At 59.0% G+C, this 922,746-nt stretch carries 804 protein-coding genes, 11 tRNA genes and 17 pseudogenes (1 of these 832 only partly in view); 436 read left to right on the forward strand and 396 right to left on the reverse strand.

What is annotated here, in order from left to right; all coding sequences use genetic code 11:
- The 7 genes and pseudogenes from JFU11_RS05055 to JFU11_RS05085 form a co-directional block, all read right to left on the reverse strand.
- Window positions 1–252: pseudogene (locus JFU11_RS05055) on the reverse strand (hypothetical protein); the annotation flags it as partial.
- 367 nt (window positions 253–619) lie between these two features.
- Entirely contained in the window at window positions 620–961 is a 342-nt protein-coding gene (locus JFU11_RS05060) for a hypothetical protein (protein ID WP_201059967.1), read from the reverse strand.
- Window positions 962–1,133: 172 nt separating this feature from the next.
- Window positions 1,134–2,057 (reverse strand): copper homeostasis membrane protein CopD, encoded by a 924-nt coding sequence (copD, locus tag JFU11_RS05065; protein ID WP_123720956.1) that lies wholly within the window; start codon window positions 2,055–2,057, stop codon window positions 1,134–1,136.
- A 3-nt stretch (window positions 2,058–2,060) separates the two neighbouring features.
- Window positions 2,061–2,444, reverse strand: coding sequence for a copper homeostasis periplasmic binding protein CopC (gene copC / locus JFU11_RS05070; RefSeq protein WP_201059968.1), 384 nt, complete (start codon window positions 2,442–2,444; stop codon window positions 2,061–2,063).
- A gap of 55 nt (window positions 2,445–2,499) precedes the next feature.
- Window positions 2,500–3,390: a copper resistance protein B gene (locus JFU11_RS05075; protein ID WP_123720958.1), complete on the reverse strand. Its 891-nt coding sequence runs from the start codon at window positions 3,388–3,390 to the stop codon at window positions 2,500–2,502.
- Between the two features lie 10 nt (window positions 3,391–3,400).
- Window positions 3,401–5,194, reverse strand: a complete 1,794-nt coding sequence (locus tag JFU11_RS05080) for a copper resistance system multicopper oxidase (RefSeq protein WP_201059969.1) — start codon at window positions 5,192–5,194, stop codon at window positions 3,401–3,403.
- 134 nt (window positions 5,195–5,328) lie between these two features.
- A complete protein-coding gene (locus tag JFU11_RS05085; protein WP_201059970.1) occupies window positions 5,329–6,045 on the reverse strand; it encodes a murein L,D-transpeptidase catalytic domain family protein in 717 nt (238 codons plus the stop codon).
- An 81-nt stretch (window positions 6,046–6,126) separates the two neighbouring features.
- Here JFU11_RS05085 and JFU11_RS05090 point away from each other — a divergent pair, with 81 nt between their 5' ends.
- Window positions 6,127–7,878: a L,D-transpeptidase family protein gene (locus tag JFU11_RS05090; protein WP_201121238.1), complete on the forward strand. Its 1,752-nt coding sequence runs from the start codon at window positions 6,127–6,129 to the stop codon at window positions 7,876–7,878.
- Between the two features lie 3 nt (window positions 7,879–7,881).
- Here the strand turns inward: JFU11_RS05090 and JFU11_RS05095 are convergent, their stop codons facing one another.
- Both JFU11_RS05095 and JFU11_RS05100 read right to left on the reverse strand, forming a co-directional pair.
- Window positions 7,882–8,364, reverse strand: a complete 483-nt coding sequence (locus JFU11_RS05095) for a hypothetical protein (protein WP_201059972.1) — start codon at window positions 8,362–8,364, stop codon at window positions 7,882–7,884.
- A 156-nt stretch (window positions 8,365–8,520) separates the two neighbouring features.
- On the reverse strand, window positions 8,521–9,171 hold the full coding sequence (locus tag JFU11_RS05100) for an HAD family phosphatase (RefSeq protein WP_201059973.1): 651 nt from the start codon (window positions 9,169–9,171) through the stop codon (window positions 8,521–8,523).
- A 233-nt stretch (window positions 9,172–9,404) separates the two neighbouring features.
- Here JFU11_RS05100 and JFU11_RS05105 point away from each other — a divergent pair, with 233 nt between their 5' ends.
- A complete protein-coding gene (locus JFU11_RS05105; protein ID WP_123720962.1) occupies window positions 9,405–10,976 on the forward strand; it encodes a GGDEF domain-containing protein in 1,572 nt (523 codons plus the stop codon).
- 2 nt (window positions 10,977–10,978) lie between these two features.
- On the opposite strand, the gene JFU11_RS05110 is transcribed toward JFU11_RS05105, so the two are convergent.
- Window positions 10,979–11,302 (reverse strand): hypothetical protein, encoded by a 324-nt coding sequence (locus JFU11_RS05110; protein WP_201121260.1) that lies wholly within the window; start codon window positions 11,300–11,302, stop codon window positions 10,979–10,981.
- A gap of 252 nt (window positions 11,303–11,554) precedes the next feature.
- Between JFU11_RS05110 and JFU11_RS05115 the strand changes: the two genes are divergently transcribed.
- From JFU11_RS05115 to JFU11_RS05125, 3 genes are all read left to right on the forward strand, one after another.
- A complete protein-coding gene (locus JFU11_RS05115) occupies window positions 11,555–14,140 on the forward strand; it encodes an EAL domain-containing protein (protein WP_201059975.1) in 2,586 nt (861 codons plus the stop codon).
- 63 nt (window positions 14,141–14,203) lie between these two features.
- Window positions 14,204–14,998: an exodeoxyribonuclease III gene (locus JFU11_RS05120; RefSeq protein ID WP_201059976.1), complete on the forward strand. Its 795-nt coding sequence runs from the start codon at window positions 14,204–14,206 to the stop codon at window positions 14,996–14,998.
- Window positions 14,999–15,111: 113 nt separating this feature from the next.
- Window positions 15,112–15,939: an arylamine N-acetyltransferase gene (locus tag JFU11_RS05125; protein ID WP_201059977.1), complete on the forward strand. Its 828-nt coding sequence runs from the start codon at window positions 15,112–15,114 to the stop codon at window positions 15,937–15,939.
- Window positions 15,940–16,012: 73 nt separating this feature from the next.
- On the opposite strand, the gene JFU11_RS05130 is transcribed toward JFU11_RS05125, so the two are convergent.
- Both JFU11_RS05130 and JFU11_RS05135 read right to left on the reverse strand, forming a co-directional pair.
- On the reverse strand, window positions 16,013–16,357 hold the full coding sequence (locus JFU11_RS05130) for a BrnA antitoxin family protein (RefSeq protein WP_201059978.1): 345 nt from the start codon (window positions 16,355–16,357) through the stop codon (window positions 16,013–16,015).
- A gap of 3 nt (window positions 16,358–16,360) precedes the next feature.
- On the reverse strand, window positions 16,361–16,642 hold the full coding sequence (locus tag JFU11_RS05135; protein WP_123720967.1) for a BrnT family toxin: 282 nt from the start codon (window positions 16,640–16,642) through the stop codon (window positions 16,361–16,363).
- 254 nt (window positions 16,643–16,896) lie between these two features.
- Between JFU11_RS05135 and JFU11_RS05140 the strand changes: the two genes are divergently transcribed.
- Window positions 16,897–18,414, forward strand: coding sequence for a nucleobase:cation symporter-2 family protein (locus JFU11_RS05140; protein WP_201059979.1), 1,518 nt, complete (start codon window positions 16,897–16,899; stop codon window positions 18,412–18,414).
- A 181-nt stretch (window positions 18,415–18,595) separates the two neighbouring features.
- On the opposite strand, the gene JFU11_RS05145 is transcribed toward JFU11_RS05140, so the two are convergent.
- Window positions 18,596–18,671 (reverse strand) — tRNA-Asn (locus tag JFU11_RS05145).
- Between the two features lie 225 nt (window positions 18,672–18,896).
- Between JFU11_RS05145 and JFU11_RS05150 the strand changes: the two genes are divergently transcribed.
- Window positions 18,897–19,127 (forward strand): hypothetical protein, encoded by a 231-nt coding sequence (locus JFU11_RS05150; RefSeq protein ID WP_008007186.1) that lies wholly within the window; start codon window positions 18,897–18,899, stop codon window positions 19,125–19,127.
- Here JFU11_RS05150 and JFU11_RS05155 read toward each other — a convergent pair.
- Together JFU11_RS05155 and JFU11_RS05160 are read right to left on the reverse strand one after the other, a co-directional pair.
- Entirely contained in the window at window positions 19,124–19,324 is a 201-nt protein-coding gene (locus tag JFU11_RS05155; protein ID WP_007905992.1) for a hypothetical protein, read from the reverse strand. The two genes, JFU11_RS05150 and JFU11_RS05155, sit on opposite strands and share 4 nt — an antisense overlap.
- 235 nt (window positions 19,325–19,559) lie before the next feature.
- Window positions 19,560–20,756 carry an amino acid aminotransferase gene (locus JFU11_RS05160; RefSeq protein ID WP_123720969.1) on the reverse strand — a complete coding sequence of 399 codons (1,197 nt, stop codon included), beginning with the start codon at window positions 20,754–20,756 and terminating at the stop codon, window positions 19,560–19,562.
- A gap of 352 nt (window positions 20,757–21,108) precedes the next feature.
- On the opposite strand from JFU11_RS05160, the gene uvrB reads away from it, so the two are divergent.
- The 11 genes from uvrB (at window position 21,109) to JFU11_RS05215 (ending at window position 29,436) form a co-directional block, all read left to right on the forward strand.
- Complete coding sequence (uvrB, locus tag JFU11_RS05165; protein WP_123720970.1) at window positions 21,109–23,124, forward strand: excinuclease ABC subunit UvrB; 2,016 nt, start codon at window positions 21,109–21,111, stop codon at window positions 23,122–23,124.
- 336 nt (window positions 23,125–23,460) lie between these two features.
- Entirely contained in the window at window positions 23,461–24,942 is a 1,482-nt protein-coding gene (gene gltX / locus JFU11_RS05170; protein WP_123720971.1) for a glutamate--tRNA ligase, read from the forward strand.
- A 190-nt stretch (window positions 24,943–25,132) separates the two neighbouring features.
- A tRNA-Ala gene (locus tag JFU11_RS05175) sits at window positions 25,133–25,208 on the forward strand.
- A 79-nt stretch (window positions 25,209–25,287) separates the two neighbouring features.
- A tRNA-Glu gene (locus JFU11_RS05180) sits at window positions 25,288–25,363 on the forward strand.
- Window positions 25,364–25,416: 53 nt separating this feature from the next.
- Window positions 25,417–25,492: transfer RNA gene (locus JFU11_RS05185), tRNA-Ala, on the forward strand.
- Between the two features lie 80 nt (window positions 25,493–25,572).
- Window positions 25,573–25,648, forward strand: a tRNA-Glu gene (locus JFU11_RS05190).
- A gap of 182 nt (window positions 25,649–25,830) precedes the next feature.
- A complete protein-coding gene (locus JFU11_RS05195) occupies window positions 25,831–26,370 on the forward strand; it encodes a TetR/AcrR family transcriptional regulator (RefSeq protein WP_123720972.1) in 540 nt (179 codons plus the stop codon).
- A gap of 30 nt (window positions 26,371–26,400) precedes the next feature.
- A complete protein-coding gene (locus tag JFU11_RS05200) occupies window positions 26,401–27,234 on the forward strand; it encodes an alpha/beta fold hydrolase (protein ID WP_201059980.1) in 834 nt (277 codons plus the stop codon).
- 48 nt (window positions 27,235–27,282) lie between these two features.
- Window positions 27,283–27,732, forward strand: a complete 450-nt coding sequence (locus JFU11_RS05205) for a thioesterase family protein (RefSeq protein WP_056744388.1) — start codon at window positions 27,283–27,285, stop codon at window positions 27,730–27,732.
- A 167-nt stretch (window positions 27,733–27,899) separates the two neighbouring features.
- Window positions 27,900–28,859: a tRNA-dihydrouridine synthase gene (locus tag JFU11_RS05210; protein ID WP_030132385.1), complete on the forward strand. Its 960-nt coding sequence runs from the start codon at window positions 27,900–27,902 to the stop codon at window positions 28,857–28,859.
- A 130-nt stretch (window positions 28,860–28,989) separates the two neighbouring features.
- Entirely contained in the window at window positions 28,990–29,436 is a 447-nt protein-coding gene (locus tag JFU11_RS05215; protein WP_008075938.1) for an Hsp20 family protein, read from the forward strand.
- 57 nt (window positions 29,437–29,493) lie between these two features.
- Here the strand turns inward: JFU11_RS05215 and JFU11_RS05220 are convergent, their stop codons facing one another.
- Window positions 29,494–32,772: an EAL domain-containing protein gene (locus JFU11_RS05220; RefSeq protein ID WP_201059981.1), complete on the reverse strand. Its 3,279-nt coding sequence runs from the start codon at window positions 32,770–32,772 to the stop codon at window positions 29,494–29,496.
- Between the two features lie 84 nt (window positions 32,773–32,856).
- Window positions 32,857–33,747 carry a LysR family transcriptional regulator gene (locus JFU11_RS05225; RefSeq protein WP_201059982.1) on the reverse strand — a complete coding sequence of 297 codons (891 nt, stop codon included), beginning with the start codon at window positions 33,745–33,747 and terminating at the stop codon, window positions 32,857–32,859.
- A 159-nt stretch (window positions 33,748–33,906) separates the two neighbouring features.
- Between JFU11_RS05225 and leuC the strand changes: the two genes are divergently transcribed.
- The 22 genes from leuC to JFU11_RS05335 all read left to right on the forward strand — a co-directional run bounded on the left by leuC (window position 33,907) and on the right by JFU11_RS05335 (window position 57,607).
- The gene (leuC, locus tag JFU11_RS05230; RefSeq protein WP_038980073.1) at window positions 33,907–35,325 is read left to right on the forward strand and encodes a 3-isopropylmalate dehydratase large subunit; all 1,419 of its coding nucleotides are present in this window, start codon (window positions 33,907–33,909) and stop codon (window positions 35,323–35,325) included.
- Between the two features lie 11 nt (window positions 35,326–35,336).
- Complete coding sequence (gene leuD / locus JFU11_RS05235; protein WP_201059983.1) at window positions 35,337–35,981, forward strand: 3-isopropylmalate dehydratase small subunit; 645 nt, start codon at window positions 35,337–35,339, stop codon at window positions 35,979–35,981.
- Window positions 35,982–36,134: 153 nt separating this feature from the next.
- Window positions 36,135–36,902: a methyltransferase domain-containing protein gene (locus JFU11_RS05240; RefSeq protein ID WP_201059984.1), complete on the forward strand. Its 768-nt coding sequence runs from the start codon at window positions 36,135–36,137 to the stop codon at window positions 36,900–36,902.
- Between the two features lie 93 nt (window positions 36,903–36,995).
- A complete protein-coding gene (leuB, locus tag JFU11_RS05245; protein ID WP_008007203.1) occupies window positions 36,996–38,078 on the forward strand; it encodes a 3-isopropylmalate dehydrogenase in 1,083 nt (360 codons plus the stop codon).
- Between the two features lie 67 nt (window positions 38,079–38,145).
- Complete coding sequence (gene asd, locus JFU11_RS05250; protein ID WP_047531244.1) at window positions 38,146–39,258, forward strand: aspartate-semialdehyde dehydrogenase; 1,113 nt, start codon at window positions 38,146–38,148, stop codon at window positions 39,256–39,258.
- Window positions 39,259–39,535: 277 nt separating this feature from the next.
- On the forward strand, window positions 39,536–40,546 hold the full coding sequence (locus JFU11_RS05255; protein ID WP_201059985.1) for an aspartate-semialdehyde dehydrogenase: 1,011 nt from the start codon (window positions 39,536–39,538) through the stop codon (window positions 40,544–40,546).
- A 208-nt stretch (window positions 40,547–40,754) separates the two neighbouring features.
- Window positions 40,755–43,427, forward strand: coding sequence for a FimV family protein (locus tag JFU11_RS05260; RefSeq protein WP_201059986.1), 2,673 nt, complete (start codon window positions 40,755–40,757; stop codon window positions 43,425–43,427).
- Between the two features lie 487 nt (window positions 43,428–43,914).
- Entirely contained in the window at window positions 43,915–44,739 is an 825-nt protein-coding gene (truA, locus tag JFU11_RS05265) for a tRNA pseudouridine(38-40) synthase TruA (protein WP_123720979.1), read from the forward strand.
- A gap of 63 nt (window positions 44,740–44,802) precedes the next feature.
- Window positions 44,803–45,423: a phosphoribosylanthranilate isomerase gene (locus JFU11_RS05270; protein WP_201059988.1), complete on the forward strand. Its 621-nt coding sequence runs from the start codon at window positions 44,803–44,805 to the stop codon at window positions 45,421–45,423.
- A gap of 205 nt (window positions 45,424–45,628) precedes the next feature.
- Window positions 45,629–46,549 carry an acetyl-CoA carboxylase, carboxyltransferase subunit beta gene (gene accD, locus JFU11_RS05275; protein WP_007905946.1) on the forward strand — a complete coding sequence of 307 codons (921 nt, stop codon included), beginning with the start codon at window positions 45,629–45,631 and terminating at the stop codon, window positions 46,547–46,549.
- A complete protein-coding gene (folC, locus tag JFU11_RS05280) occupies window positions 46,546–47,853 on the forward strand; it encodes a bifunctional tetrahydrofolate synthase/dihydrofolate synthase (protein ID WP_201059989.1) in 1,308 nt (435 codons plus the stop codon). The genes accD and folC overlap by 4 nt, the downstream gene beginning before the upstream one ends.
- Entirely contained in the window at window positions 47,837–48,502 is a 666-nt protein-coding gene (locus JFU11_RS05285; protein ID WP_123720982.1) for an SPOR domain-containing protein, read from the forward strand. The genes folC and JFU11_RS05285 overlap by 17 nt, the downstream gene beginning before the upstream one ends.
- A 98-nt stretch (window positions 48,503–48,600) precedes the next feature.
- Entirely contained in the window at window positions 48,601–49,161 is a 561-nt protein-coding gene (locus JFU11_RS05290; RefSeq protein ID WP_038980084.1) for a CvpA family protein, read from the forward strand.
- Between the two features lie 41 nt (window positions 49,162–49,202).
- Complete coding sequence (gene purF / locus JFU11_RS05295) at window positions 49,203–50,708, forward strand: amidophosphoribosyltransferase (protein WP_007905939.1); 1,506 nt, start codon at window positions 49,203–49,205, stop codon at window positions 50,706–50,708.
- Window positions 50,709–50,786: 78 nt separating this feature from the next.
- The gene (locus JFU11_RS05300; protein ID WP_048395135.1) at window positions 50,787–51,998 is read left to right on the forward strand and encodes an O-succinylhomoserine sulfhydrylase; all 1,212 of its coding nucleotides are present in this window, start codon (window positions 50,787–50,789) and stop codon (window positions 51,996–51,998) included.
- On the forward strand, window positions 51,995–52,771 hold the full coding sequence (locus tag JFU11_RS05305; protein ID WP_123720983.1) for an SDR family oxidoreductase: 777 nt from the start codon (window positions 51,995–51,997) through the stop codon (window positions 52,769–52,771). Before JFU11_RS05300 ends, JFU11_RS05305 begins: the two co-directional genes overlap by 4 nt.
- A 257-nt stretch (window positions 52,772–53,028) precedes the next feature.
- Window positions 53,029–53,104: transfer RNA gene (locus JFU11_RS05310), tRNA-Val, on the forward strand.
- Between the two features lie 55 nt (window positions 53,105–53,159).
- Window positions 53,160–53,236: transfer RNA gene (locus JFU11_RS05315), tRNA-Asp, on the forward strand.
- Window positions 53,237–53,329: 93 nt separating this feature from the next.
- Window positions 53,330–53,406: transfer RNA gene (locus JFU11_RS05320), tRNA-Asp, on the forward strand.
- Window positions 53,407–53,665: 259 nt separating this feature from the next.
- Window positions 53,666–54,175: a sigma-70 family RNA polymerase sigma factor gene (locus JFU11_RS05325; protein WP_123720984.1), complete on the forward strand. Its 510-nt coding sequence runs from the start codon at window positions 53,666–53,668 to the stop codon at window positions 54,173–54,175.
- Entirely contained in the window at window positions 54,172–55,116 is a 945-nt protein-coding gene (locus JFU11_RS05330) for a FecR domain-containing protein (protein ID WP_201059991.1), read from the forward strand. The genes JFU11_RS05325 and JFU11_RS05330 overlap by 4 nt, the downstream gene beginning before the upstream one ends.
- Window positions 55,117–55,183: 67 nt before the next feature.
- On the forward strand, window positions 55,184–57,607 hold the full coding sequence (locus JFU11_RS05335) for a TonB-dependent receptor (protein ID WP_201059992.1): 2,424 nt from the start codon (window positions 55,184–55,186) through the stop codon (window positions 57,605–57,607).
- Between the two features lie 99 nt (window positions 57,608–57,706).
- Here JFU11_RS05335 and JFU11_RS05340 read toward each other — a convergent pair whose 3' ends face one another.
- The gene (locus JFU11_RS05340; protein ID WP_123720987.1) at window positions 57,707–58,990 is read right to left on the reverse strand and encodes an FAD-binding oxidoreductase; all 1,284 of its coding nucleotides are present in this window, start codon (window positions 58,988–58,990) and stop codon (window positions 57,707–57,709) included.
- 183 nt (window positions 58,991–59,173) lie between these two features.
- Between JFU11_RS05340 and JFU11_RS05345 the strand changes: the two genes are divergently transcribed.
- The 4 genes from JFU11_RS05345 (at window position 59,174) to JFU11_RS05360 (ending at window position 61,349) form a co-directional block, all read left to right on the forward strand.
- Window positions 59,174–59,250: transfer RNA gene (locus JFU11_RS05345), tRNA-Val, on the forward strand.
- Between the two features lie 275 nt (window positions 59,251–59,525).
- Window positions 59,526–59,993, forward strand: a complete 468-nt coding sequence (locus tag JFU11_RS05350; protein ID WP_123720988.1) for an anti-virulence regulator CigR family protein — start codon at window positions 59,526–59,528, stop codon at window positions 59,991–59,993.
- Between the two features lie 176 nt (window positions 59,994–60,169).
- The gene (locus JFU11_RS28005; protein WP_242483586.1) at window positions 60,170–60,682 is read left to right on the forward strand and encodes a hypothetical protein; all 513 of its coding nucleotides are present in this window, start codon (window positions 60,170–60,172) and stop codon (window positions 60,680–60,682) included.
- A 211-nt stretch (window positions 60,683–60,893) separates the two neighbouring features.
- Entirely contained in the window at window positions 60,894–61,349 is a 456-nt protein-coding gene (locus tag JFU11_RS05360) for a DUF2214 family protein (protein ID WP_123720989.1), read from the forward strand.
- 191 nt (window positions 61,350–61,540) lie between these two features.
- On the opposite strand, the gene csrA is transcribed toward JFU11_RS05360, so the two are convergent.
- Window positions 61,541–61,735 carry a carbon storage regulator CsrA gene (gene csrA, locus JFU11_RS05365; protein WP_007905913.1) on the reverse strand — a complete coding sequence of 65 codons (195 nt, stop codon included), beginning with the start codon at window positions 61,733–61,735 and terminating at the stop codon, window positions 61,541–61,543.
- 248 nt (window positions 61,736–61,983) lie between these two features.
- Here csrA and JFU11_RS05370 point away from each other — a divergent pair, with 248 nt between their 5' ends.
- The gene (locus JFU11_RS05370) at window positions 61,984–62,349 is read left to right on the forward strand and encodes an SPOR domain-containing protein (protein ID WP_123720990.1); all 366 of its coding nucleotides are present in this window, start codon (window positions 61,984–61,986) and stop codon (window positions 62,347–62,349) included.
- 73 nt (window positions 62,350–62,422) lie between these two features.
- On the opposite strand, the gene JFU11_RS05375 is transcribed toward JFU11_RS05370, so the two are convergent.
- The 3 genes from JFU11_RS05375 to JFU11_RS05385 form a co-directional block, all read right to left on the reverse strand.
- Window positions 62,423–63,112, reverse strand: a complete 690-nt coding sequence (locus tag JFU11_RS05375) for an endonuclease I family protein (RefSeq protein WP_123720991.1) — start codon at window positions 63,110–63,112, stop codon at window positions 62,423–62,425.
- A 4-nt stretch (window positions 63,113–63,116) separates the two neighbouring features.
- Window positions 63,117–63,386, reverse strand: a complete 270-nt coding sequence (locus tag JFU11_RS05380) for a DUF1654 domain-containing protein (protein WP_201121239.1) — start codon at window positions 63,384–63,386, stop codon at window positions 63,117–63,119.
- A 184-nt stretch (window positions 63,387–63,570) separates the two neighbouring features.
- Window positions 63,571–64,659 (reverse strand): asparaginase, encoded by a 1,089-nt coding sequence (locus JFU11_RS05385; RefSeq protein WP_201059996.1) that lies wholly within the window; start codon window positions 64,657–64,659, stop codon window positions 63,571–63,573.
- Between the two features lie 336 nt (window positions 64,660–64,995).
- On the opposite strand from JFU11_RS05385, the gene JFU11_RS05390 reads away from it, so the two are divergent.
- The 8 genes from JFU11_RS05390 to JFU11_RS05425 all read left to right on the forward strand — a co-directional run bounded on the left by JFU11_RS05390 (window position 64,996) and on the right by JFU11_RS05425 (window position 72,614).
- A complete protein-coding gene (locus JFU11_RS05390) occupies window positions 64,996–65,448 on the forward strand; it encodes a hypothetical protein (protein WP_123720993.1) in 453 nt (150 codons plus the stop codon).
- 179 nt (window positions 65,449–65,627) lie between these two features.
- Window positions 65,628–66,584 (forward strand): sugar ABC transporter substrate-binding protein, encoded by a 957-nt coding sequence (locus tag JFU11_RS05395; protein ID WP_123356334.1) that lies wholly within the window; start codon window positions 65,628–65,630, stop codon window positions 66,582–66,584.
- Window positions 66,585–66,640: 56 nt separating this feature from the next.
- Window positions 66,641–68,194 carry a sugar ABC transporter ATP-binding protein gene (locus tag JFU11_RS05400; protein WP_123720994.1) on the forward strand — a complete coding sequence of 518 codons (1,554 nt, stop codon included), beginning with the start codon at window positions 66,641–66,643 and terminating at the stop codon, window positions 68,192–68,194.
- Window positions 68,191–69,168, forward strand: a complete 978-nt coding sequence (locus JFU11_RS05405; protein WP_052965365.1) for an ABC transporter permease — start codon at window positions 68,191–68,193, stop codon at window positions 69,166–69,168. Before JFU11_RS05400 ends, JFU11_RS05405 begins: the two co-directional genes overlap by 4 nt.
- A gap of 3 nt (window positions 69,169–69,171) precedes the next feature.
- Window positions 69,172–70,191 carry a LacI family DNA-binding transcriptional regulator gene (locus JFU11_RS05410; RefSeq protein WP_052965364.1) on the forward strand — a complete coding sequence of 340 codons (1,020 nt, stop codon included), beginning with the start codon at window positions 69,172–69,174 and terminating at the stop codon, window positions 70,189–70,191.
- 42 nt (window positions 70,192–70,233) lie between these two features.
- Window positions 70,234–71,151, forward strand: coding sequence for a ribokinase (gene rbsK / locus JFU11_RS05415; protein WP_201059997.1), 918 nt, complete (start codon window positions 70,234–70,236; stop codon window positions 71,149–71,151).
- Window positions 71,148–71,552 (forward strand): D-ribose pyranase, encoded by a 405-nt coding sequence (gene rbsD, locus JFU11_RS05420; RefSeq protein WP_201059998.1) that lies wholly within the window; start codon window positions 71,148–71,150, stop codon window positions 71,550–71,552. The genes rbsK and rbsD overlap by 4 nt, the downstream gene beginning before the upstream one ends.
- A 33-nt stretch (window positions 71,553–71,585) precedes the next feature.
- Window positions 71,586–72,614 carry a nucleoside hydrolase gene (locus JFU11_RS05425; protein ID WP_123720998.1) on the forward strand — a complete coding sequence of 343 codons (1,029 nt, stop codon included), beginning with the start codon at window positions 71,586–71,588 and terminating at the stop codon, window positions 72,612–72,614.
- A 38-nt stretch (window positions 72,615–72,652) separates the two neighbouring features.
- On the opposite strand, the gene JFU11_RS05430 is transcribed toward JFU11_RS05425, so the two are convergent.
- Window positions 72,653–72,859, reverse strand: coding sequence for a hypothetical protein (locus JFU11_RS05430; protein ID WP_123720999.1), 207 nt, complete (start codon window positions 72,857–72,859; stop codon window positions 72,653–72,655).
- A 132-nt stretch (window positions 72,860–72,991) separates the two neighbouring features.
- Between JFU11_RS05430 and JFU11_RS05435 the strand changes: the two genes are divergently transcribed.
- Together JFU11_RS05435 and JFU11_RS05440 are read left to right on the forward strand one after the other, a co-directional pair.
- Window positions 72,992–73,297, forward strand: coding sequence for a hypothetical protein (locus JFU11_RS05435; protein WP_038980106.1), 306 nt, complete (start codon window positions 72,992–72,994; stop codon window positions 73,295–73,297).
- Window positions 73,298–73,462: 165 nt separating this feature from the next.
- On the forward strand, window positions 73,463–73,780 hold the full coding sequence (locus JFU11_RS05440) for an I78 family peptidase inhibitor (protein WP_123721000.1): 318 nt from the start codon (window positions 73,463–73,465) through the stop codon (window positions 73,778–73,780).
- Window positions 73,781–73,852: 72 nt separating this feature from the next.
- On the opposite strand, the gene JFU11_RS05445 is transcribed toward JFU11_RS05440, so the two are convergent.
- Window positions 73,853–74,065, reverse strand: coding sequence for a cold-shock protein (locus JFU11_RS05445; protein WP_007905882.1), 213 nt, complete (start codon window positions 74,063–74,065; stop codon window positions 73,853–73,855).
- 290 nt (window positions 74,066–74,355) lie between these two features.
- Window positions 74,356–74,658 (reverse strand): hypothetical protein, encoded by a 303-nt coding sequence (locus tag JFU11_RS05450; protein WP_038980108.1) that lies wholly within the window; start codon window positions 74,656–74,658, stop codon window positions 74,356–74,358.
- 374 nt (window positions 74,659–75,032) lie between these two features.
- Between JFU11_RS05450 and thrS the strand changes: the two genes are divergently transcribed.
- The 9 genes from thrS to JFU11_RS05495 all read left to right on the forward strand — a co-directional run bounded on the left by thrS (window position 75,033) and on the right by JFU11_RS05495 (window position 82,489).
- Complete coding sequence (gene thrS, locus JFU11_RS05455) at window positions 75,033–76,955, forward strand: threonine--tRNA ligase (RefSeq protein WP_008007259.1); 1,923 nt, start codon at window positions 75,033–75,035, stop codon at window positions 76,953–76,955.
- Window positions 76,955–77,506 (forward strand): translation initiation factor IF-3, encoded by a 552-nt coding sequence (infC, locus tag JFU11_RS05460; RefSeq protein WP_172435341.1) that lies wholly within the window; start codon window positions 76,955–76,957, stop codon window positions 77,504–77,506. The genes thrS and infC overlap by 1 nt, the downstream gene beginning before the upstream one ends.
- A gap of 60 nt (window positions 77,507–77,566) precedes the next feature.
- Complete coding sequence (rpmI, locus tag JFU11_RS05465; protein ID WP_002553160.1) at window positions 77,567–77,761, forward strand: 50S ribosomal protein L35; 195 nt, start codon at window positions 77,567–77,569, stop codon at window positions 77,759–77,761.
- 28 nt (window positions 77,762–77,789) lie between these two features.
- Complete coding sequence (gene rplT, locus JFU11_RS05470) at window positions 77,790–78,146, forward strand: 50S ribosomal protein L20 (RefSeq protein WP_007905879.1); 357 nt, start codon at window positions 77,790–77,792, stop codon at window positions 78,144–78,146.
- Window positions 78,147–78,255: 109 nt separating this feature from the next.
- Window positions 78,256–79,272 carry a phenylalanine--tRNA ligase subunit alpha gene (pheS, locus tag JFU11_RS05475; RefSeq protein WP_007905876.1) on the forward strand — a complete coding sequence of 339 codons (1,017 nt, stop codon included), beginning with the start codon at window positions 78,256–78,258 and terminating at the stop codon, window positions 79,270–79,272.
- Between the two features lie 26 nt (window positions 79,273–79,298).
- Entirely contained in the window at window positions 79,299–81,680 is a 2,382-nt protein-coding gene (gene pheT / locus JFU11_RS05480; protein ID WP_201059999.1) for a phenylalanine--tRNA ligase subunit beta, read from the forward strand.
- 3 nt (window positions 81,681–81,683) lie between these two features.
- Window positions 81,684–81,986, forward strand: coding sequence for an integration host factor subunit alpha (gene ihfA, locus JFU11_RS05485; protein WP_002553164.1), 303 nt, complete (start codon window positions 81,684–81,686; stop codon window positions 81,984–81,986).
- Window positions 81,967–82,323: a MerR family transcriptional regulator gene (locus JFU11_RS05490; RefSeq protein ID WP_003179985.1), complete on the forward strand. Its 357-nt coding sequence runs from the start codon at window positions 81,967–81,969 to the stop codon at window positions 82,321–82,323. The genes ihfA and JFU11_RS05490 overlap by 20 nt, the downstream gene beginning before the upstream one ends.
- A gap of 89 nt (window positions 82,324–82,412) precedes the next feature.
- Window positions 82,413–82,489, forward strand: a tRNA-Pro gene (locus tag JFU11_RS05495).
- Between the two features lie 454 nt (window positions 82,490–82,943).
- On the opposite strand, the gene JFU11_RS05500 is transcribed toward JFU11_RS05495, so the two are convergent.
- From JFU11_RS05500 to JFU11_RS05525, 6 genes are all read right to left on the reverse strand, one after another.
- Window positions 82,944–84,095, reverse strand: a complete 1,152-nt coding sequence (locus JFU11_RS05500; RefSeq protein WP_201060000.1) for an MFS transporter — start codon at window positions 84,093–84,095, stop codon at window positions 82,944–82,946.
- Between the two features lie 38 nt (window positions 84,096–84,133).
- Window positions 84,134–85,228, reverse strand: a complete 1,095-nt coding sequence (locus tag JFU11_RS05505) for a GlxA family transcriptional regulator (protein ID WP_201060001.1) — start codon at window positions 85,226–85,228, stop codon at window positions 84,134–84,136.
- A gap of 47 nt (window positions 85,229–85,275) precedes the next feature.
- Window positions 85,276–86,625, reverse strand: a complete 1,350-nt coding sequence (locus JFU11_RS05510) for an MmgE/PrpD family protein (RefSeq protein ID WP_201060002.1) — start codon at window positions 86,623–86,625, stop codon at window positions 85,276–85,278.
- Window positions 86,626–86,712: 87 nt separating this feature from the next.
- Window positions 86,713–87,756: a glycine betaine/L-proline ABC transporter substrate-binding protein ProX gene (gene proX / locus JFU11_RS05515; RefSeq protein ID WP_201060003.1), complete on the reverse strand. Its 1,044-nt coding sequence runs from the start codon at window positions 87,754–87,756 to the stop codon at window positions 86,713–86,715.
- Window positions 87,757–87,822: 66 nt separating this feature from the next.
- Window positions 87,823–88,788: a glycine betaine/L-proline ABC transporter permease ProW gene (gene proW / locus JFU11_RS05520; RefSeq protein WP_084378795.1), complete on the reverse strand. Its 966-nt coding sequence runs from the start codon at window positions 88,786–88,788 to the stop codon at window positions 87,823–87,825.
- Between the two features lie 48 nt (window positions 88,789–88,836).
- Window positions 88,837–89,874, reverse strand: a complete 1,038-nt coding sequence (locus tag JFU11_RS05525) for a glycine betaine/L-proline ABC transporter ATP-binding protein (RefSeq protein WP_201060004.1) — start codon at window positions 89,872–89,874, stop codon at window positions 88,837–88,839.
- Window positions 89,875–90,322: 448 nt separating this feature from the next.
- Between JFU11_RS05525 and JFU11_RS05530 the strand changes: the two genes are divergently transcribed.
- Window positions 90,323–91,276 (forward strand): LysR family transcriptional regulator, encoded by a 954-nt coding sequence (locus JFU11_RS05530; protein ID WP_084378793.1) that lies wholly within the window; start codon window positions 90,323–90,325, stop codon window positions 91,274–91,276.
- Between the two features lie 113 nt (window positions 91,277–91,389).
- Here JFU11_RS05530 and JFU11_RS05535 read toward each other — a convergent pair whose 3' ends face one another.
- Window positions 91,390–92,625, reverse strand: coding sequence for an aromatic ring-hydroxylating dioxygenase subunit alpha (locus tag JFU11_RS05535; protein WP_084378843.1), 1,236 nt, complete (start codon window positions 92,623–92,625; stop codon window positions 91,390–91,392).
- Window positions 92,626–93,370: 745 nt separating this feature from the next.
- Here JFU11_RS05535 and JFU11_RS05540 point away from each other — a divergent pair.
- From JFU11_RS05540 to JFU11_RS05555, 4 genes are all read left to right on the forward strand, one after another.
- Complete coding sequence (locus tag JFU11_RS05540; protein ID WP_084378792.1) at window positions 93,371–94,282, forward strand: dihydrodipicolinate synthase family protein; 912 nt, start codon at window positions 93,371–93,373, stop codon at window positions 94,280–94,282.
- On the forward strand, window positions 94,275–95,792 hold the full coding sequence (locus JFU11_RS05545) for an aldehyde dehydrogenase (protein ID WP_201060006.1): 1,518 nt from the start codon (window positions 94,275–94,277) through the stop codon (window positions 95,790–95,792). Before JFU11_RS05540 ends, JFU11_RS05545 begins: the two co-directional genes overlap by 8 nt.
- A complete protein-coding gene (locus tag JFU11_RS05550; RefSeq protein WP_201060007.1) occupies window positions 95,789–97,135 on the forward strand; it encodes an FAD-binding oxidoreductase in 1,347 nt (448 codons plus the stop codon). Before JFU11_RS05545 ends, JFU11_RS05550 begins: the two co-directional genes overlap by 4 nt.
- A gap of 69 nt (window positions 97,136–97,204) precedes the next feature.
- Window positions 97,205–98,119 carry a DMT family transporter gene (locus JFU11_RS05555; protein WP_201060008.1) on the forward strand — a complete coding sequence of 305 codons (915 nt, stop codon included), beginning with the start codon at window positions 97,205–97,207 and terminating at the stop codon, window positions 98,117–98,119.
- Window positions 98,120–98,265: 146 nt separating this feature from the next.
- On the opposite strand, the gene JFU11_RS05560 is transcribed toward JFU11_RS05555, so the two are convergent.
- On the reverse strand, window positions 98,266–99,021 hold the full coding sequence (locus JFU11_RS05560; RefSeq protein WP_201060009.1) for an SDR family oxidoreductase: 756 nt from the start codon (window positions 99,019–99,021) through the stop codon (window positions 98,266–98,268).
- 12 nt (window positions 99,022–99,033) lie between these two features.
- A complete protein-coding gene (locus JFU11_RS05565; protein ID WP_201060010.1) occupies window positions 99,034–99,801 on the reverse strand; it encodes a glucose 1-dehydrogenase in 768 nt (255 codons plus the stop codon).
- 292 nt (window positions 99,802–100,093) lie between these two features.
- Here JFU11_RS05565 and JFU11_RS05570 point away from each other — a divergent pair, with 292 nt between their 5' ends.
- Window positions 100,094–100,801: a TetR/AcrR family transcriptional regulator gene (locus JFU11_RS05570; protein ID WP_084378787.1), complete on the forward strand. Its 708-nt coding sequence runs from the start codon at window positions 100,094–100,096 to the stop codon at window positions 100,799–100,801.
- On the forward strand, window positions 100,791–101,567 hold the full coding sequence (locus tag JFU11_RS05575; RefSeq protein ID WP_201060011.1) for a pyrroline-5-carboxylate reductase dimerization domain-containing protein: 777 nt from the start codon (window positions 100,791–100,793) through the stop codon (window positions 101,565–101,567). Before JFU11_RS05570 ends, JFU11_RS05575 begins: the two co-directional genes overlap by 11 nt.
- An 89-nt stretch (window positions 101,568–101,656) precedes the next feature.
- Here JFU11_RS05575 and JFU11_RS05580 read toward each other — a convergent pair whose 3' ends face one another.
- Window positions 101,657–103,693: an NADH:flavin oxidoreductase gene (locus JFU11_RS05580; RefSeq protein WP_201060012.1), complete on the reverse strand. Its 2,037-nt coding sequence runs from the start codon at window positions 103,691–103,693 to the stop codon at window positions 101,657–101,659.
- A 271-nt stretch (window positions 103,694–103,964) separates the two neighbouring features.
- Here JFU11_RS05580 and JFU11_RS05585 point away from each other — a divergent pair, with 271 nt between their 5' ends.
- Complete coding sequence (locus tag JFU11_RS05585; RefSeq protein ID WP_201060013.1) at window positions 103,965–104,945, forward strand: isopenicillin N synthase family oxygenase; 981 nt, start codon at window positions 103,965–103,967, stop codon at window positions 104,943–104,945.
- 51 nt (window positions 104,946–104,996) lie between these two features.
- Here the strand turns inward: JFU11_RS05585 and JFU11_RS05590 are convergent, their stop codons facing one another.
- Both JFU11_RS05590 and JFU11_RS05595 read right to left on the reverse strand, forming a co-directional pair.
- A complete protein-coding gene (locus JFU11_RS05590; RefSeq protein ID WP_274610035.1) occupies window positions 104,997–105,713 on the reverse strand; it encodes a CHAD domain-containing protein in 717 nt (238 codons plus the stop codon).
- 390 nt (window positions 105,714–106,103) lie between these two features.
- Window positions 106,104–107,270, reverse strand: a complete 1,167-nt coding sequence (locus JFU11_RS05595) for an MFS transporter (protein ID WP_201060015.1) — start codon at window positions 107,268–107,270, stop codon at window positions 106,104–106,106.
- A gap of 94 nt (window positions 107,271–107,364) precedes the next feature.
- On the opposite strand from JFU11_RS05595, the gene JFU11_RS05600 reads away from it, so the two are divergent.
- Window positions 107,365–108,258 (forward strand): LysR family transcriptional regulator, encoded by an 894-nt coding sequence (locus JFU11_RS05600; RefSeq protein WP_201121240.1) that lies wholly within the window; start codon window positions 107,365–107,367, stop codon window positions 108,256–108,258.
- A gap of 260 nt (window positions 108,259–108,518) precedes the next feature.
- Here the strand turns inward: JFU11_RS05600 and JFU11_RS05605 are convergent.
- A pseudogene (locus tag JFU11_RS05605) lies at window positions 108,519–109,973 on the reverse strand (tyrosine-type recombinase/integrase).
- A gap of 539 nt (window positions 109,974–110,512) precedes the next feature.
- Between JFU11_RS05605 and JFU11_RS05610 the strand changes: the two are divergent.
- Complete coding sequence (locus tag JFU11_RS05610) at window positions 110,513–111,202, forward strand: SGNH/GDSL hydrolase family protein (RefSeq protein ID WP_123721003.1); 690 nt, start codon at window positions 110,513–110,515, stop codon at window positions 111,200–111,202.
- 15 nt (window positions 111,203–111,217) lie between these two features.
- On the opposite strand, the pseudogene JFU11_RS28010 reads toward JFU11_RS05610, so the two are convergent.
- Window positions 111,218–111,324, reverse strand: a pseudogene (locus JFU11_RS28010) (hypothetical protein); the annotation flags it as partial.
- Between the two features lie 3 nt (window positions 111,325–111,327).
- Between JFU11_RS28010 and JFU11_RS05615 the strand changes: the two are divergent.
- The 4 genes and pseudogenes from JFU11_RS05615 to JFU11_RS05630 form a co-directional block, all read left to right on the forward strand.
- Window positions 111,328–111,495 (forward strand): annotated as a pseudogene (locus JFU11_RS05615) (ABC transporter); the annotation flags it as partial.
- 263 nt (window positions 111,496–111,758) lie between these two features.
- A complete protein-coding gene (locus JFU11_RS05620; RefSeq protein ID WP_123721004.1) occupies window positions 111,759–112,280 on the forward strand; it encodes a sigma-70 family RNA polymerase sigma factor in 522 nt (173 codons plus the stop codon).
- Window positions 112,277–113,233, forward strand: a complete 957-nt coding sequence (locus JFU11_RS05625) for a FecR domain-containing protein (protein WP_201060018.1) — start codon at window positions 112,277–112,279, stop codon at window positions 113,231–113,233. Before JFU11_RS05620 ends, JFU11_RS05625 begins: the two co-directional genes overlap by 4 nt.
- Before the next feature lie 105 nt (window positions 113,234–113,338).
- A complete protein-coding gene (locus tag JFU11_RS05630; protein WP_201060019.1) occupies window positions 113,339–115,813 on the forward strand; it encodes a TonB-dependent siderophore receptor in 2,475 nt (824 codons plus the stop codon).
- A 175-nt stretch (window positions 115,814–115,988) separates the two neighbouring features.
- Here the strand turns inward: JFU11_RS05630 and JFU11_RS05635 are convergent, their stop codons facing one another.
- From JFU11_RS05635 to JFU11_RS05645, 3 genes are all read right to left on the reverse strand, one after another.
- Window positions 115,989–117,254 (reverse strand): MFS transporter, encoded by a 1,266-nt coding sequence (locus tag JFU11_RS05635; RefSeq protein ID WP_201060020.1) that lies wholly within the window; start codon window positions 117,252–117,254, stop codon window positions 115,989–115,991.
- A gap of 51 nt (window positions 117,255–117,305) precedes the next feature.
- On the reverse strand, window positions 117,306–118,376 hold the full coding sequence (locus JFU11_RS05640; protein WP_201060021.1) for a TIM barrel protein: 1,071 nt from the start codon (window positions 118,374–118,376) through the stop codon (window positions 117,306–117,308).
- Between the two features lie 106 nt (window positions 118,377–118,482).
- On the reverse strand, window positions 118,483–119,985 hold the full coding sequence (locus tag JFU11_RS05645; protein ID WP_201060022.1) for a PLP-dependent aminotransferase family protein: 1,503 nt from the start codon (window positions 119,983–119,985) through the stop codon (window positions 118,483–118,485).
- A gap of 236 nt (window positions 119,986–120,221) precedes the next feature.
- Here JFU11_RS05645 and JFU11_RS05650 point away from each other — a divergent pair, with 236 nt between their 5' ends.
- The 7 genes from JFU11_RS05650 (at window position 120,222) to JFU11_RS05680 (ending at window position 126,617) form a co-directional block, all read left to right on the forward strand.
- Entirely contained in the window at window positions 120,222–121,202 is a 981-nt protein-coding gene (locus JFU11_RS05650; RefSeq protein WP_123721010.1) for a quinone oxidoreductase, read from the forward strand.
- Window positions 121,203–121,216: 14 nt separating this feature from the next.
- Entirely contained in the window at window positions 121,217–122,065 is an 849-nt protein-coding gene (locus JFU11_RS05655; protein ID WP_123721011.1) for a TauD/TfdA family dioxygenase, read from the forward strand.
- 86 nt (window positions 122,066–122,151) lie between these two features.
- Window positions 122,152–123,204 (forward strand): 3-keto-5-aminohexanoate cleavage protein, encoded by a 1,053-nt coding sequence (locus tag JFU11_RS05660; protein WP_201060023.1) that lies wholly within the window; start codon window positions 122,152–122,154, stop codon window positions 123,202–123,204.
- A gap of 92 nt (window positions 123,205–123,296) precedes the next feature.
- The gene (locus tag JFU11_RS05665) at window positions 123,297–124,628 is read left to right on the forward strand and encodes an MFS transporter (RefSeq protein ID WP_123721013.1); all 1,332 of its coding nucleotides are present in this window, start codon (window positions 123,297–123,299) and stop codon (window positions 124,626–124,628) included.
- Window positions 124,625–125,287, forward strand: a complete 663-nt coding sequence (locus tag JFU11_RS05670) for a DsbA family oxidoreductase (RefSeq protein WP_201060024.1) — start codon at window positions 124,625–124,627, stop codon at window positions 125,285–125,287. The genes JFU11_RS05665 and JFU11_RS05670 overlap by 4 nt, the downstream gene beginning before the upstream one ends.
- On the forward strand, window positions 125,284–125,610 hold the full coding sequence (locus tag JFU11_RS05675; protein ID WP_123721015.1) for a Rieske 2Fe-2S domain-containing protein: 327 nt from the start codon (window positions 125,284–125,286) through the stop codon (window positions 125,608–125,610). The genes JFU11_RS05670 and JFU11_RS05675 overlap by 4 nt, the downstream gene beginning before the upstream one ends.
- Entirely contained in the window at window positions 125,607–126,617 is a 1,011-nt protein-coding gene (locus tag JFU11_RS05680) for a putative sulfate exporter family transporter (protein WP_123721016.1), read from the forward strand. Before JFU11_RS05675 ends, JFU11_RS05680 begins: the two co-directional genes overlap by 4 nt.
- A 286-nt stretch (window positions 126,618–126,903) precedes the next feature.
- On the opposite strand, the gene JFU11_RS05685 is transcribed toward JFU11_RS05680, so the two are convergent.
- Window positions 126,904–127,956, reverse strand: coding sequence for an AraC family transcriptional regulator (locus JFU11_RS05685; RefSeq protein WP_123721017.1), 1,053 nt, complete (start codon window positions 127,954–127,956; stop codon window positions 126,904–126,906).
- Between the two features lie 355 nt (window positions 127,957–128,311).
- On the opposite strand from JFU11_RS05685, the gene JFU11_RS05690 reads away from it, so the two are divergent.
- The 7 genes from JFU11_RS05690 (at window position 128,312) to JFU11_RS05720 (ending at window position 139,643) form a co-directional block, all read left to right on the forward strand.
- On the forward strand, window positions 128,312–128,878 hold the full coding sequence (locus JFU11_RS05690; RefSeq protein ID WP_201060025.1) for an alpha/beta hydrolase: 567 nt from the start codon (window positions 128,312–128,314) through the stop codon (window positions 128,876–128,878).
- Window positions 128,879–129,005: 127 nt separating this feature from the next.
- Window positions 129,006–131,018 carry a DUF1302 domain-containing protein gene (locus JFU11_RS05695; protein WP_201060026.1) on the forward strand — a complete coding sequence of 671 codons (2,013 nt, stop codon included), beginning with the start codon at window positions 129,006–129,008 and terminating at the stop codon, window positions 131,016–131,018.
- A gap of 41 nt (window positions 131,019–131,059) precedes the next feature.
- Window positions 131,060–132,418, forward strand: coding sequence for a DUF1329 domain-containing protein (locus tag JFU11_RS05700; RefSeq protein ID WP_201060027.1), 1,359 nt, complete (start codon window positions 131,060–131,062; stop codon window positions 132,416–132,418).
- Between the two features lie 150 nt (window positions 132,419–132,568).
- Entirely contained in the window at window positions 132,569–133,642 is a 1,074-nt protein-coding gene (locus tag JFU11_RS05705; RefSeq protein WP_201060028.1) for a YCF48-related protein, read from the forward strand.
- A gap of 31 nt (window positions 133,643–133,673) precedes the next feature.
- Entirely contained in the window at window positions 133,674–136,190 is a 2,517-nt protein-coding gene (locus JFU11_RS05710) for an MMPL family transporter (protein WP_201060029.1), read from the forward strand.
- 7 nt (window positions 136,191–136,197) lie between these two features.
- Window positions 136,198–137,976 carry an acyl-CoA dehydrogenase C-terminal domain-containing protein gene (locus tag JFU11_RS05715; protein WP_201060030.1) on the forward strand — a complete coding sequence of 593 codons (1,779 nt, stop codon included), beginning with the start codon at window positions 136,198–136,200 and terminating at the stop codon, window positions 137,974–137,976.
- 23 nt (window positions 137,977–137,999) lie between these two features.
- The gene (locus tag JFU11_RS05720) at window positions 138,000–139,643 is read left to right on the forward strand and encodes a fatty acid--CoA ligase (protein WP_201060031.1); all 1,644 of its coding nucleotides are present in this window, start codon (window positions 138,000–138,002) and stop codon (window positions 139,641–139,643) included.
- A 122-nt stretch (window positions 139,644–139,765) separates the two neighbouring features.
- On the opposite strand, the gene JFU11_RS05725 is transcribed toward JFU11_RS05720, so the two are convergent.
- The 3 genes from JFU11_RS05725 to JFU11_RS05735 all read right to left on the reverse strand — a co-directional run bounded on the left by JFU11_RS05725 (window position 139,766) and on the right by JFU11_RS05735 (window position 141,372).
- Window positions 139,766–140,221 carry a MarR family transcriptional regulator gene (locus JFU11_RS05725; protein WP_201060032.1) on the reverse strand — a complete coding sequence of 152 codons (456 nt, stop codon included), beginning with the start codon at window positions 140,219–140,221 and terminating at the stop codon, window positions 139,766–139,768.
- 166 nt (window positions 140,222–140,387) lie between these two features.
- Window positions 140,388–140,828 (reverse strand): Ohr family peroxiredoxin, encoded by a 441-nt coding sequence (locus JFU11_RS05730; protein ID WP_123721025.1) that lies wholly within the window; start codon window positions 140,826–140,828, stop codon window positions 140,388–140,390.
- A gap of 91 nt (window positions 140,829–140,919) precedes the next feature.
- Entirely contained in the window at window positions 140,920–141,372 is a 453-nt protein-coding gene (locus JFU11_RS05735; protein WP_201060033.1) for an Ohr family peroxiredoxin, read from the reverse strand.
- Window positions 141,373–141,625: 253 nt separating this feature from the next.
- Between JFU11_RS05735 and JFU11_RS05740 the strand changes: the two genes are divergently transcribed.
- Window positions 141,626–142,633 carry an Ldh family oxidoreductase gene (locus JFU11_RS05740; protein WP_201060034.1) on the forward strand — a complete coding sequence of 336 codons (1,008 nt, stop codon included), beginning with the start codon at window positions 141,626–141,628 and terminating at the stop codon, window positions 142,631–142,633.
- A gap of 126 nt (window positions 142,634–142,759) precedes the next feature.
- Here JFU11_RS05740 and JFU11_RS05745 read toward each other — a convergent pair whose 3' ends face one another.
- From JFU11_RS05745 to JFU11_RS05820, 16 genes are all read right to left on the reverse strand, one after another.
- Window positions 142,760–144,340 (reverse strand): aldehyde dehydrogenase (NADP(+)), encoded by a 1,581-nt coding sequence (locus JFU11_RS05745; protein WP_201060035.1) that lies wholly within the window; start codon window positions 144,338–144,340, stop codon window positions 142,760–142,762.
- Window positions 144,341–144,473: 133 nt separating this feature from the next.
- On the reverse strand, window positions 144,474–145,868 hold the full coding sequence (gene abaF, locus JFU11_RS05750; RefSeq protein ID WP_123721028.1) for a fosfomycin efflux MFS transporter AbaF: 1,395 nt from the start codon (window positions 145,866–145,868) through the stop codon (window positions 144,474–144,476).
- A gap of 71 nt (window positions 145,869–145,939) precedes the next feature.
- Window positions 145,940–146,857, reverse strand: coding sequence for a dihydrodipicolinate synthase family protein (locus tag JFU11_RS05755; RefSeq protein WP_030132201.1), 918 nt, complete (start codon window positions 146,855–146,857; stop codon window positions 145,940–145,942).
- A gap of 116 nt (window positions 146,858–146,973) precedes the next feature.
- The gene (locus JFU11_RS05760) at window positions 146,974–148,002 is read right to left on the reverse strand and encodes a proline racemase family protein (protein ID WP_201060036.1); all 1,029 of its coding nucleotides are present in this window, start codon (window positions 148,000–148,002) and stop codon (window positions 146,974–146,976) included.
- A 281-nt stretch (window positions 148,003–148,283) separates the two neighbouring features.
- Complete coding sequence (locus JFU11_RS05765) at window positions 148,284–149,006, reverse strand: amino acid ABC transporter ATP-binding protein (protein ID WP_201060037.1); 723 nt, start codon at window positions 149,004–149,006, stop codon at window positions 148,284–148,286.
- Window positions 148,999–149,649 carry an amino acid ABC transporter permease gene (locus JFU11_RS05770; RefSeq protein ID WP_030132198.1) on the reverse strand — a complete coding sequence of 217 codons (651 nt, stop codon included), beginning with the start codon at window positions 149,647–149,649 and terminating at the stop codon, window positions 148,999–149,001. The genes JFU11_RS05765 and JFU11_RS05770 overlap by 8 nt, the downstream gene beginning before the upstream one ends.
- A gap of 10 nt (window positions 149,650–149,659) precedes the next feature.
- Window positions 149,660–150,325 carry an amino acid ABC transporter permease gene (locus JFU11_RS05775; protein WP_123721031.1) on the reverse strand — a complete coding sequence of 222 codons (666 nt, stop codon included), beginning with the start codon at window positions 150,323–150,325 and terminating at the stop codon, window positions 149,660–149,662.
- On the reverse strand, window positions 150,318–152,096 hold the full coding sequence (locus tag JFU11_RS05780) for an aconitase family protein (RefSeq protein ID WP_201087355.1): 1,779 nt from the start codon (window positions 152,094–152,096) through the stop codon (window positions 150,318–150,320). The genes JFU11_RS05775 and JFU11_RS05780 overlap by 8 nt, the downstream gene beginning before the upstream one ends.
- Window positions 152,097–152,106: 10 nt before the next feature.
- Complete coding sequence (locus tag JFU11_RS05785) at window positions 152,107–152,925, reverse strand: transporter substrate-binding domain-containing protein (protein WP_201060039.1); 819 nt, start codon at window positions 152,923–152,925, stop codon at window positions 152,107–152,109.
- A 439-nt stretch (window positions 152,926–153,364) separates the two neighbouring features.
- Complete coding sequence (locus JFU11_RS05790; protein WP_201060040.1) at window positions 153,365–153,724, reverse strand: DUF6124 family protein; 360 nt, start codon at window positions 153,722–153,724, stop codon at window positions 153,365–153,367.
- Window positions 153,725–154,260: 536 nt separating this feature from the next.
- Window positions 154,261–155,010: an AraC family transcriptional regulator gene (locus JFU11_RS05795; protein ID WP_038980169.1), complete on the reverse strand. Its 750-nt coding sequence runs from the start codon at window positions 155,008–155,010 to the stop codon at window positions 154,261–154,263.
- Window positions 155,011–155,081: 71 nt separating this feature from the next.
- Entirely contained in the window at window positions 155,082–156,338 is a 1,257-nt protein-coding gene (locus JFU11_RS05800) for an FAD/NAD(P)-binding oxidoreductase (protein WP_201060041.1), read from the reverse strand.
- Complete coding sequence (locus JFU11_RS05805) at window positions 156,335–156,571, reverse strand: (2Fe-2S)-binding protein (protein ID WP_052965270.1); 237 nt, start codon at window positions 156,569–156,571, stop codon at window positions 156,335–156,337. The genes JFU11_RS05800 and JFU11_RS05805 overlap by 4 nt, the downstream gene beginning before the upstream one ends.
- Window positions 156,564–157,679 carry an FAD-dependent oxidoreductase gene (locus JFU11_RS05810; protein ID WP_201060042.1) on the reverse strand — a complete coding sequence of 372 codons (1,116 nt, stop codon included), beginning with the start codon at window positions 157,677–157,679 and terminating at the stop codon, window positions 156,564–156,566. The genes JFU11_RS05805 and JFU11_RS05810 overlap by 8 nt, the downstream gene beginning before the upstream one ends.
- The gene (locus tag JFU11_RS05815; RefSeq protein WP_008013051.1) at window positions 157,676–158,608 is read right to left on the reverse strand and encodes a 4-hydroxyproline epimerase; all 933 of its coding nucleotides are present in this window, start codon (window positions 158,606–158,608) and stop codon (window positions 157,676–157,678) included. Before JFU11_RS05815 ends, JFU11_RS05810 begins: the two co-directional genes overlap by 4 nt.
- A 113-nt stretch (window positions 158,609–158,721) precedes the next feature.
- Window positions 158,722–159,393: a GntR family transcriptional regulator gene (locus tag JFU11_RS05820; protein ID WP_007900901.1), complete on the reverse strand. Its 672-nt coding sequence runs from the start codon at window positions 159,391–159,393 to the stop codon at window positions 158,722–158,724.
- Between the two features lie 363 nt (window positions 159,394–159,756).
- Here JFU11_RS05820 and JFU11_RS05825 point away from each other — a divergent pair, with 363 nt between their 5' ends.
- Window positions 159,757–161,433, forward strand: a complete 1,677-nt coding sequence (locus JFU11_RS05825) for an MFS transporter (RefSeq protein ID WP_201060043.1) — start codon at window positions 159,757–159,759, stop codon at window positions 161,431–161,433.
- Between the two features lie 62 nt (window positions 161,434–161,495).
- Here the strand turns inward: JFU11_RS05825 and JFU11_RS05830 are convergent, their stop codons facing one another.
- From JFU11_RS05830 to JFU11_RS05840, 3 genes are all read right to left on the reverse strand, one after another.
- The gene (locus JFU11_RS05830) at window positions 161,496–162,023 is read right to left on the reverse strand and encodes a cytochrome b/b6 domain-containing protein (RefSeq protein ID WP_123721040.1); all 528 of its coding nucleotides are present in this window, start codon (window positions 162,021–162,023) and stop codon (window positions 161,496–161,498) included.
- A 7-nt stretch (window positions 162,024–162,030) separates the two neighbouring features.
- Window positions 162,031–162,294: a PepSY domain-containing protein gene (locus JFU11_RS05835; protein ID WP_123721041.1), complete on the reverse strand. Its 264-nt coding sequence runs from the start codon at window positions 162,292–162,294 to the stop codon at window positions 162,031–162,033.
- A 310-nt stretch (window positions 162,295–162,604) separates the two neighbouring features.
- On the reverse strand, window positions 162,605–164,728 hold the full coding sequence (locus JFU11_RS05840) for a TonB-dependent siderophore receptor (protein WP_201121241.1): 2,124 nt from the start codon (window positions 164,726–164,728) through the stop codon (window positions 162,605–162,607).
- Between the two features lie 183 nt (window positions 164,729–164,911).
- Between JFU11_RS05840 and JFU11_RS05845 the strand changes: the two genes are divergently transcribed.
- From JFU11_RS05845 to JFU11_RS05870, 6 genes are all read left to right on the forward strand, one after another.
- Complete coding sequence (locus tag JFU11_RS05845; RefSeq protein WP_201060045.1) at window positions 164,912–165,277, forward strand: metalloregulator ArsR/SmtB family transcription factor; 366 nt, start codon at window positions 164,912–164,914, stop codon at window positions 165,275–165,277.
- Window positions 165,278–165,309: 32 nt separating this feature from the next.
- A complete protein-coding gene (gene arsH, locus JFU11_RS05850; protein WP_052965265.1) occupies window positions 165,310–166,026 on the forward strand; it encodes an arsenical resistance protein ArsH in 717 nt (238 codons plus the stop codon).
- A gap of 10 nt (window positions 166,027–166,036) precedes the next feature.
- Window positions 166,037–167,041, forward strand: a complete 1,005-nt coding sequence (locus tag JFU11_RS05855; protein WP_201060046.1) for an ArsJ-associated glyceraldehyde-3-phosphate dehydrogenase — start codon at window positions 166,037–166,039, stop codon at window positions 167,039–167,041.
- A 9-nt stretch (window positions 167,042–167,050) separates the two neighbouring features.
- Window positions 167,051–168,271, forward strand: coding sequence for an organoarsenical effux MFS transporter ArsJ (gene arsJ / locus JFU11_RS05860; RefSeq protein WP_201060047.1), 1,221 nt, complete (start codon window positions 167,051–167,053; stop codon window positions 168,269–168,271).
- A gap of 328 nt (window positions 168,272–168,599) precedes the next feature.
- A complete protein-coding gene (locus tag JFU11_RS05865; protein WP_052965262.1) occupies window positions 168,600–169,199 on the forward strand; it encodes a trypsin-like peptidase domain-containing protein in 600 nt (199 codons plus the stop codon).
- A 201-nt stretch (window positions 169,200–169,400) separates the two neighbouring features.
- Window positions 169,401–170,303, forward strand: coding sequence for a universal stress protein (locus tag JFU11_RS05870; RefSeq protein WP_201060049.1), 903 nt, complete (start codon window positions 169,401–169,403; stop codon window positions 170,301–170,303).
- Here the strand turns inward: JFU11_RS05870 and JFU11_RS05875 are convergent.
- A complete protein-coding gene (locus JFU11_RS05875; RefSeq protein WP_123721047.1) occupies window positions 170,297–170,713 on the reverse strand; it encodes a hypothetical protein in 417 nt (138 codons plus the stop codon). The two genes, JFU11_RS05870 and JFU11_RS05875, sit on opposite strands and share 7 nt — an antisense overlap.
- Window positions 170,714–171,036: 323 nt before the next feature.
- Here JFU11_RS05875 and JFU11_RS05880 point away from each other — a divergent pair, with 323 nt between their 5' ends.
- Window positions 171,037–171,873, forward strand: a complete 837-nt coding sequence (locus JFU11_RS05880; protein ID WP_038980185.1) for an undecaprenyl-diphosphate phosphatase — start codon at window positions 171,037–171,039, stop codon at window positions 171,871–171,873.
- A 66-nt stretch (window positions 171,874–171,939) separates the two neighbouring features.
- On the opposite strand, the gene rfaH is transcribed toward JFU11_RS05880, so the two are convergent.
- From rfaH to galU, 3 genes are all read right to left on the reverse strand, one after another.
- Window positions 171,940–172,446, reverse strand: coding sequence for a transcription/translation regulatory transformer protein RfaH (gene rfaH, locus JFU11_RS05885; protein WP_123721048.1), 507 nt, complete (start codon window positions 172,444–172,446; stop codon window positions 171,940–171,942).
- Window positions 172,443–172,874 carry a phosphomannomutase gene (locus tag JFU11_RS05890; RefSeq protein ID WP_052965258.1) on the reverse strand — a complete coding sequence of 144 codons (432 nt, stop codon included), beginning with the start codon at window positions 172,872–172,874 and terminating at the stop codon, window positions 172,443–172,445. The genes rfaH and JFU11_RS05890 overlap by 4 nt, the downstream gene beginning before the upstream one ends.
- Window positions 172,875–172,950: 76 nt before the next feature.
- Window positions 172,951–173,784, reverse strand: coding sequence for a UTP--glucose-1-phosphate uridylyltransferase GalU (galU, locus tag JFU11_RS05895; RefSeq protein WP_123356553.1), 834 nt, complete (start codon window positions 173,782–173,784; stop codon window positions 172,951–172,953).
- A 603-nt stretch (window positions 173,785–174,387) separates the two neighbouring features.
- Between galU and JFU11_RS05900 the strand changes: the two genes are divergently transcribed.
- The 18 genes from JFU11_RS05900 to JFU11_RS05985 all read left to right on the forward strand — a co-directional run bounded on the left by JFU11_RS05900 (window position 174,388) and on the right by JFU11_RS05985 (window position 193,273).
- A complete protein-coding gene (locus JFU11_RS05900) occupies window positions 174,388–174,882 on the forward strand; it encodes a low molecular weight protein-tyrosine-phosphatase (RefSeq protein ID WP_052965257.1) in 495 nt (164 codons plus the stop codon).
- Between the two features lie 45 nt (window positions 174,883–174,927).
- Window positions 174,928–177,156: a polysaccharide biosynthesis tyrosine autokinase gene (locus tag JFU11_RS05905; protein ID WP_201060050.1), complete on the forward strand. Its 2,229-nt coding sequence runs from the start codon at window positions 174,928–174,930 to the stop codon at window positions 177,154–177,156.
- Window positions 177,157–177,365: 209 nt separating this feature from the next.
- Window positions 177,366–178,637, forward strand: a complete 1,272-nt coding sequence (locus JFU11_RS05910) for a DUF6369 family protein (protein ID WP_201060051.1) — start codon at window positions 177,366–177,368, stop codon at window positions 178,635–178,637.
- Window positions 178,634–180,094, forward strand: coding sequence for an oligosaccharide flippase family protein (locus JFU11_RS05915; RefSeq protein WP_201060052.1), 1,461 nt, complete (start codon window positions 178,634–178,636; stop codon window positions 180,092–180,094). Before JFU11_RS05910 ends, JFU11_RS05915 begins: the two co-directional genes overlap by 4 nt.
- Window positions 180,091–181,242 carry a polysaccharide pyruvyl transferase family protein gene (locus JFU11_RS05920; RefSeq protein ID WP_201060053.1) on the forward strand — a complete coding sequence of 384 codons (1,152 nt, stop codon included), beginning with the start codon at window positions 180,091–180,093 and terminating at the stop codon, window positions 181,240–181,242. Before JFU11_RS05915 ends, JFU11_RS05920 begins: the two co-directional genes overlap by 4 nt.
- A 19-nt stretch (window positions 181,243–181,261) precedes the next feature.
- A complete protein-coding gene (locus JFU11_RS05925; protein WP_123721054.1) occupies window positions 181,262–182,125 on the forward strand; it encodes a polysaccharide lyase in 864 nt (287 codons plus the stop codon).
- Window positions 182,126–182,668: an acyltransferase gene (locus tag JFU11_RS05930; RefSeq protein ID WP_201087358.1), complete on the forward strand. Its 543-nt coding sequence runs from the start codon at window positions 182,126–182,128 to the stop codon at window positions 182,666–182,668.
- Between the two features lie 42 nt (window positions 182,669–182,710).
- Entirely contained in the window at window positions 182,711–183,685 is a 975-nt protein-coding gene (locus JFU11_RS05935) for a glycosyltransferase (RefSeq protein WP_201060054.1), read from the forward strand.
- A gap of 35 nt (window positions 183,686–183,720) precedes the next feature.
- On the forward strand, window positions 183,721–184,176 hold the full coding sequence (locus tag JFU11_RS05940; protein ID WP_201060055.1) for a hypothetical protein: 456 nt from the start codon (window positions 183,721–183,723) through the stop codon (window positions 184,174–184,176).
- Window positions 184,177–184,653: a glycosyltransferase gene (locus JFU11_RS05945; RefSeq protein ID WP_123721057.1), complete on the forward strand. Its 477-nt coding sequence runs from the start codon at window positions 184,177–184,179 to the stop codon at window positions 184,651–184,653.
- 54 nt (window positions 184,654–184,707) lie between these two features.
- Window positions 184,708–186,135 carry a mannose-1-phosphate guanylyltransferase/mannose-6-phosphate isomerase gene (locus JFU11_RS05950; protein WP_123721058.1) on the forward strand — a complete coding sequence of 476 codons (1,428 nt, stop codon included), beginning with the start codon at window positions 184,708–184,710 and terminating at the stop codon, window positions 186,133–186,135.
- 12 nt (window positions 186,136–186,147) lie between these two features.
- On the forward strand, window positions 186,148–187,491 hold the full coding sequence (locus JFU11_RS05955) for a UDP-glucose/GDP-mannose dehydrogenase family protein (RefSeq protein WP_123721059.1): 1,344 nt from the start codon (window positions 186,148–186,150) through the stop codon (window positions 187,489–187,491).
- Window positions 187,492–187,907: 416 nt separating this feature from the next.
- Window positions 187,908–188,180, forward strand: a complete 273-nt coding sequence (locus JFU11_RS05960) for a hypothetical protein (RefSeq protein ID WP_038978349.1) — start codon at window positions 187,908–187,910, stop codon at window positions 188,178–188,180.
- Between the two features lie 87 nt (window positions 188,181–188,267).
- The gene (locus JFU11_RS05965) at window positions 188,268–189,380 is read left to right on the forward strand and encodes a polysaccharide biosynthesis/export family protein (protein WP_201121242.1); all 1,113 of its coding nucleotides are present in this window, start codon (window positions 188,268–188,270) and stop codon (window positions 189,378–189,380) included.
- Between the two features lie 14 nt (window positions 189,381–189,394).
- Window positions 189,395–190,054 (forward strand): YjbF family lipoprotein, encoded by a 660-nt coding sequence (locus JFU11_RS05970; protein ID WP_342032645.1) that lies wholly within the window; start codon window positions 189,395–189,397, stop codon window positions 190,052–190,054.
- Window positions 190,051–190,818, forward strand: coding sequence for a capsule biosynthesis GfcC family protein (locus JFU11_RS05975; RefSeq protein ID WP_123721063.1), 768 nt, complete (start codon window positions 190,051–190,053; stop codon window positions 190,816–190,818). The genes JFU11_RS05970 and JFU11_RS05975 overlap by 4 nt, the downstream gene beginning before the upstream one ends.
- An 8-nt stretch (window positions 190,819–190,826) precedes the next feature.
- The gene (locus JFU11_RS05980; protein ID WP_201121262.1) at window positions 190,827–192,917 is read left to right on the forward strand and encodes a YjbH domain-containing protein; all 2,091 of its coding nucleotides are present in this window, start codon (window positions 190,827–190,829) and stop codon (window positions 192,915–192,917) included.
- Entirely contained in the window at window positions 192,914–193,273 is a 360-nt protein-coding gene (locus JFU11_RS05985; protein WP_123721065.1) for a VanZ family protein, read from the forward strand. Before JFU11_RS05980 ends, JFU11_RS05985 begins: the two co-directional genes overlap by 4 nt.
- Before the next feature lie 499 nt (window positions 193,274–193,772).
- Here JFU11_RS05985 and JFU11_RS05990 read toward each other — a convergent pair whose 3' ends face one another.
- The 5 genes from JFU11_RS05990 to JFU11_RS06010 all read right to left on the reverse strand — a co-directional run bounded on the left by JFU11_RS05990 (window position 193,773) and on the right by JFU11_RS06010 (window position 198,879).
- Window positions 193,773–195,167 carry an undecaprenyl-phosphate glucose phosphotransferase gene (locus JFU11_RS05990; RefSeq protein ID WP_123721066.1) on the reverse strand — a complete coding sequence of 465 codons (1,395 nt, stop codon included), beginning with the start codon at window positions 195,165–195,167 and terminating at the stop codon, window positions 193,773–193,775.
- Between the two features lie 491 nt (window positions 195,168–195,658).
- Window positions 195,659–196,327 carry a winged helix-turn-helix domain-containing protein gene (locus tag JFU11_RS28310; protein ID WP_201060059.1) on the reverse strand — a complete coding sequence of 223 codons (669 nt, stop codon included), beginning with the start codon at window positions 196,325–196,327 and terminating at the stop codon, window positions 195,659–195,661.
- Between the two features lie 38 nt (window positions 196,328–196,365).
- Window positions 196,366–197,121, reverse strand: a complete 756-nt coding sequence (locus JFU11_RS06000; RefSeq protein WP_123721067.1) for an EAL domain-containing protein — start codon at window positions 197,119–197,121, stop codon at window positions 196,366–196,368.
- A gap of 11 nt (window positions 197,122–197,132) precedes the next feature.
- Entirely contained in the window at window positions 197,133–197,861 is a 729-nt protein-coding gene (locus JFU11_RS06005) for a winged helix-turn-helix domain-containing protein (protein WP_201060060.1), read from the reverse strand.
- A 604-nt stretch (window positions 197,862–198,465) separates the two neighbouring features.
- The gene (locus JFU11_RS06010; protein WP_201060061.1) at window positions 198,466–198,879 is read right to left on the reverse strand and encodes a VOC family protein; all 414 of its coding nucleotides are present in this window, start codon (window positions 198,877–198,879) and stop codon (window positions 198,466–198,468) included.
- Window positions 198,880–199,125: 246 nt separating this feature from the next.
- Between JFU11_RS06010 and JFU11_RS06015 the strand changes: the two genes are divergently transcribed.
- Complete coding sequence (locus tag JFU11_RS06015; protein ID WP_201060062.1) at window positions 199,126–200,937, forward strand: ABC transporter ATP-binding protein; 1,812 nt, start codon at window positions 199,126–199,128, stop codon at window positions 200,935–200,937.
- Window positions 200,938–201,150: 213 nt separating this feature from the next.
- Here JFU11_RS06015 and JFU11_RS06020 read toward each other — a convergent pair whose 3' ends face one another.
- The gene (locus tag JFU11_RS06020) at window positions 201,151–201,873 is read right to left on the reverse strand and encodes a pirin family protein (RefSeq protein WP_201060063.1); all 723 of its coding nucleotides are present in this window, start codon (window positions 201,871–201,873) and stop codon (window positions 201,151–201,153) included.
- Between the two features lie 322 nt (window positions 201,874–202,195).
- On the opposite strand from JFU11_RS06020, the gene JFU11_RS06025 reads away from it, so the two are divergent.
- Window positions 202,196–203,146 carry a GlxA family transcriptional regulator gene (locus tag JFU11_RS06025; RefSeq protein ID WP_123721072.1) on the forward strand — a complete coding sequence of 317 codons (951 nt, stop codon included), beginning with the start codon at window positions 202,196–202,198 and terminating at the stop codon, window positions 203,144–203,146.
- Between the two features lie 186 nt (window positions 203,147–203,332).
- Window positions 203,333–204,811 (forward strand): winged helix-turn-helix domain-containing protein, encoded by a 1,479-nt coding sequence (locus tag JFU11_RS06030; RefSeq protein WP_201060064.1) that lies wholly within the window; start codon window positions 203,333–203,335, stop codon window positions 204,809–204,811.
- Here JFU11_RS06030 and JFU11_RS06035 read toward each other — a convergent pair.
- Window positions 204,776–207,580 (reverse strand): winged helix-turn-helix domain-containing protein, encoded by a 2,805-nt coding sequence (locus tag JFU11_RS06035; protein ID WP_201060065.1) that lies wholly within the window; start codon window positions 207,578–207,580, stop codon window positions 204,776–204,778. The genes JFU11_RS06030 and JFU11_RS06035 overlap by 36 nt on opposite strands.
- A 334-nt stretch (window positions 207,581–207,914) precedes the next feature.
- On the opposite strand from JFU11_RS06035, the gene JFU11_RS06040 reads away from it, so the two are divergent.
- Window positions 207,915–208,490, forward strand: coding sequence for a flavodoxin family protein (locus JFU11_RS06040; RefSeq protein WP_201060066.1), 576 nt, complete (start codon window positions 207,915–207,917; stop codon window positions 208,488–208,490).
- Between the two features lie 34 nt (window positions 208,491–208,524).
- Window positions 208,525–209,349 (forward strand): alpha/beta hydrolase, encoded by an 825-nt coding sequence (locus JFU11_RS06045; protein ID WP_038978364.1) that lies wholly within the window; start codon window positions 208,525–208,527, stop codon window positions 209,347–209,349.
- Between the two features lie 33 nt (window positions 209,350–209,382).
- Here JFU11_RS06045 and JFU11_RS06050 read toward each other — a convergent pair whose 3' ends face one another.
- Complete coding sequence (locus JFU11_RS06050; protein WP_201060067.1) at window positions 209,383–209,847, reverse strand: AraC family transcriptional regulator; 465 nt, start codon at window positions 209,845–209,847, stop codon at window positions 209,383–209,385.
- A 223-nt stretch (window positions 209,848–210,070) separates the two neighbouring features.
- Between JFU11_RS06050 and JFU11_RS06055 the strand changes: the two genes are divergently transcribed.
- The 9 genes and pseudogenes from JFU11_RS06055 to JFU11_RS06090 all read left to right on the forward strand — a co-directional run bounded on the left by JFU11_RS06055 (window position 210,071) and on the right by JFU11_RS06090 (window position 217,650).
- On the forward strand, window positions 210,071–210,994 hold the full coding sequence (locus JFU11_RS06055; protein WP_123721078.1) for a LysR family transcriptional regulator: 924 nt from the start codon (window positions 210,071–210,073) through the stop codon (window positions 210,992–210,994).
- Window positions 210,995–211,414: 420 nt separating this feature from the next.
- Window positions 211,415–211,783: a DUF6124 family protein gene (locus JFU11_RS06060; RefSeq protein ID WP_201060068.1), complete on the forward strand. Its 369-nt coding sequence runs from the start codon at window positions 211,415–211,417 to the stop codon at window positions 211,781–211,783.
- Between the two features lie 35 nt (window positions 211,784–211,818).
- Window positions 211,819–211,944: pseudogene (locus tag JFU11_RS28020) on the forward strand (metal ABC transporter ATP-binding protein); the annotation flags it as partial.
- 111 nt (window positions 211,945–212,055) lie between these two features.
- Complete coding sequence (locus JFU11_RS06065) at window positions 212,056–212,472, forward strand: DoxX family protein (protein ID WP_201060069.1); 417 nt, start codon at window positions 212,056–212,058, stop codon at window positions 212,470–212,472.
- Window positions 212,465–213,055, forward strand: a complete 591-nt coding sequence (locus tag JFU11_RS06070; protein WP_201060070.1) for an antibiotic biosynthesis monooxygenase — start codon at window positions 212,465–212,467, stop codon at window positions 213,053–213,055. The genes JFU11_RS06065 and JFU11_RS06070 overlap by 8 nt, the downstream gene beginning before the upstream one ends.
- A gap of 9 nt (window positions 213,056–213,064) precedes the next feature.
- Window positions 213,065–214,903: an amidohydrolase gene (locus JFU11_RS06075; RefSeq protein ID WP_123721082.1), complete on the forward strand. Its 1,839-nt coding sequence runs from the start codon at window positions 213,065–213,067 to the stop codon at window positions 214,901–214,903.
- Between the two features lie 68 nt (window positions 214,904–214,971).
- Window positions 214,972–215,598, forward strand: coding sequence for an isochorismate family cysteine hydrolase YcaC (gene ycaC, locus JFU11_RS06080; RefSeq protein WP_123721083.1), 627 nt, complete (start codon window positions 214,972–214,974; stop codon window positions 215,596–215,598).
- A 245-nt stretch (window positions 215,599–215,843) separates the two neighbouring features.
- Complete coding sequence (locus tag JFU11_RS06085; protein WP_123721084.1) at window positions 215,844–216,749, forward strand: LysR family transcriptional regulator; 906 nt, start codon at window positions 215,844–215,846, stop codon at window positions 216,747–216,749.
- A gap of 94 nt (window positions 216,750–216,843) precedes the next feature.
- Window positions 216,844–217,650, forward strand: coding sequence for a class I SAM-dependent methyltransferase (locus JFU11_RS06090; protein WP_201060071.1), 807 nt, complete (start codon window positions 216,844–216,846; stop codon window positions 217,648–217,650).
- A gap of 182 nt (window positions 217,651–217,832) precedes the next feature.
- On the opposite strand, the gene JFU11_RS06095 is transcribed toward JFU11_RS06090, so the two are convergent.
- The 17 genes from JFU11_RS06095 to JFU11_RS06175 all read right to left on the reverse strand — a co-directional run bounded on the left by JFU11_RS06095 (window position 217,833) and on the right by JFU11_RS06175 (window position 236,603).
- Window positions 217,833–218,522 (reverse strand): hypothetical protein, encoded by a 690-nt coding sequence (locus JFU11_RS06095; RefSeq protein WP_201060072.1) that lies wholly within the window; start codon window positions 218,520–218,522, stop codon window positions 217,833–217,835.
- Window positions 218,523–218,579: 57 nt separating this feature from the next.
- Window positions 218,580–219,392, reverse strand: coding sequence for a ChbG/HpnK family deacetylase (locus JFU11_RS06100; RefSeq protein ID WP_201060073.1), 813 nt, complete (start codon window positions 219,390–219,392; stop codon window positions 218,580–218,582).
- Window positions 219,364–220,584 carry a GNAT family N-acetyltransferase gene (locus JFU11_RS06105; protein ID WP_201060074.1) on the reverse strand — a complete coding sequence of 407 codons (1,221 nt, stop codon included), beginning with the start codon at window positions 220,582–220,584 and terminating at the stop codon, window positions 219,364–219,366. The genes JFU11_RS06100 and JFU11_RS06105 overlap by 29 nt, the downstream gene beginning before the upstream one ends.
- A gap of 4 nt (window positions 220,585–220,588) precedes the next feature.
- On the reverse strand, window positions 220,589–221,278 hold the full coding sequence (locus JFU11_RS06110) for a GNAT family protein (RefSeq protein WP_201121263.1): 690 nt from the start codon (window positions 221,276–221,278) through the stop codon (window positions 220,589–220,591).
- Window positions 221,279–221,370: 92 nt separating this feature from the next.
- On the reverse strand, window positions 221,371–223,290 hold the full coding sequence (locus JFU11_RS06115) for a hypothetical protein (protein WP_201060076.1): 1,920 nt from the start codon (window positions 223,288–223,290) through the stop codon (window positions 221,371–221,373).
- Window positions 223,287–224,591 (reverse strand): oligosaccharide flippase family protein, encoded by a 1,305-nt coding sequence (locus tag JFU11_RS06120; protein WP_123721090.1) that lies wholly within the window; start codon window positions 224,589–224,591, stop codon window positions 223,287–223,289. The genes JFU11_RS06115 and JFU11_RS06120 overlap by 4 nt, the downstream gene beginning before the upstream one ends.
- A complete protein-coding gene (locus JFU11_RS06125; protein ID WP_123721091.1) occupies window positions 224,588–225,589 on the reverse strand; it encodes a polysaccharide deacetylase family protein in 1,002 nt (333 codons plus the stop codon). Before JFU11_RS06125 ends, JFU11_RS06120 begins: the two co-directional genes overlap by 4 nt.
- 12 nt (window positions 225,590–225,601) lie before the next feature.
- The gene (locus JFU11_RS06130) at window positions 225,602–226,738 is read right to left on the reverse strand and encodes a glycosyltransferase family 2 protein (RefSeq protein ID WP_201060077.1); all 1,137 of its coding nucleotides are present in this window, start codon (window positions 226,736–226,738) and stop codon (window positions 225,602–225,604) included.
- Window positions 226,731–227,699 (reverse strand): glycosyltransferase, encoded by a 969-nt coding sequence (locus tag JFU11_RS06135; protein WP_123721093.1) that lies wholly within the window; start codon window positions 227,697–227,699, stop codon window positions 226,731–226,733. Before JFU11_RS06135 ends, JFU11_RS06130 begins: the two co-directional genes overlap by 8 nt.
- Window positions 227,696–229,063, reverse strand: coding sequence for an O-antigen ligase family protein (locus JFU11_RS06140; RefSeq protein ID WP_201060078.1), 1,368 nt, complete (start codon window positions 229,061–229,063; stop codon window positions 227,696–227,698). Before JFU11_RS06140 ends, JFU11_RS06135 begins: the two co-directional genes overlap by 4 nt.
- The gene (locus JFU11_RS06145; RefSeq protein ID WP_201121264.1) at window positions 229,060–230,151 is read right to left on the reverse strand and encodes a glycosyltransferase family 4 protein; all 1,092 of its coding nucleotides are present in this window, start codon (window positions 230,149–230,151) and stop codon (window positions 229,060–229,062) included. Before JFU11_RS06145 ends, JFU11_RS06140 begins: the two co-directional genes overlap by 4 nt.
- A complete protein-coding gene (locus JFU11_RS06150; protein WP_201060080.1) occupies window positions 230,148–231,743 on the reverse strand; it encodes a Wzz/FepE/Etk N-terminal domain-containing protein in 1,596 nt (531 codons plus the stop codon). The genes JFU11_RS06145 and JFU11_RS06150 overlap by 4 nt, the downstream gene beginning before the upstream one ends.
- A 17-nt stretch (window positions 231,744–231,760) precedes the next feature.
- Entirely contained in the window at window positions 231,761–232,783 is a 1,023-nt protein-coding gene (locus tag JFU11_RS06155) for a polysaccharide biosynthesis/export family protein (RefSeq protein ID WP_123721096.1), read from the reverse strand.
- A 24-nt stretch (window positions 232,784–232,807) separates the two neighbouring features.
- A complete protein-coding gene (locus JFU11_RS06160; RefSeq protein ID WP_123497613.1) occupies window positions 232,808–233,452 on the reverse strand; it encodes a CpsD/CapB family tyrosine-protein kinase in 645 nt (214 codons plus the stop codon).
- Window positions 233,453–234,199 carry a sugar transferase gene (locus tag JFU11_RS06165; protein ID WP_123356224.1) on the reverse strand — a complete coding sequence of 249 codons (747 nt, stop codon included), beginning with the start codon at window positions 234,197–234,199 and terminating at the stop codon, window positions 233,453–233,455. It abuts the gene before it with no gap.
- Entirely contained in the window at window positions 234,196–235,254 is a 1,059-nt protein-coding gene (locus JFU11_RS06170; protein WP_201060081.1) for an NAD-dependent epimerase, read from the reverse strand. The genes JFU11_RS06165 and JFU11_RS06170 overlap by 4 nt, the downstream gene beginning before the upstream one ends.
- Window positions 235,251–236,603, reverse strand: coding sequence for a UDP-glucose/GDP-mannose dehydrogenase family protein (locus JFU11_RS06175; protein ID WP_123721098.1), 1,353 nt, complete (start codon window positions 236,601–236,603; stop codon window positions 235,251–235,253). Before JFU11_RS06175 ends, JFU11_RS06170 begins: the two co-directional genes overlap by 4 nt.
- Before the next feature lie 380 nt (window positions 236,604–236,983).
- On the opposite strand from JFU11_RS06175, the gene JFU11_RS06180 reads away from it, so the two are divergent.
- From JFU11_RS06180 to JFU11_RS06205, 6 genes are all read left to right on the forward strand, one after another.
- Window positions 236,984–238,681, forward strand: a complete 1,698-nt coding sequence (locus JFU11_RS06180; RefSeq protein WP_201060082.1) for a sulfatase-like hydrolase/transferase — start codon at window positions 236,984–236,986, stop codon at window positions 238,679–238,681.
- Window positions 238,682–238,874: 193 nt separating this feature from the next.
- Window positions 238,875–239,543: an ABC transporter ATP-binding protein gene (locus JFU11_RS06185; RefSeq protein ID WP_048394989.1), complete on the forward strand. Its 669-nt coding sequence runs from the start codon at window positions 238,875–238,877 to the stop codon at window positions 239,541–239,543.
- 1 nt (window position 239,544) lies between these two features.
- Window positions 239,545–242,016 (forward strand): ABC transporter permease, encoded by a 2,472-nt coding sequence (locus tag JFU11_RS06190; protein WP_123721101.1) that lies wholly within the window; start codon window positions 239,545–239,547, stop codon window positions 242,014–242,016.
- Entirely contained in the window at window positions 242,006–243,079 is a 1,074-nt protein-coding gene (locus tag JFU11_RS06195; RefSeq protein ID WP_201060083.1) for a lipocalin-like domain-containing protein, read from the forward strand. Before JFU11_RS06190 ends, JFU11_RS06195 begins: the two co-directional genes overlap by 11 nt.
- A gap of 62 nt (window positions 243,080–243,141) precedes the next feature.
- Window positions 243,142–243,384 carry a hypothetical protein gene (locus JFU11_RS06200; RefSeq protein ID WP_052965204.1) on the forward strand — a complete coding sequence of 81 codons (243 nt, stop codon included), beginning with the start codon at window positions 243,142–243,144 and terminating at the stop codon, window positions 243,382–243,384.
- A 10-nt stretch (window positions 243,385–243,394) separates the two neighbouring features.
- Entirely contained in the window at window positions 243,395–243,565 is a 171-nt protein-coding gene (locus JFU11_RS06205) for a hypothetical protein (protein ID WP_201060084.1), read from the forward strand.
- 553 nt (window positions 243,566–244,118) lie between these two features.
- Here JFU11_RS06205 and JFU11_RS06210 read toward each other — a convergent pair.
- The 16 genes and pseudogenes from JFU11_RS06210 to JFU11_RS06280 all read right to left on the reverse strand — a co-directional run bounded on the left by JFU11_RS06210 (window position 244,119) and on the right by JFU11_RS06280 (window position 264,272).
- Complete coding sequence (locus tag JFU11_RS06210) at window positions 244,119–245,981, reverse strand: ATP-binding protein (RefSeq protein ID WP_201060085.1); 1,863 nt, start codon at window positions 245,979–245,981, stop codon at window positions 244,119–244,121.
- Window positions 245,982–246,280: 299 nt separating this feature from the next.
- Complete coding sequence (locus tag JFU11_RS06215; RefSeq protein ID WP_201060086.1) at window positions 246,281–246,547, reverse strand: hypothetical protein; 267 nt, start codon at window positions 246,545–246,547, stop codon at window positions 246,281–246,283.
- Window positions 246,544–246,891 carry a DUF6124 family protein gene (locus JFU11_RS06220; protein WP_201060087.1) on the reverse strand — a complete coding sequence of 116 codons (348 nt, stop codon included), beginning with the start codon at window positions 246,889–246,891 and terminating at the stop codon, window positions 246,544–246,546. Before JFU11_RS06220 ends, JFU11_RS06215 begins: the two co-directional genes overlap by 4 nt.
- A gap of 236 nt (window positions 246,892–247,127) precedes the next feature.
- Window positions 247,128–247,388: an Imm50 family immunity protein gene (locus JFU11_RS06225; RefSeq protein ID WP_201060088.1), complete on the reverse strand. Its 261-nt coding sequence runs from the start codon at window positions 247,386–247,388 to the stop codon at window positions 247,128–247,130.
- Window positions 247,330–247,491: a hypothetical protein gene (locus JFU11_RS28025; protein WP_201060484.1), complete on the reverse strand. Its 162-nt coding sequence runs from the start codon at window positions 247,489–247,491 to the stop codon at window positions 247,330–247,332. Before JFU11_RS28025 ends, JFU11_RS06225 begins: the two co-directional genes overlap by 59 nt.
- Before the next feature lie 69 nt (window positions 247,492–247,560).
- The gene (locus JFU11_RS06230) at window positions 247,561–248,028 is read right to left on the reverse strand and encodes a hypothetical protein (protein WP_201060089.1); all 468 of its coding nucleotides are present in this window, start codon (window positions 248,026–248,028) and stop codon (window positions 247,561–247,563) included.
- Window positions 248,029–248,649: 621 nt separating this feature from the next.
- The gene (locus tag JFU11_RS06235; RefSeq protein ID WP_201060090.1) at window positions 248,650–249,063 is read right to left on the reverse strand and encodes a hypothetical protein; all 414 of its coding nucleotides are present in this window, start codon (window positions 249,061–249,063) and stop codon (window positions 248,650–248,652) included.
- Entirely contained in the window at window positions 249,060–253,835 is a 4,776-nt protein-coding gene (locus JFU11_RS06240; RefSeq protein ID WP_201060091.1) for an RHS repeat-associated core domain-containing protein, read from the reverse strand. The genes JFU11_RS06235 and JFU11_RS06240 overlap by 4 nt, the downstream gene beginning before the upstream one ends.
- Window positions 253,832–254,576 (reverse strand): annotated as a pseudogene (locus tag JFU11_RS06245) (DUF4123 domain-containing protein). Before JFU11_RS06245 ends, JFU11_RS06240 begins: the two are co-directional and overlap by 4 nt.
- Window positions 254,577–254,600: 24 nt before the next feature.
- A complete protein-coding gene (locus JFU11_RS28030) occupies window positions 254,601–255,407 on the reverse strand; it encodes a hypothetical protein (RefSeq protein ID WP_201060094.1) in 807 nt (268 codons plus the stop codon).
- A 146-nt stretch (window positions 255,408–255,553) separates the two neighbouring features.
- Window positions 255,554–255,886 carry a hypothetical protein gene (locus JFU11_RS06255; RefSeq protein ID WP_201060095.1) on the reverse strand — a complete coding sequence of 111 codons (333 nt, stop codon included), beginning with the start codon at window positions 255,884–255,886 and terminating at the stop codon, window positions 255,554–255,556.
- Complete coding sequence (locus JFU11_RS06260) at window positions 255,883–260,556, reverse strand: RHS repeat-associated core domain-containing protein (RefSeq protein WP_201060096.1); 4,674 nt, start codon at window positions 260,554–260,556, stop codon at window positions 255,883–255,885. The genes JFU11_RS06255 and JFU11_RS06260 overlap by 4 nt, the downstream gene beginning before the upstream one ends.
- On the reverse strand, window positions 260,556–261,293 hold the full coding sequence (locus JFU11_RS06265; RefSeq protein WP_201060097.1) for a DUF4123 domain-containing protein: 738 nt from the start codon (window positions 261,291–261,293) through the stop codon (window positions 260,556–260,558). Before JFU11_RS06265 ends, JFU11_RS06260 begins: the two co-directional genes overlap by 1 nt.
- Complete coding sequence (gene tssI, locus JFU11_RS06270) at window positions 261,283–263,325, reverse strand: type VI secretion system tip protein TssI/VgrG (protein ID WP_201060098.1); 2,043 nt, start codon at window positions 263,323–263,325, stop codon at window positions 261,283–261,285. The genes JFU11_RS06265 and tssI (JFU11_RS06270) overlap by 11 nt, the downstream gene beginning before the upstream one ends.
- 131 nt (window positions 263,326–263,456) lie before the next feature.
- A complete protein-coding gene (locus tag JFU11_RS06275) occupies window positions 263,457–263,972 on the reverse strand; it encodes an Hcp family type VI secretion system effector (protein WP_007900657.1) in 516 nt (171 codons plus the stop codon).
- Window positions 263,973–264,077: 105 nt separating this feature from the next.
- Window positions 264,078–264,272 (reverse strand): hypothetical protein, encoded by a 195-nt coding sequence (locus JFU11_RS06280; RefSeq protein ID WP_201060099.1) that lies wholly within the window; start codon window positions 264,270–264,272, stop codon window positions 264,078–264,080.
- 100 nt (window positions 264,273–264,372) lie between these two features.
- Here JFU11_RS06280 and JFU11_RS06285 point away from each other — a divergent pair, with 100 nt between their 5' ends.
- Window positions 264,373–265,050, forward strand: a complete 678-nt coding sequence (locus tag JFU11_RS06285) for a type 1 glutamine amidotransferase domain-containing protein (RefSeq protein WP_201060100.1) — start codon at window positions 264,373–264,375, stop codon at window positions 265,048–265,050.
- 121 nt (window positions 265,051–265,171) lie between these two features.
- On the opposite strand, the gene JFU11_RS06290 is transcribed toward JFU11_RS06285, so the two are convergent.
- The 5 genes from JFU11_RS06290 to JFU11_RS06310 all read right to left on the reverse strand — a co-directional run bounded on the left by JFU11_RS06290 (window position 265,172) and on the right by JFU11_RS06310 (window position 271,456).
- A complete protein-coding gene (locus JFU11_RS06290; RefSeq protein WP_201060101.1) occupies window positions 265,172–266,563 on the reverse strand; it encodes a VOC family protein in 1,392 nt (463 codons plus the stop codon).
- A 146-nt stretch (window positions 266,564–266,709) separates the two neighbouring features.
- On the reverse strand, window positions 266,710–267,927 hold the full coding sequence (gene glcF / locus JFU11_RS06295; protein ID WP_201060102.1) for a glycolate oxidase subunit GlcF: 1,218 nt from the start codon (window positions 267,925–267,927) through the stop codon (window positions 266,710–266,712).
- Between the two features lies 1 nt (window position 267,928).
- Window positions 267,929–268,978 carry a glycolate oxidase subunit GlcE gene (gene glcE, locus JFU11_RS06300; protein ID WP_201060103.1) on the reverse strand — a complete coding sequence of 350 codons (1,050 nt, stop codon included), beginning with the start codon at window positions 268,976–268,978 and terminating at the stop codon, window positions 267,929–267,931.
- Window positions 268,978–270,477 (reverse strand): glycolate oxidase subunit GlcD, encoded by a 1,500-nt coding sequence (gene glcD, locus JFU11_RS06305; RefSeq protein ID WP_123721115.1) that lies wholly within the window; start codon window positions 270,475–270,477, stop codon window positions 268,978–268,980. Before glcD ends, glcE begins: the two co-directional genes overlap by 1 nt.
- A 52-nt stretch (window positions 270,478–270,529) precedes the next feature.
- Window positions 270,530–271,456, reverse strand: a complete 927-nt coding sequence (locus JFU11_RS06310; protein ID WP_201060104.1) for an alpha/beta fold hydrolase — start codon at window positions 271,454–271,456, stop codon at window positions 270,530–270,532.
- Between the two features lie 222 nt (window positions 271,457–271,678).
- Here JFU11_RS06310 and JFU11_RS06315 point away from each other — a divergent pair, with 222 nt between their 5' ends.
- Both JFU11_RS06315 and JFU11_RS06320 read left to right on the forward strand, forming a co-directional pair.
- Entirely contained in the window at window positions 271,679–272,752 is a 1,074-nt protein-coding gene (locus JFU11_RS06315) for a diguanylate cyclase (RefSeq protein ID WP_123721117.1), read from the forward strand.
- A 289-nt stretch (window positions 272,753–273,041) separates the two neighbouring features.
- Complete coding sequence (locus JFU11_RS06320; RefSeq protein WP_201060105.1) at window positions 273,042–274,283, forward strand: M20/M25/M40 family metallo-hydrolase; 1,242 nt, start codon at window positions 273,042–273,044, stop codon at window positions 274,281–274,283.
- A gap of 328 nt (window positions 274,284–274,611) precedes the next feature.
- Here JFU11_RS06320 and JFU11_RS06325 read toward each other — a convergent pair whose 3' ends face one another.
- The 8 genes from JFU11_RS06325 to JFU11_RS06360 form a co-directional block, all read right to left on the reverse strand.
- Window positions 274,612–275,481, reverse strand: coding sequence for an oxaloacetate decarboxylase (locus JFU11_RS06325; protein WP_123721119.1), 870 nt, complete (start codon window positions 275,479–275,481; stop codon window positions 274,612–274,614).
- Between the two features lie 374 nt (window positions 275,482–275,855).
- On the reverse strand, window positions 275,856–276,890 hold the full coding sequence (astA, locus tag JFU11_RS06330; protein WP_123721120.1) for an arginine N-succinyltransferase: 1,035 nt from the start codon (window positions 276,888–276,890) through the stop codon (window positions 275,856–275,858).
- Between the two features lie 61 nt (window positions 276,891–276,951).
- A complete protein-coding gene (locus JFU11_RS06335) occupies window positions 276,952–277,968 on the reverse strand; it encodes an arginine N-succinyltransferase (RefSeq protein ID WP_201060106.1) in 1,017 nt (338 codons plus the stop codon).
- 119 nt (window positions 277,969–278,087) lie between these two features.
- The gene (locus tag JFU11_RS06340; protein ID WP_052965183.1) at window positions 278,088–279,437 is read right to left on the reverse strand and encodes an APC family permease; all 1,350 of its coding nucleotides are present in this window, start codon (window positions 279,435–279,437) and stop codon (window positions 278,088–278,090) included.
- Between the two features lie 57 nt (window positions 279,438–279,494).
- Complete coding sequence (locus JFU11_RS06345) at window positions 279,495–280,247, reverse strand: N-formylglutamate amidohydrolase (RefSeq protein WP_123721122.1); 753 nt, start codon at window positions 280,245–280,247, stop codon at window positions 279,495–279,497.
- Entirely contained in the window at window positions 280,231–281,562 is a 1,332-nt protein-coding gene (locus JFU11_RS06350; RefSeq protein ID WP_123721123.1) for a glutamine synthetase family protein, read from the reverse strand. The genes JFU11_RS06345 and JFU11_RS06350 overlap by 17 nt, the downstream gene beginning before the upstream one ends.
- The gene (locus tag JFU11_RS06355) at window positions 281,559–282,203 is read right to left on the reverse strand and encodes an isochorismatase family cysteine hydrolase (protein WP_038983971.1); all 645 of its coding nucleotides are present in this window, start codon (window positions 282,201–282,203) and stop codon (window positions 281,559–281,561) included. The genes JFU11_RS06350 and JFU11_RS06355 overlap by 4 nt, the downstream gene beginning before the upstream one ends.
- Before the next feature lie 2 nt (window positions 282,204–282,205).
- Window positions 282,206–283,060, reverse strand: a complete 855-nt coding sequence (locus JFU11_RS06360; protein ID WP_123721125.1) for a MurR/RpiR family transcriptional regulator — start codon at window positions 283,058–283,060, stop codon at window positions 282,206–282,208.
- 481 nt (window positions 283,061–283,541) lie between these two features.
- Here JFU11_RS06360 and JFU11_RS06365 point away from each other — a divergent pair, with 481 nt between their 5' ends.
- On the forward strand, window positions 283,542–284,114 hold the full coding sequence (locus tag JFU11_RS06365; protein ID WP_201121243.1) for a histidine phosphatase family protein: 573 nt from the start codon (window positions 283,542–283,544) through the stop codon (window positions 284,112–284,114).
- On the forward strand, window positions 284,114–284,869 hold the full coding sequence (gene cobF / locus JFU11_RS06370; RefSeq protein WP_201060108.1) for a precorrin-6A synthase (deacetylating): 756 nt from the start codon (window positions 284,114–284,116) through the stop codon (window positions 284,867–284,869). The genes JFU11_RS06365 and cobF overlap by 1 nt, the downstream gene beginning before the upstream one ends.
- Window positions 284,870–285,000: 131 nt before the next feature.
- Here cobF and ftrA read toward each other — a convergent pair whose 3' ends face one another.
- Window positions 285,001–285,975: a transcriptional regulator FtrA gene (gene ftrA, locus JFU11_RS06375; protein WP_201060109.1), complete on the reverse strand. Its 975-nt coding sequence runs from the start codon at window positions 285,973–285,975 to the stop codon at window positions 285,001–285,003.
- Between the two features lie 101 nt (window positions 285,976–286,076).
- Between ftrA and JFU11_RS06380 the strand changes: the two genes are divergently transcribed.
- Window positions 286,077–286,511, forward strand: coding sequence for a rhodanese-like domain-containing protein (locus JFU11_RS06380; RefSeq protein ID WP_201060110.1), 435 nt, complete (start codon window positions 286,077–286,079; stop codon window positions 286,509–286,511).
- A gap of 113 nt (window positions 286,512–286,624) precedes the next feature.
- Here JFU11_RS06380 and JFU11_RS06385 read toward each other — a convergent pair whose 3' ends face one another.
- Window positions 286,625–287,266 carry a type 1 glutamine amidotransferase gene (locus JFU11_RS06385; RefSeq protein WP_201060111.1) on the reverse strand — a complete coding sequence of 214 codons (642 nt, stop codon included), beginning with the start codon at window positions 287,264–287,266 and terminating at the stop codon, window positions 286,625–286,627.
- A 322-nt stretch (window positions 287,267–287,588) separates the two neighbouring features.
- Between JFU11_RS06385 and JFU11_RS06390 the strand changes: the two genes are divergently transcribed.
- Window positions 287,589–288,368 carry an ABC transporter substrate-binding protein gene (locus tag JFU11_RS06390; protein WP_123721131.1) on the forward strand — a complete coding sequence of 260 codons (780 nt, stop codon included), beginning with the start codon at window positions 287,589–287,591 and terminating at the stop codon, window positions 288,366–288,368.
- Window positions 288,369–288,612: 244 nt separating this feature from the next.
- Window positions 288,613–289,329 (forward strand): dienelactone hydrolase family protein, encoded by a 717-nt coding sequence (locus tag JFU11_RS06395; RefSeq protein WP_201060112.1) that lies wholly within the window; start codon window positions 288,613–288,615, stop codon window positions 289,327–289,329.
- 11 nt (window positions 289,330–289,340) lie between these two features.
- On the opposite strand, the gene JFU11_RS06400 is transcribed toward JFU11_RS06395, so the two are convergent.
- The 5 genes from JFU11_RS06400 to JFU11_RS06420 form a co-directional block, all read right to left on the reverse strand.
- On the reverse strand, window positions 289,341–289,928 hold the full coding sequence (locus JFU11_RS06400; RefSeq protein WP_201060113.1) for a hypothetical protein: 588 nt from the start codon (window positions 289,926–289,928) through the stop codon (window positions 289,341–289,343).
- Between the two features lie 87 nt (window positions 289,929–290,015).
- Window positions 290,016–290,771 (reverse strand): hypothetical protein, encoded by a 756-nt coding sequence (locus JFU11_RS06405; RefSeq protein ID WP_201060114.1) that lies wholly within the window; start codon window positions 290,769–290,771, stop codon window positions 290,016–290,018.
- 453 nt (window positions 290,772–291,224) lie between these two features.
- The gene (locus tag JFU11_RS06410) at window positions 291,225–292,403 is read right to left on the reverse strand and encodes an acetyl-CoA C-acetyltransferase (RefSeq protein ID WP_201060115.1); all 1,179 of its coding nucleotides are present in this window, start codon (window positions 292,401–292,403) and stop codon (window positions 291,225–291,227) included.
- 11 nt (window positions 292,404–292,414) lie between these two features.
- Window positions 292,415–293,080, reverse strand: a complete 666-nt coding sequence (locus tag JFU11_RS06415; RefSeq protein ID WP_052965168.1) for a CoA transferase subunit B — start codon at window positions 293,078–293,080, stop codon at window positions 292,415–292,417.
- Window positions 293,081–293,116: 36 nt separating this feature from the next.
- Window positions 293,117–293,815 (reverse strand): CoA transferase subunit A, encoded by a 699-nt coding sequence (locus JFU11_RS06420; RefSeq protein ID WP_123721136.1) that lies wholly within the window; start codon window positions 293,813–293,815, stop codon window positions 293,117–293,119.
- 149 nt (window positions 293,816–293,964) lie between these two features.
- Between JFU11_RS06420 and JFU11_RS06425 the strand changes: the two genes are divergently transcribed.
- Window positions 293,965–294,864, forward strand: a complete 900-nt coding sequence (locus JFU11_RS06425; protein WP_201060116.1) for a LysR family transcriptional regulator — start codon at window positions 293,965–293,967, stop codon at window positions 294,862–294,864.
- Between the two features lie 152 nt (window positions 294,865–295,016).
- Here JFU11_RS06425 and JFU11_RS06430 read toward each other — a convergent pair whose 3' ends face one another.
- Window positions 295,017–296,063 (reverse strand): class I SAM-dependent methyltransferase, encoded by a 1,047-nt coding sequence (locus JFU11_RS06430; RefSeq protein ID WP_201060117.1) that lies wholly within the window; start codon window positions 296,061–296,063, stop codon window positions 295,017–295,019.
- Window positions 296,064–296,361: 298 nt separating this feature from the next.
- Here JFU11_RS06430 and JFU11_RS06435 point away from each other — a divergent pair, with 298 nt between their 5' ends.
- Together JFU11_RS06435 and JFU11_RS06440 are read left to right on the forward strand one after the other, a co-directional pair.
- Window positions 296,362–297,189, forward strand: coding sequence for a DUF692 domain-containing protein (locus tag JFU11_RS06435; RefSeq protein WP_201121244.1), 828 nt, complete (start codon window positions 296,362–296,364; stop codon window positions 297,187–297,189).
- Window positions 297,190–297,192: 3 nt separating this feature from the next.
- Window positions 297,193–297,951, forward strand: a complete 759-nt coding sequence (locus JFU11_RS06440) for a putative DNA-binding domain-containing protein (RefSeq protein WP_201060119.1) — start codon at window positions 297,193–297,195, stop codon at window positions 297,949–297,951.
- Window positions 297,952–298,257: 306 nt separating this feature from the next.
- Here JFU11_RS06440 and JFU11_RS06445 read toward each other — a convergent pair whose 3' ends face one another.
- Together JFU11_RS06445 and JFU11_RS06450 are read right to left on the reverse strand one after the other, a co-directional pair.
- Window positions 298,258–299,565, reverse strand: coding sequence for an ATP-binding protein (locus tag JFU11_RS06445; protein WP_201060120.1), 1,308 nt, complete (start codon window positions 299,563–299,565; stop codon window positions 298,258–298,260).
- Window positions 299,562–300,302, reverse strand: a complete 741-nt coding sequence (locus tag JFU11_RS06450) for a response regulator (protein ID WP_007896007.1) — start codon at window positions 300,300–300,302, stop codon at window positions 299,562–299,564. Before JFU11_RS06450 ends, JFU11_RS06445 begins: the two co-directional genes overlap by 4 nt.
- A 302-nt stretch (window positions 300,303–300,604) precedes the next feature.
- Between JFU11_RS06450 and JFU11_RS06455 the strand changes: the two genes are divergently transcribed.
- The 5 genes from JFU11_RS06455 to JFU11_RS06475 all read left to right on the forward strand — a co-directional run bounded on the left by JFU11_RS06455 (window position 300,605) and on the right by JFU11_RS06475 (window position 303,897).
- Entirely contained in the window at window positions 300,605–300,868 is a 264-nt protein-coding gene (locus JFU11_RS06455; protein ID WP_123721142.1) for a DUF2790 domain-containing protein, read from the forward strand.
- A 48-nt stretch (window positions 300,869–300,916) separates the two neighbouring features.
- Window positions 300,917–301,147, forward strand: a complete 231-nt coding sequence (locus tag JFU11_RS06460) for a hypothetical protein (RefSeq protein WP_123721143.1) — start codon at window positions 300,917–300,919, stop codon at window positions 301,145–301,147.
- Window positions 301,148–301,374: 227 nt separating this feature from the next.
- Complete coding sequence (locus JFU11_RS06465) at window positions 301,375–302,586, forward strand: cytochrome c biogenesis protein DipZ (protein ID WP_201060121.1); 1,212 nt, start codon at window positions 301,375–301,377, stop codon at window positions 302,584–302,586.
- Window positions 302,587–302,774: 188 nt separating this feature from the next.
- Window positions 302,775–303,047 (forward strand): DUF4242 domain-containing protein, encoded by a 273-nt coding sequence (locus JFU11_RS06470; RefSeq protein ID WP_048394902.1) that lies wholly within the window; start codon window positions 302,775–302,777, stop codon window positions 303,045–303,047.
- Window positions 303,048–303,084: 37 nt separating this feature from the next.
- A complete protein-coding gene (locus JFU11_RS06475) occupies window positions 303,085–303,897 on the forward strand; it encodes a class I SAM-dependent methyltransferase (RefSeq protein WP_050681466.1) in 813 nt (270 codons plus the stop codon).
- A gap of 171 nt (window positions 303,898–304,068) precedes the next feature.
- Here the strand turns inward: JFU11_RS06475 and JFU11_RS06480 are convergent, their stop codons facing one another.
- The 4 genes from JFU11_RS06480 to JFU11_RS06495 form a co-directional block, all read right to left on the reverse strand.
- Window positions 304,069–304,995 (reverse strand): universal stress protein, encoded by a 927-nt coding sequence (locus tag JFU11_RS06480; protein WP_123721146.1) that lies wholly within the window; start codon window positions 304,993–304,995, stop codon window positions 304,069–304,071.
- Window positions 304,996–305,436: 441 nt separating this feature from the next.
- The gene (locus tag JFU11_RS06485) at window positions 305,437–305,823 is read right to left on the reverse strand and encodes a DUF488 family protein (RefSeq protein WP_201060122.1); all 387 of its coding nucleotides are present in this window, start codon (window positions 305,821–305,823) and stop codon (window positions 305,437–305,439) included.
- Between the two features lie 11 nt (window positions 305,824–305,834).
- Window positions 305,835–306,557, reverse strand: coding sequence for a phosphatidylcholine synthase (gene pcsA, locus JFU11_RS06490; RefSeq protein WP_123721258.1), 723 nt, complete (start codon window positions 306,555–306,557; stop codon window positions 305,835–305,837).
- A 212-nt stretch (window positions 306,558–306,769) separates the two neighbouring features.
- The gene (locus tag JFU11_RS06495; RefSeq protein WP_030128991.1) at window positions 306,770–307,141 is read right to left on the reverse strand and encodes a VOC family protein; all 372 of its coding nucleotides are present in this window, start codon (window positions 307,139–307,141) and stop codon (window positions 306,770–306,772) included.
- A 113-nt stretch (window positions 307,142–307,254) separates the two neighbouring features.
- Between JFU11_RS06495 and JFU11_RS06500 the strand changes: the two genes are divergently transcribed.
- Window positions 307,255–308,025, forward strand: a complete 771-nt coding sequence (locus tag JFU11_RS06500; protein ID WP_201060123.1) for a tellurite resistance TerB family protein — start codon at window positions 307,255–307,257, stop codon at window positions 308,023–308,025.
- Between the two features lie 96 nt (window positions 308,026–308,121).
- Here JFU11_RS06500 and JFU11_RS06505 read toward each other — a convergent pair whose 3' ends face one another.
- Complete coding sequence (locus tag JFU11_RS06505) at window positions 308,122–308,574, reverse strand: cupin domain-containing protein (RefSeq protein WP_201060124.1); 453 nt, start codon at window positions 308,572–308,574, stop codon at window positions 308,122–308,124.
- A gap of 628 nt (window positions 308,575–309,202) precedes the next feature.
- Between JFU11_RS06505 and JFU11_RS06510 the strand changes: the two genes are divergently transcribed.
- The 9 genes from JFU11_RS06510 (at window position 309,203) to ligD (ending at window position 322,279) form a co-directional block, all read left to right on the forward strand.
- Complete coding sequence (locus JFU11_RS06510; RefSeq protein ID WP_123721153.1) at window positions 309,203–310,252, forward strand: hypothetical protein; 1,050 nt, start codon at window positions 309,203–309,205, stop codon at window positions 310,250–310,252.
- A gap of 177 nt (window positions 310,253–310,429) precedes the next feature.
- The gene (locus JFU11_RS06515) at window positions 310,430–312,475 is read left to right on the forward strand and encodes an iron-containing redox enzyme family protein (RefSeq protein WP_201060125.1); all 2,046 of its coding nucleotides are present in this window, start codon (window positions 310,430–310,432) and stop codon (window positions 312,473–312,475) included.
- On the forward strand, window positions 312,472–314,313 hold the full coding sequence (locus tag JFU11_RS06520) for a carbamoyltransferase (protein ID WP_201060126.1): 1,842 nt from the start codon (window positions 312,472–312,474) through the stop codon (window positions 314,311–314,313). The genes JFU11_RS06515 and JFU11_RS06520 overlap by 4 nt, the downstream gene beginning before the upstream one ends.
- A 141-nt stretch (window positions 314,314–314,454) precedes the next feature.
- A complete protein-coding gene (locus JFU11_RS06525) occupies window positions 314,455–315,411 on the forward strand; it encodes a TauD/TfdA family dioxygenase (RefSeq protein WP_123721156.1) in 957 nt (318 codons plus the stop codon).
- 44 nt (window positions 315,412–315,455) lie between these two features.
- The gene (locus JFU11_RS06530) at window positions 315,456–316,712 is read left to right on the forward strand and encodes an ATP-grasp domain-containing protein (RefSeq protein ID WP_123721157.1); all 1,257 of its coding nucleotides are present in this window, start codon (window positions 315,456–315,458) and stop codon (window positions 316,710–316,712) included.
- Window positions 316,709–317,905 (forward strand): hypothetical protein, encoded by a 1,197-nt coding sequence (locus JFU11_RS06535; protein WP_201060127.1) that lies wholly within the window; start codon window positions 316,709–316,711, stop codon window positions 317,903–317,905. Before JFU11_RS06530 ends, JFU11_RS06535 begins: the two co-directional genes overlap by 4 nt.
- A complete protein-coding gene (locus tag JFU11_RS06540) occupies window positions 317,902–318,684 on the forward strand; it encodes an SDR family NAD(P)-dependent oxidoreductase (protein ID WP_123721158.1) in 783 nt (260 codons plus the stop codon). Before JFU11_RS06535 ends, JFU11_RS06540 begins: the two co-directional genes overlap by 4 nt.
- Entirely contained in the window at window positions 318,684–319,319 is a 636-nt protein-coding gene (locus tag JFU11_RS06545; RefSeq protein ID WP_123721159.1) for a LysE family translocator, read from the forward strand. The genes JFU11_RS06540 and JFU11_RS06545 overlap by 1 nt, the downstream gene beginning before the upstream one ends.
- 314 nt (window positions 319,320–319,633) lie before the next feature.
- Window positions 319,634–322,279 carry a DNA ligase D gene (gene ligD, locus JFU11_RS06550; RefSeq protein ID WP_201060129.1) on the forward strand — a complete coding sequence of 882 codons (2,646 nt, stop codon included), beginning with the start codon at window positions 319,634–319,636 and terminating at the stop codon, window positions 322,277–322,279.
- A 174-nt stretch (window positions 322,280–322,453) separates the two neighbouring features.
- Here ligD and JFU11_RS06555 read toward each other — a convergent pair whose 3' ends face one another.
- Window positions 322,454–322,735 carry a DUF3303 family protein gene (locus JFU11_RS06555; protein ID WP_201060130.1) on the reverse strand — a complete coding sequence of 94 codons (282 nt, stop codon included), beginning with the start codon at window positions 322,733–322,735 and terminating at the stop codon, window positions 322,454–322,456.
- 211 nt (window positions 322,736–322,946) lie between these two features.
- Window positions 322,947–323,348, reverse strand: coding sequence for a hypothetical protein (locus tag JFU11_RS06560; RefSeq protein WP_123721161.1), 402 nt, complete (start codon window positions 323,346–323,348; stop codon window positions 322,947–322,949).
- A gap of 339 nt (window positions 323,349–323,687) precedes the next feature.
- Between JFU11_RS06560 and JFU11_RS06565 the strand changes: the two genes are divergently transcribed.
- Window positions 323,688–324,560, forward strand: a complete 873-nt coding sequence (locus tag JFU11_RS06565; RefSeq protein WP_201060131.1) for a DNA/RNA non-specific endonuclease — start codon at window positions 323,688–323,690, stop codon at window positions 324,558–324,560.
- A gap of 114 nt (window positions 324,561–324,674) precedes the next feature.
- Window positions 324,675–324,836, forward strand: coding sequence for a DUF2986 domain-containing protein (locus tag JFU11_RS06570; RefSeq protein ID WP_080370477.1), 162 nt, complete (start codon window positions 324,675–324,677; stop codon window positions 324,834–324,836).
- Between the two features lie 95 nt (window positions 324,837–324,931).
- Here the strand turns inward: JFU11_RS06570 and JFU11_RS06575 are convergent, their stop codons facing one another.
- The gene (locus JFU11_RS06575; RefSeq protein WP_201060132.1) at window positions 324,932–325,672 is read right to left on the reverse strand and encodes a Mut7-C RNAse domain-containing protein; all 741 of its coding nucleotides are present in this window, start codon (window positions 325,670–325,672) and stop codon (window positions 324,932–324,934) included.
- 256 nt (window positions 325,673–325,928) lie between these two features.
- On the opposite strand from JFU11_RS06575, the gene JFU11_RS06580 reads away from it, so the two are divergent.
- The gene (locus JFU11_RS06580; protein ID WP_123721178.1) at window positions 325,929–326,555 is read left to right on the forward strand and encodes a TetR/AcrR family transcriptional regulator; all 627 of its coding nucleotides are present in this window, start codon (window positions 325,929–325,931) and stop codon (window positions 326,553–326,555) included.
- A gap of 197 nt (window positions 326,556–326,752) precedes the next feature.
- Window positions 326,753–328,024 (forward strand): outer membrane protein transport protein, encoded by a 1,272-nt coding sequence (locus JFU11_RS06585; RefSeq protein WP_201121267.1) that lies wholly within the window; start codon window positions 326,753–326,755, stop codon window positions 328,022–328,024.
- Between the two features lie 111 nt (window positions 328,025–328,135).
- Here JFU11_RS06585 and JFU11_RS06590 read toward each other — a convergent pair whose 3' ends face one another.
- A complete protein-coding gene (locus JFU11_RS06590) occupies window positions 328,136–328,921 on the reverse strand; it encodes an SDR family oxidoreductase (protein ID WP_123721180.1) in 786 nt (261 codons plus the stop codon).
- Between the two features lie 173 nt (window positions 328,922–329,094).
- Window positions 329,095–330,555 carry an efflux transporter outer membrane subunit gene (locus JFU11_RS06595; protein ID WP_201060134.1) on the reverse strand — a complete coding sequence of 487 codons (1,461 nt, stop codon included), beginning with the start codon at window positions 330,553–330,555 and terminating at the stop codon, window positions 329,095–329,097.
- 26 nt (window positions 330,556–330,581) lie between these two features.
- Here JFU11_RS06595 and JFU11_RS06600 point away from each other — a divergent pair, with 26 nt between their 5' ends.
- From JFU11_RS06600 to JFU11_RS06615, 4 genes and pseudogenes are all read left to right on the forward strand, one after another.
- Complete coding sequence (locus JFU11_RS06600) at window positions 330,582–330,845, forward strand: hypothetical protein (RefSeq protein ID WP_201060135.1); 264 nt, start codon at window positions 330,582–330,584, stop codon at window positions 330,843–330,845.
- Window positions 330,763–331,872: an efflux RND transporter periplasmic adaptor subunit gene (locus JFU11_RS06605; RefSeq protein ID WP_201087359.1), complete on the forward strand. Its 1,110-nt coding sequence runs from the start codon at window positions 330,763–330,765 to the stop codon at window positions 331,870–331,872. Before JFU11_RS06600 ends, JFU11_RS06605 begins: the two co-directional genes overlap by 83 nt.
- Entirely contained in the window at window positions 331,869–335,018 is a 3,150-nt protein-coding gene (locus JFU11_RS06610) for an efflux RND transporter permease subunit (RefSeq protein WP_201060137.1), read from the forward strand. The genes JFU11_RS06605 and JFU11_RS06610 overlap by 4 nt, the downstream gene beginning before the upstream one ends.
- Before the next feature lie 58 nt (window positions 335,019–335,076).
- Window positions 335,077–335,538: pseudogene (locus JFU11_RS06615) on the forward strand (beta-ketoacyl synthase N-terminal-like domain-containing protein); the annotation flags it as partial.
- A 227-nt stretch (window positions 335,539–335,765) separates the two neighbouring features.
- On the opposite strand, the gene phnE (JFU11_RS06620) reads toward JFU11_RS06615, so the two are convergent.
- The 5 genes from phnE (JFU11_RS06620) to JFU11_RS06640 all read right to left on the reverse strand — a co-directional run bounded on the left by phnE (JFU11_RS06620) (window position 335,766) and on the right by JFU11_RS06640 (window position 339,453).
- A complete protein-coding gene (gene phnE, locus JFU11_RS06620) occupies window positions 335,766–336,533 on the reverse strand; it encodes a phosphonate ABC transporter, permease protein PhnE (protein ID WP_123721202.1) in 768 nt (255 codons plus the stop codon).
- A complete protein-coding gene (gene phnE / locus JFU11_RS06625; protein ID WP_201060139.1) occupies window positions 336,530–337,357 on the reverse strand; it encodes a phosphonate ABC transporter, permease protein PhnE in 828 nt (275 codons plus the stop codon). The genes phnE (JFU11_RS06620) and phnE (JFU11_RS06625) overlap by 4 nt, the downstream gene beginning before the upstream one ends.
- A complete protein-coding gene (locus JFU11_RS06630) occupies window positions 337,351–338,148 on the reverse strand; it encodes an ATP-binding cassette domain-containing protein (protein WP_201060140.1) in 798 nt (265 codons plus the stop codon). The genes phnE (JFU11_RS06625) and JFU11_RS06630 overlap by 7 nt, the downstream gene beginning before the upstream one ends.
- Window positions 338,145–338,996, reverse strand: a complete 852-nt coding sequence (locus tag JFU11_RS06635; RefSeq protein ID WP_201060141.1) for a putative selenate ABC transporter substrate-binding protein — start codon at window positions 338,994–338,996, stop codon at window positions 338,145–338,147. The genes JFU11_RS06630 and JFU11_RS06635 overlap by 4 nt, the downstream gene beginning before the upstream one ends.
- A gap of 235 nt (window positions 338,997–339,231) precedes the next feature.
- Window positions 339,232–339,453 carry a hypothetical protein gene (locus tag JFU11_RS06640; RefSeq protein ID WP_201060142.1) on the reverse strand — a complete coding sequence of 74 codons (222 nt, stop codon included), beginning with the start codon at window positions 339,451–339,453 and terminating at the stop codon, window positions 339,232–339,234.
- A gap of 249 nt (window positions 339,454–339,702) precedes the next feature.
- Between JFU11_RS06640 and JFU11_RS06645 the strand changes: the two genes are divergently transcribed.
- On the forward strand, window positions 339,703–340,716 hold the full coding sequence (locus JFU11_RS06645) for a GlxA family transcriptional regulator (RefSeq protein ID WP_201060143.1): 1,014 nt from the start codon (window positions 339,703–339,705) through the stop codon (window positions 340,714–340,716).
- A 109-nt stretch (window positions 340,717–340,825) separates the two neighbouring features.
- On the opposite strand, the gene JFU11_RS06650 is transcribed toward JFU11_RS06645, so the two are convergent.
- Entirely contained in the window at window positions 340,826–341,206 is a 381-nt protein-coding gene (locus JFU11_RS06650) for a RidA family protein (protein WP_038983873.1), read from the reverse strand.
- Between the two features lie 32 nt (window positions 341,207–341,238).
- Entirely contained in the window at window positions 341,239–341,880 is a 642-nt protein-coding gene (locus tag JFU11_RS06655; RefSeq protein ID WP_201060144.1) for an NAD(P)H-dependent oxidoreductase, read from the reverse strand.
- A 94-nt stretch (window positions 341,881–341,974) separates the two neighbouring features.
- Here JFU11_RS06655 and JFU11_RS06660 point away from each other — a divergent pair, with 94 nt between their 5' ends.
- Complete coding sequence (locus JFU11_RS06660) at window positions 341,975–342,829, forward strand: LysR substrate-binding domain-containing protein (RefSeq protein ID WP_201060145.1); 855 nt, start codon at window positions 341,975–341,977, stop codon at window positions 342,827–342,829.
- Between the two features lie 34 nt (window positions 342,830–342,863).
- Here the strand turns inward: JFU11_RS06660 and JFU11_RS06665 are convergent, their stop codons facing one another.
- Window positions 342,864–343,901, reverse strand: coding sequence for an AraC family transcriptional regulator (locus JFU11_RS06665; protein WP_123721210.1), 1,038 nt, complete (start codon window positions 343,899–343,901; stop codon window positions 342,864–342,866).
- 9 nt (window positions 343,902–343,910) lie between these two features.
- The gene (locus tag JFU11_RS06670; protein ID WP_123721211.1) at window positions 343,911–344,825 is read right to left on the reverse strand and encodes a GGDEF domain-containing protein; all 915 of its coding nucleotides are present in this window, start codon (window positions 344,823–344,825) and stop codon (window positions 343,911–343,913) included.
- Window positions 344,826–345,323: 498 nt separating this feature from the next.
- Here JFU11_RS06670 and JFU11_RS06675 point away from each other — a divergent pair, with 498 nt between their 5' ends.
- The 14 genes and pseudogenes from JFU11_RS06675 to JFU11_RS06740 all read left to right on the forward strand — a co-directional run bounded on the left by JFU11_RS06675 (window position 345,324) and on the right by JFU11_RS06740 (window position 363,836).
- On the forward strand, window positions 345,324–347,852 hold the full coding sequence (locus tag JFU11_RS06675; protein ID WP_201060146.1) for a TonB-dependent receptor: 2,529 nt from the start codon (window positions 345,324–345,326) through the stop codon (window positions 347,850–347,852).
- A gap of 63 nt (window positions 347,853–347,915) precedes the next feature.
- Window positions 347,916–349,829 carry a phytase gene (locus JFU11_RS06680; protein ID WP_201060147.1) on the forward strand — a complete coding sequence of 638 codons (1,914 nt, stop codon included), beginning with the start codon at window positions 347,916–347,918 and terminating at the stop codon, window positions 349,827–349,829.
- A 96-nt stretch (window positions 349,830–349,925) separates the two neighbouring features.
- Window positions 349,926–350,636 (forward strand): protein TolQ, encoded by a 711-nt coding sequence (gene tolQ, locus JFU11_RS06685; RefSeq protein WP_123721214.1) that lies wholly within the window; start codon window positions 349,926–349,928, stop codon window positions 350,634–350,636.
- A gap of 13 nt (window positions 350,637–350,649) precedes the next feature.
- Window positions 350,650–351,096, forward strand: a complete 447-nt coding sequence (tolR, locus tag JFU11_RS06690; RefSeq protein WP_123721215.1) for a protein TolR — start codon at window positions 350,650–350,652, stop codon at window positions 351,094–351,096.
- Window positions 351,093–351,893 carry an energy transducer TonB gene (locus JFU11_RS06695; protein WP_201121245.1) on the forward strand — a complete coding sequence of 267 codons (801 nt, stop codon included), beginning with the start codon at window positions 351,093–351,095 and terminating at the stop codon, window positions 351,891–351,893. Before tolR ends, JFU11_RS06695 begins: the two co-directional genes overlap by 4 nt.
- A gap of 96 nt (window positions 351,894–351,989) precedes the next feature.
- The gene (locus JFU11_RS06700) at window positions 351,990–353,216 is read left to right on the forward strand and encodes a hypothetical protein (RefSeq protein WP_201060149.1); all 1,227 of its coding nucleotides are present in this window, start codon (window positions 351,990–351,992) and stop codon (window positions 353,214–353,216) included.
- 50 nt (window positions 353,217–353,266) lie between these two features.
- Window positions 353,267–353,899, forward strand: coding sequence for a PQQ-binding-like beta-propeller repeat protein (locus JFU11_RS06705; protein WP_201060150.1), 633 nt, complete (start codon window positions 353,267–353,269; stop codon window positions 353,897–353,899).
- 161 nt (window positions 353,900–354,060) lie between these two features.
- Window positions 354,061–354,264 (forward strand): annotated as a pseudogene (locus JFU11_RS06710) (DUF2238 domain-containing protein); the annotation flags it as partial.
- A 751-nt stretch (window positions 354,265–355,015) separates the two neighbouring features.
- The gene (locus tag JFU11_RS06715) at window positions 355,016–356,122 is read left to right on the forward strand and encodes a diguanylate cyclase (protein ID WP_201060152.1); all 1,107 of its coding nucleotides are present in this window, start codon (window positions 355,016–355,018) and stop codon (window positions 356,120–356,122) included.
- Between the two features lie 15 nt (window positions 356,123–356,137).
- The gene (locus tag JFU11_RS06720) at window positions 356,138–357,454 is read left to right on the forward strand and encodes a glycosyltransferase (RefSeq protein WP_201060153.1); all 1,317 of its coding nucleotides are present in this window, start codon (window positions 356,138–356,140) and stop codon (window positions 357,452–357,454) included.
- Between the two features lies 1 nt (window position 357,455).
- Window positions 357,456–358,418, forward strand: a complete 963-nt coding sequence (locus tag JFU11_RS06725) for a hypothetical protein (RefSeq protein ID WP_201060154.1) — start codon at window positions 357,456–357,458, stop codon at window positions 358,416–358,418.
- A gap of 6 nt (window positions 358,419–358,424) precedes the next feature.
- On the forward strand, window positions 358,425–359,540 hold the full coding sequence (locus JFU11_RS06730; protein ID WP_123721222.1) for an efflux RND transporter periplasmic adaptor subunit: 1,116 nt from the start codon (window positions 358,425–358,427) through the stop codon (window positions 359,538–359,540).
- A gap of 7 nt (window positions 359,541–359,547) precedes the next feature.
- A complete protein-coding gene (locus tag JFU11_RS06735) occupies window positions 359,548–360,495 on the forward strand; it encodes an NAD-dependent epimerase/dehydratase family protein (protein ID WP_201060155.1) in 948 nt (315 codons plus the stop codon).
- 140 nt (window positions 360,496–360,635) lie between these two features.
- Window positions 360,636–363,836, forward strand: a complete 3,201-nt coding sequence (locus tag JFU11_RS06740) for a glycogen debranching N-terminal domain-containing protein (RefSeq protein WP_187326428.1) — start codon at window positions 360,636–360,638, stop codon at window positions 363,834–363,836.
- Between the two features lie 19 nt (window positions 363,837–363,855).
- On the opposite strand, the gene JFU11_RS06745 is transcribed toward JFU11_RS06740, so the two are convergent.
- Window positions 363,856–364,125, reverse strand: coding sequence for a hypothetical protein (locus tag JFU11_RS06745; RefSeq protein ID WP_201060156.1), 270 nt, complete (start codon window positions 364,123–364,125; stop codon window positions 363,856–363,858).
- 466 nt (window positions 364,126–364,591) lie between these two features.
- Between JFU11_RS06745 and JFU11_RS06750 the strand changes: the two are divergent.
- Window positions 364,592–365,736 (forward strand): annotated as a pseudogene (locus JFU11_RS06750) (hypothetical protein).
- Window positions 365,737–365,752: 16 nt separating this feature from the next.
- On the forward strand, window positions 365,753–366,106 hold the full coding sequence (locus JFU11_RS06755; RefSeq protein WP_052963031.1) for a DUF1428 domain-containing protein: 354 nt from the start codon (window positions 365,753–365,755) through the stop codon (window positions 366,104–366,106).
- A 14-nt stretch (window positions 366,107–366,120) separates the two neighbouring features.
- On the opposite strand, the gene JFU11_RS06760 is transcribed toward JFU11_RS06755, so the two are convergent.
- Window positions 366,121–366,315 (reverse strand): hypothetical protein, encoded by a 195-nt coding sequence (locus JFU11_RS06760; protein ID WP_030128949.1) that lies wholly within the window; start codon window positions 366,313–366,315, stop codon window positions 366,121–366,123.
- A 126-nt stretch (window positions 366,316–366,441) separates the two neighbouring features.
- On the opposite strand from JFU11_RS06760, the gene thpR reads away from it, so the two are divergent.
- A complete protein-coding gene (gene thpR, locus JFU11_RS06765; protein WP_123721228.1) occupies window positions 366,442–367,017 on the forward strand; it encodes an RNA 2',3'-cyclic phosphodiesterase in 576 nt (191 codons plus the stop codon).
- A 355-nt stretch (window positions 367,018–367,372) separates the two neighbouring features.
- Here the strand turns inward: thpR and JFU11_RS06770 are convergent, their stop codons facing one another.
- The 5 genes from JFU11_RS06770 to JFU11_RS06790 form a co-directional block, all read right to left on the reverse strand.
- Window positions 367,373–368,470 (reverse strand): polyamine ABC transporter substrate-binding protein, encoded by a 1,098-nt coding sequence (locus JFU11_RS06770; protein ID WP_201060159.1) that lies wholly within the window; start codon window positions 368,468–368,470, stop codon window positions 367,373–367,375.
- A 245-nt stretch (window positions 368,471–368,715) separates the two neighbouring features.
- A complete protein-coding gene (locus JFU11_RS06775) occupies window positions 368,716–369,600 on the reverse strand; it encodes an ABC transporter permease subunit (protein WP_030128946.1) in 885 nt (294 codons plus the stop codon).
- Entirely contained in the window at window positions 369,597–370,478 is an 882-nt protein-coding gene (locus JFU11_RS06780; protein WP_187326436.1) for an ABC transporter permease subunit, read from the reverse strand. The genes JFU11_RS06775 and JFU11_RS06780 overlap by 4 nt, the downstream gene beginning before the upstream one ends.
- Window positions 370,479–370,507: 29 nt before the next feature.
- Entirely contained in the window at window positions 370,508–371,650 is a 1,143-nt protein-coding gene (potA, locus tag JFU11_RS06785; RefSeq protein ID WP_201060160.1) for a polyamine ABC transporter ATP-binding protein, read from the reverse strand.
- 369 nt (window positions 371,651–372,019) lie between these two features.
- Window positions 372,020–372,781 carry a gamma-glutamyl-gamma-aminobutyrate hydrolase family protein gene (locus tag JFU11_RS06790; RefSeq protein ID WP_201060161.1) on the reverse strand — a complete coding sequence of 254 codons (762 nt, stop codon included), beginning with the start codon at window positions 372,779–372,781 and terminating at the stop codon, window positions 372,020–372,022.
- Window positions 372,782–373,061: 280 nt separating this feature from the next.
- Between JFU11_RS06790 and JFU11_RS06795 the strand changes: the two genes are divergently transcribed.
- From JFU11_RS06795 to JFU11_RS06840, 10 genes and pseudogenes are all read left to right on the forward strand, one after another.
- Window positions 373,062–374,438: a glutamine synthetase family protein gene (locus tag JFU11_RS06795; protein WP_050681361.1), complete on the forward strand. Its 1,377-nt coding sequence runs from the start codon at window positions 373,062–373,064 to the stop codon at window positions 374,436–374,438.
- A gap of 233 nt (window positions 374,439–374,671) precedes the next feature.
- Window positions 374,672–376,162 carry an aldehyde dehydrogenase gene (locus JFU11_RS06800; protein WP_201060162.1) on the forward strand — a complete coding sequence of 497 codons (1,491 nt, stop codon included), beginning with the start codon at window positions 374,672–374,674 and terminating at the stop codon, window positions 376,160–376,162.
- A 52-nt stretch (window positions 376,163–376,214) separates the two neighbouring features.
- Entirely contained in the window at window positions 376,215–377,498 is a 1,284-nt protein-coding gene (locus JFU11_RS06805) for an FAD-binding oxidoreductase (RefSeq protein WP_201060163.1), read from the forward strand.
- Between the two features lie 945 nt (window positions 377,499–378,443).
- Window positions 378,444–378,992, forward strand: a complete 549-nt coding sequence (locus JFU11_RS06810; protein WP_008011722.1) for a cupin domain-containing protein — start codon at window positions 378,444–378,446, stop codon at window positions 378,990–378,992.
- Between the two features lie 297 nt (window positions 378,993–379,289).
- Window positions 379,290–379,751, forward strand: a pseudogene (locus JFU11_RS06815) (GNAT family N-acetyltransferase); the annotation flags it as partial.
- A 176-nt stretch (window positions 379,752–379,927) separates the two neighbouring features.
- Window positions 379,928–380,923, forward strand: coding sequence for an isocyanide synthase family protein (locus JFU11_RS06820; protein WP_201060164.1), 996 nt, complete (start codon window positions 379,928–379,930; stop codon window positions 380,921–380,923).
- Window positions 380,923–381,639, forward strand: coding sequence for an HAD-IA family hydrolase (locus JFU11_RS06825; RefSeq protein WP_201060165.1), 717 nt, complete (start codon window positions 380,923–380,925; stop codon window positions 381,637–381,639). Before JFU11_RS06820 ends, JFU11_RS06825 begins: the two co-directional genes overlap by 1 nt.
- A 27-nt stretch (window positions 381,640–381,666) precedes the next feature.
- Window positions 381,667–383,427 carry an L-tyrosine/L-tryptophan isonitrile synthase family protein gene (locus tag JFU11_RS06830; protein ID WP_201060166.1) on the forward strand — a complete coding sequence of 587 codons (1,761 nt, stop codon included), beginning with the start codon at window positions 381,667–381,669 and terminating at the stop codon, window positions 383,425–383,427.
- A 158-nt stretch (window positions 383,428–383,585) separates the two neighbouring features.
- The gene (locus JFU11_RS06835) at window positions 383,586–383,879 is read left to right on the forward strand and encodes a type II toxin-antitoxin system RelE/ParE family toxin (protein WP_201060167.1); all 294 of its coding nucleotides are present in this window, start codon (window positions 383,586–383,588) and stop codon (window positions 383,877–383,879) included.
- A 2-nt stretch (window positions 383,880–383,881) separates the two neighbouring features.
- Window positions 383,882–384,190 carry an addiction module antidote protein gene (locus JFU11_RS06840; RefSeq protein WP_095053372.1) on the forward strand — a complete coding sequence of 103 codons (309 nt, stop codon included), beginning with the start codon at window positions 383,882–383,884 and terminating at the stop codon, window positions 384,188–384,190.
- A 61-nt stretch (window positions 384,191–384,251) separates the two neighbouring features.
- On the opposite strand, the gene JFU11_RS06845 is transcribed toward JFU11_RS06840, so the two are convergent.
- Window positions 384,252–384,536 (reverse strand): hypothetical protein, encoded by a 285-nt coding sequence (locus JFU11_RS06845; protein WP_201060168.1) that lies wholly within the window; start codon window positions 384,534–384,536, stop codon window positions 384,252–384,254.
- A 594-nt stretch (window positions 384,537–385,130) separates the two neighbouring features.
- Between JFU11_RS06845 and JFU11_RS06850 the strand changes: the two genes are divergently transcribed.
- A complete protein-coding gene (locus JFU11_RS06850; protein WP_201060169.1) occupies window positions 385,131–385,520 on the forward strand; it encodes a hypothetical protein in 390 nt (129 codons plus the stop codon).
- Window positions 385,521–385,535: 15 nt separating this feature from the next.
- Window positions 385,536–385,940: an HD domain-containing protein gene (locus JFU11_RS06855; protein ID WP_201060170.1), complete on the forward strand. Its 405-nt coding sequence runs from the start codon at window positions 385,536–385,538 to the stop codon at window positions 385,938–385,940.
- Between the two features lie 49 nt (window positions 385,941–385,989).
- Here JFU11_RS06855 and JFU11_RS06860 read toward each other — a convergent pair whose 3' ends face one another.
- Entirely contained in the window at window positions 385,990–386,430 is a 441-nt protein-coding gene (locus JFU11_RS06860; RefSeq protein WP_201060171.1) for a hypothetical protein, read from the reverse strand.
- 117 nt (window positions 386,431–386,547) lie between these two features.
- On the opposite strand from JFU11_RS06860, the gene JFU11_RS06865 reads away from it, so the two are divergent.
- Together JFU11_RS06865 and JFU11_RS06870 are read left to right on the forward strand one after the other, a co-directional pair.
- A complete protein-coding gene (locus JFU11_RS06865) occupies window positions 386,548–387,222 on the forward strand; it encodes an isoprenylcysteine carboxylmethyltransferase family protein (RefSeq protein WP_201060172.1) in 675 nt (224 codons plus the stop codon).
- A gap of 143 nt (window positions 387,223–387,365) precedes the next feature.
- On the forward strand, window positions 387,366–387,569 hold the full coding sequence (locus tag JFU11_RS06870) for a hypothetical protein (protein ID WP_201060173.1): 204 nt from the start codon (window positions 387,366–387,368) through the stop codon (window positions 387,567–387,569).
- 830 nt (window positions 387,570–388,399) lie between these two features.
- Here the strand turns inward: JFU11_RS06870 and JFU11_RS06875 are convergent.
- On the reverse strand, window positions 388,400–389,236 hold the full coding sequence (locus tag JFU11_RS06875; RefSeq protein ID WP_201060174.1) for an NAD(P)H-dependent oxidoreductase: 837 nt from the start codon (window positions 389,234–389,236) through the stop codon (window positions 388,400–388,402).
- 85 nt (window positions 389,237–389,321) lie between these two features.
- Between JFU11_RS06875 and JFU11_RS06880 the strand changes: the two genes are divergently transcribed.
- The 5 genes from JFU11_RS06880 (at window position 389,322) to JFU11_RS06900 (ending at window position 392,348) form a co-directional block, all read left to right on the forward strand.
- Window positions 389,322–390,215: a LysR family transcriptional regulator gene (locus JFU11_RS06880; RefSeq protein ID WP_123720031.1), complete on the forward strand. Its 894-nt coding sequence runs from the start codon at window positions 389,322–389,324 to the stop codon at window positions 390,213–390,215.
- Between the two features lie 215 nt (window positions 390,216–390,430).
- Entirely contained in the window at window positions 390,431–391,219 is a 789-nt protein-coding gene (locus tag JFU11_RS06885; protein ID WP_201060175.1) for a DeoR/GlpR family DNA-binding transcription regulator, read from the forward strand.
- 61 nt (window positions 391,220–391,280) lie between these two features.
- Entirely contained in the window at window positions 391,281–391,517 is a 237-nt protein-coding gene (locus JFU11_RS06890) for a hypothetical protein (protein ID WP_007904583.1), read from the forward strand.
- A 124-nt stretch (window positions 391,518–391,641) separates the two neighbouring features.
- A complete protein-coding gene (locus JFU11_RS28040) occupies window positions 391,642–391,878 on the forward strand; it encodes a hypothetical protein (RefSeq protein ID WP_080772176.1) in 237 nt (78 codons plus the stop codon).
- Between the two features lie 71 nt (window positions 391,879–391,949).
- Complete coding sequence (locus JFU11_RS06900; protein WP_201060176.1) at window positions 391,950–392,348, forward strand: DUF5329 domain-containing protein; 399 nt, start codon at window positions 391,950–391,952, stop codon at window positions 392,346–392,348.
- Window positions 392,349–392,363: 15 nt separating this feature from the next.
- Here the strand turns inward: JFU11_RS06900 and chrA are convergent, their stop codons facing one another.
- Both chrA and JFU11_RS06910 read right to left on the reverse strand, forming a co-directional pair.
- A complete protein-coding gene (chrA, locus tag JFU11_RS06905; RefSeq protein WP_201060177.1) occupies window positions 392,364–393,722 on the reverse strand; it encodes a chromate efflux transporter in 1,359 nt (452 codons plus the stop codon).
- Between the two features lie 35 nt (window positions 393,723–393,757).
- On the reverse strand, window positions 393,758–394,609 hold the full coding sequence (locus JFU11_RS06910) for a CAP domain-containing protein (RefSeq protein WP_123720024.1): 852 nt from the start codon (window positions 394,607–394,609) through the stop codon (window positions 393,758–393,760).
- A 458-nt stretch (window positions 394,610–395,067) separates the two neighbouring features.
- Between JFU11_RS06910 and JFU11_RS06915 the strand changes: the two genes are divergently transcribed.
- Together JFU11_RS06915 and JFU11_RS06920 are read left to right on the forward strand one after the other, a co-directional pair.
- Window positions 395,068–395,688 (forward strand): cell wall hydrolase, encoded by a 621-nt coding sequence (locus JFU11_RS06915; RefSeq protein ID WP_123720025.1) that lies wholly within the window; start codon window positions 395,068–395,070, stop codon window positions 395,686–395,688.
- Window positions 395,689–395,905: 217 nt separating this feature from the next.
- Window positions 395,906–397,807: a potassium transporter Kup gene (locus JFU11_RS06920; RefSeq protein WP_201060178.1), complete on the forward strand. Its 1,902-nt coding sequence runs from the start codon at window positions 395,906–395,908 to the stop codon at window positions 397,805–397,807.
- 166 nt (window positions 397,808–397,973) lie between these two features.
- Here the strand turns inward: JFU11_RS06920 and JFU11_RS06925 are convergent, their stop codons facing one another.
- Complete coding sequence (locus JFU11_RS06925) at window positions 397,974–399,044, reverse strand: alkene reductase (protein ID WP_201060179.1); 1,071 nt, start codon at window positions 399,042–399,044, stop codon at window positions 397,974–397,976.
- Window positions 399,045–399,146: 102 nt separating this feature from the next.
- Between JFU11_RS06925 and JFU11_RS06930 the strand changes: the two genes are divergently transcribed.
- From JFU11_RS06930 to JFU11_RS06945, 4 genes are all read left to right on the forward strand, one after another.
- On the forward strand, window positions 399,147–400,028 hold the full coding sequence (locus JFU11_RS06930) for a LysR family transcriptional regulator (protein WP_201121268.1): 882 nt from the start codon (window positions 399,147–399,149) through the stop codon (window positions 400,026–400,028).
- A gap of 249 nt (window positions 400,029–400,277) precedes the next feature.
- Entirely contained in the window at window positions 400,278–401,993 is a 1,716-nt protein-coding gene (locus JFU11_RS06935) for an amidase (protein WP_201060181.1), read from the forward strand.
- A gap of 74 nt (window positions 401,994–402,067) precedes the next feature.
- Entirely contained in the window at window positions 402,068–402,556 is a 489-nt protein-coding gene (locus JFU11_RS06940) for a GNAT family N-acetyltransferase (protein ID WP_201060182.1), read from the forward strand.
- A gap of 102 nt (window positions 402,557–402,658) precedes the next feature.
- A complete protein-coding gene (locus JFU11_RS06945) occupies window positions 402,659–403,117 on the forward strand; it encodes a metallophosphoesterase family protein (protein ID WP_123719119.1) in 459 nt (152 codons plus the stop codon).
- A 94-nt stretch (window positions 403,118–403,211) separates the two neighbouring features.
- On the opposite strand, the gene JFU11_RS06950 is transcribed toward JFU11_RS06945, so the two are convergent.
- Together JFU11_RS06950 and JFU11_RS06955 are read right to left on the reverse strand one after the other, a co-directional pair.
- A complete protein-coding gene (locus tag JFU11_RS06950; RefSeq protein ID WP_201060183.1) occupies window positions 403,212–404,573 on the reverse strand; it encodes a hypothetical protein in 1,362 nt (453 codons plus the stop codon).
- A gap of 378 nt (window positions 404,574–404,951) precedes the next feature.
- Window positions 404,952–405,821, reverse strand: a complete 870-nt coding sequence (locus JFU11_RS06955; protein ID WP_123719121.1) for an AraC family transcriptional regulator — start codon at window positions 405,819–405,821, stop codon at window positions 404,952–404,954.
- A gap of 221 nt (window positions 405,822–406,042) precedes the next feature.
- Here JFU11_RS06955 and JFU11_RS06960 point away from each other — a divergent pair, with 221 nt between their 5' ends.
- Window positions 406,043–406,759, forward strand: coding sequence for a class I SAM-dependent methyltransferase (locus JFU11_RS06960; RefSeq protein WP_201060185.1), 717 nt, complete (start codon window positions 406,043–406,045; stop codon window positions 406,757–406,759).
- A gap of 121 nt (window positions 406,760–406,880) precedes the next feature.
- Here JFU11_RS06960 and JFU11_RS06965 read toward each other — a convergent pair whose 3' ends face one another.
- Window positions 406,881–407,360, reverse strand: coding sequence for a VOC family protein (locus JFU11_RS06965; RefSeq protein ID WP_123719123.1), 480 nt, complete (start codon window positions 407,358–407,360; stop codon window positions 406,881–406,883).
- Window positions 407,361–407,650: 290 nt separating this feature from the next.
- Between JFU11_RS06965 and JFU11_RS06970 the strand changes: the two genes are divergently transcribed.
- Together JFU11_RS06970 and JFU11_RS28045 are read left to right on the forward strand one after the other, a co-directional pair.
- On the forward strand, window positions 407,651–408,079 hold the full coding sequence (locus JFU11_RS06970) for a cupin domain-containing protein (RefSeq protein ID WP_080370385.1): 429 nt from the start codon (window positions 407,651–407,653) through the stop codon (window positions 408,077–408,079).
- A gap of 381 nt (window positions 408,080–408,460) precedes the next feature.
- Window positions 408,461–408,760, forward strand: a complete 300-nt coding sequence (locus JFU11_RS28045) for a hypothetical protein (RefSeq protein WP_242483587.1) — start codon at window positions 408,461–408,463, stop codon at window positions 408,758–408,760.
- 77 nt (window positions 408,761–408,837) lie between these two features.
- On the opposite strand, the gene JFU11_RS06975 is transcribed toward JFU11_RS28045, so the two are convergent.
- From JFU11_RS06975 to JFU11_RS06985, 3 genes are all read right to left on the reverse strand, one after another.
- Window positions 408,838–409,902, reverse strand: a complete 1,065-nt coding sequence (locus JFU11_RS06975) for an alpha/beta hydrolase (protein WP_201060187.1) — start codon at window positions 409,900–409,902, stop codon at window positions 408,838–408,840.
- Window positions 409,903–410,146: 244 nt separating this feature from the next.
- Window positions 410,147–410,665, reverse strand: coding sequence for an isochorismatase family protein (locus JFU11_RS06980; RefSeq protein ID WP_201060188.1), 519 nt, complete (start codon window positions 410,663–410,665; stop codon window positions 410,147–410,149).
- A 234-nt stretch (window positions 410,666–410,899) separates the two neighbouring features.
- Entirely contained in the window at window positions 410,900–411,460 is a 561-nt protein-coding gene (locus JFU11_RS06985; RefSeq protein WP_201060189.1) for a lipid-binding SYLF domain-containing protein, read from the reverse strand.
- A 463-nt stretch (window positions 411,461–411,923) separates the two neighbouring features.
- On the opposite strand from JFU11_RS06985, the gene JFU11_RS06990 reads away from it, so the two are divergent.
- Window positions 411,924–412,316 carry a GFA family protein gene (locus tag JFU11_RS06990; protein ID WP_201060190.1) on the forward strand — a complete coding sequence of 131 codons (393 nt, stop codon included), beginning with the start codon at window positions 411,924–411,926 and terminating at the stop codon, window positions 412,314–412,316.
- Between the two features lie 93 nt (window positions 412,317–412,409).
- On the opposite strand, the gene JFU11_RS06995 is transcribed toward JFU11_RS06990, so the two are convergent.
- Entirely contained in the window at window positions 412,410–413,396 is a 987-nt protein-coding gene (locus JFU11_RS06995) for a DMT family transporter (protein ID WP_201060191.1), read from the reverse strand.
- Window positions 413,397–413,488: 92 nt separating this feature from the next.
- On the opposite strand from JFU11_RS06995, the gene JFU11_RS07000 reads away from it, so the two are divergent.
- On the forward strand, window positions 413,489–414,397 hold the full coding sequence (locus JFU11_RS07000) for a LysR substrate-binding domain-containing protein (protein WP_201060192.1): 909 nt from the start codon (window positions 413,489–413,491) through the stop codon (window positions 414,395–414,397).
- 244 nt (window positions 414,398–414,641) lie between these two features.
- Here the strand turns inward: JFU11_RS07000 and JFU11_RS07005 are convergent, their stop codons facing one another.
- From JFU11_RS07005 to JFU11_RS07015, 3 genes are all read right to left on the reverse strand, one after another.
- Complete coding sequence (locus tag JFU11_RS07005; RefSeq protein ID WP_201060193.1) at window positions 414,642–415,568, reverse strand: sugar ABC transporter substrate-binding protein; 927 nt, start codon at window positions 415,566–415,568, stop codon at window positions 414,642–414,644.
- Window positions 415,569–415,887: 319 nt separating this feature from the next.
- Window positions 415,888–416,676 carry a TIM barrel protein gene (locus tag JFU11_RS07010; RefSeq protein ID WP_123719129.1) on the reverse strand — a complete coding sequence of 263 codons (789 nt, stop codon included), beginning with the start codon at window positions 416,674–416,676 and terminating at the stop codon, window positions 415,888–415,890.
- Window positions 416,673–417,695, reverse strand: a complete 1,023-nt coding sequence (locus tag JFU11_RS07015) for a Gfo/Idh/MocA family oxidoreductase (RefSeq protein ID WP_123719130.1) — start codon at window positions 417,693–417,695, stop codon at window positions 416,673–416,675. The genes JFU11_RS07010 and JFU11_RS07015 overlap by 4 nt, the downstream gene beginning before the upstream one ends.
- 200 nt (window positions 417,696–417,895) lie before the next feature.
- On the opposite strand from JFU11_RS07015, the gene JFU11_RS07020 reads away from it, so the two are divergent.
- On the forward strand, window positions 417,896–419,917 hold the full coding sequence (locus JFU11_RS07020; RefSeq protein ID WP_201121269.1) for a sigma 54-interacting transcriptional regulator: 2,022 nt from the start codon (window positions 417,896–417,898) through the stop codon (window positions 419,915–419,917).
- 53 nt (window positions 419,918–419,970) lie between these two features.
- Here the strand turns inward: JFU11_RS07020 and JFU11_RS07025 are convergent, their stop codons facing one another.
- The gene (locus JFU11_RS07025) at window positions 419,971–421,020 is read right to left on the reverse strand and encodes a LacI family DNA-binding transcriptional regulator (protein ID WP_201060195.1); all 1,050 of its coding nucleotides are present in this window, start codon (window positions 421,018–421,020) and stop codon (window positions 419,971–419,973) included.
- A 180-nt stretch (window positions 421,021–421,200) separates the two neighbouring features.
- Between JFU11_RS07025 and JFU11_RS07030 the strand changes: the two genes are divergently transcribed.
- The 4 genes from JFU11_RS07030 to JFU11_RS07045 are packed head-to-tail and all read left to right on the forward strand — an operon-like array spanning window position 421,201 to window position 424,780.
- Window positions 421,201–422,313: a fatty acid desaturase family protein gene (locus JFU11_RS07030; RefSeq protein WP_201060196.1), complete on the forward strand. Its 1,113-nt coding sequence runs from the start codon at window positions 421,201–421,203 to the stop codon at window positions 422,311–422,313.
- A gap of 36 nt (window positions 422,314–422,349) precedes the next feature.
- On the forward strand, window positions 422,350–422,670 hold the full coding sequence (locus tag JFU11_RS07035; protein ID WP_123719133.1) for a MocE family 2Fe-2S type ferredoxin: 321 nt from the start codon (window positions 422,350–422,352) through the stop codon (window positions 422,668–422,670).
- Window positions 422,671–422,688: 18 nt separating this feature from the next.
- Window positions 422,689–423,930, forward strand: a complete 1,242-nt coding sequence (locus JFU11_RS07040) for an FAD-dependent oxidoreductase (RefSeq protein WP_201060197.1) — start codon at window positions 422,689–422,691, stop codon at window positions 423,928–423,930.
- A gap of 1 nt (window position 423,931) precedes the next feature.
- A complete protein-coding gene (locus tag JFU11_RS07045) occupies window positions 423,932–424,780 on the forward strand; it encodes a hypothetical protein (RefSeq protein WP_201060198.1) in 849 nt (282 codons plus the stop codon).
- A 12-nt stretch (window positions 424,781–424,792) separates the two neighbouring features.
- On the opposite strand, the gene JFU11_RS07050 is transcribed toward JFU11_RS07045, so the two are convergent.
- From JFU11_RS07050 to JFU11_RS07060, 3 genes are all read right to left on the reverse strand, one after another.
- On the reverse strand, window positions 424,793–425,254 hold the full coding sequence (locus JFU11_RS07050) for a hypothetical protein (protein WP_038983767.1): 462 nt from the start codon (window positions 425,252–425,254) through the stop codon (window positions 424,793–424,795).
- 240 nt (window positions 425,255–425,494) lie between these two features.
- Entirely contained in the window at window positions 425,495–426,757 is a 1,263-nt protein-coding gene (locus JFU11_RS07055; RefSeq protein ID WP_201060199.1) for a hypothetical protein, read from the reverse strand.
- Window positions 426,758–426,953: 196 nt separating this feature from the next.
- Window positions 426,954–427,757 carry an AraC family transcriptional regulator gene (locus tag JFU11_RS07060; RefSeq protein ID WP_201060200.1) on the reverse strand — a complete coding sequence of 268 codons (804 nt, stop codon included), beginning with the start codon at window positions 427,755–427,757 and terminating at the stop codon, window positions 426,954–426,956.
- Between the two features lie 105 nt (window positions 427,758–427,862).
- Here JFU11_RS07060 and JFU11_RS07065 point away from each other — a divergent pair, with 105 nt between their 5' ends.
- On the forward strand, window positions 427,863–428,837 hold the full coding sequence (locus JFU11_RS07065; protein ID WP_201060201.1) for a threonine dehydratase: 975 nt from the start codon (window positions 427,863–427,865) through the stop codon (window positions 428,835–428,837).
- A gap of 98 nt (window positions 428,838–428,935) precedes the next feature.
- On the opposite strand, the gene JFU11_RS07075 is transcribed toward JFU11_RS07065, so the two are convergent.
- Window positions 428,936–429,796: a LysR family transcriptional regulator gene (locus tag JFU11_RS07075; RefSeq protein WP_123719137.1), complete on the reverse strand. Its 861-nt coding sequence runs from the start codon at window positions 429,794–429,796 to the stop codon at window positions 428,936–428,938.
- Between the two features lie 184 nt (window positions 429,797–429,980).
- Between JFU11_RS07075 and JFU11_RS07080 the strand changes: the two are divergent.
- Window positions 429,981–431,535 (forward strand): annotated as a pseudogene (locus JFU11_RS07080) (MFS transporter).
- Window positions 431,536–431,729: 194 nt separating this feature from the next.
- Here JFU11_RS07080 and JFU11_RS07085 read toward each other — a convergent pair.
- From JFU11_RS07085 to JFU11_RS07100, 4 genes are all read right to left on the reverse strand, one after another.
- A complete protein-coding gene (locus tag JFU11_RS07085; protein WP_201060203.1) occupies window positions 431,730–432,917 on the reverse strand; it encodes an MFS transporter in 1,188 nt (395 codons plus the stop codon).
- Between the two features lie 61 nt (window positions 432,918–432,978).
- Window positions 432,979–433,677: a dienelactone hydrolase family protein gene (locus JFU11_RS07090; protein ID WP_201060204.1), complete on the reverse strand. Its 699-nt coding sequence runs from the start codon at window positions 433,675–433,677 to the stop codon at window positions 432,979–432,981.
- 47 nt (window positions 433,678–433,724) lie between these two features.
- Window positions 433,725–434,240, reverse strand: coding sequence for a DoxX family protein (locus JFU11_RS07095; protein ID WP_201060205.1), 516 nt, complete (start codon window positions 434,238–434,240; stop codon window positions 433,725–433,727).
- A 227-nt stretch (window positions 434,241–434,467) separates the two neighbouring features.
- A complete protein-coding gene (locus JFU11_RS07100) occupies window positions 434,468–435,097 on the reverse strand; it encodes a ferric reductase-like transmembrane domain-containing protein (protein WP_201060206.1) in 630 nt (209 codons plus the stop codon).
- A gap of 229 nt (window positions 435,098–435,326) precedes the next feature.
- Here JFU11_RS07100 and glsB point away from each other — a divergent pair, with 229 nt between their 5' ends.
- From glsB to JFU11_RS07120, 4 genes are all read left to right on the forward strand, one after another.
- Window positions 435,327–436,235, forward strand: a complete 909-nt coding sequence (gene glsB / locus JFU11_RS07105) for a glutaminase B (RefSeq protein WP_201060207.1) — start codon at window positions 435,327–435,329, stop codon at window positions 436,233–436,235.
- Between the two features lie 88 nt (window positions 436,236–436,323).
- Window positions 436,324–437,442 (forward strand): DUF3616 domain-containing protein, encoded by a 1,119-nt coding sequence (locus JFU11_RS07110; protein ID WP_201121247.1) that lies wholly within the window; start codon window positions 436,324–436,326, stop codon window positions 437,440–437,442.
- 83 nt (window positions 437,443–437,525) lie between these two features.
- Entirely contained in the window at window positions 437,526–439,028 is a 1,503-nt protein-coding gene (locus tag JFU11_RS07115; protein ID WP_201060209.1) for an aldehyde dehydrogenase family protein, read from the forward strand.
- Between the two features lie 258 nt (window positions 439,029–439,286).
- Window positions 439,287–439,637 carry a BON domain-containing protein gene (locus JFU11_RS07120; RefSeq protein WP_123719146.1) on the forward strand — a complete coding sequence of 117 codons (351 nt, stop codon included), beginning with the start codon at window positions 439,287–439,289 and terminating at the stop codon, window positions 439,635–439,637.
- A gap of 107 nt (window positions 439,638–439,744) precedes the next feature.
- On the opposite strand, the gene JFU11_RS07125 is transcribed toward JFU11_RS07120, so the two are convergent.
- Together JFU11_RS07125 and cynS are read right to left on the reverse strand one after the other, a co-directional pair.
- Window positions 439,745–440,404, reverse strand: a complete 660-nt coding sequence (locus JFU11_RS07125; RefSeq protein ID WP_123719147.1) for a carbonic anhydrase — start codon at window positions 440,402–440,404, stop codon at window positions 439,745–439,747.
- 189 nt (window positions 440,405–440,593) lie between these two features.
- On the reverse strand, window positions 440,594–441,061 hold the full coding sequence (gene cynS, locus JFU11_RS07130; RefSeq protein WP_123719148.1) for a cyanase: 468 nt from the start codon (window positions 441,059–441,061) through the stop codon (window positions 440,594–440,596).
- Between the two features lie 118 nt (window positions 441,062–441,179).
- On the opposite strand from cynS, the gene cynR reads away from it, so the two are divergent.
- Window positions 441,180–442,085, forward strand: coding sequence for a transcriptional regulator CynR (gene cynR, locus JFU11_RS07135; RefSeq protein WP_123719149.1), 906 nt, complete (start codon window positions 441,180–441,182; stop codon window positions 442,083–442,085).
- Here the strand turns inward: cynR and JFU11_RS07140 are convergent.
- The 5 genes from JFU11_RS07140 to JFU11_RS07160 all read right to left on the reverse strand — a co-directional run bounded on the left by JFU11_RS07140 (window position 442,071) and on the right by JFU11_RS07160 (window position 446,502).
- Window positions 442,071–442,370, reverse strand: a complete 300-nt coding sequence (locus JFU11_RS07140) for a hypothetical protein (RefSeq protein WP_008072021.1) — start codon at window positions 442,368–442,370, stop codon at window positions 442,071–442,073. The genes cynR and JFU11_RS07140 overlap by 15 nt on opposite strands.
- A 126-nt stretch (window positions 442,371–442,496) precedes the next feature.
- The gene (locus JFU11_RS07145; protein ID WP_123719150.1) at window positions 442,497–442,826 is read right to left on the reverse strand and encodes a hypothetical protein; all 330 of its coding nucleotides are present in this window, start codon (window positions 442,824–442,826) and stop codon (window positions 442,497–442,499) included.
- A gap of 571 nt (window positions 442,827–443,397) precedes the next feature.
- Window positions 443,398–443,937 carry a GNAT family N-acetyltransferase gene (locus JFU11_RS07150; protein ID WP_201060210.1) on the reverse strand — a complete coding sequence of 180 codons (540 nt, stop codon included), beginning with the start codon at window positions 443,935–443,937 and terminating at the stop codon, window positions 443,398–443,400.
- 179 nt (window positions 443,938–444,116) lie between these two features.
- A complete protein-coding gene (locus tag JFU11_RS07155) occupies window positions 444,117–446,057 on the reverse strand; it encodes a DNA topoisomerase III (RefSeq protein ID WP_201087374.1) in 1,941 nt (646 codons plus the stop codon).
- A 115-nt stretch (window positions 446,058–446,172) separates the two neighbouring features.
- A complete protein-coding gene (locus tag JFU11_RS07160) occupies window positions 446,173–446,502 on the reverse strand; it encodes a DHCW motif cupin fold protein (RefSeq protein ID WP_007907062.1) in 330 nt (109 codons plus the stop codon).
- Window positions 446,503–446,650: 148 nt separating this feature from the next.
- Here JFU11_RS07160 and JFU11_RS07165 point away from each other — a divergent pair, with 148 nt between their 5' ends.
- Entirely contained in the window at window positions 446,651–447,013 is a 363-nt protein-coding gene (locus JFU11_RS07165) for a DUF427 domain-containing protein (RefSeq protein WP_007907061.1), read from the forward strand.
- Window positions 447,014–447,254: 241 nt separating this feature from the next.
- On the opposite strand, the gene JFU11_RS07170 is transcribed toward JFU11_RS07165, so the two are convergent.
- The gene (locus JFU11_RS07170) at window positions 447,255–448,877 is read right to left on the reverse strand and encodes an MFS transporter (protein WP_201060212.1); all 1,623 of its coding nucleotides are present in this window, start codon (window positions 448,875–448,877) and stop codon (window positions 447,255–447,257) included.
- A 153-nt stretch (window positions 448,878–449,030) separates the two neighbouring features.
- Window positions 449,031–450,680 carry a GMC family oxidoreductase N-terminal domain-containing protein gene (locus JFU11_RS07175; RefSeq protein WP_201060213.1) on the reverse strand — a complete coding sequence of 550 codons (1,650 nt, stop codon included), beginning with the start codon at window positions 450,678–450,680 and terminating at the stop codon, window positions 449,031–449,033.
- Between the two features lie 133 nt (window positions 450,681–450,813).
- On the opposite strand from JFU11_RS07175, the gene JFU11_RS07180 reads away from it, so the two are divergent.
- From JFU11_RS07180 to JFU11_RS07190, 3 genes are all read left to right on the forward strand, one after another.
- A complete protein-coding gene (locus tag JFU11_RS07180) occupies window positions 450,814–451,710 on the forward strand; it encodes a LysR family transcriptional regulator (protein WP_123719157.1) in 897 nt (298 codons plus the stop codon).
- 101 nt (window positions 451,711–451,811) lie between these two features.
- A complete protein-coding gene (locus JFU11_RS07185; protein WP_095055017.1) occupies window positions 451,812–452,027 on the forward strand; it encodes a DUF4287 domain-containing protein in 216 nt (71 codons plus the stop codon).
- Between the two features lie 372 nt (window positions 452,028–452,399).
- Window positions 452,400–452,756, forward strand: coding sequence for a hypothetical protein (locus JFU11_RS07190; protein WP_095055018.1), 357 nt, complete (start codon window positions 452,400–452,402; stop codon window positions 452,754–452,756).
- A gap of 73 nt (window positions 452,757–452,829) precedes the next feature.
- Here JFU11_RS07190 and JFU11_RS07195 read toward each other — a convergent pair whose 3' ends face one another.
- From JFU11_RS07195 to JFU11_RS07225, 7 genes are read right to left on the reverse strand one after another with little or no spacing between them, the layout of a single operon-like run.
- A complete protein-coding gene (locus JFU11_RS07195; RefSeq protein WP_123719158.1) occupies window positions 452,830–454,248 on the reverse strand; it encodes an ATP-binding protein in 1,419 nt (472 codons plus the stop codon).
- Window positions 454,245–454,907 carry a response regulator gene (locus JFU11_RS07200; protein WP_201060214.1) on the reverse strand — a complete coding sequence of 221 codons (663 nt, stop codon included), beginning with the start codon at window positions 454,905–454,907 and terminating at the stop codon, window positions 454,245–454,247. The genes JFU11_RS07195 and JFU11_RS07200 overlap by 4 nt, the downstream gene beginning before the upstream one ends.
- Window positions 454,908–454,918: 11 nt before the next feature.
- Window positions 454,919–455,563, reverse strand: a complete 645-nt coding sequence (locus JFU11_RS07205; RefSeq protein ID WP_123719159.1) for a tetratricopeptide repeat protein — start codon at window positions 455,561–455,563, stop codon at window positions 454,919–454,921.
- Window positions 455,560–456,369, reverse strand: a complete 810-nt coding sequence (locus JFU11_RS07210) for an SDR family oxidoreductase (RefSeq protein ID WP_201060215.1) — start codon at window positions 456,367–456,369, stop codon at window positions 455,560–455,562. The genes JFU11_RS07205 and JFU11_RS07210 overlap by 4 nt, the downstream gene beginning before the upstream one ends.
- Complete coding sequence (locus tag JFU11_RS07215; protein ID WP_052963504.1) at window positions 456,356–457,030, reverse strand: iron-containing redox enzyme family protein; 675 nt, start codon at window positions 457,028–457,030, stop codon at window positions 456,356–456,358. The genes JFU11_RS07210 and JFU11_RS07215 overlap by 14 nt, the downstream gene beginning before the upstream one ends.
- Window positions 457,027–458,508, reverse strand: a complete 1,482-nt coding sequence (locus JFU11_RS07220) for an AMP-binding protein (RefSeq protein WP_201060216.1) — start codon at window positions 458,506–458,508, stop codon at window positions 457,027–457,029. Before JFU11_RS07220 ends, JFU11_RS07215 begins: the two co-directional genes overlap by 4 nt.
- Window positions 458,498–459,175 carry a thermostable hemolysin gene (locus tag JFU11_RS07225; RefSeq protein WP_201060217.1) on the reverse strand — a complete coding sequence of 226 codons (678 nt, stop codon included), beginning with the start codon at window positions 459,173–459,175 and terminating at the stop codon, window positions 458,498–458,500. Before JFU11_RS07225 ends, JFU11_RS07220 begins: the two co-directional genes overlap by 11 nt.
- 186 nt (window positions 459,176–459,361) lie before the next feature.
- Between JFU11_RS07225 and JFU11_RS07230 the strand changes: the two genes are divergently transcribed.
- Window positions 459,362–459,934, forward strand: coding sequence for a cytochrome b (locus JFU11_RS07230; protein ID WP_201060218.1), 573 nt, complete (start codon window positions 459,362–459,364; stop codon window positions 459,932–459,934).
- On the opposite strand, the gene JFU11_RS07235 is transcribed toward JFU11_RS07230, so the two are convergent.
- The 3 genes from JFU11_RS07235 to JFU11_RS07245 all read right to left on the reverse strand — a co-directional run bounded on the left by JFU11_RS07235 (window position 459,915) and on the right by JFU11_RS07245 (window position 463,926).
- Window positions 459,915–461,021 carry a DNA alkylation repair protein gene (locus JFU11_RS07235; protein WP_201060219.1) on the reverse strand — a complete coding sequence of 369 codons (1,107 nt, stop codon included), beginning with the start codon at window positions 461,019–461,021 and terminating at the stop codon, window positions 459,915–459,917. The two genes, JFU11_RS07230 and JFU11_RS07235, sit on opposite strands and share 20 nt — an antisense overlap.
- A gap of 88 nt (window positions 461,022–461,109) precedes the next feature.
- A complete protein-coding gene (locus JFU11_RS07240) occupies window positions 461,110–462,918 on the reverse strand; it encodes a monovalent cation:proton antiporter-2 (CPA2) family protein (RefSeq protein ID WP_201060220.1) in 1,809 nt (602 codons plus the stop codon).
- Window positions 462,919–463,035: 117 nt separating this feature from the next.
- Entirely contained in the window at window positions 463,036–463,926 is an 891-nt protein-coding gene (locus JFU11_RS07245) for a LysR family transcriptional regulator (protein ID WP_007895093.1), read from the reverse strand.
- 167 nt (window positions 463,927–464,093) lie between these two features.
- On the opposite strand from JFU11_RS07245, the gene JFU11_RS07250 reads away from it, so the two are divergent.
- The 4 genes from JFU11_RS07250 (at window position 464,094) to JFU11_RS07265 (ending at window position 469,330) form a co-directional block, all read left to right on the forward strand.
- Complete coding sequence (locus JFU11_RS07250; RefSeq protein ID WP_201060221.1) at window positions 464,094–465,176, forward strand: 4-oxalomesaconate tautomerase; 1,083 nt, start codon at window positions 464,094–464,096, stop codon at window positions 465,174–465,176.
- Between the two features lie 46 nt (window positions 465,177–465,222).
- Window positions 465,223–466,542, forward strand: a complete 1,320-nt coding sequence (gene dctA / locus JFU11_RS07255; RefSeq protein ID WP_201121248.1) for a C4-dicarboxylate transporter DctA — start codon at window positions 465,223–465,225, stop codon at window positions 466,540–466,542.
- Between the two features lie 134 nt (window positions 466,543–466,676).
- Window positions 466,677–467,981: a citrate:proton symporter gene (locus tag JFU11_RS07260; protein ID WP_201060223.1), complete on the forward strand. Its 1,305-nt coding sequence runs from the start codon at window positions 466,677–466,679 to the stop codon at window positions 467,979–467,981.
- A gap of 95 nt (window positions 467,982–468,076) precedes the next feature.
- Entirely contained in the window at window positions 468,077–469,330 is a 1,254-nt protein-coding gene (locus JFU11_RS07265; RefSeq protein WP_201060224.1) for an OprD family porin, read from the forward strand.
- A 19-nt stretch (window positions 469,331–469,349) separates the two neighbouring features.
- Here the strand turns inward: JFU11_RS07265 and JFU11_RS07270 are convergent, their stop codons facing one another.
- The gene (locus tag JFU11_RS07270; RefSeq protein ID WP_201060225.1) at window positions 469,350–470,414 is read right to left on the reverse strand and encodes a sensor domain-containing diguanylate cyclase; all 1,065 of its coding nucleotides are present in this window, start codon (window positions 470,412–470,414) and stop codon (window positions 469,350–469,352) included.
- A 15-nt stretch (window positions 470,415–470,429) separates the two neighbouring features.
- Here JFU11_RS07270 and JFU11_RS07275 point away from each other — a divergent pair, with 15 nt between their 5' ends.
- Entirely contained in the window at window positions 470,430–470,573 is a 144-nt protein-coding gene (locus tag JFU11_RS07275) for a hypothetical protein (protein WP_201060226.1), read from the forward strand.
- Window positions 470,574–470,578: 5 nt separating this feature from the next.
- Window positions 470,579–470,917, forward strand: coding sequence for an FKBP-type peptidyl-prolyl cis-trans isomerase (locus JFU11_RS07280; RefSeq protein ID WP_007895103.1), 339 nt, complete (start codon window positions 470,579–470,581; stop codon window positions 470,915–470,917).
- 246 nt (window positions 470,918–471,163) lie between these two features.
- Here JFU11_RS07280 and JFU11_RS07285 read toward each other — a convergent pair whose 3' ends face one another.
- The 4 genes from JFU11_RS07285 to JFU11_RS07300 all read right to left on the reverse strand — a co-directional run bounded on the left by JFU11_RS07285 (window position 471,164) and on the right by JFU11_RS07300 (window position 474,620).
- On the reverse strand, window positions 471,164–471,472 hold the full coding sequence (locus tag JFU11_RS07285; RefSeq protein WP_201060227.1) for a hypothetical protein: 309 nt from the start codon (window positions 471,470–471,472) through the stop codon (window positions 471,164–471,166).
- A 52-nt stretch (window positions 471,473–471,524) separates the two neighbouring features.
- Window positions 471,525–471,764, reverse strand: coding sequence for a pyocin S6 family toxin immunity protein (locus tag JFU11_RS07290; RefSeq protein ID WP_201060228.1), 240 nt, complete (start codon window positions 471,762–471,764; stop codon window positions 471,525–471,527).
- Between the two features lie 14 nt (window positions 471,765–471,778).
- Window positions 471,779–473,002, reverse strand: a complete 1,224-nt coding sequence (locus tag JFU11_RS07295; protein ID WP_201060229.1) for an S-type pyocin domain-containing protein — start codon at window positions 473,000–473,002, stop codon at window positions 471,779–471,781.
- A 496-nt stretch (window positions 473,003–473,498) separates the two neighbouring features.
- Window positions 473,499–474,620: a cytochrome P450 gene (locus tag JFU11_RS07300; protein WP_201060230.1), complete on the reverse strand. Its 1,122-nt coding sequence runs from the start codon at window positions 474,618–474,620 to the stop codon at window positions 473,499–473,501.
- Window positions 474,621–474,701: 81 nt separating this feature from the next.
- On the opposite strand from JFU11_RS07300, the gene JFU11_RS07305 reads away from it, so the two are divergent.
- The gene (locus JFU11_RS07305; protein ID WP_201060231.1) at window positions 474,702–475,466 is read left to right on the forward strand and encodes a helix-turn-helix transcriptional regulator; all 765 of its coding nucleotides are present in this window, start codon (window positions 474,702–474,704) and stop codon (window positions 475,464–475,466) included.
- On the opposite strand, the gene JFU11_RS07310 is transcribed toward JFU11_RS07305, so the two are convergent.
- A complete protein-coding gene (locus tag JFU11_RS07310) occupies window positions 475,463–476,071 on the reverse strand; it encodes a LysE family translocator (protein ID WP_201060232.1) in 609 nt (202 codons plus the stop codon). The two genes, JFU11_RS07305 and JFU11_RS07310, sit on opposite strands and share 4 nt — an antisense overlap.
- A 105-nt stretch (window positions 476,072–476,176) precedes the next feature.
- Between JFU11_RS07310 and JFU11_RS07315 the strand changes: the two genes are divergently transcribed.
- A complete protein-coding gene (locus JFU11_RS07315) occupies window positions 476,177–477,103 on the forward strand; it encodes a LysR substrate-binding domain-containing protein (RefSeq protein ID WP_201060233.1) in 927 nt (308 codons plus the stop codon).
- Here the strand turns inward: JFU11_RS07315 and JFU11_RS07320 are convergent.
- The 6 genes from JFU11_RS07320 to JFU11_RS07345 all read right to left on the reverse strand — a co-directional run bounded on the left by JFU11_RS07320 (window position 477,093) and on the right by JFU11_RS07345 (window position 483,854).
- On the reverse strand, window positions 477,093–477,434 hold the full coding sequence (locus tag JFU11_RS07320) for a hypothetical protein (RefSeq protein WP_123719177.1): 342 nt from the start codon (window positions 477,432–477,434) through the stop codon (window positions 477,093–477,095). The two genes, JFU11_RS07315 and JFU11_RS07320, sit on opposite strands and share 11 nt — an antisense overlap.
- Window positions 477,435–477,569: 135 nt before the next feature.
- Window positions 477,570–478,589: a branched-chain amino acid aminotransferase gene (locus tag JFU11_RS07325; RefSeq protein WP_008005375.1), complete on the reverse strand. Its 1,020-nt coding sequence runs from the start codon at window positions 478,587–478,589 to the stop codon at window positions 477,570–477,572.
- Window positions 478,590–478,889: 300 nt separating this feature from the next.
- On the reverse strand, window positions 478,890–480,272 hold the full coding sequence (gene lpdA / locus JFU11_RS07330) for a dihydrolipoyl dehydrogenase (RefSeq protein ID WP_201060234.1): 1,383 nt from the start codon (window positions 480,270–480,272) through the stop codon (window positions 478,890–478,892).
- A 17-nt stretch (window positions 480,273–480,289) separates the two neighbouring features.
- The gene (locus JFU11_RS07335; protein WP_201060235.1) at window positions 480,290–481,558 is read right to left on the reverse strand and encodes a dihydrolipoamide acetyltransferase family protein; all 1,269 of its coding nucleotides are present in this window, start codon (window positions 481,556–481,558) and stop codon (window positions 480,290–480,292) included.
- A complete protein-coding gene (locus tag JFU11_RS07340) occupies window positions 481,559–482,617 on the reverse strand; it encodes an alpha-ketoacid dehydrogenase subunit beta (protein WP_007895121.1) in 1,059 nt (352 codons plus the stop codon).
- 1 nt (window position 482,618) lies between these two features.
- Window positions 482,619–483,854 carry a 3-methyl-2-oxobutanoate dehydrogenase (2-methylpropanoyl-transferring) subunit alpha gene (locus JFU11_RS07345; RefSeq protein ID WP_048394687.1) on the reverse strand — a complete coding sequence of 412 codons (1,236 nt, stop codon included), beginning with the start codon at window positions 483,852–483,854 and terminating at the stop codon, window positions 482,619–482,621.
- Between the two features lie 185 nt (window positions 483,855–484,039).
- On the opposite strand from JFU11_RS07345, the gene bkdR reads away from it, so the two are divergent.
- Window positions 484,040–484,528, forward strand: a complete 489-nt coding sequence (bkdR, locus tag JFU11_RS07350; protein WP_017339472.1) for a Bkd operon transcriptional regulator BkdR — start codon at window positions 484,040–484,042, stop codon at window positions 484,526–484,528.
- A gap of 221 nt (window positions 484,529–484,749) precedes the next feature.
- Here the strand turns inward: bkdR and JFU11_RS07355 are convergent, their stop codons facing one another.
- Window positions 484,750–485,613, reverse strand: a complete 864-nt coding sequence (locus JFU11_RS07355) for an MBL fold metallo-hydrolase (protein WP_201060236.1) — start codon at window positions 485,611–485,613, stop codon at window positions 484,750–484,752.
- A 104-nt stretch (window positions 485,614–485,717) separates the two neighbouring features.
- Here JFU11_RS07355 and JFU11_RS07360 point away from each other — a divergent pair, with 104 nt between their 5' ends.
- The 6 genes from JFU11_RS07360 to nahK all read left to right on the forward strand — a co-directional run bounded on the left by JFU11_RS07360 (window position 485,718) and on the right by nahK (window position 493,743).
- Window positions 485,718–486,053 (forward strand): metalloregulator ArsR/SmtB family transcription factor, encoded by a 336-nt coding sequence (locus JFU11_RS07360; protein WP_032830345.1) that lies wholly within the window; start codon window positions 485,718–485,720, stop codon window positions 486,051–486,053.
- 221 nt (window positions 486,054–486,274) lie between these two features.
- On the forward strand, window positions 486,275–487,519 hold the full coding sequence (locus JFU11_RS07365) for an FAD/NAD(P)-binding oxidoreductase (RefSeq protein WP_201087360.1): 1,245 nt from the start codon (window positions 486,275–486,277) through the stop codon (window positions 487,517–487,519).
- 9 nt (window positions 487,520–487,528) lie between these two features.
- Window positions 487,529–488,335: a sulfite exporter TauE/SafE family protein gene (locus JFU11_RS07370; RefSeq protein ID WP_201060237.1), complete on the forward strand. Its 807-nt coding sequence runs from the start codon at window positions 487,529–487,531 to the stop codon at window positions 488,333–488,335.
- 209 nt (window positions 488,336–488,544) lie between these two features.
- On the forward strand, window positions 488,545–489,729 hold the full coding sequence (locus JFU11_RS07375; protein WP_008005357.1) for a porin: 1,185 nt from the start codon (window positions 488,545–488,547) through the stop codon (window positions 489,727–489,729).
- A 287-nt stretch (window positions 489,730–490,016) separates the two neighbouring features.
- Entirely contained in the window at window positions 490,017–491,180 is a 1,164-nt protein-coding gene (gene nosP, locus JFU11_RS07380; protein WP_123719185.1) for a nitric oxide-sensing protein NosP, read from the forward strand.
- Window positions 491,149–493,743, forward strand: coding sequence for a hybrid sensor histidine kinase/response regulator NahK/ErcS' (gene nahK, locus JFU11_RS07385; RefSeq protein WP_201121270.1), 2,595 nt, complete (start codon window positions 491,149–491,151; stop codon window positions 493,741–493,743). Before nosP ends, nahK begins: the two co-directional genes overlap by 32 nt.
- Before the next feature lie 122 nt (window positions 493,744–493,865).
- Here nahK and JFU11_RS07390 read toward each other — a convergent pair whose 3' ends face one another.
- From JFU11_RS07390 to JFU11_RS07415, 6 genes are all read right to left on the reverse strand, one after another.
- On the reverse strand, window positions 493,866–494,531 hold the full coding sequence (locus tag JFU11_RS07390) for a response regulator transcription factor (protein ID WP_008005351.1): 666 nt from the start codon (window positions 494,529–494,531) through the stop codon (window positions 493,866–493,868).
- Window positions 494,532–494,590: 59 nt separating this feature from the next.
- The gene (locus JFU11_RS07395) at window positions 494,591–495,148 is read right to left on the reverse strand and encodes a PQQ-dependent catabolism-associated CXXCW motif protein (protein ID WP_201060239.1); all 558 of its coding nucleotides are present in this window, start codon (window positions 495,146–495,148) and stop codon (window positions 494,591–494,593) included.
- 258 nt (window positions 495,149–495,406) lie between these two features.
- Entirely contained in the window at window positions 495,407–496,198 is a 792-nt protein-coding gene (locus tag JFU11_RS07400) for an ABC transporter permease (RefSeq protein ID WP_201060240.1), read from the reverse strand.
- Entirely contained in the window at window positions 496,195–496,938 is a 744-nt protein-coding gene (locus JFU11_RS07405) for an ABC transporter ATP-binding protein (protein WP_201060241.1), read from the reverse strand. Before JFU11_RS07405 ends, JFU11_RS07400 begins: the two co-directional genes overlap by 4 nt.
- On the reverse strand, window positions 496,935–497,894 hold the full coding sequence (locus JFU11_RS07410) for a YVTN family beta-propeller repeat protein (RefSeq protein ID WP_201060242.1): 960 nt from the start codon (window positions 497,892–497,894) through the stop codon (window positions 496,935–496,937). The genes JFU11_RS07405 and JFU11_RS07410 overlap by 4 nt, the downstream gene beginning before the upstream one ends.
- 37 nt (window positions 497,895–497,931) lie before the next feature.
- Window positions 497,932–499,116, reverse strand: coding sequence for an ABC transporter substrate-binding protein (locus JFU11_RS07415; RefSeq protein WP_201060243.1), 1,185 nt, complete (start codon window positions 499,114–499,116; stop codon window positions 497,932–497,934).
- Between the two features lie 391 nt (window positions 499,117–499,507).
- On the opposite strand from JFU11_RS07415, the gene pedF reads away from it, so the two are divergent.
- The 12 genes from pedF (at window position 499,508) to JFU11_RS07475 (ending at window position 512,919) form a co-directional block, all read left to right on the forward strand.
- Window positions 499,508–499,969: a cytochrome c-550 PedF gene (pedF, locus tag JFU11_RS07420; protein ID WP_123719192.1), complete on the forward strand. Its 462-nt coding sequence runs from the start codon at window positions 499,508–499,510 to the stop codon at window positions 499,967–499,969.
- 3 nt (window positions 499,970–499,972) lie between these two features.
- Complete coding sequence (locus JFU11_RS07425; protein ID WP_201060244.1) at window positions 499,973–500,848, forward strand: transporter substrate-binding domain-containing protein; 876 nt, start codon at window positions 499,973–499,975, stop codon at window positions 500,846–500,848.
- Complete coding sequence (locus JFU11_RS07430) at window positions 500,848–501,597, forward strand: quinoprotein dehydrogenase-associated SoxYZ-like carrier (protein ID WP_201121249.1); 750 nt, start codon at window positions 500,848–500,850, stop codon at window positions 501,595–501,597. Before JFU11_RS07425 ends, JFU11_RS07430 begins: the two co-directional genes overlap by 1 nt.
- A 15-nt stretch (window positions 501,598–501,612) precedes the next feature.
- Window positions 501,613–502,551, forward strand: coding sequence for a quinoprotein relay system zinc metallohydrolase 1 (locus JFU11_RS07435; protein ID WP_201060246.1), 939 nt, complete (start codon window positions 501,613–501,615; stop codon window positions 502,549–502,551).
- A 255-nt stretch (window positions 502,552–502,806) separates the two neighbouring features.
- Window positions 502,807–504,582 (forward strand): PQQ-dependent methanol/ethanol family dehydrogenase, encoded by a 1,776-nt coding sequence (locus tag JFU11_RS07440; RefSeq protein WP_201060247.1) that lies wholly within the window; start codon window positions 502,807–502,809, stop codon window positions 504,580–504,582.
- Window positions 504,583–504,891: 309 nt separating this feature from the next.
- On the forward strand, window positions 504,892–506,412 hold the full coding sequence (locus JFU11_RS07445; RefSeq protein ID WP_201060248.1) for an aldehyde dehydrogenase family protein: 1,521 nt from the start codon (window positions 504,892–504,894) through the stop codon (window positions 506,410–506,412).
- 300 nt (window positions 506,413–506,712) lie between these two features.
- On the forward strand, window positions 506,713–506,784 hold the full coding sequence (pqqA, locus tag JFU11_RS07450) for a pyrroloquinoline quinone precursor peptide PqqA (protein WP_010455123.1): 72 nt from the start codon (window positions 506,713–506,715) through the stop codon (window positions 506,782–506,784).
- Between the two features lie 54 nt (window positions 506,785–506,838).
- Window positions 506,839–507,753 (forward strand): pyrroloquinoline quinone biosynthesis protein PqqB, encoded by a 915-nt coding sequence (gene pqqB / locus JFU11_RS07455; RefSeq protein WP_201060249.1) that lies wholly within the window; start codon window positions 506,839–506,841, stop codon window positions 507,751–507,753.
- Between the two features lie 127 nt (window positions 507,754–507,880).
- Window positions 507,881–508,633 (forward strand): pyrroloquinoline-quinone synthase PqqC, encoded by a 753-nt coding sequence (pqqC, locus tag JFU11_RS07460; RefSeq protein WP_123719199.1) that lies wholly within the window; start codon window positions 507,881–507,883, stop codon window positions 508,631–508,633.
- The gene (gene pqqE / locus JFU11_RS07465; protein WP_201060250.1) at window positions 508,630–509,763 is read left to right on the forward strand and encodes a pyrroloquinoline quinone biosynthesis protein PqqE; all 1,134 of its coding nucleotides are present in this window, start codon (window positions 508,630–508,632) and stop codon (window positions 509,761–509,763) included. The genes pqqC and pqqE overlap by 4 nt, the downstream gene beginning before the upstream one ends.
- A 281-nt stretch (window positions 509,764–510,044) precedes the next feature.
- The gene (gene ercA, locus JFU11_RS07470) at window positions 510,045–511,208 is read left to right on the forward strand and encodes an alcohol dehydrogenase-like regulatory protein ErcA (RefSeq protein ID WP_201060251.1); all 1,164 of its coding nucleotides are present in this window, start codon (window positions 510,045–510,047) and stop codon (window positions 511,206–511,208) included.
- On the forward strand, window positions 511,192–512,919 hold the full coding sequence (locus JFU11_RS07475) for a NahK/ErcS family hybrid sensor histidine kinase/response regulator (RefSeq protein ID WP_123719201.1): 1,728 nt from the start codon (window positions 511,192–511,194) through the stop codon (window positions 512,917–512,919). Before ercA ends, JFU11_RS07475 begins: the two co-directional genes overlap by 17 nt.
- Here the strand turns inward: JFU11_RS07475 and JFU11_RS07480 are convergent.
- The 7 genes from JFU11_RS07480 to JFU11_RS07510 all read right to left on the reverse strand — a co-directional run bounded on the left by JFU11_RS07480 (window position 512,904) and on the right by JFU11_RS07510 (window position 520,301).
- Window positions 512,904–513,779 (reverse strand): aldose 1-epimerase, encoded by an 876-nt coding sequence (locus JFU11_RS07480; RefSeq protein WP_123719202.1) that lies wholly within the window; start codon window positions 513,777–513,779, stop codon window positions 512,904–512,906. The genes JFU11_RS07475 and JFU11_RS07480 overlap by 16 nt on opposite strands.
- 134 nt (window positions 513,780–513,913) lie before the next feature.
- A complete protein-coding gene (locus JFU11_RS07485; RefSeq protein WP_201060252.1) occupies window positions 513,914–515,194 on the reverse strand; it encodes a TRAP transporter large permease in 1,281 nt (426 codons plus the stop codon).
- The gene (locus JFU11_RS07490) at window positions 515,195–515,722 is read right to left on the reverse strand and encodes a TRAP transporter small permease (protein WP_123719203.1); all 528 of its coding nucleotides are present in this window, start codon (window positions 515,720–515,722) and stop codon (window positions 515,195–515,197) included.
- A 76-nt stretch (window positions 515,723–515,798) separates the two neighbouring features.
- On the reverse strand, window positions 515,799–516,782 hold the full coding sequence (locus JFU11_RS07495; RefSeq protein WP_201060253.1) for a TRAP transporter substrate-binding protein: 984 nt from the start codon (window positions 516,780–516,782) through the stop codon (window positions 515,799–515,801).
- 61 nt (window positions 516,783–516,843) lie between these two features.
- A complete protein-coding gene (locus JFU11_RS07500) occupies window positions 516,844–517,737 on the reverse strand; it encodes an SMP-30/gluconolactonase/LRE family protein (protein ID WP_123719205.1) in 894 nt (297 codons plus the stop codon).
- A gap of 45 nt (window positions 517,738–517,782) precedes the next feature.
- Window positions 517,783–518,595 carry an NAD(P)-dependent oxidoreductase gene (locus JFU11_RS07505; protein WP_201060254.1) on the reverse strand — a complete coding sequence of 271 codons (813 nt, stop codon included), beginning with the start codon at window positions 518,593–518,595 and terminating at the stop codon, window positions 517,783–517,785.
- Window positions 518,596–519,005: 410 nt separating this feature from the next.
- Window positions 519,006–520,301: an OprD family porin gene (locus JFU11_RS07510; protein WP_201060255.1), complete on the reverse strand. Its 1,296-nt coding sequence runs from the start codon at window positions 520,299–520,301 to the stop codon at window positions 519,006–519,008.
- A 281-nt stretch (window positions 520,302–520,582) separates the two neighbouring features.
- Here JFU11_RS07510 and JFU11_RS07515 point away from each other — a divergent pair, with 281 nt between their 5' ends.
- Both JFU11_RS07515 and JFU11_RS07520 read left to right on the forward strand, forming a co-directional pair.
- A complete protein-coding gene (locus JFU11_RS07515) occupies window positions 520,583–522,241 on the forward strand; it encodes an MFS transporter (protein WP_201060256.1) in 1,659 nt (552 codons plus the stop codon).
- A complete protein-coding gene (locus JFU11_RS07520) occupies window positions 522,238–523,374 on the forward strand; it encodes an HlyD family secretion protein (RefSeq protein WP_201060257.1) in 1,137 nt (378 codons plus the stop codon). The genes JFU11_RS07515 and JFU11_RS07520 overlap by 4 nt, the downstream gene beginning before the upstream one ends.
- Before the next feature lie 157 nt (window positions 523,375–523,531).
- On the opposite strand, the gene copD (JFU11_RS07525) is transcribed toward JFU11_RS07520, so the two are convergent.
- Together copD (JFU11_RS07525) and copC (JFU11_RS07530) are read right to left on the reverse strand one after the other, a co-directional pair.
- Window positions 523,532–524,392, reverse strand: coding sequence for a copper homeostasis membrane protein CopD (gene copD, locus JFU11_RS07525; RefSeq protein ID WP_201060258.1), 861 nt, complete (start codon window positions 524,390–524,392; stop codon window positions 523,532–523,534).
- 3 nt (window positions 524,393–524,395) lie between these two features.
- A complete protein-coding gene (copC, locus tag JFU11_RS07530) occupies window positions 524,396–524,761 on the reverse strand; it encodes a copper homeostasis periplasmic binding protein CopC (protein WP_201060259.1) in 366 nt (121 codons plus the stop codon).
- 139 nt (window positions 524,762–524,900) lie between these two features.
- On the opposite strand from copC (JFU11_RS07530), the gene JFU11_RS07535 reads away from it, so the two are divergent.
- Complete coding sequence (locus JFU11_RS07535; protein ID WP_007899508.1) at window positions 524,901–525,521, forward strand: TetR/AcrR family transcriptional regulator; 621 nt, start codon at window positions 524,901–524,903, stop codon at window positions 525,519–525,521.
- A 140-nt stretch (window positions 525,522–525,661) separates the two neighbouring features.
- Here the strand turns inward: JFU11_RS07535 and preA are convergent, their stop codons facing one another.
- The 3 genes from preA to hydA all read right to left on the reverse strand — a co-directional run bounded on the left by preA (window position 525,662) and on the right by hydA (window position 529,906).
- The gene (gene preA / locus JFU11_RS07540) at window positions 525,662–526,936 is read right to left on the reverse strand and encodes an NAD-dependent dihydropyrimidine dehydrogenase subunit PreA (protein WP_201060260.1); all 1,275 of its coding nucleotides are present in this window, start codon (window positions 526,934–526,936) and stop codon (window positions 525,662–525,664) included.
- Window positions 526,937–528,304 carry an NAD(P)-dependent oxidoreductase gene (locus JFU11_RS07545; RefSeq protein ID WP_123719227.1) on the reverse strand — a complete coding sequence of 456 codons (1,368 nt, stop codon included), beginning with the start codon at window positions 528,302–528,304 and terminating at the stop codon, window positions 526,937–526,939.
- A 162-nt stretch (window positions 528,305–528,466) separates the two neighbouring features.
- Entirely contained in the window at window positions 528,467–529,906 is a 1,440-nt protein-coding gene (gene hydA / locus JFU11_RS07550; protein ID WP_123719212.1) for a dihydropyrimidinase, read from the reverse strand.
- Between the two features lie 621 nt (window positions 529,907–530,527).
- Here hydA and JFU11_RS07555 point away from each other — a divergent pair.
- Both JFU11_RS07555 and JFU11_RS07560 read left to right on the forward strand, forming a co-directional pair.
- Window positions 530,528–532,012: an NCS1 family nucleobase:cation symporter-1 gene (locus JFU11_RS07555; RefSeq protein ID WP_123719213.1), complete on the forward strand. Its 1,485-nt coding sequence runs from the start codon at window positions 530,528–530,530 to the stop codon at window positions 532,010–532,012.
- Window positions 532,013–532,141: 129 nt separating this feature from the next.
- The gene (locus JFU11_RS07560; protein ID WP_123719215.1) at window positions 532,142–533,425 is read left to right on the forward strand and encodes a Zn-dependent hydrolase; all 1,284 of its coding nucleotides are present in this window, start codon (window positions 532,142–532,144) and stop codon (window positions 533,423–533,425) included.
- Window positions 533,426–533,466: 41 nt separating this feature from the next.
- On the opposite strand, the gene JFU11_RS07565 is transcribed toward JFU11_RS07560, so the two are convergent.
- Window positions 533,467–533,880 carry a DUF6691 family protein gene (locus JFU11_RS07565; RefSeq protein ID WP_123719216.1) on the reverse strand — a complete coding sequence of 138 codons (414 nt, stop codon included), beginning with the start codon at window positions 533,878–533,880 and terminating at the stop codon, window positions 533,467–533,469.
- Between the two features lie 2 nt (window positions 533,881–533,882).
- Entirely contained in the window at window positions 533,883–534,317 is a 435-nt protein-coding gene (locus JFU11_RS07570) for a YeeE/YedE family protein (protein ID WP_201060262.1), read from the reverse strand.
- A gap of 141 nt (window positions 534,318–534,458) precedes the next feature.
- Between JFU11_RS07570 and JFU11_RS07575 the strand changes: the two genes are divergently transcribed.
- Both JFU11_RS07575 and sigJ read left to right on the forward strand, forming a co-directional pair.
- Entirely contained in the window at window positions 534,459–534,893 is a 435-nt protein-coding gene (locus tag JFU11_RS07575; protein ID WP_056741746.1) for a carboxymuconolactone decarboxylase family protein, read from the forward strand.
- 3 nt (window positions 534,894–534,896) lie between these two features.
- Window positions 534,897–535,790 carry an RNA polymerase sigma factor SigJ gene (sigJ, locus tag JFU11_RS07580; RefSeq protein ID WP_201060263.1) on the forward strand — a complete coding sequence of 298 codons (894 nt, stop codon included), beginning with the start codon at window positions 534,897–534,899 and terminating at the stop codon, window positions 535,788–535,790.
- Window positions 535,791–535,915: 125 nt separating this feature from the next.
- Here the strand turns inward: sigJ and JFU11_RS07585 are convergent, their stop codons facing one another.
- Window positions 535,916–536,374: a transposase gene (locus JFU11_RS07585; protein WP_201060264.1), complete on the reverse strand. Its 459-nt coding sequence runs from the start codon at window positions 536,372–536,374 to the stop codon at window positions 535,916–535,918.
- Window positions 536,375–536,716: 342 nt separating this feature from the next.
- Between JFU11_RS07585 and JFU11_RS07590 the strand changes: the two genes are divergently transcribed.
- Both JFU11_RS07590 and JFU11_RS07595 read left to right on the forward strand, forming a co-directional pair.
- The gene (locus JFU11_RS07590) at window positions 536,717–538,213 is read left to right on the forward strand and encodes a helix-turn-helix transcriptional regulator (RefSeq protein WP_201060265.1); all 1,497 of its coding nucleotides are present in this window, start codon (window positions 536,717–536,719) and stop codon (window positions 538,211–538,213) included.
- Window positions 538,214–538,406: 193 nt separating this feature from the next.
- Entirely contained in the window at window positions 538,407–538,655 is a 249-nt protein-coding gene (locus JFU11_RS07595; RefSeq protein WP_201060266.1) for a DUF1652 domain-containing protein, read from the forward strand.
- A 631-nt stretch (window positions 538,656–539,286) separates the two neighbouring features.
- On the opposite strand, the gene JFU11_RS07600 is transcribed toward JFU11_RS07595, so the two are convergent.
- From JFU11_RS07600 to JFU11_RS07610, 3 genes are all read right to left on the reverse strand, one after another.
- Window positions 539,287–540,402 carry a Gfo/Idh/MocA family oxidoreductase gene (locus JFU11_RS07600; RefSeq protein ID WP_201060267.1) on the reverse strand — a complete coding sequence of 372 codons (1,116 nt, stop codon included), beginning with the start codon at window positions 540,400–540,402 and terminating at the stop codon, window positions 539,287–539,289.
- 211 nt (window positions 540,403–540,613) lie between these two features.
- Window positions 540,614–541,381 (reverse strand): SDR family oxidoreductase, encoded by a 768-nt coding sequence (locus JFU11_RS07605; protein WP_201060268.1) that lies wholly within the window; start codon window positions 541,379–541,381, stop codon window positions 540,614–540,616.
- Window positions 541,382–541,418: 37 nt separating this feature from the next.
- On the reverse strand, window positions 541,419–542,486 hold the full coding sequence (locus tag JFU11_RS07610; RefSeq protein ID WP_123720455.1) for a phosphotransferase family protein: 1,068 nt from the start codon (window positions 542,484–542,486) through the stop codon (window positions 541,419–541,421).
- A gap of 190 nt (window positions 542,487–542,676) precedes the next feature.
- Between JFU11_RS07610 and JFU11_RS07615 the strand changes: the two genes are divergently transcribed.
- Entirely contained in the window at window positions 542,677–543,072 is a 396-nt protein-coding gene (locus tag JFU11_RS07615) for a DUF4280 domain-containing protein (protein WP_201060269.1), read from the forward strand.
- 244 nt (window positions 543,073–543,316) lie between these two features.
- On the opposite strand, the gene JFU11_RS07620 is transcribed toward JFU11_RS07615, so the two are convergent.
- The 11 genes from JFU11_RS07620 to tssB form a co-directional block, all read right to left on the reverse strand.
- On the reverse strand, window positions 543,317–543,859 hold the full coding sequence (locus tag JFU11_RS07620; RefSeq protein ID WP_123720456.1) for a toxin-antitoxin system YwqK family antitoxin: 543 nt from the start codon (window positions 543,857–543,859) through the stop codon (window positions 543,317–543,319).
- Between the two features lie 12 nt (window positions 543,860–543,871).
- Window positions 543,872–545,881, reverse strand: coding sequence for a type VI secretion system tip protein VgrG (tssI, locus tag JFU11_RS07625; protein WP_201060270.1), 2,010 nt, complete (start codon window positions 545,879–545,881; stop codon window positions 543,872–543,874).
- Between the two features lie 210 nt (window positions 545,882–546,091).
- Window positions 546,092–546,799, reverse strand: coding sequence for a hypothetical protein (locus JFU11_RS07630; protein WP_201060271.1), 708 nt, complete (start codon window positions 546,797–546,799; stop codon window positions 546,092–546,094).
- Between the two features lie 220 nt (window positions 546,800–547,019).
- Complete coding sequence (locus JFU11_RS07635) at window positions 547,020–547,487, reverse strand: dual specificity protein phosphatase family protein (RefSeq protein ID WP_207188901.1); 468 nt, start codon at window positions 547,485–547,487, stop codon at window positions 547,020–547,022.
- 137 nt (window positions 547,488–547,624) lie between these two features.
- Window positions 547,625–550,168 carry a type VI secretion system ATPase TssH gene (tssH, locus tag JFU11_RS07640; RefSeq protein ID WP_123720460.1) on the reverse strand — a complete coding sequence of 848 codons (2,544 nt, stop codon included), beginning with the start codon at window positions 550,166–550,168 and terminating at the stop codon, window positions 547,625–547,627.
- Window positions 550,169–550,170: 2 nt separating this feature from the next.
- Complete coding sequence (gene tssG, locus JFU11_RS07645) at window positions 550,171–551,196, reverse strand: type VI secretion system baseplate subunit TssG (RefSeq protein WP_201060273.1); 1,026 nt, start codon at window positions 551,194–551,196, stop codon at window positions 550,171–550,173.
- Window positions 551,160–552,953, reverse strand: a complete 1,794-nt coding sequence (gene tssF / locus JFU11_RS07650) for a type VI secretion system baseplate subunit TssF (protein WP_201060274.1) — start codon at window positions 552,951–552,953, stop codon at window positions 551,160–551,162. The genes tssG and tssF overlap by 37 nt, the downstream gene beginning before the upstream one ends.
- Window positions 552,937–553,380, reverse strand: coding sequence for a type VI secretion system baseplate subunit TssE (gene tssE / locus JFU11_RS07655; protein ID WP_201060275.1), 444 nt, complete (start codon window positions 553,378–553,380; stop codon window positions 552,937–552,939). Before tssE ends, tssF begins: the two co-directional genes overlap by 17 nt.
- A 15-nt stretch (window positions 553,381–553,395) precedes the next feature.
- A complete protein-coding gene (locus JFU11_RS07660) occupies window positions 553,396–553,893 on the reverse strand; it encodes an Hcp family type VI secretion system effector (protein WP_007906301.1) in 498 nt (165 codons plus the stop codon).
- Window positions 553,894–553,966: 73 nt separating this feature from the next.
- The gene (tssC, locus tag JFU11_RS07665; protein WP_008067879.1) at window positions 553,967–555,454 is read right to left on the reverse strand and encodes a type VI secretion system contractile sheath large subunit; all 1,488 of its coding nucleotides are present in this window, start codon (window positions 555,452–555,454) and stop codon (window positions 553,967–553,969) included.
- A 28-nt stretch (window positions 555,455–555,482) separates the two neighbouring features.
- A complete protein-coding gene (gene tssB, locus JFU11_RS07670; protein ID WP_123720464.1) occupies window positions 555,483–556,028 on the reverse strand; it encodes a type VI secretion system contractile sheath small subunit in 546 nt (181 codons plus the stop codon).
- A 228-nt stretch (window positions 556,029–556,256) separates the two neighbouring features.
- Here tssB and JFU11_RS07675 point away from each other — a divergent pair, with 228 nt between their 5' ends.
- From JFU11_RS07675 to tssA, 5 genes are all read left to right on the forward strand, one after another.
- Window positions 556,257–556,706 (forward strand): hypothetical protein, encoded by a 450-nt coding sequence (locus JFU11_RS07675; protein ID WP_201060276.1) that lies wholly within the window; start codon window positions 556,257–556,259, stop codon window positions 556,704–556,706.
- A gap of 181 nt (window positions 556,707–556,887) precedes the next feature.
- Window positions 556,888–558,219, forward strand: a complete 1,332-nt coding sequence (gene tssK / locus JFU11_RS07680; protein ID WP_201060277.1) for a type VI secretion system baseplate subunit TssK — start codon at window positions 556,888–556,890, stop codon at window positions 558,217–558,219.
- Between the two features lie 18 nt (window positions 558,220–558,237).
- Window positions 558,238–559,005, forward strand: a complete 768-nt coding sequence (locus tag JFU11_RS07685) for a DotU/TssL family secretion system protein (protein WP_201060278.1) — start codon at window positions 558,238–558,240, stop codon at window positions 559,003–559,005.
- A complete protein-coding gene (locus tag JFU11_RS07690) occupies window positions 559,002–562,838 on the forward strand; it encodes a type VI secretion protein IcmF/TssM N-terminal domain-containing protein (RefSeq protein ID WP_201060279.1) in 3,837 nt (1,278 codons plus the stop codon). The genes JFU11_RS07685 and JFU11_RS07690 overlap by 4 nt, the downstream gene beginning before the upstream one ends.
- Entirely contained in the window at window positions 562,835–563,923 is a 1,089-nt protein-coding gene (gene tssA / locus JFU11_RS07695; RefSeq protein ID WP_201060280.1) for a type VI secretion system protein TssA, read from the forward strand. Before JFU11_RS07690 ends, tssA begins: the two co-directional genes overlap by 4 nt.
- Here the strand turns inward: tssA and JFU11_RS07700 are convergent.
- Window positions 563,920–564,891 carry a 2-hydroxyacid dehydrogenase gene (locus JFU11_RS07700; protein ID WP_201060281.1) on the reverse strand — a complete coding sequence of 324 codons (972 nt, stop codon included), beginning with the start codon at window positions 564,889–564,891 and terminating at the stop codon, window positions 563,920–563,922. The genes tssA and JFU11_RS07700 overlap by 4 nt on opposite strands.
- A 561-nt stretch (window positions 564,892–565,452) precedes the next feature.
- On the opposite strand from JFU11_RS07700, the gene JFU11_RS07705 reads away from it, so the two are divergent.
- The gene (locus tag JFU11_RS07705; RefSeq protein ID WP_048394594.1) at window positions 565,453–566,733 is read left to right on the forward strand and encodes a serine/threonine transporter; all 1,281 of its coding nucleotides are present in this window, start codon (window positions 565,453–565,455) and stop codon (window positions 566,731–566,733) included.
- Window positions 566,734–566,908: 175 nt separating this feature from the next.
- Window positions 566,909–568,585 carry a SulP family inorganic anion transporter gene (locus JFU11_RS07710; protein WP_201060282.1) on the forward strand — a complete coding sequence of 559 codons (1,677 nt, stop codon included), beginning with the start codon at window positions 566,909–566,911 and terminating at the stop codon, window positions 568,583–568,585.
- Window positions 568,586–568,636: 51 nt separating this feature from the next.
- On the opposite strand, the gene acnB is transcribed toward JFU11_RS07710, so the two are convergent.
- Window positions 568,637–571,237 (reverse strand): bifunctional aconitate hydratase 2/2-methylisocitrate dehydratase, encoded by a 2,601-nt coding sequence (acnB, locus tag JFU11_RS07715; RefSeq protein WP_201087376.1) that lies wholly within the window; start codon window positions 571,235–571,237, stop codon window positions 568,637–568,639.
- A gap of 565 nt (window positions 571,238–571,802) precedes the next feature.
- Between acnB and JFU11_RS07720 the strand changes: the two genes are divergently transcribed.
- On the forward strand, window positions 571,803–572,273 hold the full coding sequence (locus JFU11_RS07720; RefSeq protein ID WP_052964219.1) for a DUF1289 domain-containing protein: 471 nt from the start codon (window positions 571,803–571,805) through the stop codon (window positions 572,271–572,273).
- A gap of 94 nt (window positions 572,274–572,367) precedes the next feature.
- On the opposite strand, the gene JFU11_RS07725 is transcribed toward JFU11_RS07720, so the two are convergent.
- Entirely contained in the window at window positions 572,368–573,231 is an 864-nt protein-coding gene (locus JFU11_RS07725; protein WP_048394587.1) for a universal stress protein, read from the reverse strand.
- A 162-nt stretch (window positions 573,232–573,393) separates the two neighbouring features.
- Between JFU11_RS07725 and miaE the strand changes: the two genes are divergently transcribed.
- Window positions 573,394–574,002 (forward strand): tRNA isopentenyl-2-thiomethyl-A-37 hydroxylase MiaE, encoded by a 609-nt coding sequence (miaE, locus tag JFU11_RS07730; protein WP_008010271.1) that lies wholly within the window; start codon window positions 573,394–573,396, stop codon window positions 574,000–574,002.
- A gap of 142 nt (window positions 574,003–574,144) precedes the next feature.
- Here miaE and JFU11_RS07735 read toward each other — a convergent pair whose 3' ends face one another.
- From JFU11_RS07735 to JFU11_RS07750, 4 genes are all read right to left on the reverse strand, one after another.
- Complete coding sequence (locus JFU11_RS07735) at window positions 574,145–574,633, reverse strand: GFA family protein (protein ID WP_201060284.1); 489 nt, start codon at window positions 574,631–574,633, stop codon at window positions 574,145–574,147.
- A gap of 197 nt (window positions 574,634–574,830) precedes the next feature.
- Window positions 574,831–575,448, reverse strand: coding sequence for a DNA-3-methyladenine glycosylase (locus JFU11_RS07740; RefSeq protein WP_123720474.1), 618 nt, complete (start codon window positions 575,446–575,448; stop codon window positions 574,831–574,833).
- A 74-nt stretch (window positions 575,449–575,522) separates the two neighbouring features.
- On the reverse strand, window positions 575,523–576,335 hold the full coding sequence (locus tag JFU11_RS07745) for an isocitrate lyase/phosphoenolpyruvate mutase family protein (protein ID WP_201060285.1): 813 nt from the start codon (window positions 576,333–576,335) through the stop codon (window positions 575,523–575,525).
- Window positions 576,336–576,381: 46 nt separating this feature from the next.
- Window positions 576,382–577,464 carry a methylated-DNA--[protein]-cysteine S-methyltransferase gene (locus JFU11_RS07750; RefSeq protein ID WP_201087361.1) on the reverse strand — a complete coding sequence of 361 codons (1,083 nt, stop codon included), beginning with the start codon at window positions 577,462–577,464 and terminating at the stop codon, window positions 576,382–576,384.
- Between the two features lie 125 nt (window positions 577,465–577,589).
- Between JFU11_RS07750 and JFU11_RS07755 the strand changes: the two genes are divergently transcribed.
- Complete coding sequence (locus tag JFU11_RS07755; RefSeq protein WP_201060286.1) at window positions 577,590–578,003, forward strand: VOC family protein; 414 nt, start codon at window positions 577,590–577,592, stop codon at window positions 578,001–578,003.
- A gap of 3 nt (window positions 578,004–578,006) precedes the next feature.
- On the opposite strand, the gene JFU11_RS07760 is transcribed toward JFU11_RS07755, so the two are convergent.
- The 7 genes from JFU11_RS07760 to JFU11_RS07790 form a co-directional block, all read right to left on the reverse strand.
- Window positions 578,007–578,627 (reverse strand): LysE family translocator, encoded by a 621-nt coding sequence (locus tag JFU11_RS07760; protein ID WP_201060287.1) that lies wholly within the window; start codon window positions 578,625–578,627, stop codon window positions 578,007–578,009.
- Between the two features lie 161 nt (window positions 578,628–578,788).
- Complete coding sequence (locus JFU11_RS07765) at window positions 578,789–579,148, reverse strand: DUF6124 family protein (RefSeq protein ID WP_201060288.1); 360 nt, start codon at window positions 579,146–579,148, stop codon at window positions 578,789–578,791.
- 571 nt (window positions 579,149–579,719) lie between these two features.
- Window positions 579,720–580,010, reverse strand: a complete 291-nt coding sequence (locus tag JFU11_RS07770; protein ID WP_201060289.1) for a hypothetical protein — start codon at window positions 580,008–580,010, stop codon at window positions 579,720–579,722.
- A gap of 245 nt (window positions 580,011–580,255) precedes the next feature.
- Window positions 580,256–581,431: a PAS domain-containing sensor histidine kinase gene (locus tag JFU11_RS07775; protein WP_201060290.1), complete on the reverse strand. Its 1,176-nt coding sequence runs from the start codon at window positions 581,429–581,431 to the stop codon at window positions 580,256–580,258.
- Between the two features lie 194 nt (window positions 581,432–581,625).
- The gene (locus JFU11_RS07780; protein WP_008074349.1) at window positions 581,626–581,838 is read right to left on the reverse strand and encodes a DUF1059 domain-containing protein; all 213 of its coding nucleotides are present in this window, start codon (window positions 581,836–581,838) and stop codon (window positions 581,626–581,628) included.
- A gap of 154 nt (window positions 581,839–581,992) precedes the next feature.
- Window positions 581,993–582,673: a hypothetical protein gene (locus tag JFU11_RS07785; protein WP_201060291.1), complete on the reverse strand. Its 681-nt coding sequence runs from the start codon at window positions 582,671–582,673 to the stop codon at window positions 581,993–581,995.
- A complete protein-coding gene (locus JFU11_RS07790; RefSeq protein ID WP_201060292.1) occupies window positions 582,673–585,096 on the reverse strand; it encodes a hypothetical protein in 2,424 nt (807 codons plus the stop codon). The genes JFU11_RS07785 and JFU11_RS07790 overlap by 1 nt, the downstream gene beginning before the upstream one ends.
- 283 nt (window positions 585,097–585,379) lie before the next feature.
- Here JFU11_RS07790 and JFU11_RS07795 point away from each other — a divergent pair, with 283 nt between their 5' ends.
- Window positions 585,380–585,967, forward strand: a complete 588-nt coding sequence (locus JFU11_RS07795) for a LysE family translocator (RefSeq protein ID WP_123720487.1) — start codon at window positions 585,380–585,382, stop codon at window positions 585,965–585,967.
- 94 nt (window positions 585,968–586,061) lie between these two features.
- Here JFU11_RS07795 and JFU11_RS07800 read toward each other — a convergent pair whose 3' ends face one another.
- The 5 genes from JFU11_RS07800 to JFU11_RS07820 all read right to left on the reverse strand — a co-directional run bounded on the left by JFU11_RS07800 (window position 586,062) and on the right by JFU11_RS07820 (window position 591,672).
- Complete coding sequence (locus tag JFU11_RS07800) at window positions 586,062–586,895, reverse strand: AraC family transcriptional regulator (RefSeq protein ID WP_123720488.1); 834 nt, start codon at window positions 586,893–586,895, stop codon at window positions 586,062–586,064.
- 34 nt (window positions 586,896–586,929) lie between these two features.
- Window positions 586,930–587,433 carry a VOC family protein gene (locus tag JFU11_RS07805; RefSeq protein ID WP_123720489.1) on the reverse strand — a complete coding sequence of 168 codons (504 nt, stop codon included), beginning with the start codon at window positions 587,431–587,433 and terminating at the stop codon, window positions 586,930–586,932.
- 131 nt (window positions 587,434–587,564) lie between these two features.
- Complete coding sequence (locus JFU11_RS07810) at window positions 587,565–590,054, reverse strand: TonB-dependent siderophore receptor (protein WP_201060293.1); 2,490 nt, start codon at window positions 590,052–590,054, stop codon at window positions 587,565–587,567.
- 102 nt (window positions 590,055–590,156) lie between these two features.
- Entirely contained in the window at window positions 590,157–591,143 is a 987-nt protein-coding gene (locus tag JFU11_RS07815) for a FecR domain-containing protein (protein ID WP_201060294.1), read from the reverse strand.
- 4 nt (window positions 591,144–591,147) lie between these two features.
- Window positions 591,148–591,672 carry a sigma-70 family RNA polymerase sigma factor gene (locus JFU11_RS07820; RefSeq protein ID WP_123720491.1) on the reverse strand — a complete coding sequence of 175 codons (525 nt, stop codon included), beginning with the start codon at window positions 591,670–591,672 and terminating at the stop codon, window positions 591,148–591,150.
- Between the two features lie 545 nt (window positions 591,673–592,217).
- Here JFU11_RS07820 and JFU11_RS07825 point away from each other — a divergent pair.
- The 4 genes from JFU11_RS07825 (at window position 592,218) to JFU11_RS07840 (ending at window position 596,134) form a co-directional block, all read left to right on the forward strand.
- Window positions 592,218–592,673, forward strand: a complete 456-nt coding sequence (locus tag JFU11_RS07825; protein ID WP_007906916.1) for a (2Fe-2S)-binding protein — start codon at window positions 592,218–592,220, stop codon at window positions 592,671–592,673.
- A gap of 24 nt (window positions 592,674–592,697) precedes the next feature.
- On the forward strand, window positions 592,698–594,866 hold the full coding sequence (locus JFU11_RS07830; protein ID WP_201060295.1) for a xanthine dehydrogenase family protein molybdopterin-binding subunit: 2,169 nt from the start codon (window positions 592,698–592,700) through the stop codon (window positions 594,864–594,866).
- Between the two features lies 1 nt (window position 594,867).
- Window positions 594,868–595,446 carry a hypothetical protein gene (locus JFU11_RS07835; RefSeq protein ID WP_123720493.1) on the forward strand — a complete coding sequence of 193 codons (579 nt, stop codon included), beginning with the start codon at window positions 594,868–594,870 and terminating at the stop codon, window positions 595,444–595,446.
- Window positions 595,447–595,519: 73 nt separating this feature from the next.
- Window positions 595,520–596,134, forward strand: a complete 615-nt coding sequence (locus JFU11_RS07840) for a GGDEF domain-containing protein (protein ID WP_123720494.1) — start codon at window positions 595,520–595,522, stop codon at window positions 596,132–596,134.
- A gap of 60 nt (window positions 596,135–596,194) precedes the next feature.
- On the opposite strand, the gene JFU11_RS07845 is transcribed toward JFU11_RS07840, so the two are convergent.
- Window positions 596,195–596,620 carry a VOC family protein gene (locus tag JFU11_RS07845; protein WP_123720495.1) on the reverse strand — a complete coding sequence of 142 codons (426 nt, stop codon included), beginning with the start codon at window positions 596,618–596,620 and terminating at the stop codon, window positions 596,195–596,197.
- A gap of 114 nt (window positions 596,621–596,734) precedes the next feature.
- Here JFU11_RS07845 and JFU11_RS07850 point away from each other — a divergent pair, with 114 nt between their 5' ends.
- Window positions 596,735–597,601, forward strand: coding sequence for a LysR family transcriptional regulator (locus JFU11_RS07850; RefSeq protein WP_201060296.1), 867 nt, complete (start codon window positions 596,735–596,737; stop codon window positions 597,599–597,601).
- A 221-nt stretch (window positions 597,602–597,822) separates the two neighbouring features.
- Here the strand turns inward: JFU11_RS07850 and fabI are convergent, their stop codons facing one another.
- The 8 genes from fabI to gloB all read right to left on the reverse strand — a co-directional run bounded on the left by fabI (window position 597,823) and on the right by gloB (window position 608,573).
- Window positions 597,823–598,617 (reverse strand): enoyl-ACP reductase FabI, encoded by a 795-nt coding sequence (fabI, locus tag JFU11_RS07855; protein WP_007906751.1) that lies wholly within the window; start codon window positions 598,615–598,617, stop codon window positions 597,823–597,825.
- Between the two features lie 21 nt (window positions 598,618–598,638).
- Window positions 598,639–600,249 carry an ABC transporter ATP-binding protein gene (locus tag JFU11_RS07860; RefSeq protein ID WP_201060297.1) on the reverse strand — a complete coding sequence of 537 codons (1,611 nt, stop codon included), beginning with the start codon at window positions 600,247–600,249 and terminating at the stop codon, window positions 598,639–598,641.
- A gap of 1 nt (window position 600,250) precedes the next feature.
- Window positions 600,251–601,270 (reverse strand): ABC transporter permease, encoded by a 1,020-nt coding sequence (locus tag JFU11_RS07865; protein ID WP_008074378.1) that lies wholly within the window; start codon window positions 601,268–601,270, stop codon window positions 600,251–600,253.
- 1 nt (window position 601,271) lies between these two features.
- On the reverse strand, window positions 601,272–602,345 hold the full coding sequence (locus JFU11_RS07870; RefSeq protein WP_007906757.1) for a microcin C ABC transporter permease YejB: 1,074 nt from the start codon (window positions 602,343–602,345) through the stop codon (window positions 601,272–601,274).
- 4 nt (window positions 602,346–602,349) lie between these two features.
- Window positions 602,350–604,191 carry an extracellular solute-binding protein gene (locus tag JFU11_RS07875; protein ID WP_201060298.1) on the reverse strand — a complete coding sequence of 614 codons (1,842 nt, stop codon included), beginning with the start codon at window positions 604,189–604,191 and terminating at the stop codon, window positions 602,350–602,352.
- Window positions 604,188–606,020 carry an extracellular solute-binding protein gene (locus JFU11_RS07880; RefSeq protein ID WP_201060299.1) on the reverse strand — a complete coding sequence of 611 codons (1,833 nt, stop codon included), beginning with the start codon at window positions 606,018–606,020 and terminating at the stop codon, window positions 604,188–604,190. Before JFU11_RS07880 ends, JFU11_RS07875 begins: the two co-directional genes overlap by 4 nt.
- Before the next feature lie 231 nt (window positions 606,021–606,251).
- The gene (locus JFU11_RS07885; RefSeq protein WP_201060300.1) at window positions 606,252–607,706 is read right to left on the reverse strand and encodes a transglycosylase SLT domain-containing protein; all 1,455 of its coding nucleotides are present in this window, start codon (window positions 607,704–607,706) and stop codon (window positions 606,252–606,254) included.
- 99 nt (window positions 607,707–607,805) lie between these two features.
- Complete coding sequence (gene gloB, locus JFU11_RS07890; protein WP_123723001.1) at window positions 607,806–608,573, reverse strand: hydroxyacylglutathione hydrolase; 768 nt, start codon at window positions 608,571–608,573, stop codon at window positions 607,806–607,808.
- Window positions 608,574–608,638: 65 nt separating this feature from the next.
- On the opposite strand from gloB, the gene JFU11_RS07895 reads away from it, so the two are divergent.
- The 5 genes from JFU11_RS07895 to JFU11_RS07915 all read left to right on the forward strand — a co-directional run bounded on the left by JFU11_RS07895 (window position 608,639) and on the right by JFU11_RS07915 (window position 614,041).
- Window positions 608,639–609,397 carry a methyltransferase domain-containing protein gene (locus JFU11_RS07895; RefSeq protein WP_201060301.1) on the forward strand — a complete coding sequence of 253 codons (759 nt, stop codon included), beginning with the start codon at window positions 608,639–608,641 and terminating at the stop codon, window positions 609,395–609,397.
- Window positions 609,398–609,489: 92 nt separating this feature from the next.
- A complete protein-coding gene (gene rnhA / locus JFU11_RS07900) occupies window positions 609,490–609,942 on the forward strand; it encodes a ribonuclease HI (protein ID WP_003180633.1) in 453 nt (150 codons plus the stop codon).
- Window positions 609,943–610,173: 231 nt separating this feature from the next.
- Window positions 610,174–610,932: a DNA polymerase III subunit epsilon gene (gene dnaQ / locus JFU11_RS07905; RefSeq protein WP_052964264.1), complete on the forward strand. Its 759-nt coding sequence runs from the start codon at window positions 610,174–610,176 to the stop codon at window positions 610,930–610,932.
- Window positions 610,933–611,156: 224 nt separating this feature from the next.
- Window positions 611,157–613,412 carry an Orn/Lys/Arg decarboxylase N-terminal domain-containing protein gene (locus tag JFU11_RS07910; RefSeq protein ID WP_123723000.1) on the forward strand — a complete coding sequence of 752 codons (2,256 nt, stop codon included), beginning with the start codon at window positions 611,157–611,159 and terminating at the stop codon, window positions 613,410–613,412.
- A 14-nt stretch (window positions 613,413–613,426) separates the two neighbouring features.
- Window positions 613,427–614,041, forward strand: coding sequence for a GNAT family N-acetyltransferase (locus tag JFU11_RS07915; RefSeq protein WP_123722999.1), 615 nt, complete (start codon window positions 613,427–613,429; stop codon window positions 614,039–614,041).
- On the opposite strand, the gene JFU11_RS07920 is transcribed toward JFU11_RS07915, so the two are convergent.
- Complete coding sequence (locus JFU11_RS07920; RefSeq protein ID WP_123722998.1) at window positions 614,007–614,900, reverse strand: LysR family transcriptional regulator; 894 nt, start codon at window positions 614,898–614,900, stop codon at window positions 614,007–614,009. The genes JFU11_RS07915 and JFU11_RS07920 overlap by 35 nt on opposite strands.
- Window positions 614,901–614,988: 88 nt before the next feature.
- Window positions 614,989–615,225: a hypothetical protein gene (locus tag JFU11_RS07925; RefSeq protein ID WP_052964268.1), complete on the reverse strand. Its 237-nt coding sequence runs from the start codon at window positions 615,223–615,225 to the stop codon at window positions 614,989–614,991.
- A gap of 184 nt (window positions 615,226–615,409) precedes the next feature.
- On the opposite strand from JFU11_RS07925, the gene JFU11_RS07930 reads away from it, so the two are divergent.
- The gene (locus JFU11_RS07930) at window positions 615,410–615,970 is read left to right on the forward strand and encodes an NADPH-dependent FMN reductase (RefSeq protein WP_038984096.1); all 561 of its coding nucleotides are present in this window, start codon (window positions 615,410–615,412) and stop codon (window positions 615,968–615,970) included.
- Between the two features lie 158 nt (window positions 615,971–616,128).
- On the opposite strand, the gene JFU11_RS07935 is transcribed toward JFU11_RS07930, so the two are convergent.
- Window positions 616,129–617,079: a DUF1853 family protein gene (locus tag JFU11_RS07935; protein ID WP_123722996.1), complete on the reverse strand. Its 951-nt coding sequence runs from the start codon at window positions 617,077–617,079 to the stop codon at window positions 616,129–616,131.
- 115 nt (window positions 617,080–617,194) lie between these two features.
- Between JFU11_RS07935 and JFU11_RS07940 the strand changes: the two genes are divergently transcribed.
- The 8 genes from JFU11_RS07940 to JFU11_RS07975 all read left to right on the forward strand — a co-directional run bounded on the left by JFU11_RS07940 (window position 617,195) and on the right by JFU11_RS07975 (window position 628,191).
- Window positions 617,195–618,085 (forward strand): NAD(+) kinase, encoded by an 891-nt coding sequence (locus JFU11_RS07940; protein WP_030130396.1) that lies wholly within the window; start codon window positions 617,195–617,197, stop codon window positions 618,083–618,085.
- Window positions 618,082–619,056: a metallophosphoesterase gene (locus JFU11_RS07945; RefSeq protein WP_187326503.1), complete on the forward strand. Its 975-nt coding sequence runs from the start codon at window positions 618,082–618,084 to the stop codon at window positions 619,054–619,056. The genes JFU11_RS07940 and JFU11_RS07945 overlap by 4 nt, the downstream gene beginning before the upstream one ends.
- A complete protein-coding gene (locus tag JFU11_RS07950; RefSeq protein ID WP_123722994.1) occupies window positions 619,053–619,925 on the forward strand; it encodes a rhomboid family intramembrane serine protease in 873 nt (290 codons plus the stop codon). Before JFU11_RS07945 ends, JFU11_RS07950 begins: the two co-directional genes overlap by 4 nt.
- A gap of 30 nt (window positions 619,926–619,955) precedes the next feature.
- The gene (locus tag JFU11_RS07955; RefSeq protein WP_038984092.1) at window positions 619,956–620,216 is read left to right on the forward strand and encodes a DUF1315 family protein; all 261 of its coding nucleotides are present in this window, start codon (window positions 619,956–619,958) and stop codon (window positions 620,214–620,216) included.
- Window positions 620,213–621,043, forward strand: coding sequence for a DUF2797 domain-containing protein (locus JFU11_RS07960; protein WP_201121250.1), 831 nt, complete (start codon window positions 620,213–620,215; stop codon window positions 621,041–621,043). The genes JFU11_RS07955 and JFU11_RS07960 overlap by 4 nt, the downstream gene beginning before the upstream one ends.
- A gap of 10 nt (window positions 621,044–621,053) precedes the next feature.
- Entirely contained in the window at window positions 621,054–623,711 is a 2,658-nt protein-coding gene (gene pepN, locus JFU11_RS07965) for an aminopeptidase N (RefSeq protein WP_201060303.1), read from the forward strand.
- Between the two features lie 999 nt (window positions 623,712–624,710).
- On the forward strand, window positions 624,711–625,778 hold the full coding sequence (locus tag JFU11_RS07970) for a YCF48-related protein (RefSeq protein ID WP_048394526.1): 1,068 nt from the start codon (window positions 624,711–624,713) through the stop codon (window positions 625,776–625,778).
- A gap of 28 nt (window positions 625,779–625,806) precedes the next feature.
- Window positions 625,807–628,191: an RND family transporter gene (locus tag JFU11_RS07975; RefSeq protein ID WP_008011335.1), complete on the forward strand. Its 2,385-nt coding sequence runs from the start codon at window positions 625,807–625,809 to the stop codon at window positions 628,189–628,191.
- 175 nt (window positions 628,192–628,366) lie between these two features.
- Here the strand turns inward: JFU11_RS07975 and JFU11_RS07980 are convergent, their stop codons facing one another.
- Window positions 628,367–629,086, reverse strand: coding sequence for a FadR/GntR family transcriptional regulator (locus JFU11_RS07980; protein WP_032835696.1), 720 nt, complete (start codon window positions 629,084–629,086; stop codon window positions 628,367–628,369).
- Window positions 629,087–629,293: 207 nt separating this feature from the next.
- Window positions 629,294–631,030, reverse strand: coding sequence for an IlvD/Edd family dehydratase (locus JFU11_RS07985; RefSeq protein ID WP_123722989.1), 1,737 nt, complete (start codon window positions 631,028–631,030; stop codon window positions 629,294–629,296).
- Between the two features lie 193 nt (window positions 631,031–631,223).
- On the opposite strand from JFU11_RS07985, the gene JFU11_RS07990 reads away from it, so the two are divergent.
- From JFU11_RS07990 to JFU11_RS08025, 9 genes are all read left to right on the forward strand, one after another.
- Window positions 631,224–632,546 (forward strand): MFS transporter, encoded by a 1,323-nt coding sequence (locus tag JFU11_RS07990; protein WP_201060304.1) that lies wholly within the window; start codon window positions 631,224–631,226, stop codon window positions 632,544–632,546.
- Between the two features lie 175 nt (window positions 632,547–632,721).
- Window positions 632,722–633,714, forward strand: coding sequence for an AraD1 family protein (gene araD1 / locus JFU11_RS07995; protein WP_201060305.1), 993 nt, complete (start codon window positions 632,722–632,724; stop codon window positions 633,712–633,714).
- 10 nt (window positions 633,715–633,724) lie between these two features.
- Window positions 633,725–635,305, forward strand: coding sequence for an aldehyde dehydrogenase (NADP(+)) (locus tag JFU11_RS08000; protein WP_201060306.1), 1,581 nt, complete (start codon window positions 633,725–633,727; stop codon window positions 635,303–635,305).
- A gap of 197 nt (window positions 635,306–635,502) precedes the next feature.
- Entirely contained in the window at window positions 635,503–635,799 is a 297-nt protein-coding gene (locus JFU11_RS08005) for a DUF5629 family protein (RefSeq protein ID WP_038984082.1), read from the forward strand.
- On the forward strand, window positions 635,792–636,961 hold the full coding sequence (locus JFU11_RS08010) for a lactonase family protein (protein WP_201121271.1): 1,170 nt from the start codon (window positions 635,792–635,794) through the stop codon (window positions 636,959–636,961). The genes JFU11_RS08005 and JFU11_RS08010 overlap by 8 nt, the downstream gene beginning before the upstream one ends.
- A gap of 155 nt (window positions 636,962–637,116) precedes the next feature.
- A complete protein-coding gene (locus tag JFU11_RS08015) occupies window positions 637,117–637,296 on the forward strand; it encodes a hypothetical protein (RefSeq protein ID WP_095194921.1) in 180 nt (59 codons plus the stop codon).
- Between the two features lie 206 nt (window positions 637,297–637,502).
- Window positions 637,503–637,628, forward strand: coding sequence for a hypothetical protein (locus JFU11_RS28270; protein ID WP_264082243.1), 126 nt, complete (start codon window positions 637,503–637,505; stop codon window positions 637,626–637,628).
- 115 nt (window positions 637,629–637,743) lie between these two features.
- Window positions 637,744–637,956 carry a hypothetical protein gene (locus JFU11_RS08020; protein ID WP_201060308.1) on the forward strand — a complete coding sequence of 71 codons (213 nt, stop codon included), beginning with the start codon at window positions 637,744–637,746 and terminating at the stop codon, window positions 637,954–637,956.
- Window positions 637,953–638,210, forward strand: a complete 258-nt coding sequence (locus JFU11_RS08025) for a hypothetical protein (RefSeq protein ID WP_123722983.1) — start codon at window positions 637,953–637,955, stop codon at window positions 638,208–638,210. Before JFU11_RS08020 ends, JFU11_RS08025 begins: the two co-directional genes overlap by 4 nt.
- A gap of 94 nt (window positions 638,211–638,304) precedes the next feature.
- Here the strand turns inward: JFU11_RS08025 and JFU11_RS08030 are convergent, their stop codons facing one another.
- From JFU11_RS08030 to JFU11_RS08075, 10 genes are all read right to left on the reverse strand, one after another.
- Window positions 638,305–638,901, reverse strand: a complete 597-nt coding sequence (locus tag JFU11_RS08030) for a glutathione S-transferase (RefSeq protein WP_201060309.1) — start codon at window positions 638,899–638,901, stop codon at window positions 638,305–638,307.
- On the reverse strand, window positions 638,898–642,539 hold the full coding sequence (locus JFU11_RS08035) for an SbcC/MukB-like Walker B domain-containing protein (protein ID WP_201060310.1): 3,642 nt from the start codon (window positions 642,537–642,539) through the stop codon (window positions 638,898–638,900). Before JFU11_RS08035 ends, JFU11_RS08030 begins: the two co-directional genes overlap by 4 nt.
- Window positions 642,536–643,780: an exonuclease SbcCD subunit D C-terminal domain-containing protein gene (locus JFU11_RS08040; protein WP_201060311.1), complete on the reverse strand. Its 1,245-nt coding sequence runs from the start codon at window positions 643,778–643,780 to the stop codon at window positions 642,536–642,538. Before JFU11_RS08040 ends, JFU11_RS08035 begins: the two co-directional genes overlap by 4 nt.
- Window positions 643,781–643,961: 181 nt before the next feature.
- Window positions 643,962–645,614: a BatD family protein gene (locus JFU11_RS08045; protein WP_123722979.1), complete on the reverse strand. Its 1,653-nt coding sequence runs from the start codon at window positions 645,612–645,614 to the stop codon at window positions 643,962–643,964.
- On the reverse strand, window positions 645,611–647,347 hold the full coding sequence (locus tag JFU11_RS08050; RefSeq protein ID WP_201060312.1) for a tetratricopeptide repeat protein: 1,737 nt from the start codon (window positions 647,345–647,347) through the stop codon (window positions 645,611–645,613). The genes JFU11_RS08045 and JFU11_RS08050 overlap by 4 nt, the downstream gene beginning before the upstream one ends.
- Complete coding sequence (locus tag JFU11_RS08055) at window positions 647,344–648,438, reverse strand: VWA domain-containing protein (RefSeq protein WP_201060313.1); 1,095 nt, start codon at window positions 648,436–648,438, stop codon at window positions 647,344–647,346. Before JFU11_RS08055 ends, JFU11_RS08050 begins: the two co-directional genes overlap by 4 nt.
- On the reverse strand, window positions 648,431–648,925 hold the full coding sequence (locus JFU11_RS08060) for a DUF4381 domain-containing protein (protein ID WP_007901179.1): 495 nt from the start codon (window positions 648,923–648,925) through the stop codon (window positions 648,431–648,433). The genes JFU11_RS08055 and JFU11_RS08060 overlap by 8 nt, the downstream gene beginning before the upstream one ends.
- Window positions 648,922–649,866 carry a DUF58 domain-containing protein gene (locus JFU11_RS08065; protein WP_123722977.1) on the reverse strand — a complete coding sequence of 315 codons (945 nt, stop codon included), beginning with the start codon at window positions 649,864–649,866 and terminating at the stop codon, window positions 648,922–648,924. Before JFU11_RS08065 ends, JFU11_RS08060 begins: the two co-directional genes overlap by 4 nt.
- A gap of 5 nt (window positions 649,867–649,871) precedes the next feature.
- Window positions 649,872–650,831: a MoxR family ATPase gene (locus JFU11_RS08070; RefSeq protein WP_007901181.1), complete on the reverse strand. Its 960-nt coding sequence runs from the start codon at window positions 650,829–650,831 to the stop codon at window positions 649,872–649,874.
- 289 nt (window positions 650,832–651,120) lie between these two features.
- Window positions 651,121–651,474: a hypothetical protein gene (locus tag JFU11_RS08075; protein WP_123722976.1), complete on the reverse strand. Its 354-nt coding sequence runs from the start codon at window positions 651,472–651,474 to the stop codon at window positions 651,121–651,123.
- A gap of 502 nt (window positions 651,475–651,976) precedes the next feature.
- Between JFU11_RS08075 and JFU11_RS08080 the strand changes: the two genes are divergently transcribed.
- A complete protein-coding gene (locus JFU11_RS08080; RefSeq protein ID WP_123722975.1) occupies window positions 651,977–656,884 on the forward strand; it encodes an NAD-glutamate dehydrogenase in 4,908 nt (1,635 codons plus the stop codon).
- Between the two features lie 197 nt (window positions 656,885–657,081).
- Here the strand turns inward: JFU11_RS08080 and JFU11_RS08085 are convergent, their stop codons facing one another.
- The 3 genes from JFU11_RS08085 to JFU11_RS08095 all read right to left on the reverse strand — a co-directional run bounded on the left by JFU11_RS08085 (window position 657,082) and on the right by JFU11_RS08095 (window position 659,577).
- Complete coding sequence (locus JFU11_RS08085) at window positions 657,082–657,501, reverse strand: cupin domain-containing protein (protein ID WP_123722974.1); 420 nt, start codon at window positions 657,499–657,501, stop codon at window positions 657,082–657,084.
- A 225-nt stretch (window positions 657,502–657,726) separates the two neighbouring features.
- Window positions 657,727–658,020 (reverse strand): antibiotic biosynthesis monooxygenase family protein, encoded by a 294-nt coding sequence (locus JFU11_RS08090; protein WP_008010413.1) that lies wholly within the window; start codon window positions 658,018–658,020, stop codon window positions 657,727–657,729.
- 123 nt (window positions 658,021–658,143) lie between these two features.
- The gene (locus JFU11_RS08095) at window positions 658,144–659,577 is read right to left on the reverse strand and encodes a PLP-dependent aminotransferase family protein (RefSeq protein WP_201060314.1); all 1,434 of its coding nucleotides are present in this window, start codon (window positions 659,575–659,577) and stop codon (window positions 658,144–658,146) included.
- Between the two features lie 205 nt (window positions 659,578–659,782).
- Here JFU11_RS08095 and JFU11_RS08100 point away from each other — a divergent pair, with 205 nt between their 5' ends.
- Window positions 659,783–660,223 carry a carboxymuconolactone decarboxylase family protein gene (locus tag JFU11_RS08100; protein ID WP_123722972.1) on the forward strand — a complete coding sequence of 147 codons (441 nt, stop codon included), beginning with the start codon at window positions 659,783–659,785 and terminating at the stop codon, window positions 660,221–660,223.
- A gap of 270 nt (window positions 660,224–660,493) precedes the next feature.
- Window positions 660,494–661,474: a LysR family transcriptional regulator gene (locus JFU11_RS08105; protein WP_123722971.1), complete on the forward strand. Its 981-nt coding sequence runs from the start codon at window positions 660,494–660,496 to the stop codon at window positions 661,472–661,474.
- Between the two features lie 126 nt (window positions 661,475–661,600).
- On the opposite strand, the gene JFU11_RS27970 is transcribed toward JFU11_RS08105, so the two are convergent.
- From JFU11_RS27970 to JFU11_RS08130, 6 genes are all read right to left on the reverse strand, one after another.
- A complete protein-coding gene (locus JFU11_RS27970) occupies window positions 661,601–661,747 on the reverse strand; it encodes a hypothetical protein (protein WP_207188902.1) in 147 nt (48 codons plus the stop codon).
- Window positions 661,748–661,929: 182 nt separating this feature from the next.
- Window positions 661,930–662,685, reverse strand: coding sequence for a metal-dependent hydrolase (locus JFU11_RS08110; RefSeq protein WP_201060315.1), 756 nt, complete (start codon window positions 662,683–662,685; stop codon window positions 661,930–661,932).
- A 3-nt stretch (window positions 662,686–662,688) separates the two neighbouring features.
- On the reverse strand, window positions 662,689–663,672 hold the full coding sequence (locus JFU11_RS08115) for a fatty acid desaturase family protein (RefSeq protein ID WP_201060316.1): 984 nt from the start codon (window positions 663,670–663,672) through the stop codon (window positions 662,689–662,691).
- Between the two features lie 3 nt (window positions 663,673–663,675).
- Window positions 663,676–664,509: a fatty acid desaturase gene (locus tag JFU11_RS08120; protein ID WP_201060317.1), complete on the reverse strand. Its 834-nt coding sequence runs from the start codon at window positions 664,507–664,509 to the stop codon at window positions 663,676–663,678.
- 85 nt (window positions 664,510–664,594) lie between these two features.
- Window positions 664,595–665,911: an MFS transporter gene (locus JFU11_RS08125; RefSeq protein WP_201060318.1), complete on the reverse strand. Its 1,317-nt coding sequence runs from the start codon at window positions 665,909–665,911 to the stop codon at window positions 664,595–664,597.
- Entirely contained in the window at window positions 665,869–666,663 is a 795-nt protein-coding gene (locus tag JFU11_RS08130) for a hypothetical protein (RefSeq protein ID WP_201060319.1), read from the reverse strand. Before JFU11_RS08130 ends, JFU11_RS08125 begins: the two co-directional genes overlap by 43 nt.
- A gap of 329 nt (window positions 666,664–666,992) precedes the next feature.
- Between JFU11_RS08130 and JFU11_RS08135 the strand changes: the two genes are divergently transcribed.
- Window positions 666,993–667,508, forward strand: coding sequence for a GNAT family N-acetyltransferase (locus JFU11_RS08135; RefSeq protein ID WP_201060320.1), 516 nt, complete (start codon window positions 666,993–666,995; stop codon window positions 667,506–667,508).
- Window positions 667,509–667,634: 126 nt separating this feature from the next.
- On the opposite strand, the gene JFU11_RS08140 is transcribed toward JFU11_RS08135, so the two are convergent.
- Entirely contained in the window at window positions 667,635–668,327 is a 693-nt protein-coding gene (locus JFU11_RS08140; protein ID WP_201060321.1) for an aspartate/glutamate racemase family protein, read from the reverse strand.
- Window positions 668,328–668,420: 93 nt separating this feature from the next.
- Here JFU11_RS08140 and JFU11_RS08145 point away from each other — a divergent pair, with 93 nt between their 5' ends.
- Window positions 668,421–669,197: an AraC family transcriptional regulator gene (locus JFU11_RS08145; RefSeq protein WP_201060322.1), complete on the forward strand. Its 777-nt coding sequence runs from the start codon at window positions 668,421–668,423 to the stop codon at window positions 669,195–669,197.
- 70 nt (window positions 669,198–669,267) lie between these two features.
- A complete protein-coding gene (locus JFU11_RS08150; protein WP_123359653.1) occupies window positions 669,268–669,762 on the forward strand; it encodes a hypothetical protein in 495 nt (164 codons plus the stop codon).
- A gap of 55 nt (window positions 669,763–669,817) precedes the next feature.
- On the opposite strand, the gene JFU11_RS08155 is transcribed toward JFU11_RS08150, so the two are convergent.
- Window positions 669,818–670,039, reverse strand: coding sequence for a hypothetical protein (locus JFU11_RS08155; RefSeq protein WP_050681889.1), 222 nt, complete (start codon window positions 670,037–670,039; stop codon window positions 669,818–669,820).
- Between the two features lie 15 nt (window positions 670,040–670,054).
- On the reverse strand, window positions 670,055–671,482 hold the full coding sequence (gene ccoN, locus JFU11_RS08160; protein ID WP_123722964.1) for a cytochrome-c oxidase, cbb3-type subunit I: 1,428 nt from the start codon (window positions 671,480–671,482) through the stop codon (window positions 670,055–670,057).
- A 478-nt stretch (window positions 671,483–671,960) separates the two neighbouring features.
- Between ccoN and JFU11_RS08165 the strand changes: the two genes are divergently transcribed.
- Window positions 671,961–672,929: a hypothetical protein gene (locus JFU11_RS08165; protein ID WP_123722962.1), complete on the forward strand. Its 969-nt coding sequence runs from the start codon at window positions 671,961–671,963 to the stop codon at window positions 672,927–672,929.
- A 274-nt stretch (window positions 672,930–673,203) separates the two neighbouring features.
- Entirely contained in the window at window positions 673,204–673,875 is a 672-nt protein-coding gene (locus tag JFU11_RS08170; RefSeq protein WP_123722961.1) for a DUF3313 domain-containing protein, read from the forward strand.
- Window positions 673,876–674,018: 143 nt separating this feature from the next.
- Here JFU11_RS08170 and JFU11_RS08175 read toward each other — a convergent pair whose 3' ends face one another.
- Window positions 674,019–674,444, reverse strand: coding sequence for a YciI family protein (locus JFU11_RS08175; RefSeq protein WP_201060324.1), 426 nt, complete (start codon window positions 674,442–674,444; stop codon window positions 674,019–674,021).
- A gap of 257 nt (window positions 674,445–674,701) precedes the next feature.
- Between JFU11_RS08175 and tpx the strand changes: the two genes are divergently transcribed.
- The 7 genes from tpx (at window position 674,702) to JFU11_RS08210 (ending at window position 687,778) form a co-directional block, all read left to right on the forward strand.
- Window positions 674,702–675,202 carry a thiol peroxidase gene (gene tpx, locus JFU11_RS08180; RefSeq protein ID WP_201060325.1) on the forward strand — a complete coding sequence of 167 codons (501 nt, stop codon included), beginning with the start codon at window positions 674,702–674,704 and terminating at the stop codon, window positions 675,200–675,202.
- 179 nt (window positions 675,203–675,381) lie between these two features.
- A complete protein-coding gene (locus JFU11_RS08185; protein ID WP_201121252.1) occupies window positions 675,382–676,698 on the forward strand; it encodes an MdtA/MuxA family multidrug efflux RND transporter periplasmic adaptor subunit in 1,317 nt (438 codons plus the stop codon).
- A complete protein-coding gene (locus JFU11_RS08190) occupies window positions 676,695–679,799 on the forward strand; it encodes an MdtB/MuxB family multidrug efflux RND transporter permease subunit (RefSeq protein ID WP_201060327.1) in 3,105 nt (1,034 codons plus the stop codon). Before JFU11_RS08185 ends, JFU11_RS08190 begins: the two co-directional genes overlap by 4 nt.
- The gene (locus JFU11_RS08195) at window positions 679,796–682,903 is read left to right on the forward strand and encodes an efflux RND transporter permease subunit (RefSeq protein WP_201060328.1); all 3,108 of its coding nucleotides are present in this window, start codon (window positions 679,796–679,798) and stop codon (window positions 682,901–682,903) included. Before JFU11_RS08190 ends, JFU11_RS08195 begins: the two co-directional genes overlap by 4 nt.
- Entirely contained in the window at window positions 682,900–684,381 is a 1,482-nt protein-coding gene (locus tag JFU11_RS08200) for an efflux transporter outer membrane subunit (protein WP_201060329.1), read from the forward strand. The genes JFU11_RS08195 and JFU11_RS08200 overlap by 4 nt, the downstream gene beginning before the upstream one ends.
- Before the next feature lie 337 nt (window positions 684,382–684,718).
- Window positions 684,719–686,800 (forward strand): EAL domain-containing protein, encoded by a 2,082-nt coding sequence (locus tag JFU11_RS08205; protein ID WP_123722955.1) that lies wholly within the window; start codon window positions 684,719–684,721, stop codon window positions 686,798–686,800.
- A gap of 231 nt (window positions 686,801–687,031) precedes the next feature.
- The gene (locus JFU11_RS08210; protein ID WP_008069154.1) at window positions 687,032–687,778 is read left to right on the forward strand and encodes an SDR family oxidoreductase; all 747 of its coding nucleotides are present in this window, start codon (window positions 687,032–687,034) and stop codon (window positions 687,776–687,778) included.
- Between the two features lie 151 nt (window positions 687,779–687,929).
- Here JFU11_RS08210 and mapR read toward each other — a convergent pair whose 3' ends face one another.
- From mapR to JFU11_RS08225, 3 genes are all read right to left on the reverse strand, one after another.
- Complete coding sequence (gene mapR / locus JFU11_RS08215) at window positions 687,930–689,339, reverse strand: GntR family transcriptional regulator MpaR (RefSeq protein ID WP_201060330.1); 1,410 nt, start codon at window positions 689,337–689,339, stop codon at window positions 687,930–687,932.
- Window positions 689,340–689,485: 146 nt separating this feature from the next.
- Window positions 689,486–690,898 carry a cytochrome c oxidase accessory protein CcoG gene (gene ccoG, locus JFU11_RS08220; protein WP_201060331.1) on the reverse strand — a complete coding sequence of 471 codons (1,413 nt, stop codon included), beginning with the start codon at window positions 690,896–690,898 and terminating at the stop codon, window positions 689,486–689,488.
- Window positions 690,899–691,093: 195 nt separating this feature from the next.
- Window positions 691,094–691,327 carry a DUF3203 family protein gene (locus JFU11_RS08225; protein WP_201060332.1) on the reverse strand — a complete coding sequence of 78 codons (234 nt, stop codon included), beginning with the start codon at window positions 691,325–691,327 and terminating at the stop codon, window positions 691,094–691,096.
- A gap of 130 nt (window positions 691,328–691,457) precedes the next feature.
- Between JFU11_RS08225 and JFU11_RS08230 the strand changes: the two genes are divergently transcribed.
- Window positions 691,458–691,958, forward strand: coding sequence for an MgtC/SapB family protein (locus JFU11_RS08230; protein WP_201060333.1), 501 nt, complete (start codon window positions 691,458–691,460; stop codon window positions 691,956–691,958).
- Between the two features lie 18 nt (window positions 691,959–691,976).
- On the opposite strand, the gene JFU11_RS08235 is transcribed toward JFU11_RS08230, so the two are convergent.
- The gene (locus tag JFU11_RS08235; protein WP_201060485.1) at window positions 691,977–692,150 is read right to left on the reverse strand and encodes a hypothetical protein; all 174 of its coding nucleotides are present in this window, start codon (window positions 692,148–692,150) and stop codon (window positions 691,977–691,979) included.
- Between the two features lie 214 nt (window positions 692,151–692,364).
- Between JFU11_RS08235 and JFU11_RS08240 the strand changes: the two genes are divergently transcribed.
- From JFU11_RS08240 to glgB, 3 genes are all read left to right on the forward strand, one after another.
- Window positions 692,365–694,362 (forward strand): alpha-1,4-glucan--maltose-1-phosphate maltosyltransferase, encoded by a 1,998-nt coding sequence (locus JFU11_RS08240; RefSeq protein WP_201060334.1) that lies wholly within the window; start codon window positions 692,365–692,367, stop codon window positions 694,360–694,362.
- Between the two features lie 161 nt (window positions 694,363–694,523).
- A complete protein-coding gene (gene treS, locus JFU11_RS08245; RefSeq protein WP_201060335.1) occupies window positions 694,524–697,865 on the forward strand; it encodes a maltose alpha-D-glucosyltransferase in 3,342 nt (1,113 codons plus the stop codon).
- A 2-nt stretch (window positions 697,866–697,867) separates the two neighbouring features.
- Window positions 697,868–700,099, forward strand: a complete 2,232-nt coding sequence (gene glgB, locus JFU11_RS08250) for a 1,4-alpha-glucan branching protein GlgB (RefSeq protein WP_201087362.1) — start codon at window positions 697,868–697,870, stop codon at window positions 700,097–700,099.
- Between the two features lie 49 nt (window positions 700,100–700,148).
- On the opposite strand, the gene JFU11_RS08255 is transcribed toward glgB, so the two are convergent.
- The 13 genes from JFU11_RS08255 to JFU11_RS08315 all read right to left on the reverse strand — a co-directional run bounded on the left by JFU11_RS08255 (window position 700,149) and on the right by JFU11_RS08315 (window position 718,377).
- Window positions 700,149–701,216, reverse strand: a complete 1,068-nt coding sequence (locus JFU11_RS08255) for an autotransporter outer membrane beta-barrel domain-containing protein (RefSeq protein WP_123722946.1) — start codon at window positions 701,214–701,216, stop codon at window positions 700,149–700,151.
- Window positions 701,217–701,643: 427 nt separating this feature from the next.
- Window positions 701,644–702,444, reverse strand: a complete 801-nt coding sequence (locus JFU11_RS08260; RefSeq protein WP_201121253.1) for an endonuclease/exonuclease/phosphatase family protein — start codon at window positions 702,442–702,444, stop codon at window positions 701,644–701,646.
- 261 nt (window positions 702,445–702,705) lie between these two features.
- Window positions 702,706–703,464, reverse strand: a complete 759-nt coding sequence (locus tag JFU11_RS08265) for a PIG-L family deacetylase (RefSeq protein WP_123722944.1) — start codon at window positions 703,462–703,464, stop codon at window positions 702,706–702,708.
- Between the two features lie 432 nt (window positions 703,465–703,896).
- Window positions 703,897–706,056 (reverse strand): glycogen debranching protein GlgX, encoded by a 2,160-nt coding sequence (gene glgX, locus JFU11_RS08270; RefSeq protein ID WP_038983511.1) that lies wholly within the window; start codon window positions 706,054–706,056, stop codon window positions 703,897–703,899.
- A gap of 128 nt (window positions 706,057–706,184) precedes the next feature.
- A complete protein-coding gene (locus JFU11_RS08275) occupies window positions 706,185–706,517 on the reverse strand; it encodes a DUF2934 domain-containing protein (RefSeq protein ID WP_123722943.1) in 333 nt (110 codons plus the stop codon).
- A gap of 21 nt (window positions 706,518–706,538) precedes the next feature.
- Window positions 706,539–709,337 (reverse strand): malto-oligosyltrehalose synthase, encoded by a 2,799-nt coding sequence (locus tag JFU11_RS08280; protein ID WP_201060336.1) that lies wholly within the window; start codon window positions 709,335–709,337, stop codon window positions 706,539–706,541.
- Entirely contained in the window at window positions 709,334–711,412 is a 2,079-nt protein-coding gene (gene malQ, locus JFU11_RS08285; RefSeq protein WP_201060337.1) for a 4-alpha-glucanotransferase, read from the reverse strand. Before malQ ends, JFU11_RS08280 begins: the two co-directional genes overlap by 4 nt.
- A complete protein-coding gene (treZ, locus tag JFU11_RS08290; protein ID WP_201060338.1) occupies window positions 711,409–713,205 on the reverse strand; it encodes a malto-oligosyltrehalose trehalohydrolase in 1,797 nt (598 codons plus the stop codon). The genes malQ and treZ overlap by 4 nt, the downstream gene beginning before the upstream one ends.
- A gap of 13 nt (window positions 713,206–713,218) precedes the next feature.
- Window positions 713,219–714,805 carry a glycogen synthase GlgA gene (glgA, locus tag JFU11_RS08295; RefSeq protein WP_123722939.1) on the reverse strand — a complete coding sequence of 529 codons (1,587 nt, stop codon included), beginning with the start codon at window positions 714,803–714,805 and terminating at the stop codon, window positions 713,219–713,221.
- Between the two features lie 595 nt (window positions 714,806–715,400).
- Window positions 715,401–716,354 (reverse strand): D-2-hydroxyacid dehydrogenase family protein, encoded by a 954-nt coding sequence (locus JFU11_RS08300; protein ID WP_201060339.1) that lies wholly within the window; start codon window positions 716,352–716,354, stop codon window positions 715,401–715,403.
- Between the two features lie 13 nt (window positions 716,355–716,367).
- Window positions 716,368–717,411, reverse strand: coding sequence for an alpha/beta hydrolase (locus JFU11_RS08305; RefSeq protein ID WP_123722937.1), 1,044 nt, complete (start codon window positions 717,409–717,411; stop codon window positions 716,368–716,370).
- An 85-nt stretch (window positions 717,412–717,496) separates the two neighbouring features.
- The gene (locus tag JFU11_RS08310) at window positions 717,497–717,931 is read right to left on the reverse strand and encodes a YqaA family protein (protein ID WP_123722936.1); all 435 of its coding nucleotides are present in this window, start codon (window positions 717,929–717,931) and stop codon (window positions 717,497–717,499) included.
- Window positions 717,931–718,377 carry a DUF411 domain-containing protein gene (locus JFU11_RS08315; protein WP_123722935.1) on the reverse strand — a complete coding sequence of 149 codons (447 nt, stop codon included), beginning with the start codon at window positions 718,375–718,377 and terminating at the stop codon, window positions 717,931–717,933. The genes JFU11_RS08310 and JFU11_RS08315 overlap by 1 nt, the downstream gene beginning before the upstream one ends.
- 558 nt (window positions 718,378–718,935) lie before the next feature.
- Between JFU11_RS08315 and JFU11_RS08320 the strand changes: the two genes are divergently transcribed.
- A complete protein-coding gene (locus tag JFU11_RS08320; RefSeq protein ID WP_123722934.1) occupies window positions 718,936–719,466 on the forward strand; it encodes a hypothetical protein in 531 nt (176 codons plus the stop codon).
- A 49-nt stretch (window positions 719,467–719,515) separates the two neighbouring features.
- Here JFU11_RS08320 and JFU11_RS08325 read toward each other — a convergent pair whose 3' ends face one another.
- Window positions 719,516–720,511, reverse strand: a complete 996-nt coding sequence (locus tag JFU11_RS08325) for an aldo/keto reductase (protein WP_123722933.1) — start codon at window positions 720,509–720,511, stop codon at window positions 719,516–719,518.
- A gap of 119 nt (window positions 720,512–720,630) precedes the next feature.
- Here JFU11_RS08325 and JFU11_RS08330 point away from each other — a divergent pair, with 119 nt between their 5' ends.
- Both JFU11_RS08330 and JFU11_RS08335 read left to right on the forward strand, forming a co-directional pair.
- Entirely contained in the window at window positions 720,631–721,557 is a 927-nt protein-coding gene (locus tag JFU11_RS08330) for a LysR family transcriptional regulator (protein ID WP_201060340.1), read from the forward strand.
- A 307-nt stretch (window positions 721,558–721,864) separates the two neighbouring features.
- Window positions 721,865–722,053, forward strand: coding sequence for a hypothetical protein (locus JFU11_RS08335; RefSeq protein WP_007901365.1), 189 nt, complete (start codon window positions 721,865–721,867; stop codon window positions 722,051–722,053).
- Here JFU11_RS08335 and JFU11_RS08340 read toward each other — a convergent pair.
- On the reverse strand, window positions 722,043–722,444 hold the full coding sequence (locus tag JFU11_RS08340; protein ID WP_201060341.1) for a hypothetical protein: 402 nt from the start codon (window positions 722,442–722,444) through the stop codon (window positions 722,043–722,045). The two genes, JFU11_RS08335 and JFU11_RS08340, sit on opposite strands and share 11 nt — an antisense overlap.
- A gap of 225 nt (window positions 722,445–722,669) precedes the next feature.
- Between JFU11_RS08340 and JFU11_RS08345 the strand changes: the two genes are divergently transcribed.
- Entirely contained in the window at window positions 722,670–725,015 is a 2,346-nt protein-coding gene (locus tag JFU11_RS08345) for an acylase (protein WP_201060342.1), read from the forward strand.
- Between the two features lie 55 nt (window positions 725,016–725,070).
- On the opposite strand, the gene JFU11_RS08350 is transcribed toward JFU11_RS08345, so the two are convergent.
- Together JFU11_RS08350 and JFU11_RS08355 are read right to left on the reverse strand one after the other, a co-directional pair.
- A complete protein-coding gene (locus JFU11_RS08350; RefSeq protein WP_201060343.1) occupies window positions 725,071–726,072 on the reverse strand; it encodes a FecR family protein in 1,002 nt (333 codons plus the stop codon).
- A gap of 252 nt (window positions 726,073–726,324) precedes the next feature.
- A pseudogene (locus tag JFU11_RS08355) lies at window positions 726,325–730,926 on the reverse strand (DUF6543 domain-containing protein).
- 267 nt (window positions 730,927–731,193) lie between these two features.
- On the opposite strand from JFU11_RS08355, the gene JFU11_RS08360 reads away from it, so the two are divergent.
- The gene (locus JFU11_RS08360) at window positions 731,194–732,234 is read left to right on the forward strand and encodes an Ldh family oxidoreductase (RefSeq protein ID WP_201060346.1); all 1,041 of its coding nucleotides are present in this window, start codon (window positions 731,194–731,196) and stop codon (window positions 732,232–732,234) included.
- An 86-nt stretch (window positions 732,235–732,320) separates the two neighbouring features.
- Here JFU11_RS08360 and JFU11_RS08365 read toward each other — a convergent pair whose 3' ends face one another.
- Entirely contained in the window at window positions 732,321–732,638 is a 318-nt protein-coding gene (locus JFU11_RS08365) for a DUF883 family protein (RefSeq protein WP_123722926.1), read from the reverse strand.
- Between the two features lie 165 nt (window positions 732,639–732,803).
- Here JFU11_RS08365 and JFU11_RS08370 point away from each other — a divergent pair, with 165 nt between their 5' ends.
- Window positions 732,804–733,055, forward strand: a complete 252-nt coding sequence (locus tag JFU11_RS08370; protein WP_007897387.1) for a hypothetical protein — start codon at window positions 732,804–732,806, stop codon at window positions 733,053–733,055.
- 62 nt (window positions 733,056–733,117) lie between these two features.
- Here JFU11_RS08370 and JFU11_RS08375 read toward each other — a convergent pair whose 3' ends face one another.
- Window positions 733,118–734,032, reverse strand: coding sequence for a LysR family transcriptional regulator (locus JFU11_RS08375; RefSeq protein WP_052963403.1), 915 nt, complete (start codon window positions 734,030–734,032; stop codon window positions 733,118–733,120).
- An 85-nt stretch (window positions 734,033–734,117) separates the two neighbouring features.
- Here JFU11_RS08375 and JFU11_RS08380 point away from each other — a divergent pair, with 85 nt between their 5' ends.
- Window positions 734,118–735,038, forward strand: coding sequence for a carbon-nitrogen hydrolase family protein (locus JFU11_RS08380; protein ID WP_201060348.1), 921 nt, complete (start codon window positions 734,118–734,120; stop codon window positions 735,036–735,038).
- Here JFU11_RS08380 and JFU11_RS08385 read toward each other — a convergent pair.
- Window positions 735,031–735,576 (reverse strand): GNAT family N-acetyltransferase, encoded by a 546-nt coding sequence (locus tag JFU11_RS08385; RefSeq protein ID WP_201060349.1) that lies wholly within the window; start codon window positions 735,574–735,576, stop codon window positions 735,031–735,033. The two genes, JFU11_RS08380 and JFU11_RS08385, sit on opposite strands and share 8 nt — an antisense overlap.
- Window positions 735,577–735,680: 104 nt before the next feature.
- Here JFU11_RS08385 and JFU11_RS08390 point away from each other — a divergent pair, with 104 nt between their 5' ends.
- On the forward strand, window positions 735,681–737,258 hold the full coding sequence (locus JFU11_RS08390) for an alkaline phosphatase D family protein (protein ID WP_201060350.1): 1,578 nt from the start codon (window positions 735,681–735,683) through the stop codon (window positions 737,256–737,258).
- Window positions 737,259–737,261: 3 nt separating this feature from the next.
- Here the strand turns inward: JFU11_RS08390 and JFU11_RS08395 are convergent, their stop codons facing one another.
- On the reverse strand, window positions 737,262–737,735 hold the full coding sequence (locus JFU11_RS08395; RefSeq protein WP_123722895.1) for an LEA type 2 family protein: 474 nt from the start codon (window positions 737,733–737,735) through the stop codon (window positions 737,262–737,264).
- A 55-nt stretch (window positions 737,736–737,790) separates the two neighbouring features.
- Entirely contained in the window at window positions 737,791–739,266 is a 1,476-nt protein-coding gene (locus JFU11_RS08400) for a nucleobase:cation symporter-2 family protein (RefSeq protein ID WP_123722894.1), read from the reverse strand.
- A 352-nt stretch (window positions 739,267–739,618) separates the two neighbouring features.
- On the opposite strand from JFU11_RS08400, the gene JFU11_RS08405 reads away from it, so the two are divergent.
- The 5 genes from JFU11_RS08405 to JFU11_RS08425 all read left to right on the forward strand — a co-directional run bounded on the left by JFU11_RS08405 (window position 739,619) and on the right by JFU11_RS08425 (window position 743,257).
- A complete protein-coding gene (locus tag JFU11_RS08405; RefSeq protein WP_123722893.1) occupies window positions 739,619–740,335 on the forward strand; it encodes a YafY family protein in 717 nt (238 codons plus the stop codon).
- Between the two features lie 52 nt (window positions 740,336–740,387).
- Window positions 740,388–740,729, forward strand: a complete 342-nt coding sequence (locus JFU11_RS08410; RefSeq protein WP_201060351.1) for a nuclear transport factor 2 family protein — start codon at window positions 740,388–740,390, stop codon at window positions 740,727–740,729.
- Window positions 740,730–740,930: 201 nt separating this feature from the next.
- Window positions 740,931–742,049 carry a cell division protein ZapE gene (gene zapE / locus JFU11_RS08415; protein WP_201060352.1) on the forward strand — a complete coding sequence of 373 codons (1,119 nt, stop codon included), beginning with the start codon at window positions 740,931–740,933 and terminating at the stop codon, window positions 742,047–742,049.
- Window positions 742,050–742,067: 18 nt separating this feature from the next.
- Window positions 742,068–742,649, forward strand: coding sequence for a DinB family protein (locus tag JFU11_RS08420; protein ID WP_201060353.1), 582 nt, complete (start codon window positions 742,068–742,070; stop codon window positions 742,647–742,649).
- 116 nt (window positions 742,650–742,765) lie between these two features.
- Entirely contained in the window at window positions 742,766–743,257 is a 492-nt protein-coding gene (locus JFU11_RS08425) for a GNAT family N-acetyltransferase (RefSeq protein ID WP_201060354.1), read from the forward strand.
- A gap of 201 nt (window positions 743,258–743,458) precedes the next feature.
- On the opposite strand, the gene JFU11_RS08430 is transcribed toward JFU11_RS08425, so the two are convergent.
- Together JFU11_RS08430 and JFU11_RS08435 are read right to left on the reverse strand one after the other, a co-directional pair.
- On the reverse strand, window positions 743,459–745,204 hold the full coding sequence (locus tag JFU11_RS08430; protein WP_201060355.1) for a phosphoethanolamine transferase CptA: 1,746 nt from the start codon (window positions 745,202–745,204) through the stop codon (window positions 743,459–743,461).
- Window positions 745,205–745,401: 197 nt separating this feature from the next.
- Window positions 745,402–745,584 carry a DUF6026 family protein gene (locus tag JFU11_RS08435; RefSeq protein ID WP_123722889.1) on the reverse strand — a complete coding sequence of 61 codons (183 nt, stop codon included), beginning with the start codon at window positions 745,582–745,584 and terminating at the stop codon, window positions 745,402–745,404.
- Window positions 745,585–745,834: 250 nt separating this feature from the next.
- Here JFU11_RS08435 and gnd point away from each other — a divergent pair, with 250 nt between their 5' ends.
- Genes gnd through JFU11_RS08450 form a run of 3 tightly spaced genes read left to right on the forward strand, consistent with a single transcriptional unit; the run spans window position 745,835 to window position 749,176 of the window.
- Window positions 745,835–746,839, forward strand: a complete 1,005-nt coding sequence (gene gnd, locus JFU11_RS08440) for a phosphogluconate dehydrogenase (NAD(+)-dependent, decarboxylating) (protein ID WP_223569646.1) — start codon at window positions 745,835–745,837, stop codon at window positions 746,837–746,839.
- Window positions 746,836–748,362, forward strand: a complete 1,527-nt coding sequence (gene zwf / locus JFU11_RS08445; RefSeq protein ID WP_201060356.1) for a glucose-6-phosphate dehydrogenase — start codon at window positions 746,836–746,838, stop codon at window positions 748,360–748,362. The genes gnd and zwf overlap by 4 nt, the downstream gene beginning before the upstream one ends.
- Window positions 748,355–749,176 (forward strand): HAD family hydrolase, encoded by an 822-nt coding sequence (locus JFU11_RS08450; RefSeq protein ID WP_201060357.1) that lies wholly within the window; start codon window positions 748,355–748,357, stop codon window positions 749,174–749,176. Before zwf ends, JFU11_RS08450 begins: the two co-directional genes overlap by 8 nt.
- Before the next feature lie 124 nt (window positions 749,177–749,300).
- Here JFU11_RS08450 and nhaB read toward each other — a convergent pair whose 3' ends face one another.
- From nhaB to JFU11_RS08465, 3 genes are all read right to left on the reverse strand, one after another.
- On the reverse strand, window positions 749,301–750,803 hold the full coding sequence (gene nhaB / locus JFU11_RS08455) for a sodium/proton antiporter NhaB (RefSeq protein WP_201060358.1): 1,503 nt from the start codon (window positions 750,801–750,803) through the stop codon (window positions 749,301–749,303).
- A 78-nt stretch (window positions 750,804–750,881) separates the two neighbouring features.
- Window positions 750,882–752,171, reverse strand: coding sequence for a hypothetical protein (locus JFU11_RS08460; protein WP_123722885.1), 1,290 nt, complete (start codon window positions 752,169–752,171; stop codon window positions 750,882–750,884).
- A gap of 284 nt (window positions 752,172–752,455) precedes the next feature.
- Window positions 752,456–752,722 carry a hypothetical protein gene (locus JFU11_RS08465; protein ID WP_123722884.1) on the reverse strand — a complete coding sequence of 89 codons (267 nt, stop codon included), beginning with the start codon at window positions 752,720–752,722 and terminating at the stop codon, window positions 752,456–752,458.
- Window positions 752,723–753,065: 343 nt separating this feature from the next.
- Between JFU11_RS08465 and JFU11_RS08470 the strand changes: the two genes are divergently transcribed.
- Entirely contained in the window at window positions 753,066–754,391 is a 1,326-nt protein-coding gene (locus JFU11_RS08470; protein ID WP_123359592.1) for a sigma-54 dependent transcriptional regulator, read from the forward strand.
- 172 nt (window positions 754,392–754,563) lie between these two features.
- Here JFU11_RS08470 and JFU11_RS08475 read toward each other — a convergent pair whose 3' ends face one another.
- From JFU11_RS08475 to JFU11_RS08515, 9 genes are all read right to left on the reverse strand, one after another.
- Window positions 754,564–755,844 (reverse strand): hypothetical protein, encoded by a 1,281-nt coding sequence (locus tag JFU11_RS08475; protein ID WP_201060359.1) that lies wholly within the window; start codon window positions 755,842–755,844, stop codon window positions 754,564–754,566.
- Between the two features lie 47 nt (window positions 755,845–755,891).
- Window positions 755,892–756,629, reverse strand: coding sequence for a hypothetical protein (locus JFU11_RS08480; RefSeq protein ID WP_201060360.1), 738 nt, complete (start codon window positions 756,627–756,629; stop codon window positions 755,892–755,894).
- 32 nt (window positions 756,630–756,661) lie between these two features.
- Window positions 756,662–757,342: a C39 family peptidase gene (locus JFU11_RS08485; RefSeq protein WP_201060361.1), complete on the reverse strand. Its 681-nt coding sequence runs from the start codon at window positions 757,340–757,342 to the stop codon at window positions 756,662–756,664.
- Between the two features lie 62 nt (window positions 757,343–757,404).
- Complete coding sequence (locus JFU11_RS08490; protein ID WP_123722880.1) at window positions 757,405–758,832, reverse strand: heme utilization protein; 1,428 nt, start codon at window positions 758,830–758,832, stop codon at window positions 757,405–757,407.
- Window positions 758,833–758,883: 51 nt separating this feature from the next.
- Window positions 758,884–759,456, reverse strand: coding sequence for a hypothetical protein (locus tag JFU11_RS08495; RefSeq protein ID WP_052963379.1), 573 nt, complete (start codon window positions 759,454–759,456; stop codon window positions 758,884–758,886).
- Window position 759,457: 1 nt separating this feature from the next.
- On the reverse strand, window positions 759,458–759,895 hold the full coding sequence (locus JFU11_RS08500) for a hypothetical protein (protein WP_123722879.1): 438 nt from the start codon (window positions 759,893–759,895) through the stop codon (window positions 759,458–759,460).
- Window positions 759,896–760,386: 491 nt separating this feature from the next.
- Complete coding sequence (locus JFU11_RS08505) at window positions 760,387–760,911, reverse strand: AAA family ATPase (protein WP_201121274.1); 525 nt, start codon at window positions 760,909–760,911, stop codon at window positions 760,387–760,389.
- On the reverse strand, window positions 760,908–761,471 hold the full coding sequence (gene pnuC / locus JFU11_RS08510) for a nicotinamide riboside transporter PnuC (RefSeq protein ID WP_201060363.1): 564 nt from the start codon (window positions 761,469–761,471) through the stop codon (window positions 760,908–760,910). Before pnuC ends, JFU11_RS08505 begins: the two co-directional genes overlap by 4 nt.
- A 231-nt stretch (window positions 761,472–761,702) precedes the next feature.
- On the reverse strand, window positions 761,703–763,337 hold the full coding sequence (locus tag JFU11_RS08515) for a methyl-accepting chemotaxis protein (protein ID WP_201060364.1): 1,635 nt from the start codon (window positions 763,335–763,337) through the stop codon (window positions 761,703–761,705).
- Between the two features lie 293 nt (window positions 763,338–763,630).
- Here JFU11_RS08515 and JFU11_RS08520 point away from each other — a divergent pair, with 293 nt between their 5' ends.
- Both JFU11_RS08520 and JFU11_RS08525 read left to right on the forward strand, forming a co-directional pair.
- Entirely contained in the window at window positions 763,631–764,461 is an 831-nt protein-coding gene (locus JFU11_RS08520) for an undecaprenyl-diphosphate phosphatase (RefSeq protein WP_030130296.1), read from the forward strand.
- Window positions 764,458–764,889, forward strand: coding sequence for a DUF1294 domain-containing protein (locus JFU11_RS08525; RefSeq protein WP_201060365.1), 432 nt, complete (start codon window positions 764,458–764,460; stop codon window positions 764,887–764,889). Before JFU11_RS08520 ends, JFU11_RS08525 begins: the two co-directional genes overlap by 4 nt.
- 6 nt (window positions 764,890–764,895) lie before the next feature.
- On the opposite strand, the gene JFU11_RS08530 is transcribed toward JFU11_RS08525, so the two are convergent.
- A complete protein-coding gene (locus JFU11_RS08530; protein WP_095054908.1) occupies window positions 764,896–765,255 on the reverse strand; it encodes an MmcQ/YjbR family DNA-binding protein in 360 nt (119 codons plus the stop codon).
- Window positions 765,252–766,160 carry a LysR substrate-binding domain-containing protein gene (locus tag JFU11_RS08535; RefSeq protein WP_123722873.1) on the reverse strand — a complete coding sequence of 303 codons (909 nt, stop codon included), beginning with the start codon at window positions 766,158–766,160 and terminating at the stop codon, window positions 765,252–765,254. Before JFU11_RS08535 ends, JFU11_RS08530 begins: the two co-directional genes overlap by 4 nt.
- Before the next feature lie 130 nt (window positions 766,161–766,290).
- Here JFU11_RS08535 and JFU11_RS08540 point away from each other — a divergent pair, with 130 nt between their 5' ends.
- Together JFU11_RS08540 and JFU11_RS08545 are read left to right on the forward strand one after the other, a co-directional pair.
- Entirely contained in the window at window positions 766,291–766,902 is a 612-nt protein-coding gene (locus tag JFU11_RS08540; RefSeq protein ID WP_201060366.1) for an FMN-dependent NADH-azoreductase, read from the forward strand.
- Between the two features lie 169 nt (window positions 766,903–767,071).
- The gene (locus tag JFU11_RS08545) at window positions 767,072–768,109 is read left to right on the forward strand and encodes a hypothetical protein (RefSeq protein ID WP_201060367.1); all 1,038 of its coding nucleotides are present in this window, start codon (window positions 767,072–767,074) and stop codon (window positions 768,107–768,109) included.
- A gap of 90 nt (window positions 768,110–768,199) precedes the next feature.
- On the opposite strand, the gene JFU11_RS08550 is transcribed toward JFU11_RS08545, so the two are convergent.
- From JFU11_RS08550 to JFU11_RS28050, 3 genes and pseudogenes are all read right to left on the reverse strand, one after another.
- Complete coding sequence (locus JFU11_RS08550) at window positions 768,200–769,387, reverse strand: MFS transporter (protein WP_052963369.1); 1,188 nt, start codon at window positions 769,385–769,387, stop codon at window positions 768,200–768,202.
- A gap of 215 nt (window positions 769,388–769,602) precedes the next feature.
- Window positions 769,603–771,192, reverse strand: coding sequence for an ABC-F family ATPase (locus JFU11_RS08555; protein WP_123722870.1), 1,590 nt, complete (start codon window positions 771,190–771,192; stop codon window positions 769,603–769,605).
- A 71-nt stretch (window positions 771,193–771,263) separates the two neighbouring features.
- Window positions 771,264–771,488, reverse strand: a pseudogene (locus tag JFU11_RS28050) (site-specific integrase); the annotation flags it as partial.
- Between the two features lie 442 nt (window positions 771,489–771,930).
- Between JFU11_RS28050 and JFU11_RS08560 the strand changes: the two are divergent.
- A complete protein-coding gene (locus JFU11_RS08560; RefSeq protein WP_038983425.1) occupies window positions 771,931–772,224 on the forward strand; it encodes an excalibur calcium-binding domain-containing protein in 294 nt (97 codons plus the stop codon).
- A gap of 82 nt (window positions 772,225–772,306) precedes the next feature.
- Here JFU11_RS08560 and JFU11_RS08565 read toward each other — a convergent pair whose 3' ends face one another.
- Window positions 772,307–772,513 (reverse strand): hypothetical protein, encoded by a 207-nt coding sequence (locus JFU11_RS08565; RefSeq protein ID WP_032836318.1) that lies wholly within the window; start codon window positions 772,511–772,513, stop codon window positions 772,307–772,309.
- Between the two features lie 401 nt (window positions 772,514–772,914).
- Between JFU11_RS08565 and lpxO the strand changes: the two genes are divergently transcribed.
- The gene (lpxO, locus tag JFU11_RS08570) at window positions 772,915–773,814 is read left to right on the forward strand and encodes a lipid A hydroxylase LpxO (RefSeq protein ID WP_123722922.1); all 900 of its coding nucleotides are present in this window, start codon (window positions 772,915–772,917) and stop codon (window positions 773,812–773,814) included.
- A 161-nt stretch (window positions 773,815–773,975) separates the two neighbouring features.
- Here the strand turns inward: lpxO and JFU11_RS08575 are convergent, their stop codons facing one another.
- Window positions 773,976–774,848, reverse strand: coding sequence for a Ku protein (locus JFU11_RS08575; RefSeq protein ID WP_201060369.1), 873 nt, complete (start codon window positions 774,846–774,848; stop codon window positions 773,976–773,978).
- A gap of 210 nt (window positions 774,849–775,058) precedes the next feature.
- Here JFU11_RS08575 and JFU11_RS08580 point away from each other — a divergent pair, with 210 nt between their 5' ends.
- Window positions 775,059–775,418, forward strand: a complete 360-nt coding sequence (locus tag JFU11_RS08580; RefSeq protein WP_201060370.1) for a hypothetical protein — start codon at window positions 775,059–775,061, stop codon at window positions 775,416–775,418.
- A gap of 51 nt (window positions 775,419–775,469) precedes the next feature.
- Entirely contained in the window at window positions 775,470–776,621 is a 1,152-nt protein-coding gene (locus JFU11_RS08585) for a PQQ-dependent sugar dehydrogenase (protein WP_123722867.1), read from the forward strand.
- 149 nt (window positions 776,622–776,770) lie between these two features.
- On the opposite strand, the gene rimI is transcribed toward JFU11_RS08585, so the two are convergent.
- On the reverse strand, window positions 776,771–777,868 hold the full coding sequence (gene rimI, locus JFU11_RS08590; protein WP_123722866.1) for a ribosomal protein S18-alanine N-acetyltransferase: 1,098 nt from the start codon (window positions 777,866–777,868) through the stop codon (window positions 776,771–776,773).
- 200 nt (window positions 777,869–778,068) lie between these two features.
- On the opposite strand from rimI, the gene JFU11_RS08595 reads away from it, so the two are divergent.
- A complete protein-coding gene (locus JFU11_RS08595) occupies window positions 778,069–779,547 on the forward strand; it encodes a RimK family protein (protein WP_201060371.1) in 1,479 nt (492 codons plus the stop codon).
- A gap of 7 nt (window positions 779,548–779,554) precedes the next feature.
- On the forward strand, window positions 779,555–780,478 hold the full coding sequence (locus JFU11_RS08600; protein WP_123722864.1) for a magnesium transporter CorA family protein: 924 nt from the start codon (window positions 779,555–779,557) through the stop codon (window positions 780,476–780,478).
- A gap of 142 nt (window positions 780,479–780,620) precedes the next feature.
- Here the strand turns inward: JFU11_RS08600 and JFU11_RS08605 are convergent, their stop codons facing one another.
- Window positions 780,621–780,956, reverse strand: coding sequence for a DUF2834 domain-containing protein (locus JFU11_RS08605; RefSeq protein WP_201060372.1), 336 nt, complete (start codon window positions 780,954–780,956; stop codon window positions 780,621–780,623).
- A gap of 299 nt (window positions 780,957–781,255) precedes the next feature.
- On the opposite strand from JFU11_RS08605, the gene ilvA reads away from it, so the two are divergent.
- Window positions 781,256–782,269, forward strand: coding sequence for a threonine ammonia-lyase, biosynthetic (gene ilvA, locus JFU11_RS08610; RefSeq protein ID WP_201121254.1), 1,014 nt, complete (start codon window positions 781,256–781,258; stop codon window positions 782,267–782,269).
- 12 nt (window positions 782,270–782,281) lie between these two features.
- Here ilvA and eco read toward each other — a convergent pair whose 3' ends face one another.
- The gene (gene eco / locus JFU11_RS08615) at window positions 782,282–782,764 is read right to left on the reverse strand and encodes a serine protease inhibitor ecotin (protein WP_123722861.1); all 483 of its coding nucleotides are present in this window, start codon (window positions 782,762–782,764) and stop codon (window positions 782,282–782,284) included.
- A 386-nt stretch (window positions 782,765–783,150) separates the two neighbouring features.
- Here eco and JFU11_RS08620 point away from each other — a divergent pair, with 386 nt between their 5' ends.
- Window positions 783,151–783,420, forward strand: a complete 270-nt coding sequence (locus tag JFU11_RS08620) for a DUF1652 domain-containing protein (RefSeq protein WP_123359563.1) — start codon at window positions 783,151–783,153, stop codon at window positions 783,418–783,420.
- Here JFU11_RS08620 and JFU11_RS08625 read toward each other — a convergent pair.
- Together JFU11_RS08625 and JFU11_RS08630 are read right to left on the reverse strand one after the other, a co-directional pair.
- Window positions 783,417–783,815, reverse strand: coding sequence for a hypothetical protein (locus tag JFU11_RS08625; RefSeq protein WP_123722860.1), 399 nt, complete (start codon window positions 783,813–783,815; stop codon window positions 783,417–783,419). The genes JFU11_RS08620 and JFU11_RS08625 overlap by 4 nt on opposite strands.
- Window positions 783,816–783,905: 90 nt before the next feature.
- On the reverse strand, window positions 783,906–784,172 hold the full coding sequence (locus JFU11_RS08630; protein WP_123722859.1) for a DUF2790 domain-containing protein: 267 nt from the start codon (window positions 784,170–784,172) through the stop codon (window positions 783,906–783,908).
- 722 nt (window positions 784,173–784,894) lie between these two features.
- Between JFU11_RS08630 and JFU11_RS08635 the strand changes: the two genes are divergently transcribed.
- Complete coding sequence (locus JFU11_RS08635; protein WP_123722858.1) at window positions 784,895–785,191, forward strand: hypothetical protein; 297 nt, start codon at window positions 784,895–784,897, stop codon at window positions 785,189–785,191.
- Between the two features lie 83 nt (window positions 785,192–785,274).
- Here JFU11_RS08635 and JFU11_RS08640 read toward each other — a convergent pair whose 3' ends face one another.
- From JFU11_RS08640 to JFU11_RS08710, 15 genes are all read right to left on the reverse strand, one after another.
- On the reverse strand, window positions 785,275–785,808 hold the full coding sequence (locus JFU11_RS08640; RefSeq protein WP_123722857.1) for a hypothetical protein: 534 nt from the start codon (window positions 785,806–785,808) through the stop codon (window positions 785,275–785,277).
- Window positions 785,805–786,365 carry a transglycosylase SLT domain-containing protein gene (locus tag JFU11_RS08645; protein WP_201060373.1) on the reverse strand — a complete coding sequence of 187 codons (561 nt, stop codon included), beginning with the start codon at window positions 786,363–786,365 and terminating at the stop codon, window positions 785,805–785,807. The genes JFU11_RS08640 and JFU11_RS08645 overlap by 4 nt, the downstream gene beginning before the upstream one ends.
- Before the next feature lies 1 nt (window position 786,366).
- The gene (locus JFU11_RS08650; protein ID WP_201060374.1) at window positions 786,367–788,562 is read right to left on the reverse strand and encodes a type VI secretion system tip protein VgrG; all 2,196 of its coding nucleotides are present in this window, start codon (window positions 788,560–788,562) and stop codon (window positions 786,367–786,369) included.
- A gap of 230 nt (window positions 788,563–788,792) precedes the next feature.
- Window positions 788,793–789,737: a carbohydrate kinase gene (locus tag JFU11_RS08655; protein WP_201060375.1), complete on the reverse strand. Its 945-nt coding sequence runs from the start codon at window positions 789,735–789,737 to the stop codon at window positions 788,793–788,795.
- A gap of 13 nt (window positions 789,738–789,750) precedes the next feature.
- Window positions 789,751–791,247 carry a xylulokinase gene (gene xylB / locus JFU11_RS08660; protein WP_201060376.1) on the reverse strand — a complete coding sequence of 499 codons (1,497 nt, stop codon included), beginning with the start codon at window positions 791,245–791,247 and terminating at the stop codon, window positions 789,751–789,753.
- A gap of 184 nt (window positions 791,248–791,431) precedes the next feature.
- A complete protein-coding gene (locus tag JFU11_RS08665; protein ID WP_123722853.1) occupies window positions 791,432–792,904 on the reverse strand; it encodes a mannitol dehydrogenase family protein in 1,473 nt (490 codons plus the stop codon).
- A gap of 14 nt (window positions 792,905–792,918) precedes the next feature.
- On the reverse strand, window positions 792,919–794,022 hold the full coding sequence (gene ugpC, locus JFU11_RS08670) for a sn-glycerol-3-phosphate ABC transporter ATP-binding protein UgpC (RefSeq protein ID WP_201060377.1): 1,104 nt from the start codon (window positions 794,020–794,022) through the stop codon (window positions 792,919–792,921).
- 32 nt (window positions 794,023–794,054) lie between these two features.
- Window positions 794,055–794,885, reverse strand: coding sequence for a carbohydrate ABC transporter permease (locus tag JFU11_RS08675; protein ID WP_007905617.1), 831 nt, complete (start codon window positions 794,883–794,885; stop codon window positions 794,055–794,057).
- A 10-nt stretch (window positions 794,886–794,895) separates the two neighbouring features.
- Window positions 794,896–795,795, reverse strand: a complete 900-nt coding sequence (locus tag JFU11_RS08680; RefSeq protein ID WP_223569648.1) for a sugar ABC transporter permease — start codon at window positions 795,793–795,795, stop codon at window positions 794,896–794,898.
- Window positions 795,796–795,994: 199 nt separating this feature from the next.
- Complete coding sequence (locus tag JFU11_RS08685) at window positions 795,995–797,305, reverse strand: sugar ABC transporter substrate-binding protein (protein ID WP_123722850.1); 1,311 nt, start codon at window positions 797,303–797,305, stop codon at window positions 795,995–795,997.
- 321 nt (window positions 797,306–797,626) lie between these two features.
- The gene (locus tag JFU11_RS08690; RefSeq protein ID WP_123722849.1) at window positions 797,627–798,532 is read right to left on the reverse strand and encodes an AraC family transcriptional regulator; all 906 of its coding nucleotides are present in this window, start codon (window positions 798,530–798,532) and stop codon (window positions 797,627–797,629) included.
- A 79-nt stretch (window positions 798,533–798,611) separates the two neighbouring features.
- Entirely contained in the window at window positions 798,612–799,493 is an 882-nt protein-coding gene (locus tag JFU11_RS08695; protein ID WP_201060378.1) for a hypothetical protein, read from the reverse strand.
- Between the two features lie 190 nt (window positions 799,494–799,683).
- Complete coding sequence (locus JFU11_RS08700) at window positions 799,684–800,550, reverse strand: phospholipase (protein WP_123722847.1); 867 nt, start codon at window positions 800,548–800,550, stop codon at window positions 799,684–799,686.
- Window positions 800,551–800,722: 172 nt separating this feature from the next.
- Complete coding sequence (locus JFU11_RS08705) at window positions 800,723–802,015, reverse strand: glycosyltransferase (RefSeq protein ID WP_201060379.1); 1,293 nt, start codon at window positions 802,013–802,015, stop codon at window positions 800,723–800,725.
- 56 nt (window positions 802,016–802,071) lie between these two features.
- Window positions 802,072–802,437 carry a response regulator gene (locus JFU11_RS08710; protein WP_123722845.1) on the reverse strand — a complete coding sequence of 122 codons (366 nt, stop codon included), beginning with the start codon at window positions 802,435–802,437 and terminating at the stop codon, window positions 802,072–802,074.
- Window positions 802,438–802,697: 260 nt separating this feature from the next.
- Here JFU11_RS08710 and JFU11_RS08715 point away from each other — a divergent pair, with 260 nt between their 5' ends.
- From JFU11_RS08715 to JFU11_RS08730, 4 genes are all read left to right on the forward strand, one after another.
- Window positions 802,698–806,189, forward strand: a complete 3,492-nt coding sequence (locus JFU11_RS08715; RefSeq protein ID WP_201060380.1) for a response regulator — start codon at window positions 802,698–802,700, stop codon at window positions 806,187–806,189.
- Window positions 806,189–807,004 carry a protein-glutamate O-methyltransferase CheR gene (locus JFU11_RS08720; protein ID WP_123722843.1) on the forward strand — a complete coding sequence of 272 codons (816 nt, stop codon included), beginning with the start codon at window positions 806,189–806,191 and terminating at the stop codon, window positions 807,002–807,004. The genes JFU11_RS08715 and JFU11_RS08720 overlap by 1 nt, the downstream gene beginning before the upstream one ends.
- A gap of 76 nt (window positions 807,005–807,080) precedes the next feature.
- Window positions 807,081–808,295, forward strand: a complete 1,215-nt coding sequence (locus JFU11_RS08725) for a hybrid sensor histidine kinase/response regulator (protein WP_123722842.1) — start codon at window positions 807,081–807,083, stop codon at window positions 808,293–808,295.
- A gap of 44 nt (window positions 808,296–808,339) precedes the next feature.
- Window positions 808,340–808,717, forward strand: coding sequence for a response regulator (locus JFU11_RS08730; RefSeq protein ID WP_038983388.1), 378 nt, complete (start codon window positions 808,340–808,342; stop codon window positions 808,715–808,717).
- Window positions 808,718–808,850: 133 nt separating this feature from the next.
- On the opposite strand, the gene JFU11_RS08735 is transcribed toward JFU11_RS08730, so the two are convergent.
- The 3 genes from JFU11_RS08735 to JFU11_RS08745 all read right to left on the reverse strand — a co-directional run bounded on the left by JFU11_RS08735 (window position 808,851) and on the right by JFU11_RS08745 (window position 813,222).
- Window positions 808,851–810,521, reverse strand: a complete 1,671-nt coding sequence (locus JFU11_RS08735; protein WP_201060382.1) for an ATP-binding protein — start codon at window positions 810,519–810,521, stop codon at window positions 808,851–808,853.
- Window positions 810,518–812,020, reverse strand: a complete 1,503-nt coding sequence (locus JFU11_RS08740) for an ATPase domain-containing protein (protein ID WP_201060383.1) — start codon at window positions 812,018–812,020, stop codon at window positions 810,518–810,520. Before JFU11_RS08740 ends, JFU11_RS08735 begins: the two co-directional genes overlap by 4 nt.
- 146 nt (window positions 812,021–812,166) lie before the next feature.
- Window positions 812,167–813,222 (reverse strand): tetratricopeptide repeat protein, encoded by a 1,056-nt coding sequence (locus tag JFU11_RS08745; RefSeq protein WP_201060384.1) that lies wholly within the window; start codon window positions 813,220–813,222, stop codon window positions 812,167–812,169.
- A 179-nt stretch (window positions 813,223–813,401) separates the two neighbouring features.
- Here JFU11_RS08745 and JFU11_RS08750 point away from each other — a divergent pair.
- A pseudogene (locus JFU11_RS08750) lies at window positions 813,402–813,899 on the forward strand (FUSC family protein); the annotation flags it as partial.
- Window positions 813,887–814,156: pseudogene (locus tag JFU11_RS08755) on the forward strand (HlyD family secretion protein); the annotation flags it as partial. The pseudogenes JFU11_RS08750 and JFU11_RS08755, both read left to right, overlap by 13 nt.
- A 207-nt stretch (window positions 814,157–814,363) precedes the next feature.
- Here the strand turns inward: JFU11_RS08755 and JFU11_RS08760 are convergent.
- The 4 genes from JFU11_RS08760 to JFU11_RS08775 all read right to left on the reverse strand — a co-directional run bounded on the left by JFU11_RS08760 (window position 814,364) and on the right by JFU11_RS08775 (window position 821,407).
- The gene (locus JFU11_RS08760; protein ID WP_123722836.1) at window positions 814,364–815,785 is read right to left on the reverse strand and encodes an efflux transporter outer membrane subunit; all 1,422 of its coding nucleotides are present in this window, start codon (window positions 815,783–815,785) and stop codon (window positions 814,364–814,366) included.
- Window positions 815,782–818,973, reverse strand: a complete 3,192-nt coding sequence (locus JFU11_RS08765; RefSeq protein WP_201060387.1) for an efflux RND transporter permease subunit — start codon at window positions 818,971–818,973, stop codon at window positions 815,782–815,784. Before JFU11_RS08765 ends, JFU11_RS08760 begins: the two co-directional genes overlap by 4 nt.
- Window positions 818,974–818,988: 15 nt before the next feature.
- The gene (gene mexE, locus JFU11_RS08770) at window positions 818,989–820,242 is read right to left on the reverse strand and encodes a multidrug efflux RND transporter periplasmic adaptor subunit MexE (protein WP_201060388.1); all 1,254 of its coding nucleotides are present in this window, start codon (window positions 820,240–820,242) and stop codon (window positions 818,989–818,991) included.
- A gap of 247 nt (window positions 820,243–820,489) precedes the next feature.
- Entirely contained in the window at window positions 820,490–821,407 is a 918-nt protein-coding gene (locus JFU11_RS08775; protein WP_123722835.1) for a LysR family transcriptional regulator, read from the reverse strand.
- 268 nt (window positions 821,408–821,675) lie between these two features.
- Between JFU11_RS08775 and JFU11_RS08780 the strand changes: the two genes are divergently transcribed.
- From JFU11_RS08780 to pgm, 4 genes and pseudogenes are all read left to right on the forward strand, one after another.
- Window positions 821,676–822,698 (forward strand): zinc-dependent alcohol dehydrogenase family protein, encoded by a 1,023-nt coding sequence (locus JFU11_RS08780; protein ID WP_201060389.1) that lies wholly within the window; start codon window positions 821,676–821,678, stop codon window positions 822,696–822,698.
- A 565-nt stretch (window positions 822,699–823,263) separates the two neighbouring features.
- Window positions 823,264–824,754 (forward strand): hypothetical protein, encoded by a 1,491-nt coding sequence (locus JFU11_RS08785; protein WP_201060390.1) that lies wholly within the window; start codon window positions 823,264–823,266, stop codon window positions 824,752–824,754.
- Between the two features lie 67 nt (window positions 824,755–824,821).
- Window positions 824,822–826,223: pseudogene (locus tag JFU11_RS08790) on the forward strand (PLP-dependent aminotransferase family protein).
- 110 nt (window positions 826,224–826,333) lie between these two features.
- Window positions 826,334–827,980: a phosphoglucomutase (alpha-D-glucose-1,6-bisphosphate-dependent) gene (gene pgm / locus JFU11_RS08795; protein ID WP_201060393.1), complete on the forward strand. Its 1,647-nt coding sequence runs from the start codon at window positions 826,334–826,336 to the stop codon at window positions 827,978–827,980.
- A 210-nt stretch (window positions 827,981–828,190) separates the two neighbouring features.
- Here the strand turns inward: pgm and JFU11_RS08800 are convergent, their stop codons facing one another.
- Window positions 828,191–828,886: a pirin family protein gene (locus tag JFU11_RS08800; protein WP_123722830.1), complete on the reverse strand. Its 696-nt coding sequence runs from the start codon at window positions 828,884–828,886 to the stop codon at window positions 828,191–828,193.
- A gap of 279 nt (window positions 828,887–829,165) precedes the next feature.
- Here JFU11_RS08800 and JFU11_RS08805 point away from each other — a divergent pair, with 279 nt between their 5' ends.
- The 3 genes from JFU11_RS08805 (at window position 829,166) to JFU11_RS08815 (ending at window position 834,408) form a co-directional block, all read left to right on the forward strand.
- Window positions 829,166–831,640, forward strand: coding sequence for a UvrD-helicase domain-containing protein (locus tag JFU11_RS08805; RefSeq protein WP_201060394.1), 2,475 nt, complete (start codon window positions 829,166–829,168; stop codon window positions 831,638–831,640).
- Between the two features lie 213 nt (window positions 831,641–831,853).
- A complete protein-coding gene (locus JFU11_RS08810; protein WP_123722920.1) occupies window positions 831,854–833,230 on the forward strand; it encodes a pyridoxal-phosphate dependent enzyme in 1,377 nt (458 codons plus the stop codon).
- Window positions 833,227–834,408 (forward strand): cystathionine gamma-synthase, encoded by a 1,182-nt coding sequence (locus tag JFU11_RS08815; protein ID WP_123722828.1) that lies wholly within the window; start codon window positions 833,227–833,229, stop codon window positions 834,406–834,408. The genes JFU11_RS08810 and JFU11_RS08815 overlap by 4 nt, the downstream gene beginning before the upstream one ends.
- Window positions 834,409–834,579: 171 nt before the next feature.
- On the opposite strand, the gene JFU11_RS08820 is transcribed toward JFU11_RS08815, so the two are convergent.
- Window positions 834,580–834,855 carry a DUF1652 domain-containing protein gene (locus tag JFU11_RS08820; RefSeq protein ID WP_095631396.1) on the reverse strand — a complete coding sequence of 92 codons (276 nt, stop codon included), beginning with the start codon at window positions 834,853–834,855 and terminating at the stop codon, window positions 834,580–834,582.
- 276 nt (window positions 834,856–835,131) lie between these two features.
- Here JFU11_RS08820 and JFU11_RS08825 point away from each other — a divergent pair, with 276 nt between their 5' ends.
- The 14 genes from JFU11_RS08825 (at window position 835,132) to JFU11_RS08890 (ending at window position 857,231) form a co-directional block, all read left to right on the forward strand.
- On the forward strand, window positions 835,132–835,947 hold the full coding sequence (locus tag JFU11_RS08825) for a helix-turn-helix domain-containing protein (protein WP_201060395.1): 816 nt from the start codon (window positions 835,132–835,134) through the stop codon (window positions 835,945–835,947).
- Window positions 835,948–835,998: 51 nt separating this feature from the next.
- The gene (locus tag JFU11_RS08830) at window positions 835,999–837,405 is read left to right on the forward strand and encodes an FAD-dependent oxidoreductase (RefSeq protein ID WP_201060396.1); all 1,407 of its coding nucleotides are present in this window, start codon (window positions 835,999–836,001) and stop codon (window positions 837,403–837,405) included.
- Between the two features lie 104 nt (window positions 837,406–837,509).
- A complete protein-coding gene (locus JFU11_RS08835) occupies window positions 837,510–838,595 on the forward strand; it encodes a polyamine ABC transporter substrate-binding protein (protein ID WP_201060397.1) in 1,086 nt (361 codons plus the stop codon).
- Window positions 838,596–838,686: 91 nt separating this feature from the next.
- On the forward strand, window positions 838,687–839,145 hold the full coding sequence (locus JFU11_RS08840; RefSeq protein WP_201060398.1) for a transposase: 459 nt from the start codon (window positions 838,687–838,689) through the stop codon (window positions 839,143–839,145).
- A 724-nt stretch (window positions 839,146–839,869) separates the two neighbouring features.
- The gene (locus JFU11_RS08845; RefSeq protein ID WP_123722823.1) at window positions 839,870–841,327 is read left to right on the forward strand and encodes a serralysin family metalloprotease; all 1,458 of its coding nucleotides are present in this window, start codon (window positions 839,870–839,872) and stop codon (window positions 841,325–841,327) included.
- Between the two features lie 97 nt (window positions 841,328–841,424).
- A complete protein-coding gene (locus tag JFU11_RS08850; protein ID WP_201060399.1) occupies window positions 841,425–841,847 on the forward strand; it encodes an AprI/Inh family metalloprotease inhibitor in 423 nt (140 codons plus the stop codon).
- A 185-nt stretch (window positions 841,848–842,032) separates the two neighbouring features.
- Complete coding sequence (locus JFU11_RS08855) at window positions 842,033–843,820, forward strand: type I secretion system permease/ATPase (RefSeq protein ID WP_123722821.1); 1,788 nt, start codon at window positions 842,033–842,035, stop codon at window positions 843,818–843,820.
- Complete coding sequence (locus tag JFU11_RS08860) at window positions 843,817–845,166, forward strand: HlyD family type I secretion periplasmic adaptor subunit (protein ID WP_007902362.1); 1,350 nt, start codon at window positions 843,817–843,819, stop codon at window positions 845,164–845,166. Before JFU11_RS08855 ends, JFU11_RS08860 begins: the two co-directional genes overlap by 4 nt.
- 2 nt (window positions 845,167–845,168) lie before the next feature.
- On the forward strand, window positions 845,169–846,548 hold the full coding sequence (locus tag JFU11_RS08865) for a TolC family outer membrane protein (protein ID WP_201121255.1): 1,380 nt from the start codon (window positions 845,169–845,171) through the stop codon (window positions 846,546–846,548).
- 108 nt (window positions 846,549–846,656) lie between these two features.
- Window positions 846,657–849,614, forward strand: coding sequence for an autotransporter serine protease (locus tag JFU11_RS08870; RefSeq protein WP_201121275.1), 2,958 nt, complete (start codon window positions 846,657–846,659; stop codon window positions 849,612–849,614).
- Window positions 849,615–849,813: 199 nt separating this feature from the next.
- Window positions 849,814–852,909 (forward strand): autotransporter serine protease, encoded by a 3,096-nt coding sequence (locus tag JFU11_RS08875; RefSeq protein WP_201060402.1) that lies wholly within the window; start codon window positions 849,814–849,816, stop codon window positions 852,907–852,909.
- A 23-nt stretch (window positions 852,910–852,932) separates the two neighbouring features.
- Window positions 852,933–854,633 carry a hypothetical protein gene (locus JFU11_RS08880; protein ID WP_201060403.1) on the forward strand — a complete coding sequence of 567 codons (1,701 nt, stop codon included), beginning with the start codon at window positions 852,933–852,935 and terminating at the stop codon, window positions 854,631–854,633.
- Between the two features lie 97 nt (window positions 854,634–854,730).
- Window positions 854,731–856,584: a hypothetical protein gene (locus JFU11_RS08885; protein ID WP_201060404.1), complete on the forward strand. Its 1,854-nt coding sequence runs from the start codon at window positions 854,731–854,733 to the stop codon at window positions 856,582–856,584.
- A gap of 272 nt (window positions 856,585–856,856) precedes the next feature.
- Entirely contained in the window at window positions 856,857–857,231 is a 375-nt protein-coding gene (locus JFU11_RS08890; RefSeq protein ID WP_201060405.1) for a hypothetical protein, read from the forward strand.
- Window positions 857,232–857,462: 231 nt separating this feature from the next.
- Here the strand turns inward: JFU11_RS08890 and JFU11_RS08895 are convergent, their stop codons facing one another.
- A complete protein-coding gene (locus JFU11_RS08895) occupies window positions 857,463–858,389 on the reverse strand; it encodes a glyoxylate/hydroxypyruvate reductase A (RefSeq protein ID WP_201087379.1) in 927 nt (308 codons plus the stop codon).
- Window positions 858,390–858,661: 272 nt separating this feature from the next.
- Here JFU11_RS08895 and gabT point away from each other — a divergent pair, with 272 nt between their 5' ends.
- From gabT to JFU11_RS08925, 6 genes are all read left to right on the forward strand, one after another.
- Window positions 858,662–859,954: a 4-aminobutyrate--2-oxoglutarate transaminase gene (gene gabT / locus JFU11_RS08900; RefSeq protein WP_201060407.1), complete on the forward strand. Its 1,293-nt coding sequence runs from the start codon at window positions 858,662–858,664 to the stop codon at window positions 859,952–859,954.
- A gap of 95 nt (window positions 859,955–860,049) precedes the next feature.
- On the forward strand, window positions 860,050–860,706 hold the full coding sequence (locus JFU11_RS08905; RefSeq protein ID WP_123722813.1) for a 2-haloalkanoic acid dehalogenase: 657 nt from the start codon (window positions 860,050–860,052) through the stop codon (window positions 860,704–860,706).
- Between the two features lie 45 nt (window positions 860,707–860,751).
- Window positions 860,752–861,240 (forward strand): Lrp/AsnC family transcriptional regulator, encoded by a 489-nt coding sequence (locus tag JFU11_RS08910; protein WP_008055821.1) that lies wholly within the window; start codon window positions 860,752–860,754, stop codon window positions 861,238–861,240.
- Between the two features lie 510 nt (window positions 861,241–861,750).
- A complete protein-coding gene (locus JFU11_RS08915) occupies window positions 861,751–862,524 on the forward strand; it encodes a DUF4198 domain-containing protein (RefSeq protein ID WP_201060408.1) in 774 nt (257 codons plus the stop codon).
- Window positions 862,525–862,563: 39 nt separating this feature from the next.
- Window positions 862,564–863,769, forward strand: a complete 1,206-nt coding sequence (locus tag JFU11_RS08920) for a heparan-alpha-glucosaminide N-acetyltransferase domain-containing protein (protein ID WP_123722811.1) — start codon at window positions 862,564–862,566, stop codon at window positions 863,767–863,769.
- A gap of 114 nt (window positions 863,770–863,883) precedes the next feature.
- The gene (locus tag JFU11_RS08925) at window positions 863,884–865,227 is read left to right on the forward strand and encodes an OprD family porin (protein WP_201060409.1); all 1,344 of its coding nucleotides are present in this window, start codon (window positions 863,884–863,886) and stop codon (window positions 865,225–865,227) included.
- A gap of 205 nt (window positions 865,228–865,432) precedes the next feature.
- Here JFU11_RS08925 and JFU11_RS08930 read toward each other — a convergent pair whose 3' ends face one another.
- Both JFU11_RS08930 and JFU11_RS08935 read right to left on the reverse strand, forming a co-directional pair.
- Complete coding sequence (locus tag JFU11_RS08930; protein ID WP_201060410.1) at window positions 865,433–866,146, reverse strand: cupin domain-containing protein; 714 nt, start codon at window positions 866,144–866,146, stop codon at window positions 865,433–865,435.
- 69 nt (window positions 866,147–866,215) lie between these two features.
- A complete protein-coding gene (locus JFU11_RS08935) occupies window positions 866,216–867,073 on the reverse strand; it encodes a GNAT family N-acetyltransferase (protein ID WP_123722808.1) in 858 nt (285 codons plus the stop codon).
- A 240-nt stretch (window positions 867,074–867,313) separates the two neighbouring features.
- Here JFU11_RS08935 and JFU11_RS08940 point away from each other — a divergent pair, with 240 nt between their 5' ends.
- The 13 genes from JFU11_RS08940 to JFU11_RS09000 all read left to right on the forward strand — a co-directional run bounded on the left by JFU11_RS08940 (window position 867,314) and on the right by JFU11_RS09000 (window position 883,525).
- Window positions 867,314–868,786 carry an aldehyde dehydrogenase family protein gene (locus tag JFU11_RS08940; protein ID WP_201060411.1) on the forward strand — a complete coding sequence of 491 codons (1,473 nt, stop codon included), beginning with the start codon at window positions 867,314–867,316 and terminating at the stop codon, window positions 868,784–868,786.
- Window positions 868,787–869,324: 538 nt separating this feature from the next.
- Window positions 869,325–869,993 carry a haloacid dehalogenase type II gene (locus tag JFU11_RS08945; RefSeq protein ID WP_123359468.1) on the forward strand — a complete coding sequence of 223 codons (669 nt, stop codon included), beginning with the start codon at window positions 869,325–869,327 and terminating at the stop codon, window positions 869,991–869,993.
- A gap of 45 nt (window positions 869,994–870,038) precedes the next feature.
- Window positions 870,039–871,313: an FAD-binding oxidoreductase gene (locus tag JFU11_RS08950; protein ID WP_201060412.1), complete on the forward strand. Its 1,275-nt coding sequence runs from the start codon at window positions 870,039–870,041 to the stop codon at window positions 871,311–871,313.
- A gap of 94 nt (window positions 871,314–871,407) precedes the next feature.
- Window positions 871,408–873,045, forward strand: coding sequence for an ABC transporter substrate-binding protein (locus tag JFU11_RS08955; protein WP_201060413.1), 1,638 nt, complete (start codon window positions 871,408–871,410; stop codon window positions 873,043–873,045).
- Between the two features lie 47 nt (window positions 873,046–873,092).
- Complete coding sequence (locus JFU11_RS08960; protein WP_123359465.1) at window positions 873,093–874,049, forward strand: ABC transporter permease; 957 nt, start codon at window positions 873,093–873,095, stop codon at window positions 874,047–874,049.
- Window positions 874,046–874,921: an ABC transporter permease gene (locus JFU11_RS08965; RefSeq protein ID WP_123722805.1), complete on the forward strand. Its 876-nt coding sequence runs from the start codon at window positions 874,046–874,048 to the stop codon at window positions 874,919–874,921. Before JFU11_RS08960 ends, JFU11_RS08965 begins: the two co-directional genes overlap by 4 nt.
- Before the next feature lies 1 nt (window position 874,922).
- The gene (locus tag JFU11_RS08970; protein ID WP_201060414.1) at window positions 874,923–876,764 is read left to right on the forward strand and encodes an ABC transporter ATP-binding protein; all 1,842 of its coding nucleotides are present in this window, start codon (window positions 874,923–874,925) and stop codon (window positions 876,762–876,764) included.
- On the forward strand, window positions 876,761–877,069 hold the full coding sequence (locus JFU11_RS08975) for a (2Fe-2S)-binding protein (RefSeq protein WP_201060415.1): 309 nt from the start codon (window positions 876,761–876,763) through the stop codon (window positions 877,067–877,069). Before JFU11_RS08970 ends, JFU11_RS08975 begins: the two co-directional genes overlap by 4 nt.
- Window positions 877,051–878,442 carry an FAD-dependent oxidoreductase gene (locus JFU11_RS08980; protein ID WP_201060416.1) on the forward strand — a complete coding sequence of 464 codons (1,392 nt, stop codon included), beginning with the start codon at window positions 877,051–877,053 and terminating at the stop codon, window positions 878,440–878,442. The genes JFU11_RS08975 and JFU11_RS08980 overlap by 19 nt, the downstream gene beginning before the upstream one ends.
- Window positions 878,439–879,608 (forward strand): FAD-binding oxidoreductase, encoded by a 1,170-nt coding sequence (locus JFU11_RS08985; protein ID WP_123722801.1) that lies wholly within the window; start codon window positions 878,439–878,441, stop codon window positions 879,606–879,608. The genes JFU11_RS08980 and JFU11_RS08985 overlap by 4 nt, the downstream gene beginning before the upstream one ends.
- Window positions 879,605–880,762 (forward strand): acetylornithine deacetylase, encoded by a 1,158-nt coding sequence (gene argE, locus JFU11_RS08990; RefSeq protein ID WP_123722800.1) that lies wholly within the window; start codon window positions 879,605–879,607, stop codon window positions 880,760–880,762. Before JFU11_RS08985 ends, argE begins: the two co-directional genes overlap by 4 nt.
- Before the next feature lie 190 nt (window positions 880,763–880,952).
- Window positions 880,953–882,410 carry an NAD-dependent succinate-semialdehyde dehydrogenase gene (locus tag JFU11_RS08995; protein WP_201060417.1) on the forward strand — a complete coding sequence of 486 codons (1,458 nt, stop codon included), beginning with the start codon at window positions 880,953–880,955 and terminating at the stop codon, window positions 882,408–882,410.
- Window positions 882,411–882,445: 35 nt separating this feature from the next.
- Window positions 882,446–883,525 carry a tartrate dehydrogenase gene (locus JFU11_RS09000; protein ID WP_123722798.1) on the forward strand — a complete coding sequence of 360 codons (1,080 nt, stop codon included), beginning with the start codon at window positions 882,446–882,448 and terminating at the stop codon, window positions 883,523–883,525.
- Window positions 883,526–883,706: 181 nt separating this feature from the next.
- Here the strand turns inward: JFU11_RS09000 and JFU11_RS09005 are convergent, their stop codons facing one another.
- Window positions 883,707–883,931 (reverse strand): YgdI/YgdR family lipoprotein, encoded by a 225-nt coding sequence (locus tag JFU11_RS09005; protein WP_123722797.1) that lies wholly within the window; start codon window positions 883,929–883,931, stop codon window positions 883,707–883,709.
- Between the two features lie 208 nt (window positions 883,932–884,139).
- On the opposite strand from JFU11_RS09005, the gene JFU11_RS09010 reads away from it, so the two are divergent.
- The 4 genes from JFU11_RS09010 to JFU11_RS09025 all read left to right on the forward strand — a co-directional run bounded on the left by JFU11_RS09010 (window position 884,140) and on the right by JFU11_RS09025 (window position 891,154).
- Entirely contained in the window at window positions 884,140–885,807 is a 1,668-nt protein-coding gene (locus JFU11_RS09010) for a VRR-NUC domain-containing protein (protein ID WP_123722796.1), read from the forward strand.
- On the forward strand, window positions 885,804–888,083 hold the full coding sequence (locus tag JFU11_RS09015; RefSeq protein ID WP_201060419.1) for an ATP-dependent DNA helicase: 2,280 nt from the start codon (window positions 885,804–885,806) through the stop codon (window positions 888,081–888,083). Before JFU11_RS09010 ends, JFU11_RS09015 begins: the two co-directional genes overlap by 4 nt.
- Window positions 888,084–888,210: 127 nt before the next feature.
- Complete coding sequence (locus JFU11_RS09020; protein ID WP_201060420.1) at window positions 888,211–889,131, forward strand: zeta toxin family protein; 921 nt, start codon at window positions 888,211–888,213, stop codon at window positions 889,129–889,131.
- A gap of 100 nt (window positions 889,132–889,231) precedes the next feature.
- Complete coding sequence (locus tag JFU11_RS09025; protein ID WP_201060421.1) at window positions 889,232–891,154, forward strand: PAS domain-containing sensor histidine kinase; 1,923 nt, start codon at window positions 889,232–889,234, stop codon at window positions 891,152–891,154.
- A 194-nt stretch (window positions 891,155–891,348) separates the two neighbouring features.
- Here the strand turns inward: JFU11_RS09025 and JFU11_RS09030 are convergent, their stop codons facing one another.
- The 3 genes from JFU11_RS09030 to JFU11_RS09040 all read right to left on the reverse strand — a co-directional run bounded on the left by JFU11_RS09030 (window position 891,349) and on the right by JFU11_RS09040 (window position 894,050).
- Window positions 891,349–891,825 carry a hemerythrin domain-containing protein gene (locus JFU11_RS09030; protein WP_201060422.1) on the reverse strand — a complete coding sequence of 159 codons (477 nt, stop codon included), beginning with the start codon at window positions 891,823–891,825 and terminating at the stop codon, window positions 891,349–891,351.
- A gap of 211 nt (window positions 891,826–892,036) precedes the next feature.
- Complete coding sequence (locus tag JFU11_RS09035; protein WP_201060423.1) at window positions 892,037–893,383, reverse strand: sodium:proton antiporter; 1,347 nt, start codon at window positions 893,381–893,383, stop codon at window positions 892,037–892,039.
- A gap of 55 nt (window positions 893,384–893,438) precedes the next feature.
- A complete protein-coding gene (locus JFU11_RS09040; RefSeq protein ID WP_123722790.1) occupies window positions 893,439–894,050 on the reverse strand; it encodes a Yip1 family protein in 612 nt (203 codons plus the stop codon).
- A 360-nt stretch (window positions 894,051–894,410) separates the two neighbouring features.
- Here JFU11_RS09040 and trbK point away from each other — a divergent pair, with 360 nt between their 5' ends.
- Window positions 894,411–894,584 (forward strand): entry exclusion lipoprotein TrbK, encoded by a 174-nt coding sequence (gene trbK, locus JFU11_RS09045; protein WP_123722917.1) that lies wholly within the window; start codon window positions 894,411–894,413, stop codon window positions 894,582–894,584.
- Window positions 894,585–894,663: 79 nt separating this feature from the next.
- Here trbK and JFU11_RS09050 read toward each other — a convergent pair whose 3' ends face one another.
- Complete coding sequence (locus JFU11_RS09050) at window positions 894,664–895,818, reverse strand: PatB family C-S lyase (RefSeq protein ID WP_201060424.1); 1,155 nt, start codon at window positions 895,816–895,818, stop codon at window positions 894,664–894,666.
- Between the two features lie 234 nt (window positions 895,819–896,052).
- On the opposite strand from JFU11_RS09050, the gene fdnG reads away from it, so the two are divergent.
- The 7 genes from fdnG to JFU11_RS09085 all read left to right on the forward strand — a co-directional run bounded on the left by fdnG (window position 896,053) and on the right by JFU11_RS09085 (window position 905,186).
- Entirely contained in the window at window positions 896,053–899,118 is a 3,066-nt protein-coding gene (fdnG, locus tag JFU11_RS09055) for a formate dehydrogenase-N subunit alpha (RefSeq protein WP_148710218.1), read from the forward strand.
- Window positions 899,119–900,063 (forward strand): formate dehydrogenase subunit beta, encoded by a 945-nt coding sequence (fdxH, locus tag JFU11_RS09060; protein ID WP_201060426.1) that lies wholly within the window; start codon window positions 899,119–899,121, stop codon window positions 900,061–900,063.
- Window positions 900,060–900,713: a formate dehydrogenase subunit gamma gene (locus JFU11_RS09065; protein ID WP_201060427.1), complete on the forward strand. Its 654-nt coding sequence runs from the start codon at window positions 900,060–900,062 to the stop codon at window positions 900,711–900,713. The genes fdxH and JFU11_RS09065 overlap by 4 nt, the downstream gene beginning before the upstream one ends.
- 4 nt (window positions 900,714–900,717) lie before the next feature.
- On the forward strand, window positions 900,718–901,644 hold the full coding sequence (fdhE, locus tag JFU11_RS09070) for a formate dehydrogenase accessory protein FdhE (RefSeq protein ID WP_123722785.1): 927 nt from the start codon (window positions 900,718–900,720) through the stop codon (window positions 901,642–901,644).
- Window positions 901,645–901,737: 93 nt separating this feature from the next.
- On the forward strand, window positions 901,738–903,168 hold the full coding sequence (gene selA, locus JFU11_RS09075; protein WP_201060428.1) for an L-seryl-tRNA(Sec) selenium transferase: 1,431 nt from the start codon (window positions 901,738–901,740) through the stop codon (window positions 903,166–903,168).
- A complete protein-coding gene (selB, locus tag JFU11_RS09080) occupies window positions 903,165–905,084 on the forward strand; it encodes a selenocysteine-specific translation elongation factor (protein WP_201060429.1) in 1,920 nt (639 codons plus the stop codon). Before selA ends, selB begins: the two co-directional genes overlap by 4 nt.
- A 6-nt stretch (window positions 905,085–905,090) precedes the next feature.
- Window positions 905,091–905,186 (forward strand) — tRNA-Sec (locus tag JFU11_RS09085).
- A gap of 18 nt (window positions 905,187–905,204) precedes the next feature.
- Here the strand turns inward: JFU11_RS09085 and JFU11_RS09090 are convergent.
- Both JFU11_RS09090 and JFU11_RS09095 read right to left on the reverse strand, forming a co-directional pair.
- Window positions 905,205–906,557 carry an OprD family porin gene (locus tag JFU11_RS09090; protein ID WP_201121277.1) on the reverse strand — a complete coding sequence of 451 codons (1,353 nt, stop codon included), beginning with the start codon at window positions 906,555–906,557 and terminating at the stop codon, window positions 905,205–905,207.
- Window positions 906,558–906,605: 48 nt separating this feature from the next.
- A complete protein-coding gene (locus tag JFU11_RS09095) occupies window positions 906,606–907,259 on the reverse strand; it encodes a hydrolase (protein WP_123722783.1) in 654 nt (217 codons plus the stop codon).
- A gap of 237 nt (window positions 907,260–907,496) precedes the next feature.
- Here JFU11_RS09095 and JFU11_RS09100 point away from each other — a divergent pair, with 237 nt between their 5' ends.
- From JFU11_RS09100 to JFU11_RS09110, 3 genes are read left to right on the forward strand one after another with little or no spacing between them, the layout of a single operon-like run.
- Window positions 907,497–908,462, forward strand: coding sequence for a tripartite tricarboxylate transporter substrate-binding protein (locus JFU11_RS09100; protein WP_123722782.1), 966 nt, complete (start codon window positions 907,497–907,499; stop codon window positions 908,460–908,462).
- A 1-nt stretch (window position 908,463) separates the two neighbouring features.
- Window positions 908,464–908,955: a tripartite tricarboxylate transporter TctB family protein gene (locus tag JFU11_RS09105; RefSeq protein WP_201121257.1), complete on the forward strand. Its 492-nt coding sequence runs from the start codon at window positions 908,464–908,466 to the stop codon at window positions 908,953–908,955.
- A gap of 24 nt (window positions 908,956–908,979) precedes the next feature.
- Complete coding sequence (locus JFU11_RS09110) at window positions 908,980–910,488, forward strand: tripartite tricarboxylate transporter permease (protein ID WP_201060432.1); 1,509 nt, start codon at window positions 908,980–908,982, stop codon at window positions 910,486–910,488.
- Between the two features lie 382 nt (window positions 910,489–910,870).
- On the opposite strand, the gene JFU11_RS09115 is transcribed toward JFU11_RS09110, so the two are convergent.
- Window positions 910,871–911,302 carry a nuclear transport factor 2 family protein gene (locus JFU11_RS09115; protein ID WP_123722779.1) on the reverse strand — a complete coding sequence of 144 codons (432 nt, stop codon included), beginning with the start codon at window positions 911,300–911,302 and terminating at the stop codon, window positions 910,871–910,873.
- A gap of 341 nt (window positions 911,303–911,643) precedes the next feature.
- On the opposite strand from JFU11_RS09115, the gene JFU11_RS09120 reads away from it, so the two are divergent.
- The 4 genes from JFU11_RS09120 (at window position 911,644) to JFU11_RS09135 (ending at window position 913,955) form a co-directional block, all read left to right on the forward strand.
- The gene (locus tag JFU11_RS09120; protein WP_123722778.1) at window positions 911,644–912,285 is read left to right on the forward strand and encodes a hypothetical protein; all 642 of its coding nucleotides are present in this window, start codon (window positions 911,644–911,646) and stop codon (window positions 912,283–912,285) included.
- Window positions 912,285–912,728: a phage holin family protein gene (locus JFU11_RS09125; protein ID WP_201060434.1), complete on the forward strand. Its 444-nt coding sequence runs from the start codon at window positions 912,285–912,287 to the stop codon at window positions 912,726–912,728. Before JFU11_RS09120 ends, JFU11_RS09125 begins: the two co-directional genes overlap by 1 nt.
- Window positions 912,725–913,555: a DUF3618 domain-containing protein gene (locus tag JFU11_RS09130; protein ID WP_123722777.1), complete on the forward strand. Its 831-nt coding sequence runs from the start codon at window positions 912,725–912,727 to the stop codon at window positions 913,553–913,555. The genes JFU11_RS09125 and JFU11_RS09130 overlap by 4 nt, the downstream gene beginning before the upstream one ends.
- Before the next feature lie 115 nt (window positions 913,556–913,670).
- Window positions 913,671–913,955, forward strand: coding sequence for a hypothetical protein (locus JFU11_RS09135; RefSeq protein WP_123722776.1), 285 nt, complete (start codon window positions 913,671–913,673; stop codon window positions 913,953–913,955).
- A gap of 41 nt (window positions 913,956–913,996) precedes the next feature.
- Here JFU11_RS09135 and JFU11_RS09140 read toward each other — a convergent pair whose 3' ends face one another.
- Window positions 913,997–914,554 (reverse strand): ATP-dependent Clp protease proteolytic subunit, encoded by a 558-nt coding sequence (locus JFU11_RS09140; protein WP_123494699.1) that lies wholly within the window; start codon window positions 914,552–914,554, stop codon window positions 913,997–913,999.
- 288 nt (window positions 914,555–914,842) lie between these two features.
- On the opposite strand from JFU11_RS09140, the pseudogene JFU11_RS28055 reads away from it, so the two are divergent.
- Window positions 914,843–915,001, forward strand: a pseudogene (locus JFU11_RS28055) (KGG domain-containing protein); the annotation flags it as partial.
- A 195-nt stretch (window positions 915,002–915,196) separates the two neighbouring features.
- Here the strand turns inward: JFU11_RS28055 and JFU11_RS09150 are convergent.
- The gene (locus JFU11_RS09150; RefSeq protein WP_201060436.1) at window positions 915,197–916,129 is read right to left on the reverse strand and encodes a LysR family transcriptional regulator; all 933 of its coding nucleotides are present in this window, start codon (window positions 916,127–916,129) and stop codon (window positions 915,197–915,199) included.
- 142 nt (window positions 916,130–916,271) lie between these two features.
- Between JFU11_RS09150 and JFU11_RS09155 the strand changes: the two genes are divergently transcribed.
- The 6 genes from JFU11_RS09155 to JFU11_RS09180 all read left to right on the forward strand — a co-directional run.
- Window positions 916,272–916,676 (forward strand): RidA family protein, encoded by a 405-nt coding sequence (locus tag JFU11_RS09155; protein WP_123722773.1) that lies wholly within the window; start codon window positions 916,272–916,274, stop codon window positions 916,674–916,676.
- A gap of 147 nt (window positions 916,677–916,823) precedes the next feature.
- A complete protein-coding gene (locus tag JFU11_RS09160; protein WP_123722772.1) occupies window positions 916,824–917,165 on the forward strand; it encodes a hypothetical protein in 342 nt (113 codons plus the stop codon).
- A gap of 310 nt (window positions 917,166–917,475) precedes the next feature.
- Window positions 917,476–918,597: an AAA family ATPase gene (locus JFU11_RS09165; RefSeq protein WP_201060437.1), complete on the forward strand. Its 1,122-nt coding sequence runs from the start codon at window positions 917,476–917,478 to the stop codon at window positions 918,595–918,597.
- Complete coding sequence (locus tag JFU11_RS09170; RefSeq protein ID WP_201060438.1) at window positions 918,594–919,028, forward strand: hypothetical protein; 435 nt, start codon at window positions 918,594–918,596, stop codon at window positions 919,026–919,028. The genes JFU11_RS09165 and JFU11_RS09170 overlap by 4 nt, the downstream gene beginning before the upstream one ends.
- The gene (locus JFU11_RS09175) at window positions 919,028–920,857 is read left to right on the forward strand and encodes a hypothetical protein (RefSeq protein WP_201060439.1); all 1,830 of its coding nucleotides are present in this window, start codon (window positions 919,028–919,030) and stop codon (window positions 920,855–920,857) included. The genes JFU11_RS09170 and JFU11_RS09175 overlap by 1 nt, the downstream gene beginning before the upstream one ends.
- Window positions 920,850–922,746: the 5' portion of a bpX6 domain-containing protein gene (locus JFU11_RS09180; RefSeq protein ID WP_201060440.1), read on the forward strand. The gene runs 1,010 nt beyond the window's last position; the window shows 1,897 of its 2,907 coding nt (coding positions 1–1,897); it begins with the start codon at window positions 920,850–920,852; its stop codon lies beyond the right edge, outside the window. Before JFU11_RS09175 ends, JFU11_RS09180 begins: the two co-directional genes overlap by 8 nt.

Raw genomic sequence — 922,746 nt, forward strand, 5'->3', positions numbered from 1 at the left:
CATCGTGGTCATGGCTTCCTGCATCGCCGCCTGGCGTTCGGCCGGGGTTTTGGCGGCGATCATTTTGTCGTGGGCCGCCTGCATTTTCTGCATCTGTTCGCTCATGGCCTTGTCTTGCATGGGCGTGGTTTGGGTGGAGTCGGTTGTGGGGGCGGCAGGCGCTGTTTCGGGGTGATGTTCGTCGGCGGCCAGCACCAGCAATGGGCTGCTGATGAGCAGAGCGGCTATGAGCGATTTGACGTAGGTGTGCATGACAATCTCCACAATATTAGGGGGATCGGCAGCGCTAAGCAGCTGCGGATCAGAGCATGTCGTGTTCCCGATAGAAGGGAATAATCCCGAACTTACGCTACGACCGGAGGGCGTTGTTGATCCATATCAAACTACGTCCACAGAGGCTTATTGTGCTGCGCAGGATAGATCCAGCGGGCCACAGAGCATCATTGTGCTTTTTATGGTTTTCATTGTTATCGGGCTTTTGTGATGGAGTGGGGTTCAAGCGGGAGTCAGTGTAGTGAAAGCGCTTCTCGACTGTCCTCCAGTGTCCCAATACCCCATTCATTCCTATGCGTGATACGTGCCAGGCAAGGCCCGACACGTATCCCTTCACATTAGTTGTTTATCCACAAGCCAAGGACTTCGAACTCTTAAGATGCGCTTCAATCGAGTTGCTGGCAGAGTGGACTCTTACGCCCTTGAGTTTATCGAGTGGCGGCTCTTTCCAAAGCTTTGATGCGTCGATGGGAAGGACGACCTGTATAACAGTTCCTTGGGGCGGATCAGCGACAAAATCGAAGTCTTGAATGCCGTCAGGCGGGAATTGAATATAAACCCGTGGCTCCAATCTCGGGTTTGTCCATCCAGCAGAACCCACGAGGCCAATTGCCGATATGTGTAGCTGCGGTGGGTTTGATTTAAGTACTTTTAACTCGACATCCACTACTTTCATTACTTCAGCCATTTTCGATCTCCTTTCGATAATTGCGCCTCTTTTTCACCTTGGCGCTTGGGTGTTGAACCCTCTGGCTTGAAATCTAGTGTGGTTAGACGCTAGTAAAGGCCCCTCATCCTGTCCACTGACTGCTATGGCCGGTCATCGGATGCTGTAAAGCGTGTTTCCCTGCTTACATGCTCTACAGAGCGTCCATCTCCGGACTCAACGTCCCCAACCAAGCCACCAACCCCACAATCAACACCGCCGCCACCAATTCCACTACCACGCTGCGCCGCAATGCATTGGCCGCCTCCCGATGCTGGCCGTCCCGCAATGAACGCTCCAGAAACGGCCCAAGGTGAAACCGGTTCAATGCGGCGAGCACGAGCATCCCGGCAAACAGCGCCACTTTGATGAACAGCAAAATTCCATAAGTACTGAGAAAAACTTCATCCAGTTTTGGCCCGACGATGAACAGATAATTCACAACCCCCGTTATCGTGATGACCACCACGATGACTGCGCCAATCACCTCAAATCGATTAACCGCGCGGGCCAACAACCGGATGCGCGCTTCGGTTTGCAGAGCATTGATTTTCGCCATTAGCGCAAACGCCACCAACGCGCCCAGCCATGCCCCCGCCACTAGCAGATGCAGAATGTCTACCGCGAAATGCCAATCACGACGACTGCCTTCATCCATCGCCCCATGTCCGTTCCAGGCCAGGCTGGAGAGGGCGATACCGCCGGCAAAAGCTGCGATTAACAAGCTGAAACCAGGCGCACGGAGCATCACCGCCAAACCGGCAGTCAGTAGCGCAACGATGCGAACCACCCAAGCCAGACCCACGTCCGTCTCAAACACCATCATCTCGATGTGTGGACGAAGTTCGGCGAAGTCCGATTCCCCGCTCATTGCACTCGCCATCATCAACATGCTGGCAGCGGACAACACCGCACCCAGCACTGCCGTCCCCGCCAACATCGACCGGAACGGCAACACTGCGCCCGACATCCGCTCCCGCCCTTTAAGGCTGTACAGCCCAAAAAGCGCCACGCCAAACAACAGCATCAAATCCACATACAACGCAAAGCGCAGGGCAATGCTGATTGAGTCGCTCATCCATCACTTCACTTTGAACGTAACGTTGCCGGTGATCGGGTGAGTGTCCGAAGACACGGCGCGCCATTCGACTTTGTAGCTGCCGGTGGGCAATGGCGAGAGCGGGGTGATGACCATGGTTTTCGGGTCGCTGCCGCCGGAGACTTTGGCCTTCATCGGCATGGGTGAGTGGGCCATGCCGGGCATGGCGGTCATGACCAGTTTGGCGCCGGAGAATTGGGTCACGAGGTTTTCGGAGAAGCGCAGTTCGATAGTGCTCGGTGCTGCGCCTTCCGCGCCTTCAGCCGGGGTAGAGGAGAGCAGTTTCGGATGGGCTTGAGCCAGTGCGCTCATGAGCAGCCCGGTGGAAAGTGCGATGGCAACAGCGATGGTTTTGATTGTGCGCATGCAAGGCCTCTTACCGCTTTAAGCGGTTGGTTTTTAGGTTTTTGAGTTAATACATTTAGAACCACAACCGAACGCCAAGCACGAGGCGGGCTTCGCTGCGGTCCTCGCCTTCGTCCCTGGCGTAGTCGGCGGTTTTGCCGTAGGTGCGGTTCCAGGTCACGCCGATATAGGGCGCGAATTCCCGGCGGATTTCATAGCGCAATCGCAGGCCGGCTTCGGTGTTGGACAGCCCGGAGCCGATGCCCCGTTGCGGGTCGTTTTTGCCGTAGACGTTGAGCTCGGCGGTCGGCTGCAAAATCAGTCGGTTGGTGAGCAGAATGTCGTAGTCACCTTCCAGCCGTGCGGCGGTCTGGCCACCTTCGCCGATGAAGGCCGTGGCCTCGGTTTCGAAGTTGTACAACGCCATGCCTTGCACGCCGAACGCGGCCCAGGTTTGCGGATCGCCGGGTTTGAAATCCTGGCGCACGCCGGTCACCACGTCCCACCAGGGGGAGATGGCGTGACCCCACAGGGCCTGGACTTCCGCGTCTTCGGTTTTGCCATTGACGCGTTCGCCTTCGGAGCGCAACCACAGGCGATCGATGTCGCCGCCGATCCAGCCGGACAGATCCCACGCCAAGGCGCTGCCGTCGTCAGCGTCCTGCCACTCGAGTTTGTCGGCGAGGAAGTAATAATTGAGCGCGGAGTCATGCACGGCATGGCCGGCGGGGCTGACGTAGACGGCGGCGCGGTCGGCGTCGGTCAATGCCGGGATCGGCGTGCGGCTTTGGGTTGGCGCGGCGGGCTGCATCTGGCCGTCGTCCATGCTCTGCATTTGGCTGTGATCCATGCCCGACATCTGGCTATGGTCCATGCCCTGCATGTCACCGGTGGCGGCCATGGCCGAAGATGCCGTGAAGCCAGCGAGTGCCAAAGCGAGGCGGGTAGAGCGAATCAATCTGGTCATGGGTAGCGCCTCATTCTTCCACGCGAACTTCACGGAACATGCCCATTTCCATGTGATACAGGAGATGGCAGTGATAGGCCCAGCGGCCGAGCGCGTCGGCGGTGACCCGGTAGCTGCGCTTTGATCCCGGCGGCATGTCGATGGTGTGTTTGCGCACCATGAACTGGCCGTTCTCGTCTTCGAGGTCGCTCCACATGCCGTGCAAATGAATGGGGTGAGTCATCATCGTGTCGTTGACCAGGACAACCCGGATTCTCTCGCCGTACTTGAGTCGCAGCGGTTCGGCATCGGAGAATTTCACGCCGTTGAACGACCAGGCGAATTTCTCCATGTGCCCGGTGAGGTGCAGCTCGATGGTGCGGCCGGGCTCACGGCCGTCCGGGTCTTCGAAGGTGCTGCGCAGGTCGGAGTAAGTCAGCACGCGGCGGCCGTTGTCGCGCAGGCCCAGGCCCGGGTCGTCGAGTTTCGGCGAGGTGGTCATGGCTTGCATGTCCACCAGCGGATTGTCTTTCTCCGTGTCTGGATGGGATTGCATACCGGCCATGCCGCCCATGGCCATGCTGCTGTGATCCATCCCGGCCATGTTGTCCATGCCTTGGATGTCACCGCCGTCCATGCCTGTCATGCTTTGCGTGGTGCTGTGATCCATCCCCGCCATGTCGCCACCCATGCTGCCGTGATCCATCCCGCCCATGCCCATGTCATCCATGGTCACCAGCGGTCGCGGATCCAGCGGTGGTACCGGCGCCGACAACCCGGCCTTCGCCGCAAGGGTGCCGCGGGCATAACCCGTTCGATCCATCGACTGGGCGAACAGGGTGTAGGCGTCTTGGGTCGGCTCGACGATCACATCAAACGTCTCCGCCACCGCGATACGGAATTCGTCGACGCTCACCGGTTTGACGTATTGGCCATCCGCCGCGACCACGGTCATTTTCAGGCCGGGGATGCGCACGTCGAAGTAGGTCATGGACGAGCCGTTGATGAAGCGCAGTCGCAGCTTTTCACCGGGGCGGAATACGCCCGTCCAGTTCATGTTTGGCGCCTGGCCGTTCATCAAGTAGGTGTAAGTGGCGCCGCTGACATCCGCCAGATCGGTGGGGTTCATCTTCATCTCAGCCCACATCTTGCGATCAGCGACCGTCGAGCCCCAGCCTTTCTCGCTGACGTCGTGGATGAAATCGCCCACGGTGCGCTTATGGTAGTTGTAGTAGTCCGATTGTTTCTTGAGTTTGCTCATCAGGTCGACGGCATCTTCGTCGGTCCAGTCGGTGAGCATCACCACGTAGTCGCGGTCGTACTGGAACGGCTCCGGTTCCTTGGCGTCGATCACCAATGGCCCGTAAATCCCGGACTGTTCCTGAAAGCCGGAATGGCTGTGATACCAGTAAGTGCCGTTCTGCCGGACCTTGAACTGGTAGACGTACATCCCATCTGGCTCGATGCCGTGAAAGCTCAGGCCTGGCACGCCGTCCATGTTGGCGGGCAGCAAGATGCCGTGCCAGTGAATCGAGGTGCTGTCCTTGAGTTTGTTTTTCACCCGCAACGTGACGGTGTCGCCTTCACGCCAGCGCAGCAGAGGGCCGGGAATGCCGCCGTTGATGGTCATTGCCGTGCGAGGGTTGCCGGTGATGTTGACCGGGGTTTCGCCGATGAACAGATCGAAGTCGGTACCGGCCAGCACGTTCGGTTCGCCGGGGCTGGTGACCGCCCAGACCGGCGTGCGCCACAGCCCGAGGCCAGCAAGAACCCCGCCAGCGGCGAGGCCCTTCACGAAAGTGCGTCTTGAGGTGTTGGAATGCATGCCGTTTTTCCCGTCCATCAGCCTGATGAAGTCCTCAAGCCCATCCTGAGCGGAGGGAGGAGAACTTAATGAGGTGAAGGCTAACGGGCGGCGCCTTTCAGCAGACTGAGGCCAAGATTACATTTCTGACAGTTTCATTTTGTGTTCAATGATTTTCCAGTCGGCCTGGCGGAGTCCGCCACGGTAGCGTTACCGCAATTGATATACGAAGAAGACTTCAACCAGCGCTGATCCGGATAGTAGGAAAACAACAACTGGCCATCCTTCATCGAGTCGATCAGCTGATGCGCAATCGCAGGCCTCACCGCCGGGCAGCCCAGACTTCTGCCGATTCGGCCATTCGCTCGCGCCAGGTCGGGGCTGACATACGGCGCGCCATGAATCACGATCGCTCGTTCGAAAGCGTTGTCGTTGAAACCCGGTTCCAGACCCTCCATGCGCAACGAGTAACCGTTCTGCCCGACATAGCTGGACTGGGTTCGGTACAAACCCAAGCTGGTGGCGAAGCTGGCATTGCGGTTGGAGAACAGACGGGCCATGTTTTCGCCGCTGTTGCGACCGTGGGCGACCAGTTCGTGGAACAACAATTTGCGTTGTTTAAGGTCGAACACCCAAAGACGTTGCGCGGTCGAGGGCAGGGAATAATCGATCACTGCTAGTCTTTGAGCCGGAGCCGCACTTTGGGCCCGGCTGCATTGGGAAGCGCGTACGGCCAGGGCAATCACCTTGGCGTTGGCATTGGGGGCCGCTTTGATCAGCGCGGCTTCAAGCGAATCGGCGTAGGCTGCCGGTAAGGTACACGCGGTCAGCAACAGGGCCGTCATTAAAAAGCCGAAGCGGTCTAGGGCCATATGCAAGTCTCATCTGATTGTTTCGAGTCTAGCAGCGCGCACGACGCTAGCCGGTTGAAAATGGGAGATTAAGGATTATCCATGGGGCAGTTAACAAGGTTATTCGTCATAAGCCGCATATTTTTTATGGGCTTTCTGATAAGCGGCATGGCAATTGCGGAAACTTCGCCGATTGAGCCGTCATCTCCCGTTAGCGTGGTCGCGGAGGCAGCGCCTGGCGATTACGTTGGTCAGGCGATTCAGGCGGCGCTGGCGCCATTGAGTTCGGCGTTTCCCCCATTGCTCACCTCGCCACGTCATCAACGGGTCGACGTTAACCGAGCAGTGCTGGACTTTTACAGCCATCGTGGCTATCGCGCCGCCTGGACGGACGATGACGATGTCGTCCAGTTATTGAAAAGCCTGAGCGACACCGGGGTCGATGGCCTGGACCCCGAGGATTTTCGAATTGCCGAACTGGTCACGGCCAGAAACTCGATGCAGACAACTGCGACAACCCCCGGGCAACGAGCGGCTTTTGATATCTCGGCGACCCAGACGTTCATCACGGCGCTGCTGCAGTTGCGGCGCGGCAAGGTTGACCCTTCGCGACTGGACATCCATTGGAATTTCGACCCGGTCGGCATCGACCCTCGGGAGGACGTTAATCTTTTCTTCGCCGCCCTCGACAGCCATGACGTGGCGCGCGCGTTCGCCCAGGCACCACCACAAGAAGCGATTTATGGCACGTTGCGACAGGGCCTGGCGCAACTGCGCAGGGTTCGCGACAGTGGCGGTTGGCCAAAGATTCCGCAAGGGCAGACCCTCAGGCCCGGCATGGACGACGTCTCGGTTGCGCAGTTGCGAGCCCGTTTGGTAGCGGGTGGTTATCTGACTGCGAAAATGAACGCGCGCTCCGACTATGACGACACCGTCATGGCGGCGGTGAAGAAGTATCAGGCCGAGCAATACCTCGGGGCGGATGGTGTGGCGGGGCCGGCGACACTCGCGGCGCTGAATGTGCCGGTCGAGGCTCGAATCGACCAGGTCCGCGTGAACATGGAGCGGGCGCGGTGGCTGCTGTACAAACTCCAAGGCACCTTTGTCATCGTCGACATCGCCGGGTACAAGGTTTCGTTCTATCGCGATGGCAAGCTGATATGGCGCTCACGGGTGCAGGTGGGTAAACCGTATCGCAGCACGCCGATTTTTCAATCCGAGATCACCTACATCACGTTCAACCCGACCTGGACCGTGCCGCCGACCATTCTGGTCAAGGACATGCTGCCGAAGATTCGCAACAATCCCGGTTACCTTAATGCAAACCGGATTCGTGTGATCGATCGGGAAGGCAATGTGCTCGACCCGTCGACCGTCGATTGGGACAACCCGCGCGGCCTTACGCTGCGGCAGGATGCAGGGTCGGACAACTCACTGGGGCAGGTGGTCATTCGCTTTCCCAATGACTACGCCATTTACCTGCACGACACGCCCCATCGCGAGTTGTTTGCGCAATCCAATCGCGCGACCAGTTCCGGCTGTATTCGGGTAGAAAACCCGCTGCAATTGGTGGAGCTATTGTTCAACGACCCGGTTCGCTGGGGCAGCGAAGGGATTCAAAAGCAGTTAGCCAACGGCAAGACAGAGAACATCAGGCTCCCCGTGAAAGTGCCGGTGCTGTTGGCCTATTGGACGGTGGACCTGAGTCTTGATGGGCGAGTGACGTTCAAACCCGATGTGTATGGGTACGATAACCCTGTGTTGCGTGCGCTGAATCTGCCTTCGGAACGGCCAACGCTGGACGGGAGGCGACCGGCGCCTCCCTCGATGGCGGTGGGGCAGAACAAGCTCTAAAGCTTAAAGCCCCAGCCCTTCTTGCACCGCCAGGAGCAGGTTGTGTTCCGTCAGGGCGATCGCATCCGGTTGTTGTCCGGACTGTTCGATCGCCTGAAGCCACCAATGCGTCTCACCGTGTTCGTCCACGGTTCGCAATAGGGCGAGTTCCTTGTCTGTCGAGTGAATCTCGATCCGCCCGGCACCGTCGGCGGTGAAGCGAGCGACAGGGTCGAAGTTGATGCTGTGGTGGTTGCCTTCGATCAGCAGTTGGTCGATGGCGTAATCGTAACTCGCCCCGTCCGGAGCCCTCTCGAACACGTGAGTGGAATTGCGTCGCAGCTTCAGGCCCACTTCGATCAGTGGCTGCAGCCAGGCTTCGATCTGGTGATACAGCTCATAGACCTGGGCGGGCCAGCTGTCGATGGCCTGATCGGCGATGGTCGCGTCGGTACTGGTTGGCCGGGATTGTTTCAGCTTCTCGGCGAGCTCGTCTGCTTTACTCATTTCGATTTCCTGTCGTGATGTCAGTTAATCGTAGCTCCTTCAAGGTAACGCGGTTTTGCCTTGCGTCATGTGATTGAAACACCCGCGGTCTTGAAGAAAATGGGCGGGCCAGCAGGAGCCAGGCTTGCCGCACCGCTGGCTCCTGCGAAAAGCGGTTTACCTCGCTGATTGGCCTTGTACGGGCAACCCAAGCGCCACCAGTTCCTCGCGCAATTGTTCCGGGCTGACGAACTGAACCGCATGAAATCCCTCCCTGCGTGCTCCTGCAATATTCGGCGCATGATCATCGATGAACACCGCGCGGCGGCTATCAACGTCAAACCGCGATAGCAGCAACTGAAAAATCTCCGGCGAAGGCTTGATTATCCCCTCTGCACCCGACACCAGAATGCCTTCGAATCGCTGCAAGAACTCAAAGCGCTCAAGGGCAATCGGAAAGGTTTCGGCGGACCAGTTGGTCAGAGCCAACAGTCGCATACCTTTGGCGTGCAGTTCATCGAGGATGTTCACCGTCTCTTCTATGGCGCCATCGAGCATTTCTTCCCAGCGCTCGCGGTAGGCGCGAATCAATGCCTCCTGGGACGGATGCCGGGCGATGGCTTCCTCAATAGCCTCCTGCCAGGTTCTGCCTTGGTCCTGTTGTTCGTTCCAGGCGGTATGGCAGACCTCTGACAGGAATGTTTCCATGGCCTCCAAATCTTCACCGAACAACTTTCGGTAAAGGTTTCTGGGGTTCCATCGGATAAGGACATTGCCGAGATCGAACACAACGGTGTCAATGGGGGCAGGGTGGTGCGCAGCGCTCATGTTTTTCCTCCTTGGGTAAACGGTTCGGGGCAGGCGCGGCAGCCGATATCGAAGTGTTCGATAGGCTCCTGAGGTTTTTCATCCTAGCAGAGAGGGTTTTCGTATTTCGCTCGCGCGGGCAAATCGGTCTCTGTAAAACTGGCGCAATTGCCCCGCATAACCCCGTAGAGTAAGCTCACAAAGAATAAGGATTTTGGGCCTCTGCCCATGCCTTACCCTTTCAGGACTCGCTTTTGCCTATCCCCATTCCCGATCCGCACCACGCGCCCGAGGGTGCCTTGAGGCGGCTGCCTCTGCTCAAGGCTGCGGTGCTGTTTATTGCAGCCGTGTGCCTCTGTCTTTGTGGGCTGCTTTACCTGCAACTGGAGCAGTCGCGCCGTCACGATCTGGCGTTGGCCGAGGTGTCTTCGTCAAACCTGACCCGGGCCATGGCGCAGCAGGCCGAAGACACCTTCATGAAAGCCGATCTGGTGCTGACCAGTCTGGTGGACTGGATTCAGGCGGAGGGTTTCGACGCTGTCCAGACGCCACGTTTACAGAAAACTTTCGCGCGGCGGGTGCAGACGCTGCATCAATTGCACGGGATATTTCTGTTCGACAAGCAGGGGCAATGGGTCGTGACGTCGTTCGAAAATCTGCCCCGTGGCCCAGGTGTGGCGGACCGCGAATATTTCAGGTTTCACCAGCAAAACGCGTCGTCCCTGGCGCACATCGGCCCGGCGATTCGCAGTCGGGAGAATGGCGAATGGATCATTCCGGTATCCAGGCGAGTCAACGACCAGAACGGCAATTTTCAGGGCGTGTTGCTGGCCGGGATCAAGATGTCGTACTTCGATCAGTTCTTCAAAAGCTTCAGCCTCGATAACAACGGCGCGATGTTTTTGGCGTTGACCGATGGAACACTGCTGGCGCGACGACCGTTTGTGGAATCGCAGATCGGTACGTCATTGGCTCAGGGTGAGATCTTTCAAACGCACTTGCCCAGCGCGACATCGGGCAACGCCATGATCGGCTCGGTGGTGGATGGCATCGTCCGGCTGTATGGCTACCGTCAGCTCGATGCCTATCCGGTGGTGGTGGCGGCGGCCTCTTCCAAAGACGCAATCCTCAAGGACTGGTACGACACGGCGATTCAATCCAGTTTGATCGTCGCTCTGGTCGTCCTTGGCGTGGGGGTGTTCGGTTGGGTGTTCATTCATCAGGTGCGCGCGGGTGAGCGCATCGAGGCGGATTTGCGCGAGGCGCAAAAAACCCTGGAATTGATCGCCACCCACGACAGCCTGACCGGGTTGGCCAACCGTCGATTGTTCGAGCGGGCGCTGGAGATCGAGTTCGGGCGTGGTGCCCGGCGGTCGAGTCCGCTGAGCCTGATCATGCTCGATATCGATTATTTCAAGCGCTATAACGACGCCTACGGTCATGTGGCGGGGGACCATTGCCTGGCCGAAGTGGCGCGGGCACTGAAGAGTTGCTGTCACCGCAATGCCGATCTGGCGGTGCGCTATGGCGGCGAAGAGTTTGCAGTGTTGCTGCCGGACACCGACATCCATGGTGCGCTGACGATCGCCGAGCAGATCCGTCGCAGCGTCATGGACAAGAACATTATCCATAGTGGTTCACCCACGGGGTACGTGACGGTCAGCCTTGGCTGTTACTCGTTTGTGCCGACAGGGCATGACAGCACCGAAATGTTGATCAAGCGCGCAGACGCGGCGCTTTACCAGGCCAAGCATTCGGGGCGAAATCGTTCGGCGGTGCTGTCGATGGAAGGCGGCGTCGAGGCACTGATGCGCTCGGACCGCTAGTGTCATGGATTGCTTTTATGCGTCGAACTGCCCGTCCCACCGCCAGCACCGCCGGTGCCACCACCGGCAGACCCGGTTCCACCTCCAGCACCCGAGCCGGAACCGCTGGCCCCGCCATCGGTGCCCGTGCCGCTTCCATGGGTGTCCGAACTGGTCCCGCCCGCAGGCGAGCCGGGGGTATTGTCGGGTGGAAACGTCGAGCTGCTGATGCCGCCCGACTGAGTGCCGGTGGCCTCCGCTCCATCTCCGGACGCCGCAAAGATGTTTGCAGATGCCGTGACCACTAACCCGGCCAATAACAGTGAGGTCATTCTGATATTCATCAGGGTTACGTCTCCATACAATGAGCCGTTGTCTGATATTGGTGCGATGGCGGGGCGGTTGGTGCCGGTTGGATGACAAGTGGTGGGACGGGATGGCAACGAGCCTGGGTTTTTCAAGTGTGGCAATGACTTGCGTATTCAGAAGCGGTGACCGAGCATGGCTGCTATGGTCTGTGGAGAGTCTGGCTGTCATGACGACAGACCAGACCCCGCCGGCCTCACCCGATAAGGCGACCGATCGACAGGATCAAGTGCATGGATTTGACTGCCATTACCACCGCGGCACCTGCGCGTCATACACCGATTACCCGCAACCTGATGTTGGTCATCGGCCTGCTGTTTGTAGTTGGGGTGTTGATCGCGCTGATGGCCCTGTTCAGCATTGCCGCACGGCTCGATGCTCAGGATCTGAGCAAAACCACGTTCTACACGCAACGCGCACTTGAGAATCGAATCACCGCCTCGAAAAACTACATCGCCAGCTACGCCAACTGGACGACCGCCTACGACCACCTGAACGACAAGGTCGATGTGCAGTGGGCCTACGTCGATCAGAACGTGGGTAAAACCCTGTTCACTATCGATCACTACGATGGCGTTTTCGTGATCGATCGTCAGCGAACCAAATACGCCATAGTGCGCGGGCTTCAGGTGCAGGGCGAAGCGACGGCCTATCTGTCGACGTCGATGGCGAGCCTCATCGAGGAGGTTCAGAGCCAGGAGAGCCTCATCGAGCCTGTCAGCCGGTACACCTTGTTCGAAGGCAAACCGGCGCTGTTGACGGCGGCCGCGATCGTGCCCAATGACGAACGCCCGGCGGTCGATCCCAAGAGCACCTCAGTGCTGATATATGTCGATCAATTGAACCCTGAAAAGCTCAATACCTTGAGTGCCGATTACGGGTTGAATGATTTGAGCCTGACGGCCGACGACGGCATTGTTCCCGGTCAACCAGCTGTCGCTCTGACCGGCACCGGTTACAGCCTGGTCTCCCGGCTTGAGCGGCCGGGTCATCAATTGCTCTGGTCGTTGCTGCCGCCACTGGGTGGAGCGCTGTTGATTCTGGCGTTGTTGACGGCGTACTTCTTTCGATATGTCCTGCGCACGTCCGGGCATGTGGACGCCAGTTACACCAGTCTCGACTTGTCGAATCAGGCGCTGGAGGCCAGTGAAGAACGTTTTCGTGCTGTGGCCGAAGCCGCGTCCGACTGGATCTGGGAAATCGACGACCAGCATTGCATCACCTATCTGTCGGGGCGCTTCAGCACCGTCACCGGATTTTCCGATCAGCAATGGCTGGGGCAGAACATCGGGCAACTGCTCAATTGCGATACCACGCCCTTGTCGCTGTGGCTGAATAAACTCGATGAAGAGCAGGCTGTCAGTCACTTACGCTGTTCCTACCGCGATCAATCGGGGCAACAACGGGTGTGCCGGGTGTCGGCACGACCCATCCAGCGCAAGGGCGCGGTGCTGGGTTTTCGCGGGACGGCCAGCGACATCACTGATGAAGTCGCCGCCCATGCACAGATCCAGCATCTGTCGATGCACGACGCACTGACTGGCTTGCCGAACCGCAACAAGCTGGCGCGCTACCTCGAAGACGCGCTGGCACTGAAAGAGCAATCGGCGGCGCTGACGTTGTTGATGATCGACCTGGATAACTTCAAGCCGATCAACGATTCCCTCGGCCACCCGGCCGGTGATGCGGTATTGCTGGAGGTTGCTATTCGTTTGCGCGAGTGCACGCGGGACATCGATCTGGTCGCCCGATTGGGTGGCGACGAGTTCGTGCTGGTGCTCCACGGCATGGACAGCCACGCGGAAATCGACCGGTTTTGCGAGCGCTTGCTCGACAGCTTGCATCAACCAATCCATTACGATCACCACACGCTGCACATCGGCGCGAGCATCGGTATCGCCCTGAGTCGGCGCCAGGGGCATCTTCCGGAGGAGCTGATTCGCTGTGCCGATATCGCGTTGTATCAGGCCAAGTCCAATGGCAAGAAGACCTGGTGCTACTTTGCGGCGCACATGAACGATCAGATCCAGCACCGCCGACAACTGGAAAGCGACCTGCGTAAGGCGATCAAGAACAACGAATTCGTGATGCATTACCAGCCGCGCTATCACGTCGATGGCAAGCAGATCGTCTCGGTCGAAGCGCTGCTGCGCTGGCAGCATCCGGTGCAAGGCTTGTTAAACCCCGACGCGTTTATTCCATTGGCCGAGCAGACCGATCTGATCGTGCCATTAGGGCGCTGGGTGTTGCGCGAGGCGTGCGAGACGGCCTTGACCTGGCCCGGTGCGATGATGGTGTCGGTCAACTTGTCGCCGGTGCAGTTTGCCCGTAGCGATGTGATCGAGGATGTCCGGGAGGCGTTGATCCAGAGCCGATTGCCCGCCAGTCGACTGGAACTGGAGATCACTGAAAACGTGATGCTCATCGACGTAGATGGCGCCTTGGCGACCATGAATGCGCTCAAGGAGTTGGGCGTACGACTGAACATGGACGACTTCGGCACCGGTTATTCTTCGCTGGGTTACCTGCGCACGTATCCGTTCGACGGGATCAAGATCGACAAGCGCTTCATAGCGTCCATGAGCAGCGGCAGCAATGACCGCGCCGTGGTGCAGGCGATCATCAATCTGGGCAAGGCCATGGGCCTGACCGTGACCGCAGAGGGCGTCGAGACGCTGGAGCAACTGGACTTCCTGATCTCGGACCAGTGCCATGAAGTGCAGGGTTTCTACCTCAGTCGGCCGGTGGACAAGTATGCTCTGCTGCCGTTACTCAAGGCATCAAGGGATGATTTTCCGCCGCAGGGTACGCACCTTTAGTCGCCTGTTTCGTGCGCCACGGCAACTGCCGTGACGCACCCCGGTCACAACTGACGTCGGATCATGAAGAACCTGAAAATCGCCACCTTCAACGTCAACGGCATGCGCGCCCGCTTGCCGAATCTACTGGCTTGGCTTGCGCGGGAGCAGCCAGACATCGCCTGCTTGCAAGAACTCAAATCGGTTGACGGCGCATTCCCCGTCGCGGAACTGGAGGCGGCCGGCTATGGTGCCGTCTGGCACGGCCAGGTGTCGTGGAACGGGGTGGCGATTCTGGCGCGCGATGCGCAACCATTGGAGAGCCGGCGCGGTTTGCCGGGTGATGACAGCGATACCCATAGCCGCTACCTGGAAGCTGCCGTGCATGGGGTTCTGGTGGGTTGTTTGTACCTGCCCAATGGCAATCCGCAGCCGGGACCGAAGTTCGATTACAAACTGGCGTGGTTCGAGCGGCTGATCTCGCACGCCAAAGACCTGCAGAGCAGCGAACATCCGGTGGTGCTGGCCGGCGATTACAACGTGGTGCCCACTGATCTGGACATCTACAACCCGCGCTCCTGGCTCAAGGACGCGCTGCTGCAACCCGAGAGTCGTGCGTGTTATCAGCGGTTGCTGGATCAGGGTTGGACCGATTCCCTGCGTCATCTGTATCCAGAGGAGCGGATCTACACCTTCTGGGATTATTTCCGTCAGCACTGGCAGAAAAACTCGGGGTTGCGCATCGATCATCTGCTGCTCAACCCGGCACTGAGTCCTTACCTGCAAGAGGCCGGCGTCGATGCCTGGGTTCGCAATGAACCTCATGCCAGCGATCATGCGCCGACATGGATTCGATTGAGTTCGCGCAAGCGTCGATAACCTTGGCGTGTGCGGCGATTGGCTAAATCAATTGTCAGTCCGACCGTGTTTTCCCTTATACATGGCGCCCATCGGCGGAGCGATCCGCGGACCTCTGCATAAAGGATTGAGCGATGAGCGAGACACGACTGAAAAATCTTGCGCTGTACCTGCAGCGCCTGGGCTTCGATAAGCCCCCGGCACCGACCCTGGAAACCCTGCGCCAACTGCAACTGCGCCACACGGGTGCCTTCCCGTTCGAAAACCTCACCACGTTATTGGGCGAACCGGTGCTCATCGATCTGCCGTCCCTGGAGCAGAAAGTCCTGCATGACGGTCGTGGTGGCTACTGCTATGAGCTCAACAACCTGTTCCTGGCCTTGCTTCAGGCACTGGGCTTCGACGCACGTGGCATCACCGGTCGCGTGGTCATGGGTCAGCCCGAAGGCGCATGGACCGCCCGAACGCACCGCTTGAGTCTGGTAACCCTCGACGGCGTGCGCTACATCACTGACGTCGGCTTCGGCGGCATGGTGCCCACCGCACCGCTGATGCTGGATACCGAAGCCGAGCAGTTCACCCCTCACGAACCCTATCGCATCGAACCGCACGCCGACGGCTATACCCTGCGTGCCAACGTCGGCGGTGAATGGCGGGTGATATACATCTTCGATCTGCAACGTCAGGAAGACATCGATTACACCCTCGGCAACTGGTACGTCTCGACCCATCCCGAATCGTCCTTCGTGAAACAACTGATGGTGGCGCGGACGGGGGAGGGATGGCGACGCACATTGATTAACGGCAGCTTTACCATTCATCGCATGGGCAGTGAGAGCGAACGGCGGGAGGTGGCGGATGTGGATGAGTTGATCGGGTTACTGGAAAGTGAATTCGGGCTTCGAGTGCCGGCGCAGGAAGTGTTGAAGCGGGTGCTTGGGCGTTTGATTGAGCCTGTGTAGCAGGCAAATTGAGCGACACGTAAAGGGGCGGATTTGATCAATTCGCCCCTTTTTCTTTTGATCGGTGTTGTGTCTAGGAACGAACTTCAAGCTCTATCACGTGATGGATTTCGCTGAGGGCCTCTGACAATTTTTTCTCCAGGCTTTTCAGCTCGGAGGCGGTGATGCCTTTTTTGAGATGCCCGACATTGGCAACAGCAGTGTTCTGATCGGGCTTCGCCATTTTGCCTTTATCGCTGAGCAATGCCTGGCGCAATGTATTGTTGATCACCGTCTGGTAGCCATACCCCTCGCTTTCTGCCGCCGCACGCGCGGCCTCTATGACGACATCATCGAGCATGATGGTGATTCGGGTCTTGCCTTTGCTGGAGGCAACCGCTCCACGCTTGGCGTTGCTGAAGTCGTATTCATCTTTCATCGGTCAAGCCTCCATATAGTGGCGACGCTCGTTTTTGGTGGCGATGCGCGCGGAAATGATTCGCACGAAATTCGGGTCGCGGTAGGTGTATGCAACGACCAGCAGTCGACCTTTGGCATCCAGCCCGATGATGATCCATCGCGGCTCATCATGGTGGTTGTCCTGAAGCGTCAGCGCTCGTTCGTCATAAAACACGGGTTCTGTCTCTGCGAGGCTGACGCCTTGATGCTTTAGTTTGTTGGCCGCGTTCTTTGCCTTGTGGTACTGAATTTCGAATGACTTCATTATGCATACTTTATATGTATAAGCGAGAGGCGGCCGTGCCGGCGGTCGCTTGGAAAGCAAAAGATTAGCGGTGGGGAGGGAAAGGGGAGGAAGGATGTATTTCAAGAGTTTTTTAGGCTGGGGGCTCTATGGCTAAAGGGCGGTGTGAACATCTGTCCATAATTTGACTAGCTGGTTGTATACAACTCTATAGACATTTGTCCTGACTATTGAATACAGTGTGCGCACAACAAAAACCAGGGAACCCCCCAACCATGAAAACGCCCCATGTTTCACAACAACGGCCCGAGGATGAGAATCTCGGGATCGGCGCGAATATGGCTTACGGCCTGCAACACGTTCTGACCATGTATGGCGGTATCGTCGCGGTGCCTTTGATCATCGGCCAAGCGGCCGGGCTCTCGCCGGCGGACATCGGTTTGTTGATTGCTGCTTCATTGTTTGCAGGGGGGCTGGCGACGTTGCTGCAGACCCTGGGTTTACCGTTTTTCGGTTGTCAGTTACCGCTGGTGCAGGGTGTGTCGTTCTCCGGCGTTGCGACCATGGTGGCGATTGTCAGCAGTGGTGGGGAGGGCGGCTTTCAGTCGATTCTCGGGGCGGTGATTGCCGCGTCGCTGATCGGCTTGCTGATCACGCCGGTGTTCTCGCGAATCACCAAGTTCTTTCCGCCGCTGGTGACGGGCATTGTGATCACCACTATCGGCCTGACGCTGATGCCGGTGGCCGCACGCTGGGCCATGGGCGGCAACAGCCATGCCCCGGACTTCGGCAGCATGGCGAACATTGGCCTGGCGGCGGTTACGCTGGTGCTGGTACTGCTGCTGAGCAAGATCGGCAGTGCGAGCATCTCCCGTTTGTCGATCCTCTTGGCGATGGTCATCGGCACAGTCATCGCCGTGTTCCTCGGCATGGCGGATTTCTCGTCCGTCACCCAGGGCCCAATGTTCGGTTTCCCGGCACCGTTTCATTTCGGCATGCCGACTTTCCATTTCGCCGCGATTCTGTCGATGTGTATCGTGATCATGGTGACCCTGGTGGAAACCTCCGCCGACATTCTTGCCGTCGGTGAAATCATCGGCACCAAAGTCGACTCCAAACGCCTGGGCAACGGTCTGCGCGCCGATATGCTGTCGAGCATGGTCGCGCCGATCTTCGGCTCCTTTACCCAGAGTGCTTTCGCTCAGAACGTGGGGCTGGTGGCGGTAACCGGGATCAAGAGCCGTTTTGTGGTGGCCACCGGCGGCGTGTTCCTGGTGGTGCTCGGATTGCTGCCCTTCATGGGCCGGGTCATCGCCGCCGTGCCAACCTCCGTCCTCGGTGGCGCCGGCATCGTGCTGTTCGGCACCGTGGCGGCCAGCGGCATTCGGACCCTGTCCAAGGTCGACTACCGCAACAACGTCAACCTGATCATCGTCGCCACTTCGATCGGTTTCGGCATGATCCCCATTGCCGCACCAAACTTCTACGACCACTTCCCCAGCTGGTTCGCGACAATCTTCCACTCAGGCATCAGCTCCTCGGCGATCATGGCCATCGTGCTGAACCTGACCTTCAACCACCTCACGGCCGGCAACTCGGATCAACAGTCGGTGTTTGCGGCCGGTACCGAGCGCGTCTTGCGTTATCAGGATCTGGCGGCGTTGCGGGAAGGGGATTACTTCAGCGAAGGCAAGCTGCGTGACTGCGACGGGAATGAGATTCCGGTGGTGGAGGCAGAGCATGGGCATGCCGAGCCGCGGGCGGCGCATGCGAAAAGCAGTGAGCATGTCTGACGGCGCTACCCGATAAAAAGGCAGGTAGATCAAAAGATCGCAGCCTGCGACAGCTTCTACGGGGATTCGTGTGCGATGCGATCCCCCTGGGAGTTGCCGCAGGCTGCGATCTTTTGACTTTATGGCGAGCACAAAAAAGCCCCTGAATCTTTCGATTCAGGGGCTTTTCGATTTTGCTGTCTGGCTCCACGACCTGGACTCGAACCAGGGACCCAGTGATTAACAGTCACTTGCTCTACCAACTGAGCTATCGCGGAATGGCGTCTATGTTACTGATTCAAAAAGAGAAGTCAAGCCTCTGTTGGCAGTTTGATGTTTTCATCGGATCAGAGGGGGTTATCGGCCATTGGCGGTTACCAGAATTGCGGTAGAGGTCTACCATGGTCGCCCGGAAGTGGTGACACGCGCTGCCGGCCCTCAGCCGAAAAGGTATGCGCCATGAATCACCCAACCCTCACACCTCAAAACAGCGGGGTGTTCGCATGAGCATCGCTCAGATCAGTCTGCCCAAAGGCGTTGGTCCGCACGCCGAGAAACTGTTCGACGCCATCACTCAGGCCAGCACCGCTGACGAATTGAACCGCGCGGGCGGCAAGGCCGAAGGTTTTGTTTTGGGCCTGGAAAGCACCAAGGCGATCAAAAGCCAGGTGGCCGAGTCGCTTTATGTGGCCTATGACGACGCAGCCAGCCAGCGTGCAACCGAACTGGCTTAACCGCCGAAGGTAATGGTGCCGAGCATCAGCTTGGCGTACAGCATCGTGGCGGTCAGTTGCACCAGCCACAACGCCAGGCCGCCAAGGAACACGCCCGCAGCCACTTGCAGCACCAGGTTATTACCGCGTTTGGCCGAGGAGCGGGGCACAAAGTGGTCCAGCTCGTCGCGGTCGGCGCGTAGGTCATCGTTTTTCATGTGGGTTCTCAAGAGCTCTCGGGTGTACTCATAACCTGTGGGAGCCGGGCTTGCCCGCGAAGGCGGCTGCACATCCAGCATCAATGTGACAGATAGACCGCTTTCGCGAGCAAGCCCGCTCCCACATTTTTGATCTGCGTGCAGTCTAGAGCGACCGGTCGCCGAACTGGGAATTATCAAAGACAAATAAAAAACGGGAAGCCATATGGCTTCCCGTTTTCAATCACGCGACGACTCAGATCACCTGAACGATGGCCTTGGTCACTGCGTCGATGTTGCTCTGGTTCAGCGCGGCAACGCAGATGCGGCCGGTGTCCAGGGCGTAGATGCCGAACTCGCTGCGCAGACGGGTTACTTGTTCAACCGTCAGGCCGGAGTAGGAGAACATGCCGCGCTGGCGACCGACGAAGCTGAAATCACGCTGTGGAGCGTTTTTCGCCAGCAGGTCGACCATCTGGGTGCGCATGCCGCGAATCCGCAGGCGCATTTCTGCCAGTTCCTCTTCCCACTGAGCGCGCAGTACCGGGCTGTTCAGCACGGCGGCGACGATGCTTGCACCGTGGGTCGGCGGGTTGGAATAGTTGGTGCGGATCACGCGTTTGACTTGCGACAGCACGCGCGCGCTTTCTTCTTTCGATTCGCTGACAATCGACAGGGCGCCAACGCGCTCGCCGTACAGCGAGAAAGATTTGGAGAACGAGCTGGAAACGAAGAAGGTCAGATCCGATTCGGCGAACAGGCGCACGGCTGCGGCGTCTTCATCGATACCGTCGCCAAAGCCCTGGTAGGCCATGTCGAGGAACGGCACGTGACCTTTGGCCTTGACCACTTCCAGCACGTTTTTCCAGTCTGCCGGGCTCAGGTCCACGCCGGTCGGGTTGTGGCAGCAAGCGTGCAGCACAACGATGGATCCGGACGGCAGGGCGTTCAGGTCTTCCAGCAGGCCGGCGCGGTTAACGTCGTGGGTGGCGGCGTCGTAGTAGCGATAGTTCTGCACCGGGAAACCGGCGGTTTCGAACAGCGCGCGGTGGTTTTCCCAGCTCGGGTCGCTGATCGCCACGACGGCGTTCGGCAGCAGTTGCTTGAGGAAGTCGGCACCAATTTTCAGCGCGCCGGTACCGCCGACAGCTTGAGTGGTGATAACCCGGCCAGCGGCGATCAGCGGCGAATCATTGCCGAACAGCAGTTTTTGCACGGCCTGGTCGTAGGCTGCGATGCCATCGATCGGCAAGTAGCCACGGGAAACGTGTTGAGCAGCGCGAATCGTCTCGGCTTCGACAACGGCGCGCAGGAGTGGAATTCGCCCCTCCTCGTCGCAGTAAACACCGACCCCCAGGTTGACCTTGTTGGTACGGGTATCGGCATTAAATGCTTCGTTGAGGCCCAGGATTGGATCGCGTGGTGCCATTTCGACAGCGGAGAACAGGCTCATTATTGCGGCGGCTCTGAATGGAGTGTGGAGGGACGTGTCGCGCTCCAGCCGAATGCACTAGAGCGGTGCACAAACGGGGAGCTAGTATAGAGGCCATCAGCGATTGATGGCGACAGGCGATTCGGCTTTTACGGTAAGTTTTTCAAATTATTTTTCGATCGTTGATCGAGTGATGTCGTCAAAGGTTCTACCCGATGTAGGACGTTTGCCTTGAAAGCGATGGCAATCGGCTCCACATTGAGCACAATCCAGTTTTTTCCTCGGGCGACATCGGTCGTTTGCGGTCTTTTTCGTTGCTGTCCGGTTTGACCGGACAGTCGCGAATCCCCGCACCGAGAACCGAGAGGTATTTATGTCTGAATTCCAGCTAGTCACCCGCTTCGAACCCGCCGGCGATCAGCCGGAAGCCATCCGCCTGATGGTCGAGGGCATTGAGGCCGGGCTGGCGCACCAGACGTTGCTCGGTGTGACCGGCTCGGGCAAGACCTTCAGCATCGCCAACGTGATCGCCCAGATACAGCGCCCGACGCTGGTGCTGGCGCCCAACAAGACTCTGGCCGCGCAGTTGTATGGCGAGTTCAAGGCATTCTTCCCGAACAATGCCGTTGAATACTTCGTGTCCTATTACGACTACTACCAGCCCGAAGCCTATGTGCCGTCGTCAGATACCTTCATCGAGAAGGATGCCTCGATCAACGACCATATCGAGCAGATGCGCCTGTCCGCGACCAAAGCGCTGCTGGAGCGCAAGGACGCGATCATCGTCACCACGGTGTCCTGCATCTACGGTCTGGGCAGTCCGGAAACCTATTTGAAGATGGTGTTGCACGTCGATCGCGGCGACAAGCTCGACCAGCGCGCGCTGCTGCGTCGCCTGGCCGACCTGCAATACACCCGCAACGACATGGACTTCGCCCGGGCGACCTTCCGGGTGCGCGGCGATGTGATTGATATCCACCCGGCGGAATCCGATTTCGAAGCGATCCGCATCGAGCTGTTCGATGACGAAGTGGAGAGCCTGTCCGCCTTCGACCCGCTGACCGGTGAGGTCATTCGCAAACTGCCGCGTTTCACCTTCTATCCGAAGAGCCACTACGTGACGCCGCGGGAAACCCTGCTGGAGGCCACCGAAGGGATCAAGATCGAATTGCAGGAGCGCCTGGAATACCTGCGCTCCAACAACAAACTGGTGGAAGCTCAGCGACTGGAGCAGCGCACCCGTTTCGACCTGGAGATGATCCTCGAGCTGGGCTACTGCAACGGCATCGAAAACTACTCGCGCTATCTGTCGGGCCGTGAGTCCGGCCAGGCGCCGCCCACGTTGTTCGACTACCTGCCGGCTGACGCCTTGCTGGTGATCGACGAATCCCACGTCAGCGTGCCGCAAGTCGGCGCCATGTATAAAGGTGACCGTTCCCGGAAAGAAACGCTGGTGGAGTACGGTTTCCGCTTGCCCTCGGCCCTGGATAACCGGCCGATGCGTTTCGATGAGTTTGAAAGCATCAGCCCCCAAACGATTTTTGTCTCGGCCACGCCGGGCAATTACGAGGCGGAGCACGCTGGCCGAGTGGTCGAGCAATTGGTGCGCCCGACTGGCCTGGTGGACCCGCAAATCGAAATCCGTCCGGCATTGACTCAGGTAGACGACCTGCTCTCGGAAATCACCAAGCGCGTGGCCCTGGAAGAGCGGGTACTGGTCACCACGCTGACCAAGCGCATGTCCGAAGACTTGACCGATTACCTGGCCGACCACGGCGTGCGTGTGCGTTATCTGCACTCGGACATCGACACCGTGGAGCGAGTCGAAATTATCCGTGACTTGCGTCTCGGCGTCTTCGATGTGCTGGTGGGGATCAACCTTCTACGTGAAGGCCTGGACATGCCGGAAGTCTCGCTGGTGGCGATTCTCGACGCGGACAAGGAAGGCTTCCTGCGTTCCGAGCGCTCGCTGATCCAGACCATCGGCCGGGCGGCGCGCAACCTCAATGGGCGGGCGATTTTGTACGCAGATCGCATCACCGGTTCCATGGAGCGGGCGATCGGCGAGACCGAGCGTCGTCGCGACAAGCAAATCGCCTTCAACCTGGCCAATGGCATCACGCCGAAGGGAGTGTTCAAGGACGTCGCTGACATCATGGAAGGCGCGGTCGTGCCGGGTTCGCGCAGCAAGAAGCGCAAAGGCATGGCCAAGGCCGCCGAGGAAAGTGCCAAGTACGAGGCCGAACTGCGCTCGCCGAGCGAGATCAGCAAACGCATTCGTCAGCTGGAAGAAAAGATGTACCAGCTCGCCCGCGACCTGGAATTCGAAGCCGCGGCGCAGTTGCGCGACGAAATCGGCAAGTTGCGGGAGCGGTTGATAACAGTTTGAGATGCGCAGTGAATGGGCGGGCCTCATCGCGGGTAAGCCCGCTCCCACAAGGATTGAGGGTATTCACACAATATGTGGGCACCTACAGATCCTGTGGGAGCGGGCTTGCCCGCGATGAGGCCCGCCGGAACACTACAAATATCAATTGCGCACTTCCCTGGCCCTCAGCCCTGCCTGCAACCTCCTGGTAGGCAACACCGCCACCAAGCTGATCCCCCAATGCAATATTGGCTTATATGCCCTGCTGACTGGAGCATGGCAGGCTACGCCTGTTACCATTCGGCTCTTGTTGGAAGTTCGCTTTGATCTTCGCTTTTATTCTTTTCGAGACATGCCATGACCACCGTCCGCACTCGCATCGCGCCATCGCCTACCGGGGACCCCCACGTAGGTACCGCTTACATCGCTTTGTTCAACTACTGCTTTGCCAAGCAGCATGGCGGTGAGTTCATCCTGCGGATCGAAGATACCGACCAACTGCGTTCGACCCGCGAGTCCGAACAGCAGATTTACGACGCCCTGCGCTGGTTGGGTATCGACTGGAGCGAAGGCCCGGACGTCGGCGGCCCGCACGGTCCTTACCGTCAGAGTGAGCGCGGCGATATCTATCAGAAGTACTGCCAGCAATTGGTCGACATGGGTCATGCCTTCCCGTGCTTCTGCACGGCCGAAGAATTGGACCAGATGCGCGCCGAGCAAATGGCCCGCGGCGAAACCCCGCGTTACGACGGCCGTGCGCTGTTGCTCTCCAAGGAAGAAGTCGCGCGCCGCCTGGCCGCCGGCGAGCCGCACGTCATCCGCATGAAAGTGCCGACCGAAGGCGTGTGCGTGGTGCCTGACATGCTCCGTGGTGACGTCGAGATCCCGTGGGATCGCATGGACATGCAAGTGCTGATGAAGACCGACGGCCTGCCGACATACTTCCTGGCCAACGTGGTCGATGACCACCTGATGGGCATCACTCACGTATTGCGTGGTGAAGAGTGGCTGCCATCGGCGCCGAAACTGATCCTCTTGTACGAATACTTCGGCTGGGAACAACCGCAGCTGTGCTACATGCCGCTGCTGCGTAACCCGGACAAGAGCAAGCTGTCCAAGCGCAAGAACCCGACCTCGGTGACCTTCTACGAGCGCATGGGCTTCATGCCGGAAGCAATGCTCAACTACCTGGGCCGCATGGGCTGGTCGATGCCGGACGAGCGCGAGAAGTTCTCGCTGCAGGAAATGGTCGACAACTTCGACCTGAGCCGCGTCTCCCTCGGTGGGCCGATTTTCGACATCGAGAAGCTGTCGTGGCTCAACGGCCAGTGGTTGCGTGATCTGCCGGTGGAGGAGTTCGCCGCTCGTCTGCAAAAGTGGGCGCTGAACCCTGAATACATGATGAAGATCGCACCGCATGTGCAGGGCCGGGTTGAAACCTTCAGCCAGGTCGCACCGCTGGCCGGCTTCTTCTTCGCCGGTGGCGTGAACCCGGACGCCAAGCTGTTCGAGTCCAAGAAGCTCTCGGGCGATCAGGTTCGTCAGTTGATGCAGTTGATTTTGTGGAAGCTGGAAAGCCTGCGTCAGTGGGAAAAGGACAGCATTACCGCGACGATTCAGGCGGTGGTCGAATCGCTGGAACTGAAACTGCGTGATGCGATGCCGCTGATGTTCGCCGCGATCACAGGCCAGGCCAGTTCGGTGTCGGTACTCGATGCGATGGAAATCCTCGGTCCGGACCTGACCCGTTTCCGTCTGCGCCAGGCCATCGACCTGCTGGGCGGCGTGTCGAAGAAGGAAAACAAGGAGTGGGAAAAACTGTTGGGCAATATCGCTTAAGGTCGTTTGATCCTGCGTAGGAGCTGCCGAAGGCTGCGATCTTTTGATCCTGCTCTTCGGCGCCACCCCCGTTTTTCGGGGGGAGGGCGGTAAGTGATTGTTATGGCGACAAAAAATTTTGGAAATTGTTAAAAATAAGTTTGACAGCCTTCCGATGCGCCATTAAGATTCGCCCCGTCCTCAGCGATGAGGGGCTATAGCTCAGCTGGGAGAGCGCTTGCATGGCATGCAAGAGGTCGACGGTTCGATCCCGTCTAGCTCCACCAATTTACAGTTCAAGGTCTGGCCACACCGGCCTTGAAGCGATCAACACTCAGCGTTGATCAGTTGTATAGAAGGGTTTGCGTCCCCTTCGTCTAGTGGCCTAGGACACCGCCCTTTCACGGCGGTAACAGGGGTTCGAGTCCCCTAGGGGACGCCAGTTTTACAGAAGCGATGTTGCAAAATTTCGCTCCGCCGCGAGGCGAAAAATCCGGGGCTATAGCTCAGCTGGGAGAGCGCTTGCATGGCATGCAAGAGGTCGACGGTTCGATCCCGTCTAGCTCCACCAATTTTACAGTTCAAGGTCTGGCCACACCGGCCTTGAATCGATCAGCTCTCAGCACTGATCAGTTGTATAGAAGGGTTTGTGTCCCCTTCGTCTAGTGGCCTAGGACACCGCCCTTTCACGGCGGTAACAGGGGTTCGAGTCCCCTAGGGGACGCCACGATTACCCGCTCTGCGGGATTTTTAAGGGTCATTCAATTATTGAATGGCCCTTTTGTTTGTCTGGCGTTTGGCCAACTCTCCTTTTTCCTCAAAACTGTTCTTCAGACCAGCGGTCACATCCACGACTTGCGAAAAATTATTATGAGAATAATATTCTAGTCGTAATATTCGGAGGCAACGATGAACGATAAAAAAGCTCAAACCCGCGAACGCATCCTCAAGGCTGCCAGTGCCGCGCTGATTCGGCGCGGCCCGGCCGAGCCGAGCGTGGGCGAAGTGATGGGCGCGGCAGGCCTGACGGTCGGCGGCTTCTACGCGCACTTCGAAAGCAAGGACGCATTGATGCTGGAAGCGTTCAAGCAACTGCTTAGCCATCGTCGTGGCTTGATCGCCGATATGGACGCCGAGTTGACCGGTGAAGAGCGTCGCGCGTTGGTCGCGGCGTTCTACCTGTCGCGCAAACACCGTGATTCCACCGAGCATGCGTGTCCGATTCCAGCGTCGGTCGGCGAGCTGGGCCGTCTGCCGGACGAATTTCGTGTGGCGTTGAATGAGCATGTTGAGTTGATGGTCGCGCAGTTGGCGGCCAGCCCGGAAGACACCGACAAGGTCTTGGCCGACATCGCCTTGATGGTTGGTGGTTTGGCTCTGGCGCGGGCGCTGGGGCCTGGAGAGTTGTCCGATCGTTTGCTGCGCGCCGCCAAGTCGGCGGTGTTATGACCTAAAGGCGTCAGCCTGAGGAGATGGGCGATGAACACGTTGAGCTGGGTTCGTGGCGTTAATGGCACCTTGGGCTGGTTCGCACCGAAGCTGGTGGCGAGCAAGATGCGTCTGGCATTCATGACCCCGCGGCAATTGCTGCCGCGTGACTGGGAGTTGCCGCTGCTGGCGAAATCTGAACGAATCACCTTGCGCTTCGGCCTCTCCGCGCTGCGTTGGGGGCAGGGCCCTGCGGTGTTGTTGATGCACGGCTGGGAAGGCCGGCCAACACAGTTTGCCGCGCTGATTACCGCGCTGGTCGATGCCGGTTACACCGTGGTTGCCCTGGACGGCCCGGCTCACGGTCGTTCGCCAGGCAACGAGGCCAATGTGGTGCTGTTCGCCCGGGCCATGCTCGAAGCGGCTGCTGAGTTGCCGCCGCTGCAAGCGGTGATCGGTCACTCCATGGGCGGCGCCAGTGCCATGCTCGCGGTTCAGTTGGGCTTGCGCACCGAAACCCTGGTCTCGATCGCCGCCCCGGCGCGAATTCTCGGGGTACTGCGTGGGTTCGCACGCTATGTGCGCCTGCCGCCCAAAGCGCGTTCGGCGTTTATTCGCCAGGTCGAGAAAGACGTCGGTATGCGCGCCGCTGCGTTGGATGTTGCGCACTATCAGCTCGACATGCCGGGGCTGATCGTCCATGCCGAGGACGACAACTTTGTTCCAGTCAAGGAATCCCAATTGATCCACGAAGCCTGGTTCGACAGCCGTCTGTTGCGCCTGGAAGAGGGAGGTCATCAGCGGGTGCTCGCCGATCCGCGGGTGATCGATGGCGTTCTTTCGCTGCTGGCCGGTCGCAGCCTGCAATCGCGCCAATCGGCCTGAGCATCCGTTACACTGCCCCGGTCGAAATAATCTGACCGGGAGTGGGGCATGGGCTGGGATCGGGCAACGCCGTTTATCATTGATCTGGAAGTGGGCGCCGAGGACATCGACGGGCTGGGCCACGCGAACAACGCGGTGTACGTGACCTGGCTCGAGCGCTGCGCCTGGCGTCACTCACAACGGCTTGGGCTGGATCTGGTCGAGTACCGGCGGCTGGATCGGGCGATGGCGGTGGTACGGCACGAGATCGATTACCTGGCCGCTGCCTATGAGGGCGATGAGTTGCAGTTGGCGACCTGGATCGTCGATTGGGATCAGCGCCTGAAAATGACCCGACACTTCCAGTTGAAGCGCCCCAGCGACAACACGACGTTGCTGCGGGCGCAGACCACTTTCGTGTGCATCGAACTGTCGACCGGCAAGCCCAAGCGCATGCCGGCGGAGTTTATCGAGGGCTACGGGCCTGCGTTGCAGATGTTGGATACGACCAAAATCTAATGTGGGAGCGAGCCTGCTCGCGAAGGCGGCGTATCAAACAACTTATGTTTCGACTGACACACCGCTTTCGCGAGCAGGCTCGCTCCCACAAGGGAATCTGCGATGTTCTGCAGATTCCTCGCGCAATCCAGTAAACTGCCGCACGTTTTTCGTTGAGTGTGTTTTTCATGCAAATTGCTTTGGCGCCCATGGAGGGGTTGGTCGACAACATCCTGCGGGACGTGCTGACCCGTGTGGGCGGTATTGATTGGTGTGTGACCGAATTCATTCGGATCAACGATCAACTGCTCACGCCTGCCTATTACCACAAGTTCGGCCCGGAGCTGCTGACTGGCGCCCGAACCGCGTCCGGTGTGCCGCTGCGGGTGCAACTGCTCGGCTCCGATCCGGTGTGCCTGGCGGAAAACGCCGCATTGGCCTGCGAGTTGGGTTCCGAAGTCATCGACCTGAACTTCGGCTGCCCGGCCAAGACCGTCAACAAATCCCGTGGCGGCGCGGTGCTGCTCAAAGAGCCTGAACTGCTCAATGAAATTGTCGAACACGTCCGTCGGGCGGTGCCAGCGCACATTCCAGTGACCGCCAAGATGCGCCTCGGTTTCGACAGCCCGGACGGTGCGCTGGTCTGCGCCACGGCCCTGGCTGAAGGCGGCGCGGCGCACATCGTGGTTCACGCACGGACCAAGACCGATGGCTACAAGCCGCCAGCCCACTGGGAATGGATCCCTCGGGTTCAGGACGTGGTCAAGGTCCCGGTGTTTGCCAATGGCGACATCTGGAGCGTCGAAGACTGGCGTCGTTGCCGCGAGATCAGCGGCGTCGAAGACATCATGCTCGGTCGTGGACTGGTATCGCGCCCGGATCTGGCCCGGCAAATCGCCGCCGCCCGCGCCGGTGAAGACGTCGTCGAGATGACTTGGGCCGAACTGCTACCACTGATTCAGGACTTTTGGCTGCAAGCCAAAGCGCAGATGACACCGCGTCAATCGCCGGGTCGCTTGAAGCAGTGGCTGGCGATGCTGACCCGCAATTATCCCGAAGCGGTAGAGCTGTTCACCGTCCTGCGTCGTGAGACCGAACTGGATAATGTCTCGCGTTTGCTGGGTCTGCAGGTCTCTGAAGCAGCCTGAAGCTACTTTAAAAAAACAGAAAAAGAGCTCTTGAAAAGTAATCAGCGGTCCTTATCTAAGGATTACGCGATGCCGAATTCGGGTCGCGGAGACAAAAAAACTTGCTGATTATGTTCAGGAGATTTGAATCATGAGTACCGCATTTTCCCTGGCCCCACTGTTCCGTTCCTCGGTAGGTTTCGACCGTTTCAACGATCTGTTCGAAACCGCCCTGCGCAATGAGCCAGGCAGCACCTATCCACCCTACAACGTTGAAAAATATGGTGATGACCAATACCGCATTGTCGTAGCGGCCGCCGGTTTCCAGGAAGAAGACCTGGACCTGCAAGTGGAGAAAGGTGTGCTGACCATCAGTGGCGGCAAACGTGACGCGGACGAAAGCGTCACTTACCTGTACCAAGGCATCGCTCAGCGCGCCTTCAAACTGTCGTTCCGTCTGGCGGACCACATTGAAATCAAGGCCGCCGAACTGCGCAACGGTTTGTTGAGTATCGATTTGCTGCGCGTGATTCCGGAAGAAGCGAAAGCCAAACGCATCCCGATCAACGGGACGGAAAAACCGGCTCTGCAGCACTGAGTCAGAGCAACAAAAAAGGGCGCCGCACTGGCGCCCTTTTTTGTGCCCGTGACCGACTCATTTGAGCAGTTTCTGAAACTCCTCAACCGGCAACGGCCGACTGTGCAAATACCCCTGATACAAATGGCAGCCCAGCCCCTGCAAAAAAGCCAGTTGTTCCAGGTTTTCCACCCCTTCGGCGATGACTTCCAGCTCCAGGCTGTGGGCCATGGCGACGATGGCGCGAATGATTTCGGCATCGTTGGGGTCGGTGGTGGCGTCGCGGATGAACGACTGGTCGATTTTCAGGGTGTCTACCGGCAGGCGCTTGAGGTAGGTCAGCGAGGAATAACCGGTACCGAAATCGTCCATGGCAAAGCTCACGCCGAGTTTTTTCAGGCGACGCATTTTGCTGATGGTGTCGTCCAGGTTCTGGATGACGATGCCTTCGGTGATTTCCAGTTTCAGCAGCGCGCAGGGCAGGCCATGGCTGGCGAGGCTGTGTTCGATGCGTTCGACGAAATCGTTCTGACGGAATTGCCGGGGGCTGATGTTCACGCACAGGCTGAAATTGAGCGGGTCGATCAGACCTTTGGCGGTCAGTTGTTTGAAGGCCTTGCAGGCTTCGTCGAGGATCCAGGTGCCGACTTCCAGAATCAGCCCGCTGTCTTCCAGCACCTTGATGAACTCGGTGGGCGATTGCGCGCCCAGTTGTGGATGGTGCCAGCGCACCAAAGCCTCGGCGCCGGTTATGCGGTTGTCTCGAGCATCCACCTGAGGTTGGTATTGCACGCTGAACTCGCCCCGGGAAAGGGCCAGGCGCAGGTCGGTTTCCATGCGCAGGCGTTCGCTGGCGGCCTTTTGCATGGTGTTGTGATACATCTGCGTGGTGTTGCGGCCCGAATCCTTGGCGCGGTAAAGGGCGATATCGGCACGTTTGAGCAGGTCGGTCGGGGTCGAGCCATGGTCGGGGATCAGCGCGATGCCGATGCTAGGCGTCACTTGCAGGCGCTGTCCATCGAGGAACATCGGTTCGGACAGCAGTTCGCGCAAGGTGTCCGCCAACTCCCGGACCTGAGCGCTGACGTCGCTGCGCGAGCCTTCCAGGCCGCTGAGCAACACCACGAATTCGTCGCCACCCAGGCGCGCGACGGTGTCCTCCATGCGGACGCTGGCTTCAAGGCGCGCGGTGATGATCTTCAGCACCGTATCGCCCACCGGGTGACCGAGGGAGTCGTTGATGTGCTTGAAGTGGTCGAGATCGAGGAACATCAGCGCGCCGCGAAGGTTGTGGCGTTTGAGCAGGGCGATCTGCTGGCTCAGGCGATCCATCAACAGTGCGCGGTTGGGCAGGTTGGTCAGCGGGTCGTGGTAGGCCAGGTGACGGATCTGCGCTTCGGCGTTTTTCAGCAAGCTGACGTCCCGCGCGGTCAGCAGCAGGCACGCCGTTTCGTTGAGGGTGATCGGCTCCACCGAGACTTCAACGGTCAGCAACTCACCGCGTTTGTTGCGCCCGAGCATTTCCAGGTGGTGAACCCGGCCCTTGATCTGTAGTTCCGCCAGCAACGCCGAGCGTTGTTTCTCTTCGGCCCAGATGCCCACCTGATACACCGTGCGGCCGACCACTTCATCGGCGCGGTAGCCGGTCAGGCGACAGAAGCCGTCGTTAACCTCCAGGTAGCGTCCGGTGTCGCGCTCGGTAATGGTGATGGCGTCGGGGCTTGAGTGGAAGGCCTTGGCGAACTTCTCCTCGCTGGCCTTGAGCGCCGCTTCCGAGCGTTGCTGCTGGGTGATGTCGCGCAAGGTGGTGACGATGCACGGCTGGTCGCCGACGCTGATCTGCCGGCTCGATATCACGCAGGTCAGGGACTGCCCGTCCTTGTGCTGAACAATGATCGCCACATTGTTCAGGCCCTGTTCGCGGATGACCCGCTCGATCCTTTGCAGGCTTTTCGCTGAAGCGTCCCACAGGCCTATTTCGTCGGCGCTGCGGCCAATCACGTCGCCGGTGCTCCAGCCAAATGTCTGAGTGAAACTGGAGTTGATCTCGATGAAATGGCCGGTGTCCTGGCGCGTGACGCAGATCGGGTCCGGGCTGACCTGGAACAAGGTGGCGAATTTCTCTTCCGACGCCACCAGTTGCTGTTCGCGTTCCACCTGATCAGTGATGTCCAGCAGTGTGCCGGCCATGCGCAGCGGGTTGCCGTGGTCGTCTCGATAAAGTCTGGCGCGGCTTTCCAGGTAGCGCGAACTGCCGTCCTGCAGCTGCACCCGGTACGTCAGTTGATAATTGCCGGCCGGGCCCTCGCGCAAGCTGCGGTAGGCGTCGCGCATGGTGTCGCGTTCTTCGCCGGGCACGCCTTCGAAAAACGCATCGAAGGATTCATGGAAGGGTTTGGGGTCCAGCCCATGCAACTGGGCGGCACGCGCCGAGCCGTAAAGCATGCCGCTGGGAATGTGCCAGTCCCAGGTGCCGAGTTGCGCCGAATCCAGGGCCAGGTCGAGACGTTCCTGGCTGTCTTTGAGGGCGTGCTCGGCAATTTTGCGTTCGGTGGTGTCGAGGAACGTGCTCAGCAGATAAGGCTGACCTTCGAGTTCAACCTTTTGTGCGCTGAGGATGCCGTCGTGAACTTGCCCATTGCTGGCGCGAAATTGCACCTCCATGTTGATCAGCTCGCCTTTGGCCTTGGTGGCTTTGACCAGTTGCACTCGTTGTTCCGGGTTGACCCAAAGGCCCAGTTCCAGCGTGGTTCGGCCGATGGCGTCTTGCACCGGCCAGCCGAACAGGCTTTCGAAATACTGGTTGGCTTCGCTGATCAGGCCGTCTTCCTGACGGGTCAGCAGGACCATGTTCGGGCACAGGTGAAACAGCGTGGCGAAGCGTTTTTCCGAGCTGCTCAACGCCTGTTCGCGCTGGCGTTGATGGGTGATTTCACGAATGACCCCAATCATTCGCGGTCGGCCGTTTTTGTCCGGCAGCAGGCTGCCGTTGATTTCCAGCCAGTGCAGACTGCCGTCGGGCCAGCGGATGCGGTGGTGCATCGCCTGCTCCAGCGGGGCGCCGGCGATCACTGCATTGAAGGCGCGAATGGCTTTCGCCCGATCCTCCTGGGGCAGCAGGTCGAGGTATTCCAGGTCTTCCGGCAACGGTTGCCGGGGATCGAAGCCGAACAACGCCTGAGTACCCCGAGACCAACTGATCTGCCCCCGCTCGATGTCCCAATACCAGGCGCCCAGCCGGGCGCCGTTGAGGGCCGCCAGCAACTGCGGGGCGCTTTCCCAGCTCTGCTCGGACCGTTTGGGGTCAAGTGCCTGAATTCGCGGCATCGGCGGCATACGTTCAACAGATTTGGGCATGGATGACAGGCCTTGGGCTGAATTGGGCGTTAGGCACAGGGTTTTGGGGCTCTATAGGCGTAGCACAAAAAGAAGAAGCACAGCTTAGCCGCGAGTCCCTGGCTGATCGATTTGTGCATCCAGCAGAGCCATGAAGGCCCGTGCCGCGTTCGACAGCGTCCGTTCGGTGTGCAGGATATAGCCTAGCTGGCGAGTGAGCTGTATGCCCGGCAAAGGTATGCGCGCCACTTGATCGTCCAGCATGGTGCGCGGCAAAACGCTCCAGGCGAGGCCGATCGAGACCATCATCTTTATGGTTTCCAGATAGTTCGTGCTCATGGCGATGTTTGGCGTCAGGCCCTGGGCCTCGAACAAGCGCTGCACGATGTGGTGGGTAAAGGTGTTGCCGCCGGGGAAAACCGCGGGATGCAGGGCGATATCCGTCAGGCTGACCGGACCGTTAGCGATCAGCGAATGCTCCGGGGCGACCACGAAATCCAGCGGGTCGTCCCACACGGGCGTGGCCTTGACCAGTGCGTGGGGTTCCGGTGCAAGGGTGATTACCGCCAGTTCGGCGCGGCCATGGAGGATTTCTTCGTAAGCCACTTCCGAATCGAGGAACTGAATATCCAGCGCCACTTGTGGGTAGCGTCGGGTGAACTCCCTTAATAAGGGCGGTAAACGATGCAGGCCTATGTGATGACTGGTGGCCAATGTCAGACGACCGGAGACTTCGCCGGTCAGGTTGGTCAGGGCGCGGCGGGTGTCATCCAGTACATTGAGGATCTGATAGGCCCGTGGCAGCAGGGCGCGACCGGCTTCGGTCAAGCTGACTTCCCGACCCAGTCGATCGAACAGCCGCACCTTCAATTGCTGCTCCAGGCCGGCGATGCGTTTGCTGATGGCGGGTTGTGTCAGGTGCAGCCGTTCGCCAGCGCCGGAGAAGCTTCCGGTCTCGGCAATCGCGATAAAAGCATTGAGGTTGGCGAGGTCCATGATGACGTCTCAGTTGTATTCCAGATGGTTATGCAAAGCATGAAAAATATGAATTTGAGTTATTTAATGTAACCCCCTAGGATCGACCTCACAAGCCAAGGGGTTATTGAAACTTTCAAGATCCGGGGCATAGAAACAAGCTGATGAGGAAACCGTCTGATGGCCGGCAAAACGCTCTACGACAAGCTCTGGGATTCGCATTTGGTCAAGCAGCGCGACGATGGCTCGGCGCTGATCTACATCGATCGTCACATCATCCACGAAGTGACCTCGCCGCAAGCCTTCGAAGGTCTGCGTCTGGCCGGGCGCAAGCCTTGGCGCATCGATGCCAACATCGCGACCCCGGACCACAACGTTCCGACTACCCCGGAGCGCAAGGGCGGCATCGAAGCGATTGTCGACCAGGTCTCGCGTTTGCAGGTTCAGACCCTCGACGATAACTGTGACGAATACGGCATCGTCGAATTCAAGATGAATGATGTCCGCCAAGGCATCGTCCACGTCATCGGCCCGGAGCAGGGCGCAACCTTGCCGGGCATGACCGTGGTTTGCGGCGACTCCCACACCTCGACCCACGGCGCATTCGGTGCCTTGGCTCACGGTATCGGCACTTCCGAGGTCGAGCACGTGCTCGCCACTCAGTGCCTGGTCGCGAAAAAGATGAAGAACATGCTGGTGTCCGTCGAAGGCCAATTGCCGTTCGGCGTGACCGCCAAGGACATCGTCCTCGCGGTAATCGGCAAGATCGGCACCGCCGGCGGTAACGGCCATGCCATCGAGTTCGCCGGTAGCGCGATTCGCGACTTGTCCGTTGAAGGTCGCATGACCATTTGCAACATGGCGATCGAGGCCGGCGCTCGCGTTGGCCTGGTGGCCGCCGACGAAAAAACCGTGGCTTACGTCAAGGGCCGTCCATTTGCTCCGAAAGGCGCGGAATGGGACTTGGCTGTCGAGGCCTGGAAAGACCTGGTCTCTGACGCGGATGCCAAGTTCGACACCATCGTCGAGCTCGATGCCACTCAGATCAAACCGCAAGTCAGCTGGGGCACCTCGCCCGAAATGGTGTTGGCTGTGGATCAGAATGTTCCCGATCCTGCGAAGGAAATGGACCTGGTCAAGCGCGGCTCCATCGAACGTGCCTTGAAATACATGGGTTTGACCGCCAATCAGGCGATTACCGACATTCAGCTGGACCGCGTATTCATTGGCTCCTGCACCAACTCGCGGATCGAAGACCTGCGCGCCGCTGCCGTGATCGCCAAGGGCCGCAAAGTGGCTTCGACCATCAAGCAGGCCATCGTGGTGCCGGGGTCGGGGCTGGTGAAGGCTCAGGCCGAATCCGAAGGTCTGGACAAGATTTTCCTCGAAGCCGGTTTCGAATGGCGCGAGCCGGGTTGCTCGATGTGCCTGGCGATGAACCCGGACCGTTTGGAGTCGGGCGAGCATTGCGCGTCGACCTCCAACCGTAACTTCGAAGGCCGTCAGGGCGCCGGTGGCCGTACGCACCTCGTCAGCCCGGCCATGGCCGCCGCCGCCGCTGTGAACGGTCGTTTCATCGACGTCCGTGAATTGATCTAAAGGAGCGCAGCATGAAAGCTTTTACCCAGCACACTGGTCTTGTCGCGCCTTTGGATCGTGCCAACGTCGACACCGACCAGATCATTCCGAAGCAGTTTTTGAAGTCGATCAAGCGCACCGGTTTCGGCCCGAACCTGTTCGATGAGTGGCGTTATCTGGATGTTGGCCAGCCGTATCAGGACAACTCCAAGCGCCCGTTGAACAAGGACTTCGTCCTCAACGCCGAGCGTTATCAGGGCGCCAGCGTGTTGCTGGCCCGCGAGAACTTCGGTTGCGGCTCCAGCCGCGAACACGCGCCGTGGGCGCTGGAAGAGTACGGTTTCCGCAGCATCATCGCGCCGAGCTATGCCGACATCTTCTTCAACAACAGCTTTAAGAACGGCTTGCTGCCGATCATCCTGAGCGACGCTGAAGTTGATGAACTGTTCCAGCAAGTTGAGGCGACTCCGGGCTATCAGTTGCAGGTTGATCTGCAAGCCCAGACCGTGACTCGTCCGGATGGCAAAGTGTTGAATTTCGAAATCGATGCCTTCCGCAAACACTGCCTGCTCAATGGCCTGGACGATATCGGCCTGACGTTGCAGGACCACGAGGCGATTGCCTCGTTTGAAGCCAAACACCGCGCGAGCCAGCCTTGGTTGTTTCGTGATGCGTGATTGATCCGGGATTTGTAACGATAGGACCGGCCTCTTCGCGGGCAGCCCGCTCCCACAGGTTTTGTGAACACCGAAAATCCCTGTGGGAGCGGGCTTGCCTGCGATGACGGCAGCCCGAACAACACAAGACTAAACCCCAAAAAGGAAGTCCCCATGACCAGCACCGCCCAGCACAGTCAGGTAGTACAAAAGCAATTCGGTGAACAGGCCTCGGCCTACCTGAGCAGCGCCGTCCACGCTCAAGGCACTGAATTCGCGCTGCTACAGGCTGAACTGGCGGGGCAGGGCGATGCCCGCGTGCTCGACCTCGGTTGCGGCGCCGGTCATGTGAGTTTTCACGTGGCTTCGCTAGTCAAGGAAGTGGTGGCTTATGACCTGTCCCAACAGATGCTCGACGTGGTCGCCACTGCTGCCGTCGATCGCGGCTTGAGCAACGTGTCCACGGTACTGGGTGCCGCCGAGCGCTTGCCGTTCGCTGACGGCGAGTTCGATTTCGTCTTCAGCCGTTATTCGGCACACCATTGGAGCGATCTCGGGCTGGCCCTGCGCGAAGTTCGCCGGGTACTGAAGCCGGGCGGGGTGGCGGCGTTCATCGATGTGTTGTCGCCGGGCAGCCCGTTGTTCGACACTTACCTGCAAAGCGTCGAAGTGCTGCGCGACACCAGCCACGTGCGCGATTACTCTGCCGGTGAGTGGTTGCGTCAGGTCAGCGAAGCGGGGTTGCATACCCGCAGCACCACGCTCCAACGGTTGCGTTTGGAGTACACCTCCTGGGTTGAGCGCATGCGCACGCCCGAGGTGATGCGCGCGGCGATCCTCGAGTTGCAGCAGTCGATGGGCAATGAAGTGCGCGAATATTTTGAAATTGAAGCCGATGGTTCGTTCAGTACAGATGTGCTGGTGCTGATGGCTGAACGATAAGCTCTGAAACATAAGCTCAGAAACACAAGCACCGAGCGATAGAATTTTTCCGGGTGTGCCCAAGGGCGTGCCGATTGATGACATGAGGAAAGCATGAGCAAGCAGATTCTGATTCTCCCGGGTGACGGTATTGGCCCGGAAATCATGGCCGAAGCGGTCAAGGTGCTGGAGCTGGCAAACGACAAGTACAGCCTGGGCTTCGAACTGAGTCATGACGTGATCGGTGGCGCCGCCATCGACAAGCACGGCGTGCCGCTGGCCGACGAAACCCTGGCCCGTGCCCGTGCCGCCGATGCGGTATTGCTGGGCGCCGTGGGCGGTCCGAAATGGGACACCATTGAACGTGATATCCGCCCTGAGCGCGGTCTGCTGAAAATCCGTGCGCAACTGGGCCTTTTCGGCAACCTGCGTCCGGCGATCCTGTACCCGCAACTGGCCGAGGCTTCCAGCCTGAAGGCAGAAATCGTGGCCGGCCTGGACATCCTGATCGTCCGTGAACTGACCGGCGGCATCTACTTCGGCGCGCCACGCGGTGTGCGTGAACTGGAAAACGGCGAGCGTCAGGCCTACGACACCCTGCCGTACAGCGAAACTGAAATCCGCCGTATCGCCCGTGTCGGTTTCGACATGGCCCGCGTGCGCGGCAAGAAGCTGTGCTCGGTGGACAAGGCCAACGTGCTGGCGTCCAGCCAACTGTGGCGTGAAGTCGTCGAGCAAGTGGCCAAGGACTACCCGGATGTCGAACTGAGCCACATGTACGTCGACAACGCCGCCATGCAACTGGTGCGTGCACCGAAGCAATTCGACGTGATCGTCACCGACAACCTGTTCGGCGACATTCTTTCCGACGAAGCGTCGATGCTCACCGGTTCGATCGGCATGCTGCCGTCGGCGTCGCTGGATGCCAACAACAAAGGCATGTACGAGCCGTGCCATGGTTCGGCGCCGGACATCGCTGGCAAGGGCATTGCCAACCCGTTGGCGACCATTCTGTCGGTGTCGATGATGCTGCGTTACAGCTTCAATCTGCAGGATGCGGCCGATGCCATCGAGAAGGCCGTGAGCCTGGTATTGGATCAGGGCCTGCGCACCGGCGACATCTGGTCGGCCGGTTGCACCAAGGTTGGTACGCAGGAAATGGGCGATGCAGTAGTCGCCGCGCTGCGGAATCTGTAATCTCTTTGGCCCGCTGCAACTTTCAACCATGAAAGCAGCGGCCCACTTTTAAGAAGGTGTAGTTGCGATGAAACGTGTAGGTCTGATCGGTTGGCGCGGTATGGTCGGTTCCGTGCTCATGCAGCGGATGCTGGAAGAGCAGGATTTCGATCTTATTGAGCCGGTGTTTTTCACCACTTCCAATGTCGGTGGCCAAGGCCCGTCCGTGGGCAAGGACATTGCTCCGCTCAAGGACGCTTACAGCATTGAAGAGCTGAAAACCCTCGACGTGATTCTGACCTGCCAGGGTGGCGACTACACCAGCGAAGTTTTCCCGAAACTGCGTGAAGCCGGCTGGCAGGGTTACTGGATCGACGCCGCTTCCAGCCTGCGCATGCAGGATGACGCGGTGATCGTGCTGGACCCGGTGAACCGCAAGGTCATCGACCAGCAACTCGACGCGGGCACCAAGAACTACATCGGCGGCAACTGCACCGTCAGCCTGATGCTGATGGGCCTGGGCGGTCTGTTTGAAGCCGGTCTGGTCGAGTGGATGAGCGCCATGACCTATCAGGCAGCCTCCGGTGCCGGCGCGCAGAACATGCGTGAACTGATCAAGCAAATGGGCGCGACCCACGCCGCTGTCGCCGATCAACTGGCCGACCCGGCCAGCGCCATCCTCGACATCGACCGTCGTGTTGCCGAAGCCATGCGCAGCGACGCGTACCCGACCGAAAACTTCGGCGTACCACTGGCCGGCAGCCTGATCCCGTGGATCGACAAGGAACTGCCAAACGGTCAGAGCCGCGAAGAGTGGAAGGCCCAGGCCGAGACCAACAAGATCCTCGGTCGCTTCAAGAGCCCGATCCCGGTGGATGGCATCTGCGTGCGCATCGGCGCCATGCGTTGCCACAGCCAGGCGCTGACCATCAAGCTGAACAAAGACGTGCCGATCGCTGACATCGAAGGGCTGATCAGCCAGCACAACCCTTGGGTCAAGCTGGTGCCGAACAACCGCGAAATCAGCATGCAGGAGCTGAGCCCTACAAAGGTTACCGGTACCCTGAACGTGCCGGTTGGCCGTCTGCGCAAGCTGAACATGGGTTCGCAGTTCGTCGGTGCCTTCACCGTCGGCGACCAACTGCTGTGGGGCGCGGCCGAACCGCTGCGTCGCATGCTGCGGATCCTGCTCGAGCGTTGATCTGTTGAAGTAATGAAGAGCCCGCGCCTTGAAAGAGGTGCGGGTTTTTTTATGTGCGACAGTCTGAGGGGTTCGGTTGTCAGCTATTGCGTCATCGCGGGCAAGCCCGCTCCCACAAGGTTGGGGTCGTATGCAAAATATGGGAGCCCCACAAAACCTGTGGGAGCGGGCTTGCCCGCGATGAGGCCGGAACTGGCGCCGCAGGTCTCCGCCGAATTGCCTCACTGCCAACCACCCGGTAAAGTGCCGCTCCCCCCGTTTCGCCAGAGGTAGAACCATGAGCCAGTCCTTTGATATTGCCGTGATCGGCGCCACCGGTACTGTCGGCGAAACACTCGTCCAGATTCTCGAAGAGCGGGATTTTCCGGTCGGTAACCTGCACCTGCTGGCGAGCAGTGAATCGGCCGGTCATTCAGTGCCGTTTCGTGGCAAGAACGTGCGGGTGCGGGAAGTCGATGAATTCGATTTCAGCAAAGTCCAGTTGGTGTTCTTTGCCGCCGGCCCGGCGGTGACCCTCAGTTTCGCTCCGCGTGCCACGGCCGCCGGTTGCTCGCTGATCGACCTGTCCGGCGCCTTGCCGGCCGATCAGGCGCCGCAAGTGGTGCCTGAGGCCAATGCTGAAATTCTGGCCAGCCTGAAAAAGCCCTTCCAGGTCAGCAGCCCAAGCCCTTCGGCCGCGACGCTGGCGGTGGTGCTGGCGCCGTTGCTCGGTTTGCTCGACCTGCAACGCATCAGCCTGACGGCGTGTCTGGCGGTCTCTGCCCAAGGCCGCGAAGCGGTCACCGAGCTGGCCCGGCAAACCGCCGAGCTGCTCAATGTGCGTCCGCTGGAGCCAGCGTTCTTCGATCGGCAGATGGCTTTCAACCTGCTGGCGCAAGTCGGTACGCCTGATGCTCAAGGTCATACGCTGCTGGAAAAACGCCTGGTGCGCGAGCTGCGTCAGGTCATGGCGCTACCTTCATTAAAGATTTCCGTCACTTGCATTCAAGCTCCGGTGTTTTTCGGCGATAGCTTTAGCATGACCTTGCAGTCGTCGAGCGCTGTCGATCTGGCGAAAGTCAACGCAGCCCTGGAAGCGGCGCCCGGTATCGAGCTGGTCGAGGCGGGCGATTATCCGACCCCGGTAGGCGATGCGGTAGGGCAGGACGTGGTTTACGTTGGTCGGGTTCGCAGCGGGATCGACGACCCGGCGGAACTTAATGTGTGGCTGACGTCAGATAACGTACGCAAAGGTGCCGCGCTCAATGCTGTGCAGGTGGCTGAATTGTTGATAAAAGACCTGCTGTAAAAGATACTTGGCAACAATTTATCGAATGATTCCCGTCGAGCGTCATGCCTGACCGGAATGCTTAAGGTGAGCCACCCCGCAGGGCTTCCCATTGCATGAATGAAATGATCGCGCGCGACGACCCTTCGCCGCCGCGCGCAATGCCTTACGGCAGCGGCAATCAACACCTTCTCGCTGGCCGAGGAATGTTCAAACAAAGGAAGAGGTTATGGTTCAAGTTCGCAAACTGGTGTTAGCAATAGCGGCCGCCTCGGCGCTGTCCTCCGGTATGGCGCATGCCCTCGGGCTCGGGGAATTGACCCTGAAATCGACGCTGAACCAGCCTCTGGTCGCAGAAATCGAGTTGCTCGACATCAAGGACCTCACGGCTGCCGAAGTGGTGCCGAGCCTGGCCTCGCCCGAAGATTTCGCCAAAGCCGGTGTCGATCGTCAGGCGTTTCTCAACGACCTGACCTTCACCCCAGTGCTTAACGCCAGCGGCAAAAGCATCCTGCGCGTCACGTCCAGCAAACCGCTGTCCGAACCGATGGTGAAATTCCTGGTTCAGGTGATGTGGCCCAACGGTCGTCTGCTGCGCGATTACAGCGTGCTGCTCGATCCGTCCAAATTCTCGCCGCAAACCGCCGATGCGGCCGCGCAACCGGCGCCATCCCAAACAGTGACCGCGCCAGTCACCGGCGCCTCCAAGCCGTCGCAACACACCACCACGCCGCGCGATACCCTGTGGGAAATCGCCTCGAAGGTGCGTAACGGCGGTTCGATTCAGCAGACCATGCTGGCCATCCAGGCGCTGAACCCGGATGCGTTCATCGACGGCAACATCAACCGACTGAAAACCGGTCAGGTGCTGCGCCTGCCTGATCAGGTGCAGAGCACCAACCTGCCGCAACCCAAGGCCGTCGCTGAGGTCGCCGCGCAGAACACCGCGTGGCGTCAGGGTCGTCGCTACGTGGCGAAACCGGGAACCGGTCAGCAGCAACTCGACGCCACCAAACGCGCTCGCGGTGAAGGTGCTTCGTCGCAAGCCGCCACAGACAAACTGAGCCTGGTCTCTGCCGACACCGGTAAGGGTGGCAAAGGGGCCGCTGGTGATGCGAAAGCGTTGAGCGACAAACTGGCCGTCACCCAGGAAAGCCTCGACGCGGCTCGTCGTGACAACGCTGAACAGAAAAGCCGCATGATCGATCTGCAAAGTCAGCTGGACAAGCTGCAACGCCTGATCGAACTGAAGAACAACCAACTGGCCAAATTGCAGGCCGAAGGCGGCGCGGACGCACCGGCGGCTCCGACCGCTCCGGCGATGTCGGCTGAGCTGGCGGCCAGTCCTGCGGCGACGCCTGCGGACGCGGCTCCGGCCCCTGTGCCAGAGGCTGCTGCACCAGAAGCCGCTCCGGCGCCAGCCACCGAGCCAACGCCTGCGACATCCGATGATCAGAAATTCAACGAGCTGCTGACTAACCCGATCCTGTTGGGTCTGGTGGGTGGCGGTGCGGTGGTTCTGCTGCTCTTGCTGCTGTTGCTGGCCCGTCGCCGCAAAGCCCAGCAAGAGGCCGAGAAGCATCTGCGCATGGCCCGTGCCTTGGAGGAGGAACAAGAGTTCTCCGTCGACCAGGACCTGCCGGAAAGCAGCTTCGAAGGTCTGGAAGTTCCGCCGCCGAGCGTGAAACTTGCGACCGCACCAACGCCTGCGCCAGCACCGGCCCCGGCCCCGGTGATTGCCCCGGTTGTGGTAACGCCACCGATCGCTGCGCCTCTGGTATCGCCTGCCGCCGAGCGTTCCGAGCGTTCCGACGACGTACTGGCTCAGGCGCAGTCGCACATTGCAGGCGGTCGTCTGAATCAGGCCGCCGCATTGCTGGAAGACGCGATCAAGCAAGAGCCGCAACGCAGTGACCTGCGTTTGAAGCTGATGGAAGTCTACGGTCAGCAGGGCGACCGCGATGCGTTCGTCGCTCAGGAGCGTCAACTGGTGGCCAACGGCGATAACTTCGCCCGGGTTGAAGAATTGAAAAGCCGCTTCCCGGCGATGGCAGTCGCAGTAGCGGGTGGTCTGGCCGCTGCGGCGATCGCCGCCGAGCTGGATGCGCAATACGTCAAGGACCTGTTGCTGGACGAACCGCAAGCCCCGGAGCCGGCATTGTCCGACTTCGACAGCGCCTTCGATCTGAGCCTGGACGATCTGGAGGCGGCTACTCCGATCGCGCCAGTTGTTGCGGCGGAGCCAGAGCCAGCACCAGAGCCAACAGCGGTGCCAGAGCCAACACCAGCACCAGAAGATCTGGCTGAGCTGGACGAATTCCCGCTGGACGACGATCTGAGCTTCGAGTCGGTGTTGCAGCAACAGACTGAAATCAAGGAAAGCCTCGACGATCTGTCGGACTTCGACCTGGACATGGATCTGGGCGGCAATGCCTCGCCGGCAACCATGGCCGAAGACGACTTCCTGCTGAGTCTGGATGAAGACCTCAAGGACTTGCCTGCCGCCGAAGCGCCGACCGTGGCCGAGCCGACGCTCGACGACCTGGAGTTGCCTGCGGATTTCGACCTGTCACTGGCCGATGAAATGGACGCCGCCGCGCCGGATCAGCCTGATGCCTTCGAAAGTGAACTCAATGACGTCAACGCCGAGCTGGATCGTCTGTCCCAGAGCCTCGGTGAGCCGAGCTTCACCGAGGAAGATGCTTTGGCCTCTGCGGCTGATGAGCCGGACTTCGATTTCCTCTCCGGCACCGACGAAGTCGCCACCAAACTCGACCTGGCCCAGGCCTACATCGACATGGGCGACAACGACGGCGCTCGGGACATCCTCAATGAGGTGGTGACCGAGGGCGATGCCGGTCAGAAGAGCGAAGCCAAGGAAATGCTCTCGCGTCTGGCGTGAGTCATCGGTAAGGCATAAACAAAACGGCAGCCCATCGAGGCTGCCGTTTTTGTTTGGGGGTGATGCGATGGCGCCTGCCAGATAAACCGAGGCGCGGCTATCGCGGGCAAGCCACGCTCCCACAGGGATGTATGCTGGCTGCATATCTTGTGTGCGACACAAAACCTGTGGGAGCGAGGCTTGCCCGCGATGAGGCCAACACATTCAACCCAAATGTCGACAGTTGTACCGCCATCGCGAGCAGGCTCGCTCCCACATTTGGTCGGGTTGTCCGTATCATTTGCGCAAGCCACCAATCCCCTGTGGGAGCGAGCCTGCTCGCGATGAGGGCATCCCGTTCAACATCAAACCCGGCATTGCACCGGTCGGGCAGGGCACGAAGATCACTCAGCTCTGGCATCCCGGTCCGGCGGCCTTATAATGCCTGCCTTTGCGTAGATCAGCAGGCTGTCACCCCTTGGCAAATATAGATAATCCGGCCGCCGAAATGGCGGCCGACGGCTTTTTCCGGATCGCGTTGGGCGTTGAATACAAAGGTTCGCGTTATCGCGGCTGGCAGCGTCAGGCCTCCGGTGTGGCCACGGTGCAGGAAACCCTCGAAAAGGCCTTGTCCAAAGTCGCCAACTCACCCGTGTCGCTGCATTGCGCCGGGCGCACTGACGCCGGTGTGCATGCTTGCGGGCAGGTGGTGCATTTCGATACCCAGGTCGAGCGTTCGATGAAGGCCTGGGTCATGGGCGCCAACATCAATTTGCCGCATGACGTCAGCGTCAGCTGGGCCAAGGTCATGCCGGCGGATTTTCATGCGCGGTTCAAGGCTATCGCCCGGCGCTATCGCTACGTGATCTACAACGATCAGATCCGCCCGGCGCACCTGAACGATGAAATCACCTGGAATCACCGTCCACTGGACGTCGAGCGCATGTCCGAGGCTGCTCAGTCTCTGGTAGGCACCCACGACTTCAGCGCATTCCGCGCCGGCCAGTGCCAGGCCAAGTCGCCGATCAAGGAGCTGCATCACCTGCGCGTCACCCGCCATGGCAAAATGATCGTGCTGGATATCCGCGCCAGTGCGTTCCTGCACCACATGGTGCGCAACATCGCCGGTGTGCTAATGACCATCGGCGCCGGCGAGCGCCCCGTGGAGTGGATGAAGGAAGTCCTGGAAAGTCGTGTGCGTCGTTCCGGTGGGGTGACGGCCCATCCGTTCGGCCTGTACCTGGTGCAGGTCGAGTACCGCGACGAGTTCGAATTGCCCGAGCGTTACATCGGCCCACACTTCCTCACCGGTTTCTCGGAACTTGACGGCTGACGCCCTCCAACGCTTTTGTTACCATCCGGGACTTTCCCGGATTTGTCCTGAGGTTCTATCGACATGTCAGCCGTTCGCAGCAAAATTTGTGGGATTACCCGCATAGAGGATGCGTTGGCGGCGGTCGAGGCCGGGGCCGATGCCATCGGATTTGTGTTCTACGCCAAAAGCCCACGGGCCGTAACGTTCCAGCAGGCGAGGGCGATCATCAAGGCCTTGCCGCCGTTCGTGACCACCGTGGGCTTGTTCGTCAATGCCAGCCGCTGCGAGTTGGGGGAAATCCTCGACGCCGTGCCGCTGGACCTGTTGCAGTTCCATGGTGACGAGACCGCGGCCGACTGTGAAAGCTGGCACCGGCCTTACATCAAGGCGTTGCGGGTCAAGGCCGGCGACGACATCGCAGCAGCTTGCGATGCCTACGCCAGTGCTAGTGGAATCCTGCTCGACACGTATGTCGAAGGCATTCCCGGCGGAACCGGTGAAGCGTTCGACTGGTCACTGATACCGCAAGGCCTGAGCAAGCCGATCATCCTGGCGGGCGGCTTGACGCCGGACAACGTCGCCGAGGCGATTGCCCGGGTTCGGCCTTACGCGGTGGACGTCAGCGGTGGAGTAGAGGCGAGCAAGGGCATCAAGGATCACGCAAAGATTCAGGCATTCATCAAAGCGGTTGTAGGGGCTTGATGTGACGGCTGGCAGACTGCCGCCGTCCCAAAATGCACTGCGCTGCATAAGCAGGCACGGCTGAGGATTGATGGGTTGTATGCAGGTCGCGTCTCGCTGGCCCGGCCACCCGATCAATCATCGCCACACACATGAATTTAGGTCAAGGGCATACGCGGGGCTGCGAACCAGAGCGTTCGGGCCACCGGTACTGGAGAAAGAAAGCATGAGCAACTGGTTAGTAGACAAACTGATCCCTTCGATCATGCGTTCCGAGGTCAAGAAGAGCTCGGTGCCTGAAGGTCTGTGGCACAAATGCCCGTCTTGCGAGGCGGTGCTATATCGTCCGGAGCTGGAAAAGACCCTGGACGTTTGCCCCAAGTGCAACCACCACATGCGCATCGGCGCGCGCGCGCGCATCGACATCTTCCTTGACGCTGATGGCCGTGCCGAACTGGGCGCGGACCTGGAGCCGGTTGACCGTCTGAAATTCCGCGACGGCAAGAAGTACAAGGATCGCCTGACCGCTGCGCAAAAGCAGACCGGCGAAAAAGATGCACTGATCTCCATGAGCGGCACCTTGCTGGGCATGCCGGTCGTGGTATCGGCTTTCGAATTCTCCTTCATGGGTGGCTCGATGGGCGCTATCGTTGGTGAGCGCTTCGTGCGCGCCGCCAACTACGCCCTGGAAAACCGCTGCCCGATGATCTGCTTCGCCGCCTCCGGTGGTGCGCGGATGCAGGAAGCGCTGATCTCCCTGATGCAAATGGCCAAGACCTCCGCGGTGCTGGCGCGTCTGCGTGAAGAAGGCATTCCGTTCATCTCGGTACTGACCGACCCGGTCTACGGCGGTGTTTCCGCCAGTCTGGCGATGCTCGGCGACGTGATCGTCGGTGAGCCGAAGGCCCTGATCGGTTTCGCCGGCCCGCGCGTTATCGAACAAACCGTTCGCGAAAAATTGCCGGAAGGCTTCCAGCGCAGTGAGTTCCTGCTGGAACACGGTGCGATCGACATGATCATTCACCGTCAGGAACTGCGTCCGCGTCTGGGTAACCTGCTGGCACAAATGATGGGCCTGCCGACGCCAAAATTCGTCGCCGCGCCGATCGAGCCGATCGTGGTTCCGCCGGTGCCTGCCAACATATGATCCAACGCACCCTTGGCGAGTGGCTCGCCTACCTTGAACAGTTGCATCCTTCGGCCATCGACATGGGGCTGGAGCGTTCGCAACAGGTAGCGTCCCGCATGGGGCTGGGCAAGCCGGTGCCTCGGGTGATTACGGTCACTGGCACCAACGGCAAGGGTTCTACCTGCGCGTTTGTGGCTTCGTTGCTGCGAGCGCAGGGCCTGAACGTCGGTGTCTACAATTCTCCGCATCTGCTGCGTTACAACGAGCGGGTGCAGGTCAATGGTGTCGAAGCCACTGACGCCGAGCTGTGCGAAGCCTTCGCTGCGGTCGAGGCCGGTCGGGGCGACACTTCCCTGACGTACTTCGAAATGGGCACCCTGGCGGCGTTCTGGCTGTTTCAACAGGCAGGGCTTGATGCTGTGGTGCTGGAAGTGGGGCTGGGCGGGCGTCTGGACACGGTCAACGTGGTCGATGCGGACATGGCGCTGGTCACCAGCATCGGCGTCGATCATGCGGACTATCTGGGTGATACCCGTGAGTCCGTGGCTTACGAAAAAGCCGGCATTTTCCGTCAGGGCGCGCCTGCGCTCTGTGGCGATCTGAATCCCCCTCAACCTTTGCTGGATAAAGCGCGCGAGCTCAATTGCCCGTTTTTCCTGCGTGGGCGCGATTTCGACCTGGGTATCACCGATCACAACTGGCAATGGCGCGGCCTTGATGCTCAAGGGCATGCAGTTGAGTTGCATGATCTGCCATTGCTCGATTTGCCGATGGAAAACGCCGCATTGGCACTGCAGGCTTACCTGCTACTCGGTTTGCCTTGGGTGGATGCACAGATTATTGATGCCCTGAAAGCGACGCGGGTGGTCGGTCGTCTTGATCGCCGTCAGTTCGACTGGCAGGGCAAGCGTCTGAATGTGTTGCTGGACGTGGGGCACAACCCCCATGCGGCAGAATACCTGGCCCGTCGCCTGGCCAGTCGGCCACCGGCAGGCAAGCGTCTGGCGGTGTTCGGGTTGTTGGCGGACAAGGATCTGGATGGTGTTGTCGGTGAATTGAATGCTAGTGTCCAGCATTGGGCTGTCGCCCCGCTGGATTCGCCGCGGGCACGGCCCGTTGAGCAGTTGCACGCGGCGTTGCAGAACCTTGGCGCCTCGGTAACGTCTTATGACAGCGTGGCCGCCGCCCTGGAAGGGCAGTGCGCGCAGGCGACGAGCGACGACGAAATTCTGTTGTTCGGATCATTTTATTGTGTCGCCGAGGCCCTTGAATGGCTGGCCCGGCACTCCACGGAGGAAGCGGCAAATGGCTTTGCTGGATAAGGCGTACAAGCAGCGCATGGTCGGTGCCCTGGTGCTGGTGGCGCTGGCGGTGATTTTCCTGCCAATGCTGTTTTCCCGTCAGGACGAACAACGCCAGGTGAGGGTCGACGCACCGGCTGCACCGCAAGCGCCTGCTGTGCCGCAAGTGCAGGTCGAGCCGGTGGTAGTGCCTGAACCGCAGGCATTGCCGCAGGAGCCAGTGCCAAGCGATGAGGAAATTGCCGCACAGCAAGCTCCGTCGACACCGATAGCGCCAAGTGCTCCTGTGGCACCGCCACCAGCGCCGCCGGCTGCCAAACCTGTCACGCCTCCGGCGCCAGTCGCCAAGCCTGTGCCAGCACCTGCCCAGCCAATTACTGCCGCACCGAGCAAGCCGGCTACCACCCCAAGCCGCGTCGATGCCAATGGCCTGTCGGTCAGCTGGTCCGTGCAACTGGCCAGCCTGGCGAGCCGTGAGAGCGCTGAAAGCCTGCAGAAAACCCTGCGCAGCCAAGGCTATAACGCCTATATCCGCACCGCCGATGGCAAGAATCGGGTGTTCGTCGGGCCGCTGATCGAGCGGGCGGAAGCCGATCGTCTGCGTGACTTGTTGAGTCGCCAGCAGAACCTCAAAGGTTTTGTGGTGCGTTTCCAGCCTGAGCGCGGTTAGAGCTATCACCCTGATTTTTAAAGCACTGACAATCTCAGCTTACCGATAGCCATGCGCTCTGCTAAAATGCGCCGCCTTATCTGTCTGTAGGCTGCACTGTGCCATTTACCTGGGTTGATTGGGCGATCGTTGCAATCGTCGCCATCTCCGCTTTGATCAGTCTTAGCCGCGGCTTCGTCAAAGAAGCACTCTCGCTGCTGACCTGGATCATCGCAGGAGGCGTTGCCTGGATGTTCGGTGGCTCATTGTCCGAGTACCTCGGCGGATACATCGAAACGCCGTCGGCTCGCGTGATCGCGGGCTGTGCCATCATGTTTGTCGCCACTTTAATCGTGGGCGCAATGATCAATTATCTTATCGGCGAATTGGTTCGCGTCACCGGGCTATCCGGGACCGATCGATTCCTCGGCATGGCCTTCGGCGCTGCGCGTGGCGTGTTGCTGGTGGTCGTGGCGGTCGGGCTGTTGAGCCTGGGACCGGTACAGCAGGACGGCTGGTGGAAAGAATCACAGCTCGTGCCAAAATTTCTATTGGTCGCAGACTGGTCCAAAAACCTGATCCTGGGTTGGAGTAGTCAGTGGCTTGCCAGCGGAATCAGCGTACCCGCTGATATACCGTTCAAGGAGCACCTCTTGCCGACGGCCAAAACGCCTCAGTGAGTTGTGTTCAGTTCAGATCCATTAAGTAGGGGTTGCGTCGCATGTGTGGCATCGTCGGTATCGTCGGTAAGTCGAACGTCAATCAGGCGCTGTATGACGCGCTAACCGTCCTCCAGCACCGCGGCCAGGACGCTGCCGGTATCGTGACCAGCCATGATGGCCGGTTATTCCTGCGCAAGGACAATGGGCTGGTGCGTGACGTGTTCCATCAGCGTCACATGCAGCGCCTGGTCGGCCACATGGGCATTGGCCATGTGCGTTACCCGACCGCGGGCAGCTCGACTTCGGCCGAAGCTCAACCGTTTTACGTCAACTCGCCGTATGGCATCACTCTGGCGCACAACGGTAACCTGACCAACGTTGAACAGCTGGCCAAGGAGATTTACGAATCTGACCTGCGCCACGTCAACACCAACTCCGATTCGGAAGTGCTGCTCAACGTGTTCGCACACGAGCTGGCCCAGCGCGGCAAGTTGCAGCCGACCGAAGAAGACGTGTTCGCTGCCGTCACCGACGTGCACAACCGTTGCGTCGGTGGTTATGCGGTCGTGGCGATGGTGACCGGTTACGGTATTGTCGGTTTCCGCGATCCGCACGGCATCCGCCCGATCGTCTTCGGTCAGCGTCACACGGACGAAGGCGTCGAGTACATGATCGCCTCCGAAAGCGTCTCTCTGGACGTACTCGGTTTCACCCTGATTCGCGACCTGGCACCGGGCGAAGCGGTCTACATCACTGAAGACGGCAAGCTGCACACCCGTCAGTGCGCGACCAACCCGTCGCTGACTCCGTGCATTTTCGAACACGTCTACCTGGCGCGTCCGGACTCGATCATCGACGGCGTCTCGGTCTACAAGGCCCGCCTGCGCATGGGCGAGAAGCTCGCCGAGAAGATCCTGCGCGAGCGTCCGGATCACGACATTGATGTGGTCATCCCGATTCCGGACACCAGCCGCACTGCGGCCCTGGAGCTGGCGAACCACTTGGGCGTCAAGTTCCGCGAAGGCTTCGTGAAGAACCGCTACATCGGCCGGACCTTCATCATGCCGGGTCAGGCTGCACGGAAAAAATCCGTACGCCAGAAGCTCAACGCCATCGAGCTGGAGTTCCGCGGCAAGAACGTGATGCTGGTGGACGACTCCATCGTTCGCGGCACCACCTGCAAGCAGATCATTCAGATGGCTCGCGAAGCCGGCGCCAAAAACGTCTACTTCTGCTCTGCGGCGCCGGCCGTGCGTTACCCGAACGTCTACGGCATCGACATGCCGAGCGCTCACGAGCTGATCGCCCACAACCGTTCGACCCAGGACGTTGCCGACCTGATCGGCGCTGACTGGTTGATCTATCAGGACTTACCTGACTTGATCGAAGCGGTCGGTGGCGGCAAGATCAAGATCGAGAAGTTCGATTGCGCGGTGTTCGACGGCCAGTACGTCACCGGTGACGTCGACGAGGCTTACCTGAACAAGATCGAGCAGGCACGTAATGATGCCTCCAAGGTCAAGACGCAGGCAGTCAGTGCGATCATTGATCTGTACAACAACTGAGTAACTACCGGCCCCTAGGGGCCGGTTTTGTATCTACTAAAGACTCTCTAAATCAAGAGCAGGGCAAGGAGTGACAGCATGAGTCAGGATTGGGATGCCGGTCGGCTGGACAGCGACCTCGAAGGCGTAGCGTTCGATACCCTGGCCGTACGCGCCGGTCAGCACCGCACGCCGGAAGGCGAACACGGTGATCCGATGTTCTTCACTTCCAGCTACGTATTCCGTACCGCCGCCGACGCGGCCGCGCGCTTTGCTGGCGAAGTGCCGGGCAACGTTTACTCGCGCTACACCAACCCGACCGTGCGCGCGTTCGAAGAGCGTATTGCCGCGCTGGAAAGCGCCGAGCAAGCCGTGGCCACCGCGACCGGCATGGCCGCGATCATGGCGGTGGTGATGAGCCTGTGCAGCGCCGGCGACCATGTTCTGGTCTCGCGCAGCGTGTTCGGCTCGACCATCAGCCTGTTCGAAAAGTACTTCAAGCGCTTCGGTATCGAAGTCGATTACGTGCCCCTGGCGGACTTGTCCGGCTGGGATGCGGCGATCAAGGCCAACACCAAGTTGCTGTTCGTCGAATCGCCGTCCAACCCGCTGGCCGAGCTGGTAGACATCAAGGCGCTGTCAGAAATTGCTCACGCCAAGGGCACGATGCTGGTGGTCGACAACTGCTTCTGCACCCCTGCGTTGCAGCAACCGTTGAAGCTGGGCGCGGACATCGTTGTGCACTCGGCGACCAAGTTCATCGATGGCCAAGGCCGTTGCATGGGCGGCGTTGTGGCCGGTCGTAGCGAGCAGATGAAAGAAGTCGTCGGTTTCCTGCGTACTGCCGGGCCGACCCTGAGCCCGTTCAACGCCTGGATCTTCCTCAAGGGTCTGGAAACGCTGAGCCTGCGCATGAAGGCGCACTGCGCCAATGCCCAGCAACTGGCCGAATGGCTGGAGCAGCAGGACGGTATCGAGAAAGTCCATTACGCCGGTCTCAAGAGCCATCCACAGCACGAACTGGCCCAGCGTCAGCAGAAGGGTTTCGGTGCGGTCGTGAGTTTCGAGGTCAAGGGCGGCAAAGAGGGCGCCTGGCGCTTTATCGATGCGACTCGCCTGATCTCCATCACCGCCAACCTGGGCGATAGCAAAACCACCATCACGCACCCGAGCACCACCTCTCACGGTCGTCTCGCGCCGCAAGAGCGTGAAGCGGCAGGGATCCGTGACAGCCTGATCCGCGTTGCGGTTGGTCTGGAAGACGTGGCAGACCTGCAGGCCGATCTGGCGCGCGGGTTGGCTGCCTTGTGATCGAGTTGTCGACGCCGACCACGGGCACCCATGGCCGCGTCGCGCTGGTCACCGGTGCTGCGCGCGGCATCGGTCTGGGGATTGCGGCCTGGCTGATCAGCGAAGGCTGGCAGGTGGTGCTGACCGATCTGGATCGGGAGCGCGGTTCGAAAGTGGCGAAGGTGCTTGGCGAAAACGCCTGGTTCATCGCCATGGACGTCGCGAATGAAGCGCAGGTGGCACTGGGCGTGGCCGAGGTGCTCGGGCAATTCGGGCGTCTGGATGCGCTGGTGTGCAATGCCGCGGTGGCCGACCCGCACAACATCACCCTGGAAAGCCTCGATCTGGCCTATTGGAATCGGGTGTTGGCGGTGAACCTCAGCGGGCCGATGCTGTTGGCCAAGCACTGCGCGCCGTACCTGCGTGCTCACAGCGGCGCCATCGTCAATCTGGCCTCGACCCGTGCCGGCCAGTCAGAACCCGACACAGAGGCTTATGCGGCGAGCAAGGGCGGTCTGTTGGCCCTGACTCATGCCTTGGCCATCAGTTTAGGGCCGGAGATTCGCGTTAACGCGGTCAGCCCGGGCTGGATCGACACGCGGGACCCGGCGGTGCGGCGTGCCGAGCCGCTGACCGACGCCGATCATGCGCAGCATCCGGCGGGCAGGGTAGGGACGGTCGAGGACGTGGCGGCGATGGTGGCGTGGTTGCTGTCGAGGAACGCGGGGTTCGTCACAGGCCAGGAGTTCGTGGTCGATGGTGGCATGACCAAGAAGATGATTTACAGCGAGTAAATCCAAGCGTGGTTGCGATGGATGTAGCCAGCATTGATGTGAATGTGCCGCCGTCTTCGCGAGCAAGCCCGCTCCCACACTGAATTTATCTCGATCACCAACCAGTGGCCTGTCGCAGATCCAGTGTGGGAGCGGGCTTGCTCGCGAAAGCGGTCTGACTGTTAAGACACAATTTTGTCTTTTTCAGAAAAACTTCAAGCGGGGTATTGACTTAGCTTCGGTACCTGCGTAAATTTCGCGGCCTCGGAGATGCAAACGGGTGATTAGCTCAGCTGGGAGAGCGTCTGCCTTACAAGCAGAATGTCGGCGGTTCGATCCCGTCATCACCCACCACTTCCGAGAGTCTTGCGAAAGCAAGATGGAAGCTTTTAAAAGCCTCCACCGACGCGCAGCGGTAGTTCAGTCGGTTAGAATACCGGCCTGTCACGCCGGGGGTCGCGGGTTCGAGTCCCGTCCGCTGCGCCATATTTTCCGAGTCAGGTTTACCTGTCTCGAGATTGAAAAGCCTCGAAGCTTTCCAGTCAGACGAGTTACTTGGGCGAAAGTCCAAAGCGATACGCAGCGGTAGTTCAGTCGGTTAGAATACCGGCCTGTCACGCCGGGGGTCGCGGGTTCGAGTCCCGTCCGCTGCGCCATATCTGCCTCAAGGCCCACTGAACGCCTTGGAGCTACGAAGCAAGCTGCTGGTAAAGCCAGTGTCTGTTTCGAGTCGATAGCAAAGACCCTGGTCGAAAGACCGGGGTTTTTTGTGTCTGCGATTTGGCTTTTCCTCTCTCATGTACTTCCCGTCCAACCTTTCTGCGCCCCAATTGCATAAAGGACTTGGTTCACAGCTCCGACATTAATTAGAATCACTCTCATTTACGATGACTCCTTGGCACAGGGCTTCTTGAGATGAGTGATGTGGCGATGCCGAAGGAGCAAACTTTCCACGACTTGTACCGCGATCACCGTGGCTGGCTTGAAGGCTGGTTGAGAAGACGCATGGGCAATGGCTGTGATGCGGCGGACCTCAGTCAGGATACGTTCCTGCGTTTACTCGCCAGCTCTCAACGAATTGCCGACCTGCAAGAGCCCCGTGCCTATCTGCTGACCGTGGGCAAACGCCTGCTGAGTAATTTCTATAAGCGTCGAAGCCTCGAGCAGGCTTATCTGACGGCACTGGCGGCGTTGCCGGAAGACTGTGTGCCGTCGCCCGAGCAGCGCTGGTTGTTGCTCGAAACCCTGCAAGCCCTGGATGAACTGCTCGATGGATTGCCAGCGGCAGTGCGTAAGGCGTTTCTCTGGAGTCAGCTGGAAGGCTTGAACTATCAGCAAATCGCCGAGCGCCTGCGGGTATCGGAGCGCACGATCAAGCGCTACATGGCGCAAGCCTATGAGCATTGCCTGTTGGTGGAACTGTGAACAGTCCGGTGGCCGATGCCCGTCAAGCAGTGCGAGCTGCCGCGCAGTGGCTCGCCTTGCTGGAATCTGGAAATGCCAATGAGCAGGATCGTGCGAATCTGCAGCGTTGGCGCGACAGTTGCGTCAGTCACGAGCAGGCTTGGCAGAAGGCTCAAGCCTTGCGTCAGCGGTTTGCCAGTCTGCCTTCAGCGTTGGCGCTCAAAAGTCTGGATCGCCCCGAGCCGGGTCGGCGTGTGGTGCTCAAGCGTGCATTGAGTGCGGTGGCGTTGGTGCCGGGCGCTTGGTTGATCAGTCGACAATTGCCTCTGGATGTCTGGCGAGCCGATCTGCATACGGCCACGGGGGAGCGCAAACAGCTGCAGCTTGCTGATGGCAGTTCCTTGCAACTCAACACGGCCAGTGCCGTCGATGTGGATTTGCAGAGCCGTCGCTTGAAGCTGATTGAGGGCGAACTGTCGCTGAAGGTGCCAAGCGCGTCACCGCTGACGATCCAATCGAAGTTTGGACAAATCATCGTCAGCCAAAGCGAAGTCTGTGTCCGGCAGGAGGCGCGCGGTTGCCGCGTGTCGGTGTACAGCGGCGCCGTGCAACTGCAGCCCTTGCAGGGGCCGGTGTTGGCTTTGCGCGGTGGTCAACAAGTCAGTCTTCAGGCAGCCGGTGTCGGGCCGATCAGTCCATTCGATGTGCTTGCGCCGGGTTGGCGAGAGGGCGTGCTGATGGCGAAAAACCAGCCGCTGGGAGATTTCCTGCGCGAACTCAGCACTTATCGACCGGGTGTGCTGCGTTGGGAGCCGGAGCTTGAAGCGTTGCGTGTCACCGGCAGTTTCCGCCTGGACGACACCGATCGCGTCCTCGCGTTGCTCGCGGCCAGCCTGCCGCTGGAGGTGCATTCACGTACCCGTTATTGGGTGACGTTGCTGCCGCGCAAAAATAGTGTGTGAAGCCTGTCCCCTTTTTTCGACTCGCTTGTCATTCAAGGCATGTGAACGAATCAAGAGAACTCTATCAATGCCCGCAGTAATACATTGCTGTCCGCGCCCGGCTTCTTCCTGCCTGCGTCCGTTGTTGCACCTGAGCCTGATGCTGGGCCTGAGTGCCAGTCCGTTATTCATCACTGCCAGTTGGGCCGAAGACAGTGCCCGGCGCAATTATCAGGTGCCTGCCGGCAGCCTGAGCGATGCGCTGACCCGGTTTGCCGGTCTGTCTGGCGTCAATCTCTCGGTTGACCCGGCACTGGTGGGCAGTCGCACCAGCCCCGGTCTTTCCGGTGAATACGCGGTCGAGGAGGGCTTTGCCCGGCTGTTGCAGGGTTCCGGTCTGCAACTGCAACCGGTGGGCGAGCAGGCGTACATCCTGACCCCGGCGCCAGAAGGCAGCAGCCTGCAACTGGCCCCCACTTCGATTCTCGGTGCCACGGGCGGGGCGGGCGGCGAGGTGTATGCCGGCGGCCAGGTCGCGCGCCGCGGTTCGCAAGGCTTGCTAGGCTCGAAAGACTTCATGGAAACGCCGTTCAGCATGACCACCTACACCGGTGAGGCGGTCAAAAACCTGCAGGCTCGTACCTTGGGCGACTTGATCGCCAGTGATCCCTCGGTTCGCGCCACCAATCCGGCGGGTGGGCGTTATGAGCAGTTCACCATTCGCGGGCTCAGCCTGTTCAACAGTGATGTCGCCTACAACGGTCTCTACGGCGTCCTGCCGACCTATACGATCGACATGGAGATGGCCGACCGCGTCGACATCATCAAAGGCCCGAGCCAGCTCATCAACGGCATCTCGCCGCGGGGCAGTGTGGGTGGCGGGATCAACGTGGTGCCCAAGCGCGCGACCGACAAGCCCGTCACTTCGTTTACCGGTAGCTACGCTTCCGACAGCCAGGTCGGCGGTGCGGTGGATGTCGGTCGGCGCTTTGGTGAAGACAACAAGTTCGGTATTCGTTTCAACGGCGTGAAGCAGTCTGGCGACACCGAATGGGATCACCAGAGTGTCGACCGCGAGATGGCCGTGCTGGGCCTGGATTTTCGCGGTGAACGCCTGCGACTCTCGACGGACATCGGGCGTACCGAGCGTGACACCGATGCCCCGCAGGAACGCGTGCAGGTCGGCGCCAATGCCAAGGTGCCGAATGCGAACGATGTGCGCGACAACTATGCGCAGCCCTGGAGCAAGGCGAGTACCAACGACACCTTCGGAGCGGTGAACGGCGAATTCGATGTCAGCGATTCCGTCATGCTGTACGGCGGCGTGGGTGCGCGCAAAAGCAATCATGACTTCCTCCGGCATGCCGTTGCGGTCACCAATGATGCCGGCGATTTCAGCGTTCAGCCCCGTGACTTCACCCGTGACGAAAATGTCCGGACAGCCACGGCAGGGGTGCGCAACTGGTTTCATACCGGCCCGGTGAGCCATGAAGTCAATCTGGCCGCCAGCTATTTCTACATGGACTTCGAAAATGGCGGCGCCCGTTATGCCGCGGCCCGCAGCAACCTCTACGATCCCGTAGAGACACCAACACCTGTCAGACCCACTCGACTCGATTCGAAGGTCTACACCGAGAACCGCTTCAGCGGCGTGGCGTTGTCCGACACCCTGGGTTTCTTCGATGACCGGCTGTTGCTGACCCTGGGCGCCCGCTGGCAGCGCGTGAAGGTTGACGACTGGACGGATAATGTCAAAGGCGCCACGGCCTACGACGAGGAAAAGGTTTCGCCGTCGGGCGGCATCCTGTTTAAGGCAACCGATAAGCTGTCGCTGTATGCCAACTACATGGAAGGCCTGAGCCAGGGCAAGATCGCGCCATCGACCTCTGTGAACGAGGACGAGATATTCCCGCCGTTCATCAGTCGACAGGTCGAGGTCGGCGCCAAGTATGACGCCGGAGCGTTCGCCGTCACCGCCGCCGTGTTCCGGATCAAGCAGCCGGCCTATGAGACCAACGCCACGACGCGGGTTTTCGGCCCGAACGGCAAGCGTGAGAACACGGGTGTGGAGCTGAGTGTGTTCGGTGAGCCACTCGATGGTTTCCGCCTGCTCGGCGGTGTCATGTACATCGACAGTGAGTTGAGCAACACCACCAATGGCACCTTTGACGGCAACCGGGCACCGGCCACGCCGAAATACAACGTCAACCTGGGCGCGGAGTGGGATGTGCCGACCGTGCAGGGCCTGACCCTGACCAGTCGCGGCCTCTATTCCAGCTCGCAGTATCTGGACCAGTCCAACAATAAGGAAATCGACTCCTGGGAGCGTTTCGACGTGGGTGCACGCTACGCGTTCAAGGTCGACGAGAAGAACATCACCCTGCGTGCCAATGTCGAGAACGTGGCGGACAAACGATACTGGAGTTCGGCCGGGGCCTCGGATGACAGCGAGCCTGGCTTGACGCTTGCGACCCCGCGCACCTACCTCCTTTCGGCAACGGTCGACTTCTGAGTGAACCGCTTTTCGTAGGAGCCAGCGGTGCGGCGATCCGACTTGCCGGCGAAGGCGCACGTGATGACGCCTTCGCTGGCACCTTTTCACCTCTATCGGTCAGTATCCGAACTTGTCCCGCAATCCGTAATACCAGGCGCCCAACGCAGCGAACGGTGTACGCAGCAATTGTCCGCCGGGGAACGGGTAGTGGGGCAGGTCGGCAAAGGCGTCGAAGCGTTCGGCCTGACCGCGCAATGCCTCGGCCAGCACCTTGCCCGCCAGGTGTGTATACGTCACGCCATGGCCGCTGCAACCCTGGGAATAGTAGATGTTGTCGCCTAGCCGTCCGACCTGGGGTAGTCGCGATAGCGTCAGCAGGAAATTGCCGGTCCAGGCGTAATCGATTTTCACGTCCTTGAGCTGCGGGAAGGCCTTGAGCATCTTCGGTCGAATGATCGCCTCGATGTTCGCCGGATCGCGCGCGCCATAGACCACGCCGCCGCCGAAAATCAGGCGTTTGTCGGCGCTCAGGCGGTAGTAGTCGAGCAGGTAGTTACAGTCTTCGACGCAGTAGTCCTGAGGCAGCAGGCGCTTGGCCAATTCATCGCCCAAGGGCTCAGTGGCGATCACTTGAGTCCCGCAGGGCATCGACTTCGCCGCCAGCTCCGGCACCAGATTGCCGATGTAAGCGTTGCCGGCGACGATGATGAATTTGGCCCTGACCTTGCCCTGAGGCGTATGCACCACCGGATTGGCGCCGCGCTCGATGCGCACCGCTGGCGACTGCTCGTAAATGGTGCCGCCCAGCGACTCCACGGCGGCTGCCTCGCCCAAGACAAGGTTGAGCGGATGAATATGCCCGCCGCTCATATCGAGCATGCCGCCGACGTATTGATCGCAAGCCACCACTTCACGGATGCGTCGCTGATCCAATAGCTCAAGTTGCGTGTGACCGAAGCGCTCCCACAGGCGCTTCTGGGATTCCAGATGGCCCATCTGCTTGGCGGTAATGGCGGCGAACACACCGCCGTCCTTCAGGTCGCACTGGATGTTGTATTTGGCCACCCGCTCACGAATGATCCGTCCACCCTCGAACGCCATTTGCCCCAATAGCTGAGCTTGCTTGGGGCCGACACTGCGCTCGATCACATCGATATCACGGCTGTAACTGTTAACGATCTGGCCACCGTTGCGCCCCGATGCGCCAAAACCCACTTTGGCCGCTTCCAGAACCGTTACCCGAAAGCCGTTCTCCAGCAGGAACAGGGCAGAGGACAGGCCGGTATAACCGGCGCCGATGACACAGACATCAGTCTCTACATCATCCAGCAGGGCCGGACGCGGCGGCGCCGCATTAGCCGACGCGGCGTAATAGGACTCTGGGTAGGGAGTGTTCGCCATCCTGCAGCCTCTGTTTAATATATTTTACGAGTGCATCGATCCTACCCGAGTTAAAAAACGACCGCCAGCCAGCGGAAAATCTTCTTTGCCACAGCAAAATTAAATATTTTGCATATTCATAGGGTTAGGTGAAAAAAAGGTGTTGACACCCCTCCGGAATTCCGTAGAATGCCGCCTCACAGCAGGCACGTAGCTCAGTTGGTTAGAGCACCACCTTGACATGGTGGGGGTCGTTGGTTCGAGTCCAATCGCGCCTACCAAACAAAATCCGCTCTGCTGGGCGGTCTAGAAGGGCTCACCGAAAGGTGGGCCCTTTTTTGTTGTCTGTGATTTGACCCCACTCAAAACGCCAGCTCGGCGCCTACCTCCAGATGCTCGATCTTCTTTTCGTCGTGCCCTATCAATGCCTGAATGTCTCCGTTCGTTCGATTTTCCCATCTGGCCCTGTCGTCACCTCCAGTGCACACGTTTTCTGAACTAACACAGCCATAACCGTCTACATTGCAGGGGGCATCCCCTTTCTGAGAGAACGGATATGTTTAGATCTCGCTCGTTGATTGCCGCTATGACGTGTCTTGCCTTGGCGTCCGGTTCAATGACTGCATTGGCCGACCCGGGAAACGGGAAGGGCCAGGGAAACGGCAAGGGAAATCCACAAAACATCCAGGACCATGGCAACGCCAGCCATGGAAACAAAGGCAAAGGTTCAGGGGGTGACGATTGGAGTCACGGCCCGAGCATCAATCACGGAAGTGTTCTTGGAGTCGTGGGTGGTTATCGCGACTACTGGAGCCCCGGGCCCGCCTTGCCACCCGGTATTCAAAAAAATCTCGCCCGCGGAAAACCGCTACCGCCGGGGATCGCCAAAAAACTCGATGGCCGATTGCTCGGCAGGCTTCCGCATTACGATGGCTACGAGTGGCGGCAGGCTGGCACTGACTTGATACTGGTGGCCATCGCTACCGGGATCATCTACGAGGTTCTCAATGGCGCATTCGATTGAAGTGGAACCACAAATTCCAATCGCGCCCTCGCTGCATAACGATCAGTAAACTACGGGAAGCAATGTGCATTGTTCGATAACTGCACATTGCCTGCCCGTTGGTCGTTGACCTTTGAACTGTGTGGGGCCGAAACGGTCAATTACTTCGTGCAATATCAACCTCACGGAACCCACCCATGTTATTAAAAAACAAGAGTTTTGCAGCTGTCATGTCATGCGTGATGATGCTTGCAGCCGCCCCATTATTGCCCGCTGGCCTGTCCATCATGAGCTCCGCCTACGCGAAAGATGGTGGTGGTGGTGGTGGTGGTGGTGGTGGTAACGGCGGTGGCAATGGTGGCGGTAACGGTGGTGGTAACGGTGGTGGTAACGGCGGTGGTCATGGTGGCAGCGGTAATTCCGGCCATTCTGGCGGCGTCAGCAGCAATGGCCGTGGCGCAGGCTTGAGTAGCGATCACGCAGGCAAAGCCGTTCGCGACCATGGTCTCAGCGGCAACCACTACGGTAATGATCGTAATGGTGATCGTAATGGTGTTAGCGGCCATGGTTCAGTGACTTCGGGCATCGCGAAATCCCGGGATACGCGAGGGGTGACGAAGGCCTCTGCCATTTCGACCTCTACGCCTGGCGATCACAATGTTAAAGGACTGAGCAACGCTCGCACTTCGACTTCAAAAAGAACGGATTAAGTCCAGGTTCTCAAAGCCGGGTATCCATCAGGAGCCCGGCTTTTTTGTGCCCGCTATTTGTCAATTCTGTCTGGCGTTGAAGCCTGGGGCATATTGATCACCCTGGCGGTGGTGATTGCGGATAATCAGCGGAGCCGCGCGCGTGGGCAAATCCCCGCCGATGAACTACTACTGTAGGGCTGTTTCAACTTCGTCTATAAGGAGTATGTCGATGCTGGCTCACTGGTTTCTGGCGGCGATTCACCTGTTGGCCTTTGCGCTGGGCTTCTGGGCGGTACTGACTCGCGGCACGGCTTTACGTCGTCTGACTGCCGGCGTAGGAGAGGCACGCAGCGTTTTGGTGGCGGATAATCTGTGGGGGATCTCTGCAGTCGTTCTCTTGATCACGGGTGGGATGCGAGCCTTTGGCGGGTATGAAAAAGGCACTGATTACTATCTTCACCAACCGCTGTTTCATCTCAAAATGACGCTCTTCGTCCTTATCCTGTTGCTTGAAATTGCGCCGATGGTGACGCTGATCAAATGGCGGATTGCGCTGGGGCGTGGGGCGGCTATCGATACCGGGCGCGCAACGCTGTTTGCCCGTATCAGTCATATCGAAGCGCTGCTGTTGGTGCTGATGGTCGTAGCTGCCACGGGCATGGCGCGTGGGGTAACGTTTGGTTAGCCGGGAAGGAGGAAGCTCTTTCTCGCTGCAAATCCGAAACGTCTGACAGTCATGGCATGGGATGGGCAGTAGTATCGGCTCCACGTTGCGACGGTATCGCAAAGAGGCTGGGCAGAGGGCGATGCGGTGCTTGAATCTTTAGCCAGCCGTTATTCGAGGCAGAATGGGCTGGCTACTGACCACTGCAGGATTCAGGGTGTTTGCGGTTTGTCTGGGGCGGTCAGGCCGGCCTGAATGCGTTGATAGATCTCTTCGCGATGCACCGCAACGTCTTTCGGGGCGTTGATGCCAATCCTGACTTGCTGGCCGCTAACGCCCAGAATGGTGATCGTTATATTGTCACCGATGTTTATGCTTTCACCGACTTTGCGGGTGAGTATCAGCATGGTTTTCTCCTTGATTGCTTGTGGGGCACCTGATTCGGACAGTGCAGAGGTCGGTATAGGTATAGATTAGTGCGAAGTCTCGCAGTTTGGGTGCCTCTTTCTGACGCGCAGATGCTGCATTAATTCCCAAGGCGTAACTATACAGAGGCCGCAACCATCATTCTCGTTGTTTTGCGCCCATTTTGCGGCGCTCGAACAGGATCCATGAGTGTTAAAATCGCCGCTTTCAGCATCCAGAGGGAAGCGTTGTGCGCAAAATGGCCTTGGTAATCGCAGTATTGACGTTGGCCGGGTGCGATGAGGGTAAGGGGGTTGACGCGCAAAAGCCGCAACCGACAGTCGCTTCCGCACCCGCGGCGACAACCGGTCCGCAATGGGACGTCGAGGTACGCGGCGAAACGCCCCAGGCGGTCAGCGACCTGAGCGGCTGGTTGATTGAGCATAGCTTCGTTTCCAGCGTCATCAGGGAGAACGGAAAGGTTCGTATCCTGATAGGGCCGTTCAATTCGAAAACCGAGGCAGAAGCCAAGCAAGCTGAGGTGACGGCAGCGCTTACCCGGGCAAAGAAAAGGAATATCGAGTCGCTGGTGGTCGAACATCCGACGGCTCAATAAATAAAAACAGCGGTTAGAAACGAACAAAGGCCTGGGGTGTAATGCCCCAGGCCTTTGTGTTTTCAGCGGTCGGTCAGCCGCAGGCTTTCATGTCTACCGGGCCGACAAACTCGTTGCCGCGCCCCATCACGCACGCCACGCTCTGGTTGCGCTGACGTTCCCAGGCCTGTACCGGATAGGTCTTGTTCCAGGCTTCATACAGTTGCCGATCCTGTTTTGACAGGCGCAAGCCGTACTGCTTGCTCATGTAGAAGTAAGTCCGGGCGATCATGCCGCGAATGGAAGGGCGGGGCATGACCTTCTTCGCCTTGAAGTCGACCTGCGTCAGGCACGAACCGTATTGACCGGTTTGCACCGGCAACCAACCGAAGCTGAAGTTGCTGCGATCGCCATTCACCTCGCCGATGCTTGGCACCAGATTGTGCAGATCGGCCTCGGCTTTCTGATAGGTCGGATCGTACCGCGTGCAGTTCTTGCGACCGCCTTGTTGCCAGCATTCGCGCTGATGGCCGATCTGCCAGGCCGGGACAATGTGCTCCCACTCTATGCGTGAGGCGCGCTTGGCGTTTTTGCGCGGCACATAACCGCAGGCGGCGAGGTCTACACGATTGCCAGTGTATTTGCAGCCGCAATAAAACTCGGTGGATTGGGGGGCGTACAACTTCCACGCGACTTTCTTGGCTTCGCTGAAGGTACGTGGGGCGCCAGCCTGGGCGCCGAGGGTGATGAACAGAAGCAGTAAAGCAAACCAGCGAACACTCATCGACTCAATCTTCCTTCGGCACAACCCAGAAAATCTGCACACCGCCATCATCGCGATGGGCGAGGGTGACGTTGTCGTTCTCGTCGATTTCTTCGAGCAAGCGTTCCCACTCGTCCACGGGTTCGTCCGGAAGACGGAAGATCAGCGCAGCTTTGGCTTTCTGGGCGGTGGGGGAATTGATGATTTTCTGAACGCGCATACCCAGGCGTTCATAGGCGTCAGGAGAGACAGAGGGAGTGGCCACGGAATTATCCTTATTAAGCTGTGCGTACATACAGTATTTAACTGTAAGAATTTTCGCAACTGCTTAAAATTCAAGAAAATCCTCTGACAGTAGTTTTTTCCGTTTGGTGTAGGACGATGGGGATTTTTTTATCGGAAAAGGTCGTGAACCACTCACCAGGGCTGGCGAGTGGTGACAGCGGTGCCCGACCCGGAACAGGTCGGGCGAGGGTGGGTCAGTATTCCCAGAACATCCGTTGCAGCTCTTTGCTGTCGTTGGTCTTGGTCAACGCGACCATGGCCAGGATGCGGGCTTTTTGTGGGTTCAGGTCGTGAGCCACAACCCAGTCGTACTTGTCGTCAGGCTGTTCGGCGTTACGCAGTACAAAACCACCGGCGTTGACGTGGGAAGAACGAATGATTTGTACGCCGTCCTTGCGCAGGGCTTGCAGGGCGGGAACCACGCGAGACGAGACCGAGCCATTGCCGGTGCCGGCGTGGATGATGGCTTTGGCGCCTGATTGAGCCAGGGCTTTGTAGGCGGTGTCGCTGACGTTGCCGTAGGAGTAGGCGATTTCGACGTCAGGCAGGCTCTTGATGGTTTTGATATCGAATTCCGAATCCATGGTGTGGCGCTTGGCTGGCAAACGGAACCAGTAGGATTTGCCTTCGACCACCATGCCCAGTGGGCCCCAGGCACTTTTGAACGCCTCGGTCTTGATGTTGATCATTTTGCTGACGTCGCGACCCGACTGAATTTCATCGTTCATGGTCACCAGTACGCCTTTGCCACGCGCGTCTTTGCTGCTGGCCACGGCGACAGCGTTGTACAGGTTCAGCATGCCGTCGGCCGACATGGCGGTGCCTGGGCGCATGGAACCTACGACGATGATCGGCTTATCGGTTTTTTCCACCAGGTTGAGGAAGTAAGCGGTTTCTTCCAGGGTGTCGGTGCCGTGAGTGATGACAATGCCATCGACATCATTGCTGTCGGCCAACTCTGCCACTCGACGACCCAGTTGCAGCAGGTTGTCGTTGGTGATGCTTTCGGACGCGATCTGCATGACCTGTTCGCCGCGAACGTTGGCCAATTGGCTCAGTTCTGGAACCCCTGCGATCAACTGTTCGATACCGACTTTCGCCGCTTGATAGGTGGCGCTATTCGCGGCGCTGGCTCCCGCGCCAGCAATGGTGCCGCCGGTGGCCAGGATCACCACGTTCGCCAGTTTCTGTTGGGTTTCGACTTCTTTTGCCTGAAGGGCGGTCGGAAGGAGTAGCAGGAGGGCCAAAGCGCCCGGAATAAAAGTGTTGAAGGCAGATTTCATTATTGTTTTCTCTCGTAGTGAAACGTTGCGGATGCAGGTTCATCTAGACACGGCCCCAAGCAGATCTGAACGCCGGGGGTGTAGGAGAAGAGCAGGATCTGTACCAGCCTGATACTCAACAATAAGATCTTTTAACCTGATGATTCTTATACGAATTATTGAAACGTCTGGAAAAGTATTCGCACTTGGTTGTCCGGGTTTCCGAACATGAGCAGCTTTTACGTTCGGCTCTCCGACCTTTATTGAGAAAGTCGCCTTGCAAAATCGGAAATCAGTGCTAAAGAAACCCCTGCGCAGGTCGATGCTCCTTTAAAGGGATCTTTTCCAGGAGTTCACATGTCGTTTACTGTCGGTTTTCCAAATGCAGCCGCAATCACTATCGCGGGCAAGTCCCCGGCGACCATCAATGCCTTGAGTGAAGCGACGTCTGACGCCTCGGCCCAAGCGCTGGGCGAAGAAGAGGGGAGCGACAACCAGGTCAGAACCGGTGGCGCTGCGCAGACTCAGGGCGAAAGCAAATCCGAAAAAAGCAGCAATCAAAGTATTGCGGTGCAGGTTTTGCTCAAGCGCATGCAGGAACTGCAGCAGCAATTGCGCGAACAGCAGCAACAACTGTCGGCCGCTCAGGTAGCGAATTATCCGACTCCGGAAGCCAAAGCCACTGCTGTCATGTCAATTCAGGGGCAAATCGCCGATACCAGTGGTGCGCTCGCGCAAGTGACAGGCAATCTGGTGAAAGAGCTGGCCAAGGGTTCCAGCAGTGGCAATCTGGTCAGCACCACGGCGTGATGCAAAAGGGTTGGCTTTTGCCAATCGAGACACAAAACAGGTCGTTGACAAATTTCGACAGGGTTCGCATAGTTCGGTCTACGCAAACGTTTGCGCGGTCGCCCTTGATGGCTTTATCCCGTAAGGGCAGGGTCTAGCGCAAGCGTTGCTCAGAATAATCATAAGATCGGAGTGAACCCATGAAGCTGCCATTCGCTGGACGTCTTCTCGCTGTCGCAATGCTGGCTGCGGCATCCGCCGCTTTGCCCGTCTCTTCGGCTTTCGCCGAAACCCCTGAAAAACCTAAAGTCGCGCTGGTCATGAAATCCCTGGCCAACGAATTCTTCCTGACCATGGAAGACGGCGCCAAGGCTTACCAGAAAGACCACTCCGGCGACTTCGAGCTGATCTCCAACGGCATCAAGGACGAAACGGATACGGCTGGCCAGACGCGTATCGTCGAGCAAATGATTTTGTCCAAGGTCAACGCGTTGGTCATCGCTCCGGCAGATTCCAAGGCCATGGTTCCGGTCATCAAAAAAGCGGTCGATGCCGGCATCACCGTGATCAACATCGATAACCAGCTGGACCCGGCCGTGGTCAAAAGCAAAAACATCACCGTTCCGTTCGTAGGCCCGGATAACCGCAAAGGCGCGCGTCTGGTGGGTGAGTATCTGGCCAAGCAGCTGAAGGCTGGTGACGAAGTCGGCATTATCGAAGGCGTTTCCACTACCACCAATGCCCAGCAGCGCACGGCAGGCTTCAAGGATGCGATGGAAGCGGCGCAGATCAAAGTCGTGTCCCTGCAGTCTGGCGATTGGGAAATCGACAAGGGCGGCAAGGTTGCCTCGTCAATGCTCAGCGAATACCCGAACATCAAGGCCCTGTTGGCCGGCAACGACAGCATGGCGGTCGGCGCAGTATCTGCCGTGCGCGCGGCAGGCAAGGCCGGCAAGGTGCAAGTGGTCGGTTACGACAACATCAACGCCATCAAGCCAATGCTCAAGGATGGCCGCGTCCTGGCCACCGCTGACCAGTTTGCTGCCCGGCAAGCGGTGTTCGGCATTGAGACTGCGCTGAAAATCATCAAAGGCGAGACAGTCGATAGTGGCGTCAACGGCGTCATCGAAACTCCGGTAGAGCTGGTTACCAAGTAGTCCTTCTGGCGACACAACGGTGCTCGCCTCTTGGGGCGAGCACATGGAGAGTTTTTATGTCAGTTTCCGCCCCGAACGCTGTCCTCTCGGTCAGCGGTATCGGTAAGACCTATGCCCAGCCCGTCCTCACCGGTATCGACCTGACGCTCATGCGCGGCGAAGTGCTGGCGCTGACCGGCGAGAACGGCGCCGGCAAAAGCACGCTGTCGAAAATCATTGGCGGACTGGTCACACCGACCACCGGCCAGATGCAATTCCAGGGGCAGGATTACCGTCCCGGCAGCCGGAGCCAGGCCGAAGAGCTGGGCATCCGCATGGTCATGCAAGAACTCAATCTGTTGCCGACGTTGTCGGTGGCGGAAAACCTGTTTCTCGACAACCTGCCCAGCCACGGTGGCTGGATCAGCCGCAAGCAATTGCGCAAGGCCGCGATCGAGGCCATGGCTCAGGTCGGATTGGACGCCATCGATCCAGATACGTTGGTTGGCGAACTGGGTATCGGCCATCAGCAGATGGTGGAGATCGCCCGCAACCTGATCGGCGATTGCCACGTGCTGATCCTCGACGAGCCGACAGCAATGCTGACGGCCCGTGAAGTCGAAATGCTGTTCGAGCAGATCACTCGCCTGCAGGCTCGCGGCGTGTCGATCATCTATATTTCCCACCGCCTCGAAGAACTGGCAAGGGTGGCCCAGCGCATTGCGGTATTGCGCGACGGCAATCTGGTCTGTGTCGAGCCGATGGCCAACTACAACAGCGAGCAACTGGTCACTCTGATGGTTGGCCGTGAGTTGGGCGAGCACATCGACATGGGGCCGCGCAAGATTGGTGCGCCGGCCTTGACGGTCAAAGGACTGACCCGTTCCGACAAAGTCCGCGATGTGTCCTTCGAAGTGCGCGCCGGTGAAATTTTCGGAATTTCCGGTTTGATCGGGGCAGGGCGCACCGAGTTACTGCGCCTGATCTTTGGCGCCGATACAGCCGACAGCGGCACCGTCGCGCTGGGGGCGTCGGCTCAGGTGGTGAGTATTCGTTCGCCGGCCGACGCGGTCGGTCACGGCATCGCCCTGATCACCGAAGACCGCAAAGGCGAAGGCCTGCTGCTGACGCAATCAATCAGCGCCAACATTGCCTTGGGCAATATGCCGGTGATTTCCAGCGGTGGCTTCGTCAATAACGGTGACGAGATGGCTCTGGCCCAGCGTCAGATCAACGCCATGCGCATTCGCAGTTCCAGCCCGACGCAATTGGTCTCGGAATTGTCCGGCGGCAATCAGCAGAAAGTCGTGATCGGCCGCTGGCTCGAGCGCGATTGCACGGTGATGCTGTTCGACGAGCCGACCCGTGGCATCGACGTCGGCGCCAAGTTCGATATCTACGCATTACTCGGTGAGTTGACCCGTCAGGGCAAAGCGCTGGTGGTGGTGTCCAGCGACCTGCGCGAACTGATGCTGATCTGCGATCGCATCGGTGTGTTGTCGGCAGGGCGTCTGATCGACACTTTCGAGCGTGACAGCTGGACCCAGGATGATTTGCTTGCCGCCGCTTTCGCCGGCTACCAAAAACGTGATGCGTTGCTCAACGAAGCAGCGCCTAGGGATCTTCCATGAATACTGCATCTTTGGCCGGCAAACGTAGTGGCAATTTTTACGGCCTCGGCACTTATCTGGGCCTGGCCGGTGCCTTGCTGGCGATGGTCGCGCTGTTCTCGGTCCTGAGCAGCCATTTCCTGTCTTACGACACCTTCAGCACCCTGGCCAACCAGATTCCCGATTTGATGGTGCTGGCGGTCGGCATGACCTTCGTATTGATCATCGGCGGTATCGATTTGTCGGTGGGGTCGGTGCTGGCGCTCGCGGCCTCGGCGGTCAGCGTGGCGATTCTCGGTTGGGGCTGGAGCGTCTTGCCTTCGGCCTTGCTCGGCATGGCGGTAGCGGCATTGGCCGGGACTATCACCGGCTCGATCACCGTGGCGTGGCGGATTCCGTCGTTCATCGTGTCACTCGGCGTGCTGGAAATGGCGCGAGGCCTGGCGTATCAGATGACCGGTTCGCGCACCGCCTACATCGGTGATGCTTTCGCCTGGCTGTCCAACCCGATCGCGTTCGGCATCTCGCCGTCATTCATCATCGCCTTGCTGATTATCTTCATCGCCCAGGCCGTGCTGACGCGTACGGTGTTCGGTCGTTACCTGATCGGCATTGGCACCAACGAAGAGGCAGTGCGTCTGGCGGGGATCAATCCGAAGCCCTACAAAATCCTGGTGTTCAGCCTGATGGGGCTTCTGGCCGGTATCGCTGCGTTGTTTCAGATTTCGCGCCTGGAAGCGGCGGACCCGAACGCCGGCTCCGGCCTGGAGCTGCAGGTGATCGCCGCGGTCGTGATCGGCGGCACCAGCCTGATGGGCGGGCGCGGCTCGGTTATCAGCACATTCTTCGGCGTCCTGATCATCTCGGTACTGGCGGCCGGTCTGGCGCAGATCGGCGCGACCGAGCCCACCAAACGCATCATCACCGGTGCGGTGATCGTGGTGGCGGTGGTGCTTGATACTTATCGCAGTCAGCGCGCAAGCCGGCGGACCTGAGTCATGGCAACAATCAAGGATGTAGCGGCACTCGCGGGTATTTCCTACACCACGGTTTCCCATGTGGTGAACAAGACGCGGCCGGTCAGTGAGGAAGTACGGATCAAGGTCGAGGCGGCGATCAAAAGTCTCGACTACGTGCCCAGTGCGGTGGCGCGGTCATTGAAAGCAAAAACCACCGCGACCATCGGCCTGCTGGTGCCCAACAGCCTCAACCCGTACTTCGCCGAGTTGGCCCGTGGCATCGAGGATTACTGCGAGCGCAACGGCTATTGCGTCATCCTCTGCAACTCCGACGACAACCCGGACAAGCAACGCAGTTACCTTCGCGTGTTGCTGGAAAAACGCATTGACGGCTTGATCGTTGCGTCTGCCGGTGGTGACAGCGGCCTGGCCGAAGGTCTGGCGGGTGTGCGTACGCCAATGGTGATCGTCGACCGTGGGCTCGAAGGTCTCGATGCCGATCTGGTGCGCATCGATCACGAATACGGTGCCTATCTGGCGACCCGGCACCTGTTGGATCTGGGGCACCGGGACATCGCCACGATTGGTGGGCCGGCGAGTACCAGCGTGGCGCAGATGCGTCTGGCCGGTTATTGCCGTGCCTTGAAAGAGGCGGGTGTCGAAGTGCCGCGCGAGCGCATGCTGGAGAGCGACTTCACCAGCACGGGCGGTTACAACGCCGCCGCGATCCTGTTGGAAAAGAACCCACCCAGCGCGATCTTCGCCGGTAACGACATGATTGGCATCGGTGTGTTGCGCGCCGCTGCCGAGCGCAATATCCGTGTGCCCACCGAGCTGTCGGTGATCGGCTTCGACGATATCCAGATGAGCCGATACGTCTATCCGGCGCTGACCACCGTGGGCCAGTCGATCCTGCAGCTTGGCGAGATGGCGGCCGAAGTGCTGTTGCGCAGGATCGCCACGCCGGCTCTGGCGACCGATCAGCGCATCGTGACCCCCAGTATTGTCTTGCGAGAATCGACTGCGCCGCTGGCTAGTGTGTTCGCCCAATTCCGCTGAAACCAAAAGCACCGCAGAAACAGAATTGACGAGTAGTGATGTATGCCAGCAAAAGTAGTGGTAATAGGCAGCCTGAACATGGACCTGGTAACCCGGGCGCCACGGCTGCCCCGTGGTGGTGAAACGCTGATCGGCCAATCGTTTGCCACGGTTTCCGGCGGCAAGGGCGCGAACCAGGCCGTGGCCGCGGTGCGGCTGGGGGCGCAGGTATCGATGGTCGGTTGTGTCGGCAGCGACGCCTATGGCGAAGCGCTGCGCGGGGCTCTGTTGGCCGAGCAGATCGATTGCCGGGCGGTCAGTACGGTCGAGGATTCCAGCGGCGTGGCGTTGATCGTGGTCGATGACAACAGTCAGAACGCGATCGTGATTGTTGCCGGTGCCAACGGTGCGCTGACGCCCGAAGTGATCGACCGTTTCGACGCGGTGTTACAAGCGGCGGATGTCATCATCTGTCAGCTGGAAGTACCGGATGCCACGGTCGGCCATGCTCTGAAGCGCGGTCGTGAGCTGGGTAAAACCGTGATTCTCAATCCGGCGCCGGCCAGTCGCCCGCTGCCGGCGGATTGGTATGCGGCCATCGATTATCTGATCCCCAACGAAAGCGAAGCCTCGGCCCTCAGCGGTTTGCCGGTGGACTCCCTGAGCACCGCCGAAACCGCCGCGGCCCGCTTGATCGCCATGGGTGCCGGCAAAGTGATCATCACCCTGGGTGCTCAAGGATCACTGTTCGCCGATAGCAAACGCTTCGAGCATTTCCCTGCACCGAAAGTGAAAGCGGTCGACACCACCGCGGCTGGCGACACGTTCGTCGGTGGTTTCGCAGCAGCCTTGGCGGCCGGCAAAAGCGAGGTCGAGGCGATCCGCTTCGGCCAGGTCGCCGCAGCGCTGTCGGTCACCCGGGCTGGCGCGCAACCTTCGATTCCCACTTTGTCCGACGTACAGGCTTTTAAAGCACCATGAAAAAGACTCCTTTGCTCAACGTCGCGCTGTCGCGGCTGATCGCCTCCCTGGGCCACGGCGACACGGTCGTGATCGGCGATGCCGGCCTGCCGGTTCCGCCCGGGGTCGAATTGATCGACCTGGCCTTGACCCACGGTATTCCGGATTTCGTCAGTACCTTGAAGGTTGTGCTGAGCGAAATGCAGGTCGAAAGCCATGTGCTGGCCCATGAGATTCTGGACAAGAGACCGTCGGCCTTGAGCACGCTGGATGAACTGAATGCCGAAGGTGCGCTGGGCCGGCGTGAACTGCTCAGTCATGACCAATTCAAAGTACTCAGCCGACAAGCACGGGCGATTATTCGTACAGGCGAATGTCAGCCGTACTGCAACATCGGGCTGGTGGCTGGAGTAACGTTTTAACTTTCCGTTCTTCCCACGCACAAGGAGTGCGCTATGCACCGCTATGTTCAGAAACTGCACCACCTGCTCCGGAGTCTGCTGCTTTTGTCCCTGATTACCGCAACAAGCGCCCAAGCGGCGGAAAAGATCGACTTGATCATCGACACCGATCCGGGTGCCGATGACGTGGTCGCCTTGCTGTTTGCCCTGGCATCGCCGGAAGAGCTGAATATTCGTGCGCTGACCACCGTTGCTGGCAACGTGCGTCTGGACAAGACCTCGCGTAATGCGCGTCTGGCCCGTGAGTGGGCAGGGCGCGAGGAGGTGCCTGTTTACGCGGGCGCACCGAAACCGATGATGCGCACGCCGATCTATGCCGAGAACATCCACGGCAAGGAAGGCTTGTCGGGTGTCACGGTGCACGAGCCGAAGAAAGGCCTGGCCGAAGGCAATGCAGTCAACTATCTGATCGATACCCTGAAGACCGCCAAACCCCACAGCATCACCATCGCCATGCTCGGTCCACAGACCAACCTGGCGCTGGCGCTGATCCAAGAGCCTGAAATTGTTCAGGGCATCAAGGAAGTGGTGATCATGGGCGGTGCGCACTTCAACGGCGGCAACATCACCCCGGTGGCCGAATTCAACCTGTTCGCCGACCCTCAGGCTGCGGAAGTGGTGCTGAAAAGTGGCGTCAAGCTGACCTACTTGCCGCTGGACGTGACCCACAAGATCCTGACCAGTGAAGCGCGCCTGAAGCAGATCGCCGCCCTGAACAACAATGCCAGCAAGCTGGTGGGCGATATTCTCAACGAGTACGTCAAAGGCGACATGGAGCACTACGGCATGTCGGGTGGCCCGGTGCATGACGCCACAGTCATTGCTTATCTGCTCAAGCCGGAGCTGTTCACTGGCCGCTCGGTCAACGTTGTGGTTGATAGTCGCGAAGGGCCGACCTTCGGTCAGACCATCGTTGACTGGTATGACGGCCTGAAAGCACCGAAAAATGCCTTCTGGGTTGAAAGCGGTGACGCTCAGGGCTTCTTCGACCTGTTGACCCAGCGTCTGGCTCGTTTGAAGTAAGTCATAGGCCCGCAGGTGCCAGCCTGCGGGTTTTTACGCTACTCGCTCTCAGTTGCCCCGATATAGTCGGCGGGGTACTTCTCGAGAACCTGTTTGATGAATGTCTGGGCGGCTTGTGTCCCCAGTTCCTTGACCAGCAAATCGATACCAATGATCGCCAACTCTTCCGGGCTGCCCGGGCTGTAAGAGCTGTGGCCCTGTGGCCACTTGGCTTTGATGTCGGCGTCGATGCTTACGGTGGTCATGATGGCGCTCGTGAAGTCGGGAAAGTCTGAGTGTTGAGTTAACCATTTTGCGGGACGTTTGGCACTCCGACTTAGGCATGAGGGGAGGGCTATGCGACACTTGGTCTTTGACGATTTTTCAAGGACCGTGCTGTGCAGATCGATTTGAACACTCCTGACGGCTTGACCCTCGAAGCGGTGCGTCAGCTGCTGGCTTCTGCCAGCGACGATGAACACACTCAGTTGCGGGTCACCAAGGGCGGTATCGCCTATATTTCGTCGGGCATTGTGGGCGGCACGGACATCGACGGGTTGCTGTTTCGCCTGGAGACCTGGGCCAAGGGGTCCGGTTATGTCGGATTGGTCGCGGCCAGCGACGAGGTCTGGGTCATGCAGATTTTCAATGCGCTCAAGCAGAATTGGCCGAAACCGCCTTTCGACTACATCGACGTTTATTGAGCGCTGTTCATATTCAGTCACGATTGAGTGATGAACGGCATGGCGATGCTCAGGCACACTCGCCGCTGTCCGGATCGAGGGCGGGCCGATAGCGCCCACTCTGAAACCAAACGCCAAAATGGCGGTCGCACGATCTCAGCTTAACTATTGAAAAAAGGAGGCTTCATGCCTTGGAAGCTCGCGTCATTGGGTACTTTGTTGGCCGCCACCCTGCTGGCCGGTTGCAGCAATACGTCCACCGAGTCGGCAAAGGACCCTGTGGCGACCGACACCGGCCACAGCCGCTGTGAAGCAAAGGCTGCCGAATTCACCATTGGCAAAAAAGCTTCTCCCCAATTGCTGGAGCAGGCACGTACCCGCGCAGGCGCGCAGAATGCCCGGTTCCTCAAGCCTGATGACATGGTGACCCTGGAATACCGCTCCGATCGCCTGAACCTGAACACCGACAGCAACCTGGTGGTCACCCGCGTCAACTGCGGCTGATTGCTTCAGGCTTTTGTTTCGCCCATAAAAAACCCCGTCACATGGACGGGGTTTTTTTAGTGCGGCAGAAAATTACTCTGCGCGGACTTGTGCAGCTTGCATACCCTTTTGGCCTTTCTCAGCCACGAAGGAAACGGTCTGGCCTTCTTTCAGGCTTTTGAAACCGTCGCTTTCGATAGCTTTGAAGTGTACGAACAGGTCGTCACCGCCACCTTGAGGAGTGATGAAGCCGAAGCCTTTTTCATCGTTGAACCATTTAACGGTGCCGGTTTGGCGATTAGACATGGTGTATCTCCAAGAAACATATATTTTCAGTAGTACTGTGCTGCTCAGGCCAACTGGGCACACCGGACTATCATAGTCGAAATGTTCGCTTTGGGAGCCCCCTGGGTGTGCTGTTTGCCCTGCAGTCACGTTTGCTTTGTTGCTTTGTGTGGCTGAAAGCCCCGGTTTAAAAGGCTTTCAGTCGAAAGTAAAGACAATAAAAAAAGCTGAAAAACCTTAAAAATTTGTACGAAAAAGCTAAATTTCATCACTTTTTATCGGCAGTGAGCCGGGTTAAAAGGACTTTTTTCTCACTTTTTCGCCGGTGCGTTGGCCTTGCATTTAGCTATCTGCCCCAGCGCTTTCTGTTGCAGTTCCGGGCTGGCCTTGTTATCCATCAGGGCCTGAATGTCGCCAGCCGGGTACGATTTGATCGCGTCGGCACCGCAAGCGCAGTGAGATTTCGCAGCTGCAGCGCCGATCTGCGGAGTGGCCGCCTGAGTGCACTGAGCCATGTATTTCTCGCGCTCGCCCTTTGGCCAATCGGCATGGGCAGCCAGCGGCAGCAACAGGACGACGGGTGCGACGATGGCGAATAAACGATTCAGACGCATGCTGAGATGCTCCTTTTGGGTCAATGTCTTGTTATCTGAGGGGTAAAGCGGGGTTCAAGTTCAGCACTCTGGCATAAAAATGCCTGATTTGCCCCAGCAGAAAACCTTGCCGCCGCGACGACCGTTCATCTGTGCTAGCATGCTTCGCTCGGGCGTTTGCAGGCTCCGGATGACCTTCAGTCCCGGCAGCGGCAGATGCGCGAATAACCCTGATTTGAATCCCAGTCACTCTGGTTCGGTTTTCCGGTTGGCCGCAAGGCTCCTGCCGCTGTAAGGCAGGCGTTCGTTATTGAATGGCCTGGATCGGATCTTGTACTGGCTCATCCCAACCCACGTGACCTTTGGTAGGGGTCACCACTAGGAGAGGAGGCGCCATGCCAACTATTACTCTTCCCGACGGCAGTCAACGTTCATTCGATCACCCGGTTTCCGTAGCCGAGGTCGCCGCATCCATTGGTGCCGGTCTGGCCAAGGCCACCGTGGCCGGCAAGGTCAATGGCAAGCTGGTCGACGCCAGCGACATCATCGACAGCGATTCCTCGCTGCAAATCATTACGCCAAAGGATGAAGAGGGGCTGGAGATCATTCGCCACTCTTGCGCCCACCTGGTTGGCCATGCGGTCAAGCAGTTGTACCCGACGGCCAAGATGGTCATCGGTCCGGTCATCGATGAAGGCTTCTATTACGACATCGCCTTTGAGCGTCCTTTCACGCCGGACGACCTGGCCGCCATCGAACAGCGCATGCAACAGCTGATCGAGAAAGATTACGACGTCATCAAGAAAGTCACTCCGCGCGCCGAAGTGATCGAAGTGTTCAAGGCCCGCGGCGAAGACTACAAGCTGCGCCTGGTCGAGGACATGCCGAACGAGCAGGCCATGGGTCTGTACTATCACGAAGAATACGTCGACATGTGCCGCGGTCCGCACGTGCCGAACACGCGCTTCCTGAAATCCTTCAAGCTGACCAAGCTGTCCGGCGCCTACTGGCGTGGCGATGCCAAGAACGAGCAATTGCAGCGCGTTTACGGCACCGCATGGGCGGACAAAAAGCAGCTGGCGGCTTACATCCAGCGCATCGAAGAAGCCGAGAAGCGCGATCACCGCAAGATTGGCAAGCGTCTGGGCCTGTTCCACACCCAGGAAGAGTCGCCGGGCATGGTGTTCTGGCACCCGAACGGCTGGACTCTGTACCAGGTGCTCGAGCAGTACATGCGCAAGGTTCAGCGCGACAACGGCTATCTGGAGATCAAAACTCCACAAGTCGTTGACCGCAGCCTGTGGGAGAAATCCGGGCACTGGGCCAACTACGCCGACAACATGTTTACCACTCAGTCGGAAAACCGCGACTACGCCATCAAGCCGATGAACTGCCCGTGCCACGTGCAGGTGTTCAATCAGGGTCTGAAAAGCTACCGCGAGCTGCCGATGCGTCTGGCCGAGTTCGGTGCCTGCCACCGTAACGAGCCGTCGGGTGCACTGCACGGCATCATGCGCGTTCGCGCCTTCACTCAGGACGATGCTCACATCTTCTGTACTGAAGAGCAGATGCAGGCCGAATCCGCTGCATTCATCAAGCTGACCATGGACGTTTATGCCGACTTCGGCTTCAAAGACGTCGAGATGAAGCTGTCCACTCGTCCGGAAAAACGCGTCGGTTCCGACGAACTGTGGGATCGCGCCGAAGCTGCACTGGCTGCAGCCCTTGATAGCGCTGGCTTGCCGTACGATCTGCAGCCGGGCGAGGGTGCGTTCTACGGTCCGAAAATCGAGTTCTCGCTGAAAGATTGCCTCGGCCGCGTCTGGCAATGTGGTACCCTTCAGCTCGATTTTAACCTGCCTGTCCGTCTGGGAGCCGAATACGTCTCCGAAGACAACAGTCGCAAGCACCCGGTTATGTTGCACCGGGCGATCCTGGGCTCCTTCGAACGTTTCGTCGGAATCCTGATCGAGCACTACGAGGGTGCATTCCCCGCGTGGCTGGCTCCGACCCAGGCAGTGATCATGAATATCACTGATAAACAGGCTGATTTTGCCGCTGAGGTTGAAAAAACCCTCAATGAAAGCGGATTTCGTGCCAAGTCTGACTTGAGAAATGAAAAGATCGGCTTTAAAATCCGCGAGCATACTTTGCTCAAGGTTCCCTATCTCTTGGTTATCGGAGATCGGGAAGTCGAGATGCAGACTGTCGCTGTGCGTACTCGTGAAGGTGCTGACCTGGGCTCGATGCCCGTCGCCCAGTTCGCTGAGTTTCTCGCGCAAGCGGTTTCCCGGCGTGGTCGCCCAGATTCGGAGTAATTATTATTAAGCGTGAAATGAGACAAGATAAACGAGCTGCACCGAAAGCCCCGATCAACGAGAATATCTCGGCACGCGAGGTTCGGTTAATTGGAGCTGAAGGTGAACAGCTTGGGATTGTGTCAATTGAAGACGCGCTTCTTAAGGCTGAAGAGGCCAAACTGGATTTGGTGGAAATTTCCGCCGATGCAGTACCCCCTGTTTGCAAACTGATGGACTACGGCAAATCGATCTTCGAGAAGAAGAAGCAGATTGCCGCGGCCAAGAAAAACCAGAAGCAGATTCAGGTTAAAGAAATCAAGTTTCGTCCAGGGACGGAGGAAGGGGATTACCAGGTAAAACTGCGCAACCTGGTACGTTTCCTGAGTGATGGGGACAGGGCCAAGGTATCCTTGCGATTCCGCGGCCGTGAGATGGCCCACCAGGAGCTGGGGATGGAACTCCTCAAGCGAGTTGAAGGTGACTTGCTCGAGTACGGTTCGGTCGAACAGCATCCTAAGATGGAAGGACGCCAGCTGATCATGGTCATCGCCCCGAAAAAGAAGAAGTAATCAATAGGGCACGGCAGGCCTTCTGATTATGTTTATCAACTGAATGCGGAGTATCCGAACATGCCAAAAATGAAAACTAAAAGTGGTGCTGCTAAGCGGTTTTTGAAAACTGCTAACGGTATCAAGCACAAGCACGCTTTCAAGAGCCACATCCTGACTAAAATGTCGACCAAGCGTAAGCGTCAACTGCGCGGTAGCAGCTTGCTGCATCCGTCTGACGTGGCAAAAGTCGAGCGCATGCTGCGCCTTCGTTAATTTTAGTCAAGAATAGAGGAAGTAACTCATGGCTCGTGTAAAGCGTGGCGTCATTGCCCGTAAACGTCACAAAAAAATTCTGAAACTTGCTAAAGGCTACTACGGCGCTCGCTCGCGCGTATTCCGTGTTGCCAAGCAAGCGGTAATCAAGGCAGGCCAATACGCCTACCGTGACCGTCGTCAGAAAAAACGTCAGTTCCGCGCTCTGTGGATCGCTCGTATCAACGCTGGTGCACGTATCAACGGTCTGTCCTACAGCCGTTTCATCGCCGGCCTGAAAAAAGCGTCCATCGAGATCGACCGTAAGGTTCTGGCTGATCTGGCAGTGAACGAAAAAGCGGCGTTTGCTGCGATTGTCGAGAAAGCTAAAGCCACCTTGGCTTAAGTACCCCCGACAGTCACCCGGCCTCACCTCTGTGGGGCCAGGTGTTAAACGTCATAAATAGGGGAAGAGCCTTCAAGCTCTTCCCCTATTTTGTATCTGGAGTCTGTACATGGAAAACCTGGATGCGCTCGTCTCTCAAGCACTAGAGGCTGTGCAAAGCGCTGAAGATATCAATGCCCTGGAGCAAATCCGGGTTCACTACCTTGGCAAAAAGGGCGAATTGACTCAGGTGATGAAGACCCTGGGGAATTTGCCGGCAGAAGAGCGCCCGCAAGTCGGCGCGCTGATCAACGTTGCCAAGGAGCGTGTCACAGAGGTTCTCAATGCCCGCAAGGCACTGTTTGAAGAGGCCGACCTGGCCGCCAAACTGTCAGCCGAGTCCATTGACGTGACCCTGCCTGGCCGCGGTCAGACCTCCGGTGGTCTGCATCCGGTTACTCGCACTCTGGAACGTATCGAACAGTTCTTCACCCACATCGGCTACGGCATTGCCGAAGGCCCTGAGGTCGAAGACGACTATCACAACTTCGAAGCGCTCAACATCCCAGGCCATCACCCGGCCCGGTCGATGCATGACACCTTCTATTTCAATGCCAACATGTTGCTGCGCACCCATACCTCTCCGGTACAGGTCCGCACCATGGAATCGAAACAGCCGCCGATCCGCATCGTCTGCCCAGGCCGTGTGTACCGTAGCGACTCCGATATCACTCACTCCCCGATGTTCCACCAGGTCGAAGGCCTGCTGGTCGACCGCGATATCAATTTCGCCGACCTGAAAGGCACCATCGAAGAGTTCCTGCGCGTGTTCTTCGAAAAAGAACTGGCCGTGCGTTTCCGTCCCTCGTACTTCCCATTCACCGAGCCATCCGCTGAAGTCGACATGGAATGCGTGATGTGCAGCGGTAAAGGTTGCCGCGTCTGCAAACAGACTGGCTGGCTGGAAGTCATGGGCTGCGGCATGGTTCACCCGAATGTGCTGCGTATGTCCGGGATCGACCCGGAAGAGTTTTCGGGCTTTGCCTTCGGCATGGGCGTTGAGCGTCTGGCCATGCTGCGTTACGGCGTGAACGACTTGCGTCTGTTCTTCGACAACGACTTGCGGTTCCTCGCGCAATTTCGCTAGTCGTAACGAATTCTTAGGAGAGCAGGATGAAATTCAGTGAACAATGGCTGCGTGGCTGGGTAAGCCCGCAGGTAAGTCGCGACGAGCTGGTTGCTCGTCTGTCGATGGCCGGTCTTGAGGTCGATAGCGTTACGCCGGCCGCCGGTGAATTCAGTGGCGTGGTAGTGGGCGAGGTGCTGAGCACCGAGCAACACGCAGACGCTGACAAGTTGCGTGTTTGCCAGGTCAGCAATGGCTCGGAGACCTTCCAGGTAGTGTGCGGTGCGCCAAACGTGCGCCCCGGCCTGAAGATCCCGTTCGCCATGATTGGTGCCGAACTGCCGGGCGACTTCAAAATCAAGAAAGCCAAGCTGCGTGGCGTTGAATCCAACGGCATGCTGTGCTCCCAGGCCGAGCTGCAAATCGGCGAAGGCAACGATGGCCTGATGGAATTGCCGGCCGATGCGCCGGTCGGTCAGGACATTCGTGAGTACCTGAGCCTCGACGACGCCAGCATCGAGGTCGACCTGACCCCGAACCGCGGCGACTGCCTATCCCTGGCCGGTCTGGCCCGCGAAGTCGGCGCGCTTTATGCCGCCCCAGTCGTGCGCCCGGCGATTGCCAGCGTTCCGGCCGTGCACGACGAAGTGCGTTCGGTTGAAGTCCTCGCGCCAGCCGCGTGCCCGCGTTACCTGGGTCGTGTGATCCGTAACGTCGACCTGTCCAAGCCTACGCCGCTGTGGATGGTCGAGCGTCTGCGTCGTGCCGACGTGCGCAGCATCGACGCCGCCGTCGACATCACCAACTACGTGATGCTGGAACTGGGTCAACCGCTGCACGCGTTCGATCTCGCCGAAATCAATGGCGGCATCCGCGTGCGCATGGCCGAAGAAGGCGAGAAGCTGGTTCTGCTTGATGGTCAGGAAGTCAGCCTGCGTAGCGATACGCTGGTGATTGCAGACCACAACCGTGCCTTGGCTATCGCCGGCGTCATGGGTGGCGAGCACAGCGGCGTCAACACCGCGACCACTCGCGATATTTTCCTGGAAAGCGCGTTCTTCGACCAGATTGCTGTCGCTGGCAAGGCTCGTTCCTACGGTCTGCACACCGATGCCTCGCACCGCTACGAGCGTGGCGTGGACTGGCAACTGGCCCGTGAAGCCATGGAGCGTGCCACTGGCTTGCTGCTGGACATCACCGGTGGTGAAGCGGGTCCGATTATCGAGACCGTCAACGAGCAGTATCTGCCGTCGATCGCGCCGATCACCCTGCGTGCCCAGCGCATTACTCAGATGCTGGGCATGGAAATGGATTCGGCCGAAGTCGAGCGTCTGCTCAGCGCCTTGGGCCTGACCATTTCTGCCGATGGGGCAGGGCAGTGGCGCGTAGAAGTGCCAAGCTTCCGTTTCGATATCAGCCTGGAAGTCGACCTGATCGAAGAGCTGGCCCGTCTGTACGGTTACAACCGTCTGCCGGTTCGCTACCCGCAAGCCCGTCTGGCGCCGCAAGCCAAGGCCGAAGCGCGCAGCGATCTGCCTGAACTGCGTCGTCTGCTGGTGGCTCGTGGTTATCAGGAAGCGATCACTTACAGCTTCATTGATCCGAAACAATTCGAGTTGTTTAATCCGGGTGTCGAGCCGCTGCTGCTGGCCAACCCGATTTCCAACGACATGGCTGCCATGCGTTCGTCCCTGTGGCCTGGTCTGGTCAAGGCGCTTCAGCACAACCTGAACCGTCAACAAGATCGCGTCCGCTTGTTCGAAAGCGGCCTGCGCTTCGTTGGTCAGCTGGAAGGCCTGAAGCAAGAGCCGATGCTGGCAGGTGTGGTATGCGGTAGCCGCCTGCCGGAAGGCTGGGCGCAAGGTCGCGATGTCGTGGATTTCTTCGACGTCAAAGCTGATGTGGAAGCGGTACTGGGTTTCGCCGGCGCACTGGATTCGTTCACGTTCGTGCCGGGCAAACACCCTGCGTTGCACCCGGGTCAGACCGCGCGCATCGAACGTGAAGGCCGCTTGGTAGGTTTCGTTGGTGCGATTCACCCTGAATTGTCGAAAACCCTCGGTCTCGACCGTCCGGTCTTCGTATTCGAGCTGGTTCTGGCCGAAGTGGCGTTGGGCAAAATGCCTAAATTCCAGGAGTTATCGCGCTTTCCTGAAGTGCGTCGTGACCTTGCACTGCTGGCGGATAAAGACGTTGCGGCCACCGCCGTACTGGACGTAATCCGTGAAAATGCAGGCGAATGGCTCACAGACCTCAGGCTATTTGACGTGTATCAGGGTAAAGGCATTGATCCTGATAGAAAAAGCCTTGCAGTCGGCTTGACCTGGCAGCATCCATCGCGCACTCTTAATGACGATGAGGTGAATACCACGACGCAAAACATCCTCACCTCGCTCGAACAAAGGTTGAACGCCACGTTAAGGAAGTGACGTATGGGGGCTTTGACGAAAGCTGAGATGGCGGAACGTCTGTATGAAGAGCTGGGCCTGAACAAGCGGGAGGCTAAGGAATTGGTCGAACTGTTTTTTGAAGAAATCAGGCACGCTCTTGAAGACAACGAACAAGTCAAATTGTCCGGTTTCGGCAATTTCGACCTTCGGGACAAACGCCAGCGGCCTGGCCGCAATCCGAAAACGGGAGAAGAAATCCCGATCACGGCTCGCCGTGTGGTCACCTTTCGTCCAGGGCAGAAGTTGAAGGCCCGAGTTGAGGCTTATGCTGGAACCAAGTCATAACGACGAACTACCCGTCATCCCGGGCAAACGCTACTTCACCATTGGTGAAGTCAGCGAGCTATGTGCCGTAAAACCGCACGTGCTGCGCTACTGGGAACAGGAGTTTCCTCAACTCAACCCCGTCAAACGCCGCGGAAACCGCCGGTATTATCAGCGCCAGGACGTGCTGATGATCCGGCAGATCCGCGCGCTTCTTTACGATCAGGGGTTTACCATCGGCGGCGCACGCTTGCGTTTGTCCGGCGATGAAGCCAAAGACGACACCACCCAATACAAACAAATGATCCGCCAGATGATCGCCGAGCTGGAAGATGTTCTGGTGGTTCTCAAGAAATAAATTCCTGCTTTTAAATACTTCCAGTTTTCAAAAGCTTGCGATATATTCTTGAGCGTTCCTCGAGATGAGGGGCAGATTCAACGCCTAGTCGGGGCGTAGCGCAGTCCGGTAGCGCACTAGCATGGGGTGCTAGGGGTCGAGTGTTCGAATCACTCCGTCCCGACCATATAATTCAAGGGGTTGCGAGATTTTATCTCGCGACCCTTTTTATTTTATAACGTTTTTACCCCTACAAAACGACTGGCTCTTAGTGGAATCTCACCCTTTTCGGATGAGCAGGCAGCAGTCCCTATGCGATTTATGCATCAAATCGTTGAGAAATAGAGACTCTCGGGTACCAGCCGTTTCAATGGCTACGCCCTCAGGTTCTGCGTAAGGCCACGGTGGCTGGGTTGGGTATGCGTTGCTGCCGCCCTTCATCACTAAATTCGATCTTCAGGCTGGCCGCCTTGTGCCTGTGCCGCATCAAGGACGAGAACGGAGACCGTCCCTGGAGCTGAACCGCTGAGACCCCCTGCCTGCCGGTGAGTCTCGATGCTTGCTCCAGACACAAAAACGCTGCTCTTTGAGCGGCGTTTTGGTTTGCGCGTCAGCGGGGCAGGGCGCGCCTTGTCGGTGGATCAATGACGAATCAATCTGGCCGTCGCACTGACAAACACCAGTAGAAAGATCAAACCGCCCAACGCGAATGGCAAACTGCTCAGATGGGCGACAGCCCCGATAAATACAGGACCGATCAGAATCCCCGCGTAACCCATCGAGATGACCGCAGGGATGGCCACCGCTTGTGGCATACGTTGCTGGCGGCCTACAGCGGTAAAGAGCACAGGGACAATGTTTGAGCATCCAGCACCGACCAGCGCGTAGCCAATCAGGGACGCGACCCAGCCATCGATTCCAAGCGATACGATCATGCCTGCGGCTGCGCAGAGTCCGCCAAGCGCAACGACGCGCATGCCGCCCAGTTTGCTGACGAAAGCATCTCCTGTCAGGCGGCCCACTGTCATCGCAGCGGCGAAGGAGGCGTAGCCCAAGCCGGCGATGCTCGGCTCTAACCCTCGGCTCGAGACAAGGAAAACCGCGCTCCAGTCGAGTATTGCGCCTTCAGTGAGGAAGACGATGAAACAGAGCGCCCCCAAAAACAGCACGATACCCCTGGGCATCGCGAACAATGGCCCGCCCCGTTCAGTGCCATAAGTCAGAAAGGCAGGCGCTGCCTTGTAGAGCGCTCCCAAAACGGTGGCAACGATGCAGAGCGCAGCAATCGACGGATGCAGGCCCAAGGTCAGCAGAGCGGTCATCGCCCCGGCGCCCAATATGCCTCCGACGCTGTAAAGGCCATGGAAGCCGGACTGAAGTGCCTGCCCGCTGTTTTTCTCGACGATGACGGACTGTATGTTCATGGCGCAATCAAGCATGCCCATGCTGGCCCCGAAAATAACGACAGCGATGACCAGACCAGGCAGCCACGCTACGGTGCTCAACAGCGGAAAAACTGCACACAGGACAATCGTCGCCCAAATTACGACCGGGCGGCATCCATAGTGTGCAGTGAGATATCCAGCGAAGGGCATGGCCACAATAGATCCACCGCCCAGGCCAAGCAGCAGCAACCCCAGCCCACCATCGTCCAGGCCAGCGCGGGCTTTAACCAATGGGACCATAGGCGCCCATGCAGACATGAGTAAGCCCGCGATCAGGAAGGCGATGCGTGTAGACATCCGCTCGCTATGGTTAGCCGTGGGTACCAATACCGGCGATGGCGCATTCATAATTCTCGGTAATCCTTATCGATGATGCCAGCCATCGTTTACTCGGCTTGGACAGAGCGGGTTTCGTATGTTTTTTGCGGGTTCGGGTTTTGGAAAACCTGGCGCCTGCGCTCATACGTTGCTCTATAACTGCTTGGCGCGACGCCAAAGAAGTCACGAAAGCGCATATGGAAGTTGGCGAAACTACAGAAGCCGGTTGCAATCGCGATATCGGTGATCGGTCGATTGCTCTGCAAAATAAGCTGTCGCGCTCGAGTCAAGCGCAGCTCAAGGTAGTAGCGTGTGGGCGTGGCGCCCACGAAACGACAGAAGCGACGCTCCAGTTGTCGTCGGGAAATGTTCACACACTCAGCCAGTTCATCGATCGATAACGGCTCTTCGATGTTCTTTTGCATCAGTTCTAAAGCGAGCTTCAGGGTTTGGGGCAAGGTGGGGTCAGAGTCAACTATGACAGTCGATATCCCAGAGACTTCATTGGTTTGATCACAACTGAGTATTTCCTCGACAGCATGGGTCAGTGACACGCCTTGTTTAGCGGTGATGAGCTCCAGCATCATGCGTAACGAGCTGCTGGCGCCGGCGCACGTGATACGGTTTTTGTCTATTACGTGAGTTCGACAAGAGACCAGGACTTTGGGGAAAACATCCTCCATCATTGCTCGCCCATCTGGATGGAAGGCGCACTCGACACCGTCCATTAGCTGAGCTTCCGCCAGGAAAAATGCACCGTTCCACAACCCCCCCATGGTCGCGCCAAGAGAGGCGACGTTACGTAGCTTGCGCCGTAATAGCGGGTCGCTGATCAGTTTGACCCGTAAACCACCGGCGACGATGAGAACGTCGATACGATCCGGAAGTTGTGATAGCTCCAGGTCTGCTGAAATCGCAATACCCAGATCGCTCATCACCAGACGGCCCCTGATGCCGACAGTCAACACCTCAAACGCTGGTGTCTCGCTAATCAGGTTGGCGGTCACCAGCGCATCGATAGCACCGGTGAACGACATCATCGAGAAATTGTTCAAAAGCACGAAAGCTACACGAGTCACTGCCTGCGGCTTTACTGGTTTCTCAGCCGTATAGGAGTACCCCAAGTTCTTGTCTTTAAGCACGCTCTCGAATACGAATGGCATAAATCCTCTTTGACACCTGAACGAATAGCCAGGAAACCGTTGGCAATCTAGGCAGCGGTTTTTGGAGCGGACAGCAACAAATCAAAGAACGATTGGCAGTCATCACTGCCGAGCAATGCATCAACACTGTTCTCGATGGCATTGCTGAGCGTGGCCCCCAAGCTGTCATCAGCCAGCAGATGGTATTTAGCGGTGAGTTCGTCACTCGACATAGGGTTGCCGGGGTCGCCCTTGGCCGTCGCGGTCGGGCTGGTAAGACGCGTGCCGTCTTTCAGGGTAACCGTGACGCGGGACAGAATTTCCTCCGGGAACCTGGCGGAGAGGTCAGGCGCCTCCTGAAGGGTGATTTTCGCGCTGACACTCAAGATGTCTGGCGCATGAATGGAATCCCCGGTGACCTCTTTAGGGCCCAGCTTCCCGCGAACGATCAAGGCAGCCAAGGGAAACGCCAGCGCATACTGGGCCTCGTCCGCATTCTTCGGAAAATGCCCCTGCAAGCACACAGACTCATGGAACGTTTCGACATCAATGGTCTCGATCAACGCTGCAGTGATGACCGGATGTGCCCGCATCAAATCAGTCATGGCCGTGAGCGCCGGTTGCGCCCAGCGACATACCGGCCACGGTTTGAAATATTGCTCGTCGATCTCCCAGCGGGTTCCGATGTCCTGCCAGAAAGCGGAAATCTCCAAAGGTTCAACGGTTGCGGCTGGAGCGCCAGTGACACCGAGCTGTGCCATCAGTAGTGCGTTCAGTCCGGCATACGCGCCGGCGCCGTGGGCATCACGCAACATCGTCGGGAAGCTCACCAGGCGCATCATCGGACACCTCGGGCCAAAGTATTCCGCGATACCCAGCGCATGACGGAACGTCGTTTCATCAAGCTTCAGCAGGCGGGCGCCAGCGCAAACCACCCCGATTCCGGAAAAGGCACCTGAGGCATGATATTCAGGGGCGCTGGCCATCAATGCCTGGCCCGCCCGTAACGCGGTTTCATAACCGATGCACAGTGCGCTGAGGAATTCTTCGCCGCTGATGTCTTTGCCCTGACCGAGATACGCGTCGACCAACGCAACAATAGCCGGGACAACGGTTGCACCCGCATGCCCCTTGGAGGTGAAGTGACCTTCATGTGCATCCAGGCTATCGACGCAGAAACCGCCTGCATACGCGGCACCCAATGGATGTACGGCTCTGCCGTCGAACCAAAGGCGGCTGGACAACTTGTTGGCAGAGTAATGGGTGTCAGCGTAGGTTTTGAGCATCACGCTGGTTTGATTGTCGCGAGCACCGGCGGCCACACCAATGATGTCGAGCAGGCAGGTTTTAACCAATTCGCGTGTATGCAGGGGCGCATCCTTGTAACTGAAATTCTGGACGAACGAATACAACTGCATTTCATGATTCCTGAATGATGAACACCGAAACGGATGAAAAAGTTGCCCGGGGAAGGGCAACCTTTTATGCAGATTTAAATGAAGGGACTAGTTTTTTGCGGTGGCAGTGTTGGCCGCAGCGCGTGCGTCTGCCAGCCAGATGTCGTATTTCGCGCGATGGGCCGCGATCCATTCTTTGGCGTGACGAGTAATGTCAGCTGCACTTTTTTCGCCATTGTGCATTTTCAGGTTTTGCGCGCTTTCATCGTCGGTAGTGATCTGCATTTCAGACAGGAACTTCACTGCAGCCGGATTTTTCTCGGCGAACTCTTTATTGATAACCGCTCTGACACTGTCTACTGCGAAGCCCAGGTTTTTACCATTGAAGGTCGTGTTGACATCGTTTTTGCCACCTGGAAGATCCGTACGTGGCACGGTCAACCACACAACATCTTTACCTTCTACCAGAACACCGGATATCCACTGAGGTACCCAGGTGTAATAGAGAATCGGCTTGCCTTGTTTATAGCGAGCGATGGTGTCCGCCATCAAGGCAAAATAGGAGCCCTGGTTATTGGAAACGGTCTTCATCAGGTCATAGGCTTTCATGTGGTGCGCAATGATGAGCTCACAGCCCCAACCCGGGTTGCAACCCGTGAGGTCGGCTTTACCGTCACCATTGGCATCGAACAGTTTGGCAATTTCCGGCTTCTGCAAATCTGCGAGTGAGGTGATGTGGTGCTCATCAGCCGTTTTTTTGTCAATCATGTAGCCCTGCAACACGCCCGGCATGATAGCGCCGGTTTTCACCATCACCTCATCGCCGCCAGCCTTCTCGTAGAAAGATTTGTGCAGTTCCTCCCACAGATGCACCGAGAAATCCGCGTCACCATTGGCAATCGCAACCATCATGGTGGAGTACTCGGTTTCCTTTGGTGTTTCAACGTCGTAGCCCAATTCCTTGAGACCCGCCATTGCAATCTCTCCACGAAACCGCTCTTCGGCGATCGACGGAAAGATCGGGGTGATTGAGACCCCTTTTCCGGGCTCCTGCGCCGTGGCGGCCGATGTGAACACAGGTGATACCGCTAAAACTAAAAGTGCCACAGAATGAATGAGTTTCTGTTTTATTCCGAAGGTTGTGAAGTTCATTATCGTGTACCTTGGCTGGTTAAGAAGTTGGCATTTCTTTTGGTTCACAACGCGCCGCAAAGCGGATTAACTTTCTTTGGGACTAACTTCTATCTTTGTAATGGTGTTCTTTCTTTTCAGACGGTAAACGACACCCGCAGGGCCGGTCTGATACCAGTGTTCGCCTTTGGTTGCTCTGTTACTGCGTTCGCCCATTGCCTGGGTCAGGCGGTCGAGGAAAATCGCCAGCAGCACCAGGCCCAGTCCTCCGACGGTGGCCAAGCCCATATCAAGGCGGCCAATCCCGCGGAGTACCATCATCCCCAAGCCTCCCACCGAAATCATTGATGCGATCACGACCATGGAAAGTGACAACATCAATGCCTGATTCAGGCCGGCCATGATCGTCGGTGCAGCCAAAGGAAGTTGGACTCGCCTCAGCATCTGGCGTGGTGTGCATCCAAAAGCCCGGGCCGCCTCAATCTTGTCTTCCGGTACCTGGCGAATGCCCAGATTGGTAAGCCTGACCAGTGGCGCTACCGAAAAGATGATCGTGACCAGCACCCCCGGTACGTTGCCGATACCAAACAGCATCACCACAGGTACCAGGTAAACAAATGCCGGCAGTGTTTGCATTGCATCGAGTACCGGCCGCAGCAGCATCTCCAGCCGGTCACTCCGGGCACACAGGACACCCAGCGGTATGCCAATAACTGCACAGAAGAACAGTGAAGTGAGCACCAGGGCGAGGGTGACCATGGCGTCACTCCATACGCCGATCACTCCCAAGAGGGTGAGGGTGACGAAACAAAGGATTCCAATCTTTCTCCCTCCTACCTGCCAGCCCAGGAGCGTCGCAAAAATAATGAATATCGACGGAGGAATAGCCAACAATCCGAACTGAATTCCATTAAGTACCTGATCGATTGGCCATCTAATCGAACGGAATACCTCGCGGAAATTATGAACCAGATAATTCAGGGCAACTTCTACCCATTGGCCCAAAGGGACGTTGAGGGATTGAAACGGGTCTAGAAAACTGAATTCGTTCATGTCATCACCTGAATATCCGAGCCTGGCAAGCCAGCAATATAGAGACTATTAGTGCCGGCTCATTGTCTGAAGCAGTAGGCTCTTGGAGATCGTGCCTTTGAACACACCCTGACGATCCAGCACAGCAACTGGATTAACGGCATCAGCAACAATGTGAAAGACGTCCTGCAGGAGTACATCGTCGCGCAGCGTAGGCATGGATTGATCCATGGCGTACGGATGCTCTGCACAGATCTTGGCAACGTCGCCAGCCTTGAGGATCTTCGAGGCATCAAAGCCTTTGAAGAAAGCTCTGACGTAATCGTTCGCGGGGCTGCAAAGCAGCTCTTGCGGGGTACCGATCTGTACCACCCGGCCACCCTCCATGATTGCAATGCGATGGCCGATGCGAATCGCCTCCTCAATGTCATGGGAGATGAAGATGATGGTGCGATGTTGTTCTGCCTGCAGGCGGATCAGTTCGCCCTGCATTTCGTGGCGAATCAACGGGTCGAGTGCCGAGAAGGCTTCGTCCATCAGCAGGATGGCGGGGTCGTTGGCCAGCGCTCGGGCCAGGCCTACCCGCTGTTGCATACCGCCGGACAGTTGGTGCGGATAGCTGTAGGCGTGGCCATCGAGCCCCACCTGTTTGAGTGCCTCGAGTGCACGTTTATGCCGTTCACTTTCCTCGACACCCGAGATTTCCAGTCCGAAGGCAACGTTGTCGATCACACTCATGTGGGGCATCAGGGCAAACGACTGGAACACCATGCTCATGTCTTTGCGGCGAACGCTAAGGAGATCAGCATCAGACAGACCGGTGATTTCCTGGCCGTTGAGATGGATAGTTCCGGAGGTTGGCTCGATCAGTCGATTGAACAACCGCACCATCGTCGACTTCCCGGAACCGGAAAGCCCCATGATGACGAAAATCTCTCCACGTTTTACGGAGAAACTGGCATCAAAAACGCCAACGACTTGACCGGTTTTGCTGAAAATTTCACTTTTATCAGCACCGCGAGCCAGCATCTCCATCGCGAGCTTTGGCTGAGCACCAAAGACTTTGTAAATGTTTTTTACCGAGAGTATCTCGTCACCAAGACTCATAACCCCTCCTGCTGCAAATACGACGTAAGACCAAGAATTTAGATATACGTGTCTTGATCAGTGAAGACGGTGCTTATGGGGGCAGTCAAGCTGGGAGAAAGGTTGCGAGTTAGTCATTGTGACCATCCTCTTTATTATGTGATGTTTATTATTCTTGTTTTATCGGCGCTGAATTAATCAGCGCCTTGAGACCCAAGTTATTACCTTATAGAGTCAGCGTCTAACAACATTTCTTCCAGCCAATCAATAACGTCATGTTATCAATAAATGAATCGTGTCAATTTGCGACTACGAAAGTGCTGTTTGCGAAGGCGACTACTGCTGGCCCTGTCTTAGACCCTCTGTTTCAGCTACGCTCCAGCGCAGGCTCTAGGTGGAACCTTCTCGCCGATCTCATCGCTAACGGCCCTCCAAACGGCCCCGAACCGGATATTCAATACTCTAGGTTATGGTTAAGCACATCGATCCAGACATGACGCTGCTGAAAATGCCGTCTCTGAAAGCAGTGAAGTCATTCGTAGCAGCCGCCAAATATCAGAGCTTTACGCGTGCGGCTGAAGCGCTGTGCGTTACTCAAGCGGCAATCAGTCGTCAGATTCGGGAGCTTGAAACTTACCTTGGGGTGGATCTCTTCAAGAGGGTGGGGCGAGCAGTCGAGTTGACGGAAGCCGGATCCATCTTTTTTGATGCGGCACAGTTATCTTTCGTCAACATTTCCCAGGCGGCGGAGCGCATTCGCACCAACAATGCAGGCAAGCGCACGTTGACACTTTGCTGTTCTCCCGCGTTTTCAGCCCTCTGGCTCGCAGCGAAGTTGCCGGGTTTTTTTACGAGGAACACAGACATCGACCTCAATCTGGTCACCACTCAGAACTTCCTGTCGATGGAACCGGGTGTAACTCCAGACATCTTCATCACCAAAATGGCCAGGATTCAGGATGGCTACCGCAGTTATCCGTTGTTTCACGACGTCATCTACCCGGTGTGCACACCTCGTTACAAAGAGGAGCACCCTGAGCTGTCCAGCCTGGAAGGATTACGCGACGGGGTTTTGCTAAACCTCAGCCCCTATGGCAGATCCCAGGTAGCGGAGCACGTTGATTGGGGTGTTTGGCTGGCTTATCACGATGTTGATATCGAAAAACGCCCCCATGACAGCCCTCACGTTTTCAACGCCAACGACTACAACCTGGTCATCAGCATGGTGTTGACCCATCAGGGCGTAGCCCTCGGATGGAATCACCTGGTTGCAACGCTAATCGAAAACGGCACGCTGATACGGCCGATCGAAGAGGAAGTGGTTCTCCATGAAAGTCAGCACTATCTGACATTTCGTGAAGACCGGATCAATGACGACGCCTGTTGCCGGCTACGCGACTGGATTCTTGCTCAGTTTTCCTGAGCTGTTTGGAAGAAAGGAACACGAGTTGTGGCGGAGAGGGAGAGTGGTTTGAAGGTCCGAATCAAGATACCGGTGGTGATCATTCGTGGTTCTCACCACCGGCAGTGCTGCACTTAGCCGACAGATCTTAACGGGATCGTGTCATTGAGCTGCTCAAGCATCGTTTTGCAGTACCAATCATCAAACTGGCACACACCGATTTCGCTGGCCACCGACAACGGGCCTGGCTCGAAAGCTGGAGAGCTGACACCCACCTGTGCGCCTTCAACCAAGGTGCGATCCTGGTCATTGGTTGCGAGCCAAACCTTTGTAAGGCGATCGATGTCGTAGTCGACACCTTCCTGCGCGTCTTTCTTGACGAGCCATTTTGTAGTGACCATCGTCTCGCCTGGACCGATGGGCAGAACGCGGAAGCTCAGCGCGTGATCGCCCAGAAAGTGGTTCCAGGTGGATGGGTAGTTGAAATAAAGCAGCGCACCGATGTTGGCTTCACCGGTTGTGTCCAAGCGCCCGGCAACCGCAGGCTTGCCATCCATGGTGTAGCTGACGGCCCCGGAAAAAAGGGGGATGCGCGTCATGCGGAAACGACCGTCATCATCCATGACCAATCGGCTAGGCAAACCTGCCGCCTCGCAGCGATCCCAATGCTCTTTGAGTTCGAGATCTTCATCGCCTCCGGCGCCGCCCACTGATGGGTTGTCCACGAATGAGTGCATCAATTCCGGGTGAGTAAAATCGCAGTGGTAGCACTCGCGGTTGTTCTCGAAAACCAGTTTCCAGTTGCCTTTCTCGATGATGTTCGACTCAAACGCGACTTTGCAGTCGTCCAGGTTATGCGGCGCAACGAAAGGGGTAACGGATTTTCTGAACGACGAAAAGTCTGGGGCGATATCTGCTACGCACACGTAGATATACGTTTCGACGACCTCACAGTGCACGGGCTTCAACCCATGCTGAGACTTGTCGAAATCGTCCGCCATGTTCCCAGCGAACAGCAGGCGACCATCCAGTTCGAATGTCCATTTGTGGTAAGGGCACACCAGCTTGGCGACCTTGCCGCTGGCTTCCGGGCACACCTTGGAACCGCGATGGCGACAGACGTTGTGGAAGGCACGAATCTGCTTGTCTGCGCCGCGCACGATAGCGACAGGATAATCGCCGATTTGCAGCGACAGGTATTGACCCGACTTCTCCAGCTCAAATGTGTGCCCTGCGAAGATCCAGCTTTTGTGCCAGATCTGTTCCAGATCCTGCCTGTAAACGTCGGGATCGCTATAAAGGGCACCTGGCAGCGCGTGGTCAGGCTTGCGCTGCGCGATTAGATTTGAAACTGCCGATTTAGTGCTCACGGTCAACACACTCCAAAATACCAAGGGGGCGACACATTCAGCCTGCTCAGCGAGATGAGGCCAAACGGTCTTGAGTTCGCAGTACCGCCTGTGGATGCAAGCCCATCAAACCGTGCTGCTTCTATCCGCGAACCGGAACGTTTTGCCACGTCCAGGAAGCGTCTTACGCAAAATGTGCCTTCTTGGATGGTGGTGCCATCCGTGCACTCATTTCGTTCGAGTCCTTATTAAGGCAGACAATTCTGAAATGCCGATGTTTGCATCCGCGGCAATGTTGCTACAGCACCTTATTCGACCCCGAACAAACAGTTTCCAACTAATGGAACGAATGTACGAGAAATTCTATTTTCCAATTCGTCAGTAGAATATCGCTGTTGTAAGGCTACGACGGCAATCATGCATCAACAAGAAACATTTACTCTTATCAATGCATAATCAAATGTTATCGATTGACGTCTTGGCATCGGCTAGGAAAATTCAAACCATTGAAAACAAAGAAAAAGATATTTTCACCGGCGTCTGAAGCACCCATCTGAAAATGTATACGCGGGAAATACACTCTATTGACCGACTTCTTGGCCCATGCCAGTCTGGATTCAACAGTTAAGCAAAGTGCCGCAATTGATCTCGTGTTTGAGCATTGGGAACCGCCCCGTGAAAACATGAAGATTCTTGTCGCGCCTAAAGGCATCAAAGCTGACGCGTTCGTTGATCTCCCACCTAACTCGCATTCGGAGCATTTATCTTGAAATTTGAAGGTATTTATACGCCAGCAGTAACTCCTTATAACTCTGATGGGGAGATTGACTGGAACGTGTACTCGGAAGTTTTGGAGTCGCTGATCGAGGCGAAGGTGCACGGCATTATTATCGGTGGGTCGACCGGCGAGTATTATGCGCAGACTGCGGAAGAACGCACCGAGTTGGCAGCCTACGCCAAAGATGTGATCGGCACTCGAGTGCAACTGATCGTCAGTACCGGGGCGATTCGCACCGAAGATGCGGTTCAGTACGCCAAGGATGCCAAATCGATCAAAGCGGACGCCATTCTCGTCACCAGCCCGCCGTATGCGCTGCCGACCTCCCAGGAAAACGCGATCCATGCATTGACGATTGATCGCGCCGCCGACCTGCCGATCATGCTTTACAACTATCCGGGGCGCATGTGCGTTTCGATGGACGAAGAATATTTCACGCGTGTCAGCCAATCGAAAAACGTCGTCGCCATCAAGGAAAGTTCCGGCGACATGGGCCAGGTGCATATGCTGGCCCGGCAGTTCCCCAACATCGCCTTGTCCTGTGGATGGGACGACCAGGCCCTCGAGTTTTTTGCCTGGGGCGCCCGCAGTTGGGTGTGCGCAGGTTCCAACTTCCTGCCCAAGGAACACGTTGCGCTTTATGAAGCCTGCGTGATCGAAAAGAACTTCGACAAAGGCCGTCAAATCATGACGGCGATGATGCCGCTGATGAATGCCCTGGACGGTGGCAAGTTCGTGCAGTCGATCAAGTACGGCTGCGAAGTTGCCGGATTGAAAGTCGGTAACGTGCGCCTGCCATTGCAGCCACTGGAAGCGGACGAGAAGCAGAGTTTCGCGTCGGTCATTACTGAACTCAAACGTAACGTAGCCAACATTTCTTCGGGAGCCAGCCATGGGTGATCTTCTGAGCAAGGCCGAATATGCCGCGCTGGCCAAAGACATTTCGTTGCCGTCCAAGGCGTTCATCAATGGCGCATTCAAGCCCGCGATCTCTGGCAAAACCTTCGCCACGAACAACCCGGCGACCGGTGCCTTTTTGACCGACGTCGCAGCGTGCTCGTCCGAGGATGTCGCCCTCGCGGTGAGCAATGCCAAGGAGGCCTTTGAGGATGGACGCTGGAGATCTGTTTCTCCGCGGGAGCGCAAAGCGGTCCTGTTGAAGTTTGCAAACCTGCTTGAAAGCCATCAACACGAACTGGCTGTCCTCGAAAGTCTCGATAGCGGCAAACCGGTCAGTGAATGCCAGTTGGTTGACATACCGGACACCATCCACACGATCCGCTGGCACGCAGAACTGATTGACAAGATTTACGACAACACCGCTCCGGTGGGCAGCGACGCGCTGACCATGGTAGTTCGGGAGCCAATCGGCGTGGTGGGCTGCGTATTGCCCTGGAACTTCCCGCTGCTGATGCTGGCCTGGAAAATCGGCCCGGCGCTCGCTGCGGGCTGTTCGGTCATCGTCAAACCTGCTGAGCAAACCTCGCTGACCACGTTGCGTGTCGCGCAGCTGGCGTTTGAAGCCGGCGTACCTGCCGGCGTACTCAACATTGTCACCGGCACGGGCAAGGACGTCGGTGAACCGATTGGTTTGCATAACGATGTCGACATGGTCAGCTTCACCGGCTCCACCGCGACAGGCCGCCGTTTCCTGCATTACGCCGCCGATTCGAACCTGAAACGCATCGTCCTCGAGTGCGGCGGAAAAAATCCGGCCGTGGTGATGGACGATGCCCAAGACCTGGATCTCGTCGCTCAGCACGTGGTCAATGGCGCGTTCTGGAACATGGGCGAAAACTGCTCCGCAACTTCTCGTCTGATCGTCCATGCATCGGTTAAGGACGAGCTGCTGAAGCGCATGGGCGCCTACATCCGCGAATGGAAAATGGGCGATCCACTCGATCCGGAAAACCGCGTAGGGTCGCTGGTCAGCCCTGAGCATTTTGCCAAAGTGAAGTCGTACCTTGAGCACGCCGCCGCCGGAAAGCTTGAGGTGGTTTACGGTGGTGCGACCAAAGACGGCGCCTTTGTAGAGCCGACGGTGATTGACGGTGTTGGTCGAGACAACCGGCTGTTCCAGGAAGAGATCTTCGGCCCGATTCTGTCGGTCACCACCTTCAACACGATCTCCGAAGCCATTGCGCTGGCCAATGACACGGTCTACGGCCTCGCGGCCTCGGTATATACCGGCAGCCTGCGGCGGGCAATCAAGTTGTCGCGGGAAATTCGCGCGGGCATCGTCACCGTGAACTGCTTTGGTGAGGGCGACGCATCGACACCCTTCGGTGGCTACAAGGAGTCGGGCTTCGGCGGTCGGGACAAATCCATTTTCGCCCATGACCAGTACACCGAAATCAAAACCATCTGGATCGATGTGTCTGATCGGTCGGATGAAGAGACCGAAAAATGAGCACCCATACCATCAAGCGTCTGCCGGTAGACACCGGGGTTTCAGGTTGGGAGGCGATTTCCGAACGCACTGCGCCTGTCCGCATGCTTGATGGAAACGTGACGGCGGACTGGCTGATTATCGGGGCCGGTTTTGCCGGCCTGTCCGCCGCTCGCAGACTTTCACAGCTGCACCCGGGTGACAGCATTGTCGTGGTCGATGCTCATGAAGTCGCCAAGGGGCCGGCCGGCAGAAACTCTGGTTTCATGATCGATGTGCCGCACAGTCTGTCGTCCGGGGAATACTCCGTGGCGAGTGAGTCTGCAACGGCGCTGGAAATTGCGCAGAACCGCTTTGCGATTGCTTTTGCCGCTGCCGCTGCGCGGGAGTACGGCATGTCTGCCGACACGTTCGACCCTTCCGGGAAGATCAACGCGGCCGCCACTGAGCGGGGATTGAAACTGAACGTCAATTACGCTCAATCCCTTGAACGCATTGGCGAGAAGTTCCAGATGTTCGATGCCGCGCAAATGCGCGAAATCACTGGGTCCGCCTATTATCACGGTGGGATCTACACGCCGGGCGCAGTGATGATTCAACCCGCGCAATACATTAGAGACCTGGCAGCAGGGCTCGAAGGGAAAATCACGCTGTTCGAACGCTCTCCGATTGTTGAATTGACCAGGCAGGGAAGTGGTTGGAGCGCTCGATCTCATAACGGGACGGTGCACGCACCCAAGGTCATCCTGGGAGTTAACGGGCACATTGAAGACTTTGGCCATTATCAAGGACGACTGTTGCACGTTTTCACTTATGCCTCCATGACGGCTGCTTACAGTGATGATGCATTCAGGAAAGAGGTGCCGGGTAAAGCCAGGTGGGCGTTGTTGCCGGCGGATCCCATGGGCGCGACCGTCCGCAAGATCTCTTCAGACGGTCTCTCGCGTATCGTCATCCGGACCAAGTTTACCTATGACCCGAGTATCCAGGTCACTCCAGAGCGGGTAGCGGCGGTGGCCAAAGAACAGCGACATTCCCTGGATGCGCGCTTTCCCGAATTGAAATCCACTGCGTTGGAATTCAGTTGGGCCGGCCGCCTGTGTCTGAGTCGTAACAGCGCCGCTGCATTTGGCGAGATTGAAGAAAACCTGTACTCGGCTTGCTGCGAAAACGGACTGGGTACTGTGAAAAGCACCCTGGCCGGTGTGATGGCTGCGGAGTTGGCATCGGGTACGCGTTCGGAGTTTCTCGATAGCTTCAGTCACGCACCAGGCCCCAGCAAGCTACCACCCAGGATAATAACGAAACTGGGCGTCAGTTCGGTTATTCGCTGGCATGAGTTTTGGGCCGGGCGAGAAGGCTGACAAGTTCAAGTCGTCGGCTATCTACCGACTTCAAAGTCTGATCGGAACGATCTACGAAGGAAAGGTTGATTGAATAGCGACCGAACAAAAAATATTGCGCATTTAACGACGCCCACCGTTGCTGCTAATCCCGGGATCGCGAGGCCCCAACTCGGGATTTTCCTCTGCCTGCTTTCAATGCTGATTTTCGCCAGCCAGGACGGCGTAACCAAGGTGCTTGTCAAAGACTTCCCGGTTGCCCAACTGGTCATGGTGCGTTATTGGGTGTTTGTCGTTTTTGCTCTCGGATATGCCGCTTACCTAGGCAGGGGCCAGGCGACGTTTCGCAGTAAGCACCCTTGGCTGCAAATCATTCGAGCGCTGTTAGCCGTTGGTGAAACCCTGCTGTTTGCGGTGGGGCTACGATATTTGGGGCTGGCCGAAATGCACGCACTTTATGCCGTATTTCCGCTGATGACACTGGCATTGGCGGGGACCGTGCTTGGGGAGTTCATAGGTCTACGGCGCTGGATTGCGGCGGCCATAGGGTTCACCGGCACGCTGGTTATCCTCCGGCCAGGCGCGGGCGTCTTTGAACTCGCGGCGCTGATCCCGCTGCTGGCTGCTTTGGCGTTCGCGGTGTTCAACGTACTAACGCGTCGAATCAGCCAGCACGACTCCTTTGCTACGAACATGCTCTTTATGGCGTGTGTGGGTGCCTTGACTGTCACATTCGCGGGGCTGCCTGCATGGGTTTCTCCGACTCCGATCCAGGGCCTCTTGATGGGGATCCTGGCATTGACGGGAGTAGTCGCACAGATTCTCTTCATTCAAGCACTGAAATACGCGACGGCTTCAACCTTGCAGCCTTTCAACTATGCGCTTCTGGTGTTCGCCACGTTGATTGGTGTAATCGTTTTTGCCGAGCACCCGGATACCTGGGTGGTTGTCGGCGCAGCGTTGGTGATTATCGGTGGGATGTATGCGATCAAAGCCAAGGCGTGAACATTCAACCTATCGCTTCGAGACTTATTGGCTCATCTGATTTCTCTCCCCTGGACTACCATGGGCTCAGGGATTAAACCCCACCGCAGAATCTTGCAGCGGAGGAGGGTAAGTCCCTCCCTCCGTTGCAACTCGGGCGGATTCGATCAAAACGGCAGTGGCAGTTTCGCCGTGCGCCCCCCATCCACCACCAGCACCTGCCCGGTGATGAAGGCCGATGATTCGCAGGCCAGGAAAACGACTGTCCCGCCCACATCCGCCGGCAACCCGGTACGTCCGACCGGGTGAAGGCGCAGGAGTGCCTGGCGCGCCGCACGCGGATCAGGTTGAGCGGAGAGGTATGCATCACTCAGCTCGGAATTTATCCACCCCGGAGCAATGGCATTGCAGCGAATGCCGTCTCGGCCGAGATCGATTGCCAAGGCTCGGGTCAGCCCATGGATGCCCGCCTTGGACGCACAGTACGCGGCATGTTCAGGGTTGGCGCCTATCCCTTCGATCGACCCGATGTTGATGATGCTGCCACCACCTCGCTGACGCATCTGAGGCACCAACGCCTTACACAGGAATGCGGGCGCTCGCAGATTGACAGCCATCATGCGATCCCAGTCCTGCTCGGTCATATCATCGATGGACTTCTCGAACATGAACCCGGCGTTGTTGACCAATACATCGATTCCGCCAAGCTGCTCCTGGGCGAACTGTGCAATCAAATTCGGTGACTCCATCGAAGCGAGATCAGTCTCGACGAAACAGACTTGAGGGTGATTCTGCAAGTCGGCGTCCAGTGCCTGACGCTGAGCGATCAGCACAGAAGCTCCTGCCTCAAGCAATTGTTCGGTAATGCCTCGGCCAATCCCTCGGCCGCCCCCGGTCACCACTACATTTTTACCTTTGAGCATCGCTACCTCCCCTTAGCCGGATACCGGCTTGGCGCCTGTGACTTCTACCGTTTCACCGGCGATGTACCTGGCCTCGTCGGATGCCAGAAACGCGATGACATCCGCAATGTCTTCAGGCTCGGCGATACGGCCTAATGGCACGCTCTTGTTCAGTTCTTGCACAGCTTTATCCGGATCCAGGCCTCGACGCTCAAAGCCGCTGCGTATCATCGGGGTATTGATTTCGTGCGGGCACACGGCGTTGACACGGATGCCCAAAGGGGCGCAATCGCGGCCCAGATTTTTAGTTAAAGCCGCGACGGCCCCTTTGCTTGTGCAATACGCCACGTGAGCGGGGCCGGGATAAATACCCCACACAGATGATGTGTTGACGATTGCGGCGCCCGGGCGATTTTTCATGTGCGGTATCGCGGCACGACAGATGAAGAACACCGCATTCAGGTTTACGCCCATGGCGTCAAACCACATGTCGTCAGTGGTTTCCTCAATTGTGCCGCGGGGAATGATGCCCGCATTGTTCAATACGATGTCGATTCCCGAAAAAACATCGACGGCAGTTTGGACAATCGCTTCGCAATATTCTTTACGGCGTAAGTCGCCAGCCACGTAGTGCACTTCAGTGCCCAGGTCACGGACTTTTGCGGAAATTGATTTGCAACCGCCTTCATCAAGATCAGACAAAACAAGCTTTGCGCCTTCTCGGGCGAACAATAACGCTAACGCCTGTCCGACGCCCCCAGCAGCGCCGGTGATGATCACCACTTTATTATTAAACTTCATGGCACCTACCTAATATTTTTTTTGGTAGAACCATTATTTGGTTTCATTGGTTCTAATCGTCTAGCAACTTTTTTATAGGGGCAAAGATAACCTGTTGTTATCTAAAAGATGGAATCGACAGGAGGTCATTAGTGACCAGTCGTACGGCTCGGACGGTATTTGGTGAGGCAAATCCGTTGTGAGATCGAATGCGGATCAGCGTCTAAAAAATGTACGCTGCTGTACATGCCGTGTACGCCACAGATCCTGAGGTGTACAGTGGGGAAGAATTTTTAATAAAGGTGCAACCCGAATGTCACAGACAGGAAGGGCTAAAACCAAAGCGCAGGACGCAGGCTGGCGAGGCTCCGTGGATGGTTGGCTGGACGCCGCCTACGATGCTCTTAAAGAGTCGGGCGTGGATGCTGTGCGGGTGATGCCGCTGGCCAAACGCTTGAATTTGTCTCGAACCAGCTTTTACTGGTTCTATGAAGATCGGGAGCAACTGCTCGCAGCACTCCTGGCTCGATGGCGGGACAAGAACACCGGCGGTATGGTCAGCCAATGTGAGAGTTATGCAGAAAGTATTTCCGAAGCGATTCTCAACGTCTTCGAGTGCTGGGTGAACCCCGACCTGTTCGACTCGCAATTCGAATTTGCCGTGCGCAGTTGGGCGCTGCAATCGGACGAAGTCACAGCTGAAATCGCTTTGGCCGATGAGACGCGGATGAATGCGTTGGCAGCGATGTTCCGACGGTTTGGCTACGACGGCGAGGGCGCCGATGTTCGGGCCAGGACGATCTACCTCACGCAGATCGGCTACATCTCCATGAAAACCAATGAAGATATCGTCGTACGATTTCGACGGATTCCTCAGTACGTGAGCGTGTTTACCGGCAAAGTACCGAAGCGGCGCGAACTGGACCGCTTTTATGGAAAGTTCGGCTACGCGGAAAAAGAACCCGGTGTCTTCGTTCCCTTGGTCGAAACATTCGAGGAGTCCGCTGCCGATGGAGAGTAGAACGCTGGGCATCATCGGGGGCACCGGCTGGCTCGGGCGTGCAACTGCCGAGGCGCTCCTCGAAAGCAGTTTCATCAAGCCTGACCATTTGTTGATTTCGAACCGCTCCGGCGTCAGTACCTTTGAGCCAGGTGTGAAGTTGCTCGCCGACAACCAGCAGTTGGTGGACCTCAGCGATATTGTCGTGCTCTCCATCCGGCCGGAGCAGTTTCGCGAGCTGCAGATCAACGCCCGTGGCAAGCTAGTGATTTCTCTGATGGCTGGCGTTTCGGCGGCAGCCATCAGCGCGGCCACCGGTGCGGATGCAATAGTGCGGGCCATGCCGAATGCAGCCGTGGAAATCAGACAGTCGTTCACGCCCTGGTACTGTGTCGGAAACCTTGTTGAACGCGACCGCGAATGGGTGCAGCGTTTATTCGAGTGCGTCGGTGCGGCGGACGAACTGCCTGACGAAGACGGTATTGATTACCTCAGCGCATTGTCCGGGACGGGGCCGGCGTTCCCGGCAATGTTGCAGATGGCGCTGACTAATCAGGCGGTGGCGGCGGGAATTCCTCTTGCCATCGCGCAGCGTGCAGCACAAGGCGTGATGGTGGGCGGCGGGCAGATGCTGGCCAACCGCGATCCGCGGCAAATGATTGAATCGTTGATGGCATACCGGGGTGTGACGGCAGCCGCGTTGCAATCGATGGCCGATCAAGACATTGAGTCCATCGTCGGACGAGCGGTCCAGGCGGGCGCTGAAGTGGCGCGGCGCGGTCTGTAAGCGGGGCAATAATAAGCACTGAAGGCCCGTTAAAGGGCCTTCAGTTTTTAATTGCGAACCTCCGTTCCACCCGGAAGGGAGGCCCGGATTCAGAGGTCTTTCACCAGGCGCAAAGCGTCGTAGATGGCCGCGTGAGTGTTGCGAGCTGACACGGCATCGCCGATCCGGAACAGCTGGAAGCGCCCCTCGGGATTGGTGACGATGTTCTGTGCCGTGCCGGCGATCAAGTCATGCTGCTCCACCGCGCCGCCATTGCTGGAGAGCGGACGCAGGTCGAAGTACAAATCGTCCAGAGGAAGGGTGCCGTGGTTGACGACCACCTGATCGACCACGCGTTGCTTGTGAACCTTGCCGTAATCGCTGCCCAAGGTGGCAACGAGCCCGCCATCGCGTTTTTCCACGGTATCGACCCGGTAGGTGACGGTGAAAGTGACGGCCAGGTCCTGCAGGCTGCGCATGTAGGGCACCAGGTTCATGGCCATGACTTCAGGTGCAAACGAGCGGTCTGGCGTGACGATCTCCACGGTCGCACCGCTTTGCGCAATGACTTCGGCAGCCTGCAGGGCAGCATGGTCTCCCGCATCGTCGAAGATCAATACGTTGCGGCCGGGCTTGATGTCGCCGGAAATGATGTCCCAGGTTGAAACCACGTGTTCGTTGCCTGCGCTGAGCACCTCGGTATCCGGCAGGCCGCCGGTGGCAACGATCACCACGTCTGGCTCGAAGGCCTGCACGGTGTCGGCTTCGGCCCAGGTGTTGAAGTGAAACTTCACCCCCAGCCGTTCGCATTGCGCCATGCGCCAATCAATGATGCTGATCATCTCGCGACGCCGCTCGCTCAGCGCCGTCAGACGAATCTGCCCGCCGGGTTGGTCGGCCGCCTCGAGCACCGTAACGTCATGGCCGCGCTCACCGGCGACCCGCGCTGCTTCCAGCCCCGCCGGGCCGCTGCCGACCACCAGCACCTTGCGCTTGACGGCGGCTTTGGGGATGTCGTGGGGCATGGTGGTTTCCCGCCCCGTCGCCGCGTTGTGGATGCAATAGGCCGCGCCGCCCTGGTAGATGCGATCCAGGCAGTAGTTGGCACCCACGCACGGGCGAATGTCTTCTTCGCGCTTCTCGATGATTTTGCGCACGATGTGCGGATCGGTCATGTGCGCGCGGGTCATGCCCACCATGTCCACTTTGCCCGAGGCGATCGCGTAGCGCGCGGTGGCCACATCGGGAATCTTCGCCGCGTGGAAGGTCGGGAAGCCTGTTGACGAGCGGATCTCGCCCGCGAAGTCGAGATGCGGTGAGTTGCGCATGCCCTGAATCGGGATCACATCGGTCAAGCCGGCATCCGTATCAATGTGACCGCGCACGACGTTCAGGAAGTCGACCAGCCCGCTGTCCTTGAGCATGTGAGACACCTGCATGCCCTCGCTGGCCGTGAAGCCACCGGGCAATTCTTCATCACCGGTGTAGCGAACGCCCAGCAGGAAATCTTCGCCGACCCGCTGGCGGATGCCACGCAAGACGTCGAAGGTAAAGCGCATGCGGTTTTCCAGCGAGCCGCCGTAAGGCCCGTCGAGGTCATTGGTCAACGGCGACCAGAACTGGTCCATCAAATGCCCGTAGGCCTGAAGCTCCAGGCCATCGAGACCTGCCGCTTTCATGCGCTCCGCAGCGTCCACATAATCCTTGATGATCCGCTCGATGTCCCATTCTTCCATTTTCTTCGGGAAGGAACGGTGCGACGCCTCGCGGCGGTGCGAAGGCGACACCACGGGTAACCAGTCGGCCTTGTCCCAGCGGGTGCGACGGCCCAGGTGCGTCAGTTGAATCATCACCGCTGCACCGTGTTCGTGGCATTCATCGGTCAGGTCTTGCAACCATCCGACCACTTCGTCCTTGTAGGCGAGCACATTGTTGAACACCGGTGGGCTGTCCCTTGAGACGGCAGCGGAACCGGCCGTCATGGTCAGGGCGACTCCGGCTTTTGCGCGCTCCACGTGGTAAGCGCGGTAGAGATCCTTGGGCATGCCGTCCACAGGATAGGCCGGTTCATGGGAGGTGGTCATGATCCGGTTTCTGAGGGTCAGGTTCTTGATTTTATAGGGTTGCAGCAAGGGATCACTGGACATCGCAGTGCGCTCCAAAGTGGGCTTCATCTGACTCGGTGACTTGAAGTTAGGATAAATGTACATCTATGTCAATGATCAGTGACACAGGTGTACATTTTGCTTGCGTGGCAAAAAATCCAGGATTAACATCCGCCCAATCGAGACTGAGACCTGGATGGAACAATGAGTGCTTAAAGGTGACGGTTCAGATGTGACTCAGTGAGATGAAAGAGGGCGCCGTTGTGCTTTCTGAATCTTCTGTCCTATCGATGTTTTGCAGAGGAAAGCAAAAGTGACAGAGTTATTTGATATTCGTTTGGCGAGCAAACAGACCGCGTTCACTGAAATCCCCGTCATCGATATAGCGCCGCTCATCAACGGTGAAAATCCGCTGCAGGTGGCCAGTCAAATAGGTGATGCCTGCGAGAAGGTGGGGTTTTTTTATATAAAAAATCATGGCATCGATAAGCAATTGATCGATGAGATGTACACCTTCACCAAACGCTTTTTCAAACTGCCTTATGAGGAGAAAAACAAACTTAATATCGTGAACTCCGGCCTCACGCTACGGGGTTACATACCGATGTACGCGGAAAACGTCGACCCGGCCAATACCCGCGATTTCAAAGAGTGTTTTGATTGTGGAGCCCATTACGATGAGGTTTCCCCATTTTTTGGCCCTAATCAAATGCCGTCTGCACTGCCGCAATTCGAGAAGGTCGCCGAGGCTTATCACTGCGCGGTACTGGCGCTCGCACGAAAGCTGATTGGCGGGATCGCGCTCAGCCTGGGTTTAGCGCAAGACTACTTTGAACAGCGTCAGCGCAAGCCCATCACTATTCAGCGGGTTTTGCGTTACCCACCCCAGATCGGAAGGGTGACCCAAGAAGAGATCGGTATTGGGGCTCACACGGACTATGGTTTCCTGACGGTCCTGTCCCAGGATGCCGTTGGCGGTCTGCAAGTCATGAACCGTGCAGGGGAGTGGGTCACTGCGCCACCGGTTGAAGGTACGTTTATCGTCAATATTGGTGATCTGGTTCAGACCCTCACCAACGATCGCTACACCTCGACCATGCATCGTGTGATCAATACGAGCGGCCTGGAGCGTTATTCAATACCTTTCTTTATTGATTTGGATTTCGACGCGATTGTCGAGCCGGTGCCCACTTGTGTGAGTGAGGCATTGCCCGCGAAGTACGAAGCGTATACGTGCGGCCAACATAAATTTAAGCGTTTCGTTGATAGCTATGCGCATTTGAAAGGTGCGTAGGGAGGCTGTGTGCGTCGCGGGTTTGCAGTGAAGTTGTAGAACGATTTGATATCAGTCTTTAGACTTCGCCAGGTCTTTCTGCAGGTGATCAAGCAGTGACGCCAGTTTCAATTCGGCATCAGTCAGCGCTTGTTCTGACACGACTTCCCAGTAGGGTGCTATTTCGAGCAAATCAGGTTCCGCCTCGGCCCGCAGGCACCATTGATGATGATCGTGCCATGAGCCGAGCGACGCTTGTACCGACTTTAGCTGAGCTCTGGATTTAGCCTTGAGCGGTGACAATGCTGGAAATGCATCGGTAAGGTATCTCGCGTTTTTCACGATGATCCTCAGTTCGTGCCGGTCAAAATGCTTGTCCCGTAGCCCGGCAATCAGCTGATTGATTCTTTTCTTCAGGGCTTTCTGAATCTGTCTTTTTACATCAGTCAGCTCGCCGGCTCTCTCGGCGGTCCTGAACAACTCTGGCCATCGATCCAGTTCGCCAAACAATTTGTCGAGCACCGGGTTGCCGGCGATTTTTCGAAAGTGTTCTGTCAGGGTCGCGCTTCGGCTCATGGCCTGGCGCAGATAGCCCATTTTCTGCAGTTCGCCAATGATGACCTCCAGATCTCTCGTTAGGGTAGTCGCTTTGCCGACCTCAGCTGCAGCCTGATTCAACGCGACAACCTCAGGCAGGTTGCGCAGCGGACGCAAAAGGCTGCGTATTTTCCTGACCGCTATCGTCAAGTCATGCAGGGCTCCCGCGCAGTCTGAGTGCCGATATTGCATAGATAAATGCAGAGGAACCCCACCTGAAAGAGCAAAATGGGGCGGATTTATCAGGGGCGACCTTCTGCTTCTGGCCGACCTCTGCCTGTCGTGACGGGCAGCAGACGACCGAGGCTGTGTGAAAACGTTTTAGAGCAAGTTTGACAGTCAGAATCGGAACGAAAGTCGCGTTCCTACGCAAATTTCAGGTCTGCTGACTAACCAAACGCTGGCAGATTTTACGTAGCAACGCAGACTTCAAAACGGTGCATGCGTTTTCACACAGCCTGGACCCAAAGCTGCCGGTCAGCAATGGCTAAAATTGACCGATTGCCGCCCCTCGACAAGGGCAGCAATCCTACCACTCGCCGCCACTCATCGATGGTAACGAACCACTCCCCCTCATCTTCGTCACACCACTGCTGATTCAATCGTTCTGGAACGCCAGGCATAAGCCAACACCATCAGCAGCCCCAGAGCAGCCATCGCCGCTCCGGCCAGGGAAATCGCCGGATAACCCAGACCAGCGTTGATCACCGCTCCACCCAGCGCTGCGCCAATCGCGTTGCCAAAATTGAAGGCGCCAATGTTCACCGCAGAGGCAAGATTGGGCGCGTCCTTCGCTGCTTCCATGACGCGCATCTGTAGCGGCGGCACCAGGGCGAAACTGGCGATACCCCATATCAGGATGGCCAGAGCAGCCGGCACCGTCCAACGCATCACCAAGGTGAACGCCAGCAAGACGAGAATCAGAACGCTTAGCGAGACGATCAAGGTGCGATCTATCGAGCGGTCGGCGGCCTTGCCGCCCCACATATTGCCCAGCGTCAACCCCACACCAAAAAGCACCAGCATGGCGGTGATGTAGGCGGTGGAACTATTGGTCTCGCTGCTGAGGATCGGCGCGATGTAGGTGAAGACGGTAAACATTGCGCTCGATCCGACTACGGTCAGGGCCAACGCGCCCAGCACCGGACCCCGCCCCAGTACCCGAATTTCGGCCATTACACCGACGCTTTGCGGCGTCTTCAGGTTAGGCAGGGCGAACCACAAGGCGACCATGGTCACCACGCCGAGGCCGGTAATTCCCCAGAAAGCGGTACGCCAACCGAACAGTTCACCAAACCAGGCGGCCAGCGGCACACCGCCGATGGTCGCCAGGGTCAGGCCCATGAACATCGCCGCAACCGCCCCGGCACGTTTCTCCGGGGCGACCACGCTGGCGGCGACGATGGAGCCAACGCCAAAAAATGCACCATGGTTCAGTGAGGTCACCACCCTGGCGACCATGAGGCTGTAGTAATCGGTGGCCAGGGCTGACATCAGATTACCCAGGGTGAAAATCGCCATGAGCCCGATCAGCAGATAGCGCCGGGGAATCCTGCCGGTGGTCAGGGTCATCAGCGGTGCTCCGAGCAATACGCCCAGCGCATAAGCACTGACGAGCAAACCTGCGGCGGGAATGGAAACGCCCAGATCCGCAGCGATACCCGGCAACATGCCCATGGGGGCGAATTCCGTTACGCCGATGCCAAAGGCACCGATGGCGAGCGCGACAAGTGGTGGATTGATACGCATGAAAGGCTCCTTATCTATGCCGCTAATGCTACGATCCAGTCTTTTCAGGCGGTAGATAGCATTTTTGGCAATCACCTTTGCGCAGGAGGCACAAGTGGATTTCAACGGCAGGTCAGGTGAAATGAGCGTGTTCACCACCGTGGCGCAGGAAGGCAGCCTGTCGGCCGCCGCGCGTGCATTGGGCCTGACACCCTCGGCAGTCAGTCGGATCATCGCGCGTACCGAGCAACGTCTTGGCACCCGCCTGCTGTTGCGCACCACCCGAGCGATCACCTTCACTGCCGAGGGCGAAGCGTTCCTGCGCGGCGCCCGGCGTATCCTGGCCGACATGGACGAGGTCGAAGAAGCCATCGCCGACCAAGGCGTACCCAAGGGGCGATTGCGGGTCAGTGCCGCCCTTGGCCATGGGCGGTTGGCCATCGTTCCCTTGGTTGCAGCATTCAGCGCCCGTTACCCGAACATCGTCGTCGACCTCACCCTCGGCGACGAAGTGGTCGACATTCTCGGCGGGCAGGCCGACGTCGCGGTCCGCTTTGGCCATCTGCCCGACAGCCCGCTTACCGCGCGCAGGATCGGCGACACCGGCCAGGTAGTGGTGGCATCGCCCGAGTATCTGCAGCGCCACGGCATCCCCCAGGAACCGGAAGACCTGCTACAGCACAACTGCCTGCGCTTCAACTTCCGGCGTGCCGAACCCAACTGGCCGTTCATCCGCGATGGAAAAGAGTTTTCCCTAAAGGTCAGCGGCAACATCGAATGCAGCAGTGGTGAAGCGCTGGCACAACTCGCGCGAGTAGGTGCCGGCATTGCACGTATCGGTGAGTTCAGCGTGAGCGGGGATTTGCAGCGCGGCGACCTGATTCCGCTGTTGGAAGCCTGGAACCCCGGGGACCAGGAACCGATTCATGCGGTGTTCGTCGGCGGGGTGGCAATGCCGGCGCGGGTGCGATTGTTCGTTGACTTCTTGCTGGAACATCACCGGATGTAAGCGGAGGCGTAAGCTGATATTTCCGGGTACCTGTGATTTTGAAGTGACCAAAACATTTTTGGGTGCACTATCAATAGGTGGTTTGCCTTACTGGAACAATCGTGAGCTCTGGCATTGATGGATCGTCCGCACGTCTTAAATGGCGGTCGTGAAAGACCGCTCTTGGCCGATTTCTGCCGGTCATGAAGCCGAGATCAAGCTGAAGAACGTGCCCGGTGATGTCTACGGGGCTACGAGGACGCAGCACTAAAGACGCCGACTTAAGAAGGCTGTAAAGAGCCAGTCACGGTATACGCTGGAAAAGACAGCATCGATTCTGTTGGCGGATGCTCGTAGGTTGAGGACAACACGGCACTGAGTCGGTCGCCCAACAGGTTCCAGGCTCTTCTCTTCTCTTCGGCATAGTCGTGATGTAGGTAATGGCGTCTCACCCGCGAGCCGGCCAGCACATGGTTTTGGCAGCGATCGATAACGTCCAGGCTGACCCCCAAAGCCTGCATCATGGTCGCGCCCGTGCGACGCAGGTCATGCGGCGTCCAGTCACCGTTTTAGCCGTCGGCAAGGACCAGGGTATTGTCGTGACGCCGTCTGGAGAGGGCCTTGCGGTTTTTGAACCGGGCCTGGCGATCGCCGACCTGTTTACTCACCACCTTTACGTCCACATGCCCATCATCCCGCTTGTTGGGAAAGCACCACTCTGAGTCGCCCGTCAGGGTCTTGAGTTCCTGAAAGAAATGCAGGGCAAAGGGGGAGAGGAAGACATGGTGGTCCTGTTTCTTGCCGCGAGTGCCTTTGACGTTTTCGCTGGGGAGGAACCACGTCTGCCGCTCCAGATCGACATTTTTCCATTCGGCCTGGAGCAATTCACCAATCCGGCACAACGTGCCCAGGCTAATCCAGAGCGCGAGCTGCGTTTCCTTTTTCAGAGGTCGAATGCCGTCGTATTTTTTGCCCGCGGGGAGGGCTTCGTAATCGGCGGTCATTTGCTGGAAGCGGTTGTGCAGTTCCAACAGCTCCGCCGGGGAAAGGATGCGGCTTCTTTCCGCTTCGTAGTTGGCTGGGATCAATGGGGAGATGTCGACCAGTTCTGTCGGATCGCCCTCGATCAATAAGGCCCGCCAGGGCTGACGTTTTCTGGCCCAGCTGAACATCTGGGTAAGGTCGGCGAAGAAACTGATGGCTTGTCGGTGAGCGCCGCGGTTGACCACGGTGCGGATCAGTGCCCGAATATCGTGTTCGGAAACATTGTTCACCGCTGTCTTGCCGAGTGCCGGGTAAAGGTCCTTGGTAAAACGGCGCTGCAATTCAGCATTGCCGTCTTTGCGCGCCACGCCATCCAACAGCCACGCCTTGGCCAGATCCTGGACGGTCAGCGTTTTCACCTTCGCCGTTTTTACTTGTTCGGCCTCTACGTTAGCAGCGGCGTATGCCTGTGCCTTGGCGGTTTTCTTGTGTTCGTTAGGATTGATCTGTTCATCGATAAGTGCTCGGGCCTGGTTGCGTGCCTTGCGGATGTCCGTCAGGGATTTGCGCGGCCAGGTTCCGCAGGCGTACTCTTTGTTCTGCTCGCCCCACCGATAGCGATAGAAAAAGCTGACCGACACGCCGTCCTTACGCAGGGAAATTCGACCGGCCAGATTGCCATCCTCCCTGAGGATTCGGCCGGCATCGTTGGCGGTCAGCGACTCGAGTTCTTTGATGGTGATTTTGGCCATAAAACGGAATCCCCCTACTTTTACCCCCACAAAAACGTCGGCTCTTGATGGACGTTACTGGACTCTCGTAGAGCAGAACACCGCTGGAGCTCAAGTAAATACTAGCTTAGAAAAATCCAGAGTAAAATTTTGGAAGCTTTCAAGAAGTATGAAAAAGGAGATGGGGTGCTAGGGGTCGAGTGTTCGAATCACTCCGTCCCGACCATATTTTGTAAGGGGATCAAGCACTTAGCGGCTTGATCCCCTTTTTCGTTGCAGTTCTGCGCAAAACCCGCGCAAAACCACCCGAAGTTTTCGCTGATATTCAGGTCCGGAATCGCCTCGGACCAGACGATTTGCTCGGGGTTACTGCTGGTAATTTTTGGCCATGCCTTCGTTTGCATGTCCTGCAATTTTCTGCCCATCCTTTCCCGACAATGACCGAGACATCCTCGCCCGCACCTTACGGGGTGAGAACCAATGCCACCCGCCTAAATCTGTTGGACGCCTCAAGCTCACGGGTTCATCCTTGCCCCCTGCGAAAAGTTCGGGGCAGTTGAATGAATGGTTTGTGGGCCAAGGCTCTGTTTGCTGGAATGTTACTTTCGTTAAGCGCGGCCAGCTTTGCTGGTCAGGAAAGCGATCTTTATTCAAACCTTGATGCTGGCAAGGCGCAGACCGTCGTAGCTTATGGTACGAGCTTGACGGCCTCCGGCGCCTGGGTGCAGCAGCTTGGGGATGATCTGAATCAGCGTTACCCTGGACGTGCCACGATTATAAATAGTGGCAAGGATTCGATGTGGTCGGGATGGGGTGTTGAAAATCTCGAAAGTCGAGTCATCTCCAAAAGCCCGGATACGGTGTTTATCGAATTCGCGATCAACGACGCTTTCCTTCCCAACAAAACCACCGTCGTACAAGCACGGAAAAACCTCGAGCTAATGATTGACCGGATCAAGGCTGCCAAGTCATCGACGGAGATCATTTTAATGGTGACGAATCCAGTGATTGGAGGCTCTGGAGTGCAGAGACCGAAGTTACTGGATTACTTCCAGATGTACCGGGATGTTGCAAAAGCCAGGGGACTTCGTTTGATCGACAATTACCCAAGGTGGGAGGCGGTCTTGAAATCAAATCCCGACCTGTTTAATCAGTATGTTGCGGATGGATTGCACCCAAATGCTGATGGATATCGCGCAGTGGTGACCCCGTCATTGATTGAAAATTTGAGTGGCGTCTCGCCAAATTGACCTGAACATAGGGTTGTCGAAGTGGCGCAAGTCGGTACGCAGGATGCCGGGGCCGACCTGCCAATCGTATTTGAGGCCCAGAAAGTTCTGTTTGTAGAAGTCCGGTTGCCGTAGTAGTACTGCTGCGCTCAACCAACGCCGATCAGCCGAAAAGCTTCTTCAAAGACAAGCGCATCAGCTCCACCAAAGGCTCGACCTCCGAGCAGTCGATCCGAATTGCCGGGGCAACACCGGTGACGTTCCAGGACCCCGGTTCGGCTTACATGGCTTTGCAACAGAACAAAGTCGTGGGTGGCTGTGTGAATAACGCCTGTGATATCTCCGATCGCTGTCTGGATGCCAGACGGCTACCGAGTCACCCATTCTCTTTAATAAGTGGCATCAAGAAGTAGGGAGCAGCGCTCAATCAATGACGGCGAAACCTGCTCCGAACTCCGGCATCTCGCCCTCGCACCTTCCGGTGACGCGGGGCTTGTCGGCCAATGTGGCTATTGCAAATCACCCTTCGTACGCATGACAATGCGAGTCATTATCACTCGCGAATTATTCCATCGTCATGTCCGCCAACGATTTATCCCTGCGTAGCGCCGTCAATGATCTGTATTGCGACCATCACGGTTGGCTCAATGGCTGGCTACGCAAGCGTCTGGGCAATGCTTTCGATGCGGCAGACCTGGCGCAGGACACCTTTGTTCGGGTAATCAAGGCGCGAAACGCGCTAGAGATTTGCGAGCCGCGACCTTACCTGTCGATGATCGCCAAGGGCTTGCTGATCGATCTGTTTCGCCGACGCTCATTGGAACAGTCCTACCTGGAAGCCTTGGCCGCTATGCCCGAATGGCAGCAGCCTTCGTTGGAGGAACAGGCGATCCTGTTGCAAGCCCTGATGGAAATCGACCGCCTGTTGCAAGGATTGGGGACGAAGGTCAAGCAGACGTTCATCCTGTCTCAGTTCGACGGTCTGACCTATCCGCAGATTGCCGAGCGCTTGAATATCAGCGCCCGCACGGTCAACAACTACATGGCCAAGGCCATGGAGCATTGCTGTCTGATGCAGATTCAGTTGCAACTGGCGTGAGCCTTTCGCCCGCTGAGTTGAAGGCGATTGGCGTCGCTGCCCAGTGGTACGCCCGACTTCGGTCTGGTGTCACCACCGATTCGGATCTGGCAGCCTGGAACGACTGGCTGGTCTCCGATCCTGCTCATCGCCAAGCCTGGCAACGCATGGTGGACGTAGGCGAGCAGATGGCGAGTGTGCCGGGCTCCCTGGCTTCGCCAGCGTTGCGCGGCGCTGATCGATCCCGGCGTCAGGTGTTGCGCAGTGTGTTGGTGCTCGCGTCAGCCAGTTCGCTGGGCTGGTTGGGCTGGCGCAGTGAAACGTCCCAGAACCTGTTTGCCGATTTTCGCACCGCCGTGGGTGAGCGCCGTGAATTTCGGTTGGCCGATGGCAGCTTGTTGCTGCTCAACACCGACACGTCAGTCAACCTTCGTTTCGACGGTCGTCAACGTGTACTCGAACTGTTACGGGGCGAGATCCTTGTGACGACTGCTGTCGATCCCTTGCAGCGGCCGTTCAAGGTGCTCACCCATCATGGAGAGGTGCTGGCGCTCGGGACGCGTTTTATCGTCCGGTCCCATGAGCAGGGCGGTGGGGTGGCGGTGATCGAGAAGGCCGTAGAGGTCCGTTCGGCTGGCGGTGGCTCGACGGTGCGTGTGGAGGCCGGCCAGTCCATGGACTTCGATGGCCACTCGTTGGGGGTTGTACGGCGCAACGATGCTTCGGTCGGTGCGTGGCAACAGGGAAGCATCATTGCCATTAATCGTCCCTTGGCCGAGTTGCTGGCCGACCTTTCGCGCTATCGCACAGGCGTGCTGCGCTGCGATCCGCGTATCGCCCAACTGAAGGTGTCAGGCGCGTTCCCCATTAATAATACCGACCTGGCGCTGGCTGCGCTGGAGAGTGGATTTTCGCTACGGATCACCCGGTACAGTCGCTACTGGGTCAATGTTTCAGGCGGTGATGTGCATTAGCGTGCGCCGCGCAAAAAAAGTTTTAGGGCTTTTGCACTTTTCATACGCATCGTTCGGCTCATCCCTCAGTGAGTTTTTATTGATGGTCTTTGGGGGAGGGTGAGCATGTATCGGGTGTACGCGCCAGGTCGTCTGGCGATTGTAGTGAAGGTCGGGTTGCTCGCGGCAACGTCGATTTGCGTATGGCCGGTCGCCGCGATCGCGGCGCCGACGCAACAGCACAATCAGCTTCAATCCTTCGACATCGCCGGGGGCAGCCTGACTGAAGTCCTCAGCCATTTCGCCAGTGCGGCGGGTGCCGCTATTTCCTTTGATGCGCGGCAGACCGACGGGTTGAAATCCCCCGGGCTCAAAGGTGCTTTCGGGGTCGGCGAAGGGTTTGCACGGATTCTGGGTGGCAGCGGTCTGCAAGCTGAACCACAGGCCAACGGTACTTACGTTTTGCGCCCGGTACCGGCTGCCGGGTCGGCGCTGGAACTGGGCGCCACCAACATCAACGGGCAGATGTTGGGCGCAACGACCGAGAACAGCGGTTCATACACCACCGGCGCGGTGACTATCGGCAAGGGCGAACATTCCCTCAAGGAAACGCCGCAATCGGTCACGGTGATGACCCGCAAGATGCTGGATGACCAGAACCTCAACACCATCGATCAGGTCATGGAAAAGACCCCGGGCATTACCGTCTACGACTCGACCATGGGCGGCAAATATTTTTATTCGCGCGGTTTCCGGATGTCGGGCCAGTATCAGTACGACGGTGTACCGCTGGACATGGGCAACCTCTATGTTCAGGCCGACAGTTTCAGCGGTGACATGGCGTATTACGACCGGGTCGAAATTCTTCGCGGCGCAGCGGGAATGATGAAAGGTTCAGGTGGCACTGCTGGCGGCGTGAACTTCGTGCGCAAACGCGGCCAGACGGCCCCGCACACCGACATCACGCTGTCCGGTGGCAGCTGGGACAACTATCGCGGACAGGTCGACACCGGTGGCCCGCTGAACGACGCCGGCACAGTACGCGGACGGGCCGTCGTTGCCGAGCAGAGCCGGCATTACTTTGTGGACGACGCCAGTCGCAAGGATCAGGTGTATTACGGCGCGCTCGATGTTGATCTGAACCCTGACACGACGCTGGGGCTGGGCGTTGCCTATGAAGACGTGGACGCCAATCCATGCTGGGGTGGCCTGCCGCGCTACAGGGATAGCAGCGATTTGAAGCTCAGTCGTTCGACGTGCCTCGATCCTTCCTGGAACACCTGGCGCAGCCAGCGCACCACGGTGTTCAGTGATCTGAAACACCAGATCAACGAAGACTGGGCCTTGAAGGTCGCCAGTGTTTACACAAAAAACACTCAGGACATCAAATACGCGTTCGCCTCCGGCGCCGTGACTCCCGGCACCAACACCACCGGTGTGCTGGGCAGTATGTACGATTACGATCAGGTCGATTACGGCCTGGACGCCTACGTGGATGGCAAGTTCGACGCGTTCGGTCAGCAACATGAATTGGTCGTGGGCTTCAACGCCAGCCGTTCGAAAAAGGACGACTTCTACTCGGTGGCGTTTTTGCCGCAGCGCCAGAATGTGTTCAACCCCGACAAGCATATACCGGAGCCGGATGACAGTTACTTTATCGACAACTCATCTCGCGGCGGGCCGGTCAGTTCAGTGACTAAACAGAAGGGCATTTACTCGACACTGCGTTTGAAACTGGCTGATCCACTGACAGTTGTCGTCGGCAGTCGGGTGAGCTGGTACAACTCCGATACCGACTCCGACTTCATCAACACTGGCACCTCGGAACACTCCAGCACTACAGAGACCGGGCAGGTTACGCCGTTTGCCGCTGTGCTGTTGGACCTGAACGAGAACCTGACGGCCTACGCCAGCTATTCGGATATCTTTACCCCGCAAGGCAATTACCGCTCAGAAGGCGGTTCGGCGCTTAAGCCGCTCGTGGGCCAGAGCTATGAGCTGGGGATCAAGGGCGCCTGGTTCGACGGTCGACTGAACAGCTCCTTCAACCTGTTCCGTACGATCCAGAAAGATCAGGCGCAGACTGACTACAATTCGTCCTGCCCGTCGTCCGATGGTTACTGCTACGTCAATGCCGGCAAAGTTCGCGCTCAGGGGGTCGAGGCCGAGATCAGCGGGGAAGTCATTGAACGCCTGCAAGTACTGGCAGGTTACACCTATACCCAGACCAAAACCCTCGACGACATCGACACCAGCCTGAACGGAGCAGCGTTCAACAGTTATGTGCCTCGGCATGTATTGCGTATGTGGGGCGATTACGCGCTGAGCGGGTCACTTGAGCGGTTCACGATCGGCGCTGGCGTTAACGCGCAAAGCGATAACTTCCGGGTTTCACCCTCCAGTGGTGAGAAAATCAGCCAGTCGGGCTATGCGATCTGGAACGGCCGCATCGGCTATCGCATCGACGACACCTGGTCGGTTGCGCTCAACGGCAACAACCTGTTCGACAAGCGCTACTACGCCACCATCGGTACCGAGACCTTCGGTAACTACTACGGTGATCCACGTAACTTTATGTTGTCGGTCAAAGCGAGTTTCTAACGCAGACAGAGATAAAAACGCCACTCAGCCGGTGAACGAAATGCCCGGATCGCAAGACGCGGGCATTTTTGTTATGCATTGCATCCCAGACGATTTCAAGTCCAGGGTTAGGGCCTGAACCGACCGCCTTCACCGAAAGGCCTTGGCCTGTTCAATGAAGGCGACGATTACCCGATCAGCTTTGCGCCGCGCTAACGGCACCCATTGGCATGGATTTATTCCGAACAGTCCTATACAGCAAGCTGGACACCATGAACCCAAGAACGGCCAACAGGCTCATCAAGCTGAAGACGTAGTTGTAGCCTTGTTGACCCGGGAAATGGTCGAGGATTGCGCCGTAGATGACGTAAGCGAACATGCCCGGTGCGTAGCCGATCAGGCAGCCGATACCGAAGGCTGAACCGGTGATGTGCGAAGGGATGCCGACTTCACCCATGGGCGCCCAGAATACGCCGCGCATGGAAAATACAATCAGCGCGAAGGACAGTGTGGCTGCCATGCCCGCATAGATAAAACTCGGGCTTTTCGGGATCAGCAGGATGACGCCCATCAACGGCAGCAAGGCCAGGAATGCCCACTTCAAATAGCGGCTGGTGCTCTTGAACTGCTTGTCGGCAATGAAACCACCGGCGGGGCCACCGAGGATCTTGAGGAAGTACTGATTGATGATGCCGTAGACGCCCACCAGTGCCACGGGCAGCCCGTACATTTCCTTGAGATAGGGAATGAAATAGGTCAGGCCACAGTAGACGATGTAGACCATGAACACGTTGAGGCTGACCAGCCAGATGCCCGGCACCTTGATGGCCTCAAGCAGGTTCGACATACCGTTCTTCGGCTTGGCAATCGTCTGCGCGCTGCTGCCCTTGAGCAGGAACCAGGTCAGGGTTCCGGCAAGAATGTCGATGACCGAGTAGAAGAGGATTGCCGATTTCAGACCGGTTTCACCGGAGCCCATGGCGACGAAAACGCCCAGTGCAGAAAAGGCGACCAAGGTATCAATGACGCCACGCCCACCTTCCAGAAGCCCGAACAACCGCCCCTGTTCCTGATCGTCACCCAGATTGCGGATGGCTTTGAGCAGCGAGGGCCAGAAGATGCAATCGGCGCAGACGGCCAACAGGCTGAACACGATCAGCAAATTGCTGAAAGGCGGAAAGGTCGCCAGATACAGCCCCAGGCCACCGGTACCGATCAGGCCGATGGGGATCAGTTTTCGCGTGTCGTAGCGGTCGGCGAGCATGCCGCCGACGACAAACAGTGCGGTGGCGATGATGGCGTTGGCGCTCAGCAGCATGCCGATTTCAGTGTGGCTCAAGCCCATGAATTCTTGCATGGGGATGTAGAAGGCGTCTTTGAGGTTCGCCAGCTTGTAGATGGTGCCACCACCGAGGATGAGAATCAGGAATCTGAGCCATTTGGCCTTGTCACGAGTTGTCATTATTGTTCTCCAGGCGTGTTCGGGTAAGCAGTGCTGGTTGTCGTGTCAGGTTCAGGGATTAGCGGGGTTGGCCAGGGTCAACTCGGCCAGGGTTCGGAACTCGGCCAGCAGGCCTCGTACATAGGCGACCTGGTTGTTCGCCCAACGGTGTTCGTCGGCGAGCATTCGTTCGAGCGAGTAGCCGTCCGGGAGTGGCGTGTCACTCATTTCCCGGTACGCAATGAATGGATCGGCAGCCTCAGAGGTCTGGCGGAACGCCGGGGCGACGTAGTGGTTTTCCTGCTCAAGAATGAACGCGATCACCTGCGGGGTTGAGTCGCCGAGCATCAACAGCTCGAACAGCATGCGAGCGCTTGGCAGGTCGTCATCGTCGCTGCCCTGCAGCACGCCGTAATGGCCGAAGCCGTTGTGCTCGGGGACGATGCGCACACCCTTGAGGTGGGTCTGGCGTATATGCGGTGCCAGGGTCCGCAGCGCCGGCAGGGGCTGTTCGCAGGCATTGATCATGTTGCCGAAGTCGAACAAGGCATGCAGCCGTGGGTGGTTTAGCCGGCTCAGCAGTTGCGCGATTTCGGCGCTCTTGAGTTCCTCATGCTGCTCGAAGTCGAAGAACAGGTCGTGCTCGTCTGCTTGCTGCGCGAGGTAGTGCAGGTCTGACTCGATCACGTCCATGACCCGGGACAGCGTCCCCTCGTAACGTGAGTAAACGCGGATGTTGCGAACCCCAAGCGCTTTGGCAATGGCGATCACCTGATCGACATCTTTTTTCAGCGTGCTGCTGATTTCCAGGTGCACATCCAGTCCGAGCGCATTGGCCTTGTCGGCAAACGTCTGCAGCTGTGCGGGTGTCATTTGGCTCAGGCTGTTTTCCTCGCCGTCGAGCAAATGCAGGCTCAGACCCTGCAATTCGTGGCGATAGGAGAAATCCAGCAGGTCGGCAGGCGTGACACGGCCATGGGTGAGGTTGGTCAGCAAGGGATAGGCATGCGCAAACAAGCGCATCTGCCCAAGGCGGTCGAGCAGTTGGCGGGCCAATGCTTCTGTCAGTAGGGGAGGTGTTCCTGCCTCGGCAGCCTTGTGGCTGAGCAAGGCATTGAATCGCTCTTGGATCTTATTGTTCATTCGAGTCGTTCCTGGTCAGACGCCGGGTCTGCCGGCGCAGCCTTTATCGCGCCAGTCAGGAACTCTCGATAGATCCATTATCAGTTAAATCATAAGACCACTTACCTCAAGTGGCCTGCAGGTACCCCATTTTGCTCAAGGCCCGGGCCAGCGCTTCGACGCGCTCCTGCGCCTGGCCCTCAGGCGTCCCGGCGAAACCGATGAGCAGGGCAGGTGGCAGGACGTGCTCAAGGCAGTAGTCGCTCAGGGCATAGGTGTGGATGTTGTGCCGGGCCAATTCCCTGGCGATCACGTCGTCATCAAGCGTGGGTGGCAGCCAGGCGATCAGGTGCATGCCGGCTTCCACCGGGGTAATGTTGAAGAAGCCGCCCAGCTGTTGCTGAAGCTGCTCGAGGAGTGCTTGCTGGCGAGCCTGGTACAGCGCCCGCATGCGGCGAATATGGCCGAGGAAGTGGCCTTCGCGCATGAAGTCCGCCGTCGTCGCCTGGAGAAGCGTGGGCGGGCTGCGATCCATCACCGCGCGCAGGGTACAGAAGGGTTCGATCAGGGCTTGCGGCAATATCACATAGCCCAGTCTTAGCGAGGGGAAGAGGACTTTGCTGAAGGTGCCGACGTAGATCACTCGAGCCATCTGGTCCATGGCGTAGAGCGCGGGGAGGAGGCGGCCGCTGTAGCGAAATTCACTGTCGCAATCGTCCTCGATGATCCAGCTTTGATACTGCGCAGCCCAATCGATGAGCGCCTGGCGCCGCGCATAACTCATGGTCACGCCCAAGGGATGCTGGCGAGATGGCGTGGTGAATACCAGGCGGGCGTCGGGGCACTCGGCCAGGCCTTGCTGAATATCAATCCCTTGTTCATCGATCCGCAACGGGACCACCTGAGCCCCTTGGGCCTGCAACGCAATGCGCGCCGCGATGTGTCCTGGGTCCTCCATCCACACGCTGTCGTGCGGATTGAGCAACAGCATGCCCAACAGGTTGAAGGCTTGCTGGGCGCCGGAAACGATCACTACCTGTTCGGCGCTGCAGTCGATGCCACGGGCATCAAAGACGTACTCGGCAATCGCCGTGCGCAAGGCCTGTAACCCTTGCAGTTCGCCATAGCCAAGCATGGCCTTGGTCGGCTTGAGCAGGTGGCGGTTCATCAAGCGCCGCCACACAGCGAGGGGGAACGCGTCGTAGGTACTGTGGCTGGGCAGGAATGAGGTGGGGGTCGCGGGGTCCCAATCGGTATAGGAAACCCCGCGAAAGTGACTGCTGCGCAGCGACAGCATGGACTGGCTCAGGTCGGACAGGCGAGGTGGCTGGCGCTGCTCTTCGTCGGCAATCCCTCGGCTCTCCCACTCATCGCCGACATAGGTGCCCGCCCCGGTACGCGACGCCAAAAAGCCTTCGGCAATCAGCTGATCGAATGCATTGAGAATGGTGATCCGCGACAGCGCCAATTCTTTGCTCAGGGTCCGCGTCGACGGCAGGCGCACGCCCCCTTGCATTTTTCCGCTGAGAATCTGTTTGCGAATCTGCAAATAGAGTTGGCGGTACAGGGGGATGGCGCTGGCACGGTCCAGCTCAATAGCCGACAGCAGCAAACCTGCAGGGGATTTCATCACATGCTCGTCTGGAGGGAGGGTGGTTTGACCTGGAACACCATCATACCGAGGTGCGCAGGGTATCGAGAGGCACTGGATAAGTCATCCATAGCAGACGTTGATGCAACGCACACTGTCATGAAATGAAAAGCCATTGTCGTCTGATGAGAAGCGACTCGCCAGACGGCGTCCTACAGTCCAATCAGCGCAATTCGACGCAGCACGCCCAACTTGAGACTGGAGAATAAGAAAAAATGGCCAAAGCCGTACGCTTCTACGAAACCGGTGGTCCCGAAGTCCTTCGTTATGAAGAGGTCGAAGTCGGCGATCCCGGTCCAGGCCAGGTTCGTCTTCGTCATGTGGCGGTGGGCCTGAACTATGCCGACACCTACTTTCGCAATGGCACTTACCCGATCCCGATGCCCAACGGCATGGGGGTTGAAGCCTCCGGTGTGGTCCAGGCCATCGGCGAAGGGGTGACCAACGTACAAGTCGGCGATCGCGTTACTTACACCGGTTTTCTCAATACCTTGGGTGCCTACAGCACCGAGCGTCTGATCCCGGCCGCGCCGCTGATCAAGCTGCCGGAAACCATCAGTTTCGAGACCGCCGCGGCCATGACCATGCGCGGCCTGACATCGTCGTACCTGATGCGGCGTATTTACGACTTCAAGGCCGGCGACAGCATTCTGTTGCACGCCGCTGCCGGTGGTGTAGGCCTGATTGTTTCGCAGTGGGCCAAGCTGCTCGGTCTGAACGTCATTGGCACCGTGTCTACCGAGGCAAAGGGTGAAATTGCCCGGGCCCATGGCTGCGAGCATGTCATCAACTACAGCCATGAAGACGTCGCCCAACGCGTTCGCGAGCTGACGGACGGCGTGGGGGTCAACGTGGTGTTCGACAGTGTTGGCAAGAACACCTTCATGGGCTCCCTGGATTCGCTCAAGCGCCGCGGCCTGATGGTGTGTGTCGGCACGGCATCCGGTCCGATCCCGGCCTTCGATCCGGTACTGCTGGCGATGAAAGGCTCGCTGTTCATGACGCGTCCGGCCCTGGCCGATTACATCGCCGACCCGGCGGAAAAAGCCGTGTTGGCGGGTGAGTTGTTCGACCATGTCGGCAGCGGTCGGATCAAGATCGAGATCAACCAGCACTATGCTTTGCAGGATGCCGTGCAGGCCCATCGCGACCTGGAATCACGCAAGACCACGGGCTCATCGATTTTCGTCATTTAAGGGAGTTGTCTGCCATGAAAGTCGAACAATTGACCTGCAGCATTGGCGCGGAGCTGGTGGGCGTCAACCTCGCCGACGCGGTGCATGACGACGGTCTTTTTGCCGAGATTCGTGCTCAGCTGCTCAAGCATCGGGTGGTGTTTCTGCGTGATCAGGACATCACTCGCGCCGAGCATGTGGCATTCGCCCGGCGCTTTGGCGAGCTGGAGGATCATCCGGTGGCCGGCAGTGATCCGGATCATCCAGGGCTGGTGCGCATCTACAAGCGGCCGGACCAGCCAATGGACCGTTACGAAAACGCCTGGCACACCGACGCTACCTGGCGCGAGGCGCCGCCGATGGGTTGCGTGCTGCGCTGCGTAGAGTGCCCACCGGTGGGCGGCGACACCATGTGGGCCAACATGGTCGAGGCTTATGCGCGCTTGCCGGAAGACGTGAAGGTGAAGATCGCCGACCTGCGCGCCCGCCACAGCATCGAAGCGAGTTTCGGTGCCGCCATGCCGATCGAAAAGCGTCTGGCGCTCAAGGCGATGTACCCGGATGCCGAGCACCCGGTGGTGCGCACCCACCCGGAAACCGGGGAAAAGGTGCTGTTTGTCAACGCCTTCACGACGCACTTGAGCAACTACCACACCCCCGAGCGGGTGCGCTTCGGCCAGGACGCCAACCCGGGTGCAAGTGAGCTGCTGCGCTACCTGATCAGCCAGGCCTACATCCCCGAGTATCAGGTGCGCTGGCGCTGGAAACCCAACAGCATCGCCATCTGGGACAACCGCAGTACCCAGCACTACGCCGTCATGGATTACCCGCCGTGCCATCGCAAGATGGAACGCGCCGGCATCATCGGCGACAAGACTTACTGATCGACCGCCGCTGCATTCGCTCTCGTAGACACGCCTGCCCGGCACGATCTGGGCGTGCGTAACAATCATAAGAATAGGAGTAACTCATGCAATTCTTCGACGATTCCCTGCACCCGGAAAACATGGAAAAGGTGGTGATCACCGTGGCCCCGTATGGCCCCGAATGGATGCCGGAAGATTTCCCTGAAGACATCCCGCTGACCATGGACGAGCAGGTGCAGAAGGCGGTTGATTGTTATGAGGCGGGCGCAACGGTATTGCACCTGCACGTGCGTGAATTGGACGGTAAGGGTTCCAAGCGTCTGTCCAAGTTCAATGAGTTGATCGCCGGTGTGCGTGAAGCCGTGCCGGACATGATCATCCAGGTCGGTGGTTCGATTTCCTTCGCCCCCGAAAGCGATGGCGAAGGCGCCAAGTGGCTGTCTGACGATACGCGCCACATGCTGGCCGAGCTGACGCCAAAACCGGATCAGGTCACGGTGGCCATCAACACCACCCAGATGAACATCATGGAGCTGCTGTATCCGGAATACCTGGAAGGCACGTCCCTGGCCAATCCTGCCTATCAGGCGGCCTACAGCGAAATGACCGTACCGGCGGGCCCGGCCTGGGTCGCGGAACACCTCAAGCGTCTGATGGACAACGGTATCCAGCCGCACTTCCAGCTGACCGGCATGCATGCCATGGAAACCCTTGAGCGCCTGGTGCGCAAGGGCGTCTACAAGGGCCCGTTGAACCTGACCTGGATCGGTATCGGCGGCGGTTTCGATGGCCCCAATCCGTTCAACTTCTTCAACTTCATCCACCGCGCGCCGGACGGTTGCACCCTGACTTCCGAGTCGCTGCTCAAGAACGTCATGCCGTTCAACACCATGTCGATGGCCATGGGGATGCACCCGCGTGTGGGCAATGAAGACACTATCATTGATCACAAGGGCGATCGTTTCGGCTCAGTTGCGCAGATCAAGCAAACCGTACGCATCGCCCATGAACTGGGTCGGGAAATCGCCACGGGCAAAGAAGCCCGCGCGATCTATCGCATCGGTGTGCAGTACCAAAGCATCGAAGAAACCCTGTTGGCCAATGGCATGGCCCCCAACCGCAAGGCCGGGCAGAAAGGTGTGCCGCAACGCGGCTGATCGGCAGACGACGCGGGAGGTCAATGGCTTCCCGCTCGCTGCATTGCAACACGCTTGATAACAACAATAAAACAAAGCTTTGAGGAGGCTGCATGGCCTTTCACCCAATCGCCGCAGACGATGATGACTGCAGTGGCGTCGGCGTTGCGCGCAAGTATGCCTGGATCGTCTTTGCACTGACGTTCGGCTTGTTGATTTCCGATTACATGTCGCGTCAGGTACTGAACGCGGTGTTCCCGATGCTCAAGGGCGAATGGGCCCTGAGCGACGGTCAGCTCGGCCTGCTCAGTGGCATTGTCGCCCTGATGGTGGGGCTGCTGACAATTCCCCTGTCATTGCTGGCGGATCGCTTCGGCCGGGTCAAGAGCTTGGCGCTGATGGCTTTGCTGTGGAGTCTGGCCACGCTGGGCTGCGCGTTGGCGCAGGACTATCAGCAGATGTTCATTGCACGGTTCATGGTCGGCGTCGGCGAAGCGGCGTACGGCAGCGTCGGGATCGCGGTGGTGATTTCGGTGTTTCCCAAACACATGCGTGCAACCCTGGCCAGTGCCTTTATGGCGGGTGGCATGTTCGGTTCGGTATTAGGGATGGCGCTGGGCGGGGCAATAGCCGCCAAGCTTGGCTGGCGCTGGTCGTTCGCCGGTATGTCGCTGTTCGGCCTGCTGCTGGCGGTGCTTTATCCGATCATCGTCAAGGAAGCACGCATTGCGCCGCAACGTGCCGCCCAGGTGGCGAACAAAACGGCTGCTGCGGTCAAGCGTCCTTTGCGCACGCTGTTTTCCAGCCGCTCGGTGATCGCTGCCTACATCGGCAGTGGCTTGCAACTGTTCGTCGGCGGCACCGTCATTGTGTGGATGCCCAGTTACCTCAATCGTTATTACGACATGGCCACGGACAAGGCGGGCGGCGTCGCGGCGATCATCGTGCTGTGCAGCGGTGCGGGGATGATCCTGTGCGGCATGCTCAGCGATCGACTGTGTCGCCATTCGCCGGAGCGCAAAGTCGCTTTGGCCATCGCCTATTGCCTGGGCAGTTGTCTGCTGTTGTCGGCAGCGTTCGCCCTGCCGGCAGGGCCTGTGCAATTGGCGCTGATCTGCCTGGGCATGTTGATTGCCGCCGGCACGACCGGCCCTTGCGGAGCCATGGTTGCCAACCTGACCCATTACTCGGTCCACGGCACGGCGTTCGCCACGCTGACCCTGGCCAACAACATGCTGGGGCTGGCGCCTGGGCCGTTCATCACCGGCAGGGTGTCCGACCTCATCGGCTTGCAGGCCGCTTTTCAAATGGTGCCACTGGTCAGCATCGCGGCAGCGGCCGTGTTCTTTTATGCCAAGTGTCACTACCACAAGGACATCGCCCGGCTTCGAGGTGAGCAAGTCCACGATTCGATTGGCAAAGCGGCGTTAGAGGTGAAGTTGTGAGTGGTCGTTTACGTATTGATGTGTTCTTCGATTTTATCTGCCCGTGGTGCCTGATCGGCAAGCGTCAACTGGAGCGCGCGCAAGACCAGCTGCGTGTCCAGCAGCCCTGCGTGGAAATCATCACGGTGTGGCACGGGGTGCAATTGCTGCCGCAGCTGCCGGCACAGGGTGAACTCTTCGCCGAGTTTTATCGCAAGCGTCTGGGTAGCCCTGAAGTTGTAGCGATGCGCCAGGCCCAGGTGCAGCAGGCCGCCATGGACGTTGGGCTGGCCATCGATTTGAGCCGCATCACGACGATGCCCAACACCGCGGACGCCCATCGTCTGCTGGAGCGTGTCAGCGTGTTGGGCAATGTTGAGCTGCGTGATGCCTTGCTTGAGCGTTTGTTCGCGGCGTATTTCCAGAACGGCGAAGACCTGGGTTGCCGTGAGACCTTGATCGCCATCGCCCGGTCGTGCGGCGTTGAAGCGGGCGCCGTGTCTGACTGCTTGCTGGGCGACGCCAGTCCCTTTGATGGTTTCCCCTGGGCCACCAACGGCGTGCCCAGTTTTCGGTTCGACAATCGCCTGACGGTGGTGGGCGCACAGCCTGCCGAAGCGCTGCTTGATGCCATGTGCGAAGCCTTGCTCAAAAATGCTCATGAGCGGCAACCGATATGAGTCTTCGTATCCCCGTACCTGCCGGAAAACTCCCGCAGGCGGGTGGTCGTGCGCTGTTCGAATTCGATGGCAAAAGCCTGGCGTTATTCAACATCGAAGGTGACCTGTTCGCCATCGACGACAGTTGCCCGCACCAGGGCGCCTCGCTGTGTGGCGGGCGCCTTGAGGGGCGAGTGATTCAGTGCTGCGCCCATGGCCTGCGCTTCGATTTGCGCAGCGGTTACTTGCTCAATTCAACCCAGCTCAAAGTCGCCAACTACCCGGTCGAGATCATCGACGGCCAGGCATTTATCGTCATCGTTCCCGAGGAGTCCGTGCCATGAGCGCTATCGCTCTTACCCGTATCCATAGCCGAACGCGCGAACTGGCGCCGGGTTTTGTCGTCAGCCTGATCGTGGCGGCGGCTGCGTCCTTTTTGTCCGAGCATTACGGCGCGCCGGTGATGCTGTTTGCCTTGCTGTTGGGCATGGCGCTGAACTTCCTGGCCGGTGACGGCGCCTGCAAGGCGGGCATCGAGTTCACCGCACGCACGGTGTTGCGCATTGGCGTGGCGTTGCTGGGCATGCGCATCACGCTCGAACAGATTGCCGCGCTGGGCTGGAAGCCTGTGGCGCTGGTGGTGATTGTTGTGGTGGTGACGATCGGCGTTTCGGTGATCGCGGCAAAGGCGCTGGGATTCCAGCGTTTGTTCGGCATGCTCACCGGTGGGGCTACTGCGATTTGTGGTGCGTCGGCCGCGTTGGCGCTGGCGGCGGCATTGCCGAACCATCCGCAGAAAGAACGCGCAACGTTATTCACGGTGATCGGGGTGTCGGCGCTGTCGACCCTGGCGATGATCGTGTACCCGATGATTGCCAACTGGCTGTCGTTGTCGCCGCAAGTGGCGGGCGTGTTCTTGGGGGCGACCATCCATGATGTCGCCCAGGTGGTCGGTGCCGGTTACAGCATGTCGACCGAGACCGGCGATACAGCCACGGTGATCAAGCTGATGCGGGTTGCCATGCTGCTGCCGGTGATCGTCTGCGCCGCCATGATTACCCGCATGCAGGGCGCCGACCCGGCCGGCAAACGACCGCCGCTGCTGCCATGGTTTGCCGTCGGGTTTCTGATTCTGGCGTGTATCAACAGCACCGGCTGGATAGCCCCGGTGGTGCAGGGATCGGTCAATGAATTGTCGCGCTGGTGCCTGGTGGTTTCCATCAGCGCCCTGGGCATGAAGACCCAGCTCAAGGAGCTGGCCGCTGTCGGCATCAAGCCCATCCTGCTGATGGTGGGTGAGACGGTGTTCCTTATCGTGCTGGTGCTGTTGTTGCTGCGCTGGGGGCTGTAAGACCGTTAAAAAATACTGGCTGCGGCGCACTTTTTGTAGCAGCTGGCGCAGCCTGCGTTCGAGGACGAAGTCCTCGCAAATCCGGTATGCGCGGGTTGACTGACACACCGCGTTGCATGGTTTTACGACTGCTTCGCAGCCGAACGCAGCCTCGCGGGCTCGGCAGCTGCTACAGGGCCGCACTGCGTTGACTCCTCGGCCGGTGCTATAAACACCGGTTCTTTTGCGGTGACTGTACCAGCAGTCGCCGCTTTTTTTTGCATGCCCTGCGTCTGTTGCGTCCGGTTCAGGGCTCGCGGGAGCCGGGTAGGGTGGTCAAGTCCGGCGGAGCTTTGACGGTGTGCTTTTGCGCGCTGCGCCATGCGGCGGGCGGCATGCCGAACTGGGTGATGAACCAGCGGGTGAAGGAACTCGCCATCGAATAGCCGAGCATGTCGGCAATGCGCCCTAGCGAATAATTCGGGTTTTCCAGGTAGCGCAACACCAGGTCGCGGCGCACGTCGTTGATCAGGTCGTTGAAGGCGCAGCCGTCGTCTTTCAGGCGACGTTGCAGGGTGCGTACGTTCATGCCCTGGGTCTGGGCGATCTGCTCGATGGTGGCGCGTCCCATCGGCAGCAGCAGGTAGATGGCTTTGCGCACCTCGAACAGCATCGAGGGACCTTCGTGACTCAGCAGCGAGTCGAGGTAGCTCTGGGCATAGCGCGCCATGGCCGGGTCGGCATTGGGGTTGGTCACGTCGAGGCTGGCGTCGGAGCAGACAATGCCGTTGAACTCGCTGCCGAATTCCAGCTTGCAACCGAACAGGCGGCGATGCAGTTGCAGGTTGTCGGGAGGCTGGTGCGTGAAGTTGACGCTGTAGGGATGCCAGTGGGTGCCGAGCAGGGCGGCGCACAGGCGGAACATCACCCCGATGGCCAGTTCATTGGCTTGCCGGCAAGGCATCGGCGATTCAGTAACCACCTCTTCGCGAATAATCACCATCTTGCCGGCCTCTTCGATGAAGAGGGCCAGCGAGTCGTTCATCAGATGACGGTAATGCACCAACACTTGCAACGCATCTCGCAGCGTTCGCTGGTGGCTGAGTAACAAGCTGACCACACCGAAGTCCGAGAGCTGGCGCGACTCAGCCATGCTCAGGCCGAAGCTCTGGCAGCCACTGGCGGCGGCCGAATCTTCCAGCAGGCGTACGGCGGCATCAATGGGGATGCGGTGTTCGGGCGCTTGCAGCAGCGCTTTGCTCAGGCCGACGCCGGCCAGCACATCGCGCGGATTGAACCCCAGGTACTGGGTGACCTCCAGGTAGTTGGTCAAGACGGCGGCGCGAACAAGCTTGGGCATGCGAAGGTCTTTCCTGGGCCGGTTGCGATTCAGATGAGCGTGGCGACTATATCCAGCACATCAGCAATTGAACAGTTGTGACGTTGTCGAGGGCGCTCGCCCGATTCTGTCCAGAATCACCTCCGTTGTTGTCGAGCAATCGACGCTCACCCATTGATTACAGTGACCCACAGCGAAGCTGCGGGGTTTTTCGACCAATGGTCGGGGCACGCCAACACCTGGAAATTTGTCATGAAAAGAAAAGTGCCTGACGTCCAATGAAAAGCACCTCGGGTGGGCGCTCTTTAATGTCAGTCCTACAAAAAGCCCCTGGCGATAGAGCCAGTCGAGTCATCGAGAAAGCGAAGGTGTTGAAGTGGACAAACTGCAAACTGCCGCAACCGTTCTGATCGTACCGGGTCTGCGTGAGCACGTTGCCGAGCATTGGCAAACGCTGCTTGAGGCAAGGCTCTGCAAGGTGCGCAGTGTGCCGCCGCTGGAAACCGACAAGCTCGATTGCGCCAAGCGGGTCGAAGCGATTCAGCGCGAGCTGGAGCAGATCGAAGGGCCGGTGATTCTGGTTGCTCACAGCGCCGGAGTGCTGATGGTCGCGCACTGGGCTGCGCAGCACAGTCGGCCGATCAAGGGCGCGCTGTTGGCCACGCCTCCGGATCTCGATGCTCATTGGCCGCAAGGCTACCCATCCGCTGAAACCCTGCGCACCCAGGGTTGGAATCCTCTACCAAAAGGGCCACTGCCGTTCCGCAGTCTGGTGGCCGCCAGTACCAACGACCACCTCGCCAGCCTGGACGCCGTCACTCGACTGGCTGAGGGCTGGGGCAGCGAACTGCTCAACGTGGGCGAGGTGGGTCATCTCAATCCGGTTGCAGGGTTTGGCCACTGGCCGCAAGCCGAAGCACTCATCCTGGCGCTGGATAGCTAGTTCAGGCGCCGGTTGGCCCCAGCCATCCGGCATTTGCCCTCACTCCTGAAAAACGCAAATCCCTGGAACAAGGGTTGCGCGAGGGCGGCTGCGCTTAAAACAAATACAAAAAGGCGGAGACAACGCAATGCACAACAATAAGAGTCACGGGTTCGCACCCTCGCGTTACACCTTGTTGGCCTCGGCCATTCTGGCCGCCGCCGTGCCGGTCGCGCAGGCGGTCGAACTCGACACAGGTAACCCGGACTGGACCGTGCGTTTTGATAACACCGTGAAGTACAACTACGGCGTACGCACCGAAAGCGCCGACAAGCGCATGTTGGCGACACCGAACAACAACGATGGCGACTACAACTTCCGCAAGGCCGGGACCAACATCACCAACCGTGTTGACCTGTTGACCGAAATGGATGTGGTCTACCAGAACCACATGGGCTTTCGCGTCAGTGCCGCCAGTTGGTACGACAGGGCGTACGAGAACACCGGTTCCAATTCCAACCCGTTCGTCAACGGCAATGACGCACGGTCGGGTCTGGTCGCCAACGATCCGCGCCTGGCCGGGGTCACCGGCGACAATGTCGGCAATGGCAGCCCGCACCTGAGCAACTACGCCCAGCGTTACTACACCGGTCCTTCCGGCGAAATCCTCGATGCCTTCGTGTTCTACAGCACCGAAGTGGGCGAGGAGTCGCTGTTGAGCGTCAAGGCCGGTCAACACAACGTGTTCTGGGGTGAAACCATCCTCAACCCGGTGCACTCGATCAGCTACGGCCAGTCCGGCCTCGACCTGGCCAAACTGGCCGCCTCGCCGGGAACTGAAGCCAAGGAACTGTTCGTTCCGCGTAACCAGTTGTCGATGTCGTTCACGGTCAATCCCGAGTTGACAGTGGGCGCTCAGTATTTCCTCGATTGGGATGCCGCCCGCCTGCCTGAAGCCGGTACTTACTATGGCGGCTCCGATCTGGTCGGCTTCGGTGCGCAGTCGTTCCTGTTGGGAAACACCAATGGCGTGGTGCCGGGCAGCCCACTGGGTTGTGGTCTGGCGCCCTGCAACGGGCTGACCAATGTGCGTCGCGGTCACGACCTGACGCCGGACAAGCGCGGAGACTGGGGCGTGATGGCCAAGTGGTCGCCGGCCTGGCTGGATGGCACCCTCGGTGTTTACTACCGCAATACGTCGGAAATCCTGCCGCAAGCCTGGCTGAACGCCACCGGGCTGACCTCGGCCAATCCCAACGGTACCCCGCCTGCCGGCATGGTGCCGGCGGTGGTCAACACCCTCAATTCGTTGAGCACCAGCACCTATCAATTGGCCTATGCCGACAACATTCAGATCTTCGGCCTGAGCCTGTCCAAGGATGTGGGCGGTATCAGTGTGGGTTCAGACCTGAACATTCGTCACAACATGCCGCTGGCCAGTATTCCAGCCGTTGTCAGCTCGACAGGGCCGCGGGGTTTGGGCGCAGGTCTTGGGCTGTTGCCGGCCCGCACGGCGGCCACCGGGGTGATCTACGACACCCCGCAAAAGGGCGACAGCATGAGTGCCACTGGTGACACGTTGCACTGGACGCTCAACGGCCTGATGACCTTCCCGAAAACACCGGTGTTCGATTCGGCCAGCCTGCTCGCCGAGTTGTACTACAGCAACCTGCTCAAGCTCGATAGCAAGAACGAAGCGCTCTACAAGGGCAAGGACACCTATCGCGGCATCGACCAGCCAACCCGGGACAACTGGGGCATCGCGGTCAACTTCACGCCGACCTGGTACCAGGTGTTTCCCGGCGTCGATCTCAACGCACCGATGTCCATCAACGTCGGCCTTGACGGCGTGTCACCGGTGTCTGGTGGCGGTGCCAAAGACACCGGCAACTATGCCGTGGGCGTGGGTGCCGTTGTGTACAACAAATACTTCATCGACCTGAAGTACGTGGACTCCTTCGGCAAGACCGACAAGTGCGACGCCAGTGGTCTGAGCACCGGTGCGGCCAATGCCGGCAGCGGCGACGGCTCCACACCCAATGCCTTTAGCGGCAATGAAAACTACGCGTGCTACGGCGGTGGCTACTCGGCCTTCTCCGGTGGTGGTGCCACGACTGAGGACCGTGGCGCCGTTTACCTGACGATGAAAACCACTTTTTGATTCACCACTGATTTGCTCAATGCAAGCAGGAGAATAACAAGATGAAATTCGCAAAAACCGTGTTGGCCGCTTCGCTGGCCATGGTCCTTGCCGCCCAGGCACAGGCCGCTGTTTCAACTCAGGACGCTGCCCGGTTGGGCAGCAGCCTGACCCTGGTGGGGGCCGAAAAGGCCGGGAACGCTGATGGTTCCATCCCCGCCTATGACGGTGGCTTGACCACGCCGCCGGCCAGTTTCAAATCCGGTGACAGCATGCGTCCGGATCCCTTCGCCAACGAAAAACCATTGCTGGTGATCGATGGCAAAAACGTCGATCAGTACAAGGGCTTGCTCAGTGCAACCACGGCGGAACTGGCCAAGCGTTTCCCAAGCTTCCACGTCAATGTCTACCCGACCCACCGTACAGTCTCTTTGCCCAAGGCTGTGCTGGACAATGGGGTGAAAAATGCCACCGGCGCCAAATCCCTTGAGGGTGGGTTGGCCGTCGATAACGTGCTGCCCGGCGTGCCGTTCCCGATTCCGCAGTCGGGCAACGAGGCGATGTGGAACTTCCTGTTGCGTTATCAGGGCGTCAACATCAACTCCAAGTACGACTCCTGGAACGTCGATTCCGCTGGCGTGCCGACCCTGGCGACCACCGGGCAGGCGTTCATTTCCTATCCGATCTACGAGAACCTCGCGCAGCCGATCAGCAGCGCCGACGTGTACTACCAGATGAAGCTGTCCTATACCGGGCCTGCGCGCCGGGCCGGTGAAGCGGTGATGCTCAAGGACGCCGCCAACCCGCTGCAGCAACCGCGCCGCGCCTGGCAATACTTGCCTGGCCAACGTCGGGTCAAGCTGGCACCGAACCTGGCTTACGACACGCCTAACCCTGGCACCGCCGGTGCCGGCACCTACGACGATGTTTTCGTGTTCAACGGGGCGCTGGACCGCTACGACTGGAAGCTGGTGGGCAAGCAAGAAATGATCGTGCCCTACAACACCTACAAGCTGACCTACGCCCAGGATCCCAAGTCGCTGACCACTGCCAATCACCTGGCACCGGATTATGTGCGTTGGGAAAAGCACCGGGTCTGGGTGGTGGAGGGCAACCTCAAGTCCGGCGCCCGACACATCTATCAGAAGCGTCGCTTCTACCTCGATGAAGACAGCTGGACCGCTCTGGCCTCTGACCAATACGACGCTCGTGGTCAGCTGTACCGTGGCTCGTTCGCGTTCCTCAGCCAGAGCTACGACAAGCAGATCCCGGACTCCACGCCCTTCATGATCTACGACCTGGTGGGTGGCTCTTACAACATCAACGGTGTGGTCGGCCCTTACGGCGGCATCAAGTACATCGATCCGCTCTCCAAGGCGCAGTGGTCGCCTGAGTCCCTGGCCGGTAGCGGGATTCGCTAAGCAAACCGTGACAAAGCGTCTGTTCGGTCTGCTGCCTGCAAGGCAGGGGACCGCACGACGGTCGGCGCATGCCGATCGTTGCGGGCGCCAGGTTGGAACGTCAGGCACACGGACGTGTGTCCCGGCGCGGTTATCCGAAGAGGACGCGGTATGTGTTCGTACAAGAATTACCTGCAGCTGGCGCTCGGCGCTCTGCTTGCAACGTTGCAGGGCCTGAGCCAGGCGTCCGCTTATGTCGACGTGCTGGATCTGCCGGCCAGGGTCAGCGCCTTGGCCGCCAACAGCCCGTTATCCGGTATGGCTCGCGCCGGCGATCGTCTGGTCGCAGTCGGGCAGCGTGGCCACATTCTGTATTCCGATGATGCCGGCAAACACTGGCAGCAGGCGGCGGTGCCGGTCAGTGCCGACCTCAATGCCGTGAGTTTTCCTTCCGCCACCCAAGGCTGGGCGGTGGGCGGCGACGGCGTGGTGTTGCACAGCAGTGACGCTGGCGCGACCTGGCGCAAACAACTGGACGGCCGCGAGATCGGTGCCTTGCTGGTCAAGCATTACGGCGCGTTGGCCAGTGCAGAACCGGGCAACGAGCAATGGCCACTGCTGGTTGCCGAAGGTGAGCGCCTGATGGCGCAGGGGGCCGACAAACCGTTGCTCGATGTCTGGTTCGCCAACGACCGCCTCGGCTATGTGGTCGGGGTGTTCAACCTGATCCTGCGCACCGAAGACGGCGGCCAGAGCTGGACACCGTTTCAGGACCGCACCGACAACCCGCAGGGCTTTCACCTCAACGCCATCGCCTCTACCGGCGATGCGCTGTACATCGCCGGAGAGCAGGGTCTGCTGCTCAAGTGGAATGACACCCAACAGCGGTTCGCTGCCGTGCAGACGCCCTATCAGGGCAGTTTTTTCGGTGTGCTCGGCAAGCCCGGCGAAGCGCTCGTCTACGGCTTGCGCGGCAATGTGCTGCGCAGCACCGATGGCGGTCACAGCTGGACCCCGCTGAAGAATGGCCTGCACGTCAGCATCACCGCCGGCATCGTCGATGCCCATGGTAATTACCGCTTGTTCACCCTGGGCGGGCAGATGCTGGTCAGCCAGGGCGCAGGTGCGCAATTGCATCTGGTTCAGCAACGGGCACCGACACCGGTGACCGGCGCCACTCAGTCCGCCGACGGTGCTCTGGTGGTGGTTGGCAGCCGTGGTGCACGGATGCTGTCCGTTGAATAAGCCCTCGAACCCTTAGAGCGAGAACCCAGACATGGGCCATACCAAACAAGAAACCATGCCGGTGATCCGCGATCTGCGGGATTTCGACCGCCATTCCGGCAATCGGTTGGAGCGGTTGGTGTTCAACTATCGCCCGCTGTTCATGCTGCTGATGGCGCTGGCCACCGTGGTGCTGGGCTACATGGCCGCGACTCGCCTGGAGCTGCGTCCCAGTTTCGAAAAGATGATTCCGCAGAGCCAGCCGTACATTCAGAATTTCCTGGAAAACCGTCAGTCGCTGCGCGGTTTGGGTAACTCGGTACGGGTGGTGGTGGAGAACACTCAGGGCGATATTTTCGACCCCGCTTATCTTGACGTACTCAAACAGGTCAACGATCAGCTGTTCGTCACCGAAGGCGTCGACCGCGCCTGGATGAAGTCGTTGTGGAGCCCGGCGGTGCGCTGGACCGAAGTCACCGAGGAAGGTTTTCAGGGTGGCCCGGTGATGCCCGATACCTACCAGGGCAAGCCTGAAGAAATAGAACAGCTGCGCCAGAACATTTCCCGCGCCGGTATCGTCGGCAGTCTGGTGGCCAGCGACTACAAATCGAGCATGCTCATTGTTCCGCTGCTGGACAAAGCCACGGCCAGCGGTCAGCGCATCGACTACCACGCCTTTTCGCAAATGCTCGAGGAGCAGTTGCGCGACAAGATCGAGTTCGCCGGTGACAGCGCGGCACGCAAGGCCGGGGAGGAGGGCAAGGGCCAGTACAAAGTCCGGGTGATCGGTTTCGCCAAACTGATGGGCGACCTGATCGACGGCCTGATTCAGGTGATGATGTTCTTCGGCCTGGCCGTCGTCACGTCGCTGATCATCATTTACGCCTACACCCGATGCGTGCGCAGCACCTTGCTGGTGGTCGGCTGCTCGCTGATCGCGGTGGTCTGGCAACTCGGCATCGTCGCCTGGCTCGGCTATGCCATCGACCCATACTCAGTGCTGGTGCCTTTCCTGATCTTCGCCATCGGTGTGTCTCACGCGGCGCAGAAAATGAACGGCATCATGCAGGACATCGCCCGTGGCACCCACAAGCTGATCGCCGCACGCTACACCTTTCGCCGCCTGTTCATTGCCGGCGTCACCGCGTTGCTGGCCGACGCTGTCGGGTTCGCGGTGCTGATGTTGATCGACATTCCGGTGATCCGCGACCTGGCGATCACTGCCAGTATCGGTGTGGCGGTGCTGATTTTTACTTCGCTGTTGCTGATGCCGGTGGCGCTGTCTTATGTCGGCGTCGGCACCAAGGCTGCCGAGCGTGCGCTGAAAATCGACACGCGTGCAGAAGGGCATAAAGGCTTCGGCAAACTGTGGGACTTGCTCGACCGCTTCACGACACGCAAATGGGCCACGGGGGCAGTATTGGTCGCGGTGCTGATGGGCATCGGCGGCTTCATGGTCAGTTTGCAGCTGAAGATCGGCGACCTGGAAAGTGGCGCGCCGGAATTGCGTGCCGACTCTCGCTATAACCGTGACAACGCCTACATCACCAGCCACTACGCGCTGTCCAGCGACCTGTTCGCGGTGATGATCAAGACCGCGCCGGAAGGCTGCTTGAACTACAAGACGCTGGTTCTCGCCGACCGTTTGGCCTGGGAGCTGCAGCAGTATCCGGGCGTACAGGCCACGGCTTCGTTGGTCAACGCGGTGCGCCAAATCACCGCCGGCACTTATGAAGGCAACCCCAAGCTCAACAGCATCCAGCGCAATCAGGACGTGCTGAACTACGCCGCGCAGCAAGCCTCGGTCAACTCCCCGGAGTTGTTCAACACCGATTGCTCGTTGATGCCGGTGATCACCTTCCTCAAGGATCACAAGGCCGAGACGCTGGATGCCGTGGTGGGCATCGCGGAAAAATTCGCCCGGGAGAACAACAGCGAAGATCGCCAGTTCCTGCTGGCGGCCGGGTCGGCCGGGATTGAGGCGGCGACCAACATTGTGGTGCGCGAAGCCAATCGCACCATGCTGCTTTATGTCTATGCGGCGGTGACGTTGTTCTGCCTGATCACCTTCCGCAGCTGGCGCGCGACCCTGGTCGCCCTGTTGCCTCTAGTCCTGACCTCAATCCTTTGCGAGGCGTTGATGGTGGCCATGGGCATCGGCGTGAAAGTCGCGACTCTGCCGGTGATCGCATTGGGCGTGGGCATCGGCGTGGACTACGCCTTGTACCTGCTCAGCGTGCAGTTGCATTACCAGCGTCAGGGTCTGCCGCTGAGTCAGGCTTACCGCAACGCCGTGTCGTTTACCGGTCGGGTGGTGGGTCTGGTGGGCATCACCCTGGCGGCGGGCGTGGTGTGCTGGGTCTGGTCGCCGATCAAGTTCCAGGCCGACATGGGCATCCTGCTGACCTTCATGTTCCTGTGGAACATGCTCGGCGCGCTGATCCTGATTCCAGCCCTGTCGTACTTCTTGCTACGTCACCCGGTTCCACAAGCCCAAGTGGCGCAAACCGGTGAAGCCCGTACATCCCAACGTCAGGACATGCCGCATGCCCTGACCACTTCCGAGTAAGCCAACAATGTCTGATTACAAAGCTCCTTTGCGCGACATGCGCTTCGTACTCAACGAGGTTTTCCAGGTGTCCCGGCTATGGGCCCAATTGCCTGGCCTGGCCGAGGTGATTGATGAAGAAACGGCCGCCGCCATTCTTGAAGAGGCCGGCAAGATCAGCGCCGAAGTGATCGCGCCGCTGAACCGCAGCAGCGACGAGCAGGGCTGCACCTGGAGCAACGGCGCGGTCAGTGCGCCGGACGGCTTTGTCGCGGCCTACCAGGCATTCGCCGAAGGCGGTTGGGTGGGTGTTGGTGGCGATCCGCAGTTCGGTGGCATGGGCATGCCCAAGGCGATTTCGGCTCAGGTCGAGGAGATGGTCAACTCGGCGAGTCTGTCGTTTGGTCTGTACCCGATGCTGACCGCCGGTGCGTGCCTGTCGATCAATGCCCACGCCAGTCAGGAACTCAAGGAACGCTATCTGCCGAACATGTATGCCGGCACCTGGACCGGCTCGATGTGCCTGACCGAGGCGCATGCCGGCACTGACCTGGGCCTGATTCGCACCCGAGCCGAACCCCAGGCCGACGGCAGTTTCAAGATCAGCGGCAGCAAGATCTTCATCACCGGCGGCGAGCACGACCTGACCGAAAACATCATTCATTTGGTGCTGGCCCGGTTGCCGGATGCACCGGCCGGTCCCAAGGGAATTTCGCTGTTTCTGGTGCCCAAGGTGCTGGTCAATGACGATGGCTCGCTGGGCGAGCGCAATTCGCTGTCCTGCGGTTCCATCGAGCACAAGATGGGCATCAAGGCATCCGCCACCTGTGTGATGAATTTTGACGGGGCGACAGGCTGGATCGTCGATGCGCCGAACAAGGGCCTGGCGGCGATGTTCACCATGATGAATTACGAGCGCCTTGGCGTAGGCATCCAGGGTCTGGCGTTGGGTGAGCGCTCATACCAGAACGCAATCGAATACGCCCGTGATCGTCTGCAAAGTCGTTCACCGACTGGCGAGCAGAACAAGGATAAAGCCGCCGACCCGATCATCGTGCACCCGGATGTACGACGCATGCTGTTGACCATGAAAGCCTTGAACGAGGGCGGGCGTGCGTTCTCCAGCTACGTGGCGCTGCAACTGGATACTGCCAAGTACAGCGATGACGCGGCAACCCGCACCCGCGCCCAGGAACTGGTGTCGCTGCTGACCCCGGTGGCCAAGGCGTTTCTCACCGACATGGGGATGGAAACCACGGTGCACGGCCAGCAGATCTTCGGCGGCCACGGCTACATCCGCGAGTGGGGCCAGGAGCAATTGATTCGCGATGTGCGCATTACGCAGATCTACGAAGGCACCAACGGTATCCAGTCACTGGATCTGGCCGGGCGCAAAATCGTCGGAAGCGGCGGGGCGCTGTACCGGCTGTTCGCTTCGGAAATCCGCAAATTTACCGCCAATGCCTGCGCTGACCTCGGCGAGTTCACCAAACCGTTGAACGCCGCTGTCGACACCCTCGACGAACTGACCGCATGGCTGCTGGACCGAGCCCAGAGCAACCCGAATGAAATCGGCGCGGCTTCGGTCGAGTACCTGCACGTGTTCGGCTACACCGCGTACGCCTACATGTGGGCACGAATGGCCAAGGCTGCCATGAGCACGCATTCCAAAGACGATTTCTACGTCAGCAAACTGGCTACCGCGCGCTTCTACTTCGCTCGCCTGCTGCCGCGCATCCACTCGTTGAGCGCGTCGGCCAAGGCTGGCAGCGAATGCCTCTACGAGCTGGAAGCAGCGCACTTCTGATCGAAAGGACAAGGAACCCAACCATGATGGCGACAAAAATAATTCCGCCCGCCGATGGCGCCTATGCCTATCCCTTGCTGATCAAGCAATTATTGCTGTCCGGCGTGCGCTACGAACCGGGCCGGGAAATCGTCTACGCCGACAAATTGCGCTACAGCTACCAGACCCTCAACCAGCGGATCCGCAAGCTGGCCAACGCCTTGACCGCTGCCGGCGTCAAGGCCGGAGATACCGTGGCCTTGCTCGACTGGGACAGCCATCGCTACCTGGAATGCTTCTTTGCGGTACCGATGATCGGCGCGGTGCTGCATACCGTGAACATTCGTCTTTCGCCGGATCAGGTGCTCTTCACCATGAACCATGCCGAGGACGATCTGGTGCTGGTGCATGATGATTTCCTGCCGCTGGTTGAACAGATTCAGGGGCGGCTTGAAACCGTCAAAGGTTACCTGCAGCTCACGGACGACACAGTAATCGATACGTGGTTACCGGTGCTGGGGGAATATGAAAACGTATTGTCCAGGGCCGCAGACCAGTACGACTTTCCCGATTTCGATGAAAACTCGGTGGCGACCCTTTTCTACACCACGGGCACCACTGGCGACCCTAAAGGCGTGTATTTCACCCACCGCCAATTGGTCCTGCACACCTTGAATGCCGTGGGCACTTTGGGCGTCTATCAAGGCCTGCCGTTGCTGCGTTCCGATGATGTGTACATGCCCATCACCCCGATGTTTCACGTGCATGCCTGGGGTGTGCCTTATGTCGCCACCCTGATGGGGCTCAAGCAGGTGTACCCCGGCCGCTACGAACCCAACAGCCTGGTCAGGCTGTATCGTGAGGAAAAGGTCACTTTTTCCCACTGCGTGCCGACCATTCTGCAGATGATCTTGAGCTGCGAGGAAGCGGGACAGACCCGTTTCGATGGCTGGAAAATGCTCTTGGGTGGCAGCGCACTGACGCTGGGAATTGCCAGCGAAGCGAGCGCCCAAGGTATTCAGGTGCACAGCGGTTACGGCATGTCGGAAACATGCCCATTGCTGTGCCTGACGTACCTGCGTGATGAAGACCTCGAACAATCCACGCAAGCCCAACTGGCCACCCGCATCAAGACTGGCACGCCGGTGCCGATGGTCGACCTGAAAATCATCGATGCCAATGGCAATGACGTTGCCCATGACGGCGAGTCTCTGGGCGAGATCGTGGTGCGCGCACCCTGGCTGACCCAAGGCTATTTGAAGGAGCCCGAAAAGGGCGCCGAGTTGTGGCACAACGGCTGGATGCACACCGGCGATCTGGCCTCTATCGACGCCTTGGGAGGAGTGGAAATCAAAGATCGAATCAAGGATGTCATCAAGACGGGAGGGGAGTGGATCAGCTCCCTGGAACTGGAAAGCCTGATCAGCGAACACGCGGCGGTGATGTCGGTCGCGGTCGTGGGCATTGCCGATGAGCAATGGGGTGAACGGCCGATGGCGCTGGTGGTGTGCGAGCCTGGGCAGTATCTCGACCGCAAGATCCTGGAGGTGCATTTGCAAGGGTTTGTCGAGCGTGGCCGCATCAACAAATGGGCGATCCCCAAGCAGTTCAAGTTCGTCGCGCAGATTCCTAAAACCAGCGTTGGGAAGATTGATAAGAAGCTGATTCGGGAAAGCGAATTGGGGTGAAAAAGAAGATGGGGTACCTGGGGCGAGTGTTCGAATCACGCCGTCCCGACCCTATGATTCAATGACTAGCCCAATCTGAAAAGGTTGGGCTTTTTCATGTCCGAAAAACGATCAGTAGTCACTCATTCCCCGGCTTTCGTCGATTTGATGAGATTGTTGCGCAGTTTCACGATCGCATTCTGCATCTGCGTGAACTCGTCCGGTGTCAGGCCGGTTGCGTCGGAGAGGCCCATTTCGGGACGGCCTTCGCGCAACTGTCGACCATTCTTCGTCAGACTGATCCGCACCTGCCGCTCGTCCTCGGGATCACGCTGCCTCTGTAGATAGCCCATCGCTTCCAGCTTCTTCAGGATCGGTGTGAGCGTGTTCGATTCGAGAAACAGCTTCTCGCCCAGGCTGCCCACGGTTTGATTGTCTTCCTCCCATAGCGCAACGATGGTGATGTATTGCGTATAGGTGAGCCCCAGCTGCTCGAGTATCGGCTTGTAGGCCTTGCCGAAGGCCAGGTTCGTGGAATAGACCGCAAAACACAGAAAGTCGGAGAGCTTGGCGGGAGCCGTCTTGTCGGTGGGTTTCATGTGCTTCCTCGTTGGCCGTAGGAGCTGCCGAAGGCTGCGATCTTTTGATGCCGCCAAACATAAGCTCGTAAAGGCAAAATATACCGCGTATGCGATTGTGTCGGAACAGCTCTGACTTTCGACTATGGCCGGTTCGACAGCAACATCGAACCGGCCATACGGTGAATCATGAGGTGAGAGCGTTTATGGCCACATCGATATTGCCTCGCGTCGCCTTCGAGTACGGGCAGATTTGGTCCGCGGCATGCGCGAGCTCCGTCGCGACGTCTTGCGCCAAGCCCGGCACGCGGAGGTTCAGTCGAGCCTGGAGAAAGTAGGCCTGACCGGTCTGGCCCAGATCGACCTCAATATCAATGGACAGATCGGGCGGAAGCGTCACCTTCATATTTTTGGCCGCAAGCTCGACTGCAGCGGTGTAGCAAGCCGACCATGCGCCGGCGAACAGCTGCTCTGCGGTTGGGTGCGGTGCAATGGCTTTGAAGTCGTGCGCCAGTTTCGCGTTTCCAGGCGACGAGAGCTGGATGTCGAGGCCACGGGAAGAGTTGCCAGCATCGCTGAACGTCGTGTGGGTTTTGCCTGTCATCAGGACTTTTTCGATTTTGTTCATGGTTGAGGTCCTCAAAGTTTTGATGATTTTCTTATTCGCATGCGCTTAAAGCGTATGCGATATATGTGGCGTATCAACGCCGCGCGGTGCGTCATGCCGTGAGGACGTTCAGGGCCACGTCAATGTTACCCCGCGTCGCTTTCGAGTAAGGGCAAATTTGATCTGCGGTATGTGCCAGCGTCGTCGCGATGTCATGCGCCAGACCCGGTACGCGCAGAGTCAACCGAGCCTGGAGGAAGTACGCCGGACCGGTCTGACCCAGATCGACTTCGATGTCGACGGACAGATCAGACGGCAGCACCACGTTCATTTCATTTGCCACCAGCCCGACGGCGGCGGTGTAGCAGGCCGACCAGGCGCCGGCGAACAGCTGCTCTGCGGTTGGATGCGGTGCAATGGCTTTGAAGTCGTGCGCCAGTTTCGCGTTTCCAGGCGACGAGAGCTGGATGTCGAGGCTGCCGTTATGGCCCCGCGAAGTATTGCCAGCGGCGCTAACGGTGGTGTGAGTTTTGCCGGTGGCCAGGACTTTTTCGATCTTGCTCATGGGGTGGATCCTCAACGTTTCAAAAGATGTGATTTATATGTCGTATACGTTTGTATCGTATGCGATGTAATAATAATTACGCACACCCCCACCGATGTCAATTGATCGCGTTGCGCCGGCCGACGAGTGGTGCGGCCACACAAGGTCGACTGCTTTTAGCGATATGCCGAATTCGTCATCAACCCGACCTAAAGCGATCAAGCCGTGAGCCTTGGAATGGCCCAGTCTGGATGGTCTGTCCAAGGAGATGAGCATGATCCGACTGACCCTGATCGAAGCCCGTGAACTGGCCGAATCGATCCTGTTGCACAACGGTTTTAATCTGGCCCACGCGCAAGCGGTGGCGGCGACGGTGATCGCCGGCGAGCGCGATGGCTGTGCCTCCCACGGTTTGTACCGGATTCTGGGCTGCGTGAATTCCCTGCAGGCCGGCAAGGTGTCGGCCGATGCCGAGCCGCAGGTGATCGACCAGGCGCCGTCGATCGTGCGGGTGGATGCCGGTGGTGGTTTTTCGCAATTGGCGTTTCAGGCGGGGCTTGGGTTGCTGGCGGAGAAAACCCGGGCCAACGGGATTGCGGCGTTGGCGATCAATCGCTGTGTGCATTTCTCGGCGCTGTGGGTGGAGATCGAGCAGTTGACCGCTGCCGGGTTGGTGGCGCTGGCGTGTAATCCGAGTCATGCCTGGGTGGCACCGGCCGGGGGACATGTGCCGGTGTTCGGCACCAATCCCATTGCCTTTGGCTGGCCGCGTTCGGGGCAGGATCCGTTTGTGTTCGACTTCGCCACCAGTGCGATTGCCCGGGGTGATATCGAGTTGCATCGGCGTGCCGGCAAGGCGATTCCCGAGGGTTGGGGCGTGGACGCTGAGGGGCGGCCGAGCACCGATGCCAATGTGGTGCTCGACAGCGGCGCGATGCTGACGTTCGGCGGGCATAAGGGCTCGGCGCTGGCGGCGATGGTGGAGTTGATCGCCGGGCCGCTGATCGGTGACCTGACCAGTGCCGAGTCGCTGGCCTATGACGCGGGCAGCAAGTCGTCGCCGTACCATGGCGAGTTGATCATTGCGCTGGACCCGCGACGTTTTCTGGGGGCGGCCACTGAGGAACATTTGGCTCGGGCCGAAGTGTTGTTTCAGGGCATTGAAGGGCAGGGTGCACGCTTGCCGTCGCAACGGCGTTATGCGGCGCGGGCACGCAGTATGGTGGAGGGAGTGCAGATTCCTGAGGCGTTGTACAACGACCTGAAGGCGTTGCTGTCCTGATTGAATCAGAGTGCTCAACCCTGTGGGAGCGGGCTTGCCCGCGATTGCGGTGTGTCAGTCACGTTCAATTTGAAGGTGCCGACGTCATCGCGGGCAAGCCCGCTCCCACAGTTTTTTGAGTGTTTGTTAAACCGGTTCGCGGTGGATGTTGCCATCAACCAGTCGAGCAATGCCCAACGGGTTGGCGTTTTTCAGGGCGTCGGGCAGCAAGGCGTCCGGGCAGTTCTGGTAGCACACCGGGCGCAGGAAGCGCTCGATGGCCAGGCTGCCGACCGACGTGCCACGGGCGTCGGAGGTCGCCGGGTAGGGCCCGCCATGCACCATGGCATCGCAAACTTCGACGCCGGTGGGATAGCCGTTGAACAGCACCCGACCGACCTTTTGTTCCAGCTGCACCAGCAGATCGGCGTGTTCCTTCAGGTCCTGTGCTTCGCCAATCAACGTCGCGGTGAGTTGACCGTGCAAACTGTTAAGCGCTTGTCGCAACTCGGCCTTGTCGGCCACTTCGACGACAATAGTGGTCGGGCCGAACACTTCTTCCTGCAATAGCGGATCACCCTTGAACAACAGACTGACGTCGGCCTTGAACAGTTGCGGCCGCGCTTGATTGCCCTGCTGATCGTGGCCTTCCAAGCGGGTTATTCCCGGATGGTCGAGCAAGGCCTGCACACCTTTTTGGTAGCTGCCGAGGGTGCCGGCGTTGAGCATGGTTTGCGCCGGTTGTTCGGCCATCAAGGCACTGAGCCGCGCGGTGAAAGCGCTGAAGTGGGGTGAGCGCATACCCATCACCAACCCCGGATTGGTACAGAACTGACCGCAACCCTGGACCACCGACGCCACCAGTTCACCGGCGATTTTCTCGCCACGGGCGAGCAGGGCTTCCGGCAATATGAGTACCGGGTTGATGCTGCTCATTTCGGCGAACACCGGGATCGGTTGTGGCCGTGCGGCGGCCATGTCACAGAGGGCGCGACCGCCCTTTAGCGAGCCGGTGAAACCGACGGCCTGGATCACCGGATGCTTGACCAGCGCTTCACCGACGCCCGCGCCGTAGATCATGTTGAACACACCGTTGGGCATGTCGGTTTGCTCGGCGGCGCGGATGATTGCATCGGCCACGCGTTCGGCGGTCGCCATGTGTCCGCTGTGGGCCTTGAACACCACCGGGCAACCGGCGGCCAGGGCGGCAGCGGTGTCACCGCCGGCGGTGGAAAAGGCCAGCGGGAAATTACTGGCGCCGAACACGGCCACCGGACCGACGCCGATCCGGTATTGACGCAGGTCGACCCGTGGCAGTGGCTGACGGTCGGGCAAGGCACGGTCGATGCGCGCACCATAGAAATCGCCCCGGCGCAGAACCTGGGCGAACAGGCGCATTTGGTTGCTGGTACGGCTGCGTTCACCTTGAATGCGCCCGGTCGGCAGCGCGGTTTCGCGGGTGACCAGAGCGACGAATTCATCATCCAGCGTATCCAGTTGCGCGGCGATGGCCTCAAGAAATTCTGCACGGCGAGTCGCTGGCAAGTTGCGAAAGGCCGGGTAAGCGGTAGCAGCGGCCTGGGCGGCGGCGTCCACTTCCTCTGCGGTGGCTTGCATGAAAGAGAAGGGCAGTGCTTCGCCGGTACTGGCGTCGTGACTGTGCAGAGTGATGCTGCCAGCGGCGCTGCGGGAGCCGCCGATGTAGTTGTGGCCGATGATCTCGGGCATCGAAAAAACTCCTGTCGAAAAAGGTGGGTTCCCTGTAGGAGCGGGCTTGCCCGCGAAGACGTCGGCACAGTCAATATTGATGTCGCCTGATGCGCGGCCTTCGCGGGCAAGCCCGCTCCTACAGGTATTGAGCTCAGGCCAGTGAATCACCCCGGCGTGTGGCCGGCACGGCGCTATCCAGTGCAGCAATACGCGCGGCGGATTCCGCATCCACCTGATGCAACGACTTGCCACGGGTTTCCCGGGTCAGGCCGACGGCAACGATGGAGATCAGCGCGGCGCCCACCAGGTACCAGGCGATGGGTGTCGAGCTGTGATATTTGTTGAGCAGCGTGATGGCAATCAGCGGTGCCAGGGAACCGGCGAAAATCGGCGCCACCTGATAGCACAGTGAAAGGGCGGTGTAGCGCACGTGGGTCGGGAACATTTCGGCCATCAGAGCCGAGTAGGGCGCATAGGTCATAGACTCGATGCCCAGGCCCAGAATGATCGCCGCCATGATCAGCCAGTTATTGCCGGTGTCCATCATCGGGAAACCGACAAAGCCCCAGAACGCAGTGAGCACCGCGCCGGTCAGGTAGATCGGTTTGCGCCCGACGATATCCGACAGATAGCCCATCAACGGAATCAGGAAGAAGTGCACCAAGTGCGCGCCGAACATCAGTAGCAGAATTTCCGAAGTGTCCTTGTGCACCACCAGTTTCAGATAGGTGATCGAAAAGGTGACCACGGTGTAATAGAGGATGTTCTCGGCAAAGCGTGCGCCGATGCCGACCAGCACGGCGCGCCAGTGATGACGCAGCACTTCGACCACGCCCAGCTGTTGTTGCTTGGTCTGCGCCTGACGGGCCTGGGCTTCTTTGAAGATCGGCGCGTCATCGACGCTGGTGCGAATCCAGTAGCCGATCAGCACCACCACCGCCGAGAACCAGAACGCCACGCGCCAGCCCCAAGCGAGGAATTGCTCCTCCGACAGGTTCGACGACAACAGCAACAGCGCGACCGTGGCCACCAGGTTGCCGGCCGGCACCCCGGCTTGCGGCCAACTGGCCCAGAAGCCTCGACGGTTGTCGGGGCAGTGTTCGGACACCAGCAGAATCGCGCCGCCCCATTCACCGCCAAAGGCAAAGCCCTGGATCAGCCGCAGCAACACCAATAACACTGGCGCGGCATAGCCGATGCTGTCGAAGCCCGGCAGGCATCCCATCAGAAAAGTCGTGATGCCGACCACCACCAGGCTCAGTTGCAGCAGGCGTTTGCGGCCGAACTTGTCACCGTAGTGACCGAACACCAGACCACCCAATGGGCGGGCGAGAAAGCCGACCGCGTACAGGGCGAAAGCGGCGATGATGCCGTCGATGGGGCTGTCAGTCTGGCGGAAGAACAACTGGCCGAAGACCAGTGCCGAGGCGGTGCCGTAGAGAAAGAACTCATACCACTCGGCGACGGTGCCTGCCATGGCGGCGGCCACTACGCGTTTGAGTCCCGAGGGGGTGGTTGCGCTTTGCGTGTGTAGAGGATTGGACATGCTGGCGTTTCCTGTAGAGGCGCAAAAACAGGCAGCCGGGCCGGGTCCGCAAAGACCCGCCCGGCAATCACTCAGAGACCGACGTCGGGCAATTCCGGGCGGTTAGCCAAGGCCTTGGCCATGATCTGCTCGACGAACACCCGATCGGCTTCTGGCAGTGCCAGGCGTGGCGGACGGGTCAGCGCGCTGCCGCGACCGGCGATGGCTTCACAGAGCTTGATGCATTGCACCAGGTCGGCGCGGGCATCGAGGTGCAGGATCGGCATCAGCCATTCGTAGATCGGCATGGCTTCGGCGAAGCGACCGGCCTTGGCCAGGCGGAAGATGGTTTCGCCTTCTTTCGGGAATACGTTCGACATGCCCGAGACCCAGCCTTCGGCACCTACCGCGATGCTTTCCAGTACCACGTCGTCCAAACCTGCGAACAGCACGAAACGGTCGCCGACTTCATTGCGCACGTCGATGAAACGACGGGTATCGCCTGACGAATCCTTGAAGCACACCACGTTGTCGCAGTCGGCCAGGGAAATCAGGATGTCCGGGGTGACGTCGTTTTTGTAGATCGGCGGGTTGTTGTAGACCATCAGCGGTACGTCGGCGTTTTTCGCCACGTAGCGGTAGTGCTCGGCGGTCTCGAACGGCTTGGAACCGTAGACCAGCGCCGGCATCAACATCACGCCGTCGACGCCGACCCGGCGCACGGCATTGGCGACCTTGGCCGCTTGCACACTGGTGAACTCGGCCACGCCGCAGATCACTGGCACGCGACCCCGGGAGGCGTCGACCGCGACTTCGGTCACGGCGATTTTTTCTTCGGCGGTCAATGAGGTGTTTTCCCCCACCGAACCGCACACCACCAGGCCTGATACGCCGTCACGGATCACGTTGGAAATCACCTGATGGGTTTTTTCCAGGTTGATGGTGAAGTCATCGTTGAATTGAGTGGTCACCGCGGGGAAGACGCCACTCCAGTTAATACGCTTGCTCATTGTTGCCTCCGGTTCGTTAATTGTATTTCGTATACGATATTTTAAATGACAATGACTCGGCTAGTGTTTTTTTCAATTAGTCAGGGGTTTTTGGTAGCCGTTGGTCTGGGGGAGTTTCAGGCACCTGGCCATGTGTCAGACAGGCGATAGCCCTGTGGCCACGGATCGCTCGGATCGAGCAGCAATTGGTGGGTGCCGGTGATCCAGGCCCGGCCGGAAATGCACGGGTAGATCGCCGGGCGTCCGGCCACTTCGGTCAGGGAATCGATGCGGCAGTGGAATTCCGAACCGATGATCGAACGGCCAATAAAGCGCTCACCGACCTGCATCAAGCCCTTGGCCTGCAGCACCGCCATGCGCGCCGAGCAGCCAGTGCCGGTGGGTGAGCGGTCGATCTTGCCGGGTTGAATCACCACCGCGTTGGCGCCGGTGGCGATGCCATTTTCAACGACGATGGGCGCGGCAATCTGGCAGAAGGAAATATGTGACCACTCAGGGTTCAGCGGATGGACGAAGCCCAATTGTTCATTGGCCGCGCGAGTGATTTTCAACCCGACCGCCACCAGGTCGGCAGCCTCATCAGGACGGATGGAAAAGCCCAGGCACTCGGCGTCGGCGATCACAAAGCTGTCGCCGCCATACGCAGTGTCGACCTGCAACGAGCCGATGCCTTCGACTTCGATCCAGGCGTCGAGGCGGTCAGCGAAGGAGGGCACGTTCTTGATTTCTACCCGCTCGACCTTGCCATCACGGCAATCGGCCACAGCCTCGATCAGGCCGCCGGGTGCTTCGAGCACCAGTCGGGTTTGTGGTTCGGTCATCGGCAGAATGCCGCTGTCGAGCAGCACGGTGGCGACGCACAACGAATTGGAGCCGGACATCGGTGGCGTGTCCGCCGGTTCCATGATGATCCAGGCCATTTGCGCCCGAGGATCCTTGGCCGGCACCAGCAGATTGACGTGACGGAACACGCCGCCGCGAGGCTCGTTGAGCACGAAGTTGCGCAGTGTCTGATCCTTGGCGATCCAGCGCGATTGCTCCCACACAGTGGCGCCCGGTGGTGGGGCGACACCGCCGACGATCACATCGCCGACTTCGCCTTCGGCATGACAGCTGACTACATGAATCACTTTCGATGAGCGCATGGGTTGCTCCTTCTATTGCCTGTTGAGGCCTCATCGCGGGCAAGCCCGCTCCCACAGGGTTTGATGGTGTACACAAAATTGGTGGCCAACACAGATACCTGTGGGAGCGGGCTTGCCCGCGAAGGGGCCATCAGTTACTTCACCGATTTCAGAAATGCCGCCGTTTCCGCATGCACCGGGTTACCAATCACCTCTCACACACAGTGATCTGGGTTGGCCACCGATTTTGCGGACACCAACAAACCCTGTGGGAGCGGGCTTGCCCGCGATGGGGTCATCCGTTACTTCACCGATTTCAGAAAAGTCGCCGTTTCCGCATGCACCGGATTACCAATCACCTGATCCGGCGAGCCGATCTCGTGCACCAGGCCATTGCGAAAGAACGCCACGCGGTCGGATACATCGCGGGCAAAGCGGATTTCGTGGGTCACCAGCACCATGGTCATGCCGTCTTCGGCGAGCATGCGCATGGTGTCCAGCACCTCACCGACCAATTGCGGGTCGAGGGCCGACGTGGCTTCGTCGAACAGCATGTAGTCCGGCGACATGGCCAGGGCGCGAGCGATGGCCATGCGTTGCTGCTGGCCTCCGGACAACTTGCCGGGGAAGGTCTTGAGCTTGTCGGCAAGGCCCACGTGGGTCAGTTGTCGCACCGCCAACTCCTCGGCGTCGCACTTGCTTTTACCCAGGACTTTGCGTGGCGCCAGCATCACGTTTTCCAGCACCGTCAGGTGCGGGAAGGCATTCCATTGCTGGAACACGATGCCGATTTTCTGCCGCAGGCGATTGAGGTCGGTGGCGCTGTCATGGACCTCGACGCCGTCGACGCGAATGCTGCCTTTCTGGATCGGTTCCAGGCCGTTGATGCACATCAGCAGGGTCGATTTGCCGGAGCCCGAGCCGCCGATGATCGACACCACCTCGCCCTTGTTCACTGTCAGGCTGACACCCTTGACCACGGCGAGGTCGCCGAAGGATTTATGTACGTTGTCGATCTCAATCATTTTCTTGCCACCTTCTTTCCAGACGAGCGCCCAGGCGTGCGACCACCAGGCTCATGACGTAGTAAATAAGGCCCGCGATGCACAGCACCAGCAACGGTTCCTGGATGCGGGTGACGATGGTTTGCGAGGCGCGCAGCAGTTCGACGATGCCGATCCACATCACCAGCGCGGTGTCTTTCATCACGCCGAGCACCAGGTTCAGCCAGCCGGGAAAAGCCACCCGGGTGGCCATCGGCAGGACGATCCAGCGCAAGTCCTGCAGGAAGCTCAGGCCCAGCGAACGACTGGCCCGGCGCAGGGTGAACGGCACCGACAGCACGCCAGCGCGCACGATCTCGGTGAAATACGCGGCGGCGTAAACCCCCAGCACAATGCAGCCGACGCTGAAGGCGCTGATGTTCAAACCGACGATGCTTTTGAGCGAGTTGAACAGCACGAACTGGATCAGCAACGGCACGCTGCGAAACACGTCCAGCACCCAGGCCAGAGGCAGACTGGCCCGCGGCAACAAGGCCCGCAGCAGGCCGAAGAGCAAGCCGGCGAGGGAGCCGAGCATGATCGACCAGAACGTCAATTGCAGCGTGACCCAGGCGCCATTGAGCAGGAACAACAGGTCATTGGAGGAAAAACCGGTGGAAAACATGCACAGCTCCTCAGTAACGGAACAACCGCCAAGCCATCAGCCGGGCTGCCGCGACGATCGCCTTGGCAATCAGGTAATACAGCACCGCTGCGATGGCGAAGAACTCGAAGGTGCGGAACGTTTTGACGTTGTAGTCCTGGGTCACGCCGGTCAGGTCATTGTTCAGCCCGACGATCACCCCCAACGACGTCATCAGCACCGCCCAGACCATTTGATTAGTCAGCGGGTAGAAGACGATTCGCAGCAGCTGCGGGACGATGATCATGCGGTAGGCCTGGAAGGCACTCATGCCCAGCGAACGTGCAGCGCGCACTTGTGTGTCCGGTACGGCCTTGAGGCCACCGCGAAAGTTCTCCGCCAGATACCCGGCATTGTTGAAGGTGATCCCGGCCAGCAGGGCGAGCCATGAACTGACGTGCATGCCCAGCGAGCCGAGGCCGAAGTAGAGGACGTAGATCTGGAACAGCGACGGGGTGTTGCGCGCGATCGATACCCAGCCGTTGCCGATGCCGCGCAGCAGCGGGTTTTTGCTTTCGCGCATCACGGTCAGGGCCAGGGCGATCAGCACGCCGAAGATCATCGACAGCGCCGCGGTCTCGAAGGTGACCAGGGCACCGGCAAGCATGTCCGGCAGGGCGCGCAGCGCTGAGCGCCATTGGAAGCTGTAGTCAAACATGCGCAGGGCTCTCCAGTAGGGCGGCAGGTTGTAGCCACGCCGGCAGGCGTCCGCTGGCGGTGGCATTGCAGGCGGCATCGAGGCATTCGGCGAGGCTGGCGAAATGCACCTTGCGGCCCACCAGGCCGGGTGCGTAATGGGAGTATTTGCCGGAGTTGGTCATCAAGGTTTTTGCGGCCAGCGGGATCACCGGTTCGCCGAGCATGCACCAGCAGGTATCGGTGACCAGGGTGGCGCCGAAAGCTTCGATCACGGCGATATGCCCGGCTTCGCGAGCCTGCTCCAGCACGGCACGGCCGCAGGTAATGGCGAGGACCACGTCGGGGTGTTTGTGCCGACCGAGACACAACCGCGCGAGGTGGGCGAACTCGCTGAGGGAGAAATGCGGATTGCCCAGCGAGACCACATCCACTTGGTTGTCGCGGGCACTGTTGAGTTCGCGCCAGCTGAGCAGCAGATCCTTCAAGAGGATGTGTTCCACCGGCACCGGGTTATCCGTGTCCAGCACTTGAAACGGGTCGATGGCCTCCGGAGTGACTCCGGCGATGTGGAACAAGGGTGCGGCGGACGTGGTGGCAAATGCCGCGCCGAAAGCTTTGAGGTCGTCCAGGCTCGGCTGGCGGTTTTCCAACCCGCGCACCAGTGGAATCCGGCTGCCCGCCAGCGCGCCGATGTGGTAACCGAGCAGCGGGTAGAAGGCGTCGTCCAGTTCACCCAAGGCGGGCAACTCGATCTGCAGCCGGGCCTTGCGTTGCGCGTCCAGATGGCAGCCGATCAACGGGGCGCGGCCAGTCAGCGCGATGCAGATGTCCAGATAGTCCGGGTACTTCAGGGTGCGTGCACCGAGCACGCTGTTGGCGTAAACCACCGCGTTGGATTCGGCCCAGACGATCTGCTCGCCAGCCTTTGGCGCGCTGTCGAGCAGGTAGGGCGCGCAGGTGAAACTCAGCTGTGCGCCCATTGCCATATAAGCATCGCCCAAGGCACTGGCCGGTTCGCCGAGGGCGGGATCAATGCCTAGCTCGCGCCAGCGGCGCTGGTCCACGGAAATCGAATTGAGGGTGGTGGGCACCCGCACTGTTGCTCCCCATTGCACCAACTGTTGGGCAAAACGCAGGCTCGCAGGTCCCGTGTAGATGCAGCCGTCAATGTGCGCTTGGGTGATATCCACCAGAAGTCGGGCACCTTGCAGTTCGGCCATGCGCAGGACGATCTGCATCGCCACCTGCGCGGCCTTGCCATGCTGACCGTCGAGCAGCGCCCGGTCGTGTTCGGTGAGTTCGATCGCGGTGGCGATATCGGTGCTCGGCAAAGGGCTGTCGAGTGCCTGCCAGGCATCGCCCGGCAGGAGCTCGAACAGGCTCAGCGTTGTGTCCTCGACCCGAGCGAAGGCCTTACCGCGCAGAGCGGCGAAGGCCTCCCGGCCGATGCACAGCACCGGCAGGGAACGCTCGAAAATGGTCTGTGCCACAAGCACGCCCAGGGTCAGGATCTCATCGGGCTCGGCCAGCACCAGTGCGGCCGGTGCGTGACCGTTGCTGATCAGTTCCATCAACACGCTACTACCGGTGCACGAGCCGCGACCGCTGGGAATGGCCAGCACACGGCCGGCCAGGTATTCGCCGCTGAGCGGGTGGTGACGGTCAATGATCTCGCCGCTATATGGATCGACCCCGCCCCAGAAACTCAACCCGATATCGGCGAACAGCAGGGCACCCTCGGCGGCGCCCGCGACCAGGATGCGACCGGTCAGAGAAGTGGGCCTAGGCATGCCGGACATCTCAGTAGTAGACCTTTGGCACGGTCAGGTCGGTGGGTGAAATCTCGGTGCCGACCCATTTGGTGAACAGCTCGTTGTAACGGCCTGTTCGCACTTGCTGGTTCACGAACAGGTCGAGATACCGGAGTAGACCGTACTCGTTGCGCTTGGCGCCGAGGGAAACGTAGTCGATCACGTACGGCGCGTTACCGGCGACTTTCAGGTTTTTGTATTTGCCGGATTTGAGAGTGGCGGCGGCCACGGTGTTGGTAACCACGGTGGCGTCGATATGACCCTGGGCGACTGCCAGCAGAGTGTCGTTTTGCGACTGATAGGCGCGGAAGGTGCCGGTGCCCCATTTCTTCACGTCTTTCTCCAGGGCGATGGCCTCATAGGTGCCGCTGGTGTTGCCCACGGGTTTGCCCTTGATGTCATCGAAACTGTTGATGCCAGTGTCGTCGCGGGTCAACACCACCATCTGGAAGGCAAAGTAGGGCACGGTAAGGCCGACGGTCTTGGCCCGCTCGAGGGTGTCGGAGGTGGAGGCGACGATCACGTCGGCACGCCCGGAGACCAGCGCCGGAATGCGATCCGGGAATGGCGTCTCTACCACTTCGGCGTCGACCCCAAGGATTTTCGCCAGGTCATGGCAGTAGTCCACGTCAAAACCGGCCGGGTTGTTGCCTGCATCGCGAAAACCCATGGGCGGGAAGTCCAGGGTCACGGCGCAGCGCAGCTTGCCTGAACCGATGATGTCGTCGAGTTTGTCGGCCTGGGCGGTGGCAATAAAGGAGGTACTGAGAACAGCGCTGAGGGCTACGGCAAATGCGGGGTTTTTCATAGAGGCCTCGTTGAAGTGAAGTGCTGTTGGATATCGTATTGGGGATTTCGTATACGATATTAACAATAGCAATCAACGTGCCTATTTCCAGGCAGGGGTGCGAATTAATCGTCAGGCGTTGAAGTAGAGGTCTTTGAATGCGTCAGCGTGACGCCGTAAGGGTCGAGGCCCGTAATGGCAGGTGTTACAGATGGGAGCAATGGTTGTGCGGGGCGCCCCTTTAAGGAACACCGGCCCTGCGATCCTTTGATCGACCAACCCTTTGCCCGAATTCACCCCATGTGGCGAGGGAGCTTGCTCCCGCTGGGCCGCGAGGCGGCCCCAATCCCGGCGATCACGGTTTTTCAGACCTACCGCATGCTCAGGCTTTGCGACTGCTGCGCAGCCGAACGGGGGCAAGCCCCCTCGCCACAAAAAGCCTGTGGTCTCAGATTAATGGTCAGGACGGCGGATCGAGGTTATCCAACACTCGATTCACCGCCAACTCACCAAGCATGACCACCGATTGAATCCCCAACATCACGTTGCGATGTGGCATATCCATCAAGCCGGCGAACTCACTGAGCATCATGCTGGCCGATGCCAGGGATTCGCAGGCGTTGACCAGCAGGGTTTCGTTATCGACCTTCGCACCCATATGGTAAATGGTGCTGGGTTTGCGCTTGGTGTCTTTGGGGATGGGCGGCTTGAGGTAATGGTCGAGGGCGCGGTCGGCGGCTTCGTTGAGCTTTTTGGAATCGAGGGATTCGTAGGGGGATGTTGGATCGGTTTCCGGTGGGTTGGGTGTCGGTTTGAACATGGTGAAGCTCCTTGATGAGTGGAGCTACCGCCGTTCGCGGTCAAACGAACAAGGTGGCAGCTGTACGCGGGTTGACCGACCGGACATCAAGGAATCCGGCACACCCGAAGGTGTCCCACGCACAGCCACCGCGACACGATATTTCAGACATGCCTGAAACAGGTCTTGGACGCTGGCGCGCCTTGATTGATTCGGACGGTCAAATCCGATCGCTGATTCGTCAGCGACCCGGAAACGATAGAGCCCGGCCTCAAGGCGCACAAGCCGGCGGATTCTGGCGTAGTCGTAGGCAACGGCGCAAGGATGTGTAGCCTGGGTGAGTGTCTGGAAGTGTCATTTACAGTGCTTGTTTAACCGTCTGCCACCGAGCCTTGTGGTGGCGGTACTGGCCTCATCGCGGGCAAGCCCGCTCCCACAGGTATCTGCGTTGACCAAAGAATGTGTTTACGACACCAATCACTATGGGAGCGGGCTTGCCCGCGATGAGGCCCGAAAGAACACCCTCAAACCCAGGACCAAATCACCGGAGAATGACCCTAGCGTTGATTATCCCGAAACTGGCTCGGTGACAGGCTGGTCAAGGCGCGGAACTGTCGGCTGAAGGCACTGTGGTCGGTGTAACCGCAGCGCAGGGCGATTTCGGTGATCGGCAGGTCGGTGTGCAGTAACAGCCGCGAACCTTCTTCCAGGCGCGCTTTGTGAATCATCTGCCGTGGGGTGAGCTGAAATACCCGTTTGCAGTGACGCTCCAGTTGCGCCACGGAATAGCCGGCGATGGCGGTCAGTTCGGCGAGGCTGATGGCGCGGGCGAAGTGGCTGCGGATATGCGCATCCACGGCGGCGAGTTTCTGGAAGGCGGGATGGTTGGACTGGGGTGATTGCAGGTCGCGGGAGATCCCGGCCAGGCCAACGATCTGACCTTGTTCATCCTGCAAGGCGAGTTTGTGAGTCAGGCACCAGATCGGCTGATTACCGTAATACAGGTGCAATTCCAGTTGGTCGGACAGTTCGCGGCCGCTGGACAGTACCCGCCTGTCCTGTTCGGTGTACAGCGGGCCGAAGCGTTCAGGGAACACCATTTCGGCGGTGAGCCCCAGCAGTTCCTCGCGATGTTTGAAACCGCAACGCCGGGCCAGGGTCTGGTTGACGAAGGCGTAGCGGGCTTCGCGGTCCTTGATGAAAAACACCACGTCCGCCAGGGTATCGAGCAGCGGCGCAATCGGCTGCAGACTGTTGAGCAGCGTTGGCAGGTCGCAGGGTTTGAAGGTGCTGAGCGAGGGGTACATGGCGCTGGGGTCTGATGGCGACCCCGGGATCATAGAGGCTCGGCAGCGTGGCCGAAACCCCCGACGGGGAATCAGGCTGGCGGGGTGTCGTCCAGGCACATCAAGGTCTCGATTCGCGCCGGGCTGAAGGGTGGGCGGGGCGCCGAGGGTTGCCAGCCAAACAGATGCTGCACCGCACCGCCACACACCCGGCCCTGACAGGCGCCCATGCCGCAACGGCTGGCCAGCTTGGCTTCGCGCCAGTCAGTGTGCCCGGCCAATGCGGCGTAAGGCACGTCTTCGCAGCGGCAGACCAGGGTGTCGGATCGGGCCAAAGACTTGAGTTGCGGGTCGAGGGCGAATGCCTGATTCAGTGCCTTGGCGAAACCCTGCCAGCGTGTCCGGCGCGGCCACAATTGGCGGGCCGCTTCAAGGTTACCGACCGCCGCGTGGCCAGCAATTTCACCTTCGACCAACGCCAGTTCACTGCCACCAAACCCGGTGCATTCACCCGCCGCATAATGATCGACGCGGCTGCTGGCCTGCCAGGCATCCACCGCCAACGCCTGACCTTCGATGGCGTAACCCAGTGCCTGGCCCAATTGAATGTTCGGGATCAAGCCGAAACCACAGGCCAGCCGATCACATTCCAGTTCGATGATTTTGCCTTGCTGTTGCAGGCGCACGCCTTCCAGCCGGTCAGTGCCAAGGGCGGCCAGCACATGAGTCGCGGTGCGGTAATGGCGGTCGAACAAGCTGAACGATTGCAACCATTTGGCAGGCCAGCGGGGCAGTTGCGCGGCGAAACCGGCGACGGCAATGCGCGAGGCTTGCTCGGCGATGCGTTGTACTTGGGCGCCATGTTTTTTCGCGGTGGCGGCACTCGCCAGTAATAGCGGGCCGCTGCCGGCGATCACCACGCGCTCACCTTGCACCGGCACACCGGCCTTGATCAGCGCCTGCAAACCACCGGCCCCGGTCACGCCAGGCAACGTCCAGCCGGGGAAGGGCAGCAGCAACTCGCGGGCGCCGGTGCACAGAATCAGTTTGTCGTAGCTGATCAGCCAGCCGTCGTCATCATCTTCGACCAACAGTTGTTTCGGTCCGGGACTGGCGATCACCCGGGTGCCGGCGTGATGGCGGATGTTGCTGCAAGACTGCAAACGCTCACGCAGACGACGGGCCTGATCGGGCACGTTGGCTTGAGGGCCGTCACGCCAGATTTGCCCGCCCGGCAGCGGATTGTCGTCGAGCATGACGATGCGTGCGCCGCTGGGGGCGGCGGCAAGGGCGGCGGCCATGCCAGCGGGGCCGGCACCGATGATCAGCAGATCGGCGTATTCATTCATGGGCGTGTCTCCACCTGCATGCCGTCTCGGCACAAAGTCTGACAGGCGAGGCGTCGCCGGCCGTCGATGGTCACCCGACATTCCTGGCAAATGCCCATGCCGCACAGCGGTGCGCGGCGCTGTCCACTGACCGACGTGCGTGTGCAGCCGTCGCTGCCCAACGCCAAGGCAGCGGCGACGCTGGTGCCCTCGGCAACCTTCAAGGCGCGGCCGTCCAGCAGCAATTCAGGCATAGACAGGTTCTCCGAGAAAACGCTGGGGCAGATAGGGTTGTGCGGCCAATGGCGGGGTTTCATTGAACAGTTGCGCCACCAGCAAGTCGGCGGTGCCGGGGGCCGTGGTGACGCCCAGCCCTTCGTGACCGACGGCCAGCCACAAGCCTTGGCGCTGCGGATGTTGGCCCACCAGCGGCAGGCCGTCGGGGCTGGCGGCGCGAAAGCCGGTCCAGGCGCGAATGCCGTTGAGCCGGGCCAGCCCTGGCATGTACTCGGCGGCGCGCTTGAGCATTTTCGCCAGCATCCAGCCTTCGACCTGCGGGTCGGTGGTGCCGAATTGCCGCGAGGCACCGATGAACAATTGCCCGGTGGGGCGCGGCTGAATATTGCAGGCGGTCGACGGCCCCGTGGCGTTGTGGGCACTGGTCACGTAACCCAGTTCGACCAAGGTGTGGGTGACGGTGCGGGGGTAGCGGTCGGTAATCAGCAGGTGACCTTTTTTCGGCTCGATGGGCAACTCCGGGCACAGTTCGTTGGCCTGAATGCCGTTGGCCAACACCACCGCTTCGGCACTCAACCAGTGACCGTCATCAAGGCATACGCGGTTGCCATCGACTGCGCTGACCCGTGCCCGACGTTGACGAATGTTCGGCGTGTCGAGCATCCAGCTGGCCGTCGCTGGCGCATAAAGAATGCTGTCGCCATTGATCAACAAACCGCCTTCCAGACCTTCGCGCAGTTCCGGTTCACGCTGACGCAAAGCACTGGCGCTGACCAATTCGCACGCCACGCCCTGGGCTTTCAGGTTCAGGTATTTGCCATGGGCGACCGTCATTTCCTCGGCGTTGGCCGCCAGCCACAGCGTGCCGTTGTTGCGGTAGGCGCAGCCGTCGGGCAGGTCCGGTGCCAGTTCGCGCCAGCGTTGCAGGGAATATTGACTCAGGGCCAGCTCGGCCGGGTTGTCGTCAAGCACCAGCAAATGGCCCATTCCCGCCGCCGTCGCACCGTGCAGGCCGGCGTCCAGCACCAGCACCTGCAAGCCACGACGGGCCAGCGCCTGGGCACAGGTGGCACCGATGATGCCGGCGCCGATCACGATCACATCGGCCACAAGGCCCTCGTTCATGGACGAATGCCCCAGGCGAACGGGTCATCCTGTTCGATGATCAAACTGGCTTCGGCGCTGATAAAGGCCCGGCCGCGAATGGTCGGCACAACGCGCTCGCCCTGCCATTCGTAAGAGCCTTCGAACTCGCTGCCGATGACACTGGCCTGGCGCCAGATCTGCCCCGGTTGCAGTTTGTCGTCCGCTGCCAGGCACGCCAGTTTGGCACTGGTGCCGGTGCCGCACGGTGAGCGGTCATAAGCCTTGCCGGGGCAGAGGACAAAGTTGCGGCTGTCGGCGTGATCGTCATCGCTGAACAGCTCGACATGGTCGATCAGCCCGCCGTCTTCGCCACGAATACCCTGGGCCTCCAGCGCCTGTTGCACGGCGTAGGTATAAGCAGTCAGCGCGTCGAGGTTATCGCCGGCCACCCGTAGGCCATGCTCGGCGATCAGGAAAAACCAGTTGCCGCCCCAGGCGATATCGCCGACCACCTGACCGACATCTGGCACCTGCAAGACCAGCGCCTTGCGGTAACGGTAGGCCGGCACATTGCGCACGCTGACCGAATGATCTTCGTGCAGGGTCGCCTGCACCGTACCCACCGGGGTCTCGATGCGGTGCACGCCGGGGCTGATCTTGCCCAGATGCGCCAACGACGCCACCAGGCCAATAGTGCCGTGGCCGCACATGCCCAGGTAACCGGTATTGTTGAAGAAAATTACTCCGGCACAGGCGCTCGGGTCCACAGGTGTGCAGAGTAGGGCGCCCACCAGCACGTCGCTGCCACGGGGTTCCAGCACACAAGCGGCGCGCCATTGATCGTGATGTTCGGCGAGCAGCTTGCGGCGTTCGGCCATGCTGCCGGTGCCCAAATCAGGAAAGCCGGCAGTAACCAGACGGGTCGGTTCGCCGCCGGTGTGGGAGTCGATCACGGTGATGCGTTTCATGGGAGGGCCACGTCCGTTCAGATGAGTGAACGAAAGAGTGGCCTGTGCAGCGGGGTGTCGGCTTGATGGATTTATCCTGTGCCGATGACGAAATCAGCACAGCATTCTAGTAGTCAGTGCGCGTGAGGCAGGTGCTCGAACAGGGTCTTGCAGACCCCGGCAATGTGCTCGTCCAGCAGCTTCACCGCCAGATCCACATCCCCGGCACGACAGGCTTTGATGATCTCACGGTGCTCGTGATCAGCCCGTTCCTTGCCGGCCGACAGGCTCATCTGCATGCGCAAGTAGCGCTCCAGCTTGTCGTTGACCGAACGAATCAGGCTGACCAGAAACGGCCGTTGCGCCGGCTCGTAAAGGCAAGCGTGCAGTTCCCAATTGAGCTCGGCCCAGCGGCCCACGTCGTCCTCGCCGATGAACTCCTGACAGATACGCTCGGCACGGGCGAAGGTTTCTTCGGTCATGTTGGGAATGGCCAGGCGCAGTATCTTGTCCTCCAGCAACATTCGCACTTCGAACATCTGCGCCAGCTCGGCATCGGAAACCCGCGTGACCATCGCCCCGCGATTGCGCTGGAACATCACCAGCCCTTCGGCCTCCAGCCGCTTGAGGGCCTCGCGCACCGGAATTTTGCTGACGTTGAACTGGCGGGCGATGTCGTCCTGGCGAATCGGCTCATCTTCGGCGAAATGTCCGGCGACGATCGCGTCCCGCAGATGACGGGTGATGATTTCCGAGGTTGAAGGTGTATTGCCAAGGTCGGGGGCGTTGAGTTTGGGTAGGTTCACGGCAGCGGTCGTTTGGAGTGAGATGGCGATAGGGTATACGAAATTCTTTCGCTGCGAAGTTCCAGACGATGGCCGCCCCAAGAAAGGCATCAGCGGGGCGTCACCCAGACGCTTCGCGTGGGATCTCAATGATCTGAATAATCATTCGACGGCGCGTCGGCCCGGGTTTGGAGCGGGAGGGCCGAGTGGATATCTGCGCGAAGCCGATTATGCTTCAAGAAACCTTGCAGCGATGCGAGGCCGTCAGCCTGTTTCCATGCTTTGCGTAGTCCTTGATCCGATGACATCAGCCCTGGGGCCTGGGTGCGTTAAATAGGTAATGAGGTACTCCGGCCTACAACAAGAGCAAGACGGAGAAGACTCATGGCCGCAATCGACAACACATCCACGGGCAGTGCGCCCCACCACGGGATCACCAGGGAGGAGCGCAAGGTCATTTTCGCCTCGTCCCTGGGCACCGTGTTCGAGTGGTACGACTTCTACCTTTACGGCTCCCTCGCCGCGATCATAGCGAAGCACTTCTTCGCCGGCGTCAATGAGACAACGTCCTTCATCTTCGCGCTGCTCGCGTTCGCCGCCGGCTTCGCTGTGCGTCCCTTCGGCGCCATTGTGTTCGGCCGACTGGGCGACATGATCGGGCGCAAGCACACGTTCCTCATCACCATTGTCATCATGGGTATCTCCACCGCCATAGTGGGCTTTCTGCCCGGCTATGCGACCATCGGCGTGGCGGCACCGGTCATCCTGATCACCCTGCGCCTGTTGCAAGGCCTGGCCCTGGGCGGTGAGTACGGCGGCGCGGCGACCTACGTGGCCGAACATGCGCCCAAAGGCAAGCGCGGCTACTTCACCTCGTGGATCCAGACCACCGCGACCCTCGGCCTGTTTCTTTCGCTGCTGGTGATCCTCGCCTGCCGAACCATTCTCGGCACCGAAGCCTTCGAGGCCTGGGGCTGGCGGATTCCCTTCCTGCTGTCGATCCTGCTGCTGATCGTCTCGGTGTACATCCGCTTGCAACTCAGCGAGTCACCGGTGTTCTTGAAGATGAAGGAAGAAGGCAAGTCGTCCAAGGCGCCGCTGACCGAATCCTTCGCCCGCTGGGAAAACCTCAAGATAGTGATCATGGCGCTGCTTGGCGGTACCGCTGGGCAGGCGGTGGTCTGGTACACCGGACAGTTCTATGCGCTGTTTTTCCTGCTGCAGACGCTGAAGATCGACCCGCAGACCGCCAACTATCTGATTGCCGGCTCGCTGCTGATCGGCACGCCATTCTTCATCGTATTCGGCAGCCTGTCCGACCGCATCGGCCGTAAGGGAATCATCATGGCGGGCTGCATCCTCGCGGCGCTGACCTACTTCCCGATTTTCCATGCGTTGACCCAATACGGTAACCCCGACGTATTCGCCGCGCAGGAGAAGAATCCGGTCACGGTGATCGCCGATCAGAGTAAGTGCTCGTTCCAGTTCGACCCGGTGGGCAAGGCCAAATTCACCAGCTCCTGCGACCTTGCCAAGACCCTGCTGGCGAAGAAGGCTATCCCCTACAAAAACGAAAAGGCCGAACCGGGCGCTGTGGCGCAGGTGCGCATCGGCGACAAGGTGATCCCGAGCTTCGAGGGCACCGGCATGCCGGCCGCGGACTTCAAGGCCCGCAACGATGCCTTCGTCGCTACCCTCGGTACCGCCCTCAAGGACGCCGGTTACCCCGAGAAGGCCGACCCGGCGAAGACCAATTACCCGATGGTGTTGTTACTCCTGACCATCCTGGTGATCTACGTCACCATGGTCTACGGCCCGATCGCCGCCTGGCTGGTGGAACTCTTCCCGGCGCGCATTCGCTACACCTCGATGTCGCTGCCGTATCACATCGGCAACGGCTGGTTCGGCGGCTTTCTACCCACGGTGGCATTCGCCATGGTCGCGGCCACGGGGGATATCTACTACGGGCTGTGGTACCCCATCGTCATCGCCGTGATGACGGCCATTCTTGGCACGTTCTTCCTGCCGGAAACCAAGGATCGGGAAATTCATCACACATAGGGTTGGCGCTTGCCCTTTCCCGCGAGGGAGAGGGCAATGTGCGGTATCAGGAGTTTTGAGAGCTAGCGCTTACGTCGATGGCCCGTGATCATCGACAGAGGCAGGTTTTCACGCAAGCGCAGGCTTTCCACCAACGCTGCGACGATATGCACGCAAACCAGCGCGAGCAGCACGTTGGCCATAACCTCATGCACATCACGTAGCCAGTCTTCGCCCCAGAAATAGTCCACTTCTTCCATCAAAAAACCGCTGATGCCCAGGCCGGTCATCAACAGCAGCATGAGGACCATCACCAGTGCACCGATGGGCGAATGCCCCATGCGGTGATAGCCCTTGCCGGAAAACAGCGCCCGGCCATGCTGAACGACCCGCGTCGGAGTCGGCCAGAAGTCTGACCAGCGCGCCGATGGTGGGCCGATGAACCCCCACACCAAACGCACCAGCACGACAGCCACGGCGTAATAGCCGAGCCAGCGATGCCAGCCGTCGCCCTCCTCATTGAGGAAGTAGTCGCTGATGAAGACAACCACCAGGGACCAGTGGCAAACGCGTACGAGGGGGTCCCAGAGGCGCAGGGTTTCAGCTTTCACAGAGGGCCTATTCGATTTCTTCTTTCACGACCTTGCCGGTGACCGGGTCAAAGTAGATCTCGACTTTGCGCTTGTCTTTGTCCCAGCCGTAGATCTCGTAGCAATTGCCGCTCGTGACTTTGAACTTCTTGATGTTGTAGCCCTTGGCCTTGAGGTCTTCCTGAAACTTGGCCTGGTCCTGCCATTGGGCTTTGTCGGCTGTGGTGCATTGAGTACTGGCGAAAGCCAAGGGGGAGGCGGCAAGAAGGGAGAGCAACAGAAGTTTACGCATGGGTTTTCCTCGATATGTTGTTGTTGTCTGACAACGCGAGAGATTCTCAATCACTCTCTGCGCGCTGAAGGTTAGTTGAGCTTTTGATCGCTGTCACGATGTTGCGGGTTGCAAACAAACGCCTAGGAATGCAGGGCGTTAATTCTAATCAGTTAAGACGCAAATCCCTGTGGGAGCGGGCTTGCCCGCGAAGACGGTGGCACAGTCAACATTGATGTCGTCTGACACACCGCTTTCGCGGGCAAGCCCGCTCCCACAGGTTTTGCATCTTAACGGGCCGGCATTGCGGCATTTGATTTCAGGTTTCCACTCAGAACCGGTAGTTGGTGCTCAGCTCCAGAGTCCGTGGTGCTCCGGGGGTGATCAGGTCCACCGAGCCATGGGCCGAGGCGTAATAGTCCTTGTCGAAGACGTTGCGCAAGCGCAGCGCCATGTCCCATTTCGGCAAGTTGTAGAGCAACGCCGCGTCCACAGTGGTGTAAGCGGGCATGACCACCTGGTTGTCCAGGGCGGTGTAACGATCGTCGACATAGTTCGCCCCCATGCCTACGCGCCAGGTATTGGTCAGCGAGCGCACCAGCCAGAGGTTGGCACTGTGACGCGGGGTCAGGGTTGGTGTCTGGCCTTCGTTGGCAACGCCGTTGGTTCGGTTGTTGGACTTGATGATCTCGGCGTCCAGATAGGCATAGCCGGCATAGACCTGCCACTTGTCACTCAACTGCCCGCTGGCGGTCAATTCAAGACCGTCGGTGCGCTGCTCGCCCGACAGGACCAGTTTGGTCGGGTTCGCCGGATCGGTCGTTTTCATGTTGGTGCGTTCCAGACGGAACAGCGCCGCCGTCAACGCCAGGCGATTGTCGAGCAGGTCCCACTTGCCACCGATCTCGAAGTTGGTGGTTTGCTCCGGCTCAAGGTCCTGGTTTGTAGTGCTCAGGGCGAAGACTTCGGAGGAGGGTTGATAAGAACGACTCACCGAAATGTAGTAGGACTGAACCTGATCAGGCTGATAGACCAGGCCTGCGCGCGGGCTCCAGGTGTTGTCGGTTCGGGACATGGTGGCACGCGTCAGGTCATCCGAATATTCCTGGTCGAACACGTCATAGCGCACACCCAGCAGTGCTTTCCATTGCGGGGTCAGTTCAATCAGATCCTGGACATAGAAACCGGCCGTGTCCTGGGTAGTGGTGCCCTTGGCGGTTTGTCGGTTGGCCTGGAACGGTACGTCGACCAAGCCATCGCGGTACACCGGGACCCGCGCTACGTTGTTCTGGCTGAAGACCGATTGATCCTTGATCTGACGTCCCAGTTCCACGCCATAGAGCAGGTTGTGGTTCATCCCCGCGAGCGTGGTCTGTTGCTTCAGTTCGGTCTGGTTGAACCAGCCGTCTTCCTTGCGCTGCACATTGCCGCGATTGAGCTTTACCAACAGCTCGCCGTTGGGCGCGGTGACGAAACGTGTCGGGCTGGAGTCGGCGAGTGTGTTGTTGCGATCCAGATCGTAGTGGTAGTAGCGGCTGGTGTTGCTCAGGGTGAAGTCGTCGTTGATGCGGTAGTCGACGCCAGCCGTGAACGAAAACACTTCGCTGCGGGTGTAATCGTCATCCGGGTCGGCGGAACCGAAGCGCTTGTCCCGATCGACATCGACCGGGCGATCGCCCCGCGCGGGAATACCGAAGTCGATCAAGCGTTTGTCGTAGAGGTACGTCGCCCCCAGGTTCAGCTCAAGATCGTCGGAGAGCTTGAAGTAGGCCGAAGGCGCAATGGCCTTGCGATCGATATAGCCGTCATCGCGGAAGGTGTCGCTGTTCTCCAGCGCACCGGTCACCCGGAATGCCTTGTCGTTTTGCTGCTGATCGGCCCAGCTGGCGTCGAACTGCGTGCGCTTTTTACCCTCGCTGTCGAAGCTGACACCTACTTCCTGTTTGGGAGTGAAGTTGGGTTTCTTGCTGATGCTATTGATCAGGCCACCGGATGAACCACGGCCATAGAGCACCGCTGCCGGCCCCTTGATCACTTCCACGCGCTCGACGTTGGACAGATCGCGGAAGTACAGCGCGTCGTCACGAACGCCGTCGACGTACATGTCGCCGATGGCACTGAAGCCGCGAATGGTGACCTGGTCGCGCTGGCCATCGCCATTGGAAAGGCCGACACCGGGGACGTTCTTCAACACGTCTTCCATCGACTGCGCGCCCTGATCCTTGATCACGCTCTGGGGGATCACGTTCACCGTTTGCGGGATATCCCGCAGCGGGGCGTCGATCTTCAGCGCACTGCGGCTGTCGGTTGGCTTGTAGTTCTGCTCGCTGTAATCACTGGTCACAGCGGTTGCAGGCAGGGCCAATGCCGATTGGGTTTCTGCTTGCAAATCAGGTACTGCAAAAAGCCCCAGCAGTGAGAGAGAGGCGGGGTAAATGCGCGGTAAAGCCACCATGAGCTCCTTTTTTAGTTATTGCGCTAATGATAACGATTACCTTTTGTAAGTAAATAAATATCATTCACATACAGAATCGACACATTTGCCGTTGACCCATACATGCGGGGAAACGTATATTCGGAAAAACGAATATGTCTGTATTCACCTTTGATGCGTGAACACCCAACGCAGAGAAATCCAATGGCTGACCAACTGACGCCGACCACTGTTTTCAAATGCCTGGCTGACGACAATCGGGTCCGCATGATGCTGCTCATCGCCCGTGAGGGTGAGCTGTGCGTCTGCGAGCTGACCTGTGCGTTGAATGAGAGCCAGCCCAAAGTCTCCAGGCACCTGGCGCAATTGCGTACGTGCGGATTGCTCTCGGACCGTCGGCAGGGCCAATGGGTTTATTACCGACTGCACCCGGATCTGCCGGGCTGGGTGCATCAGGTGCTGACCGTGGTGCTCGAATCCAACGGCCACTGGTTGAGCCCTGATGCCAAACGCCTTGAAGAAATGGGTGACCGTCCCGAACGGGCAGCTGCCTGTTGTCCGGTTCGATGATTCCAGAAGCGCTATTGCGCAGGACAATGACCATGCACGATGACCACATGCCCCAACTCGATACCGAACTGGTTGATCTCCCGTCGACCGACAAGCTCGGCATCGAACAAACCTCCAGCCACAAGCCGCGCATTTTGCTGCTGTACGGATCGACCCGTGAGCGTTCCTTCAGTCGCTTGCTGGTCGAGGAGGCCGCCCGATTGCTACAGCACTTCGGTGCCGAGACGCGGGTGTTCAATCCTTCTGGTTTGCCGCTGCCTGATGACGCTGGCGACGATCACCCACGGGTGCAGGAACTGCGCGAGTTGATGATGTGGTCGGAAGGGCAGGTCTGGTGTTCACCAGAACGTCACGGTTCGATGAGCGCGGTCTTCAAGGCGCAGATCGACTGGGTGCCACTCGCGATGGGCGCCGTACGCCCGACCCAGGGCAAGACCCTCGCCGTGATGCAAGTGTGCGGTGGCTCGCAGTCGTTCAACGTAGTTAATCAGTTGCGGGTGCTGGGGCGCTGGATGCGCATGTTCACCATTCCCAACCAATCCTCCGTGCCGAAGGCCTATATGGAGTTCGACGATAACGGCCGGATGAAACCTTCGCCGTTCTACGACCGTGTCGTGGATGTGATGGAAGAGTTGGTGAAATTCACCTTGCTGCTGCGCGACCGTCAGGACTATCTGGTCGATCGATATTCCGAGCGCAAGGAATCGGCGCAAGAACTCATGAAACGTGTCAATCAGCGCTCCATTTGAAGGGGGAAACATGACGATCAAAGTGGGCATCAATGGTTTTGGCCGCATCGGTCGCCTCGCTCTGCGCGCAGCCTGGAGCTGGCCAGAGTTTGAGTTCGTGCAGATCAATGATCCGGCCGGCGACGCAGCAACCCATGCGCACCTGCTGAACTTCGACTCGGTGCATGGTCGTTGGAATTACCAGGCTGACTCCGAAGGCGACAGCATCGTCATCGACGGCAAACGAATCAAAGTTACCGCCAACAAGGCGATTGCCGACACCGATTGGTCGGGCTGCGATCTGGTGATTGAAGCCAGCGGCAAAATGAAGACCGTCGCGGTGCTTCAGGCCTATCTCGACCAAGGCGTGAAGCGCGTGGTGGTCAGCGCTCCGGTGAAGGAGCAGGGCGCGCTGAACATCGTCATGGGCGTCAACCATCAGCTGTTCAACCCGGCGGAACATCGCATCGTCACCGCCGCGTCGTGCACCACCAACTGTCTGGCGCCGGTGGTGAAGGTGATCCACGAGAAACTGGGCATTCGCCACGGTTCGATCACCACCATCCACGACCTGACCAACACTCAAAGCATCCTCGATCAGCCGCACAAGGATCTGCGCCGTGCTCGTGCGTCGGGCATGAGTTTGATCCCGACCAGCACCGGCTCGGCCACCGCCATTGCTGAAATCTTCCCGGAACTGCGCGGGCGCCTGAATGGCCACGCCGTGCGCGTACCGTTGGCCAACGCTTCGCTGACCGATTGTGTCTTTGAAGTCGAGCGCGTTACCACTGTCGAAGAAGTGAATCAGTTCCTCAAGGACGCGTCCGTGAACGAACTGAAAGACATCCTCGGTTTCGAGGAGCGTCCGCTGGTGTCCATCGACTACCGCACCGACCCGCGTTCCTCGATCATCGATGCGTTGTCGACCATGGTCATCAATGGCACCCAGGTCAAGATTTATGCCTGGTACGACAATGAATGGGGTTACGCGAACCGCACCGTCGAACTGGCCAGAATGGTCGGCCTGGCCGTTTAAGGAGCGGTGATGAAAGCGTTGTCAGCCCTCGCTCCGTCAGTGCGGCAGTACCTGCTCGTGACGGGCAATTACTGGGCCTTCACCCTCACCGACGGCGCTTTGCGCATGTTGGTGGTGCTGCACTTTCACGCGTTGGGCTACAGCCCGCTGCAAATCGCGGCGTTGTTTCTGTTCTACGAACTCTTTGGTGTGATCACCAACCTGGTGGGCGGTTATCTCGGCGCCCGATTGGGCTTGAACCGGACAATGAACATCGGGCTGGGGATACAGGTTGCGGCGCTGTTGATGCTGACGGTGCCAGTGGCCTGGCTGACGATTCCTTGGGTGATGGGCGCGCAGGCGTTGTCGGGGATCGCCAAAGACCTGAACAAGATGAGCGCCAAAAGCTCGATCAAGCTGTTAGTGCCCGACGGGCAACAGGGCAAGCTTTACCAATGGATAGCCATCCTCACCGGTTCGAAGAATGCACTCAAGGGTGTCGGTTTCTTTCTCGGCGGGGCATTGCTCGCCCTGATCGGGTTCAAAGGGGCATTGTTGTCCATGGCGGGCGTCCTGGCGCTGATCTGGGTCAGCAGCTTGATTCTGTTAAAAAAGGATCTGGGCAAGGCCAAAGCCAAGCCCAGGTTTCGCGACATCCTGTCCAAGAGCCGAGCCATCAACATTCTGTCAGCGGCCCGGATGTTTCTGTTCGGTGCTCGAGATGTCTGGTTTGTCGTGGCTTTGCCGGTGTACTTGAGCAGCGTCTTTGGCTGGGACTTCTGGAAGGTCGGTGGATTCCTCGCGGCCTGGGTGATCGGCTACGGCATCGTGCAATCGTTCGCACCGCGAATCACCGGCAAGCAACGGGGGCATGTTCCTGATGGTCGCGCGGCTTTTTTGTGGGCGCTTGCTCTTGCTGGCCTGCCCGCGGCGATCGCTCTGGGCCTGAACACCGGGTTGTCGCAACAGGGGGTGCTGTTAGGTGGGTTGATGGTCTTTGGTGCGCTGTTTGCGGTGAACTCCTCGCTGCACAGCTACCTGATCGTGTCCTATGCCAAGGAAGACGGCGTATCGCTGGACGTGGGGTTTTACTACATGTCCAACGCCATGGGACGGTTGATCGGCACCGTGCTCTCGGGCTGGGTTTATCAGGCTTTCGGGCTGGGGGCGTGTTTATGGATTTCCAGCGCGTTTGTTATTTTCGCGGCATTGATTTCTATTGCGTTACCGAGGCATGCCGACGTGAGTTAAATTGCTCTAACAGTGGCTGTTTCTTGAAGTCTGTAACTTTCATTTCAGTTTTTACTTGCGGTTCTGCCATTTTTCAGGCGTCAAATATTTGCAATTTGTTATATGGATCGAAAAGCAATTAGTCTTAGCACAATTTATTCATACGCATTCTTTACAACTTCAGCCATAAATAAACGCACCAGACCAGGCTGCGAGGAAAACTACAAGAACCGGACAACTAAGAGATTCGCCACAATAAAAATCTAATCCTCCTTATAAGTCGGTGATTATCATGATTAAAATCATGACCTACTTTTTAACAGGAGCTGTTCTTGCAGGATGCAACGGTATGGTAAAACCCGACTTGTCGGGGCCTGCCAATGATTCATACTTTTCCGTCTTCTCGGGCTTTCCCTTGCCCTATCTGTACATGGCCTCGGCCGTGCAATGGAACGAAGACTATGCCGTCACCACTCGCCACACCCCCCTCATCCGCAACGTGGAATACAGCTGTAGCACCGGCTGCGACCTCGTCTTCATCCAGCACAAGGCCGACGGTCGCTACCCGTCATGGCGCGCACCGCGTGTGGGTGAACACATCACTGCCGTGGGGGCGAGCCCCTACATGACGACCGTCACCGGGCAAGGCAAAGTGTACCCGGCGCCTTTCATCAATAGCGATGAAGGCAGCGGTGAACGCTATGCCATCCATGATGCCCCGATGATAAAGGGGATGTCGGGTGGTCCCGTCATCGGCAATGACGGCAGTGTTGTCGGTATCAATGTCGGCTTTTTCTCCACCACCCTTAATGATGTGAGTTTTCACCCTGGGTTAAAGGGAGCTGAGAGAGTCAGCATCTTTATCCCTTACTCGATCATTCAGCGTGAATGGGAGCTGATGCAGGTGAAGCTTAACGATCCGCATGGCGCGAAGTATGCGAAGAAGTAACTTCTAGTCGTCAAACATTTGCCCGTCGGAATGTGTCTCATTGTATTGGGTGCAATGAGACACACCTTGGATGGTTAGTCGAATCCAGGCGTATATTGATTGTGTCGATCCAGGTCATTGAGGCGATAGCAGATCGCTGGCGGTGCGACAGACGAGAGGCTGGGGGGCTAGCAGATATCCCAGAACGTTTGGAGGTGTGACATGAGCCAATATCAACGACTCCTTCTAATAGCCGGCCCCACCATGCGTCACACGCCGGCGCTGCAGCGGGCCGTCGCCCTTGCCGAAGCTACTGGCGCAGCGCTGCATATCACGGTGTTCATCGAAGACTACAACATCTTGGGTTTGATACACGCCAGTGCGCGGTTTCGTGAGGCTTGTCAGCAAGAGAACGAAAAATGGCTCAAGGATGAAGCCGATCTGATCCGTGGGCGCGGGATCAACCTGAGTACCGAGGTTCTTTTCACACGCGACGCGCTGCAAGAGATCCTTCAGCACGTGACAACAACGCAGGCGGATCTGGTTATCAAGGACGTGCAGCATGAGTCGGCGCTCAAACGCGTTTTCATCACGCCTCTGGATTGGCATTTGCTGCGCGAATGTCCGGTGCCTGTGCATCTGGTCAGCGAAGTCAGTTGCCCACTTCCGCGGGTGATCGTGGCGGCAGTCGATCCATCGCACCCAGAGACTCAGATCACTGGAATCAACGACCTGATCATCCAGGCTGCGAACGAATTGGCAATGCAATGCGATGCAGAAATGCATCTGCTGTATGCCTACGATCTATCGCAGACGCATATATCCGATGCGGGCGCGGGTGCAGTCACGATGCCTGGCTTCAACAGCGATGTGCGCAAGTCTTTGCACAAGTCATTCATTGCGTTGGCCGATCACTACGGCGTGCCCACCGAGCGACAACACTTCGTTGCAGGGCCGCCCGGTAAAGCGCTGGCTGACTTCGCTGCGCATCACAGGGCCGATGTGATCGTCATGGGCAATGCGCATCGCAAGGGGCTGGAGAAGTGGGTGGGCAGTACCACGGAGCATGTCTTGTATCGGGTACCCTGCAACATTCTCGCAGTCGCAGGGCAAGCGGATCAATGAATGGATCCGTTATTAAGTGAACTGGAAAGAGGGCCTCGGCGGCCGGCTCGGGATTTTTTCAGGGCGCGTGCCGAGATATCCCGGTAGGTGTCACTATCGGTCGCCGCTAGCAGCTTTCCACCGTCTTTCATTGTGGCCATAAAGGTCACCTCGGTGTTTTTTCCGGCGAGCAGATAACCGGCGATGGCTCCAACGGGACCGAGCAACATGGCACCCGCGAGCCCCAAGCCTATGGCGGACTTTATATTCTTGTTGGAATCAGTGTTCTGAATGCTCAGGTCTTTGAATTCCGAGACCGGGAAGCTGGTCCCAAGCCGGGGTTTGAGGGACGTTTTGAGGGTAATGGTTCCAAGGTGATATTCCCCGTCGCCCTGCGGGAAGTCACCGGCGAGTACTGTGATCTTTGCCATATGGAGTTTTCTCTTGGGCGATCATTTTTGGGTAGGACATTGCGCGCGCCCAAAGTCAAAACGTCAACGATCCGACGATGAGTGGCATCCATAGATTCGCGATGCACAAGTACCGGTCCTGCAAAACAATTTCATTCGCAAGCGTAGGCCATTTGCAAGAGACCAGCCCGGCGCTCCGACATGGACGTTTTATAACGTTTAGCTCAAGCAGGCAGAGAGTGCGCTTTAATTCTCCGCTGGTCCGACGGGTTTAATCGTGATCAGGATCAAATGCTCGGCATCATCAACAGACCTTTCAGCCGAGAGGGTTTAACGGGGGATTAATGGACTTCTGGACCACCACGCAAGTATCGATTCTAGGGCTGGTTGAAGGACTCACAGAGTTCTTGCCCATCTCGAGTACGGGTCATCAGATCATTGCCGCGGACTTGCTCGACTTCGGCGGTGAGCGAGCCATGGCGTTCAATATCATCATTCAATTGGGAGCAATTCTGGCGGTCGTCTGGGAGTTTCGTCGCAAGATTCTGGAGATCACTACCGGTTTGCCAACCCAGCGTAATGCGCAACGTTTCACTCTGAATTTATTGATCGGTTTCTTGCCGGCGGTTGTTCTGGGTGTGATGTTCGCCGACAAAATCCATGAGTATCTTTTCAACCCGATCACCGTGGCCGTGGCGCTGGTGATAGGTGGAGTCATCATGTTATGGGCGGAACAACGTGAGCATGTGGTGGTTATCGATCACGTTGACGAGATGCGCTGGACCGATGCCTTGAAAGTCGGTTGCGCACAATGCCTGGCGATGATTCCCGGCACTTCGCGCTCGGGTTCGACGATTATCGGCGGGTTGCTGTTTGGCCTGTCACGCAAGACGGCTACCGAGTTTTCATTCTTCCTGGCGATGCCGACGATGGTGGGGGCCGCGGTGTACTCGGGCTATAAGTACCGCGACCTGTTCCAGTCCGCAGACTTGCCGGTGTTTGCCTTGGGGTTCGTTGCCGCATTTCTCTTTGCGATGATTGCCGTGCGCGGTTTGCTCAAGTTCATCGCCAACCATAGTTATGCGGTGTTCGCCTGGTACCGGATTGCGTTCGGTTTGCTGATTCTGGCGACATGGTTTTTGGGCTGGATCGACTGGAATCATCTCTCGGAAGGGGCGTAGGTTTTTCTGCGTTCATAAAAAACGCCGCTTGTTGAGCGGCGTTTTTGTGTGGGCGTGATGGCAGATCTAAATCTTGTTAACGCCCGCCAATGGCAAGCTGATGTGCTGTTCACGCTGCAGGAAATTCATCATAAGCAGCACCCGTTCCTCGCCGTCCATGGCCAGGAACACCGCCTCAAGATCGGAGAACGGGCCTTCAGTGATGCGCACCGCATCTCCGTGCCTCAACAACGTTGTCACGATCGCCTGACTGTCTCGCTCCTGAAGCTCGTCGATCAGCGCATCGCGGATCGGCAGTGGCTGACCGCCGAACCCGACGACTCGCGAAACACCGCGGGTCGAGCGCAGCGGGCCCCAACTGTCCTGAAGGCTCAGTTGAATAAACAGATAGCCTGGAAACAACGACTCGCTGATCACTCGACGCTGCCCGCGCAAAACGCGCTCACGCCGGTAGGTCGAGCGAAAACAGGCATAGCCCTGGCGCTGTAAATGCTCTTCGGCGCGCTCATCCTGTTTGGGTTTGCACTGAAGCAGATACCAGGCTTTGTCGGCGTGCTCTGCAATCGCGTTCATTCGAATTCCCTCCCAGCATCGATTTGCCTCAGCAGTTCGGCGGTCTTGTGCTGCATGAGCGAGCTGTCGCCGCGACTTTCCACGGTCAGGCAAGTCACGCAACCATCGTCCAAAAGACGCAAGCTCAGACGCCAGTCGGTAAAGACCAGGTTCAGCCCATCGCTCTCGTCGATGTCGAGGGCGTCGGCGGCGTAACGCTGTCTGATGCTCGCCAGCAACGCCGGACCATCCTTGACGTGACGGCGGATCTCCCCGGAGGAGGGGAAGGCACCGATGCGCTCCACCAGCAACACCGGCGGTTTCTGCACGCGGGGAAAGATCAGCTCCGATGCGTAGGCACGCACGATGAGGTACGCGAGGTTGTTTTTAAGGTCAGCGCCATACGGGCGGCGACTGTCATCTGCCTTGAAACCGCTCAATGTCTTCATAGAGGCTTCGTCCATAGGGTAATAAAGACCGAAAAATCGATTCGATAACGCACACGTTTGTCAGGGGGCAGCGCCGTCACAAGGTGTTCTGATGCAGATTCTCGAAACAGAAGTTGGTGGCTTCGATGTAACCTTCGGCGCCGCCGCAGTCGAAGCGTCGTCCCTTGAATTGATAAGCCAGCACGCAGCCGTTCTGCGCCTGCTTCATCAACGCGTCGGTGATCTGGATTTCACCGCCCTTGCCAGGCTCGGTGTCAGCGATCAGGTCGAAGATGTCGGGGGTCAGAATGTACCGACCGATAATGGCCAGGTTGGACGGGGCGTCTTCCGGGCGCGGCTTTTCGACCATGCTGTTGACCCGGTAAATACCCTCGCGAATCAGCTCGCCGGCAATCACGCCGTACTTCTGGGTTTGCTCACGGGGTACTTCCTGAATCGCTACGATCGAGCAGCGGAACTGCTCATAGAGCTTGAGCATTTGCGCCAGTACGCCATCGCCTTCCAGGTTCAGGCACAGGTCGTCGGCCAGCACCACGGCGAATGGCTCATCACCTATCAGCGAACGACCGCTGAGGATGGCATGCCCCAGGCCCTTCATCTCCACCTGGCGGGTATAGGAAAAAGTACAGGTGTCGATCAGCTCACGAGTGCCGGCCAGGAACCGCTCTTTGTCGGTGCCGCGAATCTGGTGTTCCAACTCGAAACTGACATCGAAATGATCCTCCAGCGCTCGTTTGCCCCGACCGGTGACGATGGCCATATGTTGCAGGCCGGCGTCGCGCGCTTCCTCGACGGCGTACTGGATCAGCGGCTTATTGACGATCGGCAGCATCTCCTTCGGCATGGCCTTGGTGGCGGGCAAAAAGCGGGTCCCATAGCCGGCAGCGGGGAATAGGCATTTACGAATCATGGAAGCGTCCTTGAAAGTAGACAGATGGAATGGCTAATGGCAGTAGGAAAGGTTCGACTGGTTGTCGGAACCGGCAACGCTGGAGAGTGCGGGCTCTAAATGGCTCGATCACTCGAGAAAAATGTTGGCAACGCTGCATGAGCAGCGAAAGGCCAGTACGCCATGTTTCTCGCAAGGCGCAGGCAGAGAGAAAGATCGCGCGGTCGCTTGGTCGGCGAGCATGTCTGGTTGTTCCACTGCATGCTTCTGATGCAACCCGCTGTAAACAAAGTTATTGCCCAAGGCATCTCTTACCCAACTTCTAACCGAATGTCTGACGCCCTGGCAATGTACTAACGGAACAGCTATATATTAGCTACTCTCTATTTTGGTGTAATTTAGATTGAACGGTCGCGGGAAAGCGGCAATTGTTAGAAATCGTCTGGATAAATTCTCGAACTGTTATTTTCAGTGCTCAAAGAGTGAAATGTTATTTTTTGTCTGAAAAAAAAGTTGGGGGCTGTTCAAGCGTCATGGTAATAAATACGCACTGATGGTTTGAAAGTTTCAGCTGCAGTTACCGGGGTTATAAATACCCGGATTCATTCGTAGTTTAAAGCTCTTATGTTCGGCAAGTGCTATGTCACCGCCAATGTTGACAAGACGGGGAATGTTATCTTGCTTAAAAGGGTTTTGATTGTCTGCGTCGGCAATATTTGCCGCAGTCCCACCGCGGAGTATCTGCTGCGCGGGGCACTCGTTCATTCCGATATCGAGGTCAGCTCAGCTGGCCTTGCTGCCTTGGCGGGCAAACCCATCGAGCCGACGGCACACGCCGTACTCAAAGAGCATGGTCATCAGCCCGATGGGCATGAGGCCGTTCAACTCACGCCTCAAGCTGTCAGCGAGGCGGATTTGATTCTGGTGATGGAGCGACGGCATGTCAGCGGGGTACTCAATATTGCCCCTGAAGCGCGAGGCAAAGTGTTGCTACTGGGCAAATGGCAAGACGATCGCGAAATCAGCGACCCCTACCGTCACGGCAAACCTGCATTTGTGCACGCTTATGCGTTGATCGAAGAAGCCGTACTCGCATGGGCACAGCGCCTGGCGCGCTGATGGCCACTCCTTTTTGAATCGTAATACAGGCAAAGAATCCGACTTATGCAGCAAGCACCGGTAGTTAATGTACGGGACGACGACAATGACGAGATTGATCTTCTCGGCTTGTTTGGAACACTCATCGACCATAAATGGCTGATTGCCGCGGTTACCGGTGCGTTCATGGTGGCTGGGGTCGCGTACGCGGTGCTTGCGACCCCGGTATACCAAGCGAATGCGCTGTTGCAGGTCGAAGCGAAAAAGAACGATTTGTTGGGTTTCTCCGATGTCAGCAGCATGTTGGGAAAAGAGTCGCCTTCTGCGACTGAGATCGAACTGATCAAGTCTCGTGCGGTGATTGGCAAAACGGTCGATAACCTGAAACTTGATATCGTCATACAACCAATGTACTTCCCGGTGGTCGGTGAGTTCCTGGCTCGTCGGTTCCAGAATAAAAATCCCGGTGAAATAGCCGACCCCTTGTTGGGGTTGAACAGTTTCGCTTGGGGAGGGGAGTCGCTGAAGATATTCAAACTGGATCTTCCCGACTCGCAACTGGGCAAGAAGTTGACCCTGACCGCGGGTGAAAATGGTCATTACACCCTGTTGGACGAAGACGACAACGTATTGGCGGCCAGCCAGGCTGGACAACTTTTCGAACAAAATGGCATTGCGTTTCAGATAGAAGAAATGCACGCCAATCCTGGAACCCGCTTCAGAATCATCCGCAATTCTCGCCTGACCAGCATCCTCGACTACCAAGAGGATTTGGATGTATCCGAGCGCGGAAAAGAATCGGGCATGATCGGGCTGGCGCTGGAAAGCACAGATCCGGATCAGGCCATTAAAACCCTCAATGAAATTGCCGCTATTTATGTACGGCAAAACGTAGAGCGCACTTCAGCTGAGGCAGCGCAGAGCCTGGCGTTTCTCAAAGAGCAACTGCCGGTGGTCAAGAAGGACCTGGAAAAAGCCGGGAATGCCTTGAATGAATACCAGACGCGCAGCAAATCCGTGGACATCACGCTCGAAACCAAAGCCATTCTCGATCAGATTGTCGGGCTTGATACCAGCATCTCGGAGTTGAAGTTGCAGCAAGCCGAGATGGACCGCAAATTCACCCGCCAACATCCCGCCTATCGCGCATTGTTGACCCAGATTGGTGAGTTGAGCAGCAAGCAGAAAAGTTTGGCGTCCAAGGTGGAGAGCCTTCCCTCCACCCAGCAAGAACTGCTGAGCCTGACCCGGGATGTAGAGGTCGGTACTGCCATTTATACCCAGCTGCTGAACAAGTCTCAGGAGCTGGATGTGATGCGCGCGGGAACGGTCGGTAACGTGCGTCTGATCGACACCGCGGATGTCAATTTTTTCAAACCGGTCAAACCGAAAAAAATCTTGATTGTATTGATCGCCACGATTCTTGGCGGCTTCCTGGCGGTTGTCCTGGTACTGGTACGCAAGGCACTTAACCGGGGGCTGGAAAGTCCGGAAGCCATCGAGCAACTTGGGTTACCGGTCTACGCATCGATTCCTTACAGCATTCTGCAGAAAAGTGAAGAAGACAAAGTCTCTCGCGGACGGGGACGTTCCGGCGCAGGTTCTACATTGCTGGCCGTCACTCATCCCACCGATCTGGCCGTCGAGGCGTTGCGCAGTTTGCGTACCAGTCTGCACTTCGCCATGCATGAGGCTGGCAATAACCGCCTGATGATTTCCGGGCCTAGCCCTCAGGTGGGTAAAACCTTCGTGTCGGTTAACCTCGCGGTGGTGATAGCACAAACCGGGTTGCGGGTATTGTTGATCGACGTCGACATGCGCAAAGGCTATCTGCACAAAGTGTTAGATGTTTCTTCAGACAATGGGCTCTCCGATATCTTGGCCCGGCGCTGCGATGTAGCCACCGCAATCCATAAGACCCAAATCGACAACTTCGATTTTGTCAGTCGAGGCCAAATCCCGCCCAATCCTTCCGAGTTACTGATGCACGCCAATTTCAGCGCGCTATTGGAGCAGGCGAGCGAGCTATACGATCTGGTGATTCTCGATACGCCGCCGATATTGGCAGTGACAGACGCGGCGATTGTCGGGCGCTTGTCCGGGACCAACCTGATTGTGACGCGCTACGGACTGAACCCGGCGAAAGAAATCGAGTTGACGGTCCGCCGGTTCTCCCAGAATGGCGTTTCCATTAAAGGTGCGATTTTTAACGGCGTGGAGAAAAAGGCCTCCAATAAATACGGGTACAGTGATTATGGTTATTACCACTATGCCTACGCCTCCGACAAAAATTGATGAGTGTTGAACGGGTCGCGTCATAAATTCAGATTTTTGACGGCGTTGCTGTTGTTCTTGAGTGCTTGTCGTTATTGCTACGCGGGATCATGCCAATAGGCATGATCAAACCGATATTTCATGGAAACACCACGTCCTGAGGAAGATGACGAAAAATCCTGGGGCGGTAGCGTGTCAAATGACAACATCAGCATAAAGAATACCAAACCATGTTCTACCTGTTATCGCTTATCGCCCTGTCAGCGGGTTTGCTTGCAGTAAAAACCCCAAAATACTCAATTGTATTTTTGGGCATCATGCTATCTGTCATCCCCACCGGGAACTCCTACAGCGAAATAATATCGTTAAAAGGCCTCTATTTTTTTGATTTCTATATAGCCGGTGCACTGAGTGCATTGCTGACAAGACAGGTCGTGGCACAAAAACTTCAATTAACAGTGCCCGCCGGCCTTCTTTTTGGCTGTGGGCTCTATGTGGTACTACTCGCGTGCGGCCTGATAGGGTCCCCGAATAAGTACTTATTGAAAGACATCCGACCTTTTATAATGATCCTGTCATTTATAGTGCTCACGAACATCGCCACCCTTGCAGCAAAAACCTTGACGCTGCAAACGGTACTGAAAATATTAATTGCGATGACAGCTTTCAATATACTGGATATCGCTTGGTTACGATTGGGGCTGTACAGTTTTCAAGACGTCTACTATGAAGAAAACGCCTACAGGTACCTGGATGGTGGCACGTATGCAGCCGTTGCATATTTAATATACTACTTCATAGATCCTGGGGTATTTGAGAACAAAAAGAAGCTGGCGAGAATCTGTTTGATGACTTCATTCATCTGTTTGTTTATCGCCAATTCAAGATTCATTTTCGTTTCTGTTTTTGCAGCTGTCATCATCCACCAATATACAAAGCCTGCTCGAATGATAGGCGTCATACTATTAGGTTCAGTCGTGCTACTGGCCTTCATTGGGGTCAGCAACATGATCGGTGCTGATCGAATCAATGACGGTTTATCATCTGAAGGCCTGGCGGTTCAGCTAACCACTCGCTTCAGCCCTGCGCTGGACTTGATACGCAACATGAATCCCATGCACTACTTCGTTGGTCTAGGAGCCGGAACTCCTTTTGAAATCCCCTGGTTTGAATACCGTGGTCTCGATGACAAAAACTCGAATATCGACAGTGCTTACTTAACGTATTTTGTTAAATACGGGGTCATCGGCTTGTACTTGCTATTTGTATTCACTACGTCCATTACCCATCACTTAAAAACCCGGGTTGCGGTATCAATAGCCACCTTTCTGGCGCTGATGTTCATCGTATCGGCCACGCCTTATCAGCCGTACGCTATCGGAATCGCTTATAGCGCCATCATTTTACGCGTCGTCGCGGAGCACGCCGGCAGGCAACGTAAAAAAATGCTGACATTTCATCAACCGCTGATAGCCCCATCCTTTCAGGTTAAAGCCAGATGAACAACGCACTGTTGAAAAAGTTCGTGTCCAGTACTGCATGGAGTTTCATTTCAGCCGTGGCCACGAAAGTCTCGGTTGTCATTACCGGCATCCTGGTCGCCAGAGTACTGGGTGCACAATCATTTGGAGAGTATGGCCTGATACAAAGCGCCATTGTGATGCTCGCCAATGTCGCAGCCCAAGCCACAACGACGGCGACGGCTAAACATATTGGTCAATTTAAAGAGACTTCCCCAGAAAAAACGGGCAGAGGTATCGCTCTAACGCTGATATTTGCCTTATCTTTCAGCGCCATGATCATTGGTATCGCTCTGTTTTTTCCGCTTTTCTTCTCTAACATCATTCTTGGCTCCGACAATCTGAAATATGTATCACTGATTGTATTGAGTACCATCACCTTCATCATTTTGTCTGGATGGACCCAAGGGTGTTTAACCGGTTGGGGGCAATATCGGTCTATTGCAACGATCAATGGAATTATCGCCATCGTCGCGATCCCGGGGACTTACTTCCTGACGACAAAATTCAGACTCAATGGCGCCTTGCTGGGACTGGCATGCTCTCAACTGTTAATTGTGTTTTTTAGCGCACTCGCGTGCTGGAAAACACTAAAGGCAAAGAACACTACACTCAGTTTCAAAGGTGTAATGACTGAAAAGCATACCGTTCTTTCGGTCGGGCTCCCGGTCTTGCTGACAGGCCTGATGGTCGCCCCGATGAATTGGCTCGCGAATAAATTGTTGGCAGAAACAAGTAACGGACTCGCCGCGTTAGGAATGTACGCAGCCGCCATGCAATGGAATGCAATATTCTCACATGTCTCCGTGGTATTAGGTTCCGTGCTTGTCCCGATGCTAGCCGCAACCCTGGGAGGTAAAAGCCGGAAGCTAGACGCCTTGAACTTTCTATCCGGCTGGTTAGTCGTATTGATTGTTATACAGCCGGTCATCATGTTCCCCGAACTGCTGGCAAAACTCTATGGGGACAGCTTCCTTGGCCGGGACTTTGAAGTAACGTTGATTCTGGTCATTCTGGGGTCGCTGCTAAGTGCCTTTAAATCCGGTATCTCAAGAAAAATGATCGTGATGGATTTGGCGTGGTACAGCGTCATGAGTAATATTCTATGGGGTGTATTGTTCATATCCGGAGCTTTGCTTCTGAGGGAGGAGGGCGCCGTCGGCATTGCAAAAGCATTCATTGGCTCGCAATTAATACACTTTCTGCTTGGCCTGCCCTATTTCGTATACAAAAAAATACTGCCCTTGGAATTACTCGTCTCCCCTAGAATTCTGATTTTGTGGACGTTGCCTTTTGTCAGTTTCATTTCGAGCACATATATTGAAAGCGCCCTGTATCGATTGATGATAGTGGTCATGATCTTTATATACATTGTTGCAACAACGTTTACCTTGAATACTATGTTCAATGAACCCGTAGAAATTGGAAACCCAGCATGAATTCCAGTAAAGTTTATATCCGTGGTGCTTACGGTCCTGGTAATCTAGGTGATGACATACTAATGTTGTGCGTCATCAATATTCTGAAAAAGAGATTCAAAGAGTCGGACATTGCAGTGGGTGTCGACCATCCGGATGTCGCCAAGAATTTTAACCCGCGCATAAAATGGTTACATATCAAGGAACCTGTCAAAGCTGATCTGGTTGTTTTGGGCGGCGGCGGTCAGTTTTTCTCGTTCATTCCTCCGGCCAAGAAAGCCTCCACTCTTTCGCTTAAAGCGTCAAAGCTTTATAAGAGTGTAAAAGCCCAAACCGATTTAAAATCCACACTGTTACGTTTGTATGTAGGGATGCGCGGCGGCATCGACAAGATTTTTTTCCATCGTCGTCTTGCTGCATTCTGTATCGGTTTAGGCCCATTTGATGGTGGTGGCAAGCAGCTGACTCGCGCAGTCAGTGTCATTAATCGTTGTGACTATATTTCCGTCAGGGACGGAACAAGCCAAAAGCATTGCAATGCGTTTGGAAAATCAGATGTGGATGTGTACACGGACCCGACCCTACTTTCCGATCTGTGGATCTCCAGCAAAGATCTGAACATAAACAGCGCAAATAAAAACAAATACCTATCCTTTATCCTGCGCGATTGGCCGCATGACGTGAATGGACAAAAATTCATCGAGGCAATGGTTCAGGCCGCTCATGAACTGTCCAAACGTGGTGAACAGGTTCGTCTAGTATCACTTTATAAAGAACGTGACCAGCATCTTATCGATAAGCACCACACGTTTGAATGGTTGTGCTGGGATGCCGCAATCGACACGCCAGAGACGTTCATGGCGAAATTGATAGTTGAATCCGATGTCATTATCAGCGCCAGGGCGCACGGCGTGCTTCTGCCTGCCTCTTTAGGTTATCCAACCATCGCTGTTGAAATCGAAAACAAACTGAAAAAAGTCCATGAAATGCTTCCGCGTGGCACCAAACTGGTCAGCGCTCCTGACCATAACCTGATCATGGCGACCATTAGCGAATTCAGACAATCCAAAGAGCAAATGGCAGAGCACCTCAAGCAAGAGATTTCACAGAGATCATCCATCGCACAAAATGCTGTCGATGATTTTTTGAAGTGGGTCGATAACAAATAAGATTCGAGGGGCAACTGACGTGAAAACAAAAGGCTCGACGCTACTCGCTTTAGCTTTTTCTCTGCATGTGGCTACGAGCGGTGCGTCAGACGTAAACGACAGCTGCGAGCAAAACATTGAAAACATCTATCCGTCACTTCCAGATGTTTCACAGACGTTTACCAGTCGTCAGGGTAAAGCCCAAGTACAGGAAAGTATAAAAGGCAGCGCTAATTTAACCAACAAAGCCTACAGCAACGAAATCAAAGACATCAAGGTACATTATCCCGCCGGGTCGTACGATCCAGGCTCGATGGTCCGGTTGGGTTTACCCTACGGGGGAATTGAATTCAAATCCAGGCTCAAGCAATCGGGTAGAGAATGCCTGATTCTTACTTATGAATTGAAATTCGATAAAAACTTTGATTTTGTAAAAGGCGGAAAACTTCCGGGTCTCTACGGCGGCACAGGCAATACAGGAGGGAAAATACCTAACGGCCATGATGGTTTTTCCACTCGCTACATATGGAAAGAAAATGGCGTTGGCGCAATCTATGCCTATTTACCCACCAGCAAAACATGGGGGACAGCAATAGGCTTGGGCTCCTGGACCTTTAGTGTCGGGCGATGGCACGTATTAGAGCAACTCGTAAAATTAAATACTCCGGGTCAAGCCGATGGCGTGATTTCTATTTGGTACGATAGAAAACTGGTGCACTCTGAAACCGGGCTGATATTTAGAGACACTAAAAACTTAACGATCGATGGTTTGCTGTTCTCTACTTTCTTCGGTGGAAACAACGCATCTTTCGCTACACCTGCCAGTACCAATATTCGGTTCAGGAATTTCGTGATGAGTTCACGTCGCATCGCTAATACATCAGGGCAGGGCGCAGGTAACTAGATGAAGAACTTGAAGCTTAATACCAAGAAGGTAGTGGTTGCCTTATTTAATACGGCGCTTAGCCTGGCTTTCTTTTTCAACTTGAGACGTTCACTGCTAAGGGCAACGGGATGCCGCATTGGCACCAAAACTACTGTCCATAGAAGGGTCATTTTTTTTTCATTTGGCAAATTCTCAATAGGAAAGAACTGCACAGTAAATTACAACTGCTACATGGACAATAGGGCTGGAATCAGCATCGGCGACAACGTCAATATCTCCCACAACACAAAAATTTATACACTGGGGCACGATATCGATGACCCCATGAGTAATACAGTCGGGAAGCCAGTTGTCATTGGAGATAACGCGTGGATCTTTCCCAATGTGATGATAATGCCAGGAGTCACAATAGGAAAAGGTGCGGTTATTTATCCCGGCAGCGTTGTCACGCGCAATGTCGAAGAGTATTCGATCGCGGGAGGAAACCCGGCTAAACATATTCGGTTCAGAAATCAAAACATTCTGTACAGCGCCGACTTCCCTGTTTGGTTTGCATTGTAATGCACTCAATTTTCCCGACTATCCTTTATGCAGGATTCTGAAGTGAAATCATTAATGATCGCATGGGTTGGCTATCAACGACGCGCCGACACAATGAAACAATATTGGGCGTATGACATTCTGCACCTCCCAAACAGATTCAAAAAAAAATATACACGACCATTGGACTATTTGATTAAGTCTTTTAAGACGATCAAAGCGCTTTTCGTCAATGCACCTGAGGTTGTTTGGGTCCAGCTGCCCCCGAGCCCTGTGTTGCACATAGCATTGGCCTACAAGTTTTTGGTGAACAGACGCCTCAAGATTATCGCTGACGCACACAATAGCCTGTTGCGCAAACAGTGGCTAACTTTCCCGGGGACGGTGTCTTTACTCAACAAAATCGATGCTGTTGTAGTCCACAACTTCAAAGTCAAAGAAGAGTTATCTCACGCAGGCGTTAACGCAGAAAACATTTTCATCCTGGAAGATTTGCCGTGTGATTTTAAAGCCTCGCCCGCCAGTGATCATCAGACCCCCTATGTGCTTTTCCCTTGTTCTTTTGATATCGACGAACCGATAGAAGTCGTTATTAATGCAGCCAGGGAGATGCCTCATATAAACTTTCTTATCACAGGGAAGCATGAGGGCAAGTTGTCGGAGGCGCTCATAGAGTCAATGCCAGCCAATATCAAGCTTACGGGTTTTCTGAGCAAATTGATTTTTGAACAACTATTGTGTAACGCGAATGTCGTTCTCGGTCTGACAACGCGCAACAATGTTCAATTGAGTGTGGCCAACGAAGCGGTCAGTGCCGGCAGGCCGATGGCACTCTCGAACACGACGGTACTGCGCTCATTGTTTTCGGACGCGGCCGTATTTGTTGAGACATTAGACCCCCTGTCAATAAAATTCGGGGTATCTCAACTCATCGAAAATGAAGAACTCTATAAAGAAAAATCAGCCCAGTTAAAAGCCAAGCGAATAACACGCTGGAAGGGCCAGGCGGAGTTATTAAGAACAGCCGTTATTATCTAATGATGTCTATTAATCCTGACAGGAAGGGAACCGTCATGAGTCAATCGTATGATGTTTTACTGATTTGTTCCGGAGGTGGGCACTGGGTACAGATGAGCAAACTGCTTCCTGCTTTTGACGGCCAAAAGGTTAACATTGCCACCGTCGATATCAGCGTTCACTCACAGTATCCACTTCACGATTTTGTTAAAGTCCCAGACTTTAATAGAAATGAACCCTTGAAGATTATTAAGGGCTTCTATCAGATCTTCAATATCGTTTACCACAGCAAAGCAAAATACGTCATCTCTACGGGTGCGGCACCGGGTCTGCTGGGTTTGATCACCGCAAAGATCATGGGAAAAAAAACGCTCTGGATTGATAGTATTGCGAACCCCAAGAAAATCTCTCTGTCCGGCAGAATCGCTTCTTACTTTGTAGATGAATTGCTCACGCAGTGGCCCACTCTTTCGGAAAACAGCAGGGCTCAATATAAAGGGAGGATTGTATAAATGATATTCTGCAGCGTTGGCACTCAAGCACCGTTTGAGAGAATGCTCAGCTATTTAAGTGAATGGAGTCATGCAAACCCTCATGTCCCTATTGTTGCCCAAGTCGGCGATAACGAAAAGGACTTGGGCCGCATTACCGCGTTCAAGACAATAGCCGAACCTCTGTTTTCCAAAAACTTCAACACCTCAGCAGTCGTCGTCTCTCATGCGGGCATGGGTAATATCATTCGCTCGCTTGAACTGGGAAAACCAATAGTTATCGTGCCTCGGGATAGCAACCGTGGTGAGCACATTAATAACCATCAGTACGACACTGTCGAGAATTTTTCGAGCTTTCCGTCTGTTTTTATTGCCTATGATAAAGATGATTTTTTTTCGGCTATCGATTCAGCACTCAATTACAGTAACGCAGAGAGTTCGCTGGACTTCACGGAGAGAGATCGTTTGATCGATTATATAAAGTCGTTCACGTCTTAAACCTTCGCTGTTTGTCGACACTCTCTCATCACCTTTAATCATTGAGTAATCGCTATGATCCCAGTTATTTTATCTGGCGGCTCAGGTACGCGCCTGTGGCCGCTTTCAAGATCTCTCAAGCCAAAACAATTTATATCGTTACACGGTGATTTGAGCTTGTTTCAAGCCACTTTAGATCGAATAAAAAATCTATCTACAGAGGGCGAGAGCTTAAGTCCTCCGATCATAGTTTGTAATGAAGATCATCGTTTCATCGTGGCTGAGCAAAGCAGATCTCTGGATATAAAGCCACAAAAAATACTGTTGGAACCCGCTGCACGAAATACCGCCCCCGCTATAGCGGCCGCGACACTGGCTGCCTTGGAGGACGGGGATGATCCTATCCTTTTGGTTTTAGCCGCAGACCATGTCATCACCGACATTAACGCTTTTAAAGCTTCCCTTGCGTTGGCCAAGGTGGAAGTCAACAAGGGGCGAATTGTCACTTTCGGCGTTGTACCTACTAAGCCAGAGACTGGTTACGGCTATATCCGTACGCAAATTGACACTGCCGAAGGCGTTGCGCACGTCGATGCTTTTGTAGAAAAGCCCGACCTGGAAACAGCACAAAGCTACCTTGCTCAAGGAAATTATTTCTGGAATAGCGGAATGTTTATGTTCCGCGCCTCCGTCATGAAATCTGAATTGGAACGCTTGAGTCCTGACATCGTTGTTGCCGCAGAACTTTCTCTCTCCAACGCGGCGCATGATCACGACTTCACAAGGCTCAATCAAGTGGACTTCGTGAACGCGCCCAATGTGTCAATTGATTATGCGGTCATGGAAAAAACCAACATCGCGTCAGTCGTTATCCTCAACTCCAGTTGGAGCGATCTTGGCGCATGGGATTCGGTTTGGGAAGCGGGCCTGAAGGATGAAAATGAAAACTGCATACAAGGGGATGTGTTGCTGCAAGGCGTTACCAACAGTTATGTCCACTCCAGCCATCGTCTAGTCACTGTTTTAGGTATAAGTGATGTCGTTGTCGTCGAGACTTCGGACGCAATATTGGTGACGACCAAGGAGCACTCTCAAGACGTCAAGAAAATAGTGTCTGAACTCACTAAAAACAATCGAGTCGAGGGCGCTAGCCATCGTGAAGTCTATAGACCCTGGGGAAAATATGACTCAGTAGACCAAGGTCATAGATACCAAGTGAAGCGAATCACCGTCAAACCTGGGCATAAACTTTCTGTTCAACTTCACCATCATCGGGCAGAACACTGGATCGTGGTATCAGGCACCGCAAATGTGCAAATCGGTGACAAACAGGTGTTACTGAGCGAGAACCAATCCACCTACATACCCATTGGGGTTGTGCACTCTCTTGAAAATCCAGGGCGAATCCCCCTTGAGTTGATAGAAGTTCAATCGGGTTCCTACCTTGGCGAAGATGACATTGTTCGTTTTGAAGATCGTTATGGCCGCCTCGAGCTCATTTAAAGGAGTATTAAAATGAATGTTACTGTTTTTGGAATAGGCTATGTGGGCCTGGTTCAAGCGGCTGTACTTGCTGATGCAGGGCATGACGTATGTTGTGTTGACGTCGACGCTATTAAAGTCGAGAACCTGAAGAGCGGGATTATTCCGATCTATGAGCCTGGATTAAGTGCTCTCGTAGAAAAATGCCATGAAGCAGGGCGTTTACATTTCACCACCGATGCAGCACGCGGCGTGCATCATGGTGACATCCAGTTTATCGCAGTGGGCACGCCTCCAGACGACGATGGCAGCGCTGATATAAAATACGTGTTATCCGTTGCAGCGACCATCGCGCTCCACATGACGGAGACTAAAATTATTGTTAACAAGTCTACTGTGCCTGTCGGTACCGCAGATAAAGTAAGAATGAAAGTTTCCGACGTATTGAAAACTCGGGACCTTGAGGTGGAATTTCACGTTATCTCAAACCCCGAGTTTCTGAAGGAAGGTTCTGCGGTAGCAGACTGTACTCGTCCCGATAGAATTATCATAGGAAGTGATAGTCGCTACGCCGTGGACCGGATGAGGGAGCTCTATGAGCCTTTCAACAGAAACCATGAAAAAATAATCACAATGGACATCAGAAGTGCTGAACTGACGAAGTATGCGGCTAACTGTCTGTTGGCAACAAAAATTTCGTTCATGAATGAAATGGCTAATTTCGCCGAACGATTGGGCGCAGACATTGAGGCCGTTCGTAAGGGCATTGGCTCTGATCCAAGAATTGGCTACGACTTTATCTACCCTGGCTGCGGCTATGGCGGCTCCTGCTTCCCAAAAGATGTACAAGCCCTGGAGCGCACAGCGTCGTCGATCGGCTATAAAGCGACGCTTTTGTCAGCTGTCGAGGAAGTCAACAGACGGCAAAAGGAACATCTATTCGAACATATCCAACATCACTTCGATGGGCAGTTGGAGGGAAAAACATTTGCGATTTGGGGCTTGGCTTTCAAACCCAATACGGATGATATGCGAGAAGCATCCAGCCGCGTCTTGATTGAGCAGTTGCGTAGCGTTGGTGCCAGAATGCAAGCCTTCGACCCCGAAGCTATGGCCGAAACGCAACGAATTTATGGAATGAAAGAAGACTTGCTTTTAATGGGTACCAAAGAAGCCGCGCTTCAAGGCGCTGATGCTTTAATCATTGTGACAGAATGGCGCGAATTCAAAGCCCCTGACCTGGACTTGATAAAGGACAAACTGAGTACTCCTGTCATATTTGACGGCCGTAACATATTTGATCCTCACCGCATGAAAGCCAATGGATTCGACTATTATGGTATAGGTCGTGGGCTGTCGGTAAGGCCAGTCATTTAAAGCTGTCCAGGCCACTGAAAGCGCCATAGTCCCTCTTCCATACTTGGTCCGTGTCCTGGAATGAACAAGTCCAGTGGTCAAGAGCCCGGATAATGCTGACCATTATTAACAATGCCTCAGCGCGCTGGAAGGTTCGCGCTCAACGATGAGCGTTGAAAAACGGCTAACGCCAGGCAAATTCCCTCGAAAATCCGCAAAAATCGCATTCTGACCTGGTTTCCAGGTGATCTGCGCAGGCTTTTTGGCGAATGTTGGCCACTGGTTTAAGTTATCGACGAGTGAGATGATTCTGAGGAGGCTACGTGCGTGATCCGACAAGATCTTTCTGCAGTTGTCATTGCCTCTTCATCTCCGTTCCATCCCTGCTCCCTTATTATAGAATTCTATAAGGGTTTAATATCGAGAAGGAGTCTGATATGAAGAAATTACTTTTAGCCAGCTTGCTGGCTGTCATGAGTACCGCGGCGTTGGCAGCGGATGAACCGGTGAGCGATACGGTGAGCACAAGCGAGCCACTGTCGTTGAACACCCCGCTGGTCGGGGGTGTAACTGTCGCCGAAACCGTGGTGATCGGCGCGGCTGTTGTCGGCGCTGCAGTGGCCGCTTCAAACTCTGGGGGCAGTTCCAATGGCGGTACCTCTGGAACGGGCGGCACCACCGGTACGGGTGGTACTACTGGTACCAACTAATACCCCGCGAAGTGTGTTGTACAAGATCACTCAGAACTTTCTGGGTGATCTTGTTTTAGACTTGCCCTCGACTAGCGTAGTGCCATTATGATCCGTAGGTTTTCTGTTGTTATGCTGGCAAGTATCAGCTTGTCCGGCTGTATGTTTTCGCCTGGTCAACACATGGACACCAGTCAAATGGTGAGTGACGGCTCTCCGGAGAGTAGCCGTGTGGAACTTATTCCCATCACCCCTAAATTGATTGCCATGGATGCCGCCACACGCGTACGCGAATCGGTCCCCTCGGAGTTGTTGTCTTATACTTCGGGCGGTTATCGCGTGGGTGCCAACGACCTGTTGTTTATTACGGTCTGGGATCACCCGGAGTTGACGGCGCCTTCCGGGCCGCAACAGCAAATCGATGCCAACGGTCGCCTGGTTCGTCCGGACGGCACGCTGTTTTATCCCTACATCGGTAATATTCCGGCGGCCGGTAAAACCATCGAAGAGTTGCGAGCTTTTATCGCCGAGCGCTTGTCGCAATTTGTCGAAAGCCCTCAGGTCGACGTCAGCGTATTGCGCTTCGCCAGCCAGACCGTGGTGATTTCCGGTGCGGTGATCAAAGCCGGCCAGCAGCCGATCACCACCACCCCGTTGAGTGTGGTGGAGGCCATTGGCGCGGCCGGTGTGGACCCGACGAATGCAGACCTGTCAGGCCTGACGCTGACCCGCGACGGGCGCGAGTACAAGCTGGATCTGGACACCCTCAATCGCCAGGACTCGCAGCTGCAGGGCGTCTACCTCAAGGGTGGCGACCGACTGTACCTGCCTTACAACGATCTCAAGCGGATCTATGTCATGGGTGAGGTCAATCAGCCCCGCGCGCTGAGCTTCAAGAGCAAATCGATCAACCTGACCGATGCCCTGGGCACTGTGGGGGGCTTGAACCAGACCACCTCCAATGGCAACGCGGTGTACGTGATTCGCGGTGCGGATAACCTGGAAACCGAACCGGCCAAGGTATTCCAGCTCGATGCAGAATCGCCTTCCGCTTTGGTGCTGGCCACCCGTTTCGACTTGCAACCGCAAGACATCGTCTATGTCGGCCCGGCCGGCGTGACGCGCTGGAACCGTTTGATCACCCAGCTTCTGCCTACCGCCAGTGTCCTCGGGACCGGTGCCAGCTCGGTTAACGACCTCAGCGAAGCCAACAGCAGATAAGGCTCTATCCCGCCGTGAAAATTTTGCCTACCTGTGCCTGTCTGACGATGGCGCTCTTGCTGTGCGGGTGTAACCCGTTGATGAGGGCCTCCTGGGACACCCTGGAATCCTCCGTCACAGGACCTGCCTCCATCAACTTGACCCGCGCTCAGGTCGACGCCGTGCCGTATCCGCAGATCCTTGTCACCACTACCTCCAGCGAGGGGGTGATGGCCATGGCTCGCCGGCAGGGCGGCCTGCAGTTCTGGGTCGCTTCTGGCAAGCAAGTACTGATGATGCGCGACGGTCTCGTGGTACGCACCGTGGGGCTGGGCGTTTCACTGGATGGCACTCGCTTCAATGATGAGTCGCCGTTCAAACGCGGCCTTCAGCATTTACCCAACGGCTATACCAGCACGCGCTGGATCGACATCTATGACGGCAACCGTATCGGTATCGCCGTCAACAGCCGTTTCAGCACCCACGATATCGAGACCATTCGCATTCTGGACAAGGATTACGCCTTGCTGCGCATCGACGAGCAGGTGGATGTACCCACCCTGAATTTTCGCGCCACCAACCGCTTCTGGATCGACCCCCAGGACGGTTTCATCCTGCGCAGCGAGCAGCACCTGACGCCGCAGCTATTCCTGAAAATCGTGCAGGTACGCCCTGATCGGGGGGCTGCCCGGTGAAGTGTTCGAACCTTGTGTTGCTGGGCTTGTTCTTGATGGGGCCGGGCGTGAGCCAGGCAGCCGTGACAGTCAGCGGTGATGTGCGCAGCCCCGGTCCCATCGACGTCAAGCCCGGTGCACGTTTGATGGACGTCATTCGAGGCGCCCAACCCAACGCCGAAAGTTACTGGCTGGGTGCAGCATGGCTGCACCGCTCGCTGGAGGATCAGCAAGCACGTTTGAAGGCAGGCGTCCTGTTCGATCTGAAACTTCTGCAGCGGGGTGCCTTGCTGGATGGCAAGGGCACGCGAGCAGATTTGAGTGCGCGCCTGTATGAGCAGATCGAGCGACTGCCGGTCACTGGGCGCCAGGTTGCAGTGCTCGACCCGATCGCCGTGGAAGTGGGCTTCGCTCGCAACGCATTGCTGGATGATGGTGACCGTCTTGTTTATCCCGCGCGGCCGTCCACCGTGGAAGTCCTCGGGGCAGTCGCGCAGCCCTGTCATGTGCCTTACCGCGCCCTGCAGGAAGTCCGTGCTTACGCGCAGGACTGCCCCATCCTCGACGACGCCGAGCGCGATTACCTGTGGCTGATCCAGCCCGACGGCCAGGTCAGGCGCGTGGGTGTGGCGGCATGGAATCGCGAGGATGGCATCGTGGCTGCTCCTGGCAGCAGGATCCTGGTGCCGATCAGGAGCGATGACCTCGAGATGCCGACCCCAGAGCTCAATCAACAACTGGCCGAGTTTCTCGCCACTCAACCCTTGGCTGAGGTGGCCCCTTGAAGTGCCCGTTGACGTTACGTTTTGCTGCTGTATTGATCCTGCCCTGCGGAATGGTTCACGGTGAACCGCGTTATACCCAAAGTGATTTTGGTGGCGTCGGTCTATTACAAACGCCCACCGCGCGCATGGCCCCCGCGGGAGAGTTGAGCGCTACGGCCAGTCGTACAGATCCTTACACCCGCTATGCTTTTTCCCTGCAGCCGTTTGATTGGCTGGAAGGCTCGTTTCGTTACACTGCGATCACCAACCGCAGGTACGGCACCGAAGAGTTGAGCGGCGATCAGAGCTTCAAAGACAAGGCCATCGACATCAAGGCGCGGCTTTGGGAAGAAAGTCACTGGGCACCGCAGGTCGCCGTCGGTGCTCGGGACATTGGCGGTACCGGGCTGTTTTCCAGCGAGTATTTCGTCGCCAACAAGCGTTATGGCGACCTGGATTTCAGCCTCGGCATTGCCTGGGGCTATCTGGGTAATCGAGGGGATTTCAGCAACCCGCTGGCGGTCTTCGGCAGCAAGTTCAACGACCGACCAGAGAGCTCGGCGGTTGTCGCCAGGGCAGGGGACGTGAATACCAACGCGTATTTCAGAGGCCACCCTTCGTTGTTTGGTGGGGTTGCCTATCAAACGCCGTGGGCACCGCTGAGCCTGAAGCTCGAGTACGAGGGCAACGATTACAAGAATGAGCCGCTGGACAACTCGATCAAGCAAGACCTGCCGATCAACATCGGCGTGGTCTACAAGCTCGCGGACAGTGTCGATCTGAGTGCTGGTTGGGAGCGTGGCAATACGGCGATGTTCGGTATCACCCTGCACACCAACTTTGTCAGCCGCAAGGCACCGACCAAGACGTACGACCCTCCCGCCGAGCCGTTGCCGGCGCAGGAGCCGTCGACCCCGGCTGACCAGGTCAACTGGGCCGATGTCTCCAACCGGCTGCAGCAAAATGCCGGCTACAAGGTGAAACGCATCACCCAGCGTGGCTCGGAGCTGATGGTATATGGCGAGCAGTCTCGCTATTTTTATCCGTCCAAAGCCGTCGGGCGGGCGAGCCGGATTCTCGATAACAGCGTCAATCAGGACATCGACTGGTTCACTCTGGTGAATCAGCGTTATGACATGTCCATCGAGGAAACCAGCGTACCGCGGGAAACGTTCCGCGCGGTCGTGAACAATGACCAGCCGCTGAAGGATCTGCACCGTACGACCGAGGTCAATCCAGCGACTGCGCACCGGGAAACCACGCTCTACACCCAGGCGCTGGAGCCGTTCAGTTACGGCCTCGGTCTGGGCTACAAACAGAACATCGGCGGTCCCGACGGGCTGCTCTATCAGTTCACCGCCGATGCCGACGCGGAGTACCGTTTCACCCGCAATACCTGGTGGAGCGGCTTGCTCAGTGCCAACCTGCTGAACAACTACGACAAGTTCACCTACGATGCGCCGAGCGGGCTGCCGCGAGTGCGCACTGATCTGCGCCAATACATGACCACCTCCGATGTGACGATGCCGACGTTCCAGTTCAACCATGCGGCGCAGCTGGATCGGGATTGGTACGGGATGGTCTACGGCGGCTATCTGGAATCCATGTTCGCCGGCGTCGGCAGCGAAGTGCTGTATCGACCCACGGGGAAACGCTGGTCGGTGGGTGCAGACCTGAACTTCGTGCGTCAACGGGACTATGATCAGGGCTTCGGCCTGCGTGACTACAAGACCGTGACGGGCCATGTCACCAGCTATACTGAATTGCCCAATGACATGCTTGCAGCGGTCAGTGTCGGGCGTTATCTGGCGCGGGACTGGGGCACCACCGTGGACTTGTCGCGGGTGTTCAAGAACGGCGTGAAGTTTGGCGCCTGGGTCACGCTGACCAGCGCGTCGAAGGAGGAGTATGGCGAGGGCAGCTTCGACAAAGGGATCTATGTTTCCATCCCGTTCGACGAGTTGATGAGTACCTCCACCATGCGTCGGGCCAACATCGTCTGGGCGCCACTGACCCGCGATGGCGGTGCACGCCTGAGCCGAGCTTACTCGCTGCAAACCATGACCGACGGACGTGATAGCGACCTGTTCTACAACAACTTCGAGAAAATTACCGAATGATCACGTGGCTCAAAGGCTTGGTCGAGTTGCCGTTCTGGTTCCGGGGCCTGGTCTTTGCCTCTGTGACCGCGATTCTGCTGTTCGCGGGTTTGCGCTCTCAGCCGATCCCGGAGCTGTTCGTCGAAGAAGACAAGCTCCATCACTGGATCGGCTTTCTGGTCTTTGCGTGCAGCTGCCGCCTGGCCTTTCCCAATGTGAAATTCCGCTGGATCGCCGTGGGGTGTTTGCTCACCGGTGTACTCATCGAGGCCGCGCAAGGTTTGATGCCGCTACGCACGGCTTCGCCCTACGACATGCTGGCAAATACTGTCGGCGTGTTGATGGGGTTATTGATTTCCAGGTACTGGGTGCGCTGAAAAAGCCGCGAAATACCAAGCAGTCTGTCGGTATGTTGCAACCGTAGATCCCTCTCTCTATCCCTCTCCAGCAACACCTCTCTTGCCGATGGCGCGAGTACGGTCGACTTGCTCGACCTGCTCGACGCATTGAGCATCCATCCCCACTCATGTCAGTCAGCCAAGTCGCAAATCTGTAGCAGCTGCCGAAGGCTGCGTTCGGCTGCGTAGCAGTCGCAAAATCAGAACTTGCGGTGCGTCGGATAGACCGCGTCAGCCGGACGACTCACGACTGCTACGCAGCCGAACGCAGCCTTCGGCAGCTGCTACAAGGAGTGCGTCACGGCTGAAATTGCGTACTGACTGGCATTGCTCTGTCGACCGTTCAATTGGGATCAACGTGGGATGGGATATGAGGCGGTGGGGCGGGGGTGTTTGGGGTAGTCAGAAACCTGACTACCCCAGGCTACAACCTTGTCAGCAATACGCTGAAGAATAGAAGGGATGAACGTCGCAGCGGTTAATAGATGTCCTTGGAAAAGAGCGTGAAGGGGGTCTTGATCAGGATCTTGATGTCGAGCCACAACGACCAATTGTTGATGTAGTTGAGGTCGATCTCCACACGCTTCTGCATCTTGTCGAGGGTCTCGGTTTCGCCACGGCAGCCGCTGATCTGGGCGAGCCCGGTGATGCCCGGTTTGATTCGATGGCGGGCCATGTAAGCCTGGATCTTGCCGGTGTAGTAGTCGTTATGGGCGATCGCATGAGGCCGCGGCCCGACCAGCGCCATATGGCCTTGCAGCACGTTGAAGAACTGCGGCAGTTCATCGATGGAGGTGCGTCGTATGAAACGGCCGACCGAAGTAATGCGCGGGTCTTCACGACCGGCCTGGCGTACCTGATGGTCGTCGTGCAGGCGCATGGAGCGGAACTTCCAGACCTTGATGATCTTGCCGTTCCAGCCATGGCGCTCCTGTTTGAAGATAATCGGGCCCGGCGAAGAGATCTTCACCGCGACGGCGATCACCAGAAGCAGCGGACTGAAGCCGATCAGCGCCAGGGCGGCGAGGCTGCGGTCGAGCAGGGTCTTGCTCAGCGCCGCTGTCGGGTAACTGGTCAGTGGGCTTTCATTGAGGTGGATGGCGGGCTGGCCATCCAGTTCACTGACGGAGTGATTGAGCAACGTCATGCTGCCCAGGTCGGGAACCCAGACCACATCGACATTCGAGTCAAGAAGGTCGATATACAGCGCTTCGACTTGTTTGGCTTCACTCAAGGGCAGTGCGATGTATAACCGCCGGACATCGTGCACCCGGATCAGCTCACGCAGCTCCTGCAACTGACCCACGATTCTGTGGGCATTGACGTTGGTAGACAACTCGTTGGGTTTTGAGCTGATCAGGCCGACCAGCGGCGGATATTCGGTTTTGGCCAGCTTGTCTGCAAGATTCACCGCCAGTTGGTCAGTGCCGATAATCAGGGTGTTGTTTTGGCTGTGCAATTGCCGATGATAGTGCCTGGAAAAACTGTGCAAAGGCAGGTACAGCAAGGCCTGTACGCAATAACCGGCCACAGCCCAGACCAGGATGATCTCCCGGGAGAACAATTCGCTGGTTTTGCTGATAAAGCCGATGCTGGTCAGTCCGGTCAGCGTCAGCAGCCACCCCAGCAGCAGTCGACCCAGGCCGGTGAGGTAGCCATGCTGTTTGTGATAAACCAGCAGCAGGGAGTAGGAAGGGACCGAACCCAGGAAAGTAAGCACCGCTAGCACACGGTAATGGGCCTCTATTTCTCCTGTCTGATAGAGCGCCAGAGCAAATAACAGCGTGTTGACCGAAGTAATGGCAATTATCCATTGCCCCCAGAAAGTCAGTCCTTTGGATATGCTGTTTCGATTAATACGATTATGTACCATCGCGGTGTCCCTCGGGCATGCGCCACGTTGTGTATCAGTCGACGGTTAATAAATGGCAGCCACGCACAAAGGCTGAGCGAACGCGGTTCAGTCAGAAGTTGTTTTTATTATTAGAAGGGAATAACGCGGGCTTATGGCTGGCCATCCTGGCGTTGTTTTCAAGTCAGCTGATACGGTTGTCTCAGTGTCAGGTTTTTATACTAGTACCTAAATCTCCGTGTGTGTCTGACGAATTATAACGGCCATACTTTCAGAGGGCCTGTTATAAAAGGTCGTGCTCTTTTGTTAGGAGGATATCGCTCAATCGTCTATATAATTGCAGCATTCGATAAACGTTTGTCGGGTAGGCGAGGGGTGGAGCGAAGTGGGCGCCACGGGAGAGTTTATGGCGACAGTCAAGATATGCGGTGCGAGGAGGCAGGTGGTGGGTGTGGGTGTATCAAGTAGAGTGGAGAATCGCGTTTATTGTTATTATTTTTGCGAATTCTCGCTCAGTAAGCGACTCTTATCCTCTGTGCCAGGCAGTAGCCACGGTTTCTAACCGAGCGGACCAGCCGTTCTCCATTGGCTGCCGTCTTGAACTTTTTCTGCAATCGACTCAGGCACATTTCAAGGCCGCTATATTGTTCCGGGTCTTTGTCGATGCGTAGAATAAGATCGTTTTTGCTGAGTACCCGTCGATCGCTGAGGACCAGTTGGGTGAGCATTAACGATTCGGTACCGGTCAATGGGATAGTGATATCTTCTTTGACCAATGTTCGATCGTCAGCATTGAACCACCAGATATCAGGGTTGCCCTGGAACTCTTTAACCCGACTGACTGCCGAGATGAACTCCTCGTCGGCCACCGGTTTCTTGAGAAAGCCATCAACACCGAAGTGCGAAAAGTGATGGAGTTCCGAAGGTTCAGAGTTAGGCGTTATGAGGATGATTTCCGCATCTTTTTGATTTTTACGAATGAAACTGACATCGCTCAGCGATATGTCCGCCTGGTCGAGCAGGATGTGCGTGAATCGACTCTTTCGGATGCGTTCGCTGCTGAGTTTACCTGACTCGATTTCAAAAGATAAATACAGGCGTTGTGCGAGAAGCGATTCTATTGCTTGTCGTGCCAGTTGGTCTCGGGTGAAAATCAGAAAGCTGTTATTCGGCGTATTCACAATAAGGTTCCTTCCTAGTCTGGTGAAGTTTTCAAAACTTAAATAAGCTCGGTGGGTGAGTAGTACCTCCCCTGGAAAAAGTCGAAGGGCATGCTGCGAGCCAGTGTGTGTAGTGCTTTGTGCTCCACGCGGTCCGCCACGAATTTGATCTTGCTGTCATGGATCATGCCGCTCAGGCAGTCGTAAGACCTGTTGAAAAAATCCTGGCTGTTTTCGACCATGATGTCGAAATTGGATTTGGTCAGGTCCACTTTTATGTAATCGAAGAGGGCCAGGCTGATCAGTTTTTCGGTGCTGTCGTCGCTTAAATCATAGCCATCAAATGCGATCTCGATCCCATTGTCTTTTAATAGGTGAATATGATTGATAATGGTTCTTTTTTCTTTCAGGTTGAACGACAGGAACGAACTGCTGTTAATGCTGGGGATTAGCTGTTGCTCATGCTTTTTGAGTATCGCTTGAGCATCGTTCATTTCCTTGATGAGCGCTTTATCCAATAAAGCAGATTGACTCATGGTCACGAACAGTTTGTTTGGCGCCGGTGCGGAATGGGAAGGCATGGCCTCAATCTGCGAGAGGGCATTCAATTGGATCCGAGTCAGGACTTCGTAATAAGTCGCCAGTGGATGATCGGAATGCAGTTGCTGATACCCCTTGTTCAGAGGTGTCTCCTGTTTGGTCGCCTTGGCATAGATTTCGCTGCCGAACAGTTCATCGTTTCGTTTCAGAATCGATTGCCTGAAAAATACCAATGCGAAATTTTCGTGCACGATAGCTTGCCTGCTGGGCTCCATTGCCTAGTCCTTTAAGAGTGAAAGTTTGTTTGATTGACTGAGACGACCCCTCGAAGCAGTCGATAACCATAACCACGAACACTGTGAATGATGTTAATTCCAAAGTGTTTTTTGATTTTATTTCGAAGCCGGCTTATGGATTTCTCCAGGACGCGTGAGTCGTAGAGTTTTATATTCAAGCCCATGGATTCGGCCATGCTATCATGGTGTAGGATATTGCCTTCTGCGTTAATAAGCGCATCCAGGGCTTTCATTTCCTGATAGGCCAGGTCCAGTTTGTATTCATCGTTGTACAAGTGCAGGCAAGTTTGGTCCAGGGTCAACTTGACACTGGGCTGCCATTCAGGAGCTTCGAGCAACTCTGAGAGTAACCTGGCTTTTTCATCCTGATCGTTAGGTACATTGATGCAGTGATCGGCTCCGGCCAGGTAACATTCAATTTTAGTGTGCGGAGAACGATAGTTAATTGCAACGATAATGGACAGTTCTGTCGGGTTTGTACGTAACTTCTTGATCAGCGCCAGGCAGTCATTAAGTATGGAGGGGCTTTCAATATCGATCAGTACGGTATCGAGTGTTTGCGTTTCGATATCCAGGCTTGGCGGGTTTGGATAGTCTAATGTATAAACATGTGTGAGATTGGGTACAAATAATTGTCGAAGTTTCTCTGTCGAGCGCCAAGTGCGCCCAATAGCGAGAATACCCCTCTGGCTATTTTCGGTTTTGCTCTCAGTACTCATCGTGTAAATTACTCATATGTGCTGGCGTTGCAATCTTAATACACAAAATACTGACGTTATCTGACTTTTTATAACATTTTCCGTCGTGAACACACGTCACTCCACCCTCGGTAGTTTTAGCTGATTCAATGACATAGGCAAATGCCGTGGCTTAAGCCCATTTGATTTGTGATATCGGGCTTAGTTGGTACGCCCCTTTCAGTCGGACTAGGCTCTTTAGGTTGACTTTTCTATAAGCAATACAGATGCGATGGCTAATTGCCCATCTCGCTGCAGAACGAAGCACAACTGATGAAGCCTTGCGTATGAACTGTGCGGGCGTCCGCTTTTGCGAAAATTGGAGTTGATTTATAAGGATATTCCACGGTGTTCTAGGGTGATGTAGGTGCACGTTGGGGAGGCGATCAGTACAACGATCGCCTCTTTTTAGGGCGAATGGGAGGGAGGCTATATTAATTGAGACTTTTTGCATTATATTCGTAATATTTAGGTCAAGGGGTGGAATTTGTGGACGTGTAGTTATTCTGTTTGGCTATTGAAAAAAATCCCCAAAGTTGATATTAAAGCGCCAGTAAATTCTATGTACTAACCGGGTGTAACCCGGTCACTGATCCTTTTCGCAATTAACCATCCACGCCACGCCAAACCGATCGACCAGCATCCCGAAACGTGCCGCCCAGAACGTCGCCTCCAGCGGCATTTGAATACTGCCGCCTTCTGCCAATGCAGCAAACACCCGTTCAGCCTCCGCCACACTGTCGACATTCAACGAAACCGAACAACCGCTCATTTTGGTGGTGGGGCGATCAGGTGTGGTGTCCGACCCCATGATTGCCTGGTCTGCGACCAGCAGGCGCGTATGAATGATCAGGTTATGACAGTCGGTTGGAACATGGTCGCGAGCCGGAGTTTCGCCGAAGGTCATCATTACTTCTATCTGGCCTGGCAGGCTTTGGGCGTAGAACGTGAAAGCGGCCTTGCAGTCGCCATTGAAGATCAGGTAGGGATTGATTTTCATGTTTTTGCTCCCGGTTATGGAGAGGGCACATCGGCTGGACGTTCAGGTTCGTCCTCGAATCTCGATGGGCATCGACTCCCCATATCAAAGCGCTAAAACGTAGCGAGTGAGGGTGTTTTTTTAGATGTTTTTACGATGGGCCTGGCCAGCCTTATCGCATCCTGTCCCCGTAGAGCGGATGGCTCATTCCACGTACTGTAGAACCTGCCGCGCTCCTCCGACATCCGCCACCGAGTCCATCACCCTATGCCTGTCCTGACCCGTTTTGCCTCTTTGCTCGACCAGGCGAGACGTGCCTTGTTGCTGGTCTGGGGAACGTCCCGTGGGCTGTTTCTGGGGCTGGTACTGGCGACCCTGATTGCCGGTGTGTTGCCGGCGCTGGCGGCCTGGTTGGGGCAGCGGATTGTCGACGCCGTAGTCACCGCCATGCAGTTGCACACTCAGCAAGGCAGTGCGCCGTTATGGCCGGTTGTGCGGTATGTGCTGTTTGAAGCGGGCGTGCTCGCGTTGCTGTCCGGGACACAGCGCGCACTGTCGGTTCAGCAATCGCTATTGCGGGTGCAGTTGGGGCAGAAGGTCAACACGATGATTCTGGAGAAAGCCCAGACGTTATCGTTGGTGCAGTTCGAGAATTCCGAGTTCTACGACAAGCTGGTACGGGTGCGGCGCGAGGCATCGACCCGGCCGCTGGCGCTGGTGATGAAGTCGCTGGGGCTGATCCAGAACCTGATCGTGTTGATCAGCTTCGGTGTCTTGCTGGTGCATTTTTCGCCGTGGGCACTGGTGCTGCTGGTCGTTGGGGCGTTGCCGGTGTTCTTTGCCGAAGCGCACTTTTCCGGGGATGCCTTTCGCCTGTTCACGCGCCGGGCGCCGGAGAGTCGGCAGCAGAATTACATCGAAACGCTGCTCTCCCATGAGGGCTACATCAAAGAGGTGAAGCTGTTCGGCTTCGCGCCGCTGCTATTGAAGCGTTATCGGGATACGTTTGCGCGTCTCTATGCCGAAGACCGGCGCCTGACATTGCGTCGCGATGGCTGGGGTTTTGTACTGGGATTGCTGGGCACCGCTGCGTTTTATCTGGCCTATGCCTGGGTCGTGGTCGATACCGTTCACGGCAGTATCAGTCTTGGGCAAATGACCATGTACCTGGTGCTCTTCAAGCAGGGGCAGGCCGCGGTGAGCAGCAGTTTGAGCGCGATCAGCGGTCTCTACGAGGATGGCCTTTACCTGTCGAGCCTCTACGAGTACTTGGCCGAACCGGTTATTGCCGATAGCGGAAGCCTTACCGTGGGCGCGGTGCCCGGCGATGGTTTGCGTTTCGAGAACGTCGGTTTCCGTTATCCGGGGGCGAGCCACGCCGCTTTGCAGGGCATCGATCTGCACCTGCTGCCGGGCCGCAGTGTCGCCCTGGTAGGGGAAAACGGGTCAGGCAAAACCACGCTGATCAAGTTGCTGACTCGGCTGTATCGTCCCGATCAGGGCCGTATTTTGCTGGACGGCAGCGATTTGCAGTCCTGGGACGAAGAGGTGCTGAGACGGCGCATCGGCGTGATCTTCCAGGATTACATTCGCTACCAGTTCTCCGTGGGCGAGAACATCGGCGTGGGCGATACGTTGGCGTTCAACGATGAAATGCGTTGGCAGCAAGCGGCCGCCGAGGGCATGGCCGCTCCCTTTATCGAGCGCCTGGATCGCGGTTACGCCACGCAATTAGGGCGGTGGTTTGCCGGTGGGCAGGAGCTGTCCGGTGGACAATGGCAAAAAATCGCCTTGTCTCGCGCTTACATGCGCCGTGACGCCGATATTTTGATTCTGGATGAGCCAACCTCGGCCCTGGACCCGGCGGCGGAAGCGGCGGTGTTCGAGCATTTCAGTCAACACACCGAAGGCCGCATGACGTTGCTGATTTCTCACCGCTTCTCCAGTGTGCGCAATGCCGACCACATCATCGTGCTCGACCAGGGGGCGATCCTTGAGCGAGGCGATCACGACAGCCTGGTCGCGGCGGGTGGGCGTTATGCGCAGTTGTTCAACGTGCAGGCTCGTGGTTATCGGTAGCGCCTTAATTCCCACAGGGGATTGTGCCAGCCAGCGGGCCGTTTTTTGTGCCTGGTGATACGGACTAATGTGGCGAGGGGGCTCGCCCCCGTTGGGCTGCGAAGCAGTCCTGAACCCTGACACCACAGTGAATCAGGCACACCGCATTCACTGGCTGGGCGACTGCTGCGCAGCCGAACGGGGGCAAGCCCCCTCGCCACAAGGTGTGGGGCTTCACGGCATTTCCGGCAACTCTTGCGGCCGCAAATCAAACACCAGTACCTCGGCATCCACGCCGTTGCTCAAGGTCAGCACTTGCTCCTCACGCACCCGCACCCCATCACCTTCCTGCAACTGCACGCCGTTCAACTCGACACTGCCACGCGCCACATGCACATAGGCGTAACGATCGGCGGCCAGTTCCAGCGTGGCGCTTTCCTTGCCATCGATCAGGCCGGCATACACCCGTGCATCCTGCCGAACTTTCAGCGAACCGTTCGCCCCATCAGGAGAGATGATCAGTTGCAAGCGCCCGCGTTTTTTCTGCGTGCTGAAGTGCTCTTGCTGGTAACGCGGTTTGGCGCCGCTAACCTCTGGCACGATCCAGATTTGCAGAAAGTGCACCGGTTTGTTCGCCGAATGGTTGAACTCGCTGTGAGCCACGCCGCTGCCAGCGCTCATCAATTGCACGTCACCGGGGCGGATTACCGAACCCGTGCCCAAGGTGTCCTTGTGTTCCAAAGCACCTTCGAGCACATAGGAAAAAATCTCCATGTCGCGGTGAGGATGCTGACCGAAACCTTTGCCGGCCGCCACGCGGTCGTCGTTGATCACCAGCAGGTCGGAAAAACCCTGCTCCCGCGGGTTGCGATAATTGGCGAAGGAGAAGGTATGGAATGACTTCAGCCAACCGTGATTGGCCGCGCCGCGATCCGAAGCTTTACGAAGGGTCAGCATGATGAAATCTCCTGTCAGGACGTGAATTCGTCCGAGTGAGGAGAAGGTTAATGTTTACAGTTTGGTGCAATAAGTAGATGAAAATTGAAATACTGTCTCTTTCAAGTTGACAGTTATTTGCGCGGATTCACGTATCCTTATTGTTACACTTGGCCATAATGCCGGGCGCGATACTTGTGGGAGCGAGCCTGCTCGCGATAGCGGTCTTATAGTCACCATCATCGTGAATGTGAAACCGCTATCGCGAGCAGGCTCGCTCCCACAAGGGGTTGGTGTTCGGTGCAATGGTATTAAACAGTTCTCTTTTAGTGACCTTGAACCCATGAAAACCGTGGCAATGGTGCTGTTCCCCGACTTTCTTCTGCTCGACATGGCCGGTCCCATGGAGGTGTTTTCCATCGCCAATCGTTATCTGGCACCAGGCGACCGTTACGAGCTGTCGACCATTGGCACCGAGCCGGGTGCGCTGCGAGCCTCAAACGGCGTGAATGTTCAGGCCGATTTGCACATCGATCAGGCGAACGAACGCTATGACTTGTTGCTGGTGCCGGGCGGGCCGGGGGCCTACAACGAAAAACATCCACCGTTGCTGGCCTGGCTTCAGGGCGCCGTCACCCGGGCGAACCGTTATGGGTCAATCTGCACCGGCGCGTTCGTGCTCGGGCATGCCGGGCTGCTGGATGGCTATCGCGTGACCACTCACTGGCATTACACCGAGCGCCTGATCAAGGGCTTCCCCAAGGCCACCGTCGAGACTGATCAGATTTTCGTGCAGGACCGCAATCTCATCACCTCTGGCGGTGTCACCGCTGGCATCGACTTGGCGCTCGCGGTAGTTGCCGAAGACCATGGCAAGAAGGTCGCCCAGGACGTTGCCAAAGTATTGCTGGTGGTGATGAAGCGCCAGGGCGGGCAGGCGCAGTTCAGTCCGTTGATGGCGGCAGTCGCACCCCATGAAACGCCGATCACCCGGGTACAGAATCATGTGCTCGAACACCTCGATGAAGCATTCAGCATCGAACGCATGGCCAGTCTGGTGAACATGAGTGCGCGGCACTTCGCCCGGGTTTTCGCCCGGGAAGTGAACATGACGCCGATGGAGTTTCTGCAAAGCGCGCGCATCGACTGCGCCAGGAATCTGCTGGAAACCAGCGACCTGCCGCTCAAGACCGTGGCCTATAAAAGTGGCTTTGGCAGCGTGCGGCATATGCGTTTTCTGTTCAGTGAAAAGCTCGGCCTGACCCCCACTCAATACCGCGAACAGTTCAGTTAGGGGGCGTTGTCCGTCACGCGCACCGTGATGGCCGTGACGCTCCTCCCGTGGCCGTTGTACCGACACCCATGCCTGCCAAGATACCTGTGAACTCTTTGCCATGGAGGTGCGGGAACCTGGATGGGATGGGCGCGAGGGGTTTTGCAGTACCTTGAGCCGGGCCAGGTTTTCAGCGCATGAAAGTGCATGAACAGCCTCAGAGATATAAAAAGCGATGCGGTGCTGCGGTTCGGGCCCTACGCGTTTCACCTGCGTCAGCGATTGATCCTGGAGGTTGATCGCCCGCTGCGCATGGGCGGACGAGCCCTGGATATTTTGCAGGTTTTGGTCGAACGTGCCGGCTCGGTGGTGAGCAAGGATGCCCTGATTGCCCACGTCTGGCCGACCTCGGTGGTCGAGGAAATCAACCTGCGCGTGCACATCGCCGCCCTGCGCCGGGCACTTGGCGATGGCCAGAACGGGCAGCGTTACATCGTCAATATTCCCCAGCGCGGCTACAGCTTCATCGCCCCGGTACAACGCGATGGGACAGGCGCGCCGGTGCCGGTCGAGACTGTACACAAGCCTCTGCACAACCTGCCTGCGCGGCTCACCCCGGTGACCGGTCGCGACTCGATCGTCGGCAGTGTGGTCCGGCAGTTGCCGGTTCGACGTCTCATGACCTTGATTGGTCCCGCCGGCATTGGCAAAACTACCGTGGCGTTGCGCGTGGCCGAGCTGCTGTTGCAGCACTATCACGACGGCGTCTGGATGGTTGATCTGGCGGCCATCGATGACCCGGCGCAACTCGTCGAGCATCTGTCGCGCACACTGGAACTGGACGTCGGCGGGGGGGCGCTGGAGCAACGGCATGCCTTGGTGGTGCTCGACAATTGCGATCACCTGCTCGAATGCTGTCGGGCAGTGGTGGACAATCTGCTGGCCTCGGCGCCACGGCTGTCGATCCTCGCCACCAGCCGCGAACCCCTGCGAGCGGTGGGAGAAACGCTGCTGCATATACCGGCCCTGGCGGTGCCGCCGGCCTCAGCGATATACAGCGTGGCCGAGGCCATGGATTATTCGGCGGTGCAGCTGTTGGTCAGCCGCGCCCGAGCTCGTCAGCAAGGGTTTGCCCTGCGCCAGCAGGATCTCAAGGCGGTGCGCGAAATCTGTCGGCGGCTGGATGGCTTGCCCCTGGCCATTGAGCTGGCGGCGGCGCAAATCGATGCACTGGCGCTGGTGGGGTTGCAAGCGCAACTCGGCAACTGTTTTCAGCTGTTGAGCCAAGGCCGGCGTACCGCCGTGCCACGGCATCAGAATCTCAAAGCCGCACTGGACTGGAGCTATGAACGGCTGAGCCCGTTGGAGCAGATCGTGTTGCAGCGGCTGGCGGTGTTCAAGATGGCGTTCACCCTGGACGCGGCGATTGGCGTGATCAGTGGCGCGATGCTGTTGCCCGCAAGCCTGGTCAACGTGGTGGAGAGTCTGGCGAATAAATCGCTGCTGTCGGTGGAGCAGGGCAGCGGCGTGACCCGCTACCGTTTCCTCAATACCACGCGCGCCTACGCCCTGGAGAAGCTCGAACACAGCGGTTACTTGCGCGCCTTCGAACTGCGTTATGAACGCTACATCGGCCGGGCCCACTGGACATCAGTCGGGCAGGTCGCGCTGCAACTCGTCGAGTAACCGCCGGACTTTTATCAGGTCCGGTGTGGCGAAGCCTTCGGTGAAACGCTGGTAAATCGGCGCCAGCAGCTCATGGGCTTGCCGGAAGTGGCCCTGACGCTGCCACAGCAGGGCCAGTGATGTTGCGCTGCGCAGTTCCCAGGCCAGCGCTCCCTGGGTTTTTGCCACGGCTAACGCCTTGAGCAGCACTGCCTCAGCCGCACTGACCCCGGTCGGGCAATCCTCGGTCAGCAAGGCGTCGGCCCGGGCGCGCAGAATTTCCGCGGTGCTCCAGCCCGCCGCGCCGTTTTCGGCCCGTTCCAGCAACGCGTCATCGATGAAACGGCTGTCCAGCGTGACCATGATTTCCTTGATTAACCCGGTGTTCGCTTGCGGTGACGTGGGCGCATCGGCGCCCTCGATCACCTGCGCGTAATGTTTGGCCCAGGTGTAGAACAGCAACACCGAGTGTTTCTTCGCCTGCTCAAGCAGCAGGCTCAGGAGTTCGCGAGCGACCGAGGTGTCGCCGTTGTAGTGGGCAATCAGGCAACCGGACAGTGCCAGGGTGTAGCAGATGGACGTGCCGTGATCGATCTGGATCGCAATATCAAGCGCCTGCCGCGCGGTTCGCCAGGCTTTTTCCGGGTTCCCTTGCAGCCAGAGGATACGCGCCAGAATCGTCAGGGCCGCAACGCTCTGGTCGTACTGCACGCCAAAGCCGTGGGTGAAGCGGTTGAGGTGACCGCTCTGGGCCAGGCGCTGAATGACCTGCTCGCCATTCTCCCGCGCCAGTGCCTGATCCCCGGCAAAGTGCTGAGCCAAGACCCGCAAGCGGTGAGTACTAAGGGACAATACCGCATCGCCGTGCAGGCCCAGTCGGTCGAATTGCCGGCTCTGTTCCAGGGCCATTTGATAGTTGCCGCAACTGAGGTTGACCGCCATGTGCCCCGAGACGGCTCTGAGCTGACCCACCGCATCGTCGCACTGTTCGGCCAGATGTTTGGCGCTGACGAACGCTTCGATGGTCTCAGTACTGCCGCCCTGAGTGTGGTAGCAAGAGCTGCCGAGGGCGAGTTTCAAGGTCATTTGCAAGCGCGGGCAGGGGTGATGCGTCGCTTCGAGCAATGCCAACGCTTTGCGCACATACACGCCGTGCTCCTTGAGCAGCGACAGTTCCTGCCAGAGCGGCGTCGAGGTCGCGACGAGGCGGATGGCCAAGGCCTGGGGCCCTTGAGCGTTCAAGCCCCAATCGAGTGCAGAACGGATGTCTTCCAGATTGCGGGCATAACGCTCGGTCCAGCGATCGCTGGAGATGTGCTCCCAGTCGTTCTGGGCTTGCTGCATCAAGGCCAGGCAGCGTTCGGCGTGGCGCTCGCGGGTGTCCGGCAGCTCGTGGGCCTGGGCGAGTTTTTCCAGTGCATAGCCGCGCGTGGTGTCGAGCAAATGGTAGAACACCTCTTCGTCGCCGACTTCCACGTTCAGCAACGACTTGGCGACCAATTGGGTGATCGAGGCGAACACCACGCCGGGTTCAATGTGTTCACCGACAATCACGGCGGCCGCCGACTCCAGGGTGAAGGCGCCCTGGAACATACCCAGTCGACGCAGGCAGGTTTGCTCACAGGCGTTGAGCAGTTCGAAGCTCCAGTCCAGCGTCGCGCGCAGAGTCTGATGGCGGCCCAAGGTCGTTTGGCCGCCTTGGGTGAGCAGGCGAAAGCTGCCTTGCAGTTGCGACAGCAACCCACTCAATCCCAGACTGCCCACTTGCGCTGCCGCCAGTTCGATGGCCAACGGTATGCCGTCCAGACGCCGGCAGATTTCAATCGCCAGCGGCAGTTCGGCTTCGCTCAGTTCGAAGCAGTCGTGGCTGGCCATCGCCCGTTCGACAAACAACTGCAGCGCCGAAAACGTCAGGGCCTGGGCGCGGTCGAGCACGGCGATGGGCGGCGGGCAGTCCAGCGATTCCAGGCGCTGCACGAACTCGCCTTCGGCCCGCAGACTCTCGCGGCTGGTGGCCAGAATATGCACTTGGGGCGCCGCGCGCAGGATGCTTTCGCTGAGTAAAGCAATGGCGTCGATCAGGTGTTCGCAATTGTCGATGACCAGCAGCATCTGCCGTTCGCGCAGGAGCGTGGCGAGACCGTTCATGGGTTCGGCGTCGTGCAAGGACAAATTTAGCAGCGCTGCCAGGTGCGCGGTGATCATCAAAGGGTCGTTGATCGGTGCCAGGTCCAGCAGGCGAATGCCGTCTCGGTAGCGGCCGATCAATTGTTCGGCAACGCGCAGTGCCACCGTGGTCTTGCCGATTCCGCCGGGGCCCACGAGGGTGATGAAACGCTGCCGCGCCAGTTGGGTTACCAGGCTGTCGACCAGAGCCTGACGACCGATCATGCGAGTTCGACGGATCGGCAGGTTATGCCGGCTCGGTTCATTTTCGACGCTTTTCGGGCTTTGCTCGACTTGCGTCACAGAAAACGGCGCCACAAAACTGTACCCGCGTTGGGCGACGGTGATGATGTAGCGCTGGCCGGCCTGACCGTCACCGAGGGCTTTGCGCAGCGCCGCCATGTGCACCCGCAGGTTGATGTCTTCCACCACGCTTTTGGGCCAGACCCGGGCGATCAGTTGCTGCTTGCTCACCACATGCCCGGCGTGTTCCAGCAGGATCAACAGAATGTCCATGGCCCGCCGACTCAGGCGCAAGGGCTGGTCGGCCTCCATCACCAGGCGTTGTCCGGGGTAGATCCGGTAAGGGCCAAAATGGATGGCCTGTTCGGGAGAAAGGGTCAACGGGTCACTCCTGCTTGCATCCGTCTATCACGCGGTATCCGGGCATATTCCTCAGGTTTTTTCGGCAGCGCAACGCAGCGTCGAGCACCTGATGGCAGTGCGTATCGGTCACTGTGTTCAAGTCAGCCCTGGTCGGTCCCGTATTTATTGGGCGCGATGCCGCTGAAGGCGTAGCGGAATCCATTGGCGCATCATTAAAAATTAACAACGTTTAACTCGTCGTGTATCCGGTCTACGCTCAAAAATCCATCCCTTCAAGTTCAACCGAAGGCACTGACCTTCTTGCAACAAAAAGCGTGCCGAAAAAAGGATGAACACTTCTGGAGGAGCCGGAATGAGCAACGTGGTGGTGGTCTATCACAGTGGCTACGGGCATACCCGCGTCATGGCCGAAGCCGTGGGCCAGGGTGTGGAACGGCACCTGGGCAGCACCTGTCGGCTGATTCCGGTCGAGGAAGTGAATGAGCACTGGGAACGCTTGCACCGTGCCGATGCAATTATCTTTGGCGCCCCGACTTACATGGGCAGTGCCTCGGCGGCCTTCAAGGGTTTCATGGAAGCTACCGCGTCGTTTTACCTGGCCCAGCCCTGGCGCGACAAGCTCGCCGCCGGGTTTACCAATTCCGGCTGCCTGTGCGGCGACAAGCTCAACACCTTGCTGCAAATGACCGTGTTCGCCGCCCAGCACTCGATGATCTGGGTCGGCCTCGACCTGCTGCCGGCGCGCAGCAGCATCGGCCTGTTCGATGGGCAGTTGAATCGGCTCGGCAGTTCGCTGGGGGCCATGGCCCAATCGAACGTCGAACAATCCCCCGACCTTGCACCGCCGCCCGAAGACCGCCGCACCGCCGCGCATCTGGGCGAGCGGGTGGCACGCCTGGCCGAACGAATGGCCCGCCCCACTTATTAACCGCCGCAAAATCCATGCATGAGGAGACATCACCATGAGTACCTTTACCACCCGAGACGGCACCGAGATTTACTACAAGGACTGGGGCACCGGTCAACCAATCGTCTTCAGCCACGGTTGGCCATTGAACGCCGACAGCTGGGAGTCGCAGATGTTCTTCCTGGCTTCCAAAGGCTACCGGGTCATTGCCCATGATCGCCGTGGTCACGGTCGTTCGAGCCAGCCATGGTTCGGCAATGAAATGGACACTTACGCCGATGACCTGGCGCAGCTGATCGAGCATCTGGATCTGCAAAACGCCGTGCTGTTCGGCTTCTCCACTGGCGGTGGCGAAGTGGCGCGCTACATCGGTCGCCACGGCACCGGTCGGGTGGCCAAGGCCGGGCTGATTTCATCGGTGCCGCCGTTGATGCTCAAGACCGAGGCCAACCCCGGCGGCTTGCCGCTGGAAGTGTTCGACGGTATTCGTCAGGCGTCCCTGGTCGACCGTTCGCAGCTGTACAAGGATCTGGCCAGCGGTCCGTTCTTTGGCTTCAATCGCCCGGGTGCCAAGCCGTCCCAAGGCATGATCGACTGGTTCTGGCTGCAGGGCATGATGTCCGGCCACAAGAACGCGTATGACTGCATCAAGGCGTTCTCCGAAACCGACTTCACCGAAGACCTGAAGAAGTTCGACGTGCCAACCCTGGTGGTGCATGGCGACGACGACCAGGTTGTGCCGATCGAAGCCGCCGGCATCGCTGCGGCGAAACTGGTCAAGGGCTCCACATTGAAAGTCTACCCGGGAGCACCCCACGGCCTGACCGACACCCACAAGGATCAACTCAACGAAGATCTGCTGGCGTTCATCAAGGGCTGATCAAGATCAAAAGATCGCCGGCTGCGCCAGCGCCTACACGGTTATGTGAACCCCTGTAGGCGCTGGCGAAGACTGCGATCTTTTGATTGTGAGAGAGGGAAGAGCACGCACGGCCCGGCACCGCCAGGCAAACGGTGACACGCCTTCGCTGCGGGTGAAAATATGGGAAAAATGCGCCTGATCGCAGAAGCCGCATTCCAGGCTGATTTGCGTCAGGGTCAGGTCGGTGTTCTGGATCAACTGCTTGGCCCGGGCGATGCGTTGCCGGCGAATCCAGTCTTGCGGCGAGAGGCCGGTGCTGCACTTGAACGCACGGGAAAAATGACTGCGTGACAAGGCGCAGGCCCGTGCCAGTTCGGTCACTTCCAGGGTTTCACCGAGGTGATCGAGGATCAACTGCTTGGCCAGATTTTCACGCCAGGGGCTGAGCCCTCCAGTGGGTTTTTTTCGCGTTTCAGTGGAGGACGCGCTGATCGCGTTTTGCTGAAAGTGAGCCATGGCCAATGTCCGTGTCGGAGGGCGCGCGCGGGTGCGCTGCACGGTAAGTCAGCACGTTCCCTCTGAAAAAAGGTCTGCGCAGAGGGCTTCATTCTTGGTCGCGAGAGCTTTGGCTTGCGAGTTAAACGTTGTTAATTCCTCGATCGGCGCGGGCAGTCTCGAGTACAGTCAGCCACACTCGTCAACCCTCGTGCCTGGCCGAAAACAGAATGGGATTGTGCTTATGAACCGTAACGATCTGCGCCGCGTCGACATGAACTTGCTGGTGATTTTCGAAGCCCTGATGTTCGAAAAGAACCTGACCCGTGTCGCCGAAAAACTCTTCATGGGCCAACCCGCAGTGAGCGCTGCGCTGGGGCGGTTGCGTGATTTGTTCGATGATCCGTTGTTGCTGCGCAACGGTCGCGGGATGGAGCCGACGGCACGGGCGTTGGCGATTCTCAAGGAGCTGCAACCGGCGATGGACACCATCTCGGGGGCGGTCAGCCGCGCCAAGGAATTCGACCCGACGACCAGCTGTGATGTGTTTCGCATCGGGCTGTCGGACGATGCCGAGTTCGGTCTGTTCCCACCGTTGTTACGACAACTGCAAGAAGAAGCACCGGGGATCGTGGTCGTGGTGCGCCGCGCCAATTACCTGCTGATGCCGGCATTGCTGGCCTCCGGCGAAATCTCGGTGGGCGTCAGCTACACCACCGACCTGCCGGCCAACGCCAAACGCAAGAAGCTGCGCGACATTCCTTGCAAAGTACTGCGCGGCGACAACCGTCCAGAACCGCTGACCCTGGATGATTACTGTGCGAGGCCCCATGCCATGGTGTCGTTTTCCGGTGACCTGAGCGGCAACATCGATCTGGATCTGGCCAAGGTCGGGCGCACGCGACGTGTTGTACTTGGGGTTCCGCAATTCAGCGGTTTGCGCGCGTTGCTCGCCGGCACAGAGATGATCGCCACTGTCCCCGATTACGCAGCCTGCGCGTTGGTTGAGGGATGTGCCTTGCGCGCCGAAGATCCACCGTTCCCCATCGACGCTGCACAGTTGTCGATGGCGTGGAGCGGGGTGCACGACAACGATCCTGCGGAGCGCTGGTTGCGCTCGCGGATCAGTCAGTTCATGTCGGTGGCGCTGGATATTCCGGTGGTTTAAGGCTGCAAGTACAAATCTTCAAAATGCCTCAAGCCCGCTCCCACAGGGGAATGTATGTTGATTCGAGGGCTGTGTTTAATGGTGTTTAGCGTTACTTCCTGAAAGCTACAGATCCTTGCGCCGTTGCCTACGACTGCGCCAGAATCCGCCGGCTTGTGCGCTTTGGGTCTGGTCTTTATCGTTTCCGCATCGCTGAGAACTCAGCGATCGGGTTTAGCGACTCGGACTATTCAAAGTGCATCAGTGCTCTAGACTTTATTGCCGACTTTTGACGTCTGCAATTGCGTTATGGTGGCTGTATGCGGGAGACCCTCGGGTCTACCGGGTGCCTTTGACCGGTTCGCTAACCTGCATACAGTCGCCACCCTTATTTGTTTAGCGACAGGTTCTGGTGGTGCTATTTTCCAAAGGAGATTCACCATGTTCAAAGCCACACCCAACCCGCCACAAACCGACGACGTTTCCCCCTACGATCCCCTCGATCCTAAAAAACTCAACGAAGCCGCCGAGCGTGCTCTCGATCACTACCTCAAACCGTCCGACCCCAAGACCGCGCGCAAACCGAGCACGATCTACACCGTCGCCCCGGGCATCGACATCGAAGAGCTACTGGCCAATGCCTGCGAATCCTTTGCCTCGGCCAAGGTGATCGCCAGTGACTGTGCCGGGTTTCTGGAGGGGCCGCAGCGCAATACGGTACTGGGCGTCGCGCAGCTCATCATGCTGGGTGAACTGGCTGTGAGTCGGGCGCTGGATAGTCTGGAGTTGAAGGCAGCCCCGGCCGTCTGACCGGATTCAATACGAAACGGCCTTCGGGCCGTTTTTTGTGCCTGAGCAGTAGTGAGCACGCACAAAACCCTGTGGGAGCGGGCTTGCCCGCGATGGCGTCGGGTCAGTCGACATCACTGTTGAATGACACACCCTATTCGCGGGCAAGCCCGCTCCCACAGGGTTTTGTGTCGTTCGGGCGTTCAACGCACTCGCAAAGAGAGCACGTACATTCAATTTTTCCCCACCCCTTGGCGGCACTATTCAGGCCAGTGATTGAACAGGGGTGAGCCATGAACGCTTCGCAACGGGATGAACAGGCGCGGGATGTCGGGCTGCTGTTTTTGCGGGTCAGTGGCGGTCTGTTTCTGCTGTGGGTTCACGGCTTGCCCAAGCTCCTGGACTTCAGTGCGCAGCTGCAACAGATCGAAGACCCTTTCCACCTCGGTGCCCACCTCACCCTCAGCCTGGCGATCTTCGCCGAAGTGCTGTGCCCGCTGCTGATCATCGCCGGGGCGCTGGTGCGTCTGGCGTGCTTGCCTATTCTGTTTGTGCTGCTGGTGGCGCTGTTGATTGTGCATCCGCAATGGAGCGTGGCCGAAGGGCAGTTCGACTGGCTACTGTTGATCCTCTTCACCAGCATCTTCATCGCCGGGCCTGGCCGGCTGGCGCTCAATATCCGATTCGCCGGAGCCTTCCGTTATGCCTGATTCCAATCGATTCGAAGAAGTCGTGACCCTGATCGTCAAACACCGGGTCAAGGCCGGTTTTGAAGTCCCTTACGAGGCTTGGCTGCGCAACATCGTCAATGTGGCCGGGCAGAGCGAAGGGCACTTGGGCGTGGATGTGATTCGCGGCAAGAACGGTGGGCTGGACATGTTCACCTGCGTGCTGCGCTTTTGCTCCACTGAGGCCATGCAGCGCTGGCTCGACTCGCCGCAACGTCAGGCGCTGGTCGATGAAGCTGCGCCGATGCTGGCCGACGGCGACCAGACCGAGGTCAACCCGGTCAATGAATTCTGGTTCTCACCGCTGGCTGAGGCCGGTTCGCCACCGCCGCGCTGGAAGCAGGCCGTGGTGACGTTGTTGGTGATCCTGCCGCACACCTTGCTGGTGCCGCTGCTCTGGGGGCCGCTGTTGCGCCTCAATGCCTTCCTCTCCAACTACGTGGTCGCCACTTTCCTGATCACCCTGACCATTGTGCTGTCGGTGGTGTATGTCTTTATGCCGCTGGCCACGCGCCTGTTTGCGCCGTGGCTGGAAGCCGGCCGGTCCCATTCCACACAGCCTTAAGGAAACGCGATGAACGCCGATCTGATTTTGTTCAATGGCCAGTTTCATACCGTTGACCGTGAAAAACCCCTCGCCAGCGCCGTGGCGATCAGCGACGGCCGTTTCGTCGCGGTCGGTACCGATGCCGAAGCCATGGCCCTGCGCGGTTCGGGCACGCAGGTCATCGACCTCAAGGGCCGTTGCGTCATCCCCGGCCTCAATGACTCGCACCTGCACCTGATCCGCGGTGGTTTGAACTACAACCTCGAACTGCGCTGGGAAGGTGTGCCGTCCCTGGCTGATGCCTTGCGCATGCTCAAGGATCAGGCCGACCGCACGCCGACGCCGCAGTGGGTTCGGGTGGTGGGTGGCTGGAACGAATTTCAGTTTGCCGAAAAACGCATGCCGACCCTGGAAGAACTCAACCAGGCGGCACCCGATACGCCGGTGTTCGTGCTGCATTTGTACGACCGCGCCTTGCTCAACCGCGCCGCGTTGCGCGTCGCCGGTTACACCCGCAACACGCCGAACCCACCGGGCGGCGAGATTGTGCGCGATGCCAACGGTGAGCCGACCGGCATGCTGGTGGCGCGGCCGAACGCGATGATTCTGTACTCGACCCTGGCCAAAGGGCCAAAGTTACCGCTGGAATATCAGGTCAACTCGACCCGCCAGTTCATGCGTGAACTTAATCGCCTCGGCCTGACCAGCGCCATCGACGCTGGCGGTGGTTTCCAGAATTACCCCGACGACTACGCGGTGATCGAGCAGTTGGCCAAGGACCAGCAACTGACTATCCGCATCGCCTACAACCTGTTCACCCAGAAGCCCAAGGAAGAACTCACCGATTTCAAGAACTGGACCGGCAGCGTCAAGCTGCATCAGGGCGACGACTTCCTGCGGCACAACGGCGCCGGGGAAATGCTGGTGTTCTCGGCGGCGGATTTCGAAGACTTCCTCGAGCCGCGTCCAGACCTGCCGCAAACCATGGAAGACGAGCTGGAACCGGTGGTCCGCCACCTCGTCGAGCAGCGCTGGCCATTCCGTTTGCATGCGACTTACAACGAATCCATCAGCCGCATGCTCGACGTATTCGAGAAGGTCAACCGCGACATTCCCTTCAATGGTTTGCCATGGTTTTTCGACCACGCTGAAACCATCACCCCGCAGAACATCGAGCGGGTGAGGGCGCTGGGCGGTGGTATCGCGATTCAGGATCGCATGGCGTTCCAGGGGGAATATTTCGCCGAGCGTTATGGCGCCAAGGCCGCCGAAAACACGCCACCGATCAAGCGCATGTTGGCCGAGGGTGTACCGGTCGGCGCCGGCACCGATGCGACTCGAGTGTCTAGCTACAATCCATGGACCTCGTTGTACTGGATGGTCAGCGGTCGCACCGTCGGTGGGCTGGCGTTGCACAGCGAAGGCCTGCCCCGGCAGACCGCGCTGGAACTGTTCACCCATGGCAGTGCCTGGTTTTCGTCGGAACAGGGCAAGAAAGGCCAGATCAAGGTCGGTCAACTGGCTGACGTGGCGGCATTGAGCGCGGACTTTTTCAGTGTCGAGGAAGAAGCCATCAAATGGATCGAATCGGTGTTGACCGTGGTCGGCGGCAAAGTGGTGTACGCCGCCGGCGAATTCGAAAAACTGGGGCCTCCCAGCGTGCCGGTGCTGCCGGACTGGTCACCGGTGGTCAAGGTGCCGGGTCACTGGCGTCCGGCTTCGCCGATGCAGGCGCAGGTTCACCATTGCAGCGGACCGTGCGCGGTGCATTCCCACAGCCATGAACGGGCGCGTTTGTCGAACGCACCGGTCAGCGATTTCCAGGGGTTCTGGGGCGCGTTTGGCTGCTCGTGTTTTGCCTTCTAGTCATTTAAATAAGCGCCGACCTAGTGTGTCGGCGCCCTATGAAACGTCAATCCTGCGAGGAGTTTCACATGAGCAACGTTCCTTACAAACGTCTGAACAAAGATGATGCAGTGGTATTGCTGGTCGATCACCAGACCGGCCTGATCTCGTTGGTGCAGGATTTCTCGCCCAACGAATTCAAGAACAACGTGTTGGCCTTGGGCGACGTGGCCAAGTTCTTCAACTTGCCGACCATCCTGACCACCAGCTTCGAAAACGGCCCGAACGGCCCGATGGTGCCGGAGTTGAAAGAGCAATTCCCGGACGCGCCATACATCCCGCGTCCAGGCCAGATCAATGCCTGGGACAACGAAGACTTCGTTAAAGCCGTCAAGGCTACCGGTCGCAAGCAACTGATCATCGCCGGTGTGGTGACCGATGTGTGCGTGACCTTCCCGACCCTGTCGGCGCTGGCTGAAGGCTTTGAAGTGTTCGTGGTTACCGACGCTTCCGGCACGTTCAACGAAACCGTGCAGCAAGCGGCTTGGGCGCGCATGGCCGCGGCCGGTGCACAGTTGGTGAACTGGTTCTCGGTGGCCTGCGAGCTGCAGGGTGACTGGCGCAACGACATGGAAGGCCTGGCCAATCTGCTGTCGCCACGCATTCCGAATTATCGCAACCTGATGAACAGCTATTCGGTGCTGAGCTCCAAGTAAGCAATCAGGCTGCCAGCCTTGGGCTGGCAGCTTTTTAAAAGATCGCAGGCTCGGTTTGAAGAGCAGGATCAAAAGATCGCAGGCTTCGCCAGCTCCTACGTGATTGGGTACACCCGCCATTGACCGGCGGCACGCAATCCCTCGTAGGAGCTGGCGAAGCCTGCGATCTTTTGATCTTTAGATTTGGGGAGCCGGGAACGGAAAAAACGGCTATAAAGCGTTTTACTGTCAACCAGGGCGCGACAATGAACCCGTTCGAGGATATGCGTATTTTTTGCCAGGTCATGGACTCTGGCAGCTTCACTGCGGCAGCCGATCAATTGGGGTTGTCCAAACAGTACGTCAGCCGCCGCCTGATGCAACTGGAAGAGCGCCTCGGCGTGCGCCTGCTCAACCGTTCGACCCGGCGGTTGGACGTCACGCCGCTGGGGCAGAGTTATTACGAATCAGCCCTGCGCCTGCTCAGCGAAGTCGAGCAAGTGGAGCAGGGCATCGCCGGCCAGACCACCGAGCCTCGCGGCACTATTCGCCTGAGCGCGCCGTTATCGTTTGCCGTGGCGCATCTGGGGTGTCTGTTACCGGAGTTTTTGCAGCGTTATCGCGATGTCACCGTGGAAGTCGACCTGAGCGATCGGCCAGTGGACTTGCTCGGCGAGGGCTACGATCTGGCATTGCGCATTGGCGTGCTGGAAGACTCGACGCTGATCGCCCGACGCCTCGCCTCCATCGAGCGGGTGTACTGCGCCAGCCCAGTGTATCTGGCCGAGCGGGGCACGCCGCTTAAACCCGAGGATTTGCACACCCACGATTGCCTGCCTTACGGCCACGGTCGTCAGGTGCAGTGGCGTTTCGAGGGGCGGGGCAAGCCGCTGAACGTCAACGTCACTGGGCGGATGCGGGTCAACAATGGTGAGTTGCTCAAGGACGCGGCCATCGCCGGCATGGGGATCACCTACCTGCCGACGTTCATCGTCGGTTCGGCCCTGAAGGACGGCCGACTCGTGCCGGTGCTGGATGATCTGCGCCCCGAACCGCTGACCTTGTCGGCCGTCTACCCGCAACATCGCCAGAGTTCGCGACCGGTGCAGGCATTGATCGAGTTCTTGCGTGAGCGGTTGAATCAACGCGCAGAGGGTTCGCACTACCGCTGATTTACAAGTTCGCAACAAAGCTCGAATGGCGATTTTCCTGACGCTGATCCAGACTCGTGCCGGCCAATCAAAGGCCCGAACTCTGGAGCGTGCAATGGAAATGCCGACAAAAGAAAAAGCCATCGCCAGTAATCGCGATGCGTGGAATGACTCCGCCCCACATCACAAAGATACCCCTGAGTGGCAGGCCTGTTTGAGTGGCGTGAGCCATGGCGATTTTTCCTGCCTGGATGACACCCTCACCGGGTTGCTTCAACAGGTCGGCATCGATGGCAAGGATGTGGTGCAACTGGGCTGCAACAACGGACGTGAAAGTCTTTCGTTGTTTGCGCTGGGTGCCCGCCGTGTCGTGGGCATTGATCAGTCGGAGGCCTTTCTCGATCAGGCTCGGGAGCTGGCATTCGTTTCGCCCTATGAGCCCGAATTCATCGAGGCTGACGTCCATCACCTGCCGACGGATCTTCACCAGCGCTTCGATGTAGCGCTGATTACCATCGGCGTATTGAACTGGATGCCGGACATCGCCGAATTCTTGCGCCATGCCGCGCAAACCCTCAAGCCCGGCGGTGCGCTTGTGGTGTACGAAACCCACCCGTTCCTGGAAATGTTCGACCCCGAGTCAGCCGATCCTTATCGCCCGGACAGCTCGTATTTTCGCAGCGAACCTTTCGTCCAGAACCAGCCGATCGTCTATGAAGGTAAAGTCGAACAGCAGGCCTCAGCGTCTTACTGGTTCGTCCACACCTTGGGCGCCATCTTCACCGGTGCCGTTGAGGCGGGGTTGCAGATCAGCCACTTCAAGGAATACCCGCATTCCAACCGCGAAGAACTCTACGATCGGTATCAGCAGCAAAAGGCGCAGTTGCCGTTGTGTTACACGTTGGTCGCGGTGAAGCGCTGAGCTTCGGATCTGAGAAATGAGTTGTACTGACTGACGCCATCGCGGGCAAGCCCGCTCCCACAGTGATCGCTGTCGTTCACAAATCTTTTGGTCAAAGCAGATACCTGTGGGAGCGGGCTTGCCCGCGATGGCGGCGACACGGTCCGCAGTCAAGCAACAACCATCGCTCCCACCAGCCAAAATCACGCCTGCGCCGCAGTCGCCGTCGACTGCGCAGGTTTGCGCAGTTCAGTCAGCCGTGAGCCGCTGTAGTAGGTTTCGCGGAAGAAGCGAAAGCGGCCGAACAGGTCGTAGACGTGGGTGATGCGCCCTTGCTCCTGATAGTCCATGCGCAGGTGCATTTTCATGGCCTGGATGTTGCGGACATCGCAGACGTCCATGACCTTGTTGCAACCTTGGTCCCGCATCGCACCCCAGATGTTGTACTGGGCATCCACCGACAGGGCGGAGCCGAAGTATTGAGGGATCATTTCACCGCCGAACTGGAAAAACTCACCGGGTTGGACCCGGAACCAGCAGCCGTAATAGTGCTGGTCAAAGTAGTCACTGAGGCTGCCCCAAATGAATCCGATCGCATCACCTTCCTCGTCCAGATACATGTGCCCGGTGTGACCTTCGGACGCGATTTGGGCCATGGCCTTGACGCGATTACCGTAATACTTGGTGAAAGCCTTGGCGTTCTCCTGGGTAATCGTCACCAGACGCAAGCCCGTGTAGGGCCGTAGTTTGTGCGGCGCTATTGGGGTGACCAGATCGCGTCCCAGCCACAGCAGCTCTCGGTGCAAGTACACATAGCGATTCCAGAGCGTCTGGAGCGTGTGAAGCAGGCCTTTTTCTTTGATTCGTTCGCGAAGCTTGTCGATGGCGCTCATGAAGTCCTCCGAGGCTGAAGCCAGGGTGTGGTGGATAAGGTTTTTGATAGCGATAAATCAAGGTTGCAACGGGCGTAGCTCAATCGAGTACTGCTGTTCGTCTTTGAGCGTCCTTGGCACAACGGCATAGGACACTCTCGGAATGCCCGGAAGGCGCTTCTCCAGAATGTGAGCCAGAGACTCTCCGGGGTTTAAATAGATATCGCCAAAATCGGCCCCGATATGGGTCGGGTGGACAACAATTTCCAACAGGCCGTCGATCGGCATCGCCACGTTGCGCAGGTCCACCGGGGTGCATACGTACTGGGCGGTCGCGCCGGCCAGGCGGTTCAATCGATGATTGAACAGCGTCTTGAATACCCGCTTGGGCACACTCAGGTTGTTTCCCAGATGGCGCGCCAGTCGCACGGGCACCCCTTGGCGGGCGGCGAAACGCGCGACGATTTCACCGACGGGCCAGATGTTGTGCACGTGCTGATGGGAGTCGATGTGGCTGGGGCGCAGGCCATTGTCCAGGCAGCGTTGCCATTGGGCTTCGAGTTCCTCCAGCACGGCGTCGCGATCCTGGCGGTTGAGCCAGAGACTGTGGCGGGGCAGGTTGAGATTGAACACGCCCTGGCTGTCACAGAACGTCGAACGCGTGAGAATCGACGGGCTCAACGGCCGGCCATAGGTGAGGTTGAAGTGCAACCCGATTCGTCCCTGGAGCAATGACTGCTGGGACAGGACGCAGGCTTCCTCGAACGCCGGCATATTGGCCATGGCGGTGGCGGAGCTGATGACCCCGGCCTTGAAGGCGCCAAGGATCACCGCGTTTTCGCTCGAGCTGAGGCCGAAATCGTCAGCGTTGACTATGACTTGGCGAGGCATGTTTGCCCTCCATGGTTTTTTCGGTGGGTACAGGGCCTTTGTCGGCGGGCGCGGGAGTAGGAGTGGTAACAGGAACAACCAGCGCCGCTGCACGCCTGGCCTGCCATTTTTTCCACCAGGGTTTGAGTTGGTGCCAGAGCCGCATGGCCAGCCCCAGAGCGAGGCCGCTGGGACGCCAGGAGTAGAAACTCCAGCGCCAGTGCTCCAGTTGCCCGGTCATGCGCTCCTGGAGTTGATGGCTGGAGTTCATCAGGCTGACTCGCGAAGCGTCGATCCAGTGCCAATTGTCGTCCAGGCCCCAGCGAATCCACTCTTCGAGCAGCACACGACCGCTGCCCAGATCGGCGTATTGCGGCAGGAACGCCAGGTTGTAGTCGTACAGCCGGCCCTGTTCCAGCAAGCCGAGCCGGTAGCTGATGCAGCGCCCGTCCACTTCCAGTACCACCACCCGCAGCAGTCCCTGTTCGGCGAGGGCGGTGAAGGCCAGGTTGATCCATTGTCGGCTACGGTTGCTGGTGAAAATCCCGACGCCTTCGACACCTTTCCAGCTCTGCGCTTCGACTTCGCTGAGGGCCTGCAATAAAGGCCCGATGGTGGTCGCGTCAGGGGTTACGCGTCGGACCTGGGCACCATAGGCCAACATGCGTTTACGCGCCCGGCGCAGTTTGTAGCGCGGGTCGCCGGAGACTTCCTGGCGGTCGGCCTCGCTGATCAAATGCACCGGCACCCGGCAACTGAGGCGACGCTCGCCGGTCGAGCTGTGGGCCATCCATGTGGTCAGCGCGCTTTCTTCGCCGATGGGTTCGGATAATTCATTGAGTTGCAGCATCGCATGGGGCACGCGACGGCGGATGATCACCAGTGCCTTGCGCATGCTGTCGGCATCGAGGCAAGTGAGCAGGGCCAGGCGGTCAGTAAGGGGATAACCGAGGTGACGCAGGACCCGAAATGGCAGCTTTCCAAAGCGCTCCACGGATGCCACCAGCGGCAGGCACAAGGTTAATTCATCGCCCTGCCAGCCGAGCAGAACGTGCAAGTGTTCTCCAGCGGTCAGTGCCTGTTCCGACGCGCACAGCCAGGCCAGGGTGTTGAACGGCGTGTGATCGGGCACGCGCAGGCGCAACCCCTCATAGGCAGCTGCCGGAAAGTCCGGGGCGCACAGCGAGGTGCGCCATTCGAATCGTGCCACCATAAGTTCAGGCCACCGCCTCAGGAACAGGTGAACGGGACGGTTTACGTAGCGCATCCAGGCGTGAGTCGCTGTAACGGGTCTCACGAAAGAAGCGCCAGCGACCGAATAGTCGATAGACATGCTGGATGCGTCCTTGCTCTTGATAGCCCATGCGAATGTGCAGTTTCAGCGCCGGTATATTGTGGGCGTCGCAGACATCCACGACCGTGTTGCAACCTTGGGCCTGCATGGCTTTCCAGAGTCTCAGTTGCAGGTCCACCGAGAGCGTGGTGCCCCAATAGGCGCGAGCCAGTTCGCCGCCGAATTCGAAGAATTCGCCTTTCTTGACCGGGAACGTGCAGCCGTAGAAATGCCGGTCGTGATACTCCCGGGTGCTGCCCCAGATGAAGGCCACCGCATCGCCTTTGCCATCCAGATACATGTGCCCGGTGTAACCCTCGGTGGCCAGTTCTTCCATGATGTTGACCCGGTCACCAAAGTGACGGGCAAAGGCTGCGGTGTTGTGCACCGTGATGGTCTTCACTTGCAGCGGTGGGCAAGGCTTGAGCCGGTGGGGCGGTACCGGGCTGACCAGGTCACGCTTCATCCACAACAGTGCCCAGTGAGCAAACACGTAGCGCCGCCATACGACCCTGATCGTTGCACGCAGGCCTTTTCGTTTGATGTGTTGGCGAAGTTTCCCTAAGGCATTCATATCATTGCCTCCTGACAGGGACCGGTCGCGAGTGGCGTCCTGCAGCGCGCGGTCGAGCGCGGCGCGGTCGTGGTGATGCAAGTTGACAGCGTTCATGAGGCGCTCCAGCTCAAGGCGAACAAGGTTTCGCCCGGCAGGTCGAAGCTGACGCGACCGTCGTGACAGTTGAATTGAGCGCTACGACTGCGGCTGTCGGCACCGAAGTACACCAGCGCTCCCTTGGCCAGCGGGCACGTCGCCCCGACCAGATCGACACGCTGCAAGCGCACCCCCTTGTTGACCCCCAGTAAACTTCGCTGGCGTTCGGTGGCCATGGCCAGCACATCGACTTCAAAGGCGTCGTTGTCCAGGCGCATGACGTTTTTCAGCCAGTGCTGCTGGATGAATTGCTGGGCCAGGCCCACCGGCTTGAGTTCGAAACGATCGCCGCCCAGCACCCGCACCATGCCTTTGGGGTAAGTCGGTTCGTCGGCGGCCTGGAACCAGTTGAGCATGTCCAGCAACCCGTCCTGGGCCGAGTTGATGACCACCGAGGTCCACCACAGCGAGGCAAAATGGGTTTCCTGATCGTAGGGGCTCAGGCTTGAGCCGCTGGACAGGTTGGTCTGATCCAGCAGCAAGGCCTTGCGTGGCCGGCCCTTGGCATCGAGGCCTACCAGCTCGGCGGCACGGCGCACGCTGTCGCGGTAGACCCGCGTCGCCAGCAGGTCGCGAATCATCCATTCGTGCCAGGCGAGGGCGTCGATCTGCTCGCCGGATTCGGCCAGCAGGCGCCGCGCCCAATCGATACCGCGCTTGTCGACGGCGTTGTCGGCGAACGGGCCGTTGACGAAGCGCGAAGTGGCGGGCATGGCGATGCGCACACCGGCCTTGGCGTTGGCCGGATCGCTGCGCACTTGCCGGGCCATGCTGTTGAAGATCGCCTGGTAGTCGGCGTAGCTCGGGTAATTGAGGTTCGGCTCGTCGGCGAACGCGATGTAGTGCGTACCGTTGCCGCCGAGGGCGCGAGTGGCGGCGAGCCAGGCGTCGAGGCCGGCGTTGCTTTGGGTGTCGGCCCGCAAATCCGCCTGACGCTGGCTGCCGGCCAACAGCGTGAGGTCCTGCGTGATGCCGAAGCGGTTCTGATAGAGCTGGCGGAACGCATCTTCGTGGTGTGGATTTTGCGCGGTGACGTCAACGAAACTGTAATAGGTGCCCGCCTGGGGCTTGAGGGCGTCGAGCGCTGCGAAACTGGATTGAGGGGGCACCACGTAGGGCAAATAAATGCCCAGGTTCGGGGTGGGGCCGAGCAGCTCTTTGTGCAGGGTCAAGCGGGTCTGGCCATCGTCCTCGCGCAGCGGTTTGAGTTGCTGCGGGTTCTGGGCGAACAGGTTCGCCGTGCCATCGAGCCAGAACGCAACCTTGCCGCTGCCTTGCAGGCGCAGGCGCCAGACCTGTTCGTCCTGAGTGACGGGCAATGCCAGTTGATCGAACTGCCAGTAGGCGCGATAGGGCTTCAGCGCCAGGGACAGCTGTTTGTTGTCGCTCACGCGCTGAGCCTGCAGGGTGTTGATCCCACCGTGAAACTTGCCGGCCAATACTGCGTGTTCCCCCGGCGCGACCTTGAAATACAGCTCATCGCCGCCGCGGGTTTCGGCGCTGAAATGCACCTTGGCCGGGGCGAACAACGCCACGGTGTGTTCGTCGTGTTCGATCGTGTAGCGACGGAAACTGTAGCCCGGAATTTCCAGTCGATAACTGGCGGTACTCGGCGCCAGCGGCCAGCTCTGTTTGCCTCGGGTTTCACTGGCGGCGATCAGGCGTTCGCCCTTCAGGTTGCCGGTGCCATCGAGCAGGTACAGGTGTTCTTCGTTGGCATCGGCTTGCCATGCCGGAGCCCAACGAATAGTCAGCGTGTCGGGACGATCCGTTTGCAGGTACAGGCTGCCGTCGCGAATATCAGACCAGCGCATGGGCGCCGCCTGGGCGCTCAAACCGAGGCCCAGGCTCAACAGCAGCACGAGGCGTTTCATGCCGATTTCCGCTGCAGCATCTGAAGCATCGGGGCCACATCGCTGGGCAGGATGATCAGGGTTTGCCAGACCGGTACGCCGCTCAACCGGCAATACATCACCAGCAGCGCGAGGGTTACCGCCAGGTAGGCGATGGACGATGCCGTCGCGGCGCCAACGATGCCGTAAATCGGGATCAGCAGCAGGTTCAGGGCCAGGTTCAGCAACGCGCCGAGGCCCATTAACAGTGAAATGGTGCCGGGGCGATTTTTGCCCAGCAAATCCAGGCGCAGGATGCTCGCATAGCAAAGGCCGAGCAGCCCCGGCAGCAGCGCCAGCAACGCCGGGTAGGCTGGCTGATAGGCAATGCCGAACAACGTGATGATCAGCCATTCACCGATCACCGCCATGGTCAGGCAGGCGCCGAGCATCACCGTGGCGGTCAGGCGCAGGGCCAACGGCGTCAGGCGATCCATGCCTTCGTCCTGTTGTAGCAGGCGTTTCATCAGCGGCGTGGTCACCGCTTCCGGAACGATCAGCAGCAGCTCGGCGGCGGCGCTGGCCATGGCGTAATGCCCCAGCGCCGTGCTGCCGAGCAGAGCGCCGATGAACAGGAAATCGGAGCGCAGAATCACCTGTTGGAACAGCAGGTCCGGATGGCTGCGAGCGCTGTAGCGCAGCAGTTCATTCTGGCTGGCGCGGTCCCATTGCAGCGCCAGGGGCTGAGCGCGCTTGAGCCAGAACCACCCGGCCAGCACCACCAGGCTGAGGCCAGCCAGCCAACTGATCAGCGCCGCTTCCAGGGCAGCGTCTTTCCACATCCAGAACAAGGCCAGAAACAGCAGCAGTGGCGCCAGGGATTCCACCAGCCGCAAGGCATTGAACGCCACCACACCGCCCGACGCATTGTGCAAGGTCAGCAGGCCGCTCTTGAGCACGGTCAGCGGCACCGCCAGGAGCAACAGCCAGGCGAGCAACCCCAGTTGCGTGGTGATGTCGAGTTCACCTCCGAACTCCCGCACCAGCGCCACCACCAGCAACGTCAGCAAACCCGCCAGCAGGCAACCAAACACCAGCACCTGGCTCAGTAACAATCCCATGGGTCGTTGCTTGGCCGCCTGATACCCCACCGCCGAATTCAGCCCGCCGCTGGTGGCGGCGCTGATCAAATCGGGCAGGGTACTGAGCAACGCGAACAGACCTCGTTCGCTGGGCCCCAGAATCCGCGCCAGCAATACGTTGCGCAGCAGGCGCAGGCCGATCATCACCAGTTTGGTGCCCATGCTCAGGGCCAGGTGTTTGAGGTAATGACTGCGACTCATGGCCTGGCTCCGCGGTAGATGCGCCAGGACAACAACTCCGGATTGCGCGCGGTGCGCTGGCTGATGCCGATTCGCGGCAAGGCCAAGGGATCGCTGATACCACGATAAATCCCGGCGACGGTGCCCAAGGCAAACGGAAAATCATGGTCCGCCACGTGTTCGCGCACCCGCGCATCATGGTCGCCATTGGGGTAGCAGTAGACCGGCAGTGGTCGGTTGCAACCGTTCAGCAGGGCATTGCGACTGCGGCTCAGTTCCTCATCCAGACGTTGATCGTCAAGGTCGGTGAGAATCGCGTGGCTGGCGCCATGGGGACCGAAGCGGATCAACCCGCTGGCTTCCAGCGCGCGTACTTGATGCCAGTCCAGAGCCTGGGGCAACGACTCCTCCGGGCATTGATCGGTGAGCCAGTTCAGTTCGCCCGCAGGCAAGGTTTTCAGACTTTGCAGAAAATGCAAAAGCGCCAGACTACGGCGCTGCACATCCAGGTCATCGAGCAGCACCGGTAGCGGTCGCCCAAGCTGTTGCAGGCATTCAATCAAGTGCGTCCGGGCTTTTTCACCGTGGCTGTGCCACAGGGTTTCCCCCAGGCTTTCCCACCAGAAGCGTTGTCGGCTGCCAATGAAATCGGTGGAGAGAAAAATGCTCGCTGGCACCTGATACTTTTTCAGCAACGGGAAGGCATTCAGCGCGTTGTCGCGCCAGCCGTCGTCGAAGGTCAGGGCGACTTTTGGCCGCTCGGTTCTGATGGCACCGGGTTGCAAGATCTCCATCAACGGCACGCATTCGAAGTTTTTTTTCAACCAAGCGAGCAGATGTTCGAACGCCTTCGGCCCGACGCACAGTTCATTGCGATGGGGCAGGTCGGCGGCGCGGTCATTGGCCAGCACCCGGTGCAGCATCAGGATCACCCCGGCACCGTGCAATTGGTGACGGCCTACGGGCGAGTTGAGATAAAGCCAGCCACTGGTGCGTTTTAATAATTGTTTGATCGCCATGGTGCGGTCCTTTCAACGATTTTGCTCGGGGTTCCATTGCGCGTACCGCTGGCCGCGCAGGAACTGCCACAGACCGATACTCATCCCGGCAAGGGTCACCAGAACAAACGCGGCGAGGCGAAAGGGTTTGGGCAAACGGTGTTGCACATCCAGCAGGCCGACGATGGCCATCGCGTAACCGAGCAGTTGCGCGATCAGGCTCAGGCGATAGAAGCCATGTACATTCCACAGCCAGAAATTGCTCAGCAGCAACGGCACCAACAGGATAGGTGCCAGGCGTCGAATCAGCTTGTGGCTGATCAGTGCAATCGCGTACAGGCCATACCGCCAAGGGTTCAGCATCTCCCGGCGCTCGGCCAGGCTCTGCAGGCCGCCGACGGTGACGCGCTGGCGACGACGCCATTGCTTGGCGATTTCGTCGACGCCCTGGTCGCTCACTTGTGCTTGGGGCACATAGACGATGCGTTTGAACGCCACCGGCGCACAGGTGCTGATAAAGAAGTCGTCATTGACCTCCGCCGGCACGTGCTGGAACAACTCGCGACGCAGGGCGAGCAGGGCGCCGTCGGCGGAGACCATGCAGCCGGTGCGATTTTCCATCTTGCGCAACCAGCCTTCGTAATGCCGATAAAGGCTGTCGCCCAGGCTCAAGCCCTTGCCCGGCACCGGGATCAGCATGTGCCCGGCACAGGCTCCGACCTCGGGATCGGCCAAGGGCGCGAGCAACTGGCCGAGGGTGTCGGTCGACCATTGGTTGTCGGCATCGGTGAACACCAGAATCTCACCCGTGCTCAGGGCGACGCCGGCATTCAAGGTGGCTGCCTTGCCCTGACGGGGCAGGTCGAGCACGCTGATGCGCGGGTCGATAACCTTGTGGGCGCAGGCCACGGTGTCGTCGGTGGAGCCGTCGCTGGCCAGAATGATTTGTAGCGAACGCGCCTGATAATCCTGAGCGAGCAGGGTGCGCAACTTCTCTTCGATATGCCGGGCCTCGTTGTGCGCGGCGATGATGATGCTGACATTCATGGGTTGTGCTGGTGCATGACGCCGCACGCGGAACAACGGCGCGATCAGCGTCAGCAGCAGTGGGTAGCCGAGCCAGGCATACACCGGCAATAGCAGGCACAACCAGAAAATGAATTCAGCCACGGGCCGGCCTCCTGGCATTCCAATGACACAGGCTCAAGATGAGCGCGGCGCCGGCCAGGTGCAGGCGCACCCAGTGCAGGCCCCACAGTTGCAGCATCAGGCGAAGGTCGTGGTGTTTCAGGCTCTGGCGCAGGCTCTGGGCGAGCGCTGGCAGGCTGGTGACGAACAGCATTAATAGCGCCAGTCGGGGGGAACCGTTGAGCAGGGCGGATAGCGCCATGAAATCCAACACCCAGGCGATGATCGACAGCATCGGGAAACGCAGTAAACGCAGATTCATGCCGTGGCTGCGCAGTAATTGCAGATGACTTCCCTGACGCCAGAACTCCTTGCCCATCCATTCGCGCCAACTGCTTTCGTAACCCCAATGCAAGGCAACGCTCTGGTTGACGGACAGCAGGCGTGCGCCAGAGTGGGAAAGGCGCATGGTGAAATCTTTGTCTTCGCCGGTGCGCAGGTTTTCGTTGAAACCGCGGACCTTGTCGAACCATGGGCGACGCATCAACAGGTTGGAACTGGGCAGCCATCGCACTGTTTTCATCGTTTCATCGTTCGGGCGCAACGTGCGGCGTTGCCAGGCATTGGCATACCACGGGGCTTCGGCCGGGGTGTGCAGGTCCAGTCCCAGGACGTCGACCTGAACTGCGGGTTGGATGCTCAACAACAGCGTGAGCCAGTCCTCGGGCACTTCGATGTCGGCATCAATGAAGGCCAGCCATTCGCCTGTGGCAACGGCGGCGCCGCGATTGCGCAGCGCGCCTATCAGCAGGCCCGGCAGAACCAGCACCTGCGCGCCCATTTGCCGCGCAATGTGCGGCCCTTGATCCTTGGAACCGTTGTCGGCCACGATCAACTCGCATTCCAGCCCTGCGGCATTGGCGGCGCGTTGCGCAGCGAGCAGGGTCCGGGCGATGTGTCGGGCTTCGTTGTACATCGGGATGACGAGGCTGATGCGGCTCATGCCTTGGCCTCCGTCGGCGGACGTTCTTCAGCCTTGAGGCGCAACACGAAAGTCAGGGCGAGCATGATCCACAGGTATTTGTGATTTGGTGCGCTGAGGAACATCAAAAACAGCATCAGCGACAGATAGCTGATGCCCAGGTGTGTGATCAGGTCGGCCTGTTCCCAATCCCGTCGCAGCAACCAGGCATGACGGGCACGGATCAGGTTGTACATCCCAAGGCCCAGCATGCCGACGAACAACAGCCCGGCGGGAATCCCCACTTCGCTGAAGATTTCCAGGTAAGTGTTGTGAGCGCGGCGGTACAGGTCACTGGGCTTGCGGTTGGCGGAAAACACCTTGGCGTAACCGGTGGTGGCGTAGTGCAGCGGGAAGGTGCCGGGGCCGGAACCGAGTAACGGGTGCTCACGAATGATCTGGCTGCCGACCAGGATGTACGACGTGCGGCGGCCGAGGGATTCGTCCTGGCTCTTGGCGCCGGCCTTCAAAATGCTCAAGGACTGAATGCGTGCGATGTAACCGGCCGGCATTGAATAAATGGCCAGCGGGATCACGATCGCAAGACCAAGCATGGCAAAACCCAAGTGGCGCGGACGGATGCGTGGCAACTGCGCGCGGTAGTGCCAGGCGCCGATCATCAAGCTGATAAAAAGCACCACCAGCCCGGAACGGGAATCGGTCTTGGTCATGCCGCCCAGCAGCAAAATGCAGCAGCCACCCCAGAACAACCGGTGCAACAGGTTCGGGCTGCGAATCACCAGCAGCAGAGCCAATGGCACGGCGAAGGCGATCAGCAGGGCAAACGAGTTCGGGTCTTCCAGCAGCCCGGCGGCTCGGCCCTGGTCCTGATACTTGGTGGAGAACATGGCCAGCGCGCTGGTCGCGCTGACGCTGAGGGTCACCAGCCGGGCGAACATATCGAGGTTCAAATCACGGCCGATCAGCAAGGTGATTACAAACAGAACCAGGCCGACGCTCAGATCCCGCAGATGACTCTGGGACATGTCCAGGTTGTCGGTATTGATCATGCTCAACAGGTACAACACCATGAACCAGATCAGGTAGCGCCAGATGTTGCTGCGCAGGCGCTCGGACGGAATCTGGTGGATAGCCAGTTGCAACATCACGATCAGCGCCAGCGAAGCGCCGATGAATTTGGTGCCCGACAGCGCATTGCCCTTGAAGAAACCTTCAAACGGCACCAGCGCCGCGATGCCCAATAAACCCCAGGCAGGTTTTCGGTACAGCACCGCGACAGCCACCAGGCCGAGCACCGCGCCTGGTGCCAGATAAGGATAAGGACTGGCTAGCAAACCAAGGCAGACCAGGGCGAGCAGACTGACGATCGAGAGCGGAAAGATCACGCGCGTGCCTCCCGTGCAGTACGGATATAAAGCTGCGACCAGCGTTCGGCCAAGGCCTTCAGGTCGTAACGGTCCAATTGCGTACGTCTTGCGTTGTCGATCAATTCGCGAGCCAGTGCCGGCTCACTCAGCAGCGTGTCGATCTGCCGGGCGAGGGCGGCGCTGTCGGTGGGTGTCGCCAGCAGGCCGTTGTGCCGGTCCTCCAGCACATCGGGAATCCCGCCGACGCTGAACGCCACCACGGGCACTCCGGCCTGCATCGCCTCCAGTAAAATCATCGGCGTGCCCTCGGTGCGCGAGCTGATCACCAGCGCATCGAGTTGCTGCCACCACCGGTTCATGTCGGTCTGATAACCCGGCAAGGTGATGCGTTTGTGCAAGCCGGCAGCGGCAATCCGCGCCAGCAGGGCTGCCTGTTCCGGGCCGTCGCCGAGCATCACGGCGTCCAGTTGCGGGTGTTGCTGACAGAGCGGAATCAGGGCATCGAGAAACAGGTCCGGGCCTTTTTCATTGCTCAGTCGACCGACATAGCCCGCCAGCCAGCGCGGGTGTTGGGTATTGTGTGGCTGCAGGTCGCTGGCCTTTGGCAGACCATTGGGAATCACTTGCAGTTTCTCCGTCCGGACACTGGCCTTGCGATGCAATACGGCGATGCTTTCGGCCACGCAAACAACGCGATGCACCGACGCCGTGCGGCACAGTTGCAAGCTCAGCCAGCCGTAGAGGCGTTGCTTGCGACTGCGCGGGGTGAAACCGTGTTGGGTAATCACCAGCGGCAAGTCCAACAACGTCGCACTCACCCAACCAAATAACAGACCCTTGAAATTGTGCGTATTGATCAGCGGCTGTTCAGCCCGCCGCTGACGTAAATGACGCAGCAATTCCCTCAAACCCATGAAGCTGCGGCAGTCGACCCCAGCCTCGCGAAATCGCGCGATCAGCACTGGCGGCGCATCGAGAAACAGCACCTGGTGCTGCCCCGGTGTCGCCAGGCAATGGTCCAGCAGCATCCGCTCAGCCCCATAGAAGCCGCCGCTGCTGATCAAATGCATGATCGGCAGAGCGCTGGCGCTGAGCGGCCCGTTCAATGGCGCACCCAATGCACGAAGCTATCCACGGTCCAGTTTTTGTGCGGATTGTTCGGCATAGCGTCTTGCTCGTTGATCACCAACAGCACCGGCAAGCCCAGTTCATGGGTGATTTGCGCTGGGTGTTTGAAGCGGTGATCGAAGAACTCACGCACGTAGACGAAGGCAATCGCCAACAGCAGACCGGTCAGCATCCCGAACGGAATGATCAGCAGCGGTTTGGGAAACGCCGCATCGGTCGGTTCGTACGGCGGGCTGAGTACCCGGGCGTTGGACATATCGTTGTCCAGCAAACCGGCGGAGCTGCTTTCGGCAAAGCGTTGGGCATAGGTGGAGAACGCCGCGTGCAAGGCATTGATCTCGGTGTCCATCTGCGCAAGCTTGCTTTGAGCCACTTGCAACTGATGGATGCGGTCCTTGAAGTCGGTGATGCGCGCGGTTTTCTGCTTGATCACCGAGGTGACAATCGCCAGGTCGTTGGTGCGCTCCTGAATCCGGTTGCTGACGATTTTCAGGAACTGCTGACGGGTGCGGGAAATCTGCTCGCGGGTCAACAGCATCGGTTCACTGCCCGGCTGGAACACCGCCAGGTCGTTCATGTAGCGGCTGACCTGAGTGGTCAGTTGCTCACCGAGCTGCCTGATCTCGCGGTCTTCGAACGCAATGTTGTCCACCGTGGTGGTGAAGGTGAAGGGGAAGGTGTACTCGCTGAGCCGGGACGTATTGGTGGCTGACGCCAGGGCGGTTTTCAGGTAGTCGAGCCAGCGCTGGCTTTGCAGCAGGCGATCCTGATACAGGTTCAGGGCCTGTTCCTCGGTATTGATGGCATTGAGGCGGAAGGTAATTTCTTCCTTCGGATCGGATGAACCCACGCCTTCGAGCAACGCCAGCCGCGTGCCTTCCAGGCCATCGAGACGCACCTGATATTGCTTCTTCTTGGTTTCGTAGAAGCTCTGCGGCAGGTCGATCGATTGCAGTTCCTGACGGCTGGCCAGGTAGTTTTGCAACAGCGCCGCGACAAACCGGGTGCCTTGGGCGGGATCGCCAAAGCTGTAAACAATGGAGATCACGTTGGAACCCGGCAGGGTTTCGATTTTCAGGTTATCGATGGCTTGCTGGGTGAAGACATCCAGGTCGGTATCGCGCACGGGATCGGTCTCAAGCCCGAATGCATCGCGCACCGGATTGACCACGTATTCACGCAAAGGGGTGGTCACATAACGCTTAATCGGTTCGGTCACCAGTTTGCTGAAAATCCCGGGGTTGGGCGCGTATTCGCCTTTGTCCCGCAGGTCGCTGATGGTCTGACGGATCAGGGCCGGCGAACGCAGGATATTGCTCTCGGTTTCCATGTCCGCCAGTGACGGTGGAATGAAAGAGGCATCCCCTTGGGTCAGGGACGTGGTGGCGTCTCCCTGGGAGAGTTTTTTGGACTGCACGATCACCTGCGCGGTGATATCGAAGCTCTGTTTGAGCATCAGCGGCAAGATCAGGGCGATCACTGCAAAGATCAGGAAGACTCGTTTCACCAACTGTTTGTTAGCGAAGAAAATCCTGAAGAACTCATGCAGGTAGTTTTCCTTTGGGTTCATGGTCGGTCACCTGAGCGTTAGTTGTCGCTGTCTTTGTTGTCGACGCGGTAGGCGAAACCGAAGCCCACCCCTTGGAACAACACCACGTCCGCCAGTTGCCGCGCGAGCTCACCGGCGCTGGCCAGTTTGGTCTTGGGCACGTAGAGCATGTCGTCCGGTTGCAGGTAGGCAATCTGCGAGGCGTCACCGGACAAGGCTTTTTCAACGTCGTAGTGCACGGCCTGCACATGGTTGCCGGTGCGGCGCATGATCACCACCGAATCGAGCCGTGCCTTGACGTTAGTGCCACGGGCCAGGGTCAACGCTTCGAGCACCGAGACCGGCCGGCGAATCGGGTAGGAGCCCGGTTGCGCGACTTCACCCAGCACATAGATTTCGTTGCCCGACGTGGATTTGAGCATGACGTCGACCCTCATCCGCCCCGGCAGTTGCGCGTAACGTTGATTGAGGAAAGTTTCCAGTTGGTTGACCGTCATGCCTTGCAGCGGAACGGAGCCTATTTCCGGGAAACTCGCATAGCCGTCGTTGCCCACCGTGATCTCCCGGGTCATACCGCTACCGGGCTGGCTCAGGTTGCTCTTGAGGTTTAGCTCGTTGCTCAGCGGGCTGGTGACCAGCACCGTCACCTGATTGCGATTGGGCTGAAACAGGGATTTGCGCTCATAGGCACGCTGGATCTCCTGCCGCGCTTCGACGGCCGTCAGCCCGCCGATTTTCACCGCGGTATTGGCCCCCGGCAGTTCGATGGTGCCGTCGGGCAGCACCAATTGAGTGCCGTTGAGCTGGCTGGCCGCGGTGAAGTTCAGGGCGACCTGGTCACCGGGCTGAATGCGGTAAGCCCCCGAGCTACTGGTGCTGATGTGGAAGATCACATCCAGCACATCCTTGGGCCGCAAGGTCTGTTCAACCTTGGGCATGTCGGTGGCCTGGGCATTGGCCGGCTCGGCCGTGAGAATCTGCACCGGCATTTGCTGGGTTTCACTGGTGCTGGAGCAACCTGCAAGCGGCAGCAACAGCAGGAGAAGCATTTTGGCGTTCATGGCGTCATCCTTTTCTGCGGTTGCTTACAGGTTTTTGTAGAGCCATTTGGGCATGTAGTACTTGCGCCGGTTGAAGACGCTGCCCACCAGTTTTGCGCCAGCCTGAGTCAGGCGCTGGACCGCGGCCTGGGCCACTTCCCAGCGCGTGTCTTCGGCGCGCACCACCATGATCACGCCGTCCACCAAGGTGCTGATGACTAACGTGTCGGCGGCTGAATACACCGCGTCGCCGTCGATCACCACGAAGCGATACCGATCGCCCAGTTGGTTGAGCAACGGGGCCAGCTGTTCAGTCGTCAGGTGTTCGGCGCCACGGATGTGCCGCCCGTTCGGCAGGATGTGGAAGGGCAGGCTGGAGACGTTCACCAGGCAGTCCTGCAGCAGTGGCGGCGAGGCGTTGAACAGCAGGTCACGAAAACCGCGTTCTTTGGTCAGCCCCAGCTGTTGCGTGAGGTTGCCCTCCGACTGGCTGGCGTCCACCAGCAGCACTTGGCCGCTGCTCATTGACGCCAGTTGGCTGGCCAGCGCCAGGGCGCTGGTGGTGGTGCCGGCGCCTGGATTGGCGGCGGTCAGGAAGAGGATCCGCAGATCCAGGTCGAGCACGGTCGAGGTCAGGTTGGACTCGCTCGGGCTGGCGATGGTCAGGCTTTTATTCGATGAACCGTCCATTTAACTCGCTCCGTGGCCGCTGAATACTTTGAAGGGGGTTTTCAACAGGATCTTCAGATCAAGCAAGAGGCTCTGCTCGGCGATATAGCTGAGGTCCAACTCAACGCGCTGGTCGAAGTCGATATTGCTGCGCCCGGAGATCTGCCACAGGCCGGTCATGCCGGGGTAGATGCTCAGGCGTGCAAGGTGGTTGTCTTTGTAGCGATAGGCGTTGAACGAGGTCGGTCGGGGACCGACTAAACGCATGTCGCCACTGACTACATTGATCAGGTTGGGCAACTCATCGAGGCTGCTGCGCCGCAGGAAGCCGCCGATGGGGGTAATGCGTGGGTCGTCGTCGATCTTGAAGTCGATGGCGTCGGCACCGTGCTTGTTCAGGTGCCGCAGGGACTCCTTGAGCTCTTCGGCGTTGCTCACCATGGTGCGGAACTTGTACATGCCGAACAGGCGGCCGCGGTAGCCGGTGCGCTTTTGCACGAACATCACCGGCCCCGGGCTGCTGAATTTGATCACCAGCGCCAGGCCCAGCAACACAGGGGAGAGCAGCAGCAAAATCACCAGCGCGCCGAGGCATGCAACCACCCGGTTGGTTCGCGACAGGGTCCAGGGGCGACCACCGTCACGACCGGTCAGCCAGCCGCGACCCTGCATGTGGATCGCCGTATCCAGGCGCATTCGATGTTCGGGGTCCAGGCGTTTGTCACGCTGCATGTGATTGAGCAACACGCCTTTTTCTTGTCCAGTCATAGAGTCCTCCGCTGAAGCCCTTCCGCGAGTGGCGAGTGGGCGTTGCGCAGTGGGTAGTAGTCACGGAACCAGGCGATGAATCGTCCGAGTCCTTCATCCAGCTCGATCCGTGGCTGGAAACCGGTGGCCTGGGCCAGATCACTGGCATCGGCGCAGGTGTTGAGCACGTCGCCCGGTTGCAGGGGCAGCAACTCGACGAGGGCTTTTTGTCCGAGGTGTTTTTCCAGCAGCGCCAGGTAGTCCTTGAGCTCCACCGGTTGTTGTCCGCCAATGTTGTAAATGCACCATGGCGCCATGCTGCTGGCCGGGTCCGGTTGTTCGCGGTTCCACTGCGGTGCCGCTTGGGGCGCGCGTTCGATCAGACGGGCGATGCTCTCGATGATGTCGTCGATGTAGGTGAAATCACGCTGGTGCTGGCCGTAGTTGAACAGCTTCACCGGCTGACCTTCGGCAATCGCCCGGGCGAACTGGATCGGCGACATGTCTGGCCGGCCCCAAGGCCCGTACACGGTGAAAAAACGCAAACCGGTGCAGGGAACGCCGAACAGATGGCTGTAGCTGTGGGCCATCAGCTCATTGGCTTTTTTGGTCGCGGCGTACAGCGACAACGGGTGGTCGACGCAGTCCTTGACCGAGTAAGGCGTGTGCTGGTTGGCGCCGTACACCGAACTGGACGAGGCATAGATCAAGTGCTTGACCGGGTGGTGGCGGCAGCTTTCGAGGATGTTCAAAAAACCGCTCAGATTGCTGTCGACGTAGGCCCGGGGATTTTCCAGGGAGTAACGCACTCCGGCCTGAGCCGCGAGGTGAATCACTACCTCCGGTTGCTCGCGCACAAACAGAGCGTCGAGGGCTGTGGCGTCGGCTATATCGACTTTCGCGAGCTGGAAATCGCCGACTTGCTTGCGCACCCAATCCACGCGGTCGTGCTTGAGCTGCGGGTCGTAGAAGTCGTTGAAATTGTCCAGGCCGTACACTTGATGCCCATCGCGCAAAAGCCGCAACACGCAATGGGCACCAATGAAACCGGCCGCTCCGGTGACGAGTATCTTCATGGCCGTGGCGCCTCGGGAGCGATGTGCCGAAGCCCGATGCCGCTGTAGTGCAAACCGGCCGCCGCCACGTGCTCCGGGTTGTAAAGATTGCGCCCGTCGACGATCACCCGCGCACGCAGTTTGCTCGCCAGCAGATCGAAGTCGACCACACGGAAATTTTTCCACTCGGTGCAGATCACCAGTGCGTCGGCATCTTCCAGAGTGTCGTCGCGGGTGGCGCACAGGTGCAGGTCATTGCGGTAGCCGTAAATGCGCCGGCACTCGGACATGGCTTCCGGATCGTAAGCCTGCACGCTCGCGCCTCCGGCCCACAGCGCCTCCATCAGATATCGGCTGGGGGCTTCGCGCATGTCATCGGTATTGGGCTTGAAGGCCAGGCCCCAAATCGCGATGGATTTGCCGACCAGGCCATCGGGAAATAGCGCCTGCAGTTTGCTGAAGAGGATGTGCCGCTGGCTGTCGTTCACGTCGGTGACGCTACGCAGCAGACGCAATGGCATGCCGTTGTGTTCGGCGGTGTGCAGCAGGGCACGCAGGTCTTTGGGAAAGCACGAGCCGCCGAAGCCGCAGCCGGGGTAGATGAAGTGGTAACCGATGCGCGGGTCCGAGCCGATGCCCTTGCGCACCGCTTCGATGTCGGCCCCCAGCAACTCAGTGAGGTTGGCCAATTCGTTCATGAAACTGATGCGGGTGGCGAGCATTGCGTTGGCCGCGTACTTGGTCAGCTCGGCGCTGCGGTTGTCCATGAACATGAGCTTTTCGCGGTTGCGGCAGAACGGCGCATAGAGTTCGCTCAATTGGTTGCGCGCTTCATCGTCATTGGTGCCGACGATGATCCGGTCCGGGCGCATGCAATCGGCCAGGGCGCTGCCTTCCTTGAGAAACTCCGGGTTGGACACCACCCGCACGTTCAACGCCTCTTTGCCACGGCGTTGCAGTTCTTCGTTAGCGGTGCTTGCCACCTGGTCCGCGGTGCCCACCGGCACGGTGGACTTGATGATCAGGGTGCGGTCTGACTCCATGAAACTGGCGATCTGCCGAGCGACATTCAGCACATGGCTGAGGTCGGCGGAACCGTCTTCATCGGCGGGAGTGCCCACCGCGATGAAAATCAGTTCGGCGTGTTCGACCGCGTCACTGGCCTGAGTGGAGAAGAGCAGGCGACCGGCCTTGATGTTGTCTTCCAGTGTGTTGGACAGTCCCGGTTCGCTGATCGGGGGCACGGCTTGTTGCAGTTGCTTGATCTTGTTGGGGTCAATATCAACGCACAGCACACGATGTCCGACATCGGCCAATGCCGCGGCTTGTATCAGACCGACGTAACCCGTACCAAATACGCTCACGTCCATATTGGCGTGCCTCGTAAAACGGTGGATGTAACTGAAATGAGACTGTCAAAAGGGGTATAGCCCAGCCATGGGAAAGCGAGTCAGCAAAATGACGGGTAACGCGACCGGGAAAACCCCGATTTCACGGGCTATTTGCCATCAAGTGCTTGCCGCTGCTGGATTTGCCGCGGTTTTGAGGGGTTTCTGACGGTTTGAAGAAAACGATAAACGGTCGTAAGGCTTGAAACACAAGGGTTACAGACGAGTGAGTGTGTCAGATTTGAGGCAACGTTTTTTTGACGCTTTACGAAAAAAACCGGCATTTCTTGCGCTTCGAGGGCCCGGTGCTAGTGTCAGAAAATGGCCGACAACCCATTGGCCATGGAGGTGCTGTAAACACCATGATCCATTACCTCAAAGAACTGCTGCTGGTTCTGTATCTGCTCAAGAATTACGACTACTACCTCGATCGTCTTGACGCGCTGGGCATCGGTTTCCCGATGCTGTTGTTTGGCGCAATGTTCGTCGTGCTGACAGTGGCGCTGTTCATGACCGCGTACATCCGCCAGACGCTGATCCGTCACCTGTTCGCGTTGACGATGTTTGGCTCGGCGGTGTTCTTCGACGTCTATACGCAAGTGACTGCCGGTTACATGACCTACAGCAGTTTTGTGTCGCTGGTGTATTCCGGTGGGTTCATTCAAGAGGCGGCGTTCCAGTACCGCGATGCAATCATCAGCGGGCTGGTCAGCGGTTTATTGCTGCTGTTCGGTATCGGGCTCAAGCCGCGTCGACGGGCGCCATTACCGGGTGCACTGTTGGTGGCGGCGCCAGTGCTCGGGGTGCTGATGCTCAGCGTAGTACTGTTCGTACGGGCCGGTGAGGGCGCCCGTGGCTTGCCGATCATGTACACGCCGTTGGCCTATTTGAATCTGTTCACCTATGAAGCGCTGCACAACACCGTCGGCCCGCGTGAACCGGTGAGCCTGACGCGCATCGATCAACCGGTGGGGCACGACATTGTGCTGATCATCGACGAAAGCATTTCCGGCAACTACCTGGACATCAACACGCCGTTCGGTGTGCACAGCAACCTCAAGGAACCGCGCCCGGGCGTGGACATTTTCAATTACGGCTACGCGGCATCCATCGCCAATTGCAGTGCCGACACCAATGTCACCCTGCGCTACGGTGGCACCCGCGGCGACTACATGCGGATTAACAGCACGCTGCCGTCGATCTGGCAGTACGCAAAAAAGGCCGGGCTGCGCACTGTTTACATCGACTCCCAGCGCACCGGTGGCAACTTGCAGAACCTGATGAACGCTGCCGAAAAAAAGGACATCGACGAGTTCGTGCAATTCGACCGCACCAGCGTGCGTGAGCGCGACATGGCCGCGGCGGCCAAGCTGATCGAGCTGCTCAACGACGGTAAGCCGCAGCTGGTGGTGATCAACAAGGTCGGCGCGCATTTTCCGGTGCACGACAAGTACCCGGACGCGTTTATGGCTTACCGTCCGACATTGCCCCGAGGGCGATTTGTCGAAGTGGCGGACACGGGCAAACGTGATGGTTTCAACGGTCAGCCAGATGATTGGTTGCTGTACCGCAATGCCTACAAAAATACCGTGCTGTGGAATGTCGGCGAGTTCTTCGCACGGGTTTTCGCTCAGGCGGATTTGAGTCATGCGCTGCTGATTTACACCTCGGACCATGGGCAGGATCTGCATGAGCGCGGTAACCCGGGGCTCAATACTCACTGCGGTGGTGATCCGGTGGAGGAGGAGGGATTGGTGCCCCTGGTGGTGATTTCGGGCAGCGGTTTGAAGACCCTGGACTGGCAGGCGCAATTGCCGGCCAACAAGGATCGCTCCAGTCACTACAACATCTTCCCGACGTTGCTGCAGGTGATGGGTTATGACCTGGCGGGGATCGAGGCGGTGTATGGCAAACCGTTGAGTGTGCCGACGGGGGACGATTTCACCTTTAACTATCGGTTTAATGCGCGGTTGGGGGCCAAGCCGGAGTGGAAGCATATTGACCTGAACAGCATTGTGACGCCGGGGCGGGTGGTGCCGAGTGTGGCGGTGGGGCAGTGAGATTTTCGATGGGCTGATCTGGCCTCATCGCGGGCAAGCCCGCTCCCACAGGGGCGATGGCGTGCGCAAAGTTTGGGTTCGCCTCGATCACTGTGGGAGCGGGCTTGCCCGCGAAGACGTCAGACCGTTCAACCCAAGATTATCGGGTGTACTCTCTACCCTTGCCCCCACTCATCAAAAGAGTTTCCCCTTCATGCTGCACGTCCAGGGCGTCTTCAAAAGCTACGCCACCCCCCAAGGCCCATTGCCCGTGCTGCAAGGCGTCGACCTCACGTTGAAGCCCGGCAGCAGCCTGGCGCTGATGGGGGAGTCGGGCAGTGGCAAGAGCACCTTGCTGCACCTGATCGCCGGGCTGGACAAGGTCGATCGCGGCAGCATCCGCAGTGGCGAGCATCGGCTGGAGCAAATGAACGAGAGCCAATTGGCGAACTGGCGGCGGACCGAAATCGGTCTGGTGTTCCAGCAGTTCAACCTGATCGGCAGTTTGCGCGTTGAAGACAATCTGGCGTTTCAGGCACGTCTGGCCGGGCGCCACGATCCACGTTGGCAGGCGCATCTGGTGCAACGTCTGGGGTTGGGCGATTTACTGCGACGCTATCCGGAGCAGCTGTCTGGTGGGCAACAGCAACGGGTCGCCCTGGGTCGCGCCCTGGCATCGCAACCGAAACTGCTGCTGGCCGACGAGCCCACCGGCAGCCTCGATGAAGCGACCAGCGATGAGGTGTTGAAGTTGTTGCTGGAACTGCTCGACGACAGCCCGACGACGTTGTTGATGGTCACTCACAGCCCACGAGTCGCTGCGCGGTTGGCAGACAAAGTGGTGCTGCACGGCGGCCGTCTGGCTGGCGCGGACGAGCGCTGAGGTGCGGGTTTTTCGCGAGACGCTGCGGGCGCTGCTCAGCCATTGGCGCCAGCATCCGGTGCAGTTTTTCAGTGTGCTGACCGGGCTCTGGCTCGCCACCAGCCTGCTGACCGGCGTGCAAGCGCTGAACAGCCAGGCGCGAGAAAGCTACGCCCGCGCCAGTCAACTGATCGGCGGCGAACCGCAAGCCAGCCTCAGTGCACCCAGCGGAGGGGTGTTTTCCCAGCAAGTGTTTGTCGACCTTCGTCGTGCGGGTTGGCCGGTATCGCCCGTGTTGCAAGGTCGGGTGACGCTCAAGGGCCATGAAGACCAGCGCTTGCAGTTGATGGGCATTGAGCCGGTGTCGCTGCCGACCGGTTCCGCAGTGGCCGGGCGGTCATTGCCAATCGAGCAGGTTGTCGAGTTTTTCACCCCGCCGGGCAGCACCTGGATTTCACCGCAGACTTTACAAGCGTTGGGCTTGCACGAAGGTGAAACCCCGGTAGCCCAGAGCGGAGTCACCTTGCCGCCACTGCGTGCCCAGACCGACATGGCGCCCGGCGTGTTGCTGGTGGACATCGGCTTCGCTCAACAGATTCTGCAATTGCCCGATCAACTATCGCGCCTGCTGCTGCCCAAGGATTTCAGCGCGTCCCTGCCTGATGCGTTCAAGGGCCAACTCCAGCTCAAAACCAGCGGCGAAGAAAACAATCTCGCGCGCCTGACCGAGAGCTTCCACCTGAACCTCGATGCCTTGGGCTTTCTGTCGTTCGTGGTCGGCCTGTTCATCGTTCACGCGGCGATCGGCCTGGCGCTGGAGCAACGCCGAAGCTTGCTCAGAACCCTGCGCGCCTGTGGGGTCAGCGCACGCATGTTGATTGCCTGCCTTGCCGTCGAACTGGGTGGCCTGGCGCTCATCGGTGGTATCGCCGGCGTCGTCAGCGGCTACCTGCTGGCCGGCGTGCTGTTGCCGGACGTCGCCGCCAGCCTACGCGGCTTGTACGGCGCCGAAGTGCCGGGGCAATTGAATCTAAGTCTGCTGTGGTGGTTCAGCGGTATCGGCCTGAGCCTGTTCGGCGCCTTGCTGGCCGGCGCCAACAGTTTGCTGCGGGCGGCGCGTTTGCCGTTGCTGGCGCTGGCCAATCCGCAAGCCTGGCATCAGGCCCACGCGCGCTGGTTGCGGCGTCAGGGTTGGGTCGCCGCGATGGCTGCGGTAATCGCGTTATTGGCGTTGAGCTTCGGCGACAGCCTGAGCAGCGGCTTCGTGTTGATGGCCGCATTGTTGATCGGCGCCGCACTGGCCTTGCCGGTGGTGTTGAATAGCGTGCTCGACTGGGTGCTTGGGCGCAGTCGTTCGGTGCTCGGTCAATGGTTTCTCGCCGACTGCCGCCAGCAACTGCCGGCCCTGAGCCTGGCCTTGATGGCGCTGTTGTTGGCGCTGGCGGCAAACATCGGCGCCGGCAGCATGACCGCCGGTTTCCGCCAGACGTTCGGCAACTGGCTCGAACAACGCCTGACCGCCGAGCTGTACCTCAATCCGCAAAATCCCGCCCAGGCTCGAGAACTGCACACCTGGCTCAAACAACAACCTCAAGTCACCGCAGTGCTCCCGAACTGGCAGGTGTCGATCCAGTTGCAGGGCTGGCCGGCGGATGTCTTTGGCGTGATCGATCACCCGACGTATCGTCAGCATTGGCCATTGTTGGAAGCCTTGGGTGACAACCCTTGGGAGCGACTGGCCAAGGACGACGCGTTGATGCTCAGCGAGCAACTGGCGCGGCGGTTGAAGGTGCGGCTCGGTGATCATCTGACGATCCCCACGCCCAATGGCCCATGGTCGCCGCGGATCGTCGGGATCTACGCCGACTACGGTAATCCCAAGGGGCACCTGCTGGTCAACATCAATCACCTGTTGCGCGGCTGGCCGCAATTGACGCCCAACCGTTTCAACCTGCGCATCGACCCGGCGTCCATCCCCGGATTCCTGACTGCATTGCAAACCCGCTTCACCCTGGATGACAGCCGCATCGTCGATCAGGCCCGGCTCAAGGGCTGGTCCACGCAAGTGTTCGAACGCACCTTCGCCGCCACCGCCGCGCTCAATAGCCTGACGCTTTGTGTCGCGGGCGTGGCGCTGTTCATCAGCCTGCTGACCCAAAGCCAAAGCCGCCTCGGACAACTCGCGCCGCTGTGGGCTTTGGGCGTAACCCGTCGCCAATTGATGCTGCTGAACCTCGGGCAAACCTGGTTGCTGGCGGTGCTGACATTGGTGCTGGCATTGCCCTTGGGCATCGCATTGGCGTGGTGCCTGGACACGGTGATCAACGTTCAGGCCTTCGGCTGGCGCTTGCCGTTGCGGGTGTTTCCATTGCAACTGTTGCAGTTGATGGGCCTGGCGTTGCTCGCCACATTGCTCGCTTCAGCATGGCCGCTGTACTCGCTGTATCGCACACAACCGGCGGATCTGCTGAGGACGTTTGCTCATGCAGATTAAGCTCGGTGTGTTGTTACTGGCCGCGCTGCTGAGCGGATGCGACAACACGCCTGCGCCGGAAAAAGGCTTCGCCGGCCTCGGTCATCAGGCCGAGGCATTTACCCCAGTGGTGCCCGGGCGGGTGTTCAGCTTCCCGGCAGACCACGGCCCGCACGATGGCTTTCGCATCGAATGGTGGTACGTCACCGCCAACCTCAAGGACGATCAGGGCCAGGAGTTCGGCGCGCAATGGACGCTGTTTCGCAGCGCCTTGAAAGCGACGCCCGAACAATCTGGCTGGAGCAATCAGACCATCTGGCTGGGCCATGCGGCCGTGACTTCCGCCACGGCGCATCATGCCGCCGAACGCTACGCCCGAGGCGGCGTCGGCCAGGCCGGAGTGAGCCTGACGCCGTTCAACGCATGGATCGACGACTGGCGTTTCAGCAGTCAGGCCACCCATGAAGAGCCTCTTGCGGACCTGCAACTCAGCGCCCGCGACAAGGCTTTCAGCTACCAGCTTCGACTGACTTCCACACGTCCACTGGTGCTTCAGGGAGACAAAGGCTACAGCCAGAAATCCGAACAAGGCCAGGCTTCGTACTACTACAGTCAGCCGTTTTTCCAGGCCAGCGGCACCCTGGAAATCGACGGCAAAACCTACACCGTCAGTGGCCCGGCCTGGCTCGACCGCGAATGGAGCAGCCAACCCCTGACCGCCAACCAGACCGGTTGGGACTGGTTCTCCCTGCACCTGGACAGCGGCGAAGAAGTCATGCTCTACCGCATGCGGCAAAAGGACGGCGCGCCATACCTCACCGGCACCTGGATCGATGCCCAAGGCCAGACGCAGCTATTGCATGCCGACGACATCAGCCTCACGCCTCAAGACACCGCCAACGTGGCCGGGCGTTCGATGCCCGTGAGCTGGTCGATCAAAATCCCCGCCAAACACCTCGAAATCACCATCAGCGCCCTCAACCCCAAGGCCTGGATGGACTTGCGCATTCCCTATTGGGAAGGACCGGTGCGGCTCAGCGGCAGTCATGGCGGGCAGGGGTATCTGGAAATGACCGGGTATTAACCGGAACTCTCGCCGCCACGCCGTTTTCCTACGTAATGAAGCCCATTTCACGGGAGCCCGCCATGAGCGACGACCTCAAACCGCCCACCCTCGCCACTTGGCAGCGGCTGTTCGACGACAAGGCCTATTGGCAGCAATCTCCCGACGCGCATTACAGCGAATTGCTGCGCATCGCCGACGATCTGCTGGGGCAGGGCGCCATTGACCTCGATCAATGGCAGATCCTCAAAACCAAGGCCGATCAATCCCACAAAGACTCGCCCGCCGTGAACGTCGCCCACGAAGTCGACGATCCCGAAGCCTGAGGAAAACCCCATGAATCCCAAACCGACCACCCTCGGAAAACCCGACGAACCCCGGCCTCCAGGCGAAGTCGAGCGCGACAACGACGCCTTGCGCCCCACCGACCCGACCCGGCGCAAGGAAAGCGGCAAGGGCACAGACAGCGGCGAATCCACCGCGCAAGAAACTGCGAACACTCCCTGAGTAGCGTCTATGCAGGCGAAAATGAAAGATCTGAACGTAGAACAGAGCGTTGTGGTGATCGATACCGATAGGTCGAAAGTGACCCGCCATCCCGCAAGTTGATCATTACTTGTACATATTGATTGTTCTTGTGCTGATAGTTGTATAAGAACAATCAGTTTTAATGGTCGGACTGGTGAGTTTTGGAAGTTTGTAGACGCTTTGTAAGCAAAGCCTTACGAAATATTACGTGCAGAAATTTCATGTTTATACACGAGGACATATCGGCCAAATTCTATTAAAATCCTTCCCGTTCGCCCGGTGTCAGGGCTCTTTACCGGTGCATGGATTGCCAGGCCATTACACTGGGCGAACACCTCCTCTGGAACGCAATGTTTAAAAGTTTCGGACATAAAAAATGGGCGACCTTGAAGTCGCCCATTTTTATTGGGCGATTTAAAGCTGTGTCCGCAACCGCCGCCCGCGCAAATGCCTGCTACAACGCAGCGTCATCGCCAAGCGCCTCGCCCAGGGAACGCGTTTCCAACCGTTGAGTCACGCTGCGAATGTGCCCTTAAATTGCATCCACTACCGGAGTGCTGGCCTGGAGTTGCTGCCGGTAGTTGGCCGCACGCTGAAGCACTCGGGTCAAGGCCATAAAGTTCGCCGGTTTGGTTAAAACGTCATTGGCACCCGCGGCCCTGAAACGCTCTATCTCGCTCGAAAAAGCGCTCGCGGTGAAAGCAACGATGTAGCAAGTATCGCCCAATGGTAGTTTGCGGATTTCACGAATGGCCGCTAGCCCATCCATAACAGGCATGTTGATATCCATAAAAATGATATCTGGAGTCGAAGTCATACACTGATTGACCGCCTCCAGGCCATCTGACGCAAGGTCGGGTGTATAGCCCAACTCCTGTAGCATCGCCATGGCAACTTTCTGACTCACTGGATGGTTTTCCACCAGCAGGATATCGAGCGGGTAGTCCCCGGCAAAAGATGAGTCGAAACCCACCACTGCATGATCGTCCCCGATGGGTATTTCCGAGACTGAAAAAAGCTCCATGGGGAGTGAGAAGGAGAACGTCGATCCGACGCCAGGCTGACTGGTGAAAGATAAAGTCCCATGCTGCGCCTCGACCAGATTTTTGCAGATTGAAAGACCTAGCCCACTCCCGGTAAAGCGTTGACTGGCCGGCCCTTTGAACTGAGTAAAGGGCTTGAATAGGCTGTTTTGCCGTTCCGCGGGGATACCTATGCCGGTATCGCGTATAGAGAAGTCGAGTCGGGCTTGAGGGCCGTAACCGCTAGTCGTGACCATGAGCGATACCGTTCCGGCTTCGGTGAATTTGACCGCATTGCCCAACAAGTTGAGCAATATCTGGCGAAGGCAATCGGTATCGGTTTTGACCAGGGAAGGTACGTCCGGTGAGACTTGGACCTCAAGTGCTATTGGCTTGTCCTGAATGTTTTGTCGGATCATTTCAATACTGGATAAAACCAATGCTCTCACTTCGAAAACACGAGGTTTCAATTCAAGTTTGCCCGCTTCGATTTTTGCAAGGTCGAGAATGTTGTCGATAAGAGACAGCAGGGCTCGTCCACTTGTATTAATCGTTCTTAGCAGACTGCTTTGCTCGGGGTTCAGGGCGGACCTCGCCAGCAACTCGGTCGCGCCGATAACACCGTACATGGGCGTACGGATTTCATGACTCATGGTGGCCAAAAATCTGGTTTTTGAACGATCAGCGTCCTCGGCGGCATTTTTTGCCTGATTCAATACCTGTTCGTTTATTTTCAATTGCTGGAGATGAGCACGCATGCGTAAAAGGCTGAGGGCGAGAAATACCAGAATGGCCAGGATGATATGGTGCAGGGAGTCCTGATTAAGTTGGTGGTAGTAGTCCGCCAACGTAATCTCCGCGCCAGTAACATAAATCGTACCGTCCTGCGATTTCATTGGGACGAAGACGGCGCGAAAGTCTCCCCAGTGATCCGAGTAGTCGATCCAGGTGGGTTCGGTGCGCTCGAAACTGTCGAGCAAAGCCTGACTGGCATCCGGATAGGGATCGAAAAAACGTACGAAATTCTGCTCTTGAATTTCTTTTTTCGATGCGCTGGAACTGACCAGATAAGCTTCACCCGCGCGTTTGACTACGCTATAGACAAAGGCGGTGCCCATGGACTCGTTGAACCTGGAGAGCCGCTGAATGGAATTCCAGTCTTCTGTCTCCGATTTGGACTGTTTGTCGATCAAATTGTCATGGTAGCGGTCGCCGAGGATGGCCGAAGCGCCCAACGCAGCATGCAGCAATTTGTTATTAATGTTTTCAGTGAGGACTCCTTGAGTCTCGACGTAGAGGTAGTAGATATAGCCACTGACACCTACGATGTAGACCAAGAGTAAAGCCCATGTTTTCCGCCTGAGTTTGAACATTTATCACAGCCTCCATACTGCGCGCGGAAGTATAGTTTGAAGGTTGGTTGAAAACCATGGTTTTGTTTTTCGCTGTTTCCAGGTGAGGCGGTGAGGTGTTAGTTGACCAAAGAGCCAGTTTTTTGGGTTTTTTGTACCCACGATGTTGAGTCGATTTTTTGGATTGATCAGAAGTTTAAAGACAGTTTTTAACAAACACTTGCGAAGTGCTGCGTGCATAAGTCTGGGAGGTGGTGTTTAAAAGTTGCGGATATAAAAATGGGCGACCCTACCTTGGGTCGCCCATTTTTATTGTTGATTTAAAGCTGCGCTCGCAACCGCCGCCCGACCACATCCAGCAGATCGCAGCCATCACGCAACGGGATGGCCAACACCCGCGCAAACTCTTGCAACAGCGCAGCATCACCCCCCAGGGCTTCGCCCAGAGACAGCGATTCCAGCAGTTGAGTGACGCTGCGAATGCGATACGCCGCCGTGTCATGCAACACATCGACAGGCGCTTCGGTGTCGATCAGCAGGGAAGGGATCGTGCAGTCGATGCCGGTAATCGGCATGTATCGAGTCATGGCTGCACCTCCTGAGCATAGGGCGCCCCACCGGGTGGATCGAGATTGTCCAGCGCCCGGTTTACCAACAATTCACCCAGCACGGCCAATTGCTGAATCGATAACGCCAGGCTGCGGTGCGAACCTTCGAGTTCACAAGCAAAGTCGGTCGTCAGCACGTTGAGCGAGGCGAGGGTTTCGCAGGCGTGGCTTAGCAGGGTTTCGGTGTCGATGTTGGGGAGGAGGGTGAAAACGTGGCTGATGGGGTCGGGGCTTTTTGGGTTGCGGAGGCGGGCGCTGATGGTGCGTTGGGTTGCTTGGCTGAGTTGGAGGGGGGTGAGGGAATCGGGTGGAAATTTTTTCATGGTGAAGCTCCTGAATCAACGGAGCCGTAAAGCGGCATTTGCATGCCTTGATCGTGTTCGGTCTGTCAAAACCGGTCGCTGAGGTTGCAGCGACTGGGGGAGGTTATCTGGGGAGGGAGGGGAGTACAAGTTCATGGATGGCGATGGGGGTTGTGGGAAATGTCCGATGCTTTTGTCAGGCGTCCAAAGGGGCTGAAAAATTGAGTCAAATTTGATTTTAAGTGAGTTCGGGTTTTTTATTGTTCATATATACTGAGGTCCACAAAGTAGGGGGATTTTGTTGTGAATTCAAATGTCGAACTGCTGTTCGAAGCATGAATTGTGAAGAGGCTTTCGCTCTGAGTGATTTTTATACTAAGTTTTTCTTTTGTAGGTATATTTTTGATCGTCAGGCTGCTGATTTCGCTACAGTTTAAATCGATGCGGCATGTGTTGAATTCAGCCTTTTTCCATTTTTGCGGGAGGGGCGTCAGGGAGTTCTTTGATGTCGAACTCAAGTATTATCGTTGGTCTGTTGTTTTCGATGTTTACTGTGAAAAGTTCAATGAGGCCAATTGCTACGGGGGTTTTGAAAATTTGGTTGAAAAAAAATGCTGCCATCGATATCGTTCCAGAACTTCATTTTTGTTCCTTGTGGCCAAGCTTAGTGGGCGGGTTTGTTTTTTTCTACTACCACAGATCTATTCTTGCACACTCGAATTCAATGATGTTCCCAATCTCTAATCCTCTTGGTAAAAAATCATCGATCACCATATGTATGTCGCCAACGGCAACCACTTGGTTAGTGATGTCGATAACTTCGGAAATGACTTTTCGCTCAAGTTTTGTGTCGCTTAAGTTCCATATTCCTACCGCCGACTGATCACTGATCATTGCGTTTTTTACAGAAAAAACGTGGAGTGGTTGAATTAAATGCTCGCCCACTATTACATTGCAAGGTTGAGAGAAGGCGATGCATGTGAAGTTACCATCACTAATTTCAACTTCCGCTTCTTCAGCTGACTTCGATATCCATTTAATGCTTTTTATTATCATGTTAGATCGCTTCGATTGTGGTGGCTGATATGGATACTTCCATCCTGTTTGTTGATTCGGTCCAATCGTGTCTGTTTTACCGATTTTGGCTGGGCTTCCCATCCTAGGCTTGGTGCTTTTGTCTCGAAGAAGGAACAGGTTTTAGGTGCCTGTCGTGATTTCTCCTTTATGGCCCCCCCCCTTTATGTACATGAGGATAATTGGCTTTTTGGTTGCGTAAAAAAATATAAGTGGGAACTGGAGTCGTCTATTTTTTTAACTATGTCTCCTTGGATGTATTGGTTTAATTCGGATTCAACTATAGTTAGGTTTGTGTATTTTGCATGTTTCTCTGGGAGTTCACATGCGTAGTTATACAGGCGCCATGCGTCGAACCCATCGGTTCTTCCATTCGGCCCGAAATCGAAATCCACACAATAATCTGGATATTCGATCATGCATCCGCTCCCATGTAATTGATAGCTCACTCCATTAAGAACTTTTCCTCGTTGAGATATTTTTTTCTCATGCCATAGCTGTTGTAGTGATCTCGAGCCGAATTTGTCTTCAAGCAACTGTAGTGAGGTTTCTACAGCGCCTAAAAAATCAAAAATTAATAATTCCAGATCCTTGTTAATCATCTTCTCAGCCAAAAGGGGGCCAGCCAAAAGGGACAGATTTATTTTCATGAGTACGTAGAAAATAGATCTGTCGCCTTCCTTATTGTTTTTTTTGGTTGCTAAATTACTCTGAGTCCATAAGTGTTTTGTATTTCGCAAATGTAGTGATAGCTTGCTCGTCGCCATCAATTAAGTTTTCATAAAAGCTAATGTTTGTGGCCCATTCTTGGAATATAAGTGAGCTTTTGTATTTGTTATTATCTTGAGTTCGAAAGCTAAGTTTCCAATGAGAGGAAAGTCGCTCGTCAATAATATCAAAGACATCGGCTGCATATGGTTTTGGATACTCATCATCTTTTTCTGTGCATATATAGAACCAAGGGCAGTTGTCTCGAAACTCGATGCCATAAACCGTGTATTCCATTCCAAGTTGCAAGTCTAGCTCGCCGTCAGGCATGAATATGTAACGCTTTAAACGCATGACGGTTTCTGGTGCTGATATGTCATTCAGATTGTTGATTTTGCATACGACTTTCATTTGTCGATGACTCCGGGTGGCACTGATGGGTCATTACCCCAAGGTTTTATATCATCGGTGCTGTGCTTTTTGAACTTGAAATCCATGAGCTCTCCGGTCTGCGGATTGCGTACATAATGTACTACGGAGTCATTTCCGTTCTTCGATTTTATCTTGAGCTCAATTTTATCCATTCCTTTAAAGGCAGGATCATTGAGGTTTTCGATAATAACGACGCCTTGACCTTCTTTAGCTGCCTGTAATGTCATCTGATCTTGAATACTTTTAGGTTCCCGACTCCACTTGTCCGGTCTTGGAGGGGCCGGAGGGGGAGGGGATCCTTCATTTACGGTCGCTTTAACTGGTGGATCTTCCAGTCTGATTTCCGACTTGCTACCACCCGCTCCAGGACAGCTTGTCAACCCCAACGGATCCACCCACCCCGTAGGGTTAGGCACGTACTGGTAGTTGTTCAACCCACCCGCCAGCTTGATCAGATCCGGCGTCAGAAACCGTCCAGTCCCCGGATTGTAGTAGCGATGCCGGTTGTAATGTAACCCTGTCTCGGCATCGAAATACTGGCCCTGAAAGCGCAGCGGGTTGTCGATTTCGGCGATGTCGAGTGCGGCGAGATTACCGTAGGCGCAGTATTTCGCCGACCACATGATCTCACCGCTGTAGTCGGTGAGTTCCTGTGGGGTGCCGAGGTGGTCGAGTTGGTAGTAAAACGGTGCGGCTTTCAGCGGACCTTCGCCGTCGAGCATCGCCAGCGGGCGGAAAGTTCCCGGCTCGTAGATGTAGCTGCGATAGCGGTTATCCGCGCTTTCTGCGATTAGGCGTTCGCCTTGCCACAGGAATTCGGTGGTGTGGCCATCGACGGTTTTGGCTATGCGACGGCCGAAGGCGTCGTATTTGTAGCTCGCGATGCTGCCACCCGGCAGGCTGACGCCGATCAAACGATGCTGGCAGTCGTAACGATACTCGGTGACGAGTTTCTGGCCGGTACCGCGACGTTCGCGGGTCAGATTGCCAAAGGCGTCGTAGTCGTAATGGCGATCGCCCTGCATCAGTAGGCGGTTGCCCTTAATGTTGGCGAGGTTCGCGGTCGGCTCGTTGTTTTGGCCGAGGAGGTTGCCCGCCGGGTCATGGGCGAAGCTTTCAGGTGTGCTGCCACGGACGTTGATCAGGCGATCGAGCGGGTCGTAGTGGTAGCTGCGGTTGCCTTTGCGGCTGTCGTCGATGCCGGCGAGGTTGCCGTTGGCGTCGTAGGTGTAGCGGCGCTGGAACAGATTTTTTTCGCGCTGGCTGACGCTGTGTGCCTGCAACCGACCCTGTTCGTCGTACTGGTATTGGCTGAGCAGCAGGCCTTGTTGGCGCTGCTGTTCGCGGCCCGCGTTGAACTGGTGCGTGGTCAGGCGCGAGCCGTTGAGGTCGATGCTGCTCAGGCGGCCACCGGATTGATGGCGGTAGTCGAGTTTGCTGCCGTCCGGCAGGCGGCAGTGTTTCAGTTGGCCGACGCAGTCGTACTCGTAACGCAGGGTGCCCCAACCCTGGTGTTCGGTGATGAGGCGGTCTTGCAGGTCATATTCATACGCCAGCGGCCAGTTGCCGTCGTCAACGTTAACGAGGCGGCCGAGGGCGTCGTAGCTGTAGTGAATTTCTTCGCCGTCGGCCAAGGTTTTCACCAGCAGGCGGCCAGCGGCGTCGCGCTGGTACTCGGTCAACAGTTCGCTGCCATCGTCGCCGAATTCGGTTTTCTTCAGCAACCGACCGTTGAGGTCGTATTCGTAGGCGGTGCGGCGACCGTCGAACCCGGTTTCCTGCTGGATCAGGCCGTTCGGGTAGTAGTCGAGGTGGTAGTGCTCGCCGCGTTCATTTTCAATCTCGGTGAGCAGCAGGCGCGAGTTGTCGTAGCGGTAACGCAGCTGGCTGCCGTCGGGGTTGATGCGGCGGCTCACCAGGTGCAGGTTGTCGGCGTATTCGTAGCGGGTGATGCGCCCGAGTTCATCCCGTTCGGCGGTGACGCGACCATACGGGTTGTAGGTGAAGGCGCGGGTGGCGCCACCGGGAAGGGTGATTTGTGTCAGGCGATCAACGGCGTCCCATTGGTAATGGGTAATGGCGCCGTTTTCATCCTGACGTGTGATTTGCCGACCTAGCGCATCGTAACGATACTTGCGTTGGCCGCCGTCAGGCAGGCGTTCTTCCAGCAGTTGGCCGAGATTGTTCCAGCCCAGTTGATGACGGCTGCCGTCGGGATGACGTATTTCCAGCAGGCGGCCTTGACGGTCGTAGCTGTAGTGGGTTTCGGCGCCCTGAGGATCGGTTTGTTGGGTGATATCGCCTTGACGGTTGCGCTCGTACTTCCAGCGCGCTTTACCTCGCTGGACATCAATGAGTTGACCATTGAAGTAGTTGTAACGGGTCGGTTCGTCTTCCGGCGGGATCACGGCCATCAGGCGCCCGGCATCGCTGTACTGATACTCGGTGATGGCCCCCATCGGATCTTTTACTGCGACCAGACGACCCTGATCGTCATAGGCTTTCTGCGTTTCCCCACCATCCGGAGCGGTCTCGCTGATCAAACGCGCATTCTTATCATGCACGTAGACATGCTCGCTGCCATCGGAGTTGTAAGCAGTCACTGAACCTTTGTCATCCCACTCGTAACGCGCTTCCAGCTGCGAGTAGTTAGCCCAGTGACGGATGCAACGGGAAAGCTTGCCTTCACGCTCCCATTCCCAGAAAAAACTGGCGCCACCGGCCAGTTGCCGTTCCAGAATTACGTGCTGATCGTTATAGCGGTAATACTCGGTTTCACCTGCCGCATTGTTCGAGGATACGAGTTGATTACGCATGTTGTAGCGGTAGGAGACCAAGGTCTGAATGGTTAGCCATGGATCCTGGCGTTCACCGCGCTCGTTGTACTCGGAGCGTTGTTGCTGATGATCCACCGCGGCGATATGACGGTCGTCGTAACGCAGCAGCAAGGCGCGGCCTGCGCCGTTGTCGATGCGTTGAATGCGGTCGACAAAGTCATAGCTGATATGCACCCGATTGTCATAGGCATCGCTGATGGTGATCAGTCGCCCGGCACGGAAGTGATAGAAGCGTGCTTTGGGCCCCGCCTGGGTAAGGATCAGTTCACCGGGAGCATCGCCCAAATAAATTGCTGCCTGCGCCAGACTATTGGTGATAGCCGGGCGTTGTTCGGTTGGCATCGGGAAGCGGATCTGGCGGTTTTCGTTGTCCGTCCACAGCACACCTTCATCGTCCAGTTGCAAACGATGAGACAGGGAATGGCTCCAGCCATGGCCAAGACGGCTGTCGATTTCGACCGCACTGCTTCGGTAAAGGCGCGTCCATTCCAGCGGCAACAAACCACCCAGCTCGCCATCGGAGAGGGTCAGCAATTCCTCGCCGGTCACCATCGAAATCGGGTCGTCTTTGAGGCAGGTTTTGTTGGCACACTCGGTGGGTTGGTCAGCCGGGTTTTTCGATTGATTTGGCGCGTTGTCGACCGCCTCTTTTTGCTCGATACGTGTGATGCTTTCAGTTTTGCCGCGCGCTTGGATCTGCGCATCCGTTTCCACTTTTCCACCGGCGACAGGTGGCTTCTTCTTCGGCGCCGTTGCTGTTTCGGCGGGTTTGGGCGGAGCGATCTCAACGTTGGCTTTACGCGCCGGGTTGAATGCCGAATTGCCATTAAGCAGTAAAGGCCGAGCCGCCTCGGTATGCGGTGTGGCGCTTGTTTTGCTGACTTTCATCAGCATGCCGGTAAAGTCTTCAATCAGTTTCACGACTTTGCCGCTGTTTTGCGTGGCTTTAACTACCTTCGTGCCAATGCGCACGGCCAGGCCGAGACCACCGGTCAGGACGACACCGACCAGAATGTTCAGCAGGAACTCTGTGGTCAGCTGAGCCAGTACTTCCGTGCATGTCTGCGGTGGCAGCATCTTCACCCAAGCCATGATGGCGGCAACGTAGATCCACATTAGTGGTTCATCGCTGGCGATCAACAGGGCAGTGTGAATGGCCTCAGCGGAGGCGTCATAAATTTTCTTGATTTGCTCTTCGGTGAAGAAGTTTTTCAGCTTCTCGTAGTTCTCACGAGGATGCGCAACCAGGTTGTAGAGGCTTTTGATATCGCCCCACAAACCCATGATCGCTTTCAGAAAGCCTTCCCATGCGGCCTCCAGTTCCTGCAGGACACGGCCACCCATTGATGCATCGGTATGTGCCTGCCAAAGCGGTAGGAAACTGGTGCTCCATTCAGTCTGCAACCAGCCGCTCAAATCGCCGATCACGCCCTGATAGGAGTTGAACAGGCTGTCGATCTGCGCGCGAGTAGGGTTTGGGAAGAACGTGATTTTGTATTGCTGATTGGGCGTGAGGCCAGTGATTTCCAGAATCCCGGTCGAGTCGATTGTCTTGTTGATTTCCGGTCCGGCTTCGTTCTTGCCAATGAACCGGCCATCCACCACAGGCACCAGACGGACCGGCGTATTGCCGATCGGAACAAATCGCGCAGACTCGAAGCTATGCACAAGCGTGAGTTTGCCGTTTGCCGGGCAGTTGGCATAAAGGGTGTTTTCCTTTTTGCTGTCCTTGTCCTGAGTGTGGACCTCATCACCGACCTTGAATTGCTGTTCCGCGTCCAGGACTCCGCCGTACCAGGCCTCGGCATGCTCACGGTAATCCTTCAGGCACTTTTTGAAGTCACTGATGATGGCCTGAGCATCAGGTTGTTTTGCCGTGAGGTTGCCTACGATCTCACCCATCAGAATGCTCATACAGCCACCTCATTTTCCAGATGGGCCTTCAACAGCCCGGTGAAATTTTCTTCCGTGAGCGGCGTGCGTTTTACGAAGCGCGCCACTTTTGTTCGCAGGTTGGATTCGGGGAACGAGAAGTACAGCTCGGCGTGATCCTCCTTCAGCCACTGCATCATGTTGCCGATTACGGTCGATGGGTTTTGCTTGGTCAGGCCATCCAGCAACGCCTTCGGCACTTCCCACCAAGGCCAGTCTTTCGCCGGAGGCACCGCGCGCGGCCCTACCACCAGGCTTTTCCCATTAATCAGATACCGATCAAACACCGGCAGCACTTCACCGGCGGCATCGCCGAGTCCTTCCAGAATCGGGTAGATATGCCGCCCATCCCAGAACCGGAAAAACACTTCAGTCCCATCCGGCATCCGAACCTGAGTGAGGCTACGCAGATGTTCGAACACCACGTTCGGTTCGCTGCTGGAAACGGCCAGCCACCCCCCAATCGAGGGCGTCGGTTTCGGCAATCCATGGCAGGAAGCTTGAGTTGGGTTTCAACTCGGTGAGGTAGGGCATCACTGGCTGCCAAGCCGCGTAGGGTGTACCGCCCCAGATCGGGATCGCCTGGGTTGTGGGTTCATTTTGGTAAAGCGTCTTGAGCGCTTCGGCATCACTGGCCGCACTGATGATCAGGTAAAGGCGTTCACCCGGCAGTAGCGGGGTTTCGGATAACCAGACCTGTGGATTGGTGTTTTCAGATGTCACAACAGCCGTCCTTGATGAGTGAATCTAAAAACTCATGTCAGCTTCAATGTTTTCTTCGTAAGTCGAGAGCAACTTCTCAACGCTTTCGTTTCCGGAGTATTTTTCTTTCAACTGCTTCAGCTGCTGGTCGGTGCCCTTGCAATATTCATTTATATCGCTGATGACTCGATCGAGATTTTTCGGGGCGGCGGGGTCCCGTTCAGGAATATCTCCGCGCAAAGAATCACAGTTGTCTCTGTTTTTGATGTAGCCGGAGACGTCGGTCGGAACGGACTCAGCATTTTCCGTTTCGCAAGAATGTGACGTTGGCTCTGCATCGTAACCTAGGTTCATATACAAGTGACCGTTCAAACTCCCATTTTTTCTCGAGAAGAGATGAACGCCTTCTTGACTCAAGCAGGTGCTGATAGTTGTAGCTTGGTCCTTGATCTCAACGGCTGAGACGCCGTTTTCGGTTGCATTTTTACCAACTACAGCTATGCCAATGAAAGGCGCTGTGTATTGGATGTCAAGCCCATAGATGTGCATGTCGGATTCGTTGAGCAGGTCCATTGCATCGCCCTGCTGCTGTTTTCCTCCAGTTGTTTTTGTTAACTTGCAGCAAGCAACGATTCCATCCTGAGGGAATTGGACTGAAATGACTTCGTTGCTTGAAATATTCTGGGTTGTATATAAATAAGTTTTCCCGTCTGGATTGTTTTTAACGAATCCAAATCCAGTGTCTTGGGCAAATACTGACCCTGAAAAAATAGTCAGAATGATGAAAAGTGTATGTTTAATGTCCATCGGTTGACCAATGTGGAGGGTCGGAAACAAGTTTTTTAACTCCATATGTAGTACCTACTGGATTCAAGTCGCTTATAGCCAAGAGGGGGCGGATTTATTTTCATGAGTGCTTAAAAAATAAATTTGTCCCCTTTGACCCTTCCTTGTCTATTGTCCATCTATTTGCTTTTTTCTGGAGAGACGTCTGTGGTCTAGAAATAAAAAAATAAACCAGTATTATGTTGTAGGGCTAGTTTGTTTAGCTGGATAATTTTTTCTAATGGGTCAAATTCTATGTGTTCAGATGCTTTGTATAATATGTTTAGTAGGGTGCTAAGTTCTGCTGTTCCTTGAATACTTTCGTCCTCGTATTCATCTATCATCTTTCCTAAAGATGAATTTATTGTTTCGATTAGCCCTGATTGTGATAATTGTATGTAGTGTTCTTCTGATAATTGAAGCTCCTCAAGGTCTCCTGGTAAACACTCGTCTAGATCTAAACGTTTCATTGCTTCGGAGCTCAATGGTACCGAGATTATTTTCACTTTACTGGCTCCTTGTTGAAGTGGGTTACTTCGTTATATTCGTTCTGTGTTCTGCCCGTTTGTTTTCCGTTTGGCAGTGTTTTATTGCTGGGAACTATGCCTTCGAGATTCAAGTACTTCCTTTTCCCAGAGAGCGAAGGATCATAAATTCTGAAGTAATTTCCATTTGTATCTTCAACTACCTCAACTCCATTTTGAGGGTTTTTGTATATTTTTTTCCCTTTGTCAGTAGTAGTGATGACAGGGTTCGGCCCTGCAAATTTATCAATAGCGCCGTTTAAATTCGCTTTCGGCCAATTTGCTGAGTATTGAGCAGCCCTCGCTGCACCTCCTGTTTCAGGCGCTTTCTGTTCGCCTTCGTCTACTTGCGGCTTTGTCGCTGAATCACCAGATCCTACATTTGGTGTGCACCCATCTCCACCCGGACATGTCGTCAACCCCAATGGATCCACCCATCCCGTAGGGTTGGGCACGTACTGATAGTTGTTCAACCCACCCGCAAGCTTTATCGGATCTGGCGTCAAAAACCGTCCGGTGCCCGGATTGTAGTAGCGATGCCGGTTGTAATGTAAGCCCGTTTCCGCATCGAAATACTGACCCTGGAAGCGCAGCGGGTTGTCGATTTCGGCAACGTCGAGGGTGGCGAGGTTGCCGTAGGCGCGGTATTTCGCCGACCACATGATCTCGCCGCTGTAGTCGGTGAGTTCCAGTGGGGTGCCGAGGTGGTCGAGTTGGTAGTAGAACGGCGTGGCTTTCAGCGGGCCTTCGCCATCGAGCATGGCCAGCGGGCGGAAGCTGCCCGGTTCGTAGATGTAGCTGCGATAGCGGTTATCCGCGCTCTCGGCGATGAGGCGTTCGCCTTGCCACAGGAACTCTGTGGTGTGGCCGTCGACGGTTTTGGCGATGCGGCGGCCGAAGGCGTCGTACTGGTAGCTGGCGATGCTGCCACCGGGCAGGCTGACACCGATCAGGCGATGCTGGCAGTCATAACGGTATTCGGTGACGAGTTTCTGCCCCGCGCCACGGCGTTCGCGGATCAGGTTTCCATGGGCGTCGTAGTCATAATGTCGGTCGCCTTGCATGAGCAGGCGGTTGCCTTTGACGTTGGCCAGGTTCGCGGTCGGCTGGTCGCCTTGGCCGAGGAGGTTGTCCGCCGGGTCGTGGGCGAAGCTTTCCGGGGTGGTGCCACGGACGTTGATCAGGCGGTCAAGCGGATCATAGTGATAGCTGCGGTTGCCTTTCCGGCTGTCGTCGATGCCGGCAAGGTTGCCGTTGGCATCGTAGGCGTAGCGGCGACGGAACAGATTGCGTTCTTGCTGGCTGACGGTGTGGGCTTGCAGTCGGCCTTGTTCGTCATACTGGTATTGGCTGAGCAGCAAGCCTTGTTGGCGCTGCCGTTCGCGACCGGCGCTGAATTGGTGCGTGGTGAGGCGCGAGCCGTTGAGGTCGATGCTGCTCAGACGGCCGCCGGATTGGTGGCGGTAGTCGAGTTTGCTGCCGTCGGGAAGGCGACAGTGGCTGAGTTGGCCGAGGTTGTCGTATTCGTAACGCAGGGTACCCCAGCCTTGGTGTTCGGTGATGAGGCGGTCTTGCAGATCGTATTCGTAGGCGAGGGGCCAATGACCGTCGTCGACGTTTACGAGACGGCCGAGGGCGTCATAGCTGTAGTGAATTTCCTCACCGTCAGCCAGGGTTTTCACCAGCAGGCGGCCAGCGGCGTCGCGTTGGTACTCGGTCACCAGTTCACTGCCGTCGTCGCCGAATTCGGTTTTCTTCAGCAGTTGGCCGTTAAGGTCGTACTCGTAGGCGGTACGGCGACCGTCGAAGCCGGTTTCCTGTTGGATCAGGCCGTTCGGGTAGTAATCGAGGTGGTAGTGCTCGCCACGTTCGTTTTCGATGTCGCTGAGCAATAGGCGCGAGTTGTCGTAGCGGTAGTGCAGTTGGCTGCCGTCTGGATTGATACGACGGCTGACCAGGTGCAGGCCATCGGCGTATTCATAGCGGGTGACGCGGCCTAGTTCATCACGCTCGGCCGTGACACGTCCGTATGGGTTATAGGTGAACGCGCGAGTCGCACCACCGGGCAGGGTAATTTGAGCAAGGCGGTTGGCGGCGTCCCATTGGTATTGAGTGATAGTGCCGCTTTCGTCCTGGCGAGTGATCTGCCTGCCCAGTGCGTCATAGCGATACTTGCGCTGACTGCCATCTGGCAGTTGCTCTTCGATCAATTCGCCTAGATTGTTCCAACCCAGTTTGTGGCGGCTGCCATCTGGGTGACGGATCTCCAGCAGACGGCCTTGGCCGTCATAGCTGTAATGGGTGGTATTGCCGTCAGGGTCTACTTGTTGGGTGATGTCACCTTGTTTATTACGCTGATATTTCCAGATTGCATCATCACGTCGGACTACTGTTACAAAACCGTTGCTGTATTCGTATAAGGTTGGCGCGTCTTCCGGCGGGATGACTGCTTCCAGGCGTCCAGCTTCGTCGTACTGAAATGCTGTAATAGCCCCCAGCGGATCTTTCTCGGCAATCAACCTACCCTTGTCGTCATATGCGTTTAGATATTCGGCGCCATCCGGTTCGACTTTGCTGATCAGTCGGGCTTGATCGTCGTGGGTATAGATTTCCTCACTGCCGTCGGCGTTGGTAACGGTGACGCTACCCTTGTCATCCCAGACGTAGCGAGCATCCATCTGAGAAAAGTTCGCCCAGTGATGGATGCAACGTGAAGATTTACCTTCGTTTTCCCACTCCCAGAAGAAGCTTGCGCCACCAGCCAGTTGCCTTTCGAGAATGACGTGTTTTTCATCGTAAGCGTATCGCTCGCTCTCACCGGCAGCATTCTTCGCTTCAACCAAGTGATGTTGTTCGTCGTAACGATAACTGACTAATGTCTGGATGGTGCTCCAGGCATCCTCCAGATTGTCTGCCGGGCTGAACTGCTGGTAATCGACGCCGACGATATGTTTGCGGTCGTAGCGCAGCAGCAAGGCACGATCGGAACCGTTGTCCACACGCTTGATGCGCCCATGAATGTCACGGGTGATGTGCAGGCGATTACCGTATCTACCGCTGATAGCGATCAGCGTGGCACCCTTGCTGTTGTAGCGGAAGTGATAGAACAGTGTGTGATCCCCTGCCTGGGACAGAATCAGTTCAGACGGGTCGTCACCGATGAAAATCGCAGCTTTGGACAGGTTATTGGTAATGGCTGGCCGTTGTTCGCTTGGGAGGGGGAAAGTCGTTACGCGGTTTTCGTGATCAGTCCAGACGACTTCGTCGTTGTTGATCTCCACTCGCTGCGCTAGTGCATGGCTCCAGCCGTAGCCTAGGCCACAGTCGATTTCCGCAGCACTGGTGCGATAAAGGCGAGTCCATTCAAATGGAAGCAGGCCGTTGAGTTGGCCATCGGTGAGTGTTAATAATTCTTCACCGGTGACCATCGAAACCGGGCAGCCGTTAACGCAGGTTTCTCTGGTGCACGCGACATTTTTGTCATCGTGATTGGTTGATTGTTTGGATTTATCATCCAAATGTTCCGAGGCATTTACCTTCGCGTGATCTTGCCTACCCCAACCAATTTTTACTTTGCCTTTTTCATAGGCACCAGCCGCCGCGCGGGTGGCGATCTTCTTGTATTGATCAATAGACTCCATAAAAGCTTTCAGAATCTTGAAGACGGACTTGATAAAGCCGGTTACTGCGTCAAGAATTTTTGCACCGTAGTTCACCAGGCGAACGCCTAAATAGGCAATGCCTGACCCTTCTGCCGCAAACGTCAATACCACTGCCAATACGATGTCGATAAGGATCGATACCAGAATGGTGGACATTTGCTCGGAGAATTTGCCGGCGACCAGGCTAGGAGGCAACTCAAGAAGCCAGATAGCCGCTGTTTTTAGCAGTAGAAAAAGGGCTGCTTGGTCACTTGCCAGCAGCATGACCTTTTCCATGGCAGCTGGTGTTTCTTTTGCAAGTTTGATCAGGTCAGTAGCGCTCTGACCTAGGTCATCTTTAAATTTTCCAGGGTCTTTCAGGATCTCGAATACGCGTTTTATGCCATCAAACGCACCTTTGACTGCCTCCAAACTGCCGTTGGTAATGCCATTGAGTTGAGCAAGGTAAGTTGTCGACAATATCTGAGTGGGCCATAGCGGCTTATAGTTTTTCCACTCAGCATCCAACCATGTTTTCAGCTGCTGTGTCAGGCTGTCGTAGGAGTCGAAGAGCTCCGCAACCTGATCTTTGGTCACCTTACTCTGAACGCGTACATAGTATTTTTTTCCGGGGATACCTTTATATACACCTTCGCCTCTTTCGTTCAGATCGACGGAAACGGGTTCACCACCATTTACCGGCGTAACATCGACCTTGATGTTGCCAACGGGAATGTCATGGAGCGATACGAATTTACTTTCAATCAGTAAATTGCCGTCCTTCGGGCACACTGCGACGGTAGACGAAAAATCGCTATCGTTCGTGCTGACTGTCGCGCCGGCACTACCGAGTTTGACTGTCCTGTTCATTCCAAAAAAAGCTGGCTTATCGAAGAACTGAGGGCCTTTGTCCAGCCACTGAGCAAAATTGCTTTCGGTCAGTTCTCGGTAGAGCTTCAGACTGTCCTTGAAGGTGGTCAGTTGGTCATCAACAAAGGCAACGCGATCCATCAGCCTTGCTCCAGAATCAGGTGGTTTAACAGTGCTTCATTAAGGTGTTTCGGAGCATCTGGCCGGCGCACGAAACGTGCGATTTTCAGCTTCAGATTGCTCTCGGGGTAAGCGGCGTAGATGTCTGGACGTTCCTCTTCCAGCCATTGCATCAGGTTGCCGATCAGGGTCGACGGGTTTTGTTTCGCGAGGCTGTCGACCAACGCCTTCGGCACCTCCCACCAAGGCCAGTCCTTCGCCGGTGGCACCGCGCGTGGCCCCACTTTCAGACTCTTTCCATTGATCAGGTACCGATCAAACACCGGCAACACTTCACCGGCGGCATCTCCGAGTCCTTCCAGAATCGGGTAGATATGCCGCCCATCCCAGAACCGGAAAAACACTTCAGTCCCATCCGGCATCCTCACCTGAGTGAGGCTACGCAGATGTTCGAACACCACGTTCGGTTCGCTGCTGGAAACGGCCAGCCACCCCCAATCGAGGGCGTCGGTTTCGGCAATCCATGGCAGGAAGCTTGAGTTGGGTTTCAACTCGGTGAGGTAGGGCATCACTGGCTGCCAAGCCGCATAGGGTGTACCGCCCCAGATCGGGATCGTCTGGGTTGTCGGTTCATTTAGATAAAGCGTCTTGAGCGCTTCGGCATTGCTGGCCGCGCTAACGACCAAGTACAAACGCTCACCCGTCTGCAGCGGCCGTTCAGCCAACCACGCTTGAGGAGTCAACAGATCAGATCGCACAAGCACCTGCCTTGCATTTCTCGCACTCTTCACAGAACGGCGCATTACGTTTCAGCGTATTGATCTGCGCCGGGCTCAGAACCGCACCAGCCTTGTCCGCATCCGCCTGTTTCAGCGCCCCGGGCATCAGCGGTGCAGCCCCAGTGCCGTTCCCCGGACTCCCCCCGGAGTTCATGTTGATCACCGGCCCGCTCAGCGTCACGCCGCTGGCGTCGATCTTGATGAAGCTGCCGCCGCCCTTGAGGGTTAATTCGCTGCCGGCTTCGAGCACGACTTTCATGCCGCTGCTCAGGTGGATTTCCTGGCCTGCTTCGATGAACTGGCCGGTGCCGATCTTGATGTGCTGGTTGACGCCCACGGTCAGGTGGTCGTTGGCGCGGGTTTCGACTTTGCGGTCTTTGTGGACGGTGTGGTGTTCTTCGGCCTTGAATTCGCTGTAACTGTTTTGTTCGACGGTGTCGTGGCGTTCGTTGCCGACGCGGATTTTCTGGTCGTGTTCGACGTTTTCGTCCCAGTCGCGCTGGGCGTGCAGGAAGATCTGTTCCTGGCCCTTTTTGTCTTCGATGCGCAGTTCGTTGAAACCGCCACCCCCCGGAGAGCTCAGGGTTTTGAAGGTGCTGCGGGTCTTGTTTGCCGGCAGGGCGTAGGGGACGACGTTTTCCTTGTGGTACAGGCAGCCGCTGATCAGCGGTTGGTCGGGGTCGCCTTCGAGGAAGCTGACCAGCACTTCCATGCCGATGCGCGGAACGGCGATGCCGCCATAGTGGGCGCCGGCCCAGGCGGAGGAGACGCGCAGCCAGCAGCTGGTTTTGTCGTCGGCCGCACCGATGCGGTCCCAGTGGAATTGCACTTTGACGCGGCCGTACTGGTCGCAGTGGATCTCTTCACCTTTCGGCCCGGTGACCACGGCGCTCTGGCTGCCGAGGATCCGTGGTTTGGGGTGGTTCAGCGGCGGGCGGTTCGGTACGTCCCACGGGGTGGCCTGGAAGCGGTTGCGGTAGCCCTGATGGAAATCGTCCTTGAGCTGGGTCGTGTTGCTGGTGACCGACTCTTCCAGCACTTGCGGCTGTTTGCCTTCGTGGAGGATTTCGGTCAGCAGCCACAGGTCGTTCCATTTGGTTTTCGGGTGCTGGGTCAGGGCCAGGAAGTGGCCGCTGACCAGCAACGGCTGATCGCTTTTGCCTTCGGCAAGCTGGAAGTCGCTGCGGTGACGCTCGAGGGCGCGTTTGGCCAGGTGCTTGCCGCGTTCGCGGTCGATGAAGCGGCCGGGGTAGTCGTAGTCTTCGAGGTCGGGCAGGGCGTCGCCACGGTTTTCGCTTTCCAGGGTCAGGCGCGGTTTTTCGAAGTCGTAGTCGCGGCGGGTGGTGCGGCTGGTGCGGGTTTCCAGGCGCAGGTCGAAGCGCTTGATCGCCGGGTCATTGGCGACCATGCCGGAGTCTTGCTGGTAGGCCACGGGCGCGAGTTTCGGGAACACCGTCTGGTCATCGCCGAACACCAGCTTGTGGGCCGTGGCGCTGTGCTGGAAGTGGTAGTGGATACCTTCTTCCTCGCATAGGCGCTGGATGAACTGCAGGTCCGATTCATCGTACTGAACGCAGTAAATGCGCTCGGGATAAATCGTCCCGACTTTGAATTCGTAGGCATTGCTCTGGATGCCGTGCTCTTCGAGGACCATGCCAATGATTTTTGGCACGGTGAGGTTCTGGAAGATGCGTTGGTTGATGCGGTGCGCCAGGTAGGACAGCTGCGGACGCAGGGTCACCGCGTAGCGGGTCAGGCGTTTGCCGGAATCGCCTTGGGCGGCACGATAGATCTGGCCATGGATGCCGCTGCCGTCTGGCGAGAGCTGCAAAAAGGCCGGTTTGTGCAGCAGGGTCTCGAGGTCCAGGGACGGCTGTTCACTGACCAGCTCCACCTCAAAAACAAAAGGCTGGCTGATGGCTTCCCGACCTTGCAGGGAAAGGACCTGGAGATCGTTTTCCAGACCTTCGATAGTCAGGGCAAAGTGGGTCTGATTGGCCGGCGCGAACATCCCTTGTTCCTCGTGCAGTGCTGCGGCGCACGCCTGCACCCAAACGGGCGCTTGCGGACGCGAAAATTCTTGGAAGACGCAAATGACATCGACCAGCAGAACTGGCCGATGTTTGGAACCGTCAGCCGCGATTAAGCGACTGGAACACGCCAGTCATCGGAACCCGAAGTACCGGATACTTCGTGGGTCCAGGTGATTTTGCGGTAGGTGAATTGCACTTCTTCGAGATGCGTGAAGTGCGAGTTCGACGGATCCTGGCAGTTGTGCATTTTGTTGTTGATGGCGACGATGATCGCGTCTTCCAGTTTGGTGGTGTAGTAGTGCTCCTGGGTGCCTTGAGCCGAAGTGCGGTACCACTGGATAACGATTTCGCTCATGCGCTCGCCGGAAGTCAGCGCCGCTTGCAGCAGTGGCGAGGACTTGTCGTAGACCTTGGTGATCACGACTGGCTTGTGTACACGCTGACCGGTCGGTTGGCCGGACTGTGGGTCACGCGGGATGATCACGTCGTGGCTGAAAGCCTGAACCATGACCTGGTCTTCGTGACCTTCCTGGTAGGTGTTGCCAACGGAGTCGGCGGTGAACGCGCCGGCAGTGATCAGGCCTTGTTTCTCGCCAGTAACGGACATGTACGCTGGTGTAGCCATGGATGTGCTCCTTGCTAAAAGTTAGGGTGCCCGGGAGGCGGTATCGCCCGGTGGGTGCCTGACTGTTATCAAGGTCCGTGCCATAAATGATTAAAGCTATATAAATCAGGTGGTTGATGCGATTTGTCCAGCGCCGAAAGGATTTTCGGCAAGGATCAGCTGAAAAGGTGCGCAAGAAGTTGCGCAGCACTGCGCAACTTCTTGCGCACTCGGCTGGAGGGCTTGATAAACCTGGCGTCCAGCGTCGCTGGGGGGCTTTTCATCGAAATAGTTGCGCAACTTCTTGCGCATCAAGGCCATGAGCCGTCACCCCGAAAATAGGCGCAACGAACAGCGCTGTCCGATGGTCAAACCCAGCGCCGAGATCACTGAATAACCCTGAAATCGACTGGAGAGCGACATGAAAATCCTGATGGTTTTAACGTCCCACGATCAATTGGGTAACACCGGTAAGAAAACCGGCTTTTGGCTCGAAGAATTCGCCGCACCGTATTACATCTTCAAGGACGCTGGCGCGCAGTTGACCCTGGTTTCACCCAAGGGCGGCCAGCCACCGCTGGACCCTAAAAGTGATGAGCCAGACGCGCAGACTGCGGCCACCGATCGCTTTCACAAGGATTCCGCTGCCCAGTCCGCATTAGCGTCTACCGGGGTGCTGAATACCGTGAGGGCCGAAGACTATGACGCTGTTTTCTATCCAGGCGGGCATGGCCCGTTGTGGGATCTGGCTGAAGATCCCTTTTCAATTGCGCTGATCGAGTCGTTTTACACGGCGGGCAAACCGGTGGCGGCGGTCTGTCATGCGCCGGGGGTGTTGCGCCACGTCAAGAATGCGGACGGCCAGCCATTGGTCAAAGGCAAGCGCGTGACGGGCTTCACCAACTCCGAAGAAGCCGCTGTGCAGCTGACGGATGTGGTGCCGTTTTTGGTGGAGGACATGCTCAAGGCCAATGGAGGGCTTTACTCCAAGGCCGATGATTGGGCGAGTTACGTGATTGCGGATGGTCTGTTGCTGACCGGTCAGAACCCGGCCTCGTCGGAAGCGACCGCCAAGGCTTTGTTGGCGAAGCTGCAATAAGATCAAAAGATCGCAGCCTGCGGCAGCTCCTACATCGACCGTGTGCAACCGCGATGCAGCGGGTGTACCTAATCCCCGTAGGAGCTGGCGGAGCCTGCGATCTTTTTTGCGGCCATCACGTCTATTCGGAGACGTTCAAATCCAGTGCTGCAAAACACTCCTCAATCGACCGCCGCTGTGTCTCGGCATACAACCCAAGCTCATCAATCGTCGATCTTCCCAAGGCCTTTTCGAACGCTTGCTGGTTCGAATGCACGCCATAGTGGGTTTGCGCCGCATCCCCCAGGTTCGACTGAAAAATCCCCGCCGCACTGACTGGCAGAAAGTCTTCGTACACCAGCGGTTCAACCCGCACATAGCCGCCTTTGAGCAAATCTTCCAGCGACGCGCCTTTCAATTCATCCGCCGCCAAGCCTTTTTCCGTTACGAAGTAGCGAAAGTACGCCAGTTCCTGTTGGCGCATGTCCTCGACGGTGTCAGGGAATTCGCCGAAGTGCTGCGTCATTAGCGTGTTGTAGCGTGCGGCGTTGGCTTCATTGGGGAAGTCCTTCAGTTCATCCCGGGCAGCGTTGAGCAAGCGGTCGTAAAGCGCCCGGCCTTTGGGGGTGAGCGCCGCACCGCGTTGCTCGATTTCACCGAAGCGGGCGCTATGGCTGCCGCGGGTTTCGGCTTGATCGGTAAACGCAATCGGCTCGTCCAGCGCCTTGAAGCTGGTTTGGCGCAGCAGGATCGGGCATTGGCGGCGGGGCGGGCCTTCGATCACCGCTTTGGGGGTGATGCCATGGGCGGGCATTTGCGCCTGCACAATGTCGATGTCCAGGGTGCGTGGCGTCAGGTGGTTAATGTGTGGGCCTTTGAACGCCACCACGTCGGCGATCAGTCGATGCTGGGCACTGAGCTGCTGGTATTGTGCGGCGGTGACGGTGGCGCTGTGGTGCCAGCGGAAGGTTTCCAGTGCTTGTGCGACAAAGTCCTGCGTCTCGTATTCAGTCAGGCCGCCCTGGGTTTCAGCGCGCTCAATGAGGGCCAATGCCGCCGGGGTGAAGATCGAGCGCGTGTCCAGCACCGACTGGGCAAAGGCCCGCAGTTCGGTGTCTTCGATCAGTTCCAGGCGCAGCAGCGAGGTGAACACCCGGAACGGGCTGACCTGCAACGCCGCCTCATGCACGGCACGGAACGCGGTGGAATGCACCGGCACGCCGGCCGGGGTCAGGTCGTAATAGCCCACCGGTTGCATGCCCATCACCGCAAACAGGCGGGCGAGGGTCGCTAGTTCAGCGGCGGTGCCGACGCGGATCGCACCATGGCGTTCCAGATCCAGTCGCTGGATTTCGCCGGTGCTGTGCAGCTGTCGGGCGATCTGCGGATCGCTGTCCAGCACGTGGCGGTTGGTCTGTTCCACCAGTTCCATCAGCGCGCCGTACAGCGGCACTTCTTCGCGGTACATGTCGGACATCGCTTTGGAGAAGCGTTGGCGGATCAGGTCAGGGCTGACGAAGTTCGGATGGCTCATGAAAAGTTTCCTGGCGCAGTGACGTATCGGATGCCGGAAAAGATCGCAGCCTTCGGCGGCGCCGACAAACGAAGTTTCTGACGAACTTCATTCTGCCAAGGACTGTTCTTGCGATGCAGGCTGTTCTTGCAACGTAGGCTATTCGGTTATCGCAGCACTTGGTCCACCAGTTCGATCCAGTGCCTGACCGGCGTTCGTCCGGCGCTGTTGAGGTGGCTCTGACAGCCGATGTTGGCGGTGGCGATGACCTCGGGATGGCCGCTTTCCAGGGCGTTGAGTTTGTTGTCGCGCAGTTGCCGGGCCAGTTCCGGTTGAGTGATCGAATAGGTGCCGGCCGAGCCGCAACACAAATGATTGTCGGGCACCGCCGTGAGATTGAAGCCCAACCGGGTCAGCACGGCCTCTACCGCGCCACCGAGTTTCTGTGCGTGCTGCAAAGTGCAGGGGCAGTGGAAGGCGATCCGCTGGTCGGTGGCGGGGCAAACCCGTTCCAAAGGTTCATCGGCCAGCACTTGCACCAGGTCCAGAGCCAGTTCGCTGACCCGCTGGGCTTTGGCCGCATAGACCGGATCGCGCTCCAGCAGATGCCCGTAATCCTTGATGAATGCGCCGCAGCCGCTCGCGGTTTGCACAATGGCTTCGGCGCCGTTTTCCAGGTGCGGCCACCAGGCGTCGATGTTGCGTCGGGCGCGGTCCAGGCCCATGGCCTGGGCGTCGAGGTGATAGTCCAGTGCGCCGCAGCAACCAGCGTTTGGCGCCGGGATCACGCTGATCCCCAACCGATCCAGCACCCGTGCGGTTGCGGCATTGGTGTTGGGCGACAGACCGGGCTGCACGCAGCCTTCGAGCATCAGCACCCGGCGAGCATGCCGAGGGGCAGGGCGCTCGCCTGCGGCGGGGAGGTCGTGGGGCAACTTCGCCTCAACACTCCGTGGCAGCAACGGCCGGAATGTGGCGCCGATTTGCAGCAAAGTCCTGAACAGATTCGGATTCGGCGCCAGTGCCCGCAACCCTTGGCGCAACAGCCGCTGACTGGCCGGGCGCGGCACCGCTTGATCGATCACGGCGCGGCCAATGTCCAGCAAGTTGTGATAATCCACCCCGGACGGGCAGGTGGTTTCGCAGTTGCGGCACGTCAGGCAGCGATCCAGGTGCAACTGGGCTTTGGCCGTGGCGGGGGCGCCTTCGAGCACTTGCTTGATCAGGTAGATGCGCCCGCGGGGCCCATCCAGTTCGTCGCCCAGCAGCTGGTAGGTCGGGCAAGTCGCGTTGCAGAACCCGCAATGCACACAGGTGCGCAGAATCTTGTCCGCTTCTTCGGCGCGGGGCAGTAGTTTGGACTGTTCGCTCAAGTTGGTTTGCATGCTAAAGGTCCGCGTACATCCGGCCGGGGTTGAACAGCCCTTTCGGGTCCAGTTGCGCCTTGAGTTGCCGGTGATAGCGCAGCAGCGCCGGGGCCAGCGGCTGGAATGGCGTTTCGCTGACGCCATGGCTGAAACAGGTGGCGTGGCCGCCGAGTTCAAGGGCCCGCGACTGAATGTTGTCGGCCGCGGATTTCAACCAGCGTTGCGCGCCGCCCCAGTCGATCAGTTGCTCACCGGGCAAGTCCAGAGGCCTGAGGTTGTTGGGCAATGACAAGCGCCACAGCGGCAGGCCCTCATTAAAAAAGTCTAGTCGTTGTTCGTTCAGGTCGACCCAATAACCGGAGTCCAACGGTTCGCCGCCGAGCCGTTGATGGGCGGCCGTGACCGAGCCTTCGCCACCTTCGAGCCGCAGATACAGACGCTGACCGTCGTGGCTGGCGGCGCTGATGGGCAGTGGTTGCTGGCCCCATTGCGCCAGATTTTCCAAGGCGCGGGCGCAGTCGATGTCCAGGCTGATGCTCAAACATTGTCGGGGTTTGGGCAGCACTTTGAGCGAGACTTCGGTCAGCACCCCGAGGCAGCCATAACTGCCGACCATCAGGCGCGAGAGGTCGTAGCCGGCGACGTTTTTCATCACTTCACCGCCGAAGCGCAGGTGGGTGCCGAGGCCGCTGATCACCCGCGTACCGAGGACAAAATCGCGCACTGAACCGGACCACGGGCGCCGTGGCCCGGATAGCCCCGCCGCGATCATCCCACCGACGGTGGCGCCTTCGCCGAACGACGGCGGCTCGCAGGGCAGCATTTGTCCCTTTGCATCCAGTGCGGCAAACAGTTCGCTCAGCGGCGTGCCGGCGCGAACGCTGATCACCAGTTCCGTCGGGTCGTAGCTGACGATGCCGCGATGGGCGCGGGTGTCGAGTATTTCTCCGGCCACTTCACGTCCGAGAAAGGCCTTGGTGTTACCGCCCTGAATGCGCAGCGGCGTGGCGTTCTCCCGCGCCTGTTTGACCTGCTCCAGCAGGGCTTCACTGGCATCGAAATCGGGCATCAGAAACGCTCCAGCTCAGGGAACGGCAGTTGCCCGGCGTGGATGTGCATCGCGCCGAATTCCGCGCAGCGGTGCAGGGTCGGGATGTTCTTGCCGGGATTGAGCAGGCCCTTTGGGTCGAACGCGGCTTTCACTGCATGAAACAGGGTTAATTCGTCACTGTTGAACTGCGCGCACATCTGATTGATTTTCTCCCGGCCGACGCCGTGCTCGCCGGTGATGCTGCCGCCGACTTTCACGCACAGTTCGAGGATCTTGCCGCCAAGGGCTTCGGCCCGTTCCAGTTCACCGGGCTGGTTGGCGTCGAACAGGATCAGCGGGTGCATATTGCCGTCGCCGGCATGGAAAACGTTGGCCACGCGCAAGCCGTACTCTTGCGCCAGGCTGGCGATGCCCTTGAGCACACCGGGCAATTCGCGGCGGGGGATGGTGCCGTCCATGCAGTAGTAATCCGGCGAGAGGCGGCCGATCGCCGGGAAGGCGTTTTTGCGTCCGGCCCAGAACCGCACGCGTTCGGCTTCGTCCCGGGCCTGGCGCACCTCGCTGGCGCCGGCCTGTTGCAGCACTTCGCGGACTCGTTCGCAATCGTCGTGGACATCGGCTTCGACACCGTCCAGTTCGCACAACAGAATCGCTTCGGCGTCCACCGGGTAACCGGCATGGATGAAATCCTCGGCGGCACGGATTGCCAGGTTGTCCATCATCTCCAGGCCACCGGGAATGATCCCTGCGGCGATGATCTCGGCCACCGCGCGACCGGCCTTTTCCACTGAATCGAAACTCGCTAGCAGGACTTTGGCGACCTGGGGTTTGGGCAGCAATTTGACGGTGACTTCGGTGATGATCCCCAGCAAGCCTTCGGACCCGGTGAACAGAGCCAGCAGGTCGAATCCCGGCGCGTCCAGCGAATCGGCGCCGAGGGTCAGGTGTTCGCCCTCAAGGGTTAGCACTTCGAGTTTGAGCAGGTTGTGCACGGTCAGGCCGTATTTGAGGCAATGCACGCCACCAGCGTTTTCCGCGACGTTGCCGCCGATGGAGCAGGCGATTTGCGAGGACGGATCCGGCGCGTAATACAGGCCGAAAGGCGCCGCTGCCTGGGAAATCGCCAGGTTACGTACCCCCGGCTGGACCCGTGCGGTACGGGCGGCGGGGTCGATGTGCAGGATGTTGTTGAACCGCACCATCACCAGCAGCACGCCTTTGTCCAACGGCAACGCACCGCCGGACAACCCGGTGCCGGCCCCGCGCGCCACCACCGGTACGTTGCGGGCATGACAGAGCCTGAGCAGCGCCTGCACCTGTTCCAGCTGCCGGGGCAGGGCGACCAGCATCGGCGTGGTGCGATAGGCCGACAGACCGTCGCATTCGTAGGGTTTGAGTTCTTCTTCGCGCCAGAGGATGTCCAGGTCAGGCACCTCCTGCTGCAAGGCCTTTAGTAATGCAGCCTTGTCGACATTGGGCAGAACACCGTCGATGCGTTCGTCGTAAAGAATGTTCATCGTTCACCACCAAGCGCAAAGGGGCTTGCCCCCTTCACCACAGGGGATCTCATCAGTTTTTCCTTTCCAAAAACTCCCGGTACAACCGCGCCGTGTTGGCCGGTTGCTCAACCATCGGCATATGGCCGACACCGTCCCAGATTTCTACCCGAAGATCGGCGATGCCCTTGCTCCAGACCGGTACACTGCTGACGTCGATCAAACGGTCCTTGCGCCCCCACAGGAGCAGCGCCGGGCATTTGATGTCGGGCAGTTTCGGCTCCATCGGTGGGCTGGCGTGAAAGTCCCTGAAAATTTCTTCCAGCTCGTCGCGCTGCTGTTCATAGCGCTGGGCGACGGCGTCCAGCACGATCCCCGGCACCCATGGCGGTGAGACCATGGTCATGGCGTAGAAATACTGGAATTCTTCCCGGGAATGAATCAAAAACGGGTTGTGCCCGCGAGCCAGGTGTCGCTCCATGTCGCTGGGCTCCGGGGCAGTGACGCCGGCCGGGTCGAGCAGCGCCAGCGAGATAATGCGCTCGGGGTAATTGGCCGCCAGCCACGCCGCGATGTAGCCGCCCATGGAGTTGCCGATCACGTGCACCTTTTCGACCCCACAGATATCGAGCAACTGGATCAATCGTTTGGCCTGGACCGGAATGTCATAGCCGCCGCCGGCCTTGAAGCCGGTTTCGCCATGCCCGGCGAGGTCGGGGATGATCACCCGGTAGTCGTCGACAAAATGCCGGGCGAAGCGCAGCCAGATGTTCTTTTCGGCGCTGTAGCCGTGCAGCATCAGCACACTGCTGGAAGCTTCGTAAGGCCCGCCTTGCCAGGTCGAGACGGTCATTTCGGTGATCGGCACGACGATCTTGTGCAACCGGTACAGCCGGGCCTCCAGCGCCATGTTCAAGTCATAGAGCCAGTAACCGATGGTCGGGTAGCTCAACCAGCTCCAGGCCACGAAGACGGCGATAGTGACAACCAACAAAAGCATCAGGCTATTCCTTTGCAGTGATCAGGACAGAGTGTGGTCGGTGGGTTTGAGCGCGATCCCTCCCTTCATGTATAGACCAAACATTGGGCATTCAGCTCATGGCGAGGCCATGCTATTCAGACCGCCAGCCGGTGATGGCTATTTGCCGTCGCCCTGATAGACTTCAAGCACACTTTCAATCCCGTGTGTTGTCAGGCTCCGTTCAGTGGTACAGAGGCCTCTATGGAAAAAAAGGGAGGAAAGGGACTTTCACTGGCCAGGAGGCTTTATGGGTCACGAATCCTGGGGCTGGCCCTTGGATTATTGTGCGTCGGCGCAGGCATGTATCCACTCAACCCGGCGCCTTGGGTCTGGGTAGTGATGCTGCTCAACGGGCTGCTCTGGCCGCATGTGGCCTATCAATGGGCGCGCCGGGCGAAAATTCCTTTCCATGCCGAACACCGCAATATCCTGGTGGACGCGTTTCTCGGCGGTTTCTGGGTGGCCGCCATGCAGTTCAATCCGCTGCCCAGCGCGGCAACGCTGTCGATGATGGCGATGCACAACGTGGCCATCGGCGGTTTGCGTTTTCTGTTGATGGGCGCCGTCGCGCAGATGCTTGGGATAGGCCTTGGGCTGCTGGTGTTCATGCCGGCTTTTGTCCCGCAAACCAGTCCGTTTCAGCTGTACGCCTGCTTGCCTTTGCTGTCGATTTATCCGCTGTCCCTGGGCTGGATCTGCTTCCGTCAGGCCCATACTCTTGGCCGACAAAAGCGCGAACTGTTGGCCCTGAGCCGCACCGACAGCCTGACTGGCCTGCTGAATCACGGTGCCTGGAAAGATCAGCTGGAAATCGAGTTTCAGCGTTGCCAACGCCAGCAGCAGGGCGGGGCGATAGCGCTGATCGACATCGATCATTTCAAAATCATCAACGACACCTACGGCCATGTCGCCGGGGACATCGTCCTGCGTCAGCTGAGCAAAATGCTCAAGCAGAACCTGCGTGCCGCCGATGTCGCCGGGCGCTATGGCGGCGACGAATTTTGTGTGCTGCTGCCGGACCTGCCGCTGGACCGCGCTGCCGTGGCGATGGATGCGCTGCGTGATCGTTTCGCCACGTTGGGTTACGAGCAGAACCCGGCGCTGAAAGTCAGTTTGAGCATCGGCCTGGCAGCCTTCAACCCGGCCCACAACGACGCGACCCTGTGGCTCAACGACGCCGACCAGGCGCTCTACGAAGCCAAGACCACCGGCCGCAACCGCGTCATTTGCCACAGTGATGGTAAACCGCATAAAGCGTTGTTCGATTCGGTGTAACCAGATCACCACAAATCCCTTGTGGGAGCGAGCTTATGTGGCGAGGGGGCTTGCCCCCGTTCGACTGCGAAGCAGTCGTAAAACCAGTCACCGCTGTCTAATTCAAGATTGCGGTGACTGGTTTTAGGGGGGCTTCGCTCCCCAACGGGGGCAAGCCCCCTCGCCACAAAAGCAGCTCCCACAGGGGATGCGTGGCATTCAGGTTTGTATGTGTCGCATCCGGTGTAGAGCCTTGCGTCGTAGTCAGGTAGGGTATTTTCGACCCCCGACACGAAACAAGGATCGATTCATGACGTTCAAACGCTCTCGCTCCCTCCTGGCCACCAGCCTCGGCCTGACCCTCGCCCTCGGCGCCTTCACCCCCGCAGCCTTCGCCGAACCCCATAAACAAGTCCTCGCCGATGCCGAACAGTACAAGGGAGAAGCCCTGAAACTGCTGGAACGCTTGGTGAACATCGACTCCGGCTCCGGTTATGAACCGGGCCTGACCCAGGTGAGTGACATCGCCATCGAGGAGTTGAAGAAACTCGGTGCCACCATCGAACTCGTGCCCAACACCCCGGACAAGAGCAGCCATGTGCTGGCCACGCTCAAAGGCACCGGCAAGGCGAAAATCCTGCTGATGGCGCACATGGACACCGTGTTCAAGGAAGGCTCGGCCGCCGCCCGCCCGTTCCAGATCAAGGACGGCCGGGCTTACGGGCCGGGCGTGATGGACGATAAGGGCGGCATCGTCGCCGGGATCTACGCGCTGAAAGTCCTGAAAAACCTCGACTTCAAGGATTACGCGCAGATTACCTTCCTGCTCGACGCCAGCGAAGAAACCGGCTCGGACGTCGCCACCGACCTGATCAAGAAAACCGCCAAGGCCCACGACGTGACCCTCAACCTCGAACCGGGTCGCCCGGCGGATGGTTTGGTGGTATGGCGCAAAGGCAGCGCCACCGCCTTGGTCGAGGTCAAAGGCAAGGCATCTCACGCCGGCGTCGCGCCGGAGCTGGGGCGTAATGCGGCCATGGAAGCCGCGCACCAGATTCTGCAACTCGGCAAACTTGGGGATGCGGAGAAGAAAACCACCATCAACTTCACCGTGCTGAACGCTGGCGACCGCACCAACGTGATTCCGGATCAGGCCACCGCCAAGGCTGACGTGCGGGCAGCGGTGCCGGAAGAGTTCGACCGGATCGAAAAGGACCTGGCACGGGTCTCGAAAGACAAACTGATTCCCGAGACTGAAGTGACTACCACCCTTAAACGCGGCTTGCCGCCGATGCCGCAAACGGCGGAGTCGGATCGCTTGATGGCCATGGCCCAAGGGATTTACGGCGAAATTGGCCGCAAGTTGACGGAAGAAGGCAGCGGCGGGGCGGCGGATGCCAGCCTCTCGGCCGGGGTTGGTACACCGACGCTGGACGGGTTCGGGATTGTCGGCGGCAATATTCATACGCCAGAGGAGTACGCCGAGGTCGAGAGCGTAGCGCCGAGGATTTATCTGTTGTCGCGGATGATTATGGAGTTGACCAAGAAGTAATCGGCCAGATCATTCCTCAATGGGGCGCAGTTCTCTGTGGCGAGGGGGCTTGCCCCCGTTGGGTCGCGAAGCGGCCCTGAAAAAGTCTGACATGCTGCACATTTACAAGCGACGACTGCTGCGCAGCCGAACGGGGGTTGGAGGTGCCGCGGGAGGATGCGTTCAAAACCCGTTTAGCGGTGTTGCAGCAGATGCCATCGCGAGCAGGCTCGCTCCCACATTTGATTGCTGGCGTGCACAAATAATGTGTTCACAGAAAATCCAGTGTGGGAGCGAGCCTGCTCGCGATGGCGTCATGTCGGTTCACACCATCATTTCAGCCGAACCCTCACTCCTTGACGCTCATGTATTCCTTCGCCCAACGAATGTAATCCTCAGGCTGCGTATAGGTGTGAGTCAGTTCAGTGGCGTTCAGGTCCGACGCCTGGGTAAAGATCTGGCGTTGCTCGCGCAGGCTGTCGTATGTCGCCTTGATCGCCGCGAAGTAGGCGCCATGGCCGTCGATGGTGACGCGCACGCCCAGTTCAGCCAGGCGATTGTCGTCGCGCAGCAGCGGGTTGCCGTAGGTGACCAGCATCAGCGGCACACTCAGGTGCTCGGCGATTTGTTCGAGGTGGTCGAAGTCCCGCACGCCCACCATGCAAATCCCGTCCGCCCCGGCCTGTTGGTATTGCTTGGTGCGGCTGATGATTTCCTGAACCGGCAGGATCCCGGCATTGGTCCGCGCAATGATCGCCATTTCCGAGTCGACCCGGGCTTCGAGCGCCGCGCGAATCTTGCCGACGCCTTCCGCGACCCCGATCAGGTCAGTGGACTTACGGCCGAATTGCGCCGGCAACAGGGTGTCTTCAATGGTCAGGGCGGCGATGCCAGCGCGTTCAAGTTCGACGATGGTGCGCATGACATTGAGCGCGTTGCCATAGCCGTGGTCGGCGTCGGCGATCACCGGCAATTGGGCCACGCGGCCGATGCGGGTGGCCTGCTCGGCGAACTCGCTCAGGGTGATCAAGGCAAAGTCCGGGGCGCCCAGTACCTGCAACGACGCGACCGAACCACCGAGAATCCCCACTTCAAAACCCAGATCAGCGGCAATGCGTGCCGACATGGGGTCGAAGACCGACGCGGTGTGGTAGCAGGCGTTGGAAGCGAACAGTTGGCGGAAATTACGGCGCAAATCTTGATGTGACAGCCTGGACATATGAGTTCCACCAATACAAAGGAATGGAAGGGCTTGAGCAAAAGTGTCAACGCCGAAGGAACAAAAGGCTATCACGTGGGCGGGTGAAGAATGATGACGAATTTGCCGGCCAAGGGATGCAAGATCAAAAGATCGCAGCCTGCGGTAGCTCCTGCAGAGTGCATTTCATCCGGATTGACACGAATCCTGGCCTCGACGCGATCCCTTGTAGCAGCTGCCGAAGGCTGCGTTCGAGTACGAAGCGCTCGCCATCACGGATCGGGTGTCATGCAAAAGCAGAAGAGGATCTAGTTGGCGGTCAGTCTGAAAGATTAAGTTGGCAGGTTTTACGACTGCTACGCAGCCGAACGCAGGCTTCGCCAGCTGCTACATAATCACGCAGCCACCGCCTGCTGTTGTTGGTTGCGCAGCGGCACGGCGCGGACCGAGTTACCGGGTTGCAGTTGCAGGCGTTTGGCGGTGAGCCGGTCGACGATCAGGCTGTTGCCGACCAGCCGCGCCTGGGCAGTGGTGATGCGGCAGTTTTCCAGGCGGCGGTTGTGGATCAGCCATATTGGCGCCTGGTCGTCGGGCGTGCCGATGGCTAGCTCCAAGCGTTGGCTGTCACGCACCGTGCGGATTCTCGATACCGGGGCTTCGATCACCGGGCCTGCGTCGAAGATGTCGATGTACCCCTTATGGGCAAAGCCCTCGGCGGTGAGGATCTTCAGCGCAGGTTCGGTGTTCGGGTGCGGCTTGCCGATCACCGCTTGGGCCTGTTCAGTGAGCAGGCAGGTGTAGAGCGGTTGGCGCGGCATCAGTTCGGCAATAAAGGCTTTGCTGCCTAGCCCCGACAAGTGATCGGCATGGCTGAAATCCATCTTGAAAAAATGCCGGCCCAGGCTGTCCCAGAACGGTGAGCAGCCTTGTTCGTCGGCACTGCCGCGCAGTTCGGCAATGAGCTTGTCGCCGAACAGATGGGGAAATTCGGCAACGAACAGCAGGCGCCCCAGCGACAGCAATCGACCGTTACTGCCGTGGCGTTGATCGTGTCTCAGAAACAGTGAACAGATTTCCGATTGGCCGGTCATTTCGTTGTTCAGGAACAACGTGGGGATCTGGCGCTGAATACCCAGGTCCGGCGACGAGCTGACTGTGAGTCCGACCCGGTAGTTGTACCAGGGCTCCCGCAGGCCGACGGCCCCCGCCAGGGCACTGACACCGACCACTTGTTGATCGTCGTCTTCGAGCACGAACAGGTAATCGGCGTCTGCACGCTCGACCTGTTCGGCAAAGGTGCGCTGAGACCAGCGCACTCGGTGGGTCAGGCGTTCCTCACTGGCCGGCAGGGTGGTGACCCCGGGGGCGGCCCGTTGCACCAGATCCAGCAGGGCGGGCAGGTCGGTGACTTGAACCGGGCGGACAATCATGATGCAGCTCCTTCTTCGCGCCTGTTCGGGCGTTGTCGTTGGGCACGGGGCCGGTGGCGGCTCACAGGGCGATCAACCGGATCGCACTGGCGTCGGTCACGTTCAGGGCCGCGCACATTTCGGCGCTCAAGGCCACGGGTTGCCCGGCGCGATAGTCCAACTCGGCGACGATGGCGCGGTAACCCTTCAACGACTCGTTGCTTACCAGGTAGCTGCCGCGCGCATCGATGGCCGAGCCAGGGTGCACCGTGCCGGTCTGGCTTTGGGCGATGGAGCGAATGTTCGAGGTGCGTGCGTACAACGTCGGGCCACCGTCGAACAGGTCGATATAGCTGTTGGTCTCGAAACCTTCGCGTTCAAGTATGTCGAAGGCCTCCTGACCGTCGGGATGAATCCGGCCGATACATGCCTGTGCCGCCGGCGGCAGCATCGGCACGTAGATCGGGTATTGCGGCATCAGTTCGGCTAGAAATGACCGGCTCTGCAGACCGCAAAGCCGCTCGGCCTCAACGTACGGCAGGTCGAAGAAATGCTTGCCCAGCGCATCCCAGAGCGGTGACTGGCCCTGTTCATCGCTGTAGCCAACGATCTCGGTGATCACCGCTTCGGCAAAGCGCGCCGTGTGTGCGGCGATGAACAGCAGCCGCGCCCGGGACAGCAATTCGGAAAACCGCGTGCGTTCCAGCGCCGCGTCGATATGGAAACCGCGCAGCAAAGTATGGCCACTGAGGTCGTGGCACAACGACAGCGCCGGCACCCCGTGCTCGATGTTCAGCTCCCGTGAGGCACTGGTGAAATGGCGGTTGCGCAAACTGTAGAACGGCTCGTTGAACCCTGCGGTGGCGAGGATTTCCGAGCAGCCGACCAGACGGCGAGTCGTGAGATTTTCCAGCACGAAGAAATAGTTCTCCGGGCCAGGCCCCTGTACGTCTTTCTCGAACGAAGCGCAGGAGTCGAGAATCTTCTCGCGCAGGCGTTCGGTGTCGTCCGGCAAGGACGTGACCCCCACCAGACTGTCGCGCGCCAGTTGCTGCAACTGGGGCAGGTCGGTTAACTCCACTGGGCGTAAGACCAGCATGGATGTACTCCTGTATCAAAGGGTTCGGCGATTTGCACCGAACCTGACTATCACTGTCGGTTTCCACGCGTTAAATCGGCTGTCGCCTGAATTCATGTCAGACGCTGCTCTTTTTCTTGTCAGCCATTGCTTGGGTCGGGTAGGACCGTGCTGGCACCCAGTTTGTTGAGGAAGAATAGATAGACCAGCCCCAGGGCAATCCAGATCAGGCCGAGTTTCTGTGCATCGACGCCCATGTTGTACATGATGGCCGCGACGATGATGAAGCCGATCACCGGGCAGAGCAGGTGACGAATCACCTGGCCGGACTTCTGCCGACGCCAGTAATAGTTGATTACGGTCAGGTGCAGCAACATAAAGCCGCTCAGGGCGCCGAAGTTCACCAGGGAGGTGAGGGTGTCCACCGAGTTGATGAACAGGTAGCAGATCACCAGCGACAGTGCCGCCACCAGATAGATACTCACATACGGCGTGTTGTGTTTCGGGTGCACCTTGGCCAGCACTTTCGGCAGTTTGCCGTCCCGCGCCATGCCGAACAGCAGGCGCGAAACCGCCGCTTGCGAGGTGATCGCGACCGCGACGCCCCAGGCCAGGGCGGTGGCCACGGCGGTCAGGGTTGCCAGCCAGCTGCCGGCGGCGATTTCGGCGATTTCATAGAACGCGGTGTCGGCGGACTTGAAGCCCAGGCCGGCGGCCAGATCCGTGGCAATCCAGGTCTGCACGACAAAGATCACACCCATCACCAGCAATGTGATCAGCGCAGCCTTGCCAACGCTACGGCCCGGGTCGCCCTTGATTTCTTCGGCGAGGGTGGAAATCGCATCGAAACCGAGGAACGACAGCACCGCAATCGACACCGCTTGCATCAGCAGGGCGAAGTTGAATGTCTCGGGGTTGTACAACGGCGCCAGGGTCAGTTGACCGTTACCGCCGCCGTTGTGCAGGGCATTCCAGGCGTAGAACAGGAAGATCCCCAGCACTACCAGTTGCGCCAGTAGAAAGACGATGTTCATCCGCGCGGTGAAGGTAATGCCCCGCAGGTTGACGAAGGTGGCGCTGACCAGAAAAGCCAGGATGAAGCCGACTTTCGGGATGTCCGGGTACAAATGATTCAGCGCCATCGCCGCGTAGACGTAGAGCAGTGGCGGAATCAGCAAATAATCGAGCAGCATCAGCCAACCGGCGATAAACCCGACATGCGGGTTGAGGCCGCGTTGTGCGTAGGAATACACGGAGCCCGCAATCGGAAAGGCCCGGGCCATGCTGCCGTAACTGAGGGCGGTGAACAGCATCGCCACCATGCCGATGATGTAGGCCAGCGGCACCATCCCCGGGGCTTCGGCGTTGACGTAACCATAAACGCCGAACGGGGCGATGGGGATCATGAAGATCATCCCGTACACCACCAGGTCCGTCAGCGACAGGCTACGTTTCAACTCTTGCTTGTAGCCGAATTCTTCTATTTCCATGAAGCCCTTCTCCTTGATATGAAAGCAGCTGCATGCTGCGAGTTTGAAGCTATTGCTCTACAGCAGTGGCGCCAGATAATCGGTCCAGCGACCGATGTCCTCGGAGGTACGCAACAGATCGTTGCGTACCTCGATCAACACCGACTCAAGCCCGCGTGCATCGCCATGAACCGGCACGGTCATGTCACCCAGCGGATCGATTTTGTACGGCTGATTAGCCGCGACTTTCAAGGGGTGCCGACTCAACCCGTCGATCACTCGCTGCGCGTATTCCCCGGCCTGTCCGTACAACACGCCGGCTTCCAGCTCTCGTGGCTGGCCGTAATATATCGGCGTGAAACTGTGAATCCCCACCACGCGAACCGGTCGACCTTGCGCCACGCGGGCGTCGATCAAGGTTTGCAGGCGTGTATGAAACGGCTTGAACAGGCAGTGCCGGCGATAGTCGCGGGTGGCCTCGTCCAGATCCCGATTGCCCGGCACCTGATAAATCTCGCTCTGTAACGCAATGCTGTCCGGCGCATGGCGCGGGCGGTTGAGGTCGATCAACAACCGTGAATAGTTGGCCGCCAACAGGGTGGCGCCCAGTGCTTCGGACAAGCCCTCGGCCAGCGCCAGGGCGCCGATGTCCCAGGCGATGTGTTCGCGGGCGGCTTCATGGCTCAAGCCCAGGTCATTCAACCCGGCCGGGATAAAACGACTGGCGTGCTCACACACCAGAATCAGCGGGTGCTCGGAGGCTTCCCGGCTCAGGGTGTACGCAGGTTGGGTATAGAACCCCAATTCGGCGGACTCAGTACAGGCGCGCATAGTGCTCACAAAGATCGGCGGGCGAGAGCTGTTCCGTCAGCCTCAGTTCCTCGGTTTTAAGGGCGAACCAGGTGTCCAGCAAGGCGCTCGGCAGGGCTTCGATCAGCGCCTCGCTGTTGCGCAGGCATTCCAGGGCCTGGGACAGGGACGCGGGCAGGGCGACGATGCCGCGGGCCTGGCGTTGTTCTTCGTTCAGGGAATCGGGAACTTCATCGGTGATCGCGTTCAGGGCCAGGCGCTGCTCGATGCCCAGGCGCCCGGCGATCAGCAACGCAGCCATGGCCAGATGCGGCGAGGCGGTGGCGTCCATGGCGCGAAATTCCAGGTTGTACTGCGCCGCCACGGCTTTGCCGCCCAGGCTCACGGTCGGGCAAATCCGCAGCGCCGCTTCGCGGTTGCGTTGGCCGAGACAAGCGTAGGAAGCGCTCCAGTGATGGGGCTGCAAGCGCTCGTAGGAAACCGGTGTCGGCGCGGTAAAGGCGCAGAGCGCCGGCAAATAGTGCAGAACGCCGGCGGCCCAATGCTGGCCGAGGGTCGACAGGCCGTTGGTGGTGCCGGCGTCGTACATCACCGGGTGGCCGGCCAGATCCTGCAGGCTCACGTGTAAATGCACGCCATTGCACACCGCCTGCTCGGAAGTCTTGGGGGCGAAACTCAGGTCCAGGCCCATTTGCCGGGCGATCTCACGGGTGATCTCACGCACGTTCACCGCACGGTCGGCGGCGGCGACGCCGAGGGTTGGGCGGCAGGTGATTTCGTATTGGTGCTTGCCGTATTCCGGCAGGAACATCTCCGGTTCCACACCGCCGGCACGCAGTGCGCTGAGCAACCAGCCGCCGAACTCGGCGCCCTGACGCTGCGCCTCAAGAGAGAACGCCAGATGCTCAGTCGCGCCGCTGCCGAGGTTGAATTCATGTTCGAACGCAGCGTTGATCTGCAGTCCCAATTCATCGCGATAACGCTCCACTTCGTTGCGCAACAGCGTGCGCGGACAGGCGCCCCACGGGCGTCCATCGGTTTCGCGAATGTCACCGTGAATGAAGTCCAGCGCCGGGGCATTGGCGTCCGGGCCGTTGTTGACGGTCACTCGGCTGCTCAAGTCGGGGATCAGCCGCAAGTCTCCATAAGCACCCCATGGATTGCTGGAGGCGATGATGTCTTGCGGGGTCAGGGCGCTGTTGGCCGGCACCCAGCCGCAGCCCGCCACTTGATAGGTATCGAGTTCGTCGGTGGGAAAGGAACGGCCGCGCGTCACGCCAATCAGGTCGGTGGTGACGATCGTGGTCATCGGCAGTGGCGACAGGCGAGCGCTCATGGCTGCATCTCCTGCAACCGGCGGAGCACGGTCTGGGTGTCGGTGATCCAGCAGTAGCCTTTGATGGCGTTCAGGCAGGCGTGATGCCGTTGTTCGGTGTAGGTGGCGCAGGCATCTTCGACCAGCGTCACCAGGTAACCGCGGTCGGCGGCGTCACGCACGGCCATGTCGACGCATTGGTCGGTGACGATGCCGGCGATGATCAGGTGCCGGGTTTCAAGGTTGCGCAGCACGTAGTCGATGTTGGTGGAGTTGAAGACCCCGGAAGAGGTCTTGGGCAGCACGATTTCGTTTTCGATCGGCGTCAGGTCATCGATGATTCGCGCTTGCGAACTGCCCTTGGGCAGGTGCATGTCCGAGAGTTTGTGGTCCAGCGAACGATCGCGACCATCGGCGGTGAGGCTTTCGATGAGCGTGTGCAGCACGTTTTGTCGTGCATTACGAAAGGCACTGAGCAGCCGGCGTTGATTGGGCACCACTTGCATGTGGGCGCGGGTCAGAAAGTATTCGGCATCCGGCCCGTTGAGGTGCGGATCGAACTGCGGCTCAAGCCAGGCACGCTGCATGTCCACCAGCAACAGCGCGGTGTGGTCGGCGGCAAACGGCAAGTCCCGGGGCGAGTGATGGGGGAGCGTGAACATCCTTATTTTTCCTCCAGCAAGTGGGTGTCGAAGTCGGCCCGCAGGGCGTCGATGCCTTCCAGGCGATCGGCCAGATCGGGGCTGCGCAGGGACAGGCAGGCAACCAGTGCTTCAACCTGGGCCAGCGCCGGAACCATCGAGTCGAAGGCCGACGCCGATTCCACCGGTGCGCTGATGATCAGGTCGGCCATTTCCCGTAGCGGTGACGCGTAGATATCGGTGAACAGCACGACCCGCGCATGTCGACTCTTCGCGGCATTGGCGACCCGCAAGGCTTGGGACTGATAGCGGCGATAATCGAACACCAGCACCACGTCCTGACGCTGCACGTCGAACAGTCGATCCGGCAATTGCGCGTTGTCTTCCAGGGCAAAACAACCGGGCCGTAACAGGCGCAGATGGTTGAGCAAATAGTTGGCGAGGAAACTGCTGAAGCGGCCGCCGAAGCAATGGACCTGATGGCGGGTGTCGAGCAGCCATTCGATCAGAATTCGTACATCTTCGGGTTGGGTCAGCGCTTGGGTGTCGACCAATGCCCGATGGCTGTTCGCCAGATAGTGGCCCCAGGGATCATCTTTCTTGAGATGGGCGCGGGGTTGCAGCAGGGTACTGGGGGAGCGCAAGCGGTCATCCATGTCGCTGAGCAAGGCTTCCTGAAAGTCGGCATAACCGCTGAAACCAAGCTTCTTTACCAGCCGCACAATGGTCGGATCGCTGACACCGGCATGTTCGGCCAGACGTGACATCGGGCCCAGCCCGTTACGCGGGTATTGATCCAGCAAGGCACGTATGACTTTGCGTTCCGATGGCGTGAGTTCCAGGCCGGGATCGGTGATCAGGTCTCTGAGAGAGGGCATCCGGGCTCCTGCTGGATGGGTGTGTCGGTTTCGTTTCATAAATTGCTAAAACAGTATTTATGTAACGTGTGCTACATGTCTAGTGAATTTTTCCGAGGATTTTAAAAGTCCCAAAATGGGGCGAAAACCCCGTGCGCCGGGGGCTACGCGGATGTCGACTGACGTTGTAGGACATTGCCCATAGTGGTGTGAGATATCGACCTTGCTAAGGGATAAAATGGGCTCTGCGAGCCCAATGCCGTAGCAGCTGCCGAGCCTGCGAGGCTGCGTTCGGCCGCGTAGCGGTCGTAAATCCTGAGAGCACAGTGTGCCTGACGGACCGCTGTGCCTGATTTTACGACTGCTGCGCAGCCGAACGCAGTCTCGCAGGCTCGACAGCTGCTACGAGGAATGCGTTCAGAGTGCGCGCGTCTTGCGGCACAATGACCCGGTTATTTGCGGTGTCGTGCCGTTTTCCATCCCATCGACAGAGTGATCTTCCGTGCAGGCGACCCGCTTGACCCTGGTGTGCCACGCTCGAACCGTCGCACAAAAATTGGCGTGTTTTCCTACGAATGAGCCGTTGGAAATGGATTGGCAATCGGCGAAGGGTTCGCGTTGCCGCCAGTTCAAGGGCACTCCTCGTTTGCTCTGTGGCCCGGAACTGCGGACCCGGCAAACCGCTGAGCTGTTTGGCAACGATATGGAGATTGTTACGGCACTGGCAGATTGCGATTTCGGACGCTGGAAAGGCACGTCGATCGACGACCTGCAAACAGCCGAACCCGAAACGCTCCAGGCCTGGCTCAATGACCCGACGTCGGCACCCCACGGTGGAGAATCGGTGGCACAACTCGGTGAGCGGGTGGTTGCGTGGTTGAACAACCTTGAGGCGACGCCGGGGCATATCGTTGCCATCACCCATCCTTTTGTCATCCGCGCCGCATTGATGCAGGTGCTGCAGGGCGCGTCGTTCAATCAGATCGACGTCGAACCGTTGTCGGCCATCGAGTTGCGGTTCAACGGTCGCTGGCGGCTACGCTTGATGGGCACGGACCCTGAGGGAGCATGTTGATGAAAAAACTTCTGGTCATCGGTGTCGGCGCCGGCAACCCCGACTACATCACGATGCAGGCCGTGAAGGCGCTGAACCGCGTCGATGTGTTTTTCCTCATGGACAAGGGCCAGAGCAAAGACAAACTGATCGACCTGCGCCGCGAGATCTGTGAGCGCTACATCACCGATCACGACTACCGCTTCGTCGAAGCCCACAGCCCGGAGCGGGAACGCGGGGATGTGGACTACAAGGCCAGCGTCGAAGACCTGAACCGCGCCAAGCAGCAGACCTTCGAACGGCTGATCAACGAGGAAATGACCGACGATCAGTGCGGCGGTTTTCTGGTGTGGGGCGATCCCGCGTTGTACGACAGCACCATTCGGATTCTGCAGGCGATTCTGGCGTCAGGCCGGTGTGTATTCGAGTTCGAGGTGATCCCCGGGATCACCAGCGTGCAGGCATTGGCGGCGCAACATAAGGTGCCGCTGAATCGCATCGGTCGCTCGATTGAAATCACCACCGGACGGCGGTTGGCAGCGGGGCAGGTGAGTGATGCCGACAGCCTGGTGGTGATGCTGGATGCGCAAGATGCCTACCATCACGTGGCCGATCAGGAGACGGAGATTTACTGGGGGGCTTACCTGGGGACGCCGGATGAAATCCTGATTAGCGGCAAGCTCAAGGATGTCGCGGATGAGATTGAGTGCGTGCGCAAGGCGGCGCGGCTGGCGCATGGGTGGATTATGGATACCTATTTGTTGCGTAAGCCTTGAGATAATGGGTGTCTGGGGTGACGCCTTCGGGCAAGCCCGCTCCCACAGTGGATCTCTATTGAGCACAAAACGTGTGTACGACGCAGACTTTGTGGGAGCGGGCTGCCCGCGATGAGGCCCTCAAGCACACCTCAAGAAATCGCCTTTACCTCACGCCCAAACCGCTCCCGATAAACTGACGGCGGCACGCCTACCACGCTACGAAACGCCACCCGGAAACTCTCCACCGAACGATAACCGCAGCGCTGGGCAATCTGCTCGGTGTTCTGGCGAGTGCTCTCCAACAATTCGCGAGCACGGGCCAGGCGCTCATGTTGCAACCATGCCTTGGGCGGCAGGCCGCTGGCTTCGGTGAATCGCCGCAGGAACGTGCGTTCACTCATCGCCGCCTCGCTGGCAAGGTCGCGAACTTCCAGCGGTTCGTGCAGACGTTCCCGCGCCCATTGCATGACCCGCGACAGATCGCTGCGCGGCGTCGGGCTGACCGGTGACGGAATGAACTGCGCCTGGCCGCCGGTGCGTTGCGGTGACATCACCAACCGCCGCGCCACCGAGTTGGCCACTTGAGTGCCAAAATCCCGCGCGACCAGGTGCAGGCAGGCATCGATGCCGGCGGCGCTGCCGGCCGACGTGATCAATTGGCCCGAATCGACATAGAGTACGTCCGGGTCCACCTGTATGTCCGGAAAGCGTTCGGCCAGTTCAGCGGTGTAGCGCCAATGCGTCGTGGCGCCGTGACCGTCGAGCAAACCGGTGGCCGCCAGTACAAATACCCCGGAACAGATCGACAGCAATCGCGCGCCCCGGGCATGGGCCTGGCGCAGGGCGGCGAGCAAAGGTTCAGGCACCGCCGCGTTGCGGTCGCGCCAGCCGGGGATGATGATGGTCCGGGCCTCTTCAAGCAGTTCCATCCCGCCGTCGGCCAGCACCTGAATGCCGCCCATGGCGCGCATCGGCCCTTGGTCGACGGCGACGATACGATGCTCATACCAAGGGAAATCGAACTCCGGTCGCGCCAGACCGAAGATCTCCACGGCGATGCCGAATTCGAAAGTGCAGAGGCCGTCGTAGGCCAGAATCGCGACCAATCCAGGGGTGGGCTGCATTTGGCGGAAAATTCCCGGTGAGTGTCTTGTGCGCCACTGTAGCGGCAAGCGCGGGGCAGATAAAGTCTTCCCACACCCACCGAGACTTTGGAGTACAACCCATGCCCAGCCTGGTTCGCGAAATTCCCGCAGCCCCATCTGCCATTGCCCTGATGCATTTCAGCAACCGTCTGACCTTCGAGACCGATTGCTCCGACGTCTACGGCAGCCAACAGGCTGGCGAAGTGGATTTTGTCCTGGTGGATGTGCGCGGACCGTTGGCGTTCGAACGCGGACATGTGCCGGGCGCGATCAACATCTCGGGTCGACTGATCACGGCTGACGGCATGGCGGGTTATTCGAAATCCACGCTGTTCGTGGTCTATTGCGCAGGGCCCCACTGCAACGGCGCCAACAAGGCTGCGGTGAAGCTGGCGGCGCTGGGTTACCCGGTCAAGGAGATGATTGGCGGGGTGACGGGGTGGCTGGATGAGGGGTTTGAATTGAGTGTCGTGGTGCAACAGTCGGTCAGTACCGTGATCGGCTGCGAATGTTAATGTAGCCGAAAAGATCGCAGGCTTCGCCAGCTCCTACATTGACCGAGTACACCGGTGAAATTACGGCTGTACGTCCCCTGTAGGAGCTGGCGAAGCCTGCGATCTTTTGATCTTCAAACCGCTGTCCGCGCCGTCCACCACTGGTCGAGCGTCACCTGCAACCAGTCAAACACGACTTGATAGGCCGCGCTGTCCTGTGGCCCCCGCGGCAACGGCGATTCCTCGGCAAAGTGCTCATTGAGGGTCGCCACCGATTCGGCATTCCACTCCGGGTGAAACTGCAACCCCACCCGCGTAGCCCCGACGCGATACATCTGCTGCTCACACACGTCACTGCTGGCCAGCAATTGCGCATCCGCCGGTAGATCGATCGCATCTTCGTGCCATTCCAGCACCTTCAGCCTCTGGCCATCCGCAAAGGTCACGGTCGACCAGCCAGTTTCGGGGCGAGCCATGCGCCGCACATTCCCACCCAGGCTCAGCGCCAGCAGCTGCGCGCCCAGACAAATCGCAAACACCGGCGCGTCCTGATCCAGACTACCCGACAGCCATTGACGCTCCGCTTCCAGCCACGTCGGCCCGGCGTTGGATTCATAAGGCCCGCCCAACAGGATCACCGGTGCTGCACTCACCGGCGGCAACTGGCCGAGGTCGGCGCGAAACACGTTTAGCGTAATGCCACGGGCCCGCGCCCATTCGGCAATGGCGCCAGGACCTTCGGCAGGATGATGCTGGATCAGGTTCAACGTGGGCATCACGCTTCTCTTTCGGGAATGGGTTGGCGGGGTCAATGTGCCGCAAAAAAAAGATCATCGCCAGTGCGACTATTCAATCGGATCACGCCCGAAATCTTGTAGGTTTTGTCTGAAGCAAAGGATTGTCCTACAGCCCTTGCACCACCTTGGCGCACGCTTCAAGTGCCTTGAATCCCTTGGCTGTTTTTCTATAAGTATTTGTCGCCTAAACACAATTTGCCCTCCTGCAGCCGCTCTAGACTGCCGGCCACTTCGGTCTTCACTAACCGAAAGTTGCCAACAGAAAGCTGCCAATAAAAGCCTCCGCACACAGGAGTTATAAATGAAGAAGCGAGTGATGTTCGGTGCCCTGGCACTGTCGATGTTGTCCCTGACCGCCGTGGCCGATGACGCCAAGCCGATTCGCCTCGGTATCGAAGCCGGCTACCCGCCATTCTCGATGAAAACCCCGGACGGCAAACTCACCGGTTTCGACGTGGACATCGGCGATGCGTTGTGTGAACAGATGAAAGTGAAGTGCACCTGGGTCGAGCAAGAGTTCGATGGTTTGATCCCGGCACTGAAGGTCAAGAAAATCGACGCGATCCTGTCGTCCATGACCATCACTGACGATCGCAAGAAGAACGTCGATTTCACCATCAAGTACTACCACACCCCGGCGCGCTTCGTGATGAAGGAAGGCACCGACGTCAAGGATCCGCTGACCGAGCTCAAAGGCAAGAAAGTCGGTGTGTTGCGCGCCAGCACCCACGACCGTTTCGCCACTGAAGTGCTAGTACCGGCGGGCATCAACCTGGTGCGTTACGGTTCCCAGCAGGAAGCCAACCTGGACATTGTCGCCGGTCGCCTCGACGCGATGCTGGCCGACTCGGTCAACCTGGACGACGGTTTCCTGAAAACCGACGCCGGTAAAGGCTTCGCCTTCGTAGGCCCGACCTATGAAGACGCCAAGTACTTCGGCGGCGGTGCCGGCATCGCCGTGCGCAAGGGCGATAAAGAGCTGGCGGACAAATTCAACACCGCCATCACTGAAATCCGCGCCAACGGCAAGTACAAGCAAGTGCAGGACAAGTACTTCAATTTTGACGTTTACGGCCATTAATACGCCGTAGAAAAAAGTGGCCACTGTTGACGCGGTGGCCACTTTTTTTATTACCCTGAGAAACACATTTCTCGTAGGAGCTGCCGCAGGCTGCGATCTTTTGATCTTGTTTAAAAAGCAGGATCAAAAGATCGCAGCCTGCGGCAGCTCCTACGGTGGGACGGTGTATCGGCGGGAGACAGTGCGTCGGCGGAAAGAGATGTTAGGCTTTGCCCCGAATCCTGCGCTCTGTGAAGGAAGGTTTATGTTGAAGTTACTCGCTCTGCTCACGCTCCTGGCGTCCACCGCCGTCCACGCTCAAACCCCGCTGCACACCGATCTGCCGCTCAAGTACCTGGAACAGGCCGACGCTGAATCCCGCAACCAACCCTTGGTGATTTTCCTGCACGGTTACGGCAGTAACGAACAGGACCTGTTCGACATCAAGGATGAGTTGCCGCCGCAGTACAACTACCTGTCGGTGCGGGCGCCGATGACGTTGGAGGAGGGCAGTTACCAGTGGTTTCGCCAGAAGGGCGAGGGCGCCTATGACGGCGAGACGGACGACCTGAAGGCCAGCGGGCAGGTGCTGAGGGATTTTGTCGCACAAGCGGCGAAGAAATATCACACCGAAGCGGACAAGGTATTCCTGGTGGGTTTTAGCCAAGGCGCGATGATGTCCTACGAGGTCGCGTTGCGTCATCCCGAGGCGGTAGGCGGGATTGCGGCGTTGAGCGGGCGCATCCTGCCGGTGCTCAGGTCCGAGCTCAAACCGGATGAAAAACGCCAGCAGCTGGCGATTTTCATCGGTCATGGCACCGCCGACACACTCCTGCCCTACAACGACGGTACTGAGGCCGACAGCCTGTTGCAGCGCCTGTCACTCAAGCCTGAGTTTCATGCCTATCCGGGTGTCGGTCACAGCATCAGCGCCACCGAGGTGAAGGATTTGAGCGTCTGGTTGCAGCGCCTCAATCCCTGAATCGGTCGGGTTTATTTGCCGCTGACGATTTGTTTCACCAGTGTTTCGTGGCCAGTTTTGTCGTTGGGACGGGAGATGATCTGAACGATGGCCATGCGTGTGCCGGAAGCGGCCATCAACGTGCTGTCCAGCGTCATGCCACCGCCCTGGGTGGCGGTGCTGTCGATCTGCCGAAGGCCCAGGCCCGTGCCTTTCTGGGTCAGGCTTTTTTCGCTGGTTTTGTTGAAATCCGGCAAGGCGTTGCGTTGCTCGGTGGCGAACGCGGACACGGTGGCGTCAAGGAACTCACCGTCGTTGTCCTTGACGTTTGCGCCGCCGGGGATGGTGTTTTCAGCGGCGATCACCACGGTTTTGGTGGTCTGGTTGGTGTACATCGTGCCAGTCGCCCCGGCGGTGCCGGTGGCCGCGTCGCCGGCTGGCAGCGGGTTGGCGATGAAACCCTTGGGCAGGGTGAAGGTGAATTTGCCGCCGAGCATCGAGACCTTCTGGGCCGGCGCTTTATCGCTGGCAGTGGCTTTGGCCGCCTGCGCATTCAAGGCACCCAGGCTGGTAGCCGCCATCAGCAGCAGAACAACGGCTTTTTTACTCAACAATGACATTCAAACTCTCCTGGGGATGATCCACGCTTTGATGGCGATCATCCCACGGATCGCGATCGGTAGCAGCTGCCGCAGCCTGCTACGTTCTCACCTTGGACGCAATGCCAGCCGCTTGGTGATCACCAGCATCCCCAACGACACGCCTATGCCCAAGACAAACCCCAGCCATCCCAATCTCGGCAGCGCCAACGCCAGCACCAGACAAAACGCCGCAAACGAATACATCCCGGTTGCCGTCGCCCTGAGCAACGCTGCAGTAAACGCCGGGCCGCGAGTCTGCTGGGAGAACACCGCCATCACACTGCCCAGCACCGGGAATACCGCGAGCAGCCCGCTCCAGCGTTCGCCGACGGTGCTGGCCAGCAGCGTCACAGCCAATGTGAGCAGGGCGCCGGCCATCATGCGCATGAGCAGTTTGTCGGACTTCGGCGCCGGGCCTGAAGCGATGGGCTGCACCGTGGGAAACAGGTACGGCGCGGCTAGCAATGCGGTGGCGGCCGCGATCACCGAGAACACCAGCGACGGCGGAATCAGCGACAGCACAATGGCTGCCAGGGCCCAGACCAGCAGCGAAATCGTCAGCGTCCACGGCCAGCTCAAACGTTGTGCAACCTGGGCGTAGGTCACGCAGAAAGCAATCATCGCGAACATTGCCGACAGCGCCGCCGTTGCCGCCTGAGCGGCGAACATCACGCCTTGCTCGATGGCGAGAAAAAACAGAATCGGCCCGACCACCACCGGCAACCCGGACAGCCAACCGGCCACGCTAGGACCCCAGCGTTTACCGGCCAGGGAAATCAGCAAGAGAAATCCCGGAATCACCAGCAGTTTGAGCATCAGCACGCATGCGTCTCCGATCGGTGTGAGCCGGCCACGTTAGCATTGCGGGCGATGGATTGCTCAGCGCGGCTGGGCGGGCCTCATCGCGAGCAGGCTCGCTCCCACAGTTGACCGAGTCGACACCGACCCCTGTGGGAGCGAGCCTGCTCGCGATGAACGATTACGCGGTCTCCCGCCCAAAGGCCTCGACCAGATAATCGATAAACACTCAGGTCTTGGCCGATATCAACGTGCGGCTCGGGTAGTACAACGAGATCGGTCCTGCGTCGGCATGCCAGTGCGGCAACCGGTAATGATGCCGAAGCCAAGGCTCAAGTGGCCGCGTTGATCGAGCAATTGATCGTTCCCACGCTCTGCGTGGGAATGCCTCACCGGACGCTCCGCGTCCGCTTTTTGGGACGCGGAGCGTCCCTGGCTGCATTCCCACGCAGAGCGTGGGAACGATCATGAGTAGGGTTACCGCTCGATGGCCAGTGCTACGCCTTGGCCTCCGCCGATGCATAACGTCGCCAGGCCTTTCTTGGCGTCACGCTTGATCATTTCATGCAGCAAGGTCACCAGCACCCGGCACCCTGACGCCCCGATCGGATGGCCCAAGGCAATGGCGCCGCCGTTGACGTTGACCTTGTTCAAGTCCCATTCCAGATCCTTGGCCACGGCCAGAGATTGCGCGGCGAAGGCTTCGTTGGCTTCGATCAGGTCCAGTTGATCGATGGACCAACCGGCCTTGTCCAGGCAGCGGCGAGTGGCCGACACCGGGCCGATGCCCATGATCGCCGGGTCGACGCCCGCGTTGGCATAAGCGGCGATCTTCGCCAGCACTGGCAGCCCCAGCGCTTTGGCTTTTTCCGCACTCATCAGAATCACCGCCGCGGCGCCGTCGTTCAGCGAAGAGGCGTTGCCAGCAGTCACCGAGCCGTCCTTCTTGAAGGCCGCTTTCAGTTTGCCCAGGGAGTCGGCGGTGGTGCCGGCCCGAGGCTGTTCATCGGTGGCGAAGGACAGCGGATCGCCCTTGCGCTGCGGGATCAGGATCGGCGTGATCTCATCGGCAAACCGCCCGGCTTCGATGGCGGCCACGGCTTTCTGCTGGGAAGCGGCAGCGAAGGCGTCCTGTTGCTCACGGGTCAGGCTGTACTTCTCAGCCAGATTCTCAGCGGTGATGCCCATGTGGTAATCGTTGAACGCATCCCACAAACCGTCGCTGATCATCGTGTCGACGATCTGTGCGTGGCCCATGCGCAAACCGGTGCGGGCGCCGGGCATGACGTAATTGGACAGGCTCATGTTTTCCTGGCCGCCAGCGATGATCACTTCGGCATCGCCACAGCGAATCGCCTGCGCCGCCAGATGCAGGGCTTTCAAACCCGAGCCGCAGACTTTGTTCAGGGTCATGGCCGGCACGGCGAAGGGCAGGCCAGCCTTGATCGCGGCCTGACGCGCAGGGTTTTGTCCGGCACCGGCGGTCAGCACTTGGCCCATGATCACTTCATCGACTTGCGCCGGGTCCAGCCCGGTCTGCGCCAACAACTGGCGGATCACCGCAGCACCGAGGTCAACCGCGGACACATTGGCCAACGAACCCTGGAAGCTACCGATGGCAGTACGAGTGGCGGCAACAATCACGACTTCTTGCATGGAAGGGTTCCTCACTGGGCAGCGAACTGCATTTCCGGGACGTGGTCAGGCACGATCAGTTTACCAGCGGTCTTGGCGACGATTTCTTCGACGCTGACGCCCGGCGCGCGTTCCTTGAGAACGAACGCGCCGTCCTTGATTTCCAGGTAGGCCAGATCGGTCAGCACGCGTTTGATGCAACCGGCGCCGGTCAGCGGCAGGCTGCAACGCGACAGCAGTTTTGACTCGCCGTCCTTGGAGGCGTGGGTCATGGTGACGATGATGTTATCCGCACCGGCCACCAGGTCCATCGCGCCGCCCATGCCCTTGACCAGTTTGCCAGGGATCATCCAGGAGGCGATGTTGCCTTCGACGTCCACTTCAAACGCGCCCAGCACGGTCAGGTCGATGTGGCCGCCGCGAATCATCGCGAACGATTCGGCGGACGAGAAAATCGAGGCGCCGATACGCGCGGTCACGGTTTGCTTGCCGGCGTTGATCATGTCGGCGTCGACTTCGGCGTCGGTCGGAAAGGCGCCCATGCCGAGCAGGCCGTTTTCCGATTGCAGCATGACTTCCATGCCTTCAGGGATGTAGTTGGCGACCAGGGTCGGGATGCCGATGCCGAGGTTCACGTAGTAGCCGTCCTGCATTTCGCGGGCGACGCGCTGAGCCATTTGTTCGCGGGAAAGTGCCATTGTTGTTATTCCTTCATTCGGTCCGGGGGCAGGGGATCACTTACGCACGGTGCGCTGTTCGATGCGCTTCTCGAACGTGCCGCAAATGACCCGGTCGACGTAGATGCCAGGGGTGTGGATCTGCGACGGGTCCAGCTCGCCGGGTTCGACGATTTCTTCGACTTCGACCACGGTGATCTTGCCGGCGGTGGCGGCCAGCGGGTTGAAATTCTGGGCGGTGTGGCGATAGACCACGTTACCGAAATGGTCGGCTTTCCAGCCTTTGACGATGGCGAAGTCACCGGTGATGGATTCTTCCATCAGGTACTTGCGGCCCTTGAATTCGCGCACTTCCTTGCCTTCGGCCACCGGAGTGCCGACGCCAGTCGCCGTGAAGAATGCCGGGATGCCGGCACCGCCTGCGCGCATTTTCTCGGCGAGGGTGCCTTGAGGGGTCAGGTCGACTTCGATTTCGCCGCTCAGCAGTTGCTTCTCGAACAGCGCGTTTTCGCCGACGTAGGAGGCCACTACCTTGCGGATCTGCCGGTCTACCAGCAGCACACCGAGGCCGAAACCGTCGACGCCGCAGTTGTTGGAGACTACGGTGAGATCACGCGTGCCGCGGTGCTGGATCTCGGCGATGAGGTTTTCCGGAATCCCGCACAGGCCGAAGCCGCCGGAGATCACGGTCATGCCGTCTTCAAGACCTGCCATCGCTTCCTCGTAGGAATACACGCGCTTGTCGAACCCTGCCATATGCACCTCTTTTATTCTTTGTGGGCGGCTGGCTAGCCGGATGGGGAGGGAGTGTCACGCCGGAGGATTTATTTGTTAAGTTGATTTTTAAGGTTGATTGATAGATAAAACTCACTAATTAGTTTCGTACCTTGTTGGAGACAGTGGCCATGACCGTCAAACAGATCCGTGCATTCCTGGCCGTGGCCCAGAGTTTGAGTTTCGCCGTGGCGTGCGAGCGGCTGCACCTGTCCCAATCGGCGCTGAGCCTGACCATCAAGGCGCTGGAGGAGGGCTTGGGCGGGCGCTTGTTCACGCGCAATACCCGCAACGTCGCACTGACCGCCGAAGGCGAGTCGCTGCTGCCACTGGCTCGTCGATTGATCGCGGACTGGGACAATGCCGAGGATGATTTGCGCCAACGCTTCACTCTCCAACGCGGCCGCGTGACGCTGGCGGCGATGCCGTCGTTTGCCGGTAACTTGCTGCCACCGATCCTCAAGACCTTTCGCGCGCGTTATCCCAAGGTCAACGTCACAGTGAATGATGTGATCAACGAGCAGGTGCTGGAAATGGTTCGCGACCGTCAGGTGGAGTTGGGCGTGGCGTTTGAACCGACCCAGAGTTCATCGCTGGTGTTCACGCCGTTGTACATCGACCGGTTTGTGGCGGTGGTGCCGTTCGATTCACCGCTGGCGGAGCTGGACGACATTGATTGGCAGACCTTGCTCAAGGAACCGTTCATTACCTTGCAGCGACCATCGACGGTGCGGGTGATGCTCGAAGAACATTTACAGACGCGCGGCATGAAATTGCCGGTGGAGTTTGAAAGCCATCAATTGGCGACAGTCGGGCGGATGGTGGCTAGCGGATTGGGTGTGAGCGCGGTGCCGGCGTTGTGCGCCGGGCAGATGCGCGAGCTGGGGGCGCGTTGCATTACCCTGCGGGATCCGGTGGTGGAACGGGCAATCGGGGTGCTGACGACGGGGCATGAACTGTCGGCGGCGGCGCAGGCGTTGTTCGATATTCTCAAGGCCGAAAACCTTGGTGAGCGCTTGTCCATGCAGTGAACACGGTCATCTGTGGGAGCGGGCTTGCTCGCGAAGGGGCCAGTACAGTCAACATCGATGTCGCCTGACACTACGCCTTCGCGAGCAAGCCCGCTCCCACAGGATCCGGTTTCGTCATTTGCAACCTGCCCGGATGATGAGCCTGCCCTTGATTATTTACGCGCCTCCAGTATCAGGTTGAACGGCGTTTCCGTGGCCCGCCGGAACTGGGTGAATCCCGCCTCGGTGAAGACCTTGCGCAACCGTGCCTCACCTGCCTGGGCACCGAGCCCGAGGCCGACCTCCTGGGACAGTGAGTTGGGTGTGCAGATAAAGGTCGAGGCGGCGTAGAACAGTCGTCCCACCGGGGTGGTGTTGGCATCGAGCGTGTCGTTGGCGAAGGGCTCTACCAGCAGCACCGAGCCGTCGGGTTTGAGCGATTCATAGGCATGCTTTGCGGCGCCGACCGGGTCACCCATATCGTGCAGGCAGTCGAAGTAGCAGACCAAGTCATAGTCGTCGCCCGGATAGCTCTTGGCGGTGCCCTGGAAGAACCGCGCCCGGCCTTCCACACCACCTTCTTCGGCGCGCTGGGTGGCGACGGTGACCGAAGGCGCGTGGTAATCGAAACCGACGAACCGTGAGTTCGGAAACGCCTGGGCCATGATCACGGTCGAGGCGCCGTGGCCACAGCCGATGTCCGCCACCTTCGCACCGGTTTCCAGTTTGGCGACCACCCCGTCGAGGGCCGGCAGCCACTCGGCCACCAAATGCGCTTTGTACCCTGGGCGGAAGAATCGCTCGGTGCCGCTGAACATGCACGGATGGTGATCGCCCCAGGGCAGGGCGCCGTTACCGCGCATGGCATTGACCAGTTTGTCCTTGTCATGGAAAAACGACGCCACCACCCCGATACCGCCGGCTACATAGACCGGTGAATCTTCGATTCCCAGCGCCAGTGCTTGCTCTTCGGGCAGGCGGAACTGTCCGTCGCGGTGTTCCATGTAACCGGAAGCAGCGTGGGCGCTGAGCCATTCACGTAGCAGACGGGTGTTGCAGCCGGTCTTTTCGGCGAGTGCCTCGGGGGTGACTGGCTGACTGTCGGCCATGGCCCGGTAGAGGCCGAGTTCTTCGCCGAGGATGACGTTGGCGAGCATCGCCGCGCCGCCCATGTCGTTTACCAGTTTGCCCATGAAATCATTGAGTTTGGCCTCGTCCATCATGTGTGCTCCTTCAGCAGGATCACGGTCCAGAGGCATTGTTTGTCGAGGCATGCACCTTTGGGCGGTGATCGTGGGAATGAACAGGACGATAACCGCGTCCTGGCTCCCCTACGGGGGTAATCAACAAGTCTAGTTCGTGTATCCCACTGTATCTGACGGCCTGTCCGATACAGTGGCCTGAGAAGAGCGGTGTTTGTGAACACAGACCCGACACACCACGGCGCTTGACTGAGCTTGCCGGCCGGCACTGAGTTTTCAGACGCTGGAGACCGGATCCCAGGATGAGATCGACACCATGCAGACTCCCCTCACATCAGCGAAGACGAGCGTCGGGCTAGGCTTGCGCCGCGGTTTAATGAAGGACCTTCAAGCGGCCCCGGTGGGTGCTTTCGACTTTCTGGAAGTCGCGCCGGAAAACTGGATCGGCATCGGCGGCGCTCACGGCGTGGCGTTTCGCGCTTTGGCCGAGCGCTATCCGTTGTCCTGTCACGGCTTGTCTTTGTCTTTGGGCGGGCCGGCGCCGCTGGACGTCGGGTTCCTGCAGGAAGTGCGGGTCTTCCTCGATCACTACAAAGTGCCGCTGTACAGCGAACACCTGAGCTATTGCAGCGATGACGGGCATCTTTACGATCTGCTGCCGTTGCCGTTTACCGAAGAAGCGGTGCATCACGTTGCCGCCCGAATTCGCCAGGCACAGGACATTCTCGGTCGACGCCTGGCGGTGGAAAATGTCTCCTACTACGCCGCGCCCCGGCAGGACATGGACGAACTGACGTTCACCAACGCAGTGCTGCGCGAAGCTGATTGCGACCTGTTGCTGGACGTCAACAATGTCTACGTCAACTCGATCAATCACGGCTTCGATCCGCAGACGTTTCTGGTGGGCATCGACGCGGGGAGGGTGGTTGCCATGCATGTGGCGGGGCACTTTGATGAATCCGACACGCTGAAGATCGACACCCATGGCGCTTCGGTCAAACCGGTGGTCTGGTCGTTGCTGGCCGAGGCGTATGCGCGGTTTGGTGTGCAATCGACGCTGCTGGAACGGGATTTCAATTTTCCCGAATTTTCCGACTTAGTGAGCGAGTTACAGACCATTCGCCGCCTGCAAGGTGAGGGGTGAATCGTGGATAAATCGACGCTGTATCAGCAGCAAAACACATTGACTCGCTACCTGCGCGACCCCGACCACAACGCGCCGCCTGCCGGGATGGACGTGGCACGGTCGCAGGTTTATCGCGACCTGGTGTTTTCGAATCTGTCGTCGTTGCTCAGCGGGACTTTTCCGGTGCTGGTGAAGATATTGGGTGACGATGAGTGGCGTTCTCTGGTGCGGATCTTCCTGCGGGACTACCGCGCTCAAACGCCGAAATTCGGCGAGATCGCCCAGGAGTTTGTCGAGTTTCTCGCCTCTGAGCCGTTGGCGTTGAGCGATGGAACGTGGCCGCCATTCATGGTTGAGCTGGCGCATTACGAGTGGGTCGAGATGGCGCTGCAACAATCCGACGCCGAGCCGTTGCCGGCCAGCGATGCCACATTGCTGCTGGATCGACCGTTGCAGGTTTCACCGCTGGCCTGGCCATTGGCGTATGGCTGGCCAGTGCAGTTGGTGGGGCCTGATTACCGGCCGGACACGCCGGTAGTTCAGCCGACATTGCTATTGGTTCGTCGGTCCGAAGACTGGAGTGTGCGCTTCTCCGAACTGAGCCCGTTTGCATGGCGGTTGTTGCAGCGGATCGGGGAATTTCCTCAGCTTGATGGCCGAGCGCAGCTGGAAGGGCTGGCGGTGGAAGCGGGGATGGTTGGGTCGCTGGAGTTTATCGACAGTGGGTTGGCGTTGTTGCGGCAGATGCACGGGGAAGGGGTGATCGGCATATTTGCCTGACCGCACGCAATCCCCCAAACACCCAATATCCCTGTGGGAGCGAGCCTGCTCGCGATGGCGGAGTGTCAGCCACCATCAATGTTGGATGTGCTGGCCTCATCGCGAGCAGGCTCGCTCCCACATTGGATTTGTGGTGTTGCTGGTTTGTGGTTGGCATAGCTGTCTGACCAAGCACAGTACCCCCAAACACCCACGACCCCTGTGGGAGCGGGCTTGCCCGCGATGGCGGTGTGGTAGCCAACATCAATATTGGATGTGCTGGCCTCATCGCGGGCAAGCCCGCTCCCACAGGGATATTGGGTGTTATTAGGTCTTCGGCAACCTTAGCTCCGCACACAACCCACCGCCCTCGCGATTGCTCAATTTCAATGATCCTCCAATCGCGATTGCCAACTGCTGCGCAATCGCCAACCCCAACCCGGTCCCTCCCGTACTGCGATTACGCGAATTCTCCACGCGGTAGAACGGCTCCATTACCTGCGCCAACTCCTCTTCGGCAATCCCCGGCCCACGGTCCATTACCTTCACCGACAAGCTGCCATCAGCCTTCGCTTCCACCCACAACTCTGCCGCGCCAGCGAATTTCAGCGCGTTGTCTATCAGGTTCACCAGTACCCGCCGCAAGGCATGCGGTCGGGTGTTGATCACGGCCGTGCTTTTACCGTCGAGCTGCACGTTTTTGCCCATGTCCTGATAGTCGAACACCAGGCTGTCGAGAAACGAATCCAGATCGGTGCGACGACTCTCCTCGGTAGCACCATGGATGCTGCGGGCATAGGCCACGCCTTCGCGCACCAGGTGTTCCATCTCGCCGAGGTCGTTCCACAGTTTGTCTTTCTCGCTGGAGTCATCCATGAATTCGGCGCGCAGTTTCATGCGGGTGATCGGGGTTTGCAGGTCGTGGGAAATCGCCGCCAACAGTTGCATGCGTTCCTTGAGATAAGCTGCAATGCGCGCCTGCATCGCGTTGAAAGCCCGGGCGGCGTAAGCGACTTCAGTCGGGCCTTTTTCGTCCAGATGTATGGCGTGGGTGTTGGGGTCGAGTGTTTCCACCGCTTGAGCGAGGCGAGTGAGCGGGCGGATGGCGATTCTCACGGCCAGCCAGGTGCAGGCAATCATCAGCGCCAGTTGCCCTAGCAATACCGCCGGCAACCACGGCGACAACGGCACCATAGAAGGTCGCACATCGATGGTGACAGGGCTGCCGTCCTTCAATTTCAGGTGGGCCTGGAAGTGTTTTTTCGGGCCAGGGATGTCGGTAAAAGTCAGCGGGTAATCATGGCCGATGGCGTCCTGAATCGAGGTCACTGCAATCGGCACATCGCTGGCTGCCATCGGCGAGCCCGGCGAGCCTTCATTCAACAGATAGCTGTAGTTGGTGCGCTCCAGACGCTGCAGCCAGTTCACACGCTCATCGGCGGGCAAACGGTCGAGGATGGCGAGGGAGGTCGAGACGTCGGTTTCCAGGTTACCCAACATCGTATTTTTTGCACTTTCGTAGCGCTCGTAGTACTGAGCGCCAAAGGACAGCGCCTGGGCGAGGATCAGGCCGATCAGGAAAATCAGCGACAGCCGCGAGGCCAGCGTGCGAGGCCAGTGCAGCGCAAGATTCATGACGGCGCACCGAGCACTTCCACCGGCAGGGAAAACACATAGCCTTCACTGCGCACGGTCTTGATGTAGGCAGGTTCCCGGGCATCGTCGAGCAGGCGCTGACGCAAGCGGCTCACCAGCAAATCGATGGAACGGTCGAACAGATCGGCATCGCGGCCTTGAGTCAGGTTGAGCAATTGGTCGCGATTGAGCACCCGCTGAGGATGGTCGAGGAATACTCGCAGCAGGCGATATTCCGCGCCGCTGAGGGCAACCATGGTGCCGTCCTCATCCAGCAGATGCCGGGCCGAGGTGTCCAGGCGCCAGCGACCGAACGCCAGCAGGCGACCGCTTTCGGTGATCACCAGATTCGGCGGCAGCATCCGCGTGCGCCGCAGCACGGCGTTGATGCGGGCGAGCAATTCACGAGCGGCGAACGGTTTGACCAGGTAATCGTCGGCGCCCATTTCCAGGCCGATGATACGGTCGGTTTCATCGTTGCGAGCGGTGAGCATCAATACCGGCGTGGCCTTGTGTTTGCCCGCGCGTAACTCGCGGCAGAGCACCAGGCCATCGTCGCCCGGCATCATGATGTCGAGCACGATCAGGTCCACCGGCGTGGACTCCAGAAACGAGCGCATCTGCCGTCCATCCGCCACCACGGTGGTGCGCAGGCCGTTCTTCTTCAGGTAGTTGCCTACCAGTTCCCGGATCTCGCGGTCATCGTCCACGATGAGAATGTGATCGACGTGTTCCATGAGCCAAGCCTCTAAGTGGGGGATGTCGCGCAGTCTATCGAGCCTCGGCCCGCTCGCCTGCCGCCGATTGTATTGCAGTGTATCTGGCGTGCCGAAAGATACACGGGGACGTAAAAATGGCTGATTTCGGGGGTTTTGTATCGCTGTGTATCGCAAGCAGGCGCGGATACACAGCGATTTACCCGCGCCTGTTCTGGACACAGACGAGATACCTCACGGGTTTCAAATAGGTTCCATCGAGGCAAACCCAAACCGCCTCGCTCAATCAACGATTGACCTATTGAAGCCCTGAGGAAACCACCATGAACACCAAAGCCGCGTACGCCGCCTGCCTGTTTGCCGCCCTGAACATCTGCACCTTTTCGGCCCGCGCCGAAGCCGATGTCACTCCTCAAACCTACACCTACGGCACACATCTGGACATCCAGAAAGTGCTGTCGATGAAACAGGACGCCAGCCCTGCCTGCGGGATTGTGAATGCCCGGATGACCTACCTGGATTCCCAAGGCAAAACCCAGGTTCTGGATTACAGCAAATTCGCTGACGGCTGCAACGAAGGCAATTGAGTCCTTCGACTACCCATTGCCCATCCCCTTTGAAACAGGAAGAACATCATGAACAACGTCACCCGCTTTTTGACCGCCATCGCTTTCTCCGTAGCAGGCGCCGCCGCCCATGCCAACGCGGCGGTTGAACAAAATACCTGTGGCAATAGCACCTGCTTCCAACTGACTCCGCTGCTGACTGAGGATGGTTCGAGCCGCACGCCGCAAGGGCAATTGGTTGCAGAGAACGGCTACAGCCGGACGCCACAGGGCCAGCAGCTGGACAACCAGACGGCTTGAAGCCAGGCACTGTTCCTATGAACTCAAGATTTCCAGTGTGGGAGCGAGCCTGTGTGGCGAGGGGGCTTGCCCCCGTTGGGGCGCGAAGCATCCCTGAAATCAGCCACCGCGATCTTGAATTAGAAAAGCAGTGACCGGTTCACGACTGCTTCGCAGTCGAACGGGGGCAAGCCCCCTCGCCACACAGGCTCGCTCCCACATCGGACTCGTATCCCAAGGTGATCCCCATGTTTCTCATCGCATTCCTGGGCGGCATTTTGACCGTCCTCAGCCCCTGCATCCTCCCGGTCGTGCCGTTTCTGTTTGCCGGTGTTAAACGCACGCGTTCTTCGATCCTGCTCACCCTCGGCGGCATGGCCCTGACCTTCGCCCTGATCTCCAGCCTGGCCGTGGTCAGCAGCGATTGGGTGGTGCAAGCCAACAACACCGGCCGCCATGTGGCGCTGATCGTGATGGTGCTGTTTGCCCTGTCGCTGATCTCCGCTCGCATCGGTGGCTGGCTGGCGCGCCCGTTCGTGCTGTTGGGCAATCGCCTTGATCCCAACACCCGCAAAATGTCTGGCCCGTTAGGCTCGGTGATGATCGGCGTCGCCACGGGTCTGCTCTGGGCGCCGTGTGCCGGGCCGATCCTCGGGGTGATCCTCACTGGCGCCATGCTGCAAGGTGCCAACGCCCAGACCAGTCTGCTGCTGGTGGCGTACGGCCTGGGCAGCGCGTTGTCCCTGGGCACTTTGATCTTCGCCGGTCGCGGTCTGGTCAATCGCTTGAAGCCGTCGATTCCGCTGACTGGCTGGCTGCGTCGCGGCACGGGGGCTGCGGTGTTGGTCGCTGCAGCCGTTATCTCCACCGGCGCTGACAACAAGTTGCTCGCCAGCACCTCGTCCGAAGGCGTCACCACGGTTGAGCAGCGGGTGCTGGAAACCGTACCGAAAGTGGTCGATTACTTCATCAGCAAGGTCAAGGCCGACTCGACCAAGGACGCGGCCAAAGGCGCGATGCCGTCACTTTCCGGCGCAGTCGAATGGCTCAACTCGCCGGCGCTGAGCAACGATTCCCTGCGCGGCAAAGTGGTGCTGGTGGACTTCTGGACGTACGACTGCATCAACTGCCAGCACACCTTGCCCTACGTGAAAGACTGGGCGAAGAAATACGAGAAGGACGGCCTGGTGGTGATCGGCGTACACACCCCTGAATACGGTTACGAACGCATCATCGACAACGTCCGTGATGAAGTGAAAAAACTCGGTATCACCTACCCGGTGGCGATCGACAACAACTATGCGATCTGGCGCGCCTTCAATAACCAATATTGGCCCGCTCACTACCTGATCGATGCCAAGGGCCAGGTGCGTTATACCCACTTTGGCGAGGGACGGTACGAGATTCAGGAACAGATGATTCGGCAACTGCTGGAAGAGGCCAAAGCGCCTGCCGCTTGACCCGTTTTCGGCGACGCAAGCCAATCTGTTAATGCGGCGTTACAGATAGCTGACCATGCATCGGAGAATGCCATGTTTCGTGAATTCTCCGGACGATCGGCAGGACGTCGGCGTATCCGGGAGCGATAGTTTGTTGACGACGGGATCATTGCCGACCCTGTCATCACCATCAAGAAAAGGAAGTTGCCATGCCTAAATACATTATTGAACGCGAGCTTCCGGGTGCCGGCGGACTGCCACAACAAGAGCTCAAAGCGATCTCGCAAAAATCCTGCGATGTATTACGCGAGATGGGGCCAGAGGTGCAGTGGTTGGAGAGTTACATCACTGGCGACAAGATTTACTGCGTGTACATCGCGCCGAATGAGGGACTCATCAGGGAGCACGCCCAAAAAGGTGAATTTCCCATCAACAGCGTTTCCCGGGTCATGAACATCATCGATCCCACCACGGCGGAGTAAGCCGGGACGCGTCCCAATCCGCAACGGAGCAGACTTCATGAGCACACCCATTGACCTCACTGCCCTGAAAAACCGCCAGATGGTCACGTGGGCCAGCGGCGACTATGCCGTGATCGGCACCACCTTACAGATCGTCGGCGAACAACTGGCCGAAGCCTGCGACTTGCTCTGTGATGAGCAGGTGCTGGACGTCGCCGCCGGCAACGGTAACGCAACGCTCGCCGCCGCGCGCCGGGGATGCAAGGTCACGTCCACCGACTATGTGGCCAAACTGCTTGAACGCGGCGAAGACCGCGCACGGGCGGAACACCTGGACGTGACTTTTCAGGTGGCCGATGCCGAGGACTTACCATTTGAGGACGCCAGTTTCGATGCCGTGCTTTCAACCTTTGGTGTGATGTTTACACCGGATCAGCCCAAGGCCGCAGCGGAACTGGCGCGGGTGTGCCGTCCTGGCGGGCGGATCGGCCTTGCCAACTGGACGCCTGAAGGCTACATCGGACAGGTGTTCAAGACCCTGGGCCGCCACATGCCGCCACCGCCGGGAGCGCAACCACCTTCGAACTGGGGCACCGAAGCCTGGTTAAACTCGCACTTCGACCAGCGAGACTTTCAGCTCCAGGTGACACGGCGGCTGTTCAACTTCCGCTATCGCTCGGCCGCGCACTGGATCGACACCTTCCGTACCTGGTATGGACCGGTTCACAAGGCCTTTGCGACCCTGCCACCCGAAGAGGGCGCGGCCCTGGAAAACGACCTGACCGAACTGCTGAATCGGCTGAACCGGGCGGGGGAGCGGTCGCTGGTGGTGCCAAGTGAATACCTGGAGGTGGTGATTACACGGCGTTGAATTGAAAGCTAAACCCCTGTGGGAACTGGCCTCTCTGTGGCGAGGGGGCTTGCCCCCGTTCGGCTGCGAAGCAGTCGCAAAGCTTTTAGGGCCGCTTCGCGACCCAACGGGGGCAAGCCCCCTCGCCACAGAAGCCCGTTCCCACAGAGGTATGTGATTTAGTCGGCGCAATTACTCATCCAGCCGCTCGGTATACACCACCCACACACTGCACGGCATTTTGTACAGCAGATGCTCCACCGTGCTGCCGATCAACCGGCCCATGCCGCGATGGCCGACCCGGCCCATGACAATCACGTCGACATTATTGGTATCGGCGTAGCGAGTCAGCACCTTGGTCGGGCTGCCCATGAGCATGTGCCGTTGCTCCGGGGCGATGCCATTGCGCGCGGCCAATTCGTTGAAGGCATCCTCCTGGAAGTCGAACAGGGTCTTGGCCTTGTCCGAAGCGAAAAACGCCGAACCGTTTTCGAAGCTGAACTCGTCCGAACTGATAGACGAAAGGTCATAGGCGTAGACCACGTCGAGCTCGGCATTGCAGGCGCTCGCCAGTTTTGACGCTTCGTGCAGAATCCGGTCGTTGAAGCTTTTGTAGTGGTCATCACGATGGAAGGGGTCGACCGCCGCAACGATCTTGCGCGGCAACGCATGAATGGCATGGCTGACGAAGTGCAGCGGCACCGGGCATTCGCGCAGCAAATGCACGTCGAGAGGGGTAAACACCAGCCGCGACAGCCGTGATTGATGTTCCAGCGCCTTGATCAGCACGTCCATCGGCTGCTCTTTGAGGTGAGTCAGGATTTCCTCCAGCGGATTTTCGACCCAAGCCACCTCGGTGGTGACGTGCACACCGATCTTGCGCAGGGGGCGGGCCTGTTCCTCAAGCCATTGGCGGTGGCGCTCGACGTACCCCAGACGCATCTGCTCCAGGGCCTTTTCGTTGACCAAGCCGGCGGTCGCCAGGCCTTCCAGATAGTCGAAAGCCACGATGTGCAAGGCCGCATCCTCAGCCTTGGCCAGCGCCGCGGCACGGTCGAAGGCGGGGCTGTGTTCCATCAGGGGCGAGGCAACCAGCATGAAACGAGCTTGACCAGACATGACAAACCTCCCGTGGGTAAACGAGCAGACGGTGGTCGTTTAATACATCTCAATCCCTTGATTATTGACCATGATCCGTCTCTGGGGGGCTTGGCCGCTCGAACGGGCCGTGCAATGCTCCAATGCAAGTAACGGAATCGGCGGTGTTCATGCGATGGGGGCACGCCGGAGTTCTAATGTGGGACGGGCTTGCCCGCGATAGCGGTGGGGCAGTCGATATGGATGCTGAATGGGCAGGCCTCTTCGCGGGCAAGTCGGATCGCCGCACCGCTCGCTCCTACAGGGATTTGTGGTGTTGATGCGATGGATGTTACGCCGACATTTTAATGTGGGAGCGGGCTTGCTCGCGAAGACGGAGTATCAGGCAACATTTCTATCGACTGAAAGACCGCCTTCGCGAGCAAGCCCGCTCCCATAGGGAATTTTGGGTGTTCACCCTATCTAGACAACCTTCGCGCCCCGTGCCTCCAGCAATTCCCGTAATACGGAGCGGTGGCAGTGCGCCTCTTCCTCGCAATAACATCCTACGGCCAGCGATGTTTGATGGGAGAGGGCGGCCAGCAGGTCGAGCATCTGGCTGGGCGCGGTGTGGTTCATCTCGGCCTTGAATTTGCGCTTGAAGGCTCCCCAGGCTTTGGCATCTTCAGCCGCTTTGGCTTCGGCCACCAACTCGGGGCTGGGGGACAGCAGCGGTTGCCACACGTCGTAAAAATCCCGGCTGGCAAATTCGGCCTTTGGTACGCCCCGAGGCGGGCGGCGTACCGTGCCCAGGCGCAGGCCTTCGTGCGCGGTACGGGGTGAGCCGAGTTGGACGATGTGGATGGGCATGATCGCAGTGCCTATTTGAGCCGCGAGCTGTCGAACCACTCCAGCGCCGTGCGCCAGAAGCAGATCCCCAGGAAGTACGCCGACATCAGCAGCCACAAGCCCATCACCAGCGGATTGATAACCGGGTGGTTGACCACCAGCGACAAGCTGCACAGCAGCCAGATGGCCGTCACGGCAATGTTGATCGGCATGAACCGGCGCACGCGGAACGGGTGAAGAAACTTCATTCGGGTCACGGTCAGCAGCGCCAGGCCGATGACGGCGATCAAGGTGATCCACGGCGACGGGTCGATGATGTACAGGCACAGCGCAACCACGTTCCATGCGGCGGGGAAGCCCTGGAAGTAGTTGTCTTTGCTCTTCATGTTGACGTTGCAGAAACAAAACAGCGATGACACCAGAATCAGCGACACGGTCAGCAGCAGGGTGTAGTCCGGCAACGGGATGTAACGGTAGATGAACAGTGCCGGGATAAACACATACGTGAGGTAGTCGATCACCAGGTCGAGGATCGAACCGTCGAAACTCGGCAGCACCGACTGCACATTCACCTTGCGTGCCAGTGCGCCGTCCAGACCGTCGACGATCAGCGCCACGCCCAGCCACAGCAGGCAATTGGTGGGCTGGTTCTCCAACAAGGCGAGGGTCGCGAGGAAGGCTGTGACCACGCCAGTGGCGGTAAAACCATGGGCGCCCCATGCTTTGAGCCTGGCAATGTGTACAGTGGATATCACGGGGGCGTTCTCCAGAAAGTGAAGCAAGCCAATTATCACCCTCTTGTTGAGGGCGTCGGCAAACCGGGTCGGGTTGCAGGTATCGACCGGATTTTCGGGAATAAGGTTCACCACCTTTGAATCTTAGCCTCCGTGCAAAAAAATACCCCGGAAATATCCGGGGCACGTATTGAGCGCGGCACGCCTGTGCTTGACCGATATCGGGACGGGCGTCAGCTCAGCGAGGGGTGGAACACGCGCAGCCGATGGTTATCCGGGTCGAGCGCGACGAAGGTGCGACCGAAGTCCAGCTCTGTCGGTGCTTGCACCATGGTCAGCCCAAGCGCACTCCAATCGGCAAATAGCGCATCGACCTGCTCGGCGGACTCCACCGGGAACGCCAGCTCGGTCCCGCCGCCCGTCGCCTGCGCTGCTGGTTCGGCGGTATGCCGTGACCAGAGCCCCAGTTTGTAGCCGCCCTCCAGGACAAATAGCGCGAAGGTCGGCGACTCTTCCACGGGCTTGCGCTCCAGCAGAAACTCATAGAACCGCGCACTGACGGCGGGGTTTTCCACGAAAAGCAAAATATAACGGGGAGTGATCATAGGGCTGCTCCATTCAAGGTGGGCGCAGCATAAAAGGAGGGGGTGTCAGTTTCTGTCAGGAGTGTGAAGGGCGAGGGCAGCACCCATGACGTCAGCCAGACGGAGTTGGCGGAATGTCGGGTGAGGACTATCGTTGCCTGACTGAGTTTCTGCCCATTGATGAGGACGTCGTCATGAACACCAGCGATTTGCTCGAGCAATTACTGCGGGCCAGCCAAGGCTCGCAGTCGCAACAAAGTGGCGGTGCGGCGTCAGCTCAAGGAGGCCTCGGCGGGTTGCTTGGTGGTCTGTTGGGGGGCGGCGCGGGTGCCGGTGCGGGCGGTGGAGGCTTGGGTGGTTTGCTCGGTGGTCTGCTGGGCGGCAATTCACCCATGGGCCGTTCGACCCAGACACGTTCGGGTGGCACCAATTACGCGGCGTTGGCTTCTTTGGGGATGATGGCGTTCCAGGCATATCAGGCCTGGCAACGCAGCCAGGCCTCGGCACCGCAACAGGCACCGCGCACCGTTGACCTGTTGTCTGGCCCGGAAATCGAAGACCACAGCCACGCCATCCTTCGCGCCTTGATCGCCGCCGCCAAGGCCGATGGCCGCATAGATGATGCCGAGAAACAGATGATCAGCACCGAGATCGGCCGCCACACCGACGATCCGCAACTGCAGCAATGGCTCGATGACGAAGTCGCCCGGCCACTGGATGCCGCCGATGTGGCGCAATCTGCCCAGGATCTGGGCATGGCCGCCGAGATGTACCTGGCCAGCGTGATGTTGGTGGACGATCAGCAGGACGCTGAACGCAACTATCTGGATGAATTGGCCGCTGCGTTGAAGATCGATCCAGAGTTGCAGGTTCATCTGGAGCAGCAGGCCAAGGGCACTGTCTAAACGTTCCCTTGTAGGAGCTGGCGAAGCCTGCGATCTTTTGATTTTCAGCGGTTTTGAACATCCCAAAGATCAAAAGATCGCAGCCTGCGGCAACTCCTACGTGTGTTCTGGTGGTTTCGGCAGCAGAAACGTAACGCCGAAGCCTTCAGATATCTCCAGTATCCGAGGCAGGTCTTCAGGCACTTTGAGCTGATCCAACGCTGCAAAGAACTGACCGCCGCGTGGATCGGAAACCACGCCGATCATTTTCGCGGTGGGGCTGATGTTCTTGTAAGCATGGATCGACCCTGCGGGGATGTGCACGTAACCCCCGGTCGAGAGGGTGGTGGATTGCCCTTCGACGGTCACTTCAACCTGCCCATTGATGACATAGAACGCTTCGTCCCAAGGGTGAAAATGCAGCGGTGGCCCGCCACCCTGCACACCTTCCTGGATGTGCACTTCAAAGGGTTTGGTCAGATCGCCGCCGGCAAGAATAGTGATGGTCTCTCCAACAACTTTGGCCGGCGCGGGCGTTTTCCCGGCTTCGATGACGTGAACCGTTCGCATGATTGTTCTCCGAGGCATGAATCCCCCATTCGCTGAGTATATTCACTGCGTCGCGAGCAAGTGCCGCAACACCGGCCCGTCTGTCCGGGCAATTTAAACGTCAATATAAAGGCTGTCATTTCATTGACGCGAGTGATCGGGCATTCATAGGGTTTGTTGATTTGCTCGTCCTTTCATGAATGTTTTTCCCCATTGAAAAAATGCAGGTACTTTTATTTGACATACGGGGTTCAATGTCTAGACTCGATCGCATGAGTCCTCTCTGAGGGGCTGAAAAGAATAAAGGTAAAGGGACGATATAATGCATGGAAGCTCTGCGCGTCACCGTATTGCAGTATGCAATACCTCCATATTTCACCTCGCAACAGCCATCACTGAATTTCCCGTCTCGTCGCATCGCGATGTGAGTTTTATCGCTCGCATACGGTTTTAGTTAATTTCGACCTTCATGCATCTAACGGTTTGGGTTGGTAATAGCCAGAACTTATGATGCTTGGCTTGCCATGGGTCATTATCGGCAAATTCGCATTTTCGATATTAAGAATTCGAAAGGGGTGGCGTTGTTCGCCTCGAAAAAATTTGGCTGATTAAATGGAATTCTGATTCTCGCTAAAGGAGTGGCTTGGCTATGTTTAAAAGACGCAAGCGCATCGCACTAGATGATCCCAGTCTGGAGCGTGTGAAGTTGACACCTCAGATGCTCGTCTACGATCAATTCGCCAGTCGCAGTCGTTCCCAGTACCTGCCTTATGTGATGGGTTTCAATGCCGCCGACTACCGTTCGGAATCGATCAATACCGATCGGCTCGGATTTCGCCTGGCCCATGATGCGCAAGGCCGGCCGATCAGTGTCGGCACCCTGGAGGCCAGTGCGCTGCCAGCGGTAAATTTGCTGGTCGGAGCCTCGTCAGCCTTGGGTTACGGGGCTTCCAGTGATGCCGCCTCGGTCGCGAGCCGGCTGTCCACGCATGATCCCGACGGTACGCCATGGCTGAATTTTGCGGGGCATACCTTTAATGCGACCCAGGAATTGATGCTATTCGTGCTGCATGCCCATCGACTGCCCAAAGTGCGCCGGATCGTGATCATGGGAGGCTTCAATACTCTGGTCATGGCGCGTCTTCCTGAGTTCATTCGAGGTGATCTTCCGCCGTTCTATTTCTGCGGTGACTACTACGAAAAGTTTGATGAAATTGCTGAGGAGAATGGCGCGGAACTGCCACCTGGCAAACTTCCAAAGTGGCCAGCCGAAACGACCGAGGTTCCGCCGATTTCGCAAACTCTGGTGCGCGCCATGCAAGACACCCTCAGTCGATTGACTACTTGGAAACAGCTCGCGGATTCGTTGGGTGCGGAACTTACGTTTGTTCTCCAGCCCTTGGCGACTTGGGTAAGAACACCGTGCGCCGAAGAGCAGAAACTGTTCGATGAGCTTGATCGAATTTCCCGGTTTGGCACTTGGCAACATTTGTATGGCGACATATCCGCTCCCACTGTCGCGGAATATTATGCTGATAGTTTGGGCAATGGTTGTCATGACTTGGGTATTCGATTTGCCAGTTTAATCGATGATTTTAGAGAGCGTCCGGGCGATGAGTGGTTATACGTTGACCGTGCGCACTTTACCGACCTTGGCAGTGATGTCGTAGCACGCGCCATTCATCGATACCTGCAGTGAAAGTTTAGGAGGCTTTATGTTCAAGCGGATTCGCAATGCACTTGGCTCTTTGTTCAAGAAAAAGAAAAAGGCCAAGAAGAAAAACAATTCCTCCATCTATCCAATGCACTGATGAGGACTAATAGACAAATCTTTTCCAGTTTCCTCGGGGCAGAGACTGGGGGAGAGGCCAGGCGCATGTTCACGCCGGTCAGCCTGTGCACTTGCCTGGATGCGGTGCATGGGACGGACTTGGCAGGCGTCGACTTCACCAGCGCGACGGCTTTGGTGGGGCTGGCGAGCGTTGCGTGCGAACGGCTTGGGCCATTGCGCGACGGATTCCGACGGTTGGCACAGGCAATCGAGACGAACGAAGCAGATGCCCAGGCGCTGCGTGCCAAGGCGGCGTTGGAGTCGGCTCCCTTTCTGATCGGCAGCCAGCACCTGATTCATGGGGTCTGTGGTAGCTGGAATAATGAAGCGCGCCATGCCATGGCAGCGCTGAGAATCCATGCGGCGGATGTGGGTGCCGGTCAGCCGGGGGCCAATCGTATCCAGCGCTACCAGGAATTGCTGCGTCAACATGCGCTGGCAGATGCTGGCGAAGACCTCCTGCGGTCGGTGGCCGACCCGAGGATCTCGGATGGAGCCTTCAACTTTGCCTCGACCCTGGTCGTACTGGGGCATTTCCCAGAGTCGCTGACAGCCCAGATATTGGGGGCCAACCTTTACCTGCGCCATTGCGGGCTGCTGCCTTCGTTCGAGTTCATCACCCACAACGAGCCATCCGCCCGCCAGTTTCTCGATCTGCGTCGTGATCCCGCCGGTAGTACCGATGATCTCGCCGTGCTCGCTGAAATGGCAGTCCGGGAATTTCTCGTGCACATGGGACCGGCCGCAAACGTTGGGGTACGTCAAGGCTACCTGTGGGCGCGCTGGCAGGCCGAGGAGATGAACGAAGCGCTGCTCAATCTGCTTGAGCGCTGGCTCGATCCGAGAGAGGCGGCATGCCACCTGATCAGCCGACGTCGGCTGGATGCTTGCCAATACCATGACAAGACACGGCTGAATAAGGTGCCGATGAAGCCCTTGCTCGCGGTCGACGACTCCTTGAAGTTCCTCGACCATCTTGCCGCCAGCGCCTACGTGCGTGCGGGCAAGCCGGAATCGAGCCCACTACTCACCAGCCTGATTTCTCCGCGGGGCAAGATGTTCCGAATCTTCAGTCGCGAAGATATTGCCATTCTTCACCGCTGGATCTCCGGCTTGCCTTACTCCGATGCGCCCAGGCAGCCCCCGGCTTTCCAGGTATGGAAAGACGACGGCACACTCGCCGGGGCGCTTCGCGAGGACGCTGAAATCCAAGCGTTGGTCGCCAGATTCAGTCCACGAGAAGCCTACCCGCGCATGTTGCGCATGGAGCTCACGCCGTCAGAGGAATCCTATGCCGGTCACTACGTGAAGAGCTGGCTGGCCAGGGCCGCCCATGGCGTCGCCAAGGGGAATTGCTCGCTGCCAGAGCAGTGGGCCCCCGGTGTCCTGCAGCAGTGGTTGCAGGGTCAGCATGAAGCGTCCAACCAAGCGCTGGAGGAGGGCGAAGAGCTGCCGTCTAGCGATGAGGTGGTCGCCGATATCCTGTCCCTGGCGCCTCTGACAATGATCGACGGGGCTTGGCTGGCCGGGTTCGCTCATCCGGCGGTAGCCTCCACGGCGTACGGCAGCCGACTGTTTGAAACGCTTTTCGATGAGTTGGGCAACGGAATCGAGGCGCAGAACCATCCCGTCATCTACCGCCATCTGCTCAAGGCAGTACATGGCGAGTTGCCGGCCACCGCCGACCCTGGATACGCCAACGCAGCTTGTTTCAACGACGAGGACTTCGAGCTGCCCGTGTTCTGGTTGGCAATCGGACGATATCCCCAAACCTACTGCCCGGAGATTCTCGGGCTGAACCTGGCGATGGAGCTATCCGGTGTAGGTGGCGGTTATCGGCGTACCCACAAGGCGTTGGTCGCCTACGGCTATCCGACGATGTTCGTCGATCTGCACAACTCCATCGACAACATCTCTACCGGGCATACGGCATGGGCTGCCGCGAGTCTGGACACGTACCTTTGCGCATTTTCTAGAAGTGACCGTGATGAACTTTGGGCGCGCGTGCGTAATGGATTCGTCGCGCTCAATCCACCCAGGGAGCAAACAATGCTGGATAAGTTTCGCGAAAAAGTGAGGTCGCTGCTATGACGATTACGCTTGGCATCTCTGCCTTTTATCACGACAGCGCGGCCACTCTGGTGGTGGACGGCAAGATCGTCGCCGCAGCCCAGGAAGAGCGTTTCAGCCGGATCCGACATGACCCGGGTTTTCCATGCAGGGCCATTGAGTATGTCCTGAAGTACGCAGGTATAAACCTGGCCGATGTCGACCATGTCGCCTATTACGAAGACCCGGCGCTCAAGTTCCGTCGGGTACTCTCGACGGCAGCCGTGGCCGGGTTTTCGGCAGCGCGCACCTATGCACCGGTGCTTGGCGAATGGCTATCCACCAAGCGCCGAATGGACCGCGAGGTCGTGCGTCATCTCAGAGCGATGGGAGACCGGGACGGTCGCCGAATCGAAGTGCATGGCCACCACGAGTCCCACGCTGCATCGGCGTTCTTCCCCAGTCCGTTCGAGAGCGCCGCGATCCTGTGTATCGACAGTGTCGGCGAATGGGCGACGACCACGATCTGGCACGGTAAGCCAGAGGGCATCGAGCTGGTCGCAGAGTTGTCCTTCCCCCATTCGTTGGGCCTGCTCTACTCGGCCTTCACCTATTTCTGCGGCTTCAAGGTGGACTCCGGCGAATACAAACTCATGGGACTTGCGCCTTATGGCGAGCCTCGCTACGTCGACACGATCCTCTCGCATCTGATCGATGTGAAGCCCGATGGCAGCTTCAGACTCGACTGGACCCAGTTCGAGTTCATCAAGGGCCAAGTCATGACGGGCGATGCTTTTGAGCGGCTATTCGGTGGCCCCCGGCGCTTGCCCGAGGCACCACTGACCGATCGCGAGTTCGATTTGGCAGCGTCGGTGCAGAAAGTCACGGAGATAGTCGTTTCGCGCCTGGCCAAGACCGCCCGTGAGCTCACTGGCGAGACATCGCTATGCATGGCCGGGGGCGTTGCCCTTAACTGCGTAGCCAACGGCGTGATCTCACGTGAGCGAACGTTTGACCGGCTGTGGGTGCAACCGGCGGCAGGCGATGCGGGTGGCTCGCTCGGCGCCGCGCTGCTGACTGACCGCAAGCATCGCTGGGTAGCAAGCCGCGAACTACCGGCCGACGTCCGTGATGGCATGAGCGGAGCATTGCTCGGGCCGGAGTACAGTGAGGAGCAGATCAGGGACGAACTGGAAGCCTGCGGCGCTGTTTTTCACAGGCTTTCGCAGGAAGAGCTCGACCAACGGGTGATCACCAGCATAGAGGAGGGCGGGGTCATCGGCTGGTTCCAGGGTCGAATGGAGTTCGGTCCACGATCACTTGGCAGCCGTTCGATCCTGGGTGATCCGCGCCGCTCGGACACCCAGTCAAACATGAACTTGCGCATCAAGTTTCGCGAGTCCTTCCGTCCCTTCGCTCCCGTGGTGCTTGAGGAAAAAGCGGCAGACTACTTCGACATCGTAGAGGAAAGCCCCTACATGCTTGTGGTCTCGCCCATTGCGAAGGTCATTCGCAAGGCGATCCCACAGGAGACCGCGCGGCTTACCGGCATCGACTTGCTCAAGTTGGTGCGTAGTGATCTGCCGGCAATCACCCACGTGGACTTCTCGGCAAGGGTGCAGACCGTGGACCGGGAGCGCAACCCGCGGTTCCGGGCGCTGCTGGAACACTTCTACCAGCGTTCAGGGTGTCCGGTACTGGTCAACACCTCGTTCAACGTGCGCGGTGAGCCCATTGTGAACACGCCATTCGAAGCTTATCGCTGCTTCATGCGTACCAATATGGACGTGTTGGCGATTGGCGATTTCTACCTCGATAAAACGGAGCAGCCTCAGTTTGAGGAAGCGGTCGACTGGCGCGAGACAGTACCGCTGGATTAACTATTTCAGACACTAGGGAAGGTGCACTATGGATTATGTTCTGCTCTACCTGATCCTGCCGCTGGGGATGTTTATCCGGCGAACCAAAGCGTTTGCCCATCGGCCGGACCCCAAGGTCACCTCATACCTGAACCGCAAATCATGAGCCTCATGGCCATAGATGTTCAGGAGGCTTCGTTGGTACAGGTGATGGTCGTCAATGATCCCGACCTGACCGGGCTGAAGGACTGTCGCGTGAGGTTAGCCGAAACGCCGCACTGCGCTGACAGTGTGGGAGCCGTCGGCGGCGACTGGCTCGGCACAGTGTTGGGCCGGGATATCGTCGAGGCGATTCGTGCATTTCCTGCCAGCCCGCACAAAGCGTTGCTCATCAGAGGCATTTCGCTCTCTACGGACGTCGCGACGCCGCGCAATGGCTTCCTGCCCAATGCCGAGTGCGTTCTTGACTTTGACCTGCTGCACTTTGGCATGCTGCGGCTGCTGGGTGTCAGGCCGCATGCCGTCGAGTATGAAAACTTCGGCAAGCTGGTCAGAAACGTCGTTCCGGTTCCGGAGGCCGCGGGCACCACGAGCTCTTGGGGCGCCGATGTGGAGTTTTTCTGGCACACCGACAACCCCAACTGGCCCTTCGCCGATCAAAGCCGAAATGTCGCGACCTCCGTGCCGAATTTTTTGGCCTTCACCGCCGTGCGCAACTGTGAAGGCGCCTCCACCGACATTGTTTGTGTGGATCACGTTCTTTCACAGCTGCCCACCTGGGCGATCGCCCAGTTGCAGAAGGCTGCCTACACCTTTGGTGCCCCCGCCTCCAACGAGGGCTTCGATGGCCAGCCGAGAGTGCTGCCGGTGCTGGAGCAGGACGCTGGCGGTTATCGCCTGCGCTTTGACGACGGCATCGTGGCCGCGCTCGATCTGGACAGCGAAAAGGCTCTTGCGCTCCTGCGCCAGTGCCTACGTGATGCCCAGGGTATAGAGGTGGTGCTGCAGCCAGGCGACTTCTTCATTTTCAAAAATGCCCGCGTGCTGCACCGACGCAAGGCGTTCCAGCCCCTGCTCAACGGCAAAGCGCGCTGGCTGCGCAGGGTGTACGGCAGTTGAGCCTTTGCTTCAAAAAACCATCCCAATAGACATGGAGTTTATGCATGAACAAGCGTATCGCAGTAGTCGGTGGCCGCCCCGCGCCAATCCACGGTGCCAAAGAACTGGGCATCGACGTCGTACTGGTGCATCAAGAGGGCGACTACGAGCAGGCTATCCTCGCCCATTGCGAACAGGTGGTGCATGCCAGGCTTGACGACGCCGAGGCCATTATCAAGGTCCTCGAGCCCCTGCACCGCGAACGTCCGTTCGATCGCATCATTACCACCACCGAAGTGGCGGGCGAGTCGACGGGCAAGGTGGTCGATCACTTCGGCCTCACCGGGGTCTCCTATAAGACTGCGCGCCTGCTCAAGGACAAAGTGGCCATGCGCGAGTTGCTGGTCGAGCACAACCTGAGCCCGGTAGCTTATCGCCATGTCACCAGTGCGCAGGATGCCGTCACGTTCGTCAAAGCGCATGGCAAGTCGGTTCTCAAACCAGCCGAAGGCGTAGCCAGCCTGCATATCCATCCCTGCGATGACGAAGCCTCCGCTTCCAAGGCCTGGCAAGCGCTTCAGGATGCCGACGTCAAGCACATCATCATCGAGGAGTACCTGGAAGGGCCGGTCGTCAGCGTCGATTCCTTCTCGTTCAAGGGTCGCCACCTTCCGATTGGTTACTCCCAGTACCGCATGAACGACAAATACGTTGAGTGGGAGGTGAGCACGCCGAGTACTGAGGCCAGGAAATGGCTGAGCGAGCTGAAGGAAATGACCTGCCGCCTGCTCGACGCCGTAGAGTTGGAGGAGGGGCCTTCCCACAGCGAGTTCGTGCTGACTCCGAAAGGTCCTCGTGTACTCGAATCCCACGCTCGCCTGGCGGGCTCGGGTGCCCCGGAACTGGTGCGGCGTGCGTTCGGCCTGGATCTGAACCGCATGTTCCTTACTGTGCCACTGGGTATCGACATCCTGCCGGATGTGTCGCCCGAGCCGAAGGCTGGTGCTGCGATCCAGTTTTTTGTACCGACGCCTGGCAAGGTCAGAAAGGTCGAGCTCGATCTCAAGCCTGACGTCGATGTGCGCCATACCAAGCCCGGCGAGACGCCACTGGTGTTCCTGCCGTTCCTGTTCGAACTGGGTGATGCCGAGCGTGCCGTCGTCATCCAGAAGCATGAGGGCGACAAGATTCCGCCGCTCGACACCGTTGCCGACTGCGTTTCAGGGTATGTCCTGGCAACAGGCGTCTCGCGCGAGGACGCTGTTCGGATCGGCGACGAACTGGTGGAAGCAGTCCACTTCATCGTGGACCCCACGGCATGAGATACGTCCTGTGCTTGCACCGTTGGGTCGGCTGCCAAGCGCTCTACGACCGATACGAACTGCCTGCAGGCATGCAAATTCGGGCGATCTGCACGCCCGAATCCCGCGCGTCCCTGCCGAGCGAGCGTCTGGCGTCAAGCTCGACGCTCGCCTCACTGGACGATGTTGAGGCGGTCATGGTTGAGGCTGAGCGTTTGGTCGAGCAACATGGCGTTCCAGCGCTGGTGGTTGCCCTTAATGAGGGCGACCTGCTCAATGCGGCTTCTATCCGCGAGCGATGGCAGGTACCGGGAGATCTTGTCGCTTGGACCGAGCGGTTCCGCGACAAGCTCACTATGCTGGAGGTCGCTGGTCGGCAATCGTCGATCGGCGTGCTGCCTGCCTCGGCCGCCGATTCTCGCGACGCTGTGGAGCGACTGGCGGCCGAACACGGCTATCCGCTGGTACTCAAGCCGCGCTATGGCACGGCGAGTCGTGGCGTAAAATTTCTTCGCGGCCCAGGGGATCTTGATCAGATCCGGCAGGCAACGGAGCCGATGATGGTCCAGGCTTACTGCGCGGCCCCCATCCTGCACGTAGACGGCTGGTGGGATGGGCAACGGATTGTGGTGGTCACGGCGTCACGTTATGTGAATAGCTGTGCCGATTTCGGTCCGGACAGCCCGCTGGGTAGTATCGAGCTCGAGGAGGGCGACGACGAACAGCGGATTGCGGGGCGCGTCGAGCAACTGCTGGCGGTCTTCGCGCCTGAGCGAGAAATCGTCTTCCATCTCGAACTGTTCGACCTGGATGACCAATTGCTCTTCCTGGAAATCGGTGCCCGGGTCGGTGGCGCCGAAATCCCATTCCTCTGGCGAGAGGTGAGGGATATCGACCTGCTGGGGATCGCTTGGGAACTCCAGACCGGGGCGTCTACCCGCTACAGGGACCTTGCGCGCAGCCTTAGCAAGGAGGGCAGGCCATTGCATCGCGAGCGGGGTGCATGGGTGATCGCCCGCCGCAACAGCTCGCCGCGCGATGGCTTGGGTACCCTGTACTGGGCTCAGCCGCAGCACCTGGATCGCTTCGCCAGCGGTGTTTATGAGGGCGCTGGCACCCGACTTCGCCTGCGCAGCTTCGATCGTCCCGCGCTGGTACGAGACGTGGGAACGATCTTCGAACATTTATCCGAGTCATGGGGAGCTCAACCTTGAAAACAGCAGTGGTTACAGGTGCCAGCAGTGGCATTGGCGAGGCATGCTGCCGTACCTTGGCCAGTCGTGGCTGGCGGGTATTCCTTGTGGCGCGCAGGGGGGATCGGCTCGAGCAGATTGCCGGCGAAACCGGCGGACACGCCATTGTGCTGGACGTGACACAAGCGCGAGAGGAGGACTTGGTGCAGATTTCCGAGTGCGATCTTCTAGTGAACTGTGCGGGCGGTGCGATCGGCCTGGATGCGGTAGACAGGGCCAGTGCCGAGGATTGGACGAACATGTTCAACAGCAACGTACTTGGGACTTTGCTGATGACCCAACTGATGTTGCCTCGGCTCATCGCATCCCAAGGGGCCATCGTCAATATTACCTCTACGGCTGCGCTAGCCAGTTATGAGGGGGGCGGCGGCTATTGCGCGGCCAAGAGTGCTCAGCGCGCACTGACCCATTCCTTGCGACTGGAAATGAAGGGCGTACCGGTGCGCATCACCGAGGTGCTCCCCGGCATGGTGCATACGCCAGAGTTTTCCTTGAAGCGTTTTCACGGCGACGCCGAACGGGTCAACGCCATCTACGAGGATGTCGACCGGCCTTTGAGCGCGGACGATGTCGCCCAAGTAGTGGCCTGGGTTGCCGATCAGCCCGCACATGTCAATGTCGACGAAATCGTGGTTCGGCCAGTGGCACAGCGCGCTCAGCATGCGCTGTTCCGCGGCAGTCTCGGCTGGCTCGAGCAACAGCGGGCCGACAAATCCCCTTTGAACGAAGGAGCACGCTAATGATGGCGCTGGAAAACCTGGCCGGTGTGGCCATCATCTCCTTGGGCATGGTTCTGACACCTGGTCCCAACATGATCTACCTGACCTCGCGGACGATTTCCCAAGGGCGGCTGGCTGGGATGATTTCGCTGGCGGGTGTGGCGCTAGGCTTCGTGTGCTACCTGCTGGCTGCGGGACTGGGACTGGCTGCTTTGTTCAAGGCGGTGCCAGTCGCCTACGATGTCGTCAGGATTGCCGGCGCATTCTATCTGGGCTACCTGGCCTGGAACATGCTAAAGCCTAGGGGCGCTTCCCCCTTCGAGGCGCGCGAACTGCCACCTCACTCGCCGAGACGGCTGTTCACGATGGGGCTAGTGACGAACCTGCTGAATCCGAAGATTGCGCTGATGTATTCCGCGCTAATTCCCCAATTCATCGACCCTTCCGCAGGGTCTACCTTCCAGCAATTCGTCCAGATGGGGCTGGTACAGATCGCCATTGCCGTCACAGTGAACGGCATGATCGTCCTCGCCGCCTCCAGGGTCAGTGGTTTCCTGGCCAAGCGACCATCTGCCATGCGCACTCAACGCTGGGTGTCCGGGACTGTCCTGGGCGTCTTCGCGGTCGATATCCTGCTGCGCAAGCCTCTCACCTGATAAAAGACCGTTGTGGCGAGCGAGCTTGCTCGCGCTGGGCTGCGAAGCAGCCCCAAAAATCTGACAACCATTGTCGATTTTTTGTGAGTGCTACGCACTCAAGCGGGAGCAAGCTCCCTCGCCACAGGTTTCTCTGATTCCTCCCTACGCCTCCTCCAGTGATTGATTTCCTTCGAGCGGAGCTGGTACGGCTTGCCAGCGTCCGAGGTCGTCTTCGGTACTCAAGTTTTGCAAGACTACTGAACCTTCGCGCACTCATCTGGGGTCTCATGACAATAACGGTTTGATTCAGTCATAAACCCGTGGAGGGCGCTATGGACAAGCCGCTCGAAAAGTACAACAACATGAGGGACTTCGAAAAAAGTCCCGAGCCTGCCGGTGTTTCCAAATCCGCAAAAGGCAGACGACAAGCCAAAGCGCATGCTCTGCAATTCTGCATTCAGAAGCATGACGCCTCGCACCTGCACTATGACTTTCGCCTGGAACTCGACGGTGCGCTGAAAAGTTGGGCCGTGCCCAAAGGGCCGTCGCTGGACCCCAAGATCAAGCGCCTGGCCATCCACGTCGAAGACCATCCGCTGGATTACGCCACGTTCGAGGGCACCATTCCCGAAGGGCATTACGGCGCCGGCGATGTGATCGTCTGGGACCGTGGAGTGTGGATTCCCCAGGACGATCCGGCCAAGGCATACACCAAGGGCCGGCTGAAATTCGAGCTGAAAGGAGAGAAGCTCGGCGGCCTGTGGAACCTCGTGCGCACGCACATGCCGGGCAAGCAGGAACAATGGTTTTTGATCAAGCATCAGGACAGCGCCGCCAGACCCGACAGCGAATACGACGTGGTCGCCGCCGAGCCCGACAGCGTGCTCAGCGACCGCACCATTTTGGAAAAAAAGCACGGAGCTAAAGAAACTAAACCGATCAAAAAAGCGCCGGCCAAGGCGCGTAAGGAAAAGTCGGCACAACTGACGGGCGCTCGCAAAGCCGAGCTGCCGGAGCTGCTCAAACCCGAACTGGCAACGCTGGTCGAATCCGCGCCGAGCGGCGAATGGAGCTATGAGATCAAGTTCGACGGCTACCGGGTCATGGCGCGAATCGACCACGACGAGGTCAAACTCTTCACCCGCAATGGTCACGACTGGACCCACAAATTACCCGGGCAAGCCGAGGCACTGGCAGCGCTGGGCCTGGAGTCGGCCTGGCTCGACGGCGAAATGGTGGTGACCAACGAGCAGGGCGTTCCGGATTTTCAGGCGCTGCAAAACGCGTTCGATTCCGGTCGAAGTGGCGGCATCGTTTACTACCTGTTCGACTTGCCCTACCTCAACGGCGTGGACCTGCGCGAAGTGCCTGTCGAGGAGCGCAGGGCGGCGCTGGCGACCGTGCTCAAGCCCAACGTAAATCCGCTGTTGCGATTCTCCGACGCCTTTGGCGAATCTCCGGAAGCGTTGCTCAACAGTGCTTGCGAAATGAAGATGGAAGGGCTGATCGGCAAACGCCTGGGCTCGCCTTACGTGTCTCGGCGCACCAGTGACTGGATCAAACTCAAGTGTAAACATCGGCAGGAATTCGTCGTCGTCGGCTTCACCGACCCTAAAGGTGCGCGCAGTGCCTTCGGTGCGTTGCTACTGGGATTGCATGATCGCGACAGCGGTGAATTGCGTTATGCCGGCAAGGTTGGCACCGGGTTCAACGAGGCGACTCTCAAGCGTATTTACGAACAGTTGAAACCGCTGCAGACGAAAAAGCCGTCGGTGGTCAATCCGCCTAGCGGTTTTGAAGCCAAGGGTGTGCATTGGCTCAAACCCACACTGTTGGCAGAAGTGGCCTTCGCCGAAATGACCAAGGACGGCTCGGTGCGCCACGCCGTGTTCCATGGTTTGCGTGATGACAAGCCTGCCAAAGAAATTACCGAGGAGTTGCCGAAAACCGTGAACACTTCAGCCTCGAAAACATCAGCCTCGAAAACCGCCGCAGCAAAATCCACAGCGAAGAAGAAATCAGCCGCCGAGAAACCTGACGCCGCCGACCCAAAAACCGTCCAGTCGACTGTTGCGCCGTCGCAAATCGGCCTGGCCAGCGGCAAGGTGCGCATCACGCACCCGGACCGGGTGATCGATGCCAGCAGCGGCACCACCAAGATGCAACTGGCGGAGTACTACGCCAGCGTTGCGGAATGGATTTTGCCGCAACTCAAGGACCGGCCGGTGGCGCTGGTGCGCGCGCCGGACGGCATCGCCGGCGAACTGTTCTTTCAGAAGAACGCCGAACGGCTGGCCATTCCGGGGATTGTTACCCTGGACAAGGAACTGACGGGCCAACCGGTGATGATCATCAACAACGCCAAAGCGCTGATCGGCGCGGTGCAGATGAGCACGGTGGAACTGCACACCTGGAATGCCACGTCAGTCGATCTGGATAAACCTGATCGCTTTGTCCTTGATCTCGACCCGGATCCGGCGCTGCCCTGGAAAAGCATGATCGAAGCGACCCAGCTAACGCTCACAGTGCTGGATGAACTGGGGCTCAAGGCGTTTCTCAAAACCAGCGGCGGCAAGGGGATTCACCTGGTGGTACCGCTGACCCGCAAACAAGGCTGGGACGAGGTCAAGGACTTCAGCCACGCAATCGTCAGCCACATGGCCAAATTACTGCCGGATCGCTTTTCTGCAGTGTCCGGACCGAAAAACCGTGTAGGGCGTATTTTCATCGACTACCTGCGCAACGGTCTGGGCGCCACCACTATTTGCGCCTACGCCGTGCGCACTCGCGAAGGGCTGCCGGTGTCGGTGCCGATCTTTCGGGAAGAGGTGGCGGAGCTCAAGGGCGGCAATCAATGGAACGTGCACAACATGCATGAACGCCTGGCCGAAATCGGTGACGAACCCTGGGCCGACCTGAAGAAAACCCGACAGACGATTACTGCCGAAATGCGGCGGCGGGTAGGGATGAAAAAGTAGGGAATCAGAAGGAAAGTGGCGAGGGGGCATGTCGGAACGCCGCATCGCCCCGTTTGAGTGCGTAGCACTCACAAGATCTTAGGCACATCAGAGATTTTGGGGCCGCTTCGCAGCCCAACGGGGCGATGCGGCGTTCCGACAAGCCCCCTCACCACAGGCTCGCCGCCTCGACGACTATCGCTTGCCGAGCGCGGCAGCCAGCAGCGGCGCTGCCTGTTCATCGGTCAATGCGGCGTGGACTTCCATGCTCATGAGGTCGCTCCATTCCAGCACCCACTTCTGAATCGACACCGGATCACTGGCCTCAGCAATGCCAAAACCACTCGAGCCACCGATGGCATGCCAGCGCCCCAGCATGTTGACGCCTGCGGGCGGCGCGCCACCGGTCTTGAGAAAGCGTTCGATCGCGCTATTACGATGCTGCGGACTGATGGACCAACTGACGATGAATAACATCTGCCACCTCCTGCTACGGATTGGCGCCATTATCTTCGCGCACCTGGCTGGCGCCGGGGCCACGGTCACGCTTGTGTTTCCAGCTCCATCCTGGCTGACCTGAAACCCTTTCTCCCATGAAAAGGCATAGCAGCGGCCCGCGTTTTGCGTACGACCGCTGATCCTCTTTCAGGCATTTGAAATGAACATATCGGGATAACAGTGCAAACCATCAGGCATCACGCAACAAGTCGTTGGCATTGAGCAGCTCGTAGGCAATCTCCGGGCGCTTCTCCAGCCCTCGACGAATCGCCGCCGGAATCGACTGACGGGTTTTGCGACACAGGCCCGGCAATTCGCCGAGGGTGATGTTGATGCCGCGCATGGTGCGCACTTCATTGAAGCCCGGAACGATCTCCACGCGCAGACCCAACTGCTCATACATCCGGCGTTGCAGACGCTCCAGATCGCCGAGGCTCTGGAGATTTTCCAGGCGTTCGATCAGGCGCTTCTCCTCCGACCGGGTCAGGCTCAGGATGCGCAAATCCGCGCCGGGGGTTTCCAGCAACGGCTCACGCTCGCAGATGCAGGCTCCGGGCGGGCAGGGTTGGCGGATCGGAAGAGAGGTCGTCATGGGGTTCAATCATAGAGCGCTATGATCGGGTTTGCCCATGGGGTTGTTGTGCCGTTGAGCGCGATGTCTGCATTCCTCTGCCAATCGCTTCTTCGACGAGCATTGGCAAGTCGAATGTAAACGCTACTCAGCACTAAAGTGACTTGTGATGGTCAATAAAATCCCGCAACGACCTTCAGCAGTCGTACTGCTCGGAACCGACCGAATCCGCATCGGTATTTTGATCAAGGACAGTGAAAGCATGCTTGCCGCAATTTAATCAGCAACCGCCTCCATCTGGTTCCGTGAATCGGGACTCGTCGTACGTTTATCCCTCAATCCAATTCGAAGATTTAAAGCATGCACCTACGCAAAATTGCAGTTGGGCTGTCGGCCCTTGTTTTGCTCTCGACCGGGGCAGAAGCCCGCGGTCTGCTGGATCTCATCAAGCCGCCCACCCAGCATCAGGAACAAGTATCCCGCTCGGGCTCGGTCAGCCAGAACGCGGCCCTGGACCTCTATTCAAACAAACAGAAACAGGCATCGTTTGACGGCTGCGCAGAGCTGTTCCCGGCTGCGAAACCGATCAACATGGCCTCTGTGCCTGCAACAATGAAACCCCTGGCCCTGTGTTCCGACAACTTTGCAGTGCTGTACTCGCAAACCAGCAAGACGCCGCTGGTAGTAGTCGAACGCCTTAATGCCGCCCAACTGCAGGATGCCAAAGGCGAGGAGCGCACCAACCAGTTTTACCCGGACCCACGCATTCCCAAGAGTGGACGGGCAGAGTTGAGCGACTACCGTAGCCAACATCCGGCTGTGGACCGCGGCCATCAATCCCCGGCAGCCGATGCACCGAACCCCAATGCAATGGCCCAATCCTTTGCACTGTCGAACATGGTGCCGCAAGACCCAACCAACAACCGGAAGATCTGGAGTAAGGTCGAGTCCGATGTCAGAAAGTTTGCCAAGCGAGCCGATGGCAATGTTTTTGTCTTTACCGGCCCGCTCTTTGACTCAGGCCACACCACCATCGGCGACAACAAGGTCTGGGTGCCGACGCGTCTGTTCAAGCTGGTTTATGACGCATCGTCCAAGCGTGCCTGGGCCTACGTACTACCCAATGCTGAAACTCGCATCGAGAGACCGATGGACTATGACGCTTTCGTGAAGAGTACCGGGCTCAAATTGCTGGGGAATCTACCGGTCACAGGTTCCGTAGGACGCTCTTGATGGCTTGATGAATTGCACCCCAAAGGCTGGATGCAACCGATGGGGTGTTTTTTCATTCTGGTCCAATATTTTAAGCTGATATCATTCAAGAGCTTAAAAACCGAGTAGAAAAATATGAATCGTCGTAAAAAAATAAAGCAGTTATTAAAGGCTCACGCCAAAAAGGCTAGTGCCAAATTGGCACCGCCAAGCAAGTCCAAATACATCAGTAAAGCTGACCGATTGAAGCTGGCTGCTGAATCCGGTCACGACTCAATCATTTCTTCTGAGAGCTGATCCCCTGGGTACATTTGATTGGCCGCTGTTGGCCGTTATCTACCCGATACAAAAGCCAGTTATCCCCGGCAACGCAGCCGGCTCGATGCGCTTGGCTATCGGTCCAGCAGAGGTGCCAGCAGTGCACACATGCTGCGCCAGTGCGAACCCTCCCAGTAAACCCTTTGGCAGTTGTCGCAGCGCAGGAAGTGCGAATAGAGGGCACCCACGCGTGGCGGCACCTGCTGTCGGGCCAGTTCCGGGCTGATCTCGTGCAGCGGCAGGTTGCAATGAAGGCACAGGCTGAATGGCCGCGCGCTACGCGCCAGGTCGAGGCGTTCGTACAATTCGCGCAGCTGCAGCGACGGTTTCAGGGCATGCACGTAACAGCCGTGGCTGATGATCCGCCGCTTGAGCAGTTCGCGATCGCGGGTTAGCACGATGCGTCCTTGCTGCGCTGCGATCTCGGCGATCTCGCTATCCTCGAAGCCATTGTCGTAGAGGGTGTCGAAGCCGCTCATGCGCAGCAGATTGGCCAGCCCGCCAAGGTGCGCATCAGCGACGAAGCGCAGCACCCGTAAAGGTTGCGCACGAACCTTTAGCAGCGGGCTGATGTCCAGCGCTTCGAACTTGGGATACACCGCCAACCGGTCACTGTCGAAGATCACGCGTTTGAAGCCTACCGACTCGCCGTTGAGCAGCACCAGCTCGACCTCGGTGTGCGGGATCCCGAGCGCCTCGATCATGTGCTTGACCGTCGCCCCTCGTGCGCACTCGCAAGTGAAGGACTGCCGCCGCCGTTCGGCCGGCAGGAAATCGTTGAGCTCCTCGTAGAAGCGGAAGGTTGCACTGGTCATGCTGAACAGTATGGCAGGGCTACAGGACTGAGCTTCGTCACCTGCACGACGCCAAGCGCATGGAAACTACTTAGCGACGATGGACTTGCGGAACGTTAATCCGTCATGTTCGATCACTCAAACGTCAGCCCGTTTCGCGCCTGATCGGCTGAAGTTTGTGATTGCTCGGAAAAGTCGTTAAAAATGGTCGATTTATGACTATATATCTTATCGGTCACAAGTTGTCAGTCCTCGATAGGGTGAGTAAGCTGTTCCCATGAATCAGCCATCGATATCTTCATCTTCGCCCAGCCCCCGTGGCCCAGCCGATCACGACATTCGAGACCAGATTGTCGCGGCGGCCAACGAGCACTTCAGTCAATACGGCTACGGTAAAACCACGGTTTCCGACCTGGCCAAGGCCATCGGGTTTTCAAAGGCCTACATCTACAAATTTTTTGATTCCAAGCAGGCGATCGGTGAAGCCATCTGCGCTAATTGTCTGGCAGAAATCGTCGCGACTGTGGAGCAGGCTATCAATGTGGAAGGCCTGTCGCCGACGGAGCGCTTTCGACGTTTGGTCAAAACTGTGATCGCCACAGGTGTGAATCTTTTCTTTAACGACCGAAAACTCTATGACATTGCAGCATTCGCGGCGTCGGAAAGCTGGCCCAGTACGCAGGCTTATGACGCACAGATCAAACGCTTCGTGTCGCAAATAGTGCGAGAGGGGCGAGAGATCGGCGAATTTGAACGCAAGACTCCGCTGGACGAGACAGTAGAAGCGATACATCTCGCGCTACGGCCATTCGTCAACCCTTTGCTGTTGCAGTACAACCTTGATTTCGTCGAGGAGGCGCCCACGCTCACCTCCAATCTCATCTTGCGTAGCCTCATGCCTTGACCTTCGGCTAAAGGTTTACGGAATACCCGGGTAAGCGACAGTTCACCAAAACGGCTCTCACTTTGCCCTTCTTCCATCCGTCGAAGGGCATTTTACTTATCTATGTTGTGACTATTGACTGAATTGGTCACATGAACAAATATGGTGATGCGTCGCTTCTACTGTTTCATCTCAGTGATACCCATAGAGTTCAAACAATGAAAACAATATTGCTCAAGAGCCCATTTGGCCTTGCTGTCGTGCTCGCATCCTCAAACGTTTTTGCAAGCGGCTTCGCTCTCAATGAGCAAAGCATCAGCGGGATGGGATCCGGGTTTGCCGGACGCTCCTCCTCCGCTGAAGATGCGAGTACGGTCTTCGGTAATCCCGCGGGAATGTCTCGCTTGAAAAGAGAGCAGGTCAGCGTGGGGGCTGCGACTCTTTTCGCTAAGTCCGATGTAAGTCAGACCCGCAGTACATTCGGAGGCCAGGAAGACGGCGACATGGTGCCAACCACCACAGTGCCTATGGGTTACTACGTCAAACCCATCGATGAGCATTGGGCATTCGGTGTAGGGTTTTATGTACCTTTCGGTCTGATGACTGACTATGGCAGCGGTTTTGCCGGGCGTTACTACGCCAACAAAAGCGAGGTCACGACCCTTACCTTCCAGCCCACCATCAGCTATGCCTTTAACGACAAAGTTTCGATCGGGTTCGGTCCGACCATCAACCGTATCAGCGGTGAGCTGTCTGGTATGGTGCCCAACCCACTTAGCCCTGGTCGCAATGACGGAAAACTCAAAAGCACTGGCGACGACACTGCCCTCGGTTTCAACGCCGGTATCCTGGTGCAGGCTACAGACCGAACCCGTTTGGGCATGACCTACCATTCCAGGGTCAGTTATCAATTGGATGCCAAGACCAAGGTCACTGACGGCATCTTTAGCGTGTTGGGGGTCAGCGGCCGGAGTTATGACGCTTCGCTGGATGTGGATACCCCGGAGTCAGTGGATTTCTCGGTGACTCATCAGCTTAATAACGACTGGACCCTGTACTTGGGGAGCACTTGGACTCGCTGGAGTCGCTTCAAAGAGTTAACTATCGAGAACACGGGTTTACCCCCTGCGTTGAGCGGCTCTCTGGGCACCATTACCGAAGAGCAGAATTGGCACGATACGTGGGCTCACGCTATCGGTGCGGCGTATCAACTGAACAACCAATGGGTACTTCGCGCAGGTCTTTCGGTTGATCAGTCGCCCGCCAACAACACCAACCGAGGACCACGTATTCCCACGGGCGACCGGAAGGTTATCAGCTTCGGTGCTGGCTGGACTCCGGCGGACAATGTCACGATCGATGTTGCTTATTCCTACCTATGGGAGGAGAGCGTGCAGATCAACGACGCCTCTGCGAACAGAGGTGCATACAGTGCCAAATTTAAGAACAGTGCGAGCGGGCTCGGTACGTCTGTTAGTTACCGCTTCTAATTGAGTGCTGTTACACGATAAATGTCCTGTCGGGAGCACGCGTTGCCTCCCGACCTTTAGGAACACATCTCGGGCCTTTCCCCTGAGGTAAAAGGCCTCTTTGTCGCCCCCTCAGACTCCCATCACCTGCGCCATCAGGCTCTGATGAAACCGACGTGGAGTGGCCCACGTCAAGACAGTGATGGCCTTGTTGCCAAAACCCGGCACCACACTCATGCGTCCGGCTTGCAGTGCACGGATGCCTGCACGCACGACGGGTTGAGGCTGCATCATCACTCTTTTTAAGGCTGGCGTGATCCGTTGTTTGGCGCTTTCTGCAAATCCGGTATCTGACATCCCGGGGCAAAGTGCGGTAACGACGACACCGTCATCTTTCAGTTCACGATGAAGCGCATCAGAGAAGCGAAGAACATAGGCTTTCGCGGCAGAGTAAACGGCGAAATTCTTCACGCCCTGGAAGGACAGCAAGCTTGCGACCATCAGGATGTGCCCACGTTTGCGGGTTCGCATGTCGGCCGCGAAAAGGCGTGTCAGGGCGGTCAGGCTGGCGATATCCAAATCAATCATGGTCAGGGACTCATCCAGAGGTTGATCCAGGAAAGGCCCCTGCAATCCATGACCCGCATTGTTGATGAGCACATCGATCACTACATTGCGTTCGCTGAGTCGCTCATGCAGTTCGATGATCGCCGGGATCGAGGACAGGTCTACTTGTTCGACTATCACATCAACGCCGAAGCGTTCGCGCAACTGCGCCGATAGCGCTTCGAGCTTACTCAGCCTTCTTGCTACCAGAACGAGCGATTTTCCCTGCGCTGCATATTGCCGGGCGAACTCCTCGCCAAATCCGCTTGATGCTCCGGTGATGAGCACCCAGGAATTCTCGTTCGATTTCATTTCGCTGTACTCCGGTTGGTTTCTATTGAGCAATGGGTTGCTGAGCACGTCCCAACAGAACGGCCTGAGACCACTGGTCGTCGGTCGATGAGCGAATCCCGCTCTCGGGTTGGGTAGTAGCGAAGAGAGGACGTGGAGGTGCGTACATCAAGTGCTATGTCATCTGGTTAAAATCATCGTGTCGCAACAGGCTGGGCTTCAGGAGGTTGCCAGCCACCACCTAGCGATTTGAATGCCGCAACCGCCGCTCGTGCCGATTCCGTTCGCGCTTGCGCCCGAGCATCGGAAGCTTGCAGCATCGTCTCGTCAGCGTGCAGGACATCGATCAGGCTGGCCGTGCCTTTCTCATAGGCAATGAACGACGATTGGCGAGCCTGTGTCAGAGACGCCTCTCCTCCGGTGAGGGTGGTTGCTTGAGCTTCCCGATTCACCAGGGCGGAGAACGCGTTCTCGACATCCTCGGTGGCGCGCAGCACAGACTGGCGGTAAGCGGCCAGGGTTTCGGCTTCCTGTCCCTTGGCTTGGTCGATTTGGGCGTTTATGCGACCGAAGTCGAAGAGTCTCCAGCGCAGTCCCAATACGCCCGCCGACTGGCTGGCGCCGCCGGTAAAAAGGTTGCCTGCGGATACAGCCGTGGCACTGCCCAGCAATGCGCTAAGGGAGAATTTCGGGTAGTACTCAGCAATCGCCTCCCCGATACGTGCGTTTGAGGCCGCAAGACGGCGCTCAGCCACAATGAGGTCTGGCCTGCGGCGCAGCAAATCGGCCGGCGTTCCCATCGCCTTTAACTGCGGCGCTACAGGAATGCTCCCCGCACTTGCCAGTTGCGTGCGGTGAGTGCCTGGCGGCGTGCCGAGCATTACATCCAGCGCATTCATGGCAGCATCCAGACCGGTCTGCAGGACCGGTACTGTCGCTTGGACCTGCGATAGCGCCCCCTCGGTCTGGCGAACCTGATAGTTGGCGGCGAGCCCCTTGCTGTAGAGCAATTGGACTTTCTCTAGCAACTCCTGCTGCGTTTTGACTTGCCGATTCGCAATGTCCAGCCGGGTCTGCAGTCCGCGGATAGTGATGTAGATATCAGCGGTCTGCGCGGCGATGGCCAATCGTGTGGCAGCGACGCCCGCTTGGGAAGCCTGGTACTCGGCCACAGCAGCCTCGCGTGCGCGACGCAATCCGCCAAAGACATCTACCTCCCAGCTGGCATCGAGGTTGGCCTCGTAGGAACTTCCGTACCGATCATAGCCAGGCGTTGAGTTCAACACCTGGCCGAGCGGCGTCTCGATTGACTGGTAGGAGCGTGCGGCCTGTCCGCTGATGTTCCCTGAGGGGAGTAAAGCGGCATTTGCAGCACCTAGTCCGGCCCGCGCCTGTGTGACTCGCGCCGACGCCTGCGCCAGGTCCAGATTCTGCTCAAGCGCCTTGGAGATGAAGTCGGTTAGCACTGGATCACCAAAGCCTTCCCACCAAGCTACAAGACTGGTCGGCGTCGCTCCACGACGCTGTTCGACAGAAGACTGACCCAAGTAACGATCCGAAAGCGGAGCGTCTGGACGATGGTAGTCCGGACCGACCGCGCAACCTGCCAATAAGCCGGCGCTGACCAAAAGAGCAATTGGACGGAGGGGAGGCATTGAGGTTCCTTCAATAGAGGATATTTGTGACCATATTACTCAATAGTCACACCCTGTCAATTGAGGTGATTTTGGGTTTTCTCATTGGAAGCTGTGGTTTCTGTGTTGAGCTTGAGAAGCCGAATGTTTCATGGTTTGTGACCATTGACACATATGGTCACTGGGCTGAGAATATGGCGCTCGTCCTATTTTTAAGTAAGGGAACCTATGCGCCGGCTTCGACCTTTCCCCATTGCCGCTTGCTTGTTGCCTCTCGTCCTGACGGCATGTGGCGACTCATCTACCGTTGAAGATCCGCGCACGCATGCTCCTCTGGTTAGGTCCGCAGCGGTTCAGGGGGCCTCCGACGCCTCACGTTCTTTCACTGGTGTCGTGGCTGCCCGCGTCCAGGGCGATCTGGGTTTTCGGGTATCAGGCAAGGTGCTTGAGCGTCTGGTTGACACCGGTCAGACCGTTAAACGTGGTCAGCCACTCATGCGTCTCGACCCAGTCGACCTGGGGTTGCAGGCGCGAGCACAGCAAGAGTCAGTCATAGCCGCTCGGGCCCGAGCCAAACAGACAGCAGATGACGAGGCTCGATATCGTGACCTGGTCGCCGCAGGTGCTATTTCTGCATCGGCCTATGACCAGATCAAAGCCGCAGCGGATACCGCAAAGGCGCAGCTTAGCGCCGCTGAAGCGCAGGCTGATGTAGCCCGCAATGCTTCTGGTTATGCGGTGCTGTTTGCGGATTCCGACGGCGTTGTGGTGGAGACGCTCGCCGAGCCCGGACAAGTTGTCAGCCCGGGACAGCCCGTGGTTCGACTGGCGCGGGCAGGGCAGCGCGAAGCCATCGTGCACCTGCCCGAGACGTTGCGCCCCGCAGCAGGATCCATCGCGCAGGCGACGCTTTATGGCAATACCACGGATGCTGTTACAGCGAAGCTGAGGCTGCTTTCTGACTCGGCCGATCGAATGACACGCACCTTCGAGGCGCGGTATGTGCTTGAGGGGGCGCTGGCCAATGCACCGATAGGTTCGACCGTCACGCTGCGGATCGCTGAAGGCGCCACGCAAGGGCAGGGGCTGCAAGTACCGATCGCTGCCGTTTATGACCCAGGCCAAGGCACTGGCGTGTGGGTCATCGCCGGTACACCGGCGAAGGTGGCCTGGCGACCTGTACAAGTCCTGGGCTTGAGCGACGACACAGTGCGAGTCGCGGGCGACCTCAAAGTCGGCGAGCAGATCGTGGCGTTAGGCGCACATCTGTTGCGCGAAGGTGAAGAGGTGAGATTGCCTCAACAGGATGACGCCAGAGTTGCCGGGGGTCGTCCATGAGCGAGGGGCGCTTCAATCTTTCCGCGATGGCAGTTCGTGAGCGATCTATTACGGTGTTTCTGATCTTCCTGATTGCCGTTGCGGGCATCTTGGCGTTCTTTCAGCTGGGGCGTGCGGAAGATCCTCCCTTTACGGTCAAGCAGTTGACGGTCATTACCGCGTGGCCGGGCGCCACGGCGCAGGAGATGCAGGATCAGGTCGCAGAGCCACTTGAAAAACGCCTGCAAGAACTGAAATGGTACGACCGCACGGAAACCTACACCCGTCCTGGCCTCGCTTTCACGATGGTGTCACTGCTCGATAGCACGCCGCCCTCGCAAGTGCAGGAGGAGTTCTATCAGGCGCGCAAAAAGCTCGACGATGAGGCCAGGAAGCTGCCGGCGGGTGTCATCGGGCCAATGGTCAACGACGAATTTTCGGACGTGACATTTGCACTGTTCGCCCTGAAAGCCAAAGGCGAGCCGCAGCGACTGTTGGTGCGTGATGCAGAGTCGTTGCGCCAACAACTGTTGCACGTGCCAGGCGTGAAGAAGGTCAACATTATTGGGGAGCAGCCCGAACGTATCTTTGTTTCCTTTTCCCATGATCGGTTGGCCACCTTGGGCGTATCTCCTCAGGACATCTTTGCCGCGCTGAATAATCAAAACGTGCTCACGCCCGCCGGTTCGATCGAAACCAATGGGCCGCAGGTCTTCCTCCGGCTGGATGGCGCCTTCGATAAGGTGCAGAAGATTCGTGACACACCCATTGCGGTTCAGGGGCGCACGCTCAAACTCTCCGACGTGGCGACGATCGAACGTGGTTATGAAGATCCCGCAACCTTTCTCGTGCGCAATAACGGTGAAGAGGCCTTGCTGCTGGGGATCGTGATGCGTGAGGGTTGGAACGGTCTTGACCTCGGCAAGGCGTTGGACGCGGAGACGGTCAAGATAAATGAAGGCATGCCTTTGGGCATGACGCTCTCCAAGGTCACCGATCAATCTGTAAATATCGATTCGGCCGTCGGCGAGTTCATGGTCAAATTTTTCGTCGCGCTGCTTGTGGTGATGCTTGTCTGCTTTCTCAGCATGGGCTGGCGTGTAGGCGTTGTGGTCGCTGCGGCTGTGCCATTGACGTTGGCTGTGGTGTTTGTGGTGATGGCGGCCACTGGAAAGAACTTTGACCGTATCACCCTTGGCTCGTTGATTCTGGCGCTTGGACTGCTGGTGGACGACGCCATCATTGCTATCGAAATGATGGTGGTGAAAATGGAAGAGGGCTACGACCGCATCAAAGCTTCCGCGTACGCCTGGAGTCATACGGCCGCGCCGATGCTTTCCGGTACGCTAGTGACGGCTATCGGCTTTATGCCCAACGGCTTCGCGCAATCGACAGCCGGCGAGTACACCAGCAACATGTTCTGGATCGTGGGCATTGCCCTGATTGCCTCCTGGGTGGTTGCGGTCGCTTTTACCCCATACCTGGGGGTGAAGATGTTGCCGAACATCAAGAAAGTCGAGGGTGGTCACGCGGCCATCTACAACACCCCTAACTACAACCGCTTCCGCCATGTTTTGACGCGAGTCATCGCTCGCAAATGGCTGGTGGCCGGCACTGTCATCGCTTCGTTTGTCGTGGCGATCCTCGGCATGAGCCTGGTCAAGAAGCAGTTCTTCCCTACCTCGGACCGTCCCGAGGTATTGATTGAAGTGCAAATGCCTTATGGAGCCTCCATTGAGCAGACCAGCTCGACCACCGCCAAGATAGAGACCTGGCTGCAAAAGCAGGATGAGGCAAAGATCGTCACGGCCTATATCGGGCAGGGCGCGCCGCGCTTCTATCTAGCGATGGCACCGGAACTCCCTGATCCGTCATTCGCGAAGATTGTGGTGCTGACGGACAGCCAGGAGGAGCGCGAGACCCTCAAGTTCCGTATCCGCGAAGCGGCGGCTGAGGGACTTGCTCCAGAAGCGCGTGTCAGGGTGACTCAGCTTGTTTTCGGGCCGTACTCGCCATTCCCTGTTGCCTACCGGGTGATGGGACCTGATCCGTCAAAGTTGCGCGAGATTGCGGGCCAGGTACAGGACGTGTTGCAGTCGAGCCCGATGATGAGAACCGTCAACACCGATTGGGGACCGCTGACGCCGACGCTGCATTTTGCTCTGGATCAGGATCGCTTGGAGGCGGTGGGGTTGACGTCAAACTCAGTCGCGCAGCAACTGCAGTTCCTGCTGGCCGGAGTACCGATCACCGCGGTTCGTGAGGACATTCGCTCGGTGCAGGTGGTTGGTCGCGCAGCGGGTGATATCAGGCTCGATCCCGCCAAGATAGAAGGTTTTACGTTGGTAGGCACGGCGGGTCAGCGGATTCCGCTGTCTCAGGTGGGAGAGGTCGATGTTCGTATGGAGGATCCGATCCTCCGACGTCGTGACCGCACGCCGACCATTACCGTGCGCGGCGACATTGCCGAAGGCTTGCAGCCACCGGACGTCTCGAGTGTGATCATGAAGGAGCTGCAGCCGGTCATAGACAAGCTGCCTGGCGGGTACCGGATTGAGCAGGCGGGTGCAATCGAGGAGTCGGGCAAGGCCGCTAAAGCGATGTTGCCGTTATTCCCGATCATGATTGCCATGACGCTGCTGGTCATCATTCTGCAGGTCCGTTCGATCTCGGCGATGATTATGGTATTCCTCACCTCGCCACTGGGGTTGATTGGTGTGGTGCCAACACTGCTTATCTTCCAGCAGCCTTTTGGTATCAACGCTCTGGTCGGTCTAATCGCCCTTTCGGGCATTTTGATGCGCAATACGCTGATTCTGATTGGGCAAATCCACCACAACGCGCAGGAAGGGCTGGACCCGTTTCACGCAGTGGTCGAAGCCACGGTACAACGTGCCCGCCCGGTACTGCTGACAGCGCTTGCGGCCATCCTGGCATTCATTCCGCTGACACACTCCGTCTTCTGGGGGACGCTGGCCTACACGCTGATCGGAGGCACGTTCGTCGGAACCATCATGACGCTGGTGTTCCTGCCAGCGATGTACTCCATCTGGTTCAAGATCCGTCCTGACAATACGGGTCAAACTGAAACAGCGAATAAGCAAGCAAGCCTAGGGGATAGGACGCCACCCCGTCCTCTCGCCGTTCACCTGACCACAAAGCCTTAGCCATAGGCCATAGCTTGCTGCTTTTAGTGGGCGTCGACTGAAAAATGAAGAGGATTCAATGATTCATCTCGAAGGTCAAAAGCGAATCGTAGTCACGGGCGTCGGAATTGTCGGGCCTCTGGGGTGTGGATTAGAAGAAGTCTGGAAGAGACTGCTGGCTGGGCGTTCTGGCATCCGTAACTTGCCCGACGATATCACGGAGGGTACGGGTGTTGCGGTAGGCGGTCAGGTGCCGTCACTGGAGGAGGATGCCATCGCGGGTTACGACCCGGAGCGCATCATTTCGGCCAAGGATCGCAAGAAGATGGATCGTTTCATCGAGTTTGCACTTGTGGCTGCGCACGAAGCTCTGGAGCAGGCGGGCTGGCATCCGACTGATGTCGCAGACCAGGAGCGGACAGCCACAATCATTTCATCGGGCGTAGGTGGGTTTGGCGCGATTGCCGACGCTGTGCGCACCACCGATGCGCGTGGTCCTCGCAGATTGTCGCCGTTCACTGTTCCGTCTTTTCTGATTTCCGCGAGAGCGGAGCCTATGTGTGTTCCGAATGGAATTGCGCGCAAAGGTGCAGTACCTTGTATTTGTAGCACCCTCGTGTCGCAGTCCTGTCCAGGTTGAGAGGTAGCCTTCATGAACAACATCATCTACATCGTCGGGGTAGTCGTGATCATCGTGGTTATTCTGTCGTTCCTCGGGTTTGCATAGCTTCGAAGACCCACTGAACGATTGCCCGGCACCGAAAGCAGTCAAGCTTTGACCCAGCGTTGACGGCTCCAGCTGCTCAATGTATCGACGGCGAGTACCAGTAACAGCATGGCCAGAATAACCGTGCTGGCTTGCGCTTCCTGGAACAGGCTGAGGCTGACATAGAGCATTTGCCCCAAACCACCGGCGCCGACGAAACCGAGCACACTGGCCATGCGGATATTGTTTTCCCAGCGATACAGGATGTAGGCCAGTAGCTGTGGCAACAGGTTGGGCAGTGTGCCGTAACAGAAAGCCCATACGGCGTTGCCGCCCTGCAGACGGATGGCTTCGGCGGGTTCTGGTGGGGTGTTTTCCAGCGCTTCGGCGAATAACCGACCAAGTACGCCGGTGGTGTGCAGGGCTAATGCCAGGGTGCCGGCATTGGGGCCGAGACCGGCGGCAAGAACCATCAGCGCGGCCCACACCAGCTCCGGAACGGCGCGCAAGGCGTTGAGCACCAGGCGCGACGCGCTCTGCAGTGGCCAGCCGAAGCGCCCGGCCGCAGGCAATGCCAATAGCAGACCGAATACCGCCGCGAGCAGGGTGCCCAGGGCAGACATGGCAATGGTTTCCAGCGCGCCGTGGCCGATGGCTTGCAGATGGCCCGAACTCAGGTCCGGGCTGAGAAAACGCTGCGCATAAGCGCCCATCTGCTTCAGGTTGCCGGTGCCGCCCAGCTCGCCGAGGTCGATGCCCAGGTAGATGAACGAGGCGACCACCGCTGCGCCGATGCAGAGCAGCAGTGCCAGATTGATCAGGCGATTCATGCCAGCCTCCAGCGCAGCAGGCGGCTGAGTTGATCGGCGAGCAGCACCAGCACGAGGAACGTCAGTAACAAACTGGCCACTTCACCACCGGCGAACATGCGCAACGACAGATCCATTTGCTGGCCCAGACCGCCGGCACCGACAAAGCCCATCACTACCGAAGCACGGATTGCGCATTCCCAGCGGTACACCGTGTACGACAGCAGCTCCGCCGCGACATTGGGCAGAATCCCATAGCAAAAGGCTGCGAGCCGACCGCTGCCCGATTGCAGTAGCGCGTGGGCCGGGCGCTGGTCGACCGACTCGAAAATTTCCGCGTAAACCTTACCCAACATGCCGCTGTAGGTAATGGCAATGGCCAGCACCCCGGCAGTCGGGCCGAGGCCGACGGCGCGCACGAACAGCAGGGCCCAGACGATTTCCGGCACGCTGCGCAGGAAAATCAGTAAACCGCGTATGGGCCAACGCAGCAGTTGGCCCCAATAACTCGGGTGGCCGGCGCGGGAGGCAGCAGACAGCGACAGAGCACGGCTGGCCAACAGACTGGCGGGAACTGCCAACAGCAACGCCAGGGCCATGCCCGCCGTGGCGATGGCCAGGGTCTGCAGGGTGGCTTGCAACAGCAGCTCGATGAACTCCTCGCCATGAGCAGGTGGCCAGAAGGCGGATACAAACCGGCCCATCTCGCTCTGACTGTCACTCGCCACCAGCACGCTGAGGTCCAACTCGCTGAAGTGGATGCTCGGCCACAGCAAGGCAAGGGCCAGCAAGGTGAGCAGCAGGCGGGGTCGGGTGGCGGGATCTCGGGTATCACGGGTCAGCATCGGGGAATCTGCACACTCAAGGGCACCGGAGCAATCGGTGGGGACAGCAATTGTTCGTTGGCGTAGAGCTTGTCGAGCAACTCACGGTCGACTTCGCTGGCCTGAAGGTCGAACAGGATCTGTCCATCACGCAAGCCGATGATGCGCGAAAAGTGCGCCAGGGCCAGCTCCACTGCATGCAGGCTGGCGACCAGGGTGACGTTGTGCTGCCGGGCATGGCTACAGAGCACCGAAAGCGTGTGCTGGGCCAACACGGGGTCCATGGCCGATACCGGCTCATCGGCCAGCAACACCTCGGGCGCTTGGTACAACACGCGGGCAATGCCCACGCGCTGCAACTGTCCACCGGACAGTTGCTGGCATTGCGCGAACAACTTGTCACTCAGGTCCAACCTGGCCAATGCCGCGCGTGCGCCCGGAATATCCAGTGGATGCAGCAGGTTCAACAGGCTCTTGCCCAAACCCCACTGACCCAGCTTTCCGGCCAGAACCGCAGTGATCACGCGCTGGCGCGGTGGCAGGGGAGGCGATTGATGGATCAGGCCGATGCGCGCGCGCAGACGCTGACGCTGACGGGCCGAAAGCTGCCAGGCTCGCTCGCCGAGCACCTGCAACTCGCCGTTGCCCGGTCGCAGGGCGGTGGCCAGCAGGTTGAGCAGGCTCGACTTACCCGCGCCGGACGGGCCGATAATGGCGACCTGTTCGCTGGCACCGATGTGCAGATCCACGCCACGCAACGCCTGGACGCCGTTGGCGTGGGTAAGGCTGACCTGAGTCAGACGCAATGTCATTTGAGCAGTTCGGCGGCGAGGGCGGCTTCCTCGATGCCCATATAGTTCTCAGGCTTGGTTTCGATGAATCGGCTGGCGGCCTGCAGATCCAGAATCGCCTTGTCCGCAGGCTTCGCCGGATCGAGCGCCAGGAAGGCTGCCTTTATCTTGGCCGCCAGCGCTGGGTCGAGGGTCCCGCGCACCGTCCAGTTGTAGTCGAAGTAGGCCGGGGTGGTCGCAAACACTCTGACCTTGGTGGTGTCGACCTTGCCGGCGGCGACCAGTTTTTCCCACACGCTGGCGTTCAGTACGCCGGCGTCGACCTTGCCAGCCTGGACCCAGGCGACAGTGGCGTCATGGGCGCCGGAGTAGCCGACTCGGCTGAAGTAAGTTTCAGGCTTGATGCCGTCCTTCAACATGAAATAACGCGGCATGAGACTGCCTGAAGTGGAGGACACCGAGCCGAATGCAAAGGTCTTGCCCTTGAGATCGGCGAGGGACTTGACGGCAGGGTCGGCGGTGATGAATTTGCTGGTGAATTGAGCGTCCTGTTCACGCTGTACCAGCGGAATGGCATTGCCGGTTTTCAGGCGTGCCTGCACGAACGTGAAGCCGCCCAGCCAAGCCAGGTCGATGCGGTCGGTGGCTAGCGCTTCGACCACGGCTGGATAGTCACTCACCGGCACGAACTCGACCTTCATGCCCAGCTGTTGTTCCAGATAGGCGCCAAGCGGCTTGAACTTGCGGAGCAGTTCGGTAGGGGCTTCATCGGGAATCGCGCTGACTTTCAACGTATCGGCGGCCTGCGCCAAGAGGGTGCAAAATGACAGGGTCAAGCCGATGGCCAATGCCAGGGTGCGCTTGAGCATGGAAGATCTCCGGTGTATTAACGAAAGAATGTCGAGGCGCCAAGCATGCCTGGCGCTTTGTGAGGGTAGACGAAAGGAGCGATATTGACCGGTTTTGGCTCAATTGCAATCTGTTGCATCGACCGGTTGAATCCACAACTCAAAACGGTCAATTATCGGAGCGCATAACCCCGTTTGTGAGATCACCCTTGGCCAGCATCTGCATCATGATGTCTCTCGCCCCTCCGGCATTTTGCTAGTTACCGTCCGCCACTTTACGTTCTATCTCCGCTATTTTTCGCCTGAGCTCTTCAGCCTCCCGCTCCTGGTTTCGCGCTTCATCTAAACTTTCGGCGTCACTGTCGCTGTCCTCAAGTTCTCTTTCGACCACATCGTCGGGTTTGCCAGACGTATCGGCAGGCGGGACGTTCGAGGTCGTTTCTGATTCGTCGTCATTAACACGGTCATCATTGTTCATTTCACTCACCTCCATTGGCCTACACATTGGATTCAGCGGTATGGAGGGAGTTCGGGTTTTTCGTCACGGCTTTCAACTAGCCTGATCGGTCGCATAATGGTACCAGGGGGCGTTCTCAATTAGTTTCGGCGCGGCGGTGAAACTAATTGAGAACGCCCCCTAGGGCTTTTTGAGCTTCTACAGGTAGCATGACGCTTTATAAGGCGCACCAAATGACAGATTGGCTAACGTAACCGAGTGGGTCGAACATTGATCGAACGACGTCAATTCAGCGGAGGCATGAAGGGGAAAAACCTCCGCTATCTGAATGAAAACACTGGCGAGCCTGCTCGAATGACTCGGGCGGGCTTTTTGCTGCTCGAGCATTTCTCGCTGCCCGCGTTCACCCAGGCACTGGACACGATTGTCACCGCGAATCTTCTGCGCCCCGGCTTGTTCTCTTCCCGAACGTTTGGTTTGAATGAGGGGGAGGTCGTCAGCGATCTGGGCCTGGTCATTCGGCCGGATGCGCGCATCGACTCTTCAGCCATTCACGACCTGGACCTGCTGGTTATTTGCGGCGGCTACAGGACAGAACTGAAGGCGACTGATGAGCTCATCAGTCTGTTGCGAGCGGCGGCAGACCAAGGTGTCATTCTGGCCGGGTTGTGGAACGGTGCATGGTTCCTGGGCAGCGCAGGCTTGCTCGATGGATACCGTTGCGCCATTCACCCCGAACATCGTCCAGCACTCGCGGAAATCTCCAAGGCGACGCATGTCACCAGTGAGCCCTATGTCATCGATCGAGACCGGCTCACCGCGTCCAGTCCCTCTGGCGCATTTCATATGGCGTTGGACTGGATCAAGGAACTGCACGATAAAGCCCTGGTCGAGGGTATCGAGGACATTCTCGCTTTCGAGGAGTCTCGCTACCGGCGCATCAAACCGGCTGAAAATATCTGTGTGAGCGCGCCGTTGCGAGAGGTGGTCAAGCTGATGGACGCCAACCTCGAAGAGCCTTTGGAGTTGGAGCAGCTGGCGGTCTACGCGGGCCGTTCCCGGCGACAACTCGAACGCTTGTTCAAGGAGCAGCTCGGGACAACGCCGCAGCGATATTACATGGAGCTGCGCATCACCGAAGCGCGTCGACTCCTTCAGCACACAGAGCTGTCACAGGTAGACGTGCTGGTTGCCTGCGGCTTTGTGTCGCCCAGTCATTTCAGCAAGTGCTATAGCTCGTATTTCGGCTACAGACCTTCCAAGGAAAAACGACTGGTCAAATAGCCGCTTTTTGAGTCCCGGTGAGGATCACCCGACGGCGCAAAATCTGCCGTCGGGAATGGCCCGGTGGTAGCCGCTCGCTGGAGCAGGGCCACCGGACAAGTCCGCAGACTCAGCCCTTGGCCGCCATCGCAGTGACTTCCACACGCATACCTTCGACCGCCAATGAGGCCACGCCAACAGCGGCGCGAACCGGCCACGGCTTGGCAAAGAAGCGCTTGTAGACTTCATTGAAAGCGGCGCGGTCAGCCATGTCGGTGAGGTAGATGGTCAGATGCAGAACCCGGTCCATCGAACTGCCGGCAAGCTCCAACGCCACTTTGAGCGCTTGCAGGGTGCACTCGCTCTGCTCGGCGATGCCGCCCAGCTCCAGACTGCCGTCGGCGCGGGTGGGGATTTGAGTGGAGACCAGCAGGCCGCCGAAACCGGCGACGTCGGAGGAGATGGATTCCGGGTCTGGGTCGGGCAGAAAGGTGATGTCGTGGTTTGCCATGGGGGATCTCTTGTTTGAGGTGGTAGGTGAGTTTACAGCACGAGACTGTCTGCCAGCCTCATGGCCTGCTGAGTCGCGGCCTTGCGCGCACTCAGGTCAACGTCTTCCCCCAGAATGGTTTTCTCGACAATCACCGAGTGCACATCGCTCACGCCGATAAATTGCAGCCAGGCTTCCACGTAGGGCTTCTGAAAGTCGAAGCGCTCCGCTGGCGTGATCGACTGCGCCGAAAAATCCAGGCCGCGGGCGTACATCACCACGGCGGTTTTGTTGTGCAGCATGCCTTCCAGACCGCGTTCCGGGTCGAAGCTGAACAAAATATCTTTCTGCGACACCAGGTCGATGAAGTGTTTGAGTTTGTACGGGATGCTGAAATTCCACAGCGGTACGGACATCACCAGCACGTCTGCGCGGTGCAGGTACGCGGCCAGATCTTTCAAGGTGTTCCAGGCGTCTTGCTGCGCCGGGGTCAAGGGCGTGCCATTGAGCCCGGCATATTTGGCGTCCATTGCCAGCTCGTCGAATTCTGGCAAAACCATGTTCCAAAGATCGAGGGTGATGATTTCGGTGTCCGGGGTGTTTTCTTGATAGCGCGCAATGAAGCTGCGGGCGATTTCAAGGGAGGCCGACCGCTGTTTGCGCGGAGAGCATTCGATATGCAGAAGGGTGGTCATGGCGTGTCTCGGGCGGGGAAGTTGGATCATTGCAACATAGTTTTATTTGGAATATAAATCGTGAATTAATAAGCCATTAATCACGAATAGAACTATGTTCGATGTGCTGTTGTTAAAAACCTTTGTCACCGTCGTCGATGAAGACGGTTTCAGCCGCGCAGCCGAAAAGCTGCACCTGACCCAATCTGCGGTCAGCGGTCACTTGCGGCGACTGGAAGAACAGGTCGGTAAACCGCTGTTGAAGCGTACGACTCGCTCCCAGCAATTGACGCCCGATGGCGAGCGCCTGATCGCTTATGCGCGGACGATCCTCGCGTTGAACCGTGATGCCTGGGCGCAACTGACGCGCACACCGTTTCATGGGCGGGTGCGGATCGGGGTGTCGGAGGATTTTGTCGAACCGCGATTGCTGCGGGCTTTTCAGGATTTCGCGGCGCAGTACCCGGGAATGGAAATCGACGTGCAGGTAGGTATTCCTGGCACGTTGCTGAACCTGATGAAGCAAGGCGATCTGGAGCTGGTCATCGGTTCTCTGTGCGAAACCAGCGAAGCGGGGGTGCTACTGTGGCAAGAACCGCTGGTGTGGGCCTGGTCGGCGCAACCCGTCACCCGGTTACCGACACCGTTGCCGCTGGCGCTGTTTTCTGAGCCCTGTCCTTATCGTGAGATAGCGCTGAGGCGGCTGGCTCAGGCAGGGATCGCCCAACGTACGGCGATGTCATGCACCAGCACCGCCGGGTTGCGGGCGGCGGCGCTGGCTGGTTTCGCGGTGGCGCCCATGACGGTCAGTCAATTGGGGCAGGGACTGGCGGCTCTGGGGGCGGAGCAAGGGTTGCCGGATTTGCCGGATGCGCAGTTTCGGTTGTTCACCTCTGCTGAAGCGGATCAGGCGATTGTGGCAGCGCTCACTCAGCTCATTGTGGAATATTGCTCCACGCGAAGGGCTTGACGGTGAACAGAGTATCTACGGATCGCATGACTCCTCAGCCGGTATTGAACAACTGACGGATCAGGTTGGGCGTACTGCCAGTCCAGCGTTTGAACGAGCGGCGGAAGTTTGCCGCATCGTTGAAGCTCAGGTACTCGGCCACTGCTTCGTTGCTGAACCCCTTGATCTGGTAAAGGTACAGGGCCACGTGCTTGCGCACCAAATCCACCTGTTGCTGGAAACCGGTGTCGTGTTTTTGCAGTTTGCGCTTGAGGGTGGCAGGGCTCATGGCGAAGGTTTGGGCGGCTTGTTCCAGGCTTGGAGTGTGGCGCACGTGGCGCTGTAAATAGCGGTACATGCAGTCGAGAAAACTCGACGTGCAGCCCAACTGTTGCAGTTGCCCCTGAGCTTCCTGACGGGCGACCTGGCCAGCAATGGCCGACGCATCGGGCCATCGCTGGGCGAGAAATTCCCGGGGGATGCGCATCAGGTCCAGAGGCCGGTTGAACTGAGTGTGCTCACCCAAATGCACCCAATATTGCTCGACATAACGGGGCTCGGCATGGCTGAAACTGCATTCCCACGGCAGACGCTGGCCGCTCAGCGCGCGACTCATGGCCACCAGCGAGGTCATGCTCGCTTCCAGCAGAAAACGCCATTGCTCGCCGGCCCCGCAACTGTCCAGCCAATAGAGATAGGCGTGTTTTTCATCCAGCACCAATCGCGGCGTCATTAACGGGCTGAGCAGCGCCTGTTGCTGCACCAGGGTGTCGAGTGCCTGGTGCAGATTTTGTGCGTGGCGCAGGGCATGGCTGGCGGCGCCGTAGTGTCCGGGCAGCAGGCGCTGACCGAACAGAAAACTGCTGTCGTCGGCATCCAGCAGACGTCGGCTGTTGCCGATCAGCGCGAAAAACTGCAGGGGGCTGAGGCGGGTCTGGCCAGCCAGAATGTCTTCATGAAACAGCCCGGTGCCGCGCAGCAGACGATGACTGTCGATGTCCCGGGACAGCGCCAGATCGATCAGGGTTGCCGGCTGATAATGCCCGGGAATGAAACGGCTGTCGGTTTCGTACCAAGTGGTTTTCAGGGTCATGGCCGGGCCTCAGGCCGTTCTGGCCAGAGGCTGCTTGGCCCGGGCTAGCGCCAGGTTAAGGCGCTTGAGCAGGGTGTCTGGCGACTCGTTCAGCGCCATCACCACCGCCGTGCTCGCTGACAGCTGCAAGCGTTCGCCGTGCTGCCGGGTTTTGTGCGCCAGGCCCTGAACCGCCTGTTGCAGTTCCAGGGCCAGCAACCGTGCCTGGCTCTCGCCGGTGTTGGGCAGCAGCACCACGAAACGGTCGCCGGCCAGTCGGCAGAGCAAGTCCTGACGCCGCAGATTGAGCAGCAGCAAATGACTGAGCGCTTGCAGCACGGCGTCGCCTTCGGCATGCCCGAAGGCCTGATTGATGGCCGAGAAGTTGTCCAGGTCCAGCGCCAACAACGACAGCGGCTGTTGTTGGCCGTGACTTTCCTCAAGGCTGCCGGCCAGTTGACGCTTGAGGTAATCGGCGCCGCCCAATGGCGTGAGCTTGTCGAACAACCGATGTTCGCGGAACAGCCGCTCGCGTTTCTCCATCTGCGCGCTGATTGCCAGTTGTTCGCGGTGCCAGTGATAGATGCCGATGGTCAGCAGGATCATGCCGACCGGCATCGGCCCGGACTCGAGCCAGTGATCCCAGGTGATGCTGTCGGGCAATCGGATGAACTCGTCGAGGCTGTCGATCCACCAGGAAAAAAAGATCCCGCTCAAACCCAGCGCCAGGTAATTGGTGACGCGGCCGGCCGGCCGACTCTTGAGTACCAATCCCAGCCAGACCAACGCCAGCAACGCCGATCCACCTTCACCGACGATGTCCAGCCAGACCCATTCGCTGACCGGTTTCACCTCGCCGCAGGCCAGATGCAGAAGCAACCCCAGGTTGGCGGCCAACAGCAGCAGGGCGAGTTTCCAACGGTGAGGTTTGAGCACTGAGAACATGGCCGCGATCCTTTGGCGAAGAAGCAATGCGCGCCAGCACAGCAGATGTTTGTGACAGTCGGGTGACTGGGGTGTGAGGCAGGTGTGAGGTCGAATCAGCTCATGGTCCTGCGGGATTTTCTGGCGAGTGAGGACCAGCAAGCAGTAATGCGATCTGTAGCAGCTGTCGAGCCTGCGAGGCTGCGTTCGGCTGCGCAGCAGTCGTCAAACCAGAGATTGCGGTGTGGCAGGCAGACCGCGTCAACCTGATTCACGACTGCTGCGCAGCCGAACGCAGCCTCGCAAGCTCGACAGCTGCTACAACAGTGCTCCGCAGCTGAAATGGCTTGGCTGACAAGTCATTTCAGCTCACTTCCCTCCCCGAAACCCGGCAAAACCCCGGTTTGCCGCACCTCCCGCCAACCCCTGTCACAGAACCGTCATCCCCCGTCCCTAGCGTGCCCTCCCAGTTGCCGGGCCTCTTACCTGGCGTTAACGGACTCTTGGGGGAGGACATTCATGTACAAGCGCAGCAGCACCGCCGGAGTGGTCGGCTTCACGCTCACCGCCCTGGCCATGGCGATCGCCAGTGAACGCCTGAGCGCCGCCGAAACCGTGGCGAACACCGAACACGTCGAAGTGGTGGGCCAGGCGGCGAGCATTGATCAGGCGCTCAAGGAGCAGCGCAGTTCCGACAGCATCAAGAGCGTGGTGCATGCCGACGGCGTGGCGCAGTTGCCGGACGAAAACGTTGCCGAAGCGGTGCAGCGCTTGCCGGGCGTCAGCGTCGAGCGCGACCAGGGCGAAGGGCGATTTGTCAGCGTGCGCGGCCTCGGTCCGGATCTGAACAGCGTGACCATCAACGGCACACTGGTGCCATCGCCGGAAAGCGAACGCCGGGCCGTGGCCCTCGATGTGCTGCCCTCGGAATTGGTGCAATCCTTGTCGGTGATCAAAACCCTGACCCCGGACATGGACGCTAACTCCTTGGGCGGTACCGTGGATGTGAAAAGCCTCTCGGCCTTCGATCACAAAGGGCTGTTCTACACCGGCAGCAGCGAAGCCAGTTACGACAAGAATACCCACCAGACCAGCCCGAAATTTTCCGGCGCCATAAGTGATCGCTTCAGCCTGGGCGACGGCATCGACAACTTCGGCGTCGCTGCGGCGCTGAGCTGGCAGAAGCGCGACTTCGGCTCGGACAACGTCGAAACCGGCGGCGCCTGGGACTTCGAGCAAGGCGCCAAATTGCAGGAGTTCGAGCAACGCGACTACGACATCAGCCGTGAACGCTCCGGTGGCGGCCTGAACTTCGATTACAAACCCGACGACCTCAGTAGCTATTACCTGCGCACCCTGTACAGCCGCTACAAGGATAGCGAGACGCGTAATTCCACCAGCCTCGAATTCGCCGACCCGCTGGCGGCGGGGGAGTTGGGCGACGCCGAAGGCTCACGCAAACTCAAACAACGGGAAGAGACCCAGGAAATCCAGTCCTACGTATTAGGCGGCGAGCGTATGTTCGGCCTCTGGACCCTCAGCGGCCAGGCCGGCTACAGTCGCTCCAGCGAAGACAGCCCGGGCCACATCGCCAACGCTGCGTTCAATGGCACCGACGACTTTGCCGACAGCGGTTTCTACGACAACGACAAGCCGCGGCCCATCATCGGTCAGGGCTTCTACAACCCGGACAACTTCAGCCTCGATAAGGTCGATTGGGAAAAACAGAAAACCACCGACACCGAGAAAAACCTGCGCCTGGACCTGGCCCGCGACTACGACTTCAGCGGCTATGCGTCCCAGGTCAAATTCGGCGGCAAGGTCAGCCGCCGCAACAAAGACAACAACCTCGACGCCTGGGTCTATGAAGATTTCGACGATCTGGGTTTCAGCGATGAACAGCTCAACCTCAGCCGATTCCAGAAAGGCACCGTGGATTACCGCCTCGGCCAGTTCGGTCCGGGCATCAGCGGCAGCGCCATCAAGCAGTTGATCGGTGGCCTGAATCAGGCGGACTTCTATGACGAGACCGAATCGCGGGTCAACGACTTCAAGATCAGCGAAGACATCAACGCCGGCTACCTGATGAACACCATCGATATCGATGACTGGCGTTTCATTGCCGGCATGCGCTACGAAGGCACCGAGTTCGAAGCCAAGGGCACGGGCGCCACCGATGGCGAGTTCCAGTCCACCGAAACCAAACGCCGTTATCACCACTGGTTGCCGGGCCTGCACGCGCGCTATCAACTGGACAAGAACACCCAGGTGCGCGCGGCCTGGACCAAGTCCGTGGTGCGTCCGACTTTCGGCCAACTGGCACCGGGTTTTGTCATTGACGATGACGAGGCGACCTTCGGCAACCCGGACCTCAAGCCGCTGGAATCCAGCAACCTCGACCTGGGCATTGAGCACTACATGGGCCATGCCGGCACGGTCTCGGCGTTCGTGTTCTACAAAGACATCAAGAACTTCGTCTACAACACTGACCTGGCCGGCACCGGCGCCTGGGCCGATTTCTCCGAGGCTCATACGTTCGCTAACGGCGACAGCGCCAAACTCTATGGCCTGGAACTGGCCTACTCGCAGAAATTCGACTGGCTGCCGGCGCCCTGGAACGGTCTGCTGCTCGGCGCCAACACCACCTTCAGCCGCTCCGATGCCGAGATCGAAGGCTTTGACGCCGCCAGTGGTATCAACCGCAAGCGCAGCATCGATTTGCCCAACCAATCGGACACCGTCGGCAACCTGATGCTCGGTTGGGAAGACGACAAGTTGAGCCTGCGTCTGTCGGCCAACTACAAATCCGATTACCTCTTTGAGCTGGCCTCGATCAACGACAAGGCCCACGACCTGCACGTCGATGCCCAGACCTTCGTCGATTTCAGCGCGCGGTACTCGCTGACCAAAAACCTGCAAGTCAGCTTCGAGGCGCAGAACCTCACCGACGAGCCGTACTTCGTCTACACCGGCAACCGCTCCTACAACGGCCAATACGAAGAATACGGCCCGACCTACAAGCTCGGCCTGACCTTCACCCACTTCTAAGCCCCGGGGCGGCAGCCCGGTGTTGCCGCCGTGATGGATGCACGACAAGGACTTTGCCTGTTCATGAGTATTTCGTGGTTACCCAAACACGGTCTGCTGACCACCCTGATCAGCTTGACCATCGGCCAGGCCATGGCGGCCGCGCCGAACCTGAGCCTCACACCCTGGGCACCGAACCTGGCGGTCGACGCGGTGGCGTTTTTGCCCGCCGACCTCGGCCCCGAACGCCTGGCCGCCAGCGAGCGTGACGGCTTGCTGCTGCTCGACGCGCAAGGCAAAGAGCTGGCACGCCTGAAAGGTTCGTTCAGTAGCCTCGACAGCCGCGCCGCCGACCAACACGTCTTGGTGGCTAGCCTCGACAACGCCCGTCAACAAGCGTTGCTGGTCAGCCTCGATCCGGCCAAGCGCAGTTGGGGGCAACCGGTGTATCTGCCGACGCGGGATTACCCGGTGAACGGCCTGTGCCTGTACCGCGACGAAGCCAGCAATCTGTTCCTGTTTCTGGTGGGCGAGGAGGGCAAGGGTGAGCAATGGCTGGTGGGCAACGGCGCCACTTTGAACCCGCAACCGCAACGGGTGCGCGGTCTGCCGCTGCCGCCGTCGGCACAGTTCTGTCAGGTCGACGATGCGGCCAATCAATTGGTGGTCAATGAGGAGAATGTCGGTTGGTGGGCCTACCCGGCGCATGCCGAAGCCGATGTGACGCGCACACCGGTGGCCATGCGCGAACCGTTCGGCGAGATCAAACAGGCAGCGGGTACGATGGCCCTGGTGCCGGGTGGCATCGTCGCACTCGATCCGAAAGCTGCACAACTGCATCTCTATCAGCAGCAGGGCGAACGCTGGACGGCTCAGGCCACCTTGGCGTTGCCAGGCTTGAACGAGCCGGAAAACCTCGCTCTGCGCCCGACGGCCAAAGGCTTGCAAGTACTGCTGCGCGACGATGACGACGGTCGTCTGTATCAGGGCGAACTCGACTGGCAAGCCACGCCGGTGCCCTTGGCGCCGGTGCTGCCGAACGTAAAAGCAATCAGCCAAAGCGACCCGGTAGGGCGCCAGGGCGATGCCGCGGATGATCCGGCGATCTGGATTCATCCGCAGCAAGCAGCCCTGAGTCGGGTGCTGGGCACCAATAAAAAGCAGGGGCTGATGGCGTACGACCTGCAAGGCAAGCTGCTACAGGAGTTGCCGGTGGGGCGACTGAACAACGTCGATATACGGCCGAACTTCAAGCTCGGTCAGCAGACCGTCGACCTCGCGGTGGCGAGCAATCGCGATCACAACAGCCTCAGCCTGTTCAGCATCGACCGCACTAGCGGTGAGTTGCGCGAAGCCGGTGAGATTCCCACGCCGCTCAAGGACATCTACGGCCTCTGCCTGTTTCAACCGGCCAGCGGCGAAATCTACGCGATCGCCAACGGCAAGGACGGCACCTTCCTGCAATACCGCTTGAGCGCGCCGAACGGCAACGTACAGGGCGAGCTGGTGCGCCAGTTCAAGGTCGACAGCCAGCCCGAAGGCTGTGTTGCCGACGACCAGCACCAGCGCCTGTTTCTCGGTGAAGAGGACGTCGGCGTCTGGGCGGTGGACGCCCGCGCCGATCAACCGGCGACGCTCAGCAGCGTGATCAAAGTCGGTGCGCAGTTGCAGGCGGATGTGGAAGGGCTGGCGCTCTATCAAAGCGCGGCGCAGGACTATTTAGTGATCTCCAGCCAGGGCAACGACAGCTATGTGGTGCTCGATGCTGAACCGCCGTTCGCGTCTCGCGGCGCATTCCGCGTCGGGCTGAACGCGGCGGCGGGGATCGACGGCGCTTCGGAAACCGATGGCCTGGAAGTCACCTCGGCCAACCTCGGCGGTCCCTGGAGCCACGGCATGCTGGTGGTGCAGGACGGCCGCAAACGCATGCCCGAGCAAACCCAGAACTTCAAATTCGTGCCCTGGGCCGAGGTCACCAAAGCGTTGAAATTGCCCTGACCCGGCCAGTCATCAACCTGTCATCACTATTTCATCGAATAGCTCAACGGCCGTCGCGCATCGACAGCCCGAGAGCGCCAGACAAGGAGTTTCACCATGCAAGCGACACTGGAACACATGACCATCTGGGGCCTGATCAGTGATGCCAGCCTGCTGGTCAAAGCCGTCATGCTCATCCTGTTGTTGGCGTCGGTGCTCAGCTGGTACCTGATCATCCAGCGCAGCGGCGTGCTGCAACGTCGCGAGCGGCAACTGAACAACTTCATGCAGCGCTTTCGCAGCACTGCGGACCTGTTGCCGCTGTACCGCGAAACCGCACAGAGCACTGACAGCGAAGCCGGTGTCGAGCCGATTTTCCACGCAGGGTTTCAGGAATTCAGCCACCTCAAACAGCACTCGGGCAATGCGGCCGACGTGGTGCTCGAAGGCGTTGAACGGGCGTTGTACGTCGCCATCAGCGAGCAAGAAGTCCGCCTGGAGAAGGGCTTGCAGTTCCTCGCCACGGTCGGTTCCGTTAGCCCCTATATCGGCCTGTTCGGCACGGTGTGGGGGATCATGAATTCCTTCCTCGGCCTGTCCCAGGTGCAGCAGGCGACGCTGTCCACCGTGGCCCCGGGCATCGCCGAAGCGCTGATCGCCACGGCCATCGGCCTGTTTGCCGCCATCCCGGCAGTGATCGCCTACAACCGCTTTTCGGCGCACAGCCAAACCCTGCTGACTCGCTACTACGCCTTCGGCAATGAATTGCAGGTGCGCTTGCATCGCACCTTGCATGGCACGCCGATGAACCTGGCCGTCGCAGCCTGAGAGGAGAATACAGATGCTCGTCAGACCGCAACGCAAGCACGGGCCCAAGGCCGAAATGAACGTGGTGCCGTACATCGACGTGATGCTGGTGCTGCTGGTGATTTTCATGGTCACCGCGCCGATGCTGACCCAGGGCGTGAAGATCGAACTGCCCAAGATCGCCAGTGAAGCGTTGGCCACCGATACTCGCCAGCAAATCCTTACCCTGTCGGTGAAGGCCGAGGGTGGTTATTACTGGAACCTCGGCGGTGAACTGGATACGCAGCACCAGACCGACAGTGCGGTGGCGCTCGATGAGATGCGCGCCAAGGTCGCGCAGATAGTTGCCGAACGCCGTGACACTCAGGTTTACATTCGCGCCGACAAGGACGCCGGTTACGGCAGTGTGGTCGCAGCCATGGCGGCGTTGCAGCAGGGCGGTGTGAGCAACCTCGGGCTGGTGACCGAGGCCCCGCAATGACGGCGATGATCATGCCCAGTCCATCCATGACGTTGCGGGATGCTGCCCGCAGCGGGTTCTGGAAAAACAGTCTGGCGGCGAGCCTGGCGGTAGGGCTGCATGCCATTGTGCTGGCGTTGTTGGTGCACGGCTGGTCGCTGGAGAAACCACCGGTCGAACAGCCGGCGGTGTTGAGAACGCAACTGGTGATGCTGCCACCGGCGCCGCAGCCACAGGCGACTGAACCGGTAGCGGCGCCGACGCCGCTACCGGAGCCAGTGGCCGAGGCGCCCATCCAGCCCGTCAAACCTGCGATCGATCCGCAGATCCAGGCGCAAAAACTTGAACAGGCCGTTCTTGCGCGCAAACGCGTCGAAGACAAAAAACGCGAACTTCAGGCCGAGCAACAACGCCAGCGTCAGGAGACAGAAAAACGCACTCATGACCTCGAGCAGCAACGCCAGGCCCAAGAGCAGGCCCAACGCGCCGAACAATCGCGCCTGGCCGCCGAACGCGCGCGTCAGCAGGCCACCCAAGTAGCTGCCGACAGCCGCCAATACCTGCCCCTGAGCAAGGACGCGCCGGACTATCCGCAACGGGCACTGGATAAAAACATCGAAGGCGATTGCACCGTGGAATACACCGTCAATCCCCAAGGCAAAATCGAGAACCCCAAGGTGCTGGACGGTTGCCATCCGTTGTTCATGCGTCCGTCGCTGGCCGCCGCCAACACCTTTCGTTACCAGCCGAGAATCGTCGACGGCCACGCGGTGGCAGTGCCGGCCGTGCGCAATACCTTTCACTACCGGATCAAGTAAGCGCTCCCCATAGCGGATCGGCGTGCGGCTATGCGGTCGTGAGATAGACTGATCAGCGGGCATCGAACGGTAGGGGTGACAGGTGGCGCGCTTCAGATGGATTCGCTGATCACGGCGGCGGCCCGTGCGCTTGCGGTGGGTGATCCCCTTGGCGCGCTGAACCGCATCGCCTTGCGCGACGACGCGCCAGCCCTCGCGCTTCGCGGCATCGCGATGGCGCAGTTGGGCGACCTTGTGCGCGCGAAGGCGCTGGTGCGCAGCGCCGCACGTGCTTTCGGGCCGAAAGAGGCGTTGGCCCGGGCGCGGTGTGTCGTCGCCGAGGCCGAGGCCGAGATCGCGCTCGCCTCGCGGGATCTGAACTGGCCAACCAAGGCACTCGACGCCGCTCGTGCGACGCTTCAGGCGCACGGCGACTGGGTCAACGCCGCCCATGCGCGGTACCTCGAGATCCGCCGCTTGCTGCTGATCGGGCACCTCGACGAGGCCGAACACCGGCTCGCCGAGCTTGATCCGACGCCGTTACCACCCGCATCGAGAGCAGCCTACGAACTGGTCGTAGCCGGCATCGCAATGCGTCGCCTGCAAACAAAAGCGGCGCGCGCTGCACTCGAACGGGCCGAGCGTGCCGCACAACACGCCGCTATCCCCGCGTTGACGGCAGAGGTCGAAAGCGCCGCCCGCATCCTCGACACACCGGCGGCGCGGCTGATTGTCGGCGGCCGGGAACAGCCGCTGCTGCTCGATGAAATTGAAGCGTTATTGGCATCCCCCACACTGGTCGTCGACGCCTGCCGGTATGTCGTGCGCGACGCAGGCTCGGCGGTTTCACTCGCCCGGCGGCCGGTGCTATTCGCGCTCGCCCGGGCGTTGGGCGAAGCGTGGCCCGCTGACGTGCCGAGGGAGACGCTGATTGCGCGCGCCTTTCGGATGAAGTTCGCGGATGACTCCCATCGCGCGCGGTTGCGCGTCGAACTCGGGCGGTTGCGCGCGGCGCTGCACCTGATCGCCGATGTCGTCGCGACCCCGCGAGGGTTTGCGCTGGTGCCGCACGTTGCGCGTGACGTCGTGGTGCTGGCGCGGCCTGTCGAAGAGCAGCATGCGACGCTGCTCGCCTTCCTCGCCGACGGCGAATCGTGGTCGAGTTCGGCCCTGGCATTGGCGCTTGGCGCCAGTCAGCGCACCGTGCAACGAGCCCTCGACACGCTGGCGGCTGTCGGCAAGGTGCAGTCATTCGGTCATGGCCGCGCCCGTCGCTGGATGACCCCGCCGGTTCCGGGATTCGCGACGGTATTGTTACTCACAGGGTTGCTGCCCAATGACTAGCATCCACTTCACCAACCCAGTGAATGCAGTCAGTGAACGAGGAGCAAGACATGAAACATTCAACAGCTGAAATCATCCGCGAATACGGACCTTTTCCAGGCGTCGACAGCGTGCACGGCGTCACCCATGACGGTCAGCAGGTCTGGTTTGCCTCCGGCGACAAACTCAACGCCCTCGATCCTGCGAGCGGCAAGACGCTGCGCTCGATCGATGTCGCCGCCCATGCCGGTACAGCCTTCGACGGTCAACACCTGTTTCAGATTGCCGAGGATCGCATCCAGAGAATCGACCCGCAGACCGGGCGTGTGCTCTCCACCATCCCCGCGCCCGGCGGCGGTGGTGATTCGGGGCTTGCATGGGCCGAAGGGACGCTCTGGGTCGGCGAATATCGCGAGCGCAAGATTCATCAGGTCGATCCCCAGACCGGGGCAGTGCTGCGCACCCTCGAATCCAACCGCTTCGTCACCGGGGTGACCTGGGTCGAGGGCGATCTATGGCACGGCACATGGGAAGGTGACGAGAGCGAGTTGCGGCGAGTCGACCCAGCCACGGGCGAGGTGTTGGAGAGCGTCCAGATGCCGGCTGGCGTCGGCGTGTCGGGACTTGAGTTCGATGGCCACGACCGGTTTTTCTGTGGCGGCGGCAACAGCGGAAAGGTGAGGGCAGTGCGCCGGCCTGAATAAGCCTTTGCGGCGCAAGTCTCGGGTCGTACCGCGGTGCGCGAATGGAACTAATCTACAGTGGCCGAGCGAGACCTTTTGAGGGCTCAAGCCATGCAACCGAAAGAACATCCGCGATACGACCTGGCGCTGTTGATCGTGTTTCTTTTGATCGTCGCAGCGCTGAAATCGTGGAATGGATAGGTGGGCAGTTCCTGGGAAAAGACACGGCGAAGGCATTTGTCGCTGCACAAAATGACCCATGGGACTCTCAGGCCGACATGGCACTGGCAGTGGCAGGTGCGTTCTTCACGTTATTGGTTGTCTGGTTCCGGCGACGGTTGTTTCATCGAAGCGCTCAATTAAATGCCCTCGAAAAGAATTCATAAAATTTATAGAGTGTTCTAATTGAATGATGTCGATAAGCCGCTAATGTAAAGTTGATGTAACACTTGGGGTGTGCGCGCAGTAGTTGTTTTTCCGACGAGTTGCGTTGAACTTATTTGATCCTGGATAGTATCGATATTATTGCAATGTGCCTGCAAATTGGCAGGTGTTTTTGTCTGATAACAAGACGCATTAAGGCGCGGTTGAATAGCGCTGTATATTCATACAAATGGCCTTTTTGTTTGGCTTTTTATAGTCGTAATTTATTGAATTTCAATGATATTATTTTGGTTATTTGATTAGTGTTTTATGTTATTGATAATTCCGAGTCATCCTGTTTTGTGGCGATATTTTGGCAGTGGTAGTGTCAAAAAATAACCCGGTAATTAGTCGGGCATTTTTCTGGCGGAGTGCTAGTGTTGGTAGTCTTGTGTTGGATCACACTTGGATGCTTCTTAGGGGGAGTGCATCATGTCGACTCCAAATCCTCGTATTGCAGTTTTCGGTAATAGGGTTGCCAGTTCTAATATCCCGGAACTTGAACACTTTTCGGATCTAAGCAGTTTATTGGCTGCGCCTGTATTCGATGTTCTATTGCTTGATATGCCAGCGGCTTATGCCGGGCGAGTGTTGCGTAAATTGCGCTCGACGCCGGCATATCGCTATCAGCTCGTTTACTGCTGTCGAGACCTGGACAGCTGGTGTGAAGCGCTGGGTGATGGCACATGCCCTGCCGAAACAAGCGAAATTAAAATGCTCTGGGAGATCTGGCGAGAACGCTTCAACCTGTTCCGGCAGGGGTCTGCGCCCGAGCGGTTTGAAAGTCGGGTGCTGTCGTGGCTGTGGTTGCGTGCCGACGCCCATGTGTATGCCCTGCGCGACCCCGAAGTCCCCCAGCATTATCGCTATCCGCTGCTCGAAGCACTGGCGGATGCCGAGCAGGTCAACCCGTTTGTCTGGCTCAGTCTGATGGTGCAGCACGACTGGCTGGAAGAGGGCGTGCTGGTCGATCGGGTACGTCTGTGTTCGGACTGTGGCTCGGGGCGCCTCAATTACATTGATGTGTGCGCCGAATGCCAGGCGATGGACATTTCACGGCAACCTTCATTGCACTGCTTCACCTGTGGTCACGTGGGCCATCAGGAGTCGTTTCTCAAGGATGGCGTGTTGCTCTGCCCCAACTGTCTGAACCGTTTGCGGCACATTGGCAGTGACTACGATCGCCCTTTGGAAAACTACCGCTGCCGCTCATGCCAGGCGTTTTTTGTCGACGCCGATGTGCAGGCGCGTTGCCTGGATTGCGGTTTGTCACACGCGCCCGACAAGCTGCGCATACGCGAAGTTCGAGACTTTCATCTGACGGAAGCGGGGCGGTTTCGTTGTCGCCAGGATTTCAACGATCGATCGATCGACCATTTCGGCCGCCTCAATTTATTGGGCGGCAAGGATTTCTTCGAGCTTTTGACCTGGCAGCTTCAGGTGGTGCGTCGTTACAAGCAGCCGGCGTTCTCGTTGATCGGCCTGCGCTTCGTCAACCTGGCCGGTACGCTGGCGCGTCTTGGTGAGCACCGCGGGCATGCCTTCATCGATAGCCTGACGGATCGGCTGAAGGAATCCGTCAGGGAAACCGATCGCTGCTCGCGAAGCACCGAAGAGTTCTTCTGGATCATGCTGCCGCACACGGATGGCAAAGGGCTGGAGTTCGTCGCCCAGCGCTTGAGCCGGGTCGCCGAATTGTTTTCCGCGCCGGAGGTCAGTGACATTTCCCTGCGTGTCGTCAGTTTCACGGCCCCCGGGGATTTGCTCGAGAAAGAAGACGGTGAGCTGTTGCTGGCCCGTCTTGCCAGTGAGTTGATTTAAGCCATGAGCCCGTTGATGGAGCAACTCTATAGCATGCTCAGTGCGATCATGGGGACGGACGGTTTGAGCCGGTTGTTCTACATGCTCTTCCCGTTGTTTCTGGTGTTTGAATTGCCGCTGACAATCATGGTGCTGCTCGGCGTATTGCGCTGGTTTGCCCGTCGGCGCAGCAGCGTGCCGAAGACCAGCCTCTATCGGCCCAAGGTCTCTTGCATCATTACCTGCTACAGCGAAGGAATGGATGTCCAGACCACGCTGTTAAGCCTGTGCGAGCAGACCTACCCCGGCCACATCGAGATGATCCCGGTGGTGGACGGCGCCACGATGAATCAACCGACGCTCAGCGCCGTTCGCCGTTTCAACGTGGACCCGCTGTTGTACCCCCGGCGTCATTTGCGCCCGATCGCCAAATGGCAAAGGGGCGGACGGGTGTCGTCATTGAACGCCGGTTTGTCCCATGCCAGCGGCGACATCGTCATGGCGCTCGACGGTGATACGTCCTTCGACAACAACATGGTCAGTGCCATCGTGCGCAATTTCGAAGACCCCTCGGTACCTGCGGTCGCTGGCAGCCTGCGGGTGCGCAATGTCTGGGGCTCCTGGGTCACCGCGATGCAGGCGCTGGAATACGTGTTGTCGATTCACATGTCGAAAATCGGCCTGGCGGAATGGAACCTGGTGAATAACGTCTCGGGTGCCTTTGGCGCTTTCCGTCGCAGTTTCCTGGTGAAAATCGGCGGTTGGAACACCCATACCGCGGAAGATCTGGACCTGACGCTGCGCATCAAAAGTTACTTCAAGCGACATGACTTGAGGATTCCCTTCGAGCCGGAAGCGATCGGGCATACCGATGCACCCGCGACGCTCAGGCAGTTTCTGATGCAGCGTTTGCGCTGGGACGGCGATCTGTTTTTTCTGTACGTCAGAAAGCACAACCACAACATCAACCCGGATTTACTGGGTTGGAGAACCTTCCTGATGATCCTGGTCAGTGGCTTCTTTTTTCAGTTGGTGCTGCCGTTCATCATCTTCATCTACACCTTGCTGGCGCTATTCATTCTGCCGGGCAAGACGCTGTTGTTTCTGTTTGCGCTGATCTACCTGCTGTACCTGATGATCACCATGCTGCTGTTCGGCGCCATGTTGTCGATGGTGTCCGACCGACCTCGACAGGACGTGACCCTGGGGTTGTTGGTGCCTGTCTTCCCTCTGTTCATGCTACTCATTCGGTGCTGGAGCGCAGTGGCCATGCTCAACGAGGTGTTTCGTCGAGGCCATGAAGAGACCTCGATGGCGCCGTGGTGGGTTCTTAAACGAGCCACGAGGTTTTGATATGCGATCCGTACTTCTAGCCTTGACACTGTCGCTGCCCCCTGCGGCGCTCGTTGCACAACCGCTGCCCCTTCAGGATTTGATCGACAAGCAGCAATCGGACCCCATGTTTCGCACCGGCGAGGCCGACCTGCGGCAACTGCGTTTCTTGCTGGCGTCCACATCAGCGGCAGCGCCGAAAGCAGGGGCAGAGGCGGGGACGAGTTCGGGCAAATGGTCCCAGGCCAGTTATGTCTGGGACAGCGAAGCGTTGCTCGATCCCGATCGGCGCGAGGCGGAGCTTCAGGCGCTGCGCAAGGCCGGGATGGACAAGATCTACCTCGGCCTCAAGGCTGCACAGGTCAATGACTTGGTCACGACTCGCCGACGGCTGGAGCAACTGCTTCAGGACGCGGCCCGAGAAGATCTGCAAGTGAGTCTGTTGCTCGGCGATTCGAGCTGGATCGAACCGACGGACCGTCACCAGCTCAGCGATTTATTGAAGAAATTAAAGGGGCTTGCATTCAGCAGCCTGCATCTGGACCTCGAGGTCGAACAACTGGGCATGCCCGTCCCTGATCAACGCCTGAAAAACTGGCTCGATACCTTGCGCATGGCGTCCAGCGAGAGCCCATGGCCCGTGGAAATATCCAGCCATCATCGTTGGTTCGCTGAACCGAAACCTGGGCAAACCTGTGTGCCTTGCGCACTTCCCGAGGCCGGCGTGCGTCAGGTCAGCCTGATGATCTACACCCGCAACCCGCAAAACAGCGCACGCATGACGGAGCAGATCGCCAAGCGCTGGCCGGCGCTGCAATTTCGTTTGGCCCAAAGCACAGAACCCGAATTGCCAGCCACGGAAAGCTGGGCGGGTGCATCGACTGACCAGTTGAAACACCAGGCCAGCGCCTGGCGCGAACAATTGCAACCGCGGGGGGTTGCCGGTATCGACTGGCAGGCCTGGCGAGACTTCCCCAAACGGTGAGCCGTCATGAAAATTCGTTTCGATAGTCGCAAAGAATTGAACCCCGCCCAGGAACAGGGCTTGAGCGTGCTGTACGCACCGAGCAAGCGCATGGCGTTTCGCGCGCGCTGGTATTTGATTCTGTTGCTGGTCGCCAGCCCCTTGATCTGGCTGGGTGGAAAGCTGGCATACAGCATGCTGATGATCGACGCGCCGGCGCAATTGCGCCTGCCGATTTACGAGGTGCGCGCGCGCGATGCCGGCCGGGTCGATCAGCTGTTTGCAAAGGCCGGTGAGCAAGTCCAGGCCGATCAAATGCTGGTCACTCTGGACAACCCGGAATGGCGGGCCCGACTGGCGCAACTGGCCGCCATGCCGACCAAAGCGACGGGCACCGGAAAAGGCACTGCCCAACTGGGCGGCCGCGAGCGTCAGTTGCTCAAGACCCGAATCGGCAGGGCGGAACAAAAGATCCAGGAATTGGAGTATTTGGTTGAACGAGGCGCGGCAGCTCGCGGCGAGGTGCTGGCAGCGCAGTCGGAGCTCGACGGGTTTCGAGCGGACTTGTTGGCGTTTGAACGCCGCGAGCAACTGGCGCGTCAGCCCACCCAAAGCGTTGAGCGCGAGATCATTCAGCAGAACGCCGAACAGCAGTGGTTGAAGACGCGTCTCGCCGCATTGTCGATCAAGGCCGGGCAGAGCGGCCGGATCGCGGAAGTGCTGGTGACTCCGGGCGAAAACGTCGGTGCCGGCACGCTGTTGATGCGCCTGGAGCGGCTGGAGGACCCGCTGCTATGGATTTATCTGGAACCGCTCAATATCAGTTACGCCGCTATCGGTCAGCCGCTGCGCGTGCGCATGCCGGATGGCCAATGGTTGGCGGCTCACGTGGTTCAGGCGGTAGACAGCGCCGGGCGCACGCCGACGGTGCTGCGCGGGCCGTTTGCTGCCAGTGAAATGGGCTTGCAGGTCGCCGCCCGGTTTGATGACCCACTGCCGTCGCGCTGGCGAATCGATCAACTGCCGTTGAATGTTCGCTTCCCCACCGATTGGCAAGAGATGTTCAGTGCCGGTCGGGCGTTGATGGAAAAAGTCGAGGAGTTCGTCGCGATGGATCGACCTACAACCACTACTCCAGAGTGAATTTGCCATGTCTGCTGATCGAATTCTTGTGACGGGTGGCGCGGGCTTCATTGGTTCGCACCTGGTCGAAGCCTTGCTTGAAAACGGCTATGGCGTGCGGGTACTGGATGATCTTTCAACCGGCAAACTGGCGAATCTGCCGGTGGATCGGGCGCATTTGAGCCTGACAGTCGGGGATGTCGCGGATGCGCCGACAGTGGAGCGCGCCCTGAAAGATTGCAGCGCGGTGGTGCATCTGGCCGCGGTCGCCTCGGTTCAGGCGTCGGTCGAAGACCCGATCGCCACCCATCAAAGCAACTTCATCGGGACGCTGAATATCTGCGAGGCCATGCGACAGGCCGGCCTGAGAAGGGTGGTGTTCGCCTCCAGCGCCGCCATCTATGGCAACAACGGCGAAGGCTCGGCCATCACCGAAGACACGCCCAAAGCCCCGTTGACGCCCTATGCCTCGGACAAACTGGCCAGTGAGCATTTCTTTGATTTTTACCGCCGCCAGCATGGTCTGGAGCCAGTGATCTTGCGCTTCTTCAACATTTACGGACCGCGCCAAGACCCATCATCGCCTTACTCCGGGGTCATCAGTATCTTCAGCGAAAGAGCGCAGAAGCACCTGCCCGTCACGGTGTACGGGGACGGTGAACAGACCCGGGATTTCGTCTACGTAGAGGACCTTGTAAAGGTCCTGGTACAGGCGGTGAAAGAATCGGAGCCGAGCGGCGAACCGGTCAACGTCGGTTTCAACCGCTCCACCAGCATCAACGAGCTGGCGGCCACGTTGAGTACGCTGCTGGGCCGGCCTCTGGCGTTGAATTACGCTGCCCCGCGCTCCGGTGACATCCGCCATTCCCGGGCCGATAACCAGCGTTTGCTTGAACGTTTTCGGTGCACGGAGCCGACCTGTTTTGCAGACGGTCTGGGCCAGTTGCTCAGAAGTCTGGAGAGCGGCGACCGCTGAGTACCCGGGGCGTATTACCGGATGGAACTGTTGCAGCAGGCGCACCGTCAATCGAGGACAGGGCCGCCAGACCTCAGCGAACAGAAACGCCGAGACGCAGGAAGCCTTTATCCTTCGACCCCATGACGGAGGGCCTCTCCATGAGGATCGCTCAGATCGCGCCGCTTACCGAACGTTGTCCGCCCCGTTTGTACGGTGGCACTGAGCGGATTGTGTCTTACCTGACCGAAGAGTTAGTACGACAGGGACACGATGTCACACTCTTCGCCAGTGGCGATTCGCAAACCTCGGCACGCCTGGAACCAGGTGCGCCCCAGGCCCTGCGGTTCGATCCACGCATCAAGGACGGGGCGCCTCATCACATTCTGATGCTCGATCAGGTCCTGCGTCAGGCGGATCAATTCGACGTGATGCATTTTCATGTCGATATCTTCCATTTTCCTTTGATTCGGCACTTGGCCGGGCGCAGCGTGACCACGCTTCACGGGCGTCTGGACATTGCGGACTACCAATCCTTTTACCCTCACTTTCCCGAGGTGCCGCTGGTCTCGGTGTCCAAGGCGCAACGCACCCCGGTGAAGGGTGACGTCAATTGGGTGGGCAATGTCTATCACGGCATTCCGAGTGATCTGCTGGCCTTCAACCCTGAACCGAGCGGCGACTATCTGGTGTTTCTGGGGCGTATCTCTCCTGAAAAGCGCCCGGACCGGGCCATCGAGATTGCCTTGAAGGCGGGGCTGTCATTGAAGATCGCGGCTAAGGTCGACAGGGCTGATCAGGTGTATTGGGAAGAAGTCATCGCACCGATGATCGCCGCCCATCCGAATGTCGAATTTCTCGGCGAGATCGATGAATCGCAAAAGGCAGACTTGCTGGGCAATGCTCGCGCCTTGATCTTTCCCATCGACTGGCCCGAGCCGTTCGGTCTGGTCATGATCGAAGCCATGGCTTGCGGCACGCCGGTGATTGCGTTTGGTCAGGGCTCGGTGCCGGAAGTGATCGACGAGGGCGTGTCCGGTTACATCGTCGATGGCGTCGCAGGGGCGGTCGCGGCGGTGCAGCGGTTGGCAGAGCTGGATCGGCGCAGGGTGCGGGCCAGGTTCGACGAACGGTTCACGGTCGAGCGCATGACCAACAACTATCTGGAGTTGTATCGCCACCTGACGGCGGGCAACACCTATGGCCATCCCTCCACGCCCTTTGATATTCCAGCCACCGCGTCGCTGCAAGAGCTGCGCTTGCGCAACCTGAAAAACAACGACACCTTCGCGGTGTTCGATCCCAATGGCGACGTGCTGTTTGCGGACGACAGCCCGCAAGGGATTTTCCATACCGATACCCGACACCTTTCCGGGCTCTACCTGACGCTTAACGGCGCGCGGCCGCTGTTGCTCAGTTCGACGCTGCGTGACGATAACGCGATGCTCACGTGCGACCTGACCAACCCGGATCTGTTCGACGCCCATGGTGAAAAAATCCTGCACCACGATTTGATCCATCTGCGCCGCTCACGATTCTTGTGGAATGGCTCCTGTTATGAACGGCTGACCCTGCGCAATTTCGACGATTCGCCCCAGCATCTGCAATTGAGAATCCAGTTCGCGGCCGACTTTAAAGACCTGTTCGAGGTTCGCGGCGCCCGGCGTCCGCAACGCGGCGAAGGGCACCGGGCAGAGATTACCGATGAAGAGGTGGTGCTTTCCTACACCGGTCTGGACCACAAACGGCGCATGACCCGCCTGCGTTTCGCCCCGGTGCCGGCCAGCCTGACCTGCGATTCGGCGTTGTTCGAGGTTCGGCTGGCCCCGGGGGAAAGCCAGTCGCTGTTCATGGACATTAATTGCGGCGTGCAAAATCCGCCGTTTACGGTGCGCCACGGGTTCTTCATTTCATTGCGCGATTCCCGACGCGAGTTACGCACGTTCTCTTCGCGGGCGGCCTCTGTGGTGAGCTCCCACGATGTGTTCAACGAGGCGGTCAGCCGCAGCGTTTCCGACCTCTACATGCTCATGACCAAAACCCGCGAGGGGCTATATCCCTACGCTGGCATTCCATGGTTCAGCACCGTTTTCGGACGAGATGCGCTGATCACGGCATGGGAGATGCTGTGGTTTGATCCCGGTATTGCCAAAGGCGTGCTCGGGCATCTGGCCGCCAACCAGGCAACCATCGTCGACGCCCACGCCGATTCCGAGCCCGGTAAAATCCTGCACGAGATAAGGCTGGGGGAAATGGCCGAATTGGGCGAGGTGCCGTTCCGACGTTACTACGGCAGCATCGATTCCACGCCGTTGTTCGTCATGCTGGCCGCCGCGTACCTGGAGCGCACCAATGATTTGGGCACAGTGCGTCAGCTCTGGCCGAATATTGAGGCGGCGCTGACCTGGATCGAGGAGTACGGCGACCGCGATGGCGATGGTTTTGTCGAGTATGGCCGGCAGTCCGCCGAGGGGCTGATTAACCAGGGTTGGAAAGACAGTCACGATTCGGTTTTCCATGCCGATGGGCAACTGGCCGTGGGCCCGATTGCGATTGTCGAGGTTCAGGCCTATGTGTATGGCGCCTGGACTGGTGCGGCCAAAATCGCTCGTCGGCTGGGTGATCCGGAGCGGGCTCAGCGCCTGAAATACAAGGCTCAACGCTTGCGTGAAGAATTCGATTCCCGCTTCTTCGACGAAGAACTGGGCACTTATGTATTGGCCTTGGACGGCAACAAGAAACCCTGTCGAATCCGTACCTCCAATGCCGGTCATGCCCTGTTCGCCGGCATCGCTTACCCGGAACGCGCGGCATCGGTCGTCGACGCCCTTATGGACCGCTCATCCTTTTCCGGCTGGGGCGTGCGCACCGTCGCGTCCTCCCAGGTTCGCTATAACCCGATGAGCTATCACAACGGCTCCGTCTGGCCCCACGACAATGCGCTGATCGCTGCCGGTTTCGCCCGCTACGGTTACCGTCGGGACGCGGCGCGGATTTTCGAAGGCCTGTTCGCCGCGTCGACCTACATCGATCTGCGGCGCCTGCCCGAACTGTTTTGCGGCTTTGCCCGGCAACGCACCCAAGGGCCAACGTTCTATCCAGTCGCCTGCATGCCCCAGGCCTGGGCCGCCGCTGCGCCGTTGTCGATGATTCAGTCGTGCCTGGGGCTGAGCTTCAGGCCGAGGAAACTCAACATCCTGTTCGACGAACCGGTGCTCCCGGCATTTCTGGACACCATCGCCTTGCGGCGTTTGGCAGTGGGTGCTGAATCCGTGGACTTAATGCTCCGGCGCTCGGGAGAAAACGTCATGATCGAAGTTCTCAATCGCCAAGGCCCGGTGCGGATCCTGAGTACCAGTTAGCAAGAGGGGCGCGAGCATGTCAGAAGGTGAACGCTTGTCCCGCCCGTGACGGATGCTGAGCCATTTCAGTCTCCAGCAAATGCTCAACCAGCACATCATTCAAAAAGCGGAACTGATCGTTGAGCCCGACCACTTCGTTACTGAAGTGGTTGGCCGCTGCCGGCATCAGCAAGGCCTCGAATTGCTCGTCGAATACTAGCGCGACTGCTTTGCGAGACACGACCTGCTGCGAATAGTAGTTGGTGCCGAATAGCGGAAAGCTCACGGCGAGGCTGACAGAATGGATCATGATTTCGGCTCCTCGGTTTGACCGATATCCAGCACCAAGCGGGAAAACAAGGTCAGGGTGACGGCCGTCAGGGCCAGGCAGGTCAGGAGATGGATCAACATGGTTTGCCCCTCCGGTGCGGGGTTGAAAATGGGGATGAGGTTAATGCTGCACCTGACGGTTTTTTTGCGGAAGGCATTCACGGCGATGGTGAATATTGATGTGAATGATGATGGCGATCTATAGGAGCTGGCGAAGGCTGCGATCTTTTGATCTTGCTCTCCGATGGCCCCGAAAACATCGCAGGCTGCGCCAGCTCCTACATTTGAATGCATTCCCCTGTGGGAGCGAGCCTGCTCGCGAAGGCGTCCTCGAGGGCATCATCCATTCATCTGACGGACGGAGCCCGGCCCCGACCTATACTCAAATCAGCACGCTCTTTAGCGTCGAACACTCCGTTCGACGAGGACTGTAGGACACCGCGATCTTGAACCTGCGTTCGCTGATCGTCGCTGTGTTAGTGATATTGGCGGGATGCGCCGCGCCCACGCGTGCCCCGGTAATCGTGGTGCCAGTAGTGGTGTCCCAGAGCACCTGGCAGCAGGTGGACCGAGAGATTGTCGCTGCTTCGCAACAGGCCACCGAACAGGCCAGGGTCTACGCCCGCGGGTCCATGGAGCATTGGCGCACCCGGGTTTATCAGCAAACCGAAGAAGTCTTCATTCCGTGGTTCAGCAGCTACTGGACCCAGGAATGGCTGTCGATGAAAGTCAGTTGGTACACCATCAATGCCGGAGACGAGCAGGATGCGACGACCAAACGCCTGGCGGCCTATCTGCTGGAGCAATATCACCGGCGAGTACTGGAACCGGTGGCGGTGGAGATCGATCCCGACGCGGTCCTCGGCCAGGCGACAGAGTTTTATGTGCAACTGATGGGGCAGCAACTCGAAGTTATTTCCAAACGTCATGGCGTGCCAATGGCGCAGCTCAACGGTCGCGTTCAGAAAATCCCGGCTATTTCGCTGGGCCCGCCAAGCGCCCGTGACGCTTCGCTATATCAGGTGGTGCATGCCGAACTGAGCAAATTGCCGGCCTACCAGGCGCTGATCGAGAAGATCCACACGGCGGGCGGCGAGAAGGGCATTGCTTCGACGGATGCCGGCATGGCGCCAGTGGCCAAGCGTGCCAGCCGACGAATACAAGCCGAAATGGCCCCCGAGGCGCGGCCAGTGCCGTGGCGGCAGTGGCGGGGAAGGCGGCCGGGGCGTTGATTTCCGTGGGGGTGGCGGGGGTGCGCGCGATTATTCAGGCTAACGACCGGCCCGATAGCGAGGCACTGATTCGCAGCAGCCTGGGCAATTCGTTCGACAAGGCATGGGTGAAGCTGGTGGATAACCCCGCAACCGGCGTCATGGCTGGAACGCTGTACATGGCCAGGCAGATCGAGGGCAGCCTGGCCGCCACCATCGAACAGTCAGTCGAGCAGTCAGTTGAGCAGCCAGTCGATCAGTCAGTTGAACAGCCAGTCGATCAGTCAGTTGAACAGCGAGTCGAGCCGTCGGTCGATCAGAACGCGGGATCTGTCGATTGGAGCCACGCTGATTCGACTATCCAGCGGATCACCCCATAACCCAAGGAGAACGATCATGGCTTACGTTGATGGCTTCGTCGCGGCAGTACCCACCGCCAACCGCGAAAAATTCAAGCAACACGCGCAATCCGCTGCCGCGATCTTCAAGGAAAGCGGCGCACTCAGCCTCGCCGAATGCTGGGGAGACGACGTACCCGATGGCAAAGTGACCTCGTTTCCCATGGCGGTAAAACTCAAGGAAGACGAAACCGTGGTGTTTTCCTGGATCGTCTGGCCGGACAAGGCCACCCGTGACGCCGGGATGGCGAAACTCATGAGCGATCCGCGGATGCAACCCGACGTCAATCCAATGCCGTTTGACGGTCAGCGCATGATTTTTGGCGGTTTCGATATGATCGTGAAAGCCTGACGGGAGCCGCAGGATCACTCCGGCGTCGGGGCGGTCCTGCAACTCTTGCGGTTACGAATCTCGCTGTCCGAGGGGCGCTCCTTGATGAACTCGAAGCGCGGCTCGCCTTCGTTGTAGTGAACCAGCCAGCCCCATTCCAGCTCGGACTCATCCTGGCCGGGTTTCGGTGGCACGGCCCACCATGGCTCTTTGCTGATGATCTGACGCATGGCGTCCTCCCGTCGATTCGGTTGCTTCAACTATAACGCGCATGCCGGGAGGTGCCAGAAATGCACTTGCTGGTGTGGTATCCCTTTGTAAAATCAAAGGGTCCCCGAAGCCTTGAGGTGGCAGACATGAGCGATGAAACCCGTGTGCCGTTCAAACGGCTGTTCTTCGCCCTGAACTGCGCCCCCGAACAACGCCGGGCCATTGCCCAATGGCGCAACGCGCTGGAGCTCAATGTCGGGCGCCCGGTGCCGGCGGAAAACTTTCATCTGACGCTGCTGTTTCTCGGCACGGTGGGGATGGCGCAGATAGCAGGCGTCTGCGAGGCCGCCGCCAATGTCCAGCTGCCCGGCATGCCGTTGACGGTTGTGCTTGATCGACTGGAAGTCTGGCGTCGCTCCGGGGTTTTGTTGCTGGCGCCCGAGCAAGCAGAACCGCAATTGTTGCGGTTGGTGTATGCGCTGGAGCAGGCCATGTTGCCGTTTGGCTTTGAAGACACCCGTCGGGAATTTCGCCCGCATTTAACCCTGATGCGCGACTACCGGTCACCAGTCCCCGAATCCGCTACGCCACCAGAATTTTTCCTGCGCGCCGACCGCTTCACCTTGTTCGAATCCCATAAAGGTCGGTACCGGGCGCTGGCCGAATGGCCGCTGATTTCTACACAAAAAAAGGCGCCCGAGGGCGCCCGAAATTCACCTTAACCGAGGAAGCCAGGTGAAGCCGTTCTTCTTCAGAGGAGTGCAGCGGTGGTAAGGCGCTGCGTGAACGGAAAATGGTTGAAACCTTGCCACTGATCGTTCCCACGCCCTGCGTGGGAATGCAGCCCGGGACGCTCCGCGTCCCCTTCCAGAGCCGAACGCGGAGCGTCCGTGGAGACATTCCCACGCAGAGCGTGGGAACGATCAGATTGATGTTGGATGTGATGGCCTCATCGCGAGCAGGCTCGCTCCCACAGGGGAACGGCGTCATCAACAAATCTGCGCTCCACCACGGACTCCTGTGGGAGCGAGCCTGCTCGCGATAGCGATGTCAGGTTGAACAGTGATGCCGAGTGAATCACTTACCGAGCTTCACCCGCGTCCAGCCCCGGGTCATCACCCGCTGAATACCGATCGGCATGTCAGGAATCGCATACAGCGTCGCCATCACCGCTTGTGGAGGATACGAACCCGGGTCGTCGCGAATCGCTTCATCCACCAATGGTGTGGCCGCCGCATTGGCGTTGCTGTAGCCAACGCTGTTGGTGACTTCGGCAATGATGTCCGGGCGCATCAGGAAGTTCATGAACAGGTAGGCGTTGTCGACGTTGGCCGCATCCCGTGGGATGGCAACCATGTCGTAAAAGCTGCCGGCACCTTCTTTCGGGATGCTGTATTCGATCTTCACCTTGTCGCCGGCTTCCTTGGCGCGGGCCTTGGCTTGCAGCACGTCGCCGGAGTAACCGACAGCGACGCAGATGTTGCCGTTGGCCAGATCGGAGATGTACTTCGACGAATGGAAATAAGCCACCGATGGGCGAATCTTCATGAACAGCGCTTCGGCTTCAGCGATCTGCGCCTTGTCCTGAGAGTTCACCGGGTAGCCCAGATAGTGCAGGGCGGCCGGAAGCATTTCCGTCGGTGAATCAAGAAAGCTGATGCCACAGGCTTTGAGCTTCGCGGCGTTTTCCGGTTTGAACAGCAGGTCCCAAGAGTTCACCGGCGCATCAGTGCCCAGCACTTCCTTGACCTTGGCCGGGTTGTAACCGATGCCGATCGAACCCCACATGTACGGGAAAGCGTGGCCATTGTCAGGGTCGCTGGCAGAGGCGTTTTTCAGCAGCACCGGGTTGAGGTTTTTCCAGTTCGGCAGCTTCGATTTATCCAGCGGCTGATAGACGCCAGCCTTGATCTGCTTGGCCAGGAAACTGTTGGAGGGCACCACAATGTCGTAGCCGGATTTACCGGCCAGCAAGCGTGCCTCAAGGGTTTCATTACTGTCGAACACATCGTAGGTCACGCGAATGCCGGTCTCGTCTTCGAACTTCTTGACCGTGTCCGGGGCGATGTAATCCGACCAGTTGTAGACGCGCAATACCTTGTCATTGGCCTGGGCACCGGTAGCCATAGCGCCCAATAAGGACAGTGTCAGCAGATTCCTGCCAAACATTTTCATCGGTACAACTCCATTTTCTTTTTTATTCAAATACGCAAAGCAAAAGTGCAGTAAACACAAAACCTGTGGCGAGGGAGCTTTTTGTGGCGAGGGGGCTTGCCCCCGTTCGACTGCGAAGCAGTCGTAAAACCAGCGAATTGGGTGTGCTTGATACACCTCGGTTGCAGGTTTGGGGGCCGCTTCGCGACCCAACGGGGGTAAACCCCCTCACCACAGGATGGTGTTCAGTTAACTGCACCGCAGCACTAGGCCGTCGCTTCAACCCGCTGGTTTTTCGGTTGCTGCCAAGACTCGCTGGCGGTCTGGTCCATCGCTTCCTGGATCGCCCGTTTGCGCGTGGCTTCGGCCTTGCGGCTGAAGTACCAGACCATGAACGTGACGATCGACACCGCCAGCAGAATCAGACTGGCCACGGCATTGATCTCAGGCTTCACGCCCAGACGCACCGCCGAGAACACTTCCATCGGCAACGTCGTCGAGCCTGGCCCGGAAACGAAACTCGCCAACACCAGATCATCCAGCGACAAGGCAAACGACATCATGCCGCCCGCTGCCAGCGACGGCGCGATCATCGGGATGGTGATCAGAAAGAACACCTTGAACGGACGCGCACCCAAGTCCATGGCCGCTTCTTCAATCGACAGGTCCAGCTCACGTAAACGCGCCGATACAACCACCGCCACATAGGCTGCACAGAACGTGGTGTGCGCGATCCAGATCGTCACCAAACCACGCTCCTGCGGCCAGCCGATCAACTGCGCCATGGCCACGAACAGCAGTAACAGCGACAGACCGGTAATCACTTCCGGCATCACCAACGGCGCCGTCACCAAACCACCAAACAGCGTGCGACCCTTGAAACGCGTCACACGGGTGAGCACGAAAGCGGCGAGGGTGCCCAACGCCACGGCAGCAATCGCGGTGTAGCAGGCGATTTCCAGCGAGCGCACCACCGAGCCCATCAGTTGCGAGTTGTCGAGCAGGCCGACGTACCACTTCACCGACCAGCCGCCCCACACCGTCACCAGTTTCGAGGCGTTGAACGAGTAGATCACCAGAATCAGCATCGGCAGGTAGATAAACGACAGACCGAAAATCAGCATGAACTTTGAAAATCCGAAGCGTTTCATCCCCGTCCCTCCATCTCTTTAGCCTGGCTGCGGTTGAACAGCAGAATCGGCACAATCAGAATCGCCAGCATCACCACCGCCAGGGCGGATGCCACCGGCCAGTCGCGGTTGTTGAAGAACTCCTGCCACAGCACGCGTCCGATCATCAGCGTTTCCGGGCCGCCCAACAGTTCCGGAATCACGAACTCACCGACCACCGGAATGAACACCAGCATGCAACCTGCGATGATCCCGTTCTTGGCCAGCGGCACGGTGATTTTCCAGAAGTTGTTGAAGTTGCTCGAACCCAGGTCTGACGCGGCTTCCAGCAGGCTTTGATCGTGCTTCACCAGGTTGGCGTACAGCGGCAACACCATGAACGGCAAGTAAGCGTAAACAACCCCAATGTAGACCGCCGTGTTGGTATTGAGGATCTCGATCGGATGCGACGTGAGCCCGGTCCACATCAGGAACGCATTGAGCAAACCGTTATTGCTGAGAATGCCCATCCACGCATAGACGCGAATCAGGATCGCGGTCCAGGTCGGCATCATGATCAACAGCAGCAAAACGTTCTGCGTTTCCTTGTTGGCCTTGGTGATCGCGTAGGCCATCGGGAAACCGATCACCAGGCACATCAGCGTGCTTAAAAACGCGACCTTCAATGAGCCGAAGTAAGCTGAGATGTACAGCTCATCTTCAGTCAGCAGCGAGTAGTTGCCGATGTTCAGCAGCAGCTGAAATTTCTGTTCGGCGAAGGTGTAAATCTCGGAGTAGGGAGGAATGGCCAGCGCCGCTTCCGAGAAGCTGATCTTCATCACCAGGAAGAACGGCAACAGGAAAAACAGGCACAACCACAGGAACGGAATGCCGATGACCAGTTTGCGGCCGCTGGGCACCAGGCGCAGGAACTGCTGATTGAAGGTTCTCATGAGCGCAGTACCACGCCGCTGTCGTCTTCCCACCACACGTAAACCTGATCGTCCCAGGTCGGGCGTGCGCCACGGCGTTCGGCGTTGGCCATGAACGACTGGACGATCTTGCCCCCGGGCAATTCCACGTAAAACACCGAGTGGCCGCCGAGGTAGGCGATGTCATGCACCTTGCCTTCGGACCAGTTGTAGCGGGTCTCGGGCTTGAGGGTGCTGACCAGCATTTTTTCCGGGCGGATGGCGTAGGTGATCGACTTGTCCTGCACCGAAGTACTCACGCCGTGGCCGACGTAGATCTTCTGTTGCAGATCCGGGCTGTGAATGATCACGTGACCTTCCAGATCCTCGACCACGGTGCCGTCGAAGGCGTTCACGTTGCCGATGAACTCACAGACCATGCGGCTGACCGGTGCTTCATAAATGTCGACCGGGCTGCCGATCTGGGCGATCCAGCCCAAGTGCATGATCGCGATGCGTTCGGCCATGGTCATGGCTTCTTCCTGATCGTGGGTCACCATCACGCAGGTCACGCCGACCCGCTCGATGATTTGCACCAACTCCAGTTGCATCTGCGAGCGCAGCTTTTTATCCAGTGCACCCATCGGTTCGTCGAGCAGCAACAGCTTCGGCCGCTTGGCCAAGGAGCGCGCCAGTGCCACACGCTGACGCTGTCCGCCGGACAACTGATGGGGTTTGCGTTTGGCGTACTGGGTCATGTGCACCAGCCGCAGCATCTCTTCGACACGGGCGTCGATTTCGCTGGCGGGCAAGCGGTCCTGCTTGAGACCGAAGGCGATGTTCTGCTCCACCGTCATGTGCGGGAACAGTGCGTAAGACTGGAACATCATGTTGATCGGCCGTTCGTACGGTGGCATGTCGGTGATGTCGACACCGTCGAGCAAAATCCGCCCTTCGGTCGGGCGCTCGAAGCCGGCGAGCATGCGCAGCAGCGTCGATTTACCCGAGCCGGAACCGCCGAGCAGGGCGAAGATTTCCCCTTGATGGATCTCCAGGGACACATCGTCCACGGCGGTGGTTTCGTCGAATTTCTTGGTGACGCGGTCGACTTTCACCAACACCTTTTTCGGTGCCTGGTGACCTTCAAGAGCCTTCCTGTAGATGCTGGAGGCGTTTGCCATATGAAACTCCCAACAGGTTTCAGTCGTCGGGCCAACGCGGCCTGACTTAGTAGTTGATTGCAAGCCCAAGCCGTACGGTGCCAGTCAATTCAAACGAAGATCCCTGTGGGAGCGGGCTTGCCCGCGAAAGCGGTGTGTCAGGTAACGATAATGTCGACTGACACACCGTCATCGCGGGCAAGCCCGCTCCCACAGGGGTTTGCGTTTGAATCACTGACCCGTACCAGTCGGGCTTATTCGGCACCGCCATCCTGGCTGCCTGGTCGTACTTGTTGTTATTGCGGTTCATCTATTACGTGAGCGACCGGCGCGCAAAGGCACGCCCGCCAGACTCACGGGGGCAGTTAAATCGTGGAGTACTTTTTGAAGTCAGCGCGTATTACGCAGCGCCGCCCGTTGCCGGCACGCTTCGCCAAACGCCTGGAAAATACTCAAATAGGGCGGATTCGAAAGCACCTGCCATTCCGGGTGCCATTGCACGCCGACGGCGAAGGCCTTGCTGTGCTCGACGGAGATCGCCTCGATCAAACCATCTGGCGCGACAGCTTCAGCGCGCAGGCCGGGAGCGAGCTGGTCGATGCCCTGGCTGTGAATCGAATTGACCTGGAACATCTGTGGCAGGTCCAGCGCTTCGAACACGCCACCTCGCTGCACGTTGACCGCATGAGCAGGCGCGTATTGCACAACCAGGTCCGGGTGATCCGCTTCGCGATGATCAAGGTAGCCGGGTAGGTCGTGCACCTTCTGATGCAGGCTGCCGCCGAACGCCACGTTCATTTCCTGAAAGCCCCGGCAGATGCCGAGCACCGGAACACCGGCGGCAATAGCTGCGCGCAATAAGGGCAGGGTGGTGGCGTCCCGTTGCGGATCGTGATCCGTGCCGGGGGCACTGGCCGGGCCTTGATAGTGGAAGGGTTCCACATTTGATGGCGAGCCGGTCAGCAACAGACCGTCGAACTGCGCGAGCAGGTCATCGATTTCGGTCAGATCGCCTAAGGAAGGAATGACCACGGGCAACCCCAAAGCCGCGACGCTGACAGCGCGCAAATACTTGTCGCCGCTGACGTGGTAGGGGTGCAGGCCAATCTGTTTGACGCACGCAGTAACGCCGATCAATGGCTTGAATGCCATTTTTATCACCTCGAAGTTTCACACTTGAACGAGCTTTTCCGGAGCTTAGCCTTGTTGATTTTAATTAACAACTCTCATGTAAAAAATTCTAAACGCCAGGCGTCTGATCTTCAGGAATTACGTGGCGCGCAAGACTGATCTGGCACTCATGGCCCCAAAAAAGGCCCGTAAATAAAGGTTGAGAGGTCAAGTGTTCGCTATTGACTTCACTTTGCCGTTCGGGTTGACTGGGCTCGCAACAAGGTAGTGAACATAATAATTAACAGCTAATAGGTGCATCATGTCGGTCCCTCTGCGTGCCGTTCAACTCAACGAAGCAAACGCATTCCTTAAGAAATATCCTGAGGTTTTGTACGTCGACCTTCTGATTGCGGATATGAACGGTGTGGTGCGCGGCAAGCGCATCGAACGCACCAGTCTTCATAAGGTTTACGAAAAAGGCATTAACCTCCCGGCGTCACTGTTTGCCCTGGACATCAACGGTTCTACGGTGGAAAGCACCGGCCTGGGTCTGGACATCGGCGACTCGGATCGCATCTGCTTCCCCATCCCCAATACCCTCAGCATCGAACCCTGGCAGAAGCGCCCGACCGCGCAGCTGTTAATGACCATGCACGAACTCGAAGGCCAGCCGTTCTTCGCTGACCCGCGTGAAGTGTTGCGTCAGGTGGTGAGCAAGTTCGATGACATGGGCCTGACCATTTGCGCGGCGTTCGAACTGGAGTTCTATCTGATCGACCAGGACAACGTGAACGGTCGTCCGCAGTCGCCACGCTCGCCGGTGTCCGGCAAACGCCCGCACTCGACTCAGGTGTATCTGATCGATGATCTGGACGAATACGTCGATTGCCTGCAAGACATCCTCGAAGGCGCGAAAGAGCAGGGCATCCCCGCTGACGCTATCGTCAAGGAAAGCGCCCCGGCGCAATTCGAAGTGAACCTGCACCACGTCTCCGACCCTATAAAGGCCTGCGACTACGCGGTGTTGCTCAAGCGTCTGGTGAAGAACATCGCCTACGACCACGAGATGGACACCACCTTCATGGCCAAGCCGTATCCGGGCCAGGCGGGCAATGGTTTGCACGTACACATTTCGATTCTCGACAAAGAAGGCAACAACATCTTTGCCAGCGAGGATCCCGAGCAGAACGCCGCACTGCGTCACGCGATCGGCGGTGTGCTCGAGACCCTGCCGGCGCAGATGGCGTTCCTCTGCCCGAACGTCAACTCGTACCGCCGTTTCGGCGCGCAGTTCTATGTACCGAACTCGCCAAGCTGGGGCATCGACAACCGTACCGTTGCGGTACGCGTGCCAACCGGTTCGGCGGACGCCGTGCGCATCGAACACCGCGTTGCGGGTGCCGATGCCAACCCGTACCTGCTGATGGCGTCGGTGCTGGCCGGTATTCACCACGGCCTGACCAACGAAATCGAACCGGGCGCCCCGGTGGAAGGCAACAGCTACGAGCAGAACGAGCAAAGCCTGCCGAACAACCTGCGCGATGCTTTGCGTGAGCTGGACGACAGCGAAGTCATGGCGCGCTACATCGACCCGCTGTACATCGACGTGTTCGTCGCGTGCAAGGAAAGCGAACTGGCCGAGTTCGAAAACTCCATTTCGGACCTTGAGTACAACTGGTACTTGCATACGGTTTGATGGGTCAAACACCGTCAGTCAAGGATGAAAGGTGGGCGTACACAGATCATGTGTACACCGCCCACCCTGTGGGAGCGGGCTTGCCCGCGATGGCGTCATCACCGCCAACATTAATGGCGCCTGATACACCGCAATCGCGGGCAAGCCCGCTCCCACAGGGATTGCATTTCAAATCTTTAACTGACTGGCAGTCAGCCCAACGATCAACTATTCCTCTGCGTAGAGTCACAACCATGACAAACACTCGCAGCGACTGGGAGCAACGCTTCCAGTCCCTCACACTAGAAGGCCGCGCATTCATCGACGGCCAATACCGCCCGGCACTCAGCGGCGATACCTTCGAATGCATCAGCCCGGTCGACAGCCGCTTCCTGGCGAACATCGCCAGCACCGACGAAGCCGACGCCAATGCCGCCGTGCAGGTTGCACGCCGCACCTTCGAGTCCGGCATCTGGTCCAAACTGCCCCCGGCCGAGCGCAAGCGCGTCCTGATTCGTTTCGCTGATCTGATTCTGCAAAACCAGGAAGAACTGGCGCTGCTCGAAACCCTCGATATGGGCAAACCGATCAGCGATTCCATGAGCATCGACATCCCAGCGACCGCCAACGCGATCCGCTGGAGCGCCGAAGCCATCGACAAAATCTACGACGAAGTCGCCGCCACACCCCACGACCAACTCGGTCTCATTACCCGCGAGCCGACAGGCGTCGTCGCCGCCATCGTGCCGTGGAATTTCCCGCTGATCATGGCCAGCTGGAAGTTCGCCCCGGCCCTGGCGGCAGGCAACTCGTTCATCCTCAAGCCTTCGGAAAAGTCACCGCTGACGGCGATTCGCATCGCGCAGTTGGCCCTCGACGCCGGCATCCCCAAAGGCGTGTTTAACGTCCTGCCAGGCTTCGGTCACACCGTCGGCAAGGCGCTGGCGTTGCACATGGACGTCGACGTGCTGGCCTTCACCGGCTCGACCGCGATTGCCAAGCAACTGCTGATCTACGCCGGGCAAAGCAACATGAAACGCGTCTGGCTGGAGGCGGGCGGGAAGAGCCCGAACGTGGTGTTCGCCGATGCGCCGGATTTGCGCGCGGCAGCACAAGCGGCGGTCAGCGCGATTGCCTTCAACCAAGGCGAAGTCTGCACCGCCGGTTCGCGCTTGTTGGTGGAGCGCTCGATTCGCGAGCAGTTCATTCCGCTGCTGGTGGAAGCGCTGCAAGCCTGGAAACCGGGCCACGCCCTCGATCCTGAAACCACCGTCGGCGCGGTCGTCGATCAGCGCCAACTGGACAACGTGCTGCGCTACATCCAGATCGGTAAAGACCAGGGTGCGCAACTGATCGCTGGCGGCAATCGTACCCTCGAAGGCACCGGTGGCCTGTACGTGGAACCGGCAATTTTCGACGGCGTGACCAACGCCATGACCATCGCCCGGGAAGAAATCTTCGGCCCGGTGCTGTCGCTGATCACCTTCGACACTGCTGAAGAAGCCCTGCAGATCGCCAACGACAGCATCTTCGGTCTGGCTGCCGGTGTCTGGACCAGCAACCTGAGCAAGGCCCATACCTTCGCTCGCGGCTTGCGCGCCGGCAGTGTCTGGGTCAATCAGTACGACGGCGGCGACATGACCGCGCCGTTCGGCGGGTTCAAGCAGTCGGGTAATGGTCGGGACAAATCGCTGCATGCGTTCGACAAATACACCGAACTCAAAGCGACCTGGATCAAGCTCTAACACTTTTACAGCGGTGGTTGCCGGTACACGCCGGCGGCCTTCGGAGAAATGTATGAAACAAGCACATGTAAACAGCTACTACGCCGCAACCCGCAACTTCACCGGTGACTTCCCGGTGCTGGAACAAGCGGTGGACTGCGACGTCTGCGTGATCGGCGCCGGCTACACCGGTCTGTCCTCGGCGCTGTTCCTCAGCGAAGCGGGCTACAGCGTCACCGTACTGGAAGCCGCCAAAGTCGGCTTCGGCGCCAGCGGTCGCAACGGCGGTCAACTGGTCAACTCCTACAGTCGCGACGTTGATGTGATCGAAGAACGCTACGGCGACAAAACCGCCGAAGTGCTCGGCAGCATGATCTTTGAAGGCGCCGACATCATCCGCTCGCGCATCAAAGAGTACGACATCAAATGCGACTACCGCCCCGGCGGCATCTTCGCAGCGCTGAACAAAAAGCAACTCAACGGCCTGGCTGAGCAGAAGAGCAGCTGGGAGCGTTACGGCAACAAAAACCTGAGAATGCTCGACGCGGCTGACATCAAGCGCGAAGTCGGTTGCGACAACTACGTCGGCGGCCTGCTCGACATGCAGGGCGGCCACGTCCACCCGCTGAACCTGGCCCTCGGTGAAGCCGCCGCGATCATCAGTCTGGGCGGCAAAATCTACGAACAATCCGCCGCCGTGGAAATCACCTACGGCGAACCGATCACCGTGCGCACCGCCAAAGGCGTGGTGCGGGCCAAGTACCTGCTGATCGCCGGCAACGCCTACCTGCCTCAAGACCTCGACAACCGCGTCACGCGCAAAAGCATGCCCTGCGGTTCGCAAATCGTCGTCACTGAGCCGCTGTCCGAAAGAGTCGCCCGCAGCCTGATCACCAACAACTACTGCGTCGAAGACTGCAACTACCTGCTCGACTACTACCGTCTCACCGCCGACAACCGTCTGCTGTACGGCGGCGGCGTGGTCTACGGCGCCCGTGAGCCCGACGACATCGAGCAACTGATCAAACCAAAAATCCTTAAAACCTTCCCGCAACTCAAGGACGTGAAAATCGACTACCGCTGGACCGGCAACTTCCTGCTGACCATGTCCCGCATGCCGCAATTCGGCCGCATCGAAAAAAACGCCTACTACATGCAAGGCTACAGCGGCCACGGCGTCACCTGCTCGCACCTGGCCGGCAAACTGATCTCGGAAATGATCCGCGGCGACGCCGAACGCTTCGATGCTTTCGCCTCCCTGCCACACATGCCCATGCTCGGCGGCCGCACCTTCCAGGCCCCACTCACCGCCATGGGCGCCGCGTATTACGCGCTACGCGACCGGTTCGGCATCTAAGTAGAACCTTGCCGGCGGCCATCCCAAAAATGTGCCGCCGGCTAATGCCAGTCATAGCAGGGCACCGCTCCCAGAAGGGAATTGGTGACATACACAAATCTTTCGAACAACACCGATCACTGTGGGAGCGGGCTTGCCCGCGAAGAGGTCAGCACCTCAACATCAATGTCACCTGACACACCGCCATCGCGGGCAAGCCCGCTCCCACAGGGATTCAGGCCGAACACCAAATGTGTGGTCAACCCGGACCAACTGTGGGAGCGAGCCTGCTCGCGATGAGGCCCTATCAGCCGCCATCGATGTCGCCTGATACACCGCCATCGCGAGCAGGCTCGCTCCCACAAGGAAACTGGCGACATACACAAATTTTGCGAACAACACCGACCACTGTGGGAGCGGGCTTGCCCGCGAAGAGGTCAGCACCTCAACATCAATGTCACCTGACACACCGCCATCGCGGGCAAGCCCGCTCCCACAGGGATTCAGGCCGAACACCAAATGTGTGGTCAACCCGGACCAACTGTGGGAGCGAGCCTGCTCGCGATGAGGCCCTATCAGCCGCCATCGATGTCGCCTGAAACACCGCCATCGCGAGCAGGCTCGCTCCCACAAGGAAATTGGCGACATACACAAATCTTTCGTACAACACCGATCACTGTGGGAGCGGGCTTGCCCGCGATGAGGACAGCACAGTCAACATAGATGTCGGCTGACACACCGCCATCGCGGGCAAGCCCGCTCCCACGGGTTTCGTAAATGGGCGGACGACTATCATTCACCTATTTGATTTATCTGCCGTTTATCGAACCTGCTGAGCAACACCAACAAACGTGATTTAATACCCGCCTTTCACGGTTCCGGGACGGGAAACGGCGTAACCCGCGGCCACCAGTCGCCCGCCACCCACCCCCATTACCCCTTAAGTATTCTTCGCATAAGGCTGTCATGGACACGGGCTCACGACTCAAATTAGTACGCGAAAGCTACAAACTGTCCCAGCGCGAGCTGGCACGGCGTAGCGGCGTCACCAATGCCACCATTTCCCTGATCGAACAGAATCGCGTCAGTCCCTCCGTCAGCTCCCTTAAAAAACTGCTCGAAGGCATCCCCATGTCCTTGGCGGACTTCTTCACCTTCGACCAACCGCCTCGCGAACACCAATACGTGTTCCGCGCCAATGAACAGCCGGATCTCGGCCGTCATGGTCTGCGGTTGTTGCTGATTGGCGCTTCGGTACCGAGTCGGCAGATGCGGCTTTTGCGCGAGCAGTACGCGCCTGGGGCGAGTTCTGGCGAAGAACCCATCGTGCATGCTGAAGGGGAGGAGTGTGGGCTCGTTACCCGTGGCACGGTTGAGCTCACCGTTGATGGGCAGATTAGTGTGTTGAATGCCGGGGATGGGTATTACTTTCCGACGACGCTGCCGCATCGATTTCGCAATATTGGGGCGGATGAGGCGGAGATCATCAGCGCCAACACCCCGGCGAACTTCTGATACCGATAGCGAACATCAAACCTGCAGCAACCGAAGGCTGCGTTCGGCTGCGAAGCAGTCGTAAATCCGGGTACTGTTCCTAATCATTGCGCTCCACAATTGACAACCCGGATCATCCAAAACACTATCGGCCCATGACCTACACACGCCGCATGAACATGATGTGCTCCTACATGACCGCTTCCGGCGGGCCATGAGGTCATGCGTTCACAGAATTTGACGTAATCACCCAAGGCCCCGCCAGAAATGGACGGGGCTTTTTAGTTCTCCGTCTACCGATGGCTAACGGAGAATGAAATGTTCGAGATTAGACGCGCCACGCACAGCGATGCCCAAACGGCGTTCGACATTCGCCTTCAAGCGATACGGCATCAATGCATCGGTGCCTATACCACGGAGCAAATGCTGGCCTGGACGGCAGGAGCAGCCAAGGACGGATATAGCGACCTGATGGATAAACACTTTTATCTGGGCTGTATTCAGGGGGAGCCGGTGGCGACAGGAATGCTTGATCTGGAGAGGAGCGAAATCGGCGCGATCTTTGTCCTCCCGAGCTTTATGCAACGAGGCATTGGCTTGAGAGTCTTGGACTACCTTGAATCCCTGGCACGGGATTTGGGGCTGAGGGAAGTCAATCTCGACGCCACGTTGAACGCAGCTGACTTTTACCGGCGCTGCGGTTTCGTGGGTGACAAACCTGCTATTTACCATTCGCCCTCCGGGCTTCAGCTGGCTTGTGTTCCGATGGTGAAAGGGCTAGACAGAATTGATTGCTTCACCGACAGGAGACCCGGAGGAGCTCGTGCAGCCCGCAATATTCCTGATTGCCACGATTGACAGTCCTAACGACTTGTAGGAATTTAGCCGCCCGCAGGTAAGGCATATCTGCTGACGGCCAAAAAAATGGCCGTTATTCACCACACAAGGGATTGTCTATGCAAGGTTCAAACACCGTTGCTCAACAGGTGTGCGGTCAGCTGGTGCACGAGCATCAGAACACTCCACACATGAACATTGCCCAGCAAATCCTCGAATGCCTGTTTCGACGTCGTAGCCTTGCCCCGGGGGAGGATCACGAACTTTCATTACAGGTGCTGGAACCCCATCTGGCGAAAGTAATGCAGGCGGTCGAGAGCGGTCGCAAGGTCGAAATGGTCTTGCCAGCCTTTCCCGGCAAGTCGCCCAGCCGCAAGAAAACCCTCAGCCATCTACCCGATCTTGCTGAACATCACGCAATCGACGAGTTACATCGCCTGTGCAAGGAGATCCAGGAGATCTACGCACCGGGAGCGCTGATTCATATCTGCTCCGATGGCTATGTGTTCTCTGACTTGGTGCATGTTCCCGATGCAGACGTTAAGGCCTACACCGACTCTATCCAGGACTACGCCGAACAGCACTATCCCGGCACGTTCGCCCATTTCGACCTCAGGGATGCCTATCCTCCGCTTGATTGTCTGGACGCCATGCGTGAGGAGATGATGATTGAGCACGGTCAATCATTGGTCTTGTTGCAGCAGCGTTTCAAGGATGATCCGCACATGATGTTGATGTACTGCGGTATCCATCGCTTTCTTTCCGAGGATTACTCGGGGCTCAAAGTATTCGCCGGCATGAGCCTTAATGCGGTGAAGAAAATCGCCAAGCCGGCCTCGCAGCGGGTGATCCAGCGCAGTGAAGCCTGGAGTGCGCTGTTACAGGCGCGCTACCCGAATTGCCTGCGCCTGTCGATTCACCCGCAACTGGCGGTGTCGACGAAAATCGGTATCCGGTTGGTGCCAACCAGTGACCTGTGGCGTACGCCCTGGCATTCGGTGGCTATCAAGCGGCGAGGTGTGGTCACCCTCGAAAAACGCAGCAATGTCGATGAGCGCTACCACCGCCTGGTGTTTCGCAAGGGGCGTCCTTGTCACTACGCCAGTGCTCAATGATGACGTCTCGGTTGCGGGTCGAAGCCGTACTCTTCGATTTGGATGGGACCTTGGTCGACACCTTGCCTGACATCACGTGGTGCCTGAACCAAGTGTTGCTCGAACACGGTTGCCCGGCGCAGACGGCGCAAACAGTGCGGGGTTACATCGGCGGCGGGGTCACGGCGATGATCGAGCAGCTTGCCACGCAGTTCGGCATAGCCGATGCGGTCGCCCTGCACCAGCGCTATGTGGCGCTGTATCAAAACAACCTTGTTCAATTTTCCCGGCCATTCAGCGGTGTGCTTGCCTTGCTTGAAGGCTGTCGCCAGTTACACGTGCCGTTGGCAATCGTGACCAACAAGACTGAGGACATGGCTCGGCAAGTAGCCGATGCGCTGCTTCCACAGAATACCTTCGGGACGATTCTGGGGCATCGCGCGGGCAGGGCGCTCAAACCTCAGCCGGATGTGGCATGGGAAGCCGCCCGGCGATTGTCGGTTGATCCGCAACGCTGTTTGTTCGTCGGTGACACCGAGATCGATCTGAAGACCGCCCGTGCTGCAGGCATGTACTCGGCGGCGGTCACCTGGGGATATGGCCTGACCCCAGCATTGCAGGCCCAAGCCCCGAACTTCTGCTGCGAACAGCCGGCCGGGTTGCTGCGCATTCTGCAGCAAGTCTGCGGAACAGCGCATGCGTTCACCGAACATGGCGACACTGTTAAATCCTATTGATACACACACTCTCAAGGAAGTTGTTCTATGGAACATAGAGACGCATGGATCGCTGCCGTCAGCGATTTGCTCGCGGGTTATCTGCTCAAAGGCACGGATGATTGTTTCGACACACAAGGCAGAGCGCATCTCGCGCTACGCCTGGGGCATTGCTTCGATCAGAGCCTGCCGGTGCGTCTGGTACTGCCAGGTTTTCCCTGCAAGTCGCCGAACGCCACTGACCAGACATTCGGCGTGTTGCCGGATTATGGCGAAGTCATCGCCATCGAGCGCCTCGACCAACTCGGCCAAGCCATCGCCGCGTTGCACGCACCGGGCTGTGTGGTGTCGATCCTCAGTGACGGAACGACCTTCAACGACATCGTCGGGGTGGCCGACGACGTTCGCGAGACCTACAACCGGGCGTTGCGTGAACTGTGCACCACCCATACGATTCAGTGGGTCAGCATGGAAGACCTGTTCCCTCAGGCCCAAAGTGCCGAGTCGGTTCGCGCCAGCCTGATCAAGCAGGCCCGTCTGCCCTGGAAAAACCTTGGGGATCTGATCGAGCAGAGCCGGCACGATGAATCCCTCAGCCAGGCACATGACCACCTCTGCAGCCACCTCTACAACGACCTGCGTCTGTGCCGTGAAGACGGGCAGAGCGAGGACGAGTACCTGCAGCAAATCAACTTCAAAGCCTACCAAATGATGTTTCGCGGACAGGCATTGAATGCGGCAGTGGATCGTTTCTTCGGCGATGACATTCGATTGTCGGTCCATCAATACAGCAATGCCGGGCCCAAATTCACCTTCGGCTTGGCCGAAGGGCTGACCCGTGTCGACAGCCCCTGGCATGCCGTGCCGGTGTGCAACATCGATGGCAGCCAGAGCCTTCGCGCACGCGCTCAGGTCGACCTCGACCACCATGTGCTGGTCACTTGGCAAGGGCGGCCGTGGCTCTACCACCAAACAGAAAACCCGCAGGCCAAAGGCTTCGAATACGAACTGCAAAAACTTCCGCTCTTTGGCCTGGTAGTGCGAGACCCGTTGGGGCTGGGTTTCGAACGACTGTCCACGGGCCTGCTGGAGGCACTGGTGGAAACCTTCGGTTTCGTCTGCCTCAAGGGCTGCCGCTTCGACGACCAGGACAGTTTTGCTCGCAGCTGCGAACGTTTCGGCACGCTGTACGAATGGGCCTTCGGCGCCGTGCACGTGGTCAAACCCGCGGACAAACCGCAAGGCGTGGTGCACTCGCTAGAGAAAACGCCTTTGCACTGGGACCTGAACATGCTGCCCGACAGCGACGCACAGGTTCAGCGCAATCCGAAATTCTGCGCCAGTAAATTCATGCTGTATTGCAAGACAGCGCCGCAACCGGGCGAGGGCCAGACCACCATCGTCGACAGCCGAAACGTACTGCGCAAAGTCGGGCAGCAAGTCGCCCGACAATGGCAGGATGTGAACATCACCTACTACACCAAAATGACCTACTTCGGTGGCTCACCGCGCATGTACAGCCTGGTGGATCATCACCCCCGCAGCGGCGAACTCATCCTGCGTTACCAAGAGGGCACCGACTCGACACTGCAGACCCTGAGCCAGTCTGTGCAGGACCATGACGAGGAGGCTCAACAGGCGTTGTTGGAACAGGTCAACTCGCTGGTTTATGACCCGGATTGCATGATTGCCCATCAATGGAGTGAGGGGGATTTGGTGCTGATTGATAACTATCGGACGTTGCATGGTCGGTTGCCGATGTCGGCGGGTTCTTCGTCGCGGGAGTTGTGGCGGGTGCAGGTTTACTGATTGGTGTTGTCTTGCGGGCCCTGGAGATAGGGCTTGCGAGAAGTCTCGAATCATCAGTAACCGTTTCGTCATGCTGCCTACACGATTCGGGGAAAAAACACACTGGACCAGAGAATGGCCTGACTGCTCGTCTGTATTCACATGGATACAGTCGAGCAATGAATTATCTTGTTCAGCAAACCACAATCTTCGTGGCATGGCATGCCTCGATTCGCGACTTGCGGGCCAAGGTTGCAATCGCTCGTCGCATTGACCGTGCCTCTGCGGGTAATCTAGGCGATATCAAGCCGGTAGGTGATGGTGTCTCCGAAATGCGCGTGGATGTCGGCGCTGGCTATCGGGTTTACTTCACTATGAGAAATGGCGCAGTCATCGTTTTGCTGGCCGGTGGTGACAAGTCTTCGCAAAACACCGATATCCGACGGGCGAAAAAATTGGCAAGGGAGGTTTAAAAATGGGCCACACGTTGACTACCTTCGACATGGCGGCACTACTCGACAGCGACGAAGCCATCAGCGAGTACCTCTCTCAGGTACTGGCAGACGGCGACAACGAAGAATTTCTTCGTGCTATTGGCTACGTGGTAAAGGCCCGTGGCATGACACAAATTGCCAAGGATTCTGGAATGGGCCGCGAAAGCCTGTACAAGGCTTTCGCGCCAGGCGCGAAACCACGTTTTGATACGGTTCTAAAGGTCATCCATGCCCTTGGCATTGATCTCTGCGCACAACCGGGACATGCGGCAAATCACTCGATTGTCTGAGCGCGACCTCGAAAAAGGTGACAGATCTATTTAAACAAATGGATCTGTCACCTTTTTGATTTTACGGCGTATCAAAACCACGCTGCTCAATCACCCGAAACACATCGCTCACATCCTGGACCATGATCCGGGCGATGTTGGTGACGGTGTTGATGTCGTGCTCGGCGTAGTCGGGGAGGCTGGTGCAGGCCATGAGGTTGAGGTATTTGAGGACGGCGTTGAGGCGTTCGCTGAGGCAGTTGTGGAGTTCGCGTAGCGGGGCATCGGCGTCGATGAGGAGGACGGGGTGGTCGGTGGCGTGGTGGGACATCGGGGTGTAGTGGCGGAGCGGGTTGTTCGTGGTCATTGGTAGTTCTCTAAGAAAGTAAATAGAGGTGCCACCTTTTCGCTGCGAAACAATTGGGTGGCAGCTGTACGCGGGTTCGCAGACCGAGAGATGACCTAAACCCGGCAGACTCGAAAGTCTCCCACGCACAACCGCCATGAAATGAAACGCGGGCGAATTTTGCCAGAATTTTCATTCGACGGTGAAGGCCATCTCTCCTTGGGGCTGCGAAACCCTATCGCTAACTGCGGTCAGCGACAGACCCACTCTAGGCAGCCATTTTGGTAGCCGCAACCGGGCTGTAGGACCACACGCGGTCACTGTGGCGAGGGGGCTTGCCCCCGTTCGGTGGCGCAGCCGCCGCAAAACCGGGTGCTACGGTGTGTCTGAGGAAACGGGCTAGTAGGGTTTGGAGCTGCTTCGCAGCCCAGCGGGAGCAAGCTCCCTCGCCACAAACGGTTATTTCCTACGAGATTCTCAGACTTCAAAATCCTGGCCGCGTGTTCATCGAACGATCAGGCGCGGGATTTTCGGCGGTGAGGTCGCTTGCTTCCGTTCAGCGCCGCCACCGTCGTAGACTGAAAGCCAACGGGAATTCAAGGATGGAACGCGCCCATGATCGAAATCGGCAGCCGCAACAACGCCCCTACGGCGCAGCACACAACTCAGGACATTTACCTCTTCCACATCGACCTTTCCTGCCCTGACAAGCCTTTTTGTTTCGAACAGTCCATCGGTGGCGGTCATTGCGAGCAGGGTGGGGCGGCGTGGTTGGCGGTGTCGGAGCTTGAGGCTTGGCTGGGTGAGTGGCGTCTGCATTTGCAGAAGTCCGGTTGTGGCTGGGTCGCAGAGCTGGTGGAGAGTCATCCGGGCGTCGATCAGGCGACGCTGGTGTCGATGATTCTCGAACGTCACGCTGAGGGCGCGAAGCCTGTGGGGCGGTGGAAGGCGATTGCAGTTTGTTTCAAACGCAACATTCATTTCAGCGGCCGTTACGGCGTTTAACCCGAGGAAAATCCCATGAGTCAAACACTGGAACGCGCCATTGCCATCGCCGCCGCAGCGCATGAGGGGCAGGTGGACAAGGGCGGCGCGCCTTACATCTTGCATCCACTGAGAGTCATGCTGCGGGTGAACACGCTGGAAGAGCGCATCGTCGCGGTGCTGCATGACGTGGTCGAGGACTGCGGCATCAGCTTCGATGATCTGCGTAACGAAGGCTTCAGCGAAACGGTGCTGATGGCAATTGCGTCGGTGACCAAGGTGCCGGACGAGTCCTACGAGGAGTTTGTCGAGCGTGCGGCGCAGAACCCGATCGGGCGGGTGGTGAAACTGGCGGATCTGGAAGAGAACAGCGACTTGTCGCGGATTGCCCAGCCGTCCTGGGAGGATCTGGAGCGCGTTGAGAAGTATCGGCGGGCATAGGGGTGTTGCGTTCGTAGAGTGGAATTCCAGATTTACTGCGTGCTCATGCTTATAAAACGCCCTTTGCCGGCGACGCATCGGGCTTGGCAATCCAGCCGACATAAGTGAGCCAGAGACCGATCAGCACGGCGACGCCGAAGCCGACTTGCACCAGCAACGGCACCCTCGCCGATACCGCCACGCCACGTTCAATCAGTTGCGGCGCGGCCAGGAGTACAGCGCCGCGAAGCGCCAGGAACCAACCGAACAGGGAAATCACAACCGCCGCGGCGTTCGACCAATATTGATGGAACGCGATGATCAGCAGGCCACCGAACAACAGCAGGGCGCCGGCAAACCACACGGTGAGCGGGCTCGCGAAGAAGTCGGCCGCCAGTGGCCCCATGTCTGGCGCCCGCACGGCGATGATGCCGGGCACGATGAGCAGCCAAGGCCCAATGACGCGTGCGAATGCGCGGGTGCGCGCTCGGGATTCTGCTGTGGCGGGCATGGGAGTTCCCTCGATCACGTCGCTCGGTGGTTAGGGGAACTCTAGACTCCATTTGCGGGCCTATCGAATATGCCAAGCAAAATGGAAAAGACAGAAACTCCCCAGGAACCGAAGGCGATGTCACGCCGTACGGCCATCACTTATGGGATCGGCCTGCCGCTTGCGCTGCTGGTATTGATCTTCCTGCCGGCTGGCACCATTGCCTGGCGGCCCGGATGGGTATTGCTGATCGTTCTGATTTTGGCTTTGGGCGCGTCAGGCCTTGTCCTGGCGTGGGTCAACCCTGTGATCTTTCGCGCGCGCAGCCGGATTCAGCCAGGCACTAAAAGTTGGGACAAAGCGCTGCTGGCGCTCATATTGCCGACGATGACGGCGGTCCTGCCGGTCGCGGCGATCGATGCCGGGCGTTTCCATTGGTCGGCGGTACCGGCCTGGTTGGTGCTAGGCGGCTACATCGCTGTGCTGGCGGGCATCGCGGTGACGGGCTGGGCGCAGGCAGTGAATCCGTTCTTCGAACCAGGTGTGCGCATCCAGGTCGAGCGGCATCAGCGCGTGATCGATCGCGGCCCTTACCGTTTCGTGCGTCACCCCGGGTACATCGCCGCACTGTTCCTGTTCTTCGGCATGGCCCTTGCGCTGGGTTCGTTCTGGGCACTGGTGCCCGCCGCGCTGGCGTCGGCGTTACTCGTCTTGCGCACGGCATTGGAGGACCAGCTGTTGCGGTCCGAGCTTGCAGGGTATGACGATTACACCCGTCGAGTCCGGTGGAGATTGGTCCCCGACCTCTGGTGAAGGCCAGGGTTGGATAGTGGTTTCCGAGCGGGAGGAGAGGAGCGCCAAGGCTGGCCGCCCCTTCATGACTTCACACACTGGGCCGGCAAAAAACAACGCTTTTGCTCGCCTGTTACGTTCATATTCAGGTCGAGGAGAACAGCATGAAATCCCGGATCATTGGGCTGCGAGTGGCCGGCACCGTCTACGCACTGATGGCCTTGGCGCAACTGGGGCGCCTGATTATTCGCCCCGAGGTTCTCGTTAATGGGTATCCCATGCCCCTGTGGCCAAGCGTGCTCGCCTTGGTATTGCTCGTAGTATTGAGCGTCTGGATGTGGTCGCTCACACAGTCGCGAGCAGAGTGAGATTCAAGACGATATCTACGCCGATCGGGTAGGCATTTGGATTTGGATGCCATACACGATTTTTCCATTCAACGATTTTTGAAATCGTGGTCTGTCCCGGGATTTCCTTTCGGGTGGTAAACATGACAGTGGTGTTCGAAACTGACGCTCGTGAAATACCGGGACAGACCACAATTTTTCCGTTCAACGAATCGTGGACTGTCATGTGCTGAAGATCAAAAGATCGCAGCCTTCGGCAGCTCCACAAAGGCGTAATCAAGTCCGTCTTGCGGCGTTAGTATTTTTCCATTCTGCAGTCATCCCCCTAGAAAAGAATCGGTCTAAAAACTCCGACCCAGCCTTCGAACGATTTGCTATTCTGAAGCTGTAGGTGAAGACGCAGACTGATGCGCAAAGGGATAGCGAGGAAGCGTGGGGCGCGCTCCCAAGGGTACACGGTTAGAAAGATCTCCGCGCTGAGATCCAGCCCTTATGCCGTGTGAGGCAGAACAGCCGAAAGCAACAATTTTCTGTTCTGTGAGAGGCCCGATAAACCTTGTAAGCCAGAGACCAGCGCTGGCCACCTACATCGATTTCAGAAGCCCGCCTTGTGCGGGCTTTTTCGTGTTTGCGAGCCGGTTAAATTATTTCAGCCCGACGCGTTCTTTGTAGCAGCTGCCGAAGGCTGCGTTCGGCTGCGAAGCAGTCGTAAATTCAGAAATTGCGGTACATCAGGCAGACCGAGTTCACCGGATTCACGACTGCTTCGCAGCCGAACGCAGCCTCGCGAGCTCGACAGCTGCTACAAGCCTGACGCAGGCTTCGACAGCTGCTACAGATCGCATTACGGCTTAACTCACGGCAATCGCTTTTGCGTTTGGCGCATGTACGCTTGGTTTCTCACGCTCTGCCTGTCCAACGTGAGCCGCAAAGCCAGACTGATCCGAAGCAACTTCCGCGCGCAATGTGAGTTGCGGAATGTCATACGCCCCAGCATTCTGCGGTCGGAAAGGAATCGGTGCGGTCTTCCATAGGTCATCAAGCCGTTGGCCGAGCGCGTCGCAGGTCGTCGAAAATCTCTCCTCATCCATTCGGCTGGTGCGATAGATCACGAACGGTGGCAGCACGTCGAAGCCGGGGTAAAACAGTACGCCGTGCTGGATGGGGAATAACAGATCATCGATGGGCCCATTGATGCCCCGAGGGCTGTAATGAGACTCCCATCCACCTGCAGTGACGATCAGCATCGCCCGTTTGCCCGCCAGCGTACCTTCCCCATAGCGGTTGCCCCAGCGCGCATCGGAGTGTTCCCCCACGCCATAGGCAAACCCATAGGCATAGACGCGTTCCACCCAGCCTTTGAGAATCGCCGGCATCGAGAACCACCACAGCGGAAACTGCAGAATGACGGCATCGGCCCAGAGCAGTTTTTCCTGTTCGAGGACGATGTCCTGGCTTTGTCGACCCTCTTCAAACGCATGCTTTGAGTCCAGCGAAGGATTGAACCGCGATTCGGCTGGCCGGCCAGGACTGTCATCGGCATCCAGTGAGGCTTTCCAGTCCATCGCGTATAGATCGGAGACCTGCACCTGGTGGCCGGCGGCCTCCAGGCGTTTGACAGTAAAGTCCTTGAGCGAACCGTTCAATGATTTGGGTTCGGGATGGGCATAAACAAGCAGAACTTTCATGGCTGAGTCTCCAGTGTCAGGAGCCAGCAGAATCAGACTTTAGCCGGTATATTGGAAATGAATAACCAATATGCCAGGTATTACCATGAATAATCTGCGACGCCTGGACATCAATCTGCTGCTGACCCTTGATGTCTTGCTCTCGGAACACAACGTGACCCGTGCGGCGCAACGCCTGAATTTGTCTCAACCGTCGGTGAGTGTTCATCTCGCCAAGTTGAGGGACATTTTCGGTGATCCGCTGTTGCTGCCAGGACCACGGGGCATGCGGCCCACGGCCAGGGCTGATGAGTTGCGCGAGCCGTTGCGTCAGGCCCTGGAAGCCCTGGAGCGCGCCGTGTCGCCCGCCAGCCCTTTCAACCCGGCCGAGGCACGGCAGACGTGGAATGTCATGGCGTCCGACTACGGTGAGACGACTATCGTTTTGCCTGCGTTAGCCGGGCTGCGTTCGGCAGCACCGGGCACGCGTTTGGCGGTGTTTGACCTGGTTCCGTCACAGATCGCCAAGCAAGCGGAGCAGGGGGCAATCGATCTGGCTTTTCACACCAGCGAGGACGCGCCCCTCGGGTTGCGACGTCGCGCGTTGTTTACCGAGCAGTATGTTTTGGTGGGCCGTGCCGGGCATCCGCAGTTGAAAAAGCGGCCGACACTTGCGCAATTCTGCGAGCTCGACCACGTGATCGTGTCACGGGATGGTGGAAGTTTTCAGGGTGTCACCGACCAGGCGCTTTCGGCGGTGGGCATGACGCGCCGGGTGGTGCTTTCAGTCCCGCATTTCCTGTTTGTGCGGTCGGTGGTGGAGAGCACAGACATGGTGGCGATGCTGCCGTCGCGGCTGGTTCGCGATGCGGGGGCGCTGGAGGTGGTCGAGCCACCGCTTGAAGTCCCGGGTTACGAGATGTCGATGCTCTGGCCCGAGCGTGTTCATCGCGACCCTGCGCATCAATGGTTGCGCGAGTTCATCGTGAGTGCGTTGTGAGGGGCATCAGTTGACCACAATCCTGTGGGAGCGGGCTTGCCCGCGATGGCGGTTGCACATCCAGCATTGATGTCTCCTGACACACCGCCTTCGCGGGCAAGCCCGCTCCCACAGGTTTCGCGTGTGCCATTTGACCCGTTTTCCCTTCTGCTGCCGGTTGTGTTCATCCCGGTGTTTGGCTAATCTCGCACAAACACGCAAAAACAGGCAAAACCATGCAAGCCGAGCATTCCTCCGCCGAACTCCCGCAGCTGCGCCGTCAGAAAATCCTGCTGATCCTCGAACGCGACGGCAAGGTCATGGCCTCCGAATTGAGCCAGCATTTCGCCGTGTCCGAAGACACCATCCGCCGGGACTTGTCGGAGCTGGCCAGCGCCGGGCTGGTGCAGCGGGTACACGGCGGGGCGCTGCCGCGGCCCAAGGACACGGGCAAGGATTACTTCACCCGGGTTGGCGAAACCGATGAAGTGAAAACCCGGCTGGCCCAACTCGCCGCACGCCGGGTCAAAGATGGCCAGATCGTGATTTTCGATTCCGGCAGCACCACACTGCAGATCGCACGCTCGCTACCCGCAGACATCTGCATCACGGCCATCACCGCGTCGCCAATGATCGCGATCACCCTCGCCGAATACAAAGGCATCACGGTTATCGTCGCCGGTGGTCAGCTCAACCCCGCAACGATGTCTTCCAGTGGCCATGAAACCCTGCGGCTGATCGAGGGCATCAAGGCCGACCTGGTGTTCACCGGGGTCTGCGCCATTCATCCGGAAGTCGGCATCAGCTCGCTGCATTTCGATGAGGTGCCGGTGAAGCAGGCGATGCTCGCCAGCGCTTCCCATGTGATTGCCGTCACCACCGCGGACAAACTGGGGGCGGTGGAGCCCTTCGTTGTTGCGCCTTGCAACCGCGTGCATACCCTGATCACCGAGCGTCACGTGGCCTCGGGCAATGTCGAGGATTATCAAAAACTGGGGATCGAGGTGGTGCAGGTAGACGCTTGAGTGTCATCGCGGTCAGCGCTGCATGGGTTACGCTGATAGCTACGACGGGAGGAATGCAGTCATGACTGAGCGCCATATGATCCACTCGGAAACGCTATCGAACGGATGCACGATCAAGGTTAAGGCCGAGATATTGAGAGACGGTTCGCTGGGGATGTTCATCGGTGTCTACTGGCCGGACGGTTCGGCCATCGTTGAGGACAACCATCCGTCGCCGCATCTGCTGGACATGGAGGCCGCGCTGGACTGGGCCATCGAAAAAGCCAAAACCATCGGCAATAGCCAAAGAACGCTGTAAGGCCCGGCGATAACTGAATCATTGATTGGCTGGAAGGTCGTAGCTATGGGTTTGAACGCACTGCGATTTATTTCGCGGGAAGCGTCACCTCATCCCCGCAGCTCTGACCTTTTAGGACGTTCAAATGAAGCGCACCGCGATAATGACCCTGGCCATTGCAAGTACCCTCCTGTTGGGAGGTTGCTTTCCTCACTGGGAAGATGACGACAGGTACGATCGGGATCACCGCCGTGAATACCGTCGCGACCATGACCGAGGCTATGACCAACGTGATGGTCGAGGGTATGACCGGGATTACGACCGTCGTGATGATCGCCGTCGTTATCGCGATCGGGACCGCGATGACCGGGACGACGATTGATACTTGCCGTCAGCCTTCAGAGCGGAGGGCACCACCGCTCTGATCTGCCGTTGGTTATGCGAGGCCCAACCATGGGAATTCTGCCTGGACATTTCACTTGGCGCCTCGGCCAATGGCTGATCGCGTCGAGTATCGGCCTGACCGCCATAACGCTCGATGCACAGGCGCAAACCCCACCTCAAGCCACTCAGGAAATAAACAGCTTGCTGGACTTTGTCGAGCACAGCGAGTGCCGGTTTGTGCGTAATGGAAGCGAATACCCGGGCGCTGAGGCCCGGGTACATTTGCAGAAGAAGCTGACGTACCTCGAAGACAGGAACAAGGTCAACAGCGCAGAAGACTTCATCGAACTGGCGGCCAGCCAAAGCAGTATGAGTGGCCGCGCCTATGAAGTGCGCTGTCCGGCAGGCGTACAACCGGCCAGCCTCTGGCTGAAGACTGAGCTACAGAGGCAACGGCAAAGTCATTGATTCCCTCTTGATAGGCTAGCGCAGCAGATGCACCGTCAGCCCGATCAGCCCGCACCCCATCAGTACTTCGATCACACCCCGCTTGAAGCGGAACAAGGCAATGGCCGCTGCAATGGCGATCAGCGCCGAAGGCCAGTCGAGTGGATCGCCGAAGCCGTTGGGCCAGAGCACGTGGTAGCCGAAGAAACACGCCAGATTAAGAATCACGCCGACCACCGCCGCGGTAATTGCGGTCAGCGGCGCGGTGAGCCTGAGTTCGTTGTGGGTCGACTCCACCAGCGGACCGCCAGCAAAGATAAACAGGAACGAAGGCAGGAAGGTGAACCAGGTCACCAGCGTGGCGGCGAGGGCGCCGGCCAGGAACACATGATCGGGGCCGAACACCTGATGAACATAGGCGCCGATAAAACCAACGAAGGCCACCACCATGATCAGCGGCCCGGGGGTGGTTTCGCCGAGCGCCAGGCCATCGATCATCTGCGTGGGTGTCAGCCAGCCATAGTGACCGACAGCGCCCTGATACACATAGGGCAGCACGGCATACGCGCCGCCGAACGTCAGCAACGCCGCTTTGGTAAAGAACCAGGCCATCTGGGTCAGGGTGCCTTCCCAGCCGAACAGCGCGGTGAGAATCCCCATCGGCAATACCCACAAAACAACACCCACCAGCAACAGGCGCAGCAATTTAAAACTGCTGAAGCGGGCGTGCTCGGGAGTCGGGGTATCGTCGTCGATCAACGCCGGGCCGAAGGATTTTTTCGCAGCGCCGTGGCCCCCGGTCTGGAACCTTTCAGGCGTCAGACGTCCGCCGACATAACCGATGATCGCGGCGCCCAGCACAATCAACGGGAAGGGCACATTGAACACGAAGATCGCTGTGAATGAAGCCGCGGCGATTCCCCACAGCCAGTTGTTCTTCAGGGCCCGCGAGCCGATCCGGTGAGCCGCCTGCACCACAATGGCGGTCACGGCCGGTTTGATCCCATAAAAAAGCCCGGCCACCACCGGCACTTCGCCAAAGGCGATGTACACCCAGGACAACACGATCAGGATGAACAGCGAAGGCAGCACAAACAGCGCGCCGGCAATCAGGCCACCCCACGTCCGGTGCATCAGCCAACCGATGTAGGTCGCCAGCTGCTGAGCCTCCGGCCCGGGCAGCAACATGCAGTAGTTGAGGGCATGCAGAAAGCGCCGTTCCGAGATCCAGCGCCGGCGCTCCACCAACTCCTGGTGCATGATCGAGATCTGTCCGGCCGGCCCGCCGAAACTGATGAAGCCGAGCTTCAGCCAGAACAGAAACGCTTCCCGCAAGCTGATGGCCGCAGGCTTCGACAGGTCTTGTTCGACGGTCGAAGAGGGGGCTTTATTCAAATGACGATTCCTTATTCAACTGTCGATTCAGGCCTTCACGGCGTACCAAACATCGCCGTCCAGTAAATCCCCGCGTCACTTTTCGGGTCTACCGCATAGGCCGCGCCCAGCTCGCGAAATTGTGGGTTCATCAGGTTGGCGCAATGGCCTGGGCTGGCCAGCCAGCCATCGACCACTTTGCGCACGGTGTCTTGCCCGGCGGCGATGTTCTCGCCGACCTGCTGACCAGCGTAACCTGCCAGTTCAGCTCGATCACCCGGCGTGCGACCATCGCGGTCCTTGTGATCGAAATAGTTATTGTTGGCCATGGCCCGGCTGTGGGTCTCGGCTGCGGAGCCCAGTGTGGCGTTCCACGCCAGCGGCGTCGTGGCGGTAAAGGCTTGGGTGCCGCACTGGCGCGTTTGAGCGCGGGCGCTGTTCATCGCTTCAAGCAGTTTTTGTCCCTCTGCCTGCCAGTCGCCCAAACGCCCGGTCAACAGCGGACGCGCCAGCACGATGCGCCACTCACGGCCATCGCGGCTGACGCCGATGTCTACGAATTGCGGGTCCAGCACCACTTGGCAGAAGCTCTCCTGAATCGCCTTCATGGCGGACGGTGCATCACGCGGGCCGGACAGGCTGATCGCTTGCACATTGACCATCGGATAAGCCGCGCGGGCCAGTGCCTGCTGCAAGTCGCCGATGCTGTTGGCGGACAGGACGAGGCGCGGATCGCTCGCCAGCGGCGGCAACTCCGAAGACGCCTGGCCGCCGCAGCGCTGCGCCTGGCTACGGTAAACGTTGATCGACTCGACCAGCTGCGTTTCATCGGTCGCCGAGGCGGCGACGCTGAACACCAGCCCGAATGACAACACGGCAAGATGCAAAACGGATGACAGGCTGCGCATGAAATTCTCCCTTGAACGGACTAGGGGGGCGTTCTCAATTAGTTTCCCCGCCGCGTTGTCGCCTTAAAGCGGGCCAGGCAAGGCGCAGGCCGCTGGAAATGGTTGTTCCCTTTCCAAGGCCTGCAACGCAGGCTGGCCCGCTTTAAGGCACAACCCGAAGGGCCGGGCCTGCTGTTGTGCAGGGCTGCGTTGCTCGAAGCTTATTTGGAATGACCAAACTACGCTTCTCGCGCCTTGCCCTGCACAACAGCAGACCCGGCGCGGCGGGGAAACTAATTGAGAACGCCCCCTTTGCCCATGATGCGCGATTTCACCCCTGCGAACGCAATGCCTTTTTGCACTGAAACGCGTTTATTGTCAGGCGGCTGGAATGACTTGCGACGACTACAATCACAGCAGGTCAGCGCTACAACATCGCCGTTTCATTGCTCAAGCCAGTGTCATCGGAAGGATCGATAATGCGATTAAAATGGGTAGTCACCTGCTTCGCAATCATCCTTCTAGGAGGCCAGGTGTTGGCGACTGAGCAGGAGCAAAAACAGGAAGTGGCCGAAGACAAGGCGCAGGTCCTGGAAGAGAAAGCCGCCGAGAAGGACAGCGAGCTTCCGGTGCCCAAGTCCGCGGTCATCACCCCCTCCGAAGCGCAGGCGGTCGATCCGGCAGGCGCAGCCCCTCTGGACGATGCAATCACCTGCTTTGCACGCAGCATCTATTGGGAAGCCAAAGGTGTGGCACCTGCCAACATGGAAGCCGTCGCCAGCGTGGTCATGAACCGGCTCGGCCAGGAGGGTTTTCCCGATACGGTGTGCGCCGTGGTCAAGCAAGGTTCTGAAACGGGCTCCTGCCAGTTTTCGTGGTGGTGCGACGGACGTGCGGATCAGGTAAAGGAAGACGACGAATATGCCCTCGCCAAGGAAATCGCGCGCAAGGCACTCAACAAGCAACTCACGGACCGAACCCATGGTGCTTTGTATTTCCACGACAGAACGGTGAAACCTGCCTGGGCGAAGAAATACACCAGGACGGCCGAGACCCGGAAGTTTCTGTTCTATAAACCTCGTGGCGGGACGGCGAAGTAGGTGCGAGTCGCTGGCGGAGCGTGCTGCCGGTAGAATTTTACGGATTCTTTACGGTGGATATTCTTCCTCGCAACGATACTTGCCGCGTTTTTTTGGTCATCAATATGCCTGTAATTTTTCGTCCTTATCAAGCCGTTGGATCTCATGGCGGCCGAGTCGAAACGTCTACCCAGTGCCCCCGCAAACCCTATTTTCCTCAATTTTCGAGAAGCGACCCATGAGCGAAACAGCAATCCCTGCCCATGAAGAATCCCACTCCAAAACCTCGGGAGTGGGTTTGCTTGTCGCCGCGGTGGGCGTGGTTTATGGGGATATCGGCACCAGTCCTCTTTACACCCTCAAAGAAGTGTTCGCCGGTCACTACGGAGTCCAGGCCAATCACGACGGTGTACTGGGTATTCTGTCGTTGATTTTCTGGTCACTGATCTGGGTCGTCTCGATCAAGTACGTGCTGTTTATCCTTCGTGCCGACAACCAGGGCGAAGGGGGCATCATGGCCTTGACGGCACTGGCACGTCGGGCCGCTGCGCCGTATCCCAAAATGAGCAGGGTCCTGGTGCTGCTTGGCCTGTTCGGCGCGGCACTTTTTTACGGCGACAGCATGATCACCCCGGCCATCTCGGTGCTCTCTGCGGTTGAAGGGCTACAGCTTGCGTTCGATGGCATCGAGCATTGGGTGGTGCCGCTGTCCGTGGTCGTCCTGGTAGCACTGTTCCTGATACAGAAACATGGGACGGCGCGTATCGGCATCCTGTTCGGCCCAGTCATGGTGCTGTGGTTTGTGGTGTTGGGTGCACTCGGCATTTACGGCATCTTGCAACGGCCGGAAGTTCTGCAAGCGCTGAATCCCGCGTGGGCGGTGCAATTTTTCGTGGTTCATCCGGGCATTGGCGTCGCCATCCTGGGCGCCGTCGTTTTGGCATTGACCGGTGCTGAAGCACTGTATGCCGATATGGGCCATTTTGGTCGCAAACCCATTGCTCGTGCCTGGTTCATCCTGGTGCTCCCCGGCCTGGTACTCAACTACTTTGGCCAGGGCGCGCTGATCCTCGGGAACCCTGAAGCGGTACGTAATCCGTTCTATCTATTGGCACCTGACTGGGCGTTGCTGCCGATGGTCGCGCTCTCGACACTGGCCACCATTATCGCCTCCCAAGCGGTGATTTCCGGCGCGTTCTCACTGACTCGCCAGGCCATTCAGCTGGGCTACGTACCTCGTATGTTTATCCAGCACACCTCCAGTCAGGAGCAGGGGCAGATTTATATCGGCATGGTGAACTGGGCGCTGATGGTCGGCGTTGTGTTGCTGGTCATCGGCTTTGAATCGTCCAGTGCGCTGGCGGCGGCTTATGGCGTGGCGGTGACGGGGACCATGCTGATTACCACCATTCTGTCCTCGGCCGTTGTATTGCTGCTGTGGAAAACACCTCGTTGGCTGGCTATTCCGATGCTGTTGGGTTTTCTCCTGGTGGACAGCCTGTATTTCGCCGCCAATGCTCCGAAGATTTTCCAGGGCGGTGCGTTCCCGGTGATTGCCGGTATTGCCCTGTTCATATTGATGACCACCTGGAAACGGGGCCGAAAGATCATTGTCGAGCGACTGGACGAAACCTCGCTGCCGCTGCCGTTGTTCATCAGCAGCATCGGCTCGCAACCACCCCATCGTGTGCAGGGTACCGCGGTATTTCTGACGGCCAGGGCTGATGCTGTCCCGCATGCCCTCTTGCATAACCTGTTGCATAACCAGGTTCTGCACGAGCAGGTGGTGTTGCTCACCGTAGTGTCTGAAGACAGCCCGCGTGTGGCTGCGGATCGGCGATTCGAGGTCGAAGCTTATGGTGAAGGGTTCTTTCGAGTGAGTCTGCACTTTGGTTTTATCGAGGAGCCCGACGTACCTCTGGCGTTGAGCCTTTGCCATTTGAAAGAGCTGGATTTCAGTCCGATGCGCACCACTTACTTCCTCAGCCGAGAGACGGTCATCCCGACCAAACGCATCGGCATGGCTCGATGGCGCGAAAGCCTGTTCGCGTTTTTGCTGAAGAACGCCAACAGCAATCTCAAATACTTCAAATTGCCGCTCAATCGTGTGATAGAGCTGGGCACGCAGGTTGAGATGTAGACGGCAACAGTCAGTCAAACGCACATCCATGTGGGAGCGGGCTTGCTCGCGAAAGCGGTGTATCAGGCAACATTAATGTCGACTGACACTCCCTCTTCGCGAGCAAGCCCGCTCCCACAGGTTCTAATGGCCTCAGTGAGCCGCATGCATGGGAAGCGCAGTTTCCTCAGGCGCTTTGAGCCGGGCTCATGGCCGGGTAATCGATATACCCCTGAGCGCCCGGTGCGTAGAACGTGTCTTTGTCCGGCACATTAAGCTCGGCGCCTGTGCGAAAACGCTCGGGCAGATCGGGGTTGGCGAGGAATGCGTTGCCAAACACCACCGCGTCAGCCTGGCCCTCGGCGAGAAGGGATTGGGCGGCGTTTTGGTCGAGCCCGCCACCGATCAGGTAGCTGCCATCGAACAGGGAGCGGAACAAGGCGTGGTAGTCGACGCTGGCGCCGAACAGGGCTACGTGCAGATAGGCGAGATTCAACCCGCGCAATTGCTCGACCAGCCAGGTGTATGTTTCTTGCGGGTTGGCATCGACGATGTCGTTGAAGTTCATTTCAGGGGAGAGCTTGATGCCGACGCGATCGCTGCCAATTTCCGTCGCGATGGCAGTCAACACTTCCAGTACAAAGCGAGCACGGTTTTCAACCGATCCACCGTACTCATCCGTGCGCTGATTGCTGCTCGTCGAGAGAAACTGTTCAGGCAGATACCCCGAAGCGGCATGCAGCTCGACACCGTCGAAGCCGGCCTCAATGGCCAGGCATGCGGCCTGACGGTAGCCTTCGATGACCGCGGCAATCTCGACCACGCTCAGCGCATGTGGGGTGACGAAGTCCTGAAGGCCTGAGGCTGTCCAGGTCTGGCCGGCGGGTTTGATCGCGGAGGGGGCCTGTGGCAGGGCGCCGTCAGGCAACAGCGAAGGGTGCGATATGCGTCCGCAGTGCATCAGTTGCATGAAGATCCGACCGCCGCGAGCATGTACAGCTTCGGACACTTGCTTCCAGGCGGCCACTTGCTCGGCGGTGTCGATACCGGGAGTACGCACATAACCCTTGCCCAGGGCCACAGGGAACACCCCTTCAGAGATGATCAACCCAGCACCGGCGCGCTGCGCGTAGTAGGTCGGCACCAGCTCGGTAGGCACCCCGAAATCATCGGAACGTGAACGGGTCATCGGTGCCATGACCATGCGGTTGGACAGTGTAAGGCGACCGATCTGGACTTGAGAAAAAAGCGAATGCATTGCGGTACTCCTCGATAAACGATGTGGCTATCATTGATCAATCCGAATCCGGGATAAACCGGGTAAAACTGAATTGACTGATCCACTGATGGAGCAATGACATTGGAGTTTCTCAACGACATGGCGTTGTTCGTCGAAGTCGTGAAGGCGCGCAGTTTCCGTCGGGCGGCGGAGGCGATGGGGATGCCGAACTCGACGCTGTCGCGCCGGATAAGTGGCCTGGAGAAGGAAATCGGGCTAAGGCTTTTGCATCGCACCACGCGCAAAATCGAGCTGACCGAAGCGGGGCAGTTGTACTTCGATCGCTGCAAACGCATCGTCGACGAAGCCCGGCTTGCGCACGAGCAGCTCGGCGAAATGCTTGCCCGACCCAGCGGTGTACTCCGGGCCTCGCTCCCGGTGGATTTCGCCAATATCTACCTGGCACCGCTGATCGCGGAGTTTGCCCGGTTGTATCCGGGTATTAGCTTCGAGTTTGATCTGACCCCGCGTCAGGTCGATCTGGTGAGTGAGCCGGTTGATGTGGTCATTCGCATGGGCGAGCCCGCGAGTTCGAACCTGATCGCCCGTAAGCTCGCCAGTTTGCGCCGCGGCCTGTATACCTCACCCCGTTATCTCGAACTGCACGGTGATCCGATTCATCCCACGGACCTTTCCAGCCACGAATGCCTGCGTATGCGCGGCACGCGCGCTGACCGCTGGATACTCTCCGGCAGTGAAGGGGAGGTGGAGGTTGAGGTTGGCGGTCGATTCGAACTCAACAGCGTGGGAATGATTCGACGTCTGGCGACGCTGGATCTGGGTATCGCGTTATTGGGGGAAGGTATCGTTGCGCAAGACATCGCCGATGGCACACTGCGCAGAGTCTTGCCGCAGTGGCAGGCTTCACCCGTCTCGGTTTACGCCCTCACCGAGACGCGGCTGTTGCCAGCGAAAACCCAGCGATTTATCGAGTTTCTACGTGAGCGGCTTCAGGATGCGTAGCGTTTCCGGGCTGCTTATGGGGTGGGCTCTTTCTCTAATCTTGTGCAAAATCACGGGTACGACGTACTCACCGCGTATTGATCGCAGATCCTGCATCAAGCGCCCTGAAATAATGATGTTAAGCACGTATTGTGGATTATCGACCGCGCTAATGCAGTGCAACGAGAACCAATACAAAAAACCATTTTGAGATAAATGATGTCCTTGAGCCCAACATCCAGTCACCCATCAACCGCCGGCGGTAACAGCATGATCGAGGTCACCGAGGTTTCCATTGCCCAACTGCGTGCTGCGCTCGAATCGGGCCAGACGACGGCGGTTGAGTTGGTCCAGGCCTATCTCGCCAGGATCGATGCCTACGACGGTGCCGACACGCCCACCGCCCTCAACGCAGTGGTGGTTCGCAACCCCGATGCGCTCCAGGAAGCGCAGGCGTCCGATGCCCGTCGGGCCAAGGGCGAGACGCTGGGTCCGCTCGATGGCATTCCCTATACGGCCAAAGACAGTTATCTGGTGAAGGGGCTCACCGCCGCCTCTGGAAGTCCCGCCTTCGCGAACCTGATTGCTTATCGCGACGCGTTCACCATCGAAAGGCTTCGTGCTGCTGGCGCGATTTGCCTGGGCAAGACCAATATGCCGCCCATGGCCAACGGTGGGATGCAACGCGGGGTCTACGGCCGTGCGGAGAGCCCGTACAACGCTGACTATCTCACCGCCCCCTTCGCATCGGGCTCATCGAACGGCGCCGGTACCGCAACCGCCGCCAGTTTCGCGGCGTTCGGCCTCGCCGAAGAAACCTGGTCGAGCGGACGTGGCCCGGCATCGAACAATGGCTTGTGCGCCTATACGCCTTCGCGCGGAGTGATCTCGGTGCGCGGGAATTGGCCGTTGACGCCGACCATGGACGTTGTCGTGCCGTTTGCCAGAACCATGGCCGACCTGCTCGAAGTGCTCGACGTGGTGGTGGCGGACGATCCCGACACACGAGGCGATCTGTGGCGGATGCAACCTTGGGTCCCCATCCCGAGTGTCGCCTCGGTGCGTCCCGCTTCCTATGGGTCGCTTGCCGCGAATACCGATGCCCTCGCCGGAAAACGCTTCGGCGTTCCACGTATGTACATCAACGCGGATCCCGAGGCAGGCACCAGCGATGCGCCTGGTATCGGTGGTCCGACGGGCCAGAGAATCAACACCCGTCCCTCGGTTATCGGGCTCTGGGAAGAGGCTCGCAAGGCACTCGAAGCCTTTGGTGCCGAAGTGATCGAGGTCGATTTCCCGCTGGTCTCCAATTGCGAGGGCGATCGTCCTGGTGCACCGACAGTGTTCAACCGCGGCCTGGTTTCCAAAGAATTCCTTCACCATGAGTTGTGGGATCTGACGGCCTGGGCGTTCGACGATTTTCTGCGGGCCAACGGCGATCCAAAACTCAATCGCCTGGTCGATGTGAACGGGCCGCTGATTTTCCCGCACGACCCAGGAACGCTGCCCAACCGTGAGGGCGACCTTGCCGCTGGCATGGACGAATATGTGCGGATGGCCGAGCGCGGCATCACCCCTTGGGACCAGATCACCACGGTGCCTGACGGACTACGCGGCCTTGAGCAGACCCGTCGAATCGATCTTGAGGACTGGATGGATCGGTTGGGGCTCGACGCAGTGATCTTCCCGACGGTGGCCGACGTGGGGCCGGCGAATGCCGATGTCGATCCGAAGTCTGCGGACATTGCGTGGAGTAACGGTGTCTGGGTCGCCAACGGCAACCTCGCCATCCGCCACTTGGGTGTTCCCACGGTCACGGTGCCGATGGGCGTCATGCCGGACATCGGCATGCCCGTCGGGTTGACCTTCGCTGGTCGTGCCTATGACGATTCGACGCTGCTTCGCTTGGCTTCGGCGTTTGAGTCGACGGGGACGAAGCGACTGATCCCGCCTCGAACCCCGCCGTTGTCGGGTGGCCAGAAATAAGAAGGGCGGGATTGGGGCAGAACACGCTCCAATCCCGCTTGGTAACTGGTAAACATAGACCTCAAGGACGCGCGATGATATTGCAACACAGGCCAGTGAAGGCTGATGACATCAAAACTATCTGTAGCTTTCCCCTTGACGCTCGGGAACTGTTTTATATGTTTCCGAAAGCTCAATACCCTCTCACTGAAGCTCAGCTGTCTAACGCTATTACTCAACGATTCGACTCTACGGTTGTCGAGACCGGGAATAGCGTCGTCGGCTTTGCTAACTTTTATCGGGCTGAAACGGGTGGGGTTTGCTGTATCGGCAATGTCGTCGTTGCCCAAGAGGCACGAGGTAAAGGTGTGGCGACCTTCATCGTGGAGACGATGACAGCTCTGGCGTTCAATCGCTATGACGCCACAGAGGTCCAGATCTCATGTTTCAATGAAAACACAGCAGGCTTGCTGCTTTATCCAAAACTGGGCTTCTTGCCTTTTGCTGTCGAAGAGCGATCTTCTCCGGATAGTCGTAGATCAGCACTCATCCATATGACCCGCAGCAGAGCGGGCCGACCATAATACTCACCTTGAAAGCCCGGTTAATGCAGCTGCTTACAGGTATTCAGTCGGCTGCTTTGGTTCTGGTGAGTTCCCATACCTGAGTCCGGTCTGGAGCTTTGCATGAAAGTTGGCGTGATTTCCGATACCCATGGCTTACTGCGCGCCGAAGCCCTTGCTGCCCTGGAGGGTTGTGAACGGATAATTCACGCCGGCGACATTGGCAAGCTCGAAATCCTTGATCAACTGGCATCCATTGCCCCGCTGCACGTAGTACGCGGGAACAATGATCTGGACGCCCCTTGGGCAGAACATCTCGCCGACCGCCTATGTTTCGACCTGAATGGATGGCAGACCTTACTGGTTCATGACATTGCCGATGTCCCCGCCGTGCTTGATGCAGGCATAAGGCTAGTGATCACCGGCCATTCGCATAAGCCACGCATAGAATGGCGCGGCGAACGGCTATACCTCAACCCAGGCAGCGCTGGCCGGCGGCGATTCAAACTACCGGTGACGCTGGCTCTACTCGAGGTGCTTACGTGCTCGATCGAGCCGCGCCTGGTCTCGCTATTGGAATGACATTCCTTGGATGGTCTTGGCAAGGCATGCAGTTTCATCTCATATATCTTTGCAGCGAAAGCGGTTTTAGTTCTTCTATGGATATCGGAGACCTTCATTCATCCATTACCCTTTCTTGCGCTGCCTCTACCTTGTTTTTAGGTTGATAGAGTCCCGGCGCGCCTGTATATCCGGTACGTGAAGCGGTATTGCCAGTCGCTCCCTGTAACTTTGCATTTTCCTCTTTTAACCATTCATCCATTGCTCTTTCTTGCTCTGCTGATACGTTGATTTGAGGTTGATAGAGCCCCTGCGCGGCTGTATGCTCGGTACGTGAATCGGCATTGCCAGTCGCTCCCTGTAACTTTGCTTTTTCTTCTTTTAACCATTCATCCATTGCTCTTTCTTGCGCTGCTGATACCTTGCTTTGAGGTTGATATAGTCTTGGGGTGGCTATATATCCACTGCCGTCATAACTTGGCTCGTCGTTTTTAACGGTGCCATCCTTCAAATGCTCCGTTGAACTAGAAATTTCTCTTGAATTTCTATCGTCTTTTTTAGTTTCAGTCGCAGCCTGGCTTGAGTTCTGACTGACAGAGTTTTCACTCGATTTAACGGTGTTTGCGGTGGGGGTATCACTAGCAGTGTTAGATTTCAGGGGAGGGGTAGCGGGAGCAGAGACGGTGTCTACTCTAACCTTTGATTTATTTTTCTTCCCCAGTTTATTACTATTTTTTTGTATTTTCTTAGTCTTTGAAAAAGCAGAGTTTAGTTCTTTTTTGTTTTTGTGAATAAGATTGTCAATCGGAACATAGCTAATAATTTGGTTGGGTTTTCTTTTGATATTTGAATTATAAAACTTCACTTGCCTTTGTGTTAGCTGAATATCAGCAATAGGCGGCAGCCGAGTGAGACCAATAATCGCCTCTCGAGCAATAGCATATGTAAGTTGGTCAAAGCTGTAAGAAAAACTATTACTGGATTTTGGTATGGCAGGGGACGGTGCCATTATTTCAATGGCACTCTCATGCTTGGAGAGTATTTTTCCGGCCACTAAATCTTTATATGTGTAAACAACATTGCACTTCGATCGAATTCCACCCCAAGCGTTGCTTATAGACACTGAAGATACTTCTGCACTTATTTCAATGCGGCCACTGTAAATTCCAAATTCGATAAAGCGATTACTGTTATGAATTTCTTTCTGGGTCGCATTCTTGATAGCATTCCCCCAGTTTGAAATTTGTAATTCGTTTGAGAAATCATTGTCTATATCTACATTTTTTTTGGTTTTTATTTCTGCAGGAAGCACAATAATATCTACATTGTATGCAAGGTCATAATAGTCAATGTCAGGAACAATGCTCTTGTCTCTTTCGCTTGAGATTTCTGAATAATTTCTTATGTCAGCACAACTCGTAACTCCGAAAAAGCTAAAAGCCAGCACGAGTAAGGCCGTTCTTTTTTTTATCGACATGTTACTCTCCTATAATTGTTGATTTAGGGCTTGCTTTGTCGCTGACGCATAACAGTGATTAAACCGAATTCGGTGATAACGAAATAATAGAGGTCTCTAGATAACTCTGCGTTACCAATTCCGGCTTTTTTTAAAAGTCCATATAAATCATAGGCCTAAATTTCACGCCCAACCCCTCAGCTGTAATCGCGCGACTTCTTTTTTTTTGGCGCCAATATAACTAGCCGATGACAGACCACGATCAATAGGGGGTCGAGCAGACTGAATGTAGGCTTTGGCTTTGGGAGGCCGATTCCTGCCTGTCATGACTGGCCGAAATCCACAACCCTGAGCGGACACTCGTCAATATCAACTCAGGGTCAAAAGCTGCTTGCTCCGCTATTGCAGCGGAACATACACATCAGTTTGCCATTGATCCTGCGGTGTCTCGGGATAGACGCTCAGGTAATGAAAGAACAGCGGCTGGTCACGAAGTTCCTCTCCACTGGCGGGAAGCCAATCGCGGTAAATCGGATAGATCGTTTCGCTGATGTGATCCGGTGACCCCGCGTGTCGCACCACGACGCAGCGACCGCCAGGAATGACGATCTCGTGCACGCCAAACTCATTCGGCGCCACGGCCTCGTGAATCTCGCCGCAAATGGCGAAGCGGAATGCTTGTGGAGGTGTCGTATCGGGGTTGCCATAGGGAATGCCAAAGGTGCGACTCGATGCCACCGGCGACTGTCCGCTCTGCATACGCCACTCGATGAACTTGCGCACGCTCTCATTGACGAGCCCGGCTGGCCCGCAGTGTTCAAGCGTTGCGACCCTGACTTCAGGGAATTCCACGATTCGTACTTGCATGATGATAGTCCTGGAAAAGTGAGGGATTGCGAATACCGCATTCCAGACCTGCCAGTTCGGTTCCTTCCTGAATGCACTCGGCGTCATACCGAACGCCCGCCTGAACGCCCTGCAAAATGCCTCGGGACTTTCAAAGCCGGCACCAAGTGCGGCGTCCAGTACCGAGTGATCAGCGAGGGCGGCCAGGCGATGTGCCGCGCGTCGTAGCCGCATCAGTTGCACATAACGTGAGACAGGCACTCCTACGAACGCGGTGAATTGTCGATGGAAGTGAAACGCCGAAAAGTTCGCCACATGGCTCAACGTCTTCACCGACAGGTCACCTTCGAGATGGGCATCAATGTAGGCGAGTACGGCGTTGAAGCGTTTTGTGTAAGCGAAGTTGGTCGGCATGTCAGACACTGGGAAAAGGCTCCTGGAAGTACGGTCGGCAATAGAGTCGACTATAGCGGCGTGAACGCGCCTAGCCGCGTTTGCTCAAGGCACGTTTTGGGTTGGCCAATGCGATCGCTTCCAAATTGTTTGGGCTATATATTCCTTGCAGGAATGCAACACATAAAATTAATGAATTTTTATTATTGCTGGGTGTGGCGTAGCTTGATTTAAGGACATGGAGAACCGCCTTGAAATCATCCTCTCTCAACGCTGCTGAAAAATTTGATACCTCACGAGCCAATGAGTACGGACGACAGAGCCGTATTGCACTAGCAGGATATGACGCCTGCCAAGACTTGGCTGCGTGCATGCTGGCGGCAAGTCTTGGCAATACAAGCTCGGCAAAAATACTGGTGGTTGGCGCTGGCGGCACGGCGCAGGAGATTATTGCTATGGCCAAGCTTGAGCCGGGTTGGCGCTTCACTGCCGTTGATCCATCCGAGCCGATGCTGGAGGCAGCAAAGCAGCAGTTAGGGGCAAACAACTTGCTTGAAAGAACGGCCATGCATCTTGGGCATGTTGAAGACTTGGCAGCAGACGAGTCATACGACGCAGCCACCTTGATCGGTGTACTCCATCATCTCGATGGGGATGATGCCAAGCGACAAATTTTACGATCCATTGGGACTCATCTAAAGCCGGGTGCACCGCTGATTGTCGCGGGGAATCAATATGCTTATGCCAGCCAGCCGTTACTGCTTGCTGCCTGGGGGCAACGGTGGCGGCAGCATGGAGCCAGCCCGGATGAAGTGAAGGTCAAGCTTGGGAAAATCCTTCAAGGCGCTGATCCTCCACCCTCCGAGGCGGCGGTTCAAAAACTTTTGCATGACGCCGGATTTGGGGACGCTACACGTTTCTTCAGCAGCCTTTTCTGGGGGGCCTGGTTGACGTGCAAAGCGGCCTGAACATGGAAGCGAAAAGCTACTTCTGGCCGATATCTGCTGGTTACAGTTTTCTAGTCCAGCGCTTGGCTTTAGCACCAGCCACATCCAACATGTCTAAGCGCCCAACCCGACGCACCGCTGGTTAACGCTTCAGAGCCGCTTCGATCGCCGCGATGTCGATCTTACTCATCCCCATCATGGCGTCGAACGCGCGCTTGGCCGCCGCTCGATCAGGATTGGCTATCGCGGCTGTCAGAACGCGTGGTGTGATCTGCCATGACAGTCCCCACTTGTCCTTGCACCAGCCGCATGCACTTTCCTGGCCGCCGTTTCCGACAATCGCGTTCCACAAGCGGTCCGTTTCGGCTTGGTCGTCGGTTGCAACCTGGAATGAGAAAGCCTCGTTGTGCTTGAACGCCGAACCTCCGTTCAGCCCGAGACAAGGGATGCCCATCACCGTGAACTCGACCGTCAAGACATCGCCCTGTTTACCCGCCGGATAGTCGCCAGGCGCGCGAAGGACAGCACCCACAGCGCTGTCCGGGAACGTCTCGGCGTAGAACTTCGCAGCGTCCAACGCGGTGCCGTCGTACCAGAGACAAATCGTATTTTTGCTGATCATCTTGGTTCTCCAAAATTGGGACTGATGCGTGCATTCTAGTAGCGTAGGCAGCCGGACAATTTTGGCAACTTGCGTACCTTGGGAGGGCGCGCACGCCGTAGATGGCCGGATGCGTACGTCGACGTCCCTAACGGCTGCGGCTTTAACAACAGGCCACCTTGCTTATGGCCCCAAGGTAGCTTTAATAAATGGTGATCGCCCTGAGCAACATTTGTTCCGTTCGAAAGGAGCAGAAAATGTACAAATTAAGAGTCTTTGTGGCGTCAAGCGCGCTCACACTCGCCGCATTCATGACGTTACCCGTGTCGAGCGCTGAGCAACCGATGGCGGGCCACATATCAGTTCTACCCTCCGATCTCAAATGGTCTGATGCGCCATCGGTCGCGCCTGGCGCCCAAATCGTAGTCATTGAAGGCGACCTGAAAACTGCAGATCCGTTTACCTTTCGGCTCAAGCTACCGGCCAACTCTAAAATAGGTGTCCATACTCACCCGGTAGTGGAACGTGTCACCGTAATTTCCGGCACTTTTCACTTGGGAGTCGGCGACAAATTTGACCCCGCCAAAACCAGGGCCTACACGCCGGGCGGTATCACGATCATGCCTGTTGGTATGCCGATGTATGTATTCACCCAAGAAGAAACTGTCGTGCAGATCCATGGGACCGGCCCGTGGGGTATCAATTTTCTCAATCCCGCGGATGACCCCAGGAAGAAGTGACCTTATCTATCTGATATTCCGACCATCACGCAGGCGCATGGGGGAGCACACGCGCCAGCCCCTGCGACCAATCTGATTTATTCCCTGACTGCACGCATTGAATGAAATCGATGCTGGTTCTCTTGAGTTCGGTTGCAACCCGAAGCGACCGGAGCTCTTCAACCCAGACTGACTGTCGCTCCTGGAGCTTGGGGCGGTGAGGAGACGTTCCCGGGTGCCCGATGATGGCCGAAAATTGCCGGGCATCGAGAACAATCGCCATTGTCAGGGCCAGCGCAAATCAGTCCGCCAAACGGAGCCAAGGGCAGGCGCAACACCGTCTAATCTGAGTAGTACGCGAGCACAAACATGCCTCACGCCTCTTGCTACAGGGGAAACGGGATGACCGGAACAACAGCGTGCCAATGCTCGTCATGGGTCCTACTCTCCCTGCTAGCCATCAATCTGGTGCTGACGAGTGGATGTTCAGGCAAAGCTGCCACGGCTCGCTATTCAGCCTCAAACATAGGCTCAAGCTGCTATGCAAAAGCGCTACCCACCGCCGGCGAGGGTGGCCTGGCTTGGGGTTCCACCTTGAACATGGCTCGCGAAAAATCCCTGGCTAATTGCATACGTTATGCCGGCCGATCCGGTGGCACGCCGGATACCTGCCACGTGGTATTGGCGGAGTGCAAAAATTAGAAAACGGCTCGTTGGATGGAACGAGCCGTTTTTGTGACGGTGCTTATCGGAGGAAGTGCACGGATGTCAGACCGGATTCAAAGGTGATCCGCATCAATCACAGCCTTGGCGAACGCCTGCGGATCTTCCTGCGGCAGGTTGTGGCCGATGCCGCCGCTGATCAGCCGGAACTCGTATTTACCGGTGAAGCGCTTGGCGTAATCCTCGGGGGCAGGGTGCGGCGCGCCGTTGGCATCGCCTTCAAGGGTGATGGTCGGCACGCTAATGGAAGGCGCCGTAGCCAGTTTCTGCTCTAGCGCTTCATATTGGCTTTCGCCTTGAACCAGCCCCAGGCGCCAGCGGTAGTTGAATACGGTGATGTCGACATGGTCGGGGTTCTCCAGAGCCTTGGCGCTGCGGTCGAAAGTGGCATCATCGAACGCCCATTTTGGCGACGCCAGTTGCCATATCAACTTGGCGAAGTCGTGGGTGTTTTTCTCGTACCCGGACCGACCGCGGTCGGTGGCGAAGTAAAACTGATACCACCATTGCAACTCGGCCTTGGGTGGCAACGGGTTCTTGCCGGCCGCCTGGTTACCGATCAGATAGCCGCTGACCGACACCAGCGCCTTGACCCGTTCTGGCCACAGCGCCGAGACGATGTCGGCCGATCGCGCACCCCAGTCATAGCCACCGAGCACGGCCTGTTTGATCTTCAGCGCATCCATAAAGTCGATGACGTCACTTGCCAGCGCGGCCGGTTGACCATTGCGAACGGTTTTATCGGACAGAAAACGCGTATCACCGTAGCCACGCGCATACGGCATCAGCACTCGATAGCCCTTTGCTGCAAGCAATGGCGCGACCTTGTCATAGCTGTGAATGTCGTACGGCCAGCCGTGCAAAAGAATGACTACCGGCCCATCGGCCGGGCCTGTTTCGGCGTACGCCACGTTCAACAGTCCGGCGCTGACATGCTTCAGCGGGCCGAACGGGGAGGGTGCCACATGAGTGGCGCCGGCGCTGATCGCGTCTGGCGGCACAGCTGCGGTCTTTTGTGCGTGGGCCGCACCGAGAGTGCTGAACAGGGTGAGCGCGAGGATCGATGAGCCGACCAGACGGCGGCGAGTTTTGCCGGTTTTGTTCTGCAGTGCCATCTTCATGGTGATGTCTCCGTTGCAAGCCGTTGGCCAGGGGTTCCGGGTGCTCCCCTTCAAACCTGGCTTGCATTTGAACGCGGCGACGTATCTGGCGTGTGTCGAATCGCAGGCCAGGTGAAACCTTATGTACCGGGGGTTCATCCAGACACACCGTGATACACGGTCGGGCCTGACACGCGGCTCAACCGGAAACGACGCCGACAGAACGACAGATCGACCCAGTCTTGAGCCGATCTATCAATGCCGGTTAGAAGTGCCAGTGCTCAGCGCGAACGACACGACAGAATGGGCCCGCCAGGGTTGCATTGTGATGAGCGACGATATTTTCGGCCTTCAACGCAGGCGTGTCGGTGCAGGTATGACCATCGGCGATCAGCACTGCATCGAACCCAAGATCTCGTGCAGCGCGGCAGGTGCTGTCGACACAATACTGGGTCTTCATTCCGGCAATAACCACGCCTTCAGATCCACAAGCTTTTAGCCGATCGGCCAGGTCAGTCATGGCGAAAGCGTTGGGTCGGCTTTTTTCGAAGACCACTTCGTCGCCTTGTAGCAGGAGTTCCTGCACCAGTTGCGTCAACGGGCTTCCAGGTTCGATAGGCGAACCAGGCGGACCTACGTGGCGAGCAAGAAAAACTGGCGCGCCTGCTTTCCGGGCTTTGCTCAGCAGGCTATTCAAAGTGTTCAGCAGCGCTTCGCCCGCCCATGGTTTATCCGGGCCATGAAACAATCCAACCTGCATATCGAGAATCAACAGTGCATACATAGTGCTTTTCCTTGCGTTTGGACCAGCGACACAAGGGCAAAAGAAAAGGCCCTATCCATCGCTGGCGGGCCTTTTGAAGTTCGTGCGTTATTGGCTCACGACACCTCTCACGACCCGCCTCGGGCGGTCGTGGTAGTGGTGGTCGAGGCAATGCGTGGCTGATTCATAGAGCTGACAGTATCTGCCCGGTACCTGGTTGGCAAGAGGGCGCATCCATGCGCCAAACGACCAGTCTTAGCGCTTGATCAAGGAAATCTTGGTTCCTTCGATGCTGATCCCGGCCATTAACCCCTGCTGGTCGAAAATGAACGCGTAGGCATCGTCCTTCACAGTCGTACTGGACAGATTCTTCGCCACCCCTTCATCAACCATTACAACGGTGGGTCCTACGCCGATTTCCCAACCCTTGGTTTTACGGACATAGTCCACGGCTTTGTCGGTCATCAGGAAAACCGCATAGCCATACGATTGGGCGCCTGCTTGCAGCCCCCAGGACCCGGTTACGGAGTTGTAATAATTCTCTACTTTCTTATCCTTCAACAACACGCCTTCGCCATAGCTGCCGCCAAACACAAGGCCCGCCTTGATGATTTTCGGGAAGACAAGAATCGCTTTGGCTTTGTGCGAAATGGATTCGGCAAATGGCGTGGACTTGTAGAGAGTTTGCAACGCTTGCCGAGAATCGACATCCAGATCCTCGGCAGTTGCCGCACCTGCAGTGTTTAAGAAGCTGGCCGATGCCAGTGAGGCTGTCGCAAGGACGATCGATAGGAAGAACCGCATTGACTGAGTCATTTTAGTACTCCGATACGGGAGCATTGGATGTGAGCAGCAGTCAACGCCTGCCTTCGGCAGAAATCCGAGCCTGCTGAAATTATCCCGCGCACCCTTAAGTGTGTGAGCTACTGGCTTCGCCCTTGAATGAAGCAGGCCAGAGGCCTTTGAACATTGGCGACGTCATCACTTGCTTTGACCTCTGTGTATCAGCCGGGTTCGTCGTCAGAAACTGCGATGGCGAAAGTAGATACTGTTAGTTCTGTGGAATGTCGCAGGCAATGGGAAAGAACACTGTTTTACTGAAGAACTCGGTCAAGTTACCAACGCCGCAGCAGACAACTGTAAACAAAACGGACACCTGACAAGGCGCCCACTTTTATTGACTCCGCCGCCTGCGCTGGCAAGCGTCGGCCGATCACATCCACCAAGTCACGTCACGCAATGGCGCCGTCGTGCCGCTTGATTTTAGAGGAGATGCAGCATGGACCGATTCACCGGCGGTTGCCTGTGCGGCAATGTCCGAATTGAGGCGTCGGGGCTCCCATACCGGGTCGGCCTTTGTCACTGTCTCGACTGCCGCAAGCATCATGGGGCGCTTTTTCACGCCTCCGCGGTGTTCCCTCAGGATGCGGTAATGATCGAGGGTGAAACACGCGACTACGCCGGGCGGTTTTTCTGTCCCCGCTGCGGCTCGTCCGTTTTCGCCCGCACCGGCGATGAAATCGAAGTGAACCTGGGGGCCCTGGATGCCCCTGACCAACTGAAGCCAACCTACGAAAGCTGGATCATCCGTCGCGAAGCCTGGTTGCTACCGTTTCCGCTCACGCGACGATACGAGCGCGATCGTGACGCCACGGGTCGCTTTGAGGAGTAGGTCGCACGCACGGCGCGAAGGTGCTCGGCCACGGTCAGCTAAATCCAATGGGGCTATCTTCTTCGGACTGCTTCCAGTACCGGATAGTGACTGTCAGGAGCAAACGGAGCCGATTTTTCTTATCGTGCTGGGTGGGTTATCGATTGAAGTCAGGATGATACGAACAGCCATAACCACACCTACGAGAACGGCAGCAAGACCTGACGCTTCTAGAGGTGTTGGCAGCCGGCTATGAAACAACAAGCCAAGTAGGGTGGCGAACAGCGATTCAAGGGAGATCAGTTGCCCAGAAAGCACCATGGGAAGGCGACGGGATGCTGCGTTCCACGCCCAGGCCCCGACGAGTGAGGACATTACCGCAATAACAAGGCCCCAGACGTACAGATGTCCTGCAAGGGAAACACGGAAACCAAGCGTTGGCAGCTTGAGAAGATCGAGTACCTGCACAACCGGTAACAAGCACAAGGTGCCCATTCCGGCGCCTGCCATCATGAGGCCGGTCCAGATACCTGACGCATTGGCCGGGAGTTTCCCCAGGGCACCCTGATTCAGCCAGCTGAATGCGAGCCACAAGACAACGGCGCTGATTGAAAAAACCAACCCCATTAGCCATGAATCGTCGCCTGTTACGGGTTGATTGATACTGCTGATGTTCGACAACAAAAGCCCACCCGTCAAAAACGTCAGCGGTATCGTCAGTCTGCGCCATGGAAGCGTTTTTTTCGCGGCGTTGCTGAGCAATGCCAGCAAGACTGGCACCATGCCAATAAACGCTGGGGTCAGCACGGGTCCGCCAAAAATGACACCGGCGGCAATACAGGTGCTGTAGCCGAGGTATCCGATCACCCCCAGACCTGCGGCGAGAAACTGCTGATCGCGACGCAGTAACCGTAGCTGGGCGCGACAGAGCACCATGACACTCACGCCCAGCGCACCGGCGATCAGAAACCTGATGACCATCAAGTCGTAGATGCTGTAGGCGCCAGTGACGTAGGGCGCTACGAAGTTCAGAGCCCAGCTCAGGGTCGCGACCACGGCAAGGGTCACTCCGGCGATGATGTTTGAGTGAGCAATGGTCATCAGGCGTATCCACGAGGTATTCAGCTCATGTTGCACAGCGTCAGGGGTATGCTACAAACAAGTTCTCGGTCCTGGATGCATAACGTCTGATTATGAATACGCTTGGGAAGTCATTGCCGCCGCTTGCCAGTTTGCTGCCCTTCGAAGCGGCTGCTCGACTGGAAAGTTTTTCAAAGGCCGCCGATGAATTACACATCACGCAAGCTGCGATAAGCCGCCAGATCCGCGGGCTTGAAGATAATCTGGGACTGAAGCTTTTTTGCCGGCGCAACCGCGCGGTCTTCCTGACGCAGGAGGGGCGTGAGCTAGGGCGCGTGGTGAGCACCGCGTTGCAAAGTATCAGCGACAGTGCCGTCACTCTTCGTCAATCACCTCGCAAAAACCGTGTCGTTTTACTGTGTCAGTTGTGCGAAGCGTTCTATTGGTTAATGCCGCGCCTGTCGACGTTTCACCAGCAACACCCGGAAATCGAGATCCAGGTCGCGACATCCACCCGACCATTGACTGAATTCAATGACCATTTTGATGTGGCCTTACAAAGTACCGGACGCCCCAGTGGCTTGCATGTTCTGGCGTTCACTGCCGCAGATGAGGTGTTTCCAGTGTGCAGCCCCCATTACCTGGCTGTCCGGCAATCACTGGAAATCAGCGATCTTCGCCTCCACACGCTTTTACACCATCGCGCCACGCCGCCTCACTTGATGGAATGGGAGAGCTGGCTGCAGGTGTTTGGGCAGACATTGGAAGGTTATCCTCAGGGCTCCGTGTTTGATAGTTACCCCCTAATGCTTCAGGCCGCCGTCGAAGGACATGGAATTGCAATGGGGTGGCGCCGAACCGCCGAGAGGCTTATTGATAGCGGTGCGCTGGTGAGACCTTGCGCAGAATGTGTTCCTTTACCTGATGCGATATCGGTTTTTAGACAACATGATGGGGAAGATCGGATCGAGGTGCGTGCGCTGATTGAGTGGCTTGCAGAGGAATTACGTAGTGAAAGCTGACTGCTCAATTCCCCTGTTTATGACGGGAGCGAAAGTCACGCTCCTACGCAAATTTCAGGTCTGCTGACTAGCCAAGCGCTGGCAGTTTTTACTAGCAACGCAGACTTCAAAACAGTGCATACGTTTTCACACAGCCTGGGCTGATTGCTGCCCGTCACCAAGGGCAGCAATCAAACTGCTTGAATGTCTGTGTCGCGATATAACTCAATGAACAAAATTGACCAACCACGCTACCGGTTTGACCCTATTTATAATGCTGCTCAAACACCGCCACCTGCTCCGGCGTGATCAGCTGAAAGGGCACCCAGACATCCGTCTCGACCGGCTCACCTTTGATCATCTTGATGGCCGCTTGCAGCGCGCTGGTCGCTTGCGCTTTGGGGTCTTGAAAGACGGAGGCTACGAGCATTCCGCGCTTGATGGCCGCGAGGCCGTCAGGCAGGCCGTCGATGCCGACAATTGCAATTTCGCCCTTGGCTTTGCCGGCTTGCTGCAGTGCCATGGCGGCGCCGATGGCCATCTCGTCGTTGTTAGCCACGATGGCATCGAAGCCGGTACCGGCCAGCAGCCAGTTGCTGGTCAGGTCCATCCCTTTGTTGCGCTGCCACTCGGCACTTTGTTGTTCGACGATCTTGATCCCGGGATAGTCCTTGAGCACCTGTTTGACGCCTTCGGTGCGGTCGTGTGTTGAGTTTTGCGCCAGGTCGCCCATGATGATTGCGATGTTGCCTTTGCCCGCCATCTTGTCAGCCAGGTAGCGCATTTGCAGTTGCCCGGCCTCAACGTCATTGGACGCCACCGTGACCACGCCTTTGGGCAGGACGCGTTCGTCCGGATGGCGGTTGACGTAGACCAGCGGTATTTTCGCTTCGACGGCGGCGCGAGTCATGTTGGCGGTGGCTGCGGTGTCCACGGGCAGGACGATGACGGCATCCACTTTCTGGCCGAGAAAGCCCTGAATCTGATTGAGCTGGCGAACCACATCGCCCTGGGCATCCTCGAACTGGATCTGGACGTTCTCCTTCTTGGCGGCATCTTCCAGGCCGCTGCGCACATAGGTCATGAAGTTGTCGTCAACCCTGGCAATGCTGACGCCGATGCGATAGCTGGCGGCAGCCCATTGGCTGAAGAGGAATAACAGCGTGGCAAAAAGAAGTGTGCAGCGACGCATGATGGTTTTTCCTTTTGTTGTTATGAGTCGAAATTTATCAAGATCAAAAACGTAGGGGCTGGCCGATGCCAGTCAGTTAAGCCGTAATGCGATCTGTAGCAGCTGTCGAGCTTGCGAGGCTGCGTTCGGCTGCGAAGCAGTCGTCAAACCAGAAGCTGCGGTGCGTCAGGTAGACCGTATCAACCGGATTCACGACTGCTTCGCAGCCTCGCAAGCTCGACAGCTGCTACAAAGAGTGCGTTGCAGCTGAAATTGCTTAACTGACCGGCATTAATGACTGGCGCTCTCTGAATCAAACCCGCCGAGAGCGCCAGCGTCCTCAATCCAGCGTGAAGGCTTGCCGAAAGCGTTCAAGTGCCGCTTCGCTGTCGCCGCTGGCCCAGCCCTCAAGCCCGACGACACCGGTGTATCCCATGCGGAACAAGGCTTTGGCAATGGCCGGATAATGGATTTCTCCGGTGCCGGGTTCCATGCGGCCGGGGACATCGGCGACCTGAATTTCCCCGATGGCGCTGCCGGCGCGCTGGATCAGTTCGATCAGGTTTCCTTCGCCGATCTGGGCATGGTAAAGGTCCAGGTTCATCTTCAAATGAGGGCTGCCCACGGCCTCGATCAGCGCCAGGGTATCGTCGGCGCGAGCGAAGGGCGTGCCGGGGTGATCCACCTCGGTATTGAGGTTTTCCAGCAAGAATACCCGGCCTGCGTCTTCGCCCAGGCGAGCGATTTTTTCCAGGGTCTTGCAGGCGCTCAGCCACATGCGTCCGGTGGTGTGGGCCACGGGTTTGACCGGCAAGCCTTTGTCGCCCAAACCGGTGCCATGCAGGTTGAGACTCGGGCAATTCAGTTGTGCGGCGACGGCCAGCGATTCTCGTGCGCTGTCGAGCAGGTGCTGGATGCTTTCGGGGTCGGTCAGGTTGCCCGAGATGTAGCCGGTCATCGAGGTGAAGTCAGCGCCCGTGGCGACAAGGGCCGGAATATCTTTCTTCGTCCAGTCCCAGAGTTCAGCGCTGAAACCCAGCGCGTGAATGCGTTTGACGCGCTCTGTGAACGGCAGATCGAGGAAGACCATCTCGGCACTGATCGCCAGTTTGAACGGTGTGAAACTCATGAATGGGCTCCTTGCACGCGCACAGGTTTGCCCTGTTGGAAGGACTCGATACACGCGCGGGCAATGGCCAGTGCAGCCCGGGCATCTTCACCGCTGGCGAGTGGTTTTTCGCCGGTGCGCAGGCAATCGACAAAGTGATTGAGCTCGGCCACGTAGGCATCACGCAGCAGGTCGGTGTCCATGCGCTGGGTGTCGGCCTGGATGCCATTGGCCAGATAGCGCACAAGGTCAGAATCATTGAGGCCGCCCATGGTCAGCATGCCAGCGCTGCCGAAGACTTCCCCTCGAACATCGTAGCCATACACGGCCTGGAAATTGGCCTCGGCCGTCGCGATGGCACCGTTGTCGAAACGGATCGTGACCACTGCGGTGTCGAGGAAGCCCTTGGCCTTGTAGTCCGGTGCGATCAGGGCATCGGCCATGACAAAAACTTCGACCGCTTCGGCACCGGGATTCAGGTAGCGCAGGGTATCGAAGTCATGGATCAGGGTTTCGAGGAAAATCACCCACTGCGGCGAGGCGGCCGGGTTGTTCAGCGCCGGGTCGCGGGTCAGCGAGCGCAGCAGTTGCGGGGTACCGATACGGCCGGCGACCACGTCCAGGTGGGCAGCCCGGAAGCTTTTGGCAAAGCGGCGGTTGAAGCCGACCTGCAGCGGCACGCGCGCATCGGCAGCTGCGGCGATGGCGCGGTCGGCCTCGTCGAGGGTGATGGCCATGGGTTTTTCACAAAACACACCTTTGCCGGCGCGGGCCGCACTGATCACCAGTTCGGCATGGCTGCGGGCGGGGGCGGCAATCAAGACAGCGTCTATTTCCGGGTCATCGAGCAGTTGCTGTGGATCGGTATAGACCCGTTGCACACCCAACTCTGCGGCCAGGCGCGCGGCTTGACCGGGTGTAGGGTCGGCGATGGCGGCCAGGCAGGCGCCGGGAATGTGTCTGGCGGCAGTCAGGCCGTGAAAGCTGCCCATGCGGCCAGCACCGATGAGACCCAGGCGGATGATCTTGGACGTACTCATGAAATGACTCCCTTTTATTGTTGTTCAATGACTCGCAGCAGGAATGTCCTCGCTGGCGTCAATCAAGAGAGCAAGGGCTGTGCCAATGTATAAGTACATGATATTTAAGGAATTAATTAATATTGATTGAAAGATGTGTTCATTCGCATGACATGTCTACACTGACATGTCTAAAACGTGAACATAGAAGCGGATCGATGATGGTGAACCCACAGCTAACAGCCTTCAGCGCGCAAGACCTCGATTACATCACCGCTCTCGGGCCTGCATCGTTGAACGAAGGACCAATCGCCGAGCTGGATCAGGCTTGGCTGGCTTGCCTGAAAGGGCGCGTCGATCGACCTGCCGGGGTCAGGCAGGTTATCTGGGACTCTTGGCTGCGCAGCGTCAGTGCCGGCCTCGATCCTGAGGATGGCGAATACCGGTTTGTCGCCCCGACCGTTCTGGCTGCAACGCTGGCGGCCAATCGTGCCTTGATCGCCGCGGCGGCGGAGGTCATGAAGGGATTGCTGGCTTACAACCCCAGGGGCCATATCAATCTGACCGATGCCGCAGGCACGACCCTGTATTTCTGTGGCCTGGACCTCACGCCTGTGGGCAGTCGGCTGCTGGAGTCGGTGCAGGGCACCAACTGCACCGGGCTGGCGATTGCCGAAGATCGCTTGGTGTATGTGCTGGCCGAGGAAAACTTCGGGATTGGCCTGCGTCGGCGGCGCATGCATTGTGCTGCCGCGCCGATCAGGGATGCGCAGGGCAGGACGCTGGCCATGCTGACCTTGACCGCCGAGCCGGGGTGGTTTCATTTCCATACGCTGGGCACCGTCCAGGCAGCGGCCGAAGCGGTCTCGCGGCAGATGGCGCTGCAAGCTCTGCTGGAAGAACAGCAAACCGTTCTCGAAGTGCTCAACGAGGGCCTTGTGGTGCTGGATGAGCGGGGCTGCATCAAGGCGCTCAACCGCTATGCCCGCCAATTGTTTCGTGTCGGCCGGGATCTGTTGGGCAGCCCGTTCCAGCGTCTGGGCCAGAGCGAACTGACCGATGAGATTCTGCTGCGCGGCGGGGAAGGGCAGCAGTTAGAAGGGATAAGAGATCTGGATTGCACGTTTGAGTTGCATGATCGCAGCCTCTTGGCGTGTCTGGTGTCGGTGTGCCCACTGGAGCAGGGTGGGCGCATTGTTTCGTTGCGCGAGAACCGGCGCATCCGGGAAATTACCCGGCGGATTATCGGCACTCAAGCCAGCTACACCTTCGAGACCATTCAAGGCAGTTCGCGAGCCATACAAGACGCGTTGCATTTGGGGCGGATTGCCAGTCGCAGTGACTCGACCACGCTGATCCTCGGTGAGAGCGGTACCGGCAAGGAGCTGTTCGCCCAGGCGATCCATAACGCCAGCGACCGTTGCAGCGGTCCTTTTGTGGCCGTCAATTGCGGGGCCATTCCGCGAGATCTGGTGCAGAGCGAACTGTTTGGTCATGTCGAGGGCGCCTTCACCGGATCGGCCCGTGGAGGCTCTGCCGGGAAGTTCGAATTGGCCGATGGCGGAACGATCTTCCTCGACGAAATCGGTGACATGTCTTTCGATGCCCAGGTCAGCCTGCTGCGCGTTTTGCAAGAAGGTGAGGTGACTCGCGTGGGCGCGAAGAAATCGCAGCAAGTGGATGTACGCATCATCGCCGCCACCCACCGCAACCTGAGCCAGGCGGTTGCCGATGGCGCCTTCCGTGAGGATCTTTACTACCGGCTCAATGTGCTGAACCTGACGGTTCCGCCGCTGCGGATGCGCCGGGAAGATGTTCCATTGCTGGCGCGACATTTTCTCAATCGTTGCACCCGCTCGCTGCGCAAATCGGTGCAGGGCATCTCGCCAGAGGCATTGGATATTCTTTCGGCCTACAGCTGGCCGGGTAATGTTCGCGAGTTGGAAAACACCATCGAGCGCGCGACCAATCTGGCGGTGACCGAACTGATCCAGCCAGCTGATCTACCGCTTGAAATCAAGCAAAAGCTGCGTCCGCCGGTGCCGGGAAGTGTGCCCGAACCCCTGGCTGCCCTGGACCTTGGCACCCATGAAATGAATGCGATCATCGCGGCCCTCAGGGATACCCGCGGCAACATCCGCTTGGCCGCAAGGCAACTGAATGTTTCCCGTGGTGGGTTGTACAACAAGATGAATCGGTTCGGGTTGAGCGCCGATGCTTTCCGTTCGGAACCCAACTTCTGACTGAAAAAAATGACCCTGTAGTGAGGGAGCTTGCTCCCTCACTCACTACAGGTTCAGTGTCGGGCGTTCTCTGAGGTGATGATCTGCAGTGGAATATGGATTCGATGCCGTATCGGGTCGAAGTCCGGCGTGGTCTGCAGCTCGACCAGCAAGTCGACCAGCGCGGTTGCCAGTAATCGCGGCTGGGAGTCGATCACCAGGCTGATCAATCCCTGATCCAGTGCTTGTCGCGACAGTTCGGTCGACTCCTGCAGAATGCAGCACAGCGACGGCTGCTTCGGCAGTTGCGACAGGGCATTGATGACCCCGTCGCCGCCACCGCCGACCACGCACAAACCGCGCAAGTCGTCATGCCGCGCCAGCAGGTCCAGCGTCGCCTCTTCGGTGATGTCGCAATTGTCCAGATTGATCACTGCTTCCAGCAGCCGCAACCCTGGGGCGCGCTCCGCCAGGTAGCTGCGCAACCCCTCGACCCGCGCCTGATGGCCAAGAAAACGGTGGCCGCCGAGCAACACCCCGACGCTGCCTTTACGGGCGCCACACGTGTGAGCCATCAGCCAACCCATGGTACGTCCGACCTCGTGATTATCCTGGCCGACGTAAGGCTCATCCGCCGCCTCATGAATGTCGGACAGCATTGCGATCACCGGCACGCCGGCCTCTCTGATCTGCGCGATGGCGGCATTGATCAGCGGATGCGCGAAGCTGACCACCGCCAGACCATCGCACTGCACCGCCAGTTGTTCGATCTGGGCAATGATCGCGCTGGGTGTGCGATCGAAAACGTACTCGAATTGAATGCTCAGGTTGGCGCCAGCCTGACGTTGCGCCGCCTCGTTGATAGCGGCGGCCACGTTGCCATAAAACGCTTGGGCGGTACCGAGCAGCAGGATGCCGAAACGATAGGTGGGACGACGTTCGCGGATCCGCTGACCGATCAGCCTCGCAGCGAAGTAACCGACCGCTTCGGCGGCCTGGAATACCTGCTCGGCGGTGTCCGGGTTGACCGGAGCCCTGGCGTTGAGCACCCGGTCTACGGTAGCGACACTCAAGCCAGCGTGTTCGGCAACGGTGGCGATGGTTGGGCGTTTAGTGTTGTTCATGACAGGCCCCGCAAACGCTTTGATAGAAAACTATCAAGCTTCAATGGGGCTGGATGATAGCTTGATAGGGAATGTATTCAAGGGCTTGAGGGTGATTTCTGCGCTCTCTATATTTTCCCCAGCGATGTGATCCCGCGTCGAAAAGTGCCTAAAACAATCAAGCTTGCGGAGAACAATAAAATGCCTGAACAAAACGCAGCCTTTGAAAACCCCGGTAAACCCATGCCTCGGGATTATCGATTGACCGGTCCCGAAGCCGCCCGAGCGGCGCAAAAAGGCCTGGTATCGGCAAGTTGGTACCAATCCCCCATTTCTCGTAAACGCATGAAGGAATTGATGCAGCGCCGCGATGGCCCGGCCTTGCTTGATACCGCGATCTGGCTGTCGGCGATGGTCGTCACCGGGTTCGGCGGTTACTGGTTCTGGGGCTCCTGGGCCTGCGTTCCGTTTTTCTTCGTCTACGGGATGCTCTACGGCACGGCGTCCAATGCCCGTTGGCACGAAGCGGGTCACGGTACGGCGTTCAAGACCCGCTGGATGAATGATGCGGTCTACCAGCTGTCGAGCTTCATGTTCATGTTCGAACCTCAAGTCTGGCGCTGGAGCCACGCACGGCACCACACCGACACCGTTATCGTCGGCCGCGATCCGGAGATCGTCGAGCCACGTCCGCCAAGCCTGATCAATATGGTGCTGAGCCTGTTCAGAATGCCTTATGCGTTGAAGACGATGTGGTCAGTCTGCCGGCATGCGGTAGGGCGGATGGGCGAAGAAGAGCAGACGTTCATCCCCGAATCCGAGTGGCCCAAGGTGGTGAGGGACGCACGCGTCTGGCTGGTGATCTATGGGCTTACCGTGGGCGCTGCGCTTTATCTGCAGAGCTGGTTGCCGCTGATGTTTATTGGTCTGCCGACGCTCTATGGCGGTTGGCTGTCCTACCTGTTCGGCCTGTCGCAGCATGTTGGCCTGGCTGAGGACGTACTCGATCACCGCAGCAACTGCCGCACGATTTACATGGGCCGGGTGCTGCGCTTTATGTACCTCAACATGAACTATCACCTTGAGCACCACATGTATCCGATGGTGCCTTTTCACGCGCTGGCGCAGCTTCACGAGGAGATTCGCAACGACTGCCCGCCGCCTTACACCAGTCTGTTCGAGGCCTTCAAGGAGATCCTCCCGACCATCTGGAAGCAGCGCAAAGCCCCGACTTATTTCGTCTCTCGTCCTTTGCCACAACGCGCAGCGCCGGCCGCCAACGTCCAGTCAGAACCTGAAGTAACGCCGGCCTGACACCTTCCTGCCTGTACCACTACAAGAGAAAACGCCATGACCGATCAATGGATCGATGTATGTGCCGTGGACGATATCGACGATGAAGATGTCATTCGTTTCGACCATGGCCAGCACACCTATGCCGTCTACCGCTCCGCCGACAGCGAGTTTTTCGCAACTGCGGGCCTGTGTACCCATGAGTCAATCCACTTGGCCGATGGCCTGGTGATGGAGCATGTCGTCGAGTGCCCCAAGCACAATGGGCGTTTCGACTACCGCTCCGGCAAAGCCCTTGGCGCACCGGTGTGCGTCAACCTCAAGACCTATGAAGTCCGGGTCGAGGCGGGGCGTGTGCTGCTCGCTATCACGGTTTAACTGCGCGGAGTCTGTGCCATGAATCCTGCCAATGCTCCATTGATCATCGTCGGCGCCGGGCATGCGGGTGGCCGCGCGGCCCTGACCCTGCGCGGCGAAGGTTATAGCGGCCGCCTGATTCTGATAGGCGACGAGTCCCACCCACCCTATGAACGTCCGCCGCTGTCCAAGGGGCTGTTGCAGGGCACGGTCGATCTGGCGGGTTACAGCCTGTGCGACACCGCTCAGCTCGCCGATCTGGACATAGAACACCTGGCGGGTAACCCGGTAAAATGCCTGGATCCGCAGCAGCATCGTCTGCAGTTGGCCGACGGCAGCTGGCTGCATTACGCGCGTCTGTTATTGGCGACGGGAGGGCGGTCGCGCAGACTTGCCTCGGTGCCCGAGCACCTGCTCAATGTGCTTTATCTGCGCACCCATGACGAGGCCCTGGCACTGCGTGCTTCGTTGCAGCCTGACGCCCGGGTGGTGATCATCGGCGGCGGCTTTATCGGACTCGAAGTCGCCGCCACCGCCCGTGCCTTGGGTTGCACAGTGACTTTGCTTGAGGCCGGACCACGTTTGGCGGGTCGGGTGTTGCCGGAGCAACTGTCCAGTGTCCTGCTGGAACTGCATCGCAGTCAGGGCGTGGATGTCCGGCTGAATGTGGCCATTGAGGCGGTGCAGGGCACTACTCACGTGGAGTCCGTGCAACTGGTCGACGGCGAGTTGCTGCCCTGCGACCTGGTGGTGGTGGGTATCGGCATGCAACCCAACACTGAACTGGCCGCGGCCGCAGGACTCGAGGTCGGCCAAGGCATCCGCGTCGATGCCCAACTGCGCACCAGCGCGCCGGACATCTTTGCGGCGGGCGATGTCTGTGAGTTTCGGCTGCATCCGCAAGGGGTTTTCCAGCGTCAGGAAACCTGGCGCAACGCCGAGAATCAGGGCCGTCACGCCGCCCTGAATCTGTTGGGCGGTGAGTTGCCCTTCGAGGTCATTCCCGGTTTTTGGTCCGATCAATACGACTGGGGATTGCAGACCGTGGGCGTGATCGCAAACACAGAACCCACTGCGAGCCGGACAACCCCCGGTGGCGGATTCCTGTTGTTTTACCTCGATGCCGAGCAACGTTTGCAAGGCGCTTGCGGTTGGGGGCAGGGGAATAGCGTCGCCAAGGACATCAAGCTGTGCGAACGGCTGATTGCCCACCATAACCCCCTTTCGGTGAACGCTCTGGCCGACGCCGATGTACCGCTCAAACAACTGCTGAGGAACTGACATGCGTGAATTCCTGGTCTTTCAGTCCCAGTGGGCCATGCAAGATCACCGCGGCCAATGCGACCTTCCCCTGGAAGCGCAAGTGGAGAAAATCGCCGCCGCCGGCTTCGACGGCATCACCGACCATTTCTGGGTCGTGCCACATGCCGCACGTCTGCATGCCGCCGCCAAGGCGCAGGGCCTGCAAATCGAAGGGCAGGTGTTCCCCCGCACCGTGGATGATCTGGCGGCAGCGATCGATGTCGCGTCCCGCTTCGGCTGCCACCACCTCACGCTGCAAGCAGACGTGAGGCCGCGCACGTTGAAGCAAGCTATCGAACTGATCGAAGGCTGGCAGCGTCTGGCCGAGCAGGTGGACTTTCCTGTTCTGCTGGAAACCCACCGTTATCGCCTCACCAATGACCTGTTGTTCACCCTCGACATTCTCGCTGAAATGCCCGATCTCAAACTGTTGGCTGACTTGTCCCACTATGTCGTGGGCCGCGAACTGCCAGAGCCGGCCACTGCCGAGGACGACGAACAGATCCACACCGTCCTGCGCCACAGTTGGGGTTTTCATGGTCGTGTCGCCAACGGCGAACAAGTCCAGGTGCCCCTGAGCTTCGCCCAGCATCGACCCTGGCTGGAGCGTTTCCTGGGCTGGTGGCGCTATGGGATCGAAGATTGGCTGGCCCGACCGAACACGCCTGACAGCCTGTCCTTCACCTGTGAACTCGGCCCGCCGCCTTATGCCATTACGGGTGCCGACGGACGTGACATCACCGACCGCTGGGCCGAGGCGCTGATGCTTAAGGATGTGATTCGTGAGGTTTGGAATGACTGTCGGGCACGGTCAAATGATGGGGGCTGATTTAACGTTGTGTTAGTACGCCCGGGTGCTCACTACCTTACCGGTGGCTGCATCCTCCAGCCATACTTCCAGCCGATTGAGGCCCACGTACCTTGAGCGTGCCATTATTTTCTGGCCGGGTTTGCCGTCGAACTTCAGGTCCACGAACAGGAAGTGACGGGGTAGACGGTATTCCAGTTGGATGGTGTAGGTGCCCGGCTTCAGCACCGCTCGCTGCGGGGAGTCGTTCTTGTAGTAGTACGTGGAGAACGGGATGTTGCCGACTTTTTTGTCGTTGATCTTTATGATGTTCAGGTCCGGCTGGAGATCGGCATAGTGACGCTGGACCCTGCCCGCATAAGTATCGGTTTCGACCACGGTATAACGCGACTCGTCACCCACCGTGACGGGATCGATGTTGGAGTACGCGGGCATTTCCGCACAACCGTGCAGGCACAACAGTGCGATGACAAACGGCAGGAAGATCTTTCTCATTAATAGAACCTATTATCATCCAAAAAAGTTAACGGCATTTGTCGTGTTCGGGTTTGGCAGACCGTTCAGACGTGATTGCCCACCCGGCTAAACCCGGGACGACGCGCATCTGCAAAATAGCCGCACAGCGCTGCCATACATTTGATTCAGAAGCGCTCGATACCGCACTCTTGGTGCTGGCGGCCACCCATGTAGCCGCTGCATCTAGAAGCGTGTCTTGGCCTCAGTCTCGATGACTGCTTAACGCACAACATCCACTGCAGTGAACGTGTACACGCTATTCGATTTGTCCCACGTCGACTCCAGCGTCAGGGAAACCCCCAAGTCCTCGATAAAGGCATTGGAGGTTTTACTGGTGCCCTGTTCGCACTCAAGCGCGATGGCATCACCGGTCAGCGAGGCGAATACTTGCCGGGCAGGGAAGCGCTGACCCACGGTGCAAGTCGTCGACAGCTTCATGGGTTTGTCGGTTGGCCGGGCAGGTACTTCTTCCATGACCAGGCGAGCGCTCAACGTCTGGCCGGGGCTCCAGCTCGTCGGGGCCTTAACCTCAAGTTCGCGGGTGAGCAACACGCGTCCATCGCCTACGCCGTTCATTTTCGACTTCAACTGAATCAGGCCCGCCTGGGTGAGACGCTCGACGTGGAAGGCTTTGCTGTAGATCTCATTCTTCTTCAGCAAACCGCCGTCTGCGGTGTACTCAACCGTTACCGGACGATCCTTGATGGCATTGCCGGTCCTGGTGGCGTAGGTGTAGCTCAACGTTTTGAATTTCGGTTTGAGCAGAGGCGAGTCGAGGCGCTTGAGCACGTCTTGCGGTACGGCGATATCAGCAAAGCTCGTCTCTGGTTGTGGCTGAGGATAATCAGCCGGCGCGATGTCCGGGCGCAGTTGGGCGAGCATCGCACCGTCAACGGCGCCTTGCACGGAACAACTGACCCGCGACTGAGTGCCCTGTTTGCCTTCCGCCTCGACGATCAAGATGCGTTCCGCACGTTTGCTACCCGGCGCCGTGCCTGGCTGCGGCCGGATGACTCGCCATTGGTCACCGATCTTGAGTTCACTGCGCACATAGGACGAGCCTACATTCTGCAGTTGCCCGGGTTGCTCCATCAGCGGCGCGAGGCGCTTAGCCACTTCGTCTATGCCGCCTTCAACAATGAAGCCCCAGAAATAGTAGTGACCCAGTTGGCCGAGGTCGCTGCTCTCGTCGACATAGGACAACAGTTTCATACCGGCAACGATCGGCGTACCGCGCAGAGGCACCGAATTTTCCGGGCTGTTGCCGCGGTTTTTGACGGTTATCCACGCCGCATCTTTTTCCTGCTTAAGCGGCGCAAGCGCCCCCCAGGCATCGCGGTGGGTGTTCAGGCTGGCGAAGAAACTGGCATCGCAGCGGGTAAAAGCCTTGAGCGTTTCGGTCAACGCGGCATCGCTGGCTTGGGCGACGGTGGGCAGGAGCAGAGCGCAAGCGAGGATCAGAGCAGGGGACGGCAACTTCATCGAACGTGATGTCCTTATCAGTGGGCTGTGCAGAGTGGCGGCATATGGCCATTATCCAGAAATTGGTGGAATTTTCCACTACGCTTTGGGTGTGGTATGGGCCGGATGAGTACAAGTGAGTTCTTGCAGTGTGCGAGGCAATTGCGGGACTTACCTTCTTGGCGATGAACGCCGACGCGCAGCGAGACGCAATCCCTTACGTCGAACGCCTTCGCAATTGCGCTGGACTGACTCCAAGGCGTTGTTTGAAAGCGGTCGTCATGTGCGCTTGGGAGTTAAAGCCGCAGGTGAGTGCGATCTCCGACAGGCTGGCTGTCGAATCGCGCATCGATGCTCGGGCCTTGGCCAGGCGTCGGTCGATTAGATAGCTATGAGGGCTCTTGCCCGTCGCGTTCTTGAATGCGCGCATGAAATAACCTTCGGACAATTCAAGCAACCCCGCCATTGCCTGTATACCCAGTGGGCCGTCGAGGCCAGCATCTATGAATTCATCGAGCAGGCGCATCCGGCTGCCGGTTATAGAGCCTTGGGGCGGCGCCGACGCGTCGATGCCCTCCGCCCGTTCAGCCAATGCGAGTGCCCAGGCTTCACAGTCGTCCTCCACGGAGGCGTGCAACAGCGCGCGGCGCATTCGCAGGGCGAGGTTAACGGCTAGCTGATCAATGCGATTGTTGAATGCCCGGTCACCCAGCAATGAAATACCGTCGGTGCGCATGACCCGCAGGTATTCACCGCCCTTGGGTGACTCGGACAACACATCGCAGCCAGCGGGGACGAACGCCAGTCCATTGGGCATGGCATCGAAGGGGCGCACTCGGTCGCTGCCGATGGCGTGCAAGCCTCGTTGGCTATCGAAGGCAAAGCCGATCGCTGCCTGGGTCGCAACATATCGGGTCGCGTAGGCGGCGCCGGGTAGCAATTCGATCGCCCAGGGCCCTGCCTCGACACGACGAATCGGTTCAGGTACGAGCGAGGTCTGCAGACGGTTTCGAAGGCTCATGAACACCATAGTAGTGAAGAGGGGGCGTAAAAGTCAGGTCAGTTTTTTGAAAGCCGGCGTGACGTGCCCGTGCCTAGACTGGGAAAAGCCTCAGGAAGACAACTCATGCACAAACTGACTCGCGACGATCTCGAACAAGCTGCCCGCCACATATACCAAGTCATGCCTGCCACCGCCCAATACCCTTGGCCACTGCTGGCTGAGCGGTTAGGTTGCACTGTCTGGGTCAAACACGAAAACCACACACCTACAGGCGCTTTCAAAGTGCGGGGTGGCATTACCTTCTTGCACTGGCTGCGGCGCGAACACCCGGGCGTGAAGGGCATTGTCTCCGCTACGCGCGGCAACCATGGTCAGAGCCTGGCGTTGGCGGCAAGCACGCTGGGTTTGAGGGCTTTGATTGTCGTGCCGGAAGGTAATTCGCTAGAGAAGAACAATGCCATGCGCGGCTTTGGCGGCGAAGTGGTTGAGTGTGGTCGCGATTTCGACGAGGCCCGTGAAGAGGCTGCGCGTCTGGCGCAGGTGCATGACCTCTACCTGGTGCCGCCGTTCCACACCGAGTTGGTCAAAGGTGTGGCCACGTATGCGCTGGAGCTGTTCATCGCTGCGCCGGATCTGGATACCGTCTACGTGCCGATTGGCTGTGGATCGGGGATTTGCGGGGTGATCGCCGCCCGCGATGCGCTCGGCCTGAAGACCCAAGTGGTGGGCGTGGTTTCCAAAGAGGCAGCGGCGGCGAAGTTATCGTTTGAAGCTGGGGCAATATGCGAGACCGCCTCGGCAAATACCTTTGCCGATGGCTTGGCCGTGCGCAAGCCAGTTCCCGATGCGTTCGCCATTTACGGGTTAGGTGCGACGCGAATCGTCTCTGTCAGCGATGGCGAGATTGCCGAGGCCATGCGCGTGTATTACACCGATACCCACAACCTCGCTGAAGGGGCAGGTGCGGCTGCGCTGGCAGCGCTGATTCAGGAGCGTGAAATGATGCTGGGCAAAAAGGTGGGTGTGATTCTGTCGGGCGGGAATGTTGACCGGTCGGTGTATGCGAGCGTGATTGCGAGCTCAAGTTTTAAGTCTTGATACTGCTGGCGAATCACAGGGGCGTCCCCGAGCAGGTCACGAAAACGGAGCATTCTTTCGATTTGACTACCAGGAATGCCAATGGCAGCCAGCCTGTTCTAGATCGATGACGACTCAGACATCTCCACCAGCAGTTGCCCAAATGTATTGGCCGCAGGCGTCTTTCCTGTGACGCTCCATATCAGTCTGAAATCAGCATCCAGCAGCGGTGGCAGGCCATATTGCCCGTCAATCACCACCATGCCGGGTTCTAGATCTCCCAGCGGTAGCGCGGTGACGGCAAGCCCCGCCAATACCGCCGCCCGCAGTCCTTGTTGACTTGGAGAGGTAAAGGCGACCCGCCAATTCACGGTGGAACTCGCCAATGCCTCTACGGCCACTTGGCGGTGCATGCAAGGCGCTGGTGCAAACGCCAGCGGCAAAGGGGCCTCGCCGGTAAAGTCGAAACCCTGCGCCGCGGCCCAGACAAATCGGGTTTCGCGCAGCACGGTACCGTCGGCCTGACTGCCCGGCAATGCCATGACCACGGCCAGATCGAGCCCATCGGCATCGACCTGCGCGCGCAGATCGAGGTAGGTGCCAACGGTTACATCCAGACGTACCGCGGGAAATTGTCTGGCGAACCGAGTCAATAACGGCGGCAGGCCGTCGCCGATAAAGTTTTCTGGCACACCGAAGCGCACAGTCCCGGATACCGATGACGTTTCGAAACGCCGGGAGAGGGCGTCTTGTGCTCTGAGGACATGTTCGGCATGACGCAGAAAATCTTCGCCATCTTCTGTCAGCGTCAAACGTCGGGTGGTGCGCACCAGTAGGGTGGTGCCGGCCTGTTCTTCCAGCCGCCGGATCTGATGACTGATCGCTGACTGGCTCAAGTGCATCCGTTCTGCGGCACGAGTGAAACTACCGGTCTCCTTGATTGCGACAAAAGCACGCAACAGAGCTGGGTCGAAGTCCATTTAGTCAACTCATGATGAATATTAATAAAACTTACGAAATTAAATCATTTCTGTCATTTTTTAATTACTTCCAGAATGCGGCCAGTCACTTGGAGTTATGTCTGGTGATGCTGGTGAGGCTATCGCGCCAACTCCCCTTGGGGCGGCCTTGCCAGTGCCCATCAACTTGATCTGGAAGATCACGATGCAGTTCTCTTCTTCGCAAAAAGGATGTTTTCACAATAGCCGCCGTTTGCTTGGCCTCGCTGATGTTCGGCCTGGAAATCTCGAGCGTTCCGGCAATCTTGCCCACACTTGAATCGGTTCTGCGCAGCGATTTCAAAGATATGCAGTGGATCATGAATGCCTACACCATCGCCTGCACCACGGTGCTGATGGCCACCGGCACACTGGCGGATCGGTATGGGCGCAAGCGCGTGTTTGTCATTAGCCTGGTACTTTTCGGCATTACCTCTCTGAGCTGTGGATGGGCGCAAAGCACCAGCGTGTTGATCGCAAGCCGATTTCTGCAAGGCATGTCCGGTGGTGCGATGCTGATTTGTCAGGTGGCAGTGCTGTCTCACCGATTCCAGTCGGGAGCTGCGCGCGGCAAAGCGTTCAGTGCCTGGGGGATCGTGTTCGGCATCGGTCTGGGGTTCGGTCCGATTATCGGCGCAGCTATCGTGGCGTTGTCGAGTTGGGAATGGGTGTTCCTGGTGCATGCGCCAATTGCCGTGCTCGCGCTGGTGCTGGTGATCGCCGGTGTCGATGAGTCACGCGACCCGCAGCGTCGCAGGCTGGATGTGCTGGGCATTATTTCGCTATCGCTGGCAGTGTTGGGTCTTTCCTGGTTCATCACTCAGGGAGCGGGGCTGGGCTTCTCCAGTGGTTCGGCCATCGCCAGCCTGGTTGTGGCAATGGTCAGCTTCATTGTCTTTGTCATCGCACAGCGACGCTATGTCGATCCCATGTTCGACTTCTCTGTATTTCGCATCCGCCGTTTCTCGGGTGCCTTGCTTGGGTCGGCAGGTATGAACTTCAGCTTCTGGCCATTCATGATCTACCTGCCTCTGTACTTTCAAAATAGCCTGGGCTACGCCAGTGTCGGCACCGGTCTGGCACTGCTGGCGTATACGCTGCCGACGCTGGTTATCCCTCCGTTCGGCGAACGGCTGGCGCTGCGCTATCGACCTGACGTGGTGATTCCCGCAGGTTTGTTCACCATAGGTCTGGGATTTCTGCTGATGAAATGGGGCAGCAGTGTCACGCATGCCAGCTGGCTGACGATGCTTCCTGGCTGCCTGATCGCCGGGATCGGACTGGGGTTGACCAATACGCCTGTCACCAATACCACCACTGGATCGGTGCCCAGTGAGCGTGCTGGCATGGCATCGGGCATCGATATCAGCGCTCGTATGATCAGCCTTGCAATCAATATCGCGCTGATGGGATTCATCTTGGTGGAAGGCATCCTGTCTTCCCTGCGCGAGCAGTTATCTGGCTCCTCCGATGATGTTCAACTGAGGTTGCTGGCGGAGAATATTTCAGCCGGCAACAACGCCGTGTTGGCACAGACTGGCCAGGGCACTACGATTCCGGTCGATGTCGCCAACGCAGCTTTGGCCCATGGGTTTGGCTGGGTGATGCTGTATGGCGGTATTGCGGCATGGGTGCTAGTGGCGGCGAGCTGGCTGGTCTTTCACGCAACTGGGCCGTGCCAAGATGGCCGAGACCATGTATCCAGCGAAAAGGCTGGTTAAGACTCGAGCTCTTCGCAACGCCATGCTTGGAGCACAGTGTCGATTGCATTTGATCATGGCTGGGCAGTCCTGCTTCACGCAAAGATTCACGGAGCTGATTCAAATCGCTCGGCCCTACTTTAATCATCCGCATCGTTGCCCCATTAACAGGTTTTTGGCACTCAATGTTTACTGGCTCAATCCTGGCACCGCCCCTAAGGCTTACGCAACAGAAGCAACAACAACGCCGCAGCCGCCAGTCCCGCCCCGACGACGAAGGTGCTGGCTGAGCCCGAAGTCTCCCACAGCGCGCCGGCCAGCACACTGGCGATCAACAGGCACACGCCGCTGATCAGATTGAACAGGCCGAACGCCGTGCCCCTGAGATGTTCGGGCGCGGTGTCGGCGATCAGCGTCGCGAGAATCCCTTGGCTGAAACCCATGTGCAGGCCCCACAGGGCCACGCCCGCCAGCATGCTCATGATCGAATCCGCTTGCGCCAATAACAGGTCCGCCAGGATCAGCAGGACTATGCCGATGCATAGCACTTTGGTGCGGCTGATCCGGTCGGACAACCAGCCGGCAGGGTAGGCGGACACGGCATAGAGCAGCGACATGACCACCATCACCATCGGCACCCAAGTGGCCGTCAGGCCTGTTTGTTGCGCCTTCAAAACCAGAAAGGCTTCACTGAAACGGGCCAGCGTGAAGAGCCCGCCGACGATCACCACCCACCAATAATCGCGCGAAAAATCCCGCAGGACCTTCCAGTGGATAGGTGAGCGAAAGGTGCGTTCGCCAGCGGCAGCGGTCGGTTCTTTTACCCCGCCGACAATCAGCGCCACCGATATCACCGCCGGGATCACCGCGAACCACAACACCAGATGGATCTGCCCGAGCCAGAGCATCAGCAAGATGGCCAGAATCGGACCCAGAATGGCGCCCACGGTGTCCATCGACTGGCGTAAGCCAAAGCAGGCACCGCGGATTTCGGCGGGCGCGATATCGGCGACCAGCGCATCTCGCGGCGCACCACGAATGCCTTTGCCGATGCGATCCAGAAAACGCGCGGTGAACACCACCTCCACCGAATGCGCGAGAGGAAAGAGCGGTTTCGACAAGGCTGCCAGACCGTAGCCCATCAACAGCAAGCCTTTGCGCCGGCCGATAAAGTCGCTGATGGCGCCGGAGAAGATCTTGGTCAGCATGGCGGTCGCCTCGGCGATGCCCTCGATCACCCCGACGGTCAACGCGCTCGCGCCCAAGGTTGTGACCAGAAACACCGGCAGCAGGCTGTGTACCAGCTCTGAAGACAGGTCCATGAACAGGCTGACAAAACCCAGGGCCCAGACCGTGGAGGGGATACGCAGTGAAGCCAGTCTGGGTTTTGAGCGGTTGTCCATGCGGGTTTCCGGGATTGAATGCTCACCGATTGTTTATGTCGCCAACCCCGGCGATCAGGCCTTAAAGATTCTGACTCAAAAAGAGCAACGTATTGCCATGCGCCTCGACCGCCGCCCGTTGGTTGTAGCTGTCACGGTGTGAGCAGTTGAAGCCATGTTCGGCCCCCGGATAAACCTCGATATCGACGTCATCGTTGAACTCGAAACGCTCGGCGATTTGCTTCACGGCGTCGATGGGGATGTGGCTGTCCTGTTCGCCGAAGTGCATCAGCATCGGCACCTTGAGTTCACCGGCCCGATCCAGCTGGTTCTGAATGCCGCCGCCGTAGTAGGCGATCGCCACGTCGACGAAACCGTTGGCCGCAGTGTTGTACGACAGCATGCCGCCGAAACAGAAACCGATGGAAGCGATTCTGCCGTCGAGCCCTGGTTGTGCTTTCAGGGCGTCGATGGCCAGTTTGATGTCGGCCTGCGCTTTTTGGGTGTCGGTGGCATTCATCAGTTCGACGGCGCGTTTCCAGCCTGCTTCGTCGTAGCCCAGTTCGATACGATGGCCGTTGCGCCAGAATAGATCCGGCGCGATGACCAGGTAGCCGTCGGCGGCGTATTGCTCGGCGACCGAGCGGATGTGTTCGTTGACGCCGAAGATTTCCTGAATCAGCACAATCCCCGGACCTTTACGGGTGTGGGGAATGGCCAGGTAAGCGCCGAATGTGCCGTCGGCGCTGGTGATCTCGATCCATTGGGTGGTTACGCTCATGATGGCTCCTTTACATAAGTTGGGTGGGGTATCGAGACGCTGGCGTATCAGCGCTGACTGCGCCGCCAGAAGTATCGAGCCAACAGCGCGTCCACGCTGAGTTTGCCGGCCCCCGAGAGCAGCAACGGCATGAGGGCTGCGAGGTAGATCAGCGGCAGTTTGAAGTTGCCATGGCCTTTATTGCTGATGGCATAACCCTGGGCAAGTTCACTCAATGTAGACCAATCGGCCGGCCAGTGAACGGCAGCGGTCGCAACGATCGTGACCACGGTCAGAATAATCGCCGAGACCCGCGTTCCCAGGCCCACCAGCAGAGCGAGGGCGCAGATCAATTCGGCCCACATCGCCAGTTCCCAGTTCAGCGTGGCGGGCACGTGGTTGAAGGGAAACGGGAAGTTGTGCTGGATGTCGGCGAACCAGTTCTGGCCGTTCCATTTTTCCAGGCCTGACTCGAAAAATTCCCAGGCCAGAAACACCCGCAAGGTCAGGGGCGCGATCCAGCTACCGACACGGTCGAGGTTCAGGTGCAGGCCTTTGATGGCCGATGAGAGAGAAGTGTTCATGGGCGTGAGCTCCGGGATTTGATCGGCGGGGGCCAATCGACAGGTGCATTCATTGTGGGAGGCGGACTGTGGCGAGGGGGCTTGCCCCCGTTCGGCTGCGAAGCAGTCGTAAACCCGTTACATGCGGTTTAACTTTTAAATGCCGGGGCCGCTTCGCGACCCAACGGGGGCAAGCCTCCTCGCCACACAAGCCCGCTCCCACAGGGAATTGTGGTGTTCCAGGGATTTCATTCGGTCAACAGCGCATTCCTGACCGACCGTTTGTACTTCAACGCAATCTTGCCCAGCAGCCGAATGACGATTGCCGAAAACATCAGGCCGAACGGCAGGACGTACCAGGCGCTCATGGGGATGCGTTTGAAGTTGGAATAGGTAAACACCGCCGCGAGCACCCACATGCCGCTGACGTGCAGGGCTTTCCAGGCTTTGGGGCCGATCAGGCGCGCAGTGGTTTTGAATGAGGTCAGTGCCATCAGCAGGATGAACAGGTAACCGACCGAGCCCGGGATGTTGCCGACCGTGGTGCGGCCGGGCCAGAACTCGGGGTTCAATTGGCCGTAGCTGTAGATCAGGATGGCGTGTACCAAGTGGGAAAACGCAAAGGCCAGGCCGATGAAGCGTCGTTCGCGCACCAGCGATCGGGTGAAAGGCGAGGGCACCAGCACAGCCAGCGCGGAGGCGGTGAACGCAGCGAGAAACAGTGCAAACGAAGTGCGTGCGGTGGCGCGAATGGCGCTGCGCGTGGCTTCCACCAGATCCGGGTTCAGCAACAGAATCAGGCCGGTCACCAACAGCACCAGCAAGGACAGCAGGCCAAACAGCGACCAGCTGTGGTAACGGGGAACTTGGGTCATCATGACAACACTCCTGAGCAAGGGCCGACCTGGTTTTGTCGGTGGTCAGCGGACGGCAGGAGTGTTTCAAGCGGGTGTGTGGGGGGTATGTCCGAAAGGTCGCCCGGTGCAAGTTCATGTATCCCGGGCCGCGACAGATACATTCTCATACAAAACTGTGATTCAGCACCGACCAGCAGCGTCTAGCGACAGTGTCCCCGCAATCCTATGGGGCGAGACTTCGGAACCCGGCATGCAAGCGCTGTTGAACGAGATCCTTGACGCAGTCCGACCGTTGATCGGTCAGGGCAAAGTGGCTGACTACATTCCCGCCCTCGGCACGGTGCCGGGCAATCAGTTGGGCATTGCCGTGTATGGCAATGACGGCGAGTTGTTTTGCGCGGGAGACGCCGACACGCCGTTCTCGGTGCAGAGTATCTCCAAGGTATTCAGTCTGGTGCAGGCCATCGACCATTCCGGCGAAGCGATTTGGGAGCGCCTTGGCCACGAGCCGTCCGGGCAGCCGTTCAACTCACTGGTGCAGCTGGAGTTCGAGCGCGGGCGCCCGCGCAATCCTTTCATCAACGCCGGTGCGCTGGTGATCTGCGACATCAACCAGTCGCGTTTTGCCGCGCCGGCGTTGTCGATGCGCGATTTTGTCCGGCGTTTGTCTGGTAACCCGAATGTCATGGTGGACGGCAAAGTCGCCGAGTCGGAATACCAGCACCGCGCGCGCAACGCGGCCATGGCTTATCTGATGCAATCGTTCGGCAACTTCCATAACGACGTCGAAGCCGTGCTGCGCAGCTACTTCAGCCATTGCGCGTTGCGCATGAGTTGTATGGATCTGGCCCGAGCGTTTTGCTTTCTGGCCAACGACGGTTTCTGCAAACACAGCGGCGCCCAGATCCTCAGCGCCCGCCAAACCCAGCAAGTCAACTCGATCATGGCCACCAGCGGGCTGTACGACGAAGCGGGCAATTTTGCCTATCGCGTCGGTCTGCCGGGCAAGAGCGGCGTGGGCGGGGGCATCGTCGCGGTGGTGCCGGGGCAATTCACGGTGTGCGTCTGGTCTCCGGAATTGAACGCTGCCGGCAACTCCCTCGCTGGCATGGCCGCGCTGGAATTGTTGAGTCAGCGGATTGGCTGGTCGGTGTTCTGATGGCATTTCTTGACTAGCGCTCGATGACCGCTACCGTGAAGCAGGCATTCTTTGACTCACCCGAACGGGTGAAGGGGCGGGTGACTTCATGGTGAATTTCGGTTCCGCGCTTCTAGTCTTCAATGACCCGGACACTCATATGCGCAAAGGGTTGTCTGCCGTGGTCCAGATAGGCGACACCCTGTGGGTCGCCAATGATGAATCCTTGAGTCTGGAGCGCTTCACCTTGCGTGAGCGCGTCGGTGCGGGCGAGTTTCTGTTTGACCAGCACAAACAATTCCCGTTGGCGTCCCTGTTGACGCTGCCGGTCATCCCGACGATTGGCGAAGAATTCGTTGAAGCAGACCTGGAAGGCATGAGTTACGACCGCGACACGGGGTATCTCTGGGTTGTGGGGTCTCATAGCCTGAAACGGAAAAAACCCGATAGCACCAAGTCCCTGAAGAAAAACGCCGAGCGTCTGGCAACTGTCAGCAGCGATGGCAATCGTTTTCTCCTGGCCAGGATTCCGGTGGTCGAAGAAAACGGGACGTTCACTTTGGTGAAGAGCACCGCCGGCGATGATCGGGTTGCCGCCCAATTGGCCGGCAATCAACTGGGTAACGAATTACTCGATGAGCTCAAGGACGACGAGCATGTGGGGGCATTTCTGCACATTCCCGGCAAGGACAACGGGTTCGATACCGAAGGTCTTGAGATCAACGGCAAGCGTGTTTTTATCGGGTTGCGAGGGCCGGTGTTGCGGGGCTGGACCATTGTTCTGGAGGTCGAACCCGAAGACCATCCCGATGCTGCTCACACACTGACGCTGAAAAAAATCGGGCCCAAGGGGCGCAAATATCGAAAGCATTTTCTCCAGCTGGATGGACTCGGCGTCAGGGACTTATGCATCGATGGTGACGACATGTTGATCCTGGCCGGGCCGACGATGAACCTCGACGGGCCTGTCAGCTTATTTCGATGGCACGACGGCGCCAGGCCAACAGACGAAAGTTTTGTCTTCAGCGAACAATTGACGCCGGTTCTGGAGGTTCCTTACGGACAAGGAGAGGATAAAGGCCGCGATCATGCCGAAGGAATGACCTTTGTCAGCACCTCCGGTGTAGAAGAGCCCTTGCTGCTGGTGGTCTATGACGCAAACGCCGCGTGGCGCAAACAGGGGAGCAATCGCCTGGAGCAAGATGTATTTCGACTTGCGAAAAAGTAACCGCCACTGCACCCCGGTGAATGACGCTCCACGGATTTTCCTATACATTTTCTGGCCGCTCTCCTGCATGGTGAAACCGTTTCATGTCTCTTGCGCTCGAACGTCTAGTCGCTGGCACGCCAATCCCTTTTGCCGGTAATCGTGTCACTGTCGTCAGCCCCGAACTGGCGGCGCGCTTTCAGCCCGGCGACCATCTGCTGGTGGAGCAGGTCAGCGGCGAGTTGTTGCTGATCCCGGTGGCGGACCAGCAAGCGGCGGCGGTCGCCATCGAACGCGCTGAAGCGGCGTTCGCTGCGATGTCCGGCGTCTCGGATCAGGCCATCAGCGAGTTCTTCGATCACTTTGCCCAACGCCTGGAAACGCCTGAATGCTGGGCCTTGATTGCGGTCGCCAACCTGGCCGACATCGAGCGGGCCAAGGCGCGCGGGCGCTCCACCACGCGGTTGCTCGCCGATGAGCGCATGCGCGGCGACATGATCGCCGGCCTCAGGGCCTGGCGTGATGCACCGGCCACCCGCGGCAAGGTTGTGAGTTGCGTCGAACACGACGGCTGGAAAGTCGAGCAAGTGGTGTCGCCGCTGGGCATCGTCGCGTTCGTGTTCGAAGGTCGGCCGAATGTCTTTGCCGACGCCGCCGGTGTATTGCGTACCGGTAACACCGCGGTGCTGCGCATTGGCAGCGATGCGTTGGGCACCGCCCAGGCCATCGTCACCCACGCATTGAATCCTGCATTGGCTGATGCCGGATTGCCGACCGGCGCAGTTTCGCTGGTGGAAAGCGTCAATCACGCCGCTGGTTGGGCGATGTTCGCCGACCGACGCCTGTCATTGGCTGTGGCCCGTGGTTCGGGACGTGCGGTCAGCCAGTTGGGCAGCATCGCGCAACAGGCCGGCACCGCGGTCAGCCTGCACGGCACCGGTGGCGCGTGGCTGATCGCCGACAAGGACGCCGATGCCCAGCGCTTTGCCGCCGTGGTGCGCAACTCGCTGGACCGCAAAGTCTGCAACACCCTGAACGTCTGCCTGATCCACCGCGACCGCGCAGCCGAGCTGGTGCCGCTGTTTCTCGACGCACTGCAACAGGCCGGCACCGCTCGGGGCCAGGGCTGCAAGTTGCATATCGTCGAGGGTAGCGAGCAGCATTTGCCAACCGATTGGCAGACCGCGAGCGTCGAGGTGTACCGCGCCGAAGGCTATCAGACCGAAGCGTTGGCCGAACCGCTGCCCGAGGATCAATTGGGCCGCGAGTGGGAATGGGAAGAAACCCCGGAAGTCAGCCTGAAGATCGTCGACGACCTGGACCAGGCCATCGCTTTGTTCAACCGCTACAGCCCGCAGTTCACCGTGTCGCTGATCAGTGAAGATGCACTGGCGCAGGAGCGTTTCTACAACGCGGTCAACACGCCTTTTGTCGGCAACGGGATTACTCGTTGGGTCGATGGACAGTACGCGCTGAACAAGCCAGAGTTGGGGCTTTCGAACTGGGAGAGTGGGCGCCTGTTTGCGCGCAGCGCGATTCTCTCGGGGGATGGCGTATTTACCATCCGTAGCCGCATGACGCAGACGGATCTGTCGGTCAAACGCTGAAACGGCACTCCAGAACAGCCGCGTAAACCTGTGGGAGCGCGGCTTGCCCGCGAAGAACGATGACGCGTTATACCTGAAAAAACGCGGTGCATTCTTCGCGGGCAAGCCACGCTCCCACAGGATATTCGTCGCTCTTATATCTTACCGGCATCAGGGAAAGCCCCCCGACCGCAGGCAACGGCCGCACTATACTTAATGTGTGTCCGTGTCTGCGGTGGGGCGGGCGGCGCATCTGTTTACGTGAGGGAGAGTTGCGTCATGAAACTTCATTCCTTTCAACATTACTCTCATGATCTGGAAGCGGTCGTTCACGATGCGTGGATTACCACCAGAGTGAAGTCGGCCCTGGCATTGGCCGACTCAACCCTTGGCCTGCATGTCCATGTCAAAACCCATGCGGGCAGGGTGGCATTGAGCGGCCGCGTCAACACCCACAGGCAGTGTGAGCATGCTGTTGCTCTGGCCCGCTCGGTTCATGGTGTCGTCGACATCGATGCCAGCGAACTGCTCACTCATGTGTTCACGCCGGGCAGTTTTCCAGAAGCGCCCAATGCTGAAGACACGCCTGAACGTCGGCCACCATCGTCAGCAAAGACGGACGACAAATGACAAGGATGATCTTGTGAGTATCACATTCCCGGTCGGGAACCGAGGACGGGTGTAGTCGCGCGCGTGCTCACTTTGTAACGCTGGCGCAGCTCGGGCAGACGAGCCCTTCAGGCGGCTTTGACCGCTTGGCCATACACTGCACAGGTGTCCGGGTGCTCGGCCAGCGACACGAAGTTGCGACGGCTGGCATCCAGAGCATCGACCGAACCGGTCTCGATGTCATAAACCCAACCATGCAGATTCAGCAGGCCTTTTTCCTGGGCCAGGCGCACGCTCGGGTGAGTCTGGATATTCGCCAGTTGGGCGATGACATTTTCCCGGACCATCGAACTTACCTTGGCTGCGTCGCTGGCGTGAGGGCGGGAATCGTTGATCACCTTGGCCGACTCGGCGTGTTGCAACCAGCCGCTGACGGCGGGCAGGTGATCCATGCATTTGCACTGGGCGATGGCGGTCATGGCGCCACAGTCCGAATGCCCGCAGATGACGATGTCGGTCACGCCCAATACCGCGACCGCATATTCGACCGTGGCCGACACACCGCCGGGATGCGGACTGTAAGAGGGCACGATATTGCCGGCATTGCGCACCACAAACAGTTCGCCGGGCTCTTGCTGGGTCAGCAGTTCCGGCACCACACGACTGTCGGAACAGGTGATGAACAAAGTGCCGGGATGCTGGGTGGTGGCCAGGTGTTTGAACAGGTCGGTACGTTGGACAAAGGCTTCGTTCTGGAACTTCAATAAACCTTCGATGAGCGCTTTCATGATTGCGTCCTTGTGTCTGAGTCGGGTAACTGTTCTGTAGCAGCTGTCGAGCCCGCGAGGCTGCGTCCGGCTGCGAAGCAGACGCATAGGTCGGCGAGGACTTCGTCCTCGAACGCAGCCTCGCGGGCTCGGCAGCTGCTACAGGTATCGCGTTCTAAAGGTGGCCAGTGGGTGCGGGCCGATATCAATTTAGAACGGACGCAATGGCAAGAACTTGCCGTCCAGAGTAATCACTGCGCGAGAACCACCTTCCGGGTCTTCAACTTTCTTCATGTCCAGCTTGAAGTTGATCGCGCTGATGATGCCGTCGCCGAATTGCTCGTGAACCAGGGCTTTGAGCGTGGTGCCGTAGATCTGGATCATTTCGTAGAAGCGGTAGATGGTCGGATCGGTCGGGACACCCGCGAGGCTGCCGCGCAGCGGAATGATCTGCAGGCGGGCCACGGCGTCGGCGTCCAGTTCGAGTTTCTCGCCGATCACCTTGGCGGCGGCTTCCGGCAGCGGATGCTGGCCGAGCAGGGCGGCGGTGACGTAGGCCAGGCCCAGGCCGGTGCCATCGCTCAAATCCTGCCAGGACAGATTCTTGCGTGCCTTGGCATCGAGGATCGAAGTGGTCAGGGCCAGACTCGGGTCCTGGTAAGCGTGGGACTGTTGCATGGTGTGACTCCTATCGGTTGTGGCTGGAAAGTGGAGCAATCTTCGGTCGATTGATCCATAGCGTCCAAGACCGATATACAATGCTTCGCATAAGCCCTGCCTATAGATGGTGTGCCCCATGCTGCTCCGACATTTGCGCTACTTGCTGGCAGTCGCCGACCACGGCGGCTTTACCCGCGCCGCCGAGGCATTGCACGTCTCCCAACCGACGCTGTCCCAGCAGATCCGGCAACTGGAGGAAACGTTGGGCGTGAGCTTGTTCGACCGCACCTCGCGCACAGTCAAACCGACCGATGCGGGGCTGGCCTATATCGAAAGTGCCCGTCGGGTATTGGTAGAACTTGAAGCAGGGAAACGCGCGCTGCATGACGTGAAGGACTTGTCTCGCGGCACTTTGCGATTGGCTATGACGCCAACGTTCATGGCGTATCTGGTGGGGCCATTGGTGCGCGACTACGTGGCGAAGTTTCCGAACATCCATCTGCAGATTTTCGAGTTATCGATGGATGACATCGAGGCCGGATTGCTCGATGACTCGCTGGACATCGCCATTGCCTTTACCCCGGTGAGAAGCCCCGACATCGAGTGCGTGCCGGCGTTTGTCGAGACGTTGGGCGTAATGGTCGGGCGCAGTCATCCGTTGTACGAGCGCCAGAGCCCGCTATCGGCTAAGGAGGTGGCGCAGCTGGAGTTCGCGTTGCTGACGCCGGACTTCATCACCCGATCCTCCATCGACGGGTATTTTCGGCAACAGAACATCACGCCCAAGGTGGCGATCGAGGTGAACTCGGTGAGTACGCTGTTGGAGGTCATTCGTCACGCGCCGATGGCCACCATCCTGCCGGAACCCATCGCTACTGCGGAACGGGCATTGCGCAAAATTCCGCTGCAGGGGGAGGCGCCCAACCGAGGGGCCGCGCTGCTTCGGCGCAAAAACAACTATCACAGTGCGGCGTCGGTGGCCTTTATGGATCTGGTGTTGGGCGCGGCTGCGGTCGAGTCGGCGAAGTCAGTCATCCACTGATTGGCACAGCCCATTGGGAGCCTTGCCGGTGGAGGACACGGTCACCGAATCGTCATCGGCGAGGATGATCGAGATCGTGATGCCCGAACCCCTGGCTTCGAAGTGGCGATCGTTGATGGCTTTGGTTACCGCCTCTTTGCTGTTGATCAATACCGGACCGTCCTGATCCGCATGGACGACAACTTTACCGGGGCAGTCCACATCGAATGAGGGAATGCCAGGGAGGGTGTTCGCATGGGCAACATTTGCCATCGCCAACACTATGAATGTCAGGATTCTGTTCATCGCAAGCCTCCAAGGATCCAGCAGGGCATACGGTTAACCATAGCTTTGTTTGGTGCGCACGAGACAAACGAAAAGGCCCCGCTCGATATTCCGAGCGGGGCCTTCTTTCATTACTGAGGGGGGATATCAATACAACCGATCAATCACCCGAACTTCGTTCTGGTTCTGCATCGATGCCCACGCCTGTTTCAGCGTTTGCAGCACATTCCCGATGAAGTCTTTGTCGGCCGCGGCTTTCTTGCCGACATAACCCTGGCCGCGACGGTACATCTTCAGTCGGGCGAGCAGGTTCTGGTTGCTCCGGTCGAACTCTTCTTCGTGGGCATGGGGCGACAGGCAGTCGATATGAACCTGGCCCGATTTGCTGATCCACAGAATATGGCTGTCCTGGCTGTCTTTTTGCGCAGCGAACAAACGAGCCAGTTCATCGATAGTAGGTTGATTGTTCAGATTCATTGTAAGCCCCTTGACCATTTGGTGATCTTTCAAAGTTGATTCGCTAATACAAGTAGCCCATCGGTTAGTTGATCCCTGGCACCGAAACCAGGACGTCAGCGGTCGGCCGTCAATACGACGGGGTCTCGCGTCTGTTGCATGTAGTCGTGTTGAATAACTGCTACGCAATAGCGTCACAACGAAGAGAAGCAGCGAAAACCTGGAGGCCACTGCCGACGTTTTCAGGGTCGGCCACAAGCTTCATGAGGATTGATCGCTAGCGATTCTCGTCCTTTGTACTGGACGTTCAGGCCAGGTCAGCTTCTTCAATCTGCCTTGTGGGCAGCGTGTATCCGGGAAAAACAGCTCGGCGGTCAGACGAGCTTGCTCAAACGTGTTACCTGCACTCCCGATCGGGGAGATGTCTGCATCATGCAAGGGCAAATCGGAGGCGTCAACGGTTTTGTAGTGATTATTTTTGCTCACTACATATTGTCGGACAAAGTGGTTTTGGAATTAGAAAGTCGGGTGTAGCTAGCGATTGGAGGCTGTGATGTCACAGAATCGCCAAGATCGCAGCCTTCGGCAGCTCCTACCCCGGCCCTGTAGGAGTTGCCGAAGGCTGCGATCTTTTAAAGCGGTAAACGGTGCACGGATAACCGTCGATCGGCAGGTGATGCAGGGTGAATTCACCGCCCGTGAGATCAGGTATCACTTTGGCCCAGAACAGCCGTGCAGGCTGGTTGGCATCGATGTGGAAAATCTGCCATTGACCGGGGAGCCGGTTCAAGAGGGCAGAGACGACAAACCTCGCGACGCCTTGGCCACGAAAGCGTCGACTGACAAAAAAGTAGCCGATGTTGTGCTCCGCGCCGACGATATGGGTTTCGTTATCCACGGTCACGAAACCGGCAAGCTCGCCGTCGACCTTGATCAGAAATGGCCTGGTTGCCGGGTTGCGCCAGTAATCAAGCTTGGGCTGGATGTTGAAGAAGCCATGTTCTCCGAGTTTCAGCGGCAGCCATTCGCTGAAATCGTAGAGGTAGAACTGCATCAGGTTTTCGATGGTTTCCAGTTCGTCGCGCTGAGCGGCGTGCAGTTCTATTGAGGGCTGGCTTCTGATTGTCGTCATGGTCGTACCTTTTCAGAAAGCAGGGCTGTTGCCTGATGCCAATCAGTGTAGGAGCTGCCGAAGGCTGCGATCTTTTGATCTTGCCATTGCCTGTACCCGATCAATCAGCAAAGCCAAAATCAAAAGATCGCAGCCTTCGGCAGCTCCTACATGTCCTCTTCACGCCCTCAGCCTTTGTTTCAACTTGGTTTCGCCGCACGTTTGGTGCCGGTCGAGGGCTTGCGTTTGGCCGGTTTGCGTTTGTTTTTCCACGGTGTGGCGCCGCGCCCGGCCGGGCTTGCCGGCCCGCTGATGGTCAGGTTCAGGCCGGCGCAACGGGCCACTTGCTTGCTCATCCATGCAGCCTGTTTGGTGACGAATTCTTCCAGGCTCATTTCACCGCTCTGCACCATGTCCAGGGCCTGTTCCCAGATTGCCGTGGTTCCGGGATCGGCTATGGCGCGCGGCACGGCGTCGATCAGGCTGAACGCTGCTGGCGTCGCGGCCAGGGCCTTACCGTTCTTGATCAGGTAGCCGCGGTCCAGCAGGCCCTGGATGATCGAGGCGCGGGTGGCTTCTGTGCCGATGCCGGTGGTGTCCTTGAGCTTTTGCTTGAGCAGCGGATCTTCCACCAGTTTGGCGACGTTCTTCATCGCCTTGATCAGATCGCCTTCGGTGAACGGCTTGGGCGGTTGGGTCCAGAGGTCCTTGAGCTTCACATCGGCCACCGCGCAGTCACGCCCTTCGACCAGTGCCGGCAGTGTTTGCGGCGTCGGTGCTTCGCGCCCCTTGGCAGGCGCGAGAGCCTCGGGCAGGGCGCGTTTCCAGCCGGGCTCGACAATCTGCTTGCCCACGGCGCGCAAGGCTTCACCGGCACAGTCGAAGTCGGCCTGAGTCCGGTCGTACTCATGGTTGGGCAGGAACTGCGCCAGATAACGCGCACGAATCAGGGTGTAGACCGCCCGTTGCTTGCCCACCAGTCGCTCGAGGTTTTTCGCCGCCGCCGTGGGGATGATGCCGTGGTGAGCGCTGACCTTGGCATCGTTCCAGGCCCGTGAGCGGCGCTGGGGCTCCAGGTGATCGTGCAAGGCGTTCAGGGCCGGGTCGGCTTGCCGAAGCGCCGCCAGAATACCCGGGGCTTCGCTGTGCTGACTCAGGGGTAGGTAGCCGCAGTCGCTACGCGGGTAGGTAATGACTTTGTGGGTTTCATACAGTGCCTGGGCGATATCGAGGGTTTCCTGAGCACCGAGCCCGAGCTTCTTCGAACAGACTTCCTGCAACGTGCCCAGGTCGAACGGCAAAGGCGCGACTTCGCGCATCCGCTCGGTGCGCAGTTTGATCACCCGCGCGCTCGCCGCACCGCCAATGGCCGCAGCCGCTTTCTGAGCCAGCGCCTGATTCAGGCAGCGGTCCTGATCGTCGCAAACGTCGGAGGCCGCACGCCATTGGGCGGTGAACGCGGTGCCGTCGTGCAGCAGTTGCACATCGATCGCCCAATAAGCGACCGGGACGAAATCGGCAATGCTGCGGTCGCGGTCCACCACCAGGCGCAAGGTTGGTGTCTGCACCCGACCGACCGGCAATACACCCTGATAGCCGGACTGACGCCCCAGCAGGGTGAACAGCCGACTCATGTTCATTCCGATCAGCCAGTCGGCCCGGGAGCGCCCCAATGCCGAATGATAAAGGCTGAACGTCTCGGCCCCAGGCTTGAGCGCCGCCAGGGCCTTGCGGATCGATGCGTCGTCCAGCGCCGACAGCCACAGCCGCCGGATCGGCCCGCGATAACGGCAATGCTCCACCAGTTCCCGGGCGATCATCTCGCCCTCACGGTCGGCGTCGGTCGCAATCACCAGTTCACTGGCCTCGCCGAGCAAGCGTTTGACCGCCTTGTACTGGCTGGCCGTGCGCGGTTTGACGGTCATCTTCCACTTTTCGGGAATGATCGGCAGATCCGCCAGCACCCAGCGCTTGTAACGCGCGTCATAGGCATCCGGCGGTGCGGTTTCCAGCAGATGGCCGATGCACCAGGTCACCGTGACGCCCGTTCCCAGCCAGCAGCCGTCGCCCCGGCGCTTGGCGCCGAGCACGGCCGCGATGTCTTTGGCCTGGGAGGGTTTTTCACAGAGGTACAGCTGCATAACCACCATCATCAATCAGTGTCCGAGAGGTGCACAGAATGGCGGCTGATGAGCGATGGAGCAATCTTTATCTGTATGGATGTACAGCTTAAGCTGTTGCGCTTGATGACAGCGGTCAATCCACCACAAACAACCTGGCGCCAATGGCGGTGGATGAGCGATGCGCTTCGGCATTGTCCGCCACTTGATAGCTCATGCCCGGCGTGAGAACGAAGACTCGACCATCTTCCAGTTCGGTGTGCAGTTCTCCCTCCAGGCAAAACAGCACATGCCCCTTTGAGCACCAGTGATCGGCCAGATACCCCGGCGTGTATTCGACGATACGCGCACGAATCGCGCCGAACTGCCGGGTACGCCACAGGGCGCTGCCAGTCTCGCCCGGGTGTTCGGTGGGTTCGATTTGCGACCAGTCGGTGGTGCCGAAGGGGATGTTGGCAATGTCCATGCTGCTCTCCTGATGGGGCGTGCTGTTTTGGGACCTCACTGTAGCCCAAGCAAGCTCCGTTCGGCTGTGAAGCAGTCGCGAGGCCGAAACATGAGGTATACCTGTCGGAGCGCGGATACAGCGCAGCAGCGACAGAGGATCCTACTCTATGAAAGCCCCCGGACCCGGTAATCCCATCGCCATCAGCCCTCAACCCGGCTGCGTGGTGGTGAAGTTCCATGGCATTCAAGTGGCGTCATCCACTCGGGCGCTGGTCATGCATGAGGCCAATTATCCTCCGGTGTACTACATCCCCCGGGAGGACATCGCCGAACAATATTTCGCCCGCACCGACCACACCAGCTATTGCCCGTACAAGGGCGATGCCAGCTATTTCAGCCTGCAAATCCCCGGGCATGAAGGTGCCAATGCGGTATGGAGTTATGAGCACCCGAAGGTGTCAGTCGCGCAGATTGGCGGGTATGTGGCGTTTTATCCTGAAGAAGTGACGTTTGAGGTGCTTGATACCTGAGGTTGTAGCAGCTGCCGAGCCGGCGAGGCTGCGTTCGGCTGCGAAGCAGTCGTGAATTCGGCTAGCGCGGTCTGCCTGACGTACCGCAATCTTTGGTTTTACGACTGCTTCGCAGCCTCGCTGGGGCTCGACAGCTGCTACAGCCGAACGCAGGCTTCGCCAGCTGCTACAGATCGCATGACGGCTTGGCTGATTGGCGAGGAGCAAGTCTCCTCGCCACACACAAACCTCCTGCTAGCCGTCAGTTCTTGTCCAGATCCACATTCTTGGTCTCACGCAAACAGATCATTCCCACCACTAGGCTCACCCCGGTAATCACCACCGGGTACCACAGCCCATAGAAAATATCTCCGGTGTACACCACCAGGGCAAACGACACCGTCGGCAGGAAACCACCAAACCAGCCGTTGCCGATGTGGTAGGGCAGGGACATGGAGGTGTAGCGGATACGGGTCGGGAACAGTTCGACCATCAGTGCCGCCAGCGGGCCGTAGCACATGGCAGAGATGATGATCAGCGCGACGATCAGCGCCACGATCATTGGTTTGTTGATCTGTTGGGTGTCGGCTTGTGACGGATACCCGGCCAGGGTCACCGCGCCGTGCAGGGCAGCTTCATCGTAGCCATCGATTTTCACCTCGCCGATGCTGATCTGCACGGCGCTGCCGGCCGGAGCCGCTTCGCTGTCGTAGGGCAGGCCTTGTTTGACCAGGAAGGTTTTGACCTTGTCGCACGGGCTATCAAATTTAGCCTTGCCGACCGGGTCGAACTGGAAGGTGCAGGTGGCCGGGTCGGCCAGCACGGTGATCGGTGCCTGGCGGCTGGCCTGGTCGATGGCCGGGTTGGCGTAATGAGCCAGGGTCTTGAAGATCGGGAAGTACAGTGCGGTGGCCAGCAACAGGCCAATCATCAGCACTGGTTTGCGCCCGACCTTGTCCGACAGCCAGCCAAAAAAGATGAAGAACGGTGCGCCAATGATCACGCTGACGATCAGCAGACTGTTGGCCAGGGCCGGGTCCATTTTCAGGAATTGGGTGAGGAAGAACAGCACATAGAACTGCGCCGCGTAAAAGGTCACCGCTTGCCCGGCGTTGATGCTGAACAACGCAATCAGCACCACTTTGAGGTTGTCCCATTTGCCGAAAGAATCGCGCAGCGGCGACTTGCAGAGCTTGCCTTCTTCTTTCATTTTCACGAACGCAGGCGACTCATGCAGGCTCAGGCGAATCCAGGTCGAGATGCCCAGCAGCACGATCGAAAACAGAAACGGAATGCGCCAGCCCCAGACTTCGAACTGGTCACCGGTGAAGTGGCGGCAGCCGAGCACCACCAGCAGCGACAGCAGCAAGCCGAGGGTGGCGGTGGACTGAATCCAGCTGGTGTGGAAACCGCGTTTGCCCATCGGCGCGTGTTCGGCGACGTAAGTGGCCGCGCCGCCATACTCACCGCCCAGCGCCAGACCCTGAAGCATGCGCAGCACCACGAGGATGATCGGCGCGGCAATGCCGATACTCGCGTAAGTCGGCAGCAAGCCGACGCAGAACGTCGCCAGGCCCATGAGGACGATGGTCGCGAGGAAGGTGTATTTGCGCCCGATCATGTCCCCCAACCGTCCGAACACCAGCGCACCGAACGGCCGCACGATGAAGCCGGCGGCGAAGGCCATTAGCGCAAAGATGAACGCCGTGGTGTCGTTGACCCCGGCGAAGAATTGTTTGCTGATGACCGCCGCGAGGGCGCCGTAGAGGAAAAAGTCGTACCACTCGAACACCGTCCCGAGGGACGAGGCGAAGATGACTTTCTGGGTTTCCTGACTGGTGCCGGCGCTGCGGATGGCTTCCAGGGGCTGAACATGTTCTGACATATCGGTATCCCTCACAGTGATTGTTTTTGTTGTTCCACTGGTGTTGCGTGTTCCTTGCAGGGGTAATGCTCGATGTCCGTGAATCTAATGCAATCCCTGTGGGAGCGGGCTTGCCCGCGATGGCGGTGGTTCAGTCAACAGTGATGTTGAATGTCACACCGCTATCGCGGGCAAGCCCGCTCCCACAGGGTTGGTGTTTACAACAGAGTTGAGGATCAATTGCGCGGCTTTCTCGGCAATCATCAACGTCGGCGAACAGGTGTTGCCCGAGGTGATGCGCGGCATGATCGAGGCGTCGGCGATGCGCAGGCCGGGAACACCGTGGACGCGTAGCTCGGCGTCGACCACAGCGTCCGCATCGTTGCCCATCCGGCAGGTGCCCACCGGGTGGAAAATCGTCGTGCCAATCCGGGCGGCGGCTTCGTGCAATTGCTCTTCGCTCTGCAAGCTGTCGCCGGGCAGGTACTCGACCGGTTTGAACGCTTGCAAGGCGGGTGCGGAGACGATGCGACGAGTCAGGCGGATAGCGTCGGCTGCCACTCGCAAGTCTTCGGGATGGCTCAGGTAGTTGGGCTGAATCAGCGGCGCTTCCCGCGGGTCGGCGGAGCGAATGTCGATCCGGCCACGGCTTTGCGGGCGCAGATCGCAGACCGACGCAGTGAAGGCGGGGAAGGCGTGCAGCGGCTCGCCGAAACGCTCCAGCGACAACGGTTGCACGTGGTATTCGAGGTTCGCCGACGTCTGCTCCGGCCCCGAACGGGCGAAGGCGCCGAGTTGGCTCGGAGCCATGGACAGCGGGCCGCTGCGGTCATACAGATAGCGCAGGCCCATGCCCATCTTGCCCCACAGCGTGCCGGCAATCTGGTTCAGGGTGCGGGCGTTTTCCAGTTTGTAGATCAGCCGCAGTTGCAGATGATCTTGCAGGTTGCCGCCCACGCCAGGCAGTTCATGGGCAACGCCGATGCCCAGTTTTTGCAGCAGCGGGCGAGGGCCGATACCGGAACGCTGGAGGATGCCCGGTGAACCGACGGATCCGGCACACAGGACGATTTCCTTGCGCACCTTGAAGGTTCTGGCCTGGCCTTGCCAACGCGCGCTGACTGCTGAGGCGCGGCCGTTTTCCAGCAGCACGCGGTCCACCTCGACGTCAGTCAGCACCGTGAGATTGGCGCGTTGGCGGATTGGTTTGAGAAACGCCTTGGCCGCGTTCCAGCGGATCCCGGCTTTCTGGTTGACCTGGAAATAGCCGCAGCCTTCGTTGTCGCCCTGATTGAAGTCATCGATGCTGGCGATGCCGCTTTGCTCGGCCGCCGTGCGGAAGGCATCGAGGATCGGCCACGACAGCCGCTGACGCTCGATCCGCCATTCGCCGGCAGCGCCGTGGAATTCCGAGTCGCCGGCAAAATGGTTTTCGCTTTGTTTGAACAGGGGCAGTACGTCTTGCCAGCTCCAGCCGGCATTGCCTTCGGCCGCCCAACCGTCGTAATCACCGGCCTGGCCGCGCATGTAGATCATGCCGTTGATCGAGGAACAGCCGCCGAGCACCTTGCCGCGTGGGTAGCTCAGGGCGCGGCCTTGCAGGCCCGGTTGCGTTTCGGTCTTGAAGCACCAGTCGGTGCGCGGGTTGCCGATGCAGAACAGGTAACCGACGGGAATGTGAATCCACGGGTAGTTATCGCGGCCGCCGGCTTCGAGCAGCAACACGCGATGCTGCGGGTTGGCCGACAGTCGATTGGCCAGCAAACAACCGGCCGGCCCGGCGCCGACCACGATGTAGTCGTATTCATCAAGGGAAGTCTGCATCCCTGACCTCGTATTGTTGTTCTTGTTGTCGGTCATCCTAGTTGTTAGCTTTCGTTAAAAGAATGTTAGTTTTTACGCAGCTGCTGTGCGTTTTTAAACAGCGTCGTTAACGGCATAACGTCAAGGATGGTTCATGTTCGACTGGAATGACCTGCGGTTTTTTCTCGAATTGCAGCGCAGCGGCCGCTTGCTCACCGCCGCTCGCCGTTTGAACACCACTCACGCCACCGTGGCCCGGCACATCGAAGCCATCGAAAAAAGCCTCGGCACCGCGCTGTTCGTCCAGCATGCCCAAGGCTACGAATTGACCCCGGCCGGCGAAGCGCTGCTCAAACACGCCGAAGCCATGGAAAACGTCGCGCTGCTGGCTCAGGAAGAAATCACCCAGTCATCCGCGCCGCTGGGCAAGATCCGCGTCGGGGTGACGGAAGGGCTGGGCATCATGTTCCTCGCCAGCCGCATGAACGGGCTGTTCGAACGCTATCCAGGACTGGAAGTGGAACTGGTGGCGGTGCCGCGCTTCGTCAGCATCCTCAACCGTGAAGCCGAGATCAGCATCCACCTCGAACGCCCGGCCGCCGACATGCTGGTCACCCGCAAACTCACCGATTACCGACTGGCGCTCTACGCCAGCCAGGCCTATCTGGACCGCGCGCCACCACTGCGCAGCCGCGAAGACCTCGGTCGGCATGCATGGATCGGCTACGTCGACGACTTGCTGTTCAGCCAGGAACTGATGTTCCTCAACAGCTTCTGCCGCAACCCTCAGGTGGTCTTCCACAGCACCAGCGTCATCGCCCAGCAACAGGCCGCGCGCTCAGGGTTGGGGATCGCCGTGTTGCCGTGCTACATGGCCAGCGCCGATCCCCAACTGGTGCCGTTGTTGCCGGATGAAAGCATCCAGCGCAGTTATTGGATCAGTACGCGGCGCGAGCTACATAAGTCCGTGCGGCTGCGGGTGTTGTGGGATTACGTGGTGGAGTTGTGTGAGCGCGAGCAGGATCTGCTGCGAGGCTCCATTCCCCTGTAGGAGCGAGGGGTTATTGCCGGGAAAGCGTTTGGCGTCCAATCTATGGCATGACGACAAGGAGCGTTATCCGACACTCCGTCGCGATAAAGGGAGCTTGCAACATGACCGACGATACAAAAACAAAAGGCCCGGCGTCGTATTTCCCATCGATCGAGAAAAAATATGGCCAGCCAATCAACCACTGGCTGGATCTGCTGGAAACAGTAAGCGGCAAGAAGCATATGGAAATGGTGGCTTGGCTGAAGGCTGAACACGGTATGGGGCACGGGCATGCCAATGCTTTGGTTGCCTACTATTTGGCGAGTTCACCAACCTAACCTATAGCCCATTTAAACAAGAAAAACCGCGATCGTTTAAATGAAGCTTGCCGTTACCATCCAGAGGCTACAACGCCTTGCGCCACCCCCTACACGTAAGACAGAATCCGCCGGCTTGTGCGTCTAGGAGCCGCTCGGTAACTTGATTCCTGTCACTGCTCATCAGTGATCGGGTTTAGTAGCCCGTGGCTAAATCTAAGACGTACGACGCTTCTATCAGTCGGGCTTTGCGCCTGCATTTTGATGGTAGCTGTACGTAGGGCGTCCTTGGGCGCGCCGGCTTCTTAGATTCCCCGGTCTACTAACCTGCGTACAGCTGCCACCCCTTCTTTAGTAGAGAAGTGATGGGAGCCCACATCAGGAATCTAAGACATGTTCAAAGTTACGCCAAATCCGCCGGACACCGATCCGATATCCCCGTACGAACCCGATTCGAAAAAACTCAACGAGGCCGCCAAACGCGCCCTCGACTTCCACTTCCCGTCGAATGCCGACATCAAAGCCACCGCGCGTAAACCCAGCAAGCTGTTTGCCGTAGACCCAGAGGCGACTACCGAAACCCTGGCGGTTTTTTTGGTCGAGACGCTGGCCTCGGTCGATGTGATGGTCCATCAGTTGGTGGATCATCTAGAGGGTGAATCGCGTCACGCCCTACTGGGTATTTCAAATAGCATCATGGTGGCGGAGATCACTGCGAACCGGGTGCTGGATCACATTAATACGCCTTAGATGTGTGAGCTCCATTCTCTTGTAGGAGCGAGCGGTGCGGCGATCCTACAAGGGAGTGTGTTTTGGCGCACATTCAGCCATTGGGCGGCAGCTCGCGGGTGGTCCGCTGCACAGAGCTGTGGTTCTGGCCATCGGGAATCGACAGGGTTGCCCGCAGCCCGCCTTCGGGTGGGTTGACCAGCGTAATCCGCCCACCCAGCCGCGTCGCAATGGTGCTGACGATGGTCAACCCCAACCCCGCGCCTCCGGTGTTTCCGCGGCTGTAAAAACGTTCGAACAACCGCGCGCGATCTGCTTCGTCGATGCCCGGTCCCTGGTCCTGGACGCTCAAGTTGTAGAACCCTTCCTCCTGGCTCAATTGCACGGTGATGACGCCATGTTCCGGTGAAAAATTCGCGGCGTTGGTGACCAGATTGTTCAGGGCGATGTCGATGGCGGCGGCGTCGGCGAGGACTTCAAAGGGCTGGTCATCGACGTCGAAGGCCAGTTCGAGGTTCCTGCTTAGTAACCAGGGCGTGAGCTGGGCCAGGCTGGCGCGCACGGTTTCGCTCAGGTCGATGCTGTGCAGCACCGGCTCTACAGCCTTGGGTTCGAGACGGGCCATGGTCAGCAGCTGATTGACCAAGCGGCTGGTGCGGTCGACCCCGGCAATCAGAAACGCCAGGGACTCACGACGCTCCTGTTCCGTGCCGGCTTCCTGCAGGTTTTGCGCATGCACCCGCAGCACTGCCAGCGGCGTGCGTAATTCGTGGGCGGCGTCGGCGATGAACCGCCGCTCGCGGCCAAGTACTTCTTGAATTTGCGCGAGCATGCGGTTGAGCGCTGCTTGCATCGGTTCCAGTTCGCTGGGCAACGGGGTCAGTTGCAACGGCTCCAGAGAACCGCTGTGCCGTGCCCGCAACGTTTCCGCCATATTGGCCAAGGGTTTGAGCCCCCAGCCAATGGCCAGCCAGACCATGGCCGCCAATATCAGGCTGCCCAGCACATTGGGCCACAGGGTATGGCGCACGATCCGGTCTACCAGGTCCGCACGCACGTCGTCCCGTTCACCGACCCAGATGCGCAGGTCATTCTGTTTGTCTTCGAGCATGAACACCCGCCAATGGCGGTTGTGCAGATCCACTACATCGCTGAAACCGGATTTCGTCGGCGGGGCCGTGAAGGAGGGCGCACTGGCGGTGTGTACCAGCACTTCGCCCTTGCGATTCCACACCTGAAAGGCAATTTTGCTTTCATAGGGATGACCATCGACTCTCGGCACCGCTTCACTCAAGGCCTTGTTGAACGCTTGATACAGTTCGGCGTGTTCATTGCTGGCCAGCGGCATGCGCATCACACCCTGCAGCAGCCGGGCGTTCTGGGCCAGTTGGGCGTCGTAGACTTCGGCAATTTCGTGATTGCTGTCGTGCAGGTTGAGTACGCTGATGATCGCCAGGCCAGTCAGCATCAGGCCGATGATCAGCGTCAGGGTGCGACGCCGGATCGAAGTCATCGACGCTCCTCCACCAGGTACCCGACACCGCGAATAGTGCGGATCAGGTCGGTGGAGAACTTCTTGCGCAGGTGATGGATATGCACTTCCAGGGTGTTGCTTTCGGCTTCTTCGTTCCAGCCGTAAAGCAGTTGCATCAGGTGATCGCGGGTCATGACCCGGCCCGGAGGCGAAAGCAATTCGTGGAGCAGTTGATACTCCTTGGGCGTCAGCGCCACTGGCTCGCCTTGATAGCTGACTTGCTGGGTGCCCGGGTTCAGGCTGATGCCTGCGTGCTCGATCAACACTTGGGCGCGACCGGCGCTGCGTCGCAACAAAGCCCGCAGGCGAGCCTTGAGTTCGGCCAGGTCGAAGGGCTTGATCAGGTAGTCGTCGGCCCCGGCATCCAGCCCGGCGATGCGGTCTTCGGTGGCATCCCGGGCGGTGAGGATCAGTACCGGCAGGTTGGAGCCGCTTTCACGCAGGCGACGCAGCACTTGCAGACCGTCCATGCGCGGCAGGCCGAGATCGAGCACGGTGAGGTCAAACGTCTCGCTGAGCAGTGAATGCAAGGCACTGCTGCCGTCTTGCAGCCAGTCGACGGTGTAACCCTCACGGCCCAGGGCCTGATGAATGCCCTCGCCGAGGGCCACGTCATCCTCGATCAGTAATAAACGCACGCGGACTCCTGTCAGTTGAGTTTCTTGTTCACGTCCACCAGTAACGCTTCGATCTCTTTGCGGCGCCCGGCATCGGCGCTTTCCCGACCAGGACGCGGGGCCGCTTGCAAGGCTTTTTGCAGTGCTTGCTTGGCTTCACCATAGCGCTTTTGACGGTAAAGGTGATCGCCCCAAAAATAAAGACTGTCGATGCCGGCCGGGTTCAGCTGCAAAGCCTGCTTTAACAGTTGTTCGGCCTTGTCGGCATCGCCGAAACCGAGGGGCCAGCCGGGCACGCGATCATACAACGCCGCAAGGCTGGTATAGGCCGAGCCTTGGAGGGCCTTGGGATCAATGGTGAGGGCTTTTTCCAGGTCGACTTTGGCTGCCTTGACCTTGCTCAGGGCGCCGAGGCCACCCTGGGCTCCCGCCCAACTGCTGGTGACAATGCCGGACCAGATCCACGCTTCGGCCAGGGATTGGCGTTCCTGGGTGAACGCCGAGGCCTGGGTCGCGAGTTTTTCGAAGGCCGCGGTGCGCTGTTCGGCGGGCAATTCGTATTGGATGTGCGCCCAGCTTTGCTGAATGCCATTGAGGCGCTGCTGATCGGCGGCGTCCAGCGCCCAGACGCTTTGGCTCAACACGCCGAACAGCAGGCAAGTGACGATTTTTTTCATGGTTTGAGGCTCTCGTTATCGGGCTTCTGACTGAGGCGACGGATCAGCGGCAACTGCTTGCGCAAACCACGGTCCACCAGATGCGGCAACAGACTGTTCAGGCGGACGAAAAAGCGTTCCGGCCAGCCCAGGTACAAATCGCGCCGGTCACCGGCAATCGCGTGGATGACCGCCGTGGCAACGGTTTGCGGATCGTCGACATTGGCTTTGAGCGCATCGTTCAGCGCCTGGGCCGCCGGACTGTTCATGCTGGTGTGGGTCGCCCGAGGAGCAACGTAAAGCACGCTGACCCGGGTGTCGGCCAGCTCCCGGCGCAGGGCTTCGGAGAAACCGCGCAGGGCAAACTTGGTGGCGCAATAGCTGGCGTAACCGGGGTAGCCGATGGAGCCGTACGTCGAGCCGACGTTCACCACCATGGCGCTCTCAGCCTGCTTGAGCAGCGGCAGCAAAAGCTTGGTCAGGCAGATCGGCGCGCTGATGTTCACCGCCAGCATCGCATTGATCTCGCTGTCATCGAGCTGTTCGAGCATGGCGAAGTGATTGACCCCCGCGGCGTTGATCAGCAAGTTGATGCCGCCGATGGCTTCGGCCGCAGCCAGCACTTTGTGTCGGTCGCCGGGGACGGTCAGGTCAGCGCCGACCCAACACAGGTGCAGCGGGTAGCGTTCGAGCAAGGGCTCCAGCGACTCCTGGTGCCGGGACACTGCCAACACCCGCGCGCCACTGGCACACAGGGCGCTGGCGATGGCCAGGCCGATACCGCCGCTGGCTCCGGTCAAAACCACACGGGCTTCATGCAGCTGCATGCAGGTTCTCCCCATCGCGGGGCAGGCCGCGGAACATGTCGGTATAGAGCTTGTAAACGACCTTCGAGGCATGAATCACCGCGGCTTGATCCGCCGGGTCCTCGAGTGTGTTCATCAGCCGGCGGTAGGTCTGCATGTGTTCGATATCCAGCGAGCCGTGGGAGCTCAGGTAGCTGAAGGCGGTTTCCGGCAGCGCCAGGCGTTCGCGTATGCTGCCGGCCGCGTGGGTGGCCAGGGCAATGCTGGTGCCTTCCAGCACGTTGACCATGCCGAACAGGCCGACCGGGTTGTCTCGGGCAATCAGGTCGTAGAGGAAGCTGACCATCAACTCGATCGGCAGCGATGGACGGCCGTCACGCACCGCCTCTCTGTCACCGCCACAGGCCGCGATGTCGTCGAGTACCCACTGTTCGTGGCCGTACTCCTCGTCGATGTACTCGCACACCGCTTTGCGCAGCCACTCCAGCCGCTGCGGCAGACGGGCGCCGCACGCCATCATCAACGGCACGGTATGGCGCACGTGGTAGTAGGCCTGGGCGAGGAAGGCGCGGTAGCTCTCCAGGCTGACCTTGCCCTCAAGGGCATCGCGGATGATCGGCAGGTTGAACAACTCGTGGCGTTCTTGCTGGGTGGCTTCTTGCAAGGTGTCGAAAAAACTCATGATGCGGATTCCTCGGAAAAAACGAAGTCAGTGAGCTGCGCCCGGTAACGCTCGACGATGGCGTCGCGGCGCGGTCGGCCATTGGCGGTCAGTAAGCCGTTGGCGGTGGTGAGTGGTTGATCGAGACGGGTCCAGTGATGAACCTGGGCGTAATCGGGCAAAGCCTCGTTAGCCTGGGCCACGGCGGCGGCCAGTTCTTCATCGGTGCAGTCCGGCCGATGGGGCCAGAGCAGGGCGTGATTGGTCGGCATCGCTTCGCCGTAGACGAACGCCTGAGCGATGTGATGACGCTGAGTGAGTTCGGCCTCGACCCATTCCGGATTGACGTTGCGGCCGAAACTGGTGACGAACTGATGCTTCTTGCGCCCGTTGAGGTAGAGAAAGCCTTCCGGGTCGAACTCGCCAAGATCGCCGGTCGGCCACCAATCATCGCTGAAGGGCGCTTGCCCCAGATAGCCGAGCAGGGTCGAGCCCTTGACCAGCACTTCACCATCGTCGGCCAGGCGAATCTCGACATGGGGCAGGGGCCGGCCGACGCTACCCGGGCGGCGCGCGCCCGGGCGATTGAGGCACACCACCGACGAGCATTCCGACAACCCGTAACCCTCGTAAACCGGAATGCCGATGCGCTGGGCGCGATGCAGTAATTCTTCGCTAACCCGTGCACCACCGACCGCGGCAAAACGCAACGATTGGGGGTTGAATGCTTTTTGCTCGGCGGCGCTGACCAGCATCAGCAGCAACTGCGGCACCAGGATCAGACTTTCCGGTTTCCGCGTGGCCAGACAACCCAACAGCCGCGGCACATCGACACCGCTGGCACCCTGAATGCCCAGGGTTTTCTGGCTCGGTACGCTCAAGGTCGCGCCGGCATACAGCGCGGCATAACAGCCGAGGTTTTCCAGCAGAATCGCCAGGGGCAGCAGCGCCAGGTGATGCCGTGGATCGGTGGGTTTGCTTGCCTGATCCAGTTCACGGGCCACCCGCAAAAGGCTCTCGGCGCTCAGGCACACACCTTTGGGCGTGCCGGTGGTGCCTGAGGTGAAGGTCAGTTTGGCGGTGCCTTCGGGTATCCGGTTCGGGCCGCTGAAGGTGCGACGCCAGAATTCGCCGGTCTTCTCGTAGCCGGCCGCCTGCAGTTCGGCTTCCAGTTCCGGTTCGGCAATCACCAGTTCGGCCTGGCTCTGTTCCAGACAATGACTGCGTTGTGCCGGGCTGAAGAAAGGCGGCAACGTCAGGCAGGTCAGGCCCTCGAACAGTACGGCCAGGTCCCAGAGTATCGCCTCGGTGCCGTTGTCCAGGGCCAGCGCGACCACTTTGACGTGCTCATCGCGCAGACGCTGTTGGCGGTACATGACCTCGGCGTACAGCGTGGCGTAGTCCAGTTTCAACTGATCGCCCCACAAGGCGATGGCGTTGGTCTTGCGTTCGGCGTGATTGCGCAGGGTCTGTTTGAACCGCTCCATTTCAGGCGACATGGCTGGACTCCTCAAGGGACGTCGGCAACCCCAGGCGATTGAACAGACCGATGTTGCGCAAATGGATGAAACCGGCGCGGATGTTGCCGACATGCACCCATGGCTGACTCTCGTAATAACTGCCCCAGAGGTGACGGTCGTCGCCCAGCCGCGCAGGGTCGGCGGCGCAGAGCGTGACCGGCTTCAAGCCCAAGCGATGAAAACTGTTCACCAGCCCGATGTTGCCGGTGAACGCCACCCATTCCAGCCCGCCCAAGGCCAACAGGTAGGTGATGGCGATGATGCTCAGGCGCGCGCTACCGGTATCGCTGGCGGCAAGGTTCCCGACCTCGACAATACCGGCCCGGTCCACGGGTTGACCGGCAGCGTCGCTGATCAGCGGATCAATCGCCTCGTCCAGGTAACGCTCCAGAAACAGCGGTTCGGCGCTGGCCAGTCGTACGCCGGCCGCCGCAGACAGCGCGCCTGACGCATCGCTCATGCCGAACAGCTGCGGCATGAATTGGCGAATGTCGGCGCCGTGGGCCTTTCGAAAACGCTGCTGGATAAAAGCTTCGAAGACCGGACGCTGGGGATCGTCCGGCAAGGCTCTGGCCAGACTCATCTGCGGGGTTTCGGCTTGGCCGAAGTGCAGGGGCAGAGGGATGTTCCAGTCGAAATCGGGCATGGGCAAGAACGCCTCCCTGGGTAAGTTTGGGAGGAGTATCAAAGGCAATTCTTAACGGAGTCTGAAGGTGACCTTCAGATTGTCTTAAGACGGGACGGGCAGGGTGGCGCCGGTCGGTTCGACGAAACCGGATCCCGGCTGTACGAAATGAGTCGGCAGCCGCCACTGATCTTCACGAGGCCCTGTATGACCCGAGATTCAGCAGTACACCGGTATGGAAAACTCTCGATTACCTTGCACTGGCTGATGCTGGCGCTGTTCGTCGGCGTTTATGGTTGCATCGAGATCAAAGGATTGCTGCCCCGTGGACATGCCTTGAAGGGCCTGTTTCTGGGGCTGCACGGCGTATTCGGGTTGAGCATTTTTGCGCTGGTCTGGGTTCGCTTGCTCGGGCGCCTCACGCCCCGGCCACCGATTACCCCGGCGCCGGCCACCTGGCAGACGGGCGTCTCGCACCTCATGCATCTGGCGCTATATGGGCTGATGATCGCTACGCCGCTACTGGCCTGGTTGATGCTGGCCGCCGGGGGCAAGCCGATGCCGTATTTCGGCTTTTTCTTGCCGGCGCCGGTTGCGGTTGATCCCGATCTGGCCAAGCAACTCAAGTATTGGCATGAATTGCTCGGCAGCACCGGCTACTGGTTGATTGGTTTGCACGCAGCGGCGGGGTTGTTCCATCACTACTGGGTCCGCGACAACACGCTCACCCGCATGCTGCCGGGCGGCTCTGGTGTGGGTGTCAATGAGCGTCAGCGATAATTCGGAATTGGGTGCTGGCCAAGCGTTCGCCATTTACCAGAATGTGCACCGCGTGCTGGCCGGCATAGTGCCTGCGGGTGGTCAGTTCCTTGATGTGCTGACTGCGGCTGATGGCTTCGCTGGCATTGTCGGACAGCGTGAGGGCTTTAAGTTTGAACACCTTTGCCGAGGTGCTGCCGTTGGCTTTGACATAATCGATAGCGTAATCGATCACCAATCGCTGACTGTCCGGGACCGTGGACTTCACTCTGAAAGACAGGGTGATTTTCTCACCCAGGCGAATCACCGCCGGTTCGACCTTCACGTCAATGATCTCAACTTCGGGCTTGCCACCCGCGCCAATGATTGCCAGCGCCCGCTTGTTACCTTGTTTGATCAAGCTGCGCAGAGCGTGTCTGGCGATCCACGCCGTATGCTTGTTGTCCAGCGACCAACCCTCGATCAGCGCCAGCACCCACTCGGGATGATCCTTGGTGATGTCGTTGAGGTGGTTGGCCACGGATTTGCGCACGTAGAGGCTGTCGTCGGCCTTGAGGTTGTCGAGGATCGTAGCCGCCAGTGTCGGGTCGGCCTGGACCTGTTCCAGACGGAACGACCATGGCAGGCGCGGTCGGCTACCTTCGCTCGCCAGGCGCCGGACGTGTTCGTTTTCATCCAGCGACCAGACGTGCATCAGCGCCAACGAGCGTTCGATATCGCTGCGCAGAAAGTGCCGAATCGCGAATTCCGATGAGCCGAAGGCAGTGAAATATTTGAGCGCATTCATCGACAGATCGAACGTGTGAGCGCCGTAGGTCGCGACGTAGTGCGGCAAAAACATACTGACGAAGGCGCTGTTGAGGCGCGGGGCGAGGGCGCGCAGGACGTCGAGGGATTCTTCATAACCGAGTGGCAACACCGCGTGCAGACATTCACTGACGCGGGCCATGCGTTGCATGACTGACAACTCCGCCAGATCGGTTTTAGCCAGTTTCAGGAAGGCCTTGGCATCGAAGCCAGGATAGACCGCGGTCATCTCGGTGGCGATGTGCGCGAGGCGTTCGGCGTTGAAGATTTCCTTCAGGGCGGGGGAGGTTTGGTCAGCCATTGTGGATTCCTTGGTCGTTGTTATTTATCCAATACACCGTGTCATCGTTCATCGCGAGCAGGCTCGCGAAGAGGCCATCAGATTCACCTCAAACCTTACCCGCTTCCTCCTCCAACTGATCCGACTCAAACAGTTTTGCCAATTCCGCCCGCGCTTCCTGCGCGGTCTGCATCACCTTGGCCGCATCGTCATACACCGCGTGCTGGGCTTCCAGCACCTGTTCATCGTGGTGGGTAAAGCGCTTGATCCGCGCATCCGCCTGGGCCTGGGTCAACCCTAGTCCAACCAGGGTCCGCCGGGTCATTTCCAGGCTGGAGTAATAGGTTTCCCGCACCGCCTGAGCCCCGACATCCACCAACCGGTGCACATGCTGGCGGTTACGCGCGCGGGCGATGATTTTGATGTGCGGATAGAGCTTGTGCACCACCTCGGCCGTCTTGATATTGGTGTCCGGGTCATCGGTGGCGATCACGAAAAACTCCGCTTGCTCGACCTTGGCCGCGCTGAGGATTTCCGGGCGCATCGGGTCGCCGTAGAACACCGGGACGCCGCCGAAGCTGCGGGACAGTTCGATGGTTTCCACCGACGTGTCGAGAGCGACGAACTTGATGTTCTGCGCCCGCAGAATCCGCGCCACGATCTGCCCCATACGGCCCATGCCGGCGATCACCACGCGTGGCGTATCGGTATCGATTTCGCGGAATTTTTCCGGCACCACCACCGGTTGAACCTTGGGTGTGACCAGTCGTGCGCAGGCCAGCAACAACAGCGGTGTCAGCGCCATCGACAGGGTGATGGTCAGCACCAGCAAGTCGTACAGGCGCGGCTCGAACAAGCCCTGATCCCGGCCGATCTTGAACACCACAAAGGCAAACTCACCACCGGCCGCCAGCACGATGCCCAAGCGAATCGCATTGACCTTGCCCAGGCCCCCGGCCAGTCGGCCGACCACAAACAGCAACGGCAGCTTGATCGCGATCAGCAACACAGTCAGCCCCAGCACCACAATCGGTGCACTGAGCAGCAAACTCAGATTGGCGCCCATGCCGACACTAATGAAAAACAGGCCCAGCAGCAGGCCCTTGAACGGCTCGATCTGCGCCTCCAGTTCGTGGCGATATTCGGAATCCGCCAGCAGCAAACCGGCGAGGAACGCGCCAAGTGCCATGGACACACCGACCAGGTCCATCAGCCACGCCGTACCAATCACCACCAGCAACGCAGTGGCGGTTGATACCTCCGGCAAGCCGGTCTTGGCCACCACGCGAAAAACCGGTCGCAGCAAATACCGCCCGCCAATCACCACCACCGCGATACTGCCCAGCACCCGCAAACCATGGTTCAGATCATCGGCGGCAGTTGTAGTGTGATCGCCGCCGGCCAGCAGCGGCACCATCGCGATCAGCGGGATCGCGGCGATGTCCTGAAACAGCAAAATCGCGAACGCCAACCGCCCATGGGGGCTGGTCAGCTCCTTGCGCTCGGCCAGGCTTTGCAAACCAAATGCGGTGGAGGACAAGGCCAGCCCCAGGCCCAATACGATGGCACTGTTCAGGGATTGCCCGAACACGAACAACGCCAGCACACCAATCACCGAACCGGTCAGCAACACCTGCGCCAGGCCCACGCCAAACACCGATTTACGCATCACCCACAAACGTCGCGGCGACAGCTCAAGGCCGATGATGAACAGCAACAACACCACCCCGAGTTCGGAGATGTGGCTGACGCTTTGCGGATTACCGATCAAGCCAAGCACCGACGGCCCGATGATCACCCCGGCAAACAGATAACCCAACACCGCCCCAAGTTGCAGGCGCTTGGCCAAGGGCACGGTGAGCACCGCCGCGAATAAAAAGACGACAGCGGCTTGCAATAGATTGCCTTCGTGGGGCATGGCGAAACTCCTGGGTGGGGCAGGCGAGAGCGGCGCTCGCCCGATTTTCAGCGGGGCGTCAGGATAAAGGCTGGCGTCCGTTCAGTCAGCAACGAGGTGGCTGAACGAGCTCAGGGCTCAGTGGGGCCATTGTTCAAGCAGGATTGAAACGAACTTCTCCGCCGCTGGCGATAACGATGCGCCTCGACGATACACCAGGCCGAGTGTCCGGTTCACGACGGGGTCAGTCAGCGGAATGCTCACCAGTGTTGGGTGATCCGCCGCCGGCATTGCGAGGCTCGGCATGGCGGAAACCCCAAGTCCGGCTTCGACCATGCCCAGCGAGGTGGACAAATGCTGCACTTCATAAAACCACTGCGGACGCCAGCTCAGGCCCGACAGGGCGTGGTCCAGCAACATGCGGTTGCCGCTCAGGCGTCCGACGCCGATCAACCGGTAATCGCTCAGTTCTGACCAAGTCACGGACGTCCGCTGGGCCAGTTCATGGTCACGACGGCACGCCAGGACGAAGGGTTCGTTGACCAGTGAAACGAATTCGATGTCCGGGTGCTGGCCGCTCATCATGTTGATGCCGAAGTCGGCTTCCCCCCGCAACACTGCTTCGAGCCCTTCATTGGCGCTGAGGTCGAGCAAGCGGATGCGGATTTTCGGATAGCGCTCGTTATAAAGACGAATCACCGACGGCAGGAAGTAAAACGCAGCGGTTGGAATGCAGGCCAGGGTCACCTGACCGATTTGCCGTTCGGCCAATTCACGGATGTTCAGGATCGAATCGTCGAAGTCATCCAGTAATCGACGAGCCTTGGGCAGGAAGTCGCGACCGACGCTGGTCAGGCTGACCTTGCGTGTGGTGCGATCGAGCAACGTAGTCCCTAAACCCTCCTCGAGTTTTTTTATCCGCCGGCTCAAGGCTGGTTGCGACAGATGCAGTGCATCGGCAGCTTCGTGAAAACTCCCCAGTTCGGCGATTTTCACGAAAGATCGGATGTCTTGAAGTTCATATTCCATGTTTTATCTCGTTGGGGAGGGCGTTGGGCCACGTTCTGAACGTTAAAACTTTCTTTTGTGAAGCGCAATAATTGCTCTGATCTTTGCATTGGAAACACAATTACTTCCCTGTCACTCTTGTTTGCAAGACATCAATTACCCCGATTGATTAACAAGAGTTAGTGGCCATGCAACGAATTCCTTGTGTGCTGATGCGCGGTGGTACCTCAAAGGGACCGGTATTTCTCGCTTGGGATCTGCCGGTTTCGGTTGAAGAGCGCGATGAGCTGTTGCTCTCGGTGATGGGCTCCGGTCACGAACTGGAGATCGACGGCATCGGCGGCGGTAGCCCGCAGACCAGCAAGGTCGCCATCGTCAGCCCTTCGTTACATCCCGATGCCGATGTTGATTACTTGTTCGTTCAGGTCATGGTGTCCCAGCGTCGGGTGGATACCGCCCCGAACTGCGGCAACATGCTCTGCGCGGTCGGGCCGTTTGCCATCGAGCAGGGCCTGGTCAAGGCGGTCGGTGAGCTAACCCGCGTGCGGATTCGCAATCTCAACACCGGCACCTTCGTTACCTCTGACGTGCAGACACCAAACGGCAAAGTCAGCTATGAAGGAGACACCGCCATCGATGGCGTGCCAGGCAGCGCGGCACCGGTTCAACTGACATTCCTCGACGCCGCAGGCAGCAAGACCGGCAAGCTGTTTCCAACCGGCAGCACCCAGGACTGGTTCGACGACATTCCGGTGACCTGCATCGACATGGCCATGCCGATGCTGATCATCGAGGCGCGTCACTTGGGCAAACGCGGCGATGAAACTCCGGCCGAGCTGGACGCCGACAAAGACTTTATGCACCGTCTCGAAGCTCTGCGGTTGCGGGCCGGCATGGCCATGGGGCTGGGCGACGTCAGCGACAAGGTCATCCCCAAGCCTGTGCTGGTTGCACCGGCCAAGGCCGGTGGCACGTTGCAGGTTCGTTACTTCATGCCGCACAACTGCCACCGTGCACTGGCCATTACCGGTTCCATCGGTCTGGCCACCGCATGTGTCACTGAAGGCAGCGTTGTGGCACACATGCTCGGTCATACCGGTGGGCCGCGTCTGCAACAGGTGCGGATCGAGCACCCGAGCGGCGGCATCGATGTCGTATTGTCCTACACCGGTGAGAACGGTGAGACTATCCGCGCCTCTGTTGTTCGTACTGCCCGAAGGCTGTTTTCCGGCTTTGTTTATGCCCCGGTTTCCCAACGGCTCGCTGGGTAGTCTTCCCGCGCAGTCACTGTCGTTTTGCATCAGAACAATTCTAAAAATGGGTGATGCCATGAAAGTTGTTAAATCGCTCTACTTCCAGATCCTCTGCGCCGTGTTGCTGGGCGTCGTGGTCGGACACTTCTGGGCTCAGCAGGCCATTGCCCTCAAGCCGTTGGGTGATGCCTTCATCAAGCTGATCAAAATGATGATTGCGCCGGTCGTGTTTTGCACCATCGTCACCGGCATCGCCGGGATGAACGACAAACGCTCCCTTGGTCGCTTGCTGAGCAAGACCATGCTGCTGTTTCTCGGGCTGACGGTGATCAGCCTGATCATCGGCCTGGTTGCGGTCTACGTGTTCAAGCCGGGCGCGGGCATGAACATCGATCCGAGCCATTTGAGTACGGCGGGCCTGTCTCAATACACCGAGTCTGCGGCGAAGCTTGGGGTGGTCGAGTTTTTCATGCACATCATCCCCGACACCTTTATAGGTGCGTTCAGTAAAGGTGAAGTGCTACCGGTGTTGTTTATCGCGGTGCTGTGCGGTTTCGCCCTGTCTTCCCTGGGTGAACGTGGCAAGCCAGTGCTCGACGTACTGGAAGCGGCATCGCAGATGGTCTTCAAGATTTTTTCCTACCTGATGCGTTTTGCGCCGATCGGTGCCTTCGGAGCACTGGCGTTCACCGTCGGACAGTACGGCATCACCTCGCTGGGTTCGCTGGCAAAGTTGATCATGACCTTGTACGTCGCCTGCGCCTTCTTCGTCTTTGTGGTGCTGGGAAGCATTTGCCGCGCCCACGGCTTCAGCCTGTGGAAGCTGCTGCGTTACCTGCGCGAAGAGTTCCTGGTGGTGTTGGGAACGTCCTCCACTGAGCCGGTCATGCCACGCATGCTGGAGAAACTCCAGGCCCTGGGTTGCAGCAAGGGTGTAGTGGGGCTGGTGCTGCCGACGGGATACTCGTTCAACCTCGATGGCACGGCGATCTACCTGTCTTTGGCGGCAATTTTCATTGCCCAGGCCTGCAACATCGACCTGACCATGACCCAAACCTTGACCATGCTGGCGATCATGTTGCTGTCGTCCAAGGGCGCGGCAGGGGTGACGGGCAGCGGTTTCGTGGCACTGGCTTCCACGCTCACGGTGATCCATGACATTCCGCTGGCAGGCCTGGCGCTGTTGATCGGGATCGACCGTTTCATGTCCGAGGCACGAGCCCTGACCAGCCTGGCAAGTAACGCCGTGGCGACCGTGGTGATCTCTATCTCCGAGAGCGCCTGCGACCGTCAGGTCCTGCTCGATACCCTGGACGGTAAAACACCGGTTGTCCCGGGTGTGGATCAAAGCTGGGACCGCGTCGGGACCACCACGCACATTTAGTCCTGCGTAAACGCTGCAAACACTAACCTTTTAACTACCTGCTGCCGGGCGTCGCCGATCGCGTCGCCTGGCGGGCTCGAGGTCGTTCGCCTGCGCATCGGCCACGCATTCCATAACAACAAGAGAGTCGTCCTATGCTCGCCTTACTCGGCTTGGCCATGGTGGTTGTGTTCACCTTCCTGATCATGACCAAGCGTCTGTCACCGATCGTTGCATTGACCATTGTTCCGATCGTCTTTGCAGTCATCGGCGGTTTTGGTGGAACCACCGGCAAAATGATGCTCGACGGTCTGAAAATGGTTGCCCCGTCGGCAGCGCTGCTGCTGTTCGCAATTCTGTTTTTCGGTTTGATGATCGACTCGGGGCTGTTCGATCCGCTGATCCGCAAGATTCTCAAGCGGGTCAACGGCGACCCGATGAAAATCGCGGTCGGCACTGCGCTGCTGTCGCTGACTGTCGCCCTGGACGGTGACGGCACGACCACTTACATGATCACCTGCGCCGCGATGCTGCCGTTGTACAAGCGCATCGGCATGAACCCAATGATTCTGGCGACCATTTCCATGCTGTCGCTGAGCATCATGAGCGGCATGACCCCTTGGGGCGGCCCGGCGACCCGGGCGATTGCCGCGCTGGGGCTGGATGCCGGGGCGTACTTCATTCCGTTGTTGCCGACCATGGTCGGCGGCGCCGCGTGGGTGGTGTTCACCGCGTTCCTGCTGGGCCGCACGGAGCGTAAACGCATCGGCAATACCCAACTGCAGAGCGGTGGCGGCGATTGCTACATCAAAGCGATTCTTGAGGATACGCCGCACAAGCGTCCGAAACTGGCCTACGTCAACCTGTTGCTGGTAACTGCGGTGATGGTTGCGCTAGTGATGGGGATCATGCACTCGGCGATCCTGTTTCTGATCGGCTTCGTGCTGGCGCTGCTGATCAACTACCCGCAGCTGGATATTCAGAAGGAGCGCATTCTCGCCCACTCTGGTAATGCCATGACCGTGGTACTGCTGGTGTTCGCCGCAGGCATCTTCGCCGGGATTTTCTCGGGTACCAAAATGGTCGACGCCCTGGCGCAAACACTGGTGGACTGGATTCCACCGTCCTGGGGGCACCTGTTCCCGCTGGTGGTGGCGATCACCAGCATGCCGTTGACCTTCGTGTTGTCCAACGATGCCTATTACTTCGGCGTGGTACCGATCCTCGCCAACGCGGCGGCGGCCTACGGGATTGATCCGGTGGAAATCGCCCGAGCGTCGATTCTTGGCCAACCGGTGCATCTGATGAGCCCGCTGGTGGCGTCGACCCTGTTGCTGGTGGGGATGGTCGATCGCGACATCGGTGATTTCCAGCGCGCCACCGTCAAATGGGCGGTACTCACCTCCCTGGTGGTCACCGCGCTGGCTCTGCTGACCGGTGCCTTGACGCTGTTCTCCTGATTCACCCCTGACTCGCTGCTGATAGAACTCCACGCTCCCGACGGCGGGCGCGCGGCCATGTGCATCCTTAAAAACAACAATATGAGTAGTTCGACATGACCCATTTTCTGACTCGCGGGGCTTTTCTTCCTCTTCTGGGCGTGTTGCCGATGGCCACTGCCGGTGCGAGTGATTTCATCGACGACAGCAAGTTGAAGCTGCAACTGCGCAACGTCTATTTCAACGAAAACTTTCGCGATGAACATGGCTTGAGCGCGCGCTCCGCCAGAACCGCCAAAAGTGAGCGCACCGAGTGGGCCCAGGGTTTCCTGCTGGATTTCCAGTCGGGATTCACCCCCGGCACTATCGGTTTCGGGGTCGATGCATTGGGCCTGCTGGGTGTCAAACTCGATTCCGGGCGTGGCCGCAGTGGCACCGGTCTGTTGCCGGTACACGATGACGGGCGCGCCGCCGATGAGTTCGCCAGTGCCGGGGCTGCGGCCAAGGTCAAACTGGCCAAGACCACCCTCAAATACGGCACCCTGCTGCCCAAAACTCCGGTGCTGATCTACAACGATGCGCGTTTGCTGCCGCAAACCTATGAGGGAGGACAAGTCACCAGCACCGACATCGAAAACCTGACCCTGACTGGCGGTCATCTGGACCGATTCAAACTGCGCGATTCGACCGACAGCGTGTCGATCGTTCCTGACGGTTACTCAGGCGACAAAGGTGGCGATTTCACCTACGCCGGTGGTGATTACAAACTCGGCAAGAACACCCGTCTGAGTTACTTCTACGGTGAACTGGAAAACTTCTATCGCCAGAACGTTGCCGGCATCCAGCACGAACTGCCATTGGGGCCCGGGGTGTTGACCGGCGACTTGCGCTATTTCAACAGCAATGACGCGGGCCGTGCCTACGCCTCGAAAATCGATAACGACATGCTCAGCGGTCAACTGTCCTACGCGGTGGCGGGGCACACCTTTGGTGGCGGTTATCAACAACTCAGCGGTGACGCCGGGTTGCCGTACATCAGCGGTGCGACGGTGTACTCGTTCAGCAACGTCGGCATCGGCAAGTTCATCGAAGAGGACGAGAAGACCTGGATGCTCAGTTACGCTTACGACTTTGCGCCGATGGGCATGCCCGGGCTGACATTCATGACCCGTTATCTCAAAGGCAACGATGGCAAGTCCGACACCAACATCAAAGAGTCCGAACGCGACACAGAACTGGCCTATGTGGTTCAGAGCGGCACGCTCAAGGGGCTTGGCGTGAAGCTGCGCAACTATGTCTACCGTTCGGACTTCGCGCGTGGACGTGACAGCAACCGGATCTATTTCACCTACGACATTGCTCTCTGGTAGGCGCGCCGGGGCGCCTGCATCAGACCCGGCTCACCGTCTGATCGCCCACCCGATACTGATTATTCCCACTGCGTTTAGCCTCATACATCGCCAGGTCGGCAATGTGAATCAACCGGTCCATGCTCGGTGCATGGTCCGGGAACACCGCCACGCCGAGGCTGCTGCCGATGTGGCGCTGGTCGTTGCCGATGGTCACCGGCGGTGCGAGTTCGACGAAGATTTTCTGGCAGATGCTGCGGGCTTCGTCTTGCAGGCTGTTGCCTTGGGGAAGGCCTTGCAGAATGACCACGAATTCGTCGCCACCGATCCGCGCGACGGTGTCGGTTGAACGCAGGATCTTCTTCAGGCGGGTAGCGGTTGCGACCAGCACGCGGTCGCCGGCCGCATGGCCATAGTGGTCGTTGATTGCCTTGAAACCATTGAGGTCGACAAACACCAAGGCAACCCGCGTGGCGCTGATGCGGGCCTGTTCCAGGGCATCGGACAGGCGTTCTTCGAGCACCAGGCGATTGGGCAGGCCGGTCAACGGGTCGTAATGGGCCAGGTGTTGCAGGTAACTGGCGGAGGCTTTTTCTTCGGTGATGTCGCGTACCACGCCCATCATCTTGATCGTTGCATCATGGGCATTCTTGACCACATTGCCGGTTTCCCGTAGCCAGAGGATGCTGCCGTCCGGCCAGACGACGCGGTATTCCTCGTCATGGTTTTCACCGGTTTCCAGGCAACGCAGTTCTCCGGCGCGGACCTTGACCCGGTCGTCCGGGTGCACGCAGGCGCAGAACAGTGCGTAGGAGGGCATCACCTCGCCGATCTTGAACCCGAACATGCCGTAGATCGCATCCGACCAATAGAGCTTGTCGGTATCGACCTCCCAGTCCCAGGTGCCGATCCGGGCGAAGTATTGGCTGCGTTTGAAGCGTTCGGCGTCGCCTTCCTGGTGGATGCTTTGTCCCTCGGTGAGGCTGTCGATCAGCGCACGGCACTCGGCCAACTGCTTTTGCAGCCAACGCTCGCGCAAGATCAGCGCGACGATCAAGACAAGCATCATTGAGCCGATGGCCGTGTTGGTCCAGAGCTGACTCATTGAGGAATTTCGATCATGGTGAATCGAACCGTGGGGGAGGTGGTGGGTATATTAGTTCACGGCCACTGCCGGAGACAGACCGAAACGGTTGCCAACAGCCTGTATTTCTGGGAAAACGGCGCCCATGAAGCCTGTTCGGGCAAGCGCACAGTAGAGTGAATGTAATGAATGATGAATTGCAGGTAATCGACCTTGAAGTGGGCGACGGCAAAGCCGCTGTCAAAGGCGCGCTGATCACTACTCAATATCGGGGTTGGCTGGAAGACGGCACTGAATTCGATTCTTCCTACAGTCGGGGTAAACCTTTTCAGTGCGTGATTGGTACGGGACGGGTGATCAAGGGATGGGATCAGGGGATCATGGGCATGCAGGTTGGCGGTAAACGCAAGCTGCTGGTGCCGGCGCATCTGGCTTATGGCGAGCGGACGATGGGGGCGATTACGCCGAATTCGAATCTGATTTTCGAGATTGAATTGCTGGAAGTGCTGACGCGGGATGATTGATGGCTGTGTGAGCTGAAACGACAAAACCCGCTGTATCTGTGAGGACACAGCGGGTTTTTGCTCTCTGTGGCGAGGGAGCTTGCTCCCGTTGGGCTGCGCAGCGGCCCTGAAACCTGTGCATGCGGTGTGTCAGGTAATCTTCGCCCGCCAGTTTTGCGGCTGCTGCGCACCCGAGCGGGAGCAAGCTCCCTCGCCACAGTTCGGTGTTTGGCTCGCGGAAAAAGTGTTCTTTTGCTAAGCGGCGAATCAGGTGAATGCCTCAATGTCATCAAGGGTGTCCGCAACAGTCCCTTCCAGGGAGGGGAATTTTTCCTTCACTTTTTCAAGGGCCGGGAGTACAGAACCCAAGTCGAGATCACCCTGTCTGCGGGCTATGTGACCGAGCGCGGTGATGGCCGCTGCTGCAACCGATTTGGATTCACTCTCGAGGTACTTCAGGCAGGTGTTCTGAGCCCAAATCTTGTCTTGCTCATTCAGGCCGATAGAAACCAATGCAGCGGCAACGTTCGTTTCTACGTCGCTCGCTAGCAGCTTCGACGCTTCTTCGTGGCTCATTGATGGATCTTGGTAGAGAAAGCCCACTGTTTAACTCCCGTCTCAGTTGTACCTACTCCCGCACCCCTATGAATAGGTCCAGTTCGGTCGGTAACTGCTCATTGAGAGCTATAGCGATTTGTTGGATTTGCTCGCCGGTTAGTAACCATTCCCCATCCGCGCTTTTATCAAGGCTTTTCCAGCCAAGAGCACCCATTACCGCGACTTCAAACTCAGGTCGAACTGTAAGGTCGTATTTTAAGGAGTCATCCTCGCCATCACCTTTTAAAAATCCACTAATCCATAAAAACATAAACAGCCTCTCAATTATTTTGGGGTGGTTCTGCGGGGTTTTGCGGGGTCTATCTGTTCACCTGTTTCGTGGTTGAACTCACCAAGATGCTTACCTTGCTTGTCATACATCTCTATTGCGCCTGTCTTGCTATCCCATTCATATATTCGCCCCTTTCGGTCTTTCCACCGACTGCGCTTACTCCCCCCGCCCTGAACACTGCTTTTTGATTTAACAGGAAGGGCATCTGGAAATGCAGGTAATGCCAGCGGCGGCCGGTGGTACTTAATATCACCGCCGCCAGCAGATCTTGAAACCACAACATACAGCGGTTGCACACCGGAATCAGCCGGGAAAACAAGAATGAAGTCCTTGTACTCAGGCGGGTAGATCGGGTTGACGATGATGTTATCTGCCTGTTCGGTAGGCGGATAAATCCAGATCTGAGGTGCTTGTGGTGCGGCCTCTAGCGGGGGAATCGCTGAGGTGCTGGATGGGTCAACCGCTGGCGTCCATACCAGAGTTATCCCATCGCCAAAGTCAGCCACCTGCTGAGAACCCTGACTCTTGAACCGGACTACAGGAATCATTTCCCAGTCACGGCGCTTCTGGGTGTTGTACCCGTAACCCTTCAAGGTGCCATCAGATTGTTGCTCGACATGCAGTCGAACCCGTGTTCGGCCTTCCTTGAGCGATTTGAGCTGCTCTTCTGTGTACAGGGAGCTGTCGCCCAAGCTCGACGGCCACAGCAATGCAACCATTCCTGTCAAGGCGCCAGCAGCAACACCGGCCGTCACGACACCTGCACCACCAGCCGCACCCGTGCCGGTACCAGCAGCACCAACTCCGCCCAGAAGAAGCGTTCCCAGTGCAGCAGGTAACGCGCTACCACTGATTTTTTTGAGCGGGATATTTCCCGCTGCATCCTTTTCGCGGCCACCCAGCAGGGAGAATTTTCCGTAGTCGGTCAGTTTTTCGACAGGGACAAACCCGGCTGGGTTGTCGTGGTTGATTACTCCGTCGGGGAGGTTGCAGCTTTTGGCGAACACGCAACCCATTGAGCTGGATTGACCCAGCTGTTGAGGCAGCCTGACAAAACGGTCTTCATAGGCCTGCTGTCGGGCCAACATGTCGTCATAGGATTTTTGTCTGGCGTCGCGCTCTGCCAGTTCGGTGGCGGTCATGTAGCGGCTGGTGATGTGGTGCCCGTCGCCCGATGGTGGGTTTTGAATCCGAGGTATGTCTGTTTTGCGAGCCATGAGCGTCCTTGTTTCATCTTTTGAAAACGATGCGGACGCTATATCAAAGGGCATTTGATAGATGTAGGACTGGTCTGAAACTCTGGCCATCGTTACAAATTAGGCTTGTCGCTATAAACGGAAGAAACCCGCTATCTATGTAAATAGAAATGGCGGGTTTTTCGTTATCCGTGGCGAGGGGCTTGCCCCCGCTCGGGTGCGCAGCGACCGTAAATCCGGTCATCGGGGTTCTTCATGCATGACTGCGTGCGCCAGTTTTGCGGCTGCTGCGCACCCGAGCGGGAGCAAGCTCCCTCGCCACAGTTCAGTGTTCGGCTCGCGGTTAGTTCACCCGCGATGTAGCCTGTTGCGCATGCCAGAAATGGCGCGTTGTTTGTCTGACGCCTTCGCGAGCAAGCCCGCTCCCACAAGGGATTTGTGTCGATCAGAAATGTCGTGAACATCGACGATCGAATGTGGGAGCGAGCCTGCTCGCGAAGAATGATGACTCGGTCTGTCAGGTATTCGGCAGGTCGGTGAACAAAGGAATGCGCCCATTCAGGGAAGGGCGATAGTGCCAGGTCAAACGGTCCAAAGCAGGTTTCATCGCCAGGATCTCAGTCAGCGTGGCTCTGGCGATATGAAGGGCCAGAACCTGCCCCGGACATTGATGACGCCCCGCGCCGAAAGTGAAGCTGCGGCGGTTCGGGCGCTCGAGCAGGAATGCATCGGGGTTGTCATTAATCTGCGGATCGCGATTGGCCGAGGCCAGCAGCACCAGGATGACGTCGCCGGGGTTCAGGTTCACGCCGTCAATTTCGCACGGCGCGGCGACGAAGCGGCGGGTGTTTTGCACCGACGGGTCGAAGCGCTGTACTTCAGCGATCAAGTCATCAACTTGAGCCGAATCCAACTGTGGGTTTCGGATCAACGCCAATAGCGCATTACCGATCAGCCCGGCAGTGGCTTCATGGGTCTGGGAGAACAGGCCGATCAGGTTGGCGATCAAGGTTTCAGCGTCGGTCGATGTCGCCGCGAAACGCTGCCGGATACCAGCGAGCAGGGCGCTTCGGTTGCTCGGGTCGTCCAGAAGCTCGATGAAATAACCCTTCAGCTGTTCCGCCGCGACATGGGCGGCGTCCAGTTGCGCCTGATCGCTGAGAGGAGACAGGCAGGCGACGAAGTCTGCGGTCAGCTCGCTGATGGCCCGGCCCTGAGCCGGAGAAAACCCCAGCAACGCCGCCACTACGCAGACCGGTCCGCGAAACATCGCCGCGTACAACCCGTTGGCGCCCGGGGTAATCAACCGAGCGCCGACCAACGCATTGACTTCGTTCACGTCAATCAACGCCAGCCCCGGCTCAATCGCCGCCCTCGGGCAACGCTGCCGTTCGCCCTCGTTCATCCGCATCAACTGACCGAAGACCTTGCCGGCCATGCCTTGAGCAATTGCCTTGGGCACCGGCTCATGGGACGGCCGGACATGGCAATCCGGATGCGCCAGCACGGCGGCAACGGCTCGGGCGCTGCTGGCCACCCACAGTTTCAGTCCTTGATGAAAAGCCAGCCCACCCTCTGCGCGCAGTTGTGCGTAGTAGGGGTAGGGATTGGCGTGAGTCGCAGCGATGATCGGGTCCATGGGTCGCAGCCTTATCGGTGGTTGGAAAGTGTTGCTACTATCTCCAGTCCGAAAGGGCCTTGATTCGTCCGGGAGCGAAATATGAACGCAGAACAACACGACATCGGCGTCTCTCAAGTGGCGGCAGCGATTGCCGAGCCGGCCCGGACGAAAATCCTCTGTTCGTTGATGGACGGCCACGCCCGCACCAGTACCGAGTTGGCGGCGGTTGCCGAAGTCAGCGCCTCGACCGCCAGTGCTCATCTGGCCAAGCTCAAGGAACTGGCGCTGGTGCGTTTGCACGTTCAAGGCCGTCATCGCTATTACAGCCTCGCGGACAAGCGCGTGGCCCAGGCCCTGGAAGCGCTGATGGTGATCGGCCAGAACGCCGCGCCGACGTTCAACCCGCGCACCCCCGACCGCCTGCAATTCGCCCGCACCTGCTACGACCACATGGCCGGTACATTGGCGGTGCTGCTGCATGACCGGATGATCGAAGCGGGGTGGTTGCTGGAAACTGATGAGCAGGTTTATCAACTGAGCGACAGCGGCGAAGCGTTGTTCGAAGGGTTGGGGATCGACGTCAAAGACTTGAGCACCTTGCGCCGCCGCTTCGCCTGCCCGTGTCTGGACTGGAGCATGCGTCGGCCACACCTGGGCGGTGCCTTGGGCGCGGCGTTGCTGCAAACGGCGATCAAACGCAAATGGGTGACGCAGGATCTGGACAGCCGGGCGCTGGCGTTGACGGCGGTGGGGCGCAAGGAACTCAGTAGCCGGTTCGCCGTTGAACTGCCGGTTCAGGCGACGACCGCACAACCCGCGGCCACCGAGAACCGGCGCCGCGCGATCGTCAGTCCTGCGGCTTAGCGACTGCTCGAGGCCATGAGCACGCCAAAGCCGGCGAAGGTCACGCCCGAGACTTTCGCCGTCAGCCAGGAACCTTTTGGGCTCGACAACCAGCCTTTGGCGGCATTGGCGAGCAAGGCATAGCTGCCATGCACCAGAATCACCAGTGCGGCATAGGAGGCGACCAGTTTGAAGAACTGGGCGTAGAAGTGCGCCGAGGTGTCGATGAATTGCGGGAACACCGCCAGAAAGAAAAAAACCGCCTTGGGGTTCAAAAGCTGCATCGAAGCCGCTTCGAGGAAGCGATAGCCAGGGCTTGAGGGACGCGTTTCAAGCAGCGTACTGAAACGATCCGAGCGCCAGCTTTTGTAACCCAGGTACAACAAATAGACTGCCCCTGCGTATTTCAACGCGGTAAAGGCGTTTGCGGAGGTGCTGAGTATCAGACCAACACTGGTGGCGCTGATGGCGGCGACAACGAACGCCCCCGACGCGATCCCCAGAATGCCCGGCACGGCTCCCGTCCAGCCGTGACGCACCGCGTTGGAGAGGGTCAGGACCACGCCAGGCCCCGGGCTCAAAATGGTCAGGGTGGCGAAAAGTATAAAGAGTCCGTAGCTGTTCATGTCGTGCTCCGTCAGGTGGCGCTGGCTGCGTGCTGGCAGAGTGGCGTGACGACGAGGGCGTGACAAACGCTTTAATTAAAGCGCATAGGTGACTAAATTAGACGCATGAAAAATCAACTACCGCCTCTTAATGCTGTTCGCGCCTTCGCCATCGCTGCTCGTCATCAGAGCTTCAGGCTGGCGGCCGAAGAGCTGCATGTCAGCCACAGTGCCATCAGTCGGCACATCAAATTGCTTGAGGAATACCTGGGCGTGCTGCTGTTCGAGCGGCGTATCCGTCAATCGGTGCTGACGCCGGCCGGCCAGCGCTTTTATGAGCAGGTCAGCGCCGGGCTGTCGCAGATCGCCAACGCCGCCGCTGCACTCAAGCAACATGCCTCGCTGCCTACCGTGAAGATCAATGTACGTCCGTCCTTTGCCGTGCTTTGGCTGACGCCCAGGCTGGCGGATTTCATTGCGCAGCACCCGGACATCAAGCCGCAGGTGATCACGCAAACCCAGGCACCCGATCAGGCACGCGACGGGTTCGATGTCGTCATTCGCCGTGGTCGTGACGACTGGGCGCCGGCGATTGAGGCGCGAGCGCTGTTCGAAGACGAACTAATGCTGGTCGCGGCGCCATCGCTGATCGAGCGCCTGCCACTGGAAGACCTCACTTCGCTGAGCAGCCACACGTTACTGACCGCCAAGGCTCGTCGCGAAGACTGGCACCATTGGGCGATGCACTTTGGTCAAAGTCTGTCAGCCACTCAGGTCACCCGGCAGTTTGATCACATGCACCTGGTGCTTCAGGCCGCCGTGGAGGGGCAGGGCATTGCTTTGTGTCCGACCTCTTTGCTGGGCACCCATCTTTTGAGCGGACAGTTGATCTGCCCGTTGCCCGAGTTGCGTATGCCGTTGCCGCGTTATTACTACGGTGTTGCGCCGGACGTGACGGTGCAGACGCGGGTGTTTGTGGAGTGGTTGTTTGCCCGAATTGCTCAGGATGAGCGGCGTTGGCAAACACTTGGTGCTGTGACCGCTACGCCCTGAAATTCCAGACAATCTCCACCACCCGCACCGCCAGCACCAGGTAGACCAGAAACAGAATGATCTGAAACGCCGTGTGATACGGCAGCCTGGATAGCCGGCGCAGGCCGTCGCTGACATTGAGCAGCATCAGCACCGCTGACAGCAGGATCAATCCCCAGCCGGCGAGGCTTGAGGTGAGAAACCCCATAAACAAGTACTGATCGCTGTGCAACGCGTTGGTGCCCGCCGCGAACAGCAGGGCGCATACCAGCAGGTTTTTGATGTTGTCGAACACTTGCGTGGTGAAATCGGTGTCCAGCAAGGCCAGATACTTTCGCCAGAGTTTGCCCATGGTTTTAGTGGCACCTGTTGATGGCTATTGAACGTGGCAAGTCTAGTGACGTTTTCCACGATACGCGGACGAAAAAAAGCCCGGCCTTCAATGTGATGGCCGGGCTTTTGTGTTCAAACGGGCAGTAGCGTCAAATCAAACCTTGACGATCCAGCCCGCTGGCGCTTCGACGTCGCCGGTCTGTACACCGGTCAGCTCTTTGTAGAGCTTCTGGGTGACCGGGCCGACTTCGGTTTCGCTATGGAACACGTGCAGCTTGTCGTTGTAGCTGATGCCGCCGATCGGGGTGATCACTGCAGCGGTACCGCAAGCACCGGCTTCCTTGAAGTCGGACAGCTTGTCGATGAACACGTCACCTTCAACCACTTCCAGGCCCAGACGGGTTTTGGCCAGCTCGATCAACGACAGACGAGTGATGCCCGGCAACACCGAAGGGGAGTTCGGGGTGACGAACTTGTTGTCGTGGGTGATCCCGAAGAAGTTGGCCGAGCCGACTTCTTCGATTTTGGTGTGGGTCAGCGGGTCCAGGTAGATGCAGTCGGCGAAATGCGCCTTCTTGGCCTGGGAGCCCGGCATCAGGCTGGCGGCGTAGTTGCCACCGACCTTGGCCGCGCCGGTGCCTTGTGGGGCAGCACGGTCGTAGCTGGAGATCAGGAAGTTATGCGGGGTCAAACCGCCTTTGAAGTAGGCGCCGACCGGGATGCAGAAGATCGAGAAGATGAACTCGGGCGCAGTACGCACGCCGATGTTGTCACCCACGCCGATCACGAACGGGCGCAGGTACAGCGCGCCGCCGGTGCCGTAAGGCGGGATGAAACGCTCGTTGGCGCGAACCACTTCCTTGCACGCTTCGACGAACTGTTCGGTGGACACCTGCGGCATCAGCAGGCGCGCGCAGCTGCGTTGCATGCGTGCGGCGTTCTGGTCCGGGCGGAACAGGTTGATCGAACCGTCCTTGCAGCGGTAGGCCTTCAGGCCTTCGAAGCACTGCTGGCCATAGTGAAGGGCAGTGGAGCCTTCGCTGATGTGCAGCACGTTGTCTTCGGTCAGGGTGCCTTTGTCCCACTCGCCATTACGCCAGTGCGACAGATAGCGCTTGTCTGTCTTGATGTAGTCAAAACCCAGCTTGTCCCAATTGATGCTTTCGTTACCCATGACACCCTCTATCACTTAACAACCGCCGAAACGGTTCAAGGCTTCTGACATTTTTCTGGATGGGGACAACAATACTTCATTCCGGGCCCATTTCGCAGCCCGGAATTCGATCTCTGCGACCATCGATGCACCCGATGTAGCAGCTGTCGAGCACCGCGAGGCAGCGTTCGGCGACGAAGTCGTCGTATTCCGGCTGACTCGCTATGCCTGAAAGCACGCGGTGGCAGGTTTTGCGACGACTTCGTCGCCGGACGCTGCCTCGCGTTGCTCGTCAGCTGCTACAAGGGTTTGCGTCTGGTTTTAGAGGTGCAGCGCGTGACCAAGGGCACGCAACGCCGCTTCTTGCACCGCCTCACCCAGCGTTGGATGCGCGTGGATGGTGCCGGCGATGTCTTCCAGACGAGCGCCCATTTCCAGGCTCTGGCCAAACGCCGTCGACAACTCCGAGACGCCCACACCCACCGCCTGCCAACCAACAATCACATGATTGTCACGGCGCGCCACGACCCGCACGAAACCGCTTTTCGATTCCAGCGTCATCGCCCGGCCATTGGCGGCGAACGGGAAACTGGAAACGATGCAGTCCAGCCCCGCAGCCTTGGCCTCGTCCGGGGTCTTGCCGACCACCACCAGTTCCGGGTCGGTGAAGCACACGGCGGCGATGGCGGTCGGGTTGAATTCGCGGTGTTTACCGCTGATCAGCTCGGCAACCATTTCACCCTGAGCCATGGCCCGGTGGGCGAGCATCGGTTCGCCGCTCAAGTCGCCGATGGCGTAGACGTTGCGCATACTGGTCTGGCAACGGTTGTCGATCTTGATCGCCGAACCGTTCATCTCCAGATTCAAGGCTTCGAGGTTCCAGCCTTGAGTGTTGGGTTTGCGACCAACGGCCACCAGTACCTGATCGGTTTCAAGGTTCAAGGTGTCGCCGTTTGGATCACGAACTTGCAGCGTATTTCCTTGTGAATCAAAGCCTTCAACGCTGTGTTTCAAGTAAAGCTTTACGTCGAGTTGCTTAAGCGCTTCGTGTACCGGATGGGTCAGTTCGGCGTCGTAGGCCGGCAGGATGCGATCCTGCGCCTCGACCACACTGACCTCGGCGCCGAGCTTACGATAGGCAATTCCCAGCTCCAGACCGATGTAACCGCCACCGACCACGACCAGTCGTTTCGGCACGCTTTTCGGCGCCAGGGCTTCGGTGGAGGAGATGATCGGCCCGCCAATCGGCAGCATCGGCAGGTTCACGCTTTTCGAACCGGTGGCCAGCACCAGGTGCTCGCACTGAATGCGCGTATCGCCAACTTCGACGGTTTTGCCGTCGATCACTTTGGCCCAGCCTTGAATGACCTGGACCTTGTGCTTCTTTAATAGCGCCGAGACGCCGGTGGTCAGGCGATCAACGATACCGTCCTTCCACTCGACGCTCTTGCCGATGTCCAGGGTCGGCGCCGACACGCTGATGCCCAGCGCCGAGTATTGGCTGTGGTGCCGTGTCTGATGGAACTGTTCGGCGACGTGAATCAATGCCTTCGACGGAATGCAGCCGATGTTCAGGCAGGTGCCGCCCAACGATTCGCCTTCCACCAGAATGGTCGAAATGCCCAGTTGACCAGCACGGATCGCCGTTACATAGCCACCAGGGCCGCCGCCGATGATCAGCAACGTGGTGTTCAAAGTTTGCATGCCTGCTCCACTAATAATTAGTCCACAAACAGGGTGGCGGGTTGTTCGAGCAAGCCACGAACGGCCTGGATGAATTGCGCCGCGTCCATGCCATCGACCACGCGGTGATCGAAGGAGCTGGAGAGGTTCATCATCTTGCGAATCACGATCTGGCCTTTGACGACCATCGGCCGTTCGACGATTTTGTTCACGCCGACGATCGCCACTTCCGGCAGGTTCAGCACCGGGGTGCTGACGATGCCGCCCAGGGCGCCGAGGCTGGTCAGGGTGATGGTCGAACCGGACAGCTCATCGCGGTTGGCCTTGCCCGTGCGCGCAGCAGTCGCCAGACGCGAGATTTCCGCGGCGCTGTCCCACAGGCTGCGGGTTTCGGCATGACGCACCACCGGCACCATCAAACCGATGTCGGCTTGCGTGGCGACGCCCACATGCACCGCGCCGAGACGGGTGATGACTTGCGCTTCGTCGTCGTAACGGGCGTTGATCTGCGGGAAGTCGCGCAGCGCCACGACCAACGCGCGGACCAGGAATGGCAGCAAGGTCAGCTTGCCGCGGGTCGCGCCGTGTTTTTCGTTCAGGTGTGCGCGCAGTTCTTCCACGGCAGTGACGTCGATTTCTTCGACGTAGCTGAAGTGGGCAGCACGCTGGGTGGCGTCCTGCATGCGCTGGGCGATCTTGCGGCGCATGCCGATCACCGGGATTTGCTCTTCGTCGTTGCGCTGGGCGTAAGCGGCGGTGGCGGTCGATGCGTTCGACTGACCCTGAGCCAGCCAGGCTTCGAGGTCTTCGTGCAGCACACGGCCGGCAGGGCCGCTGCCACGCACCAGACGCAATTGAATGCCGAGGTCCAGCGCATGTTTGCGCACGGCCGGGGAGGCCAGCGGGCGTTCATCGGCCTCGCGAGCAACCATCGGGCCTTGGCACGCAGCGGCCGAGCGAGGCGCCACAACCGGTTTGCTTTCAACAACCGCTTCAACTTTAGGCGCTGCAACGGGTGCTTCTTTAACCGCTACTGGCTGGACCGACTCTTTAACGTTGCCCGCGCCTTCAACTTCAATGCTGATCAAGATGCTGCCAACCGCCATGACTTCGCCAGGCTGGCCGCCCAGCGCAATCACCTTGCCATGCACCGGGGATGGAATGTCGACCATCGCCTTGTCGGTCATGACATCGGCCAGCACCTGATCCTCGACGACCATGTCACCGACCTTGACGTGCCACTGAGACAGTTCAACTTCTGCAATGCCTTCGCCAATGTCCGGCATTTTAATAACGTGCGTGCCCATTCAGACCTCCATAACCCGATGCAAAGCCGCGCCCACTCGGGACGGGCCAGGGAAATACGCCCACTCTTGCGCGTGCGGGTAGGGGGTGTCCCAACCGGTGACGCGTTCGATCGGCGCTTCCAGGTAGTGGAAGCAATGCTCTTGCACCAAGGCGACCAGTTCGGCGCCGAAACCGCAGGTGCGGGTTGCTTCGTGAACGATCACGCAACGGCCGGTTTTCTTCACCGACTTGACGATGGTGTCCAGGTCCAGCGGCCACAGGCTGCGCAGGTCGATGACTTCTGCGTCGATACCGGTTTCTTCAGCCGCGACTTGCGACACATAAACCGTGGTGCCGTAAGTCAGGATCGTCACATCTTTGCCCGGACGAGCGATGGCGGCAACGTCCAGTGGCACGGTGTAGTAACCGTCCGGCACTTGTGCGGCGGGGTGTTTCGACCACGGGGTTACCGGACGGTCGTGGTGGCCATCGAACGGGCCGTTGTACAGGCGTTTTGGTTCGAGGAAGATCACCGGGTCATCGTTTTCGATGGAGGCGATCAGCAGGCCTTTGGCGTCGTAAGGGTTGGACGGCATGACCGTGCGCAAACCGCAAACCTGGGTGAACATCGCCTCGATGCTCTGGCTGTGGGTCTGGCCACCGTAGATGCCGCCGCCGCATGGCATGCGCAGGGTCATCGGCGCGGTGAACTCGCCGGCCGAGCGATAGCGCAAGCGTGCGGCTTCGGAAATGATCTGGTCCGACGCCGGGTAGACATAATCGGCGAACTGAATCTCGGCCACCGGCCGCAAACCGTAAGCGCCCATGCCCACGGCGACGCCAACGATACCGCTTTCGGAGATCGGTGCGTCGAATACGCGGGAAGTGCCGTATTTGTTCTGCAGGCCCTCGGTGCAACGGAACACGCCGCCGAAATAACCGACGTCCTGGCCGAACACCACGACATTGTCGTCACGCTCAAGCATCACATCCATGGCCGAGCGCAGGGCCTGGATCATGGTCATGGTGGTCGTGGTCATGGCGGTTTCCAACTCGATTTTATTGTTGTGATCGTTCATGTCAGATCCCCAACTCTTGACGCTGGCGCTTCAAGTGCTCCGGCATCTCTTTGTAGACGTCTTCGAACATGGTCGCGGCGCTCGGAATCTGGCCGCCGGCGAGGGTGCCGTACTGCTCGGCTTCTTTCTGCGCAGCGATCACTTCGGCTTCCAGTTCGGCGCTGACGGCGACGTGTTCCTCTTCGGACCACTGACCGATTTTGATCAGGTGCTGCTTGAGTCGCGCAATCGGGTCGCCCAACGGGAAGTGGCTCCAGTCGTCGGCAGGACGGTATTTGGATGGATCATCAGACGTCGAGTGCGGGCCGGCGCGGTAGGTGACCCATTCGATCATGGTCGGGCCGAGGTTGCGGCGTGCGCGTTCGGCGGCCCAGGCAGAGGCGGCGTACACCGCGACAAAATCGTTGCCATCGACCCGCAGGGAGGCGATGCCGCAACCGACGCCGCGTCCGGCGAAGGTGGTGGCTTCACCGCCGGCAATCGCCTGGAACGTCGAGATCGCCCACTGGTTGTTGACCACGTTGAGGATCACCGGCGCACGGTAGACGTGGGCGAAGGTGAGGGCGGTGTGGAAGTCCGATTCAGCGGTAGCGCCGTCGCCGATCCAGGCCGAGGCGATTTTGGTGTCGCCCTTGATCGCCGAGGCCATGCCCCAGCCAACGCCCTGAACGAATTGAGTGGCGAGGTTGCCGGAAATGGTGAAGAAGCCGGCGTCTTTGACCGAGTACATGATCGGCAGCTGACGGCCTTTGAGCGGATCGCGCTCGTTGGACAACAGTTGGCAGATCAGGCCCACCAATGGCACTTCACGGGCCATGAGGATGCTTTGTTGACGGTAGGTGGGGAAGCACATGTCGTCGATGTTCAAGGCCAGGGCCTGGGCGCTGCCGATGGCTTCTTCGCCAAGGCTTTGCATGTAGAACGACATTTTTTTCTGACGCTGGGCGACCACCATGCGGTTGTCGAAAATCCGCGTCTTGAGCATGGCGCGCATGCCTTTACGCAGGATCTCGACTGGCACGCCTTCGGCCCATGGACCGAGGGCATTGCCCTGGTCGTCGAGCACGCGAATCAGGCCTTTGGCCAGATCAGCCGTGTCGGCCGGTTCAACGTCGATTGGGGGTTTGCGCACCAAGCCTGCGTCAGTCAGATGCAGGTAGGAGAAGTCGGTTTTGCAGCCGGGGCGGCCCGAAGGTTCGGGAACGTGCAGGCGCAGCGGTTCGTACGCTTGGTTCATGGCTTCTACGCTCGATCTTGTGAATTTCTTGTAGTGAGCTGGCAGTCATTCTTCGGTAAAAGAATTCTTGTCCTACAACAATCATAGGCCGGCCCAAGAAGAATATTTCTCTCTGTTTCGTTGCGCTTGAGGTCATTTGAGGATAAAAAATCTGCATAAACATAAAAAACAGGTGGTTTTGTCTCATGCGCAAACTGGACCGTACCGATATCGGCATTCTCAACAGCCTTCAGGAGAACGCGCGCATCACCAACGCCGACCTCGCGCGCTCGGTGAACCTGTCACCGACGCCGTGCTTCAACCGGGTCAAGGCGATGGAAGAATTAGGGCTGATTCGTGAGCAAGTGACCCTGCTGGATGCCGACCTGCTGGGGCTGCATGTGAATGTGTTCATTCACGTCAGCCTGGAGAAACAGGTGGAGGAGGCGTTGCAGCATTTCGAAGAAGCGATCTCGGATCGCCCGGAAGTGATGGAGTGCTATTTGATGGCCGGCGATCCGGACTATCTGATCCGCGTGCTGGTGCCGACTATTCAGTCGCTGGAGCGCTTCATGATGGACTTTTTGACCAAAGTGCCGGGGGTGGCAAACATCCGTTCGAGCTTTGCGCTCAAGCAGGTGAGGTACAAGACGGCGCTGCCGTTGCCGGCGAATGGGTTGACCCTGGCCAACTGAAAATCGCAGTTGTAGCAGCTGTCGAGCACCGCGAGGCAGCGTTCGGCGGCGAAGCCGTCGCAAAACCTGCAACCGTGTTCTTTCAGGTAAACCGCGTTGGGTGGATTACGACGGCTTCGCCGCCGAACGCTGCCTCGCGGTGCTCGACAGCTGCTACGGGTTAGTCCCTGTAGGAGCTGGCGAAGCCTGCGATCTTTTGATCATGATTTGCGATCGCGAGGTCAGAGTTGATTCAGGGGAATTTTCAGGTAAGTCACGCCATTCTCTTCCGCCGGCGGCAAATTCCCCGCCCGCACGTTCACTTGAATCGCCGGCAACAACAGCGTCGGCATGCACAACCCGGCGTCGCGCTGGGTGCGCATGGCGACGAAGGTGGCCTCATCAATGCCGTCGTGAATATGGATGTTGCTTTTGCGCTGCTCACCCACCGTGCTCTGACATTGCGGGGCGCGGCCCGGGGGCGGGTAATCGTGGCAGACGTAAAGCCGCACGCTGGCGGGGAAGGCCAACAGTTTGTGGATCGAGGCAAACATCTGGTTGGCGTTGCCGCCGGGGAAGTCGCAGCGCGCGGTGCCGACGTCCGGCATGAACAACGTATCGCCCACCAGAATCACATCACTGTCGATCAAATAGGCCATGTCCGCCGGGGTATGCCCGGGTACATGCAGGGCCGTGGCCTTGAGGTTGCCGATCCGGAATGACTCGTCTGGCGCAAACAGGTGATCGAACTGTGAACCATCGACGCTAAATCCCGGTTCGAGGTTGAACAGTGCCTTGAACACGTCCTGAACCTTGCTGATCGACTCACCAATCGCAATCTTGCCGCCCAGTTCCCGCCGCAGATAAGGCGCGGCGGACAGGTGATCGGCATGGGCGTGGGTTTCCAGCAGCCATTGCACCTGCAACTGATGTTCGCGCACGAAGGTGATGATTTTGTCGGCCTGGACGGTCGTGGTGCGTCCGGCGGCGGGGTCGTAATCCAGCACCGGATCGACAATCGCGCAGTGCCCGCCATCGTGTTCGTAGATCACGTAGCTGTAGGTCGACGAGGCGGGGTCGAGGAAGGCTTCAATCAACGCAGACATGGGGACGAACCTGTGGAAAGGGGCGGGAGGACAATAACCGGTTGCAACACTTTATGTTTAAACATAATGTCCGCAGCTTAAGTGACGTCGAAGGCATCCTGCAAATGCAATCCAGTCTGACCGAATGTGAAGTCGCCCAGCTCCGGGCCTCGGCTTCCAAAGCTTGCGCGCTGCTCAAGGCTTTGGCCAACGAGGACCGCTTGCTGATTCTCTGCCAATTGACCCAAGGCGAGCGCAACGTCGGCGAACTGGAAAAAATGACCGGCGTGCGCCAGCCCACACTGTCCCAACAGCTGGGCATCCTGCGCGACGAGGGATTGGTAGTCACCCGTCGTGAAGGCAAGTACATATTCTATGGTTTAGCCAGTCACGAAGTGATTCAGGTGATGAAGACGCTGTCCGGCCTGTACTGCGGAGCGGTGCTGAAAAGCTGGGGCTGAGCCTGATGCCGGTCAGTTAAGCCGTAATGCGATCCGTAGCAGCTGTCGAGCCCCAGCGAGGCTGCGTTCGGCTGCGAAGCAGTCGTCAGTCCGGCTAACGCGGTCCGCCTGACACATCACAATCTCTGATTTTACGACTGCTTCGCAGCCGAACGCAGCCTCGCTGGGGCTCGACAGCTGCTACAACCCGGCGCCATGCGTGCAATAACAAGGAATGAATGATGAACGATCAACACTGGGGCCCATCCATCAGTGCCGACATCGTGGTAATAGGCGGCGGGACCGCCGGCATTGGCCTGGTTGCCAGCCTGCTGAAACGTGATCCGGGTTTAAACATCACCGTTATCGAACCCGACAGCCAGCATTACTACCAACCAGCGTGGACGCTGGTGGGCGGTGGTGCTTATGCGGTGAAAAACACCGCGCGCCCGATGTCCTCGGTGATGCCGCGTCAGGCCACCTGGGTGCAGGCGTCCGTGACTGACATCGCCCCCGACAGCAAACAACTGACCCTCGACGATGGCCGCACCGTCAGTTACCAGAACCTCGTCGTCTGCCCCGGTTTGCGCCTGGCCTGGGAGAAAATCGAAGGCTTGCAGGACTCCCTCGGCCAGAACGGTGTGACTTCCAATTACAGCTATCGGCACGCGGCCTACACCTGGGAACTGGTCCAGGGATTGCGCGGCGGAAAAGCGATCTTCACCCAGCCAGCGATGCCGATCAAATGCGCTGGTGCACCGCAGAAAGCCTTGTATTTGTCCTGCGATCACTGGCGTAAAACCGGGGTTCTGAACACATTCGACGTCGAGTTCAATCTGGCTGGCGCTGCGTTGTTCGGCGTGGCGACATTCGTGCCGCCGCTCATGAAGTACATCGAAAAGTACAACGCCCGGCTGGCCTTCAACTCCAATCTGGTCAAGGTTGACGGGCCATCGAAAACCGCGTGGTTCGAGGTCAAGGACGCTGCAGGTGTCGTGACCTTGCAAGCAAAAACCTTCGACCTGCTGCACGTCGTGCCGCCTCAGGTTTCGCCGAATTTCATCCGCCAAAGCCCGTTGGCCGACGCCGCTGGCTGGTGCGAAGTGAACCCGCATAGCCTGCAACACGTACGCTATACAGACGTCTTTGCCTTGGGCGATGTCTGTTCCACCAGCAACGCGAAAACTGCCGCCGCCGCACGCAAGCAGATCGTGGTGGTGGCGCAAAACCTGCTGGCCCTGCGCAAGCAACAGCCATTGCCACTCAAGTACGACGGCTATGGTTCCTGCCCGCTAACGGTGGAGAAGGGCAAGGTGATCCTCGCCGAGTTCGGTTACGCCGGTAAATTGCTGCCGACCTTTCCCCTCGACCCGACGGTGCCGCGTCGTTCGGCCTGGTTTCTCAAGGCGACCCTGCTGCCGTGGTTCTACTGGAATGGCCTGCTCAAGGGCCGTGAATGGCTGACCCATCTGTCTAAGGTTGACTGAGAGAACTCTATGTTGCTGGCCAGTTTTTTCGGTGTGGTCATGGGGCTGGTGCTCGGTTTGACCGGCGCTGGTGGCGGGATTCTTGCGGTGCCGGCCCTGGTGCTGGGGCTGGGTTTGACCATGACCCAAGCGGCGCCCGTCGCCTTGTTCGCGGTGGGCAGCGCGGCGGCGATCGGTGCGATTGACGGTTTGCGCCATGGCCTGGTGCGCTATCGGGCTGCGTTGTTGATTGCATTGCTGGGCGCGGTGTTTTCGCCGGTGGGCATCTACTTCGCCCATCAGTTGCCGGAAAAGATCCTGATGGTCCTGTTCAGTCTGCTGATGGTCATGGTGGCCTGGCGGATGCTGCGCCGGGAAAAGCACGACGACGGCCCGAGCGACCACGGGCATGCCAACTGGGGCCAGAAGAACTGCATGCTCGATCAGCAGACCGGACGCTTTTCCTGGACCGCCAAATGCACCGCAACCCTGGCGGCACTCGGCGCGGTAACCGGCGTGGTCTCGGGGCTGCTCGGGGTGGGTGGCGGTTTTCTGATTGTGCCGGCGTTCAAGCAACTGACCGATGTGCAGATGCGCGGGATCGTTGCCACGTCGTTGATGGTGATCAGCCTGATCTCGGTAATCGGCGTGGTCGGCGCGTTTCATGCCGGGGTGCGGATCGATGGTTTGGGCGCGTCGTTCATTGTCGCCAGCATCGTCGGGATGATCCTCGGTCGAAAACTCAGCGCGCGGGTGCCGGCCCGGGCTCTACAGATCGGTTTCGCCAGCGTCTGCGTGGTGATCGCCGTTTACATGTTGTTTAGAGCGCTCGTCTAGCGGATACCGGTTCCTGTGGACGCCAGTCCGGTCCACAGGCTTACATCCTAAGTTCCGGGCCTGTCCTGCGGGCGGTCTTACACCGAATTTGCCGCGCTACACCGGCCACCCCAAAGCACCTGACAACCGCCCCCAAGGCAGCGTATGACGCCGCCGGTCAGCTTTCGATAATCGCCTCCGACATCAAGTCCCCCGTTGCGGAGCGCGTCATGCACAACAATAAGAACTTCAAGCATCGTTTCTTGCCGGCCTTCATCGCCAGCCTGTCGTCCCTTGGCCTGAGCTCAATGGCCGAGGCCGAGATCATGCTCTACGACAAGGACCAGACCACGTTTTCCACGGATGGCTACATCAACGCCTTCTACGTGAACAGCGACGTGGACCGGGCCGGCGAGCAGTACGACCGGCGCCAGGCGCGGGTGAAGATGGGATTTCTGCCCAACTACCTGGGCTTCAACATGGGCAAGCAGGTCGATGACCTCAAGCTCGGCGCCCGCGCCTCGTTCTGGGTGACCATCAACGACAGCGAAACCAACGGCACCGACACCGCCATCGACGTGCGGCAGTTCTACGGCACGGTGGCCAATCCAGAGTGGGGCGAGGTGCTGATCGGCAAGGACTTCGGTCTGTTCGCCCGCTCCAACATCCTGCTCGACGAATTGCTCGCCGGTTATGGTCAGGTCAGCGATACGTTGGGCCTGGTGGACGGCGGCGGGGTGTCGTTCGGCAACATCGGCAGCGGTTATCCATACCCGTTCCCGACGTCGCAGATTACCTATCGCACCCCGGTGATGGACGGCTTGCGGGTGGCGGTCGGGATCATGGACCCGGTCGACACCAACGACAGCAGCGCGACAGGCAAGGCGTATCAGGAGAACCCGCGCACCGAGAGCGAGATCACCTATCAGTTCGACGTCGGCGGGGCGAAGATTTACAGCTGGCTCAACGGCAGCTACCAGACTTCGGACAACACTGACTCCAGCGTCGAGTCCGTCACCTCCAAAGGCGTCGGCTACGGCGTGCAGGCGAAGATGGGCGGGCTGTCGCTGACCGGCTCCGGTTTCCAGGCCAAGGGCATCAACCCGTTCTTCACCAACAACGCTGGCGAGCCAACCCTGCGCAATGTCGATAGCGACGGTTACCTGTTGCAGGGGTCCTACAAACTGGGCAAGAACCGCCTGGCACTGTCTTACGGCAAGACCGAGGACGATGGCAACGGCGTGGTCGGCAGCGGCGCCGATTACGAGACCCGCGGCATCGCGCTGTTCCATGACGTCAATGACAACCTGAAGCTGGTGGCCGAGTACAACCAGTTCGAAATCAACGGCCACGACACCAGTGCCCAGAATGAAGACACCGATACGTTTGCGGTGGGGGCGGTGTTGACCTGGTAACTGGTGGCGACATAGATCAACTGTGGCGAGGGGGCTTGCCCCCGTTGGGTCGCGAAGCGGCCCCGATTCTGGTCGCGCATCGGCCAATTTTGGGGACTGCTGCGCAGTCCAACGGGGCGGTGCGGCGGTCCGACAAGCCCCCTCGCCACAAAAGCTCCAGCCACGCAATCGTGCAAATCCCCCTCTCATCCCATCGAACCACCCACCCACTACCCAAGTAGCATTCGCCGCCGCCCGCAGGCTTCGTACACTCGTGCCTCATACAGGCGCACCGGCGAGGGGCGAGGATGGAGCAGGTTCAGAACGACGGTGTGGTCAGTGCCATGTCCCAGGCCACCGATGCCCAGCAAGCGGCTCAGGATCTGGCGCGACAACTCTTGCACCCCCACTTGGGCTTTGTGCTGTTCTTCTGCTCCGCCGAGTACGACTTGCAGGCGCTGGGGCAGGCGTTGCAACAGAGCTTCGGCGGCATTCGCCTGGTGGGCTGCACCAGCGCCGGGGAAATCACCCCTCAAGGTTATGGCCGCAGCTGCGTGACGGCGGTGGGCTTCGATCATCGGCACTTTTCCATCTCCACCGAACTGATCGACGAAATGGAACATTTCAGCCTGATCGATGCCCAGCAAATGGTCGAGCGACTGGTCAGTGGCTGTCGCAGCAACACCTTGGCGCCAATCAAGGGCAACAGCTTTGCCCTGACCTTGCTCGATGGCTTGTCCAGCCGTGAAGAGATGGTTCTCGCGGCCCTGAGCGCGGCGTTGGGCGACATTCCGCATTTCGGCGGTTCGGCCGGCGACGACAACTACCTGACCCACACCCATGTGTATTTCGGCGGCGAGTTTCACAGCGGCGCGGCGGTGGTGGTGCTGGTCAATACCTGGCTGGACTTCGAAGTCTTCACCACACACCACATCCTGCCCAGGGCCGAGAAACTGGTGGTCACCGCTGCCGACAGCGCCTCGCGCCGGGTGTTCGAGCTCAACGCCGAACCGGCCGCCGAGGAATACGCCCGGCACATCGGCGTGGCGGTGGCTGATCTCGATTATCGAATCTTTGCCGCGCATCCGTTAGCGGTGCGAATCAACGATCAGTATTACGTGCGGGCGATCCAGCAGGTTCATCCAGACCTGAGCCTGAGTTTCTACTGTGCGGTGGAAAACGGCATTGTCCTCACCGTCATGACCCCTGGCCCCATGCTGCCGAATCTGCAAAACCTGTTCGACGGTTTGCAGGAGCGTCTCGGCGACCTGTTGCTGACCATCGGCTGCGACTGTTTTCTCAGGCGCCTGGAACTGGAAGACGGCGGCAATCTCGAGCAGATCGGCGCGTTTCTGCGGGACCAGCGGGTGATGGGTTTCAACACCTACGGAGAACAGTTCAATGGCATGCACATCAACCAGACCTTCACCGGGGTTGCCATTGCCCGAGGCCGCTCCCCTGGACAGCGCTGACCTTCAGGCGCAGATCGCCAGCCTGCGCCACGAAAACCACAAACTGCAGCGCATCAATGGCGCGCTGATCGAGCGCATCGAATCCGGCATCACCCGGGGCAATGACCCGTATGCCGCGTTCCAGCATTCGGTGGTACTGGCTGAGCAGGTGCGTGAGCGCACCGATGCCCTGAACCAGGCCATGGCCGAACTCAAGGCCGGCAATCATTTGCTCAGCGAAGCACGGCTGCGGGCCGAAACCGCCCATCAACACTTGATCGACGCCATCGAGAGCATTTCCGACGCTTTTGTATTGTTCGATGCCGAGCAGCGGATCGTGCTGTTCAACAGCCGTTTCAATGCGTTCTGGGGCAACAGCCGGGTGCGGATCAACGCCGGCATGCGCCTGCGCGAGGTCAAACGGCTGATGACCTCGACCGGACTGTTCAGCGAAGAACCCCGCGGGCATGCCGACGAAAACCTGCTCTATCGCCTGCACAACGGACGCTGGCTGCAAGTCAGCGAACGGCCGACTCAGGAAGGCGGGCGGGTGATCCTGTTCACTGACATTACCGACGTCAAACTCAGTGAAACCCTGCGCCGCGAGCAGGCCGTGGCGCAGAAGTCGCACTTGTTGCAACGGGCGGTCGACAACCTGTCCCAAGGGGTGGCGATGGTCAACGCCGAGGGCATTCTGGAACTGTGGAACCGGCGTTTTCTGGAACTCAGCGGCCTGGCCCCGGTGGCGGCTCATCGACCGTTCGCCGAAGTGATTGCCGACAGCGAACTGAACCTGCTGACCCCGGCCAGTCGCGATCCGAACGGGCGGCACGTGCAGGAATGCGAGCAGCGCCTCTACGATGGCCGGGTGCTGGAAATCCGCACCCATCCGTTGCCCACCGGCGGTTTCGTCAACACCTTCACCGACATCACCGAACGCTACCAACACGCCGAAGCGCTCAGCGAAAGCGAGCGCTGGATTCGTCTGATCACGGACCATGTGCCGGCGCTGATCGCCTACCTCAATGCCGATCTGGTCTATGAATTCACTAACAAAGTCTATGAAGAATGGTACTGCTGGCCCCGGGGCGTGATGCTCGGGCAGAGCCTGCGCGAAGTTCACAGCGAACAGCATTATCAACGCCTGGAAGCCTACGTGGCCCGGGCCCTGGCCGGCGAGAGCGTGACGTTCGAGTTTGCCGAAACCAACATCAATAATCAGGAGCGCTACATGCTGCGCTCCTACGTGCCCAATCGGCTGGCCACCGGGGAAGTGGTGGGGATTTTCGTGTTGATCCGCGACATCACCGAGCGCCGCCGTACCGCCGAAGCGCTGCATCAGGCCTATCAGAACCTTGAGTTGCGGGTGCGCGAACGAACTACCGAGCTGACCACCCTCAATGACCAATTGCTGCGCGAAATCGATGAGCGCCGCCGGGTGGAGTCACGCTTGCGCGAGGCCAAGCTCGAGGCCGAGCAGGCCAACCTGTCGAAGACCAAATTTCTCGCAGCGGTCAGTCACGACCTGCTGCAACCGCTGAATGCCGCGCGGCTGTTTACCAGCGCCTTGCTGGAGCGCCGGGAGCCGGTGGCCAACGAGATTCTGGTGCGCAACGTCAGCAATTCCCTGGAGGACGTGGAAAACCTGCTGGGCACTTTGGTGGATATTTCCAAACTCGATGCCGGGGTGATCAAGGCGGACATTGCGCCGTTCGCCCTGAGCGAATTGCTGGAAAACCTCGCGGCTGAATATACCCAAGTGGCCCGCAGCGAAGGGCTTGAGCTGCATTTCATCCCGTGTTCGGCGCTGGTGCGCAGCGACATTCAGTTGCTCGCGCGGATCCTGCGTAATCTGCTGAGCAATGCCATTCGCTATACCTACAGCGGGCGCGTGGTGCTCGGCTGCCGACGTCATCATCAGCGGCTGACCATCGAAGTCTGGGACAGCGGCATGGGCATTGCTGAAAACCGTCTGGAGGAGATTTTTCAGGAGTTCAAACGCGGTGACGTGCAGCGTCCGGATCAGGATCGCGGCTTGGGCTTGGGCCTGGCGATTGTGGAGAAAATCGCCCGTATTCTCGGCCACCGGATTCACGTGCGTTCATGGCCGGGCAAAGGCTCGATGTTTTCCGTCGAAGTGCCGTTGAGTGCCACGGCGCCGAAGGCGTTGCCGAACCTGCTGATGAGTGAGCCGATGCTCGAGCGCCTGCGCGGTGCGCGGGTGTGGGTGCTGGACAACGACGCGGCGATTTGCGCCGGGATGCGCACCTTGCTTGAAGGTTGGGGCTGCCGGGTGATCACGGCGCTGTCGGAGGAGGACCTGGCGCGGCAAGTGGATAATTATCACGACGAAGCCGACCTGCTGATCGCCGACTATCACCTGGATGACGAGAAGAACGGTGTCGACGCCGTGGCCCGCATCAACGCCCGTCGCGCTTCAGCGATCCCGGCGATGATGATCACCGCCAACTACAGCAATGAACTCAAACAGCAGATCCGTGAACTGGGCCACACCCTGATGCACAAACCGGTGCGGCCGATGAAACTCAAGACGGCGATGAGTCATTTGCTTGGTCGGCCTTGAGTTTTCTGGTGTGTTCACTGACGCCATCGCGGGCAAGCCCGCTCCCACAGGTTTGTGGAGATCCTGTGGGAGCGGGCTTGCCCGCGATGGGGGCGATTCGGTCTAACTGTTGCCCCCCAGAATCAGCGCCGCAAATACGACCCGAAATCAATATCCCCAGCACTCAAAATCGCCTGCACCCGATTGTGTACATTGAGTTTGCGCAATATCGCCGAGACGTGGGCCTTGACCGTGGTTTCGGCGATTTCCAGGGTGTAGGCGATCTGCTTGTTCGATTCGCCCTTGGTCATACGCTCAAGCACCAGTAACTGCTTGCGGGTCAGCGCCTGGAGCAGTTCCGGCGGGAAGCTTGGGGTGTCATTCATCCGGCGATGAGTGCCGCTTTTTTGCGTGCGGATGATGTCCGGCGGCAGGTAGACGTTGCCATTGAGAATCTGCTGGATCGCCTCGGTCATCTGCACCCGCGGCGAGGACTTGGTGATGAACCCCACCGCGCCATAGGTGATGGCTTGCAGCACGATTTGCTTGTCCTGCTCGGCCGAGACAATCACCACCGGAATGGTCGGTGCCTCGTTGCGCAGGTTGATCAGGCCATTGAGGCCGTGCATGCCGGGCATGTTCAGGTCGAGCAGGATCAGGTCCAGGTCATCGTGTTCCTGAGTCAGGGCCAGGGCACTGTCGAGATCGGCGGTTTCCATGACCTCACTGCCGGGGAAACCGTCGCTGATGACGTTATGAATGGCTTCGCGAAACAGCGGGTGATCGTCGGCAATCAGAATTTTGTACATGGCCTTTCACCTCATTATTTTTTTGATCAGGGTGTGGCAACAACTCGCAAGCGCTCAAGTCAGGGAAAGGGCTCGGGCCGGGCCGGCGTCACGGGCAGATTCGCCGCTTGCCACGCATCCAGCCCGTCGCGGTACCAATACAGTGTCTTATAGCCTATGGACGCGGCGCGTTTTACCGCGTTCCAGCTCAACCAGCAATCGGAGCGGCAGTAAAAGACCAGCGGTCGCGTCAGGTCGCCCGCCGTCAATTGTTGCAGGTGACGCGCGAAATAATCCTGCCACGGGGGCGTCAGGTCGCCGTCACCGGTATTGGCCAGCCAATGGCTGCCGGGCAGGTTTTCGTGGGCCTCGTCTTCGATGAAACGGCCTTGCAGCCATTGCCGGCGGTAGACATCGATCAGCAGCGGCTGCGGTGTGTGCTTGAGCAGGTTTTGCAGGGCAGGCGTGTCGATGATACTCGCCCCCTGGAACTGAGTCGGGGTCGGGCTGCGGTATAAACCGATGCGATAACCTTCGGCGGAGAACAGCGCTGTTTCAGCCTGCGCAACGCCCAGCAACAGGCTCAGCGACAGCGCAGCGAGAGAAGGGCACAGCAGAACACGTCGTGCACGCGGCATGGGGGTTCAGTCCTTATAGTTATGAACCCATTACATGCCAGTAGCGGTGCGTTGTGAATGCGACGATAGACAGGTAAACCAGTACTAAAGTAGTAATTTTGCCCTGTTTTATGGGGCCTGCGTTGTACACCTATGCTGCGTTCAATGAAGATTCCTGTGGGAGCGGGCTTGCCCGCGATGAGGCCATCACATCCAGCACTGATGTTGGCTGACACACTGCCATCGCGGGCAAGCCCGCTCCCACAGGGATTAGTGTTGTTATCCGGTTTTGCGCAAGGCCGCATGCTGCGGGTTGAAGGTGAGTACCGCCAGCAGGGCGAACACCAGCGTCAGCCCTACGCACACCGCCAACGCCAATGGGTTGAAGCGTTCATACAGCGCAAACCGCACCAGCTCCACTGCATGAGTAAATGGATTCAAGGCGCACAGCCAATACAACCACTCGCTGGACTCGCGCATTTTCCACAGCGGATACAGCGCTGACGACAGGAAAAACAGCGGGAAGATTACGAAGTTCATCACCCCGGCGAAGTTCTCCAACTGGCGGATGGCGTTGGACAGCAACAGGCCCAGCGCGCTGAGCATCAACGCCACCAACAGCAATGCCGGCAACGCCAGCACCAGGCCCATGGCCGGCGGTTGTACGCCGTACAGCCAGGCAATTGCCAGAAAGGCAAACACCTGCAACAGCGAAATCAGCGACGTCGCCAGCAATTTGCTGCACAGCAGGAAGGTCCGGGGCAGGGGGCTGGTCAGCAGTACGCGCATGCTGCCCATCTCCCGGTCGTAGACCATCGACAGCGAACCTTGCATGCCGTTGAACAACAGGATCATGCAGGCAAGGCCCGGGATGATGTAAACCTCATAGGGGATGTAGGTGTCATAGGGCTCGATGATGGCGATGCCGAGTGCCGCGCGAAAACCGGCAGCGAACACCAGCAGCCACAACAACGGCCGCACCAATGCGCTGAGAAACCGCGTGCGCTGCAACACAAAGCGCAGCCATTCACGTAGCACGATACCGCTGAAACATTGCCAGTAAGCGTTCATTGGACGACTGCCCCTGAAGAGACCGAGGTGGTCAGGCGAGCGAAGGCCGAACCGAGATCGCCGCCATGTTCCAGGCTCAGGGCGTCTGCCTGTCCGCTGGCCACCAAGCGGCCTTGATGCAGGATTAGCAAGTCGTCGCTGGGCTGCACTTCATCCAGCAAATGAGTGGTCCAGAGCACGCTGATGGTGTGCTCGCGGCATAGGCTACGGATGTGTTGGTTGAGCGCCAGGCGACTGGCCGGATCAAGGCCGACACTGGCCTCATCAAGCAGCAACAGGCTTGGCTCGTGCAACAACGCACGGGCGATTTCCACCCGCCGACGATGGCCGCCATTGAGTTCGCGCACCCGTTCGCGACGACGTTCGGTCAGGCTCTGGCGCGCCAGTTCGGCGTCGACCCGAAGGCTCGTCTGGCGCCGAGACAAGCCATGCAGCGCGGCGTGGTAGCGCAGGTTTTGCTCGACACTGAGGTCCAGATCCAAGGTGCTTTGCTGAAACACCACACCCAATTGCTTCAACGCCGGACGTGCCGAGGTGCGCAACGAACAGCCGCCGACCCGAATATCACCGCGCTGCACATCATACAGGCGAGTGAGCAGGGCGATCAGCGTCGACTTGCCCGCGCCGTTCGGTCCCAGCAAAGCGGCAAAACGCCCGGGTGCCAGGTTGAAACTCACCTGACGCAAGGCCTCCCGCTGGCCGTAAGCGAAACTCAGGTCGCTGACTTCGAGGGCGTTCATGGCGATACCACCACGCCCCACGGATAGCGCCCGACCTTCACCGATTTGGTCACCTTGAGGCTGTCGACATCGATCACCGACACATCGCCGCTGACGCCATTGGTGGCCAGTAATTGCCGTTGATCCGGGGTGAACGACATCTGCCAGACTCGCCGGCCCACCAGCAGGTAATCAACAATCTCGAAGGTCTTGGCGTCGATCACCGCCACATGGTTGGCCGGGCCGAGCGCGACGAAACCGTACTTGCCGTCGGCGCTGAGTTTGATCCCCACCGGCTGGACTTTGTCTGGGTGTACGCCCTTGATCTGAAAGGTCAGGGTCTTGAGGACCTTGCGGCTGGCGACGTCGAGAACCGTCACCGTGCCGCCGATTTCCGCCGAGGCCCAGAGCTGCGAACCATCGGGATTGAATTCGACGAAACGCGGCCGCTGATCGACCAGGGTGTTGTCGGCCAGGGTTTGGGTGCTGGTGTCGATCCAGTGCAGCATGTTGGTGGTTTCACTGGTGTTCACCGCCCACTTGCCATCGGGGCTGACGGCCATGCCTTCAGGCTCGACACCGACGCTGATCTGCCCAAGTACTTTCGAAGTTTCGGTGTCGATCACCGTCACCAGCGCATCATCCTCGTTGGAGACGTACAGCCAGCGATTGTTGGGGTGCAGGGCGAATTGCTCGGGGTCTTTGCCCGAGGGCAGTTCCTTGATGATCTTGCGCGTGGCGACGTCCATCACCTGGACCCGGTCCGAATCACTGGCGCAGATGTACAGCAGCTTGTTGTCGTGGGACAGCAACAGGCCGCGCGGGCGCTGGCCGACGGGCAGGGTCTCGGTGACTTTCAGGGTCTGCATGTCGATCAGGCTCAGGCTGTTGTCCTTTTCGTTGGAGACCCAGGCGGTGCTGGCAGCGGCGTGCCCGGCGGCGAGCAGCAGGGCGCAGGAAAGCAGGGTGCGGCGCATGGCAGATTCCTTATTGTTGTTGTCGTGAAAAAGAGGATCAGAGAAAGCGGCAGCTGACCTCGGCTTTGTCGTAACCCAGGCTGTCCATTTCGTTGACGGGGTGCAGGAAACCGTCTTGCGGTGAGGTGCTGACCAGCGCCCGGGGTTGCACGATGGGGATCGGCTGGCGCAACTGACCGTTCCACGGCCGATAACTGAGCTTGCGACCCTTGAAGCCGTCCAGCGGTAATTGATCGCTGATTTCAAGCGTACGAATCGCCGTCGCATCGGCCTGATGCAGTTTGCCCACCGCACTGGCGATGCTGCGTACGGCCATCCACGCGGCGAAATCCCGGTCGTTCATCCAGCGCCCGGCCAGGGCTTCGAAACGTTTCTGCAACTGCGCGGCGCCGTAGGTTTCCACGGTCTTGTGCCAGCCCACCGGCGTCAGGCCCTGGGTGCCGGCGACCGGCCGTGGATACCAGGTCTGGTAGGGCACGTACTCGCCAAAGTCGCCGCGTTCATCGGCCACCAGCACCACGTCGTACTCGGTGGTCTGGGTGAACAGCGGCATGTCGGCCTGGGCGCTGCGGCGCTGATCGTTATCGAAGCTCCAGGCTCTCTCCGCCACCAGTTGCAGGCCGAAGCGTTTGGCCGCTCGACGCAGGGCGGCGGCATAGGCTTGATCGTCCGGGGTCGGGCCGACGATCAGCAGTGCTCGTTGCCATTTGCGCAGCACCAAAAATTGCGCCAACGCATCGGCCAGCATCGCGCGGCTTGGCAGGCTGTGCAGCACGTTCGGCAAGCAATCGGTGCTGCGCAGGCTGTCATCCGGGCTGCCGGCATTGAACAGCAGGCTGTCGGGTAGCACGGCGCTGAGTCGGCGCAGGGTCTGCGCCGGTGCATTCACCACAAACAGGCGCAGGCCTTGTTCGTGTTGGGTTTTGGCCGCTTCAATCAGCGCATCCGGACTGTCAACGCTGGCGCTGACCAGACTGTAACTGTGATTGAGAAAGCGCCCGGTACTGTTGCTGTCGGTGATCGCCAGTTCGGCGCCACGCAGGCCGGCATCGGTCGGTTCGGGAATAACATTCGACAGCAATGGCCCGGGGTCGGGGCGATAACCGAGGTAGCCGATTTGCACCTGCAGCGGCGCATCCGCCGCCTGAACCTGGGTCGCCACCCCGGCGGCGCAGGCAATCGCCAGCAAGTAGATCAGGGCGTAAGGGGCGAGCTGGCGCATAAAGGCACTCCATCACAGGTAGCGTCAGCATAGGAACCCTGGACGGGTGGGGAAATATGCAGAAAGTACCGATGGGCCAGTACCAAGGTAGTAACTCACCCCGGACGGCGCGGTTTTAGCATGGGCTACAACGGCCATCGCTCAAGGGGGAGATTGACCATGCGAATTCTCAAAGCACTGCTCCTGCCGTTTTTGCTGATCCTGACCCTGATCGGCGTCGACAAGTTTCACGGCGCCCGACCCGTATTGGTTGGGCCTGCGCCACAAGCCCTACTACCAAGGGAGTAGGTCGCGGCCACCAAAGCAGCATGGGGTTGGCGCAAAGCCGTTCCTAAGATGGGTGCCATAGCCTCTTCAAAGAGGTTTTGCGTGCAATCCTGAGGGCAGAACAATGACAACAAAACGCAACGCCTTGCTCGTTGCCGGACTGCTGGCCGGTTTCATCAACGCAGGTTCCGTCTGGGCCCACGGCAACGTGGTACCCCAGGCCGTCGAAACCCAGGGACTGACCCCGATCAAGGATGCCGGTGTGCAGGTCGATGCCGATGGCTGGGCGGCGGCGAACCCTTACCGTTCCTCCCCGGAACGCGATAAAGCCTTGGAAATCGGCTCTTCGGCCTACAACCAGAACTGCGCGGCCTGTCATGGCCTGGAAGCCAAGTCCGGCGGTATCGCCCCCGACTTGCGCATGCTCGACGTCGGCGAGGCCGGTGATGAATGGTTCGTCGAACGCGTGCGCCATGGCGCCGTGCGTGATGGCCGGGTGTACATGCCGAAAATGGCCGACTACCTGAGTCAGGAAGCCTTGTGGGCGGTGCGTACCTACCTGGACAGCGTGCACGTCGAGGAGTGACCCATGCGTTTGCTCGCGGTGTTGATCAGCGCTGTATGGCTGTGTTGCCAGACAGCGCAGGCGCAGGTCCGTACCTATGACGAAATGATCGCCGCCGCCGAGCTGAAAGTCGCGGTGTACAAGGACTTCGCGCCCTACAGCTTTGAAGACGCTGGCGAGGCTCGCGGGGTCGATGTCGAACTTGCCCAGGCCTTGGCCAAGGCCATGGGAGTACGTCTGAAACTGATCTGGGCACCCGCCGGGGAAAAGCTCGACGACGACCTGCGCGATTACATCTGGCGGGCCAGTCAGTTGCACAATCAGCAACTGGCCGACCTGATGATGCGCGTGCCCTACGATCGCGATTATTCACAGAAACGCAATGAACTGGGTGAGCTGGAAAACGGCCATGTGGTGATGTTCGGGCCGTACCAGACCGAACAATGGCAAGTGGCTTACGACCGTCGTCGTCTGGACTCGGTGGCGAGTGTCGCGGTGTTCCAGCAACACCCGATCGGCGTCGAAGTCGACAGCGTGCCGTCGTTTTACCTGACCTCGGTATTCAACGGCATGCTCGCCGCCAAGACCCACCATTATCCAGGCGTATCTCAGGCGTTTGCCGCGATGAAGGCTGGTGAAGTCGATGCGGTGATGGCCATGCGCGGCGAGATCGACTGGCAAGTCCATCAGGCCGCCGACCCGCAAGTGGCGCTGGCGGAAAACGCCTACCCGAACATGGGCAAGCAGCTCTGGGAGATCGGCATGGCGGTGCATGAAAGTAATCGTCAATTGGCGTATGCCGTGGAAGAGGCGCTGGAGACCTTGATCCGCGAGGGTTCAGTGAAAGCCATTTATGCCCGTTACGGCCTGCGGTATGACGTGCCCGAGATGTATCAATAGTGAACTGGCGAGCGAGTTGTCTGTTGGCCTGCTGGCTGCCCTTGGCCGCGCATGCGGTTGAAGTCGATCCGGTGCCGTCGGTGATGTGGGCGTTCTATCACAAGCAGATGCTCGGCGACGCACCGTTCGTGTTCGACGAGCGGGTCAAGTTGCTCGCGCCGCCATTTGCCGAAGACGCCCGGCAAGTGCCGCTGGAAATCGACGCCCGGGCGTTCAAGGGCGAGGTGGTGCGAATCCTCGCCTGGGCCGAACTCAATCCGCTGCCGAAAATCGTCGACTTCGAACCCTTGACCGGTGTGCTGCCGTGGCTGTCGATCCGCATCCGCGTTGAACAGGCCACGCCATTACGTGCGGCGGTATTGACCCGCGATGGGCTGTGGCATGTCGGCTCGACCCTGATCGATGCGGCAGGCGGCGGTTGCACGGCGCCAAGCGTGGTGCGCACCCAGCCGGGTTGGGAAGAACACATCGGCGAGGTGTTAGGTGGCCGTTATCCCCGTGGCGAATTCAGTCGCGTGCGTTTGCAGGTAGCGCATCCGATGGACAACGGCATGGTCAGCGGTATCCCGGAATTCTTCATCAATCACGCAGAGCTGCGCGATCAAAACGATCAACTGCTGGCGCGTCTGGAGTTGTTCCCGGCGGTCAGCGAAAACCCCAATTTGGCCTTCGATATCAAAGGAGCAGGGCAGACGCGCCTGGTGTTGCGCGACAACAGCGGCAATCAATTCGATGCGGCCATTCCCTGACCCAAGGAGCGAGTGATGCGCTGGATGCTGCTGTTGTTCATCAGTCTGAGCCTGCCGGCCCTGGCCGATCCCGATTACGCACTCAAGCCCCGGCAGATCGCCGAAGGCACCTGGCTGCTGGAAGGCAGCACCGACAACTTCGCCAAGAGCAACGGCGGCAACATCGTCAACACCGCGTTCATCGTCACCGGGCAGGGCGTGGTGGTAATCGACACCGGGCCGTCGAAACGCTATGGCGAAGCCCTGCGCAAAGCGATTGCGGCGATCACTGATAAACCGGTGATTCAGGTGCTGCTGACTCATCACCATCCTGATCATGTGCTGGGCAACCAGGCTTTCACCGACGTGCCGATCGGTGCACTGACCGGCACCACCGAGCTGTTGCGGCAACAGGGTGATGCCATGGCTGAAAACATGTATCGACTGGTGGGCGACTGGATGCGCGGCACTGAGGTGGTGTTGCCGACGCAGACGCTGATGCCAGGCGTGAAAAGTTTTGGGAATCACGATTTGCGCCTACTGAGTCTGGGTGGGCACACCGGCGCGGATCTGGCTATTCTCGACCAGAAAACCGGCGTGTTGTTTGCCGGGGACCTGGTGTTTTATCAACGCGCCCTGACCACGCCCAACAGCCCGGGGCTATCGGTGTGGCTGGCGGACATCGCGACCCTGCAGGGTTTGCCGTGGACGCTGATCGTCCCCGGCCATGGACCGGTGGCCACGGATACAAAACCGTTCGAGCAGATGCGCGATTACCTGACCTGGCTGGACCAGCTGATGCGCGATGGCGCCGCCAATGGCAGCGACATGGCCGAGATGATCCGCAGCCCCATCCCTGAGCGTTTCGTCGGGATCAACCTGAGCCGCTATGAGCTGATCCGCAGCGTCAGCCATTTGTACCCGCGTTACGAACGGGGGCAGATGAGGCGGGTGGATTCGGGCATGCGCAAGTGACGCTTTTTGTGGGAGCGAGCCTGCTCGCGATGGCGGTGTGTCAGGCGTCATCAATGTTGAATGTTCTGACCCCATCGCGGGCAAGCCCGCTCCCACAGGGACCGATGTCGATCACAAAATCCGCGACCAACCCGGTACTAAGGAACTAGCAATCTCCGCATTGCGGGCAATTGTTGCAAGGGCTTCGGCGCCCAAGAATCTGCACCAGACCGGGAAAATTTCCCGGGTATAACAAAAACCGCAGAGGTAGCCGTCATGACCCAACCCGCACGTCGCCAACCCTTCGCCTTGAGCGTGCTGCTCAGTGCCATGCTGTTGTCTTGCCAGGCATTGGCCGCAGTCTCCGATCAAGACATTCTCCAGGACCCGAAGAACCCGGAGCAGGTCGTCACCAACGGCCTGGGCGTCCAGGGTCAGCGCTACAGCCCGCTGGACACCCTCAATGTCGACAACGTGAAGGATCTGCGCCCGGTCTGGGCCTTTTCGTTCGGCGGTGAAAAACAGCGTGGCCAGCAGGCGCAGCCGATGATCAAGGACGGCGTGATGTACATGACCGGCTCTTACTCGCGGGTGTTCGCGGTGGATGCGCGCACCGGCAGGAAGCTCTGGCAATACGACGCGCGCCTGCCCGATGACATCCGTCCGTGCTGCGACGTGATCAACCGTGGTGTCGCGTTGTACGGCGATCTGGTGATTTTCGGCACCCTCGACGCCAAGCTCGTGGCCCTGAACAAGGACACCGGCAAAGTCGTCTGGAGCAAGAAAGTTGCCGACCACAAGGAAGGCTATTCCATCAGCGCCGCGCCGTTGGTGATCAACGGCAAACTGATTACCGGTGTGGCCGGTGGCGAGTTCGGGGTGGTGGGCAAGATCGAAGCCTACGACCCGAAAAACGGCAACCTGCTGTGGAGCCGACCAACCGTTGAAGGCCACATGGGTTATGTCTACAAGGACGGCAAAGCGGTAGAAAACGGCATCTCCGGCGGCGAAGCGGGCAAGACCTGGCCGGGCGATCTATGGAAAACCGGCGGCGCGGCCCCTTGGCTGGGCGGCTACTACGACCCGGAAACCAATTTGCTGCTGTTCGGCACCGGCAACCCGGCGCCGTGGAACTCGCATCTGCGTCCTGGCGACAACCTTTACTCGTCCTCGCGCCTGGCGCTGAACCCGGATGACGGCACGATCAAATGGCACTTCCAGAGCACACCCCACGACGGTTGGGACTATGACGGCGTGAACGAGCTGGTGTCGTTCAACTACAACGAAGGCGGCAAGGAAATCAAAGCAGCGGCCACGGCGGACCGTAACGGTTTCTTCTACGTGCTGGATCGCACCAACGGCAAATTCATTCGCGGCTTCCCGTTCGTGGACAAAATCACCTGGGCCAGCGGCCTGGATAAAAACGGTCGGCCGATCTACAACGACGCCAGTCGTCCGGGGGCGCCGGGCTCCGAGGCCAAAGGCAGTTCGGTGTTCGTCGCGCCAGCGTTCCTCGGGGCGAAAAACTGGATGCCGATGGCCTACAACCGCGACACCGGCCTGTTCTATGTGCCGTCCAACGAGTGGGGCATGGACATCTGGAACGAAGGCATTGCCTACAAGAAAGGCGCGGCGTTCCTCGGCGCCGGTTTCACCATCAAACCGTTGAACGAAGACTACATCGGCGTGCTGCGCGCCATCGACCCGAAAACCGGCAAGGAAGTCTGGCGGCACAAGAACTTCGCGCCGCTGTGGGGCGGGGTGCTGACCACCAAGGGCAACCTGGTGTTCACCGGTACGCCGGAAGGTTTCCTGCAGGCATTCAATGCCAAGACTGGCGAGAAAGTCTGGGAATTCCAGACCGGTTCCGGCGTGCTCGGCTCGCCCATCACCTGGGAAATGGACGGCGAACAATACGTCTCGGTGCTCTCCGGCTGGGGGGGCGCGGTACCGCTGTGGGGCGGCGAAGTGGCCAAGCGCGTCAAGGACTTCAACCAGGGCGGCATGCTCTGGACGTTCAAGCTGCCGAAGGATCTCGTTGCCAAGCACTGATCAACCTGACTCCACCGCATAACCCCTGTGGGAGCGGGCTTTTGTGGCGAGGGGGCTTGCCCCCGTTGGGTCGCGAAGCGGCCCCAGCATTTCTCCTGTCCCACTGCGTTGGTCGGATTTACGACTGCTGCGCAGCCGAACGGGGGCAAGGCCCCTCGCCACAAGGATCACCTGTTCCGTATGGGCAAACCTACTACCAAATAACGAGAATCCCCCTGCCAATGGCGCATTCGTCTGGCAGGCGGGGCTCTCTACTATCGGTTCATCGCCTGTTGGCTCGACAGGCATCGACCCAGACAGAGGCCCACCATGATCTACGCACAACCCGGAACACCCGGCGCCGTCGTTTCCTTCAAACCGCGCTACGGCAATTTCATCGGCGGCGAATTCGTTGCCCCGGTCAACGGCGAGTACTTCACCAACACCTCTCCGGTCACCGGTGAAGTGATCGCCGAGTTCCCGCGCTCCAGCGCCGCCGACATCGAAAAAGCCCTTGATGCCGCCCATGCCGCCGCCGATGCCTGGGGCAAAACCTCGGCGCAGGATCGCTCGCTGGTGCTGCTGAAAATCGCCGACCGCATCGAGCAGAACCTGGAAATCCTCGCCGTCACCGAAACCTGGGACAACGGCAAGGCCGTGCGCGAAACCCTCAACGCCGACGTGCCTTTGGCTGCCGACCACTTCCGTTATTTCGCCGGTTGCATCCGCGCTCAGGAAGGCGGCGCCGCCGAGATCAACGAACTGACCACCGCCTATCATTTCCACGAACCATTGGGCGTGGTCGGGCAGATCATCCCGTGGAACTTCCCGCTGCTGATGGCCGCCTGGAAACTCGCTCCGGCCCTGGCTGCCGGCAACTGCGTCGTGCTCAAACCCGCCGAACAAACGCCGCTGTCGATCATGGTGTTCGCCGAGCTGATCGCCGACTTGCTGCCGGCCGGCGTGCTGAACATCGTCCAGGGTTTCGGTCGCGAAGCCGGTGAGGCGCTAGCCACCAGCAAGCGTATCGCCAAGATCGCCTTCACCGGTTCCACCCCGGTGGGCGCGCACATCATGCATTGCGCCGCCGAGAACATCATTCCGAGCACCGTTGAACTGGGCGGCAAATCGCCGAACATTTTCTTCGAAGACATCATGAACGCCGAGCCGCAGTTCATCGAGAAAGCTGCTGAAGGCCTGGTGCTGGCGTTCTTCAACCAGGGCGAAGTCTGCACCTGTCCGTCCCGGGCGCTGGTGCAGGAGTCGATCTACGAACCGTTCATGGCCGAGGTGATGAAGAAGATCGTCAAGATCAAGCGCGGCAACCCGCTGGACACCGAAACGATGGTCGGCGCCCAGGCGTCCGAGCAGCAATACGACAAGATCCTCTCGTACCTGAAAATCGCTCAGGAGGAGGGCGCCGAACTGCTCACCGGCGGCGCGGCCGAGCGCCTTGAAGGCGATTTGTCGACTGGCTATTACATCCAGCCGACCCTGCTCAAGGGTCACAACAAAATGCGTGTGTTCCAGGAAGAAATCTTCGGCCCGGTGGTGGGTATCACCACCTTCAAGGACGAAGCCGAAGCCCTGGCGATTGCCAACGACAGCGAGTTCGGCCTCGGCGCCGGCCTGTGGACCCGCGACATCAACCGCGCCTACCGCATGGGCCGGGCGATCAAGGCCGGGCGCGTCTGGACCAACTGCTACCACCTGTACCCGGCCCACGCCGCGTTCGGTGGCTACAAGAAATCCGGTGTCGGCCGTGAGAACCACAAGATGATGCTCGACCATTACCAACAGACCAAAAACCTGCTGGTGAGCTACGACATCAATCCGTTGGGGTTCTTCTAACCCGCAAGAACATCATTGAAACTTGTGGGAGCGGGCTTGTGTGGCGAGGGGGCTTGCCCCCGTTGGACTGCGTAGCAGTCCCGGAACTTCTGGTTTTGGGGCCGCTCCGCGACCCAACGGGGGCAAGCCCCCTCGCCACATAAGCCCGCTCCCACAGGGTTTTGTGTGGTGCTAATGATCTGCGCAACACCCCCTACCAACGCACCCCACAACCTCCTTCGAAAGTAGCATTCGGTCATCTCATCCCCCGTGCATTAATGGCTTTACCGGAATCGTCCGGCACAAGAAGAGGATTGACCCATGTGGAATAAACCCGCGTTTACCGATCTGCGTATTGGCTTCGAAGTGACGATGTATTTCGCCAACCGTTGATTGATTGCCCGGTCAGCCGTCGCGTTGGCCGGGCCTGCCTTCTGGAGGCATTCCATGCACATCCGCGTTCTCGGTTCCGCCGCTGGCGGCGGTTTTCCGCAATGGAACTGCAACTGCCGTCAATGCGCCGCTATGCGCAACGGCAATCTGCGCGCACAACGCCGCACGCAGTCGTCCATTGCCCTGAGCGACGACGGTGTGGAGTGGGTGCTCTGCAATGCTTCACCGGATATTCGCGCGCAACTCGAAAGCTTCCCGGCGATGCAGCCAGCCCGACGCTTGCGTGACACGGCGATTGCCGGCGTCGTTCTGCTGGACAGTCAGATCGACCATTGCACCGGGCTGTTGAGCCTGCGCGAAGGCTGCCCGCATTCGGTCTGGTGCACTGAGCGGGTTCACGAAGACCTGAGCAGCGGCTTTCCCTTGTTCACCATGCTCAAACACTGGAACGGTGGCTTGCAGTGGCAACCCATCGAACTGGATCGTGAGCCGTTCAGTATCGCGGCCTGCCCACACCTGCAGTTTCGCGCGATTCCGTTGGTCAGCAATGCACCGCCGTACTCGCCCAATCGTGGCAATCCGCAGCCGGGCGACACCATTGGCCTATTCATCGAAGACCTGCGCAGCGGTGCATCGGTTTTCTATGCACCGGGACTGGGGCAAGTCGACGCCGAGGTATTGAGCTGGATGCGGCGCGCCGACTGCCTGCTGCTGGACGGCACGCTGTGGCGCGACGATGAAATGCGCGTGTGCGAAGTCGGTCAGAGCCTGGGCAGCGAAATGGGCCACCTGCCGCAAAGCGGCCCCGGCGGCATGCTCGACGTGCTGGAGGGCTTCAAGCGCCAGCGCAAGGTGCTGATCCACATCAACAACACCAACCCGATCCTCGATGAAGACTCGGCCGAGCGCGCATTGCTGGAGCGGCGTGGGATTGAAGTGGCTTATGACGGCATGAGTATTGAGCTGTAGCGGATGGCCCCTTCGCGGGCAAGCCCGCTCCCACAGGGCTCACCTAAATTCTGTGGGAGCGGGTTTGCCCGCGATGAGGCCAGACCAGACACCGCAGAACCCAACGGTTATTCCCCGGAGAACCGCAATGACTGACACTCCCATGACCCCCGCCGAATTCGAAGCAGCCCTGCGCGCCAAGGGTGCCTATTACCACATCCACCACCCGTTCCACCAAGCCATGTACGCCGGGCGCGCCACCCGCGAGCAGATTCAGGGCTGGGTCGCCAATCGCTTCTATTACCAGGTGAACATCCCGCTCAAGGATGCCGCTATCCTTGCCAATTGCCCGGATCGCGACGTGCGCCGGGAATGGCTGCAACGGATCCTCGACCATGACGGCGTCCCCGGCAGTGAAGGCGGCATCGAAGCGTGGCTACGATTGGGCGAAGCAGTGGGGCTGGATCGCGAACAAATCCTCTCGCAAGAGCTGGTGCTGCCGGGCGTACGTTTCGCCGTGGACGCCTACGTCAATTTTGCCCGTCGCGCTCGCTGGCAAGAAGCGGCCAGCAGTTCCCTGACCGAACTGTTCGCGCCACAAATCCACCAGTCCCGGCTCGACGCCTGGCCCACCCATTACCCATGGATCGATCCGGCCGGTTACGACTATTTCCGTACGCGGCTGAGCCAGGCGCGGCGCGATGTCGAGCATGGTTTGCGCATCACCCTGGCGCACTACGTCACGGTCGAAGGCCAGCAACGCATGCTGGAGATTCTGCAGTTCAAACTCGATGTATTGTGGAGCATGCTCGACGCGATGAGCATGGCCTACGAGCTGGATCGTCCGCCGTATCACACCGTCACCACGGAGCAGGTCTGGCACCGGGGGATAACCTTGTGAGCCTGATCGAACAGCAACCCGGCCCACCGCTGTGGTTGCTGGCGGAGCTGACCTATCGCTGCCCGCTGCAATGCCCGTATTGTTCCAACCCGCTGGACTTCGCCCAACAGGGCGAGGAGTTGAGCACAGAAGAGTGGATTCGGGTGTTCCGCGAGGCGCGGGAGATGGGCGCTGCGCAACTGGGTTTTTCCGGGGGCGAGCCGTTGGTGCGCCAGGACCTGGCCGAGCTGATCAAGGCCGCGCGGGACATGGGTTACTACACTAACCTGATCACCTCGGGCATCGGCCTGACCGAACAGAAGGTCCGCGACTTCAAGATCGCCGGGCTGGACCATATCCAGATCAGTTTTCAGGCCGCCGATGAAGAGGTGAACAATCTGCTCGCCGGCTCGCGCAAGGCCTTCGCCCAGAAACTGGCCATGGCCCGGGCGGTGAAAGCCCAGGGCTACCCGATGGTGCTGAACTTCGTCACCCATCGGCACAACATCGACCAGATCGCGCAGATCATCGAACTGTGCCTGGAGCTGGAAGCGGATTTCGTCGAGTTGGCGACGTGCCAGTTCTACGGTTGGGCTGAACTCAACCGCGTCGGCCTGCTGCCGACCCGCGAACAGTTGCAGCGCGCCGAGCGCATCACCAATGAATACCGCCAGCGGCTTGAGGCCGAGGGCCATCCGTGCAAGCTGATCTTCGTGACCCCGGATTACTACGAAGAACGCCCAAAAACCTGCATGAATGGCTGGGCCAACCTGTTTCTCGACATCACCCCGGACGGCACGGCATTGCCTTGTCATAGCGCCCGCCAGTTGCCGGTGCAGTTTCCCAACGTGCGCGAGCACAGCATCGCGCACATTTGGAACGACTCGTTCGGCTTCAACCGTTTTCGCGGCGATGACTGGATGAAAGAGCCGTGCCGTTCCTGCGATGAAAAGCACAATGACCTCGGCGGCTGCCGTTGCCAGGCGTTCATGCTTACCGGCGATGCGAGTAACGCCGACCCGGTGTGCAGCAAATCGCCGCACCACGACGTTATTCTCAAGGCCCGGGATGAAGCCGACGCGCCGGGGCAGGGCATGGAGCACCTGACCTTGCGCAATGAAAAGGCTTCGCGGCTGATTTATCGCGGATGAGTTGTGAACACAGAACCCTGTGGGAGCGGGCTTATGTGGCGAGGGGGCTTGCCCCCGTTGGACTGCGTAGCAGTCCCGGAGCTTCTGATTTTGGGGCCGCTCCGCGACCCAACGGGGGCAAGCCCCCTCGCCACATAAGCCCGCTCCCACAGGGATTTTCAGTGAATCTGAAATCGGAGTGCACCCCTGGGCTGGCTCGCTATCCATTGGTCTGATTGCATTCGCAGCCGGATGCTTTAGTGTGGACTTTACCTTCCAAAACAATAAAAACAGGCTTTCCAATGAGCCAGAATCTCAGCCAGCTGCGTAAATTCGTTTCGCCTGAAATCATCTTCGGTGCCGGCTGTCGGCATAACGTCGGCAACTACGCCAAGACCTTCGGTGCCCGCAAGGTGCTGGTGGTCAGCGACCCCGGTGTGATTGCCGCCGGTTGGGTCGCCGATGTCGAGGCCAGCCTGCAAGCCCAGGGCATCGATTACTTTCTATATAGCGACGTTTCGCCCAACCCGCGGATCGAAGAGGTCATGCTCGGCGCCGAGCTGTACCGGGAGAATCACTGCGATGTGATCGTGGCGATCGGCGGCGGCAGCCCGATGGACTGCGGCAAAGGCATCGGCATCGTCGTCGCCCACGGACGCAACATCCTCGAATTCGAGGGCGTGGACATGTTGCGCATGCCCAGCCCGCCGCTGATCCTGATCCCGACCACCGCCGGCACTTCGGCCGACGTGTCGCAGTTCGTGATCATCTCCAATCAGCAAGAACGCATGAAATTCTCCATCGTCAGCAAGGCTGCGGTGCCCGACGTGTCGCTGATCGATCCGGAAACCACGCTGAGCATGGACCCGTTCCTGTCGGCCTGTACCGGCATCGACGCGTTGGTCCATGCCATCGAAGCCTTCGTCTCCACCGGTCACGGGCCGCTCACCGACCCTCATGCGCTGGAGGCGATGCGGCTGATCAACGGCAATCTGGTGCAAATGATCGCCAACCCGAGCGACATCGCCCTGCGGGAAAAAATCATGCTCGGCAGCATGCAGGCCGGGCTGGCGTTCTCCAACGCGATTCTTGGCGCGGTGCACGCCATGTCCCACAGCCTCGGCGGCTTCCTCGATCTACCCCATGGCCTGTGCAATGCGGTGCTGGTGGAACACGTGGTGGCGTTCAACTACAGCTCGTCGCCGGAGCGCTTCAAGGTGATCGCCGAGACGTTCGGTATTGATTGCCGTGGCCTCAATCACCGGCAGATTTGCGGGCGGCTGGTCGAACACTTGATCGCCCTCAAACACGCCATCGGCTTCCACGAAACCCTGGGCCTGCACGGGGTGAGTACGGCGGACATTCCGTTCCTGTCGCAACACGCCATGCACGACCCGTGCATCCTTACCAACCCGCGCGAATCCAGTCAGCGCGACGTCGAGGTCGTCTATGGCGAAGCCCTCTGACGAGCAACAACGGGCGCTGGCCGGGTTACTCGGCTTAGGCAACCACTCGGCGCGCAAGAGTCATTACCCGGAACTGGCTGCGCGCCTGGATGAACTGGAAACCGAACGCAACCGCTACAAATGGCTGTTCGAAAACGCGGTACACGGGATCTTCCAGGCCAGCCTGCTGGAAGGCATGCGCGCCGCCAATCCGGCATTGGCGCGGATGCTTGGCTATCAGGACCCGCAGGAGGTGCTGTTTTCTCTGACGGACCTGGCGGATACGCTGTTCGTCGGCGGGGCGCAAGAGCTGGAAAGCATCGGCGAAATCCTCCAGCGCGAGCGCAGCCTGCTGGGCTATGAAACTCAGCTGCGGCGCAAGGACGGCAGCGTCCTCGACGTACTGATGAACTTGCTGCTCAAACCGGATCAGGAAGGTTTGGTGGAGGGCTTTGTCGCCGATATCACCGAACGAAAACTCGCTCAGCAACGCCTGCAACAACTCAATGACCAACTGGAGCAGCGGGTCACCGCGCGCACCAACGAGTTACTGGACGCCAACCGCAATCTGCAACAGCAGATCACCCAGCGCAAACAGATCGCAGAAGCCTTGCGCGATGCCCGTGATGCTGCCGAAGCCGCCAATCGCAGCAAGGACAAATACCTCGCCGCCGCCAGCCACGACCTGTTGCAGCCGCTCAACGCCGCGCGTTTGCTGATCTCGACCTTGCGCGAGCGCAAACTGCCCGACGTCGAGCAGGTGCTGGTGGAGCGCACGCATCAGGCGCTGGAAGGGGCCGAAGACTTGCTCACCGATCTGCTGGATATTTCCCGGCTCGATCAGGCCGCTGTGAAGCCGGACATTGCCCTGTACCGCCTCGACGAATTGTTCGCGCCACTGGTCTCGGAGTTTCAGTCGGTGGCCGCGGCAGCCGGGTTGAACCTGCGGGTGCACATGGGCGATTACGCCATTCATACCGACTTGCGCCTGATGACCCGAATCCTGCGCAACTTCCTCAGCAATGCCTGCCGCTACACCGACGAGGGCTGCATTCTGCTGGGGGCAAGGCGCCGGGGCGATGCGCTGCGTATCGAAGTCTGGGACACCGGGCGCGGGATTCCTGCGGATCGTCTTGACTCGATCTTCCTCGAGTTCAACCAACTGGACGTCGGGCGCGCCGCCGATCGCAAGGGCGTGGGCCTGGGACTGGCGATTGTCGAACGCATCGCCAAGATCCTCGACTACAGGATTCAGGTTCATTCGCTGCCGGGGCGCGGTTCGATGTTCAGCATCGAAGTACCGATTTCCCATGAGATTCCACTGCCGATCAGTCTGGCCGCACCGCAACCGAGCACCGGCAACCCGTTGCCGGGCCGGCGTCTGTTGGTGCTGGACAACGAAGTCAGCATTCTTGAAAGCATGAGCGCGCTACTCGGGCAGTGGGGCTGCGAAGTGGTCACCGCCACCGACGAGGCCACCGCGCTGGTGGCTTTGCAGGGGCAGGCGCCGGAGCTGATTCTGGCGGACTATCACTTGGACCACGGGGTGGTGGGTTGTGAGGTGGTCCGGCATTTGCGCGAGCATTTCAGCCAGGCGATTCCGGCGGTGATCATCACCGCCGACCGCACCGACCAGTGCCGGCGCTCATTGCAGCGCCTCGACGCGCCGCTGCTGAACAAACCAGTGAAGCCCGGCAAGTTGCGCGCGGTGCTGACTCAGCTGTTGGCGTAGCGATAGCGCAGGCTGAAACCGAGTTCGGCAGATTGGCCTTGTTCCAGCAAACGCAACCCTGGCCGACCCGGCAAGTGATGGGCGTTGACCGGATGGCTTACCGGTTCGATGCAGAAAAATTCCAGGCCTACGGGGCAGTAGAGCAGGTAGTAGTCGCTGCCGGTGGCCTGGCACTCCAGTTCATAACCCAGCTCGGGTTGCTGGATCAGGCAGTGGCCGTCCCATTCGCAAAAGCCGTTGTCCACCAGTGTTTCGGGTAATGCCCGGGGCTGGCTGAAGTCCCAATCCTTGGGTATCGAAGTGAGTTGTGTTGGCAGTTTTGTGCTGTCGCACAACCAGACCTGTCGCGCCTGCGTCTGCAACCGAGTGCCTGCAGCGCGCGGGAAGTAGGGATGCAAACCGAGCCCATGCCAGGCGGCGTGTTCGGCCAGATGGGTGACCTGCAAATTAATGTTCAGCTTGCCCTCGCTCAGATGAAAACGTTGCCTTGCGCGATAAGCGAAGGGCGTGGTGCTGTCGAGTTGCAGGACGATTTCATCGCGGGTATGCGAGACGATCTGCCACGGCTGTTGCCAGGCACTGCCATGAATCGGCAGGGGATCGGTGAGGCTGTTGGGCGTCAGCGTGAGCCAGCCGTCGGGGCAGTCGAAACCACCCTCCGAGATTCGGTTCGACCATGGCGCCAGGGGATAGCAGGCGAGTTTGCCGGGCAGGCCGGTGTTCAAGGCGTGTTGGTCACTGTGGCGCAACAGCGGTTGGCCGGTGCTGCGTACCGTCCAGTTGACGATGCTCGCACCGAGTTCGGGGGCGAGGGTGAGGCGGGTGAGTTCGTCTTCGAGTTCGAGGGTGTTGAGGGTCATGATTTTCGCCCTGCGTTGAATGGTTGAAAAGATCGCAGCCTGCGGCAGCTCCTACATTGGAATCGCGCACACCCGTGAAATATCGGACGAACACAAATCCTGTAGGAGCTGCCGAAGGCTGCGATCTTTTGAGGTCACAACACCAAATGCGGCAACCACAGCGAAATGGCGGGAATGTAGGTCACGGCCATCAGCACCAGGAACAGCACGCCGTAGAACGGCAGCAGCGCTTTCACCGTGCTTTCGATACTGACCTTGCCCACCGCCGAGCCGACAAACAGTACCGCGCCCACCGGCGGTGTGATCAATCCGATCCCCAGGTTCACCAGCATGATCATGCCGAACTGCACCGGGTCCACGCCAATGCCCAGAATCACCGGCATCAGGATCGGCGTGAGAATCAGGATCAGCGGCGCCATGTCCATCACCGTGCCGAGTAATAGCAGCATCACGTTGATGCACATCAGGATCACGTAACGGTTGTCCGACAGGGTCAGGAACATCGTGGTGATCTTCGCCGGGATCTGCATCAGCGTCATGATGTAGCCGAAGCTGGCGGCGAAGCCGATCAGGATCATCACGATCGAGATAGTGCGCACCGTGCGGTGCATCAACTTGGGCAGCTCACTCCACTTGTAGTCGCGGTAAATGAACATGGTGACGAAGAACGACCACAACACCGCGATCGCCGCCGATTCGGTGGCGGTGAAGATGCCCGAGAGAATGCCGCCGAGAATGATGACCATCGCCATCATGCCCCACATCGCTTCACCGCAGATTTTCAGTGCCTCGTTGAGCGGAATGACTTCGCCCTTGGGGTAGTTGCGCTTTCTGGCGAAGATCAGGCACAGCACCATCAGGCACGCGCTCATCAGCAGGCCCGGCACTACGCCGGCCATGAACAGCGAAGCAATCGAAACGGTCCCGCCAGCGGCCAGCGAGTAGAGCACTGAGTTATGGCTGGGTGGCGTCAGCAGGGCTTGCACCGAACCGCTGACCGTCACTGCGGTGGAGAAATCCCGCGGGTAGCCGCGACGCTCCATTTCCGGAATCAGCACCGAACCGACCGACGCCGTGTCCGCCACCGAAGAGCCGGAAATCGCGCCGAAGAAGGTCGAGGCCATGATGTTCACCAGCGACAACCCGCCGCGCACGAACCCCACCAACACTCCGGCAAAAGCCACCAGTCTGCGGGACATGCCGCCCTCGGCCATGATCGCCCCTGCGAGTACGAAGAACGGGATCGCCAGCAACGAGAATTTGTTAACGCCACCGGCGACCTGAATCATCAGCGCCTGGAACGGGATGTCGATCCACCACGCACCGATCAGGGCAGAAAGCCCCAAGGCGTAGGCGACCGGCATGCCGATCAGGATCAAAGCGATAAAACTGCCGAGCAGAATCAGAGCGTCCATTTATGCGGCACCTTCGCTTTCTTCAACCAGGTCGAAACGCACGACCCGACGGTTGCTCTGGTCACCGAGCAAGAGTTTTTCCAGCACGAAAATCAGCGTCAGCACACCGCCCACGGGAATCGGCATGTAGGTGATGCCCACGCGCAGAGTGGGCAGAGAGCTCATGAACTGGTTCCAGGTGGACATACAGAGCTTGGTGCCCCAGATGGCCATGAACAGGCAAATGGTCGCCATCAGCAGCTGCGAAACGATGCTCATGGTCTTGCGCAGTTCGGGGGGCATGCGGTCGGTGAGCATGGCCACGGCCATGTGCGCACCGGCGCGATAACTGGCGGCGGCGCCGATGAAGGTGAAGACCATCATCAGCAAAATCGCGGTGGGCTCGGGCCAGCTTGAACCGGTGCCGAGGACGTAACGGGCGAAGACGCCCCAGGGAATGATCAGGGCAATGGTCAGGACCGACAGGCCGGCGACCCAGATGCAGGTCATGTAAATCCTGTCGTTGATGCGCAGCAGCAGATTCTTCATCGGGTTTCACCGTAACCGGGCGCCGCTGACGATCCACTCGTCAACGGTGCCGGGCCTTTCATGAATGCAGGGAGGGTTACTGAACGGCTTCGATGCGCTTGATCAGATCGGCGTAAGGCGCGCCGTATTTTTCCCGGACCGAAGCCGTGGCTTCATAGAAAGGTTTTTTGTCGACGGTGATGAACTCGACGCCGGCAGCCTTGAGTTTTTCTTCACTGCTGGCCGACTTCGCATCCCACAGCGTGCGCTCCTGGGCCTGTGCGGCTTTGGCGGCTTTTTTCACCAGCACTTGCTGGTCGGGGCTGAGTTTTTCCCAAGTGATTTTCGACATCACGATCGGCTCGGGCAGGATCAGGTGCCCGGTCAGGCTGTAGAACTTGGCGTTTTGGTAGTGGTTGTGTTCGAGCAGGGTTGGCGGGTTGTTTTCCGCGCCGTCGATCACCCCGGTCTGCAACGCACTGAAGATCTCGCCGGTGTCCATGGCAATGCCGTTGCCGCCCATGGCGTTGATGGTGTCGATGAACATCGGATTGCCCTGCACGCGGATCTTCATGCCTTTGAGGTCGGCGAGGCTGCGTACCGGTTTTTTGGTGTAGATATTGCGCGTGCCGCCGTCCATCCAGGCCAGGGCGACCAGGTTGAATTCGGAGTTGGTGATCTTGTCGAGGATCTCATCGCCGACCTCACCGTCGATGACTTTGCGCATGTGCGCCTGGTCGCGGAACACGAACGGCATGTTGAACACGTTCACGTCCGGCACTACCGGCCCGACGATGCCGAGGCTGACCCGAGCCATCTGAATAGCGCCGACCTGAGCCTGTTCGATGACCTCTTTTTCCGAACCGAGCACACCGCCGGCAAACATCTTGAAAGTCAGCTTGCCGTTGCTGTCGGTCACCAGGGTTTTACCCAGTTGTTCCTCGGCGACCACGGTCGGGTAACCGGCGGGGTGGATGTCGGCGAATTTGATTTCCAGTGCCTGGGCGGCGCTGCTGAGGGTGAAGGTGAGTGCTGCAGTGATGGGAAGTGCGGCGGCGAGCAAGGTGCGTTTGAAGTCCATGGGTTGTGTCTCCAGTCTTGTTGTTTTTTTTATTCAAGGCACAGCGATGCAGCAGAGGGGGTTAAAGCAATTCGTTGAACACGGGTTCCGGCAAGCCTTTGACGCCGGGGTTGAGGGCGAACACGCCGCCGGCTAGCGACTGTTCGTCATGGTCGTCAGCGGGGCGGATCGAGGTCACAAACAGGGTGTCGAGCTGGCTGCCACCGAAGGCGCACATGGTCGGTTTCTTCACCGGCACGGGGAGGGAACGATCCAGTCGGCCATCGGGGGTGAAACGGTGAATCAACCCGGCGTCGTTGGCGCAGATCCAATAACAACCTTCGGCATCCACTGCTGCGCCATCGGGGCGGCCAAGGAAGTGATGCATGTCGACGAACAGCCGACGGTTGGACGGCGTGCCGCTGTCGATGTCGTAATCGAAAGCCCAAATCTGCTGCACATTCGGGTGTGAATCCGAGAGGTATATGGTCTTGCCGTCCGGGCTGAAGCCCAGGCCGTTGGGCACGATGAAACCGCTGAGTCGGGCTTCGAGCGGCCCGGGTTGTCCGGCACTGTAGCGATAGAGCGTGCCGTCGGCGGCGTTGGCGCCCATGTTCAACACCATGCTGCCGGCCCAGAAACGGCCCTGGCGATCACAGCGGCCATCGTTCAGGCGCATGTCGGGGCGGGCGTGATCGACGTGGGCCAGCAGTTCGCTGTCGAGGCTGCCATCGTTGTGCGGGTGCAGGTGAAAGAATCCGCTTTCCATGCCGGCGACCCAGCCACCCGCACTGTGACGAGCGATGCAGGCGAGCATTTGCGGGGCTTTCCAGGCGTGAACGTGTCCGCTGTCGGCATTCCAGCGCTGTAATCCACCGGTCGGAATATCGACCCAGTACAGGGCGTTTTCCTCGGGGACCCACACCGGGCTTTCACCGACCGCATTGCGGGCATCGACAATCAATTCGGCTTGCATGGCAACGCATTCCCTTGGCTTTGTTATGTGGGGATTGGCGAGGGCTCAGTCGCCGAACGGCCCGGCCGCGACAAAGGCACCACCCTGATAAACCCGGGCCGGATCATCCTCGGCGGGCATTGGTTGGGCTTCGATTTTTTCGCGGAAGACTTCGGACGTGTCCTGTGGCGTATAACCCAGGTGCGCCGCGAATCGGTTGTCCCACCAGATGCTCTTGTTGTCGGACATGCCGTACACCACGGTGTGGCCGACATTCGGGGTGTACAACGCGCGTTCGAGCAGTTGGGTCATGTCGTCGAAGCTCAGCCAGGTGCTCATCATTCGGCGGTTCTGTGGTTCCGGGAACGAGGAGCCGATGCGGATGCTGACGGTTTCGATGCCATAGCGATCGAAGTAGAAACTGGCCATGTCTTCGCCGTAGGACTTGGACAAGCCGTAATAGCTGTCCGGGCGGCGAGGGGAGTGGGCGTCGAGGGTTTCGTCCTGCTTGTAAAAGCCGATGACGTGGTTGGAACTGGCGAAAATCACCCGTTTCACGCCATGGCGACGGGCCGCTTCGTAGATATGGAACACGCCGCAGATATTGGCGCCGAGAATCTCTTCGAACGGACGCTCCACCGACACGCCGCCGAAGTGCAGGATCGCATCCACGCCTTCGACCAGTTGATGCACCGCTTGCTTGTCGGCGAGGTCGCACGGCACGACTTCTTCGCGATCATCAATGGCTGGCGCCATGTCGGCGATGTCCGACAGACGGAGTACGTTGGCGTAAGGTCGCAGGCGTTCGCGCAGGACTTTACCGAGGCCACCGGCGGCGCCGGTCAGGAGCAGGCGATTGAATGGGGATGTGGTCGTCATGTAAATCCCTGAACAGAAAATTGTAGTTGTTGGGTTTGTTGTAGGTTGTCGTATGACTTGGTCGAAGTATTGTTAGGCTTTCCGGTGCTTGTCAACGCGACTTTGGTTGAAATTGACGGAGGGTCATGTTCATCCGATGAGTGCACTGAACCTGTGGCCAGAGAGCAAGCCCCAATGCCAGTCAGTTCAGTAATTTCAACCGCGACACTCTTTTGTAGCAGCTGGCGAAGCCTGCGTTCGGCTGCGCAGCAGCCGTAAAATCAGGCACTGCGGTCCGTCAGACACACCGTGCATTCAGGGTTTGCGACTGCTTCGCAGCCGAACGCAGCCTCGCGAGCTCGACAGCTGCTACAGCCGAACGCAGCCTCGCGAGCTCGACAGCTGATACATCTGAACGCAGGCTTCGCGCCTTACAACAACGAAATCGGGTAGCTGATAAAGATGCGGTTCTCATCAAATTCGTTGGTGCTGAAATCGCGGCGGATGGTCGCGTTGCGCCATTTGACGTTGAGGCTCTTCAGCGCGCCGCTTTGCACGGTGTAGGCCAGTTCCGATTCGCGCCCCCATTCCTTGCCGTCGGTGATCGCTCCGGTGTGCACGTTATCGCCGCTGATGTAGCGGTTCATCAACGTCAGGCCAGGAATGCCGAGGGCGACGAAGTTGTAGTCGTGGCGCACCTGCCAGGAGCGTTCCTTGGCGTTGTCATAGCTGGCGTTGTAGCTGTCGTTGGCCAGCGTGCCGCCGCTGGTGCCGTTGACGCGCATCCAGGCGTTGTCGCCGCTGAGTTTCTGCAGGCCGACATAGAAGGTGTTGCCGCCGTATTTGGCCGAGAGCAGGGCGAACGCGGTTTTGTTGTCGAGGTCGCCGGCCAGCGCGCTGCCATCTTCCTTGCCGATGAAGTAACCGAGGTTGGCCCCCAGGGTCCAATCGCCCATGGGCTGGCTGTGGCTCAGGTTGAAATACTGCTGCTGATAAATGTCGCTGAGTTCCGCGTACCAGACACCGACCTGAGTGCGTTTTTCATTGAACGCATACTCGCCGCCGCCGAAGTTGAAGCGGTCGGAGGTGAACGCGCCTCTGCCGTTCATCGACATGTCTTCCATGCTCGCGTCATTGCGCGGACTGTTGCCGCGGAACTGCCCGCCGTAGAGCGTCAGGCCGCTGAGCTCGGTAGAGGTGACCTGGCCGCCGCGAAAGGTTTGCGGCAGAGAACGACCATCATCGGAGCGCAGGATCGGCAGCACCGGCATCCATTCGCCGACCTTCAATTCGGTTTTCGAGACCTTGGCTTTCAGCGCCACACCCAGACGACCGAAATTGTCCGCGGGGCGACCGTCATCATGGATCGGCAGCAATTGTGTGCCGCCCGTGCCCTTACCGCCGTCGAGCTTCTGCGAGTACATACCAAGCACATCCACGCCGAAACCGATGGGGCCTTGGGTGAAGCCGGATTTAGCGTCGAGGATGAAGTTTTGCGTCCACTCTTCAGCCTTGCCCTGGGCATTGTTCGGGTTGGTGAAGTTGCGATTGATGTAGGCGTTACGCAGGTTCAGCGTGGCCTTGGCGTCATCGACGAAACCTTCGGCCTGGCTGGTCATGGGCAGGACGAAGGCCAGGCTGCTGCAACCGATCAGGCTGAGAGTATGGCGACGGGCGAAGGTGGGGCGAGGGGTGCTGGTGAAGGAATTGCGGGCGAGTCTGCTCACAGTAACGCTCCCTGACTTTTGTTGTTTTTATTTTTTGTCATACGTCGTCGTACAACATTGGCGGCGATTATTTGCGAGGCTTTGCAGGAATGTCAATCACAAGTTGTACGATCACATCGTCCACCTTGTGGGAGCGAGCCTGCTCGCGATAGCGGTCTGACATTCAACATTGAAATCAGCTGACAATCCGTCATCGCGAGCAGGCTCGCTCCCACAGGGGTTTTGTGTTTCGGCTGAGATTTTCCGGCAAACTGACGACTATTCCGAAACAAGGCCATTGAATGGATCACTACACCCCGCGCGACTGGCAGCCTCATGAGCGCCCCAGCCTGCCCGGTTCGCCTTCAACGCCGTTGCACTCCAACCCCAAGCGGCTGGCCTACGCGCTGGTGGGTTTGCTGGTGGCAGTGACCGGCGGCCTCGGTAACTCGCTGGTGATCGCCAACCTGCCTTACCTGCAAGGCGCGTTAGGGGCGACCACCGCCGAGATGGCCTGGTTGCCGGCGGCCTATGTGATGACCAATGTGTCGATGAACCTGCTGCTGGTGAAGTTTCGTCAGCAGTTCGGCTTGCGGGCGTTCACCGAAGTGTTCCTGATGCTCTATGCGCTGGTGACCTTCGGCCATTTGTTCGTCAACGACCTGAATTCGGCGATTGCCGTGCGCGCGGCCCACGGTATGGTCGGCGCGGCACTGACTTCGCTGGGTCTGTATTACATGATCCAGGCCTTCCCGGCGAAGTGGCGGATGAAGGCGCTGGTATTGGGCCTCGGGACCTCGCAACTGGCGTTGCCGATGGCGCGGTTGTTTTCCGAAGACCTGCTGCAAATCGCCGAATGGCGCGGCTTGTATCTGTTCGAACTGGGCATGGCGCTGTTGTCCCTGGGCTGCGTATTCCTGCTGAAACTGCCACCGGGTGATCGCTTCAAGACCTTCGAAAAACTCGACTTCCTGACCTTCGCCATCCTCGCCAGCGGCGTGGCTTTGCTTTGCGCGGTGCTGTCCTTGGGGCGGATCGACTGGTGGCTCGAAGCGCAGTGGATCGGCGTGGCCTCGGCGGCCTCGATCGTATTGATCCTCACGGGCCTGGCCATCGAGCACAACCGCAGCAACCCGATGCTGATGACCCGCTGGCTCGGCAGCGGGGCGATGATTCGCCTGGCCCTGGCGGTGATCCTGATTCGCATGGTGACGTCGGAGCAATCCACCGGCGCGGTGGGGTTCATGCAGGCGCTGAACATGAGCAGTCAGCAGCTGCACAGTCTGTATGTGGTGATGTTGATCGGCAGTATCGCCGGGCTGGCCACCAGCGCCCTGACCATCGATCCCAAACACCTGATCATGCCGCTGAACATCTCTCTCGCGCTGATGGCGGTCGGTTCGGTGATGGACAGTTATTCGAACAACCTGACCCGCCCGGAAAACCTGTATTTCAGCCAGTTCCTGCTGGCCTTCGGCGGGACGTTTTTCCTCGGGCCGACCATGCTTTACGGTATGCGCAACGTGCTGACCAGCCCGCGTAACCTGGTAAGTTTCTCGGTGCTGTTCGGTATCTGCCAGAACCTCGGCGGGTTGATCGGCGCGGCATTACTTGGGACGTTCCAGATCGTGCGCGAGAAGTTTCACTCCAGCCACATCGTCGAGCAGCTGACCCTGCTCGATCCGCGAGTGGCGGCGCGGGTACAGAGCGGTGGCAACGCGGTCGGCTCGGTGATCGCCGACCCGAGCCTGCGCAACCTGCAGGGCATTCGCAGCCTGGCCACGGCGGCCACCCGCGAGGCCAATGTTCTAGCCTATAACGATGTGTTCATGCTGATTGCCGTGATCGCGGTGCTGACCATGATCTGGATTTCCATTCGCGCCCTGTGGCTGATGAGCACTACCGTCACCCCGGCGCCTGCCACTCCAACCGTAAAAACCAGCGGTGCCACTTCTTCATGACCGAACCGACCACGACCACCAACGCCATCGCCGCCACCCCGGAAGACCAGGCGCCGCCGTCCTCGCCGGCCACCGCACCGCGTTCGCTGCGGGTGCGGATCATCTCGTCCCTGGGCTTTGCGGCGATTGCCATCGTCGGCGTGCTGATCGTGTTATACGCCTGGCAACTGCCGCCGTTCAGCAGCGCGGTCGAGACCACGGAAAACGCGCTGGTGCGGGGCCAGGTGACGATCATCGGCCCGCAGCTCAGCGGTTACGTGTACGAAGTGCCGGTGCAGGATTTTCAGTTTGTGAAGGCCGGGGATTTGCTGGTGCGCCTCGACGACCGCATCTACAAGCAGCGCCTCGATCAATCCCTGGCGCAATTGGCGGTGGAGAAAGCCGCGCTGGCCAACGTGGTGCAGCAACGCAACAGCGCCGAAGCGACCATCAAGTTGCGTCAGGCCGCGGTCGCCGACGCCCAGGCACAGTTGCGCAAAAGTGAAGCGGATTTGCGCCGTAACAAAGAGCTGGTCAGCGATGGCTCGGTGTCGAAACGCGAACTGGACGTGGCCCTGGCCGCCAATGCCCAGACCATTGCCGCCGTGGCGCAGGCCCAGGCCAATCTGGAAATCTCCCGGCAGGATCTGCAAACGGTGATCGTCAATCGCGGCTCCCTGGAAGCCGCGGTGGCCAACGCTGAAGCGGCGGTGCAACTGGCACGGATCGACCTGTCGAACACCCGCGTAGTGGCGCCGCTCGATGGGCAACTCGGGCAGATCGGCGTGCGCCTCGGCGCCTACGTTAACTCCGGGGCGCAGCTGATGGCGCTGGTGCCGAATCAGCTGTGGGTGATCGCCAACATGAAGGAAACCCAGATGGACAACGTGCGGGTTGGCCAGCCGGTGAGCTTCACGGTCGATGCGCTGAGCCATCGTCAATTCCACGGACGGGTACAGCGGATTTCACCGGCCACAGGGTCCGAGTTCAGCTTGCTCCAGGCCGACAACGCCACCGGCAACTTCGTCAAAATTGCCCAGCGGGTGCCGGTGCGGATCACCGTCGATGCCGATCAGGAACAGAGCGAGCGGTTGCGACCGGGGATGTCGGTGGTGGTGAGTATTGATACCGCTGCCGCGATCACCCCTGATTAACACGGTCTTTGTAGGAGCGACCTGTGGCGAGGGGGCTTGCCCCCGTTGGGCTGCGAAGCAGCCCCAAAATGTCTGTTGTAGCAAAAATCTTGTGAGCGCTACGCACTCAAACGGGGGCAAGCCCCCTCGCCACAGGGCTCCCACATTGGATTTGTGTTCAGGCGGTAATCATTGGCGGCATGGTGCCCAGTAGCGAAACCGCTGCCACCGCGCCAATCCCCAGCAACCACTCCAGCATGACGCTGGCACGCAACTGTCCCAGGCGCTGCTGGCAATCCTTGACCCGCAGCCAATTGAACAGCGCCAACCCCAGCATCCCGATCACCAGCACAACCTTGATCAACAGGATCAGCGCAAACCCGGACAGCAACGGCGTCGGCCAGAATACGCCGGTCAATACCCGCACGTTGATCAGCCCGGTCATCACCAGTCCCGCCACCAGGGCGTAACCGATCCCGCTGAAGCGTCGCAATATTGCGCTCAAGGGATGATCGGCCGGTTGGCACAAGATCATCACCAGTAACATCAACCCACCAAGCCAGGCGCCGACGCAGGCCAGATGAATGATCTGGTTGAGGATCAGCAACTGGCCTTGCAGCCCGTCAAGCATGGCGCCATGACCGACCGGGGCAAGCGTCGCCAGCAGCAGGCTGGACAGGCTGATGCGCCAAAGCGTACTGGAACGCCAGGGCGTCAGCAGCAGGGCCATGAGCAACAGATTGAGCAGCAGATGCCAACGCCAGACCTGCCCGAAAAAGGTATTGCTCAGCACCAGGCCTAGCGTCGCCGGATCGAATGCCGCATCCGCGGAGCCGGCCATACTGGCGGTGATCAGCAGCAACCAGCCGACGCCACTGATTAACGCTATAGCGGCAAGCCAGCGGGTCACTCGCGCCAGAGACGGATCCAGCCACACGGTTTCACGGCCCAACAGCAGAGGCCTGAACACCCAGGCTCCGAACAGCATCAGCACCACGGTGAAATGCAGAAAGCGGCACAGCACCAGCGCATCGGTCATGAATTACTGACCGACCTTGAAACGGTAGGCGCCTTCACTTTTATGGGTGTCGGCCGACACGGCGTGCCATTCGACTTTGTAATCGCCAGCGGCCAACGGCGCGGCGGGGGTGACGATCAGGGTTTTCTTGTCGCTGCCTTCGGTGGCGAGGCTTTTTACCGGGATGTCGGCGCCGTCTTTGCTGATCGTCACTTTGGTGAACGTCGCTTCAACCCCTTCGGAAAACTTCAGGCGCAGTTCCGACGGCGCGCTGACGGTGCTGTCGGCCGCCGGGGTCTGGCTTTTCAGGTGCGCGTGGGCAAACACCGAGGAGGCGGCGAGCAGCGAGCCGAGAAGGGCGGTGGTGGTCAGGGCGTTCTTGAGCAGCATCGTGAAGACCTCGGAGGCAGGTTCAAAGAGGCGGCCAGTTTACCCGCCTCAAGACCACCGTACGAAGTTTCGTTTTCCCCTGTCGCCCCGATCCAGAGCGGATGCTAGTCTTGACCAACGCTGTTGTCAGGGAGCCCTCATGGGCAATCACAAGATCGAGATTCGTCGCAGTAACGTCGAAAAAATTCTGCTGGGGGCCGAAAAAGTCTTCGCCGAAAAAGGTTTCGGCAGCACCGCCATGGCCGACATCGCCGCCGAAGTGCAACTGCCGCGCTCCAACCTGCATTACTACTTCAGCACTAAGAGCGAGCTATACAGCGCGGTGCTGCTGGGTTTGCTGGAGGTCTGGAAGCAGGATGCCCTGTGCTTCGAGATGTTCGACGACCCGCGAGTGGTGCTCAGCAGCTACATCCGCGCCAAGATGAACCATTCCCGCAGCCGGCCATACGGTTCGAAAGTCTGGGCCAACGAAATCATCCACGGCGCGCCGACACTGGGTGAGAAACTGGATGCGAGCCTGTACGACTGGGCCAAGATGAAAGAAGCGAAAATTCGCCAGTGGGTGGAGGACAAACGCATCCTGCCGGTGGAGCCTTCCAGCCTGCTGTACATGATCTGGGCCTCGACCCAGCATTACGCCGACTTTGATCACCAGGTGAATATTCTTAACGATCACCAGCCGCTGTCGGACATGCAGTTCGAGCGGGCGGTGCAGACGGTGACGAGTGTGATATTGCGTGGGATTGGGTTGGAGCCTTGAGGTCTTCGTTGTTGCGGCTGGCCTCATCGCGGGTAAGCCCGCCTCCACAGGGGTCTCGGTGTACACAGAATTTGCGTACGACATAAATCACTGTGGGAGCGGGCTTGCCCGCGATGGCTTCCGTTCAGGCGCCGCAGGGCTTAAAGGGCAACATGATACGGATTCCTCGGATCATGGTTCCAATCCAGAAACGGCTTGCCGGTATCCATCGGCACCATCTCAATACAATCCTGCACCGGACACGTGATCTGACACAGATTGCAGCCCACGCACTCATCATCGATCACTTCATATTTATGCGTCCCGTCCGCCTGCTTAAGGCTCGCAATCGCCTGGTGCGAGGTGTCTTCGCAAGCGATGTGGCAGCGACCGCAACCGATGCACGCCTCCTGATCAATCTTCGCAATCACCTGATAGTTGATGTCCAGGTACTTCCAGTCCGTGGTATTGCCCACCGCACGCCCGGAAAACTCTGACACGCTGGCGTAACCCTGACTGTCCATCCAGCGTGACAAACCGTCCTTCATCTCCTCGACAATCCGGAAACCATGCAGCATCGCCGCCGTGCACACCTGAACCGCGCCGCTGCCCAGCGCAATGAATTCCGCCGCATCGCGCCAACTGCCAATCCCGCCAATGCCACAGATCGGCAAGCCCTGGGTCTGCGGATCGCGGGCGATCTCGGCGACCATGTTCAACGCAATCGGCTTCACCGCCGAACCGCAATAACCGCCATGGGTGCTTTGGCTGCCGACAGCGGGATTGGCGACCATGCGCTCCAGATTGACGCTGGTGATCGAGTTGATGGTGTTGATCAACGACACTGCATCAGCCCCGCCACGGTAAGCGGCACGGGCGGCGACGCGGATGTCGGTGATGTTCGGCGTGAGCTTGACGATCACCGGTAGCGAGCAATAAGTCTTGCACCAGCGGGTGACCTGCTCGACGTATTCCGGCACTTGACCGACCGCCGCGCCCATGCCCCGTTCCGGCATGCCGTGGGGGCAGCCGAAATTCAGTTCGATGCCATCGGCCCCGGTGGCTTCCACCAGCGGCAGGATGTTTTTCCACGACTCTTCGACGCAGGGCACCATCAGCGACACGATCAGCGCGCGGTCTGGCCAGTCCTTTTTGACCTGGGTGATTTCCCGCAGGTTGATTTCCAGTGAACGGTCGGTGATCAGTTCAATGTTGTTAAAACCAAGCACTTCTCGATTAGCCCCGAAGTGCGCCGAGTAACGCGACGACACGTTGACCGCCGCCGGGTCTTCACCCAGGGTTTTCCAGACCACGCCACCCCAGCCAGCCTCGAACGCACGAACCACGTTGTAGGCTTTGTCGGTCGGCGGCGCGGAAGCGAGCCAGAACGGATTGGGGGCCTTGATGCCGGCGAAAACAATCGAGAGATCGGCCATTTACGCAGCCTCCACGTTGAGCATGAGTTGAGCGTTGATGGCCTCGGCGGCCAGCTTGCCGTGCTGCACGGCTTGCACGGTGAGGTCCTGATCGAGGCTGGTGCAGTCGCCGCCGGCATACACGCCGGGAATGCTGGTACGTAGCTGTTCGTCGACGAGGATGCGGTCGCCCTGACGCTTGAGTTCACGGGCCAGCGGATCGGCGAGGGCGCTGCCGTCGAAAGCCTGGCCGATGGCTTTGAAGATCGCGTCGGCGGCCAGTTCAAAGGTTTCACCAGTGGTTTGCAGGCGACCTTCCTCCAACCGGGTGCAGGCGAAGCGCATGCCGCGCACGTTGCCCTTATCGTCGAGCAGCACTTCTTGCGGTTGCGCCCAGGTCAACAGCCGCACCTGATTGGCCTTGGCGATGTCTTGTTCGTGACCGGTGGCGCCCATGTCCTCGACGCCACGGCGGTACACCAGATTCACGTCGCGAGCGCCGAGGCGAGCCATTTGCACGGCCATGTCGATGGCAGTGTTGCCGGCACCGAGCACAATGCAGTGCTCGGCCAGCGGCAGTTGTGTCAGGTCATCGGTCTGGCGCAGTTCGCGGATGTAATCGGTCGCGGCGAGCAGGCCGGGGGCATCCTCGTGGGCCAGTCCCAGCTGTTTGCTGGCGGCCAGGCCGAGACCGAGAAACACCGCATCGAATTGCTGATGCAGTTCACTGAGGGTCAGATTGTCGCCGAGTTTCTGCCCGTGGCGAATCTCGATCCCGCCAATCCCCATCAGGAATTCAAGCTCCTTCTGCGCGTAATCGTCCACCAGTTTGTACTTGGCGATCCCGTATTCGTTGAGGCCGCCAGCCTTTTCCCGCGCCTCGAAAATCACCACGTCGTGGCCGTGCATCGCGCTGCGGTGCGCGCAGGACAAACCGGCCGGGCCGGCACCGACCACAGCAATGCGCTTGCCGGTTGCGGCGGCGCGTTGGAACGGGTGTTCGCTGAAGTGTGCGTTGTCCACGGCATAGCGTTGCAACAGGCCGATCAGCACCGGCGCGCATTCCTGGGCGTTGTTGCGCACGCAGGCCTGCTGGCACAGGATCTCCGTGGGGCAGACCCGGGCGCAACTGCCGCCGAGGATGTTCGCCGAGAGGATTTTCTGCGCGGCGCCCTGAACGTTTTCCTGATGGATATTGCGGATGAACGAGGGAATGTCGATGTCGCTCGGACAGGCATTCACGCATGGCGCGTCGTAGCAATACAGACAGCGCGAGGCTTCCAGATGCGCCTGACGGTCGTTGAGTGGCGGCGCCAGATCGGTGAAATGGCCGGCGAGGGCGGCCGCGTCCTCATGGGGATGCGGGAGGTGGTTCAGGGTCTTGATCACGGTGTTGGCCTCACGGTTATTTGAGGTATTGCCTCTGGTGGGCATTGGTTTGTTGTTGCCTGACCGGGCCTCATCGCGGGCAAGCCCGCTCCCACAGGGTTTTGTGAACACTGAAGATCCCTGTGGGAGCCGGGCTTGCCCGCGATAGGCCGAAGGCCGCTCTTAGCGTTTCACAGCAACCGGCTTGTGCAACTCAGCCCGCTTGCTCAGCAAATCAAACACCGCCGGATATGCTGGCCGTTCGACATACCGACCGGCACCACGCTCGGCCCGCAAATCACCATCGGCCCATACCACTCGGCCCTGGCTGACGGTGTGGCTCGGCACGCCGCGCACGGTCTTGCCTTCAAAGATGTTGAAGTCGACCTGCTGGTGATGGGTTTTGGCTGAAATCGTCCGCGTGCCTTCCGGATCCCACAGCACCAGATCGGCATCGGCGCCCACACGGATCGCACCCTTGCGCGGGTAGAGGTTGAAGATCTTCGCGGTGTTGGTGGAGGTGAGGGCAACGAAGTGCTGCATCGACAAGCGCCCGGTGTTCACCCCTTCATCCCAGAGAACTGCCATGCGGTCTTCGATGCCGGCGGTGCCGTTGGGGATCTTGCTGAAGTCGTCACGCCCGGCGGCTTTTTGCTCGGCGCAGAAGCAGCAATGGTCGGTGGCGGTGGTGTGCAGGTTGCCCGATTGCAGGCCATGCCAAAGGGCTTCCTGATGGCCGCGAGGACGGAAGGGCGGGCTCATCACGTAACCGGCGGCGGTTTGCCAGTCCGGGTGTTGGTAAACGCTGTCGTCCAGCAGCAGATGCCCGGCCAGCACTTCGCCGTAGACCTGTTGGCCCTTGCTGCGGGCATAGGTGATTTCGTCGAGGGCTTCCTTGGTCGAGACGTGCACCAGATACAACGGCGTGCCCAACGTTTCAGCAATGCGGATCGCCCGGCTCGCAGCTTCACCTTCCACCTGCGAAGGTCGCGACAGCGGGTGCGCTTCCGGCCCGGTCATGCCCTGGGCCATCAACTTGCGTTGCAGGTGATAGACCAGCTCGCCGTTTTCCGCATGCACGGTCGGCACCGCGCCCAATTCCAGGCAACGTTCGAAACTCGCCACCAGCGTATCGTCGGCAGCCATGATCGCGTTCTTGTAGGCCATGAAATGCTTGAAGCTGTTGACCCCGTGGTGGCTGACCAACTCAGCCATTTCTTCGCGGACCTGCTCGCTCCACCAAGTGATAGCGACGTGGAAACCGTAGTCCGACGCCGACTTCTCGGCCCAGCCGCGCCATTGATGAAATGCCTCCATCAACGATTGCTGCGGGTTGGGAATTACGAAGTCGATGATCGAGGTGGTGCCGCCGGCAAGCCCCGCCGCGGTGCCGCTGAAGAAGTCTTCGCTGGCCACCGTGCCCATGAAGGGCAGCTGCATATGAGTGTGCGGGTCGATGCCGCCGGGCATCAGGTATTGGCCGCTGCCGTCGAGCACTTCGGCATCGGCGGGAACATCGAGGTTTTCACCGATGGCTTTGATCACGCCCTCGGCGCAATACACGTCGGCGCGATAACTTTCATCGTGGGTAATAACGGTGGCGCCACGGATCAACAGAGACATTCCGAGTTCCTCGCAGGCATTGACCGACTGATGCCGGTTCTAAATGTTTTATATGAAGCAGACGCCAATCGGTGTATTCCTGTCAGCGCTGTCAAGAATAGACGCTAGCTGCAGTTTGTCGATTGAGCAAGAATATTTTTTATAAGCTTATTACTGATTTAACTTGTTGATAAATAACGATAAAAAATGTAAATCACCAAAATGGTGAGGCATCTCACCATTTTGACGCACTTGACAGGTTCCAAAAATAGACGAGATTTTCTATGTGAAATCAGCCGCTTGAGGATGGTCTATGGTTGATGCGCAATCTTTCAAAAAAGATCGACGCACCAGATTGAGTCCTGACTGTTCGGACAGCTTGCCTGACATTCGGCCTGAGTGGCATGGCAACTCACCGCGGATTCAATAGTTGGATAAATAAAGCTGATCAATATCAGTTGGTTAGCGAAATTTTATGGCACGGCCCGATGCGTAAGCGGGGCACCCGGCACGTTTATTGATGCCGCCGCTGACACCTTGGCCGGTCCGTAAAAGTTGTCAGTTTCTCCGGCCATCGTCCGGCTAGCGCACTCGCGCCAGCCCCTGATGAGCAAAAATAATCAAAAGAACAGTGGAGCGGCCATGCAACAGATAAGATCGCAAGTGACCGAGCGCGACGGCTTGTTTGAGCTCGAAGCCGGCAGCGACGTCCTCGACAGTCCCCGTTACAACCACGACATGGCACCGACCAAGGTGCATGAACGAACCTGGAACAAATGGCACATCACCGCGCTGTGGGTAGGCATGGCGATCTGCGTACCGACCTACACCCTCGGCGGCGTGCTCACCGCTTATTTCGGCCTGACCGTCGGCGAAGCGCTGCTGGCGATTCTGTTCGCCAACATCATCGTACTGATCCCGCTGACCCTGAACGCCTTCCCCGGTACCAAGTACGGCATCCCATTCCCGGTGTTGCTGCGCTCGTCCTTCGGCATCCTCGGTTCGAACATTCCATGCTTGATCCGTGCCCTGGTGGCGTGCGGCTGGTTCGGCATCCAGACCATGTTCGGCGGGCTGGCGATTCACCTGTTTCTCGGGTCGGTGTTCGATGGCTGGAAAGCCCTCGGCGGCACCGGTGAAGTGATCGGCTTCATGGTGTTCTGGGCCTTGAACCTGTGGGTGGTGATTCGCGGCGCGGACTCGATCAAATGGCTGGAAACCCTCTCGGCCCCCTTGTTGGTGCTAGTGGGCGTGGGGCTGCTGGTGTGGGCGATGCCGAACGTATCGATGAGCGAATTGATGGCGATCCCGGCCAAGCGTCCGGAAGGGGCCAGCGTGGTCAGTTACTTTGCCGCCGGACTGACCGCCATGGTCGGGTTCTGGGCCACCTTGTCGCTGAACATTCCGGACTTCAGTCGCTACGCGAAAAGCCAGAAGGATCAGATCATCGGGCAAATTATCGGCTTGCCCCTGACCATGTTCCTGTTCGCCTCCCTCGGCGTGGTGATGACGGCCGCTTCGGTAAAACTGGTGGGCGTCACTGTCTCTGATCCAGTCACGTTGATCGGCCATATCCAGAGCCCGGTCTGGGTCGCACTGGCCATGGCGCTGATCATCATTGCCACGTTGTCGACCAACACCGCGGCCAACATTGTGTCGCCAACCAACGACTTCCAGAACGTCGCGCCCAAGATCATCAACCGCACCAAAGCGGTGATCCTCACGGGGCTGGTCGGATTGGCGCTGATGGCCCATGAACTGTTGAAGAAGCTGGGGCTGATCGTCTCGGATTTGAGCCTGGAGACGGTGTATTCCAACTGGTTGCTGGGCTATTCCAGTCTGCTGGGCCCGATCGCCGGGATCATGGTGGTGGACTATTTCCTGATCAAGAAACAGCAACTGGATCTGGCCGGACTTTACCGCGATGACGTTTACCCGGCGTGGAACTGGTTCGGCTTTATCGCGTTCGGCGTGCCGGTGGCGTTGACACTGCTGTCGCTGGGCAGCGATGCGTTCAGCTGGTTTTACAGCTACGGCTGGTTCACCGGCTCGGCCCTTGGTGGGCTGATTTATTACGGGTTGAGTGTGATGCGGCCGAGTCCTACTGCTGTGAAGTCGGCTGTTTGATCGTTCCCACGCTCTGCGTGGGAATGTAGCCCGGGACGCTCCGCGTCCCAGAAGCGGACGCAGAGCGTCCATGGATGAATTCCCACGCAGAGCGTGGGAACTATCAGAAGTAAAACTGAGGAGATCACCATGAACGCTGCCATAGACGTTCTGCAGTCCACCCATCAGCACATCAACCGCGACCGTCTGTGGCAGTCGCTCATGGACCTGGCCAAACTCGGTGCCACGGTCAAGGGCGGCGTCTGCCGACTGGCCCTGACCGACCTCGACCGCCAGGCCCGGGACATCTTCGTGAGCTGGTGCGAGGAGGCCGGCTGCAGCGTCAGCATCGACGCTGTCGGCAACATCTTCGCCCGCCGTCCGGGGCGCAACCCGAACCTGCCTCCGGTGATGACCGGCAGCCACATCGACACTCAACCCACCGGCGGCAAGTTCGACGGTTGCTTCGGCGTGCTGGCCGGGGTCGAAGTCTTGCGCACCCTCAATGACCTGGGCGTGGAAACCGAAGCGCCGCTGGAAGTGGTGGTCTGGACCAACGAAGAAGGCTCGCGCTTCGCCCCGTGCATGATGGGCTCCGGCGTGTTCGCGGAAAAATTCACCCTCGAAGAAACCCTGGCCAAAGTCGATGCCGAGGGCGTGACCGTCGGCGAAGCCCTGAACGCCATTGGCTATGCCGGGCCGCGCAAAGTCAGCGGCCACGCCGTCGGTGCGTATTTCGAGGCGCACATCGAGCAAGGCCCGATTCTTGAGGACGAACGCAAAACCATCGGCGTGGTCATGGGCGCCCTCGGGCAGAAATGGTTCGACCTGAAACTGCGCGGCGTCGAAGCCCACGCCGGCCCGACACCGATGCACTTGCGCAAGGACGCTCTGGTCGGCGCCTCAGTGATCGTCGGCGCGGTCAATCGCGCCGCCCTCGGCCATCAACCCCACGCCTGCGGCACCGTCGGCTGCCTGCAAGCCTACCCCGGCTCGCGCAACGTGATTCCCGGCGAAGTGCGCATGACCCTGGACTTCCGTCATCTGGAACCGGCGCGACTCGATTCAATGATCGCCGAAGTTCGCGAAGTCATCGAAACTACCTGCGAGGAACACGGCCTGACCTTCGAACTGACTCCCACCGCCGACTTCCCGCCGCTGTACTTCGACAAGGGTTGCGTCGAAGCAGTGCGCGGCGCCGCTCAAGGGTTGGGGCTGTCGCACATGGACATCGTCAGCGGGGCAGGGCACGACGCGATCTTCCTCGCCGAACTCGGCCCGGCCGGGATGATTTTCGTGCCCTGCGAAGGCGGCATCAGCCACAACGAAATCGAAAACGCCGCGCCGGATGACCTGGCCGCCGGGTGTGCGGTGTTGTTGCGGGCGATGCTGGCGGCTTCGGATGCGATTGCCAGTGGCAAGCAAGCGGCTTGAGGCATCGGTTGTTCGATAGCCTCAGTCTGTTGGCGGGATGCTCAACGGCGGGTTTGCAACGCTTTGAACATCAGCATCCCCGCCAGCATGGCGATGGCGAACACCCAGGCCTGCCAGTGGCCCGTCGGTAGCAACACCAGCGCCGGGCCAGGACAGATGCCGGCAATGCCCCAACCGACTCCGAAAAGCAGGCTGCCACCGATCAGGCGCCGATCCAGTTCATGGCTGATCGGCAACTGCATAGGCGCCCCCAGCAGGGACGTCGGTTGTTTCATGGCCCAATGAAACGGCCCCCAGGCCACGGCAATGGCTCCGATCATGACCAGCGCCAGGGAGGGATCCCACACACCGGTAATGTCCAGAAAACCCAGCACTTTGGCCGGGTTTGCCATGCCGGCCAGCAACAGGCCGATGCCGAACAGCAGGCCAGCGAGGAACGCGGTCAGTTTGCGCATGTTCAATACCCCAGCAGATGGCGCAGGACGAACACCGTCACGAAGCCGGCGAACATGAAGCTTAAGGTGGCGGCAATGGAGCGCGATGACAGGCGCGAGATACCGCACACGCCGTGGCCACTGGTGCAGCCGGACCCGTAACGAGTGCCGACACCGACGCATAATCCGGCGACGATCAGGCCCACGGTGCCGGTTTTGAATTCGATGGCCGGCCACACATGAAACAGTGCCCACAACAATGGCGCCGCCAATAGTCCGAGCAGGAACAGGGCTTTTTCGCTACGCCCCGAATCATGACGCTCAAGTAGGCTGCCTAACAGCCCGCTGATTCCGGCGACCCGTCCGTTGGCCACCACCATGACGCTGGCGGCCAGACCGATCAGCACACCTCCAGCCAAAGCGGACCACGGGGTGAAGTGAAGCGAATCAAGCATCATGGCAACTCTCCAGACGGGCAAGGAGCGGCACTAGACCACTCTTTTTTGTTTGAGCATAGGGATGCTTTTGGGTACCCACGTCACAAACCCGAATCCTCAATCGTCATCCTGTTGAACCCCTCAAATTAGCGGAGCAACACGATGTCGTCCAACACCCAACCAGTCAATCTGCTGCAGTCTATCCCTCAGGTTTTCGAAAGCCTGACCCAAGTCCATGTCACCCTCGACAGCCATGACCTGGACCCGACCCTCAAACACCTGCTGCACCTGCGTGCCTCACAGATTAACCAATGCGGTTTCTGCGTGAAGATGCACACCCGCGAGGCGCGTGAGGCCAATGAAACCAACGAACGCCTGGACCGCCTGATCGTCTGGCGCCATGTTAGCGATTTCAGCGCCTCGGAACGCGCGGCGCTGGCCTGGACCGAAGCCCTGACCGTGCTCGATGAAAAGACCGACTACGCCAGCCTGCGCGGCGACTTGCGCGAGCACTTCAACGATGCTCAGATCGGTGCCTTGACGGCCGAGATCGGCATGATCAACCTGTGGAACCGTTTGCAGGTGTCGAGGCACTGATTGATGAACTCCGCTGAAAACGCCACCGCTGTATTCGAGCCGCGCCGGCCCTTTTTGCTCGGTCTGGCCTATCGCATTCTCGGCTCGCGCACCGAAGCCGAGGATGTGGTGCAAGAGCTGTTCATCAAATGGCTGGAGGCCGACCGGGCCTCCATTGCCACGCCGGCCGCCTGGCTCACCACCGCTTGCACCCGGCACTGCATCGACCTGTTGCGCTCGGCGCACAAGTCACGGGTCGATTACATCGGCACCTGGTTGCCAGAGCCGATTCACACCACCCATCAGCATTCACCCGAACACATGCATGAACTGGCCTCGTCATTGTCCACCGCGTTCCTGCTCTTGCTGGAACGGCTGACCCCCAAGGAACGCGCCGCGTACCTGCTCTACGAAATTTTCGACATGGATTACGCGCAAGCGGCCGAGGCGATCGGGGTCCAGGAAGCGGCTTGCCGCAAATTGGTATCCCGGGCCAAGACCGGTCTGGGTAGCGGGCAAATCCGCTATCAGCCGGAAGCCGCGCGTCAGGATCAGTTGCTGAACGCCTTCCACAGCGCCATCGCCAGCGGCTCAACCGCATCCCTGACCGCGCTGCTGGCCGAAGACGTCGAACTCTGCGCCGACGGCGGCGGCAAGGCCTCGGCCATCCGCGAAACCCTGTTTGGCATCAACAGCGTGCTGGATTTCATCGGTCAGTCGCTGCATGCCTACTGGCAGACGTACGAATGGCTGCCCACGGAAATCAACGGTGCTCAAGGCGTGATCATCAAAGCCGACGGCGAACTCGTCGCGTCGCTGAGTTTTGCTTTTGACGAAGCAGGGCGGGTGAACCGGATTTTCATCATGCGTAATCCGGATAAGTTGGTGGGGTTGGAGGCGGGGTTGGACGTGCGGTAATGCATCGGCCCGAAAAGATCGCAGCCTTCGGCAGCTCCTACATGATCGAGTACACCTGTGATTATGCGGATGTACGCAATCCCTGTAGGAGCTGGCGAAGCCTGCGATCTTTTGATCTTGACCTCTCAAATCCAAATGGCATCCCACAACGGATAATCACCCACCCGTTTCACCAATCCCGCACGCAACGGATTCATGACGATGTAACGTGCTGCATCCTTCAGGTCTTCATCACGACGTAATGCTCGGTCGTAATACCCACGCTGCCACAGGCGGCCTGGATCGCCACGCATAAGATTGATCGAACGGCTGCTCCTGGACTTGATGCGGCACATCAGCTCGGCCAACGTACCGTGCTTGAGTTCCAACAACCAGTGCAGGTGATCAGGCATCACTACCCAAGCCATGGAGTTGACCGTCGAGGCTTGATCGGCACAGCGCAGTTGGTCGACCAGAAGCCTTCCCATCCGCCAATCTGCGAACACTGGCTTTCGTTGATGAGCGACGACGGTCAGCAGATAAATACGACCAGATTCGGAAAATCGAGCCTTGCGCAGGCGACATCCTTTTGCAGCGATAGCCATTCCTTGGCCTCCTTGAGGTGTGTTGTCAGATAAACCTTAGTCGTTAGCCTGAGTGGCACGGATGAAAGCGTTTTCGAAATATTTCGATGCCGCCGAAAAGATCGCAGCCTTCGGCAGCTCCTACATTGACCGAGCACCCCCGTGATTATGCGGATGCACGCAACCTTGACCGGGTACACCCGTGATCACGCGGATGCACGCAACCTCTGTAGGAGCTGGCGAAGCCTGCGATCTTTTGATCTTTTGGTCCCGCAGCCGCTTCATTTGCACTATCAGAGCCACCAACGGTCGTAATCTTCACAGGGCAGCGCGTAACTGCGCCGCCGCAATCGTGGAGATCCAATGAGCCAGGACGTCCTGACCACCGAAACCAATCGCCGCCAGTTGCAGCAGATCATCGCCGGGCTGTCCGATGGGGTGATTTTGCTGGAGCTCGACCAGACGATCCTCTGGGCCAATGACGCCGCGCTGGCTATGCACGGTGTCAGTCGGATTGGTGAGCTGGGGGCTAATGCCAAGGAGTACGCGAAGCGATTTGCCTTGCGCTATCGCAACAATCACCCGGTAGCGACGGAGAATTATCCGATCAGCCGTGTTGCCCGGGGCGAGATGTTCAGTGATGTGCTGGTTGAATTGACGCCAGTCGAAAACGAAGAGCGCACCTGGGTTCACAGCGTGCGCAGCATGGTGCTGGCCGACCACGCCGGCGAGCCGGAGTCGTTGGTGCTGATAATGAACGACGTCACCGAATGGGCCAGCGCCGAGCAGCGTTTCGAAAAGACCTTCAATGCCAACCCGGCCCCGGCGGTGATCTGTCGCCTCAGCGATTTGCGCTTCATCAAAGTCAATCAGGGCTTCCTGGAAATGACCGGCTATGCCCGTGATCAGGTGATCGGCGCTTCGACCTATGAGCTGGATGTGCTGGAGCGTGCTGAAAACAAGGACCTGGCCAAGCAGCGTTTGCGTGACGGGGCAACCATTCCGCAGATGCAGGCCGAACTGCAATTGCCCGACGGTGGCAGCAAACAGGTGATCGTCGCCGGGCAACCGCTTGAGCTCAACGACGAAGCTTGCATGCTGTTTTCCTTCGTCGACATGGAATTGCGGCACAAGGCCGAAATTGCCCTGCGCCAGAGCGAGGAACGATTCGCCAAAGCCTTTCGCCTCACCCCGGTGCCGATCCTGGTGTGCAGCGCCGACGATCAAGTGGTGATGGACGTCAACGAAGCCTTTCTCGATACCCTCGCGTGCCCCAGTGAAGAGGTGCTCGGCAAGACTGTGGCGCAACTCGGTTTCATCGAGGAGGCGGGCACTCGCACACGACTGTTTGCGGCCCTGGAGAAAACCGGGAGTGTGGATCGGGTCGATGTCAGGGTGCGTCGCAAGGATGCCGGGCTGATCGATTGCGCCGTCTCGGCGGACACCGTGAACATTCAGGACGGTACTTGCTACCTGCTGGTGTTTATGGACATCACGGAGCGCAAACGCACCGAGCTGGAGTTGGTGTCGGCGATTGAAGAGGTGATGAAAGATGCCTCCTGGTTCAGCCGCACGCTGATCGAGAAACTGGCCAATGTGAAGAACGTCAACTCGCCGCAATTGCCCAGTGTGTCGTTTACCGAACTGACCGCCCGGGAGCGCGATGTGCTCGGTCTGATTTGTGAGGGCCTCGCGGACAAGGAAATCGCCGCGCGCCTGAAACTGGCGCCCAATACGGTGCGCAATCATGTTTCGACGGTGTATTCCAAGCTCGACGTGCACAGCCGAAGTGAGGCGATTGTATGGGCTCGTGAACGGGGTCTGTTCTCCAGCGAGAGGCGGCCCAAGGGGCAACGTTAAGATGCAAATGCACTAGGTAGGGTAGTGCAATTTCGTGTTTTGCTCAGGGGCTGGTTTTTCTAGGCTGTGAGGGTGCGATACGTGGCTTTGAGCCGGTATCGCGGTCTCTTCGATGCAGCTAAAGGAACAGCCACATGAGTGCGAACAAATCAGGAATGCGGTCGATTTTTTGCCCTCGCCAAGGTGAATCGGGATGATTTACCTGGCGCAATTGCGTACACAACTAGAGCGGAATTTTTCGCCGTTGGCCTGTGAGTGTGCGCTCACGGGGGATAATTCGTTGACGGTGAAGCTTTATCACCCGGTGACGGGGCAGGTGGATCTGGTGGTCAGTGGGTTGAGCATGGCGATGCTCAGGACGCCAGAGGCAATGGCGGCGTTGATTGAAGAGTTGCGATATGAGCTTGAGAGCATCGGCCTGCATCGGTCCAATGCTTCGTAGGCGCTGGCTTTTCTCCCGCGGATGTACCCCGATCCATTGTGGGAGCGGGCTTGCTCGCGAAGACGACCTTATAGCCTATAAATTTCCCGCTGATGTACACCCTTCAAACTGTGGGAGCGAGCCTGCTCGCGATGGCTATTTGTCAGGCAACCGGGATTTTCGGTGGTGTACATATCCATTTCTGCGGTAACGGCTGCTTATGGTTTCCTCTATCCGCTGTTTTTCTGGCATTGGCGGGTGGCTGGGCTATAAGGAATGCGAGGTATTTCTTTTCTGTGACGGGGCCGCGGGTGTGCGGTGTGGTTTTTGTGTCGCGGAAAATGTCGATTACTTACCGCGGGTCAGCCTATGAACAGTTTTGGGATACGTATTTTTTCGCCACTGTCGCTCGTACTCTGCGCGGCGATTCTGGGTGGTTGCGCCAGTCCGCCGCCTCCGCCACCCGCTGCGCCGCCACCGCCACCGGTTCGTACCTGTCAGACTTCCGAAAACACCGATGTGCAGGGTGATGTGAGGGCTGAAGGGCAGGTGACCCGGACCACCACCTTGACCCGTTGCGTCACTCAGTAAGCAATGGCGTGTACCGCCAGTTGCCTTCTGCGCGACTGGCGGGTGTGGCCTGAGTGGCGGGTCAGACTTCCTCGATCCTGACCCATCGCGACTCTTGTGCCGCCAAACGGATCGCCGTCGCCAGGCGCTCGACTTCCCATGCCTGCTCGAAATCCGTTCCGTCCTGACCGAGGCCAGCCAGCGCCATCACCAACTCGTGCACTTCAAGGGTCTTGAGCTCGTTGTAACCCAACTGATGCCCCGGTGCCGGGCTGAAAGCGGCATAACCCGGTAAATCCGGCCCTGCCAGCAACCGTTGGAAACCGCCTTGCCCTGCGCGATACATCCGCAGTTCATTCAAGCGTTCCTGATCGAACGCCAAGGTGCCTAGGGTGCCGCTGATTTCAAAACTCAGGTGATTCTTGTAACCGTGTTTGAGCCAGCTGCTGCTGAACGTCCCGCGCGCGCCGTTGGCGAACCGCAGCAACGCGTGGACCTGATCGTCGACCGCGACCTCGCGCCGTTCTTGACCGTCCAACGTAACGGGGCGTTGCGCATGTACGGTCTGGGTGTTCGCGCACACCGCCTCGATATCGCCCAGCAGATGACGAGCCATGGCCAGCAAGTGACTGCCCAGGTCCGCCAAGGCACCACCAGCGTAATCTGCGTCGCAGCGCCAGGACCAAGGTGAAACGGGGTTGGCCATGAAGTCTTCGCTGAATTCGCCCTGGAAACCGATGATCTGCCCCAGCGCTCCGCTTTGAATCAGATCGCGAGCCAGGCCGATGATCGGGTTGTGTTGATAGTTGTAACCGACCCGTGTCACCACGCCCGCAGCTTTAGCGGCCTGGCGCATGGCACTGGCCTGTTCGAGGTTAACGGCCAGCGGCTTTTCGCAGTACACCGGCTTGCCGGCGGCGAGGGCGGCCATGGCCATGGGGTAGTGCAGATGATTAGGAGTAGTGATGGCGATCAGGTTGACCTTGGGGTCATTGATCAGCTGTTGCCAGTCGCTGTGAGCCGCATCGAAGCCCCAGGCGTCGGCGCAGTGGCGCGCACGCTGCGGATCGGCGTCGGCGAGGGCGGCGAGTTTGAGCTTCAGCGGCAATTCAAAAACGGCGCTGACGTTGCGAAAGGCCAAGGCGTGGGCGCGGCCCATGAAACCTGTGCCGATGAGTCCGATACCGAGTTCGCGCATAGCCGGGGTCCTTTGGATTTTTATTTTCAGGAGGGCTATTTATGGAATAAATATTCCCAATATGCAAATGGTGGAATAAATATTCTTATGCTGGGCCCGATACGGCTGCGATCTGATCGTTCCCACGCTCCGCGTGGGAACGATCAGTGGTGAGTTCTGAAAACAAAAAAGGCAGCCCTGAGGCTGCCTTCAGTTCATTCGAAGAACCAAATCAGGACAGAAAACCACCATCCACATTCAACGAAACCCCAGTCGTATAGCTAGACGCATCACTCGCCAGATACAACACCGCGCCGGCCATTTCACTCGGGTCCGCCACACGCTTGAGCGGAATCTGCTGCAGCGCCGTTTGCAATATGGCGTCGTTCTTGACCAGCGCCGAAGCAAACTTGGTGTCGGTCAGACCCGGCAGCAGGGCGTTGCAGCGGATGCCGAATTGCGCGCATTCCTTGGCGAAGACTTTGGTCATGTTGATCACCGCTGCCTTGGTCACCGAGTAGATGCCCTGGAAGATTCCCGGCGAGATGCCATTGATCGAGGCGACGTTGATGATGCTGCCGCCGCCGTGTTCGCGCATCAGCTTGCCGGCTTCCACCGACATGAAGAAGTAGCCGCGAATGTTCACGTCGACGGTTTTCTGGAAGGCGCTGAGGTCGGTGTCCAGTACGTTGCAGAACTGTGGGTTGGTCGCCGCGTTGTTGACCAGAATATCCAGGCGCCCGAACTGTTCGCGGATGCCGGCGAAGACTTGGGTGATCTGCTCCATCTCACCGATGTGGCAGGCGACGGCGGTAGCCTTGCCGCCGGCGGCGATGATTGCATCGGCGACGTGCTGGCAGCCATCGAGCTTGCGGCTCGAAACGATGACGTGGGCACCTTGCTGCGCCAGCAGTTTGGCGATGGCTTCACCGATGCCGCGGCTGGCGCCGGAGACGAAAGCGATCTTGCCGTCGAGGTCGAACAACTGAGTCTTGGACATGATTTTTCCTTGTTTTGGGCCCGTTCAGCGGCCGTGATCAGAGGCTGGATTTCGAGATGACCTGCAGGCTCATCTGCTCCAGCAGTTTGTTCATGTGAATGAACTGCGCGAAGCGTTTGTCCTGGGTCTGACCATGGAAGAAGCGGTAGTAGATCTGCTGCACGATTCCGGCCAGACGGAATAGGCCGTAGGTGTAGTAGAAGTCGAAATTGTCGATCTGGATGCCGGCGCGCTCGGCGTAGTAATCGACGAACTCACGGCGGGTCAGCATGCCGGGAGCGTGGCTTGGCTGGCGGCGCATCAATTGCACCGGCGCCGGGTCGTCGGCCTCGATCCAATAGGCGAGGGTGTTGCCCAGGTCCATCAGCGGGTCGCCGAGGGTGGTCAGTTCCCAGTCCAGCACGCCGATGATCTGCATCGGGTTCTCGGGGTCGAGGATCACGTTGTCGAAGCGGTAATCGTTATGGACGATGCTCGACGTCGGGTGATCGGCCGGCATCTTGTCGTTGAGCCAGGCCTTCACCGCTTCCCACTTCGGCGCATCCGGGGTCAGGGCTTTTTCGTAGCGGTCGCTCCAGCCTTTGATTTGCCGTGCTACATAACCTTCGGGTTTGCCGAGGTCGCCCAGGCCATAGGCCTTGTAGTCGACCTGGTGCAGTTCCACGAACTTGTCGATGAAGCTTTTACACAGGGCTTCGGTCTTCGCTGAATCAAGGCCCAGCTCCGGCGGCAGTTCGGAGCGCAGGATGATCCCCTTGACCCGTTCCATCACATAAAACTCGGCGCCGATTACTGACTCGTCGGTGCAGTGCACGTAGGCTTTGGGGCAATAGGGAAAGCCATCCCGCAGCTGATTGAGAATGCGGAATTCGCGGCCCATGTCGTGGGCGGACTTGGCCTTGTGACCGAACGGTGGTCGCCGCAGGACGAATTCCTGTTCGGGGTATTCCAGCAGGTAAGTCAGGTTCGACGCACCGCCCGGAAACTGGCTGATTTTCGGCAAGCCGCTCAGGCCCGGAATGTGCGCCTTAAGGTATGGATCGATCAGGCTGGCATCGAGTTCTTCGCCGGAGCGGATACGGGTGGACTGGTCAGTAAGCGCCATGCTTATCCCTTCTGCTTATTTTGGAGGCCAGACATCATTGGCTAATCTAATGGTGCGCCGGGGTGGCCACAAGCGCGGCACGGTCTTATAGGTTAGCGTGTTGCTGGATAATCAGCGTTCCTGATGTGCGCGAACAGGCTCGGCGGACTATGGTTTCAGGGGAGCGCCGCCTCCAGGAAGGAGATTCGACATGGGCTGTCCGCAAGTTTGCGCCACCGCGACCCTGCAATGCAGTTTCGGCGCGGCGCCAGCGGTACTCAACGTGCTGCCGGTGAACCGCACGCTGACCGGGGGCATGCCGGCGGCGAACATCATGGACCACATTCCGCTGGTGAACGTCATGCCGTTCGGCACGTGCATGAGCATGGCCAACCCAATGGTCGCGGCCGCCACCGCAGCCGCGCTTGGCGTACTGACGCCCATGCCGTGCATCCCGGCTACCGCCACCCCCTGGATCCCCGGCGGCGCGCCGACCCTGCTGCTGGGCGGCATGCCGGCCATCGATGCCAACAGCACCCTGATGTGTAACTGGGCCGGAGTCATCAAGATTGTGATACCGGGGCAAATGCAGATGCTTATTCCCTGACTCACACGATCAAGCTGTGGGAGCGGGCTTGCTCGCGAAGGCGGCGTGTCAGGCGACATCGATGTCGAATGTGAGGGCCTCATCGCGGGCAAGCCCGCTCCCACAGGGGATTTTGGTTGAACACAGTATTGGTGTACTACTGCTCCCACAGGGGATCTTCTGTGAATGCAGTATTTGTGAACAACAGTGATCACTGTGGGAGCGGGCTTGCCCGCGATGGGGGTGTCTCAGCCAATACAAAGCTTCAGGCTTGCGCAGGATCACTCCAGCGCCTGAACCACCAGCGCACCCTCGAAATCGGCTTACCCTCTGCATCCAGCGGTCGCCCATCGCTGGCAAAACCCTGTTCCGGTTCGAGCAATTGACCATTGAGATATCGAGCCTCGACGGCAGCTTTACCGTTGGGGTGAAAGCGCTGATAGCGCCCGTCGCGCACGCCATCGCGGTAGAACTCGGCCTCCGCCAGTTGCCCGTCGGGAAAGTAATTGAACGCCTCGCCATGCAGCAGCCCTCGGCGGTAAGTCGCCTTGCGCTGTAGCCAGCCTTGCGGCGCATAGAAACTGGCGATCCCTTGCAGCTTGTCATGAACAAACGGCAGCTGCGCCGAGACCTTGCCATTGGGGTGGTAGAGCAGGGTAGTGCCTTGCAGCTCGCCCTGGCTGTAGTGCAAATCAGCCTGCGCGCGCCCGTCATCCTTGATGTGCAGCGCACCGTCGAGCTGGCCATCGAGCAAGCGACCTTTGAGCTGTTTATCGTTCTGCTGCAAGTCCAGCGGCGTGATGGCCATGGGTTCTCCTTGTCAGTTGACCTGCACCAGACCACCCTTGATGGTCAGCATGCCACCGCCATCCACGGTCTGCGAAGCGGCAGCCTTGTTGGTCAAGCTGATCCCGGCATCGTTGGTCATTGTCGTGCCGGCCTTGTTCTCCAACGAGGTACCGGCCTGATTGCTCAGGGACGTACCAGCCTTTTGGCTGATCGAGGTGCTGGCCTCGGCCGCCAGATCGGCGCCGCTTTTGATCGTGAAACTGCCGCCGCTTTGCAGGGTCAGGGTACCGGTCACCTTGATCGTCAGATTGCCGTCCACCGTCAGGCTGTAATCCCCGGTGACCTTGTGCGTGTAGTTGCCACCGGTGCTGTGGGTCTGGTCCGCACCCACGGTCACCGTGCGACTGTCCTTCACATCGAGATTGTCACTGCCAGTCTGGATGGTCACGCTACGTTTGCCTTTCTCCAGGGTCACGGTCTCGTCGCCTTCCTTCACCGTGCGCGTACGGGTGTTCTGTACGGTCAGGGTTTCGTCGTGGCCGACGGTGGCGGTGGTGTCGTTGCGCACGTTGATCTTCAGATCTTTCTGCGCCTGGAGAAACACCTCTTCGGCGTCCTTCTTGTCCTCGAATCGCAGCTCGTTGAAACCGCCGCCGCCCTTGGACGATTGGGTCTTGATCCCGGACTGGGTCTGATTCGCTGGCAGCGCATAGGGCAGGGCGTTGTCACCGTTGTAGACGCAACCCGTCACCAGCGGTCGATCGGGATCGCCATCGATAAACGTCACGATCACTTCCTGGCCGATGCGCGGTACGAACTGCATGCCGAAACCCTTACCGCTCCAGGGCAATACCACCCGCACCCAGCAGGAGCTGGCTTCGTCGTTCTTGCCATCGCGATCCCACGGGAACTGCAACTTGATCCGGCCGTATTCGTCGGTCCAGATTTCTTCGCCCGACTTGCCGACGACGATGGCGGTCTGGGTGTGCATTCGCGGCTTCGGTGTGGTTCTCGCCGGGCGAAAAGGTGTGGCCTTGGGGATGGCTTCGAAGCGATTGCGATAACTGTCATGGCTGGCTTCGTGAGTCACCGCCGTCACTACCCAATCGATATTCAACGTCGAATCATCGTGCCCTGTGAGAGTGAACCAGTGCCCCGGCACCAGCCAGCGGCAGTCGCTTTCACCGACAAAACGCTTCTCCTGACTGCGCAAGCCATCGACGCGCTGCTTAGTCAATGCATCGCCGCGGGCTTTGGCGTTGTAGCTGCCCGGGTGCTCGTACATCGACCGCGGCCCGGCGACTGCTTCGGCCTGGCTGTAGAGCGAGGTGGTCGGGGTGGTGAACTCGTAATCCGTCGCCTGATACACCCCGGCCACCGCCTGCACGCAGACTTGCCCGGAGCGAATGCCGTGCAGTTCGCGTTCGCCCAATTGCTGGCCGAGATAGCTGACCTTCGGCCCATTGGGGATCGGCACAAACGCATCGTTGCTGTCACCCAGCACCAGCGTGTGTTTGCCGTCCTCGTGGGTGAAAAACCAGAAAATGCCTTCTTCTTCCAACAACCGCGAAACGAATGCGAAATCGGTTTCGCCGTACTGCACGCAGTATTCGCGTGGGGTGTAAGTGCCGCTGAGCTTCAGCAGGAAATCGGTAAAACCGTGGGCCTTGAAAATCGTGGTGACGATGTCTGAAGTGCTGAGGTTCTGGAACACGCGGTTGTTGCTGGCCAGGGTCAGCCACCAGAGCCATGGCTTTAGAACAAGCTGATAGCGCTCGGCAGTGGTGTCGGCGGGGAGTTGGCGGATTTCGGCGACCAGGGCGTCCATTGGACGGGTCAGGGCGTCGTTGTGCAGGGTGGTGGTGAGGTGGGTGGCGACGGCCGTGGTCAGGGTGAGAGTGGCGCCGTCGTTGAGACCGTTGAGGGTTTGCGAGCTCAGTGCATTGAGCGCTTCTTCACCGGAGAGCGACTCAGGGTAAAGCGCCGACAGAGACGAGGCGGTGAGGGAGAGGCTGGTGTTGCTGTCGGTGGTGCGGGGCATTGAGCAACCTCAAGCAGTGATACAGCAGGGAGCCTGAAACATCGGATCCGGTGGTCAAAAGAATGCCCTGATTCAGATCGGTAATGAGTTCAGGTTTAGATTTGGAATCATCGACAAGACTGCTTCTTCGTCGGTTTGCTGTCTAAACAGTATTGTGTCTTTCATGTTGTTGCTCCGTTTGCTCTTCCTTTTGACTGATTAGTTTGGGATTTAATTATCTGTCAGCGTCCAGCCCACGCTGTCGGTCAAGCTGTTTTTGAAGTGTGTTTTCATGTATTCGATTTTGCCCAATTTGAACTCGGCAAGCTTTGATGGGTTACTCAATAAAGTTTGGTGCAGAGAAACGGCGGCTGTACTGATGAGGGCGGACATGATAGCGCCTGCACTTCCGGTGTTTTTTTTCGGTATTCCAAGTGCATGAGTCTGAAGGTGTTTTGTTGGAACCTCCAAGCCATAAATGCCGGGGTGTATCTGTAGAAGACCGAGTGGTGCTATGGGTGGTGCCTCTAACTGAGTGCCCAGATTTCTGACGAGTTCCTGACTGAGTTCTTGAACGTATGGACTGTGGAGTGAAGTGTTTAAGTAGATGACGGCTGAATCCGGTCCATTGCTACCCAGGTCAGGATTCATGACTTTCCACGCAGACACCGCGGGATTGCTAGAGACGTAGCGTAGAAAATTCTCATAGAGCGGCTGCCCGCTGATCTGTGGTTTGATAATGATTTGAATACGGCTAAGTATTTCTTTCTCTCGGACCACATGATAAATGGCAGTGATGCCTGTGCAGGCCCCCATTGCGGCCTTGCTAGCAGCGAAGTCAGTGCCTCCGGAAGTTTTGATTTGCAGCATTTTTTTATCCCAGCGCCTGGCTCCAGGACCGAAGGTGGCCCATTGAGAGAAGTTATTCCAGACATCCATTTTTTCCGAAGATACGGCGGTGCTCGCTCGCTTACTGGAAGCACGATAGTGGTGATTGTAGATATGGCCGTACACAATTCTCGCAAAACATTAAAGTCGGGCTGTCCCGAGTGGCTTAACTTGTTTGCATGTTCGTAAGCGTCAAAGTAAGCCTGTTTGGTGCGCTCCCAGGAAATGTTCAAGGCGACTCCTTTCTTTCTTTTTAGTATTGAGAAGCTCTTCAGCCACAGTTTCCTGTGCATATTTTTTTACTGGCTGAACGAGCACTGCGTCTAATGGGTGCTGTGCCATTCAATGCTTCATACATCTTGAGAGCTCTATCTACTCTTTCTCCGGGGGCGTCGTAGTGGGCATCGTCAGCCGCTATAAATGCTGCTTGTATAGACGCTAAAGCGTCTTCGGCGCTAATTTCATGAATGTACATCAAATACACAGCAACACATATGACGGATCTTGTTCGTCCGTGATTGCAGTGTATGACTATGGGGAGGCTGCGCGTTCTATAGGTTTCCATTTCTATTGCAAGCTTCTCCAAGCGAAGCTTGAGCGCGTTGTCCATGTCGTACTCATCTCCGTACATCTGTGGCAACTGGACATCGAATATTTGTATAAGGTCGCTGTTGAATTGTTTAGCCCCGTTCTCAGAAGAGAGAAAAATTGTCCAACCATCAAGTCCGACAAAAGGCACGTGACCTGTATTTCCTCCACGCCCTAATTGATTTCCTGTGCACATATTACTTACCTACTCAATGATCTCTAAAAAGAGTGGTTACGTTACTTATGGCGTTTGGCTCCCCAACGTCCTACTAAGCAGCGCTTTTTTATTCACTCCAACACCCACTCCGCCAGTTTCCCAGTCACCTGGGTCATCAATACGTTTTCAACATCCCGCGCACCCGCCGCACTGCACTTGGCCAACACCGCCTGCACAATCCCGGCATCAAATTCAAACTGCTTCCCGGTCGCGGCCTTATACCGCCCGCGCAATTTCTCCAGCTTCGCCAACACAATCCCTTCCAGCGTCACCTCATCCAGCGGCCGATACGCCACCACTGTCATGCGCGCCAAAAACGCCGGTCGAAAGGCTTTCAGCAGCACTTTATGCAGCGCTTCATTGAACGCATCAGTGCCCAGTTGCGCGGTCGGTGTGTCGAGCAGCAATTCAGCCCCGACATTGCTGGTGGCCAACATCACAGTGTTTTTGAAGTCCACCACCAACCCGGTGCCATCCTCCATGACGCCTTTGTCGAAGACGTTGTAAAAGGCTTCGAGCACATCCGGGTGGGCCTTTTCGATTTCGTCGAGCAGCACTACTGAATAAGGTTTGCGTCGCACCGCTTCGGTCAGCACACCACCGCTGCCATAACCGACATAGCCTGGCGGGGCGCCTTTGAGTTGGCTGACGGTGTGGGCTTCTTGGTATTCGGAAAGATTGATGCTGATCAGGTTGCGTTCGCCACCGTAGAGCGCGTCGGCCAACGCATAAGCGGTTTCGGTTTTGCCCACGCCCGTGGGGCCGACCAGCAGGAATACGCCGACCGGTTTCTGTGGGTCGGTGAGGCCGGCGCGGTAGGCTTGCAGGCGTTGGGCGATGGTGTTCAGCGCGGTGCTTTGGCCCATGACCCGCTGGCCCATGCGCTGGCCGAGGGTGCGCACGGCGTGGGCTTCGTCGGCGAGCATTTTGCCCACCGGAATGCCGGTCCAGCCGGCGATCACGGCGGCCACGGTTTTTGCGTCGACCTGTTCCGGCACCAACGGATCGTCTTGGCGTATGGCGTCCAGACCGGCCTCGAGTCGTACCAGTTCGGCGGCCAGATGATCGATGCGGCTGTCGGTGGCTTCGTCCGGTTTGTCGTTGTCGGCGCGCTCGCTCAAGGTGAGTAACTCGCGGCGGGTTTCCAGCAGTTCGCACACGGCAATCCGTTCTTCGTTCCAGCGGATTTCCAGTTCGCGAATGGCTTGCACGTTACCGACGGATTCGGTTTCCAGCAGGGTGATGCGTTCACGATGATCGAGCCCGGTGGCCTGTTCGCGACGCAGGCGTTCGACTTCGTCTTTGAGGCTTTGCTGGCGATGGCGCAGGCTTTCCAGCGGTGGCGGCACGTCGTGCTGGCCGAGGGCGACCCGGGCACAAGCGGTGTCGAGCACGCTGATGGCTTTGTCCGGCAACTGGCGCCCGGAGATGTAGCGGTGGGACAGTTTCACCGCTTCGTGGATCGCCGCGTCCAGCACCTGTACGCCGTGGTGCTGTTCCAGTTTCGCGGCCACGCCACGGAGCATTTCCACGGCAGTGGTTTCGTCCGGTTCCTCGACTTGCACCAACTGAAAACGGCGGGCGAGGGCCGGGTCTTTCTCGAAGTATTTTTTGTACTCAAGCCAGGTCGTGGCGGCGAGGGTGCGCAACTCGCCACGGGCCAGCGCCGGTTTGAGCAGGTTGGCCGCGTCGCTGCCGCCTTCCGCGCCGCCAGCGCCAATCAGCGTGTGGGCTTCGTCGATGAATAGAATGATCGGTTTGTCGGCGCTGCGTACCGCATCAATCACGCCTTTGAGCCGCTGTTCGAACTCGCCTTTGACCCCGGCGCCGGCCTGCAACAGACCGAGGTCGAGTACCCGCAGGCTGACTTCCTGCAGCGACGGCGGTACATCGCCGGCGGCAATGCGCAGGGCCAGGCCTTCGACCACTGCTGTCTTGCCCACGCCAGGCGCGCCGACCAGGATCGGGTTGTTCTGTCGACGTCTGAGCAGGATGTCGATGCACTGGCGAATCTCGCCGTCTCGGCCGACGATGGGGTCGATGCGCCCGGCATGGGCGTCGGCGGTCAGGTCTTGGGTGAACTGATCGAGCACCGAATCCTGTTTCGGCTGCGGCTTGTCGGCATTGACAGGCCGCGTGCCGCCGACGTGTTCGCGAGAGTTTTCGGTCCACTCCAGCAGGTTGCTGCGCAATGCTTCCCGCGGAATTTTCAACAGCGACGAGGCGCTATTGAGCAGCAGGCTGCGGCGTTCATCGCGGTCGAGCAAGGCCAGCAGCAGCAAGCCGGAACGGATGCTGTCGAGACCGAGCACACTGGCCTGAACCACCGCGTCTTCGAGCAGGCCGATGGTTTGCGCCGAGAGCGCCGGGGTGCGGGTGCTGCCGGATTTGAACAGTTCCAGGGCCTTGTTGATTTCCGCCGTCAGGGCATCGCGCTCCAGGCCAAAACGCGGCAGCAAGTAAGCGAAGTCACCGCCTTCGATGTCCAGCAGCTCAAGCAGCAGGTGTTCGATTTCGACGTAATGATGACCCCGTTGCAGGCAGCGTTGCGCGGCCCGTTCGAGGGCGCGGCGGTTGTCCGGGTTGAGGCGTCCGATCAGGCTGGCCAGTTCCATGTTCAGGTGATCTCCAGCTGACGAAGGCGGGTTTCGATCTGTTGCACGGCGAGGCTGGTCTGGCGTTGCAGGCCGCCGTTCCAGCTGAGCAAGGGCGGGGCCTGGCGACCGAGTTTCATCGGGCTGGCACCGCGCACCAACAGCACCAGTGTGCAATCCAGATCGGGGCCGAAATACAAAGCGCTGAGGCTGGCCAGTGCCGGATGGGATTCGCCGTCCGGCAGAAATCGCGCCGCCTGCGCCGAGGTCAGCGGGCCGAGGGTCAGGCGGATGCCGGCGTGTTCATCCCAGACCCGGGTGCCGGCCACGGCGCTGCGGCCCAATTGCAGATTGCGCCCACCTGGTTGCAGGCGGCTGCGACTGGCGGGTGGGATTTCCCGCCAGGCACCTTCATAGGCGCTGAGTGCGACCGGCAGTTCGAAGTGCTCGCGCACGATCGCGGCGAAGCCGGCGAGGGAGCGACGCCCGTCGGCAAACAGCGCGCTGCACGCCAGTACGGCGGAATCGGGAACGGCCTGACGTTCCTGCAAGGCTTTGGGCAACAACCCGGTCAGCGCCCGCAGTTGCGCCTGCACCGGGGACGCGCCGGGGGCCGTGAAGCCGACGGCAATCCGGTGTTTGCGCATCACCTTGTACAGCAGGCTGAGCAAGCGATGCTGGAACAGATCGAGGAACTCGGCCGGTGCATGATCCTTGGCGCGGGCCCGCTGCTGCAGCCATTCCTGATAGGCGTAGGGCAGGGGGCCGTCGGGCCCGCCGAGGCCAAACACCGGGGTACTGAGCGTCGGTTGCCGGCCCGCTTCCTGGGTCAGGCTTTCGATCTCGCTGGCGGAAAAAAGCGGCGTTAACGGCCCGCGCAGGCGCAGAGCTTCCGCTTGAGGCGCGGTGCCGCTGCCCAGGGATTCGGCTTGCGGGTGTTCTCGCTCCAGCAGCAGCAACGCCTGCAACAACTCGAAAGCCTGTGGATCGCGCCGCAGCTTCTGACTCAGGCTCAGAGGGAGAGTGGCATGCCGGCTTGGGGTTGCCATGTCTTGACCTCCTTGTCTGACTGGACCAGGACCGTGCGCACAAAGCGATTGGCCGTGGCATAGAGTGAAAAGAACTGCGCCAGCACCGCTGAAAACAACACGGCGCTGCTGCCGACAAAATGCTGCGGATCGAGTTGCAGCTGAACTTCCAGCCCATTGCGCCAGCCACGCCACGCATCTTCGCCGACATGGGCTATCACCCGTTCGCAACCAAGGCCGAGCAAGCCTTCAATCTGTCGCAGGGCGCTGGCCTCGTCGCGCAGGTTGTGCAACTGGAGGATTTCCTTGAGGGCATCCAGCGCCTGCGGCCCCTCGACCAGCGACAAATGATTGAGGGTCAGTTGCGACACCAGCCGCCAACGGGATTCGCCATCCAGTCGCGGCAAACTCTGCGGGCTGGGTGGGTTGCGCAGGCGGGCCCAAGCCACTGGCCCCGGTCGTTCGAAACCCAGTGGTGTCCCGGCGGACAGGCTCTGGGCCAGGTGTCGGTTGGTGCACAGCAGTTCGGCAGTGAGGCTGTATTCGGTGGCCTCGGACAATGGGTCGAGCCGGGTGTCCACCAGGCTCACCATCAGGTCGGTGCCCAGACGATTCGGGGTCATGCCGCTGACCCGTCGCGCGTGCCAGTAGCATTGCTTTTCACCGCCGATATGCTGGCTGCCGTAATAGGCGGGAACGCGCAGCACACCCTGACTGGAACTGGCGCGCATCGCCCGGATGCTGTGGATCTCGACGCTGTTTTCCCGGTGGCTGTCGGCGACCAGACGGTACTCGCTGCGGGTGCCGTCCGGGCGCAAGGGCTCCGAGGTTCGCGGAAACAGATTGATCACCGGCGCACAGCCCAAGGCAAAGTCGCTGGCTTGAAGGTGTAGACGGTTGGCCGGGGCGCGGTCGAAGACGATGTACAGGTACAGCGTCTGGCTGTCGGTGGTGGCACCGGCCAACGGAATATCGAAGAAATTGAATTTGTCCGGGAAGGCAAAGTATTCGGCAAGCAGGCGCATGCCCGGATGCACGCCGTCCTCGTCCGGCAACAGCACTTCGTCGCTGGCGAAGCCGACAATGTCTGGCAGCCCCGCCAGCACTTTCGGCACGCTGCCGACGGGGCCGGCCAGCACCTTCACGGCGTGGGCGCCGAGCAGGTCATACAGGCAGGCGTTGATCACCGGGGTGGCGGCCAGGTGCACGCGCAACTGTTTGATCGCCAACTCCGGCCACAGGCTTTCACCGAGGCAACGCAGGCTCAGGCGCAGGGCCGAGCGCGCTTGCGCAACACCGGTCAGAGCCTGTGCTTCGTCGCTGCCCAGCAGCAGCGCTTCGTTGATTTCCACCGGCCACAATCGAACCGCGGCGCTGGTGCGAAAATGGATGCTTTCGCCTTTGCTGGTGGTGACGAACAGCGGCGTGTCCCTGGGCAACGGGTATCCGCCGGCGAGGTTGCCTTTGCTCGGATCCGGCTCGAACTGCACGATCGCGCAGGACGGCAACGGTCGCATGGCCAACGGGTAAAGCTGTTCGAGCAAGGCGTCGCTGAATTCGGCGTAGTCGTCATCGAGCCGCCGTTGCAGGCGTGCCGCGAGCAAGGCGAAACCTTCGAGCAGTCGTTCGACATGCGGGTCGGGGCATTCACCGGGGGACAATTCCAGGCGTCTGGCGACCTTGGGATAACGCTCGGCGAAAATGCTCCCGGCATGCCGCAGCCAGGTCAGTTCGCGCTGGTAGTAATCGAGCAGTTGCGGGTCAATCGAGTCGCTCATGACGCACCTCAAGGCCATCGCTGACCTTCTCGATGACAAATGCCACGGGCCAGTGCTGCTGGCCGCTGCGCAACTCGCCCAGTAGCCGAATGCTCAGTTGCTGCGGATGGCCGGGGACCGGATTGACCTGAACCTCGCCCAATTGCAGGCGCGGTTCGAAGTGGGTGATGGCCTCACGGACTTCCTGCGCCAATTGACGACGGTCATCGCTGCGCTGCTGTTGCAAGGCGGTCCAGTCAGCGATGCCGTAGTCGAGAATGCTCGGTGGGGAGGTCAGTGGACGTTGGCCGCGTCGGGTGTTGAACAGGCGCAGCAACTCCGTGTGCACCGAGTCGAGCAGCCCCTGGCGATCGAACACCTGCACGGTGTCGACCTCGCTTGCGGCGAGGCGCTCGAACAACGGTGGGAGAATGCCGGTGCCTGCCATGGCCGACGCGTCCGCTTACTTGACGAGCTTGTTGGCGGCCATGTCCCAGGTCGAGGCGGCCGTGCCTTCCTTGGTGCCGTCGTCTTTCTGGGCGGTGAGTTCCCACTTGATCTTGGTGAAGTTCAGCGACAGGGTTTCCACCGGTTTGCCACCCGTACCGCCACTGACGCTGACGTTGGACAGCACGACGTTGGTCAGGGTGTAGATGATGAATGGCATTAGCTGACCGCTGCCTTCGGCGGCGTTTCGGCCAATGGTAATTTTGGCTTCGGGGATCGGTTTGCCGGCGCAGCAATACTCGTTGAGAGAGGGTGTCGAGCTGTCGACGAATTTGGTCAGTGTGAACTCGCCGATGTGTGGCTTGCCGGAAGTCCGCTCCGAGTTGCTGACGTCGTTGGTCACCTGCATTGCCACGTTGTGGCTGTAGGACATGACTTCGATCTTGTCCTTGTAACCCTCGAGCAGGCTATCGCCTTTGATGTCGCCGCCGAGGTCGAGAATGATTGCATCCATCGCATGAAACTCCTGAAAGTAATCGTGCTAGATAAGCAGGGGAATCCCGCCGGGTTGGCCGGCGGGAGGCAGGTCAGGCGGCTACCGGTGGCGGCAGGGTCGCGACCAGGCGGATCGACGCGGTCAGCTCTTCAAGCTGGAAGTGTGGCCGCAGGAACACCGTGGCTTTGTAGGCACCCGGTTTGCCGGCGACCTCGGTCACATCCACCCGGGCTTCACGCAACGGGTACTGCGCCTTGATCTCTTGCGGCGCGTTGTCGTTGATCAGCACGTAGTCGGCGATCCAGTTGTTGAGGTAGGTCTGCACGTTGTCGCGGGTCATGAAACTGCCGACCTTGTCGCGCATGATCACCTTCAGGTAGTGCGCGAAACGCGAGGCCGCGAGCACGTACGGCAACATCGCCGAGATCCGCGCGTTGGCGTTTGCCTCATTGGTGTTGTAGAGCTTGGACTTGTTGGTGGTCTGGCCACCGAAGAACACCGCCACGTCGCTGTTTTTCTTGTGGCACAGGGCGATGAATCCGAGGTCGTTGAGTTCCTTCTCACGCCGGTCGGTGATCGCCACTTCGGTCGGGCATTTGAGCGACAGATCACCAGAGGTAGTACGGAAGGTATGGGCCGGCAGACCTTCTACCGCACCACCGCCTTCGGCACCACGAATCGCCGCGCACCAGCCGTACTTGGCGAAGGCTTCGGTGATTCGTTGCGACAAGGCCCACGCGGCATTGCCCCACAGGTATTTGCCGTGGTCGCTGCCGTTGACGTCTTCGACGTAGTTGATGCCTTCCACCGGCGACGTGTCAGGGCCGTAGGGCAGACGCAGCAGGAAGTGCGGCAGCACCAGCGACACGTAGCGCGAATCTTCGCTTTCGCGGAACGAGCGCCACTTGATCAGCTCCTGGCTTTCGAAGACTTTCGACAGATCACGCGGCACGGCCAGTTCGGTGAAGCTGTTCATGTCGAACAGCCGAGGGCTGGCGGCAGCAATGAACGGCGCGTGAGCGGCTGCGGCGACGTTCGAGAGTTTCTCCAGCAGGCCGATGTCCTGCGGGTGCCGGCCGAAGGTGTAGTCACCCACCAGCAGGCTGAACGGATGGCCACCGAAGGTGCCGTATTCCTCTTCGTAGATCTTCTTGAACAGTGCGCTCTGGTCGAACTCGACGGCTTTTTCCAGATCGTTCTGCAGCTCTTTCTGGGTCACGTTGAGCAACCGCAGTTTCAGCCGGGAGCTGGTCTCGGTGTTCTTCACCAACAGGTGCAGGCCGCGCCAGGAGGCTTCGAGTTTTTGCAGGTCTGGATGGTGCAACACTTCATTGAGCTGAGCGCTGATCAACTCGTCGATCTGGCTGATGCGGTCGTTGATCATCGCCACGGTGTCCTTGTCGATGGCCATGCCTTCGTCGAGTACCTGGGTGGCGAATTCCGCGAGCATGTCGCGGGCGTAATCCTGCTGGCTGTCGTCATGGGCCATGCGGCCTTTGGCGATTATTTCATCGAGCAGGGACAAGGTCTGGGCTGTGCTGTCGCTGGCTTGGCTCTGCGCGGCGGATGAGGCGGGCATGGCGAATTCTCCCTAAGTGGATGGACGATCAGGCCTGCGGTTCGCTAGGTGCTTCGCTGTCGCCTGCGGGGGCGGCGGCGGTTTCCGGGCGGGCGGACTTGATCTCTTGCAGTCCCTCGGTGTTGGCGATGACGTCGCGCAACAGCTTGTCCAGATCATCGTTGCCATCGAGCTTGGTCAGCAGGTCGCGCAGACGCTGACGGGCTTCGAACAGGCGCCGCAGCGGAGTGACCTGCTCGACCACCTTGACCGGATCGAAGTCGTCGATGTGTTTGAAGTTGAGCTCGATGTTGAGTTTGCTGTCGTCGCCGCTGAGGGTGTTGGTGACCTGCAAGGTGGCGCGCGGGCCGATCGAGGCGAGCACTTCGTTGAAGTTGTCGCGATCGATTTCGGTGAAACGCCGTTCATTCAATTTCGGGAGTGGCTCGAGAGGTTTGCCGGAGAGGTCGGCAAGAATGCCGACGACCAACGGCAATTCTTTCTTCTCGATTGCGTTGCCGATTTCGACGTCGTAGGTGATTTGCACCCGGGGCGGGCGAACCCTGTCGAGCTTGTGCTGAGTACTTTCTGCCATGGTGGCTGACTCCGATGCATGAGGCGGGCGCAATGCATCGGGAGGCCCGTTTCATCGCATTCCCTTACTGGACCGTAGGTTAGAAAGGGAGGGCAGAGGACCTGTCATTCCTTTGACGAACCTTCCACATTCGTCGTGCCGACCGAACTACCCAAGACGCTAGAACAGGTCTATAAAAAAGCAAACAAAAAGCAATTTTGGACCGTGTCGAGAAAAGGAAAATTCATTTTGTACGCACGTTTATTTTCTTTGGTTCTATTCCTGTCACTCGCCGGGTGTTCGTTGTTCGGGCCTCGTGTCGAACTCGATAACCTGACGCTGGACGTCGCGCCTCGCGCCAACGATGACACCCCGATCGCGGTGGACTTCATTGCGGTGAACGACGTGGATCTGCTCAAGCAGTTGTCGGGCATCACCGCCCGGCAGTGGTTCGCCGAACGCGAGCAGTTCCAGCGCGACTACCGACAGCTGATGACGGTCTGGGGACTGGAGCTGGTGCCCGGTCAATTCATCGACAAACAACCCTTCCCGCTGGGGGGCCAGCGGGCGGCTGGACTTTTAGTCTTCGCCAGCTATAACACTCCCGGAGCACACCGGTTACGGCTGGACGATCAGAGCAACGCCTGGCTCAAGTTCGACAGTCGCGAGATGACGCTGGTCAGCGACCACCCGAACTGAACACAGGATTGTGGCGAGGGGGCTTGCCCCCGTTTGAGTGCGTAGCACTCACTAGATTGTTGGTGCATCAGCGATTTTGGGGCTGCTTCGCAACCCAACAGGGCAAGCCCCCTCGCCACAGGATTGCTCCCACAAAGGCTGATGTTCAAGTCAGGCACCACAAGAGGTCGAAGGGAATCGTATGAGTCTGCTACCTGACGCGGTTTGCTGGCATGAGGGCATGCAGTTATTGCCCCAGCATTTTCAGTTGCAAGGGCTGCGGGCCGAGGCGCTGGTGGCGCATTTTGCCCAGGCCTGTAATCCGTGGTTCTGGGGCGTGACTCGCGTTGAGTTCGATCCTTCGGCATTGAGCGCCGGGCTCGTACGACTGATCAATTTACAGGCGACCTTGCCGGACGGTTTGCCGGTCAATCTGCAGGCCGGTGTGGGACCGATGCTGGAGCTCGATGTCAGTGAAGCGATCGACGCCACGGACAACGCCACTGTCACCGTTTACCTGGCGATCAGTCCGCTGTGGCGCGCCGGGCAGTTGCTGCCGCTCAAGGGCCGATTGCAGTCGGTGGTCGGCGATGCGTTGCCGGACCTCACGAGCGGCGAGTACCCCGAATCAATCACGGTCTGGCGTCCGAACCCACGCTTGTGCACGCAGTTGAACAAGGCGGATTCAGTCTGCCTGCCGCTGCTGAGAATTCGCAAGGAGGGCGGCGGCTTTCTTCAATTGCCGTACACCCCGCCGACGCCGTGCCTGTTGCCCGAGTCGGTAGTGGGTCGGCGCGTGGCGGCGCTGTGTGCCCGGGCGCGGGAGAAATGCATGTTCCTCGCCGGTCGTTTGCGCCAGGCGCAGCAGGCCGGCAATCAGGACGACGCGCTGGAAATTCGTCGCCAGTTGACGGCGCTCTGGGCGCGGCTGCCGGAAGTCGAAGGCCTGCTGAACAGTCGAGTGGCGACGCCTCAGGCGCTGTATGGGTTGCTGCTCGGGTTGGCCGGCGCCTGGTCGGCGCTCGATCCATTGGCCGGTGTTCCGGCGTTCGCTCCACTGGATTTTCTTGAGTTGCAGCGTGGCTATGAAGCGGTGCTCGACTGGCTTGAAAAGACTCTCGAATTGATCCGCGCCGGTTATCGCAGCCTGGCGTTCGAACGCAGTGAACAGACCTTCTCGATTCAATTGCCCGATGACCAGCCGAGCCAACGGCTGATCATCGGTTTGCGCATGCCCAACGGTGCCAGCGAGCAGGCCGCTAGCGAATGGTTGCGCGGGGCGATCATTGCGTCGCAGCCGCACATCGCGTTGCTCAGTCGCCAGCGCATGAGTGGTTTGTCCCATCAGGCCATGAGTCGCAATGAACAAGTGGCCTACAGCGTTGGCGACGATACGCGGCTGTTTGTGGTGACGGCCGAAGGCCAATGGTTCGACGGGCAGTTGCCGTTGCTGATTGCCGCCCCGGCTTCCAGGCTGGCCAGCAGTCCATGGCAAGTGGTGTTGTTTGTGGCCCAGGCGAGTGAAAGTGCTTGATCACGGAAGGAACGTCATATGTCTGAGGGCAATGTCGGGTCGGGTACACGAGGCCTCCACGAAGCGCCGCTGAGCAGTGCTTTTCGCCAGGCCTGGCAGCAATGGTCCCAGGACTGGAACCAGTTGCCCAAGGACAGCGAGGACGAAGCGCTGGTGGATGCGGTGGTCGAACTCTCCACGCAAATCTCCCAACGGCTCTGGCGAGCCGCATTCGCCAAAGTCGGTGACGCCGCCACCGAGCAAGTCAAAGCGCTGGTCTATGTCTTTGTCGCGCTGGTCGATGAAACCTTGCTGTTTACGCCGTGGCCGGGCCAGTCGGCCTGGCAGGAAAAACCGCTGGAGTCGCGGTTGTACGCCAGTCGTCAGGCCGGTGAGCGGATACCGCTGGCGATCAAGGAACTGCTGGACGAGCAGATTCCCACCACTCGCGATCTGGCCAACGTCTATTTGCAGTGTCTGGTGCTGGGATTTCAGGGACGTCTGCGCGGCGAACAGAATCAGGCCCAGCATGAAAAATGGCGTCTGGCGCTGTTCACCTTTGCCTGGCAGCACGAGGCGGATTATGCCGACGTCAGTGCCCGGCTCGAACAACCTTCGGCGGTACCGCCGATGCAATTGCCGGTGCGTCTTTCGTTGCCCGACGGATTTCGCCTGGGCCTGGGGATTCTCGCCATGGTGCTGCTGCTGACCGGGTTGGGGCAGTTGTTCTGGCGTGACATTCGTCTGGAGCTCGAACCGGTCTTGCAGATGACCGATTCCGTGACCGCCTCGGAGCAAGACTCATGAGCACGCTGGGGATTATCGGCCTCATCATCGCCGTGCTGTTGGTGCTGGCGATTGTCGGGGTAGCGGTCTGGTGGTTACGCACGCAAAGCGGTGCGGCGATTCGCAGTTTTTATCTGGCGGTGCGGCACATGGAGCAGGAGCAGGGCGCCCAGGACCGGTACCAGATTCCATGGCTGTTGATGCTCGGCAACGAAACCCAGGGCGCTCAGCTATGTACTCAGTGGCGCTTGCAGCCCACCGACAAACCGGCCTGGTTTGGTCGCTGGTGGTCGGACCCTGAAGGGGCGGTACTGGTGGTGCCACAGGCGCTGTTTTTGCCGGATGAAGGCATGCACCTGCAACGCGGCGGTTGGTGGCGCTTGCTGGGATTGATCCTGCGCTTGCGCAGTCAACGTCCGCTGGACGGGGTGATCTGGACGGTGCCGGTCAGTCGACTGGGCAATGTCGAACAAGCCGCGACCCTCGGGTTGGCGGCGCGTCGACGCTTCATCGATTTGTTGCAACGGTTCGGGCTGAGCTTGCCGGTGTACGTGGTCATTACCGGCATGGAAGAGTTGCCGGGCTTTCAGGAATTGATCACCGCGCTACCGGTCGAGACCCGCGAACGCACGCTGGGCTGGTCGTCGCCCCACGGGACCGATGCGGTCTGGCAAGCGCAATGGAGCGATCAGGCGCTGGATCAGGTTACTCGGGCTTTGGCGGAATCGATCATCGAAATCGGCGCCTTGTCCGGGCAGTTGAGCAGCGAGCTGTATGGCTTGCCGGAACGCTTCGAAGCCATGCGACGCCATCTGCAATCCTTGTTGGAACCGGTTTTCCAGGGCAATGCGCAAGGCGAGGCGCCGCGCTTTCGCGGTATTTATTTCACGGCCAATCAGCCCTCGGAAGACAGCACCGACGGATTTTCGGCCTACGACACCGGGTTGCAGCAGAGCGCCTTCGCCCGGCAATTGTGGCAGCGACGGGTGGTCGCCGAGCGCGGTCTGGCCCAGGTGGTGCCGCGTCTGTTACGCCTGCGTCAGCGCTGGCAGCGCGTGACCGGCGGGGTGGCGCTGGTGGTTGCGCTGGTCTGGGGCGCGGGCATGCTGTGGGTCTGGCAGGATTCGGTCAAGGAGGCCCATGAACTGTCGCGCCTGCTGCAAGGGGCGCAGAAAAACTACGCGGCGGTCACCGATGAATCTCATCGGCTGGAGTCGACCCGGCGCAACGTCCAGGGCTTCTGGCGAGTGCTGGAAAAGGCGCCGGGCTGGAGCTTCACCTCAGTGGTATTTCCGACCTCCTGGTTCTCTTCGCTGGATGCGCAGCTGGCAAGCGAGTTGCGCTTGACCGCCCAGAGCCATTTGATGCTGCCGTTGCGCGACCTGTTGAGCGCGGAGCTGGCGCAACTCAAGACCATCCGCAACACCGAACGACGGGGCAACGTCGAAAGTGAAGATCCGGCTCAATGGCAAAACTACGTCAAGGCCAAGGATCTGGTGGAGCGTGCGGTGCGTCTGGAACAGCAGAACCAGTGGTTCAGTCAGGCGCTGAACAATCCCAAGGCCCCCCTCGAAGACCTGGTGTTGCTGAGCAACAACGCGTTGTCGCTGAACCTCAACGTCGGCACTTTGCACCGCGCCGGTTTTTACAACCGGGCGTTGTTCGATGCTGATGGCAGCGACTTGCGACCGCTGGATCTGACCGTCGAGCGCCCAGTGATCGAGGAAAACTTCCTCGGGCTCATGGAACGCTGGCTGGACCAGTATTTCCTGGCCGACAATTTCGTGCGCCAGGCCGGTTATCTCAAGCTGCATCTGGAACGGCTGGAAGCCGGCAGTGGCAACTCGCTCACCGAGCTCGAAGATTTGCGAGCACTGGTCGATGATCTGCAAACCGTGATCGGCTTGACGAATTCGGCGTGGGGCCGTGGCAAAGGGCAGGACCTGGTGCCTGGCTATCGCGAGTTGCTGGACAACGTGCGCAAAAGCGCCTTGCTCGGACCGCAACTGGAACAACAGTTGGAAATGCAGGCGGCCAAGCTGCAGCAGAGCTTTCGCGATCAATGGATCGTCCAGGCCGGCTCCCGGGATAATTTATTGATTCAGCAAGGCAGCGGGCAACTGGTCTTGCAGGAACATGTGGTGCAGCTGAACAACGCGGTACAGGCGTTGTTCAAACGTGACTTTGTGGCCATCGCCTTACACGCGGATCGCTCCGAAGCCCCGAATGGGCAAGGGCAGGGCGTTGATGGCGACGACCTCGACAGTGCGCTGAACTATTTCGCCAGCTATAAGAGTTACGCCGCCGAAGAGCTGCCGCGCATTCCCCCGGCGTATCGCGGAGCCTTGCTGCAAGCGGCCGAAGGCGCGGTGGTCAAGGCCATGTTGTCGAGCCTGCGCGAGCACAATGCTCAGGTCCATAGCGGCGTTTTCAATGTGCAGGCCTCCCAGGCGATTGCCTTGCAGAAAGCCTTTGTCGAGGTGCGCCGCAGCGATCTGGCCACACGTTTGCAAACTGCCTTGAACCGCCGCGCGCTGGCCGAAATCGTCAGCGGCCTCGACGAAATCGTCGCCCAGCCGCTGTTCAGCGGGCGCACTGAAATCAGCCAGTGGGACGGCTCGAAAAACCTCGGTCTGCAACTGTATGGCGCCAACGACGTGCAGGATTTGAAACTGAGCCTCAAGCAGCAATTCAACACCATGCTCGGCATCACCGAGCGACGCACCTCGGCGCTGGAATGGCTGAAAGTCCAGCAACAGAACCTCTCGGCGCTGGATTATGAACGCGTGACGCAGTTCAATGCGCTCAACGACGATCTGCTCAAGTACAAGGAGCAGAACCTCGCCAGTTCGCCGGCGCAGATCGAACAATTGGTCAGTCGCGACTTCATTGAAATGGACGCCACGTCCTGCGGCCAGATTCTGCAAACCGCCAACCTGTCTGGCGGGCGCGGAACATTGGCGTTGCGGGCGGTGGATTTGCAACAAACCGCCATGCAACGCTGCCAGTTCCTGCAACAGCAACAGGCGGCGGCAGCGTGGAACGACCTGGCTAATTATTTCAATCAGTACCTGGCGGAACGCTTTCCGTTTGCCAATGGCCTTCAAGCCCCCGACGCTGATCCGGCCAGGGTCCAGCATTTGCTGGAGCTGATCGACAAGCGTTTGCCGGTGGCGCAGGCCGGATTGTTGCTGAGCCAGACCCCGGAACGCCTGGCCGCCGAGGACTTTCTCAATCGTCTGAAGCAAGCCAGCACCTGGCTGGGCCCGATGTTTGTACGCGACAAGAGCGGTGTGTTGGGGCTGGAGATGGACGTGCGCTGGCGCACCGATCGAGAGGAAGAGCGGGGTGCCGATCAGGTGATTGCCTGGGGCTTGAATGCCGGCAATCAACAGCTCAGCTTCCCCGGTGAGGCCCAGCAGAACCTGCGCTGGATGGTCGGTCAACCGATTCGGCTGACCTTGCGTTGGGCCCGAAATGGCTACCAACGCCCGGCCAACGATCCGTTGCAGCCGAGCCTGGTGGTGCGGGATCTGGAAGCGGGCTGGGAGTACAGCGGTCCGTGGTCGTTATTGCGCTTGATGCGCTCGCACGGGTCAGTGCAGCGCCAGCCGAACATGGACTACACGGATTTTCCGTTGACCTTGCGCCTGCCTGTGACGACGCAGGCCAGCACCACCACCGCCGAGCAAACGCTGATGTTTGTGCGCCTGTCGTTGATGACCCAGGGCTCGAAATTGCCGCTGTCCATTCAGCCCTTGCCAACCCGGGCCCCGCGCTCACCGTTCATGGTGACGAGATCAACCGCGGGCATTGAAGCCCATGACATCGAATCCCAAAAGGAGGGGCTGTGAATCAACCTTCAACGCCGTTGCCGGAACTGATCACCCAACTGCTCGAACCGATCAGCGTGGAGGCCCCCTGTGGCCAGGACCTGCGTTATGAGCCTGAGTTCGACCGGTTGCGCGAACTGCGCCGCGAGGACGACACCAGTTTGCCCACAGGGGTCTGGCAGTCGTCGATCAAGCGCGCCCAATGGCCGGAACTGGAAAAACTGACCACCAGCCTGCTGCTCGAACGCAGCAAGGATTTGATGCTCAGCGCCTGGCTGGGGGAGGCCTGGCTGCATCAGGACGGGCTCGAAGGTTTGCCGGGCAGCCTGGCGCTGGTGGCCGGGTTATGCGAGCGCTATCCCGAGCACCTGCACCCACAGGCTGAGGACGGCGATCAGTCATGGCGGGTGATACCGCTCGAATGGCTGGCACGACGCTACGCTGAAGTGTTGCTGACCCGAGTGCCGCTGTTCGAGCCGCGCAACAATGAATTCGATAGTTTCTGTCTGGATGCCTGGCGCCGGTTGCAGCTGCAACAGGTACAGGCTAGCGACAGTAAAACGGCCAAGACCTCGGCCGAGAACGCACGCAACGAACAGAAGAAACTGACCGAACAGATTCGCGCCACCCCGTTGTCATTCTGGTTGCGCAGCCAAGGCACGCTGCTGCTCAGCCAGCAGCACCTGCAACGCCTGGAGGTGTGGAGCGACGCGTATCTCGGCAACCAGGCCCCAGGCTTCAAAGCGCTGCAGGATGTGATCGAAGCGTTGTTGACGCTGGTTCAGGAGTTCATCGCCATGCATCCACGAAAACCAACCCCGGCGCCTGTCGAAACGCCTGCGGTGGCGGCATCGAGCCCGGCCGCCGTGCCGGACATCATTCCGACGCCCCAAGTGTTCAGCGAGCCGGCGAATCGTGAAGAGGCGTACCGGCAATTGCTGTTGATCGCCGAGTACCTGGCGCGCACCGAACCCCACAGCCCGGTTCCCTATTTGATCAAACGGGGCGTGGAGTGGGGCAACAAGCCCCTGAGCGAGCTGCTTGGAGAACTGATCAGCGCCGATGCCGAATCCCGGCGACTGTGGACGCTGTTGGGCGTCCTTTAGTGATTGAGTCGGGTGGCTGCCGTCGGCGGCGGTAAAGCAATCGGGGTCAGGACCGGTTGGCCGGAAAAAAACGCCATCAGGTTTTTGCCGACCAATTCCACGGTGCCTTGGGTGGCCTCCGGGGACAATCCGGCGACGTGCGGGGTCAAAATCACGTTGGCCAGTCCCTTAAGAGCGTCCGGCACCTGGGGTTCGTTATCGAAGACATCCAGCGCGGCACCGGCGATCCGTCGTTGTTCCAGCGCGCTGATCAGGTCTGCCGTGACGATCACGCTGGCCCGCGCGATGTTGACGATAAATCCGTTGGGCCCCAAAGCGTCGAGTACCTGCCTGTTGATCAAGTGTTGGGTACCGAGCCCGCCGGGTGCGGCAATGATCAGAAAGTCCGAATGGCGTGCCAGTTCGGCTGGCGTTGAGCAGAAGGTATAGGGTACGTCGCTGCGATGCTGGCGATTGTGGTAACTCACGCTCATGTCGAAGCCGTTGGCCGCACGTTTGGCGATAGCGATGCCGACGGCCCCAAGGCCGAGGATGCCCAGGCGTTTGCCGGCCAGGGAAGGGCGCATGATTTTCGGCCACTCGCCCCGACGCACGGCAGCATCGGCCCGAGGAATATCCCGCACCAGTGCCAGCAGCAGCGCCATGGCGTGGTCGGCGACGGAAGAGGCATTGACGCCGGCCCCGTTGGTGACGGTGATGCCGCGGTCGGCGGCGGCTTGCAGGTCGACGTGCTCGTAGCCGGCGCCGATCACGCAGATGATCTTGAGGTTGGGCAGGGCGGCAATTTCATTGGCGTGCAGGCCCAATGGGCCGCGCGTCAGCACCGCATCGATCTGACCGCCCTGTCGGGCAATGGCAGCGGCGCGCTCGGCCGGGGTCGGGGCCAGGATCAGATGAAACCCCTGATGTTCGAGAATCGGCAGGTATTCATTGATGGTTTCAACCAGTACCAGAACAGTTGCGGTCATGCTGGGCTCCTGCGGGCAGCGGAATGTTGGGGGCTCGAACGTCACTTCAGATTGCTGACTCCAGAGCGGTTTGGCAATGGCCAGGGTTTTTGACTCCCAAGGGTAGGAACTGGCGAAGCCTGCGATCCTTCTATAGACAACACTAGATCAGCGCGCGGCAGATGGGAGAGGATTTGTCCGCAATGAATGTTGTACAGCCGAAATGCAATCTGTAGCAGCTGTCGAGCCTGCGAGGCTGCGTTCGGCTGCGCAGCAGTCGTGAATCCGGCTGATGCGGTTTGTCTGACGCACCGCAAGTTCTGGTTTGACGACTGCTCCGCAGCCGAACGCAGCCTCGCAGGCTCGACAGCTGCTACAAGCCGAAGGCTTCGACAGCTGCTACAAGGAGTTCGTCGTGCCGACCCCCATCTGATCCGTACAACCATTCCTCAGCTAAGTCTTTGCTTCTGCTGATTAATCCCGGACAATCGCGCCCCTGTTTCGGCCAGGGCGCTGCCTGTCGGATTTTTCCGACTCGTCCTGACCGGGTGGCAAGTGACCGGAAAGCGGAGATCCGACCGGATGAATGATCAGGCCAATAGCGTCGACGAACGCTATGTAGCGGCGACACCAGCGAGCCTAGAAAGCTGGAATCGCCATGACACCACCTGGATGCTGGGCCTGTTTGGCACGGCAATCGGGGCCGGTACCCTGTTTTTGCCGATCAACGCGGGGCTGGGCGGTTTCTGGCCGCTGCTGATCCTGGCAGTGCTGGCATTCCCCATGACGTTTTACGCGCACCGTGGCCTGACCCGCTTTGTGTTGTCCGGCCGCGAAGGCGCCGACATCACCGAAGTGGTGGAAGAACATTTCGGCATCAAGGCCGGCGCGTTGATCACGTTGCTGTATTTCTTCGCGATCTTCCCGATCCTGCTGATCTACAGCGTGGCCCTGACCAACACCGTGGGCAGTTTCCTCGAACATCAACTGCACATCATGCCGCCACCGCGCGCCGTGCTGTCGTTCGTATTGATTCTCGGCCTGTTGGCAGTGGTGCGCTGCGGTGAACAGGCGATCGTCAAGGCCATGAGCCTGATGGTGTATCCGTTCATCGTCGCGCTGCTGTTCCTGGCGGTGTTCCTGGTTCCGCACTGGAATGGCGGCATCCTCAGCACCGCGACCACGCTGCCTGAGTCGTCGGCGTTGCTGCACACCCTGTGGCTGGCGATTCCGGTGATGGTGTTCTCGTTCAACCACTCGCCGATCATCTCGGCGTTCGCGGTGGACCAGAAGCGCCGCTACGGCGCGCATGCCGAAGAGCGCAGCTCGCAGATCCTGTCCCGTGCCCACATCTTGATGGTGGTGATGGTGCTGTTCTTCGTCTTCAGCTGCGTGCTGACCCTGTCGCCGGCACAACTGGCGGAAGCCAAGGCGCAGAACCTGTCGATCCTGTCGTACCTGGCCAACCACTTCAGCAACCCGACCATCGCCTTCGCGGCGCCGTTGATTGCCTTCGTGGCCATTTCCAAGTCGTTCCTGGGCCACTATATCGGCGCCAGCGAAGGCTTGAAGGGCCTGATCGTCAAGAGCGGCAAACGCCCGGCACCGAAGACGCTGGACCGTATGACTGCGGCGTTCATGCTGGTGGTCTGCTGGATCGTTGCCACGCTGAACCCGAGCATTCTCGGCATGATCGAAACCCTCGGTGGCCCGATCATCGCGGCGATCCTGTTCCTGATGCCGATGTACGCGATCCGCAAGGTCCCGGCCATGGCGCGCTTTCGTGGTCAAGCGTCCAATGTATTCGTGACAGCGGTGGGCCTGGTGGCGATTTCAGCGTTGATCTATTCACTGACGGCCTGACCCATACCCTGTTGAAGCGATCCGGCTTGCCCGCGAAGAACGATAACGCGGGCAAGCCTCGCTCCTGCGAAGATCAGGGCAACCTGATCCAGAGCACACCATTGCAGGGGATTAACGACTAAGCTGCGGGTTGCATTAGCGCATCATCGTGGAGCGCTTTCTCTGGAGACGCTTTATGGCAGGTGCCACTGGCGCAACGGCGCAACCCCCTGCCGATATACCCAATCGCTGGCTGGACGTTTTGGCCGGCTTGTCAATTGCCGGTTTGTTGTTGCCCGAGGCGGTCGCCTATTCCACCATTGCTGCGTTACCGCCACAGGCCGGGGTCATTGCGTTGTTTGCCGGTCTGCTGTGCTACGGGCTATTAGGCACCAGCCGTTTTGCGATCGTTTCCGCGACCTCTTCCTCCGCCGCCGTTCTGGCTGCCTCCACCGCCACGCTGGCCAACGGTGATTCCGCCCTGCGTATGAGCCTGGCGATCGGTCTGGTGCTGGTGACCGGTGGGTTCTTTTTGCTGGCCGGGCTGCTCAGGCTCGGCAGCGTGACCTCGTTCATTGCCAAACCGGTGTTGCGCGGCTTTGCCTTGGGCCTGGCGATAACCATCATCCTCAAGCAGGTAGCGAGTGCCGTCGATGTGCACTTGAACAGCGGCAATCTGCTCCACCTCATGCCGCAGTTGCTGGAGCAGTTGCCACAATGGAATCGGGTCGGCGCGCTGGTGGCGGCCGTGTCGTTGGTGGTGCTGTGGCTGTGCGCGCGGGTCCGGCGTTTGCCCGGAGGTTTGCTGGTGGTGGCGCTCGGCATTGCGGCCGGCCAATGGCTGAACTTGCCGGCCTACGGGGTGAAAATGATCGGTGTGATCGATCTGAGCCTTGAAATGCCTCGGCTGCCAGTGTTGCCGTTTACCGACTGGCTGCGTCTGGGGGAATTGGCGATTGCCATGGTGATGATTCTGTATGCCGAGTCTTACGGATCGATCACCTCGTTTGCGCTCAAGCACGGTGATCGGGTTTCCTCGAACCGCGATCTGCTGGCCCTCGGCGCGGCCAATCTGCTGTCCGGGCTATTCCATGGCATGCCGGCGGGCGCCGGTTACTCCGCGACGTCGGCCAATGAGGCGGCGGGGGCCGGTTCGCGTCTGGCCGGCGCGGTGGCGGCGGGGGTGGTCTTGCTCATCGTATTGACGGTGCTGCCCTACATCGCCCTGACTCCCGAGCCGGTGCTGGCTGCCATCGTCATTCATGCCTTGGCGCGTGGTTTGAGCCTGCAGCCATTGGGGCGCTATTTCATCTGGCGCCGCGACCGCTTGCTGGTGATCTGTGCAGTAGCAGCGGTGCTGGTGTTGGGGGTGCTGGACGGCTTGCTGGTGGCGGTGGTGATCAGCGTGGTGTTGATGCTGAAACAGATGTCTTCGGCGGATATTCAAGTGCTGGGGCAAATGGGCAGCGGTCACGATTACGTCGATCTGCAGCACCATCCTCAAGCCGTGGAAACCCCCGGCATATTGATCGTCAGGCCCAGCGAGGCACTGTTTTTCGCTAATGTGGAACGCATTCTGGGTGGTGCGCTGCATCTGGCCCGGCACTCAGAGCCACCGGTGCATACGATTATTCTCAGCCTCGAAGAGTCGCCCGATCTGGATGGCACCAGCATCGAAGCGCTGCAAGCGTTCTTTTTGCAGGTGCGGGCGCTGAACATGTTGTTGATCCTGGCGCGGCTCAAGGACCAGGCTCAGGCGGTACTCTCGATATTGCCCGCACGGGAGCGCGAACAGGTCATTCTCAGCGACTTGAGTGTCGACGTTGCCGTACACCAAGCGCTCACGTTGGCCGGGGAGGTGTCGCAGGCATAAAAAAACGCCGCTCATCTCACGATGGGCGGCGTTTTTTATGGCGTTGTAACGTTAGGCTTGAACGACCGGGATGTTGGCGTTCGCAGCAGCTTCACGGAACTCGGCGATCTGGTCGAAGGACAGGTAGCGGTAAACGTCGGCCGCCATGCTGTCGATCTTGCCAGCGTATTCCATGTACTCCTCGACGGTCGGCAGGCGACCCAGGATGGACGCAACGGACGCCAGCTCGGCCGAAGCCAGGTAGACGTTCGCGCCGTCACCCAGACGGTTCGGGAAGTTACGGGTCGATGTCGACACCACGGTGGAGTTCGGCTCTACACGTGCCTGGTTACCCATGCACAGCGAGCAGCCTGGCATTTCCATGCGTGCGCCGGCCTTGCCGTAGATGCCGTAGTAGCCTTCTTCGGTCAGCTGGTGAGCGTCCATTTTGGTCGGCGGCGACAGCCACAGACGGGTTGGCAGCTGACCCTTGACCTGTTCCAGCAACTTGCCGGCAGCGCGGAAGTGACCGATGTTGGTCATGCACGAACCGATGAACACTTCGTCGATCTTCTCGCCAGCAACGCTGGACAGCAGACGGGCGTCGTCCGGATCGTTTGGCGCGCAGAGCACAGGCTCTTTGATGTCGGCCAGGTCGATTTCGATGATTTCAGCGTATTCGGCGTCAGCATCGGCAACCATCAACTCAGGGTTGGCGATCCAGGCTTCCATCGCTTGAGCACGACGTTCCAGGGTACGCACATCACCGTAGCCTTCACCGATCATCCAGCGCAGCAGGGTGATGTTCGATTGCAGGTATTCGGTGATCGACTCTTTCGACAGCTTGATGGTGCAACCGGCAGCCGAACGTTCGGCCGAGGCGTCGGACAGCTCGAAAGCCTGTTCGATGCTCAGGTTGTCCAGGCCTTCGATTTCCAGGATGCGGCCGGAGAAGGCGTTCTTCTTGCCTTTCTTCTCGACGGTCAGCAAGCCAGCCTGAATCGCGAAGTAAGGAATGGCGTGAACCAGGTCACGCAGGGTGACGCCCGGTTGCATCTCGCCTTTGAAGCGCACCAGGATCGATTCCGGCATGTCCAGCGGCATCACGCCAGTGGCAGCGGCGAATGCGACCAGACCGGAACCGGCCGGGAACGAAATGCCCATCGGGAAACGGGTGTGGGAGTCACCACCGGTACCGACGGTGTCCGGCAGCAGCATGCGGTTCAGCCAGCTGTGGATGATGCCGTCGCCCGGACGCAGGGAAACGCCGCCGCGGGTCATGATGAAGTCAGGCAGGGTGTGGTGGGTGGTTACGTCGATCGGCTTTGGATAAGCCGCGGTGTGGCAGAACGACTGCATCACCAGATCAGCGGAGAAGCCCAGGCACGCCAGGTCTTTCAGTTCGTCACGGGTCATTGGACCGGTGGTGTCCTGGGAACCGACGGTGGTCATCTTCGGTTCGCAGTAGGTGCCTGGACGCACACCGGCTACGCCGCACGCCTTGCCGACCATTTTCTGCGCCAGGGTGAAACCCTTGGTGCTTTCGATCGGGGCATCCGGTTTCTTGAACAGGTCGAACGCTGGCAGACCCAGTTCGGCGCGAGCCTTATCGGTCAGGCCACGGCCGATGATCAGCGGAATACGACCGCCGGCACGGACTTCGTCCAACAGCACAGGGGTCTTCATTTCGAAGGTGGTGATGACTTCGTCGGTACCGTGCTTGCAGACTTTGCCAGCGTGCGGGTACAGGTCGATCACGTCGCCCATGTTGATGTTGGTCACATCAAATTCGATTGGCAGTGCGCCGGCATCTTCCATGGTGTTGTAGAAGATTGGAGCGATCTTGCTGCCGAAGCAGAAGCCGCCAGCGCGCTTGTTCGGCACGAAAGGAACGTCGTCGCCGAAGAACCACAGCACCGAGTTGGTGGCCGATTTACGCGACGAACCAGTACCGACCACGTCACCGACGTAGGCGATCGGGAAGCCGCTGTTGCGCATTTCTTCGATCTGCTTCATCGGACCGGTGGAGCCTTGTACGTCCGGCACGATGCCGTCGCGAGCCATTTTCAGCATGGCCAGGGCGTGCAGCGGGATGTCCGGGCGGGACCAGGCATCAGGAGCAGGGGACAGGTCGTCGGTGTTGGTTTCGCCAGTCACCTTGAACACGCGCAGGCTGATCTTGTCGGCCAGCACAGGGCGGTTCTTGAACCACTCGCCGTCAGCCCAGGATTGCAGCACGCCTTTGGCGTGAACGTTGCCGTTCTTGGCGCGTTCAGCGACGTCGTGGAAAGCATCGAACATCAGCAGGGTGTGCTTGAGTTCTTCGGCGGCTACTGGTGCCAGTTCGGCGTCGTCCAGCAGATTGACCAGCGTCACGATGTTGTAGCCGCCCTGCATGGTGCCGAGCAGTTCAACAGCGCGCTTCTTGTCGATCAGAGGGGATTTGGCTTCGCCTTTGGCGAGGGCAGAGAGGAAACCGGCCTTTACATAGGCCGCTTCGTCCACTCCAGGTGGAACGCGATTGGTGATCAGGTCAACGAGGAAGGCTTCTTCGCCAGCCGGGGGATTTTTCAGCAGCTCGACCAGGCCTGCAGTTTGTTCGGCGTTAAGCGGCTGGGGAACGATCCCCAGTGCTGCACGCTCTTCGATATGTTTGCGGTAGGCTTCAAGCACAGTTATTACCCTCATCAGTGGTCCCAAATGGGTGTCCGGGACGCTCATCCCGAAATTGCCGTACTCATGCGCTGCGTGGCGTTGTGGGCCGCTTAGCCAGAATTACCGACAATTCCTTACAGAAGCTGCTTTCAAAGTTTTACGCCTGCAGAACGGGGAGCTGATGAGGGTTGGCGTCAGGTTTTTCACCGCTGAAAAACCCTTCGCCAACACCGCTCTGAAGGAACGACTGTGCTCGTGACGCTTTGAAAACAGCTTCTAACGGACATTGGCGCCTTAAAAGGCTGGCTGATTCTACGGCAAAAAAAAATTAAAGGTAAGTGAGGGTCTATTGGACTTTGGTGGCGAGGCACGTTGTGGGCCTACGTGTGCGAGGCAAGGCGCGGGATGCTGCTAATGGTTGTTCCCTTGGCAAATCCCGCAACGCAGCCTCGCGCACGTAGGCGCGCAACGCGGCCGTCACTAAAGTCCAATAGACCCTCCGCCCTGAATTTTGAGGGGTGATGAATGTTAGACAAAGGGCTAACATGCCGATCTGTTCTGCTTTCCCGTGTTTTGCCTACCTATGCCCAATCAGACCATCAAGACCCCCTGCGTCGGCCTCTGCTCCACTGTTTACGGTGATTTGGTGTGCCGTGGCTGCAAGCGTTTCCACCATGAAGTGATTCACTGGAATGGTTACAACGAGGAAGAAAAACGCGCGGTATGGCTGCGTCTTGAGCAACTGTTGTCGCAGGTGATGGCCAGCAAGCTAGAGATTTTCGATCCCGCGTTGCTGCGTCTGCAGCTGGAGCAGCGCAAGATTCGTTTTGTGCCGCATCAGTCGGAGTATTGCTGGGCATACCAATTGATCGCCCGGGGTGCGCGGGTGATCAATAATCTGGAAGCCTACGGGATGGTGTTGCTGCCGGAGTTCCGCGACTGGAACCTCCCGGAATTGCGCGATGCCATTGATCGGGAATTTTTCCTGCTGTCTGAGGCGCATTACCAGCGCTACATTGCGCCGGGGTTTCTCAAGGATGCGTTCGGCGGCTGATTTTTAAAGTCAAAAGATCGCAGCCTTCGGCAGCTCCTACAGGGGAATACGATCCATGTAGGAGCTGCCGAAGGCTGCGATCTTTTGATCTTGCTTAATGCTGGGTCACGATCTCTTCCAGATGATCCATGACCGTATCCGGCTTGAGCACCAGCACATCGCTTTCCAGCGCATCCAGCACCACTTCCGCCGTATTACCGATCAACGCCCCGGACAACCCGGTCCGCGCCACGGTGCCGATCACCGTCACCGATGCTCCCAATTTATGGGCCATATACGGAATCAACACATCCGCCGGACCTTCCTCGATGTGCAGATGGTCATCATCAATGTCGAACTCGGCCTGGAACGCCTTGCACTGCTCGCGGTAACTGGCCTCGATGGTTTCTTTTAGCTGAAATGTCGGGTCGGCCGCCGACAGCATCGGCGATGGATGGGCGCTGATTACGTGTAAATGGGCTTTGGCCAGGCTGGCGATGTCGTAGCCATGATCGATGATGCTGGCATGCAAGGTACGGTGTTCGCCGTCGATGTTGCCGACATCGATAGCCGCCAGGATCACGCCGCCGGTCCAGGGTTTCGAGGTTTTCACCAGCAACACTGGAGTAGGGCAGGAGCGCAGTAGTTTCCAGTCCGCCGGGGTCAGCAGGGCCTTTTTCAACGCACTGTCGGGGAAGTGCTGCTTGATCACCAGCCCGCAGCCTTCGGCTTGCTGCACATCGACGATGGTTTCTTGCAGGCTTTCGTTCCAGGCCTGTTCGGTGGTGACGCTGTAACCGTCCTCCAGCAGGGCCGCCTTGAGCACACCCAGCATGCCAGCGTGGTCATGCTTTTTATCGCAGACCAACAGGTGCAAATGGGCCTGGGTCACGCCAGCGATCAGTTTGGCCCGTTTGAGCGCCAGGCTCTCCGAGTGCTCGGGTTCGATGACCACCAGAATGCTGCGAATGGCTTGCATGATCGGAATCTCCCTGGAAGGTAAAAAACACTGCGTTGGACAACTATAGTTGCTGGTCGGCATTCGGCGACTTGATGCATATCAACGGTTGGCGGCTGGTGGTCTGTCGGCAGGCCGGTATAATCGGCGCCCTTCGTTCTGTACCTTTTATCCGTGAGCCCCATGATCCTTCCCGAAATTCACGAATTCCTTGGCTGCCGCACGCCCGATGGCTGGGTCCAGGCCGCGCTGGCCGATCAGGAAACCCTACTGATCGACCACAAAAACTGCGAATTCAAGGCGGCCAGCACGGCGTTGAGCCTGATTGCCAAATATCACTCCCACGTCGATCTGATCAACCTGATGTCGCGTCTGGCCCGGGAAGAGCTGGTGCACCACGAACAGGTCATGCGCCTGATGAAGAAGCGCAAGATCGAGCTGCGTCAGCTGTCCGCCGGGCGTTACGCCTCGGGGCTGCGCAAAGTGGTGCGCAGCCACGAACCGGTGAAACTGGTGGATACGCTGGTGGTTGGCGCCTTCATCGAAGCCCGCAGCTGCGAGCGTTTCGAGGCGTTGGTGCCGCATCTGGATGAAGAACTGGGCAAGTTCTACTTCGGCCTGCTGAAAAGCGAGGCGCGGCATTTCCAGGGTTACCTGAAACTGGCCTATCAGTACGGTGACGCCAAGGACATCGCCCAGGTGATCGACAAGGTTCGTGACGCCGAGCAGGCGTTGATCGAGTCGCCGGATGTGGAGTTCCGCTTTCACAGTGGTGTGCCGGTAGCGGCGTGATAAAGGCAGAAGATCAAAAGATCGCAGCCTGCGGCAGCTCCTACAGGAGCGGGGTACATCCGCTCATTCGCAGGTGTGCACGGTCGGCGTAGGAGCTGCCGCAGGCTGCGATCTTTTCGGGCCCTCATAAATCAGAAGCAGCCTAACGGCTCAACCCCAGGCGCTCATGCCATTGGGCGATGGACTCTTCCGGATAGACGTCGAACTGCTGGTCGCCCGGATGCGCCTCGACTTCCACCCACGGCGCCTTGGAGCCGAGCATCAGGTGCGTGTGTTCCGGTGGTACCGGCAACGGAGTGTCGATGGCCGAGGCAAACGGATGAATCAACTCCGGCCATTCAGGGCTGAACAGCCATAATCCCGAACCGCAAACGGAACAGAAATGCCGCTCGGCGGTGCTGCGGCGGGCGCGTTTGTCACCTTCTTCCTTGAGCCGCGCATGGTAAATCGAGATGTGCTTGCGACCGTGCACCTTGAGGCTGTCGGCATCGCCGCCCAGGTTGATCGCATAGCCGCCACCGCCCTGGGTCTTGCGACAGATCGAGCAATAGCAGCGTTGATAAGGGTAGGGGTGGGCGCTGGTCAGGCTGAACGACACTGCGCCGCAATGGCAGGAGCCTTCGAGCTGCATGGGAACCTCCGACGGGTCTTGGGATGGCTCAAGACAGCCTAGACCGTCAGGGTTTCCGGGCAGTTGAATTCAGGGTGGCTGAGCGGCCGCTATCGCGGGCAAGCCCGCTCCCACAGGTTCCGTGGGAGGGACAAAAATCTGTGAACAGCCTCGATCCTTGTGGGAGCGGGCTTGCCCGCGATGAACGATAACTCGGTCTACCGGTTAGGCACCCGCCACAAGTACCACGCCGCCACCGTCCGATAAGGGCGCCATGCCAACCCGATTTCAATCATCTGCTTACGAGTCGGCTGTATCTCCAACCCCTTCAGCCGCCGATATCCCTCGCGCACCCCAAAGTCATCGGCCGGCAAAATGTCTGGCCGCTCCAGGCTGTAGATCAGTAGCATTTCCACCGTCCAGCGACCCACCCCGCGCAAGGTAATCAAGCGTTCGATCAACGCTTCATCGTCCATGGCCAAGGCCGTGGCGTAATCCGGCACCACGCCGTCCAGAGCCGCTTGAGCGATGCCCTGAATGGTCGCGATCTTGCTGGCGGAAAATCCGCAACCGCGCATCTTTTCGAAGTCTGTCGCCAGAATCTGCGCAGGTCTTGGGAAGGTGCTTGAAGGAAACAGCGCCAGCAGCCGGCCGACAATCGCATCGCCGGCCTTGGCATGCAGTTGCTGATAGGCAATCGCTCGCACCAGCGATTCGTAAGGATCGCGAGCCGCATGGGGCTGATGCAGGCAGGGGCCGATGGCGCTGATGTGACGTTGCCAATCGGTATCGAGGGCCGAGAGAAATTCGCTGGCCAGTTGATAGGTGTCGGGCATGGAGCATCCTGAAGTGCGGGTGACTGCGGGAAGATTAGTCGTCGCCCCGTAGCGCCGCACTCCATTGCTTGCGGTCAAACTTTGCCGGTGGGGGCCAGCAGGGCGTTCACTTGGCCATAAGTGAAGGCCTTGAGGTCGCTGCTATCGAGTTTTCCGGTTTCCAGAAAGCTTTTCGCCACCGACGCCATGGCGCCGTAGAGGAATTCGGCGATGCTCGAGCCGGCGCTCAAACGGCGCACGCCAAGGGCTTGCAGTTCTTCCGGCGAAGGCAGGTCCGCGAAACCTAGCACGTTCACCGGCAGCGTCGTGCCACGGCATAGCGCTTCGATCTCATACGCCGCCGTGACGCCCGCCGCGAACAGCCCGTCGGCACCGGCGGCCTGATACAACGCGGCCCGTTTGAGTGTCTCTGCGACGCGATCTTCGGCCGGCACCAGCCCCCTGAGGTACACGTCGGTCCGAGCGTTGATAAATAGCTTTACGTCCCGGCGATTGGCGACCTGGCGAGCGATTTCGATCTTGCGCGCCAGCAGTTCGGGCGGCGAAGCACCGTCTTCGATATTGATCCCCACGGCACCGGCAGCGATGACGGCGTCGATCACTTCCGCGACCCGACCCAGGTCATCGGAATAACCGGCCTCAATGTCCACGGTCAACGGCACCGTGGTGACTCGGGCGATGGATTCGACGGTGGAAACGAGACGTTCAAGCGGCAAAGTGTTGCCATCCGGGTAACCGTGAACCCAAGCCACCGCCGCGCTGCTGGTGGCGACGGCCTTGCTGCCCAGTTGTTCCACCAGTCGCGCCCCGGTGGCATCGGCGACGTTGGTCAGAATCAGCAGGCCGCTTTGGTGCAGTTGGTGGAATTGGTTGTCGAGTGTGTCCATCGAATGTCCTTCCTTATGACTTTTTTTTGAATAAACGGTGGAGTGATCAGAATGCGAGTTGTTGGGTGATTTGCACCGCGGCGCTTTCCAGCCTGAGCAGAAACGCCTTGCGCGGTTGTCCTCCACCATAGCCGGTCAATGAGCCATCTGCACCGATCACCCGGTGACAGGGCAAGATAATCGCCAAGCGGTTTTGTCCGTTGGCCAGCCCCACGGCGCGACTGGCGCCGGGCTTGCCGAGTTGCGCGGCGATGGCGCCATAAGTAGTGGTCTGGCCGTAGGGGATCTTCATCAGTTCGGCCCATACCTGCCGGGCGAAAGCGCTGCCGGGCAGATGTAGTGGCACGTTGAATTCGGTTCGTTTACCAGCGAAGTATTGCGCCAGTTCTTCTTCGATCTGCTGCAGATGTCCGTTATGCCCGGGGGCCACGGCGTAACCATACCGGTTCTGCAGTTCTTCGATTTCCTTGGTCAGTGCCGGTCGATCGAGAAACTCCAGCAGCACCAGACCACGCTGTTCGGCCATGGCGATCATCGGCCCTAGCGGTGTGGTCAGCCGAGTGAACAGCAGTGGCTCGCTGTGGGCGGCACGGCCGGGCGTGATATGGAACGACTTTTGAAACGCATCGCGAAAGCCGCTCAGGGATTCGTAGCCGGAGTCGAACGCGGCGTTGTCGATGGATTCGCCCTGTTTGATGCCGCCCAAGGCCATGCCAAGGCGTCGGGTACGCAGCCAGGCGTGAAAGGTCATGCCGAAATGCTGCTTGAACCAGCGGCGCAATTTCAGCGGCTCGATGCCCTCGGCGAGCAATTGGGCATCGGTCCAGCGCAGGTCGGGGTCGGCGTCCACGGATTTGAGCAGTCGCTGCACCCAGTCCGGCGCGATGGCTTTGGCGTCCAACGGCTTGCAACGCAGGCATGCCCGATAGCCCGCCGACATCGCCTCATCGGCATGGGCAAAGAACTCGACGTTTTCCGGCTTCGGTTTACGCGCCGTACAGCCGGGGCGGCAGAAAATGCCAGTGGTTTTGACCGCGGTAAAGAACACCCCCTCGTAGGCGGTGTCGCGTTCGAGCATGGCGCGAACCATCTCGGCGTGGGGCGGAAGCACAGCGTTTTGTAGGTTCATGGGCTGAGCATATGCCGCGTCGCCCGGCGCCTCCACCGGAAAATCGACAGTGAATTTTTGTGGCTGAGCTACAGTCATCGGGTCACCGATAATCCTGTAAACGATATTTTCAGGAATCCATCCCAATGCAACCGTTCACGATCAAACACATCGATCACATCGTCCTGCGCGTCAAGGATCTCGAACGAAGCATCACTTTTTACGGCGAGGTATTCGGCGCCGAACTGGTCAAGCGCCGTGACGACCTGGGCATGGTGCATTTGCGTGCGGGCACCTCGATGATTGACCTCGTCGACATCCACGGTGAACTCGGCCGCAAAGGCGGTGCTGCCGCTGGCAACGAACGGCGCAACGTCGATCATTTCTGCCTGCGCATTGAACCGTTCGACGAGGAAGCGCTGGTCAGTCACTTGCAGTCCTTCGGCCTGACACCCGAGAAAGCCGCGGTGCGTTTCGGTGCCGAAGGCCACGGGCTGTCGATCTATTGCTTTGATCCGGACGGCAATCAGGTCGAACTGAAAGGGCCGTCTCAAGGGTAAAGATCAGGCCCGTTTCGCCATCAACAACACCGAAGCTGCTGCCGACAACAATCCCGCGCAGCAACGGTTGAATATCCGCTTGCCCCGTGGTTCGGCGAACCAGCGGCGCATGTGCAGGCCCATGTAGGCGTAGGCGCTGATGGCGATCCATTCCAGCATCAGGAACAACGCGCCGAGCACGACGAATTGCGCGGCAATCGGTCGAGTCGGGTCGACGAACTGCGGCAGGAATGCGGTGAACAGCAAGATAGCCTTGGGATTACCCGCCGCCACCAGAAACTCCTGCCGCGCCAGAGCCAGGATCCCCATCGACTTGCCGGTGATGTGCTGTTCGGCCTCGGGATTGGCGCGCCACAGTTGCCAGGCCAGGTACAACAGGTAAGCGGCGCCAATGATTTTGATCGCGTAGAACAGCCATTCCGAGGTTTGCAGCACCACCGACAACCCGGCGGCGGCCAGCGCGATCATCCCGGCAAAGGCCAGCAAGCGTCCGACGCCGGCCACGCAGGCGCGACGATAGCCGTAGCGGGTGGCGTTGCTGACCGACAGCAGATTGTTCGGGCCGGGGGCCATGTTCAGGGCGAAGCAGGCCGGGAGAAACAGCGTGAGGGTGGCGAGGTCCATGACGACGGCTCCAGTAACGAGAGCCGTATTTTTATCATGAGTGACGAGTGGGCCGGCCCATACAGCGGTGAGCGCAAATCGCCGTACACTTGTGTCGGCTAAATAGAAGCGCCATAAAAAAACGGCCTTGGTTAAGGCCGTTCTTTCAACAGGCGAAGCGACTAACTCTGCGGATCGATGTTGTCCAGCGCCCGGTTCACCGCCAGCTCGCCCAGCATGATGTTCTGCTGAATGCCCAGCATGGTGTTGCGATGCGGGTTTTCCAGAAGGTTTGCAAAATCACTGAGCATGACACTGGCTGATGCCAGTGATTCGCAGGCATGGGCCAGCAAGCTTTCTGTATCCATATCGGGGGCGACGATGAACATTCTGCTGGGTTTACGGGCAGCAGCGGGTTCTTTGGGGGGCTTGAGGTAATGATCGAGCGCGCGCTCAGCCGCGTCGTTGAGCTTTTTTGAATCGCTGGATTCGTACGGGGAAACGTCGTCGGTTTCTGGAGGATTAGGCGTAATTTTGAACATGTCTTAACTCTCAAAGTGAGGCTGCGACCAGTTCGCGACTAAACGAAAGGAGGCAGCTGTGCACAGGTTAGTCGACCGACGAGCTAAGAAATCGGCGCACCCGAGGGTGCCCTGCGCACAGCCACCATCAAGTGCAGGGATGGGATACCTGACTGAATGGCACTTATGCGACTTAGCAACGACGGGCGACTAAACCCGACCACTGATGGGCAGTGGCAGGGAAACGATAGAGGCCAGGGTCAAGGCGCACAAGCCGGCGGATTCTGGCGTAGTCGTAGGCAATGACGCAAGACGCTGTAGCTTTCAGGAAGTAACGCGCAGCCAAATTAAACAAGCTCCCCTAAACACCCGAAATCCCCCCGTAGGAGCTGCCGAAGGCTGCGATCTTTTGATCTTGATTTGCGACAATCAAGATCAAAAGATCGCAGCCTTCGGCAGCTCCTACAGGGGATCGTCTTTGTCATTCAGGTTGGGATAACAGAAGAAAAACAGAGGACAGACCACGATTGCCCGGCATTCGCCTTAAATCGCGGTCTGTCCCTTCTAACGTAAGATCAACTGGAGAGGCACGCTATTTGATCTGCACAATCACCGGACCTTCCGTCACGATCGGCGGGTTCGCGTGGATATTCGAGGCATTTTTCTGAATCCAGTCGCGCGCGACTTTCAAGCTCGCATCGCTGCCGGCCTTGTCCGTGCAAACAGTCACCGCCGTACCGCCATCACCCGTATTCAGCAGTGTGTAACTTACCAGGCCAGGCACTGTCCGCAGGGTAGCTTCGACGTCGTCCTTGCGCTGTTCTAAAAGATCGAACAGCTGCTTTGCTCCAGCACCCAGGTAGGTTCTTATAACCGCATACATGGTCGTCTCCTTTAGGAGTTACCGTCTTGATGCCAATCCAGATCCGCTAATGGCCGCTATCACTCAGGTTTCAGTTCGTCCCGATTTAATCAGCTTAGCCAAACGCCCGGCGGCGAGCGAAATGCAACGACCACCGGCCACTTTTAGCTGATTGCTGACTCTCGGGAGGGGCAGCTTGGGCCAGTCATGCCAGGCTATCGTCGGCCAGTAATGGAGGGGCGATGGGGCTGAGTGGCCAATCCAAGCTACTTTAAGGTGCGAGGAAAGGTTGCAGTGAATGTCGTTCCGTTCGTTAGAGAAGATGCTACAACCACATCGCCGTAGTGCGCCCTTGCGATCTCACGAACAATGAACAAGCCCAACCCGACACTTCTAAGTTCAGCATTGTCATGACTGCCACGGATCATCGGTTCGAACAGGTCCTTGAGCAACTCCAGCGGTATGGGTGTGCCGAGGTTGTGCACCGTAATGATGATAGTTTGGTCTTCGAAGCGCGAAGAAACGGTAACTTCGCTATCGGCAGCACCGTAGGCTACTGCATTGGCGACCAGGTTGCCGATGAGCTGATACAGCCGATCACTGTCGGCAGTAAAGTCACCTTGTCCATAACGCAGGTGGGTCAACTCATGCCCGGGGAACGCCAGACTCAACTCGTCCAGGCAGTCGGCCACCAGTTCGTGTAGGGCGACTGGTTTGGGCAGGACTTCGATACCTCGCCCGACCTGCGTCAAGGTGAAATCCAGCAGATCGGCCACCAGACGCTGTGCGCGCTCTGCCGAGTGGGCGATGTGGCCAAGTATTTGTGCTTGTTTAGCATCCATCTCTCTGCGGCCCAGCAGTTCCGTTGCCATTTTTATCGCCGACAAAGGGTTTCGCAGGTCATGACTGACAATCCCGATAAGTTGCTCGGCAAACAGGGCCCTGTCTTCAGCCGCGGCGTAAGTAATGCGCAGTTTGTCTTGGGTAATATCCATTACCCGTTGATCCTTGAGGTGTTTTGCCAGATGTCTTTCGGCAAGCATTCGGGCATTGAGGAGCTCACGCTCGTACCTTTGCCGATCTTCGACTTTGAACAGTGTCATTTCATGAAATATGCCAGCAGAATTCTCACAGCGAATAGCGCTGAGCATCATCGGAATTGAATGTCCGTTGTAGTGAACGAGATCGAACTTGACATCAGCGATCACGCCCTGGATTTGCATAAGAGGGGTCCAGTACGTCCTGTGAAACATCCTTCCTTCAAGACTCATCAGGTCTTGGATGTGACGACCGAGCAGCTCTGTTCTGCGGTAGCCAATCCAGCGGCAGAAGGTGAGGTTGACCTGTGCGATCTGGCCATTTTCTGCGGTAAGCAGTAAGCCACAATCAGCTTCGTCGAAGAGGATTTCAGAACCGGGCAGCGAATCGTCATCTGCTGGCATTTGTATTCACTGACCAATGGGGCCGATATCTGGAAAATTATAGACACCACTCGCGTAAGGGGCCTAAAAACTGAGAATAATTTGGCCAAACTTCCCACCTCATTTGCAGGAAACAAGGGACAGACCACGATTGTTCGGCATATGCCTGAAATCGTGTCTGTCCCTTTTTTTGTTCCCGCAGGAGGATCTCCTTATCAAGCGGGACGCGGTGCTTCAACAGGTGGGGTGCCGTCGTGAAACATCGTCTTCAGTTGAGCACGCAGCTCCGGTGAATCGGTGTGCTTGTGAACGCTGACCGCATGCTGTGCGGCGGCCTCGAGCAGTTCGTTTTCAGAGTCCGCAGACAGTGCGACCGAGCATTTGGAATCGCTTGGAAACTCGCGGCAGTCGATGTATTTACGCGCCATGATCTTGTCCTCCCTACGATGAAGGCAGGCCGTGGCCTGCGTGAACGATCACTCGACGCGCCACCCCATATATCAAACACGATTGCAGGTCGCTTCGAGTGTGCCCATAGAGTATAGGCCCGTCACAAGGCGCATCGTGGCAGTCTTGCAACGACTAAATGCGGCTGGCGGCGTTTTGCGCCTCGATTACGACCAGGGCTTCCAATGACTGGATGTGATCTGTCGATTCTTTACCGTACCTTGCATCGGCGTAAGACATACGGCTGTTGCTCATATAGGTTCGCAACAGCTCACTCAGTCCCTCTTTACCGATCAAGACGTTCAGATCCTTGGCCCCGTCAAGTTCGATGGTGGTTTCAATTACCGCAGTGCTGTAGAGCTCTTCCAGTATTTTGTCAGGCACGTTGGGTAATTTGGTTGTCGTGTCGATGAACAGGTTCACAACTTGCCTGGCCGTACTGATCGTGGCGTCGTTGAACAGTGCGCGGCCCTGGTTCACCGCGGATACGGTCTTGGCGATTTCGATTGCGGAGCCGCTGTTTTGTACGGCCTTGACCAGGTCGTAAGCCCCGGCGGCACCGGTCAATCGGCGCAACTGAAAGACCCCCAGCCGTGTGGCGGACTGGCCAAAGTGGCCGAGTCTCAGCGCACTTTTGCCGATCAGTTTGGCGCCGCCGTAGGCCAGTTGCGGAATGCCGTCCAGAGGATTGAACAGCGACAGGACAAAACTCCCGCCGACTTTGCCCAAATTCAGCAATTTGGAACTACTCGCGGCTGCTTTAAAGAAGACGCCGGCCGCACCCACGAAGGAGAACAGCAACGTGGTTGCATCCATCACACAGCTGAACAATGCGCCACTGCGACGATCCGGATTACCCGAGGCGAGTCCTTCAATACATTTTTGAACGGGATGATGATGTTGAGAACAGTGTCGAAAATCTTCTCAAAATTTTCCCCGCTCTGTTCGATGTCGGTTTTGTCGTAGCCCATTGCGTAAAAATGATCGTAAGTCATCGGAGGATTGTGTTGTGCAATCAGTTCACTGATGTCACGGAACCGCCCGGAGTTGAAACTTTGCATCGGGCTGCGCAGGGAAGTTGCTGAGTCGCGCATGTCGTTGAATTGGCCAAAGCGTTCCAGGAGGACACCCTCAGCGTTCAGCACCGAGTCGTTGGTGAGTTCCGAGCCTTTGAAATAAGTCCGATAGTCAATGTGCGCACCGTACACATAGGTCTGCTTCTTGAAACCATCAGCATCATCCGGGGAGTCCCCGAGCCAGATCCAGTTGTCATTGAGCTGCTGGGTCAGGGCTTCATTTTGCCGACACAGACCTTGCAGCGGGAACAGTTCATAGGCACGGACTTCGCTGTTGAACCTGGAAACAATCAAAATGCCAAACGGCGCTCTGATGTTGCGCTCGGCCCCGAAGATCAGTCCGTGATTATCGGGAGGGGTGGATTGGGTCACATGATAAAGCGCCAGTTGGCCATATTCGATGGCAATCCGGTCCTCTACCTTTAATCGCGACATGGCCAGACGCAGAACTGTCGCGATCCCCGTTTTATAGGGGGCGTACTGCCTTTCGAGTTGTCTGGCATACAGATCGTTGGCAGGCTCCAGATTCAGAACCGCCGTCGCGACCGAATGGTTATAGGCGGTCAATTGGCGTGCCAGATACAGGTCAAGCAGGGAGTTTTCTATGCCAGAGTAGGCGGTGGCAAGTTTGGTTGCGGGATTGATGCCCAATTCCACTATCGCGGCTTTTGCCAGTGCCCTGCGGCTCACAGGTGGGGTGGTAATGCTTTTAAGGGCATCGCTCATAGTGTCAATGAATGCGTTGTATTGGGTCGTGGCGTGTTTGACGATTTGTTCCGTTGGCAGGTCGTCAGCGCCTTCCAGTTCAAGCCCATTGATCATCGCCCAATCCAGCACGCACTTCACCATGATCACGCCTTGCAGCGTGCGTTGTTCGGTGCTGGTTGGCGAAATGGCCCCCAGTTCCATCAACATCTCGTATGACAAGGCGCGGGATAACCCGGGAGCGATGCTTTCAGCGAGAAGAACCGATTTGCGCAACATCACCCAGCCAGGGGAACCAATCTGCAAGGCCTGCGGTGTTTGCACCAGAAACTCCGGTGCCAGCCCGGCGAGTATCAGTTGCAATGCCAAGGGCACGGCCGTCGGGTTAACGCGCCGAAATCCGCTGAAGTGCGCAGTCAAATATTGTCGTACATCGTAGGTATTCGCCTGTACGTTGTGGGAGGCATAAAGACTGGAGGAGCAGAAACTGTGGTTTCTATCGGCTGTACCCAAAGCAAAGTCCAGCATGATTGCTGCAACCAGCAAACCGCTGCGTTGCTCAGGGGACAAGGGGGCGGTAGAAGCACTTTGCGGGTGTAATGCATCGAAGCAGGATTGGGCGAAGGTTTTTGCCACGGGCGTCTCGATCAGCAGTTCCCAACTCAGACTCGGCTCTTCCTGCAAAAATGCGGCGGATCTATCACCGAGAATGGCATCGGTCAGGTAATTGATCAGCGGTTCAACGGGTTTTCCTGCGTCGTAAAATAGTTTGGATGTTTCATGATGAATAATGTGGCGCTGGTCTTCAGTGATGACCAAGGTGGCTTCATGGGTTTCGTTGGAAGTTCCGCCCCAGTAGTTGCCATGCTTTGGTGGTTCAGGCAGCGATAGTTTCAGTAAGGTAATCAGGTTTTCAACATGCTCGGCGGTCTTCGGCACATCCAGTTGATGGAAGCGAAGCCAGTTAACGAGAGGCACATGTTTTTTCGAAGAAACAATACCGCCGGTAAGTTTTGCCGCTTTCACCAGAAGCTCAATGTCGGCATTGAGTGTGGAAATGGCAGTGACTACATCAGTGACATCGACGTGTGAAATATAAACATCAGAGATGGATGAGGTGTCTGGCACCTGAAGAATAGCGCCGCTGTCCGTGACCAGAATCCACTCTTCATCGCTCGGGCCAAAAGGGCCGGAGAGCCCCGCAAAATAGGGTTGCATGATCAGCCGCTGAAGTAGCGTGCTTGCCGCCTGGTGGTTTTTTTCGAAGTGGCTGTCTTCGACAATTTCGACGATCACTTGCGTAATGTCGACAAAATTATCTGCAGGATTATGGGAGAGAAATGCTTGCTGCCCGATCTGCGAGTCAAGTATTGACTTCAATGTTTCAGCAATGGCTTGACGTTCTTTAATATTGCCGGAAATGGGTAGGGAGGCGAATAAGTTCAGCGGGTTGTTCATGAGGTTTTCATCCATCCTTGGTATTGGTTTGTTAAAGTTTTGTTAAGTGATTCATTGATCGGTCAGCCTGTTTCTGAGGCGGCGAAACTATATATCGAGTTTTTATTTGGTTGGCATATGTTTGTTATCAAGTTGTGTAAGAGGTAAATGAAAGTTGGCGGGTTGTGTTCTTTCGCTGAGCATTGACTGTTCATGGAAGGGGCGAGGGCAGTTTTCTTCAATACCGGGCGCCGGGCGCTGGTTACCGTCAGCGTTGTGTTCCTTGAATTGAAGCAGGTGTGTGATGAGTCTGATTGTTTCGATGGCAGCGTTTGCGCTGGCGGCTTCGATTACACCGGGACCGGTGAACATTGTGGCGTTGAGTTCGGGGGCGCAGTTCGGTTTCCGCGCGAGCCAGCGGCATGTGGCTGGGGCGACCTTGGGGTTTGTTCTGCTGTTGGTGCTGATGGGGTTGGGTTTGCATGAGGTGTTGCTGCGTTGGCCGGCGTTGACGCGAGTGGTGCAATGGGCGGGGGTGGCGTTTCTGTTGTTCATGGCTTTCAAATTGGCCACTGATAACGGTCAACTCGATGCCAAGGAGTCGGGGCGGGCGCCGTCGATGCTGTATGGCGCGGTGATGCAATGGCTCAACCCGAAAGCCTGGCTGGCCTGCGTGGCGGGGATGGGCGCGTTTGTCGCCGACGGTGAGGCTCGGCTGGTTTGGCAGTTTGCGGCGGTGTATCTGGTGATCTGCTACTTGTCGGTGGGTTGCTGGGCATATGCCGGGACGTTTTTGCGCGGCTATCTGAGCAATCCGGCGGGGATGCGCCTGTTCAATCGGATCATGGCGTTGTTGCTGGCGGTGAGTGCGGGGTATTTGCTGTTGCCGTAAGTTTGCGATGGTGGTTCCTGGCACAACTATTATTACCAATGCTTTCCCTGTGGGGCAGTTCCACCCATCAAGGCTTGTGGCGAGGGAGGTTGAGTTAGCCGCGATACTGCCCCGGTGTCGCCGCCAGATGCTGTTTGAACGCGCGCTGAAAATGCGCCTGATCGGCAAACCCCGCTTCCAGCGCCACATCGGCAATCAACTTGCCGCTACGCAGTTGTTCCTGCGCGAACTGGATGCGCCGGTTAACCAGAAACGCATGGGGCGTCATGCCGTAATGCTGTTTGAAGGCACGGATCAGGTACGACGGCGACAGTTGCGCAGCCTCGCAAATGTCCTCGAGCTTGAGCATCTGCGTGCAGTTGTCGCGGATATAGTCGGCGGCCCGTTCCAGCTTGAAATTGGGTTCGCGCAGCGGTTGATCGATAGGGTTGAGCCGCTGTTGCACCTCGGTGAAAAACTCCACCGCCGCGCTGTGCTTGCGCAGCACGTCTTGCTGCTGATCGACCAATATTTCGTACAAATTCTTCAGGCCGGCAAACAGCTCGACGTCACGATTGTGAGTGATGGAAAACCGGCGAAATGCCAAGTCCTGGCTGAAGCCGAGTTGATGCTGCAAATCGGTCAGCCAGGGCGTCTCGACGTACAGCATCAGGTACGACCACGGCTGGTCGTCGATCGGATTGCAGGCATGCACATCGCCCGGATTCATCAGTACCACGGTGCCGGCACTGACCTGAAACTCCGATTGCTCGTGGATATAGGTGCTGCGCCCGGCGGTGATCGCCCCGATAGAAAAATGCGCGTGGGAATGCCGGCTGTAGCAGACCTCGCGACCGTCGGCGATGGAGCGGGCTTCGATGAAGGGCAGGGCGTCGTCACGCCAGAAGCGCGGGGCTTTGTCTGCATCTTTGGCGACGGTGTGCTTCATCCTGGCGTCCTCGGCGGTTGAGCTTTGGAGTGTATTATCTCTCGCCGTCAAAGGCTCGTTGCAGCGTGGCGATGTCGAGTTTTTTCATCTGCAGCATCGCCGCCATGGCGCGCTGGGATTTGGCTGTGTCGGGGTCTTTCATCATGTCCATCAGAACGACCGGCACGATTTGCCACGACACGCCGAATTTATCCTTGAGCCAGCCGCATTGCTGGGCTTCAACGGGACCGCCCGCAGACAGGCGCCCCCAGAAGTGGTCGACTTCTTCCTGAGTGTGGCAATTGACCTGGAATGAGATCGCCTCATTGAACTTGAAAACCGGGCCACCGTTAAGGCCGGTGAAGCTCTGCCCATCGAGTTCGAAACTGACGGTCATTACCGAACCTTCCGGCCGGCCATGGATTTCCTGACCGGCCTTGCCGTAATGGGTGATGCCGGCGATTTTTGAATGATCGAAGATTGCGCAGTAAAACTTCGCGGCTTCCTCGGCCTGATCGTCGAACCAAAGGCAGGGCGTGAGTTTTTGAACGCGGTGCATGGCGGTGCTCCTCTACGGGTTAATCACTCTGGATTATCAGCGTAGTCAGTCCGTCGTCGACCGGTGGCGCCGTAGATCGACAACTCGCAAGAAAACGGATGCCGATCCTTCGGCAGCGCTTGGGGCCAGGCTCAGAAGTCCCACTTGGTCGTCAGTTGCAGGCTGCGCGGTTCGCCGTAGAAACCGGTGCCAAAATTTCCCAACCCCGTGTAGTACGTCTTGTCGAACAGATTCTTGACGTTGACGGTCGCGCTCAGGTGATCGTTGAAGCGATAGCGTGCCATAAGGTCCACCAGGTAGTAGCTGTCCTGGGTGATGAGTGAGTATTGGCCGAAGTTGACGGTGTCGGAGGGGTTGGGTTGGAACACGTTGCCGAAAAACTCGCTTTGCCAGTTCACACCGCCACCGACGGTCAGGTTTTCCCATGTGCCGGGCAGTCGATAGGTGCTGAACACGCGCACCACTTGTTCCGGGGCGGTGGTTTGCAGCACCGAGCCGTAGACGTAATCGCCTTTGGCATCGCGGGTGTGGTTGTAGGTGTAACCGGCCGACAGGTTCCAGCCTTCCATCACTTCACCGACTAGCTCGAACTCGAAGCCTTTGGTGGTCGCGCCCTGAACGGCGGTGTACACCGACTCGGTCTCGAAGCCGCTGACGTACTGGGCGATGTTGTCCTGTTCAATGCGGAACACCGCGAAACTGGCGTTGAGGCGCCCACCAAAGTATTCGGCCTTGATGCCTGCTTCGTAGCTGTCGCCTTCCACCGGGTCGAGCAGTTTTCGCGCGGCGTCCTTGCTCATTTGTGGCTGATAGATGCTGGTGTAACTGGTGTACAGCGACCAGGTATCGTTGAGGTCGTAGATCAGCCCGGCGTAAGGGGTGACTACGCCAGTCTGGCGGTAGCTGTCACGCACGTCGGGCGTGTTCGGGTCGCTGTAGTCGAGGTGGTCGCTGCCCTTGAAGTCGCTGACCCGGCCGCCGAGGATCACCGACAGATCATCGGTGGGCTTGAGCCGGGTGGCCAGGTAGGCACCGGTCTGGCGCTGGACGATGTCGTTATCGCCAACGCGCGGGATGTCTGGTTTGGGGAACTCGCCGCGCCAGTCGAAGATGCTGCTGTTTAGGGCCGGATAGACCGAGCCGTGCACCGGAATGTCCTGGCGGGCGTTCATCGACATGAAACCGGCGATCAACTCATGCTCGCGACCGAACAGGCTGAAAGGGCCGGTGAGGTTGATGTCGATGTTGTCCTGAACCTGATCGCCCTTGAACTTGCCCATGTACATGAACATGCCGTTACCGGTGACCGGGTCCGGATTGCCGCCGCTGGCCGAGCCGAGCAGGGTGTCGTGCTGGCGGTGTTTGCGGTCGTAGCTGACTTTCAGTGTCCAGTCGTTGGCCAGTCGCTGTTCCACGGAGGCGAAAATTGTCTGGTTGGTGAAGTCGCGACGACTCCAGTCGGTGGCCGGGTTGAAAGAGCGGGAGAAGTTGGTGCGCGAGCCGTCGCTGGAGTACATCGGGAAACCGGTCCAGCTGGCGCCGCGCGAACGGGTATTTTGCTGGTCCATGCCGAAGGTCAGCAGGGTGTCCGGGGTCAGGTCGGCTTCGAGGATGCCGTAGGCGATGTCCTTGGTGTTCTGGTAGTGATCCATGTAGGCGCTGCGGTCCTGATAGACCCCGACGAACCGCCCGCGCACGTTGCCGCTTTCGGTCAGCGGGCCGGAAATGTCGCCTTCGCTGCGATAGTTGTCCCAGAAGCCGACCGTGCCAGCAATCGAGGCCTTGAATTCTTTGGTCGGGCGCTTGCGGATCAGGTTGACGGTGGCCGAGGGATCGCCCGAGCCGGTCATCAGGCCCGTTGCGCCTTTGATGATTTCAACGCGGTCGAAGGTCGCCATGTCGGTGCTGGTGGTGCCGTAATCGTAGACGCCGTCATAGTCGGTGTTGACGCCGTCGTACTGAAAGTTGGTGATCGGCAGGCCGCGACTGGAAAACTCCCAGCGTTCGCTGTCGTAGTTTTGCACGCTGATGCCGGGGGCGCGGCGCAGGGTGTCGGCGATGCTGGTGGAGCCCTGGTCGTCCATTTGCTGACGGGTGATGACGGTCACCGACTGCGGTGTTTCGCGCAGGGACAGCGGCAGGCCGGTGGCCGAAGACGTCGAGCCAGTGGTGTAGGAATGAGTGTCTTCAGTGGTCGCGCCCAGCCCCTGACCGGAAATGTTCGTGGCGTCCAGTTCCAGCGCACCTTGCGATGCGGGCACTGCTTGCAACACATAGCCGCCGTTGCCCTGGGGGCTGGCTTGCAGGCCGCTGCCTTGCAACAGTCGCTGCAACGCTTGCGAGTCGGTGTAGTCGCCATCGAGGCCGGGGCTGCGCTTGCCGGCCGCGAGGTCGTTGTGGCCGGCGAGGAAGACTCCGCTCTGCTCGGCGAAGCGATTGAGTACGCTTGCCAATGGTCCCGCCGCTATCGAGTAATGGCGTGCCCGGGGGCTGGACTGTTCACTGGCGCCCGTGGTGTCTGCTTGAGCGAACGGCGCTGAGAAACTCAGGAATGCGGCCGGCAGGGCCAGCGCCAAGGGGCGCAGGGCAAAACAAGTGCGGGTGAAGGCGTTGCGTGACATGGCGTTCCCTGGAATCAGTTCGATCGGCAATGTGAGTGCTTCTGAGGGGTTAACCGAACGAGAAAGACAAAAGGGAACCGATTGCCGAAAAAAGTTTGCTGCTCAGACTTTCGGGCCGACGCTGACCCACCAAGGGAAGGTCTTTTGCACCTGGATCGGCAATGCCGCTTCCAGCAGGCGCAATGCCTGATCGGTGTCCTTGAGCGGGAACGAACCCATGACCGGCAGCTCGGCGACGACCGGATCGCAGTGCAAATGCCCCGGACGGTAGCGATTCAATTCGTCGATCAACTGGCCCAGTGCCAGGTTGTCTGCCAGCAGCAGGCCATGGCGCCAGGCTTCCCGTGAGGGGCTGGCAGCGGTGCTCAGCGCCATTGCGCTGTCGTTGAACGCCAGTTGCCGACCGGCCTCCACGACCTGCAATGCGCCTTGGTGGGTGCGGACTTCAACCGCGCCTTCATAGACGTTCAGCAACGTCTGTCGATCTTCCAGACGAACACTGAAGCGGGTACCCAGTGCCCGCAGTCGCCCTTGGGCGGTTTCCACCAAAAACGGTCGGCCGGGGTCCTTGGCGGTGTCGATCAACACTTCGCCGCACTGCAACTGCAGCAAGCGTTGCGTGGCATCGAAGCGGACATTCAGCGCACTCAGTGCATTCAGCCAGATCCGGCTGCCATCGTTGAGCACGGTTTCGCGGGTTTCCCCGGTGCCGGTAGCGAGGTCGGCAGTGAACCGGTCGAGCGTTTCCGGCAGCGGCGTGCCGCGCCAGGCAGCCCACCCCGTCAGGCTGCCAGCGGTGAGGATCAGCAGGCTCTTGAGGGTCTGTCGGCGACTGATTGGCGAGCAGCCGGTGCCGCGCAGGACTTGGCTGACAGCCTGTTGCTCGCTCTCGTGTTGCAATGGAGTGAAGCGCTGGCCGACCCGTTCGATGTAGCGCCAGGCGTCCTGATGGTCAGCACTTTGGGCCAGCCAGGCCTGCCAGCGCAGGCGTTCGTGATCGGCCACTTGTGGGTCGTGGAGTTGCACATACCACTGGGCCGCTTGCTCGAGGCTGGCATGGCTGAGTTTTTTCAAGGGGAGGGCGGGCATGGGGTTATTCAATCAGCAACCCATCGAGCTCGGCCTCGAGGATCGCGCAATGCATCATGGCCTGGGCCAGGTACTTCTTGACCATGCGCTCGCTCACGCCGATCTCGCTGGCGATGAGTCTGTAGGGCATGCCGTGCAGTTGAGCCAGGATAAATGCATCGCTGACCCGCTTGGGCAAGCGCTGCAGCAGGGCGTCCACTTCGTGCAGGGTTTCGACGATGATCGCCCGCTGTTCCGGTGAAGGCTGCAAGGCGGGAGGTCGTGCGGCGAGGGTTTGCAGCCACGCTTGCTCCAACTGCCGACGACGCCAGTGATCGATGCACAAACCGCGAGCAATGGTCGCCAGATAGGAGCGCTCTCGAACGTCGCAGTCGAACGCCTGCGGCCGCTTGAGCACCCGCATGAAGGTGTCATGAGCCAAGTCAGCGGCATCCATCGCATTCCTGAGGCGTCGACGCAACAACTCGTACAGCCATTGGTGGTGGCAGGTATAGAGGTTTTGAACCGAAGAAAAGTCAGCGATTGTCATTGAGAGCACACGTCCATGGCGACCGGCGTCGCGGTGCAAATAAGAATTGGTCGCGATTAAAGCAAATGGCCGGAAGTCTCGCAAATGATATTGGTTTGCTTTTAGGTGGGCCGTAGCAGCTGCCGAGCCTGCGAGGCTGCGTTCGGCTGCGAAGCAGTCGTGAAATCAGATGTCGCGGTGCGCCAGGAATACCGTGCATGTAGGGTTTGCGACGGCTTTGCCGCCGAACGCAGCCTCGCAGGCTCGGCAGCTGCTACGAGCGCGGCGGCAGCGACCGGTGGTCGATGAACATGGCTAGTGGGTCAAATTGCGCTTAGCTGTAGGGATAACCCAAGGCGCGCGTAACCGCCGACCTTGTAGGAGCGAAGCTTGTGGCGAGGGGGCTTGCCCCCGTTGGACTGCGAAGCTGTCCTAAAACCTGCAATCTCGTACTGTCAAGCACACCGGTACGCACTGGATTTGCGACTGCTTCGCAGCCGAACGGGGGCAAGCCCCCTCGCCACGAGGCGCCCCTTCAGAACACCGTGAGTCTGAGGAAACCCGCAATGTTGACCCTTAATATCAATGGCAAGGACCAGGAACTGGATGTCCCCGCGGACATGCCGTTGCTCTGGGTGCTGCGCGATGTCGCGCACCTGACGGGCACCAAATTCGGTTGCGGCATGGCCCAGTGTGGCGCTTGCACCGTACACGTCGACGGCGCGCCGCTGCGCTCTTGCATCACGCCCGCCACGGCGGTGGCCCACGGGCAGAAAATTCTCACCATCGAAGGCTTGTCCGCCGATGGCTCGCACCCGGTCCAGCAAGCCTGGGCCGAGCTCGACGTAGTCCAGTGCGGTTATTGCCAGTCGGGGCAGATCATGTCGGCGGCAGCCTTGCTGGCGAAGATCCCCAAACCCACCGACAGCGACATCGACCAGGCGCTGTCCGGCAACATCTGCCGCTGCGGCACCTACCCAAGAATCCGCGCCGCGGTCAAACGCGCCGCCGAGATCGGTTGATACCACGTCGAAGGGAGCTGACCCATGAACAGAATCAACCCTGTCTCGCGTCGCGGTTTTCTCAAGGGCAGCGCAGTGTTGGGCGGTGGTCTGGTGGTGGCGTTTGTCATCCCGGGTGCCAATCGCTTTGCTCTGGGCGCCGAGAATCAAGGAAACGTCTTCGCCCCCAATGCCTTTTTACGCATTGGCAACGACAACAGCATCACCGTGCTGCTCGGGCATTCGGAAATGGGCCAGGGCATCTGGACCGGCCTGACCATGTTGATCGCCGAAGAGCTGGACGCCGACTGGTCGAAAATCCGCGTCGAACATGCGCCGGCCTCGGCGGCCGATTATGGCCTGCCGGGGTTTGGCGGGATGCAGATCACCGGCGGTTCGACGTCGACCTGGATGGAGTTCGACCGCTATCGCCAGGCAGGAGCAGCGGCGCGCTTGATGCTGATCGAGGCGGCGGCCAAGCGATTCGACGTGGCGCCTTCGCAGATTCGCACCGAATCGGGCGTGGTCATTACTGGCGACAAACGCGCCACTTACGGCGAACTGGCGGATGACGCCGCCAAGCTGCCGGTGCCGGATCCGGCGTCGATCAAGTTCAAGGAAGCCAAAGACTGGAAGGTCATCGGCAAACCTACCAAGCGCCTCGACACCCCGGAGAAAATCACCGGGCAGGCGAAGTTCGGCATGGACGTGCAATTCGATGGGTTGATGACGGCGATGGTCGCTCGCCCACCGGTGTTCGGCGGCAGCGTCAAATCCTTTGAAGGCGCCGAGGCACTGGCGGTGCCGGGCGTGCACAAAGTGGTGCAGGTGCCCACGGGTGTCGCGGTGATTGCCGATCATTATTGGGCGGCGAAGCTGGGGCGTGATGCGCTGAAGATCGAATGGGATCTGGGGCCGAACGCCGGACTGGACAGCCAACAGCTGCTGGAAAGCTTTCGTAAACTCGCCGCCACCCCCGGCACTTCCGCCAGTAAGGCCGGGGATGCGACGACGACGCTGGGCAAAGCGGCGAAGACGATTGAGGCTGAATACAGCGTGCCGTACCTGGCTCACGCGCCGATGGAACCGCTCAATTGCACGGTGAAAATCTCCAAGGACAAATGCGAAATCTGGACCGGCACGCAGTTTCAGACGCTGGATCAGATGATCGCGGGGAAAATCACCGGGCTCAAACCCGAACAGGTCGAGATCCACACCCAATTCCTCGGTGGTGGTTTCGGGCGACGGGCCAATCCGACCTCGGATTTTGTCAGCGAAGCCGTGTACGTCGCCAAGGCGGCGGGCGGGCCGGTGAAAACCGTCTGGGCCCGAGAGGATGACATTCGCGGCGGCTACTACCGCTCGGCGTTCCTGCATCGGGCGCGCATCGGATTGGGTGCCGACGGCATGCCGATGGCCTGGAAGCATGTGCTGGTCGGGCAGTCGATTCTGACGGGCACGTCGTTCGCGGCGACCATGGTCAAGGACGGCGTCGACAAAACCTCCGTCGAAGGCGTGGCCGACAGTCCTTATCTTGTGGGACTGGCCAATCATCAGGTCGAACTGCATTCACCGCAAACCGGCATCAGCGTGCTGTGGCTGAGGTCGGTGGGGCACACCCACACGGCATTTGTCATGGAGTCGTTGATCGATGAACTGGCAGACGCGGCCGGCAAGGATCCAGTGGAATACCGACGCGCCTTGCTCAAGGCGCATCCACGGCATTTGGGCGTGCTGAATCTGGCGGTGGAGAAAGCCAACTGGAAAGCACCCTTGCCAGACGGTCACGCATTGGGCGTGGCGGTGCATGAGTCCTTCGGCAGTTACGTCGCCCAGGTGGCCGAGGTGTCCCAGGACAATCTGGCGATTCGCGTGCACCGGGTGGTGTGTGCGGTGGATTGCGGCATTGCGGTCAACCCGCAGGGCATCGCCGCGCAGATGGAATCGGGTATCACCTTCGGTCTCGGATTTACCTTGCACAGCAAGCTGACGTTCAAGAACGGTCAGGTGGAACAGTCCAATTATCACGACTATCAGGTCCTGCGCCTGAACGAGATGCCGGTGGTCGAGGTGCATATTGTCCCCAGCAGCGACAAACCCGGCGGCATCGGCGAGGTCGGTGTACCGCCCGTGGCACCGGCCGTGGCGAACGCGGTGTTTGCGTTGACCGGACAGCGCCTGCGGGAACTGCCGTTGCAACTGTCGGGGGTGTGAGATGAGACGACATCTGATTCTGGGCGCGGTGGTGCTGATCGGTCTGAGTGGCTATGCCTCGGACCTGTTCGCTGATGATAAAGAGGCGGTGAAGGCGTTCGACACGGTGCAGAAAGTGTTCCAGAGCCCGCGTTGTCAGAACTGTCATATCCCCGGCGATTCGCCGCTGCAGTTCGATGCCGGTATTCCTCACGCAATGAATGTGGTTCGCGGAATGGACGGCAAGGGCGCGGCCGGTTTGCCGTGTGCTACATGTCACGCTGAAAGCAATCCTCCGGCCAGTTATGGCCTCAACGCGCCACCCGGAGCGCCGCATTGGAGCCTGCCGCCGGCTGCGCACAAAATGGCCTGGATCGGCCTGCCAGCCGACAAGTTGTGCGCGATGATCAAGGACCGATCCAGTAATGGCGATCGTGATTTTGCGGCGCTGATCAAACATGTCAGCGAGGACAAACTGGTGCTCTGGGGCTGGCGCCCGGGTGAGGGACGGGCGCCGGTGCCGGTGCCCCATGACATCTTCGTCACCCAGTTCAAACTCTGGGCCGATGCTGGAGGGCCGTGTCCGGTGGCAGGTAGCTGACCAGCGGCGCATTTATAGGGAGTCATACCGGGTATGAGCGACTCTAACGTTCATATCCATCAAGGAGTGAGTGATGCTAACCCCAGGAAAACCGCTCAAACCCGGCGCTGGCGCAGACATGCGTGCGCCGAATGCCCTCGACAGCGCAGATCGCGATGTACTGCGCGATCTGGCGCGAAAGGCCGAGCAAGCGCTGATGGGCGTGCAGATGGCGAGCATGGATGAATTGACGCTGCTCTCCAATCGTCATGGCTTCGAGGCTTTGGCTCAGTTAGGGCTGGAGGCCTGTCAGCAGTTGGGCAAACCCGCGACCCTGCTGTTCTTCGACCTTGATGACTTCAAACGCATCAATCAGCTGTACGGTCGCGCCGAGGGTGACGATGCCCTGAAAACCTTCGCCGATGTGCTACGCATCGCCTTTCGTGAAAGCGATGTGATCGGCCGGCTCGGCAGCGATGAGTTTGCTGCCTTGCTGACCGGCGCCGACGCCGTGGAAATCGCCGCGATCAGAGCGCGCCTCGAAGAAATACTCGATGAACGCAATGCCACAGCGCATCGTGGCTATGACATTCGCTTCAGTATCGGGCAGATCGAGTTTGATTCTCGGCTGCACCAGACGGCGGAAGACTTGCTGGCTTTGGCCGATAAGGCGCTGTGCGCCCGACAGTTCGACGCTCGTCATTGTTGAGTGGCGTCTTGCAGGACCGCTGCAACGTGCTCGGCTGTTCGCAACAGCCGGTCGGGCAGATCATTTGGCGAACAACTGATCGATATTCTTGAACGCCTTGAACTCCAGAGCGTTGCCGCTGGGATCGAAGAGAAACATCGTCGCTTGTTCGCCCACCAATCCCTGAAAGCGGATACCCGGTTCGATGACGAAGCGCGTGCCAAGGGCTTTCAAGCGCTCGGCCAGCGTTTCCCATTCCTCCATCCCCAATACCACACCGAAATGCGGCACCGGTACGTCGTGGCCATCCACGGCGTTGGTATGGGCGGCTTCCTGAGAAGCGTTTTTTGGTGCCAGATGAATCACCAGTTGATGGCCGAAAAAGTTGAAATCGACCCAGTGGTCGCTGGAACGACCTTCTTCCAGGCCGAACACTTCGCCGTAGAAGCGCCGGGCAGCGGCCAAGTCGTAAACCGGGATAGCCAAGTGAAAAGGGGACAGTTGCATCGGACGTGCCTCGACGGGTTGAGCGTTAAGACCGAGTTTAGTCCTGTGCTTTTTGATTGAAAGACGATAGTTTTTGCGACGAGCTCAAATTATTTCGATCAATCGGAGAGCCGCATGCTGCGGGAACTGAAAACCTTCATTGCCGTGACGCGTCATGGCACGTTCGCAGCGGCAGGCATGCACATCGGCCTGACCCAGTCGGCGGTCAGCGCACAGATCCGTAACCTCGAACAGGCGTTGGGCATTCGCCTGTTCGATCGCACCGGCCGTCAGGCGATTCTCAACGCGGCGGGGCAGCGGGCGTTACCGATGGCTCGGGAAATCCTTGAGACCTTCAACCGCATGGCCGTCAGTGATAGCGTCGGCGAGTTTCGTGGCGAATTGAAGATCGGCGCGGTGGCCACCGTCCAGACCGGGTTGTTGCCGCGCGCGCTGTTACGCCTCAGGCAACAGGCGCCATTGCTGGAGGCGAAGCTGGTGCCGGGGGTATCCCTGCGTCTGTTGAGCCAGGTGGACACCGGCGAAGTGGACCTGGCGATTCTGATCAAGCCGCCGTTTGAATTACCCAAGGAATTGTCGGTGCAAGTCATTCGCCGGGAGCCGTTTGTGCTGATCGTGCCGGCAGACCTTGAGGGTGACGACCCGCTGCAGTTACTCGCCAACCATCCACACGTACGCTACGACCGCAATTCTTTCGGTGGGCGCCTGGTGACTCGCTTTTTACGCGAGCAGCAGATCGATGTGCGGGTGGCTCTGGAGCTGGATGAGCTGGAAGCTATCGTCAAAATGGTCGAATGCGGACTGGGTGTTTCGCTATTGCCCGAGGCAGGGCTGTGGCTTGAGCATGGGGCGAAGGTGCGGATCATCCCGTTGGGTGAGCTGACGTTCTACCGGGAGATCGTGCTGTTGCAGCGTTATAGCCAGCGCACACAACCGATCCAGCAGTTGTTTGCGCGGTGTTTGACACAGATCGACGACTAAACGCTACCCCCTGTGGGAGTAGAGAACACAAAATCTGTGTGCGGCGCGGACTATTGTGGGAGCGGGCTTGCCCGCGATGAGGTCATCACATCCAACATTGATGTTGCGTGATACTCCGCAATCGCGGGCAAGCCCGCTCCCACAGTTGATCGAGTGCGCTGCAAGATTGCAGGCATAAAAAAACCCGCCAATCGGCGGGTTTTTTCATGGCTAACCGAAGATCACTCTTCGATGTTGCCCATGGCGGTGGTGTTGAAGCCGCCGTCTACGTACATGATTTCGCCGCTGATGCCGGACGCCAGGTCCGAGCACAGGAAGGCGCCGGCGTTGCCGACTTCGTCGATGGTGACGTTACGACGCAGCGGGGTTTGCGCTTCGTTGGCGGCCAGCATTTTGCGGAAGTTCTTGATGCCGGAAGCGGCGAGGGTGCGGATCGGGCCAGCCGATACGCAGTTCACGCGGGTGCCGTCCGGGCCCAGGGAGCCAGCCAGGTAACGCACGCCAGCTTCCAAGGAAGCCTTGGCCATGCCCATTACGTTGTAGTTCGGCATGGTGCGCTCGGCGCCCAGGTACGACAGGGTCAGCAGGCTGCCATTGCGGCCTTTCATCATTTCGCGGCCAGCCTTGGCCAGGGCCACGAAGCTGTAGGCGCTGATGTCGTGAGCGATGCGGAAACCTTCACGGGTGGTGGCTTCGGTGAAGTCGCCGTCCAGTTGGTCGCCCGGGGCAAAGCCGACGGAGTGCACGATGCAATCCAGGCCGTCCCACTTCTTGCTCAGTGCTTCGAAGACCTTGGCGATTTCTTCATCGCTGGCCACGTCGCACGGGAAGCACAGCTCAGGGCTCGAACCCCAGCCTTGTGCGAATTCTTCGACACGACCCTTGAGTTTGTCGTTCTGATAAGTGAAGGCAAGCTCAGCGCCCTCGCGATGCATGGCGGCAGCGATGCCGGATGCGATGGACAGCTTGCTGGCGACACCGACGATCAGTACGCGCTTACCGGCGAGAAAACCCATGTGTTGCTCCTCTTTTCAGGTTTATTGCGCAGTGGCTGGTGCCAGAAAAGCGGCTTCCAGCAACTGCTGTGTATACGGATGTTTGGGGGCGGCAAAGATATTTTGCGCGTCTCCCTGTTCGACCACTTGGCCATGCTTGACCACCATCAGCTGGTGGCTCAGCGCTTTGACGACAGCCAGGTCATGGCTGATAAACAAATACGTCAGGTTGTACTTGGTTTGCAGTGAACGTAGCAGCTCCACCACTTGGCGTTGCACGGTGCGGTCGAGGGCCGAAGTCGGCTCGTCCAGCAGAATCAACGCCGGTTTTAGCACTAATGCCCGGGCAATGGCGATTCTTTGCCGTTGCCCACCGGAAAATTCGTGGGGGTAGCGGTGCCGGGTTTCCGGGTCCAGACCTACCTCCTTGAGTGCCGCAATAATCGCTTGTTCCTGTTCTGCCTCGGTGCCCATCTTGTGGATCCGCAGGCCTTCGCCGACGATCTGGCTCACGCACATCCGTGGGCTCAGGCTGCCGAACGGGTCCTGGAACACCACCTGCATCTCCCGCCGCAGCGGTCGAACTTCACTCTGCGTCAGGCAGTCTAGCTGCTTGCCTTCAAAACGGATGGTGCCTTTGCTACCGATCAGCCGCAATATTGCCAGGCCGAGCGTCGATTTGCCGGAACCGCTTTCTCCCACAATCCCCAAGGTCTGGCCCTGGGGCAGGCTGAAATTAATCCCGTCGACCGCTTTGATATGGTCCACGGTCTTTTTCAGAAAGCCTTTCTTGATCGGGAACCAGACTTTCAGGTCCTCGACCTGCAGCAACGGCGGGCCAATCACATTGGTCGCCGGCTTGCCGCTGGGCTCCGCTGCCAGCAGTTCCCGCGTGTACGGATGCTGCGGCGCGCGGAACAATTCTTCGCACGATGCCTGTTCGACGATGCAACCGCGCTGCATGACACATACGCGATGCGCAATTCTTCGTACAAGGTTCAAATCATGACTGATCAGTAACAACGCCATGCCCAGACGGGCCTGCAATTCCTTCAGCAGTTCGAGAATTTTCAGTTGAACGGTCACGTCCAGCGCTGTGGTCGGTTCGTCGGCGATCAGCAATTCCGGCTCATTGGCCAGGGCCATCGCGATCATTACCCGCTGGCGCTGGCCGCCGGACAATTCGTGGGGCAGGGCCTTGAGACGCTTCTCCGGTTCGGGGATGCCGACCATTTCCAGCAGTTCCAGCGTGCGCTTGGTCGCGACTTTGCCGGTCAGGCCTTTGTGGATGCCCAACACCTCGTTGATCTGCTTCTCGATCGAATGCAGCGGATTGAGCGAGGTCATCGGCTCTTGAAAGATCATCGCAATCCGGTTGCCGCGGATGTGGCGGATGGTTTTCTCTTTCAGATCCAGCAGATTCCGGTCGGAATAAGTGATGGTGCCGGATGGGTGCCGGGCCAGCGGGTAGGGCAGCAGTCGCAGGATCGAGTGGGCGGTCACCGATTTGCCGGAGCCGCTTTCACCCACCAGCGCCAGGGTTTCGCCGCGCTTGATATCGAAGCTGACGCCCTCGACCACCCGCTGAACGCGTTCGCCGACGATAAATTCGACGGCCAGGTCGCGCACTTCGATCAGATTGTCCTGATTCATTTCACTTCCTCGGGTCGAAGGCATCGCGAGCGGACTCGCCGATGAACACCAGCAAACTCAACATCAGCGCCAGCACCGCAAACGCACTCATACCGAGCCACGGCGCTTGCAGATTGGATTTGCCCTGGGCCACCAGTTCACCCAGGGACGGCGCGCCCGGCGGCAGGCCGAAGCCAAGGAAGTCCAGGGCGGTCAGGGTGCCGATGGCTCCGGTCAGGATGAACGGCATGAAGGTCATGGTCGAGACCATGGCGTTGGGCAGGATGTGGCGGAACATGATCGCACCATTTTGCATGCCCAGCGCACGGGCCGCGCGCACGTATTCCAGGTTACGACCGCGCAGGAACTCGGCGCGCACCACATCCACCAGGCTCATCCACGAGAACAGCAGCATGATCCCCAGCAGCCACCAGAAATTCGGCTGCACGAAACTGGCCAGAATGATCAGCAGGTACAGCACCGGCAACCCGGACCAGATCTCCAGAAAACGCTGCCCGGCCAGATCGACCCAGCCACCATAAAAACCCTGCAAGGCCCCGGCGATCACGCCGATGATCGAACTGAGAATGGTCAGCGTCAAAGCAAACAGCACCGAAATCCGGAAGCCATAAATCACCCGGGCCAGCACATCGCGGCCCTGATCGTCGGTGCCCAGCAGATTGTCGGCCGAGGGCGGCGCGGGGGCCGGGACTTTCAGGTCGTAGTTGATGCTCTGGTAGCTGTAGGGGATCGGTGCCCACAAGACCCAGGCGTCCTTGGCCTTGAGCAGTTCGCGGATGTACGGGCTCTTGTAGTTGGCTTCCAGCGGGAATTCGCCGCCGAACGCGGTTTCCGGGTAGCGCTTGAGTGCCGGGAAATACCAGGCGTTGTCGTAGTGCACCACCAGCGGTTTGTCGTTGGCGATCAGCTCGGCACCGAGGCTTGCGCCGAACAGAATCAGAAACAGCCACAGCGACCACCAGCCACGCTTGTTGGCCTTGAACAGTTCGAAGCGTCGGCGATTGAGAGGGGACAGGTTCATCTCAATGCTCCCGGCTTTCGAAGTCGATGCGCGGATCGACAAAGGTGTAAGTGAGGTCGCCGATCAGTTTCACCACCAGCCCCAGCAGGGTGAAGATGAACAGTGTGCCGAAGACTACCGGGTAGTCGCGGTTGATCGCCGCCTCGAAACTCATCAAACCGAGGCCGTCGAGGGAGAAAATCACTTCCACAAGCAACGAGCCGGTGAAAAAGATCCCGATGAATGCCGAAGGGAAACCGGCGATCACCAGCAACATGGCGTTGCGAAACACATGGCCGTACAGCACGCGATGGCGGGTCAGGCCCTTGGCCTTGGCGGTGACCACGTATTGCTTGTTGATTTCATCGAGGAAGCTGTTCTTGGTCAGCAGCGTCATGGTTGCGAAGTTGCCGATTACCAGTGCGGTCACCGGCAGTGCCAGGTGCCAGAAGTAATCGAGGATCTTGCCGCCGGTGCTGAGCTCATCGAAGTTGTTCGAGGTCAGGCCTCGCAACGGAAACCAGTCGAAATAGCTGCCGCCGGCGAACACCACAATCAACAGGATGGCGAACAGGAACGCCGGGATCGCGTAACCGACGATGATTGCCGAACTGGTCCAGACGTCAAAGTGGCTGCCGTGTCGCGTCGCCTTGGCGATCCCCAGCGGGATCGACACCAGGTACATGATCAGCGTGCTCCATAGCCCCAGGGAGATCGACACCGGCATCTTTTCCTTGATCAGGTCGATGACCTTGGCGTCACGAAAGAAGCTGTCGCCGAAATCCAGGGTGGCGTAGTTCTTGATCATGATCCACAAACGTTCCGGCGCCGATTTGTCGAAGCCGTACATGTGCTCGATTTCCTTGACCAGCGCCGGGTCCAGGCCTTGCGCCCCACGATAGGCAGAACCAGCCACCGACACTTCGGCACCGCCGCCGGCAATGCGGCTGGTGGCGCCTTCGAAGCCTTCGAGCTTGGCGATCATCTGTTCCACCGGCCCACCGGGGGCCGCCTGGATGATCACGAAGTTGATCAGCAGAATGCCGAGCAGGGTCGGGATGATCAGCAGCAGTCGCCGAAAAATATACGCCAGCATCTGATTACTCCGTGCCCGCAGGGTCGGCTTGCAGTTTGGTTTCGACTTCTATCGGCAATGTCGCGTTGGGCTTGACCCACCAGGTATTGATGCCGATGTCATATTTGGGCGAAACCTGCGGGTGGCCGATGTGGCTCCAGTACGCCACGCGCCAGGTCTTGATGTGCCAGTTGGGGATCACGTAATAGCCCCATTGCAGCACCCGGTCCAGCGCCCGGGCATGGGCCACCAGGCTTTGCCGCGAATCGGCGTTGATCAGCTGCTCGACCAGTTGGTCCACCACCGGGTCTTTCAAGCCCATGGAGTTGCGACTGCCGGGTTTGTCGGCTGCGTCGGTCATCCAGAACTCACGCTGTTCGTTGCCCGGCGAGTTGGACTGCGGGAAGCTGCCGACGATCATGTCGAAGTCCCGGGAGCGCACGCGGTTGATGTATTGCGAGACATCGACGCGACGGATTACCAGGTCGATACCCAGGTCGCTGAGGTTGCGCTTGAACGGCAGCAGCACCCGCTCGAACTCGGTCTGGGCCAGCAGGAACTCGATGGTCACCGGTTTGCCGGTGGCGTCGACCATCTTGTCGTCGACGATCCGCCAGCCGGCCTCTTGCAGCAGTTGATAGGCCTTGCGCTGTTGGGTGCGGATCATGCCGCTGGCGTCGGTCACCGGGTTCTGGAACGCTTCGCTGAACACTTGCTCGGGAATCTTGCCGCGGAACGGGTCGAGGATCGCCAGTTGATCGGCGTCCGGTAGGCCAGTGGCAGCCATTTCCGAGTTTTCAAAGTAACTTCGGGTGCGCGCGTAGGCACCGTTGAACAATTGCTTGTTGGTCCATTCGAAGTCCAGCAACAGGGTCAGTGCCTGGCGCACGCGCACATCCTGAAACACCGGACGGCGCAGGTTGAACACGAAGCCTTGCATGCCAGTGGGGTTGCCGTTCGGGATTTCTTCCTTGATCAGCCGACCTTCGGTCACCGCCGGAATGTTGTAGGCCTTGGCCCAGTTTTTCGCGGCCGATTCCAGCCAGTAGTCGAACTGACCGGCCTTGAGCGCTTCCAGCGCGACGGTGTTGTCGCGGTAGTAGTCGGTGGTCAGCACGTCGAAGTTGTAGAAGCCGCGATTGACCGGCAGGTCCTTGCCCCAGTAATCCTTAACCCGCTCATAGCGCACCGAGCGTCCGGCCTTCACTTCACTGACTTTGTACGGGCCGCTGCCCAGCGGCAATTCCAGGTTGCCCTTGTTGAAGTCGCGGGTGGCCCACCAATGCTTGGGCAGTACTGGCAACTGACCGAGGATCAGCGGCAACTCACGGTTGTTTTTATGCTTGAACTTGAACAGCACTTTGAGCGGGTCTTCGGCGACCACTTCTTCAACGTCGCTGTAATAGCCGCGGAAGAGCGGGGCGCCGTCCTTGATCAGGGTCTGGAAGCTGAACACCACGTCTTCGGCACGTATCGGGTGACCATCGTGGAAGCGTGCTTCGGGACGCAGGTAGAAACGCACCCAGCTGTTGTCCGGGGCTTTTTCGATTTTGCCGGCGATCAGGCCGTATTCGGTAAACGGTTCATCGAGACCCTGTTTGGCCAGGGTGTCGTAGATCATGCTGATGTCGTCGGCCGGCACGCCTTTGTTGATGAACGGGTTGAGGCTGTCGAAGCCGCCGAACCCGGCCTGGCGGAAGATCCCGCCCTTGGGTGCGTCGGGGTTTACGTAATCGAAATGTTTGAAATCGGCCGGGTATTTCGGCGGCTCGTTGTACAGGGTCAGGGCATGTTGCGGGGCGGCACAGGCCAGCCCGGCGAACAACAGACCACTGGCCTGCAAGAGCAGGGCGCGTACGGGTTTCATCGATCTTTCTCCGAAGATTTCAACCACCACGCGCTTAGGTCCAGGGTGTAGGGCGGCGTGGTGACGAAGGCGAACCGGTTGCGGTAGGCCAGGCGGTGATAATTGAGGTACCAGTTGGGAATGATGTAGTGCTGCCACAGCAGCACCCGGTCGAGCGCCTTGCCGGCGGCGACTTGTGCATCGCGGGTCTGGGCGGCGAGCAGTTGTTCGAGCAAATGGTCGACTATCGGGTTGGCGATACCGGCGTAGTTCTTGCTGCCCTTGACCCCGACCTGGCTGGAGTGGAAGTACTGCCATTGTTCCAGACCCGGGCTCAGGGTCTGGTTGAGGGTCATCAGGATCATGTCGAAATCGAACTGATCGAGGCGCTGTTTGTACTGGGCACGATCGACCGTGCGCAGCCGTGCGTCGATGCCGATGCTGGCGAGGTTCTCGACGTAAGGCTGAAGGATGCGCTCCAGGTTCGGGTTGACCAACAGAATCTCGAAACGCAACGGTTGGCCGATGGTGTTCTGTAGCCGCTGACCGTTGAGCTTCCAGCCGGCCTCGGCGAGCAGTTCCAGGGCCTTGCGCATGGTTTCCCGCGGAATGCCGCGGCCTTCGGTCTGCGGCAGGCTGAACGGCTCGGTGAGCAGCTTGGCGGGCAACTGATCGCGATAGGGCTTGAGCAATAGCCACTCATGACCGACCGGTAGCCCGGTGGCGGAGAACTCGCTGTTGGGGTAATAGCTCATGGCGCGCTTGTAGGCGCCGCTGAACAGCGTGCGGTTGGTCCACTCGAAGTCGAACATCAGCCCCAGCGCTTCGCGGACCTTGGCCTCGGCGAAAGCTGGTCGCCGGGTATTCATGAACAGGCCCTGGCTCTGGGTCGGGATCTGATGCGCGATTTGCGCCTTGATCACCTCGCCACGGCGCACGGCGGGGAAGTTGTATCCGTTGGCCCAGTTCTTTGCCTGGTGCTCGATGTAGATGTCGAACTCACCGGCCTTGAACGCTTCGAAAGCCACGTCGCTGTCACGGTAGAACTCGACTTCCATGCGATCGACGTTGTACTTGCCGCGATTGACCGGCAGGTCTTTGCCCCAATAATCCTTGACCCGTTCGAAGACGATCTGCCGCCCGGGCGTTACCGAGGTGATGCGATACGGCCCGCTGCCCAATGGCGGCTCGAAGGTGGTGGCCTTGAAATCGCGACCTTCCCAGTAATGCTGAGGCAACACCGGCAACTCACCCAGGCGCAGGATCAGCAGCGGATTACCGGCGCGCTTGAAGACGAAGCGGATGCGCCGTGGGTTGAGGATATCCACCCGCGACACTTCCTGAAGGTTGGTGCGGTATTGCGGATGACCTTCCTTGAGCAGCAGACGGTAAGAGAACGCCACGTCGTAAGCGGTAATCGGCGTGCCATCGTGGAAACGCGCTTCGGGGCGCAGGTTGAACACCACCCAGCTGCGGTCTTCGCTGTATTCCACCGATTGGGCTATCAGGCCGTAACTGGAGGTCGGCTCATCGCCGGATGGCGCGTATTGGCCGGTGCCGACCATCAACGGTTCATTGAGTTCGTTGATGCCGTATTGCAGGAAGTTGCCGGTGGAAACCGGGCTTGAGCCTTTGAATGTGTAAGGGTTGAGCGTATCGAAGGTGCCAAACGCCATCGCCCGCAACGTACCGCCCTTGGGCGCTTGCGGGTTGACCCAGTCGAAGTGGGTAAATCTGGCCGGGTACTTGAGCGTGCCGAACTGCGCATAACCATGGCTTTCGCTGATCGTCGCGCTTGCGGGGGAGCTCAAGGCCAGGCTGATCAGGAGCAGAAGGAGGGGACGCTTCAAGTCAGAGATCCGATCCAGGCGGCTTGGGCTTTGTGGGCCGTACAGTAACAGCTTGTATCGACAGGAAAAAGACGGGGGGTTAATGCGGGCGTAATGCTGAGGCGGGTCGAAAAAAAAGATCGCAGCCTGCGGCAGCTCCTACACCGATCATGTACACCCAAGATTGATCGGATGTACGCATTATCTGTAGGAGCTGCCGAAGGCTGCGATCTTTTCGGCATCACATCAATTCTAATTCGGCGAAGCAACCGTCAGCATCTGCCCCGGTTTCAGCGCTTGGCCAACCCGAGGGTTCCAGCGCTTGAGGTGCTGCATTTCAACGTTGAAGCGTTTGGCGACCATGTACAGCGAGTCGCCTTGCTTGACCTTGTATTGGGTCTTTTGCGTCTTGTTGGTTACCTTGCCGTTCGCCTTGCTGTTCGCCGCGACCACGGTGTTGACGCGCCCGGATTTTCGTTTGGTGGTGTCCTGCATCACCAAAGTCTGGCCGACCTTGAGGTTCTTGCCGTTCAGCTTGTTCCAGCGTTGCAGGTCTTTGACGTCGACCTTGTTAGCCTTGGCAATGGTGCCCAGGTTGTCGCCGCGCTTGACCCGATAGGCGCGCTTGAGGCTGGCGATTTCGCTGTCGTCTGCCCCTTCGAACACCGGCTTGAACGATCGCTGACTGATCAGCTCGTCAGGACGCATGGTCGACAGGCTGGCGGTCAGCAGTTGCGCCTTGGACGTTGGCACCAGCAGATGCTGGGGGCCGTCGATGGTGGTGCGCTGCTTGAAGGCCGGGTTGAGCTGGAACAGTTCGTCTTCGTCGATGTTGGCCACCGCGGCAACCTTGGACAGGTCCATGCGCTGGTTGATTTCGACGACCTGGAAGTACGGTTCGTTGGCGATCGGGTTGAGGTTCACGCCATAGGCTTCGGGCGCCAGGACCACTTGCGACAGGGCCAGCAGCTTCGGCACATAAGCCTGGGTTTCCGCTGGCAGCGGCAGGTTCCAGTAGTCGGTCGGCAGGCCGAGTCGTTCGTTGCGCTCGATGGCCCGGCTGACCGTGCCTTCGCCGGCGTTGTAGGCCGCCAGCGCCAGCAGCCAGTCACCGTTGAACATGTCGTGCAGGCGGGTCAGGTAATCCATGGCCGCGGTGGTCGAGGCGGTGATATCGCGCCGGCCATCATAAAAGCGGGTCTGACGCAGGTTGAAGTAACGCCCGGTGGAAGGAATGAATTGCCAAAGACCCACCGCGTTGGCCCGGGAATAGGCCATCGGGTTGTAGGCGCTTTCAATCACCGGCAACAGCGCCAGCTCCAGCGGCATGTTGCGTTCTTCAAGGCGTTCGACGATGTAGTGAATGTAGAGGCTGCCGCGTTCGCCGGCATTTTCGAGGAAGGACGGGTTACTGGCGAACCACAGGCGCTGTTGCTCGATGCGCGGGTTGACGCCCAGGTTGTCCTGCAACTGGAAGCCCTGGCGCATGCGCTCCCAGACGTCCTGTGGAATTTGCGGTGTTGGTTTTTCGCTGAGCCAGATGGGTTTTTGCTTGGCTCGAGCGGCAATATTCGGAGTGTGTGTCGCTTCGGTCTGCGGCACATGGCTGGAACAGCCCGCCAAAGTGGCGGACACAGCCACCGCAATGGCTTGAGCCAAGCGGGTCAATGCGTCTGAATTGATGGCTTTACGAATAGGTGACGACATTGGCTGGAAGTAAGTTCCGGGCAAAAATGTCGGGCGATTCTAGAAAGCGCACCCCCTGCGGTCAACCATTCAGAATTTTTGTATTATCAAGCAGCCTCCCTAGAACGTATCTTTCCAAGCTCGAAGAGCAGCAAAAACCGCACTCGGAGCCCGGTTATCGGGTCCGTTCCGTTCGTCCACTTTTTCTTTAACGGATGTTTCTCCGGTACGCAAAAACGGATTGGTGCGCTTTTCCAGTGCCAGCGTCGAAGGCAACGTCATGATTCCGGCGTCGCGTTGCCGGGTGACTTTGGCCAGTCGTTCGAGGGTATCGGGGTTGTTCGGTTCGACCGCTGCGGCGAACTTCAGATTGCTCAGGGTGTACTCGTGAGTGCAGTAGACCAGCGTGTCTTCGGGGAGCGCTGCGAGGCGGCTCAGCGAGTGATGCATTTGCTCGGGCGTGCCTTCGAATAACCGTCCGCAACCGGCAGCGAACAGGGTGTCGCCGCAAAACAAATGACCCTGGTGATAAAAGGCGATGTGCCCCAGGGTATGGCCCGGCACCTGGATGACGTCGAAGTCCCAGTCCAGCACGTTGATGCGGTCATTGTCCTTGAGCGCCACGTCCCGCGCCGGGATGCTTTCGCTGGCCGGGCCGTAGACTGTCGCGTCTGTCGCTTTTTTCAGCCGCTCGACGCCGCCGACATGGTCATGATGGTGATGAGTGATCAAAATATCGCTTAACACCCAACCCGGGTGTGCCGCGAGCCAGGCTTGTACTGGCGCGGCATCGCCCGGATCGACCACGGCGCAGCGCTGGGTGCTGTGGTCTTGTAACAACCAGATGTAGTTGTCGGTGAAGGCGGGCAGGGCACTGATCTGTATCATCGTCGGATTCGCCAAGCGGAAAACATTGGCGCATCTTAGAACTTCCTGGCGCGTTGGAGAATGCAATGACCGATAAAGCGTTCGCTCAGGCCGATCCTGAGTGGCTGACATTGATCAGCGCGGCCCGTGAATGGCTGTCCGGGCCCATCGGGCAATTTCTGCTGGACGAAGAACGACGCATGCTCGAAGACGAGTTGGGGCGCTTCTTCGGCGGCTACCTGGTGCATTACGGCCCTTCGGCGCAGACACCGCCGGCGGCGCCGCAGGTCCAGCGCAATGTGCGGCTCGGTGCGCCGTTGCCGGGGGTCGAGATCGTCTGCGAAGAGCAGGCCTGGCCTTTGAGCGAGCACGCCGCCGATGTGGTGGTGTTGCAGCACGGGCTGGATTTCTGCCTGTCACCCCACGGTTTGCTGCGCGAAGCGGCGAGCAGTGTTCGGCCTGGCGGGCATCTGCTGATTGTCGGAATCAACCCCTGGAGCAGCTGGGGCCTGCGTCATGTGTTCGCTCATGACGCCTTGCGCAAGGCCCGTTGCATTTCGCCGTCGCGGGTTGGCGATTGGCTGAACCTGCTGGGCTTCGCGCTGGAGAAACGCCGCTTCGGGTGCTATCGTCCGCCGCTTGCGTCACCTGCCTGGCAAGCCCGTCTGGCCGGTTGGGAGCGCAAGGCCGGTGACTGGCAATTGTCGGGTGGTGGCTTCTATTTATTGGTCGCGCGCAAGATCGTGGTGGGCTTGCGGCCGGTGCGCCAGGAACGGCGCGAACCGATGGGCAAGCTGATTCCATTGCCGATGGCCAAGGTCAACCGTCGTCACCTCGAACCGTAATACACATTTTATTTTCCCGGCCGGGTTCGCCCCGGCCTCGGGCATCGTCGGTCACCGATCGGCGAGCCACCGCATTTTCTGGATAGATTGGCATGAGCGATAGCGTAGAACTCTTCACCGATGGCGCCTGTAAGGGCAACCCTGGTCCGGGCGGCTGGGGTGCGTTGCTGGTGTGCAAGGGCGTTGAAAAAGAACTCTGGGGCGGCGAAGCCAACACCACCAACAACCGCATGGAGTTGATGGGCGCGATCCGTGGCCTGGAAGAACTCAAGCGCTCCTGCGACGTACTGCTGGTGACCGACTCCCAATACGTGATGAAAGGCATCAACGAGTGGATGGCCAACTGGAAGAAACGCGGCTGGAAAACCGCGGCCAAGGAACCGGTGAAAAACGCCGATCTGTGGAAACTGCTCGACGAGCAGGTCAACCGCCACAACGTCACCTGGAAATGGGTGCGCGGGCACATCGGCCATCACGGCAACGAACGGGCCGACCAACTGGCCAACCGCGGCGTTGATGAAGTGCGTGGGTACAAGCAGGCCTAAAGCCGCGCGATCCCCCCCGTAGGAGCTGCCGGAGGCTGCGATCTTTTGACTTGATCTTCAGCGGCTCCGAAAAAATCAAGATCAAAAGATCGCAGCCTTCGGCAGCTCCTACAGGGACCGTGTTCACAGTACCAAGGTCGTGGTAGCCGGTTGTCTGGCGGCGCGCTGGATCCCGCGAGCGTGTTAACATCGCCGCTTTTGCACGATTGACCCGTTGAGAGCTGAGCACTGATGGCCACCAGATCCGTTGTACTCGATACCGAAACCACCGGCATGCCGGTGACCGACGGCCACCGGATTATCGAAATCGGTTGTGTCGAGTTGATTGGTCGGCGCCTGACCGGCCGGCATTTCCACGTTTACCTGCAACCGGATCGCGAAAGTGACGAAGGCGCCATCGGCGTCCACGGCATCACTAACGAATTCCTGGTGGGCAAGCCGCGTTTCACTGAAGTGGCCGATGAGTTCTTCGAGTTCATCAAGGGCGCGCAGCTGATCATCCATAACGCGGCGTTCGACGTTGGCTTCATCAACAACGAATTCGCCCTGATGGGCCATCACGATCGCGCGGACATCACGCAACACTGCTCGATCCTCGACACCCTGATGATGGCCCGGGAACGTCACCCGGGGCAGCGCAACAGCCTCGACGCCTTGTGCAAACGCTATGGCGTCGACAACTCCGGCCGTGAACTGCACGGCGCCTTGCTCGACTCCGAGATTCTCGCCGACGTTTACCTGACCATGACCGGCGGCCAGACCAGTCTGTCGCTGGCCGGTAACGCGTCCGATGGCAATGGTTCAGGTGAAGGCGCGGACAACTCCGCCACCGAAATCCGTCGTCTGCCGGCCGATCGTCAGCCAATCCGGATCATCCGTGCCAGTGAAGAAGATCTGGCCCAGCACATTGCGCGCCTTGAAGCCATCGCCAAATCCGCCGGCGCTCCGTCGCTGTGGCAGCAATTGGCTGAGGCCAAGGCCCAGGCCTGAAGGCCAAAAGATCGCAGCCTTCGGCAGCTCCTACAGGATCGGGGGGGGCTTGATTTGATGGTCAACACGGTTGGCGTAGGAGCTGCCGCAGGCTGCGATCTTTTGATCTTCACAAACGCACCCAACGCCCCACTTCAGGGCATCCCGCTCGCCACATGCGCTCCAACCCTCTACCCTGAGGTTATTGGCAGGCCACGGTCTGCCGCCTCAGGACACCGAGCCCCATGTATAAAGATTTGAAATTCCCGGTCCTGATCGTCCACCGCGACATCAAAGCCGACACCGTTGCCGGTGATCGTGTGCGTGGCATCGCCCGGGAGCTTGAGCAGGAAGGCTTCAGCATCGTCTCGGCGGTCGATTACAACGAAGGGCGTCTGGTCGCCTCGACTCATCACGGCCTCTCTTGCATGTTGATTGCCGCCGAAGACGCCAGCACCAATGCTCATCTTCTGCATAACATGGCCGAGCTGATCCGCCTGGCACGGATTCGGGCGCCGGACCTGCCGATCTTTGCCTTGGGCGAACAGGTGACCCTGGAAAATGCCCCCGCCGATGCCATGGCGGAGCTCAATCAGCTGCGCGGCATTCTTTATTTGTTCGAAGACACCGTGCCATTCCTCGCCCGTCAGGTCGCCCGCGCGGCGCGTAAATATCTGGACGGACTGTTGCCGCCGTTCTTCAAGGCGCTGGTGCAGCACACGGCCGACTCCAATTATTCCTGGCACACCCCCGGCCATGGCGGCGGCGTGGCGTATCACAAGAGCCCGGTGGGGCAGGCGTTTCACCAGTTTTTCGGGGAAAACACGCTGCGTTCGGATTTGTCGGTGTCGGTACCGGAACTCGGTTCGCTACTCGATCACACCGGTCCGCTGGCCGAGGCAGAAGCGAGAGCAGCGCGCAATTTCGGCGCTGATCACACCTTTTTCGTGATCAATGGCACCTCGACCGCCAACAAGATCGTCTGGCATTCCATGGTGGCCCGCGATGATCTGGTACTGGTGGATCGCAACTGTCACAAGTCGGTGCTGCACTCGATCATCATGACCGGCGCGATTCCGCTGTACCTGTGCCCGGAGCGCAATGAGCTGGGGATTATCGGGCCGATTCCGTTGAGCGAATTCAGCCGCGAATCGATCCAGGCCAAGATCGACGCCAGCCCGCTGACCCAGGGCCGCGAGCCCAAGGTCAAGTTGGCGGTGGTAACCAACTCGACTTACGACGGCCTGTGTTACAACGCCGAGCTGATCAAGCAGAGCCTGGGCAACAGCGTCGAGGTGCTGCATTTCGACGAGGCCTGGTACGCCTACGCGGCGTTCCACGAGTTCTTCGCCGGCCGTTACGGCATGGGCACCTCTCGTAGCGAAGACAGCCCGCTGGTGTTCACAACGCACTCAACGCACAAACTACTGGCGGCGTTCAGCCAGGCGTCGATGATTCATGTTCAGGACGGCGGCGCGCGGCAGCTGGATCGCGACCGTTTCAACGAAGCGTTCATGATGCACATCTCGACCTCGCCGCAATACAGCATCATCGCCTCGCTGGACGTAGCGTCGGCGATGATGGAAGGACCAGCCGGTCGTTCGCTGTTGCAGGAAATGTTCGATGAGGCCCTGAGCTTTCGCCGGGCCCTGGCCAATCTGCGTCAGCACATCGCCGCCGACGACTGGTGGTTTTCCATCTGGCAACCGCCCTCGGCCGAAGGTATCGAGCAGGTGGTCACCAAAGACTGGCTGCTGCAACCCGACGCCGATTGGCACGGCTTTGGCGGCGTGACCGACGACTACGTGCTGCTCGATCCGATCAAGGTCACGCTGGTGATGCCGGGTCTGACGGCGGGCGGTGCCCTGAGTGCGCGGGGGATTCCGGCGGCGGTGGTCAGCAAATTCCTCTGGGAACGTGGGCTGGTCGTGGAAAAGACCGGGCTGTATTCGTTCCTGGTGCTGTTCTCCATGGGCATCACCAAGGGCAAATGGAGCACGTTGCTGACCGAGTTGCTGGAGTTCAAGCGCAGTTACGACGCCAATGTCAGCCTGGCCACCTGCCTGCCGTGCGTGGCGCAACACAATATTGCCCGTTATCAAGGCATGGGTTTGCGCGATCTGTGCGATCAATTGCACGCCTGTTATCGCAGCAATGCCACGGCCAAACACCTCAAACGCATGTACACCGTACTGCCGGAAGTCGCGATGAAGCCGGCGGACGCCTATGATCAATTGGTACGCGGGGAGGTTGAGGCTGTTTCGATCGATGCTCTGGACGGGCGGATCGCAGCGGTAATGCTGGTGCCATACCCGCCGGGGATCCCGTTGATCATGCCCGGCGAGCGTTTCACCGAGTCGACCCGTTCGATCATCGATTACCTGAAGTTTGCCCGTACGTTCGACAGTAGTTTCCCCGGATTTGTCGCCGATGTGCATGGCTTGCAACACGAAGACGAGGGCAATGGACGGCACTACACCGTCGATTGCATCAAGGAATGAGGACCTTTCCGAGTATGCAACCAGTCATGAATCCCAAACACCCAGGCCTCTCGGTGCGTGTCGCCGATGAGGGGTTTGCGGCTTATATCTGGGGCAGTGATTTCAGTTTTGAAGTCGCCGCCTATGGTGCCGCGCAAATCGGCAAGCCGGTGGCGCAGTGGCCGGTGACGTCAATCACCCCGTATCGCAAGTGTTATGGCATCGATCCCGAGGAATTCAGCAGTTTTCACGATGCCGCTGACAGCGCGATTTTCATGGCTTATCTGGATGACGAGCCGGTGGGTCATTTGGTGGTCAGCACCAACTGGAACGGCTTCGCCCATATCGACGAATTGGCGGTGCATGCTCCGGCGCGCCGTCATGGCGTGGCCAAGTCTCTACTGGATGTGGCGCAGTTCTGGAGTCGCAAGAAAAAACTGCCGGGCATCATGCTGGAAACCCAGAACAACAACCTGGGCGCCTGTCGGCTTTATGAGCGCTGTGGCTATGTGGTCGGCGGGATCGATCATCTGCGCTACCGCGGGATCGATCCGAACACCGCTGAGGTGGCGCTGTTCTGGTATCGCCTGTTCGATAATCCGCTGGAAAACCCGCTCAGCTCGCCAACATCGCCACGGCTTGTTCCGTAACGATGTCCAGCAGCGCCTGAACCGCCGAAGAGGGCTCGGCGGTCTTGAGGCTCAAGGCATACACGCTGATCGGCACGGCAGGCGCCAGGGGGCAGGCATCGAGCCCGGCCGATTTGGCGCCGAGGGCGGTAAACGGGTCGACGATCGCCAGGCCTTCACCGGCCTCGACCATGCTGCGCATCATTTGATGAGTCTGAACCCGGGTCTGGATGACCGGGGCAGGGCGCAGCGCATGCAGCTTGTTGTCCAGCGCCGGGCTTAACGGATCGTGACCTTCCAGGCCAACCATCGACTGGCCGGCCAGGTCCTGCAGTGAAATGTACTTCTGTTTCGGTTGCAGCCAGCCATGGGGCGCCAGCAGCTGGAGCTTGCCTTGAGCGATGACCTGGCAATGGATATCGGCGTGGTCCGGGTCATGCAGGCTCAGGCCCAGATCGCTTTCACGCAGCAGCAGGCTTCTGACAATCTCGCGGGTCGGCTGGCTCAGGAGGGTGCAAGGTGCGTCGGGGAGGCGTCGGCGCAGGGCCGCGATGCTGTGTGGCAACAGTTGTTGTGCCAACGGCGGGGTGCAGATGATTCGCAGGGGCGGGGCCAAATATTGCTTGAGGCTGCTGGCCAGTCGCTGGACCGGCTCGAGGGCTTCGTAGACGTGGGCGAACTCGACCTGCAGCTCCCGCGCCTCGCGCGTGGCTTGCAGGCGACCACGCACGCTGGCAAACAGCATGAAACCCAACTGATCCTCGGCATCACGCAGGGTGCGTTCAACCTCGGCCACCGGCAGCTGCAGCCATTCGGCGGCGGTGCCCAGGTGACCGGTCTGCAGGAGCGCCTGGATCACTTCGATATGACGTAAACGCATGCGTGAAGTCCATGTTCAGCAGGTGAGGGAGTCAGTTACTGAATCCTAACTCAAGTGCGCGCATATGACTTCTGCTCATAACAGCGGGTTATGAGGCCACGTTCGTTTCAGGTTCGCGAGTGAGGGTGACGCCTGATTGCACCAGCACAAATTCGTTGTCGTCGAGTTTGTTGAGCCGGTCGCCAATGGCCAGCTTATAGGTGGTGACAGGCACCGAGCCGGCGAGGCCGTCGTGCGACGGGGTGGATTCCTGGAACTCATGCACGGAATAAACGCGGCCTTCCGCGTCTCTTGCATGGAACTGACCGACGAGTACTGCTGCCATCTGCTTAGAACCTCTGGAGATAAATCACTCAATTTGCGGTTCTGTAGACCGTGGTTGGGCGAGGTAAGTTTTCCTACAGGAAAAAAATAGTCAGGGGCGGCGTTTTTCCGTCGCCCGCTGGTTGAATCGTCATTTGATCATCTATAACTAGAAGCTCTTCCCATCGGACAGTCGAGAATCTTCCATGAGCAACGTCTACGAGATCGCCGTTCTGGTCGGCAGCCTGAGAAAAGCGTCGATCAACCGCAAGGTCGCGCTGGCGCTGGCCGAGCTGGCGCCTGCCAATCTGAAGCTGAATATCGTCGAAATCGGCGATTTGCCGCTCTACAACGAAGACATCGATGGCGAATCACCGCCGGCAGCCTACAGCACTTTCCGACAACAAGTGAGTTCATCCGACGCCGTGCTGTTCGTGACCCCGGAATATAACCGTTCGGTGCCGGCGCCGTTGAAGAATGCGATCGACGTGGGGTCGCGCCCCTACGGCAAGAGCGCCTGGAACGGTAAGCCGGGTGCGGTGATCAGCGTTTCACCAGGCGCCGTCGGCGGATTTGGGGCCAACCACAATATTCGCCAGTCCATGGTGTTTCTTAATGTGCCGTGCATGCAGCAGCCGGAAGCCTATCTGGGCGGCGCCGGTTCAGCGTTCGACGAGGCGGGGAAGTTGTCGGAGTCGGTCAGGCCGTTCTTGCAGAAATTCATCGATGCGTATGCGCTGTGGGTTGAGCAGCATAAAAAGCAGTGACAACCTTTCCCTTTTAGCTTGTGTGGCGGGCTTTGGCGTTGCGGTTGTCCATCCAGACCGAGTCGACCCTATCGCGGGCAAGCCCGCTCCCACAGGATCACACTAATCCCTGTGGGAGCGGGCTTGCCCGCGATAGGGCTGGTCCATTCACCACAAATTCAGCCATTACCCGGCACATTCGGCCAAAGATCGGACACCAGAAACAGCCGCTCGGCTTCTTCCCAATCTCCTTCGCCATTCTCTGTCAGCCGCACCATCAATTGCGCCGGTGCCAGCGGGTCCAGATCGCTCAGCCATGCACTCAGCTGTTCAGCGTTCCAGGTTTGCTCTTCGGGATAGTGTGCCGGCGCCAACCAGGCATGGCGGGGCAGGGGTTGCCAGCGACCGAATGGGCGCTGCACGACAAAGTCCGCCCAGTCTTTCTGATGCAGCCAGCTACCGCGCAAATGCTGAGGGTGCGCGCCGCTGGGTGATTCGGCCTGTCCCGGCCACGGATAGAGCAGATAACCGCCCAGCCACAGATGCGCACTGAACTGCTGGATATCCAGCGACGCCAGCACTGCACGGCTTTCCGCCCGCGCGGAAATTGGCAATTGATGCTGGCTCAGGTGCTTCAGTTTACGGTCCAGTCGATCATGACAACCCGGTCCGAGCCACTGCGCGGTGTCATGGCCGTCACCGTTCTGTGGCCCAAGGTAGAGCTTGATCGCCAGTTCCAGGTGATGCACGCCATCGCGATCACGCAGCAGCATGTCCAGTTCACCCAAGGTGTGGCCTTCACGGCGGATAGGCATGTTGGCGGCAATCAGTTCGATACCCGGCGCGTGCCGCACGGCGTATTGCCACAGCCGTTCGTAGTACAGACCCAGTCGCCGGGTTCTGGCCTGGGCCAGCCAGTGCAGCAAATCGTAACTGTCGCGATCCAGTTGCCTGAGCCAGTGTTCCAGGCGCTCCGGTGCCTGCACCCAGTCGCTGCCCGCCAGCGGATGACGCTGCGGCCACGGGGTGACGCTGAGCATCGGCGGTGCGAGGATGACCCAAGCCAGGTCGCGCACTTCAGGGTGGCGCAACTGGTGAGGTAACTGGAGCAAATCTGGAAATAGGATCATCTTGCGAGCATAGCCCGAAACGCGAGCACACCGTTGTGGCTGAAAGGGTTTTGTCTACGCCGCGCTTTCGCCCATAATCGTGTTTTTCGCCGCCGCAGACCCTCGCAGGAGCCCCATGGAGCAATTTCGTAATATCGGCATCATCGGTCGCCTGGGCAGTTCTCAGGTGCTGGATACCGTCCGCCGACTGAAACGGTTTCTGCTCGATCGTCACCTGCACGTGATCCTCGAAGACACCATCGCCGAAGTCCTGCCGGGTCATGGCCTGCAAACTTCGTCGCGCAAGATGCTCGGTGAAGTGTGTGACATGGTGATTGTGGTCGGTGGTGACGGCAGCCTGCTGGGCGCCGCCCGGGCGCTGGCCAAGCACAATATTCCGGTGCTCGGCATCAACCGGGGCAGCCTGGGATTCCTGACCGATATTCGTCCCGATGAGCTGGAAGTCAAAGTCGCCGAAGTGCTCGACGGCCACTATCTGGTGGAAAACCGCTTCCTGCTGCAAGCCGAAGTCCGTCGCCACGCCGAGGCCATTGGCCAGGGCGATGCGCTGAATGATGTGGTGCTGCACCCCGGCAAATCGACGCGGATGATCGAGTTCGAGTTGTACATTGACGGCCAGTTCGTCTGCAGTCAAAAGGCTGACGGCCTGATCGTTGCCACGCCGACCGGTTCGACCGCTTACGCGCTGTCGGCGGGCGGCCCGATCATGCATCCCAAGCTCGACGCTATTGTGATTGTGCCGATGTACCCCCATACCTTGTCAGGTAGACCGATCGTGGTCGATGGCAATAGTGAGCTGAAAATCGTCGTGTCCAAAGATATGCAGATTTACCCGCAAGTCTCCTGTGACGGGCAGAATCACTTCACCTGCGCGCCCGGTGACACCATCACCATCAGCAAGAAAGCGCAGAAGCTGCGGCTGATTCATCCGCTGGACCACAACTACTATGAAGTCTGCCGGACCAAGCTCGGCTGGGGCAGCAAGTTGGGTGGTGGAGGCGACTGATGCTCGATCCCGCGCGTAGCTACGACCTGATCGGTGACGTGCACGGTTGCGCTCTGACCCTTGAGCACTTGCTCGACCGGCTCGGTTACCACAAACAGGCTGGCGTCTGGCGGCATCCGTCGCGCATGGCGGTGTTCCTAGGCGACATCATCGACCGCGGCCCGCGGATTCGCGAGGCGCTGCACATCGTCCACGACATGGTCGAGGCCGGGCAGGCGCTGTGCATCATGGGCAACCATGAATTCAACGCCCTCGGCTGGAGCACGCCAGCGCTGCCGGGCAGCGGCCAGCAGTTCGTGCGTGAACATACGCCGCGCCATGCCCGCCTGCTTCACGAAACCCTGACCCAGTTCGAAGATCATCCCGAAGATTGGCATGACTTCCTGCAATGGTTCTATGAACTGCCCTTGTTCGTCGATGCCGGGCGTTTCCGGGTGGTGCATGCCTGTTGGGACGCCGGCCTGATCGAACCGTTGCGCGGGTTGTTTCCCGACGGTTGCATCGATGAGCATTTCCTTCAGGCCTCCGCGGTGCCGGGCAGTTTTGCCTGCACCGTGTTCGATCGCCTGTTGCGCGGCACCGACATGCGTTTGCCCCACGGGTTGACCATGACCAGCGGCGACGGCCTGACGCGCTCGTTCTTCCGCACCAAATTCTGGGAAGACGACCCGCAAACCTACGGAGACATCGTGTTCCAGCCCGACGCCTTGCCTGAGCCGGTGGCCCGCACGCCGCTGTCGTCCAGCGAAAAAGACAACTTGCTGCGCTACGGCGTCGATGAGCCGCTGTTGTTCGTCGGTCACTACTGGCGCAGCGGCAAACCGGCGCCGATCCGCCCGAACCTGGCGTGCCTGGATTACAGCGCGGTGCTCTACGGAAAACTGGTCGCTTATCGACTGGATCAGGAAACCCGTCTCGACCCGCATAAATTTGTCTGGGTCGATGTCGAGCGGCCGGAGGTGTTGCGATGACGGCGGTGGCGGTATTGCGTCTGCCTCTGGCGGTGGATTTGAGCGGGTTCGTCAAACTGCTGCAGCGCATGCAAGTGCCCCATCGGGTCAGCGAAGAGGCGGGCGAGCAGGTGCTGTGGGTGCCGGCCAACATCAGCGAAGACGTGCGCTCATTGTACGAACGCTTTCCGGCAGGCGACCCCGATCAGCAACTGGATATCCCGATCACGCAGACGCTGCAGCGTCCAGGCTTCGTCGAGCAATTGCGCCACAGCAAGGCTACGGCGTTGGTGCTGCTGTTGACCCTGATCGTCGCGATGGTGACGCTGCTGGGCGATAACCTCGAAACGATACGCTGGCTGACCTTCCTCGATTTCCGTGTGGTCGGCGAGTACATCCATTTCACGCCATTGGCCGACAGCCTGGCGGCGGGGCAGTGGTGGCGTCTGGTAACGCCGATGCTGATCCACTTCGGCATTCTGCACCTGGCCATGAACGGCATGTGGTACTGGGAGCTGGGGCGGCGTATCGAGTCGCGTCAGGGCAGCATCAACCTGATCGGCCTGACGCTGCTGTTCAGCCTGGTGTCCAACTATGTCCAGTTCCTTTTCAGCGGCCCGAGCCTGTTTGGCGGGTTGTCCGGCGTGCTGTACGGCCTGCTCGGGCATTGCTGGATTTTCCAGGTTCTGTCGCCGAACCCGGCGTATCGCCTGCCCCGAGGGGTGTTGGTGATGATGCTGGTGTGGTTGCTGGTGTGCCTGTCCGGGCTGGTTTCGATGATCGGCTTCGGCCAGATTGCCAACGCGGCCCACGTCAGCGGGTTACTCATCGGATGCTTCACCGGTTTGTTGGGCGGTTTGTACAACCGCCGTAAACTGACTTCCAAATAAGCTATGTGATTAAAGAGCGCGGAGCCCTTGATGTCCTCTTTTAACGAAATGATCAAAAACATCACCCCGGATATCTACCAGAGCCTGAAACTGGCGGTGGAAATCGGCAAATGGTCCGACGGTGGCAAACTCACCGCCGAGCAGCGCGAACTGTCCCTGCAAGCGATGATCGCCTGGGAAATCCAGAACTTGCCCGAGGAAGAGCGCACCGGCTACATGGGCCCGCAGGAATGCGAGTCAAAGTCGATCGAAGTGCCAAACATTCTGTTCAAATCGGATGCCATCCATTGATCGAGATTGGCCGCGGTGCAATCAGCAAAATGTCGGCGCGCCTTGACGGGCCGAACGTTCAGTACGCTTTTCGTCTGGGCGACGCCGAGGTACCGGTCAATCCTTTGATCGGCACCACGGTGCGCCTGGAATACCTGGGGGCGATCCACTGCACCCATTGCGGACGCAAGACCAAAACCAGTTTCAGCCAGGGTTACTGCTACCCGTGCATGACCAAACTGGCGCAGTGCGACATTTGCATCATGAGCCCGGAACGTTGTCACTACGCCGCTGGTACCTGCCGCGATCCGGAGTGGGGCGAAAAATTCTGCATGACCGATCATGTGGTGTACCTGGCCAATTCGTCGGGGATCAAGGTCGGTATAACCCGCGCCACGCAACTGCCCACTCGTTGGCTCGATCAGGGCGCCAGCCAGGCCTTGCCGATCATGCGCGTCGCGACCCGCCAGCAGTCGGGCTTCGTCGAAGACCTGTTCCGCAGCCAGGTGGCCGACAAGACCAACTGGCGTGCTTTACTCAAGGGCGATGCCGTATCTGTGGACCTGGCACAGGTTCGAGATCAGCTGTTTGAAAGTTGTGCGGAAGGTTTGCAAGGTTTGCAGGAACGATTTGGCCTACAAGCAATCCAGACCATTACCGATGTCGAACCGCTCGAGATCCGCTATCCGGTCGAGCAATACCCGGCCAAGATTGTCAGCTTCAACCTGGACAAGAACCCGATTGCCGAAGGCACGCTGCTGGGGATCAAGGGCCAGTACCTGATTTTCGACACCGGCGTGATCAATATTCGTAAATACACGGCCTACCAGCTCGCCGTGCATCAGTAAGGATTCCAGTATGCGCACCGAACAACCGAAGATGATCTACCTGAAGGACTATCAGGCTCCTGAGTACCTGATCGACGAGACGCACCTGACCTTCGAGTTGTTCGAGGACCACAGCCTGGTCCATGCGCAACTGGTGATGCGCCGCAATCCTGAGCGTGGCCCGGGCCTGCCGCCGCTGGTGCTGGACGGTCAGCAACTCGAGCTGCTGTCGGTGACATTGGCCGACCGTGAGCTGAGCGCCGCCGACTACCAACTGACCGAGAACCACCTGACCCTGCAACCGACCGACACAAGCTTCACGGTCGACACCAGCGTCAAAATCCACCCGGAAACCAACACGGCCCTGGAAGGCCTGTACAAATCCGGCACCATGTTCTGCACCCAGTGTGAAGCCGAAGGTTTCCGCAAGATCACCTATTACCTCGACCGCCCGGACGTGATGAGCACCTTCACCACCACGGTGGTCGCTGAGCAGCATAGCTATCCGGTGCTGCTGTCCAACGGCAACCCGATTGCCTCAGGTCCCGGCGAAGACGGCCGGCACTGGGCGACCTGGGAAGACCCGTTCAAGAAGCCGGCCTACCTGTTTGCGCTGGTGGCCGGTGACCTGTGGTGCGTCGAAGACACCTTCACCACCATGACCGAGCGCTCCGTGGCGCTGCGCATCTACGTCGAGCCGGAAAACATCGACAAGTGCCAGCACGCCATGAACAGCCTGAAAAAGTCGATGCGCTGGGACGAAGAGGTTTATGGTCGCGAGTACGACCTGGACATCTTCATGATCGTCGCGGTCAACGACTTCAACATGGGCGCCATGGAGAACAAGGGCCTCAACATCTTCAACTCCAGCGCCGTACTGGCCCGCGCCGAAACCGCTACCGATGCCGCGCACCAACGGGTGGAAGCGATCGTTGCCCACGAATACTTCCACAACTGGTCGGGCAACCGCGTGACCTGCCGCGACTGGTTCCAGTTGTCGCTGAAGGAAGGCTTCACCGTGTTCCGCGATTCCGGCTTCTCCGCCGACATGAACTCGGCGACGGTCAAGCGCATCCAGGACGTTGCTTACCTGCGCACCCACCAGTTCGCCGAAGACGCCGGCCCGATGGCTCATGCCGTGCGCCCGGACAGCTTCATCGAGATTTCCAACTTCTACACCCTGACCGTGTACGAAAAGGGCTCGGAAGTGGTCGGCATGATCCACACCTTGCTTGGCGCTGACGGTTTCCGCAAAGGCAGCGACCTGTACTTCGAACGCCATGACGGCCAGGCCGTGACCTGCGACGACTTCATCAAGGCCATGGAAGACGCCAACGGCGTTGACCTGACTCAATTCAAACGCTGGTACAGCCAGGCTGGTACACCGCGTTTGGCGGTGAGCGAGTCCTACGACGCCGCAGCGAAAACCTACAGCCTGACCTTCCGCCAGAGCTGCCCGGAAACCCCGGACAAGGTGGAAAAACTGCCGTTCGTGATTCCAGTGGAACTGGGCCTGCTGGACAGCAAGGGCGGCGAAATTGCCCTGCGTCTTGCCGGTGAAGCCAGTGCTCAAGGCACCTCGCGGGTTATTTCGGTGACTGAAGCCGAGCAGACCTTCACCTTCATCGACATTGCTGAAAAGCCGCTGCCTTCGTTGCTGCGTGGCTTCTCGGCGCCAGTGAAACTGAGCTTCCCGTACGACCGCGATCAGCTGATGTTCCTGATGCAGCACGACAGCGACGGATTCAACCGCTGGGATGCCGGTCAGCAATTGTCGGTGCAGGTGCTGCAAGAGTTGATCGAACAGCAACAGAAGGGTGAAGCCCTGGTGCTGGATCAGCGTTTGGTTTCAGCACTGCGTACCGTGCTGTCCGACGACACACTGGATCAGGCGATGGTCGCCGAAATGCTTTCGCTGCCGGGCGAGGCGTATCTGACCGAGATCAGTGAAGTGGCTGACGTAGACGCCATTCACACGGCTCGCGAGTTTGCCCGTAAGCAATTGGCTGAAGGCTTGTTCGAGGCATTGTGGCTGCGTTATCAGGCCAATCGCGATCTCTCGAAGAAAACGCCGTATGTGGCCGAAGCCGAGCATTTCGCCCGCCGCGCGCTACAAAACATTGCGCTGTCGTACCTGATGCTCAGCGGCAAGCCGGAAGTGTTGGCGGCGACCCTTGAACAGTTCGACACCAGCGACAACATGACCGAGCGTCTGACGGCGTTGGCGGTGGTGGTGAATTCGCCGTTCGAAGAGCAGAAAGCCACGGCGCTGGCGACCTTCGCCGAACACTTCAAGGACAATCCGCTGGTCATGGATCAGTGGTTCAGCGTTCAGGCGGGAAGCACGTTGCCGGGCGGTCTGGAGCGGGTCAAAGCCTTGATGCAACACCCGGCGTTCACGATCAAGAATCCGAACAAGGTGCGGGCACTGGTCGGCGCGTTTGCCGGGCAGAACCTGATCAACTTCCATGCGGCTGACGGTTCCGGGTATCGCTTCCTGGCGGATCTGGTGATCGAGTTGAACGGGTTTAACCCGCAGATCGCCTCTCGCCAACTGGCGCCGCTGACTCGCTGGCGCAAATACAATGACGCTCGTCAGGCGTTGATGAAAGGTGAGTTGGAGCGGATTCGCGCTTCGGGGCAACTGTCCAGCGATGTGTTTGAAGTGGTCAGCAAAAGCCTGGCCTGAGTTTGGCCTTGCTCCCTCAGGGTTCACTCGGACTCTGTGGGAGCGGGGCTTGCCTGCGACTGGTTTTTTTGATGGTGTACATATCCATTCCTGCGGTAACGGCCACTTAGGGTTCCGCTCTTACAGCGGGTCACTTTGGAAAAGCGCCAAAGTAACCAAAACGCTTTTGCCCCTTTCGTTCGGTGCCTCGCCTAGGCTCGGCATGCCCTCGCTCCGGTCCTGCTCCGTGGGCCCGCCGCCATCGGCCATCCATGGCCGGGGGCGGCTAACCCGGCATCCATGCCGGGTTGCCCACTACGCAGAACCTCCACTCGGCCTCTCGAGGGGGCGGTGCGTCAACATCAAAAGCGAGGCGGCCCGCCGGCCGGCCTGACTTCAAGTGAACGCATGTCCCTGTGGGAGCTGTCGAGCGAAGCGAGGCTGCGATCTTTTGATCTTGCCGTTGCCGTTGCCGTTGCTTCTGCTGTTGCTTTGGCATTGGATCTGCCGCCCCTTTCCCAGAGGCCGAACGCAGGCGTTGCGCAGGGGGCACCGCGGCAAGGATGCCGCGGTAGCCGCCCCCGGCCATGGATGGCCGATGGCGGCGGGCCCCCGGAGCAATGCCGGAGTGAGGGTATGCCGAGCCTAAGCGAGGCACCGAATGGAGGGGCAAAAAGCGCTTTGGTTACTTTCGCGCTTTTCGAAAGTGACCCGCTGTAAGAGCGGAACCAATAGCCGCCGTTACCGCAGAAACGGATATGTACACCAAAGCCCAAAGCCCAATCACCCCACCTGATACCCAATCATTCACCCCCACCCCATACCCCTCAGGTTAACAAAACATAACGTGGCGTCGATTGTCAGACCTTTCCAAACCCCGATAGGATAAGCCAGCTTCCGAAGGGGCTCTGGATTGCGGGTTTCAGGACTATGCTCCTGAATAGGTCAATCCCGATGAGCATCCCTTACGGCGCCCTGAAGGGTTGAACGACCTAACAATAATAATGTGAGGGAAGGTCTATGAGTGAGCCTGTCATGGGTGTGAGTATTGGCCGCCCGCCGGCGTTACGCAGGTTCGCGTTGCTGGCTACAGCGCTCTCGCTGTTGGGCTGTACCGTGCTGTCGGCGCCTGTGCTGGCCGCTGCCGCGTCGGCCACCGATGTGGTTTATTCCGTTGAATCCGCCAAGGCCAGCAAAGGCCTGATGCTCGATGTCGTACACGCCGGCAAACGCCTGGTGGCGGTCGGCGATCGCGGGCACATTCTGTATTCCGATGACCAGGGCGCGACCTGGACCCAGGCCAAGGTGCCGACCCGGCAACTGCTGACGGCAGTGTTTTTTGTCGATGACAAACACGGCTGGGCCGTTGGCCATGACGCGCAGATCCTCGCCAGCGAAGACGGCGGCATTACCTGGACCAAACAATTCGAAGACCTGAAACGCGAATCGCCGCTGCTCGACGTCTGGTTCAAGGACGTTAACAGCGGCTTTGCCGTGGGTGCTTACGGTGCGTTGCTGGAAACCACCGACGGCGGAAAAAACTGGGAAGACGTCAGCGATCGCCTCGACAACGAAGACCAGTACCACCTCAACGCCATCGCAGCGGTCAAGGAATCCGGCATTTTCATCGTCGGCGAGCAGGGCAGCATGTTCCGCTCCGCCGATGATGGGCAGACCTGGGAAAGGCTTGAGGGCCCCTACGAAGGCTCGCTGTTCGGCGTGATTGGCACTGCTCAACCGGCCACGCTGCTGGCCTACGGGTTGCGCGGCAATCTCTACCGTTCCACGGATTTCGGCAGTACTTGGGAGCAGGTCGAGCTCAAGGCTGCACGCGGCGCACTGGAGTTCGGTCTGTCCGGCGCGACATTGCTCGATGACGGTTCCATCGTGATCGTCGGCAACGGCGGCAGCATTATTCGCAGCACAGACGACGGCGAAACCTTCAGCGTGTTCAACCGTCCGGATCGCATCTCCGTCTCGGCGGTGACTGCGGCAGGCAACGGCAATCTGATTCTGGCTGGACAGGGTGGCGTTCGCGTCACTTCGCCCACCGGTGCAGAGAATGGAAAAAACGGGTCGTCCAAATGAGCCGGGCAAATAATAAGAAGGCGGGTCTATGACATCCTTAAGCACTCCTCATCAGGACAAGGCGACGTTTCTTGAACGCCTGATTTTCAATAACCGCCCGGCAGTCATCGTCATCTGCCTGCTGGTCAGTGTTTTCCTGTTCTGGCAGGCGACGTTGATCCGGCCGTCCACCAGTTTCGAAAAAATGATCCCGCTCGAGCATCCGTTCATTGAAAAAATGATGGAGCACCGCAACGATCTGGCGAACCTGGGCAACACGGTGCGGATTTCCGTGGAAGCCACCGATGGCGACATCTTCTCCAAGGAATACATGGAGACCCTGCGTCAGATCAACGACGAGGTGTTCTACATTTCCGGCGTCGACCGTTCCGGCCTCAAGTCGCTGTGGAGCCCGAGCGTGCGCTGGACCGAGGTGACGGAGGAGGGTTTCGCCGGTGGTGAAGTGATCCCCCAGAGCTATAACGGCTCCCAGCAAAGCCTTGACCTGCTGCGCAACAATGTGCTCAAGTCCGGGCAAGTCGGGCGGCTGGTGGCCAACGATTTCAAGTCGAGCATCGTCGACATCCCGCTGCTGGAGTCCTACCCGGACCCGCAGGACCAGGGCAAGTTGCTGGCGCTGGACTACCGCAAGTTCTCTCACGAACTCGAAGACAAGATCCGCAACAAGTTCGAAGCCCAGAACCCCAACGTGAAGATCCACATTGTCGGGTTCGCCAAGAAAGTCGGCGACCTGATCGATGGGCTGGTCATGGTGGTGATGTTCTTCGGTGTCGCCTTCGTCATTACCCTGATCCTGCTGTACTGGTTCACTAACTGCATGCGCAGTACCGTGGCGGTATTGAGCACAACACTGGTGGCGGTGGTCTGGCAGCTCGGCCTGATGCACTTCTTCGGCTTCGGGCTTGATCCGTATTCGATGCTGGTGCCGTTTCTGATCTTCGCCATCGGGATTTCCCACGGCGTGCAGAAAATCAACGGTATCGCCTTGCAGTCCAGCGAGGCGGAAAACGCGTTGACAGCGGCACGCCGCACATTCCGTCAGCTGTTTCTGCCGGGGATGATCGCGATCCTCGCGGATGCGGTGGGCTTCATCACGCTGTTGATCATCGACATTGGCGTGATCCGTGAACTGGCCATTGGCGCCTCCATCGGCGTGGCGGTGATCGTGTTCACCAACCTGATCCTGCTGCCGGTGGCGATTTCCTACGTCGGTATCAGCAAACGCGCGGTCGAACGCAGCAAGAAAGATGCGCACCGCGAACATCCGTTCTGGCGACTGCTGTCGAACTTTGCCAGCCCGAAAGTCGCACCGATTTCCATTGCCCTGGCGTTGATCGCTTTCGGTGGCGGCCTCTGGTACAGCCAGAACCTGAAAATCGGCGACCTCGACCAAGGCGCGCCAGAGCTGCGTCCGGACTCGCGATACAACAAGGACAACAGCTTCATCATCAACAACTACTCCACCAGCTCTGATGTATTGGTGGTGATGGTCAAGACCAAGTCCGAAGGTTGCTCGCGTTATGAGGCCATGGCGCCGATCGACGAGCTGATGTGGAAAATGCAGAACACCGAGGGCGTGCAGTCGGCGATCTCGCTGGTGACCGTGTCCAAGCAGATGATCAAGGGCATGAACGAGGGCAACCTGAAATGGGAAACCCTGTCGCGCAACCCGGACGTGCTGAACAACTCCATCGCTCGTGCCGATGGCCTGTACAACAACAATTGCTCCCTGGCGCCGGTGCTGGTGTTCCTCAACGACCACAAGGCTGAAACCCTGGATCGTGCGGTGCATGCGGTGCAGGACTTCGCCAAAGACAACAACAAGGAAGGCCTGGAATTCATCCTCGCCGCCGGTAATGCCGGGATCGAGGCGGCCACCAACGAGGTGATCAAACGCTCCGAACTGACCATTCTGGTCCTGGTGTACATCTGCGTCGCGACCATGTGCATGATCACCTTCCGTTCCTGGGCGGCGACCTTGTGCATCGTGCTGCCGCTGGTACTGACCTCGGTCCTCGGCAACGCGCTGATGGCGTTCATGGGCATCGGCGTGAAAGTGGCGACTTTGCCGGTGGTGGCGCTTGGGGTGGGGATTGGCGTGGACTACGGGATCTACATCTACAGCCGTCTGGAAAGCTTCCTGCGTGCCGGTCTGCCGCTGCAAGAGGCGTACTACCAGACGCTGAAGTCCACCGGTAAAGCCGTGCTGTTCACCGGCCTGTGCCTGGCGATCGGCGTGTGCACCTGGATCTTCTCGGCGATCAAGTTCCAGGCCGACATGGGCCTGATGCTGACCTTCATGCTGCTCTGGAACATGTTCGGCGCATTGTGGCTGCTGCCAGCGCTGGCACGGTTCCTGATCAAGCCGGAGAAACTGGCAGGGCAGAAGGGCAACTCGCTGTTTGCTCACTGACCGGTCGCTGAAACAAAAAAGCCGCAACCAAGGTTGCGGCTTTTTTTCATCTCAAACTTCACATCAGTCCCTGTGGGAGCAGGCTTGCCCGCGATGGCGGCGGATCATTCAGCATCTATATCGACTGACACTCCGTAATCGCGGGCAAGCCCGCTCCCACAGGGTTCAGTGGTGGTTATGAGGGATCGGTTCCCAGCACCACATTCAACGCACTACGCGCATCATCCAGCTGCACCAGCGTCGCATGCCGCGCGCCCAGCGCATCACGATTCTCGATAGCGGTCAGGATCGCCTTGTGCCGTGGCATCGCCAATTCATGCAGATTTGGTCGTTGGTTGGAGTGCTTCAAGGCTTCGGCAATCGCCACCGACAGCATGTTGCAAAGGTTCGCCAGCAAGTCATTATGAGTCGCGTCGGCGATGCGGCTGTGGAAATCCAGGTCCGGTTGCAACAACGCTTCCGGGGTCGGTGCCGCTTCCATGCGTTGGTAGGCCTCGCCGATAGAGGCGATGTCTTCATCCGTGGCGAACTGCGCGGCCAATGCGGCGGCGGCGGGTTCGATGATGCTGCGCACGCTGGTCAGCAGATCAAAAAATTCGTTTTGCGGACTGCTTTGCATCAGCCAGTGCAGCACGTCCGGGTCGAGCATGTGCCATTCCTTGCGCTGCTTGACCACCGTGCCGACCCGCGGACGGGAATACACCAGGCCCTTGGCGACCAAAACGCGGGTGGCTTCGCGCAGCACCGGCCGGCTGACCGCGTATTCCTCGCACAGCAGGGCTTCGGCGGGCAGTTTGTCGTCCGGTTTGAAACGTCCCGAGACGATCTGCATGCCCAGTTCCTGGACGATGCGCGAGTGCATGCTTTTGCGGTCGGAGGGTTTGCGGTAATCCATGGGGAACGGCGCGATCCTGTGCGATGGGGTGCCGCGCATGATAGCAGGCGCGGCGAGGACGGTCGCCAGAGCAAGCACAGTCCTGAATCAGATGAAGATCAATATGTGGGAGCGGGCTTGCCCGCGATGGGGCCATCACGTTTAACATTGATGGCGACTGATCCACCGCTATCGCGGGCAAGCCCGCTCCCACAGGGGTTGTGGTGATTAGTGAGAGTGGCGCGGCACCTCGGCCCCTCGGCAACCGACCAGGAAGTCGAAGTCGCAACCCTGATCCGCCTGCAGCACGTGATCGATATACAACTGACGATAACCGCCCACGATCAATTGCTGTGGCGGCTGCAGATCCGCCATGCGCGCTGCCAGCTCTGCATCCGGAATGTCCAGGTGCAAACGCCCGTTGGCGCAATCAAGCTCGATCCAGTCGCCTTCCTTCACTGTCGCCAATGGTCCGCCGGCCGCAGCTTCCGGTGCCACATGCAGAACAACAGTGCCGTAAGCGGTGCCGCTCATGCGTGCATCGGAAATCCGCACCATGTCGGTCACGCCCTGGGCCAGCAGCTTGGCCGGTAATCCCATGTTGCCGACTTCGGCCATGCCCGGATAACCCTTCGGACCGCAGTTTTTCATCACCAGAATTGAATTGGCATCTACATCCAGTTCCGGATCATTGATCCGCGCCTTGTACATGTCGAAGTTTTCGAACACCACCGCACGGCCACGGTGTTGCATCAATTCGACACTCGCGGCGGAAGGTTTGAGCACCGCACCGAGTGGTGCCAGATTGCCGCGCAACACACAGATGCCGCCGTCGGCGCGGATCGGGTTGTCGAGGGTGCGGATCACTTCGTCCTGGCCGTAAATCGGCGCGTCCTTGGTGTTTTCACCGATGGTTTTGCCGTTGACAGTGAGGGCATTCGGGTTCGGAATCAGGTTCGCTTCGCCGAGGCGACGCAGCACCGCGGGCAAGCCGCCGGCGTAGTAGAACTCTTCCATCAGGAAGCGCCCGGAGGGTTGCAGGTCGACGATGGTCGGCATACCGCGACCGATGCGGGTCCAGTCATCCAGGTCCAGCTCGACACCGATGCGCCCGGCGATGGCTTTCAAGTGGATCACCGCGTTGGTCGAACCGCCGATGGCGGCGTTCACCCGAATGGCGTTTTCGAAGGCTTCCTTGGTGAGGATCTTCGACAGTTTCAAATCTTCACGCACCATTTCCACCGCGCGCATGCCGGACATGTGCGCCAACACATAACGGCGTGCATCGACCGCTGGAATCGCCGCGTTGTGGGGCAGGGAAGTGCCGAGTGCTTCGGCCATGCAGGCCATGGTGGAGGCCGTGCCCATGGTGTTGCAGGTACCGGCCGAGCGTGACATGCCGCCCTCGGCTGCGAGGAAATCATCGATGGTGATGGTGCCCGCCTTGACCTGTTCGCTGAGCTGCCAGACCACCGTGCCCGAGCCGATGTCCTGGCCCTTGTGCTTGCCGTTGAGCATCGGTCCACCGGTGACGACGATGGCCGGCACGTCGCAACTGGCTGCGCCCATCAGCAGCGCCGGGGTGGTTTTGTCGCAGCCGGTGAGCAGTACCACGCCATCGATCGGGTTACCGCGAATCGCTTCCTCGACGTCCATGCTTGCCAGGTTGCGGGTGAGCATCGCGGTGGGGCGCAGGTTCGATTCGCCGTTGGAGAACACCGGGAATTCCACTGGAAAACCGCCGGCTTCGATCACCCCACGCTTGACGTGCTCGGCGATCTGCCGGAAATGCGCGTTGCACGGGGTCAGTTCCGACCAGGTGTTGCAGATGCCGATGATCGGCTTGCCGTGGAACTGATGGTCGGCGATGCCCTGATTCTTCATCCAGCTGCGGTACATGAAGCCGTTCTTGTCGGCGGTGCCAAACCATTGGGCGGAGCGCAGGGTGGGTTTCTTATCAGACATGATCGGTTCTCTTATTGTATGACTATATTGTTCGAGCTACGGCGTAACATAAGCGCTATTTCGGCTGTTTGGAAGTGTTGTTGGTTAAATAGTATTACTATATAGTCGTTTTCAACGGAGGGATGGCCCTGGTGGTTTTCTGCGAGAGGCGTCCCCCGAGGTTCTATAACAACAACAATCGGAGACCGAACTCATGAGCCAGGAACTGCGGCTTATTCGTCGCATCACGCTGAAACTGATTCCCTTCCTGATCCTGCTGTACCTGATCGCCTATGTGGATCGCTCCGCGGTCGGTTTCGCCAAGCTGCACATGGGCGCCGACATCGGCCTGGGTGACGCGGCTTATGGCCTGGGTGCCGGGCTGTTCTTCATTGGCTACTTCCTGCTGGAAATCCCCAGCAACCTGATGCTCGACCGCTTCGGCGCCCGGCGCTGGTTCGCGCGGATCATGGTCACCTGGGGTGCCATCACCATCGGCATGGCGTTCGTCCAGGGACCGAACAGCTTCTATGTAATGCGCTTTCTGCTCGGTGCGGCCGAAGCCGGGTTCTTCCCGGGCGTTCTGTACTACATCACCCAATGGTTCCCGATCCGCCATCGCGGCAAGATCCTCGGGTTGTTCATCCTTTCCCAACCCATCGCGATGATGATCACCGGCCCGGTGTCCGGCGGCTTGCTGGGCATGGACGGCATTTTTGGGCTGCACGGTTGGCAGTGGCTGTTCATCGTCATCGGTACACCCGCGATCCTGCTGACCTGGCCAGTGCTGCGTTACCTGCCGGATGGCCCGCAACAGGTGAAATGGATGGACCAGTCTGAGAAAGACTGGCTGACCGGCGAACTGAAAAAAGACCTGGAGGTGTACGGCCAGACCCGCCACGGCAATCCGCTGCATGCGCTGAAGGACAAACGCGTGTTGCTGCTGGCGCTGTTCTATCTGCCGGTGACCCTGAGCATCTACGGTCTCGGTTTGTGGTTGCCGACGTTGATCAAGCAGTTCGGTGGCACTGACCTGGTGACCGGGTTCGTGTCGTCGGTGCCGTACATCTTCGGGATCATCGGTTTGCTGATTATTCCGCGCAGTTCCGATCGCTTGAATGATCGCTACGGTCATCTGGCGGTGCTGTATGTGTTGGGCGCCATCGGTCTGTTCCTCAGCGCCTGGCTGACGGTGCCGGTGCTGCAATTGGCGGCGCTGTGCCTGGTGGCGTTCGCGCTGTTTTCCTGCACCGCGGTGTTCTGGACCTTGCCGGGTCGCTTCTTCGCCGGTGCCAGTGCGGCGGCGGGGATCGCGTTGATCAACTCGGTGGGCAACCTCGGCGGCTACATCGGTCCGTTTGTGATCGGTGCGCTGAAGGAATACACGGGCAATCTGGCGTCGGGGTTGTACTTCCTGTCCTGCGTGATGGTGTTCGGCCTGGTGCTGACGGGTGTGGTTTATCGGCTGCTGGAGCGTAAGCATGTGCTGCCGGCCGATGAGTTTGCGGCTAGCGCTCGCGGTGCTACCCGCACCTGACACGAAATAGGCAATCACCACCGACCCTGTGGGAGCGGCGGTGCGACGATTCGACTTGCCCGCGATAGCAATCTGCCTGGCACCTCAATGGTGAATGTGCCGCCGTCATCGCGGGCAAGCCCGCTCCCACAGGGGCCTGCGTTGTTTTGAAGTTTTGCGTTAACAGGAGAAAATCATGCGTTTAGTTCAGTTCGAATTGAGTAACGGCGAGCGCCGTGTCGGCGTGGTCGAGGACGGTCTGGTGTGCGAAGTGCAGGATGCGCGCTCGGTGCGGGATCTGGCGCTGGCGGCGATCGAGGCGGGGGGCAATCTTGAGCAGCAGGTTCAAACCCTGGGGTTGGGCATCAGCCACGACTACTCAGCGCTGCTGGCCAATCTGCAAATCCTGCCGCCGCTGGATCACCCCGACCCGGCGCACATGCTGGTCAGCGGCACCGGCCTGACCCATTTGGGTAGCGCTTCGGCCCGGGACAAAATGCATCAGCAGGCCGGCGACGAAACCGCCATGACCGACACCATGCGCATCTTCAAGTGGGGCGTGGAGGGCGGTAAACCCGCGACCGGCCAGGCTGGCGTGCAACCGGAGTGGTTCTACAAGGGCGACGGCAGCATCGTTGTGCGACCGGGCAAACCGTTCCCGCTGCCGCCGTTCGCCGAAGATGCCGGGGAGGAGCCTGAACTCAGCGGTCTCTATGTAATCGGCCACGACGGCAAACCGTATCGCCTCGGTTTCGCGGTGGGCAACGAGTTCTCCGATCATGTGATGGAGCGCAAGAACTACCTTTACCTGGCCCATTCGAAATTGCGCAGTTGCAGTTATGGCCCGGAGCTTCGAGTCGGCGAATTGCCCCAGCATCTGGCAGGCACCAGCCGGATCCTGCGCGATGGTGAAGTGCTGTGGCAGAACGAATTCCTCAGTGGCGAAGCGAACATGTGCCACAGCCTGGAAAACCTCGAGTACCACCATTTCAAGTACAGCCAGTTCCTGCGCCCCGGTGACGTGCACATTCACTTCTTCGGCACCGCGACCCTGTCTTTCGCTGACGGCATCCGCACCCAACCGGGTGATGTGTTCGAGATCAGTCAGGCCGAGTTCGGCGCGCCCTTGATCAACGGCATTGAGCCCGTTGAAGCGGCGTTCGAACCTGGCACCGTCGGCACACTTTAAGGAGACACCCATGACCCGGATTTTTGGTCACAACTACATTGGCGGTCAGCGCAGCGCTACCGGCACCGTCAAACTCCGGAGCGTCGACGCCAGCACTGGCGAGGCTTTGCCTCACGATTTCTATCAGGCCACCCTTGAAGAAGTCGACGCCGCCGCGAAGGCCGCCGCCGCTGCTTACCCGGCCTATCGCAGCCTGAGCGCTGAGCGACGTGCGCAATTCCTCGATGCGATTGCCGATGAACTGGACGCGCTGGGCGATGACTTTGTCGCCGTGGTCTGTCGCGAAACCGCATTGCCGGCCGGTCGTATTCAGGGTGAGCGTGGTCGCACCAGCGGCCAGATGCGTCTGTTCGCCAAGGTGCTGCGACGCGGTGATTTCTATGGGGCGCGGATTGATCGCGCGCTGCCTGAACGTACGCCATTGCCGCGTCCGGATTTGCGTCAATACCGCATCGGCCTCGGGCCGGTCGCGGTGTTTGGCGCGAGTAACTTTCCGCTGGCGTTTTCAACGGCTGGCGGCGACACCGCTTCGGCATTGGCCGCCGGTTGCCCGGTGGTGTTCAAGGCCCACAGTGGCCATATGGCAACCGCTGAATGGGTGGCCGACGCCGTGATCCGCGCCGCCGAGAAAACCACCATGCCGGCCGGTGTGTTCAACATGATCTACGGCGGCGGGGTGGGTGAAGCGCTGGTCAAGCACCCGGCGATTCAGGCGGTCGGTTTTACTGGTTCGCTGAAGGGTGGTCGTGCGCTGTGCGACATGGCCGCAGCACGTGCGCAGCCGATTCCGGTATTTGCCGAGATGTCGAGCATCAACCCGGTGATCGTGCTGCCTCAAGCGCTGGAAGCTCGGGCTGAAAGCGTCGCCCGTGACCTCACTGCATCGGTGGTGCAGGGTTGTGGGCAGTTCTGTACCAATCCGGGGTTGGTGATCGGTATTCGTTCGCCGCAGTTCAGTGCGTTCGTGCAGCAGGTGGCGGGGCTGATCGGCGATCAACCGGCGCAAACCATGCTCAATGCCGGTACGTTGAGCAGCTACGGCAAAGGCCTGCAGAAGCTTCTCGCGCATCCGAAGATCGAGCATCTGGCGGGTAACCCGCAACAAGGCAATCAGGCGCAACCGCAACTGTTCAAGGCCGATGTCAGCTTGTTGCTCGATGGCGATGAAGTGCTGCAAGAGGAAGTGTTCGGCCCGACCACGGTGTTCGTCGAAGTGGGGGATCAGGCGCAACTCAGTGCCGCGTTGAACGGCCTGCATGGGCAGCTGACGGCAACGATCATCGGTGAGCCGGCAGACTTCGAACAATTCGGCGAACTGACGGTGTTGCTGGAGCAGAAGGTCGGACGGATTCTGCTCAATGGCTATCCGACTGGCGTGGAAGTCTGTGACTCAATGGTTCATGGCGGGCCGTACCCTGCGACTTCCGATGCGCGCGGCACCTCGGTGGGCACCTTGGCCATCGACCGATTCCTGCGCCCGGTGTGCTTCCAGAACTACCCCGACAGCCTGCTGCCGGAAGTGCTGAAAAATGGCAATCCGCTGCGCATTCAGCGCCTGGTCGATGGCAAGCCATCGCGCGATGCGCTCTAACGATTGAACGCAATCCCTGTGGGAGCGGACTGTGGCGAGGGGGCTTGCCCCCGTTTGAGTGCGTAGCACTCACAAAATCTTTGGTACATCAGAGATTTTGGGGCTGCTTTGCAGCCCAACGGGGGCAAGCCCCCTCGCCACAGTCTGTACCCACATTGAGCTATCATTGCCTCTTTCCCATTCAAAGATTGACTGCCATGACTGCCGTAAACGACACCTTGATCAACGCCCTCGAACACTGCGACATGCTGGAGATCGACGGGCTGCACGCGTTCGACTTTTCTCTCGATGAAGACGATAACCTGCACATCGAATGCATGGACGGTCGGGCGCTCAAGCGCTGGGAGTTCAGCGTGGCGCAGATCGCGGCGGCAACGTTTGATCCCGACTTGAAGAGCTGGATCATTACCGGCGATTCCGGCGAGCACCGGTTGGTGCCCATGGAAGCATTCGGCGGTGGTGACGATGAGGACGAAACGAATGAGGATGCGTAACCTCTGGCCACTGTTGATGGCCGGCAGTGTCGGCGCGATGGGCGTGCAGGCGGCACCGGTCGACAGCTATGAGTTGCTGGTGGGCTCCTACACCGCCGGCCAGAGCCAGGGGATTTATCGCCTTAGCTTCGACAGCCGCACCGGGCAGATCGACGCCAAACCCCTGCAAGTGGTGAAGAGCGCCAACCCGTCCTGGCTCGCCGTGTCCAAGGATCAACAGCGCCTGTTCGCGGTCAACGAAAACGGCCCCGGTCAGGCCGATCCAGTAGGGCGTCTCAGCAGCTATGCGATCGACCCCAAGACCCACGAGTTGAGCCTGATCAGTCAGGTGCAAACCCTGGGCAACGAGCCGACGCATTCGAGCGTCAGCGGCGACGCCAGTCACGTGTTTGTCAGCAACTACTCGGTGGCTGAAGACCCGGGCGGCACCTTGGCGGTGTTGCCGGTGGGCACCGATGGCAAGCTAAAACCTGTCGTGCAGATGAGCAGTCATCAGGCCAGCCGGGTCAATCCCGAGCGTCAGAAGTCAGCGCACGTGCATTCGGTGGTTTCATCACCGGATGGCCAATACGTGTTTTCCAATGACCTGGGCGCGGACAAGATCTTTGTCTATCGCTTCGATCCCAAGGCCAATCCGGAACTGCCATTGACCGCCGCCAAGCCTGCGTCCGTCCAGTTGCCACCCGGCAGCGGGCCGCGACACTTGCTGTTCAGTGCCGATGGCAAGCACGCTTGGCTGACCATGGAAATGAGCGCGCAGGTCGCGGTGTTCGATTACCGAGACGGCAAGCTTGAGCAAACGCAGTTGGTCGATCTGGCGGCGGGTCTGCCGACATCGGGCAAGGCAGCGGCTGCGCTTCACGCCTCGGCCGATGGCAAGTTCCTTTACGTCAGCAACCGTGGCACCACCAATCAGTTGCTGGTGTTCGCCATCGACCCGGCGACCGGGCACCTCAAGGAGCTTCAGCGTCGCTCCGTGGACGGTGATCACCCGCGCGAGTTCAGCCTCGATCCGAGTGGCAAGTTCGTGCTGATTGCCAACCAGAAGAGCAACCAGATTGTCGTCGTCGAGCGCGATACCAAGACCGGTCTGTTGGGTAAAACCGTGCAGAAACTGTCGATGGATGCCCCGAGCGATCTCAAGTTCCTGGTGCGTCAATAGACCGCAGGCCCCGGTTGATGGGGCCTGCAACCTTCTATTAATGAGACTGATATCGGCTAATGCTACAAAGCATTTCAAGGCGCCGACCCTCGGGAGTTAAGTTTGCTTCACGGCCCCACCGGGCAAGCAAGCCAACTGAATCGAGGAATACCGCCATGAACTTCAATCTCTTCTCTGTCATCGCCGCTTCCGCAATCTCTGCCACCGTTGCACTGCCCGCCAGCGCCAACGTTGAAATCAGCGACAAAAAATCCCACGCCCAAAGCTATACCCAGAAATACCTGCAACAGAGCGCCAACTTCTACGCCGCGCTGGATCACAAAGCCCAACACTGAAATGTAAGCCCTGCACCTTTTATGCAGGAGCGAAGTCACTTGCCGATCGAGCTATAAGCGCCGAAAAGCCCCGAAGTGATGTCGCTCCTGCATAACGCGTTTCCGACAGCATCATATTGCTATCAATGTATTGCTTGATATCACATGGCCATGAGTTTAAATTTGACGCTGATTTTTTGACTCCTTCCCCAATAAGGATCGACAGCATGGCGATGCGTCTGGCAGTGGTTCTCCTGTTTCTCTATTCCACCCCGATTCTGTCGGCCGCCGAGCCCGTTCCCAACGAGCCGGATGCGGCCCGCGAGCGCTTGATGAGCTTTATCGAGGACTGAAACACGCTGGGTTCATGATCAATAAAACTGATAGCTACTATGCATAAAGGTCGCTAGTGATCTTCTGTTTTTTGATCGATTCTGTGGGCACTGAAACATGCCCACGGAGAACACCATGGCCAGCGCAATCATCACTTCTGCCAAATACGGCGCCTACCTGGCCATCGGTCTTTACGTGGCCATGGTGTTGCTCGTCAGCCTTTCGGCTCAATCGCAACAAAGCCTTCAAGCACCGATCCAGGTCGCTTATCCCGCCGTTCAATTCGAACACCGCGCTCAAAACGTACTGGTCGATCACGCCGACGTCGCGGGAGTGGTGGGGGCATGAAAGGACGCAGACTCTGGGTCATTGCCTTCCTGGCGTTCATGACCAATGGCGCTTCTTTACTTGGGATCGGGCAGGGTTCGGCGGGGTCGGTGGCGCGGGCCATCGAATGCAACCACAACATCGCCCACAACATTCAGACGGCCAAGGCCTTGGGGTTGCTGGTGGGTAATCCGCCGATCAAATCCAATGGCGAATTCTTCGGGCCGTTCCAGGTGGATTGCTCGGCGTTGGGGATGTGCTCGGTATTGGCATGAATCCCTGTAGGAGCTGCCGAAGGCTGCGATCTTTTGATCTTGAAAAATCAAAATCAAAAGATCGCAGCCTTCGGCAGCTCCTACAGGGAGTCGGTTATTTCTTCATTATTGATGTGAACAGGTCTGACTCGATGAAGTGCTGCAACCACGCCTGCAATCGCACATAAGGCGTCTGCCCGAACCACTCGCGATCCACGTGGGCGAATTGCCGTACGAACGGCATCAGGGCGATATCCGCCAGGCTCGGGTGCCCGGCCAGCAAGTAGTCGCGCCCCTCCAGCAAGTCATCCAGCTTGCGCAAGAACACCTCGCCCTCTGACCGGTAAAACTCCATTGGCTGCTCGGGATAACGCTCGGCGTACTTGTAGCGATTCAGGTGCACCTTGAACACCTGATCGTTCTCTTCGATCAGTGCGGCGCTGCGTTGCTGTCCTTGCGGATCATCCTTGAGCAACCAGTCCTGCGGATCGTTCTGCGCCATTGCCCAGCGCATGATTTCCAGGCTCTCATCGATCACCCGTCCATCCACGCTCAGCACCGGCACCGTGCCTTTGCTCGACAGTGCGAGCATTTCGGCCGGCTTGGCCTTGAGGCTGACCTCGACGATATTCACCTCAACCCCCGAATTGTGCAGGGCCATGCGTGCGCGCATGGCGTAGGGGCAGCGGCGGAACGAATACAGCGTATTCATTTCACCTCCAGCGTACTCAGGCCGTTGCCTTGGCGGTGGACCTGAATCTGTACCGGAATCCGTTCATGCATTTCCTGCACGTGGGAAATCACCGCGACCTTGCGGCCCTGCGCTTGCAGGCCGTCGAGGGCGTCCATGGCCAGTTGCAGGGATTCTGGATCGAGGCTGCCGAAGCCTTCGTCGATGAACAGCGATTCGATTTTCAGCGTGCTTGACGCCATCGACGCCAAACCGAGCGCCAACGCCAGCGACACCAGGAATGTCTCGCCGCCGGACAGCGAATGCACCGAGCGCAGTTCATCGCCCATCTCGGTGTCCATCACCAATAACCCGAGCATGCTGCCGCCACGCTTCAAGCGATAGCGCCGCACCAGCTGCCGCAATTGGACGTTGGCGTGATGCACCAATAGGTCGAGGTTGTAGGCCTGGGCGATTTTGCGGAAGGTGTCGCCGGTGGCCGAACCGATCAATGCACTAAGCCGCGCCCAGCGTTGGTATTCGGTATAGGCGTCGGCGATCTGCTGCGCCAGCGCCTGATTGGCGTTCTGTCGACGCTGATCCTCGGCCTGTTCGGCGCGCAATTCGGCGCAGCGGTGCTCGCTGGCGGCGAACAGGTTTTGCAGCTCGGCCAGCGTCGTGGCCAGTTGTTCTGCATCGAGATTGCCGTTGTGCTGTGCCTGATGATCGAGCAAGCGTTGATCGCGCTCCTGCAACAGCACTTTGGCTTGCTCGATGGCTTTTTCGCTCTGCTGCAACCGTTGACGCAGTTCGCTGACCTGTTGGTCGTCGACGCTCAATAGATCTTCCAGTCCGCCGTCGTCCAGCTCTGGATGCTGCGCACGCCAGTCGGCGATCTTGCCGCTCAGCTCGCGATCTTCGGTTTCCAGGGCCTGCGAACGTTCCTGCTGCGCCTTGAGTTCAGCGGCCAGTTGCACCAACCGCGTACGCACGGTTTGCAATTCCTGATTGGCCGTCGCTTCGGCAGTGCGCGCTTGCTCGACGGCCTGATCCAGTTGCTGCTGCCACTGTTCGGCGCTGGCATGTTCGCCCAGCAGTTGCGTCAGTTTTTCCTGGCAAGCCTGTTGCTGTCCGGCCAGCGCCGTGAACTGCTGCTGCGCGGCGTCCAGCTGCTGGATGCGAGTCTGCTGACGGTCCTGTTCTTTCTCCAGCGACTGCTGGCGTTGTTGCTGTTCGCCGAGTTCATCGCGCTGCTGGTCGAGTTGTTCCAGGCGCTGGGTGATCTGCCGGTCGAGCTGCATGAAGGTCGCGGCGGGTTCGTTGCGCAAGGCCTCGAGTGTGTCGGCCGGGAGCAGGGTGCTGAACGCCGCCAGTTCATCGTCCAGGCGTTTACTATCGCTGCTCAACTCGCGTTGCTGGTTGAGCAGGTGTTGTGTGGCCTGTTGGTTCGCTGCTTCGGCGCTGCGCAGTTGTTGCGCCAGGCGTGCGGCATCCTGTTGCAGGGTGAGCAGGGCGGTTTGTCGTTGTTCGTCCTGCGTGATGCTCTGGTTCAACTGGCTGCTTTGTTGCGTTAGCCAGGCGTCGCGTTTGCTGGCGTCCTGGGCCAACAGTTGCGCGGACAGCGGGTGCGCTTCCAGGCTCGGCGTCAGACCTTGTTGCTGAGCCGCGAGCTGTTCCTGCTGTTGCAGCAATTCCTTTTGCTGAGCAATCAAACCGCCGACTTCAGCGCGCAGATCGGTGAGTTTTTCCTTGAGCAGGTCGACGGCTTTCTGAGCGTTGGCCTGTTCGCTTTCATCATGCCGGCCGAGGCTTTGCAGCAAGGCTTCAGGCTGATGATAAGGATGGTCCGGGCTGCCACAAACCGGGCACGGCTGATCGTCCTGCAACTGCGCGCGCAGTTCTTCGACGCTGGCACTGCGCGCCAGACGCTGACGCTCCAGCAGTTCGCGGGTGACGGTCAGGGTCTGTTCGGCGACGCTCAGTTCGGCCTTGGTCTTCACGCCGTCCTGGGTCAGACGATCGCGAGCTTGCTGAGCGGCGAGTTGCCGCTGCTGAAGCTCGGCACCGCGCTTGTCCAGTTCCTGCTGGCTGGCCCACAGTCGCGTCAGCTCTTCAAAGGCTCGCAGTTGCTTGCGGTTGTCCTGTAGCAGACTGCCGAGGATCTGAATCTGCTCGGCCACCGCTTCGGGCTCGGCGCCGGCTTCTTTGTACAGCACCTCAAGGCTCTGGCGCTGAGTGGCCAGTTCCTCGGCGGCGCGGGCGGCGCTTTGCTCCAGGGCGGCCAGTTCGGCCTGGCCCTTGTTCAGGCGATTACCGATCAGCATCAGCTGTTGCAGGCGATCGCGGTAGGCATTCCAGGCATCGCTCAACGGCGCCAGATGGGTGCTTTGCTCAAGCTCACCGGCAATCCGCTGCAACCGTTCGGCGACCTGTTTCTGTTGGTCGAGCAAACCCTGAATCGTGCCCTGGCCCTGAGTGCAGGCCAGTTCCGCCTGCTGCTTGAGGTCGGCACTGAGGCTGGCGTCCTTGACCAGGCGGGCGAGGGCGCTTTGCTCTTCGAAGGCTTGACGCAGCAGTGGCGCGCTGGAGGTGTGTTGGCTTTGCGCTTGGCTCAGCGCCGTTTGGGCGGTGCTCAGGCTCTGTTCGAGTTGAGTCTGTCGCTCGATCAGCTCGCTTTGCTGTTGCGTGTGTTGCTGAATCTGCGCCGCCAGCGGGGTGAGCTGAGCGGTGAGTTCGGTCTTGCGTGCGAACTGATGCCGTTGCGGCGCCAGTTGCTCCAGGCGGGTCAGCTTCAAGCGCTCGCCGGCCAGACTGTTCCAGTGTTGCTGGGCGGAGTGCAGTTGTTCGGTGGCGCTCTGTTGTGCGTCCTGCACCTGGCGCAGGTCCTTGAGCCAGGTGTGTTGCAACTCCAGCTGTTTGAGCTGCGCCTGCTGGGTCTTCAGTTGCTGTTGAGCGTCGTTGAAACGCTCATCGAGTTCGGCCCGGGCTTCCGGCGACAGCGGCGTGACCCCGGTGGCATGATCCTGCAACAGCTTGTGGGCTTCGCGAGCTTCTTTGGTCTTGTCGAAAGCGCGGCGACCGAGACGGGTGTAGAGCGCGGTATCGGTGAGCTTTTCCAGCAGTTCGCTGCGGTCGTTGTCATCAGCCTTGAGGAAGGCGCTGAACTCGCTCTGAGCCAGCATGACGGCGCGGGTGAACTGTTCGAAGTTCAGGCCCAGTGCGGCTTCGAGCTGAGCTTTGTATTCGCCTTTCTGGCTGGCCAGCAGTTGATCCTGATCGATGTCGCGCAGGCTCTGGCGACTGGCTTGCAGCTTGCCGCCGGCCTTTTCCCGGGCGCGATTGGCCTCCCAGCGAGCGCGATAGCGGCGACCGTCGATGCCGACGAAATCCACTTCCGCATAACCTTCGCCGGTGCCGCGGCGCAGGAGGGTGCGCGGGTCGCCGGTGCCGATTTCGCCATCGGCGTCCGGAACCTTGGCGTCGCGACCGGTGTTGTTCAGGCGCGGCACGGCGCCAAACAGCGCCAGGCACAGGGCGTCGAGCAGCGTGCTTTTGCCGGCACCGGTCGGTCCGGTAATCGCGAACAGACCGGCACTGGCCAAGGGCTCAGCGGTGAAGTCGATTTCAAACGGCCCGGCCAGGGAGGCGAGGTTTTTCAGGCGGATCGCGAGGATCTTCATGGCAGTTCGCTCTCCATCTGCACGTCTTGCAACAGCTCGGCGAAGTCCTTGAGCGTTTGCTCGTCGACCTCGCTGCCGTAGTTGTCCTGCCAGACGCGGCTGAACAGTTCCTGGGGCGAAAGCTGATCCAGTTCGATCAAGGTTGTGCCGTCATCGACGCCGTCGCGGCTGCCGTTGCCGGCGTATTCGGCGGCAATCCGCACCAGTCGCACGGCTTTGCCTTGCAACGCCGTTTCCACTTGATGGCGCAGGTCCGGTTGCGGTTCATCGAGACGGACCCGCACTTCCAGCCACGGCTGACGCTGGATATCGGCGAGCAGGTCGATGTTGGGCAGGTCGGCCAGTTGCAGCAGGATCTCCGCCAACGGCGCGGAGCCGAGGCGTTGCAGGTGGACGGAGCGCGGAATCAGGCGCGGTTCGACGCTGACCAATGTTTCGCCATCGAGCTGAATGTCGAGAATCTGATGCTGGTAATTGATCTCGGAGAACGACAAGGGAATCGGCGAGCCGCAGTAGCGGATGCGCTCTTCACCGTTGACCTTCTGCGGCTTGTGCAAATGCCCGAGGGCGACATAGCTGATGCTCGGCCCGAACAGGCTGGCGGGCAGGGCTTCGGCGTTGCCAATGATCAGGCTGCGTTCGGAATCCTCCGAAACCGAACCGCCGGCCATGTGCGCATGGCTGATGGCGATCAGCGCCTGGCCCGGCTTGCGCTTGGCGTTGGCCGCTTCGATCAGCCATTCATGGACCTGGCCGATGCCACGCAGATAGTTATCGCCCAAATGCGCACCGGTCACTTCGGCCGGGCGCAGGAACGGCAGCGCCAGGCACCAGGCGGCAATTTCGCCGCTGGCATCAGGCAACGGCAGCAACAGGCGTTCGGCATCCAGTTGGCCGTCATTGAGCCACAGCACGCGACCGAGGGCGTGAGTGCGCAAGCGCCGCATCAACGGCGCGGGCAGTTCGATTCGTGAGCCGGAGTCGTGGTTGCCGGCGATCATCACGATGGTCAGCAACGGCTGCTGTTCGTGGGCGCTGACGATGAAATCGTAGAGGCGTTCCTGGGCTTTGACCGGCGGGTTGACCGTGTCAAAGATATCGCCGGCGATCAGCAGCACATCGGGCTGGTCCAGCTTCAGCTGGCGCAGCAGCCAGTCAAGAAAGCAGGCGTGCTCGAAATCGCGCTCCTGGCCGTGCAGGTTCTGCCCAAGGTGCCAGTCGGAGGTGTGAAACAGACGCAAGGCGTACTCCGTAGGAAATAAGGTAATGGTCGCGAAGAAAATGACAGCGACTAAAGGGAGGAGAGTTTACTGGCAAAAGGTCGGGAATGCAGAAGGGCAGAAAAGATCGCAGCCTTCGGCAGCTCCTACATTGGAATGGTGTACACCCGTAGGAGCTGCCGAAGGCTGCGATCTTTTGATTCTATTTCGGATAAAGCGGCGGCAACCCGGTATCGCCAACCAAGTCTTGAACCCCTTCGGCCGTCGGGATTGCACGAATCGCGCGCCAGAGATCCTCGCCCTGCCAGTACTGGCCGGTTTCGCTGTACAGCGCGCCATTCAGGCCGTCCAGCGCATCGGACAGCGGCACAAAACGCGCCGCCATGTCGGCCAGGGTTTCCGGTTGTTGCCGGGCCCAGGCGTCGAGGGCCTGGCGGGTGGCGTGGGTGTCGTTGGCCTGACAGGAGCGTTTGAGGTCGTCGAGCAAGGTGCGTGGGCTCGGGCCGGTCTGCGCCGCTCGCAGGATCGCCGGTTGCCAGCGAGCGCGCCACCAGAGGCCGAAGCCCAGCAGGGTGGTGCAGGCCAGAATCACAGTGCTGAGTTTCCACCACCAGAGGGCTTCGTTGCTGGCGCCGGACATCGCCTGCGGGCTGCCCGCCGGTGTATCGACGATCAGGCTTGGATTGCTCGCCACTTGTAGCGTGCGGGCCGGCAGGCTGCTGTGTTCCAGGTGATCCTCGAAGGTGTTCCACCAGACCACTTCAACGCTCGGCAAATCAATGTTGCCGGTACGGGTCGGCACCAGGGCTTCACGGTCCTCGCGACTGCCGATCAAGCCGCGCTCGCTGCTCTGGTTGCCCAGCACCGGTTGATCCGGATAGCGCCGCAGGCCGTTGATTTCGGTGGCGGGCAACGGTGGCAATTGCGAACTGGCGAGGCCTTCGGCGTTCAGGGTCAGGCTGCGGGTCAGCGAGTCGCCGACCTGCAAATGATCCGGTTCCGGGCTCCAGCTTTCGCTCAGGCTCAGGCTGCGGGCTGGCAGCCAGGGCACATCGGCCGGATACGTGGCGGGTTTGGCCTTGACCGTCAGCGGGATCTCGGCGGATCTGACGCGCATCTGCTTGCCCGGTTTCGGCCCTTGAGGTGTTGCGTCCTGGGACGGCCGGGTATCGACCGGCGTGGCACTGAACATCTGCGCCGGAATGGTCAATTCACCGCTGTGTTGCGGGTAGATCGCGTAGCGCATTTCGATCACGCCATGGCGCAATCCGTTGATGACTTTTTCGTAGGTGCGCGACTCGCCCAGCTGTTCGATGCGCGCATCGGGAATCTGCAAGGGGGTCAGGCTGCTGTCGTCGTACAGCGACACCGAATGGTAGATGCGCAAGGTAAGGATCGCCTGAGCCTGCACATAGACGCTGCTCTGGTCGAGACTGGCCTCGATGAACACTGGCTCCAGTGTATTGCTGCTGTCCTGGGTTTCGCTCTCGATCACCTGCACGGTAATCGGCTGGCTCTGGACGTCGCCCAGTTGCAGCGATGGAATCACCACGCTGCCGTTTTGCCGGGGCAGTAGGGTGATGATCCAGCGGGTGGTCGCCTGAGTGTCGCCGTTGAGGGTGTTCAGTTGGTTGACCTGGCGGGTGCCGCGCACTTCGAACAGCGGTTCCAGCGGGGTCAGGTCGGGTTTGCCGAACTGGGTCACGTCGCTGGTTTCCAGGGTCAGTTCGACCGTCTCGCCGGAATTCAGGCGGCTGCGATCGACGCTGGCGACCAGCTCCGCAGCCTGGGCCTGAACGGTGCAGAGCAACAGGGCGGGCAACAATGCGAGCAAGAAGGCGGTGAAGCGGGTCATCGAGTTTTTTCCTGATCCTGATGTTGTTGCTGTTCGTACCAGAATTTGCGTCTGAGCAGTTCGCCGGGATCATCCGGGATCTTGCGCAGCCATTGCTCCAGCGCCTGGCGCTGTTCGCCTTCGATCATGTCGCTGGCCGGGTGCCGTGGTGGCGTGGTGCTTTGCTCATCGCCCAACTCGCTGCCCGGGACTTCATTGGCACCCGGTTGCGGTGGCGTCGTGGGCGGCTGCTCGGCGTCCGGGGTGGTTTGCTCGGCGTCGGCTTTCGGCTCGCCATTGCTGGGTTGGGTGGCGCTGCCCGGCGGTGGTTCCTGGGTGATGGTTTCGGTTTTGCCATCGGCGGTTTTGTCCGGCTCGACGGGCGGCGCTGAGGTTTTCTGTTTGAGCAGGCTTTCCACCAGCGCCTTGTTGGTCAGGGCCGGGCGCAGATCCGGTTGACGTTCAAGCGCTTGATCGTAAGCATCCAGTGCCGCTTCCAGCTCACCGCTTTTGGCCAGGGCGTTACCCCGATTGTAGTGGGCGTGGGCGTCGGTGCCTTGGGCAAACCGCTGGGCGGCGCCACTGTAGTCGCCGGCTTCATAGAGCGCCACACCCCGCCACTGCGGATCTTCGAAATGCTGCGCGGCCTCGGCCGGGCGCTTTTGTTTGAGCAAGTGCAGGCCCTGCTGATCGGGACGCAGCCACAAGTCTTCGAAGTCGAAGGCGTAACTCGGTTGTGGCAACAGGAACAGCAGTGGCAGGCAGAACAGCCAACCCCGGCGCCCGGCACAGGCGGCCAGTAATAACAGCGGCAGCAGCAGCCAGTAACCCTGATCGGCCCAGGTGTCGAGGCGCAATGTCTGGCCGTCGTTGCGCAGATCCCGTGGCCCGTCGAACAGGCCAAGGCCACGCAGGTCGGCATCGTCCAGTCGCGCCTGGCGATAACGTCCGCCCAGGCCGTTGGCAAAGGCTTTCAGGCTGGGGCCGTCCAGACGGGGCACCAGAATTGCGCCCAGGTCATCCTTGAGGAAACTGCCGTCGTCCTGCGCGACCGGCGCCCCTTCGGCGGTGCCGATACCGAGCATCAGAAATTGCGTGGACTTGTCGTCCAGCGCCTGACGAATCCCTTGGCGTTCCTGTTCCGTCAGCGACGAACCAATCAGCAGGATCCGACCTTGGCCGAGGGCGCCCTGATCCAGCAGCGCAAGGGCCTTGGCCACCGCCAGATCGGCACGATGACCGGCTTGGGGCATCAGCGACGGCTTGAGTGCATCCAGCAGGTTGCGACTGGTCGACAGATCATCCGACAGCGGCACCAAGGTGTGGGCACTGCCGGCGTAGACAATGATCGCTGTCTGCGCGTCGCTGCGATTTTGTAGCAGATCGAACAGTTTGCGCCGGGCTTGTTCCAGCCTGTTCGGCGCAACATCGGTGGCGAGCATTTCCGGGGTCAGCTCAAGCAACACCACCAGCGGGTCGGCGGGTTTCTGGCTGGTTTGTTCGACGCGCTGCCAGCTCGGCCCGAGCAGGGCCAGCACGGTCAGCACCCAGGCCAGGCCCAGGGCGACCCATGGCAGTTTGCTTTCGCGACCGCTGCCACCACTGAGCAACGCGGCATGAAAGGCCGGCGGCAGAATCATTTGCCAGCGGCCGGCGCGTTTCTGCCGGTGCCAGAGTTGCCAGAGCAGCCAACCCAGTAACGGCAACAACAGCAGCCACCAGGGACGGAACCAGTGCGGCCAGAGCGCAATCATCGGCGCCTCCGCAGACGCAGGCGTTTGAGTCGCTGACGCCAGTCGGGCAGTTGCGTTTGTAGAAACCGCTCTTTGGTAAACAGCTCCTTGCTAAACAGCCGTTGCAACGGGTTGTCTGGCCAGCGCTCGCGGATCACCAGCAGCATGCTTAACAGTAGCGCCATCGCCAAAGGCCAGTGATACAACGCTTGGGCCGGACGGGCCTGAGTGGGTTGCTGGGTCACCGGTTCCAGTTTGTCGAGGGTGCGCTTGATCGCCTGCAATTCCTCGCCGTCGTGGGCGCGGAAGTATTGGCCACCGGTGGCTTGGGCGATGGCTTTCAAGGCCGGTTCGTCGAGGTCCAGGCTCGGGTTTATTCCCAGGAATCCCAGGGTGCCGCTTTGTTCCGGGTCGGCGCCGATACCGATCGGGTAGATTTTCACGCCTTCTGTGGCCGCTAGGCGTGTGGCGGTCAGCGGGTCGATCTCGCCGCCGTTGTTGGCGCCATCGGTGACCAGAATCAGCACGCGGCTTTGTGCCGGGCGTTGGCGCAGGCGTTTGAGGGCCAGGCCGATGGCATCGCCGATGGCGGTGTTCTTGCCGGCGATGCCGATTCGCGCTTCGTCGAGCCACACGCGAACGGTGTGCCGGTCGAAGGTCAGTGGCGCTTGCAGATAGGCCTGGCTGCCGAACAGGATCAACCCGACCCGGTCGCCGTCGCGACTTTCAAGAAAATCACCGAGCAAATGCTGCACCAGTGACAGTCGGCTGACCTCTTCGTCCTGCCATTGCATGTCGGGGAAGTCCATGGAGCCGGACACGTCCACCGCCACCAATAGATCGCGGCCACTGGCGGCAACCGGCAGAGGTTCGCCGAGCCATTGCGGGCGCGCGGCGGCGATCAGCAATAACAGCCACAGCAAAATGAACGGTGCTTGCTGACGCCACGCTGGCAGATTCGCCCGGGCACGGCGGCGAGCGAGGCCTTCGAGGTCGCTGAGGAAGCTGACTTTGAGCGCCGGTTCGCCACTGTCGGCGACCGGCAGCAGCACCCGCATCAGCCACGGCAGTGGCAGCAGGGCGAAGATCCACGGCCAGGCGAACTCAAACATGTTTGCGAATCCAGGTGTCGACGGCTTGAGTCAGGCCGGCGATGGCCTTGTCGTCGAGTTTGCATTCGGGTTTGTAGGCGCCTTCCACCAGCACCATCCAGCGTGTAAGGCCGGCGGCCGGGCAGCGGTTATCAAGGAACGCCAGCCATTTGCGTCCGTTAAGGGTGTGGCTCTGGCTGTAGGGGTAATGGTTGCGGCACAGACGTTTGAGCAAGCCATTGAGTTGCTGCAGCCAGGCACCGGCCGGGGCGCCGTCGTAGGGCTTGGGCATCCGGGCGAGTTCGGCCAGCGCCGCGAGACGCACAGGGTCCAGCGGTTGTTCGGCGCGGACGATAGGGCGCTTGTTCGGAATGAAACGGCGCAATTGCCACAGGCCGAAACCGATCAATGGCAGCAATAACAGCAGCAGCCACCAGCCCGGCGCCGGGGGCCAGAAGCCGATCGGTGGCGGGGAAATCAGCGGTTGCAGTTGATCGAGGCTGCTCATCGACCTTTCCCCGGACGCTGCGGGTTCAGGTATTCGCGCAGTTGCTCGACCATTTCGCTTTGGGTGCTCAAAGGCATCAGCAATACCCGCAACTTCTGCGCCAGCAGCTCCCAGCGGGCGATACGCGCTTCCGCTTGCGCGCGATAGGCCTGGCGCAAGTCGAAATTCAATGTGTCGAGTTCCAGCTGCGCCCCCCGTTCCGCGAAACGTAAAAGCCCGGCAGCGGGCAGGGCGTGATCCAGCGGATCGGACACGGGCAGCAGCAACAGGTCGCAATGACGTGACAACAGGCTCAACTGCTGCTCGGCACCGTCGGACAAGGCGCGTTCATCGCAGATCACGATCACCAGGCTGCCGGGGCGCAATACTTCCCGGGCGCGACGCAGGGCAATGCCGAAGGCGTCGCGGTCCGGCTCGCGTTCGGTGTGCAGCGACTGATTGACCCGCACCAGTCGGTTGAGCAGTTGCAGCAGGCTCTGTTTGCTGCGTCGCGGCTTTATCTCGTAGTGCTCATCGTCGCCGAACACCAGCCCGCCGACCCGGTCGTTATGGCCCAAAGCGGCCCAGCCAATCAGGCTCGCTGCCTGGGCGGCAAGCACTGATTTGAACATCAGCCCCGAGCCGAAAAACAGCCGGCGGCTTTGTTCGACCATGATGAAAATTGGTCGCTCGCGTTCTTCGTGGAACAGCTTGGTGTGGGGTTCCTGAGTCCGTGCGGTGACGCGCCAGTCGATGCTGCGCACGTCATCACCGGCCTGATAGACCCGCACCTGATCGAAGTCCACCCCGCGCCCGCGCAGTTTTGAGTGGTGCAGGCCGATCAGCGGGCTGCGCTGGCTCGGTGTGGAAAACAGCTGCACTTCACGCACGCGATGGCGCATCTCGATCAGCTCGGCGAGGCTGACACGGATGCCCGGCTCGGGCGGCAGGAGGGCGTTCATCGGGGTCAAGCGACGGCTACGACGTCGAGAATCCGCTGGACCACCCGGTCCTGGTCGATGCCAGCGGCTTCGGCTTCAAAGGAAAGAATGATGCGGTGGCGCAACACATCGAACAGCACCGCCTGAATGTCTTCCGGGCTGACGAAGTCGCGACCGGCGAGCCAGGCGTGGGCCCGGGCGCAACGGTCCAGGGCAATGGAGCCCCGCGGGCTGGCGCCGTAGGCGATCCATTCGGCCATTTCCGGGTCGAACTTGGCCGGCGTGCGTGTGGCCATGACCAGTTGCACCAGGTATTCCTCCACGGCGTCGGCCATGTACAACCCGAGGATTTCCTTGCGCGCGGCGAAGATCGCCTGCTGGCTGACCCGGCGCTCGGGCTTGGTTTCGCCGTGCAGCGCTTCACCGCGAGCCTGTTGCAGAATCCGGCGCTCGACGGCGGCGTCAGGGAAGCCGATTTTTACGTGCATCAGGAAACGGTCGAGCTGGGCTTCGGGCAGCGGGTAGGTGCCTTCCTGCTCGATGGGGTTTTGCGTGGCCATGACCAAAAACAGCGGCGACAGGTCGTAGGTGCTGCGCCCGACGCTGACCTGGCGTTCGCCCATGGCTTCGAGCAGGGCCGACTGGACCTTGGCCGGGGCACGGTTGATTTCGTCCGCCAGCACCAGATTGTGGAAAATCGGGCCTTGCTGGAACACGAAGCTGCCGGTTTCCGGGCGATAGATTTCCGTGCCGGTGATGTCGGCCGGTAGCAGGTCGGGGGTGAACTGGATGCGATGGAACTGTGCTTCGATGCCTTCGGCGAGCTCTTTGATGGCCTTGGTCTTGGCCAGCCCCGGGGCGCCCTCGACCAGCATGTGGCCGTCGGCGAGCAAGGCGATGAGCAAGCGCTCGATGAGTTTTTCCTGGCCGAGAATCTGCGTTGAAAGAAAGGTTCGCAGCGCGAGCAGCGCTTCACGATGTTCCATCGATGACTGTTCCTGGAAAGGGTGACCGAAGACGTTCGAATAACGCCAGGGCTGGGGGCGTTACTTTAATCCATCGCAGGGTGCGGCGACTAACGGCATTTTGTGCAAAGTGCGGGAATTGATGGGTGAAATTGTTGGAAATTTGTAGGGTGGGCCGGGCGGTGGCTGTTCTGGCCTCATCGCGGGCAAGCCCGGCTCCCACAAGTTTCAGCGGTGTGCTTGCAATCTTTGCAACGCATCAGGCCCTGTGAGAGCGGGCTTGCCCGCGATAAGGCCCGCCCGAACACCATCAGAGCTGGCTGATGTAAGTGCCGGTACCTTTAAGAATGTTCCGCAAGGTTTCTTCCACTTCCGCCAGATCCTGCGCATCGGTGCTATGCAGAATTTCCAGCGAATCTTCGCCATCGAGCACATCGACGTCCGCGGCGGCGATTTCGATCAGCAGGCGGTCAGGGCTGAGGGTGACTTTCACACCGTTGAGGGCCGAAGGCTTGTCGTGGAAGATGATCTCCAGCTCATCCTCGTCCGGAAAACGGCTCATCAGGAACATTTCGCCCTCGACGCTGTTGCAGCAGAGCATGGCCAAGTTGTCTTCTTCTTCGTCGCACGGGTTGACGATCAAGAGGTCAGTTGTCATTTGCATGGGAAAATCCTGGCTCGGCGAGCGTGGTGAACGTAACAAAAGACAATTCTGCCAGCCCCGGGGAATTTCTGCTCGCCTGAGTGTCAGAAGATGTGTCGTGAGCATTCTGGGTGTTACTGGTCATTTTTGGCACGCATGTACCGTAAAACCGGGCATAAAGCGCCCGTTTTGCTGCGCGGCTGCTAGTGTTGTTCGAGGCACATGCCGCGAGTTACGTGCCGATGACCGAATATGTCGCAGCGCTGCAAGCACGGCCCTTGCCGCACTCGTTAAGCTGCGCAACGGATGAGCACCCGTAAAGGCATTGCCTGTTGCCTCGGCAGTCGTTTTTGCAGATGCCCATTCAATGGAAGGTGAATGTGACCTGAGTGTCTCGTCCAGCTTCACCCACCTGTCATCCTGTTTCCTCTGCCCGAGAATCAGGAACAGGGTGACGGATTGCCCCGAAAGGGGTTTGCACGCGACGCTTCCATCAATAACAAGCCCAAGCGGAGTACCACAGATGGCGTTCTTCACCGCAGCCAGCAAAGCCGACTTCCAGCACCAACTGCAAGCGGCACTGGCGCAGCACATCAGTGAACAGGCACTGCCACAAGTGGCGCTGTTCGCCGAACAATTCTTCGGCATTATTTCCCTGGACGAACTGACCCAGCGTCGGCTGTCCGATCTCGCCGGCTGCACCCTTTCTGCGTGGCGCCTGCTTGAGCGCTTCGATCACGCGCATCCGCAAGTGCGCGTCTACAACCCTGATTACGAACGCCACGGCTGGCAGTCGACCCACACCGCGGTCGAAGTGCTGCACCACGACCTGCCGTTTCTGGTGGACTCGGTGCGCACCGAGCTGAACCGTCGCGGCTACAGCATCCATACCCTGCAAACCACTGTGCTGAGCGTGCGTCGCGGCAGCAAGGGCGAGCTGCTGGAAATCCTGCCGAAAGGCACCCAGGGCGAAGGCATTCTGCAAGAATCGCTGATGTACCTGGAAATCGACCGTTGCGCCAACACGGCCGAACTGAACGTCCTGACCAAAGAGCTGGAGCAGGTTCTCGGTGAAGTCCGCGTCGCGGTCGCCGATTTCGAACCGATGAAAGCCAAGGTCCAGGAGCTGATCGAAGGCATCGACAACAGCCAGTTCATCATCAACGCCGACGAAAAGTCCGAAATCAAGAGCTTCCTGGAATGGCTGGTGGGCAACCACTTCACCTTCCTGGGCTACGAAGAATTTGTGGTGGGCGAAGATCAGAACGGCGGTCACATCGAATATGACCAGAACTCGTTCCTCGGCCTGACCAAACTGCTGCGCGCCGGCCTGACCGTCGATGATCTGCGCATCGAAGACTACGCCGTGAACTACCTGCGTGAACCGACGCCGCTGTCGTTCGCCAAGGCTGCACACCCAAGCCGTGTCCACCGTCCGGCGTACCCTGATTACGTATCGATCCGTCAGATCGATGCCAATGGCAAAGTCGTTAAAGAATGCCGCTTCATGGGCCTGTACACCTCGTCGGTGTATGGCGAAAGCGTGCGGGTCATTCCGTACATCCGTCGCAAGGTCGAGATCATCGAACAGCGTTCGGGCTTCCAGGCCAAGGCTCACTTGGGCAAGGAACTGGCCCAGGTGCTTGAAGTGTTGCCGCGCGACGACTTGTTCCAGACCCCGGTGGACGAACTGTTCACCACCGTGATGTCGATCGTGCAGATCCAGGAACGCAACAAGATCCGCGTGTTCCTGCGCAAAGACCCGTACGGCCGTTTCTGCTACTGCCTGGCCTATGTGCCGCGCGACATCTACTCCACCGAAGTGCGTCAGAAGATCCAGCAAGTGCTGATGGATCGCCTGAAAGCCTCGGACTGCGAGTTCTGGACTTTCTTCTCCGAGTCCGTGCTGGCCCGTGTGCAACTGATTCTGCGCGTCGATCCGAAGAACCGTCTGGATATCGATCCACTGCTGCTGGAAAAAGAAGTGGTGCAGGCCTGCCGCAGCTGGCAGGACGATTACGCCAGCCTGACAGTTGAAAGTTTCGGCGAGGCTAGCGGCACCAACGTGCTGGCCGACTTCCCGAAAGGCTTCCCGGCCGGTTACCGCGAGCGTTTCGCAGCCCACTCGGCTGTGGTCGACATGCAGCACCTGCTGAGCCTGAGCGAAAAAAATCCGCTGGTCATGAGCTTCTATCAGCCGCTGGCTCAGGTCTCCGGTCAGCGCATGTTGCACTGCAAGCTGTATCACGCCGATACGCCGCTGGCGTTGTCCGACGTGTTGCCGATCCTGGAAAACCTCGGCCTGCGCGTGCTGGGTGAGTTCCCGTATCGCCTGCGTCACAACAATGGCCGCGAATTCTGGATTCACGATTTCGCGTTCACCGCCGCCGAAGGCCTGGAACTCGACATCCAGCAACTCAACGACACCTTGCAGGACGCTTTCGTCCACATCGTGCGTGGCGATGCCGAGAACGATGCGTTCAACCGCCTGGTGCTGACTGCCGGCCTGCCATGGCGCGATGTGGCGCTGCTGCGTGCCTACGCCCGTTACATGAAGCAGATCCGTCTTGGCTTCGACCTGGGTTACATCGCCAGCACCCTGAACAACCACACCGACATCGCTCGCGAGTTGACCCGGTTGTTCAAGACCCGTTTCTACCTGGCGCGCAAGCTGACCAGCGACGATCTGGAAGACAAGCAGCAACGCCTGGAACACGCGATTCTGGCAGCACTGGACGATGTTCAGGTGCTGAACGAAGACCGCATCCTGCGTCGTTACCTGGATCTGATCAAAGCGACCCTGCGGACCAACTTCTACCAGACCGATGCCAACGGTCAGAACAAGTCCTACTTCAGCTTCAAGTTCAACCCGCACCAGATTCCAGAGCTGCCGAAGCCGGTACCGAAGTTCGAAATCTTCGTTTACTCGCCTCGCGTTGAAGGCGTGCACCTGCGCTTTGGCAACGTTGCTCGCGGTGGTCTGCGCTGGTCCGACCGTGAAGAAGACTTCCGCACCGAAGTCCTGGGCCTGGTAAAAGCCCAGCAAGTGAAGAACTCGGTCATCGTACCGGTGGGTGCGAAGGGCGGCTTCCTGCCGCGTCGCCTGCCACTGGGCGGCAGCCGTGACGAGATCGCGGCCGAGGGCATCGCCTGCTACCGCATCTTCATCTCGGGCCTGTTGGACATCACCGACAACCTGAAAGACGGCGCGCTGGTACCGCCGGCCAACGTCGTGCGTCATGACGACGATGACCCGTACCTGGTAGTGGCGGCGGACAAAGGCACTGCGACCTTCTCCGACATCGCCAACGGCATCGCCATCGACTACGGCTTCTGGCTCGGCGACGCCTTTGCGTCCGGCGGCTCGGCCGGTTACGACCACAAGAAAATGGGCATTACCGCCAAGGGCGCGTGGGTCGGTGTACAACGCCACTTCCGCGAGCGTGGCATCAATGTTCAGGAAGACAGCATCACTGTGGTAGGCGTCGGCGACATGGCCGGTGACGTATTCGGCAACGGCTTGCTGATGTCCGAAAAGCTGCAACTGGTCGCTGCCTTCAACCACCTGCACATCTTCATCGACCCGAACCCGGAGCCTGCCAACAGCTTCGCCGAGCGTCAGCGTCTGTTCGATCTGCCGCGTTCGGCCTGGTCGGACTACGACACCAGCATCATGTCCGAAGGCGGCGGGATCTTCTCGCGCAGCGCAAAAAGCATCGCGATTTCCCCGCAGATGAAAGAGCGCTTCGACATTCAGGCTGACAAGCTGACCCCGACCGAACTGCTGAATGCCTTGCTCAAGGCACCGGTAGACCTGTTGTGGAACGGCGGTATCGGTACCTACGTGAAAGCCAGCACCGAAAGCCACGCCGATGTCGGCGACAAGGCCAACGATGCACTGCGCGTGAACGGCAACGAGCTGCGCTGCAAAGTCGTGGGCGAGGGCGGTAACCTCGGTATGACTCAGCTGGGTCGTGTCGAATTCGGCCTCAATGGCGGCGGTTCCAACACCGACTTCATCGACAACGCCGGTGGTGTGGACTGCTCCGACCACGAAGTGAACATCAAGATCCTGCTGAACGAAGTGGTACACGCCGGTGACATGACCGACAAGCAACGTAACCAGTTGCTGGCGAGCATGACCGACGAAGTCGGCAACCTGGTACTTGGCAACAACTACAAGCAGACCCAGGCATTGTCCCTGGCGGCGCGTCGTGCCTTGCCGCGGATCGCGGAATACAAGCGTCTGATGAACGATCTGGAAGGCCGCGGCAAGCTGGATCGCGCCATCGAGTTCCTGCCGGCTGAAGAGGCGATCAACGAGCGCGTCGCGGCGGGCCATGGCCTGACCCGTGCCGAGCTGTCGGTTCTGATCTCCTACAGCAAGATCGACCTCAAGGAAGCGTTGCTCAACTCCTTGGTGCCGGACGACGACTACCTGACCCGCGACATGGAAACCGCTTTCCCGCCGACGCTGGTGAGCAAGTTCTCCGCTGCCATGCGCCGTCACCGCCTGAAGCGCGAAATCGTCAGCACCCAGATCGCCAACGATCTGGTAAACCACATGGGTATCACCTTCGTTCAACGACTCAAAGAGTCGACCGGCATGAGCCCGGCGAACGTGGCCGGTGCTTATGTGATCGTGCGCGACATCTTCCATCTCCCGCATTGGTTCCGTCAGATCGAAGCCCTGGATTATCAGGTATCGGCCGACGTACAACTTGAGCTGATGGACGAGTTGATGCGTCTGGGCCGCCGCGCTACACGCTGGTTCCTGCGCAGCCGTCGCAACGAGCAGAACGCTGCCCGTGACGTGGCACACTTCGGTCCGCACCTGGCGGCGTTGGGCCTCAAGCTCGACGAACTGCTGGAAGGCCCGACCCGCGAAGGCTGGCAGACCCGCTACCAGGCTTACGTCGCTGCTGGCGTGCCTGAGTTGCTGGCGCGCATGGTTGCAGGCACCACTCACCTGTACACCTTGCTGCCGATCATCGAAGCTTCGGACGTGACCGGCCAGAACGCAGCGGACGTGGCCAAGGCCTACTTCGCCGTGGGCAGCGCGCTGGACATCACCTGGTACCTGCAACAGATCAGCGCTCTGCCGGTTGAAAACAACTGGCAGGCCCTGGCCCGTGAAGCGTTCCGTGATGACGTCGACTGGCAACAACGTGCGATCACCATCTCCGTCCTGCAACAGGGCGACGGCACCCAGGACGTGGAAACACGCCTGGCGCTGTGGATGGAAGAGCACGAAGGCATGATCGAACGCTGGCGCGCCATGCTGGTGGAAATCCGTGCTGCTAGCGGCACTGACTACGCCATGTACGCGGTGGCCAACCGCGAACTGCTGGACCTGGCGTTGAGCGGTCAAGCGGTGGTGCCTACCACTGCCAATATGACTGCCAGCGCCGAGCTGGAGCCGGCTGCCTGATAGGCGTTGAATGAAAAAGCCCCGTCTCGAAAGAGATGGGGCTTTTTTTTGTCTGGAGGTTTTGTGGTGGCTGGTCGGGCCTCTTCGCGGGCAAGCCCGCTCCCACAGGTATTGTGGGTGACTCAGGATTTGGGTACGACACGGACATTGTGGGAGCGGGCTTGCCCGCGATGAGGCCATCAGCATCACCTCCGCGATCAGTTCTCCAAAGGAATCAACACTTTCTCATCCGGTGCCAGCACCATGAACACCAACAACTTGGCGGGTTGGGTGGCACTGGCGTTCTTCGAGACCAGATGTTCCGACCCGGCCGGTTCGTACCAGAACTCACCGGCCTTGTAGGTGATCGCTTTTTCACCTTTGACTTGCGAAATGATCTCCCCCGAAAGCACATAGGCCATGGCTGTGCCTTGGTGTTTATGGGCGATGGACGATTGGCCCGGCTGGTAATCGACTTCGATCATCAAGGCTTTTTTGCCGGGTGCGTTTTTCAGCATCTGGTCCTGCAGGACGGTGACTTTTTCTGAAGGGGGGGCGGTGTCGTGGGCAAATGCCGGGGCTGAAACGCTCAGCGTCAGGGCGGCGAAAGGGGCAGCAAAAAAACGAAGCGCATTCATCGTTGATTACCTGAGGTGGTGAGTCGTCAGCGACCACAGTAAGCCGCGCTATCGGGCAATCAAACGGCCAATTTTCGGGAAGGTGAGGGGACCAATCAAGCAGGTCAAAATCAAAAGATCGCAGCCTTCGGCAGCTCCTACACTGAATCGCGTACACCCTTGAAACATCGGGCGGACGCAAATTCTGTAGGAGCTGCCGAAGGCTGCGATCTTTTGATCTTGTTTTTAAACGATCGGAAAGCTGTTGAAGTCGACGGCATTGGCCAGGCGGCTGTCGATCAGGCCGATAAAGCCTTGCACTTCGGGGCAGTTGAAATGCGATTGCATGGCCGCTTCCGATTGCCAGCGAGCGCTGACTGTCCAGCGGGTGTCGTCCTCGGGGCAGCGGTCGACCATATAGGAGTCACAGCCCGGAAGTTCGCGCAGGGTGTCGACAATCTTTTGCAGTTGCTTACCCAGTTCGTCCGAGCGGCCGGCGGCGGCCTGCACCTTTACGGTGTTGATCACTTCGTTGGACATTGCTCACACTCCTGAATCAGGCCGGACGAATCCTGCTCATTGAGGGATAACGCCCAATCAGGATAGGCCTGCACCCCCAGACCGCCAATAGCCAATCGCCAGATAAAGCCGCAGACCAATCCCTCAGCCGAGCTGCTGCAAAATGTCCCTTAACCGGTCCAGGGCGATGTCGATGTCCAGGGTTTCGATCGCGCCGAACCCCAGGAAAAGCCCGGTCCGCGGCGCTTGCTGGTAAAAAAAGCTGTCCAGTGCATAGAGCCCCACTTCGACTTTTTTTGCCAATTCGATCACCAATGGAATATCCACCGGCACCTTACACAGCACCGCCATGTGGAACCCGGCCGTGGTCGGCACGGCCTCAAACCACGGCGAAAGGTCACCCGCCATGCGTGCCAGGATCCGTTCACGGCGCCCGGCGTAAATCGTATGGCAGCGCCGGATGTGCTTGAGCAGACAGCCCTCGGCGATGAACTTGGCGAGCGCCCATTGGGGCAGGGTAGATGTGTGCAAATCGGTGAGCTGCTTGGCGCGGATCACCGCTTCGAGAATCGCTGGTGGCAAAATCGCGTAACCCAGCCGCAACTCCGGCAACAAGGTCTTCGAGAAAGTGCCGACGTAGGCGACGATACCGCGCTCATCCAGGCTTTGCAGCGAGTCGGTGGGCCGGCCTTCGTAGCGGAATTCGCTGTCGTAATCGTCTTCAATAATGATCGCCCCCAGCTCATAGGCTCTTGCGAGCAGGGCTTCCCGGCGGGGCTGGCTCATGGGCATGCCCAAAGGGAACTGGTGGGACGGGGTGACGTAAATCAGCCGGGTGCCATCCGGAATGTGCTCGACCTGAATGCCTTGCGCATCCACCGGCACGCCAACCACCGTCGCGCCATGGCTCCCGAACAACAGGCGCGCCGGCGGGTAGCCGGGGTCTTCCATGGCGACGAGGCTGCCCGGTTGGGTCAGGACCCGGGAAATCAGGTCCAGCGCCTGTTGCGCGCCATTGCACACCACCACGTCTTCGTCCTGACAATTGACCCCGCGCGAAAACGCAATGTGCCGTGCGATGGCATTGCGCAGCGCCGGCAGGCCTTCGGGCAGGCTATAGAAACCTTTGGAACCGGCAATCTGGCGCAAGGCATGGGAGGTGCAGCGGCGCCAATCGTCCTGCGGAAACTGGCCCTTGCTGGTGGCGCCACCGATGAACTCGTAACGCAACGAGCCTTCCAGCGTCGGGTGGCGCAAGAATGTCGGCAGGCTGCGCCAGCGTTCGATGACATCAAAGCTCGCCAGCTCCGAGTGGCTCTGCTTGCGAACGGTTTTCGCCGGCCGGGCATTGACGTAAGTGCCTTTGCCGATCACGCCGGTGAGGAAGTTCTCGTAGGTCAGTTGCGCATACGTGTCGGAAATGGTCTTGCGCGAGATCCCCAGTTGTTCGGCCAGCAAGCGGCTGGGCGGCAGCTGCGTCCCGGCTGTCAGGCGACCGGACTCGATGGCGTCGCGCAGTTGCCGGTACAACTGGCCTGCCAGGTCCTTGCGGCCGTTGATGACAACATGAAGTTCCATACCGGCGGGGCTCCTGGGGCGGTTGAGGCGACTGTGCGTCGCGCCAGATTACCCGCATGAACGGCTGCGCAGAAGTTGCGTGGGCGAAAAACCTGCGATTGGCCTGCTGCCGGGCGGTCCATGGTTTTTTCGACGAATTGGGTCTGTAACACGGGTGCATCGGCGGCTAGTGTGGAGGCACTGATTCGATCCATGAGGTCGCCCCATGAACGCCCGTCTTGATTACTACAGCGCATCGCCCAAAGCGATGAAAGCCATGATCGCCCTGGAGGCCTTGACCCGCGATCTGAGCATCGAACCGGCCTTGTTGCACCTGATCAAAATCCGCGCCTCGCAGCTCAATGGCTGCGCCTTCTGCACCGACATGCACTCGGTGGACGCGCGCCGCTTCGGCGAGAGCGATCGCCGGCTGTATGCGATTGTGGTCTGGCGCGACAGCAACTTCTTCAACCCTCGGGAGCGGGCGGCCCTGGCCTGGACCGAAGCGGTGACCCTGCTCTCGGAAAGCCATGTGCCGGATGACATTTACGCTCAGGCTCGGGAGCAGTTCAGCGAAGGCGAACTGGTCGATCTGACGATGGCCGTCAGCACCATCAACAGCTGGAATCGCCTGGCGGTGAGCTTTCGGCAAACGCCCAGCGGTTGATTCAAGCGCAAACCCTGTAGGAGCTGCCGAAGGCTGCGATCTTTTGATCTTGCCCTTGCCTGTACCCTCGATCAATCAACAAAGCCAAAATCAAAAGATCGCAGCCTTCGGCAGCTCCTACGCACCGCCTTCGCGGGCAAGTCGGATCGCCGCACCGCTCGCTCGTGCAGGCATTAGGCAGTTGATTCAATTTTTGCCCGGTTGTCACATCAGGTTCATGAACGGTCAGCAGGATAAAACGCTCAAGGACAGATCGACAGGGAGTCATCAATGTCATTCATGGAATCCACCGGGCGTCAGGGTGTGGCCGAGTACCGCGGGCCCGTAAAACAACGTGAATCCTTGCACACGCTGGCGGCCAGAATCGATCCGGTGCTGGTGCAGTCTTTCCGGGTCAGTGCCCGTTGCGGCTGTTTCACGCAAGCGGCCCGCAGCCTCAACATCAAGTCGACCCAGTTGCGTAAACAATTGGCGCAACTTGAGGCGCAATTGCAGTGTTCGCTGTTCAGCCATTCGGGCAATGGCTTTGCCCTCAGTCGTGACGGCTTGCAGTTTCAGGCGCAGTTGATTGCCTTGGCCCATGAACGCAAGTTGCCAGTGATCGAACAGCCCTTGATTCGTCTGGCCGTGGCCGAATCAATCCTGCACCACATCCTCGGCCGTGATCTGGTCTCGCTGCTGCGGCGCAACGCTAGTGTGCGCCTGGACATCATCTCCCTGGACAGCGAACTGTCCCTGCGAGCGATCAGTGCCGATGTGGTGGTGTGGCTGGCAGGTACCGATTCGCCGTTGCCGGGCCCCAGTTTCGCCATCAGCGAGCCCCAGCGTCTGGCACGGCTGGACTATCTGCCGCACATCGCCAAACGGTATTCACGGGTCACGGCGCGGCCGGACAGCCTGGGTGACCTGGCCGATTTCATGCTGGTGCAATGGCAGCACGACCGTCAGGTCACCGCTTTCGGCCCATGGAACAGTCTGGTGGAGCAGCGTCTGGCGGGAGTGGTGCAACTGCATTCCTATGAGCTGATGCTGGAGATGATCCGTTGCAGCGCCTGCATCGGTTTGTTGCCGCACTACATGAGCCAATTCGACCGGGGGCTGGTGGCATTGCCCGGGCTCTTCAAGCAACCGATGCAGCGTCAGGTGTGGATGGCGGTCAATGCCGACTCCCGGAACGAGTCCGAGGTGCAGGGGATCGTCGAACTGATCCACAACACCTTCAACGAGCGGCGAGAGTGGTTTGAAGGGTAACCACTGTTCAAATGTGGGAGCGGGCTTGCTCGCGAAGGGGCCATCACATTCGACACCAATGTCGACGGTACAGGTCGCCCTCACGAGCACGCCCGTCCCTACGCTCTGCGTGGAACATGGGAACGATCAATTTCTTTGGCTATCCCCTTGGAGATCGGCCGGTGTGGCGGTGAAGGCAGGCGCCGCATGACTGTGCACTGTCTGAGCACCGACACCACAACTTGCGAAAAGCGCCATCAGGCTGAATGCTGCGGCGCGAAGCAAACCTTTCATAGAATTTTCCTCATTTTCCGAAGGTGACATTCAGTCCGGCCAATAACGTCGCTTCTCAAGTCAAAGTCCAGGTGGCTGCGCACGACTCCGGTGCTGGATAGTCGATGGGTATGCTTTTCACTCTAGCAGGTGGTTGTCACGTCAACCGTCTAGCCACGCCGCTCTTTTATCGAGCTGACCCCTTAGCTTTTTTTCAGTGGAAGAAAGTAGGCGGCCCATCTGATTGCCATCAACGCCAGATTGGCGCCATCGCGCAACAGCAAGCCGCCCGCGGCACGCCGTACTTCCTTAGAGCTGACGCGGCCGCGGGCGATGTCGAGGCGGGAAAAACTGTGCATGTGGCGAATGACATCGAACGCCATGAGCCCCGATGCTGCCAGGAAATAGAAAATCCGCTGCCAATAGGGTATGCCCAGCGACCGCACCAGGTCCGTGGTGACGTGCTGGTGCGCCACCTCTTCAGCGCAATGCCATCGCCACAGGCGGGTCTGTGGTGACTCCTTGATCGAGAGCAAGCCGTTCTTACGCAAGGCGGCAGCGGACATAACGGCCGTCACGTACTCGAACGCGGCAGCCAATGCCAATTGCGCATTGAGTGACAATTTCGACTGAAGAGCCTCGAGATCTTTTTCGATCATGTGCTCGAACTTCTTGACTTCAAACCCTTGGTTTTCCAGTTGCTGGTTGTACCGCCGGTGCGCTCGTTGGTGGGCACGTTCCTCGGCCACGAAGTTGCGCGAATGCTCGGCAAGGGCAGACGTTTGTTGCAATCGCAACGCAGATGACTCCACCACCGAAATCACGAATTGCTCACCCGCAGGAAGCAGTACCGAACAGGCATCGAACAGATAGGTCTTGATCGATGTGTCGTTCCAGAATGGATTGAAGATAGTGGCCTCGCTGCTATTGTCGGACAGAGGCTGCTTTAGGTAATCCATGAGTCAATGCCTTGCAAATAGAGTGGGAGTACCGGTGGCAGCGATCTCGCGGATCAACCCTGAGAAATAGCCATAGGTGATTTGCGCCTGCCGGGCATGCGCCTCGTCTTTCGCGAGCACCTCATGCACCTGCCTAAGGCGAAAGCACGGCACGGCAGGATACAGGTGGTGTTCGGCATGAAAGCCGACGCCGTGGGGGGCGATCAACAAGCGTTCCCACCAGGTTGCAATCACCGTTCGGGATGCTCCAGGGCCGGGGTTGGGCATGGCGAAGTGTTCTGCCACATCGCGCCAATACAGCAGGGCCATCAACACGGTAAACAGAGGCAGGAGCCAGTACACCAAGACCGCCAACCAGAGGTGGAGCCAGGTGAAAACTCCCGCGAGCAAAACGGCAAAAATCCATTGCCGATACCGCGTGGAAAGTGGGCATTGCGACGCCATTTTTGACGTCACCAAGGCCGTTTTCAACTCGTGGAAGCCGTAAAGCCCTGCGCAGTGTTTCAGCAACAGGATGGCAATGTTGAACGCGGATTTTGGAAACGTGAATCGGTCCTGTCCCTCGCATGAAACCCAGTTGGGATCGTGGTCGGTTGCGGTATGCCGATGGTGGGCGGTGTGGTCGCGACGAAACCCGAAAATGGTGATGGTGAATGGGATTGCCGTCAGGAAATCGCCAAGCGTGTCGTTGAGTACAGGGCGAGTCCGGCTGAACTGCCGGTGTGAAAACTCATGCATCAGGATGAGCAATGCATGCTGTCTTGTGCCGATGAACACAACGGCCAACACCGAGGCCCAAATCGTGCCGGCGTACATGGCCAGGCCTGCCGCACACAGGATAAGCACCCACTCGAAAACCGTGGCGGCGAGTAACCGCAATGGGGCGGGTTTGCCCCACGCCAACAGCTGGGCGCGCTCCACAGTGCGGATGGGGTGTTGGGTCTCGGCAGTCTTTGTGTGTCGTGGTTCGATAGTTGCATTTGTCATGGCTTACTTCCAGAGTCGGGGACCGAGTCGCATCCAGGTCGCAAAGAAGGTGAGCAGGTCCGTCACGCCGCCGGGCATGCTTTTGGCCAGAGCCATCGATTGAGCGTGCGCATGGAACCAGCGGGTCGCCGGCGCGTGGTGATGAATGCGGTGCAGCGAGCGATGCAGAATGAGCCAGGACAGAGGCCTTGGCAGGTATAAATCCGTCGTGATGTCAGCGGGCGCGCGGCGCGAGCCTTGAGCCGAGATCGGTACTCCATAGTGCTCGGCCTGGGTCAACCAGAAATCCAGCCAGGCAAAAATGCAATACGGAAGCAAGTAGGCGCATACGATTTGTCGAGGCACCTCATGGATGCCCAAAGCCAGCGCTGCAACGAAAATGGCGAGAAAGGCATTGTTCCAGCGCCAGCGCCAGAGCGAATGAGGAGGTGTGTAGCGCCGGGAAAAAAAATTGATGGAAACGGCAACCCACAGTTGCTCAACGGCGCCAAACAGGCTGATCAGGCGTGTTCGCCATGTCTGTTGGTACAGCAACCCTTCGGGATCATCGGCCTGGCACGTTTTGCGATGGTGTTCGAGGTGAAAGCAGCGGTAGCCCACGAAGTTGACGCCGAAAATGGCAGCCGTGAACACACCCATTGCATCGTTCAGACGCGTGCCAACGAGGAACTGGCGATGCACACATTGATGTTTGGCCTCCTGAACTCCGATCATCAGGATCGCCTGAAGCACTATCAGCGGAGCAACGGCCAGCCATCCGAACGCCTCGTGCGCAGCCAGCCAGACAATCGCCACCGTATTCAAGACGCACAGGGCCATGAACAGATAGCTGGGCATGTTGGAGCGCAATGAATGAAAGGCCGCCAAGCCGGTATCTACATGACGGGCAGACCTCGTGGCACTGTTCAAAGGCTCTATTCGCTTAAACATCCGACAGCCTCCCAAGGCCCGAGCCAACGTAAAAAAACACCACCGTCGTCAATAGCAGCACACCGGATGCTACGAACACGGCTTCGATGGATACGAATTGCAAAACCCAGCCTGAAATCGCTGCCGAGATCGGCGCAAGTCCGGCAAACACCAGCATGAACAGGCTCATGCCGCGACCGAGCAATGCAGGCGGTAATGCTCGCTGCAGCCAGGTGTACGCCATGACCTGTACAAAGCCGCCGAAGATACCAATGGCGAACAGCAGTGCCACGCCTTGCCAGAGGGCGTATACCCATCCCAGCGGCATCAGCAGCAAGGCGATGGCGGCATCCACTGCGAGCAGGGTGGTGCCTGCATTGATAATCCGCAGTTTCGGGTGGGCAGTGAACATCAGCATGCCGACCAAGGTCCCCGCGCCTTGGGCACCGAATAGCCAGCCCAGGGCTTGCGCCTCGGGCGTGAAACGCATGTGAACCAGTAGCGGCACGGCGATCTGCACCGGTCCGGTCATGAGCAGCGTCATGGCCGCCAAGTAGAGCAGATACGTGCGCAGCTGCCGATTCTGAAAGAAATAGCGCAGGCCTTCTGTCGTGGTGGTGGAACCGGAACCAGGGGTGGTCGCTCTGCGGATACGTAGAGTGCTCAGCCCGAACGCGGACACGGCAAAGGTCAGCGCATCGAGTGCAAACGCGATGGCATAGCCGTCCAGCGCGCCGTTTGAGTCTGAGCGCGCACCAGAGGGCAAAAACGCGCTGGCGATGAGCGCACCGGCGGCGACCGGGCCCAAGGCCATGGTGACCTGTCTGAGCGCAAGAAAGACGCCGTTGGCCTGCTCCAGATCGCGCGGGTTCACAATGCCAGGCACCAGGGCACTGCCGGCCGGTAAAGTGAGCGCGCTGAACAGCCCCAATAATGCGGCGCATCCATAGATCACGGGCAACGTGGCATGGCCTTGAAAAACCGCCCAGGACAAGCCACATAGCGCCATTGCACTCGAACAGCAGCCGAACATCCACACCGAGCGGGCGCCAAAACGGTCGACCAGCGAGCCGCCAGCCAACAGGAACAAGGCGCGCGGCAATGCAAGCGAGGCAAAAGCCCAGCCGAGCGCCATCGGGTCTGGCGTTATCGCCATGACCAGCAGAGGAAAGGCGACGAGGGTGAACTGGTCTCCCATCATGGACGCCGCAGCGCAGGTCAGCAGCCGCCAAAAACGTCTGTCGCGCGCGAGGGGACGTGCTGCGCTTTCTGCTGTCAGGGAAGCGTTCACAAGCACACGAAGAACAGTTTTTTCATACGCTGCAGCCAAGGCAGCGGAACTCTCTTCCATATAAAGGAAAGGCCGGAGAGTGGCACTTTACCTACGATCAGCACGCCGACATCTAGCGAAGGCTCATGCGGGAAATAGTTGTCGTTGATGGCGACGATCTTGCGAAAACCTTTTTTGAAGTAATACCGCAGTTGCGGATCCAGCGGCAGGCCCTTGCGTTCACCTCGCACATACTGCGCTACCGGAATATCAGGATTCTTCGAGATCCAACTACGAAGGCCCGGGACCGGTGAGCCAAGATAGACGTCTGACCATCCTGCCTTCAGCGCATGGGGCCAAAAGAACTCGAAAATCGCTTGCGCCGCTTTCGGATCAACACTGCTGAGGCTGATGCCAAACAACACACCGGTTTTTGCGGACTCCTCGCCGTCCTGTTTTCTTGCACAGTCTGCCCATGTCGGGCACTTGCGTATGGTGTCGTGCCGGGTCGGTTTCATGAACAACGACGCCCGCGCAGTCCCCGTGCGAGTGCAAAAAGCGCCGATACTCAATGCAGGGAAAGAGGCGATCCGTGACGCCAGCATGGAGGCCTCGGCGCGCTGATCGCTTTCCCACTTCCTTTGCTCAAGTTCAAGCACCGAGGGGATGTCAGCTGGCGTTAGAAATCGAACGTTGATCTCAACATCGTTAGTGGGGCAGTAAGCCCCCACTTCATTTCTGCCAGCGTAACGATCAGGGACCTTTGCAATCCCGTTTTTCAAGGCAGCTTCCATCTCGGCAACAGGCAACATTACGTATTCGGCTCACAGATTGAAGGGGCGGGAAATCAATCTGCGTTACTGTATTGCGCTTGTGTGAACGTCTGATGATGGGGCCGCAATGACTGACCCCGCTCATTTGTGGCGAGGGGGCTTGCCCCCGTTGGGCTGCGCAGCAGCCCCAAAATCATTCAACCCGGTTGTATCTGATAAATCGCATTTGCCGGGTTTACGACTGCTACGCAGCCGAACGGGGGCAAGCCCCCTCGCCACAGGTGTATACACCTTCAATTGTTATCGCCACGCAGAGGGCGTGCGGTTTAGAGTGATCGGCCACACACCGATCAAGGACGAACACCGCCATGCCTGACCACGACCCCGCCATTCACCTCGAACGCTTCAACGAATCCCACATCGAGGGCATCACCGCGCTCTACAACGACCCGGCCGTGGCCCGACAGGTGCTGCAAATGCCGTTTCAATCCACCGAGGTCTGGCGCCAACGCCTGATGGCGGACAACGAGCGGGCGGTGAAACTGGTGGCGCTGCACCAGGGATCGGTCATCGGCAATATTGGCCTTGAGCAGTTTTCGCGGATCCGCCGCAGCCACGCCGGCAGCCTCGGCATGGGCGTCGCCGTGGCTTGGCAGGGCAAGGGCGTCGGCTCGAAACTGCTGGCAGCAGCGCTGGACGTCGCCGACAACTGGATGAACCTGCAACGGGTCGAACTCTCGGTGTACGCCGACAACGAAGCGGCCATCGGTCTGTACCAGAAATTCGGTTTCGAGACCGAAGGCCTGTTTCGCGATTACGCCGTGCGTGACGGCCGGCTGGTCGATACCCTGAGCATGGCGCGCCTGCGTCGCGCCAGTAAGTGAAGAAATGGGAGCGACGAAAGTCCTGTAGGAGCGAGGCTTGCCCGCGAAGAACGATGACGCGTAATACCTGAAAAACCGCAGTGCATTCTTCGCGGGCAAGCCTCGCTCCTACAGGTTCTGCGCGAGTCAGTCACCCAACGCGAACGCCACCGCCGCCTGCGCATGCAGTTCGGTGGTGTCGAGCAAGGGCAGGGCGCTGTGCTCGGGTTTGATCAGCAGGCCGATTTCGGTACAGCCGAGGATGATCGCTTGGGCGCCACGCTCGGTCAGCGATTCGATCACCCGTTGATAGGCCTGGCGTGAGGCTTCGCTGATCACCCCGACGCACAACTCGTCATAGATGATCCGGTGCACGGCCTGGCGCTCCTCGGCCTCCGGCACTAGCACCGTCAGGCCTTTGGCCGTCAGACGCTCCTTGAGAAAGTCCTGCTCCATGGTGAACGCAGTCCCCAGCAAACCCACCCGCATCGCACCGGCGTCCAGTGCCGCTTGACCGGCCGGATCGGCAATGTGCAAGAACGGAATATCGATCGCTGCCTGAATCTTCCCGGCCACCTTGTGCATGGTGTTGGTACACAGCACCACGCACTCGGCGCCACCCGCCTGCAGACGCTGGGCCGCATCCACCAGAATCGCCGCTGCATCGTCCCAGCGCCCGGCATGCTGGGCCTGTTCGACAGGGCCGAAGTCGACGCTGTACATCAACAGTTTCGCCGAGCGCAACGGCCCGAGGCGATCGCGTACCTGCTGGTTGATGAGACGGTAATACTCGGCGCTGGACTCCCAGCTCATGCCGCCGATAAGGCCGATGGTGCGCATGTCGTGCTCCTGTCAATGACAGACCCTTGCGAGAGCGGTCTTTATTCGAGAGTATCCCGTGGGTCTTCATGGCGATCTATCAGGAAATTTCACATGCCCAGTGTGCTGAGCCAGGGCCTTCCGGGGGGCAAAATCTGTCTGCAACTCTTGCCTCGTGCGGCGTACAGCGCGCGCGATCCGGTACAGTCGCAAACTCTCGGGGTGACGCTGGAACGTCAGCAAGGCGTGCATGCAATCGATTCTGACCGACGGACAGATTTTGATACCTTTGCGGGTGTATTGGCTTACACGCCGATCGGCGTAGAGGTGTTTTCCGAATCAGCCTCTGGTGGTGAGTATCTGCTGATGCGGCTGGACGAGCAGTTTGCCAGTGAACAGTTACCCTCCGTCGCCCATCGCCTGCAGTCTTGCGGCAATCGACGGGCGCTGGCCCTGGCGCAAGAAGTACGGCGTCAGTTGCTTGCCACGCAACCCGATTTGCTGGCGCTTGAGCAATGTGCCGTGGCCCTGGTTGGCGTAGCGAATTCGAAAGCCGATACCACGCAGCGAGCCGCGCCCCGGGCCTTCGCCCGCGTCATGGAGCAGATCGCCGAGCAGTTCCAGCAACCTCTGACGCTGGAACAACTGGCCGCCACCTATGGGCAAAACGAGCTGCGCTTTCTGCGCGATTTCACCCAGGCTGTCGGCCTGACACCTCACGCTTACCTCATTGAAGTGCGTCTTCAGGCGGCACGAAGGATGATCGAGCGTACTGATCTGTCTTTGGCCTGTATCGCTCTGGATGCCGGTTTCGCCCATCAGTCGCATATGGGCAGTGCCTTTCGCAAACACCTGGGCATGACCCCTCGCCAATACCGTTCACGCTTTTAGTCGTACGCCTGTGGCGCGCATCTGCCATGCTCAAAGTCCGCAGCAACGCTTCAACCAAAGGAACACCGCAATGGACGATGTACAGCAACTGGGCGAGATGCTTCGCCACTATGCAGATAGCGAAGCGCACAAGAAGCAACTGTTTGAGTCGCAATCGGCCGTGTGGGCGACGCGCATTGGTGAGTTGTTCGATCAGATCCAGCAGTGGCTTGCACCGGTCCTGACGCCGAATCTGCTGGAAGTGAGCCGTGAGGCGTATGTCGCGTCCGGGCCGAGCGTGCCGCTCGAGACGTCGACATTCAAGACCGAGAAACTGTCCATTGTGATCGCCGGTAAACCGGTGGAGTTTGTGCCGGACGTGATGGGCGCGGGTGGGCAGATTTCCCTCGCAGTGATGGGCTTGACCGCCGCGCGTTATGGCAGCATTTCGCTGGTGTGCCTGCCGCCCTCCAGCAGTTGGCAGTGGCGCAAGACCAATGGCTTGAAAGACCCGGACACCTTTGCCTTCGATGCGAATTTCCTGGCGCAGCAGCTGCAGAGCCTGATTCCCCGCGAGCGCGGCTGAATTCTCTGAGCATGATCGTTCCCACGCAGAGCGTGGGAACGATCATGGTGCTGCATTAAATTTCGAGGTTGCCCCAACCCGGCTTCACTTCTTCCGGTGCTACAGCGTTCACCTTCTTGCCCGTCGCCAACTCCACCCGCCGCGCCACTTCGGGGTCATCTGCAAACGGAATCAGGCTGGCATCGTCCAGGCTCTCGGCCGTCTGGTGTTTCAGGCAGTACTCGACCGCTAACCAAAGCCCCAAAACACCCAATAGATTCAACCCCATCTCGATCATGTCCGGCTCCTTGCCTCAGGCAATCTGCGCTTCAAGTTCGGCCATTTTCACGTCCGCCACACGCACCGTGCGCCAGGTGTTGTAGGCCATCAGCAACATGCCGCTGAGGAAGAACACCCCACCGACAAAGCGCACCACAAACCCCGGATGACTGGCCTGCAAGGCTTCAACGAAGGAGTAGGTCAGCGTGCCGTCATCGTTGATCGCACGCCACATCAAGCCTTGGGTGATGCCGTTGACCCACATCGAGGCGATGTACAGCACGGTGCCGATAGTCGCCAGCCAGAAGTGCGCGTTGATCAGGCCGATGCTATGCATCTGCGGGCGGCCGAAGACTTTCGGGACCATGTGGTAGATGGCGCCGAAGGTGATCATCGCCACCCAGCCCAGAGCCCCGGCGTGAACGTGGCCGATGGTCCAGTCGGTGTAGTGGGAGAGGGCGTTGACCGTTTTTATCGCCATCATCGGCCCTTCAAACGTCGACATACCGTAGAAGGCCAGTGACAGCACCAGAAAGCGCAGGATCGGGTCGGTGCGCAACTTATGCCAGGCGCCCGACAACGTCATCATCCCGTTGATCATCCCGCCCCAGCTCGGCGCCAGCAGAATCAGCGACATCGCCATGCCCAGCGACTGAGCCCAGTCCGGCAGCGCGGTGTAGTGCAAATGGTGCGGGCCGGCCCAGATGTACAGGGTGATCAGCGCCCAGAAATGCACGATCGACAAACGATAGGAATACACCGGCCGCCCGACTTGTTTCGGCACGAAGTAATACATCATCCCGAGGAAACCGGTGGTGAGGAAAAAGCCTACGGCGTTGTGCCCATACCACCACTGGACCATGGCGTCGGTGGCCCCGGAATACACCGGATACGACTTGAACCAGTCCACCGGAATCGACAGGTGATTGACCACGTGCAACATGGCGATCACCACGATGAACGCACCGAAAAACCAGTTGCCGACGTAGATGTGTTTGGTCTTGCGTTGCACCACGGTGGTGAAGAACACGATCGCGTAAGCGACCCAGACCACCGTCATCCACACCGCGCCGGAGAATTCGATCTCGGCGTATTCCTTGGTGGTGGTGTAGCCCAGCGGCAGGGTGATCAGCATGACCACGATCACCGATTGCCAGCCCCAGAAGGTGAAGGCGGCGAGCTTGTCGGAGTACAGCCGAACCTGGCAGGTGCGTTGCACCGCGTAGTAACTGGCGGCGAATTGCGCGCTGCCGGCAAAGCCGAAAATCACCAGGCTGGTGTGCAGCGGACGCAGGCGGCCGAAGGTGGTCCACGGCAGGTCGAGGTTCATCTCGGGCCATACCAGTTGCGAGGCGATCCATACCCCCATCGCCATCCCGACGACACCCCAGACGATGGTTGCCACGACGAATTGGCGAACGACCTTGTAGTTATAGGCCTGTCCGATTGTTGCTGTGCTCATGGTCAGTTCTTCCACGGTTGCAAAGTCTTGCCAGGCCACTCGGTCTGGCATGCCTTGAACTGTAGAAACCCCGCCGCAAACAAAACAGACTCAGAAAAACCGAGTTTATGCGGATCAGATGCGATGCGGGCCTGAGGCCAAAGGTCGCGCTCTGATACGGTTTTTTAGTGTGTAGCTGAATCTGTAACGTGCTGCGCTGCCGGTGCATAGTCGCCACATCAAGAACGAGCCGCAGAGTTCGATACACCGCAATCCCTGTGGGAGCGGGTATGTGGCGAGGGGGCTTGCCCCCGTTTGAGTGCGTAGCACTCACAAGATCTTTGGTATATCAGAGATTTTGGGGCTGCTTCGCAGCCCAACGGGGACAAGCCCCCTCGCCACAGGGATCTCTCTTGTCTGGGTATTTTTGCTTGGGCCAATGATGGCATTTTGATAGAGTTCGCGTCTCATAAGGAGTCAGCAAAGAAAGGAGTCTGGTTTGAGCGTGGGCAAGAAGATTTTAGGGCTTTTCGCGTTGCTGCTGATGGCGGCGCTGTGGGGCAGTTACTTTTATGTGTTCAAAGAGAACCGTAACGGCCAGCTCGGGGAGACGTTCAGCAGCTACGCCTGGTGCGGCACGCCGCCGGCCAGCGATGCCACCGATTCGGGCAAGGACCGACTGTCGCTGCACATCACCAACAACGTTCACGGCGAGTTCATGCTCTCGGGCGCGGTGATCGTCTCCGAGCGCACCTTTGATCGCTATGACCTGGGCCGCAACGAACTGCGGCTGCGCATGGAACCCATGCAGTGGTCCTACGGCATTGCGCCGATTTTCATGGAACAGGTCAAGATCAAGCCCCTGAGCCGCAACCTGTCTTCAACCAACAAAAGTGCCTACGCGGAACTTGAGTCCAGACCCATCGGGGTCCAGGGGCGGTCGACGGACTTTCCGTTCGACACCTATCGCTACGGCTATAAACCGGTGCTCTACATCCTCAAGGGCAATGAGCGCATTGACCTGAAGTTCAGGCACATCACCACTGGCATGGAAATGTCGAACACCTTTACGCCGATCCAGAAGTACAACCGTGTGGAGTACATCAACGAGAAAAACTCGTTGATTCGCGAGGAAGACTACAAGCCCTACAGCACCAACGAATGCGCGTTCAGCGTCGAGCGCAAGGGCTCGTTCAAGGTGATTGTGCTGCTGTTGTTGCTGGTGATGTGCCTGCCGCTGCTGCATGTGTTTTATCGCGATGAGCCGGGCATCGATTTTCTCGCGACGCTGGTGAGTATTGGTGCGATCCGGGTGTTTCTGGTGGGGCCGTTGAACGACTTCCAGCTGTACAGCATCGACTTCCTGTTCGCCGCGGTGATCATCCTGGTGGGCACGGTGTCGTTGATCAAGGCGATGCGCGCGAACAGTCGACGGGAATTGGCAGCGAAAAGCGGATCTTCGTGGTGATTGACCAGGCTTTTCCAGATGAAGTCTGGTGTTGTTTGAGCTGATGTCTTCGCGGGTAAGCCTCGCTCCTACAGGTCCGGGTTGTATGCATTTCCTGCAAACAAATCAAACCCTGTAGGAGCGAGGCTTGCCCGCGAAGTGGCCTTTGATATCAACGATGTGCTGCAGCAATAGATGAATATTGTGTTTTTTGATAACAAAGCGCCGGGCATTGGCTATACCTGTAATTCCCCTATGCAATATTGTTGCCCGGCCTTCTGACAGGAGTTACAGCATGAAGCTTGCGTTAATGATGAGCACACTGTGCATCGCCTCTATCGGGGTGGTGGGTTGCTCCAGCAAAGTCGTCGAGCCAGACCAGTACTCCGGTTTTCTCAAGGACTACAGTCAGTTGAAGGAAGCCAAGTCGCCATCGGGCGCCGTGGTGATGCGCTGGATGGACCCCAAGCTCGATGTCAAAAAATTCACCAGTGTCTACATCGAGCCGACTCAGCTCTATCCCAAACCGCAACCGACAGTGAAAATCCCTCAGACCACACTGAACGGCATCACCAGCTACTACGATCAGGCACTTAAACGCGAAATAGGTAAATCCCTGCCACTGGCCAACGGCCCCGGCCCTGGCGTTATGGTGGTGCGTGCGGCGATCACCTCTGTCACCAGCAAGACTGAAGGCCTCCAGCCTTATGAAGTGATCCCGATCGCCCTGGTGGCGGCGGCAGTCAGTACAGCCAGCGGCATTCGCGACCAGGAAACCAATCTGGCCACCGAGGCGGTGTTTCTCGATGGCGGCAACAACAAAGTCGTGGCCCAAGTGGTGCGCAAGGGCATTGGCAAACCGCTGGAAAACTCAGATCAGGTGATGAAGCCCAATGACGTGAAAAACGTGATCGATGGCTGGGCGTCGGACCTGCATCAGTCGTATCTGAAACTCAAGTCCAAGTAATGCGGCGGGCCTGAGGCCTCATCGCGAGCAGGCTCGCTCCCACACTGGATCTGCTGTGAGCACACTATTTGCGAACACCAGAGATCAAATGTGGGAACGGGCCTGCTCGCGAAAAGCGGTCCTTCAGGCGTATCAAGTGAGTTTCAGTGCTTCTTCGCCTGCGCCCGCACTCGTTCTTCCTGCTCGCGCAACTGCGGTGTGAACTCGGCACCGAAGTCTTCGGCCTCGTACACCTGTCGAATCTCGATCTCGGCCTCTGTACCCGGCATCGGGTTAGGGCAGCGCTTGACCCACTCGATCGCTTCCTCTTTCGACTTCACCTGCCACAGCCAATAGCCGGCGATCAGCTCCTTGGTTGCGGCGAACGGTCCATCGATCACCGTGCGCTGGTCACCCGAGAAACGCACACGGGCGCCTTTGCTGCTGGGCTGCAGGCCATCGCAATCGATAAGGATGCCGGCCTTGGCCAGTTCCTCGTTGAAATTGCCCATCGCGGTCATCAGTTCTTCGCTGGGCATCACGCCGGCCTCGGAATCCGGGCTGGCTTTAACAATGATCATGAATCGCATGGTCTTGTCTCCGCTGGATTTGAGTGACTCACTGCCTAGTCGAATAGCGACGGGCCAAATCGACAACGCGGCCAATGGAAAACCGCCTCGCTCCCACAAGCTTATGCAGTGTTAGTAAGTTTTGTTGAAACGCCTGTATCCAGTTTTGTGCGACGACATATCACAATTTGTATCTGGGCATAGGTCGTCAGGCGATTTCGTGGTTAACTTCGGCCTCGTCAAAATTCTCTACATCAACGTTCAGAAGGACTCCGTTCATGGCTCAAGTCACTCTTAAAGGCTCTCCGGTTCAAGTCAACGGCCAATTGCCACAAGCCGGTTCCCAGGCGCCAGCCTTTTCCCTGGTTGCCGGCAATCTGTCCGACGTGACCCTGGCGAGCTTCGCCGGCAAGCGCAAAGTGCTGAACATCTTCCCAAGCATCGACACCCCGACCTGCGCTACCTCCGTGCGCAAGTTCAACGCCCAGGCCAATGACATCGCCAACACCGTGGTGCTGTGCATCTCTGCTGACCTGCCGTTCGCCCAAGCCCGCTTCTGCGGCGCCGAAGGTCTGGAAAACGTCCAGAACCTGTCGACCCTGCGCGGTGCCGAGTTCATCGAGAACTACGGCGTGGCGATTGCCGATGGCCCACTCAAAGGCCTGACCGCCCGTGCCGTCGTGGTGCTGGACGAAAACGACAAGGTCCTGCACAGCGAACTGGTCAAGGAAATCGCTGAAGAGCCGAACTACGACGCAGCGCTCGCCGTTCTGAAGTAAGCGAAGTTTACAATTGTTAACGGCCTGGCCCTGTCCAGGCCGTTTTCATTTGTGCTTCAGTGTCTTAGCCAAACCTCCTGTTACGTAAGCCAAAGGTAAATTGCCGGTAAAGGCGCTTTGCTTAATACCCGCCAGTGCTTATCGTTCAGCCTCCTGTAGAAAGAAGCTTCACGCGCCCAATGGTTGATCATTCCATGCAATCCTCCGCTTCCCGCAATCCTCGTCGCTGGCTGTTCGGCCTGCTTGTCCTGTTGGTCATCGCTGGTCTGTGCTGGAAGTTCTGGCCCGCAGGTAGCAGCCCGAAGGAGGGCGCAGGGCAGAAAGCCGTTGCCGGGCATACAGGCCGGTCGGGTGGGATGCGTCCGGGGTTCGGCGGGGCGAGCGGGCCGGTGCCGGTGCGCGTGGCGCCGGCGGTCAAAGGTGATTTCCCGCTGTATTACAAGGCACTGGGCACTGTGACCGCGCTGAATACCATCAATGTGCGCAGCCGGGTTGGCGGTGAACTGATCAAGATTTCGTTCGAAGAAGGGCAAATGGTCAAGGCGGGCGACTTGCTGGCCGAGATCGACCCGCGTCCTTACCAGAATGCCTTGCTCCAGGCCGAAGGCACCTTGCTGCAGAGTCAGGCACAACTGAAAAACGCCCAAGTCGATGTCGAGCGCTATCGCGGCCTGTACCGCGAAGACAGTATCGCCAAGCAAACCCTGGACACCGCCGAAGCATTGGTCGGCCAGTACCTGGGCACGGTCAAGACCAATCAGGCGGCGGTCAATGACGCCAAGCTCAATCTGGAATTCACCAAAATTCGCGCGCCGATTGCCGGGCGCGTGGGCCTGCGTCAGCTGGACGTCGGCAACCTCGTTGCGGCCAACGACACCACGGCGCTGGTGATCATCACCCAGACCCAACCGATCAGCGTGGCCTTTACCTTGCCGGAAAACAGTCTGGACACCGTGCTGGCCCGCTATCGCACCGGCGCCAAGCTGCCCGCTGAAGCCTGGGACCGTGGCGATACCAAATTGCAGGCCACGGGCGTATTGCAGAGCCTGGACAACCAGATCGATGTCACCACCGGCACCCTGAAATTCAAGGCTCGCTACGAGAACCGCGATCAAGCACTGTTCCCTAATCAGTTCGTCAACGTCCACCTGCTGGCCGACACCCTCAAAGGCGTGGTGCTTGCACCTTCGGCGGCGATCCAGTTCGGCACCAACGGCACATTCGTCTATGCGATGGACGGCGACAAAAAGGTCACCATCCGCCAGTTGAAAGTCGGCGCCAGTGACGGTGACAACACCGTGGTCACCGAAGGCCTGGCCGCTGGCGATCGAGTGGTACTGGAAGGCACCGACCGCCTGAAAGAAGGCAGCGAAGTAGAGGTCGTCAACGACAGCAAGGATGTACCGACCACCCCGACCGAACACCTGCAAGGCAAGTCGGCCGCCACTGCACCTGAGGCGACGGTCACCGACAAGGCGAAAAAGGGCGGCGCATGAACATCTCGCGGCTGTTCATCCTTCGCCCGGTCGCCACGACCCTGAGCATGCTGGCCATTATTCTGGCCGGTGTGATCGCTTATCGACTGCTGCCAGTGTCGGCATTGCCCCAGGTCGACTACCCGACCATTCGCGTGATGACGCTCTATCCCGGCGCCAGCCCGGATGTCATGACCAGCGCTGTGACTGCGCCACTGGAGCGTCAGTTCGGGCAGATGCCCGGCCTGACCCAGATGGCGTCCACCAGTTCTGGCGGCGCCTCGGTGCTGACCCTGCGGTTCAGCCTCGACATCAACATGGACGTCGCCGAGCAGCAGGTGCAGGCCGCGATCAACGCTGCGACTAACTTGCTGCCCAAGGACCTGCCGGCACCGCCGGTGTACAACAAGGTCAACCCGGCGGACACCCCGGTGCTGACCCTGGCCATCACCTCCAAGACCATGCTGTTGCCCAAACTCAATGATTTGGTCGACACACGCATGGCGCAGAAAATCGCCCAGATCAGCGGCGTCGGCATGGTCAGCATTGCCGGTGGCCAGCGTCAGGCGGTGCGCATCAAGGTCAACCCCGAGGCCCTGGCGGCCAACGGCCTGAATCTGTCGGACGTGCGCACCTTGGTCGGCGCCTCCAACGTCAACCAACCCAAGGGCAACTTCGACGGCCCGACCCGGGTGTCGATGCTCGACGCCAACGACCAACTGACGTCACCCAAGGATTACGCCAACCTGATCCTCGCCTACAGCAACGGCGCGCCGTTGCGACTCAAGGACGTGGCAGAGATCGTCGACGGCGCCGAAAACGAGCGTCTGGCGGCGTGGGCCAATGAAAATCAGGCGGTGCTGCTGAACATCCAGCGCCAGCCCGGTGCCAACGTCATTGAAGTGGTCGACCGGATCAAGGCCTTGCTGCCGAGCATCACCGATAACCTGCCGGCCGGCCTCGACGTCACGGTACTCACCGACCGCACCCAGACCATCCGCGCCTCGGTCACCGACGTGCAACACGAACTGCTGATCGCCATCGCGCTGGTGGTGATGGTCACGTTCCTGTTCCTGCGTCGGGCCAGCGCCACGATCATTCCGTCGGTAGCCGTGCCGCTGTCGTTGATCGGCACCTTCGGCGTGATGTACCTCGCAGGGTTTTCGGTCAACAACCTGACCCTGATGGCGCTGACCATCGCCACCGGTTTCGTGGTGGACGATGCGATCGTCATGCTGGAGAACATTTCCCGATTTATCGAAGAGGGTGACAGCCCGTTGCAAGCGGCGCTCAAGGGCGCCAAGCAGATTGGCTTCACCCTGATTTCCCTGACGCTGTCGCTGATCGCGGTGTTGATTCCGCTGCTGTTCATGGCCGACGTGGTGGGGCGCTTGTTCCGCGAGTTTGCAATAACCCTGGCGGTGGCGATCCTGATTTCCCTTGTCGTCTCCCTGACCCTGACGCCAATGATGTGCGCGCGGCTGCTCAAGCGTGAGCCCAAGGAAGCAGAACAGGGTCGGTTTTACCGCTCCAGTGGCGCTGCAATTGATTGGATGATCGCGGCTTACGGGCGCAAGTTAAAGTGGGTTCTCAAGCACCAACCGCTGACCTTGATGGTGGCTATCGGCACGCTGGCGCTGACGGTGTTCCTGTACATGGTGGTGCCCAAGGGCTTCTTCCCGGTGCAGGACACCGGGGTGATCCAGGGTATTTCCGAGGCACCGCAGTCGATTTCCTTTGCGGCGATGAGCGAGCGGCAGCAGGAACTGGCCAAGGTGATCCTCGCCGATCCGGCGGTCGAGAGCCTGTCGTCCTATATCGGGGTCGACGGTGACAACTCGACGCTGAACAGCGGCCGGCTGCTGATCAACCTCAAATCCCACAGCAATCGCGAGCTGAGCGCCACCGAAGTGATTGCGCGCCTGCAACCGGAGCTGGACAAGCTGATTGGCATTCGCCTGTTCATGCAGCCGGTGCAGGACCTGACCATCGAAGATCGGGTCAGCCGCACGCAGTACCAGTTCAGCATGTCGTCGCCGGATTCCGAGTTGCTCAGCCTGTGGAGCGGGCGTCTGGTGGAAGCGTTGGCGCAACGGCCGGAGTTGACCGACGTCGCCAGCGATTTGCAGGACAAGGGCTTGCAGGTGTATCTGGTGATCGATCGTGATGCGGCGTCGCGGGTCGGTGTATCGGTGTCGAACATCACCGACGCGCTGTACGACGCCTTCGGTCAGCGACAGATTTCCACCATTTACACCCAGGCCAGCCAATACCGCGTGGTGCTGCAGTCGCAGTCAGGCGAGAAGATCGGCCCGGATGCGCTGAACCAGATTCACGTCAAGACCACCGATGGCGGTCAGGTGCGCCTGTCCAGCCTGGCGCATGTCGAGGAGCGTCAGGCACAACTGGCGATCACCCACATCGGCCAGTTCCCCGCGGTAATGATGTCCTTCAATCTGGCGCCTGGCGTGGCACTGGGGCATGCGGTGGAGATCATCGATCAGGTGCAGAAAGACATCGGCATGCCGATTGGCGTGCAGACCCAGTTCCAGGGCGCGGCCGAAGCGTTCCAGGCGTCGCTGTCGAGCACCTTGCTGCTGATTCTGGCGGCGGTGGTGACCATGTACATCGTGCTCGGCGTGCTCTACGAGAGTTACATTCACCCGATCACCATTCTCTCGACCTTGCCCTCGGCGGCGGTCGGCGCCTTGTTGGCGTTGCTGTTGAGCGGCAATGACCTGGGGATGATCGCGATCATCGGCATCATCCTGCTGATCGGTATCGTGAAAAAGAACGCGATCATGATGATCGACTTCGCCCTCGAGGCGGAACGTAACCAAGGCATGGATCCGCAAACCGCGATCTATCAGGCCGCGCTGCTGCGCTTCCGGCCGATTCTGATGACCACCCTGGCGGCGTTGTTCGGCGCGGTGCCGCTGATGCTGGCCACCGGTTCCGGCGCGGAACTGCGCCAGCCTTTGGGTCTGGTGATGGTCGGTGGCTTGCTGGTGAGTCAGGTGCTGACGCTGTTTACCACGCCCGTCATCTACTTGTACTTCGACCGCCTCGGGCGGCGCTGGGGCCGTAAGTCCGAGTCTGTGGAACCGGTAGAACAGCCATGAACCTGTCCGGACCTTTCATCAAGCGCCCGGTCGCAACGATGTTGTTGAGCCTGGCGATCATATTGCTGGGCGGCGTGAGCTTCGGCCTGTTGCCGGTATCGCCGCTGCCGCAGATGGATTTCCCGGTGATCGTGGTTCAGGCCAGCTTGCCCGGTGCGAGCCCTGAGGTCATGGCCTCGACCGTGGCCACGCCGCTTGAGCGTTCCTTCGGCGCCATCGCCGGGGTCAACACCATGAGTAGCCGTTCCAGCCAGGGCTCGACCCGGGTGATTTTGCAGTTCGACCTGGACCGCGACATCAACGGCGCGGCGCGGGAAGTGCAGGCGGCAATCAACGCCTCGCGCAATTTGCTGCCGAGCGGCATGCGCAGCATGCCCACCTACAAGAAGGTCAACCCGTCCCAGGCGCCGATCATGGTGCTGTCGCTGACCTCGGATGTGCTGGAAAAAGGCCAGCTCTATGACTTGGCCTCGACCATTTTGTCCCAGAGCCTGTCGCAGGTGCAGGGCGTGGGCGAAGTGCAGATCGGCGGCAGTTCGTTGCCGGCGGTGCGCATCGAACTCGAGCCCCAGGCGCTCAACCAGTACGGCGTGGCGCTGGACGACGTGCGCAACACTATCGCCAACGCCAACGTGCGCCGGCCCAAGGGCTCGGTCGAAGATGGCCAGCGGCTGTGGCAGGTTCAAGCCAACGATCAACTGGAAAAAGCCAAGGATTACGAGTCGCTGATCATTCACTACGCGGACGGCGCGGTCCTGCGCCTGAAGGATGTGGCCAAGGTCAGTGACGGCGTCGAGGACCGCTACAACAGCGGGTTCTTCAACGACGACGCGGCGGTGTTGCTGGTGATCAACCGCCAGGCCGGTGCCAACATCATCGAGACGGTTAACGAGATCAAGGCGCAACTGCCGGCGTTGCAGGCCGTGCTGCCGGCCAGCGTCAAACTGAACCTGGCGATGGACCGTTCGCCGGTGATCAAGGCCACTCTGCACGAAGCGGAAATGACCCTGCTGATTGCCGTGGCGCTGGTGATTCTGGTGGTGTTCCTGTTCCTCGGTAATTTCCGTGCCTCACTGATTCCAACCCTGGCGGTGCCGGTGTCGCTGGTGGGCACGTTTGCGGTGATGTACCTCTACGGGTTCTCCCTGAACAACCTGTCGCTGATGGCACTGATCCTGGCCACCGGGCTGGTGGTGGACGACGCCATCGTGGTGCTGGAGAACATTTCCCGGCACATCGACAAGGGCGTGCCGCCGATGAAGGCCGCGTACCTCGGGGCCGAGGAAGTCGGCTTCACGCTGCTGTCGATGAACGTCTCGCTGGTGGCGGTGTTCCTGTCGATCCTGTTCATGGGCGGGATCATCGAAAGCCTGTTCCGCGAGTTTTCCATCACCTTGGCGGCGGCCATCGTGGTGTCGTTGCTGGTGTCGCTGACGCTGACGCCGATGCTCTGCGCCCGCTGGCTCAAGCCGCACACGCCGGGGCAGGAAAACCGCCTGCAACGCTGGAGCCAGCGGACCAACGAGTGGATGGTCGGCAAATACGCCACCAGCCTCGATTGGGTGTTGCGTCACCGTCGGCTGACCTTGCTCAGTCTGTTCGTGACGATTGGCGTGAACATCGCGCTGTATGTCGTTGTTCCCAAAACCTTCTTGCCCCAGCAGGATACCGGCCAGTTGATCGGTTTCGTGCGCGGCGACGACAGCCTGTCGTTCAGCGTGATGCAGCCGAAGATGGAAATCTTCCGCCGTGCCGTGCTCAAGGACGAGGCGGTTGAGAGCGTCGCCGGGTTCATCGGTGGCAACAACGGCACCAACAACGCCTTCATGCTGGTGCGGCTCAAGCCGATCAAGGAACGCAACCTGTCCGCGCAAAAAGTCATCGAACGCCTGCGCAAGGAAATGCCCAAGGTGCCCGGTGCGCAATTGATGCTGATGGCGGATCAGGACCTGCAATTTGGCGGCGGCCGCGAGCAGACCAGCTCGCAATATTCCTACATCCTGCAAAGCGGCGATCTCGGCGCGTTGCGTGAGTGGTATCCGAAAGTCGTCACGGCCCTCAAGGCTTTGCCGGAGCTGACGGCGATTGACGCGCGCGAAGGCCGTGGCGCCCCGCAAGTGACCCTGATCGTCGATCGCGATCAGGCCAAGCGACTGGGCGTGGACATGGACATGGTCACCGCGGTGCTGAACAACGCCTACAGCCAGCGGCAGATTTCGACGATCTACGACAGCCTCAACCAGTATCAGGTGGTGATGGAGGTCAACCCGAAATACGCCCAGGACCCGATCACGCTCAAGCAGGTGCAGGTGATCACCGCCGACGGTGCGCGGATTCCGCTGTCGACCATCGCTCACTATGAAAACAGCCTGGAAGACGACCGGGTCAGCCACGAAGGCCAGTTCGCTTCGGAAAGCATCGCCTTCGACATGGCCGAAGGCGTGACGGTGGAGCAGGGCTCGGCGGCCATCGAGCGGGCGATTGCCAAGGTCGGTCTGCCGGAAGACGTGATCGCGAAAATGGCCGGTACCGCCGATGCGTTCGCCGCTACCCAGAAGAGCCAGCCGTGGATGATTCTCGGCGCGCTGGTGGCGGTGTATCTGGTGTTGGGCGTGCTGTATGAAAGCTACATCCACCCGCTGACGATTCTTTCGACCTTGCCGTCGGCCGGGGTCGGAGCGTTGCTGTCGATTTATGTGCTGGGCGGCGAGTTCAGCCTGATCTCCTTGCTCGGGCTGTTCCTGCTGATCGGCGTGGTGAAGAAAAACGCGATTCTGATGATCGACCTGGCGCTGCAACTGGAACGGCACCAGGGCCTGGAGCCGCTGGAGTCGATCCGTAGTGCTTGTCTGCAACGGCTGCGACCGATTCTGATGACCACTCTGGCGGCAATCCTCGGCGCCTTGCCGTTGTTGCTGAGCCGGGCCGAAGGGGCGGAAATGCGTCAGCCGCTGGGCCTGACCATCATCGGCGGGCTGGTCTTCAGCCAGGTGCTGACCCTTTACACCACCCCGGTGGTTTACCTCTATCTCGACAAACTGCGCCATCGCTTCAACCACTGGCGTGGGGTGCGTACCGATGCTGCTCTGGAAACTCCGCTATGACTGACCGTTCGCTTATCAACCTGGTTGCACCGCTGATCACGGCCCGAGGCTCGCGTTTGCTGAGCCTGTCGCTGTGCGTGGCGATGCTCAGTGCCTGCGCCATCGGCCCGGATTACCAGCGCCCGCAAGCCGCCGCGCCGGCACAGTACAAGGAAGCGGCTGGCTGGCGTCAGGCCAACCCCAGCGACTCTCTGGCGCGTGGTGCCTGGTGGGAGCTGTATGGCGATCGGCAGCTCAATGGGCTGATCGAAAAACTCAACAGCGCCAACCAGACCGTCGCCCAGTCCGAAGCCCAGTACCGACAGGCCCAGGCCTTGGTGCGCAGTGCCCGGGGGGCGTTTTTCCCGACGGTGGACCTGACGGTCGGGAAAACCCGTTCCAGCCAGGGCACCGGTAGCAGCAGCTCGAGCCTGAGCAGTTCCTCCAGCGGTATTCGCGACACGTACACCGCGCAGGCCGGGGTCAGTTGGGAAGCGGACGTCTGGGGCAAATTGCGCCGAGGCCTGGAAGCCGACACGGCCAACGCCGAGGCGAGTTTTGCCGATCTGGCGGCGATGCGCCTGAGCCAGCAATCGGAGCTGGTGCAGAACTATCTGCAATTGCGGGTGATCGACGAACAGAAACGCCTGCTGGAAGCGACGGTCGAGGCTTATCAGCGCTCGCTGACCATGACCGAAAACCAGTACCGCGCCGGTGTCTCCGGCAAGGACGCGGTGGCCCAGGCCACCACGCAGCTCAAAAGCACCCAGGCGGAGATGGTCGACCTGATCTGGCAGCGCGCGCAGTTCGAGAACGCCATTGCCGTACTGATAGGTCTGCCGCCAGCGGAGTTCAGCCTGGCTGAAACCAAGGACATCCCGGCATTGCCGCAGGTGCCGCTGAGCCTGCCTTCGCAATTGCTGGAACGGCGCCCGGACATCGCCTCCGCCGAGCGCTCGGTGATGGCCGCCAACGCCAACATCGGCGTGGCCAAAGCTGCCTACTACCCGGACCTGACCCTGAGCCTGAACGGCGGTTATAGCAGCAGCACCTCTAACAACTGGATCAGCGTGCCGAACCGCTTCTGGTCGGTCGGCCCGCAACTGGCCATGACCCTGTTCGACGGTGGGCAGCGCTCGGCGGAAGTCGATCGCAGCGAAGCGGCCTATGACGAGACCGTCGCCAAGTACCGCCAGACCGTGCTCGACGGCTTCCGTGAAGTGGAAAACTATCTGGTGCAGCTCAAGGTGCTGGAAGACGAAGCCAAGGTGCGCCAGGAAGCTCTGGATGCAGCGCGCGAATCCCTGCGGTTGACCCAGAATCAGTACAAGGCCGGGGTGATTGCTTATCTGGATGTGGTGGTGGTTCAGGCCACGGCGTTGAGCAACGAGCGTAACGTGCTGACTTTGCTGCAGAGCCGCTTGATCGCCAGCGTGCAATTGATTGCCGCATTGGGCGGCGGGTGGGACGGGCAGCTTCAGGTGAGCGACGAGGAATAGCGCAACCCCTGTGGTGAGGGGGGCCTAATGCCGGTAAGCCCAGAAATTTGAGCGACGAAGATCCTGTGGGAGCGTGGCTTGCCCGCGAAGAATGCGCCGCGGTTTTTCAGGTAGTACGCGTCATCGTTCTTCGCGGGCAAGCCACGCTCCCACAAGTTATGCGCCTTGACTTACCGGCATTAGGGCCAGCCCCCTCGCCACAGTGCAGCGATTGCACAAACGTTTCATCACCTTGATGGCCTTTTGATGACTTTGTGAGTGCGTTCATCCGCGGAATCAGTACAATCGCCGACTTTGCTCGCCGAGAATGGATGCGGGGGCGGTCGCGAGAAGTCCCATGCTCATCGGTAGCTATTCCTTTACCCTGGTTTTCATATCGCTCTGTGTGGCGATACTTGCCTCTTATACCGCGCTCGACCTCACCGGTCGCATCGCCACGGCCAAGGGTCGGGCGGTGCATCTGTGGACGGCGGGCGGCGCTTTTGCGATGGGGATTGGCGTGTGGTCGATGCATTTCATCGGCATGCTCGCCTTCACATTGCCGATCGATCTGGGCTACGACGTTACTCTCACGGCGCTGTCCCTCTTGATCGCGGTCCTGTCTTGCGGCTTTGCCCTGTGGCTGGTCAGCCAGCCACAATTGCCGGCCTGGCAACTGGTGTTCGGTGCGCTGATCATGGGCGCAGGCATCAGCGCGATGCATTACACCGGCATGGCCGCCATGCGCATGCAGCCGGGCATCGATTACGACCCCGCATTGTTTAGCGCGTCGCTGCTGATTGCCGTTGGCGCGTCGGGCGCGGCGTTATGGATCGCGTTCCGCCTGCGCCAGCACGCGCCATATGTTCGCCTGATTCGCGGCGGTGCAGCGGTGATCATGGGCATCGCCATCGTCGGCATGCACTACACCGGCATGGCCGCGGCGCGTTTTGTCGACGGCAGTTTCTGTGGCGCGGCGGTCGATGGCCTGAACGGCAAGGGCCTGGATAATCTTGTTCTGATCACCACCTTGGCGGTGTTGAGCATTGCCTTGCTGACCTCGATCCTCGATGCGCGGCTAGAGGCTCGCACCGCGGAGCTCGCCCAATCACTGACCGAGGCCAATCGCGAACTCACCCAACTGGCCCTGCACGACACCCTGACCGGGCTGCCGAACCGAGTGCTGTTGGCCGATCGTATCGATCAGGCGATGTCGAGGGTGCAGGAGCAGGGCGGCTGTTTTGCGTTGATGTTCATTGATCTGGACGGCTTCAAACCGGTCAACGATGCTTTTGGACACCACATGGGCGATCAGTTGCTGCGTGAAGTCGGCCTGCGCCTGCGCGAGGATTTGCGCAGTCAGGACACGCTGGCGCGGATCGGCGGCGATGAGTTTGTGCTGCTGGTGCAACTCACCGAGCCGAATGACGCGCTGAACCTGGCGGCGCGACAGGTGGGGCTGATCGGGCGCTCGTTCCGGGTCGCGGAACATGACTTGCAGATTTCCGCCAGCGTCGGTATCTCGCTCTATCCGGGCAACGGTCACACCGCCGAGGAGTTGCTGATGAACGCCGATGCCGCGATGTACCACGCCAAGGGCGCCGGGAAAAACGGCCACCGCTTCTTCGACGCCTCGATGAACAGCAACGCGCGCAAACAGCTGCAATTGCTGCAAGACCTGCGCAATGCCGTCGATCAGCAGCAGTTCAGTCTCTATTACCAACCCAAGTTCGACGCCGGCAATGGCCGAGCGGTGGGCGCCGAGGCGTTGCTGCGCTGGATGCACCCGACTCAAGGCATGCTGCAGCCGGACAGCTTCATCGATCTTGCGGAAAAGACCGGGCTGATCATTCCAATCGGCGAGTGGGTGCTCAACGAAGCCTGCCGTCAGATGCGCGAGTGGTATCTGCTCGGTTACACCGACTGGCGCATCGCGGTGAACCTCTCAGCCTTGCAGTTCTGCCACGCCGGGTTGGTCCAGAGCGTCGCCAAGGCCTTGGCCACTCATCATTTGCCGGCCAACAGCCTGACCCTGGAAATCACCGAAACCACCGCCATGAGCGACGCCGATGCGAGCATGACGGTGTTGCAGGAACTCTCGGAAATGGGCGTCGACCTGTCCATCGATGACTTTGGTACCGGCTATTCGAGCTTGATGTACCTCAAGCGCCTGCCGGCCAATGAATTGAAGATTGATCGGGGTTTCGTCCGCGATCTGGAACACGACAGCGACGACGCGGCCATCGTGTCGGCTATCGTTGCCCTCGGCCAGGCGCTTGGCTTGCGGATCGTCGCCGAAGGAGTGGAAACCGATGTCCAGCAAGACTTTCTGACCCAATTGGGCTGCGACTCGTTGCAGGGTTACCTGCTGGGGCACCCGCTGCCTGCTGATCGCTTCATGGCCGATATTCATCGTGGGGAGCAATTGGCTACCGGCTGATGGACTCCTGTGGCGAGGGGGCTTGCCCCCGTTCGGCTGCGAAGCAGTCGTAAATTCAGGCAACTCGGTGATAATGGAAAATCGAAGGGGGGCCGCTTCGCTGCCCAACGGGGGCAAGCCCCCTCGCCACAGGTTTGTGTCATTAGAGTTGACGCAGGTTCATGCAAAACCGCGCAATGGCGGTTATTCTTGGCCCCGACTGCTTACGCTTGTAACGGGGGAAATGCCAGCATGGACAAAGTCATCGTCATCACCGGCGGCAGCCGCGGAATTGGCGCCGCCACGGCCCTGTTGGCCGCAGAGCAGGGCTATCGGATCTGTATCAACTATCAATCCGACGAACAGGCGGCGCACAGTGTGCTGGAACAAGTCCGCGCACTCGGCGCCCAGGCCATTGCCGTGCGTGCCGATGTCAGCATCGAAGACGAAGTGATCGGTCTGTTCCACCGCGTAGACACCGAACTGGGTCGGGTCACGGCGCTGGTGAACAACGCCGGCACTGTCGGGCAAAAGTCGCGGATCGACGAAATGTCCGAATTCCGTATTCTGAAAATCCTCAAGACCAACGTCCTGGCGCCGATCCTCTGCGCCAAACACGCGATCCTGCGCATGTCACCCAAACATGGCGGGCAGGGTGGCAGCATCGTCAACGTGTCGTCGGTCGCAGCCCGCTTGGGCGCTCCCAGCGAATATGTCGACTACGCAGCGTCCAAAGGCGCGCTGGACACCTTCACCATCGGCCTGTCGAAGGAAGTGGCGGGCGAGGGGATTCGGGTCAACGCCGTGCGACCGGGTTACATCTACACCGATTTCCATGCATTGAGCGGCGATCCGGATCGGGTCAGCAAGCTGGAGTCGGCGATCCCGATGGCTCGGGGTGGGCGGCCGGATGAAGTGGCGGAGGCGATTGTGTGGTTGTTGTCGGATAAGGCTTCTTATGCGACGGGGACGTTTGTTGATCTTGGTGGTGGGCGTTAACTTTCGAGATTTTCGTTGTTCCGGCCGGCCCCTTCGCGGGCAAGCCCGCTCCCACAGTGTGCTGCGGTGTAAACACAATCGTGTTCTCAACATTGCACCTTGTGGGAGCGGGCTTGCCCGCGATGGCGATGCCCCAAACGACATCAAATCCTCAGAACGACCGCACAATCCGCCCCAACGTCTCCATCGCCTTCTCAGAATCTTCAGTCCAAGGGCTCCCATAATTCAGCCGAATACAATTCCTGAACCGCTGGGTCGGTGAAAAGATCGGCCCCGGCGCAATGCTGATCCCTTGCGCCAATGCCATCTGAAACAACTTTAACGAATCCATCTGCGGCGGCAGTTCCAGCCACAAAAAGTAGCCCCCTGCCGGCTGACTGACGCGCGTCTGCGCCGGGAAGTAGCGGGCGATGGCGGCGAGCATGGCGCTTTGCTGTTCTTCCAGGGCGTAACGCAGTTTGCGCAGGTGCCGGTCGTAGCCGCCGTGTTGCAGGTAATCGGCGATGGCGGCTTGGGCGGGCATCGAGGCGCAGAGCGAGGTCATCAGCTTCAGGCGTTCGATTTTCTGCGCATACCGCCCAGCGGCGACCCAGCCGATGCGGTAACCGGGGGCCAGGCTCTTGGCGAACGAACCGCAATGCATCACCAACCCTTCGGTATCGAAAGCCTTGGCCGGTTTTGGCGCCTGTTGGCCGTAATAGAGCTCGGCGTAGACGTCGTCTTCGATCAGCGGTACCTGATGGCTGCGCAACAGCTCCACCAGCTCCTGCTTCTTCGCTTCGGGCATGGTCGCGCCCATGGGGTTCTGGAAACTGGTCATGCACCAGCAAGCCTTGATCGGATGCCGTTCCAGGGTCTGGGCGAGAACGCCGAGGTCGATGCCGTCTCGTGGGTGGACGGGAATTTCCACTGCTTTGAGCTTCAGCCGTTCCAGCACTTGCAGGCTGGCGTAGAACGCCGGGGCTTCGATGGCCACCAGATCGCCGGGTTCGGTGACCGCTTGCAGGCACAGGTTCAGGGCTTCGAGGGCGCCGTTGGTGATCAGCAACTCTTCCATGGGCAACATCAGCCCGCCGACCATGTAGCGCAGGGCTATTTGTCGACGCAGTTGCGGGTTACCCGGCGACATGTCGGTGACCACCATGCGCGGGTCCATCTCGCGGGCGGCACTGGCCAGCGAGCGGGACAGGCGTTGCAGCGGGAACAGCGTGGGGCTGGGGAACGCCGAACCGAAGGGCACAGTGTTCGGATCCTTGATCGAGTCCAGCACCGAGAACACCAGTTCGCTGACGTCGACTTTGGTGGACTCGTTGACCTGGCTACTGATCACCGGCTCCGAGAACGGGCTCGGTGCATGCGCATTGACGAAGTAGCCGGAACGCGGCCGGGCGCGGATCAAGCCCCGGCGTTCGAGCAGGTAATAGGCCTGGAACACAGTGGACGGGCTGACGCCGTAGGTCTGACTGGCGTAGCGCACCGATGGCACCCGCTGGCCGGGACCGAGGACGCCGGAGCGGATCAGTTCAGCGATGTCGTCGGCGAATTTTTCGTAGCGTTTCATCGAGTGCCCGGGTGGTGTCATTCATTGAAAAAATGGGTGGCAGTCAGGTCGCCAAGATCGCAGCCTTCGGCAGCTCCTACAATGGATCGGCGTACACCTGTAGGAGCTGCCGAAGGCTGCGATCTTTGGCTTTGCATCTTAAAGGCTCAACGGTTCATCGGCGCAACAAAGCGGCTCTTGGCCACGCTGTAGATCTCCGGCTCATCGCTGTCGACAATTTTGAAACTGATGGTCTGCGAGCTGCTGCTCGGACGATCCGTGGTCATCGCCACCGACACCGGTACGTCGACGATCTCACCGGGGGCCAGGCTCAGTTCGGTCTTGCCTTGCAACTGGAAGCCGTCGCCATCGACCAGTGTCAATTGATAATCCTGACGTTGCTGGGTCTTGTTGATGACCTTCAGGCTGTAGATGTTTTCGATCTGGCCTTCACTGTTCTCGCGGAACAGGCCACGGTCCTTGCTCACGTCCAGCGACACCATCGGCCGTTCCACCAGCGCCAGGGCGAGGGCGCCGATCATCACCAGCAGCACCGCGCTGTAGCCGATCAAGCGCGGGCGCAGCAGGTGGGTCTTGCCACCCTGCAACTCATGCTCTGAGGTGTAGCTGATCAACCCACGGGCATAACCCATTTTGTCCATGATCGAATCACAGGCGTCGATGCACGCGGCGCAACCGATGCATTCCATCTGCAAACCGTCGCGAATATCGATGCCGGTTGGGCAGACCTGCACGCACAATTGGCAATCAATGCAATCCCCCAGCCCGACCTCGGTGGGTTTGACGTCGCGTTTGCGCGGGCCACGGTTTTCGCCGCGGGCCACGTCATAGGAAATGGTCAGGGTGTCCTTGTCGAACATCACGCTCTGGAACCGCGCATACGGGCACATGTGCATGCACACCGCTTCGCGCAGCCAACCGGCATTGATGTAAGTGGCCCCGGTGAAGAACAGCACCCAGAACAGGCTGACACCGCCGATTTGCAAAGTCAGCAGTTCTTCAGCCAGGGGGCGGATCGGCGTGAAGTAGCCGACAAACGTCAGGCCGGTGAGCAGGCTGATCGCCAGCCACAGGGTGTGTTTGGCCGAGCGGCGGATCAGTTTGTTCAGGCCCCAGGGTGCAGCTTGCAGCTTGATCCGTTGGTTGCGCTCGCCTTCGGTGAGCTTCTCGCACCACATGAAGATCCACGTCCAGGAACTCTGCGGGCAGGTGTAACCGCACCAGACCCGGCCTGCGAACACGGTGATCGCAAACAGGCCGAACGCGGCAATGATCAGCAGCGCCGAAAGCAGAATGAAATCCTGTGGCCAGAAGGTTGCGCCGAAGATGTGGAATTTGCTTTCGGAAAGGTCCCAGAGCACCGCTTGGCGGCCACCCCAGTTCAGCCACACCGTGCCGAAGAACAGCAGAAACAGAACCCCCGCGCCACTCATGCGCAGGGTGCGGAACAAACCCGTGAAGCTGCGAGTGTGGATCAGGTTGTCGCTGGATTTGGCCTTTATCTTTGGACGCAAAGGCTCGAACGTTTCAACGGTTCGGACGGGGATTCTATCGCTCATGGTCTTTCGCTCATCAGCCTCCATCAGGCCTGAGCACTATGACCAGCGATCTGTTTGCATAACAGACTCAGCTATAGCAATAAAAAGCGGATCAGATGAGTTTCTGGCACTCGCTTGCGACAACTTGATGCACCCGCAACGGCCGGCTGCAAACGCCTATGCCAGGTGTTTGCGGCGTGTGTTGATGCGGGTCAGTCAAATCACCGAATCACTGTCCGTGGCCTTCAAATGCCGGCGTTCATCCACTGCGCCTGCTACGGTCAATGCATCGGCTTCTGCTTCGGTGATGTAGATACGCTGGTCGTCGAGGTCGACCGCCGACATGGATTTTTCCCCGTCGGTGATGACGGTCACGTCGGAGCAAAAACGGATTTCTTCGCCGTTTTGGGTGATGAAGAAACAGGTCTGGTTTTCGATGCGCACGGTCATGGAGGCGTCCTTTTTTCGGCGGATTCTGAAGTGTTAGGGCGTATCCGCCGGTCATCGTTCTGTGCAACCGATTAATGGTGGGTGCGGTCCATCCTTTATCGAGTCATTACATCATCAAAAGGATTGCGCCATGGACGCCTGGTGGCACGAGGTTTGGGTGACGCTGCAAGCGGAGTTCGCCGACATTGGCGATGCTTCGCAGCTGACGCGCATTACGGTGCGCTTGCTGATCGCCGCTTTGCTGGGCGGCCTTCTCGGTTTCGAACGCGAGCAGAAAGGTAAGGCCGCCGGGGTTCGCACCCATATGCTGGTGGCGCTGGGCGCGGCGCTGTTTGTGCTGGTGCCGCAGATGTCAGGATCCCAGGCCGATGCCATGAGCCGAGTGGTGCAGGGCGTGATCGCCGGCATCGGCTTTCTTGGCGCCGGGACTATCCTGAAAAACACTGATGGCGATGAGGGCCATGTCAAAGGCCTGACCACCGCCGCCGGTTTGTGGATGACGGCGGCCATTGGTGTTTCGGCCGGAATGGGCCGCGAGGCGACAGCCGTGCTCAGTACGTTGCTGGCATTGGTGATTCTCGGTGTAATGCCTATCGTCGTGCGCCAGTTTGAAAAGGATCGACACCCATAATTTGAGTCTTCATGCAGTTTACGGACTCACGATTTCCGGCGGCTGGGAGCTAGGCGGCTCTTCCCGGGGTGGTGGGCTGGTGCCTGGCGGTTCCTGCTCGGGGACGGGGCCGGGTTCGGTTGGCGGTGTTGGCGGAATCGTCGGCTCATCGATGTTCGGATCGGGTGTCTCGGCCGGGATTGGAATGCTCATCGATAGTCTCCACTGGCAGATGGCGTGAGTCGTGCTTAAGTTGGTTGACCCGTACACAGGGAATTTGATTCCCCGAAAGACTTGGCAAATCCCTCTGAACTTTTACCGGCGCCTGCTGTTCGGAACTTAAGTGAGTTCATGTCGGGGCAGACCGCTTCGTGTGAACGACGACCAGGCACAAGAGCGTCCTTGGGGCGTTAAGGAGAGATGCTCGATGACCGCTGAAAAACCCACAGAGTTGAGCTACAACCCTCATATACCGCTGTCGCAAGCCTTGTTGTTGCCGCGCATCGTGATCGAAAACACTATGCCGATCCTCGATGGCGGCCAATTCGCCATTAAAGCCGTGATTGATCAGGATGTGGTGGTGACCAGCAAAGTATTTGCCGACGGTCACGACAAACTGGCCGTGCGCATCCGCTGGCGTGCCGACGGCGACGAAACCTGGCAGAGCGAGGTGATGGCCGAGCTGGGCAATAACGGCTGGCAGGGCCAGTTTCGTGTCAAGAAGCAGGGGCGTTATGTGTTCTGCCTCGAAGCCTGGATCGATCAGTTCGCCAGCTTTTGTTATGAGCTAGAGAAAAAACACGCCGTCGGCGTTCCGGTCAGCCTGGAATTGCAGGAAGGGCGCTCTCACGTCCAGCAGGCAGCCGAACGTTCCGAGGGCCCGCTCAGTGAACAACTGGCGGCGTTGCACCATGAGTTGTCCGGTCTGCTCGAAACCGAGCAGGTTGCCTTGTTTCTGCACCAACGTAGCGCGGATCTGATGGCCCAGGCCGACCATCGTCCGTTCCTGAGCCTGAGTCCTGAATACCCGGTGGACGTAGAACGAGCGCTGGCGCAGTTCGCCAGTTGGTATGAACTGTTTCCGCGCTCGATCACCGATGATCCGGCCCGCCACGGCACTTTCAACGACGTGCATTCGCGGCTGCCGATGATCCAGGACATGGGCTTCGACGTGCTGTATTTCACGCCGATCCACCCGATTGGCCGCAGCTACCGCAAAGGCCCGAACAACTCGTTGATCGCCGGCCCCGACGATCCGGGCAGCCCTTACGCCATCGGCAGTGAAGAGGGCGGGCATGAGGCGATTCACTCGGAACTGGGCACTCGCGAGGACTTTCGCCGGCTCGTCGCGGCCGCTGCCGAGCATGGGCTGGAAATCGCTCTCGACTTTGCGATTCAGTGTTCCCAGGATCACCCGTGGCTCAAACAGCACCCGGGCTGGTTCAACTGGCGGCCGGACGGCACGATCAAATACGCCGAGAACCCGCCGAAGAAATACCAGGACATCGTCAACGTCGATTTCTATGCCGTGGATGCCATTCCCAGCCTGTGGATCGAGTTGCGTGACATCGTGGTCGGTTGGGTCAAGGAGGGCGTGAAGCTGTTTCGCGTCGATAACCCTCACACCAAACCATTGCCGTTCTGGCAGTGGATGATCGCCGATGTGCGGGCGCTGTACCCCGAGGTGATCTTCCTGGCCGAAGCCTTTACCACCCCGGCGATGATGGCGCGCCTGGGCAAAGTCGGTTACTCCCAGAGCTACACCTATTTCACCTGGCGCAATACCAAGAGCGAGCTGGCAACCTATCTCACCGAACTCAACGAGTCGCCGTGGCGTGAATGCTACCGGCCGAATTTTTTCGTCAACACGCCGGACATCAACCCGGCGTTCCTGCACGAATCCGGGCGCGCCGGTTTTCTGATTCGTGCCGCGCTGGCGACCATGGGTTCCGGGCTGTGGGGCATGTATTCGGGCTTTGAACTGTGTGAAGCGGCACCGGTGCCGGGCCGGGAGGAATACCTCAATTCCGAGAAGTACGAAATCCGCCCACGGGACTTCAACGCGCCGGGCAACATCATTGCCGAAATCGCCCAGCTCAACCGCATTCGCCGGCAGAACCCGGCGCTGCATACGCACCTGGGCCTGAAGGTCTACAACGCGTGGAACGACAACATTCTGTACTTCGGCAAACGCAGCGTCGACGGCAGCAATTTCATTCTGGTGGCGGTCAGCCTCGATCCGCATCACGCCCAAGAGGCGAACTTCGAATTGCCGCTGTGGGAAATGGGCCTGCCCGATGAAGCCAGTACCCAAGGCGAAGACTTGATGAACGGCCACCGCTGGACCTGGCACGGCAAGTACCAGTTCATGCGGATCGAACCGTGGCATCTGCCGTTCGGGATTTGGAGGATTACTCGTTCCTGAGCCTAGCGAAGATCAATGTGGGAGCTGGCTTGCCTGCGATAGCGGTGGGTCAGCGCCGAACATGCTCACTGACAGATTGCTATCGCAGGCAAGCCAGCTCCCACACTGACCGCATTTCTTGAGGCAGTTGATGTTTTCCCAGAATTTTTCAGGAGTTACAAATGGCGAAGAAACCCAGGTCAGCCACCTTTATCAAGGACCCGCTCTGGTACAAGGATGCGGTGATCTACCAGGTTCACGTTAAGTCTTTTTTCGACTCCAACAACGACGGGATCGGCGACTTTCCCGGCCTTATCGCCAAACTCGATTACATTGCCGATCTGGGCGTCAACACCATCTGGCTGTTGCCGTTCTACCCCTCGCCACGACGCGACGATGGCTATGACATCGCCGAATACCGTGGCGTGCATCCTGACTACGGCACCATGGCCGATGCCAAGCGCTTCATTGCCGAATCCCATAAACGCGGGCTGCGGGTCATTACCGAACTGGTCATCAACCACACCTCGGATCAGCACGCGTGGTTCCAGCGCGCGCGCAAGGCCAAGCCCGGTTCGGCGGCCCGCGACTTCTATGTCTGGTCCGATAACGATCAGAAATACGACGGCACCCGCATCATCTTTCTCGACACCGAGAAGTCCAACTGGACCTGGGACCCGGTGGCCGGTCAGTACTTTTGGCACCGTTTCTATTCCCACCAACCGGACCTGAATTTCGACAACCCGCAGGTCATGAAAGCGGTGCTGTCGGTGATGCGTTACTGGCTCGACATGGGCATCGACGGTCTGCGGCTGGACGCGATCCCGTACCTGATCGAGCGCGACGGCACCAACAATGAAAACCTGCCCGAGACCCACGACGTCCTCAAGCAGATCCGTGCCGAGATCGACGCCAATTATCCCGACCGCATGTTGCTGGCTGAGGCCAATCAGTGGCCGGAAGACACTCAGCTGTACTTTGGCAACACCGACGCCACTGGCCAGAACGGCGACGAATGCCACATGGCCTTTCACTTCCCGTTGATGCCGCGCATGTACATGGCGCTGGCCCAGGAAGACCGCTTCCCGATCACCGACATCCTGCGGCAGACCCCGGAAATTCCCGCCAACTGCCAGTGGGCGATTTTCCTGCGCAACCACGATGAGCTGACCCTGGAAATGGTCACCGACCGGGAGCGCGATTACCTGTGGAATTACTACGCCGCCGACCGTCGGGCGCGAATCAATCTGGGGATTCGCCGGCGTCTGGCGCCGTTGTTGGAACGTGATCGTCGCCGCGTGGAACTGCTTAACAGCCTGCTGCTGTCGATGCCCGGCACGCCGACCCTGTATTACGGCGATGAAATCGGCATGGGCGACAACATCTACCTCGGCGACCGCGACGGTGTGCGCACGCCGATGCAGTGGTCGATCGACCGCAACGGCGGTTTTTCCCGCGCCGACCCGGCCAGCCTCGTGCTGCCGCCGATCATGGACCCGCTCTACGGCTACCTGTCGGTCAACGTTGAAACCCAGGCCGGTGACCCTCATTCGTTATTGAACTGGAACCGGCGCCTGCTCGCGGTGCGTAAGCAGTCCAAGGCCTTCGGTCGCGGGACATTGAAAATGCTCTCGCCGAGCAATCGACGGATTCTGGCGTATACCCGCGAATTCACCGGTCCGGACGGCAAGCACGAGATTATTTTGTGCGTGGCCAACGTGTCCCGCAGCGCACAAGCGGCGGAACTGGATCTGTCGGCTTACGTCGGCATGGTTCCGGTGGAGATGCTTGGCGGCAATGCGTTCCCGCCCATCGGCCAGTTGAATTTCCTGCTGACGCTGGCGCCTTACGGTTTCTATTGGTTCGGGCTGGCGGCGGAAAACCAAATGCCGAGCTGGCACGTGGAACCGGCGCAAAGCCTGCCGGACTTCACCACCCTGGTGCTGAAGAAACGCATGGAAGAGCTGCTTGAAGCACCGTCCCGCCACACCCTGGAGCAGGGCATTCTGCCGAGCTGGTTGCAGAATCGCCGCTGGTACGCCGGCAAAGACGGCGTCATCGACAACGTCAACCTCGCTTACGGCGTGCGTTTCGGCGACCCGCTGCACCCAGTGCTTCTGGGCGAAATCGACGTCACCAGCGGCGGTCAGACCAGCCGTTATCAGTTGCCATTCGGTTTTATCTCCGAGGAGCAGGTGGGCGCGGCGTTGCCACAGCAATTAGCACTGGCCCGGGTTCGGCGCGGGCGTCAGGTTGGCCTGATCACCGATGCCTTCAGCCTCGACAGCTTTGTGCATGCCGTGTTGCAGGGCATGCAGGCCGGCACGGTATTGTCATCCGACGGTGGCGAGATCCGCTTCGAACCGACCGACGAACTGACCAGGCTTGGCCTGACGGCCGAATCGGAGGTGCGCTACCTGTCCGCCGAGCAATCCAACAGTTCGGTAGTGATCGGCAGCAGCCTGGTGCTGAAACTGATCCGCAAGGTCGCGACAGGGGTGCACCCGGAACTGGAAATGAGTGCGTACCTGACCCATGCCGGTTTCCAGAATATTTCGCCGCTGCTGGGCGCGGTGATTCGTCGCAATGCGGCAGGCGAGGACACGCTGTTGATGATCGCCCAAGGCTACTTGAGCAATCAGGGCGACGCGTGGGAGTGGACCCAGAACAACCTCGAACGGGCGCTTCGCGACGAACTCGCCGATGCTGTGTCCGAGCAGGAGCAGCACTACAACGCCCTTGGCGAGCTGAAGGATTTTGCTGGCATGCTCGGCCAGCGTCTGGGGGAAATGCATCAGGTGTTGGCCGCCCCGAGCGCCAATCCGGACTTCGCCCCACAGATCACCACGCAGAAAGATGCCCTGGTCTCGGCCAAGGATGTGGCGGCGCAACTGGAACATGCCCTGAAGTTACTCAAGCAGCATCAAACTGAACTGAACGCTGCGGACCAGGCATTGGTCAGTCGCTTGCTGGACAACAAAAAAACCATCCTCAGTCATGTTCAGGAGTTGGGTAAGAAAGCGGCTGGTGGCCTGCGCATTCGCGTCCATGGTGACTTGCACCTGGGGCAGGTGCTGGTGATCAAGGGCGATGCCTACCTGATCGATTTCGAGGGCGAGCCGGCGCGGCCGCTGCATGAGCGCCGCGGTAAACACAGCCCTTATAAAGATGTCAGCGGCGTATTGCGCTCCTTCGATTACGCCGCGGCGATGACAATCAACGTGCATAACGTCGATAACACCGCCGAGGCCCAAGCCGCGCGTCAACGGGTCGCCGATCGTTATCTGAGGGAAGCGCGGCAAGCATTTGTCGACGCTTATCGGCTGGCGGCAGCTAGTCTTGCTCATGCATGGCAAGATCCCGAAGGCGAAGACGCCGCGCTGGCGTTGTTCAGTCTGGAGAAGGCGGCTTATGAAGTGGCCTATGAGGCTGAAAATCGCCCCACCTGGCTGCCCGTGCCGTTGCACGGTCTGTACGGGTTATTGAGTGGGCTCAAACCCTTTTCCGATCTTGGTGGAGAGTAGTCATGAGTATCTCGAACAAGGAACAGGGGCATGTGGGACAGGCGCTGCTACCCAGGGCGCGGGATATCGATGCGTTGGTACGCGCCGAGCACCAAGACCCCTTTGCAATTCTCGGCCCGCATGGCGATGGCGCCGGCGGGCAGTTCATTCGAGCCTATCTACCGGACGCCTTGAGCGTGCAGGTGGTGGACAAAGAGTCCGGGGAGGAACTCGGCAGCCTTGAGACCACCCAAACCCCGGGGCTGTTCGTCGGGCACTTCGAGGGGGCCCGGCCCTATCTGTTGCGAACCCGTTGGGCCGGTGGCGAGCAACTCGCCGAGGACCCTTACAGCTTTGGCCCGTTACTCGGCGAAATGGATTTGTACCTGTTCGCCGAGGGTAATCACCGGGACTTGAGCAGTTGCCTCGGCGCGCAGCTGAAGACGGTCGATGGCGTGGATGGCGTGCGCTTCGCCGTGTGGGCGCCGAATGCCAGAAGGGTTTCGGTGGTCGGTGATTTCAACGTCTGGGACGGTCGCCGGCATCCGATGCGTCTGCGCCACCCTACCGGGGTCTGGGAGTTGTTCATTCCGCGCCTGCAAGCGGGGGAGGCCTACAAATACGAAATCCTCGGTGCCCACGGCATTCTGCCGCTCAAGGCCGACCCGATGGCCCTTGCCACCGCTTTGCCACCGGACACGGCATCGAAAGTCGCCTCACCGCTGAAAATCGACTGGCAGGACCACGCCTGGATGCAGTCGCGGGGCGAGCGTCAGCGAACCAGCGCACCGTTGTCGATCTACGAGTTGCACGCCGGTTCCTGGCAATGCGAGCTGGATGACCTGGGCGAGGTCGCCCGTCAGTACACCTGGCCCGAGTTGGCCGAGCGGCTGATTCCTTATGTGAAGGAGCTGGGTTTCACCCACATCGAACTGATGCCGATCATGGAGCATCCATTCGGTGGCTCCTGGGGTTATCAACTGCTGTCGCAATTCGCCCCGAGCGCCCGTTACGGCACGCCGGATGACTTCGCCGCGTTCGTCAATGCCTGTCACCAGGCCGAGATCGGCGTGATCCTCGATTGGGTGCCAGCGCATTTTCCCACCGATACCCACGGCCTGGCGCAGTTCGACGGCACCGCGTTGTATGAGTACGGCAACCCGCAGGAAGGTTTTCACCAGGATTGGGACACGCTGATCTACAACCTGGGCCGCACCGAGGTGCATGGCTACATGCTGGCGTCGGCGCTGCACTGGCTCAAGCATTTCCACGTCGATGGCCTGCGCGTGGACGCAGTGGCGTCGATGCTGTATCGCGATTACTCGCGCAAGGCCGGCGAATGGGTGCCCAACCGTCACGGCGGTCGGGAGAATCTGGAAGCCATTGATTTCGTCCGCCATCTCAATGATGTAGTGGCCCTGGAAACGCCGGGCGCGCTGGTGATTGCCGAAGAGTCCACGGCGTGGCCGGGTGTCAGCCAGAGCACGCAACAGGGTGGGCTGGGTTTTGCCTATAAGTGGAACATGGGCTGGATGCACGACTCGCTGCATTACATTCAGCAGGATCCGGTGTACCGCGCCCATCACCACAACGAGCTGAGTTTCGGCCTGGTGTATGCCTGGTCCGAGCGCTTCATCCTGCCGATTTCGCACGATGAAGTGGTGCATGGCAAGCATTCGCTGATTGACAAGATGCCGGGGGACCGTTGGCAGAAGTTTGCCAACCTGCGGGCTTATCTGAGTTTCATGTGGACGCATCCCGGCAAGAAACTGTTGTTCATGGGCTGCGAATTCGGCCAGTGGCGAGAGTGGAATCACGATCAGCAACTGGACTGGTATTTGCTGCAATACCCGGAACACCAAGGGGTGCGCAAACTGGTCGGTGACCTGAATCGGTTGTATCGCGAAGAGCCGGCGCTGCACGATCAGGACGACGCCCCGCAAGGCTTCCAGTGGTTAATTGGCGACGATGCGGTCAACAGCGTTTACGCCTGGCTGCGCTGGAGCAAGGACGGGCGGCCGGTGTTGGTGGTGGCCAACTTCACCCCGGTGCCGCGACAGGCCTACCGCGTCGGCGTGCCGTTTGCCGGGCGCTGGGTCGAGTTGATCAACAGCGATGCCGACACTTATGCCGGGTCCAACTACGGTAACGGCGGCGGGGTGTTCACCGACGAAGAACCGAGCCATGGCCAGGCCCTCTCACTGGAGTTGAACCTGCCGCCGTTGGCGGTGTTGATTTTGCGTCCGGAGGGTTAGGATCTTGATCGTTCCCACGCTCTGCGTGGGAACGATCATCGGCCAGGCTTCACCACCGCATCCGCACCCCAAGGCTGCCAATCAACCCGTTCAAATCATTGTCATCCACATCGCTGCTGTAATCGGCGCTGATATACAGGCTGACCAAAGGCGTCACTTTGGCCACCAAACCCAGACCCACATCCACCGTCGAGGATTTGCGACTGCTGCTGATTTTGTCGACCTGATCCAGGCTCACGGTATTGCCGGTGTACACCGTGTGCCACACATTGGTGCGCACATACGGTTCGACGGGCAGGCCGTTAATATCGTAACTGCCTTTCAAGCGCGCACCGACACGACCACTCCAGGACGTCAAGTCGCTGGATGACGCATTACCAGAACCGGCATTGGGCGTATCCAGCGTAATGCGTTGATTGATCAATTGTGCCTGGGGTTCGATCACCCAGTTATTACCCAGGCCAATCGGGAAACCACCTTCCACCGACAACGTCACCGCGCTGCCTTCGGCGGCTTGTCGCGCGCCTTGGTCATTGCGGCTGTAACCGTTGACCCGGCCACCGCTGGCCGACAAGTCAACGTGCCAGCCTTGCGGGCCGGTCAGGCTCCAGTAGGCGCCGAGACTTTGGCCTTGAAGGTTGAGCGTGTCATGGCCGGGGTCGGCAAGGGCGCGACTGGTCAGCAGCCCATTGTCATTGCCCTGGAATTGGGTGGTGCCGCCGATCAGTCCGACCCGTTGGGTATGGCCGCTATTGCTTTGTACGGTCAGCAGCGCCGGGCCTTTGAATTCGCTGGAGCCGGGGATAGAAGAACCTTGGGCCAGAGAGTCGGTTTGGGCCTGTCGTGAGGTTTTTCCATAGACGTGGTCCCAGGCTGAAGGCGAGGCATCTTCAACTGTCAGGCGTGAGCTTTGTAAGTCTGGATTGACGCGTGAACGGCCGGGATAGGGGGGGGCACTGGCAGGTAAGGTGAGGCCAGGTAACTCCTGGTTATACAAAGGGGTTGTTTCGTCCTCGGCAGACGCGGCCTGCACCTCCATGGATGAGCACAGCAGTAATGAACTCGTGACAGTGCAAAAAGTGATTTTGATCTCTTGTGGGGTGAACGACGTTTTCATGGGGGTCTACCTTGCAATCGCATGCGTATCTCGCTTTGGCGTCTCTCCTACCCCGAATGAGGGGCGACCGAATGGATTGAGGCAAGGGCAGACCCGCCCGTTTTTACAGGAGTCTGGAGGCTTGCCCCTGATGGATTTCCGGGGGTAGTAAGGACTAGCTAAGAAGACTGCTGACGCTGCGTCAAGAAAGTGGCCGATAAGCGGTACGGCTATTTTATGCGTTGTAAGTGACTGATTTTTGGCGCGTATATAAGTTGTTGTTTGTGCAAAAAATCATCCCGAAAGCGCGAGCCAGACGCGTTGGGTAGGGGGCTATCGGTTGTTTGGCGGATGATCCAGTGCAGGATAAACAAACGGCATCGGAGCGCCATTGCTGTCATTTTTTCTGTCAGAGTTGGCAGTCCTTGGCGACTGTCGTTTGACGGAGTTACAGACGCACTTCCACCGCCAGCGGTAAATGGTCCGACAGATGCGTCCAGGGTTTGTGGCCGAGTATTCGCGGTTCATGACTGGTGGCATTACGCAGGTAGATCCGGTCCAGGCGCAGCAGGGGAAAACGCGCCGGGTAAGTTTTCGCCGGCCGGCCATGATGGCGTTCGAAGGCTTCATGCAGGTAATCGCGCTGGGCGAGGGCGGCATTGCCTTGCAACTGCCAGTCGTTGAAGTCGCCGGCAATGATCACCGGGGCGTCATCGGGCAGCGATTCGAGCAACAGGCAGAGCAACTGCAACTGGAGTTGTCGATGGCTTTCCAACAGGCTCAGGTGCACGCAGATGGCATGCACTTCGGCATTCCCCGGCACATCCAGCACACAGTGCAACAACCCACGCCGCTCGGGGCCGGTGATCGAGACGTCGAGGTTGCGAAATTCGCGGATCGGGTATTTCGACAGCAGGGCATTGCCGTGGTGGCCGTCGGGGTAGACCGCGTTGCGACCGTAAGCGAAGTCGCTCCACATGCTGTCGGCCAGGAACTCGTATTGCGAGGTCTGTGGCCAATCGTTGTAACGGGAAGAATGCCGGTCGTGCTCACCGACTACCTCCTGCAGAAACACCAGGTCTGCCGACGTGCTGCGTACCGCTTCACGCAGTTCCGGGAGGATGAAGCGCCGGTTGAGGGCGGTGAAGCCTTTGTGGGTGTTGACCGTCAGCACTCTCAGTCGATGAATCGCCGGAGGCGTGTTCGGTGGCGTTGATTCGACGGCCTGTCGTTCGGCATCGCTGGTCACGTTCACTCCTCTGAATCAGGGCTGCTGTTTCCATGCGACTGATACGCGGGCGAGCAGTTCAGCGTGATGTGTCTTGTAACAACACATTCACGGCAACCTGGTAGCAGCTGTCGAGCTTGCGAGGCTGCGTTCGGCTGCGCAGCAGTCGTCAGTCCAGCATCTATGGTTTGCCTGACACACCGCGTCGCCTGATTTTACGACTGCTGCGCAGCCGTACGCAGCCTCGCAAGCTCGACAGCTGCTACAGAGCCCGGTCGGGTTTCAGACAAACACAATTTCATACGGCAATCGCATGCGCTCCAGTATCACCGGGGGCAGCATTGGGGCGATGCCGATTGCCGGCTCGCCGTCGAGTTGGCTGGCGTAGGCGTAGGTGGCGTGGCTTTTGCGCGCGACGGTCCAGTTGTCGAGGCGTACCTTGCGTGCGCGATGCCAGGGGATCAGCCCGTGATCGCGTGTCGGCCAATGCCAGGCCCGGATCGGTATTTCGTTGAGCGTCGCGCCGACCAAAGCCGCTGCCCTGGCGCAGGCCCGGCCAACGGCATCGTGGTCGACGTTACCGTCTTCGCGCCAGGTGCTGAACACCACATCGCCAGGGCGCAGGTAGCGGACGATGAATTGGGTCAACTCAGACTCCCGCTCGCCCAGCCCGCTGTCGGTGAAGCCGCCGCGAATCCATTTCAGGCTGTGCATGGGCAACCCGAGCCGGCGCAACGCTTCGACGCTTTCCTGGGGGCGGATTACGCTCAGGCGTTTTTCCGACCACTGCCGCGACCCCGGATGACTGGAGCTACCGTCGGTGATCGAGATCAATTGCAGAGGATGGCCGAGGGAGCACAGCAACTGCAGCAGGCCGCCGCAGGTCACCACTTCATCACCGGGATGCGGCGCAATGACTACCGCGCGAGCGCCGGCCGGGACCAGCGTTTCGGTATTGATGACAGGGATATTGTCCAGTTGCGGGGCGCTGTTCCAGATCTGCGCTGGCAAACTGTTTTCAGTGATGGAAACCGATTTCATAGGCGCTACTTCCTTGTTCTGTCTTGCCCTCAGTCATGTTCATTACTTGCAAGGGAGCAAGCCTGGCAGACCCGTGAAGGCGGGGTAAATAGCAATTGCAGCGCTCCGAACCCTGGATTGCTGCGGGCAGAGTATTGCTCATGGAACGCTATTCGTCGCCTCAGCCTTTGGTCGGATACGGTTTTTTTAATCCGGGCTGTGTCAGATGTCGCAAATAGTCACCGAAATCCATTTCAGCAGCGATGCACGCCTTGTAGCAGCTGCCGAGCCTGCGAGGCTGCGTTCGGCTGCGCAGCAGTCGTCAAACCAGAGCTTGCGATGCATCAGGCAAACCGCGTCAGCCGGATTCACGACTGCTGCGCAGCCGAACGCAGCCTCGCAGGCTCGGCAGCTGCTACAGATGGCATTACGGCTTACCCCTGAAGGGGCTTTTTACTCGTCTTCTTCGCGCTGCAATTCGAACAGCAGCAGCGAACGGCCGGTGACTGAATATTCGTGACCGAACTCGAAGCGTTCCTGGCCACGAATCGACGGCTGATTGGTGTCGATCATGCAGGTCCAGAAACCGCCGTCAGGCACTTCCGGCAGCAGGAAGTTGACGATGTCATGGTGGGCGTTGACCACCAGCAGCAGGGTCGCGTCGGCGCCCTTGCGGCGAATGCCGGTTTCCTGGGCGCGGCCATCGAGCAGCATGCCCAGGCAACGACCGTGGCCTTCCTCCCATTGTTCGGTGGACATTTCGCTGCCGTCCGGGGCCAGCCAGGTCACGTCCTTGACGCCGATGTCTTCGTTGTAATTGCCCACCAGGAAGCGCCCGCGACGGAGGATCGGATAGGCCAGGCGCAACTTGATCAGGCGTTTGACGAACTTGAGCAGCGCCTTACCGTCTTCGCTCAGGTCCCAATTGACCCAGCCGATCTCGCTGTCCTGGCAATAGGCGTTGTTATTACCTTCCTGGGTGCGGGCGAACTCATCGCCGGCCACCAGCATCGGCGTGCCCTGGGACAGCAGCAACGTGGCGAAGAAGTTACGCATTTGCCGCTGGCGCAGCTCGTTGATCTCGGGATCGTCGGTCGGGCCTTCGACGCCATGGTTCCAGGACAGGTTGTTGTTGCTGCCGTCCTGATTGTTCTCGTCGTTGGCTTCGTTGTGTTTGTCGTTGTACGACACCAGGTCGTTCATCGTGAAACCGTCGTGGGCGGTGACGAAGTTCACAGAAGCATACGGCCGCCGGCCACGCTGATTGAACATTTCGCCGGAGGCGGTCATGCGACTGGCGAAGTCCGCCAGTTGGCCGTCGTCGCCTTTCCAGAACGCGCGCACGGTGTCGCGGAATTTGTCATTCCACTCAACCCAGCCCGGCGGAAAGTTCCCGACTTGATAGCCCCCGGGGCCGCAATCCCAGGCTTCTGCAATCATCTTCACCTGACGCAGCACCGGGTCCTGACGGCAGGCCACGAGAAAGCTGTGACGCTCATCGAAACCGTCGTGGTAGCGGCCAAGAATGGTCGCCAGGTCAAAACGGAAACCGTCCACATGCATTTCCGTGGCCCAGTAACGCAGGGAGTCGGTGACCATTTGCAGCACGCACGGGTGACTCAGGTCCAGGGTGTTGCCGGTCCCGGAATCGTTGATGTAGTAGCGCTTGTCGTCGGGCATCAAGCGGTAGTAAGAGGCATTGTCGATGCCGCGCATCGACAGGGTCGGGCCTTGTTCGTTGCCCTCGGCGGTGTGGTTGTAGACCACGTCGAGGATCACTTCCAGATTGGCCTCGTGCAGGTGCGCGACCATCTCCTTGAACTCGGCGATCTTGCCGCTGGCCAGGTAGCGTGGGTCCGGGGCAAAGAACGCGATGCTGTTGTAACCCCAGTAATTGGTCATGCCTTTGTGTAGCAGATGCTGGTCATTGACGAAGGCATGAATGGGTAGCAATTCCACGGTCGACACGCCGAGCTTGCGGATGTGTTCCAGCACGTCATCGACCATCAACCCGGCGAAGGTGCCACGCAGGTTCTCGGGGACGGAGGGGTGACGCATGCTGATACCGCGTACGTGTGTTTCATAAATGATCGTTTTATCCCACGGCACGCTGACACGATGGTCATGACCCCAGGTGTGAGCCGGGTCGATCACTTTGCATTTGGGCACGAAGGGCGCGCTGTCCCGTTCATCGAAACTGAGGTCGGCGTCAGGGTGACCGATGGTGTAGCCGAACAACGCTTCGGACCATTTCAATCGACCGACCAATTGCTTGGCGTAGGGATCGATCAGCAGCTTGTTGGGGTTGAAACGATGACCGTTGGCCGGGTCGTAAGGACCGTACACGCGATAGCCGTAGATCAATCCCGGGTGGGCGTCGGGCAAGTAGCCGTGGTAGATCTCATCAGTGTATTCCGGTAGCTCGATACGCTCGAGTTCCACCTCGCCGGAATCGTCGAAGATGCACAGTTCGACCTTGGTCGCGTTAGCAGAAAACAGCGCGAAATTGACCCCCAGGCCATCCCAGGTCGCGCCTAGCGGGAAGGGCAAGCCTTCACGGATTCGCGAAGCCTCGGCACGAGGTTCGGGCGCGGTTTTCTTTGGACTGCTCATAGTTGCTCCTGCATGGGGTGACGGTACTCGACTGCGATGAACCGTGGCTCTGGTTTTTTTCGAGGGCGAGCGCGCCCTCGGAGGCGAGAGACACGCCACAAATCAAGCGAGGCAAGGCGATAAGCGCGTCAGGTCGTTGGCGGTTTGCGCGCAGCGCGTGGCTTTTTCTCGACGTTTTTTTCGCCAAGCGGGGTCACTGTCGAAGCAGAGGGTTTGGCTTTGGCCTTGGTTTTGGGTTCGACGCCTTTGGCATTGAGCTTGCCGTCGGGCTTGCCGACCGTGGACTTGGTGCCGACGCGTTTGCTGCCGGTCGCTTTCGATGACTTGCCGGGAGCCAGTGCTTCGGCTTCGGCCAGTTTGCAGGCCATCTCCCAATGGCGTTTTTCCTGGCCCACGGGTTTCCCTTCGGACTCCCAGATTTGATAGGCAAATTCGCGGATGCGTTTATCGTCGGTACTCATCGCAATGCTCCTGAACTGAACTCAAGCTTGGGTCGTTTGGATAAAGAGATTGACCGGGAAATTCCCCAGCGCGGTGCTGACCAACAGTTCCCTGTGTTTTGTGACTATGACGCTTGCAAAAAGTCCCTTCAGATTTTCTTCAGGGACGGCGAACGGCAACTTGACCCGTGTATCGCCCCAGAGTGGCGCGTCAATCTGTGGTTCGGCACTGTTTTCCAGCAGTTCGGCACAGCGTATCGGTACTATCACGATAGCCCGTTTTCCCTGCCATTCACGAGCAAACGCCAGTACCCGGTGAGCCTGGCTGCCAAGGACTTCAAGAGCTTGATAAGTCCCTTTTTGAAACAGCCCGGCATGCTCGGCACGTCGGTTTAACGCTTGGGCGATCAAGGTTTGCTTGATGCGCCCGTCACGCCAGTTCGCCAACAGATCGGGCAGGTCCAATCGTACGTGCATGGCCTGCTGACGGCTGACGTAATCCACCGGCCGGCGGTTGTCCGGATCGACCAGCGTGAAGTCCCAGAACTCGTTGCCCTGATAGAGGTCCGGTACCCCCGGCACAGTCATTCGCAGCAAGGTTTGCGCCAAGCCATTCAACGCGCCCGGGGCGGCGATGCTCTGCGCCGCCGCACGGATGGCCGTGCGCAGTGGCTGGCCTTCGGGGCTGAGCAGCAGGCGTTCGAGAAACCCATGGGTCGCCTGTTCATATCCCTCGTTGGGTGCGCTCCAGCTGCTTTGCAACTTGGCTTCGCGCAGGGCTTTCTGTTGCCACTGCCAGAGGCGCTGGGCGTAGTTATCGAGCGCCACCCGATCATCGCTGCGCAACTCCAGCGGCCAACTGCCGAGGATCGCTTGATAGAGAATCAGCTCATCGCCCGCCGAGGGCGCGCCGGGTTCAATGCGCAATTCGTCGGCCAGGGTTCGCCAGTGTTCGACCTGTTCGACATACCAGGCGCTACGCTCGCTCAACACCGCCAGCCGCGCGCGGGTGTCTTCGCCGCGTTTGTGGTCGTGGGTCGCGGTGGCCAGCAGGTTGTCGGGGAATTCGGCAAGGCGATTGACGCAGGCAGCATGGAAGTCGGAAACCGGCGCACTGAACTGCTCGGTGTTGTAGCCGACATCGTTACGCGACAGCAGCACCGCCGAGCGATAAAGCGCGGTGTCTTCCACCGCCTTGGCCGCTGCCGGTGAGGTCAGTTGCTGGAAGCGCACGCACGCATGCTTGAGCAGTTTGCGTGGGCGGCCCACCGGGTGTTTGCGCCAGGGTTGGCCACCGAGCCAGCCGGACAGGCAATCGAGCACGGGCCAGTCGGCTTCGCCAAGGGTTTGCCTTGCACCGTCCATGGCCTGCTGGAAAAACCCCTCGTCCTGGGCGCAGTTTCGGCCCAGCGGGCTGATGTAAGTGCGATACACCGGGAAGTGTACGATCAGTTCCTGCAGGGCCCGCCGGATTGCGCCGAGAGTCAGATCCCGCGTCATCAGATCGTCCCGGGCCACTTGCAACAGGGCGTGGGCGACACTTTCGAAATCCCCGGCGAGGGAGCCGTTGAGAATCTGCTGGCGCGCCAGTTGTGCTTCCTGACGGAAATCGGCGGGCCGTTCGCTGTGCCGGCTCCAGAGTTCACCCAAGGTCTGGGCGCCTTCGGGGTCGTGTTGCAGCAACGACAACTGGTTCATGAATTCGTAACCGGTGCTGCCATCGACAGACCAGTCGCGGTGCAGGGTTTCGCCTTCGCCGAGGATCTTCTCGACGTAGATCGGCAGGTGCCGCAGCGGTGCCAGGCTATCGACTCGGCGGCGTAATTTGCGGCAGTAACCACGCGGGTCGGCGAGGCCGTCGATGTGATCGATGCGCAGCCCGTCGACGAGACCTTCGGCCACCAGCTCGAAGATTTTTGCATGGGTCGCCTCGAACACCGCCGGCCGTTCGACGCGCAGGCCGCCCAGTTCATTGATATCGAAAAAGCGCCGCCAATTGATGTCGTCCGCCGCGGTGCGCCAGCTGGCCAGGCGATAACTCTGGCGCTCCAGCAGGTTATGCAGGCGCTGGAAACCTTCGGGGGTGAGCGAGTCGTACGCGCCGAGGGTGTACTGGATGGCATGAAGAATGGCCGGATCGCTGGCGAGTTCATGCAGCTCGGTTTTTAGCGGAACCGCCAGGCTGTGCGCGTCGGTCTGGTAGCTCAAGGTACTGAAGCGGTCTGCCAGGGATTTGAGCTGCTCGACCTGCTCGGCATTCAATTGATCATCGGCCTTGAGCAGTTCGCCGTAGTTCGTGGGGCAAATCGGGAAGTGATGTTCGTAGTGCTCGACATAAAAGGCGCCGCGCCGGGCATCGAAACGCAAGGGCAGGGTGCCGTCCTGCAAGGCGATGCCGTAATCACTGCCCAAAAACGGCAGCAGCAATTGGCCTTCCATCAACGGGTCGGGCGAGTGCCATTGAATGTCGAAGAACTCGCCGTAAGGGCTCAGGCGCCCCCATTCCAGCAAGTCGAGCCACCAAGGGTTGTCGCCACCGCCAACGGCCATGTGATTGGAGACGATGTCGAGGATCAGTCCCATGTTCTGTTCGCGCAATGCACCGACCAAACGGCGCAATGCCGCTTCGCCGCCCAGTTCAGGGTTGACCGTGGTCGGGTCCACTACGTCGTAGCCATGCATGGACCCCGCGCGGGCGGCGAGCAGCGGCGAGGCATAGACGTGGCTGATGCCCAGGCTGGCGAAGTACGGCACCAGCGGCACCGCCTGATCCAGAGTGAAACCTTTATGAAATTGCAGCCGCAGAGTCGCCCGCAGCGGTTGGATGAACGGTTGATTCATTGGTCACGCTCGGCCGCCTGAAGTCGCGCACAGGCGAGCAGTTCCAGGCGCCGGGCGGCGTCCGGATCATCGAGCAGGGCTTCGCTGTCGCCGGGCAGCCTGCGGGACCAGTTGGGATGGGTGTCGGTGGTGCCGGGCAGGTTGGCCTGCTGTTCGATACCCAAGGCATCTTCCATTGGCAGCAATACCAGCGGCGCGCGGGTATGGCCGAGGAAGCGAATCGCGGCGTCGAGCACCTGATCGGTTTCGTGGGACTCTTCGCGGAAATTCTGCGGGTCCTCGCTCAGCACCCGGCGCAAACCTTCGCGCTCGCGTTCACGGTGTTGGCGCCATTCGATTTCCCCCGGGGCGTCGACCAGATTCAAGCGCGCGCTCCAGTCGATATCGCGGCCATGCCACCAGCCATTGAGCGTCGGCAGGTCATGGGTGCTGGTGGTTGCCAAGGCGTTGTCCGGCCAGTCGAGAATCGGCTTGAAGTGAGTATTGTCCTGTTCGAACAGCAGCACGCGCATGCCGAGAATCGAGCGCGCGATGAGTTTCTCGCGCAGACCCTCGGGCACGGTGCCGAGGTCTTCGCCGAGGACGATGGCCTGATGTCGATGGGATTCGAGGGTCAGCAAGCGCAGCAGGTCGTCCACCGGGTAATAGAGGTAGGCACCGTCGCTGGGCGGCGCGTCGTTGGGGATCACCCACAGTCGTTGCAGCCCCATGACGTGATCGATACGCAGGCCGCCGGCATGGGCGAAGTTGGCCCGCAGCATTTCGATGAACGCGCGAAAGCCGTTGCGCACCAGACCTTCGGGGGAGAACGCGGAAATGCCCCAGCCCTGGCCGGAACGGTTGAGGATGTCCGGTGGCGCACCCACGGTCAGTGAGGCGAGCAATTCGTCCTGACGACTCCAGGCCTGGCTGCCGCCGCCGTCAGCGCCAACGGCCAGGTCGGCGATAAGGCCGATGCCCATGCCGGCACCGCGGGCGGCGGCCTGGGCGCGCTCCAGGCTGCGCGCAATCAGCCATTGGCAGAATGCGTAGTAACCGATACGGGTCGAGTTTTCTTCGGCAAAATGCGCCAGGGCGGTGCTGCGCGGGTCACGCCATTGCTCGGGCCACTCGCGCCAGTCGAGGCTTTCACCGCGCTGCGCACGGGCTTCCTGGATCGCTTCGAAGCGGCAATGATTTTCCAGCGCTTCGCCACCGGCATGGCGGAAGCTGCTGAAGTCCGGGTGCAAGGGGTGTTCGCCGTGGGTGAATCCTTCGTACAAGGCTTCGAGCAAGCGGTGCTTGGCTTCGGCGGCGGTGGGCCAATCGATCAGCTGCAGTTTTTCCAGGTGCTTGAGCTCAGCGGCAAGGCCGGTGGCGTCGATCGCGGTGCGTAGGGCGCGCTCACCGAGGATCGCTCCGGGCGCCGCGTACAGGCTATTGAGGAACAAACGGCTGGACGGCGAGTAAGGGCTGTAACGCTGGGTGTCGCCGCTGAACATCGCATGCAGCGGGCTGATCGCCAACGCTTCGGCGCCCCGTTCGCCGGCCACCCGGGCCAGATCTTCGAGGGCTTGGGTATCGCCGAAACCGCCATCGCCGGGGCGACGCAGCGAGTACAACTGCACGCTCAGGCCCCAGGCGCGCGGGTTTTTACTGTCAACCGCGTCGCCGACGCTGTAGCAGTGCTGGGGGGCCACCGCCAGGGTGAAGGATTGATCGTCGATGCTGACGTGCTGATAACCTACCGGCACCAGCCCGGGCAACATAGCGTTGTCATCGAGCTTCAAGTTAATCCGTGAGCCGTCTTCGAGATGGATCTCACACGGGGTTTGCGGTTCGAAGTAGTGGGCCAGGTCAAGGCCGACGCCCACGTCGCAGGTCAGCAGCGGTGGCAGGTGCCGGGTTTGTTGCACCTCTTGCAGTTGCAACAGGCTGGCGTCGATTTCCTGGGCGGTGCCGGCGGGATGGCCAAGCCCGGCCAGCACCGAGCGCAACACCGCCGGGGTCACTTTCTGTGGACGGCCATTGGCATCGATCCAGTCGACGGCCAGGCCTGCTCGGCTGGCCAGTATTTCCAGTTGCGCATTGCTCATGGGCGCTCTCCATCCGGGGGTAGCAAAGGGGCTGCGGCCGTGAGGCTGACTAGCGCGCAATACGGGGCAAGCATGCCCTGATTCAACAGACCGGCCGATTGTGGCGGGTGTTCGAACAGCAATGTCGCGTCGGCCTGTGGGGTGTGGACCACGGGCGCATCGCTGAGGTTCAGGTCAATGCGCAACTGACTGCCATCGCCCAGCCGCCAGCGCGCCGTCACCGCGCCCTCGGCCAGTACCTGCGCGCCCAGCGCCTGGGCGCCGGGCAGGTGCGGGATGATGTGTCGGTGGCGGATCTGCAGCAGTTGGCGATACAGAGCGTAAATCGGCGATTGGCGGCTGGTGGTCAGTTTCGGCCGTGAAGCTTCGAAGGTCTGCGTCGCGTTCGGGTCGGGAATCTGCTCGCGTTTGTGCGGATCGGCAAAGGCGCTGAACGCTGCGAACTCGTTGCGTCGTCCTTCGCGCACCAGTTCCGCCAATTCGCCGTGGTGACTGGTGAAGAACAGGAACGGTTGCTCGGCGGCAAATTCGTCGCCCATGAACATCAGCGGGATCATCGGCGACAACAGCAGCAACGCGGTGGCGGCGTAAAGGGCATCAGGATGGGCCAGTTGATGCAGGCGCTCGCCAAAGGCGCGGTTGCCAATCTGGTCGTGGTTCTGCAGAAAAAGCACGAAGGCTGTAGGAGGCAAGTGACCGCTCGGCTCACCGCGCGCTGTACCGTCGCGGGTGATGTGGCCCTGAAACACGAAGCCCTGGCTCAGGCAGCGGGCGAGCTGTTCGGTGGGCTGCTCGGCATAATCGGCGTAATAGGCATCGGTTTCACCCGTGAGCAGAACGTGCAGGGCATTATGGCCATCGTCGTTCCACTGCGCGTCGAAACCTTGCTCCAGCAGACTGGCCTGGTTGTGCTCGTTTTCCGCCATGAGCCACACGTGTCGCGCCGGATCGGTTTGTCGCCGCACCCGTTGCGCCAACTCCTGAAGAAAGTCCGGGTCTTCGATGGCATGCACCGCGTCCAGGCGCAGACCGTCGAAGCGGTATTCCAGCAACCACATCAGCGCGTTGTCGATAAAGAAGTCGCGCACCTCGCGCCGCCGGAAGTCGATCGCCGCGCCCCACGGGGTGTGTTTGTCTTCGCGGAAAAAGCCTTTGGCGTAGCGGTGCAGGTAATTGCCGTCGGGGCCGAAGTGGTTGTAGACCACATCGAGAATCACCGCCAAACCATGGCCGTGGGCCGTGTCGATCAGGTGTTTGAGTTGTTCGGGCGAGCCGTAGGAGGCTTGAGGTGCGTAAAGCAAAACCCCGTCATAGCCCCAGTTACGCTCGCCGGGGAACTGGGCCAGCGGCATCAGTTCGATGGCGGTAATACCCAGCTCGACCAGGTGTTCCAAATGCTGCTCAACCTGGCTGAAACCACCGAGTGCACCAACGTGCAGTTCGTAGATCACCGCTTCATTCCACGGTCGACCTTGCCAGGCGCTGTGTTGCCACCGATAGGCGAGGGGATCGACCACCACGCTGTGGCTGTTGATATCGCCCGCCTGCGCGCGGGAGGCCGGGTCCGGCACCTCCAGCTCGCCATCGATGTTGTAGCGGTAGCGGGTACCCGCGGGGCAGCGGGTGTTGATCACAAACCAGCCATCGGCCTGAGGCAGCAGTGGCAGGGATTGTCCATCTTCCAGTTCGAGACTGACGAAAAACGCATCTGGCGCCCACAAGGCAAAACGCGTGTGTTCTGCGTCCAGCATGATTGCGCCGTGGGGCCAGGTCTCAAGGGTCCGTAACGGCATCGTTGAAAGCCTCTTACTGTCTGCCCGATTTTCCCAGCGCTTTAGCCACCAGTTGTTCGTAGAGTTCGGCGTAGGGTTCGACTGCCTGGCACCAGTTGAAAGGCGCCGCCATGGCTCGGCAACGCATCGCGTTGAGCAGGCCGGGGAAGGCGAACACCTTGAACGCGCGGCTCAGGGCTTCGCGATAACTCTCTACCGTGGATTCGTCGAAGAGGAAACCGGTCACGCCGTTTTCAATGGTGTCGGCCAGGCCGCCAGTATTGCGGGCCACCGGCAATGAACCGAAGCGCTGGGCGTACATCTGGCTCAGGCCGCAGGGTTCGTAACGCGAAGGCATCAGCAGGAAATCGCTGCCGGCGAACATCCGTCGGGCGTCGGTTTCATTGAAGCCGATGTGCACGCCGACTTGCCCGGGGAAGCGCAACGCCAGTTCGCGCATGGCTTGTTCTTCTTCCGGTTCGCCACGGCCGATGATCGCGATTTGCCCGCCGTTGTCGACAATGTATTCGGCCACTGCTTCGGTCAGGTCCAGGCCTTTCTGGTAGACCAGCCGCGAAACCACGGCGAACAGCGGACCTTCGGAGTCTTCGAGGTCGAACAGCCTGCGAACATGCATGGCATTAACAGCTTTACCGTCCCAATCGCCGATGCCGAACGGGTGGAACAGGTGCGGATCGGTCGCCGCATCCCAGCTTTCATCGATGCCATTGGGAATTCCGCTGAGCAGACCTTGCTGGGTCTTGGCGGCGAGAAAACCGTCGAGGCCGCAGCCGAAGGCTGGCGTGGTGATTTCCTGGGCATAGGTTGCGCTGACGGTGGTGATGTGGCTCGAGTAAGCCATGCCGGCCTTGAGGAACGACATCTTGCCGTAGAACTCCATGCCTTCCTGTTGCAAGGCATGCATGGGGATACCGAGTTCCGGGCACGAGCCTAGGCTGGTGACGCCCTGGTATGCCAGGTTGTGGATGGTGAACAGGGTCGGGGTGCGTTGGCCACGCCAGTGCATATAGGCCGGTGCCAGGCCAGCGGGCCAGTCGTGGGCGTGCACCAGGTCCGGGCACCAGTGAATTTGTGCGAGGTTGGCGGCGATGTCGGCCGCTGCGAGGCCCAGCCGGGCGAAACGAATATGGTTGTCCGGCCAGTCGCGGCCGTTGTTGGCGCCGTAGGGTGAACCTTCGCGCTCGTACAATTCAGGGCAGATCAACACGTAAATGACCAGGCCGTCGGGCATGTCCATGCGCCCGATCTTGCAGGGCGGCAATGCTGCGTGCCCGCCCAGTTCACCAATGATATGAATCGGGTTTTCGCTGTTCATCACTTGCGGATAACCGGGGATCAATACACGCACATCGTGCAGATGCGCCATGGCCCGGGGAAGTGCAGCGGAAACGTCGCCAAGACCTCCGGTCTTTACCAGGTCGGCCATCTCCGAGGTGACGAACAGGACTCTCTTCTTGTTGGGATTCTGACTGGCTACCGGTGCCAGCGTCTTGGGGGTCGGCATGTTGACCGATTTGGCATTGAGGACACCGACGGTGCTCGTTTCCCCGACCTGCTGATGAGCACGTTCTCCCTGGATATCTAAAGCCGCACTGATCATATGAATCTCCCGTGTTGTTGATCTAATTCTAGGCCTGGCACAAACGGTGTTCGTGGCCAAATCCTGTGGCCGGGCGCAAACGCGCTACGCATCGGTGAGCAAGTGCTGCCCATGCGCTGAAGCAGAATGGGTGAAGTGGCTGTTGCAAGGAATGCACCAGTCGCTGTGGCCCTACCTTTAACCTGACACGAGGCCAGCACCAAAAGTTTCGATTATTTTCACCGAATGACCAGCCGGTTTTACTCCGCGAAAATCAGTCTAGGCCAGAACTTAGAGCGGGGGCGGCCAACGGGTGAAATTGTTCGACAATCGGTCAAAAGAGGGTACAGGCATAGAGCTTTGCGGGGAGACGCACCGACGAAGTGCAGGTTTATTTTCTGGTGCGGGTCAAATCGGGACCGGGAGGTCACGATAATCGGGCGTGATGGGAGGTTATGTGCGCCATTGTGGTGCGAAGAATTTGGGGAGGTGTGGTGAGTTTTAGGGCCTCTTCGCGGGCAAGCCCGCTCCCACAGGATTTGTGTCGGTCACGGTATTACGGTCGATACAAATCCTGTGGGAGCGAGGCTTGCCCACGATGAACGATAACGCAGTCCTAGTTCAGAATCCGAATCGACACCCCAGCTGCCCAGGCTTGAATGTCCTCGATCATCTGCGAAAAGAACAGTTGGTAATTCTGTCGGCTGACATACCCGACATGAGGCGTGGCCAGTACATTGTCCAGCGTTCTGAAGGGATGGTGACGGGGCAACGGCTCGTGCTCGAACACATCCAGCGCCGCGCCCGCCAGGCGTTTCTTCTGAAGTGCCTTGATCAATGCCGACTCATCGACAATCGGCCCGCGGGCGGTGTTGATCAGCCATGCCGTAGGTTTCATCCAGTCCAGTGCCTGAGCGTCCACCAGCCCTCGGCTGCGCTCGCTGAGCACCAGATGGACCGACAACACGTCGGCCTGCTCGAACAGTTCCTGCTTGCTGACATAGGTGACGTCGACTTCGGCGGCCCGTTCGGCGGTCAGGTTTTCGCTCCAGGCAATCACCCGCATGCCGAACACCTGCCCGAACCGGGCGACCCGTTGACCGATGCTGCCCAGACCGAGGATCGCCAAGGTCTTGCCCTGCAGGTCGCCGCCCAACCCTTGTTGCCACTGACCTGCGCGCAAGGCGTTGGCTTCGGCCACCAGGTTGCGGGTCGCGGCCATGATCAGTGCCCAGGTCAGTTCGGGGGCGGCATGTTTGTAACTGTCGGTGCCACAGACCTGAATGCCCAGCGCAGCGGCGGCTTTCAGGTCCAGGGCGGCGTTGCGCATGCCGCCAGTGACCAGCAGTTTGAGTGTGGGCAAGCGGCGCAGCAGGTCTTCGTCGAACCGGGTGCGCTCGCGCATCACGCAGATCACCTCGAATGCGCCGAGCCGTTCGGCCAGGGTTTCGTTGTCGGCCGGGTAGTCATGGATAAAACTCACCTGACCGATGCTGTCCAGCACCGACCAGTCCACCACGTCGCGAGCCACGTCCTGCCAGTCATCGATCACCGCAATCTGCACCGCCATCAGCCTTACCTCATCAACGAACGGGATTGGTTTTGTTCAGCCAGTCGAGCAACGCCTGATGGAATTTGGCCGGTTCCTCCATCTGCGGCGCGTGGCCAAGGCCCGGAAATTCAATCAGCGTCGACTGTGGAATCAGTTTTGCCACTTGCTTGCCGAGTACGTCGTAATGACCGATTTTCGCCTTGACCTCGGGTGGTGCGATGTCCTTGTTGATGGCCGTGGTATCGGAGGTGCCGATCAGCAGCAGGGTCGGCACTTTCAGGTCCTTGAACTCGTAGTACACCGGTTGGGTGAAGATCATGTCGTAGATCAGCGCCGAGTTCCACGCGACTGCTGTTTTGCCCGGTCCTTTGGCCAGGCCTGCGTACATGTTCACCCAACGATCAAACTCCGGCTTCCAGCGGCCATCGTAATAGGTGCTGCGTTGGTAGTCGTGGATACCCTGCGCCGTAACGTTCAGCTCACGTTCGTACCATTGATCAACCGTGCGATACGGCACGCCGAGGGCTTTCCAGTCTTCCAGGCCGATGGGATTGACCAGCGCCAGTTGTTCGACTTGATCGGGGTATTGCAGCGCATAACGGGTGGCGAGCATGCCGCCGGTAGAGTGGCCGAGCAGGGTGGCGGTCTGGATGCCCAAGGCCTTGAGCAATAGCTGGGTGTTGGTTGCCAGTTGCTGGAAACTGTATTGATAGTGGTCCGGTTTGCTGGAGGTGCAAAAGCCGATCTGGTCCGGGGCGATGACCCGGTAACCGGCCTCGCTCAGCGCCTTGATCGAGCTGTCCCAGGTGGCGCCGCAGAAGTTTTTGCCGTGCATCAGCACCACGCTGCGGCCGTTAACCTTGCCTTGGGCGGCAATGTCCATGTAACCCATCTGCAGGGATTTACCCTGGGACTCAAAGGCGAAGTGCTTGACCGTGTAGGGATACTCGAAGCCCTGAAGTTCCGGACCGTATTCCGGCGTTTCGGCCTGGGTCTGGGTCTGGGCTTGGGCGAGAACCGGTAGTGCCGCCGTCAGCAGCAGGCCCGGTAACCAGCGGGAGAAAATGCGCGACATGGGTGAGCTCCACAGGAAATCTGCCGATGCTGGATCGGCATGATTAGGGTGAGATTAAACATAGGTCACGGCCCTGCATGATCGTTCAACCCATCCACCCCAGCGTAGCAAGGGCCAACACACCATAGCGGGCGCCCTTGGCGAGTGTCACGATCATCAGGAAACGCCCCAACGGCTCGCGCATGACGCCAGCCACCAGCGTCAGAGGGTCGCCGATGATCGGCACCCAGCTTAGTAGCAACGACCAGTGGCCGTAACGCTGATAGTGCTTTTGGGCTTGCTCGAGATGGCGAGGGCTGACCGGAAACCAGCGCCGGTCGTGAAACCGCTCGATGCCGCGCCCTAGCCACCAGTTCAGCAGCGACCCCAGCACATTGCCCAGCGTTGCGACCGCCAGCAGCGACCAGAGCCAATACTGGTTGCTGAGCAACAGCCCCACCAGCACCGCTTCGGACTGCAGTGGCAGTAGCGTCGCGGCACCGAACGCCGCGAGAAACAGCCCGATGTATGCGCCGAACATCAATGGGCGGGGTAGTCCGCCACCACCACGTCAGTGCCGTCCTTTTTCAGGCCGATCACCTGATAGGCATCGCTCATGCCGTCCATTTCCATCCCGGGCGAGCCCATGGGCATGCCTGGGGCGGCAACACCCAACAGATCGTCACGCTTGCTCAAGGCCAGTACTTGATCGGCAGGTACATGGCCTTCAACGAATTTGCCATTGATCAGGGCAGTGTGGCAGGACGCGAGGCGAGGTGGCACGCCGTGTTGTTGCTTGAATTGGCTCATGTCGGCTTCGACATGGTCTTCAACTTTAAAACCGTTGGCTTCCAGATGGCTGACCCATTTTTTGCAGCAACCGCAGTTGGCGTCGCGGTGAACTTCGATGGGGATCAGGTCGGCGGCCTGGGCCAGGGAAGAGATGAAGAGGGCGCTCAGGGCGGCCAGACGCAGGTGGGTTCGCATGGGGATCTCGTTTCGGATTGTGGCCAAAAAGATGCATTTTGACCATTTTCTCTCGCAAAGAGGAGGTGGATTGTTTCGAAGTAATACAGCATGAGTAAAGCATTTGTGGCGAGGGAGCTTGCTCCCGTTCGGCTACGAAGCAGTCGCAAAACAGACGCGTGTATTCGATCTGGATCTCCACGATGGCAGATTCGGGGCCGCTGCGCGCCCCAGCGGGAGCAAGCTCCCTCTCCACAGGGGGCCAGCCAGCAAGTTGGTTTGCCCGGCACGATTGATACAAACAAACAAACTAACCAAGACGTACATAAAGGCTTGATTAGTTATCTGCACCCATATCGAAGAGTTCGTGTAGACCCATAAAACAAGGCGCTTTTTTGGTATGTATCGTAAATGTACAAGAATTGTAAAAAATGGAGATATTTGTTGGTGACGTTAGAGCGCGCATCGATACTCGCCCGCACTTAACTCGGTTAAACAAGGAACTTTTATGGTCGCCTCACAAGGACGTCTGTGTGTTTTGGATGATCGGCATCCCGTCACACAGTCGGGAGCCCGGTCATGACAATCGGATACACAGGTGCCTGGACGAGCAAAGCAGGTTTATTGGTCAAGGATACCGGCAGCGGCAAGCCTGTCACCCACAGCGCCAGGGTCAAGCAGATGCTGGCGCTGGTGGGAAGCAATCCCAATGCGCTGAGCACGGCGAAAATGGATGAACAGAAACTGCACAGGAACATCAAGGGTTTCGATCCGGAAAATGTCTCCGCCAGGCAACTGGGCAATCTCAGTGCCTTCTTGAGAGGCAAAGGCCTGATTTCCGATATTACTTCGATGACCTTGCTTAATGCCGGTGACAAGTTTGACCGGTTTGGCGTACAGAAAGACCCGGATGCGAAGTTCAATGCACTGGAGTATTTCGCCACGCAACTGGACACCATTCAGAACAACAGCATCAAGGGTGACAAGTACGCCATTGGCCTGATCCCGGAATACAAGACGGCGATCTACGTACTGCAGAACTTGCAAGCCTATGGCAAGGGCAACGGTACGACGGTACCTAATGACAAGGGTGTTAACGCCAAGGCGTGATCTTTGGCAGCGCTGGCCCGCTCGAACCATCGAACGGGCCGGGCACGTGTTATCGGTCAAGCAACTTCATGACTTCTTCCGGATAACGCAGGCCTGCCGTGGCATGGGCCGGGAATATCGCTTCCAGGGCCTGCAATTCTTCGTGGCTCAACTTCACGTCCAGTGCCGCCACATTTTCTTCCAGGTATTTACGCTGTTTGGTGCCTGGAATCGGGATCAGGTAATCCCCTTGGGCCAAGACCCACGCCAACGCCAGCTGGCCCGCCGTCACACCCTTGTCTGCGGCCAGGGCCTGCACCTGCTGCACCAGCAACAGGTTTTTTGCGAAGTTTTCCCCTTGAAAACGTGGACTGAAGCGACGGTAATCGTCGGCGGCGAAATCATCCGGACTTCTCAGGGCTCCGGTCAAAAACCCCCGGCCCAACGGACTGTACGGCACAAAGGCAACACCCAGGCGCTGGCACGCAGCCAGGCAACCGTTCTCCTCCTGATCGCGGCTCCATAGCGAGTATTCACTTTGCAGTGCGCTGATCGGATGAACCTTGTTCGCTCGCTCCAGCGTGGCGACCGAGGCTTCACTCAATCCCAGGTAACGCACCTTGCCGGCCTTCACCAGTTCTGCCATGGCGCCGACGGTTTCCTCGATGGCCACCTGCGGATCGATGCGGTGCTGGTAATACAAATCCAGGGTTTCCACGCCAAGGCGCTTGAGGGTGCCGTCGATAGCATCGCGAATGTATTCCGGTCGCCCGTTGACGCCCCGTGCACCGGGATTGGATGGGTCGCGGACAATGCCGAACTTGCTGGCCAGAAACACCTGGTCGCGCTTGCCGACAATGGCTTTGCCGATCAACTCTTCATTGGTATGTGGGCCATACATATCTGCCGTGTCCAGCAGGTTGATCCCCAGTTCCAGCGCGCGGTGCAACGTGGCCGTGGCTTCGCGGGTGTCCACGCCGGTGGTGTAGAAGTCGGTCATGCCCATGCAGCCCAGACCGATCGCGCTCACCTGCGGACCGTTTTTGCCCAGTTGTCGTGTTTGCATGAAATCAGCTCCCTTGTGAATTGAAATCCTATTGTTCACCTCGACAGAAACAAGATAAACCGGCTAAAACTGCTATCACTATTCGTAATTTCTAAATAATTAGCCGGTAAGCCAAAGCAATGGACCGTTTCAACGCCATGCGCGTGTTCACTCGAATTGTCGAATTGGGCGGCTTCGCTAAAGCGGCAGACAGCCTGCAAATGCCTCGCGCCTCCGTGACCATTCTGATCAAGCAACTTGAAGCACATCTGGGCGTACAACTGCTGCAACGTACCACCCGACAGATCAGCCTGACGCTAGATGGCGCTGCCTATTACCCGCGTTGCGTGCGGCTGCTGGCGGATCTGGAGGAAACCGAAGCTGTATTTTCCGCTGCTCGCCACAATCCCAAAGGTTTGCTGCGAGTGGATATGCCGGCGGGAGTGGGGCGTTTGATCGTGATCCCGGCATTGCCGCAATTCACTGCCCGGTATCCATTGATCGAACTGGAAATCGGTTTGAATGACCGGCCTGTGGATCTGATCCGCGAAGGTATCGATTGCGTGTTGCGAGGTGGCTCGACCCTGGACGACTCACTGGTGGCACGGCCGTTGGGCGTGATGGACCAGGTCACCTGTGCGAGCCAGGAATACTTGCAGCGTTGCGGGACTCCGCTGTGTCTGGAGGATCTGCAGGGGCACCAGATGGTGGAGTACTTTTCCAATGACACCGGCAAACGCTTTGGACTGGAATTTGTACTCGATGATCAGCTGCGGTTGATCGACCTGCCCAAGCACGTTTCGGTCAATAGCGCCGATGGCTATCTGGCGGCGTGTGAGGCGGGATATGGCTTGGTCCAGACCCCGTATTATCACGTTGCCCGCCAACTGAAGGAGGGGCGTTTGATCCAGGTCCTGAGGGACGTGCCGCCACCGGGTTTGCCGCTGACGGCGCTCTATCCTCCTCATCGCCAATTGTCCCGACGAGTGCGGGTGTTCGTCGACTGGATGGTGGAACTCTGTGCGCAGTCGGCCAATGGTTTCTATAGAAAAGACTCAAGCGCCTGAGCGAGTTCCATATTATCGATGTTGATAATAACCAGGTCCGCCACGGTCATAATGGTGGCCGCCATGCCAGCCGCCGTGGGGGAAAACGATGCAGCCACTCAGGGTCAGGAGAGCGAGCAGGGGAATCAGCAGTGTGATTCGACGGAACATTTCAAAATCCTCATGGTTATCGCCGCAATGAAGTCAAAACTCCTCATCGGCTGTAACATGAGACCCCGTTTGCAGCCCCTCATTCCCGCAGTACGGTAGGGGCTTGGTATGCAATCGGATACAAGCCGGATACATTTTTTTGGTTCAGGAACCCGCAATGACCCAGTCGCAACGTTTGAAATACTCGATTCTGATCTCCCTGGTAGTACTGGGGATCATGTTCGGCCTTTCCTGGCTGCAAAACGCAGGGATCATCACAGAGCAGCTGTTCCAGTACATCGCCATTGGCGTGGCGGTGCTCGTGGTGGTGATCAATGGCGTAATGCGTCGCAAGGTCAAGCCTTGAGCGACGCCCCCTGGCCGGGTTGTTCGCTGTAAAGGACAGCAGCGGCCTGTGGATGCAGGCTGTAGCTTTTGTCCGGATTGAGGGTGATCACGCCTTCACCGCACAAGCGTTTCAACACTTCACGGACACTGAGAAAGGACAGGGGAATGTCCAGGTCCAGCAAGTGGCTGTGCACGCCACGCACCCCCAGGCTGCGGTCGCTTTCGGCGGCGCTCAGCAAGGCGTCGATGACTTTCAGACGAATCAGGCTGGTGCGCAGGCCAAAACTCTTGAGCAGAAACCTGATCCGTTCGTTGCCGTGGCGTTCGGCTTGTTGATTGAAAACGCCTGAGCCCAGGGGGCTGGTCTTTGGCGCATGGCTACCGTCCGTTGGCAGTTGCGGGTTGTACATGCAAAAACTCCTTTTCAGAGCCTGATCCGGAAAAATGTGATGGGTGCTCTCAATCAATATGACGAACGAGCCAGGCAAATAATGAAGACCCACATGTAGAAAATTTGTCGCGGTTACGTCAGCGGCCCGTGAGCTGGGCGTGGGGACGTCCTAAATTTTTGCTGTTTGCTTCGTTTTAAGGGGAGGCGCATTGCGTGTCATACGTCTTTTCGATCAGGAGCGAGCGTGATTATTTCCAGGCAGTTAACCAGGTTGAGCCTTGCGGGTGTGTTTCTGGGGCTGAGTCTTGCAGCAAATGCGCGCAGCCAGCCAGAGCAGGCGACGGCCGAGATTCGTCGAACCAGTTTCGGCGTGCCGCATATTCGTGCCGACAACGAGCGCGGGCTCGGCTACGGCATTGGCTATGCCTACGCTCAGGACAATCTGTGCTTGCTGGCCAATGAGATCGTCACCGTCAATGGCGAGCGCTCCCGGTATTTCGGCCCGGACCAGTTTACGATCGAAGAGCGCGGGAACCTGGCCAGCGATGTGTTCTTCAACTGGCTGAACACCCCCCAGGCCGTCGCCGCTTTCTGGCAGGCGCAAACACCGGAAGTCCGCGAGCTCATCGATGGTTACGTGGCGGGTTACAACCGTTCGCTGACAGAGCGTCGAGCGCAGGGTTTGCCGCAGCAATGCCAGGGAGAATGGGTGCGCGCGATTACCGCGCAGGACTTGGTCAAGTTGACCCGACGTCTGTTGGTCGAAGGCGGCGTGGGGCAGTTTGCCGAAGCATTGGCCGGCGCTACCCCGCCGAAAGCCGTTGCCCATGTGGCGGGCGAACCGGTGTCGTTTCAGCTGGCGGCTTCGCGCATGCAACGCTTTGCTCTGGATCGTGGCAGTAACGCCGTGGCGGTCGGCAGTGAACGTTCGTTCAACGGTCGCGGGATGCTGCTGGCCAATCCGCACTTTCCGTGGGTCGGTGGGATGCGTTTCTATCAGATGCACCTGACCATTCCCGGCAAACTGGACGTCATGGGCGCCGCGTTGCCCGGCCTGCCCATGATTAATATTGGTTTCAACCAGCACCTGGCGTGGACCCACACGGTGGATTCGTCCAAGCACTTCACGCTGTATCGCCTGCAACTCGATCCCAAGGATCCGACCCGTTACCTGCTGGATGGCAAGTCCTTGCCGATGAAAAAGCAGACGCTGGCGGTGAACGTGAAGCAAGCCGATGGCCAGACTCGGCAGATTTCCCATGTGGTCTACAGCTCGGAGTTCGGCCCGATTGTGCAATGGCCCGGCAAGCTGGACTGGAACAACCAGTTCGCCTACAGCCTGCGCGATGCCAACCTGGAGAACGACCGGGTCTTGCAGCAGTGGTATGCGATGAACCGTGCCGCCAGCCTCAAGAATTTGCAGGCATCGGTGCACAATATTCAGGGGATCCCGTGGGTCAATACCCTGGCGGTGGACGATCAGGGGCAGGCGCTTTACATGAACCTGTCGGTGGTGCCGAACGTCAATGCCGACAAGCTGGCCAAGTGCAGCGATCCTCGGGCCGGATTACAGATGATCCTGCTCGACGGTTCCAACAGCGCCTGTGCCTGGGACATCGACCCGAACGCTGCGCAAAAAGGTATTTATGCGGCAGACAAGTTGCCGCAACTGCTGCGCAAAGACTTCGTGCAGCATTCCAATGATTCGGCCTGGATGGCCAACCCGGCACAACCGCTCACCGGTTTCTCGCCGTTGATCAGTCAGGACAATCAGCCGTTGGGGCTGCGTTCGCGTTTCGCACTGGAGCGTCTGGGCACCTTGAGCAAGGCCGGCCCTGTCGCTGCGGCAGATCTGCAACACATGGTGATGGACGATCAGGTGTATCAGGCGGCCCAAGTGATGCCGGATCTGCTGCAATTCTGTGCCGCGGACCTCGGCGTCGATGCGCCGATGCTTACGCCGTTGTGTGCCAGCCTCAAGGCCTGGGATCGCCGGGTGAATCTGGACAGTGGACTGGGCTTTGTGCATTTTCAGAATGTCATGGTGCCGTTACAGCAAATCCCTGGCATCTGGCGTGTGGCGTTCGACCCGCAGGATCCGCAAAACACACCACGTGGTCTGGCAATTGAACAGCCAGACGTCGCCAAAGCGATTCGGGCGGCGATGCTGGCCTCGGTCGAGAAGGTAAAAACCCTTGGCCTGAAAGCCGATAGCCGCTGGGGCGATATCCAGGTGGTCAGCAGCGGCGGGCAGCAAACGCCGATCCACGGCGGGCCGGGCACGCTGGGTGTGTATAACGCGATCCAGAGCGTGCCGAGAACCGACGGCAAGCGCGAAGTCGTCAGTGGCACCAGCTATTTGCAGGTGGTGACTTTCGATGACAAGGGGCCGCAAGCTCGGGGTTTGTTGGCATTCTCGTTGTCCAGTGACCCGGCGTCGAAGTACTCCCGGGACCAGACACTGGCCTTTTCGAAGAAACAGTTGAGTGTGTTGCCGTTCACCGAGCAGCAGATCACGTCCGATCCGCAGTACCAGGCTCAGACGATCCGCGAGCAGGATGAAAAAGCAGGGAAGATCGCCGCGCAGTAATCGCGACAGCGTTTGAATCAAAAGTGAAGGCTGCACCCCGCAAGGGTGGCGGCCTTCAGCTTTTTGGGGTTTGTTGCGGGATCGAATTGAGGACCGGATTGCCGTCCTTGTTGCGGGTCAGATAGACCGGCAGCACCTTGGGCAACGAAGCCACCAGGCTGTTGAGCTCTTTGATGTTGTAGATACCACCGAGGCGAATCGAGCCGGTACTGTGGTCGGCGATCATGACTGGCTTGTTCAAATAGCGATTGATCAAGGGCAGGGCATCGGTCAGCGTCAGATCATCGAGCACCAGTTTGCCGCTGCGCCAGGCCAGCGAATGGTCGTTGGCAGAGGTCTGGCTGATTTGCGGCGTGAAGTCGCCGTGTCGGTAACGTGCCTGCATGGCAGGTTCGAGACGTGAACCCTCGCCGGGCAGGGCACCGTTGCTGGTCACCAGCACAGAACCTTCGATCAGGTTCACGCGTACCTGGTCTTCATACATCCAGACATTGAATTGGGTTCCAGTGACGCGAATCCTGCCATCGGCAGCCCTGACAATGAACGGATGCTGCAGGTCATGACTGACGCTGAAGAAGGCTTCGCCTTTTTTCAGCGTGACACGACGTTGGTCCTTGTAATTGCTGAACGTCAGTTCACTGCCCAGGTTCAGCTCCACCTGGCTGCCGTCACTCAGCGTGACCTGACGAACATTGTCGGTCGCTTCGAAATGCTGATAGGTATTGGGCAGCCAACCCAGGTTCCATCCGGTATAGGCCGCCAGCGGCAACGCCAAGGCGCAGACGGTGGCGGCAATGCCGAAAGTGCGCCAAGGCATTGTCGGTTTGCCGCGAACAGCCGGCGCGGGAGATTCGGGACGAGGCAAGTCGCCCGCAACATCCCAGATCTCCAGCATGGCTTCGTACTCGAAGGCATGCAGAGGATGAGCATTGCGCCATTGCTCGAACGCCTGGCGTTCTTCGGCCGTGCAGTCAACGGCGTGCAGACGCATGCACCAGTGCGCAGCGGCATCGGTGATGGCGTCGTATTGAGCTTGCGAGAGAGAGTGGTCGGTCATTGACTCATCCTGATTTCCTGCATTCTAACCTTGAGGGGAAGTCTGCGAGAACAACCGTCATGGCAATTGCCCATCAAAGTGCGACTTATTTTTCACCCGCGCGCCCTGCAAACAGAGCGTCGCCGGGAAGTATCCATAGTTGGAGTGAAAAAATGGTCAAGGTCAGCAGGAATGATCCCTGTCAAGGACGAGAAAACCAGGTGCAGATCGGGGTGACCTGCGCCTGATTTTAGGTGCTTCAAGTCAAACCGTTTATGGGGTTGGCACCGGATCCAGCTGTCGACCCATTTCACATATCAAGCGAGCGACCGAGTCGGCATTGCGCAAAATGGTGTCGATGCGCTGGCTCGCATTCCGTGGATCGAGGAAGGCATTGCGAGCTTCTTCCATCGTCGTGCAGCCCGTCGTTTTGAGGATGTCCTTAGCCACATGCTCCAACCCCTCAATCGAGTCCAGGCATGATCCATGACTGCAATGGTTCGTCCCAGCGCGTAAACAGTTCTTCTCTCGGGGTGGCCAGGGACAATGCTCGTCGCTGGAAATCCTGCTGCGTCTGTTTGGTTACCACACCGAAACCGGTGACGGTGGCGATGAGGTCGGTGAACGGACGCCTTGCCTCAACCGTCGCAATATCCACGGTTTTTGAAAAAAGATGGGAAAACTCATGAATCAGGGTCGCGGCCCGGGAGTGGTCGTCAACGTCGAAAGGCTCAGTCAAACAGTACTTGTACCAATCGAGTTTCGGGTCAAAAAACCTCTCAGTGAAATGCACACGCCTCTGCGCATCGTCATTCACAACAAAAGCGATCGTACTGTCGAGCCAGTCTTTGTTTGAACCGACCACAAAATGCTCGGTATTCATCAAGTCCTCGTTTGGGTCTACCAGTGCCTTGCAAATTGGAGCGATGACTTTTTTGATCTTGTCGAGAACACTGGCGTCGATACTGCCAGTATCAAAAAAGGCTTTAAGAAAGGTATCCAGCCGCGTTCCCGGGTTCAGGTGTCTGAGTTGCACCAGGTTATGCAGACTGTTAAACGCGTAGTAGCGAGCCAGATCGATGGCTTGCACGAGCATGCGTGCTTTTTCCGGGTGTTTTGTCCGAATGTCTTCCATTCCCCGCGCTTCGATATTCAGTACGCTGTTGACTACGCGACTGGAAACATATTGGTTGTGCATTTTCGACAGGGCTTTGCCGTAGTGAATCGTATGCGAGTCCGGATCGATCACCAGTTGTTTGCCCGGCGTTGTCAGCAACGCGGGGCCCTGTTGTTGGTCGTTGATCATTCGCCAGATCGCCCCGGTTTTCACTACGCGGTATACCTTTCCGCCGACCGGGGCGTAGGTTCGTTTGCTGGTTGCCTCCAGATAAGTGCCATCAGTCGTGCGTCTGGTCAGATCCTTCAACGCCACAGTAGTGGTCTCGAAAGGCTGCAATGCCGTGCGCGTCGGTGCTGTCGGTTTTACTTGCGACCATTGCGGGACAACCAACGGCTGGGCAACAGGTGGGGAGGTGGCCGTTGCTGGCGCCGACTCGATAGAAGACTCTAGCGACAACCGTCCCAGCGACACCATTTGCGCGGCACCGGCAATAAACGTCTGCAATGCCTGTTTCCAGTGATGATCCTGCAGCGCTTCGGCGGAGTCTTTGAAGTCTTTGTAGCTTTGCCACAGAAACTGAACATAGGAGAGTTTGCCCGGCAACAGGCTCGAAATCAGTCTGATGCCAGAGCTGAACAGGTTTTTGGCGGCTTCCCATTCTGCCTGGCCGGTGATTTCGGAGTGGCTGCCGAGCATCTTCGAAAGAAGGCTGACGTTATCGTTGAACAACTGTGCAAGCAGGTTGCCGCTGATGGGGGTGGAGGCGAGGGTGATTTCGCTCTGTTGCCCTACGGTGGATTTGAACAAGTTGCCGAACAAAGACTGTTCAGCCTCGGGAAGCCTGCGAAGGATCAGTTCCTGGAGTGGCCCTGGCGTATTGATCGCTGAGATAACGCTGGCCTCGTTCACGAACTCGGTGAATATGGAACCTGCGTGATAAGGCGCATAGAGGATTTGCGGCCCGTCATGTCCGGCACCGGGGCCGATCAGGTACAGACCCAGGGTTTTCACCGCTGCGACACCTGCGGTCTTGATCATTTCCAGTGGCCTGACGATGGCGTGGGCACCTGTTACAACCGCGCGGGCGATCGCGTCCGGCATATCGAGAACCTGCCAGATCAAATCAAAGGCCCTGCCGGAAAGACGTTGCTGCAGTTTCAGCGCATGAGCGTGTTGCAGCAGCTGCCACGGTAGTTGCTGAATAAAACGCTGCATTCGACTGTCGGCATCGGTGCCGGCCTTGGTCAATGCATCGGTCACTCGCTTTGCATAATCGCTCTGGATATTCAGCGACCGCACAAGCTGGCGCACGGTGTCCTCATTCAGGCCTGCGGGAAGGGCCTGAGAGGCGTTCGAGGCGATCTTGAATCCGGTGACTTGAGCCGCGTTGACAGGGTTCAGGGCAAATTCGGTCAAGCTACGCGACGGCCCGGCCAGGGCCAGGTTGGGCGTGATTTTGATCTGGTCGGGGTCAAGTTGCGTTCCAGGGAATCGGCTGCCAATCAATGATACTAATCGGTCATGCACATAGGCCGTCAGGGTCTGGATCCCGTGCAAGTAGTCCTTGTCGTCGGTGACGCTGTTGCGGTATTGCTCCAGCAATTCGATGTGCAGCTGCTGTTCTTCGACTGGGGCCATTCCAAGCCATGCAGGTAGAGACTGCTGTCGGGTGATGGCTTGCGAGAGCAACGTGGCTCTTTGCAAGTTGGTGTCGATGACCCGTTGGGTCATTTTTTTCAACGCTTTGATCTGCTGCGCATCGTCCAGCTTCTGGCTGCGCAGGTGTTCACAACAGGCCAGGAAGTGCTCGATGGAGGATTGCGCAAGGCGCTGCAACACATGGCCTTCAATCAGTCGCAACGAGTTGAGCTTATAGTTCTGGTGGAATCTGCGTTGGGCAGGGGTAAGGTTTTCCAGCAACTCCAGGCGTTTGTTGTCGTCGAGCAGGCGCCGGTTCAGTTCCGTCGTTGCGCTGCTGACTGTCGCGAAAACTTCGAGCCCGGCCGCAGGCGTCCACAGAATCGCCCGGCCCGAATGCTGAACCCGCGCAAACCTACCGAAAATGCATGGGCTATCCGGGGTTTAAGTTTCTCCAGATAAACGCTTTGTAGCGCCAGGGATTCGATCGGCTGGGAGGCAAATTCCGCGCTGAGCAGCGACTTGACATCGCTGAAGGTTTTTACGAAAGCCGCTGCCTTGTCTGCCAGCACCAAGGATGGCAATTGTTTGCCGGACAACACCGGCCGGGTACTCCAGCGTCCCTGAACATTAAGCGTCAGCAATTGATCGCTGATCATTGAGCGTATATCCAGTGCCTTGTCTAACAAGGCATGGACGTTCACGGTGCCGTCGCTGTGGCGGTAAACCTGCAGAACGTATTCCATGTTTTGCAGTTGCTTGGTAATGATCGCCTCAAACAGCTTTTTGAATATCGACCCTGAAATCACCTCGCCGGAAACCTGTGGGTGATTGAAGCCGATGAACCGGTTACGTTCGTCCAGACTCAGGAGACCGTAGAGCTCATCTTCGTGGCCGACCGCGCTGAATTTGCTCAGCAAGGTGTCTTTGAGGTCTTGATGGTCTTTCAGAACCTGTAACCCCTGAGCGGGTGTGTAAAGAAAGGCATTGGACGAGGAATGACTGATCATCAGTGAACCCGCCAGCTCTACGTAGTTGGCCTCGTATTCCCAAAGACGCACGGTTTCAAGGCTGAGTGTCGAAGGCGTGCCGGCGCTCAGCTGAATCAGCTGGTGCAGGGCCTGGCTCTGTTCAGGGTCGATGATGTCGGCTTCGCGCTTGATCAGAAACTCGGCACGCGCCTTTTCCCGGATGGCTCGGCTGAAAAAGTCGCGACGTGAAGCACCGTCGGCAGCTGCAGAGTCCCAGTAGTGCTGCAGTTTTCCGGACAGCAGGCTTATCAGTTTGCTGGAGGCGGTCTTTACAGCGGTTTCCCAGTGGCCCTGGTCGATGCTCGTCGACTTTTTTTCCGGATGGGAAAATTCGTGAGACTGCCCGCTCGGCCAACGCTGATGGCGGTAGTACGACAGCACGGCGTCACTCAAGGACATGGAGTTGATCCAGCGGCTCGAGGCACTTTGCTGGTTGCCGTCATCGGCCGGTGTAACGGAATAAAAGTTGAGTCGGGTCTGGCTTTGATCAAGGCCCGGGAATGGTGATTGCAGCAACTCATCAAGCAGCGTAGTGAGCAGCGAGGTGAGCGTTGGCAACTTGACCAACTCGTCCAGCATGGCCTGCTCGTTCACTCGCTGGTACTCGGTGATGACGGTGCGCTGGTCTTCGAATATTTCACCTTCGATGGCCTGAAAACTCACTTGAATAGAGGTCGCGGCTGCCAGCGTTTTGCGCGCAGACAACGACATGAAGGCCAGCAGGTCGTCGTCCTCGGTCACGCTGTTCAGCTGACTATTAAGCTGTTCGGTCAAGGCTGCGCGGCTGTCGAACTTCTTTATGCCAGCGTACGGGGTGTAGAGAATCTCGCCCTTGTCATTCGGGGTGAGGCTCAACACGAAGCTGCCCGCCAAAGGGATGGGGTCCAGAGCGTCCGACTTCAGCAAAATTTTTTCGGCGAACATGGATGGTGTCTGTTGAAGGCGTAACGTTTGGCTGGCCAGTTCCAGATGACTGAGCCATTCGAAATCCTTGCGCGTCAGCCCATGGATTTTACCCAGATCATTCCAGTGGCCGGGTGCGTGCAGGGCCTCGGGGAAAAACAGCGGAGTGGGAGGTGTGGGCATCGTCGAGTCTCGTTCAGGGCGCGGTTGAATGCGCCAGCGGGTTGAGGCTCAAGACTAAAAGTCGCGGGTGAGTCGAAGGTGGTAGATAGTTACCGCATGGCCACCCGATGTTTGTGCAAACATGCGCCAAAGCGGCTTTTCGGCTCAATTGGTTCTGATCAGATGCACCGGTTCAAGCGAAGGGTTGACAGGCTACTCGTCGCCCGTTGTTAATCGGTTCGTTTTCATACGCTGTTGCCCCCTCCAATAATTACTCTGGAGCTTCAGATGTCTGCGCCACACGATCATGTGTCTACTGCGGTTTCGCAAAACCTGTCCTTCGAAGCGCTGACGGCGTTGCTCGAGCAAATCTTCCTGCGCCACGGCACCTCAGCCGATGTCGCCAAAACCCTGGCTCTCAACTGCGCCGGCGCCGAGCGCGACGGTGCTCACAGCCACGGTGTATTCCGCATTCCCGGTTATGTGTCGACGTTGCAAAGCGGCTGGGTCAATGGTCAGGCGGTGCCGGTGGTCGAGGACGTGGCCTCGGGTTTCGTCCGGGTCGACGCCGATAATGGTTTTGCCCAACCGGCCCTCGCGGCGGCGCGGTCATTGTTGGTGGAGAAAGCCCGTAGCGCCGGTATTGCGGTGCTGGCCATCCGCAATTCCCATCATTTCGCCGCCTTGTGGCCAGACGTCGAGCCGTTTGCCGATGAAGGGCTGGTGGCACTGAGCGTGGTCAACAGCATGACCTGCGTGGTGCCGCACGGTGCCGATCGGCCGCTGTTCGGGACCAACCCGATTGCCTTCGCCGCCCCTCGGGCCAACGGTGATCCGATCGTTTTCGACCTGGCGACCAGCGCCATTGCCCATGGCGATGTACAGATCGCTGCGCGTAAAGGCGAGCGTTTGCCGGCGGGCATGGGCGTGGACAGCCTCGGCCAGCCGACCCAGGACCCGAAAGCGATCCTTGAGGGCGGCGCCTTGCTGCCGTTTGGCGGACACAAGGGGTCAGCGCTGTCGATGATGGTGGAGTTGTTGGCGGCGGCGTTGACCGGGGGCAATTTTTCTTTCGAGTTCGACTGGTCGAACCATCCAGGGGCGAAAACACCCTGGACCGGTCAACTGCTGATCGTGATCGACCCGAGCAAGTCGGCGGGGCAGAGTTTTGCCGAGCGCAGTGAGGAACTGGTTCGGCAAATGCATGGTGTAGGGCTCAAGCGGTTACCGGGTGATCGACGTCACCGGCAGCGCGCCAAAGCCAAGGTCGAAGGCATTGCGCTCGATGCTCAGACGCTGGCAAATCTGCGAGAACTGGCCGGGCTTTGAGCTCAAACGCAATCCCTAATGTGGGAGCGGGCTTCTGTGGCGAGGGGGCTTGCCCCCTCGCCACAAAAGCCCCTCACCACAATGGCTTAACGCCGTCCCAACAACAGCCCCACCACCAAACCGAATCCGGCGGAGATGGCCACGGTTTGCCAGGGATGGCCGCCGATGTAGATTTCGCTGGCCTCGACTGCGGGTTTGGCCCGGTCACGCACGCTGGAGACTGAAGTCCGGGCCTGCTGGAGCTTCTGGGCGATTTGCCCACGAAGGGTGTCCGCTTCCTCACCGACCAGTGAAGCACTGCTCTTGAGCAGTTTTTCCGACTCTTCGATCAGGGCCTGAAGTTCGCTGAAGACCTGATCCTTGATTTGATCCTCGGTGACTTGATCGATGATTTTGCGGGCCATTGGAGTACTCCTTGCAGGTAAATGGGCAGTGAACAATGGAGTCTGGCGCCATGGCAAAAGTTGCAGCAATTTTGCGTGGCGACTCCTCCCTGAAGAAAAATCCAGGGCAGGACATTTCCTCCTACAGTGTAAGATGTCGCCTATTTTACGCAGCAGGTATCTTCCATGAGCTTCAATCTGGCCGACAAACCCCTTGCCGAGCGCGCGGCGCTTGAAGATGAAAAATCCCGTCTGTTCGAACTCTGGCAAAACAACCTGGGTAAATCCAAGGGCGAAGCCGCACGGTTGTTCGGTGAGCGCGCCAAGCGCAAAGGCAAATGGGCCGAGTGGGTCCGCGCCGAACTTGACGGCATGTCGCCCCCGGAATTCGCGAACATGGTGCGCAGTGAAGTCAATCGCCTGATGGCGGCTAAATAAGCTTCCAGCACTGACAGTTTCGAAATTGCCGAAGATCAAAAGATCGCAGGCTTCGCCAGCTCCTACGGGTGAGAAAAGGTCGCGATAATCGCCTCGCGCACTTTCAGCACCACCGGATCGAGCTGCGTGCTGGTACGCCAGCCCAGTTCGATCGGATAGCGTGGCAGCGCCAGAGGGCAGGGCAGCAGCGCCAGTCCGCTGAGCGCGGCGATACTTCGAGCCGCATGGGCTGGAATAGTCGCCACTGCCTGACTGCCCTTGAGCAAGTGCGGCAACGCGGCAAAGTGCGTGGTCGACGCGCATACCCGCCGACTCAGGCCCAACGCCGCCAGGCCTTCATCGGTAATCCCGATAAAACCGCCCGATGAAACCAGAATATGCTCACGGGCGACGAACGCTTCAAGGCTGAGAGTTTCCTGTCCCTCGGCCAGACTGAGGGGGTCCACCAGGCACAGGTAATCGCCTTCACCCAGCACCTGACGACTGAGCAAACGCTCGGCGAATCCGCCGGCCGTGATCGCCAGATCGATGCTGCGTTCCATCAAGGCCCGGGCGACAATCTGGCTATGGGTCTGGCGAAAGATCAGCCGCAGTTTCGGCGCGCGATCAGCGATCTCGTCAATCAATCGTCGCCCGTAGGCGATTTCGAAATCATCCGACAAACCCACCGTCACCGAGCGTCCGTCGTAATGATTCGCCGCCGGATCGACCATCGCCAGGCTCTGGCGGCATTTGTTCAGCGCATCGCTGACCACCGGTTTCAACTGATTGGCCTTGAGCGTCGGCGCAAGACCTCGACCCGTGCGCACGAACAACTGATCGCCATACACCTCGCGCAATCGGCGCAATGCCGCGCTGACCGCCGACTGCGTCACGCCCAGACGCAGCGCGGCACGGCTAGCGCTGGATTCCTCATGCAGGGCTTCGAAGACTTTGAGCAAGTTGAGATCGACGGTCGCGATATTCATTTGGTTCATATCATTCAGCAGTGAGTCGGGCTTTATTCATGATCCTGTGGCGCCGGAGAATGAGCAACACCTCATTACTGACGGAGTCACCGCGATGCCCAAGTCCATCGTTGCTGCCCTGCAAATCGGCGCCTTGCCCGGCGGCAAGGCCGATACCCTCGATCAAATCCTCTCCTGGGAAGCCGCCATTATCGAATCCGGCGCCGCACTGGTGGTCATGCCTGAAGCGTTGCTCGGCGGCTACCCAAAAGGCGAGGGCTTCGGCACGCAACTCGGCTATCGACTGCCGGAAGGTCGTGAAGCGTTTGCGCGATATTTCGACAACGCCATCGACGTGCCCGGTGCGGAGACTGAAGTTTTGGCCGGGTTGTCCTCACGCACGGGCGCCAATCTGGTGATCGGCGTGATCGAGCGCGCGGGCAGCACCTTGTATTGCACCGCGTTGTATTTCGATCCGCAGGCCGGGCTGGTCGCCAAGCACCGCAAACTGATGCCCACCGGTACCGAACGACTGATCTGGGGCAAGGGCGATGGCTCGACCTTGCCGGTGATCGACAGCCAGGTCGGGCGAATCGGCGCAGTGGTGTGCTGGGAAAACATGATGCCGCTGCTGCGCACCGCGATGTACGCCAAAGGCGTGGAGGTCTGGTGCGCGCCGACCGTGGACGAGCGGGAAATGTGGCAAGTCAGCATGCGCCACATCGCCCATGAAGGACGCTGCTTTGTGGTCAGCGCCTGTCAGGTCCAGGCTTCACCGCAAGCCTTGGGCGTGGAAATCGCCAACTGGCCGGCGGAGCGCCCGTTGATTGCCGGCGGCAGCGTGATTGTCGGGCCCATGGGCGACATTCTCGCCGGGCCGCTGCGTGGCGAGGCGGGTTTGCTCACCGCTGAAATCAACACCGACGACCTGATCCGCGCCCGTTACGACTACGACGTGGTCGGGCACTACGCGCGCCCGGACGTGTTTGAGTTGACGGTGGATGAGCGGGCCAAACCGGGCGTGCGTTTTATCTGAGGCGCAGCCACTCTTCGCGGGTGATCTCCCAGAGCTCCTTCGGGAATCGCCCGCTGACAAAGTCGTCCTCTTCGGTGTGTATCAAACGCATGCCGGTACGTTCCGAGAGTTTGCGCGAGCCGATATTCGGCGCCGCTTTCGGCACGCGCAGCAACGGCCGGCCGAGTGTTTCGAACCAGTACTCGGTCACCGCCGCACTGGCTTCACCCATCAACCCCTGGCCTTGCCATTGCGGGGCCAGCCAGAAGCCGCGGTTGTTGTCCTGTTCATTCATCAGGCTGACATTGCCGATCAGTTGATCGGGGGCCGACTTCAAGCGGATCGACCAGTGCCATTCCTCGCCACGGGCCATCGCCGGCAGGGCAATATCACGCAGATAAGTCAACGCGCCGTTGGCGGGATAAGGCCACGGCACCAGGACGTTCAGATAACGCACCACGTCCCAGTGAGGGAACTGTTGCTGGATGGCCTCGGCATCAGCCAGTTCCAGCGGGCGCAAAATCAGTCGTTCGGTGTAGAGCGTTGGAGCGGCGTGCATCGTGGCTGACCTCCTTGTAGGGACGGGTGCTGCGCATCATGCGCAGCGTCGATTGTCCGTCTAGTCTCTAGGCGTTCACACCCCTGTCAACGGATGGACTGTCCATGAGTTTGTTACTCGGCCCGATTCTGCAGTTTCGTGGCATCAACAGTAATGTCTATAACGTGTCGGCTCTAGTGGTTTTACCCTTGGGCGCGATATCACCCAGCGTAAAAGTACCCGGCGGTATCACTGCCGGCAAACCGCTGGCCACCGCTGATATCCCGTTGCTCAATCCTCAGTACCGCGTCTGGCGCATCGATTTAAAAGCGCTGCAAGACCAGGCTGTCGCCACTACTTACACGATCAAGATAGAGGGCGCGGAGGCCAACTTTGTCGTTCCGGCCGAGGGTCAGTCGCCGCGCATGGCCTATGTGTCGTGCAACGGTTTCTCGGACCCCAAGGACATGGAGAAGGTGGACCGGAACAACGAGCGCTGGGAACACATGTGGGGGGCTCATCAAAGCAAGCCCTATCACCTGTTGTTGATGGGGGGCGATCAGGTTTACAGCGACAATATGCGCAGCAATGTGTCGTCGATGAAAACATGGTTTGCCAAGCCTTTCGCCGACCGTCGAAAGGCGGTCTACAGCAAGGTGATCGAAGCCGATCTGGACAAGTTCTTCGCCAGACTCTACCTGGAGCGCTGGAAACAACCTGAGGTCGCGAAGCTGCTCAGAGCCGTTCCGACGGTGATGATGTGGGATGACCATGACATCATCGATGGCTGGGGTTCCTACGATGAGATACTGCATTCAAGCCCGGTGTTCCAGGGGCTGTTTGCCACGGCCAAACGCTATTTCAGGATTTTCCAGCAGCAACTGATCCAGACTCATCCGCACCTCAAACCGTCCGCTGATACTCATCCCTGTGCGATTCCCGACACCGCCGACGGCTTTCACCTGGGGTTTACCGGCCTGGGCGAATTGGCATTGCTGGTCCCCGACTTGCGCAGTGAACGTGCACCGGATTTGACGACTCCGCCGGCTCGGTCGACCCGGATCATTTCGCCCGTCAGTTGGGATGCGATTTATGCCTGGCTGAGCAAGGTCAAGGGGCATAAGCACTTGCTGCTGATGTCGAGTATTCCCGTGGGCTACCTTGATTTGCAGGCGGCCGAAAAGGCACTGGACCTGATCTCGGGGCAACAGGAGCTTGAGGACGATTTGCGCGACCATTGGCGAAGCCTGCCTCACCGAGACGAACGCAAACGGTTGATCATGCGGTTGCTGGATTTCGCCCATGCCGAGTCATGCAAGGTTACGCTGGTGTCCGGTGATGTTCATGTGGCGGGGGCCTGCGTGATCGAATCGACGTTGTCCCGGCATCGCAACGATGGTTCAGGATTGATTTACCAATTGATTTCGACCGGGGTCGTGCATCCTGCACCGCCAGTGCTGGCAGTGCAATTTCTGGAGTCCATTGGCAAGGAACAGGAACAGATCGACTACGGCATCACCGGAACCATGTTACCCATCGGTGCCCGAGGACGTTACCTGATCGCCGCAAGAAACTGGCTGGCGATAGAGCCGGATGAAGACAGCACCGGCAAAAGTCGGCTGTGGGCCAACTGGCACGTAGAAGGCCTCAAACATTGTGTGACCCAGGTGATCGATCCGGTTAAACCGCGGGCCGAGCCGTGAGTATTACCACGTGTCGGTAGTCGGTCCCGGCAGGCTGAGTTTGCCGCGATCAAGGAAACGCATCGTGCCGAACACGCCACCGGCCAATTTGCCCCGAAGCACATAAGGCATATTGTTCAGTGTCTGCGTCTGTCCCAGCCCGAGGGTCTGACGCAGCACCGAGAAGGCCGAAACGCTCACCGGCACAACAATCACCGCTTCAGAAAAACGCGGGATCGAGCCCGATTGATCGCTGACACCGGAGGCGAGTGATTGACCGTTCACCTCCAGATCCAGGGCCACGCCGTTGTAGTCGATCGCCGTTTCATTGGGGTTCTGCACGCGCAGTTTTACCGCAAAACGCACTTCCAGTTCCTGGCTTGGCAGCGGCTCGATACCGACCACGTTGATGTTCAGCGGATCGCGATGAGGGAACAGGGAGCAGGCGCTCAGGGAGAGCAACAGGAGGGACAGAGACAGGGCGAACAATCTGCGCATGGACAGGTTCTCGTAAAGAAAAAGGCCGAGCCGCTCGTGGCTCGGCTCTTGAGCATTACGCACGGTTCAACTGTGCGACAGCTGCAGGTGAAACGGGTTCACCCTTGGCCGCAACATCCGGGTTCTGCATCACCTGAAGCACCGAGGCTTCCGGATCGAACTCGTCTTCTTCCAGCTCGATGAATTCTTCGGGCAGGAAGATATTCAGCACGATAGCGCACAACGCACCGACAGTGATCGGTGATTCGAAGATGTTGTGCAGCGCCTTCGGCAACTCGCGCAACACTTCAGGCACTGCCGCGACGCCCAGGCCCATGCCTAGGGAAATCGCCACGATCAGCATGTTGCGCCGATGCAGGCCTGCCTCGGCGAGAATCTTGATCCCGGCCACTGCCACGGTGCCGAACATCACCAGTTCAGCGCCGCCGAGCACCGGTTTTGGCATCAATTGCAGCACCGCGCCAATCATCGGGAACAACCCCAATACCACCAATAGGCCGGCGATGAAAAACGCCACATAACGGCTGGCCACACCGGTGAGCTGAATCACGCCGTTGTTTTGAGCGAAGGTCACCATTGGCATGCTGTTGAACACCGCAGCCATCGCCGAATTGAGACCGTCGGCCAGCAACCCGGATTTGATCCGGCGGATATAGATCGGGCCTTTGACTGGCTGCCGGGAAATCATCGAATTGGCGGTCAGGTCACCGGCGGCTTCCAGCGGCGACACCAGGAAAATCACCGCCACCGGCACAAACGCCACCCAGTCGAATGAGAAACCGTACTTGAACGGTACGGGCACACTCATCAGCGGCACGGCGGGCAGGCTGGTGAAGTCGACCTGGCCCATGAACCACGCGACCGCATAACCGAGGGCCAGGCCGATGACGATCGCGCCCAGGCGCAGGAACGGCACATCCACCCGATTCAACACCACGATGGTTCCCAGCACCAGTGCCGCCAGCGCCAGATGGCTGGCCGCGCCGAGATCCGCCGCACCGAAACCGCCGGCAATGTCGGTCATGGCGACCTTGATCAGCGACAGGCCCATGAGGGTAATGATGGTGCCGGTCACCACCGGGGTGATCAGCATCCGCAGCTTGCCGATGAACTGGCTCAGTACCACTTCGATGAACGCGGCGAAAAAGCACACGCCGAAAATCGTCGAAAGGATTTCATCGGTGCCGCCGCCCCGCGCCTTGACCATGAAACCGGCGCTGAGAATGACGCTGATAAACGAGAAGCTGGTGCCTTGCAGGCACAACAGGCCGGAACCGACCGGGCCGAACCGCCGCGCCTGGACAAACGTGCCCAGCCCCGAAACGAACAGCGCCATGCTGATCAGATAAGGCACTTCACTTTGCAGGCCAAGGGCGCTGCCCATGATCAGCGTCGGCGTGATAATGCCAACGAAACTCGCCAGTACATGTTGCAGGGCGGCGAAGACCGTGGCGGTCAGGTGAGGGCGATCGTCGAGGCCGTAAATCAGATCGTTGTTGCGTGGGGCAAGGGCTTTTTCAGAGGCGGTCATGGTGGTTTGCGTGCCGAAAGGCGGGGCCGGGTCAGAAAATGGAGGCGCAGGATGCCAGCCGCGGGCAGTGAGGGCAACGCTAAACGGTACAGAGGGGCATACACAAAACCTGTGGCGAAGGGGCTTGCCCCGTTTGGGTTGCGAAGCGGCCCCCGACATTCCTTCAGACACACCTGACGCGCTGATCTTGCGACGGCTGCGCCGCCGAACGGGGGCAAGCCCCCTCGCCACAGAGCCCGCACACATTTGATCTATGTCCGGCCATTGGAGCGAGGTCTTATCGCTCCTGCCAGTTTCTGACAACAGCCTCTGCTAAGCTCCGACGACTTTTTCAGGAAAGAGCCTGCCGACCGTGTCGCGAACCAGCCGTTTACTGACTTTGTTACAAGTGCTACGGGGCAAAAGTCGTCCGGTGACTGCCGCGACATTGGCCAGCGAACTGGAGATTTCCGAACGCACGCTGTACCGCGACATCGCGGAACTCACCGCCCTCGGCGCGCCGATCTTTGGCGAGGCGGGGATCGGCTATGTGTTGCGCAGCGGTCTGTTCCTGCCGCCCTTGATGCTCAATGCCGATGAAACCGAAGCTATTGTGCTCGGGTTGCGCTACGTCGATCAGCGTGGCGATGAGGTCTTGGGCAAAGCCGCGGCCGATGCCTTGGCAAAAATCGCCGCGGTACTCGACCCCGCCGCCCAGGAGGCCTTGCGCAATCCCACAGTACTGCCGGGCCCTCCGGGTTATGGCTATCCGCAAAATGCCGTGCCCTTGAATGTATTTCGCCAAGCCATCCGCGATCAGTCCAAGCTGCACATCGATTACGCGGACGCCAATCAGGTGCCGAGTCAGCGGCTGATCTGGCCACTGGCCCTGGGTTTTCTCAACGAGGTGCGGATCATCGTCGCCTGGTGTGAATTGCGCAGTGCCTATCGCACCTTTCGCACCGACCGGATCTCGGCTGCCAGTGAGCAGGGCGAACGTTATCCGGGTCGACGCAGCGACCTTTTGCGCACCTGGCGCAAGCAGATGCAACTCGACGAAGCAGGGCGTTTCACTCCTGACAAGAACTGACACAGGCTTGTTTTAGCATGGCTCCAGAATCAACTCACAAGGAGCCGTAAACATGTCCAATCCAGCCTCTTCACTGGCCCCCGCCATCGCCGCCTACATTGCCGCTGCCAATGCTCGCGATACGTCGAGGGTTGCCAGTTTTTTCGCTGAGGATGCCAACGTGTTCGATGAAGGGCAGCATCAGGTCGGCACGCAAGCCATCGCCCAATGGATGCAAGACACCGCACAACGTTATCACCCCCGGGTCGAGGTGCTCGACGTTCAGCTGCGAACCGGCAAAGTGCTGGTGCACAACCTGATCTCCGGCACGTTTCCCGGCAGCCCGCTGGAACTGCGCTACATGTTCCGCCTCAATGAGCAGGGCAAGATTGCCAGGCTGGATATCTCGCTGTAACCACCGGCCTATGTAGCAGCTGTCGAGCCTGCTAGGCTGCGTTCGGCTGCGCAGCAGTCGTGAATCCGATTGACGCGGTATGCCTGATGTACCGCCGGTTCTGGTTTGACGACTGCTGCGCAGCCGAACGCAGCCTCGCAGGCTCGACAGCTGCTACGGCCCAGGCTTCACCAGCAGCCCCAGAGACGTATACTGCCGCGCATGAATGTCGACTCTCCCTTAAGCGCCTGGCAACACGCCATCGAACAGAAGGGCTTCGTCCAGGACGAAGCCCAGGAACATGCCGTGTGGGCGCTGCAAAAATGCCACGAAGCCTTGCATGAAAACCACACGCCCATCACCGGCGTGTACCTCTGGGGCCCGGTTGGGCGGGGCAAGACCTGGTTGATGGATCAGTTCTACCAAAACCTGCGCGTTCCGGCCCGACGTCAACACTTTCATCATTTCATGGGCTGGGTGCATCAGCGCTCGTTTCAATTGACTGGCACCGCCGACCCGTTGAAAGCCCTGGCCCGCGAACTGAGCCAGGAAGTGCGCGTGCTATGTTTCGATGAACTGTTCGTCAACGACATCGGTGACGCCATCATTCTCGGGCGTTTGTTTCAGGTGATGTTCGAGCAGGGCGTGGTGGTGGTCTGCACCTCCAATCAGCCGCCGGATCAGTTGTACGCGGATGGCTTCAACCGTGACCGGTTCGTGCCGGCCATTACCGCGATCAAGCAACACATGCAGGTGATTGCGGTGGATGGCGGGGAAGATCATCGCCTGCACCCTGGCGCCGGTCTGCAGCGTTACTGGGTAAATGTCCCGGGTCAGCCCGGCGCCTTGAGCGAGGTGTTCAAGGCCTTGACCGTCGGCCAGTCGCTGTCCAGCGATCCGGTCAAGATCGGCTACCGTTCGGTCAATGTGATGCAGGCCAGTCAAACCGTGCTCTGGTGCCGTTACGCCGAGCTCTGCGAGCAGCCATTTGCCGCCATGGACTTCATGGCCCTGTGCGACACCTTCAGCGCTATTCTGTTGAGCGACGTGCCCAACCTCAGCGCACAAAAACGCGAAGGGCGCATCGCCCGCGGCACTGAAGACGGCGTCGAACGGGTGGTGGCGGGTGATCGCGAGTTGCCGCAGTTGTCGGTGCATGACGATGGCGTGCGCCGGTTCATCGCCCTGGTGGACGAATGCTACGACCGCAAGGTGCCGCTGTACCTCGAAGCGCAGGTGCCGATGGAGGCGTTGTACACCGAGGGTTATCTGGAGTTTCCGTTTCGTCGCACCCTTAGTCGTCTGCAGGAAATGCAGCTACAACGTTTCGCCGAGGCTTGATATCCGGGAGGAGCGAACATGAATCAGCCCTTGTCCCACCATTTGCTGACCATGGCCTATCAGAACGCCTGGGCCAATCACCGACTGGCCAAGGCCTGGCTTCAGCTAAGCCCGGCCGAACTGGCGGCGCCGCGAGTCAGTTTCTTTCCCAGCCTCAGCGCGACCCTCAATCACATCCTGACCTGCGACTGGTTTTATGTGGATGCCCTGGAGCGGGAAATGCGCGGTGACGAACCGCATCCCGATTGCTACGTATTTTTCAACGAAGACGAGCCATTCACCCACAGCGCCGATCTCAAGCGCGAGCAAGCCCTGGTGGACCGTCGACTGATCGCCTACTGCGAGCAACTGCGCGACGCAGACCTCGGACGGCTCGTGACCATCGCGCGCGACACCCCGCAACATGACAGCCGTTTGCGCATGCTGTCCCATTTGTTCGAGCATCAGATTCATCATCGCGGGCAGGTTCACGCGATGCTCAGTGGCACCTCGGTCAAGCCGCCGCAACTGGACGAATTTTTTTGTGCCGGAGAGTCGGCGTTGAGGGCCGAGGATTTTGCCGAGCTGGGATGGACCGAGGCATTGATCTGGGGCGTTTGAGAGAGAACGATCACAACAGGATCCGGTTGTCGGCACCCCGGCACTCGCGATAAGGTCGCTGGACCTTTCAGTGCGCAAGAGGCGAACTGGGGCAACTTGTGTGATTGAGGGTGGAAATGGAATCCGCAGAAATTCTTGTGCTTCAGGTCAGCTACACCAACCCGGTGCATGCCGAGGCAATTTGTCTTGTATTGAACCACTACGCCGAAGACCCGATGGGCGGCGGTCACCCGTTACCCGCCGATAGGTTGCAACAACTGCCGGGGGAACTGGCCAAACGTCCCCATGCCTTCAGCGTACTGGCGTTTGTCGGCGGCGAGCCGGCAGGGCTGGTCAACTGCTTTGAAGGTTTTTCGACCTTCGCTTGCCGACCGCTAGTCAACGTGCACGACGTGGCAGTGGTGTCGAAGTTTCGCGGGTTGGGGTTGAGTCAGAAGATGCTGCACAAAGTCGAAGACATCGCGCGCCAGCGCGGCTGCTGCAAAATCACCCTGGAAGTACTGGAAGGCAATGCGGTGGCTCAGGGGGCCTACGGCAAATTCGGTTTTTCGCCAGGCATGTTCGACCCGGCGCACGGGCGGATGCTGTTCTGGATCAAAGCGCTTTAGTCCGCAATCCATAATCTTGTGGGAGCGGGCTTGTGTGGCGAGGGAGCTTTTGTGGCGAGGGGGCTTGCCCCCGTTCGGCTGCGAAGCAGTCGTAAATCCTTTACATGCGGTTTAACTTTGAAATGCCAGGGGCGCTTCGCACCCCAACGGGGGCAAGCCCCCTCGCCACACAAGCCCGCTCCCACAGGATCCGCGCCAAAACTACTGCTGAACGACTGCCGGCGTGATAGGTGCGCCCTTGGGTTTCATCAGGCTGAAGTCGATCAACGGTCTCTGCTTACGTGCATAAGGGTCGCCGATCATCAATGGCCGAGGCTTGAAGCTGTCGCTGACCAGGCTTTTACTGCGGTCCAGTTCATCGAAACTCAGGCCTGCCAGATCCGCCCAGGTGTGAATCAGCTGAGAACTACTGTACGGCCGGCTCAAATCGCCGGCAAAACTCCAGTCATGAGTTTCGCGCCATTTCGGCGAAGCCCAGGCCATGAACGGAATGGTGTACATCGGCGCTGTCGGTTTGCTCTCGTTGCGCCCCAGGGTTTTATGGCCAACGGAGTCGAAGACGTCTTCGCCATGGTCTGAGAGGTACAGCAGGAAGCCGTTCGGATCAGACTTGGCGTAGTCCTTGATCAGGCTCGACACCACGAAGTCGTTGTACAGCACTGCGTTGTCATAGCTGTTGTACGTCGGCACTTGATCGTCACGCACGCCGTCCGGAACGCCTTTGCGGTCGGTGAACTTGTTGAACGTCGACGGGTAACGGTACTGGTAGCTCATGTGCGTGCCGAGCAAATGCACAACGATCAGCTTGCGTGGCGCCGCATCGGTCAGCGCCTTGTTGAATGGTTCGATCACGTCGCCATCGTACTGGGCGGCGTTCTGGTTGCGGTTGTTGTTCAGGTACACCTGCTCGTCGGCCTGCTGGGAGAACGTCGTGAGCATGGTGTTGCGCTTGGTCATGGTCTGCTGATTGGTAATCCAGAAGGTCTTGTAACCCGCCTGTTTCATCATGCTGACCACCGACGGCGTCGACAGGTAGAGATCGGGATTTTCTTCGTCGGCGAACGTCAGTACCTGCTGCAACGCTTCGATGGTGTAGGGGCGTGGGGTAATGACGTTATCGAAGACCGCCAGTTGGTCCTTGAGCTTGTCCAGCTCCGGGGTGGTTTCCCGAGGGTAGCCGTACAGGCTCATGCGCTGACGGTTAGTGGACTCGCCGATCACCAGCACCAGAGTCGCTGGCTGATTGGCCATCGAATCGGAGAGGTTCTTGAGCGGGGCAATTTTGCTGGCGCTGTGAAGCATGTCTTGCATGCCGGCCAGGGTATCGAGGTAACGGTGATAGGCCACGGCCATCTGCCACGGCACCGCGGGCTCGATGCGGGTTTCGAATTTCTCGAAGCCGCCCGCCAGGCTGCCGGTGTGCGCGGTCTGCTTGATCAGCGGGTAACCAACCACGGCCAGTAGAATCGCCGTCGCCGCGACCAACGCCTGGCCATGTGGCAGGTACACCGGACGCAGGCGGGTCCAGAGGAAATACGCGAACGCGGTATGGGCGAGGAACGCCAGCACCATCCACCAGGCAAAATACTGGGTCATGTACTCGCCGGCTTCAGACACGTTCGATTCGAACATGATGAAGATGACGCTCTGGGAAAATTCCTGCTGATAGATGAAGAAATAACCGAGGCTGGCCATCGAGCAGGCCCACAGCACCACGCCGATCAACGCGGCCATCACACGTGTTTGCTTAGGGAACAGCAGCATCGGCGCCAGCCAGATGGCGCTCATCACAAAGGCCTGACGGAACCCGGTAAAACCGGAAGTGCCTGTCAGTTGAATCAGTAGTTGGGTGATGCCGGAAAAATACCAGAAGAACAGAAATAACCAGAGAAATCCTGCCCAATCAAAACCTTTCGCAGACGTTTTGCTGCGTTTAAACAAAGCCATTCAGCACTCCAGCCTGATAATTACTTCGGCCGTCGGCACTTTCCCTGTCGCAGACGAACGGGCGCCGCGCGGTTACCGAGCGGCCACAATGAGCCGGAGTATCGACAAGAAGGTGTGAAAACTTTGTGAGTTGCTGGAGCAGGCAGGGTGCAGCGAGTCGGAAACAGCGGTGGCTGCTTCCGAGTCAAGCGAGGGGGTCAGGCGTGGGGAACACGTTGGGTCACAGGCCAGGGCTGAACCTGATTGCCTTGGGTCAGCAGGCGCAATTGCGCGACTTCCTGCTTCAACTGGTCACGCTCGTCTTTCAACTGGCGCAGTTCATCGCGACGGATCGTGACGTAAAGGGTTTGTGCTGGCAGTGCTGTGTGTATGGTGCCCATTGCTCACCTCGCAAATGGCTGTCTCAACTGTAAGTACGCTCCCTGAAATCAGGTGCTCACTTACTATCGGCGCCAATACTGATTTCTTTTGCCCCCAAAGGGAACTTTTTTATTTTTCATGGTCGTTGTGTCTTCGGGACGATTCCCGACGTTATCAGTCTGGATCGGGCACAATGCCCGGAAACTATGTGCCAGCGCTCTGGACTAACCCTCATTAGTCGCGTTGGGCTATAACCTTTGACACACATTTATTTGTAGTAGGGAGCATCGGAACATGCAACTCGGGATTATTGGACTGGGCCGCATGGGCGGCAATATTGCGCGGCGCCTGATGCTCAACGGACATACCACCGTTGTTTACGACCGCAATACCGCCTTTGTCGACACCCTGGCTGAAGAAGGCGCCACTGGTGTTGCCGACTTGCCAGCCCTGGTCGCTGGCCTGGCCAAACCACGCGCGGTGTGGGTCATGCTGCCCGCCGGCGCACCGACCGAAGACACCATCGACACCCTCAGCACCTTGCTCGACGCTGGCGATACCATTATCGACGGTGGCAACACCTTCTATAAAGACGACATCCGCCGGGCTAAAACCTTGTCGGAAAAAGGCCTGCACTACATCGACGTCGGTACCTCCGGCGGCGTCTGGGGCCTGGAACGTGGCTACTGCATGATGATCGGCGGCGATACCGAGACCGTTAAGCGTCTCGACCCGCTGTTCGAAACCCTGGCCCCGGGCATGGGCGACATCCCGCGCACCAAGGATCGCAAGTCCGATGACGATCGCGCCGAGCGCGGTTACATCCACGCAGGCCCCGCGGGTGCCGGGCATTTCGTGAAGATGATTCACAACGGCATCGAATACGGAATGATGCAGGCCTTCGCCGAAGGCTTCGACATCCTCAAGACCAAGGCCAGCACCAACCTGCCGGAAGATCAGCGCTTCGACCTGAACGTCGCTGACATCGCCGAAGTCTGGCGTCGTGGCAGCGTGGTGTCGTCCTGGCTGCTCGACCTGACCGCCGATGCGCTGGCCAGCGATCCGAAACTCGACGGTTACACAGGTGAAGTAGCTGACAGCGGTGAAGGTCGCTGGACCATCGAAGCCGCCATGGAGCAATCGGTACCGGTACCGGTGCTGTCGAACTCGCTATTCTCGCGCTACCGTTCGCGCGGGCAAGGCACCTTTGGCGACAAGATCCTCTCTGCCCAGCGCTTCGGCTTCGGCGGCCACGTGGAGACTTCGAAAAAATGACTCATGTGATCCGCAGGAAATCCAAGGCAGAACCCGCACCGCCTACCACGCTGTTTCTGTTCGGTGCCCATGGTGATCTGGTCAAGCGCCTGCTGATGCCGGCGCTGTACAACCTGAGTCGCGACGGTTTGCTGGGGAATGGACTGCGGATCATCGGGGTTGATCACAACGCCATCAGTGACGAAGCCTTCGCCAAAAAACTCGAAGATTTCATTCGGGCGGAAGTGGCGGCCAAGGTCGGCAAGGGCGATGAAGCCCTTGATCCGGTGTTGTGGGCCAAACTGGCCAAGCACATCAGCTATGTCCAGGGCGACTTCCTTGACGAACGCACCTATGAAGCACTGGCGGCGAAAATCGCCGCCAGCGGCACCGGCAATGCGATTTTCTACCTGGCCACCGCGCCGCGCTTTTTCAGCGAAGTGGTGCGGCGTCTCGGTGCTGCCGGATTGCTGCAAGAAACCCCTGAAGCGTTCAGAAGGGTGGTGGTCGAAAAACCTTTCGGCTCCGACTTGCACACCGCCGAAGCCTTGAACGCGTGCTTGCTCAAAGTGATGACGGAAAAGCAGATCTACCGGATCGATCACTATCTGGGCAAGGAAACCGTGCAGAACATTCTGGTCAGCCGGTTTTCCAACAGCCTGTTCGAAGCCTTCTGGAACAACCATTACATCGACCACGTGCAAATCACCGCCGCCGAAACCGTCGGCGTGGAAACCCGTGGCAGTTTTTATGAGGTCACCGGCGCCCTGCGGGACATGGTGCCCAATCACCTGTTCCAATTATTGGCGATGGTGGCCATGGAACCACCGGCCGCTTTTGGCGCCGATGCAGTACGCGGCGAAAAAGCCAAAGTCGTCGGCGCGATCCGCCCCTGGACGACCGAGGAAGCGCGAGCCAACTCGGTGCGCGGCCAATACACCGCCGGCGAGATTGGTGGCGAGCCGCTGCCCGGTTATCGCCAGGAAGCCAACGTGGCGCCTGACAGCACGACCGAAACCTATGTCGCGCTCAAAGTCATGATCGACAACTGGCGCTGGGTCGGCGTGCCGTTCTACCTGCGCACCGGCAAGCGCATGAGCGCGCGCGATACCGAGATTGTCATTTGCTTCAAGCCGGCGCCGTATGCGCAGTTCCGCGACACCGAGGTCGATGAGTTGCAGCCGACCTATCTGCGGATTCAGATTCAACCCAACGAAGGCATGTGGTTCGACCTGCTGGCCAAGCGGCCGGGGCCGGCGTTGAACATGGCCAACATCGAGTTGGGTTTTGCCTACAAGGATTTCTTCGAGATGCAGCCATCGACCGGCTATGAAACCCTGATCTACGACTGCCTGACCGGCGATCAGACGCTGTTCCAGCGTGCCGACAACATCGAGAACGGCTGGCGCGCCGTGCAGCCATTCCTCGACGCCTGGGAGCAGGACGCAACGGTGCAGAGCTATGCGGCTGGCGAAGATGGTCCACAGACCGCTGACGAGCTGCTGACCCGTGACGGCCGCGTTTGGCACAGCGTCGGTGAGTGACGTAACGCAACAACCCATCCGTTTTCTGCTCAGTGACATGGACGGCACTTTACTGCTCCCTGATCACAGCCTCAGTCAGCGTACGATCGAAGCAGTCCGCGCCTTGCGCGAGGCCGGCGTGCTGTTCAGCCTGGCCACTGGGCGTCCGCCCAAAGCCATGTTGCAGCAGATCGAAGCCCTGGGTGTCGATCTGCCGACGGCGGCCTTCAATGGCGGCACAATCGTCAACCCGGACGGCAGTTTGCTGGTTGCGCATTATTTGCCGGCGACGTCAGCGTTGACGGCGCTGGCACTGTTTGCCGATCAGCCGGACATTGAGGTTTGGGTGTTCAGTGGCGGCGACTGGCTGTTGAAGGATCCGTACGGCCCGATGGTTCCTCGAGAGCAGCATGGCCTCGGCTATCCTCCGGTGGTGGTCGAGAGTTTTGAGCCTTACATGGCGCATATCGACAAAATCGTCGCCGCCAGCAACAACGCCGAACTGTTGATCGAACTGGAAGCGCAGTTGCTGCCCAAGGTCGAAGGGCAGGCGCAGGTCTCGCGTTCACAGCCGATCTATCTGGACGTGACGGCGATGCTGGCTAACAAGGGCGAGGCATTGGCGACACTGGCCGAGTTTCTCGGCGTACCGCTGGAACAGACCGCCGCCATGGGTGACGGTGGCAACGACCCGGCGATGTTTCACCGGGCCGGATTGTCTATCGCCATGGGGCAGGCGGAGGAGGCGGTGAAGCGTCAGGCTGACGTGGTGACCGGGGGCAATACCGAAGACGGCGCGGCCGAGGCGATTGAGCAATACATCCTCAAACACTGAATACATGATCGACTGTAGGAGCTGTCGAGTGAAACGAGGCTGCGATCTTTTGATTTTGATTTTTTAAGATCAAAAGATCGCAGCCTCGTTTCACTCGACAGCTCCTACAGTGAGTATTGCGGTGCTACAACCAGTAGCTCACCGCATACCAGCCCAACACGCCCATCACCACGGTGTAAGGCACCGCCATCCACACCATCCTCCCGTACGACAGACGAATCAGCGGTGCAATCGCCGAGGTCAGCAGGAACAGGAACGCCGCCTGACCATTGGGCGTTGCCACGCTCGGCAGGTTGGTGCCGGTATTGATCGCAATCGCCAGGGTTTCAAAGTGTTCGCGGCTCATGTCGCCGGCGAGGAACGCCTGCTTCACTTCGGTGATGTAGATGGTCGCAACGAATACGTTGTCGCTAATGGCCGACAACAAGCCATTGGCAATAAACAACATGCCCGGTTGTTGATCTGCCGGCAGCGCCAGCACCCACTGGATCAGCGGCGTGAACAGTTGCTGGTCATGAATCACCGCCACCACCGCGAAAAACACCACCAGCAGCGCCGTGAACGGCATCGCATCCCTGAACGCGTTGCCAATACGGTGCTCATCGGTAATGCCGGTGAACGCAGTGATCAGCACGATCACCATCAAACCGATCAGGCCGACTTCAGCGACGTGAAACGCCAGCCCGGCAATCAGAATCAGCGCAGCCGCCCCTTGCACCAGCAACGCCGCGCGCTGACGTGCAGTGCGTTCGGCGTTGTCTTCGGCGGCGTAATTGGCCAGCACCGCACGCACATTGTCCGGCAGCAGCGTGCCATAGCCGAACCAACGCAGTTTCTCCAGCAGCACGCAGGTCACCAGACCGGCTGCCAGTACCGGTAACGACACCGGTGCGACTTTCAGAAAGAATTCGGCGAAGTGCCAACCCATTTCATGGCCGATCAGCAGGTTCTGCGGCTCGCCAACCAGCGTGCACACACCGCCCAACGCGGTACCGACGGCGCCGTGCATCAGCAAGCTGCGCAGGAAGGCGCGGAATTGTTCGAGGTCGGCATGATGAAGGCTGGGTAAATGCCGGTCGTCGCTGAACTCGGCGTCCTGGCGTGGATCGTGGCCTGAGGCGACGCGGTGATACACCGAATAAAACCCCACGGCGGCGCTGATAATTACTGCCGTCACGGTCAATGCATCAAGAAACGCCGACAGAAACGCGGACAGGAAACAGAACATCAACGCCAGCAGCGCCTTGGAGCGAACCCCCAACAGCAGGCGCGAGAAGAGAAACAGCAAAAGGTCCTTCATGAAATAGATGCCCGCCACCATGAACATCAGCAGCAGGATCACCGGGAAATTGTGCACCAGCTCATCATAAAGCGCCTGGGGCGTGGTCATCTTCAGCAGCAATGCTTCGATCAGCAACAAGCCGCCGGGCATCAACGGATAACACTTGAGCGCCATGGCCAGGGTGAAGATGAACTCAAGCACCAATAGCCAGCCGGCCGCCACCGGACCGACCGTCCACAACACCAGGGCGTTGAGAATCAGGAAGCCGACAATACACGCCTTGTACCAACGAGGTGAGTGCCCGAGAAAGTTGTGCGCGAAGGCCTGGGCCATTGAACCGGACATCGGCTACTCCTTGTATTAAGAAGCGCGCAACTTGCCGTAAGAGCAACAGAAGATCAAGTGCAGGCAAATGATATCGGCCTAACACTGATAACGCGCGACGATCGCGCGGCAGTTTCCGTCCAGTGAATAGCCGCCTATGACAATGCAGCTGTCGGCCTGAATGGCCAATGAAGTAGCGGTATGCGAGCCGCGACCCAGGCGTGTGCGACACCAGCCAATGCCCTTGGCAAAACTGCGATCCAGTTGCCCACTGGGTAAATATCGGGCAAAAATGAAATCGGCTTCAATCCCGCCGACCATCGATCCAACTGTCAGTACGCGTCCATCCGGTTGAGTCTCGGCGGCGGTCCAGCGGCAACTGCTGCGGCCGACGCCTAAAAGCTTTGGCTTGCCACCGTTGCAATGAATATCGGGTCGACCATTACTGTGAACTTTCAGAGACAGGCAGAGCATCGGCTCGCGACTGTTGCCAAAACAATGCAAGTCGCCATTTTCATGCTGGACGATCTGGTTGATCTGAGCGCTGTGCTCCCGTGCCTTGAAGGTCATGAAACCATCCACGGCGAAGCTGTCATCCAGTCGGCCGTCCGGGTGATAGCGCGCCAGCAGACCTTCCTCGGGAAAATTGATTGATCCACTCACCAGGATCCGACCATCGCGTTGCACCATCAGACTGCTGAGCCAGGTGTTCATCAACAAGTGCCGAACCATGACGAAACCGCGACCGTTGAAGCTGTCGTCCAGCGAGCCGTCGGCGTTGAGTCGTATCAGCATGCCGACGTGATCGGTGGGTTCGAAGTAATGATTGGTCAGCAGCAGGATTCGACCGTCTTCCTGCACACAGACATCACAGGCTTCGGCGCTCGGCACGCCGGGCGGTAACCAGGCGTCGCGAGCACCCAGGGAAAGATTACCCGGAAGGTGCACCACGCAACGTCCATTGTCGCCAAAGCCCTGGACCGGGCAGCCTTGCTGATCAAACATCGCCAGGGCGGGCAGCGTACGGTGTGCATTCTCGTAGTGCAGGCCGGCCACCAGAATGTGCCCGTTGGGCAATGCCCGTACCTTGCCAGCCATAGCCTCGAAGCCGAGTGCGAACTGGCCGCTGATGCTGCCTTTTTTGCCGAATGCCAGATCCGCCGAACCATCTGCAAGCAGGCGGGCCAGGCCAAAGCGTTGGCCGCCCGGAGTACCGACCTTTGCCGCCACCAACAACCGACCAACGTGGTCAATCGCAACCCCATTGGTCATGCTGGAGAGACTGCCGGCGAAATACACTTGAGTCTTGCCGGTGCCAGCGAAATTCGTATCGAGCCGTTCGGCGCCGTTCACGGTTGCAGGTAAGGCAAAAGCAGTCTGGGGTGACATGCATGCATCTCCTTGCCAGTCGTCCTTAATCCCGGTTCCCGGATGGCGACTGCCTGAGCAAAACATTCAATCCCTGAATGACTCGGCGCACAACTGTTTTCATGAGCCGGAGGAGGAGCGTTTTGTGCCAGAACAATGTCTTTTCGAACCATTGCCAAGCCTGCCAAGTAATATGGCAGATTAGAAGTTGAAAAAGGTGAGTGGTGTCGCGCAGCTGACAGTAAAAAACGTCAACTAAGAGGAAGTGGGGGCGCGGATTGCCGGGCGGCAATCCGCGAAAACGCTTAGTGCGGCATGGTCCACGATTGCAGCGTGTAACCTTCCTGGCTCAACTCGGCACGGGCTTCTTCCAGCAAGTGTTCGAGTTGCTCTGGATCGGAATAGGCGCTGCTTGGAATTTGTTTGCGGCTGATGCGGGTGTTAGTGCGATCGATGACGGTCAGGCTGAGCTCGCCATTACCGTCTTGTGGTGCCCAGGCCACGCATTGAAAGGGTTGGAATGCGCGGTCGGCAATCAAAAGTGCTTCGTTGATACGGAGCGGGGCGTTCATGGGATCTTCTCTCTGTATGCCCAATCAAGTGATCTGCCGTCGGTTGGGCTTACCGTTCGGCTGGTTACTTGTACTGATGCCCGCAAGTGGGGGTTGGGTCACACACAATCAAAAGAAATTTCAACTTTCTTTGATTGATTCGACATTCAGGCCGTTTCTGAAAGCTGAATGAAAGGTTCAACTCGTTAGGCAACTAACCAAGTGATTTCTTATAACTAATAAGCAAACAGCCCTATAAGCAATCGATACAAGCCTGCGTCAAAATCTTGCTAGTGTTACAACGAAGCCCGCCAAATGACTGTTTTTAATAATATTTCCTAAAATTTGGCGTCAAGGAACAGTCATGATCGAAGCGCCTGCCTTACGACGTCTTTTAGTAGTGGATCCTTGCGACGACTGTCACCGTTTGTTGCCGGGTTTACGCGCCGTGGGTTGGGATGTTGACAGCTGTACCCTGGAAAACGCCACCGAACGAACCTGCGATGTCGGCCTGTTCCGATTGCAGCCCTTTCATCTGGAGCGCCCGGAAGCCGTCAAGGAATTGATCAGCCGTAGCGGTACCGAGTGGATTGCGGTGCTGAATCAAGAAGTCCTGCGATTGCAAAATGTCGGGGACTTCGTCTGCGAATGGTTTTTTGACTTCCATACCCTGCCGTTCGATGTCTCACGGGTTCAGGTCACCCTGGGCCGCGCGTTCGGCATGGCGCGCCTGCGCGGCCAGGGCACCGTTCATATCGATCAGCCTGAACACGAACTGCTCGGCGACAGTAAACCGATTCGCGAACTGCGCAAACTGCTGAGCAAACTGGCACCCACCGAATCCCCGGTGCTGATCCGCGGCGAAAGCGGGACCGGCAAGGAATTGGTCGCTCGCACCCTGCATCGACAATCCCAGCGTCACAGCAAACCGTTCGTGGCGATCAACTGCGGCGCGATTCCCGAACACCTGATCCAGTCCGAACTGTTTGGCCATGAGAAGGGGGCCTTCACCGGCGCTCATCAGCGCAAGGTCGGGCGGATCGAGGCGGCCAACGGCGGAACGCTGTTTCTCGATGAAATCGGTGATCTCCCCCTGGAACTGCAAGCCAATCTGCTGCGCTTCCTGCAGGAAAAACACATTGAGCGTGTAGGGGGGCACCAGCCTATTCCGGTGGATGTGCGGGTATTGGCGGCGACGCACGTCGACCTTGAAGCGGCCATTGAGAAGAAACTCTTTCGCGAAGATCTGTATTACCGTTTGAATGTCTTGCAAGTCATTACCGTGCCGTTGCGTGAACGCCATGGCGATCTCTCGATGCTGGCCAACCACTTTTCCCATTTCTACAGCCAGGAAACCGGCCGTCGTCCCCGCAGCTTCAGCGAGGACGCGCTGATCGCCATGGGCAAGCACGACTGGCCGGGCAATGTCCGTGAGTTAGCCAACCGGGTACGGCGCGGGCTGGTTCTGGCCGAAGGACGGCAGATCGAGGCGCGAGACCTGGGGTTGATCAGTCAACACATCACCGCTACGCCGATGGGCACCCTTGAAGACTACAAGACCCGCGCCGAGCGTCAGGCGCTGTGCGATGTGTTGAACCGGCACAGCGACAACCTGAGCGTCGCCGCCAGAGTCTTGGGCGTGTCGCGGCCGACTTTTTACCGATTGCTGCATAAGCACCAAATCCGCTAGGGCGCGGTGAAACGAAGAGGCCCGCTGCGACATTCATCGCAGCGGGCCTTTTCCATGAGACTCCTTGTGGGAGCGGGCTTGCCCGCGATAGCGATATGTCTGTTACATCATTGTCGAATCTGCCGACGTCATCGCGGGCAAGCCCGCTCCCACAGGTATTTGCGCTGAACTCTTAGAAGTAGTACGGGAATTTCAGGCTGAAGGAAAAGTCTGGCGAGTCGTCGGTCAGCCCGATGGCCAGGTTGGGAACGATCGTCAGGTTATCGGTTGCTGCCAGGGTCATGCCGATGTTGAAGTTGGCCGAGTTGTAATCGCTGTTGGAAATCGATTGCCAATCGCCACCGTCCGGCTTGATCTTGCTCTTGCGGGCAAACTGATCGGTGAACGAGAACGACATACTCATCTTCTCGTTCAAGGCGAATGCAATGCCGGCGCCGACCTGCCAGGAATCGCCCAGTTTCACGTCCCCGGGCACCTTGGAGTTGACCTGAGGGCTGATGTCGCTGAAAGAGTCTTCCATGTTGTAGGTGTAGGCCAGGCTGCCGAACAGCACGGCCGGGTCGAAGCTCTTGACCAGCGAAAGCCCCGGGGTGATCGACCAGACACCATTGCCGGTAGGCAAGTCCTCGGGTACCGAGAGGTTATCGTTGTTCGGGTCATTGACCAGCTTGATGCCGTAAGGGTCCTTACCGGTCGGCGCCTTGACGCGCAGTGTAAAGACCGCGTCGGGAAGATTGGCCGACTCATCCAGAAACTTGTAGGCAACGCCAAAGTTCACATCGCCGATGGTCGGGTCGCGGGTTACGGTTGCGTCCGACGTCACCGGGCCTGCACCACCGGCGCCACCGGAGGAATACGTTGATTCGCGATAAACCACGGGGACGTTAATGTCGAACTGCCAACGTTGGGCCACGTTGTAGCGGGCGGTCAGGTCCAGGGTCCAGTTATCCGCCTTGATACGGTCGAGGTTGATGTTACCGAGGAAAATCGCGTCCAGTGCCAGGAAGCCATTGAGTACCAATGCACGGGTATCGTAGTGCGTATAGGTCAGGCCGGTTTCGACGCTGAACTTGCCACCACCGAAGAAGCCGCTGGCTTCGTCATACAGGTTGGAAACGCTTTGCGCAGGCTCCGAATCCTCTTGGAGCGATTGGCCGTATGAACTGCCCGTGGTTCCCGGCGCACCGGCGGCCACCGTCTGGCCACTCCTGGGCGTTTCCGCGGGGGATTTGGTCAGGCGTTTGGGAGCCGGTGTCGCAGGTGCTTCTTCGACTTGACGAACGCGTTGCTCGAGTACCATCAGCGCGTTCTGTTGTACTTCGTAACGCTGTTTCAACTCCATGAGTTCTTGTTTTAGTGCTTCGACCTGGGGGTCCGGTGCTGCGTACAGCAGTGTGGCCGGGGCCAGGCTACTCAAACAAACGATAGCGCTGAACCTTAACGATCGGTGCATGGGTTAGCCGTCCATTTCTGACTACATCGGATGAGACTGAGCGTAGATCAGAATCCTTGGGTGCGAAGACCTTTGAGCTGGTCCAGGTTGCCGTTCAGCGACCCGGTTGTCGCGTTGTCACGCAGCACGACATTGAAGGATGTGAGGTTGTTGACCTGGTTACCACCGCCGAGCAAAGTCGTGTTCTGCATCAGCCCACCCTGGGCCAGGCGTTGTACGGTACTGCCTTGGTTGTTGTTGGCCACGATATTGAGTTGCACACCCGTACCGGTCGAGGCAACGCTCAACGAGCCTGCGCCATTGGCGCCGACCAACGTCGAGCCTGCGGCCAACGCCTGGCCCTGCTGTTGCGTTGCTGGCGCTTGGCTAGCCTTTGTGACGTTGATGTAAACGTTGTTGTAGGCAGAGTTATGGTCGCCGGCAGCACGCACGACTTGAGTGACGCCTTCGGTGCTGTTGAGGCCGTTACCGCCAGTGACGGTACCGGTGCCTTGCGAACGCGCTGAGCCATTACCTTTTTCGTCGATCATCGACACATAGAACTGAGGCTTGATGGTCGATTGTTGAATTTGCATCGAGGAAGTTGCCCCGATCACTTCACCGTTGGCATTTTGCCAAGTGCTGGTCATGACAATGCCGAAACTGATGATCCGCCCCGGCATGACATAGCGGCCGCGCAGGGTCGCCAATTCCTGATCCTTCAGTTCAATGGGTTTGAACGTCTGTGCCTGGGTCGGCAGGCTGGCGGCCAGGCAAACCACGACCAGCCAGATTGGAGTCTTCATTGGATGCTCCCGGAGCGTCGTGCTCCTTGTCATTAGAAGAAGTCGCTTTGGATGAATCCGAAATCCATCAACTCTGCGTCTCGCACCGGGGCGAAGGTGTTGATGCGGTTCTTGGCGGTCAGTGGCATGGGTGGGTCGAGCAACGCATTGGTTTTGTCGTAGCCCTGGCCGATGACGGCAAAGATGATGCCGTTCCAGCCTTTTACAAAGTCGTCGACTTTGTAGCGTTTATGACCGAGTACCGGATCTCCGATATAGACCCAGCCCTTATGGACTTTTTGCATGACCACAAAATGTTTGTAGCCACGGATATCAAGGAGTACCACAACCGGAATTCTGATTTCGCTCAACGTTTCCGGGGCTACCCGATAGCCACGGGCCCGCATGCCGATACTTTCCACGTAACGCTTCATGTCGAGCATTGAGAAGCCCTGGACGCGGACAAGATCTTGATCAGAGTGCGCCAGCATGCCTTCGATGATCTGTTCTTCATTCACGTCCAGCCAATAGGCTTGGCGCAAGATGGTCGCCAGCGCAGCTGCGCCGCAACTGAAGTCGGTTTTCTGTTGCACCAGGTCGGCAAATTTACGCTCGCGTACGCTCTGGATCGGCTTGTACACCACCGCGCCACCGGGCAGGACGGAAAGCGGCATTTGCGCAGCCTCAATCACACTGGCCACGCAAAGCAAAAATGCCAAGACGATAATGCGCATGAAAAGACGCCTTCTGGTGGTGTTGAAACAGGCCCCCGTCAGGGGGCCTCCAGAGACAGCAATTAGAACGAGTTGTTGGAAATGGCCAGCGAGTTGCTTTGTTGGTTACCCACGCCAGCAGCCACGTTGACGCCCAGGTTGCCACTGCCACCATTCACCGAACCGTTCAGGGTCGCAGTGTTGGTCACAGGGTTGGCCCAGCCAGTTGGAGTCAGCACTTGATAGGAATAGGTGTTGCTCAAATCATATGAGCTGCTTTCACTGTAGCTTTTCGCTTTGTCGTACGCAGACTCGGACGATTTACTGCCCGATTTTTCGTACGAGGATGCGGACGATTTCTCATACGATTTATCGTACGATCTGTCGTACGAGGAATCGCGCGATCTGTCGTACGAGGAGTCGCGCGATCTGTCGTACGAAGAGTCGCGCGATCTGTCGTACGATCTGTCTCTCGATGCGTCAAGCGTTGCGTCAATCGATGCGTTAAGCGATGCGTCGGCAGTCCTGCTGCGGGTGCGATCGCCATTGCCATTATTGAAGGTACGGGAACTGGAAGCCGCCGCAGTAGCGTCCAAAGTAGCGCTCAAGGAAGCACTCAAAGAAGCACTCGAAGAACCGCTCGCATTACTGCTGCTTGAACCGCTCGCATCACTGCTGTTAGAGCCGCTCGCATTACTGCTGCGAGAACCACTTATATCAACGCTTTTGGAACCGCTGGCATCAAAGCTCCTGGAACCGCTCGCGTCCCAGCTTGAAGAAGCGCTTTTACTGCCGCTAGCCTCGGATGACTTATCGCGAGAGAAACTACCGCTGGCCGAGTTGGTAACTGTCATCGTATCCAGGCGGTACGTCCGATCGGCGTTGTTATTCACTACCAGGCCAGGACCTTGTTGATCGGCAGAGGCGGTGGCTGTTGCGTTACCGAGCGGGGCATTGGTGTTGGCAATTGCCATGGTGTTTTTCTGCTGGTTAAGGTCGCCGCCAGCAATGTTGATACCCATATTACCGCTGCCGCCATTACCCGATCCGTTCATCACGGCAGAGGCTGTGCTGCCGAAGTTGTTGACCCTGTTATTGTCGCTGTATTGCGTGACGTCGGCGGTGGCTGTGGCAGTGCCGAACACGAAGCTGTTGTCCTGACTGGAGTTTGAGGCAGCATTGGCGATGGCGGACGCGTTGTCTTGTTGGTTGCCGCTACCTGCAGCCACGTTGACGCCGACGTTGCCGCTGGCGCCTGTGGCAGAGCTGTTCATTTCAGCTTCGTTAATCGTCCCTTCGTTACGGATGCGGTTGTCGGTACTGCTCTGGTTATCCCACGCATTGGCCGTCGCATAGACAGGGATCTTTGTTGGAGGAGGGGTGTGATGGCCATTGTTGTGGCCATGGTGGTGGTCATTGTCACGCCGATCGTTTTGCCCAGCTTGTACAGCAACAGCCATGACCGCAGCAATTGCGAAAACCAGAGGCTTGAGTGCCATCGAAGGTTTCATGGTGATTCTCCGTACTTATTTTAGGTTAAGTGTTGTTTCTACCTGTTTGGGTCAATCCGTGACCCGTACGCTCAGGGTGTTGGCCGTTCGGTTTCCCACCCCGGAGCTCTGATTCAACTGGATCACCCCACGGCTACCGGTGAAGGCCTGATCGCTGGTAGCGACTTGGCGATTGCCTGGTGCAGAGTCAGTTGGATCGGAGTTGTTGATCAGCGCCACGTTCTGCTGCATGAGGACGCTGTCGTCGATACTTTGCGGCTGTGTACTGATGCTTATCCGCAGGGCATTGGCTTGCTGGTTGCTGGCGCCCGCGCTCTGGTTGACGCCCAGAGCGCCACTGCCGTTGCTGAAGGAGTCGCCTTGAATGCTGGATCGAGCATCGATCCTGGGGTCGACCTGCGTACGCAGCCGTTGGCGAATCTGCGTGGTCGCGCTGGCTCCATGGCCAACGGCGATGGCTCGGGCGTTGGCCTGTTGCTGCAAATCGCCGGCAGCCTGGTTGACGGTGAGGTTGCCCTGGTACTGCATGCCCGAAGCGTCGATTTCAGCGTTATTAATGACGGGAGGTTGGGCAAAGGTCGATGCACTGCAAAACATGGCAATCATCAGCAGTGTACGATTCATCTTAACGGTCTCCCGTTACGACTTTCAGAGCACCCAGGCCTTGCTGGATGTTGGAATTGACCATGTTGGCAATACCGTTGCCCGAATTGCCCGAACGTCCAGCGGGGAGGTTGGAAAGTTGGGTCTGGTTGGTGAGATTGCCGCCCAGGTTGTTGGTGTTTTGAGTGACCAGGCGGGAGATGCCTGCACCGCTGGCGACGTTGGCAAAGTCGCCGTCGCTCAACTCGTTCGTTTGCCTGAGGATTTGTTTGGACGGGTTGGCATTGGCGGTCGTGGGGCTAGGGTCGGGAGCCACCGGCGGACGCGTTGCCATGCGCGGTTGGACATCACGTTTGATAATAATGATGCCGTTGTCAGCCTGTACGGGCAGGCTGAAACTTGAGCCCAGTGCGCATCCGATCAGTAGGAGGCTATAGATGCTGTTATCAAATGTCCCCACGGCGGCAATTCCTTCTTTGTTGTGGGCTGGTCCTGAATCAGCGTTGTGAAGGATTGAGCGAAAGCTGTGCCGGTTTTTGATTATTGTTTTGATTCAGAGGGTTATCGATCGAGGTTAGCGGATCGATGAAGTGCGGTGTTTCAGGTCTGAGACGACTGCCGGGACGGCAATGTGAGCAGAGATCGCAATAACAGTGGATCCAAGCTTTATGCGGGGATGTATCAGCGCTTTAACATATCGCGTGACAAAACGATGACCAGCGTTGAAACGGGCTGTTCGAGAGGGGACGCGTGTTTCAGAAACGGACGTATTTGCAAAAAATTTGCAACAAATGCTGGGGTATTTGACCAGTGCCCATCAGATCAACGCAATCACTGTGGGAGCGGGCTTGCCCGCGAAAGCGGTGTGTCAGGCGACATCAATATTGACTGTGCCGCCGTCTTCGCGAGCAAGCCCGCTCCCACATGGATTGGGGGGGGCAATAAGGAAGATCAGCGCTCGAGCAGTAACGCGACGGCTTGCAATGCCTGAAGCCGGCGTTCGGCCCAATCGCCCTGAAGCACTTGAACAGGCTGCCGATGTTGCTCCAGCCATGCCTGGGTCGCGTTGAAAAAAAACCGGCGTTCATCCAGCTCGGGCTGACAACGCTGACCGTCATCGGTCCAGTCAACCTGTTCGGGCGACAGCAGCAAGTGCAAGTCATAGTGCCGCGCCAGCAGCGCCTCCTCGAGCCAGGCCGGGCAATCGCCAAACAGGGTCTGGCTCCAGAGCATGTTACTCAGCAAGTGAGTGTCGAGAATCAGCAATGGCGGCCCAAGGGCGCGGGCTTCATCTTCCCATTGCAGCTGACCTCGAGCGATTTCGGGAATATCGGCCGGGCAAGTATCCCGCGCCTCCCGCTCAATGAACCAGCGCACGTATTCACCCACCAGAGCACCGCCGAATTGCTGTTGCAGTTCGGCGGCCAGCCAGCTCTTGCCACTGGATTCAGGTCCTGTGAGCACCAGCACTTTCATGTGCGCAACGCCGGATCGGTGCGCCATGTCCGCCAGCCATGCACCGCCAGCAGGGCGAACGCCCCATAGAGGCCCGCAGTCAGGTACAGCTCTTTGTAGATGAACAGGCCAACAAAGATGATGTCGAGCGCGATCCACAGCGCCCAGCATTGCAGACGTTTTTGCGCCATCCATAATTGCGCCACCAGGCTGAACCCGGTCAGCGCCGCATCGAGCCAAGGCTGGGCGGCATCGGTCCAGTGGGCCATCGCGGCGCCGAGCAGCAAACTGCCGACTGCGCCGACGGTCAGCCCGAGCGCAATGGATTTTCCATCGAGCAAGCTGACATGCCGCTTGCCATGAGTCGCGCTCCCCTGCGTCCACTGCCACCAGCCGTAGATCTGCAAACCGGCGTAGATCACTTGAAGCAGCATGTCCGAATACAGCTTCACCTCAAAAAAAATCCAGCTATACAGCAGCACCATGACCAGGCCGATCGGCCAGCACCAAGGGTTCTGTCTGACCGTCAACCAGACGGCAATCACGCCGAGGGCGGCGGCAAACAGTTCAAGCCCGGACATGGAGGTTCCTTGGTGTCGTAAAAATGAGGGGGGCGAATTGTACCCGGATTGTGGGAAATGGGCTTGTAGTGGGGAGTGGCGCTTACCAATGCCAGTCAGGTCACACGCAATCCCTGTGGGAGCGGGCTTGCCCGCGAAGGCGGCGGCACAGTCAATATTGATGTCGCCTGACACACCGCCTTCGCGAGCAAGCCCGCTCCCACAGGGGACCGCGTTGGGTATAGAAAAGAGTTACACCCGAAACTGCTTCAGCAACCCGTTCAACTGTTCGCTCAGTTCCTTGAGGTGAACGCTGGCCACGCTCGATTGTTCGGCCGCCAGTGCCGTGCTGTGGGACAACCCGGCTGCCTGGGTGACGTTCTGATTGATGTCTTCCACCACATGGGCCTGTTGCAAGGTCGCGCTGGCAATCGAGGCGTTCAACCCGTTGAGGTTGCGCAAGGCCTGGCCGATGGCATTCAGGCTGGCGCCCGCCAGCCCGGCCTGCTCGATAGTCAATTGCGAGGCACGGCTGCTGTCGCCAATTACCTTGACCGCCGCTTCGGAGTGGCTTTGCAGGCGTTCGATCATCGACTGGATTTCCGCCGTGGACTTCTGGGTGCGCTGGGCCAGCAGGCGCACTTCATCGGCGACCACCGCAAACCCGCGCCCTTGCTCGCCGGCCCGGGCGGCTTCGATGGCGGCGTTGAGGGCGAGCAAGTTGGTTTGCTCGGCGATGGAGCGAATCACTTCCAGAACGCTGCCGATTTGCGTGCTTTCGGCGGCTAGGGTACGAATCACTTCGACGGCTTGATCGATGGTCGAAGACAGCTTGTCGATCTGCTGCAGGCTGCCATCGATATTGACTTGGCCCTGTTGCGCCTGAGACTCGGCATTGCGCATTTCGCTGGCCGCGTGCTCGGCGTTTTTGGCCACATCCTGCACGCCGTAGGTCACTTCGTTGATCGCGGTTGCCACCAGTTCCATTTGTTGGGATTGCTGCTGGCTGCGTTGCTGGGCTTGCGCGGCATCGTTGCCCAGTTCGCTGGAAGACTGGCCCAGCGCGCCGGCGGACACCTGCAGCTGACTGATCACCAGGCGCAGTTTGGCGGTAAAGGCGTTGAAGTGCCGGGCCAGTTGCGTGACTTCGTCCTGGCCGTGGGTATCGAGGCTGCGGGTCAGGTCGCTTTCACCGCTGGCGATGTTGGCCATGGCGTTCACGGTTTCCTGGAGCGGGCGCACGATGCTGCGGGCAATCATGATCACCAGCAACGCCATGATCAGGGCAATCACCAGGCCCACGAAAGAGGCCTTCCATACTTGAGCATAAAACTCGGCCTGCATGTCATCGATGTATACGCCCGAACCGATCACCCAACCCCAAGGCTCGAACAGTTTCACGTAGGAGGTTTTTTCCACCGGCGCGCTGGCGCCCGGTTTCGGCCAGCGGTAATCGACCATGCCGGCACCCTTGGCCTTGGCGATGGCGACCATCTCGTTGAACAGCGCGAAACCGTCGGGGTCGCGAATCGCCGAGAGATTCTGGCCATCAAGCTTCGGATTGGTCGGGTGCATGATCATGACCGGCGTCAGATCGTTGATCCAGAAATAGTCATTCTGGTCGTAGCGCAAACCGCGCACGGCATTCAGTGCCTGCTTTTGCGCGGCGTCGCGGGTGAGGGTGCCGGCAGTTTCCAGGCCGTGATAGTAGGTGAGGATGCCACTGGCGGTCTGTACCACGTGCTGGGTCTTTTGGGCCTTGGCCTGATAGAGGTCGTCGTGAATCTGCTTGAGCATCAACACGCCCAACGTCAATAGCATCACCACGGCCACGATCAAGATGAGCCACAAGCGTCGGCTGATCGACACACTGCGCAAGCTGTTCATAACGCTGTTACTCCGGTTTCTTGTTCTTGTAATAAACGATCGCCAGCATCCAACCACACTTTGCCGATCGGGCCTATGCGACTCAGGACCTATTACACGGCAGCGTAAATGAGGCGTCTCTGATAGGATTTCGGCCCCGCACGGAAAAACCTGAGCCCAAGTCTTTTTTCCCGCAACTTTTACGGTTTTGCGTGGATCTTGTGCGCGCGGGGATTCAGCTAAGGTTGATTGCGGTTAACGCTCTACAAATTATTAACGGAGCATGCCTGGGGGTATTGCTTCTTGGGGGATTGATGGATCTTTGGACGGCCTTTCAGGCATTGATTTTAGGCGTGGTAGAAGGGCTGACGGAGTTCTTGCCCATTTCCAGTACCGGGCACCAGATTATTGTGGCGGACTTGCTCAATTTCGGCGGCGAGCGGGCCATGGCCTTCAACATCATCATTCAGCTCGGGGCAATCCTGGCGGTGGTCTGGGAGTTTCGCCGCAAGATCTTCGACGTGGTCATCGGTTTGCCGACACAGCCCAGTGCCCGACGCTTTACCGCGAACCTGTTGATTGCCTTCCTGCCGGCCGTGGTATTGGGGGTGATTTTCGCCGACTTGATTCATGAGTACCTGTTCAACCCGATTACCGTGGCCACCGCATTGGTCGTGGGCGGGATCGTCATGTTGTGGGCTGAACGTCGCCAGCATGAAGTGCATGCTGAAAGCGTTGATGACATCACCTGGAAAGACGCGTTGAAAGTCGGCTTCGCCCAGTGCCTGGCGATGATTCCGGGGACCTCGCGCTCCGGTTCGACGATCATTGGCGGCTTGCTGTTCGGGTTGTCGCGCAAGACGGCCACCGAGTTCTCGTTCTTCCTCGCCATGCCAACCATGGTCGGCGCGGCGGTGTACTCGGGCTACAAATACCGCAATCTGTTTGTGCCGGCTGATTTTCCGGTATTCGCCATTGGTTTCGTCACGGCGTTTATCTTTGCGATGATCGCCGTTCGGGCCCTGCTGATATTCATCGCCAGCCACAGCTACGCGACATTCGCCTGGTATCGCATTGCGTTCGGTCTGGTGATCCTGGCCACTTGGCAATTCGGCTGGGTCGACTGGACAGCGGTCAAACCATGAACGATTCCAGTGCGCGCAACAATACCCCCGGACGCAAGTCCGGGGGCGCCATTCAGAACCTGCGGCTGAAACTGCTGGTATTCGTTGCGCTGTGCGCAGTGCCGTTGTTTGGCTCGGTGTCGCTATGGCTGCACGGGGTGTCGATGATTCCCCTGGCGGCCTACGGCATCGTCAGCGTGCTGGCGTTTTTCCTGTACTGGAGCGACAAGCACAAGGCCCGCGCCGACAGTTGGCGCACGCCGGAGAACGTCTTGCACGCGGTGGAGCTGGCGGGCGGTTGGCCGGGCGCTTTGCTGGCCCAGCAAGCGTTTCGACACAAGACCCGCAAAGTCTCGTTTCAGTTGGTGTTCTGGCTCATCGTGCTGATGCATCAGGTGTTCTGGATCGACCAGCTATTTCTGGGCGCTAACCTGTTTGCATTGCTTTAAAGCACTTTAAAGCAGCAAGCCGACCTGCGTGCGCTTGGGCAATTTGCTCACCACCAGTTGGTGGGAACGTTGCAGCAAGCCTTGCAGCTCTTCGGTGCCCAGCGGGTAGGGCGTTTCCATGATGACCCACTGGGCCCGGGCCAGATACGGCGCCGGGTGAATGCCCGGGCGGTCGCAATGGCCCAGGAACAGGTCCTTGTCGACCTTGAAAGCCAGGGACTGTCCCCGCAGGTTCTGCAAGGCGAACATCTTGTTCCCGGCAATCGAAAACACCCGCACGCCTCCCCACTTGTAATCCTCCCGCGCACCGGGCAGTGCCAGGCAGAATTGCGCGACGTCCTCTTCGCTCATTAGTCCCGCTTTCATAACAGTCTGTCCCCACAAGCATTGAATGATTCGATCAAATGGTCGATCCAGGCGCGTACTGCCGGCATCACCCCGCGTCGATGGGGGTAGACCGCTTGCAGCCAGCCGCCCGGCAATGACCAGTCGGGTAGCAGTTGCACCAGCTCGCCGTTTTTTAGCTCTTGCTCGCAATGCATCATGGGCAGCATGGTAAAACCCTGGCCACTGAGGGTGCACGCTTTGCGCACAATGAAATCGTCGATCCCCAATCGCGCTTCCAGGCTCAGATCATAGCTTTTGCCCTGTTGATCAAGCATGCGGATGTGCACCATGCGGTCGGCTTCCAGAGCGCCGAGCACGGGCAGGTTTTTCAGGTCTTCAGGATGATTTATTTCACGGCCGAGCAAAAAAGCGGGGCTGGCAACCATCAGCATCTGAGCCTGACGCAGGCGGCGGGTGACCAGCAATGGATCTTCATCACCCAGATCCCGCACTCTCAAGGCGACGTCGACGCCCTCGTTGATCAGGTCAACCCGACGGTTGAGCAACATCATCTCCAGCTGAACCTGAGGGAATTTCTCCAGGAAGTTACTGATCACCCCGGGCAGGATTTCGTGGGCCAATCCGACGGGGCACGACACTCGCAAGCGCCCCCGGGGCTCGCTGGACATGCTGGCCACCGCTTCGTCGGCCATCTCGGCCTCCAGCAGCATCGCCTGACAATGGCGCAAGTAACGCTCGCCCACGGCGGTCAGGTTGAGTTGGCGGGTGGTGCGTTGCAGCAGGCGTGCGCCCAGGCGTTCTTCCAGCTCGGCGATACGTCGCGACAACCGCGATTTGGGAATCCCCATCAAACGCCCGGCCGCCGCGAAACCACCGGCTTCGACCACCTTGGCGAAGTAGTAGAGGTCGTTGAGATCTTGCATGGTTTAAGCTCGACTGTTCTATCAGTGGGACAAACTATCGCATTGTTGCCGACTAATCATCTATTGGTTTCGTCGGTAGGATTGTCTCCATCAGATCGCCCGGTGGCGATCCTCACCTTGGAGATCCCACATGAAATTACTGCATATCGATTCGAGCATTCTGGGTGACAACTCGGCTTCCCGTCAGCTGAGCGGCGAAGTCGTCAAAACCTGGCAAGCCGCCGAGCCTGGCGTTGTGGTGACTTACCGCGACCTGGCTGCCGATGCCATCAGCCATTTCTCCGCCACCACCCTGGTCGCTGCCGGCACCGCCGCAGAGCTGCGCAACGCCGCGCAACAGCACGAAGCGGATCTGAGTGCCTCGACTCTGGCCGAATTCCTCGCCGCCGATGCCGTCGTGATTGCCGCGCCGATGTACAACTTCACCATCCCGACTCAACTCAAGGCCTGGATCGACCGCATCGCCGTGGCCGGTCAGACTTTCCGCTACACCGAAGCCGGCCCTGAAGGTCTGTGCGGCGGCAAGAAAGTCGTGATCGTGTCGACTTCCGGCGGTCTGCATACCGGTCAAGCGACCGGTGTTGCGCACGAAGATTATCTGAAGGTGCTGTTCGGCTTCATTGGCATCACCGACATCGAGTTCGTCCGCGCCCATGGCTTGGCCTACGGTGATGAAGTGCGCACCAAAGCCATGAGCGACGCTCAGGCGCACATTAGCGAGCAATTGTTCGCTGCCGCGTAAGGCTTGCGTAAAGTCGTAAACAGCTCGGGCAATACCCCTGAAACTCTGTATTCTGGTCATCGTGATGGCCGGATACGGAGTTTTTTGTTTCTGGCGGTTATCAGTTTCTGGCCCAGGTTATGCAGTCGAGGGTTAACATCTGCGGTCAGGTAATAAGGTGGGGCATCCCATGGTGCGTCTTTGTGCAACGCTACTGATTTGTCTGCTGGGCAGTCTGAGTTTGGTGCACGCCGCTTCTGCGCCGCATCCTCACTGGAGCGTCGGTTTCCATGAGATGACGTTCCTCGATCCGCTGGACTTGCAGCCGATGCGCGCCATCGCCTTTTACCCGTCCAGTGAAAAGGAACATTCCAGTACGCTCGAGGGTTATACGGTCGAAGCCGGTGAAGACACCAAAGTCGCCATCGGGCGTTTCCCGATGCTGATGCTGTCCCACGGCAACACCGGAACCCCGCTGGCCCTGCACGACCTCGCCACCTCATTGGCACGCAAGGGTTTTGTGGTGGTGGCGGTGATCCATCCCGGCGACAACTCCAAGGACCACAGCCGCCTCGGCACCTTGAGCAACCTTTATGGTCGGCCGATCCAGATTTCCGAAGCCATTACCGCGACACTCAGCGACCGGATGCTCGCGCCCTTCGTCAACGCCGAGCAGGTCGGGGTGATTGGCTATTCGGCCGGCGGTGAGACCGCGTTGATCCTGTCCGGTGCCACCCCGGATCTGGATCGCCTGCGCCGTTATTGCCAGGAGCGCCCGGATGATCACGATGCCTGCAACACGCAAGGCGAACTGATCGTCGATCGTGATGATTTGCAGCCAGTGGCAGACCCGCGCGTGCATGCCTTGCTGCTGATGGCGCCGCTGAGCCTGAAGTTCGGCCGCCATACCCTGGCCGACGTGCATGTGCCGGTGCTGCTGTACAGCGGTGATGGCGACAAACTGGTGGCGTTCGACAAAAACGCCGCAGCGCTTGCGCGCAAACTGCCGACCGCACCGGACTTCAAATTGCTGGCCGGGGCAGGGCACTTCGTGTTCCTGGCGCCGTGCAACGAAGAACAGATCGCCGCCATGCCGGCGCTGTGCACCGATGCCGACGGCGTCGACCGCAAGGATATTCACCGCAACATGATTTCCGAAGCCGGACGGTTCTTCTCCCATGCTTTGGGCAAACCCACCCGCGCCGGCATGCAGACAGCGGATCAATAATGTGGGAGCGAGCCTGCTCGCGATAGCGGTTTGACTGGCGACTGATTTGTTGAGTGTCCTGCCGCCATCGCGAGCAGGGGATTGCAGGTGTCAGGCCATCGCCCGGCGTTTCAGCAGCAGGGTCAAACCGAGTCCGGTTATCGACAACAACGCCGCACTAAAGAAAATCCACGAATACCCCAGATTCAACGCCACTGCGCCCATCAGCGGCCCGGCAATCGCCAGCGCCAGATCGAAAAACACCGCATAAGCACTCAATCCCGCTCCGCGACTGGAATTGGGCACTTGCTTGATCGCTTCCACTCCCAGCGCCGGATACACCAGCGACAGGCCGAACCCGGTCAGCCCCGCGCCGATCAAGGCATAACCCGTCGAGGGCGCCAGCCACAGCAGGACCAGCCCGACGGTTTCAATGGTCATGCAGGCAATGGCGGAGGTGAAGCCGCCGAAACGGCTGATGCTGGAGATGAACAACAGTCGCGCCAGAATGAAACAGACCCCGAATACCGTCAGGCAATAAGCCGCGCCGGTCCAGCCAAGGCTGACGTAATACAGGGTAATAAAAGTGGTGAGTGTGCCGTAACCGATGGACGCCAGGCTCAGGCTCGCGCCGAAGGGCGCAATTCGCCCGAACACCGCCCAGAACGGCAGGCGCTCGCCGCGAATCACCGGCACCGAAGGTTTGTTGCGGATCAACAGCAGCGCCAGCAGGGCCAGTAACGACAGCGCGATCCCGAGGCTGGCGAACCCCAGTTCAGCGACCATCACCACCCCCAGCGGCGCGCCGATAGCGATGGCGCCGTATGAGGCGATGCCGTTCCAGGAAATCGAACGCGCCGTGTGCTCGGCACCGACCTGGCCCATGCACCAACTGATTGTGCCGACCCCGATCAACCCTTGAGCGATGCCCAGCAACAAGCGGCCAGCGATCAGGATGATCAGGCTCAACAACGGCACACTTTGCAGCAGGGTCGACAGCAATGTCAGCACGCCGCTCAATGCAATCCCCGACAACCCGTAAACAATCGCCCGTTTTGTGCCAATGCTGTCAGACATGCGGCCGGCCATGGGCCGACTGAGCAGGGTAGCCAGGTATTGGGAGCCAATGGTCAGCCCCGCCACGATGGCGCTGAACCCCAACTGCTCATGGACATACCCCGGCAACACCGCAATTGGCAGGCCAATGCAGAGGAAGGCAATAAAGGTATAGAAAACGATGGAGACGATCTGCAGGGTGATCGCCATTGAGCTTTGCGGAGGCAGTTGCTGCACAGACATGAGAGCTCGTTCGCGGGCGGCGGTAGGAGAACTGCATCATGGCGTGGGAGGGGAATAAAAGGAAGCAGGCTAACTATGTGGATTGCAGGTCAGCATAGGCCTCCAGCATTTACATCGCCTGCTCGCGATGGTCTCAGCACCAAGACGTTTTGGATTTGAAATAAAAAAAGCCCCGTCACAAGGACAGGGCTTTTCACTTGAAGCTTGCAGCCGTCTTACATCAAAACACCCTGACTACGCAGGTAGTCGTCATAGGTGCCGCTGAAGTCGATCACGCCATCGGCGCTCAACTCGATGATGCGGGTGGCCAGGGACGATACGAACTCACGGTCGTGGCTGACGAAGATCAGCGTGCCCGGGTAGTTCTCCAGCGCCAGGTTCAGCGCCTCGATGGATTCCATGTCCAAGTGGTTGGTCGGTTCGTCCATGATCAGCACGTTCGGCTTTTGCAGGATCAGCTTGCCGAACAGCATGCGACCTTGCTCACCACCGGAGATGACCTTGACCGACTTGAGGATCTCGTCGTTGGAGAACAGCATGCGACCGAGGGTGCCGCGAACGATTTGCTCGCCACCTTGGGTCCATTGGCCCATCCAGTCGAACAGGTTGCAGTCGTCTTCGAAGTCGTGAGCGTGATCCTGGGCGTAGTAGCCCAGCTCCGCGGCATCGGTCCATTTCACGGTACCGGCATCCGGAGTCAATTCGTTGACCAGGGTACGCAGCAGGGTGGTTTTACCGATACCGTTCGGGCCGATGATCGCCACGCGCTCGCCGGCTTCAACCTGGAAGCTGAAGTCCTTGAACAGCGGCTTGCCGTCGAAGCCTTTGGCCATGCGCTCGACGATGACCGCCTGACGGTGCAGCTTCTTGGTTTGTTCGAAACGGATGAACGGGCTCACACGGCTCGAAGGCTTGACTTCGGCCAGCTGGATCTTGTCGATCGCCTTGGCGCGGGAGGTCGCTTGCTTGGCTTTCGAGGCGTTGGCCGAGAAGCGGCTGACGAACGATTGCAGCTCGGAAATCTGCGCCTTCTTCTTGGCGTTGTCCGACAGCAGTTGCTCGCGGGACTGGGTCGCCACGGTCATGTACTCGTCGTAGTTGCCCGGGAACAGGCGCAGCTCGCCGTAGTCCAGGTCAGCCATGTGGGTGCACACGCTGTTCAGGAAGTGACGGTCGTGGGAGATGATGATCATCAGGCTGGAGCGCTGGGTCAGAATGTTTTCCAGCCAGCGGATGGTGTTGATGTCCAGGTGGTTGGTCGGTTCGTCAAGCAACAGCACTTCAGGATCGGAGAACAGTGCCTGCGCCAGCAATACGCGCAGCTTCCAGCCCGGGGACACTTCGCTCATCGGGCCGAAGTGCTGCTCGATGCCGATACCCAGGCCCAGCAACAGCTCGCCGGCACGGGATTCGGCGGTGTAGCCGTCCATTTCAGCGAATTCGGTTTCCAGCTCGGCCACGGCCATGCCGTCTTCTTCGGTCATTTCCGGCAGCGAGTAGATGCGGTCGCGCTCGGCCTTGACCTTCCACAGCTCTTCGTGACCCATGATCACGGTGTCGATCACGGTAAATTCTTCGTAGGCGAACTGGTCCTGGCGCAATTTACCCAGACGCACGTTCGGCTCGAGCATGACCTGGCCGCCGGACGGCTCGAGGTCGTTACCGAGGATTTTCATGAAGGTCGACTTGCCGCAACCGTTGGCACCGATCAGGCCGTAGCGGTTACCGGCGCCGAATTTGACCGAAACGTTTTCGAATAGCGGCTTGGCGCCGAACTGCATCGTGATGTTAGCTGTGGAGATCAATTACTTTACCTATCAATGGGTTGCGAGCTGCGCATTTGGCGCTTGGGCCATTCCTGGGACATTCTGGAGATTCACTCCATCTCTCCCCAGTCACCGCTAGAGTTCAACCAGCGCGCATAAGTCGAGAGCAGCATCTGGACGCTGTGTCCAAGCTGTTGGGCAAAAAGGCGGGATTCATGCCAGACATTGCGCATATTGTCGCATAAGTGTGACGGCAGTTGTACGGTGGGCGATAACGTGTCGCACGCTTCTTTGAGGTTCGGCCACGGTTTGTGCAGAACCGGGGTCTGTCTGAGGAGGGCTCATCCTGGATAGGCCGGGAAACTCAGAGGCCACCTCAATGTTATTTTTGTTCAGCGTTGTGTTCGGGACACTTGGCGTGGCTCTGGGTAAAGTCAGCACCGCTTGCCCGGCCTCGTGTGTTTCAGATGGATTGCTGAATGGCCAGCACTTGGTCAGGGTGGGCACCAATTCAGACTCGTCTCTCCATGCCATGCGTGACAGCAGAAGGTGGGGAGGGGGCTATTCTTCTTCGTCAGGGGCCGGATTTCCGGGCGCGCTGGCGTTTCCTTGTCATGACCGCTAACCATCACCTGATCGATAGCGGCTCGCAGATACTCCCCTGACCCAAGGCGCGCTTCTTACCCGCCATCCCCCGCTGTGAGTGGATAAATGGGTTACGCTGGAAAGCAGGCAACGTGAGAACGCAAACAATCTCTCATCATGGATGGGATCAAAATGAAACTGATTTTGGTGATGCTTGTTGTTGGTCTGTTGGCTTGGAAGCTTTCCCCTGAACTACAGTCCTGGGCTGCGGTTCAACTATCGAATCCCAAAGAAGTCTCTAAAGAAGTCTCTATAGTCGTGACTGCGCCGAAGCCTGTTTCAGCGCCATTCAAATGTGATGGGCGAAAATATTGTTCGCAGATGACCTCGTGCGCAGAGGCCAAAAACTTTCTGAAAAATTGCCCAGGAATGAAAATGGACGGCGACAACGACGCAATCCCCTGTGAGTCGCAGTGGTGCCAATGACTATTTGTCGCTCAGCGGGAAAGTCTGGCTTTGCCGCACGTTGAACGGCGTGCGACAAGCCGGCGACTGACCAGGTCGAGACTCAGAGCAAGTAGCCAGCGGCTTGTCCGAGATGGTTGTCCTGCCCTCCAGTAATGAGGTGCAGTGGAATGTGTTGTTGTTCATCGATAGATGGGATTTCGAAACTTCCCACTATTTGAAGGTGCCGCTCATTCAGTCCGGTCGACTCTTCTTCTTTTGCCTTAGCCATTCTCGCGTGGTTCGCTGCGATTTCATTGAGAGTTGACACGTTACATCTCCGGTGACTGACCAAGCGTATCGCTGGAGTCCTTAAGTGTTAATTTAATTGCCGCCGCGTCAGAATTACGTCGTTCCGGGGCTGCTACGTCCGACCGGTGCAAAGCCTACGCCAGACATGTTGCGTATTCCGCACCAGATTTTCATATGCGACGAATGGTGGCGTGGCAGGTGGCTACTATCGGGTGGGCGGTTCGCGTTACTGTGCATTCCCATGTTGGGTCGTCGGCGCTTTGGCGGTATCCGTGGACACATTTTCACAGTTGAAGGTTAACTATTAGTTACAAAGTGTGGCTAAAATGCCATCTTTCGACCCCATGCCGACCGCCGGCATTGACTCAAGAACGCGCCATCGGGACCCAGTTTGTTCATTTCTGACGTGTGACGATTTTCGTGAAACTTATCATTGCCGCTATTTATGTCATCTCCATCGCGTATGTTCACTTGCGCGGTAAGGTGCGCCACAAATTTGGCCGTCAACTGAGCGACCACTCGACGTTTCTGGCACCGATCAATTGCTTCCTTTATCTGTTTTCGAAAACACCCAATAAGCCTTATCTCAATCCGGCAGACTTTCCCGACTTGAGCCCTTTGCAGGCTCATTGGGAAGAGATTCGCGCCGAAGGCCTGAATCTGCTCAAGGCTGGGGAGATCAAGCGTTCAAATCAGTACGACGACGTTGGTTTCAACTCGTTTTTCAAAAGTGGCTGGAAACGTTTCTATCTCAAATGGTACGGCGACAGTCACCCGTCGGCCGCAAAGCTCTGCCCGCGCACGACTGAACTGGTGCAAAGCATCGGCTCGATCAAGGCCGCGATGTTCGCCGAACTGCCACCGGGTTCGAAACTGGTCCGTCACCGCGATCCGTATGCCGGTTCGTACCGTTATCACTTGGGGCTGGAAACGCCGAACGATGCCGGTTGCTACATTAACGTCGACGGTGAGAATTATCATTGGCGTGATGGCGAAGCGGTGATGTTTGATGAGACCTTCATTCATTACGCCGAAAACACGACTGAGCAGAACCGCATCATCCTGTTCTGTGACATTGAGCGGCCGATGAAGTATCGCTGGGCGACGGCGTTCAACCGCTGGTTCAGCCGCACGGTGATGGCGGCTGCGGGAGCGCCGAACGATGCCGGCGACAAGGTCGGTGGTATCAACCGCTTGTTCGCCAAAATCTACAAGATTCGCCTGCGTGGCAAAGCGCTCAAGAAGCGTAACCGCACTCGCTACTACCTGGAGAAGTGGGCGATTTTTGGTGGGTTGCTGGCGATTTTTGTTTTGATCTGAGTTTTGCGTTGTGGCGCATGATTCCATCGCGGGCAAGCCCGCTCCCACAGTATCCGAGTCGAATACAAATTCAGCGAACGCCGCCGAACCTGTGGGAGCGGGCTTGCCCGCGAAGAGGCCTGTATTTTCACTGCATAATTTAGGAATGCTACTGTGATCGGTCAGCCACTAGACCGTTTCGTAGGTTTTTTCTCTGCAGTAGATTTGGCTTTGGTGGCCGGTTTACTGGTCGCTTTACCGCTACCCTTGCCACCAAGACTGCGTTTGAGCAGTTCGGTCAGATCGATAACATCCGCCGTCTTGCGCTCCTCTTCACCGGTAACGGTTTCGACATCTTCGATCTTGCCTTCATTCGCCTTCTTCTCCACCAGCGCCATGATCTTGTCTTCAAAGCTGTCGCGGTACTCCTCGGGTGTCCAGTCGGCACTCATGTCCTCCACCAGCCGTTTGGCCATCTCCAGCTCACCTTTGGCCAGATCCGGCTTGGTCACTTCACTGCCCAGTTCCAGTTGATCAAGGCTGCGCACTTCGGCGGGCCAGCGCAGCATCACCAGCACCATGGCTGATTCCAGAGGCATGAGGGCCGCCAAGTGCTGGCGCGAATGCAACACAACGCGAGCCAGGGCGACCTTGTCGGTTTTACTGAGGGTTTCGCGCAACAGCGCATAGACCTTGCCGCCGCGTTTGTCCGGCGCCAGGTAGTAGGGCGTGTCGATGTTTTGCAGGGGGATCTGCTCACTGCCGACAAAGGCAAAAATGTCGATGGTTTGGGTCGACAGTGGATGAGCCGAGCGAATCTCCTCTTCACTGAGCACCACGTAACGTCCCTTTTCGTACTCGATTCCCTTGACGATGTGCTCTTGGGTGACTTCCTTGCCGGTGACCTTGTTGATGCGCTTGTAGCCGACCGGGTCCATGCTGCGGCGGTCGAGCCAGTTGAAATCGATCCCGCGCGAAGACGTCGCCGAAACCAGCGCCACGGGGATGTGCACCAGACCGAAACTGATTGCGCCTTTCCAGATTGCCCGTGCCATCGTCGTGATCTCGTCGATTGATGTTCTGGTGACCTGTGGCCAAGGGCAAAAGTTTCAGCCAGCGGCGGCCCGGTCCTGCGGGCGGATCGGCGGTGCGGTTAACTCGTGTTACATCTTGTGGAGGAGGTTTTAGTTAACAAATCCGAACCCTGGGCGTAGCGTGGCTTCATTCATCCATGAAGCGTGGCACGCTCATTTAGAGAGGTCCTCATGAACCGATGTGTGCTCGGCGTCATCGCGATGGCATTGAGTGGCGTGCTAAGTCCTTTGGCTCTGGCAGACGCCGCATCGCCGTCCTCGCCCTTGCTGCTGGCGCAGAACCTGCCGGGCAGCACCAACAACAATCCCTACAACAGCCCGATTCGCCGGGCCAATCCCAACAGCATGCAAGGCACGCAACCCAACATCCCGGTAATCCGCGGGCCAAACACTGTGCCTGTGCCACGACCGCCAACGCTCGATAATGGTGGTATCGGCAACCGCTATCCGCAAGATCGACCGGCCCCCACCAGCCAACCGAAGTTCATTCCCAATCCACCGCCCCGGGACTCGAACCGCAACTACCGTTGAACGGCAGGACAGAGGTCTTGCCAGCCATTTTGACGACAAAAGGAATCGTGCATGTTGCGTAAAACCCTCTTGGCCACCTTCTGCGCCAGCGCGTTGTTGACAGCCACTGCGCCCGTTTTCGCGGCGCCGACACAGGATATAAAAAGTGAGCAGGGCACCCTTGAGCTCACGCCGATCGTTAAAGGCCTGGAGCATCCTTGGGCGCTGGCGTTTCTGCCCGACCGCCAAGGGATGCTGGTGACCGAGCGGCCTGGCAACCTGCGGCTGGTCAGCGCAGACGGCAAACTCTCGGGTCCGCTCAATGGCGTGCCTCAGGTCTGGGCCAAGGGGCAGGGCGGATTGCTCGACGTGGTGTTGTCACCCGATTTCAAGCAAGACCGCATGGTCTATCTGTCTTACGCCGAAGGGGGCGGTGAAGGCGGCAAGGCCGGCACGGCGGTTGGCCGCGGACGGTTGTCGGAAGACCTGACGGCGATCAAGGATTTCCGGGTGATCTTCCGTCAGGAGCCCAAGCTCTCGGTCGGCAATCACTTCGGCTCGCGACTGGTGTTCGACCGCGACGGTTATCTGTTCATCACCCTGGGCGAGAACAACGACCGGCCCACGGCGCAGGATCTCGACAAACTGCAAGGCAAGATCGTGCGGCTCTACCCGGACGGCAAAGTGCCGAAGGACAATCCTTTTGTCGGGCAAAAAGGCGTTCGCCCGGAAATCTGGTCCTACGGCCAACGCAACCCGCAAGGCGCGGCCCTCAACCCCTGGAGCGGCACACTCTGGGAAAACGAGCACGGCCCTCGGGGCGGCGACGAGATCAACATCATTGAACGAGGCAAAAATTACGGCTGGCCGATGGCAACCCACGGCATCAACTATTCCGGCCTGCCGATCCCGGAAGCCAAAGGCGAAACCGCCGAAGGCACTGTGGGCCCGCACCATGTCTGGGAAAAATCCCCGGGCCTGAGCGGCATGGCCTTCTACGATAGCGATCGCTTCAAGGCCTGGCAGCACAACGTATTTATCGGGGCGCTGGTGAGTCAGGAGCTGATTCGCCTGCAGTTCGAAGGCGACAAAGTTGTTCACGAAGAGCGGTTGTTGGGTGAGCTCAATAAACGAATTCGCGATGTGCGGCAGGGGCCGGATGGTTATTTGTATGTACTGACCGATGAAGATGACGGGGGGCTGTACAAGCTTGGCCTGAAGTAACTAACCCCCCTGTAGCAGCTGGCGAAGCCTGCGTTCGGCTGCGCAGCAGTCGTAAAATCATCCACCGCGGTGGCTCAGGCAGACCGAGGCCAGGATTGACGACTGCTGCGCAGCCGAACGCAGGCTTCGCCAGCTGCTACAGGGGAGTTTCACCGGGGAGCATAGAGAATCACCGCCGCCCGCAGCTTGCCTCGCCCAAAACTGCACATTTTGTCGAATTCGCCATGGCTGACCGGCAAGTGCTGGCAATCCATAGGCTGACGATGCTGGCTGTGATCCACATCCGGATCGTGCAAGTAGACGAACTCTTCATCGCAATCGGTGACGATCACCCAATGCGGTGCCTTGGAACGGGTCAGGCGATAGCTGCTGATCAATACCAGCGGTTGTCCGCCATCGTGCAGTAACCGTGGCAGATCCAGTGGTCCGCCGATCATTCGCTCCACGTCGGTGGCTTGCAACTGCGCCGTGAACTCCTCGTGTACCAGGCGCATTACGTCTTTTTTATGCGCATCGCGCACACCGTCGAGGAACAGCGGCCCGGCCATGCTCAGCTGCAGTCGCACCCGAAAGCCACGCCGCCACGCTGCCAGCGCCAGGCCTTGAGGGCTGCAGCCACCGTGGCCAGACGTCATGAACACCGTGGTCGCCTCGCGCCAGATTTGCAGCTCTTCGCCACGCTCCAGCGCTCGATCGTCTTGCAGCGCGCCCATGGCCATCAGCAGGCAGGCTGGGCCACAGGTGAACTCGGTGGTCTGCGGGTAGTAAGGCACCTTGATGTTGCGTGAATCGCGGTGCTGGAGGATACGTTTTTCCAATCGCAGCGCGTCGGCATGGTCCTGGTAATAGTCGTGAATCAGCGCGAAACGCCGATAGCCGTTGCGCTCATACAGAGCAATCGCCGACGGATTGTCGATGCGCACTTCCAGCCGCAGGTAGGCGCAATCATGCTCAATGGCGCAGGCCTCGACACGTTCGAGCAATTGCTTGCCCAGTCCACTGCCGCGAGCATCAAGGGCTATCGCAATCGAGTACAGGCGCGCCAATGAAGTACCCCGGTGAAACAGCACCACCGCATAGCCCACTAATTGCTCGCCACGTTGGGCCACCAGCAGTTGCCCGTGAGCCCGAGTGATCATCCATTGAAAACTGCGACTGTTGAGCCGGTCCGTGGTGAAACATTGCTGTTCAAGTGCCAGCAGTGCCGGGATGTCTTCAACTATCGCCAAGCGAAAAACAGGATTCATTTGACCGCCGTAAAAGTTGCGTAACGAAACGGGACTTTCGAAAAAGTTCGTGCTTAATAGGAAAGGTCTTGTTCTTCAATGGATCAATCACTATGTCAGCGGTACAAGGTCATTGGCGCGAAGTATCTGAGCAAACGTTACCCACAGCAATAACTTCTGCAAACTATTTAAATGGCGCGATCAGAACTTCCAGCCAGTTGATGATCATCGTCGAACGCAAGGAAGACTGGACCTCCTACTTCCCCAGTGAAGACATCGTCACCGCCCAGGAATACCTCGAACAGACCCGTGACAACGAGCAGGGCAAGCGGGTTCAGGTGATCAACCTGTGCCGCAGCTACAAGTACCTCGGGCACGGTTATTACTGCTCGCTGCTGGCCGAAGCGCGGGGGCACAAGGTTATTCCGTCGGTGCGGACCATCAGCGAACTGACCCGAAAATCCCTGTATGGCCTGGCCCTGGATGATCTGGATAAAACCCTGGAAAAGGCCCTCAGCAATCACCTTTACAGCGATACCGAAGGGTTTACCCTGACACTGTACTTCGGAAAAACCACTATCGAGCCATTACAGGATCTGGCTCGACAATTGTTCGAAGTCTTTCCTTGTCCGATATTGCTAGTTGAGTTTCGTCGAACTAACGGTTGGCACATCGAAGGTGTAAAGTTTGGCACCTTGCATAAGTTGCGTGACGATCAGGAAGATCAGTTCGCTAATGCGCTCGACAGTTTCAGTCGCAAGATCTGGCGCATGCCGCGCTCCAGGCGATTGGCCCGTTATGACCTGGCCATTCTGCACGATCCGCAAGAAGCATTGCCGCCCTCCAATCCCAAGGCTTTGGACAACTTCATCAGGGTCGGCAGGACACTAGGCATCGACGTCGAGTTGATTGAACGCAAGGACTACGCACGAATCGCCGAATACGATGGGCTCCTGATCCGCGAGACAACGAGCGTCGATAACCACACCTACCGCTTCGCCAAAAAAGCCGAGAGCGAAGGTTTGGTGGTGATGGATGACCCGGCGTCGATCCTGCGCTGCACCAACAAGGTTTATCTGACTGATTTGCTCAAGAGCCATCAGTTGGGTATGCCCGCCACTGAAATCCTCTACAAGGAACGACCGGAAGATTTCGAGCGGGTAGGCGAGCGTCTGGGGTTTCCACTGGTGCTGAAGATACCCGACGGTTGTTTCTCAAAGGGCGTCATCAAGGTCGAAAGCCAGCAAGCCTTGCTCGAGGCGACTGCCGAACTGTTCGAGCACTCGGTGTTGCTGCTCGCCCAGGAATTCTTCTACACCGAATACGACTGGCGCATTGGCGTGCTCAACCGCAAACCGATCTTTGCCTGCCAGTACTTCATGTCCAAGGGCCATTGGCAGATCTACAACCACAAAGCCAAAGGCCAGGACATCAACGGCGAATGCCGCACCCTGGCGGTTCACGAAGCGCCGCGAGCGGTGGTTGAACTGGCGGTGAAAACCGCGAATCTCATTGGCGACGGCCTCTACGGCGTCGACCTCAAGCAGTCCGGCGACAAAGTGGTGGTGATCGAAGTCAACGACAACCCGAACATGGACGCCGGCATCGAAGACGCCTACTTGCAGGACGATTTGTATTCCTTGGTGCTGGAAGAGTTTGTCCGTCGGCTGGAGCTCAAGCGCCGCGGCCAGGCCTGGTGAGCGGCCGATGATCAAGAGCTTTGATCTGAGCCACGGCGGCTTGCAAGCGGTCGAACGGCTAGACGCCGAGGTGATGCTATTCAGTAACCCCGATGCGGCCGAACGGGATCTGTTGCACAGCCATTTCAAGCTCGATGAACACGCTCTGGCCTCGGCCCTGGACCCCGACGAGGTGTCGCGCATCGAGTTTCACCCCGACAACCTGTTCCTGATCTGGAAGCGCCCGGAAAACTACTCCGGCGGCGGCAGCCTGGCCTTCGAGGTGTCGTCCTGCGGCTTGCTGTTTTCCCCGGGGCGTCTGCTGGTGATCGCCACCGACGACTCGCCGCTGAGCGGCCTCGGCACGCGGCAGTCACTGAAGACGCCACTGGATGTGTTGCTCGACCTGTTGTTCAACAACATTCACCACTATCTGGGGCACCTCAAGGTGATCAAGATGGTTGCCCGGGAGTTGCAGCAGAAATTCAATGCCTCGATGCAGAACCAGCATCTGATCCAGATGTTCAACCTCAGCGAAAGCCTGATCTATTACATCAACGCCATTCACAGCAACGGCGCGGTCTTGACCCGGCTGCGTAATCATGCGGCAAAGGAACACTTCAGCGTTGAAGCCATTGGTTTGATTGACGATCTGATCATCGAAAACAACCAGTGCTACAAACAGGCGGAGATCTACTCCACGGTGTTCTCCGGGCTGATCGATGCGCGGGGCAATCTGATGAACAACAGCATGAATAACCTGCTGCGCAAACTGACGTTGATCAACGTGGTGTTTCTGCCGTTGAACCTGATTGCGAGCATTGGCGGCATGTCCGAGTTCAGCATGATGACCGCCGGCACGCCGTGGTGGATTTCCTATCCGTTGTTTCTGACGGTGATGATGCTGGGGGCGGGAGTGATGGTGATTGGCCTCAAGCGCCTGGCGAGGTGACTTCGGCGGCTGTCAGATCGCCTTCGCGAGCAGGCTCGCTCCCACATTTTGATCTGGGGAGCCCAACTTTCGAGTCCGGCACAGCCCCCTGTGGGAGCGAGCCTGCTCGCGATAGCCATCTCAAAATCAGACCAAATCCGGATCATGCTTGTTGAGTGGCATCGATGGAGTTCTTGCGGCGTTGAAGCCCCCGCACCACCAGGTACAACAACGGCCCGACCGACACAAAAATCGCCGTCACCAACAAATAGGGAACCACCGACAACCGCGACTGCCCACGCTTGCGCGCATCCTTGTACATCCAGATACCGGCAAGCGTCGCCAGCAGGTATAGATCGATCACCACCTGCGCGGTATCGGGCCGCGACATCAGGCTGATGCCGAAGTCGAGCAACGATTGCTCGGCCTGCAGCATCACCGAAACGGTGTAGCCGGCGAAAGCAATCAGGGCAATGAGGGGCAGGGCGACAGACTTCATGGTTTCCTTCCTTGGGACAATGAGCAGATCGCCAGCCTACAGCGGCCCTTGAAAATTGGCCATTGACTTGCCATCAGCGTCCGGCTAATTTCCAGCCATGACTTCCACTGTATTGCGCTGCCAGCCAAGCATTATTACCGCCATTCCTTATTTGGCGGGCTAGCTCACGACTGCAGCACCCAACCCGCCCTAGAGGCGGGTTTTTACTTTCTGTCTCTTGGGTTTGAGCTTACCGGGCACACGCAACCGGTGTAGGAGCTGCCGACCGCGTAAACCCGGATACCGTAAAGGAGACGACCATGAGCAGCACCCCCGCCCAGCAGAGCTTGCTTGAGCACTACGTGAAAAAAATCCTCGCCGCGCCGGTTTATGAACTCGCCGTGCGCACGCCATTGCAAGCGGCACCAGCCTTGTCCGAGGCATGGGGCAATCAGATCCTGCTCAAGCGCGAAGACTTGCAACCGACGTTTTCCTTCAAGATCCGCGGTGCCTACAACAAACTGGTGAACCTGAGCGACGAACAGAAAGCTCGTGGCGTGATCACGGCCTCGGCAGGCAATCATGCCCAAGGCGTAGCGTTGGCGGCCCGTGAGTTGGGGATTGCCGCAACCATTGTCATGCCCTGCACGACACCGGAATTGAAGGTGCACGGGGTTCGCAGCCGAGGTGCCGATGCAGTGCTGCATGGCGAGAGTTTTCCGTTTGCCCTGGAGTACGCGCTGAGCCTGGCACGGCAAACCGGTCGCACCTTTGTCTCGCCCTTCGACGATCCGGACGTGATCGCGGGGCAGGGCACCGTCGCCATGGAAATCCTACGGCAACACCAAGGGCCGCTGGACGCGATCTTCGTTCCGGTGGGCGGAGGTGGCTTGATCGCCGGGATTGCCGCATACGTCAAATACCTGCGTCCTGAAGTCCGCATCATCGGCGTCGAGTCGGAACATTCCGCCTGCTTGCAGGCTGCATTACAGGCCGGCGAACGGGTGGTGCTGCCAACCGTCGGCACCTTCGCCGATGGCGTGGCCGTTGCAGAGATCGGCGCCCATGGTTTCGAGGTCTGCCGGTTCTGCGTCGATGAGGTAATGACCGTCAGCAACGACGAACTCTGCGCCGCCATCAAGAACATCTACGACGATACCCGCTCGATCACCGAACCTTCCGGCGCACTGGCCGTGGCCGGGATCAAGCAGTACGTGGCACGAACCGGCGCCCGGGGTCAGACCCTGGTGGCCATTGATTCCGGAGCGAACATCAATTTCGACAGTTTGCGGCACGTGGCGGAGCGCGCCGCGTTGAGCGGCGCCCCGGCGTGAGGGACGGGCCGGTTATTCCTGAACAGCTTTCTCGACATGACTCGACGCCGACCAGATCCGGTAGCGTACTTCGACGTCCTTGGGCACGTAGAGAACGATTGGCAGCTTGCTGTTGTAGCGCAGCCTGAAACCGTCACCGACCACCGGCACGAAGTCCTTTTTGCTCTTGCCATCCGGGCAGGCCATGAGCGTGCTCATCGGGCCGGTGACTTTTTCCAGCCGGTAATACGGGTAACCCCAGCCCTCAAGGTTTTTTTCCTCAAGCCTGCCGCCCAGGTGCTGACGGTTGCAGTCCACGGTCAGAGTCTTGCCGGCCAGAATCTCGACCTGATAGCCGTCTTCCTGGTGTTGCGGGGCGAGGTGAATGACCTGGCGGGTAAAACCGCTCTCAGGCTTGGGATATGGCGCGACGTTTTCGAGGGTTGCGGCGTGGGCTACGGACGACAAAACGGCAACTATCAGCCCGACGGTCGTGTTAAGCGGCAAAGCACCCATGATGCCTCCTTGCGTGTGTGTGGGGTCAGCGGATACTGAATGGATGGGCCGCATTCTTACTACCGTCCTCAGTCAATGCAAATCCGACATCGGGGGGATGCAAAATGCAGGGTTGGAAACAGTCCTTTCTTGCATTTTGCACGAGTCGCTTTATAGCCACCCCCGCCAATCCTTGATTCGCCGACGAGGTGCAGAGCGAAATTCTGGGCATGTTTTATGCTGAAGCTGTCTTGAGCTGACCGCGATCCCTGTTGAGTCAGCGCTGAAACAAGAAAACGGTCGGACGTTGGAACGATGAAACCCGCACGGACGAAAAGAACGGGCGATCTGAGCTCCGAGCGACATTGATTTTTGATTGGCAATCTCACAATACCGAGAGGGTGGCCATGTTTCTTTCTGCCTTGGAACTACGCAATATCGTTGAAAGCAGTTTTCTTCCGAAACGCTGCCAATGCACGCTGTCGCCGGACCTGTCGATGACCGTCAAGGTGTATTCGGACAGCGAGACTGACCATCTCGACCTGTTCGTCACCGGCATAGATGCCCATCACCTCAACGGGTGTCGGGAAATCAATAATCTGATAGCCGAGTTACGCACCGACCTTGCGCACAATGCGCACAGCCAGCTGTTGCACCCGACGTCAAAAGCCCATTAACCGGCGTTTTCACCCAGTTCGAGCGACACGCGCCGGGTCTGGATAAACCCCAGGCCCAGCGCCAATTCCACCAGGATCGCCAGTAAAATACCCGGCCCTGCATGACCATTGAGCCATTCGCCGAGGCCCAGCGCTGCCAAACCGAAACACCCCACCATAAAGCCGTTGCACATCGCGCTTCGCGCCGCCGAGGGCGGTGCCTGCCGTGCGAGATAGAACATCACCCCTAATGCGCCGAACAGCACCGCACTGCGCCTGGCGATAACACCCGACGCGGACGAATACTCGATACTCCAGATCGCCAGCAACCATTGCGGCATTAAACCCCAGACCAGCGCCAGCAGAAAACAAAGGGCAGCGGTGACTGTCGACAGCGTGCGAAACGAGAACTGCATGGCGAATCCTTTCGGCAGTGAGGAAGACGCCAAAGCATAGCGTCAGAATCCTCACTGGCCTACCGCCAAGCTCCGAATCAGAATCTTCTGTCAGTTCTGATAACTGCACGCGTCAGAGAGTTTTCGGTACGTAATTTCCGCAGGCTTACCCGACTTGTCGATGTACTTCATGTTAGCCGTCACCACTTGGCATTCCAGCGTCGATGGCTCAGTCAGGGAAACGACTTTGCCCACATGAAGCGGCATGCCGTAGTGATAGGGCACTGCCTGGGAGGACGACGTATCGTTGGCCTGAGCGAAACCTGCGAACGCGGTGCAGGCAAGGGCGGTAGTTATCAGTAGTGTTCGCATGTTCATGATGCTTCTCCAGTGCAGAGGGAAGGTCAGTTCGACTGAAGAACGTCGAACCTGCCGCACTGGGCGTCAGAGAAAGCTGAGGGCGTGCGGTCCAGTAAAGTTTTGGACCGTGGGGTTAAGCGATGGTTAACCGGGTTGTATGCCGCCTGTCGTGAGGTAACGCTGTTCACTTAAGCAATTTCAGCCGCGACGCATTCTTTGTAGCAGCTGCCGAAGGCTGCGTTCGGCTGCGTAGCAGTCGTGAATCCGGCTGTAGTGGTGTACCTGACGCAGCGCAATGGCTGATTTTACGACTGCTTCGCAGCCGAACGCAGGCTTCGCCAGCTGCTACAGATCGCATTGCTTAAGTGAACAGTATTACCTGTCGTGAGGAGGTTTCTGACAGAGGTTTCATGTAGGTAAAAAACTGAGGGAGGTTCGGCTGGTTCCTACAAGCTTGGGCGCCTTGTCGTCTTTCGCCGACCTGCAACCAGCGTTTACTGTTTGGCATCGCTGCAAAATCAGCGAACAGGTTTGGTCACCTGATATCCCGCATACATATGTGCCATCATTCGCCCTACGGACATCTTTGTCTTCGTTGTGCGTTGTTATGGCGGCTGTGTGCTGGACGCCTTCGGGCGAGCCGATTTGCGGGTTATCGGTTGACCAAGCCTGTACACAGTCCGCCTCCATCGTTTGGTCACGGTGCTGGCGGTTACTTAACTAACGTTTGAGTAATTCTTATGCCAACGTTCAACCCGTTTCCTGTTCGCTATCGTTCAATCAAAAGCAGCATTACCGACTCAAATCCCTTGGTAATCGACACCGAAGCCAATCCCCAAGATATTCTCGAAGCCGCGTTGCAGCGCATCCGAGCCTCCAGCCAGTTACTTGAAACACTCCACTGCCAGTGCTTCAAGCATGGCGACGTTCAGGACATTCCGCACATTACCCATGCGCTTTATTTGCTGACTCAGGATGGTTGCGACCTGCTGCAGGTTGCACAGCAACGGATGATGGGATGGAAAGCCCCAGCCTGACGCCGTACCTTTAAGCCTGCCTCCTGTGGGGTAGGCTTTGAAGCTAGATGTCCGACGGTGATGCACTCGATGGGATGAAGCGCTCATTTCAGGCGTAAAACCTTGAACCCATGAGTATCTGGCGGAGCATCAACACTACCAGCTTCCTCTGGTTGCCCTTTTCCTACGAAATAGTCATAGACCAGAAACTTTCCCGAGACCTCGTTCCCGATATTTGGAATGACCAGCCGCATTTGCTCTTGTCCAAGATAAAGCCAGCGGGGCAGGGACTTCTCTGCAAAATCGATTCGTTCGATCGAATGACTGACGGGGTTTTTGCGTAAAACAACACCTTTCAAGTATGGCGAGCCGTAGTTGAGTGCAAATATAAAACTGGAGGAAACACACTTTGCCAGGACCACCTGCCCGACAAAGTCGGTATCGGGCATGTCTGTAAATGCAGTTTGTGTTTTCTGATCGAGCTCAAGAAATAAGCGCTGGCCCTCTGCGGTTGACTCGGCCAGTAAAGACACCTGTGTCCCATCAGACAAAGGGCAATGGAGAATTGACTTGGGCGGCTCCGCACAAGCGTTCCCTATTGACAGAATAGTGATTAAATACAGCCATGCGCTTTTCACTTTATATTATCCCTGAGTACCTGCATTGAGTCGGGACTGGCTGCGAGTTTGGCGGCACAGGCACTTATTTTTTTATAATAAACCCCGTTGGAAAGGCCTCGGTACTTTTTGTAGGCCTCTTCAATTGAGCTGGATATATCTATCCAGTACTGCATGTACTCGGTGCCGATCTGTATGTTTGTTGCTTCGTCAAAGAGCTTTCCCGCAGCGTAAAGCCGTTGCCCTTCATCAAAAGCGTCTTTGGTTTGCTTGTCGCTTGGCATATGACCAAGCTCTTTCTTTTTTCGATATTTAAATACTTGCTTTACGCCTGCCAGCTGAACTTGCATAAGCCCGCGCGCGTCTTGTTTGGCTCCTGCGTGAGCGTCAAAGCGGGACTCCATGTAGATTTGGCAAATGATAGTGTTTGTATCAATCGAGGACTTGTTGTTGGCTTCAACCAGCTTCCTGATTTCCTTCAAACGCTTACTGTCATCTACCACGACTGAAGCCGGGGTTTTATCGGTTACCGGAGTCAACGCTTTTTGGCTTGTGGCCAAAGGTTTCAATTTAGGCATATCAAGCGTCCCATCCTGGATTGATAGGGGGGATGTCGTCATACACCTCAATCACAGCCATTTCCGCTTCTGCACTTTTTATTTTTCCAGTTCTTCCTTCATCATTGGTACGTCCCGCCAGGCTCTTGCCCGAAGAGGTTTTGATGACATAAGGAAAATTTTTCAACGGTAAACCCGTGTTTTGATCAGTAATCAAGAAATCCAAGTCATGGTCTGTTTTCTCGAGAACTGTTTTTCGTTCTAAAAGTTGACCGGCGCTCGCGATTGCAGCTGCTAACGGGATCAATGGACCTAATGCCTGGGTACCTGAACCCGCTCCCGGCCCACCACCAGAATTCACCTTCACCTCAGCCCCACTAATCGTCACGCCCCCCGCATCAATCTTCACAAAGCTCCCACCAGCCTTGGCTGTGAGCTCCATGCCACCCTCAACCACCACTTTCTCCCCAGCATGGTAGTGAATCTCCTGACCCGCCTCGACAAACTGCGCAGTCCCCACCTTCAGGTGCTGAGTCACGCCGACAGTGAGGTGATCATCAGCCCGCGCTTCGGTCTTGCGGTCGAGATGGGTAACGCGATGTTCTTCGACCTTGAACTCGCTAAACGCATTGGCCTCGACCGTGTCATGCCGCTCATTGCCGACACGAATTTTCTGGTCGTGCTCGATGTTTTCATCCCAGTCGCGCTGGGCGTGCAGGTAGATCTGTTCCGCGCCTTTCTTGTCTTCGATACGAAACTCGTTGTAACCCTTGCCGCCCGGTGAGCTGAGGGTTTTGAAGGTGCTGCGGGTTTTGTTCGCCGGCAGGTCGTAGGGGACGACGTTTCCCTTGTGGTACAGGCAGCCGGTGATCAGCGGTTGGTCCGGGTCGCCTTCAAGGAAGGTGACGAGCACTTCCATGCCGATTCGCGGGATGGCGATGCCGCCGTAGGCGTTGCCGGCCCAGCCGGTGGCGACGCGCAGCCAGCAGCTGCTGGTGTCGTTGCCCTGGCCGTCGCGGTCCCAGTGGAACTGCACTTTGACGCGGCCGTATTGGTCGCAGTGGATTTCTTCCCCCGGCGGGCCGGTGACGATGGCGGTCTGGCTGCCCAATACTTTGGGTTTCGGGTGTTCGAGGGCAGGGCGGTAATGCGCGTCCCACGGGGTGGCGAGGAAACGGTTGCGGTAGCCCTGCTGGAAGTCATCTTTATTGTCGGTGACGTCGCTGGTGATGTTCTCGCCGAGCACTTGTGGCTGCTTGCCTTCGTGGACGATTTCCAGCAGCAGCCAGAGGTCGTTCCACTCGGCGCGCGGGTGTTCGCTCAGGGCCATGAAGTGGCCGCTGACCAGGGTCGGTTCATCGCCTTTGCCGTCGGCCAGTCGGTAGTCACTGCGATGGCGTTCCAGGGCGCGGGTTGCCAGTTGCTTGCCGCGCGCGCGGTCGGTGAAGCGGCCGGGGTAGTCGTAGTCTTCGAGGTCCGGGGCGAATTCGCTTTTGGCGGTGCCTTCAGGAAGGATTCGTGGTTTTTCGAAGTCGTAGTCGCGGCGGCTGACGCGGGTGGTGCGGGTTTCCAGGCGCAGATTGAAGCGCTTGATCACCGGTTTCTTGGCGGCCATGCCGGAGTCTTGCTGGTAGCTCACCGGCGCGAGTTTGCGGAACACCGTCTGGTCATCGCCGAACACCAGTTTGTGGCCGCTGGTCGAGTGCTGGAAGTGGAAGTGAATGCCTTCCTCTTCGCACAGGCGCTGGATGAAGTGCAGGTCGGATTCGTCGTATTGCACGCAGTACACGCGCTCGGGGTAGATCGCGCCGAGCTGGAAGCTGTAGGCGTCGGCCAGAATGCCTCGCGCCTCAAGCACCTGGGCGATGATCTTCGGCACAGTTAAATGCTGGAAAATCTGCTGGTCGTGGTTGTGCCGCAAGTAGGCCAGTTGCGGCACCAGGCTGATGCTGTAGCGGGTCAGACTTTTGCCGGAATCGCCTTGCTCGATGCGGTAGACCAGGCCATGGATTTTGCCCTGGCCGGTGGCGCCAAAGGTCAGGCAACCGGGCTTGTGCAGCAGCTCTTCGAGTTTCAGGTCGGGGCGGGCGCTGACCAGTTCGATGTCGAAACAGAACGGCTGGTTGAGGGCTTCGCGGCCGACGAAGCTGAGGACCTGCAGGTCGACGGAAACGCCTTCGAGCGTGAGGGAGATATGGGTTGCGTTTGCGTCCAGCATGCCTTGATTTCCGTCCTTTGAAAAAGCAGGGGCGGATGGTGCAGCATTAAAGTGCCATTATCAAGGTTGAAATGCCGTAGGCGGGGAGGGTAAAAAGTATAGGGGAAACCCCTAGTTACAGTTTTTTGGTCAATGAATCCTGGCCTTTAACCGTTAGATCGCCTCCGCGGGCAAGTCGGATCGCCGCACCGCTGCGGCGATCCGACTTGCCCGCGAAGAGGCCATCAAATTCAGCGCAACTCTAGCTGCCGCCGATACGGCAAATCCGGCCCGGTCTTGCTGCAGGTCAACGCCGCAGCGCTCACTGCAAACCTGAGCATCGCGTCAATTTGCTCGCGACTCAGCTGTTGCAGACCTCCAACCGAATCCAGTTGTTGCTCGGTCAACCAGGTAATCAACGCTGCCTGAAACGTATCGCCAGCCCCCACGGTGTCGGCAATTTTCACCGAACAGGCCGGCACCGACCACGAGCCGTGGGCACGGCTGAACACCGTTGCGCCTTCGCCGCCTCGGGTGAGGAACACCAACTGACAGCGATGCTCCAGCCAGCCTTCGATTACGCGCTGAGGATCTTGCTCGGGGTACAGCAGACTCAAATCTTCGTCGCTGACCTTGATCAGATCCGCCAGCTCCACCAGCGTGGCAATCCGCGAGCGCCACAACTCGATGTTCGGCTCGGGATTCAGGCGCACGTTCGGGTCGAGGCTGATCAGGCGTTTGCCGCTTTCCCGTTGCACCAATGCCAATAACGTATCGGCAATCGGTTGCACCACCAGCGAGAACGAGCCGACGTGCAACCCGCGCACTTCAGGGCCCAACTCTGGCAGATGCGCCAGGCTCAACTGCCGATCAGCGCAGCCTTCGCCACGAAAGCTGTAATGGGGCGAGCCATTGGCACCGACCGCGACCATCGCCAAGGTAGTCGGCGCGGCAAAGTCCACGAGGTAGTCCGGGCACACACCTTCATCCTGCAGCACTCGCTGCAAACGGCGGCCGAGGTAATCGGTCGACAGCCCGCCGAACAGCGCGGCGTCCACGCCCAAACGGCGCAAACCTACGGCCACGTTGAACGGCGAGCCGCCGGCAATTGCCTTGAAATTCACTTTGGATGCCAGGCCACTGGCATCATCTTCGCTGAAGAAATCGAACAGCGCTTCGCCACACACCAAATACATAATTGCTCGCTCTTTAAAGGGTTGCGACATGCTGTTGATAGCGTTCGTAGGCCTGCTGACAGGCCGCCACATTTTCTGTAATCGGTAAGGTTTCACTGGCCAGATCGAGCTTCACGCAGCGCTCGCACAAGTCCGCCAGGCTGTCTTCGTGACCGTTTGCCCAGGATTTGCACCACACCGCCTGAATCGCTGCGCCGAGGGCCGCGGCCTCGCTTTGTTCGGTACAAATCACTGGCGTATTCATGATGTCAGCAACGATCTGTCGCCACACCGGACTCTTCGAGCCGCCGCCGATCAGGCAGATGCAGCGGCTTTGTAAGCCATTCTGGCGCAACAAGTCTAGCCCGTAACGTAAACCGAAGGTGGTGCCTTCCACCACGGCGCGGCACAGGTTGGCCCGGGTCAGGTTGGTCATGGTCAGCCCCAGCAGGCTGCCGCTGGCATGGGGCAGGGCGGGGACGCGTTCGCCATTGAGGAACGGCAGCATGCACACGCCGTCGGCACCGATCGGCGCTTGCGCGACCAAGGCGTTGAACGCTTCGATATCCAGTTCGAACAACTCGCGAATCGCGCCGGTCGCGTTGGTCAGGTTCATCGTGCAGATCAATGGCAGCCAGCCGCCGCTGGAGGAGCAGAACGTCGCGACCGAGGCATCCGGGCTGACGTTCGCTTGTTCGGCATAGGCGTAAACCGTTCCCGAGGAGCCGAGGCTCATGGTGATCGCGCCGGGTTTTATATTGCCGGTGCCGATGGCGCCCATCATGTTGTCGCCGCCACCGCTGGAGACCAGCGCCTTGGGGTTGATGCCGAGGTGCTCGGCGATACTCGGCAGGATCGTGCCGACCGGTTGGTGGGCGTCGATCAATTCCGGGAGCGCGGCTTGCAGGCGTCCGGTCGGGTCGATGTCGCGCAGCAGTTGCAAGTCCCACTGGCGGGTTCGCACGTTGAAATAACCGGTGCCCGAGGCATCGCCATACTCGCTGCAACTGCGGCCGGTGAGCCAGAAGTTGAGGTAGTCATGGGGCAGCAGGATGCGGGCGATTCGGGCGAATACCTCCGGGTGTTGTTCTTTGGTCCAGAGCAGCTTGGACACGGTGTAACCCGGCGCGATGACGATGCCGAGGCGTTCCAGTGAGCCTTTTTCGCCGCCCAGATGGGCGAGCAAACGGTCGTTCTCCGGCGTGGACTCGGTGTCGCACCAGAGCTTGGCCGGGCGCAGCACCTGGCCGCGATCGTCGAGCAGCACCAGGCCATGTTGCTGGCCGGAAACGCCGATGCCGAGGATCGCCTGACCGTCTACATTTGCTGCGAGCAATGCGCGGTGGGTGGCCAGGGTAAAGGCTTCCAGCCATTGAGCGGTGTCTTGCTCGCGACGACCATTGGCGCCGCTGATTAGGCTGTGGGCGGCGGCGCCCTGACCGAGGACCTGACCGCTGTGCGCGTCGAGGACAATGGCTTTGGTGCCTTGGGTGCCGCAGTCGATGCCGAGGAAAAGTTGTTGGTTTGCCATGGAAGATCCTTGGATCGTCAGGTCGATATCAATGCCCATTTAACATTTATGTTGTTTGTCAGTCCGCCATCGCGGGCAAGCCCGCTCCCACAGTGGTCCGTGGTGGAACACAGATCTGTGACCAACCTCGATCCCTGTGGGAGCGGGCTTGCTCGCGAAGACGGCAGCAGGTTCACCACCATTCTTACGCTAGCACCCGCTCCAGCGTCCGCGTCACCCCAACATCCCGCAAGCTGTTACAGCACCACTCGAACGCTGCCACAAACTCGGCTGAACGCGGAATCGCCGTCCCGAAAATCTCCTCAACCTCCAACATTCGTTGAGTGATCAACACATCATCGGCCACCAGCGCCTGACAGAACGCCGCCCGCGGATCCGGAATTGCATAGGTCTGGCCATTCTCATCCACGCCTTTGAGGTACAGCGCCCACGCCGCCACCACCAGCGCCGCACGCTTGGTCTCCTGGCCATCGGCAATCAAGCGGTTGATGGTCGGCACGGTGAACTTCGGAAACTTCGACGAGCCATCCGAACACACTCGCTCCAGCTGATCGGCAATCGCCTGGTTGGAGAAGCGCGCCACCAGGGTGTTTTTGTACTCGGTCAGGTCGATCCCCGGCACCGGCGCCAGTTGCGGCGTCACGTCCAGGTCCATGTAGGCGCGCATGTAGCGCACGAACAGCGGGTCATTCATGGTTTCGTGAACGAAGCGGTAACCCTTCAAAAAGCCCAGATAGGTCAGAGCCAGATGGCTGCCGTTGAGCAGTTTGATCTTCATCTCTTCGTAAGGCGTGACGTCGTCGGTGAACTGCACGCCGACCTTTTCCCAGGCCGGGCGGCCGTTGACGAATTTGTCTTCCAGCACCCATTGCACAAACGGTTCGCAGACCACCGGCCAGGCATCATCGACGGCATGTTTGTCGGCCAATTGCAGACGATGCTCGGTGCTGGTCATCGGCGTGATGCGGTCGACCATGGCGTTGGGAAAGCTGACATGGCGCTCGATCCAGTCGCGCAGATCGGCATCGCGCAGGGCGGCGAATGCCAGCAGGGCTTTACGGGTCACGGCGCCGTTGTGCGGCAGGTTATCGCAAGACATCAGCGTGAACGCGGGAGTACCGGTTGCGCGCCGTTTGGCCAGTGCGGCGCAGAGGAAACCGAACACGGTTTTCGGTGCGTTCGGGTGGGCCAGATCATGCTGGATCTGCGGCAGGTGCGCCATGAACTCGCCGTTGCTGTCGTCGATGCAATAGCCGCCTTCGGTGATGGTCAGCGAGACGATGCGGATGTCTGGATCGGCGAGTTTGTCGATCAGCGCCTCGGCACTGTCTTCGGCCAGCAGCATGTCGCGGATGGCTCCGATGACCCGCACTTCGGCGTCATCGGCGTCGCCCAGTTCGAACAGGGTAAACAGATAATCCTGTTCTTTGAGATCGTCCCGGGCACGGCGGTCCTCGGCGCGCAGACCGACTCCGCAGATGGCCCAGTCCAGCGCTTCGCCGGTATTCATCAAGGCATCGGTGTAATACGCCTGATGCGCACGGTGGAAACCGCCGACGCCAATGTGCGCGATGCCTTGGCGGGTATCGCTCAGGGTGTAGGCGGGCAGGGCCACCTCGGGGGCGAGGCGGTTGAGGTTCTGTTTATTCAGTTTCATCGCATGCTCTCGAATCAGGCTGCGGCGCGCAGTGGGCGGGTCAGCGCCACGCCGTCGGCATCGAATAAATGGCAGTGTTCAGCATCCAGGTGCAGGCTCAGGGATTCGCCATAACGGCTGGCCAGATCTCCGCGAACGCGCATGGTCAGCGCTTCGCCGGACGACGTCAGAACATGGCAGAAAGTGTCGCTGCCCAAGCGTTCGCTGACATCGGCAGTCACTTGCAAGGTGCAGTCACCGGGTTGCGCCAGCTGCAGATGTTCCGGACGAATCCCTAAGGTCACCGCGCCGCCGACACTCAGGTTGGTACCACTCAGGGGCAAGGTGATGCGGGTGCCGGCGTCCAGCAGCACTTCGCAGCTTTGGCCGTTGACGCGGGTGACTTTGCCCTTGAGGAAGCCCATTTTCGGCGTGCCGAGGAAGCCTGCGACAAACAGGTTGGCCGGCTGGTGATACAGGTCCAGTGGCGAACCGACTTGCTCGATCTTGCCGCCATTGAGGACGACGACTTTGTCGGCCATGGTCATGGCTTCGACCTGGTCGTGGGTCACGTAGATCATCGTGGCTTGCAGTTCTTTGTGCAGGCGCAACAGTTCCAGGCGCATCTGCACCCGCAGGGCGGCGTCGAGGTTGGACAGCGGTTCGTCGAACAGGAAGATTTTCGGGTTGCGCACGATCGCCCGGCCGATCGCCACGCGTTGACGCTGACCACCGGACAGTTGCTTCGGCTTGCGCTCCAGCATCGGCCCGAGTTCAAGAATGCGCGCCGCTTCGCCGACTTTTTTCTCGACTTCGGCTTTCGCTACACCGGCCAGGTCCAGAGCGAACGACATATTTTTGCGCACGCTCATGTGCGGGTACAGGGCGTAGGTCTGGAACACCATCGCCAGGTCGCGCTTGGCCGGGCTGACTTCGGTGATGTCGCGGCCATCCAGTTCGATGGTGCCGCCACTGACTTCTTCAAGGCCGGCTATCAGCCGCAGCAGCGTGGATTTGCCACAGCCCGACGGGCCGACGAACACCACGAATTCCTTGTCATTCACTTCGAGGTCGATGCCTTTGATGATGGAAAAACCTTCGAAGCCTTTTTGCAGATTTTTGATTTTCAGGTTGGCCATGATGGCGCTCCTTTGTGCTTATTCTTTGAGGGCTATTTCACGGCGCCAAACGACAGGCCGCGGACCAATTGTTTCTGGCTGATCCAGCCGAAGATCAGGATCGGCGCACAGGCCAGGGTCGACACTGCCGACAACTTGGCCCAGAACAAACCTTCAGGACTCGAGTACGAGGCGATCAACGCGGTCAGTGGCGCGGCCTGCGACGAGGTCAGGTTCAGCGACCAGAACGCCTCGTTCCAGCACAGGATCAGCGACAGCAAAACCGTGGAAGCCAGGCCGCCCTTGGCGATCGGCAGTAGCACCCGGACCATTTCCTGCCACAGCGTTGCGCCATCCAGGCGTGCGGCTTCGAGGATGTCTTTGGGGATGTCTTTGAAGTAGGTGTAAATCATCCAGACCACGATCGGCAGGTTGATCAGCGTGTAGATCACGATCAGCGCGATTCGCGTGTCCAGCAGGCCGAAACTCTTGGCCAGCAGGTAGATCGGCATCAGCACGCCCACCGGCGGCAGCATCTTGGTCGAGAGCATCCACAGCAGCGTGCCTTTGGTGCGCTGGGTTTCGTAGAACGCCATCGAGTAGGCCGCCGGCACCGCGATCAGCAGGCACAACGCAGTGGCACTGAAGGAAATCACCACCGAGTTCCAGGCAAAGCTGAAGTAGTCACTGCGCTCGTTGATGTGCAGGTAGTTCTCCAGCGTCGGCGTGAAGATGAACTGCGGCGGCGTGGCGAACGCATCGATTTCGGTTTTAAAACTGGTCAGCACCATCCAGAAGATCGGGAAGAAAATCAGGATCGCGATGGCCCAGGCCAGAGTGCCGAGCAGCAGGCTTTGCAGGCGGCGGGATTGTTGAAGAGTCATGGCGCAGGCCTCAGGCTTTGTCTGTCAGGTTTTTGCCGATCATTCGCACCAGCACGATGGCCGCGACGTTGGCAATCAACACCGCGATCAAACCACCGGCTGACGCCATGCCGACGTCGAACTGCACCAGCGCCTGGTTGTAGATCAGGTAGGCGAGGTTGGTCGAGGCGTAGCCGGGGCCACCGTTGGTGGTGGTGAAGATTTCGGCAAATACCGAGAGCAGGAAGATGGTTTCAATCATCACCACCACCGCGATTGGCCGGGCCAGGTGCGGCAGGGTCAGGTGCCAGAAAATCGCGATGGGACCGGCACCGTCCAGGCGTGCGGCTTCTTTCTGTTCCTGATCGAGGGACTGCATGGCGGTCATCAGGATCAGGATCGCGAAGGGCAGCCATTGCCACGAGACAATGATAATGATCGACAGCAGCGGGTAGTGCGCCAGCCAGTCCACCGGCTGCGCGCCGAACAGCTTCCAGATGTAGGCGAGAATCCCCGATACCGGGTGAAAGATCAGGTTTTTCCAGATCAGCGCACCGACGGTGGGCATGATGAAGAACGGCGAGATCAACATCACCCGCACGATGCCGCGACCGAGAAACTCACTGGCCTCCAGCAACGCGCTGATCAACACGCCGAACACCACGCTGATCAGCAGCACGCTGCCCACCAGTAACAGGGTGTTGGTGGCGCCGGGCAGGAAGCCCGAGTCGCTCAGAAAGTAGCTGAAGTTCTCCAGCCCCACGAACTGGTTTTCACCGGGGTAGAGCAGGTTGTAGCGAATCATTGAAAAGTAAACGGTCATGCCCAGCGGCACGATCATCCACAGCAGCAACAACGCTACCGAGGGGCTGACCAGAAACCAGCCGGGGTTGGTCAACCGGCTTTTACGCACCGGTTGGGGGATGTCCATGTGAGCTTTGACAGTTGAAATATTCATGGCGATAGAACCGATTAAGTGCAGACATGTTCAGGACAGTAGGTATTCCCAACATCGACGCTAAACCTGTGGGAGCGGGCTTGCCCGCGAAGAGGCCGGTACACCAGACACATCTTCATGACTGATCCATCGCTATCGCGGGCAAGCCCGCTCCCACAGGGTAAGGGGATGGTTACTTGGGATAACCGGCGCGCTTCATCTCACGTTCGGTGGTTGACTGGGCGGCGGTCAGGGCCTGGTCGACCGTGGTCTGGCCGATCAGCGCTGCCGAGAACAGCTTGCCGACCTGGGTTCCCACGGCCTGGAACTCAGGAATGGTTACCAACTGGATGCCGACATAGGGCACGGGCTTGATGGACGGTTTACTCGGGTCCGCGGCCTTCAGCGATTCCAGCGTCACCTTGGCGAACGGCGCGGCATTCATGTAGGCCTCGGTGTAGGTCGAGGCGCGAGTGCCTGGCGGCACGTTGGCGATACCGTCTTTTTCCGCGACCAGCGCACCGTACTCCTTGGAGGTGGCCCAGGCGCTGAACGTTTTCGCCGCGTCCTTGGCCTTGGAACTGGTCGGGATGGCCAGCGCCCAGGAATACAACCAGGCCGAACCTTTGTCGGTGGTTTCATGCGGTGCGTAGGTGAAGCCGACATGATCGCTGACCTTGCTTTGGGTCTTGTCGGTGACGAATGAACCGGCGACGCTGGCATCGACCCAGATCGCACACTTGCCGCTGTTGAACAGCGCCAGGTTTTCGTTGAAACCGTTGCTCGACGCGCCCGGCGGGCCGGACTTCTTCATGGTGTCGACGTAGAAGTTCAGCGCGTTCTTCCACTCAGGTCCGGTGAATTCCGGCTGCCATTTCTCATCGAACCAGCGTGCGCCGTAAGCATTGGCGACGGTGGTGATCAGCGCCATGTTCTCGCCCCAGCCAGCCTTGCCGCGCAGGCAGATGCCGTACTGTTCTTTGTCTTTATTGGTGAGTTTGCTGGCAAATTCGCTGATCTGAGTCCAGGTAGGGCGTTCGGGCATGGTCAGCCCGGCGTCCTTGAACAGGTCGGTGCGGTAATAGGTGATGGAGCTTTCCGCGTAGAACGGCAGAGCATAAAGCGAGCCCTTGACCGAAAGGCCTTCACGGACCGAAGGGAATACGTCGTCGAGGGCGTAGGTGGCCGGCAAGTCCTTCATCGGTTCCAGCCAACCCTTGGCACCCCAGAGCGCGGCTTCGTACATGCCGATGGTCAACACATCGAACTGTCCGCCCTGGGTGGCGATGTCGGTGGTCAGGCGTTGGCGCAGGACGTTTTCTTCGAGCACCACCCAATTGAGCTTGATGTCCGGATGCTCGGCCTCGAAGGTTTTCGAGAGTTTTTGCATGCGGATCATGTCGCTGTTGTTGACGGTGGCAATGGTCAGGGTCTGGGCGCCGAGGCTGACGCTACTGAGGGTCATGCAGGTGAGAGCAAGCAGAGCTTTTACAGAAGGTTGCATCATGCACTCCTTTTCTGCACCCGGCGGGTTACAGAAGGACAGTTATTGTTTTTGTGTCTTCCGAAGGGCAGGAAGAATGTGCACTGATTACAGCCTTCAAACGATGGGCTGACAAATCATCCATCGCACTGTGACCGATACTTTTTTGCACTGGGGTTCAATGCGAGAAGCGCAGAGGACGGTGTTTTAGCGGTTAACCCCGATTGAATCCGTACAGGTTTATACGGCCGAAAATCAAAAGATCGCAGCCTTCGGCAGCTCCTGCAGGGATCGCGTGATTCTGTAGGAACTGCCGAAGGCTGCGATCTTTTGATCTTGCTTTTAACCGTGGTTTTGCTCAGTCAAACGCTGCACCGCCAACCGCCGGTAGTGCGACGGCGTCATGCCCTTGAGCTGCTGGAAACGCCGGTTGAAATTGGAAATATTATTGAAGCCCGATTCGAAACACACATCGGTCACCGTTTTGTCGCCATCGGCCAGCAGCTCACAGGATTTACTGATACGTAGGCGATTGACGAATTCGATGAAGCAGCGCCCGGTGGCCTGTTTGAACACTCGGCTGAAGTAGGTCGGCTTCAGACCCAGGTGCTCGGCGACTTCTTCCAGCGGCAGTTCCCGGGCGTAATGGGTAAAGATGTAATCCACCGCCCGGTTGGTGCGGTCGATATTGTGTTCATCGGCCAATTGCGGCGTCGTGGCACCGGACAGCAATTGATAGTCATCGGACGCCGCCAGCAACTCCAGCAGAATGAAAAAATGCCCGAGCCGGGTCATGCCCTTGGTATCAGCGATGCGCTGCATCAAGGTCATGGCCTGGCGGATCGTGCGCTTGCAGCGAAACTCGATGCCGTACTGCGCGCGCTCCAACAAGGGTGCAAGCGTCTTGAGTTCGGCGAACACCTGATGGCCGCTTTCAAACAGTTCGTCAGTGAAATTGACCAGCATGTCGCGTTTGGGCACCACTTCGTCTTCGGCGACCTGGCTGATCCAGTTGTGTGGCAGGTTGGGGCCGGTCAGGAACAGTGTTTCCGGGTAGAAGTTACCGATGTAGTCACCGATGAATACCTTGCCGGAGCTGGCGACGATCAGGTGCAGTTCGTACTCCTTGTGGAAATGCCAGCGCACCAAAGGGCAGGGGAAGCCGTGCTGACGATAGATGATGGACAACCCGTTATGGTCGTCCATCAATTCGTAGGAAGGATCGGTAACTCTGGCTGGTCGGCTCATATCAAGGCACTTTTATTGTTATCGCCCGTTGATCATGCCTCTTTCCAGGCTCACTGTGCCAGCCCGCGACGTTGACCGTTCAGGACCGTTCATGCAACGAACGGCCATACACGGCTTTCATGCTGGAGGCGGTCCAGCAGCAACGGACAATCTCGCACTCGTCGAAAAAGTCGATGTTGATGATGCTGCAACGGGTTACCCAGTCGCGCGTTGTACTGAACCAGTCATTGATTTGGCTTTTTATGTGCTGCGGGCCGCCCAATAGCGAATAGGTGGTCGCCGACAGCGACCAGAGAAACGTCTCGTAGGGCGCATCTTCAAGGGTCGTAGCGATATGGCTACGTAGCTCGCTGGTATCAGTGAATGTTTGTTCGAGCCACTTGTGCGGTATGCGCTGCCAGAAGTATTTACTGTCCAGCCCTGACGCGCCTTGGGCCGCCATGACGATGCGACGCAGTGAACTGGTGCGCTTGAGTTCACCCACAGTTTTCAATGCGTCGCTGTGCGGGATGATTCGCAGCCCAAGGCGACGCACCAGCACATCGTTGAGTTTCCGATAGTCGAAAGGTTTGCCCGCTATTCCGAGTTGATGAAAGTCCAGCACGATGAATTCATCCGGATTTCGATCGAGGAAGGTCGATACCGCATCGATCAGTTCATCGAGGATCCGATGGGACTGAAACCCATTGTGATGAAAGTAAAACACCGGCTCTACGGGGCCGAATGTGTAGCCGAGCCGCAGATCGAAAGCTCGCGCGCCATTGGCCAGTTGCCAGGCAAATGAATCGTTCTGGCAGGTTGTCCAGTTGCCGACCATCACTTCATAGTTGGGTGCTTTTTTGTCCATGCCGGCATTGTGCGTGCCGGGCCAGACAATGTCGGTCAGCTTCAACCGATCGATATCCAGTACGTTGCTCATCCATTTCTGTTTGTCGAACGTGATGGTGGTGCTGTGGGTCATGACAGTTCCTTGTCGTTGACCTCGTCCCATCCGTGGGACGAAGAAGTCATGTGTCGGATGTGACGGTGTGCCACATCCGTATTATTCGCCTCAGTTAAAGGCTTTCATGACCCAGCATAGAAGTGCGTGGCAGTATTGCCAGGCACGGAAATGTTTGCACAAATATAGCTATTTAGTGGCGCGATGGTTATTAGATTTTCTTGCTGGCTTTTTTCAGGTTTGCCGTTCGGCAGTAAGAAACGATTTTCGAATCTTTAATAAAGTCGAAGTTGATAATGTTGCATGTTTCTGCCCATTCACTTTTTTCTGGATCAAACCATAAGTCAAGATGTTCAAGGATTCTTTTAGGGCCGCCCACGCTGTAACAGGTTGCGGAAAGCGACCAAAGCTCCCACTGACCTGGCAGGTTGTTCATTACCGTGGCGATGTAATTATGCAGGTCGTCGGTATTGACTAGATTTTGGTTGACCCATTTATGTTCGATTTTTCCGCAAAACCTTTTGTAGTCCAGGTCATTGTGCCTTGGGGCGGCGACCAATACTCGTTGTAATGGACTGATTTCCTTGAGTTGACCCAGGCTCAGATGCCGGTTTGCGGCAGGTATCATTTGATCGCCGAGATGTTTCAGCATCATGTCGTTGAAGTATTTGAAGTCAAAGGTTTCCTTGCCGTGTTTCAGTTCATGAAAAGCCAGGACGATGAATTCATTGTGGCTTCTCACAAGAAACGCTTTGATGTCGCTTACAAGATCTTCCAACGTGCGAGAAGAGAGATAGTCGCCATGTTGGCAACGGAATTTTCCGAGTCCCGCCGAGTCTGCGTGGTAAACCAATCGGACATCGAGCGCCCGAGCACCGCGGCTCAGTTGGGAAAAAAACGGGACGTCCTGACACGCCAGATAGTTGGGGCCTGGAAGAAGCGCGTAGGACGCTTCCCGGTCACAGCCTGCATTATGGGTGCCCGGCAGTGTCAACTCACGAAGCGACAAGGTGTCAATGGCCGGTGTGGCGGCCATCCAGTTATAATTCTCGTAGTTGTTTGAAGTGTTGTTGTCCATTAATGCATCCTTGCATCTAATTAATAGAAGGAGCGCTACTTGTTACAAGGTGGTCGGAGTGGCGCTTGCAGGATGTTTATAATGATTTAAGTTCTATTTGCCAAGGGTCAGTTTGGTGCGAGGTGTGTGATTGGTAATGTTCTTGTTGTGTTTGCTGGATGAAGTCCGGCTTTTATTGAATACGGTTTTTTGCTTCAATCCACTGTGCCATGTATTGAGTGCTTTTGTGATGATGATGGCGCAACATGCTGCCGGTGAAGTTATTCCTTCTAAGTTGTGCCAGGTGTTGCTGGCAATACAACAACTTCTCGATCAGTGCCGGGCCATGTGTCGACGACTTATAACGCTCGGCTAATAACATCTGCCCATTGGATTGGGCGCTCATCCAAAGGTCTTTGTCTTTGTAAAGACGAACCGCACAATCGGCGAACTCACGCGCAGTTCGGGTCACGGCGCCCGGCCACGGCTGTTCGCGGTGCATCGCTTCTGCGCCAATCGGGGTGGTGACATTAGGCGTGCCGCACAGCATGGCGTCGACGATTTTGCCTTTGATACCCGCACCGAAGCGCAACGGTGCCAGGCACACCCGGGCTGCAGACATGACTTGCAAGGCATCTTCTGCCCAGTTCATCACATGAAACCCTTGGGCCGCATTGTGCAGGGCGGTGGCTTTGGGCGGCGTATAGGCGCCATAGATATGCAGTTGCGCCTCTGGCAACTGCGCACGGATCAGCGGCCAGATCGTGGTTTTCATCCAGAGCACGGCGTCCCAGTTGGGGGCGTGGCGGAAGTTACCGATGCTCAGGAAATGCGCACGGTCTTCAAAGGCTGGCGACGCGGTGGTCAGCGGTTCGACCATCAATGGGCACCAGTGCAGCAGTTGTTGCGGCAACCCGAACTGCTCGACCAACAATTCAATCTCCACTTCGGAGATCATCAGGTTCAAGTCGCAGCGATACAGGGCGGCAATCTCCCGTTTCGCCAGATCGGTGTCCGCCATGAGCTCGAACTCTTCACGCAATGCCGGGGCGAATAACTCGCTGAAATCGTTGGCGTCGTCACTGGCCTTCAAGCGCTCTTTGAGGCGCTGATGCCGCGCATGTCGCAGGCTTTGCAGATCGGAGGTCTCCAGCACGCGCAAGGCGTCGGGGGAGTGTTTCTCTACTCGCCAGCCGAACTGCTCCTCCATCATGAACTGGTCGAACAGCACGATATCCGGTGCCAGTTCACTGACAAAGGTGTCGAAACTGCTGTTATTCAACTCGATTGGCACTTCGTGAATGCCCAGCGCGGTCAGGTCCGCACGGTGCTCACCGGTGCCGGCCGGGCTGCTGAAGGTGATGTCCCAGCCTTGCTGCAGGAACGTATCGAGAATTTGCATCACATGCCCACTGGCCGCAGAAGAGCGGGGCTCGGGCCAGACGTAACCAATCACCAAGACTTTGGTTGCGCGGGGCTGACTCATTGACGGGTATTCCTTGAAACGGGTAGGGAGCGGAGAAAATCGGGGTGCGAGAAAAGTCAGGCCTGGACGAGTATGCCTTTGACCTTGTCCCGCAACTGATCAATGGAAAACGGCTTGCCGATGAGATACATGCCGTCAGGCACCTCGATGCTTTCGGCATAGCCGCTGGCGAACAGAATCGGCAACTCGGGACGCAGCATGCGCGCCTGCTTCGCCAATTCCCGACCGTCCATGACCGGCAACCCCACATCCGTCATCAGTAAGTCGATGTACTGGTCTTCGTCGTTGAGAAACTCCAGGGCCTGCTCGCTGCCATCGGCCTCAAGTACCCGGAATTGCAGTTCCTCCAGCACATCGACGATCAACGTGCGCACGATGGCATCGTCTTCGACGACTAGAATGGTGGAGGCATCAGTGGACATAGTGGGGCTCTCAAAGGTTGAATTCGCGGTTGCCGGTCGATCGAAACCGCCGGGTTCTTGCATGAGTAAGTGACGAATCACGACAAGTTCCCGACGCGCTACAAAAACAATAGCCGCACAAGAACCGCACAGAATAGCCGCTCCTTTGTCCCAGAGCAGCTAAATGCAGGCTTTTGCCGCAAAACATGTCAGAAAAATGGATGAGCTCGGCCGTTTTGGGGCAGACTCGATGCTTTTCAACAGTATGACAAGGCTTCCCCATGACCTCTGCGTCCTCGGTTGATGAGCAACGATTCCGTAAACTCCTGAGCCGCAACGTCAGCCTGCCATTGGGTATGGGCATTATCAGCGCGGTTTTCTTCGTTTCGCTGATCAGCTACCTGCTGTCGGTGATCCAGTGGGTCCAGCACACCGACCGGGTGATCAATAATGCCAATGAAGCGATAAAGCTGACCGTCGATCTGGAAACCGGCATGCGCGGGTTCCTGCTTAGCGGCGACGAACATTTCCTTGATCCCTATGAGACGGCCAAGCCGAGAATCGCCGTCGCTCTCAATACCTTGCTCGAATTGACCGTCGACAATCCGGTCCAGACTGATCGTCTGCGCCGGCTCCAGGCCTTGCAGACGGAATGGGCTAATTACGCGCAATCGATGATCGATTTGCAACGCGCCAGCGGTGACTACCGTGGCGCCGTCAAGGCCGGACGCGGCAAGCGTCTGACCGATGAGATCCGCAAGCAATTCGAAGATGTCATCGATCTGGAACAGCAGTTGCGCGCCACTCGCAACGAGGAAGTGCGCCAAACCACGATTTGGAGCATCGCCCTTTATCTGCTGTTCGTGGCCGGTATCAGCGGATTGCTGGCCTACATTGGCCGTCGGGACTTGCTCAAACTGTCCCAAAGCTACAGCGCCAACCTCGCCGGGCAACAGGCCAGTGCCCGGCGCCTGGAACAGCAAGCCTGGTTACGCAACGGTCAGACCGAACTGGCCGAGCAAGTCTTGGGGCAGTTATCCCTCAATCTGTTGGGGCGCAACATTCTGCAGTTCTGCGCCCAATATTTAGGGACGGCTGTCGCGGCGATCTATGTCCGTGAGGATCATGGTGGCCTGAAACGCATCGCGTCTTACGGTTTCTCCCGGGAACAGGAAGCGCTTGAGCAGCAGATCTACAGTGGCGAAGGGATAATTGGCCAAGTGGCGCAACAGGGGCGCTTGATTCGTCTTGATGACGTACCGGGCGACTACTTCAAAGTCAGCTCCGGCCTGGGCGAAGGTTTGCCGCACAGCGTGCTGGTGGTGCCGACCAGCGACGACGATCGGGTCAACGGTGTGATCGAACTGGGGTTCCTGCGCACGCTGACCGATCGCGATGTTGAACTGCTCGAATTGATTGCCGGCAACATCGGTACCTCGATCGAGGCCGCCCGCTATCGCCAGCGCTTGCAGGAAGTGCTGGCCGAAGCCCAGCAACTCAACGAAGAGCTGCAAGTTCAGCAAGAAGAACTCAAGACCGCCAACGAAGAGCTGGAAGAGCAGTCGCGGATTCTCAAGGAATCCCAGGGCCACCTGGAAACCCAGCAGGTAGCGCTGGAGCAAACCAACGAACAACTCGCCAGGCAGGGGGAGATCCTGGTCGCGCAACGCGATGCCATGGACCTGAAGAACACTGAACTGAATCTGGCTCAAGTTGAGCTCGAAGCGCGCGCCGAAGAGTTGCAGCGCTCCAGCACGTACAAATCCGAATTCCTTGCCAACATGTCCCACGAGCTGCGCACGCCGCTGAACAGTTCGTTGATTCTGGCCAAACTGCTGGCGGAAAACCCGCAGGAAAACCTCAGCGCCGAGCAGGTCAAGTTCGCCGATTCGATCTACTCCGCCGGCAATGACTTGCTTAACCTGATCAACGATATTCTCGACATTTCCAAGGTCGAGGCCGGCAAGCTTGAGGTGCGTCCGGAGAACACCAATGTTGCGCGTCTGGTGGAAGGCCTGCGTGGCATGTTCCAGCCGATGGCCGCGGACAAGAAACTGGATTTCCGGGTGCAATTGCAGGCCGATGCACCGCTGACGCTGTTCACCGACCGCCAGCGGCTGGAGCAAGTGATCAAGAACCTGCTGTCCAACGCGGTGAAGTTCACCGAAAAGGGCACGGTCAACCTGAGCGTCGCTGCTCAGCCAGACAATGGCATCGCCTTTATCGTCCGCGATTCCGGTATCGGTATTGCGCCGGATCAGCAGGAAAGCATTTTCGAAGCCTTCCGTCAGGCCGATGGCACCTCCAATCGTCGTTACGGCGGCACCGGCCTGGGCTTGTCGATCTCTCGTGATCTGGCCACGTTATTGGGCGGCTCCATCAGTGTGACCAGCATGCCTGGGCAGGGTAGTGTGTTCACCCTGGTGTTGCCGCAGCACTATGTCGAGCCGGGCGACGCGCCTGTCGAGACGATGAAAGCCACGCCGGTGGTCATGCCGAAAAGTGCCGTGGTTACTGCGCCTGTGCCGCTGATTGCCGACGTCGACATTCCGCGTTTCGACGATGATCGCAACAAGGCGCCATTCGCCACTCGCTGCATTCTGGTGGTGGAGGATGAGCCGAACTTTGCGCACATCCTCTACGACCTGGCCCATGAATTGGGTTATCAGTGCCTGGTAGCCCACGGCGCCGACGAAGGCTACGACCTGGCCGGGCAGTTCATCCCTGATGCGATTCTGTTGGACATGCGCTTGCCGGATCATTCCGGGCTGACGGTATTGCAGCGCCTGAAAGAACATGCCGAAACCCGGCACATCCCGGTGCACGTGATTTCGGTCGAAGACCGCGTCGAAGCCGCCATGCACATGGGCGCCATCGGTTATGCGGTCAAGCCGACCACGCGTGAGGAACTCAAGGATGTGTTTGCCCGCCTCGAAGCCAAACTGACGCAGAAGGTCAAACGGGTGTTGCTGGTCGAAGATGACGATGTGCAGCGTGACAGCATCGCCCGACTGATTGGTGACGAGGACATCGAAATCACCGCTGTCGGCCTGGCGCAGGATGCGCTCGACTTGCTGCGCAGCACGATTTTCGATTGCATGATTATCGACCTGAAGCTGCCGGACATGCTCGGCAACGACTTGCTCAAACGTATGTCCACCGAAGATATCTGCTCGTTCCCGCCGGTGATCGTCTATACCGGACGTAACCTGACCCGGGACGAAGAGGCCGAGCTGCGCAAGTATTCGCGCTCGATCATCATCAAGGGCGCGCGCTCGCCCGAGCGGTTACTGGACGAAGTGACACTCTTTCTACACAAAGTCGAATCCCGGTTGTCCCAGGAACGCCAGACGATGCTCAAGACCGCCCGCAGTCGCGACAAGGTTTTCGAGGGACGTAAAGTGCTGCTGGTGGACGACGATGTACGCAACATCTTTGCCCTCACCAGCGCGCTGGAGCAGAAGGGCGCAATCGTGGTCATTGGCCGTAACGGCCGTGAAGCGATCGAGAAATTGAATGAAGTCGAGGACATCGATCTGGTGCTGATGGACGTGATGATGCCGGAGATGGATGGTTTCGAAGCCACCCTCGAAATCCGCAAGGACCCGCGCTGGCGCAAGCTGCCGATCATTGCAGTGACGGCGAAGGCCATGAAGGACGATCAGGAGCGCTGCTTACACGCCGGCGCCAACGACTACCTGGCCAAGCCCATCGATCTGGATCGTCTGTTCTCGTTGATTCGTGTGTGGTTACCGAAGATGGAACGCATCTAGTGGAGCGCAACACCGAAATCGAATTGCGCTTGTTGATTGAGGCGATCTACCTCAAGTACAGCTACGATTTTCGCGATTACTCCACCGCGTCGATCAAACGCCGGGTCAATCATGCCTTGAGTCAGTTTGAGTGCAAGACCATCTCGTCGCTGCAGGAGAAGGTTCTGCACGACCCGACCGCATTCATGCAATTGCTGCAATTGCTGACGATCCCGGTCAGCGAAATGTTCCGAGACCCTTCGCACTTCCTGGCGCTGCGTCAGGAAGTGGTGCCACTGCTCAAGACTTATCCGTCGATCAAGGTCTGGATCGCCGGTTGCAGCACCGGCGAAGAGGTCTATTCGATGGCGATTCTGCTGCGCGAAGAAGGCCTGCTGGATCGCACCATCATCTATGCCACCGACATCAACCCGCGCTCGCTGGATAAAGCCAGGCAGGGGATTTTTTCCCTGGAGAATGTTCGGGCCTACACTCACAACTACCAGCAGGCTGGTGGTCAGCGTTCATTCGCCGATTACTACACGGCGGCCTATGGCTACGCCATTTTCGACAAGAGCCTGTGCGACAACGTGACCTTCGCCGATCACAGCCTGGCCACCGACAGCGTGTTCTCGGAAACTCAATTAATTTCGTGTCGTAATGTATTGATTTACTTCAACAAAAAACTACAGCATCGCGCGTTCGGCTTGTTTCATGAATCCCTGTGTCATCGGGGTTTTCTGGCACTGGGCAGTAAGGAGACCCTGGATTTCTCGGCCTATGGCAATCAATTTGAAGCATTGGTCAAACCAGAACGGATATACCGCAAATCATGAACAGGGCAGTGCTGGATACTCATAGGCTGGATCTTCGCGGCATCAGCCATCTGCTTGTCGAGCTGGAAGGAGTCGCATGTTAAGTAGCATCCAGGCCAAATTACTGATCGTCGACGACCTGCCGGAAAACCTTCTGGCGCTCGAAGCATTGATCAGGCGCGAAGATCGTATCGTCTACAAAGCCCTGTCCGCCGACGAAGCCTTGTCGCTGTTGCTGCAGCATGAATTCGCGATGGCCATTCTCGATGTGCAGATGCCCGGCATGAACGGCTTCGAGCTGGCCGAGTTGATGCGCGGCACGGAAAAAACCAGAAACATCCCGATTGTGTTCGTCAGTGCCGCCGGCCGCGAGCTTAATTACGCGTTCAAGGGCTACGAAAGCGGTGCAGTAGACTTCTTGCACAAGCCGCTGGATGTTCACGCGGTCAAGAGCAAGGTCAATGTCTTCGTCGACCTGTATCGCCAGAGCAAAGCGATGAAGCATCAGGTCGAAGCGCTGGAGCACAGTCGCCGGGAGCAGGAGGCGCTGCTCAAACAGTTGCAGAATACCCAGAATGAGCTGGAGCAAGCGGTGCGCATGCGGGATGACTTCATGTCCATCGTGGCGCACGAAGTCCGTACGCCGCTCAACGGCCTGATTCTCGAAACCCAGTTGCGCAAAATGCACTTGGCCCGGGATAACGCCGCAGCCTTCACCCTGGACAAGATGCACGCCATGGTCGACCGCGATGAGCGGCAGATCAAAAGCCTGATTCGCCTGATCGAAGACATGCTCGATGTGTCGCGGATCCGTACTGGCAAGCTGTCGATTCGCCCCAGTCGGTTTGACCTGGTGCAACTGGTGAACAACCTTCTGCAAAACTTTGCACCGCAGGTCGAGGCCGCGGAGTCGTCGGTTACCTTGACGGCCGAGCAGCCCGTGTTGGGCCACTGGGACGAGTTCCGTATCGAACAAGTGATTTCCAACTTGTTGACCAATGCGCTGCGTTATGGCGCCAAGAGCCAGATCGACGTACGCGTGTACAATCAGCACGGGCAAGCGTGGGTTGAGGTTCAGGATCGCGGTATCGGGATCAGTGAAGAGAATCAGCAGCGCATTTTTCAGCAGTTCGAACGGGTTTCCGCCAAGGCCGTTGTAGCAGGGCTGGGCCTGGGGCTGTTTATTTCGGAGCAGATTGTCGCCGCCCACGGTGGCTCCATCACCGTCGAGAGCCGGATTGGCGAAGGCGCCTTGTTTCGCGTTTGTCTGCCGCTGCAGGAAAACAGCCCGATAAACGCAACCTCTGAGTGACCACACGGTCGTATCAGCAGCTATTGACCGAACAAAGGCTTTCCATGAGTGAAGATGCACAAGATGTGGTACTGATCGTCGAGGATGACCCTTCGATCTTGATGGTGCTGTCTGCTTATTTGTCGGGTGAGGGTTACCGGGTGCTACAAGCCGAAAACGGCGAGCAGGCCTTTGAAATTCTGGCGAGCAAACCGCATCTGGACATGATGATCACCGACTTCCGCTTGCCGGGGGGAATCTCTGGCGTGCAGATCGCCGAACCCGCCGTGAAATTGCGACCGGAGCTCAAGGTCATCTTCATCAGCGGCTATCCGCAGGAAATTCGCGAGACCGACAGCCCGATCACCCGCAAGGCGCCGATCCTGGCCAAGCCGTTCGATCTGGATGTGTTGCAACAGATCATGCAAGACATGCTGTCCTGAAGGCAGCTATATCGCTGACCAGCCGGCCCCTGTAGGAGCTGCCGAAGGCTGCGATCTTTTGATCTTTTTGCGCTCGCGCGACGGCCCCGGATCAAAAGATCGCAGCCTGCGGCAGCGCCTACACAAGAATCCTTCAGATTCTGATCATCTCCCGCACCTTCGCCGTCAACAAATCGAAGGTGAACGGCTTGGTGATCATCTGCATGCCTGGATCAAGAAAGCCACCGCGCACAGCGGCATGTTCGGCATACCCGGTGATGAACAATACCTTGAGATCAGGCCGATACTGCCGGCCGATTTCCGCCAGTTGCCGGCCGTTCATGCCCGGTAGCCCCACGTCGCTGATCAACAGGTCGATTCGCTGACCGGAGTCGAGAATCGGCACGGCGCTGTCAGCATCGCCGGCTTCAACGAAGGCGTAGCCCAATTCACTCAATACGGCGCTGACCAGGACTCGCACGGCGGGATCGTCTTCGACGATAAGCACGGTTTCGCCATTCCGGGCGTAAGGAGCGTGTTGGGCATCGACTTGGGTGTCCTGGAGCAGTTCTCCGCTGAAACGCGGCAAAAACAGACTGACCTTGGTGCCTTTTCCGACTTCACTTTGAATGCTGACGTGGCCGCCAGACTGTTTGCTGAAACCGTAAATCATCGACAAGCCCAGGCCCGTGCCCTGGCCGATGGGTTTGGTCGTGAAGAAAGGATCAAAGGCCCGGTTGATGGTGCTTTGCGGCATGCCGCAACCGGTATCGGTGACGCTCAGGACGATGTAATCGCCCGGTTGCAGATTGCTGTGTGCCTCGGTAAACCCCGTATCCAGATGCTGATTGGAGGTTTTGACCAGCAGCTTTCCGCCGTCGGGCATGGCGTCCCGGGCGTTTAGCACCAGATTGAGCAGGGCGCTTTCGAGTTGGTTGGGGTCGGCCTCGGCCACCCACAGTTGCTCGTCCAGCTGCATTTCAAGGTGAATGCTTTCATTGATGCTGCGCTGCAACAGTTCACCCATGGACACCACCAGGGTGTTCATCTGCACGGGTTTTGAATCCAGCGACTGGCGTCGGGAAAACGCCAGCAGACGATGCGTCAGGCCCGCCGCGCGGTTGGCTGAGGTCACCCCAAGATCGATCAGGCTGTCCAGGTCCTCGGTGCGTCCCCGGGCCAGGCGTCGACGCAGCAGCTCCAGGCTGCCGATGATGCCGGTGAGCATGTTGTTGAAGTCGTGGGCAATACCGCCGGTGAGTTGGCCGACCGCTTCCATTTTCTGCGACTGCCTGAGCACCTCTTCATTGTGGCGCAGTTGCGCGGTGCGTTCCTCGACCTGTTGCTCGAGGGTTTCCAGGGTGTTTTGCAGACGCAGTTCGCTTTGGCTCAGATCAATCAACCGGTCCCTGGCTTCATACTGCCGTCGTCGCCCGCGCAACGCTGTGGTGACCAGACTGATCAGCGTGACCGGATGAAACGGCCGCTCGAGAAAGGTCACGTTGCCCAGTTGCAGCCCGAGTCGCGATGCAGGGTTCTGCTCCGGGCCACCGTGGTGGGTCAGCAGTACGATCGGCAGATCCGACCACGCCGGTTGCTGCTCGATCAGGCCCAGCAGCGGTTCAAGGTTTGCGCCCAATAAGGCCTCGGAGGCAATCACCAGCAGGCCGGCACCCAGCGACAGTTCATTGCACAACGTGCCCAGATCGCGGGTGATGATCCCATCGAACCCTGCCTCGTTGAGCATCATCAGCGCAATCTGGCTGTCGCGTCCCAACGGCGCAAGAATGATCGCACGCTCGGACATTGCCTCCACGGCCGTCACTGGACATCTTCCTCAAGCAGCGGCTTGCTCGCGCCCAGGTAAGTGGGCACTCCACGCAATACACCCTGGAATGCATCCAGTGGTTCACCAATGGTCATGCCCTGGCTGCTGATGCGGTACTCGCGAATGGTCGATTCGTGGCTGCCGGTACGTTTCTTGATGATCGAGATCGCCCGGCGAACCTTGCCCAGGGCTTCGAAGTAGCGCAACAAGATGACGGTGTCGGCCAGATAGGTAATGTCGACGGGGGCCTGCATGTCACCGACCAGTCCATGTTGGGCGACGGTCATGAATGTCGCGGCGCCTTGGCGATTGAGGTACAGCAGCAACTCGTGCATGTGCAGCACCAGGGCATTTTCTTCGGGCATTGCCGCCTGATAGCCGTTGATACTGTCGATCACCACGGTTTTGATATTGCCTTCATCGACACAACGACGCACCCGGTAGGAGAACTCGCCGGGGGACAATTCGGCGGCGTCCACTTGCTCGATCAGCAAGTTGCCGGTGTCTTCCAGGGCCTTCAGGTCGATGCCGATGTTTTTCATCCGCTCGAACAGCAGCCCCAGTTCTTCATCGAAGATGAATAACGCGGCCTTTTCGCCACGGGCCACCGCCGCAGCGGCGAAGACCATCGAGATCAGCGATTTGCCGGTGCCGGCCGGGCCGAGGATCAAGGTGCTGGAGCCTGTCTCGATACCGCCGCCGAGCAGGGCATTCATTTCCGGGATGCCACTGGTCAACTGCTGGCGGATATAACGCCCGCGATGTTCGGCCGCCACCAGGCGCGGGAATACATGCACGCCGTCACCCATGATGGTGAAGTCATGGAAACCGCCCCGGTACTTCTGGCCGCGATACTTCACCACGCGGATACGCCGACGTTCGGCACCGTAATTGGGCGTCAATTCTTCGAGGCGAATCACCCCGTGGGCCACACTGTGCACGGTTTTGTCGAGGGCTTCGGTGGTCAGGTCGTCCAGCAGCAGCACCGTGGCCTCGTAGCGCACGAAGTAATGCTTGATGGCCAGAATCTGCCGGCGGTAGCGCAAAGAACTTTGGGCCAACAGGCGGATTTCGGACAAGCTGTCGACCACTACGCGGGTCGGCTTGACCCGTTCGACCGCTTCGAAAATCTGTTTGGTGGCTTCGCCCAGTTCCAGGTCCGAGGAATACAGCAGGCTCTGCTGATGCTCGGCATTGAGCAGGCTTTCCGGCGGCGTCAGCTCGAAGATGTGGATGTTCTCATCCAGTTCCCAGCCGTGGGACAACGCCCCTTGGCGCAGCTCGCGCTCGGTTTCAGACAAGGTGATGTACAACGAGCGCTCGCCGGCACGGGCGCCAGCCAACAGAAAATGCAAAGCGACGGTGGTTTTGCCGGTTCCGGGTTCACCCTCCAGCAAGAACACGTGGCCGCGGGACAATCCACCGGCCAAAATGTCATCCAGACCTTCAATGCCGGTGGCGGCTTTTGCACTGATCAACTCGTTAGACGTAGACAAGAAATGCCCTCTCATGACTAGGGGATGCGAGGCAACAGGCTGGAAGCGCCTGAGTAGACTGCCTGATCACTTGACCTTTCGCCGAGACGGCGGTTCAACCTTTTGTGTTTGTGTGTGGTTCTTGTACAAAAAAGCAAAGATCTTGATTAAAGCCCTTGCTGCAACGCCGGATCGTCGGGGTTGAGCTGTTCCAGCTGTGCCAGCAATATCTGCACGTTCTGCAACTGTCCGCTTTCCTTCCAATAGTTGATCAGCAGCACGCGCGCCTTGCGATCGGCCGGGTGGCGCTGGACGATTTCCTGCAACTGGTTCTGCGCCGCCTCCAGCTCCTGCTCACCGTGCAGCGTGGTGGCCAGGTCGTAGCGGTATTCCTTGTTGTCCGGCTCAAGCTCCACGGCTTTGGACAGCCCGAGCAGGGCGAACTCACTTTGCCCGTGATGCAGCAACCAGAGCCCCAGCGCATGTTGCAGGTAAGCCGAGTCAGGCTGGGCCTTTAACTGTTTCGCCAACAATTGCCTGGCGGCATCGCTTTGGCCCTGTTTATCCAGCACTTCGATCTGCATCACCAGTGCCGGCAGGTTGCCGGGCGCCAGTTGCAACGTGCGCTCCAAGGCCTGCTGCGCTTTCTTCAGCTCGGCATTGTGCAAGTGCAGGCGCGCCAGTTGGTATTGGGTTTCGGCGCTTTCCGGCTGACCCTTGAGGAGCTGCTCCCAGGCATCGATGGCTTGCTCCAAGGGGCCGAAGTACAACCCCAGTTCATCCGGCGTCAGACCTAATAAGGCATTGACCGCCGCAAACCGGACGCTCGGGTCGCTGTCATCGAGCAAGGGCCCCAGCAACAGGCTGCGCTGCCCACTGGGCACCAGCCCATTGATGCTTTTGATCGCTGCGATGCGCACATCCGCCGATGGATGTTGCAGGTCCGCATCCGCCAGTTTCAGGGCTTGCGGGCTTGGGTAGTTGGGCAGTTCGGCATGCAGCCAGACACGGCGCTTGGTTGACAGGTCAGGACGCCCCAATTGCTGATAAAGCACTCGCGCCGCGCCCGGTTGACCCGCACGTGCCTGGGCCAGCGCTTCGCTGTAGCCATGCTTGATCGCCGCCGGCACCACGGGCGTCGTGCTACGCAAGAAAAACCAGGCGAGGGCGAGGGCAAACAATACGCAGAGGCTGATGAGCAAGTAGCGGCGGGACTGAGGCATGCAGGAATCCGGGAGCTGGCAGGCTTTTGCAAAGCCACCAGCTTCGGTCAGGCCGGGCTGTGAGTCAAACCCAAGCTTGATTCAGCAGGTAGTCGTCGGCGAATTTGCCTACAGGTATTGTCGACACTGAAACCTGTCGAGGCACTGAAGCAATGACTACGCTTGCTGGAGATGACTTAATGAGCGCTCTCATGCAACCGCTGCTTCAATATTTCAAGGCGATACTCAACCCCGGACGAGAGGTGCTGCTGTTCGCCCTGAGGACCATTGTGGCCGGGCTACTGACGTTGTACCTGGCCTTCCTGTTCGACCTTGAGCAGCCCAAGTGGTCGATCATGGCGGTGGTCATCGTCAGCCAGCCGTTGGGCGGCATGGCCCTGGCCCGAAGTTTCGGTCAGGTCATCGGCACCACGTTAGGAGCGGTGGTGGCGGTGTTGATCATGGCGATCTTCCCCCAGGCGCCCCTGCCTTTCATCCTCACCCTGGCCTTGTGGTTGGCATTCTGTACCGCCGGCGGCACCTTGTTGCGCTACACCAGCTCCCAGGCATTTGTGCTGAGCGGGTACACGGCGGTGGTCGTGGCGCTGCTGGCGGTACCCGATCAGGAAGGCACGTTCCTGCTAGCCGTCACTCGTGTGACCGAAACGCTTTTGGCGGTGGCTTGCGTGTGCGTAGTAGGGTCGAGTTGATGAGCGGCGAGACCTTCGGCGGCACCGTGCAAAGCATCGCTTTTGCTATCGCCGACCGCGAGAACTCCCCCGGCAGTCGCCTGCTAGCCAGCATCAACCCCAGTTACACTTGGGTCAAGCTGGCGCAACGAGTGCCGGTGCGGATTCAGATCGATGCTGACTATGTCGCTAAAAACCGTCTGAGGGCCGGGACCACGGCCACCGTGACAGTCCTGGAAAGCCGCGAGACTCAAGAACACCGCTAACCCTGTGGGAGCGGGCTTGCCCGCGATGGCGGTGGGTCAGCCAACATCAACGCTGAATGTGCAATCGTCATCGCGGGCAAGCCCGCTCCCACAGGGGAATGTGGTGGATTCAACAAGCGTGCAGACAAAAAAAAGCCCCGCGACCGAATGAGGCGCGGGGCAAAAGAATTGGTTGGTTGCGGCCAACCAAAGGAGCTCTTTAAAACGTTACTTGCTGGCGACCGTCTCTGGTTGCCAGCCGCCGCCGAGGGCTTTGTAGATTGCGACAATGCCGCGATACAAATCGACTTCGGCCTGGGCCTGGGTGTCTTCCGCTGCCAGGCGCTCACGCTGAGCATCGAGCAGCACGAGGAAGTCCACGGTGCCTTCGCGGTAGCGAATGTCGGCGAGATCGGCAGCGGCGCGGCTTGATTCGCTTTGACGAATCAGCGAGATCAGGCGCTGCTGACGTTTACCGTAATCGCTGAAGGCGTTTTCCGACTCTTCCAGCGCCAACAGGACTTGCTGCTCGTAGGTCGCCAGGGCGCCTTCGGCTTCAGCGTCGGCACCACGCAAACGGGCGCGCACGCTGCCCAGGTCGAACGCCGCCCAGGTAATGCTTGGGCCCAGTGCCCAGGCGTTGGCCGCCGAGGAACCGATCTGCGAACCGCGCCCGGCAGTGAAGCCGAGGAAGCCGCTGAGGCTGACCCGTGGGAACAAATCAGCCTTGGCCACGCCAATACGGGCGGTGGCGGCCGCCAGTTGGCGTTCGGCGCTGCGGATGTCTGGACGCCGTTGCAGCAGTTCGCCCGGATCACCGATCGGCAGGGCCTTGGCGATCGCCGGCAAGTCTTTTGGACTCAGGTCGACGGTCAGCTTGTCCGGACGCTCACCCAGCAGGGTGGCGATGCGGTTGCGCTGACGCACCTGTTCGGCCTGCAGTTGCGGCACGCTGGCTTCCACAGAGGCCAGACGCGCATCGGCGCGAACCACGTCCAGCTGATCGCCGACACCGGCATCACGCAGGCTTTCGGTGATCTTGCGCGATTCCTGCTGGTTGTTCAGGTTGGCCAGGGCGATCTTTTCCCGCAACTGCGCACCGCGCAGTTGGCCGTAGGCGTCCACCAGTTCGGCAATCATGGTGACTTGCAGTTGGTAAAGATCGGCTTCGGCGGCCTGCTGTTCGGCGTCGCTGGATTCCAGGTTGCGCTGGATGCGACCGAACAAGTCCAGTTCCCAGGCCATGTCCAGCCCCAGGTCATAGCGTTCACTGCTGACGCGTTTAGTGGTCTGGCCGGGAATCTGTCCTTTGGCCAAATCACTGCTCGCGCGGCTGGTGATGGTCGGCATGGCGTCGTTGCTGACGTCATCGCGAATCGCCCGGGCCGCTTTCCAGCGGGCGAAGGCCACGCGCAAATCACGGTTGCCTTGCAAGGATTGCGTCACCAGCTGGTTGAGGGTCGGATCCTCGAACTGCTGCCACCAGATGCCTTCGAAACGGGCGCGGTCAAAATTCTTCTGACCGGCGCTGCCATCGGTGGCGGCCGTGATGTTGGCCGCCTCCGTCGCTGGGGTTTTGTAATCCGGGCCAACGGCGCAGGCACTCAGGGCCAGTACCAGAAGGCTCGGCAGGAAGGCTTTCAGGCTCATTGTTGCGCCTCCACTTGCTTTTCCAATTTCAGCGCCTTGGCCGCTTTGCGCGCTTCACCGCGCTCCACAAAGTTGCGAATCAGTACGTAGAACACCGGCGTCAGCAACAGACCGAAGAAGGTCACCCCGAGCATCCCGGAGAACACCGCCACACCCATGGCATGACGCATTTCGGCACCGGCACCGCTGGAGAAAACCAGAGGCACAACACCCATGATGAACGCGAAGGAGGTCATCAGGATCGGCCGCAGACGCAGACGGCAAGCTTCCAGTACCGCTGCCAACGGGCCGAGGCCTTCTTCCTGTTTATCCTTGGCAAACTCGACGATCAGAATCGCGTTCTTACACGCAAGTCCCACCAGTACGATCAAGCCGATCTGGGTGAAGATGTTGTTGTCGCCGCCCGAGGCAATCACACCAGTAATGGCCGACAGCAGGGTCATCGGAACGATCAGGATCACCGCCAGTGGCAGGCTCCAGCTCTCGTATTGAGCCGCGAGCACCAGGAACGCCAGCAGTACGCAGAGCGGGAACACGAACAGCGCCGTATTGCCGGACAGAATCTGCTGGTAGGTCAGGTCGGTCCACTCGTAGGTCATGCCGTTGGGTAATTCGTCCTTGAGCAGTTTCTCGATGGCTTTCTCGGCCTGGCCGGAGCTGTAGCCGGGGGCTGCCGCACCGTTGATTTCAGCGGTGATGAAGCCGTTGTAGTGCATCACGCGGTCCGGCCCCGAGGTGTCGCTGACCTTGATGAAGGTCGCCAGCGGAATCATCTCGCCCCGGTTGTTACGCACTTTCAGCTGACCGATCTGGTCCGATTCGAGGCGGAACTGTTGCTCAGCCTGAACGTTGACCTGATAGGTGCGACCGAAGCGGTTGAAGTCGTTGGCATACAGCGAACCCAGGTAGATCTGCAGGGTGTCGAAGATGTCACTGACGGCAACGCCGTGGGTCTTGGCTTTTTCCCGGTCGATGGCGGCATCGACCTGCGGTACGTTCACGGTGTAGCTGGTGAACAGGCCTGCCAGTTCCGGCACGCTGTGGCTTTTGGTGATGATGTTCATGGTTTCTTTGTACAGCTCGTCATAGCCCAGGTTGCCCCGGTCTTCGATCTGCAGGCGGAAACCGCCAATGGTCCCCAGGCCTTGTACCGGCGGCGGCGGGAAGATCGCCATGTAGGCTTCCTGAATCCCGGCGTACTGGCCGTTCAATGCACCGGCAATCGCACCGGCGGACATGCTCGGATCCTTACGCTCGTCGAATGGTTTGAGGGTGACGAACACGATGCCGGAGTTAGGGCTGTTGGTGAAGCCGTTGATCGACAGACCCGGGAAGGCCACCGCGCTTTCCACACCAGGCTGTTTCAGGGCCAGGTCGGACATGCGCTTGATCACATCTTCGGTACGGTCCAGGCTCGCGGCATCCGGCAGTTGCGCGAAGGCCACCAGGTATTGCTTGTCCTGGCCGGGTACGAAACCGGTCGGGGTGTTGGAGAAACCGAAGAACGTCAACACCATCAGGCCGGCATACACAAGCAGGGCGATACCGCTGCTGCGGATAACCCGGCCCACGGTGCCGACATAGCCGTGGCTGGCCTTGTCAAAGAAACGGTTGAACGGACGGAACAACCAACCGCCGAAGATTTTGTCCAGAACCTTGGAAAAACGGTCTTTCGGCGCGTCATGACTCTTGAGCAATACCGCAGCCAGAGCCGGCGACAAGGTCAACGAGTTGAAGGCCGAGATCACGGTCGAGATCGCAATCGTCAGGGCGAACTGTTTATAGAACTGCCCGGTCAACCCGGAGATGAACGCAGCCGGGATAAACACTGCGCACAACACCAGCGCCGTCGCGATGATAGGGCCGGTCACTTCACGCATCGCACGCTTGGTGGCTTCTACAGGGGCTAATCCGAGCCCGATGTTTCGCTCGACGTTCTCCACCACCACAATCGCATCGTCGACCACGATACCGATGGCCAGTACCAGCCCGAACAGCGACAGGGCGTTCAATGAGAAGCCGAACAGGTGCATCACGGCAAACGTACCGATCAGCGAAACCGGCACCGCCACCAATGGGATGATCGAGGCGCGCCAGGTTTGCAGGAACAGGATCACCACGAGCACAACCAGGATCAGCGCTTCGAAGAGGGTGTGAACCACCGCTTCGATCGAGCCGCGCACGAAGATCGTCGGGTCATAGACGATGCTGAAGTCCATGCCTTCCGGGAAGTTCTTCTTCAGCTCGGCCATTTTCTCCCGAACATCGTTGGAGATCTGGATCGCATTGGAGCCAGGGCGCTGGAAGATCGGGATCGCCACCGCCGGCTGGTTGTCCAGCAGGGAGCGCAGGGCGTATTGGCTGGAGCCGAGTTCGACGCGAGCGATGTCTTTCAGACGAGTGATTTCACCATTTTCGCCGGAGCGAATGATGATGTTCTCAAACTCTTCTTCGGAAACCAGACGGCCTTGCGTGTTCACCGACAGCTGGAACGCGGTGGCATTCGGCGCAGGCGGAGCGCCCAGGGCACCGGCCGCCACTTGACGGTTCTGTTCACGAATCGCGGTGACCACATCGGTGGCGGTCAGGTTACGCGAAGCAGTCTTGTTCGGATCGAGCCATACCCGCAACGAGTAATCGCCCATACCGAACAGCTGCACGTCACCGACACCGCCCAGACGCGCCAACTCATCCTTGATGTTGAGCAAGGCGTAGTTGGACAGGTAAAGCATGTCGTAGCGTTTGTCCGGCGAGGTCAAGTGCACAACCATGGTCAGGTCGGGCGACGCCTTGTCCACAGTGATACCGATGCGCGTCACTTCCTCGGGAAGTTTGGGCTCGGTCCGGGTCACGCGGTTCTGAACCTGTACCTGCGCGTTATCCAGGTCAGTGCCCAGGGCGAAGGTGATGGTCAGGGTGATCTTGCCGTCAGCGGTGGACTGCGAGGACATGTACAGCATGTTCTCGACGCCGGTGATGGCTTGCTCCAACGGAGCGGCCACGGTTTCACCGATGACTTTAGGGTTGGCGCCCGGGAAGTTGGCACGGACCACAACGGTCGGCGGCACGACTTCCGGGTATTCGCTGATCGGCAACTGGAACAGCGAGATGGCGCCGGCGATCAGGATCAGCAGCGACAGTACCGCTGCAAAGATCGGCCGTGAAATGAAGAATTGGGAAAAATTCATCGGAGTAATTGTCCCTTAACCGCGTGGAGTGGCAGCTGCCACTTTCACAACTGCACCCGGCGCGACCTTGGCAGGTGCGACTTGAGGCAGGTTGCTGGCTTCCAGCGCTTGTCGTTGTTGTGCGAGGGCCGCGAGGGTTTCCTGGCTGGCCATCGGGATCACTTCAGGGGTGACCGGTGAACCAGGGCGAACCCGTTGCAAGCCCTTGACGATGATGGTGTCGTCCTTGTTCAGGCCACTGCGCACGATGCGCAGACCTTCGATCTTCGGACCCAGCTCGACAGGGCGGTAAGCCGTTTTGTTGTCGGCATCCATCACCAGCACGAACTTTTTACCCAGGTCGGTACCGACCGCTTCGTCGTTGATCAACACCGCGGAGTAAGTGCCGCTGCCCACCAGTTTCAGGCGTGCATAAAGACCCGGGGTGTAAGTGCCGTCGCTGTTGTCGAACACCGCACGACCGCGGATGGTGCCGGTCTTCGGGTTGACCTGGTTGTCGACGAAGTTCATCTGACCCTGGTGCGGGTTGCCGTCTTCATTGGACAGGCCGAGGTAAACCGGGGTAGTTGCACCGCGTTGACCCTGGCGGGCGAGCTGGGTGTATTTAAGGAAGACACGCTCGTCGGCGTCGAAGTAGGCGTAGACCTTGTCGGTGGACACCACGCTGGTCAGCGCGGTGGTATCGGCGGTAACGAGGTTGCCGGCGGTGATTTCCGCACGGCTGACACGGCCGCTGATAGGCGCAGTGACGCGGGTGAAGCTGAGGTTCAGTTTGGCCAGGTCCAGTTGCGCCTGGAGGGCGCCGACGGCAGCGCGGGCTTCTTGAGCCGCGCTGGTGCGCGAGTCGGCGAGTTCAGCGGAAATCGCGTTGCTGGTGCGCAGACGTTCGCCGCGCTGGGATTCGTTTTCGCTGCGGGTGGCGGTGGCACGAGCCTGGGCAACCAGGGCTTCGAGGCGGCGGACCTCAGCCTGGAATGGACGCGGGTCGATCTGGAACAACAGATCGCCTTTCTTGACCAGCGCGCCTTCGGTGAAGGCCACGTCATCGATCTGGCCGGAAACCCGTGGACGAATCTCTACCGTTTCCGGCGCTTCAAGGCGCCCGGTGAATTCGTCCCACTCGTTGACCGGTTGTTCCAGCACCTTGGCCACGCTGACCTTGGCCGCGGGCATGGTGGCGGCAGCGTCCGGGGTCTTGCCGCAAGCGCTCATCACCAGCACGGCCAACACGGCCAAGGGGAAGCGCAAATGTTTGAGTGACTGTTCCATGGATGCATCCGCCAATGTATTGAGATGGACGGATGATGCTTGGCGGGGTTGTATGGCACGAATCGAATGAACCGAAGGTAACTATCATTCGGAATGATATAAGCTCAAAGCGAGCCCTCTAGCATGCACCTTCCGTTAGTGGGCTATCAAATGAAATGATGACAAATCAGTGTTGCAGGGAGTGTAAGGGATTGGCCCGAAACCGTGTCACGGCTTTCGCGGGCAAGCCTCAACCCAAAACTCAGGATCAAGCCAGACTATCCGGATCCCCAAAGAACATCTGAATCCGCGACCTTAACCAACGCTCACCCGGGTCATTATCCTGCGACCCACGCCAAGCCATGTGCAATTCAAAACTACGCACCGGCAACGGCGGGTCTTCCGCGCGAACGCCACCGGCCGCGGTCAACGCTTCAGCTGTGTAATCAGGCACGGTCGCAACGATATCAGTCCCGCTGATCAGCGTACTGAGCCCATTGAACTGCGGCACCGCCAGCACCACATGCCGTTTGCGGCCGAGTTTCTCGAGCTCTTCATCTATAAAGCCGCTCAGGTCGCCCGCGAACGAAACCAAAGCATGGGGGCGCTCGCAGAAATCATCCAGGCTCAATGGCCCCGGCACCGTGTCGGCCCGCAGCAGTTTCGGCATGCTGCGGCGCAGCACTTTGCGCTTGGCGTTGGCTGGCAGATCGGCGGTGTAGCTGACGCCGATGGAAATCTCGCCCGAGGCCAGCAGGTTCGGCATCAGGATGTAGTTGGCCCGACGCACCACGAGCACGATCCCCGGCGATTCCGCGCGCAGCCGCTTGAGCAGCATCGGCAGCAGCGCGAACTCGACATCGTCCGACAAGCCGATGCGGAACACCGCGGTGCTGGTCGCCGGGTCGAATTCCGCCGCACGACTGACCGCGGTGGAAATCGAATCCAGGGCCGGCGAGAGCAGGGCGAAGATTTCCACCGCTCGGGCGGACGGCTCCATGCTGCGACCGGTACGCACGAACAGCGGGTCATCGAACAGCCCGCGCAGGCGCGAGAGCGCCGCACTGATGGCCGGCTGGCCGAGGAACAGTTTTTCCGCAGCGCGGGTCACACTGCGTTCGTGCATGAGTGTTTCGAAAACGATCAACAGGTTCAGGTCGACACGACGCAGGTCATTACGATTCATCTGGAGTCCTGGCAGATTCAGCAAACTTGACGTGAGCGGCCATATGAGAAGAATGGCCGGCATGAATCTTACGGGCAAAGGCTGGTACTCTGCACAGAGTAATTCAGTTTTTTCTGAAAGGCTGCTTCGGTTTTTACGGCATTGGATGATGTCGCCGTCGCTGCGGAATCAATGACAGGCATGTCGACTATTAATAGCCACTGATGGTCTTGGGTAGAAAGCCCAGATAGAGTTCAGGGCATTAGAGGTTACTTTGACGAGGTTTGCGATGTCCCGCACGATCCGTTTTCACAAGTTTGGTCCAGCCGAGGTGCTCAAATGCGAAGAGCATGCGGCCGCTCTGCCTACGCCGGGCGAAGTGCAGGTGCGCGTCGAAGCGATAGGCATCAGCTGGTACGACATTCTCTGGCGCCAGAACCTGGCCTCATCCCATGCTCGTCTGCCTTCAGGCCTTGGTCATGAAATGGCTGGCGTGGTCACGATGGTCGGCGACGGCGTCGATGATCTGGCCGTTGGTGACAAGGTCGCCAGCTTCCCGGCCGAGAGTCCCAATGACTACCCGGTTTACGGCGAACAGATCGTTCTGCCGCGCTCGGCGTTGACCCGCTACCCGGATGTACTTACCCCGATCGAAGCCAGCGTGCACTACACGCCGCTATTGATCGCTTATTTTGCCTACGCTGACCTGGCGCGAGTCAAACCCGGGCAATTTGCCCTGGTGACCGACGCCAGCCACTGCGCCGGTCCGTCGTTCGTACAACTGGGCAAAGCCCTCGGTGTACGAGTGATTGCAGCGACCAAAACCGCGGATGAGCGTGAGTACCTGCTGTCCTTGGGCGCCGAGAAAGTCATCGTCACCGAAGAACAGGATCTGCTGATGCAGATCAACAAGATCACCGATAACCGCGGCGTCGATGTGGTGTTCGATGGCCTTGGCGGGCCGCAGATGTCGCTGCTCGGCGATGTGCTCGCACCTCGTGGCAGCCTGGTGCTCTATGGCCTGCAAGGGGGTAACCAGACGCCATTCCCGGCCTGTGCGGCGTTCCAGAAGAACATTCAGTTCTTCGTGCACTGCATCGGTAACTTCACCGGCAAGCCGGAACTGGGCATCGTCCAGGATCAGGCCGCACTGCAACGTGCCCTGCGCGATATCAACCAATTGACCGCGGACCGTGTGCTGCTGCCGCTCAAGACCCGGGTGTTTCCGTTTTCCGAGTTTGTCGAAGCACACCGCTATATGGACGAATGCCCATGCCGCGAACGGGTCGCCCTTCAGGTCGAGCCTGCGTAAGCTGTTCCTCTGCAAGAGTCCGTGAGAGCACGGACTCCTCTGCTGGCAGTCACTCCCAAATGAGACGTCCATCGATCTGTCGGTGGGCCGGTTCAGCAACTGAACTGGTTTTTGCTCTCAATCTGTATCTTCTAATCATTATATAAGCCCTGATAATTGAATGATTAATTTCATCTCAAGGAAAGAGTCATGGCTGAGTATCAGGCTGAAACTCCTCAATGCGCGCCGGCAATATATGCTCAACAAATAATGCAGCGTCGCTCAGTTGTCTTACATTCACTGGCAACTTCTTTCTTTATTTCTTGTGCTAAGTGTCTGTGGGACGCTGTCGGAAATTTCCTAGGACCGCGCACGGGAGCACAAGACGCCCGTTCTACCGCGCGTTGCGGCGATATTGATGTGCCAGGGGTACCCGCGACATTCAATCATTTCAAATAATTACACAATGCTTAAGTGCTAGCATTTGAATAACAATATCGGCACTCCATTCATGACAAGCAACCTGTTGCGCAATACACCTCCTTGTTTGCGCGGCGTTGAACTTATGAGTCACAGGTAAATAATGATGACCGCTACCCATGATCAGGCAATGAACTATGTTTATCAGCAAATGCTGCAGCGTTTGTTGGGTTTTTTCTCTCGCGCCGAGCGCACGGCATTGCAATTGATGATTCAGCGCCTGGTGATGTCCGCAGGAGGTATGGAGCGTATCGGCGATTACAAGGTGCTGGCGATGCAGTCCGGGTCCCGCGACAGCTGCTACACCCTGGCACTATTGCGCGCCGCACAACTGAGTATCGCCGGCCGGGCGCCGGCGACGTTTCAGCTGCGAGTGGCGACCTTGCGCTTGAACGGGGCGGCCTCGACGGCCCTGGAAAACATCCATCGCAGCTGCAGTGCGTTGTTTCTCTACGACGATCCCCGGGTCGAAGTGTTGATGGTCGATAATCGTGAAGTCCTGCCGTTCAACCATCTGGCGTCGATCTCCGAAGCCGGTCGCGAGTCGAATCGGCTCAACCTGCTGATGGTCGGGCACCGCCGTGCCTGGGATGGGCCGCTTGATCTGTGGGATGACGGGTACTTGGCGACCGGCGAGTTTTACGGACAAATCGCCCGCTGGGACAAGGGTGTCGACGCTTTGATCAGCAGCGATACGCCCCGTCGGCAGAAGCAGTTTCTCGAGGGGTTGAACCGTGCAGCAGCCAAGGCCGGGCTCAAGGCCCCGGACCGTCGTGAAGCCGGCTATGAGGGCCTGTTCGCGCGGCTCGATGAATTGGGCAGCGATTGCTATAGCGAGTTTTATCCTGAGTCTGCTCAGGCGGCGTGGCGTCCCGCCGAGCGTTTTGAAGCGTGTCGCCGCACGACCTTCATCGATATTCACGACATACTGGTCAGCAACCTGGAAGAGCGCTGGCCATTGCTCACCGATTTTCTAGGGTTTCAACCCGACGAGTTGTCGGCTCAGCTCAGTGATAACGACTACGTCAGTCTGTCGATATCCGCGCATATCCGTGGCTTGCAAGCGTGCTATGTACACGGTCGCACCTACGAGACGGGCGTCAGCGAGTATGTACAGCGGGCGCTGGTGATGATGCGGCGTAAACACGTTCCAGAGCGCTTTTGCGAACAGGCCATGAAGACGTTCGGCAACCCGATGACAATGACTGACCAGCGCGCATTGGCAGCGGCTGAAGCACAAAAGAACCTCGGTCTGAGCGAGGCTCAACTGGTGTGTCTGCTGTTCGCGCCTTTTGCCGATAACGGCGCGGCGCTTGAGCATTTTCTTCGTCAGTGCCATCCCGGCATGCTCGTGGCATTGCCGGACTTGCACCGGGCGATGCAGGGCGGTCCGGCACCCGAGCAGGTTCTGCAGTGGATGGTCGATGTCAGCGGGTTGTCGGTGAGTCTGATCGGTACGCTTTACCGCATGGCCCCGGTGGTTCGGGATGAGGGCAGGGGGCTCGGCACGGAAAGCGGCGAGGAGGGTGTGCAAGCTGAAGCCGTGGAACCTGACCGTGAAACGAGCGTGGCTGGCGAATGGTCGACGGGGCGGTGAAAGTGCCAGGTTTGACGGATTCAGCAAGGATGCGTCATGACGTTCGTAGTCTGTTCGGCCGTTACCCATGAAAGGACCACGAGATACCGATTTTGCCTACCAGGCGGTGTACCGTTACCTGACTAACCTGATCAATGAGCCGGGCGGTGACGTGCAAGTGCGCCTGCCCTCATTGCGACAGTTGGCGCACCGACTGAGTGTGTCGATCTCGACCATTCAGTACGCCTTACGCTGTTGGAGAAGGAAGGGCGCGTCTATTCGGTGGCCAAGTCCGGCTACTACGCCGTACCCGTATCCTCAATAGGCATACCCGGCCGCGGCAAGGACTTGCTCGAAACGGTTTATGTCAACGCCAGACGTCCCGGCATGCTGGTGCTGAGCGCCGATGAACCGGCGTTATTACAACCCCTGGATAGCCCGTTGCTGTTGCTGGAGAGAGAACTGCTGCGCCAGTACCCACGCCAGCCACAACCGTCTTCACAACCCTGCGGCGAGCTGGAGCTGCGCACAGCCCTGGCGGCGCGCTACACCACTTCGCCGACACGTTGCTGGCATGCCGATGATGTCTATATCGGCGCCGACCTGCGGGGAGTCCTGGAAATATTGATCGCCGCTCTTGGCCTCAAAGACGCTGTGATGGTGGTCGAATCACCGTGCGACTGGGGCATTCTGCGTCTGCTCCAGGATGCGGACGTGCGGGTGATCGAGCTGCCGTTACAAGCCGATGGTGGTCTGGATCTGGAGCAGTTGAAGGAACTGCTTGAGACCGAGCAGGTGCGACTGGTGATGCTTTCATCGGGGCTGAACATGCCACGAGGCAGTGTGGCGCCTGACAGCAACAGGCAATCCGCCGCACAGCTGCTGAAGCGACATGGCAGTTGGGTACTGGAAAACGATTGCTATGGCGAGCTTGAGTTCGAGCCGAACGGCCTGCGATTTCGCGATCTGCTGGACCCGGATCGGCTGATCGTGTTTTCCACATTCGAGAAATTCATCGGGTCGGAGGCGCCCTTCGGCTATCTGCTGTCGCGACAAATGCGTGCCAGATTGCAACGGCACTTTTTGCTGCGCGCTTTCCGTTTGTCGTTGATTCGTCAGAAAGCCATTGCGCGGCTGTACAGCAACGGGCGCATCGACCAGCACCTGCTGGTATTGCGTCGACTGCTCAAGGAACGCATGGTGCAGATGACTCAGTTGCTTGAAGAGCGCCTGCCCGACGCGCTGCACTTCGTTGAGCCCCAAGGCGGGGCGACGATCTGGATCCGCTCGTTGCGCCAGGTCAATGTGCATCGAGTGTTCGAGCGTTTACTCAAGCAGCATGTGGTGATCGCGCCGGGAGAACTATTCAGCTTGCAGGGCCTGCACGGGCAGCATTTGCGCCTGAGTCACACACCTTCGGTGGTCACCACGACCTTGCCGACGCACTGGGACTGTTGGGGAATGCCTTGCGTCTGGAATCGATCGACTGAGCCGAGGCGCGAACCCTCCTCGGTACCTGACAATTGATAACGTCGCGCCAGGAGCAAACTGTCAGTAAACTCCTTTCTATTCCCGAACCACTCTCTCTCAGAGGTTTTGCATGACACTCAGTCCTTTTGCGGGCAAACCGGCACCGGCAGAACTGTTGGTCGACATCCCGCGACTGGTGACGGCCTATTACACCGGCCAGCCCGATGCAGCCATTTCTACCCAGCGCGTCGCCTTCGGCACGTCCGGACACCGAGGTAGCTCGTTCGATCTGAGTTTCAACGAATGGCACGTTCTGGCCATCAGTCAGGCGATCTGCCTGTACCGCGAAGCCCAGGGCATCGACGGTCCGCTGTTCGTCGGCATCGACACCCACGCGCTGTCCACGCCGGCCGGTGCCAGTGCCCTGGAAGTCCTGGCGGCGAACGGCGTGACGGTGATGATCGCCGAAGGCGATGAGTACACGCCGACGCCGGCCATTTCCCATGCGATTCTTTGCTACAACCGTGGGCGCACTTCGGGCCTGGCAGACGGCATCGTCATCACCCCGTCTCACAACCCGCCACAAAGCGGCGGCTACAAGTACAACCCTACCAATGGCGGTCCGGCCGATACCCACATCACCAAGTGGATCGAAGCCAAGGCCAACGAGCTGCTGGTGGCCAAACTCGCTGGCGTCAAACGCATCAGCTACGAGCAGGCGCTGAAGGCTAGCACCACCCATCGTCACGATTACCTCAACACCTATGTCGCCGACCTGGTCAACGTGATCGACTTCGACGCCATCCGCGATGCGAAGCTGCGTCTGGGTGTCGATCCGCTGGGCGGAGCAGGGGTGCGCTACTGGTCGGCGATCGCCGAGCACTATCGCCTGGACCTGGAGGTGGTGAATAAAGAGGTTGATGCGACATTCCGTTTCATGACCGTCGACTGGGACGGGCAGATCCGCATGGACCCATCGTCCAGCCACGCCATGCAAGGCCTGATCGGTCTGAAAGAGCGTTTCGACGTGGCCTTTGCCTGTGACCCGGATCACGACCGCCATGGCATCGTGACCCCGTCCGGGGGGTTGCTGGCACCCAACAACTACCTCGCGGTGTCGATCGATTACCTGTTCCAGAACCGTCCACAATGGCGCGCCGATGCGGCCGTGGGCAAAACCGTGGTCAGCAGTGGCTTGATCGATCGCGTTGCCAAGCGTCTGGGCCGTCGTCTGTACGAAGTGCCGGTCGGCTTCAAATGGTTTGCCGACGGTCTGTTCGATGGCTCCCTCGGTTTTGGCGGTGAAGAAAGTGCTGGCGCGTCGTTCCTGCGCAAGGACGGCAGTGTCTGGTGCACCGACAAAGACGGTTTGATTCCGGCATTGCTGGCCGCCGAAATGACCGCTCGCACGGGCCGTGACCCTAGCCAGGCGTATCGCGCGCTGACCGATGAGCTGGGCGAACCGTTCTCGGTGCGGGTCGATGCCAAGGCAAACCCTGAGCAGAAAGCGCTGCTGAGCAAATTGTCGCCAGACCAGGTCACCTCGACTCAACTAGCGGGTGAAACGATCCAGAGCATCCTCAGCCATGCACCGGGTAACGACCAAGCCATCGGCGGTCTGAAAGTCATGACCGAGAACGGCTGGTTCGCGGCGCGTCCGTCGGGCACTGAGGATATCTACAAGATCTATGCGGAAAGCTTTGTCAGCGACGAGCACCTGAAGCAGTTGGTGGCGGAAGCTCAGACCTTGGTGGATGGCGCGATTTCTGCGAAGTGATTGAGGGCCCCTGTGGTGAGGGGGCTTGCCCCCGTTCGGCTGCGAAGCAGTCGTAAATCAGTCACCGCGTGCATTCTGAAAGAATTGGATTGTTTGGGTTTTGGGGCTGCTTCGCAACCCAACGGGGGCAAGCCCCCTCGCCACAACGGCTATACGTAAAAAAAGGGGCGACCATTAACGGTCGCCCCTTTTTTTGTCCCGCTGTCCCCATCAAGCCAAATCCACCAACACGATTTCACTGTCCTCAATCGCGGTCACGCGCAACACCTGCTCATCGGCAACCGCGACACCGTCTCGAGCTTGTGCACGCAAGCCATTGACTTCAATGACACCTGTTGCCGGCACCAAGTAAGCGCGACGGCCGTTGTCCAGGCGGTATTCCGCCGTTTCCCCGGCTTTCAGGTTGGCCGCCACCAGACGCGCATCAGCGCGAATGTGCAGGCTTTGATCGTCGCCGGCCTTGCCGCTGGCCAGGGTCACGAAACCTTCGCGCTCGCCTTTGGGGAACGGCTTGGCGCCCCACGACGGTGCCGAACCAGCTTCGTTGGGGATGATCCAGATCTGAAATATCCGGGTCTCGGTCGCTTCCAGGTTGTACTCACTGTGAGCGATCCCGGTGCCGGCGCTCATGACCTGCACGTCGCCCGCTTCGGTGCGGCCCTTGTTGCCAAGGTTGTCCTGGTGGGTAATCGCGCCTTCACGAACGTAGGTGATGATTTCCATGTCGCGGTGCGGGTGTTGCGGGAACCCGGTACCAGGGGCAATCACGTCATCGTTCCACACCCGCAGGTTGCCCCAGTTCATGCGTTTGGGGTCGTGGTACTCGGCGAACGAAAAGTGGTGATGGGCATCCAACCAGCCATGGTGTGCGCCGCCCAGCGAGTTGAAAGGTCTGAGTTCAAGCATGATCGTCTCCTGAAAAGGTTCGTCATGGGGCAGAACGCCTGAGCCACAAACGAGAACCGGTGGTTGATGGAGAGCATCATCTATCAGGCAATCATCGATAAAAAGCGTAAAAAATGCCTCAATACAATCGAATTATCTGATATCAAATAACCTCGAAATATTCTCACCCAGCCTTCACTTCATCGTATAAGCCAATGACCTGTAAGCATTTCACTAGAACTCAACGGCAAATGCAGACACCATAGCCCTCAACAGCCTCACACTCTGGAGTCCGTCAGCGTGCCGCAACACACCCCCGATCTTCCCCCCGAACTTCGTCCCTTGGCCGAAATGCCTTTGTTCAAGCGCCTGGCCGCCCGGTTCTTTGGCCATGGCCTTACCCGGTTGCGTGCGCAACACCGTGCCTCTTGGCTGCACGGCCAAGCCGACGGTTTTCGCAGCGGTCATAGCGCCGGTGTGGAGTACGGCTATAAGGAAGGCAAACTCGAGGGGCTGGAGGAAGGTCGGCAGGTTCTGTTGATTCGCGACTCGCGCTCGACCGAGCATCGACCACCCAACGTCGATGACAATCTGTTCGACGATTGGCGCCTGCCATTGAGTGCTGAGCTGAAGAAACGCATGAAGGCCGACGTGGCGCGACTGCTGCCCGCGTATGCCCAACCGAGCGCCGCCCAATGGAAGATGATTTTCAGCGACACACCGTCGACCTCGGTGATCGCCGGGGCGGGCGCGGGCAAGTCGACCACCCTGGTGCTGCGAATTCTGCTGCTCAGCCATTACCTGGGGTTTGAGCTGAACTCGATGACCGTGGTGACCTTCACCCGCGAATCGCGCAAGGACTTCATCAACAAACTGATCGAGCTGTTTGCAGTCTGGGGCCGGGGAATCAGCCTTAAAGAAGCGCGCGATCTGGTGCGCACTTTCCATTCGCGCATCCTGCCGATGGTTCGCAGCCTGCCGGGTTTCGAGCGGCTGCAAGCCTTCGAAAACCTCAGTCACCGCGTGCAAAACGGTGATGAGGAGGTCGACAGCAACCCCTTCGACCTGCGCATCAATGACGCCCAGCGCCAGCAACTCAACGCCTGCTATCACAGCCTGCACACCCGCGATGAGCGTTTTCGCGAACTGATCAAGCCTTTGTCGCGTCATGCCTTGCAGCTCAAGGAGCTGGAGCGTGATCACCCGGACGTGCAGAAGCGCATGGCGGTGACTGAGCTCGCCGCCAAGCGCGATGAAGAGCTTTGCGACACCATCGAAGACTTGTGGTTTCGCGCCGGTGCCTGGCCGATCAAGGGCATCGAACCGAATCGTCAGACCTTCGACATCAACGGCTCGACCTTTCATTGTCACGGCTACATTCCGACGCTGGACGCCTGGGTGGTGCTGGGTTTCGACCCCCGGGAAAATCCCCAGGTCAGCCGTCAAAATGCCAAACTTTCAGTGCGCGCAGAATGGGCGGTAAAGCGCACTCTGTTTCAAGCTTTCTGTCGTAAGCCTTTGATATGGCTGGACAGTTATGAGTCTTCAAGGCGTGTTTTGGCATCGCTTGCCGGGGACGCCAGCGCCGGGCCGGGCTTCGATTACAAGGTCAAGGGCGAGCTCGGTTCTGCGCCATTGCTGGACTGTTTTGTCGCGGCAGCCGGGTTTATTGAAAACCTCGGCCTGGATGTGCCGAATGCCGTGGGCCAGATGAGTTTCGCCAAGGATGACCCGGACCGGTTCTTCTTCGAGGCGTTGAGCCTGTTCTGGCGAGCGATGGAAGATCATCTGCTGGATCAATCGCCACCGGTGATGACCTACAACCGGATGTTCGCCTTGTTCAGTGAGCATTCGCCGGAGAATCTCAAGCTGTTGAGCGATGAGCTGCTCAGGCCAATGTCGCACTTGATGATTGACGAGTTTCAGGACGTGTCGCCGCAGATCGTTTCGTGGATTCGCGCCAGCCTGGCGGAGATCCGCAGTCGCGGACCGGCCATGCATGTGGGACGCGGCGCGCAGCGTTCGTCGTTGCTTTGTGTCGGTGATGACTGGCAGTCCATCTATGGCTGGCGCGGCAGTTCGCCGACTTACTTCATGGAATTCAACAAGGAATTTCCGTCGCCGAGCACGACCAAAGTGATGCTCAGCGACAATTACCGCAGCCATCAGCACATCATCGACGCGGCGGAGCATATTGTCCGCGCGGCACCGGCGATCGCTGGCAAGAAGGCCAAGGCCAGCGGTGAACCCAAGGCACTGCTGCCGGTGAATGTGCTCGATCGGGATGACCAAGGCATGGCCCAGCGCCTGATCGAACACTATAGAAAGGGTGATTCAATCTTGATGCTTTATCGAAAAAGCAGCGATAAGTCGTTGATAGAAGAACATATTCAGTCTGTAATTAATGTAGATTCTAGCTTGCCGTACGACGCTCGGCGGCTCAAACAACTGACCTATCACAGCGCCAAAGGCCTGCAGGCTGATGCGGTATTTTTGCTGGGCGATTGCCAGCACCTGACCAGTTCTCCTTACAAGAACCAGGTCTATCGCATGGCCGGGCTCGGCAAGGCTGGCGACAGCGAAGCTTACGACAGCGCACAGAAAGACGAGATTCTGCGACTGGCCTACGTGGGCATCACCCGGGCAGTCAGCCATTGCTATTGGTATGTCGATGGCCAGGATACCTCGGCTGCGAATATGCCCAAGGCCTCCGACCGGATCGGCAAAGGCAAGGCGTTCTTCGCGGATCACCGCCAAGGAAAAGTCTCTGCCTGACCCCTGAAGCTGTTCACTGAAAATCTTGAGTCAGAAAAACCTGTGGCGAGCAAGTTCGCTCGCCACAGAGACGTTACCGACTGGCTGCGAAAAGTTGCGGGGGGCGCAATCCCGGCCTAAGGTCCAAGGCGAGGCTTTGCTTGCGACTGGCGCGCAATGATTCGCCGCAGGTCGCTGTCCATCCAATGCGGATACATGCAGCGAGGTGACGACATGCCGAACGACTCCCGTCCCGCCGTGCTCGAACTGATCGGCAATACGCCGCTGGTACGCGTCAGCCGCTTCGATACCGGCCCGTGCACATTATTTCTCAAACTCGAATCGCAGAACCCCGGTGGCTCGATCAAGGATCGCATCGGTCTGGCAATGATCGACGCCGCCGAGCGCGATGGTCGCCTGCGCCCCGGCGGCACCATTGTCGAGGCCACCGCCGGCAACACCGGTCTGGGCCTGGCCCTGGTCGGCCGGGCCAAGGGATACCGGGTGGTGTTGGTGGTGCCGGACAAGATGTCCACCGAGAAGGTCCTGCACCTCAAGGCGATGGGCGCCGAGGTGCACATCACTCGCTCCGATGTCGGCAAAGGCCATCCGGATTATTACCAGGACGTCGCTGCGCGGTTGGCGCAGGAAATTCCCGACGCCTTCTTCGCCGATCAATTCAACAACCCGGCCAACCCGCTGGCCCACGAGTGCAGCACCGCCCCGGAAATCTGGGCGCAGACTCAGCATGATGTGGATGCCATCGTTGTCGGCGTCGGCTCGGCCGGCACGTTGACGGGGCTGACCCGTTTCTTTCAGCGCGTACAACCGAATCTGGAAATGGTGCTGGCCGACCCGGTCGGCTCGGTGATGGCCGAATACAGCCGCAGCGGCACCTTGGGTACGCCCGGTTCCTGGGCGGTGGAGGGCATTGGCGAAGACTTCATTCCGTCGATTGCCGATCTGTCCAGCGTGCGTAAGGCCTATTCGATCAGCGACGAGGAAAGCTTCGATCATGCCCGCCAACTGCTGCGCGCCGAAGGTATTCTCGGCGGCTCTTCGACCGGCACATTGCTGGCGGCGGCACTGCGTTACTGCCGCGAACAAACCGAGCCGAAGCGGGTGGTCAGTTTCGTCTGCGACACCGGCACCCGCTACCTGTCGAAGGTCTACAACGACCAGTGGATGAACGATCAGGGGCTGCTTGCGCGCAAGCGCTACGGTGATTTGCGAGACCTGATCGCGCGGCGCTTCGAGGATGGCCGGGTGGTCAGCGTGGGCCCGGACGACACGCTGCTCACTGCTTTCCAGCGCATGCGCCTGGCGGATGTGTCGCAACTGCCGGTGCTGGTGGACGGGCAGCGGCTGGTCGGCGTGATCGACGAATCCGATATCCTGCTTGGCGTGCACGAAGACGCTTCACACTTCCGTATGCCGGTGAGCAGTGCGATGACCGACAAGCTGGAAATCCTGCCGCCCGGCGCCAGTCTGGCCGAACTGGAGGCGAAGCTCGACCGTGGATTGGTGGCGATGATCGCCGACGACTCGGGTTTCCATGGGCTGATTACCCGCGTCGACATGCTCAATTACCTGCGGAGATCCCTTGCATGAGTCAGCACGATGAAACCGCCAAGCCACGTGCCTTCGCCACCCGTGTGATCCATGCCGGGCAGACGCCGGACCCGTCCACCGGGGCGCTGATGCCGCCGATTTACGCCAACTCCACCTATCTGCAACAGAGCCCGGGTGTGCATAAGGGTTTCGACTACGGGCGTTCGCACAACCCGACGCGCTTTGCGCTGGAGCGTTGTGTGGCGGACCTCGAGGGCGGTACTCGGGCCTTCGCCTTCGCTTCCGGGCTGGCGGCGATCGCCAATGTGCTCGAGTTGCTCGATGCGGGCGCACACATCGTTTCCGGCAATGACTTGTACGGCGGTACATTCCGGCTGTTCGACAAGGTACGCCAGCGCAGTGCCGGGCATCGTTTCAGTTTCATCGATCTGACTGATCTGGCGGCATTCGAAGCGGCGCTTCAGGATGACACGCGGATGGTCTGGGTCGAGACGCCGAGCAATCCTTTGCTGAGTCTCACTGACCTCGCCGCCGTCGCGCGCACCTGTCGCGAGCGAGGCATCATTTGTGTGGCCGACAACACTTTCGCCAGCCCGTGGATACAGCGTCCGCTGGAGTTGGGTTTCGACATCGTGTTGCACTCGACGACCAAGTACCTGAACGGCCACTCCGACGTGATTGGCGGCATCGCGGTGGTCGGGCAAAACGCTGAGCTGGCCGAGCGCTTGGGTTTCTTGCAGAACGCAGTGGGGGCTATCGCTGGGCCATTCGACGCTTTTCTCACGTTGCGCGGCGTGAAGACCCTGGCGCTACGCATGGAACGCCACTGCAGCAATGCGCTGGAGCTGGCGCAATGGCTGGAGCGTCAGCCGCAGGTGGCGCGCGTTTACTATCCGGGCCTGCCATCGCATCCGCAGCATGCACTGGCGCGGCGGCAAATGCGTGGGTTCGGCGGGATGATTTCCCTCGACTTGAACTGCGACCTGGCTGGCGCCAAGCGCTTCCTCGAGAGTGTGCGGATCTTCGCCCTGGCCGAGAGCCTGGGCGGGGTGGAAAGCCTGATTGAGCATCCTGCGATCATGACCCATGCCAGCATCCCCGCCGAAACCCGGGCACAACTCGGCATTGGCGATGCGCTGGTGCGTTTGTCAGTGGGGGTCGAGGATGTCGAAGACCTGCGTGCCGATCTGGCACAGGCGCTGATGCAGATCAGTTAAACGTTTAAGCCGCGACGCAGACTTTGTAGCAGCTGCCGAGCCTGCGAGGCTGCGTTCGGCTGCGCAGCAGTCGTGAGTCCGGCTGATGCGGTCTGTCTGACATACCGTAATTGCTGATTTTACGACGGCTTCGCCGCCGAACGCAGCCTCGCAGGCTCGGCAGCTGCTACATCAGGCATAACTCCTGAGGGCCTGCGGTGGAATGAACGTCTCCAGCTCATCTTCAACAGCTTCGATAATTCGTTCTACATCTGCTGCATTCATGACCGTTGCGCAAGGAATGCCGGCAATGGCGATCATGGTTTCGCCACTGGCGCGGTCGAACAGCCGGGCAACCATACTGCCCGGTGCATCCATGGTCGCTTCGAAACCCATGGGATGAAAATGCCAGCGCATCAGCTGGCAGGCATTTGGAAAAGTGACTTTGCTGAAGGAGCCTTTATTCATGTGTTGCCCACCTTATTCATCGAGCGCTTCCTTTAGCTCATGTTAGGAGGGAAGAACCTTCAATGGCTCAACCGGTGACTGTCTTTAAAAGTAGCATCCGGATGTGAAAGTCACGTGATTTTTTCAGTCCGTTTAGCGATTGGTTCATTTTTTTTTGACGCAGATCACGAGACACCGATTTTGTGGCGAAAGGCCAATATTACCGGGGCATTCCACGGGGCCATTGAAGCCTGGCGAGAACTTCGGCAAGCTCGGTTTTTTCTCATTGAGTCCTTTATGCACGCCGATGATGATGCTCCGTTGCAAACCCAGGCCACGGGCGAGACGGTCATGCGTTACCACCTGCGCTGGAAGCACCGGGATCTGGACGGCGTCATGGCGCTTTATCACCCGGACGTTCAGTACAACGATTTTTTCCAGAATCGCATGATGGGGCTGGATGAGTTGCGCGAGTATGTGCGCGACAGCATGCCCCGCGATCCGGATGAAGCCCTGGAGCATTCGGACCGTATTCGTCTGGACGACGACACGGCGTTCATTCAGTACCGCATCACCCTTCGCGGCGGCGAAGGACTGGTGTCGTTTCGGACCAGCGAGGCAATTACCGTACGTGACGGGCTGATCTGGCGGGTCAATGAATACGCCACGCTCGTACACGAACACGCGACCGGCAAACCCGCCCGCAACCAGCGCCCGGCGGTCAGTCGACTCGGGCTGTCACCGCGGCAGCTGAGTTTCATGGCCGAGGACTTGCAGCAGTACTTCCAGCGCCAACAACCGTATCTGGATCCCGAGCTTGATCTGCAACGGGTGGCGACGGAATGCGGGTACAGTCGCAATCAGATTTCCTATCTGCTGAATCAGGTGTTCGGCCAAAGCTTCTACCGTTACGTCAATCAGGCGCGGTTGCAGCATTTGCTTACCGCACTGGACGCCGCCATGCCGCCAGTGCGCATCGACGAACTGGCCTTCGCGGCTGGCTTCAATTCGTTATCGGCGTTTTACAGCTGTTTTCGCCGACACACCGGTCTGTCGCCCAAGGCGTACACCAAACAAATTTCTTTGCGTGCACGCGCGCAAGACAATCCCTGAGCCCACGCACTAGGATCGACGCCATCGAAGGTTTGAGTGGCGGAGTCTTGCATGTCGGCGTGGCGCACGATCAGTTTGTGGATGGATCAACTCGACGAGCCATTGCTGGCGCGCCCGGCGCTGGAGCAGGATCTGGATGTCGACGTGGCCATCATTGGCGCCGGGTACACCGGGCTCTGGACCGCGTATTACCTCAAGCGTCTGGCGCCGGGGCTGAATATTGCCATCGTCGAAGCAAACATCGCGGGTTTTGGTGCGTCAGGCCGTAACGGTGGCTGGTTGATGGGCAATCTGCTGGGCGAGGATCGCTTGCTTGCCGATTTACCGGCCGAACAGCGCCGCGCTTCTTTCGACCTGCTGCACGGTATCCCTGACGAAGTAGAGATCGTCATCGAACGAGAAGGCATCGACTGCGATTATCGCAAAGGCGGAGTGCTTTATTGTGCTGCGCGTTATCCAGAGCAGGAAGCCAGCCTGCGTCATTATCTGGACACGCTCTACCGCCAAGGGCTGACCGAAAGCGACTACCGCTGGCTCAGTCCCGAGCAATTGGCGCAACAGATCAGAATTGCCAAACCTTATGGCGGTATCTATGCACCGCACGTCGCGACCATTCACCCGGCAAAGTTGGTCCGAGGTCTGGCGCGTACGGTGGAGCGCATGGGGGTCAACATCTATGAGAACAGCCCGGTCTCTCAATGGCAGTCGGGCAGTCTGCGTACAGCCAAGGCTCAGGTTCGCAGCCGCTGGATCGTGCCGGCGGTAGAAGGGTATGCGGCCACATTGCCACCGTTGGACCGTTATCAATTGCCGGTCCAGAGTTTGCTGGTGGCGACCGAACCACTGTCCACCGCGATCTGGGACGAAATCGGCCTGAGCCACGGTCAGGCCTTCAGTGAAAGCAGCCGACAAGTCACCTATGGCCAGCGCACGGCGGATAACCGCTTGGTATTTGGTGCCCGTGGCGGCTATCAATTTGCTGGCAAGTTGCGCCATGACTTCGACCTGACCACCAGCGAAGTGGAGTTGCGGCGCTACCTGTTCAGCGAACTTTTTCCGCAGCTCAAGAACGTACGAATCACCCATGCCTGGGGCGGCAACCTGGGCATGTCCCGGCGGTTCAAGCCGCACATGCTCTGCGATCAGGCCAGCGGCATCGCCTTGTCCGGCGGTTATGGCGGGGAGGGCGTCGGCGCCAGCAATCTCGGCGGGCGAACCCTGGCCGACCTGATTCTTCAGCGCGATACCGAGTTGGTCCGCCAACCGTGGGTCATTCCTCAGGGCGGTCTCGACGTGCTCAAGGCCTGGGAGCCGGAGCCCTTCCGCTGGTTGGGCTACAACGCAATCATCCGCAGCTTCGTCCACGAAGACCAGACCCTGGCCAACCCGACCACCGCGCCCTGGCGTCGCAAACTGGCCAGTCGGGTCGCGGGGTTCATGGAGGGTTTCATGCACTGAACGACGACGTTCTGATGTTGCCAGTCCGTGCGCAAGACTTACGTTTTGATTTTTTGATCCATTGATTGCCTGCCAACAAAAAAAGCCCATACAGGAATCGACTCATGATCCGAAAGACACTGACGCTTGCTCCAATTGCGCTCGTCGCGACCCTCAGCCAGGCCGCCGAGACCGTGAAAATCTACAACTGGTCGGACTACATCGCGCCGGATACCACCAAGAACTTCCAGAAAGAAACCGGCATCGCCTTCAGTTATGACGTCTTCGACAGCAACGAAACCCTTGATGGCAAGCTGATGACCGGCACATCCGGCTATGACGTAGTGTTCCCGTCCAACCACTTCATGGCGCGGCAGATTCAGGGCGGGGCGCTGAAGAAACTCGACAAGAATCAGCTACCGAACTGGAAAAACCTCAATCAGGTGCTGCTCAAGACGTTGCAGGCCAACGACCCTGGCAACGAGCATGGCTTCCCGTATTTGTGGGGCAGCACTGGCATCGGCTACAACATTGCCAAGGTCAAGGCAGCGTTGGGCGACGACGCACCAGTGGATTCCTGGGACCTGATCTTCAAGCCCGAGAACATGGCAAAGCTGCAGAAGTGCGGCGTGGCGATCCTCGACAACGGCCCCGAACTGTTGCCGGCCGCGTTGAATTATTTGGGGCTGCCACATCACAGCAAGAACCCCGAGGACTACAAAAAGGCTGAAGCGCTGCTGATGAAAGTCCGGCCTTATGTCAGCTATTTCCACTCATCCAAGTACACCAGCGACCTGGCCAACGGTGACATCTGCGTGGCTGTCGGCTTCTCTGGCGACATTATCCAAGCGGAAAACCGCGCCAAGGAAGCCAAGAATGGTGTCGACATCGGCTATTCCATTCCCAAGGAAGGCGCCGCCATCTGGTTCGACATGGTCGCCATGCCCGCCGACGCCCCGGACGAGAAGGCCGGTTACGCTTTCATGAACTACCTGCTGCGCCCCGACGTCATGGCCGGCATCAGCAACTACGTGCACTACGCCAACGGCAACGAACAGGCGGATAGCCTGATCGACCCGGCCATCAAGAACGACACCAAGGTTTATCCGAGCCCGGAGATGATGGGGAAATTGTTTGCGCTGGAAGCCATGCCGTTGAATGTAGATCGGGTGCGGACGCGGGTGTGGAACAAGATTCGGACGGGTAGCTGAGCGGTCATATCTTGTAGCCAATGGCGCCAGTCGGGCTGACTGCGATGGGTTAGATTCCATGCCTTCTATCAATAGACAAGGAGGCAATGGAATGCCTGTCTGTTCGAAAGCTGGTCATCTGCGCATTGGGCGTTATTCCGAACCTGGACGCATCTACTTGTTAACAGCCGTGGTTCACGAACGGCAACCGATATTCACAGATTGGCAAATGGGAAGACTGGTTGCTCAGCAATTGCATCAGGCACAGGAGGAGCGCTGGGCGGATTTTCTGACTTGGGTGGTGATGCCAGACCATATGCACTGTTTGGTACAAATGCAGGATAAAACGCTGGCCGAGCTGATGTGCCGAATTAAATCCCGTAGCGGTCTGGCCGTTAATCAGGCGCTAGGGCGAAGCGGGCGTTTGTGGCAGAAGGGTTATCACGATCGAGCGGTCCGGCGAGAGGAGGACGTGAAAAATCTTGCTCGATATGTCGTCGCCAATCCCATTCGGGCGGGACTGGTTTCACCAGTTCATGATTATCCGCTGTGGGATGCGTGTTGGCTGTGATATTTCACGACTGCTGCGCAGCCGAACGCAGGCTGCGCCAGCTGCTACAAAACCATAGCGCACTGGAAAGCTGTAGCAGCTGCCGAAGGCTGCGTTCGGCTGCGTAGCAGTCGTGAAAATAGTCCATTCCGGAGTGATATCTATGCCGAACGCAGGCTGCGCCAGCGGCTAAAAGAAAATGTCGCATCCCGGAAACCTGTAGCAGCTGCCGAAGGCTGCGTTCGGCTGCGTAGCAGTCGTGAAAATAGACCATTCCGGAGTGATATCTATGCCGAACGCAGGCTGCGCCAGCGGCTAAAAGAAAATGTCGCATCCCGGAAACCTGTAGCAGCTGCCGAAGGCTGCGTTCGGCTGCGTAGCAGTCGTGAAAATCCCCCATCCAATAAAGTTAGAGTTGATATCAATACACTGGCACTTATATTAATAAGTCCAAAAATGATAACTCCTCTACAAAAAAACAACTTACCCATATTTAATATTTAAATATCAGATTGTCGGACAATCCGGCTAAAGCCTTAAACTAAAAACTATATTTCGACAGCGCACGCACTGTTTACTGGAGTTCGCCGGAACAGATCAATTTGACGTCAAAAAAAATGTAGACGTTTGATTTCGAATTGTGTCAGTTTTTATACGCCTTCATTGGGCGAGTGATAGGACGATCTCGCCAGAGATTGTCGTATCGGACAAAAACTGTTCCATTGCTAAACAAGGAAGTGTGTTTATGTCGAAAGTAAAAGACAACGCTATTGATCTTGCCGAACAGGCCTTTGCGCCATTGCAAGCGCTGGCTGCACCCAGTTCCGCCTACAACCAGATCGATAGTTTCAGCCATCAGTATGATCGGGGTGGCAATCTCACGGTCAATGGCAAACCCTCCTTCTCCGTCGACGAGGCTGCTACCCAGCTGCTGCGTGACGGCGCTGCCTACCAGGACAAGGACGGCAGCGGCAAAATCGAACTCACCTACACGTTCCTGACCTCGGCTTCGTCGAGCACCATGAACAAGCACGGCATCACCGGGTTCAGTCAGTTCAGCGCGCAACAGAAAGCACAGGCTGCACTTGCCATGCAGTCCTGGGCCGACGTGGCCAATGTCACCTTCACCGAGAAGTCCTCAGGTGGTGACGGTCACATGACCTTCGGTAACTACAGCGGCGGTCAGGACGGCGCGGCGGCATTCGCCTACCTGCCTGGCACCGGTGCAGGTTATGACGGTACTTCGTGGTATCTGACGGGTGGTGGTTATAACGTCAACAAGACGCCGGACCTGAACAACTACGGTCGTCAGACCCTGACCCACGAAATCGGTCACTCCCTGGGCCTGGCTCACCCTGGCGACTACAACGCCGGTGAAGGTGCGCCGACCTACAACGACGCGACTTACGGGGAAGACACTCGCGGCTACAGCGTCATGAGCTACTGGAGTGAAAGCAATACCGACCAGAACTTCAGCAAGAGTGGTGTGGAAGCCTATGCGTCCGGCCCGCTGATGGACGATATCGCCGCCATCCAGAAACTCTACGGTGCCAACACCACCACTCGTACCGGTGATACCACCTACGGCTTCAACTCCAACGCCGGTCGCGACTTCCTGAGCGCGTCTTCGTCGTCGGACAAAGTCGTGTTCTCGGTCTGGGATGCGGGCGGCAAGGACACCCTGGACTTCTCCGGCTTTACCCAAAACCAGAAGATCAACCTCAATGAGGCCTCGTTCTCCGATGTTGGCGGCATGGTGGGCAACGTGTCCATCGCCAAGGGTGTCACCGTGGAGAACGCGATTGGCGGTTCGGGTAGCGACCTGCTGATCGGTAACAGCGTGTCCAACGAGTTGAAGGGCGGTGCCGGCAACGACATCCTCTTCGGCGCGGGCGGTGCCGACAAACTGTGGGGCGGCTCGGGTTCGGACACCTTTGTGTTCGCGGCCAGCAGCGACTCCAAGCCAGGTGCCGTCGACCAGATCCTCGATTTTGTCAGTGGCCTGGACAAGATCGACCTGACCGGCATCACCAACGGCGCGGGCCTGCACTTCGTGAATTCGTTCACCGGTGCGGCAGGTGATGCGGTATTGACCACTTCGGGCGGCAATAGCCTGTTGTCGGTGGACTTCTCCGGGCACGGCATGGCTGACTTCCTGGTCAGCACCGTTGGCCAGGCGGCGTTCTCGGACATCGTGGCCTGATTCAAGGCAAAAAGGAGGGCGGCGCTTGAGGCGCCGCTCTCTGTCCCTTGAACGGTAGGTGCTATGAGTAAGGCTATAACCATGAGTAAAACGCCCTATGATTCAGAACGCTTTTACCTACAAAGCAACCGCGTGGCTGTTGGCGACGCTGATGATGTTTCTTGGAGATGTAGCCATGGCACGCAGTCTTAAATTAGCCGATCCGTCGGAACTCGTCGGGAAATGGCAGGCCACTTTGAATACCGCGCAAGACTCGCCCGAGTCCCAGGCGCTGCAGGACAAGCCGTCAAATGTTTGCTCGATCGAGCTCAAATTGAACCAGACCCTGGGTGAGGGGGCCGAGTGCCTCGGTGCCTGGCTGAACGAGTCGGCGATTGGCTGGTTCCCGGAGCCGGATGGCATTGCCGTGACCGGTAAAGAAGGCTCGAAAATTGTGTTTTTCAGCCGACAGCATGAGGGGCTTTATAAAAGCACCTTGAAGTCAGGTCTGATCATTACGCTCAAGCGCACTGCGCATTAAGTAAGTAATGCCTGACTGAATAAAAATTATAAGCAGCACATCAATAGCCGGAACTCTCTGAAGAACTCAAAGGGTTGTTATTGATGTGCAAGCGATAGCCGGCAAAAAAATGTCTCGGCCCATGTGCGGACAGTTAATTGGAACCTCGTCAAGTAAGGCGAGGAATAACACCTCAGGAAAAACCAATGAAGAAGGCGAAGAGCCCGGCCACCGCACCGTTATTCAAGGCACTGGGCGACTATAAAAATATCCTGATCAGCGTCGGATGTTTCACCGCACTGATTAATGTGCTGATGTTGGTCCCGTCGATTTATATGCTTCAGGTCTATGACCGGGTACTGTCTTCGCAAAACGAAACCACACTGGCGATGTTGTCGTTGATGGTGGTCGGGTTTTTCGCTTTTATCGGTCTGCTGGAAATAGTGCGTAGCTTCATTGTCATTCGTATCGGCAGCCAACTGGAGCGCCGTTTCAACCTGCGGGTTTATCAAGCCGCTTTCGAGCGCAACCTGTTCAAGGGTGAGGGCAACGCGGGGCAATCTTTGGGCGACCTGACCCATATTCGCCAATTCGTCACCGGCCCGGCGCTGTTTGCCTTCTTCGATGCACCGTGGTTTCCGGTCTACTTGTTCGTGATCTTTCTGTTCAACGTCTGGCTCGGCGTATTGGCCACCGCAGGCGCGGTACTGCTGATCGGGCTGGCCTGCCTCAACGAGGCGATGACCAAAAAGCCCTTGGGCGAAGCCGCAGGGTTTTCCCAGAAATCCAGCCAACTGGCCACCAGTCACCTGCATAACGCCGAAACCATTCAGGCCATGGGCATGCTCGGGGTCTTGCGCAAGCGCTGGTTTCAGGTGCACTCGCGTTTTCTCGGCTTGCAGAATCAGGCCAGCGACACCGGCGCGGTCATCAGCTCCCTGAGCAAAACCCTGCGCCTGTGCCTGCAATCCCTGGTGCTGGGGCTGGGCGCCTTGCTAGTGATCCAGGGTGACATGACCGCCGGGATGATGATCGCAGGTTCGATCCTGATGGGCCGGGTGCTGAGCCCCATCGATCAGTTGATCGCTGTATGGAAACAGTGGAGCGGCGCCAAACTCGCTTACCGCCGTCTCGACGCCTTGCTGCAAGCCTACCCGCCGACTGACGAGGCCATGGCGCTGCCGGCGCCGAAAGGTCAGATCACGTTCGAACAAGTCAGCGCCGGCCCGCCCGGGCAACGCGCAGCGACTTTGCACATGGTCAATTTCAACCTGGGTGCCGGGGAAGTGCTGGGCGTGCTCGGGGCTTCCGGCTCCGGTAAATCGACCCTGGCCCGGGTGCTGGTCGGCGTCTGGACGACGTTGGGCGGCACGGTACGCCTCGACGGCGCGGACATTCATCGCTGGAACCGCGACGACCTCGGCCCCTACATCGGTTACCTGCCTCAGGACATCGAATTGTTCAGCGGCAGCATCGCCGAAAACATCGCCCGATTCCGTGAGGCGGACCCGCAAAAAGTCGTCGAAGCCGCGCAACAGGCCGGCGTCCATGAACTGATCCTGCGCATGCCCCAGGGCTACGACACCGTGCTTGGCGAGGACGGCAGCGGTTTGTCCGGTGGCCAGAAGCAACGTGTGGCCCTGGCTCGCGCGCTGTACGGCAACCCGAGTCTGGTGGTGCTGGATGAGCCGAACTCCAACCTCGACACCGTCGGCGAAGCCGCGCTGGCCGGCGCCATCGCGCACATGAAGGCCCGGGGCACCAGCGTGATTCTGGTCACCCATCGCTCTTCGGCCCTGGCCCAGGCCGACAAGTTGCTGGTGCTCAACGAAGGTCGCTTGCAGGCCTTCGGCCCAAGCCAGGAGGTGCTCAAGGCGCTTGCCGGTAACCAGTCCAGCGCCCAGGAACAGCAACGTGAAAAACCTGCGCAAGCACCGGGCGGACTCAGCATGAGCCGGCAGTATCAGCCCACGACAAGGAATTCGGGTGTATGAGCAGCACACGCATGAACGACGACAGCGAAGCGACGATGGAACACGACTACATCGCCGAACGTCCTGAGCGCGACGCGCGCTTCTTCGCCCGCATGGGCTGGATTCTGGCGATTGTCGGCGCCGGCAGTTTCTTCACTTGGGCGAGCCTTGCGCCGCTCGATCAAGGGATTCCGGTTCAGGGGACCGTGGTGGTCTCGGGCAAGCGCAAAGCCGTGCAATCGATGAGCAGCGGTGTGGTCAGCCAGATTCTGGTGCGCGAAGGCCAAGTGGTGAAGCAGGGCCAGCCGCTGTTCCGCCTCGACCAGACCCAGGTCGCGGCCGACGTGCAATCGCTGCAGGCGCAATACCGCATGGCGTGGGCCAGCCTGGCGCGCTGGCAGAGTGAGCGGGACAACCTCAAGCAGGTGAATTTCCCCGCCGAGCTGAGCAACGATCCTGACCCGCGCCTGGCCTTGGTGCTCGAAGGCCAACGGCAATTGTTCAGCAGTCGTCGCGAAGCTTTTTCCCGTGAGCAAGCCGCCCTGCGCGCCAACATTGAAGGCGCCAGCGCGCAACTGGCCGGCATGCGCCGCGCGCGCACCGACCTGACGGCCCAGGCCAGTTCCCTGCAACAACAGTTGAGCAATCTTCAACCCTTGGCGGACAACGGCTACATCCCGCGCAACCGCTTGATGGATTACCAGCGTCAGTTGTCGCAAGTGCAGCAACAGCTGGCAGAAAACACCGGCGAAAGCGGCCGGGTGGAACAGGGCATCCTTGAATCCCGGCTGAAACTGCAACAGCACAGCGAGGAATACCAGAAGGAAGTCCGCAGCCAACTGGCTGACGCGCAGCTCAAAAGCGTGACCCTGGAAGAGCAATTGACCTCCGCCGGCTTCGACCTGCAACACAGCGAAATCATCGCCACCGCCGATGGCATCGCCGTCAATCTTGGGGTTCACACCGAAGGTGCCGTGGTACGTCAGGGCGACACCCTGCTGGAGATCGTGCCGCAAGGCACTCGCCTGGAAGTGGAAGGGCACCTGCCGATCAACCTGATCGACAAGGTCGGCACGCACTTGCCGGTGGACATTCTGTTCACCGCGTTCAACCAGAGCCGTACCCCGCGAGTCCCCGGCGAAGTCAGTCTGATCTCCGCCGACCAGATGGTCGACGAAAAAACCGGTGTGCCGTACTACGTGCTGCGCAGCAGCGTCAGTGACCAGGCCATGGAAAAACTCAACGGTCTGGTGATCAAGCCCGGCATGCCGGCAGAAATGTTCGTGCGTACCGGTGAACGTTCACTCCTCAACTATTTGTTCAAACCGCTGCTCGACCGGGCAGGCTCCGCGTTGACCGAGGAATAAGGATGTTCGGCTGTATGAATAAGCTTTCCCTGCTCGCAGCGACCCTGGCGTTGCTGACGTGCAACAGCTCGATGGCCATGGGGCCGTTCGACATTTATGAGCAAGCGTTACGCAATGATCCAGTGTTCCTCGGCGCCATCAAGGAGCGCGATGCAGGCCTTGAGAACCGTGCCATCGGCCGCGCCGGGATGCTGCCCAGGATCGGTTACAACTACAACAAGGGGCGTAACACCTCCAAGGTCACTCAAATTAATGAGGGAAGACCAGACTTCACCGAGGACCGCAACTACAGCAGTTACGGCTCGACCTTGACCCTGCAACAGCCGCTGCTCGACTACGAGGCCTACGCGGCGTATCGCAAAGGCGTGGCGCAATCGCTGTTCGCCGATGAGAGCTTTCGTGGCAAGAGCCAGGAACTGCTGGTTCGCGTACTGGAGAATTACACCAAGGCGCTGTTCGCTCAGGATCAGATCGACATCGCGCGGGCCAAGAAAAAAGCCTTCGAGCAGCAGTTTCAGCAGAACGAGCAGATGTTCCGCCAAGGGGAGGGCACGCGCACCGATATCCTCGAAGCCGAGTCACGTTACGAACTGGCGACCGCCGAGGAGATCGAGGCGCGCGATGAACAGGATGCGTCCTTGCGGGAGCTGGGCGCACTGATTGGCGTGCCGGCGATCGACATTGGCGACCTGACGCCGCTGGATCAGAACTTCCAGACCTTCACCCTGCAACCGGCCAATTACGACACCTGGCACGAGATGGCGGTGGCCAATAACCCGAACCTCGCCTCCCAGCGCCAGGCGGTGGAAGTGGCGCGTTACGAGGTCGAACGCAACCGTGCCGGCCACCTGCCAAAAGTTAGCGCCTACGCCTCGGTGCGCCAGAACGAATCGGAAAGCGGCAACACCTACAACCAGCGTTACGACACCAACACCATCGGCATCGAAGTCAACGTGCCGCTGTATGCCGGCGGCGGGGTCTCGGCCTCGACCCGTCAGGCCAGCCGCACCATGGAACAGGCCGAGTACGACCTGGACGGCAAGACCCGGGAAACCTTGATCCAGTTGCGCCGTCAGTTCAGCGCCTGCTTGTCGGGGGTCAATAAATTGCGGGCTTATCAGAAGGCATTGGTGTCGGCCGAAGCGCTGGTGGTCTCGACCAAGCAAAGCATTTTGGGCGGCGAACGGGTCAACCTCGATGCGCTGAACGCCGAACAACAACTGTTCACCACCCGCCGGGATCTGGCCCAGGCACGTTATGACTATTTGATGGCCTGGACCAAGTTGCACTACTACGCCGGCACCTTGAACGAGCAGGACCTGGCCAAGGTGGATGAGGCCTTCGGCCAGGGCCCGAACAAGGAAAATCGCACATCCCCGTAGGAGCTGCCGAAGGCTGCGATCTTTTGATCTTCCGGCGTCTTGCTGACGCTAAAAGATCGCAGCCTGCGGCAGCTCCTACAAAAAACAAGAAAAGCGAGAGTCATGAACATGGAAGTACAGATCAAGCCGATGTCGGTCGGCACGTTATTACTCCTGATTTCATCAGTACCAGGCCCAGCCCAGGCGCTTTATCTGGAAACCGGCACCCTCGGTGACCCCGCCAGTTGGCGCTCGGCAGAGTTCCAGCGCGATTGGGGACTGGCGCGCATGCAGGCCGATCAAGCCTATGCCGCCGGCGTCACCGGCAAGGGCGTGAAAATCGGCGCGCTGGATTCCGGTTTCGATTCCAGCCATCCCGAATTTGCCGCAGATCGTTATCACGCTGTGACCGCCAGTGGCAGCTATGTCGACGGCTCAGCATTCAACGTCGACGGCACGCTCAACACCAACAACGACTCTCACGGCACCCACGTCACCGGCACCATGGGTGCTTCCCGGGATGGCAGCGGCATGCACGGCGTGGCGTACAACGCGCAAATCTACGTCGGCAACACCAACAAGAACGACAGTTTCCTGTTCGGCCCCAGCCCCGACCCGCGCTACTTCACAGCGGTCTATAACGCCTTGGCGGATGCCGGTGTACGCGCGATCAACAACAGTTGGGGCAGCCAGCCGCCGGACGTCAGTTACCGAACCCTCGACGACCTGCACGCCGCCTACGCCCAGCACTGGAACAAAGGCACCTGGCTCGATGCCGCCGCCGACGTTTCGCGGCGCGGCGTGATCAACGTGTTCAGCGCCGGCAACAGCGGCTACCCGAATGCCAGCGTGCGTTCGGCCTTGCCGTACTTTCAGCCGGACCTGGAAGGCCACTGGCTGGCGGTGTCGGGGCTGGATCAAAGCAATCAGCAGAAATACAACCAGTGCGGGATCGCCAAGTATTGGTGCATCACCACACCGGGCGCGAAGATCGACAGCACCATTCCCGGCGGCGGTTACGCGATCAAGTCCGGCACTTCCATGGCCGCGCCGCATGCCACCGGGGCACTGGCGCTGGTGATGGAACGCTATCCGTACATGAACAATCAGCAGGCGCTTGAGGTGCTGCTGACCACCGCAACGCAGCTCGACGGTTCGGTCACCGAGGCACCGAGCACGCGCATCGGTTGGGGTGTGGCCAGCCTTGAGCGGGCGATGCGCGGGCCGGGGCAATTGCTCGGGGCGTTCGACGCCAATCTGGGGGCAGGGCAAAGCGATGTCTGGAGCAACGGCATTACCGACAAGGCGCTGATTCAGCGTCAGGCCGAAGACGCCGCCGAACGCATCGCCTGGCAACAGACGTTGAAGGACAAGGGCTGGGAGAACGGTGTCCCGGCTGGCGCCAGTCAGCAGGATCAGACCGATTACGCAGTGGGCACAGCTCGCGATTCCGCCGCCGCCAACCGAGTCTACGAAGGCAGCCTGATCAAGTCCGGTGCCGGGCGGTTGATGCTGACCGGCGACAGCACTTATCGCGGCCCGACCACGGTCAACGGCGGGTTGCTGGCAGTGAATGGCTCGCTGACGTCGGCGGTCACCGTCAATGACAGTGGCACCCTCGGCGGTAACGGACGAATCGCTGCGTTGACCGCCAATCCCGGCGGCACCGTGGCGCCCGGTAATTCCATCGGCACGTTGCAAGTCAGCGGCGATGTGATATTTGCGCCGGGTTCGACTTATGCCGTCGAACTGTCACCCACCAGCAGCGACCAGATTATTGCGGGCGGTACGGCCACGATCAGCGGCGCCACCGTGAGCCTGTCCCTGGAAAACAGCCCGACCTTGCTCAGCACCCAACAAGTGCAAAGCCTGTTGGGCAATCAGTACAACATCTTGCAAGCGGCGGGCGGGATTCAAGGCCAGTTCGGCGCGGTGCTGCCGAACTACGTGTTCATCGGCGGCAGCCTCGATTACGCCGCGACTGGCATCCAGCTCAGCGTGGAGCGTAACGCCACAACCTTCGCCAGCGTCGGGCAAACACCGAATCAGCGGGCCGTCGCGGCCGCAGCGGAAGGGCTTGGAGCGGGTAACGCGGTGTACGAAAGCCTGCTGCTGTCACCGACCGCGAGTTCGGCGCAACAAGCCTTCCAGCAGTTGTCGGGGGAAATTTACCCGGCGCTGGGCTCGGTGCTGATCAACGACAGCCGTTATCTGCGCGACGCAGTGGGTGAGCGTCTCAATGAAGCCAATGGTTCCCAAAGCAATGGCTGGATCAAGGCATTGGGCGCTTGGGGCAAGACCGATGACAGCCACGATACCGCCGGCTACACCACCTCAATTGGCGGTTTGCTGGCCGGTGTCGATGGCGCGGTGGATGACCAAACCCGTGTGGGCCTGGTCGCCGGTTATAGCGACAGTTCGGTCAGCATGGGCTCTGGAACTCACTCATCAGCGCAGGTCGACAGTTATCACCTGGGTGCCTATGTCGGCCACGAAATGGGCGCCTGGCGTCTGAGTGCCGGTGGTGCCTACAGCTGGCATCGGGCCGACATCAAACGTGACCTGCAATACGGTGACGTCAGCGCCAAACAGAAAGCCAAGGTCGATGCCGGGACTACCCAAGTATTCGGCGAGGCAGCGTATCGCCTGAACCTGCAAGCACTGGCTTTGGAACCGTTCGCCAATCTGGCTTACGTGCACCTAGACACTGAGGGCTTCACCGAAAAAGGTGGCGCCGCGGCGCTCAAAAGCAGTGGAGACCGGCGTGACGCGGTACTCAGCACCCTGGGCGTACGCGCACTGAAAACAGTAACGCTGTCCGGCCAGCAACTGCTGGACCTGAGCGGCAGCCTCGGCTGGCAGCACAACCTGAGCAACACCGATTCCGAGGAACACCTGGCGTTTGCCAGCGGTGGCACTCCGTTCGTGGTGGAAAGCTCGCCGCTGGTTCGCGATGCGGCGCTGGTGGGTGCCCATGCCAGCCTGGCCTTGAGCCGGGATGTTCGGCTGAACCTCGATTACACCGGCCAACTGGCCAGCCGCGAGAAAAGCCACGGCGTCGGGCTGAGTCTCAATTGGCAGTTTTAACGCAGGCGAGGGGGGCTTGGTGCAATCCCTGTGGGAGCGGGCTTGCCCGCGATGAGGAAGTGTCAGTCGACATTAATGTTGCCTGGCACACCGCCTTCGCGGGCAAGCCCGCTCCCACAGGTTCCGCGCCTTGACTGGCAGGATTGGGCTGGCCTTGAGGCACAAGGATTTTGGCAACATAACTAAGGATGGTCGCTGGATGAGAGCTGAAAACAACAATTCGCCCGCTCGGTCGGGCAGCACGTTTACTACTTTAAAAACGCTCAATCGCGCCTTGCTCTGCGCATTGGCCACCCTGGGCACCGCACACGCGGCGCCCTACGTGGAAAACGGCAGAACGGGCGATCCCGATAGCTGGCGCAGCACGGAGTTCAACGCCGACTGGGGCCTGGGGGCGATCAATGCTCAGGAGGCCTATGCCGCCGGTTACACCGGCAAAGGGGTGAAACTGGGGATTTTCGACCAACCGGTTTACGCCTTGCACCCGGAGTTTTCCGGTGCCAATAAAGTGATCACGCTGGTCACCAGTGGCATCCGCGAATACACCGACCCATACATTCCGGTCAAAGCCGGGGACGCCTTTCTCTATGACGGTTCGCCCTCGGTGGGCTCCAACGGCAAACTCGGTGCACACGGCACTCACGTTGGCGGGATCGCCGCAGGCAGTCGCGATGGCGGGCCGATGCACGGCGTCGCCTTTGGTGCGCAAATCATCAGCGCCGACAACGGCGACCCGGGCCCGGAAGACGGCATCATTCGCGGCAACGACGGCGCGGTGTACAAGGCCGGTTGGGATGCCCTGATCGCCAGCGGCGCGCGGATCATCAACAACAGCTGGGGCATCGGCATTACCGACCGCTTCGACTTGGGTGGTCGGGACCCGGCGTATCCGCACTTCACCGTGCAGGACGCACAACTGCAGTTCAACGAGATCCAGGCCCTGCTGGGGACCAAACCCGGCGGTGCCTACGACGGCGCCATCGCCGCGGCCCGCAGTGGCATCGTGACGATCTTCGCCGCCGGCAACGACTACAACCTCAACAATCCGGACGCTATCGCCGGTCTCGGTTACTTCGTCCCGGAGATCGCGCCGAACTGGATGACCGTCGCCGCGTTGCAGAATAACCCGGACACCAGCAGCCCCGACCCTTACAACATCAGCACCTTCTCGTCGCGTTGCGGCTACACCGCGAGCTTCTGCGTGTCGGCACCGGGCAGCCGGATCTACAGTTCGATTATCAGCGGCACCAATGCCGATGACCTGACCACCGGCTACGCCAATTACAACGGCACCTCCATGGCGGCGCCGCACGTTGCAGGCTCGGTGGCGGTGTTGATGGAGCGCTTCCCGTACATGACCGGCGCGCAAGTCGCCAGTGTGCTGCGCACCACTGCCACCGACCTCGGCGCACCCGGCGTCGACTCGCTGTACGGCTGGGGCATGATCAACCTGCGCAAAGGCATCGATGGCCCGGCGATGTTCGTGACCGAGCAGGACATTCCCGAGGAATTCCGCATCGAAGGCGCCTACGGCTCCAGCCAGTTTGTCGCGGACTTGCCAGGTATCGGCGCGATCATCGATGCCGGCAAACCCACCGAACGTGTGTGCAATGACGTGCACTGTGGGCTCGACGTCTGGCGCAACGACATTTCCGGCCATGGCGGCCTGACCAAGCAGGGCATCGGCACGTTGGTGCTGACCGGCGCCAACACCTACGCCGGCCCGACCCTGGTCAACCAGGGCCGATTGGCGATCAATGGTTCGCTGCTGTCGGCCGTCACCGTCAATGACAGCGGCATCCTCGGCGGTAATGGCAGCATCGCGGCGCTGACCGCGAAAAGCGGCGGTACCGTGGCGCCCGGCAATTCCATCGGCACCTTGCAGGTGGCGGGCGACGTGACTTTTGAGCCTGGCTCGACCTACGCCGTAGAACTGTCGCCCACCAGCAGCGACCAGATCATCGCTGGCGGCAAGGCGATCATCGAGGGCGCAACCGTCAGCCTGTCCCTGGAAAACAGCCCGACATTGCTGACCACCAGCGAAGCGAAATCCCTGCTCGGCAATCAGTACAACATTCTGCAAGCGGCCGGCGGAATCGAAGGGCGCTTCGGTGCGGTGGTGCCGGACTACCTGTTCCTCGGCGGCACCCTCGACTATTCGGCTAGCGGCATTCAGCTGGCAGTGGTGCGTAACGCAACATCCTTCACCAGCGTGGGCCAGACCCCGAACCAACGCGCCGTGGCCGCTGCCGCCGAGCAATTGGGCGCAGGCAATCCGCTCTACGAAACCCTGCTGCTGTCGCCGACCGCCGCTGTCGCGCAACAAGCATTCCAGCAACTCTCCGGGGAAATTCATCCGGCAATCGGCACGCTGCTGATCAACGACAGCCGTTACCTGCGCGATGCAGTCGGCGAGCGTCTGCGTGAGCACGATCTGTTCGACGCCGGGGCACCCACCGATGACCGCAGCAACGCCTGGCTCAAAGTACTCGGTGCCTGGGGCAAGAGCGATGGCGGGCATGACAACGCCAGTTCCAATAGCTCCATCGGCGGGCTGCTGGCTGGTGTCGATGGCTTGATCACTGAAGATACGCGACTGGGTTTCGTCACCGGTTATAGCGACAGCTCGTTGAGCATGGGCGATGGCACGCACTCGTCGGCATCGGTCGACAGCTACCACTTGGGTGCGTACCTGGGCCATGAAACCGACGCGCTGCGCCTGAGCGTCGGCGGTGCTTACAGCTGGCATCGCATCGACGTCAAACGTGACCTGCAATTTAACGGTGTCAGCGGCAAGCAGAAATCCAAACGCGATGCGACCTCCGCGCAACTGTTCACCGAAGCGGCGTATCGCCTGGACCTGCAACCGATCGCTCTGGAGCCATTCGTTAACTTGGCTTACGTGCACTTGAACACTGAAAGCTTCAGCGAAAAAGGTGACGCCGCTGCACTCAAGGGCGGTGAAAACAACCGCGACGTGGTGCTTTCGACCCTTGGCTTGCGGGCGAGCAAAGCCATTGCGTTGTCCGACCAGCAACAGCTGGAACTGTCCGGCACGCTCGGCTGGCAGCACAACCTGAGCAACACCCGTTCTGAAGACCACCTGGCCTTCGTCAACGGCAACACCGCGTTCAGCGTGCAAAGCGTGTCCATGGACCGCGATGCCGCAGTGGTCGGTGCCCGTGCCGGATTGGCGCTGGGCCGTGATACCCGTTTGAACCTGGATTACAACGGGCTGCTCGGCTCCCGGGAAAAAGACCACGGTGTGGGCCTGACCCTGGACTGGCAGTTCTGATTTGACGCTAAGGAAGCAAGAACATGGGACTGTTTGATTACAAAAATGCCGGCAGTGAGGCCGGCAAGGCGCTGTACTCCGACGCGATCGCGCTAACGCTCTACGCGTACACACCGACCGGCCAGCCACTGCCGGCGACCGCTTGGGCGCCGATTGGCGCGGCAGCGTTGGGCTATCAGGGCAAGGTCGGGGCCCAAGGCACCTTCTATGGCGAGAAGGACGGCTTCACCAGCGCCGAAGCCGAAGTGCTCGGTAAATACGACGGGGCAGGGAAGCTGATCGGTATCGGTATCGCCTTCCGTGGCACCGGTGGCCTGGGCTACAGCGACACTTTCGGCGACATGAAAAACAATCTGCTGGCCGCGGTCGGGCCGGTGGATTACGCGACGAACTACGCGAAAAACGCCTTCGACACTTTGCTCAAGGACGTCGCCGCGTTTGCCATCGCCCACGGCTTGAGTGCCAAGGACGTATTGGTCAGCGGGCATAGCCTTGGCGGGTTAGGGGTCAACAGCCTGGCAGAGTTGAGCGGGAACAATTGGGATGGTTTCTTCAAGGACGCCAACTATGTTGCGTTCGCCTCGCCGACCCAAAGCGCCACCGGCAACAATGTGCTGAACATCGGCTATGAGAATGATCCGGTGTTTCGAGTGCTCGACGGCACCACCTTCAGCAGTGGCTCGCTGGGCAAGCACGACGGACATCAGGATTCGGCGACCAATAACATCGTCAACTTCAATGACCAATACGCCTCCACCGCGCAGAACCTGGTGCCATTCAGCATTCTCAACCCGCTGAACTGGTCGGCCCACGGTTCGTTGGGCTATGACGACGGCTTGAACCGGGTGATCGACTCGCGCTTCTACGACCTTACCGACAAGGACTCGACGCTGATCGTGTCCAACCTGTCGGAATCGTCCCGAGGCAGCACCTGGATCGAGGACCTTGGCCGCAGCGGCGAGCCGCATACCGGCAGCACGTTCATCATCGGCACCGACAGCAATGACTTGCTCAAGGGCGGCGCGGGCAATGACTTCATCGAAGGCCGTGACGGTAATGACCGGTTCCGCGATGACGGAGGCTACAACCTGCTGCTGGGTGGCAAGGGCAGCAACACCTTCGAGCTGCAGAAGCCGTTGCAGAACTTCAGCTTTACCAATGACGGCGACGGCACGCTGTATGTGCGCGACGCCTACGGCGGCATCAGCATGACCCGTGATATCGGCGCGCTGGTGAGCAAGGAATCGGGGTCGTGGTGGGGCAGCAAGGACATCACCTACAACGTCACCGCCAATGGCTTGCTCAATGGCAGTGAACTGACCCACTACAACCACTCGCTCAACGGCGATGGCTATGGCAACACGCTGGTGGCCAGTGTCGACGGTGACTGGCTGTTCGGCAACGCCGGCGACGATCTGCTGCGCAGCGACAAAAGCCACGTGACCTTCGTCGGTGGCGCGGGCAATGACGTGATGCATGCCTCGGGGAGCGGCAACAACACTTTCCTGTTCAGCGGCGCCTTCGGCTTCGACGCGATCAATGGCTACCAGGGCAGCGACAAACTGGTGTTCATGGGCGTCCAGGGCGCGGGGCAGGGCTATGACTACGCGCAGCACGCGACCCAGGCCGGCAACGACACTGTGCTCAAGATTGGCGATTACGCCGTAACGCTGGTGGGCGTGGGTCTGGATAATCTCTCGGCTTCGGGAATTACGTTTGCGTAAAAGCTGCATGCACTAGAGGCTCCGGGGCGTCTCGTGATTGAGGCGTCCTGGCTGTGAGCTATCTCTGACAATTCCAACAAAGAGAGAGGCAATACCAATGGGTGTGTATGACTACAAAAACTTCGGCACAGCAGACTCCAAGGCGTTGTTCAGCGACGCCATGGCGATCACGCTGTATTCCTATCACAACCTCGACAACGGTTTCGCCACCGGTTATCAGCAAAACGGCTTCGGCCTGGGCTTGCCGGCAACCCTGGTCACCGCACTGATTGGCGGCACCGATTCTCAAGGCGTCATTCCCGGCATTCCCTGGAACCCCGATTCGGAGAAGGCTGCTCTCGAAGCTGTGCAAAAAGCCGGCTGGACGCCGATCACCGCCGCGCAACTGGGCTATGACGGCAAGACCGACGCTCGCGGAACCTTCTTCGGCGAGAAGGCCGGTTACACCAGCGCTCAAGTGGAGATCCTCGGCAAGTACGACGCCCAGGGACATCTCACCGAAATCGGCATCGCTTTTCGCGGCACCAGCGGCCCGCGAGAAATCCAGATCGGCGACTCCATCGGTGACGTGATCAACGATTTGCTTGCGGCCTTGGGTCCCAAGGATTATGCGAAAAACTATGTGGGCGAAGCCTTCGGCAATCTGCTCAGTGACGTTGCGGCATTTGCCCAGGCCAATGGGCTGTCGGGCAAGGACGTGCTGGTCAGCGGCCACAGCCTCGGTGGCCTGGCGGTCAATAGCCTGGCGGACTTGAGCAGCGAAAAATGGTCCGGGTTCTACCAGGACTCCAACTACATCGCCTACGCCTCGCCGACGCAAAGCAGCAGCGACAAAGTGCTGAACATCGGTTATGAAAACGACCCGGTATTCCGCGCCCTTGATGGCTCGTCATTCAACCTGTCCTCGGTTGGCGTGCACGATGCCGCCAAGGATTCGACGACCGATAACATCGTCAGCTTCAACGACCACTACGCCTCGACGGCGTGGAACGTGCTGCCGTATTCCATCCTCAACATCCCCACCTGGATTTCACACTTGCCCACCGGTTACGGCGACGGCATGACCCGGGTGCTGGAGTCGCAGTTCTACGACCTGACCAGCAAAGATTCGACCATCATCGTCGCCAACCTCTCGGACCCGGCGCGCAGCAACACGTGGGTCCAGGACTTGAACCGCAACGCCGAAACCCACAAAGGCAGCACCTTCATCATCGGCAGCGACGGTAATGACCTGATCCAGGGCGGCAAGGGCAACGACTACCTGGAAGGGCGCGACGGTAACGACACCTTCCGCGATGGCGGTGGCTACAACATTCTGTTGGGCGGCAAGGGCAGCAACGTGCTGGACCTGCAGCAGTCGGTGAAGAACTTCGTCTTTGCCAATGACGGTGCCGGCAACCTGTACGTACGCGACGCCAATGGCAGCATCAGCATTACTCGCGACATCGGCAGCATCGTTACCAAGGAGCCAGGTTTTCTCTGGGGTGTGTTCAAGGATGACGTGACCCACAGCGTCACAGCCAATGGTCTTGCGGTCGGTAGCAACCTGACTCAGTACGCTTCAAGCGTGAAGGGCACGACCGGCGCCGACACCCTCAACGCTCACGCAACGGGCGACTGGTTGTTTGGTCTCGATGGCAACGACCATTTGATTGGCAGTATTGGCAACGACGTGTTTGTCGGCGGGGCGGGTAATGACCTGATGGAGTCGGGCGGCGGGGTCGACACGTTCCTGTTCAGCGGTGCGTTTGGCCAGGACCGTGTGGTGGGTTATCAAGCCAACGACAAACTGGTTTTTTTCGGGGTTCAGGGGGTTGCGCCGAACGACGACTTCCGCGCCCATGCCACGGCGGTGGGGCAGGATACGCTGCTGACGTTTGGCAGCGATTCGGTGACCCTGGTGGGTGTCGGGCTGGACAGTTTGGCCAGTGGGGGAATTGTGATCGCCTGAGTTTAGCGGGGCGCCTGTCAGGGCCCTATCGCGGGCAAGCCCGCCCCCACAGTGGTTGGTGATGTTCACAAAATCTGTGTCCGCATCAAATCCCTGTGGGAGCGGGCTTGCCCGCGATGAACGATAACGCGGTAATTCAGTGACTCACCATTCACTCCCGGACTCCAATACCTGCACCAACAGGAACTGGCACTAAACCATCAGCCCATCCACGCGTTATCCCTATGACGCCGGTGCTGCATGCCGCCATTGAGTACAGGAGATTTTGCAACGTGAGTAACAGCAAGAGGTACACCGTCGGTTTGGCGCTGGCCTTGTTATCGGCAACCGCCGCCGCAGAACTGCCTCAGAGCTCGATTCTGACCCGTTACGGGGTCACCTCCGATCAACTGCCAAAACCGGCCGCGATCGAAACCACCAAACCCGCCACGCCCGTCGAAGAGAAAAGCCGCTTTCAGGTCCAACCGGAACAGCCTTGGGTGACAGTGCGCCTGGGCGACGGCAAACTACCGGAGAAGACCGGCAATATCAGCATCGATCGTTCGATGCAGCAGGAACGGGAGCGTTGCCAGCGGATGCAGGAACGACTGATGCTCAAAGGAGGGCAATCCTTCTCCTGCGATAACAATATTCTGGGAACTCACTGAGCATAACGGGTGACCCTGAGCATAATGCCGGTTAGTTAAGCCGTAATGCGATCTGTAGCAGCTGCCGAAGGCTGCGTTCGGCTGCGCAGCAGTCGTAAATCCGGCTGATGCGATTTGCCTGATACACCGCAAGTTCGGGTTTGACGACTGCTGCGCAGCCGAACGCAGCCTCGCAGGCTCGACAGCTGCTACAAAGAGTGCGTCGTGGCTTAACTAACCGGCATTAGGCGATCAATAACCCTGCGCACGATCGATCTGACCGAGCATCGGATCCCCCCGTTGATGCCGGCGAATGTTCTCCAGCAACACCCCAAAGGCGCTTTCTGGCTGAGTCATCGCCGCGATGTGCGGTGTCAGCAGAATCTGCGGGTGGTGCCAGAACGGATGATCTACCGGTGCCGGTTCCTGCTGCAGCACATCAAGGACCGCGCCGCTCAAATGCCCGCTGTCCAATGCCTCAAGCAAATCACTTTCCACCAGATGCCCGCCACGGCCCATGTTGATCAGCGCCGCGCCACGGGGCAGTTGCTCAAACAGCCTGCGATCAAGAATGCCCTCGGTCTGTTCGGTCAGCGGCAATACACACAAGAGAATGTCGCACTGGCTGAGGAACGCCCGCAGTTGCTGGTTGCCGGCATAGCAATCGATCCCCGGAATTTGATGGGCACTGCGCGCCCAGCCTGATAAGGCAAAGCCCAGCGGTTGCAAGGTCGCCAGAATCTGCTGCGCCTGAGCGCCAAGCCCCATGACACCGACCCGACGCCTGGCCGCCGGTTGCAGCAAGTGCGCTTGCCAGCAGCGGGCCAATTGTTGCTGGCGATAGCGCAGCATGTCCCGGTGCAGGCTGAGCACGGCAAAAGTGGCGTATTCGCACATGCCACGGGTGATGCCGGGATCCAGCAGGCGCACCACCGGCAAGCTCGTCGGCAGGCGATTGAGGTCGAGTTGATCGACGCCGGCGGACAAGGCAAACAGCACTTGCAGATTGGGCAGTACAACCTCGAGATCGTCGGGTGCCTGCCACGCGGCCAGGTACTGAATGTCCTTCGGGTCGCCGATGTCCGGCCACGCGCGCCATTCGATATCCGGGGCGTGTTCGGCGAACAGCGCTTTCCACTGTTCGCCGCGCACAGGGTCAGCTTTATACAGCAGGGCCATGGGCATTTCCTGATAGGTGAAGATGGTGCCCATCATCGCGCAACGCCAGCGCAGGATCTGTCGAAAGCAGCGGGTTTAACGCGTTGAGTAACGTTGTATCGGCCATGCACCGGCAGATTCGGCCGGCTAAAGGAATCTGCCGTTTGGCGGGGTGAAAACAGTCGATCCGAATTTCTCAGGGGGCAAGTTCGGCGTAGTTCGTTTCGCGCAAGCCTTAACCTGAACACCATCGCAACCACTTCCCGGTTGCCGGACTCACGATGGGAAATGCCATGAATAGCAAAGTCGACGAAACCCCTCATTTGCTCCGTCAGCGCGATCAATTCGTGCCACGTGGCCTGGTTACCGCACATCCGTTGGTGATCGATCGGGCCCAAGGCTCAGAATTGTGGGACGTGGACGGCAAGCGCTACCTGGACTTTGTCGGCGGTATCGGTGTGCTGAACATCGGTCACAATCACCCGAAGGTGGTCGCGGCGGTGCAGGCGCAGCTGCAAAAAATCTCCCACGCCTGTTTCCAGGTGGTGGCCTACAAGCCTTATCTCGACCTGGCTCAGCGCCTGTGCGAAATGATCGGCGGCCAGGAATCCTATAAAGCCGCGTTCTTCACCTCCGGCGCCGAAGCCGTGGAAAACGCGGTGAAGATTGCCCGCGCCCACACCAACCGCTCGGCGGTGATCGCCTTTCGCGGCGGGTTCCACGGCCGGACCTTGCTCGGCACCACGCTGACCGGCATGAGCCAGCCCTATAAGCAGAACTTCGGGCCGTTCGCGCCGGAGGTCTTCCACACCCCGTATCCGAATGCCTATCGCGGCGTGACCAGCGACATGGCGCTCAAGGCGCTGGATGAATTGTTGGCCACTCAAGTGGCGCCCGAGCGGGTCGCGGCGATCATTATCGAACCGGTGCAGGGCGATGGCGGTTTCCTCTCGGCACCGACGGAGTTTCTCCAGGCCCTGCGTGCCTTGACTGAAAAACACGGCATCGTGCTGATCCTTGATGAAATCCAGACCGGTTTCGGTCGCACCGGCAAATGGTTCGGCTTCCAGCACGCCGGCATTCAGCCGGACTTGGTCTCTGTCGCCAAAAGCCTGGCCGGTGGTTTGCCGCTGTCCGGTGTGGTCGGCAAGGCCGAGATCATGGACGCGCCGTTACCCGGCGGCCTCGGTGGCACTTACGGCGGTAACGCGCTGTCGTGCGCGGCGGCGCTGGCGGTGATCGAGGCTTATGAGCAAGAGCAGTTGCTGGCGCGCGGTGATGCTTTGGGCGAACGTCTGCGTCAGGGCTTGTTGCGCTTGCAGGCTCGTTACCCGCGCATCGGCGACGTGCGGGGCAGCGGCTTCATGCTGGCGATCGAGCTGATCAAGGATGACGACGCGCGCACCCCCGATGCCGAGCTGAATCAACGGCTGATCGACGAAGCCCGGGCCGGTGGCCTGCTGGTGATCAAGTGCGGCGTGTACCGCAACGTGCTGCGCTTCCTCGCGCCGCTGGTGACCACCGAAGCGCAGGTCGACGAAGCGCTGCAGATTCTCGACGCGGCGCTGGCACGAGTCTTGAACTGAGCTCACGCCTGCTCGGGGCGGTGCCACATGGCATCGCCCGTGAGCATTTATGGAGCATGGATTGATGGAATGCATCATCGGAGGCTTTACACACCATGGGGCTGACTGATTATCGAGCGTTGTTGATCGATTGCGATGAGGTCCTGGTGGATCGCGATTCCGGGGTCTGGACGGCGTTGCAGCCGCTGCTCGACAGCCGTGGCGGTCACCCGGACAAAACACAGGTGCTGGCCGAATTCAGCGAGGTGGTGCATGCGCTGTACCCGCGCTTCGGCGAACTGGGTTTCAGCGGCTTGCTGTGTTTCGCCCACCGTCAGTTGGCCGAGCGCTGGGGGCTGAAGGCCAGTTGGGAGGAGGGCATGAGCTTTGCCCGCTCGGTGGCGGGTTGGTCGTTGTTCGAAGACGCACCCGGCGCGATGCTGTACCTGCGCAAGTTCTATCGGCTGCTGGTGCACGGCGATCGCGATGCCGAGGATCGCGGCCTATTGTGCGAGCGCCTGGGGATCATGCCCGAGGATTTTATTTCACTGGCCAGTGATCCCCTGCGGGATCACGATTGGCTGGCGGCCAATGAGCTTGACGCCAAAACCATCCTCCAGGTGACCCGGCCTTCCGCCCGGCAGCAGGGCGCGGGCGCTGTCTGTCTGATCTGTCGCGGCCGGGGCAAACACCCGACGCCGTGCGCCGCGGATTACTGCATCAACAGCATGGCGGATCTGGTGGCTCAGCATCAGCTGTCTTTACGGCGCTGATTTTGCTAGAAGATTGTCTTACAAACGGCAGTCAAGAGGTACGCAATGGAAGGTTTAGTAAAACTGGACCGGATCGACATCAGCATCTTGGTTGAACTGCAAAAGGATGGGCGCATGACCAACGTCAGCCTGGCCGATGCCGTGGGCCTGTCGGCCAGCCCCTGCCTGCAACGGGTCAAACGGCTTGAGTCGGCCGGGTATATCTCCAGCTACAAGGCTCACCTGAACCTGGCCAAGATCACCGACTCGGTCACGGTGTTCACCGAAATCACCTTGAGCGACCACAAGCGCGAAGACTTCGCCAAGTTCGAATCCAATATCCGTCTGGTCGATGAAGTGCTCGAATGCCACCTGATCAGTGGCGGCTACGATTACCTGGTGCGTTTCATGACCCGTAGCATCCAGCATTATCAGGAAGTGATCGAAAGCCTGCTGGACAAGAACATCGGCATCTCCAAGTACTTCAGCTACATCGTCATCAAATCACCCGTGCTCAAGGACGGCGTGCCGCTGCGCAAATTACTGCGTCACTGAAACTCCCTCCGCATATACACCATTCCCTTGCAACCTGCCGCGCCTGTAAAAAAGGCGCGCGACGGGCTGTTGCCGATCTGCGGCGCACCCCCTGTAGCAGCTGCCGAGCCTGCGAGGCTGCGTTCGGCTGCGCAGCAGTCGTAAAATCAGGCACCGCGGTCCGTCAGGCACACCGTGCATTCAGGATTCACGACTGCTTCGCAGTCGAACGCAGCCTCGCAGGCTCGGCAGCTGCTACACGCCGCGGCATTACGCGCGATGGGCTGCTCTGGGAATGCACCCCGATTGGACATCGGCCCCGCCAAACCTCTCAACACGCTTCATGCTGGCGCAGGCCGCATAAATAGCTGTTTACGCCACAAAAACAGTCTTCATTTGCGTTATGAGCGATGAATTCGGAGCGAAGCACAAAATAGCCTGCGTTGTAATGCGTTCAGAGAGAGGGGCAGATCGTTGCAGGGCTGCGACGATCCGTTGAACGACACCAATCGGAGCGCAAAAAAAATGCGAATGAGCCACGCAAAAAAAGCACTGTTGGGTTACGGCGTCTTCATGCTGGCGAGCAGCAGCGAAGCGCATCAAATCTGGTACGAGCAGCCACCGGGGCAACCCCTGGCGTTGTACTACGGGGAATATGACAAGAACATGCTGGAAGTCACACCGGGCGGGATGGACCGGTTCCGGCAACTCAAGGGGTGGTCGATCAACAACAAGTCTCAACCGTTGAGCCTGACCTTGCGGCGCCAGGCATTTGCTGTGGCGCATCAAACCAAGGCGGATGACTCGCTGCTGGCCGAGGACACGCATTACCCGATCTTCGACCTTCACGACGGCGATAAAACGCAAAAGGCTTACTGGACGCCCGCCACCCGTTGGGTTGGTGACTTGCGCGCCCGAACGCCGGAACTGACGCTGGATATCGTGCCCACCGGTGTCGCCGATGCCGGCAAGGCGCAGTTTCAGGTGTTCTATGCGCACAAGCCCTTGGCCGATCAAGACGTGGTGCTGGAAACCGGTTCCGGCGAAGTGTTTACCCGGCGCACCGATGCGACCGGCAAGGTCAGTTTCGAGCTGCCTTGGCAGGGCATCTATGTGGTGGCCGTCGAATACAAGGACCACACCGCCGGCGAGCGCATCGACCCTCAGGGCCAGGCCGAACCCTTTGACGTGAAGAGCTTCAGTTCGACGCTGTCGTTCTATCGAAAGGAAGGTCAGGTACCCTTGCCGCGGGCGCCGTCGCAGTTGCCGGCATCGGAAGTTGCCAGGCTGAAGAAACAGGGCTGAGCCAGCGGTAGTCCACTGACCACGACATGAGTGACTGATATGACCCTATCCACAAGCGTGGCAGCGCAGGCGGGAAGTGTTTCCCCTGCGCTTGCCTCCAGCGCTGCAAAAACCAACACCCGGATGCTCGCCATCGATGCCCTGCGCGGCTTCGTCATGCTCTGCATGCTCGTCGACCATGTGCGGGAAACCTTTTTGCTGCACCGCCAGGTGACCGACCCGATCGACGCCTTGAGCGTGACCCCGGACCTGTTCTTCACCCGACTGCTGAGCACCATCTGCGCCCCGGTGTTCATCTTTCTCACCGGTTTGTCGGCCTGGCTCTACAGCCAGAAACACACGGCCAATGAGACATCGGTATTCCTGCTCAAGCGCGGGTTGTTCCTGGTGCTTCTGGAACTCACGTTCGTGTGCTTTGCCTGGAACGCCGAGTTCCCGCCCAAGACGTTGTGGCTGCAAGTGATCTGGTGCATCGGCATCTGCATGATCGTGCTTGCCGGGTTGCTGCACTTCAAGCGCGGTTGGTTGATCGTGCTCGGGGTAGCGATTGTCGCCGGGCACAACCTGCTCGACGGCGTGACCGTGGGGCCGGATTCGCCGTTCTACGTGCCGTGGTCGATCCTGCATCAGCGGGTGTTCATCGACATCACCGAGTTCACCCGGGCTCGCACCACATATCCGGTGTTGCCGTGGATCGGGGTGATTCTGCTGGGCTGGGCCATCGGGCCATGGTTCGGTAAGGACATGGAAGCGGCCGAGCGGATTTCCCGTTTGCTGAAAGTCGGTGTCGGCCTGCTGGTGGCGTTCGTGTTCATTCGTTACCTGAACGTCTACGGCGAGAAGCCTTGGGTGCAGACCGGTGATTCCCTGCGCACGTTCATGAGCTTCATGAGCGCGAAAAAATACCCGCCATCGCTGATGTTCCTGATGCCGACCCTCGGCCTGGGGCTGATCCTTTTGGCGTTGTTCGAGAAGGCCCAGGATCGCTGGTCCACCGCGACTCTGGCGATCTACGGCGGTGCGCCGATGTTCTTCTATTTGCTGCACCTGTACGTGCTCAAGGCCATGTACCTGGTGTCCGTTGCGATCTGGGGCGCCAATCAGGGCACCTATTATGGTTTCGATAACCTGCCCATGGTCTGGCTGTGGAGCGTGATCCTCGGGGTGTTGCTGTTCTTCCCGACGCGCTGGTTCGCCAACCTCAAACAGCGCCGTCGCGACATCGCGATTCTCAAATACCTCTGATTTACAGGCGTTGATTTACAGACGCTGATTCCCAGAGTTGCCCCTCGGTGTCCCCCATTCGGCGGGACACCTTACAGACCCGCTATGCACGACTGATTTTCCAGGAGTCAAACTGTGAAGACGTTGACCACGCACGCCCTGCTTTTGGCCTTGGGGGGGCAAAGCCTGCTCGCTCAGGCATCGGAACAAGACAATGCCAAAGGTTTTTTAGAGGACGGCCAATGGAACCTGCTCAATCGCAGCGTCTATGACCGTCGCGATTATGAACACGGCTCGCTCAGCAACGGCGCGCGCAATGCCTATAAACCCAGGGCCCAGCGCAGTGATCTGGCGGAGGAATGGGCTTATGGTCTGATGGCCGATGTGGCCTCGGGTTTCACCACCGGCACCGTAGGCTTTGGGCTGGACGCACACCTGTATTCCGGCTGGCAACTGGACAGCGGAGGCGGGCGTGCCGGCAAGGCCCGACTGCTGGGCGTCGACAACGAAGGTCACCCCAAAGACGAGTTCAGCCGAGGCGGCGCTGTGGCCAAGCTGCGTTTCTCCTCCACCGAATTACGTTACGGCGAGCAGCGAGTGAAAACCCCGGTGTTCGGCTCTTCCGACAGTCGCTTGTTACCCGAGACCGCCACCGGTTGGCTGTTGACCAGCCGCGAACTGCCTGGCACCACGCTGTATGGCGGGCACTTCAACGAGAGTACCGACCGTAACGCCACCAGCCATGACCAAGGCTTCGTGGTCAATTACTCCAACGGCAAACAAGGCAACAGCTTCGACTTGATCGGTGCGCGCAACACCTCGATCAAAGGGCTCAACGCCAGCCTGTTCAGCGCGGTGTACGACGATACCTGGCGTCAGCACTATTTGGGCGCGGTCTACACGCAGCCGTTGGCCGAAGGCCAGGAGCTGATCTTCGACCTCAATCTGTATCGAACCCAGGACACCGGCAAAGCCTTGTCCGGCCGTATCGACAACACCACCTGGAGTTTTCTCTCCACCTACAAGGTCGGCTCCCACAGCTTCGGCCTGGGTTATCAAAAGGTCGACGGCGACACGCCCTATGACTACGTGACCCGCGGTGCGATCTACCTGAGCAACGCGGTGGCGCTGTCCGACTTTAACGCACCCGAAGAAGCGTCCTGGCAAGCCCGCTACGATCTGAACATGGCCGGCTACGGCATACCCGGACTGACCTTCGGCGCACTGTATGTGCGCGGCAGCGGCATCGATGGCACTCACATGGACCCGAACGGCGGTTACAAATGGTTGGGCTACGGGCAGGGCGGCAAACATTGGGAGCGTGATCTGCAAGCCAAGTACGTAGTGCAGTCGGGACCGGCGAAAAACCTCGGATTCACCCTGCGGCATGCGGTCCATCGGGGGAATTCGGCGCAGGCCGAGCTGGATGCCAATCAGATTCGTCTGGCGATTGAATACCCGTTGGGTGGGAAGTTCTGAGGCGCACACCTTGTAGCAGCTGTCGAGCCTGCGAGGCTGCGTTCGGCTGCGAAGCAGTCGTAGAAATAAGCACTGCGGTCCGTCAGGCACACTGTGCATGTAGGGTTTGCGACGGCTTCGCCGCCGAACGCAGCCTCGCAGGCTCGGCAGCTGCTACAGGGTTAGCGCGATCGGCGACAGTTGCGCTGTTTCAAAAAGATTTGAGCTATTTAACCGCATAAACCTTGCGCACATACTTCGCACTGCTCCAGGCGCACGGTGCGCCTTGCGGTACGAACACGGTGTCGCCGGGGTTGACGGTTACGCTGGTTCCATCCGGTGCCTGCAAGGTCACGCTGCCTTCGAGCAGGTGCATCAGCTCGTTGAGTTTGTGCGCCCGGCCATGGCGGGTGTACGGCGTCGAATCCCAGACACCGACGCGCAGATCAGTGGCGTCATCTTCGAAGGCATTGCGGGAGCGGCACTGCGGCGTAGGCCCGGTCAGTATTTGCGGTTCCGGGGCCGTCGAAGGGGACAGCATCGCCAACGGGTCGAGGGCTGTCAGCCCCGGCGTCGCTTCGGCAGTGGGGCTGCTGACGGTGCAGAAGGCCCAGCAAGTGCCGGGTTGCGGCTGAACTCGCAGTGCCGTACCGCGACCGATCACGGCGCTGGCACCGACCCCCAGTTCCAGCGTCTGTTCCCGGGATTGCAGCACGACATGCCCAGCGTGGACCACGATCACTTCGGTGTGCGGAAAGTCATCGATATCGAGGGTTTCGCCTGTATGAACGATGCCCGCCGATACGCCGTCGGGCCCGGTGTAGACGACCTGACGACCGTCCATGAACGGATCGATGGAGCTCAAGGGGGCTGCTTTGAAAGGCGTAGAGATACGGCTGCCGTCGGCGCGAGCCAACAGCAGAACGGTAGGTTGAGACATACGGGTGACGCTCCCTGCAAATGGGGGATAGAAGGTGTTGGATGGCGCTTGCTTCATCGCGCGCCGGGGTCAACCAATGGCTTGGGTGACGAGGGCAAATTGGCGGACGCCGTTGACCGCTTGCGGCGGTGTGCCGAGAGCCATTTGTGCCACCGTGTCGACCTGTTTGAGGCCGGCCAGCTCCAGCCATTCGCCCAAGCCACTGTCCGCCGGAATGTCGATCCGCACGAAGGCGTCCGGCACCTGGGCCAACAACATGGCGATCAGGTGTTTGGCCTGCTCGGGGGTTTCAGCGATGACCGGGCCGAGGCAACGACCACGACCGAAAGGGCGCAGCAGGGCGAAGGCACGCAATTGACCGTCGCGCTCGATGCCCACCGAATGCTCGACCACTCCGAACAGATCCGTAAGCACCGCTTGGCGGTCCAGCCCGCTGCCGGCGTTGGCCAGTTCCAATTGACGAGCCTGATCAGCCGCGCGCAGTGGACGACATTCTTCACCGTCCGCCAGTGCTTCCAGCGCGGGTGCTTGCGCCTGGCCTTGATGCTGCTGAACCCGGCCGAATTCGACAAAACCCTGGCTGGCGTAAAGCGGTGCGCCAGCGAGGGTGGCATTGAGCATCGGCGTGCATGAGTGGCAAGCCTCCAGCGCGTATTCCATCAATCGACGACCAATCCCCTTGCCCTGATAGTCGTCACTGACGATCACCAGGCCGATGGTGGCGAACTTGCCTTGCGGGCAAGTGAATGCGCTGCCGATTAATCGTTCGCCATCGAGCACCACGAAACCTTCGCTGACCCGCTGCAACATCGCCCAGTCTTCCTGGCGGTGGGGCCACTTCAACTGCACGGACAAGGCATGGGCCGAAGGAATATCGGCGGCGGTCATCGGCCGATAGACATAAGTGGAAGGTTGCGAGGCGGACATGGCGAGTCTCCGTTTTCAGTGTGCGCGATCAACCGGTTTTCCGGCGCTAGGGTGCCTGTATCCCATCTGCGTGAAGGCCTGACAAGGGGGCCTGGAAGATTCGGCAGATTCCTCACGTCGCAGGCCTGCAGACCACACTTACTACTTAATTGCCCCATAAGGTCGGCAGCAAATGCTTGGGCTTTTTTTCTACGATGGAAGCCTGAGTTCACGCCTCACCGTCCCTTTTTGGAGTGCTCCATGGATAGCTTCGATCCTCGCCTTATCGCTGTGCGCAGCGCTCACTTTATTGCCGGTCAATACCGCGATGCCCGACCGGGACTGGAGGTGGTTCGCCCTTCGGACGGCCAGGCCTATGCCCAGTTGCCGATCGCCGATGCCGACCTGGTGGATGAGGCGGTCAATGATGCCTGGCAGGCTTTTAATCACAGCGACTGGGCCAGTCGTCCCCCCCGGGAACGGGCGCGTGTCATGCGCCGCTGGGCCGATCTGATCGAAGCCGATGCCGCCATCCTGGCGCCGCTGGAAGCGGTGGGTTCGACCCGCCCGCATAAAGATGTGATCGCTTGGGATATTCCTTACGTGGCGGAAGGCATTCGTTTTTTTGCCGAACTGGCGGACAAGCACGGCGGCCATGTCGCGGCTACCCAGACTGATCGATTGGGCATGCAGATCGCCGAACCGTACGGTGTGATCGCGGCCATTGCGCCGTGGAATTTCCCGTTGAGCATGGCCTCCTGGAAAGTCGCTCCAGCACTGGCCGCCGGTAATGCCGTGGTGCTCAAGCCGTCGGAGCTGACGCCGTTCTCCAGCCTGCGCTTCGCCGAGCTGGCGGTGCAGGCGGGTATTCCAGCAGGGATTTTCAACGTGGTGCAGGGTGATGGCCGCGTCACCGGCGATGCCTTGTGCCGTCATCCTCGGGTGGGCAAGGTGACCTTCACCGGGTCCACGGCGACCGGGTCGAGCATCATGTCCACCTGCGCGCTGGTGGGGCCGAAACCGGTGACGCTGGAGCTGGGCGGCAAGAGCCCGCAGCTGGTGTTCGCCGACGTGCCGGACATCGCGAAAACCGCGCGCACCGTGGCACTGGCCATTACCGGTAACGCCGGGCAGGTGTGCGTGTCCGGTTCGCGGCTGTTGATTGAGCGCTCGATCATGGAGCCGTTCATTGCGCACTTGCAGGCGTATTTCGAAGAGCTGCGGCCAGGGCCGACCTGGTCTTCCGAGAGCACGCTGTCGCCGATCATTTCCCGGCTGCAGGCCAGCCGCATCGACGGCATCGTCCAGCGCTCGCGCCAGGCCGGGGCCGAGGTGTTGACTGGCGGTGGCTTGTTCGAAGGGCTGGGCGGGGCTTATTACCAACCGACCTTGCTGGCGGGTCTGGACAACCACAACCCGGCAATTTGCGAAGAGATCTTCGGCCCGGTGCTGACGGTGCAGACGTTCGATGATGAAGAGCAGGCATTGAGCCTGGCCGCACACGCCACCTACGGCCTGGCGGCGGGGGTGCACACCGCTGACATCAATCGTGCGTTGCGGCTGGTCCGGCGTCTGGAGGCGGGCACGGTGTGGGTCAACCGTTACGGACGCAGCAACGACTACATCCTGCCGACCGGCGGCTACAAACGCTCCGGCATCGGCAAGGACCTGGGGCGCGAAGCGTTCGAAGCCAACTTGCGCTTCAAGAGCGTGCTGATCGATATCGTGCAATAACGCCTGACACATAACCCTGTGGTGAGGCGGCCTGTGGCGAGGGAGCTTGCTCCCGTTGGGCCGCGCAGCGGCCCCAAAACCATTCACCGCAATCCTTCAGGTAAAACGCGTCAGCCGGTTTTGCGACTGCTTCGCAGCCGAACGGGAGCAAGCTCCCTCGCCACAGGGATCCGCTGACCGTTGATCGTCGACAGGTTTCAAATCGCACCCAAACGGGCGCTTCCTCACCGAAGCGCCCGTTTTCGTTCCTCCCGGCGCAGGTTCTGCCGTGAATGCGGGCGTTTTTGAGCCTCGCGCGGCCATCAAGGTCCATAAAAGCGCACAAATACGGGGTTTGCCCAAGGCTGGAGCGAGCCGCAAAGTCTGCTGAGGGGGGTGGCTAAAACGGTGGTTTGTATCAAGCAGAGGTCGCTTTTAACGCCATCTGCTGGTTTCACGGTGTTGTAATGACGGTGTGCTGCAGCGTTGCATCGCCGCTCTCGAAACGCAGCGAATGCCTGTCGCGCCATGACCTCAACGAACTTCAGGACCGCACTCAATGAGCTTTCTTCGCCCCAAATTCATTACGTTCGACTGCTACGGTACGCTGACCAATTTCCACATGGGCACGATGACTCGCGAACTGTTCGCCGATCGCGTGGTACCCGAGCAGATGGATCAGTTCGTCAAGGATTTCTCCGCCTATCGTCTGGATCAAGTGATGGGTGACTGGATGCCATATGACGAAATCCTCAAGACCTCACTGGCGCGAGTCTGTAAGCGTTGGGGCATCGAATACCGTGACGAAGGTCAGCTGTATTACGACGCCGTGCCGACCTGGGGTCCGCACCCGGACGTACCGGCCGGCCTGTCGAAAATCGCCGACAAGATTCCTCTGGTGATTTTCTCCAACGCCAGCGACAGCCAGATCATGTCCAACGTCGACAAACTCGGCGCGCCGTTTCACAAGGTTTTCACCGCCGAACAGGCCCAGGCCTACAAGCCGCGTCTGGCCGCATTCGAGTTCATGCTCGACAACCTCAACTGCGGCCCGGAAGACATCTTGCATGTGTCTTCGAGTTTCCGTTACGACCTGATGCCGGCCCACGACATGAAGATCAAGAACAAGGCCTTTGTCGCCCGCGGTCACGAGGTTCCGGGCAATGCGTTCTACGGCTACCAGCAGATCACCGACATCGGTGGGCTGGCGGCGCTGGTCGGTCTCTGAGTCGAACGGTAACGGCATTCTTCATTTGGCATAGGCGGGTTAGACATGGGCAGTGAATCCTACTGGCTCGACACCGCACCGGCGTTTACCGGTGCTCAGCTCGGTGCATTGCCCGGGCAAGTTGACGTGGCCGTCGTCGGTGGTGGTTTCACCGGCCTGGCGGCGGCGCGGGCATTGGCGCTGAAGGGCGCCAGTGTGGTGGTGCTGGAAGCCGGAAGGGTGATCGGCGAAGCCTCCGGGCGCAACGGCGGCCAGTGCAATACCGGCGTTGCCCAGGACTACGCCGGGCTGAGCGCCAGCCTCGGTGCCGACAAGGCCCGCGCTTATTACCAGGCCTATGAAAGCGCGGTGCAGAGCGTGGTGTCGCTGGTGGAGCAGGAGCAGATCGCCTGCGACCTCAAGCGCAACGGCAAGCTCAAGCTGGCGGCCAAACCGATGCACTACGAAGGCCTGGCGCGTACCTGCGAATTGATTCGCCAGGAAGTCGATGCCGAGGTCGAGTTGCTGACCGCCGAACAGACCCGCGCTGAAGTGAATTCCGCTCAGTTCCACGGCGGCTTGCTGCAACGCAACGGCGTGCAGATGCACGTCGGGCGTTTCGGCGTCGGGCTGGCCGAGGCCGCGGCACGTCACGGTGCGCTGATCCATCAAGGCACGTCAGTGACGGACTGGAAAGCCCAGGCCGGCGGCTATCGGGTCAATACCAGCAAGGGTTCGCTGCACGCCGGGCAAGTATTGCTGGCGACCGGCGCCTGCCAGCACGGCGGCTTGGGCTGGTATCGGCGGCGGATTGTGCCGGTCGGCAGTTTCGTGATCGCCACTGAGGTGTTGCCACAGGTCCTGATCGATCAGCTGCTGCCCGGTCGGCGCGCCTATGTCACCAGCCGCATGATCGGTAACTACTTTCGCCTGACCCCGGACAACCGCTTGCTGTTCGGCGGGCGTGCGCGGTTTGCGATGTCCGACAGCGTGTCCGACGCCAAGAGCGGCAAGGTGCTGCAAGCGGCGATGGTGCAGATGTTCCCGCAGTTGGCCAACGTCAAGATCGATTGCTGCTGGGGCGGACTGGTGGACATGACCTCCGACCGTTTGCCTCGCGCCGGTCAGCACGGCGGCGTTTATCACTCCATGGGCTACAGCGGCCATGGCGTACAGATGTCGGTGCACATGGGCCAGGTCATGGCCGAGGTGATGGCCGGCAAGGTCGAGGCCAACCCTTGGCGCGAACTCGACTGGCCGGCGATTCCCGGGCATTTCGGCAAGCCGTGGTTCCTGCCGTTCGTGGGCGCTTATTACCGTTTCCAGGACTATTTGCATTGAGTTGATGTTGTGGCGTCACCGTCGTTTGCGTTTCCAGGACGCCCCGGATATCCGTGGGCACTCGAGCCTCATTTTTTCGACAGGTACAACTGATATGACTGACAACAAAATCGACTCGACACTGATTTCCGGCCAGGAAAGCCTGCGGGTATTCGAAGGCCTCAATCGCGGCATGTCGCGCCGCAACGCCTTGCAGATGCTGGGTGTGGCAGGTGTCGCCGCAGCGGGTGCCGGTAGCCTGTTCGGCGCCGCCGGCAAATTGTTCGCCGAAGAAGCGGCGACCCCGGGCAAAGGCAAACCGGGCGGGCGGATTCGCGTCGCCGGCATGTCCAGCTCCACCGCCGATACCCTGGACCCGGCCAAGGGCGCGCTGTCCACCGACTACGTGCGCCACTTCATGTTCTACAACGGCCTGACCCGTTTCGACAGCCACCTGGTGCCGCAACTGGAGCTGGCCGAGCGCATCGACAACACCGACGCGACGCTGTGGATCATCACCCTGCGCAAGGACGTGACCTTCCACAACGGCAAAACCCTGAGCGCCGCCGACGTGGTGTACTCGCTGTCGCGCCACAAGGATCCGCTGACCGGTTCCAAGGTCATGCCGCTGATGGCGCAGTTCGAGGAGATCAAGGCCACCGGCACCCACGAAGTGCAGATCCGCCTGAGTGCGCCGAACGCCGAACTGCCGTCGATCCTCGCCGTGTCGCACCTGATGATCGTTCCCGAAGGCACCACCGACTTCAATCAGGGCATCGGCACCGGGCCGTTCAAGGTCAAGGAATTCAAACCGGGCGTGCGCTCGATTGCCGCGCGCAACACCGGCTACTGGAAACCGGGCCTGCCGTACCTGGACGAGATCGAGTTCATCGCGATTGGCGACGAACCGTCACGGATCAATGCGTTGCTGTCGGGCGACGTGCACATCATCAACGAGGTCAACCCGCGCTCGACCACGCGGATCAAGGCCAGCACCACCCACCGCGTCGTCGATGCACCGTCGGGCAACTACACGGACCTGATCATCCGTCAGGACCAGATGCCGGGTAAAAGTGCGGAATTCACTCAGGCCATGAAGTACCTGCTGGACCGTGAACAGGTCAAATCCGCGGTGTTCCGTGGCTTTGCCGTGGTCGGTAACGACCATCCGATTTCCCCCGGTTCGCGCTATTACAACGCCGACCTGCCGCAGCGGGTCTACGACCCGGAAAAAGCCAAATTCCTGCTGAAGAAGGCCGGCATGGAAAGTATCAGCATGCCGCTGATGTGCTCACCGGCCGCGACCGGTTCGGTGGACATCGCCGTGCTGCTACAGCAATCGGCGAAACAGGCCGGGCTCAAACTCGACGTCAACCGCCTGCCCAGCGATGGCTACTGGTCCAACCACTGGATGAAGCACCCGCTGAGCTTCGGCAACATCAACCCACGGCCGAACGCCGACGTGATGTTCTCGCAGTTCTTCCAGTCGAGCGCGCCCTGGAACGAGTCGGGCTGGAAGAACGATCAGTTCGACCAATTGCTGATGCTCGCCCGCGGAGAAACCGACGACGCCAAGCGCAGCAAGATGTACGCCGACATGCAGGCCCTGGTGCACGACCACAGCGGCATCGGCGTGCCGGTGTTCATCAGCAACATCGATGGCGTCGACCAGCGCATCAAAGGCTACGGCAGCAACCCGTTGGGCGGTTTCATGGGCTACATGTTTGCCGAGCAGATCTGGCTGGATGCTTGATCGGCCGCACACGCGTGTAAGCGGGGATATTGCATGAGGGTAGGGCGATGAATAGCAACACACTATGGTTGATCGGCCGGCGCCTGGGCGCGGCGGTCGTGACCTTGTTGATCGTGTCCATGGTGGTTTTCGCCATCACGGCGGTACTGCCGGGGGACGCGGCGCAACAGGCTCTCGGGCAATTCGCCACGCCGGAACAGGTGGCGGCCTTGCGCCTGAAACTGGGGTTGGATCAACCCGGTGTGGTGCGTTACCTGCATTGGTTGATGAACCTGCTCAGCGGTGACATGGGGCAGTCGGTGTCCAACGCCATGCCGGTCAGCGACTTGATGGCCGGGCGGGTGCCCAACACGTTGATGCTGGCGGCCGTCACGGCGCTGGTGTCGGTGCCGGTGGCGCTGATCCTCGGCATCGGTTCGGCCATGGGCCGGGGCGGGCGCATCGACAGCTTCCTCAGCTTTGTCACCCTGGCCCTGGTCGCGGTGCCGGAGTTTCTGGTGGCGACCCTGGCGGTGCTGATCTTTGCGGTGAACCTGGGCTGGCTGTCGGCGTTGTCCTATGCCAGCGACATCACCTCACCGCTGCAATTTCTGCGCACCTACGCCTTGCCGGTGATGACGCTGTGCTGCGTGATTGTCGCGCAAATGGCGCGCATGACCCGGGCGGCGGTGATCGATCAACTCGACAGTGCCTATGTGGAAATGGCCCGGCTCAAAGGCGTGAGCCCGATGCGAATCGTCCTGCGTCATGCCTTGCCCAACGCCATCGGGCCGATTGCCAATGCCATCGCCCTGAGCCTGTCCTACCTGCTGGGCGGGGTGGTGATCGTCGAGACCATCTTCAACTACCCCGGCATCGCGAGCCTGATGGTCGATGCGGTGACCAACCGCGACATGGCGCTGGTTCAGGCCTGCACCATGCTGTTTTGTACGGCGTACCTGGGGTTGGTGCTGATTGCCGACCTGTGCGCGATTCTTTCCAATCCGAGGCTGAGAAACCAATGAACGATCTCATTGCGAAATCGGCGCCTGCCGGCCCCGAACTGGCGCTGGGCAAGGTCTCCAATGGGCCGTCGTGGCTCGGTCTGGTCGGCGCTGCGATGTGTGTGATCTGGTTGCTGGTGGCCATCTTCGGTCCGTGGCTGGCGCCGCACCCGGTGGGCGAAGTGATCTCCGACAACGTCTTCGACAGTCTCAGCGCGGCTTACCCGTTGGGCACCGATTACCTGGGCCGCGACATGCTCAGCCGAATTCTCGTCGGTGCGCGGTTCACCGTTGGCCTGGCGCTGGTTTCGGCCGTGCTGGCCAGCACGCTGGGCACCGGATGTGCGTTGCTGTCGGTGGTCTCGCCGAAGTGGCTGGACGAGGTGATCAGTCGTTTGATGGATGCCTTTATTTCCATTCCGAGCAAGATGCTGGCGCTGATCATGGTCTCGGCTTTCGGCTCCTCGGTGCTGTTGCTGATCTGCACCGCGGTGCTGAGTTTCACCCCCGGTGCATTCCGCATCGCCCGCAGCATGGCGGTGAATATCGAAGCGTTGGAATACGTGCAAGTGGCCCGCACCCGTGGCGAGCGTCGGCTGTACATCGCGTGTGTGGAAATCCTGCCGAACATGCTTAACCCGGTGTTGACGGATCTGGGGTTGCGCTTCGGTTTCATCGTGCTGCTGCTCAGTGGCATGAGCTTCCTCGGCCTGGGTGTGCAACCACCGGATGCAGACCTTGGCTCGCTGGTACGGGAAAACATCGGCGGTCTCAATCAGGGCGCGCCAGCCATCGTGATTCCGGCGCTGGCCATCGGCACTCTGACCATCGGCGTGAATCTGTTCATCGACCGACTGTCGTCACGGCGTAGTCGACGTGCGGGAGGTCATTGAAATGAGTGATTTGATTCGAGTCGAAGACCTGCGCGTGGTCGCTTGTGGTGAGCGCGGCGAGGTGGAAATCGTCAAGGGCGTGAGCTTCTCCCTGGCAAAAGGTGAAGTGCTCGCACTGATCGGTGAGTCTGGCTCCGGCAAGACCACCATCGCCCTGGCGTTGCTCGGCTATGCCCGGCGCGGTTGCCGGTTGGCGGGCGGGGTGGTGCAGGTAGGCGAACACGACATGCTGGCGTTGAGCGAAAGCGAGCTGCAAGGCCTGCGTGGCAACCGGGTGTCGTACATCGCCCAGAGTGCCGCCGCCGCGTTCAACCCGGCGAAAAGGCTCATCGACCAAGTGGTGGAGGGCGCCTTGATTCATGGTTTGGGCAGTCGGGTCGCGCTTGAAGTCAAAGCCATCGAACTGTTCCGCGACCTGGCCCTGCCGGACCCTGATCACATCGGCCAGCGTTATCCGCATCAGGTATCCGGCGGGCAGTTGCAACGAGTGATGGCGGCCATGGCGCTGATCAGTGATCCATTGCTGGTGGTGCTCGACGAACCGACCACTGCCCTCGACGTGACCACCCAGATCGATGTGCTGCGCGCCTTCAAACGCGTGGTCCGCGAGCGTGGCGCGACGGCTGTCTATGTGTCCCACGACTTGGCGGTCGTAGCGCAAATGGCTGATCAGATTGTGGTGCTCAACGGCGGGCAAATCTTCGAGCAGAGCGCCACCGCGCCGTTGCTCAAAGCCCCGGCCCACGAATACACCCGCAGCCTGCTGCTGGCGGCCCGTCCGGACACGACAATTCGCCCGCCTTGCGGCATCGCCGAAGAAACGCCGCTGCTGACCATCCAGGGGCTGACCGCCGGTTACGGCAACAAGAATATGCAAGGCATGCCGGCAATCCGCGTGCTGGAAGACATCGACCTGACCGTACGCCGGGGCCAGGCCATCGGCGTGATCGGGGAGTCGGGTTCCGGCAAGTCGACCTTGGCGCGGGTGGTGGCCGGGTTGCTGACACCGGCGTTGGGCGGCCTGACCTTCGATGGCCAGCCATTGGGCGGCAGTTTGTCCGAGCGCACTGACGAGCAGTTCCGACGGATTCAAATGGTGTTCCAGAACGCCGACACCGCGCTCAACCCGATGCACAGTGTTGGCACCATTCTGAGTCGTCCGCTGAAGATGTACTTCGGCCTCAAGGGCGCCGCACTGCGCGAGCGTATCGGCGAACTGCTGGACCTGGTGCGCCTGCCGCGAGCCATGGCGGAACGACGCCCGAATGAACTGTCTGGCGGGCAAAAGCAGCGGGTCAACCTGGCGCGGGCCCTGGCGGCGAAACCGGATCTGATCCTCTGCGACGAGGTCACCTCGGCGCTAGACACCGTGGTCGGCGCGGCGATTCTTGAACTGCTGCGCGATCTGCGCCAGCAACTGGGCGTGTCGTATCTGTTCATCAGCCATGACATCTCCACGGTGCGGGCGCTGTGCGACGACATCGTGGTGATGTACAGCGGCCACAAGGTTCAGGCCGGCACTCGGCAGTCTTTCGCGCAGGCACCGTTCCATCCTTACACCGACTTGTTGATCCATTCGGTGCCGGAGCTGCGACAGGGCTGGCTGGAAAACTGCGGCACCACTTGCGGCACGCTGCCGCCGATCGGCGCCAAGGCCAATGTGCCAGAGCTGTGCACCTTCCTCAGTCGTTGCCCGGTGCGGGTCGACGGCCTGTGCAATCACACCGCGCCGAACCGCCGGATCATTGATGGCGGCAGTGAAATCCTTTGCCATCACGACAGTGCCGAGTTGCTCAAGACTCAACAGGATTTGGAAAACATAACCGTGGGAGCCTACGCATGAACGGGCGTTTTGTGAGGCTGGCCGAGCAGGGCCGACCGACCGTCAAACTAATGGTGGACGGCGCGCCCATCGAGGCATTGCAGGGCGACACCCTGATGGTCGCATTGCTGACCCAGGGCAACGCGCTGCGCCAATCGGAATTCGATTCGGGCCGTCGCGCCGGTTTCTGCCTGATGGGCGCGTGCCAGGATTGCTGGATCTGGACCCGCAGCGGCGAACGTCTGCGCGCCTGTTCCAATGAAGTCCGCGAAGGGCTGGACATCGTCACCACACAACCGGAGGCGATATGGCCACTGCACGGCTGAGCACTCATCGGGTCGTTATCGTCGGCGCCGGGCCGGCCGGCATTCGCTGTGCTGAAACACTGTTGGCGGCTGGCCTCAAACCGATCCTGATCGACGAGAATCGCCGGGATGGCGGGCAGATCTACCGTCGCCAGCCTGAAGGGTTTACCCGGGATTACGTCACCCTGTATGGCACCGAAGCCGCCAAGGCCAAGGATTTGCATCAGAGCTTCGACCGTTTGCGCAGGCAGATCGACTACCGCCCCGACACGCTGGTGTGGAACCTGACGCCGGGGCAATTGTGCTGCGTCAGCCAGGGCAAGCACTCGACGGTGGATTACGACGAACTGATCCTCTGTACCGGCGCCACCGACCGTTTAATGCCGATTGAAGGCTGGCAGTTGGCGGGCACCTACAGCCTCGGCGGAGCGCAGATCGCACTGAAGTCCCAGGCGGTTTCCATCGGCCATCGCGTGGTGTTCATGGGTAGCGGGCCGTTGCTGTATCTGGTTGCCAGTCAATACATCAAAGCCGGGGCCATGGTTGCGGCGGTGCTCGACACTTCGCCGCTGATCAAGCGCATCGGCGCCTTGCCCAAGTTGTTGGCGCGGCCGGGGTTGCTGTTCACCGGGATGAAACTGCTGGCGCAGCTCTATCGGGCGAAGATACCGGTGCATTTGGGGATCACCCCCCTGCAAGTACTGGGTGACGCCGCCAGTGGGGTCAGTGGTGTGCGGATCAGCACAGCGAAAGGCGAAGCCCTGACGATCGATTGCGATGCTGTGGCCTTGGGTTATCACCTGCGCCCGGAAACCCAATTGGCCGACCTGGCCGGTTGCCGCATGCGCTTCGACGAGGCCTCCAGCCAATGGTGGCTGGCCGTCGATGAAGCGGGCCGGACCTCGGTCAGCGGTGTGTATGCCGCCGGGGACGGTTCGAAGATTCGCGGTGCCGATGCCGCCGAGCACGCCGGGCGACTGGTGGCGATGGCGTTGCTGGAAGATTTGCAGCAACCGGTGAACATCGGATTGCGCGACGAACAACGGCACGCGCTGGCGGTCATGGATGAGTTTCGCCTCGGCCTGGCCCAAGCGTTTCCCTGGCCTGCGGCGCAAGCCAAAGCGTTACCGGATTCAGCCATCGTCTGCCGCTGCGAGATGATCAGCGCCGGCGAGTTGCGCCGTACTGTGAATGAGAAGGGCGCCTGTGAAGTCAATCGGGCCAAGGCCTTCAGTCGGGTCGGCATGGGCCGTTGTCAGGGCCGTTATTGCTCCCAGGCCGGGGCCGAAGTGATTGCCGCCGCTGCGGGCGTCAGCGTGCAACAGGTCGGCCGGCAACGCGGCCAGGCGCCGGTAAAACCCCTTTCGATGCTCACCGAGGAGGTGTCGCCATGACCCTACACAAAGCCGATGTGGTGATTGTCGGCGGCGGCCTGATGGGCTCGGCGGCGGCGTTTTTCCTGCGCCAGCGCGGGCAGTCGGTGATTTTGCTGGAACGCGACCAGATCGGTCAGTACGCCAGCGGCGTGAACTTCGGCAACGTCCGTCGCCAGGGGCGATTCCTCGGGCAACTGGAATTGGCCAATCGGTCCTGGGCGTTGTGGAAACGCCTGCCGGAATTGATCGACGACGACCTCGAATTCATCGCCAGCGGGCACATGCGTGTGTGTTACCGCGAAGACGAAATCCCTGAGCTTGAGGCCTACGCGGCGGCGCCCGAAGCGGCTCAGCTGGACTTGAAGATCTATCGCGGCGCCGAGCTGCACGAGCGCTTCCCATTCCTCGGGCCGGATGTGAAGGGCGGTTCCTATGCGCCTCATGATGGCCACGCCAACCCGCGTCTGGCCGCGCCGGCCTTCGCCCGGGCGGCACGACGCCTCGGTGCGCGGATCGAGGAACAGACCGAAGTCGCCGACGTGCAGAAGGTCGGCGGCGAGTTCACGGTGACCACCACCGATGGCCGTCAATTCATCGCCGAGCGCTTGCTGATCACGGCTGGTGCCTGGGGCCAGAAACTCTCGGCGCAGTTCGGCGAACCGGTGCCGCTGGACACCCACGGCCCGCAAATGGCCGTGACCGAACCGGTGCCTTACGCCTTGCCGACGGTGATCGGCGTGTACACCAAAATTCCCGAAGAAGTGATCTACTTCCGGCAGATTCCGCGCGGCAACATCATCATCGGCGGCGGTTACCGGAGCAAACCGGACATGCTCAACCGCCGCGCCTATGTCGAGCCGCGCAGTATTCTCAATCAGATGGATCAGATGCGTCGCCTGTTGCCGGGTGTCGGCAACCTGAACATCATCCGCGTGTGGAGCGGCATCGAAGGCTACATGCCTGATTCCCTGCCGGTGATGGGACCGAGCGGCAACGTTGACGGCTTGTACTACGCGTTCGGCTTCTGCGGTCACGGCTTCCAGCTCGGCCCTGGCGTCGGCGATGTGATGGCTGAATTGATCAGCACCGGCAGCACTAGCACCTCGATTGAGCCGTTCTCTATCCGCCGGTTCGCCCCTTCAGCCGAGCAACGGACAACTGAGCAAAGGAGCAGGGCCTCATGAAACCCCGTGTACTGGATATTCTCAAACGCCTGATGGCCTTCGACACCGTTTCGTCGGAGTCGAACATGGCCCTGATCGAGTACGTGCGCGACCTGTTGCTGAGCAAGGGCATCGAGTCGCTGATCGTCAAGGACGAAACAGGCAAAAAGGCCAACCTGTTCGCCAGCACCGGCCCCAAGGAATTGCCGGGGATTTTGCTGTCCGGGCACACCGATGTAGTGCCGGCTGCGGGGCAGGCCTGGACCTTTCCGGCGTTTCAGGCGACGGTGCAGGACGGGCGGATTTACGGCCGTGGCAGTTGCGACATGAAGGGTTTTATTGCTTTGGCGATCGACGCCATGCTCGACGCCGCCGACCACTCCTTGAACCGACCGTTGCAAATCGCCTTGTCCCATGACGAAGAGACCGGTTGCGTGGGGGTGCGACGCTTGCTCGACGTGCTGCATCTGGCGCCGGTGCGGCCGTTTTTGTGCCTGATCGGTGAGCCGACCAATATGCAGTTCGTGCTGGGGCACAAGGGCAAGGGTTCTTACCGCACTTACTGCCGTGGGCTGGAGGCCCATTCCTCCCTGGCACCGCGTTCGGTCAACGCGATTCACGTGGCCTGCGATTTCATCGCGGCACTGCGCCAAAGCCAGCAGCAACTGCAAGCGCAGGGCGCGCAGGATGCCGACTACGACGTGCCTTATAGCACCGTGCATGTCGGGCAGATTGTCGGCGGCAAGGCGCTGAACATCGTGCCGAACCTGTGCACCCTGGATTTCGAGGTGCGTAACTTGCCGGCGGACAATCTGGACCAGTTCCTGGAACAGATGCGCGAGCGTGCCGAAGTGATCGTGCGCGAGGCCAAAAAACTGTCCAGTGTCGCAGCGATCGACATTGAAACGGTCAACGTCTATCCCGGCCTCGATACCCACCCGAGCGTCGAAGCGGTGCGCTTCCTGAAAAACTTCGCCGCCCCGGACACCGGCACCGCCAAAGTCTCGTTCGGCACCGAGGGCGGGTTGTTCAAACAGCGTCTGGATGTGCCAGTGGTGGTCTGCGGCCCTGGCTCGATCGAACAGGCGCACAAGCCGGATGAGTTTATCGAGATCAGCCAGATGGAGGCTGGGGAGCGGTTTTTGGATGGCCTGCTCGGTTCCTTGAAACTGTGATTTCCTTGTGGGAGCGGGCAAGCCCGCTCCCACAGGGTTTTGTGTTTACCCTGAAAGACCAAATTTCTCCCCGGTAGAGCCTGCCGTCCCACCGCAAATTTCAGCATCCAACACTGCCCATCAGACGCTTTCAGCATCCTCATCCGTGGCATCTCCCTAGACTGGAAATGTCTCGGATCAGGACTCGACCATGCTCAAGAATCGTTTGAAAGACCCCAGCCTACTGACAGAACTCGCTTACCTCGACGGGCAGTGGATCGGCGCCGATAACGCCGCAACCCTGGACGTCATCGACCCGGCCACCGGCCAATTGCTTGCCCGGGTCCCGGCCATGCAAGGCGCGGAAACCCGGCGTGCCATCGAAGCTGCCGAACGCGCCTGGCCTGCATGGCGCGCACGCCCGGCGGCGGAACGTGCGGCGCTGCTGGAGCGCTGGTATCAGGCGATGATCGACAACCTCGACGACCTCGCCTTGATCATGACCTGCGAGCAGGGCAAACCGCTGAACGAGGCCAAGGGCGAAATCCGCTACGGCGCCGGGTTCGTCAAGTGGTTCGCCGAAGAGGCCCGCCGGGTCTACGGCGAAACCATGCCGGCCCCCAGTGGCGACCGCCGCCTGCTGACGCTCAAGCAACCGGTGGGCGTGTGCGCCGCCATCACCCCGTGGAATTTCCCCAACGCGATGATCACTCGCAAGTGCGCGCCGGCCCTGGCTGCCGGATGCCCGATCATCGTCAAACCTTCGGACCTGACCCCGCTGTCGGCCCTGGCCCTGGCGGTACTCGCCGAGCGTGTCGGCATTCCGCCTGGGGTGTTCAACGTGTTGACCGGGATGCCCGCCGGCATCGGCGAAGAGCTGACCGGCAACCCGACGGTGCGCAAAATCTCCTTCACCGGCTCCACCGCGGTCGGTCGCCTGCTGATGCGCCAGAGCGCCGAACACATCAAGCGCTTGAGCCTGGAACTGGGCGGTAACGCACCGTTCATTGTGTTCGACGACGCCGATCTGGAACAGGCAGTCGCCGGCATCATGCTCAGCAAGTTCCGCAACGCCGGCCAGACCTGCGTCTGCGCCAACCGCATTCTGGTGCAGGACGGCATCTACGAACGCTTCGCTCAGCGATTGGTGGAAGAGGTGGGCAAGCTCAAAGTCGGCAATGGCCTGGACGCCGACGTCACCATCGGCCCGCTGATCAACCCGGCAGCGGTGAGCAAGGTCGCCCGGCACATCGACGATGCCCTGAGCCAGGGTGCGCGTTTGCTCTGCGGCGGTATTCCCGAAGGCGACAACCAGTTCGTTCAGCCAACCGTCCTCGGCGACACCCACGCCGGCATGCTTCTGGCCAACGAAGAAACCTTCGGCCCGGTGGCGCCGTTGATGCGTTTTACCCTTGAGGCCGAAGCGCTCGCATTGGCCAATGCCACACCTTATGGCCTGGGCGCCTACTATTTCACTCAGGACTTGCGTCGTTCATGGCGTTTCGGCGAGGCGCTGGAGTTCGGCATGGTCGGTCTCAACACCGGGATCATTTCCATGGAAGTCGCGCCGTTCGGCGGCATCAAGCAGTCGGGCCTTGGCCGTGAAGGCAGCAAGTACGGCCTGGACGAATACCTTGAAGTCAAAGCCTTCCACATCGGCGGGCTGTGATAACGATTGCACAGCCATTTTGCGAGGCATGATTAATGAGTAAACCATTCAGAATCGCCGCGATTGCCGGCGATGGCATCGGCAAGGAAGTGTTGCCGGAAGGATTGCGAGTACTGGAGCAGGCCGCGAAGAAGTGGCAGCTCGACTTGAGCATCGAAGTGCTCGACTGGGCTCACTGCGATTACTACCTGGAACACGGGCAGATGATGCCCGATGACTGGTTCGAGCAGCTCAAGGGTTTCGACGCCATCTACTTCGGCGCCGTGGGCTGGCCGGACAAGGTGCCGGATCACATTTCCCTGTGGGGTTCGCTGTTGAAGTTTCGCCGCGACTTCGACCAGTACGTGAACATTCGCCCGGTGCGTTTGTTTCCCGGCGTACCGTGCCCGCTGGCAGGGCGCAAACCGGGCGACATCGATTTCGTGGTGATCCGCGAGAACACCGAGGGCGAGTATTCCTCGGTCGGCGGCAAGATGTTCGAAGGCACCGAGCATGAATTCGTGCTGCAAGAGTCGGTGTTCACCCGGCGTGGCGTGGACCGGATTCTAAAGTTCGCCTTCGACCTGGCCCAGACCCGACCGCGCAAACGCCTGACGGCGGCGACCAAGTCCAACGGGATTTCCATCAGCATGCCGTACTGGGACGAGCGCACGGCGTTGATGGCCGCGCAGTACCCGGACATCACCTGGGACAAGCAACACATCGACATCCTCTGCGCGCGTTTTGTGCTGCAACCGGACCGGTTCGATGTGGTGGTGGCGTCGAACCTGTTCGGTGACATCCTGTCCGACCTCGGTCCGGCTTGCGCCGGCACCATCGGCATTGCGCCATCGGCCAACCTTGATCCCGAGCGGCGTTTTCCGTCGCTGTTCGAACCGGTGCATGGTTCGGCCCCGGACATCTACGGGCGCAACATCGCCAACCCAATCGCCATGATCTGGTCCGGTGCATTGATGCTGGATTTTCTGGGGAACGGTGATGAGCGTTATCGCGCCGCGCACGACGGGATTCTGCAGGCGATCGAACGGGTGATTGCCGAGGGGCCGATCACGCCGGATCTGGGCGGGAAGGGCTCGACCCAGGAGGTCGGAAAGGCGATTGCAGAAGCGCTTTAAAACCCGCGGCGCACTCCTTGTGTAGCAGCTGTCGAGCCTGCGAGGCTGCGTTCGGCTGCGCAGCAGTCGTGAAATCAGACACTGCGGTGTTTCAGCTAAACCGGGGGGCAGGACTTGCGACGACTTCGTCGCCGAACGCAGCCTCGCAGGCTCGACAGCTGCTACAGCCGAACGCAGGGGATCAGTCTTCCTTGCGAACCGTGGCCACTTCATCGGCCCGGACTTTCACTGTCGCCCCGGAAATGTCTTCGAATTCGAAGAAGCCGTCCTTGGTTTTGGTGTTCGGCATGTCCTTGGTCAAATACTGGGTGCCGTTCTGCAGGGTCACGACCGTTGGCGTCGAGCAGCCGGCCAGGGCCAAAAAGGCCGCTACTGCCAGGGGCAAACCCAGAGTCTTGATATTCATACACACCTCTCATCACTGAATGAAAACAGCGCGACAGCCCCGCTTGAGGTCAATCGTCGCTGTGCCTCTACCGCGGTTTGTGCGATGGAATGGCAGAAAGTTCGATGGTCACCCGAAAATTACCGAATAGCGTCGCCACTGATCCTTTTCCGTTTGCACCGGGTAGGGCATAGCTGGTATCTGTACGCATAACCAGTACTCGTTTGCCATGGCCCTTTTGCCCGTGATTGTAAATCCTCTCGATGATCCGTTCTATTACTTGAACAACTTCATGCAAGTGCTTGATTGGCTTGAGCATCGTTATGCCGATGTGTTGAGCGTCGAGGAGCAGGATTTCATCCGCGACTTCAATCGACTGCCCCGCGAGTCCCAAGCCCTGCTGGTCAGACTGGTGATGCGCAAGGGCGTGCATTTCAGGGCCGGCAAACTGAGTTACGTCGAGATCGGCGACATCGACAGCGCTGCGGCGCCGCTACTGGCATCGGGCTGGATCGACCAGCAGTCTCCGTTGCACATCGAGGACTTGTTCGAGGTATTGCTCAAGGCCGAGATTCTCCAGTGCTTTGGCAGCGCCATCGATCAGCCCAAGGGCAAAAAAACCGATTGGCTGCCGACCCTGAGCGAGCAGTTTCCCGAAGCGCAAAGTTTTGCCCAATGGTGTCCGGCACTGAATGACCGGTTGTTCAGCCTGACCGTCATGGGCCTGTGCGACCGGCTGCGACTGATGTTCTTCGGCAACCTTTACCAGGACTGGTCGGAGTTCGTGCTGGCCGACCTGGGCATCTTTACCTACGAAAAAGTCGAGTTCTGCGCCGAGTCCCGAGGCTTGCGCAGTCGCGAGGACGTCGATGCCTGCCTGTTCCTGCACAACTGTCAGCAGCGTTTCGAGGCCGGTGAAGACGTGACGACGATTGTCGAGCAGATCAACGGTCTGCCGCTCGACAATCCCTGGCTGCAAAGACGTCGCGGCAAACTGCTGTTCCAGATCGGTCAGCATTGCGAGCGCGTCGCGGATTTTTCCACCGCCCTGAGCCTCTACCGCGAATGCGCCTACCCCGGCGCGCGTCTGCGGCTGATTCGCGTGCTGGAGCGCTGTGCTGAATACCAACTGGCTATGGACCTGGCCACCCACGCCGAGCAAGCCCCTGAAAGCGCTGCCGAGCATCAGCATCTATCGCGTGTGCTGCCCAGACTGCGGCGCAAACTGGGCGGGCCGCCGATCAAGCGGCCAGCCCCTCGGGCCATGCAGCGTCTGGACCTGCAACTGCCCAGGCACGATCCGGCGTTGTCGGTGGAGTCTTACGTTCAGGCCCACCTGGCGGACGATTCGGCGCCGGTGCATTACGTCGAGAACAGCCTGATCAACTCACTGTTCGGGCTGCTGTGCTGGCCGGCGATCTTCGCGCCTTTGCCGGGGGCGTTTTTTCACCCGTTCCAGCGCGGGCCGGTGGACCTGCTCAATGAAGACTTCCATGCGCGGCGCGCGGATCTGTTCCAGGCCTGCCTCGCCGAACTCGATGACGGACGTTATGTGCAAACTGTCCGCGAGCGTTACAGCGCCAAGTGGGGCGTGCAGTCGCCGTTCGTCTTCTGGGGCGTGCTGAGCGAGGAACTGCTTGAGCAGGCACTCGACTGTCTGCCCGCAGAACACCTCAAGCACTGGTTCAATCGACTGTTGCTCGACATCAAGGCCAACCGCGCCGGCATGCCGGACCTGATCCAGTTTTGGCCGCAAGACAAAACCTACCGCATGATCGAAGTCAAAGGCCCCGGCGATCGGTTGCAAGACAATCAATTGCGCTGGCTGGAATTCTGTCACGAGCACCAGATGCCGATCGCAGTGTGCTACGTGCAATGGGCGGAGCAGGGCGCGTGAGCTACAGCATTGCGGTGCGGGCGCTGTGTGAATTCACCGCCAAGGTCGGCGACCTCGACTTGCGCTTCACCCCGTCACCGACTGCGCTGGAAGGCATCGTCGGGCATCGCACCGTGGCGTCACGGCGCAGCGAGGGTTACCAGAGCGAGGTCGCGCTTGAGGGCCAGTATCGAACCTTGACCGTGAAAGGCCGGGCGGACGGCTACGATCCGGCGCAAAACTGCCTCGAAGAAGTCAAAACCTACCGTGGCGACCTGGGCAAGCAACCGGCCAACCACCGGCAGTTGCATTGGGCGCAGGCCAAGATCTACGGTGGGTTGATGTGCCAGAAACTGCAGTTGGAGCAGATTAATCTGGCGCTGGTGTACTTCGACATCGTCAGCGAAAAGGAAACCTGTCTGGTCGAGGCCTTCAGCGCCACCGAATTGCAGCTGTTTTTCGAGCACCATTGCGGATTGTTCCTGCACTGGGCCGAGCAGGAAATGGCCCATCGCGAAGGGCGCAATCTGGCGGCGCAACAGCTGGCATTTCCCCATGCCGATTTTCGTCCCGGACAACGGCATCTGGCCGAATCGGTGTTCAAGGCTGTCAGCACTGGTCGGTGCCTGATGGCCCAGGCACCGACCGGTATCGGCAAGACGGTCGGCACGCTGTTCCCGATGCTCAAGGCGCTGGCGCCGCAACAATTGGACAAGGTGTTTTTCCTCACGGCGAAAACCCCGGGGCGCAAATTGGCGCTGGACGCCGCGCAGGTCATCCTCGACAGCGCCGACGCTCCGCCATTGCGAGTCCTTGAGATGATCGCCCGGGACAAGGCTTGCGAGCACCCGGACAAGGCCTGCCATGGCGAGTCGTGCCCGTTGGCCCAGGGCTTTTATGATCGTTTGCCGGCCGCGCGCCAGGCCGCCAGCCAACTGAGCCTGCTGAACCAGAGTGCCTTGCGCGAGGTTGCCCTGCAGCACGACGTTTGCCCCTACTACCTGAGCCAGGAAATGGCCCGCTGGGCAGACGTGGTAGTCGCTGACTACAACTACTATTTCGACTTCAGCGCATTGCTGTTCGGGCTGGCCCAGGCCAATAACTGGAAAGTCGCCGTGTTGGTGGACGAAGCCCACAATCTGGTAGAGCGTGGCCGGCAGATGTACAGCGCCAGCCTCGATCAGGCGACGTTGAACAGCGTGCGAAAAACCGCGCCTGAGCCACTGAAGAGATCCTTGCAACGGGTCAATCGCGAATGGAACGCCCTGCATGATCAGCAACTGAGCCCCTATCAAGCCTACGACAAAGCCCCGGAAAAACTGCTTCAGGCGCTGTCCTTATGCTGCGCGAGCATCGGCGACTACCTCAATGATCACCCTCAGGGCCTGGACAGCGGGTTGCAGAATTTTTACTTCGACATGCTGCAATTCGGCCGTGTGGCTGAACTGTTCGATGAGCATTTCCTGTTCGACATCAGCAAACGCGACCTCGACCGCAAGCGCAACCTGTCGCAACTGTGCCTGCGCAATGTTGTGCCCGCCGCTTTCATTCGCCCGCGTCTGACTGCTGCGCGTAGCTCCGTGCTGTTTTCCGCCACCCTGAGCCCTCGGCATTACTACGCTGATTTGCTGGGAACACCGGCGAATACAGTCTGGATTGATGTGGAGTCGCCGTTCAGCGCCGAACAGTTGCAAGTGCACATCGTCAGCCAGATTTCGACCCGCTATATCCATCGTCAGGCATCCCTTGAACCCATCGTCGAGCTGATCGCCAAACAGTTCACCCAGCGCCCCGGTAACTACCTGGCGTTCTTCAGCAGCTTCGATTATTTGCAGCAAGTGGCCCAGTTGTTGGCCGAACGGCATCCGCACATCACGCTGTGGTCGCAGTCCCGGGGAATGGGGGAAGGGCCTCGTCAGGCGTTTCTCGATCAATTCACCGTCCATAGTCAGGGCGTAGGGTTTGCGGTGCTGGGTGGCGCATTCGGCGAAGGCATCGATCTGCCCGGCGCGCGATTGATTGGTGCATTCATTGCCACCCTGGGTCTGGCGCAACTGAATCCGGTCAACGAACAGATGAAACAGCGCATGGCGGCGATTTTCGGTGCCGGGTATGACTACACCTACCTGTTTCCTGGGGTGCAGAAAGTCGTGCAAGCAGCGGGGCGGGTGATCCGCACTCAGCAGGATCAAGGGATAGTGATGCTGATCGATGACCGGTTTGGCGAGAGCAAGGTCAAGCAATTGTTGCCGCGCTGGTGGTCAGTTGAATCGACGCAATCTCCTTCTGTTCTGTAGGAATATTTACTTTATAAAACAGTGACATATCTTGAAAGACACGCTCATTTGAACAAACCACGAAACAGCGCTTTATTCAAAGGGCAGCAATCACTTTCAAGCGAATCTTTGATAAGGAAATCAAGGTATGTCAGCAGCCCCGAATATAACCCCGAATTACACTTACACCCCAGAGCAGGTCACTGCAGCATTCACTGAAATCACCGCGACGCTGTTCACCGGCATCACTACTGAGGCAACCCCGAAAATGCTGGTCGTTGCCGGGCTGCAAGGGTCAGGTAAAACGTATCTGTTGGAAAAAAGCCTCCTGCCCTCGAAACGCTACGACAACTACGTTCGTCTGTACCTGCCCGACTACCGAAAAAAACACCCTCAATACGCCGAGCTGATCAAACTCGGTGTCCTGCACGCTTATGAGCATACGGAAGCATTTGTCCGGGACGTCATCACGAAGATCTTCGCAGAGGCGTTTACGCGCAAATACAACATAATCATGGAATGCGCATTCGACAGCACCGATTTCATTGCTTTTCCACCCGTGGTGACGGCAGCCGGCTACCAGGTCGAGACCCATATCGTCGCCTGCAATCAAGAGTTCGCTCATGCATCGAGCATCAAAAGAGCACTCAAGAGCCTGGAAAAGCAGGAAATGGAAAGGTTCGTCACTGTGTCGATGCTGGATGCCAGCATGAGTAACGCACAGGCGATCATCCTGGCCTGCGAGACGGCTGCCAAAGCGGTCAGCGGCTCGCAAATCACCTTGTACGAGCGCGGATTCGGGGCATTGAAGGAACGGACCTTGCGCGCTCAAAGCACTTATACCAAAGCCGCCGACGGGAGCTTGACCATCGCAGGAACAACGGCGCCTTATACGTACAGCGCCTACGGGAGGATCGTCGACAATCACATCTACACCATGAGTGATCGCGACGAAATGATAAAAGAGTGTCATCTGGCACTGCTCAAAACCCAGACCTACGCTGAGCACGTGCCGGACTTTGTCTACAACGATCTGTACGCCTATATCGTCAAATACGTGTACCGATAATCCATCGCGCCACTGCGGCATACCAACGTATTGGTTTTTTGAATTTCCAAACGTGCGGTTTGTCGCATACTCCAGAAGAACAACAATAAGGGCGGGATCCATGAGCGATGACCGGACCAAGACCAATGCCATCGAGGAGATGCGCTTTCGTCTGTTGATCGATGCCGTGGTCGACTATGCGATCTACATGATTGACCCCGATGGCATCATCACCAGTTGGAACGCTGGCGCCAAGCGTTTCAAAGGGTATGAGGAAGCGGAAATTCTCGGCCAGCATTTCTCGCGTTTTTATACCGAGGAGGATCGCAAGGCCGGTTTGCCTCAGCGCGCTCTTGATACCGCTATTCACAAAGGGCGTTTCGAGGGTGAAGGCTGGCGGGTTCGCAAGGACGGCACGCATTTTTGGTCCCACGTCATCATCGATCCCATTTTAGATCCGTCGGGCAAATTGCTGGGTTTTGCCAAGATCACCCGGGATTTGACCGACCGCAAAATCGCTGAAGAAACCCTCAAACAAAGTGAGCAGCAGTTCCGGCTGCTAGTGCAGAGCGTCACCGACTATGCCATCTATATGCTCGCCCCGGATGGACGCCTGACCAACTGGAATCTGGGGGCTCAGCGAATCAAGGGATATCGGCCCGAAGAAGTGATCGGCCAGCATTTCTCGATGTTCTACACCCCTGAAGACCGTGAAGCCGGTGAACCGCAACGGGCGCTGGAAATTGCTACGCGCGAGGGGCGATTCGAAAACAAGGCCTGGCGCATGCGCAAGGACGGCACGCGGTTTTTCGCGCATGTGGTGGTCGACCCGATTTGGGGCGAAACCGGCACGTTGCTGGGATTTGCCAAGATCACTCGGGATATCACCGAGGTCACCCAGGCCCAGCAAGCGCTTGAAAAAACCCGAGAAGCGTTGTTTCAGGCGCAAAAGATGCAGGCCATCGGTCAACTCAGCGGAGGAATTGCCCACGACTTCAATAATTTGCTGACCGTTATCCTCGGCAATCTGGAAATCATTCGCAAACGTGCGGCGGACGACCCGAGAATTACCCGTTTGCTCGACAATGCCACTCAAGGCGCCTTGCGTGGCGTTTCCTTGACCCAGCGCATGCTGGCGTTTGCCAGGCGTCAGGAACTCAAGACCGAATCCGTCGAGATACCAACGCTGATACAGGGGATTACCGGGCTGTTGCGCAGTTCTCTGGGGCCGTCGGTGAGCATAGAAACGCGCTTTGCGCCTGGACTTGAACCGGTCATGGCCGACGTCAATCAGCTCGAATTGGCGGTACTGAACCTGGCGACCAACGCCCGCGATGCCATGCCCGACGGTGGAAAACTCATCATCAGAGCCCAGACAGAAGAGGTCTGCGATCAGTCGAGATTAGCCCTGGCGCCAGGCCGCTATGTCTGCCTGAGTGTCACGGATATAGGGGAGGGCATGGATGACGCTACCCTGGCGTCGGCAATGGACCCTTTCTTCACTACAAAAGGCGTCGGCAAAGGCACTGGCCTGGGGTTGTCGATGGTTCACGGGTTTACTGAACAACTGGGTGGACGTTTCATCCTCAAAAGCCAGAAAGACGTCGGCACCACCGCCGAACTCTGGTTACCTGTTGCGCTAGCCGACTCGACCACCGAACCCGCTGTTGAGGAGGCCGCCATGTCGCGGGTGCCTCGTCTGTGTGTGTTGGTCGTGGACGACGACAGTCTGGTGTTGACCAGTACCAGCCTGTTGCTTGAGGACCTGGGCCATCGGGTAATCAGTGCAGCATCCGGCGCACAGGCACTGGAGCTGTTCGACAGCGAGCACGACGTTGACCTGGTCATTACAGACATGGTCATGCCCAAGATGAGTGGCGCGCAATTGGCGCAGGCTATTCGGGTGATAAGGCCACACCTGCCGATCATTCTCGCCACCGGTTACGCCGAGCGCCTGGAAGGCTTCGCGACCAGACTTCCACGCCTGTCCAAGCCCTTTACCCAACTTAATCTGGTAGAAGTCATTGCCTTGGCGATGAAGTGAGTGCTCCTTTGTGGCGAGCGAGCGAGCGAGCGAGCTTGCTCGCGCTGGCCTGCATAGCGGTCCCAAAAATCTGACAACCATTGCCGATTTTTATGAGCGCTACGCACTCAAGCGGGAGCAAGCTCCCTCGCCACAGGTTTCTCACTGACTCAAGACTCTCGCAAGTCATTCGCCGGGCTTTGCTATTCCCTCCATCAAGCAGCGAGATCGGGCGCGCCCAGCTCTTTTTTGTATCGGGCTTTCAGGCTTTCCATCTCCGCCCCCAATTCGTCGAGCGTCGTTTTGCCCAGCAGTTTTTTGGCCTGAGGAAACATTTCCTTTTCCTCTTCTTCAATGTGATGTTCCAGCAACTCCTTGACCACTTTCACTCGACCGGAAAATTCGACGGTAGAGGGATCAGTGGTTTTCAGGTCGGGAAGCACCAGCGTGTCGACGGTGCGATGTTCTTCCTTGGCTTCGTAATACATGATGTCCTGCTCCTTGCCCCCGGCTTTTTTATACGCCGGATACAAGACTTCCTCTTCCAGACGGGTATGGATCTTGATTTCCATTTCCAGTTTTGCCAGCAACTCGGTGCGCTTTTTAACCCCACGCTCGGTGGATTCGCTCAACTGGGCCAGGATTCCTTTTACGCGTTCATGGTCGGCTTTCAACAGGTCAATGGCGTTCATGGTCAAACCTCTTGTCTAGTCACGGGGCACGCGCAAACGGTCTTGCTGCCGTTGTCGCTCACACTGCTGGAGCATTTCTCGTGCCTGTTTCAAGGTTTACCAAAAAACCATGAAAAACAGAGGGATGTGATCGAATAGAAACGACGTTTGTCGTGCAACCTGCATGAATATTTGTTGCTGTCCAATGCAGGTTGACCGAAGGGGGAAACCGTCAGACGTCTTGCTGATTGCGCCGCTCATAACGGGCCAGCATCGGTTGAGTACTGATGCCATGCGCCAGAATGCTCAGCGCCACCACCGACAACGTCAGGTCGGTGCACAGCGTCGCCGCCGCCGGACCGAGGTCATGGTTCAAGGCGTAGAACAGGTAATAAAAGCTCCCGATCCCGCGAATCCCGAACCAGCCGATCAACAGCCGCTGACGGCTGTCTAGCAAGCGCCCCCACGGTATGAGCCATACGCAAAAGGGACGAATGACACAGAACAACACCAGCGCAACCACCAACGCTCGCCAATCCCAGTGGCCCACCAGCACGACGCCCAGCAGGGTGACCAGAAACACTTCCATGGCGCGCTCCACCAAACTGCCGAATGCCAGCATGTCGCCCATCATGATGCCGGCCGCGACTTGGGTTTCTGGCAAATTCGTTACGTCGCCGTGGACGGCAGCCGCAGGTTCGACGTTCTGGTGGCCAACCACCGGTTGCACCAGATGCTCGGCGGGAATCCGCGCGTCGCCGGTGGATTTGACTTCGGCCTGCCGCAACCCGAGGCCGGCGGCGAATACCGATAAAAAGCCATAGGCATGGATCTCCTCGGCCGCGACATAAGCGAGGGCGATCAGCGCCAGGGTCAGGTAATCGTTGGGAGAAATGGTGCTGTCGGCATTGCGGATGCGCATCGACAAGGTCAAGCGACCTATGCCGTGGCCCATCCAGTAACCGGTGAACAAACCGGCAGGCACGGCCCACAGCACACTTTTCAATGCCCACTCACCGAGCCAGGCCTCGCTATTGCCGCTCTGTTGCACAAACAACAAACCGAGGATCACGAAGGGGAAGGCGATGCCGTCGTTGAGGCCCGCCTCACCGGAGAGCCCGAAACGCACCGAATCGTAATCCCTGGCGTCGTTGACTTGCACCAGCGAGGCCAGTACCGGATCGGTGGGGGCCAGAATCGCCCCGATCAGCAGCGAGGGCCCCCAGGCCAGGGCAAAGCCGTAATGCAGCAAAAGGCTCACGCCAATGATGGTCAAGATCATCACCGGTCCCGCCAGGCCGAATGCTATTCGCCATTGGCGATCCTTGAGCGGCAGGCGCAATTTGAGTCCGCAGACAAATAGCGAAAAGAGCACCGCGACCTCAGTCAGGTGCTCCATCCAGACCGCCGCGTCCTTGATGTCCAGCTTCAGCAAACCCAAGCCCGCCGGACCGATCGCCACGCCCAGCGCCAGGCACACCGCCGACGTGGTCACCGGCATCCAGCGCAGATAGGACGAGGTCAGTGCCAGGGTCAGCAGCACCGCACCCAACACCGCCACCCATACAATGAAGCTCATGCCCGGTTCTCGGAGGTGTACCGCCGATCGCCGGCGGATGGCGGACTCAGGATAATCACACGCCGGTCACGCGCACGTACTCAGGTCCCAGATAGTTGAACCAGAGCAGAATCATCTCCACCAGGATAGTCACTAACACCAATAGCCCGACGCCCCATACGCTCGCCGCATTCAGCAGGCCTTCCTCCTTGCGCTCGTGCATGAAGATCGGCAAACCGACGAACAGCAGAAACGTTGAATAGAGGGAGGCGGCTCCCAGCACCGTAATCGCCAGCCAGCGACTCGGGTAGAGCCCGGCGATACCTGCGAGGAAGAATGGGGTAACGGTGTAGGCGGCAAAACCGATGCACTGATTGACGTTGGGGCGTGAGTCGAAGGTGCGCGACATCCAGCGGATGAACAGCCCCATCAGCACCACGCCGACAATGATGCTCAGGTACAGCAGCCCGCAGAGTTGCAGGGCGCTGGAGGCACTGAGTTTGACCGTTTCGTTCTCGGCCAGGCTCCAGCCGACGTAGGTGGTCCCGATAAACAGACACACCGCGGGGATCAGGGCGAGCAACAGCAAATGAGCGAGGTAATGGCGCGGATGCGCTTCCTCTTCCTTACGAATATCTGTCCAGACGAAATTGGGCTGAGTGAACAGCCTGACGAAAGGTGCGGACATGACGACCTCCATATAGCGAGCGGCCCGGCATAGGAGCCCCTAGAAGTATTGAGGTGCATCCATCGCCGGGGGTTCATTTTTTATCAGGGCATCATGGGCGGTCTGCCGGAGCCTGCGATCGGCCCTGTAGCAGCTGCCGAGCCCGCGAGGCTGCGTTCGGCTGCGAAGCAGTCGTAAATCCTGAATGCACAGTTTCTGCTCAAACACTGCGGTGGATGGTTTGGCGACTGCTGCGCAGCCGAACGCAGGCTGCGCCAGCTGCTACAGGTCAGGTCAGAGCATCGGCTTCGCTGTTCCTGCATACACTCAACTCATGAGTTAGGCTCAATGCGATGCAAGAAACTCGATGAGGAGTTGCTCATGAACACCCAATCGCTCGTTGCACTGGCACTATCGTTGGCATGTCTCGCAGGCTGCGAAAACAAATACGAAGTGAATGAGAAAAATTGCGAGCCGAAAAACTTCATGAAGCTGCCGGACGATCAGAAGCGGGAAGCCTTCATCAAGGCTTGCATGGAGCGCATAACGCCTTGAACGGGATTCGATACTGCGCATATCGCCCAGAAAAAAACCCGATGCACTGGCATCGGGTTTTCGGCGTCTAGCTGAGCCGTCAGGCCTGGCGGTTACGCAAACTACGCTCCATCCGCGCGATCCCTTCCTCCAGCAGCGCCCGCGGGCAACCGAAGTTCAGGCGCACGAACTGCTGGGCGTTATCGCCGAAATCCAGCCCGGCGCTCAGGCCGACCTTGGCTTGTTCGAGGAAGAAGTGCTGCGGGTTGTCCAGCCCCAGTGCCGTGCAGTCGAACCACGCCAGGTAAGTGCCTTGGGGTATGTTCATGCTCACACCCGGCAACCGCGTGCGAACCGCCTCCACCAGATAATCCCGATTGCTTTGCAGGTAGGCCATGAGCTCGGTCAGCCACGGGCCGCCTTTACTGTAGGCAACGCGGGTGGCTTCCAGGCCCAGCGGGTTGACGCTGTCGACCATGCCGCAACGGGCGCTGTTGACCCGATGGCGCAGTGCCGCGTCCTGAATGATCATGAACGCCGTCTTCAAACCGGCGATGTTGTAGGCCTTGCTCGCCGACATCAGGGTGATGGTGCGCTTGGCGATTTCTGGGCTGAGCGAGGCGGTCGGAATGTGTACGCGCCCGTCGAAGCACAGCTCGGAATGGATCTCGTCGGAGATGATCCAGGCGTCCTGCTCCAGACAAATGTCGGCGACTGCTTGCAGTTCTTCGCGCGGGAAGACCTTGCCCAACGGATTATGCGGGTTGCTCAGCAGCAGCGCGCCGCCCCCTTGCAGCGCCTCGCGCAAGGCATCGAGCGGCGTCGCATACGTACCATCGGCCAACACGTCGAAGTCCAGTTCGACCTTGTTCAACTGCCAGTGGCCCGGTGCATGGCGCAGCGGCGGGTAGTTTGGCGTTTGCACGACCACGTTCTGCTGCGGCTGAACCAGCGCATGCAGGGCCATGTTGAAACCCGACTCGATACCCGGCAGGAAGACCAGCTCCTGAGGTTGCACACGCCAGGCGTACTTGTTCCAAAGGTCGGCGACGATGGTGTCACGCAAGTCATCCTGCGCCACGCTGTAACCGAGCATCGGGTGTTCCAGGCGTTTTTGCAGCGCCTGAATGATCGCTGGTGGCGCGGCAAAGTCCATGTCGGCGACCCACATCGGCAACACGTCGGCCGGGTAGCGGCTCCATTTGGTACTGCCGGTGCCATGGCGGTCGAACACCTGATCAAAATCGAAAGTCATGCTCAGTCTCATAAAAGGCAGGGGGTTAATCCGGCGGTCATGATAAGCGCCAACCTTTGCCGCTGGCGAATTGCGCAGCAGTGTGTGACCGATAAGCCGCCGACGGTCGGTTTTCAGACCGTGCACGGCAATACTGTCTAAAGTTCTAATTGGCGGTAGCTGCGCTGCCGTCACCGTGATCGTCCAGAAAAATCCGGCCAACGCACCGGGTTTCCACCTGATCAGGAGTGCACGATGGACCTCAACCGTCGTCAGTTCTTCAAGGTCGCTGGTCTCGGCCTTGCGGGCTCAAGCCTCGGCGCGCTGGGCATGGCCCCGACGCCAGCTTTCGCCGAACAAGTGCGTCATTTCAAGCTCGCCCATACCCATGAAACCCGCAACACCTGCCCGTATTGCTCGGTCGGTTGCGGCTTGATCATGTACAGCCAGGGCGACAACGCGAAGAATGTCGCCCAGAGCATCATCCACATCGAAGGCGATGCCGACCACCCCGTCAATCGCGGCACGCTCTGCCCCAAAGGCGCAGGCCTGCTCGATTTCATTCACAGCCCCAGCCGTCTCCAGTACCCGCAGGTACGCAAGCCCGGCACTACGGAGTGGACGCGAATCTCCTGGGATGAAGCGCTGGATCGCATCGCCGACCTGATGAAGGCCGACCGCGACGCCAACTTCATCGAGAAGAACGCCCAGGGGCAAACGGTGAACCGCTGGCTGACCACCGGTTTCCTCGCGGCGTCGGCGTCGTCCAACGAAGCGGGGTACATCACCCACAAGGTGATTCGCAGTCTCGGCATGCTGGGGTTTGATAACCAGGCACGTGTCTGACATGGCCCGACGGTGGCAAGTCTTGCCCCGACGTATGGCCGTGGTGCCATGACCAACCACTGGACCGATATCGCCAACGCGAATCTGGTTCTGGTGATGGGTGGCAACGCCGCGGAAGCGCACCCTTGCGGTTTCAAATGGGTGACCGAAGCCAAAGCCCACAACAAGGCGCGGCTGATTGTGGTCGACCCGCGTTTCACCCGTACGGCCTCGGTGGCCGACTATTACGCACCGATCCGCACCGGCACCGACATTGCCTTCATGGGCGGGCTGATCAATTACCTGCTGACCGAAGACAAGATCCAACACGAATACGTACGCGCCTATACGGACGTGTCGTTCATCGTCAAGGCCAACTACGGCTTTGAGGACGGGTTGTTCAGCGGTTACGACGCAAGCAAGCGTACCTATACCGACAAGTCCGGCTGGGGCTATGAAATCGGCGAGGACGGTTTCGCCAAAGTCGACCCGACCTTGCAAGACCCACGCTGCGTCTATCAATTAATGAAGCAGCATTACAGCCGCTACACCCTGGAGCTGGCCAGTCAGGTCTGCGGCATGCCCGTGGACGCGATGCAGAAAATCTGGGAAGAAATCGCCACCTGCTCGCAACCGGGCAAAACCATGACGATTCTTTACGCGCTGGGCTGGACCCAGCACTCGACCGGCTCGCAGATGATCCGCAGCGCGGCCATGGTGCAACTGCTGCTGGGCAACGTCGGCATGCCGGGCGGGGGCGTCAACGCTCTGCGCGGGCACTCCAACATCCAGGGCCTGACCGACCTGGGCTTGCTGTCCAACCTGTTGCCCGGTTACCTGACCCTGCCGGCCGAAGCTGAACAGGATTACAACGCCTACATCGCCAAGCGCGCACTCAAGCCGCTGCGTCCTGGGCAGATGTCCTATTGGCAGAACTACGGCAAGTTTCACGTCAGCCTGATGAAAGCCTGGTACGGCGCCAATGCCACCGCAGAGAACAACTGGGGTTACGACTGGCTGCCCAAGCTGGACATTCCTGGCTACGACATCCTGAAAATGTTCGACATGATGGGCAAGGGGCAGGTCAATGGCTACATGTGCCAGGGCTTCAATCCGATCGCCGCCTTGCCGGACAAGAACCGGGTGATGAAGGCGCTGGCCAAACTCAAATGGCTGGTGGTGATGGACCCACTGGCCACCGAAACCTCGGAGTTCTGGCGCAACGTCGGGCCATACAACGATGTGCAAACGGCCGAGATCCAGACCGAAGTCATCCGTCTGCCCACCACCTGTTTCGCCGAAGAAAACGGTTCACTGGTCAACAGCGGTCGCTGGCTGCAATGGCACTGGAAGGGCGCCGATGGCCCGGGGCAGGCGCACACGGACGTGAAGATCATGGCCGAGTTGTTCTTGCGCCTGCGCAAGCGCTATCAGGCCAATGGCGGTGCCTGGGCCGAGCCGATCCTCAAGCTCGACTGGCCCTACAAAGTGCCGGATGACCCGACGCCAGAAGAGCTGGCCCGGGAATTCAACGGCTACGCCGTATCCGATGTCACCGACGCCTCGGGCGCGGTGATCAAGACCGGTCAGCAGCTGTCAGGCTTCGGCCAGCTCAAGGACGATGGCAGCACGGCGTCCGGGTGCTGGATTTTCTGCGGCAGCTGGACCGAGCAGGGCAACCTGATGGCCCGGCGTGACAACAGCGATCCTTTCGGCATGAAGCAGAACCTGGGCTGGGCCTGGGCCTGGCCGATGAACCGACGGATCCTCTACAACCGCGCCTCTTGCGACCCTCAAGGCAAACCATGGGACCCGAACAAACGGCTGGTGTGGTGGAACGGCAAGGTCTGGACCGGCACCGACGTGCCTGACTACAAGGCCGATGTGCCGCCGGAAGCCGGGATGAACCCGTTCATCATGAACCCCGAAGGCGTGGCGCGTTTCTTCGCCCTCGACAAGATGAACGAAGGGCCGTTCCCGGAACACTATGAGCCGTTCGAGACGCCCATCGGTATCAACCCGATGCACCCCAACAACAAGCAGGCGACCAGCAACCCGGCCGGGCGGATCTTCGATTCAGTCTGGGAAACCCTCGGGCAGGCCAAGGACTTCCCCTATGCGGCGACCAGCTACCGGCTGACCGAACACTTCCACTTCTGGACCAAGCATTGCCCGATCAACGCCGTGACCCAGCCTGAGCAGTTTGTCGAGATCGGCGAAGTGCTGGCCAAGGAGAAGGGCATTGCTGCCGGTGACCGGGTTCGGGTCAGTTCCAAGCGCGGGCACATCGAAGCGGTGGCGGTGGTGACCAAGCGGATTCGTCCGCTGCAGGTCAATAACCAAGTGGTGCACCAGATCGGTATCCCGTTGCACTGGGGTTTCACCGGCGCCACCCGTCACGGTTACCTGACCAACACCCTGGTGCCGTTCCTCGGCGATGGCAACACACAGACCCCGGAATCCAAGTCATTCCTGGTCAACGTGGAGAAAGTCTAAATGGCCAGCCAAGACATCATCGCCCGTTCGGCCACCACCACCATGCCGCCCTCGGTGCGCACGCAAGAGGAAGTGGCCAAGCTGATCGACACCACCAAGTGCATCGGCTGCAAGGCCTGCCAAGTCGCCTGCTCGGAATGGAACGAACTGCGCGACGACGTCGGTCACAACCTCGGCACTTACGACAACCCTCAAGACCTCAGCGCAGATACCTGGACCTTGATGCGCTTTACCGAGCATGAAACCGACGCCGGCAACCTCGAATGGCTGATTCGCAAGGACGGCTGCATGCACTGCGCCGAGCCCGGCTGTCTGGCGGCGTGCCCGAGCCCCGGCGCGATCATCAAGCACGCCAACGGCATCGTCGATTTCGATCAGGACCATTGCATCGGCTGCGGGTATTGCATCACCGGTTGCCCGTTCAACATTCCGCGCATCTCGCAAAAGGACCACAAGGCTTATAAATGCACACTGTGTTCGGATCGGGTGGCGGTGGGGCTGGAGCCGGCCTGCGTGAAAACCTGCCCGACCGGCGCCATCGTTTTCGGCACCAAGGAAGACATGAAAGAACACGCCGCCGAACGTATCGTCGACCTCAAAAGTCGCGGATTCGAAAACGCCGGTTTGTATGACCCCGCAGGCGTCGGCGGCACCCACGTCATGTATGTGCTGCACCATGCCGACACGCCCAGGTTGTATGCCGGGTTGCCGGATCACCCGGCGATCAGTCCGCTGGTGGACCTGTGGAAAGGCCTGAGCAAACCCCTGGCGTTGCTGGCCATGGGCGCGGCGGTGCTGGCCGGGTTCTTCCATTACGTGCGCGTCGGGCCTCAACTGGTCGAGGAGGACGAACATCCAGTCACCCTCGACCCGGCGGTGCATGAATTCGATCCATCGGTGCACACCTTTGATCCGACGAAACCCGGCGGGGAGGACAGGCCATGAACGAAAAACCGATCCTGCGCTACACCTCCAACCAGCGCACCAATCACTGGCTGGTGGCAATTCTGTTTCTCATGGCCGCGCTGTCGGGGCTGGCCTTGTTCCATCCGGGGTTGTTCTGGCTCAGCAACCTGTTTGGCGGCGGTTCGTGGACGCGCATTCTGCATCCGTACATGGGCGTGGCGATGTTTGTGCTGTTCCTCGGCCTGGTGTTCAGTTTCTGGCGGGCGAATTACTTCAGCGCCAACGACCGGTTGTGGCTCAGGCGCGTCGGGACTGTCATGCGTAACGAAGAGGCGGGCGTGCCGCCAATCGGCAAATACAACCCGGGGCAGAAGCTACTATTTTGGGTGTTGCTGATCTGCATGCTGGTGCTGTTGTTCAGCGGGTTGGTGATCTGGCGTGCCTGGTTCAGCGCGTACTTTGGCATCACCGGTATTCGCTGGGCGATGCTGCTGCATGCGCTGGCGGGGTTCATCCTGGTGCTGAGCATTATCGTCCACGTCTATGCCGGTATCTGGATTCGCGGCTCGGTCCACGCCATGGTGCGTGGCAGGGTCAGCCGCGCCTGGGCGAGAAAACACCATGAGCTCTGGTACCGGGAAGTGACCCAAGACGAAACGCCTGAGCGACCGATCACCAAAAAAGGATGACCCCTTGGCCACGATCCTCGAGCCTGGGCAGATAGAAGCGGCGGCGAGTTCACCGCCGTTTCTGTACCTGCCACCGAACAACCTGTTCACCTTGCGCGCGCTGCGTCTGGAACGCCTGGCCGATGGGCATCCCATGGCGGACTATCTGCGCTTGATCGCGGGTCTGTGCCACGCTCAGCAGAACCTGATGGACGATCCGCCCGTGGCCGCCATGCCCGATCCCGAACGTCTTCGGGTGTGCGTAGAACATGGCTTGCCACCGTTCGCCGCCGACAGTCTGGTGCGTGAAAATGTTTGGCTACCCTTTCTCGAAGCCTTGTTGCAACGCTATCAGCCACCGCCACAATCAGCGGTAGAAAACGCCGTGGCGACGTTGCGCAGTGCCAATCCGGGGCTGCTCAAAGCCTGGGCAATTGCCTTGGTCAGCGGCCAGTATTCAATGCTGCCGGCAGAGCTGGTGCCGTTCCTCGGTGCAGCGTTGCAAGCGGCCTGGAGCCATTGGCTGCTGAGTTCACCGAACCTTGAACTCAAGCGCGGCGACAGCCTCAGCCAATGCCCGGCCTGCGGTTCGCCGGCGATGGCCGGAGTGATTCGTCATCGCGGCAAATACAACGGATTGCGTTATCTGGTGTGCTCGTTATGCGCCTGCGAATGGCATGCGGTGCGGGTCAAGTGCGTGTATTGCGAACAGAGCAAGGGGCTTCAATACGTCAGCTTCGAGGATGACCGTCATGCTGCCAATCAGGCACCGTTGCGAGCGGAAGTCTGCCCCGGCTGCAACAGCTACCTGAAGCTGATCTACCTGGAAAACGACGCCGAAGCCGAAGCACTCTCGGCGGACCTGTCCAGCCTGATGCTGGACATGCGCCTGGAGCAGGAAGGCTACCAGCGCCCATCGCCCAATCTGATGCTGGCACCGGGAGGTGACTGAGCTTATCCCTTTGAGCCTATCCCCCTAAGCCTATCCCTATGAGCCCAGCGGCTACACTCAGACGCGACGGTCATTCGCTTCCGGGAGCCTCTGATGTCTGCAACCTCCGCCAGCCACGCCTTGCGGCTGCCCTCCATCGACAGCTTGCTGCGCCATCCTGCCTGCCAAGCATTGGCTGAGCGTTATGGGCGTGACGCGCTGCTGGCCGGCCTGCGGCAGTTGCTTGATGACTTGCGCGAACCGGTGCTCAAGGGTGAACTCAATGCCGTTGAAATCGCCCCCGACGTATTGGCGGGCAGGGCAGGCGAGCGTCTGGCGATCCAGCATCGCAGCCAGGTCCGCCGGGTGTTCAACCTTACCGGCACGGTGCTGCACACCAACCTCGGGCGCGCGTTGTTGCCGGAGTCGGCTATCGAAGCCGTGCAACTGGCCGCCCGCTATCCGCTCAATCTGGAATTCGATCTGCACAGCGGCAAGCGCGGCGACCGCGATGATTTGATCGAAGGCCTGATCCGCGAGCTGACCGGTGCCGAAGCGGTGACCGTGGTCAACAACAACGCCGCCGCTGTGTTGCTGACGCTCAACAGTCTGGGCGCGCGCAAGGAAGGCATCATTTCCCGTGGTGAACTGATCGAAATCGGCGGTGCCTTTCGCATTCCCGACATCATGGCCCGCGCCGGGGTGCGGCTGCACGAAGTGGGCACCACCAACCGCACCCATGCCCGCGATTACGAGGCGGCCATCGGTCCGCGCAGTGGCCTGGTGATGCGCGTACACGCGAGCAATTACTCCATTGAAGGTTTCACCGCCCGGGTGCCGACGGCGGAATTGGCGGAACTGGCTCACCGTCACGGGCTGCCGCTGCTGGAAGATCTGGGCAGCGGCAGCCTGCTGGACCTGACCCGCTGGGGCCTGCCTGCCGAACCGACGGTGCGCCAGGCGCTGCTCGATGGTGCGGACATCGTCACTTTCAGCGGTGACAAACTGCTCGGCGGCCCCCAGGCCGGGTTGATAGTCGGCCGCAAAGACCTGATCGCGAAGATCAAGAAAAACCCGCTCAAGCGCGCGCTGCGGGTTGACAAACTGACCCTGGCCGCCCTCGAAGCCGTATTGGCGCTGTACCGCGATCCTGATCGGCTGGCCGAACGCCTGCCGAGTCTGCGCCTGCTGACCCGACCCCAAACCGATATCTTCGCCCAGGCTGAACGCCTGCAACCGTCTCTGGCGCGGGTATTGGGCGATGGCTGGAGCGTCAGCGCGGTACCGGCGCTGGGCATGATCGGCAGCGGTAGCCAACCGGTGGCTCGCTTACCTGGCGCTGCGTTATGCCTGCGGCCCAACGTTTCCAAACGTCTGCGCGGGCGGCGATTGCTGGGGCTGGAGGCAGCGTTTCGCCGGTTGCCGATTCCCGTGCTCGGGCGCATCGACGGCGATGCGCTTTGGCTGGACCTGCGCCAACTCGACGATGAAGCCGCATGGCTGGCTCAACTCGATCAACTGCAGGAGGAGGGCCGGGACGGGTGATTGTCGGCACCGCTGGGCATATTGATCACGGCAAGACTTCCTTGCTCCAGGCTCTGACCGGCCAGGCCGGCGACCGTCGCCGGGAAGAACGCGAACGCGGCATGACCATCGACCTCGGCTATATCTACGCGGCGCTGGAGCCGGGGGCCGCCCTGACCGGTTTTATCGACGTACCCGGTCATGAGCGCTTCACCCACAACATGCTGGCCGGGGCTCAGGGCATTGATCTGGTGTTGTTGGTGGTGGCGGCCGATGACGGCGTCATGCCGCAGACCCGCGAACATCTGGCGATTGTCGAGTTGCTGGGCATTCCTCGGGCACTGATTGCAATCACCAAATGCGACCGCGTCGACCCTGCTCGTGTGCAAGCCGTCCGGGAACAGATCGAAGCATTGCTCGCACCCGGCCCTTATGCCGACGCGCCGCAAATCGCGCTGTCGAGTGTGACCGGCGAAGGCGTCGAGGCACTGCGTCAGGCCTTGCTGGGTGCGCAACATGAGGTGCTTCAACGCAGTTTCAGCGGCGGTTTCCGCTTGGCGATTGATCGGGCTTTCAGCGTGGCCGGCGCCGGGATCGTGGTGACCGGCACCGCGTTGTCTGGTCAGGTGGCCGTGGGCGATACGCTGATGTTGAGTCCGCTGGGCAAACCGGTACGGGTGCGAGGCCTGCATGCGCAGAACCAAGCGGCCGACAGCGCGACGGCCGGGCAGCGAGTCGCGCTGAACCTGAGTGCCGACCGTTTGGCCCTGGAGCAGATTCACCGGGGCCACTGGCTGTTGGCCGAATGGCTGCATGCGCCGACCCAGCGTCTGGATATCGAGATGACCTTGTTGGTCAGCGAGGCGCGAAGCTTCGAGCACTTTCAGCCAGTGCACGTGCATCTCGGCACTCAGGACGTGACCGGGCGAGTGGCGTTGCTGGAGGGTGTCAGCCTGGCACCGGGTGAGCAGATGTTCGCGCAATTGCTGGTGAACGCGCCGGTGCTGGCGGTGAAGGGCGACCGTTTGATCCTGCGCGATCAAAGCGCTCAGCGCACCCTCGGCGGTGGCCGGGTGCTCGACCCGTTTGCCCCGGCCCGACACCGTCGCAGCCCCGAACGATTGGCGCAGCTACAGGCGCTGGCCACCACGACCAGTCTGGAAGAAGCACTGCCAGCGCTGCTGGCCAACAGCGACACCGGACTCGATCCGCAACGTCTGGAGCGTCAGTTCAATCGTCCGCGCGATAGCTGGGAATTGCCCGATGACGTGCGTTTGATCGATACGCGGCAGGGGCCGTTGCTGTTCAGCGCCGCCCGCTGGGAAGCCTTGAAAGCGCCACTGTTGGAACATCTCGCACGCTTTCATCAACTCGAACCGGATCAAATGGGACCGGACAGGGATCGCCTGCGTCGCTTCGCCGGCACCGCGCTGGACCGGCCGACCTTTATCAGCCTGCTCGACGAATTGCTGGTCAGCGGTGCGATCGTCGCCAGTGGCCCATGGTTGCATTTGCCCGATCACCAAGTGCGGTTGAGCGAGGATGACGAAACCCTGTGGCAACAATTACAGCCGTTGTTCGAACAGGCGGGTTTCGATCCGCCATGGGTGCGTGATCTGGCTAAAGCGACGGGCCATGAAGAGGCCGCCGTGCGCCTGCTGCTGCGCAAGATGGCGCGGCTGGGGTTGGTGCACCAAGTGGTCCGTGACTTGTTTTATACCGAGACACTGGTGCGCCGATTGGCGGCTATGCTGGTGCAACTGGCCAGCGATGACCCGGTGATTCAGGTCACCGCGTTTCGCGATGCCGTGGGCCTGGGGCGCAAGCGCAGCATTCAGATTCTTGAGTACTTCGACCGAATCGGCCTGACCCGGCGCTTTGGCGATCGGCGCCATATCCGGCTCGACAATGCATTGGCCCAACAAACAGAAAACTGAGTTCAAGGAAGGCAATCGCGCCCGGTGGCGCGGCCGGGCTTCAAACCCGGTTGGGGACGGCATCCGTTCCCGGGCAGGTTCGACTCCGGCTGCCTTCCGCCATTTCCATCGTGACGCTGATCATAGGTGCCCGAAGGTCAGCGGATACTGGATGACAACGTAAACCCTGTCGATGTCATCGCCCGCCTGGGCGCTGTTAGCTCGGTGAGACACATGGGACAGTTGCAACGACAAACCCTTGGCGGCACCTGATTGCACGATGTAGCGCAGGTCTATGTCGCGCTCCCAATGCCGCCCGCCATCGCCTTGTTGAGGTACGTACTCGCCGACAGTCGGGTCGAACGGGTTGTAGGTCCCACCCTTGGGCGCACGGGTGCCATCGATGTCGCTGCCCCTGACATAACGGGTCATGAAGCTTAGGCCGGGTATTCCATAAGCGCCGAGATCGAGGTCGTAGCGTGCCTGCCAAGAGCGTTCGTGGGCGCCGTTGAAGTCGGCGTATTTGATCGAGTTGGCCAGGTAAATGGAGTCGCCACCGACGAAGTCGAACGGTGTGTCGCCATCGATGCGTTGCCAGGCCAGGGTAAAGGCATGCGCATCAACGGTGTATTTGCCCGACAGGCTGTAGGCGGTGTTGTCGATGGTACCGGCCAGCGCCTTGCCGGTGTCTTGCGTGCGATACAGGTTGGCGTCGAGGAACAATTCGGACTGTTTCAGGTGCAGGTTGCCGTAGTACTGACGCCAGGTATCGCTCAGTTCGGAGGCATACAGGGCGCCGCCGACAGGACTGTGTGTGAACAGGTCGGCGCCCAGAAGCGTGATGCCTCCGGCCTCGGTGTTGGCACCGTAGCCGTAAAAGTTGCCCTTGCCCGAGGTGTTGTCTTGATTCTTGAACGCCGTGAAATGACCGGTCACCAGATTCACGTTGTCGATTTCGCCGCTGTTCAGCAGAAAACCCGTGGCGTATTCCGGTTGCAGGCGTTTGTCGGCGGTGTCGAACACCGGGGTTTCGACGGTCATTTCACCGAAGGCCAGGGTGGTTCGGGAGGCCCTGATTTTCAGTGCGCCACCGGCACTGGAATAGTTGCTTTCGCTACGACCGTCACTGTCCAGTGGCAGTAACCCCGTTCCCGAATGCCCTTTGCCGCCGTCGAGCTTCAGCCCCGTAAAGGCGTGGCTGTCGACGCCGAAACCTAGCGTGCCGGGTGTGAATCCGGATTCAAAAGAGCCGATAAAGCCTTGAGCCCACTCTTGTTTGTAGTTCTTGCCCGAAGGCGAGGGTGAACGGTAGTCGCTGTTGAGGAAGAAATTTCGACTGAGCACCTCAAGCTGCGCGCCCTCGAGGAATCCTTGCGCGGTTGCCGGTGCTTCATCCGCCAAGGCCGTTCCGGCGAAAAGCACGCAGAGCCAGAAGGACGCTTTGGCCACGTCCTCCCGACCGGGCATGAGCGGGGGGGCTTGTAAAGAAAACATCATTGATCGCCCCCTGAAACAGCGACTCCAAAGAGTCGCTGTTTTCTCTCAATGGCCTTCAGAGGCGTTGAACATGGTCTTGGCGTAGATCAGGCCCAGGCCATAGGCACCACCGTTGGCGATGGAGGTTTTCACCGTCTCGTCGTAAGTCTCGGTACGTGCCCAGTCGCGCTGGAGCTCAAGCAAGTACTGCAACGATGTCATGGGACGGGCGCCGATCTGGATCATGCGTTGCAAGGCCATTTCATGGGCCTCGGTGGTGACATCGCCACAGGCGTCGGCAATCACGTAGACCTCGAAACCCTGGTCAATCGCCGAAAGGGCCGGGCCAACGATGCATACGGAAGTCCACAGGCCGGCCAGAACGATTTTCTGCTTGCCGGCTGCGTTGACTTCGACGGCAATACGCTCGTCCTCCCAGGTGTTCATGCTGGTGCGGTCGATCACCTTGTGTTCCGGGAATACCGATTTGATTTCGTCGAAAATCGGGCCGGAAAAACTCTTCTCGGCGACGGTGGTGAGGATGGTCGATACCTTGAAGCCCCTTGCGGCTTTGGCGACAAGGGCGGCGTTGTTGCGCAGGGTGACGGCATCGATGGACTTGGTCGCAAACGACATCTGCGACTGGTGATCGATCATGATCAGGGTGTGGTCGGTCGGGGTCAGCAGGGTTTTACCGGGAACAGCTTTTGCAATGGCCATGGTGAATGTCCTTACGGATTAAGTGAGAGGTGATTCGCGAGGCCATGGTTGCGTAGATTCGGGCGGGAATATTGAGTCGATGTGCTGTTTTTTTCGTAGGAATAGTGGCGGCAGGCAGGCCATTGAAATACCGCCAACAAACACAACTATGACCTACGCTTATTCCAGACGCATGTTCAACGAACAGGGGCTTCTCCCTGATCGAAAACAACAAGAACAGCTATCCGGAGACGACTCATGTTTGCATTGGCCCGTCGATTCAGCAGCAACCTCGCCGTTTTAGTTACCGCCGCCGCGCTCGCATCACCGGTTTTTGCGCTGGACACCGTCAAGTTCATGGCCCCCGGTTCGGTCGGTGGTGGTTATGACCAGACCGCACGCGTCCTGGGCAAGGCGATGGTCGAGGCGAAAACGGCAAAGTCCGCTACCTTCGAGAACAAGGGCGGCGCCGGTGGCACCCTGGGCTTGGCGCAATTTGCCAACGGCACCAAGGGCGACGCCAATGCCCTGCTGGTGGTCGGTGCAATCATGGTCGCGTCCATCGAGCAGAACAAACCGCAAATCACCTTGAAGGACGTGACGCCGATCGCCCGGCTGTTCACCGAATACAACGTGATTGCCGTGCGTGACGACTCCCCATACAAAACCCTGGACGACTTGATCAAAGACTTCAAAGCCAACCCGTCCAATATCAAATGGGGCGGTGGCTCCAAGGGGTCGATCGACCACATCGGCATCGCCGAACTGGCGAGCAAAATGGACGTCCCCGTCAACAAGGTGAATTACGTGGCCTTTGCCGGTGGCGGCGAAGTCGTCGCCGCGACGCTGGGGGGCCACATCACGGTGATCACCGGCGGCTACGCCGAGCTTGCCAAATACGTGCAGTCCAAGCAGTTCCGGCTACTCGCCATTGGCGCACCCAGCCGCGTTGAAGGCATCGATGCACCGACTCTCAAAGAAAGTGGCTATGACGTGACGATCGGCAACTGGCGTGGCGTTTACGGCGCAGCGGGCCTGACGCCTGACCAGCGCAAAGAACTGACCGAAGCCGTCCTGACCGCCACCAAAAGCAACGTCTGGCAAGAAAACGTAAAAACCAATGCCTGGTCACCGAGCATTCTGACCGGGGATGACTTCGGCAAATTCGTCGAAGAAGAACATGGGCGCCTGCGCGCAATGCTGGTCAAGGTCGGGCTGCTTTGAGATGGCCGGGCGCTGGAGAGTCATGCCGGCCCAACTGGCAATTGGCTTAGGTGTCGTCGCCATCAGCGCGGTATTGGCGTTCGGCGCCTCGCGGTTTCCTCCCGAGATGGGCTTCGTCATCATGGCGGCGTACGTCTACCCCTACGTCGTCGCGGCGTTTCTGGGCGTCGTCGGTCTGTTGATGTGCTATCAGGCGCTCACCGGAGGTTTTCGCAATCTTCCCGACGACCATGAGACCACCCTGGCTCAGCCCGGCGGCAAGCTCGGCGCAACCTGGGTCACGGCGGGGCTGGTGGGCGTTGCCTTGCTCATTACCTACATCGGCTTCGTATTGGCGGCAGCATTGCTGTTTGCCTGTTCTGCACGGGGTTTTGGCAGTCGCAGCCCGCTGCGGGACCTGGCCATCGGCATCGCCCTGACACTGCCGATTTACTGGCTTTTCACCGCCGGGCTAGGGGTTTCCCTTCCGCCCTTGATCAACGCCTGGATCTGATCCGGGCCGAAGGAGGTCGACAAGGTGGACATTCTCTCGAGTCTGGCAACCGGCTTCGGTGCCGCGTTGGCGCCGATCAATCTGATGTGGGGTTTTATCGGCTGCTTGCTGGGTACTGCGATCGGTGTTTTGCCGGGAATCGGGCCGGCGCTGACCGTCGCCTTGCTGCTGCCGATTACCGCCAAGGTCGATCCTACCGGCGCGCTGATCATGTTCGCCGGTATCTATTACGGCGCTCAGTTTGGCGGCTCGACCACCTCGATTCTGCTCAACACCCCGGGGGAATCGTCCTCCATGGTCACGGCCCTGGAAGGCAATCTCATGGCCCGCAACGGGCGGGCAGGCCCGGCGTTGGCGACGGCGGCGATAGGTTCATTCGTGGCCGGCACCATCGCGACGATCTTGCTGACCCTGTTCGCCCCCCTCGTGGCCACGCTGGCGCTGAAGTTCGGGCCGGCGGAGTATTTCGCGATTCTGGTGCTGGCCTTCACCACGGTGTCGGCGGTGCTCGGTGCGTCGATGCTGCGCGGCTTTGCCTCATTGGGGATCGGGCTGACCATCGGCTTGATCGGCCTGGACTCGACCTCGGGCATTGCCCGCTACACCATGGAGGTGCCCGAACTGGTCGATGGCATTGAGGTCGTGCTGGTGGCGGTCGGCTTGTTTGCCGTCGGTGAGGCCTTGTACAGCGTGCTCTACCAAAAGGAAGAAACGGGCAGCCGACATCGCCTGACCTCGTTGTGGATGACCCGTGCCGACTGGAAACGCTCGGTTCCCGCGTGGCTACGGGGCACCTTGATCGGTTTTCCCTTTGGCTCGATTCCGGCCGGTGGCGCGGAAATTCCGACGTTCCTGTCTTATTCGACCGAACGCAAACTCAGCAAGTACCCGCAAGAGTTCGCCGCCAGCAAAGGCGAGGGCGCCATCGAGGGTGTCGCCGGGCCGGAGGCGGCCAACAATGCGAGCGCGACCGGTTCTCTGGTGCCGTTGCTGACGCTGGGCATACCGACCTCCGCCACGGCGGCGATCCTGTTGGCCGCATTCCAGAACTACAACCTGCAACCGGGGCCGCTGCTGTTCCAGACCTCGGGCGAGCTGGTCTGGACGCTGGTGGCTTCGCTGTACATCGGCAACGCCATCCTGTTGGTGCTGAACCTGCCGTTGGTGGGCCTGTGGGTCAAACTCTTGCAGATTCCACGACCGTACCTGAACGCCGGCATTCTGGTGTTCGCCACCATCGGCGTGTACGGCATGCGCCACTCAACGTTCGACTTGTTTCTGATGCTGGGCATCGGTTGGGCCGGGGTGTTGATGCGGCGTTTCGATTTCCCCGTCGCCCCGGTAATCGTGGGCATGCTGCTGGGGCCGATGGCGGAAAAACAACTGCGTAACGCCTTGTCCATCAGCCAGGGCGACTGGATGATATTTGTGACGCAACCGATTGCGGCGTCGGTCCTGGTGCTGACGCTGTTGGTGTTGCTGGTGCCGTACCTGCTGCATAAACGCGGCATCAAATTGCATGAGGATGATTGAGCGCTTCGCGAGCCGGTTTGATGATGCTTTGCCCTAGGAGCATGGCTCAAAAATCCCCATGTAGATCGTTCCCATGCTCCGCGTGGGAATGCCTCAACGGACGCTCCGCGTTCGGCTCCGCAAGGGACGCGGAGCGTCCCGGGCTGCATTCCCACGCAGAGCGTGGGAACGATCTTCGAGCAATCCACAAAATTTCGGAAGTTTCTGACAGAGTCGCCTCTGTCGGCGACACGCTGCGCGTCGTACGGGTCAGTAAACACAGCCTCAAGCGAGCTTCCAGGTCCCTCCCTCGATAATCAGTCGAGAACTATCGCTCCTGACGGAGCGATAGTCGAGATACAAGGAGGTGCCGAAGGCTGCGATCTTTTGAGCCAAGCAAAAATCAGAAGCGGAACGCTTGTCGTCCTACCAGTAGCCATTTGCCTTTCTGTTTCTGCCAGATCTGGAAGTTCTCGATTTCGGTCGGGACGATCTCTTCACCCTTGAGGGCTTGTGCCGAAAAATGATGCCGTACCAAAGCCACATCACCCGACAGCGTAATGGTCTGCCCCTGCATTTCCAGGGTCTTGAAAGCGCTTTTGCCGGTTTCGATGTCGGCGATGAACGCTTTCTTGTCCTGGATTTTCCCGCTGGAATGGCCGTAGGTGAGGTTTTCAGCGGTGAGCGCATTCAGTTGGGGAATGTTCTTGGTCAGCATGGCTTGCGTCAGATGATCTACCGCCACGGCGACATCCTTCTCGCCCGATGAAGGGGCTGCCATCACATAGCCGCTGAAGAGGCACAAGAAGCCGATAAGCAATTTCGTTTTTTTCATGGGTATTTTTCCTTGTTGTTATAGGGATGACAGACGAGATATACGCATCTCGTCTGTCATCGTACAACTTAGCAGGTTTTTGCTGGGCAATGCATCCCAGCGAACGCAATCCTGTGGGAGCGGGCTTGCCCGCGATAGCGATGTGTCAGCCGACATCAATGTTGAATGTGCCGCCATCATCGCGGGCAAGCCCGCTCCCACAGGTTCCGCAGCGTACTTTTCATCACTTCATCATCTGCTTGGAACTCCCCGCCAGACACCCTCGTCATCTGCAATGAAGCACCACCGCGGACACCCCGCGGCCACTTCCTGACGTGTTCATTACGAAGGCGATGGATGACATGACTATTCCAGACAGCAGAACCGGACAACCGGATGCCCCACGGGATTCCGCAGGCTCCGAACAAAACTTTCAGCATTTAAAGGAGGAGGTTACCGAAGCGATAGGCGGTGCGCGGCATCAGGCCGATGAGCAGTTCGGCCAATACCGCGATACCGCAGCGGATCAAATTGAAGCATTGGCCAGAGGCGCCCAGTCAGTCGTTTCCGAGATCAGGACTAACGATACGTTTGGGATGTCCGATTACCTGGCAGACATGGCCGACAGCATGAGCAGCCTGGCGGGAAAACTGCGCAGCAAAAGCGCCGAAGAGCTTTTGCACGATGGCGCTGACCTGGCACGCGACAATCCGGGGCTGTTCATTGTCGGCAGCATCGCGGTGGGGTTTGGTCTGTCGCGGTTCCTGAAAGCGGGCACGGCGACCCTGCCGACAACAACCGACCGTGAGTTTGCTGCCCAGAGCAGCACAGCCACGTTCACTGGCGATGGCTCGCAAGGACTTTATGAAACTTCGATGCCGCCCGGAGGCGAGCTGTCGCCCGGGTTGGCCTCTAGCATCACGCCGTCCTCGCCGAGCGCGCCCGACCATCGTGGCGACAGTTCCTCAATGTCGGGGTCCAGCCCCTTCTCAGGAGAACGGTGATGAACAGAGAAGATCCAGAACTGCAACGCACACCACCCGTCACACCGTCTGTCACGACAGTTGATCATGACGCTTCCGTGGTCGGTTTATTGCGGCAGCTAACTCGGGAAGTACCGGCGTTATTCACCAAGGAGCTGGCGTTGGCCAAAGTGGAATTGCAGGCCAGCCTGACGACATTGAAAGCAGGGATTGCCGGGGTCGCCGGTGGCGCCATTGTGCTGCTCGCCGGGTTCATCATTCTGCTGATGGCTGTGGTCTATGCCTTGAGCCTGGTGATGGCGTCCTGGCTGGCCGCGCTGATTGTCGGCGTCGTGGTGATGGTCATCGGGTTTGTGATGCTGCAGGCAGGCAAAAAACAATTCGAGCCTTCCCACTTCAAGCCTGATCGCACCCTGGACGCCTTGAACAAAGACCAGGAAGCCCTGCGGAGGAAAGTGTCATGAACCGAGAATTTGAAACCGAAGCGGCCAAGAGCCCGGAAACCATCGAACGTGAAATCGATGCGCAACGGGAGAACATCGGGCATATCGTCGACGCGCTGGAAAGCAAGTTTACCCCCGGCCAGATGTTCGATCAGGCACTGCTGCTGATGAAAAGCAACGGCTCGACTTTCCTGACCAATCTGGGCACCAGCGTGCGCAACAACCCCGTGCCCGCGGTGCTGACCTCGGTCGGGCTGATGTGGTTGATGATGAGCCAGAATCGTCCGCCAACGCCCAGGGAATATCGCGTCGAGCCGGAGCCGGATATCGACTGGGCCGATGACTTGGGTGAAGGGCTCTCTGAGGGGCTGGACAGCGCGCGACAGCGTCTTCACACCACCACCGATTCGCTCAAGGACAGCTATCAGGCGGTCAAGGGTAAGGCCGCGCACCTGAGCGACAGCCTGCATGCGAAGACCGATCAGCTCAGTCACACCGTCCATGACACCAGTGATCGCCTGTCGCGCAGGACTCATGAAATGAGCGACCAGTTCAGTCATCTACTCAAGGAGCAACCCCTGCTGATGGCCGCGATGGGTATCGCTGTGGGCGCGTTGCTGGGCGCGGCGTTACCCACCACCGCAACGGAGCGCCGTTATCTGGGCAGGACCAGCGCAAGCCTCACCGGCAAGGTCAAACAGCAAGCACGGGAGGGCTATGAGGCGGTGCGCGAAAAGGTGATGGAAACCACAGAGCCCCGCGATGCAATCGCTGGAGAAACGGGCGAGATGCGCAAGACCGCGGCCGAAACCCCGGCCGATCTGTCGCGTGGGCTGGGAACTTCTTGACAGGTATCAGGGCAAGGCGGGAGGTCTGATGCACAGACGTCCCGTCGAGCCCGCTTTGTCGACGCCTTGAAACAGGTAGGGCGCCAAGTTCAGACACCATGACGAGGTACGCATCATGATTGATGAATCCACAGGAATGACTCCCGGCGTGCGCTACGAAGTCGAGAATCGGGAAAGGGTAGAACCGTTTGCCGGTTTTTTTCTGGACGGCAAGTATTACCTCACCCCGGAACTGCAAACGGCCATCGGCTGGCTCGAGGGCAACCGCTTTATCTACGATGAACTTGATCCCGAGGGCGAACCGGTTTTCAAGGACCGTGTGGCCGGCACTATCAAGGATTTGAAACTCACGCTGAGTGACGGAATGACCCTGGACATTCAGCCCATTGCTGGCACCTGACGCATCGGTAACGAAAAGCTCAGGTCCGTCTCGAACATGCGTCAGCCGCCACTGATTTTCCAGTGTTTGACGTTATCGGCAAACACCATCTGATGCATTTCGTGGGCGATTCCGTACGCCAGGGATTCATGCGCCGCAATCACTTTCTCTTCCGCTGAAAGGCAATGAAAAATATCCAGTTTGGTATCCGCGTTGGCCGTTTCCAGGGCAAAGATTTGCACATAACGCGCGAGGTCGTTATCCAGGCTCAAGAGGTATTCGCGCAGGCGTTGATGGTCGACCGAGCTTTGGGGGAAGTACCAATTCATGGGGTGAATCAGAAACCGCGAATGGGGCGCGGTGATACGTCGGCCGGCGGCCAGGTACATGATGATGCCCATCGACTCGATGTTGCCGGCATTAATCGCGCACAGCGGCACTGGCAGGGATTTGAGGAAGGTGTAGAGGGCGAAGCCAAAATTGGTGCTGCCACCGCTGGTGGAAAGATTCAGCAGTAACGATGAGGCGCCCTGGTCGATGGCGTCGAGGCAGCAGTCCCTGAAGCGTTCCATCGTGCCCTGATCAATCTGGCAATGAAAGTGGACGATGTGCTCTGTCATCGACGTACCTCCATACGGGATAAATTAGAGAGCTGATGATTCAGTGCAACTGCTTTGAATGATGCCAGACCTCACCGCTCTTTTCTTTCATGAATTTGTCTAAGCGGAACCCGTTTTTATACTCGTTTTAATCACACCCATTAGTCGCCGTAGCAGGAGTTTTCTGGAACTAATCATTCCAATCCGCTTGTCGCAAGAATCACGCATCAGTTCAAACTTTCAATCACAGAAACCCTCGGAATTAGACGGGCCGACAAAGGTTCGCGCGAAACAATGAGGAGAACGAAAATGGCTAACACCGGTGACAAAAAACCTGGCAATTTTGCCAACGACCCTGATAAAGCCTCCGAAGCTGGCAAAAAAGGCGGGCAGTCGGGCGGCGGGATGATGAACGATCCGCAACGCACTTCCGACGCCGGCAAAAAAGGTGGGCAGGCCTCAGGGGGACGTCAATCCCGCGATACCAATCGCTCCGGCAGCGAACAGGGAGGAGGGCGCGCCGGCAACCTTGTCGAAGACAGAGAGAAAGCATCTGACATAGGCAAAAAAGGAGGAGGACAAAATCCCGGCAGCGGGCGTAAACCCTGATGCCGTGTGAAATACATCAAGCCCCGCTTATGGCGGGGCTTGGTTTTATCCAGGTCAGATTCCCGACGCCTCACGAATCATGATCGGCGCATGCTGTGCCATCAGCTCAGCGACCCAATCGATGAATACGCGCAACTTGAAGCTGATATGCCGGTTCGGCGGAAAGGCCACGTAGATCGGCATCGGATCAAGGCGCCAATCTTCGAACAAACGGACCAACTCACCGCGCGCTTCGTAGGTTTTGGACATGTAGTCTGGCAGCCAAAGAACGCCGAGGCCGGCCAGACCGGCCGCGATGTAGGCGTTGCCATCGTCGACCGCCAACACATAGCGACCCTTGATATGGACACTCTCACTATTGCTGCGCATGGCATAAGGCACAGCTTTGCCTGTGCGTGCCCACAGGAAACCGACGACACGATGATGCGAATCTTCCAGCTCTTGCGGATGCGACGGCTTACCGACGCGCTCCAGGTAGCTCGGCGCCGCATAAACGCCCAACTGGAGTTCGCCTACCCGCCGGGCCATCAGAGACTGATCGGTTAGTTCGCCGCCGCGTACGACGCAATCTACATTCTCACCGATCATGTCCACGATGCGATCGCTGACCCCCATGTCGATCTGGATGTCAGGGTATCGAGCATGAAACGCAGGCAACGCCGGTACCAGAATCATGCTGGCCAACGGGCTGGGCACATCCACTCGCAGCCGGCCCCTGGGCAGGGCCGAGGCGCTGGACAGGCTGGTCTCGGCATCGTCCATGTCGGCTAGCAGCCTTACCACACGCTCGTAATAGACGGCGCCATCGGCGGTTACGTTGCACTTGCGCGTCGTGCGGTTGAGTAATTTGACGCGTAACCGGGCCTCCAACTGCTGCACCAGTTGCGTCACGCTCGTCTTGCTCATATGCAGGGTTTCGGCTGCCTTGGTGAAGCTGCCCGTTTCCACCACCCGAGCAAATGCCAGCATCGCATCGAAACGGTCCATTTCTGCCCCGGATATCTATTGGATTGTTTGGGTTTTACAAACAGTGATGGCTACAGTTGCTCGTTTATCGTGCAGGCACAAGTCCTTAAAGTCTCTTCATCATTAATGCGGGTCGGCTTTGACCCGTTGTTGGAGGCACTTTATGAGCAAGCGTGATGTTGTTTTTCCGCCCGGACGCCAAGCGCTTTATGAGCGCAATCGCTATTCGCCGGCAATTCGGTCCAATGGCTTTTTATTCGTATCGGGGCAAGTCGGTAGTACCGAAGACGGCTCACCCGAGCCCGACCTGGAGACTCAGGTTCGGCTCGCGTTCAACAACCTGAACGCGATCCTGGGATCTGCCGGTTGCACCTTCGACGACGTGATTGACGTAACGGTCTTCATCGTCGATCCGCAAGAGAAGTTCGAAACGATCTGGAAGGTAGTGCCGGAGTTCTGGGGTAACGCACCGCACCCGACGTTAACCGCCGTCGGGGTAACGTGGCTGTATGGATTTGAGTTCGAGATCAAAGCGATCGCCAAGCTTCCTGAAACCACCAGCAGCTGATCTGACCAGCGATAGCGCGGCGCAACTATCGGTTCAAGTAATAGTGACAATCAAGAAACGCAAGTTCTGCTTTGTCGGGCAAAGTCGGAAAATCGCCTCCATCGAGACGCTCAACGACCCCGACTTTTTATTTTCAGGACTTCACCAATGCGCCCTTTATTTGTTCCTGTCATGGCTTTCGCCTCCTTGCTGCTGGCCGGTTGCGCCTCCGCGCCGAACGACCCGACGCTGACTTTTCAGACGAAAAAAACGCCTGCCGAGTACGCCGACTGCGTGGTGCCGAAGTTGCAGGGCAGCGCACTGAACCCGACGGTCTCGCAAACCCAGCGCAGCTACCGGATCGTGGTGCCGAGCAAAGTCGCGGCAGACAACGTTCTCGAAGCCTACAAAGCCCCGAATGGCGGCAAGGTGTTTTTGTATGAGCGCCACTTGCTGGCGTCGAACTTCATGCCTTCGAGTTTCGAACGTGCCGCGCAGGAATGCCTGTAACCGCTTTTAAAAATGCTCCTTTGGTTGGCCGCAACCAACCCATTTTTTGTCCCGCGACTCATTCGGTCGCGGGATTTTTTTTGCGTGAAGATTTTGGTGGGCAATGGATCATTCTTTGAGAAGTACAAGGCTAATGAACGACCGTTTCTTGCCGATACAGGCCCGTCACCCAGCGATGCGATCGACCCAAACCAGGCATTGCAGACGCTGTGAAGCAAATGTTAAGCAAACACAGGATGCATGCGGTTGACTTGGGGCAGATCCTTTAAGTCACGCAACATCCACGTATTCAATTTTCAGGGAAGAGCCCATGATCGCTTCATTGCAGAGTGCCGCCGCGCAAATCCGTCAGGCCGTTCGTGTCGCCACCGAGGGCCTGGTGGGGCGCGAGCAGTTGGCCGAGCTGATTGTTCTGGCTGCCGTCGCGCAGGAGCACATCCTGGTAATAGGCCCGCCAGGTACCGCCAAAAGTGCGGTGGTGCGGCGGGTGGCGCAATCCATGGGCGGACGCTATTTCGAGTACTTGCTGGGCCGCTTTACCGAGCCGTCGGAGCTGTTCGGCGCGGTCGACCTGAAAAAACTACGCGAAGGGACGGTGGAAACCGATGTCAGCGGCATGTTGCCGGAAGCCGATATCGTGTTTCTCGACGAGGTCTTCCTGGGATCGACGGCCATCCTCAACACTCTGTTGGGCGTGCTGAACGAACGTCGTTTCCGGCGCGGCCACACGCAAATCCAGTGCCCGCTACGTGTATGCGTCGGGGCGGCCAACGGCCTGCCGGACGACGAAGCCCTGGGGGCATTCGGTGACCGCTTCCTGCTGCACTTGTTTGTCGAATCGGTGCCGGACAATCAGCTCGAAGCAATGCTGGCCGGTGGTTGGCAGTCCGAACAGCGGCCGATCCAGAGGTTGCTGGGCTTGAGTCAGTTGGACGCCCTCGGTCAGGCACTTAAGGATGTCGACCTCACTCTGGTTCGCCCGGCATTGGCCCAGGCCATCCGCCGCCTGCGTGAGGCCGGGATACCGTTGTCGGACCGACGCATCGTCAAATCCCAGCGGTTGATCGCAGCAGCGGCGTTGCTCGGCGGGCGTATAGAGGCCAGTGAAGCCGATCTGTGGCCGCTGTTGTATGTGTTGCCGACCAAAGAAGCCCAGCAGCATGGCCGCGAGGTACTGCGAGATCTCTTTGCGCAGTCCTGCAACAGCCATTTGTTCAGTGCCGTGGAGGAGGCGACCTTGCAGCCGATGTCGCGGCTCAATCGTCTGCTGGAAACGGCCGAAGAATACCTGGCCCGTAGCGAACCGCCGGCAACGCCCTTGCTGGAGGGTTTGCTTCGCGAGATCGATGCCAACTTCAACAGCCAGACGATACCGGCGCGGTTGCAAGAAGTGCGAGGGCAAATGACCCGTCTGTTGACGCCCGCTGTATGAGTACCCAGGCGATGGGCTGGAGGTGGCAGCCACGACGCGTGCCTGCCGAACCGCAGGCCGCCGTGGCTTGGGGGGAAGCCGCACGGCGCCTGCATGCGCGGCTCTTGCTGATCCCCGAGGAACAGGCCGCACGCCTGCAAGTCACGGCCAATCGCGACGTATTGGTCGTGTCGGGTGTCGCCGACGATCTGCCATGGGTCGACGGTGTTGAATACGCCGTGGCGGATGAGCGCGCGCCCGGGCTGTGGCTGTCCACGAGTTGGGAACCCGACGTGCCGACCGATCTGCTGGGGCAGGCGTTGTCGACGACGTTTTCTCGATCACCGCTGTTGTTGTGGCGCGATCCACCGGCGGTGATTCCCCTTGATCGACAACTGCCGGTGACCCCACAACATCTGCAGCGTATCGACGCCTATTGGGCGGAACGCTGATGCAATTACCGGTTTCCCTGCAACCCTGGCGCCAATGGCTGGAATGGTTTGCCCCTGAGCAATTGCCGCTGTTCGCCGATCTGCTGGGCCGGCTCAACCCGATGTTGGGCCCGTTGCGCGGTCAGCAACAGGGTGGCATCCCCGAGCCCGATGGCCTGGGTGACCTGCAGCGTCGTGGCCCTTATGAACGGCTGTTGTCCAGCGAATGGCTACTGGCGGACGAGGTACCCGACGAGTTCATGCGCCGGGCAGCGGTGGGCGAGCATATGTTCCTTGCGCCGCAGTATCGCACACATCAGGCGAACCGCTTGATCGTCGTCTTGCTGGATGCCGGCCCTTTGCAACTCGGCGCCGCGCGGCTGGTTCACCTCGCGCTGTTGATGTTGCTCGCACGACGCGCACGGGAGACCGGTGCCGAGTTGCGCTGGGGCATTTTGCAGAACACGCCTGGACTGCACGAATTCGACACCCCGGCACAACTCAAGCGTCTGCTCAATGAACGCACTTGGCAGCCGGTGGACGATGAACACTGGCAAGCCTGGCGCAACTGGCTGGCGCAACAGCAACCGAAGGCTGGGGAATGCTGGTTGGTCGGTCAACGCTTGCCCGTCACTGACCGTCAGTCCTGCACCCACCGGGTTCAGGTGCACCGCAGCCTTGATGGGCAGAGCTTGTCCTTTGAATTGCAGGCAGCGACTACCCGGCGTGTGTCGCTGCCGATGCCCGACGAGCGTTTGGCCTTGCAGTTGCTCAAAGGTCAATTCGACGGCGAGATGGTGGTTGCTCCACCGCTTAAAGGCAGTGTCCCGCGCGTCTCCCTGACTTTGCTGCCAGTCATTGCCAGCGCGGGAACCCATGTTGCGATGAAAATGCTCGACGAACCCGGCATGGTGGTGATCAAGCTGCCGGCGGCCCATCAGAAAAAGCCTCTGGAGATTCGCCGCCACCTCTGGAGTGCGGGACGGATTCCACTGACCGTCACCTTCATGAACAACACCCTTGGCGCGGTCTTGAGCGACCAGTGGCTGTTGTCATTCTGGAACATGGCCGGGCTGAAGTCCGTCGATAAGCCAGGCCCCGAAGTGTTGAAGCTCCCGCCCGGCACGGCCACGTTCCTGCCCGTGGCCTGGTTGCGCAACAGCGTGACAGGTCGTCTGTTTCTGCTGGATACCCAAGGGCACCTGGCTTTCTGGGTGGTGGAAACCGGTAAGTCTCCCGCGCAACCGAAGACCGGGCGAACCCACAGCTTGGCGCAGGGGGTGCTGAGCCTGGCCAAGGTCGACAGGGAGGTGGTGGTCTATGTGCGCAAGGAGGGAAACCGGTTGCATACCCACTCCGTCAGAGCCGACGGAACCGTATCGCCTGCTCATGTGATTGGCATCGCCGACGGCGTGAGTCAGGTGCTGTTTGCCGCCAGTCCCCTGTGGCGCGGGTCTTTCGGCGGTTGTGCAATGCTGACTGTCGATAATGGCAGTGAGCGCTGGTGCGTGATTTCGGCCAAGGGGTCCCCGTATGAGATGGAGCGCATTGATCTGACACCTGGCTGGAAGGGTCTGGGTCTGCTGCAAGAGGGCAACGAGCGCTATTCCCTGGTTTTGCTCAGCCCCAATCAGCAATCCATCGCCCTGTATTGCGACGGGGAACAGGATGTCTTGTTTACGACGTCCCATGCCATAACCAAGGTCAGCTTCTGCCCCCTGAGCGGTCTGGTCGCTGCCTTGACCAGCGCCCGAGAGTTGCTCGTGTACTCGGTTTCCCTGCGCACTCTGCGCCTGCAAGTGTTCTGTAACCAGATCCCGGATAAACACAAGGAAGGCGCCGATGCTTGAGCACGACGCAGCATTGATTCGCCGTCCGGTGCTGACCGGTCATCAACAGATTGAAGGGTTGTGGTTTTCGTGCGAGCGCTTTGACGAGCGCGAGCGCGCGCGCTTGATCCTCGGTCAATGGCAAACCGGCGCGAGCGCCTACCGTTTCGCCGACGGCGACTTGCTGCGTTTTCGCCAACCGGTACCGGTTCAATGCGAAGCGCTGGTCGGCTGGCCGCTAATCCGCCTGGGCACTGCCTTGAGCTCCGCGCGACTGACTCCGCAGGAGATCCGCAACTTGCCCGCCGCCGATGTCTGGCTGGTGCGTGGCAGCCACGTCAGCGCCTTGCAATTGCGCGATGCCGAGCCACTTGCACCGGGCCGGTGGATAGACATTAAAGGTTATACGCTGCTGGACTCCTATGACTGTCGCAGCACACTGCCGGAACCGGTGCTGGAGCCTTTGGCGGTGGCAACCGATGTTCGGGAGATCCTCGGCGGTGCGTTACGGCCGGTCAGCCCAGAGCGGGAAGGGGTGATGCAGGCGCTGCTGGAACGCCAGCGCAATGCGCCAAAAAACATACCTCGTCAAACCAGCACACCAGGAAACAGTGGCTGGAACAACACCGAAGGGCCATCAATGCCCTGGCTGAAAATCGGCGTCAGCGTTGTATTGTTGGCGGCCGTGGCCTGGATGGGTTCCCACGACAAAAAACAAGGCGTGCACACGCTGCCGTCGAGGCCGGAAGCGTCCGTGTCGTTTGATGTCAGCACTGTGCTCCTGGGGACGTTGATCGGCACGGTGCTGCTGACGATGTTGTTGATGGGCGTGCGCAGCCTCTTGCCTGGTACAACATCTGGGCAACGTGCGGCACCACGATCTCCAGCCCAACCGCCGCTCGCACCGCGTGCCAAACCGGTCAAACAAAAGCCTGCCGCCTGGCGTCGCTGGCTGACGCGACTGACCCTCCATTCACGCCTGTCCGCGCTGTATGGCAAACATCAGGCCGCGTACATGCAGCGCATGTTGGAGATGTTCGAGAACGGCGACCTGGAAGAAGCCCTGCGCCATGCCATTCCGCTGGGCAGTGAGCAGAGCAGCGGTGAACAGGCGTTCGGTACGCCACAACGGCGTCAGGACCTGACGATCAATCATCACCTGGGACCTAGTCGCTCGATAATGTTCGAGGAAGGTCTGGAAGCCCGGCTCAAGCAGATCTACCGACAGACGTTTGAAGCGCTGGATCGCGAGGGGCGTGTCGAAGAGGCCGTGTTTGTCCTCGCCGAACTGCTCAAGGTGCGCCAGGAATCCCTTGATTACCTGGAAAAGCACGGGCGCTACGGGCAGGCGGCCGAACTTGCTCTGGCATGGGATATGCCGCCTGCGGTCATCGTGCGTTTGTTGTGCCTGGCCGACAACTGGCAGCGTGCCCTGTTGGTGGCTCGTCGTGACGATGCTTTTGCCGACGCGGTAGTGATGCTTCAAGAAAAATGGCCCGAGAGTGCCGATCGACTGCGCCTGGAATGGGCAGAAACCTTGACCCGCAAAGGTCTCTGGTTGCAAGCCGTGGACGCAATCTGGAGCCTGCCTGCCGAGCGCGAACGGGCCGCACAATGGTTGCTCAATGCCGAAGCCGCCGGTGGACGATTGGCCATCGGAGCGCTGGTCAAACGGGCCATTTTACTGCCCGATACCTTGCTGGCTTATGGACCTTGGATCGAACAGCTGCGCGATGATCCCCAGCGTTTCGTCGAGCGCGCCGCTCTGGCCGACGCGTTATTGCAGCACAAGGCCCAGGCGAGCGCTTTGGCTTGGTTGGCCGGTGCCACGGTACACGCCATCCTCGCCGATCAGGTCAGCGGACATGGTCGGTTGGGTCCCAATCCGCTGCAAGCACTCGTGAAAATGA

Source organism: Pseudomonas sp. TH37, assembly GCF_016650735.1.
In the GTDB taxonomy this organism is placed as follows: Bacteria; Pseudomonadota; Gammaproteobacteria; order Pseudomonadales; family Pseudomonadaceae; genus Aquipseudomonas; species Aquipseudomonas farris.

Excerpts from the sequence above, each read along its gene's own strand:
- JFU11_RS06830 (WP_201060166.1), top strand. The coding sequence starts at position 381,667 with ATGGAACATAGAGACGCATGGATCGCTGCCGTCAGCGATTTGCTCGCG.
- JFU11_RS05200 (WP_201059980.1), top strand. The coding sequence starts at position 26,401 with ATGAACACGTTGAGCTGGGTTCGTGGCGTTAATGGCACCTTGGGCTGG.
- JFU11_RS06555 (WP_201060130.1), bottom strand. The coding sequence starts at position 322,735 with ATGTTATTCATCGTCAGTTGGTCCATCAGTCCGCAGCATCGTAATAGC.
- asd (WP_047531244.1), top strand. The coding sequence starts at position 38,146 with ATGAAACGTGTAGGTCTGATCGGTTGGCGCGGTATGGTCGGTTCCGTG.
- JFU11_RS05865 (WP_052965262.1), top strand. The coding sequence starts at position 168,600 with ATGGTAAAACCCGACTTGTCGGGGCCTGCCAATGATTCATACTTTTCC.
- JFU11_RS08695 (WP_201060378.1), bottom strand. The coding sequence starts at position 799,493 with ATGACCCACAGCACCACCATCACGTTCGACAAACAGAAATGGATGAGC.
- JFU11_RS06430 (WP_201060117.1), bottom strand. The coding sequence starts at position 296,063 with ATGGACGAGGCCAAACTCAATGATTTCATGGGCAAACTGGTAAACGAC.
- JFU11_RS05095 (WP_201059972.1), bottom strand. The coding sequence starts at position 8,364 with ATGAGTAAAGCAGACGAGCTCGCCGAGAAGCTGAAACAATCCCGGCCA.
- JFU11_RS05765 (WP_201060037.1), bottom strand. The coding sequence starts at position 149,006 with ATGATTGAGATCGACAACGTACATAAATCCTTCGGCGACCTCGCCGTG.
- JFU11_RS06505 (WP_201060124.1), bottom strand. The coding sequence starts at position 308,574 with ATGCGAACGGTTCACGTCATCGAAGCCGGGAAAACGCCCGCGCCGGCC.
- JFU11_RS08845 (WP_123722823.1), top strand. The coding sequence starts at position 839,870 with ATGTCGAAAGTAAAAGACAACGCTATTGATCTTGCCGAACAGGCCTTT.
- JFU11_RS05590 (WP_274610035.1), bottom strand. The coding sequence starts at position 105,713 with ATGCAATATCGGCACTCAGACTGCGCGGGAGCCCTGCATGACTTGACG.
- JFU11_RS07595 (WP_201060266.1), top strand. The coding sequence starts at position 538,407 with ATGATTTACCTGGCGCAATTGCGTACACAACTAGAGCGGAATTTTTCG.
- JFU11_RS06320 (WP_201060105.1), top strand. The coding sequence starts at position 273,042 with ATGACGTTCAAACGCTCTCGCTCCCTCCTGGCCACCAGCCTCGGCCTG.
- JFU11_RS06025 (WP_123721072.1), top strand. The coding sequence starts at position 202,196 with ATGAAAACCGTGGCAATGGTGCTGTTCCCCGACTTTCTTCTGCTCGAC.
- JFU11_RS08985 (WP_123722801.1), top strand. The coding sequence starts at position 878,439 with ATGACCCTACACAAAGCCGATGTGGTGATTGTCGGCGGCGGCCTGATG.
- JFU11_RS08065 (WP_123722977.1), bottom strand. The coding sequence starts at position 649,866 with ATGAACGCCCTCCTGCCGCCCGAGCCGGGCATCCGTGTCAGCCTCGCC.
- lpdA (WP_201060234.1), bottom strand. The coding sequence starts at position 480,272 with ATGCAAACTTTGAACACCACGTTGCTGATCATCGGCGGCGGCCCTGGT.
- JFU11_RS06005 (WP_201060060.1), bottom strand. The coding sequence starts at position 197,861 with ATGAGTACTGAGAGCAAAACCGAAAATAGCCAGAGGGGTATTCTCGCT.
- JFU11_RS06515 (WP_201060125.1), top strand. The coding sequence starts at position 310,430 with ATGTTCACGCCGGTCAGCCTGTGCACTTGCCTGGATGCGGTGCATGGG.
- JFU11_RS08300 (WP_201060339.1), bottom strand. The coding sequence starts at position 716,354 with ATGGCGGTGCAGATTGCGGTGATCGATGACTGGCAGGACGTGGCTCGC.
- JFU11_RS07615 (WP_201060269.1), top strand. The coding sequence starts at position 542,677 with ATGGGCTGTCCGCAAGTTTGCGCCACCGCGACCCTGCAATGCAGTTTC.
- JFU11_RS08090 (WP_008010413.1), bottom strand. The coding sequence starts at position 658,020 with ATGTCCAACGAAGTGATCAACACCGTAAAGGTGCAGGCCGCCGCCGGC.
- rimI (WP_123722866.1), bottom strand. The coding sequence starts at position 777,868 with ATGAATCCTGTTTTTCGCTTGGCGATAGTTGAAGACATCCCGGCACTG.
- JFU11_RS07000 (WP_201060192.1), top strand. The coding sequence starts at position 413,489 with ATGAATACGCTTGGGAAGTCATTGCCGCCGCTTGCCAGTTTGCTGCCC.
- JFU11_RS07215 (WP_052963504.1), bottom strand. The coding sequence starts at position 457,030 with ATGAGTTTTTTCGACACCTTGCAAGAAGCCACCCAGCAAGAACGCCAC.
- JFU11_RS07990 (WP_201060304.1), top strand. The coding sequence starts at position 631,224 with ATGAGCCAGGAACTGCGGCTTATTCGTCGCATCACGCTGAAACTGATT.
- JFU11_RS07535 (WP_007899508.1), top strand. The coding sequence starts at position 524,901 with ATGGGCAATCACAAGATCGAGATTCGTCGCAGTAACGTCGAAAAAATT.
- JFU11_RS06450 (WP_007896007.1), bottom strand. The coding sequence starts at position 300,302 with ATGGAACACGTCGATCACATTCTCATCGTGGACGATGACCGCGAGATC.
- JFU11_RS05195 (WP_123720972.1), top strand. The coding sequence starts at position 25,831 with ATGAACGATAAAAAAGCTCAAACCCGCGAACGCATCCTCAAGGCTGCC.
- JFU11_RS07955 (WP_038984092.1), top strand. The coding sequence starts at position 619,956 with ATGTCCTCTTTTAACGAAATGATCAAAAACATCACCCCGGATATCTAC.
- JFU11_RS08130 (WP_201060319.1), bottom strand. The coding sequence starts at position 666,663 with ATGTTGCCTGTTGCCGAGATGGAAGCTGCCTTGAAAAACGGGATTGCA.
- JFU11_RS08210 (WP_008069154.1), top strand. The coding sequence starts at position 687,032 with ATGGACAAAGTCATCGTCATCACCGGCGGCAGCCGCGGAATTGGCGCC.
- JFU11_RS05955 (WP_123721059.1), top strand. The coding sequence starts at position 186,148 with ATGAATGTTACTGTTTTTGGAATAGGCTATGTGGGCCTGGTTCAAGCG.
- JFU11_RS06580 (WP_123721178.1), top strand. The coding sequence starts at position 325,929 with ATGAATCAGCCATCGATATCTTCATCTTCGCCCAGCCCCCGTGGCCCA.
- JFU11_RS07275 (WP_201060226.1), top strand. The coding sequence starts at position 470,430 with ATGGTGAATCGAACCGTGGGGGAGGTGGTGGGTATATTAGTTCACGGC.
- JFU11_RS06900 (WP_201060176.1), top strand. The coding sequence starts at position 391,950 with ATGGGAATTCTGCCTGGACATTTCACTTGGCGCCTCGGCCAATGGCTG.
- JFU11_RS09155 (WP_123722773.1), top strand. The coding sequence starts at position 916,272 with ATGAGCAAGCGTGATGTTGTTTTTCCGCCCGGACGCCAAGCGCTTTAT.
- JFU11_RS07035 (WP_123719133.1), top strand. The coding sequence starts at position 422,350 with ATGACCGATCAATGGATCGATGTATGTGCCGTGGACGATATCGACGAT.
- JFU11_RS06680 (WP_201060147.1), top strand. The coding sequence starts at position 347,916 with ATGAGTATTTCGTGGTTACCCAAACACGGTCTGCTGACCACCCTGATC.
- JFU11_RS08170 (WP_123722961.1), top strand. The coding sequence starts at position 673,204 with ATGAAGCTTGCGTTAATGATGAGCACACTGTGCATCGCCTCTATCGGG.
- JFU11_RS05080 (WP_201059969.1), bottom strand. The coding sequence starts at position 5,194 with ATGCATTCCAACACCTCAAGACGCACTTTCGTGAAGGGCCTCGCCGCT.
- JFU11_RS07565 (WP_123719216.1), bottom strand. The coding sequence starts at position 533,880 with ATGCGCAAACTGACCGCGTTCCTCGCTGGCCTGCTGTTCGGCATCGGC.
- JFU11_RS08675 (WP_007905617.1), bottom strand. The coding sequence starts at position 794,885 with ATGACTCTTCAACAATCCCGCCGCCTGCAAAGCCTGCTGCTCGGCACT.
- JFU11_RS08810 (WP_123722920.1), top strand. The coding sequence starts at position 831,854 with ATGCCGAACGACTCCCGTCCCGCCGTGCTCGAACTGATCGGCAATACG.
- JFU11_RS06170 (WP_201060081.1), bottom strand. The coding sequence starts at position 235,254 with ATGAAGATACTCGTCACCGGAGCGGCCGGTTTCATTGGTGCCCATTGC.
- JFU11_RS05740 (WP_201060034.1), top strand. The coding sequence starts at position 141,626 with ATGATCCGACTGACCCTGATCGAAGCCCGTGAACTGGCCGAATCGATC.
- JFU11_RS07850 (WP_201060296.1), top strand. The coding sequence starts at position 596,735 with ATGCTGCGGGAACTGAAAACCTTCATTGCCGTGACGCGTCATGGCACG.
- JFU11_RS06860 (WP_201060171.1), bottom strand. The coding sequence starts at position 386,430 with ATGCCCGCCACAGCAGAATCCCGAGCGCGCACCCGCGCATTCGCACGC.
- JFU11_RS08945 (WP_123359468.1), top strand. The coding sequence starts at position 869,325 with ATGAGCTTTCTTCGCCCCAAATTCATTACGTTCGACTGCTACGGTACG.
- JFU11_RS07170 (WP_201060212.1), bottom strand. The coding sequence starts at position 448,877 with ATGTCAGAACATGTTCAGCCCCTGGAAGCCATCCGCAGCGCCGGCACC.
- JFU11_RS08385 (WP_201060349.1), bottom strand. The coding sequence starts at position 735,576 with ATGCACGCCGCTCCAACGCTCTACACCGAACGACTGATTTTGCGCCCG.
- argE (WP_123722800.1), top strand. The coding sequence starts at position 879,605 with ATGAAACCCCGTGTACTGGATATTCTCAAACGCCTGATGGCCTTCGAC.
- JFU11_RS06890 (WP_007904583.1), top strand. The coding sequence starts at position 391,281 with ATGACTGAGCGCCATATGATCCACTCGGAAACGCTATCGAACGGATGC.
- JFU11_RS05440 (WP_123721000.1), top strand. The coding sequence starts at position 73,463 with ATGCCTTGGAAGCTCGCGTCATTGGGTACTTTGTTGGCCGCCACCCTG.
- JFU11_RS08365 (WP_123722926.1), bottom strand. The coding sequence starts at position 732,638 with ATGGCCCGCAAAATCATCGATCAAGTCACCGAGGATCAAATCAAGGAT.
- JFU11_RS06695 (WP_201121245.1), top strand. The coding sequence starts at position 351,093 with ATGACGGCGATGATCATGCCCAGTCCATCCATGACGTTGCGGGATGCT.
- JFU11_RS05815 (WP_008013051.1), bottom strand. The coding sequence starts at position 158,608 with ATGAAACGCATCACCGTGATCGACTCCCACACCGGCGGCGAACCGACC.
- JFU11_RS05880 (WP_038980185.1), top strand. The coding sequence starts at position 171,037 with ATGGACTTCTGGACCACCACGCAAGTATCGATTCTAGGGCTGGTTGAA.
- JFU11_RS08870 (WP_201121275.1), top strand. The coding sequence starts at position 846,657 with ATGGAAGTACAGATCAAGCCGATGTCGGTCGGCACGTTATTACTCCTG.
- treS (WP_201060335.1), top strand. The coding sequence starts at position 694,524 with ATGGCGAAGAAACCCAGGTCAGCCACCTTTATCAAGGACCCGCTCTGG.
- tssC (WP_008067879.1), bottom strand. The coding sequence starts at position 555,454 with ATGCCCGCCTCATCCGCCGCGCAGAGCCAAGCCAGCGACAGCACAGCC.
- ccoN (WP_123722964.1), bottom strand. The coding sequence starts at position 671,482 with ATGAGCACAGCAACAATCGGACAGGCCTATAACTACAAGGTCGTTCGC.
- JFU11_RS06460 (WP_123721143.1), top strand. The coding sequence starts at position 300,917 with ATGAACAACGTCACCCGCTTTTTGACCGCCATCGCTTTCTCCGTAGCA.
- JFU11_RS08375 (WP_052963403.1), bottom strand. The coding sequence starts at position 734,032 with ATGAACCAAATGAATATCGCGACCGTCGATCTCAACTTGCTCAAAGTC.
- JFU11_RS09025 (WP_201060421.1), top strand. The coding sequence starts at position 889,232 with ATGAGCGATGACCGGACCAAGACCAATGCCATCGAGGAGATGCGCTTT.
- zwf (WP_201060356.1), top strand. The coding sequence starts at position 746,836 with ATGACTCATGTGATCCGCAGGAAATCCAAGGCAGAACCCGCACCGCCT.
- tssF (WP_201060274.1), bottom strand. The coding sequence starts at position 552,953 with ATGAGCGACTCGATTGACCCGCAACTGCTCGATTACTACCAGCGCGAA.
- JFU11_RS05060 (WP_201059967.1), bottom strand. The coding sequence starts at position 961 with ATGGCTGAAGTAATGAAAGTAGTGGATGTCGAGTTAAAAGTACTTAAA.
- JFU11_RS08680 (WP_223569648.1), bottom strand. The coding sequence starts at position 795,795 with ATGGACATCCCCCAACCGGTGCGTAAAAGCCGGTTGACCAACCCCGGC.
- copC (WP_201059968.1), bottom strand. The coding sequence starts at position 2,444 with ATGCGCACAATCAAAACCATCGCTGTTGCCATCGCACTTTCCACCGGG.
- JFU11_RS07335 (WP_201060235.1), bottom strand. The coding sequence starts at position 481,558 with ATGGGCACGCACGTTATTAAAATGCCGGACATTGGCGAAGGCATTGCA.
- bkdR (WP_017339472.1), top strand. The coding sequence starts at position 484,040 with ATGCGCAAACTGGACCGTACCGATATCGGCATTCTCAACAGCCTTCAG.
- JFU11_RS07210 (WP_201060215.1), bottom strand. The coding sequence starts at position 456,369 with ATGCAGCTGCATGAAGCCCGTGTGGTTTTGACCGGAGCCAGCGGCGGT.
- JFU11_RS07620 (WP_123720456.1), bottom strand. The coding sequence starts at position 543,859 with ATGGCCATCACGCCGCTGGACTTGCAGCAGAACGATAAACAGCTCAAA.
- JFU11_RS07775 (WP_201060290.1), bottom strand. The coding sequence starts at position 581,431 with ATGCCAGCAGATGACGATTCGCTGCCCGGTTCTGAAATCCTCTTCGAC.
- JFU11_RS07570 (WP_201060262.1), bottom strand. The coding sequence starts at position 534,317 with ATGATGCTTGATTCGCTTCACTTCACCCCGTGGTCCGCTTTGGCTGGA.
- pheT (WP_201059999.1), top strand. The coding sequence starts at position 79,299 with ATGAAATTCAGTGAACAATGGCTGCGTGGCTGGGTAAGCCCGCAGGTA.
- JFU11_RS28030 (WP_201060094.1), bottom strand. The coding sequence starts at position 255,407 with ATGGAGTTAAAAAACTTGTTTCCGACCCTCCACATTGGTCAACCGATG.
- JFU11_RS08135 (WP_201060320.1), top strand. The coding sequence starts at position 666,993 with ATGCCTGACCACGACCCCGCCATTCACCTCGAACGCTTCAACGAATCC.
- gloB (WP_123723001.1), bottom strand. The coding sequence starts at position 608,573 with ATGATACAGATCAGTGCCCTGCCCGCCTTCACCGACAACTACATCTGG.
- JFU11_RS28040 (WP_080772176.1), top strand. The coding sequence starts at position 391,642 with ATGAAGCGCACCGCGATAATGACCCTGGCCATTGCAAGTACCCTCCTG.
- JFU11_RS05985 (WP_123721065.1), top strand. The coding sequence starts at position 192,914 with ATGATCACGTGGCTCAAAGGCTTGGTCGAGTTGCCGTTCTGGTTCCGG.
- JFU11_RS08745 (WP_201060384.1), bottom strand. The coding sequence starts at position 813,222 with ATGCCTCAGTCCCGCCGCTACTTGCTCATCAGCCTCTGCGTATTGTTT.
- JFU11_RS07500 (WP_123719205.1), bottom strand. The coding sequence starts at position 517,737 with ATGCAAGCCGAATTGATTGTCGATGCCCGCAATGCGGTCGGTGAAAGC.
- JFU11_RS06990 (WP_201060190.1), top strand. The coding sequence starts at position 411,924 with ATGGACCGATTCACCGGCGGTTGCCTGTGCGGCAATGTCCGAATTGAG.
- JFU11_RS07205 (WP_123719159.1), bottom strand. The coding sequence starts at position 455,563 with ATGAAAAAAATCGTCACTTGCCTGCTGTTCGGCGTGTTGAGCCAAAGC.
- JFU11_RS06705 (WP_201060150.1), top strand. The coding sequence starts at position 353,267 with ATGAAACATTCAACAGCTGAAATCATCCGCGAATACGGACCTTTTCCA.
- JFU11_RS06535 (WP_201060127.1), top strand. The coding sequence starts at position 316,709 with ATGAGATACGTCCTGTGCTTGCACCGTTGGGTCGGCTGCCAAGCGCTC.
- JFU11_RS09010 (WP_123722796.1), top strand. The coding sequence starts at position 884,140 with ATGGCCCTTTTGCCCGTGATTGTAAATCCTCTCGATGATCCGTTCTAT.
- JFU11_RS08045 (WP_123722979.1), bottom strand. The coding sequence starts at position 645,614 with ATGACCCGCTTCACCGCCTTCTTGCTCGCATTGTTGCCCGCCCTGTTG.
- JFU11_RS05920 (WP_201060053.1), top strand. The coding sequence starts at position 180,091 with ATGAATTCCAGTAAAGTTTATATCCGTGGTGCTTACGGTCCTGGTAAT.
- JFU11_RS06480 (WP_123721146.1), bottom strand. The coding sequence starts at position 304,995 with ATGTCTGGTCAAGCTCGTTTCATGCTGGTTGCCTCGCCCCTGATGGAA.
- JFU11_RS08885 (WP_201060404.1), top strand. The coding sequence starts at position 854,731 with ATGGGTGTGTATGACTACAAAAACTTCGGCACAGCAGACTCCAAGGCG.
- JFU11_RS08230 (WP_201060333.1), top strand. The coding sequence starts at position 691,458 with ATGGACGCCTGGTGGCACGAGGTTTGGGTGACGCTGCAAGCGGAGTTC.
- JFU11_RS05075 (WP_123720958.1), bottom strand. The coding sequence starts at position 3,390 with ATGACCAGATTGATTCGCTCTACCCGCCTCGCTTTGGCACTCGCTGGC.
- JFU11_RS07585 (WP_201060264.1), bottom strand. The coding sequence starts at position 536,374 with ATGGCTATCGCTGCAAAAGGATGTCGCCTGCGCAAGGCTCGATTTTCC.
- JFU11_RS06745 (WP_201060156.1), bottom strand. The coding sequence starts at position 364,125 with ATGATCCATTCTGTCAGCCTCGCCGTGAGCTTTCCGCTATTCGGCACC.
- JFU11_RS07825 (WP_007906916.1), top strand. The coding sequence starts at position 592,218 with ATGTTGACCCTTAATATCAATGGCAAGGACCAGGAACTGGATGTCCCC.
- JFU11_RS08800 (WP_123722830.1), bottom strand. The coding sequence starts at position 828,886 with ATGCTTGAACTCAGACCTTTCAACTCGCTGGGCGGCGCACACCATGGC.
- glsB (WP_201060207.1), top strand. The coding sequence starts at position 435,327 with ATGCAAGCGCTGTTGAACGAGATCCTTGACGCAGTCCGACCGTTGATC.
- JFU11_RS08010 (WP_201121271.1), top strand. The coding sequence starts at position 635,792 with ATGCGTAACCTCTGGCCACTGTTGATGGCCGGCAGTGTCGGCGCGATG.
- purF (WP_007905939.1), top strand. The coding sequence starts at position 49,203 with ATGTGTGGCATCGTCGGTATCGTCGGTAAGTCGAACGTCAATCAGGCG.
- JFU11_RS07795 (WP_123720487.1), top strand. The coding sequence starts at position 585,380 with ATGAGTCTGATTGTTTCGATGGCAGCGTTTGCGCTGGCGGCTTCGATT.
- JFU11_RS07770 (WP_201060289.1), bottom strand. The coding sequence starts at position 580,010 with ATGTATGCGGTTATAAGAACCTACCTGGGTGCTGGAGCAAAGCAGCTG.
- JFU11_RS07025 (WP_201060195.1), bottom strand. The coding sequence starts at position 421,020 with ATGAACAACACTAAACGCCCAACCATCGCCACCGTTGCCGAACACGCT.
- JFU11_RS09130 (WP_123722777.1), top strand. The coding sequence starts at position 912,725 with ATGAACCGAGAATTTGAAACCGAAGCGGCCAAGAGCCCGGAAACCATC.
- JFU11_RS08200 (WP_201060329.1), top strand. The coding sequence starts at position 682,900 with ATGACTGACCGTTCGCTTATCAACCTGGTTGCACCGCTGATCACGGCC.
- JFU11_RS07910 (WP_123723000.1), top strand. The coding sequence starts at position 611,157 with ATGTATAAAGATTTGAAATTCCCGGTCCTGATCGTCCACCGCGACATC.
- JFU11_RS05915 (WP_201060052.1), top strand. The coding sequence starts at position 178,634 with ATGAACAACGCACTGTTGAAAAAGTTCGTGTCCAGTACTGCATGGAGT.
- JFU11_RS05510 (WP_201060002.1), bottom strand. The coding sequence starts at position 86,625 with ATGCAGTTGTATTCGTTCGTCCAGAATTTCAGTTACAAGGATGCGCCC.
- folC (WP_201059989.1), top strand. The coding sequence starts at position 46,546 with ATGATCCAACGCACCCTTGGCGAGTGGCTCGCCTACCTTGAACAGTTG.
- JFU11_RS05960 (WP_038978349.1), top strand. The coding sequence starts at position 187,908 with ATGAAGAAATTACTTTTAGCCAGCTTGCTGGCTGTCATGAGTACCGCG.
- JFU11_RS07840 (WP_123720494.1), top strand. The coding sequence starts at position 595,520 with ATGCTAACCCCAGGAAAACCGCTCAAACCCGGCGCTGGCGCAGACATG.
- JFU11_RS08050 (WP_201060312.1), bottom strand. The coding sequence starts at position 647,347 with ATGATTGCGCTCTGGCCGCACTGGTTCCGTCCCTGGTGGCTGCTGTTG.
- JFU11_RS08240 (WP_201060334.1), top strand. The coding sequence starts at position 692,365 with ATGACCGCTGAAAAACCCACAGAGTTGAGCTACAACCCTCATATACCG.
- JFU11_RS06000 (WP_123721067.1), bottom strand. The coding sequence starts at position 197,121 with ATGGAGCCCAGCAGGCAAGCTATCGTGCACGAAAATTTCGCATTGGTA.
- JFU11_RS08280 (WP_201060336.1), bottom strand. The coding sequence starts at position 709,337 with ATGAATCAACCGTTCATCCAACCGCTGCGGGCGACTCTGCGGCTGCAA.
- JFU11_RS08380 (WP_201060348.1), top strand. The coding sequence starts at position 734,118 with ATGCCCAAGTCCATCGTTGCTGCCCTGCAAATCGGCGCCTTGCCCGGC.
- JFU11_RS07810 (WP_201060293.1), bottom strand. The coding sequence starts at position 590,054 with ATGTCACGCAACGCCTTCACCCGCACTTGTTTTGCCCTGCGCCCCTTG.
- JFU11_RS08075 (WP_123722976.1), bottom strand. The coding sequence starts at position 651,474 with ATGCAAATGACAACTGACCTCTTGATCGTCAACCCGTGCGACGAAGAA.
- JFU11_RS06445 (WP_201060120.1), bottom strand. The coding sequence starts at position 299,565 with ATGAATCTTGCGCTGCACTGGCCTCGCACGCTGGCCTCGCGGCTGTCG.
- JFU11_RS06235 (WP_201060090.1), bottom strand. The coding sequence starts at position 249,063 with ATGAAAGTCGTATGCAAAATCAACAATCTGAATGACATATCAGCACCA.
- JFU11_RS05350 (WP_123720988.1), top strand. The coding sequence starts at position 59,526 with ATGTTTAGATCTCGCTCGTTGATTGCCGCTATGACGTGTCTTGCCTTG.
- JFU11_RS28270 (WP_264082243.1), top strand. The coding sequence starts at position 637,503 with ATGGCGATGCGTCTGGCAGTGGTTCTCCTGTTTCTCTATTCCACCCCG.
- JFU11_RS07285 (WP_201060227.1), bottom strand. The coding sequence starts at position 471,472 with ATGAGCCACGAAGAAGCGTCGAAGCTGCTAGCGAGCGACGTAGAAACG.
- ihfA (WP_002553164.1), top strand. The coding sequence starts at position 81,684 with ATGGGGGCTTTGACGAAAGCTGAGATGGCGGAACGTCTGTATGAAGAG.
- JFU11_RS06795 (WP_050681361.1), top strand. The coding sequence starts at position 373,062 with ATGTCGGTCCCTCTGCGTGCCGTTCAACTCAACGAAGCAAACGCATTC.
- JFU11_RS06135 (WP_123721093.1), bottom strand. The coding sequence starts at position 227,699 with ATGAGCCGCATCAGCCTCGTCATCCCGATGTACAACGAAGCCCGACAC.
- JFU11_RS07735 (WP_201060284.1), bottom strand. The coding sequence starts at position 574,633 with ATGCAGCTCGAAGGCTCCTGCCATTGCGGCGCAGTGTCGTTCAGCCTG.
- JFU11_RS06075 (WP_123721082.1), top strand. The coding sequence starts at position 213,065 with ATGAACGCCGATCTGATTTTGTTCAATGGCCAGTTTCATACCGTTGAC.
- JFU11_RS05835 (WP_123721041.1), bottom strand. The coding sequence starts at position 162,294 with ATGCGTAAACTTCTGTTGCTCTCCCTTCTTGCCGCCTCCCCCTTGGCT.
- sigJ (WP_201060263.1), top strand. The coding sequence starts at position 534,897 with ATGAACTCCGCTGAAAACGCCACCGCTGTATTCGAGCCGCGCCGGCCC.
- JFU11_RS05140 (WP_201059979.1), top strand. The coding sequence starts at position 16,897 with ATGAAAACGCCCCATGTTTCACAACAACGGCCCGAGGATGAGAATCTC.
- JFU11_RS09135 (WP_123722776.1), top strand. The coding sequence starts at position 913,671 with ATGATTGATGAATCCACAGGAATGACTCCCGGCGTGCGCTACGAAGTC.
- JFU11_RS08470 (WP_123359592.1), top strand. The coding sequence starts at position 753,066 with ATGATCGAAGCGCCTGCCTTACGACGTCTTTTAGTAGTGGATCCTTGC.
- JFU11_RS06725 (WP_201060154.1), top strand. The coding sequence starts at position 357,456 with ATGCGATCCGTACTTCTAGCCTTGACACTGTCGCTGCCCCCTGCGGCG.
- JFU11_RS07630 (WP_201060271.1), bottom strand. The coding sequence starts at position 546,799 with ATGGATGTCTGGAATAACTTCTCTCAATGGGCCACCTTCGGTCCTGGA.
- JFU11_RS08255 (WP_123722946.1), bottom strand. The coding sequence starts at position 701,216 with ATGAAAACGTCGTTCACCCCACAAGAGATCAAAATCACTTTTTGCACT.
- JFU11_RS06060 (WP_201060068.1), top strand. The coding sequence starts at position 211,415 with ATGTTCAAAGCCACACCCAACCCGCCACAAACCGACGACGTTTCCCCC.
- JFU11_RS08855 (WP_123722821.1), top strand. The coding sequence starts at position 842,033 with ATGAAGAAGGCGAAGAGCCCGGCCACCGCACCGTTATTCAAGGCACTG.
- JFU11_RS09120 (WP_123722778.1), top strand. The coding sequence starts at position 911,644 with ATGACTATTCCAGACAGCAGAACCGGACAACCGGATGCCCCACGGGAT.
- JFU11_RS05905 (WP_201060050.1), top strand. The coding sequence starts at position 174,928 with ATGCAGCAAGCACCGGTAGTTAATGTACGGGACGACGACAATGACGAG.
- JFU11_RS05445 (WP_007905882.1), bottom strand. The coding sequence starts at position 74,065 with ATGTCTAATCGCCAAACCGGCACCGTTAAATGGTTCAACGATGAAAAA.
- JFU11_RS05890 (WP_052965258.1), bottom strand. The coding sequence starts at position 172,874 with ATGAAGACATTGAGCGGTTTCAAGGCAGATGACAGTCGCCGCCCGTAT.
- leuB (WP_008007203.1), top strand. The coding sequence starts at position 36,996 with ATGAGCAAGCAGATTCTGATTCTCCCGGGTGACGGTATTGGCCCGGAA.
- JFU11_RS06015 (WP_201060062.1), top strand. The coding sequence starts at position 199,126 with ATGCCTGTCCTGACCCGTTTTGCCTCTTTGCTCGACCAGGCGAGACGT.
- JFU11_RS07765 (WP_201060288.1), bottom strand. The coding sequence starts at position 579,148 with ATGTTCAAAATTACGCCTAATCCTCCAGAAACCGACGACGTTTCCCCG.
- JFU11_RS06985 (WP_201060189.1), bottom strand. The coding sequence starts at position 411,460 with ATGACTCAGTCAATGCGGTTCTTCCTATCGATCGTCCTTGCGACAGCC.
- thrS (WP_008007259.1), top strand. The coding sequence starts at position 75,033 with ATGCCAACTATTACTCTTCCCGACGGCAGTCAACGTTCATTCGATCAC.
- JFU11_RS06970 (WP_080370385.1), top strand. The coding sequence starts at position 407,651 with ATGACGTTACCCGTGTCGAGCGCTGAGCAACCGATGGCGGGCCACATA.
- JFU11_RS06350 (WP_123721123.1), bottom strand. The coding sequence starts at position 281,562 with ATGAGCGCTCGCCTGTCGCCACTGCCGATGACCACGATCGTCACCACC.
- JFU11_RS07300 (WP_201060230.1), bottom strand. The coding sequence starts at position 474,620 with ATGGACCCGATCATCGCTGCGACTCACGCCAATCCCTACCCCTACTAC.
- JFU11_RS06395 (WP_201060112.1), top strand. The coding sequence starts at position 288,613 with ATGTTGAAGTTACTCGCTCTGCTCACGCTCCTGGCGTCCACCGCCGTC.
- JFU11_RS28005 (WP_242483586.1), top strand. The coding sequence starts at position 60,170 with ATGTTATTAAAAAACAAGAGTTTTGCAGCTGTCATGTCATGCGTGATG.
- JFU11_RS08700 (WP_123722847.1), bottom strand. The coding sequence starts at position 800,550 with ATGGACAACAACACTTCAAACAACTACGAGAATTATAACTGGATGGCC.
- JFU11_RS05225 (WP_201059982.1), bottom strand. The coding sequence starts at position 33,747 with ATGGACCTCGCCAACCTCAATGCTTTTATCGCGATTGCCGAGACCGGA.
- JFU11_RS06595 (WP_201060134.1), bottom strand. The coding sequence starts at position 330,555 with ATGCCTCCCCTCCGTCCAATTGCTCTTTTGGTCAGCGCCGGCTTATTG.
- JFU11_RS07270 (WP_201060225.1), bottom strand. The coding sequence starts at position 470,414 with ATGAGTCAGCTCTGGACCAACACGGCCATCGGCTCAATGATGCTTGTC.
- JFU11_RS08545 (WP_201060367.1), top strand. The coding sequence starts at position 767,072 with ATGGTGCGTCTTTGTGCAACGCTACTGATTTGTCTGCTGGGCAGTCTG.
- JFU11_RS07560 (WP_123719215.1), top strand. The coding sequence starts at position 532,142 with ATGAACGCTGCCATAGACGTTCTGCAGTCCACCCATCAGCACATCAAC.
- JFU11_RS09175 (WP_201060439.1), top strand. The coding sequence starts at position 919,028 with ATGCAATTACCGGTTTCCCTGCAACCCTGGCGCCAATGGCTGGAATGG.
- miaE (WP_008010271.1), top strand. The coding sequence starts at position 573,394 with ATGATCCTTCCCGAAATTCACGAATTCCTTGGCTGCCGCACGCCCGAT.
- JFU11_RS08265 (WP_123722944.1), bottom strand. The coding sequence starts at position 703,464 with ATGAAATCGGTTTCCATCACTGAAAACAGTTTGCCAGCGCAGATCTGG.
- JFU11_RS06965 (WP_123719123.1), bottom strand. The coding sequence starts at position 407,360 with ATGATCAGCAAAAATACGATTTGTCTCTGGTACGACGGCACCGCGTTG.
- JFU11_RS08030 (WP_201060309.1), bottom strand. The coding sequence starts at position 638,901 with ATGAATACGCTGTATTCGTTCCGCCGCTGCCCCTACGCCATGCGCGCA.
- JFU11_RS08765 (WP_201060387.1), bottom strand. The coding sequence starts at position 818,973 with ATGAATTTTTCCCAATTCTTCATTTCACGGCCGATCTTTGCAGCGGTA.
- pqqB (WP_201060249.1), top strand. The coding sequence starts at position 506,839 with ATGCACATCCGCGTTCTCGGTTCCGCCGCTGGCGGCGGTTTTCCGCAA.
- JFU11_RS09115 (WP_123722779.1), bottom strand. The coding sequence starts at position 911,302 with ATGAAAAAAACGAAATTGCTTATCGGCTTCTTGTGCCTCTTCAGCGGC.
- JFU11_RS07410 (WP_201060242.1), bottom strand. The coding sequence starts at position 497,894 with ATGCGCCGCACCCTGCTTTCCTGCGCCCTGCTGCTCGCCGCCGGGCAC.
- JFU11_RS06175 (WP_123721098.1), bottom strand. The coding sequence starts at position 236,603 with ATGGACGTGAGCGTATTTGGTACGGGTTACGTCGGTCTGATACAAGCC.
- JFU11_RS08305 (WP_123722937.1), bottom strand. The coding sequence starts at position 717,411 with ATGTCGCGCATTTTCTCCCGCTGGTTACCGGGCCTGCTGCTGACGGCG.
- JFU11_RS06915 (WP_123720025.1), top strand. The coding sequence starts at position 395,068 with ATGCGATTAAAATGGGTAGTCACCTGCTTCGCAATCATCCTTCTAGGA.
- JFU11_RS08070 (WP_007901181.1), bottom strand. The coding sequence starts at position 650,831 with ATGGAACATCGTGAAGCGCTGCTCGCGCTGCGAACCTTTCTTTCAACG.
- JFU11_RS05490 (WP_003179985.1), top strand. The coding sequence starts at position 81,967 with ATGCTGGAACCAAGTCATAACGACGAACTACCCGTCATCCCGGGCAAA.
- JFU11_RS06500 (WP_201060123.1), top strand. The coding sequence starts at position 307,255 with ATGTCGGGTGAGGACTATCGTTGCCTGACTGAGTTTCTGCCCATTGAT.
- tssB (WP_123720464.1), bottom strand. The coding sequence starts at position 556,028 with ATGGCAGAAAGTACTCAGCACAAGCTCGACAGGGTTCGCCCGCCCCGG.
- JFU11_RS06310 (WP_201060104.1), bottom strand. The coding sequence starts at position 271,456 with ATGCTTTTGTTGGTTGTCACTATCGCCGTCTTCGTGGCCTGGAGCTGG.
- JFU11_RS05205 (WP_056744388.1), top strand. The coding sequence starts at position 27,283 with ATGGGCTGGGATCGGGCAACGCCGTTTATCATTGATCTGGAAGTGGGC.
- JFU11_RS08605 (WP_201060372.1), bottom strand. The coding sequence starts at position 780,956 with ATGAAGTCTGTCGCCCTGCCCCTCATTGCCCTGATTGCTTTCGCCGGC.
- JFU11_RS08140 (WP_201060321.1), bottom strand. The coding sequence starts at position 668,327 with ATGCGCACCATCGGCCTTATCGGCGGCATGAGCTGGGAGTCCAGCGCC.
- JFU11_RS07435 (WP_201060246.1), top strand. The coding sequence starts at position 501,613 with ATGCGCTGGATGCTGCTGTTGTTCATCAGTCTGAGCCTGCCGGCCCTG.
- JFU11_RS07755 (WP_201060286.1), top strand. The coding sequence starts at position 577,590 with ATGCAACCGTTCACGATCAAACACATCGATCACATCGTCCTGCGCGTC.
- JFU11_RS06070 (WP_201060070.1), top strand. The coding sequence starts at position 212,465 with ATGCCTGATTCCAATCGATTCGAAGAAGTCGTGACCCTGATCGTCAAA.
- JFU11_RS09125 (WP_201060434.1), top strand. The coding sequence starts at position 912,285 with ATGAACAGAGAAGATCCAGAACTGCAACGCACACCACCCGTCACACCG.
- JFU11_RS08730 (WP_038983388.1), top strand. The coding sequence starts at position 808,340 with ATGAGTGAAGATGCACAAGATGTGGTACTGATCGTCGAGGATGACCCT.
- accD (WP_007905946.1), top strand. The coding sequence starts at position 45,629 with ATGAGCAACTGGTTAGTAGACAAACTGATCCCTTCGATCATGCGTTCC.
- JFU11_RS05215 (WP_008075938.1), top strand. The coding sequence starts at position 28,990 with ATGAGTACCGCATTTTCCCTGGCCCCACTGTTCCGTTCCTCGGTAGGT.
- JFU11_RS05340 (WP_123720987.1), bottom strand. The coding sequence starts at position 58,990 with ATGGCGAACACTCCCTACCCAGAGTCCTATTACGCCGCGTCGGCTAAT.
- JFU11_RS06855 (WP_201060170.1), top strand. The coding sequence starts at position 385,536 with ATGAGTCAAACACTGGAACGCGCCATTGCCATCGCCGCCGCAGCGCAT.
- JFU11_RS08150 (WP_123359653.1), top strand. The coding sequence starts at position 669,268 with ATGGACGATGTACAGCAACTGGGCGAGATGCTTCGCCACTATGCAGAT.
- JFU11_RS09100 (WP_123722782.1), top strand. The coding sequence starts at position 907,497 with ATGTTTGCATTGGCCCGTCGATTCAGCAGCAACCTCGCCGTTTTAGTT.
- JFU11_RS06495 (WP_030128991.1), bottom strand. The coding sequence starts at position 307,141 with ATGATCACTCCCCGTTATATTTTGCTTTTCGTGGAAAACCCCGCCGTC.
- JFU11_RS08580 (WP_201060370.1), top strand. The coding sequence starts at position 775,059 with ATGAACCGATGTGTGCTCGGCGTCATCGCGATGGCATTGAGTGGCGTG.
- JFU11_RS08600 (WP_123722864.1), top strand. The coding sequence starts at position 779,555 with ATGATCAAGAGCTTTGATCTGAGCCACGGCGGCTTGCAAGCGGTCGAA.
- JFU11_RS07520 (WP_201060257.1), top strand. The coding sequence starts at position 522,238 with ATGACCGAACCGACCACGACCACCAACGCCATCGCCGCCACCCCGGAA.
- JFU11_RS06665 (WP_123721210.1), bottom strand. The coding sequence starts at position 343,901 with ATGACCCTGAAAACCACTTGGTACGAAACCGACAGCCGTTTCATTCCC.
- JFU11_RS06340 (WP_052965183.1), bottom strand. The coding sequence starts at position 279,437 with ATGGAAATAGAAGAATTCGGCTACAAGCAAGAGTTGAAACGTAGCCTG.
- JFU11_RS08520 (WP_030130296.1), top strand. The coding sequence starts at position 763,631 with ATGGATCTTTGGACGGCCTTTCAGGCATTGATTTTAGGCGTGGTAGAA.
- rnhA (WP_003180633.1), top strand. The coding sequence starts at position 609,490 with ATGAGCGATAGCGTAGAACTCTTCACCGATGGCGCCTGTAAGGGCAAC.
- JFU11_RS06610 (WP_201060137.1), top strand. The coding sequence starts at position 331,869 with ATGAGCGAGGGGCGCTTCAATCTTTCCGCGATGGCAGTTCGTGAGCGA.
- JFU11_RS08825 (WP_201060395.1), top strand. The coding sequence starts at position 835,132 with ATGCACGCCGATGATGATGCTCCGTTGCAAACCCAGGCCACGGGCGAG.
- JFU11_RS08970 (WP_201060414.1), top strand. The coding sequence starts at position 874,923 with ATGAGTGATTTGATTCGAGTCGAAGACCTGCGCGTGGTCGCTTGTGGT.
- JFU11_RS05410 (WP_052965364.1), top strand. The coding sequence starts at position 69,172 with ATGGCAACAATCAAGGATGTAGCGGCACTCGCGGGTATTTCCTACACC.
- JFU11_RS07230 (WP_201060218.1), top strand. The coding sequence starts at position 459,362 with ATGACCCGAGATTCAGCAGTACACCGGTATGGAAAACTCTCGATTACC.
- JFU11_RS05090 (WP_201121238.1), top strand. The coding sequence starts at position 6,127 with ATGGGGCAGTTAACAAGGTTATTCGTCATAAGCCGCATATTTTTTATG.
- JFU11_RS05450 (WP_038980108.1), bottom strand. The coding sequence starts at position 74,658 with ATGCGTCTGAATCGTTTATTCGCCATCGTCGCACCCGTCGTCCTGTTG.
- JFU11_RS06565 (WP_201060131.1), top strand. The coding sequence starts at position 323,688 with ATGCACCTACGCAAAATTGCAGTTGGGCTGTCGGCCCTTGTTTTGCTC.
- JFU11_RS08005 (WP_038984082.1), top strand. The coding sequence starts at position 635,503 with ATGACTGCCGTAAACGACACCTTGATCAACGCCCTCGAACACTGCGAC.
- JFU11_RS08775 (WP_123722835.1), bottom strand. The coding sequence starts at position 821,407 with ATGAATCGTAATGACCTGCGTCGTGTCGACCTGAACCTGTTGATCGTT.
- JFU11_RS08465 (WP_123722884.1), bottom strand. The coding sequence starts at position 752,722 with ATGAACGCCCCGCTCCGTATCAACGAAGCACTTTTGATTGCCGACCGC.
- JFU11_RS05635 (WP_201060020.1), bottom strand. The coding sequence starts at position 117,254 with ATGACAACTCGTGACAAGGCCAAATGGCTCAGATTCCTGATTCTCATC.
- JFU11_RS07065 (WP_201060201.1), top strand. The coding sequence starts at position 427,863 with ATGCACAAACTGACTCGCGACGATCTCGAACAAGCTGCCCGCCACATA.
- nosP (WP_123719185.1), top strand. The coding sequence starts at position 490,017 with ATGGAGCAGGTTCAGAACGACGGTGTGGTCAGTGCCATGTCCCAGGCC.
- JFU11_RS08515 (WP_201060364.1), bottom strand. The coding sequence starts at position 763,337 with ATGAACAGCTTGCGCAGTGTGTCGATCAGCCGACGCTTGTGGCTCATC.
- tssG (WP_201060273.1), bottom strand. The coding sequence starts at position 551,196 with ATGGCAACCCCAAGCCGGCATGCCACTCTCCCTCTGAGCCTGAGTCAG.
- JFU11_RS05805 (WP_052965270.1), bottom strand. The coding sequence starts at position 156,571 with ATGCCTGAATTGCTGCTGGACGGCCGCGCCTTGAAGGTTGCCGAGGGC.
- JFU11_RS05790 (WP_201060040.1), bottom strand. The coding sequence starts at position 153,724 with ATGTTCAAACCGACACCCAACCCACCGGAAACCGATCCAACATCCCCC.
- JFU11_RS06675 (WP_201060146.1), top strand. The coding sequence starts at position 345,324 with ATGTACAAGCGCAGCAGCACCGCCGGAGTGGTCGGCTTCACGCTCACC.
- JFU11_RS08325 (WP_123722933.1), bottom strand. The coding sequence starts at position 720,511 with ATGCAAACACGACAACTGGGCAAAAACGGTCCGCAGGTGAGCGCGATC.
- JFU11_RS07405 (WP_201060241.1), bottom strand. The coding sequence starts at position 496,938 with ATGAACGCCCTCGAAGTCAGCGACCTGAGTTTCGCTTACGGCCAGCGG.
- JFU11_RS07865 (WP_008074378.1), bottom strand. The coding sequence starts at position 601,270 with ATGAACCTGTCCCCTCTCAATCGCCGACGCTTCGAACTGTTCAAGGCC.
- JFU11_RS07395 (WP_201060239.1), bottom strand. The coding sequence starts at position 495,148 with ATGCCGCGTGCACGACGTGTTCTGCTGTGCCCTTCTCTCGCTGCGCTG.
- JFU11_RS05650 (WP_123721010.1), top strand. The coding sequence starts at position 120,222 with ATGGCCAAAGCCGTACGCTTCTACGAAACCGGTGGTCCCGAAGTCCTT.
- JFU11_RS07010 (WP_123719129.1), bottom strand. The coding sequence starts at position 416,676 with ATGAGTTTCACACCGTTCAAACTGGCGATCAGTGCCGAGATGGTCTTC.
- JFU11_RS08035 (WP_201060310.1), bottom strand. The coding sequence starts at position 642,539 with ATGAAGATCCTCGCGATCCGCCTGAAAAACCTCGCCTCCCTGGCCGGG.
- JFU11_RS08620 (WP_123359563.1), top strand. The coding sequence starts at position 783,151 with ATGTTTCTTTCTGCCTTGGAACTACGCAATATCGTTGAAAGCAGTTTT.
- JFU11_RS06205 (WP_201060084.1), top strand. The coding sequence starts at position 243,395 with ATGAATCCCAAACCGACCACCCTCGGAAAACCCGACGAACCCCGGCCT.
- pepN (WP_201060303.1), top strand. The coding sequence starts at position 621,054 with ATGCGCACCGAACAACCGAAGATGATCTACCTGAAGGACTATCAGGCT.
- JFU11_RS07140 (WP_008072021.1), bottom strand. The coding sequence starts at position 442,370 with ATGAACAGAATCCTGACATTCATAGTGTTGGCGATGGCAAATGTTGCC.
- pedF (WP_123719192.1), top strand. The coding sequence starts at position 499,508 with ATGACAACAAAACGCAACGCCTTGCTCGTTGCCGGACTGCTGGCCGGT.
- JFU11_RS05725 (WP_201060032.1), bottom strand. The coding sequence starts at position 140,221 with ATGAAACCCACCGACAAGACGGCTCCCGCCAAGCTCTCCGACTTTCTG.
- JFU11_RS07830 (WP_201060295.1), top strand. The coding sequence starts at position 592,698 with ATGAACAGAATCAACCCTGTCTCGCGTCGCGGTTTTCTCAAGGGCAGC.
- JFU11_RS06910 (WP_123720024.1), bottom strand. The coding sequence starts at position 394,609 with ATGCGCAGCCTGTCATCCGTTTTGCATCTTGCCGTGTTGTCATTCGGG.
- JFU11_RS07920 (WP_123722998.1), bottom strand. The coding sequence starts at position 614,900 with ATGCGTTTACGTCATATCGAAGTGATCCAGGCGCTCCTGCAGACCGGT.
- JFU11_RS05325 (WP_123720984.1), top strand. The coding sequence starts at position 53,666 with ATGAGTGATGTGGCGATGCCGAAGGAGCAAACTTTCCACGACTTGTAC.
- JFU11_RS09020 (WP_201060420.1), top strand. The coding sequence starts at position 888,211 with ATGTCAGCAGCCCCGAATATAACCCCGAATTACACTTACACCCCAGAG.
- JFU11_RS07290 (WP_201060228.1), bottom strand. The coding sequence starts at position 471,764 with ATGTTTTTATGGATTAGTGGATTTTTAAAAGGTGATGGCGAGGATGAC.
- JFU11_RS05930 (WP_201087358.1), top strand. The coding sequence starts at position 182,126 with ATGAAGAACTTGAAGCTTAATACCAAGAAGGTAGTGGTTGCCTTATTT.
- JFU11_RS08915 (WP_201060408.1), top strand. The coding sequence starts at position 861,751 with ATGAGCCACGCAAAAAAAGCACTGTTGGGTTACGGCGTCTTCATGCTG.
- JFU11_RS05550 (WP_201060007.1), top strand. The coding sequence starts at position 95,789 with ATGAGCACCCATACCATCAAGCGTCTGCCGGTAGACACCGGGGTTTCA.
- JFU11_RS08655 (WP_201060375.1), bottom strand. The coding sequence starts at position 789,737 with ATGTATTTGGTGTGTGGCGAAGCGCTGTTCGATTTCTTCAGCGAAGAT.
- JFU11_RS08635 (WP_123722858.1), top strand. The coding sequence starts at position 784,895 with ATGCCAACGTTCAACCCGTTTCCTGTTCGCTATCGTTCAATCAAAAGC.
- JFU11_RS09170 (WP_201060438.1), top strand. The coding sequence starts at position 918,594 with ATGAGTACCCAGGCGATGGGCTGGAGGTGGCAGCCACGACGCGTGCCT.
- JFU11_RS06975 (WP_201060187.1), bottom strand. The coding sequence starts at position 409,902 with ATGAAGATGGCACTGCAGAACAAAACCGGCAAAACTCGCCGCCGTCTG.
- ycaC (WP_123721083.1), top strand. The coding sequence starts at position 214,972 with ATGAGCAACGTTCCTTACAAACGTCTGAACAAAGATGATGCAGTGGTA.
- JFU11_RS05395 (WP_123356334.1), top strand. The coding sequence starts at position 65,628 with ATGAAGCTGCCATTCGCTGGACGTCTTCTCGCTGTCGCAATGCTGGCT.
- JFU11_RS07235 (WP_201060219.1), bottom strand. The coding sequence starts at position 461,021 with ATGGCTGACCAAACCTCCCCCGCCCTGAAGGAAATCTTCAACGCCGAA.
- JFU11_RS07605 (WP_201060268.1), bottom strand. The coding sequence starts at position 541,381 with ATGTCCAAGACTCAGTTGTTCGACCTCGACGGCAAGATCGCTTTCGTC.
- JFU11_RS06575 (WP_201060132.1), bottom strand. The coding sequence starts at position 325,672 with ATGACCAGTGCAACCTTCCGCTTCTACGAGGAGCTCAACGATTTCCTG.
- JFU11_RS08330 (WP_201060340.1), top strand. The coding sequence starts at position 720,631 with ATGGACCGTTTCAACGCCATGCGCGTGTTCACTCGAATTGTCGAATTG.
- proX (WP_201060003.1), bottom strand. The coding sequence starts at position 87,756 with ATGAACTTCACAACCTTCGGAATAAAACAGAAACTCATTCATTCTGTG.
- selA (WP_201060428.1), top strand. The coding sequence starts at position 901,738 with ATGTCTGCAACCTCCGCCAGCCACGCCTTGCGGCTGCCCTCCATCGAC.
- JFU11_RS07925 (WP_052964268.1), bottom strand. The coding sequence starts at position 615,225 with ATGGCAGCAGTACTCGTCGGTCAGTTCCATGCAAGAGACGCGGAAGGC.
- JFU11_RS08460 (WP_123722885.1), bottom strand. The coding sequence starts at position 752,171 with ATGTCACCCCAGACTGCTTTTGCCTTACCTGCAACCGTGAACGGCGCC.
- JFU11_RS06180 (WP_201060082.1), top strand. The coding sequence starts at position 236,984 with ATGATCCATTACCTCAAAGAACTGCTGCTGGTTCTGTATCTGCTCAAG.
- JFU11_RS06120 (WP_123721090.1), bottom strand. The coding sequence starts at position 224,591 with ATGAGTCGCAGTCATTACCTCAAACACCTGGCCCTGAGCATGGGCACC.
- JFU11_RS05580 (WP_201060012.1), bottom strand. The coding sequence starts at position 103,693 with ATGTCCAGTGATCCCTTGCTGCAACCCTATAAAATCAAGAACCTGACC.
- JFU11_RS05575 (WP_201060011.1), top strand. The coding sequence starts at position 100,791 with ATGGAGAGTAGAACGCTGGGCATCATCGGGGGCACCGGCTGGCTCGGG.
- xylB (WP_201060376.1), bottom strand. The coding sequence starts at position 791,247 with ATGGCAAACCAACAACTTTTCCTCGGCATCGACTGCGGCACCCAAGGC.
- JFU11_RS07030 (WP_201060196.1), top strand. The coding sequence starts at position 421,201 with ATGCCTGAACAAAACGCAGCCTTTGAAAACCCCGGTAAACCCATGCCT.
- JFU11_RS08495 (WP_052963379.1), bottom strand. The coding sequence starts at position 759,456 with ATGAATCGTACACTGCTGATGATTGCCATGTTTTGCAGTGCATCGACC.
- ugpC (WP_201060377.1), bottom strand. The coding sequence starts at position 794,022 with ATGGCCAACCTGAAAATCAAAAATCTGCAAAAAGGCTTCGAAGGTTTT.
- JFU11_RS05775 (WP_123721031.1), bottom strand. The coding sequence starts at position 150,325 with ATGTTTGACTACAGCTTCCAATGGCGCTCAGCGCTGCGCGCCCTGCCG.
- JFU11_RS08490 (WP_123722880.1), bottom strand. The coding sequence starts at position 758,832 with ATGAAACCTTCGATGGCACTCAAGCCTCTGGTTTTCGCAATTGCTGCG.
- JFU11_RS05120 (WP_201059976.1), top strand. The coding sequence starts at position 14,204 with ATGAAGAACCTGAAAATCGCCACCTTCAACGTCAACGGCATGCGCGCC.
- galU (WP_123356553.1), bottom strand. The coding sequence starts at position 173,784 with ATGATTCGTAAATGCCTATTCCCCGCTGCCGGCTATGGGACCCGCTTT.
- tpx (WP_201060325.1), top strand. The coding sequence starts at position 674,702 with ATGGCTCAAGTCACTCTTAAAGGCTCTCCGGTTCAAGTCAACGGCCAA.
- JFU11_RS07020 (WP_201121269.1), top strand. The coding sequence starts at position 417,896 with ATGGTGAACCCACAGCTAACAGCCTTCAGCGCGCAAGACCTCGATTAC.
- JFU11_RS05085 (WP_201059970.1), bottom strand. The coding sequence starts at position 6,045 with ATGGCCCTAGACCGCTTCGGCTTTTTAATGACGGCCCTGTTGCTGACC.
- JFU11_RS08895 (WP_201087379.1), bottom strand. The coding sequence starts at position 858,389 with ATGGCCCTGCTGTATAAAGCTGACCCTGTGCGCGGCGAACAGTGGAAA.
- araD1 (WP_201060305.1), top strand. The coding sequence starts at position 632,722 with ATGCGTTTAGTTCAGTTCGAATTGAGTAACGGCGAGCGCCGTGTCGGC.
- JFU11_RS05965 (WP_201121242.1), top strand. The coding sequence starts at position 188,268 with ATGATCCGTAGGTTTTCTGTTGTTATGCTGGCAAGTATCAGCTTGTCC.
- JFU11_RS07310 (WP_201060232.1), bottom strand. The coding sequence starts at position 476,071 with ATGAACAGCTACGGACTCTTTATACTTTTCGCCACCCTGACCATTTTG.
- JFU11_RS05745 (WP_201060035.1), bottom strand. The coding sequence starts at position 144,340 with ATGCCCGAGATCATCGGCCACAACTACATCGGCGGCTCCCGCAGCGCC.
- JFU11_RS06715 (WP_201060152.1), top strand. The coding sequence starts at position 355,016 with ATGCTCTGGGAGATCTGGCGAGAACGCTTCAACCTGTTCCGGCAGGGG.
- JFU11_RS07760 (WP_201060287.1), bottom strand. The coding sequence starts at position 578,627 with ATGGACCTCGCCACCCTCACGCTGTTTCTCCCGGCCTGCTTCGCCCTG.
- JFU11_RS08435 (WP_123722889.1), bottom strand. The coding sequence starts at position 745,584 with ATGGGCACCATACACACAGCACTGCCAGCACAAACCCTTTACGTCACG.
- JFU11_RS09000 (WP_123722798.1), top strand. The coding sequence starts at position 882,446 with ATGAGTAAACCATTCAGAATCGCCGCGATTGCCGGCGATGGCATCGGC.
- JFU11_RS07845 (WP_123720495.1), bottom strand. The coding sequence starts at position 596,620 with ATGCAACTGTCCCCTTTTCACTTGGCTATCCCGGTTTACGACTTGGCC.
- copD (WP_201060258.1), bottom strand. The coding sequence starts at position 524,392 with ATGACCGATGCGCTGGTGCTGTGCCGCTTTCTGCATTTCACCGTGGTG.
- JFU11_RS05525 (WP_201060004.1), bottom strand. The coding sequence starts at position 89,874 with ATGAGTCTTGGTGACGAGATACTCTCGGTAAAAAACATTTACAAAGTC.
- JFU11_RS06590 (WP_123721180.1), bottom strand. The coding sequence starts at position 328,921 with ATGAAATCGAACGAGAATTCCTGGGTGCTCATCACCGGAGCATCAAGC.
- JFU11_RS07250 (WP_201060221.1), top strand. The coding sequence starts at position 464,094 with ATGCAACGAATTCCTTGTGTGCTGATGCGCGGTGGTACCTCAAAGGGA.
- JFU11_RS08275 (WP_123722943.1), bottom strand. The coding sequence starts at position 706,517 with ATGAGTACCGACGATAAACGCATCCGCGAATTTGCCTATCAAATCTGG.
- JFU11_RS08575 (WP_201060369.1), bottom strand. The coding sequence starts at position 774,848 with ATGGCACGGGCAATCTGGAAAGGCGCAATCAGTTTCGGTCTGGTGCAC.
- JFU11_RS09095 (WP_123722783.1), bottom strand. The coding sequence starts at position 907,259 with ATGGCCATTGCAAAAGCTGTTCCCGGTAAAACCCTGCTGACCCCGACC.
- JFU11_RS05565 (WP_201060010.1), bottom strand. The coding sequence starts at position 99,801 with ATGAAGTTTAATAATAAAGTGGTGATCATCACCGGCGCTGCTGGGGGC.
- JFU11_RS05760 (WP_201060036.1), bottom strand. The coding sequence starts at position 148,002 with ATGCGCTCATCGAAAGTGATTCATGTAGTCAGCTGTCATGCCGAAGGC.
- leuD (WP_201059983.1), top strand. The coding sequence starts at position 35,337 with ATGAAAGCTTTTACCCAGCACACTGGTCTTGTCGCGCCTTTGGATCGT.
- JFU11_RS07055 (WP_201060199.1), bottom strand. The coding sequence starts at position 426,757 with ATGAAGTTGCCGTCCCCTGCTCTGATCCTCGCTTGCGCTCTGCTCCTG.
- JFU11_RS08100 (WP_123722972.1), top strand. The coding sequence starts at position 659,783 with ATGAACGCCCGTCTTGATTACTACAGCGCATCGCCCAAAGCGATGAAA.
- JFU11_RS08630 (WP_123722859.1), bottom strand. The coding sequence starts at position 784,172 with ATGAACATGCGAACACTACTGATAACTACCGCCCTTGCCTGCACCGCG.
- JFU11_RS06655 (WP_201060144.1), bottom strand. The coding sequence starts at position 341,880 with ATGACCACCCTTCTGCATATCGAATGCTCTCCGCGCAAACAGCGGTCG.
- JFU11_RS08930 (WP_201060410.1), bottom strand. The coding sequence starts at position 866,146 with ATGTCTCAACCTACCGTTCTGCTGTTGGCTCGCGCCGACGGCAGCCGT.
- JFU11_RS07475 (WP_123719201.1), top strand. The coding sequence starts at position 511,192 with ATGGCGAAGCCCTCTGACGAGCAACAACGGGCGCTGGCCGGGTTACTC.
- ercA (WP_201060251.1), top strand. The coding sequence starts at position 510,045 with ATGAGCCAGAATCTCAGCCAGCTGCGTAAATTCGTTTCGCCTGAAATC.
- JFU11_RS07975 (WP_008011335.1), top strand. The coding sequence starts at position 625,807 with ATGACATCCTTAAGCACTCCTCATCAGGACAAGGCGACGTTTCTTGAA.
- JFU11_RS07075 (WP_123719137.1), bottom strand. The coding sequence starts at position 429,796 with ATGGACTTCGACCCAGCTCTGTTGCGTGCTTTTGTCGCAATCAAGGAG.
- JFU11_RS06790 (WP_201060161.1), bottom strand. The coding sequence starts at position 372,781 with ATGGCATTCAAGCCATTGATCGGCGTTACTGCGTGCGTCAAACAGATT.
- JFU11_RS06040 (WP_201060066.1), top strand. The coding sequence starts at position 207,915 with ATGAGCAACGTGGTGGTGGTCTATCACAGTGGCTACGGGCATACCCGC.
- JFU11_RS05675 (WP_123721015.1), top strand. The coding sequence starts at position 125,284 with ATGAGTCTTCGTATCCCCGTACCTGCCGGAAAACTCCCGCAGGCGGGT.
- JFU11_RS08860 (WP_007902362.1), top strand. The coding sequence starts at position 843,817 with ATGAGCAGCACACGCATGAACGACGACAGCGAAGCGACGATGGAACAC.
- JFU11_RS08535 (WP_123722873.1), bottom strand. The coding sequence starts at position 766,160 with ATGCAAGATCTCAACGACCTCTACTACTTCGCCAAGGTGGTCGAAGCC.
- JFU11_RS07390 (WP_008005351.1), bottom strand. The coding sequence starts at position 494,531 with ATGTACAAAATTCTGATTGCCGACGATCACCCGCTGTTTCGCGAAGCC.
- JFU11_RS06570 (WP_080370477.1), top strand. The coding sequence starts at position 324,675 with ATGAATCGTCGTAAAAAAATAAAGCAGTTATTAAAGGCTCACGCCAAA.
- JFU11_RS06155 (WP_123721096.1), bottom strand. The coding sequence starts at position 232,783 with ATGAACGCCAAAATGCTTCTCCTGCTGTTGCTGCCGCTTGCAGGTTGC.
- JFU11_RS08940 (WP_201060411.1), top strand. The coding sequence starts at position 867,314 with ATGGATAGCTTCGATCCTCGCCTTATCGCTGTGCGCAGCGCTCACTTT.
- JFU11_RS07950 (WP_123722994.1), top strand. The coding sequence starts at position 619,053 with ATGACGGCGGTGGCGGTATTGCGTCTGCCTCTGGCGGTGGATTTGAGC.
- JFU11_RS08560 (WP_038983425.1), top strand. The coding sequence starts at position 771,931 with ATGAAACTGATTTTGGTGATGCTTGTTGTTGGTCTGTTGGCTTGGAAG.
- JFU11_RS08190 (WP_201060327.1), top strand. The coding sequence starts at position 676,695 with ATGAACATCTCGCGGCTGTTCATCCTTCGCCCGGTCGCCACGACCCTG.
- JFU11_RS06420 (WP_123721136.1), bottom strand. The coding sequence starts at position 293,815 with ATGGCAGGGTTCGACAAGCGCGTGTATTCCTACGAGGAAGCGATGGCA.
- cobF (WP_201060108.1), top strand. The coding sequence starts at position 284,114 with ATGAAAAAACTTCTGGTCATCGGTGTCGGCGCCGGCAACCCCGACTAC.
- JFU11_RS05430 (WP_123720999.1), bottom strand. The coding sequence starts at position 72,859 with ATGACCACCGTAAGCATCGACGCCGACATCAAAGCCAAGTGGCCACAG.
- JFU11_RS08315 (WP_123722935.1), bottom strand. The coding sequence starts at position 718,377 with ATGCGAACCCACCTGCGTCTGGCCGCCCTGAGCGCCCTCTTCATCTCT.
- JFU11_RS07280 (WP_007895103.1), top strand. The coding sequence starts at position 470,579 with ATGAATGATGAATTGCAGGTAATCGACCTTGAAGTGGGCGACGGCAAA.
- JFU11_RS07440 (WP_201060247.1), top strand. The coding sequence starts at position 502,807 with ATGACCCAACCCGCACGTCGCCAACCCTTCGCCTTGAGCGTGCTGCTC.
- JFU11_RS05620 (WP_123721004.1), top strand. The coding sequence starts at position 111,759 with ATGTCCGCCAACGATTTATCCCTGCGTAGCGCCGTCAATGATCTGTAT.
- JFU11_RS06865 (WP_201060172.1), top strand. The coding sequence starts at position 386,548 with ATGTCACGCCGTACGGCCATCACTTATGGGATCGGCCTGCCGCTTGCG.
- JFU11_RS06760 (WP_030128949.1), bottom strand. The coding sequence starts at position 366,315 with ATGCGTCAGATCATCAGCAAAGAGCCATGGTGGGCCGTGCCACCGAAA.
- JFU11_RS07835 (WP_123720493.1), top strand. The coding sequence starts at position 594,868 with ATGAGACGACATCTGATTCTGGGCGCGGTGGTGCTGATCGGTCTGAGT.
- JFU11_RS06260 (WP_201060096.1), bottom strand. The coding sequence starts at position 260,556 with ATGGATCGCGTTGCCTTTGTTGATGACCAACTGACCACCTTCAAGGAC.
- JFU11_RS08905 (WP_123722813.1), top strand. The coding sequence starts at position 860,050 with ATGGGGCTGACTGATTATCGAGCGTTGTTGATCGATTGCGATGAGGTC.
- JFU11_RS06510 (WP_123721153.1), top strand. The coding sequence starts at position 309,203 with ATGTTTAAAAGACGCAAGCGCATCGCACTAGATGATCCCAGTCTGGAG.
- JFU11_RS05390 (WP_123720993.1), top strand. The coding sequence starts at position 64,996 with ATGTCGTTTACTGTCGGTTTTCCAAATGCAGCCGCAATCACTATCGCG.
- JFU11_RS07110 (WP_201121247.1), top strand. The coding sequence starts at position 436,324 with ATGGTGAATTTCGGTTCCGCGCTTCTAGTCTTCAATGACCCGGACACT.
- JFU11_RS05155 (WP_007905992.1), bottom strand. The coding sequence starts at position 19,324 with ATGAAAAACGATGACCTACGCGCCGACCGCGACGAGCTGGACCACTTT.
- glgB (WP_201087362.1), top strand. The coding sequence starts at position 697,868 with ATGAGTATCTCGAACAAGGAACAGGGGCATGTGGGACAGGCGCTGCTA.
- JFU11_RS05210 (WP_030132385.1), top strand. The coding sequence starts at position 27,900 with ATGCAAATTGCTTTGGCGCCCATGGAGGGGTTGGTCGACAACATCCTG.
- phnE (WP_201060139.1), bottom strand. The coding sequence starts at position 337,357 with ATGCTGACCCGTGATACCCGAGATCCCGCCACCCGACCCCGCCTGCTG.
- JFU11_RS07085 (WP_201060203.1), bottom strand. The coding sequence starts at position 432,917 with ATGGACAACCGCTCAAAACCCAGACTGGCTTCACTGCGTATCCCCTCC.
- JFU11_RS07445 (WP_201060248.1), top strand. The coding sequence starts at position 504,892 with ATGATCTACGCACAACCCGGAACACCCGGCGCCGTCGTTTCCTTCAAA.
- tolQ (WP_123721214.1), top strand. The coding sequence starts at position 349,926 with ATGCAAGCGACACTGGAACACATGACCATCTGGGGCCTGATCAGTGAT.
- JFU11_RS06945 (WP_123719119.1), top strand. The coding sequence starts at position 402,659 with ATGAAAGTTGGCGTGATTTCCGATACCCATGGCTTACTGCGCGCCGAA.
- dctA (WP_201121248.1), top strand. The coding sequence starts at position 465,223 with ATGGGTGATGCCATGAAAGTTGTTAAATCGCTCTACTTCCAGATCCTC.
- JFU11_RS07660 (WP_007906301.1), bottom strand. The coding sequence starts at position 553,893 with ATGGATGCAATCATTCTCGACCTCGGCGGCGACATCAAAGGCGATAGC.
- JFU11_RS06090 (WP_201060071.1), top strand. The coding sequence starts at position 216,844 with ATGGAAATGCCGACAAAAGAAAAAGCCATCGCCAGTAATCGCGATGCG.
- JFU11_RS05680 (WP_123721016.1), top strand. The coding sequence starts at position 125,607 with ATGAGCGCTATCGCTCTTACCCGTATCCATAGCCGAACGCGCGAACTG.
- JFU11_RS06240 (WP_201060091.1), bottom strand. The coding sequence starts at position 253,835 with ATGAGCATTCTGATGGGTGAGATCGTAGGCAACCTCACGGCAAAACAA.
- glcF (WP_201060102.1), bottom strand. The coding sequence starts at position 267,927 with ATGCAAACCAACTTGAGCGAACAGTCCAAACTACTGCCCCGCGCCGAA.
- JFU11_RS06800 (WP_201060162.1), top strand. The coding sequence starts at position 374,672 with ATGACAAACACTCGCAGCGACTGGGAGCAACGCTTCCAGTCCCTCACA.
- glcE (WP_201060103.1), bottom strand. The coding sequence starts at position 268,978 with ATGCCCGATTTCGATGCCAGTGAAGCCCTGCTGGAGCAGGTCAAACAG.
- JFU11_RS07860 (WP_201060297.1), bottom strand. The coding sequence starts at position 600,249 with ATGAATCAGGACAATCTGATCGAAGTGCGCGACCTGGCCGTCGAATTT.
- JFU11_RS06030 (WP_201060064.1), top strand. The coding sequence starts at position 203,333 with ATGAACAGCCTCAGAGATATAAAAAGCGATGCGGTGCTGCGGTTCGGG.
- JFU11_RS07870 (WP_007906757.1), bottom strand. The coding sequence starts at position 602,345 with ATGCTGGCGTATATTTTTCGGCGACTGCTGCTGATCATCCCGACCCTG.
- JFU11_RS09005 (WP_123722797.1), bottom strand. The coding sequence starts at position 883,931 with ATGAATATCAAGACTCTGGGTTTGCCCCTGGCAGTAGCGGCCTTTTTG.
- mexE (WP_201060388.1), bottom strand. The coding sequence starts at position 820,242 with ATGGAACAGTCACTCAAACATTTGCGCTTCCCCTTGGCCGTGTTGGCC.
- arsH (WP_052965265.1), top strand. The coding sequence starts at position 165,310 with ATGCACGATGACCACATGCCCCAACTCGATACCGAACTGGTTGATCTC.
- JFU11_RS07090 (WP_201060204.1), bottom strand. The coding sequence starts at position 433,677 with ATGAGCGTAACCACCCAATGGATCGAGATCACCAGCGCCGACGGCACA.
- JFU11_RS05950 (WP_123721058.1), top strand. The coding sequence starts at position 184,708 with ATGATCCCAGTTATTTTATCTGGCGGCTCAGGTACGCGCCTGTGGCCG.
- fabI (WP_007906751.1), bottom strand. The coding sequence starts at position 598,617 with ATGGGTTTTCTCGCCGGTAAGCGCGTACTGATCGTCGGTGTCGCCAGC.
- JFU11_RS07970 (WP_048394526.1), top strand. The coding sequence starts at position 624,711 with ATGAGTGAGCCTGTCATGGGTGTGAGTATTGGCCGCCCGCCGGCGTTA.
- JFU11_RS06110 (WP_201121263.1), bottom strand. The coding sequence starts at position 221,278 with ATGAATGCCTTAGGGAAACTTCGCCAACACATCAAACGAAAAGGCCTG.
- JFU11_RS07415 (WP_201060243.1), bottom strand. The coding sequence starts at position 499,116 with ATGCGCCAGCTCGCCCCTTACGCCCTGATCTACTTGCTGGCGATTGCC.
- JFU11_RS07165 (WP_007907061.1), top strand. The coding sequence starts at position 446,651 with ATGAAAGCCCCCGGACCCGGTAATCCCATCGCCATCAGCCCTCAACCC.
- JFU11_RS06410 (WP_201060115.1), bottom strand. The coding sequence starts at position 292,403 with ATGCAAGAAGTCGTGATTGTTGCCGCCACTCGTACTGCCATCGGTAGC.
- JFU11_RS06280 (WP_201060099.1), bottom strand. The coding sequence starts at position 264,272 with ATGGCCTTGATGCGCAAGAAGTTGCGCAACTATTTCGATGAAAAGCCC.
- JFU11_RS05770 (WP_030132198.1), bottom strand. The coding sequence starts at position 149,649 with ATGTTTTCCACCGGTTTTTCCTCCAATGACCTGTTGTTCCTGCTCAAT.
- pnuC (WP_201060363.1), bottom strand. The coding sequence starts at position 761,471 with ATGTCCGGGCTTGAACTGTTTGCCGCCGCCCTCGGCGTGATTGCCGTC.
- JFU11_RS08310 (WP_123722936.1), bottom strand. The coding sequence starts at position 717,931 with ATGTTCGGCGCATACATCGGGCTGTTTCTCGCGGCGTTCGGTGCCGCG.
- JFU11_RS06525 (WP_123721156.1), top strand. The coding sequence starts at position 314,455 with ATGAGCCTCATGGCCATAGATGTTCAGGAGGCTTCGTTGGTACAGGTG.
- JFU11_RS08960 (WP_123359465.1), top strand. The coding sequence starts at position 873,093 with ATGAATAGCAACACACTATGGTTGATCGGCCGGCGCCTGGGCGCGGCG.
- JFU11_RS06485 (WP_201060122.1), bottom strand. The coding sequence starts at position 305,823 with ATGCCCATCCACATCGTCCAACTCGGCTCACCCCGTACCGCGCACGAA.
- JFU11_RS05700 (WP_201060027.1), top strand. The coding sequence starts at position 131,060 with ATGAAATTCGCAAAAACCGTGTTGGCCGCTTCGCTGGCCATGGTCCTT.
- JFU11_RS08480 (WP_201060360.1), bottom strand. The coding sequence starts at position 756,629 with ATGAAGACTCCAATCTGGCTGGTCGTGGTTTGCCTGGCCGCCAGCCTG.
- JFU11_RS07240 (WP_201060220.1), bottom strand. The coding sequence starts at position 462,918 with ATGCCCCACGAAGGCAATCTATTGCAAGCCGCTGTCGTCTTTTTATTC.
- truA (WP_123720979.1), top strand. The coding sequence starts at position 43,915 with ATGGCGGCCGACGGCTTTTTCCGGATCGCGTTGGGCGTTGAATACAAA.
- JFU11_RS07425 (WP_201060244.1), top strand. The coding sequence starts at position 499,973 with ATGCGTTTGCTCGCGGTGTTGATCAGCGCTGTATGGCTGTGTTGCCAG.
- JFU11_RS07820 (WP_123720491.1), bottom strand. The coding sequence starts at position 591,672 with ATGACAATCGCTGACTTTTCTTCGGTTCAAAACCTCTATACCTGCCAC.
- JFU11_RS06055 (WP_123721078.1), top strand. The coding sequence starts at position 210,071 with ATGAACCGTAACGATCTGCGCCGCGTCGACATGAACTTGCTGGTGATT.
- JFU11_RS08965 (WP_123722805.1), top strand. The coding sequence starts at position 874,046 with ATGAACGATCTCATTGCGAAATCGGCGCCTGCCGGCCCCGAACTGGCG.
- JFU11_RS05730 (WP_123721025.1), bottom strand. The coding sequence starts at position 140,828 with ATGAACAAAATCGAAAAAGTCCTGATGACAGGCAAAACCCACACGACG.
- JFU11_RS06085 (WP_123721084.1), top strand. The coding sequence starts at position 215,844 with ATGAACCCGTTCGAGGATATGCGTATTTTTTGCCAGGTCATGGACTCT.
- JFU11_RS06740 (WP_187326428.1), top strand. The coding sequence starts at position 360,636 with ATGAGGATCGCTCAGATCGCGCCGCTTACCGAACGTTGTCCGCCCCGT.
- JFU11_RS07750 (WP_201087361.1), bottom strand. The coding sequence starts at position 577,464 with ATGAACCTACAAAACGCTGTGCTTCCGCCCCACGCCGAGATGGTTCGC.
- tssE (WP_201060275.1), bottom strand. The coding sequence starts at position 553,380 with ATGGCAGGCACCGGCATTCTCCCACCGTTGTTCGAGCGCCTCGCCGCA.
- JFU11_RS06935 (WP_201060181.1), top strand. The coding sequence starts at position 400,278 with ATGATCGAGGTCACCGAGGTTTCCATTGCCCAACTGCGTGCTGCGCTC.
- JFU11_RS06670 (WP_123721211.1), bottom strand. The coding sequence starts at position 344,825 with ATGTTCTCAGTGCTCAAACCTCACCGTTGGAAACTCGCCCTGCTGCTG.
- JFU11_RS07720 (WP_052964219.1), top strand. The coding sequence starts at position 571,803 with ATGCCCAATCAGACCATCAAGACCCCCTGCGTCGGCCTCTGCTCCACT.
- JFU11_RS06045 (WP_038978364.1), top strand. The coding sequence starts at position 208,525 with ATGAGTACCTTTACCACCCGAGACGGCACCGAGATTTACTACAAGGAC.
- JFU11_RS07365 (WP_201087360.1), top strand. The coding sequence starts at position 486,275 with ATGAACGATCAACACTGGGGCCCATCCATCAGTGCCGACATCGTGGTA.
- JFU11_RS06230 (WP_201060089.1), bottom strand. The coding sequence starts at position 248,028 with ATGGGAAGCCCAGCCAAAATCGGTAAAACAGACACGATTGGACCGAAT.
- JFU11_RS05755 (WP_030132201.1), bottom strand. The coding sequence starts at position 146,857 with ATGAGCAAGCGTATTAACTGGAGTGGCGTCTTCCCCGCGGTGACCACT.
- JFU11_RS05570 (WP_084378787.1), top strand. The coding sequence starts at position 100,094 with ATGTCACAGACAGGAAGGGCTAAAACCAAAGCGCAGGACGCAGGCTGG.
- JFU11_RS05300 (WP_048395135.1), top strand. The coding sequence starts at position 50,787 with ATGAGTCAGGATTGGGATGCCGGTCGGCTGGACAGCGACCTCGAAGGC.
- JFU11_RS06470 (WP_048394902.1), top strand. The coding sequence starts at position 302,775 with ATGCCTAAATACATTATTGAACGCGAGCTTCCGGGTGCCGGCGGACTG.
- JFU11_RS06165 (WP_123356224.1), bottom strand. The coding sequence starts at position 234,199 with ATGACTGGACAAGAAAAAGGCGTGTTGCTCAATCACATGCAGCGTGAC.
- JFU11_RS08625 (WP_123722860.1), bottom strand. The coding sequence starts at position 783,815 with ATGCAGTTCTCGTTTCGCACGCTGTCGACAGTCACCGCTGCCCTTTGT.
- JFU11_RS05665 (WP_123721013.1), top strand. The coding sequence starts at position 123,297 with ATGGCCTTTCACCCAATCGCCGCAGACGATGATGACTGCAGTGGCGTC.
- JFU11_RS06455 (WP_123721142.1), top strand. The coding sequence starts at position 300,605 with ATGAACACCAAAGCCGCGTACGCCGCCTGCCTGTTTGCCGCCCTGAAC.
- JFU11_RS07150 (WP_201060210.1), bottom strand. The coding sequence starts at position 443,937 with ATGACGACAATCAGAAGCCAGCCCTCAATAGAACTGCACGCCGCTCAG.
- JFU11_RS05385 (WP_201059996.1), bottom strand. The coding sequence starts at position 64,659 with ATGAAATCTGCCTTCAACACTTTTATTCCGGGCGCTTTGGCCCTCCTG.
- JFU11_RS07985 (WP_123722989.1), bottom strand. The coding sequence starts at position 631,030 with ATGTCTGATAAGAAACCCACCCTGCGCTCCGCCCAATGGTTTGGCACC.
- JFU11_RS05630 (WP_201060019.1), top strand. The coding sequence starts at position 113,339 with ATGTATCGGGTGTACGCGCCAGGTCGTCTGGCGATTGTAGTGAAGGTC.
- JFU11_RS07185 (WP_095055017.1), top strand. The coding sequence starts at position 451,812 with ATGACCGACGATACAAAAACAAAAGGCCCGGCGTCGTATTTCCCATCG.
- tssI (WP_201060270.1), bottom strand. The coding sequence starts at position 545,881 with ATGCCCCGCACCACCGACAGCAACACCAGCCTCTCCCTCACCGCCTCG.
- nhaB (WP_201060358.1), bottom strand. The coding sequence starts at position 750,803 with ATGTCCGGTTCAATGGCCCAGGCCTTCGCGCACAACTTTCTCGGGCAC.
- JFU11_RS07005 (WP_201060193.1), bottom strand. The coding sequence starts at position 415,568 with ATGCGTCGCTGCACACTTCTTTTTGCCACGCTGTTATTCCTCTTCAGC.
- JFU11_RS08665 (WP_123722853.1), bottom strand. The coding sequence starts at position 792,904 with ATGAAACTGAATAAACAGAACCTCAACCGCCTCGCCCCCGAGGTGGCC.
- JFU11_RS08025 (WP_123722983.1), top strand. The coding sequence starts at position 637,953 with ATGAAAGGACGCAGACTCTGGGTCATTGCCTTCCTGGCGTTCATGACC.
- JFU11_RS06530 (WP_123721157.1), top strand. The coding sequence starts at position 315,456 with ATGAACAAGCGTATCGCAGTAGTCGGTGGCCGCCCCGCGCCAATCCAC.
- JFU11_RS07375 (WP_008005357.1), top strand. The coding sequence starts at position 488,545 with ATGCACAACAATAAGAACTTCAAGCATCGTTTCTTGCCGGCCTTCATC.
- arsJ (WP_201060047.1), top strand. The coding sequence starts at position 167,051 with ATGAAAGCGTTGTCAGCCCTCGCTCCGTCAGTGCGGCAGTACCTGCTC.
- JFU11_RS08690 (WP_123722849.1), bottom strand. The coding sequence starts at position 798,532 with ATGAGCCGACCAGCCAGAGTTACCGATCCTTCCTACGAATTGATGGAC.
- pgm (WP_201060393.1), top strand. The coding sequence starts at position 826,334 with ATGACACTCAGTCCTTTTGCGGGCAAACCGGCACCGGCAGAACTGTTG.
- JFU11_RS05940 (WP_201060055.1), top strand. The coding sequence starts at position 183,721 with ATGAGTCAATCGTATGATGTTTTACTGATTTGTTCCGGAGGTGGGCAC.
- JFU11_RS05695 (WP_201060026.1), top strand. The coding sequence starts at position 129,006 with ATGCACAACAATAAGAGTCACGGGTTCGCACCCTCGCGTTACACCTTG.
- JFU11_RS08955 (WP_201060413.1), top strand. The coding sequence starts at position 871,408 with ATGACTGACAACAAAATCGACTCGACACTGATTTCCGGCCAGGAAAGC.
- JFU11_RS05400 (WP_123720994.1), top strand. The coding sequence starts at position 66,641 with ATGTCAGTTTCCGCCCCGAACGCTGTCCTCTCGGTCAGCGGTATCGGT.
- tssI (WP_201060098.1), bottom strand. The coding sequence starts at position 263,325 with ATGTTCGCGCCGGCCAATCAGACCCACTTTGCCCTGACTATCGAAGGT.
- JFU11_RS05335 (WP_201059992.1), top strand. The coding sequence starts at position 55,184 with ATGCCCGCAGTAATACATTGCTGTCCGCGCCCGGCTTCTTCCTGCCTG.
- JFU11_RS06050 (WP_201060067.1), bottom strand. The coding sequence starts at position 209,847 with ATGGCTCACTTTCAGCAAAACGCGATCAGCGCGTCCTCCACTGAAACG.
- JFU11_RS05260 (WP_201059986.1), top strand. The coding sequence starts at position 40,755 with ATGGTTCAAGTTCGCAAACTGGTGTTAGCAATAGCGGCCGCCTCGGCG.
- JFU11_RS07980 (WP_032835696.1), bottom strand. The coding sequence starts at position 629,086 with ATGGATTACCGCAAACCCTCCGACCGCAAAAGCATGCACTCGCGCATC.
- JFU11_RS06345 (WP_123721122.1), bottom strand. The coding sequence starts at position 280,247 with ATGCGCGCCTGTACTGAGTCCGCCGAATTGGGGTTCTATACCCAACCT.
- JFU11_RS06950 (WP_201060183.1), bottom strand. The coding sequence starts at position 404,573 with ATGTCGATAAAAAAAAGAACGGCCTTACTCGTGCTGGCTTTTAGCTTT.
- JFU11_RS08235 (WP_201060485.1), bottom strand. The coding sequence starts at position 692,150 with ATGAGCATTCCAATCCCGGCCGAGACACCCGATCCGAACATCGATGAG.
- JFU11_RS06640 (WP_201060142.1), bottom strand. The coding sequence starts at position 339,453 with ATGAACAATGATGACCGTGTTAATGACGACGAATCAGAAACGACCTCG.
- ftrA (WP_201060109.1), bottom strand. The coding sequence starts at position 285,975 with ATGCAGCCCACCCCTGGATTGGTCGCGATTCTGGCCTACGACGGCCTC.
- JFU11_RS07225 (WP_201060217.1), bottom strand. The coding sequence starts at position 459,175 with ATGCCCGATTTCGACTGGAACATCCCTCTGCCCCTGCACTTCGGCCAA.
- JFU11_RS06520 (WP_201060126.1), top strand. The coding sequence starts at position 312,472 with ATGACGATTACGCTTGGCATCTCTGCCTTTTATCACGACAGCGCGGCC.
- proW (WP_084378795.1), bottom strand. The coding sequence starts at position 88,788 with ATGAACGAATTCAGTTTTCTAGACCCGTTTCAATCCCTCAACGTCCCT.
- rfaH (WP_123721048.1), bottom strand. The coding sequence starts at position 172,446 with ATGAACGCGATTGCAGAGCACGCCGACAAAGCCTGGTATCTGCTTCAG.
- JFU11_RS05380 (WP_201121239.1), bottom strand. The coding sequence starts at position 63,386 with ATGTACGCACAGCTTAATAAGGATAATTCCGTGGCCACTCCCTCTGTC.
- JFU11_RS05870 (WP_201060049.1), top strand. The coding sequence starts at position 169,401 with ATGAGCCAATATCAACGACTCCTTCTAATAGCCGGCCCCACCATGCGT.
- JFU11_RS05240 (WP_201059984.1), top strand. The coding sequence starts at position 36,135 with ATGACCAGCACCGCCCAGCACAGTCAGGTAGTACAAAAGCAATTCGGT.
- JFU11_RS06195 (WP_201060083.1), top strand. The coding sequence starts at position 242,006 with ATGCAGATTAAGCTCGGTGTGTTGTTACTGGCCGCGCTGCTGAGCGGA.
- hydA (WP_123719212.1), bottom strand. The coding sequence starts at position 529,906 with ATGTCTCTGTTGATCCGTGGCGCCACCGTTATTACCCACGATGAAAGT.
- JFU11_RS05705 (WP_201060028.1), top strand. The coding sequence starts at position 132,569 with ATGTGTTCGTACAAGAATTACCTGCAGCTGGCGCTCGGCGCTCTGCTT.
- JFU11_RS07015 (WP_123719130.1), bottom strand. The coding sequence starts at position 417,695 with ATGAGTACGTCCAAGATCATCCGCCTGGGTCTCATCGGTGCTGGCCGC.
- preA (WP_201060260.1), bottom strand. The coding sequence starts at position 526,936 with ATGGCCGATCTCTCGATTGTTTTCGCCGGCATCAAGGCCCCCAATCCG.
- JFU11_RS06185 (WP_048394989.1), top strand. The coding sequence starts at position 238,875 with ATGCTGCACGTCCAGGGCGTCTTCAAAAGCTACGCCACCCCCCAAGGC.
- JFU11_RS08225 (WP_201060332.1), bottom strand. The coding sequence starts at position 691,327 with ATGACCGTGCGCATCGAAAACCAGACCTGTTTCTTCATCACCCAAAAC.
- JFU11_RS08320 (WP_123722934.1), top strand. The coding sequence starts at position 718,936 with ATGACAATCGGATACACAGGTGCCTGGACGAGCAAAGCAGGTTTATTG.
- JFU11_RS08350 (WP_201060343.1), bottom strand. The coding sequence starts at position 726,072 with ATGACCGACCACTCTCTCTCGCAAGCTCAATACGACGCCATCACCGAT.
- JFU11_RS06095 (WP_201060072.1), bottom strand. The coding sequence starts at position 218,522 with ATGAGCGCCATCGACAAGCTTCGCGAACGAATCAAAGAAAAAGGCCTG.
- JFU11_RS06010 (WP_201060061.1), bottom strand. The coding sequence starts at position 198,879 with ATGAAAATCAATCCCTACCTGATCTTCAATGGCGACTGCAAGGCCGCT.
- mapR (WP_201060330.1), bottom strand. The coding sequence starts at position 689,339 with ATGAAACGCTACGAAAAATTCGCCGACGACATCGCTGAACTGATCCGC.
- JFU11_RS05100 (WP_201059973.1), bottom strand. The coding sequence starts at position 9,171 with ATGAGCGCTGCGCACCACCCTGCCCCCATTGACACCGTTGTGTTCGAT.
- ccoG (WP_201060331.1), bottom strand. The coding sequence starts at position 690,898 with ATGAGCGATAGAATCCCCGTCCGAACCGTTGAAACGTTCGAGCCTTTG.
- JFU11_RS07355 (WP_201060236.1), bottom strand. The coding sequence starts at position 485,613 with ATGTCTGCGTTGATTGAAGCCTTCCTCGACCCCGCCTCGTCGACCTAC.
- JFU11_RS07805 (WP_123720489.1), bottom strand. The coding sequence starts at position 587,433 with ATGCACCGCGTTCAAAAACTCACGCCCTGCCTTTGGTTCGACGATCAG.
- JFU11_RS07260 (WP_201060223.1), top strand. The coding sequence starts at position 466,677 with ATGCTCGCCTTACTCGGCTTGGCCATGGTGGTTGTGTTCACCTTCCTG.
- JFU11_RS08080 (WP_123722975.1), top strand. The coding sequence starts at position 651,977 with ATGGCGTTCTTCACCGCAGCCAGCAAAGCCGACTTCCAGCACCAACTG.
- glcD (WP_123721115.1), bottom strand. The coding sequence starts at position 270,477 with ATGAACATTCTTTACGACGAACGCATCGACGGTGTTCTGCCCAATGTC.
- JFU11_RS06560 (WP_123721161.1), bottom strand. The coding sequence starts at position 323,348 with ATGACGACCTCTCTTCCGATCCGCCAACCCTGCCCGCCCGGAGCCTGC.
- JFU11_RS07790 (WP_201060292.1), bottom strand. The coding sequence starts at position 585,096 with ATGAACAACCCGCTGAACTTATTCGCCTCCCTACCCATTTCCGGCAAT.
- JFU11_RS05945 (WP_123721057.1), top strand. The coding sequence starts at position 184,177 with ATGATATTCTGCAGCGTTGGCACTCAAGCACCGTTTGAGAGAATGCTC.
- JFU11_RS09165 (WP_201060437.1), top strand. The coding sequence starts at position 917,476 with ATGATCGCTTCATTGCAGAGTGCCGCCGCGCAAATCCGTCAGGCCGTT.
- JFU11_RS08370 (WP_007897387.1), top strand. The coding sequence starts at position 732,804 with ATGAGCTTCAATCTGGCCGACAAACCCCTTGCCGAGCGCGCGGCGCTT.
- JFU11_RS07495 (WP_201060253.1), bottom strand. The coding sequence starts at position 516,782 with ATGGACTTCAAACGCACCTTGCTCGCCGCCGCACTTCCCATCACTGCA.
- JFU11_RS09140 (WP_123494699.1), bottom strand. The coding sequence starts at position 914,554 with ATGACAGAGCACATCGTCCACTTTCATTGCCAGATTGATCAGGGCACG.
- glgX (WP_038983511.1), bottom strand. The coding sequence starts at position 706,056 with ATGAGCAGTCCAAAGAAAACCGCGCCCGAACCTCGTGCCGAGGCTTCG.
- JFU11_RS08815 (WP_123722828.1), top strand. The coding sequence starts at position 833,227 with ATGAGTCAGCACGATGAAACCGCCAAGCCACGTGCCTTCGCCACCCGT.
- JFU11_RS08115 (WP_201060316.1), bottom strand. The coding sequence starts at position 663,672 with ATGACAAATGCAACTATCGAACCACGACACACAAAGACTGCCGAGACC.
- JFU11_RS06925 (WP_201060179.1), bottom strand. The coding sequence starts at position 399,044 with ATGCATTCGCTTTTTTCTCAAGTCCAGATCGGTCGCCTTACACTGTCC.
- JFU11_RS06115 (WP_201060076.1), bottom strand. The coding sequence starts at position 223,290 with ATGAAACGCCTCGTGCTGCTGTTGAGCCTGGGCCTCGGTTTGAGCGCC.
- JFU11_RS07245 (WP_007895093.1), bottom strand. The coding sequence starts at position 463,926 with ATGGAATATGAACTTCAAGACATCCGATCTTTCGTGAAAATCGCCGAA.
- JFU11_RS08185 (WP_201121252.1), top strand. The coding sequence starts at position 675,382 with ATGGTTGATCATTCCATGCAATCCTCCGCTTCCCGCAATCCTCGTCGC.
- JFU11_RS06435 (WP_201121244.1), top strand. The coding sequence starts at position 296,362 with ATGCAGACTCCCCTCACATCAGCGAAGACGAGCGTCGGGCTAGGCTTG.
- JFU11_RS07930 (WP_038984096.1), top strand. The coding sequence starts at position 615,410 with ATGAGCAACGTCTACGAGATCGCCGTTCTGGTCGGCAGCCTGAGAAAA.
- JFU11_RS09160 (WP_123722772.1), top strand. The coding sequence starts at position 916,824 with ATGCGCCCTTTATTTGTTCCTGTCATGGCTTTCGCCTCCTTGCTGCTG.
- JFU11_RS08085 (WP_123722974.1), bottom strand. The coding sequence starts at position 657,501 with ATGAATGCGCTTCGTTTTTTTGCTGCCCCTTTCGCCGCCCTGACGCTG.
- JFU11_RS06160 (WP_123497613.1), bottom strand. The coding sequence starts at position 233,452 with ATGGACGGTTCATCGAATAAAAGCCTGACCATCGCCAGCCCGAGCGAG.
- JFU11_RS05715 (WP_201060030.1), top strand. The coding sequence starts at position 136,198 with ATGTCTGATTACAAAGCTCCTTTGCGCGACATGCGCTTCGTACTCAAC.
- JFU11_RS07175 (WP_201060213.1), bottom strand. The coding sequence starts at position 450,680 with ATGCAGACTTCCCTTGATGAATACGACTACATCGTGGTCGGCGCCGGG.
- ligD (WP_201060129.1), top strand. The coding sequence starts at position 319,634 with ATGGACAAGCCGCTCGAAAAGTACAACAACATGAGGGACTTCGAAAAA.
- JFU11_RS08780 (WP_201060389.1), top strand. The coding sequence starts at position 821,676 with ATGTCCCGCACGATCCGTTTTCACAAGTTTGGTCCAGCCGAGGTGCTC.
- eco (WP_123722861.1), bottom strand. The coding sequence starts at position 782,764 with ATGGGTGCTTTGCCGCTTAACACGACCGTCGGGCTGATAGTTGCCGTT.
- JFU11_RS08145 (WP_201060322.1), top strand. The coding sequence starts at position 668,421 with ATGCCCAGTGTGCTGAGCCAGGGCCTTCCGGGGGGCAAAATCTGTCTG.
- JFU11_RS07895 (WP_201060301.1), top strand. The coding sequence starts at position 608,639 with ATGACCGATAAAGCGTTCGCTCAGGCCGATCCTGAGTGGCTGACATTG.
- JFU11_RS06920 (WP_201060178.1), top strand. The coding sequence starts at position 395,906 with ATGAGCGAAACAGCAATCCCTGCCCATGAAGAATCCCACTCCAAAACC.
- JFU11_RS05655 (WP_123721011.1), top strand. The coding sequence starts at position 121,217 with ATGAAAGTCGAACAATTGACCTGCAGCATTGGCGCGGAGCTGGTGGGC.
- JFU11_RS08950 (WP_201060412.1), top strand. The coding sequence starts at position 870,039 with ATGGGCAGTGAATCCTACTGGCTCGACACCGCACCGGCGTTTACCGGT.
- JFU11_RS06100 (WP_201060073.1), bottom strand. The coding sequence starts at position 219,392 with ATGCCTCGCCAAGTCATAGTCAACGCTGACGATTTCGGCCTCAGCTCG.
- fdxH (WP_201060426.1), top strand. The coding sequence starts at position 899,119 with ATGGCCAGCCAAGACATCATCGCCCGTTCGGCCACCACCACCATGCCG.
- csrA (WP_007905913.1), bottom strand. The coding sequence starts at position 61,735 with ATGCTGATACTCACCCGCAAAGTCGGTGAAAGCATAAACATCGGTGAC.
- tssH (WP_123720460.1), bottom strand. The coding sequence starts at position 550,168 with ATGGAACTGGCCAGCCTGATCGGACGCCTCAACCCGGACAACCGCCGC.
- JFU11_RS07160 (WP_007907062.1), bottom strand. The coding sequence starts at position 446,502 with ATGGACATTGCCAACATCCCCTTCGGCACCACCGACTGGTCGCAAATC.
- JFU11_RS05505 (WP_201060001.1), bottom strand. The coding sequence starts at position 85,228 with ATGCCATTCGTATTCGAGAGCGTGCTTAAAGACAAGAACTTGGGGTAC.
- gltX (WP_123720971.1), top strand. The coding sequence starts at position 23,461 with ATGACCACCGTCCGCACTCGCATCGCGCCATCGCCTACCGGGGACCCC.
- JFU11_RS07220 (WP_201060216.1), bottom strand. The coding sequence starts at position 458,508 with ATGTCGCCTGAAATGGAGCGGTTCAAACAGACCCTGCGCAATCACGCC.
- JFU11_RS08550 (WP_052963369.1), bottom strand. The coding sequence starts at position 769,387 with ATGTCTGTGCAGCAACTGCCTCCGCAAAGCTCAATGGCGATCACCCTG.
- JFU11_RS06275 (WP_007900657.1), bottom strand. The coding sequence starts at position 263,972 with ATGGCTACACCAGCGTACATGTCCGTTACTGGCGAGAAACAAGGCCTG.
- JFU11_RS08020 (WP_201060308.1), top strand. The coding sequence starts at position 637,744 with ATGGCCAGCGCAATCATCACTTCTGCCAAATACGGCGCCTACCTGGCC.
- JFU11_RS05160 (WP_123720969.1), bottom strand. The coding sequence starts at position 20,756 with ATGAGCCTGTTCTCCGCTGTCGAAATGGCACCACGCGATCCAATCCTG.
- JFU11_RS07705 (WP_048394594.1), top strand. The coding sequence starts at position 565,453 with ATGAATGATCAGGCCAATAGCGTCGACGAACGCTATGTAGCGGCGACA.
- JFU11_RS09035 (WP_201060423.1), bottom strand. The coding sequence starts at position 893,383 with ATGAGCTTCATTGTATGGGTGGCGGTGTTGGGTGCGGTGCTGCTGACC.
- JFU11_RS08910 (WP_008055821.1), top strand. The coding sequence starts at position 860,752 with ATGGAAGGTTTAGTAAAACTGGACCGGATCGACATCAGCATCTTGGTT.
- JFU11_RS09040 (WP_123722790.1), bottom strand. The coding sequence starts at position 894,050 with ATGTCCGCACCTTTCGTCAGGCTGTTCACTCAGCCCAATTTCGTCTGG.
- JFU11_RS07690 (WP_201060279.1), top strand. The coding sequence starts at position 559,002 with ATGAGCACGCTGGGGATTATCGGCCTCATCATCGCCGTGCTGTTGGTG.
- JFU11_RS05795 (WP_038980169.1), bottom strand. The coding sequence starts at position 155,010 with ATGTACCCCTCGCTCAGCACCTTCAAACCCTGCGACCTGCCAACGCTG.
- JFU11_RS08540 (WP_201060366.1), top strand. The coding sequence starts at position 766,291 with ATGAAATTACTGCATATCGATTCGAGCATTCTGGGTGACAACTCGGCT.
- JFU11_RS05125 (WP_201059977.1), top strand. The coding sequence starts at position 15,112 with ATGAGCGAGACACGACTGAAAAATCTTGCGCTGTACCTGCAGCGCCTG.
- JFU11_RS08390 (WP_201060350.1), top strand. The coding sequence starts at position 735,681 with ATGAGTTTGTTACTCGGCCCGATTCTGCAGTTTCGTGGCATCAACAGT.
- JFU11_RS08205 (WP_123722955.1), top strand. The coding sequence starts at position 684,719 with ATGCTCATCGGTAGCTATTCCTTTACCCTGGTTTTCATATCGCTCTGT.
- JFU11_RS08175 (WP_201060324.1), bottom strand. The coding sequence starts at position 674,444 with ATGCGATTCATGATCATTGTTAAAGCCAGCCCGGATTCCGAGGCCGGC.
- JFU11_RS06810 (WP_008011722.1), top strand. The coding sequence starts at position 378,444 with ATGGACACGGGCTCACGACTCAAATTAGTACGCGAAAGCTACAAACTG.
- JFU11_RS06870 (WP_201060173.1), top strand. The coding sequence starts at position 387,366 with ATGAAATCCCGGATCATTGGGCTGCGAGTGGCCGGCACCGTCTACGCA.
- JFU11_RS07780 (WP_008074349.1), bottom strand. The coding sequence starts at position 581,838 with ATGGCGCGTAAATACATCGACTGCCGCGAGTTTCCAAGCGATTCCAAA.
- cynR (WP_123719149.1), top strand. The coding sequence starts at position 441,180 with ATGCTGCTCCGACATTTGCGCTACTTGCTGGCAGTCGCCGACCACGGC.
- JFU11_RS06385 (WP_201060111.1), bottom strand. The coding sequence starts at position 287,266 with ATGCCCACGTTGAACCTGATCCAGCATCATCCTGCCGAAGGTCCTGGC.
- JFU11_RS08705 (WP_201060379.1), bottom strand. The coding sequence starts at position 802,015 with ATGAGTCAGCCCCGCGCAACCAAAGTCTTGGTGATTGGTTACGTCTGG.
- JFU11_RS06840 (WP_095053372.1), top strand. The coding sequence starts at position 383,882 with ATGGGCCACACGTTGACTACCTTCGACATGGCGGCACTACTCGACAGC.
- JFU11_RS28045 (WP_242483587.1), top strand. The coding sequence starts at position 408,461 with ATGACCGGAACAACAGCGTGCCAATGCTCGTCATGGGTCCTACTCTCC.
- JFU11_RS06630 (WP_201060140.1), bottom strand. The coding sequence starts at position 338,148 with ATGACATTGCGTCTGACTCAGGTCAGCCTTACCCACGCCAACGGCGTC.
- JFU11_RS06475 (WP_050681466.1), top strand. The coding sequence starts at position 303,085 with ATGAGCACACCCATTGACCTCACTGCCCTGAAAAACCGCCAGATGGTC.
- JFU11_RS07195 (WP_123719158.1), bottom strand. The coding sequence starts at position 454,248 with ATGACTTCGATCCGGCGTCGCACCCTGACGCTGATCATCGGCCTGATG.
- JFU11_RS05800 (WP_201060041.1), bottom strand. The coding sequence starts at position 156,338 with ATGAATGAATACGCCGATCTGCTGATCATCGGTGCCGGCCCCGCTGGC.
- trbK (WP_123722917.1), top strand. The coding sequence starts at position 894,411 with ATGAACACCCAATCGCTCGTTGCACTGGCACTATCGTTGGCATGTCTC.
- JFU11_RS08505 (WP_201121274.1), bottom strand. The coding sequence starts at position 760,911 with ATGAAAGTGCTGGTGCTCACAGGACCTGAATCCAGTGGCAAGAGCTGG.
- JFU11_RS07400 (WP_201060240.1), bottom strand. The coding sequence starts at position 496,198 with ATGAACGCTTACTGGCAATGTTTCAGCGGTATCGTGCTACGTGAATGG.
- JFU11_RS09150 (WP_201060436.1), bottom strand. The coding sequence starts at position 916,129 with ATGGACCGTTTCGATGCGATGCTGGCATTTGCTCGGGTGGTGGAAACG.
- JFU11_RS07050 (WP_038983767.1), bottom strand. The coding sequence starts at position 425,254 with ATGAGAAAGATCTTCCTGCCGTTTGTCATCGCACTGTTGTGCCTGCAC.
- phnE (WP_123721202.1), bottom strand. The coding sequence starts at position 336,533 with ATGAATCGCCTGATCAATCTGGCACTGCTGCTCTGCATCGGCGCAGCG.
- JFU11_RS05780 (WP_201087355.1), bottom strand. The coding sequence starts at position 152,096 with ATGCCTAGGCCCACTTCTCTGACCGGTCGCATCCTGGTCGCGGGCGCC.
- potA (WP_201060160.1), bottom strand. The coding sequence starts at position 371,650 with ATGGCAAACGCCTCCAGCATCTACAGGAAGGCTCTTGAAGGTCACCAG.
- JFU11_RS07320 (WP_123719177.1), bottom strand. The coding sequence starts at position 477,434 with ATGGGCAAACTCTGGCGAAAGTATCTGGCCTTGCTGGACACCGATTTC.
- JFU11_RS07060 (WP_201060200.1), bottom strand. The coding sequence starts at position 427,757 with ATGAGCCTTCGAAACCGTCTGCAGACCTCGCTCGTACCTGAACCGATT.
- rpmI (WP_002553160.1), top strand. The coding sequence starts at position 77,567 with ATGCCAAAAATGAAAACTAAAAGTGGTGCTGCTAAGCGGTTTTTGAAA.
- JFU11_RS07155 (WP_201087374.1), bottom strand. The coding sequence starts at position 446,057 with ATGCAGCTGTACCTCTGTGAAAAACCCTCCCAGGCCAAAGACATCGCG.
- JFU11_RS06315 (WP_123721117.1), top strand. The coding sequence starts at position 271,679 with ATGGAAAAAAAGGGAGGAAAGGGACTTTCACTGGCCAGGAGGCTTTAT.
- JFU11_RS08875 (WP_201060402.1), top strand. The coding sequence starts at position 849,814 with ATGAGAGCTGAAAACAACAATTCGCCCGCTCGGTCGGGCAGCACGTTT.
- treZ (WP_201060338.1), bottom strand. The coding sequence starts at position 713,205 with ATGCCGTTACGGACCCTTGAGACCTGGCCCCACGGCGCAATCATGCTG.
- JFU11_RS08830 (WP_201060396.1), top strand. The coding sequence starts at position 835,999 with ATGTCGGCGTGGCGCACGATCAGTTTGTGGATGGATCAACTCGACGAG.
- JFU11_RS08110 (WP_201060315.1), bottom strand. The coding sequence starts at position 662,685 with ATGGATTACCTAAAGCAGCCTCTGTCCGACAATAGCAGCGAGGCCACT.
- JFU11_RS07575 (WP_056741746.1), top strand. The coding sequence starts at position 534,459 with ATGTCGTCCAACACCCAACCAGTCAATCTGCTGCAGTCTATCCCTCAG.
- JFU11_RS06755 (WP_052963031.1), top strand. The coding sequence starts at position 365,753 with ATGGCTTACGTTGATGGCTTCGTCGCGGCAGTACCCACCGCCAACCGC.
- astA (WP_123721120.1), bottom strand. The coding sequence starts at position 276,890 with ATGATTGTCCGCCCGGTTCAAGTCACCGACCTGCCCGCCCTGCTGGAT.
- JFU11_RS07725 (WP_048394587.1), bottom strand. The coding sequence starts at position 573,231 with ATGCAAGCCATTCGCAGCATTCTGGTGGTCATCGAACCCGAGCACTCG.
- JFU11_RS08400 (WP_123722894.1), bottom strand. The coding sequence starts at position 739,266 with ATGACCGCCTCTGAAAAAGCCCTTGCCCCACGCAACAACGATCTGATT.
- JFU11_RS07610 (WP_123720455.1), bottom strand. The coding sequence starts at position 542,486 with ATGGCGCTTACTGACCAGTCCACCCGTATCCGCTCCGGCGAAGAACTC.
- JFU11_RS06700 (WP_201060149.1), top strand. The coding sequence starts at position 351,990 with ATGGATTCGCTGATCACGGCGGCGGCCCGTGCGCTTGCGGTGGGTGAT.
- JFU11_RS07555 (WP_123719213.1), top strand. The coding sequence starts at position 530,528 with ATGCAACAGATAAGATCGCAAGTGACCGAGCGCGACGGCTTGTTTGAG.
- JFU11_RS08420 (WP_201060353.1), top strand. The coding sequence starts at position 742,068 with ATGAATCAGCCCTTGTCCCACCATTTGCTGACCATGGCCTATCAGAAC.
- JFU11_RS05545 (WP_201060006.1), top strand. The coding sequence starts at position 94,275 with ATGGGTGATCTTCTGAGCAAGGCCGAATATGCCGCGCTGGCCAAAGAC.
- copC (WP_201060259.1), bottom strand. The coding sequence starts at position 524,761 with ATGCTGCTCAAGAACGCCCTGACCACCACCGCCCTTCTCGGCTCGCTG.
- JFU11_RS08425 (WP_201060354.1), top strand. The coding sequence starts at position 742,766 with ATGGAATCCGCAGAAATTCTTGTGCTTCAGGTCAGCTACACCAACCCG.
- JFU11_RS05150 (WP_008007186.1), top strand. The coding sequence starts at position 18,897 with ATGAGCATCGCTCAGATCAGTCTGCCCAAAGGCGTTGGTCCGCACGCC.
- JFU11_RS06545 (WP_123721159.1), top strand. The coding sequence starts at position 318,684 with ATGATGGCGCTGGAAAACCTGGCCGGTGTGGCCATCATCTCCTTGGGC.
- JFU11_RS06820 (WP_201060164.1), top strand. The coding sequence starts at position 379,928 with ATGCAAGGTTCAAACACCGTTGCTCAACAGGTGTGCGGTCAGCTGGTG.
- JFU11_RS06720 (WP_201060153.1), top strand. The coding sequence starts at position 356,138 with ATGGAGCAACTCTATAGCATGCTCAGTGCGATCATGGGGACGGACGGT.
- JFU11_RS06285 (WP_201060100.1), top strand. The coding sequence starts at position 264,373 with ATGAAAATCCTGATGGTTTTAACGTCCCACGATCAATTGGGTAACACC.
- JFU11_RS05255 (WP_201059985.1), top strand. The coding sequence starts at position 39,536 with ATGAGCCAGTCCTTTGATATTGCCGTGATCGGCGCCACCGGTACTGTC.
- JFU11_RS07505 (WP_201060254.1), bottom strand. The coding sequence starts at position 518,595 with ATGACGACCACATCCCCATTCAATCGCCTGCTCCTGACCGGCGCCGCC.
- JFU11_RS06940 (WP_201060182.1), top strand. The coding sequence starts at position 402,068 with ATGATATTGCAACACAGGCCAGTGAAGGCTGATGACATCAAAACTATC.
- JFU11_RS07685 (WP_201060278.1), top strand. The coding sequence starts at position 558,238 with ATGTCTGAGGGCAATGTCGGGTCGGGTACACGAGGCCTCCACGAAGCG.
- JFU11_RS07885 (WP_201060300.1), bottom strand. The coding sequence starts at position 607,706 with ATGTCGTCACCTATTCGTAAAGCCATCAATTCAGACGCATTGACCCGC.
- rbsD (WP_201059998.1), top strand. The coding sequence starts at position 71,148 with ATGAAAAAGACTCCTTTGCTCAACGTCGCGCTGTCGCGGCTGATCGCC.
- cynS (WP_123719148.1), bottom strand. The coding sequence starts at position 441,061 with ATGCAACAGTCCCACGCTTACCAGGACCCGAGTCTGGCCCTGACCACT.
- JFU11_RS07340 (WP_007895121.1), bottom strand. The coding sequence starts at position 482,617 with ATGAACGATCACAACAATAAAATCGAGTTGGAAACCGCCATGACCACG.
- zapE (WP_201060352.1), top strand. The coding sequence starts at position 740,931 with ATGAATGTCGACTCTCCCTTAAGCGCCTGGCAACACGCCATCGAACAG.
- JFU11_RS08060 (WP_007901179.1), bottom strand. The coding sequence starts at position 648,925 with ATGAGCAGCCTCGATCAACTGCAACCGCTGATTTCCCCGCCACCGATC.
- JFU11_RS09030 (WP_201060422.1), bottom strand. The coding sequence starts at position 891,825 with ATGAACGCCATTGACCTGTTGAAAGCCGACCATGAACGCGTAAAAGGA.
- malQ (WP_201060337.1), bottom strand. The coding sequence starts at position 711,412 with ATGAGCAATGCGCAACTGGAAATACTGGCCAGCCGAGCAGGCCTGGCC.
- JFU11_RS06835 (WP_201060167.1), top strand. The coding sequence starts at position 383,586 with ATGAATTATCTTGTTCAGCAAACCACAATCTTCGTGGCATGGCATGCC.
- JFU11_RS07045 (WP_201060198.1), top strand. The coding sequence starts at position 423,932 with ATGCGTGAATTCCTGGTCTTTCAGTCCCAGTGGGCCATGCAAGATCAC.
- JFU11_RS08530 (WP_095054908.1), bottom strand. The coding sequence starts at position 765,255 with ATGAAAGCGGGACTAATGAGCGAAGAGGACGTCGCGCAATTCTGCCTG.
- JFU11_RS07180 (WP_123719157.1), top strand. The coding sequence starts at position 450,814 with ATGTTCGACTGGAATGACCTGCGGTTTTTTCTCGAATTGCAGCGCAGC.
- JFU11_RS06390 (WP_123721131.1), top strand. The coding sequence starts at position 287,589 with ATGAAGAAGCGAGTGATGTTCGGTGCCCTGGCACTGTCGATGTTGTCC.
- JFU11_RS08585 (WP_123722867.1), top strand. The coding sequence starts at position 775,470 with ATGTTGCGTAAAACCCTCTTGGCCACCTTCTGCGCCAGCGCGTTGTTG.
- JFU11_RS05360 (WP_123720989.1), top strand. The coding sequence starts at position 60,894 with ATGCTGGCTCACTGGTTTCTGGCGGCGATTCACCTGTTGGCCTTTGCG.
- JFU11_RS08410 (WP_201060351.1), top strand. The coding sequence starts at position 740,388 with ATGTCCAATCCAGCCTCTTCACTGGCCCCCGCCATCGCCGCCTACATT.
- JFU11_RS07490 (WP_123719203.1), bottom strand. The coding sequence starts at position 515,722 with ATGAAGAATCTGCTGCTGCGCATCAACGACAGGATTTACATGACCTGC.
- JFU11_RS07600 (WP_201060267.1), bottom strand. The coding sequence starts at position 540,402 with ATGCGCGAACTCGGTATCGGACTCATCGGCACAGGTTTCATGGGCCGC.
- JFU11_RS08055 (WP_201060313.1), bottom strand. The coding sequence starts at position 648,438 with ATGTTTGAGTTCGCCTGGCCGTGGATCTTCGCCCTGCTGCCACTGCCG.
- JFU11_RS08820 (WP_095631396.1), bottom strand. The coding sequence starts at position 834,855 with ATGAATAAAGGCTCCTTCAGCAAAGTCACTTTTCCAAATGCCTGCCAG.
- JFU11_RS06200 (WP_052965204.1), top strand. The coding sequence starts at position 243,142 with ATGAGCGACGACCTCAAACCGCCCACCCTCGCCACTTGGCAGCGGCTG.
- JFU11_RS06210 (WP_201060085.1), bottom strand. The coding sequence starts at position 245,981 with ATGTTCAAACTCAGGCGGAAAACATGGGCTTTACTCTTGGTCTACATC.
- JFU11_RS06065 (WP_201060069.1), top strand. The coding sequence starts at position 212,056 with ATGAACGCTTCGCAACGGGATGAACAGGCGCGGGATGTCGGGCTGCTG.
- JFU11_RS07040 (WP_201060197.1), top strand. The coding sequence starts at position 422,689 with ATGAATCCTGCCAATGCTCCATTGATCATCGTCGGCGCCGGGCATGCG.
- abaF (WP_123721028.1), bottom strand. The coding sequence starts at position 145,868 with ATGTCCAATCCTCTACACACGCAAAGCGCAACCACCCCCTCGGGACTC.
- JFU11_RS05405 (WP_052965365.1), top strand. The coding sequence starts at position 68,191 with ATGAATACTGCATCTTTGGCCGGCAAACGTAGTGGCAATTTTTACGGC.
- JFU11_RS05640 (WP_201060021.1), bottom strand. The coding sequence starts at position 118,376 with ATGAACAATAAGATCCAAGAGCGATTCAATGCCTTGCTCAGCCACAAG.
- JFU11_RS05875 (WP_123721047.1), bottom strand. The coding sequence starts at position 170,713 with ATGGCAAAGATCACAGTACTCGCCGGTGACTTCCCGCAGGGCGACGGG.
- JFU11_RS06660 (WP_201060145.1), top strand. The coding sequence starts at position 341,975 with ATGTTCGATGTGCTGTTGTTAAAAACCTTTGTCACCGTCGTCGATGAA.
- JFU11_RS07935 (WP_123722996.1), bottom strand. The coding sequence starts at position 617,079 with ATGATCCTATTTCCAGATTTGCTCCAGTTACCTCACCAGTTGCGCCAC.
- JFU11_RS05840 (WP_201121241.1), bottom strand. The coding sequence starts at position 164,728 with ATGGTGGCTTTACCGCGCATTTACCCCGCCTCTCTCTCACTGCTGGGG.
- JFU11_RS05845 (WP_201060045.1), top strand. The coding sequence starts at position 164,912 with ATGGCTGACCAACTGACGCCGACCACTGTTTTCAAATGCCTGGCTGAC.
- JFU11_RS07480 (WP_123719202.1), bottom strand. The coding sequence starts at position 513,779 with ATGACCCTCAACACCCTCGAACTCGAAGACGAACTCACCCGCCTCACC.
- JFU11_RS07305 (WP_201060231.1), top strand. The coding sequence starts at position 474,702 with ATGAACGCAGAACAACACGACATCGGCGTCTCTCAAGTGGCGGCAGCG.
- JFU11_RS07100 (WP_201060206.1), bottom strand. The coding sequence starts at position 435,097 with ATGATGACCCAAGTTCCCCGTTACCACAGCTGGTCGCTGTTTGGCCTG.
- JFU11_RS06105 (WP_201060074.1), bottom strand. The coding sequence starts at position 220,584 with ATGGTGGCACGATTCGAATGGCGCACCTCGCTGTGCGCCCCGGACTTT.
- JFU11_RS08975 (WP_201060415.1), top strand. The coding sequence starts at position 876,761 with ATGAACGGGCGTTTTGTGAGGCTGGCCGAGCAGGGCCGACCGACCGTC.
- JFU11_RS07325 (WP_008005375.1), bottom strand. The coding sequence starts at position 478,589 with ATGGGTAACGAAAGCATCAATTGGGACAAGCTGGGTTTTGACTACATC.
- JFU11_RS05220 (WP_201059981.1), bottom strand. The coding sequence starts at position 32,772 with ATGCCCAAATCTGTTGAACGTATGCCGCCGATGCCGCGAATTCAGGCA.
- JFU11_RS07710 (WP_201060282.1), top strand. The coding sequence starts at position 566,909 with ATGGCAGGTGCCACTGGCGCAACGGCGCAACCCCCTGCCGATATACCC.
- JFU11_RS06585 (WP_201121267.1), top strand. The coding sequence starts at position 326,753 with ATGAAAACAATATTGCTCAAGAGCCCATTTGGCCTTGCTGTCGTGCTC.
- JFU11_RS08645 (WP_201060373.1), bottom strand. The coding sequence starts at position 786,365 with ATGCCTAAATTGAAACCTTTGGCCACAAGCCAAAAAGCGTTGACTCCG.
- JFU11_RS07740 (WP_123720474.1), bottom strand. The coding sequence starts at position 575,448 with ATGCCCGACACCTATCAACTGGCCAGCGAATTTCTCTCGGCCCTCGAT.
- JFU11_RS08475 (WP_201060359.1), bottom strand. The coding sequence starts at position 755,844 with ATGCACCGATCGTTAAGGTTCAGCGCTATCGTTTGTTTGAGTAGCCTG.
- JFU11_RS06150 (WP_201060080.1), bottom strand. The coding sequence starts at position 231,743 with ATGAACCCAAAGGAAAACTACCTGCATGAGTTCTTCAGGATTTTCTTC.
- JFU11_RS07115 (WP_201060209.1), top strand. The coding sequence starts at position 437,526 with ATGTCTCTTGCGCTCGAACGTCTAGTCGCTGGCACGCCAATCCCTTTT.
- JFU11_RS06770 (WP_201060159.1), bottom strand. The coding sequence starts at position 368,470 with ATGAAAATGTTTGGCAGGAATCTGCTGACACTGTCCTTATTGGGCGCT.
- JFU11_RS05270 (WP_201059988.1), top strand. The coding sequence starts at position 44,803 with ATGTCAGCCGTTCGCAGCAAAATTTGTGGGATTACCCGCATAGAGGAT.
- JFU11_RS05685 (WP_123721017.1), bottom strand. The coding sequence starts at position 127,956 with ATGCCCAAGCTTGTTCGCGCCGCCGTCTTGACCAACTACCTGGAGGTC.
- JFU11_RS08015 (WP_095194921.1), top strand. The coding sequence starts at position 637,117 with ATGAACTTCAATCTCTTCTCTGTCATCGCCGCTTCCGCAATCTCTGCC.
- JFU11_RS07815 (WP_201060294.1), bottom strand. The coding sequence starts at position 591,143 with ATGCCCGCCCTCCCCTTGAAAAAACTCAGCCATGCCAGCCTCGAGCAA.
- JFU11_RS07360 (WP_032830345.1), top strand. The coding sequence starts at position 485,718 with ATGCAATCCAGTCTGACCGAATGTGAAGTCGCCCAGCTCCGGGCCTCG.
- JFU11_RS06885 (WP_201060175.1), top strand. The coding sequence starts at position 390,431 with ATGCAAGCCGAGCATTCCTCCGCCGAACTCCCGCAGCTGCGCCGTCAG.
- JFU11_RS05855 (WP_201060046.1), top strand. The coding sequence starts at position 166,037 with ATGACGATCAAAGTGGGCATCAATGGTTTTGGCCGCATCGGTCGCCTC.
- JFU11_RS28025 (WP_201060484.1), bottom strand. The coding sequence starts at position 247,491 with ATGGCAGCATTTTTTTTCAACCAAATTTTCAAAACCCCCGTAGCAATT.
- JFU11_RS07120 (WP_123719146.1), top strand. The coding sequence starts at position 439,287 with ATGAAACTTCATTCCTTTCAACATTACTCTCATGATCTGGAAGCGGTC.
- JFU11_RS05660 (WP_201060023.1), top strand. The coding sequence starts at position 122,152 with ATGCAATTCTTCGACGATTCCCTGCACCCGGAAAACATGGAAAAGGTG.
- JFU11_RS07785 (WP_201060291.1), bottom strand. The coding sequence starts at position 582,673 with ATGGATGCAACCACGTTGCTGTTCTCCTTCGTGGGTGCGGCCGGCGTC.
- pqqC (WP_123719199.1), top strand. The coding sequence starts at position 507,881 with ATGACTGACACTCCCATGACCCCCGCCGAATTCGAAGCAGCCCTGCGC.
- dnaQ (WP_052964264.1), top strand. The coding sequence starts at position 610,174 with ATGGCCACCAGATCCGTTGTACTCGATACCGAAACCACCGGCATGCCG.
- JFU11_RS05810 (WP_201060042.1), bottom strand. The coding sequence starts at position 157,679 with ATGAACGAGGGCCTTGTGGCCGATGTGATCGTGATCGGCGCCGGCATC.
- JFU11_RS05900 (WP_052965257.1), top strand. The coding sequence starts at position 174,388 with ATGTTCGGCAAGTGCTATGTCACCGCCAATGTTGACAAGACGGGGAAT.
- JFU11_RS08335 (WP_007901365.1), top strand. The coding sequence starts at position 721,865 with ATGACCCAGTCGCAACGTTTGAAATACTCGATTCTGATCTCCCTGGTA.
- JFU11_RS08105 (WP_123722971.1), top strand. The coding sequence starts at position 660,494 with ATGTCATTCATGGAATCCACCGGGCGTCAGGGTGTGGCCGAGTACCGC.
- JFU11_RS06805 (WP_201060163.1), top strand. The coding sequence starts at position 376,215 with ATGAAACAAGCACATGTAAACAGCTACTACGCCGCAACCCGCAACTTC.
- JFU11_RS05560 (WP_201060009.1), bottom strand. The coding sequence starts at position 99,021 with ATGCTCAAAGGTAAAAATGTAGTGGTGACCGGGGGCGGCCGAGGGATT.
- JFU11_RS05720 (WP_201060031.1), top strand. The coding sequence starts at position 138,000 with ATGATGGCGACAAAAATAATTCCGCCCGCCGATGGCGCCTATGCCTAT.
- pheS (WP_007905876.1), top strand. The coding sequence starts at position 78,256 with ATGGAAAACCTGGATGCGCTCGTCTCTCAAGCACTAGAGGCTGTGCAA.
- JFU11_RS07915 (WP_123722999.1), top strand. The coding sequence starts at position 613,427 with ATGCAACCAGTCATGAATCCCAAACACCCAGGCCTCTCGGTGCGTGTC.
- gabT (WP_201060407.1), top strand. The coding sequence starts at position 858,662 with ATGAATAGCAAAGTCGACGAAACCCCTCATTTGCTCCGTCAGCGCGAT.
- JFU11_RS08725 (WP_123722842.1), top strand. The coding sequence starts at position 807,081 with ATGTTAAGTAGCATCCAGGCCAAATTACTGATCGTCGACGACCTGCCG.
- JFU11_RS05115 (WP_201059975.1), top strand. The coding sequence starts at position 11,555 with ATGGATTTGACTGCCATTACCACCGCGGCACCTGCGCGTCATACACCG.
- JFU11_RS08935 (WP_123722808.1), bottom strand. The coding sequence starts at position 867,073 with ATGTCCGCCTCGCAACCTTCCACTTATGTCTATCGGCCGATGACCGCC.
- JFU11_RS07745 (WP_201060285.1), bottom strand. The coding sequence starts at position 576,335 with ATGGACACACTCGACAACCAATTCCACCAACTGCACCAAAGCGGCCTG.
- JFU11_RS06880 (WP_123720031.1), top strand. The coding sequence starts at position 389,322 with ATGAATAATCTGCGACGCCTGGACATCAATCTGCTGCTGACCCTTGAT.
- JFU11_RS06605 (WP_201087359.1), top strand. The coding sequence starts at position 330,763 with ATGCGCCGGCTTCGACCTTTCCCCATTGCCGCTTGCTTGTTGCCTCTC.
- JFU11_RS06850 (WP_201060169.1), top strand. The coding sequence starts at position 385,131 with ATGATCGAAATCGGCAGCCGCAACAACGCCCCTACGGCGCAGCACACA.
- JFU11_RS08785 (WP_201060390.1), top strand. The coding sequence starts at position 823,264 with ATGACCGCTACCCATGATCAGGCAATGAACTATGTTTATCAGCAAATG.
- JFU11_RS07590 (WP_201060265.1), top strand. The coding sequence starts at position 536,717 with ATGAGCCAGGACGTCCTGACCACCGAAACCAATCGCCGCCAGTTGCAG.
- JFU11_RS05710 (WP_201060029.1), top strand. The coding sequence starts at position 133,674 with ATGGGCCATACCAAACAAGAAACCATGCCGGTGATCCGCGATCTGCGG.
- JFU11_RS08000 (WP_201060306.1), top strand. The coding sequence starts at position 633,725 with ATGACCCGGATTTTTGGTCACAACTACATTGGCGGTCAGCGCAGCGCT.
- leuC (WP_038980073.1), top strand. The coding sequence starts at position 33,907 with ATGGCCGGCAAAACGCTCTACGACAAGCTCTGGGATTCGCATTTGGTC.
- JFU11_RS06635 (WP_201060141.1), bottom strand. The coding sequence starts at position 338,996 with ATGCTCAAGCGCACCCTGGCATTGGCCATCGGCTTGACCCTGTCATTT.
- JFU11_RS06020 (WP_201060063.1), bottom strand. The coding sequence starts at position 201,873 with ATGCTGACCCTTCGTAAAGCTTCGGATCGCGGCGCGGCCAATCACGGT.
- JFU11_RS05910 (WP_201060051.1), top strand. The coding sequence starts at position 177,366 with ATGTTCTACCTGTTATCGCTTATCGCCCTGTCAGCGGGTTTGCTTGCA.
- JFU11_RS06325 (WP_123721119.1), bottom strand. The coding sequence starts at position 275,481 with ATGTCCAGGCTGTCACATCAAGATTTGCGCCGTAATTTCCGCCAACTG.
- JFU11_RS07370 (WP_201060237.1), top strand. The coding sequence starts at position 487,529 with ATGTTGCTGGCCAGTTTTTTCGGTGTGGTCATGGGGCTGGTGCTCGGT.
- JFU11_RS06825 (WP_201060165.1), top strand. The coding sequence starts at position 380,923 with ATGACGTCTCGGTTGCGGGTCGAAGCCGTACTCTTCGATTTGGATGGG.
- JFU11_RS08710 (WP_123722845.1), bottom strand. The coding sequence starts at position 802,437 with ATGTCCACTGATGCCTCCACCATTCTAGTCGTCGAAGACGATGCCATC.
- JFU11_RS07940 (WP_030130396.1), top strand. The coding sequence starts at position 617,195 with ATGGAGCAATTTCGTAATATCGGCATCATCGGTCGCCTGGGCAGTTCT.
- JFU11_RS08430 (WP_201060355.1), bottom strand. The coding sequence starts at position 745,204 with ATGGCTTTGTTTAAACGCAGCAAAACGTCTGCGAAAGGTTTTGATTGG.
- JFU11_RS06845 (WP_201060168.1), bottom strand. The coding sequence starts at position 384,536 with ATGACCACGAACAACCCGCTCCGCCACTACACCCCGATGTCCCACCAC.
- JFU11_RS08650 (WP_201060374.1), bottom strand. The coding sequence starts at position 788,562 with ATGCTGGACGCAAACGCAACCCATATCTCCCTCACGCTCGAAGGCGTT.
- JFU11_RS08760 (WP_123722836.1), bottom strand. The coding sequence starts at position 815,785 with ATGAGCCTGAAAGCCTTCCTGCCGAGCCTTCTGGTACTGGCCCTGAGT.
- JFU11_RS08880 (WP_201060403.1), top strand. The coding sequence starts at position 852,933 with ATGGGACTGTTTGATTACAAAAATGCCGGCAGTGAGGCCGGCAAGGCG.
- JFU11_RS08095 (WP_201060314.1), bottom strand. The coding sequence starts at position 659,577 with ATGGAACTTCATGTTGTCATCAACGGCCGCAAGGACCTGGCAGGCCAG.
- JFU11_RS05990 (WP_123721066.1), bottom strand. The coding sequence starts at position 195,167 with ATGGTACATAATCGTATTAATCGAAACAGCATATCCAAAGGACTGACT.
- JFU11_RS08595 (WP_201060371.1), top strand. The coding sequence starts at position 778,069 with ATGATCATCGTCGAACGCAAGGAAGACTGGACCTCCTACTTCCCCAGT.
- ilvA (WP_201121254.1), top strand. The coding sequence starts at position 781,256 with ATGAGCAGCACCCCCGCCCAGCAGAGCTTGCTTGAGCACTACGTGAAA.
- thpR (WP_123721228.1), top strand. The coding sequence starts at position 366,442 with ATGAGCGATGAAACCCGTGTGCCGTTCAAACGGCTGTTCTTCGCCCTG.
- tssK (WP_201060277.1), top strand. The coding sequence starts at position 556,888 with ATGAGTCTGCTACCTGACGCGGTTTGCTGGCATGAGGGCATGCAGTTA.
- JFU11_RS05735 (WP_201060033.1), bottom strand. The coding sequence starts at position 141,372 with ATGAGCAAGATCGAAAAAGTCCTGGCCACCGGCAAAACTCACACCACC.
- JFU11_RS07700 (WP_201060281.1), bottom strand. The coding sequence starts at position 564,891 with ATGACCGCAACTGTTCTGGTACTGGTTGAAACCATCAATGAATACCTG.
- JFU11_RS09050 (WP_201060424.1), bottom strand. The coding sequence starts at position 895,818 with ATGACTTTCGATTTTGATCAGGTGTTCGACCGCCATGGCACCGGCAGT.
- JFU11_RS07800 (WP_123720488.1), bottom strand. The coding sequence starts at position 586,895 with ATGAAGCACACCGTCGCCAAAGATGCAGACAAAGCCCCGCGCTTCTGG.
- JFU11_RS07345 (WP_048394687.1), bottom strand. The coding sequence starts at position 483,854 with ATGAACCAAGCGTACGAACCGCTGCGCCTGCACGTTCCCGAACCTTCG.
- uvrB (WP_123720970.1), top strand. The coding sequence starts at position 21,109 with ATGTCTGAATTCCAGCTAGTCACCCGCTTCGAACCCGCCGGCGATCAG.
- JFU11_RS05530 (WP_084378793.1), top strand. The coding sequence starts at position 90,323 with ATGGTTAAGCACATCGATCCAGACATGACGCTGCTGAAAATGCCGTCT.
- JFU11_RS08715 (WP_201060380.1), top strand. The coding sequence starts at position 802,698 with ATGACCTCTGCGTCCTCGGTTGATGAGCAACGATTCCGTAAACTCCTG.
- JFU11_RS06335 (WP_201060106.1), bottom strand. The coding sequence starts at position 277,968 with ATGCTGGTCTTACGCCCAGTGGAGTTAACCGACCTGCCCCAGTTGCAG.
- copD (WP_123720956.1), bottom strand. The coding sequence starts at position 2,057 with ATGAGCGACTCAATCAGCATTGCCCTGCGCTTTGCGTTGTATGTGGAT.
- JFU11_RS06360 (WP_123721125.1), bottom strand. The coding sequence starts at position 283,060 with ATGCCCTCTCTCAGAGACCTGATCACCGATCCCGGCCTGGAACTCACG.
- JFU11_RS08840 (WP_201060398.1), top strand. The coding sequence starts at position 838,687 with ATGCCTGTCTGTTCGAAAGCTGGTCATCTGCGCATTGGGCGTTATTCC.
- JFU11_RS09105 (WP_201121257.1), top strand. The coding sequence starts at position 908,464 with ATGGCCGGGCGCTGGAGAGTCATGCCGGCCCAACTGGCAATTGGCTTA.
- JFU11_RS05825 (WP_201060043.1), top strand. The coding sequence starts at position 159,757 with ATGGCCGCAATCGACAACACATCCACGGGCAGTGCGCCCCACCACGGG.
- JFU11_RS08995 (WP_201060417.1), top strand. The coding sequence starts at position 880,953 with ATGCTCAAGAATCGTTTGAAAGACCCCAGCCTACTGACAGAACTCGCT.
- JFU11_RS05135 (WP_123720967.1), bottom strand. The coding sequence starts at position 16,642 with ATGAAGTCATTCGAAATTCAGTACCACAAGGCAAAGAACGCGGCCAAC.
- JFU11_RS07125 (WP_123719147.1), bottom strand. The coding sequence starts at position 440,404 with ATGAAAGCGCTCATCGAAGGTTTATTGAAGTTCCAGAACGAAGCCTTT.
- JFU11_RS06400 (WP_201060113.1), bottom strand. The coding sequence starts at position 289,928 with ATGTCATTGTTGAGTAAAAAAGCCGTTGTTCTGCTGCTGATGGCGGCT.
- glgA (WP_123722939.1), bottom strand. The coding sequence starts at position 714,805 with ATGATCAGTGCGGCTTTAGATATCCAGGGAGAACGTGCTCATCAGCAG.
- rbsK (WP_201059997.1), top strand. The coding sequence starts at position 70,234 with ATGCCAGCAAAAGTAGTGGTAATAGGCAGCCTGAACATGGACCTGGTA.
- tolR (WP_123721215.1), top strand. The coding sequence starts at position 350,650 with ATGCTCGTCAGACCGCAACGCAAGCACGGGCCCAAGGCCGAAATGAAC.
- JFU11_RS07485 (WP_201060252.1), bottom strand. The coding sequence starts at position 515,194 with ATGGACGCTCTGATTCTGCTCGGCAGTTTTATCGCTTTGATCCTGATC.
- JFU11_RS08195 (WP_201060328.1), top strand. The coding sequence starts at position 679,796 with ATGAACCTGTCCGGACCTTTCATCAAGCGCCCGGTCGCAACGATGTTG.
- JFU11_RS05425 (WP_123720998.1), top strand. The coding sequence starts at position 71,586 with ATGCACCGCTATGTTCAGAAACTGCACCACCTGCTCCGGAGTCTGCTG.
- JFU11_RS08850 (WP_201060399.1), top strand. The coding sequence starts at position 841,425 with ATGATTCAGAACGCTTTTACCTACAAAGCAACCGCGTGGCTGTTGGCG.
- JFU11_RS06875 (WP_201060174.1), bottom strand. The coding sequence starts at position 389,236 with ATGAAAGTTCTGCTTGTTTATGCCCATCCCGAACCCAAATCATTGAAC.
- JFU11_RS08120 (WP_201060317.1), bottom strand. The coding sequence starts at position 664,509 with ATGCCCAGCTATCTGTTCATGGCCCTGTGCGTCTTGAATACGGTGGCG.
- JFU11_RS07095 (WP_201060205.1), bottom strand. The coding sequence starts at position 434,240 with ATGAACACTTCTCTCTCATCGGCCATCAAAGGCCTGCACCTGAACCTC.
- JFU11_RS06355 (WP_038983971.1), bottom strand. The coding sequence starts at position 282,203 with ATGTTCACGCTCCCCCATCACTCGCCCCGGGACTTGCCGTTTGCCGCC.
- rplT (WP_007905879.1), top strand. The coding sequence starts at position 77,790 with ATGGCTCGTGTAAAGCGTGGCGTCATTGCCCGTAAACGTCACAAAAAA.
- JFU11_RS08685 (WP_123722850.1), bottom strand. The coding sequence starts at position 797,305 with ATGCAACCTTCTGTAAAAGCTCTGCTTGCTCTCACCTGCATGACCCTC.
- JFU11_RS08360 (WP_201060346.1), top strand. The coding sequence starts at position 731,194 with ATGTCTGCGCCACACGATCATGTGTCTACTGCGGTTTCGCAAAACCTG.
- JFU11_RS08485 (WP_201060361.1), bottom strand. The coding sequence starts at position 757,342 with ATGCGCATTATCGTCTTGGCATTTTTGCTTTGCGTGGCCAGTGTGATT.
- JFU11_RS05130 (WP_201059978.1), bottom strand. The coding sequence starts at position 16,357 with ATGAAAGATGAATACGACTTCAGCAACGCCAAGCGTGGAGCGGTTGCC.
- JFU11_RS07265 (WP_201060224.1), top strand. The coding sequence starts at position 468,077 with ATGACCCATTTTCTGACTCGCGGGGCTTTTCTTCCTCTTCTGGGCGTG.
- JFU11_RS07295 (WP_201060229.1), bottom strand. The coding sequence starts at position 473,002 with ATGGCTCGCAAAACAGACATACCTCGGATTCAAAACCCACCATCGGGC.
- JFU11_RS07515 (WP_201060256.1), top strand. The coding sequence starts at position 520,583 with ATGGATCACTACACCCCGCGCGACTGGCAGCCTCATGAGCGCCCCAGC.
- JFU11_RS07190 (WP_095055018.1), top strand. The coding sequence starts at position 452,400 with ATGTTCAAAGTTACGCCAAATCCGCCGGACACCGATCCGATATCCCCG.
- JFU11_RS06775 (WP_030128946.1), bottom strand. The coding sequence starts at position 369,600 with ATGAAACGCTTCGGATTTTCAAAGTTCATGCTGATTTTCGGTCTGTCG.
- JFU11_RS06465 (WP_201060121.1), top strand. The coding sequence starts at position 301,375 with ATGTTTCTCATCGCATTCCTGGGCGGCATTTTGACCGTCCTCAGCCCC.
- JFU11_RS05595 (WP_201060015.1), bottom strand. The coding sequence starts at position 107,270 with ATGCGTATCAATCCACCACTTGTCGCGCTCGCCATCGGTGCCTTTGGC.
- JFU11_RS07315 (WP_201060233.1), top strand. The coding sequence starts at position 476,177 with ATGAAAAATCAACTACCGCCTCTTAATGCTGTTCGCGCCTTCGCCATC.
- JFU11_RS07875 (WP_201060298.1), bottom strand. The coding sequence starts at position 604,191 with ATGAAACCCGTACGCGCCCTGCTCTTGCAGGCCAGTGGTCTGTTGTTC.
- JFU11_RS08835 (WP_201060397.1), top strand. The coding sequence starts at position 837,510 with ATGATCCGAAAGACACTGACGCTTGCTCCAATTGCGCTCGTCGCGACC.
- JFU11_RS05785 (WP_201060039.1), bottom strand. The coding sequence starts at position 152,925 with ATGAAAAACCCCGCATTTGCCGTAGCCCTCAGCGCTGTTCTCAGTACC.
- JFU11_RS27970 (WP_207188902.1), bottom strand. The coding sequence starts at position 661,747 with ATGAAAGGTTTGCTTCGCGCCGCAGCATTCAGCCTGATGGCGCTTTTC.
- JFU11_RS06290 (WP_201060101.1), bottom strand. The coding sequence starts at position 266,563 with ATGAGCCATCCGAACTTCGTCAGCCCTGACCTGATCCGCCAACGCTTC.
- JFU11_RS09090 (WP_201121277.1), bottom strand. The coding sequence starts at position 906,557 with ATGTTTTCTTTACAAGCCCCCCCGCTCATGCCCGGTCGGGAGGACGTG.
- JFU11_RS06995 (WP_201060191.1), bottom strand. The coding sequence starts at position 413,396 with ATGACCATTGCTCACTCAAACATCATCGCCGGAGTGACCCTTGCCGTG.
- JFU11_RS07145 (WP_123719150.1), bottom strand. The coding sequence starts at position 442,826 with ATGAATCTGAACAATCAACCTACTATCGATGAACTGGCTCGTTTGTTC.
- JFU11_RS06125 (WP_123721091.1), bottom strand. The coding sequence starts at position 225,589 with ATGGCGATCAAACAATTATTAAAACGCACCAGTGGCTGGCTTTATCTC.
- JFU11_RS08980 (WP_201060416.1), top strand. The coding sequence starts at position 877,051 with ATGGCCACTGCACGGCTGAGCACTCATCGGGTCGTTATCGTCGGCGCC.
- JFU11_RS05610 (WP_123721003.1), top strand. The coding sequence starts at position 110,513 with ATGAATGGTTTGTGGGCCAAGGCTCTGTTTGCTGGAATGTTACTTTCG.
- JFU11_RS08340 (WP_201060341.1), bottom strand. The coding sequence starts at position 722,444 with ATGTACAACCCGCAACTGCCAACGGACGGTAGCCATGCGCCAAAGACC.
- JFU11_RS06220 (WP_201060087.1), bottom strand. The coding sequence starts at position 246,891 with ATGAAAAAATTTCCACCCGATTCCCTCACCCCCCTCCAACTCAGCCAA.
- JFU11_RS06650 (WP_038983873.1), bottom strand. The coding sequence starts at position 341,206 with ATGGCAAACCACGACATCACCTTTCTGCCCGACCCAGACCCGGAATCC.
- JFU11_RS08155 (WP_050681889.1), bottom strand. The coding sequence starts at position 670,039 with ATGATCGAGATGGGGTTGAATCTATTGGGTGTTTTGGGGCTTTGGTTA.
- JFU11_RS05285 (WP_123720982.1), top strand. The coding sequence starts at position 47,837 with ATGGCTTTGCTGGATAAGGCGTACAAGCAGCGCATGGTCGGTGCCCTG.
- JFU11_RS09065 (WP_201060427.1), top strand. The coding sequence starts at position 900,060 with ATGAACGAAAAACCGATCCTGCGCTACACCTCCAACCAGCGCACCAAT.
- JFU11_RS06380 (WP_201060110.1), top strand. The coding sequence starts at position 286,077 with ATGCCCAGCCTGGTTCGCGAAATTCCCGCAGCCCCATCTGCCATTGCC.
- JFU11_RS08525 (WP_201060365.1), top strand. The coding sequence starts at position 764,458 with ATGAACGATTCCAGTGCGCGCAACAATACCCCCGGACGCAAGTCCGGG.
- JFU11_RS05500 (WP_201060000.1), bottom strand. The coding sequence starts at position 84,095 with ATGAATGCGCCATCGCCGGTATTGGTACCCACGGCTAACCATAGCGAG.
- JFU11_RS08395 (WP_123722895.1), bottom strand. The coding sequence starts at position 737,735 with ATGCGCAGATTGTTCGCCCTGTCTCTGTCCCTCCTGTTGCTCTCCCTG.
- JFU11_RS08865 (WP_201121255.1), top strand. The coding sequence starts at position 845,169 with ATGTTCGGCTGTATGAATAAGCTTTCCCTGCTCGCAGCGACCCTGGCG.
- JFU11_RS06980 (WP_201060188.1), bottom strand. The coding sequence starts at position 410,665 with ATGTATGCACTGTTGATTCTCGATATGCAGGTTGGATTGTTTCATGGC.
- JFU11_RS06215 (WP_201060086.1), bottom strand. The coding sequence starts at position 246,547 with ATGACTCGATACATGCCGATTACCGGCATCGACTGCACGATCCCTTCC.
- JFU11_RS05375 (WP_123720991.1), bottom strand. The coding sequence starts at position 63,112 with ATGAGTGTTCGCTGGTTTGCTTTACTGCTTCTGTTCATCACCCTCGGC.
- JFU11_RS05645 (WP_201060022.1), bottom strand. The coding sequence starts at position 119,985 with ATGAAATCCCCTGCAGGTTTGCTGCTGTCGGCTATTGAGCTGGACCGT.
- JFU11_RS08920 (WP_123722811.1), top strand. The coding sequence starts at position 862,564 with ATGACCCTATCCACAAGCGTGGCAGCGCAGGCGGGAAGTGTTTCCCCT.
- JFU11_RS06425 (WP_201060116.1), top strand. The coding sequence starts at position 293,965 with ATGACCGTCAAACAGATCCGTGCATTCCTGGCCGTGGCCCAGAGTTTG.
- JFU11_RS06730 (WP_123721222.1), top strand. The coding sequence starts at position 358,425 with ATGAAAATTCGTTTCGATAGTCGCAAAGAATTGAACCCCGCCCAGGAA.
- JFU11_RS06735 (WP_201060155.1), top strand. The coding sequence starts at position 359,548 with ATGTCTGCTGATCGAATTCTTGTGACGGGTGGCGCGGGCTTCATTGGT.
- JFU11_RS06415 (WP_052965168.1), bottom strand. The coding sequence starts at position 293,080 with ATGGCACTTTCCCGCGAACAAATGGCTCAGCGCGTCGCCCGCGAAATG.